We start from the raw sequence: 646,990 nt of genomic DNA, 5'->3' as shown, positions 1-646,990 counted from the left end.
GCAGGGGCGACCCTGTGGGAGAGTAGGACACCGCCGGACTTCTTCCGAGAAATGGCCACCCAACGCTGGGTGGCCATTTCGCGTTACAAGGGGTCAACCGCCGCAACGGCGCGCCTCCGAGAGGATCGAGTAATGGCAGATCGAGAGCCTCGCGACGACGAGCGCGAGCACCGACCGCGCAGCGACCGACCCCGGGGAACCGATCCGCGCTCGAACAGCGGAAGCGGCGAGTCGCGCAGGGAGCCGCGCGACGACCACCGCGCGCGGCGATCGGAGAACCCGCCGAGGCGCTCGTCGAGCGCGGGCGATGCGAAGTCCTACGGCAGGTCCGGCGACCGCGATCCCCACCTGAAGCGCGAGGGCAGTAAGCCGTACGGCCGCCGTGAGGACGCGAAGCCCTACGCCAAGCGCGACAGCGGTAAGCCGTACGAGCGCCGTGAGGGTTCGAAGCCCTACGGCAAGCGCGACGGCGGCAAGCCGTACGAGCGCCGTGAGGGCTCGAAGCCCTACGGCAAGCGCGACGGCGACAAGCCGTACGAGCGCCGTGAGGGTTCGAAGCCCTACGGCAAGCGCGACGGCGACAAGCCGTACGAGCGCCGTGAGGGTTCGAAGCCCTACGCCAAGCGCGACGGCGACAAGCCGTTCGGTACGTCCGGCGACCGCAAGCCCTACCCGAGGCGCGAGGGCGACAAGCCGCACGGGCGGCGGGAGGCGTCGAGGTCTCACGCCCCCCGCGAGGGGCACTCCAGCCGGCCCCGCCAGGATCGCCCGACTCGCGGCGGCGCAGACCGCCCCGACCGCGCGACGCGACCCGAGGAGATCCGGTCGATCCGCCCGCGGCACGACGATCCCGTCGTTCCCGACGAGATCACCGCACGCGATCTTCCGGCTCCGGCTCGCAACGAGCTGAAGACGCTCAGCAAGGAGAACGCCGACTGGGTCGCGCGCCACCTGGCGATGGCGGCGCAGCTCATAGAAGACGACCCGGAGCTGGCGCATCAGCACGCCCTCTCGGCGTCCCGGCGAGCGGGCCGCATCGCGGTTGTCCGCGAGACGCTCGCGATCACCGCGTACGCGACCGGTGACTTCGCCCTCGCCCTTCGCGAGCTGCGGACGTATCGTCGCATCTCGGGGCGCGAGGATCAGATCGCGCTGATGGTCGACAGCGAGCGCGGCGTCGGCCGTCCCGATCGGGCTCTCGAGGTCGGTCGCGCGGTGGACCGCAGCATCCTCCCGGTCCCCGTTCGCGTGGAACTCGCGATCGCGATGTCGGGGGCGCGGCTCGATCTCGGCGAGCCGGAGCGCGCCCTGGCGGAACTGGAGATCCCGGAGTTCGACGCCGACCGCGCGTACGAGTGGACTCCCGCCCTGTTCGCGGCACGCGCTGCGGTGCTCGAGGAGCTCGGTCGCGACGACGAGGCGCGGAGATGGCAGGAGCGGGCGATCGTCGCGGCGGAAGCACTGGACGAGGCATCCGGCGTCGGCGATCTGGAGGTCATCGAGGTTGAGGAGGTCGAGGAGGTCGTCGAGGTCCCGCTCGACGAGGACGACGGAGTCGCCGGGGACGCCCCCGAGCGGGAGCTGAGCGCCGACGAGCCCGTCGATGTCACGGTGGCCGACGCGGCTCCGGCGGCGGGCGGCGCGGGCGTGACGATCGACGATGAAGTGCGGGAAATCCTCGAGGACGCCGGCATCGACGGCGCCGACGACGCCGACGACGCCGACGGCGGCGACGACACCGGCGCGCCCGTGGAGACCGGCGACCGCGACGAGGAGGATCGCGCCTGATGGCGCTGTTCACCCGCAGGTCGGCCCCTGCCGCGCCGCTCGACGGCGTCGACGTGGTGCTCGCCGACCTCGACGGCGTGGTCTACGCCGGCGCGGGTGCTCTGCCGCACGCCGTCGAGAGTCTGAACCGCGCCCGGACGGGGCGCCGGCTCGGCTACATCACGAACAACGCCTCGCGGACGGACGCCTCGGTCGCGGCGCACCTGAGCGAACTGGGCTTGCCGACCGCGCCCGACGAGGTCGTGACCAGCCCGCAGGCTGCGATGCGTCTGCTCACGACGATGGTGCCGCCCGGCTCGACGATCCTGGTCGTCGGCGGAGACGGCCTCGTCGACGAAACGGAGAAGGCGGGATTCGTCGTCACGCGGAGCGCGGAGGACGGCCCCGCGGCCGTCGTTCAGGGATTCGCACCCGAAGTCGGGTGGCTCCAGCTCGCCGAGGCCGCCTACGCGCTCAAGCTTCCCGAGGACGAGGGCGGCATCCCCTGGGTCGCGACGAACACCGATTGGACGATCCCGCAGGCGCGGGGTGTCGCGCCGGGGAACGGGACGCTCGTGTCCGCCGTCCACACCGCCGTCGGGCGCCTCGCGACCGTCGCGGGCAAGCCCGAGACGCCGATCTTCGACGAGGCGGTCGCGCGTTTCGGGGCGGCTCGGCCGCTCTTCCTCGGTGACAGGCTCGACACCGACATCGTCGGCGCGAATCGCGCGGGGATCGCCTCCGCACTCGTGCTGACCGGGATCGATCGGCCGAAGCACGTCCTGGCGGCGCCCCGGGACTCGCAGCCGACCTATCTGCTCGGCGACCTTCGCGAACTGCACGAGCCGTACCCCGAACCGCGCGTCCGCGACGGCGTCGTGACCGTCCGCGGAGCGAGCGTCCGAATCGACGGGGCGGATGTCCGCATCCTCTCCGAGGGCGACCAGCCGATCGATCTGCTCCGTGCCGGCGCGAAGGCGATCTGGGACACCGGGCGCGCGATCTACGGATTCCGGGTTCCCGAGCGCCTCTACGCGGACCCTTTCCACCGTCCCTGACCGGCGATCCGGGGCGGATGCCGGGTGCGGAAGTATCCTGAACGCATGGAGCGCCCGCAGCCGCAGCCCGACGCCCGAGCCGATCTCGTCTCAGCGCTCGAGGTGATCGAGGCCCAACCGCTGCCCGCGCGCGCAGCGGCGTACGAGTCGCTGGCCGAGTCCCTCGCCCGGCAGCTGGACTCCAGCCCCACCGCCGCGCGTCCATGAGTCGCCGGCTCGACGCAGCCCTCGCCGAGCGCGGGCTGGCGCGTTCACGCACCCACGCCGCCGCCCTGATCGCGGAGGGACTCGTCTCGGTGGACGGGCGCACCGTGGTGAAGGCGTCCACACCTGTGGCCGAGCACGCCGAACTCGCCGTCGCGGGCGCCGACCACTACGTCAGCCGCGCGGCGCACAAGCTCCTCGCGGCTCTCGACGCGTTCGACCTCGACCCGCGCGGCCGGGTCGCCCTCGACATGGGCGCCTCGACCGGTGGGTTCACGCAGGTGCTGCGCGAACGCGGCGCCGACCCCGTGATCGCGGTCGACGTCGGGCACGGGCAGCTCGCCGGCATCGTGCGGGAAGACGCCGGCGTCGTCGGCGTCGAGGGGTTCAACGTCCGGTTCATGACCCGCGAGTCGCTCGCCCAGGCATCCGGCGTCCCGCAGGCGCCGTCCCTCGTCACCGGCGACCTCTCGTTCATCTCGCTGACCCTCGTCCTCCCTGCCGCCGCGGGGGTGTGCGCGGCCGGCGGCGATCTCGTCCTGCTCATCAAGCCCCAGTTCGAGGTCGGACGCACAGCGGTCAAGGGGGGACTGGTGACCGATCCGGGCTCGCGGATCGACGCGGTCGAGCGCGTCCTGTGGGCGGCGTGGGACTGCGGCCTCGGAACTCTCGGCATCATCTCCTCCCCAATCGTCGGCACCCACGGCAACAGGGAGTACGTGGCACACCTCGCGCCGGGCCGGGGAGCCAATCCGACAGAATGGTTGAGCACGGTGAACCGACTGGCGGGAGCCCGATGACCGATCCGGAGCGCAGCATCCTCGTGGTCGCGCACGCCTATCGCGACGAGACCGTGGAGGCTGCACAGCGCGTGCTGTCCGCGCTCCGCGACGCCGGGGCGCGTCCCGTGCTCGCCGAGAACGACCGCAGGGGTCTGGCCGCATCGATCGACGTCAGCGGCGTCGCGACGCTGGGGGTCGATGTCGCGGTGCACGATGTCGAACTGGCGATCGTCCTGGGCGGAGACGGCACGATCCTCCGCGCGGCAGAGCTCGTCCGCGAGGGCACCGCGCCCGTCCTCGGCATCAACATGGGGCACGTCGGCTTCCTCGCCGAGATCGAGCGCGACGACATGGACGACGCCGTGCGCCGCGTCATCGACCGCGACTACGACGTGGAAGAGCGCATGGCGCTGCAGGTGCGCGTGAAGGACGGCGACGACCGCGTCGTGTACGAGACGTGGGCGCTCAACGAGGCGACCGTCGAGAAGGCGAGTCGGGAGCGACTGCTCGAGGTCGTCATCGAGGTCGACGGCCGACCCCTCTCGTCCTTCGGCTGCGACGGGGTTGTCGTGTCGACGCCCACCGGCTCGACGGCGTACAACTTCTCAGCGGGGGGTCCCGTCATCTGGCCCACCGTCGACGCCATCGCCGTCGTGCCGCTGTCCGCGCACGCGCTGTTCGCCAAGCCGCTCGTCGTGGGGCCCCAGCATGCGGTCGCGATCGAGCTGCTGCAGCGCAACATGGGCTCGGGGGTGCTGTGGTGCGACGGCCGAAGGTCCCACGATCTTCCGCGCGGCGCACGGGTCATCGTCCGCCGCTCCGAGCGCCCCGTCCGTCTCGCCCGCCTCCACCCGGCGGCGTTCACGGACCGCCTGGTGCGCAAGTTCCGCCTTCCGGTCGAAGGATGGCGCGGCCCGTCGCCCCTCACCGCACCGATCCGGTTCGACACGGTGGCCGGCGAATGAGGCGGCGCACGACGGAGGGCGTCTCGTGATCGAAGAGATGCGCCTGCGGGATCTCGGGGTGATCGCGGAGGCGACACTGCCGATCGGCCCGGGCTTCACCGCGATCACCGGTGAGACTGGAGCGGGCAAGACCATGGTCGTCACCGGGCTCGGCCTGCTCCTCGGCCAGCGTGCCGACTCCGGTGCCGTGCGGTCGGGGGCGGCACAGGCATCCGTCGACGGGGTCTGGGTCGTGCCGGCCGAAGGCGCCGTCGCCGAACGGGTGCGCGAAGCCGGCGGCGACCTCGAGCCGATCGGCGGGAACCGCGCGGAGCTCTTCGTCGGTCGCACGATCTCGAGCGAGGGACGAAGCCGCGCGACCGTCGGCGGAAGGTCCGCCCCCGCGGGGGTCCTCGCCGACCTCGCCGACGAGCTCGTCGTCGTGCACGGGCAGTCCGACCAGCTGCGGCTGCGGTCGGCGGCGGCGCAGCGCGACGCGCTCGACCGGTTCGGCGGCGCGCCCGTCGCGCGGGCGCTGGAGGCCTACCGCCGCGCCCATCAGCACTGGCGCTCGGTCCACGCCGAGCTGGAGACGCTTACGACCGACCGCGCTTCGCGGGCACGCGAGGCCGCCGAGCTCCGGGCCGCGATCGCCGAGATCGAACAGGCGTCGCCCGCACCCGGTGAGGACGCGGAACTGGCCGCGCGCGCCGAGCGCCTCGCGAACGCGGAGGAGCTGCGGGCAGCCGCGGCGACCGCGCACGACATGCTCTCGGGCGACGGCGACGAGCCTGACGTCGGCATCCTGCTCGCAGAAGCGCGCCGCGCGCTGGATCGCGGCGCCGCGCGTGATGCGGGTCTCGAGGACCTCGCGGCGCAGGCCGCCGACCTCGGCTATCGCGCGGCCGACCTCGCCGCGGACCTGGCCGCGTACCTCGCGGACCTCGACGAGACCGGCCCGCACGAGCTCGCCGCCGTCGAGGAGCGCCGCGCGGTCCTGGGCGGGATCATTCGCGCTCACGGCTCCCTCGACGAGGCGATCGCGCTCCTCGAGACCGGCTCGGCCCGGCTGGCGGAGCTCGACGACGACGGCGATCGCATCGAGCGGCTGACGGACGAGCAGGATGCCGCGGCATCCGCTCTCGACACGGCAGCGGCCGCGCTCACCGCGGCCCGCACGAAAGCGGCCGAGCGGCTCGGCGCCGCCGTCACGAAGGAGATGCGCGCGCTGGCGATGCCCGACGCGCGGGTCGTCGTCGCCGTCACGCCCGGAGCCGAGTCCGCGCACGGCCGTGACGAGGTCGCGATCCTGCTGGCGCCGCACGCGGGATCCGAGCCGAGGCCGGTCGCCCGCAGCGCATCCGGCGGCGAGCTCAGCCGCGTCATGCTCGCGATCGAGGTCGTGATCGCGGGCGTCGACCCCGTCCCGACCTTCGTCTTCGACGAGGTGGATGCCGGCATCGGCGGCGCAGCAGCGATAGAGGTCGGACGCCGGCTGGCGCGGCTCGCCGAGGCATCCCAGGTCATCGCCGTCACGCACCTCGCCCAGGTGGCCGCATTCGCCGGCAACCACCTGACGGTCGTCAAGGCGAGCGACGGGTCGGTCACGGCCTCCGACGTCCGTCGGCTCGAGGGAGCCGACCGCGAGGCCGAGATGGCTCGGCTCCTGTCCGGCATGCCCGATTCCGATGCCGCACTGACACACGCCCGCGAGTTGCTCGGTCTTCGCACCGGAGCCGGCTGATAGGATAAAAGCCCGTGATGCAGACTTCTGACGCAGCGGGATCCGGTACTTCGAACGACACCACCAAGCACATCTTCGTGACGGGCGGTGTCGTTTCGTCGTTGGGCAAGGGTCTGACCGCAGCGAGCCTCGGCAACCTGCTGACGGCTCGCGGTCTGCGCGTGGTCATGCAGAAGCTGGATCCGTACCTCAACGTCGATCCGGGCACGATGAACCCCTTCCAGCACGGAGAGGTGTTCGTCACCGACGACGGCGCCGAGACCGACCTCGACATCGGGCACTACGAGCGGTTCCTCGACATCGAGCTGAGCGAGGCCGCGAACGTCACGACGGGACAGATCTACTCGCAGGTCATCGCGCGCGAGCGCCGCGGCGAGTATCTCGGCGACACGGTGCAGGTCATCCCGCACATCACCGACGAGATCAAGCGGCGCATGCGCCTGCAGGCGACCGAGGAGCCCCGGCCCGACGTCATCATCACGGAGATCGGCGGCACGGTCGGCGACATCGAGTCGCAGCCGTTCATCGAGTCCGCGCGGCAGATCCGCCACGAGCTCGGCCGGCAGAACGTCTTCTTCGTCCACGTGTCGCTCGTGCCCTTCATGGGCGCGTCCGGCGAGCAGAAGACCAAGCCGACGCAGCACTCCGTCGCGGCGCTGCGCTCGATCGGCATCCAGCCGGACGCGCTCGTGCTGCGCAGCGACCGCCCGGTCACGGAGTCGAACAAGCGGAAGATCGCCCTCATGTGCGACGTCGACGAGGGTGCGGTCGTGAACGCCGTCGACGTCCCGTCGATCTACGACATCCCCTCGATGCTCAACGAGCAGGGCCTCGACGAGTACATCGTCCGGGCGCTCGGCCTCGGCACGGCGAACGAGGTGGACTGGTCGCGGTGGCAGCGCGTCCTCAACGCCGTGCACAACCCCAAGCACGAGGTGACGATCGGCCTCGTGGGCAAGTACATCGACCTGCCCGACGCCTACCTGTCGGTCACCGAGGCCCTCAAGGCCGGCGGATTCGCGCAGGAGACGCACGTCAACATCCGCTGGATCCCCTCCGACGAGTGCGAGACCCCCGAAGGCGCCGAGCGCGCGCTCGCGCCGCTCGACGGCATCGTGATCCCCGGCGGCTTCGGCATCCGGGGGATCGAGGGCAAGATCGGCGCACTCAGATTCGCGCGCGAGCAGGGGATTCCGACCCTCGGCATCTGCCTGGGTCTGCAGTGCATCGTCATCGAGTACGCCCGCCACGTGGCCGGCATCGCCGACGCCTCGTCGAGCGAGTTCGACCCCGACACCGAGCACCCGGTGATCGCCACGATGGAGGAGCAGATCGACATCCTCGAGCACGGCGACCTCGGCGGCACGATGCGCCTCGGGCTGTACCCGGCCGAGCTGCTCGACGGCTCGATCGCCGCCGAGGTGTACGGGACGACGACGGCGTCGGAGCGCCACCGCCACCGCTACGAGGTCAACAACCGTTACCGCGATCGGATCGCCGAAGCCGGCCTCGTCTTCTCGGGCATCAACCCCGACCTCGATCTCGTCGAGTACGTCGAGCTGCCGCGCGACGTGCACCCGTACTACATCGCGACGCAGGCGCACCCCGAGCTGCGCTCCCGCCCCACGGACGCGAACCCGCTCTTCCGCGGCCTGGTCGGGGCAGCGCTCGATCGCCACCGTGCGAGCGAGCTGTTCGACGTCGACGAAGACGAGGCGCCCGAGCCGACTCTCGCCGCGGCGCCGGGATCCGCCGCGTGACGGGGGCCGTGCCCGCGGGCGAGATCCGCGACGAGCCGGTCGAGCCCGACATCGTCACGAGCGACGTCGTCCACGACGGCATGGTGTGGGACATCCGACGCGACACCTTCCGGTACAACGACACGGAGCTGACGCGGGAGTACATCGATCACACCGGCGCCGCGGCGATCGTGGCGCTCGACGACGAGGAGCGCGTGCTGCTCATCCAGCAGTACCGGCATCCCATCCGCCATCGGGACTGGGAGATCCCGGCGGGTCTCCTCGACCACGAGGGGGAGTCCGCGCTCGAGACGGCTCAGCGGGAGCTTCAGGAGGAGGCCGACCTCGCGGCGGCCGACTGGGAGCCGCTCGTCAGCATCTTCACGACGCCGGGCGGGAACGACGAGGTCGTCCACCTGTTCCTCGCGCGCGGGCTGTCGCCGATCGGCGAGGCGCACGCACGTGAGGCGGAGGAGGCGGACATCCGCATCGAGTGGGTGCCGCTCGAGGATGCCGTCACCGGCGTGCTCGAGGGACGCCTGCGCAACGGCATCCTCACCGCCGGGGTGCTCGCGACGGCCGAGAAGCTCCGGCGCGGCTGAGCGGCTCGGACGCCGATGCGCCTCGAACGTGCGGTCGACGCCTACGTGCGTCATGTGTCGATCGAGCGCGGCCTGTCCGACAACACCGTCGCCGCCTACCGCCGCGATCTCGCCGGATACGTGGAATGGCTCGCGGCCCGCGGGATCGCGGACTCGGATGCCGTCACGCCGGCGGTCGTGGCCGAGTTCGCCGCCGAGCGGGCCTCCGCGGTGCCGCCGCCCGCGGCATCCAGCCTCGCGCGCCTGCAGTCGTCCGTGCGCGGCCTGCACCGGTTCCTCGCCCGCGAGGGCATCGAGGGCGACGACCCGTCCGCGCGGCTGCGTCCGCCCAAGCTTCCGCGGCGCCTCCCGAAGGCCCTGACCATCGATCAGGTCGAGAAGCTGCTCGACGCCTCGGGGCCGGCGCCCGGCTCCTCGGCGGAGGGCGACGTCGTGGCGCTGCGGGACCGCGCTCTGCTCGAACTGCTCTACGCCACGGGGGCGCGGGTGTCGGAAGCGGTGCAGCTCGACGTCGACGACCTCGCCGCCGGCGACGCGCTGCGGGTGCGGGGCAAGGGGTCGAAGGAGCGGATCGTGCCCGTGGGCTCCTACGCGCGAGCGGCTCTCGCGGCCTATCTCACGCGGGCGCGACCGGAGCTTTCGCGGCGGGGGAAGGCCTCGAGCAGGCTCTTCCTCGGCGCCCGCGGCGCACCGCTGTCGCGGCAGAGCGCCTGGCTCGTCATCCAGCACGCCGCCGAGCGCGCGCAGCTGAGCGCGCACGTCTCGCCGCATACGCTGCGGCACTCGTTCGCGACCCACCTCCTGCAGGGCGGCGCCGACGTCCGCGTCGTGCAGGAGCTGTTGGGTCACGCGTCGGTCGCGACGACCCAGATCTACACGCACGTCTCGGTCGACGCCCTGCGCGATGTGTACGCGACCTCGCACCCCCGGGCGCGCTGAATCGGAGCGGGCGCGGCCGGTCGCTACAATCGACCAAGCAACAGTCAGGAGTGTCGGTGACGGGCAGCAAGAGGGGCGCCGGAAAGGCCTCGACGGACGATGCACCCATCGGACCCACCGGTCGCCCCTACCAGGGGTTCCCGACGCCTCCGAGACTCGCCTCCCACGGCCCGGCGCGCATCATCGCCCTCTGCAATCAGAAGGGCGGCGTCGGGAAGACGACGACCACGATCAACCTCGCCGCGTCGCTCGCCCAGTACGGGCGCAGGGTGCTCGCCGTGGACTTCGACCCGCAGGGCGCGCTGTCGGCGGGGCTCGGCATCCAGACCCACGACGTCCCGACCGTCTACGACCTCCTGATCGACACCAAGCGCGACCCCCGCGAGACGATCATCGAGACGGCGGTCGAGAACCTCCACGTCATCCCCGCCAACATCGACCTGTCCGCCGCAGAGGTGCAGCTGGTCAACGAGGTCGCTCGCGAGACGATCCTCTCGCGCGTCCTGCGCAAGGTGTCGGGAGACTACGACGTCATCCTCATCGACTGCCAGCCTTCGCTCGGGCTCCTGACCGTCAACGCGCTGACGGCGAGCCACGGGGTCATCATCCCTCTCGAGTGCGAGTTCTTCGCGCTGCGCGGTGTCGCGCTCCTGATCGAGACGATCGACAAGGTGCGCGATCGCCTCAACCCCACGATCACGCTCGACGGTCTGCTGGCGACGATGTACGACCCGCGCACGCTGCACTCCCGCGAGGTGCTCGAGCGCGTCGTCGAGGCCTTCGGCGATGACGTGCTGGAGACGGTGATCGGGCGGACGGTGAAGTTCCCGGATGCCTCGGTCTCGGGGATGCCGATCACCGAGTTCGCGCCGGAGCATGCGGCCGCTCAGGCCTACCTGCGACTGGCGCGGGAGCTGGTCGCCCGTGGCGCCGTCGCCTGAGGACGAGACACCGGGGCCCGACGACCGCTCGTTCCGCGTGTCGCTCGGCGTCTTCGACGGTCCGTTCGACCTCCTCCTGACGCTCATCTCGAAGCACGAGCTCGACATCACCGAGGTCGCCCTCTCGAAGGTCACCGACGAGTTCATCTCCTATCTGCGCCACCTCGACCCCGAGGAGGAGCTGGAGCAGGCCTCGGAGTTCCTCGTCGTCGCGGCGACCCTCCTGGACATGAAGGTCGCCGGGCTCCTGCCGCAGGGCGAGGTCGTGGACGCCGAGTCGGTGGCGCTGCTGGAGGCACGTGATCTCCTCTTCGCGCGACTGCTCCAGTACCGGGCGTTCAAGGAGGTCTCGGCCTGGTTCGAGCGCTGCATGCGCCGCGAGGACCGGCGGCACACGCGCTCGGTGCGCCTGGACGAGAAGTACCGCCGCGCCGTGCCCGAGCTCGTCTGGACGCTCACGGTCGACGACTTCGCCGCTCTCGCGCTTCTCGCCTTCACTCCGAAGGAGATCCCGCACGTCGGGCTCGATCATCTCCATGCGCCGCTCGTCAGCATCCGCGAGCAGGCCGCGGTGGTCGTCACCCTGCTGCGCAGCGCGGGCACGCTGAGCTTCCGCGACCTCATCGCCGGCGTCGCCCAGCCCGGCGTCGTCGTGGCGCGCTTCCTCTCCGTCCTGGAGCTGTACCGGCACGCCGCGCTCTCGTTCGAGCAGCTGGAGCCGCTCGGAGAGCTCACCCTGCGCTGGACCGCCGAGCGGTGGTCCGACGAGAATCTCGCGACACTGGGGGCCGACTATGACCGATGACCCGACCGCGCCGGCCGAGGAGCCGACGGATGGCGCGGCACGCATCCCGGCGGGCGCGCGGGACGAGGCATCCGTCGCCCGCAAGCTCGAGGCGATCCTCCTGATCGTCGAGGAGCCGCAGAGCCTCGTCGCGCTCGCGACCGCGGTCGGCGCCCCCGTGCCGGCTGTCCGGCAGGCGATCGAGTCGCTCGTCGACGACTACGACGGCCGCGCGGCCGGCCCCCGGCGCGGCTTCGAGCTGCGCGAGGTGGGAGGAGGGTGGCGCCTGTACGTGCGCGAGGAGCACGACGACCTCATCTCGGAGTTCGTCAACGCGCAGGCGCCGTCGCGGCTGTCGCAGGCGGCGCTGGAGACACTCGCGGTCATCGCGTACAAGCAACCCGTCACCCGGGGGCAGGTGGCCTCGATCCGCGCCGTCAACGTCGACTCCGTCGTACGGACGCTCCTGGCGCGGGGCCTCATCACGGAGGCCTTCACCGATCCCGATACGGGCGCCATCCACTACGCCACGACCGACGCCCTCCTGGTGAACCTCGGCATCAACTCCCTCGACGAGCTTCCGCACATCTCGCCGCTCCTCGACGACGGCGCCGACGGCTTCGAGGAGATCGTCCGATGAATTCCCGGTCGTCCAACTCCCGGCCCCGCCCCGAGGCTCAACACACACACCCACGCTTCATCCCTCGCATTCCCGCGACCCCGGCGCGTGGGTTCGCGCGTCGATGCGTGGGCTCGACCGGCGGGCCCGGTCGGAGCCTGAGCCGCGGCGGTCCCGCGGGAACGCCGGATGGGGGGAGACGATGACACCCGATATGGATGCTGGACCGGAAGGCATCCGCCTCCAGAAGGTCCTCGCGAACGCGGGTGTCGCGTCCCGTCGCGTCGCCGAGCAGATGATCGTCGAGGGCAGGGTGCGCGTCAACGGCTCCGTCGTGACCGAGCTCGGCACACGGATCGACCCCGTCACCGACCTCGTCGACGTGGACGGCACGGCGGTGCAGCTCGACCAGTCCAAGCGCTACGTCATGCTCAACAAGCCGCGCGGGATCGTCAGCTCGATGAAGGACGACCGCGGACGGCCGGACCTGCGCCGCTACGCGGAGGAGTGGTCGGAGCGCCTCTACAACGTCGGCCGGCTCGACGCCGACACGAGCGGACTGCTCGTGCTTACGAACGACGGGGAGCTCGCCCACGTGCTGGCGCACCCCTCGTTCGGCGTGACCAAGGTCTACATCGCCAAGGTCGAGGGGCGCGTGAGCCCCCAGACCGTCCAGCGCCTCACCCGCGGCGTCGAGCTCGACGACGGCCCGATCGCGGCCGACAAGGCGCGTCTCCTGTCCAGCTCCGACGCGGGGGGCGAGTCGCTCGTGGAGCTGACGCTGCACTCCGGCCGCAACCGCATCGTGCGACGGATGATGGCCGAGGTGGGGCATCCCGTCGTCGAGCTCGTCCGCCGCCAGTTCGGACCGCTGCATCTGGGAACCCTCCCAGTCGGCCGGGCACGCGAGTTGACTAAGGTGGAACGCGGCGCGCTGCTGACTCTCGCGCGCCGTGACAGCGGCGCGACCGAGACACCCTCGCGCCAGGCGACGGACGAGACGTCGCCGGGGGACCAGGAGACACGGTGATGCAGGCGACCGGCGCGCTCTCCGCTCGCGTGCAGGGGCCGGTGCGGATCGTCGGCGCCGGGCTCCTCGGATCGAGCATCGGTCACGCCCTCACCGCCTACGGCGTCGACGTCGCCCTCGATGACACCTCACCCGCGCAGCTTCGCCTGGCTGTCGACTACGGTGCCGGCCGCGCCGCGCGCGACGACGACGACCCGGTGCTGGTGGTCGTGGCCGTCCCGCCCGACGTGACCGCCGACGTCGTCGAGCGGGAGCTCGCGCGCTTCCCCCGAGCGGTGGTGACGGATGTCGCGAGCGTCAAGCTCGAGCCCCTGGTCGCGCTGCGCCGGCGCGGCGTCGATCTCCGGCGCTACATCGGCTCGCACCCCCTCGCGGGCCGCGAGCGGGGCGGAGCCATCTCGGCCCGCGCCGACATCTTCGTCGGACGCCCGTGGGTCGTGTGCCGCGACGAGGAGACCTCGGCATCCGATCTCGCCGTCGTGGAGGGCCTCGCGCTGGACCTGGGCGCGATGCCGCTGGAGATGAGTCCCGAGGAGCACGATCGGGCCGTCGCGCTGGTGTCGCACGTCCCGCAGCTCGTCGCGAGCCTCCTCGCGGGACGCTTCATCGACGCGCCCGAGGGATCGCTGCGCCTCGCCGGTCAGGGGGTGCGCGACACGACGCGGATCGCGGCATCCGCTCCCGAACTGTGGGTGCAGATCCTCGGCGCGAACTCGGCGCCCGTCGTCGACGTGCTCGACGCGATCGCCGCCGACCTGTCCGCCGTCGCCGACGCGCTGCGCGATCCCGACGTCCCCGGCGCGCGTCGCGCCGTCGCCGACACCATCCGCCGCGGGAACGACGGCGTGGAGCGGCTTCCCGGCAAGCACGGCCAGAATCGCCGCTTCGAGACCCTGGTCGTCATGGTCGACGACACCCCGGGCCAGCTCGGCCGCCTCTTCGGCGAGCTGGGGGAGCTCGGGGTCAACGTCGAGGACCTGCGCCTGGAGCATTCGCCCGGCGCGCAGTTCGGCCTCGCCGAGATCTCGGTCGTGCCGAGCGCCCTGAGGGGTGCCATCGAGGGGCTCGAAGCCCGAGGCTGGAGGATTGCGAGTGTCAGTGACTGACCCTTCGACGCGCCCGGGGATCGGGGTCGAGGGCGAGACCGGCGCGTCGATCGCGCCCGTCGTCATCGCGATCGACGGTCCCGCCGGCAGCGGCAAGTCGAGCGTTGCGAAGCAGGTGGCGCGCGCCCTCGGCTACGGCTACCTCGACACCGGCGCGGCCTACCGCGCGCTCGCCTGGCACGCACTCGCGCACGGCGCCGACACGTCCGACTCCACCGCCGTGCTCGATGTCGCGGGCGACTTCGAGTACGCGATCTCGCTCGACCCCGACGCCTATTGGGTGCGTGTCGGCGGCACGGACGTCACGGCCGCGATCCGCGAGCCCCGGGTGACGGATGCCGTGAGCGGCGTCGCGCGCGTCCCCGCCGTCCGGCAGACGGTCAATGCGCTGTTCCGCTCGCTCGTCGCCGAGTCCGGGCTCCGCGGGGTCGTCGTGGAGGGCCGTGACATCACGACGGTGGTCGCGCCGGAGGCTCCGGTGCGGATCCTCCTCACCGCCGCGCCCGAGGTGCGGGCGGCGCGACGCAGTGCCGAGCTGGACACGCACGACCCGGGTGCGGTCGCCGAAGCGCTCCACCGCCGGGATGCCTCGGACGCGCGGGTCGTGGACTTCCTGACCGCCGCCCCGGGAGTCACCGTCGTCGACTCGACCGAGCTGGACTTCGATCAGACCGTCGACGCGGTCCTCGACGTCGTGCGCACGACCCTTCGACAGGCCGGGGTGCCCGGCCCCGCTGTCGGAACGAACGCTGAGGAGGGCGCCTGATGGGTGCTGAAGACGACGAGTACGAGGGCGCGCCCGATCATCTGGCGGAGCGGCTCGCCGAGCTCGACGACGACCTGGCCGAGCAGCGCGCCGAGACGCTGCGCGCGTCGCTGTCGGACTACGAGCTCGACGATGAAGACGCCGCGCTCCTGGCGGGCGTCGCGCTCGGCGAGGACGGCATCGAGTACCTCCCGGCGCTGCCCGTGGTCGCGATCGTCGGCCGGCCCAACGTGGGCAAGTCGGCGCTCGTCAACCGCATCCTCGGTCGCCGCGAGGCGGTCGTGGAGGACACGCCGGGCGTCACGCGCGACCGGGTCACCTACAAGGCGGAGTGGCTCGGCCGGCGCTTCACGCTCGTCGACACCGGCGGATGGGAGCCCGACGCCCGCGGCATCGACCGATCCGTCGCGGCGCAGGCGGAGGTCGCGATCGACCTGTCCGACGTCGTGCTCTTCGTCGTCGACGCGATGGTGGGAGCCACCTCCACCGATGAGCACGTCGTGCGGCTCCTGCGCAAGAGCGGGAAGCCCGTGTTCCTCGTCGCGAACAAGATCGACGACGCCCGTCAGGAGCCCGAGGCGGCGGCGCTGTGGAACCTCGGCCTCGGCGAGCCGTGGCCGGTCTCGGCCATCCACGGCCGCGGTGTGGCCGACCTCCTCGACGAGATCATGAAGGTGCTGCCCGAGACGTCCGCCGTCGCCAAGCAGGAGATCGGCGGACCGCGTCGCGTCGCGATCCTCGGTCGCCCGAACGTCGGCAAGTCGTCGCTGCTCAACAAGGCCGCGGGCGAGGAGCGCGTCGTCGTCAACGAGCTCGCGGGCACGACCCGCGATCCCGTCGACGAGATCGTCGAGCTCGGCGGGAGGCTGTGGCGGTTCGTCGACACGGCCGGCATCCGTCGTCGCGTGCACCTCCAGCAGGGCGCGGACTTCTATGCGTCGCTGCGCACGTCGGCGGCGCTCGAGAAGGCCGAGGTCGCCGTCGTGGTCCTCGACGTCAGCGAGACGCTCAGCGAGCAGGACATCCGCATCATCGATCTCGTGCTGGAGTCCGGCCGCGCTCTCGTGCTGGCCTTCAACAAGTGGGATCGCCTGAACGACGACGACATGGAGAACATCGATCGCCGGCGCTACCTCGAGCGCGAGATCGAGCAGGACCTCGCCCACGTGTCGTGGGCCCCGCGCGTGAACCTCTCCGCCCGCACGGGCCGCCACCTCGACAAGCTCGTGCCGGCGCTCGAGACCGCTCTGGCGTCATGGGATCAGCGCATCCCGACGGGCAAGTTCAACGCGTTCCTGTCGGAGCTCGTGGCGGAGCATCCGCACCCCGTGCGGGGCGGAAAGCAGCCGCGCATCCTCTTCGGCACACAGGCGGCGACCCGTCCGCCGACCTTCGTGCTCTTCACGACAGGGTTCCTCGACCAGGGCTATCGCCGCTTCATCCAGCGACGGCTGCGTGAGCTCTTCGGCTTCGAGGGATCGCCGATCGTCATCAACATGCGGGTGCGCGAGCGCAGGCAGCGCTGAGCGCGGTGGACGAGGGATGCCGAGGCATCCGTCGTCCGCCTCCCCGCCGTCAGGATCCCGGACGCGGCGGTGCGGTGAGCGCTTCGCGGAGCGCCGCGCGCGCTTCGGGGAGCGAGAAGTACGTCATGTGGTCGCACGCGATACCCGTCCTCACGGCCGCGGGCGACAGGCGTCCGCCGGTGAGGGCCAGGTCGCTCCCGCTCTGCTGGGAGACGGCGATGTCGTTGACAGCGCCGCGGAAGATGCCGCCCACCCCGACGTCGATGACGTCCCCGAGAAGCTTGACGACGAGACCGGGAGCGCGCCCGTCCCTCGACCAGGCCTTCAGCGACCGGTCGCCGAGGATGACCGTGTACGGGACGCCGCGGTCGGCGCCCTCGCGAAGCTGCTGATAGAAGGGGGACGACGGCGCGAGCTGATCCAGGGCGACGTCCACCTTCTCGACCGCAGTCAGGAGGCCGCCGACGACCCGCAGCGGCCAGGCGAGCTCGGGAAGCTTGTTCAGCGCGAAGGCGAGCCACACGGTCGCGAGGTCGACGACGCCCGGAATGGGCGACCCCGCGTTCGGGGTCCCCGCCATGACGAGCCGTGAGACCTCCGGGTAGTGGTCCTCCTTCTCGAGCATCCACCTGCTCACCAGCCCGCCCATGGAGTGCGCCACGATGTCGAGCCTCTTGCCGTGACCGGGGGCGAGGCCCGCCGCGGCGAGCTTCGCGGCGAGATCATGCGCAGTGACCTCGATCGGCGTGTTGATGCTCTCGTAGTCGTACGTCAGCACGAGGTCGTACCCGTCGGCCACGGTGCGGCGGTCATCGGACGTGAAGCAGCCGAGCGTCATGCCCTCCGTGTCGCCGATGATCCCGTGGACGACGAGCAGGATGCGCTGCGCCCGGCCGACGGCACGGCGCACCACGGCCGCGTCGTCCTCGTACGAGATCGAGGAGTCGCCGGCGGGGTCCACGAGGGTCGCGATGGCCAGCCGCGTCACCGTGCCGGTGCGTCCGGTCACGCGATGCCACAGCCGTCGGAAGAGGAGCTTGACCGATCCGACGAACCCCCTCTCCGCTGCTGTGTCGGGGAGGGACGTAATGAGGATCGTGGTGCCTGGGGCGCGCCCGCCGTCGCCGTGACGATCGGCCGCTGCGGTGCCCGCGACGAATCCCACCGGGCGGTAGTCCACTCCGTCGAAGGCGATCGCCAGCACGTGCTCCTCGGGTGCGAGCGCCGTGCCGAGCTGGACGACGAGCGGCGTCTCGCGCGATACGGCGGAGGTGTCCACTCCGGTGAGCTCGAGGACATCGAGCGGCGCATCGACATCTCTCGTGGGAGCCAGCGACAGCGCCCCCCACTCCTGCGGATCGTCCAGCAGAAGCGGCGGGACGAGGGGCGCTCCGAGATCGCGTGTCACCTGCGTCGAGCTGACGAGCCGCGCGGTTCCGCCGAGCCCGGGAGGTGCGATGATCGTCGCGTCTCCCACCACGGCGGCACCGCCGCTGAGATCGACGTCGTCGGCGGGGCGCTCGGCGATCAGGCGGACGGTGGTGGCGGACCAGTCGGTGCGCGGTGCGTCGTCGACAGGCGTCAGGTCTCTCGCGCGCACGGCGCCGAGGAGCGCGTCGAGTGCGTTTCCCGGCGGGGCCGGCGGCGAGGCGGGACCCGCATCGCGTTCGTCGCCCTCGTCGAGGGGAGGCTGCAGCAGCGGGAACGGATCGAACGACTCCGTCGAGACGATGAGCTTGAGCGTGTCGATGCTCCGCCTGGCGCCGGCGGGAGCGTCGGCGGGAAGGTGCGCTCTGAACGTGCGTCGGGTGGTCCCGCCGGCGGGGACGAGCGGTACGCCGGCCGCCAGCGCCGAGGTGATGGCGTACGACCGCGACAGGATGAACAGGCCGCAGTACAGAGCCGAGTCCGTGTGGTTCGTCACCACGACGTCGACGATCTGCGGCTCGTGGACGTCGCCGCGGCGCACGTAGGGGATCACGATGCCGTCCGGCTCGTGCGACACCGGGCCGCGTGCGACCACGTCGACCGTCACGCCCGCGGCCTCGCCCGCGACGCCGGGATTCGCGAGCGCTTCCACCGCCCGCCAGCGCGCGATCCGCTCGAGCGTCGCGGTGACCGTCTGCGCCCCGAGCGGCCCAGCCGTCACCCGCAGCGCCGGGTCGGTCGAGGGGGATGCGTCGAAGACGGCGTAGCCGACGTCCGTCCTCTCCACGCGCAACGGCCCCGCGGGGTCCGCCTCGACCAGGACGGACTCCCGAATGAGACGCTCCAGCTCCGGCTCGTCGGCGGGCAGGGCCACCCCGGTCCGCGGGACGTTCCACCCCGCGACCCTGCCGGCGTAGGCGATCCCGGGTTCCAGTTCCCCGGTCACCAGACGCAGGAGGGTCCGCTGAGGCTGCACATCGAGCGGGGTCATCGTCGCGACCGGCGGCTCATCCGATGCGAGGTCACCCCGCCGCACCTCGATGACGGTGGTGCCGTCGACAGCGGAGGGGACGCCGTGGACGGCTCCGGCATCCATCGATCCCTGACCGGACGCCCGATCGTAGGTCACGACGAATCCGCTCGCGCCTCGGAAGGCACCGGTCAAGACGGATGCCTCGACCGTCGCCCCCTCGATCGCCTCGAGCTGCGGTGTCTGATCCGTGATCCCCATCGCGACGACGGCCTCCCGCACCAGAGGCATGAGCTCCCGGTAGCTGCGTGCCGCGCCCGTGTGCAGGGCGCGCTCGACGGCTGCCGTGAACACGCCGCGGTGGACGCCGCCGAGAAGGCGCTCCTTCGCCCGCTGATCCGGGCGGCATGCCGCGAGCAGGACGTGCGGGCCGGCGAGCGACCACGCGCCGTCGGCGTCGGAGAGCGCTCCGGCGGGGCGCGGAATCACGCGGTCGGCGGTCGGCGCACGCCGGATGAGGACGTCTTCGGCGAGCTCCTCCCGCGTCCCGCTTCCGGAGTGGCACGCGTCGAGGCCCACGATCACCTCCGCCCCGCTGCTCGCGATCGCGGTGATGAGGGTCCCGAGCTCCTTGTCGAGAAGATCCCGCCCCCCGGGGGTGCGGCTGTCGGCGAGCACCAAAGTCTCGTCGTACCCGTCCGGCTCGAGATCGGTCCCCGAGGACGTGGGCGCCTGGGAGCCGTGACCCGAGTACCACAGCAGGGCGGTGTCACCCGTCCCGGCTCGGCCGAGGTGCTCCTCGATCGCGCCGACGAAGGCGGAGCGGGTGGCCTCGGCGTTCCTCAGCATGCGGATCTGCACGCCCGGCACACGCTCTCTCAGAAGGTGCGCCATCGCCTCGGCGTCGGCGACGCAACCCCTCAGCCGCCCGACGGTGCCCGTATACTCGTCGATCCCCACCAGCAATGCGTATGTCGTCACGTCGCCCCCTGACGCTCGGCCCCCTCGCCTTGTGGTCGCCATGCTGGCACAGTTCTTCGCATGGCAGAAGAACGGCACCCGGTCGAGCCGCCCACCATCGCCGAAGTGGTCCTCCGGTGGGCGGAGGGCAGCGCTCCGCTGGGCATCGGCCCCGACGTCACCGGATCGACCGGTCCCGCGCTCGCGAGCATTCCGAGAGCGTGCGCCGGCCTGGTCGCGGTCGATCATCTCGAGGGATTCGCCGACGCCGTCGAAGCCGACGACCCGGCGGCGCGGGCGGCCATGCCCGGCTTCATCGTGGCCGCGAACCGGCTCGTGCGCGAGGCGATGGCCGAGGTCAGCCGACTGGTCTCCGCGAAGGAGCACAGGCCGGTGACCCGGCTGGGGGTGGCGACGGCGCAGCTGCTCGTCGATCTCGGCGGGCCCGAGGCATACCCGGACGCCGCCATCCAGCTGAGGTGGGCGGCTTCGTCGTACTACGCGCTCGGCGACCTCCGCCGGTGCATCGCCGCGTACGGCTCGGCGATCGAGCTGCTCGAGCAGTGCCGGCCCGCGATGGACGAGCTGCTGTCCACCTGCCACGACAATCGCGGGCTCGCCCTCTTCAGCCTCGGCGAGGTCGACGACGGAATCGCCGATGTGATCGCGGCGCGCGACGTGGAGCAGCAGCGGGCACGGCACCTCCGCACGAGCGAGGAGCGTGAGGCGAGCGCCGCGCACCTCGCAGCGATCGAGAGCAACCTCGGCGGCGCGTACGGCGAGGCGGGCGAGTACGGGCTGGCCGCGGCGGCGTACGTGAGGAGCCTCGAGATCCTGGAGGGCCTCCCGGAAGCCCTTGCCGGCGAGCGGACGGGCTTCGTCCTGGACAACCTCGCACTCACCTACACGAGCCTCGGGCGGCTCGACGACGCCCTCCAGACGTACGAGCGCGCGCGGGGCTACCTGCGCGACTCGCCCCCGGCGGTGCGGAAGGTGAACGCCGACGGTCGTGCCCTGGCGCACTCGAGGAAGGGCGATGCCGAGGCGGCGGCCGCGGTGTTCGAGGAGATCCTCGCGCTCGCCGAGGAGGACGTGCGGGCGCGGATCTCTCCGGAGGTGTTCGCCGCCAGCCTCGATCGAGCCGTCGAGAACCTGGTCCCCGCGGACAGCGAGGCGTGGCGAGCGCGGGTCGCCGCGGTGGAGTACGCGGAGGCGGGCGACGACGATCGAGCCGAGGAGCAGTACCGACGCGCGGCCTCGCTTGCCCGGGAGGCGGGCGACCGGCTCACGCAGCTGGTCTGCCTGGCCGCCGGCGCTGCCGTCATCATCCATCGGGATCAGCGGGCCGCGCTGTCCGCCGCATCGGAGGTGCGCCAGGTGGCTCTCGCCGAGGGACTGGCGACTCCGGTCGTGCTCGCCAACGCCGCGGCGAGCGCTCTCCTGGCGAGCGGCGTCGAACCCGTCGACCGGAACACCGATCTCGTCACGGTGTCGCTCGAGAGCCGCTTCCTCATCGACCTCCTGGCCGAGCAGATGGAGAGCTACCCCGAGGAGATCCGAGCACGATTGACCGGCGCCGATCCGGGCGTGCTCGCGCAGCGGCTGGGGACGGCCGCCATGCGCTCCCTGGCGTATGCGAGGGCGACGGAGTACCTCTTCGAGTCTCTCCAGTTCGCCATCGCCCTGGGGCGGGAGGAATCCATCGTCATCAGGCTGGATCGGCTTCGCCGCGCACTCGTCGCGGGCAAGCGCGATCCCGACCTCCTGCACGTCGTCCTCGAGCGGCTGCGCGAGTTCGCCGACACGGCGGCACGGGATGACGTGCGACTGCGCGCGCTGCTGAGTCTCGGCGAGCACGAGGCGTACAACGGCGAGCCCTCTCGCGCAGTGGCGGATCTGCGCGCCGCCGTCGAACCCCTCGAACGGGTGCGGAGCGCCCGCGGGGCGGCGGCATCCGATCTCGATCGATTCGACTCGGTCAATCAGCTCTATCCCGTGCTCGTCGAGGCGCTGCTCGAGTCGGACGGCTCGGACGCGCCGGCCCAGGAGGCGTACGAGCACCTGCAGGTCGCCCGGGCGCGCACCGTGATGGAGTCCCTTCACGCACAGGTCGGCGCCGCCGGCGCGTACACACCGCCGAAGCTCGAGGAGACGGTCGCCCTCCTCGCCGGCCTTCCCCGCCCGACGGCTGCCGTGGAGATCCTCGTGAGACAGTCGGGACTCACGGCGCTGATCGTGCAGGCCGGCGGCGTCGCGCGCGTCGACGCTTCCGGCGACCCCGATTCGCTCTGGACCGTGATGGCGGGCGACGTCCGCGAGCGCGCCGCCGAGACGGTCGAGCTCGTGCGCACGTCGACGCTGCTTCGCGACCTCGTCAAGCGCGTCGAGTCGGCGCTGGCGCCCGGCGTGGCGGTGCTCCTCTCCGTGGACGACGGCCTCGCGAACCTTCCCTTCCACGCCGTCGCGCTCGGCGGCGGCTACTGGAGCGATGTGCGCTCGATCGGCAGGATCCCCGCCATCGCGATGCTGCGATACGCGCCGCGCGAGCGACCCGCGCATGTCTCAGTGGTGGCGGGCGATTCGGCGGGCGACCTTCCGGGCGCGGCTCAGGAATGCGCGCACGTCGGGGACGTGCTCCAGGCGCGGCCCCTGCTCCGAGACGACTGCACGCTCGACGCATTCGCGGCGGCGATCCGCGGCAAGGACGTGGAGATCGTGCACCTGGCGGTGCACGGTCGCGCCGACGCCCGCCGAGGTGGTCGCGCGGGTCTGCTGTTCGCCGGCAACGAGGGCGGAGCCCAGTGGGCGAGATTCGACGATCTGGCCGTGCTGCCGTGGCGTGCTCGCCTCATCGTGTTCTCCGGCTGCAGCACGGCGGTCGGCGGTCCGCGAGACGGTAGGGGCCTGTACGGCATCGCGCAGCTGGCCACGCGAGCGGGTGCGCTCTCCACCATCGCGAGCCTGTGGCCGGTGAACGACCGGAGCGCGGCGGTCTTCATGATCGAGTTCTATTCCGCCCTGTCCCGCGCGCGCGACGGCCAGGACCAGGTCGATCTGCGGGCGGTGATGGATGCCGCGCGCTCCGGCCTGCGCCGCTGGCTCTCCGGCGAGCCCGCGTCTCAGGCGAGCTCGGACATCGGACGGCCCGTGGGGGATGCGACCGCCCACGCCCGGGACGGTCGGGACCTCACTCCCGTCGACAGTCAGCTGGGCATCCCGGTCACCGTGCGCGAACCCGAGACGAGGGACCTGCTGCACTGGGCGCCGTTCGTGCTGATCGGGGACCCCGTCCTGCGCTTCTCGGGATGAACCTGGGAGTGCCCGCCACGGCGGGTCGCGCGCTGTCGTCACCCGCCACGGCGGGTCGCGCAGCGGACCCCGGGCGCGAGCGGTGTGACAGGCTGGAGGGGTGAGGATCGAGCCGCCCGCACCCAGTGAGCCGCGCCGCCCATCGGGTCCGCGGGATCCGGGGGACGCCTGGGTCGTCGCTCCCGACGGCGCCCGCTACTGGGGACGCTTCGGTGCGGCCGGCCTGCTGGCGGTGGACGACCGTCGCCGCGTGCTGCTGCAGCACCGGGTGACATGGAGCCACCACGGCGACACGTGGGCGCTTCCCGGCGGCGCGCGTCACGAGGGCGAATCGGCGTGCGACGGGGCGCTGCGCGAGGCGGCGGAGGAGGCGGGCGTACCCGACGGGTCGATCCGCCCCCGCCTCCTGAGCCTCCTCGAGCTGGGCTATTGGAGCTACACGACGCTCGTCGGGGACGTGGCGCGGCCGTTCGAGCCGCGGATCTCGGATCCGGAGAGCCACGAGCTGGCGTGGGTTCCCGGGAGGGAGGTCGTCTCGCGACCTCTTCACCCGGGCTTCGCGGAGTCGTGGGCGAAGCTCGAGCCGCTGCTCGACGTGCGCCCCGCGGTCGTCGTCGATGCGGCGAATGTCGTGGGCTCCGTCCCGGACGGGTGGTGGCGCGATCGGGCGGGGGCGGCGGAACGGCTGCTCTCCCGCGTCGCCGCGCTGGCCGCCACGGGGGTTCCCGCCGATGCCCTTGGGCTGCCGGAGCACACGTGGTTCCCCGAGTGGTCGGTCGTCGTGGAGGGTCGGGCGCGCGACGTGCCGTCCCGCTGGGACGCGGTCCGCCTCGTGCACGCCCCGGCGTCGGGCGACGACGCGATCGTGTCGGAGACCGAGCGTCTGATCGCCGCCGGGCGGCGGGTCGCGGTCGTCACGAGCGACCGCGGTCTGGGTGACCGGGTGACGGATGCCGGGGCATCCGTCCGCGGCGCGCGCTGGCTGCTGGATCTGCTGCCGTAGTCAGTCACGGCGGCGAAGGCGGTCGATCTCGCGCCGTTCGCGTTTGGTCGGTCGTCCGGCGCCACGGTCGCGCACCGGCACGAACGCCGCCATCTCCCTCGGAGGCGGAGGGGGTGTCTTGTCCTCCATCGCCTCGGCCGCGACGGCCGCTCCCACGCGCTTCGTGATCGGCTGCTTCACCACGAGGATGCGATCGAAGCCCGCGATCCGCACGCGCAGCTCGTCGCCCGGCCGGACGGGCTGGGCGGCCTTCGCGCGCTCCCCGTTGACGCGCACATGCCCGGCACGGCATGCGGTGGTGGCGGCCGAGCGGGTCTTGTAGACCCGCACGGCCCACAGCCATGCGTCCACGCGCGCCGACGTCGATCCCGCCGTCATGCGGCTTCGACCGCCCGATGTCGCTCGGAGGCGTCGCGGAGCCGGTCGGCGACGACGACGCCGGCCGCCAGCAGTCCCTGACCGAGACAGTAGGTGAGCATCACGAGCGGGCTCGTCCAGCCGGGCATCGCCTCGGGGGTGAAGAGCCGGAAGGCGAGGAGCGTGTCGGATGCGAGGAAGAGCGCACCGCCCCATGCGATCAGGGGATGGCAGCGGGATGCCGCGGCCGCCGTTCCGGCGAGCACCAGGCCGTAGAGCGCCACCGGGATGAGGAGTGCTTCGAGCGTCGGCCAGAGCACCAGGAGGAGACCTATCCACCAGCAGCCGTAGAGGGCAGACCACAGTGGGAGGGGCCGGACGGCGAGCACCCGCCAGAACAGCCAGATGTAGCAGACGTGCGCGAGGCCGAAGCAGAGGAGCATCACGGGCAGCTCCGGAGCGGTCGGGAAGAAGGTGGCCGCCCCGTCCCCCAGCCATGAGAACGCGAGCGCGAGGAAGAGCACCGTGTAGGTCGTGCCCCAGCGCGATCCACGGCCCGCCCAGAGCACCGCGAGCGCCAGGAGGGGCATCAGCAGCAGCTTCGTGGCCGCGGCGGCGTCCCGGGCGCCCAGTGCCAGCGCTCCGATATGAAGAAGGGCGATGCCCGCGTAGAGCGCGAAGCCCCACCACCAGCGCGCGCGAGGGAGGGTGGACACGAGGTCAATCGTAAGTCGGTGACCGTGTCGGTGTCGGTGACCGTGTCGGTGACCGTGTCAGCGGAGATCGAGGACGACGACCGGGCGGTCCGGCTTCTGCCGCGCGACCTCTCGGAAGCCGGCGTCCTGGAAGGTCGTGAGAACGCCGTGGTACAGGTCGTCGACGGGATGCTTCCCTACGGTCGCGTCGATGGGATACGCCTCGATCACGCGTGCGCCGTTCTCCCTCGCGAAGTCGATCGCCACCGCGAGCAGCTTCGCGTTGAGTCCTCTGCCGCGATGCTCCTTGCGCACGACGAAGCAGCTCACCGTCCACACCGACGCGTCGTCGAGCGGCTCGGCGGTCGCGGCCACGATGGCTCGCGTCCGCGTGATCCGCCGGTGCAGGGTGCGGGGACCGACCCGCACCCAGCCGGCCGCCTCTCCGTCGACGTAGGCGACGAATCCCGGCGGGGGACCCGCCGCGATCTCGTGCTCGAACAGCTCCCGCCGCTGCGGCTGGCTGGTGCGGTTCCATTCGGCGTTGGTGAGCGTGAACCACTGGCACTGGCATCCGCGGCCGTCGCCGCCCCCGTCGAAGGCGTGCTGCACGTCGTCGAAGCGGGCGAATGTCGCGGGCTCGGTCGTGATCGTCGGCATGGGGCGAACCTATCGGCGCCCTCGGACACCGGGCAGGGTGAGCGCCACGCCCGGCCGATCCCATCGGTTCGCGAGCGCGCGGACGAGCGGGTAGGATAGTCGAGTTGCCCGCTTGCGGGCATCGGGATGTGGCGCAGCTTGGTAGCGCACTTGACTGGGGGTCAAGGGGTCGCAGGTTCAAATCCTGTCATCCCGACCAAAGGATGAAGGGTCGGCCGTGAGGCCGGCCCTTCATCCTTTGGTGCAGGTGACCGTTGCAGTGGAACCTGCTTCAGGCGGTCCCGCGCCGCAGAGGCTCCGCGCGACGCGGAGCGGCGCGTGGAGGAGCGGCGCGGCCAAATCCTGTCATCCCGACCGGAAGAAGAAGGGTCGGCCGTCAGGCCGGCCCTTCTTCTATCCTCCGGACCGTGTGATCGGACCGAGCGGCCCGATCCGGGTCAGCGCACGACGGGGTCCTTCTGCCCGCTGCCGCTCTTCTCGGCCGCTCGTGCGCGGGCCCGGGCGACGATGCGACCGCGGATCGCGAAGGCGAGCACGGCGATGAGCAGCACGTAGAGACCGATCGTGATCGGGCTGTGCACGAGCACGGAGAAGTCGCCGTTGGAGCTCATCGTGGCATCCCTCAGACTCGTCTCCGCGAGCGGGCCGAGCACCATGCCGATGATCAGCGGTGCGAGGGGGAAGGCCATCGCCCGGAGGAGGAATCCGACCACCCCGATGGCCAAGAGGATCAACAGGTCGATGACCGACCCCGACGTGGCGTAGATCCCCAGCGCGCAGAAGACGGTGATGCCGGCGAAGAGGTAGGGGCGGGGGATGAGAAGCAGCTTCGCCCACAGCATCGCGAACGGCAGGTTGAGGATGAGCAGGACGATCATCGCGATGAAGAAGCTGGCGAGCAGCGACCAGACCAGGGCCGGGGCGCGGTCGAAGAGCAGCGGACCGGGCTGCAGTCCGTACTGGCGGAACGCAGCCAGCATGATCGCGGCGGTGGCCGACACCGGGAGCCCGAGGGCAAGCAGGGCACCCATCGCCATGCCGGTGGTCGAATTGCCGGCGGCCTCGGGTGCTGCAAGACCCCGCACCGCTCCCTTCCCGAACTGCGGCTCGGGGCGACGCGCATCCAGCCGCTTCTCCAGCCCGTAGGCGAGGAAGGTCGGGATCTCCGAGCCGCCTGCGGGGATCACGCCGAAGGGGAGCCCGATCGCCGTGCCGCGAAGCCAGGCCGGGGTGGCCTCCCTGAACTCCTTCCGACTGAGCCAGGGGCGCCCCTTGGCGCGGAGCAGCTTCCCGTTCGAGGTGTGTCGTTCGAGGCAGGCCACATAGATGACCTCGCCGAGGGCGAGGATGCCGACGCTCACCGTGACGAGCGACACCCCGTCGAAGAGGTACGGCGAGTCCATGGTGAAGCGCGGGGCACCCGACACGGCGTCGATTCCGATGACGGCGATGCCGAGCCCGATGAACAGCGACGTGAGGCCCTTCAGAGCGTTGTCGGTCACCACCGAGGACGTCGCCGCGAACGCGAAGATCGCGAGGGCGAAGAACTCGGCGGGGCCGAAACGACTGGAGAACTCGGCCAGCGCGGGGGCGAGGAAGACCAGCAGGACGCACGCGACGAACCCGCCGATGAACGCGCCGATCGCGGCGGTCGCGAGCGCCTGCGCGGCGCGACCGTTGAGGGCCATCTTGTGCCCCTCGAAGGTCGAGGCGATCGCCGATGCCTGGCCCGGGGTGTTCATCAGGATCCCCATCGTCGAGTCGCCGAAGAGGCCGCCGAAGTAGACGCCCGCGAACATGATGAACGCGGCCGTCGGGTCGAGGGAGAAGGTGATGGGGAGGAGGAGGGCGACCGCCATCGACGAGCCCAGCCCGGGCAGGACGCCGACCGCGGTGCCGAGGAGGCATCCGATCACCACCCACATCAGATTGATCGGCGTCAAGGCGGCGGCGAACCCCTCGCCGAGCATCTGCAGAGCGTCCATCGTCAGAAACCTCCGAGGATGCCGGAGGGCAGCGGCAGCCCGAGCACCATGTCGAAACCGATATAGGCGAGCGCGCTCACCGTGAAGCCCACGATGAGACTCGAGACGGGCTTCGTGGATCCGAAGCCCCTGGCGACGCACCAGAAGAGCAGGCCGGCCGCGATGACCCAGCCGAGCACGTCGAGCACGAGCGCGAAGACGAAGAACGAGCCGACCACCCACAGGAGCGAGCGCACGTCGACGCGGACGTTGCGGGGGGCCGGCGCCGGCTCGTCGCCCGCGCCGATCTGGAGTGCTGCGACCTGGGGATCCGGCATCCCGCGCACCTCGCGGAGCGCCGACACGGTCAGCGCGATCGCGAAGCCGTAGAGCCCGAGGACGATGATCGCCGGGAAGAACTGCGGGCCGGGGAAGACGGTCGAGCTCGGTACGCGCATCGTGAAGATGCCGACCAGCAGATACGTCGCGAAGGCGACGACGACGACGGGCATCGTCAGCCCCTTGAGGAGTGCGGCGATCCCCGGCCGGGAGACCAGTCGGAGGCGATCGCCGATGACGGCGGATGCCGATGTGGGATTGGTGGGAAAGGTCACAGGCCCATCTCCTCGTAGAGGGTGCGGATGCGTGCTTCCTCGTCGGCGAGGAAGGCGGTCAGGTCGTCGCCGGTGATCACGCGCTCGGTCCAGTGATAGCGATCGATCGCGTCTCGCCATTGCGGCGTGTCGAGGGTGTCGAGCACGAGCTGCGTCAGGTCCTCCACGGCGCCCTCCTCGAGGTCAGCGGGGGCGGCCACCATGCGCCAGTTCGTGAGGGTGACGTCGTAGCCCTGCTCAGCGGCGGTCGGGATGTCGATACCCGCGACGGGTTCGTGCGCGACGAAGGCCAGGGCCCGCAGGCGACCGGCTTCGATCTGGTCGAAGTTGTCGGGGTACCCTCCCGCCGCAGCCCGGGCGGTGCCGTTCAGCAGCGCCTGGATGGCCTCGCCGCCCCCGTCCGAGGAGATGTAGGTGGTTTCGGCCGGGTCGATGCCGGCGGCCAGGGCGAGGTCGGTCACCACGAGCTGATCGAAAGATCCGCCGCCGGTCCACGGAAGGGCTCGCGGGTCGTCCCGCCAGGCGGCGACGAGGTCGTCGAGCGTCTCGTACGGCGAGTCGGCGGGCACGACGATGACGTCGTACTCCTCGACGAGCACCGCGAGGGGGGTGACGTCTCCGAGGGTCGCCGCCGAGTCGAACTGGACCGTCGCCGCGAGAAGGCCGGTGCCGCCGACGAGCAGGTTGTTCGCCTGGCCGTTGAGGACAGACACGTTCCCGAGGGCGATCGTCCCGCCCGCGCCGGGCATGTTCACCACCTGAACGTTGTTCACCAGGCCGTTCGCCTTCTGCGCCTGCTGCATCTCGCGCGCCACGCCGTCCCATCCACCGCCGGCGGCTGCGGGGGCGATGATCGTCATGGAGGCGCTGATCTCCTGGCTGGACGCCGCCGAGCTGATCGAACCGAACACGGCGACGCCCACCGCGACGGCCGCGATGAGGCTGCCGACGGTACGGCCGATCACTCGTCCGGCACGGGACCGGCGGGCGGCCGGGGACTCCTGGGTCATCTCTGCTCCCTTCGCGCGGACGTCTTCGTCGCCGCGGGATCGACCTAGGATGGCACCGCCGGTCCGACGCGGAAGGCCGTTCGCTCTTTGTTCTCTTAAGTGCCGATGCGTCGGCCGGCCCCCGCGCACCGGGGCCCCGGCGGGAGAGTGATGACCATGGCGAAGCGGCCGAGTCCGAGGGCGATCCGTCTCGGGATGATCCTGCTGCCGTCGGTGATCACGCTCGCCCTGCTGACCGGAACGGTGGTGCTCGCGCTGTCGCTCCAGGAGAGGAGCATCCGGGATGCCACGGCGGAGCGGGTCCAAGGTGTCGCGTCGAGTATCGCGGCGCTGCCCCAGGTGCGGTCCACGCTCGAAGCGCAGGTGGATGCCGGAACCCCGAGCGGCCTCGCGGATGCCGACGATCTGCGAGCGGCGACCGCTACGCTGCAGCCGATCGCCGATCTGGTAGGGCAGTCGGCAGGTGTGTACTACGTCGTGATCACGGACGACGAAGGTGTGCGCATCACGCACCCGGTCCCCTCCGAACGCGGCGTGAAGGTGTCGACGACCAATGAATCCGTGCTCGCGGGCACCCCGTTCCTCGGCACCGAGACGGGCACCCTGGGCCGATCGCTGCGCGCGAAGGTTCCGGTGTGGTCCGACGAGGGCGACGTCGTCGGGATGGTCTCGGTGGGCATCCTCGAATCCGACATCGAGGCCGAGCGCACGGAGGCGCTCGGCGGCCTTCTGCCGTGGGCGGCGGGCGCCCTCGTCGTCGCGGTGCTCGCGAGCTCGCTCGTGACCGCGGTGGTGCAGCGCCGCTTCCGGCGGCTCGACGAGGTGGCCGCCGAGCAGGCGCAGATGCAGCGCACGACCGCTGCGCTCCAGGAGCAGGCGCACGAGTTCCACACCCGTCTTCACGTGGTCCACGGCCTCGTGGCCGGGGGCGCCTCGCGGGACGCGCTGGACTACATCGAGGATCTCGTCGCGGTGGGCGATGCGGATTCCGACCGAGGGGCGGGCGCGCACGGGGCGGGAGGGCTGCGGGAGGCGACCATGCACGCGGTGCGCGCCGAGCTGCTCGAACACGGCGCTCTTGCCGAGTTCGACTTCGGGTCGGCTGTCGAGTTCGATGACGATGTCGTGTCGGTGCTCACCAACCTCAGCCGGAATGCCGCCGAAGCGGGCGCCTCGAGGGTGCGCTGTACGCTCCACGTCGCCGACGAGCGGCTGCTCGGAGCGGTCGACGACGACGGTCCGGGCATCGACGGGCAGACCGCGTCGCGGATCTTCTCACGCGGGTTCACGTCCAAGCCGGACGCCTCGGGCCGCGGGCGGGGTATCGGACTCGATCTGGTGCGGCGCATCGTCTCCGCCCGCGGGGGAGCGATCGAGGTCGGGGCGTCCCCGCTCGGCGGGGCCCGCTTCTCGTTCGAGATGGCGGCCCGTCGGTGACCGGCGGCATCCGGGTGCTCGTCGTCGACGACGACCGTGGTGCACGCGCTCTGCACGCCGGCTTCGTCGCCGACACGAGCGGGTTCGTCGTCGCCGGCACGGCGGCGACGGGAGCGGAAGCGCTGTCGCAGGCGGCCGGGATGGACCTGATCCTGCTCGACATGCGGATGCCGGACATCAGCGGCGTCGAGGTGCTGCATCGGCTGCGGACGGTCGGGGGGGATGGTCCGGACGTCCTGGTGATCAGCTCATCGCGCGACCAGACAACCGTTCGGCAGGCGATGGCCGCGCACGTCGTCGGTTACCTCGTCAAGCCCTTCACCAAGGCGGCGCTGCAGGAGCGACTCGAGCTCTATCGGGCCGCCCGCGACGAGCACATGGAGGGCCTCGAGGAACGCCCTCTGGCGCAGGGGGAGATCGACCGCCTGCTCACGGGCGGCATCCGGACGGTCCGACGCCGGTCCGATGCGCCGCTGCCGAAGGGCCTCGCGGAGCCGACCCTCGAGCGGATCGTCGCCGCCCTCGACCCGGTCGCGGCAAGGTCGGCGAAGCAGGTGGCCGCGGCGTGCGGGATGTCGCCCGGGACGGCTCACCGGTACCTCACCTACCTGACCGAGGTGGGAGTGATCGACCTCGCACACCGGTACGGGCGTCGCGGGCGCCCGCAGGTCCTCTACCGCCTCGCGCCTGCGGGCCGCGCGCCGCGCGCAGACTGATCCCGCCGCCTTCATTCCGCTCCCAGCCGTCGAGAAGCGCTCGCGCTCGACCGCTCGCGCTTCCTCTGGTTTCGAGAGAGGTCCTGCGCTAACGTTCTGCCCAAGCGGGGCCGAGGCCCCGCTTGGGGGACCAGCTGAACCCGATCAGCGCGACGGTCGCTCGAGTTGCCGACGAGGCTCCGCCCATCGACCCCGGGTTGATCACCGCCCTCCGGGGGAAGGGGTGTGGGAGATGCGCACGTCGAGGAAATTCCGGGCACTCGTGGCCGCCGCTGCTGCGGCGCTGGTGCTGAGTCTGCTCGGACCGGCATGGGCCGCGTCGGCGGTGCCGACGCCGATCCAGCCCCGCCCGCCCTCGGCGGTGACGGCGGACAGGCTGCCCACCGTGCAGATCAACGGCGTCGTGTGGTCCCAGGCGGTCGTGGGCAACACCGTCTATGCCGGGGGCTCGTTCACCCAGGCGCGCCCGGCGGGGGCGGCGCCCGGCACGAATCAGACGGCGCGGAACAATCTGCTGTCGTACGACATCACCACGGGCAACCTCAACACGGCCTTCGCGCCGAACCTCAACGGTCAGGTGCGCGGCGTCGCGGCGTCGCCGGACGGTTCCCGCATCTACGTCGTGGGCGACTTCACGATGGCGAACGGGCAGGTGCGCTCGCGGATCGCGGCCTACAGCACCGCCACCGGCGCGCTCATCAGCTCCTTCAGCCCGGTGGGGGTGACGTCATCCGCCCGCACCGTCGTCGCGACCGACACGGCGGTCTACGTCGGCGGGGGCTTCGCGGGAGCCGGCAGCACACCCCGGAACAACCTCGCGGCCTTCTCCGCCGCCGACGGCTCCCTCCTGCCGTGGAACCCGAACGCGGACTACACCGTCTGGGCGCTCGCCGTCAGCGGCGACCAGACGGCCGTCTTCGCGGGAGGATCGTTCCAGAATGTGGGAGGACAGTCCGCCTACGGCCTCGCCAAGATCAGCGCGTCGACGGGCGCCCTCGACACGGGGTGGCAGCTGGCGCGCGTGACCTCGCCGCCCTCGCCACGGAACGCCGGACCGAATGCCGGGTGGACCAGCCTGCGCGTGTCGGGCGACCACCTCTACGGAACGGGCTGGGTCTTCGGAAGCGGCGGAAACCTGGAGGGCATCTTCAAGGCGTCGGTGGCCAATCCCGGCACGCTCCAGTGGGTCATGGACTGCCACGGCGACACCTACGACAGCTTCCTGAGCAACGGCATCGTCTACGGCGCCGGCCACTCCCACTACTGCGGCAACATGGGCGACGGCGCGCCTCAGTTCGAGCAGTGGCGGTACCAGTATGCGCTCGCGTGGAACGACACCCAGACCGGCGACATCCTCAACGACCCGCTCAACTACACGAACTGGCGCGGCCGTCAGGGGCCGGCTCTGGTGAACTGGAACCCCGACTTCACGCTCGGGACCTACACACAGCAGTACCAGGCGGCGTGGAGCGTTGCCGGAAACGCGGACTACATCGTCTTCGGGGGAGAGTTCCCCACCGTCAACGGAGTCGGGCAGCAGGGGCTCGTGCGGTTCGCGCGCAAGCCGATCGCCCCCGCGCGGGAGGGACCCCGCTTCGTCAACGGCACGCTGGTGCCGACGCTCGTCCCCGTCTCGACGACGGCGCTGCGGGTGAGCTGGCCGGCCGGCTTCGACCGCGACGACTACGCGCTCAACTACCGGATCACGCGCAACGGCGCCACCGTGCGCACCTCGACGGCGAACTCGAACTGGTGGACGCTCCCGGCACACGGCTTCATCGACACGGGTCTGTCGCCGGGCCAGACGTACACCTACCAGGTGGTCGTGAGCGACGGCGACGGGAACACCGTGTTCGGCGCCAACACCGCCGTCACCATGCCGACCTCCTTCCCCGCCGCGAACACGTACTCCGCGCTGGTGCGGAGCCTCGGAGCCCGGATCTACTGGCCACTCAACGAGAAATCGGGTCTCGTGGCGACCGATCGCGCCGCAAGCCCCACGTCGCCGCCGAACCTGGGCGTCACCGACGGCCGCGCCGACAACGGCGTGACCTGGAACCAGGCCGGCGCGATCACGGGCGACACCGCGGCATCCCTCGGCGACAACGACTTCAGTCGCATCTACACGGGCAGCTGCCCGGCGACGGCGTCGTGCAGCCTGAGCACCGAGACGGCGCCCGACACCTTCACAGCGCAGGTGTGGATCAAGACGACGACGACGCGCGGCGGACGGATCCTCGGATTCGGGGACCTCCAGAACGGCGTCTCGGATCACCACGACCGGCACATCTACATGGACAATTCCGGGCGGCTGATCTTCGGAGTCCGTGACGAGGCCGGCGTCGCGCGGATCGTGACGTCGCCCGCGACCTACCGCGACAACCAGTGGCACCTCGTCACCGCCACGATGAGCGCGCAGGGGATGGTGCTGTACGTCGACGGCGCCGCCGTGGCGCAGCGCACCGACACGACGCGCGGAGAGAGATACCTGGGCTACTGGCGCCTCGGCGGCGACGCGCTGACGGGGAGCGCGCTGATCGGATGGCCGAGCGCGCCCAGCACGCCGAACTTCATCGGAAGCGTCGACGAGGTCGCGATCTACCCGACGGCGCTCACGGCGAGCAACGTTCAGGCGCTGTACGCCGCCCGCGCCGGCGGCGGGCCGGTCCCCAACCAGCCGCCGCAGGCGGCCTTCACATCGAGCACCAACGGGCTGACGGCGTCGTTCGATGCAAGCGGCTCGACGGACCCGGACGGGTCGATCGCGTCGTACGCCTGGACGTTCGGCGACGGCACGACCGGCACGGAGCGCACCACGAGCCGCACCTATCAGAACCCCGGCACCTACTCGGTGACGCTCACGGTGACCGACAACGCCGGGGCGACCGCCACCCGCACGCAGCCGGTCACGGTCGCCGCGGCATCCGTCATCGCCTCCGACGCGTTCGATCGAACGGTGAGCAACGGATGGGGCAGCGCCGATGTCGGAGGCGCGTGGGCCCTGAGCGGGTCGCTCAGCGACTTCGCCGTCGGCGCGGGATCGGGAACCCTGAGGATGGCGGCCGGATCCGGGCCGTCGGCCTATCTCGGCTCGGTGAGCGCGGCCGACAGCGAGATGCTGGTGAGCTTCGGCTACGACAAGCCCGGCAGCGGCGGCGGTATCTACACGTCGTTCGTGGCGCGGCGCATAGGGACGTCCGACTACCGCGCGAAGCTGCAGATCACCGCGACGGGGACCGCCCTGAGTCTGGTCCGGACGGTGAACGGCGCGGAGACCGCGCTGGCGTCGCAGCCTCTCGCCGGCTTCGTGTATGCCCCCGGTGCGGTCTGGAACCTCAGACTCCGCGTCACGGGGACGGGGCCGACGACCCTGCAGGCGCGGGTCTGGGCCGAGGGCACGGCCGAGCCGACGACGTGGACCACGGCGACCGACTCGACGGCGGCGCTGCAGGCAGCGGGGGCGGTCGGCGTGTACAGCTACCTGTCGGGGTCGGCGAACAACGCGCCCATCACGCTCGGAGTGAGGGATCTGCGGGTGAACGCCCCCTGATCAGCGTCTCGCGCCTGCCGAGGGTGACCCGGCCGACGGCCTACCCGCGTTGTGCGCGGCGCCGCGCGATGTGCACCGCCGCGGCGCCTGCGAACAGCAGAAGTCCTGCGAGGAGGGCGGCCGCGCGAGGGTCCGCACCGGTCGCCGGGAGGCCGCCGCCGGAGGAGCCGGCCGATGAGCCGGTGGGCGGTGTCGTCGGCGGAGCGGTCGGCGGTGTCACGGGGGCAGCGGCGACCACGACCACGATGCTGAGCGTCGCGCCCGTCCCGCCGTCCTTGTCCGTCGAGCTCAGCGAGGCCGTGTAGGCGCCGGCGGCGACGTACGTGTGCGTGGCGGGCGGGTCGGCGGGTCCGACGACCTGTTCGGCCGGCGAGCCGTCGCCCCAGTCGATCGTGTAGGTGAACAGCGCCGCCATGTCGCTCGGCGAGGGGTCGTCGGCGCCCACCTTGACCGTGAACGGCTCACCCGCCGTCGCGGTCAGGGCTCCCTCCACGATCGTCTCGGGTCCGGTGTTGAGGAGGTCGAGCTCGGTCGTGTCGGTCGCCTGCTGAGCGCCGAGAGTCGCCCGAAGCGCCACCCGATGCGCCGACGGGCCGTCGTTGATCCCGAGCGCCTGCAGCTGCGACCACGTCAGGGTCGGCGACGGACCGCTCGCGTCGCTGAAGTCGCCGTCTCCGTCGAGATCCCACTCGAGGGTCGCGCCGGGGGTCGAGCCCGACCCGTCGAGCGTCACGCCTTCCCCCTCGGCAGCGGAGTACGGCCCGCCCGCGTCAGCGACCACCGGCCCGAGGACGACCTGCTGGACGCCGGCCGAGCTGATGCCGAAGGCGGATGCTCCGAGATACGTGGCGGTGATCGCGTGCGGCCCGACGGCCAGGCTGCTGGTCGTCAGGGTCGCCGAGCCGTCGGCAGCGAGCGGGACGCTCGAGCCCAGCGGCGTGCCGCCGTCGGCGAACTGAACCGACCCGGTGGGCGTGGCTCCGCTGCCCGCGGTGACGATGGCGGTGAAGGTCACGGGGTTCCCGAGGACGGAGGGGGTGAGACTCGACGAGAGCACGGTCGACGTCGGTGTCGGCAGCACCGACTGCTCCAGGGTCCCACTGCTGCCGCCGAAGCCGGTGGCCCCGGAATACGTCGCCGTGATGAGCTGGCTCCCGACCGAGAGGTCACCGGTGGTGAAGGTCGCCTGTCCCGTCGGCCCGACGGCGACGTCGGCGAGGGGCGTCCCGCCCTGGCTGAACAGGACGGTGCCGGTCGTCACCGTCGAACCGGCCGCCGTGACGGTGGCGGTGAAGGTCACGGGGTCGCCGAAGGTGGAGGGGTTGACGCTCGACGTGATGGTCGTCGTCGTCGGCGTCGTCGTGGTGATCGTCAGGCACCACCCTCCGGCGATCGATCCGGCGTCGCCGGTCGCGTCGTCGACCACCCACAGGCTCCACATGCCGTTGGCGTTCGTGCCGTCGAAGGTCGCGAGGGCGGTGGCTGTGCTCGGGATCGGGGCGGGCGCGGGGAACCCGGCATCCGGCACGTCGGAGTCGTCGTCGGTCGGGCGGAACGTTCCCGAGACGAGGGGGGTCGGCACCGGGGCGCCGGTGTCGTCGAAGGTGACCGTGGTCCCGCTCACGGGGGTGGTCCCGCCGACGTCGCTCATCAGCACCACGTTCGCGCCGGTCGGACCGGAGAGCAGGACGTCGAGGTCGATCGGAGCGGTGTGCGAGAGCCCGCTCAGGGTCGCGGTGACCTTCGCGACAGGGCCGGCGAGGCCGGACACCGTGATGTTGGAGGGGTAGGGCACGGCCGCGCCCGCACCAGGAACGGTCACGGCGCCGGGGTTGCAGAACGTGTTGCCGGTCACGACCGTGGCATTGTCGACGCGCTGCGACAGGGAGCCGTTGCTCGTGAGGAATCCCGTGCTCCCGGAGTAGGTCGCGGTGACGAGATGAGTCCCCTCTGCGAGGGCGCTGGTCGTGAACGTCGCCGTGCCCGAGGCGTTGACGGCGACCGGGGCGCCCTGCGGCGCGCCGTCGACGCTGAACGACACGGTGCCGGCGGTGACGGGGCTGCCGGCAGCCGTCACGGTCGCGGTGAACGTCACCGGGGTCCCGGTCGCGGAGGGGGAGCCCGACGTGGTCACGGTCGTGACCGTCGGCACCGCCGCCTCCTCCGTCGTGATCACGAGGCTCCATCCGCCGGCCATCGTTCCGAGGTCGCCGGTCGCATCGTCGACGAGGAACAGTCGCCACGTGCCGTTGGGATTTATGCCGGTGAAGGCTCCGGCCAGGGTCGTCTGGGCGGACGGCACCGGTGCGGGCGCGGGGAAGGCGTCCCCGCCGCCGTTGTTCGTCGGGCGGTAGGTGCCGGTCGGGACGTTGCCGGTCGGCACCGCCCCGGCCGCGGTGTCGTCGAAGGTGAGGGTCGCATTCGAGGCGAAGGCGATCGTCGACTCCGGGTCCGCGACATCCGACAGGACGACCAGGCTCTGGCCCGAGGGTGCCACGACCATGGCGTCCACGTCGTTGAGCGAAGCATGCGTGAGTCCGTTGAACACCACCTGCACCTTCGTGACCGATCCCGGCATGCCTGAGACGACGATGTCGGAGGGGTACGGGCTGGCGGTGCCGATCTGATCCGCGGACCCGGCGGCCGGGATCGCGATCGACGCCGTGTTGCTGAACGTCGTCGGGCCGGCCGCCTGGGCCGCCGAGGGCGTGACGACGATCCCGATCAGGACGAGGGCGACGGCGACGGATGCCGCGAGCACGCGCCGCGCGTCCTCTCCAACCGCGGTCGCGTGACGTCGAGCTTGGGATCTGGCCATGGTCTGCGCTCTCTGGTGGGATCCGCTTCGCTGCGGCGCCGGCATGGCGAGGGCTGGCGGACACTGTCCTGTGACGGCACACTATGACTGCGATCGGGCCCTTGTACAGACCTCGGGGGCGGGTTGCAGGTGGGGAGACTCGTCTCGACCCAGGAGGATGCATGGACCCTTTCATCGGAGAGCTGCGCTGCTTCGGCTTCAACTTCGCGCCGCGAGGGTGGGCGCTCTGCAACGGGCAGCTGCTCTCGATCTCCCAGAACACCGCGCTCTTCTCACTTCTCGGCACCACGTACGGCGGAAACGGCACCACCACTTTCGGCCTGCCGGACCTGCGCGGCCGGGTGTCGCTGGCCTTCGGTCAAGGCCCCGGGCTGTCCAACAGGACCCAGGGGGAGCAGGCCGGAACGGAGACCGTCACGCTCACGGCGGCGACCATCCCGGCACACGGCCACACGGTGGCCGCGTCGTCGGCGGCCACGTCGAAGAATCCGTCCGGCGCGTTCCCGGCGGTCACGGGAGCGGGATCGTCGTACGGGACGACCGGCGATCTCACCATGAACGCCGCGATGATCGGCGGCGGGGGCTCGGGGCAGCCCCACGACAACATGCCGCCGTACGTCGTCCTGAACTGGTGCATCGCGCTCGAGGGGGTGTTCCCCTCCCGGCCGTGACGCCGCCGGGCGGGCGGTCAGGCGGACGGCACCTCGCCACGCGCCGGGACGTCGACGACGCCGCTCGCCCCGTCCACCGTCACCTCGACGCCCGTCGCGATCGCCTCGGTCGCTCCGGGCACACCGACCACGGCGGGGATGCCGTACTCGCGCGCGACGACGGCCCCGTGGCTGTTCGCGCCGCCCATCTCCATGACGAGTCCTCCGGCCGTGAGGAACAGCGGCGTCCAGCCGGGGTCGGTCGAGGGAGCCACCAGGATCTCCCCGGGCTCGAGGCGCGCCCCGACCGGATCCAGGATGACGCGGGCCCGCGCCGTGACGACTCCCGCCGACGCCGGGGTTCCGCGAAGCGCCCCCGCCCGGTCGCCGCCCTCAGCCCGGGCGAGGGCCTCGAGTTCCGTCCCGTCCGACAGCAGGACGCGCGGGACGTGCCGGCGCTGCAGCTCGGTGTCGTAGCGCTCCCGCCGCTCGCGCACGACGCCGCCCAGGTCGTCACCGCGCGCCGCCCGCTTGATCTCGTCGAACTCGAGGAAGAAGACATCGTCGGGCGCGGCGAGCCGGCCGGTCTCCGCGAGCTCCGCGCCGATACGAGCGAGCGCTGCGCGGGCGTTTCCCATTCCGGTGATCACGAGGAACTTGGGCATCTCCCGCATCCCGACGAGGACGCGCGCTCGGCGGAGGCAGAAGGCGACGAGGGCCGCCCGGATGCGACCGCGTCGCCGTGCCCGGCCGACGAGCGTGCGCACCATGTTGCCCGCGTCCCGCGCGCCGTCCGAGAATCGCTCCTCGGGCGTGGGGTCGTCCGGCCCGAGGCGGAGGTAGCCCGAGAGCACGCCGAAGAGGTGTGTCGGATCGTCGGACCACCGGGGCATGCCGAGGTCGATCTCGGCGACGGCTCGCTGGCCGTAGCGGCCGAGGAAGCGCGCCATCGCGCGCTGCAGCACGGGCGGCAGGGCTCCGGCCGCGTAATCGGCGCACAGCTCGGCCGGCGTTCGCGTGGTGAGAGCGTGCGACGAGTCATCGTCGCCGCGGGCGCGCACCGCGACGCGCCACAGCTCGAGGTCCATCTCGGTGGTGACGTTGAGGGGAACGCTGCGGAGCACCGTCTGCAGGTCTCCCGGCTCGGTGGAGCCGCGCAGGAGGCGGCCGGCGATCCCGAGCGCCGCGAAGCCGACGACCGCGCCGGGGAGGCTCCGCGGGGCGAGGGGCATCGTGCGCAGAAGCAGGTCGACGACGGCATCCACGCGGACAGCGATGTCCCCCTCCGGAGGCACCTCGCGGCGCCGGACCTCCGCTGCCAGCCTCCGCACGCGTCGCTGGGCCGCCGCGGGACTGATCGCGGCCTGGGCGAGGACGAGGGGCAGCCGGACGCGGGCGGCCAGGCGGAGCGCGCCTCGGGCGAAGCCGGGTCGCGACGACGGCAGCACCGAGAATCGCGGGTCGTCGAAAAGCCCCCGGAGCACGACGGCCGACCGGGTCTCCATGAAGTCGAGCGCGCGCGGGAAGATCTCGCGTCCGGCCGCCGACCGCACGATCGGCGTGGCATCCAGGAAGATCCGGTCGCCGCCCACGGCGAACCCGTCCGGCCCCGCCGTCACGCTCGCCGGCCGCCGGCCGACGAGGTCGAGGAAGCCCGACCCGATCACACGGAACGAGGCGATCCCGAGCGGCGTGATGGGCCGGTGGAGACCCTGCGCGAGGCTGATGCAGAAGAAGACCCGCGTGTCGTCGGGCGGCGCGGGCGCGCCGCGTACCGGAACGGGGTACAGGGTCGTGATGGGCCGCGACTGCGTCACCCACACGCGGCCAGCCGAGTCGACGGCCCATTCGATGTCCTGCGGACTGCCGAACGCCGTCTCGATCCGATCCCCGAGCGACGCGAGGTCGCGCACCTGCTCGTCGGTCACGCTCATGGCGCGTGCGCCGTCCGGCCCGCCGGCGCGTCGCTCGAGGATGCGGCCGCTCGCGGTGTCGACGACGAAGTGGTCGGGATCGACGGCGCCCGAGACGACGGCCTCGCCCAGGCCGGGCGCCGCGTCGAGGACCGCCTGCCGCCGCCGGCCGGTCACCGGATCCGCGGTGAAGAGGACGCCGGCGGCCGCGGCATCCACCATCCTCTGCACCACGACGGCCAGTGCGACTCCGGATCCGTCGATGGCGTGTGCGGCGCGGTAGGCCACGGCCCGGTCGGTCCACAGCGATGCCCAGCAGCGCTGCACCGCCGCCAGGACGTCGTCGATGCCGGTCACGTTCAGGAAGGTGTCCTGCTGCCCGGCGAAGCTCGCGCCCGGCAGGTCCTCGGCCGTGGCCGAGGACCGCACCGCGACCGGGCCGTCGCGCGGTTCGAGCCGGGCGTAGGCGGCGCGGACCGCTTCGGCGGCGTCTTCGGGGAACGACGCGCCGAGCACCGCGGCCCGAGCGAGGGCAGGATCGGTCTCCGCGCCCATCTCGACCGGCGTGCCGAGGACGGCGCGACGGTACGCCGCGGTCGTGACGCAGAATCCCGGCGGCACGTCGAAGCCGGCGCGGAGGAGCTCCCCGAGGTTGGCGGCCTTCCCGCCGACGGCCGGGAGGTCGTCGGAGGTGAGCTGGGAGAGATCGAGGACGAGCGCGCCGTGATCTTCGGCGGCGCGGCGTGGTGCGGCCATGGGCGGTCCTTCCGCAGGAAGCTCCTCCGGAGTGGGGTCGAGTGCAGGATCACACCCCGGCGACCGCTCCGCAAGGCATGCCGCCCTCGGGCGGGATCGCGTCCGCGCTCTCAGCCGTCGAGCTGCGCCTTGGTGTAGCCGACGAGGGCCTGTGCGTGGCCGTGGCCGAGCCCGTGCTCGGCCTTGAGGTACTGAACGACCTCCATGTGCTTCTTGGTGTCCAGCTGGTCGGCCACGAGGTCGAGCCACTCCTGGATCGGCCGTCCGTAGGTCTTCTCGATGCTGGGGAAGTACGACGCCGGACCCTTGGGCTTCTCGGCTGACGGCGACGGGGGAGTGACGCGATGCTCGGGCATGTCGGGATCGTAGCGACGTGCGCCGACAGCGCGGTTGCGGCATTCCGATCGCCCCCCGACGATGGAGGGATGGGGAGGACCGGCGGCCGGGCCGCGTGGGTCGCGGCCGGACTCGCGCTCGTGCTCGCGGTCGGGCTGACTCTGGCCTGGGTGGCTGAGCGCCCGGGGGCCGAGGCATCCGTCCCCCGCCCTCCGGTTCCCGCAATCCCCGCGGCGACCGCGATCGCGACTCCGGCGCCCACGCCCTCGGCCACGCCCACGCCCCCGGGCTTCCCCGCGAACACGGCGGTGTACGACCTCGAGGCGCTGCCCTCGGCAGACGTCTTCGCCGTCAACGGCTCGATGCTCGTCGACGATGCGCCCTACGCGCCGTTCGCGGGCGAGACGGCGACCCCGCTCGTCGACGCGATCCCGGTCTTCGCGGACCCTCTCGGCGACCCCGTCGCGCGCCTCCACCGCGAGTTCGTGTACGGAGGCACGACCGTGCCGGTCGTGCAACGACAGGACTCCTGGGTGAAGGTGCTCCTGCCGGGCAGGCAGTCGGTGCCGTCGCAGGGGAATCCCGGGCAGGTGGCCGGCTGGCTGCGGGCGCAGGACGTCGCGCTCGCGCCGCTCGACACGGTCGTCGAGGTGAGCATCTCGGCCCGCACGGTCGACGTGTGGCGCGGCGGTTCGCCCGAGCGGATCGCCGGCGACTTCGCGTGGGGCAGGGCGTCGACGCCGACGCCGCTCGGGCGGTCGTTCGTCATGCTCGTGCGGTCCGACCCGAGCCTCTGGTACACCCGCGGGCACCCGATCGTCTACTTGTCGGTCCAGTCGCCGACCCTCGACGGCTTCGGCGGATCGAGCGTCGCCGTGACCGCCTTCCACTACCACGACGACCGTTCCGGGCAGATCTCGAACGGATGCCTCCGCCTCGACCCCGCGGCGATCGAGAGGCTCGCGCAGCTTCCCGTCGGGACACCGGTCTTCATCCGTGCCTGACCCGCTCCCACGCCGCCCCGGCGAGGGCGGGAGGATGGCGGGATGAAGTACACGCGCGCCGAGCTCGAGTCGTACCGGGATGCCGTCATCGACGACCTCATGCCCGAGCATCCGCTCCTCGTCTTCGTCGGCATCAACCCGGGGCTGTGGACGGCGGCGACGAACACGCCGTTCGCGCACCCCGGCAACCGCTTCTACCCCGCGCTCGCGGCGGCCGGGATCATCCCGCGCGTGCTGGCCTTCTCGGAGGGCTTCACCGACGACGACCGGGGTCTGTTCCTCGACCGGGGCATCGGCATCTCGAACCTCGTTCGGCGCGCGACGGTGCGCGCGGATGAGCTGAGCCGCGCAGAGCTGCGCGCGGGCGCCGAGCGTCTCGCGACGGATGCCGCGCACTGGCGCGCCCGCGTCATCGCCGTGGTGGGGCTCACGGCGTACCGGCAGGGGTTCGCGCGCCCGAAGGCGACCGCGGGAAGGCAGCCCGAGATGCTCGGCGCGGCCGAGCTGTGGGTCGTTCCCAACCCGAGCGGGCTCAACGCCCACGACACGGTCGCGACGCTCGCCGAGGCGTACTCCGGTCCCGCCCGCGCGGCCGGCATCCTCCCCTGAGGCTGTCAAGGGGTCGAGCGCACGCGCTCAGGGCTCCGGGAAGGGGCCAGGATGGAGGCATCCTCATCCCCCTCGAAGGAGTCCCGTCATGCAGCAGCGTCCCCTCGGCCGCACCGGCCGCGAAGTATCGGCGATCGGCCTCGGCACCTGGCAGCTCGGCGCCGACTGGGGCGACGTGAGCGAGAGCGATGCGCGGGCGGTGCTCGAGGCATCCGCCGACCGCGGCGTCACCCTCTTCGACACCGCCGACGTCTACGGCGACGGGCGCAGCGAGTCGATCATCGGCGCTTTCCTCGCCGAGCGGCGCGGCCACGACATCGTCGTCGCGACCAAGATGGGCCGCCGGCTCGAGCAGGAGCCCGAGAACTACACGCCCGAGAACTTCCGTGCGTGGACGGAGCGCTCGCGGCGCAACCTCGGCGTCGAGACGCTCGACCTCGTTCAGCTGCACTGCCCGCCGACCGCCGTCATCGAGGACGACGCCACCTACGACGCCCTCGACGCCCTCGTGGCCGGCGGTGCGATCGCCGCTTACGGCGTCTCGGTCGAGACCTCGGCCCAGGCGCTCGCCGCGATCTCGCGCCCGAACGTGACGAACGTGCAGATCATCCTGAACCCGTTCCGCCTCAAGCCGCTCGACGAGGTGCTGCCGGCGGCCGAGGCGGCGGGCGTTGCGATCTTCGCGCGCGTGCCGCTCGCGTCGGGCCTGCTGTCGGGGAAGTACACGTCGTCGACGACCTTCGCCGAGAACGACCACCGCAGCTACAACCGCCACGGCGAGGCGTTCGACCGCGGTGAGACCTTCTCGGGCGTCGACTACGAGACGGGCCTGGATGCCGCGGCCGAGCTCGCCGCCGCGCTCCCGTCCGATGTGCCGCTGCCGGCGGCGACGCTCGCCTGGATCGCCTCGCTTCCGGGAGTGACGTCGGTCATCCCCGGCGCGCGCAACGTCTCCCAGGCGCAGTCGAACGCGGATGCGGCCGCCCTGCTCGCCGGGGAGGGCTCGGGCTTCGACCTGGCAGCCTTCGACGCCGTGGTGCGCGATGTGTACGACCGCCGTCTGCGCGAGGCCATCCACCCTCTGTGGTGACGGCCGCCCGGCGTCGCCCCGCTCCGTCCCGCTCGCGGCCCGTCCCGCCCCGCTCACGTCCCGCCCGCATCCCGTTCCCCGAGTCGAGGTCCGGGGCGCGAGTCGAGCTTCGCCGGGCCGGGACCCACACCCCGGGACTCGACTCGCGGAGGGTGAGGGGGACGGCTGACGCAGCGGGATGGTGCGGGGGATGCCCCGCCCGGCGAGCGCCGGGCCGGGGCATCCCTCACCGCCTCCAGGGTCAGCCGGGGTAGTCCACGATGTACTGCGGTACGCCGATCTTCGTCGTGTCGGCCGTGCCGCCGACGCCGTTCACGACGTGCTCGATCGTGCCGGCCGAGAGGTTCACCGTCATGATGTGGTGCAGCCTGACGCCCGGCCTCTCAGGAACAGTGAAGCCGTTCGCCGTGACGATCGACGGGTCGTTCTGGTTGAAGACGTACACGCCCCCGCCGTCGAGCTCGTGCTTCTTCACGCCGGGCGCCACGGCGTAGCCGGGGTAGCCGAGCGTCCCGTCGGGCTGCGTCCAGTCCGCCTGGGTCGGCGGGTCGTAGGGCAGCTCGTTCTGGTAGAGGATGACGCGGCCGTTCTCCCCGTTCCAGATTGTGTTGTACGTCTGGAAGTGCTCGACGAACAGGCCCGTGGCAGTGACGTCGTCGCCGTTCACGATGACCCCGGTCGTGCCGGTGTTGGTGTTCCAGCGCTCGGTGTCGCCCGAGAAGCCCTCGATGCCGTGGTCGGCGCGCCACACCCAGATGTGATCGATGAGGACCCTGTCGGAGTTGACCTCGAGCGCCGTCGTGACCTTGCCGACATGCGGTCCTCCGACGCGGAAGTACACATCGCTGAGAGTGACCGGGTTGGCCGGCTGCGCCTTGCTGCTCGCGCCCTTCGCCTTGCCGACGCGCATCAGCGCGGGAGACAGGGTCTCGCCCGCGTCGATCGTGACGCCGGCGACGATGGCCCCGGCGACATCCTTGATCTCCAGCGGAACCGCGCCGCCCACGGCCGTGAGGGTCGCGTGCCCCATGCCGAGCACGACCGTGTCGGGGCGCTTGATCTCGATCGTGCTGCCGATGTCGTACACGCCGGGCGTGAGCAGCAGGTGCTTGCCGCGCGCGAGGTTGGAGTTGATGACCTGCACCGAGTCGCCGGGCTTCGCGATGTAGAAGTCCGTGATCGGGATGCTGCGACCCGAGGTCACGTCGCCGGCCCACGAGGTGCCGCTGGTCAGGGTCTGCGCAGCCGGCACGCGCACCCCGTACCGCCCGTCGGCGCCGACGTAGAGGAAGGGCTTCTCGCGGGAGATCGGCGTCTTGTCGATCGTCGTGTACGGAGGATTCGGGAAGGCCGAGTCGTCGGGAGCGCCGGCGACCCCTGAGAAGACCTGGTTCCAGACGGCGTTGCTCCAGCCGGCGATGTCGCTGTTGCGCGTGAGCCACTGCTGCTGCGAGCCGTTGATCGTGAAGGGCAGCTTCGAGTCGGCGATGAACCCGCCGCTGGCGAATTGCGGTCCCGCGGTGCAGTAGTCCATGAGCGAGAGGTTGGCGCCGGAGAACTGCACGCGGCGGAGCGAGACCGCCTGCGAGACGGCCCAGAAGTTGGCCGAGCGGCGGCAGTCGTCCTGGCCCGACTTGTCGACGTCGACAGTGAGGTTCGCCAGCGTCCGCCAGAAGTTGACGAGGGCGATGCAGTTGGCGGTGCCGCCGTTCTCGAGGCACCGGTTGTAGACCTCCGCCGCACCGCGGATCACGACGTCGCTCGGCGAAGCGCCGAGGCCCGCGACCTCGGTGTAGTAGCCGACTTCGAACTGCAGCGGGTCGACGGCGGTGCCGTAGGCACCGGGGAGGAAGTAGACGGCGTGTCGCTCACTCGACATCTCCGCGTCGCGCTGCTGGTCGGCGAGAGCGTCCAGCGTGTCCTGGATCTCGTCGAGAGGGGTGCTCGGACCGAAGATCGTGACGTTCGGGCCGAAATCGGGATTCGCCGGGTCGATCGTCTGCGGGGGCGCGGCGGAGGCTGGGGCGGCCAGGAGCGCTCCTGCGACGACTGCCGCGCCCGTGGCCATCGCTGCGATCAGCCGCATGCGATGCCGGGAGCGGCGTGGGGTATCGGTCGGGGGGATCATGCGACGTGTCCTCTCCATCGAGGTGACCGGCAGTGCTGCCGCGTTTACTTACTGCACTGTAACCAACTCGTGGGAGCGCGCTCAAGCCCGATGTGAAGCAGGCGCCGCACCCTGCGAAGGGTGCGACGCCTGCGTGAGGGTTCTCGGCTACGCCCGGTCGCGGAGCTCCCGGCCGTGGACCACGAGCGCGTAGATGATCAGCAGATCCAGGCCGATGATGAGCAGGGCCCAAAGCGGCTGGTAGGGAAGCGTCGGGAACTGACTGATGGCGTTGAGCGCCACGAGGATCACGGCGATGGTGCGTGCCCACGTCGCGCCGCGCGTGACGAAGACGCCTACGACGACGAGCGCGATGCCGAGGATCAGGTGCCACCAGCCCCACCCGTTGACGTCGATCGCCCACACGGCTTCGTCGGTGACGAAGAAGCTGCTGTCGGGCCCGATGACGGCGGTGAGGCCGAACAGGGCGTTGAAGACGCCGACGATGATGAGGACGATGCCGGCGAAGACGGCCCAGCCGACCCATCCGGACTGCTGTGTGTTCGACAAGGTGGGGGACTCCTTTCTGAAGAGACTCGCAGCGTGCGAGCCTGCGTGAGGCGCTGAGTGGACCGCGCCTCTCCTCCGATGGTCGCGTCGCCGCTCCGAGCGCGTCGACGCGACACGGCCGAGGATCACCCGCGCCGGATGACGTTTCCGGCGATTGCCTGTCGCTGAGGCGCCGGAAGGACGGGTGCCTCGGTCAGAAGTCGAGGCGCATGACGAGGCGGCGCTTGGTGGGGTGGCTGACTTCGCGGAACCCTGCTGCGGCGAAGGGGCCCAGCGCGCCGACGCTCATCTCGTCCCAGGTGACCTCGGCGCCGCCGGTGACGAGCGGGTAGCCCTCGACGGCTGCGGCGCCCCGGGATCGCGCGAAGGCGGCGGCTGCCGCGACGAGGTCGTACGTCAGGTGCTGGTGGCGGTAGCCCTTGCGCACGACGAGGCACGGGATGGACCAGATGGTGTCGTCGTCCTTGTCCTCCGAGCGCCCCTGCCACGGCACGGGCGAGCCGCGAAGGCGGCCGTAGACCGTCCGACGGTCGACGGCGGCCCACCCCACGGGCTCATCGCCGAGGTAGGCGACCACCCCGATCGTCTCGGTCGCGCGCGGATCGCCGCAGTGGGTCTCCTCGCGCAGGATGGCTCCCCGCTCGCTCTCGGGCATGTACCACCAGTCGCGGTCGCCGAGCCGCGGGCGCTGACACTGACAGCGCCTCGCCGTGCCGGTCAGGATGAGCTGGAGGTCGTCCCAGGACGCCTCGTTCGCCGGCACGATCCGCAGCGGGTGAGTGGGATCGTCCATGCCGCGAGCATAGGGCGGCCGCGCCCGCACGAACCGGACAACCCCCCGGACGTCCCTGATGCGACGATCGACTCCGAGCCGACCCTCGGGCTGGGCCTGTCGAAGGGCCGCACCCAAGCCCCCGGAGTTGCCCCGGGGTACGGCCCTTCGACAAGCAGCTTGGTCCGGCCCCTCATCCGGACAGCAATCGTGGCGCACTCCGTGAAGACGTGATCGTTCGGGTGATCACGGCGCGCGTCTTGCCAGCCCTCGCTGCTCGCACTCGCTGAAGCTCTGTTTCGCCTCCCTCGCTTTCGGCACGCCATCGTGCGGAAGTTCCCAAGTGCGAGGTGTCCAACAGGACTGGAATACACCCGTTCCGCCTGATGTGCAAGCACCGCGTCCTGAGGTGCCCGCCGGGAGCCCTGAAGCGCAACCAACCGGACAAAGTGCGAACATCATTCCCGCGCATGCGTCTTGCCCGATAGTCGCCGCTCAGGCGCCGGGCCGGCATGAGCGATCCCCGGCGGCACGACACCGAGTCTCAGGAGAAGCTCAGCGTTGCCCAAACGTGACGGCCACCGCTTGACCTGCGATGAGAAACCTCTCATGCTTTCTTCCGGGAGGGGATCCACGCAGCGCGTGCATTCCAAGACCCAGCTCTGGAAAGACTGGGACACGTAACTGGGGATATCTGGGGGCCGGCCGCTTGGGGTGCGCCGGTAGATCGCTACTTGGGGTTGTTCGAGGACTGGTGCTTGCAGCCGGTCGATTCAGTGCTGTCTGTTCACCTGTCCTCAAACAAGGAGATACGCACGTGCGTGCAACAATTCACAACTACCTCGAGGCTGCGAAGGCGCGTCGCGAGGAGAACGGCGAGAAGGGCTTCTCGCTGATCGAGCTCATCATCGTGGTGGTCATCCTCGGCATCCTCGTCGCGATCGCCATCCCGATCTTCTCGAACATCCAGGCCCAGGCGCAGCTGAACGCGCTGAACGCGGCCGCGGCCAACGGTGCGACCGCCGCTGCTGCGGCGTTCGCCGACACGCCGGCGTCCCCGACGCCCACTGAAGCGGCGGCTTCCGCGGGCAGCAACGGGATCACGACTGCCCTCGTCACGTCGGCGGGCAACAGCACCGACGTCTCTAACGTGTGCGTCAGCGCGACGGACGGCACCACGACTCGCTACGCGGGTCCCGGAGCCGCGGCAGGCGGAGCCAGCTGCTAACAGCGGTGCAGGGCGCCCGGTTCAGGCGCCGACCTGGAGCCTGAACCGGGCGACACCACCGTGGAGGCGGGCATGCAGCGACACGCAGACGAACGCGGCTTCGGAATCGTCGAGGTCATCATCGCGATGTTCCTCCTGGCGATCGTCGCGGTCGCCATCCTTCCGGCCCTCTGGCAGGGCATCGCCCAGACGGCGACTCAATCGTCCACAGCGACGGCGACCCGCTACCTGAACTCGCTCGTCGAGGACGCAAGGGAGGCGCACTCGTGCACCGCCCTGACGTCGATCGCCACGCCTCCGTCATCGGCCACGCCGATGGAGGACGGCCGCGGCGGAGACCTCACGGTCTCCGGCACGGTCACCAACTGCAGTTCGGGCAGCACGGCTCGGCTCACTCTCAACGTGTCGGGCGGCGGCAAGGTCCTCGCCTCGACCACAGCACTCATCTTCATCCCATGACGAACCGCACCTCCGCCCGCCATGACGACTCCGGCCTCGGCCTGATCGAGCTCATCGTCGTCATCGTCGTGACCGGAATCATCATGGCGGCGATCGTCTCGATCTTCGTGAACTCCTGGAAGACGCAGGACCAGGTGACGAGCGAGACGGGCGGCACGAACCGTGGGCAGGTCGTCGGCTCGATGATCGAGCAGGCGGTCCGGAACTCGCTCTACCTGAGCGTCAACAGCGCGGGCGACGAACTCCGGGTCCGCACCTCGCTGAGCGGTTCCGCGCTCAAGTGCCAAGGCTTCAAAGTCGCCTCAACAGGTGTGCAGATCGCCACGTCCTCCACCTCCATCGGCACGACGTGGCCGGCATGGCAGCCCGCGATCAAGATCGTGGGCAGCGCTCCCTACTTCACGCTGACCAACGGCGTGCTCTCCTACAGCTTCGACGTCCAGACCGAGTCCGCCCCCGTGCGGATCAGCGGAGACGTCGCGGTCCGCTCCGATCAGGAAACAGGTAACGGCGGATGCTGGTGATCAATCGACTCCTGCACCGCGGGAAGACGCGCGGCGACGAGTCCGGCGCCATCCTCGTCACGGTGGTCGTCGTGATGTTCATCGGCTTCATCGTCGCGGCGACGATCGCGGCATCCGTCATGTTCACCATCGGCGCCAATGACACGAACCTGGATCGCACCGAGGCGTTCATCGCGGCGGAGTCGGGTCGGGATGTCGCCGTCGCGGCGATCACGGCCGGGTGCTCGGCGACGACCCTCACGGGCACCAGCCCGACCTACACGACCACCATCTACTCGACGACGGGCAGCAAGCCGACGTCTGCCACGGACGCGGGAGTCGCCGTGGGGTGTCCGACGCAGCCGGGATACGTCGTGCTGCGATCCACGGGAACTGGCCCCAACGGCTCGAGTGTCACTATCGACTCGGTCTACCCCTACACGGTGTCGTACTCGAATGTCCCGGGCGGGGTCGTCACCTACTTCTCGGGCAGCGTCTCGCAGAGCGTCTCTCACTACACCGGCGACCTCGTGCTGCGGAACGGCAACTGGTCGTGCCCGCAGGGCGGGACGCTCACGGGAGACCTGTACGTCCTCAACGGCACCGTGAGCCTCAGCAACGACTGCGTCGTCAACGGCGACATCTACGCGAGCGGCAACGTGTCGAGCAACTCGCAGTCCTGGAAGGTGAAGGCGCGATCGGGCAGCACGAGCGCCGGCAACATCACGACCAACGGCACCGTGTCCTTCGACGCGAACGGCAATCCCACGGTCGCGGGCTACATCTCGGCCAAGGGCAACATCAAGCTGAACGCCACCGGAGGCGGCAGCGCCTCCGTCGGCGGCACGGTCACGACCAAGGGCACGGCGATCGTCGACAGTCCGGCCTGGACGACGGGGGCCGTGACGCAGGGCTCGCCCTCGGATCCGGTCTTCGATCCGACCCTGGAGTGGCTGCGCGCGGCGACGAAGTGGATCGACCTCGACGGCGCGTCGAGCTGGGGCACCTCCGCCGCGATCAACTGCGCCAGCGACCTGCAGAACGCCAACTCCGCGACCGCCAAGGTCAAGCCGCTCCTCTCGGCCGGCACGACGCCGCTCGTGCTCAACTTCAGCGCGTGCACGAAGGACGTGAAGCTCGACCTCACGGGTTCCGTGCCGGTGACGCGCAACGTCGTCGTCGTGACGCCCAAGGACCAGCTGCTCGACGTGACGCTCGGCGGCCTGACCGCGTCCAGCGGCAGCAATTACCAGGTCCTCTTCGTGCACGCCGACGGCAACCGCGACGACCGCGACTCGAGCGGCGACCCGAAGCCCACCTGCGGCTCGAGCGGCACGCGCAACACCCAGGACCGCTTCGGCACGACGGGCACCATCGCCTCGAACATCAGCGTGATGATCTACTCGCCGTGCGGGCTCAACGGCACGGTCACGGCGAGCTTCTCGGGCCAGCTCTACACCGACGACACCACGAACTTCCACTCCGGCTCGGCCTACACCTGCAAGCCGATGAACTGGGGGACCGCCCTACCGAGCCTCGGCTGCACCATCAAAGGGTCCGGCGGCATCATCGACTCGAGCACGCTCGTGAAGCGTCTCGACGGTCTCGTCTACCAGTCGGAGAAGTAGCGCGTGTCACTCCTCCTGCCCTTCACCGTCGTCGTCTCGGGAATCCTCGGCCTGCTCATCGGGTCGTTCCTGAACGTGGTGGCAGTTCGTGTGCCGGTCGGCGCACCGCTGACCCGCGAGAGCCGGTGCCCGCAATGCGATGCGGCGATCAAGCCGTGGCACAACATCCCTGTCGGCGGCTGGCTTCTCCTGCGCGGACGCTGCGCGTCGTGCGGCGAGGCGATCTCGCCGCGCTATCCGATCGTCGAGGCCATCACGGGCGTTCTCTTCGCCGTCGTGGCCTGGCTCATGCTCGCGACCAGCACCGCACCCCTCCCGGCGACGTATGCGGTGCTGGTCGCGTTCCTCTACTTCGCGGCCATCAGCGTCGTGCTCGCACTCATCGATCTCGGCACGCACCGACTGCCCGACGCCATCGTCCTGCCGAGCTACGTCGTCGCCGGCGTGCTGTTGACCGCCGCGTGCGTGCTGGGGGCGGACTGGAGTCGCCTGCTGTCCGCCGGGGTCGGCGGGGCGATCCTCTACGCGTTCTACTTCGTCATCCGCTTCATCCGTCCCGACGGGATGGGTGGCGGCGACGTGAAGCTCGCCGGCGTCGTCGGCATCTATCTCGGATGGCTGGGCTGGGGAGCCCTCGCCGTCGGGGCGTTCTCAGCGTTCGTGCTGGGGGGACTGTTCGGTCTCGCGCTCATCGCCGTGCGTCGCGCCGGGCGGCGCTCGGCGATTCCTTTCGGCCCGTGGATGCTCGCCGGAGCGTGGGTCGGAATCTTTATGGGGCAGGCGCTCGGCGCCTGGTACGTCAGCCTGCTCGGTCTCTGAGCAGGCAGGGGAGAGGGAGAACATGGCATCGACACTGGTCGGCCTGGAGATAACAGAAGAGAGTGTGCGCGCCGTCGAGCTACGGCGCGGGAAGACGCCCCTGCTCGTGGCCGCGGGGGAGATCGCCCTTCCGGCGGAGGCGGCGCGGGATTCGGAGGTGCTCGACCGCGACGTCGTGGCGATGGCGCTGCGTCAGCTGTGGTCGACGTTCGACTTCAAGGCGAGGGAGGTGACTCTCGGCATCGGCAGCCGCCGGATCCTCGTCCGCGAGTACACGACGCAGGCGATGGCGCCTGACATGCTCCGCCAGGCCCTGCCCTACCAGGTGCAGGACCTCCTGCCCGTGCCGGCGAACCAGGCCGTGCTCGACTTCTATCCGGTGGCGCAGAACGGCGACCAGGTGTCCGGCCTCCTCGTCGCAGCCGTCGCCGAGACGATCGAGCAGCTCATCGCCACGACCGACCGCGCGAAGCTCAAGACGGACGCCGTGGATCTCGTGCCTTTCGGGCTCGCGCGCGTCGCCAAGCGCATCGCCGTCCCCGGCGACACCGTCGCGCTGATCCACATCGGCGACCACACCTCGCACGTCGTGATCGCGACGGACGGCGTGCCGCACTTCGTCCGCATCCTCCCCGCCGACGTCTCGACGCCGGCCGTACGCCGACGCGAAGAGGTCCTCACCGACCTGGTCGAGGTGCCGGTCGAGGAGTTCGCACTCGAGACGGTGCCGCCGATGCCGCCGATGCCGGCGAGCGTCACCCGCACCCGAGCGGCCCTGCGCACGGGCGGCGCCGCCGACGCGTCGGTGGCAGAGCTCGTGGGGCGCATCCGCAGCACCGTCTCGTTCTTCACGAACCGTCCGGGCGCACCGCGGATCTCGGCCATCGCCGTGAGCGGCGCGGGCTATCTCGCCCCCAACGTGTCCGAATCGCTCACGCGGGCCTTCGACATCCCCGTCCGCGGCCTCCAGGTCGCCGACGTCGTCAAGATCAGGAGCGGTCTCGCTCTGCCCGAGGAGCTCGCCTTCAACGCGGTGAGCACCCTGGGCGTGCTGCTGGGGGAGGGAAGCTGATGGCCAACGCAGCATCCGCGCTGGCTTTCGCCGGCGTGCCGCGCGTCAACCTCATGCCGCCGGCCGAGATCGAGCGGCGGCGCCGCGCCTCGCTCGCGCGCGGCTGGGTGTGGGGTGTGCTCGCCGCTGTCGTGGCAGCCGTGCTCATCATCATGGGGGCTTTCGCGCTGAAGCTCGTCGCCGACCAGCAGCTGGCCGCCGAGCAGGCGCAGACCAACGCGCTGATCACCGAGCTGTCCGGTCTCTCCGAGGTGAGCGGAGCCCTCGCCGCCGAGCAGGAGCTCGAGTCGTTCCGGGCCGACGCGCTCGGCGGCGACTACGCCTGGGCCCCGGTCGTCGCCTCCCTCCGCAGCGCGCTCCCGCAGGACGTGACGCTCACGGGATGGGATGTCGTCAGCGGCGGGGTGCCGCAGTCCGACGACGCGGCGGCCGAGGTCGGGCTGACGGGCACGCTCACGCTCGAGAGCCCGACGCCGATCGACCTGCCGGCGACGGTGCGCGGCATCCGGAGTCTTCCCGGTGTCACGCTCGTTGACGGTCGCTCCCTCTCGACCGGACAGCAGACCGTCGGCTCGTACGTCTACGAGCTCGACCTCACGCTCGACCAGTCGATCTACTCCGGACAGTACGCGACGCAGGAAGGCGGCAACTGATGCCTCGGTCGCTCATCAATCTCATCGGGATCGTGGTGATGGTGGTGGTGCTGGCACTCGGCATCCTTCTCGTCGCGGCGCCCGTGGCCTTCCAGGCGCTCGACGTGGTGGGCCAGACCGCGACGGTCGCGAACACCAACGCCCTCTACCAGGCTCAGGTCGACGACCTCACCGCGGAGCAGGAGCGCCTCGACGAGATCGAGGCATCCGTCGCCGGCCTGCAGACGCAGATCACGCCGGCAGGCGACCTCGACGACGTGTTCGAGATCGTCGCGAACGCGGCGGATGCGACGGGGGTCTCCATCACGGGCATCACCGCAGGGGATGCCTCGGCCTTCGTCGAGCGGACCGCAGCGACCGCGATAGACGAGACCGCGGACGCGGCTGCCGCTCAGCCCGCCCCGGATGCCGCGGCGCCCGAGGGGACGCCGGCGCCCACGACCGACGGAGCCCCGACCGCCGACGCCGCCGCCCCCGCCGACGCCGCCGCCCCCGCCGACGGCACGGCCGCGGCGCCGGCCGGTCGGACCCAGGTCGACTTCTCGATCAACGTGACGGCCGGCTCGATCGATCAGGTCGTGGCCTTCCTCGACGCGCTGCGCGAGGGGCCGAGACTGCTCGGCCAGGTGCAGACCACGGTCTCGCCGACCGGGACCGGATTCGACGTGACGCTCTCCGCGCTCACCTTCGTCATGCCGAAGGAAGGGTGATCGCATGAGCACCACCGCGCTCGACGCGCTGCTCCACGCCGCGTTCCGATACGACGCATCCGACGTCCACCTCACCGCCGATGCTCCGCCGCTCATGCGCGTGGACGGCGACCTCGTGCCGATCCCCGGACACGCCGAACCGCTGTCCGCCCTGTGGGTCGAGTCCGCGGCGTTCGGACTCATGGCGCCGGGCCAGCGCGACGAGTTCGAGGAGCGTCACGAGGTCGACCTCGCGCACGCATCGGAGGGACTCGGGCGCTTCCGTGTCAATGTGTTCCGGCAGCTGGGGTCGATCGCCGTCGCGCTGCGGTTCATCCCGCAGCGCGTGTTCACCCTCGAGGAGCTCGGCGCGCCCGCGATCGCCCGCGATCTGGCGCTAAAGCCTCGCGGCCTCGTGCTGCTGACCGGCCCCACCGGGTCGGGCAAGTCGACGACGCTGACGGCGATGGTCGACATCATCAACAACACGCTGCCGGCGCACGTGATCACCATTGAGGACCCGATCGAGTTCCATCACGAGAGCAAGAGGTCGCTCATCCATCAGCGCGAGGTCGGGGCCGACACCGCGTCGTTCGCCGAAGCGCTCCGGCGCGTGCTGCGTCAGGACCCGGACGTGATCCTCATCGGCGAGCTTCGCGATCCGGAGTCGATCCAGACGGCGCTGTCGGCGGCCGAGACGGGCCACCTCGTCCTGTCGACCCTGCACACGCAGGGCGCCGCCAAGAGCGTCAACCGCATCGTGGACGTCTTCCCGGCCGATCAGCAGCACCAGATCCGGACGCAGCTCGGCGACACGCTGCAGGGCATCATCAGCCAGACGCTGATGCCGCTCGCGCAGACGAACGGGCGCACGATCGCGACCGAGGTGCTCATCAACACACCGGCCGTCGCGAACCTCATCCGCGAGGGGCAGGTGGCGCAGCTGTACACCGCCATGCAGGCGGGCGCGCAGGTGGGCATGCACACGCTCGACCAGGATCTGCGGCGACTCGTCGAGGAAGGCGTCATCGCCAACCACGTCGCCCGCATGTTCGCGGTCGATCCGAAGTACCTCGACGGCGTGCATGTGCGGCCCCGCGATCTCGACGCCGAGTCGTGGTCGATGCACGCCGGCGAGCGTCAGTACGCAGGGAGCTGACCATGGCGATCGTCCAGGAATTCACCTACCGCGCGGTCGACCCCCGCGGGGGTGGCGTCATCAAGGGCTCGATGGAGGCCGCGAGCGAGACGGCGGTGACCGGCAAGCTGCGCGCGCAGGGCCTGACGCCGCTCGAGATCAGGGCGCTGTCCAAGACCGGCCTCAGCCGGGAGATCAAGATCCCGGGCTTCGGCGGCACCGTCAAGGCCAAGTCGCTCGCGCTCTTCACCCGCCAGATGGCGGGGCTGCTCAACGCCGGCCTGCCGCTCATGCGCACGCTGTCGATCCTCATCGAGCAGACCGACGACAAGAGACTGCAGCCGGCGCTCATCAAGGTGCAGGCGGATGTCGAGAGCGGGTCATCGTTCTCGCAGGCCCTGGCGCGGCATCCGGATGTCTTCCCTCCGCTCATGATCAGCATCGTGCGGGTCGGCGAGACGGGCGGGTTCATGGCGCGCGCGATGCACTCGCTCGCCGAGAACTACCAGAAGGAAGCGGAGCTGCAGAACAAGATCCGCGCCGCCGTCACCTATCCGACGATCGTGCTCATCATCGCGATCATCGGCGTGCTGGCGATGGTGACGTTCGTGGTGCCCGTGTTCGAGAACATGTTCGCGGGGCTCGGCACGTCACTGCCGCTGCCCACGCAGATCCTCGTGAACATCTCCCGGAACATGTGGTGGATCCTTCCGCTTCTCATCGTCGCCGTCGGTGGCGCATGGATCTGGTGGCTGCGCAACCGCAACAAGGAGAGCGTCCGGAAGGTCCTCGACCCGTTCAAGCTCAAGATGCCGATCTTCGGCAAGGTCTTCACCAAGATGGCCGTGGCGCGCTTCAGCCGGAACCTCTCGATGATGCTCGATGCGGGCGTGCCGATCATCCAGGCGCTCGCCATCGTCGGGCAGGCGTCGAACAACTGGGCCGTCGAGCAGGCCGTCCACGACATCCAGGACTCGGTGCGGCAGGGGCGCTCGTTCTCAGGTCCGCTGGCGAAGGCGGGGGTCTTCCCGGCGATGGTGTCGCAGATGGTCGCCGTCGGAGAGGAGTCGGGCACGCTCTCGGAGATGCTCGCCTCCATCGCCGACTTCTACGAGGACGAGGTCGAGACAGCGACGTCGCAGCTCTCGGCGACGATCGAGCCCGTGCTCATCGTCGGCCTCGGCATCATCATCGGCGGCATGGTCATCTCGCTCTACCTGCCGATCTTCACGCTGTACGGCGATCTCGCGAATCAGGGATAGCCGGAGGTCTCTGGGGGAGAAGGCGGGGCGGCGACGCGGGGAGGGCGTCGCCGCCCCGTCGCTGTTCGGTGCGCCGGCCTCGGCGGGCCGGCCCCGGCGGGCGGGCCCGCTGAGATGGCCAGGGGCGCCGACTGAGCGATCCCGATGTCGGAGGTATGTTCTACTCTCGGAGCATGTTCACCGAGGAGCACCCGCCGGTCCCCGACGCGATAGACCTCGTCGTCGAGGTCGCCGACATGATGTCGGTCATACGGGCGCAGCAGTACGCGCGGGTCGATGCGATGCGCCGAGAGGCGCTGGATGAGGCTGGACGATACGGGCGCGGGTCGAGCGACATCGCCGAGCGCTCGCTTCGGCTGGAGCTGGCGGCGGCGCTGCGCGTCACGGAGTACGCCGCGGCGGAACTCGTCCGGCTCGCCGAGGCCCTGGTGCACCGCTATCCCGAGGTGCTCGATTCGCTCTCGCACGCGGGCATGACCGAGCGGCACGCGACGGTGCTCGTCGACGTCCTCGACGAGATCGAGCCCGAGCTGGCCGCGGAGCTCGTCCGCGAGGCGATCGCGCTCGCCGAGGCCGAGCCCGTCGGCACCTTCCGCCGCAAGGTTCGGGCTCTCGTCGAGGCCGCACGCTCCGAGACGCTCGCGGAGCGCCACGAGCGCGCCCTCTCGAAGCGGCGGGTCTTCGTCGACCCCGGCGAAGACGGCATGGCGTTCCTCGGCGGCTACCTTCCGGCCGTCGAGGCCCACGCAGCCTTCGGCCGCCTGACCGCGATGGCGAAGGTGATCGCGGGTTCCGAGGGAGAGGCGCGAACGCTGGACCAGATCCGCGCCGACATCCTCGGCGACCTCCTGATCGACGGGGGGAGTGCGTCGCACCCCGAGCAGGCGCGAGGCATCCGCGCGACCGTGTTCGTCACCGTGCCCGCGCTGGCGCTCCTCGAGGAGGGTGCCGCGACCGACGAACCCGCCGTCGTCGAGGGCGTGGGTCCGGTCCCGGTCGACCGAGCACGGGAGCTCGCGGGCGGCGACGGCGCGATGATGCGGATCCTCACCCACCCCGAGACGGGCATGGTCCTCTCCGTCGGACGCGACCGCTACGAGACGCCTGCCTGGCTCCGCAAGCTGGTGCAGTGGCGCGCGGATCGATGTCAGGCGCCAGGATGCTCGATGCCGGCGTCGCGATGTCAGATAGACCACTCGATCGCCTGGGAGCACGGCGGAGCGACGGCGCTGTGGAACCTCGGGCCGCTCTGTCAGGGTCATCACACGGTGAAGCATCACGGCGGGTGGGTCGTCACTCAGCTCGCCGACGGCTCGCTCGAATGGATCTCACCATCGGGGCGCCGCTATGTCGTGCGCCCGGAACGCAGAGTGCCGGTCTTCCGTCCGACAGATGCGGCCGACGCCCCGTTCTGATCGGGTGCGGCCCGATCCGGTACGGCCCGGCGATCTCACGGGCAGAGCGTGGACGGCGTCGCCCGAGCGCCGCCGTCACACCGAGACGCGCAGCACCTCTTCGATCGTCGTGAGGCCCTGTGCGACCTTGCTGAAGCCGTCCTCACGGAGCGACACCATGCCCTGTGCGAGGGCGAGCTGACGCATCTCGGTGCCCGTCGCGCGCGTGACGACGAGCTGCTCGAGCTCCTCCGTGAGCGTCATGACCTCGTGCAGCGCGACGCGTCCGCGGTAGCCCGTGCCCGAGCAGGCGGGGCAGCCGGCCGCACGGAAGATCTGCGGCGGATCCGAGGGGTCGTGCGGAAAGCCGAGCGACGTCAGCACATCGGTCGGCTCGGTGAACGGCTCGCGGCATCGCGTGCACAGCCGGCGAGCAAGGCGCTGGGCCACAACCGCCTCGAGCGCCGTCGCCACGAGGAACGGCTCGCACCCGATCTCGGTGAGGCGCGTCAGCGCCGACGGAGCGTCGTTGGTGTGGAGCGTCGACAGGACGAGGTGACCCGTGAGTGCCGCCTCGATGGAGATGACGGCGGTCTCATTGTCGCGGATCTCGCCCACGAGCACGACGTCGGGGTCCGAGCGCAGGATCGACCGCAGCGCGTTGCTGAATGTCAGCCCCGCCTTGTTGTTGACCTGCACCTGGTTGATGCCGCCGATACGGTACTCGACGGGGTCTTCCACCGTGATGACGTTGATCTTGGGGTTGGCGACGGCTCGCAGCGCCGTATACAGCGTCGTGGACTTCCCCGAACCCGTCGGTCCCGTCGCGAGCACCATGCCGTGCGGCCTCGTGATCGAGGCCTCGAAACGATCCAGGTTGCGCGGCGACATCAGCAGGTCGGCCATCGACATCCGCTGGCCGGTGTTGTCGAGGATGCGCATGACGATCTTCTCGCCCCAGACCGTCGGCAGCGTCGCGACGCGGAGGTCGACCTGGCGGCCCTCGTGCGAGACCGAGAGCCTGCCGTCCTGCGGGCGGCGCTTCTCGGCGATGTCGATCGAGCTCATGATCTTCAGGCGCGAGATGATCCCGTCCTGGATCGAGCGGTCGGCCTTCTGCATCTCGTGCAGCACGCCGTCGATGCGGTACCGCACCGTGAGCTGGCTCTCACCCGGCTCGACATGGATGTCGCTTGCGCGGTCGTTGATCGCCTGGGAGATGAGGAGGTTGACGAACCGCACGACGGGGGCATCGGCATCCTGATCCTCGATCGTCTCGGTGAACGACTCCGCGCTCGACTCGACGTTCTCCTCGATCGCGATGGACAGCTCGCTGAGCTCCTCGTCGGATCGGAGGAACCGCTCGAACATCTGCTCGAGAGCGTCGCGCGCGACGACGACGGGCTCGACGAAGAGGTCGGTCACGCTCGCGACGTCATCGAGCGCGACGATGTCGTTCGGATCGAGGATGCCGACGACGAGCCGGTCGCGACGCTTGTCCAGCGGGATGAGCTGGTACCTGCGGCAGAGATTGCCCGGCACCAGCGCGACGATGTTGGGGTCGAGCGGGATGTTGGCCAGCTCGACATAGCGATGCCCCGTGTGCAGCGCGATCGCCTCCGCCACCTGCGCCTCGGTGGCGATGCGCGACGTCACGAGGTGCTCCCTCAGCTCCGGTCCGTCGCCCACTTCGGCGAGCGCCGCCGACATGTCGGCCGCTCGCACGGCTCCGGTCAGCACAAGCGTCTGTGCGAGTCCCCTCATCGGATCTCCCCAAGTCCATAGGAGTCCCCAAACCCCCACCTGAATCATAGGCGAGACCGCGCAATCCGCGGCTGTGAGAACGGAGAACGACTGTCAAGCCCGGCAGGGAGGGATGCCGCGCCGTTAGCCTGGCCGCATGGCCGAGACCGCGGCATCCGTTCCGAAAGACCGCAACCTCATCGCGCGAGTCACCGCGTGGGCGCTGAGCGTCAAGCCGGTCCGGGCGTTCCTGCTGTACAGCGAGCACCGGGGCCCCATGCTCGCCGACAGCGTCACGTACCGCACCCTGTTCAGCGTGTTCGCCGGCGTCCTGCTCGGCTTCTCGCTCGCCGCGCTGTGGCTGTCGGGCAACCCGACGGCCTGGCAGGCGCTCATCGACGGCGTCAACGCGGCGATTCCGGGCCTCCTGGGCGAAGACGGTCTCATCGACCCCGACGACATAAAGGCGCCGGCGGGCCTCACCGTCGCCGGCATCCTCGCCTTCGTCGGCCTCGTGGGCGCGGGCATCGGAGCCATCGGGTCGCTGCGCGCGGCCCTGCACATCCTGGCCGACAAGGTGCACGACGACGTCTTCTGGGTGTGGGTGCTCCTGCGCAACCTCCTGCTCGCGATCGGGATCGGCGCGGCCTTCGCGGCTGCCGCGGCGGTGAGCTTCGTCGGAACGGCGGGGGTCAACGTCATCCTGGGATGGTTCGGAGTGAGCGAGAACGACGTCCTCGGCGAGATCGCTGCGCGCGTCGTGTCGATCGTCGTGGTGTTCGTCCTGGATGCCGTGGCAATCGCGGTGCTCTTCCTCGCGCTGTCGGGGGTGAAGCCCTCGGCCAGGTCGCTGTGGAGCGGAGCCGTCCTCGGCGCCGTGGGGCTCATCATCCTGCAGCAGCTCTCCGGCCTCTTCGTGGGCGGCGCATCATCGAACCCCCTCCTCGCGTCCTTCGCTTCGCTGATCGCGCTGCTGCTGTGGTTCAACCTCTCCGCGCAGGTCATCCTCATCGCGAGCGCCTACATCATCACCGGCGTCGAGGAGGAGACCGACCGCGTGAAGGCCCGTCACGGCGCCTCGACCTTCGCCCAGCGACGCGTGCGGCGGGCCGAGGCATCCGTCCGCGTGGCCACCGAGGAGCTCCGGCACGCGCGCGCCGACGAGGAGAAGGAGCGCCGCGGCGACGATGACGCCGAGAAGACGAAGGAGCCGGCTCGTGCCTGATCCGACGGGAGCGGACCTCACGGTGCCCGCGTACACCGCCGACCAGGTGCGCGCCGCGGAGCGGCCGCTCCTCGACGCCGGCGAGCCGCTCATGCGCCGCGCGGCCGCCGCGCTCGCCCAGGTCGTCCAGGAGCTGATCGACGAAGAGCTCGACGAGCGCCCCGAAGCCGGCGTGCGGGTGCTCGTCCTCGCCGGGAGCGGAGACAACGGCGGTGACGCCCTCTTCGCCGCGGCCGCGCTCCGCCGCGCCGACGTCCACGTCCTCTCGACGGGATCGCGGATCCACGAGGACGGCCTGGCGACGGCGCTCGCGGAGGGCGCCGAGCTCGTCCGGCTGGAGGAGGTCCGCGACGGGGCGGCGCTCTACGACCTCGTGCTCGACGGCATCCTCGGGATCGGCACGGGCGCCGACCCCGCACTGCGCGGGCTCGCCCGCGACGCGGTCGAGACGCTCCTGCCTGCGGTCCGCGACGCGGGAACGCGCGTCGTCGCGGTCGACCTGCCGAGCGGCCTGCAGCCCGACGACGGCTCGACCGCCGACGACACGGTGCTGCCGGCATCCGTCACGGTGACCTTCGGCGCCGTCAAGGCCGGGCTCGTCCTGCGGCGAGGGCCCGAGTACGCCGGCTCGATCGTGCTCGTCGACCTCGGACTCGGCGACGGGCTGGCCGACGATCCGGCGGTGGCCGAGGCATCTGTCGCCCGCATCATCGAGGGCTGACCGACGGCGGACCGACGGCTGATCGACGGCTGACCGACGGCAGATCGACGCTGACCGACGGCTGACCGACGACTGACCGACGGCGGATCGACGGCTGACCGACGACTGACCGACGGCGGATCGACGGATGGCCGACGACTTACCGACGGCGCCCTACCGGGCGTAGCGCTCGACGAACGTCCGCAGCATCCGGCTCGGGTGCGACACGGGCGCGCGGCGCACGGCGGCGAGGGTGAGGTCGAGCTCGTCGGTCTCGAAGTAGCCGTGCGACGCGTAGGCGTGGATGCGGGTCGTGATGCCCTCGACGTCGAGCTCGGGGTGGAACTGCGTCGCGTAGACGTTCCGGCCGACGCGGAACATCTGGACGGGGCACGTCGGCGACGACGCGAGCAGCACGGCCCGCTCGGGGAGTGCCGAGATAGCCTCCTTATGGCCGACGAACGCCTCGAAGGTGCGCGGCATCCCTTCCAGGAGGGGATCGGATGCCCCGTCCTCGGTCAGCGTCACGGGGACGACGCTGATGGGCTCGCTGTAGGTGCGATCGATTGTCGCCCCGAGGTACGCACCGACCGTTCCGACGCCGTAGCAGGCGCCGAGGAACGGGAAGTCCCGCGCGACGACCCGGTCCAGGAGTGCGGCGAACTCGGCCTCGACCCGCTGCTGCACGGGCGACTTGCTGTCGGCGGGATCCGAGGCGTTGAAGGGACCGCCGCCGACGAAGATGCCCGACAGCTCGTCGAGATCGAAGTCGGGCATGGCGCCGGCCTCCAGCCGCACGCGGCGGAGGGACCGCTCCTCGAGCCCGGAATAGCGCAGGAACAGCGCGTACTCCTCGTCGGCCGGAAGGTCTTCGGCCCGGGTGGCGAGGAGGACGAACGGCTTCACAGTCCGACCATAGACGTCCGCGGGGCGCGTCCCGGCGCGATGTTTCGGCCGTGGAAACTCTCATGCACGGGTGATCCCTGAGTTCGGAACTTGAAGGATCAGCGGGTAGCGTTCCACCGTGCACGAAGACAAGAACGCCTCCCGCGTCGCGCCGCACCCGCTCGGAGCGACGCACCCCCTCGCTCTGGCGCCCGTCACCTCGCCGGCCGTGACCGTCGACGGCTTCGTCCGTCAGTTCCTGACCAACCTGAACTTCGACATCGGCGTCCCGCTCTCGAGGTCCAGCACCAACGACCAGTACCTCGCGCTGGCCGTGACCGTGCGCGACTATCTCATGGCGCGGTGGCTCGACGACAGCGAGCGCCAGCGCGAGCTGCAGGCGAAGGGCGTCTGCTACCTCTCCGCCGAGTACCTCCTCGGGCGCCAGCTCGACAACAACCTCCTCGCCACGCGGCTCACCGACATCGCGACGGAGGCGCTTCAGCAGTGCGGCATCAGCATCGACGTCCTGCGCGAGCTGGAGGTCGAGCCGGGTCTGGGCAACGGCGGCCTGGGGCGGCTGGCAGCGTGCTTCATCGACTCGCTTGCGACGATCGGCGTGCCGAGCATCGGCTACGGCATCCGGTACGAGTACGGCATCTTCCGCCAGACCTTCGTCGACGGCCAGCAGGTGGAGCAGCCCGACGCGTGGCTCACGCTCGGCTCGCCGTGGGAGTTCCCGCACCCGGAGGCGGCGCAGCTCATCTCGTTCGGCGGCCACACCGAGACCTACGACGATGACGACGGCGTCGAGCGCAGCCGCTGGGTCCCGGGCTGGAACGTGCAGGCCGTGCCCTACAACTACATGGTGCCGGGCTACCACAACGGCCGCGTCAACACCCTGCGCCTGTGGAGCGCCGTCGCGACGGACGCGTTCGACCTGCGCATCTTCAACTCGGGCGACTACGAAGAGGCCGTGCGGGCGCAGACCTTCGCCGAGAACATCTCGAAGGTGCTGTACCCCGAGGACTCGACGCCTCAGGGCAAGGAGCTGCGGCTGCAGCAGCAGTACTTCTTCGTGGCCGCCTCGATCGGCGACTTCCTCGACAACATCCTCCCGGCGGACTTCGACCTCTCGAAGCTGCCCGACCGCGTCATCTTCCAGCTCAACGACACCCACCCCGTGATCGCCGTGCCGGAGCTCATGCGCGTCCTCGTCGACGAGCGCAGGATGGACTGGGATGCCGCGTGGAAGATCACGCAGGAGTGCTTCGCGTACACCTGCCACACGCTCCTCCCCGAAGCGCTCGAGGTGTGGGACGTCGACCTCCTCGGCCGTCTCCTCCCTCGCCACCTCGAGATCATCTACCGCATCAACGACGACTTCCTCGCCGAGGTGCGAGAGCGGTTCGGCGACGACGAGCTCCGCATCCGCGCGATGTCGATCATCGGCGAGCACCCCTACCGGTCGGTCCGCATGGCGTATCTCGCGACGGTCGCGGGGTCGAAGGTCAACGGCGTCGCGGAGCTGCACTCGCAGCTCCTGCGCGACAAGGTGCTGCCCGACTTCGACGAGTTCTACCCCGGCAAGTTCACCAACGTCACCAACGGAGTGACGCCGCGCCGCTTCCTCCGCCTCGCCAACCCGGATCTCGCCGACCTCATCACCGAGGCCCTCGGCGCCGGCTGGACGGTCGACCTCGAACGCCTCCGGGGGCTCGAGGCGTTCGCGGCCGACCCCGAGTTCCGGGAGCGCTTCGCTGCCGTGAAGGCGGGCAACAAGAAGCGTCTCGCCGAAGTGCTGCACGAGCGCGACGGGCTCGCCCTCGGCGACGGCCACCTCATCGACGTCATGGTCAAGCGCCTCCACGAGTACAAGCGCCAGATGCTCAAGGTGCTGCACATCGTGACGGAGTACGACAAGATCGTCTCCGGCCGGGTCGAGGCATCCGACATCACTCCGCGCACCTTCATCTTCGGCGCGAAGGCGGCCCCGGGGTATGTGATGGCCAAGCGCATCATCCATCTCATCAACGCCGTCGGGGAGGTCGTCAACGCCGACCCGCGAGTCGAGGGGCAGCTCAAGGTGCTCTTCCCGCCGAACTACAACGTCACGCTCGCCGAGCGGGTCATCCCCGCCGCCGACCTGTCCGAGCAGATCTCGCTCGCCGGCAAGGAGGCATCGGGCACCGGCAACATGAAGTTCGCCCTCAACGGCGCGCTCACGATCGGGACCGACGACGGCGCGAACGTCGAGATCCGCGAGCTCGTCGGCGACGACAACTTCTTCCTCTTCGGGATGTCCGAGCCCGAGGTCGAGGCGCTGTGGGCGAAGGGGTACCACCCGACGGAGTTCTACCAGGGCGACGAGAACCTGCGCAGCGCGATGGACCTCATCGCATCGGGCGCGTTCTCGGGCGGCGACCGGACGGTGTTCGAGCCGATCCTGTCGAACCTGCTGTACGACGACCGGTTCATGGTGCTGGCCGACTACTCCTCGTACATCAAGGCGCAGGCGCGGGTGGACGAGGCGTACGCGGATCAGGATGCCTGGACCCGCTCGGCGATCCTCAACGTCGCCCGCACGGGGTTCTTCTCGTCGGACCGCTCGATCCGGGACTACATCGACCGCATCTGGCACACGCCGCCGGTCCTCTGACCCTCAGGAGACCGATGCGATGTGGGCGCGGATGGCGTCGAGCGCTTCGGCGACCACGGGATTGCGCGGGCCCTCGTCGCGCGTGACCGCCCAGTAGCGCAGGGGATGCGCGAACCCGCCGTCGAGCACCCGCATGAGTCGCGGGTCGGCGTCGGCGAGGAAGTCGGGCAGAAGACCCACCCCTGCGCCCGCCGCGGTCGCCTCGACGTGAGCGAAGACGCTCGTCGAGCGGACGGACGCCGGCGAGGCGGGCAGCGCCTGCACCGCGCGGTCGAGGTCGTCGACCTGCAGCGAGGACTCGATGTAGTAGACGAGCGGATGCCGCGCCAGGTCGCCGATCGAGGCCGGGACGCCGGCCCGCTCGAGATACCCCGGAGCGGCGTAGAGCCGCAGCGAGTACGAGCAGATCGGCGTCGCGAAGGCGCGGTGCACCTGGGGCCGGCCGACGACGATCTCGAGGTCGACGCCCGACCGGTTCTGCCGCACGCGCTGGGTCGCGGCGATGAGCTCGACGGCGAGCGCGGGATGCTGCGACCTGAGGCGCACCATCGCGGGCACGAGGAACACCGACGTGAAGGCATCCGGCGCGGCGATGCGCACCATGCCCTGCACTGCTTCTCCGTCTCCCGACAGGTCGCGCACGGATGCCTCGATCCGCTCAGCGACGGCGAGGGCGCGGCGCCCGAGGTCGGTGACCTCCCAGCCCGAGGTCGTGCGCACGAGCACACGCCCGCCCATCGCCTCCTCCAGGGAGGCGATCCGCCGCGAGACCGTGGAGTGGTTGACGCCCAGCACCTCGGCCGCCGCGGTGTACCGGCCCAGCCGAGCCGCCGCGAGGAACGTCATGAGCGCCTCGAGCTGCGGCTCGCGGGTCGGGGAGGTCATTCCGCGATTGTGCGTCAGTGCACGGGCGGAGTGCAAGATTGGTGCGTCGTCGTGCATTGAACGCAAGTGCCGAGGATGCCTATGCTGGCGTCGCATCCATCCGACGACGCAGGATCCCCGGGAGACCTCCATGTCAACGATCGCCTGGATCGGCCTCGGCCATATGGGCGCGCCCATGACGGCCCATCTCGTCGCCGCCGGCCACGCCGTGCGCGGCTACGACATCAATCCGGCGGCCGCGGCGGCCGCTGAGGCCCGCGGCGTCACGCTCGTCCGGTCGATCGCCGAAGCCCTCGACGGCGCATACGCGTGCTTCACCTCGCTACCGATGCCGCAGCACGTGCGCGGCGTCTACGACGGTCCCGACGGCATCTGGGCGAACGCCGCGCCCGGCACGCTGCTGCTCGACACGTCCACCGTCGACATCGAGACGTCCCGCTGGTGCCACGCCGAATCGGAGGCGCGCGGCTTCGTCTTCGTCGACTCGCCGATCTCCGGCGGCACCGCCGGCGCCGAGGCCCACTCGCTCACGTTCATGCTGGGCGGCCGCCCGGAGGACGTCGAGCGCGCGCGCGAGCTCGTCGCGCCGATGGCGGGCTCGATCGTGCTGTGCGGCGGTGCCACGAGCGGCATCGCGGCCAAGCTCGTCAACAACATGATGCTCTTCATCGGCGTGATGGCCGTCGCCGAGGGTTCGCAGCTGGCGGAGCAGCTCGGCCTCGACCAGCAGACGTTCTGGCAGGTCGCGAACGCCTCTTCGGGCGGGTCCTGGCCGCAGCGCGTCTGGTATCCCGTGCCCGGCATCGTGCCGACGTCGGCCGCGAACAAGAACTTCGACGCGACCTTCTCGGTCGATCTCGCCCGCAAGGACTGCGCCCTCGCCGTGCAGGCGGGGGAGGCGACCGGGGTGCACCTCCCGGCCGCCGAGCTCGCGCTCTCGCAGCTCGTGCAGCTCGCCGAGGAGGGTCTCGGCGGCAAGGATTGCACCCTCGTCGCCCGCCTCGCGACGCCCGACGGCTCGCTCCGCGGGTACGACCCCTCGCTCGACCGCGTCGCGGCGAACGCGTGACCTCCACCCCACCAGAAGGAACCCGATGATGAGCACTTCCACGATCGAGACGCCGACCGCCGAGGCATCCGGCACCCTGCCGACGATCCCCCACTGGGTGGTCGGAGAGCGCGTGACGCCGAGCGGCGACGACGTGCGCTTCGGCGCCGTCTTCAACCCCGCGACGGGGGCCCAGACCTCGCAGGTCGGGTTCGCGAGCGCCGAGTTCCTGCACGAGGCTGCGCGCAAGGCCAAGGCAGCGCAGCCGGTCTGGCGCGAGACGGGCCTCGCCAAGCGCAGCGCGGTCATGTTCCGGCTGCGCGAGATCATCAGCTCCCGCGCGGAGGAGCTCGCTCGCATCATCACCGCCGAGCACGGCAAGACCGTCGCGGACGCTCTCGGCGAGGTTGCGCGGGGCCTCGAGAACGTCGAGTTCTGCACGGGCCTCATGCACCACCTCAAAGGCGAGTACTCCGAGCAGGTGGCGAGCGGCGTCGATGTGCACCAGGTGCGCCAGCCGCTCGGCGTCGTCGCCTGCATCACGCCGTTCAACTTCCCGGCGATGGTGCCGCTGTGGATGGTGACCACCGCGATAGCCGCGGGCAACGCCGTGATCCTCAAGCCGTCCGAGCGCGACCCCTCGGCGGCTGTCTGGCTGGCGGAGGCCTTCCGCGAGGCGGGCCTCCCCGACGGCATCTTCAACGTCGTGCACGGCGACAAGGAGACGGTGGACGCGATCCTCGACGATCCGGTCATCCGCGCCGTCTCGTTCGTCGGCTCGACCCCGATCGCCAAGTACATCTACACGCGCGCAGCGGAGAACGGCAAGCGGGTGCAGGCCCTCGGGGGCGCCAAGAACCACATGATCGTCATGCCGGATGCCGACCTCGACGCGGCCGCGGACGCCGCCGTGTCGGCGGCGTACGGTTCGGCGGGGGAGCGGTGCATGGCCGTCTCGGTCGTCGTCGCGGTCGGCGACGTCGCCGATCAGCTGATCCCGAAGGTGACCGAGCGCATCGGCGGGCTCGTCATCGGCGACGGCACCGACCCCGCCTCCGAGATGGGACCGCTCATCACGCGCGAGGCGCGGGAGCGCGTCGCCGGCTTCGTCGAGGGGGCGCCCGCCGAGGGGGCGAAGGTCGTCGTCGACGGCCGCGATCACGCCTTCGAGGGCGACGGCTTCTTCATCGGCGCCTCGCTCGTCGACGACGTCAAGCCGGGCATGCGCGTATACGACGAGGAGATCTTCGGTCCGGTCCTGTCGGTCGTGCGCGTCGCCGGCTACGACGAGGCGGTCGAGCTCATCAACGCCAACCGCTACGCCAACGGCACGGCCGTCTTCACGCGCGACGGCAAGACGGCCCGCCAGTTCGAATTCGACATCGAGGTCGGCATGGTGGGTGTCAACGTGCCTATTCCCGTGCCTGTCGGGTCGTTCTCGTTCGGCGGCTGGAAGGACTCGCTCTTCGGCGACACGCACATGTACGGCCCCGAGGCGTTCAACTTCTACACGCGCCGCAAGGTCGTGACGACCCGCTGGCCCGAGCCGAGCGAGAGCCAGATCAGCCTCGGGTTCCCGACCCACTGAGTCGCGGGTGTCAACCCTCCCGGCTCCGTCGCGGAGCCGGGAGTAGGCTCGATCCATGGCCATCGCACGACTTCACGGAGGCCCGCTCGACGGGCAGATCCTTCCTCTCGAGCAGCCCGAGCTCGACTCGCTGATCGTCCCCTACGGCGAGGGGCAGATCGTCTACCGTCGCGACGGCGCGCCACAGCACACCGGCTCGGCGGACGGGCCCACCGAGGCCGAGTTCTGGTTCATCGAGGCCACCGACGACATCGGCAACTCCGCCGACGACTGAGCAGGTGGCAGGCGCTTCCGAGCCCTCGGACGCGGTGCAGTCCGACGGGCCGTCGAGCTCCCGCGAGGTCGAGCTGAAGTTCGACGTCGACGGGGACACGCCTCTGCCCGACTGGACGGACCTTCCGGGGGTCGCCTCGATCTCGGCGCCCGAGCCCCGCGCTCTGGACGCGCGGTACTTCGACACCGACGATCTCGCTCTCGCCCGCGCCGGCTATGCGCTGCGCCGCCGTACGGGCGGTCCCGACGCCGGCTGGCACATCAAGGGTCCGCGCGACGGCGACGCGCGCACCGAGCTGCATTGGCCTCTCGGCGAGGACGCGACGATCCCCGCCGGAGTGCATGAGGCCGTGCGGGCGGCGGTGCCTTCCGCGGCGGCTGCCTCGCTTCTCCCGCTCGCCCGCATCCGCAACGACCGGACGGCGTACCACCTGCGGGGCGCCGGCGGGGGAGTCCTCGCGGAGTTCGTCGACGACCACGTCGTCGCGACCGACGAGCGGACCGGCATCGAGCGCGCCTGGCGCGAGTGGGAGATGGAGCTGGGCGCGGCGGCGCCGCGCGAGCAAGACGAGATCGCCGCCTTCTTCACAGCGGTCGAGGCGGCCGTGAGCGCCGCGGGTGCCCGTCCCGCGGCATCCGATTCCAAGCTCGCCCGCACCCTCGGTCGCTGAGCCGTCCTCGACGTCGGGGGGTGGGGCGCTCGTGCCCGTCCGCACCGAGCGTCGATCACGGCACGCGGCACTCGCCGGCGTACGGCCCCCATTCCGAGTCGTCGCATTCCGGCAGCTCCTCCTCAGCGCGGACGGCCTCGAGGACCGCCCGGAGCGACTTCTCGACGAGCGCTCCGGACATCTCGTGGATCGCGTGGCCTGCGTCGGGCGCGATGAGGTGGATGCTGTCCGTCGACAGCGCGGCGAGCTCGTCATGGCGATCGCGCCACCAGCTGAGGTCCGGATCGTCGAAGCCGTCCTCCCCCTGCGTCAGCACGATCGTCGGCCGCGATCCGAGATCGAGCCCGAGGAGGTCATCCGCGGACGTCTCGATGTCGAGGGGAACCCCCGCCTCGACCCAGCTGTCGCGATCGACATCCTCGCGGGTGAACTGCGCGGGGATCGAAGAGTCCTCGAAGACGAGACCGGCGACCTCGTCCGGATAGCGTGCGCTGAAGCCCTGCGCGACGAGCCCGCCGAGCGACCAGCCCATGACGATGTAGGGCCCCGAGACGCCTCGGTCGGCGAGTGTGGCGTGCAGCTGCTCGGCCATCATGCCGATCGAGGGGTCCGGCGCGTCGCTCGGCCAGGGCGGGCTGCCGCCGATTCCCGCGCGGGAGTAGCTGCAGACGCGGGTGTCGGTGGCGAGGGCACCCTGCAGCGCATGGAACGCCGACGCCGGCGTGTTCGATCCGGGTGCGAGAAGGATCACCGGCGATCCCAGCCCCGAGCAGCTGAGTTCGAGGTCGGGCGGGGCCACTCCCTCAGGCTCCGCGGAGCAGCCGGCCGCGAGCGCGCCGACGAGGGCGAGAATCGCGAGCGTCCGTGACCACGGCGAGCCGGTCATGGCCGGAGCGTACCCCGCCCGCAGGGGCGCTGTCGACGGATCCGACGGGGAAGCGACGGCGACGTGCGAAGGCCCCGGGTCACCGTGGGGTGCCGGGGCCTTCGACCTGTCTGAAACGACGGGTCAGAGGTTGATCATGTGGCCGACGAGGCCGTGGAACGCCTCCTGCAGCGCCTCCGACAGCGTGGGGTGCGTGTGCACGTTGCGCGCAGCCTCGAGGGCGGTCAGGTCCCACTTCTGGGCGAGCGTGAGCTCCGGGAGGAGCTCCGAGACGTCGGGGCCGATGAGGTGGCCGCCCAGCAGCTCGAGGTGCTCGCCGTCGGCGACGAGCTTGACGAAGCCGATGGGCTCGCCGAGGCCGTTGGCCTTGCCGTTCGCCGAGAACGGGAACTTCGCGACCTTGACGTCATAGCCGGCGTCGCGGGCCTGCTGCTCGGTGAGGCCGAACGACGCCACCTGGGGCGAGCAGAACGTCGCGCGCGGCATCATGCGGTAGTCGCCGAGGGGCATCGTCTCGGCTTTGCCGATCGTCTCGGCCGCGACCACGCCCTGGGCTTCGGCGACGTGCGCGAGCTGGAGCTTGGCCGTGACGTCGCCGATCGCGTAGATGTGCGGCACGTTCGTGCGCATGTACTCGTCGATCTCGATCGCGCCGCGGTCGGTGAGCTTCACGCCCGTCGCCTCCAGCCCGAAGCCCTCGACGTTCGGGGCGAAGCCGATCGACATCATGACCTTGTCGGCATCGATCGACTGGGTCTCGCCGCCGGCAGCCGGGGTGTACGTGACGGTGACCCGGTCGCCGTGATCGGTGACCGAGTCCACCTTGGTGGAGGTGAGGATGTCGACGCCGTACTTCTTGTACTGCTTGGCGATCTCCTTCGACACGTCGACGTCCTCGTTGGGGAGCGCGCGGTCGAGGAACTCGATGATCGTGACCTTGACGCCGTAGTTCGTCATGACGAAGGCGAACTCCATGCCGATGGCGCCCGCGCCGACGATCACGATCGACTCGGGCAGATCGCGCGTGAGGATCTGCTCCTCGTACGTCACGATGTTGCCCCCGATCGTGACGCCGGGCAGGAGCCGCACCTTCGAGCCGGTCGCGATGATCGCGTTGTCGAAGGTCACTTCGTCGGTCGAGCCGTCGGCCTTGGTCACCGTGATGGCGTTGGGGCCGGTGAAGGTGCCCCGGCCCTCGTACTCGGTGACCTTGTTCTTCTTCATGAGGAAGTGGATGCCCTTGACGTGGCCGTTCGCGACCGTGCGGCTGCGGTCCCACGCCACGCCGTAGTCGAACGAGACGTCGCCCGAGATGCCGAAGAGGTCGGCCTTGTGGTGGAACTGGTGGGCGAGGTCGGCGTTCTTCAGAAGCGCCTTCGACGGGATGCATCCGACGTTGAGGCAGACGCCGCCCCAGTACTTCTCCTCGATGATCGCGACGGAGAGGCCGAGCTGCGCGCTGCGGACGGCCGCGACATAGCCGCCGGGGCCGGCACCGAGGATGACGACGTCGTAGTGAGGCATGCCTCAAGCCTATCGGTCGAGCGGAGGCTCAGTTCCGTCGCCGGGAGGCGTGGGCGTCCCACCTGAGCGGTCCTCGGTCAGGCTCCGTTCCCGCCGTGCGCGCGATGTCCACAGGTAGATGAGGGCGCCCGCGACGGCGAGCACGATGATGCCTCCGACGACCCACGGCCACACCGCGGCCGAGGCATCCTGAGCCGGAGGAGCGGTCGGCGTCGCGGTGTCGCTCGGGGTATCGACGGGCTGCGTCGGCGACGGGCTCGCACTGGGGGTGGTGCTCGCCGGGGATGTGGATGTGGGCGTCGGGGTGGGAGAGCCCTCGACCGCGAAGGAGAACTCGCCCGAGATCGGGTGCCCGTCGCTGGAGACGACCTTCCACAGGACGGTGATATCCCCGGATGCCGCGCCCGTGAGCCTCTGCGTCACGACGGTGTCGCTCACGGTCGGCTCCCCGTCGACGAGGGACGGGCCCGAGGCATCCGTCACCGAGATCTCGGTCGCACCCGACTCCGTCGAGAGGAGTCCGCTGAAGGTGAGCGCGATCTCTGCCGGGAGGGCGGCGACGCTCGAGCCTGCCGCCGGGTCGGTGGCGACGAGTTCGTCGTGGGCGCTCGCGGGAGCGGTGACGAGGACGGTCGCAGCAAGGCTCAGAACGATCGCGGCGAGGGCGCCGGCGAGCCGGCGGAGCGGGCTTGTGTGAATTCCGTGTGACGACACCCGGCAGAGCCTATCCGCCTCTTCTCTGACGAGAGGAGTCGCAATACGATGACGGCAGGCGCGGGACCGCCGGCCCGTGCGACTGACCGGAGAACGGACGGAGGTGCGGGGTGGACTCGATGATGATGGACATGATGTCCAAGGACATGAAGTCGATGCCCGGCATGGACATGATGGACATGTCGGTCATGCAGGCGTGTATGGACGCCTGCTCGGCGTGCGAGCAGGCCTGCACGGTGTGCTCGACGCAGATGATGTCTTGCGCGCCCGCGTGCATGAACTGCGCCGACATGTGCAACACGATGATGCGCGCCATGCTGCGCATGCAGGGCATGAACCAGGCGAGCATGATGGCGATGCTCGACGCCTGCATCGCGATGTGCCAGCAGTGCATGGACGAGTGCATGGAGCACGCGGACCACAGCGACATCTGCAAGATGTGCGCTCAGGCCTGCAAGGCGTGCATGGACGCGTGCATGGCCATGAAGGACAGCATGATGGCGATGGGCTGAGCCCGTCGCCTTCTCTCTTCTCGTTACGGCTGGTGGGCGAGCGGCGCGACGTTGAAGCGCCGCTGACCGGCGGCCAGGACGTGGTAGCGCTCGTGGAAGGCCACCGGCGTGCCGGAAGAGATCTCCTGCGCGGCGCCCGATCCGCTCCAGACGGTGATGGGCGCCGCGTCGGCGATCGTGCGGAGCACGACGGTGCCGTCCGCACTCACGACGTCGACGATGGCGTCCACCCAGTCCGACGGCGTCGCCGAAGCCAGGCGCGCCTGGATCAGGTGGAGGGCGTGACCCGGGGCAAAGGTCGAGCAGGCCCGGCCGTGGACGCACATGCACGCCGCACGCTCACGCACCTCGAGGGGCGGGATGTGCGAGTGCGGGGTCGACACGGCTGTCTCCGATCAGTAGGTTCGATTACCCCGCCAAGGCTAGGCAAGGGCGCCCGTCGCGGCATCCGAACCGACACACGCCGAAACAATGCGCACCCCTCGGTTCGCGGCGACAGCGGGCTCGCGACGGCTCCTCACGCAGGGAGCCGATCGGATAGGCTGAATCGACGAGGAGGAGCAGCGTGGACGACAATCGCCGACCCGACGAGATCCGCCGCGCTGCGGAATCGGACGACAGACGCGGCAGCGAGCGCGCCTCCGACACGACGCAGACGTTCGGGCACGACTCGGATCTCTCGTTCATCCCGTTCGGCGCCGATCTCTCGACAGCCGAGCTCGATGCGATCGACGCGCTCCCGTCGCGGGTCGCGATCCTCATCGTCCGCTCCGGTCCGACCGCCGGCGCCCGCTACCTGCTCGACACCGACGTGACGACGGTGGGCCGCCATCCCGAGGCTGACATCTTCTTCGACGACGTCACCGTCTCGCGGCGTCACGCGGAGATCACGCGGGATGCCTCGTCCTTCGAGATCGTCGATCAGCGCTCGCTCAACGGCACCTACGTCAACGGCGAGCGGGTCGACCGCGCGCGTCTGTCCAACGGCGCCGAGGTGCGCATCGGCAAGTTCCGCCTCAACTTCTTCGTCTCGCCCGCCGACCTCCCGCAGGCCGCGGACGGTTGATGTCGTCGTCTGCTGCCCGCGAACGCTCATCGTCCGCGGGCCTTCTGAGCATCGGACAGGTCCTCGCACGGCTTGCCCCCGAGTTCCCCACCCTCACCTCGAGCAAGCTGCGCTTCCTCGAGGTGCAGGGCATCGTGACGCCCGTGCGCACCGAGTCGGGCTACCGCAAGTTCTCGCAGTCCGACCTCGAACGGCTGCGCCTCGCGCTCACGCTGCAGCGCGACCACTACCTGCCGCTCGTCGTGATCCGCGAGTACCTCGAAGATGTCGACGCCGGCCGCGACCCCGCCACGCCGGTGGCGGCGCCGCCGCCCTCGATCGTCCCCGCTCCTCGCCGCTATCGGCGCGACGAGCTGCTCTCGGCGACCGGCGCCGCGCCGCAGCTGCTGAACGACGCGATCGGCACCGGGGTCCTGGCCGGGTCCGACGCGTACACCGAGCAGCAGGTGGCGATCCTGCGGGCCCTCGTCGCGCTCGACCGGCACGGCATCGAGCCTCGCCACGTGCGGACGCTGCGGCAGAGCGCGGAGCGCGATGTGGCGCTCGTGGAATCGGCTCTCGCGGCTCTGCTGCGGCGGACGGATGCCTCGAGCCGCGCCCGTGCGAGCGAGCTCGCGCCCGAGCTCGCCAAGCGCCTCGAGGAGCTTCGCGCCATCTTCGTCCGCAGCGCGCTGGACCGCCTTCTGTCCTGATCGATTCGTCCACAGCGCCGATCTCCGCGACACGCCGAGGCCGAGGGAGCGGATGTCGTTGCCCGGGGCGCACACCTCATCTAGCGTTGAAGGACACGGTCCGGGAGGGGGCTCAGCATGACAGCTGCCGACGAGCCGCAGTTCGCCAGCGACCTCCTGTTCACGGACGGTCTTCCGGCGATGGACGACGAGGTCGGATACCGCGGTGCGGTCGCCGCCCGCGCCGCGGGCATCACCTACCGACAGCTGGACTACTGGGCCCGCACGGAGCTCGTCGAGCCGACCGTTCGCGGTGCGAGCGGCTCGGGGTCGCAGCGCCTGTACGGCTTCCGCGACATTCTCGTCCTCAAGCTGGTCAAGCGTCTCCTCGACACCGGCATCTCGCTCCAGCAGATCCGCACGGCGGTCGATCAGCTGCGCGCCGCCGGCATCCGTGACCTCACCGGCACGACGCTCATGAGCGACGGCGCCTCGGTCTACCTGTGCACGTCGAACGACGAGGTCATCGACCTCATCAGCCGCGGCCAGGGCGTGTTCGGGATCGCGGTCGGCAACGTCCTGCGCGAAGTGGAGTCGACGCTCGTGGAGTTCGAGCCGCAGGCGCCCGACGCGATGGACGAATTGGCGGCGCGTCGCGCGGCGCGCAGCGCCTGACCCGCGCTTTCCGGCCAGTCCCTTCCCGCGGGGCCCTTCGCCGGAGCCTTCGCCGCTGGCCGCTCCCTGCCGAACGCCCTAGGCGCGGGCTTCGCCGGGGACGGGGATACGGCCGGTCCGCATGACGCGGTCCAGGAGCGCGTCGAAGTCGGCGGCGAGCTCCTGAGCGGAGTCGCCGGGCCAGATGTGCAGCGGCTTGGCGGCGCCCTGCGCCTGCTGAAGCGACGTGCGCTCGGGAAGCTGCGGCGAGAGCACGAGCGGCCCGAACATGTCGCGCAGCTCCTTGATGCGGAACTGGTGCTCGATCGACTGCGGACGGACGCGATTTACGACGATGCCGAGGGGCTGGAGGCGCGGAGAGAGTCCGCGGCGGATCTCTTCGATGGCGCGCAGCGCCCGGTCGGCGGCGGCGACGGAGAAGAGCCCCGGCTCGGTGACCACGATGACGCGGTCGCTCGCGGCCCAGGCGGTGCGCGTCAGCGCGTTGAGGGAGGGAGCGCAGTCGATGAGCACGAGGTCGTAGTCGGCCTCGATCGTCGCCAGCGCCTCCTCGAGCTTCCAGACGTCGCGGACGCTCGGGTGCGGGCCGTCGAAGTTGATGGCCGAGGGACTGCCGATCATGACGTCGATCGTGCCCGGGTGCACCTTCGCCCAGCCGCTGGAGGTGATCGCCTGCCGGACGACCTTCTCCTTCGGATTGGCCAGCACATCGGCGACGTTCAGGCGACCGGCCACCTGGATGTCCATGCCCGTCGACACGTCGGACTGAGGGTCGAGGTCGACGACGAGCGTGCGGACTCCGCGAGCGAACGCGGCCGATGCGAGCCCCAGAGTCACGGTCGTCTTTCCGACCCCGCCCTTGAGCGAGCTCACCGAGAGTACGTGCACAAGGGTCTACGTTACCGTCCCCTAGGCTGAGAGCACACTCAGCCCCCGCATGTGGACGTCCGAACGAGGTGCCGATGTTCCGGAAGATCCTGGTCGCCAATCGTGGTGAGATCGCCATCCGCGCATTCCGCGCGGCGTTCGAACTGGGGGCGCGCACGGTCGCCGTGTTCCCCTTCGAAGACCGCGGGTCCCTGCACAGGCAGAAGGCCGACGAGTCGTACGTCATCGGCGAGCAGGGGCATCCCGTCCGGGCATATCTCGACGTCGACGAGATCATCCGGGTGGCGCTGGCATCGGGTGCCGACGCCATCTACCCGGGATACGGGTTCCTCTCGGAGAACCCGGAGCTCGCCGCCCGGGCCGCCGAGCACGGCATCACGTTCATCGGGCCGCCGTCGAAGGCGCTCGAGATGGCGGGCAACAAGGTGACGGCGAAGCAGCATGCGATCGCCGCCGGCGTGCCCGTGCTGAAGTCCACCGAAGCGTCCGAGGACGTCGACGAGCTCGTCGCACAGGCCGCTGACATCGGCTTCCCGATCTTCGTCAAGGCCGTCGCCGGCGGAGGCGGCCGCGGCATGCGCCGCGTCGAGACGCCCGCCGAGCTGCCGCCGGCCATCGCCGAGGCGATGCGCGAGGCGGGCGCCGCCTTCGGCGACCCCCGCGTCTTCCTCGAGCAGGCCGTCGTCCGCCCCCGCCACATCGAGGTGCAGATCCTCGCCGATGCAACCGGCCACACCGTCCACCTGTTCGAGCGCGACTGCTCGGTGCAGCGCCGGCACCAGAAGGTCATCGAGATCGCCCCCGCGCCGAACCTCGACGACGAGCTGCGCCGCCGCATCCACCGGGACGCCGTCGCCTTCGCCCAGTCGATCGGCTACGTCAACGCGGGCACCGTCGAATTCCTCGTCGACACGGCGGGGGAGCGCGCCGGACAGCACGTCTTCATCGAGATGAACCCGCGCATCCAGGTGGAGCACACCGTCACGGAAGAGGTCACCGACGTCGACCTCGTCCAGTCCCAGATGCTCATCGCCGCCGGCGCGACCCTGAGCGACCTCGGTCTGGCGCAGGAGAACATCGTGCTCCGCGGTGCCGCCCTCCAGTGCCGCATCACGACGGAGGACCCGGCGCAGGGATTCCGCCCCGACACCGGACGCATCACGACGTACCGCTCGCCCGGCGGTGCGGGCATCCGTCTCGACGGCGGCACGACAGCGGCGGGGTCGCAGATCAGCCCCCACTTCGACTCGATGCTGGCCAAGCTCACGTGCCGCGGTCGCGACTTCCCCGCGGCGGTCGCCCGAGCCAAGCGGGCCCTCGCCGAGTTCCGCATCCGCGGCGTCGCGACGAACATCCCGTTCCTGCGGGCCGTGCTCGACGATCCCTCGTTCGTGATCGGCGACCTGAGCACCGCCTTCATCGAGGAGCGCCCCACCCTCGTCACGAGCCACCCGTCGCGCGACCGCGCGACCAAGCTCATCAACTGGCTCGCCGACGTGACCGTGAACCGTCCCCACGGCGACAAGCCGCTCGCGGTGTCGCCGGGAAGCAAGCTCCCGGTCATCGACCTGTCGACGCCTCCGCCGGCCGGCAACCTCGACCGTCTGCGCCGGCTGGGTCCCGAGGGCTTCGCGCGTGCGCTGCGGGAGCAGGTGCCGCTCGCGGTCACCGAGACGACCTATCGCGACGCGCACCAGTCGCTTCTGGCGACGCGCGTGCGCACACGCGACCTCGTGCGCGTCGGCCCGCATGTGGCCCGCATGACTCCCGGGCTGCTGTCGGTCGAGGCGTGGGGTGGTGCGACGTACGACGTCGCTCTGCGGTTCCTCGCCGAAGATCCGTGGGAGCGGCTCGCAGCCGTGCGGGAGGCGATCCCGAACATCCCCATCCAGATGCTCCTGCGCGGCCGCAACACCGTCGGCTACACGCCTCGGCCCGTCGAGGTGACCGATGCATTCGTCCGCGAGGCGGCATCCACCGGCGTCGACATCTTCCGCATCTTCGACGCCCTCAACGACGTCGATCAGATGCGCCCGGCGATCTCCGCTGTGCTTGAGACGGGCACAGCCGTCGCGGAGGTCGCCGTCTGCTACACCGCCGACTTGCTCGACCCCGCCGAGAAGCTCTACACGCTCGACTACTACCTGCGTCTGGCGGACCAGATCGTCGAGTCGGGAGCACACATCCTGGCGATCAAGGACATGGCCGGACTGCTGCGACCGGCCGCCGCCGCGAAGCTGGTCTCGGCGCTGCGCGAGCGCTTCGATGTGCCCGTGCACCTGCACACGCACGACACCGCCGGGGGACAGCTCGCGACACTCCTGGCAGCGAGCGCGGCCGGTGTGGACGCCGTGGATGCCGCGGCCGCCCCGCTGTCGGGAACGACGAGCCAGCCCTCGCTCTCGGCGCTCGTGGCGGCTCTCGCCCACACGGAGCGGGACACGGGGATCGATCTCGGCGCGGTGAGCGATCTCGAGCCGTACTGGGAAGCCGTGCGCCACCTGTACGCGCCGTTCGAGTCGGGGCTTCCCGGACCGACCGGGCGCGTCTACCACCACGAGATCCCCGGCGGTCAGCTCTCGAACCTCCGGCAGCAGGCGATCGCGCTCGGGATGGCCGACGACTTCGAGCTCATCGAGGACATGTACGCGGCGGCCGACCGCATCCTCGGACGCATCCCGAAGGTGACGCCGTCGTCGAAGGTCGTGGGCGACCTCGCGCTCGCGCTCGTGGCGGCCAAGGCGGATCCCGCCGATTTCGCCGAGAACCCCCAGAACTACGACATCCCCGACTCCGTGGTCGGCTTCATGGCCGGCGAATTGGGCGACCTGCCGGGCGGATGGCCCGAGCCCTTCCGCTCGAAGGTGCTGGCCGGCCGGGAGGTGTCGATCGAGATTCCGCCGCTCACCGAGGCGGAGCGCGAGGGTCTGGCCGGCGACGCGCTGAGCCGGCGCCGCACCCTGAACCGCCTGCTGTTCCCGGGACCGGCGAAGGAGTTCGAGAAGGCCCGCGAGACGTACGGCGACCTCTCGACGCTCGGCACGCCGGACTACCTCTACGGACTGAAGCCCGGGGAGGAGCACGTCGCCGAGATCGACCCCGGCGTGCAGTTGTACGTCGGTCTCGAGGCCATCGGCGAAGCCGATGCGAAGGGCATCCGCACGGTCATGACGACGCTGAACGGCCAGCTTCGGCCCGTCTACGTGCGCGACCGCAGCATCAAGGTCGAGACACGGCAGGCGGAGAAGGCCGACACCTCCCGGCCCGGTCAGGTCGCGGCGCCGTTCTCCGGTGTCGTGACGATCAAGGCCGACGCGGGCGACACCGTGCGGGCGGGCCAGCCCGTGGCGTCGATCGAGGCGATGAAGATGGAGGCCGCGATCACGGCTCCTGTCGACGGAGTGATTGAACGGGTGGCCATCTCGGGTACACAGCAGGTGGAGGCGGGGGACCTTTTGGTCGTCATCCGCCCGGCCCAGTAGCCTGGAGGGCGGGCACCCGAACGCCCGCCTTCCCCTGGAGACCACGCAGTGACGCCCGATCGCAACGACCAGCACCCCGACGAAGAGCCTCAGAACGGTGTGCTCGCCGAGACCGGTGGCATCGACACGACCGCCATCGGCATCCTCGGTGGCGGCACCGCGCAAGTGAGCGTCGTGCTGCCGTCGGGATCCGACGACGAGGAGCTGGGCGACGACGACGTCGTGGGAGATGAGGTCTCCGTCGAGTCGGCGGAGGCCGGTGACTTCCCTGACTTCACGCCGCGCCTGGAGCGCCCGGCCTACGAGGCCGAGTGGCTCGGGGAAGCGGCCCGCGAGCCGGCGGGCCAGCCGGCGCACGAGCAGGCGCACGAGCTGGCGCCGTCCGACGCCTGGGACGCCGGCGAGCCCGTCGAGGCGCACCACATCCCCGAGCCGGTCGAGGACGAGGACGTCATCGAAGCCGAGCTCGAGGATTACGAGGCTGACGAGGCCGACGAGGATGTCGAGGATGACGAGGACGAGGAGGACGCGTCGGAGCGTTCCGGCGGGTCGGGCAGCTCCGATCCGCACGCTCTCGAGTTCGAGGATGCCGAGCCCGAGCCGGCCGAGTTGGCGGCGGGAGCCGATGCCCAGCCCGGAAACCCGGATACGGTGGGCGTGGAGGAAGCCGAGATCGTCGCCGAGCTCGAGCACGACGACCCCGAGGGCGCTGCCGTCGGGGGAGTGGTGGGCGATTCGAGCGCAGGTCAGGATGAGGTCCCCGACGACGTCCTCGACGAGGTCCTCGACGGTCCTGTCCTCGTGGAGGGTGTCGACGCGGACGACATCGACGGCACGTCCCGCCTCGCCGGAGACGACGGGTGGGGCGAGCCCGGCACTGGCACCGCTCCTGGGACTGGCACTGCGACTGGCACTGGGACTGGCACCGAATCGACCGTGGAGGCCGAGATCGTGATGGAACACGACAACCCGGGAAGTGAGAGCCGGGCAGCCGCGGAGCCCGCGGCCTCAGGCGAGGCTGTGACGGGTGTGCCCGCAGCCGCGGAGGCGGGCGGGGCCGCGGCATCCGGCGGCCCTTCCGCATCGGTGCCGACCACGACGGGCTCCAACCCGACGACGCGGCGCGCCGCGAACGCCGAGTCGCTCGAGCGGGCGCACGCGATGGAGCGCGTTCACGCGCGTCCCGAGGTGGCGACGCTCACCTCCAAGCGCCTCGGCGAGTTCGAGCCCGGCCGTGAGTCGGCCGACCTGCTCACCGCCGACCGCCTGCTCGACCCACACCAGGTGGTCAAGCCCGAGCCGGAAGGCGCGTGGCAGCACTTCGTCTACTCGATCACGGGTCGGCGGGTGAACCTGGGCGACGGCAAGCGGGCCCGCGCGCGCAAAGAGCTCGACCGCCGGATCTCCGCGCCGCTGGGGCAGGGCGCGCGCTTCGTGCCCGTGCTCTCGCGAAAGGGCGGGGTCGGCAAGACGACGATCACGACGCTCCTCGGCATGGCACTCGCCGACGCGCGCGACGACCGGATCATCGCAATCGACGCGAACCCCGACCGCGGCACGCTCGCCGACCGGATCTCGCGTCAGAACGGCAAGACGGTCCGCGACCTCGCGCGGGCGCGGGGCGAGATCTCGGGCTATGCGGGCATCTCGTCGATCGTCGCACGTGACGACACCCGCCTGGACGTGCTCGCGTCCGATGCCGACCCGCGCGTGTCGGAGGCGTTCAGCGACCGGGACTACCACGACGTCGCCTCGATCGCCGCGCACTACTACTCGATCGTGCTGACCGACACCGGCACCGGCATCGTGCACTCGGTCATGCAGGCCACGCTCGACCTCGCCGACCAGCTGGTCGTGGTGTCGGGGCTGAGCGTCGACGAAGCGCGTCTGGCGTCGGAGACCCTCACGTGGCTCGAGACGAACGGCTACTCGGAGCAGGTCCGCGGCGCGGTCGTCGTGCTCAACAACGCCCGCCCCGGTGCGCCGCTCGTGCGGCCCGAGGAGCTGGAGACCCACTTCAAGTCGCGCGTGCGCGCCGTCGTCCGCATGCCGTACGACCCGCTCATCGCGGCCGGCAGCGCCATCGCGTTCCGCGACCTCCGCCCCGAGACCCGCCTCGCCGCGCGCGAGCTCGCGGCCGGCGTCGTCGAGGGGCTGCGCTCCCTCGCCTCGGCAGCCTGACGTGGCGGTCCGGCCGATCCGCCTCTTCGGCGACCCCGTGCTCCGCGCGCCGAGCGCTCCCATCGCCACGATCGACGACGGTGTCCGCGCCCTCGTGCAGGACCTCCTCGACACCGTGGAGCTGCCGGGTCGCGCCGGCGTCGCCGCGCCGCAGATCGGCGTGGGCCTGCGGGCGTTCAGCTACAACATCGACGGCGACATCGGCTACATCCTGAACCCCGAGCTCGTCGAGGTCTCGGGAGAGGCGGTGCCGACCGGGGAGGGATGCCTGTCGGTCCCGGGTCTCTGGCACGATGCCCTGCGTCATCCCTACGCGAAGGTCCGAGGTCTCGACCTCGACGGGAACGAGGTCGTCCTCGAGGGGGAGGGCCTCCTCGCACAGGCCCTGCAGCACGAGACCGATCATCTGGACGGGATGCTCTTCATCCAACGTCTCTCGCCGGACGAGCGCAAGACCGCGATGCGTGAGATCCGCGAGTCCGACTGGTTCTAGGCTCACAGGCGAGAGGACCCCGCGCGATGCCCGGGGTCCTCTCGCCTGGCGGCCTCTCAGCCCCCGAGCGAGACGTTGGTCGTCGAGACCGGCACGTTGTAGAGCTCGTCGATGTCGGACGAGAAGTCCTTCAGGATGACGTTGCGCTTGATGCTCATCTTGGGGGTGAGGTGCCCGCTCGCCTCGGTCCACTCGGTGGGAAGGATCGTGAACTTCCGGATGGACTCCGCGCGCGAGACGGACTTGTTGGCGTTGTCGATCGCCTTCTGGACCTCGGCGCGGACGGCGCTGTTCTTCGCCGCGTCCTCGAGCGACATGTCGGCCGGCAGATCGTTGTTGGCCAGCCACGTCGGCAGCATCTCGGGGTCGAGCGTCACCAGAGCCGAGATGAACGGCTTCTGGTCGCCGACGACGACGACCTGACCGACGATCGGGTTGGCGCGGATCGGGTCCTCCAGAGCAGCGGGGGCCACGTTCTTGCCGCCCGCCGTGACGATGATCTCCTTCTTGCGGCCCGTGATCTTGAGGAAGCCCTCGTCGTCGAACGAGCCCAGGTCGCCGGTGAGGAACCAGTCTCCGTCGAACGCGGCCGCCGTCGCCTCGGGGTTGCGCCAGTACTCCTTGAAGACGTTGATCCCGCGCACCTGGATCTCGCCGTCGTCCGCGAGGCGGATGCCGACACCGGGGAGGGCGGGTCCGACCGTGCCGATCTTCGACTTCGTCGCGAGGTTCACCGTCGCGGGCGCCGTGGTCTCGGTGAGGCCGTAGCCCTCGAGGATCACGACGCCGAGGCTGTGGAAGAAGTGTCCCAGGCGCGAGCCGAGGGGAGCCGAGCCCGACACCGCGTAGACGACCCTGCCGCCCATCGCCTCGCGCAGCTTGCTGTAGACGAGGCGGTCGAAGAGGGCGAACTTGATCTTGAGGCCGAGCGGGATCTTCTTGCCCTCTTCCAGGAGCCTGGAGTGCTCGATCGCCGCGTGCGCGGCGGAGCGGAAGATCTTGCCCTTGCCGCCGGCCTCCGCCTTCTGCTCGGCCGAGTTGTAGACCTTCTCGAACACGCGGGGCACGGCGAGGAGGAACGTCGGCTTGAACGAGCCGAGGGCGGGAAGGAGCTGCTTCGTGTCGGGCTGGTGACCCGTCTTGACGCCCGCGTGGATGTCGAGGATCGAGATGAAGCGCGCGAACACGTGCGCCGTGGTGATGAAGAGCAGTGTCGACGCGCCCGGCGTCTCGACGACTTCGTGGAGGGACTTCGCGGCGTTGCGGCTCAGCTCGACGAAGTTGCTGTGCGTGAGCACGCAGCCCTTCGGCCGGCCCGTCGAGCCCGACGTGTAGATGAGGGTCGCGATGTCGGCTCCGTTGGCGAGGTTCCGGCGGCGCTCGATCTCGTCGTCCGAGACGTCCTTCCCCTGAGCGACGAGCTTGTCGAGATCGCCGTCGCCCATCGACCAGACGGTGCGGATGAGCGGCAGCTCGCCGCGCACCTCCTCGACCCGGGCGGCGTGCTCGGCCGACTCGGTGATTACGGCGACGGCGCCCGAGTCCGACAGGTTCCACTGGATCTGCGCGGCCGAGCTCGTCTCGTAGATCGGGACCATCACCGCGCCGGCATAGAACAGCGCGAAGTCGACGAGCGTCCACTCGTAGGTGGTGCGGGCGATGAATCCTACCTTGTCGCCGGGCTCGATCCCACCGGCGGCGAGGCCCTTCGCGAGGGCGATGACCTGGCGCTGGAATTCCGCTGCGGTGATGTCGCGCCATCCGTCGCCCTCCGGAACGGCGAACAGGGCGAGCTGCGGCGTCGCCTTCACCCGTTCCGCGAGCAGATCGGTGACGTTCGCCTGAGGATCGGCGGGAACGATGGCGGGGACTTCGAATTGGACCACGGCAACTCCTTCGGTACCGGCGACAATCGGGTGCGCTTGCCTTCGAGTGTATCCGGGAACGGGCCCGGGCCCGGGAGACTGGGGAGGGATGCGGCCGCCCGCGCCACGGCGTGCAGAGGTCCGTGTCACACGACCCTCGGCGCGACGTCCCGCGCGGCTAGACTGCAAGGCGCCGTCGCGACGCGATGAGCGAGGTTGGCGGAGGGAGCGCGGTGCTCAAGGTCGGGATCGACATCGGCGGGACGAAGATCGCAGGCGGGGTCGTCGACGACGAGGGGACCATCGTCGAGCAGCTCCGCGTGGAGACCCCCGCCGACACCGCGGCGCTCGAGGATGCCGTCGTCGACATGGTGCGCCACCTCCGCGACACGCACGACGTCGCGGCGGTCGGCGTCGCGGCAGCGGGTTTCGTTGACCGGGACGGGGCGGTGCTCATCCACGCGCCGAACATCGCCTGGCGCAACGAGCCGCTCAAGGCCAAGCTCGAGAACCGTCTCGACATGCCGGTCACGATCGAGAACGACGCCAATGCGGCGGGGTGGGCCGAGTACCGCTTCGGCGGCGGGGCCCACATCGGCGACATGGTGATGCTGACGCTCGGGACGGGCGTCGGGGGAGCGGTCATCCTGGGCGGCGAGCTGTACCGCGGCGGGCATGGGATCGGCGCCGAGCTCGGTCACATGCGCTTCACCCGCGACGGTCGCCCGTGCGGGTGCGGACAGAACGGATGCCTCGAGCAGTACGCGTCCGGTCGCGCACTGCAGCGCGAGGCGGGCGACATCGCCGACTCCGGCGGCATCGGGGACGCCCTCGCGGCGGTGCGCGCCGAGAAGGGCTCGATCAGCGGCCCCGCCATCTCGCGGCTCGTCCTCGCCGGAGACCCCGGGGCGCTCGAGGCGCTCCGCCGGGTGGCGACGGCACTCGGCGAGGCGTGCGGCGGCTTCCAGGCCGTGCTGGATCCTTCGCTGTTCGTGATCGGCGGGGGCGTCGCCGAGCTCGGGGACGTGCTTCTGGAGCCCGTGCGGATCGCCTACGAGACGTCGCTGCCCGGTTACGGCGACCGGCCTGTCGCCGACTTCGCGATCGCGCGGCTCGGCAACGCGGCCGGCATCATCGGCGCGGCAGACCTCGCAGGTCGCGTCTAGCCCGCGGGAGGATCCACCTTGTTCTACTGGCTCATGAAGTACATCGTGATCGGCCCGATCACGAAGGCGATCTGGCGGCCGTGGATCGTCGGCCGGCGCAATGTTCCGGCAGAGGGTGCGGCGATCCTCGCGAGCAACCATCTGTCGTTCGTCGACTCGATCTTCCTCCCGCTCATGATCGACCGTCCCGTCGCCTTCCTGGCCAAGAGCGACTACTTCACCGGGCGGGGCCTGCGGGGCTGGGCCACCGGCATGTTCTTCAAGATGACGGGTCAGATCCCCATCGACCGCTCCGGCGGCAAGGCGTCCGAGGCATCCCTCAACACGGGCCTGCAGGTGCTGGGCCGGGGAGATCTCTTGGGCATCTACCCCGAGGGCACGCGGAGCCCGGACGGCAAGCTCTATCGCGGACGCACGGGCCTGGCTCGCATGGCCCTCGAGGCGCACGTTCCCGTCGTGCCCGTCGTCATGGTCGACACCGACACGATGCTCCCGATCGGCACGCACTGGCCGCGGATCGTGCGCGTCGGCATCGTCATCGGCGAGCCCCTCGACTTCTCGCGGTTCGAGGGCATGGAAGGCGACCGGTACATCCTCCGCTCGGTGACGGACGAGATCATGGTCGCGCTGCAGCGGCTGGGCGAGCAGGAGTACGAGGACGTCTACGCCTCGACCGTCAAGGACCGGCTGACGAAGCCGGGCCGACCGCGACCCAGGGTGCAGGACGCGCCTCAGCCGGCGGCGAGCGCGAAGGCGCAGCATCCGTCCCCGTCGGATGCCCCCGCGGGAGCCTAGCCCGCCGGACGACGCGCACCACCCGGCGATCCCACGCCGCCGGACGATCGCACGGCACCGGGCCATAGCACGCCGCCGATAGACTTGGCGGATGCTTCAGCAGCTCGACGCCCTCGACCACTGGCGGACCCTGCCGATCAAGCAGCAGCCCGCGTGGCGCGACCGCGACGCCGTCGATGCTGTGTCGGCCGAGATCTCGACGCTCCCGCCGCTCGTCTTCGCCGGCGAGGTGGACATCCTCCGTGAGCGGCTCGGGCGCGCCGCCTCCGGCCAGGCGTTCCTCCTCCAGGGCGGCGACTGCGCCGAGACCTTCGCCGGCGCGACGGCCGAGCAGATCCGCAACCGCATCAAGACCGTGCTGCAGATGGCGGTCGTCCTCACGTACGGCGCGTCGATGCCCGTCGTGAAGATGGGCCGCATGGCCGGCCAGTTCGCCAAGCCCCGCTCGAGCGACACGGAGACCCGCGGCGACGTGACGCTTCCCGCCTACCGAGGCGACATCGTCAACGGGTACGACTTCACGGAGGCCTCGCGTCAGGCCGATCCGGCGCGCCTGCTGAAGGGGTACCACACCGCGGCTTCGACGATCAATCTCATCCGCGCGTTCACGCAGGGTGGATTCGCCGACCTCCGCGAGGTGCACAGCTGGAACAAGGGCTTCGCGCAGAACCCCGCCAACCAGCAGTACGAACGCCTGGCGACCGAGATCGACCGCGCCATCAAGTTCATGGAGGCCGCAGGAGCGGACTTCGACGAGCTTCGCCGCGTCGAGTTCTACACCGGCCACGAGGGCCTGCTCATGGACTACGAGCGGCCCATGACGCGCATCGACTCGCGGACGGGGACCCCGTACAACACCTCGGCGCACTTCCTGTGGATCGGCGAGCGCACGCGCGACCTCGACGGCGCGCACGTGGACTACTTCTCGAAGATCCGCAACCCCATCGGCGTCAAGCTGGGGCCGTCGACCTCGCCCGACGCGGCCCTCGCGCTCATCGACAAGCTGGACCCGGAGCGGGAGCCCGGCCGTCTGACGTTCATCACGCGCATGGGCGCCGGCAGGATCCGCGACGCGCTGCCGCCGCTGCTCCAGGCGGTGAAGGACTCGGGCGCCGTGCCCCTGTGGGTCACCGACCCCATGCACGGCAACGGGATCACCACGCCGACGGGGTACAAGACGCGTCGCTTCGACGACGTCGTCGACGAGGTCCGCGGCTTCTTCGAGGCGCACCGCGCCGTGGGGACCTTCCCCGGCGGCATCCATGTCGAGCTCACGGGCGACGACGTCACCGAGTGCCTCGGCGGCTCGGAGCAGATCGACGAGCAGACCCTCGCCACCCGCTACGAGAGCCTGTGCGACCCGCGCCTGAACCACATGCAGAGCCTCGAGCTCGCCTTCCTCGTCGCCGAGGAGCTCGAGAAGCTCTGACCGCCGCCGACGCCGCCGCGGCCGGCGCGGCCGAGTCGAGGCTCAGGGTGTCAGTCGTGGCTCGCGGTTCGAGTCGTGCCGCCGGGAGGCTCGATCCACACGCCGAAGCTCGACTCGGATCCGGGCGCGCGTTCGTCGACGCGGGTGGATCAGTCGGTCGCGCTGAGGTCGAGTGAGACCTTCGTGCCCTTGACGCGCTGGGCCTCCGCTTCGGGGTCCTGCGCCACGACGGTCGCGATGAGCGCGAACGGCTCCCACAGCGGGTTGTACTGCGGCGTGAAACCCGCCGCCGCGAGGGTGTCCTTCGCCTCTGCGAGCGTCAGGCCGACCACGTTCGGAACGGGGAACAGGGGAGGACCCGACGACACCACGAGCGTCACCGACTCGCCCGGACGCCACGGCGTGCCGTCCTCCTTGTCGGCGATGCGGATGACGAGTCCCTCCTCGACGCTGCTGCTCCTCTCCTCCGTCGTGCCGGCGATCTGGAGGTTCTTCGCGTTCAGCGCCGCCGTGGCGTCGCCGACGCTCTTGCCCGCGACATCCGGAACCGCCCCGACCGACACCGAGAGCACCGCGGAGTCGCCCTCGTAGACCGTGCAGCCGGGCGTGCAGTCGAACGCGTCGCCACCGGCCCGGGGAGTGATGGATGCCGCGATCACGGCGTTCTCGGCGACGTCGCCGTTGAAGATCTGCTGGTCGTCCCCGACCGTCACCCGCACCCCCTCGAGGGCGGCGCGGGCCTGATCGGCCGGCAGCCCGCCCAGCGCCGATATCACATGGTCCTGCGGTCCCTTGGAGACCAGCACCGTGACGGTCGCCTCCTTGTCCACGCGCGCGCCGGCACCGGGTTCGGACCCGACCGTCGTCCCGGCCGGGATGTCGAAGTCGAAGACGTCCTGCTGGGCCGCCACGAGACCCTCCGCCGCGAGCGCCCCCTGCGCCTGCTCGAAGGTCATGTTCGAGACGTCGGGGACGGCGACCTGCGACCCCGGACCCGAGCCGAACCACCACCCGGCCGCTGCGGCGAGCGCCGCGAGCACGATGACGAGCGCGAACAGCCACCCGCCTCTCCGGGAGCGCTTGCGCATCTCGGTGCGCAGGCGGGAGGCGTTGTCGACGTCGTCGATCGCCGCCATGGGACCGGTGATCGCCGAGGGGAGCACCTTCGTGAGCTCGGTCTGCGCGCCGCCCTCGTCGCGGATCACGGTCGTGGGAGCGGTGCGGGCGACCTGCGGGTGCACGCCGAGCTCGCGCTCGATCTCGCGGAACCGATCGAGCATCTCCCGCGCGTCCGACGGGCGGTCGTCGGGCGACTTCTCGGTCGCCCACAGCACGAGCTCGTCGAGCTGCTCGGGAACGCCGGGGTTCTTGACGCTCGGCCGCGGGACGGAGTCGGTGGCGTGCTGGAACGCGATCTGCATCGGCTGCTCGCCCTGATAGGGCTGCTCGCCCGCGAGCATCTCGTACAGCATGATCCCGAGCGAGTAGATGTCGCTGCGGGCGTCGGCGGTCCCGCGCGTGACGAGCTCCGGCGCGAGGTAGGCGATCGTGCCGAGGAGCTGCGAGCCGGTCGCGGTGTTCGCGGTGGTGGCGCGCGCGAGGCCGAAGTCGCCGATCTTGATGCGGCCGTCTTCCGCGAGGAGAACGTTCTCGGGCTTGACGTCGCGATGGACGATTCCGGCCCGATGGGCCGCCGCGAGGCCCGAGAGCACGGCATCCATGATCGTCACCGTCTGCTGGATCGTCAGACGCCGCTGCTCGCGCAGCAGCTCGCGCAGCGTGATGCCGGGCAGGTACTCCATGACGAGATAAGCCATCTCGCCGTCCTGGCCCTGATCGAAGACGTTCACCACGTGCGGGTCGGCCAGGCGCGCCGCGGCCCGCGCCTCCTGGATGAACCGGCTCTGGAACACGGTGTCGTCGCTGAGGTGGCCGTGCATGACCTTGAGCGCCACCCGCCGCTCCAGGCGCAGGTCCGTCGCGACGTACACGGTCGCCATGCCGCCGCGCGCGATGCGCGCGCGCACCCGGTATCGGCCGTCGACGAGACGACCGATCAGCGGGTCGGCCTGCTGACTCGTGCTCACGCTCAGAGTCTACGGACGGGCGCCTGTGAGCCCGGGGAGCGGCTCACCCGGCCGAGACCGCTTCGTGACCCGTCACCCGTAGGTCGCCAGCCACGTCGTGGCGGCCAGCTCCCACCGCGCATAGCGGTCGGGATACGCCGAGATCTGGACGGCCTGTGCGGCGCCGCTGAACGTCATGTCCTGCCACCCCGCGATGTCGAGAAGCCCCCGGGTCGTCGTGCCGTTCGGGTCGTCGGGCCCGCCGAAGAACGCGCGGGTGGCGCGCGCGGGATCGCTCACCTGCTCGGCCGTGCCCCATCCCGTGCTCGGGCGCTGCTGGAAGAGCCCGAGCGAGTCGCGGTCGCCCCAGGGGAGGTTGCGCAGCCACGACTCCTGCATGGCGGCCCCGAGGGCGATCGCGATGCCGCGGTCGGGCACGCCGAGCTCGCGGCCGATCCCGATGATGAGCCGGACGTTCGCCTGCTGCTCCGGATCGAGAGCCGGCACGGGAGCCTGCTCCGGCTGAGCCTGCTCCACGGGCGCCACCGGCTCAGCGGGCGCGGCCTCGGGGCTCGGCGTGCTCGTCGCGGGAGGCGCCGGGGCCACACTGGCCGCGGGTGCCATCGCCGACGGGATGGCGACCTTCTGGCCGGGGTAGATGATGGAGGACCAGCCGAGTCCGTTCGCCGCGAAGAGCGCCTGCACGGAGATGCCGTGGCGGGCCGCGATGGCGCTGAGGGTGTCGCCCTGCGAGATCGTGTAGGTGCCGACTGCCGCGGCGGGCGGCGCCGCCGGTGCCGCCGGCGGTGCCGGGGCCGCCGGTGCGGCGGGAGCCGAGCCGCCCGGCAGCATCACCGTCTGGCCGGGGTACAGGATGGACGACCAATCGAGCCCATTCGCGGCGAAGAGCGCCTGCACGGTGGTGCCGTGGCGGGCCGCGACGGCACTGAGCGTGTCGCCCTTCTGGATCGTGTACGTGCCGGAGGGCGGGACCGGTGCGGCAGGTGCGGCAGGTGCGGCAGGTGCGGGCACGCTGCCCACGAGCCGGAGCACCTGACCCGGCGTGATGATCGACGTCGCATCCAGACCGTTGAGCGCGAGGACGTCGGCCGTGCGCAGGCCGTAACGCAGGGCGATGCCGAACACGGTGTCGCCGCGCTGCACCGTGTAAGTCTCGGGCACCTGCACCGAGGCCGGCGCGGTGCGGCCCACGACGACGTGCGAGCCGATCCCGCCCGGCGATGCGACATGCGGGCGAGACTCCGTGCGGGCCTGCGGCGCCGGCTCGGCGGCGACCGCGGGCGCCACCGCCGTCGCGGTCATCGCGAGCGCGATCGAGCCGGCGACGGCCACGGGCATGCACCTGCCGCTGCCCGGCGGAGCGTTCCGTAGGGTCTGCGCCCGGAGATCGGGCGTGCTGCGGATGGTCGTCTGTCGCACGAGTTTTCCCCCCTCTGTGACCACCACACCGTGCCACGGATGTATACCCCTGTCAACCGAAGGGGTTTGTGTGACTGGTGTGACGGGTGTGAATAGAGTCGTCTCGACGCGCGGCGCCGGGAGGGAAGACGAGGCGCCTCCGAGAGTGAGATAGTTGGGGACGTGACCGCAGATCTCGCGCCGCGCATGGAGACGGATTGGCTGACCCTTCCCGAGCTGGTCGACGTGCTGGGAGAGCCGCTCGGCCGCGTGCGCCGGTTCCTGGACGAGAACCAGCTCATCGGCTCCCGCCGGGACGGGGCGCTGAAGGTGCCCAGCGTGTTCATCGTCGACGGACGCCCGCTCTCGTCGTTGCGAGGCACCGTCTTCGTGCTGCACGACGCCGGCTTCGACGACGACGAGGCGATCGACTGGCTCCTGACCGCCGAGGAGTCCATCGGCGTCGCCCCGATCGAGGCGCTGCTCGCGGGGCGGAAGAGCGAGGTGCGCCGGGTCGCTCAGGCGCTGGCCTGACACCCGCCGTTCCGCTCGCATTCCGCTCCGGGCCGATCCCTCCGATGCCGTCGGGCCGCCCCGCCCGGATCAGGTCGTGCGCACCGTCGCCGCGCGAGCGAGGTCGCGCAGCTCGCCGAGCGCGTCGTGTCCGAGGTCCGCGTCCGAGAGGACGCTCTCCGCACTGCGCGCGTAGTCGACGATGAGCGCCTCGACGCGGTCGAGGGCGCCAGTCTCCATGATCGTCCGCTGCAGGCCGGCGATCTGGCCCGCGTCGAGGCCGGGATCGCCCAGCAGCGCGTCGAGGTCGCGCCGTGCGGGGGCATCCAATCGCTCCCGGGCGAAGGCGATGAGCACCGTCCGCTTCCCCTCGCGGAGATCGTCGCCCGACGGCTTGCCGGTCTGCGCCTCGTCGCCGAAGACGCCGAGCACGTCGTCGCGGAGCTGGAAGGCCATGCCGAGGGGGTGCCCGAAGGCGGCCAGCGCGTCGCGCTGAGGGGCTTCGGCCCCCGCGAGGGCCGCTCCGATCGCGAGGGGCTGCTGCACGCTGTATCGCGCCGATTTGTAGGAGGCCACCCGAAGGGCGCGCTCGGCATGGCGCACGTCGGCCTCGGTCCGGAACGCGGACTCCTCGGCGATGTCGAGGAACTGCCCGATGGTGACGTCCCGCCGCATGGTCGCGTACTCCGCTCGGGCGGCGCGGGAGCGGCGGGTGGATGCCGCGGCGAGTCCCTCTTCGAAGAGATCGTCGCTCCAGGCCACGAGGAGGTCGCCCAGGAGGATCGCGCCGGAGCGGCCGAACGCGGCCGCGTCGCCGACCCAGCCCGACCGCACGTGCGACGCCTCGAGCGAGCGATGCGCGGCGGGCCGCCCGCGACGCGTATCGGAGTTGTCGATGACGTCGTCGTGGACGAGGGCCGCCGCGTGGAAGATCTCCAGCGCCGCGGCAGCTGCGACGACGTCGTCCGTCAGCGGCGCCGACCCCCCGCCGGCCTCGGCGACGGCCCGGTATCCGGCGATGCAGAACCGTCCCCGGAGGCGCTTGCCGCCGATCAGCGCGGTCGCCCCCGCATCGACGAGCAGGGCCGCTTCCGCCCCCAGATCCGCGGTCGATTTCCGCATGGCCGCGACGAACGTGTCCAGTCGCTGGGAAATCGCCGCGACCGGGTCCGTGGAGGGTGACACGGGCCTAGCCTAGTGATCGAGCGCACGCGTAGAATCAACGCGTCTGAGACTTCTGAGGGGGATGCATGCCACTGTCCGAACAGGAGCAGCGTCTGCTTGACGAGATGGAACGCCATCTCATGCGCAACGACGCAGACGTCGTCAGCGCGCCCCGGGACGGCCGCACGCTGAGCTACCGCAACATCGTCTACGGCACGGTCCTCGTGCTGCTGGGACTCGGCGGCCTCATCATCGGCGTCTCGACCGACCTCATCATCATCGGCGTGCTCGGCTTCGTCGTGATGCTCGGCGGCGTCGTGCTCGCCGTGACGCCGACGAAGGGCGTCGGTCGCATGCCCGCCGATCCCGAGAAGCCCGTCAGACCCGGGAAGTCGTCATCGTCGTTCATGGATCGCATGAACGACCGCTGGGACAAGCGGCAGGAAGGACGCTGATCGCCTTCGCGCGCTGAGCCGGCACGAAACAGCACCGACCGTCAGGTCGGTGCTGTTTTTTTGCCTTCGGGAGGCCGGGCGACGGCGCACGGAGCCGGGTCGGGGCGGTCGACGCGCCCGGCCGGTCATCGGGGAGTGTTTGGGTGACAAAGTGGAGGACAGTGGAGTAACGTGGGGGCCACAACCCGTCGGGGGCCGGACGAAGGGGGTGAGGTGCCGATGCTTCTTGGCACGCACACTCCCAAGCTCGACGAGAAGGGACGCGTCATCCTTCCGTCGAAGTTCCGGGACGATCTCGGCGCCGGGGTCGTGGTCACGCGGGGGCAGGAGCGCTGTCTCTACGTGTTCAGCACCGCGGAGTTCGAGCGGGTGTACGAGCGGATCCGCGAGGCCCCGCTCACCAACAAGCAGGCCCGCGACTTCCAGCGCATGTTCCTCTCGGGGGCGAGCGCCGAGAGGCCCGACAGCCAGAACCGCGTGACGATCCCGCCCCACCTCCGTGCCTATGCCGGCCTCGACCGCGATCTCGTCGTGACCGGGGTCGGCGCCCACGCGGAGATCTGGAACGCGGACGCGTGGAACGCGTACGCGGACAGCAACGAAGACAGCTACTCGGAGATGGAGCAGGAGGTGATCCCGGGCCTGTTCTGACCCTCGGTCCTGACTCCCAGCCGCTCCCGCCCTGACGCACTTCCCCGGCGCCAGGTCAGAGCGGATGGGGATCAGGATCGAGGGGCAGCCGCACACAGAGCCCCCGCGTGATGGACCTCCGCGACATCCACACCCCCGTCCTCCTCGAGCGCTGCATCGAACTGCTCGCGCCCGCACTCGAGCGCGAGAGCGCGTCGCCGCGCGTTCTCGTCGACGCGACGCTCGGCATGGGTGGTCACTCCGAGGCGTTCCTCGAGCGGTTCCCCGGCATCCGGCTGGTCGGCCTCGACCGCGACCAGGACGCGCTGCGCATCGCGGGGGAGCGCTTGGCGCCGTTCGGAGACCGCGTGACCCTCGTGCACACCGTCTACGACGGCATCGCCGCCGCGGTCTCCTCCACCGGCCTCCACCGGGTCGACGGCATCCTGTTCGACCTGGGGGTGTCGTCGCTGCAGCTCGACGTGGCCGACCGCGGCTTCGCGTACTCGCAGGATGCGCCCCTGGACATGCGGATGGACCAGTCGACGGGGATGACGGCTGCCGACGTCGTCGCGACGTACAGCGAGGGTCAGCTGCGCCGGATCTTCGAGCGGTACGGCGAGGAGAAGCTCGCGGGCCGCTACGCCCGCGCCATCATCGACGCCCGCTCCCGGCAGCCGATCGAGCGGTCGGGGCAGCTCGTCGACGTGCTCTTGGCGGCGACTCCTTATTCCGCGCAGCGCACGGGCCACCCCGCGAAGCGCGTCTTCCAGGCTCTACGGATCGAGGTCAACGCCGAGCTCTCGGCGCTCGAGACCGCGATCCCGAGCGCTCTGGAGCTGCTGCCCGTCGGCGGCCGCATCGTCGTCATGGCCTACCAGTCGCTCGAAGACCGACTCGTCAAGAGGGTGTTCGCGGATGCCGCGGCCTCGACCGCGCCCGCGGGACTCCCCGTCGAGCTGCCCGAGCACGCCCCACGCTTCCGGCTGCTCGTCAAGGGCGCCGAACTCGCCTCGCCTGAAGAGATCGCGCGCAATCCGCGCGCGACGCCGGTGCGCCTGCGCGCCGCCGAACGGATCAGGGAGGCGGCGGCATGAGCCTCGCAGCACAGACGACTCGAACCGCCCGTGCACCCGAACGGCGTGAGACCCCCGGTCGCCGGCTGCGCGCGATCGAGGCCCCGGCGCGGCGCCGCCGTCCGCGGGTCCTCTACGCCATCGTCGCCGTCGCCGGCGCCGTTTCCATCGGAGCAGCCCAGATGGCGCTGTCGATCCTCACCACCCAGACGTCGTACCAGCTGGCGACGCTCACGACCCAGCAGCGCGAGCTCAGCTGGGAGAGGCAGATGCTGTACGACGACGTCGCCGGCCTCAGCTCGCCGCAGTACCTCGCCGCGAACGCCTCGGCCCTCGGCATGGTCATCAACGAGTCGCCGAGCTACCTGCGCCTCAGCGACGGAGCGATCCTCGGATCGAGCCAGGTGGCGCTCGGCGCGTCCTCCGTCGACGCCCTCAACCGGGCCGCCGTCGGCAACGCGCTCATCACCGACACCCCGCTCGTGACCGACCCCGATGCCACCATCCAGGGAGTGCCCCTCCCGGATCCGGGCGCGCTCGCCGACGGTACGCCCGTCGACGGGACGACTCCGGTGTCCAACACTCCGCCACCCCTGACCGACGGACTCCCGACGCCGAGCACACACTGAGACCATGACCACGAGAAGCACCCGCAGTCCGCGCCGTCGAACCGTGGTCGCCCTGGCTGTCGTCCTCGCGGTCCTCGCCGGCTTCATCGTCCGGCTCGTCGACATCCAGGTCGTCAGCGCCCGTGAGCACATCGAGGACTCGAAGTCGATCGCCCTGGGCGGGTCCCGCCCCCTCTACGGCACTCGGGGCTCGATCGTCGACGAGTCCGGTCAGACGCTGGCCGGCAGCATCCTTCTCTACGACGCGCAGCTCGACCCGTCCAACGTCGGGCCCGTCGAGCGCACGGCGGCCGACGGCACGACCGAGGAGGTGTCGTGGACGGCGGTCGCGGCCGAGATCGGCGCGATCACGGGTCAGACCGCCGGAGAGGTGCAGAAGGTCGTCACCGACGCGAAGGCGGCGGACCCCGACTCGCAGTACGCGCAGCTGAAGCGGGGGCTCACGACCGAGCAGTACCGATCGCTCGCCGCACTCGACATCCCCTACCTCTACTTCGACCAGCACCCGTCGCGCATGTATCCGGACGGTGCCGTCGCCGGCAACCTCGTGGGGTACATGGGGCTGGACGGGGAGGCGCTCGGAGGGCTCGAGCAGACCCAGAACGGCTGCCTCGCCGCGAGGAACGGATCGACGACGTTCGAGAAGGGCAAGGACGGCGTCATCATCCCCGGGACGGAGGTGGTGCAGCCCGCCGAGAACGGGGGCACGCTGGCCCTCACGATCAACCGCGATCTGCAGTGGTACATGCAGCAGCTCATCGCCGAGCAGGTGCAGGACATGGGCGCGCTCTCGGGCACGATCACGGTCGTCGAGGCGAAGACGGGCAAGATCCGCGCCGCCGCCGACTTCCCGACGCTCGACCCGAACGACGTGGATGCCTCGGACCCCGACGACCGCGGCAGCCGCATCTTCATCAACTCCTTCGAGCCCGGCTCGACCTTCAAGCCGCTGACCGCCGCGACGCTCATCGACGCCGGCGGCCAGACCCCCGCCTCGACGGTGACGGCGTCCGGCAGGGAGAGCTTCCCCAACGGGGCGCGGGTCGGCGACTCGTTCAACCACCCGGAGTACCTCTACACCCTGGCGGGCGTGCTCATCGACTCGTCGAACGTGGGGATCTCGAAGTTCGCCGAGCGGGTGAGCCCCGAGGTGCGGTACGAGTACCTCAAGAGGTTCGGCATCGGCGACGGAAGCGAGATCCCCTTCAACGGCCAGCCCTCGGGCGACCTGCGCACCCCCGACCGGTGGGACAACCAGAGCTTCTACAACATCGCCTTCGGGCAGGGCGTGTCCACGACGATCCCCGAGCTGATGGGCGCGTACCAGGCGCTCGCGAACGACGGCGTGAAGATCCCCCTCTCGCTCGTCGACTCGTGCACCAGGGCCGACGGCAGCGTCGTCGAGCCCGAGCTCAGCGAGCCGCGCCGGGTCGTGAGCGAGTCCACCGCCGTCGCCGTGCAGCAGATGCTGGAGAATGTGGCGCTGCAGAGCACCCTGTCGGACCAGGTCGCGATCGCGGGCTACAACGTGGCCGACAAGACGGGAACCGGCGAGAAGACCGACGGCAACGGCCGCTACAAGAGCGGCGTCTACTTCACCACGATGATCGGCTTCGCACCCGCCGAGGATCCGCAGTACGTCGTCGCGGTGACGCTCGACGAGCCGACTCGGATAAAGTCGTCGGGTGCCAACGCGTCCGCGTGGCAGAAGGCGATGACCCAGGTGCTGAAGACGTACCGGGTCATGCCCTCCACCGAGGCGCCGACCGTTCTCCCCAAGTTCGGGTGACAGCGGCCCGACCGGCATCCACACCATGATCGACCTGACACTCACTGAGCTTTCGCACGCCGTCTCCGGCGAACTCCTCCTGTCCGGGAGCCACACGCCCTCCACCGTCGTCTCGGGCGGTGTCGACACCGACTCCCGCCTCATCGAGCCCGGCGGGATCTTCGTCGCCAAGCCCGGCGACGTCACCGACGGGCATCTGTTCGTGCCCGCGGCGGTCGAGAACGGCGCCGTCGTCGCGATCGTCGAACGGCAGGTCGAGGCTCCCGTCACGCAGATCGTCGTCCCCGACGTCGTGACGGCGCTCGCAGACCTCGCCCGCGAGGTCGTGGCGCGGGTCCGGGCGGCCGGCGACCTGCGGATCGTCGGCATCACCGGCTCCAACGGCAAGACCACGACGAAGAACATGCTCGCGCGCATCCTCGAGGACGAGGGCGAGACCGTCGCCCCGCGCGCGTCCTTCAACAACGAAGTCGGCGCTCCGCTGACGATGCTGCGCGTCACGCCCTCCACCCGCTTCCTCGTGAGCGAGTTCGGCGCGAGCGGCCCGGGCGAGATCGCCCGTCTCGCCGGCCTCGTCACTCCCGACATCGGCATCGTGCTCATGGTCGGGATGGCGCATGCCGGCGGCTTCGGCGGCATCGAATCGACGCTGTTCGAGAAGTCCCAGCTCATCCGCGCCGTGCGCGAGGGCGGGCTCGCCGTGCTCAACGCCGACGACGCGCGCGTGGCGACGATGGCGGAGATCGCACGGGAGAGGGATGCCGCGGTCCGGTGGTTCGGGCGAGGAGCGGGTGCCCGCGGGCACGCCATCGACGTGCGCGCCGACGACGTCGAGGTGACGGCGTCCGGCACGCATTCGCTCATCACCGCCGACGGCGTCAGCACCCCACTGCATCTGCGGGTCCTCGGAGAGCACCATGTCATGAACGCGCTCGCCGCGATCGCGGCGGCGACGGCGCTCGGCGTCGCGCTCGAGGACGCCATCGCGCGTCTTGAGACGGTGGAGCTCGCCGAGAGATGGCGCATGCAGCCGCTGGGCTCGGATCGCGTGCGCATCATCAACGACGCCTACAACGCCAGCCCCGACTCCATGTCGGCGGCGCTGCGCACGCTCGCGCAGATCACCGGGCCCGACGAGCGCATGGTCGCCGTCCTCGGCGCGATGAGCGAGCTCGGCGAGTTCGCGGGGGAGGAGCACGACCGCGTCGGGCTGCAGGCCGTGCGCCTCGGCATCCAGCGGATCGTGGTCGTCGGAACGGAGGCGCGCCGCCTCTTCCTCGCCGCGGTCGGCGAGGGGTCGTGGGACGGGGAGGCGGTCTTCTTCGCGACCGCCGACGAGGCGTTCGACTACCTGCTGACCGAGCTCCGCGACGGCGATCGCGTGCTGGTGAAGTCGTCCAACTCCGCGGGCCTGAGGTTCCTCGGCGATCGTCTGGGAGAATCGTTCTCGTGAGATCCCTCCTGACCGCGACGGCGATCTCGCTGGCCTTCACCCTGTTCCTCACACCGGTCTTCATCCGCCTCTTCCGCCGGTGGGGATGGGGTCAGATCATCCGCACGCCCGAGGACGGCAACATCCCGCCGCATGAGGCCAAGCGCGGAACTCCGACCATGGGCGGCGTCATCTTCATCGCCGGGACGCTCCTCGGCTACTTCATCGGCACCTACGCGGGCAACTTCCCGCCGACCCTCTCGGGCCTGCTCGTGCTGTGGATGATGGTCGGGTTCGGCGTCGTCGGCTTCATCGACGACTACATGAAGCTGCACCGTCAGCGCAGCCTCGGCCTCTCCGGGTGGCGGAAGATCCTCGGCCAGGTGATCGTCATCGTTCCCTGGGCGATCGTCTCGCTCAGCTTCGCCAATCCGGCGGGGCAGACCCCGGCCTCCCCGTACGTCTCGTTCTTCCGCGACATCCCGGTGCTGTCCTTCATGGCGCTCGGGGTCGTGGCGGGGTGGATCCTCTACATCCTGTGGATCACCTTCATCGGCGTCGCGTGGTCGAACAGCACGAACGTGACGGACGGCCTCGACGGCCTCGCCGCCGGGTCCGGCATCTTCACCATCGCGGCGATGAGCCTCATCACGTTCTGGCAGTTCCAGCAGCGGTGCGATTCGTCCGACCTCGTGGCGAGCTTCCAGACCGCCTGTTACGGCACGCGCGACCCGCTCGACCTCACGATCGTCGCGGCGGCCTTCGTCGGAGCCCTCGTCGGATTCCTCTGGTGGAACGCGCCGAAGGCGCAGATCTTCATGGGCGACGTCGGCTCGATGGCCATCGGCGGCGTCATCGCGGCGATGTCGATCCTCTCGCGGACCGAGATCCTCGCGGTCATCGTCGCCGGCGTCTTCATCATCGGCCCCGGCTCGGTGATCCTGCAGCGGTATTACTTCAAGCTCACGCGGGGCAAGCGCCTGTTCCTCATGAGTCCCTTCCACCACCATCTCGAGATGCGCGGGTGGCCCGAGACGACGATCGTCATCCGCATGTGGATCATCGCGGGGATGCTGGCGGTCACGGGCATCGGCGCGTTCTACGTCGAATGGCTCGCGCGCACATGACCGACCGGCTCGACATCCTCACCAGCTGGCATGCGGACTGGAGGGGCCTGCGGGCGGTCGTGCTGGGCATGTCCGTCACCGGCTTCTCCGTCGCCGACACGCTCGCCGAGCTCGGCGCCGACGTGCTCGTCGTCACCGAGAAGGCCGACGAGGAGTACGAGCGCCTGCTGCCGGTCATCGGCGCGCGGCTGTGGACCGGCCGCCTCGACGCCGTTCCGGCCGAGCTCCCGGACTTCCGGCCGGACGTCGTCATCGCGTCGCCCGGCTTCGCGCCGAGCCATCCCGTCATCACGTGGATCCGCGAGTCCGGCATCGCGCTATGGGGGGACGTCGAGCTCGCGTGGCGGGTCCGCGACAAGGTCGTGCGGGCCGATGGCCGCCCCGCCGACTGGATCCTCATCACCGGCACGAACGGCAAGACGACGACCACGCGGCTGGCGGCGACGATGCTCGTCGCCGGGGGCCTGAAAGCTGCGCCCGTGGGCAATATCGGCACGCCGGTCCTCGACGCCGTCCGCGATCCCGAGGGCTTCGACGCGCTGGTCGTTGAGCTGTCGAGCCACCAGCTCTGGTACCTCGGCCTGCAGACCGGGCCCGATCCCGTCTCGCCGCACGCCGCGGTGTGCCTGAACCTCGCCGACGATCACCTCGAGTGGCACGGCTCGTTCGAGGCGTACCGCGACGCCAAGGCGCACGTGTACGACAACACGCGTGTCGCCTGCGTGTACAACAAGGCGGATGCCGCGACCCAGCGCATGGTCGAGGACGCCGACGTGATCGAGGGCGCGCGGGCGATCGGCTTCGATCTCGGCGTCCCGGGCCCCAGCGACTTCGGCGTCGTCGAGGGAATCCTCGTCGACCGAGCCTTCCACGAGGAGCGGCGCACGAGCGCCCTCGAGCTCACAACGATCGCCGAGCTCCGCGATCAGGGTCTGGCCGCTCCCCACGTCGTGGCGAACATCCTCGCCGCGGCCGCGCTCGCCCGCTCGCTCGACGTCGAGCCCGGCGCCATCCGCGACGCGCTGCGCTCGTTCCGTCTCGACCCCCACCGCATCGAGGTCGTCGCGGTGGCGGAGGGCGTCACGTGGGTCGACGACTCGAAGGCGACCAATCCGCACGCCGCGGCATCCTCGCTCGCCGCCTTCCCCGGCGCGGTGTGGGTCGTCGGGGGGCTGCTCAAGGGCGTCGACGTCTCGTCGCTCGTGCGAGAGCGCGGCATCCGCTCGAAAGCCGCCATCGTGATCGGCGTCGACCGTGCTCACGTTCTGGAGGCGTTCGGACGACACGCGCCCGAGGTGCCCGTGTTCGAGGTGGACGCCGATGAGACTGAAGACGTCATGGCGCGGGTCGTCGAGCTGGCGGCCGGGATCGCGCGTGACGGGGACGTGGTTCTGCTCGCCCCCGCCGCGGCATCCTTCGACCAGTTCTCGTCCTATGCCGACAGAGGCAGCCGCTTCGCGGCAGCGGTGAACGACCGGATCGCGAGGGGGGCCGATGACGAGCACGACGACACCGACCCGGCCGGCGGTCCGACGCGCTGACGCTTCCTCCGGCACCGAATTCAGCACCGACCTCAGCACCGAACTCGGCACGCCCAAGCGCGGCCTCGCGGCCCGTGTGAGCCTCGGGAAGGTCTTCGCCCCGGTGCCGAGCGAGTTCCTGCTCATCACGTCGACGGCGCTCATGCTCACGGGCTTCGGGCTCGTCATGATCCTGTCCGCGACCTCGGCGACGGCGACCGCGCGCGGCGAGGCCCCCTACGAGGCGGTGATCAAGCAGGCGGTCTTCGCGCTCATCGGCATCCCGCTCATGCTCGTGGCCAGTCGCCTGCCGATCGAGTTCTGGAAGCGGGCGGCGTGGCCCGCGCTGATCGGCGCGCTGCTGTTCCAGATGCTCGTCTTCACACCGCTCGGCATCGACAACGACGGCAACCGCAACTGGATCAAGATCGCCGGGCTCCAAGCCCAGCCCTCGGAGTTCCTCAAGCTCGCGCTCGCGCTGTGGATCGGCTTCATCCTGTACCGCAAGCGCACCCTGCTGGGGTCGTGGACGCACGTCTTCATCCCGCTCGTGCCCGTCACGGTGCTCGTGCTCGCCGCCGTCATGGCCGGCGACGACATGGGCACGGCGATGATCGTCGCCCTCGTCGCGCTCGGTGCCCTGTTCTTCTCGGGTGTCAAGCTGCGGATCTTCATCCTGCCGCTGCTGCTCGGGATCATCGGGGCGGCGGTGTTCGCCGTGACCAGCCCGAACCGGATGCACCGCATCATGAGCTTCCTCGACGCCAACTGCCTGGCGGACTACTTCAACTCCTGCTACCAGCCGCTGCACGGCATCTGGGGGCTCGCCGGCGGCGGCATCTTCGGCCTGGGGCTCGGCAACTCGAAGGAGAAGTACGACTGGCTCCCCGCCGCCGCGAACGACTACATCTTCGCGATCGTCGGCGAGGAGCTCGGGCTCATCGGCTGCATCGTCGTGCTCGGCCTCTTCGCCCTCTTCGCCGTCGGCGCCTTCCACATCGTGCGCAAGACCGACGACCCCTTCGTCCGGATCGTGGCGGGAGCCATCACCGTGTGGATCGTGGGGCAGGCGCTCATCAACATCGGCGTCGTGCTGCGCGTGTTCCCGGTGCTGGGCGTGCCCCTTCCCTTCATGTCGCAGGGCGGCACGTCGCTCCTGTCGGTGCTGGTCGCCTGCGGCGTGCTCCTGTCGTTCGCACGGACGCTCCCCGTTCCGCCGTCCCAGCGCCGGCCCCCGGCATCCCGCGCACGAGCGCCCCGCGCCGCCCGTGCGAGGATTCCAAGGTGACGGATGGCGCGACGGACGGTGTGACGGATGGCCCGACGGATGGTGCGACGGATGGCCCGGCGGACGGCGCGACGGACGGTGTGACGGGTCAGGATCGGGAAGCGCAGAACCGGGGCGGGGCGCGCACGTATCTTCTCGCCGGCGGCGGGACGGCCGGTCACGTCAATCCGCTCCTCGCCGTCGCGGACGCCCTGCGGGAGCGCGAGCCGGACGCCGAGGTGCTCGTCCTCGGCACGCGGGAGGGGCTCGAGGCCCGCCTCGTGCCGCTGCGCGGCTACGAGCTGCTCTTCGTCGACAAGGTGCCGTTCCCGCGGCGGCCGAACCGGGATGCCGCGGTCTTCCCCACCCGCTTCCGCCGCGCCGTCGGACAGGTGCGCGCGCACCTGCGCGATCGACACGTCGATGTCGTGGCGGGCTTCGGCGGCTATGCCTCCGCTCCGGCGTACGTGGCGGCCGGCCGGGAGCGGATCCCGTTCGTGGTGCACGAGGCCAACGCCCGCCCCGGGCTGGCGAACGTCCTCGGCGCGCGCCGTGCCGCCGGGATCGGCGTCGCCTTCGAGGGGACGCCCCTTCGCCGCGGGACGGTCGTGGGGATGCCGCTGCGCCGCGAGATCGTGACGCTCGACCGCGCCGCGCGCCGCGGCGACGCCGCCGCGCACTTCGGGCTCGACCCCGCGCGCCCCACGCTCCTGGTGTTCGGAGGATCGCTCGGCGCCCAGCGGCTGAACGAGGCCTTCGCGGGCTCGTGGCGCGACGTGCTGGACGCCGGGTGGCAGCTGCTGCACGTGACGGGGGAGAAGTCCGACCTCGAGGATCCGGGTGCCGCCGGCTACACCGTCGTGCGGTACGTCGACCGGATGGACCTCGCCTTCTCGCTCGCCGACTTCATCGTGTCGCGGGCCGGCGCGGCGACGGTGAGCGAGATCAGCGCGCTCGGCATCCCGGCCGTCTACGTGCCGTACGCCGTCGGCAACGGCGAGCAGGCGCTCAACGCCGGGTCCGCCGTACGCGCCGGCGCCGCCGTCCTGGTCCCGGATGCCGAGCTCACGGCGGACCGCGTGCGCGGCGAGATCGTCCCGCTCCTGGCAGACCCGGCGCGGCGGCAGGAGATGACGCGGGCCGCGGCATCCGTCGGCACACGCTCGGGGACCGAGAACGTCGTCGCGATGATCGACGCGGCTCTCGCCCGCTGAGCGCACGCGCGCAGCCGCTGGGCGCGCCCGGCGCCTGCGCCGGAGGCGGGGCGAGCCAACCTAGGATTGACGGGTCATGATCAGACCCGACCTGAGCCTCCCCATCCCCGAGAACATCGAGGCTGCGCACTTCATCGGCATCGGCGGCTCCGGCATGTCGGGCCTGGCCCGCATGTTCCTGGCGCGGGGCATCCGCGTGTCGGGATCGGACCGCGCCGACAGCCAGGCGCTGCGTGACCTCGCCGCTCTCGGCGCGAGGGTCTTCGTCGGTCACGATGCGGCGAACCTCGCCGACGACGTCGACACCGTGATCCACACCGGGGCCATCTGGCCCGAGAACCCGGAGTTCGTGCTGGCCAAGGAGCGCGGACTGCACGTCATCCACCGTTCGCAGGCGCTGCACTGGCTGATCGGCGGGCGCCGTCTCGTCTCGGTCGCCGGCGCCCACGGCAAGACCACCTCGACGGGCATGATCGTGACGGCCCTCAAGAGCCTCGACTCCGATCCCACGTTCGTCAGCGGCGGCGTCGTGGCCGACCTGGGGGTTTCGAGCGGCACCGGCTCGGACGAGCTCTTCGTCATCGAGGCCGACGAGTCCGACGGGACGTTCCTCCTCTACGACACCTCCATCGCCCTCATCACCAATGTGGACCCCGACCATCTCGACCACTGGGGCTCCGACGAGGCGTTCTACGAAGGGTTCGCCCGATTCGCCGACGAGGCGCGCGAGGCCGTCGTCGTCTCGGCCGACGACCCCGGCGCGCGCCGCGTCGCCGCCGCCATCACGCATCCGCACGTCGTCACGTTCGGGATGACAGATGCCGCGGACGTCCGCATCTCCGACATCGCCACCGCCGGCCCGGTGGCCTTCTCCCTCAGCTATCGGGGCGAGTCGGTGCGAGCGCAGCTCCAGATCCCCGGCGAGCACAACGCCGTCAACGCCGCCGGCGTCGTCGCCGTGCTGCTGACCCTCGGCTTCGAGCTGGCTGCAGCCGTGGGCGCCGTCGAGGAGTTCGCCGGCACGGTCCGGCGCTTCGAGCTGCACGGCGTCGAGCGCGGCGTCAGCGTCTACGACGACTACGCCCACCACCCCACGGAGGTCGCCGCCGCGCTGAGCGCCGCCCGCACCGTCGTGGGCGACGGGCGGCTCATCGCCGTGCACCAGCCGCACACCTACTCGCGAACCCAGCACATGTACCGGGAGTTCGCGGAGGTCCTCGAGGGCCTGGCCGACCACACGGTCGTGCTCGACGTCTACGGCGCCCGCGAGGACCCTATCCCGGGGGTGACGGGCGAGCTCGTCAGCAGCGCGTTCCACGACCCCTCCCATGTGCACTACGTCGCCGACTGGCAGTCGGCCGCCGACTACACGGCCGCCGTCGCCCGCGACGGCGACTTCGTCATCACGCTCGGGTGCGGCAACGTGTACCAGATCATCCCCCAGGTGCTCGACTCGCTCGCACGGACGCCGGGGGACTAGAGGATGCGCCGGCCCGCGGCACTCCCGCCGACCACGCGTCCCGCCGACGGCGGCGAGGGGGCGACGCGCGCCGTGGGCCGCGAGAGCGCCATGGCGGGCGAGAGCGCCGTGGGCCGCGAGAGCACCGTGGGCCGCGAGAGCGCCGTGAGCGGGGAGAGCGGGGAGGGCACTGCGCGCGGCGGAGTGCTCGGCGAGGATGCGGTCGCGGCATCGCCCGGCGAGGAACCGCTCGCGCCGGTCATCCCGCTCTCGGCGGCGACGGACACCGTTCCCTCGGACGCGCGGCGGGCGGAGACGGATGCCGAGGCCGAGGACGCGCCGATCACGGTCCGCGACGTCTGGAGGGCGGCGAGGGCACGGCGGAAGGCGCTGCGGGCCGAGGTCCGGCGCTTCACCGTGCGCCAGCGACGGCGGCGGATGATCTGGATCGGGGTCGCGGCATCCCTTCTCCTCCTCGTCCTCACCACTCTCGCGGCCGCTTACAGCCCGCTCTTCGCCGTGCAGAAGGTCGAGGTCGTCGGCACGTCGCTCCTCGACGCCGCCGCTGTCGAGGAGTCCCTCGCCGGCCAGATCGGCACGCCGCTGCCGCTCGTCGACGAGAGTGCCGTCAAGGCGGCTCTCGTGACGTTCCCGCTCGTGCAGTCGTACTCGCTCGAGGCGCGGCCTCCGCACGCGCTCGTCGTCCGGATCGTCGAGCGCCTGCCGATCGGGCTCATCGAAACGAACGCGGGCTACACGCTCGTCGACGCTGCGGGCGTGGCCCTCTCGACCACCGAGGAGCCGGCGCCGGGGCGACCGCTCCTGTCGATCCGCGGCGGCACGTCGTCGTCGGCCTTCGAGGCCGTCGGCGAAGTCATGCGGGCGCTTCCCGCCGCCATCCGCGACCAGGTGACCGCGATCTCGGCATCCACGCCCGACGACGTGACGCTGACGCTCGGGGGCACCGACACGCAGGTGATCTGGGGCAGCTCCGAGGACTCCGCCATGAAGTCGTTCGTGCTCGAACGGGTCATGCAGTCCCGTCCGCCGGACTCCGTCTCGGCCTACGACGTCTCGTCGCCGAACGCCGTCGTCGTGCGCTGAGACGCACCGGATCGGCCAGCGGGTGCCCGCGCCGCCCCCGGCGTGGGCACCCGCCCGACGGATACGGGTGGGGATGTGACGACACGCCCACGCGGTGGCGAGCCGCGTGCATCCCTCCGCTTACCTTCGAACTCGAGGAATTGCATACCGGGCAATTCTTTACACCTCTAGTAGAGGTTTAAGGTTTCAGGTTCGGGAAGACGGAGGCCGGCATGAGCCAGAACCAGAACTACCTCGCCGTGATCAAGGTCGTCGGCGTCGGCGGCGGCGGCGTCAACGCGGTCAACCGCATGATCGAGCTGGGTCTGCGGGGCGTGGAGTTCATCGCGATCAACACGGACGCGCAGGCGCTGCTCATGAGCGACGCCGACGTCAAGCTCGACGTCGGGCGCGAGCTCACCCGGGGACTCGGCGCGGGCGCCGACCCCGAGGTCGGACGGCGCGCCGCCGAAGATCACGCCGAAGAGATCGAAGAGGCCCTGCGCGGCGCCGACATGGTCTTCGTCACCGCTGGGGAAGGCGGTGGCACGGGCACCGGCGGCGCACCCGTCGTCGCGAAGATCGCGAAGTCGATCGGCGCCCTGACCATCGGTGTGGTGACGAAGCCCTTCTCGTTCGAGGGCCGTCGTCGCCAGAGCCAGGCGGAGACGGGCGTCGCGAAGCTGAAGGAAGAGGTCGACACCCTCATCGTGGTCCCCAACGACCGCCTCCTCGAGATCAGCGACCGCGGGATCTCGATGATCGAGGCGTTCGCCACGGCCGACCAGGTGCTCCTCGCCGGCGTGCAGGGCATCACCGACCTGATCACGACGCCCGGCCTCATCAACCTGGACTTCGCCGACGTCAAGTCGGTGATGCAGGGCGCGGGATCGGCGCTCATGGGCATCGGCTCTGCGCGCGGAGCCGACCGCGCGATCAAGGCCGCAGAGCTCGCGGTGGAATCGCCGCTCCTGGAGGCCTCGATCGAAGGTGCTCACGGCGTGCTCCTGTCGATCCAGGGCGGGTCGAACCTGGGCATCTTCGAGATCAACGATGCCGCTCAGCTGGTCAAGGAGGCGGCGCACCCGGAGGCGAACATCATCTTCGGCACCGTCATCGACGACACGCTGGGCGACGAGGTGCGCGTCACCGTGATCGCCGCCGGGTTCGACGGCGGCGAGCCGCAGACCCGCATCGAGCCGATCGCGGCCGCGCGGGTCGCACCCGTCGCGCCGGCCGTCCCGACGACTCCCGCCGACGAGGTCGCGAAGGACCGCGACAAGGAGCCCGTCTCGGTGAGCGTCGCCGCCGACACGACCTACGACTCGGCCTTCGGGGACGACGATCTCGACATCCCCGACTTCCTGAAGTAACGGTGGGCCTCGGCGAACGGCTCGCGGAGGTCGACGCCCGGATCGCGGACGCCGCACGTGCGGCGGGCCGCGATCCCGGTGCGCTGACCAGGATCGTCGTGACGAAGTTCCACGCGGCGCCGGTCGTCGACGAGCTGTATCGGCTCGGAGTGCGCGACGTGGGCGAGAACCGCCAGCAGGAGCTCACCGAGAAGAAGCGCGAGGTCGGCGACCGCGAAGGCCTGCGCTGGCATTTCATCGGGCAGGCGCAGACCAACAAGGCGCGGGCGATACGAGCCGCGGCATCCGTCGTCCACTCCGTCGATCGCGCGCGCCTCGCAGATGCCCTCGACGCGGCGGGTGAGGGGATGCCGCGGCTCGACGTCCTGCTGCAGGTCAACCTCACCGACGACCCGGGTCGAGGCGGCACGGCACCCGACGCGATCGAAGAGCTCGCCGCCCACGCGGCGGGCTGCACGACCCTCCGGGTGCGCGGCGTGATGGCCGTCGCGCCCCTCGGTGAGCCGCCCGCGCCGGCCTTCGAACGACTGGCCGCCTGCAGCGCGACGGTGCGCACCGTCGTGCCCGACGCCGCCTGGATCTCGGCCGGCATGACGGCCGACTTCGCCGAGGCGATCTCCGCCGGTGCGACACACCTGCGGATCGGCTCTGCAATCACGGGACCGAGGCCCGTGCGCGGTTAGCCTCGGAATGGACGAGCCGACGGCGAGCAACACGGAGGATGCGATGTCGAACCCGCTCAAGAAGACCATGGTCTATCTCGGACTGGCAGACGAGGAAGAAGTGTACGAAGAGCCCGCCCCCCAGCCTGCGGCCCGCAAGAGCAGCATCCAGCCCGTCGAGAAGGCCGCCGCTCCCGTGACGCCGCTGCACCGGCCCGCCGTCGTGCGGCAGCCGGCGCCGTCCGCGATCAGCGAGATCCTGACGGTCCACCCGAAGCAGTACCGCGACGCGCAGGTCATCGCGGAGAACTTCCGCGACGGCATCCCGGTCATCATCAATCTGTCGCAGATGAGCGACGCCGACGCGCGCCGCCTGATCGACTTCGCGAGCGGCCTCTCGCTCGGCCTGTACGGACGCATAGAGCGCGTGACGAGCAAGGTCTTCCTGCTCTCGCCCGAGAGCGTGAACGTGTCGGGCGACGGCGCCGTCGCACAGGCCGACCCTGAGTCGGTCCCCTTCGCGCCGTAGCCGTGGACATCATCCGCCTCATCGCGGCGGTCCTCAACGCGCTTCTGCTCATCTACATCCTGTTCCTCCTCATCCGGCTCATCCTCGACTGGATCCCCTTCTTCAACAGGGAGTGGCGCCCGAAGGGACCGGGGCTCGTCGCCGCCGAAGTCGTGTACACCGTCACCGACCCCCCTCTGAAGCTCTTCCGGCGCTTCATCCCTCCGCTGCGGGTCGGGCAGGTCGCGATCGACTTCGGCTTCGCCATCACGATGCTGGTGTGCTTCGTGCTGCTGTCGGTCACGCGCTCCATCGCGAGCTGACGCTCGGGGGCGAAGCGTGTCGCAGCGGGTCCGGCTCCGTGCGCCTGGAAAGTGCGGCGACTATGCTTGCCTGGGACGGTCCGCCCGCCCCGGGGCGGAATCGCTTCACACGCCGGCGACCTGAGCGCTCGAAAGAGGAATCACAATGGCTTTGACCCCCGATGACGTCGTCACCAAGCAGTTCCAGCACGTCCGGTTCAAGGAGGGATTCGACCCCGACGAGGTCGACGACTTCCTGGACGAGATCGTCGTCGAGTGGCGCAAGACCATCGCCGAGAACGAGGAGCTGAAGGCCAAGCTCGCCGCGTACGAGTCGGGCCAGGCTCCCGCCGCCGCGCCGGAGCCCGTCGCTGAGGCACCGGCTCCTGCCCCGACCCCGGCCCCGGCCCCCGCTCCCGTCGCCGACGCCTCCGGCGGCGCCGCCGCCAGCGCAGGCATCATCGAGCTGGCCCAGCGCCTCCACGACGAGCACGTCGCCGAGGGCCAGGCCAAGCGCGACCAGCTCATCGCCGACGCGCAGGCTCAGGCCGCGTCGATCGTCGCCGAGGCCGAGACGAAGGGCCGCGAGGAGCTCGCCCGTCTCGAGCGCGAGCGCACGACGCTTGAGGGCCGCATCACCGAGCTCCGCCAGTTCGAGCGCGACTACCGTCAGCAGCTCCGCACCTACATCGAAGGTCACCTGCGCGACCTCGACGCGTCGACGAACGCGTCCGGCCCGACGCCGGTCTCGGCCATCGGCCTCTAGGCCAGCCTTTGACAGGCCGACCCCCCCTTCGTCAGGCGGCGGCCGGCACCATCATCGCGGTCCTCGCGGCGCTGGTGCTGGCCGCCGACCAGTTCACCAAGTACCTCGCGATCGAGAACCTGCCGCCCGAGCAGCCGGTTCCGGTGCTGGGCGACTTCCTGATCTTCTACCTCGTCCGCAATCCGGGCGCCGCCTTCTCGCTGGGCGAGGGCGTCACCTGGATCTTCACGATCGCGCTGACCGTCGTCGCCCTCGCGATCGTGTGGCTCGCCGCCACCCGCGTGCGATCCCGCCTGTGGGCGGTCGCGCTCGGGCTCCTCCTCGGCGGGGTGCTGGGCAACCTCACCGACCGGATGCTCCGCGAGCCGGGCTTCCCCGTCGGCCACGTCGTCGACTTCATCAACACGCCGTGGATGATGCCCGCCATCTACAACGTCGCCGACATCTTCATCGTGTCGATGATGATCGCGGTGGCCCTGCTGGTCCTCGTCGGACCGCACCTGGACGGCACGCGTCCGCGCAAGGACGCGGATGCCTCGGCCTCGTCTTCGTCGTCGGGCGAGAAGCCCGCTGCGGCCGGCACCCGGCCTTCGGCCGATGCGGAACGTGCCGCGGGCGGCGGGCGTGCGGCGGGCGGGCGTGCCGCGGGCGCCGAGCCCGAGGCATCCGGCACCGCAAAGGACTGACGGGCGCAGTGGAATCCCGCAGCCTTCCCGTGCCCGACGGACTCGACGGCGCCCGCGTCGACGCCGCGCTCGCGAAGATGCTGGGCTTCTCGCGCACCTTCGCGGCGGACGTCGCCGAAGCCGGCGGCGTCCGGCTCGACGGTCGCCTCCTCGCCAAGTCCGAGAGGCTGCGGGGCGGTGCGTGGCTCGAGGTCGAGTGGGAGGAGCGCCGCGGGCCCGAGGTCATCCCCGTCGCCGTGCCCGACCTCGGCGTCGTCTACGACGACGACGACATCGTGGTGGTCGACAAGCCGCCCGGCGTCGCGGCCCATCCTTCCGTCGGGTGGGAGGGCCCGACCGTCCTCGGCGCGCTCGCGGCGGCCGGCTACCGCATAGCGACGACGGGTGCTGCGGAGCGGCAGGGCGTCGTGCACCGCCTCGACGTGGGCACGAGCGGCCTCATGGTCGTCGCCAAGACGGAGCGCGCGTACACGGCGCTCAAGCGCGCGTTCAAGGAGCGCGAGGTCGAGAAGATCTACCACGCGGTCGTGCAGGGGCATCCCGATCCTCTCGCGGGCACGATCGACGCGCCCATCGGGCGGCACCCCACTCACTCGTGGAAGTTCGCCGTGACCCCCGCGGGCAAGGACTCCGTCACCCACTACGAGACGCTCGAGGCGTTCCCCGGAGCATCTCTGCTCGAGATCCACCTCGAGACCGGCCGCACGCACCAGATCCGCGTGCACATGGCCGCCCATCGGCATCCCTGCGTGGGGGACCCGCTCTACGGAGCCGACCCCACCCTCTCCGCGCGACTCGGCCTCGCCCGGCAGTGGCTGCACGCGCGGGAGCTCTCGTTCGCGCACCCGCTGACGGGGGAGTGGGTGACCTTCGAGTCGGAGTACCCGGCCGACCTGGCGCACGCGCTCGCGGTGCTGCGCGGCGACTGACGGGTGTCGGATGCCGGTGCCATCCTGTCCGCATGGGCATCGAGGTGGTACCCGCGACGCGGTTCGCCGACGTCGCGACGATGGTCGGCCCGAAGAAGCCGACGTCCAACGTCTGCTGGTGCCTGAGCTACCGGATTCCCTCGAAGGAGAACGTGTCGCTGCGCGGCGCCGCCCGCGGTGCCCGCGTCGCCGAGCTCATGGCACAGAGCCCGCCGGGGGTCCTCGCCTACGAGGGCGAGGAGGTCGTCGGCTGGGCCGCCGTCCATCGCCGTGCCGACACGTCGTTCGCGACGAATCGACGGATCCCGCATGTCGACGAGCTCGACGTGTGGTCGGCGTGGTGCATCCGGGTGCGGCCCGGCTTCCGAGGCAGGGGGATCTCGCATGCCCTCCTCGCGGGGGCCGTCGCGTTCGCCCGCGACGGCGGCGCACCGGCGATCGAGGGATACCCCGTCGACAACGCCGGCGCGAAGGTCGATCCGACGATGGCGTACGTGGGCACCCGCGCGCTGTTCGAGAAGGCGGGATTCACCGAGGCTGCGAAGACGACGTCGGTCCTGGGCGGCTTCCCCCGCCTCGTGATGCGGCTCGACCTTCGGTGATCAGGGCTCAGCGCCCGCCGTGGAACTGCGCCTCGACCGCTCCCGACAGCGCGGCGCCGATGCGCGCCCTCATATCGGGCAGCTCGAGCTCGGGCAGGTCGTCGAGGTCGTACCACCCGACCTCGCTCATCTCGCCGTCGGCGGGGTACGGGTCGCCCGAGATCCATTCGCAGAGGAACGTCAGATCGAGGTAGTCGGCCTGATCGCCGTTGCCGTAGGTGACCCGCGGCACCTGGTGGACCAGCGCGAGTCGCAGGGCGCGCGCCTGGACGCCCGCTTCTTCGAGAGTCTCGCGGACGGCGGCGTCGGCGGGCTCCTCGCCGGGGTCGACGATCCCCGTGACGGGGGTCAGCGCGCCGTTGTCGCTGCGCCTGCCCAGGATCACCCGTCCCTCGTGCACGACGACCGCCGTGACGCCGACGAGGGGCAGCGGGTCGTGGCCCACCTTCTCCCTCAAGCTGAGGATGAACTCGGGTGTGGGCATGTCGCCACGATAGCGGGGGAGTGTCGGTGGGTCGTTCGTAGACTCGATCCGTGGCATCCGACTCCTTCGTCCATCTGCACGTGCACAGCGAGTACTCGATGCTCGACGGGGCCGCCAAGATCGGCGCCATGACGCAGGCCGCCGCCGACTACGGGATGCCGGCGATCGCCGTCACCGACCACGGCAACACCTTCGCGGCGTTCGAGTTCTACAACGCCGCGAAGGCGGCGGGCGTGAAGCCGATCATCGGGCTCGAGGCCTATGTGACGCCGGGAACCCACCGCAGCGACAAGTCGCGGGTGCAGTGGGGAAGTCCCGAGCAGAGGAGCGACGACGTCTCCGGATCGGGCGCCTACACCCACATGACCATGTGGAGTCAGAGCACCGAGGGGATGCACAACCTCTTCCGACTCAGCTCCCTGTCGAGCATGGAGGGGTACTACTTCAAGCCGCGCATGGACCGCGAGCTGCTGGAGACGTACGGCACGGGGCTCATCGCCACGACGGGGTGCCCGTCGGGCGAGGTGCAGACGCGCCTGCGCCTCGGCCAGTACGACGCGGCTCGGGCGGCGGCCGCCGAGTTCCAGGACATCTTCGGCAAGGAGAACTACTTCGCCGAGATCATGGACCACGGGCTCCCCATCGAGCGGCGCGTCATGACCGACCTGATCCGCATCTCGAAGGATCTCGGCATCCCGCTCGTCGCGACCAACGACTCGCACTACACGCACCAGCACGAGGCCGACGCGCACGCGGCGCTGCTGTGCGTGCAGTCCGGGTCGACCCTCGACGACCCCAACCGCTTCAAATTCGACGGTGACGGGTACTACGTCAAGACGGCGCAGGAGATGCGGCAGATCTTCCGCGAGCACCCTGAAGCCTGCGACAACACGCTGCTCATCGCCGAGCGATGCGAGGTCGAGTTCAACACCAGCGCGAACTACATGCCGCGCTTCCCCGTGCCCGACGGCGAGACCGAGGACAGCTGGCTGGTCAAAGAGGTCGAGAAGGGCCTGCACTACCGGTACCCGGCCGGCATCCCCGACAAGGTGCGCAAGCAGGCCGAGTACGAGACGGGCATCATCCTGCAGATGGGCTTCCCGGGCTACTTCCTGGTGGTCGCGGACTTCATCAACTGGGCCAAGGACAACGGCATCCGCGTGGGTCCCGGGCGTGGTTCGGGCGCCGGCTCGATGGTCGCCTACGCGATGCGGATCACCGACCTCGATCCGCTCGAGCACGGCCTCATCTTCGAGCGCTTCCTCAACCCCGACCGCGTCTCGATGCCCGACTTCGATGTCGACTTCGACGACCGCCGCCGGGGCGAGGTGATCGACTACGTCACCGAGAAGTACGGCTCCGAGCGGGTCGCGCAGATCGTGACGTACGGCACCATCAAGTCGAAGCAGGCCCTGAAAGACGCCGGCCGCGTGCTGGGCTTCCCGTTCAGCATGGGGGAGCGGCTCACCAAGGCCATGCCGCCGGCCGTCATGGGCAAGGACATGCCCCTCAGCGGCATGTACGACGCGCAGCACCCGCGCTACAAGGAGGCGAGCGAGTTCCGCTCGCTCATCGACACCGACCCCGAGGCGAAGACGGTCTTCGACCGGGCGCTGGGTCTGGAGGGCCTGAAGCGCCAGTGGGGCGTGCACGCCGCGGGCGTCATCATGTCGAGCGAGCCGCTGCTCGACATCATCCCGATCATGCGCCGCGAGCAGGACGGCCAGATCGTCACGCAGTTCGACTACCCGTCGTGCGAGACCCTCGGTCTCATCAAGATGGACTTCCTGGGGCTGCGCAACCTCACGATCATCTCCGACGCACTCGACAACATCCGCCTGAACCGGGGAGAGGAGCTCGACCTCGAGCACCTCGCTCTGGACGACGCCGCGGCGTACGAGCTCCTCACGCGCGGCGACACCCTCGGCGTGTTCCAGCTCGACGGCGGGCCGATGCGCTCGCTCCTCCGGCTCATGAGACCCGACAACTTCGAGGACGTCTCGGCCGTCATCGCGCTCTACCGCCCCGGCCCGATGGGCGCCAACTCGCACATCAACTACGCGCTGCGCAAGAACGGCCAGCAGGAGGTCACCCCGATCCATCCGGAGCTCGAGGAGCCGTTGAGGGACATCCTCGACATCAGCTACGGCCTGATCATCTATCAGGAGCAGGTCATGGCGATCGCGCAGAAGGTGGCGGGCTTCTCGCTCGGACAGGCCGACATCCTCCGCCGTGCCATGGGCAAGAAGAAGAAGTCCGAGCTCGACAAGCAGTACGAGGGCTTCTCCAGCGGCATGAAGGAGCGCGGATACGGCGACGGCGCCGTCAAGGCGCTGTGGGACATCCTGCTGCCCTTCTCGGACTACGCCTTCAACAAGGCGCACTCGGCCGCGTACGGCCTGGTCTCCTACTGGACCGCCTACCTGAAGGCGCACTACCCCGCTGAATACATGGCGGCGCTGCTGACGAGCGTCGGCGACTCCAAGGACAAGATGGCGGTGTACCTCAACGAGTGCCGTCGCATGGGCATCAAGGTGCTGCCGCCCGACGTCCGGGAGTCGATCCGCTACTTCGCCGCTGTCGGCGAAGACATCCGCTTCGGCCTGGGCGCCGTCCGCAACGTCGGCGCGAACGTCGTCGACGGAATCGTCTCCGCGCGCAAGGACGCTCCCTACACCGGCTTCCACGACTTCCTCACGAAGGTGCCCGCGCACGTCGCCAACAAGCGCACGATCGAGTCGCTGATCAAGGCCGGTGCGTTCGACTCGATGGGCGACACCCGCCGAGCCCTCCTCGAGATCCACGAGGATGCGACGGAGCAGGCGGTGCTCGACAAGCGCCGCGAAGCGAACGGCGAGGTCGGGTTCGACTTCGACAGCCTGTGGGGGGACGACGAGCCGCAGCAGACGCAGAGGGTGCCCGAGCGGCCGGAGTGGACGAAGAAGGACAAGCTGGCCTTCGAGCGCGAGATGCTCGGACTGTACGTCTCGGACCATCCGCTGGCCGGGCTCGAGATCCCCCTCGCCAGGCACGCGTCGCTCAGCATCCACGACCTCCTCGCGTCGGAGACGATCGAGGACGGCGAGCAGGTGACCGTGGCGGGGCTCGTCACGAGCGTGCAGCACCGCGTCGCGAAGTCGAGCGGAAACCCGTACGGCATGATCACGGTGGAGGACTTCGACGGCGAAGTGACGGTCATGTTCATGGGCAAGACCTACACCGAGTTCCAGTCGATGCTGCAGGCCGACTCCATCCTCGTCGTGCGCGGCCGCGTGTCGCGGCGCGACGACGGGCTCAACCTGCACGCGCAGTCGGCCTTCGCCCCGGATCTGGGAGCGGTGGATGCCTCGGGGCCGCTCGTCCTCCTGCTGCCCGAGCACCGCGCGACCGAGACGCTCGTGACGGAGCTCGCCGAGGTGCTCACGCGTCACCGCGGCGACACCGAGGTGACGCTGCGCCTGCACAGGGGTTCGACCGCGAAGGTCTTCGAGGTGCCGCTGCCCGTCCAGGTGACCGCCGACCTGTACGGCGAGCTCAAGGGCCTGCTCGGCCCGGCGTGTCTCGGCTGAGCCGGGCTCCGGGCGGAGGCGACGCGCGCCGCGCGTTCCTCATCGTGCGCTCACGGGCCGCGGGTAGTATCGGGACGTTGCGCCCAGGGCAAGGGCGCCGGGAAGGGAACATCGTGGCCGACGAGCATCTGGACGACAACGACACCTTCGAGGAAGCACCCTCGGTGGCGGACGCCGGCGAAGCGCCTCCGCAGTACGGCGTCGGTCCCTTCTCGATCCGCGAGGTCGCCCTCGGCGGGGTCTGGCTCGTCGCCTTCATCGTCTCGTTCTTCTCGGTCAACACGGTTCGCTTCGACTCGGTGTGGACGTCGGGACTCGCCTGGATTCTCACGATCGGGCTGCCGACGATCGCCGTGTTCCTCGTCTTCCTCCGCCGGCTGTCGCCTCAGGGCATCCGCCGCGTCGGATCGCTCGGCATCGACCAGTTCGCGTCCGTCGCCTTCTCGGTCTCGGCGATCGTCTGGCTCACTTATGCGTGGGAGACCGTCGCATTCGTGATCGACGGGGGGCCGTGGCTGCGCTCGTGGGTCATGTGGGTCGAGCTGGTCCTCATGGTCGCCGGCGTGGTCCTGACGGTGGTCGCGCCGTTCCTTCCGGTCATGGGTGAGGACTTCCGGTACCGTCCCGAGGTCGTCGCGCATCGCAGCGCTCGTCCGCTGCGGCCGATCGTCGCCCGCCCGGCTCCTGCGCCGCGACCGGCTCCGGTCCATGAGGAGCAGGGGCCCGGTGACGCCGGGCCGGCATACGGAGCTCCGGCCGACTACTCCGGATCCTACGGCTCGCCCTACGAACCGGCGCCGGTGACCCAGCAGTGGGCATCCGACCAGGGGGCGCGCACGGCCGACCGGGGAGCGCCTGCGGCGCAGGAGGACTACGCCACTTCTGCGTACAGCCCTCGCACCGACCCTCGGACCGACCCCCGCACCGGCGAGCACGCGGTCGCCGACACCGCTCAGCGCACGGCCGATCACACCGCCGCGTATGCGCCGGCGACCACCGAGACGGTCCGGCACCAGGCCTTCTGGGCACTCGCGCCGGACGAGCGCGACGTCGTCGACGAGACCGGCGCGCCGGTCTGGCGGATCGGCCCGACCGCGTGGGCGCTCGTGATCGAGGACCGCGGGCACGTCTTCGTCATGCGTCACGAGGACGGCAGGATCGGCTACCTTCACGACGTCCGCGACGTCACGCGGGGCTGAGCGCCACACGTCTCGCGCAGGAGCCGCCCCTCGCGGCGCGATATCGTGAGGGGATGCTCCGCACGATCGATCTCCGCGGCCGCACGCTCACTCCCACCGAACTCCTCGCCGTCGTTCCGCGCGCCACCGCCGCGCGGGCCGAGGCGCTGACGACGGCCACGACGATCGTGCACGACGTCGCCGCGCGCGGCGAAGCGGCTCTGCGCGAGCAGGCCGAGCGATTCGACGGCGTGCGCGGCCACGACATCCGCGTTCCCGCCGCCCACCTCGACGAGGCGGTGGCGCGCCTCGAGCCGGCCGTGCGCACGGCGATCGAGCACGCGATCGAGCGTGTCCGCCTCGCCTCCGCCGCCCAGGTGCCGTCCCCTGTCGTGACGGATCTCGCGCCCGGCGCCCGCGTCCGGCAGCGGTGGCAGCCGGTGCGTCGCGTCGGCGTCTACGTCCCCGGTGGCAAGGCGGTCTACCCCTCGAGCGTCGTCATGAACGTCGTCCCGGCGCAGGTCGCCGGGGTCTCGGAGGTGGCCCTCGCCTCGCCCCCGCAGCGCGAGTCCGGCGGCCGCGTGCACCCGGTCATCCTCGCCGCCGCCCGGCTGCTCGGCGTCGACGAGGTCTATGCGATGGGCGGAGCGGGAGCGATCGGCGCGTTCGCCTACGGCGCGGACTCGCTCGGCCTCGAGCCGGTCGACGTCGTGACCGGTCCCGGGAACAACTTCGTCGCGGCCGCCAAACGGGCGGTCGCGGGCCTCGTGGGGACGGACTCCGAGGCCGGTGCCACCGAGATCCTCGTGGTCGCCGACGACTCGGCGGACCCGGTCCTCATCGCCGCCGACCTCATCAGCCAGGCAGAGCACGACGAGCAGGCCGCAGCGGTTTTGGTGACCGACTCCGCGACGCTCGCCGACGCCGTCGCGGCCCACACCGCAGGCCGCGCCGTGCAGACGCTGCACGCCGAGCGGGTCGCGGCGGCGCTGCGCGGCCCGCAGTCGGCGATCGTGCTCGTCGACGACATCGCGGTCGCGACGGCGTTCAGCAACGCTTACGCGCCCGAGCACCTCGAGCTGCACCTGGCCGATCCGCGTCCGGACGACTACGTCCATGCCGGCGCCGTCTTCGTGGGCCCCGACTCGCCGGTGAGCCTCGGCGATTACCTCGCCGGAAGCAATCACGTGCTGCCGACGGGCGGTCAGGCGCGCTATTCGGCGGGGCTCTCGGCATCCACGTTCCTCCGTCCTCAGCAGGTCATCGAATACGACCGCGCGGCGCTGCGTGCCGTGCGACGCGACATCGTGGCCCTCGCGGACGCCGAGCACCTTCCGGCGCACGGCGAGGCCGTCCAGGCCCGCTTCGAGCTCGGCGAGGCCCCCTTCGAGCTCGACGACGACCGCGGCGAGCTCGACGACGACCGCGGCGGAATCGACGACGACCGCGGCGAGCGCGGCGAACGGGCCGACCGCGGGTCGACCGAGGTCGCGTAGGCTGTCGGAGCCATGCACTGCCCCTTCTGCCGACACCCCGATTCGCGGGTCATCGACTCGCGGACCAGCGACGACGGCCTCAGCATCCGTCGCCGCCGTCAGTGCCCGGAGTGCGGCGGCCGCTTCTCGACGATCGAGACGGCGAGCCTGAACGTCATCAAGCGCTCGGGTGTGATCGAGCCGTTCAGCCGCGAGAAGGTGATCTCGGGGGTCCGCAAGGCCTGCCAGGGCCGCCCCGTGACCGAGGCGGACCTCGCCGTGCTCGCGCAGACGGTGGAGGAGACGCTGCGCCAGACCGGGACGTCGCAGCTCGACGCCAACGAGATCGGGCTCGCGATCCTCGGTCCGCTCCGAGAGCTCGACGAGGTGGCGTACCTGCGCTTCGCGAGCGTCTATCAGGCCTTCGACTCGCTCGAGGACTTCGAGTCGGCGATCGACCAGCTGCGCGCGGATCACGTGGACGGCCGACGCCCGCCCGTCGCCTGAGACCGTCACCCGCGTCCCGCCGCAGGAGCCTGCCGTCGCCGCTGCGCGCAGTCCGCGGCGGGAGCGCAGCCCGCGGATCGGTAGCCTGGAACCGATGTATCCCCTCTTCTTCCGGACCGTCCTGTCGCGCATCGACCCCGAGACCGCGCACCACGCCGCGATGGCGGTCATCCGCGTCCTCGGCGTGCCGCCGTTCTCGTGGGCGGCGCGAGCGCTCACGCGCCCCGCGCCGTCGCTGCGCATGCGCGCCCTCGGACGCGACTTCGACTCGCCCTTCGGCGTCGCCGCCGGCTTCGACAAGGACGTGCGCGGCGCTGCAGGGCTCTACGCCCTCGGCTTCGGACACGTCGAGGTGGGCACGCTCACGGCGATCCCGCAGGAGGGCAACCCCCGGCCCCGCCTGTTCCGGCTCATCCCCGACCGCGCCGTGGTGAATCGCATGGGTTTCAACAACCGGGGGGCGGATGCCGCGGCATCCCGTCTTCGCAGGCTGCGCCGGCGTCGCCGCCGCGCCGTCCTCGGCGTGAACATCGGCAAGAGCCGTGTCGTCGACGTCAGTGAGGCGACCGCCGATTACGTGCGCAGCGCCCGACTGCTCGCGCCGCTCGCCGACTATCTCGTGGTGAACGTCTCGTCGCCCAACACCCCCGGTCTTCGCGGGCTGCAGGCGGTCGAGACCCTGCGCCCCCTGCTGCAGGCGGTGCGCGATGCCGCGGGCCTGACGCCGCTCCTGGTGAAGATCGCGCCGGACCTCCCCGACGACGAGATCGAGGCGATCGCCCGGCTGGCCGTCGACACGAACCTCGCGGGCATCATCGCCACGAACACGACGATCTCGCGTGAGGGCCTCGAGACCGACGCCGCCGTCGTTGCGGCGGCGGGGGAGGGCGGGCTGTCGGGAGCGCCGCTGAAGGAGCGCGCCCTCGAGGTGCTGCGGATCGTCCGCGCGGTGGTGCCGCGCACCTTCTGCGTCATCAGCGTCGGCGGCGTCGAGACCGCCGACGACGTCCGGGAGCGACTGGATGCCGGGGCCACGCTCGTCCAGGGCTACACGGCCTTCCTCTACCGCGGCCCCCTGTGGGCGCGGCAGATCAACCGCGGGCTCGCTCGGACGCGCTGACCTCCGGCGGCGCAGGCGGCGTGCCGGACGTCGCCCGCGCGCCGCTCGACGTCAGGCGGGACGCTGGCCGCGCTTGACCTGGGGCTTGGGCAGACGCAGGAACCGCATCTGGATCGACCGCATCGCGGCGTACCAGCCGAGCCCCTTCTCGGTCTTGTCTCCCCACTTCGCCTTCGCGAGGCGCTTGACCCGGATGGAGGTCAGCACCATGTCGCCGATGACGAGGAAGATGAACACCCACAGACCCAGGAACGAGTAGTACTGCAGCGCCGCGAACGGGATGAACGTCATGATGATGACGACCACCATCGCGGGCATGACCGCCTCGCCGAGGTGCCAGCCCGAGTCGACCCAGTCGCGCACCCAGCGACGCTGCGGACCCTTGTCACGAGCCGTGAGGTAGCGCTCGTCGCCCGCCGCCATGCCGGCGCGCGCCTTGTCGCGCTGCTGGGCGAGCTCGGCCCGCGCGCGCGCCTTCGCCTCCTTCGTGTCGGGCACGAGGGGCCGCTTGCGCGCGGCCTCCTGCTCGGCGCGGGAAGGGGTCGCTCGCCCCTTGCCCGCGGGGCCGGCGTTGAGGGAGGTCCCCTCGGAGGGGGCGTCGCTCAGGGGGGCTTCAGGCGTCTTGGCCACGGGGTACCTCGAAAGTCCGGAAAACGGGTGCGCTTAAGATTACCCGCATGACCTCTGACTCCACCCGCCGGGATGCCGTGCGCGAAGCCGCGACCGCCGCCGTGCCCGCCGCCATCGCCGATCTCGGAAACCTCGTGCGCATCCCCTCGATCGCTTTCCCGGGATTCGACCCCGCGCAGGTGCTCCGCAGCGCGGAGGCCGTCAAGGCGCTCGTGGAGCAGACGGGCGTGTTCGACACCGTCCGGATCGCGGATGCCGAGATCCCGGGGGCGGGCGAACGCGGGATGCCGGCCGTGCTGGCCACGCGGGCCGCCCGGAACGGACGCCCCACGATCCTGCTGTACGCGCACCACGATGTGCAGCCGGTGGGCGACGAGGCCCTGTGGGAGTCGGCGCCCTTCCAGCCGACGGTGCGGGGCGGCCGCCTCTACGGGCGCGGCGCCGCCGACGACAAGGCCGGGGTCATGGCGCACATCGGGGCATTGCGCGCCTTCACGGAGGTCGTCGGCGAGGACTTCGACCTGGGCGTCGCCCTGTTCATCGAGGGCGAGGAGGAGGCAGGATCACGCTCCTTCGCGCAGTTCCTGTCCGACCATGCCGATGCGCTCCGGGCCGACGTCATCGTCGTGGCGGACTCCGGCAACTGGGACGCCGAGACACCCGCCCTGACCGTCTCGCTGCGCGGCAACACCCGCTTCACGCTGCGGGTGCGCACGCTGGAGCACGCGTCGCATTCCGGCATGTTCGGCGGGGCCGTCCCCGACGCGATGATGGCGACGATCCGGCTCCTCTCCACCCTGTGGGACGAGACGGGCGCCGTCGCGGTCGAGGGACTCACCGAGCGGGATGCCGAGACGCCCGAGTACTCCGAGCGGACGCTGCGCGACGAGGCAGGCCTTCCGGACGGGGTGAGTCCCATCGGGACGGGGACGATCCTCAGCCGGATCTGGAACAAGCCGTCCATCACCGTGACGGGGATCGACGCGCCGGGCGTCGCCAACGCCTCGAACACCCTCTCGCCCGAGATCTCCGTCGTGATCAGCGCCCGCGTGGCGCCGGGGCAGGACGCGCGCGAGGCCTATGCGGCGATCGAGGCGCACCTGCGCGCGCACGCGCCGTTCGGCGCGGAGCTGGAGTTCTCGCACCAGGACTACGGGAACTCGTTCCTCGTCGACACGAGCGGATGGGCCGTGGCCGACGCGCGCGACGTGCTCGCCGATGCGTACGGCGTGGACCCCGTCGACATCGGCGTCGGCGGGTCGATCCCGTTCATCGCGGATCTCGTCCGGGAGTTCCCCGGCGCGCAGATCCTCGTCACGGGTGTGGAAGACCCGCACGCCCGCGCGCACAGCCCGAACGAGTCGCTACACCTCGACACCTTCCGCCACGCCCTGGTGGCCGAGGCTCTGCTGCTGGAGAAGCTCGACGCGCGCGAGCTCTGAACCGCCGCGGACGACGCGCTCCCTCGCTCACCGGGGCGTGCGGAGCCGGCGTGGCTCCGCGCGACGTAGAATCGAGGCATCCGCTCAGCGCGCGCGTCCGGCGCGTGCGGGACTTGCGAGGAGAGCCATGACCGACACGGCACTGTCGACCGACCAGATCGCGCCCGCCCACGGCGTGCTGCTCACGGACGCGGCTTCCGCGAAGGTGAAGAGCCTGCTCGAGCAGGAGGGCCGCGACGATCTGCGTCTGCGCGTGGCCGTCCAGCCGGGCGGATGCAGCGGCCTGATCTACCAGCTCTACTTCGACGAGCGCTACCTCGAGGGCGACAAGGCGGTGGACTTCGGCGGCGTCGAGGTCATCGTCGACGACATGAGCGTCCCGTACCTCGACGGCGCGACGATCGACTTCAAGGACACGATCTCGGAGCAGGGCTTCACGATCGACAACCCCAATGCGGCCGGCAGCTGCGCCTGCGGCGACAGCTTCCACTGAGCCTCTGAAATGGCCGTCGACGGGGTCATCCGGTCGACGGGGAACGCCCCCTCCGCTGCTGCGGAGCGGGGCGTTCCGGCGTGCGCGGGACCAGCCTTTCGACGGCGCTTCTCGCGGCCGAGACCTGGGCGGATGGCCCGAATCCCCTAAGAGGTTGCCCTAGACTGGCGTCAGTTCTTTCACGTGACCGGAAAGGTGCATCGTGCCCTCGAAACGTCGTCTCCGCTGGGCTCTGGCTCCCGTCGGAATCGCAGCGGTAGCCGTTCTGGCCGGATGCAGCTCCACCGAGCTCCACGGCTTCCTCCCCGGCTTCGAGGACCCGAACGCCGCGCCGGCGACGAACCACACCGACATGGTCGCGGGCCTCTGGGTGAACTCCTGGATCGTCCTCCTCGTGGTCGGCATCGTGACGTGGGGCCTGATGGGCTGGGCGGCGATCGTCTACCGCCGCCGCAAGGGCCAGAGCGGCCTTCCGGTCCAGCTGCGCTACAACATGCCGATCGAGATCTTCTACACGATCGTCCCGCTCATCCTCGTCATCGGCTTCTTCGCCTTCACGGCGCGGGATCAGGCGATCCTGGAGACGCAGACCGAGAACCCCGACGTGACGATCACCGCGATCGGCAAGCAGTGGGCATGGGACTTCCAGTACAACGGCGAGGATGAGGACGGCTCCGACGCCGTCTGGTCGATGGGCGTGCAGGCCGAGCCGGCTGCGAACGGCGACGTCGACCAGGACGCGCTGCCGACGCTCTACCTCCCGGTCGACAGGTCGGTGAAGCTCGAGCTCCAGTCGCGCGACGTCATCCACTCCTTCTGGATCATCGACTTCCTCTACAAGAAGGACATGTACATCGGGCGTGAGAACTACTGGTCGTTCACGCCGACCCGCGAGGGCACCTACGCCGGCAAGTGCGCCGAGCTGTGCGGCGAGTACCACTCGGCGATGCTCTTCAACGTCAAGGTCGTGAGCGAGGACGAGTACGAGCAGTACCTCGACTCCCTCCGCGACGCGGGCCAGACCGGCAGCATCACCGACGAGTACGACCGTCTCGGCAACCTGCCCGGCACCGGCGAGACCACCACCGACGACGAGGACAACGACTGATCATGGCCACGACGCTCCCACTCCAGGAGACGACTCCGAGCCGTCCCTCCACGATGCCGCCTCGCCAGGCCGCCCTGCTCAGCGCTTCGCGCGTCGAGCAGAAGGGCAACATCATCGTCAAGTGGATCACCTCCACCGACCACAAGACGATCGGCTACCTGTACCTGATCGCCTCCGTGCTGTTCTTCATGCTCGGCGGCGTGATGGCGCTCATCATCCGCGCGGAGCTGTTCGAGCCCGGCATGCAGATCGTGCCCACGAAAGAGCAGTACAACCAGCTCTTCACGATGCACGGCACGATCATGCTGCTCATGTTCGCGACGCCCCTCTTCGCCGGGTTCGCCAACGCGATCCTGCCGCTGCAGATCGGCGCCCCCGACGTCGCCTTCCCGCGGCTCAACGCCTTTGCCTTCTGGCTCTTCCTCTTCGGCTCCACGATCGCCGTCGCCGGCTTCCTGACGCCGCAGGGCGCCGCCGCCTTCGGCTGGTTCGCGTACCAGCCGCTGGCGAACGCGAGCTTCTCTCCGGGTCTCGGCGGCAATCTCTGGATGCTCGGCCTCGGCATGAGCGGTTTCGGGACGATCCTCGGCGCGGTGAACTTCGTCACGACCATCATCACGATGCGCGCGCCGGGCATGACGATGTGGCGCATGCCGATCTTCTCGTGGAACACGCTGATCACCAGCATCCTGGTCCTGATGGCCTTCCCGGTGCTCGCCGCGGCGATCCTCGCGGCCGCCGCCGACCGCGTGCTGGGCGCGCACATCTACGACCCCGCCAACGGCGGCGTCCTGCTGTGGCAGCACCTGTTCTGGTTCTTCGGGCACCCGGAGGTGTACATCATCGCGCTGCCGTTCTTCGGCATCGTGTCGGAGGTCTTCCCGGTGTTCAGCCGGAAGCCCATCTTCGGCTACAAGACGCTCGTGTACGCGACGATCGCGATCGCGGCCCTGTCGGTGGCGGTGTGGGCGCACCACATGTACGTCACGGGCGCCGTGCTCCTGCCGTTCTTCGCGCTCACGACGATGCTCATCGCGGTGCCGACGGGCGTGAAGATCTTCAACTGGATCGGCACGATGTGGCGGGGGTCGGTCACGTTCGAGACCCCCATGGTGTTCGCCCTCGGGTTCCTCGTGTCGTTCGTGTTCGGCGGACTGACCGGCATCATCCTCGCCTCGCCGCCGCTGGACTTCCACCTCTCGGACTCGTACTTCGTCGTGGCGCACTTCCACTACGTCGTCTTCGGCACGGTCGTCTTCGCGATGTTCTCCGGCTTCTACTTCTGGTGGCCGAAGTGGACCGGCAAGATGCTCAACGAGCGTCTCGGCTACGTGCACTTCTGGATGCTGTTCATCGGCTTCCACATGACGTTCCTCATCCAGCACTGGCTCGGCGTGGACGGCATGGCGCGTCGCTACGCGGACTACTCCGAGGCGGACGGCTGGACGTGGGAGAACCAGGTCTCGACGGTGGGCGCCATGATCCTCGGCGCGTCGATGATCCCGTTCCTCTTCAATGTGTGGATCACGGCGCGCAAGGCGCCGAAGGTCACGGTCAACGACCCGTGGGGCTACGGGGCGTCGCTGGAGTGGGCGACGAGCTGCCCGCCCCCGCGGCACAACTTCACCTCGATCCCGAGGATCCGCAGCGAGCGGCCGGCATTCGACCTGAACCACCCCGAGGCGGGGATTCCCGTCGGCGTCGGTCCCGCCAAGGACGCACCCGATGCCCCGGTCGTCGACACCGCACAGGGAGAGGTCAAGTAACGTGCGCGCCAACACCGGGCTCTGGTGGCTCCTCGCGGGCTTCTTCCTGCTGATGACGATCGTCTACACGGCGTGGAGCATCATCGCCCACGCCGACAACGCCGCGTGGAACAACCGCATCGAGTGGGTCGGAAGCGTCGCGCTGCTGTTCACGACGTTCATGGCCGCCCTCATCGCGTTCTACATCGGACGCGTGCACCGTGCTCAGCGCGGCGAGCTGCCGGAAGACATCCTGACCGCGGACATCGACGACGGCGACCCCGAGCTCGGCGAGTTCAGTCCGTGGTCCTGGTGGCCGATCGTGCTCGCGTTCTCGGCGGGGCTCGGCATCCTCGGGCTCGCCGTCGGCGTGTGGCTCTTCCCGATCGGCCTGGGCGTCTTCGTCGTGGCGATCGTGGGCTGGGTGTACGAGTACTACCGCGGCCACTTCGCGCGCTGAGAGCGACCATCATCGCACCGGCTCTCGGGCTCCGCGCCGGAGCGGCGTCGGACGCCGGTACTCATCGCGCCGTCAATCAGGATTCCGCGTTCACGTCCGCCTGGGCTGCCGCGGTGGCGGACGGCGTCGGGGGAGGTCCGGGCGGAGAGATCGCGTCGTCCGTCTTCGTCCATCGGCTCATGGCGGGCGCGAGGGAGCCGATCGAGGTCGAGCAGCTCGCGACGCTGCTGCGCATCGCCAACTGGGACCTCCGGGCGCTCGTCGAGCGAGACCCCGCGCTCGACGGCATGGCGACGACGTTCACCGGCCTTTTCGTGGCCCCGGGCGGCACGCTGCTGCTCGCTCACACGGGCGACTCGCGCGCGTACCTCCTGCGCGACGGCGCGATGTCGCGAGAGACCCGCGACGACTCGTTCGTCCAGCTGCTGGTCGACAGCGGCGTCGTCCGGCCCGCTGACGCCGCCTTCCACCCGCAGCGGAACGTCATCACGGCGTCGCTGCGCGGCGGAGAGGACGACCGGATCGCCCTCATGGAGCCGTCCGTGCGCGTCGGCGACCGCTGGCTGCTCTGCAGCGACGGCGTGAGCGACTATGTGCCCGACGAGGAGCTGGTCGCGCTCCTCGCCCAGGGCGACGCCCAGACGGCCGCTGAGGCCGTGGTGGGGCTGGCGCTCACCGCGGGGTCCCGCGACAACGTCACGGCCGTCGTGGGGGACGTCGTCCCCGATCCGGCGTGGACCGTGCGGCCCGTCTTCCATGGGGCGGCCCGTGACCGATTCACCGAGTCGCTCGACGGCGGGAACCGCGAGTCTGCGTGAGCGACTCGGGGCGTGTCAGCTTCTCACCCGCTCGCGGATGACCATGACCTGGGCGTCGAAGACACGGGGGAGGGGGCCGTCGTCGTTCTCGGTGGGCTGTCCTTCGCGCACCCAGTACTCGTAGCCGCCCATCATCTCGCGGACGCTGTAGCCGAGCTTCGCGAACTCCAGGGCGCCCTTCGTCGCGGCATTGCAGCCGGGACTCCAGCAGTAGACGACGATCGGTACGTTGCGGGACAGCTCGTCGGGGGCACGCTCGGCGATCTGCCGGTACGGCATGTGGATCGCGCCGGAGATGCGACCCTGCGTCCACGCCTCGTCACCCCGGACGTCCACGAGGACGAGGCGCTCGCCGGCCTTCTGCGCCTCGTAGACGTCCGACGCGTCCGTCTCGAGGCGGAGCTTCGCGGAGAAGAAGTCGATGGCTTCAGACATGTCCTCAGGCTAAGGACAGCACCCGCGAGCGGGATGCCGGCAGACAGCCGCCCGCCGTCGGATTCCTGCCGTTCGCCTCGGCCGGTCCGCTCGCACCGGGAGCGACGGATGCCTCGGCACCTGGCCCGCGAGGGCCGTGTGCCGAGGCATCCGTCGTCTCATACGGACGTCAGGAGCTCTTCGGCTTCTTTCCGATCGTGTCGTCCCCCTCGGGGATGATGACGTTCGAGGGACGGTTCGCCGTCTCGCCGTGGCGGCCGTCGTCGATGGGCACGTGCGGTGCGTCGGGAACGCCGGCGCGCTCGTGTGCAGCCTGGAGCTCGGCGTCCTTCTCCTCGGCGATGTGCTCGAGCTCGTGGTGCTGGTGCGCCGAGGCGGCGTCGAGCTCGGCTTGCGTGACCGGGGTGAGACGGTCCTCGAAGAACCAGCGCGAGATCGAGGCGCGCAGGTTCTCGTGCCACGGGATGCGGCCGCGGGAGTTCGGACGCACGACGAGCGGCTCGTACGCGTCGTAGTCGACGAGCTTCCAGCGGTCGTACTGGTCGACCGGCTGGTGCACTTCGATGTACTCGCCGCCGGGGAGGCGCACGATGCGGCCCGACTCGTAGCCGTGCAGCAGGATCTCGCGGTCCTTCTTCTGCAGGGCGATGCACATGCGCTTCGTGACGAAGTACGCGATGATCGGCCCGAGGATGAGGAACGCCTGCAGGGTGTGGATCACCCCTTCCATCGTCACCTTGAAGTGCGTGGCGATGATGTCGGACGAGGCCGCCGCCCACATGACCGCGTAGAACGTGACGCCGGCCGCGCCGATGGCGGTGCGGGTGGCCGCGTTGCGGGGGCGCTGCGCGATGTGGTGCTCCCGCTTGTCGCCGGTCACCCAGGCCTCGATGAACGGGTAGAGCAGCACCAGGACGATGAACAGACCGAGGATCGTGATCGGGATGATGATGTTCCACGACCACGTGAAGCCGAACCAGTACGTCTCGAGATGAGGCGGGATGAGGCGCAGCATCCCGTCGGCGAAGCCGATGTACCAGTCGGGCTGGGTGCCGGCCGACACGGGGGAGGGGTCGTACGGGCCGTAGTTCCAGATCGGGTTGATCGTGAACAGCGACGCGATGAGCACCAGCACGCCGAACGTGATGAAGAGGAAGCCGCCCATCTTCGTCATGTACACGGGCATCATCGGGAAGCCCACGACGTTGCTGTTCGTGCGGGCGGGCCCGGCGAACTGCGTGTGCTTGTTGATGACCATGAGCATCAGGTGCACGACGAGCAGCGCGACGAGGATCGCCGGCAGCAGCAGGATGTGCAGCGTGTAGAGGCGTCCCACGATCTGATTGCCCGGGAACTCGCCGCCGAAGAGGAGGAACGACGTCCACGTGCCGATCAGCGGGATGCCCTTGATCATCCCGTCGATGATGCGCAGGCCGTTGCCGGAGAGCAGATCGTCGGGGAGCGAGTAGCCCGTGAAGCCTTCGCCCATCGCCAGGATGAACATGACGAAGCCGATGACCCAGTTGAGCTCGCGCGGCTTGCGGAACGCCCCCGTGAAGAACACGCGGAGCATGTGCACGCCGATGCCGGCGATGAACGCCAGGGCGGCCCAGTGGTGGATCTGACGGACGAGCAGGCCGCCGCGGATGTCGAACGACAGCCGCAGGGTGGAGTCCAGCGCCGCCGACATCTCGACGCCGCGCATCGGCAGGTAGGCGCCGGTGTAGTGGGTCGGGACCATCGACGCCTGGAAGAAGAACGTCAGGAACGTTCCCGTGAGGAGCACGACGACGAAGCTCCACATCGCGATCTCGCCGAGCATGAACGACCAGTGGTCGGGGAAGACCTTGCGGCCGAGCTCCTTCACGAAGCCGGACAGGCTCGTGCGCTCGTCGATGTAGTTCGCCGTGGCGCCGACGAATCGGCCGCCTAGCGGCTTGTCACGCGTCGGGCCGGGCGCACTCGCCGGCTCGAGCGTCACATTCTCCGTGGGGTGGGATCCGGTACTCAATGACGCTCCCAGAAGCTCGGACCGACGGGTTCGGTGAAGTCGCTCTGCGCGACCAGGTAGCCCTCATCGTCGACGGTGATGGGCAGCTGCGGGAGCGGACGAGCCGCCGGCCCGAAGATGACTGCTGCGCTGCGCGACACGTCGAACTGCGACTGGTGGCACGGGCACAGCAGGTGGTGGGTCTGCTGCTCGTAGAGCGCGACGGGGCACCCGACGTGCGTGCAGACCTTGGAGTAGGCGACGATCCCGTCGTACGACCACTCGAGCTTGTTCTGATCGGCCGGGAGGTCCTCGGGCATGAGGCGCATGAGCAGGACGATGGCCTTGGCCTTGGCCTCGAGGTATCCCTCGCTGTGGTCGAGGTCGGCGAGGGCCTCGGGGATGACGTGGAACGCCGAGCCGAGGGTGACCTCCGACGCGCGGATCGGGGTGCCTTCGGGGTCGCGCGCAAGGCGCATGCCCTCTTCCCACATCGTGTGGCTGAGCTCCTCGACCGGGTTGACGTTCTGCGGAGCGAGACCGCGGAAGAGCGTGACGCCGGGGAGGACGGAGGCGACCAGGGCGGCGATGAGGGAGTTGCGGATCATCGCCCGGCGACCGAAGCCGGACTCCTCGTTGGCGTCCTCGAAGGCCTTGACGGCCGCGGCGCGCGTCGAGTCCCGGCCGCGCGTGGCGTGCCGGACCTCGATGAACTCCTTGTCGGACATGATCGCCTTGGTCCAGTGGATCGCGGCGATGCCGATGGCCAGCAGCGCGAGCGCGATGCCGAGACCGACGAAGAGGTTGTTGTCGCGGATGCTCACCAGCGAGCCGTCCTCGATCGGGAACAGGAAGTAGGCGGCGATCGCCCAGATGCTGGCGGCCACCGACAGATAGAACAGCGTGTACACCGTGCGCACGGCGCGCTTCATGGCGGCCGGGTCCTTGTCGGTCATCCGCTCGCGGTGCGGAGCCAGCTCCGGCGTCTGCACCCTGTCGGGGACCGCGACCGCGAGGCCCGACGAGGGCTTCCAGGAAGCCCTCTCGTGCTCGAGCGGGTCGTCCTCGTGAGCCATGCTTCTCCTTGGTGCTCTCGTCAGTGATACGTCAGTTGGACTTCGCGGTGATCCACACGGTGATCGCGATCAGCGTGCCGATGCCGAAGATCCAGATGAAGAGGCCCTCCGACACCGGACCGAGCGACCCGAGCGTGAAGCCGCCGGGTGACACGGACTCCTGCTGGAACAGCAGCGACGAGATGATGTCGCGCTTGTCCTCCGTCGTGAGGTTCAGGTCGCTGAAGACCGGCATGTTCTGCGGGCCGGTGACCATCGCGGCGTACATGTGCAGCGCGCTCGTCTCGTGCAGGGCGGGCGCGTACTTGCCCTCCGTCAGCGCACCGCCGGCGCCGGCGACGTTGTGGCACATCGCGCAGTTGATGCGGAAGAGCTCCGCGCCGCGCGCGACGTCGCCCTGCCCGTCGAGGACCTCCTCGGAGGGGTAGGAGGGACCGGGCGCGATCTCCTGGACGAACGCGGCCATGGCGCGGATCTCGTCCTCGGTGAACTGCACGGGCTTCTGCGGGGCCTGGGGCGCCTGCGCCGCCAGCGGCATGCGGCCCGTCGCGACCTGGAACTCCACCGAGAGCTCGCCGACGCCGTACAGCGAGGGGCCGGCCTCGGTGCCCTGCAGGTCGAGACCGTGGCACGTGGCGCAGTTGGCCTGGAACAGCTTCTTGCCGTCTTCGACCGTGAGGGCGGACTTCACCTGGGTGTCGCCGGTGCTGGCCATCGCGGCCGAGGCGCCGGCGTACGCGCCTCCGGTCAGGAGCAGGCCGATGCCGATGAGGGCGGCCGCGGCCCAGGGGCTGCGGCGTCCGGGGGAGCGGCGCTTGGTCACTCGTGCCATGTCGGGGTACAGCTCCGCTCTATTTCAGGAAGTAGATGACGAGGAACAGCGCGATCCACACGACGTCCACGAAGTGCCAGTAGTACGAGACGACGATCGAGGTCGTCATCTCTTTGCGACCGAAGTTCTTCACGGCGTAGGCGCGCCCGATGACGAGGAGGAACGCGATGAGTCCACCGGTGACGTGGAGGGCGTGGAAGCCCGTCGTCAGATAGAACGCCGACGCGTAGGAGTCGGTGTTGATCGCCATGCCCTCGGCGACCAGCTGCGCGTACTCCCAGACCTGACCGGACACGAAGATCGCGCCCATGATGAAGGTCAGGTAGAACCACTCGACCATGCCCCACTTGCGCACGTCGAAGAATCCGCCGGTCCGGTAGGACTGGAAGCGCTCCGCCGCGAACACGCCCATCTGGCAGGTCACGGACGAGAGCACGAGGATGATCGTGTTCACGGTGGCATACGGGATGTTCAGCAGGACAGTGCGCTCGGCCCACAGGTCAGGAGACGTGTTGCGGAGGGTGAAGTAGATCGCGAAGAGACCCGCGAAGAACATCACCTCGCTGCCGAGCCACACGATGGTTCCGACGGCGACCGGATCGGGCCGCTTGACGGACCGCATCGCCTGGGAATAGGTCGCTTGCGTGGTCGTCACGTTCCCCATTATGGCTGACTCCGAGGGGGGAGAATCCCACTGAGAGGCATCTCTTTGGCCTCGATCGAACTTAGGTGCACCTAAGAGAACGCCTCGAATTCGCCGTGCGGCCGATATGAGCACGCCGATGACGCCCGCCGGGTGCGTCGCCGGCTCCCGGCTAGGCTTCTGCCTCATGGCGGAGCTGTACACGTGGCCGGAGATCTTGACGGCGCTTCTCGACCAGCGCGACCTCAGCGTGTCGGAGTCGACCTGGGCGATGCGCAAGATCATGCGGGGCGAGGCCACGCCGTCGCAGCTGGGCGCATTCCTCGTCGCGCTGCGCGCGAAGGGCGAGACCGTCGACGAGATCGTCGGCTTCCGCGACGCCATCCTCGAGGCCGCGCTCCCGCTTCCCGTCGACGCCGCGGTGCTCGACATCGTGGGGACCGGCGGCGACCGCTTCGGCACGGTGAACGTCTCGACGATGGCGGCCGTCGTGGCCGCGGCATCCGGAGTCCCCGTCGTCAAGCACGGCAACAGGGCGGCCAGCTCGGCCTCGGGGTCGAGCGACGTGCTCAGCGCGCTCGGGATCGACCTGACGCTCTCGCCCGACGCGGTGGCCGAGACGCTCGGCCGCGCCGGCATCACGTTCGCCTTCGCATCGGCCTTCCACCCCGGCTTCCGCCACGCGGGACCCACGCGCGCGGAGCTGGGCGTGCCCACGGTGTTCAACTTCCTGGGGCCGCTGTGCAATCCGGCGCGCGCCGAGGCGAACGCGGTGGGGGTGGCGCACCTCGACCGCGTTCCGCTCATCACGGGCGTCTTCCAGACCCGCGGCGCGACCGCGCTGGTCTTCCGCGGCGACGACGGCCTGGACGAGCTCACCACGACGGGCCACTCGCGCCTGTGGGAGGTCAGCCGCGGCGACATCCACGAGCACGACCTCGACCCGCGCGATCTCGGCATCCCTCTCGCCGAGATCGACGACCTCCTCGGCGGCGACCCCGCGCACAACGCCGCCGTCGTGCATCGCGTCTTCGCGGGAGACCAGGGCGCCGTGCGCGACATCGTCCTCCTGAACGCCGCGGCGGGAATCGTGGCGTACCGCCTCTTCCGGGATGCCGCGCAGGTCCAGCGTCCGATCCTCGAGCGCCTCGCCGAGGCCCGTGACGACGCGGCGGCGGCGGTCGACGACGGCCGGGCGGCCTCGAAGCTCGACGAGTGGGTCGCGGTCACGCGATCGCTCGCCGGCTGAACCCGCCGCGGCCGTCCGGTCCGTCGCGCGCCGCCGCCGCACCGGGAACGCGTGCGCCGGTCTTCCGGGGTCCGCGCCGCCGCCGCTAGCGTGTCGTCGAGGGCCCTATCCCCGAGGAGGACGACATGACCGATGCAGCCGCGACCGCCGACGCGATCGAGCCGCCCGCCAAGAAGGTAGGCCTCGTCAAGGCCGTCGGGATCCTCGGCATCCTCGGCGGCATCCTCCTGATCGTCGTCGGGATCGTCGCCTGGATCGCCGTCACGAGCCAGCTCGTCGCCGAGGACATCACGGTCCCCGACGACGCCGTGGCCTTCCAGGGCCAGCAGGTGACCGGGCCCCTCACCGCCTTCGTCCAGGCGGACACGATCAACCGGCACGCCCTCGAGGCCTCGGGCGGCAAGACGTATGCCGAGCTCGACCAGGACGATCCGGTGCGGGCCACCGTGATGCAGGCGTCCTTCCTCCGCGCATCGCTCTACACCTCGGTCGTCGCGTACGGCGTCTGTCTGTTCGCGGCGGCCGTCGGCATCCTCTCGATCCTCTTCGGATGGGCGCTGCGCCGGCTCGCCGACACCCCCGTCGTGGTCAAGCGCGCGGCACTGGCCGCCGCGCCGTGACGGCGGGATCGGCCCGGCGCGGGCAGGGGTCGCCGTGAACCCCTTCGAAGCGCTCACCGAGATCGCGACGCTCCTGGAGCGGGAGCGGGCCTCCCGCTACAAGTCCAAGGCGTTCCGCGCGGCGGCCGACGCCATCGCCGGCTTGAGCGACGAGGAGCTCCGGGATGCCGCGTCCCTCCGCCGGCGGAAGGGCATCGGCGACTCGACCTTCGCGGTCATCCAGGAGGCGCTCGACGGCGGCGTGCCCGGCTACCTCGTCGACCTGCGCGAACGAGCGGGAGTGGAGCGCGAGTCGGGGCTGCGGAAGCTCCTGCGAGGAGACCTGCACAGCCACAGCGAGTGGTCCGACGGGCTCACGCCCATCGAGCTCATGGCCGCCGCCGGACGCGCGCTCGGTCATGAGTACCTCGCTCTGACCGATCACTCGCCGCGCCTGCGCGTCGCGAACGGCCTGTCCCCGGAGCGCCTGCGGGCGCAGCGCGACGTCGTGGCCGGCGAGAGCGGTGAGGGCTTCACCCTGCTGTGGGGGATCGAGGTCGACATCCTCGACGCGGGCGAGCTCGATCAGGAGCCCGACCTGCTCGACGAGCTCGACGTCGTCGTGGCGTCGGCGCACTCCAAGCTCCGCATGGAGAGGGCGCCGATGACCCGGCGCCTCGTCGCCGCGGTGTCGAACCCGCGCGTCGACGTGCTCGGGCACGTCACGGGCCGGCTTGTCGAGGGTTCGCGCGGAACCAGGCCGCAGTCGACGTTCGATCCGAAGGCCGTGTTCGAGGCCTGCGCGGCGCACGGGGTCGCGGTCGAGATCAACTCGCGCCCCGAGCGGCAGGATCCGCCCGACGAGATGATCGCCCTTGCGCTGGAACTCGGATGCCTCTTCTCCATCGACTCCGACGCGCACGCGCCGGGTCAGCTCTCCCTCATCGATTACGGGGCCGAGCGCGCCGAGCGCCTGGGCGTCCCCGCGGAGCGCATCGTGACGACATGGCCGCTCGAGCGGCTGCGCGAGTGGACCGGCCTCCGCCGCGGGGGATGAGGCCGCCCGCGCTCGTCGGCGCGCGAGCGTATCGTGAACGACGGACCGTGGGGTGTCCGACGCGACGTGGCGAAAGGCGGGATCGGGGATGGCGACCGAGCAGCGGGATGCTCTCATCCGGCGTAACGACGAGGAGTTCGCGCAGCTGAGGGAGCTCGTCGAGCGGGTGCGGGCCGACGGCCGGATCGACGAGGAGTTCGCCGGCGATGCCCGGGACCGGAACGTGCGGGACGTGCTCGCTCACCTCCTCGCCTGGCACCTGCTGCTGGAGGGGTGGTACGAGGAGGGGATGATCGGCGGCTCTCCGGCGCTTCCCGCCGACGGCTACACCTGGCGCGAGCTGGACGCCCTCAACGCCGTGCTGCACGAGAGGTATCAGCACGCGACTCTCAGCGACATCGAGTACCGCCTCGATCTCTCGCACGCGGGGCTGCAGCGGCTGCTGCGGACCCACTCCGACGAGGAGCTCTTCGACGCCGAGGCCTACCCCTGGACGCGTGGCTCCCATCTCGGGGAGTTCTGCCTCGAGTGCGGCGGCAACCACTACGCGTGGGCCCGCAGGGCCATCACGACCGGCCTGCCGGCTCGCGTCACGCCGTAGTCGCGAGCGCCTCGACGATGCGCGTCATCGCGGATCCGATGCCCCAGCGCTCCGCGAGGGCCGCGGCATGCGCCTTCCTCCGCTCGTCGAGGGGACGCAGCCGCGAGTCGACATCGGGAAGGTCGAGGTCGCGCACGACCTCCACGACCGTCGGTGCGACGGCGAGGTAGGGGAGGGCTGTCGTGATCTTGGCCGCGACGCCGGCGGACATGCCCTGTCCGGCCTCGGCCGCCGCGATGATGCCGGCGAGGTCGCCGTGCGCTGCGAGAAGGGTCGCGGCGGACTTCTCGCCGATCCCCGCGACGCCGGGAAGGCCGTCGGAGGAGTCGCCGCGCATCGTGGCGAAGTCGGCGTACTGGCTCGGGAGCACGCCGTACTTGCGGACGACGACCTCGTCGGTGATCACCTCGAGGTTGCTCATGCCGCGCGCCGTATACACGACGCGGACGTCGCGCGCGTCGTCGACGAGCTGGAAGAGGTCGCGATCGCCCGTCACGATGTCGACCGGGAGGGAGGCCGTCGTGGCGAGCGTGCCGATGACGTCGTCGGCCTCGTGCTCGGTCGCGCCGACGATCGGGATGCCCACGGCCGCGAGCGTCTCGCGGATGATCGGGACCTGCGCCTCGAGCGGATCGGGGACGACCTCGATGTCGGGTCCGGCGTCGATGACCTCGGCGACCCGGTGAGTCTTGTACGAGGGGATGAGGTCGACACGCCACTGCGGGCGCCAGTCGTCGTCCCAGCACGCGACGAGGTGGGTCGGACGGTAGGTCGTCACGAGTTTCGTGATGATGTCGAGGAAGCCCCGCACCGCGTTGACGGGGGTGCCGTCGGGCGCCTTGACGCTGTCGGGGACCCCGTAGAAGGCGCGGAAGTACAGGGATGCGCTGTCGAGGAGCATGAGCCGGTCGGGCATGCGCTCATCCTGCCACGCCGGTGCGACGCGCCTCGGACGAGGCTCAGCAGCCGGGACCGCCCGGGTTCTCGAGGCACGTCCGCTCGACGAGGGCGGTCCGCACCTCCACGACGCGGACGTCGTACCCGCCGGTCGTCGACGAGACGAATCCCGGCACGGGGCGCCAGCCGGTGCCGAAATCGACCGCGGCCGAGTACTGCACGGTGACATTCACGGGGTAGGTGCCGCGCTCCCGGTAGACGTGGCTCGTCGACGTCGGCGTGAACTGCGCCTGGCCGAGCTGCGCCCACGAGGCGCCGCCCGAGGCGGTCCGCTGGGTCGAGCCGTCGCCGTACTCGAACACGAACCCCGCCGGACGGAAGCGGACGGTCACGTCCCAGCCCAGGAGCGTCCCGGGGATGAGCTGCTCGGATGCCGCGGCGACCACGTTGGCCGGCATGCCGACGACGCCGAAGCCCTCGGGCTCGCCGGTCAGCGACGGCGCGGCCGGGCGGAAAGAGGCCAGGTCGTCGATCGTGACGTCGGGAAGGCCGACGACCGAGTAGATCGGCCGGCACAGCGGGCTGTCGCAGCCGTCGTCGACGGCGGGGTCCACCGGCCCGGGCGGGGTGGAAGGCCGGGATGGACGATCGCGAGAGTTGACGTTCTGGCCACCCGACCCACCGGACGAGCCGCTGCTCCCGGTGGAGGCGCCGATGTCGACCTGCGACCCGGAATTCGCGACGGAGCATTGACCCGTCCAGGCACTGTCGCTATAGCAGTTCCCGCCACTTGTGGGCGCACCCGTCAGCAGGAGCACCAAGGCGAGTGTGCCGATTAGCAAGGAGCGTCGGACCCTTCGACCTTAGAGATCAGGAAGCCGGTCGAAGAGCCCTCTGCTCGATCGAGGGCAACGACTGCTGACTGAATGGCTGGGCGATCTGCACCTACTTGCGACGCACCGCTGGCGTCGCGTACGTCGACTCCGCTCACGTCCGTGCACACCGCGAGAGCAACCTCGGGCGGATCAGGGTTGTACTCCTTCTGCGTGATGGCAGTGATTTTGGTCTCGCCTGACACGACCCAGCCGTCCGCGTGCATGCGACTGAGTGACCTGCGCTCGCCGGCGTTCGCCTCGCCGGTCGTCCAGGCGTAGACGGGCTCGAACGTCTCCGGATCGCTGAGATCCACCTGGTTGAGGGCGTCGACGTACGCGCGGTAGGTGGCCTCGGCCGCGGCGAACGCCTCCTCCTCCGACGTGAAGGCCGGCGTCGGCTCGGGAGCCGGCTGAGGCGAGCACCCCGTCGCCACGGCGACCGCGAGCGCGAACGCTGCGACCGACGTGACGAGGCGGAACTTCACGCGACCACCGTAACCACGGCGCCTGAGGGTCGCCGCACTTATCCACAGCACCGGCCGGCGTCGTGGGCACCGAACCGCGCCGCACCGACCGTTCATCCGTCGTCCGTCGCGGCGTCGCCTCCTGTGCGATCCCCGGTCACCCGAGGCCATGAGCGTGGATCGGACGGTTGCGCGCAACCGACGACCGGGAGACAGATGAGCAGTCGCGACACGGTGCTGGCCTGGGTGGAGTCACCCCTCCAGCTGATCGGCGCGGCCGAATGGGCGTCGGCACACGACCGCGCGGTTCCGATCGCGGGCCGCCTCACGACCCGGATGTCGGAGACCGCCGACGAGCTCGTCGCGCGCGGCGCGCTGTTCGGTGCGATGGAGCCGTATCTCGGCATCCCGTGGAAGCTCCTCGCCCAGCACGACCACTGGCTCATCGGCGACGGCTTCTCGGGACAGTTCCGCCTGGCGCTCACGGCGCTCCGCCCCCGGCGGCTCACCTTCCTCGACGACGGCGCGAACACGCTGCCGTTCGCCCGGGCGCTCGTCGGGACGGGACCGTACGCGCGCCCGGGTGTGGAGGAGGGGCGGATGACTCGGACGCTCGCGCCGTTCGCCCTCGAGCGCACGCTCCGGATCGCCGCCGCACGGCGTGTCACGCTGTTCACGGCCTTCGACATCGCCGAGCGCGAAGCGCTCGCGCGTCGAGGCGTCGCCGTCCGGAACCACCGCTTCGAATGGACGCGGGCCGGCGCGCCGAAGGGCTCCGGCCCCGGACCGCGCGTGCTCATGGGCAGCGCCCGGCCCGTCGACGGGCGGATGGCGCTCGGCGACTACCTGCGCTGGGTGGCCGGGGTCGCGGCATCCGGTCCCGTCACATATCTGCCGCACCGTCGCGAGCCGAAGGCACAGCTCGACGCCGTCAACGAGATCGCCGCTGTCACCGTTTGGGCGGCCGGTCTCCCCGCCGAGCTCGTGCTGGCCGGCGCCCGCGGGCCGCTCGAGATCTTCACCCTCCCGTCGAGCACCGCCACGACGCTCCCGCTCGTGCTGCACGGCGCACGGTTCACGATCCGCACGAGACCTGTGCGCACGAGCGAGGTGGCGTCGTGAGCGAGGTGGTCGCGATCATCCCGGCCCGCGGCGGGTCGAAGGGCGTGCCGCGCAAGAACCTCCGCCGCGTCGGGGGAGTGCCGCTCGTCGCCCGCGCCATCGCCGCCGCCCGCCGGAGCGGAGCCGTCGACCGGATCGTCGTCTCGACCGATGACGCCGAGATCGCCGCGGTCGCCCGCGAGTGGGGCGCGGAGGTCGTCGACCGGCCCGCCGACATGGCCGGCGACACGGCGAGCTCCGAGAGCGCGGTGCTGCACGCCCTCGGCGTCCTCGCCGAGCGGGGCGTCGACGTCTCGGCCGTCGCCTTCCTGCAGGCGACCTCGCCATTCATCCACACCCCCGCCCTGGCCGAAGCCGTGCGCCTCGTACGCTCCGACCGCTTCGACTGCGTCTTCGCGGCCGTGGAGACGTACGGCTTCCTGTGGGCTCGGGATGCCGCGTTCGAGGCCGTTGCGATCAACCACGACGCGGCGCACCGCCCGCGCCGCCAGGACCGCGATCCCCACCACCTCGAGACGGGCGCGTTCTACGTGGTCGACGCCGCCGGGTTCGCGGCATCCGCTCACCGCTTCTTCGGCCGGATCGGGATCGTCGAGGTGCCCGAGCGCACGGCGATCGAGATCGACACCGTGGCGGAGCTCGAGCAGGCGCAGGCGCTCGCCCCGCTCATCGACGCGCCCGAGCCGATCGACGTCGACGTCGTCGTGACGGACTTCGACGGCGTCCACACCGACGACACCGTCGCGGTCGACGACGAGGGCCGCGAATCCGTGCGGGTCAGCCGCGCCGACGGCATGGGCGTCTCGCTCCTGCGAAGGGCGGGCGTCCCGGTGCTCATCCTCTCGACCGAGACGAATCCGGTGGTCGGCGCCCGCGCCCGCAAGCTCCGGGTCGAGGTGCTCCAGGGCGTCGACGACAAGGCGGACGCGCTGCGTGCATGGGCGGATGCCGCGGCGGTCCCCCTCTCGCGCATCGCCTACCTCGCCAACGACGTCAACGACCTCGCGTGCCTCGAGCTCGTCGGCTGGCCCGTCGCTGTGCCCGGCTCCCACCCCCTCGTCCTGGCGGCCGCACGCGCCGTCGTCGACCGGCCCGGCGGCGACGGGGCCGTCCGCGCGCTCGCCGACCGCGTGCTCGCAGCGCGCACGGCATCCCCCGTCCACGAAGAGAACAGGAGCGCACGGTGACCGTCACGATCGGAACGCGCGTCATCGGAGGCGGCCGCCCCGCCTACGTCATCGCCGAGATCGGCCTGAACCACAACGGAGACGTCGAGCTCGCGAAGCGGCTCATCGACCTCGCGGCCGACGCGGGCGCCGACGCGGTCAAGTTCCAGAAGCGCACCCCGGAGCTCGCGACGCCCGAGCACATGCGCGATCTTCCGCGCGAGACGCCGTGGGGCACCATGTCGTACCTCGACTACCGCCGGCGCGTGGAGTTCGGCCGGGACGAGTACATCGAGATCTCCGACCATGCGCTCCTCCGCGGCCTGGAGTGGTTCGCGTCCCCGTGGGACGCGCCGAGCGTCGCCTTCCTCGAAGACCTCGGCGTCGTCGCCCACAAGGTCGCCTCCGCCTCCGTCACCGACGTCGAGCTGCTCGAGGCGCTCCGCGAGACCGGGAAGCCCGTCATCCTGTCGACCGGGATGTCGACTATCGAGCAGATCGATCGGGCGATCGACGTGCTCGGCACCGACCGGCTCGTGCTGATGCACGCCACATCGACGTACCCGATGGAGCCCGAGGAGGCGAACCTCCGCGTCATCCCGGTGCTCCGGGAGCGCTACCCCGGTGTGCCCGTGGGCTACTCCGGCCACGAGCGCGGGCTGCAGATCTCGCTCGCGGCGGTCGCGCTCGGTGCCGTCGCGATCGAGCGTCACATCACGCTGGACCGCACGATGTGGGGCTCCGACCACGCCGCGTCGCTCGAGCCGACCGGGCTGCAGCATCTCGTGCGCGACATCCGCGTCATCGAAGCGGCGCTCGGCGACGGCGTCAAGCGCGTGTTCCCCGGCGAGCTCGCACCCATGGCGAAGCTGCGGCGCGTACCGGCGTGACGGCCACGCCGCAGCGGCGGCTCCGGGTGGTCGGCATCGCCGACACGGATTCGTACGTCAAGTGGGCCGCGGCGCTCCTGGCGGCCCTCGACCCCGAGGACTGGGAGGTCGAGCTCCTCGTCCTCGACACGCCCGTCGTCGTGAGCGAGCAGCAGCAGCGCGCGGCGCTCGCGGGAACCGGGCTGGAGCGCGTCATGAGGGTGACCTTCGCGGCACTCGGGACGCGCCTCGCCCGGCAGCCTCCCGACGCGGTCCTGATCGCGGCCAGGGGGCCGCTCGTGCGGGTGGTCGCACGGCTCGTGGCGGGTCTCGCACCGCGGCCGGTGCTCGTGTCGGGGCTTCCCGGGATCTCGGTCCCGGCGACGCGGAAGTCGCTCGTCTACCGCACCCAGTGCGACCTGTTCGTGCTCCATTCGCGGCGTGAGGTGCGCGAGTTCGCCGCCCTCGCCCGATCGCGCGGCCTCTCGCAGCGGTTCGCGCTCACGCGGCTCCCGTTCGCGGCGCGCTCGCCGGCCAGGACAGGCGATCGGCCGGAGGCAGGAGGTTTCGGGCCGGATCGTCCTGTCCTCGCCGATCCGCCTGTCCCGGGTGCGACGACGGCGGCAGGGCGCGCGCGGACCTGCACCGACCTCGTCTTCGCCGCGCAGGCGATCGTCCCGCGCGATCGCGCCGACCGCCGGCGGCTCGCCGAGCTCCTCGTCCGTGCAGCGCGCGCCGACCCGTCGCGCCGCGTCGTGCTGAAGCTCCGCGCGAGCGCCGGCGAGCATCAGACGCACGCCGAAGCCGACCCCCTGACCGACCTCGTGGCGTCGCTCGGTCCCCGTCCGGCGAACCTCGTCTTCTCGACGGCGCCCATGGCGACGGCCCTCGACTCCGCCGAGGGGCTCGTCACCGTCAGCTCGACCGCCGCGATCGAGGCGGTTGCCCGGGGCATCCCCGTCATCGCGCTCGACACGTTCGGCGTCTCCGCCCGGCTCATCAACGAGGTCTTCCAGGGCAGCGGGCTGTACGGAGGCGAGGAGGATGTCGTTGCGCGGCGGTTCCGGCATCCGTCGCCCGCGTGGCTGCGCGACAACTACTTCCACGATGCCGCCGACGACGACGTGGCCGTGCTCCTGTCGGCTCTCATCGCGCGCCGCCGGGAGGGTCGCCTGGCCGCCAAGCCCCCGCTGCGGCGGACCGGCGGGGCGCTCCGCGACGCGTGGGAGCGCAAGCTCGTGCTGGGCGACCGCGACCGGACGGTCGGCGGCGCCGTCGCGGGAGCGATCGGGATGCCCGTGCGCGGCGCCGTGCGGGCGCTGCAGCGAACGCGGGCCGCCGCGCGGCGGAGCATGCGCCTGTCGCGCGCGGCGTAGACCCGAGCACCGCGCAGTGCCATGCTGAGCGCGTGAGGCGGACAAATGCGCGGGGAGCCGTATCGCTCGCGCTGGCCCTCGTCGCCCTCGGGCTCACGGGGTGCGCGCAGCCGGCGGCGCCGGTCATCGAGCCGGTCGTGATGGAAGCGGACGATCTGCAGGGGCAGACGGTGCAGCTCGCCGTCGGACAGGTGCTCGACATCGACACGGGGTCGCTCGCGGTCGACAGCTACACCGGCGAGGTCGCCGATCCCGACGTCGCGGAGTTCGTGCCCGGGCGCGAGGACGGCGGCGCTCTCTACAACCCGGGAGTCAAAGGGCTCGCAGAGGGGACGACGACCGTCGTGCTGAAGAACTCCGACGGCGGGATCCAGAACGTCACGTTCACGGTCGAGGTCGACCGGTAGCGCCGGACTCGGTCAGCGTCTCGTGGATGCGGCGCAGGTCCTCCAGGAGCGAGCCCACGAGGATCCAGTGCGTGGAGGAGGGCCGGGCCACCGTGAGCTGCGAGGTCAGCGCCGCCGGCTCGTCCGCCGACCGCTGGGCGACGGTCTGCGGGGGCTCGGCGCGCCGCAGCTGCAGGCGCACGTCGTGTGCTGCGCGGTGCAGCTGATCCGCGATCGCCGGGACGGAGGGCTCCTCGTCGATCGTCGGGTCGTAGCGCTCGCTGCAGGCGCGGGTCATACCGATCATCTGCGTGACGATGGGCCGGAAGGTCTCCAGCAGGTCGGTCAGGGCATCCAGCTCGTCACGGTGCCGGCGGCTCCGCGGATTGAGCGTCAGCGACTCGCTGCCGGCGGCGATGGCGTCTTCCGCCGCTTCGAGCTTCGGCCGGACCGCGCGCGCGTCGTCGAGCAGCCGGGCGAGCTCCGACGGCGTCCGGGGCGACTCCAGCGCTCCGCCGAGGCGGTCGAGCGCGTCGGCGAGGGCGTCGCCCAGCTCGTCGACGGCGGCGTGAGCGGGGGCGACGGCGACGGGCGGCACGATCGCGAGATTGACGATGATTCCGATGACCGCGCCGATGAGCGTCTCGAGGATCCGGTCGACGGCGTACGACGGGGTCGCCGTGCCGAGGGCGAGGACGAGGATCCCGCTGATCGCGACCTGGTTCGCCGTGCCCGGCGTCATCCGCAGCGCCCACGCGAGAAGCAGGGCGACCGCCGTCGTCAGGAGGATGACCCACGTCGAGGTGCCGAGCAGGATGCTGAGCACCGACGCGATGAGCACGCCGGCGATGACCCCGACGCTGCGCTCGATCGCCCGCGTCAGCGACTGGTTGAGGCTCGGCTGCACGACGAGCAGCGCCGCGATCGCGGCGAAGACGGGCGGCGGCCCCGGAATGAGGAAGCCGGCGACGAGCCACGCCGCCGACGTCGCGACGGCGGACTTGACCACCTGCAGGAGCGGCGCGCGGCGCGGCGCGCGGATCGTGGCGGGCATGCGCATACGTCCACGCTAGGCCGAGGCATCCTTATCGGCCTCCGCGGCAAATGCAAGGGGGTAACGGTCCGGTCCTGTCCTGCATAGCGTCGATGGGACGTGCGGTGACCCGCACGCGAACACCGGACAGCACAGACACACCCTGGAAGAAGGTAACGCGATGAGCACGAAGGTGGAGAAGAGGATCCTCGTCAACGTCCCGCTCAGCGTCGCATACAACCAATGGACCCAGTTCGAGGAGTTCCCGCACTTCATGAGCGGCATCAAGTCCGTCACGCAGGTGGATGACAAGAACCTCCACTGGGTCGCGGAGATCGCCGGCGTGAAGCGCCAGTGGGACGCGACGATCCTGGAGCAGGTGCCCGACAAGAAGGTGTCGTGGGCAGCGACCGAGGGCGCGACGAACTCCGGCTCGGTGACCTTCGAGGATGTCGGCGGCGGGCAGACCCAGGTGCACCTCGTCCTCGAGTACGAGCCCGAGGGCATCGTGGAGAAGATCGGCGACAAGCTGAACGTCGTGGAGAACCGCGCGGAGGGCGACCTCGAGCGGTTCAAAGAGTTCATCGAGTCCGAGGGCTACGCGACGGGCGCCTGGCGCGGATCGGTCGGCACCGACACCGGCACGCAGGATCCCGGGATCGCGGCCGCCGCCGAGTCCCGCGGCGACAGCGGCAAGGCCGGTATCTCCGGAAAGGTTGCCGCCGGCGTGGGACTGGCCGCCGCCGCCGCGACGGCCGCCGGTGTGGCCGCATCGGCGGCCGCGAAGAAGGACTCCGGCGACACGGAGGATGTCACGCTGACACCCGCCACCGGATCGCCGGACTTCGTCGCGCCCGCCGAGGTGACCGACACCGAGCTCACCGAGCCGGGGGTCGTCGATGCGACGACCCGCACGGCGGACGACCCGCTGTACACGCAGGACCGGACGACAGGCACCACTCCGTAACGGCACCACCCCTGACGGCACCATCGCCCGCCGGCGCGACGGATCATCGGTCCGGTCGAGCCGGCGGGCGCCGTCGTCCCACTCGCCTGGGCGCCCGCCGCTGCTCTCTGTAGAGCTATCGCGACCGCCCACGCCGATGTCTTCGCGCCCGCCTAGGCTGGGTGGCCGTGACGGAACCGGCCGAGCTCCTGCGTGAGGAGCGCGACGGCGCTCGCGCGCGCCTCGAGCTCCTCGACGCCGAGCTCGACGAGCTCCGGGCCGACCGGGGCCGCGAGTCGGCCGACGACGAGCACGATCCCGAAGGCGCGACGCTGTCCGGCGAGTGGTCGCGCCTGTCGGGCCTGCGGTCGGCCGCGCTGGCCGAGCTCGCCGACATCGACGCGGCGCTCGCCCGGGTCGGTGCGGCGGCTTACGGGGTCTGCGTCGACTGCGGAGGGCTAATCCCGGACGCGCGCCTCGAGGTCCGGCCGACGGCGACCCGCTGCGTCGAGTGCGCATCGAAGGCGGGTCGCTGATGTCCTTCGGGCGCGCGGGCGGACGCCCCCGCAGCGACGGCTTCCCGGTCGTGGCTCACGGCGACCCCTGCCCGTGCGGAAGCGGAGCGCGCTTCGACGGATGCTGTGCCCCGGTACTCCGCGGAGAGCCGGCCGCGACGGCCGAGCGCCTCATGCGCTCGCGCTACACAGCCTTCGTCGTGGGTGACGACCGCCACCTGGTCGCGACGTGGCATCCCGGAACACGACCGGACTCCGTCGACCTCGATCCACGCCTGCGGTGGACGGGGCTCGCCATCGTGGCGACCGACGCGGGACGCGAGGGCGACCGACGAGGGAGAGTCGAGTTCCGCGCGTCCTGGCGAGACGGCGGGACGACGGGCGTGCTGCACGAGACGAGCCGGTTCGTGTTCCAGAGCGACCGCTGGTGGTATCTGGACGGCGACCTCGTGTGACGCTCCGCCGGCCCGGTCAGCCGAAGCGACTTAGACTGACGCGATGTCGAGCCTCCCCGCCGCGCTGGCCCGGGGTCCTGTCGTCCTCGACGGCGGTCTGGGCACGCTCCTCGAGGAGCGCGGCAACGACCTCTCCTCGTCGCTGTGGTCCGCTCAGCTCCTGCTCGATCGACCGGCGGAGATCCGCGCGGCGCACGAGGCCTTCTTCCGTGCGGGAGCGCGCGTCGCGATCACGGCCTCGTACCAGGTCAGCTACGAGGCCCTGGAGGACGCGGGACTGGACGCACCGGCGGTCGATCTGCTGCTCATGCGCAGCGTGGCGCTGGCCCGACGCGCGCGCACCGACACCGGTCACGACCACGACGCCTGGGTAGCGGCATCCGTCGGGCCCTACGGGGCGACCCTCGCGGACGGCAGCGAGTACACGGGCGACTACGGGCTCTCGACGGCGCAGCTGCGCGCCTGGCATCGACCGCGGCTGCGCGCGCTCGCCGCGGCGGGTCCGGACCTGCTCGCCATCGAGACGATCCCGTCGCTCTCCGAGGTCGAGGCGCTCGCCGCCGAGCTTCCGGGGCTGGGGGTTCCGGCGTGGCTCAGCGTCACCGTCTCCGGAACGTCGCTGCGGACGGGGGAGAGCCTCGCCGACGCCTTCGCCATCGCCGACGCCACGGAGGAGATCCTCGCCATCGGCGTCAACTGCTGCGACGCCGACGATGTCGCGGGCGCCCTCGCGCTCGCACGCACCGTCACCGACAAGCCGCTGGTCGCCTACCCGAACAGCGGCGAGACGTGGAATGCCGAAGACCGCTCATGGTCGGGGCGCGGTGCGCACCTGGCCGAGCACGTGGACGGGTGGCTCGCAGGCGGTGCCCGGCTCGTCGGCGGCTGCTGCCGCGTCGGCCCCGCCGAGATCCACCGCGTGGCCGAGACCGTCGCGGCGGGCGCGCCGAGTCGACACGACTGAGCCGTCGTCCTACGCTGACCAGCACGCGAGGAAGGGGCGTCCGTGAGCCTTCGCCGGCAGATGCTGCGACGCAAGCCGATCGTCCCGCCGGCCGAGCATCCGGGCGGGCTGCAACGGCGCCTGGGCACCTTCCAGCTCGCCATGCTCGGCGTCGGCGCCACCGTCGGGACGGGCATCTTCTTCGTGATGCACGAGGCGGTGCCGCTGGCCGGTCCCGCCGTCATCCTGTCGTTCCTGCTCGCGGGGCTCGCCGCCGGGCTGTCGGCCGTCTGCTACGCCGAGCTCGCCTCGGCCGTGCCGGTCTCGGGGTCGACCTACTCGTACGCCTACGCGACCATGGGCGAGATCGTGGCGATCGGGGTCGCGGCGTGCCTCGTGCTCGAGTACGGCGTGTCGACGGCCGCCGTCGCCTCCGGCTGGAGCGGATACCTCAATCTGCTGCTCGAGGATCTCTTCGGGTGGAGCGTCCCGCCCGAGCTGAGCGCCGCCCCCGGGGAGGGCGGCATCCTGAACCTCCCCGCCGTCGTGCTCGTGAGCCTGTGCGCCGTCCTGCTCATCCGGGGAACGCGCGAGTCCGCGGTCGTCAACGTGGTGATGGTGCTGATCAAGCTCGGAGTGCTCGTGATGTTCGGCGCGATCGCCTTCACCGCCTTCAGCACCGACAGCTTCGCCGACTTCGCCCCGGCGGGGGCGGCGGGGGTCACGGCCGCCGCCGGCACCATCTTCTTCACCTTCATCGGGCTCGACGCCGTCTCGACGGCGGGAGACGAGGTCCGCGACCCGCAGCGCGCCCTCCCGCGCGCCATCCTCCTCGCCCTCGCGATCGTGGTGGGGGTCTACCTCTTCGTCGCCGTCGCGGCACTGGGCACCCAGCCCTGGCAGGATTTCTCAGACCCCGCGCAGCAGGACGCCGGCCTCGCCGTGATCCTGCAGGACGTCGTCGGCGCAGCGTGGCCCGCGACCGTCCTGGCGGCGGGTGCCGTCGTATCGATCTTCTCCGTGACTCTCGTGACGCTCTTCGGCCAGACGCGCATCCTCTTCACCATCGGGCGCGACGGACTCCTGCCCCGGTCCTTCGCGCGGGTGAACCCCAAGACGCACACGCCCGAGTTCACCACTGTCGTCGTCGCGATCGCCGTGGCCCTGCTCGCGGGCCTCGTGCCGCTGTCGAATCTGTGGGACCTCGTGTCGCTCGGCACCCTGATCGCGTTCATCGTCGTGTCGATCGGCGTCATCGTCCTCCGGAGGACCCGACCCGATCTGCCGCGGGGATTCCGCGTGCCGGGATACCCGGTCGTGCCGATCCTCTCGGTGATCGCGTGCGCGTACATCCTCTCGGGACTGCCGTGGACCACCTACCTCTGGTTCCTCCTGTGGCTCGCCGTCGTCATGGCCTTCTATCTGCTGTGGGGACGGCATCACAGCGTGCTAGGCGACCCCGTCGCCGAGGCCCGCGAGGAGGCGGGGGAGGAGGCGTAGTCAGCGGAGCACGCGCCCCGACAGGGCGAGGCTCGCTCGCCGAGGCATCCACCCCACCAGTTTCGCGACGACCGCGTTGGACCGCCCGCCGACGAAGCTCGGGGGAGTGCTGCGGCGGTCGAGCTCCTTGAGGGTGCGCGTGACGACCTGTTCGGTCGTCTGATAGCGACCGACCGCGGCGTCCTCGCCGCCCACGACGTCGAAGAACTCGGTGCGCGTGGCACCGGGGCTCACGGTCAGCACCGACAGCCCCGACCCGCGCGTCTCGTACGCGAGCGCCTCGGTGAAGCTCAGGACGAACGCCTTCGTCGCGCCGTAGACGGCCATATTGGGGCACGGCTGGTAGGCGCCCGTGCTGGCGATGCTGACCAGCGCGCCGTCACCCGCGGCCACGAGGTCGGGAAGGAACTCGCGCGTCAGCGCGACGACCGACGCGACGTTCACCTGCACCATCTCGGCGATCCGCGCGGGGTCGGCGTCGATGAAGGCGCCTTTCATGCCGAACCCGGCGTTGTTGACGAGGGTGTGCAGTCGGATGCCTCGCTCTTCGAGCGTTGCGCGGATCGTCGCGGTCGCGCCGGGCGCGTTGAGGTCGACGGCGACGGGGGTCGCGGTGATGCGGTGGTCGGCTTCCAGCCGCGAAGCGAGTTCGCGCAGCCGGTCCTCGCGGCGGGCGACGAGCACGACATCGGCGCCGCGCGCGGCGAACTGCCGTGCGAACTCCTCGCCGAGGCCGGAGCTCGCGCCCGTGATGAGAGCGGTGGTTCCGCGGTACGTCATGGTCATGGGACCCAATGTAGACACTGACAGCATTGTTGTCAATGTCTACTTCGGGATAGGCTGTCTGCATGCCGGAGCGCTCGTATCACCATGGCAACCTCCGCAGTGCGCTGCTCGAGCGCGCATGGGATGTCGTCGATTCGGGCGGCGTGGAGGGCCTCTCCCTCCGCAGCATCGCGCGCGACCTCGAAGTGAGCCACGGCGCCTCGGCGCGGCATTTCCGCGATCGCCAGGCGCTGCTGGATGCGCTGGCTGTCGAGGGATTCGCGCGACTGAACGCAGCGCTGGAGGAGTCCGCCGATGCGGAGGAGACCTTCGCGGGCCGTCTCGAGGCGGCCGGGCAGGCGTACATCTCCTTCGCTGTCGCCCACCCCGGGATCCTCGGCGTCATGTACACCGCCAAGCACCACCCCGAAGCAAGCGCCGAGCTCGCCGAGGCGAGCCATGCCGGCATGAGCGGGCTCATCGCTCTCGTCGAGGCGGGCCAGGCCGCGGGTGAGGCGCGAGAGGGCGACGCCGCGCAGCTCGCGCTCATCGCCTTCGCCGCGGTGCACGGCGTCGCGATGCTCTCGACGGACGATCTGCTGGACGGGGTGGGTCCCGAAGACGCCGCCCGCGCGGTGCTGGGGTTCCTCACCGAGGGACTGCGCACCTCATCGACGACGCCGATCACGGGCTGAGCGCTTCTCGCACCCCGCCTTCGCCCGGCGCGGGCGGCTGAGGAATAGCCCTCCTCGCGACGGTGTTCCCGGTGACGTGGACCCGCAGCCCGTCGATGTCGTCGTGATCGGCGCCGGCCAGGCGGGGCTGTCGGCGGGCTATCACCTGCGGCGACGCGGCTTCCTTCCCACGGGCGATGCCGCACCCGGCGACGGCACCTTCGTGGTGCTGGACGCGAACGAGCGGCCGGGCGGCGCCTGGCAGCATCGGTGGGCGTCGCTGCGGATGGGGACCGTGAACGGCATCCACGAGCTGCCCGGCTTCCCCGTCCCGCCGGCCGACCCGGCGGCGCCGAGCCGCGACATCCTGCCCGCCTACTTCGCCGACTACGAGGAGCGCTACGGCCTCGGCGTGCAGCGCCCGGTGGAGGTGCGAGCGGTGCGCCGGGAGGACGACGACCCGGGGGGACGGCTGCTGGTCCAGACCGATCGCGGCACGTGGGCGGCTCGTCACGTGATCAACGCGACGGGCACCTGGACCCGCCCCTTCTGGCCGCACTATCCCGGCCGGCACCGCTTCCGCGGGCTACAGCTCCATGTCGCCGACTACGCATCGGCCGACGAGTTCGCCGGCAAGCGGGTCGTCATCGTGGGCGCCGGAGTGTCTGCGCTGCAGCTTCTCGACGAGATCTCGCGGGTGGGCGACACCGTGTGGGTGACGCGGCGCGAGCCGCAGTGGATCGACGACGAGTTCGACATCCCGGCACGGGTGGCCGCGATCGCCGGGGTCGAGGCTCGCGTGCGGGAGGGACTGCCGCCCGGCAGCGTCATCTCGGTCACGGGCATGCACTGGACTCCCTGGGCGCGTGCTGCGCGCGAGCGCGGCGTCCTCACGCGGCATCCCATGTTCACCTCGATCGAGGAGGACGGCGTGCGGATGCCGGACGGCTCGTTCGAGCCGGCGGACGTCATCCTGTGGGCGACCGGATTCCGCGCCGCGATCGACCATCTCGCACCGCTGCGCCTGCGCACGGCGCACGGCGGGATCCGCGTGGCGGACCGCCGCGCCCTGGATGAGCCGCGGCTCTTCCTGATCGGCTACGGCCCGTCGCAGTCGACCGTGGGCGCCAATCGCGCCGGGCGCGACGCCGTGCGCGCCATCGCCGCGCATCGCGCTCCGGCGGCGGCCGCCTAGCCGCTCCGGGACCGGCAGTCAGGCAGCCCCGCCCGCACGGCCGCCGCCTCGCCACCCGGCGTCGGGTCGTCAGGCCGCCGCCCGCACGGCCGCCGCCTCGCCACCCGGCGTCGGACCGTCAGGCCGCCGCCCGCACCGCTGCCGCGACGTCGGCGGGCGAGCCGCGCCAGGGGGCTCCGTGTCCGGGGAGCACCCACGACGCCCGGAGGCCGGCCAGTCGATCCAGCGACGCGGAGGCCGCGGCCGGGTCGTCCGTGAACGGCGCCGGCTGAGGCCCCGGCCGTCCCGTCAGCACGTGGCGTGTCGTGAGCGCGTCCCCGACGAACACGGCGTCCGCCAGGGGCGAGTGCACCGCGATGCTGCCCGGCGAGTGACCCGGCATGCCGATGATCGCGGGAGCGCCGGGGAGGTCGAGCACGTCGCCGTCGTGCACCTCGGTCACCTCGGTCACGTACCTCGTCGGCACCGCGCGCTTGCGCAGGGCGTACCAGAAGAATCCGATCGTCGGCCCGAGTCGCATGGGTCCCGTGGCGACCTTCGGCTTCTCGCCCGTGCGGGCACGGTGGGCGTCGGCGGCGTGCACGTACACCGGCACACCGTGCTCGCGGCGCAGGCTCTCCGCGAAGCCGATGTGGTCGCTGTCGCCGTGCGTCAGTACGAGGCCGCGGATGTCGGCGGGCGTGCGGCCGAGGTCTGCGAGCTCCCGCTCCAGGTCTTTCGCGTGGCCGGGCAGCCCGGCGTCGATCACCGTGATGCCGTCGTCGGCGACGATGAGGTATGCGGCGACGATGTCGTTGCCGATGCGGTGCAGGTGCGGCGCGAGCTTCATGACGGGGAGCCTCCGGACGGGTCGGGGTTGTCATGGCTACGATATATAGCTATGATGGCTACTGTCAATAGCCATGAGGAGACCGGATGCCGACACCCGACCGCACCTCGTACGCGGAGATCGTCGCCGCCGGCCGCGACCTGCTCGAAGAGGCGGGCGCGGCGGGCCTCACGATGCAGCGCGTGGCCGATCGCGTGGGGGTCCGCGCGCCGTCGCTCTACAAGCGCGTGCGGGATCGCGACGCGCTCGTGTCCGCCGTGGCCGCCTCGACGGTCGACGCTCTGACGGATCGGCTCGAGGCATCCGACGGCTCGCTGGAGAGCCTCGCCCGCATCTACCGGGACTTCGCGCGGGAGCGGCCCGAGGGGTTCCGGCTGATGTTCTCCGCCACGGCACCCCAGACGGCCCTCGACCGCGCCGGCGCGACGATCGTGCGCGCCGCGGCCGGGGTCGTAGGGGAGGAGGACGCGCTGGACGCGGCGCGAGTCGTCACCGCCTGGGCGACGGGCTTCGTCCAGATGGAGCTTGCGCGGGCGTTCCGCATGGGCGGCGATATCGACGAGGCGTTCGAGTTCGGGCTGCGCACGATCCAGCGGGGTCTCGGACGCTGAGGCTGCGACGGGATCAGTCGTCCTCGCTCGACGACAGCCGCCGGTGGGCGGCGAGCAGGGTGAACTCGGGGTGCTCGAGCACGATCGACTCCGCGTGATCGAGGATGTGCCGAACGTGCGCCGGGTCTCCTGACACCACGGCGACGCCGATCGAGGTCCGGCGGTGCAGATCCTGCAGACCGACTTCCGCCACGGATCCCTCGGTGCGCCGCCGCAGCTCGGCGACGAGCGGTCGGACGATGCTGCGCTTCTCCTTGAGGGAGTGCACGTCGCCGAAAAGGACGTCGAACTCGATCCATCCGATCCACATGCGTCCATCGTGGCAAGTGACGGCGTCGCGTGCGGCTTAGGCGGCACGGCGCGCCCGCGCAACCCCCGCCCGTGCGTCGGAGGCGGTGCCTAGGCTGACCGGGACGGAAGGGACATCGCATGGCGCGCATCCTCATCATCGGCGGACACGGCAAGGTGGCACTCCTCCTCGAGCGGATCCTCGCGGAGCGCGGCGACACCGTCACCGGCGTCATCCGCAACCCCGAACATCAGCAGGACGTGCTCGACACGGGAGCGCAGTTCCTCCTCGCCGACATCGAGCGGTTCGACCTCGACCAGCTGACCAACCTCGTGGCGGGCAACGATGCGGTCGTCTGGTCCGCCGGCGCAGGCGGCGGAGATCCCGAACGGACGTACGCCGTCGACCGCGACGCGGCTATCCGCTCCATCGATGCGGCCGTGGCCGCCGACGTGCGGCGGTACGTCATGGTGTCGTGGGCCGGCTCGACCCCGGAGCACGGTGTCCCCGATGACAGCTCCTTCTTCCCGTATGCCGACGCCAAAATCGCCGCGGACGAGCATCTGCGCGCGAGCGGGCTGGACTGGACGATCCTCGGGCCGGGCGCGCTGACGCTCGACCCGCCGACCGGTCGGATAGCCCTCGACCCGGGGAAGGGCGAGGACTCCGTCACCCGCGCCGACGTCGCGGCGGTCATCGCAGCCGTCCTCGACGATCCGGCATCGACGATCGGGCGCACACTCCGGTTCGGCAACGGGGACGTTCCGATCGGAGAGGCCGTCCGCTCCGCGGCATCCTGAACCGCCTCTAGGCTCGAAGCATGCTGGCCACCGTCATCCACGCCCCCCGCGACATCCGCGTCGAAGAGGTTCCCGACCCCGTCCTCTCGACGGGCGGCGACGCCGTGGTGCGCGTGGTCGCCGCGTGCGTCTGCGGCTCCGACCTCTGGCCGTATCGGGGTGTCACGCCCACCCGCGAACCGCACCGCATCGGCCACGAGTTCGTCGGTGTCGTCGAAGAGGTCGGCCCCGAGGTGCATAGCGTCCGGCCCGGCGACTTCGTCATCGCGCCGTTCTACGTCTGCGACGGCACGTGCGCGAACTGTCGCAACGGCGTCAGCACGTCGTGCCTCGCGGGCGGCTGGTGGGGAAGCGACGACCGATTGGGCGGATTCGCCGACGGCGGCCAGGGCGAGCGCGTCCGGGTCCCGCTCGCCGACGGGACGCTCGCGGTCGTCCCCGGGCCGGTCGGAGCCGACGAGATCCCCGGCCTCCTGACGCTGAGCGACGTCATGGGCACGGGTCACCACGCCGCGGTCTCAGCGGGGGTCGGCCCCGGCGATGCGGTCGCGGTGGTGGGCGACGGCGCCGTGGGCCTCTGCGCCGTCATCGCGGCGAAGAGGCTCGGTGCGACGACCATCATCGCCATGTCGCGGCACGCGGCGCGCCAGGCGCTCGCGCGCGAGTTCGGCGCGACGCACATCGTCGAGGAGCGCGGCGACGAGGGCATCGCCCGCGTGCAGGAGCTGACCGGCGGCATCGGCGCCGACCGCGTGCTGGAGTGCGTCGGCACGAAGGAGTCGATGGATCAGGCGCTGCGGTCCACCCGCCCTGGCGGGATGGTCGGATACGTGGGCGTTCCCAACGGAGGCCCCGAGCTTCCGATCCGGCCCATGTTCAACCGGAACGTCGGCGTCAACGGGGGAGTCGCGCCCGTCCGCGGCTACATCGAGGAGCTGCTCCCCGACGTCCGCTCGGGCGCCATCCAGCCGGGCCGGGTCTTCGACCTCGAGCTGCCGCTCGCGGAGGCCGCGGAAGCCTATGCGGCGATGGACGAGCGACGCGCGATCAAGGTGCTGCTGCGCCCCTGACCCGGCGCGAGGAGCGTCAGCGCGCGATCTCGCGCGCGGAGCGTCAGCGCTGTCGCGCGCGCAGTGCGGCGGCCACCTCGCGCGGCGGCCGCCCGAGCAGACGCTCCGCGAACGTCAGATCCCATCCGGTCGCCGCCCGGTTCGCCTTGAGGCCGTCCAGCGTGTACACGCCGGGCGCGGCATCCGTCACCGCCTTCGGGTCCCGGAACCGGATCCCGACCGCTGTCTGGGTCGTGCCGATCCGGTCGATGGCCGACCACGGCACGGAGACCTTCCGCTCGATGCGGATCCCTTCGTCGTCCGCCTCCAGCACCGTGCTCCGCCGGAACTGCCCGACGAGCGAGACGCCGCCGCCGATGCCGAAGACGCCCACGGCGGCGCCGGCCAGGATGATGTTGAGCGGCTCCTGCGGGTTGACGAGGTAGACGATCACGCCCAGCACGGCGATGACGACGCACACGACGGCAAGGGCGATCAGGCGTCCGCGAGGGGTCACGATGCGCACCGGGGGGACAGGAGAGGTCACGGTGCAGAGCCTACGTGCCCGAGGAACATCGCGGGCGGGCTGCGCGTTCTGATACCCTGGAGCGTCACTCGTGTGGCGATCCCGTCACGCCTGCACGCCTTGCGTCAAGTGACCTCGCAAGACCACAATCCGCTTCGCTTCGGCTCGTGGCATCCGCTCGCCTCCGTGCGTACGGCTGCCGGAACCGCGGCCCGAGAACCATAACCAACAAGGACAACCCACTACATGACTATCGCAACGACCGCCCCGGCCACCAAGCAGGTCGCCATCAACGACATCGGATCTGCTGAGGACTTCCTGGCCGCGGTCGAGAAGACCATCAAGTCCTTCAACGACGGAGACCTCATCGAAGGCACCGTCGTGAAGGTCGACCGCGACGAGGTCCTCCTCGACGTCGGCTTCAAGACCGAGGGCGTCATCCCCTCGCGCGAGCTCTCCATCAAGCACGACGTCGACCCCAACGAGGTCGTGAAGGTCGGCGACGAGGTCGAGGCGCTGGTTCTCCAGAAGGAGGACAAGGAAGGCCGCCTCATCCTGTCGAAGAAGCGTGCGCAGTACGAGCGCGCGTGGGGCGACGTGGAGAAGATCAAGGAGAACGACGGCGTCGTGACCGGTTCGGTCATCGAGGTCGTCAAGGGCGGCCTCATCGTCGACATCGGCCTCCGCGGCTTCCTCCCGGCCTCGCTCATCGAGCTTCGCCGCGTGCGCGACCTGACGCCGTACCTCGGCCAGGAGATCGAGGCGAAGATCCTCGAGCTCGACAAGAACCGCAACAACGTCGTGCTCTCGCGCCGCGCCCTGCTCGAGCAGACGCAGTCCGAGTCGCGTACCACGTTCCTCAACAACCTGCACAAGGGCCAGGTCCGCAAGGGCACCGTCTCGTCGATCGTCAACTTCGGTGCGTTCGTCGACCTCGGCGGCGTCGACGGCCTGGTGCACGTCTCCGAGCTCTCCTGGAAGCACATCGAGCACGCCTCCGAGGTCGTCGAGGTGGGCCAGGAGGTCACCGTCGAGATCCTCGAGGTCGACCTCGACCGCGAGCGCGTCTCGCTGTCGCTCAAGGCGACGCAGGAGGACCCGTGGCAGGTCTTCGCCCGCACCCACGCGATCGGGCAGATCGCTCCGGGCAAGGTCACCAAGCTCGTTCCCTTCGGCGCGTTCGTCCGGGTCGCCGACGGCATCGAGGGCCTCGTGCACATCTCGGAGCTCTCGGGCAAGCACGTCGAGCTCGCCGAGCAGGTCGTGTCGGTCGGCGAAGAGGTCTTCGTCAAGATCATCGACATCGACCTCGAGCGTCGCCGCATCTCGCTCTCGCTCAAGCAGGCGAACGAGTCCGTCGACCCGTTCGGCACCGAGTTCGACCCGGCCCTCTACGGCATGGTCACCGAGTACGACGAGCGCGGCGAGTACAAGTACCCCGAGGGCTTCGACCCCGAGTCGGGTGCCTGGCTCGAGGGCTTCGACGAGCAGCGCGAGAAGTGGGAGCAGGAGTACGCCGCGGCCCAGGGCCGCTGGGAGGCTCACAAGGCCGCCGTCGCCAAGGCCGCCGAGGCCGAGGCTGCCAACCCGATCGCCGACGCCCCGTCGTCGTTCTCGTCCGACAGCGGCCCCGCGGGCACGCTCGCGGACGACGAGGCTCTCGCGGCTCTCCGCGAGAAGCTCTCGGGTCGCTGATCCAGCACTGATCGCCTGACGCGATCGCAGAGGGCCGTCACCTCCGGGTGGCGGCCCTCTCGCGTTCCTGAGCGTTCGCTCGACGCCGTCGCCCGGGCCCCGCGCTCGACGTACCCTGAGAGCATGCCTTCCGCACCGTCGCGCGGCCGGTCTGCACGCCGGCTCCTCCCCGTTGCAGGAGCGGCCCTGGCGGGCATCGCCGTGGTGGCCGCCGTAGCCGTCCCGCTCTCCGCGAACGCCACGGTCGACCTTCCGGACCTGACCCCGGAGGAGCTGCTGACCCTGGCGCACTCGAGCGACGTGGACGCCCTGTCGGGGACGATAGAGCAGACCTCCGAACTCGGTCTGCCCGACCTCGGCGGGATCCTCGGGGAGGAGGACCGGTCCGGCGACGGTTCCGGCGGCGCAGGCCCGGCCGACGCGCTCGACCTGCTCGTCGGGTCCCACACGGCGCACGTGTACCTCGACGGCGATCGGGCACGCCTGCAGGTTCTCGACCGGCTGGCCGAGCGCAACGTGTATATCGACGGCGCTGCGGGCGCCGGCTGGTTCGTCGACTCCGAGACCGGGACCGCCACGCGCTTCGCCGTCACCGGCGACCGGGAGGCGCTGCGAGACGCGCTGGAAGAGGCGAAGGCGCAGCGGGATGCCGCCACCGGCGCAGACGCCGCGCTTCCGACTCCCGAGCAGGTCCTGGAGCAGGCGCTCGACCGCCTCGACGACTCCACCCGGGTCTCGGTGGGCACCGACGGGCGAGTGGCCGGTCGCGACGCGTACGAGCTCATCCTTGAGCCGCGGACCGATGACACCCTGGTCGGCCGTCTCGTCTTCGCGATCGACGGCGAGACGGGCATGGCGCTGTCGGCGTCCGTCACCGGGCGCGGCGACGACCAGCCCGCCTTCCGCGTGGGTTTCACGGACATCTCGTTCCAGGCGCCGGATGCGTCGACCCTCGCCTTCGCGCCGGCCGAGGGCTACTCGGTCGTCGAGAAGGATCTGCCCCTCCCGACGGGCGATCAGCTCGATCAGTGGGCCCAGGACCACGCCGCCACCGCGCCGATGAGCGAGGAGGATCGGCCGGTCGTGCACGGCGAGGGCTGGAGCGCCGTCGTGGAGCTGCCGGCGGACGGATCCCGCGCAACGGGGCCGGCGACCGGCGACGCCTCGGCCGACGATCTGCTCCAGCGGATGACCCGCCAGGTCGACGGCGGACGCGTGCTCGAGACGGCACTCGTGAGCGTCCTCTTCGCCGATGACGGGCGGGTCCTCGCGGGCGCCGTACCCGCCCAGCGCCTGGTCGACGTCGCAGCCGGCGACGGCTGAGCGGCGTGACCGACCTCGCGATCCGGACGTCCGGTCTCACGAAGCGCTTCGGCGCGCAGATCGCGGTGGACGACCTGGCGCTGGAGGTGCCGCGCGGAGCCGTGTTCGGCTTTCTGGGTCCGAACGGATCGGGCAAGACGACGACGATCCGGATGCTGCTCGGGCTGGTCCGTGCGAGCGCGGGAGAAGCCGAGGTCCTCGGTGCCGGCATCCCGCACTCGCTCCAGCGCGTCCTGCCGCGGGTGGGGGCCCTCGTCGAGGGGCCGGCCTTCGCGCCGTTCCTCACCGGGACGCAGAATCTGATGCGCTTCGACGCGGCGGCGCGCCACACGAGCGCGTCCGACCGGCCCCGGCGCGTCGCGGCCGCTCTCGAGCGCGTGGGCCTGACCGCCGCCGGCGGCAAGAGGCTCCGCGCGTACTCGCTCGGGATGAAGCAGCGGCTGGGCATCGCGAACGCCCTGCTCGCCCCGCGCGAGCTGCTCGTCCTCGACGAGCCGACGAACGGCCTCGACCCGCAGGGGACCCGAGAGGTGCGGTCGCTCATCCGGTCGCTCGCCGCGGACGGCACGACCGTCTTCGTCTCCAGTCACCTCCTCGCCGAGGTCGAGCAGGTGTGCACGCACGTCGGCGTCATGAGCGCCGGCCGGCTCGTGGCCTCGGGGACCCTCGACGACCTGCGCCGCGGCGACGGCTCGGGGCGCCTCACCGTCCAGACGCCCGACATCGCCCTCGCGCAACGGGTGCTCGCCGAGGCGGGAGTCCTGGCGACGGATGCCGGGTCCGCGACCCTCGTCGGAGTCCTGCGTGCGGGTGCCCCCGCTCCCGAGCGCCTCGTGGCCGCACTCGTGGGCGCGGACGTGCGCGTGCAGGGGTTCGTCGTCGAACGGACGAGCCTCGAAGACCGCTTCGTCGAGCTGACCGGGCAGGGCTTCGATGTCGTCGCGTGACCTGCCGGCGACGATCGAGGACGCGGGTCGCCGGGCATCGGCGGCCCGGCCCAGTGGCGTCCTCGGGCTCCTCGCCGGCGAGACCGCGACCCTCTTCCGGCGCTGGCGCACGTGGGCGATGCTCGCGGCGCTCGCGCTGATCCCGATCCTGCTCACCGTCGCGGTGCGCATCGCGGGGGGCGCCGACCCGGGCAGCGGCCCGCCGTTCCTCGACCAGATAACGGACAACGGCGTCTTCGTCGGTCTCGCCGCCGTCACGGTGGCGCTGCCGCTGTTCCTCCCGCTGACCGTGAGTGTCGCCGCCGGCGACGCGATCGCGGGCGAGGCGAGCCTCGGCACGCTCCGCTACCTGCTGATCGCGCCCTCCGGTCGTCTCGCCCTGCTCGTCGTGAAGTACGTGGTTGCCGCCGCCTTCTGCATCGCGGCGAGCTTCACCGTGGTGGCTGTCGGAGTGCTGGTGGGCGGTGTCGTGTTCGGCGCAGGGCCGGTCACCCTCCTCTCCGGTGCGCAGGTGCCGCTCGCCGAAGGCCTGCTGCGCTGCCTCGCGGTCGTGGCCTACGTCTCGGTGTCGATGCTCGGCCTCGCCGCCATCGGCGTGTTCCTGTCGACGCTCACGACGGCGCCCGTCGGCGCGATGGCGGCGACGGCGATCCTCGCCGTGGCAGCCCAGATCGTCGGGCAGATCCCGCAGCTCTCGGCGATCCACCCGTTCCTGTTCACCGACCGCTGGCTGGGCTACGGCGACCTGCTGCGTTCCCCGGTCTCGTGGGACTCCTTCGTCGACAACGCCGTCCTGCAGGCGGCGTGGATCGTCGTCGCCGGGGCGCTCGCCGCGTGGCGCTTCCTCTCCGCCGACGTGCTGTCGTAGGCCGGGGATACCGTGCTCGCGTGGACGACTTCCCCGACGGCTGCGTGATCGGCGACGGATGCCGCGGGCCGGTCCCCGCGGGCAGCCCGCTGCCGCTGTGCGAACTGCACCTGACCGTCGCGGCGGACTGGACCGCATCGCGGGACGGCGTCGCCGAGCCCCTGCCGTCGCCCTGCCGTCTCTGCGGCTCGAGGCTCGGCATCCGCTACCCGTCCGGGTGGCTGTGCGCGATCTGCGAGTGGCGGCACGGCGAGCTCGTCGACGGCGAGCTTCCGCCGCCGCGGATCGATGTCGTCTACTACCTGCGGTACGCCGAGCGCGTCAAGATCGGCACGACGGCGAATCCTCGCCGGCGCTTCTCGGCCATCTGGCACGACGACCTGCTCGCGCTCGAGCGCGGCGACCGGCGCCTCGAGCAGCACCGGCACGCGCAGTTCGCCGATGAGCGTTTCGGCTCGACGGAGTGGTTCGCCCTGTCCGACCCGCTACGGCGGCACATCGACACCGTCCGCGGCGGAGTAGAGCCGTGGGACACCCACGCCCGGTGGGTCAGCGAGGCCGTCGCCCTCCGCGGATGAGCGGGCGCACGCATCACAGCCGCCTCAAAGGCCCGGGCTATAGCGTGAGGGTCCCGCAGACCCTGGAGGACATGATGGGATTCCTGGACCGCCTGTTCGGCACCGGCAACACCGACCGGCAGGCGCCGCCTGTTCCGCAGAACACCTACGGCCAGCCCTCGTACGGGCAGCCGGCGTATCCGCCCCCGGGCCGGCCGGGGTCCGGACCGCAGCCGGCCGGACCGCAGCCCGGAGGACCGCAGCCAGGAATGCAGCCTCCCCGGAGCGACGACGAGGTCGCGATCGAGCGGTACCGCTACCTGTTGCGCACGGCTCCGCCCCAGACGATCGAGCAGGTGCACGCCGAGGCCTTCGCCAAGCTCTCGCCGGCCCAGCGCCAGCAGGTGCTCGCCGACCTGAAGGCGGGCCTCCCGGCCTACGAGCAGCCTCGGGCCAGCGACCCGCAGTCCCTCGCTCGCGCGGCGACACGCGCCGAGTACATGAACCCGGGGTTCATGGAGCGCACGCTCGGACCGCAGGCCGGTCCGGGGCGCCAGGGCCCGTCCTTCGGCTCGATGGTCGGCGGCTCGCTCCTGGGCACCGTGGCGGGGTACGTCATCGGATCCGCCCTCGTGAGCTCGTTCCTCGCCCCGTCGTTCGCGTACGACTCCGGCTACCAGGACGGGTCGGCGGATGCCTCGGGCGGCGACGCGGCCGGCGATCCGGGAGCGGACGCGGCCGCCGACAGCTCGGCCTTCGGGGACTCGGGGTCGGGGTGGGGCGGCGACGGGGGAGGCTTCGGCGACTTCGGCGGCGGCGACTTCGGGTTCTGACCCGGAGAGTCCGGCTCGCGCGGGGGATCCCGCCACCCTCGCGAACTTGACGCTAGCGTCGAGGCATGGCCTCGGCGACGCCCACCCCCGCTCGCGGGGGCGGCTTCGAGCGCACGCTGGAGCGGACGGTCCTCCTCAACCAGCTCCTCTTCGGCGGAGTCGTGCTGCTCGGAGTGCTGCTGATCGTCGTGACCGGCGTGGTCGAGCACGCGACCTCCTTCGCGATGGGGACCCTGCTCGCGTTCTTCACGACGGGCGCCGCCATGCTCGTGCCGTGGAACCGCCTCCCGGCGCTGCTGACGATGCTCGTCCCCGCCGTGGATGTGGCCGTGATCGGGCTGCTCGCGGCGGCCAGCCCGGAGACGGGTCTCGAGGTCCTGTGGGTGTTCCCCGCCATGTGGTTCGGCGCAGGGATGGGTGCCGCCGGCGTGGGGGTCGCCAGCGGCCTGATCTCGGTGAGCTACTGGACGATCGTGGCCAGCGAGCCGATGCTGTCACTCACGCCGTCCGTCGTTCTCCTGCCCCTCGCGATGGCGGCCGTGGCCGCGACATCCCATCTCTCGGCCCGCAGGGCCTCCGCGCACCGCCTGCTCCTCGAGCGGCAGTCGCAGCAGCTGCGCCAATCGGTCGAGCGTGCGCGCCGCCAGGAGGACCTCATCACGGACGTCCTGGATGCCGTCGACTTCGGCGTCGTCCGCATCCGCGACGACGGCTCCCTCGTCGTCACCAACGAGGCGAACGCGCGCATGCAGCGGGCATCCGAGCGCGCGCGGACCGCTTACGAGGCGGACGGGATCACACCGCTTCCCGAGGAGCGGCTTCCGCTCGCGCGCGCGCGACGGGGCGAGCTCTTCGAGGATGAGCTCGTCTGGTACGGAAGGCCCGGCGACGATCGACGCCGAGCGCAGCGCTCGACCGCGCGCCGCGTCTTCGACACCGATCTCGACCCCGTCGGCACCATCGTCGTGACGCGGGACGTGACGGCCGAGGAGCTGGCCCTCCGCGCACGGGAAGACCTCGTCGCCTCCGTCTCGCACGAGCTGCGCACGCCGCTCACGTCGATCACGGGGTACGTCGAGCTCGCGCTCGAAAACGAGGAGCTTCCCTCGTCCGCGCGCCGGAATCTCGAGGTCGCCCAGCGCAACGCGGAGCGGCTGCTCTCGCTCGTCGCCGACATCCTCAGCGCCTCCGCGGTGTCTCGGCGCGGCATCGACCTCTCGATCGACCGCGTCCGCACCGACCTCGCTGCGGTGGTCCAGGCGGCGATCGAGGCGGCCGAGCCCCGCGCCGCGGAGCGGCGCATCACGATCGACAGCTCGGGCATCGAAGAGGGAGTCGCGTTCGCCGACCCGCATCGCATCCGCCAGGTGGTCGACAATCTCCTCTCGAACGCCATCAAATACGGACGGGAAGACGGCCACATCGCGGTGGGCACGACGCAGGATGACGCCCACGTCTGGATCGTCGTGCGCGACGACGGCCCCGGCATCCCGCCCCAGGAGCTTCCGCGCCTGTTCGAGCGTTTCTTCCGGTCGGATGCGGTGCGCAACACGACGATCCACGGGAGCGGCCTGGGGCTGGCGATCAGTCGTGACATCGCTCGCGCGCACGGGGGCGAGATCACCGTGCAGAGCACGCCGGAGAAGGGGAGCACGTTCGTCGTGCGGCTTCCCGCCTCCAATGGGAATGAGGATGCCGGATGACCAGCCTGTTCGCCACGACCCTTCTCGCAGCGACCGTCGTCGTCACGTGCGGCGTCCTGTTCCTCCTCGAGACGCTCCTGAGGCGCGACACGGGGGCCGGGCGCATCTGGTCGCTCGCCTTCCTCTCCGGCATCCTCACCGTCGTGTGCTACCTCGTGTGGGCGATCTCGTCGGACGGCCAGGCCTGGATCGCGATCGGCTTCGGAAACGCCGCGCTCGTCGCCACGATCGGGTTCCTCTGGCTGGGATGCCGCGCATTCAACAGCGCACGGCTGGACTGGAGCCTGGGAGTCCTCCTCGCCGCGTGCCTCGGAACGGTGGTCGCGGTCCTGCTGGAGGGACCGGGCGGAGGGGACTGGGCGGGCGCCGTGGTGACCTTCCTGTCCGTCGCGGGCTTCGCCGTCTGCGGCGCCGTCGAGACCCGCCGGGGCCGCCTGGGCGGCAGCGTCGTCTCGCTCGGGCTCACCGCGGTCCTCACGGTCACCGCGACCTACTACTCGGCGCGCGCGATCGTGTTCGCGACGCTCGGGCCCGACAGCGAGTTCTTCGAGACGTACTTCGGCCACCTGGCGACGGCGATCCTCACCACGGTGCTCACCATCGTCGCCATGATGACGGGATCGATCCTGCGCGCCGAGGAGCTGACCGGCCGGCCCGCCGGCGAGCCCGCGTCCCTCGCCTCGTCCGGCGACATCCTCGGCGCGGCCGCCTTCGACCGCGTCCTGGCCGCCGCGATGTCCCGGGCTCGCGCCAACCGCGAACTCGTCGCCCTCGTCGCGCTCCGCATGGACGACCTCCCACAGATCCGCACGGCGTTCGGCGCCGAGGTCCAGGCGGAGGTCGCGGAGGAGTGGCGGACGGGCATCCGCAAGTACGCTCCGGGATTCGCGCTCGTGGGCGAGGGAGGGCCGACGACGATGCTCGTGGCCTTCCAGCCGTCGACGGCGGGGAGCGCCCGCCGGACGGCCAGCCGCATCCATCGGCGCATCGTGGACGACTACACCGCGCGGCCGGACACGCCGACACCCGTCATCGGCGTCGGCGTGTCGCTGACCGAGTCGTTCGGGTACGACGTGCAGGCCCTGCGGCGCGCGGCCGACGACGCGGCCTTCGTGTCGGCCTCGAGTCCCGATGCGTCGGTCGTCGTCGCCGGGACGGGGTGATCATCGCGCGGTCATGCGGTAGCCCACGCCGCGGACCGTCTCGATCCAGCGCGGGCGGGTCGCCGATTCGCCGAGCTTCCGACGGAGATTGGCGACGTGCACCTCGATGGCGCGCACGTCGTGCTCGCTCACGAAGTCGGAGCCGCCGACGTAGCGCTCCCCGCGCAGCATGAGGGCGAGGTCGCTCTTGCTCACGACGCGTCTGCCCGCGCCCATGAGGTCTGTGAGGATGTCGAACTCGCTGCGGGTCAGGTCGAGATGGGTGCCGTCCGCCTCCGCGAGATGCATCTCGGGATGAACGCGCAGACCGCGGTGGGTCATCCAGCCGGCGTCCGCCGCCGAGGCATCCGGATCCGTCGGATCCGTATCCGGAGCAGGGTCCTCGCGGAGGTCGGACGCGATGACGCGCGGCCGGCGCATCATCGCCTCGACGCGGGCCCTCAGCTCGCGCGGGCGGAAGGGCTTCGTGATGTAGTCGTCGGCGCCGGACTGCAGTCCTTGCAGGGTGTCGATCTCGTCGGCGCGCGCCGTCAGCATGATGATGTACGTCGCGCTGATGGCGCGGATGCGCTTGGCCGTCTCGAAGCCGTCCATGCCGGGCATGCTGATGTCGAGGGTCGTGATGGCAGGATCGTGCTGCTCGACGAGCGCGATGCCCTCGGCTCCGGTCCCGGCCGCATGGACCGTGAAGCCGGCCTGCTCGAGGATCTCGCTGATGAGCCCTCGAATGTCCGCATCGTCCTCGATGATCACAGCGACGTTCGGACCAGCCACTCGTCGCCTCCAGGTGTCAGACTCGACCCGGTTATGGGTATCGGTGATGATATCCCAGAAGACGCGCGTGAATGCCTCCCCAGGCATGGCCTCACCCACTTCCGCGACGCGGCAGGAGCGTGCGCCCGCTGCTCGTCGCCAGGACCCCGCGCGGGCGGATCCGCCCTCGTACACCGGGAAGCAGATCGGCGGCGCCCTCCCCCAGAGCGCCGCCGACCTGCCTCCCGACTGCTCGGGTCACGGGTTCACCCGAGCAGTCGGCCGGAGACTCGCGCCGCGCCCCCCACGCGAGACGCGAGCTCATGCCGGGCGAGGGACGAGAGGCCGACCGATCCCGCGATTCCCAAGATCGCAGGGATGCGGGGCTGATCCGACGGCAGGCTCACGACATCCCCGACTTCATGTGAGAAGTCCCCTCGGGGAGGAGGTCAGGCAGGTCGCCGGTCATGAGAAAACGTTAAGAAGCGACCCTCAGGGGATGCTCAAGCGTTGCCTAAGCGGCCCTTTGCGTTGGAGCAGATCTCCCTCGCTCGCGGCGACCGCCGCTCCGACCGGCGGATCGTCTCGGGTTGCAGCGGACGTGGCATCCTCGTTGACATGCCTCTCGCAGCGCTCACCGGCGGCATCGCCTCCGGCAAGTCCACGATCGCGCGCCGGCTGGCCGAGCACGGAGCCGTCGTGGTCGACGCCGACCGGATCGTGCGCGAGGTGCAGCAGCCGGGGTCGTCCGTGCTGCACGACATCGCCGCGGAGTTCGGGGCATCCGTGATCCGTCCGGACGGATCGCTCGACCGCGCGGCCCTCGGCGGCCTCGTCTTCGGCGACGAGGCCGCTGTGAAGCGGCTCAACGCGATCGTCCACCCGGCAGTCCGCCTCGAGTCGGCGCGCCGGTTCGCCGCCGCGTTCGCGGCCGATCCGGACGCGGTGGTCGTCTACGACGTGCCCCTCCTCGTCGAGGCAAGGGTGGACGATCCGTGGGACCTCATCGTCGTCGCGCACGCGCCCGCCGGCGTCCGAGCCGACCGTCTCGTCGCGCTGCGCGGCCTGACCGAGCAGGATGCCGCAGCCCGGATCGCCTCCCAGGTGCCCGACGACGCGCGCCTGGCCGTGGCGGACGTCGTGATCGACACGTCGGGCTCGATCGACGACACGCTGCGCCAGGCGGACGACCTGTGGGAGCGGCTCCCCGAGCTCATCGCGGAGCGGGCCGCCCGCTGAGCGGCCGCCACCGGCCCCGGGAGCCGCAGCGTCGGCGGTCGGCGGTGCACCGGGCCCGGCGGGGTCGTCGTGGGATACCCTGATCGCACAGGAACGGGAGGCGCGGGATGGGCTTTCTCTCTCGGTTCCGGCGTCGCAAGACGCCGTATGCGGCCGTCGACGACGAAGAGCGCATCGCGCGCTACATCTACCTGCTCAACACGCTGCCCGCGAGCGTCATCGAGAGCGCGCACGCCTCGGCGTTCCGCGACCTGCCCGCCGAGCAGCGTCGCGCGATGTTCGAGCGGCTCCGGCCCTTCCTGTCGGATGCCGAGCGGGATGCCGCCTCGGATGACCCGAGCGTCCTGGCGAAACTCCTCCGACGGGCGGAGGAGCGCCGCGCGGAGCGTGAGAGGGCGGCGACGGATGCCTCGTCCCCCTCGGTGCTCGCGCCGGCCGCGATCGCGCCGCACGACCCTCGCGACGGCGTCGACCCGCGCGGCCTGCTGCGCGATACCGGCGTCATGACGGTGGTGGCGACGAACTTCCTGTTCGCGCAGTCCGTGAACAGCTACTTCCTCTTCGGCGCGGGCTCGCTCATGCTCGCCGACGAGCCGGCATGGATCGGCGACATGGTCGACCCCGGCTCGGCCGGGCTCGACGCCGCGGGAGCCGGAGGGTTCGACGGAGGCGGCGGGTTCGACGGCGGGTTCGACGCCGGCGGCTTCGGCGGAGGCTTCGACGGCGGCGGCGGCTTCGCCTGACGGGATGAGGGGCGGGCGCTCGTCAGGATGAGCCCCGCCATGGGGTTGGCCGACCGCCGTCGGTCTGCCTGTCGGCACGCCTCCTCGCGCTGTACTCTGGCGCCGGCGTGAGGAGGTGCGACATGGGGGGCGCGGCTTCTGAACCGGAACGGATCGCGCGATACATAGATCTCGTGCTCGAGCTTCCCGAGGGCGTCGTGGACGCCGGCAACCTCCACGTGATGAGGCGGCTGCCGTGGTACCGGAGGCGCCAGCTGCTCGAGGCGTTCGCCCCATTCCTGGAAGACGGCGACGAGCGGGATCCGGATGAATGCGCCGTGCTGAGCCGTCTCCTTCGTCGAGCGATCCGCTTCCGCTACGCCGAGAGTGGTCGCCGGGTCGAGGACGACCCGCGAGTCGCCGTCGATCCGATGCTCACTCTGCTCATGGTCAAGGTGGCGTCGGCCGTCATCCATCTGTTCATGACCAGCACCACGATCTCCTGGCATGTCCGTCACGACCGATCCGAACTCGGGTCGGCGGCGCGGACCTGGATCGCCGATCCGGGGACACCGCCGATCTGGGTTCCGTCTCACGATCTCACGCGAGCGTCGGGGGCGAGCGGGTGGTCGTGGATCCTCGACGCCGATCTATGGGAAGACGGGGGTGGATGGGGCGACGACGGCGGAGGTGATGGCGGCGACTGAGCGTGCGCGATGCCCCGGAGCGGTGTGCGGCATCGAGGGATCGCGCTCGCGCCGCCTCCGCCGCCCGCGAACGCCGCCCGCGGTGTCGGAGGGCCCGCCTAACCTGGATGGGTGCAGACGACACGTTCCGTGCGCCCCTTCGAGGTCATCAGCGAGTACGCCCCGAGCGGCGATCAGCCGCAGGCGATCGCCGAGCTCGCCGCCCGCATCAACGCCGGCGAGACCGACGTCGTGCTGCTGGGCGCGACCGGCACCGGGAAGTCGGCCACCACGGCGTGGCTCGTCGAGGCCGTCCAGCGCCCGACGCTCGTGCTCGCGCACAACAAGACGCTCGCGGCGCAGCTCGCCAACGAGTTCCGCGACCTCATGCCCAACAACGCGGTGGAGTACTTCGTCAGCTACTACGACTACTACCAGCCCGAGGCATACGTCCCGCAGACAGACACCTTCATCGAGAAGGACTCGTCGATCAACGCCGAGGTCGAGCGCCTGCGCCATTCGACGACCAATTCGCTGCTGAGCCGGCGCGACGTCATCGTCGTGAGCACCGTCTCGTGCATCTACGGCCTGGGCTCGCCCGAGGAGTACCTGCGCGCGATGGTCGCGCTGCAGGTCGGGGAGCGCTACGACCGCGACGCCCTCATCCGCAAGTTCATCGCGATGCAGTACAACCGCAACGATGTGGACTTCTCGCGCGGCAACTTCCGCGTGCGGGGCGACACGATCGAGATCATCCCGGTGTACGAGGAGTACGCCATCCGCATCGAGATGTTCGGCGACGAGATCGAAGCGCTGTACATGCTGCATCCGCTCACCGGAGACGTCGTGCAGCGCATGGACTCCGTGCCGATCTTCCCGGCGACGCACTACGCCGCAGGCACCGAGACCGTCCAGCGCGCGATCGGAACGATCGAGCACGAGCTCGAGGAGCGCCTCAAGGAGCTCGAGGGACAGAACAAGCTCCTCGAGGCGCAGCGGCTGCGCATGCGCACGACGTTCGACCTCGAGATGCTGCAGCAGCTCGGCTTCTGCTCGGGGATCGAGAACTACTCCCGTCATCTCGACGGCCGCATGCCGGGTGAGCCGCCGCACACGCTGCTCGACTTCTTCCCCGACGACTTCCTCATGGTCATCGATGAGTCGCACGTCACCGTGCCGCAGATCGGGGCGATGTACGAGGGGGATGCCTCGCGCAAGCGCACGCTCGTCGACCACGGATTCCGGCTGCCCAGCGCGCTCGACAACCGACCGCTGCGGTGGGACGAGTTCAAGGAGCGAGTCGGCCAGACGGTCTACCTCTCGGCCACGCCCGGCCGCTACGAGATGGGCATCGCCGACGGCGTCGTCGAGCAGATCATCCGCCCCACGGGCCTGGTCGATCCGAAGATCATCGTCAAGCCGTCGAAGGGTCAGATCGACGATCTGCTCGAAGAGATCCGCGTGCGCTCCGAGCGCGACGAACGCGTGCTCGTGACGACGCTGACGAAGAAGATGGCCGAGGAGCTGACCGACTTCCTCGGCGAGCACGGCGTGCGCGTGCGCTATCTGCACTCCGACGTCGACACGCTGCGCCGCGTCGAGCTCCTCACCGAGCTGCGCGCGGGAGTCTACGACGTGCTCGTGGGCATCAACCTCCTGCGTGAGGGGCTCGACCTCCCCGAAGTGTCGCTCGTGTCGATCCTCGACGCCGACAAGGAGGGCTTCCTCCGTTCGGGGACCTCACTCATTCAGACGATCGGCCGCGCCGCGCGCAACGTCTCGGGCGAGGTGCACATGTACGCCGACAGCGTCACCGACTCGATGCGCAACGCGATCGACGAGACCGAGCGCCGTCGCGACAAGCAGATCGCCTACAACCTGGCGAACGGCATCGATCCGCAGCCCTTGCGCAAGCGCATCGCCGACATCACGGAGGTGCTGGCGCGCGAGGCGTCCGACACCGATCGCATGATGCGTGGGAAGGCGGCCGCCAAGACGAAGTCGGGCAAGGGCAAGGCCCCGACCCCGCAGCTCCGCCGCGAGGGTCTGGCCGCCGAGGGAGCGGAGCAGCTCGAGGCGACGATCGCCGACCTGTCCGACCAGATGCTCGCGGCCGCGGGAGAGCTCAAGTTCGAGCTCGCCGCCCGCCTCCGCGACGAGGTCCAGGACCTCAAGAAGGAGCTGCGGGCGATGGAGCGGGCCGGGCACGCCTGAGCCGACCGCGAAGACGGGGACCGGCCCGGGTCTGAGGGCCTGCGATCAGGGGCAGTGCATCAGCGGCTTGGGGCCGCTGCGGTCGAAGGTGTGCTCCGACATCGGCGCACCGCACAGCGGACAGGCGCGCTCAGCGCGCTCCTTCACCGACGGGGGCGGAGTGGTCTCGTAGGGGCCGACGGCCGCCGGGCCGGCGAGGCGGATGAGCCGGGAGTTGAACCACGCGTACCACCCGCCTGCCTCGCGGACGCGTTGACGCAGCGGCGGGCGGCTGGGGGAGGAGGGTGCGTTCTCGATCACCTTCCTTAGTGTACTAAAGATTCGTGCGGCTAGAATCGAGTCGTGTCCACGTCCGACGACCTTCTCAAGCTCGAGAACCAGCTCTGCTTCGCCCTCGTGACCGCGGCGCGAAACGTCGTCGCGTTGTACCGCCCGGTGCTCGAGCCGCTGGGGCTCACGCATCCGCAGTATTTGGTGATGCTCGCGCTGTGGGAGGACTCTCCGCGCTCTCTCGGCGACCTGGCGGACGAGCTCGCGATGGAGGCTGCGACCCTCTCGCCGCTCGTCAAGCGCCTCGAGGCGCAGGGGCGCGTCACCCGCGCGCGCCGAGCGGGCGACGAGCGCGTCCTCGAGATCGGACTTACCGCAGCCGGCCGGGAGCTGCGCGCGCTCGCCCTCGACGTGCCGCGTCAGATCATGGAGCGCACCGGAATGGATGCCTCGCAGCTCGCCGAACTGCGCGACGGGCTCGCTCCGTTCGCCGGTGGACGGACAGCAGCCGTGCGCCGCGTCTCCTGAGGCGGCGCCTGCAACGACCTCGGCCGGACCTCGGCCGGAGCTCGGCCGGACCTCGGCGTTGCGACGGAGTTCCGCGGAGTGCGGTGCGGCGTGTCAGCGCAGACACGCGGCGTGTCGGCCCCGCAACGATTTCGTGAACTTCCTCTCATCCCCTATGCAACCTCCCAGCGATTTCCTAGGCTCGCTGCGAGGCTCGGCAGGCGAAGGCGCCGCTGTGCCGCGGAGCGTCCACCCGACAGAAGAGGAATGCACATGCCTATGCGGTCGCATCCAGAACACAGCACCCGGAACCGCCGACGGCTCGCCACAAGCGCCGCGGCGGCCGCGATCGCCCTCGGCGCCGGCCTGATCGCCGCGCCGCCCGCCCACGCGGCGACGATCGACGTCCAGATCCTGGCGACGAACGACTTCCACGGGCGCATCGGCGCCAACGGCGTCGAAGCCGGCGCGGCGAAGATGGCGGGTGTCGTCGACAGCCTGCGGGCCGCGAACCCCAACACCGTCTTCGCGGCCGCGGGAGACCTGATCGGGGCCTCGACCTTCGAGTCGTTCATCCAGGACGACAAGCCCACGATCGACGCGCTCAACGCCGCCGGTCTCGAAGTGTCGGCGGTCGGCAACCACGAGCTCGATCAGGGCTACGACGACCTGGTGAACCGGGTGATGGCTCCCTACGACCCGGTCGACAACCCCTGGGGCGGCGCGACCTGGGAGTACATCGCGTCGAACCTCAAGATGCGTGCGACCGGCGACGACGCCGTCCCGGCCTCGTGGATCAAGGAGTTCGGCGACGTCCAGGTCGGATTCGTGGGCGCGGTCACGGAAGACCTCCCGGCGCTGGTGAGCCCGACCGGGATCGCCGACCTCGAGGTCCGCGGCATCGTCGAGTCCGTCAATGCCGAAGCGGCGGCGCTCGAGGCTGCCGGCGCAGATCTCGTCGTCATGCTGGTGCACGAGGGATCTCCGACCGTCGACTGCACTGCGGGCGCGGCGCCGGGCACCGCATGGGGCGAGATCGTCAGCGGCGTCTCGTCCGACGTAGACGCGATCGTGTCGGGACACACCCACCTCGCCTACAACTGCTCGTACACGGTGCAGGACTGGGTCGACGAGGGGCGCGCGGTCACGAAGCGTCCGGTCGTGTCGGCCGGGCAGTACGGCACCAACCTCAATCAGCTGATCTTCCGGGTGGACGGTGCGACCGGCGTCGTCCAGGCCGTCACCCAGACCATCCTCCCCATCGCGACGCAGCCCGGCGATCCCGACGAGGACGTGGCGGCGATCGTGGCCGCCGCCTTCACCGCGGCCGAAGAGCTCGGCAAGGTGAAGCTCGGCACGATGGCCGGTCCCTTCTACCGCGCGAAGCTCGCCGACGGCACGACGGAGAATCGCGGAGGCGAATCCACTCTGGGGAACCTCGTCGCCGAGGTGCAGCAGTGGGCCACCGAGCAGCCGGAGTCCGGGGCCGCGCAGATCGCCTTCATGAACCCCGGCGGCATGCGCCAGGACATGACCGGTACAGCCCTCGCGGACGGCACGCGCGAGCTGACGTACCGGCAGGCGGCCGTCGTGCAGCCGTTCGCGAACACCCTCGTGAACATGCGTCTCACGGGTGCGCAGATCAAGACGGTGCTCGAACAGCAGTGGCAGCGCGACGCGTACAACGGACCCGGCTCGCGCCCTTACCTGCGGCTGGGCACGTCGGAGGGCTTCGAATACACCTACACGCAGGAGATCGTGACGGAGGTACGCCTCGACAACCCCGCGACGCAGGAGAACGAGGCCGGTCTGACGTACGACGAGGCGGAAGGCACCGTGACCGGGATGTGGCTGCACGGCGAGCCCATCGACCTCGCTGCGACCTACTCCGTCACCGCCAACTCGTTCCTCGCGGGCGGCGGCGACAACTTCCGTGAGTTCGCGAACGGAACGAGCAAGCGCGACACCGGCAAGGTCGACCTGGCGGCGATGGTGGACTACATGGAGGAGTTCGCTCAGGAGGCCCCGCTTCCCGTCGACTACTCGCAGCGCGCCGTCAGCGTCGAGTTCCCGGACGGTGCCCCCGCGGCATACGACCCGGCCGGCACCGTCGCGTTCGATGTCAGCTCCTGGGCGATGACGGGCCCGGGTGACCTGAAGGACACCGAGCTCGAAGTCACGCTCGGCGACCAGGTGCTCGGCACCTTCCCGGTCGACAACACCGTCGGCACGCGCGCGTACGACGACTACGGCCAGGCGAAGGTCTCCGTCCCGCTTCCCGCCGACGTGCCGCTCGGCGGCAGCGTCGAGCTCACCCTCACGGGGCCGACGACGGGCACGTCGATCGCTGTGCCGCTCGCCATCGACAAGGCCGACAGCACGACGCTGGCCTGGCCGAACAAGCTGCTGGTGCGCGGCAACGGCGCTGTCCAGTACACGGTGCGCGTCAGCACCGAGGGCGGCGCTGTGCCCACCGGTGAGGTGAAGATCTACGACCGGTCGACGCTCATCGCGACGGTGACCCTGGACGCCGACGACAACGGTCTCGTCAAGGTCAAGCTGCCTCGCCTCCAGAAGGGCCTCCACCTTCTGTGGGCTTCGTACGGCGGCAACGACGACGTCAAGCCCTCCCAGGCGCCGCGCGTGCCCGTCCTGGTGCTTTGACGACGTGCTGAACGACGGATGCCGCGGGGCCGCTGCGCCCCGCGGCATCCGTCATTCCCGTCCGGCCTTCGCGAGCGGCGAACTCCGCGCGAACCCGGTGTCGGAGGGCCCGCCTAGACTTGTCGGGTGCCCATCGTCCCTGTCGTCGCGCCCGCAAACAGCAGCCCGAACCCGGCCGTGAAGTCCGGCTCCACCGGGCAGTTGAGCGTGCGCGGAGCGCGCGTGCACAACCTCAAGGACGTCGACCTCGACATCCCTCGCGACTCGCTCGTCGTCTTCACCGGCCTGTCCGGCTCCGGCAAGTCCAGTCTCGCCTTCGACACGATCTTCGCCGAGGGCCAGCGCCGGTATGTCGAGTCGCTCAGTGCGTACGCACGCCAGTTCCTCGGCCAGGTCGACCGTCCCGACGTCGACTTCATCGAGGGCCTGAGCCCCGCCGTCTCAATCGACCAGAAGTCGACCAACCGCAACCCCCGATCGACGGTCGGCACGATCACCGAGATCCACGACTACATGCGCCTGCTGTGGGCGCGCATCGGCGTGCCGCACTGCCCCGAGTGCGGCGAGATCATCCGGCGTCAGACCGTGCAGCAGATCGCGGATCAGCTTCTGGAGCTTCCCGAGCGCACCCGGTACCAGATCGTCGCGCCGGTCGTGACCCAGAAGAAGGGCGAGTTCGTCGACCTCTTCCGGGAGCTCGGTGCGAAGGGCTACGCCCGCGGGATCGTCGACGGCGAGCTCATCCAGCTCGCCGAGCCGCCGGTGCTGAAGAAGAGCTACAAGCACGACATCGCGGTGGTGGTCGACCGCCTCGTCGCCAGCGACGACATCCTCGGCCGCGTCACCGACTCCGTCGAGACGGCCTTGGGCCTGGCCGGCGGCATCATGCAGGTGAACTTCGTCGACGAGGAGGGCGATGCCGCGTGGCAGAACTTCTCCGAGAAGCTCGCGTGCCCGAACGGCCACCCTCTTCAGCTGACCGAGATAGAGCCGCGGACGTTCTCGTTCAACGCCCCATTCGGCGCCTGTCCCACCTGCTCGGGCCTCGGAACGCGCATGTCGGTCGACGTCGACCTCATGCTCGGCGACGAGGACCTCTCCATCCGCGAAGGCGTGCTCATCCCGTGGACGACGCAGGGCAAGGGACTCTTCCAGTACTACGAGCGGCTCCTCGAGGGACTCGCCGCCGACCTCGGCTTCTCGCTCGACACGCCGTGGAAGAGGCTGCCCCAGGCGGTCCAGGAAGCCGTTCTGCGCGGCGAGAACTACAAGGTCACCGTCCGCTGGAAGAACCGGTACGGGCGCGAGATGCGCTACTCCTCGGGCTTCGAGGGCGTCGTGCCCTACATCGAGCGGCAGTACGCCCAGGCCGAGTCCGACACGCAGCGCCAGCGGTGGGCCGACTATCTCCGCGAGGTCCCGTGTGCGGTGTGCAACGGGGATCGCCTCAAGCCGGAGGTGCTGGCGGTGCTCGTGCACGGGCATTCGATCGCGGATGCCTCGCGCCTGAGCCTCGCCGACGCGCAGCGGTTCTTCGCGCAGCTCGAGCTCACGCAGCGCGAGGCGATGATCGCGGCGCAGGTGCTCCGTGAGATCCGTCTGCGCCTCGACTTCCTGATCCAGGTGGGCCTCAACTACCTCAACCTCAGCCGCTCGGCGGGATCGCTCTCGGGCGGCGAGGCGCAGCGCATCCGGCTGGCGACCCAGATCGGCTCGGGCCTGACCGGAGTGCTCTACGTCCTCGACGAGCCGTCGATCGGCCTGCACCAGCGGGACAACCGCCGCCTCATCGAGACGCTCGTGAAGCTGCGCGATCTGGGCAACACGCTGATCGTCGTCGAGCATGACGAGGAGACCATCCACGCGGCCGACTGGGTCGTCGACATCGGACCCCGCGCCGGCGTCGACGGGGGAGAGGTCGTGCACTCCGGACCTCTCGCCTCCCTGCTCGAGGACCGCGGGTCGATCACGGCCGACTACCTCACGGGTCGCCGCGAGATCCCGACGCCGAACAAGCGCCGCAAGATCGACAAGAACCGCAGGATCTCGGTGGTCGGCGCGCGGGAGAACAACCTCAAGAACGTCACGGTCGACTTCCCGCTCGGCGTGCTCACCGCCGTCACCGGCGTGAGCGGGTCGGGCAAGTCCTCCCTCGTCAACGACATCCTCTACGAGGTGCTCGCCGCGCGGCTCAACGGCGCGCGCCGCGTCGCCGGCAAGCACACCCGCGTCACGGGCACCGACGACCTCGACAAGGTCGTGCACGTCGATCAGGGGCCGATCGGGCGCACGCCGCGCTCGAACCCGGCGACGTACACGGGCGTCTTCGACCGCATCCGCACGCTCTTCAGCGAGACTCCCGAGGCGAAGGTGCGCGGCTACCAGCCCGGACGCTTCAGCTTCAACGTCAAGGGCGGCCGCTGCGAGGCGTGCTCGGGCGACGGCACGATCAAGATCGAGATGAACTTCCTCCCCGACGTGTACGTCGACTGCGAGGTGTGCCACGGCAAGCGGTACAACCGCGACACGCTCGCCGTGCACTACAAGGGCAAGAACATCGCGGAGGTGCTCGAGATGCCGATCGCCGAGGCGGCGGTCTTCTTCGAGCCGATCCAGGCGATCCACCGCTACCTTCAGACGCTCGTCGACGTCGGGCTCGGCTACGTCCGGCTCGGGCAGTCGGCGACGACCCTGTCGGGCGGCGAGGCGCAGCGCGTCAAGCTCGCGACCGAGCTGCAGCGCCGGTCGAACGGCCGCTCCATCTACGTGCTCGACGAGCCGACCACCGGTCTGCACTTCGAAGACGTCCGGCGCCTCCTCGAGGTCCTGAACGGGCTCGTCGACAAGGGCAACACGGTCATCGTCATCGAGCACAACCTCGACGTCATCAAGTCGGCGGACTGGGTCATCGATCTCGGACCCGAGGGCGGGTCCGGCGGCGGCGAGATCATCGCGACCGGAACGCCCGAGACCGTCGCGCGCGTGGAGGGCAGCCACACGGGGGCGTTCCTCGCCGAGGTGCTCGGCCTGACGTCGGCCGACGAGACGGTCGCGCGCAAGGCCGGCTGAGCGGGATGGGCGCCACCACCCGCACGCCGACGGTCGCCTACAAGCCCAGACCCGGCGAGATCCCCACCAATCCGGGTGTGTACCGCTTCCGCGACGCCGACGGGCGCGTGCTCTACGTCGGCAAGGCGAAGAATCTGCGCGCGCGGCTGTCGAACTACTTCGCCCCGCTGCACACTCTCCACGAGCGCACCCGCCGCATGGTGATGACCGCGGCATCCGTCGAATGGACCGTCGTCGCGACAGACGTTGACTCCCTGCAGCTGGAGTATCAGTGGATCAAGGAGTTCGATCCGCCCTTCAACGTCCGGTACCGCGACGACAAGTCGTATCCCTTCATGGCCATCACTCTCGCGGACGAGGCGCCGCGCGTAATCGTGACCCGCAACCGCCGCATCAAGGGGGCGAAGTACTTCGGCCCCTACCCGAAGGTGTGGGCCGTGCACGACACGATCGACCTGATGATCAAGGTCTTCCCGATCCGCACCTGCAGCGACTCGTCGTACAAGAAGGCGATGGCGACGGGGCGGCCGTGTTTCCCGGGGCAGATCGGACGGTGCGGCGGACCGTGCTCGATGAAGGTCACCGTCGAGGAGCATCGTGCGATCGTCGAGGACTTCATCGCCTTCATGTCCGGGGGCGACCAGCGCTTCACCCGTGAGCTGACGGTGCGCATGCGCGAGGCATCCGCCGCGATGGACTACGAGTCCGCCGCGGTGTACCGCGACAAGCTGCAGGCGATCGACGCCGTGCTCAACAAGAGCGCCCTCGTGCTGTCGGAGGACACCGACGCCGACCTCTTCGGCATCGCGGAGGATGAGCTCGCCGCCACCGTGCAGCACTTCGTCATCCGCGGCGGGCGCGTCCGCGGCGTGCGCGCGACGACGATCGAGAAGGAGCTCGACATCACGGGCGCCGAGCTCGTCGATCAAGTGCTGCAGCGCACTTACGGCGCGGCGGTCGAGGCGGACATCCCGAAGCAGGTGCTCGTGCCCGTCCTTCCCGAAGACGCCGCCGAGCTCGAGGAGTGGCTGCGCGGGCGCCGCGGGCGCAACGTCTCGATCCAGGTCGCCCAGCGGGGTCGCAAGGCCGAGCTTCTCAAGACCGCGACGCTCAACGCGCAGCAGGCGCTCATGCTCCACAAGACACGGCGCACGAGCGACTACGTCGCGCGCACCCAGGCCCTCACCGATCTGCAGGAGGCGCTCGACCTCGCCGAGGCGCCGCTTCGCATCGAGTGCTTCGACGTGTCGCATCTCGGCGGCACGAACGTCGTCGCCTCGATGGTCGTCTTCGAGGACGGCCTGCCCCGCAAGGACCAGTACCGCTCGTTCAAGGTCGAGGAGACCACCGACGACACCGACTCGCTCTATCAGGTGCTGACGCGGCGCCTTGCCTACGTCGACCGTGGCGACGACGCTCAGGACGACCCCGCAGACGACCCCGCAGACGATGCCGCAGACGATGCGCTGCGCGAGGCGGGGACGGAGGATGCCGCGCCCGGCGGCCCTTCGCAGGCTGCGGCGGATGACGAGGTCGTCGTGACCGAACGGCGCCGGCCGCGCTTCGCCTACCGCCCTCAGCTGCTCGTCGTCGACGGCGGCAAGCCCCAGGTCGAGGCGGCCGCGCGCGCCCTGCGCGACGCCGGCCATGAGGAGATCGCGCTGTGCGGCATCGCCAAGCGGCTGGAAGAGGTGTGGCTGCCGGGGGAGGACTTCCCCGTGATCCTTCCGCGCACGAGCGAGGCGCTGTATCTCCTGCAGCGCCTGCGCGACGAAGCGCACCGCTTCGCCATCACGCATCAGCGCAAGCGCCGGCGTAGCGACATCCAGAGCGTCCTCGCCGAGATACCCGGCCTGGGCGAGGCGAGGATCCGCGCCCTGCTGCGGCACTTCGGCTCCGTCGCGGCGCTCAAGCGCGCCACGACGGAGCAGATCGAAGAGCTGCCTGGAGTCGGCCCGAAGCTCGCGGCATCCATCCACGCGCACCTCGGCGAGTCCTGACGCGCGCTGCGAGCGGCGAATCGCCCGGTGCGGAGTCGGTAGGCTGATCCGGACGACGGGGGTGGGTCATGACGCAGGAGGAGCCGCAGGACGCCGGCGAGGTCCTGATCGTCACGGGCATGTCCGGCGCCGGCCGCTCGACGGCGGCCGACGCCCTGGAGGATCTCGGCTGGTACGTCGTCGACAATCTGCCTCCGCAGATGCTCAAACCCCTGCTCGACCTCTCCGGCCTCGCCGGCGGCGCCCTGCCGCGTGTCGCGGTCGTCGTCGACGTGCGCGGGCGCGACCTCTTCCGCGAGCTTCCCGAGGTCACGCGCGCGCTGCGCGACGCCAAGCAGCACCTGCGCGTGCTGTTCCTGGATGCCTCGGACGACGTGCTCGTGCGCCGCTTCGAGTCGGTGCGCCGGCCGCACCCGCTGCAGAGCGACGGGACGATCCTCGACGGGATCCGGCGCGAGCGCGACGCCCTCGCTCCGGTGCGGGAGGGGGCCGACATGATCGTCGACACGTCGGGCTACAACATCCACCAGCTCGCGACTCAGATCGTCGACCTCTTCGCGCAGGAGGGTCAGGCCAAGCACGCCGTCACGATCCAGAGCTTCGGATTCAAGTACGGTCTGCCGCCGGACGCCGACATCGTGGCCGACATGCGCTTCCTGCCGAACCCGTTCTGGGACGAGAGCCTGCGCCCGTTCACGGGGGAGGACGACGCCGTGCGCGAGTACGTGCTCGGGCAGGAGGGGGCGCGGGAGTTCCTCGAGGCGTACGCCTCTGCGCTGGCCCCCGTGCTGGAGGGCTACCAGCGAGAGAACAAGCGGCATTCGGTCGTCGCGATCGGCTGCACGGGAGGCAAGCACCGCTCCGTCGTCATGGCGAAGGAGCTCGCCGCCCGGCTCGCCCAAGTGCCCGGTGTGACCGTCCGGGTCAAGCACCGCGACCTGGGCCGCGAGTAGGCTAGACCCTCGTTCCCGAAGCCCTATCGCGAGGAGTCCCGTGTCGCTGACCGCCGACGTCAAAGCCGAGCTGACCGCCGTCCGCGACCCGAGGCCCACGGCGCGCGTCGCTGAGCTCACGTCGCTGCTGCGCTTCTCGGGCGGTCTGCACTCCATCGCCAACCGCGTCGCTGTCGAGGCGGAGCTCGACTCCGACGTCCTCGCCCGTCGCGTCGCGCGCGATCTCGTCGAGATCTACGGCGTGCGTCCCGAGCTCGTGCACGTGCAGGGCTCCGGAGGGCGAGGCGGCAGCCATTACGCCGTGCGCGTCATCGAAGGGGGCGAGACCCTGGCCCGGCAGACGGGCCTCCTCGACCAGCGCCGTCGTCCGGTGCGGGGCCTGCCGAACAAGCTCACGACGGGCGCCCGACCCGACCTCGCCGCCGTGTGGCGCGGCGCCTTCCTCGCCTCGGGCTCGCTGAGCGAGCCCGGTCGCTCCGCCGCCCTGGAGATCTCCTGCCCGTCCGGCGAAGCGGCGATGGCGCTCGTCGGCGCTGCGCACCGTCTGGGAATCGCGGCGAAGGCCCGCGAGGTCCGCGGCGTCCCCCGTGTCGTCGTGCGGGAGGCCGAGGCGATCCGCCAGGCATTGGCCGCCATGGGCGCCGTCCGCGCCGCCGCCGAATGGGACCAGCTGCGCCAGCGGCGCGAGGTCCGCGCCGGCGTGAACCGCCTGGTCAACTTCGACGACGCCAACCTCCGTCGTTCGGCGCAGGCCGCGGTCGCCGCGTGCGCTCGGGTGGAGCGGGCCCTGGAGATCCTCGGAGACGACGTGCCCGATCACCTCAAGCAGGCCGGCGACCTGCGTCTCGCGCACCGGGACGCGAGCCTCGACGAGCTCGGCCACCACGCCGATCCTCCTCTCACGAAGGATGCTGTGGCCGGCCGCATCCGGCGCCTCCTCGCCATGGCCGACAAGAAGGCGGAGGCCGAGGGCCTGCCCGGCACAGAGTCGGCGGTCCCCGCCGGCGCCGCAGACTGAACGCAGACCGAACGCAGATCGAACGCGGGCTGATCGCGCACGGATCGCAGGCTGATCGCGCACGGATCGCGGACGGATCGCGGATGGATGCCTCGACCCGAACGGCCGCGGTGACGCGCGTCTACCCGGCTGTCGCGCGGGGAAGCAACCCCTCTGGCGGTGCGTTGCCCCTCACTAGGATGAACTCGTCACCCTCGCTGGACGCCGGGGATCCCCTGGCGCAGCGCCGACAGGAAGAAGAGACCATGGCGAAGTACACGCTGCCCGACCTCCCCTACGACTACGCCGCGCTGGAGCCGCACATCAGCGGCAAGATCATGCAGCTGCACCACGACAAGCACCATGCGACCTATGTGGCAGGCGCGAACACCGCGCTGGAGCAGCTGGCCGAGGCGCGGGAGAGCGGCAACCTCGCGAACGTCAACAAGCTCGAGAAGGACCTCGCGTTCAACCTTGGCGGCCACGTGAACCACTCCATCTTCTGGACGAACCTCTCGCCGGACGGAGGCGGACAGCCCGAGGGCGAGCTCGCGGCGGCGATCGACGAGTTCTTCGGCGGATTCGAGGAGTTCCAGGCGCACTTCACCGCCGCGGCGACCGGCATCCAGGGGTCGGGCTGGGCTGTCCTGAGCTGGGATCCGATCGGCCGGCAGCTGATCATCCAGCAGCTGTTCGACCAGCAGTCGAACACGGCGCAGGGCACCGTCCCGGTCTTCCAGCTCGACATGTGGGAGCACGCCTTCTACCTCGACTACCTCAACGTCAAGGCCGACTACGTCAAGGCCGTCTGGAACATCGCGAACTGGCAGAACGTGCAGGAGCGCTTCGCGGCCGCCCGCGAGAAGACGACGGGCCTGCTGGTACTGTCATAGCAAGTGCGGCGTCCCGGCGGGCGCCCCGCCGGGACGCCGTTGTCCACTCGTCTGAACTGCAACAACCAGCGCACTCGCGCATGACACCTTCAGGAGAAATTCCGTGACTGTCAAGATCGGAATCAACGGCTTCGGCCGCATCGGACGCAACTACCTCCGCGCGGCTCTCGCGCAGGGCGCTGACCTCGACATCGTCGCCGTCAACGACCTCACCGACAACAAGACGCTCGCCCATCTGCTCAAGTACGACTCGATCCTGGGTCGCCTGAACGAGGAGGTCTCGTACACCGAGGACTCGATCACGGTCGGCGACAAGACCATCAAGGTGTTCGAGGAGCGCGACCCCGCGAACCTGCCCTGGGGCGAGCTCGGCGTCGACATCGTCATCGAGTCGACCGGTCGCTTCACGAAGGCCGCCGACGCCGGCAAGCACATCGCCGGCGGCGCGAAGAAGGTCCTCATCTCCGCTCCCGCCTCGGGCGAGGACGGCACGTTCGTCATCGGCGCCAACGAGGAGACCTACGACTCCGCGACGCAGAACATCATCTCGAACGCGTCCTGCACCACGAACTGCCTCGCGCCGCTCGCGAAGGTCTTGAACGACGAGTTCGGGATCGTCAAGGGCCTCATGACGACGGTCCACGCGTACACCGCCGACCAGAACCTGCAGGACGGCCCGCACAGCGATCTGCGTCGCGCGCGCGCCGCCGCGCTCAACATCGTCCCGACCTCGACCGGCGCGGCCAAGGCGATCGGCCTCGTCCTCCCCGAGCTCAAGGGGAAGCTCGACGGCTTCGCGCTGCGCGTGCCCGTGCCCACCGGCTCGGCGACCGACCTCACGGTCGAACTGGAGCGCGAGGTCACGGTCGACGAGGTCAAGGCCGCCTACAAGGCCGCCGCCGAGGGCCCGCTCAAGGGCATCCTCAAGTACACGGAGGACGAGATCGTCTCGAGCGACATCGTCACCGACGACCACTCCTGCATCTTCGACGCCGGCCTCACGCGCGTCATCGGCAACCAGGTGAAGGTCGTCGGCTGGTACGACAACGAGTGGGGCTACTCCAACCGTCTCGTCGACCTCACCGAGATCGTCGCGTCGAAGCTCTGATCGATCATGGCTCTGCGCACCCTCGATTCGCTGGGTTCGCTGGCCGGCAAGCGTGTCATCGTCCGTGCTGACCTCAACGTCCCTCTTCAGGGCGAGGTCATCACGGACGACGGCCGTGTGCGGGCCACGCTCCCCACGCTGAACGCTCTCATCAATCACGGCGCCCGCGTCGTCGTGTGCTCTCACCTCGGCCGTCCCGACGGCGCCCCCGATCCTGCGTACAGCCTCGCACCGGTCGCCCAGCGGCTCTCCGAGCTCCTCGGCAAGCCCGTCGCGTTCGCCCGCGACACGGTGGGCGAGTCCGCCCGCGAGGCGGTGCAGGCGCTGGAGGACGGCGACGTCGCGGTCATCGAGAACCTCCGCTTCAACCCGGGCGAGACGGCGAAGGATGACGCGGCGCGGCGTGCGTTCGCTGAGGAGCTCGCTCAGCTCGGCGATGTGCTCGTCTCCGACGGCTTCGGCGTCGTCCACCGCAAACAGGCATCCGTGTACGACCTCGCCCAGCTTCTGCCGTCGGCTGCCGGATACCTCATCGAGAAGGAGGTCGACGTCCTCGATCGCCTCACCGAGAACCCGGAGCGCCCGTACACGGTCGTGCTGGGCGGATCGAAGGTCAGCGACAAGCTCGGCGTCATCGCGCATCTGCTCCCTCGCGCCGACAAGATCCTCGTCGGCGGCGGGATGATGTTCACCTTCCTCGCGGCGCAGGGCTACAAGGTGGGCAAGAGCCTCCTCGAGGAGGACCAGATCGAGACGGTCAAGGGGTACATGTCGACAGCGCAGGAGAAGGGCGTCGAGCTCATCCTGCCCGTCGACACCGTGGTCGCAGCGGCGTTCTCCGCCGACGCCGAACGCGCCGAGACGGACGCCGACAGGATCGAAGACACCCCGGTGGGCCCCGAGGCCCTCGGACTCGACATCGGGCCGCAGACCGCGGGTGCGTTCGCGGACGCCATCCGCTCGTCGACGACCGTCTTCTGGAACGGGCCCATGGGCGTGTTCGAGATGGCTCCCTTCGCGGCGGGCACCAAGGCGATCGCGCAGGCCCTCACCGAGGTCGACGGGCTCAGCGTCGTCGGCGGGGGCGACTCCGCCGCAGCCGTCCGCCAGCTCGGGTTCTCGGACGACCAGTTCGGGCACATCTCGACGGGCGGAGGCGCGAGCCTCGAATTCCTCGAGGGCAAGAAGCTCCCCGGACTGGAGGTCCTCGGATGGCAGTGACCGATCGACCGGCTCAGCGGCCGCGTCTCCCGCTCATCGCGGGCAATTGGAAGATGAACCTCGACCACCTGCAGGCGGTCGCGTTCGTCCAGAAGCTCCACTGGACCCTCAAGGACGCCAAGCACGAGGACGGCTCCGTCGAGGTGGCGGTCTTCCCGCCGTACACCGACCTGCGAACCGTGCAGACCCTCCTCGACGCTGACAAGATCCCCTTCGGCCTCGGCGCCCAGGACCTCTCGGCGCAGGATTCCGGCGCGTACACGGGCGAGATCTCCGGCGCCTTCCTCTCGAAGCTGCAGTGCCGCTACGTGATCATCGGGCACTCCGAGCGCCGGCAGTATCACGCTGAGACCGACGAGGTCGTCGCCGCGAAGACCCAGGCGGCCCTCCGCCACGGGCTCGTTCCGGTCATCTGCGTCGGCGAGACGGCGGAGGATCTCGAGAAGTTCGGTGCGAGCGCCGTGCCGGTCGGGCAGCTGGATGTCGCGCTCAAGGACCTGAAGGCGGATGCGGAGATCGTCGTGGCGTACGAGCCGGTCTGGGCGATCGGCTCGGGGCAGGCGGCGACGCCCGAGCAGGCCCAGGACGTCTGCGCGAAGCTCCGGCACGTGGTGGCCGAGAGGCTCGGCCAGGAGGCGGCGGAGCGCACCCGCATCCTGTACGGCGGATCGGTCAAGTCCGGGAACATCGCGAGCTTCATGCGGGAGCCCGACGTGGACGGTGCCCTGGTGGGCGGTGCGAGCCTCGTCGTGGACGAGTTCGCGGCGATCATCCGCTATCAGAAGCACGTCGGAGTCTGACCCGCCCGGTATACTCGTCCCTTGTGCGACCGAAGGGTCGCGCTCCGATGTTCGCGGTGCGACCCCCGGTCGCGCTCCGATGTTCGTGCGATCCCCGTCGATCGCGGCGAAAGGCTTTCACGACTGTGCAGATCCTCGAGTTCGTCCTGCAGGTGCTCCTCGGCATCACGAGTCTCCTGCTGACCCTCCTCATCCTGCTCCACAAGGGTCGGGGCGGCGGCCTGTCCGACATGTTCGGCGGTGGCCTCACCTCGTCGCTCGGCTCGTCGGGCCTGGCGGAGCGCAATCTCAACCGGTTCACCATCATCCTGGCCCTCGCGTGGTTCGTGTCGATCGTGGCTCTCGGTCTGATCACGAAGTTCCAGGGGATCTGATGGCCACCGGAGGCAACGCGATCCGCGGCACGCGCGTCGGCGCGGGCCCGATGGGCGAGCAGGACCACGGATTCCACGCCGAGCGCGTCGCGATCTCGTACTGGGACGCACTCGGCAATGAGACCGTCCGGTACTTCGCCGCCGGGATCCCCGAGGAGGAGATCCCCGATGTCATCGACTCCCCGCACTCGGGTCTTCCCGCCGGGCGCGACAAGGACAATCCGCCGGCGGTGGCCAAGACCGAGCCGTACAAGACCCACCTCGCGTACGTGAAGGAGCGCCGCACGGAGGAAGAGGCCGAGGCCCTGCTCGGCGACGCGCTGCAGCAGCTGCGCGAGCGCCGCGGCGAGGACTGAGTCCGCTCCGCCGCCGCACACCCATACGACGAAGAAGGACCGCGCTCCGGCGCGGTCCTTCTTCGTGCGGCCTGCGCCGTCGTCAGTATTCGCCGGTGATGAGCTCGACCGGAACCTGCGACGCCGCGGCCTCGTCGACGAAGAAGATCGTCCGGCGGCGGCCCTTGGCACCGGCCGCGGGAACGCTCTGGTAGCTCGCGCCGGCGAGGGCGAGGCCGAGCGCCGACGCCTTGTCGGTGCCGGCCAGGACGAGCCACACGCGCTGCGAGGAGTTGATCACCGGACGGGTCATCGTCACGCGGTCCGGCGGGGGCTTGGGGGAGTCCCGCACCGGCAGCACCGCCTGATCGGTCACGCGGATCTCCTCGCGGTCGGGGAAGAGCGAGGCGATGTGCGCGTCCGGCCCGACACCGAGGAAGCAGATGTCGAACGACGGCCACGCGTCGGCGCTCCCCTCCGGGCGGAACCGGGCGAGCTCGCGCGCGTAGTCGGCGGCGGCGGCATCCAGATCTCGGGTCTCGTCGCTCGCGGCGGCGGCGTGGATGTTGGCGGCGGGGATGTCGAGACCGTCGAGCAGGGCGTCGCGCGCCTGCTTCTCGTTGCGCTCGGGATCATCACGGGGGACGAACCGCTCGTCGCTCCACCAGAAGTGGACGAGCGACCAGTCGACCTTCGCGAGCTTGGGATGGCGTGCGGCGGCCGCGAGCACCGCGGAGCCCATCGAGCCGCCGGTCAGGGAGATGTGCGCCGGGCGGCCGTCGGAGGTGATCTTGACCAGTCGGCTGAGGAACCGCGCCGCCACCGAGTCAGCCAGAGTCGCGGGATCGGGGCTGATCACCACGCGCTTCTCGGTGTAGAACTCAGCCATTTGCCTCCGTCGGTTCGGGCGGCCCCAGCAGCTGCCACCCCTCGGTGATCACTCGACCATACAGGAGGTCGGGGTCGAGCCGTCGAAGCTCCTCCGCGAGGCATTCGCGCAGCGTCCGGCGGGGGAGGACCAGGTCGTGGTCGGGCTGGCCGGGCTGATAGAGGCACGCGATCGCGGGGCTCGAGCGCTCGAGCACGATGTCGCCGCTCTCCCGGACGAGGCGCACCGACTTGATGCCGTCGTGCCACTCGTCCGGCGGCAGGTAGCGCCAGTCGACCGGGACGTCGAGCATGAGCCGCAGCCATGCCGCCAGCAGGGCCGTCGAGGGGGAGCTGCTCGCGCCGCGCACCTCGATCGCGGTGATCGGCTCGTACGGCGGCTGGTCGAGCACCGCCGCGAGCTGCTCGCGCCAGTGCGTGAGGCGTGTCCATGCGAGGTCGGTGTCGCCGGGCTCGTGGTTCTCGCCGAGTGCCGACAGGCGGTGCGCGTCGTACGGGCGGGTCGAGGCATCCGTGATCCGCCGCTGCGCGATGCGCCCGAGCGGTGAGGCCGACGGGATCTCCGGCGGATAATCGGGCCACCAGACCACGACGGGGGCGTCCGGCAGGAGGAGCCCGGTCACGAGGCTCTCGATGTTCGAGGCGGCGTCGCCGAAGGCCTGCAGCACGACGACCTCGCTCGCGCCGGCGTCGCCGCCCACGCGGATCTGCGCGTCGAGGCGGGGATCGCCGTCCTTGCCGACCATCAGCACGATGACGCGCATCGGGTGCTCGCGCGAGGCGTCGTTCGCGGCCTCGATGGCCTCTTCCTCGGCGCCGTGGCCCGTGACGATGACGAGCGTGAGGACGCGGCCGAGGGCGACCGCCCCGCCCTCCTCGCGGACGTCGATGAGCGCCCGCGAGATCTTGCTGACGTTGGTGTCGGGGAGTTCGATGATCACGGCCGCCTCCAGGTCCGTCCGTCGCGCGCGAGGAGCTCGTCCGCGGATGCGGGGCCCCACGAGCCGGGCGCGTACTGGTCGAGCGGGCCGCCCTGCGTCGCCCAGAATCGCTCGAAGGGATCGAGGATCTTCCACGAGAGCTCGACCTCCTCGTGCCGCGGGAACAGCGGCGGGTCGCCGAGCAGGACGTCGAGGATGAGGCGCTCGTACGCCTCGGGGCTGGCCTCGGTGAAGGCGTGCCCGTAGCCGAAGTCCATCGTCACGTCACGCACCTGCGTGCCGGCTCCCGGCACCTTCGAGCCGAAGCGCAGCGTCACGCCCTCGTCGGGCTGGACGCGGATGACCAGGGCGTTCTGGCCGAGCTCCGACGTCTGGCTGCGCGAGAAGAGATGCTGCGGAGCACGCTTGAAGACGACCGCGATCTCGGTCACCCGCCGGCCCAGGCGCTTGCCGGTACGGAGGTAGAACGGCACGCCGGCCCAGCGGCGCGTGTTGACCTCGAGCTTGATGGCCGCGTAGGTCTCGGTCGTCGAGTCGGCGGCCATGCCCTCCTCCTCGAGGAAGCCGAGCACCTTCTGGCCGCCCTGCCACCCGCCGGCGTACTGGCCCCGCGCGGCGGCCAGGGACAGGTCCTCCGGCAGGGTCACCGCCGCGAGGACCTTCTCCTTCTCGGCGCGGAGGTCGGCCGCGCCGAACGTGATCGGCTCCTCCATCGCGGTGAGCGCCATGAGCTGCAGGAGATGGTTCTGGATGACGTCGCGTGCCGCGCCGACGCCGTCGTAGTAGCCTGCGCGGCCGCCGACGCCGATGTCCTCGGCCATCGTGATCTGCACGTGGTCGACGTAGTTGCGGTTCCAGATCGGCTCGTAGAGCTCATTGGCGAAGCGCAGCGCGAGGATGTTCTGGACCGTCTCCTTGCCGAGATAGTGATCGATGCGGAAGATCGAGTCGGTCGGGAAGGTCGAGCGTAGGACGTCGTTCAGCTCGCGTGCCGACTCGAGGTCGTGTCCGAACGGCTTCTCGATGACGACCCGGCGCCAGCGGTCCGCCTGGTCGGCCGTGTCGTCGACGAGGCCCGACGACTTCAGCTGCTCGGCGACGACCGCGAAGTCCTTCGGAGGGATCGAGAGGTAGTACGCGTGGTTGCCCATCGTGCCGCGCTCGACATCGAGCTTCTCCACCGTCTCGCGCAGGCGCCGGAAGGCCTCCGGGTCGTCGAAGGTGCCCGAGACGAAGCGGATGCCCTGGAGCAGCTGCTTCCACGTCTCTTCGCGGTACTCGGTGCGCGCGTTCTGCTTGACCGCCTCGTGGACGACCTCCGCGAAGTCCTGATCCTCCCAGTCGCGGCGGGCGAAGCCGACGAGCGCGAAGCCGGGCGGCAACAGGCCGCGGTTGGCGAGGTCGTACACGGCGGGCATGAGCTTCTTGCGCGACAGATCGCCCGTCACGCCGAAGATGACGAGCGCACTGGGGCCCGCGATGCGGTTGAGGCGCCGGTCATCCGGGTCGCGCAGGGGGTTGTGTCCGCGCGAGATCTCGACGCCGCTCCCACTCGGGGCGCTGCTCGATCCAGGGGTCTCCGGAACGGTCATCGGAACGGTGCTCCTACTGGGCGGCTTCGAAGAGCGTGAGCACCTCGAGCTGGGGATCGGTGAGGGTGAGCGTCACGACGGGCCGGCCGTGGCCCTCGGCGAGGACGGAGGCATCTCCGGCCGCCTGCGCCTGGATGAGCTGGCCGAAGGTGAACGGCCGCCCCGGGATCTCGAGGTCGACGTCGGTCGCCTCGAGGATCTGCAGGAACACGCCGTTCGCAGGACCGCCCTTGTGGTACTGCCCCGTCGAGTGCAGGAACCTCGGTCCCCATCCGAACGTCGTGGGCCGGCCGGAGTCGGCGGCGACGAGCTCGCGCAGTCCCGCGAGCTGAGGGAGCGCGAGCCGGTTGACGTACGCCTGGATCGAGACGTAGCCGTCGGCCGGCAGGCGCGACCACAGCGCGTCGAGGACGCCCGCGACCGTGCCGGAGGCGGCCAGGGCGGGGTCGGAGACCCGGACCTCCACGCCGTCGACCGTGAACGCCGGAGCCGCGGGCTCGGGCCGGGCCTCGAGCAGGCCGCGCGTGGCGGCCTTCGCCGACTCGACGTCCGGCTGATCGAAGGGGTTGATGCCCAGCATCCGTCCCGCGATCGCCGTCGCGTACTCCCACACGATGAACTGCGCCGCGAGCGAGCCGCTCACGAGCACTTCACCCGGGTGGCGCTCGCGGAAGTGGAAGGCCTTCGCCTCGTCCACGAAACGGACCACCTGCAGGTCGGACGGCGTGTTCTCGAGCTCGGGCGAGACGGGCAGCAGGACGACCGGAAGGATGCCGGTGCCCTCCTTGCCCGTGGACTCCGCGACGAGCTGCTCGATCCAGTCGGGGAGACCGACGATGTGTGTGCCGTCGGTCACGAGGCCGAGCTTGTCGGCGCGCGGGTCGCCGCCGGCGATCGCCGCGGCGAGGACCAGCGCGGGGTTGTCGGGGCTGTCGATGGCGACCTCGAGGAGCGTCGCGTCCGCCTCTGCGAGGAGCTCGCCGATGTCGACGCCGGCGAGGCCCGTCGGGACGAGCCCGAAGGCCGTCAGCGCGGAGTAGCGCCCGCCGACGCTGGGGTCGGCGTTGAAGACGCGGTACCCCTCGGCTCGGGCCGACTGGTCCAGCGGCGAGCCGGGATCGGTGACGACGACGATGCGCTCGACCGGGTCGATGCCGAGGTCGCGCCACGCCGCCTCGAAGGCGCGCTTGGCCGAGTCGGTCTCGACGGTCGATCCCGACTTCGACGAGACGACCAGCACCGTCCGGCTGAGTCCTCCGGCCTCGGCGTCGCCGTCGATGGCGGCGAGCACCTGTCCGGGGGCCGTCGAGTCCAGGATGACGAGCGGCACGCCCGCCGTCTGCGCGATGACCTCGGGGGCAAGCGACGATCCGCCCATCCCCGCCAGGACGACGCGTGTGACCCCCTTGGCCCGCAGCTCCTCGCGCAACGCCAGGATCTCGGGCACGAGGGGCCGCGAGACGCTGACCGCGTCGACCCATCCGAGCCGCTTCGAGGCCTCGGCCTCCGCGTCCGGCCCCCACAGGGTGGAGTCGGCCGCCGTGATGCCCGACGCGACGAGGTCGGCCACGAGACCGGGCAGCGTCTGATCGACGATGGACTTGACGCGCCCGGTCAGATGGAGGTCGAAGCTCATCGAGCGGCCTCGGGGGCCGCGGCGAGGGCGTTGGTGACGGTGTCCTGCAGCTCGTGCCACGAGACGATGAACTTCTCGACGCCCTCGTCCTCGAGCACCTGCGTCACGTCCGCGAAGTCCACCCCGACGGCGGCGAGCTGGTCGAACACGCCGTGCGCGTCGGCGTAGTTGCCGGTGACGGTGTCGCCGGCGATCTCGCCGTGGTCGAAAGTTGCCTCGAGGGTCTTCTCGGGCATCGTGTTGACGGTGCCGGGGGCGACGAGCTCGGTGACGTAGAGCGTGTCGGGCAGCGACGGGTCCTTGACGCCGGTCGAGGCCCACAGCGGGCGCTGCACGTTGGCTCCGGCATCCGTCAGCGCCTTCGCGCGGTCCTCGGCGAACTTCTGCTCGTACAGCTCGTACGCGAGGCGCGCGTTGGCGACGCCGGCCTTCGACTTGAGGGCGAGCGCCTCGTCCGAGCCGATGGCCACGAGACGCTTGTCGACCTCGGTGTCTACGCGCGACACGAAGAACGACGCGACCGAGTGGATCTTCGAGATGTCGAGGCCGTCCGCCTGCGCCTTCTCGAGGCCCGCGAGGTACGCGTCGATGACCTCCGCGTAGCGTTCGAGGCTGAAGATGAGCGTCACGTTGACCGAGATCCCGGCGCCGATCACCTCGGTGATGGCAGGGAGGCCGGCCTTGGTCGCGGGGATCTTGATGTGCACGTTCGGGCGGTCCACGGCGGCCGAGAGCTTGCGCGCCTCGGCGACGGTCGCCTCGGTGTCGTGCGCGAGGTCGGGGGAGACCTCGATCGACACGCGACCGTCGACACCGCTCGTCGCGTCGGCGACGGGGCGGAAGATGTCCGCGGCATCGCGCACGTCGTCGGTCGTGATCGCGAAGATCGCGTCATCCGTGGTCGCACCGTTCGATGCCAACTCGGCGACCTGCGCCTCGTACGCGTGGCCCTTCGACAGCGCCGTTGCGAAGATGGTCGGGTTCGTCGTCACGCCCGTGACGTTGCGGTTCGCGATCAGATCGGCGAGGTTGCCGGTCGTGATCCGCTCGCGCGAGAGGTCGTCGAGCCAGATGCTGACGCCCTCGGCGGAGAGCTTCTCGGTGGGGGTGCTCATGCGTTGTCTCCTTCGTTCCCCGCCGCAGCGGCGATGGTTTCGCGCGCCGCCTCGACGACGGCTTCGGCGGTGATGCCGAACTTCTGGAAGAGGGTCTTGTAGTCGGCCGAGGCACCGAAGTGCTCGATCGAGACCGAGCGCCCGGCGTCTCCCACGATGCCGCGCCACGACAGTGCGAGGCCGGCCTCGACCGAGACACGGGCCGTGACAGCGGAGGGGAGCACGCTCTCGCGGTAGGCCTCGTCCTGCTCGGCGAACCACTCCAGCGACGGCGCCGACACGACGCGGGCGTTGATGCCCTCTGCCGCGAGCGTCACGCGGGCGGCGATGGCGAGCTGAACCTCCGAGCCGGTGCCGATGAGGATCACGTCCGGCGTGCCGCCGGGAGCCTCGGCGAGGATGTAAGCGCCCTTGACGGCGCCGGCGGCCGAGGCGAACGCGTCGCCGGAGGCCTCGCCCTCGCTCCGCTCGAACACGGGGATGTTCTGGCGGGTCAGCGCGAGGCCCGCCGGGCCAGTGTGGCGCCGGAGCAGCTCGAGCCAGACCACGGCCGTCTCATTGGCGTCGGCCGGGCGCACGACGGTGAAGTTCGGGATGGCGCGCAGGGCCGCCAGCTGCTCGATCGGCTGATGCGTGGGGCCGTCCTCGCCGAGGGCGATCGAGTCGTGCGTCCAGACGTAGATCGAGGGGATGCCCATGAGCGAGGCCAGTCGCACCGCAGGACGCATGTAGTCGCTGAAGATCAGGAACGTCCCGCCGAAGGCGCGCGTGGGGCCGTGCAGCACGATGCCGTTGACGATCGCGCCCATCGCGTGCTCGCGGATGCCGAAGTGCAGCACGCGGCCGAAGCGGTCGCCCGTCCACTCGTGCGTCGACCACTCGCTCGGGATGAACGACTTCGCCGACTTGATCGTGGTGAGGTTGGACTCCGCCAGATCGGCCGATCCGCCCCACAGTTCGGGCAGCGCGTCGGCCAGGGCGTTGATGACGGTTCCGGACGCGGCGCGGGTCGAGACATCCTTGCCCGCCTCGAACGCCGGCAGCGCGGACTCGATGTCGCCCGGCAGCTCGCGCGCCTGCAGGCGGTCGAACAGCGCCTTGCGCTCCGGGTTGGCGGCGGCCCACGCGTCGAACCTCTCCTGCCAGGCCGCCTTCGCCGCCTCGCCGCGCTCGCGCAGCGACCGCGTGTGCTCGAGCACCTCGGCGGGGACCTCGAAGGTCTCGTCCGGGTTCCAGCCGAGGACCTCCTTGGTCGCGCGCAGCTCGTCCGAGCCGAGCGCCGAGCCGTGGATCTTGCCGGTGTTCTGCTTGCCGGGCGACGGCCAGCCGATGATCGTCTTGAGGATGATGATCGACGGCTTGCTCGTCTCGCCCTTGGCCGCCTCGATGGCGGCGTAGAGCTCGGGGACGTCCTCGACGTATTCGCCGGTGCGCTTCCAGTCGACGGTCTGGACATGCCAGCCGTAGGACTCGTAGCGCTTCGCCACGTCCTCGGTGAACGCCACATCCGTGTCGTCCTCGATCGAGATCTGGTTCGAGTCGTAGATCACCACGAGGTTGCCGAGCTCCTGGTGGCCGGCGAGGGAGGATGCCTCGCTCGTCACGCCCTCCTGCAGGTCGCCGTCCGACGCGATGACGTAGATGAAGTGGTCGAACGGCGACTCGCCCGCCGGGGACTCGGGGTCGAAGAGGCCGCGCTCGTAGCGGGCGGCATAGGCGAAGCCGACCGACGAGGCGAGGCCCTGGCCGAGCGGGCCGGTCGTGATCTCGACGCCGTCGGTGTGGCCGTACTCCGGGTGGCCGGGGGTCAGGGATCCCCACGTGCGCAGCGCCTTGAGGTCGCCGAGCTCGAGGCCGAAGCCGCCGAGGTAGAGCTGCACGTACTGCGTCAGCGACGAGTGGCCCGCCGAGAGGATGAAGCGGTCGCGGCCCGGCCAGTGGACGTCGGCGGGGTCGTGGTTGAGAACCCGCTGGTAGAGGAGGTAGGCGGCCGGCGCGAGGCTCATCGCCGTGCCGGGGTGGCCGTTGCCGACCTTCTCGACAGCGTCCGCCGCCAGCACGCGGGCCGTGTCCACGGCGCGCTTGTCGATGTCTTCCCAACGCAGTTCCGACACGGGACCGCCTTTCGTCTGAAGGGTTTCGGCGCCCCGGCGGCCGCGCCGCACAGCGCTCGAGGAGTTCTGGCGGGAGGGGATTCCGCGCGGGGTCGCGCCTGTGGTTGTCAGCATATCGAAGGCCCGAGGCCGGACGGACCCGTGTGCCGTTGTGTGACTGCCACAAACCCGAGGCGCCCGGCAAGCGTCGCACGCCGGGCGATCGCGACCGTTGCGCGGAGGTGTCGGCCACGTGACCGGCCGCTCACCGCTCGCAGCGCGCGGTGGTGAGGCGCCGAGCGGGCCGGGGGGCGGATGCCGATGCCATAGACTTGGACGCGTTTGGCATCGGGCGCACGATACGGGGGGCGATGGACATCTCGAGCACGGCGCACGTGACGACCTCCGCCTCCTCGCGACCCTTCGGTCGCACCGTCCGCGCCTACATCGCGCTGACGAAGCCGCGCGTGCTCGAGCTCCTCCTCGTCACGACCGTCCCGGTCATGATCCTGGCTCAGGGCGGCCTCCCCGACGTCTGGCTCGTCGTCGCGACCGTCATCGGGGGCTCGATGAGCGCCGGCTCCGCCGCTGCGTTCAACATGTACCTCGACCGCGACATCGACGCCCACATGCAGCGCACCGAGAACCGGCCGCTCGTGACGGGCGAGGTCTCGCCGCGCGGTGCGCTGATCTTCGCCTGGACGCTCGCGGTGCTGTCGACCGTGTGGCTGTGGGTGACGACGAACTGGCTGGCGGCGACGCTGTCGGCGGCCGCGATCTTCTTCTACGTCGTGATCTACACGATGATCCTCAAGCGCCGCACCGAGCAGAACATCGTGTGGGGCGGCATCGCCGGGTGCTTCCCCGTGCTCATCGGCTGGACGGCCGTCACCGGCTCGCTGGCCTGGCCCCCCGTCATCCTGTTCCTGCTCGTCTTCCTCTGGACGCCGCCGCATTACTGGCCGCTGTCGATGAAGTACAAGAAGCAGTACGACGATGTCGACGTGCCGATGCTTGGCGCGACGCGCAGCGGCTCGCAGGTCGGCCTGCAGGTGATCCTGTACGCGTGGGCCACCGTCGCGTGCTCGCTGCTGCTCATTCCGGTCGCGGACATGGGTCTCGTCTACACCGTCTCGGCGCTCGTCTTCGGCGGCTGGTTCATCTACGAATCGCATCGCCTGTACAACCGCGCCGTGCGCGGCACCGAGCCGCGGCCGATGCGCGTGTTCCACGCCTCGATCACGTACCTCACCCTTCTCTTCGTCGCGATCGCCGTCGACCCGCTGCTGCCCTTCTGACCCCGGTCGAGGCATCCCCCCGGCTGGAGGCTTCCCGGGGTTCCGACCTGCCGCGGTTCCCACCCGCCGGGGTTCGGACCTGCCCTGGTTCCCGCCGGCTGCGCAACTGAGGGGATCTGCACTTCTGAGGACCCGGAAGCACTCCCCGGTCCTCACTTCTGCCGATCTCCTCAGTTCTGCCGCCGATGCGCTCTCCTCCCGAGCACGTCGCGACGTCGCGTTGTGCACGCACCGCCGGAACTCCGGCGCTCCAGCGGGGCAGAGACGGAAGTCTCGGCGACATGCCGCCTGCTCGCGCCGATCACTCCCGACTGATGGATGCCGTGAACAGCCGCGGCGGGGTCGCGCGGGCGTCGACGCTGCAACGCGAAGGACACTCGCGTCATCGCATCGCGGCGGCAGTGCACGGCGGCGCGATCCATCGGGTGCGGCGCGACTGGGTCGCGGTGCCGGGAGCGGATGCCGAGCTCGTCGCGGCGGCCAGGTGCGGGGTCGTCCTCACCTGCGTCACGCAGGCGCGCCGGCGCGGACTCTGGGTGCTGCGCGAGGACCAGCCGCACGTGGCCTCTCCACCGCATGCGGGCCGGCCGAGGCCCGAGCGTGCTTTCGTGCACTGGGCGGAGCCGCCCGTGCCGCGTCATCCTGATCAGCTGGTCGACGGCATCGAGAACGTGCTCGCCGCGATCGCGACGTGTCAGCCGCACGACGCCGCCCTCGCGATCTGGGACTCGGCGTTCCGGCAGGGGCTCGTCTCGAGGGACGGACTCGCGGGACTGGCGCTTCCCCGAAGCGCCGAGACACTGCTCGCCGAGGTCGTGCCGTATCTGGACTCGGGCTTGGAGTCGATCTTCCTCACCAGGCTGCGCTGGCTCTCGGTGAGGATCGTCCCGCAGGCATGGATCCACGGGCACCGCGTCGACTTCCTCATCGGCGAGCGGCTCGTCGTGCAGATCGACGGCGGCCATCACGTGGGCCGCCAGCGCAACGAGGACGTCGCCCATGATGCCCAGCTGCTCGTCCGGGGCTACCACGTGCTGCGCTTCGGCTACGGGCAGATCATCGACGACTGGCCCGCGGTCCAGGACGTCATCGTGCGTGCCGTCGCCCGTGGGCTGCACCGTGCGACGCGCTCGGCGCCGCGTAAGTGAGGGGATCTGCGCAGATGAGGACGAGCGGTGGCCCGTCGGTCCTCAGAAGTGCAGATCTCCTCAGTTCGGCAGGGGCGCGATCCACGTGGGCGGAGCCGCGGACCCGGAGAGACGCCGCGCGCCGAAGACCACGGCGGTCTCCGGCGCTCGGCGGCACGTGCCGGCTCGTCAGGCGGAGCGGGTCGGTTCGTCGGCGGGCTCGGCGGGAGCCGGCGTGTAGCCCGCCGCAGCAGGTGCGGCGGGGGCGGCGGGCGAAGCCGGGGCATCGGCCGGGGCATCGGCAGGTGCGGCGTCGGCGGGTGCGGCGTCGGCCGGGGCGTCGGCGGGTGCGGCGTCGGCCGAGGCATCGGCGGGGGAGACGTCGGCCGCCGGAGCTTGGGCCGCCGGGCCTGCGGCCGCCGAGGCTGCGGCCGCCGGGGCCGTGGGGGCGGGGTAGGCGGGCGCCGGGTAGGCGGGGGACGCGGCGTGCGTCGCGAGGGCGGGCTCGTAGGCGAGCTCCTCAGCGGTCGGGCCGACCTCCTCGCGTGCGGCCGCGGGGACGAACGAGCGCAGGACGCCGAGGAACAGCGTCGCGACGAGGCCGACGAGGCCCGCGCCGACGAGCACGGCACCGAGCGTGACCCACGCCTGGCCGCCGTACACCTCGACACCCGTAGCCGAGCCGTCCGTGAGCGTCGTGTTCATGAGCGAGATCTTGTCGACGACGAGCCACGCTCCCACGGCGGTGCTGGCGAGCGAGCCGACGAGCAGGATCCAGAACGGGATGCTGCGGACAAGGCTGGGACGTGCGGTCATGGTGGGGGACTCTCCTTCACACGCGGGCCGGTCGACCCACGGCCACCCAGTCTTGCGCATCCGGTCCGAGCCGGTCGTGTGCGCTTCCGATGAGTTTCCTATGAGGGGTGCTCCGCGGCCCCGTGCCGGCACGCCGGCATGGGGTTCAGCGGGCGCGGGCGGAGCCCGCTCGGGCGATGGATGCCTCGGCGCCGGCGGGCGAGGCATCCGTCGTCTTCAGATTCATCACGACCGCCGTCATCGCCGCGACCAGGCACACGGCGAGGACCATGTGGATGTTCACGAGGACGATCGGGAGGCCGGTGCGCGCCTGCCAGAGGCCCACGGCGATCTGCACGAGCTCGGTGAGGAGCAGCAGGCCGGTCCAGAGCTTCAGTCGCAGCTGCGGCGGCGTGCGCCAGGCTCCGACGAACAGCACGAGCGTCAGCGCGAGGGTGATGTAGGCGGGCCAGGAGTGGACGTGCTGCATGAGCTCCGGGTCCAGGCCGTTGCGGGCGGCGCCGCCGTCGCCCGCGTGCGGGCCGGAGCCGGTCACGAGGATGCCGACCACAACGGTGAGAAGCACGAAGGCGCTCGTGAGATGCGTCGTGATCGCGTACCACCGCGGCACGGCGCGCGAGCGCGGACCGGGCTGCGCGTAGACGCGGGCGACGAAGACGGCGGCGAGGGCGACGAGGACGACGGACGCGAAGTAGTGCAGCCCGACGACGTACGGGTTGAGGTTCGTGAGCACCGTGATCCCGCCGACGACGGCCTGCACGGGAACGTAGAGGCCGATCAGCAGCGCGAGCCAGAAGAGGTCGCGCCGCTGCCGGCGCATGCGGACGACGAAGAGGAAGGTGACGATCGCGACGACCACGAGGACGAACGTCAGCAGGCGGTTGCCGAACTCGATGACTCCGTGGACGCCCATCTCGGGCGTCGCGACGAAGGACTCCGGCGTGCACCGCGGCCACGTGGGGCACCCGAGCCCGGAGCCGGTGAGGCGCACGAGGCCGCCGGTGCCGACGATGCCGATCTGCACCACGAGCGTCGCCCATGCCGCCACGACGACCCGCCGGTCGACGCGGTCGGGAAGCCAGCGCCAGAAGCGGCCGAGCGGGCCGGTGCGGAACGGGGCGCTCACCTGAGCGGACATGGATGTCGCCTCCTGACGCGCCCGTCATACATGACGGGCAGGGAGCTCGCGGACGCCGGTAGACGGCGGGAGCCTGTAGAATCGAGGGGTTGCGCGCGAGTGCCCATCGGCGCCGCGCATCACGAACAGTTTAGGCGCGCAGGACCGGCGCCGCCGATGAGGGCCCAGAGCGGCATCCCCCTTCCCACCTCCCAGGAAGATCAGGAATGCCGGGGCGGCTGACACCGTTTCGGCCCATGAGGAGAGTGTGACGATGTCCGATGTGCTGATCGACCGCCCCGAGCTCGAAGGTCTGGGGGTGTACGAATTCGGATGGCACGACCCCGACGCCGCCGGAGCCAGCGCGAAGCGCGGGCTCAACGAAGCCGTCGTCCGTGACATCTCGGCTCTCAAGAGCGAGCCCGAGTGGATGCTCAAGAACCGCCTGAAGGGCCTGCAGCTCTTCGGTCGCAAGCCGATGCCGACCTGGGGCGCCGACCTCAGCGACATCGACTTCGACAACATCAAGTACTTCGTGCGCTCGACCGAGAAGCAGGCGCAGTCGTGGGAGGACCTCCCCGAAGACATCAAGAACACGTACGAGCGCCTGGGCATCCCCGAGGCCGAGCGCGCGCGCCTCGTCGCGGGCGTCGCCGCGCAGTACGAGTCGGAGGTCGTCTACCACCAGATCCAGGAGGAGCTCGAGGCGCAGGGCGTCATCTTCCTCGACACCGACACGGCTCTCAAGGAGCACCCGGAGTTCTTCGAGGAGTACTTCGGCACCGTCATCCCGGCCGGCGACAACAAGTTCGCCGCGCTCAACACGGCCGTCTGGTCGGGCGGGTCGTTCGTCTACGTCCCCAAGGGCGTCCACGTCGAGATCCCGCTGCAGGCCTACTTCCGGATCAACACCGAGAACATGGGCCAGTTCGAGCGCACGCTGATCATCGCGGACGAGGGCTCGTACGTGCACTACATCGAGGGCTGCACGGCTCCCATCTACAAGAGCGACTCACTGCACTCGGCCGTGGTCGAGATCATCGTCAAGAAGAACGCCCGCGTGAGGTACACGACCATCCAGAACTGGTCGAACAACGTCTACAACCTCGTCACCAAGCGCGCCATCGCGCACGAGGGCGCGACGATGGAGTGGATCGACGGCAACATCGGCTCGAAGGTGACGATGAAGTACCCGTCGATCTACCTCATGGGCGAGCACGCGAAGGGCGAGACGCTCTCGGTCGCCTTCGCCGGTCCCGGTCAGCACCAGGACGCCGGCGCGAAGATGATCCACATGGCGCCGTACACGCAGTCGTCGATCGTGTCGAAGTCGATCGCGCGCGGCGGCGGCCGCGCCGGCTACCGCGGCGAGGTCCGCGTCGACGCCAACGCGCACCACAGCGCCAACACGGTGCGCTGCGATGCGCTCCTGGTCGACACCATCTCCCGCTCCGACACGTATCCGGCCATCGACATCCGCGTCGACGACGTGCAGCTCGGCCACGAGGCGACGGTGTCGAAGGTCAGCGAGGAGCAGCTGTTCTACCTGCAATCGCGTGGGCTCCCCGAGGACGAGGCGATGGCCATGATCGTCCGCGGGTTCATCGAGCCGATCGCGCGCGAGCTGCCCATGGAGTACGCCCTCGAGCTCAACAAGCTCATCGAGATGGGCATGGAAGGCAGTGTCGGCTGAATGACGACCACGACAGAGGCACCAGTGTCCGAATCGACTGACCGGGTGGTGCCGGGTTCCCGAGCGCACTCCGACGGCGCCGGCGCGTTCGTTCCCGTGCAGACCCGCTCCGAGCGTCCGAGCTCGTTCGACCCGGCCGACTTCGCCGTCCCGACCGGACGCGAGGTCAACTGGCGGTACACGCCGATCGACCGTCTCGCTCCGCTGTTCCAGGATGCCGCGGGCCCGAGCGATGTCATGCAGGTCGACGTGCAGGCGCCCGCCGGCGTCGAGCACTCGCGCCTCGCGCCCGGCGCGGCGCCGCGCGGCGAGATCTTCCGCCCGGAGGACCTCCCGAGCGCGATCGCCTGGACGCAGGAGCCGGAGGCGCCGCTCATCCGCATCCCCGCGGACGCCGAGCTCGCCGAGCCGGTCGTCGTGAACCTCACCGGCACGGGCGGTCTGGCGCACGCCCACGTCGTCGTCGAGGCCCAGGCGAACTCGCGGGCGACGGTGCTCTTCCGGCACACCGGCACAACTCAGCACTCGCAGAACGTCGAGATCCTCGTCCGCGACGGCGCGAAGCTGACCGTCATCTCCGTGCAGGAGTGGGACGACGACGCGCTGCACCTGTCCGCCCACCAGGCGCGGGTCGAGAAGGACGGTTACCTCCGGCACATCGTCGTGAGCTTCGGCGGCGGCGTCGTCCGCGTGAACCCCTCCATCGAGCTCGCGGGAGCCGGATCGGAAGCCGAGCTGTACGGCCTGTCCTACTCCGACTCCGGTCAGCACCTCGAGAGCCAGGTGTACCTCCACCACAAGGGCGAACACACCAAAGGCGACGTCCTGTACAAGGGCGCGCTGCAGGGGGTCGGCGCCCGCAGCGTGTGGATCGGCGACGTGCTCATCGGCCCGGACGCCGTGGGGACGGACTCGTACGAGGCGAACCGCAACCTGGTCCTCACCGACGGCGCCCGCGCCGACTCCGTCCCCAACCTCGAGATCGAGACGGGCGACATCCAGGGCGCGGGGCACGCCAGCGCGACGGGTCGCTTCGACGACGAGCAGCTGTTCTACCTGCAGGCGCGCGGCATCCGCGAGGACGAGGCGCGACGCCTCGTCGTGATCGGCTTCCTCGCCGAGATCGTCCAGAAGATCGGCATCGCCTCGCTCGAGCAGGAGCTCGCCGAGGCCATCGAGCGCGAGCTCGCCGAAGGGGCGGCCGCATGAGCGCCGTCCGCATCTGCGCCCTGAGCGACCTCGAGCAGGACGCCGCGCAGCGCTTCGAGGTCGACGGCGTCCCGATGGCGGTCGTCCTCGACGCGAACGGCGAGGTCCACGCCATCGGCGACACCTGCACCCACGGCGACATCTCGCTCGCCGAAGGCTTCGTCGACGGCGAGACGCTCGAGTGCTGGGCCCACGGCTCGGCGTTCTCGCTGCGCACCGGCAAGCCCCTGAACCTCCCCGCGTACGAGCCGGTCCCGGTGTACGCCGTCACGATCGAGGGGGACGACGTGCTCGTCGACCCCGCCGTGACCAAAGAAGTGAACTGAAGGAAGAAGTCCGCATGTCTGTCCTCGAGATCCGAGACCTCCACGTCACCGTCGAGACCGACGAGGGAACCACGCCGATCCTCAACGGCGTCACCCTCACCGTCCAGACCGGTCAGACGCACGCGATCATGGGCCCCAACGGCTCGGGCAAGTCCACGCTGGCCTACACGATCGCCGGTCACCCCAAGTACTCCGTCACGAGCGGCTCGATCACGTTCGACGGCGAGGACGTCCTTGCGATGACCGTCGACGAGCGCGCCCGCGCCGGGCTCTTCCTCGCGATGCAGTACCCCGTCGAGATCCCCGGCGTCACGGTCACGAACTTCCTCCGCACCGCGAAGACCGCGATCGACGGCGAAGCGCCGTCGATCCGCACGTGGACGAAGGACGTCAAGGAGGCGATGAAGCACCTCCGCATGGACGGCAAGTTCGCGCAGCGCAACGTCAACGAGGGCTTCTCGGGCGGCGAGAAGAAGCGCCACGAGATCCTCCAGCTCGAGCTGCTCAAGCCGAAGATCGCCGTCCTCGACGAGACCGACTCCGGCCTCGACGTCGACGCGCTCAAGATCGTGTCCGAGGGCGTCAACCGCGCCAAGGGCGAGACGAACCTGGGCGTGCTGCTCATCACCCACTACACGCGCATCCTCCGCTACATCCACCCCGACTTCGTGCACGTCATGGTCGCCGGGCGGATCGTCGAGGAGGGCGGGCCCGAGCTCGCCGAGCGTCTCGAGAACGAGGGCTACGACCGGTTCCTCGCGCCGCTCGCCGAGGCGGCCTCCGACGCCGAGGCGTAAGATCGCTGCCATGACCGCGACGCTCACGCCCGAGAAGTTCGACGAGGTCACCGAAGCGCTGAAAGACGTCATGGACCCGGAGCTCGGGATCAACGTCGTCGATCTCGGCCTGATCTACGACCTCGCATGGGATGACGAGAACGACGCTCTGGTCATCCACATGACCCTCACCTCCGCAGGCTGCCCGCTCACCGACGTCCTCGAGGAGCAGACCGCTCAGGCACTCGACGACGTCGTGGAGCGATTCCGCATCAACTGGGTGTGGATGCCGCCGTGGGGTCCCGAGCGGATCACCGACGACGGGCGCGACATGATGCGCGCGCTCGGCTTCGCGATCTGACGAAGGCGCGGTGCGGATGCCTCCTCCCGCAACGCGGCGAAACACGCGATGGGCAGGCATCCGTCGTCGTCGTTAGGCTCGTGGCGTGAGTGCCGTCCCCCTGCAAGCCCTTCCTCTCGACGAGCTCCGGCAGCGGTCAAGCACCAAGTGGCGCAAGTACTCCGACGACGTCCTGCCGTTCTTCGTGGCCGAGATGGACTATGCGCTGGCGCCCGCCATCACGCGGTCGCTGCTGCGCGCGGTCGAGCTGGGCGACACCGGCTACACGCCGCCCGAGCCGGGGGTGCGCGAGGCGTTCGTCGGCTTCGCCGCGCGCCGGTTCGGCTGGGAGGTGGACCCGCAGTCGGTCTTCTGGACGGGTGACGTCATGATGGGCGTCGTCGAGATCCTCCGCGTCGTGACCGAGCCCGGCGACCGAGTGGTCGTGACGACTCCCGTCTACCCGCCCTTCTTCGACACGGTGGAGGAGGCCGGCGCCGTCGTCGAACGCGTGCCGCTCGCTCGCACCGGCACAGGCTGGGAGCTCGACCTGGTGGGCATCGAGGCGGCGCTCGAGGGCGGCGCGCGCGCCGTCCTCCTGTGCAATCCGCACAACCCGACGGGAACCGTGCACTCCCGCGCAAGCCTCGAGGCTCTCGCCGAGCTCGCGGCGGCCTTCGGCGCGGTCGTGGTCTCCGACGAGATCCACGGCCCGCTCGCCCACGGGACGCGGTACACGCCGTTCCTCGCCGCCTCCGAGAGCGCCGCGCGCGTGGGCTACGCCGTGACGAGCGCGAGCAAGACCTTCAATCTCGCGGGGCTGAAGTGCGCCGTCATGATCGGCGGGGGCCCGCAGCAGGCGCAGCTCCTGCGCGCCCTGCCCTGCGAGGTCGAGTGGCGCACGGGGCTCTTCGGCGCGATGGCCAACGTCGCCGCCTTCTCGGCCGAGAGCGACGCGTGGCTCGACAGCCTGCTGGCCGCCCTCGACCAGAACCGCCGGCTCCTCGCGGATCTTCTCGCGGAGCACCTGCCCCGCGCGGAATACCGCCTCCCGGATGCCGGTTTCCTCGCGTGGGTCGACGTCTCGGCGTACGGCTGGGGCGACAATCCCGCGACGGTCCTGCGGCGGAGGGCGCGCGTCGCGTTCCACCACGGTCCGCTGTTCGGCGAGGAGGGGAAGGGCTTCGTGCGCATCAACTTCGCGTGCTCGCCGGACGTGCTGCGCGAGGGGATCGAGCGGGTCGCCGCGCTCGTCGAGTCGTGAGCGCGGACGTCGATCGCCGCGCATCCGTCTGGGATGGACGCTACCTCTGGGTGACGGTCGGCGCGGTCGCGCTGATCTTCCTCGCGGCGATGCAGTCGCTCGCCGTCACGACGGTCATGCCCGTCGTGAGCGACGACCTCGACGGGGCCGCGCTCTACGCCGTCGCCTTCTCGGGCACTCTCGCGACGAGCGTCATCGGCATGGTCGCGGTGGGCGCGTGGAGCGACCGCTCCGGTCCCGTCTGGCCCCTCACGACCTCCGTGCTCCTCTTCGTGGCGGGGCTCGTCGTCGCGGGTCTCGCCGCGTCCATGGAGGTGCTCGTCGCGGGCCGCCTCATCCAGGGCCTCGGGACCGGCGGCCAGACGGTCGCGCTCTACGTCGTCGTGGCGCGCGTGTACCCGCCCGAGCTGCACGGCCGCGTCTTCGCGGCGTTCTCGGCGGCGTGGGTCGTGCCCTCGCTCATCGGGCCGTTCCTCGCGGGCGCCGTGACGGAGTACCTGCACTGGCGGTGGGTTTTCCTCGGCGTCGCGGCCCTGACGCTCCTGGCGTTCGCGATGGTCGCGGTGCGGCTCTGGGGACTGCCGCTGGAGACCGAGCATCCGTCCGTGGCGCGCATCGGCCCGCGGCTCGCGTGCGCCGTGCTCGTAGCAATCGGCGCGCTCGGCCTGAGCCTGGCCGGCGAGCTGGGCGGGTACGCATGGACTGCGGTCGCGGCATCCGTCGTCGTCCTCGTGCTCGCCTCGAGGCCGCTGCTGCCGCGCCGCACGCTCGTCGCCGCTCGCGGACTGCCGAGCGTCGTCCTGATGCGCGGGCTCGTCGCCGGGGCGCTGTTCGGCGCCGAGATCTACGTCCCGTACCTCCTGATCGACGCCTACGGCTTCTCGCCGACCTGGGCGGGACTGGGGCTGACCGCCGCGGCGATCGCGTGGGCCGTCGCCGCCGATGTCCAGGGTCGGTTCGGCAACCGGATCGGCAACGCGCGCATCTCGATCCTCGGCACCGCCCAGCTCGGGACGGCCGCGCTCCTGGCGGCGTTGACCGCAGGACTGCAGCTGTCCCCGGCCGTGCTCATCGCCGGATGGGCGCTGGCGGGCTCGGGCATGGGGCTCATGTATCCGCGGCTCACCGTGCTGACACTCGCCTACTCGACGCCGCAGAACCAGGGCTTCAACTCGTCGGCGCTGTCGATCTCGGACTCGATCGGGGCTGCGGGGTCGATCGCCGTGATGGGTCTCGTCTTCACGACGCTGGCGGGGACGGATGCTGCGTTCCCGGCCGTCTTCGCCATCGCCCTCGTTCTCGCCGCCGTCTCGCTCGTTCCCGGCCTCCGACTCGGTCACGCGCACGAGAAGTCTCACTGACGAGAGATCGGTTTGAGCTGACGGGGTAGGTAAGGCTAGCCTAAAAGCATGCCTTCGACTTCGACCGCTGTCCGGCCTGCCTACCGCCCCTACGTGGCGGACGTCGCCCGCGTCGAACGTCTGAGCCCGCACTTCGTGCGCGTGACCTTCACCGCCGACGAGTTCGAGCACTTCGGGACTGCGCGGCTCGATCAGCGCGTCAAGCTGGTCCTCCCGCACGCCGACGGCACGTTCTCCGACATCGGGCAGCACGAGGCCGCCGGCGACTGGTACGACCGCTGGCGGGCGCTGCCGCACGGCGAGCGCAACGTCTTCCGCACCTACACGGTCCGTCGCGTCGACCCCGAGGGTCGAGAGCTCGACGTGGACTTCGTCACGCACCACGACGCGGGGCCCGCGGGAGCCTGGGCGGACGCCGCCCGCGCGGGGCAGAGCCTCGTCGTCGTGGGGCCGGACGCGCGCAGCCCATACGCCGACACCGGCTTCGACTGGCACCCGGGCACCGCGCGCCGCGTGCTGCTCGCCGGAGACGAGACCGCCGTGCCCGGGATCGCCGGCATCCTCGAGTCTCTCGGCCCCGCCTACGACGCCGACGTCTTCATCGAGGTGCCCACGGCGGCCGATCGGCTCGACCTCGTGCACGGGCCACGCGTCCGGGTGACGTGGCTCGCTCGCGAGGATCGCCCGCACGGGGCGGCGCTGATCGAGGCGCTCACCGCCTGGACCCGCGCCAACACGCAGCTGCTGAAGCTGGCCGCCGCTCCGCGCCGTCAGGAGCTCGACGACATCGACGTGGACCTGGAGCTTCTCTGGGACAGCCCCGAAGACGGAGACGGCGAGTTCTACGCCTGGATCGCGGGCGAGGCCGCGACCGTCAAGACGCTCCGCCGGCTGCTCGTGTCGGGCCACGGCGTCGACCGCAAGCGCGTCGCGTTCATGGGGTATTGGCGCCTGGGTCAGGCGGAACGCATCGAATGAACGGCACCGCCCGCACCCGACGGGCGCGTCTCGTGCTGGTCCTGGTCGTGGTGCTCCTCGTGGGAGCCGTCGTGCTGAGCCTCGGCGTGGGTGCTCGTCCCATCCCGCCCGCCACCGTGCTCCATGCCCTGCTCGCCCCCGAGGCGGCGAACGCCGACCACACGGTCGTCCTCACCCAGCGCGTCCCCCGGACCCTCATCGGCCTTCTCGCGGGGGCGGCGCTCGCCCTGGCCGGAACGGTCATGCAGGGTCTCACGCGCAACCCCCTCGCCGATCCCGGACTCCTCGGAGTCAACTCCGGCGCCGCGGTCGCCGTGCTGGGCGCGATCGTGCTGCTCGGGATAGCGGCGCCCGCCGGGTTCGTGTGGTTCGCGTTCGCGGGTGCCGCTGTCGCGGCAGCCGTCGTCGCGGTCATCGGGTCGCGCGGTCCCGACGGGGCGAACCCCGCCAAGCTCGCCCTCACGGGTGCCGCCGTCACGGCGGGGCTCACCGCCGTGACGCTCCTCGTGCTCACGACCAACCGGGCCGCGCTCGACGTCTATCGCTATTGGTCCGTCGGGGGACTCACCGCGCGCGGCGTCGACACCGTCGCCGTCGTGGCCGGCCCGATCCTCCTCGGAATCGTGCTCGCGGCCACGTGCGCCCGCGGGCTGGACCTGCTCGCCCTCGGCGAGGACACAGCGACGGGTCTGGGGCACGACGTCGCCCGGACGAGGACTGTCGGGATCGTCGCGACGATCCTGCTGTGCGGGGGTGCGACGGCGATCGCGGGCCCGATCGTCTTCCTCGGGCTCCTCGTCCCGCACGCGCTGCGCGGCCTCGTCGGATCCGACTACCGCTGGCTCCTCCTCATCGGTGCGCCCGCCGGAGCCCTCGTGCTGCTCGTCTCCGACGTGCTCGGCCGGGTGATCGCCCTCCCCGGCGAGGTGCAGGCGGGCCTCGTCGTCGCCTTCGTCGGCGCGCCCGTGCTGATCTCCCTCGTCCTGCGACGCCGGCAGGTGGTCCTGTGAGCGCGACGCTCGTGGCGGAGAGGGATGCTGCGGCCGGCGTCCAGTTCGTGCGCCACCGTGTCCGCCGCCGCCGCGCGGTGGTCGCTGCCGCAGCGGGCGCCCTGCTCGTCGTCCTCGTCGCCGTCTCGCTGTCGGTGGGCGACTACGCCCTCACGCCGTCCGACCTGTGGCGTACGGTGTGGGGCAGCGGCTCCCGGGTCGAGGAGTACGTCGTGTTCGACCTCCGCGCTCCGCGGGTCGCGATGGCCGTGCTCGTGGGGGCCTCGCTCGGTGTGGCCGGCGCGCTCCTCCAATCCCTCCTGTCCAACGCGCTGGCCAGTCCCGACCTGCTCGGCATCAGCGGGGGAGCGGGTGCCGCCGCCGTCTTCGGGATCCTCGTGCTCGGCGTCGGTGGACCGTGGGTCGCGCTCCTCGCCTTCGCGGGAGGGCTCGTCGTGGCGGGCTTCCTGCTCCTGGCCGGGCACCGCCGCGCCGATGGCGACTACCGGCTCATCATCGCCGGGGTTGGCGTGTCGTTCCTCTGCCTCGCGGTCACGAACTATCTCCTGGTCAGAGCGCAGGTCGAGCTCGCGCAGTCGGCCCTCGTCTGGCTGACCGGCAGTCTGGCGTCGACGCCGTGGTGGAACGCCCTGGTGGTGCTGGCCGTCGGCGTGGTCGCCGTCCCCGGCGTCATCGCCTGCGCCCGCTGGCTGCCGCTGACGCAGCTCGGGGCCGGCACGGCGGTCTCGCTCGGCGTTCGCCCCGCCGTCGTGCGCGTGACCGCGGTCGTCGTGGCGGTGCTCCTCACGGCCACCTCGACGGCATTCGTGGGACCCATCTCGTTCATCGCGCTGTGCGCCCCCGCGATCGCGCGGCCCCTCCTCGGTCACGGCGCCCTCGGCATCGGCACGAGCGCCGCCGTGGGCGCCGTACTGCTGGTGTCGGCCGACCTCGTCGCGCAGTACGCGCTCCCGGGGGTCTCGCTTCCGGTAGGCGTCGTCACGGGGGCGCTCGGATCGATCTTCCTGCTCTGGCTGCTCGCGACGTCGAAAGGACGACAGCTGTGACCCCGCCGTCGACTCCCGCCCCGCGGCTGGCGGCGCGGGGCCTGGCCGCCGGATATCCCGGACGCCGCGTCATCGAAGGACTCGACCTCGAGATCGCGCCGGGCCGCATGACGATGATCATCGGAGCCAACGCGTGCGGCAAGTCCACTCTGCTGAGCGTGCTGGCGCGGGTGAACGCGCCGCTGGACGGGCGCGTCGAGCTGGATGGGACGGATGTCGCGACCATGGGTCGTCGGACGTTCGCACAGAAGGTCGGACTGCTGCCGCAGCATCCGTCCGCTCCCGACGGCCTCACCGTCGCCGAGCTCGTCTCGCGCGGCCGGCATCCGCACCGCGGCGTCTTCCAGCGGTGGAACGCCGCCGACACCGCGCGGGTCGCCGAGGCGATGGCGCGGACGGGTGTCGCGGAGCTCGCCGACCGCCCCGTGGGCGACCTGTCGGGCGGACAGCGCCAGCGCGTGTGGATCGCGATGGCCCTTGCGCAGGATCCTCGCATCCTCCTGCTCGACGAGCCGACCACCTTCCTCGACCTCAGCCACCAGATCGAGGTGCTCGATCTGCTGCGCGAGCTCAACCGCACCGACGGCACGACGATCGTCGTCGTGCTCCACGAGCTTAACCTCGCCGCTCGTTACGCCGACGATCTCGTCGTCATGTCGCACGGCCGCATCGTCGCTCACGGCGCCGCAACCGACGTGCTGACGGCCGAGGTCGTCTCCACAGCGTTCTCCCTCGACGCGCTGGTGATCCCCGATCCCCTGACCCGGACCCCCCTGGTCGTTCCCGTCCCCGGCGGCTCGCACGTCGTCCCGGACGAGGAATGACACGACCACCCTCCGAAAGGAAGCACACAGCAATGCCTTCTCGCCTCCACCCCGTCGCCGCCCTCGCGGCGATCGCCGCAGCAGGTGCCCTCGCGCTGAGCGGCTGCGCAAGCCCAGCCGGCTCCGCCGGCTCCGAGGAGACCTCGTCGGCGGCGCCCGGCGACTCGTCGGCGTTCCCCGTCACCTTCGAGCACATGTACGGCGAAACGACGATCGACGCGGCGCCCGAGCGCATCGCGACGTGGGGATGGGGGGCGACGGATGCCGTGCTCGCGCTCGGCATCGTCCCCGTCGCGATCTCATCGATGGACTACGGCGGGGGCGACGACCGCATCACCCCGTGGGTCGAAGAGGCCATCGACGGGCTCGGCGGCGAGCAGCCGGCGATCCTCGACAACGCCACCTACGAGCTGTCGATCGAGGAGCTGCTCGCCGCCGACCCCGACGTCCTTCTCGCGCCCTACTCCGGCCTCACCCAGGAGGAGTACGACGCTGTGACGAAGGCGGGCATCCCGGTGGTCGCGCCCGAGGAGGCGCTCTGGTCGACGCCGTGGCGCGACGTCATCACCGAGACCGGCAGGGCTCTCGGGCTCGAGCCGGAGGCCGAAGAGCTCGTCTCGTCGCTCGACGAGCAGGTGACGGATGCCGCAGCAGCCCACCCGGAGTTCTCGGGCACCACGATCGCCTACATCGACGATGACGTGGACACGCTCTACCTGTACCTCCCGGCCGATCCGCGGGTGGAGATCCTCGAAGACCTCGGCTTCGTGTCCCCCGCGAGTGTCACCGACCTCGACACCGGGGAGGGGACGTTCTACACGACCGTGAGCTACGAGAACCTGGACAAGATCGACGCGCAGGTCATCTTCACGCAGGGGGAAGAGCAATCGGCCCTCGACCAGTTCCTCGCCTCCGACCAGGGCAAGCTCATCCCGGCCGTTGCCCGGGGTGCGGTCGCGCCGATCGTCGGCGAAGAGAACGTGGCGGCCGTCTCACCGACCGCGCTGTCGCTGCCGTGGCTGCTTCCGACGATGGTCGAGAAGCTCGCTGCGGCGACGGCCGTCGCTCAGGGCTGACGCAGCGACGGCTCCGCCGAGCCGACGCCGGCGAAAGAAGCCCCCCGATCCTCGCTGAGGCTCGGGAGGCTTCTTCGCGGGGTCGTCGACCGGGCTCGCTCAGCCCTGCTTGCGCCGGTCCGCGGCGCGGACGAGCGCCCATGCGCCCGGGATGATGAGCGCCGCGAGGCCGGCCTTGATGACGCCCCCGACGATGAAGGGCAGCACGCCGACCTGGAGAATCTCGCCGAAGCTGAAGTCGAGGCCGAGCACGGAGTTGAGGATGAACGCCATGTACGGCACGCCGAAGAGGAACGGGATGACGCTGGCGATGGCGAAGCCGACGAACGCGAGGAGCGGCTTGCGATCCCACGCGCGCTCGGCGAACCACCCGGCCACGAAGGCCGAGACGATGAAGCCGATGATGAAGCCGAAGCTCGGCTTCGCGATCGCTGCGATCGTCCCGGTGAACTCGGCGAAGATCGGCAGGCCCGCGAGCCCCAGGAACAGGTAGGTCGTCAGGGCGGCCGCGCCGCGCCAGGCGCCGAGGGCGGCGCCCACGACGATGACGCCGAGGGTCTGACCCGTGATCGGCACCGGCCACAGCGGGACCTGCACCTGCGCGAGCACGGCGACGACGGCGGCGCCGGCGATGACCAGGCCCGCGTCCACGGCGAATGCACGAGCGCGGCCGGACGGACGGGCGATGAGATCGGCGAGCACCGGGCGGCGGCCGGGGGATGCGGCGATGGCGGACATGAGGCTCCTTGGGCGTCGCGCGCGGGACGGCGCGAGAGGGGTGCGGCTCTGCGACTCATCCTAGGGCCGCGGCCGGCGCCGGATTCTGGCGATGTCATACGACGACCGGGCCTTCCCCCTGTGCGTCTTCGCGTATCCGTGATTCCGCGCATACCGCAGCCCTGCCCCACGCGGCACACTGATACCGGGAGAGGGCTCGAGACGTCGCCGACGGGCGCTCGGCGGCACGGCGATGGAGCACGTCATGTCCCGGTCACCGCATCGCACCTTCGTCGGACGACGGTCCGAGCTCGAGGAGCTCGCGCGGTCGGCGGTCGCCGGCCATTCCCGCGTCGTCGTCGGGTCGCCCGGCATCGGCGTGTCGGCGCTCCTTCGCCGGGTGGCCGAACGCGTCCGGCCGCAGCGCCCCGTGCACGAGCTCGTCGCGACGCGGGCCGGCTCCACGATGCCTCTCGGAGTCTTCCTCCCCATCGTCGACCGCGTCGAGACCACCTTCGAGGCGGCGACACGCCTGCGCCTTGCGCTCGTGCGCAGCAAGCCGCTCGTGATCGTGGATGAGGCCCACCACCTCGACGACGCCTCGGCGGCGCTGCTCCTGCAGCTGGCGCGCGCGGAGGTCCCCCTCCTGCTCGGGGTCAAGGCGGGGTGCGACGTGGACGAGGCCGTCCGGGCGATCATGCGCGATCACACCGGTACGCCGGTGACGCTCGGTCCGCTGCGGGAGGACGAGCTCGCGCAGACGATACGGGCGCGTCTGGCCGCCACGCCCGATCCGGGCCTGGTCTCGCTCGTCGCCCGCTGGTCGAGCGGCGTCCCCCTGTACGCGCAGCAGATCCTCGACGGGCTGACCCGTGCCCGTCGGATCGGCTACGAGGCGGACATGGCCTACGTCCTCGGCGGCTCTGCTCCCGTTTCGGACAGCGGCGGCGTCGGCGCCTCCGCTCCCGTCTCCCAAGGCGGTCTGCGGATCGCCCGACTGGTCGCGCTGGCGCGGCGACTGCCGCTGACCGTCGCGCGGGGTCTGGCCAGCGCCGCCTCGATGGAGGAGGCGGAGGTGGCGGGCCTCATCACGGTGGTCCCGCACGAGCACAGCCCGGTCCTCGAGCCGCGGCATCCGTGGATCGCCGAGGCATTGGTGGCGGACCTGCCGACCAGCACCCGCCTGGATCTCGAGCAGCGTCTCGTCGATGCGCATCCGCATCCCCCCGAGGATCCGCTGCTCGCCGCGCGTCTGCTCACATGGCGCTGCGAGCTGGGGGCGAGGGTGCCGGCGCACGACCTCCTGCGGGCGGCCCGGCGGGTTCAACGGCTGTCCGCTTCGGCGGCTGATGCCCTGCTCGAGCTCGCGATCGCTCGAGCGGTCTCCGTCGAGGACAGACTCGGCGTGGCATCCATGCTCGCCCATGAGCATCGAGCGGCGGATGCCGAGATGCTGCTGGCGGAACTGGACGACGCCGAGCTGCCCGCCGACCTTCGGCGTCAGCGTGACATCGTCCGCGCGTTCCTGCTCCTGTTCCCGGGGAACGATCCGCAGCGCGCGATGGGGCTCCTCGCGCCGCATGCCGAGTCGGGTGCGCTCGCGGCGGCGCACGTCGCGAGCGCCGCCCTGCAGCTCGGCGACATCCCCGGTGCGCTCCGCGCCGGACGCCCCGTCGTGCACGACGAGCACGCCCCGACGATCGCGCGCGCGCACGCTGCGCTGACCGTCAGTGCTGCGCTCGTCCACGCCGGACGCATGCGGGACTACGACGGTCTCCGGGCGCTTCGCTCGCGGCTGGTGTCACGCGCGGGGGACGACCTTCCCGAGGGTGCCGAGTCGGCGCGGCTCATCGACGAATGGGCGCTGATCGAGGTGCGGGAGTCGCTCGACGCAGCTCACTCGCTCGCTCGCGCATCGTACGAGCGCTCTCTCTCCCTTCAGGACGAGGGCATGCGGGCGCAGCACTCCCATCAGCTGGCACGCATCGCCCTCGAACGCGGGACGCCGGCCGTGGCGCTGCCGTTCGCCGTCTGCGCCGTCGTCGTCGACGGCACGTGGGCGCTGGCGTTCCGAGCCTGGACGAGGGCGACCCTGATCGAGGTGCTCGTGCTCTCCGGCCGGCACGACGAGGCGCAGCAGCACCGCGATCGCGCTCTCGCTTCCCGCAGGTCGCGGCTGTTCGAGAGCGACCTCGCGCGGGCCTCGGCTCTGCTCGACGCCGCGCGCGGCGACGTCGAGGGCGCCTCCGAGCGCCTGCTCGCGGCGGGGACGGCGGCGGTGTCGCGCGGTCAGGTCACCCGCGGGCGTTACGCGCTCGATCAAGCCGTCCGGTACGGATCGGATGCCGCAGCCCGCGCACTGCTCGGGATCCGCGGCGGTCCTGCCGTCGCCTCCCTCCGGCGCTCGCAGGAGCTGGCGCACGCGTGGCTGGAACGGGATCCGGCGGCTCTCACGGCGTGCGCGGGCGAACTCGCCGCCCGGGGTTACGTCTGGCGCGCGCTCGAGGTCGCGAGCGCGGCGGCCACCCTTCCCGCCGGCGCCGATCCGGAGCTGCTGGCGACCCTCCGCGGGCGCTGCCCCTCACTGCACAGCCCAGTGGTTCCGGCGGCTCCCGTGACGATGCTGACCGGACGCGAGTCGGACCTCGCGCAGCGCGCCGCGGGCGGACGGACGGATGCCGAGATCGCGGCCGACACCGGGCTGTCGGTCCGGACCGTGCAGACGCATCTGTCGAACGTGTATCACAAGCTCGGCATCCGCAGCCGGGCAGACCTCGCCGCACATCTGGAGGACACCCTCGAGCTACGTAGTCGCGCGGGTACGTAGAGGAAACCCGCGCAGCAGTGGGCACACTGGCAGCGGGGGGAGGCCATGGGTCCCGGTGGGGTGAGCGCGGGCTCGTCTCGTCGGATGGGGAAAGTGAGACCACCATGAGCCGAACATCGGTGCGCGTCAACGCGCGCGACCCGATCTCAGAGGCCGGAATCGTCAGTCAGCTGCGACCGCGCCCCGAGGTGCGCGTCGTCAGTGCGGGTGAGGAGATCACGCCGGAGGTGGTGGTGGTCGTAGCGGACGTCGTGGATGACGAGACGCTGACGACGCTGCGCTTCCTGCAGCGCCACGGCGAGTCGCGAACGGTGCTCATCGCGACGCAGCTGAGCGACGGCGATCTCGTCCGCGCCGTGGAGACCGGGGTCGTCGGCCTCGTCCGGCGCTCCGAGGCGCGCCCGGACCGGCTCGTCGCCGCGATCTGCGCCGCGGCGGCGGGGGAGGGCACCGTGCCGCCGGATCTGCTCGGTCGGCTGCTCGACGAGGTGGGCCGCCTTCAGCGGACGGTGCTCGATCCGCGCGGCATCCCCTTCTCGGGGCTCGCCGCACGCGAGGTCGAAGTGCTCAAGCTCGTCGCGGAGGGATGGGACACGGCCGAGATCGCACAGAAGCTGTCGTACTCGGAGCGGACGGTGAAGAACGTCCTGCACGACATCACGACGCGGCTGCAGCTGCGCAACCGCTCGCACGCAGTCGCATATGCGATGCGGGAAGGACTCATCTGAGGCAGCTGCGTGCCCGGTCGGGCATGTCGGCCTGCACGGACGGATGCCCCGGCCTCGCACGGCGGCGACCGACGTTCTCATGACGATGGAAGCGGAAGCAGGATCACCGTGACACTCCGACGACGCCTCGCCGCAGCGCTCGCCGCCGTGAGCCTCGTGCTCGGCGGTGCGGTCGTCGCCGCCCCCGCCACGGCAACCGGCAGCGACCTGCCCGCCGGTGTCGTGCCCGCCTCCCATCAGTCCACCCTTCCCTACCAGGTTCATATGAGGTTGGTCGACGCGACCGGAGCCGTCGCCACCCAGATTCCCCTGCGCGGGTCGGCGTTCGCGGAGATCACCGTCACGCGCGACGCAACGGGCGGCTCGGCGGGCGACGACTTCCGCGTGGGCGTGCGGCTGGACTGGGACGGTGTCCTTCGTGGCAGCGCGCCTGCCTACTATCCCTCCCCACCCGCAGGTGAGTGCGCCTTCTGGGTGGCGCAGGGTACGACGGTGCCGATGAACCTTCCGCCGGATCCGCCCGAGGACCCGTCCGATCCGCCTCCACCGCAGTTCGCTCGGGACTTCTCGACCGGCGACGAGTGCTTCATCGCCGGCCTCTGGGCGCCCGGGTCGACCGCGGTGGTGCGGATACCGCTCTCCTCCGACTGGGCCTTCTCGACCAACCCGTTCACCGGAACTGTGCGGGCGACGGTGACACGGGGGGTCACCGACGACGAGGGCGGTCTCGAGTTCGTGTCGCTAGGGCCACCGGACGCTCTCGGCTCGGACGCCCGTCCTTTCGTGCTCGGTCTGCCGGCTTACGCGACGGGACTCACGGGAGACGCGGAGGGGTGGCCGACGGGCCCGCCCATCGACATCGACGTGTCCGTCGCTCGTACGCCGGATCCCGAAGACCCGGACCGCGACATCACCTCCGCCGAGGTGGCGTTCGACATCCTCTGGCCCGACTTCCTCGGGGTCCCGAGCGTCAGCGATCCCGGCTGTTCCGTGATCGCGGCGGAGCGGCGTGCGCACTGCACCGTCTCGGGTCTGGTCCTCGTCGGAGCCACCCACACCGTCGGACTTGCCTTCGACATGCGAGCGGCGCGCCCGGGCTCGGGGCGCATAGAGGTGCGCGGCGCGGTCGGTCGCGTCGAGGTCCGGGGCGCAGCCGTGCCGAATTTCGCCCCCGTCGTTCCGTCCGCCCCGGAGTTCGTCCTCGCATCTGCGAAGAGCCCGCCCGCGGGGTCGGCGTCGGCTCTCGCCTCCGACAGCATCCACGCGGCAGCGCTGGCCGATGTGCCGATGCCGAGCGAGTGGGTCGCCGGATCATCGATGCTGGTCACCGTGTTCGAGGAGCCGATCCTCACATCGGTCCAGCTGGACTCGTCGACCGGAGCCCCCGGGGGACCGCCGGTCGTCGCGACCTTCCGGGTGTGGCACCGGGAAACCAGCGATCGCGTGCTGCCCGGCGCCGAGGCGACGGTGCGCATCGACTGGCCCGCCTTCTTCACGCCTGCAGGCGGTCCGACCGAGGGATGCGCGGACTTCGTCCCGGACCCCGTTCCCGCGCCCACCGGGGGTGTCTGCAGGGTGTCGGACCTGGACTCGCCGGGGGACAGCGTCGAATTCACGCTGGAGTTCGTCACGCCTGCGTCCATCGCCGAATCCGTCAGCGGCGATGTGGTTCTGACGGGATCGGCGCTTCGGATGTTCGACGACGGGGCAGCCGTCGATCTGCCCGCGACGTGGATCCTCCCCAGCGACTACCCCTACATCCTCGACGCCGGGGTGTTCCCGGTCGACGTCGTGCTCGATCGGTCCATCAGCACGGTCCGGGGGCTTCGGCTGCAGGCCGAGATCCGGGTGACCTTCGACCATCTGGCCGCGGTCGACGACAACGTCGACACCGTCGGCATCCGCATCCAGTGGCCCTCCTTCCTCGATGTCGTCGACCCTCCCGAGATATCCGGGTGCGAGTACCGGGACGGCGACATCTGCTTCCTGCCGCGATTCGAGCAGGTCGGTGACGCGCGAAGCGTGCGGGTGTGGTTCGACATGCCGTCGTCGGCGGGCGGAGTGGGAGAGATCGCCGCATCCGGGGCGGTGCTGTGTTCGGGCTCCCCGGACGACTGCACCGTCTATCCGACCGGGTGGATCGGGTCGGATGCCGAGACCTTCACGGTGCTGGACCCGAGGATCGGCGTCGACCTCGTGATCGACCGCGACACCGGGTGGACGGGCGGCCAGCCCGTCACGGCGACGGCGACGGTGACGCACACCGGATCGATCCCCGGCGCGCTCCCCGGCCTGACGGTGGATCTCGCTCTGGAGTGGCCGACGTTCACGACCCTGATCGCCATCGCGGGCTGCGACGCGATGGTCGCGGAACGCGTGTGCCGGGTGACCGGCTTGGATGCTGTCAACGCGACCAAGCAGGTGACGCTCACCTTCGCGATGCCTGCGGTCGAGCCCGCGAATGCGGACCCGAGTGCATTCCCGAGCACCGGCCGGATCCGCGTCGGCGGCTTCTCGTGGTCGTACACCGCGGAGGCTCCCACGCCGCTGCCTCTCCCCGCGCCCACGCCGACACCCTCGGATCCGCCCACGCCGACACCCTCGGATTCCCCTACGCCGACCGACCCGCCCTCGCCGTCGGACCCGCCGGTCCTGAACTCCGCGCCCCCGTCGACCGCCCTCTCCATCGACCCGCTGAACCCGCCCTTCGTGCAGTTCGCGGGGCCCGCGCAAGAGGTGAGGGACCTCTCCGCGGTCACGTCCGAGGATCTCGTCGACGCGCTCGTCGGACCGGGGGTGACCGTGGGCAACGTCGACTACACGGGCAGTGACGCCGGAGCCGGTCTGTTCTCGGGCTTCGACGTGGTCGGATTCCCCGAGGGCGTGATCCTGAGCTCCGGCTATGTCTCCGATGCCCCCGGTCCCAACCGCAGTGAGACGACCACCGGCTACCTCGAGGCGCCCGGGGACAGCGATCTCGAGGCTGAATTCGACTGGGACACGCGGGATGCGTCCGTTCTCGCCTTCGATGTCGTCCCGGCGTCGTCGCAGCTCCTCCTCGACTTCGTCTTCGCGAGTGAGGAGTACAGCGAGTACGCCGACCTCGAGGCCCACGGTGTCTTCGCGATCTTCGTGAACGGGGTCAATTGCGCGCTCACCCCCGACGATGAGTCCGACCCGGTCTCGGTCGAGACGATCAACGGCGGCTCGCCGCTCGGAACCGACGCGCAGAGGCCGGAGCTGTACCGGGACAACACCCCCGACCTTTCCGACAGCAGTCCCACTCCTTCTCCTCTCGATCTGCAGGCGGACGGGCTCACCACCGTGCTCCAGTGCGTGGCGGAAGTCACGCCCGACGAGAGGAACACGGTGAAGATCGCGATCGCCGACACGGTCGCGGAACAGTGGGACAGCCAGGTCTTCCTCGCCGCGGGAAGCCTCCGGTCGAACCGACCGCCTGTCGCCGTCGGCCAGTCCGTGATCACCGCACACGGCACCGCGGTGGGGCTCGCACTGTCGGCGACCGACGCGGACGGCGACGACCTCACCTACGCGATCGTCGGCCAACCCGCGCACGGCGTGCTCACCGGGACCCCGCCGAACCTCATCTACACCCCGGCCGCGGGATACAGCGGGCCCGACTCCTTCACGTTCCGCGCGAACGACGGCCGAGACGACTCGCTCAGCGCTCCCGTGACGATCACGGTGCAGCCGCCCGATGCGCCCCCGGTTCCGCCCCCGCCCAGCGATCCCGTCATCGCCGAGCTGCCGATCGAGTGGATCGGGTCCGACTTCGTCGACATCACCGTGCTTCAGCCGAAGGTGACCATCGTGCCGCGCGTCGCCCGCCCGGGCGAGGTGGTGACGGTCTATGTCGAGAGCCTCCCCGAGGGCGCCAGCATCTCGATGAGCTGGGGTAGCGCTCCGCTGCCCGTGCCGACTTCCACCCTCGTCCTTCCCGCAGGCGTCACCTTCGACAGCCAGCGCATCCTCGTCGTCCGCCGCGCGCTGCTGGGGCTCCGCGACTTCACGATCAGCAGCACAGACGGCAGGTTCGGCGACTTCCACCCCGCGCTTCCCACACTTCTCGTGCCGCGAAGCACGGTGGCGGACGAACTGGTCGGGAGGGGCGGATGATCGCAGAAGTGGACCAGGCGCTCGGCGAGCTCGTGCGCGAGATACCCGGCATCCCGAAGGACGTGGACGTCGTCTTCGATGCGCCGACGAAGGACTGGGCCGCGCGGCGGAACGCGCCGACCGTCAACCTCTACCTCTACGACATCCGGGAGGACCTGCGGCGGCGGGAGCGGGGATTCGTCGAGACGCGGAACGAGAACGGCATCGTCGTCACCCGGGCGCCCGGGCCGCGCTTCTTCAAGCTGTCCTACCTCGTCACGGCCTGGACGCAGCGGCCGGAGGACGAGCACCGGCTGCTCGACGGCCTCCTCCGCGCGCTGCTGCCGTTCGACGCCCTCCCTGCGGAGCTTATGACGGGGTCGCTCGCCGAGATGGGGCGACCCGTCGCCGTGACGATCGCGCTGCCACCGCCCGAGGACCGCGCCTTCGCCGACGTCTGGTCCTCGCTCGGCGGAGAGCTCAAGCCGTCTCTCGACGTCGTCGTGACGGTTCCCATGGCGACCGGCGTCGTCTTCGAGGCGGGTCCGCCTGTCACGGCCGGGGTCCAGGCCGAGTTCAGCGATCTGCTGGAGGCTGGGGTGACCGAGGACCGCGGGCAGCGGGTGCCGGAGGGTGAGCCGACGTGACCGGCGAGGAAGCGAGCGTCGCGCACCTCCTCGGGCGTCTCGGGGTCATCGAGGACCGCATCCGCGCGCTGGTCCTCGCCCGGCGTGCCGACGATCCGCACCCGGACGATCCGTTCCGCGGGCTCTACCTCAGTGAGGAGATGGTGGATCGGCTCCTCGACGCGACGCCGGGCGGTGCCCGGTGGTCGGACGCCTCGGGACGGCTGGAGGCGTGCGAGCGCGCCGCCGATGAGGCGGCGGCGGGCGGCGCCCGTCTCCGCCTGCGGGACCTCCGCGAGGTGTTCGACCTCGCCGAGGTGGACGTCGACATGCTCATCATCGCGCTGGCCGCCGATCTCGATCCGAGGTTCGAGCGCTTCTTCGGCTACCTGAACGACGACGTGACGCGGCGGCGCCCGTCCGTCGCGCTCGCCCTCGAGCTGTGCGGCGTGCCCCTCGTCTCGGCGGCCGACCGTGGCCGGTTCGTGCACGGGCCGCTCGTCGACAAGGGTCTCGTGATCATCGAGGACCCGGAGCGGGCGTTGCCGAGCCGCGCCCTCCGCGTCCCGGATCGCATCGTCTCGCATCTCCTCGGCGACGACCGTCCCGACCCCGCGCTCGACGGCCTGGTGAGCGAGTCGCCCGACATCGAGTGGGGCGATCCCGCCCCGATCGTCGCGGCGCTGCGCCGAGGCATCCGCACCCTGTACGTGCGCGAGGCGGCGACCGGGTCCGGGTCGGTCCTCGCCGGTCGGGCCTTCGCAGCGCTCGGACGCGGAGCCGTGCATCTGCACCTCGACCGTCTCACGTCCGATCGCGGTGTGGCGGTGGCGCGGCTCGCGGTGCGCGAGGTCCGGCTGCGGGGTCGCGGTCTCATCGCGGGTCCGGTCGCGCGCGACACCGACCCGGAGGTCCTCGCGGCGCTCGACGCCGCGCCGCTGCCCACCGTGTTCGTCGGCAGCGACACGTGGGACCCGGGCTGGACGCAGCGCCTCCCCGCCGTCATCGACGCCCCGCCGAGCACCGTCGACGAACGAGCCGGACTGTGGCGCTCGACGCTCGGGATGAACGGCGACGGCATCGACCTGCACGCCGTCACGGCACCCTTCCGCCTGCGTCCCGAGCAGGTGGTGCGCGCGGCCGAGACCGCGCGCACGCAGGCCTCCGTGAGCGCCGACGGCCGTCTGACCGCCGCACATCTCGGAGCCGGCGCCCGTGCCGAGAACGGCTCGACGCTCGACCGCCTGGCCCGTCGCATCACTCCGACGGTCGGCTGGCGGGACCTCGTGCTCCCGGAGCTCACCGCCGAATCCCTGAGAGAGGTTGCCGTGCGCGCGCGGTTCCGCGAGCGCGTCCTGGGCGATTGGGGCATGCGGCCGGGCGGAGGACGCGGACACGGCGTCGTCGCGCTGTTCGCCGGCGACTCCGGCACGGGCAAGACCATGTCGGCCGAGGTCATCGCCGGCGAACTCGGGCTCGATCTCTACGTCATCGACCTCTCGACGCTCGTCGACAAGTACATCGGCGAGACCGAGAAGAATCTCGAGCGCGTGTTCCAGGCGGCGGCGGGCACGAACGGCGTGCTCCTCTTCGACGAGGCCGACGCGGTCTTCGGCAAACGCTCCGAAGTGCGCGACGCGCACGACCGCTACGCCAACGTCGAAAGCGCGTACCTGCTCCAGCGCATCGAGCGGTTCGACGGGCTCGCGCTGCTCTCGACGAACCTGCGCGCCAACATCGACGAGGCCTTCACGCGCCGGCTCGACCTCATCATCGACTTCCCGATGCCGGATGCCGCGCTGCGCGCCGAACTGTGGGACAGATGCCTCGGCTTCGGGGTGGCCCGGGCATCCGATCTCGACCTGACCTTCCTCGGATCGGCGTTCGAGCTCTCCGGCGGATCCATCCGGTCTGCCGCCGTCACGGCGGGCTACTTCGCGGCGGCCGCCGACGGCATGGTCACGATGCGACACCTCGTCGCGGCCGTCGAGCGCGAGTACCGCAAGCTCGGGCGGCTCCTGGTCGAGAGCGAATTCGGTCAGTACTGGCCCAGGGTCGGCGCGTGATGAATACGACGGATGCCCCGGCTCGGCGTCTGCCCGAAAGGGCAGCCCGCGCTTCCCGTCCGGCCGCATCCGTCGGCTCGACGAGACCACCGCAGAGGGCGTAAGGCAGAGAGAAGGGGACGGAGGCGCCATGTCCACATTCGACTTCGACACCATCGACGGAGCAGTCCGCCGAACTCGAGAGGAGCGTCGATCCGACACCGTGTCGCCGGTCGGGCTCCGTGAGCATCGGCTCGACGTGCTCGGACCGGCCGGCATGCTGAGGCTGCAGCGGGAGGCGGGGAACAGCGCCGTCGCGGGTCTGGCCGAGGAGGAGCGCAGTCCCGTGCTCGACGTCGTCTCCAGCGGCGGATCGGGCCTGGACCGCGACGTCCGCAGCGACATGGAGGGCCGTCTGGGCGCCGACTTCTCGGATGTCCGGGTGCACACGGATGCCGCGGCCCACGACTCGGCGCGCGCGGTCGGCGCGCACGCCTACACGGTGGGATCCCACGTGGTGTTCCAGCGGGACGCCTACGACCCGCACTCGACCGCGGGGCGGACGACACTGGCGCACGAGCTCACCCATGTCATGCAGCAGCGCAGCGGACCCGTGGACGGGACGCCGACGGGCGGGGGAGTGAGCGTCAGCGACCCCGGCGACCGCTTCGAGCGCGCCGCAGCCGCGAACGCGGAGCGCGTGATGAGCACAGATGACGTCGCCGAGCCGGTCCAGCGTTCGGCCGACGGCTCCGCGCCGGTCGTTCAGCGAGCCGAAGACCCGGACGAGGAGCCCGATGAGTCGGCAGCCGTCCAGGGGCTGTTCGTGCAGCGCGAGGAAGCGCCCGAGGAGGAGGAAGAAGCCGGCTGAGGCTTCGCATCCGCGATGCCCGCCGTGACCGTGCTCGAGACCGCGTCGGCGCGGCAGCGACCCCGGTCGAGCGCCGACCGGGCGCTCGCGCGTCCCGGGCAGGCCCATGCGCTGCTGTCGCTCCAGCCGCTGGTGGGCAATGCCGCGGTCACGTCGCTCCTGGAGGGGGATGCGCCACGCGCGCGTGCTCAGCGTCTGGTCGAAGGCGCCGGAATGCCGCCGGTTGCGCCGACACCGGCAGACCCCGCCACGCATCCCGGACTGCGCGCCGTGCGCGCGAGCGTGAAGTCGGCGGCAGCGCGGGCGGCGCAGCATCCGTCTCCGAAAGCCGCCGTCGCGACCGCCGAGAAGGCCGTCGAACCCGCCCCCGACGAGGCGGAGGCCCAGGCCAAGAAGGAGCGCGCCGAGACCATCGGCAGCGCTCCCACGCCCGGTTTCGACAAGGCGGCGTTCATCGCGGCCGTGAACGAGGCGATCGCCAAGCAATCGCCGAAGACGCTGGAGGATGCTGCGACGTTCGCGTCGTCGGGCAAGGCGGAGTCCGTCGGCGCAGAGGTCAAGGGGCGTGTCACCCAGAGCAAGGCCGCATCGACCGGTCCGCTCAGCGAGGCCACGGCGCAGCCACCCGACACCTCCCGTGCAACCGTCACCCCCGGCACCCCGCTGCCCGCAGCGCCGCCGACGCCGGCGCCGGCCCTCGGGGCGGCGCGAGCGGCCCCGACGCCGGCGCCGAAGGAGCAGACGGATCTCGCCCATGGGCCGGCGCAGGTCGACCAGCAGCTGTCCGAGTCCGGCGTTTCGGAGGAGCAGCTGCGCAATTCCAACGAGCCTGAGTTCACCGACGCGCTCGCCGCCAAGGGGGAAGCGGCTCAGCACGCCGCCACCGCACCCGCGGCTCTCCGGGAGCGCGAGGCGGGAGTCATCGCGGCCGCGCAACAGGATGCGGCGGCCACCGGCGCCGGCGGTGCGGCGGCACTGGCGTCGGGAAGGGCGGCGGGTCTGAACCAGCTTCTCGGGGGTCAGCAGCAGGCCAAGGGTGCCGCCGAGGGCAAGCACGCGCAGGTGAATGCTGACCTGCGGGCGATCTTCGACAAGACCAAGACGGACGTCGAGGCGATCCTGTCGAGCATCGACACGACCGTGGAGGCGGACTTCGCGAAGGGTGAGGCCGCAGCGCGTGCCGCGTTCAAGCAGTTCCACGAGCGGGAGATGGACGCGTTCAAGGAGCGGGAGTACGGGTGGAATCTCGCCGCCTGGACTAAGGATCTCCTGTTCGGGCCGCCGCCTGCGGCGCAGAAGGTCTTCGAGAAGTCACGCACGTTCTACCAGAACGAGATGACGAAGGTGATCAGCTCGATCGCCGACACCGTCGGACGCAAGCTCACCGAGGCGAAGACGAGGATCGCGACTGGCAAGGAGCAGATGGCGGCGCACATCCGGGGCCTCGACCCCGCGCTCCGCGCCGAGGCGAACAAGGCCGCGCAGGCGTTCTCGGGGCAGTTCGATCAGCTGGAGCACTCCGTCGACGAGAAGTCCCAGGCGGTCGTCGAGGATCTCGCCGCCAAGTACGTCGCCGCCAAGGGCGAGGTCGACGCCGAGATCACGAAGATGCAGGAGGAGAGCAAGGGCCTCGTCGGGCGCGCCGTCGCCGCCGTCGGAGGTGTCATCACCACGATCAAGAACCTCGCGGCGATGCTCACGCAAGTGCTCGCCCGAGCAGCGGCCGCCGTCGACAAGATCATCAAGGATCCGATCGGCTTCCTCGGCAACTTCGTGAACGCGGTCAAGGGCGGCATCCAGCAGTTCGGCGCGAACATCGCCACGCACCTCAAGTCGGGACTGCAGTCCTGGCTCTTCGGCGCACTGGCCGAGGGCGGCATCGAGCTGCCCGAGAAGTTCGACTTCAAAGGCGTGCTGCAGCTGATCCTGTCGATCCTGGGACTGACGTGGGCGAAGGTGCGCGCACGGATCGCCGCGAAGCTTCCGCCCGGCGCGCTCGAGGCGGTCGAGAAGGGCTTCACGGTGGTGAAGACCATCATGACCGTCGGCATCTCCGGCATCTGGCAGCTGCTGCTGGAGAAGCTCGGCGACATCAAGGAGATGGTCCTGACTCAGGTGAAGGAGATGGTCTCGATCGAGATCATCAAGGCCGGCATCGTGTGGCTCATCTCGATGCTGAATCCGGCATCGGCCTTCGTGAAGGCCTGCAAGATGATCTACGACGTCGTGATGTTCTTCGTCGAGAAGGCAGCGCAGATCAAGGAGTTCGTCGACAGCATCCTCGACTCGGTCGAGTCCATCGCCGGCGGGGGAGTGGGCGCGGTCGCGGGCTACATCGAGAAGACGCTCGGCCGGATGGTGCCCGTCATCATCGGGTTCATGGCCTCGCTCCTCGGCCTCGGCGGGATCTCGGGCAAGATCAGGGCGATCCTCGAGAAGATCCAGGAGCCGGTCGGCAAGGCGATCGACTGGGTGGTCGGCAAGGCGGTGGCCTTCGGCAAGAAGGCGCTGACTCTCGGCAAGAAGCTGCTCGCCAAGGCGAAGGATCTCGGCAAGAAGGCCATCGGCAAGATCAAGAAGAAGCTCGGCATCAAGGAGAAGACTCCCGAGCAGATCGAGGCGGACAAGAAGAAGCGGCTCGACAAGGGTGTCGCCGCAGGAGTGAAGGTCGTGAACGCCCTGGTCGGCAAGCCGGTGATCATGGCGGCGATCCCACCACTCCTCACCAGCATCCGGGCCTTCTACAGGATGCAGGAGCTCAAGCCCGTGCTGGATGGCGGCAAGGTCGCAATCTACGGCAAGGTGAATCCGGACACTCAGAAGCCGACTCTGCTCAAGCCCGAGAAGCCGGATGCCTACGCGGAGCAGCATGTCGGGAACATCGCACCGCACACCTCGCAGCCCAAGCGCGGGCCCAACCTGTGGTCCGAGCATGTCATTCCGGGTTCGTATGTGGGTTTCGTGCTCATTGCCTTGACCGGGAAACCGCTTCCCGACTCCGACTACAACGCGATGACCACAATCCTCACCTACAACTCAGCGCGCAAGGGGAAGGACTTCGGTCACGGTGGGGCGAGCCCGCTGCAGAGCGTCGACGCGAAGCTGACGAAGAGAATGCTCGGACGTGCCCGAGGCTCACAGCCGGCGTCCGGGGTGCCGGCTCAGTCCACGGCGAGTAAGGACAATGTTCTCCGCACATTCGATCTCATGTCGAAAGGTGCCGTCGAGCGGACAGTGCGTGCGGTGGCGGCGGACTGGGCAGCGCACAAGGCGACGCGGATCTCGACGCAGGGCGGGGAGCTGCCGCAGAAGCCCGACGAGGCTGCCATCCGCACCGCTGTCGCCCAGCAGACCGCGAAGATCAATGAGATCTTCGCCAGGGAGGGCATTCGCTAGCCCGGGGCCGTAAGCCGATCGATCGGGTGGATCGGTGAGCTCCATCTGACGTGTTCACGCGCTCAGGGCGTAGTCGTACCGAGCGCGGCCGCCGAGGCGTGGTGTGCGGGCGGGGTCGACGCGGACGGGCGGGATGAACCACACCTTGGCTCGCACACCCGGCCCCTCGATGCGGATCTCCCAGCCGTCGTCGTGGACGCGGTGATGACATCGGGTGCAGAGCAGGATGCCGTTGTCGAGGTCGGTGGGTCCGGCATCCCGATGCCACCATCTCAGGTGGTGGACCTGAGTCATCCCCGGGGGAAGGCCGCATCCCGCGCAACCGCCGTCTCGCTCGCCGAGTGCGAGTTTCTGAGATGCGGTGAAGAGGCGCTTCGCGCGTCCGAAGTCGAGGATCTCGCTGTCTGCACCCAGCACGCAGGGGATCACCTGTGCGTCGGCGGCCATGCGTCGGATCGTCTGCACTGACACGGGCTGGGAGACGCCGTCAATCGTCCCGAGTCCTATCCCGGATTCGAGCTGGTCGAGCCCGATCCGGATGACGACCGTCGCGCCGCCGGTGGGGACATCCTTGCTCTCGCACGCCAGAGCATGCCGGCAGATCGTGGCGAGCGCATCGGCTCGAAGCTGCGGAATCGGGCGCTGCTCGTCGGCGCTCATTCCACCCCGCGGACCCTCGTCGCGACGGCGGAGCACCTCGCCGACCATCGCATCGATCACCGTCTTGACGACCGCGCCGCGTTCCGGGTCGAGCCGCGCGTCGAGCAGGATCGAGCCGTCGCGGTCCTCGCGCACATGCACGTATGCCGTCGCGCGGAGTTCGTCTTCGCGCGGCTGCACGCCGTCGGGGTCGAGCCACGCCTCGGCCCGGGCGAGGATCTTGCGCAGCTGATCCATCGGAAGCCCCTCCGCCTGCCCGACCAGCACGCGCTCGGCTTCGTGCACGGCGTGGGGGTCGCCGCGGAGCGCCGTGCGATCGAGGAGTGCGATGATCGCGCCTGCGGCGGCGACACTGAGCCGCCCGCTCTGGAGCCCGGCCGCCACCTCGGCGTGCTTGGGTGGCGCATCCGCGCCGGTGAGCGTCATCCGCGGCGCCGTCGCCTCGCCGACGGCGACCAGGCGAGCGGCGTCGCCGACGTTCGTTCCGGTGGCTGCGGCGATCATCGATGTCGGGGAGCGAAAGCCCTGCTGCTTCGCGAGGCCCGCATTCCCGAGCTCGACGCGCGAGGCTCGCGCCACTTCCGCTGCGACCGAGGCGTGCACGGCCTCGACGTGCCGGCGCAGGGATCCCATCGCAGAGTTCAGCGCCGCCAGCATCGCACCTTCCACGCCGTCGGCTGCCGATCCGCCGGCGTGCGCTGCAGTCCACGCATCTCGGGCGGCCGCGAGCGCTGCTTCTACGCCCGTGAAAGGATCTTGCATGGCACTATAGTACATAACTTCGAATCTTCTGTCAAGCGTGACGACCGCTGCGGAGTGCTGTCCGCCCAAAGGCAGGCAATTTTACCTCACTTCGAACAAAGATACGATTGAGCGCCGGGCGGTATCCACCTTGCCCAGCTCGGCGCCGGCCCTGCCCTTTCGCGCATCCCGAACGTGCAGCATCCGCTTCCCGGCCGTAAGCCCGCGCGGACTGCGTGCCGTGGCATCCTCCGTTCGATCCTGAGAGCAGTCGCGGTGCCGGCGCAGGCACCGCGTCGGAGCGAAGGAGCCGCCGATGCCCACGTATCTCTCTCCCGGGGTCTACATCCAGGAGCTCGACGCCGGGACGCGACCGATCGAAGGCGTCGGCACCGCCGTCGCGGCGTTCGTCGGGTTCGCCCCCAGGGGCCCCCTCAATACGCCGACACTGGTGACGAACTGGACCCAGTACGTCGAGCAGTTCGGCGACATCGAGCCGGGCTCGTACCTCGCCTACTCGGTGTACGGGTACTTCCTCAATGGCGGCGGGCGGTGCTACATCGTGCGCATCGGCGCCGACCAGCCGTCGGCGAACGGCCAGGGGAAGCCGCAGAAGCAGGTGGCGGCACCGCAGACCGCGACGATCGGGAACTTCGTCTTCACGGCGAAGAGCGCCAGCGCCAAGGCGATCACCGTCGAGGTGGCGCCGCCCGAGGGGGATTCGCCTCCCGACGACGAGTTCAAGGTCACCGTGACCGCCGAGGGCAAGCCGCCCGAGGTGTGGGGGAACGTCTCGTCCAAGCCCGACTCGGGGGACTACGTCGTCAAGCGGGTCGGCGGCGAGTCGAAGCTCGTCACGGTCGAGGCAGTCGCGCCGGAGGTGCAGACCAAGCCGAAGACCGGGACGACGGCGCTCGCCGTCCCCGAGCCCAAGAGCGAGCCGATCGTGCTCGAGAAGCAGCAGGTCTCGGCGGCGAACTACATCGGCGAAGCGGCCGACCGCACCGGGTTCAGCGGGCTGGAGGAGGTCGAGGACGTCACGATGGTGTCGGTTCCGGACCTGATGGCGGCCTACGAGCAGGGCGCGATCGACCTCGAGACCGTCAAGGGCGTCCAGCTCGCGATCGTCGCGCACTGCGAGCTGATGGGGGATCGCATCGCCGTGCTCGACCCGCCGCCGGGACTCAGCGTCCAGGAGGTCGCGAAGTGGCGCACGAACGACTCGGGTCTCGACTCGAAGTTCGCCGCGCTCTACTACCCGTGGCTCAAGGTCCTCGATCCCGTCACCGGGTCGTCGAAGTTCGTGCCGCCGTCCGGGCATCTCGCCGGCATCTGGGCCCGCAACGACAACGAGCGCGGCGTGCACAAGGCGCCGGCGAACGAGATCGTCCGCGGCGCCATCGACGTGCAGACCAAGATCACCCGCATCGAGCAGGAGAGCCTGAATCCGATCGGCGTCAACGCGATCCGCGGATTCCCCGGCCGCGGCATCCGTGTCTGGGGTGCCCGCACCCTCTCCAGCGACCCGGCATGGCGCTACATCAACGTGCGCCGGCTCTTCAACTATCTGGAGAAGTCGATCCTCCTGGCGACCCAGTTCGCGGTCTTCGAGCCGAACGACCCCGCTCTGTGGGGCAAGCTGCGGCGCTCGATCACGGCCTTCCTCATGGGGGAGTGGCGCGGCGGAGCCCTCTTCGGCCGCACGCCGGAGGAGGCGTTCTTCGTCCAGTGCGACGACGAGACCAATCCCGCGGACGTGATCGACTCCGGGCGGGTCGTATGCCGGATCGGCGTCGCGCCCGTGAAGCCGGCGGAGTTCGTGATCTTCCAGCTCTCGCAGTTCTCCGGCGGCACCGGGGCGGTCGAGGAATGAACGTGCACGTCGGATGACGTGACGAGGACTCGACAAGGAGGAAACCATGGCTCTGGACCAATTCGACAACGCCCCCGCCTACAACTTCAGCGTCACGATCGACGGCGTGCAGATGCCGCTCGTGATGGAGGTGAGCGGCGTGAAGATGGAGGTCGACAAGATCGAGGCGAAGCAGCAGGTCGCCGCCGACGGCAAGTACGTGGCGCGGCAGATCCCCGGTCGTGGCAAGACGGGCGAGATCACCATCACGCGCGGCCTCACCGACTCGCGGACCGTCGTGGACTGGCTGAAGACCGTCATGGACGGCGACCTCACCGGCGCCCGCAAGACGGCGGCGGTGAACATCCTCGATCACAAGGGCGAGACCATCAAGACGTTCAACTTCACGAACTGCTGGGTGCGCTCGGTCGAGGTCAACTCCCTGAAGGCGGGATCGACGGAGCAGGCGACCGAGAAGGCGATCATCTGCTTCGACGAGTCCAGCGTCTCGTGACGACATGGAGCGGGTGATCGCAACCCGTCCGTCCTCGGGCGACGTGCGCGACGAGGAGCGGATGCGGACGGAGTTCCCCTTCGAGCTGCCGCGCGGTTACCTCGCCCCCGACGGCACGGTGCACCGCGACGGCGTGATGCGGCTGGCGACCGCCCGCGACGAGCTGCTGCCGCTCTACGACGTGCGGGTGCAGGAGAACGCCGCGTACACGACGGTGGTCCTGCTCGCGCGCGTCATCACGCGACTCGGAAGTCTGACGAACGTCGATGCGGGGGTGGTCGAGAACATGTTCGCCACCGATGTCGCGTTCCTGCAGGACTTCTACCGGCGCATCAACGCGGAGGGCCATACGCGCATCGCCGTCACGTGTCCCGCGTGCTCGCACCGCTTCACCGCAGATCTCGCCGGGAGCCGCCTGGGGGAATCGTGACGTACGGGGCCGACCGCATCGTCGAGGAGATCTCGTACATCGCCTTCCACTTCCACTGGCCGCTCGACGACATCCTCGAGCTCGAGCACCCCGACCGACTGCGCTACGTCGGGGAGATCGCCCGCATCAACGAACGACTTCGAGAAGGCTGAGGAGGGGCGACGATGCGCTGGCCGTGGCAGCGGAGCACTCCGCCGACCGGAGAGCAGGGATCCAAGGATGCCGCGCCGCGGCCATCCCCCGCGGGCTGGGCGTTCCTCCCGCCCCTCGTCGGACCGCCGGCGCCCGCCCCCCTCCAGCTGCAGGCGGACTTCCTGCAGCGCATCCCCACGCGCGCCGTGCCGACGCACCTGACCTCGCTCGAACACCTCGTGAGCCCGGAGGCCCCGCGTGCGACGATCGGCGATCAAGGCTCTTCTCCGCCGGAGGGGCTCGGCCGACCCGAGCCCGGCGAGCTCGTCCTCAGCCCGCCTCCGCACGGCGCCGCTCCTTCCGGCCGGCCCTCGAGTGCCGCAGCCGCGCACGCTCCGACAGTTCAGCGCGAGCCCGCGGTCGACGCAGCTGCCGCCGACCCGCCCTCAGCTGCCCCGGGGCCCGAGCTTCCCGCTGCGACGGGGGATGCCCCGGCCGCCGTTGCTCCCACGCTCGGCGCGCCGGAGCCGACCCCCGCCACGGCGCCGGCGGCGCCGGTCGAGCGTTCGGCCGCAACCCCTGTGCCGCCCCGCGGGGCTGCATCGACCTCGGCGCCCATCCAGCGTCTTCCTCCGTCGGCCGCTTCACCGGGTCGCTCCACTCCCGCGGCCGAGGGAGCCGCGACATCCCCGCCCCCCCTTCCTCCGCCGCCGGATCCGCTCCGCCCGTCACCGGGTGCGCTCCGCCCCTCCCCGCCGGATCCGTCCCGCTCGTCGCCGGACGGGCCGCCCGGACTCCCGGTGCAGCCGACGCTGTCGGAGGCCCCGTCGCCCTCCACGGCGACGCCGTCGCCACCACCGGGCGCTCCCTCCGCTTCGGGCCCCACGTCGTCGTCGTCGCCCTTTCCCGCCGGGCCATCGCCGTCGCCGCGTGACCCGCGGCCTCTGCAGCGCGCGGCCGGCTCCCCGGCCGTCGAGCCGTCCTCGAGATCGGATGTCGACGCCTCGGAGCCGAGCGGGAGCGCACCCTCTTCGGAGCCGATCGACTCAGCGGAGCCGCGCACGCCGGAGCCGATCGGCTCAGCGGAGCAGCGCACGCCGGATCCGAGCGTCGAGCCCCGCGCGGCAGCGCTCGCCGCGGGGAACGCGCCCTCTTCCCCTTTCGAGCCTCCGTCCTCTCCCCACATCCAGCGCACGTCCTCCGTCCGCGAGGCGCCACCGCCACCGCTGCCGCTGCCGCCACCGCCACGGCCCGTGCTCGGCCTGGGCGCTCCTCTCCGGAAGCCCGAGTCTGCGGCGGGCGGCCGCGTTCCGCTTCAGCGCTCGCCCGCGGTCGACCCGTCACCTCATCCACCGGCGGCATCCGGGCCGGCCATCGCTCCGGCGTCCGAGCCCGCCTTCCCCCGCCCGCCCGGGCCTGCGGAGACAGCCGCCCGGCCCGCCGCCGCGCAGGATGGCGGCGTCCCCGGCGACATCGTGACGCCGCTCCTCGGCGACGCGCCACCAGCAGCCTCTTCCCACGCCGACGTCCTCCCCGACGGGCCGCAGCCCGTCGTCGCGCGAGCGGTCGACGTGCCGCCGCCTCTCGTGGCGCGAACGACGGCCGCTTCCGGTCCGACGGGCGCCGCGCCGCCGTCCGATCCGTCCCTTCCGGCGGCCGGCATGGCGCCGGGGTCGGCCGGGATCGGGTCGACGACCAGAGACGCGTCCGGGATCGGGTCGACGACCGCGAGCGGGTCGACCGAGGGCCACGTGCTCGTGTCCAGGAAACCCTCCGCCCCGGCGCCGCCGGCGGCCGAGACGCCGGTGCCCGCCGCCGGGGAGCGCTCCGCTCCGCCGCTGCACCTCCCCGTCCGCCCGCTGCTGCTGCAGCGCCGCGTCGAACCGGCGATCGATCCCGGGGCGCACAGGGGATCGTCCCGCATGTCGGGCGCGGGCGCCCCGACCGCTCCGTCCGCATCGCCCGTGCGGGCCGTCGTTCTCCCGCCCGAGCCGCCGCCCGGGACCCCCGGCGCGAACTCCTCGGCTGCGTCGGCAGACGTCATGGCGCACACCCTCGGCGGTTCCTCGCCGCGCGGCGGCGACGAAACCGTCCAGCTCGTGCCCGCCGAGCGGGCCGGCACCGCGACCGTCGGAAATTCTTCGCCACCGACCGCCGCGGCATCCGGTCGCTCGCCGGCGGCGTGGGGTGCACGCGCGCTGTCGACTCCGCCGGCTGCGCTGCCCGCCGCGCTGACCGCCGCGCTGCCCGCCGTGCAGCGGGCCGAGGCATCCTCCCCGTCGTTCCAGCCGGCGTCGGCCGACCGCGCCCGCATCGCCCAGGTGCTCGCGACCACCTCCGCGCGGGTCGCGGAGGAGGACGCGGGGAGTGCCGCCGTCCAGCGCGCTCTTGAAGCCGAACCGGCCGGGGCCGCGCCGCCGCCTGCCGCCGGAGTTGCCGCGAGCGGGTCGGCCTCCTCCGGCGGCGCGACCGCCGCTCCCGGAATCGCCGACCAGCCGCAGCAGCTCGAGCACCTCCTCGACCGCCTCTATGCGCCGCTGGTGCGCCGGCTCAAGGCGGAGATGCTGCTCGACCGTGAGCGGCGCGGCGTGCGGATCGACCGGATCTGACGGGAGCGAACCATGCCACTCACCGAATCCAAGGACTGGGCTCTCACCGTCTCGTACGAGGTGAAGCTCGACGAGGCGATCCTCGGCGCGTTCGCGACGTGCGAGGGGCTGGGCATCGAGGTGGTGCTGGAGACGCGCGAGGAGGGCGGCAACAACGCCTACCCGTGGCAGTTCCCCACCCGGCTGAAGTATCCGAACGTCAAGCTCACGCGCCCGCTCAGCGCCGACGCCGAGAAGACGGTGCAGTGGATCACCGGCTTCATCGACTCCGCCAAACGGGTCAACGGCGTCATCACCGCGAAGAACAGCGCGGGCAAGGCCGTCCTGCATTGGGAGCTGACCGACGTCGTGCCGGTGCGGTGGACGGGACCGTCGCTCAACACGGACTCCTCCAAGGTCGCGGTCGAGACCCTCGAGCTCGCCCACCACGGCTTCCAGGTGAAGAGGTGACGCATGGAGCTCACACAGACCTCCAGCAATTCCGCCAAGCTCGTCCACGCGAGGCTCGATCTCTTCGAGCCCGGTCCGTCGCCGGGCAAGCCCGGCGGGCCGCGCGGCAGCATCCCGTTCCACTTCAACCCGAAGGAGCTGACCGTCACCAAGTCGGCGAAGTGGGAGTCGCAGAACCAGAAGAAGGCGGGGTCGGCGCCGCCGGCGAACTTCACGACGCCCGAGCCGCAGAAACTCACCCTCGAGATGTTCTTCGACGCGACGCGCTCGCCCGGGTCGAGTGTCGTGAAGGACGTCGAGGCGCTGTTCGAGACGGTCGTGCCGACGCCCGCCTCGATCGGACAGAAGCGCCCCTCGCCGCCGTGGGTCAAGTTCGCGTGGGGCCCGCTCAGCAGCTTCCTCGGCTACGTCAAGTCGGTCGCGGCGAAGTACACGCTCTTCGGCTCGGACGGCCGCCCGCTGCGTGCGGTGTGCACCGTGTCGCTCGAGGAGCTTCCCTCCGAGAAGGGCAAGCAGAATCCGACCTCGGGCGGACTCCAGCCCCGAGCCGTCCACACGATGCGCGAGGGGGACAGCCTCGCCGTCATCGCGTACCGGGAGTACGGGAACGCGGCGCTGTGGCGCCCGCTCGCCGACGTCAACGGCATCGACGACCCCATGCGGGTACGGCCGGGGCGGACGATCTTCCTTCCCACCGCCGAGGAACTGGACGACGCACGGGCGCGCGGGATCGCCCGGCGGGAGGTGGCTCATGCCCGCGCTTGACACCTACACGAGCCTGCTCGTCGTCCAGGTCGACGGCAACGAGCTTCCCGCCGACATCGCGGCGCTCCTCGTGCGCGGGCGCGTGACGGACGGGGTGGGGCTGCCCGACGCCTTCGAGCTGGAGTTCACCGATGAGCACGCCAAGGTGGCGGCCCTCTTCCCGATCGCGGCCGCCATCTCGCTGAAGGTCTCCCAGAACGGTCCCGGCGGCTCGCCGGTCCTGTTCGAAGGGGAGGTGACCGCGCTCGAGCGGGAGGACTTCGGAGGCGCACTGCACACGCGCGTGCGCGGGCTCGACGGTGCGGCGCGGCTCATGCGCGGCACGCGCGTCGCGGCCTTCGTCGAGTGCTCGATCCCGGACATCGTCCGGAAGGTCGCCCAGGGCGCGGGGCTGACCGTCGGTCGAGTCGAGGCGCCGGCCGGCGTCCTGCCTCATGTCGCGCAGGACAACGTGAGCGACTGGACCTTCCTCGCGCGGCTCGCGCGCCTGGCCGGAGCGACCTTCACCGTCACCGGGAAGCGCCTCGACTTCGGGCCGCCGACCCCGGCTCGCGATGCCCCGACGGGCACCAACGCCCGCGAGAACCCCGTCGTCATCGAGCACGGCGCGAACGCCCAGTATGTGAAGGCGGTCGTCACGGCCGCCGAGCAGGTCGCGAACGTCTCGGTGCGGGGGTGGGATGCCGCGACGAAGGACGTCGTCGTCTCCAAGGCCGACGCCAAGACCCGCAGCGCCGAACTGCCCGACCTCACCCCGGCCGGCATCGCGAAGAAGGTGGGGAGCCGTGAGTTCGCGGACGTGTGGGGCGAGGGGCGCGCCGCGTCCCAGGACAAGCTGGCGGCCTCGCTCGCCGACCGCCTCGCCGGCGGATTCGCCGAAGTCGAGGCACAGGTCACGGGAAATCCCGACATCCGGTGCGGGGTCGCCGTCAACCTGAGCGGATTCGGCAAGCCGTTCGACGGGCGCTACACCGTGAGCGAGACCGTGCACGACTTCTCGGCGAGCGCCGGATACTCCACCACCGCCGTCGTGGCGAACGTCTCGGATCGCTCGCTCTTCGGCGTCGCCGGAGCGGGCGTCGCGCTGCACGAGCCGCGGATCTCCGGCGTCACCTCCGCCGTCGTCACCGACAACCTCGACCCCGAGGACCAGGGCCGCGTGAAGCTCAAGTTCCCGTTCGCCTCCGACGACTACGTGAGCGGCTGGGCCCGCACCGTGCACGTCGGCGCAGGCCCCGAGCGCGGGAACGTCGTGCTCCCGGAGGTGGGGGACGAGGTGCTCGTCTCCTTCGAGCACGGCTTCTTCGACCGTCCCTTCGTGCTCGGCGGCCTCTTCAACGGCAAGGACCTGCCCGACGGCGGCTGGAAGGAGTACGTCGACTCGAAGGGCGTGCTCCGGCGCGCGCTCGTGTCGCGCACGGGCATGCGCGTCGAGTTCGTCGAGGACGGATCGTCGGAGACGGTGCAGCTCACCACCAACAAGGGCGCGCAGCGCGTGACCCTGCGCCAGGACGGTGAGAAGGGACTGGAGATCCTGTCGGAGGGACCGGTGTCGGTGACGGCGAAGACGGATGTCTCGATCACGACGAACTCCGGCAAGGTCGTCGTCTCGGCATCCACCATCGCCCTCTCCGCGAAGGACTCGCTCGAACTCGAGGCGCCCCAGGTGAAGCTCAAGGGCGCCGCCAAGGTGGAGGTCTCCGCTCCGCAGGTGGCGGTCAAGGCGGACGCGCAGGCGGAGCTCTCGGCGGGGGCCGCCGTGACCGTCAAGGGCGCGATCGTGAAGATCAACTGAGGAGCGGACCGACATGTCGAAGGAGTTCGTGGGCAGGGGATGGGCGTTCCCCGTCGAGACCGACCGCAGCGGCCGGATCCTGCTCACTCGCGACGACCGCGAGATCGAGGACAGCATCCGACTCATCCTCGCCACCGCGCCGGGGGAGCGGCCGATGCGCCCGGAGTTCGGCTGCGCCGTCCACGACTACGTCTTCGCCCCGGCGGACGCCTCGACGGCGGGGGCGATCGGCGAGGCGGTGAGGACGTCGCTGCGCTTCTGGGAGCCCCGCATCGATCTCGACGACGTGCTGGTCGACTTCGACGGTGCCGAGGAGGGACGCCTCCTCATCGACATCCGGTACCGGATCCGCGGCGACAACGATCCGCGCAACCTCGTCTTCCCGTTCTACGTCATCCCGCGACAGGAAGGAGGCGAGTGATGCTCCCCGCGCCCGATCTCGATGACCGGAGGTTCCAGCAGCTCGTCGACGACGCCAAGCGGCTCGTCGCCGCCCGATGCCGGGAGTGGAGCGACCACAACGTCTCGGACCCGGGCGTCACGCTCATCGAGGCCTTCGCCTTCATGGTCGACGAGCTGCACTACCGGCTGAACCGCGTGCCCGACCGGCTGTACATCGCGTTCCTCGACCTCCTCGGCGTGACCCTCCACCCGCCGGCGCCTGCCCGCGCCGAGGTGCTCTTCCGGCTCTCCGCGGCGCGGCCCGACCCGGTGGTGGTGCCGGCGGCCGCGGAGGTGGCGACCCGGCGCTCCGAGGGCGAGGAGCCGATCGTCTTCGCGACGGACGACGAGCTCTCGATGCCGCCCCGCAGACTGACGCACATCGGCCGCGGCGAGCCCGTCGAGGTGAGGGTGGTCCACGCCGACGACGCGCTTCCCGGCGAGGGGACGTTCGAAGCGTTCCAGTCGGACCCCGCTCCCGGCGATGCCGTGCTTTTCGGGCTGGACGACGCCGCACCGCGGTGCCTCGTCGCCGTCAGCCTCCAGTGCAGCGTGCGGGGTGTCGGCGTCGACCCGACCGACCCGCCGTGGCAGTGGCAGGCGTGGACCGGCCGCGCCTGGCGGAACTGCCGCGTCGTCTCCGACGGCACGGGCGGGTTCAACCAGGACGGCGACGTCGAGGTGCTGCTGCCCGCCGAGCACGTCGTCTCGGTCGTGGGGGGAGTGCGCGCCGGCTGGATCCGGTGCATCGTCACCGAGCCCGTCCACGAGCGTCAGCCCGCCTACACCTCCTCGCCCCTGGTGCACCGGGCCGCGGCATCCATCGTCGGCGGAGCGGTGGACGCGACCCACGCGGAAGCCGTCCTCGGGGAGGTCCTGGGCCTCAGCGAAGGCGTGCCGGGGCAGGTGTTCGCCCTGTCGCAGGCTCCCGTCGTCGCCGACGGCGAGCCGCTCGTGGTCGAGGTCGCCGGCGGCTCGGGCTGGGAGCAGTGGCACGAGGCCGACTCCTTCGCCGGACACACGGGCGACGACCGGATCTTCACCGTCGATCGTGCTCTGGGCGAGCTGGCCTTCCCGCCCGCCGTCCGTGAGCGCGACGGCGGGCTCACCCCGTATGGCGCCGTGCCGCCGGCGGGCGCTCCGCTGCGCATCCCGCGATACCGCGTGGGTGGTGGCCGCCGAGGCAACGTGGGTGCGGGCTCGATCACGGTCCTTCGGACCACCGTCCCGTACGTCCGATCGGTCGAGAACCTCTCGGCGGCGCTCGGCGGCATCGACGGCGAGACGCTGGAGGAGGCCAAGCGGCGCGGCCCGCTCGCGGTGCGCACCCGCGATCGGGCGGTGACCGCGCAGGACTACGAGCAGCTCGCGAAAGCGGCCCGTCCCGGGATCGCGCGCGTGCGGTGCGTGCCCGCAACGGCCGCGGACGGCGCCGTGCGGCTCCTCGTCGTTCCCAACGCGGCCCCCGGAGCGGACGGTCACGTCGACTTCGCTGACCTCGAGCCCCACGCGGATCTCCTCGCGGGTGTCGCGGAGGAGATCGGCGAACGACGGACGGTCGGGGCGCGGGTCATCGTCGAGCCGCCGTTCTACCGCGGCGTGACGATCGTCGCGCGCATCGTCGCGCGGCCCGGGACGGTGCCGGAGATCCTCGAGAAGAGGTCGCTGGCGGCCCTGTACCGGCACTTCGATCCCGTGGTCGGCGGCATCGACGGCACCGGGTGGCCCTTCGGGCGCCCCGTCCTCGCCGGCGAGGTGTACGCGGTGCTGCAGTCGGTCCCCGGCGTCGAGCTCGTCGACGAGCTCAAGCTGTGGGAGGCCGACCCGGTCACGGGCAAGCGGGCGGGCGAGCCGGTCCTGCGCATCGACCTCGATTCCAACGCGCTCGTCTACTCCTACCGGCACAGTGTCCGGGTCGTCACGGGGGTCTGACATGCGCGGCCTCGTCCCCGGGCTGGCCAGCCCGTCTCCGTTCCTCGAACGTCTGCCCGGCGTCTTTCAGGACGCCGCGGACGGCGACTTCCTGCCACGTTTCCTCCAGGCGTTCGACGCGTCGATCGCGCCCACGATCTCAACCCTGGACAATCTCGCCGCCTACGTCGATCCGCGTCTCGCACCGGCCGACTTCCTGGACTGGCTCGGCGGATGGGTGGATGTCGCACCCGACGGCGGATGGACGCTCGACCAGCGGCGGGACATCGTCGCGCGCGCCGTCGCCCTTCACCGCGGGGCCGGCACGCTCGGCGGCATCCGTGAGGCCGTCCGTCTGGCCGCGGGACCGGACGCCGAGGTCACGGTCAGCGACAACGGCGGCGTCGCCTGGTCCGGGCAGCCGGGCGGAGAGGTGCCGGGAAGCGACGACGTGCTCGTCACTGTCGTCGCGACGGGAGTGGACGACCCCGAAGTGAGACGGCGGATCGAGCGCGTGCTGCGGTCGGTCGTCCCCGCGCACGTGCCCTGGATGCTCGAACCGCCCCCTGCCGAGGAGGGAACATGACCGACACGACCCCGTACGTCGTCTGCCTCGAGTGCGGCGGGCGGAATCTCCAGGGGGAGCAGTTCTGCGGCAACTGCGGCGCGTATCTCGCGTGGGAGCCTGCGGCGGCCGAGCCGCCGGACGACGCGGCGGCGCGGCCCGCCCAGCCGGGGCCGGACACGGACGCAGGGGAGCCGACACGGGATGCCGCAGCCCCGATGCCCGCTTCCCCGGCCGCGTCGAAGGCCGCTCCGATGCCGCCCGGCGGCGGCGCCGACGCGACAGCCCGCACGGCCCCTCCTTCGCCGGGCACGCCCCCGGCGGCCCCGCCCGCCGACGTCCCGGCTCTGCGGAAGCCGACGGCTGCGGCTCCGCCGCGTCCGCGCGCCGCCGTGCCGGCCGTCCCGGTCGAGGCGCCGCCCGCCCCCGGCGATGTCATCTGCCCGACGTGCGGAGCGGGGAACCGTCCCGAGCGGCGGTTCTGCCGCCGATGCGCAGCGCAGCTCACGGCGCCGGTCGCCGCCCCGGCGTCCGCGCAGCCGGCTGCCGGGTCGCGGCCGAAAGGACGAAGCACGCGGTTCCCGTTCACGGCTGTGCTGGTCCTCGCGGTGCTGATCGGCCTGCTCGTCGTCGCCTGGCTCAACCGGGACGTGGTGATCGGATTCATCACGTCGATCGTCGGCTTCGTGTTCTCGTCGCAGTCGCCCTGAATCGGGCGCACCGGCCGCGCGAGCGGCGCTGCGTCAACCGCCGATGATGACGGTGGGGCACCCGGGGCCCGGGACGATCGGCGCTCCGTGCATCGACTGGTCGCCGACCCGCGCCGCGGGGAACCCGCCGATGAGCACGGTCATGCTTCCCTGGGCGATGCCGTTGGGCGCCGGCGAGACGCAGACGATGCCTCCCGGCATCGCATTCGCCACCGCCGCCGGCATCCCGCCGATGAGCACCGTCGGCACCGCGGCCGCCGGAGTGATGACGCCGCCGCCGTGCGGCTTCGGTCCGTCGAACAGGGGGCAGAGCGCGGAGTCGCCGGCGCGGAGAGCGGGTCCGGTGGGCACGGCGTCACCCTGCAGGCTGCGTGACCGTGGCCCCGGTGACGAGCACCGTCGCGAGGCATCGGTCGGGCGTCCGGCCGACCGGCTTGCCGACCTGCACGCAGTTCATCCGCACCTCCAGGGTCTGACCGGCCGGGATCTGGATGGGGGTCACGAAGTGGAGGTCGAGGTCTCGGTAGTTCTCCGCGCTGAGGTTCAGCAGCACCGTGTCGTCGTAGGCGAGCTGGACCGTCGCAACGTCGCCCTGCGGGTTGTTGAAGACCAGGTCGGTGATCTGGAACACTGCACCGTCCGGGACGGCCGGGCCGATGTCGCGCGTCGCGACAGCGCCGCCGGGCTGATCGGTGAGGGTCACGGCGATCGCGCTGTCGACGGTGGTGGACGCGGGCGGCGGTGGCGGTGGCGGTTCGCCCGAGCCGCTCTGCGCCGCATCCTTCGCCTCCTGTGCCGTCTGCTGCGCGCCGGCTGCGGCTTCCTCTGCCTCCGCCGCCTGCTGCTGCGCGCTCGCGAGCGGTTCGGCGACCGCGTCGCGTGCCGTCTGCTCGACGGTGGGCTTGAGGAGCAGGTTCCACAGGAGGATCAGAAGGGCGATCAGCGCGGCGAGCGCGAGGAGCGCCTTCCAGAACCACGGCGGGAACACCGGCTCCTGCATATGCGTGCCGTCGGCGACGACCGGCTCGCCGGAGCTGGGCGTGACGGTGATCGAGTAGGGATGGCTCGCCGCCTGACCGCGCCAGATGCGCCGGCGCGGGACGAGCGTCACGCGCACGAACTGGGCGTGACCGGCGTCGATGAGCAGGTCCGGATCGCGCGGCACGACGGAGAGCCGCTCGGTCCCGGCGCTGAGCAGCGACACGGCGATCGCGTCGTTCCCGTTGTTGTCCACGGCCAGGCGCACGCGCTTGCGGCCCCTCGACCGCGACACCCGTGGCACGAGCTCGGCCGCAACGGCCGTGAACGGCTCGACGGTCACGGCCAGCTCGACGACCTCGGCGACCGTCGTGCGGTCGACGAGCGGCTCGTCCTCGGTCGGCGCGGCCGATGTCGGGACGACGCGGATGGCGACGTCGAGGCGGCCGGCCGGCACGGCGGGCGAGCGCGGCACCGTCACTCGGACGGTGACCGTCTCCGTGCGTTCGGGATAGACGCTGACGTGGTCGGGAACGAGCGTGGTGAACTCGCCGCCCGGACCCATCGCCTGCAGGGCGTACTGCTCGACGATCTGGCTGTCGTTGCGGACCGTCACCACCGCTTCGACGGGCTCGCCCGGGACCGCTGCGAGAGCAGCGGGCTCGATGGAGACGGCGACGGCCATACCAGCGACGCTAGGGACGCTCGCGCAGAACGGGAGGGTGTGCCGGGTCACCGGAGCGTGCACACTTGTTGCCCGTTCGTCGGGGAGCATTGCCCCGATGGCCCCCGTCGCGCCGGGGCGGTGCGCAAGGCGCGATAGACTGGGTGGTCGGCCAGTCGGCCGCGCTTCCCGCCCCTCCACGAAACGGACGTCCGCTGTGCTCGCCGTGCACGACCTCGAGATCCGCGTAGGCGCTCGCGTCCTCATGTCGGACGTGTCGTTCCGCGTGTCCGACGGTGACAAGATCGGGCTCGTGGGCCGCAACGGCGCGGGCAAGACGACCCTCACCAAGGTGCTCGCGGGCGACGTCCTGCCGTCCGGGGGGCGCGTCGACCGCTCGGGCGATCTCGGCTACCTCCCGCAGGACCCGCGCTCGGGCGACCCCGAGATGCTGGCCCGCACGCGCATCCTCGACGCCCGCGGACTGGGCACCCTCGCCATCGGCATGCACGACGCGTCGCTCGCGATGGGGTCGGACGACGCGGATGCCGCGGCCCGCGCGATGCGCCGGTACGCGAGCCTCACGGAGCGGTTCGAGGCGCTCGGCGGCTACGCGGCAGAGGCGGAAGCGGCATCCATCGCGCACAACCTCTCCCTGCCGGACCGCATCCTCGAGCAGCCGCTCAAGACGCTGTCGGGGGGTCAGCGCCGCCGGATCGAGCTGGCGCGGATCCTCTTCTCGGACGCCCAGACGATGATCCTCGACGAGCCGACCAACCACCTCGACGCCGACAGCATCGTGTGGCTGCGGGAGTTCCTCAAGGGGTACAAGGGCGGGCTCATCGTCATCTCGCACGATGTCGAGCTCGTGGGCGAGACCGTCAATCGTGTCTTCTATCTCGACGCCAACCGTCAGGTCATCGACGTCTACAACATGAACTGGAAGAACTACCTGCGCCAGCGGGTCGCCGACGAGGAGCGCCGCAAGAAGGAGCGGGCCAACGTCGAGAAGAAGGCCACCGTCCTGCAGCAGCAGGCGGCGCGCTTCGGCGCGAAGGCGTCGAAAGCCGCGGCCGCGCACCAGATGGTCGCGCGCGCCGAGAAGATGCTCGCCGGCCTCGACGAGGTGCGTCAGGAGGACCGCGTCGCGAAGCTGCGCTTCCCCAAGCCGGCGCCGTGCGGCAAGACCCCGCTCATGGCGTCGAACCTCTCGAAGTCCTACGGTTCGCTGGAGATCTTCACGGATGTCGACCTCGCCGTCGACCGCGGGTCGAAGGTCGTCGTGCTCGGGCTCAACGGCGCCGGCAAGACGACGCTCCTGCGCATCCTCGCAGGCGTCGACGATCCCGACACCGGACGCATCGAGCCCGGCCACGGGCTCAAGATCGGGTACTACGCGCAGGAGCACGAGAATCTCGACGTCAGCCGATCGGTGCTCGACAACATGATGTCCGCGGCGCCGGACATCACCGCGACCGACGCCCGCAAGGTGCTCGGGTCGTTCCTGTTCACGGGGGACGACGTCCTCAAGCCCGCCGGTGTGCTGTCGGGGGGCGAGAAGACGCGACTGTCGCTCGCGACGCTCGTCGTCTCGTCGGCGAACGTCCTCCTGCTCGACGAGCCGACGAACAACCTCGATCCCGCTTCGCGCGAGGAGATCCTCGGCGCCCTCGCGCACTACGAGGGAGCCGTCATCCTCGTCTCGCACGACGAGGGCGCCGTCCAGGCGCTCAACCCCGAGCGCGTCCTCATCCTGCCGGACGGCGTCGAGGACATCTGGGGCCGGGACTACGCGGATCTCGTGGCGCTGGCCTGAGCCGCGCGCTCAGCGGCCCGCCGTGTCGATAAGCGCGTCCTCGGCGTCGGCATCGGCATCCCGCCGTCTCTTGGCGCGCGCCGGGGCACGACCTGTCCGTGCCGCTTCGGCTTCCTCGCGCCGGTGCGCGCGCTCGGTCCGGATGACGTAGCCGATGAAGATGAATCCCATGATGGCGAAGAGGATCCACTGCACGGCGTAGGAGAGGTGCGGGCCGGGATCGTCCGACGGCGCGTCGATCGCCTGCGGGCGCGTGGCCGGCGCCGGGTCTTCGGACGCCATCACGCCGTAGGCGCTCTGCTCGAGCGCGTCTGCCGTCGCGGCTCCGAGGAGCCCGGCGACGGTGGGGAGGTGGATCGTCGGCAGCTGGCCCGCGGGGGCGGTGCGCCCCGAGGCCGGAAGGGGCTCGCCGGGCCGCAGCCGGACGACGACGGTCGTCTCGCCCTGCGGCGCCGCCGGAACGACGTCGGGTTCGTTCTGCTGCTCGCCCGGCGGCACCCATCCGCGGTCGACGAGCACGACGCGCCCGTCGTCCGTACGGAAGGGCACCAGCACCTCGTACGCGGCCGATCCGCCGTGGGCGCGGTTGCGCACGAGCAGCTCCTCGTCGGTGAGATAGGTGCCCGTGAGCGTCACGGGCGTCCACTCGTCGCCCGGCTGCAGAGCACCACCTGCCGGGATGACGTCGGCCAGGGGGACCGGGTCGGCGTCGTAGTTGGCGGCGACGAGCGCGAGCTGCTCCGAGCGCTGCGCGTTGCGCGCGAACTGCCAGTTGGACAGGAAGGCGCACGCGATCGCGAACACGACGGCCACCGCCACGTACACCGTCCAGCGGACGGCGGCAGGGGCATCCTTCCTCGACGCGCGAGCGCTCACGCCGGTTCTCCCGCCGGCTGCAGGGGCTCCACCGTGACGGGGAAGTCCCGCGTCGCGAGGAAGTCCCGCAGGTAGTCGCGATGCTCGTCGCACGCGACCCACGTCTTGCGCCGGTCGGGGGAGTGGATCCTGGGGTTCCGCCAGTCGATCCGCCAGGTCGCGGCCGCGCGGCATCCCGCCCGCGAGCACACCGCGGGCTCTGCGTGCCTGCTCATGCCGAGCTGCCTCGCTCCGCGTCCGGATCCGCCGGAGCGGACGGATGCCGCGCCCCGGCGTCGCGCTCGGTAGGGGCGAGCGGGCGCTGCTCCTCGAGCCGGATGATCCGGGGCCCCTCCGCCGGCGGCGCGGCGGCCGTGGGAGCCGAAGGCAGCGCACGCTCCGGCGCTTCGATCGCCGGGCTCCTGGTGTCCTCCCCGACGTTGGCGCCCACCACCGCGATGTACGGGAGGAAGACGGCGCCCGCGGCGAAGATCCACGTGTACCAGCTGTACGGGGTGACCACCACCATGAGGATGAAGCACGCCACGCGGATCCCCATCGTGATCAGATACCGTGTCGAACGCGCGCCCACCGCATCACGCGGCGCCCGCGGAAGCGACGTCGCGGACTGGGGTCCGCCGGAGTTCTTCACGATGGTTCCAGGGTACGCCGCGTGCAGGGCACGGGCTCCTGCTCCGGCCATCGGATCTACGACGTCTGGAAGTTGCCGGCGTTCGCGGTGAACCAGCTGACCCACACGAAGAACAGGATGATCCCGAGGATCGCGAAGGCGATGCCGACATAGCCGACGATCGTTCCAGCGAGGGCCATGCCCCGGCCGTTCTCGCCCGTGCGCTTGATCTGCCCGAGCGCCATGTGGCCGGTGATGACGCCCACGATCGAGCCGATGAACGGGATGATGAAGATCCCGACGAGCGACGAGATCAGCGAGACGATCGCAAGGCCGTTGGTCTTGGCGGCGGAGTAGGAGCCGTATGCGGGCGCCGGCGTGTACTGCGGCGGCGCGTATGCAGCCGAGCTCTGGCCGTAGGGAGGCTGCTGCCCGTAGCCGGATGGGGCGCCGTACTGTCCGTACGCGGGAGGCTGCTGCTGTCCGTAGGCCGCTGGCTGCTGTCCGTAGGCTGGGGGCTGCGCGCCGTAGGCCGGTGGCTGCTGCTGTCCGTAGGCCGGTGGCTGCTGCTGTCCGTAGCCGGGCTCCCCGTACCGAGGCTGCGGCTGCTGGCCGTATGCGGGGGGAGCGGGGGGAGCGGGGTCCAGAGGAGTGGTCGGCTGGTCGTCCGCACGCGACGAAGCCCCGTCGTCGCGTGCCCCGTCGCTGCGTGCATCGCTCATGATCGGTCCCCTTCCTCGCCTGCGCTCCCAGCGTCCCAGCGCAGCGGAGGCCTGTCAAACCCGCCGCTAGGCTGGTCCGGACCACCGCCGTCACCTTCCGGAGGAAGCATGTCCACTGATCGCGTCGTCCTCGTCACCGGCGGCAACCGCGGCATCGGCCGCGCCATCGCCGAGCGCTTCGTCGCGGAGGGGTACAAGGTCGCCGTGACCGCGCGGTCGGGCGAGGGTCCCGAGGGCACGCTCACCGTGCGCGCGGACGTGACGGATGCCGCGGCCGTCGATGCGGCATTCACCGAGGTGGAGGCCACCCTCGGCCCGGTCGGCATCGTCGTGGCCAACGCCGGCGTCACGAAGGACACTCTGCTCCTGCGCATGACCGAGGACGACTTCGACTCCGTCGTGGGCACCAACCTCGGCGGGGCGTTCCGCGTCGTCAAGCGCGCGTCGAAGGGGATGCTCCGCGCGAAGTGGGGCCGCGTCATCCTCATCTCCAGCGTCGTGGGGCTCTACGGCTCGCCCGGTCAGATCAACTACGCGTCGTCGAAGGCGGGGCTGGTCGGCTTCGCGCGCTCGCTCACGAGGGAGCTCGGCGGCCGTGGCATCACCGCGAACGTCGTCGCGCCGGGCTTCATCGAGACCGACATGACGGCGGCGCTGCCCGACGAGACGCAGGCCGAGTACAAGAGCAACATCCCGGTGGGCCGCTTCGCGACGCCCGCCGAGGTCGCCGGGGTCGTCGCCTGGCTCGCGTCGGACGATGCGGCCTACATCTCGGGCGCCGTGATCCCGGTCGACGGCGGCCTCGGCATGGGGCACTGATCCGCCGCGACCACCGCCTCCCCGCTCAGCGGCCGACCGCCGTGAGGATCGCGGCCGCGACCTCGTCCGGCTTCGAGAACTGCGGCCAGTGCCCGGAGTGCAGATCGACCACCTCGAGATCCTCGATAGCGGCGAGCTCGGTTGCCCAGGCCGGCGGGTCGGCGAGGACCCCGCGCACCTGCGATGCGGGCATCGTGCCGGTCAGCATCGTCACGGGAACGCTGCGGCGTCTCTCGTCGCCGAGGCTGACGGGGTCGGTCGGGATGCGCGCCGGCACCGACTTCACACGGGCCGAGGCATCCGCCCTCGTCTGATCGTCGAGATCGCCGACCTCCTCCTCCTCGAAGGAGTCCCAGCCCGGGAAGGGCACGACGCCGTCGACGATCGGGAACTCCCAGATCGATCCGCCGTCATTCGGCACGATCGTGTCGAGGAGGATGACGCGGGCCACGCGGTCGGGGCGGGCGCCGGCCGCGCCCCACACGACGTTGCCGCCGCCGGAGTGCCCGACGAGGACGACCGGCCCGCCGATGCGGTCGATGCGCTCCGCCACCGCGTCGACCCAGTCGCCGATCCCGATCTCCGCCGTCTCCGCTGCGGGGCCGCCGACGCCCGGCATCGTGAGCGGATGCACGCGGTGGCCCGCGGCTTCGAGGGCGGGGGCGACGCCGTCCCACGAGGATGCGTCGAGCCAGAGTCCGGGAACCAGAATGATGTCCATTTCGCGAACGTACAACGGCCCTGCGACATGCGTCAGGGGAGGAGGGGGATCACCTCGCGCAGGTCGACCGGTTCCACGACCACGTCCGCCCGCCCGCGCACCGCCGGCTTGGCGTTGAAGGCGATGCCGAGGCCGGCGACGGCCATCATCCGCAGGTCGTTGGCCCCGTCGCCGATCGCGATCGTGCGCGAGAGGGCGACGCCGCTCTCGTGCGCCCAGCCGCTCAGCGCGACGGCCTTGCCCTCGGCGTCCACGATCTCTCCGTCCACCTGCCCCGAGAGGCGGTCGTCGACGACGGCGAGCCGGTTGGCCCGCCATACATCGGCGCCCAGCTCGGGCGCGACCGTGTCGAGGATCTCGTGGAAGCCCCCCGAGACGACGCCGACCCGGCCGCCGCGCCGGTGGACCGCCTCGATGAGCTCGCGGACTCCCGGGGTGGGCTCGATGCGCGACAGCACGTGCGCGAAGGCCGACACCGGCACTCCGCGCAGCGCCTCGACACGCGAGCGCAGGCTGGCGGCGAAGTCCACCTCCCCGCGCATCGCCGCCTCGGTGGCCGCCGCGACCTCCGCGCCGCGACCCGCCTCGTCGGCGATCAGCTCGATGACCTCGTTGCGGATGAGGGTCGAGTCGGCGTCGAGCACGACGAGGAAGCGGGCGGATGTCGCGGGCACGCCTTCCACCGTAGCGGCGGGCCGCGGCATCCTCCGTCCGGTCAGCGGTCGATGAAGACGCCCTTGCCGACCACCGTGATGCCGCTGTCGGTGACGGTGAACCCGCGCGACAGGTCGCGCTCCCGATCGACGCCGACGGTGGCGCCGTCGGCGAGGATGACGTTCTTGTCCAGGATCGCCCGGTGCACGCGGGCACCGGCACCGACCTGGACGTGGTCGAAGAGCACCGAGTCGGTGATCGTCGCGCCGCCTCCCGACAGCGTCCACGGTCCGACGACGCTGCGCTCGAGGTGGGTTCCCGACAGCACGGATCCGAGCGACACGACGGAATCGATCGCGTTGCCCATACGGCCGACGGAGTCGCGCACGAACTTCGCCGGCGGCGAGTTGACCGTCTGCGAATGGATAGGCCACTGCATGTTGTACAGGTTGAAGATCGGCAGGGTCGAGATGAGGTCCTGGTGAGCGTCGAAGAACGACTCGATGGTTCCCACGTCGCGCCAGTAGTACCGGTCGCGGTCGGTCGAGCCCGGCACGTCGTTGCGGTTCATGTCGTAGACGCCGGCCTCGCCGCGACCGACGAAGTAGGGCACGATGTCGCCGCCCATGTCGTGGTTGGACGTGGGCAGCTCGCCGTCGGCCTCGACGGCGTCGATGAGCGCGTCCGCATCGAAGATGTAGTTGCCCATCGAGGCGAGCACCTCGTGGGGCGAGTCGACCAGGCCGGTGGGGTTCTGCGGCTTCTCGAGGAACTGGTTGATGCGGACGCCGTCGTCCTGTGCGACGTCGATGACGCCGAACTGGTTGGCGAGCCCGATCGGCTGACGGATGCCGGCGACCGTCGCCTGCGCGCCGGACTCGATGTGCGCCGCGAGCATCTGGCGGAAGTCCATGCGGTAGACGTGGTCCGCGCCGATCACCACGACGATGTCGGGCTTCTCGTCGTTGATGAGGTTGAGACTCTGCAGGATCGCGTCGGCCGAGCCCGAGAACCACCGCTTGCCCAGACGCTGCTGCGCGGGCACCGACGCGACGTAGGAGTCGAGCAGCGCCGACATGCGCCACGTCTGCGAGATGTGGCGGTCGAGGCTGTGCGACTTGTACTGCGTCAGGACGACGATCTGGCGCAGGCCGGAGTTGATGAGGTTCGAGATCGCGAAGTCGATGAGGCGGTACTGCCCGCCGAACGGCACAGCGGGTTTCGCCCGGTCAGCCGTCAGGGGCATCAATCGCTTCCCCTCGCCACCGGCGAGGATGATTCCGAACACCTTCGGGGCTGCTGGCATGGCACCCACCCTAGGGCCCTGTGCGCGGCCCGGGTAGCGCTGTACCGCGGCGCGTCACGTGTACTAGGTTTCGTGGCATGCGCGTCGACATCGTCACGAAGGAGTACCCGCCCGAGATCTACGGCGGCGCCGGCGTCCATGTGACGGAGCTCGTGAAGGCCCTCCGGGAGTCGATCGAGGTGCAGGTGCGCGCGTTCGGAGGAGAGCGCGACGAAGCCGACACGACGTCGTACGGAGTCCCCGCCGAGCTGTCCCTCGCGAATGCGGCGCTTCAGACCCTCGGGACGGATCTGGAGATCGTGACGGATGTCGCGGGAGCCGACGTCGTGCATTCGCACACCTGGTACGCGAACTTCGCGGGGCACCTCGCATCGCTGCTCCACGGCATCCCGCACATCGTCACGGCGCACAGCCTGGAGCCCCTGCGGCCGTGGAAGGCCGAGCAGCTGGGCGGCGGGTACGCCGTGTCGAGCTACATCGAGAAGACCGCCTACGAGGGCGCGGCCGCGATCGTGGCGGTGAGCGAGGGGATGCGCGCCGACATCCTGCGCAGCTATCCGTCGCTCGATCCGGAGAAGGTGCGGGTCATCTACAACGGGATCGACGTCGAGGCGTGGCATCCCGTCGAAGACCCCGACCTGCTCGCTCAGCTCGGCGTCGACGCGTCCAAGCCGTCGATCGTCTTCGTCGGCCGGATCACACGTCAGAAGGGCCTGCCGTATCTGCTCCGCGCCGCCGAGAAGCTGCCGCCGGACGTGCAGCTGGTGCTCTGCGCGGGAGCCCCGGACACTCCGCAGATCATGACCGAGGTCGAGGGCCTGGTGAAGGGCCTGCAGGAGACCCGCGAGGGGGTGGTGTGGCTCGACCGGCTGCTGTCGCGCCATGAGCTGTGCACGCTCCTCGGTGCGGCGACGACGTTCGTGTGCCCGTCGGTGTACGAGCCGCTCGGCATCGTGAACCTCGAGGCGATGGCGTGCGGCGCCGCCGTCGTCGGGACGGCGACGGGAGGCATCCCCGAGGTCGTCGCCGACGGGGTCACCGGACGCCTCGTACCGATCGAGCAGGTGCAGGACGGCACCGGAACGCCGACGGATCCCGAGAGATTCGTCGACGATCTGGCCCGCGTCCTGACCGAGGTGGTGTCCGATCCCGAGCGTGCTGCCGCGTACGGGCGCGCGGGCCGGGAGCGTGCCGCGAACGACTTCAGCTGGGCCCGGATCGCCGAGACGACCCAGGCCCTGTACGAAGAGGTGAGCGGCGCGGGCCGATAGGCTGGCGGCATGCCGCAGGTCCTGAAGTTCTCCGACGTCGTCGTCCGCAGGAACGCCAGGGACATCGTCGATCACCTGGACTGGTCGGTCGACGATGACGAGCGCTGGGTCATCCTCGGGCCCAACGGAGCCGGCAAGACCACGCTCCTGCAGCTGGCCGACACGCTCATGCACCCCACCGCCGGAGTGGTGACGATCCTCGGCGAGCGCCTCGGGCGCACCGACGTCTTCGAGCTGCGTCCCCGCATCGGCTTCGCCTCCTCGGCGATGGCCAAGCGCGTGCCCCCCGAGGAGACGGTGCTCAACGTCGTGCTGACGGCCGCCTTCTCGGTGCTCGGCCGGTGGAACGAGGCATACGAGGACATCGACGAGCGCCGCGCGCTGCGCGTGCTCGCGGAGTGGAAGCTCGACCACCTCGCCGACCGCACGTTCGGCACCCTGTCGGACGGCGAGCAGAAGCGGGTGCAGATCGCACGCGCGGTCATGACGGATCCCGAGCTCCTGCTCCTCGACGAGCCGACCGCGAGCCTCGACCTCGGGGCGCGCGAAGAGCTCCTGACGCTGCTCGGCGGATACGCTCAGGCCCCGACGACGCCGGCCATGATCATGGTCACCCACCACGTGGAGGAGATCCCCGTCGGCTTCACGCACGTCCTCCTGCTGCGAGAGGGCAAGGTCGTGGCGGCGGGGCCCATCGACGAGACGCTGACGGCCGAGAATCTGACGGAGGCCTTCGGACTTCCCATCGCACTCACCTCGGAGGACGGCCGGCACGCCGCGCGCGCGGCATCCTGAACCCGTCCGGCGGCCGCCGCCCGCCGCGCGATTCCTCGGTTCGGCCACGGGACTGATAGAATCGCTCTTTGGTGCGTTCGCACCGCAGACTTCGTCCGTCCTGGCAAAATCCAGGGCACCATCTCTCAAAGGACTTCCCATGAAGACTGACATCCACCCCGAGTACCAGGCGGTCGTCTTCCGCGACCTCGGTTCGGGCGACACCTTCCTCACGCGCTCGACCGTCACGAGCGACAAGACCATCGAGCTGGACGGTGTCGAGTACCCCGTCATCGACGTCGAGATCTCGTCGGCGTCGCACCCGTTCTACACGGGCAAGCAGCGCATCCTCGACTCGGCCGGCCGCGTCGAGAAGTTCAACCAGCGCTTCAAGAACTTCGGCTCCAAGTAAGCTTCGAGCCCGGAAAGACCCCGACGTCGTCGGGGTCTTTCTCGTCTGCGGCCCGCTGCAACGGACTCAGCGGATCGGCCATGACCCGTCGAGCCGGTCGGAGGGGTCGAGCCGGCCGATCTGGACGAAGTAGTCGGTGAGACTCGCGGCCTGGGCGCGTGCCCAGCCGATCTGCCACGTGTGCAGCTCCTGCGCCGTGTCGGGAAGCCACGGGGCGAACCGGCCGGCCAGCGCCTGAGCGACACGTCCGGCCGCGACGGCGTCGGACGAGGCCTGATGCGCGTCCTCGAGGCGGACGGCATAGTGCTGGGCGACGACGGTGAGCGTGCGCTTGCCGCGCCGCCAGCGGTCGTACGCCTTGTCTACGACGAGGGGATCGATGACCGGAGCAGGTGACAGGATCGGCTCGACGCCGTGCCGGATCGCCTCGTGCTTGAGCAGCGAGAAGTCGTAGGGCGCGTTGTACGCCACGACCGGGATGCCGGCATCCAGGATCCCGCGGAGCGTTTCCACGACCTCCTGGATGACGTCGCGGGCCGGACGCCCGTATGCGCGCGCCCGCTCGGTCGTGATGCCGTGGATCGCCGCTGCGGCCTCGGGGATCGGCACGCCGGGATCGGCGAGCCAGTCCCGTGCCGTCAGCACCGCGCCCGCGGCATCCAGGATTCCGACATGCGCCGTGACGATGCGGTCGCACGTGACGTCGACGCCCGTCGTCTCGAGGTCGAACACCCCGACGACCCGGGTCCATGCGGGCATCGCGCGCGTCGGCTCGCCTCCGGAGGGGGGCGGATCGGGTTCGGAGCGTCCGGGCGAGGGGTTCATGCCGCTCACGGTATGGGCGTCCCCCGACATCGCGGGTCACGCGGGCCTTCCGCACGACGGACCATCGACACGGCGGACGGATGCCGCGGCCACGCGGCGTGTCGCCGGCACGCCGTGCGGACGGCATCCGTCGTGTCCGTCCGTACACTCGAAGGGTGTCCGTCGCCAGCCCGTACTCGTCACTGCTCGCCGGCATCCTCGTGACGCGCGGCGAGGCGGAGGTGCTCGGCGGCACGACGGCGTACTGGACGTACGGGCCGGCCGACGCGGAGACGACGATCGTCGCGGTGCACGGGTTTCGGGGTGAGCATCACGGTCTGGAGCCGGTGGTCGCTCATCTGCCGGAGTACCGGATCATCTCGCCCGATCTCCCCGGCTTCGGCGAGACCCCGCCGCTGCCCGATCGCGCGCACGACCTCGAGGCGTACGCCGAGTGGCTCACCGCGTTCGTCGCGGACGTAGCGCCCGGCGCGGTCATCCTCGGCCACTCGTTCGGCTCGATCGTGGTCGCAGCGGCGGTGGCGGGAGGGCTCGCCACCCCGCGGGTGATCCTGGTCAACCCGATCGGCGCGCCTGCTCTCGAAGGCCCGCGAGGCATCCTGACCCGGCTCGCGGTCTTCTACTACCGGGCGGGGGCCGAGCTCCCCGACCGGCTCGGCGAGGCGCTCCTGCGCAACGGTGCGATCGTGCGCGTCATGAGCATCTCGATGGCGAAGACCCGCGATCCCGACCTCCGCCGGTTCATCCATGACCAGCACGACACCTACTTCTCGCGCTTCGCCGATCGCGACGTGCTCCACGACGCCTTCGTCGCGTCCGTGTCGCACGACGTCCGGGAGTTCGCGCCGCGCATCACTCAGCCTGTGCTGCTCGTCGCGGCTCAGAAGGACGACATCACGCCGATCGAGGCCGAGCGCACACTCGCGACCCTCTTCCCCGAGGCCGAGCTGGTCGAGATCGCCGACGTCGGGCACCTCATCCACTACGAGACGCCGAAGCCCGCGGCCGACGCGATCAGACGGTTTCTCGCGCCTTCCGCGCCCGGTACGCGTTGACGTTCATCCGGTTGCCGCAGTTGCCGGTGTCGCAGTAGCGCTTGGAGCCGTTGCGGGAGTAGTCGACGTAGACCGAGGCGCAGTCGTCCGCCGAGCACACCCGGATGCGGTCGTACTCGTCGGCGCGGATCACGTCGACGAACGCCATCGCGCCTTCCGCGAGGATCCGCGTCGCCAGAGGCGCGTCATCGGAGGTCGCATGGATGTGCCAGTCGTAGCCGTCGTGCATCACGAGCTGGGGGAGGGCGCCGCTGTCGCGGAGCATCTCGTTGACCAGGGGCACCGCGCGGGTGCGGTCGACGTTCCACAGCGCGTGCAGGCGTTCGCGGACCGTGCGCAGGGCCGCGACCGTGTCGTCGGATCGCGTGATGGACCCGGAGTAGGGGTTGCCGGCGAGGAACGCGTCGAGGTCGTCGAGCGTCTCGAGGCGGTCCGGATCATCGAAGCCCGGCGAGGTGTTGACGAGGTTCACGACCGCCGCGAGAGACAGGCGGGTGTCAGGAGTGAAAACCACATTGACTCCTGACTGTCGGGGACGCTACTGTCACTAGTGTAACCTCCTACGCTCATGACAGGCCGATGCGATGACCGCCACCCTCACTCTGCCGGAACTCTCCTCGTCGCGCCGGATCCGCACCGTCGGTCTGATCCTCGCCGTCACGTCGGCGCTCGCGTTCTCCTCGAGCGGTCCCATGATCAAGCCGCTGCTGGAGTCGGGGTGGTCGCTCGGTGCCGCGCTCCTCGTGCGCATGGCTGTCTCGGGGCTGCTGCTGGCCCCCGCCCTGGTGCTCGCCATCCGTCGCGAGCGCGCCTTCCTCCGCCGGCACTGGCGCATCGTCGTCGGCTTCGGGCTGACGGCCGTCGCCGGCTGCCAGATCCTCTTCTTCGCCGCGATGCAGCGGATGCCGGTCGCGGTCGCGCTGCTGATCCAGTACCTGGCGCCGGTGCTCCTCGTCGGCCTCGCATGGATGCGAACCCGCCGCGCTCCTTCGCGGCTGGTCATCGTCGGCTCGGTGGTCGCGATCGCCGGCCTCGTGCTGGTCGTCGACATCTCGGGGGCGCAGTTCGATCTGCTCGGCACGCTCCTCGCGCTCGGGGCGGCCGTCTGCGTGGGTGCATACTTCCTCATCTCCGAGCGCGCGGGCGACGATCTGCCGCCGCTCGCCCTGGCGTCGGGAGGTCTGCTCGTGGGTGCCGGGCTCATGGCGGTGCTGTGCGCGAGCGGCATCCTCCCGTTCCAGGCGCCCGCGGTCGAGGTGGCGCTGGCGGGGGCCGCGCTGCCGTGGTACGTGCCCCTCTTCTGGGTGGCGGGCGTCGCGACGACGCTCGGCTACGCGTTCGGCGTCATGGCCGTGCCGCGCATCGGATCGCGCGTCGCGTCGTTCGTGGGCCTGTCCGAGGTGCTGTTCGCCCTCGGATTCGCATGGCTCCTCCTCGGCGAGGTGCCGGCTCCCGTCCAGTTCGTCGGAGGAGCGCTGATCCTCGGCGGCGTCGTGCTCGTGCGGATGGATGCCGAGTCCGGCCATCGCGACGACGCGCTCACTGCTCCCGCTGTGCCAGCTCCATGAGCGGTGCGACGCGGTAGCCGATCACCTCGCCCATGACGAGGGACGTCTCGGTGCGCTCGACGCCCTCGATGGCGAGGATCCTGGCATCGGTGTCGAAGAGATGCCGGGTGTCGCGGCAGGCGACGCGCACGAGGAGGTCGACCTGGCCGCTGAGACCGTGCACCTGCACGATCTCGGGGATCGCCACGAGGTCCTGCCCGATTCGCGGAAGGTCCGCCTGGCGGACGATGACGCTGATGAAGGCCTCGATCGGGAAGCCGAGGGCGGCGGAGGAGATGGCCCGCTCGTAGGAGAGGAAGACGCCGGCGCGCTCGAGGCGACCCATCCGGGCCTGGACGGTGTTGCGCGAGAGCCCGAGCTTCTCGGCGAGCGCGACGACCGTCGCGCGCGGATCCGTCGACAGGGCCGCGAGGAGCTCGAGATCGACGTGGTCGAGGGTGCTCATAGTGCGAAAGATTAGCACGGTAGGTCCCCGCGGTGCTTGTCAACATGCTCAGGCGATTCTGGAATGCTTGAGCTAGGTGCGAGATCGACGTACGCTCAGCCTGAGCCGGTGACGATGCCGGCGCTCCGATGACGACCGCCTCACGAGGGGGGTCGACTCGCGAAGGGATGACGACGATGCACACCCTCACACCCCAGACGGATTCCGCGACCGATATCGACGATGTCGCACGTCTGGTGAACGAAGACGGCGAGAGAGTCGCCGATCCGGAGCTCGAGCGGTGGGTCGCGGACGTGGACGCGACTGCGCTCCAGGGGCTCTATCGCGACATGACGCTCGTGCGTCGGATCGACACCGAAGGAATCGCGCTCCAGCGCCAGGGCCAGCTCGGTCTGTGGGCGCCCTGCCAGGGCCAGGAGGGCGTGCAGGTCGGCACGGCGCGCGCGTTCCGCCCGGACGACTTCGCCTTCCCGAGCTACCGGGAGATCGGGGTGCAGCACGTGCGCGGCGCGAAGCCGGCCGACTTCGTCATCGCGTGGCGTGGCGAGGAGCACTCGACCTACAACCCGTACGACATCAACACGGCGACGCCCCAGATCATCATCGGGGCGCAGAGCCTTCACGCGGTCGGCTACGCGATGGGCATCCAGCGCGACGGCACCGACCAGGTGGCCGCGGCGTACTTCGGCGACGGCGCTTCGAGCCAGGGCGACGTGAACGAGGCCATGGTCTTCGCGTCCTCCTTCCGGGCTCCGGTCGTGTTCGTGTGCACGAACAATCAGTGGGCCATCTCCGAACCCGTCACGGTCCAGGCGAAGTTCCCCATCGCGGGCCGGGCCCCGGGCTTCGGCATCCCGAGCATGCGGATCGACGGCAACGACGTCCTCGCGAGCCTCGCGGCGATGCGGTGGGCTCTTGATCACGCACGCAGCGGCAAGGGACCGGCCTTCATCGAGGCCGTGACGTATCGGATGGGCCCGCACACGACGTCCGACGACCCGACGCGCTACCGCCGGAAGGAAGAGGTCGAGCGCTGGAGGCGCCGCGACCCCATCGCCCGCGTCGAGGCGCTGCTGCGCTCGCAGAACGCCTTCGGCGACGACTTCCAGCAGCAGGTCGCCGCGGACGCCGATGCGCTGGGCGCGGCCGTGCGCGCCGCCGCGCTCGGCGCCGTCTCCCGCGAGCCGATCGGCATCTTCGACCACGTGTTCGAAGAGCCCCACTCGGGTCTCGCCGAGCAGCGCGAGCACTTCGCCGCCTACCTGTCCGGCTTCGCCCCGACCGAGGCCGGCGCCGGAGCGGGGGCCCGGCGATGACGCAGCTCACGATGGCGAAGGCCATCAACGAGGGCCTGCGCCGGGCGATGGCCGACGACGACAAGGTCCTGGTCATGGGGGAGGACATCGGCAGGCTCGGCGGCGTCTTCCGCATCACCGACGGACTGCTCGACGAGTTCGGCGCGCAGCGGATCGTCGACACGCCGCTGGCCGAGGCCGGCATCATGGGCACCGCGGTCGGACTCGCCTTCCGCGGCTACCGGCCGGTCGTCGAGATCCAGTTCGACGGCTTCGTGTACCCCGCCTTCGACCAGATCGTCTGCCAGGTGGCCAAGCTCCACTACCGCACCCGCGGCAACGTGAAGATGCCGATCACCGTCCGGATCCCGTGGGCAGGCGGGGTCGGCGCGGCCGAGCACCACTCCGAATCGCCCGAGGCCTACTTCGTGCACACGTCGGGGCTGCGGGTCGTCGCCGTCTCCAACCCACAGGATGCGTACATCATGCTGCGGCAGGCCATCGCGTCCGACGATCCCGTCGTCTTCTTCGAGCCGAAGCGCCTGTACCACTCCAAGGGCGAGGTCGACCTCGGCGCCGATCTCGCGGACGCGCCGCCCATGGGCCTGGCCCGCATCGCCCGGGAGGGCTCGGACGTCACACTCCTCACGTACGGCGCGCAGGTCGCGACCGCGATGGATGCTGCGACCGCCGCCGAGGACGAGGGCATCTCGATCGAGGTCATCGACCTGCGCTCGATCTCGCCGGTGGACTACCGCACCGTCACGGCGTCGGTCCGCAAGACGGGCCGGGTCGTCGTGACGCACGAGGCCGCCCGCGAGGCGGGCGTCGGCGCCGAGCTGATCGCGAGCATCACGGAGAAGTGCTTCAACTACCTGGAGGCCGCTCCCGTGCGGGTGACGGGACACGACATCCCCTATCCGCCGGCGAAGCTCGAGAAGCACCATCTGCCCGACCTCGACCGGATCCTCGACGGCGTCGACCGGGTCCTGGACCGGCCGAACAGCCTGAGCGGGCTGGTGGAATCCTGATGCGCGGAATCGCTTCGCCCGCAAGGCGGCCGCGGGAAGGAGTGGTCGCGTGATCGAGGAGTTCCGCCTCCCCGACCTCGGGGAGGGTCTGCCCGAAGCCGAGCTCGTGCAGTGGATGGTCGCAGAGGGCGACACCGTCGCCCTCAACCAGACCATTGCGGAGGTCGAGACGGCCAAGGCCGTCGTCGAGCTGCCGTCTCCGCACGCCGGGGTGGTGTCGAAGCTCCACGCCGAGGCGGGCGACATCATCGCCGTCGGCTCCGTGCTCATCGCCTTCGACATCGCCGGCGAGGATGGCGGCACGTCCTCCGCCGTCAACAGCGTCGCGCCCGCCGCCGAGGCGCGTGCGGAAGCGCCGGCCGAGGAGAAGGCGCAGCCCAATCTCGTGGGGTACGGAGCCGCACCGCAGGCATCGGGGCGGCCGCAGCGGCGCGCCCGGACGGCCGCGGCATCCGTCTCCGCTCCTCGCGCCGACACCGCCGTACTCGAGGCCGCGCCGCACGACGTGCTGCATGCGACCGAGACGATCGCGGTGCCGCTCGAGCGTCCGAGGTCGACGCCGCCGGTGCGCAAGCTCGCGAAGGACCTCGGCATCGACCTCGGGCTCGTCGAGCCGACCGGGGCGGGCGGGATCATCGCCCGCGGGGATGTCGAGGCCTACGCCGAGCGGGTGGGCGCCGCGAGCAGGGTGGCTCCCGCTGCCGAGCCGGTCGAGGCCGTCCCGACCTCGCCGGCACCGCTGGCCGGCGAGCCGAGCCTGCGCGAGCGTCGCACACCCATCCGCGGTGTCCGCAAGCACACCGCCGAGGCGATGGTCCGCAGCGCCTTCACGGCACCGCACGTCACGACCTTCCTTACCGTCGACGTCACCGCGACGACGGAGCTCCTCGCGTCGCTGAAGTCCGACCGATCGCTCGAGGGCCACCGCATCGGCATCCTCGCCGTCGCGGCGAAGGCCGTGTGTCTCGCCCTGGCGCGGACGCCCGAGCTCAACTCCGCGTGGGACGAGGAGCACGGCGAGATCGTCGAGTGCGGCTACGTGAACCTGGGGATCGCGGCGGCGACGACGCGTGGCCTCGTCGTGCCGAACATCCGCGACGCGGACGCCATGACCCTCGTCGAGCTCGCCGACGCGATCGGCGAGCTCGCCTCGACCGCACGGTCGGGCAAGACGGCGCCCGCTCAGATGATGGGCGGCACCTTCTCGATCACGAACGTCGGCGTCTTCGGCGTCGACGCGGGAACCCCGATCCTCAACCCTGGGGAGGCGGGCATCCTCGCGCTCGGCGCTGTGCGCCGGCAGCCGTGGGAGCACCGCGGTGAGATCGCGCTCCGCGACGTCATGACGCTCGCGCTCTCGTTCGATCACCGCCTCGTCGACGGCGAGCAGGGGTCGCGCTTCCTCGCCGATGTGGGCTCGATCCTCCGTGAGCCCGGTCGGGCGATGCTGCTGCGCTGACGGGAGAGGGAGTGACGGATGCCTCGGCCGGGAGGCCGGGGCATCCGTCGCCGGACCTGTCCGGGCTCACTCGATCTTCGGGTAGAACAGCCCGAGACCGTGCCGGCGCAGCACGCGATACGCTTCGGCGTACGTCTCGGGCTCTCCGCTGTCGTCGGAGCTTCCGTAGCGCGCGAGGAGGAGGCCGAGCAGCCCTCGCCCGGGCGGGCTGAGGGGCTTGTGCCTGTGGGGCCCCTCGGCGAGGTCGGCCAGCTGGTCCTCCGCCGGGTTCGTCGGAACGTACATGGGCTGTACGACGGGCCACGTGTCGGGACTGCGCGGCGTGTCGAGGTTGACGACCGGGAAGAGGTCGTTGGCGCCGGCATCACGGCGCGTGAGCGGTCGCAGGCCGTGCAGGCGCGCGAGCGTCGCGATGACGGCGCCGTGATGAAGCTCGTCGTGGATGATCGTGTGCGGGCGCGTATACGCCGACACGGCGATCGTCGGCACGCGCACGCCCAGGCGATCGAAGGCGAAGCCCATCTCGCCGACCGGTGCGTCGACGTGCGGGGGAGTGGCCGCGGGCGGCGGCACGTGATCGTACGTGCCGCCGTGCTCGTCGAAGGTGATGAGCAGCAGCGTGTTGAGGGCGTTCGACCCCGTGGGGCTCGCGCTCGTCTTGACTGCCTCGTACACGCTGGCCACGAGCTTCTCGCCCGCGCGCACGTCAGAGACCGCCGAGTCCACGATCTCCTCGCCGTCGACGTCGCTCTCGCGCAGCGCTCCGAACGGCGGATGGAAGTCGTTGTGGTTGTACACCAGGCGCGGCTCGATGAAGGCGTAGGCGGGCAGGTCGCCCTTCCTGGCGTCCTCGAAGAACTCCGACATGTGCCCGAAGTGCTTCGTGCGCCAGTACTTCTCCAGCACGGGGGCGTGCAGGATGCCGGTCAGCGAGACGAGCTGCAGCTCGTCAAAGTAGACCTTCCACGACACCCCGGCCTCCTCCAGACGGTTGAGGATCGTGGGTGCCGGCTCGGCGTCCAGCCACTTGTCGTAGCCGCCGCCGTGCTTGTTCGTGACGAAGCCGTGCGAGGTCGACGCATGGAAGAACGAGCGGTTGCAGTACGTCTGCGACGGCACTGCGGCGAACCACGCGTCGAAGACGGCGAACTCGCGGGCGAGGGTCGACAGCACAGGCAGCTGCTCGGGGGAGAAGCCGCCCATGATCTGGGTCGCCTCGTCGTCCGTCGGCGCAGTCCCCTTGCGCAGCCGCGTCACATTGTTGACGTAGTCGCGGAGGAATCCGCTCATGTTCGCGTCGGCGCCCGCGGCGGGCGCATTGAAGGGCGGCTGCATGTCGCCGATCTGACTGGTCGCATTGGCGGCCGGGAGCACGGTGCCGAAGAGCTGCGTGTTGACGTGCGGGAACTCCTCGCCCGGGTCGGGATTGGGCGCTCCCATGACGATGTCGGTCGGCCCGGCGTACACGTGCGCGGCGATCCGCGTGCCGTCCGGGGCGACGTTGGAGTAGTCGCCGAACGCGAGGCCGTCGAACGTCTCACCGGCCGGCAGGGTCTCGGGGGTGTAGAGCCAGCCGAGCAGGTTGTCGAACGAGCGGTTCTCGCCCATCAGCACGACGACGTGATCGAACCCCGGCTCACGACGGGGTGCGAGCGCTCCGTAGTCCTCGGCGCCCTCGCGATAGCCGATGGTGTGCGCGACCGAGGCTCCCGCGGCGGCTCCGACGCCTCCGCCGACGAGAAGGCCCGCCGCGGCGAGACCGCCGTACTTGAGGAAGTCGCGCCGCGTGCTCGCGAGGTCGCTCTCGCGTGGTGAGCCGTCGGCAGCGGTGTTCGGGCGCGCGGATGCCGCGGCATCCTCTCCACGCGCCGCCGCGCCACCGGCCGGAAGTGCCCCGTGGTCCTCGCTGTCCCTCGGCATGGTGGCACCAGCGTAGTGCGACGTCAGATGGTGAGGGCGGCGATCGCCATGGATTCCAGGACGGGCCGCACCGCGCGGTCGGAGGCGGTCTGGCGGGCGCCGCGCATGCTGTGCGGCGTCGAGTTGATGAGGCCGAAGCACGCGTGGGCGCGCACGCGCAGGTCGCTCTCGGCCCGGTCGGGGTGCAGCCGCTCGAGCACCGCCATCCAGAGCTCGACGTATTCGCGCTGCAGCCGGCGTACCCGGCTGCGGTCGTCGTCGCGGAGGCTCGCGAGGTCGCGGTCCTGCACCCGGATGACATCGGCGTCGCTCAGGGCGAAGTCCACGTGGAAAGCGACGAGCGCCTCCAGCTGCGCGCGCGGATCGTCGGTGCGGGCCAGGACCTCCCGGCCGCCCGCGAGCAGCCGCTCGCTCACGCCGACGAGGATGGCCCCGAGCAGAGCCTGCTTGTTGGCGAAATGCCGGTACACGGCGGGACCGCTCACGCCGACGGCGGCGCCCAGATCCTCCAGGCTCACCCCGCTGAACCCGCGCTCCGCGAACAGGCGCGCGGCCTCGTGGATGATGGCGGCCTGACGATCGGCCTTCGCGCGGTCGCGCTCGGTCAGACCGCTTGTCATTTCAGTTAATCCTCGCTAACCTGATGATCGAGTTAGTGAACACTAACCAATCCGCGCGCGTCACGACAACGGATGTGATGCGATCGTGACGTCGACGCAGATGACACGGAGAACCCATGGATCAGTACGACCTGTCCGAGGACGAGCGGGAGCTCGCCAAGCTCGTCCGCGAGTTCGCCGACGAGGTGGTGGCGCCCCGCTCGTACGAGGCTGACCGCACGAAGACCCTGCCGCTGGACGTCGTGGCGCAGATGGGGGAGCTGGGGCTGTTCGGACTGCCGTTCCCCGAAGAGCTCGGCGGGCAGGGCGGCGACTACTTCGCGCTCTGCCTGGCGATCGAGGGCCTCGGCCGGGTGGACCAGTCCATCGCGATCACGCTCGAAGCGGGCGTGAGCCTCGGCGCGATGCCGGTGTTCCGTTTCGGCACGGACGCGCAGAAGCAGGAGCTCCTGCCCGATCTGCTCGCGGGGCGCGCGCTCGCCGGCTTCGGCCTCACGGAGCCGGAGGCGGGATCGGATGCCGGGGCCACGCGGACGACCGCGCGCCTGGACGGCGGGGAGTGGGTCGTCAACGGCTCCAAGCAGTTCATCACCAACTCGGGCACCGACATCACGCGCTTCGTCACCGTCACCGCCGTCACCGGGGAGAGCGACGGGCGCAAGGAGATCTCGACGATCATCGTGCCCAACGGCACGCCCGGCTTCACGGTGGAGCCCGCCTACGACAAGGTCGGCTGGCACGCCTCCGACACGCACCCGCTGACGTTCGTCGATGCGCGGGTGCCCGAGGCGAACCTCCTCGGCGCGCGGGGGCGCGGCTTCGCGAACTTCCTGCACATCCTCGACGAGGGCCGTATCGCCATCGCCGCGCTGTCGACGGGCGCGGCGGAAGGATGCCTCGAAGCGGCGGTCGACTACGCCAAGAAGCGCACGGTGTTCGGCGAGCCCCTCTCGACACGGCAGAGCATCCAGTTCACGATCGCCCGCATGCAGGCGCGAGTGCACAACGCCCGCCTGGCGTGGCACCACGCCGCGCGCCTGCGCGACGCCGGCCGGCCCTTCAAGACCGAAGCCGCGATCGCCAAGCTCACGGCCAGCGACGCCGCGATGGACAACGCCCGCGACGCGACGCAGGTGTTCGGCGGGAACGGGTTCATGAACGAGTACTCCGTCGCGCGCCACTACCGGGACTCGAAGATCCTCGAGATCGGGGAGGGCACCAGCGAGGTGCAGCTCCTCGTCATCTCGCGCGCGCTCGGCCTCGACGGGTAGCGTGGCGAGCGTGGGCGACGGGACGGGCTTCGACGAGACGCGTGAGCACCGCGCCCCCGAGGTGCTGCAGCGCGGGCTGTACTACGAGGAGCTGGAGGTCGGCGTCCGGTACGTGCACCGGCCCGGGCGCACGGCGACCGAGGCGGACAACGTCCTGTTCTCGTCCCTGACGATGAACACCCAGGCGCTGCACCTGGACGCCGCGTTCTCGGCGACGCAGCCCTTCGGCAGGCGCCTCATGAACTCGATGTGGACGCTCGCGACCATGGTGGGGGCATCCGTCTCGCAGATCACCCAGGGGACGCTGGTCGCGCAGCTCGGCCTGACCGACATCGCCTTCCCGGCCCCGCTCTTCCACGGCGACACGCTGTACACCGAGACCGAGATCGTCGAGAAGCGCCGATCGGGCTCGCGGCCGGGCCAGGGCATTGTGACGATGCGGCACACGGGCCGCAACCAGGAGGGCGTCGTCGTCGCGACGGCGACCCGCGTCGCGCTCCTGTGGTGCCGCGACGGCGTCGACCACGCGGAGCGAGCCGCAGGCGGGGAGGCAGCGGAATGACGTTCGAGCTGGGACCGGCGATCCTGTTCTGCCCTGCCGACCGGCCGGAGCGCTACGCCAAGGCGCTCCAACGGGCCGACGCCGTCATCCTCGACCTCGAGGATGCGGTCGCGCCGGCGGACAAGACCGCCGCCCGCGGTCACCTCATCGAGTCCGAGCTCGACCCCTCCCGCGTCATCGTGCGGGTGAACCCCGAGGTGTCGGACGAGTTCCTCGCGGACCTCGCGACGCTGTCGCAGACCGACTACCGGACGATCATGCTCGCCAAGGCGGAGTCGCCCAAGCGCATCGCGAAGATCGACGCCCGCTTCCGCGTGGTCGCGCTGCTCGAGACGGCGAAGGGCCTCTCGCAGGCCGAGCGGATCGCGGAGCTCGACAGCGTCATCGCCCTCATGTGGGGCGCGGAAGACCTGGTGGCGAGCATCGGCGGCACGTCGAGCCGCAAGCCCAACGGCCGCTACCGCGACATCGCGCGGTACGCCCGAGCCCGGACGCTCCTGGCGGCCGGGGCGCGCCACAAGGCGGCGATCGACGCCGTGCACCTCGACATCGCCGATACGAAGCGGCTGCGGATCGAGGCGACGGATGCCGCGGCATCCGGTTTCGCGGCCACCGCGTGCATCCACCCCAGCCAGGTGGAGATCATCCGGGCGGCATACTCGCCCTCGCCCGAGGAGATCGCCTGGGCGCAGGGAGTGCTCACCGCGGCGAAGGCAGAGCGGGGCGTCTTCCGCTACGAGGGTCGCATGGTGGACGAGCCGGTCCTCCGCCACGCCCGCGGCCTCCTGCGGCGTGCGCGCGTCTGAGGGTCAGGCCGACGCCCGCTGCGCGACGATCCCGGTTGCCATCCGATCCACGAGCTCGTACGGGAGAGGCTTCGCGTGCGGAAAGGTGACCGAGTCCTTCTCGGCCCGGTACGGCGCGATTTCGTCCTCGAGCGGGCCGGCAAGCGTCGGCACGGGGTAGAGCCCGATGTGCTTCTTCCAGCCGGCGTAGTGCAGGGCGTACCGGCCCCCGAGCATCACGGCGGCGATGCCGTAACGCATCTTCTCCTCGGGTTCCGCGCCTGTGGCGTCCCGGACAGCCGCGACGATGATTCCGCGGATCCGAGTCAGGCGCTCGGCGACCTCGGGCGGGAACCCGGCGATGTAGTCGTCGACCGTCGCGGGGGCTGCCATAGGCCTGAGACTACGCGGCGTGCGGCGTGTACGACAGCAGCCGGAGCCGCTCGCGCTCGAACAGCACGGTGTGCGCGGAGGCATTGGCGAGACGTTCGCCCTCGAGAGGCAGCGCGTCGCCGCTGGCGTGCCGGATCACCTCGCGGATGAGCGCGCCGTGCGTGACGACGATGACGGATGCCGCTCCCGGCGCCGTCTCCCGGCGGACGTCGCGGGCGACCTTGGTCAGGCCGGCGAGGGCCCGCGTCCGCAGGTCCTCCCGCGTCTCGGCCTCGGGCACGTCGGTGCCGTGCCAGTCGCCCCAGCGCGCGAAGTACTCGTCGACGCTCAGGCCCTCGGCGACGCCGTAGGCGCGCTCGCGGAGCTCGGGATAGAGGCGCGGCGCCGGGAGGCCCAGCTCCCCGGCGATGATCTCGCCCGTCTCCCGTGCGCGCGACAGGTCGCTCGCGACGACGACGGCGCGCGCCCGTGGGTCGAGCATGCCGCGGAGGGTGGCGGCGGCATCCCGAGCCTGGCGGCGGCCGGTGTCGTTGAGCGGCACATCCGTCGCCCCCTGGATGCGGCGATCGCGGTTCCAGTCGGTCTCGCCGTGGCGCACGAGGATGAGGGTCGTCACCCCTCGAGCCTAGCCGCGGCGCGTGGCGACGGTCCCGGCGTCGCAGCGAGCGGGCGGTCGAGGCTGCCGGCGGCGTGCGGCCGGTCGAGGGTGCCGGCGGCGGGCTCAGCGCGCGCGGGGAAGCGCGTGGGCGAGGGCGCTGAGGACGTCGCTCGTGCCCGCGTCGATCTTGACGCTGGCACGCGCGTCGGCGCGCGTGTCGCCGCGGTTCACGATGATCACCGGGATCCGGCGGCGACGTGCGCGCTCCACGAGGCGGATGCCGGAGTTCACGACCAGCGACGAGCCGGCCACGACGAGGGCGTCGCTCGTGCGGACGAGCTGCTCGGCCTCCCGGAACTTCTCCGCCGGGATGAACTCGCCGAAGAAGACGACGTCGGGCTTCAGCATCCCTCCGCACACGGTGCATTCCGGGATGCGGAAGCCCGCGGTGCTCTCGGGAAGCACATCGCCGTCGGGGCCGAGGGCGATGTTCTCGGGGATCGCGATCCACGCGTTGTCGGCTTCGACGCGGGCGGCGAGGTCACGGCGATCGAACACCTGCCCGCAGTGGGTGCAGAAGACCCGGCGCATCGTGCCGTGCAGCTCGACGACGCGCCGGCTGCCGGCGCGGACGTGGAGACCATCGACGTTCTGCGTCACGACGCCGGTCGCGATGCCGTCGGTCTCCAGCTGCGCGAGAGCCCGGTGGCCCGCATTCGGCTCGGCGGCCGCGAACGCCTTCCATCCGAGGTGGCTGCCGACCCAGTAGCGGCGGCGCGCCTCCTCGCTGGAGAGGAACGCCTGCGCCGTCATCGGGGTGCGCACGGGCGCGCCCTTGCCGCGGTAGTCGGGGATGCCGGAATCGGTGGACACTCCGGCTCCCGTCAGCACCGCGATGCGGCGCCCGGCGAGCTGCTCGATCGCGCGCTCGAGCGACTGCGCCGTCGGCGCGTCGAACTCCGTCGCGAGCGTCATGAACCCACCCTCTCGCGTCCGAGGGTACGCGCGGCGCTTTTCGGGCGTGTTACACGGTGGCGTGGGAAGGTGGACGCGTGCAGGTGATCTCCATCGATTCCGCGGACGACGAGCGCATCGCCGACTATCGGGATCTGACGGATGTCGCGCTGCGCCGCGTGCTCGAGCCCGAGGGCGGCCTCTACATCGCCGAGTCGGCGAAGGTCATCGCCCGGGCCGTGCGCGCGGGGCACCGGCCGCGATCCGTCCTCGCGCAGGAGAAGTGGCTCGATGACGTCCGCGGAGTGCTGGGCGATGATGCGGACGTCCCGGTGTACCTCGTGTCGTCCGAGGTCGCCGAAGGCATCACCGGCTACGTCGTGCATCGCGGGGCGCTCGCGGCGATGCACCGGCCGGCGCTGCCATCGATCGCCGAAGCGGTCGCCGACGCCCGGCGGATCGTCGTGCTCGAGGACATCGTGGACCACACGAACGTCGGCGCCATCTTCCGCGGGGCGGCCGCGCTGGGCGCGGGCGCCGTGCTCGTCTCGCCGCGCTGCGCCGACCCGCTCTACCGGCGCTCCGTGCGCGTCTCGATGGGGACCGTGTTCCAGGTGCCGTGGACGCGGCTGCCCGAGTGGGGAGAGGCGCGCGGCATCCTTCACGATCTCGGCTTCGAGCTGGCAGCGCTGGCTCTGTCGGAGGATGCTGTCGCCCTCGACGAGTTCGCCGCATCTGCCCCGTATCGGGTGGCCCTCCTGCTCGGCGCGGAGGGCGACGGCCTGTCCCGGCGGGCGCTCGCGGCTGCGGACAGGGTGGTCACGATTCCCATGGCGGGCGGCGTGGACTCGCTCAACGTCGCGGCGGCGGCGGCGGTGGCGATGTGGGAGCTGCGGGTGCGCTGAGCGCCGGCTTGTGGCACCGGCTGCGGGAGCGCTCAGCGCCGGCCTGTGGCACCGGCTGCGGGTGCGCTGAGCGCCGGCCTGTGGCACCGGCTGCTAGCGCTCAGCGCCGGCCTCTGGCGCCGGCCGCAGCTCACCGCATCGCCCCCTCGGCTGAGCCGGCCGGCTCACCCTGCTGCCCTTCGGCGTTCGCCGCCTCTCACATTCGCCGTACCACCCTGTCGCGCATGCGCGTCGGAGATTTCGTCGCCGGCCGCCACCTCATGTGTGCGTCCCACCAGTACGGCCCGCGCACTTCGGGGACGCCGGCAGTCATCCGGATCTGCCAGCCACTCGTGTCGAGCGTGCGGTGATGGAACCAGCAGAGGAGCACGCCGTTGTCGGTGTGGGTCGGGCCTCCGAGCGCATGGTCCCGGACGTGGTGGACCTCGCACCACGCGGCCGGGACGTGGCAGCCCGGGATGATGCATCCTCCGTCGCGGAGGCTGATGGCGCGCCGCTGGTGGTGATTGAAGACGCGATCCGGCGTGCCCAGGCGGACGATGCGACCGCTCGCGTCGATCTTCGCTCGCTGCACCGCGCCCGCGCACGCGATGTGACGCGCGACCCCGAGAGAGACCGGCTCATCGCAGCCGCTGACGTGCGCGACGCCGCGGTTCTGCTCGAGATCCTCCGCTCGCACCGAGATGACGAGCGTCGGCGCGGCACCCCCGAGGTGGGGCATCTTCCCGGACGCCGCGGCGATCGCGAGAGTCGTGGCCAGCGCATCGTGCTGCCTCTGAGCGCGGGTGCGGGTGTCGGCCGCGGAGCTGTGAGGCTCGTCCTGATCGTCGTCGGCGCGGAAGGTGGGCCCAGCCGCTTCGGCGGGGCGGTCGATCTTGGGATTGAGCAGACTGTCGAAGATCCGCTGCAGCTGCGCCGCCACCTCGGGGAGAAGTGCGCCGCGCAGCGGCACGAGCCCCTCCCGGCACGCGCCGAGGGCGAGTCCGCGCTTCCGCATCGCCCGCGCCTCCCGCGGCTCGACGCCGTCGGGATCGAGGTACACGGCCCACACCGTGGCGAGCGCGCGGAGGTCGTCCGCCGACGCCGGGGGAGCGGCATCCGGTCGTTCGCCCCGAGCCGCTGCCGCGAGCTCTTCGTCCGCGGCGAGGATCGCCTCCCGACCTGCTGGGCATCCGCGAAGGGGTGATGCGACCGCGACGATGCCGTCGACTCCGACGGAGGCCGCACCGAGCGCGTCGCGCATGGCGGGAAGCAGCGCAGGCAGAAGCTCGCCGCTCGAGGGTGCGATCTGCCTCTGCATCGCCCGGGCGGCCGTGACGAGGTCGGTCGCCGAGCGGCTGGACAGGCGAGTGGCGCGCTGGACCAGTTCGGAGACGGAGCGGCAGCCCGCGCGCGTCGTCAGGCGGTCCGGGCCCGCACCCTCCGAGCGATCGGCGACGTGCGCCGTCGACTCGAGCAGCAGCGCCTCGGCGGCACGATGGACTCGCGCCGCGAGCGCCATCACCTCGAGCACCTCGGCATCCGCGAGCAGCCGCATCCGGTCTTCTCCGAGGGCCTCTTCCGCGATCGAGGCCAGCTCGCCGCCGACCGCTCTGACGGCGTCGGCGAGGCTGTTCATACCTGCCATTCTGCCGAGGGGTTCCGACATCGGCGGTGCCCGGAAGCGCCCGATCAGACTGCGGAATTCGGGGGCTGTGCAGAATCCGGATCTTCCGCGACCGGGGGAGGAGAGGACGAACTCCGAACTCCCTGACGCAGACCCCCGGATGGCAAGCTCACTCCATGGTCACCGCGGTTCAGCTCATCAGGTCCAGCGCGCTCAGCGATGTCGCGCAGTACGCCTACGCGTCAACGGCCGCCAAGGAGGCGCGCCTCGTCTTCCTGGCCGGCGCCTGCCCTCTCGAAGACGACGGCTCGATCGTCGGCGACTACGCGGCGCAGGCAGCGAAGTGCATCGAGACGATGGTCGGCGCCCTCGATGCGGCGGGAGCGACGATCGACGACGTCATCAGCACGCGGGTCCTCGTCGCATCCTCGGACAGAACCGATCTCACGACGGCCTGGGATGTCGTCCGGGACGCATTCGGCGCACACGACGTCCCCAGCACGCTGCTCGGTGTGACGGTCCTCGGCTACGCCGATCAGCTCGTCGAGATCGAGGCGATCGCCGCCGTCGTCGACTGACGGCGCGGAGGACTAGACCTGCTCGCCGCGTTTGCCGTCCGGATCCTTCCCCGGCAGCATCGTCACGACGGGAAGCGGGTCGGGCCGCTTCGGCTTCACGTCGTCGCCCGACGACTGGTGTCGCAGGCGCCGGAGCACCCAGGGCATGAGGTACTCCCGCGCCCACAGCAGGTCGACCGAGCGCGCCTCGCGCCATGTGCGGGTCGGGTAGGGGTCGGGCTGCATGGGCTGAAGGTCGTTCGGCACGTTGAGGGCCCGCAGCACCATGCGGGCTATCTCGTGGTGCCCGAGCCTGTTGTAGTGCAGGCGGTCGTCGTCGAAGAAGCGCATGTCCTGCACCTCCTTGAGAGCCCACTGGTCGGCGACGATGCAGTCGTACTTCTCCGCGATGGCGCGGATGTTCTCGTTGTAGATCGCCACCTTGCCGCGGATGCCGCGGAACACCGGCGTGAAGTTCGTGTCGATGCCCGTGAACACCACGAGCGTCGCGCCGTCCCGGCTGAGCCGGACGACGGCGTCCTCGAACTGCTGTGACACCTCGTCGGGATCGGTGCCCGGGCGGATGACGTCGTTCCCGCCCGCGGAGAAGGTGATGAGATCCGGGGCGAGTGCGAGTGCCGGCTCGATCTGGTCCGCGATGATCTGGCCGATGAGTTTGCCGCGCACGGCCAGGTTCGCGTAGGCGAAGTCGTCGACCTGCTGCGACAGCACTTCGGCCACGCGGTCGGCCCAGCCGCGGAATCCGTTCGGCGCCGTCGGCTCGGGGTCGCCGACGCCCTCGGTGAAGGAGTCTCCGATCGCGACGTAGCGGCGCCACGGGTGGGGCTGGCTGTTCGCGACGTAGGGACTGCGGGGATCTTCGCTGTTCGGCATCCGTCTTTTCCTCGGTTTATGACCGCTCACCAGGCTATCGCTCGACCGTCTCCCGCTGTGCAGGCGAGCCTGTCGCCTCCCTCGTTTAGGGTGGTCGTTCGTGCTGTCGGGCGCGCGCACGCCAGGGGAGGTCGAGTGGACGACAACGCCCTCCTCGGCGCTGCAACGGATTCCGGTCGGTATGTCGGACACGCCCCCGAACTCGCCGAAGCGAGCGACACCGGCGAGCACGGGCGTCCGCACCTCGGCAGCTTCGCAGCGGAGCACCTCTCGCCGTCCTATCCCCAGCGCGCGCCGTGGGGCACGGCCCAGCGCCTCCGCGCCTGGCAGGCCGAGGCCCTCGACCTGTACTTCAGCCTCGACGGACCCGACGGCGCCGGGGGAGGCCCGCGCGACTTCCTCGCCGCCGCGACCCCGGGCGCCGGCAAGACGACGTTCGCCCTGCGCCTGGCGAGCGAACTGCTGCGCCGCCGCGTGGTCGATCGGGTGGTCGTCGTGGCCCCGACGGAGCATCTGAAGACGCAGTGGGCGGATGCCGCGGCCCGCGTCGGCATACGACTCGATCCCGCGTTCAGCAACCGTCATGTCGCGCCTGCCCGGCACTATCACGGGGTCGCCGTGACGTACGCCCAGGTGGCGGTCAAGGCATCCGTCCATCAGCAGCTCACGCTCGACAAGCGGACGCTCGTGGTCCTCGACGAGGTGCATCACGGCGGGGACGCCCTCAGCTGGGGCGAGGCGCTGCGTGAGGCATACAGTCGGGCGACCCGGCGCCTGCTCCTGTCGGGAACGCCGTTCCGCAGCGACACGGCGCCCATCCCCTTCGTGGAGTACCACCCGGATGAGAAGGGCATCCGCCTCTCCCGGACCGACTACAGCTACGGCTACCGCCGCGCCCTCGAGGACGGGGTCGTCCGGCCCGTCATCTTCCTGGTCTATGCGGGACAGATGCGCTGGCGAACGAAGACCGGCGACGAGATGGAGGCGCAGCTCGGGCAGGACAACACGAAGGACGTCACGGCGCAGGCGTGGCGAACGGCCCTCGATCCCGAGGGGGACTGGATCCCCGCCGTCCTCCGCTCGGCCGATCGGCGGCTGACGGAGGTGCGCGAGCACGTTCCGGACGCGGGCGGACTGGTCATCGCGACGGATCAGACGGCGGCGCGCGCCTATGCCGCGATCCTCCGCGAGATCACGGGGGAGCCGCCCACGGTCGTGCTCTCCGACGAAGCCGAGGCCTCGAGCCGCATCGAGGAGTTCTCCAAGGGGCACTCGCGCTGGATGGTCGCGGTGCGCATGGTGTCGGAGGGCGTCGACGTCCCGCGCCTGGCCGTCGGCGTCTACGCCACCTCGGCGTCCACCCCGCTCTTCTTCGCCCAGGCGATCGGCCGCTTCGTGCGCGCGCGCCGCCGCGGTGAGACCGCGAGCGTGTTCCTCCCGAACGTCCCCCAGCTCCTCGCGCTCGCGGGCGAGCTCGAGCGTCAGCGCGATCACGCACTCGACCGCGACAGCGCCGGCGACGACGAGTGGAACGCCGAAGAGGACCTGATGGATGCCGCGGAGCGCGAGGAGAAGGCATCCGACGCCCTCACCGCCGAGTTCGCCTATCAGGCCCTCGGCTCTCAGGCGCACTTCGATCGCGTGCTGTTCGACGGCAAGGAGTTCGGCCAGCTCGCCGTCCCCGGCACGCCGGAGGAGGAGGAGTTCCTGGGGCTCCCGGGTCTGCTGGAGCCGGAGCACGTCCACGACCTGCTGATGCAGCGCCAGGCCCGCCAGAGCCGCCATCGCAAGGCGCGGGAGGCCGCGTCGCCTGGTGGCGAGACAGGGGGCGCGCCGCCCCCGGCGCTGCACCGGACGCTGAAGGAGCAGCGGCAGCTCCTCAACAGCCTCGTCGGGCTCTATGCACGCCAGTCCGGCGATCCGCATGGCGCGGTGCACGCCGAGCTCCGCCGCATATGCGGCGGCCCGGCGGTCGCGCAGGCGACGGTGGCGCAGCTCCAGGCGCGCATCGACGTGCTCCGCGCCCGCGTCCGCTCGTAGCAGCCACCGATCCTGCGCGCTTCGGATCCCCGAAATGCTGTCAATCGCGGGGTATGCGGCGAGAGCGCCCCGGCGGCTGGATAGCGTGGAGGCATCCCGCACCCGCCGCAGCCTTCGGAGGCTTCTTTGAGCGCGCCCGCCGCCGCACCCACGGCCCGCGACAGACGTCGCTGGGCCCAGTACCTCGTCAACGAGCGCGCCGAGGCGCGCGTATACCGCGAGCTCGCCGCCCGGCGCGAGGGGGAGGAGCGAGAGATCCTCACCGCTCTCGCCGACGCGGAGGGGCGTCACGAGGCGCACTGGCTCGAGCTGCTCGGCGGAGAGCCGCAGCGCCTCCCGAGCCCCGATCTCGGCACGCGCTCGCTCGGATGGATGGCGCGGCGCTTCGGCTCGATCTTCGTGCTCGCCCTGGCCCAGAACGCCGAGGGACGATCGCCGTACGACGACGAGCCGTTCGCGACCGCGCGCATGGCCGCCGACGAGAAGATCCACCACGAGGTGGTCCGCGGCCTGGCCGCCCGTGGCCGGCGCCGCCTGTCGGGCACCTTCCGCGCGGCCGTCTTCGGCGCGAACGACGGACTCGTGTCGAACCTCGCTCTCGTCATGGGCATCGGTGCGACCGGCGTGGCCCCGCAGTTCGTGCTCTTCAGCGGCATCGCCGGACTGCTGGCGGGGGCGCTCTCGATGGGCGCGGGGGAGTTCGTCTCGGTGCGCTCGCAGCGCGAGCTGCTCCAGGCGACGGAGCCGAACGGATATGCGGATTCGGCACTCCCCTTCCTCGACATCGACGCGAACGAGCTCGCCCTCGTCTATCGCACGAGAGGGATGCCGGAGGCCGACGCTCTCGCGCGAGCGCGCCGCGTCGTGGCCGCCGCGGGATCGAAGGGTGCGCAGAGCACCTACACGGGGCCGGTCGAGATCGTGGACTCCCACGAGGTCGTCGGAAGCGCGTGGGGCGCGGCCCTTTCGAGCTTCCTCTTCTTCGCCTCCGGCGCGATCATCCCCGTGCTCCCGTGGATCTTCGGGCTCTCCGGCCTTCCCGCGATCGTGACCGCGCTCGTCCTCGTGGGCATCGCCCTGCTGTCCACGGGTGCGATGGTGGGGCTGCTGTCCGGCGGGCCGCCGCTGCGCCGGGCTGTGCGCCAGCTCGCCATCGGATTCGGTGCCGCGGCGGTCACCTACGTGCTGGGACTGCTGTTCGGCGTCTCGATGGGCTGACTTCCGGGTGGGCCGCCGCCGCGCCCGACGCGGTCCGGCAAGCGGAACGAGAACGGCCCCCCGTGACCGGGGGGCCGTTCTCGTCTGTGTGCGCGAGGGGGGACTTGAACCCCCACGCCCTATACGGGCACTAGCACCTCAAGCTAGCGCGTCTACCTATTCCGCCACCCGCGCATCTGGGTGTTTCGGTTTCGCAACCGAGGAACGACACTACCACGTTCGCCGCCGCGCGAAGAATCCCGGGGCCGGGAGGGTGGGGAGGAGGCATCCGCCCGCCATTGCCTCGAAACGGAGTCGCAACGCGCGCCGGGTAGGTTAGTCCGCATGCCCACGCCCGAGACCGACCTCCCCGAGGTCGTGCGGATCGCGCGCGATCTCATCCGGTTCGACACCACGAACCACGGCGGGGGACGCGCCGCCGGCGAGCGCGAGGCGGCCGAGTACGTCGGCGCGTACCTCGAATCGCTGGGGCTCGCCCCCGAGTTCTACGAGCCCGTCGACCGCCGCACGAACGTCATGGCGCGTGTCCCCGGCCGCAACCCCGGCAAGCCGGCACTCGTCCTCCACGGACACCTCGATGTCGTCCCCGCGGTGGCCGAGGACTGGAGCGTCGACCCCTTCGCGGGCGAGATCCGTGACGGCTTCCTCTGGGGTCGCGGCGCGGTGGACATGAAGGACATGGATGCCATGATCCTCACGTCCGTGGCGGACCTCCTCCGCGCCGGCGAGCAGCCGGAGCGCGACCTCGTCCTGGCGTTCTTCGCGGACGAGGAGAACGGCGGAATCGAGGGTTCGGCCCTCGTCGTCAGCGACAGGCCGGAGTGGTTCACAGGCGCCACCGAGGCGATCAGCGAGGTCGGCGGGTACTCGATCGAGGCCGCCGGGCGTCGCGCCTATCTGCTTCAGACCGGCGAGAAGGCGCTCGTCTGGATCAAGCTCGTCGCGCGCGGCCGCGCGGCCCACGGCAGCAGCCTGCATCCTCACAACGCCGTCACCCGCCTCGCCGAGGCCGTCGCCGCGCTCGGGCGCACCGAGTGGCCCGTCCGCCTCACGGAGACGACGACGGCCTTCGCCGAGGGGCTCGCGGCCCTTCTCGGCGCCGACGCGAGCGACCCCGACGCTCTCGCGGCGTCGACGGGCGCGGCATCCGGATTCCTCCGCTCGACGCTGCGGACCACGACCAACCCCACCGGGGTCACCGCCGGGTACAAGCACAACGTCATCCCCGACCGGGCCGAGGCGCTCATCGACGTGCGTGCCCTCCCCGGCACCGAGGACGCCGTGCTCGCCGACATCCGACGTATCGTCGGCGACGACATCGAGATCGAGGTCGTGCACCGGGACATCGGCCTCGAGGTGCCGTTCCAGGGAGACCTGGTGGACGCGATGGTCGCCGCTCTCGGCCGTCACGACCCCGGCGTCCCCGTCATCCCGTATCTGATGGGCGGCGGAACCGACAACAAGGCGCTGTCGCTCCTCGGGATCGAGGGATACGGCTTCGCGCCGCTGCGCCTGCCCGCGGGCATCGACTTCACGGGCATGTTCCACGGCGTCGACGAGCGCGTGCCGCTGGACGCCCTAGTGTTCGGCCGGCGCGTGCTCACCGATCTCATCCGCAGCTACTGAAAGGCGCGCATGCACCTCCTCGAGGCGATCATCCTCGGGCTCGTTCAGGGCCTCACCGAGTTCCTCCCCGTCTCATCGAGCGCCCATCTGCGCATCCTCGGCGAGTTCCTGCCGAGCGCGGAGGACCCGGGCGCCGCCTTCACCGCCATCACCCAGCTCGGGACCGAGGCGGCTGTCGTCCTGTTCTTCTGGCGTGACATCGTGCGGATCGTCTCGCACTGGTTCAAGGCGCTCTTCGGCAGGATCCCGAGGAACGACCCCGACGCGAAGGTCGGCTGGCTCATCATCATCGGGAGCATCCCGATCGTCGTGCTGGGGCTCCTCTTCCAGGACCAGATCGAGACAACCTTCCGGTCGCTCTGGCTCGTCGCGGCGATGCTCATCGTGTTCGGCATCCTGCTCGGGGTCGCCGATTGGGTCGGGGCGAAGCGGCGCAATATGGAGGACCTGACCGTGGGGCACGGCATCCTCTACGGACTCGCGCAGGCGCTGGCGCTGATACCCGGGGTCTCGCGCTCGGGAGGCACCATCACGATGGGCCTCTTCCTCGGCTACGAGCGCGCCGCGGCGGCCCGCTACGCCTTCCTCCTCGCGATCCCCGCCGTCTTCGGCAGCGGGCTGTACCAGCTGTTCAAGAGCTGGGACGAGCCGAGCGTCTTCACCCTGGGCGAGACGGCCGTCGCGACCGGCGTCGCGTTCGTCGTGGCCCTCGGCATCATCGCGTTCCTCATGAGCTGGATCTCGAAGCACAGCTTCCTGCCGTTCGTGATCTACCGCCTGTTCCTCGGCGGCCTGCTCATCGTGCTGCTGCTGACCGGCGTCCTTCAGCCCTACTGATCCGGGCGGAACGGACGGCGCCTGCATCGCCCCTCGCGGAGGCAGATCGCGGACGGATGCCGCTACCGCCGCGGCTCGTCGCGACCTGGCTTCGTCGGCCCGTCGCCGCCGCGGCGCAGGTAGCGCTCGAACTCCTGCGCGATGGCGTCTCCCGAGGCCTCGGGGGAGTCCCACGTGTCCCGCGTGCGCTCGAGCTGGCGGATGTACTCCGTCATCTCCTCGTCGTCGGCCGCCGCGGCGTCGATCGACGCCTCCCACGCGGCCGCCTCATTGGCGAGGTCACCGCGGGGGATCGGTGCGCCCGTGATGTCCTCCAGCCGATCGAGGAGCGCGAGCGTCGCCTTGGGCGACGGGGTGTGGCCGGCGACGTAGTGCGGCACGCTGGCCCACAGGCTCGCGGTCGGGATGCCGGCGACGTCCGCCGCGTGGGACAGCACGCTGAGTATCCCCACGGGGCCTTCGTACGTCGAGCGCTCGAGCCCGAGCGACGTGCGGATCTGCTCGTTCTCGCTTCCGCCGAAGACCGAGATCGGGCGGGTGTGCGGAACGTCCGACATCATCGATCCGATCGAGACGAAACCCGTGATGTCCTCTCGCAGGGCGACGTCGATGAACTCGCTCGCGAATGCCTGCCACGCGCGCGCCGGCTCGACGCCGGTCAGGAGCCACAGCTGCGCGCTGCGGGTCGTGCGGGCGGGCCGGAGGATAGTCGCCTCCGGCCAGCGGAGGTTCCTCCGTCCGTCGGCGTCGGTCGCGATCTGCGGGCGGGTGTACTGGTAGTCGAAGTACAGTTCGGGATCGACGGCGAACACGACCTCGTACTCGCCGCTCTCGCGCAGCTGCGAGACGGCGCTCGAGGCGGCCTCGCCCGCATCGTTCCAGCCGTCGAAGGCGGCCACGAGCACTCGACGTCCCAGTCCGTCCACACACCCTCCTCGTGCCCCTGAAGGGGTTCCCTCCAGAATAGGCTCCTCATCCCTTTCCCGGGCCGCGACCAGACCGGTGTGGCCGCGATCCCGAGGGGCAGGTGGACGGCACCGCCCGGGCCCCCCGAAGCGGCCTGGATAGCATGGACCGGTGAACCCGAGCCCACCCGCCGCCGTCCTCTGGGACATGGACGGCACCCTGGTCGATACGGAGCCCTACTGGATGGCGGCCGAGACGCCGCTCGTCGAGAAGTTCGGCGGCACGTGGTCCCACGAGCAGGCGCTTCGACTGGTGGGGCTCGGTCTCGAGGACTCCGCCCGCATCTTCCAGGACGCCGGCGTGCGCATGGGGATCGGCGACATCGTCGACCATCTGACGGACGACGTCATGAGCCAGCTGGCGACGAAGGGGGTCCCGTTCCGCCCCGGCGCACGCGAGCTGCTCACCAGCCTGCGTCAATCGGGCATCGCGACGGGCCTCGTGACGATGTCGCTCGGCCGGATGGCGAGGTCGGTCGTCGATCTCATCGACTTCCCGGCGTTCGACGTCATCGTCGCAGGGGATGACGCGACCCGCCCGAAGCCCTTCCCCGACCCGTATCTGCAGGCGTGCGAGGCGCTCGGGGTGAGCCCCGCCGACGCGGTCGCGATCGAGGACTCGCCGAACGGGATCCGCTCCGCCGTCGCGGCCGGCGCGGCCACGATCGGGGTGCCGCTCATGGTGTCGGTGGCCGGCGCCGGCGCGCACGCCGTCTGGCCGACCCTCGAGGGCCGCACGGCGGACGACATCGCGGCCTTCCACCGCGATCACACGTCACGACTCGGAGCCTCCCGATGACCTCGACACCACCCCGCGGCCCCTTCCGCGTCGGAGACCGCGTGCAGCTGACCGGTCCGAAGGGACGCCTGCACACCATCACGCTCCGCGCCGAGGGCGAGCTGCACACGCATCACGGCGTCCTCGCGCACACCTCTCTGATCGGGCAGCCGGACGGATCGGTGGTGACCAACAGCTCGGGTCACGAGTACCTCGCGCTGCGGCCGCTCCTGCGCGACTTCGTCATGTCGATGCCGCGCGGCGCCGCCATCGTCTACCCCAAGGACGCCGCGCAGATCCTCGCCGAAGCCGACGTCTTCCCGGGCGCGGTCGTCGTCGAGGCGGGCGTCGGCTCGGGCGCGCTGTCGCTCTGGCTCCTCCGGGCGATCGGCGCCGGGGGACGGCTCGTCTCGTTCGAGCGGCGGTCGGAGTTCGCCGATGTCGCCCGCGCGAACGTCGAGACCTTCACGGGGGACGAGCCGGCGAACTGGGAGATCGTCGTGGGCGATCTCGTCGAAGAGCTCCCGAACGCGGTGGCCCCGGCATCCGTCGACCGCGTCGTGCTCGACATGCTGGCGCCGTGGGAGTGCATCGACGCCGTCGCGGACGCGCTCGCGCCCGGCGGAGTGGTCGTCTGCTACGTCGCGACGGCGACCCAGCTCAGCCGCGTCGCGGAGTACATCCGCGGCACGGGGCTGTTCACCGAGCCCGACGCGAACGAGACGATGGTGCGGGGCTGGCACGTCGAGGGTCTGGCCGTCCGCCCCGACCACCGGATGGTCGCGCACACCGGCTTCCTGCTGTGGGCGCGGCGCCTCGCGCCGGGCGCGGTGGCGCCCGAGGTCAAGCGCCGAGCGTCGAAGTCGAGCTACGGCGACGCCGACGTCGAGCTGTGGACGCCCGGCGCGGTGGGGGACCGCGACATCACCGACAAGAACCTCCGGAAGCGGGTGCGCGAGGCCCGCCGCGCCGCCGACGGCGCCCGCGAAGCCGCGTCGGGCGGGCCCGAGGCTTCCGCCTAGACTGTTGCGGTGCGCAAGATCCCCGCTGCCCTCGCGATCCTCGGACTCGCCACGATCGGCTTGACCGCCTGCGGCGTGCCCGCGGGGTACGACGCGTGCCCCCGGCCCGAGTCGAGCACGTCGGCGGCCGACCTCGTCACGGTGTCGGGTGACGCAGGCGCGGAGCCCGACGTCGCGGTGCGTACGCCCTTCCACGTCAGCGAGACCTCGTTCGGCGACATCCAGGAGGGTGACGGCACCGCCCTCTCGTCGAAGAACCAGGCGGTCGTGCTCGACCTGCAGATCGTCAGCGGCGAGACCGGCGAAGTCCTGGTGTCGACGCCGTACGACGGCGACCTCTCCCGCGTGAACACGTACGACCGGTGGATCCAGGCAGTCCCGGCCTTCGAGACGGCGCTGGAGTGCGCGACCGAGGGCACGCGTGCCGTCGTCGCCCTTGCGCCCGGCGGAATCGAGGCCGAGACGGCCGCGAGCCTGGGCCTCGGCGAGAACGACTCGGCCGTGGCCGTCGTCGACGTGCAGAAGGTCTTCCTTCCCCACGCCCAGGGCTCGCTCGTCTACAACGACGCGCTCGGCCTGCCGACGGTCGTGCGCGCCCCCGACGGGCGCCCGGGCATCATCGTGCCCGACGCGACCGCGCCCGAGGACCTGGTCGCGCAGACGCTCATCAAGGGCGACGGTCCGGCGGTGTCGGCGGACGAGCCGATCCGCGTGCACGCGACGAGCGTCTCGTGGGACGACCGGACCGTGCTCGACTCGACGTGGGACACCCAGCCGGCATCGACGACGCTCGACCAGATCGTGCCGGGTGCCGCCGAGGCGCTGGGCGAGGTCACGGTCGGCTCGCAGATCCTCGTCGTGCTTCCGGCGGGTGACGGCTCGGACGACGGCTCGGCCGCCTCCCCGGGCGTCTTCGTCATCGACATCCTCGGGGTCGACGCCGCACCCGCGCAGTAGGCGAGCGGCGCTGCGGGCGACCCTAGGATGAGTGGGTGCCCGCGAAAGCCCCCGTCCGCAACCCGCCCGAGGAGCGGCTCGTCAACCTCGTGGTCGCCCTGATGGCGACGGAGCAGGGCTTGACGAAGGACACGATCCTCAGCTCGGTCTCGGGGTACCGCGAGCAGAGCGAGGCGGGTGCGTCCAAGGACGCTCTCGAGAAGATGTTCGAGCGCGACAAGGAGAGCCTGCGCGGCCTCGGCGTGCCGATCGAGACGATCGGCGACAGGGCCGACCCGGACGATCTGCGTGAGGCCCGCTACCGGGTCCCGACGGCCGAGTACGAGCTGCCGGAGGACATCGAGTTCACCCCGGCGGAGATCGCCCTGCTCAACCTCGCCGGAGGAGTCTGGAGCGAGAGCTCGATGTCGGCCGAGGCGCGCAGCGGACTTCGCAAGATCCGGGCGCTCGGGATCGCGGTGGAGGACCCGATCATCGGCTACTCGCCGCGCATCAGTCTGCGGGACCCGTCCTTCCCGGCTCTGCAGCAGGCGATCGAGCAGAGCCGCGTCGTGACGTTCCCGTACCTGAAGCCGGGGGAGGAGGCACCGCGCCTGCGTCGGGTGCAGCCTCTCGCCCTCGTGGAGTACGAGGCGCGCTGGCATGTCTTCGGCTACGACCTCAACGTCGGGGCGGATCGCACGTTCCTCCTCTCGCGCATCGTGGGCGACGTCGAGGCGACGCGGGAGGCGTTCGACCCCGCCCTTCGCGACGGGGCGGGGGAGCGCGCGCTCGCCGACCTCGAGGCCCTCGCCGAACGGCAGCTCGCGCTGCTCGAGGTGAACCCCGGCACCGAGGCGGCTCTGCGCCTGAGCCGGCGCTCGCGTCCCGCTGCGCAGGGCATCCGGGTGCCCTACGTCGACGTGCACTTCTTCGCCGACGAGCTGGCGTCGTACGGACCGGAGGTGCGGGTCGTGGAACCCGGAGACCTGCGCGACCAGGTCGTCGCCAGGCTGCGTGCGACCCTCCAGGTGCACGAGGGCGTCGTATGACGTCTCGCCGGCCCCTCATCGCGACCGACCGTGCCGCCATCATGCTGCAGCTGGTCCCTTACCTCATCGGAAAGGGCGAGGTCTCCGTCGAGGAGGCCGCCGACGAGTTCGATGTCACGCCCGACCAGATGCGGACCATGGTCGAGAAGCTGACCGTCATCGGGCTTCCCGGCGAGCGGGGCTACTGGCAGATGGCCAACGACCTCTTCGACATCGACTGGGACCTGCTCGACGAGCGCGGACTCATCGTCATCACCAACTCGGTCGGCCTCGAGCGCTCGCCCAAGCTGACCGCGCGCGAGGCCGCCGCGCTCCTGGCCGGTCTCCAGGTCGCCCGCGCCATCCCCGGGGTCGGAGACACCGACCTGTTCGGGGGGCTCCTCGCCAAGCTGTCCCGTGGCGCGGCCGCGCGGCCCGCGGACGTGATCGTCGCTCCTGAGCCGGTCGACGCCGTGCGCGATACGGTCGCGGCGGCGGTCCGGGAGGGGGTCGCGGTCTCGTTCACCTACAAGGCTCCGGATGCCGCGCCCACGACCCGCACGGTCGACCCGGTCAAGATCCAGATCGCCAGCGACCAGTGGTATCTGCAGGGCTGGTGCCACATGCGCGAGGCGATGCGCACGTTCCATCTCGACCGCGTCAGCGACATGCGCCTCACCGACATCCCGGTCACGCACGCCGAGGAGCAGGCGCCCGGGTGGTTCCAGTCCACCGGCGACGAGGTCGTGGCGCGCGTCCGCTTCCCGTCCGCCGTCGCGCCCCTCCTCGGGGAGTACCTCGACCGCGCAGAGGTCGTCGAGGAGGCCGACGGGGTCCTGCTGGCGACCATGCGCATCGCGGACGAGGTCAGCCTCCGTCGGCTGGCGGCGCGGCGCGGGGGAGCGCTGGAGATCCTGGAGCCGGCGGGCGCGCGGCGGGCCGCGGCCGACTGGGCGCGCGCCGGGCTCGATCAGTACCCCTGAGTCCGCCCGGCGCCGGCGGGGGCCGGCGGGGTCGGGTTTAGACTGAGGGGGATTCCCGCACGACATTACGGAGCGCATCATGTTCAGCAACCTGAACGGCTGGCACCTTCTCATCCTGCTCGCCGTCATCCTGCTCCTGTTCGGCGCTGCGAAGCTTCCCGCCCTCGCCAAGAGCGTCGGCCAGTCCGCCCGCGTCTTCCGCGGCGAGATGAAGGCGATGAAGGAGGAGGACGAGAAGCCGTCCGCCGCCGACGGAACCGCATCGTCGACGGCCACGGACGCGGCGGCGGCACCGGCGACGACGAGGCCCGCCGACACGCCGGACACCAAGCCGTAGCCGGCAGTGGCCTCGGCCGGACCGCCGCAGTTCAGCGAGCCGGACGCCCCGCGCCGTGACAAGCGGATGTCGCTCGGGGCGCATCTGGTCGAACTGCGCAAGCGACTCGTCATCGCGGCGCTCGCCCTCGTCGTGGGCATGGTCGTCGCGTTCTTCATCACCGACTGGGTGCTGTGGCTCATCACCGAGCCGATCCGCGTCATCGCGGCTGATGACGGCGAGTCCGCCCGCGTGGAGCTGATGTTCAGCACCGTGACCTCCGCCTTCGACTTGCGCCTGCGCATCTCGTTCGCCATCGGCCTGCTGATCTCGGCGCCGATCTGGCTGTGGCAGATCTGGGCCTTCATCATGCCGGGGCTCACGCGCAAGGAGATCAAGTACACGTGGGGCTTCCTCGGCGCCGCGATCCCGCTCTTCTTCGTCGGCAGCTTCGTGGGCTTGCAGATCATGCCCCACATCGTCGAGCTCATGAACACGTTCGTGCCGGAGGGCGGCGCGTCGTTCTACGACGCGCAGTACTACTACGACTTCGTGTTCAAGCTGCTCATCGTCGTCGGCATCTCGTTCGTCCTGCCGGTGTTCCTCGTCGCGCTGAACCTCGCCGGCGTCATGTCGGGGCGCGCGATCCTCAAGGGCTGGCGGGTCGCGGTGCTCATCGCGACGGCGTTCGCGGCGCTGGCGACCCCCGCGGCCGATGTCGTCAGCATGCTGATCCTCGCCGGCATCCTCATCGTGCTGTTCTTCGCCGCGGCGGCGCTGTCGATGCTGTTCGATCGCAGGAGGACGAAGCGTCAAGCCGCCTTCCTGCCCCCGGAGGCGCCCGCGTGAGCATCCCGAGCCCGGCCGAGCGGTACGCGCGGGCCCGCGAAGAGCGTGCGCATCCCCTCACGGCCGCCTTCGCGGCATCCCAGCGCTTCACCCTCGATCCCTTCCAGATCGCCGGATGCCAGGCCCTCGAGGAGGGTCGCAGCGTGCTCGTCGCCGCGCCGACGGGTGCCGGGAAGACCATCGTGGGCGAGTTCGCGGTCCACCTCGCCATGCGGGATGCCTCGGATCGGCGGCATCCGTCGAAGGCGTTCTACACGACCCCCATGAAAGCGCTGTCGAACCAGAAGTTCCGCGAGCTCGTCGATGTGTACGGACCCGACGACGTCGGCCTTCTCACCGGCGACACGAACATCAACGGCAACGCTCGGATCGTCGTCATGACGACCGAGGTGCTGCGCAACATGCTCTACGCCGACTCGCCGGCCCTCCGTGGGCTCGACTTCGTCGTGATGGACGAGGTCCACTACCTCGCGGACCGGTTCCGCGGCGCCGTGTGGGAGGAGGTCATCATCCACCTGCCGGCGGGGGTGCGCCTGGTCTCGCTCTCGGCCACCGTGTCCAACGCCGAGGAGTTCGGCGACTGGCTCGACACCGTGCGCGGCGACACCGAGGTCATCGTTTCCGAGGTGCGTCCCGTGCCGCTCGAGCAGCATGTGCTCGTGCGCGGCGACCTGCTGCCCCTCTTCGACGATCGCGCCGGCATCGCGACGGCCCAGGTGAACCAGGAGCTCATGCGGATCCGGTCGTTCAAGGGGCCGACCTACGAGAACAACCGGCGTGCACAGGCGGGCCGCAGCGCCGGTCACCGCTCGGGCGGAGGGTACGAGGCATCCCGTCGCCGTCCGGCCAAGGGGAATCAGCGGCCGGTGCGATCCGCGAACGTCCAGCGCATCGAGCGGCTCGACCGACCAGACGTCGTGAAGCTCCTCGAGCGCGCGAACCTCCTCCCGGCGATCTTCTTCATCTTCAGCCGCGCCGGCTGCGATGGCGCGGTGCAGCAGGTGCGCCGCTCGGGCGTGCGCCTCACGACGCCCGACGAGCGGCGCGAGATCCGCGCCGTCGTCGAGGACCGCACGCGCTCCCTCCTCGACGAGGACCTCGCCGTCCTCGGCTACTACGAGTGGGTCGACAACCTCGAGCGCGGCGTCGCATCGCACCACGCGGGACTTCTGCCTGCTTTCAAGGAGGTCGTCGAAGAGCTCTTCCAGCGCAAGCTCGTCAAGGCCGTGTTCGCGACCGAGACTCTCGCCCTCGGCATCAACATGCCGGCGCGCACCGTCGTGCTGGAGAAGCTGGAGAAGTTCAACGGCGAGGCGCGCGTGGCCATCACCTCCGGCGAGTACACGCAGCTCACCGGACGCGCCGGGCGCCGGGGCATCGACGTCGAGGGGCACGCCGTCATCCAGTGGACCGAGGGGCTCGACCCGCAGGCGGTCGCAGCCCTCGCCTCGCGCCGCACGTACCCGCTCAACTCCAGCTTCCGCCCGACGTACAACATGGCGGTCAACCTCATCGACCAGTTCGGTCGCGCGCGGGCCCGCGAGATCCTGGAGTCCTCGTTCGCGCAGTTCCAGGCCGACCGGGCCGTCGTGGGGCTCGCACGACAGGTGCGCGAGAAGGAGGAGTCGCTGGCGGGGTACCAGAAGGCGATGATCTGCGATCGGGGGGACTTCGGGGAGTACTCGCGCATCCGCCGCGAGCTCAGCGACCTCGAGAAGATCAACCGCAAGGACGTGACGGCCGGACGCGCGACCCGCGATCAGCGGCAGCGCCGGATCGCGTCCCTGCGCACGCAGATGCAGAGGCATCCGTGCCACGGGTGTCCCGATCGCGAGCAGCACGCGCGGTGGGCCGAACGGTACTGGAAGCTCAAGCGCACGGTCGACGGACTCCGCCGGCAGATCGAGACCCGCACGGGCACCGTCGCGCGCATCTTCGACCGGGTCGTGGACGTCCTGAGCGAGCTGGACTACGTGCGCGTCGGCGACGATGACGCGACGTCGCTCACAGCGGCCGGGCGCACGATGCGGCGCATCTACGGCGAGCGCGACCTGCTCGTGGCCGAGTCGCTGCGGACGGGGATCTGGGACCAGCTGGATGCCGCGTCCCTGGCCGCACTGGCTTGCTCCCTCGTGTACGAGCCGCGCCGGGACGAGGGCGGTCCGGGGGAGCAGCGCCTGCCCCGCGGCCCCTTCCGCACGGCCCTGAGCGCGACCGAGGATCTCTGGCAGCGCCTCGACGACCTCGAGCAGGACCATCACCTCCCGGGGACCGAGCCGATCGCGACCGGCCTCGCCCAGGCGATGCACTCGTGGGCCAAGGGCGTTCCCCTCGACCGCGTGCTGGCCGAGGCCGACATGGCCGCCGGCGACTTCGTGCGATGGTCGAAGCAGACGATCGACCTCCTCGACCAGCTCTCGCTCGTCGCCGAGAGCGGGCTCGCCTCGACGGCGCGCCGAGCGCTGGACGCCGTCCGCCGAGGCATCGTCGCCTACTCGTCCGTCTGATCCGCGGGGAGGGCGTGGTGTGCGGCGGTCGCGGTCGGCCGCTGCGCGCGTTTCTGCCCTCCCGCGGCGAGGCTTAGGCTCGATCCGTGCCCGACGCCCCACCCCTCGCCGCGCCTGTGCGACCGCTCCTCCCGCTGGCACTGGCCCTGCCGGCATCGGCGGCCGCGGGGCTCGTGCTCACGACGGCGTTCCCGGCTCTGTCCTGGTGGCCGATGGTGTTCGTCGCGGTACCGCTCGCGCTCGTCTGCCTGGTCGGACGCCGCGTCTGGCCCGCGTTCTTCGTGGGCTTCGCCTTCGGCGCCGCGTTCTTCTTCGTGAACCTGGGCTTCACGGCCCGCTACCTCGGTCCCGTCCCCTGGATCGCCCTCTCGATGCTCGAGGCGCTCCTCACAGCGGCGTGCGCGATCCTCCTCGCGCTGGCGTATGCGTGGGTGCCTCGTGTGCTGCCGGGGGCAGCCGGCCGCCTGGTCGTCCTCCCGGTGCTCGTCGCCGGCCTGTGGACCCTCCGCGAGGAGGTGCTCGGCACCTTCCCCTATGGCGGATTCCCGTGGGGCAGGATCGGGGTGACGCAGGCCGACGGCCCGCTCGCGGACGTCGCATCGTGGGTCGGGATGTCGGGACTGTCGTTCCTCGTCGTGCTCGTGTGCGCCGCCGCCGTGGAGTACGTCCGCCTCGGTCGATGGCGGGACCTCCGGACCGCCCTCCCCACGGCGCTCGCGATCGCCGTGCTGGTCGTGCCGCCCCAGTTCTCGACGACCGCGGCCGGAAGCATCCGCGTCGGGGCTGTGCAGGGCAACGGTCCGGCCGGATACTTCGACGACCGCGGGCCGAACGACATCCTGCGCGCCCAGCTCGAGGCGACGCGACCGCTCGTCGGTGAGGGGATGGACGTCCTGCTCTGGCCCGAGGGGGGCATCGACTCCGACCCGACGCAGAATCAGGCGACGGCGGAGGTCCTCGACACGCTGGCCGGCCGTATCGGCGCACCGCTTCTGGTGAGCGCCGTCACGCAGCGCGGCGACGAGTACTTCAACTCGGCCCTGCTCTGGGAGGAGGGCGCCGACAATCCCGTCGCCACGTATGACAAGAGGCATCCCGTGCCGTTCGGGGAATATGTGCCCGACCGGTGGCTCTACCGCAATTTCGCCCCCGATCTCATCGACCTCATCCAGCGGGAGTACACGCCGGGCACGACGTCGCCGATGTTCGACGTGGACGGCGTCGGGGTCGGGCTCGCGATCTGCTTCGACGTCATCTACGACGACGTGATCTGGCAGGGCGCCCAGGACGGTGCCGAGGTCTACATGTTCCAGACCAACAACGCCGACTTCCGCGGAACGGACGAGAACCTCCAGCAGCTGGCCTTCGCCCGCATGCGGGCCGTCGAGACGGGACGGTCGGTGGTGAACCTCTCCACGGTCGGCACGAGCCAGGTGATCGCGCCGGACGGGACGACGATCGACGGCCTCCCGGCCGACGCGGCAGGGCACATGCTGACGGACGTGCCTCTGCGCACCGGGCTCACGCCCGCCGTGGTCCTGGGCCCGTGGATCAAGGCTCTTCTGGCGTGGGGGAGCCTTGTCGCGGTCGCCGTCTTCGGAGTCGTCGTCGGGGTCCGCGGGCGCGCCGCGCAGACGACGACGCCGGCCCCCGAAGGGACCGGCGTCGTCGATGTCTGATGCGGATCAGGCGCTGATCTTGTCGACCGTCACGTCCTCGCCGGCGCCACGGCGGGCGCGCACGTAAGCCAGGCGCTCCTCGAGGAGCTCCTCCAGTTCGGCGATCGAGCGGCGCTCGAGCAGCATGTCCCAGTGGGAACGCGGTGCCTTGTCGCCGCTGTGGTCGACGGTCGCGGTGCCCTCGCCGATGCGCAGGAGAGCCTCCGCGCCGCACGTGCGGCACTCCCAGCTCTCGGGAACCTCGGCGTCGGCCGCGAAGGTCAGGGTCGTGTCACGTCCGCACGACGTGCACGTGTAGATGTGCTGTGCGCGCTCATGGAACACGACGCCCTCTTCGCTCTGCAAGCTCTGGGCGCCGAGTCGGATGCCGCGCAGGCTGCGGTCTGCCATGGTTTCGGGTCCTCTCGTCGCTGTTCAGGTATAACGAAGCAGGCTGGGCATCTCATCCGAGCGGACGGCGGAACGGACCGTTTCACAGTGGATGCTCAGGTGGAACGCGGTCCCGCTCTGCGTGGGACCGAGGCTCGCCTCGGTCAGGACAGCGTGCGGAGCGCGACGTCGGCGCGGTCGGTCACGATCCCGTCGACGCCCATCGTCACCAGCCGCGTCATGTCGTCCGGATCGTTGACCGTCCAGACGTGCACTTCGACGCCCGCGGCGTGCGCGTAGTCGATCAGCCGTGGCGTCACGATGCGGAGGCGGCCCTGTCGCTCGGGCACCTGCACCGCATCGACGTTCCGCAGGACACGGCGCGCGACGCGGCGGCTTCGCAGCGAGACCGCCCCCACCAGCCGCGAGACCAGAGAGGTGCCCGCCGACGTTGCCGGAGTCAGGTCGGCGCCCGCGGCGGCGGCGGCGGCGAGAGCTGCACGGCGCCGGTCGTCGGAGAAGCTCGTCACGAGGACGCGCGCCGCGTGCGGTGCGACGATGCGTCCGACCTCCTCTGCGGCGGCGGCGGCTTTGACGTCGAGGTTCCAGTGCACGTCGGGGAAGGCATCCAGCGCCTGCTCGAGGGTGATCACGCCGCCGTGGCCGGACATGAGGTCGGCGAGCGTGCGGAGCGACACCTCGTCGACCCGTCGGGTATCGCCCGTGACGCGCGACAGGTCGGGGTCGTGGAAGAGCACGACGACGCCGTCGCGCGTCAGGTGGCAGTCCGATTCGACGTAGTGCGCGCCCGCGGCGTGCGCCTCGGCGACCGCTGCGAAGGAGTTCTCGGCGATCCCGGCGGCCGCGCCGTCGGGAGTGACGAGTCCGCGGTGCGCCAGCACCCGTGGGCGCGGGGGCCCGGCGAACCAGGGGTGCGTCACGCCGTCGGCGGCTGCTCGGACGTCGCGTCGGGCCGGGCGGGCGCGACCGGCTCCGCGGCCGGTGCGCTCGGCACCGCCGCGCGCTCGGAGCGCGCCGAGGCATCCGCCGACTTCGCGGCATCCGCGATCGAGCCGGCAAAGGCGCCGCTCACGCCTTTGAGCGCCTCGGTGAACTCGCTCGGGATGATCCAGAGCTTGCTCGAGGGGCTCTCGCTGATCTTCGGCAGCGTCTGCAGGTACTGGTAGGCGAGGAGCTTGTCGTCGGGGTTGCCCACGTGGATCGCGGTGAACACGGTCTCGATGGCCTCGGCCTCGCCCTGAGCGCGCAGGACGGCGGCCTGCTTGTCGCCCTCGGCGCGCAGGATCTCGGCCTGGCGACGGCCCTCGGCCTCGAGGATCTGCGACTGCTTGGAGCCCTCGGCCGTGAGGATCGCGGCCCGCCGGTCGCGCTCGGCGCGCATCTGCTTCTCCATCGAGTCCTGGATGGAGATCGGCGGGTCGATGGCCTTGAGCTCGACACGTCCGACGCGGATGCCCCATTTGCCCGTGGCCTCGTCGAGGACCACGCGGAGCTGCCCGTTGATCTCGTCGCGACTCGTCAGCGCCTCTTCCAGGTTGAGGCCGCCGACGACGTTGCGCAGGGTCGTCGTCGTGAGCTGCTCGACGGCGCCGAGGTAGTTGGCGATCTCATACGTCGCAGCCCTGGCGTCGGTCACCTGGAAGTAGACGACGGTGTCGATCGAGACGACGAGATTGTCCTCGGTGATCACCGGCTGCGGCGGGAACGAGACGACCTGTTCGCGCAGATCGATGAGCGGGCGGAGCCGGTCGATGAACGGCACGAGGAGGTTCAGGCCCGGCATGAGCGTCTTGTGGTAGCGCCCGAGCCGCTCCACGATGCCGGCGTTGGCCTGCGGGATGATCCGGATCGAGCGGAAGATCACCACCAGCACGAAGATGAAGACCGCGGCGGCGAGCACCCATCCGATCGCGGCGGGGATGAACTCGTCGGGATTCATGCGGAGAGCTCCTGGGTGTTCTCGGGACGGACGAAGGCGGTGGCCCCGTCGATGCGGCTGACACGGACCGCGGTGCCGGGCTCGAGGGCGAGGGTCGCGAAGGATGGCTCGGCCCGCGCGGTCCAGATGTCGCCGTTCGACAGCTTCACCTGGCCGGAGTCGGCAGACACGGTCGACAGCACGCGACCGCCGAGCCCGACGAGGGCGTCGACGTTGCTCGGCGTGGGATCCTCGCCTCGCCGGAGGCGCCGCAGCAGCGGCGGCCGGAGGACGAGCACGAGCACGGCCGCGACGACAGCGGCGATCACGACCTGCAGCCACAGCGGCGCACCGAGCAGATCCGATGCGAGGCCCGCGACCCCACCGATGCTGAGCATGAGGAAGGTGAAGTCGAGGGTCAGCATCTCGATCACGAGGAACAGCAGGATCAGCACCAGCCAGCCGATCCACGCCCAGTCTTCGATCGTCTGGATGAGCTCCACGATGTGCCTCCTTCTTCGAACCTATCACGGTGATTCCGCGCCGGATCGGCCGCGCCGGGGCGCATTGGTAGGGTCGAAGAGCGCCGCATCCCCACCTCCGCGGCGGCCGCGGCATCCGTCGTTCGGCACCTTCCGACCCGTTGGGAAATCCCGTGTCCGAAACCCTCACGCCTCTGCCCCAGGGCGCTCTCAGCGGCAAGACCGCTCTTGTCACCGGATCGTCGCGCGGCATCGGCGCCGACACCGTGCGCTACTTCGCACAGGCCGGCGCGAACGTCGTCATCAACTACCGCAACAAGGCCCCGAGGGCCGAGAAGCTCGCCGCGGAGCTGCGCGAGCTGGGCGTGGAGGCCCTCGTCGTGGGAGCGGACCTGACCGACCTCGAGTCGGTGCAGGCGATGTTCGCAGAGGTCGAGCGCGCGTTCGGCAGGCTCGACGTGCTCGTGCTCAATGCCTCCGGCGGCATGGAGTCGGGGATGGCGGAGGACTACGCCCTGACGCTCAACCGCGACGCGCAGGTGAACGTCCTCGAGACGGCGCTGCCGGTTCTGGGCGACGGCTCCCGGGTCGTGTTCGTGACCAGCCACCAGGCCCACTTCATCCGCACGACCCCGACGATGCCCGAGTACGAGCCGGTGGCGCTGTCCAAGCGCGCGGGCGAGGACGCGCTGCGGGAGCGGATCCCCGAGCTCGCCGAGAAGGGGATCGGCTTCGTCGTCGTCTCCGGCGACATGATCGAGGGCACCATCACCGCCACCCTGCTCGAGCGCGCCAATCCCGGAGCGATCGCCGCCCGCCGTGAGGACGCCGGAAAGCTCTACAACGTCGCCGAGTTCGCGGCCGAGGTGGCCCGTGCGGCGATCGACCCGGTTCCCGCAGACAACACGCGCCTCGTCGGCGACACCGAGTCGTTCGGCCAGGAGTGACGTGCGCGCGAACGACATCGAGAAGCTCGTCTCGGTCGGCCGCCCCGACATCGGCCCCGACGGCTCGTTCGCGGTGTTCGCGACGTCGCGTCCCGACCTGGCCGCGAACAAATCCGTCGGTCAGCTGTGGCGCGTCGAGCTCCCGGCAGGCACGCCCCGTCGCCTTACCCGCGGCACGGCCGACTCCAGCCCGCGACTGTCGTCCGACGGCGCGCGTCTGGCCTTCCTGCGCGGCGACGCGAAGGGCAAGGCCCAGGTCTTCGTCGTCGACGCCGGGGGAGGGGAGCCGGTTCAGGCGACGGATGCCCCGGCCGGCGTCTCGCAGTTCGCCTGGTCGCCCGACGGCACCGCGCTGGCCTACGTCGCGCGGGTACCCGAGAAGGGACGATACGGCAGCGTCGAGGGACTGGATGCCTCGGCCGAGGCGCCCCGCCGCATCACCAGCATCCGCTGGCACGCCAACGGGCTCGGCTACATCGCCGACCGTCCGGCGCACGTGTTCGTCATCGCCGCTCCCGCGCCCGACTCGGAGCCCTTCTACGAGCCGGCGCCTCGTGTGCTCGGAGACGACGAGAAGCCCGACGCGAAGCGCCTCCTCGCCGCCGAGGCGACTCAGCTCACCTCCGGCGCGGCATCGCACTCGGGCGTGGCGTTCCTGGGCGATGAGGTCGTGACGGTGCGCGACGTCCTCGAGAGCGACACGCGCGATCTGCGGACGACGCTCGTGGCGATCAGAACCGACGAGTCGGGGGAGCGCGAGGTCGTCTCGCGTGACGCCGGACTCTCGATCGACGAGGTCGACGTCGCCCCGGACGGCACCGTGGTGATCCTGGCGAACGACGTCGGGCCCGAGCACGTCGACTTCGTCGCACCCGGCCAGGCGCTCCACCTCGTCGAGGATGGCGCGGTCCGCCGGCTGACCGACCCCGAGACCATCGACCTCGGAGAGGTCGGCAGCCACATCGCGTTCGACGGTGACGACATCCTCGTGCAGGACCGCACCCGGGGGCGGGTGCGCCTTCTGCGGGTCGCGCGCTCCGGCGAGGTGTCCGAAGTGCTGGGCGGCGACGTGGAGGTCGCCGGTCACGCCACCGCGCGGGGCCGGACCGTGGCGGCGGTGGCGACGCCCGAGTCCTTCGGCGAGCTCGTGCTCGTCGACGGCGATGCCGTCACGACGCTCACGGCCTTCGGCGCCGGGGCCGCGGCATCCGGGATCTCCGTCCCCGCCGAGCTGACCGTCGAGGGGCGCGACGGCTACCCGGTGCACGGCTGGGTCGCCAAGCCCGACGGCGACGGACCGTTCCCCGTCGTCCTGCAGATCCACGGCGGCCCGTACGCGTCCTACGGAGTGCACCTCTTCGACGAGACGCAGGTGCTCGTCGACGCCGGGTACGCCGTCGTCTACTCCAATCCGAGGGGCTCCGCCGGATACGGCCGGCAGCACGGACGCGTCATCCGGCAGGCCATGGGCACCGTGGACTTCCACGACGTCATCGACTTCCTCGAGGGCGCCGTCGACGGCGATCCGTCCCTCGACGGGTCGCGCGTGGGCATCATGGGCGGGTCGTACGGCGGCTATCTGACGGCGTGGGCGATCGCACACGATCACCGCTTCGCCGGCGCGATCGTCGAGCGGGGGTTCCTGGATCCGGCCACGTTCCAGGGCACGAGCGACATCGGATCGTTCTTCGGCGACGAGTACGTCGGCGTCTCGTTCGACGACATCCAGCGGCAGAGCCCCATGGCGGTCGTCGGCGATGTCACGACGCCGACCCTCGTCGTGCACTCGGAGCTCGACTTCCGATGCCCCCTCGAGCAGGCCACGCGCTACTACACGGCCCTCAAGCGGCAGGGAACGCCCGCAGAGCTGCTCGTCTTCCCCGGCGAGAACCACGAGCTGACGCGTGGCGGGCAGCCCCGGCACCGCGTCCAGCGTTTCGAGGCCGTCCTCGATTGGTGGGCTCGGTACCTCCCCGTCGCCTGACGACATGCGCGGAAGGGCCCCGGGATGTCGAACTCATCGATCTCCCGGGGCCCTCCGCGTTCGTCAGCTCAGAGGTCGCGGCTGGAGAAGCGGAACGCGCGGACGATCTGGATGATACCCAGCACGACCAGCGCGATGCCCAGCAGCCACCACAGCACGAAGGCGCCGTAGAGGGGCGTGAACAGCAGCACGAGTCCGGCGAGGATGCTGATGATGGCGAAGAAGATCGTCCAGCCCTTCGACGCGGCGTCGCCGAGAGTGGAGAGCGACACGATTCCCTCGATGATCCAGAGGATGCCGACGAGGATGCCGAGGAACACGGCGAACCAGCCGGTGGCGGCCTGCAGGTTCACGAAGGCGAAGATGCCCGCGGCGATGAAGAGGAGACCGAGGACGATGTGTCCGACGCGCGCCCAGCCGCCCTTCGACTTCGAGAAGATGCCGAGCCCGGCGTAGACCAGTCCGGCCGCGATGGCGTAGATGGCGACGATAGCCGTCACGACGACCGCGGTCTTTCCGGGCCAGACGAGGATCAGGATGCCGACGATGACGGAGAGCACCCCGCCGACGCCGAAGGCGGTGCGGATGCCGTTGACAGCAGACTTCTCGGCTGCGGATTCGGTGGACATGGGAGCGAGCCCTTTCTGAATGTTTCCTGTGAACGTTCGGCCACAGCCTAGCCCCGTCGGGTGGCGCGCTCCGGCAATGCGCGCCGCGGTGACCGATTTGTGACGTGGGATGTCACGGCCCGCTCGCCGCCCACCGGCACGCGTCGGCCGGAACCACACGTCGGCGCGCGAGGGGAGAGAATCCGGCTGTCCGGGCCTGGGGGTTCGCGCACGATCTGTGGGCTCGCCGGAGTCAGCTCAGGAGGAACGTCGCCAGCAGCAGGATCGGCACGCAGCCGACCGTCGTGAGGAAGACAGTGTCGCGGGCGATGGTCTCGCCGACGCCGTATCGCTGCGAGTAGTTGAAGACGTTCTGCGCGGTCGGAAGAGCCGCGAGCACGACGACCACGAGGACGTCGTGCGGCGGCATCCGGAAGACGAACTCGGCGACCGCCCATGCGACGACAGGCATGACCAGGAGCTTGAGCGTCGAGGCGAGAGCGATGTCACGGCGGCGGCCCGACGGAGCGAGCACGCGCTGCCCGTGCAGCGAGATGCCGTACGAGATCAAGAGCACCGGCACGCAGGCGTTCGCGATCAGCACCGCCGGCTCCATCACGAGGTCCGGCGGATCCCACCCGGAAACCGACACCGCGGTGCCCAGCACCGAGCCCACCACGATCGGGTTCGTGACCGTGCGCAGGAGCGCCCGGCCGAGGGAGGACCGCCCGGCGGTCGCCGCCTCGAGGATCGTCATCGAGATCGGTGTGAAGACCAGCAGCTGCAGGAGGATCACCGGCGCGGGATACGCCGCCGAGCCCAGCAGGTAGAGCGAGAGCGGGATGCCGATGTTGTTCGAGTTGACCTGGCCGGCCGACAGCGCCCCGATGACGACCTCGCCCGCCGAGCGCCGCCACACGAGCCGCGCCACCACGGCGTAGGCGGCGATCATCGACACGGCCGCGATCGCCGACACGGGCAGCATCGCGGAGAACAGCGTCTGCACATCGGCGTTCGCGAGCACCACGAAGAGCAGGAACGGCGACAGGACGAAGAAGGTGAGGCGGCTCAGCACCGGCCGGGCGTGCTCGCCGAGGAGGTCCGTACGGCCGATGACCCACCCGACGAGGATGGCGAGGCCGATCACCGCGAACCCGGTGAGCGCCTCGATCACGATGCCCTCTCGCCGACGGATGCCACCTCCTCAGGCTAGCGACGCCGGCGCATGGCGCTCGTCGGCGCTCGTCCACGCTCGTCCACGCTCGTGGGCGCGAGTCCCTCGAAGTCCGCGCTCGTCGGCGCTCGTCCGCGGGCGTGGCTGAGCGATGCGCGGACTCGACGCCCAGCCGCCAGATCGACCGGCACGTGCGGCATCCCCGGCGCTGTCGCCGGGCCGGCCGCATCGCTAGCCTGGAGGCGATCGGCGCGCGTGCGCCGACCGCTGTGCGAGGAGGGTTGGATGGCTGTTTTCTCCCGCGGTTTCGGCGCCAGGCGCCGAGAGTCCGATCCGCGCCTGCCCCCTGGGCAGTACCTGACGGAGGACTTCCCGGTGCTGTCGGCGGGCCCGACCCCCGACATCGACCTCGACGAGTGGCGCTTCACGATCCGCACCGAGAAGGACATGCAGACGACCTGGACCTGGGACCAGTTCCTCGCGCTGCCGATCGAGACCGTCGACACCGACATCCACTGCGTCACCCGGTGGTCCAAGCTCGGCACGCAGTGGCGCGGCGTCTCGCTCGACACCCTGTTCGAGGACATCGACACCGACGTCGAGTTCGCCATGGCGCACTCCTACGGCGGGTACACGACGAACGTCCCCCTCGAAGACCTCCTCGGCGGCAAGGCCTGGGTCGCCTTCGAGTTCGACGGCGAGCCGCTCGACCCCGAGCACGGCGGCCCCGCGAGACTCCTCGTGCCGCACCTCTACTTCTGGAAGAGCGCCAAGTGGCTCCGCGCCCTCGTGCTGCACTCGCACGACGATCCGGGGTTCTGGGAGCAGAACGGCTACCACATCCACGGCGATCCGTGGACCGAGGAGCGCTACTGGTGACCGCCGCCGGGCGCGTCGCCTGGCGCGAGGCCACCGTTCTCGAGGTGACGGAGGCGAACGCGCACGCGCGCATCCTGACGCTCTCCGTGCCGGGCTGGGAGGGAAGCCTCCCGGGTCAGCACGTCGACATCCGCCTCACCGCCGAGGACGGCTATCAGGCCGTCCGTTCCTACTCGCTCGGACTCGCGGGGGACGGGGGCACCGTCGAGATCGGCGTCGACGAGGTGCCCGACGGCGAGGTGTCGCCGTACCTCGTGCGGGACGTCGGTCCGGGGGACGCTCTCGAAGTGCTCGGCCCACTGGGCGGCTACTTCGTGTGGCGCGACTCCGACCCCTCGCCCGTGCAGCTCATCGCCGGCGGCTCCGGGATCGTCCCGCTGCGCGCCATGGTCCAGGCGCGCGTGCGCTCCCGGACGCAGCAGCCGTTCCGGCTTCTCGTCTCGGTCCGGACGCCGGAAGACGCGATGTATCGCGACGAGCTCGAGCGGCTGCCGGACGACGGGGGAGTAGCGGTCACCTGGGCGTACTCGCGGGTGGCGCCGCCATCGTGGCCGGGCCGGGTCGGCCGGCTCGACGCCGAGACGCTGGACGCCGCGGTCTGGCCGGTGGCGGACGACCCGGTGATCTACGTGTGCGGACCGACGGGCTTCGTCGAGTTCGTCGCGCACGAGCTCGTCGCGCGCGGACACCCGGCGCGGCGCATCAAGACCGAGCGCTTCGGAGGGCTGTGATGAGCCGGAATGTGCAGCACCTGGATGGGAACGCGCTTGCGGGGGTGCTCGCGGAGCTGATGAGCACGGATGCCTCGTCCCTCACGATCACGTGCGCGCACTGCGGCTCGCACGGCGACATGGCCGAGGTGTCCGTCGAGCGCGACGCCGTCGCGTCGATCGTGCGCTGCCTCTCGTGCGAGCACACGCTGCTGGTGATCCTGCGCGACGCCGGCGGAGGCATCCGTCTCCGGTTCGAGGGCACCGCCGAGATCGCCTCGGCGTGACCGTCACGCCTCGTCGAGGGCTGGCAGCGCCGCGGCGAGAAGGCGCTCCCATTCCCGCAGCATGTCGTCGTAGTCGCCGGCGAACCGCCTGACGAAGTCGTCGGCCGACGGGTCGAGCGAGGTGAGGTCGTAGCCGACGCGCACGAGGGATCCAGCATCCGTCGCCTCCAGCTGCACCCGCACGGTCGTGGCGGTGTGATCGTCCGTCATTCGGGCGTAAGTGACCACCTGGGGAGGGTTCGACTCCACGACGATCCAGGTCGTCTCGAGGCCGCCTGCCCGTGTGCGCCAGACCGTGCCGGCTCGCGCGTCGTCCTCCACATCGGCGGGGAACTCCGGCGACCAGCCGGGCACCCACAACGTCTCTCCACGCGCGGTGAAGAGGCGGAACGCCTGCGCGGGCGGGAGGGCGACGGAGAGGGTTCCGTTGCAGACGCGGCGAGGACGGTGCGGCACAGCGCCGACCCTACACGCGACGAGGGACGCGTCACCGGGCGATTCGGTGACGCGCCCCTCGTCGCGTGTCGTATGCTCGCCGCGCCGTCTCAGCGCTGCGCGAGCGTCAGCGGCAGGATGCCGCCGCGTACTCGACGGACTCCTCGACGGTGTACTCCTCGCCGTCGACGGTCGCCGTCATCGAGACGACGACCACGCCCGCGGGCATCGCCTCCGCTCGGGTGTTGAAGACGTGCGTCCTGCTCTTGCCCGACGCGATCATGGGCGCCGGCTTCGAGCCGTAGGGCGAGGTGACGGTGGCCGAGACGGGCACGTTCTCATCGTTGCCCACCGTGACCACCTGCATGACCTTCGCGCCCACGCAGCGCGTGGTCACATCGACGGTCACGTCGAAGCCCGTGCCCTCGACGATGCTCGTCGCGGTCGACTCGTTGCCGGCGTTGTCCGTCGCGCGGACCGACACGGTCCGGTCGAGAATCGCCGGCGCGAGCTCCGAAGCCGGCGCGCAATCCGCCCACTCGCCGTCGTCGATGCGGAACTCGCACGAGGCCAGTCCCGAGTTCTCCGCGCCGTTCGCCGGGGCGGGGTCACTCGCCTCGATGCCGAGGTTCCCGCCGTCGACCGTGATGTCGATGCGCGGGCGCGTCGTGTCGAGCTTGTACGACACGTCCTCCGTCCACAGCATTACGGCGTCACCGCCGAGAGAGGCATCCCGGTACTCGAGCTGTGCCCAGTTGGTGCCCTCGACGGCGTTCACGGGCACCGTCATGCCCTGCGTGATGCCAGAGGAGATCGTCTCGTTCGAGACGACGCGGGCGCCGCCGTTGTGACCCTCCACGAGGCGCAGCCAGGTGGGGGAGATGCCGGTGTCGTTGAAGTCGGTCCAGTCGACCTCGAGCTTCGGCACCTCGTTCACCCATGCGCCGTCCTCGACGGGCGAACCGTCCGCTGTCACGACGGACGCCTCGACGTGGACGGGGGAGTTGTAGTGCGACATGATCGTCTCCCATTCTTCGAGGGTGACGGGAAGCACCGAACCGTGGCGCGGGCTGACCGGCAGCGACCAGTACGGAGAGGTCTCCGACCTGGCGTTGCACGTGCTGGACAGCCCGGTCGTGTTGCACCAGGACTGTCCGAGGTACTCCCACTCGTTCGGCGCCTTGTCCATCGAGTCGGAGCGCCATGCGACGTAGCCGCCGCCGGACGCGTAGTCGATGAAGACGTACCACATGTCCTCCGCGTTGTCCTTGAAGACGAGAGGACCCTCGAGGTTGCCGCCGGTCAGACCCGGGATCTGCCACTTGCTGGAGCCGTTCGGGTTGCCGACCATCGTCCAGGCGTTGGGGCTCTCCGTCAGCGGGGTGATCGGGTTCTTGTTGACCGCGTAGGGCTGGGTGTCCTGCGGACCCCACGTGTCGTACAGGTCGTCGAGCGAATCGATGTACTGCAGCAGGACGCGGAAGCCGTTCTCGTCCTTGGTCAGGCGGTACACCCGGTCGTCCGTCGCGATCATCGTCGAATCGATCATTCCCCAGCCCTGACGCCCGGTCGACCGGTCGAGGTTGATCCACGTCGTGGGCTGGCTGAACGTGACGAAGTCCTTCGTCGTGGCGACGCGGATGCGGTTGTACGAGATCTGCGACGTGTTGCGCGTGTCGATGTTCGCGTCGGGGTACAGGTTCGACGCCCAGAAGACGATGTACTGTTCGTTCTTCGCGTCGTAGAAGGCCTCGGGTGCCCAGACGTTGCCGGCGTGGTCGTCCTCGACCTTGACGAATCGGGGCTCCGACCAGTTCACAAGGTCGTCCGACTCGTAGACCACGAGATTACGAGAACCCTTCGACTGGCGGTACGACCACGACTGTCCGTCCTGGTACGTCTTGAGGTCGGTCGCGAGGAGGAAGAACTTCTCGCCGTCGGCGGAGCGGATGAGGGAGGGATCGCGCAGCCCCTGCTGACCCTGGGGTGGGTTGACGGTCTGGAGGATCGGCTGCGAGACGGACGTGCCCTCGTCGTAGTTCAGCTCGTACCAGTTGAGCGGGTCGTTGCCCTTGGACGCGCTGAGCCAGATCTGCTCGCCGTTGCGGCCGCCGTCGTCGCCGCCGTGGAACGACGCGAAGACGTAGCGCTCGTAGGTCTTCTCGGCCGCGGCCGCACTCGTCGTCGTCGCTTGCAGGTCCGGCTGCTCGGGTTCTGCCATCGCCGGCGTCGCGGCCATCATGCCGACGGTCACGGCCCCGACGATGCCGGCGGCGAGGAGGCGGGCCTTCGCGCGCCTCGTGGTCTTTCGGGCTCTTGTCGGTGGCGATGCGGTGGAATGCGCCATGGACTGCTCCAATCGGATCGGTTTCGCTTCCCGGCCGCGGCAGATCAACCCCTGCACCGCGGCCGACGCCCCGCGCATCCGCGCGCGGAGTCAGGGGAAACGGTATCCCGTTACCGCTCACATTAGAAGTGCGACTTCGCATACCAAGCGCGGCGGAGTTCGCCGAGCGGACCCGTCATCGCGCGAGAACGCGTCGAGATCGCACGGATGACCGATGCCTCGGCGGCGGTCTCACGTCTCCCGCAGCTGCCGCCGGCCGGCTGACGAGATCGCAGGGATCACGGGTGCTCGACGACGTCGGCGGTCGTTCGTGCGATGTCGGCGCTGACCGTTTGGCTATTGCGATCGCTATCGCCGATAGCGATTGCCGATAATGCACATTATGTCAGCTCAGGGAGAGCGCGCGGGATGGTGGAATCGGACTGGCCCTTCCCCGGGCGCCCGCCGGCCGTCTCTGCGAATGCGCGGATAGCGCTGCCGCGTCGCCGCGCTGCGCGGATCGCCGTGCGCGGTCTCCGCGCTCCCCGGATCGTCGTGCGCGGTCTCAGCGCTCCGCGGATCGCCGTGCGCGGTCTGAGCGCTCCGCGGATCGCGTGCGCGGTCTCAGCGCTCCGCGTCCAGACTTCTCCGGCTCTCGCGGGCGTTCGCCTTCTGGATCGCCTCGACCAGTTCGTCTTTCGTCATGCGTGTCCGGCCACGCACGTCGAGGCGCGCGGCGACCTCGAGGAGGTGCTTCTTGCTGGCGTTGGCGTTCACTCCGCCTGCCGTCTCCCCGTCCCGGCTCAGTGCGCCCTCGTCGGAGGGGCCGCGCTCCTCCTTCTGCTCCCAGTGGTCTCCGACCTTCTCGTACTGGTGCTTCAGGGCGGAGAACGCGGTCCGATGTGCCCGCTCCCCCTCGCCGTACGTCTCGACGGCCGAGTCGTGGGTCGCGATCCAGATGTCCTGTGCGTGCTGCGGCGACCGCTTCAGCGTTGCGGGCAGTTCTTCTCGTGCGGGCATGGCACTCCTCTCACACGCTCCACCCTCTGCAGGCTACGCCTCGTCCGGGGCGCGGTCGCGGCCGCCGCGCGCTCGGGTGCCGCCGGACGCCCCGCCCCGAGGGAACGGACGCCTATGGGACCACCCCCTTCTGCCCCGGCGTCCGGCCATGGCGGCGTGAGGGAGTGCGCCTGGCTCGTACGCTCGATCCGCGCGCCGGCCCGGCTCTGGCGAAGGGAAACCTCCCCGGTGGACAATGGGGCATGAGCTCCGTCCCGCCGGGCCGGCCGGTGGATGCTGTCGGCGCGGCCCCGTCGGTCGCCGCGGAGTCGGGCGCCGCCCTCGGGCGCCGCGCTCAGATCCTGGCCACCGAGCACTGGGGACTGCTGGCGGCGCGCGGCACCGCGCAGTCCGAGGTCCTCACGCGCATCACGATCTACCTCACGCTCGTCTCGGCGAGCCTCGTCACGATCGGGCTTCTGGGACAGGCGACGGGATTCCGCGACTGGTTCGCCGGTGCGGCACTCGCCATCCTGGGCTTCCTGACGCTCCTCGGTCTCATGACGCAGACCCGCGTGTTCAACGTGGCCGAAGAGGACCTCATGTACGTCGTCGCGATGAACCGGCTGCGCGGGGCGTACGTCGACCTGGACCCGGTCGTCGAGCGGTACTTCCTCGCCGCGGTCACCGACGACGTGGCCGGATTGGAGCGGACGTACTCGTTCCTCCGTCGACGCAGCGTCAGTCACCTCTTCGGGAGCTCGGCGGTCTTCATCGCCGTGGTGAACGCGTGCGTGATCGGGATGTTCGGCGGCGGATGCCTCGCTCTGGCCGGTATGCCGGTGCCGCTCGCGGTGGTCATCGCCGTGGCGCTCGGCGTCGCAGTCATCGCCGCCTCCTTCGCGTACGGCATGTGGACCTACCGGACGGCGTGGCGCAATCACCGCCCCCTTCGGCGAGCGGAGGACCCCGCGCAGGGCGCGTTCCCGCGAACCCGCCCGAGCGACTGACATACCCACCGGGACATGAGTGCGCAAGGCCTTCGTGGCAGGCGCTCCCTGTCCGCACAATGATCGGATGCAGCCGATCCGACTCCGGGAGCGGTGCTCGTGAGTCACCGCAGCTTCGACGTGGCCGACTGGGGGATCGGGTGGTCCGGCTGGGAGGAGACGCGGCTGGCCCGTCGTGAGTCGGTCTTCTCGCTCGCGAACGGCCATCTCGGCTGGCGAGGCACGCTCGACGAAGGGGATCCGTGCGTCGTCAGCGGCGCGTACCTCAACGGCGTCCATGAGCAGCACCCGATGCCCTACGCCGAGGGCGGGTACGGCTATCCCGACGCGGGCGAGAGTGTGATCAACGTGCCCGACGGGAAGGTCATTCGCCTTATCGTGGGCGACGAGCCGTTCGACATCCGGACCGGCACGCTCGAGTCGCACGAGCAGTTCCTCGACTTCCGGTCGGGCGTGCTCCGCCGGGACGTGCGCTGGACATCCCCCGCGGGTCTGACGGTCCGACTGCGATCCAGGCGCCTGCTCTCTCTGACGCATCGATCCGTCGCGGCCGTCGATTACGAGATCGCCGCCGTCTCGGATGCGGTCGAGGTGACCGTCGTGTCCGAGATCGTCTCCGACGAGCCGCTACCGGAGGTCCACCGGGACGAGCGTGTCAGGGCCGCCCTTCGCGCTCCCCTCTCCCCGGTCGCCCACCGGGCGGCCGACGATACGCGGGCGACGCTGGAGTTCCGCACGCGACGCAGCGGAATCGGCGTCGCCGTCGCGATGGATCACCTCGTCGAGGGCCGGGCGGCGTCCGTGGACACGGAGGCGAGCAGCGAGCAGGCACGTACGACGGTCCAGGCGCGGCTCGGCGCCGGCGAGAGCCTCCGCCTCGTGAAGTTCGTCGGTCACGAGTGGTCGCCCTCGCTGTCCCCGGGCGCACTGCGCGATCGGGTGGAGGCGGCGGTCGGGGCGGCTGCGCGTCTCGGCTGGGACGGACTCGCGCACGAGCAGCGCGCCTACCTGGACGCCTTCTGGAAAGCGTCCGACGTGATCGTCGACGGGGTGCCGTGGTTGCAGCAGGCCGTGCGCTTCGCGCTCTTCCAGGTGATGCAATCCGCGGCGCGAGCGGAGGTGCGCTCCATCCCCGGCAAAGGGCTCTCAGGGCCCGGCTACGAGGGCCATACGTTCTGGGATGCCGAGGCCTTCGTGCTTCCCGTCCTCACGTACTGCCTCCCGGAGGCGGCGCGAGGCGCCCTGCAGTGGCGCCACTCGACCCTCGACCACGCCCGCGCGCGGGCGCGGCAGCTGCACCTCGCCGGAGCGGCCTTCCCGTGGCGCACCATCAGCGGCAGCGAGTGCTCCGGGTACTGGCCCGCGGGCACCGCCGCCTTCCACGTGAGCGCCGACATCTCGGCGGCGGTCCTGCGCTACCTCCGTGCGACCGGCGACGGCGAGTTCGAGCGCCGCGAAGGCGTCGAGATCCTCGTCGAGACGGCGCGGCTCTGGATGGCACTGGGGCGATGGGATGACGACGGCGTCTTCCATCTCGACGGGGTCACCGGCCCCGACGAGTACTCCGCCCTCGTCGACGACAACGTCTTCACGAATCTCATGGCGCAACGCAATCTGCGTGGCGCCGCGGCATCCGTTCGCACGCATCCCGCCCGCGGGCAGGATCTCGGCGTCAGCGCCGGCGAGTGCGACGAATGGGATGCCGCGGCCGCCGCGATGGCGGTGCCCTTCGATGCCGGGCTCGGCATCCACCAGCAGTACGCCGGCTCCACCGAGCGCGAGCGCTGGGACTTCGACGGCACCGCCCGCGAGCAGTATCCGCTGCAGGACCACTTCCCCTACTTCGACATCTACCGGAAGCAGGTGGTCAAGCAGGCGGACCTCGTGCTCGCGCTGCACCTCGCCCACGAGCAGTTCAGCGACGAGGAGACAGCCCGCGCGTTCGCGTACTACGAGGGGCTGACGGTGCGCGACTCGTCGCTCTCGGCGCCCGCTCAGTCGATCGTCGCGGCCCGGGTCGGTCACCTCCCCCTCGCGATGGACTATCTGACCGAGGCCGCGACCATCGACCTCGACGACCTCCGCAACGACATCGACGACGGCCTGCACATCGCGGCGCTGGCCGGGGTGTGGTCGGCGCTCGTCTGCGGCTTCGGGGGCATGCGCGACGGCGGCGATATCGTCGCCTTCGCTCCCCGGCTGGCGTCATCGATGAAGCGGCTCTCCTTCGGTGTCCGCCACCGCGAGCGCGTGCTCCGGGTGGACGCAAGACCTGAGGGCACGACGTACTCCCTCGACGCGGGGCCGCCCATGACGCTCCGTCACTTCGGCCAGGAGCTCGTGGTGTCGCCCGGCGACCCCGTCACACGCGACACCCCGCCGCGGGCCGATCCCGGGCCGCCGCCCTCGCAGCCGCGCTGGCGGTCGCCACGAGAGGTGATCGAAGCCGACGACGAGCCCGCTCGGGAGGACAGCCCCGCCCGACCTGCCGTCGCGGGGTGAGCGATTGCTCACGCCGACTGGTTGACTGGGCGCACGGAGAAGTTCGAGGAGGACCCGATGCCGTTGCAAGGTCAGTACCTGCCCAGCACGTCGGAGTGGGCGCGCCGTCAGGCGGAGGCCTATGAGGCCAGTGGCGGAGCCGAGAGCGCCGAGCTGCGCGGGAAGCCGGTGATCGTCCTCACCACGGTCGGCGCCCGGACGGGCGCGCTGCGCAAGACCGCTCTGATGCGCGTCGAACACGAGGGCGCCTACGCCGTCGTCGCGTCGATGGGCGGAGCGCCGCGGCATCCCGCGTGGTACTGGAACCTCAAGAAGAACCCGCACGTCGAGCTGCAGGACGGTCCCGATAGGAGCGATTACGTCGCGCGCGAGCTCCGCGGCGACGAGTATCAGGTGTGGTGGGACCGGTCCGTCCAGGCGTGGCCCGACTATGCCTCGTATCAGAAGCGCACCGAGCGGCGCATTCCCGTCTTCCTGCTCGAGCGCGTCGGCGACGGCACACCGTGAGCGACGGTCCCCTGGGCGGCCTCGTCGTCGGCGACGAGGTGCGGGAGGCGCTGGGAAGCGGCATCCCGGTCCTCGCCCTCGAATCCACCATCTTCACCCACGGGCTGCCCCGCCCCCGGAATCTGGAGGTGGCGCTCGACGCGGAGGAGCGCGTGCGGGCCGCGGGGGTCGTCCCGGCGACGATCGGCGTCGTGGAGGGGCGCCCGACGGTCGGCCTGTCCTCCGCCGAGATCGAGCGGCTCTCGCACGACGACCGAGCCGTCAAGCTGAGCCTCCGCGACCTTCCCGTGGCGGCGGCGAAGGGGCTCAGCGGGGGGACGACCGTCGCCGCGACGGCCTTCCTCGCCAGCCGCGCCGGTGTGCGCGTCTTCTCCACCGGCGGCCTCGGCGGGGTGCACCGCGAGGCGCAGCAGACGTTCGACGAGTCCGCGGACCTGCCGACTCTCGCCGCGCTGCCGCTCGTCGTCGTCAGTGCCGGGGTCAAATCGATCCTCGACATCCCGCTGACCCTGGAACGTCTCGAGACCCTGAACCTCACGGTGGTGGGCTACCGGACGACCGACTATCCCGGGTTCTACATCGCCGACTCCGGATTCGACGTCGAGTATTCGGTGGACTCCCCCGACGAGATCGCCGACGTCGCCGTCGCGCGCGACGCCCTCGGCATCGCCTCGACGCTCCTCGTCGCCAATCCCGTCGACGCCGAGCGGCAGCTGCCCGCCGACCTGCACGACGACGTGCTCGCGCGTGCCCTCGCCGAAGCGGCGGCTCAGGGCGTGTCGGGGCACGACACGACGCCGTTCCTGCTCGACTTCATGCAGCGCGAGACCGGGGGGCGGAGTCTCGACGTGAACGTCGAGGTCTACCGCGGGAACGTCTCGCTCGGAGCCGCGATCGCCGCCGCTCTCGCGGCGCGCGCCTGATGCTGACGGTCATCGGGGATCTGCTCGCCGACGTCGTCGTGCTCGGAGCATCGACCCTCGAGGTGGGAACCGACAACCCCGCCGTCATCACGCACACGCGAGGCGGCAGTGCCGCCAACGTCGCTGCCGCCGCGGCGCGCGAGACGCCGACACGATTCATCGGGCGTGTCGGAGCGGATGCCGAAGGCGACGCGCTGGCTCGTGCGCTCGCCGAGTGCGGGGTCGACGTCCGCGTGCAGCGCGCGGGACGCACCGGCTCGATCGTCATCCTCGTCGACGACACCGCGGAGCGCACGATGCTCACCGACCGGGGAGCCGCTGCCGAGCTCGAGAGCATCGAGAACGCATGGCTCGAGGGAAGCAGCCGGCTGCACCTGCCGCTCTACGGATTCGTCGGAGAGGCGTCCCGCCGTGCGCTCCTGGAGGCATGTCGCTGGGCGCATGCGCGGGCGATTCCCGTCAGCCTCGACCTGTCCAGCGTGGCGGCGATGCGGGATCTCGGCGTCGACGTCCTCGGCGGACTGCTGAGGCAGGTCGCCCCCGACGTCGCGTTCGCGAACGCCGACGAGGCCCGGCTCCTCGAAGAGGTGGGGCTGCGGCATCCGGGGCGCTCGGTCCTCGTCGTCAAGCGAGGACCGGACCCGGTGCTCCTGGTCACGACGACCGGCACGGCCGAGGTGCCCGTCGAGCCGATCGGGAATGTGGTCGACACGACCGGAGCCGGAGACGCCTTCGCCGCCGGGTACCTCGCCGCGGCCCTGGCGGGGAAGACGCCGGACCAATGCGCGACGGCCGGCGCACGCTCCGCACGGGAAGCGCTGCGCCGGCCGGGCGCGATCTAGCCGCGGGTCAGAGGCCTGCGGCGTCGTCGGGGTGCGACGCGGTGCGCCGCGTCACCTGCTCCCCTGCGGCGGGGTCGACCGACGTGCGCGTCACGACGTCGGAGCGGCGGCGCCGCATGAGGAGGACGATTCCGATGAGGACGACCACGACACCGGCTGCCATCAGGATGTAGCCGACGAGGTCGAGGTTCACCCAGTCCAGCTGGACGTTCAGGGCGAACGCGAGGATCGCGCCGATCACGAAGAGGACGATTCCAGCACCGATGCTCATGCGAGGTTCCTTTCCGGGATGGGCCCCAAGCGCATCCCTGGCGAGATCATGGTGACAGCCCGATCCGGGTCGGCGCATGCCCTTGACAAGACGCCGAAAGCGCTCATCACGCCTTCTGCATGCGCGCGAGCTCGGTCTCGATGTCATCCATGAACGCGTTGTACCCCGCGATGGTGGCGGCGACCTGCTCATCGGAGAAGTCGCCGCGATCCTGGCTGATCGTCAGCCGGGTGCCGCCGTCGATCTCTTCGAGGTCCATGAGCACCGGCAGGCCCGCGTGCTCGTCCGGGTTGTCGGTGAGGGTCATCGCGAGGTGCGCCGGCGGATCGACCTCGACGTACTCCCCCGCCCACTGGATCCGATTGCCGTCGGGCAGCAGCATGACGGCACGGAAGGCGCCGCCCGGGCGCACGTCCATGGTGAGCGAGTCCAGCGGCACCTCCACGGCCGCGGTGCCGAACCAGACGGCGAAGTGCTCTGGCTTGGTGAGGGCGTCGAAGACGAGATGGCGCGGCGCGGTCAGCTCGCGCGAGACCGAGAAGTAGTCAGCCATGGGGGTTCTCCTTGTCGTGAGGGTCTTCTGCGGGGGTCAGCTCCTGGAGAGCGTGGAGGTACGAGTCGAGGGAGTCCGCCCAGAACCGGGCATAGTCTCCGATCCACTGCGATGCCGCCGCCAGCGGGCGGGCGTCGAGGCGCGCGGGACGATACTGCGCCGCTTTCCCTCGCGTGACCAGCCCCGCGGCCTCGAGCACCCGCAGGTGCTTCGAGACCGCCGCGAACGTCATGTCGAAGGGCTCGGCGAGCTGCCCGACCGTGGCCTCGCCGGCCGCGAGACGACGCAGGATCTCGCGCCGGGTGGGGTCCGCGAGCGCGGAGAAGGTCCGACTGAGCCGGTCCTCTCCGATATCCCGTTGCATGGCGGCCTCCGTATTCAACTGATTGGTACAGTACCCGATGGTTGAATAACGCGTCAAGAAGTCGGTGGCACCCGCTAGCGTGTCGGCATGACGCGCCTGATCTACAACACGGCGACGACCCTCGACGGGTACCTCGCCGACGACTCCGACTCGCTCGAATGGCTCTTCGCCGTCCCCGGCGCCGCCGAGGCCGAGAGCTCTTTCCCCGCCTTCCTCGAGGGCATCGGCGCGATGGTCATGGGGTCGACCACCTACGAGTGGGTGTACGCCCACGAGGGGCTGGCCGAGCATCCCGAGCGGTGGCGATCCGCCTACGGCGAGCGGTTCGTCCTCGTCCTGACATCCCGCGCCCTGCCGGTCCCCGCGGGTGCCGGCGTCCGGCTCTTCTCCGGAGCGGTGCGCGAGGCGTGGGCTGAGCTCGAGAGCGCCGCGGCGGGCCGTGACGTGTGGGTGGTCGGTGGCGGCGACGTCGTCGGTCAGTTCGCCGACGCGGGGCTTCTCGACGAGATCCGCGTCTCCATCGCGCCCGCCACGCTCGGCTCGGGAAAGCCGCTCCTCCCCCGCGTCCTCGGATCCGATCGCCTGACGCTCGAGTCCGTCCGCCAGTCGGGGCAGTTCGCAGAGCTCGTCTATGCGGTGGGGCGGCCGGCGTGAGCGACCGGTGGCGGGGCATCGTCGCGGCTCTGCTGAACCCGGATCTGCGGGCGGCGCTCGCCGAGGTGATAACGGATGCCGCACTCCCGCCCGCGCGCCGCGACCGGGCGCTCGCGCGGCTGACCGAGCTGGGGCTCGTGCGAGACGCCGAGGGCAGGCCGGTCTTCGATGATGCGGCGCTGCGCGGCATCCTGGCCGAGAGCCCGCCGGCGAAGCCCACGGGTCCACAGCGCTATCTCGACGCGTCCGGGCGGATCGACCGGTATCCCGTGCGGGACGCAGACCGTCGCGAACTGCTGATATGGGTCGCCGACCAGGCGTTCGACGATGACGACGTGCTGACCGAGAAGGAGGTGAACGAGCGCCTCGCTCCGTTCACGGCGGACGTCGCCGTGCTTCGGCGCTACCTCGTCGATCATGAGCTGATCGAGCGCACGCGCTCGGGGTCGGAGTACGCGCGGGTGTCAGACCGGTGACGGCTCGAACGCGGTCCAGACGGCGTACTTCGGTTCGCGGCCGTCGCCCGACGAGGTCCGCGTCAGCCGTCGACGCACCCACGGTCCGAGGTGATCGCGGTAGTACGCCCCGTTGCGCAGTCGCACAGCGTCGGGAAGGGTCGGCAGCGACCACCAGGCTGACGGGGGTTCGAGCCCGAGCGCGGACAGCACGCGCGCCGCGACCCGATGGTGGCCGCGCGCGTTCATGTGGAGCCTGTCCTCCGACCAGTAGCCCGCCGTGGACAGCTCCCGATCCGGCCAGTTGAGAGCGCGGACCACGTCGGGGCGATCGGCGAGCTTCGCGACCACCCCAGCGGACAGCAGGTCGCCGCGGCGCTGAATGACGCGCGCCATCGGCAGCTGCGCAGACGGGTTGGCGCCCGACAGGACGACGAGCTGCACGCCCTCCTCATCGCAGCGCTGGAGGACCCGGTCGAAAGCCGCGACGACGTGCGAGATCGACGTGCGCGGCCGGAGCATGTCGTTGCCGCCCCCGTTGAACGACAGGTGCGTCGGCTTCAGCGCCAGTGCGGGCTCGAGCTGCTCGTCGACGATGGGCCACACGAGCTTGCCCCGGATGGCGAGGTTCGCGTATTCGACCGGCTCGCCGAGGCTGTCCGCCCAGCCCTGCGCGACGAGGTCCGCCCATCCGCGCACGCGCCCGTCGGGAAGCTCATCGCCGACGCCCTCCGTGAAGGAGTCGCCGATCGCGACGTATCGAACGGATGCCATCCTCCCAGCCTAGTTCGGCCCTGCGTCGCCTCAGCGGTCGTCGAGGGATCGGCCCCGCCGGTCGGCCAGACCCCACGCGGCGACGGCGGCGATGGCGAAGAACGCGGCGAAGAGGACGAAGAGCGCAGGCGCCCCGCCCAGTGCGAGCATCGGCGGCACCGTGAGCGGAGCGACGATCGACGCGATGCGGCCGACGCCGGCGGCCCACCCCGAGCCGGTCGCGCGCAGGGACGTCGGGTACATCTCGGGGGTGACGGCGTACAGCGCGCCCCACGCGCCGAGGTTGAAGAACGACAGGGCCATCCCGGTGGCGATGACGGCGGCTTCACCGGAGGCGGTGCCGAAGAGGATGGCCGAGACGACCGACCCGGCGAGGAACACAGAGAGCGTCGCCCGCCGGCCCCACACCTCGATGAGCCAGGCGGCCAGTGCATAGCCCGGCAGCTGCGCCAGCGTGATGACGAGGGTGAATCCGAACGACCGCACGAGGTCGTAGCCCTGCGCGACCAGGATCGTCGGGATCCAGATGAAGGCCCCGTAGTACGAGAAGTTGACGCAGAACCACACCAGCCACAGGCACGCCGTCCGCACCCGGAACTCCGCCGACCAGAGGGTGCGCAGACGCTCCCCCGCGGTCGTCGCCGCCGGCGCGTCCGTCGATGGGACCGCTCCGGGCTGAGCCGCCGGCAGTCGCCCGGCCGCGCCCGCGGCGTCCCGTGCGGCGCCCGCCTCGAACGCACGCACGACACGATCCGCCTCGCCGACGCGCCCTCGCCGCTCGAGCCAGCGAGCGGACTCCGGGAGTCCCCACCGCACGACGAGGGCATAGACCGCCGGCAGTGCCCCGAGTGCGAAGGCCCATCGCCACCCGCTCTCGGAACCCGGGATCACGAGATAGCCGATGAGCGCCGCCGCGGTCCAGCCGATCGCCCAGAAGGCCTCGAGAATGACGACGAGGCGCCCGCGGATGCGCGCGGGCGCGAACTCGCTGACGTACGTCGACGCGACCGGCAGCTCGGCCCCGAGCCCCAGCCCGACGAAGAAGCGGAACAACAGCAGCAGCGCGAGGCCGCCGACGAGGGCGCTCGCACCCGTGGCGAGGCCGTAGACGACGAGCGTCAGAGCGAACACCTGCCGGCGGCCGAAGCGGTCGGCGAGCAGGCCCCCGAGGCTCGCCCCGATCGCCATGCCGAGGAAGCCGACCGACGCGATCCAGGCCGTCTCGGACGGCTGCAGCGCCCACTGCTGGGCGAGGGCCGCGATGATGAACGAGATGAGCCCGACGTCCATCGCGTCCAGGGCCCAGCCGATGCCCGATCCGGTCACGACGCGAAGGTGCCCGCGCGTGAAGGGCAGTCGGTCGAGGCGCTCCGAGATGGTGGCGGTCGTGGCATCCGTCATGAACGTCATGGTACGGATGCCGCGTCCCCGGCGAGACGGCTTGCGCTCACGCCAGCATGTCGCGCACCAGCGGCGCGACCTTCGTTCCGAAGAGCTCGATCGACCGCAGGAGCTTGCCGTGCGAGAGCGTACCCGTCGAGAACTTCATGTCGAAGCGCTGCACGTCGAGGGTGCGGACCGTGTCGACGATCTTGCGGGCCACGGTCTCGGGCGACCCGACGTACAGCGCGCCCTCGGGCCCGACGTCATGCTGGAAGCGCAGGCGGTTGTAGGTCGGCCAGCCGCGCTCGCGACCGATGGAGTTGTTCATTGCCTCGAAACCCTCGTAGGCCTCGTCCCAGGCCTGCTGATCGGTCTCGGCCACGTGCCCCGGCGAGTGGACGCCCACCGGAAGCCGCTCGTGGCCGAACGAAGCGAGGGAGCGGTGATAGAGGTCCACGAACGGGCGGAAGCGTCCCGCCGGTCCTCCGATGATCGCGAGCATGAGGCCGTAGCCGTAGCGCGCAGTTCGGACCACCGACTCGGGGGTGCCGCCCACTCCCACCCAGGCCTTCAGCCCGCCCTCGGTCTTCGGGAAGACGTCGGCGCCGTCGAGCGACGCGCGCGTCGAGCCGCTCCAGGTCACCGGCTTCTCGGCGAGGAGCTGCGAGAAGAGGTCGAGCTTCTCCTCGAAGAGCACTTCATAGTCGCGGAGGTCGTACCCGAACAGCGGGAACGACTCGATGAACGAGCCTCGGCCGAGGATGACCTCCGCGCGCCCTCTCGAGACCGCGTCGAGGGTGGCGAACCGCTCGTACACCCGTACCGGGTCGTCGCTGGAGAGCACGGTGACGGCCGTGCCGAGATGGATGTCCGTCGTGCGGCCCGCGATCGCGGCGAGCACGATCTCGGGGCTGGAGACGGCGAACTCACGCCTGTGGTGCTCCCCCACGCCGAAGAACGAAAGGCCCACCTCGTCGGCGAGGACGGCCTGGTCGACGACATTCCGGATGGTCTCGGCGTCGCTGAGGAGCGCGCCCGACTCATCGCGGGTCACATCCCCGAACGTGTCGAGGCCGAGCAGGAGCTGCGAGGGTTCGGTGTGCGGCATGGGCGTTCCTTCCATTCGCCTGCATAGAACCTCGGGCGCTCCCCCGTCATTCCCGCGCGGCGGCGGCGCGCGTAGGGTGGGCTCCGTGGCCATCTTCGCGGATCGCGCCGAGGCGGGCCGGGAGCTCGCGGACGAGCTCGCGGACTGGCGGGGCGCGGATGCCGCGGTCCTCGGCATCCCTCGCGGCGGCGTCGTCGTGGCGGCCGAAGTGGCGCGGGCCCTCGGCCTTCCCCTCGGGGTGGCGGTCGTCCGCAAGCTCGGCGCCCCCTCGCACGAGGAGTTCGCCGTCGGGGCGATCGCGGACGGCGTGCGCATCGTCGATCCGGCGGCCGTCCGACAGGGCGGCGTGACAGCCGCCCAGCTCGCCTCCGTCGAGGAGCGCGAACGCGCTGAGCTGGAGCGACGGACGCGGGCGTTCGGGCCGGATGCGATCGACGTCGCGGGGCGGACGGTGATCATCGTGGACGACGGCGTGGCCACGGGGTCGACCGCGCTCGCGGCGTGCCGCGCCCAGCGCGCGCGCAAGGCGGGCCGGGTCATTCTCGCCGTGCCGGTCGCACCGGCGGGATGGCGGCCCGAGGCATCCGTCGTGGACGCGTACGTGTGCCCGCATCGGATCGCCGACTTCTGGGCCGTCGGCCAGTTCTACGAAGACTTCTCGCAGACGGAGGACGAGGAGGTCGCGCGCCTGCTGGCGCGCGACCTCCCCTGACCTGCGGCGTCAGCCCACGAGAGCCGTGCGCAGCGTGTCGAGGCCCACCCCTCCGATGGCGAGCGCGCGCTTGTGGAACGCCTTGATGGAGAAGTCGTCTCCCTCGCGCTCGGCGACCTCGTCGCGCAGCTGCTCCCAGATGCGCTGCCCCACCTTGTAGGACGGGGCCTGCCCGGGCCAGCCGAGATAGCGGTTCACCTCGAACCGGATGAACTCGTCGGACATGTTCACGTTGTGCCGCATGAACTCCAGCGCGTAGTCGGCATCCCACTCCCCCTTGCCGTCGGGACGCTGCTTCGACAGGTGGACGCCGATGTCGAGCACAACGCGGGCGGCACGCATGCGCTGACCGTCGAGCATGCCGAGCCGGTCGGCGGGGTCGGACAGGTAACCGAGCTGCTCCATGAGGCGCTCGGCGTACAGCGCCCAGCCCTCGGCATGGCCCGATGTGCCGCCGAGGAGGCGGCGGTAGGAATTGAGCTCCGCGCGGTTGTAGACCGCCTGCGCGATCTGCAGGTGATGCCCGGGCACGCCCTCGTGATAGACCGTGGTCAGCTCGCGCCACGTGTCGAAGTCCTCGACCCCCTCCGGCACCGACCACCACATGCGGCCGGGCCTCGAGAAGTCATCCGTCGGGCCGGTGTAGTAGATCCCGCCCTCCTTCGTCGGCGCGATCATGCACTCGAGCCGCCGGATCGGCTCCGGGATGTCGAAGTGCGTCCGGCCGAGCTCCTCGACCGCGCGGTCACTCGTCTCCTGCATCCAGCGCTGCAGGGCCTCGGTGCCGTGGAGCTTTCGCGAGGAGTCCTGCTCGAGGAGTGCGACGGCCTCCTCGACGCTCGCGCCCGGCCGGATCTCGTTCGCGATCGACTCCTGCTCGGCGACCATCCGTGCGAGCTCTTCGACGCCCCACTCATATGTCTCGTCGAGGTCGATCGTCGCGCCGAGGAAGCGGCGCGACATGAGGCCGTACAGCTCGCGGCCGACGGCGTCCCTCTCACCGGCGACGGGGGCCAGCTCCTTCGCGAGGAACTGGGCGAGCTCGTCGTAGGCCACTCGGGCGGCGTTGGCGTTGTCCGCGAGGTCCCGCGCGAGCGAGGCGGGGAGCTGGCCCTCCTTGGGCGCGGCGTCGCCCGCGAAGGTCGCGAAGAATCCGGAGTCCTCCGTGTACCGCGCGATCTGCGTGACCACTTCGCTCACCTGACGGCGCGCGGGCACGACTCCCTGGCCGATGCCCTCGCGCAACGTCGTGATGTAGCCGTCGATGGCGTCGGGAAGCGCCTTGATGCGCGTCGCCACGACGGTCCAGTCGTCGACCGTGTCGGTCGGCATGAGGTCGAAGACGCTACGGATCTCCTGCGCGGGCGAAGCGATGACGTTGAGGTCCCGGAGGTTCCACCTCGCCTCGTGCAGCTCGATCGCCAGCCGGATCTCGCGCGACACGTCCTCCTTCGTCACCTCGTCGACGGCGTCGACGGGGGTCGCGGCCTCCAGCGCCGAGAGCGTCGACCGGGCCTCGTCGATGAGACGCGCCGTTCCCTCCGGCGAGAAGTCGGCGTAACGGTCGTTGTACTCGGACCGCCCGATGTAGGTCGCAAGCGACGGATCGAGCTCGGCGAGGGTGTCGACCCACTCGTCGGCGATCTTGTCGATCGACGTGGGGGTGCGGGGTGCATCAGTCATGCGTCGAGCCTATAAACGGCACGGCGTCCCGGCCAATCGCGGACCGGGTTCCACGCGGTTGTCCAGACGCGCCGGGTCCGCCCACGCCGGCCCCTCCGAGAAGGCCGGCGACCGGTCAGTGCGCGGCTTCGTTCCAGTCCGCTCCGCGCCCGATCTGCACGTCGAGCGGCACCGAGAGGCGAGCCGCGTCGCCCATGCGCGTCCGCACGACGCGCTCCGCGGCGTCCCACTCGCCGACGGCCACCTCCACGACGAGTTCGTCGTGGATCTGCATGAGGACGCGCGAGCGCATCCCCTCGCCGACGAAGTCGTCGTGGATGTGGAACAGCGCGATCTTCATGATGTCGGCGGCGCTCCCCTGGATGGGGGCGTTGAGGGCGGCGCGCTCGGCGTTCTCACGCAGCACGCGGTTGGGGCTCGCGAGGTCGGGGAAGGGACGGCGGCGACCGAAGATCGTCTCGGTGTAGCCGTCGATGCGCGCCCGCTCGACGGACGAGCGGAGGTAGTCCCGCACAGCGCCGAAGCGCGCGAAGTACTCCATCATGAGCTGCTTGGCCTCGGACTGCTCGATCCGCAGCTGCTTCGACAGGCCGAACGCGGAGAGGCCGTAGACGAGGCCGTACGACATCGCCTTGACCTTGGTGCGCATCGCCGCCGTCACATCCTCCGGGGCCACCGCGAAGACCCGTGCGCCGACGAAGCGGTGCAGGTCTTCACCGGAGTTGAACGCCTCGATGAGGCCGGGGTCCTCCGAGAGGTGCGCCATGATGCGCATCTCGATCTGCGAGTAGTCGGCCGTCAGGAGGGTCTCGTAGCCGTCGCCCACCTCGAAGGCCGAGCGGATCCGGCGGCTCTCCTCGGTGCGCACCGGGATGTTCTGCAGGTTGGGGTCGGTGCTGGAGAGCCGCCCTGTCTGACTGCCCGTCTGCAGGTACGTGGTGCGCACGCGCCCGTCTGCGGCGATCGCGACATCGAGGGACTCGATGATCTGCCGGAGCTTCGTCGCCTCGCGGTGCTGGAGCAGCAGGTCGAGGAACGGGTGCGGGTTGGTCTCCTGCAGGTCGGCGAGCACGGCGGCATCCGTCGAGTAGCCGGTCTTGGTCTTGCGGGTCTTGGGAAGCTGCAGCTCGTCGAAGAGCACCTCCTGCAGCTGCTTCGGCGAGCCGAGGTTGACCTCGCGGCCGATCGTGGCGTAGGCCTCCTGGGCGATCGTGTCGGCACGGTCGCCGAGCTCCGCGGAGAAGGTCGACAGCTTGTCGTGCGAGACGGCGACGCCGGCGATCTCCATGTCGGCGAGGGTCTGCAGCGTCGGCAGCTCGATGCCGGCGAGCACGGATGCCACGGCCTCGGGCAGCTCGCCCCGCAGCGCCTCGGCGACCCGGAGCGTGAACCACGACAGCTGTCCGGGCGTCGCGCCCTCGGTCTCGGGCACGAGCTGTGCGGGGTCGGACTCGGGGAGCTTCTCGTCGAGGTAGCGGTCCACGAGGTCGGCGAGCGTCTTGTCGGGAAAGCTCGGCCGCAAGAGCCAGCCCGCGAGGATCGTGTCGAACGCGAGTCCGCCCATCCGCACCCCCGCGCGATGCAGCGCCTTGACCTGAGGCTTGGCGTCGCTCAGGATCTTCGGCGCGTCGGAGGCGAGCCAGGGCCCGACGGCTGCGGAGACCTCGGCCGTCCACTCGGCCTCGGCGGCGGCATCCATCGTGGCCATCCCGACCCGCCGTGGCAGGCCGCTCTCGATGACGAACGTCACGCCGACATCGCCCTCGGCGGCGTCGAGCCACTCCCTCAGACCGTCGGCGGAGGGCGTGACGGGCGTCGGCATCGGCACGGCGGCCGCCGACGTGACGGCGGCCATCTGCTGCTCGATGCCGGCGAGCTCCGCGACGCGCGGAATCAGCGTCTTGAACTCCAGGCGCGCGAAGATGTCGCGCACGGCCTGCGCATCCATCGGCTGCACCTCGAGGTCGGCGGGCCCGACGGGAAGCTCGACGTCGCGCAGCAGTCGGTTGAGCGAGCGGTTGCGACGCACGTCGTCGAGGTGCTCGCGGAGGTTGTTGCCGACGACGCCGGTCACCTTGGCCGCGTTCTCGATCAGGCCGTCGAGCGAGCCGTACTGGGTGAGCCACTTGACGGCCGTCTTCTCGCCGACCTTGGGCACTCCCGGCAGGTTGTCGCTCGTCTCGCCGACCAGCGCGGCGATGTCGGGATACTGCTCGGGCGGCACGCCGTACCGGTCGATGACGGCCTGCCGGTCGTAGCGCTTCAGCTGGGACACTCCCTGAACGTTCGGGTAGAGGAGGGTGATGTCGTCGTTCACGAGCTGGATCGTGTCGCGGTCGCCCGAGCACACGAGGACGCTGAAGCCGGCCTCGGAACCCTGGGTGGCAAGGGTCGCCAGGATGTCGTCGGCCTCGATGTCCTCCTGCTGGAGCACGGTGATGCTCATCGCGGCGAGGCAGTCCTGCAGGAGCGGGATCTGTCCGCGGAACTCTGACGGCGTCTCGGAACGGTTCGCCTTGTACTCGGCGTACTCGCGGGTGCGGAACGACTGCCGCGAGGTGTCGAAGGCCACGGCCATGTGCGTCGGCTTCTCGGCCTTGATGAGGTTGATGAGCATCGAGAGGAACCCGTAGATGCCGTTCGTGTGCTGCCCGTCCTTCGTCGAGAAGTTCTCGACGGGAAGGGCGTAGAACGCCCGGTACGCCAGCGAATGGCCGTCCACGACGAGGAGGGTAGGCTTTGCGGAGTCCGTCACCCTGCAAGCCTAGTCAGGGCACCGGACACCCCTGTCGCCCCCGGGACGCCTGCGCTCGTCGGCGTGAGTGGCGCCCGCAGCACGAGGAGAACGATGTCGGTGGACTCCCCCGCGCCCGAGGATCGGCTCGACTGGGCTCGCGCCAGAGGGGTCGGCGCGCTGGCCGAGAAGATGGGCTTCGCGTGGGTCGAGTTCACGGCCGAGCGCGCCGTGGCCACGATGCCGGTCGAGGGGAACACGCAGCCGGTCGGGCTCTTCCACGGCGGAGCCTACGTCGTGCTCGGCGAGTCGCTCGGCTCGATGCACGCGAATCTCCACGCCGGCCCCGGGCGGTTGGCGGTCGGCATCGACATCAATGCGACGCACACCCGCTCGGCGACGTCGGGGCACGTGACCGGCACGTGCACTCCTCTGCACATCGGCCGCAGCATGACGGTGCACGAGATCGTCGTGACCGACGATCAGGGTCGACGCTGCTCGACGATCCGCATCACGAACCTGATCAAGGACGTCGCCTGACTCTCGGTCGGAGAATTCGGCTCGCGTCGGAGGATCCACGCAGAATCGTCCGACGGCGGCCGCATTCTCCGACCGGCGCCGGGGTCGTTTAAACGACGAACGGATGCCGCGCCCCTCGGCCGCGGCATCCGGAAGGCGTTGAGGGCGTCAGCCCTTCTTGGGAGCGAGCTGCTCGATGATCGCCTTGGCGACGTCCTGCATCGTGAGCCGGCGGTCCATCGAGGCCTTCTGGATCCAGCGGAAGGCCTCCGGCTCGGACAGGCCCATCTTCTCGTTGAGCAGCCCCTTGGCGCGGTCGACGAGCTTGCGCGTCTCGAAGCGCTCGACCATGTCGGCGACCTCGGCCTCGAGCGTGATGATCTGGTCGTAGCGGGCCAGCGCGATCTCGATCGCCGGCAGCAGGTCGTTCGGCGTGAAGGGCTTCACGACGTAGGCGAGTGCGCCCGCCTCGCTCGCGCGCTCGACGAGCTCCTTCTGACTGAAGGCCGTCAGCAGCACGACCGGGGCGATGTGGTTCTTGCTGAGCTTCTCGGCGGCGCTGATGCCGTCTAGCTGCGGCATCTTGACGTCCATGATGACGAGGTCCGGACGCAGCTCGGTGGCCAGCGCCACCGCGGTCTCGCCGTCGCCGGCCTCGCCCACGACGTCGAACCCGTTGTCACGGAGGATCTCGACGATGTCGAGGCGGATCAGCGATTCGTCCTCCGCGACGACGACGCGACGGGGGGCCGTGGCCGAGGCGGCCTGATCTTGCTCAGTCACCCTTGAATCCTACGGTATGGTCAATCGCGTGCCCGCCGGTGTGGCGGAATGGCAGACGCGACCGACTCAAACTCGGTTGCCCGCGAGGGCGTGTGGGTTCGACTCCCACCACCGGCACGCGAAGAAGAGCGGATGCCTCGGTGGAGGCATCCGCTCTTGTCATACCGTGCGCTATGCGCCGAAGTACTGGTTTCCGAGTGCCTTGCTCTTGAGAGCGTCGAACTCGCCCTGCGAGATGCTGCCGGCGTCGAGAAGGGCCTTCGCGCGGGCGATGTCCTCCGAGGGGCTCGACGAGGCCTGCGGGATGTAGGAGTCGTTCTCGGGCGCCGTGCGGCGGGCTTCGTACTCGCGCTCGGCGATCCCCTTGCCGTTGACGATGACGTAGATGAGCCCCGTCAGGAACGGCACGAAGACGAGCAGGATGATCCACAGGGCCTTGATCCAGCCGTTCGCCTTGTCGTCGCGGAACAGATCGCGGATCACGAAGATGATGACGTACAGGTAGGCGGCGAAGTAGAAGATCCAGAGAATCCACCAGAAGAACACGGTCTGTTCCTTTCGATGACGACGATCCGCGCACGACGTCGGATGGCCCTCACTCTAGCGAGCGAGGGCCATCCGGTACGCGGGATTCGCCCGCGGCGGGTGAGCGTGTCTACTGGCGGTAGATCGGCGCGGCGCCGTGCACAGCGTCGCCCACCTTGTGGACGCGGATGTCGTTGGTGGAGCCGACGATTCCGGGAGGCGATCCCGAGATCACGACGACCTTGTCGCCGACCTTCGCGAGATCGTTGGACAGCAGGTGGTCGTCGACCTGGATGAACATGCGGTCGGTGTGCGGGACGTGCTCGACGAGGGTCGACTGCACGCCCCACGTGACCGCCATCCGCCGGCGGATGGCCGGCTCGGGGGTGAACGCGATCATGGGGATCTTCGATCGGATGCGCGACATGCGGCGAGCGGTGTCGCCCGACTCGGTGAAGAGGCAGAGGTACTTCGCGTCGACGAAGTCGGCCACCTCGACCGCGGCGAGGGTGATGGCCCCGCCCTGCGTGCGCGGCTTCGCGGTGAGCGGCAGGATGCGCTCGAGGCCGTGCTCCTCGGTCGACTGGACGATGCGGGCCATGGTCTCGACCACCACGACGGGGTACTTGCCGACGCTCGTCTCGCCCGAGAGCATCACGGCGTCTGCGCCGTCGAGGACGGCGTTGGCGACGTCGCTCGTCTCGGCGCGCGTGGGCACCGGGTTGTCGATCATCGACTCCAGCATCTGCGTCGCCACGATGACCGGCTTCGCCATGCGGCGGCACAGCTCGACGGCGCGCTTCTGCACGATCGGGACGGCCTCGAGGGGCAGCTCGACGCCGAGGTCGCCGCGAGCGACCATGATGCCGTCGAACGCGTCGATGATCTCCTCGAGGTTGTCCACGGCCTGGGGCTTCTCGATCTTGGCGATGACGGGGACGTGTCGTCCCTCCTCGGCCATGATGACGTGCACGCGCTGGACGTCCTTGGCGTCGCGCACGAACGACAGCGCGATGAGGTCGGCGCCGATGCGCAGCCCCCAGCGCAGGTCCGCCTCGTCCTTCTCGGAGAGGGCAGGGACGTTGACCGCGACGCCGGGCAGGTTGATGCCCTTGTTGTTCGACACCGGCCCCGCCACGACGACCTTCGTGGTGACGACCGTGCCGTCGGTCTCGACGACCTCGACCCGCACCTTGCCGTCGTCGATCAGGAGGAAGTCGCCGGGCTTGACGTCGGCGGGCAGGCCCTTGAAGGTCGTGGAGACGATCTCCTTCGTGCCGAGGATGTCCTCCGTCGTGATCTTGAAGATGTCGCCGACCGCCAGCTCGTGCGGACCGTCCTCGAACTTGCCGAGGCGGATCTTGGGACCCTGCAGATCGACGAGGATCGCGACCGGACGCTGCGCGTCCTCAGCGGCCTTGCGCACGTTGGCGAAGTTGTTCTCGTGCACGGAGTAGTCGCCGTGACTGAGGTTGAACCGGGCGACGTCGACGCCCGCCTCGATGATCGCGCGGACCATCTCGTACGTCGACGTTGCGGGGCCGAGGGTTGCGACGATCTTGGCGCGTCTCATCCGTATGTGCTCCGTAGTGGGAGGGGATTTGTCGGGAAAGGGTCGAAAAGACCTCGGTCAGCCTACGCGGGCTGGAGGCCGATCGCGACATCGTCGGCGCGGACGGGGGCCGGGAGCGCCGTGTCGCCCATCAGGTAGGCGTCGACCGAAGCGGCCGCGGCGCGGCCCTCCGCGATCGCCCACACGATGAGCGACTGACCGCGTCCCGCGTCGCCCGCGACGAAGACGCCGGGGGTCGTGGAGTGGAAGTCGTGCTCGCGCTCGAAGTTGCCGCGACCGGTGAATCGCGTGCCCAGCTGCTCCTCGACGAGGGTGCGCTCGGGACCGGTGAAGCCCATCGCGATGAGCACGAGGTCGGCGGGGATGTCGCGCTCGGTGCCGCTCCTGGGCACGCGGCGGCCGTCGGCGGTGTACTCCGTCTCGGCCACCCGGATGGCCCGGACCTCGCCGGCGTCGTTCGAGACGAACTCGACCGTCGAGGCCAGGTACGACCGCTCGCCGCCCTCCTCGTGGGCCGACTGCACCTCGAAGACCGTCGGGGTCATGGGCCACGGCTGGTGCTCGGGACGCTCGCCCGGGGGACGCTTGCCGATCGCGAGGTTGGTCACGCTCAAGGCCCCCTGACGGTGGGCCGTCCCGATGCAGTCCGCGCCGGTGTCGCCGCCGCCGATGACGACGACGTGCTTGCCTTCGGCCGTGATCTGGTTCGGCACGGAGTCGCCGGCGGTCGCGCGGTTGGACTCGACGAGGTACTCCATCGCGAAGTGGACGCCCGCGAGATCGCGGCCCGGGATCGGGAGGTCGCGCGGCACCGGAGCACCCGTCGCGACCACGACCGCATCGTAGCGGGCACGGAGGTCGCTCCACGAGATGTCCCTGCCGACCTCGACGCCCGCGCGGAAGCGCGTGCCCTCGTCGCGCATCTGACGCAGGCGCATCTCGAGGTGCTTCTTCTCCATCTTGAAGTCCGGGATGCCGTAGCGCAGGAGTCCGCCGATGCGGTCGTCACGCTCGAACACCGCGACCGTGTGACCGGCGCGGGTCAGCTGCTGCGCGGCGGCGAGCCCGGCGGGGCCCGACCCCACGACCGCCACCGTCTTGCCGGTGAGGCGGCCCGGGGGCTCGGGCTCGACCCAGCCGTTGCCGAACGCCTCGTCGATGATCGAGACCTCGATCTGCTTGATCGTGACGGCGGGCTGGTTGATCCCCAGGACGCACGCGCTCTCGCACGGCGCCGGGCACAGCCGGCCCGTGAACTCGGGGAAGTTGTTCGTGGCGTGCAGGCGCTCGATCGCGGCCCGGCCCTCGCCGCGCCACATGAGGTCGTTCCACTCCGGGATGAGGTTGCCGAGCGGGCAGCCCTTGTGACAGAACGGCACGCCGCAGTCCATGCAGCGCCCAGCCTGCCGGCGCAGGACCGCCGAGTCGCCCGGCTCGTACACCTCTTTCCAGTCCATGATGCGCACGGGCACCGGGCGGCGAGGCGGAAGCTCGCGCTCGGTGACCTTCAGAAAGCCTTTCGGGTCAGCCACCCGTCACCTCCAGGATGCGGTTCCAGACGACGTCGCCGTCGGGGTCGAGCCCCTGCGCGACCGCCTCCTGGCGCGTCTGCAGCACCGCGGCGTAGTCCCGCGGCAGCACACGCACGAAGTCGTCCAGCACCGTGTCGAAGTCTTCCAGTAGGGATGCCGCGAGCGTCGAGCCCGTCTCGGCGACGTGCTGCGTCAGCAGGTCGCGGAGGATCTCGGCATCCCCCGATCCCAGCTCGCCGAGCACCAGCTCGCCCGCCGCGAGCGCCTCGCGGTTCACGAGCGCCTCGTCGAGCTTGTACACGTACGCCGTGCCGCCGGACATGCCGGCACCGAGGTTCCGGCCGGTCTTGCCGAGGATGACGGCGAGCCCGCCCGTCATGTACTCCAGCGCGTGGTCGCCGACGCCCTCCACGACGGCGGTCGCGCCAGAGTTGCGCACGAAGAAGCGCTCGCCCACGACGCCGCTCAGGAACATCGTCCCCTGGGTCGCGCCGTAGCCGATGACGTTGCCCGCGATGACGTTCTCGGACGCCTCGAAGCTCGCGCCCTGCGGGGGGCGGATGACGATCTGCCCGCCCGAGAGGCCCTTGCCCACGTAGTCGTTCGAGTCGCCCTCGAGGCGCAGCGTGATCCCGGACGGCATGAACGCGCCGAACGACTGCCCGGCGGAGCCCTTCAGGTCGACCACGATCGACCCGCTCGGAAGCCCGTTCTGGCCGTGCGCGCGCGTGACGTGGTGGCCGAGCATCGTGCCGACGGCCCGCTCCGTGTTGCGGATCGGCAGCTCCATCGCGATCTCGCCTCCGTGCGCGACGACGTCCTGCGCGCGCTCGAGGAGCTGCATGTCGAAGTGCGCGTCGAGCTCGTGCTCCTGGCCCCGGCGATTGCGACGCGGCTCGTCGTCCGCGAACGCGGGGCCCTGGAGGACGGGCGCCAGGTCGAGTCCGCTGGCCTTCCAGTGGTCGACGGCGCCGTTGATGTCGAGGAGCTCGGTGTGGCCGATCGCCTCGTCGAGCGAGCGGAAGCCCAGCTCCGCGAGGTACTCCCGCACCTCCTGAGCGATGAACTCCATGAAGTTGACCACGAACTCCGGCTTGCCGTTGAACCGCGCCCGCAGCACGGGGTTCTGCGTCGCGACGCCGACGGGGCACGTGTCGAGGTGGCAGACGCGCATCATGACGCAGCCCTCGACGACGAGCGGCGCCGTGGCGAACCCGAACTCCTCGGCGCCCAGCAGAGCGCCGATCACGACGTCGCGCCCGGTCTTCAGCTGCCCGTCGACCTGCACCACGACGCGGTCGCGCATGCCGTTGAGCATGAGGGTCTGCTGCGTCTCGGCCAGACCCAGCTCCCACGGTGTGCCGGCATGCTTGAGCGAGTTGAGCGGGCTCGCGCCCGTGCCGCCGTCGTGCCCCGAGACGAGGATGACGTCCGCGAGGGCCTTGGCGGTGCCGGCGGCGACCGCGCCGATGCCGGACTGGCTCACGAGCTTGACGTGGACGCGGGCACGGGGGTTGGCGCGCTTCAGATCGAAGATGAGCTGCTTGAGGTCCTCGATCGAGTAGATGTCGTGGTGCGGCGGCGGGGAGATGAGACCTACTCCTGCCGTCGCGTGCCGCGTGCGGGCGACCCACGGGTACACCTTCGCCGGCGGCAGCTGGCCGCCCTCGCCGGGCTTGGCTCCCTGTGCGAGCTTGATCTGGATGTCGTCGGCCTCGGTCAGGTAGAGGCTCGTGACGCCGAAGCGACCCGACGCGACCTGCTTGATCGCGCTCCGGCGCTCCGGATCCAGCAGACGGTCGACGTCCTCGCCGCCCTCGCCCGTGTTCGACTTGGCGCCGATCCGGTTCATCGCGATCGCGAGCGTCTCGTGCGCCTCCTTCGAGATGGAGCCGTAGCTCATCGCGCCGGTGGAGAAGCGCTTGACGATGGCCGAGACCGGCTCGACCTCGTCGACGGGAACGGCCGGGCGCACGCCCGTGCGGAGCTTGAACAGCCCGCGGAGGGTCTTCAGCTCACTCGCCTGATCGTCGACGAGCTTGGTGTACTCGCGGAAGATGTCGTAGCGCCGCGTGCGTGTGGAGTGCTGCAGCCGGAAGACCGTCTCGGGGTTGAACAGGTGCGGCGACCCGTCGCGGCGCCACTGGTATTCGCCCCCCGTCCAGAGGCGCTCGTGCGCCCGCACCGCCGCGTCCTCGGGGTACGCGTAGGCGTGGCGGGCGGCGTTCTCGCTGGCGATGACGTCGAGCCCCACTCCCCCGAGCTTGGTCTCCGTGCCGGTGAAGTACCTCTCGACGAACTCCTGAGAGAGCCCGATCGCCTCGAAGACCTGCGCGCCGGCGTACGACGACACGGTCGAGATGCCCATCTTGGACATGATCTTCAGGACGCCCTTACCGAGCGCCTTGATGAGATTCTTGACCGCCTTCTCGGGGGAGATGCCTGTGATGTATCCCGCTCGCACCAGGTACTCGACGGTCTCCATGGCGAGATACGGGTTGACGGCGGATGCCCCGTACCCGATGAGCGTCGCGACGTGGTGCACTTCGCGCACGTCGCCCGCCTCGACCACGAGGCCGCACTTCATGCGCGTCTGGTTGCGGATCAGGTGGTGATGCACCGCGGCGAGCATGAGCAGGGAGGGGATCGGGGCGAGGTCCTTGTTCGAGTCGCGGTCGCTCAGGACGATGAACTCCGCGCCGTCCTCGATCGCCTGGTCGACCTCCTGGCACATCTGCGCGAGGCGCTTCTGCATGCCCTTGTGGCCTGCCTCCACGCGGTAGAGCCCGCGGATGGTGACGGACGTGCGCCCGGGCAGGGCCGTGTCGATGTGCTGGATCTTCGCCAGCTCGTCGTTGTCGATGACGGGGAAGTCGAGCGTCACGACGCGCGTGTGGTCCGGTCCCCATGAGAGGAGGTTGCGCTCCGGGCCGAGGCCGAGCGAGAGCGAGGTCACGACCTCCTCGCGGATCGAGTCGAGCGGCGGGTTGGTCACCTGCGCGAACTGCTGGGTGAAGTAGTCGAACAGCAGGCGCGGGCGGTCGCTCAGCACGGCCACGGGGGTGTCGCTCCCCATGGCGCCGAGGGGCTCGGCGCCCGTCTGTCCCATCGGGGTCAGGAGGATGCGCACCTCCTCCTCGGTGTAGCCGAACGTGCGCTGACGGCGCGTGATCGAGGCGATCGGGTGCACGATGTGCTCGCGCTCGGGGAGTTCGGCCAGGCGCACGCGCCCGTTGTCGAGCCACTCCTGCCACGGCTCGAGCTCGGCGAGACTCCGCTTGATCTCATCGTCCTCGATGATGCGCTGCTGCGCGGTGTCGACGAGGAACATGCGGCCCGGGCGCAGGCGGCCCCGGCGCTTGATGCGCTCGGGCTCGAAGTCGAGCACGCCGGTCTCGCTGCCGATGACGATGAGGCCGTCGGTCGTCTCGGTCCAGCGGCCGGGGCGCAGGCCGTTGCGGTCCAGCGTCGCGCCGACCAGGGTACCGTCGGTGAAGATGAGCGCGGCCGGACCGTCCCACGGCTCCATCTGCATCGAGTGGTACTCGTAGAACGCGCGGAGCTTCGGGTCGATGTCGAGCTGCTTCTCGTACGCCTCGGGGACCATCATCATGATGGCGTGCGGAAGGCTCCGCCCGGTGAGGGTCAGGAGCTCCAGCACCTCGTCGAACGACGCCGAGTCGCTCGCCCCCGTCGTGCAGATCGGCAGCAGCGGGTCGATGTCGCCGAGCAGCTCCGACTCGAGCTGCGACTGGCGCGCTCGCATCCAGTTGCGGTTGCCGTTGACCGTGTTGATCTCGCCGTTGTGCGCCAGCATCCGCAGCGGCTGCGCGAGGGGCCACGACGGGAAGGTGTTGGTCGAGTAGCGCGAGTGCACGACGGCGAGCTCCGACATGAACCGCTCGTCGGAGAGGTCGGGGTAGAACGGCTCGAGCTGGAGCGTCGTGACCATGCCCTTGTAGCCGAGCGTGCGGCTCGAGAGCGACACGAAGTAGGCGTCGAGCTCGGTGCGGGCCCGCTTGCGCAGCCGGTAGACGCGGCGGTCGAGCGCGATCCCCGACAGCGCGGGGTCCTCGCCGACCGCGGGGCGCGATACGAACAGCTGCTCGAAGGCGGGTCGCGCGGCGAAGGCGAGCTTGCCGAGGTAGGTGTCGTCGATCGGCACCTCCCGCCAGCCGAGCACGGTGAGCGCCTCGCTCGCGGCGAGCTTCTCGATCCCGACCTTCTGCGCGGCGCGCGCCTCGGCTTCCAGCGGCAGGAACACCATGCCCGCCGCGTACTCCCCGACAGGGGGCAGCTCGAAATCGACGACGGCGCGCAGGAACGCGTCGGGCATCTGGGTCAGGATGCCGGCCCCGTCGCCGGTTCCCGCATCCGATCCGATCGCGCCGCGGTGCTCGAGGTTGCGCAGGGCCGTCAGGGCGAGCGCGATGATGTCGTGTCCGGGCTCGCCGCGCAGCGTCGCGACCATCGCGAGACCGCACGCGTCCTTCTCGAAAGCAGGGTTGTACATGCCCTGCTTCTCAGGGAACCCGGTGCGTCCCGACGGGGCTGCGTTGTGACGGGGGCTCGAGGCCATTCCAACCGTCCTCACTTGACTCGAAATGGGACGACGTCGGCCCGGGGTACCAGCTGTGCTGCACCTCAGATGTGCAGGAGATTACTTCGAGGCGACAGTGCTTGTGGCGGCGCGCTGCTCGATCTCGCCGGCGGGTGGTTCGCTGACGTCGACGAAATCGGTGTCCTGCGATTGTACAACCCCCTTGGGCCTCCACTCGCGGCCGGGCACGTAGGGCGAGGGCTCGAGGCCCGGGTGGCGTCGCTTCTGCACGAAGAAGATCGCGATGCCGAGGAGGACGCCGAAGATCGCCGCCCACACGTTCGTCCGCAGACCGAGGTAGATCTCACTCGGGTCGATGCGGATCGACTCCCACACGATGCGGCCCGCGCTGTACCAGACGAGGTAGAGCGCGAAGAGGCGGCCCCACTGCAGGCGGAACTTCTTGCCGGCCCACAGGAGGAAGAGCACCCCGATGACGTTCCACACGACCTCGTAGAGGAAGGTCGGGTGGAAGAGGGTGTCGGCGGGCAGCCCGGCGGGGAAGGCCGGGTTGTCGGAGTCGATCTCCAGGCCCCAGGGCAGGGCGGTCGGCAGGCCGAACAGCTCCTGGTTGAACCAGTTGCCGAACCGGCCCATCGCCTGCGCGAGCAGCAGGCCCGGCGCCAGGGCGTCTGCGAAGGTCCAGAACCGGATGCCGGTCCACTTGCAGCCGAGCCACGCGCCGATCGCACCGCCGATCAGGGCGCCATAGATCGCGATGCCGCCCTCCCAGATGGCGAAGACGTCCCAGATGTTCGTTCCCGGCCCGAAGTAGAAGCCCGGGTGCGTCGCCACGTGGTAGACGCGCGCGCCGATGATCGCGAGCGGCACGGCCAGGAGGGCGATGTCGATGACGACCCACGGCTCCGCCCCGCGCTTGGTGAGGCGATGGTTCGTCAGGAGGACGGCGACGATGATCCCCGCGATGATGCACAGCGCATAGAAGTGGATCCGGAACGGTCCGAGATCGATGTAGCTCACCGCGGGACTCGGGATGCTGGCGGCCACGCCTCCAGCAAGGCTCAGAGCGGCATTCATCATGGTGTGTCCTTCGAGGCAGGGGAATCGGCCGCGGCCGACCCGAGAAGTCTAGTTCGCGCGCCCGCGGGTGCCTGCGGCGAGGGCCCGCGTCGCCTCGGCGAGGCCCTCGAGCCCCCCGTCGCGGAGCGCCCGCACGAGGGCCGTTCCCACGATCGCGCCGTCGGCGTACTCGAGCACGCCCTCGACCTGCTCGGCGTTGGAGATCCCGATGCCCACGCACGCGTGATCGGCGCCGCGCTCGCGCAGGCGTCCGACGAGGGTGCGGGCCGCGGCATCCAGCTGCGCGCGCTCGCCCGTGATCCCCATCGTCGAGACGGTGTAGACGAAGCCCGTCGAGTTCCGCACGATCAGGTCGAGTCGATCGTCGGTCGAGGTCGGCGCGGCGAGGAAGACCCGGTCCAGGCCCGTCCGGGTGCTCGCGGCGATCCAGTCCTCGGCGGCATCGGGCGTGATGTCGGGCGTGATGAGGCCCGCTCCGCCCGCGGCGACGAGGTCGTCGGCATAGCGGTCGACGCCGTACTGCACGACCGGGTTCCAGTACGTCATGACGAGCACGGGCACGTCCACGCGGCGGGAGATCGCCTCGAGGGCGGTGAACGTGTCGCGCATGCGGAAGCCGCCGGCCAGCGCCGCCTGGGTCGCCTCCTGGATGATGGTGCCGTCCATCACCGGGTCGGAGTAGGGCGGGCCCAGCTCGAGCACGTCGGCGCCGTTCTCGGCGAGCGTGACGGCCGCCTCGACGCTCGTCTCCAGGTCGGGATAGCCGAGCGGAAGGTATCCGACGAGAGCTCCGCGGCCGGCCGCCCGCGCGGCCTCGATGGCCTCTGCGACCCGCGAGGTCACAGCTGGACGCCCTCGCCTGAGGCTGCCTCATCCGGTTCCGGCGTCTCGACGGGCGAGCCCTCCTCGGGGGTCGCGCCGTCGTAGAGGTCGAAGTAACGGGCGGCGGTGTCCATGTCCTTGTCGCCGCGGCCGGAGAGGCACACGGCGAGCACGGCGTCGGGGCCGAGCTCCCGGCCGATGCGCAGCGCGCCGGCGAGCGCGTGGGCCGACTCGATCGCCGGGATGATGCCCTCGGTGCGGCTGAGGAGGCGAAGGGCCTGCATGGCCTCGTCGTCGGTCGCGGGGATGTACTCCGCCCGCCCGATCGAGGCGAGCCAGGCGTGCTCCGGACCTACGCCCGGGTAGTCCAGTCCCGCCGAGATCGAGTGCGACTCGACCGTCTGGCCGTCCTCGTCCTGGAGCACGAAGGTCTTCGCGCCGTGGAGGATCCCGGCGCGTCCGCGCTCGATGGATGCCGCGTGCCGGGGCGTGTCGACGCCGTCGCCGGCGGCCTCGACGCCGTACAGCTTCACGCTCTCGTCGTCGAGGAACGCGTCGAACATTCCGATCGCGTTCGACCCGCCGCCGACGCACGCGAGCACCGCGTCGGGCAGGCGCCCGAGCGTCTCGAGGAGCTGCGCGCGCGCCTCCTCCCCGATCACCTTCTGGAAGTCGCGCACCATGGCCGGGAAGGGGTGCGGACCCGCGGCGGTGCCGAAGATGTAGTTCGTCGTCTCGACGCTCGCGACCCAGTCGCGGTAGGCGTCGTTGATGGCGTCCTTCAGGGTGCGCGAGCCGGTCCTGACGGGCACGACCTCGGCGCCGAGGAGCCGCATGCGGGCGACGTTGAGCGCCTGTCGCTCGGTGTCGACCTCGCCCATGTAGATCGTGCACTCGAAGCCGAACAGGGCCGCGGCCGTCGCGGTCGCGACGCCGTGCTGGCCGGCGCCGGTCTCGGCGATGACGCGCGTCTTGCCCAGACGCTTGGTGAGCAGGGCCTGGCCGAGGACGTTGTTGATCTTGTGCGAGCCGGTGTGGTTGAGGTCCTCGCGCTTGAGGAAGACCCGCGCTCCCCCGGCGTGCTCCGCGAAGCGGGGCACCTCGGTCAGCACCGAAGGACGCCCGGCGTACGAGCGGAGCAGCTCGGCGAACTCGGCCTGGAAGGCCGGGTCGACGATCGCGTCCTCGTAGACGGCGGTGAGCTCGTCGATCGCGGCGATGAGCGACTCGGGCATGTAGCGCCCGCCGAACTCGCCGAAGAACGGCCCCTTGGCCTCGCGCAGCAGCGTCACTTCGTGTCCCTCCGATCGGCCGCGCCGGCGCCCGCCGCCAGGAATGCCTCGAGCGTCGCGACCGGGTCGCCCGTCACGAGAGCCTCGCCGATGAGGACGACGTCGGCGCCCGCGGCACGGTAGTGTGCGACGTCCTCGGGTGAGAGCACCGCCGACTCGGCGATCTTGACCGCGTCCGCCGGGATCCGCTCGGCCAGGCGGCCGAAGAGGTCGCGGTCGAGGGCGAAGGTCGAGAGGTCGCGGGCGTTGACGCCGATGAGCCTGGCGCCGACGTCGGCGGCCCGCTCGACCTCGTCGGCGGAGTGGGTCTCGACGAGCGGGGTCATGCCGAGGTCGAGCGTGAGCGCGTGGAGCCGGGCCAGCACGTCCTGTTCGAGCGCCGCCGCGATGAGCAGCACGATGTCGGCACCCGACGCGCGCGCCTCGAGCACCTGGTACTCCGTCGCGATGAAGTCCTTGCGCAGGACCGGCAGTGCCACGGCGGCCCTGACCGCCTCGAGGTCGGCGAGGCTGCCCTTGAAGCGGCGCCCCTCGGTCAGGACGGAGATGGCCGACGCGCCGCCCAGCTCGTACAGGCGCGCCTGAGCGGCGGGGTCGGGGATCGACGCGAGGTCGCCGCGCGAGGGGCTCGCGCGCTTGACCTCGGCGATGATCTTGACCCGGTCTGCGGGGGCGAGTGCCGCGACGGCATCCCGGGCGGGCGGCTGCGACGCCGCGGCCTCCTCGACGGCTGCCGGGGGGCGCTCGACGGAACGCGTCCGGGCATCCTCCACCGCGCCGGCCGTGAGGTCGGCGAGCATGCTTGCACTCACGGACGTTCGCTCAGCACGAGTGCTCAGTGCTCTTTCGCCTTGTACTTCGGGCCGTTCACGCCGTACCCCATGCGCGCCATGATCCACCCCACTATGAGGCCCAGAACCAGCAGCACGGCTGCCGCCCACACGAAGACCGGCATGTCGAGGAAGAAGAAGAATGTGCCGATCGCGATCGCGACGAGGCCGATGATGACGGCCGTCCAGGCTGCCGGCGAGTGTCCGTGGCCGGGATCGCCGATGGGGTTGCTCATGGATCTCCTCCGAGGTGCGCGGGTTCTCCGAGTCTAGCGGGCGGTGGGATCGTCGCCGCGCGACAGGTCGTCCCACGAGTCGATGGCGTCGTGCGGCCGGGATGCCGCTGGTCCGGCGCTCGCCGCGGGTGCGGCCGCGGCATCCGTCGTGTACCGCTTGGCACTCCCCCGCCAGCGCCGCGCGGTCCCGATCGTGAAGACCCCGGCGCCGATGAGCACGACCCAGGCCACGAGGGTGACGAAAGGCCAGGGGGTCGGCTCCACCCGGAGCACGAGGTCAGCCACCGCCTTCTCGCCCGTAAGGCCCGTAGCGGTCGTCACCGCCGGGGCCACGGCCGAGAGCGGCCTGGCGAAGGCGACCTGCGCCGTCAGCACGGCGAGGACTGCGCCGATCGCGATCCCGAGCGCACCGAAGACGTAGCGCAGCACGAGCCCCACGATGGAGAGCGCTCCGCCGAGCGCCAGCGCGGCGAGGCTCAGGGGTGCGAGCACGGGGATGGCGTCGGCCCCCGCGACGGGCAGGGCATGCTCCGCGCCGTCGTCGAGGGTGACGGTGAGCCACGTCTGCGTCGAGGAGATGACGCCGATCGCCCCCGCCAGCACGGTCGCGACGACGGCGAGGAGCCGTGCGCGTGCGGTCACTGCTCCGGCCCGCGGACGGGGTCGAGGTCGTCGGAGTCGAAGCAGGTGCGGGTACCGGTATGGCAGGCGGGGCCGATCTGCTCGACCTGCAGGAGGATCGCGTCGCCGTCGCAGTCCAGGCGCGCACCGCGGACGAGCTGGATGTTGCCGGACGTGTCGCCTTTGCGCCAGTACTCCTGCCGCGACCGCGACCAGAACGTCACGCGGCCCTCGGTGAGCGTGCGGCGGAGGGCCTCGGCATCCATCCATCCGAGCATGAGGACCTCGAGCGTGTCCCATTGCTGGACGATCGCCGCGACGAGTCCCTGATCGTCGAAGGCGACGCGTCCGACGCGTGCCTCGACAGGCTCGGGAACGGGGAGGGCATCGGTCATGTCGTCTCGCTCCGCTCCCTCAGTGCATCGCGCGCCGGGGTCTCGGTCTCCCGCACGGGGATGCCCGCGGCGAGGAGCGACGCCTTCACGTCTCCCACGGTGAGCTGCCCGGAGTGGAAGACGGATGCCGCGAGCACGGCGTCCGCGCCGGCTCGGACGGCCGGGGCGAAGTGCTCCACCGCGCCGGCGCCGCCCGAGGCGATGACGGGCACGCTCGAGACCTCGCGCATGAGCGAGACGAGTTCGAGGTCGAACCCTTCGCGGGTGCCGTCAGCGTCGATCGAGTTCACCAGGAGCTCCCCCGCGCCGCGCTCGATCGCCTCGCGCGCCCACGCGAGGGCGTCGAGGTCGGTCTCGGTGCGGCCTCCGTGCGTCGTCACGACGAAGCCGGACGGGATCTGCTCCGCGCGCTCCGGGGACACCCGTTTGACGTCGAGCGACAGGACGAGGACCTGGGCGCCGAAGCGGTCGGCGATCTCGTCGAGGAGGACGGGACGGGCGATCGCCGCAGAGTTGACGCCGATCTTGTCGGCTCCGACCGAGAGGAGCCGGGCGACGTCCTCGCTCGAGCGCACTCCCCCGCCGACGGTCAGGGGGATGAAGACCTGCTCGGCGGTGCGCCGCACGACGTCGTAGGTCGTCGCGCGCTCGTCGACGGTGGCCGTGACGTCGAGGAAGGTGATCTCATCGGCGCCCTGGTCGAAGTAGAGCCGCGCGAGCTCGACGGGGTCGCCCATGTCGCGGAGGTTCTCGAAGTTGACGCCCTTGACGACGCGGCCACCCGCGACGTCGAGGCACGGGATGACGCGGGTGACGAGCGCCATCACAGCCTCGCGTTGTGGATGGCGGTCACGAGGATCGCGCGCGCGCCGATCGCGTACAGCGCGTCCATGACCTGGTTGACGCCCTTGCGCGGGCTCATGACGCGCACCGCGACCCACTCCGGGTCGCGCAGCGGCGAGATCGTCGGCGACTCGATGCCGGGCGCGACCTTCACCGCCTCGTCCACGAGGTGCACCGGGAGGTCGTAGTCGATGAGGACGTAGCGCCGCGCCACCATGACCCCGCGGAGGCGCCGGAGGAGCGTCTCGGTGCCCTCGGCCTCCGTGGGCGCGGCGATGAGCACTGCTTCGGAGTGCAGGATGACCGGGCCGAAGATCTCCAGGCCCGCCTGGCGCAGTGTCGTGCCGGTCTCCACCACGTCGGCGATGGCGTCGGCCACTCCGAGCCGGACGGCCGACTCCACGGCGCCGTCGAGCGGAACGAGGTCGGCGGCGACGCCGTGTTCGTCGAGGAAGGCGTCGACCAGTCCCGGGTAGGAGGTCGCGATGCGCACCCCCTCCAGATCGCCGACGTCGCGGAAGCGCCCGGGAGGGGCGGCGAAGCGGAAGGTCGACCCCGCGAAACCGAGCGCCTCGATCTCGCGCGCGCCCGGCATCCGCGCGTCCAGGAGAAGGTCCCGGCCGGTGATCCCGACGTCGAGGGCGCCGGAGCCGACGTACGTGGCGATGTCCTTGGGGCGCAGGTAGAAGAACTCGACCTCGTTCTGCGGGTCGATGACGTGGAGGTCCTTCGGGTCGCGGCGGCCGACGTAGCCGGCCTCGGAGAGCATCTCGGAGGCGGTCTCGGCGAGCGAGCCCTTGTTGGGCACGGCGATTCGCAGCATGCGGGGGTGGCTTTCGGTGTCGGAGCGTCGGGAGTCGGATCGTCGCTCAGAGATGTCGGTAGACGTCCTCGAGCCCCAGGCCCTTCGAGATCATGATCACCTGGAGGTGGTAGAGCAGCTGCGAGATCTCCTCGGCCGTGGCATCCGTCGATTCGTACTCCGCCGCCATCCACACCTCGGCGGCCTCTTCGACGATCTTCTTGCCGATGTGGTGCACACCCGCGTCGAGCTCGGCGACGGTGCCCGATCCCTCGGGCCGCTCGACCGCTTTCGCGGACAGCTCGGCGAACAGCTCGTCGAACGTCTTCACCATGCCAGGGTACCGGGCGCGACGGCGCCGTCGTCGCCCGTGACGGCCGCGCGGGTCAGTGCCGGTGCGCGGCGAGGTCGCGCAGGCGCGTGATCGCGGCATCCGGATCGTCCGCGCCGAACACGGCGGAGCCGGCGACGAACGTGTCGGCGCCCGCCTCGGCGGCCTGCGCGATCGTCGACTCGCCGATGCCGCCGTCGACCTGCAGCCACACCGACGATCCGCGGGTGCGCGCCTCGGCGGCGAGGCGGCGGAGCTTCGGCATCGTCTCGGGCATGAAGGACTGCCCGCCGAACCCCGGCTCGACGGTCATCACGAGGATCTGGTCGAAATCGTCGAGCAGGTCGAACAGGCCGTCGACGGGTGTCGCCGGCTTGACGGCGACACCGGCGCGGGCCCCGATGGCTCTCAGCCGGCGGGCGAGCGCGACCGGCTCCTTCGCCGCCTCGAGGTGGAACGTGACCGATGCCGCGCCCAGTTCGGCGTAGCCCGGAGCCCACCGGTCCGGGTTCGTGATCATGAGGTGCACGTCCAGCGGCACGGGACTCGTCGCCTGGACGCGCTCCACCATCTGCGGGCCGAACGTCAGGTTGGGCACGAAGTGGTTGTCCATGACGTCGACGTGCACGAAATCCGCCCCGTCGATGCGGGCGAGTTCGGCCTGCATGTTGACGAAGTCGGCTGCGAGGATGCTCGGGTTGATGCGGACGCCGGGCTTCCCGTCAGGCTGCATCCGTCCATTATGGTCGAGCCGTGGATCCCATCGTGGCGCTCATGCAGCAGGTGCTCGACGACGTCGAGGACGACGACAGCGGCGCTCCCGCCTCGTACATCCCCGAGCTCGCGGAGGCCGAGCCCGACCATCTCGCCTTCGCCGTCGTCGGGCCGCGGGGGCAGATCCGCTCCGTCGGCGATGACGAGGTGGCCTTCACGATCCAGTCGATCTCGAAGCCCTTCGTGCTCGCTCACGTCCTGTCGGAGATCGGCCTGGACGCGGTCATGCAGCGCGTCGGGACCGAGCCGAGCGGCGAGCCGTTCAACGCCATCAGTCTGGAGGAGAACACCGGCCGGCCGGCGAACCCGATGGTCAACGCGGGGGCGATCGCGACGACGGGACTCGTCGCCGGGGCGGACGTCGACGAGCGGACCGAGACCATCCTGCGCACCCTCTCCGCCTTCGCCGGCCGCGACCTGCGCGTCGACGAGTCGGTGTACCGCTCCGAGTCGTCGACGGGTGACCGCAACCGTGCGCTCGGCCACCTCATGCGCTCGTACGGCGTGGTCGACGCACCGGTCGAGCTCGCTCTCGAGACCTACTTCCGGCAGTGCTCGATCCTCGTGACGGTGCGGGATCTCGCGGTCATGGCGAGCACGCTCGCCTTCGGAGGGATGAACCCCCTGACCGGCGACCGGGTCGTCGAGGAGCGCGTCGCCCGAAACGTCCTGTCGATCATGTCGAGCTGCGGCATGTACGACTTCTCCGGCGAGTGGCTGCTGCGGGTGGGGCTCCCGGCCAAGAGCGGCGTGAGCGGCGGGGTGCTCGCCGTCGCGCCGTCGCAGTTCGGCGTCGCCGCCTTCAGCCCGCGCCTGGATCGCCACGGCAACAGCGTGCGCGGCCAGGCGATCGTCGCGACGCTCAGCGAGCGCATGGGGATGCACCTGCTCGAGCCGCACGAGAGCATCTCGCAGCCCATCGTCGACATCTCCGAGACCGACGACGGACGCGTCATCCGCCTGAGCGGCGAGCTGGGGTTCGCGGCGGCGGAGCGCGTCCTCGCTGTGCTCCGCGACCTCGCCGTCGTCCTCCCCGACGGCTCCGTCATCCATCTCGATGCCCGGGAGCTCGCCCGGACGCATCCGGCCGCCCTCGTCGCGCTGCGCACCGAGCTCGACGCGCTGCCGATGCGGATCAGCTACGTCGAGTGAGCAGCGAGATCGACATCGCGTCCGTGTTGTGCCGGTGCGGCCAGAGCTGCGCGCGATGGGACCCGTCGGCCTGGTCGGGCAGCCGCGGGTCGCTCGACGAGATCGCGGTGACCACGGCGCGCGCATCCAGCTCCTCGAGCGACGCGCCGAACGAACGGCGCACCTCGGCGACGACTCCCGCCGTTTCGGCGAGGTGGGGCGAGCACGTGACGTACGCGACGATCCCGCCCGGCCGGAGCGCGACGACGGCAGCGCTCAGCAGCTCGGTCTGCAGCTCGGTGAGCGAGGGGACGTCGGCAGGCGACTTGCGCCACCGCGCCTCCGGGCGGCGGCGCAGCGCGCCCAGTCCCGTGCAGGGGGCGTCCACGAGGATGCGGTCGTAGGCGCCGGGGCTCTCCGACGCGCGGACCCGACCGTCGGCCTCCGACACCGGCACCTCCAGCGGCACGCCCTCGACCGCACGGCGCACGAGTCCGGCCCGCGCCGGCGAGACCTCGTTCGCCTCGAGGCTCGCGCCGCCGTCGAGCGCCTCGGCGGCGAGGACCGCGGTCTTGCCGCCCGGACCCGCGCACAGATCCAGCCACCGCTCCCCGGCCCGCACCGGCTCGGCGCGGGTGAGGGCGAGCGCGGCGAGCTGCGAGCCCTCGTCCTGCACCCGCACCCGTCCCTCGGAGCCGGAGACGAGCGATTCCGGATCTCCGCCGCCCAGCCGGAAGCCCAGGGGCGAGTACGGCGTGCGCCGGGCGTCCGCGGGCACCTCGGCGAGACCCGGCAGAGCCGCCATCGTGACGCGCGGTGAGGCGTTGTCCGCGGTCAGGAGTGCTTCCAGCTCGTCGGCGCGGCCCTCCGCGGCCAGCGCGCGACGGAACGCGCGGACGACCCAGACGGGATGCGAGTAGACGAGGCCGAGGCGCTCGTCGTCGGAGCGCGCGGAGTCCTCGACCCGTGTCATCCAGTCCCCCGGGGTGTCTCGCGAGACGCGCCGCAGGACCGCGTTGACGAAGCCGGACGCGCCTCGGCCCGCCTCACGCGCGAGTTCCACGGACTCGTTCACCGCGGCGTGCGAGGCGACCCGGGTGGACAGCAGCTGGTGCACGCCCAGCCGCAGCGCGTCGAGTACGGCGGGGTCGATGTCCTTCACCGACCGGCCGGCGGCGATCGAGATGACGGCGTCGTAGGTGCCCTGACGGCGCAGGGTGCCGTAGGTGAGCTCGGTCGCGAGGGCGGCGTCGGCCGTCGAGAGCCGCGCGCGCTCGATCGAGGTCGGCAGCAGGAGGTTCGCGTAGGCGTCGGACTCGTTGACGGCCCGCAGCACGTCGTACGCGACGCGGCGGGGTGCGCTCGCGGTCATGTCGCGATCACCGTGCCCGCGGTGCGCAGGCCGCGCCACCAGTCCGCGGCGTTCATCGCACCCCTCCCCGCGGGCTGCACGCGGTCGAGCACGACGGGGCCGCTGCCCGTGCCGGCGAGGATCAGCCGGCCGACGGAGGCGATCTCGCCGGGGGCGAGGGGGGTGGCGGATGCCTCGGCTTTCCCCGCGACGAGGATCTTCAGCCGCGCGCCGCCCACCGACGTGTGCGCGCCCGGTTCGGGCGTCACGCCGCGGATGCGGGCGAGCACCGCCTCCCGGGGCTCGCTCCACGGCACACGGCCGTCGTCGAGCGTGAGCTTGGGCGCGAACGTCGGCTCGCCCTCCTGCGGGACGGCGCGCGCGGTGCCTGCGGCGATGCCGTCGACCACGTCGGTCAGGACGTCGGCGCCGTCGACGGCGAGCGCGGCCAGCAGGTCGCCCGCCGTCGCCCCGTCGGGGATGAGGTACGGCACCCGTGCGAACACGTCGCCCGCGTCGAGCGCAGGGACGAGGCGGAACACCGCGACGCCGGTCTCGGCATCCCCCGCCATGACCGCCCGCTGGACCGGCGCGGCGCCCCGCCAGCGTGGGAGCAGCGAGAAGTGGAGGTTGATCCAGCCGTGCGCCGGCAGCGAGAGCAGCGGCTCGCGGACGAGCCCGCCGTACGCGACGATGACGCCGAGGTCGGGATGTGCGGCGCGGATCGCCTCCGTCGCGGCATCGTCGAGCCGATCGGTCTTGATCGTCGGGATGCCGAGCTCGTCGGCCGCCCGTGCGACCGGCGACGGCGTCAGCACGCGTTTGCGTCCGAGCGGTGCATCGGCACGGGTCACGACGGCGACGACGTCGTGATCGGATGCCGCGAGCCGCCGGAGCGACGGGACCGCCGCCTCGGGCGTGCCGGCGAAGACCAGGCGCATGAGGCTCCTCACAGATCGAGGTCGGGAACGTCGACCCGGACTCTGAGTGTATTGCGGGCGCCGGGCGTCCTTCCCTTGGCCGCCTTCCGGGCGCGGAGGGCATCCGCCACGACCGAGGACCGCAGGCTCTCGGTCACGCGAGCGCCGAGGCCGTAGTCGAACCGGACGAGGGCCCGGGCGCCTCCGTCGTCCCGCGTCACAGGCCCCAGGACATCGTCGGGTTGGAGCCCGGGAAGCGTCTCGCGCAGGGCGGCCAGGGTCGTCGACACCGCCTTCGCGGGCCCCTCGACCGCCGCGACGCGCACGACCGGAGGCATGCGCAGCGGCGCGCGGTCGGCGAGCTCGGAGCGCGCATACGCGGACGGGCTCCAGGTCGCGAGCGCCCGCGCGACGGACCCGGCCACTCCCACGAGGTGGACCGGCGCCCCGGGCGCCGCGAGGGCTGCCGCGTTCATCCACCATCGCAGAGCGGACTCCCCGATGCGCAGATCGTCGGCCAGCAGCATCCGCTCGCCATCCAGCAGGATGATGGCGCGGTATCCGCCGTCGGGGATGGGCTCCGCGCCGCGGGTCGCGATGACGAGTGCGGGCCGCCCGTCGACGCGAGCGACGGGGTGGTCGCCGTCGGCGACGACGACCCGGACGCCCGGGAAGGCGCGACCGAGCTCGTCGGCCGTGCGCTCGCTCCCCGCTGATGCCATGCGCACCCGCGTGGACGCGCAGTGCGGGCACGCCCAGGCGCCGGCGGCGCGGCCGCACCACCCGCACTCGGGCACGGCTCCGGCGCGTGCCGCGCGGAGCGGACCAGAGCAGTGGGGGCACCGTGCCGGTCGCCGGCAGTCGGCGCACACGAGAACCGGAGCGTAGCCGGGGCGGGCCACCTGCACGAGCACGGGACCCGACGCGAGCGCCTCGCGCGCGGCGGCGAAGGCGGCCGAGGGCACGCGGGCACCGCGCGACTCGCCCTCGCGTGTGGCGCTCAGGACGACCCGGGGGCTCGTCCGACGGCGAGGCGGAAGGTCGCGCACCCAGCCGACCCCCACGAGCCGTTCCACATCGGTGGTGCGGGTGTGGCCCGCGAACAGGAGCGCGCATCCGTCGAGCTCCTGCCGGATGAGCGCCGCGTCGCGCGCGTGCACGCCCGGAGACAGCGGCTCGGCGAGGAGGGGATCGCCGTCGTCCCACAGCGCGATCAGTCCCGGCGCGTGGACGGGTGCGTACACCGCCGAGCGCTGGCCGATCACGACGCACGGTGCCGCGTCGAGCGTGCGGAGGAACCCGGCGTAGCGGGCCGGCGACGGCTGCCGGGCGTCGAGCCGGATGACGACGTCTTCGCTCACGCGTCCGGCGAGGGCGGCCTCGAGCTGCGCCTGGTCACGATGGTCCGGCACGACCAGGATGGCGCTTCGCCCGCGGTCGAGGGTGTGGACCGCGGCGGCCGCGAGCAGCTCGGCCCAGGCGCCGACGAAGACGGGGGAGCCCGAGGCATCCGGAACCGCGACGAGATGCGCGGGGGCCTCGACCGCGAGCCGGCGCGCCTCGTCGAGGCCTTCGGCGAGCCCGGGGAACGCCCCGAGGGCCTCGCGGACCCACTCGGAGGGCTGCGGCGCGTGCGGCTCGGGCCGTGTGGCGGCGAGCCACGCCTTCTCGGCACGCACCATCCGCTTCGGGATCACGAGCCGGAGGATGTCGGATGCCGAGCCCGCCGCACGATCGGCGGCGCGTCGTGCGAGCGCGTACAGCCGGGACGGGAGCACTTCCACGGGCGACACGACGGCGTCGAGCGCGGAGAGCGGCCGGTCACCCGGCTGCTCCGTGAGACGCTCCACGAGGTAGCCGTCGACCATCCGCCCGGCGCTGCGCAGCGGCACACGCACCCGGACGCCGGGCTGCGCCTGAGCATCCAGCTCGGGCGGTATCGCGTAGTCGAACAGCCGGTCGAGCTGCGGCAGCGGCGAGTCGAGGAGCACCCTCGCCACGGGTCGCGCGGTCATCTCCTCGCCTCGCGCTGAGGCAGGGTCCACGTCAGAGCCCGGCGGCCGCGCGGAGCTCCTCGACGCGGTCGGTGCGCTCCCACGTGAAGTCCGGCAGCTCACGCCCGAAGTGCCCGTAGGCGGCCGTCTGCGCGTAGATCGGCCGAAGGAGATCGAGGTCGTCGATGATCGCCTTGGGCCGCAGGTCGAAGACGCTGCGGATGGCCCTCGTGATCGCCTCGTCGGCGACATGCCCGGACCCGAACGACTCGACGTACAGTCCGACGGGCTTCGCCTTCCCGATCGCGTACGCGACCTGCACCTCCAGGCGGTCGGCCAGGCCCGCCGCAACCGCGTTCTTCGCGACCCAGCGCATGGCGTAGGCCGCCGACCGGTCGACCTTGGACGGGTCCTTCCCGCTGAAGGCGCCGCCGCCGTGGCGCGCCGCACCCCCGTAGGTGTCGATGATGATCTTGCGGCCCGTCAGGCCCGCGTCGCCCTTCGGCCCGCCCGTCACGAAGGGGCCGGCCGGGTTGATGTAGTACTTGACGTCCGGGAAGTCGAGCCCGGTCTGCGCCAGCACGGGCTCGATGACCTCGGCGCGCACGAGGGCGCGCAGTTCGTCCTGCGAGATGTCGGGATGGTGCTGGGTCGACAGGACGACGGACTCGATGGTCTTCGGCGCGTTCCCGTCGTAGCCGAGCGTCACCTGCGTCTTGCCGTCGGGGCGCAGGAACGGCAGGATCCCCGACCTCCGCGTCTCGGTGAGTCTCTCGGCGATGCGATGCGCCGTCCAGATCGCCATCGGCATGAGCTGCGGCGTCTCGCGCGTGGCGTAGCCGAACATGATGCCCTGGTCCCCCGCGCCCTGCAGGTCGTGCGGATCCTCCGATCCGTCCTCGCGCCGCTCGAAGGCCTTGTTGACGCCCGCCGCGATGTCGGAGGACTGCGCGCCGATCGAGACGCTCACGCCGCAGGAATCGCCGTCGAAGCCGGTCTCGCTCGACGTGTAGCCGATGCGGTTGACCACGTCGCGGACGATCGCGGGGATCTCGACGTACGCGCGCGTGGAGACCTCGCCCGCGACGTGCACGAGGCCCGTCGTGACGAGCGTCTCGACGGCGACGCGGCCGGCGGGGTCCTCGGCGAGGATCCCGTCGAGGATGCTGTCGGAGATCTGGTCGCAGATCTTGTCGGGATGGCCCTCGGTGACGGACTCGGAGGTGAACAGGCGCAGCTCGGTCATCGCAGCTCCAGGATCGGGGCGGAGTCGGGTGCGGGCACCCGGTGATTCTGCCGGTGGCCGCCGACAGCGCGGCCGAGCGCGCCTTCCGGCGTCACCTGCGGTGCGGAAGCGTCACTCGGCGTGGCGGAGGCGGAGCTTGTCCTCGTGGATCTCGTGGAGGGCGATCGTGAGCGGCTTGTCCTCGACGGTCGAGTCGACGAGCGGGCCCACGTTGTCGAACAGGTTCCCCTCGTGGAGGTCCGAGTAGTAGTCGTTGATCTGACGCGCGCGCTTGGCCGCGTAGATGACGAGCTGGTACTTGGAGTCGACCTTGTCGAGCAGGTTGTCGATGGGCGGGTCGATGATGCCCTGGTTCGTTCCGGCCATGAGAAGCTCCTCGATACGAGACGGATGTCGATGGAAGACGTGCGGCATCCGAAGACGCCCAAACAGACAGTCTACCGCGTGAGCGACACGACCTCTTCGGCGGCCCGGCCGACGTCGTCGTTGACGACGCGGAAGTCGAACTCGCCCTGCGCGGCGAGCTCGATCTTCGCGGTGCGCAGGCGCCGGGCGCGCTCTTCCGCGCCCTCGGTCCCCCGGCCGACCAGCCGCTGCACCAGCTCGTCCCAGCTGGGCGGGAGGAGGAACACGAGGGTCGCCGTGGACTCGGCGGCGCGCACCTGGCGCGCACCCTGCAGGTCGATCTCGAGCAGCACCGTCTTGCCCTCCGCCAGCGCGGCCTCGATCGGTGCGCGGGGCGTGCCGTACCGGAAGCGGTTGTGCACCGTCGCGTGCTCCAGCAGCTCGCCGTCCCGGACGAGGCGGTCGAACTCGGCGTCGTCGACGAAGTAGTAGTGGCGTCCGTCGACTTCGCCCGGGCGGGGCGCCCGCGTCGTGGCGGAGACGGACAGGTGGATCTCGGGGTGCTCCTGTGCGATCCGGGCCGCCACCGTGCCTTTGCCCACGGCGGTGGGTCCTGCCAGGACGACGAGGCGGCTCCGCCCCTCGCGCGGCTTCAGCTCGGGCCAGCGCTCGTCGAGGAAGGCCGACAGCGCTCGCCGCTGGCGTGCTCCGAGACCGCCGAGTCGCTTGACCGGCGAGATGCCCAGCCGGTCGAGGATGCGGTCGCGCTTGCCCTCGCCGATCGCGGGGATGCTCGTGAGGAACTCGGTCACGCGCATCGTCCCCGCAGGCGAAGCGGGATCGGCGAACGCGCGCCGCAGCAGCTCCTGCGGCGTGATGACGCGCATCGTGACGTCCTTCTTGAGCGACGCGCGCGCACGCCGGGCGGCGACGGCGCGCCGGGACGCCGCGACCCGGTCGACCTCGGGCGGGTGCTGCGCGTCAGCCACGGTGGCCCTCCTGGTAGAGCGCGGCGCGCTCCTCGATCCGGTCCGCGAGACCGGCGGGACCGGAGGACAGGATGCTGCGGCTCTCGCTCGCGACGACGTTCGGCGTCAGCGCGCCGAACAGTCGCTCGAGGTCGGCGGGCTCGGCGCCCTGCGCGCCGAAGCCCGGCGCGAGGATCGGCGCGCCGCGCAGGACTTCGTCGGTCAGACCGAACTCGTGCCGGTCGACCGTCGCACCAACGACGAGGCCGATCGGCCCCAGGCCGCCCTCGAAGGCCGTCGATCCGTTGACCCAGGCGATGTCGCGGGCGACGCGGGCGGCGACCGTCTCGCCGTCGGCGGCGGCGACATCCGCGGTCTGTGCGGTCTGGAGGGCCGCGGCCTCGGCGTTGCTCGTCGCAGCGAGGACGAAGACGCCCTTCCCGCTGCGAACGGCGAGCGTCAGCGTCGCGCGCAGCGACTCGGGTCCGAGGTAGGGGCTCACCGTCAGAGCATCGGCCTCGAGGGGCGAACCCGCCTCGAGCCACGCCGAGGCGTAGCCGTCCATCGTCGTGCCGATGTCGCCGCGCTTCGCATCGGCGATCACCAGGAGCCCGGCCGAGCGTCCTGCGGCGAGCACGTCCTCGAGGGCCGCGAATCCGGCCGAGCCGAAGCGCTCGAAGAACGCGACCTGGGGCTTGACGACGCCGACGCGCCCGGCCGCGGCGTCGACGACGCGCAGGCCGAACTCCCGCGCGCCGGCTGCCGAGGCATCCAGACCCCACTCCTCGAGCAGATGCGCATGCGGATCGATCCCGACGCACAGGGGGCCGTACTGCGTCAGGGCGGTGGCGAGCCGCGCCCCGAAGCCGGTCACAGACGTGCCGCCCGCTCGACGGCGTACTCCTGGAGGCTCTTCACGTCGAAACCCTCGCGCAGCACGGGCAGCGCCGACACGGCCGCGCCGAGCACCGCCATGGTCGTGAACAGCGCCTTGTCGGCGGCGACCGCTGCCGCACGGATCTCGTAGCCGTCGGCACGCGCCGCTCCCCCGCTCGGCGTGTTGACGATCATGTCGATCTCGCCCGCGTTGATGAGGTCGACGATGTTCGTGTCGCCCGACTCCTGCGTCTCGGAGTACTTGCTCACCACCTCGACGGCGATGCCGTTGCGGGCGAGGATCTCGGCCGTGCCCTCGGTCGCCACGAGGTCGAAGCCGAGCTCCTGCAGGCGGTGGGCAGGGAGGATGACGGCGCGCTTGTCGTCGTCGGCGACCGAGATGAACACGCGGCCTTCGAGCGGCATGCCGCCGTAGGCAGCCTCCTGGCTCTTCGCGAACGCCGTCGGGAAGTCGCGGTCGATGCCCATGACCTCGCCCGTCGAGCGCATCTCGGGACCGAGGACGGAGTCGACCATGAGCCCCTCCTTGGTGCGGAACCGCTTGAACGGCAGCACGGCCTCCTTGACGGCGACCGGCGCATCGAGCGGGACGCGCGAGCCGTCCACATCGGGCAGGACGCCCTCGGCCTTGAGCTCGGCGATCGTGGCGCCTGCCATGATGCGTGAGGCTGCCTTGGCGAGCGGGATGCCGAGCGCCTTCGAGACGAACGGCACCGTGCGCGACGCACGGGGGTTCGCCTCGATGACGTAGAGCACGCCGGCCGAGACGGCGAACTGCACGTTGAGCAGGCCGCGCACTCCCACGCCTTCGGCGATCGCGTGCGTCGCCTCGCGGACGCGGTCGATCTCGGTGCGGCCGAGTGAGATGGGCGGCAGGGTGCAGCTCGAGTCGCCGGAGTGGATGCCGGCCTCCTCGAGGTGCTCCATGACGCCGCCGATGTAGAGCTCGGTCCCGTCGTAGAGCGCGTCGACGTCGATCTCCACGGCGTCGTCGAGGAACCGGTCGACGAGCAGCGGCAGGCCCGGGCCGATGATCGCCTGGTCGGCGATCCGCACGAAGTAGTCGCGCAGCGCCTCCGTCGAGTACACGATCTCCATGCCGCGGCCGCCGAGCACGAACGACGGGCGGACGAGCACGGGGTAGCCGATCTCCTCGGCGACCGCGATGGCGCCCGCCTCGTCGACCGCTGTGCCGTTGCGCGGAGCCACGAGGCCGGCGCGGTCGAGGAGGCGCGAGAAGAGCTCGCGCTCCTCGGCGAGCTCGATCGCGGCGGGGCTCGTGCCGAGGATGCGGTAGCCGGCCTCTTCGATGCCCTTCGCGAGTCCGAGCGGCGTCTGGCCGCCGAGCTGGCAGATGACGCCGAGGATCTCGCCGGACTGCGCCTCGGCGTGCAGCACCTCGAGGACGTCCTCGAGCGTCAGCGGCTCGAAGTAGAGGCGGTCGCTCGTGTCGTAGTCGGTCGACACGGTCTCGGGGTTGCAGTTGACCATGACGGTCTCGTACCCGGCGTCCGAGAGGGCGAACGACGCGTGCACGCACGAGTAGTCGAACTCGACGCCCTGGCCGATGCGGTTGGGGCCGGAGCCGATGATGACGACCTTCGTGCGGTCGGACGGCGTGACCTCGGTCTCGAAGTCGTAGCTCGAGTAGTGGTACGGCGTGAGCGCCGGGAACTCCCCCGCGCACGTGTCGACGGTCTTGAAGACGGGCCGGATGCCGAAGCCGTGGCGGACGCCGCGCACCTCCTGCTCCGAATCTCCGCGGAGTTGTGCGATCTGGGCGTCGCTGAAGCCGTGCTCCTTCGCGATGCGGAGGGTCGCGGCATCCAGCTCCCCCGCGTCCTTGACGAACGCGGCGACCTCGTTGATGAGGACGATCTGGTCGATGAACCAGGGGTCGATCTTCGTCGCCTCGAAGACCTGCTCGGCCGTCGCACCGAAGCGGAGGGCCTGCTGCACCGCGATGATGCGGCCGTCGGTCGGGGTCTTGGCGACCTCGAGCAGCTCGTCGACCGAGCGCGACTCGTCACTCCAGTGGAAGCTCGATCCTCGCTTCTCCAGCGACCGCAGCGCCTTCTGCAGCGCCGTCGTGTAGTTGCGGCCGATCGCCATCGCCTCGCCGACCGACTTCATGGTCGTCGTGAGCGTCGTGTCGGCGGCGGGGAACTTCTCGAAGTTGAAGCGGGGCACTTTGACGACGATGTAGTCCAGCGTCGGCTCGAAGCTCGCCGGCGTCACCTTCGTGATGTCGTTGGGAATCTCGTCGAGGCGGTACCCGATCGCGAGCTTGGCGGCGATCTTGGCGATCGGGAAGCCGGTGGCCTTGCTCGCCAGAGCGCTCGAGCGCGAGACGCGCGGGTTCATCTCGATGACGATGATGCGGCCGGTGGCAGGGTCGACGGCGAACTGGATGTTGCAGCCGCCCGTGTCGACGCCGACGGCGCGGATGATGTCGATGCCGATGTCGCGGAGCTTCTGGTACTCGCGGTCGGTCAGCGTGAGCGCCGGCGCGACGGTGATCGAGTCGCCCGTGTGCACGCCGACCGGGTCGACGTTCTCGATCGAGCAGACGACGACCGTGTTGTCGGCCGTGTCGCGCATGAGCTCGAGCTCGTACTCCTTCCACCCGAGGATCGACTCCTCCAGGAGCACCTCATTGGTCGGCGAGTCGTGCAGACCCGCGCCGCCGATCCGGCGGAGATCGGCCTCGTCGTACGCGAAGCCCGAGCCGAGGCCGCCCATCGTGAAGGACGGGCGCACGACGAGCGGGTAGCCGAGCTTCTCGGCGCCGGCGAGCAGGTCGTCCATCGAGTGGCAGATGACGGATGCCGCGACATCCGCCCCCGCGTCGAGCACGAGCTGCTTGAAGATCTGGCGGTCCTCGCCCTTCTCGATCGCGTCGACCTTCGCACCGATGAGCTCGACGTCGTACTTGGCGAGGATGCCCTGCTTGTCGAGCGCCATCGCGGCGTTGAGCGCCGTCTGGCCGCCGAGCGTGGGGAGGATCGCGTCGGGCTTCTCCTTCGCGATGATCGTCTCGATCACGGCGGGCGTGATGGGCTCGATGTAGGTCGCGTCTGCGAAGTCGGGATCGGTCATGATCGTGGCGGGGTTGGAGTTCACGAGGATGACGCGCACGCCCTCCTCGCGGAGGACGCGGCACGCCTGGGTGCCCGAGTAGTCGAACTCGCACGCCTGGCCGATGACGATCGGGCCCGACCCGATGACGAGGACGCTCTTGATGTCGTCGCGCTTAGGCATTCTTGTTGGTCTCCAGGGTCGCCACGACGAGGTCACGGAAGCGGTCGAAGAGGTAGTTGGCGTCGTGCGGGCCGGCCGCGGCCTCGGGGTGGTACTGCACCGAGAAGGCGGGGATGTCGAGCGCCCGGAGCCCCTCGACGACCTGGTCGTTGAGCCCGACGTGCGAGACCTCGATGCGGCCGTAGCCGTTGGGGCTGTCGAACGAGCCCTCGACGGGCGCGTCGACCGCGAAGCCGTGGTTGTGCGCCGTGATCTCGACGCGCCCCGTGGCCTTGTCGAGCACGGGCTGGTTGATGCCCCGATGGCCGAACGGGAGCTTGTAGGTTCCGAGGCCCAGCGCGCGGCCGAGCAGCTGGTTGCCGAAGCAGATGCCGAAGAAGGGCAGGCCGTCGTCGAGCACGCCGCGCAACAGGTCGACGTGGTCGCCCGAGGCGGCGGGATCGCCGGGGCCGTTCGAGTAGAAGACGGCGACCGGCTCGATCGCGCGGATCTCCTCGATCGTGACGTCCTGCGGAAGCACATGCACCTCGAAGCCGCGCGCCGCGAGGTTGTCGACGGTCGCCTGCTTGACCCCGAGATCGAGCACGGCGAGGTTGCCGATCCGCTCGCCCTGCGCGGCCGTCACCTCAGCGGCGGCGACCGAGACCGCGGCGGACAGGTTCTGCCCCGCCATCTCGGGAGCCTCGCGCACGAGGCGCAGCTGCTCGTCGGCGTCGATCGCCGCGGCATCCCCCGAGAAGATCCCGCCGCGCATGCTGCCCGCCGAGCGTATGTGGCGCGTGACGGCGCGCGTGTCGATGCCGCTGATGCCCACGACGCCGTCGCTCTCGAGCGCGTCGTCGAGCGACTCGTCGGCGCGCCAGTTCGACACGACGCGAGAGGGGTCGCGCACGATGTAGCCCGAGACCCAGATGCGACGCGATTCGGGGTCTTCGTCGTTCATGCCGGTGTTGCCGATGTGGGGCGCCGTCTGCAGGACGATCTGACCCGCGTACGAGGGGTCGGTGAGCGTCTCCTGGTAGCCGGTCATGCCGGTGGCGAAGACGACTTCGCCGAGGGTCGTGCCGTGTGCGCCGTAGGCGCGGCCGACGTGCCGCGTGCCGTCCTCGAGGACGAGGACGGCGGGATCGGACGAGAACGGGCTGGTCATGCGTCGGGTCCTGTCGAGGTGGGGGTGAGGATGGCGCCGACGGCGTCCGCGAGAGCGCGGGCCGAGGCATCCTGCGGTCGGAAGTAGGAATCGACGAGCGGGCCCTCGTCGGTGCGCCACTCGATGCGGACGAGGCCGTCCGGCTCGACGACGCGGTCGATCGCGACACTCGCCTGAGCGACGCCGGCGATGCGCGCCGAGGCGAGGAAGATGCGCGGCTGACCCGTGAGGTCGATCGCGACGCCCTCGCTCGTGACGGTGAGGTCGGCTCTCGAGCGGAACCCGAGGCCGCGGATCGCGAGACGCTCGAGGGGCTCGCCGTGCCGGGTGGTCGCGACGTACAGAACCGCGAAGAGCGCCGTCTGCGTCGCGCCGGCCGGGATCTCGCCGTGAGGCGCCGTGAAGCCCCGATCGCGCCGGACTCGGCGGTACCAGCTCCACGCCAGGAGCGCCAGGAGCAGGAGCGCGACGCCGATCATCACCAGGAGCGCGCCCTGCCGGCTCACGCGCGCACCCCCGGGCTGTCGAGCACCGCACCGTCGACGACGGTCGGGATGCCGCGGTTCAGCGTCCAGCGCACCTCGCCCGGAAGCTCCCGGCCCAGGTACGGCGAGCTGGCGCTCCGTCCGCGCAGGTCGTCGGTCGAGAACGACCGCACCGGCCGCGGATCGTAGAAGGTGACGGATGCCGCGTGCCCCGCGCGCAGCGGAGTGCCGTGCCCCTCCAGGCGGCCGATGCGCGCCGGCGTCCGCGACATGATGCGCGCGACGTCGGGCCACACGAGAAGCCCCGTGTCGACCATCGCCTGCTGGACGACGCGCAGAGCGCTCTCGAGCCCCACCATGCCGTTGGCCGCCGCCTGCCACTCGCAGGCCTTCGCCTCGACGGGATGCGGCGCGTGATCGGTGGCGACGATGTCGATCGTGCCGTCGGCCAGGCCCTGGCGCACAGCGAGCACGTCCTCCTCGCGCCTCAGCGGTGGGTTGACCTTGAAGCGCGCGTCGTATCCGCGAGCCAGCTCGTCGGTCAGGAGCAGGTGGTGCGGCGTGACCTCGGCGGTGACCTGCACGCCGCGGCGCTTGGCCCAGCGGATGATCTCGACCGACCCCGCCGTCGAGAGGTGGCAGACGTGCAGGCGCGATCCGACGTGCTCGGCCAGCAGCACGTCTCGCGCGATGATCGACTCCTCGGCGACGGCCGGCCAGCCGGTGAGGCCCAGCTCGGCCGAGACGCTGCCCTCGTTCATCTGGGCGCCCTCGGTCAGGCGGGGATCCTGGGCGTGCTGGGCGATGACGCCGTCGAACGCCTTCACGTACTCGAGCGCTCGCCGCATGATGAGCGGGTCCCACACGCAGAAGCCGTCGTCGCTGAAGACGCGGACGCGCGCGCGGGAGTCGGCCATCGCGCCGAGCTCGGCCAGCCGCTCGCCCTTCTGACCGACGGTGACCGCGCCGATCGGCTGCACGGTGGCGAACCCGGCCGCCTCGCCGAGCGCGAGCTCCTGCTCGACGACGCCGGCCGTGTCGGCGACGGGCGAGGTGTTGGGCATCGCGAAGACCGTCGTGAAGCCTCCGGCGGCCGCCGCCCGCGAGCCGGTGAGGATGGTCTCGGATGCCTCGTACCCGGGTTCGCGGAGGTGGGTGTGCAGGTCGACGAGACCGGGAAGGGCGACCAGGCCGCTCACGTCGACCACCGTCGCCCCCGCGCGGCTGAGGCCCGTGCCGACCTCGGCGATGACACCGTCCTCCACGAGGAGGTCGGCCGCCTCGCCGCCTTCGAGATGTGCTCCGCGGAAGAGGAGGACCTCGCTCATTCGTCGTCCTTCCTCTCGGGCGTGACGCCCGCCAGCAGCAGGTAGAGCACCGCCATCCGCACGGACACGCCGTTCGTCACCTGGTCGAGCACGGTCGATCGGGGCGAATCGGCGGCGTCGGCGGAGATCTCCAGGCCGCGGTTCATCGGGCCGGGGTGCATCACCATGCTACCGGTGCCGAGGGCCCGCAACCGTGTCGCATCCAGCCCCCAGCGGCGGGAATACTCCCGTTCAGTCGGGAAATACGCCGCGTTCATGCGCTCGAGCTGGATGCGGAGCATCATGAGCGCGTCGCATCCGTCGGCGATCGCCTCGTCGAGGTCGTAGCCCACGCGGACGGGCCACGCCGAGACGTCCTGCGGCACGAGGGTCGGCGGCGACACCAGGGTCACCTCCGCACCGAGCGTCGTCAGCAGCCACACGTTCGACCTGGCGACCCGAGAGTGAAGCACGTCGCCGACGATCGTGATGCGCAGCCCCGCGAGGTCGCGGCCGCGGCTCGCGTCGCCGAAGGTCCGCTTGCGGATGGTGAAGGCGTCGAGGAGCGCCTGCGTCGGGTGCTCGTGCGTCCCGTCGCCGGCGTTGACGACGCCCGCGGTGATCCAGCCGCTCGTCGCGAGGGTGCGGGGAGCGCCGGAGGCGCCGTGACGGATGACGACGGCATCCGCCCCCATCGCCTGCAGCGTCTGGGCGGTGTCCTGGAGCGACTCCCCCTTCGAGACGCTCGAACCCTTCGCCGAGAAGTTGATGACGTCGGCGCTCAAGCGCTTCGCCGCGGCCTCGAAGGAGATCCGCGTTCTCGTCGAGTCCTCGAAGAAGAGGTTGACGACCGTCTTGCCGCGGAGGGTCGGAAGCTTCTTGATCTCGCGGCGCTGGGTGTCGGCCATGTCCTCGGCCACGTCGAGGATGCGCAGCGCCTCGTCCCGGTCGAGCGTGCGGGTGTCGAGAAGGTGCCTCATGACTCGATCGTCACCTCCTCCGCGCCGTCTACCTCGGCGAGGCGGACGTTGACGCGCTCGTCGCGGGAGCTCGGCAGGTTCTTGCCCACGAAGTCGGGCCGGATCGGCAGCTCGCGGTGACCGCGGTCGACGAGCGTCGCCAGCCGCACGGCGGCCGGCCGGCCGATGTCCTGCAGTGCGTCGAGAGCCGCGCGGATGCTGCGACCGGAGAACAGCACGTCGTCCACGAGCACGACCGTCCTGCCGTCGATGCCGCCGGGCGGGATCTGGGTCGGCTGCGGAGTGCGGGTCGGGTTGCGGTGCAGGTCGTCGCGGTACATCGTGACGTCGAGCGCCCCGACGGGGACAGGCACTCCGCCGAATTCGGACACCAGTGCCGCGACGCGGTGCGCGAGGGTCACTCCTCGAGTGGGGATGCCGAGGATGACCAGGTTATCCGGGCCCTTGTTGGACTCGAGGATCTCGTGAGAGATCCGAGTCAGGGCCCGGGCTATGTCGGCCTCGTGCAGCACGGTGCGCGTGCTCATCCGCCGCTCCCTTCTCCGCCTCACGGGACGGGGTTAAAGGTTGCTGTGGTCCCCCCGAGCCTACCGGACCACGGTGCCGGAACCGTCGCGCGCCGACCGGTGCCGCACGGGCCTCTGCTCTCCGGCCCGCCTCGCGCGCGCCGCGCTCACCCGCGGATGAAGGACAGGCCCGTCAGCAATCTGACGTCCCACGTGACGTGGTCCTGCGGGGCGTACAGATGAGTGGAGATCGTCCCGGCCGCGACGTCGATCTGGTTGAGCCTCACCGGGTTGTTCGTGTTGGAGTGCACCGTCTGCAGCAGATATGCCACACGGTTGCCCTTCGCCGTCGTGACGACGCGCGACGCGGCGATCCCGACGTGTCCGCTCGTGACGATCTTCACGTTGGTGTACGGCGCGACGAGGCGATCGTAGATGTACTGCGGCGACGAGTCGCCGTACTCCCACTTGGTCTGCGATCGCCCTGCTCCGTCGATGAGGGCGTCGCCGCTCAGGTAGCTGTGGGTCTGGATGATGACGTTGTGCCCCGGGTGGGAGGCGATGACGCTCTCCGCCCATGACACGACGGCCCCGCGGGGCCACAGCTCGAGGTTCAGAACGAGCCAGCGGGCACCCTCCGCATCGAACACCGAGTACGTGTTGTCGACCTTCCCGGTCTCGAACGCTCCGGCGAGTGCCGCGTAGTCCGACGGGCGCCAGAACGTGTTGAAGGTCGTCGTCACGCGCTGATACTCGTACGTCCGGGGCGCGTCGCGCGCGGAGCCGCCGACGCCGGTCGCCAGCGTGTCGTGGTTGCCGATGCTCAGCTGGTACGGGATGCCCGCCTGGTTCAGCGGATCGGTGGCTGCTCGGGCGATGACGTACTGGGCGTGATCGTCGGTGTCCCAGTTCACGACGTCCCCCGTGTGGGAGACGAAGCGCAGGTCGAGCGCGGATCGGTGGGCGACGAGCCACTTCGATCGGTCGATGAAGCGCGAGCCCGCCCACGCGAAGACCTCCTGCTGCGTGTCGGGATAGATCGCGTAGGTGAACCAGCCATCGCTCGTGCTGGAGGACCCGTTGGCGTAGGCGGACAGCTGTATGCGGACGGCGTCGCCGACACGGTCGCCGCGACCGAGGACCACGATCTTCGCAGGCTTCAGGCGGGCCAGCTCTGCGCGGACGGACGCAGGGAGAGTGTCGGGAGCGGTGAGCAGGACCGGCCCGCGCTGGGCACCGGCGGCGGCGCCGCCGGCGAGGGCGTCGGGGAAGCCCGTGCCGGTGGCGACGTAGGCGATCGGCACGCCGGGCGCGAACGCGCTCGCGCTGAGCGCCGCGGCCGTGGCGTACCGGTCGCCGCCGGCGATCCTCGACACCGACCCCGTGGTGTACGACGTCAGCTGATTGCGCACGGTGTCGCTCACGCGGTCGCCACCGCCGAGCACGACGATCCTCGCCGGCTTGAGACGGGTCAGCTCGCCGCGGACGGACGAGGGCAGTGTGTCGAAAGCGGTGAGCAGGACGGGCCCCCGCTGCGCGCCGGCGGCGGCGCCGCCGGAGAGCGCGTCGGGGAAGTCCGAGCCGGTCGCGATGTACGCGATCGGCACGCCGGCTGCGAACGCGCTCGCACTGACCGCCGCGGACGTGGCGTAGCGGTCGGGGCCGGCGATCCTCGACACCGGCCCCGTGGTGTACGACGTCAGCGCACCCATCACCGCGTCCCCCACGCGGTCGTCGCCGCCGAGCACGACGATCTTCGCCGGCTTGAGGCGCGTCAGTTCCGAGCGGACCGACGTGGGCAGCGCGTCGGGAAGGGTGAGCAGTACCGGTCCGCGCTGCGCTCCCGCGGCGGCGCCGCCCGCCAGGGCGTCGGGGAAGTCCTCGCCGGTCGCGACGTAGGCGATCGGCACGCCGGGCGCGAAGGAGCTCGCACTGAGGGCCGCCGCCGTCGCGTACCGGTCTGCGCCGGCGATCCTCGGAACCGGGCCGGACGGCGAGGGCTCAGCCGCCGAGGCGACGGAGGATCCGATCTCAGCGCCCGAAGCGGGCGTACCGCCGACCGCGAGCGACAGCGCCGCGATCACCACCGCCAAGCGCACCACACCACGACGTGCCCGCATGCCCGCCTCCCCAGGAACTGACCCGAACAGCACCGACGAGTTGAGGCTTCCCCTGATGCGGTCAGAGGCGACTCATCCGGCATGCTACCGCGGCGGCTGGATCGGGGTCAGCCTTTTTTCGTCGCGACGCCCGCGGGGCGGCTCAGGGCCGAGTTGCCGGGACGGGCAGCGGAGATGGGCTCCCCGACCGAGCGGAGGGGTTCGGAACCACCGGGATCGGCCTTACGCGGCGGGCTGATCGGCGGCGGGAACGGCGTCCTCCTCGACGAGCGAGGCGCGGATCGGGTGCCCCTGCGAGGTGAGGCACTTCCCGGACGCGAGGTCCCACTTCCAGTCGTGGAGGGAGCACGTGAGCACGCCGTCCTCGATCTTGCCGGTCTTCGAGAGATCGGCGCGCAGGTGCGGGCACCGGCGCTGCACCATCCACTCGCCGAGCTGGGCGTCCTCGGTCTGGTCGGTCTGCTCGGCGTACCAGTTCTCGACGTACTCGATGCGGTCCCGCGACAGGCACTTCAGGAAGGTCGTGAGGAACTCGTTGAACTTGCCGCTGCGTCCCACCTCGAACTGCATCGACAGGAAGATCGAGTTGGACCAGTCGATCTCATGGTCGGCGATGTTCGTCGAGACGAGATCGGCGGGGATCGTGTACCAGTAGACGCACTCCTCGCCCGCGTACTCGCGGACCTTGGCCTTCGGGAAGTCGACGACCATGTCGAGCTCGCCGATGCGGAACCGCACGTTCCCGCCGACGCCGTTGCGTATCGTGCGGGCACGGCGAAGCAGGGGCTCCCACCACTCCTTGATCGCGGCGAGCATCTCGTCCGGCGGCAGGACGGGGGCACGGGATGCCTCCTCGGCGCGGATCTCGTCCTGACGGGAGTTCTGCTGCTCGGCGAGATACGCCCACTTGTCGTCGAAGATCCGGTCGATCTCGGCATCCGTGTACAGCGTCTGGGTCACCGAGAGCTCGCCGCCGGCGATCTCGACGACGGTCCCGGGAAGGAACTCGTAGCCCTTCTGCTCGGGGCGCACCTCGCGCATGTGCGCGAGGAACTCCCGCTGGTCCGTGAAGATCGCGTCGCCTGCGAGGCCCTGGCCGTTGTACTTGAAGAGCTCTTCGCGGAGGAACATGGGCGGTCCCGCCATCGGGAAGACGTGCTCGGCATCCACCTTCTCGATGTAGTACATCGCGCGCTTGTTCTGCGCGTCACGCTTGAGCTTGGCGAAGTTCTGCTTGGACTCCTGCGGCAGGTCGTAGACCATGGGCCACCAGATCGCGCCGGAGACCTGCGTGAAGTACGCCTCGGGCTTGGAGAACGACATGAGCCTGTCCAGATCGAGCGGATGCGAGTCGTTCTGATTCAGGATGCTGGCGGTGCCGTCGTCGACCGACAGCGAGGAGTCCCCGATCGGGCCGTCGCTCGGCGCCCGGAGCGGAGTGATCATGACCTTGAGCGGGCCGAACTCCAGCGGCACGCCCGCCTGCGTGTAGACGATGTTGTCGTAGCCGGCCTTGCGGAGATCCTGCTCGAGGTCGTCGGTCGGGTATTCGGGGAGCAGCACCGCGATGGACTTCGGCACGACGCGCTCCATGAGCGCGGGGTCGAAGTGGTCGCGGTGCCGGTGCGAGACGTAGAGGAAGTCGGCGTTGCCGTACTTCTCCCAGTCGAGCCCGCGGTTGTCGGGGAAGGGGAACCAGGAGCCGAAGAAGGTCGGTCCGATCACCGGATCGCACAGGATGCTGCCGCCCGCCGTCTCGATGAACATGCCCGCGTGGCCGAGGCCCGTGATGCGCATGGTCTCTCCTTTCCGTCTTCGAGTGTAGGCACCGCCCGGGGTCGTGCCCGAGGGTGCGCGCCGGGAAGCCGATCGTGTCAGGATGCGCGGGCGATGCGCGCCAGCACCCCGTGCACGAACGACCCGGAGTCGTCTGTCGAGAACTCCTTCGCGAGCTCGACGGCCTCGTCGATCGCGACCGCGGTCGGCACGTCGTCGTTGTAGAGGATCTCCCACGAGCCGATCCGCAGCAGGGCGCGGTCGACGGCGGGCATCCGCGCGAGCGACCAGTCCTTGGCGAAGGTCGTGATCTGCTCATCGATCGCGTCGCGGTTGTCGATCACGCCGTCCACGATCTCGCGCGCGTAGAGCCAGGACCCCTCACGCGCCGGCTCGCTCGCGGCGCGCTTGGCCTCGGCGGCGAGGATGGATGCCACGTCCTCGCCGCGGACGTCGGCCTGGAAGAGGATGTCGAGCGCGCGCTTGCGCGCCTTCGTACGGGCACTCATCAGACGGTGGGAACGGACGCCGCCGCGGTCAGTTCACGCGACCGAGGTAGTCGCCCGAGCGCGTGTCGACCTTGACCTTCGTGCCGGTCTCGAGGAAGAGGGGGACCTGGATCTCGTAGCCCGTCTCGACGGTCGCGGGCTTCGTGCCGGCCGACGAGCGGTCGCCCTGGAGGCCCGGCTCGGTGTAGGTGATCTCGAGGACGACGGATGCCGGGAGCTCGATGTAGAGCGGGTTGCCGTTGTTCAGCGCGATCTGCACCTGCTGGTTCTCGAGCAGGAAGTTCTTGGCGTCGCCGACCGTCGCCGCCGGAACGGTCAGCTGGTCGTAGTCGGCGACGTCCATGAAGACGAAGCCCTCTCCGTCGTTGTAGAGGTAGGTGAAGTCACGGCGGTCGACGTTCTCGATCTCGATCTTCGCGCCGGCGTTGTAGGTACGATCGACGACCTTGCCCGAGACGACGTTCTTGAGCTTCGTGCGGACGAACGCGCCGCCCTTGCCGGGCTTGACATGCTGGAACTCGACGACGCTCCAGAGCTGTCCGTCGATGTTCAGGACGACGCCGTTCTTGATGTCTGCGGTCGATGCCATGGCTGAAGGAGTTCCGTTCGTGAGGGTCTTCGGGCGGAGGCCCGACGTTCGATTCTAGTCTGCCGGTCCGTGCGACTTCACCGGACGGCCGGGACGCCGGGTTCCACCCGCGGTCTCGGGCTTCGGATGAAGGCTCACAGCCCCACCCGGGTCAGTTGTCGGTGAGGCCCGTGACCACGCGGATGAGCCGCTCGACCGCGGTGGCGTAGCCGGCGACGCCCTCCCCCACGACGTGCACCACGGCGACGTCGGCGACGTACGAGTGGTGACGGAACTCCTCGCGGGCACGCACGTCGGAGATGTGCACCTCGGCGACGGGGAGCGCGACGGCCGAGAGGGCGTCGCGCAGCACGACCGAGGTGTGCGTGAGGCCCCCGGGGTTGATGACGATCCCCGCGCAGTCCTCCCGCGCGGAGTGGATCGCGTCGATCAGGACGCCTTCGTGATTGCTCTGCACGGCTCGCAGCTCGAAGCCGCGGGCGGCCGCGGCATCCGCTGCGATCCGCTCGACGTCGGCGAGGGTGGCGGTGCCGTACACGTCGGGCTCGCGCGTGCCCAGGAGGTTGAGGTTGGGTCCGTTGACGAGCAGGAGGCGGCGCGGCGACGGCATGACCGCACCCTACCAGCCGCCCCGAGCGTGGCTCAGACGGTCGCCGCGGGGTCCTGCGCGGTGTCCTCCGCCCGATACCGCTCGAGCAGCTCCTTCTCGCGGTCGCGCTTCGGGAAGAGGAAGAAGACCAGGACGGCGCCGACCAGCACCGCGACGATGCCCGCGAGGTAGGCCCAGTCCTGACCCTGGAGGAACGAGGTCTTCGCGGCCTGAGTGATGGCGTCGGCGTACTGCGGGTACTGCTGCGCCACCGTCTCGGCGCTGGCGAAGGACTTCTGCAGCTGCGTCTCGACGCTCGCGGTCACGTCGGAGGCGTCCTGCGAGGACGAGATCTGGCTCGCGAACGAGGCGGCGTACCCGGCGGTGAGCAGGGCACCGAGGATCGACTGCATGATCGCTCCGCCGAGATCCCGCTGCAGGTCGGCTGTACCCGACGCCATGCCCGCGCGCCTGACCGGCACCGCACCCGTGAGCGAGTGGGATGCCGGGGTGCCGGCGAGGCCCACGCCCGCGCCGACGAAGGCGTATCCCAGCCCCACCATCCAGTACGGGGACCCCTCGTTCCACAGCAGCAGCATCGTGACGAATCCGAGGAGGACCGCCGCGTATCCGATGAGAAGCGTGAAGCGCGCGCCTCGCGACTCCACGAGCTTCGCCGAGCGCGGCGCGAGGAGCACCATGAAGACCGCGGCAGGGAGGATGGCGAAGCCCGACTCGATCGTGGAGTAGCCGAGCACGTTCTGAAGGAACTGCTGGCCGATGAACATCGCGCCCATGAGCGAGCCGAAGACGATGATCCCGGCGACCGCCGCGACCCAGAAGATGCGGCGTCCCGCGATGTGGAGGTCGTAGAGCGGGTTGCGGGCCCGGCGCTGGCGGAGGAGGAACGCCCCGAGTGCGGCGAGGCCGATGATGCTGAGGCTCAGCACGAGCGTTCCCGCGTCGGGGACGCTTGCGAAGTTGATGGCGAGGATGACGGCGCCGACCAGGACGGCCGAGAGGATGCCGCCGAGGTTGTCGACGGGATCGGTCGCCTCGTTGACGTGGCTGGGTATCACCCGGATGATCAGGGGGATCGCCACCACGATCAGCGGGATCGTCACCAGGAAGACCGAGCCCCAGTCGAACACCTCGAGGAGCGAGCCCGAGATGAGCGGGCCCAGCGCCGAGATCGCCCCGCCGGTCGCCGACCACAGGGCGATCGACCGCGTGCGGGCCGGACCCGACCAGAGCGCGGTGATCAGCGCGAGCGTCGTGGGGTACGCCATGCCCGCCGCGATGCCGCCGATGATGCGGGCGATGATGAGGACGTCCACGGTGGGTGCGAAGGCGGCCAGCAGGCAGGCGGGCAGCGAGATGGAGACGCCGAGCAGCAGCATCATCTTCCGGCCGTAGCGGTCGCCGAGCGCGCCGAGCCAGAGCACGGATGCCGCGAGCCCCAGCGAGTAGCCGACCGCGACGAGATTGAGCTCCGTCTGAGACGCGTCGAAGGCGAGGCCGATATCGGGAAGCGCGACGTTCGCCACCGCGAGCGGCAGGTTCGCGACGGCCGCGACGAGGATGAGGGTCGTGAGGACGGCGCCCGCACGCGCGGGCTTCGTCGACGTGTCGGTCATGGCGAGCGACCTCCTCGGGTTCGCGGCGCGCACCCCCGCGCCGCCGGAACCGATCCTGCCGAGGCGGCGGTGGCCGCGCCACCCTCCTCGCCCGCTCCGGGTGATCACGGGCGACTCGGCGTCAGCCGGCGACCTCCTGGTAGGCGGCGAACAGGAGCGACTCGTCCGGCGCCTGCAGCACGGTCGGGCGCGCGATGTCGTCGAGCACGATGAAGCGCAGCATCCCCCCGCGGCTCTTCTTGTCGCGCTGCATCGTCGCGAGCAGCTGCGGCCACGCGCCGGCGCGGTAGGTCGTCGGCAGGCCGAGAAGGGTCAGGATGTCGCGGTGCCGCAGGGCCGCCGCATCCGGGAGCCGCCCCGCCAGGCGCGAGAGCTCGGCGGCGAAGACCATGCCGACCGAGATCGCGGCTCCGTGACGCCAGCGGTAGCGCTCGGCGTGCTCGATCGCGTGGCCGAGCGTGTGCCCGTAGTTGAGGATCTCGCGCAGCCCCGCCTCGCGCAGGTCCTCCCCCACGACGCGCGCCTTCATGTCGATGGCGAGCTCGATCGAGCGGCGGAAGGCGTCGCTTCGCGGGTCGACGGATGCCTCGGGGTCGGCCTCGACGAGATCGAGGATCTCGGGCGCCCAGATGAAGCCCGCCTTGACGACCTCGGCGAAGCCCGCGACCCTCTCGTTGTGCGACAGCGTGTCGAGGAGATCGAGGTCGCACAGCACGGCGCGCGGTGCCCAGAAGGCGCCGACGAGGTTCTTCCCCTCCGCCGTGTTGACGCCGGTCTTGCCGCCCACGGCGGCGTCGACCATCGCCAGGACCGTGGTGGGGACCTGCACGACTTCGACGCCGCGCAGCCACGTCGCCGCGACGAAGCCCGCGAGATCCGTCACCGCACCGCCGCCGAAGCCGACGACGGCGTCGGTGCGGGTGAAGTCGGCCTGGCCCAGAACCTGCCAGCAGAACGCCGCGACCTCGATGCGCTTGCCCTGTTCGGCATCCGGGATCTCGGCCAACAGCACCTCGCGATCGCCCCTGAGCGCCTCGCGCAGGCGCTCGGCCTGCTCGGCGAGCGTCGGCGGGTGCACGACGAGGACCTTCCGGGCCGCGGGCGGCAGCTTCTCGCCGAGGAGCGGGAGGATGCCGCGCCCCACCGTGATGTCGTAGGGGGCGTCGCCCGACACCGGGATCGTGGTCGGGTCGGGCACTTCGTCTCGCATCTATGTCTCCTTGTCGGTCGAGCGGGCCCAGGTCGCGATGGCCTCGACCACGTGCTGCAGCGGGCCGCTCGACGTGTCGAAGGTCACGTCGGCGAGGTCTTCGTAAAGGGGCCGGCGCGCGGTGTAGATCTCGAGCCAGCGGGCCGCGGCATCCTCCGCCTGGAGGAGGGGGCGCTCGGTGTCGCGGATCCGTCCGGCCACCACGTGGGGCTCCACCGTGAGGAGCACGACACGGTGGTGCGCGAGATCGGCGCGCGTCTGCGCGTCGAGCACGGCGCCCCCGCCGAGCGAGACGACTCCCCCGGTCTGCAGGCCCTCCTCGACGGCGGCGCGCTCGAGCGCGCGGAAGCGCGCCTCTCCCTGGATCGAGAAGATGTCCTCGATGGGGCCGTGCGCGCGCACGACCGCGATGTCGGTGTCGAAGAAGCTCACGCCGAGCGCCTTCGCCACCTTCCGTCCGATGCTCGTCTTGCCCGCGCCCATCGGGCCGATGAGGACGAGCGCCGTCATGCGTCGGCGAGGGCGGAGTCGCTCTCGGCGCCGAGCCCGGCGTCGCTCGCGTGGGTCGTACGCAGGGTCGCGGGAATCGCAGCGAGGTAGCCCTCGAGGTTGCGGCGCGTCTCGCCGACGCTGTCGCCGCCGAACTTCTCCAGCACGGCCTCCGCCAGGACGACCGCGGCCATCGCCTCGGCGACGACGCCGGCGGCGGGGACCGCGCACACGTCCGACCGCTGGTGATGCGCGGCGGCGGTGTCGCCGGTCGCGACGTCGACCGTCCGCAGCGCGTGCGGCACGGTCGCGATCGGCTTCATGCCGGCCCGCACGCGCAAGACGGTCCCGGTCGACATCCCGCCCTCGGTGCCGCCCGCGCGGTCGGACGCCCGCGCAATGCCGTCGGTCGTGGCGAAGAGCTCGTCGTGCGCCTGCGAGCCGCGACGGGTTGTCGTGAGGAAGCCGTCGCCCACCTCGACGCCCTTGATCGCCTGGATGCTCATGAGCGCCTGCGCGAGCCTGCCGTCGAGGCGGCGATCCCAGTGCACGTGCGACCCGAGCCCCGGCGGAAGCCCGTACGCGAGCACCTCGACGACGCCGCCGAGCGTGTCGCCGTCCTTGCGGGCGGCGTCGACCTCGGCGACCATGCGGACGCTCGTGCCGGCGTCGAAGCACCGCAGCGGGTCGGCGTCCAGCGCCTCGACGTCGTCGGGAGCCGGCAGCGCGGCGTCTTCGGGCACGCGAACGGGACCGATCGAGAGCGTATGACTCACGAGCCGGATGCCGAGCTCGCCGAGGAACGCCCGGGCGAGCGCGCCGAGAGCGACGCGGGCGGCGGTCTCGCGCGCGCTCGCACGCTCGAGGATCGGACGCGATTCGTCGAAGTCGTACTTCTGCATGCCGACGAGGTCGGCATGACCGGGGCGGGGGCGCGTGAGGGCGGCGCCGCGGCCCCGCGACTTCTCGGTGAGGTCGACGGGCTCGGCGCTCATGACCTCGACCCACTTCGGCCACTCCGTGTTGCCGATGCGCAGCGCGATGGGGCTGCCGAGGGAGAAGCCGTGGCGCACCCCGCTCGAGATCGTGAGCTCGTCCTCTTCGAACTTCATGCGCGAGCCGCGCCCGTAGCCGAGCTTGCGGCGCGCGAGATCGGCCTGGATGGCGGCGCGCGAGATGGGGACGCCCGAAGGCAGGCCCTCCATGATGGCGACCAGTTCGGGACCGTGCGATTCGCCGGCCGTGAGCACGCGGAGCATTGATCTAGTCTCCCACGACCGCTTCGCGCATCGCGGCGAGCACGGAAGACTCGTCATCGAGGGGAACATCCGGGTCGCCGGCCGTGAAGATGCGGATCTGGAGGAGGGCCTGGTGCAGCAGCATGCCGAGCCCCGACATCGCACGGGCGCCCGCGCGCTCCCAGGCCGATGACAGGGCGGTCGGCCAGTGTCCGTACACGACGTCGAGGAGGAGCCCGCCGGAGCCGGCGAGCGCGTCGGCCGCGGCATCCGTCACCTGCGCGTCACCCGGCAGCGTCGCGATCGTGACGGCTACGGGGGCATAGGCGGAACGCGCGAAGTCGACGACGGTCACGACGACGCCGAGCCGCTCCCCCAGCTCGCGCAGCGGATCGGCGGCGGCTCGGCGCCGCGCGACCACCTCCACTCGCTGCGCCCCGAGCTCGCCGAGGGCGACCAGCGCGGACGTCGCGGTGGCGCCGGCGCCGACGATGCGCGCGCGGTCGACGGCCGGGAGGCCCTCGTCGCCCAGGGCGCGGACGATCCCTCCCACGTCGGTGTTGAAGCCGAGCGGGCCCGCGCGGTCGAGGAGGAGCGTGTTGGTCGCGCCGGTCAGGGCGGCGCGCCGGTCATTGGAGCGCGCTGCGGCGAAGGCGACTCCCTTGAGCGGCATCGTGAGCGACAGCCCGCGCCACGACCCGTCGAGAGAGGCGAGCTGCGCGGCGAACTCGGCCTCGTCGACCTGCCGGCGCCCGTAGGTCCAATCGCGCCCGAGCACGCGATAGGCGGCGGCATGCAGCTCGGGTGAGCGACTGTGCGCGATGGGATCGCCCCACACCTCCAGCCGGCTCGCGTCGGCGCTCAGCACTTGCCCGGGTTGTCGGAGCACCACTGCTGCCACTGCTTGACAGCCTGCTCATGCTCCGCCCCGGTCGTCGTGAAGATCGTCTCCCCGCTGTCGGGGTTCACCGTCACGAAATACAGCCACGGGCCGTCGACGGGGTGCATCGCCGCGTCGATGGCCAGGTCGCCCGGGTTGGCGATGGGACCCTTCGGCAGACCCGGATGCCGGTACGTGTTCCACGGGTTGTCGTCGTCGAGCGCCTCCTGCGACGACGACACCGTGCCGTCGTGCATCTCGCCGAAGCCGTACTGCGCCGTCGAGTCCATCTGCAGGTACCCGAAGGTCTGGTCGTTGGTCGGAGCCAGCCGGTTCTCGATGACGCGGGAGACCTTGTAGAAGTCGTCCTCGAAGCGCGCTTCGCGCTGGATGATCGACGCCACCGTCAGCACCCGCTGCCGGTCCTCGGCAGGGACTCCCGCGGTGTCCAGCGACTCGATCGTCCGGTTGACGAGGGTCTGGATGACGTCGGTCGGCGTGGCTCCGGGGTCGAACGTGTACATCGCGGGGAAGAGCCAGCCCTCGAGGCTGTCGGCCGGAACACCGAAGGTCGCGGGATTCGCCGCGGCGGCCTGGAACTCCTCGAGCGGCATGCCGAGGCTCTCGGCGAGGATGGGCAGCGTCTGGTCGACGGTGAGCCCCTCGCGGACGAGAGCGGAGTTCTCGAGCTTCGACGCCGGGTCCTGAAGCGCCGTGAGGGCGGCGTCGGACGTCATCTTCTGCTGCAGCCGATAGACGCCCGGGTAGAAGGTGGGGTTCTGTCCGGTCTCGACGAGCATGTCGTAGAAGGCCTCGGGCGTCTTGGTCACGCCCGCGTCGTACAGCGTCTGAGAGATCGTCCCGCCGGTGTCGCCCTGAGAGATCGTGACGAGCGCCTCGCCGGTCGCCTGGCCCGCCTCGTAGTCCTTCGGCTCCTCCCAGCCCATCAACTCGCGGATCTGGTCCTCGTAGGTGTTCCACACCCACAGGCCCCCCGCGGCGATGCCACCGAGGAAGAGCAGCACGATCGCCAGAGCGATCCATCCGCCGACGCGGCGCCGGCGCTTGTTCGCGGGTGGCGGAGCGTGGCCGAGGTCGTCGGACGAGCTGCGACCGGTGAAGAGGTCCTCGAGGCTCGCCTGCGAGGCGACGGAGCGGGGCTCGTCGGCGGGCGTCATCGACGACGCGTCGCGGGGTGAGGCATCCGTCATCATGACGTCGTCGAACGTCGTCGCGGGGAGGACGGCGGTTGCCGGAACCGGCGCCCGATCGGCCGGCGCCCGATCGACCGGGGCCGGATCGGCCGGCGCGGGATCGTCCGGCGCGGCGTTCTGGACGGGCTCGTCGGGCTGGTCCGCGCCCGCTGCGGCAGCGCCTGCGGGGACCTGACCGGTGCGCGCCGCCTCGGCGGCAGCGGCTTCGCGCGCGGCCCGGCGCGAGAGCGGGGCGCCGGCGTTCTCCGTCCGCTCCGAGCCGGCATTCGGCGTGCCGGCCGATTCGTCGGGCTGTCGCGGAAGGGATGCCCCGGGGGCGATCGGCTCTCGCGAGGGCGAAGCGGACGCGGGTCGCTCTCCAGGGGACGTCACGGCGGATGCCGTCGCCGATCCGACGGTCGGAGCGGGGCGTGTCGTCGTCGTGAGCGGCCCGTGCACGAAAGCGCCGGCCTCGTCCGGTCCGGGGACCAGGGGCGCCGGCGAGCGCCGGGGTCCGGGAAGTGCGCCGTCGCGGGTCCGCGGATCGGGCAGCTTGCCGAACAGATCCGCGAACGGATCGTCGAACGGCGACGGCGAATCGGGCATTGTCAGGCGTGCTCCTGCTCCGGGGGTACGGGGAATCCGGGAGGACGCCCCGTGCTCTTCTCGACATCGAGAGCCTGCTGCAGCAGCACCACGGCGGCGACCTGGTCGACAATCCTACGAGACTCGCGCTGAGTTCTGCCCGCACCCCGCAGCGCCGAGTGCGCCGAGACGGTGCTGAGCCGCTCGTCGACAAGCCGGACGGGAACGGTGGATGCCTCGGCGAGCGCCTGGGCGAACGCGCGCGCGTCCGCGGTCGAGGGGGTGTCTCCCCCGTTCAGGCTGATCGGCAGACCGACGACGAATTCGAACACCGCGTGCTCGTCGCCGATCGCGAGGAGCCGGGCGATCGAGGCATCGTCGCGCGCCACCGTCTCCACCGGCGTCGCGAGGAGGCCGTCCGGGTCGGAGCGCGCGACGCCGACGCGGGCCCTGCCCACGTCGATGCCGAGGCGCACCCCGCGTCGGAAGTCCGTCACGCCGCTCCGAGGGCGTCTCTGACCGCCGCGAGCGCGGCCGGCAGTGCCGAGGCATCCGTCCCTCCGCCCTGGGCGACGTCGTCGCGACCACCGCCGCCGCCGCCGAGCGCCGCGGCGGCGGTCTTCGCGAGGGCGCCGGCCTTGGCGCCGGCCGCGCGGGCGGCGTCGTTCGTGACGGCCACGACGACGGGGCGTCCGGAGACCTCGGCGCCGAGTGCGACGACCGCGGCGTCGGAGCCGAGCCGGTCGCGGACCTGGAGGGCGAGCGAGCGCACGTCGTCGGCCGACGTCGCCGACCCGAGCGACTCAGCCACGACCCGGTACGAGCCGATCTGCGACGCGCTCCTCGCCAGCTGCGGCAGGCGGTCGGCGAGAGCGCGGGACTCGAACGCGGCGATCTTCTTCTCGGCCGCCTTGAGGCTCGCCTGGAGCTCGGCGATGCGCGCGGGAAGCTGGTCGCGCGGCGTCTTGAGCGTCGCGGTCAGCTGCGACACGATCGCCCGCTCGGCGGCCAGCGACCGGAAGGCGTCCAGGCCCACGAGGGCTTCGACGCGCCGGTTCGAGGCGCCGACGGACGACTCGCCGACGAGGCTGATGAGCCCCACCTCCGAGCTCGTCGCCACGTGGGTGCCGGCGCAGAGCTCGCGCGACCAGGGACCGCCGATGTCGACCATGCGCACGGTGTCGCCGTACTTCTCGCCGAAGAGCGCCATGGCCCCCGCGGCTCGCGCCTCATCCAGCGGCAGGACCCGCGTCGTGACCTCGAGGTTGTCGCGGACGGCGTTGTTGGCGATCTCCTCGATCTCGGACTTCGTGGCGTCCGACAGCGCCTGACCCCACGAGAAGTCGAAGCGCATATACCCGGCGCGGTTCAGCGAGCCGGCCTGGGTCGCGGTCTTGCCCAGCGTGTCGCGGAGGGCCGCGTGCACGAGGTGCGTGGCGGAGTGCGCCTGCCGAGCGGCGCGGCGGTTCACGGCGTCGACGACCGACGTCGCGGGCTGCCCGACGCCGACCTCTCCCGACGAGACCTCGACGGTGTGGCTGACGAGCCCGGGAACGGGCTTCTGCACGTCGAGCACCTCGAGCTCGAATCCCGGGCCGACGATGACGCCCTTGTCGGCGACCTGACCGCCGGACTCGGCGTACAGCGCCGTCTCGGCGAGGATCACCTCGGCGATCTGTCCCGCCGACGCGCGGTCGACCGAGACGCCGTCGACGAGGATGCCGAGCACGCTCGACTCGGTCTCGAGGTCGGTGTAGCCGGTGAAGGTCGTCTCGCCCTGGGCACGCAGGTCGCGGTAGACGCTCGTATCGGCAAGCTGCCGCTTGCGCGAGCGGGCATCCGCCTTCGCCCGGGCGCGCTGCTCCTGCATGAGCGTGTCGAACGCGGAGCGGTCGACGGTCAGCCCGGCCTCCTCGGCGATCTCGAGCGTGAGGTCGATGGGGAATCCGTAGGTGTCGTGCAGGAGGAATGCCTCGGCGCCGGCGATCGTGGTGCCCCCCTCGGCCTTCGTCTGGGCGAGCGAGTCGTCGAGGATCGTCTCCCCGGCCGCGAGGGTGCGCAGGAACGTCGCCTCCTCCGCGAGGGCGTACTGCGAGATGCGGGCCCAGTCGTCGGCGACGACGGGATAGGCGTCCTTCATCGCGTCGCGCGAGGCGGTGAAGAGCTCGGCGAAGGTCGGGCCGTCGACGCCGAGGAGCCGCATCGAGCGGATCGCGCGGCGCATGAGACGGCGGAGGATGTAGCCGCGGCCGTCGTTCGACGGCGTCACACCGTCCGACAGCAGCATGAGCGAGGAGCGCACATGATCGGCGACGACGCGGAAGCGCACGTCGTCCTCGTGGTTCGCGCCGTACGTGCGGCCGGACAGGGCGACGGCGCGATCGAGCACGGGGCGCACCTGGTCGGTCTCGTACATGTTGTCGACGCCCTGCTTGATGAACGCGACGCGCTCCAGGCCCATGCCGGTGTCGATGTTCTTGGCGGGAAGCTCGCCCACGATGTCGAAGTCGTACTTCGACCGCACGTTCGTGATCTCGTACTGCATGAACACGAGGTTCCAGATCTCGACGTAGCGGTCGTCGTCGGTGGCGGGACCGCCGTCGATGCCGTACTCGGGTCCCCGGTCGAAGAAGATCTCCGAGCAGGGGCCGGCGGGACCCGGAAGGCCCGTGCTCCAGTAGTTCGTGTCCTTGCCGAGGCGCTGGATGCGGTCCTCGGGGAGGCCGGTGAGCTTCAGCCACAGATCGTGGGCCTCGTCGTCCTCCTCGTAGACCGTGACCCACAGGTCCTTCGGGTCGAAGCCCAGTCCGCCGTCGGCATCGGAGGTGGTCAGCAGCTCCCACGCGAAGCGGATGGCGCTCTCCTTGAAGTAGTCGCCGAAAGACCAGTTTCCGAGCATCTGGAAGAACGTGCCGTGGCGCGGCGTCTTGCCGACCTCTTCGATGTCGTTGGTGCGAAGGCACTTCTGCACGTCGGCCGCGCGCTGATACGGGGCCGGCACATCGCCGCTCAGGTACGGGATGAACGGCACCATGCCGGCCACGGTGAAGAGCAGGGCCGGGTCGTCGGTGACGAGGGACGCCGACGGGACGATGGTGTGATGGTTCTTCTCGAAGTAGTCGAGAAAGCGCTGCGCGATCTCCGCGGTCTTCATTCGTGTGTATGTTCCTCGAGGGCGAGCGGCGGGAGGGGCCCTTTGCAGGGCGGTTCGCGCAGCAGGTCAGTCGTTGAGCTTCTCAGCCGCCGTCGGGGCGGTCTGTCGGGCCTGGGTCGCCGACCCGGTGGCCGAAGCGATGACGTCGGATGCCGCATCCTGCGCCGCCGACAGGGCATCGCCCGCAGCGCCGGCGACGTCCGAGGCGGCGTTCTTGGCGGCGTCGACCACTCCCGCGAAGCGCGCTTCCTGCTCCCGGTAGGCGTCGCTCATCCGGTCGGTGAACTCTCCGATGCGCGCGTCGACCTCGGCGAGCAGTTCGTGTCCGCGCGGGTCCTTGTTGACGAGATGCGCGACGACGAAACCGCCGATGACGCCGAGCAGGAACCACAGGACGTTCTTCATGTCATCACTCCTCGGCCGCGGTTCGCGGCATCCCCCCATCGTAAGCGGAAACGACGGAGGGCGCCGGGTTCCCCCGGCGCCCTCCGCACACCGTGATCTGTCGGGCGGTGCTATCGAGCGGCGTAATACTCCACGACGAGCTGGACGTCACCGACCACGGGAACCTCGGCGCGCTTGGGGCGACGCACGAGGCGGGCCTGCAGCTTGTCGAGCTCGACCTCGAGGTAGCCCGGGACCGGGGGCAGGACCTCGGCGTGACCGCCGAGCGCCGCCACCTGGAAGGGCTCGAGGCCCTCGCTCTTGGTCTTGACGTGGATGAGCTGGCCCGGCTTCACGCGGAACGACGGGCGGTCGACCAGCTGGCCGTCGACGAGGATGTGCCGGTGCACCACGAGCTGGCGCGCCTGGGCGGTCGTGCGGGCGAAGCCGGCACGCAGCACGAGGGCGTCGAGGCGCATCTCGAGGAGCTCGACGAGGTTCTCACCCGTCAGGCCGTCCTTGCGGCGGGCCTCGTTGAAGGTGTTGCGCATCTGCTTCTCGCGGATGCCGTACTGCTCGCGCAGACGCTGCTTCTCGCGGAGGCGGACGGCGAAGTCGCTGTCCTGCTTGCGCTTGGTGCGGCCGTGCTCACCCGGAGCGTAGGGACGCTTCTCGAGGTACTTGGCCGCTTTGGGGGTCAGCGCGACGCCGAGCGCGCGCGAGAGACGGACCTTGCGGCGGTCCTGGGACTTCGTTGCCACGAAGTGTTCCTTCCGATGACGCGGCCGTGTCCCTCACGGCTCGCGGACGTATCGCCTCTCCTCGCCCTGTCCGGGATGCACGCCGGGGCATGCCAGAAGGTGGTGAAGAGGAAAGGGGATGCCCGAAAACTCCGTTTCGAGCCGTTCAAGTCTATCAGAACCGGCCTCACTCCCTGATGATCCGCGAGCCGCCCGCCCTTCCCCTCGAACGCGCCGCCGACCTCGCACATCCGCGCCTCACCTCGCACTGTCCCGCTGCATGCGAGTGCGGGTTCGCGCGCGAGTCTGCGAACTCGGCGATGAGAGGCGGTACGCCGGGACGGACGGCCATCGCGCGCAGGGGACGGGGTCACTCGCCGGCGAGGATGCGGCGGATCTTCTCGAGCCGGGCCTGCACGTCGCGCTCCTGCCCGTGGCTGGTCGGCTCGTAGTAGCGCCGGCCGCGCAGCTCGTCGGGCAGGTACTGCTGGGCGACGACCCCGACCTCGCTGTCGTGCGGGTAGGCGTAGCCCTTGCCGTGACCCAGGCGCTTCGCACCCGGATAGTGCGCGTCGCGCAGGTGCGCCGGAACGCGGCCGAATCCGCCGGCGCGAACATCCGCGATCGCCTTGTCGATCGCGAGGTACGCGGCGTTCGACTTCGCGGTCGTCGCGAGGTACGCCGTCGCCTCGGCGAGCGGGATGCGGCCCTCGGGCATGCCGATGAACTGCACGGCGTCGGCGGCGGCGACCGCGAGCGGAAGCGCCTGGGGATCGGCCAGCCCGATGTCCTCCGCAGCCGAGATGATGAGCCGCCGCGCGATGAACCGCGGGTCCTCGCCCGCCTCGATCATGCGGGCGAGGTAGTGCATCGCGGCATCGACGTCGGAGCCGCGGATCGACTTGATGAACGCGCTGATGACGTCGTAGTGCTCGTCGCCCTGCCGGTCGTAGCGCAGCAGCGCGCGGTCGACGGCCTGCGCGACGTGGTCCGCCGTGAGGGCGATCTCGTCGTCCTCGGCCTCGCTCGCAGCGATGGATGCCGCGGCCTCGAGCGCCGTCAGGGCGCGCCGGGCATCGCCGGAGGCCAGGCGGACGAGCGCGTCGCGAGCCTCCGGGAGGAGCGACACCGCGTCGGCGAGGCCCCGGGAGTCCGCGACCGCGCGATCGACGAGCAGGCCGAGATCCTCGTCGGTCAGGGGCTTCAGGGTGAGCAGCAGCGAACGGGACAGGAGCGGCGAGATGACCGAGAAGGAGGGGTTCTCGGTCGTGGCGGCGATGAGGACGACCCATCCGTTCTCCACGCCGGGGAGCAGCGCGTCCTGCTGCGCCTTCGTGAACCGATGGATCTCGTCGAGGAAGAGGATCGTCGACATCCCGTACAGGTCGCGCTGCGTCAGCGCCTCCTGCATGACCTCACGCACGTCGCGGACACCCGCCGTGATCGCCGACAGCTCGACGAACCGGCGACCCGACGAGCGCGCGATCGCCTGCGCGAGCGTCGTCTTGCCCGTGCCGGGCGGCCCCCAGAGGATGACGGAGGTGGCCGTGGTCGCGGCATCCGGATCCGCGAGGGCCACCAGCGGAGAGCCTCGCCGCAGGAGGTGCCCCTGCCCGGCGACCTCGTCGAGGGACGTCGGTCGCATCCGCACCGCGAGCGGCGTCTGCCCCTGGAAGAGCGCGGCGGTGGAGGTCACCCGACCAGGCTAGTCGCGGCGTCGGACGCCGGCTCGACGCGGTTTGGCGGCCCGTGGCGCGTTCAATAGGATCGTCCCGGCCCTGGGCGTCCAGGGGAGCGAGGGAGGTCCCGTGGCGACCGGTGGCAAAGACCGTTCCGCGCGCGAAGCGCGGGAGCGGGCGCGGGTTTACCAGGCGCGGCAGCAGCTGCACGACGACCAGGCGCGCCGCCGCCGGCGTGACAATCTCATCGCGGGCATCGGCGGTGGACTGCTGATCCTCGGTGTCATCAGCGCGCAGACCGCCTACTTCACGGTCGGCCCCGGTGCCCCCGAGCCCACCCCGAGCGTCACGCCCTCGCCCGCCACCACGCCGGAGCCGACGGACTCGCCGGCCCCCTCCGAGGAGCCCGCGCCCGCCCCCTCCGACGAAGCGACGCCGAGCCCGTCCGCCAGCTCCTGACGGTCGGCGATCCGGCGGGCATCGGGTGGCAGCGGGCCTGAGCGGACGGTGCCGCCCGTACTAGGCTTGATCCGTCCATCCCCCGCAGGCGGCGAGAGCCGCATTGAGGTGCATCCCGTGACTGCCGCAGCAGACCCCACTCCCCAGCCCACCACCGACGACGAGGCACAGGCGCCGGACGCCGTCGAGCTGAGCGACGCTCCCGGCGACGACGCGCCCCCGTCCACGGAAGAGCCGTCGACGAGGGAGCCCGGCCCCGAGGCCGAGGCTCCGAGTGGGCCGGGCGCCGAGGCCGAGACCCCGGGCGAGACGGAGAGCGCTGGCGAGCCGGTCATCGAGCCGGCCGCTTCAGACGAGTCGGTGGGCGAGGCGCAGGACGCCGCCGTCGCGACCGAGGAGGAGCCCGCCGCTGCCGACTCCGCCGAGCACGGCGCGCCGGCGCCCCGGGCGACACCCGCTCCCGCGCCGCGTCCCATGCCGACCCCTCGCCCGCCGGCAGGCACCGGGCCTCGGGTGCCGGCGCCGACCGAGCCGTGGGGTCGCGTGGACGAGGACGGCACGGTGTCGGTCCGCGAGGGCGACCAGTGGCGCGTCGTGGGGCAGTTCCCCGATGGCACACCCGAGGAGGCCCTGGCCTACTTCGAGCGCAAGTACACCGACCTCGCGAGCGAGGTGACCCTCCTCGAGGTCCGTCACCGCCGGGGCGGCGCATCGGCGGCCGACCTGCGCGCCGCCGCGAAGACCGTGTCCGACAAGATCTCCGGCGCCGCCGCCGTGGGCGACCTCGCGTCGCTCGAGGCGCGCGTGGCCGCACTCACCGAGTCCCTCTCCGCAGCGTCCGAGACCGAGGCGGCCGCCGCTCGCGAGGCGGTCGACGAGGCCATCAAGAGCCGCACCGAACTCGTCGAGCGTGCCGAGGCGCTCGCGGCGCGCGATCCGCGCACCGTGCAGTGGAAGCAGGCGTCCGCAGAGCTGACCTCGCTCTTCGACCAGTGGCAGCTGCAGCAGCAGAACGGCCCGCGCCTGCCGAAGTCGACGGCTCAGGCGCTGTGGAAGAGGTTCCGCGACGCCCGCGCCACGGTCGACAAGCACCGCCGCGAGTTCTACGCCGAGCTCGACGAGGCCCATAAGGCGGTTCGCGACCGGAAGGCGAAGCTGGTGGAGCGGGCGGAGGCGCTCGCTCCCAAGGGCGAGGACGGCATCGCCCAGTACCGCGAGCTCCTCGAGCAGTGGAAGACGGCCGGGCGCGCGGGCAAGAAGGCCGACGACGCCCTGTGGGCGCGCTTCAAGGCCGCGGGCGACGCGCTGTACTCCGCCCGCGGAGAGCGCGAGGCGGCCGATGCCGAGGCATCCCGCGAGAAGATCACCGCGAAGCGGGCGCTCCTCGACGAGGCGCGGGCAGTCGCCGACGAGCGGGACCTCGGCAAGGCGCGGGCGCTGCTGACGAGCATCCAGCGCCGCTGGGACGACATCGGTCGCATCTTCCCGCGCGAGGCCGAGCGCGGCCTCGACGACGACCTGCGCAAGATCGAGCAGGCCCTGCGATCGCGCGAGGACGCCGACTGGAAGCGCAACGACCCCGAGCAGAAGGCGCGGGCGAACGACATGACGCGCCAGCTGACGGAGGCGATCGAGAAGCTCGAGCAGGAGCTCGCCGCGGCGGAGAAGTCCGGCGACAAGGGTGCGATCGCAAAGGCGAAGGAAGCGCTCGAGGCGCGCAAGGGCTGGCTTCGCGCCCTCGGCGGGTGACGCCGCCCCTCCGCCTCCGTTGTTTCGGAGAGGTTCTCCACAACGGCACCGTCCAGTCGGATCGGGCTTCCCGGCGTGCGGCACACTGCCGTAGTGACCACGCCCTTCCTGTACTTCCCCGGCGACCGCCTCTCCCCCGCCGAGCTCTCGGCGGCGCGGCTCGACGGCGATGTCGTGGAGCTCGGCGAGGCCTACATCCCGGCAGACGCGGTGGAGACGCGGGCACTCCGTGCCGGATCGTTGCGCGGCATCCTCGGCGAGACGCTCGCCGCGACGCATCTGAGCGCGGCGTGGGTGCATGGCGCTCTCCCCGAGCCGCCGGCCCGGCATACGGTGCAGCGTGCCGTCCCGTGGCGGATCCACCAGGTCATCGACCGTCGCGCGATCTACCGCGATCCGGAAGTGGCGACCGACGACCTCTGGCGCATCGGCGGCGTGCTCGTCACCTCGCCGCAGCGCACCCTCGCCGACCTCGCGCGCGTGCCCGACGACGACTACGCCGAGGCCGCGCGCCTCGTCTCCGACGCGTTCCCGGGCCTCGCGCTGGAGGCCGTCGCGTGGTTCGAGCAGCGCCGGCCCGTGCCGCACAAGCGCACGGCCGTCGCCTTCCTCCAGGGCCTGTCGGCGCGGTCGGCTCAGGAGGACGTGACGCGGTAGACGTCGTAGACGGCGTCGATGCGCCGCACGGCGTTGAGCACGCGGTCGAGGTGCACGATGTCGCCCATCTCGAACACGAACCGGCTCAGCGCGAGGCGATCGTTCGTGGTCGAGACGGTCGCCGACAGGATGTTCACGTGGTGCTCGCTGAGCACCCGGGTCACGTCGCTCAGCAGGCCCGAACGGTCGAGCGCCTCGACCTGGATCTGCACGAGGAACACGCTCTTGGTCGTCGGAGCCCAATCGACCTCGATCAGACGCTCGGGGTCTTCCATGAGCGACTTGACGTTGGTGCAGTCGGCTCGATGCACCGAGACACCGCTCCCCCGCGTGACGAAGCCCACGATCTGGTCGCCGGGCACCGGCGTGCAGCACTTCGCGAGCTTGACGAGGATGTCGGGGGCACCCCGGACGAGCACGCCCGAGTCGCCGCCGCGCGGCGCGCGCGAGCGGCCCACCTGCGGGAGGTCGATCGGGCCGGTCGTCGTGTCGCTCGCTGCCACGAGCGCCGTGACCTTCTCGATGACCGACTGCGTCGAGACGTGGCCCTCTCCGACGGCCGCGTACAGGGCCGAGACGTCCTCGTAGCGCAGCTGCTGCGCGACCTCGGCGAAGGAGTCCTGGCTCATGAGGCGCTGCAGCGGCAGGTTCTGCCGCCGCATCGCGCGGGCGATCGACTCCTTGCCCTGCTCGATCGCCTCTTCGCGGCGCTCCTTGGTGAACCAGCCGCGGATCTTGCTGCGGGCGCGCGTGCTCTTGACGAAGCCCAGCCAGTCCTGGCTGGGGCCGGCATCCGGATTCTTCGACGTGAAGACCTCTACGACGTCTCCGCTCTTGAGCTCGGACTCCAGCGGCACGAGTCGGCCGTTGACCTTCGCGCCCATCGTGCGGTGACCGATCTCGGTGTGCACGGCGTAGGCGAAGTCGACCGGAGTGGCGCCGGCCGGAAGGCCGATGACCCGGCCCTTCGGCGTGAAGACGTACACCTCCTTCGCACCGATCTCGAAGCGCAGCGAGTCGAGGAACTCGCCGGGGTCGGCGGTCTCGGCCTGCCAGTCCGAGATGTGCGCGAGCCACGCCATGTCGGCGTCGACCGATTTGGAGTCCGGCTTGCCGCCGGCCATCTGCTCCTTGTACTTCCAGTGAGCCGCGACGCCGTACTCGGCCTGCTGATGCATCTCGTTCGTGCGGATCTGGATCTCGACCGTGCGCCCGCCCGGGCCGATGACCGTCGTGTGCAGCGACTGGTAGAGGTTGAACTTCGGCGTCGCGATGTAGTCCTTGAATCGGCCGGGAAGCGGCGTCCAGCGCGCGTGGATGGCGCCGAGCACGGCATAGCAGTCCCGCACGCTGCCGACGAGCACCCGGATGCCGATCAGGTCGTAGATGTCGTCGAACTCCCGACCGCGCACGACCATCTTCTGGTACACCGAGTAGAGCTGCTTGGGGCGGCCCATGACCCGGCCTCGGATGCGCAGGTCCCGCAGATCGGCGTCGACGGCGGCGATGACGTTGTGCACGTACTGCTCCCGCTGCGGGGTGCGCTGGCGCACGAGGCTCTCGATCTCGGCGTAGAGCTTCGGGTGCAGGACGGCGAAGGACAGGTCCTCGAGCTCGGACTTGATGGTCTGGATGCCGAGGCGATGCGCCAGCGGCGCATAGATCTCGAGGGTCTCGGTGGCCTTCTTCTGGGCCTTGTGGGGCGGCACGAAACCCCAGGTCCGGGCGTTGTGCAGACGGTCGGCGAGCTTGATCAGGAGCACGCGGATGTCGCGCGACATCGCGACGATCATCTTGCGGACGGTCTCGGCCTGAGCGCTCTCGCCGTACTTGACCTTGTCGAGCTTCGTCACGCCGTCGACGAGCATCGCGACTTCGTCGCCGAAGTCCGCCGTCAGCTGGTCGAGGGAGTAGTCGGTGTCTTCGACCGTGTCGTGCAGGAGCGCCGCCGCGATGGCACGCGGTCCGAGCCCCAGGTCGGCGAGGATCTGCGCGACGGCCAGCGGATGCGTGATGTAAGGCTCGCCGCTCTGCCGAGTCTGGCCGGCGTGGGCGCGTTCGGCGACCGTGTACGCCCGCTCGACGATCGACAGGTCGCCCTTCGGATGGTGCGTGCGCACCGTCCTCAGCAGCTGCTCGACGTCGTCACGCCGCGCCGAGCGGGAGAAGATCCGTGGGACGAGCCGTCGAAGCGAGGAGGTCTGCTGGGTCGTCGCAGACGAGGGGACGGTCTCGGTCATACCGGTCGTCTCCCCTCCGCTGGATCCGTCAATCCTACGCCAGCGGAGGTTCCGCCCGGACCGGTCAGGCCGGGACGACCGCCCGCTCGCGCGCCGTCAGCACCCGCTCGTCGCGGGCCTTGACCAGGGGCTCGTTCTCGCGCAGGAGCGAGTACAGCGGCGCGGCGACGAAGATCGTCGAGTACGCGGCCACGATCGTTCCCACGAAGATCGACAGCGAGATGTCGGTGAGCGTCTGCGCGCCGAGCCACAGGGCGCCGATGAACAGGATGGCGCCGGTCGGCAGGATGGCGACGACCGTCGTGTTGATCGAGCGGACGAGCGTCTGGTTGACCGCGAGGTTGACCGACTCGCCGAACGTCCGCCCCGATACTTCCCCGTCCTCGCTGGTGTTCTCCCTGATCTTGTCGAAGACGACGGTCGTGTCGTACAGGGCGTACGACAGGATCGTCAGGAAGCCGATGACGGCGGCCGGGGAGATCTCGAAGCCGAACAGCGCGTAGATGCCGATCGTGATGATGAGCACGTCGACCAGGCCGATGATGGCGGCGGCGGACATCTTCCACGTGCGGAAGTACAGGCCGAGGATGATGAAGGTCAGCGCGAGGAAGATCGCGAGTCCCCACAGCGACTGACGGGTGACGTCCGCACCCCAGCTGGGTCCGATGAACGATGCGGTCACCTCGCTCTCGGGCACGTTGTACGCCTCGGCGAGAGCCGTCGTCACCTCGCGCGTCTCGGCGGAGGTCATCTGGTCGGTCTGCACGCGGATCGTGTCGGATCCGACCGTCGTGACCTTCGTCGCGGCGTCGGGGACCACGGAGTGGACAGCATCCTCCGCCGTCGTCTGGTCGGTGCTGCTGACACCCGAGACGGTGAACTGCGAGCCGCCCGTGAACTCGATCGAGAACTGGATCGGACGGAACAGCGGCACCAGCACCGAGCCGAGCACCAGCGCGGCGGCGATGATGAACCACAGCCGGCGACGGCCGACGAACGGGAACGACGTCTTGCCGGTGTAGAGGTCGTTGCCGAGCTGACTCATGGAGCGCATCAGTCGTTCCCCTCCTTGCCGGGCGTGCCCGGTTTCTCCTTGACGGCCGTGGTCGTCTTCGCGCCGTCCGAGGCGGCGAGCTCGGCCTGCTTGCGCTCCGCGATCGTCTGGCGGCGCTCCGCTTCACCGCGCGAGCGGGCGTTGCGGCGTGCGGCCTGCGTGGCCGGACCCGTCGTGACGGGCGCGCGGAACTGCGCTCGTCCGCGATAGACCGCCCCGAGCGCCGCGGGGTCCATGCCCGAGAGCGGATGCCCCGATCCGAAGAACTTCGTGCGGGCGAGCAGCTGCATCACGGGGTGCGTGAACAGGATGAAGATCAGGACGTCGATCACCGTCGTGAGGCCGAGGGTGAAGGCGAAGCCCTTCACGGTGGCGTCGGCCAGGATGTAGAGCACCACGGCGGCCAGGATGTTGATCGACTTCGAGATGTAGATCGTGCGCTTGGCACGGCCCCAGCCGTCCTCGACGGCGCCGGTGATCGACTTGCCGTCGCGGAGCTCGTCTCGGATGCGCTCGAAATAGATGATGAACGAGTCGGCGGTGAAGCCGATCGACACGATGAGCCCCGCGACGCCCGCGAGGGACAGGCGGAAGCCCATGCGCCAGGCCAGGATGCAGATCGTGATGTACGTGAGCACGCCCATGACGACGAGCGACGCGATGATGACGAATCCCAGCGCGCGGTAGACGATGAGCGAGTAGAGCGCGACGAGCGCGAGGCCGATGAGGCCCGCGATGAGACCGATCGCCAGCTGCTGCGATCCCAGCGTGGCCGAGATCGTGTCGGAGCTGACCACGGCGAAGCTCAGCGGCAGCGCACCGTACTTCAGCTGGTCGGCCAGCACCTTCGCCGACTCCTGCGTGAAGTTGCCGGTGATGCTCGGCTTGCCGTCGAGGATGACACCCTGCATCGCGGGTGCCGAGAGGACGTAGCCGTCGAGGACGAAGGCGAACTGGTCGAGCGGCGACTGCGCGCCGTAGAGCCGCTGGCTGATCTGGCCGAAGGTCTCGGTGCCCTCGCCGTCGAAGGAGAGGTTGACGGCCCAGACGCCGTTGTTCTGCTGCAGGCCGAAGGTCGCATCCGAGATCGACGACCCGTCCAGCTCCACCGGGCCGAGGATGTACTTGACGCTCCCCTCGGTGTCGCACGTGATGAGCGGCTCGTCGGTCGGCTCGCTCGCGGGGTCGTTGGCGTCGCTCGCGCAGTCGTACGCCTGGAACTCCGCCTGGAGCGCCGGCGTGATCCACGCCGGATCGCTCGCGTTGGTCGGCGAGGCGGTCGGCGTCGCCTGGAGCGACGGATCCGGCGTCGGATACGGGGTCTCCGCGCCGTCCTCCCCCACGAACGTGTTGGCCGGGGCGCCGGCGAAGAGGACGGGCCGCAGCTGGAGCTGCGCCGACGCCTCGATGCGCTGACGCGTCTCGTCGTCGGCCTCGCCGGGGATCTGGACGACGATGTTCTTGCCGCCCTCGGTCGTGACATCCGCTTCGCCGACGCCGGATGCGTCGACACGCTGGCGGATGATCGTCACCGCCTGATTCATCTGCTCCTGCGAGGGGTCCGCGCCGTCGGCCGTCTGGGCCTCGAGGATGATCTGCGTGCCGCCCTGCAGGTCGAGGGCGAGCTCCGGCGTCCACGAGCTCGCCTTGAACACGTAGACGCCGAGGGCGTTGATTCCGAACAGCACGGCGGTGATGGCGACGAGGCCGATCAGTGCGCGCCAAGCATGACGGACGGGAGTGGATGTGGCCACGAGGGGTCAGCTTTCTGGAGTGCCCGCTCAGGGGCGGAGGGTCAGGCCTTGGGCTTGGTGTCCGTGTCGTCGACGCCGGGGTCGACGGCCGACTTCTTCTCGGCCGCGGCCTGGTCGTCGCTGATCGAGCTGATGGCTCCGTTGGCGACTCCCGCGACGTACTCGGCTTCGCTCGCCTCGGCCTCGATGAACTCGTCCTCGGTCACGGCGCCCGCGCCGGGGTCGACCACGCGGAGGATCGCCTGGCTGTGCACCTTGATCTCGACGCCCGGGGCGATCTCGACGACCGCCGGCTGGTCGAGGTTGTCGGCGTCGTACGCGACGATCGTGCCGTAGAGGCCGCCCTGCAGCAGCACCTCGGCGCCGGGCACCGTCTGACGGGCCTTCGCCTCCTGCTCGGCCTTCTGCTTCTGCATGCGGCGGCGCGAGCTCCAGAACATGAAGACCAGGAGGACGACCAGCAGAATGATCAGGCCGTAGTTGGCGAAGAACGTCGCGAAGTCCATGAAGCTGTGGAGACCTTTCGGGTCCGGCGCACGCCTCGGCGGCGTTGCCTTTGAGAAGGAGGATCGGCGAAAGCCTTCAGTGATTATAGGTCATCGAATCTCAGCGCCGAGTCGGCGTGCGGCACGCCCAGGTGGGCGTAGGCGGGCGGCGTCGCGATGCGTCCGCGGGGCGTGCGTCCGAGGAAGCCGATGCGCACGAGGTACGGCTCGACGACCGATTCGATCGTCTCGGCCTCTTCGCCGACGGTGACCGCGAGCGTGCTGAGCCCGACGGGCCCGCCGCGGAAGCGCCGCACGACGGCATCCAGCACCGCCCGGTCCAGGCGGTCGAGCCCGATGGCGTCGACGTCGTAGAGGTCGAGGGCGGCGCTGACGGTCGCGACATCCGCGTGCTCTCCGGCTCCCCCGCGGTGCACGACGAGGTAGTCGCGGACGCGGCGCAGGAGCCGGTTGGCGATGCGGGGGGTTCCGCGCGAGCGCCGGGCGATCTCGGAGCGTCCTTCCGGCGGCAGGGTGACCCCGAGCATGGCCGCCGACCGCTCGATGACCCGCTCGAGCTCCTCGACCTCGTAGTACTCCAGATGCGCCGTGAAGCCGAAGCGGTCGCGGAGGGGATTAGGCAGCAGCCCCGAGCGGGTCGTCGCGCCGACGAGGGTGAAAGGAGACAGATCCAGAGGGATGCTGGTGGCCCCGGCGCCCTTGCCTACCATGATGTCGATGCGGAAGTCCTCCATCGCGAGGTACAGCATCTCCTCGGCCGACCGCGCCATGCGGTGCACCTCGTCGATGAAGAGGACCTCGCCGGGAGTGAGGCTCGAAAGCAGCGCCGCGAGGTCGCCCGCATGCTGGATCGCCGGACCGCTCGACAGCCGCAGCGGACGGCCGCTCTCGTGCGCCACGATCATGGCCAGTGTCGTCTTGCCCAGTCCGGGCGGACCGGAGAGCAGGATGTGGTCGGGCGGTCGCTGCTGGATGCGGGCGGCGTCCAGCAGCAGCTGGAGCTGGCCGCGCACTTTCTGCTGTCCGACGAACTCCGCGAGCGACGTCGGCCGCAGGGCGCCCTCGATCGCGAGCTCGCCCTCGTCGACGGGCTCGCTGGGATCGGTCAGGTCATCCACCCGCCGGCTCCTTCCGCGCGGGGCCGAGCATCGCGAGCGTCAATCGCAGCAGTGCCTGCACGGATGCGCGGTCGGCGGCGGACGCGTCGTCGGCGACCGAGGCGACGGCTTCGGCCGCCGTGCGCTCCGACCACCCGAGGCCCACGAGTGCCTGCGTCACCTGCGCGGAGACGGCGGGCGAGGCATCCACCCCCGCGGAGGAGGCGGCTCGCGGAGCCGCGAGCTTTCCCGCCAGCTGGACCACGATGAGCTTCGCCGTCTTGGGCCCGATGCCCGAGACCCGCCGGAACGGCGCATCGTCGTCGGCGGCCACCGCGTCGGCGATCTGCCCGACGGTAAGCGCCGAGAGGACGCCGAGGGCGGACTTGGGTCCCACGCCGGTGACGCCGAGAAGCAGGCTGAAGACGGCGAGCTCCTCGCGCGTCCGGAAGCCGAAGAGCAGGAGCGCGTCCTCGCGCACGATGAGGCTCGTGTGCAGCTGCAGCTCGTCGCCGACGTGGCATGCCCGCGCCACCTGCGGCGTGACGGCGACCGAGAGTCCGAAGCCCCCCATCTCGACCACGACCGAATCGACGTCCGCGTGCAGGACGCGCCCGCGCAGGGAGGAGATCATGCCGCAAGCCTAGAGAGCGGTTCGGACTTTTGTTCGACCGACACGCGATCCTCTCAGCGGCCGGCGAGGCGCTCCGCGTGAGCCCACGCGCGCTGGGCGGGCGTCAGCGCGCGGGTCGAGGGAGCGACCGGGGTGTCCGCTCGCCACGCGTGGCAGAGGGCGAGGGCCAGGGCGTCGGCCGCGTCGGCGGGCCGGGGGATGTCGTCGAGGCGGAGGATGCGCGCGACCATCGTCTGCACCTGGCGCTTGTCGGCGTTGCCGTAGCCCGTGATCGCCGCTTTGACCTCGCTCGGCGTGTGCGTCGCGGCAGCCAGGCCACGCTCTCCCGCCAGGAGCAGAGCGATGCCGCTCGCCTGCGCCGTGCCCATCACGGTGCCGCGGTTCTGCTGGGCGAAGACCCGCTCGACCGCGACGACGTCGGGGCGGTGCGCGTCGAGCACCGCGCGCAGCCCGGCCGCGATGAGAGCGAGCCGCCGCTCGATCGGAAGCTCCGGGTCCGAGCGCACCACGCCCACGTGCACGAGCGTGGCCGTGCGGTCGCGAGCGACGTCGACGACCCCGACGCCGCAGCGGGTCAGGCCCGGGTCCACGCCGAGGACGCGAACGGATGCCGGAGCGCGAGTCACTCCCCCACGCTAGGGGCCGTCGCCGTCACAGCGGCCCAGGCGCGCGGCGCCGAAAGGATCGACGAGACCCGCCGGACATCCCGGCGGGTCTCGTCGTCGCGCGCCGGCGAGCGCCTACTCGTCCTCTTCGAGCTCCGCCTGCACCTCGGGGGTGAGGTCGAAGTTGCTGTAGACGTTCTGCACGTCGTCGCTGTCCTCGAGCGCGTCGATGAGGCGGAAGACCTTGCGCGCGGTATCGGCGTCGACCTCGACCTTCAGGTTCGGCACGAACTCGACGTCGGCCGACTCGTAGTCGATCCCGGCGTCCTGCAGTGCCGTGCGGACGGTGACGAGGTCGCTCGCCTCGGTGATCACGGCGAACCCCTGCGCGTGCGGCTCGACCTCTTCCGCACCGGCCTCGAGCACAGCCATCATGACGTCGTCCTCGGTGGTGTTCTCCGCACCCACGACGATGACGCCCTTGCGGGTGAAGTTGTACGCGACGCTGCCGGGATCGGCGAGCGTGCCGCCGTTGCGGGTCAGAGCCGTGCGCACCTCCGCCGCGGCGCGGTTCTTGTTGTCGGTGAGGCACTCGATCATGAGCGCGACGCCGTTGGGGCCGTAGCCCTCGTACATGATGTTGAGGTACTCGACGGACTCGCCCGAGATGCCGGCCCCGCGCTTGATGGCGCGATCGATGTTGTCGTTGGGGACCGACGTCTTCTTCGCCTTCTGCACGGCGTCGTACAGCGTCGGGTTGCCTGCGAGGTCCGCGCCGCCGAGCTTGGCGGCGACCTCGATGTTCTTGATGAGCTTGGCGAACGACTTGGCACGGCGCGCGTCGATGACGGCCTTCTTGTGCTTTGTCGTCGCCCACTTGGAGTGGCCGGACATGCCGACGATTCTACCGGCGGCGCGTGCGTCCCGCCGTCAGACGGCGAGCTTGCGGAGCGTGCGGAGGTTGCGGTTGGTCGTCCGCGGCTTGTACGCGGCCTTGGCGAGGAGCTTCGCGAACGGCGTATCGGTCGTGGTGCCTTTCGCGGGATTCCAGTAGACGACGCCCGGTCCGGCCTCGACCGGGTCGACCGAGGGGTCCAGGGATGCCGCGGCATCCGTCAGCTCGTCGCGTGTCTCGTCGTCGACGCAGAAGATCACCCAGGGCTGGCGTGCGGCATCCGTCTCGTCGAAGGGGAAGCCGTCGATCGCGGAGGCGAGCTCGTCCTGCGTGACGAGGACGATCCAGGCGTCGTAGCCGAACCGCTCCCGCAGGCCCGCCTCGATCTCGCGCTTGAGCCCGGCGCGGGCGCGCGGCGCGACGTCGGCCCGGAACGTCACGTTGCCGCTCGCGAGCACCGTGCGCACCGAGTCGAATCCGAGCCCGCGGAAGACCTCGGCGAGCTCCGCGCTGCGGATCGTGATGCCGCCGACGTTGACTCCGCGCAGGAGCGCGACCCACTCGGTCACAGCGCGAACTCGAATCCGAAGCGCGATGAGAGGAGGGCGACGAGGTCGCGGGGCATCTTGGTGAGGTAGGCGGGAGCGGGGACGAGGGTGTCGGGACCGCCGATGAAGGGGAAGTAGACCGGCCCGTCGGTCATCGCCTCGACGGAGTCGCGGACGGCGATGATGTCGGAGCCGATCCGGCGGAGCGCCGTCAGGGTGATCGGCGACGCGAGCCGGAGGGTGTCGCTCACCGGCATGCGCCAGTGCGGCAGCGTGTCGCCGCGGCGGGCGTGCTCGTCCTCCGTGAGCGGCCCGAGGATCCGGCCCCATGCGCCGATGCCCGGCATCGAGAGCGTGCGGTCCCACACGAAGATCGTGTCGCCGGGCTCGGTGAACCCGACCAGCTCGTGGGACCACTCGAACCGGCGGTCCCCGGACGACTTCGGCGCGCTCAGCGCATCGCCGACGACGCCCCGCGAGGGTGCGATGAGCCAGTACCGCTCTTCGGGATGATCCCGCCACCAGTCGTTGATCCCCATGCCTGAGAATCTAACGTCCCGCGCGGCGCTTGCTCAGACTGCGGCGCGCACGCTGTGCAGGAACCGCTCATGGAAGCGGGTCTCCCCCGACACCTCCGGGTGGAAGGCCGTCGCGAGGATGTTCCCCTGCTCCACGGCCACGACGCCGCCGTCGGGAAGCGCCGCGATCGCCGTCGCGCGCTCCCCCACCTCCGTCACCAGCGGAGCCCGGATGAACGCGGCACGCACCGGCCCGCCGTCGAAGCCGTCGACGGTCAGGTCGGTCTCGAAGGAGTCGACCTGGCTGCCGAACGCGTTGCGGGCGACGACGACGTCCAGGCCGCCGAACGTCTCCTGTCCCTCGATCGCGCCCGTGATGCGATCGGCGAGCATGATCATGCCGGCGCACGTTCCGTACACGGGCATGCCCGAGGCGATCGCGTCGCGGATGGGATGCTGCATCCCGAACGCGCGCGAGAGCTTGTCGATCACGCTCGACTCGCCCCCGGGGATCACGAGGCCGTCGACGGCGGCGAGCTCCGACGGGCGGCGGACGAGCGACACCTCGGCGCCGAGTCCCCGCAGGACGGCGGCGTGCTCGCGCACGTCCCCCTGCAGGGCCAGGATGCCGATGTGCGGCGTGCGGCCCGAGGGGCTCAGCGCGTCACCAGCCACGCTCGGCGAGGCGGTGCGGTGCGGGGAGGTCGGAGACGTTGATGCCGACCATCGCCTCGCCGAGTCCGCGCGAGACGTCGGCGATGACCTTGGCATCGTCGAAGAACGTCGTCGCCTTCACGATCGCGGCGGCACGCTCGGCGGGGTTCCCCGACTTGAAGATCCCCGAGCCGACGAACACGCCGTCGGCGCCCAGCTGCATCATCATGGCGGCGTCGGCCGGCGTCGCGACGCCCCCGGCGACGAAGAGCACGACGGGGAGCGTGCCGGTCTCGGCGATCTCCGCCACCAGCTCGTACGGCGCCTGGAGCTCCTTGGCGGCGACGTAGAGCTCGTCCTTCGAGAGGGCCGTCAGCGCGCTGATCTCGCCCTTGATCTTGCGGATGTGCTTCATCGCCTCGGAGACGTCGCCGGTCCCCGCCTCGCCCTTCGAGCGAATCATGGCGGCGCCCTCGTTGATGCGGCGCAGCGCCTCGCCGAGGTTGGTGGCTCCGCAGACGAAGGGGACGGTGAAGCCCCACTTGTCGATGTGGTTGACGTAGTCGGCGGGCGAGAGCACCTCGGACTCGTCGATGTAGTCGACGCCCAGCTCCTGCAGCACCTGCGCCTCGACGAAGTGCCCGATGCGGGCCTTCGCCATGACCGGGATCGAGACCGCCGAGATGATTCCGTCGATCATGTCGGGGTCGCTCATGCGCGACACGCCGCCCTGGGCGCGGATGTCGGCCGGGACGCGCTCGAGCGCCATGACGGCGACGGCGCCAGCATCCTCGGCGATCTTCGCCTGATCCGGGGTGACGACGTCCATGATGACGCCGCCCTTCAGCATCTCGGCGAGACCGCGCTTGACGCGGGACGAACCGGTCGTGGGGGAAGACATCGATAGACTCCTCGGGATTGGCCTAGGCCAAAAGATAGCACGGACCAGCACATAGGCTTCACGCATGACGGAGAGCGCGATGGACCAGCAGATCACGGGCGCGACCGCGCTCGAGATCGCCGAGAGCGTGCGGCGGCTGCTCGATCGCGGGGTGCTCTCCCCCGGTGATCCGCTGCCGCCCGTGCGGTCGCTCGCCGAGCGCCTGGGCGTCAATCGCAACACCGTGGTCGCGGCGTACCGGCAGCTCTCCGGCGCGGGGGTCGTCGTGTCGCGCGGACGTGGCGGTACGCGCGTCGCCGACCGATCCGCCGTCGCCCAGGAGGGTTACGCGACGGACAGCGTGCTGCGCGACGTCGGGACGGGCAACCCGGACCCCGATCTCATCCCCGACCTCTCGGTGGCGCTGGCGCGCGTCGCGGGCCGGCCCGTCCTCTACGGCGAACCGGTCATCGACCGGGAGCTGGAGGACTGGGCGACGCAGTGGTTCGGCGAGGCGGTCGATCCCGCCCAGCAGTTCCGGCTCACCATCACCAGCGGGGCGTCGGACGCGATCGAGCGGCTCCTCGCCCAGGCGCTCACTCGCGACGACGCCGTGGGCCTCGAGGATCCGTGTTTCCTCGCCAGCATCCACACCGTCCGACTGGGCGGCTACCGTCCCGTCGCGATCCCGGTCGACGACGAGGGGATGACGGTCGAGGGTCTCCGGGCGGCCCTCGCGGACGGGGTGCGAGCGGTCGTGTGCACGCCGCGGGCGCAGAACCCGACCGGTGCGAGCCTGACCGAGCGCCGGGCGCGCCGGCTGCGCGCCGTGCTCGCCGATCACCCCTACGTCCTCGTGGTCGAGGACGACCACTTCGCGATGCTGTCCGGACGCCCATACCACTCGCTCATCGGCCCGGGCCACCGGCGCTGGGCTCTCGTGCGCTCGGTCTCGAAGTTCCTCGGACCCGACATGTGCCTCGCGGTCGCGGCATCCGATCCGCGCACCGCCGAGCGCCTCGCGATGCGCCTGACTCCCGGCACGACGTGGGTGAGCCACCTCCTCCAGAAGCTGACCCACGCGCTCGTCACCGACGACGCCGTCCGCGCCGAGATCGCCTCCGCCGCCGCGCACTACGCCGAGCGCAACGCCGCCTTCGCCGCGCGGCTGAGCGCCAAGGGGCTGCCGACCGCGGCGGGGGACGGGCTCAATCTGTGGGTGCGCCTTCCGGTGCCTGCGCGCGCGGTCACCGAGCGCCTCATGCGGCGCGGGTGGCTCGCTCGACCCGGTGACGAGTTCGTGCTCGCCGACGACGCCGCCGCGTGGCATCTCCGGCTCACCGTCCACGACCTCGACGACGAGGACGCCGAGCAGCTGGCGGCGGATGTCGCGACCGCGGCGGCGGACGCCCTGCGCAGGGTGGGATGATCGATCGGTGAAGATCCTGTCCATCCAGTCGGCGGTGGCCTACGGCCACGTGGGCAACTCCGCCGCGGTGTTCCCGCTCCAGCGCATCGGCGTCGAGGTCCTGCCCGTCTACACCGTGAACTTCTCGAATCACACGGGCTACGGCGCGTGGCGCGGGCCCCTCATCCCGCCCGCCGATGTCGCCGAGGTCCTCACGGGCATCGAGGAGCGCGGGGCGTTCCCCGACATCGACGTCGTGCTCTCCGGCTACCAGGGCAGCGAGGGCATCGGCGACGTCATCCTCGACGCCGTCGCCCGAGTGAAGTCGGCGAACCCCTCGGCGATCTACTCCTGCGACCCCGTGATGGGCAACGCCAGGTCGGGATGCTTCGTCGCCCCCGCCATCCCGATCCTCCTGCGCGAGCGGGTCGTGCCGCGGGCCGACATCATCACCCCGAACCAGTTCGAGCTGGGCTTCCTGACGGGCACGGAGCCGGACGACCTCGCGTCCACGCTCGCCTCGGCCGACCTCGCGCGCGAGATGGGCCCGCGCACGGCCCTCGTCACGAGCGTCGAGCGCCCGGACCGGCCCGAGGGGACGATCGAGATGCTCGCGGTCACAGACGAGGGGGCGTGGATCGTGCAGACTCCGCAGATCCCCATGAAGGCGAACGGGTCCGGCGACGTCACCGCGGCGCTCTTCACGGCGCACTTCCGCGAGACCGGCGACGCCGCCCTCGCCCTCGCGCGCACGACCTCGAGCGTGTTCGATCTGCTGCAGAACACCTTCGACTCGGGCGAGCGCGAGCTGCGGCTCGTCGAGTCGCAGGATGCCTATGCCCACCCGCGCCTGCAGTTCGAGGTGCGGCAGGTCCGCTGACCCGCGTCCGGGCCAGGCGCGGCCGCGCGTCCCCAAACAGGTGATCGGCCGGGAACAGGCGATCGGCCGAGAACAGGCGGACGCAGGCCCGAACTGCCTGTTCCTGGCCGATCGCCTGTCGTCGTCAGGGCAGAGGTTGTGCTCAGGCGTCCCACGCGTCGGCGACGGCCCGGCGAACGTCGCCGAGGAGCTGAGGCAGCGCCTTGGTCTTGGCGATGATGGGGAAGAAGTTGGCGTCGGTCGCCCAGCGCGGCACGACGTGCTGATGGAGGTGCTCGGCGACGCCGGCGCCGGCGACCTTGCCCTGGTTCATGCCGATGTTGAAGCCGTCGCACCGCGAGACGGCGCGCAGCACGTGCATCGCACGCTGCGTCAGGGCGCCGATCTCGGCGACCTCCTCGGTCGTCGCCTCGTCGTACGTCGAGATGTGGCGGTACGGGCACACGAGGAGGTGCCCGGAGTTGTAGGGGAAGAGGTTCAGCAGCACGTACGACGTGACGCCACGGTGCACGATGAGCGCGTCCGCGTCGGTCATGCCCGGGGCCGCGCAGAACGGGCACGTCTCGCGCAGCGGCTCCGGACCCGCCTGGATGTACGCCATCCGGTGCGGCGTCCACAGCCGCTGGAACTCATCGGGAACGCCGGGGAGCTCGCCCGCCGCGATGAGCCGCGCGTCCCCCGGGTCCTCGGTGCTCAAGCCAGGTCCTCGCTCGTGTCGACGAGCGCCTTCGAGGAGATCGCGCCGCGCACGCGCGCGACGGCCTCGGCGACCGGGATGCCGTTGAGCTGCGAGCCGTCGCGGAACCGGAACGACACGGTGCCAGCCGAGCGGTCCTGCTCCCCCGCGATCAGGAGGATCGGCACCTTCTGCATCGTGTGGTTGCGGATCTTCTTCTGCATGCGGTCGTCGCTGCGGTCGAGCTCGGCACGCACATCCTCCGAGCGGAGCCGGTCGATGATCTCGCCCAGGTAGTCGGCGTACTCGTCGGCGACGGGGATGCCCACGACCTGCACGGGTGACAGCCACACCGGGAAAGCGCCCGCGTAGTGCTCCAGCAGGATCGCGAAGAAGCGCTCGATCGAGCCCATCAGCGCGCGGTGGATCATGACGGGGCGCTTCTTCTCGCCGTCGCGGTCGGTGAACTCGAGGTGGAAGCGCTCCGGCAGGTTGAAGTCGATCTGCACGGTCGACAGCTGCCACACGCGGCCGATCGCATCCCTCGTCTTGAGGTCGATCTTCGGGCCGTAGAAGGCCGCTTCGCCGGGCACTTCGGTGAGCTTGAGACCGGATGCCCGGGCCACGCGCCGCAGCGCATCGGTGGCCTCCGCCCAGTGGGCCTCGTCGCCGATCCACTTCGCCTTCTCGTCGTCGCGCATCGACAGCTCGAGCTCGAACTCGGTGAGACCGAAGTCGCGCAGGAGCGACAGGACGAAGTCGAGCACCTTCCCCGCCTCGTCCTCGAGCTGGTCGGGCGTGACGAAGAGGTGCGCGTCGTCCTGCGTGAATCCGCGCACCCGGGTGAGACCGTGCAGGGCGCCGGAGAGCTCGTTGCGGTAGACCGTGCCGTTCTCGGCGAGGCGCATGGGCAGGTCGCGGTAGCTGCGCGCACGCTCGCGGTAGATCAGGATGTGCATCGGGCAGTTCATCGGCTTGAGGTAGTAGTCGATGCCCGGCTTGGTGACCTCGCCGTTCTCGTCGCGCTCCTCGTCGAGGTGGATGGGCGGGAACATCCCCTCCTTGTACGTCACGAGGTGGTTCGACTCGATGAAGAGGTCCTTCTTCGTAATGTGCGGCGTGTAGACGTAGGTGTACCCCGCGCTGCGGTGCCGGCGCAGGGCGTGCTGCTCCATCTCCTGGCGCACGGTGCCGCCGCGCGGGTGCCAGACCGACAGCCCGGAACCGATCTCGTCCGGGAAGGAGAAGAGGTCGAGCTCCTTGCCGAGCTTGCGGTGATCGCGCTTGGCCGCCTCCTCCAGGCGTGCCTGATAGGCGCGCAGGTCGTCCTTCGTCGGCCACGCGGTGCCGTAGATGCGCTGGAGCTGCGGATTCTTCTCACTGCCGCGCCAGTACGCGCCGGCGACGCGCGTCAGGTCCCAGCCGTTGCCGATGACGCGGGTGCCGGGAACGTGCGGTCCGCGGCAGAGGTCCTTCCACACGGTGTCGCCGTTGCGGTCGACGTTGTCGTAGATCGTCAGCTCGTCCGCGCCGACCTCGACGGACGCGCCCTCTACCTTCGAAACGGTCCCCGCGCCGGCCGAGGGGCCCTTCAGCCCGATGAGCTCGAGCTTGAACGGCTCGTCGGCGAGCTCGGCGCGCGCCTCCTCGTCGGTGACGACCCGGCGGACGAACCGCTGGTTGTCGCGGACGATCCGCTCCATCTCCTTCTTGATCGCCTTGAGGTCCTCCGGGGTGAAGGGCTCGTCGACGCCGAAGTCGTAGTAGAAGCCGTCCGTGATGGGCGGTCCGATGCCGAGGTTCGCCTGCGGGCGGATGCGCTGCACGGCCTGCGCGAGCACGTGCGCCGCCGAGTGCCGCAGGATGCCGAGGCCGTCGGGACTGTCGACCGTCACGGGCTCGACGACATCCGTCTCGGTCACGACCGTCGCGAGGTCCTTCAGCTCGCCGCCGACTCGGAGGGCGATGACGGAGCGATCGGGGAACAGGGCGAAGCCGTCGGCGGGATACGACACGTCCGACGAAGGGGCGACGTCAGTCAAGGGAGGTCTCCAAGGAGGTGGGTTCGGTTCGAAGTCTGCTCAGCTTCGGACGCACGCGGCGTCCCGCCCGCTCAGGCCTGAAGCGTTCGCGTGCCGGTCACCGCGACGACGGTCGCGGACGTGAGGCGGCGGAGTCCCATGGCGTCATCCTACCGCCGCGATCTCGTCGAGATTTCAGTGACGTGGACGGGTCCTTGCCAATATGCTGAATCGTCGCGCGGTCGGGGCATGGGGGCTTCCGCGACACGACCAGGGCATTGGCATCCACTTCGGGGGTCGAGATGATCGATGACGACGCGGCGCGCACGACGAGGGATGCCGCGGACCGACCGCGCCGTCCGCTGCGGTGCGGCGAGCCGGCGGTGCACCGCTTCTCCACCGATGACGGCGTCGAGCTGCAGCTTTCGCGCTTCCAGGGCGGGACCAAGGGGCCGGTCATCCTGAGCCCCGGGTTCGGGACGTCTTCGATCGCGTACACGCTCGACACCACCGACACGAACTTCCCCGAGTATCTCTTCGAGCACGGCTACGACGTCTGGGTCCTCGACTACCGTGCCAGTCCCCTGCTCCCGTCGGCCGGCACGCAGTTCACGCTCGACGACATCGCGACCCGCGACTACCCGGCGGCCGTCGACACGGTGCGCGCCGAGGCGGGCGTCGACGATGTGCAGATCATGGCGCACTGCGTGGGGTCGCTCACCTTCCTCATGTCGCTCAGCGAGGGCCTGCAGGGCGTCCGCTCGGGCGTCGCCTCGCAGCTGACGCTGCACCCTCGTGCGGGCGCTCTCAACGAGCTCCGCGCCGGGATCTACGCCGCGAATGTCATGGACGCGCTCGGCATCGACACGCTGACGACCGAGTTCGACGACGACCCTTCGTGGCTGGAACGGCTCTACGACCGGGCGCTGACCATCTATCCCGCCGGCGACGAGCCGTGCGACCGACCGTTCTGCCGCCGCGTGATGTTCATGTACGGCGAGGTGTACGACCACGACCGGCTCAACGACGCGACGCACGACCACCTGGAGGAGGCCTTCGGCGTCGCGAACATCCGCACCCTCACCCAGATCACCCGGATCCTGCGCGAAGACCACGCGGTCAGCTACGACGGCGACCACGACTACCTCGACGGCGCGGCCAACATGAAGGTGCCGATCGCCTTCCTCCACGGCGAGCACAACCGGCTGTTCCTCCCCGAGGGGAGCCGCCTCACGTACGAGTGGCTTCGGGAGCAGAACGGCCCGGACCTGTACTCGCGACACGTCATCCCGGGCTACTCCCACATGGACTGCTTCGTGGGGAAGGATGCCGCGCGCGACGTCTACCCCGTCGTCACCGCCCAGCTCGATCTCCACAACTGACACGCGAGGAGCGCGCATGACCACCGTCGACGAGTCCACCGCACCGGGATCCAGCGCCGCGGGACAGCATCCCGCCCTCGCCGACCTCGCGGGCTATCCCTTCCTGTCCGCGCTGACCGAGCGGCGCACGCGCCGCATCCCCCGTGGCTTCTCCGTCGACGCGGGTCCCCTCAGCCACGAGAGCCACAACGCGCCGGCGCCGCTGAGCAAGCTCGAGGAGGCGATCCTCATCACGTGCGTCACGGGCATCACCGGCATCACGACGCATGACGGCCCCCTCGTGGAGAAGAACGGCCTTCCCGAGCTGGGGACGCCGTTCCTCAACATCCTCGCCCGCACCGGCAGCAGCGCCGACAACGCGCAGGCGACCTACTTCTTCATGATCAACGACGACGGGATCTTCCTGCTCAAGCCGCCCAAGGGCGACCGGGCCCTGGAGCTTCTGCGCGACCTGCCGCCGAAGTGGGGCGACTGGACGGAGGAGGACTGGATTGCGGCGGCCGCCGAGTGCACGATCAGGGTGTCCGACCGTCGACTGGACTTCCCGCGCGAGTGGCCGTACTACCTGGGGTGGAACAACCAGGCGTCGAACACCCCGGGCACGACCGTCTTCTTCCCGGTGGTCGACTGCACGTGGCAGTACATCAACGCGATCATCATCCTGCTGACCGAGCCGGGCGGCATGCGCCCCCTCTTCCTCGACGACTGGCGGACCTTCCACCCGAAGAACGCGGTCGAGTGGATCGCGAAGATCGGCAGCAGCATCGGGATCGGTCCGAAGATCCCGTACCACCCGATCGGCGGTCTGGACAGGGTGCGCAGCGGCTACGTCAACAAGGACAGCCAGGCGCCGCTCGGCTTCGGCGGGGCTCTCCGCACCGACTACGAGGCCTTCTTCTACTTCCAGAACCTGATGCTGCTCGGACAGGCCATGGGCCTCGGCGGCTGGATCCACGGCTCCGTCTTCCCGCCGTACATCTGGCAGCAGGACGAGGCGAAGGGCTGGCACGGCCTCGGCTTCCGCCTCGAACAGCCCAAGAAGCACCGCAACTGGCCCCCCGTCCCGGCTTCGCAGCCGAACCCCGTCGGCATCGACGGGATCCTCGAGGGCCTCACTCCCCCGTATGTGTCCTCCATGGACGAGGCGGTGGATCGCGTCGTCGAGTCGAAGTACAGCGCCACCGGCCCCGCTTACGGGAACGAGGCGGTGTGGTCGAGCCCCTACCGCAGCAAGGACGATGCGCGCGCCTTCTTCGAGAAGGGCACCAAGTTCGGCGCCGAGGAGATCGCGTACACCAAGGAGATCTGCAACTACATCTGGGACACCTACGGGCGCTTCCCCGCGCACGTCGACGCCTTCTACACGCCCGGCATGTGGCTGCAGTTCTCGCACTTGGAGCTGGAGTACTACGACCGCTTCTTCGATCCCCGCCAGTACACGCGGCAGGCGGCCCACGACCGCCTGTGGCACCCGTGAACGGCCGGCACCGGCGCTCCGGAAGCGCCGGAGCCCGCCGGCCCGGGGCTCACAGGTAGCGGTCGAAGAAGCCGACCACGTCGGCGGTGTCGTCCATCACGTAGCGATATCCCTCGTAGCGTCCGGGCGGCGACGGGTAGCGGATGACCCCGAGGGAGTGGGGAGTGGCCGCGGAGATGTCCTCCACGACGGCGATCGTTCCCCAGGGATCGCCGACGCCCTGGACGTACTGCACGGTGGCCCCCCGCACCCGCGCGGCGGGGATGGCGGGGTTCTGCCTGCTCGGCAGCGGCGCCCGCCGGAGCCAGTAGACGACGTCCATCGACCGGGCCACGACCGAGCCGAACCTGCCGAGCTGATCCCGTGCGAAGTTGTCGTTGAACACCGTCAGCTTCGTCGGCTGGACGATGAGGAGCGCGCGAAGCGGCAGCGCTTCCGGTGCGCCGTACAGAACGGTGTTGCCCCCGGCCGCCATGCCGATGGCGCCGATGCGGTCGGCGATGACGTCGTCCCGGGAGCGCAGGTAGGTCACGGCGCCGACGAAGTCGCGCCCCTCCCACGGCCCGAAGGTCAGCGGGCGACGGTCGCCGCTCTCGCCGTGGTTGGCGAGGTCGAAGGTGAGCACCGAGTAGCCTGCATCGTGCAGCGCCTTCGTGGCCGGGAGGAAGTCGACATCGCGGTCGCGGAACGGGACGCGTCCGGCGACGTTTCCCATGCGGTTCCACAGCCAGCCGTGCACCCACACGACCGTGGGGGCGGGTCCGGTTCCCGCCGGGATGAACCATCCCTTGAGCTCGACCCCGTCCGTCGCGTGGAAGACGACCTCCTCGTACGCGAGGCCCGCTTCCGCCGGCGTGCGCGTGAGCGGGAGGCGGGAGCCGACGATCATGAGCCTGCTCAGATGGACAAGCTTGCGGATGCCGCGCTCGCGCTTCCGCGGCGACACGGCCTGGTCAGTCCGCGATCGCGACATGCTCTCGGAACCTCACCGTCAGGCCGCTCGCCGGAAGCGGGAAGAGCTCGTTCGTCAGCGTGAGATCCTGCTCCGGGATCGACCACTCGGCCCTGCGCAGCAGCAGCGTCAGGTAGACCTTGACCGCGACCGTCACGATGTTCTCGCCGGGGCACCGGTGATGCGTGGCCTGTCCGTCCCCGTGCGGCACGTAGCTTCCCGGAGGAAGCGCCGCCTCGCGCGTGGGCAGGAAGCGGTCGGGATCGAATCGGTCCGGGTCGGGGAAGACGTCGGGGTTGCGCATGTTGATGTGGATCCCGCCGATGGCCCCCCAGCCCTTCGGGATGCGGTAGCCGGCGACCTCCATGTCCTCCTGGACCCGCCCGAAGAAGGTCGCGGAGTTCATGGCGAAGTAGCGCCGAACCTCCTTCGAGATCTGCTCCAGGTACTCCATGCGCTCGATCTGCTCCATCGTGATCGCGCCGTCGGGAGAGATCTCGCGCACCTCGGCCCGGGCGCGCTCCATGATGTCGGGATGCTGTCCGACGACCAGCGTCGTGAGCGTGAGGGGGACGAAGTACCCGCCCTGGCCGGCGAAGATGAGATGCCGGATGTCGCCGCGGAGGTTCTCGATGGGCACGTCGGCTTCGGTGGCGGCGACGATCATGCGCGACACGATGTCGTCGTAGCCACCCGCGAGGTGCGTGCGCAGCGCTTCGTCGATGATCTCGTCGACGCGCTTCCGGCTGGCGATCGCCTTGCCGTACTTCGTGCCGGGCAAGGGCAGCGGGAGCGTCATGAACGCCTCCCGCATGTTCGCGAGATTGACGTCGAGCTCCGCGGCGTGCTCCTCCGTGCGGTCGCCGGTGTAGAGCGCGCCCGTCAGCCGTGCGGCGTAGCGCTGCAGGTCGGCGCGGAGGTCGGCGCCCGTCCCTGCTTCCAGCCACGGGTCGATCGTCTGCTCCAGCAGCTCCTGCATGACCGGGAGGTACGACGCGATGGCCGACCGGTAGCCGACGGCGCGCAGCATCACGGCCTTCCGGGTGTGGTGCTCGACGCCGTCGATGAGCGCCAGCGAGTTCAGGAAGATCTGCTCGGCCGAGATGGGGTCGGCGTCGCCGCGGACGATGCGGGGGTCCGTGGCGAAGACGTGGAACGCCTCGTGCCCGGAGAACACCACGAAGCTGTTGCCGAACAGCCGTGTGCGGAAGATCGGGCCGTACTTCGCGAGCCGGTCCTTGTAGAACCCGTGGTTGTTCTTGATGATCGCGAGGGTCTCCCCCAGCCACGGCATGCCGAACCGACCGGGCGGCAGAGGCTTCTGAGCGGCCTTGGACGCGGTCATGTGTCTCCTTCGCCGGACGCCGGGGCGTCAGTCGGACTGTCCGGCGGCGGCGGTCGCCGTCGCGGGGGTCGAATCGGAAGCGCGGGCGCCGCTCACGTTCCACGGCACGAACGCGTTGGGCACGCCGTCGAGCGCCTTCTCGAGCTCGGGGAAGTGCCGGAGGAGGACGCTGCGCATGTCGTTGTCGGCGACCCACCGCAGTCCCGTCCCGGTGTAGTACTCCTCGGTGTAGCAGTCGGTGAGGAACCGGTCGCTCTTCAGTCGGCGGCTGGCCATCAGGATGAAGACGCGGAAGGCGGTGTCGCTGAAACCGAAGCCCTTCGGCGGAGTCTCGGCGTGCATGCCGACCTGGAGGTCGACCTTCTCGACGTCGCCGTAGATCTCCTCCAGCTCCCGCGCCCAGACGGGGTTGTCGGTCAGCTCGTCGAATGTCGTGGCGGGCTTGAGGTGGAGCTGGCGGCGGAACTCGTTGTACCGCGGTACGCCGCGTTCCCTGTCGCGGGTGATGTCGAGGGCGGCCAGATCCAGCCGCACACCATCGGGAAGCGTGATGTCCTGCATCCACCGCGGGAAGTTGTGCAGCTGGACGGCTCCCGGATGCTGCGTCCCGAACGAGTACCAGAGGTCCTGGACCTCTTGCGGCCCCTCCAGGACCCGCTGCGCGTTCAGGAGGATGATCTCCTGGAACTCCATCGAGTCGAGCAGCCGGTTGTCGTCGAGCGAGCGCACGTCGAGCTGCTCGGGGAGGAGGGGGTGCAGGCGGTACACCGACGCGAACTCCTCGGTGAGCTGATAGGGCGCGCCGTGGTGGTCGTGGGCGGACCCCGGGATGCCGCTGATGATGTCGCTCCTGCTGATGCGCCCGAAGCGGCGATGGATTTTCTCTTCGGCCAGGCCCCACCAGTTGGCGCGCATGGCGACCCGCATGACCGGGTGGGCGATGATGGCCGGCGTCCACTCGACCGTGTGGATCTTGGCGAGCAGCGCCGAGTTCACGAGCTGGGCGGTGCCGAACAGCTCGTCCTCGGTGAGGTGGGGGTGATCCTTCTTCAGGGCATCGCAGATGGCGTTGTGCTCGAGGGTGAAGAGGGTGTGCAGCATCCCGAGCCCCACCCACCAGTTCTCGCTGAAACCCGTGAGGGCGACGCCGGTGGTGGGGTCGAGGGGCAGGTGCCCGTCCTTGAGCAGCAGCTTGCCGTCGACGTGACTGCGCACCTGCTCGCGTCGCGCCTCCGTGCTGCCGTAGATCGACGAGGCATCCCACCAGTGCGAGTTCGAGTTGATGTAGGTCGGCGGAAGGTCCCGGTCGCCGTCCACGCGGGTGGAGTCCTGCTTCGTCTGCGGGATGCGCATCGGGTCCTCGAACCACGTGTCGCCCTCAGGCAGAGGGATGTCGATCGTGAGATCCTCCTCGCGGCCGTGGGCGAACCAGTCATGGGTCTGGAACTGGATCCACGCAGCGGCGAGGAGGTTGATCGACGTCGCCGGGGTGAACTCGTCGCGTCGCATGAGCCGCTGGCTTATCTCGCGCGCGTTCGGCGCCGCGAGGTCGGGCATCTCGGCCGGCCGGGCCTTGTCCAGCGCGACATTGCGGGCGAAGCGCGTCGTCGCCATCCCCATGTCGGGATCGCTCAGATCGTTGTACGAGCCGTCGGCCGTGCGGAAGCGCCGCTGCAGGTCGGTCGCGTCCGCCGGCGCCACGCCCGGCCGACGACCGCCGTCGCCCGGAGTGCGTGTATCGATGAGGTTCTCGGCGCGCAGCTGATCGCGCAGCGCGATGAGGTTGAGCAGCGAGAACAGGAACGGAAGCCTGTGCCACGGCGTGCGCCGGTTCACGCGGGTGTAGACGCCGATCAGCGCACGCTCGAACACCGATGGTCTGCTCACTGCCGACTCCATTCGTCGCAGGACGGCGCTCCCCCAGTGGACCAGCCCCCGTCCCAGTGGATCTGCCCGAATCATAGTGAGTAGGTGGATGCCGCGGCCATCTTTCCGCGCGAGGATTTCGCGCCCGTGCCGCCGAGGCATCCGGGTTCGCGCCGGCGACGCGCGCGCACGTTGATGATTGCGACCGGGCACCCGCCCTCACTAGCGTGAGCGTTGGTGCCGGGGCGGGGGCTCGACGGTCGACGTGCACCGGAAGGGACAGCCGTGGGGGCACACGTGGAGCATGTCGATGCAGTCGTCGTCGGCTCGGGGTTCGGCGCATCGGTGTCGGCGTTCCGGCTCGCGGAGGCGGGACGATCGGTCGTCGTGCTGGAGCGGGGCCGGGCGTACCCGCCGGGAAGCTTCGCGCGCAGCCCGCACGAGATGGCCCGGGCGTTCTGGGAGCCGAAGGACGAGCTGTTCGGCCTGTTCGACATCCGCTCGTTCCGCAAGATCGAGGGCATCGTCTCGGCGGGACTCGGCGGGGGGTCGCTCATCTACGCCAACGTCCTGCTGCGAAAGGACGAGCGCTGGTTCGTGCACGACTCGCCGCTGCCGGGCGGCGGCTACGAGAACTGGCCGATCGGCCGCAGCGATCTCGACCGGCACTACGACGCGGTCGAGGCGATGATGACGCCGACTCCCAACCCGTATCCGGACCTCCCCAAGTCGAAGGCGCTCCGGGATGCCGCGACGAGCCTCGGTCTCGAGGCGTTCGATCCACCGCTGGCGATCTCGTTCGGGTCGCGCCCGGGTGCGCCGGCGCAGCCCAAGCAGGTGATCGAGGAGCCGGAGTACGGCAATCTGCACGGTGCGACCCGGCTGACCTGCCGGCTCTGCGGCGAGTGCGACATCGGCTGCAACGAGGGCTCGAAGAACACGCTCGACCACAACTACCTGTCGGCCGCCAAGGCTCGGGGTGCCGACATCCGCACCCTCGCCGATGTCTTCGGCATCACCCCCCTCGCCGGGGGCGGGTACGAGGTGCGCTACACCCAGTACGGGACCGAGCCCGAGCAGGACGGCAGACGCGGACGCGTCGAGGTTCGGATCACCTGCGACCAGCTCTTCCTCGGTGCCGGGACGTTCGGCTCGACGACGCTCCTGCTGCGCAACCGGGTCTCGCTCCCCGCGCTCGGCGCGGCTCTCGGCTCGCGCTTCAGTGGCAACGGCGACCTCCTCACCTTCTCCCTGGCGGCGCACTCCACCTCCGATGCCGGGCACGACCGACTCATCGACCCCGCGTACGGGCCGGTCATCACGACGGCGATCCGCAAGCCCGACGGGGTCGACGAAGAGGGTGCAGGCCGCGGCTACTACGTGCAGGAGGCGGGCTTCCCGGAGTTCGCGAACTGGCTCATCGAGACGGCGCAGGTCACCTCGTCGATGAAACGTGCGGCCGCCGTCGTGCGGCAGCTGATCTCGTACCGCCTCGGCGACAGGAACGAATCGACCATCTCGGCCGAGGTCGCCAAGCTCGTGGGCCAGGGGCGGCTGACCTCGAGCTCGCTGCCCCTCCTCGGAATGGGGCGCGACACCCCCGACGGCAGGATCACGCTCACCGACGGCGAACTCGACGTGGAGTGGACGACGGCCACGAGCGAGGAGTACTTCGAGTCGATGCGCAGCACGATGCGCGACATCTCCGACACCCTCGGCGGACGCTTCCGCGACAACCCGCTGTGGTGGACGAAGCGCGTCATCACCGTGCATCCGCTGGGCGGCTCTCCGATGGGCCGGCACGTCCACGAGGGCGTCGTCGACAGCTGGAACGAGTCGTTCGGGCACCCGGACCTGTTCGTCGTGGACGGCTCCGCCGTTCCGGGTCCGGTGGGGCCGAACCCGTCCCTCACGATCGCCGCGATGGCCGATCGGGCGGTCGAGCATGCACTGGAGCGACCGAGGCGGAAGCGCCGCTCCGCGACCGCCGCCGTCGAGGCGGAGCCGGCGGTCCAGGCGCCCGCCGCCCCCGTCGCCGGCCGCGGCATGGAGTTCACCGAGAAGATGCGCGGATTCATCGCTCTCGGCCAGACGGAGCCGATGGCCGGGTGGCGCGTGGGGCGGCAGCTGACACAGCGCTTCATGTTCAGGCTCACGATCACGGCGCCCGACGTCGAGCGCTTCGTCGGCACCGAGGATCACACCGCCGTGGCCGAGGGCTACGTCGACTGCGATCTCCTGGGCGGCCAGCTGCCGGTGCAGAGGGGCTGGGCGAACCTCTTCGTCGACACCCAGCATGCGCGGACGCGCGAGATGCGCTACCGGCTGTGGTTCAGCGACATGTCAGGGACGCCCCTGACGATGTACGGCTTCAAGACCGTCCGCGACGATCCCGGGTTCGACATCTGGACCGACACGTCGACGCTGTACATCCGGCTGATGAAGGGTCACGTCCCACCGGGCGAGAACGGCGGGGGCGACGGCAACGGCGAGGTGATCGGGGCCGGCATGCTGCGGATCCTCCCGGCGGATTTCGCGCGGCAGCTGACCACCTTCAAGGGCTCCGGCCACGGCCCGCTCGCGTCGATCGCACGGTTCGGCACGTTCTTCACCAAATCGGTGATGGATGCCTACCTCCCGCCGGCGCCGGAGAAGCCGGCGTCATCCGAGCGACAGGGGGCCGGTCGATGAGCTCGGTCGCGATCACCCGCCGGCGGCACGTCGACGAGCCGCACTTCTTCCGGACCGAGGACGGGGTCGCCCTCACGCTCATCCACGTGCGCGGGCCCTCCGAGCCGACGAAGGGCCCGGTTCTCCTCGTGCACGGCGCCGGCATGCGTGCGGAGTCCTTCCGTCCGCCGGCCATCCGATCGCTCGTGGACGTGCTGCTCGAAGACGGGCGCGACGTGTGGATGCTCAACTGGCGCGGCTCCACGGACCTGCCCCGCATGCCGTGGACGCTCGACGACGTGGCCTTCTACGACCACCCGGCCGCGGTCCGCCACATCGTCGATGCGACCGGGGCGGGCTCCATCCAGGCGATCGCGCACTGTCAGGGCTCGACGAGTCTCAGCATGGCCATCGTGGCCGGACTCGTTCCCGAGGTGGACGCCGTCGTCTCCAATTCCGTCTCGCTGCATCCCGTCGTCCCCGGCTTCTCGAAGGTGAAGCTCGGACTTCTGCGCCCGCTCTTCCAAGGGCGTGAGCCGTACGTGGACGTCGCGTGGGGAGACGGACCGGAACGAGGCATCCGTCGCGCCACGCGCAATGCCGTGAGACTGTGGCATGTCGAGTGCCGCGAGCCGGCGTGCAACATGGCGAGCTTCGCCCTCGGATCCGGCCACCCCGCACTCTGGCACCACCGGAATCTCGATCCGGCGACGCACAAGTGGCTGAGCGGCGAGTTCGGGCAGATCCCCATGAGCCTGTACACCCAGATCGCGAAGTCCCAGCGCGCCCACCAGGTCGTCGCGATCCAGCCGCGCGAGGGCCTGCCGTTGCGCTACGCGTCCGAGCCGCCGCGTTCGACCGCGCGCTTCGCGCTGTTCACGGGGTCGGACAACCGGGCGTTCCTGCCGCAGAGCCAGAAGGCGACCTACGCCTATCTCGACCGGCATCAGCCGGGACGTCACTCCCTGCGCGTCATCCGCGGCTACGGCCATGCCGACGTCTTCGTCGGGCACCGGGCTCACGTCGAGGTGTTCCCTCAGTTCCTCGCGGCGCTCGGCGGAGGGCCGGGCTGAGCCGGCCCGATGTGCTTGAGCGCCTCGCGCACGGTGAGCGGGCTCAGGTCGTGGCCGGCGACGAAGCGCCGCACCCAGTCCGGAGCGACGCGGGCGTGCTGGCGCAGCGCCCAGCCGATCGCCTTGCGGATGAAGAACTCGCCATCCGCGGTGTTCGGCTCGATCGCGTCGGCGAGCAGCGTCTCGTCGAGGCGATCGCGCCGATCGAGCTGCGAGATGATCGCGACGCGGCGGATCCAGAGGTCTTCGTCGACCGCCCAGCGCCGAACGAGGTCGGCCGTGTCGCGCGGCCGTGCGTCGAGCGCCTCGGCCATGCGATGCGCCACGTCGTCGGTGATGTCCCACCACCGTCCGGTGCGCACCATGTGCTCGACTCGGGGAAGGACGGCCGGGTCGGCACGCAGGGGATTCAGTGCGATGAGCGCCATGGCGGCGTAGCGCTCTTCGCGATGGGATGCCCCGTCCCACAGTTCGTCCGCCGCCGCGAGGAGGTAAGCGGCATCCGTCGTCCCCTTCGCCGCCGCGGACGTGAGGCGCCTGACCTCCGGCAGCGCGACGCCGTGGAAGGGCATCGCCGACTTCATGTACGCCTGCTGCGCGCGGGCCCGTTCGGGATCGGCCGCAGCGCGCAGTGCCGCGCGGATCGCCTGCGCGAGCGCCGTCGTCATGCGAACACGCTAGCGCGCGACCCGGGCGCGCCCGCCCGCCGGGTTAGCGTCGAAGCTGTGAGGCGTGAACAGGTCGAGTCGACGGTCATCCGCTCGGTCGGGTACGACGTCGCGACGGCGGTGCTCGAGATCGAGTTCACGTCCGGCGATCTGTACCGCTACTACGCGGTCCCGCCCTCGGCGCACCGGGGCCTCCTCGCGGCCGACAGCGCCGGCAGGTTCTTCGCGCAGCGGATCCGCCCCGTCTATCCCACCGAGCAGATCCGGTAGCCGCCTGCGCGCGGGAATGACGAAACCCCCGGCGGGCCGGGGGTTCGAAGTGGTGGGCGATACTGGGATCGAACCAGTGACCTCTTCCGTGTCAGGGAAGCGCGCTACCGCTGCGCCAATCGCCCGAGGTCGTGCTCCGGTCGGGACCGGGAGTGGAGGTGGCGACGGGATTCGAACCCGTGTAAACGGCTTTGCAGGCCGGTGCCTAGCCGCTCGGCCACGCCACCGCGTGTGGTTTGACCCCACGTGCCGTGACTCCCCGAGGGGAGTCCCTGCACTCGAGCGGATGACGAGACTCGAACTCGCGACCCTCACCTTGGCAAGGTGATGCGCTACCAACTGCGCTACATCCGCGTTGCTCCGGATCTCTCCGGCGCCTCAATGACTTTAGCCGATCCGCGCGCAGGTGCCAAACCGGGTGAGACCCGCGCGTGTCACACCGGTGTGATTCGTGCGGCCCCTCGCCATCCGGTAGGATCGGAACCCGGCCCCTGCGGGCCACGGGCGATTGGCGCAGTTGGTAGCGCGCTTCCTTCACACGGAAGAGGTCATCAGTTCGAGTCTGGTATCGCCCACCGACAAGCCCGGCTGCCGCCGGGCTTTCGACGTCTCCGGGGCCGTTCCGCCAGGATGGGGGCCGCGTCAGCCGTTGCCGACCGACCACCCGTAGCGCCGGTGCAGGGCCTGCGCGACCCGGGTGAACCGGTCGAGATCGAGAGCGGATGCCTCGCGGCGCATGCCGTCGACGTGCACGCTGTAGAGCTGCTCGATGTCGACCCAGGACGGCCGGCCCTGCGAGTCCCAGGGGCCCGACCCGATCGGGAGGAAGTCCCGGTCGCCGTCGTGCGCCTTGCTCGTGAGGCGCACGGCGTAGACACGCGAGGCGTCCTGCCGACCGATGACGAGGACGGGGCGGTCCTTGCCTCGGCCGTCGCGCTCGGCGTACGGCACCCACGTCCAGATGATCTCACCGGCGTCCGGGTCTCCGTCCGGATCCGGCTGGTATGCGATCCGCAGGTCGTTCGCCCGCGGGGGCGCGATCCCGACGGTGGCGGCGAAGCCGCTTCGCTCCTCCTCCCGCGGAACGGGAGTCGTCGGCGCGGGTGCGGCAGGCCGGCGCGACGATGGCGTCAACAGGCTCTTCAGGGCGCCCAGGAGGCTCCGGCGAGGCGTCATGACCGAAACCCTAACGGCAGACGCGAGAGGGGCGCCGCGCAGCGCGCGACGCCCCTCCCCCGGTCGACTGTCAGCCGCGGGTGTCGGTGAGGACGTAGCCCTCCTCGCCGTGCACGACCGTGTCGATGCCGGCGATCTCGTCCTCGTTCTTGACGCGGAACCCGATCGTCTTCTGGATGATCCAGCCGATCGCGTAGGCGAGCACGAAGGAGTAGATGAGCACCGTGAAGGCGGCGATCGCCTGAACGAGCAGCTGCGTTCCGTCGCCGCCGGTGAACAGGCCCACATCGGTAGCGAAGAAGCCGATGAACAGCGTGCCGATGAGGCCGCCGACGAGGTGGATGCCCACGACGTCGAGCGAGTCGTCGAAGCCCCACTTGAACTTGAGTTCGATCGCCAGAGCGCAGACGGCACCCGCGATGAGGCCGAGCACGATGGCCCACCCGGGCGTGAGCGAGGCGCACGCGGGGGTGATCGCGACGAGGCCCGCGACGGCGCCCGAGGCGGCGCCGACAGAGGTGGGCTTGCCGTCCTTGAACTTCTCGACGAGAAGCCACGCCAGGAGAGCCGCGGCGGGGGCGGCGATCGTGTTCACGAAGGCGAGCGCGGCCGTGTTGTCCGCGGCCAGCTCCGAGCCGGCGTTGAAGCCGAACCAGCCGAACCACAGCAGGCCCGCACCCAGGAGCACGAACGGCGGGTTGTGGGGCACCTGGATGCCCTTCTGGAAGCCGACGCGCTTGCCGAGGACGAGGGCGAGCGCGAGCGCGGCGGCACCGGCGTTGATGTGGACGGCCGTGCCACCGGCGAAGTCGATCGCTCCCGCGCCGAGCCACTCCTGGAGGCCGTAGGTGATCCACCCGCCGTAGGCGAAGCTGCCGTCCTCGGCCAGGCCGAAGTTGAAGACCCAGCTCGCGACCGGGAAGTAGACGATGGTCGCCCAGATCGTCGCGAAGATCATCCACGCGCCGAACTTCGCCCGGTCGGCGATGGCGCCGGAGACGAGCGCGACGGTGATGATCGCGAACGTGGCCTGGAAGGCGACGAACGCCAGCGGCGGGTAGGCCGCGCCCTCGGGCGTCTCGAGCAGGCTGGTGAGGCCGAACTCAGCGGGGTCGACCGTCCAGGGGAACTGGATCTGCCCTTCGGCGGTGGCGGGGAACGCCACGGCGTAGCCGTAGAGAACCCACAGCACGCCGATGAGACCCATGGCGCCGAAGCTCAGCATCATCATGCTGATCACGCTCTTGGCCTTCACCAGTCCGCCGTAGAAGAACGCCAGACCCGGCGTCATGAGGAGAACGAGCGCGGCTGCGATGAGGATGAATGCGGTGTTGCCTTGATCCATCTCGGGAGGAACCTCTCTGCAGGGACGCAGGGGAAAATGCGTCGGGTCCGCCCATTGTCACGATCGCCCGTTACCGCTGGCCGGGGTGCCTGTTTCGCATCTGTTACGCGTCCCCGGCTCGTGTAAACATCAGGTTTCGGCGAGCCGTGCGTCGTCCTCGGACTCGCCGTCAGTCGTGCGTCAGCGCGACCAGGCGTGAGATGGCGCGCAGGTACTTCTTCCGGTACCCGCCGGCGAGCATCTCCTCGCCGAACACCTGGTCCAGCGACAGCCCGGTGGCGCGGATCGGGATCTGCGCGTCATAGGCGCGGTCGACGAACGCGACGAACCGCAGCGCCGCGGACTGGTCGTCCAGCTCCGCGACCCCGCGCAGGCCGATCGTCGAGAGCCCTTCGAGAAGCCGGATGTAGCGGCTCGGATGCACGCGCGCGAGGTGGTCGACGAATGCCGGGAAGACGTCGTCCGATGCGACGCCGCGGGACGCGGCATCCGTCAGCGTCCGCTCGTATTCGGAATCGGTGAGCACGGCCGCGTGACCGTCGATCGCGCGCTGGCGGTAGTCGGTGCCGTCGATCCGGAGGGTCTGGAAGTTGGCCGCCATCGCATGGATCTCGCGCAGGAAGTCCTGCGCGGCGAAGCGCCCCTCGCCCAGGGCGTTGGGCGGGGTGTTGGAGGTCGCGGCCATCCGGGTGCCGCCGGCGACGAGCTCGCCGAGCAGCCGCGTCATGACCATCGTGTCGCCCGGATCGTCGAGCTCGAACTCGTCGATGCACAGCAGGTCGGAGCCGCGGAACAGCTCGACGGTGTTCTGATAGCCGAGCGCGCCGACCAGCGCCGTGTACTCGATGAAGGAGCCGAAGTACTTCCGGCGGGCCGGCATGGCGTGGTAGATCGCCGCGAGGAGGTGGGTCTTGCCGACGCCGAAGCCGCCGTCCAGGTAGACGCCGGGCTTGAGCTCGGGACCCTTCTTCGGCCGACGGAAGAATCCGCCGCGGGCCGCCGGCTGGCCGACTCCGGAGAACGACATCAGGGTGTCTTTGGCCTCCTGCTGCGACGGGTACCCCGGGTCCGCCCGGTACGAGTCGAAGGTCGCGCCGTCGAACTGCGGCGGCGGCTCGAGGGCCGCGACCATCTCGGCGCCGGAGACCTGCGGCATCCGCTCGGTGAGGTGCACGATTCCGGCTGCCGTCGTGGTCATCTCGTCCTGTATCGCCGTCTTACGGGGGGAATGCGCGATGACCCGCGGGAATCTAGGGTGTGAAGCGCGCGTTCAACCCTACGCCGTCCCGCCTGCCCCCCGACCCGAGGAGCGCCCGTTGTCCGTCGAGTTCGACACCTCGTCCCCCAAGTTCGCCGACTACGCCGAGCCCGGGCGGCTCGTGACGGGCGACTGGCTGCAGGAACGACTCGGACAGCCGGGACTGGCGATCGTCGAGTCCGATGAGGACGTGCTCCTGTACGAGACCGGGCATATCCCGGGAGCGGTGAAGGTCGACTGGCACACCGAGCTGAACGACCCCGTCGTGCGCGACTACGTCGACGGCGCCGGCTTCGCCGAACTCCTGAGCCGCAAGGGGATCCGCCGCGACGACACCGTCGTGATCTACGGCGACAAGAACAACTGGTGGGCTGCGTATGCCCTGTGGGTCTTCTCGCTGTTCGGGCATGAGGACGTGCGTCTGCTGGACGGCGGCCGCGACAAGTGGATCGCCGAGGGCCGCCCCCTGACGACGGATGCCTCGACCCCTGAGCCGGCGGACTATCCCGTCGTCGAGCGCGACGACGCCACCCTCCGCGCCTATAAGGAGGACGTGCTCGCGCACCTCGGCAACCCGCTCATCGACGTCCGCTCCCCCGAGGAGTACAACGGGTCGCGCACCTCGGCCCCGGCCTATCCCGAGGAGGGCGCCCTGCGCGCAGGGCACATCCCGACGGCGCAGAGCGTGCCGTGGGCCCGCGCGGTCGCGGCGGACGGCGGCTTCAAGACGCGCGCCGAGCTCGACGCGATCTACCGCGGGGAGGCGGGCCTCCGGGACGGCGACGACATCGTGGCCTACTGCCGGATCGGCGAGCGCTCGAGCCACACGTGGTTCGTCCTTCACCACCTCCTCGGCTTCGAGCGGGTCCGCAACTACGACGGCTCGTGGACGGAATGGGGCAGCGCGGTGCGCGTGCCGATCGTCACGGGCGACGAGCCGGGCGTCCTGCCCCGACGCTGACGACGCCCGGAGCGCCGGGCCGCGGCGACGGAGTCCGTGGAAGGATGGGTCCGATGACCGAAGCCGCCCTTCCCGAGACGCTCGCCGAGATCCGCGACGAGTTCCTGGAGCTGCCCGAGCCCGACCGACTGCAGCTGCTGCTGGAGTTCTCCAACGAGCTCCCCGAGGTGCCGGCCGAGTACGAGGGCCATCCCGAGCTCGCCGAGCGGGTCGCCGAGTGCCAGTCGCCGGTCTACATCATCCTCGAGGTCGGCGCCGACGACCGGGTCGTCATGCATGCGACGGCGCCGAAGGAGGCGCCCACCACGCGGGGATTCGCGAGCATCCTCGTGCAGGGCCTCACCGGTCTGAGCGCGGACGAGGTGCTCGCCATCCCCGCCGACTACCCGCAGACCATCGGACTCACACGCGCCGTCTCGCCCCTGCGCATCGCGGGCATGACGGGCATGCTCCTGCGCGCCCAGCGCCAGGTCGAGGCGAAACGCGCCGCGTGATGGAATCGGCACCGAAGCCCACCGACTCCCCTGCCGAGGCCGGCATCGTGACCGAGCTCTTCCCGCGGACGCTCGAGTCCGCCCGCATCGGCGACGAGGGCACGGACGAATGGATGTCGCGCCGGTACGCCGTCGAGACCGACCGGTTCGTGCGGCTCAACCTTCTCACGACGATCACGGGGGGTACGGCGGGCGAGGACGGCACGAGCGACAGCATCACATCCAGGACCGATCGGTACATCCTCGGCGCGGTGCGCCGGGCCTCGGACGTCGTGGTGGTCGGCGCCGAGACGGTCCGGATCGAGGGGTATCTGCTCCCCAAGACCGCGCGGCTGGCCGTCGTGACCTCCACGGGCCACCTGGGCGCGGGCAAGCTGAGCGCTGAGGGTCGGGAGGACCGCCCGCCGGCGCTCGTGCTGTGTCCCGAGGAGCGTGCCGACGCGGTGCGCCACGCGCTGGCGGACGCTCCCGCCGAGGTCGTGCCGCTTCCCACCGACGGAGAGAGGCTCGCACCGCAGACGATCGTCGCGGGTCTGCGGGCGCGGGGCCTCGGTCGCATCGTCTGCGAGGGCGGCCCCGAGCTCGCGACGCAGTTCGTCGAGGCCGGGGTCGTGGACGAGCTGTGCGTGACGGTGTCGCCGGTGCTCCAGCCGGCGCGTCAGCCGTTCGTGCGGCTCACCGAGCGGGTGGAGTCGACCGTCGCGGGGATGCTCGTCGACGACGCCGGCTTCAGCTATCTGCGCCTTCGCGTGCAGGGATGAGATCGTGGCGCTCCAGCCAGGTGCGGATGCTGTCGCTCCAGCGCTCCTGGTCGTAGTTCCACAGCTTGGTGTGGCGCGCCACCTCGAAGACCTGCATCTCGACGAGGTCGGGTCGGCGCACGACGAGCTCGTGTGAGGCGTCCGACGGCACGAAGCCGTCGTCGTCGCTGTGCAGGATGAGGACGGGATGCCGCAGCTCGGCCGCTCGCGCGACGACGTCGAGGCGGTCGAAGGGGATCGCGGCGCCGGTCCGGGTCACGGGCGTCGCCCATTCGGATTGGAGCGCCCCGATCGCGAGCCCCTTCACCGCGGTCGGCAGGTGGTAGAGCTTCGCCTGGTAGTCGAGGACGACCCGCCAGTCGATCACCGGGGACTCGAGGATGAGCGCCGCGACGAGGTCGCGGTGCGCGGAGTTGAGGTCGACCTGCAGCGAGATCGCGCCGCCCATCGACCAGCCCATGAGGATGACGCGCCGCGCGCCGCGGCGACGGGCGAACCCGAGCGCGGCATCCACGTCGCGCCACTCCGTCGCGCCGAGCGTGTAGGTGCCGGTCCGGCTGCGGGGAGCTTCGCCGTCGTTGCGGTACGACACGACGAGCGAGGTGATGCCGAGGCTGTGGAAGAGCGGGACCGCGCGGAGGCACTCGGCGCGATTCGTGCCTCGACCGTGCACCTGGATGACCCACACGTCTGTGGGCTCCGCCGCCGGGAAGAGCCACGCCGGACACGGGCCGACGACCGACCCGATCAGCTCGGGCGTGAAGGGCAGGTGCAGCTCCTCGGGCCGGTCGTAGTACCAGCCGCTGAACGCGGCCTCGGAGGAGAGCTGGGACGAGGGGCCGATGTGGGTCAGGAGCTTGCGCTTCACCGAGTGGTCGTCCTCGGCCAGGACCGAGCCGAGCTTGATGTACGACGATGTCCCGGTCGTGAACAGGCCGTACCGTCCGGGCAGGACGGTGTCGGGCGTGCGACTGAGAGTGATCGTCTGGGCCGCCGTGTCGAGCTTCAGGATCGTGGTGTCGGGCACGCGGCCGGCCGGTGTGACGATCTGACGGGCGGTGCGGACCGAGAGTGCGCCGATGAGGGTGAGCACTCCCCCGAGCGCGAAGCTCAGCGTCACCAGCGCCGCCCGGACGCCGGCGAGGAAGGCGGGAGTGGCGCCGTTCGTCGCGGCGCGCCTGGAGGTGACCATCGAGGCCTCACTCTAGTCTGTCCGCGTGGCTGAGCTTCGTCCCCCGGCGGCGCCGCTGTCGTTCGCCCAGGCGGCCGCCGACGTGCGCTCGGTGAGCTTCCGCGACGATCTCGTCGTCCGTGAGATCCCTGCGCCCACCGGCCTCGCCCCCGACGCCCTCGCGCTGTCCGCAGATGTGCGTCCCGACGCCGACGGGGAGGACTCGCCCTACGGGACGGGACGCTTCGTGCTGCTTCACGACGAGGCCGAGCCGGCCGCGTGGGACGGGAGATGGCGCATCGTCTGCTTCGCGCAGGCGCCGCTCGAACCCGACATCGGAGTCGACCCGCTGCTCGCTGATGTGGCATGGTCGTGGCTCGTGGATGCTCTCGATTCCCGTCATGCCGTCTACCGCGCGGCGTCCGGCACGGCGACGAAGACCCTGTCGAAGGGCTTCGGGTCGCTCGCCGCCGAAGGCGAGGGCGCCCAGATCGAGCTGCGGGCGTCCTGGTCGCCGGCCGGCGCGATCGCCGGGCACGTGGAGGCATGGGCCGAGCTCGTCTGCATGCTGGCGGGGCTCCCGCCCGGTTCGGAGGGCATCTCGATCCTCGGAGCGCGCAGGTCGCCCCGTGGCTGAGTACGAAGTCATCGCGGACGGTGCAGGCCTCCAGCACGCGGCATCCGCTCTCGCCGACGGAATCGGGCCCGTCGCGGTCGACGTGGAGCGGGCGTCGGGATTCCGCTATTCGCAGCGCGCCTATCTCATCCAGGTCTATCGGCGTGAGGCGGGCCTCTTCCTCTTCGACCCTCCTCCGATCGGCGACTTCGCTCCCCTGCAGGCGGCGATCGGCGATGCCGAGTGGGTGCTGCACGCCGCGAGCCAGGACCTGCCGTCCCTGCGCGAGCTGGGGCTCGTTCCCGCGTCGATCTTCGACACGGAGCTCGCCTCGAGGCTCCTCGGGCGCGAGCGCGTCGGACTCGGCGCCGTCGTCGAGGAGACGCTCGGCATCTCGCTCGCGAAGGCGCACTCGGCTTCGGACTGGTCGACGCGGCCTCTCCCCCAGTCGTGGCTGGAGTACGCCGCGCTCGACGTCGAGCACCTCGTCGACGTGCGGGACGTGCTGGCGCAGGAGCTCGCGAAGCAGGGCAAGACGGTCTACGCCGCGGAGGAGTTCCAAGCCGTCCTCGACCGGCCCCCCAGACCCGCGCGCGAGGAGCCGTGGCGGCGTCTCAGCGGCCTCCACACGGTGCGCGGCCGCCGCTCGCTCGCCATCGCACGCGCGCTGTGGCTCGCTCGTGAGGAGTTCGCGCAGGAGGAGGATGTCGCGCCGGGCCGCCTCGTGCCCGACCGCGCACTCGTCGCCGCGGTGCTCGCCGACCCGACGTCCAAGGCCGATCTCGCGCGCGTCAAGGAGTTCACAGGTCGCGCGAGCCGCACGCAGCTGGACCGCTGGTGGGCGGCCATCGAGGCCGGCCGCGCGACGGCCGAGCTGCCCAGCGAGCGGGGCTCGGGCGGGGACTCGCTCCCGCCGCCGCGCGCCTGGGCCGACCGCAATCCGGCGGCCGATGCACGGCTGAAGACGGCGCGCCCCCTCGTCGAGGAGGTCGCGACGAGCATCGGCATGCCGGTCGAGAACCTCCTCACTCCCGAGCTCCTCCGGCGCGTCGCATGGGCGCCGCCCGAGCCGATGACAGCGGCCGCGATCGGGCAGGCGCTCGCAGAACTCGGCGCGCGGCGGTGGCAGATTGAGCAAACCGCACAGGTGATCGCCGATGCCTTTGTGGCTTCCGTGCAAGAGCCGTCGAAGGGCCCGGAAACCGCTTCGTAGGTCTCCCACACCCGATTCCGGCGCGTCCAGGGCCGCTCCTAGGGTGGGGGCATCCCTATTTTCTGGAGGCAGAGTGGCCGAGATTTCGGACGTCTTCTTCGTCGATGGAATGCGCACCCCCTTCGGGCGCGCCGGCGAAAAAGGCATGTACTGGAACACCCGCGCCGATGACCTCGCCGTCAAGGCGACCATCGGCCTTCTGGAGCGCAACCCCGACGTTCCGAAGGACCGCATCGACGACGTGGCGATCGCCGCGACGTCGCAGACGGGCGACCAGGGCCTGACCCTGGGCCGATCCGTCGCGATCCTCGCGGGCCTGCCGCAGACCGTCCCCGGGTTCGCGATCGACCGCATGTGCGCCGGCGCGATGACCAGCGTGACGACCATGGCCGCCTCGATCGGCGTCGGCATGTACGACGTCGCCCTCGCCGGCGGGGTCGAGCACATGGGCCACCACCCCATCGGCGGCAACGCCGACCCGAACCCGCGCTTCGTCGCGGAGAAGATGGTCGACCCCGGCGCGCTCAACATGGGCGTGACGGCGGAGCGGATCTTCGACCGCTTCCCGCACCTGACGAAGGAGCGCTCGGACCGCTACGGCATGCTGAGCCAGCACAAGGTGCAGGCGGCATACGACGCGGGCAGGATCCAGCCCGACCTCGTCCCCGTCGCGATCAAGGACGCCGACGGCGCGTGGGGTCTCGCTACCGAGGACGAGGGCCGGCGCCCCCAGACGACGATGGAGGACCTCGCGACCCTCAAGACGCCGTTCCGTCCGCACGGGCGGGTCACCGCCGGGACCTCGTCACCGCTGACCGACGGCGCGACGATGTCGCTTCTGGCCGGCGGCGGCGCCGTCGAGGAGCTCGGACTCCAGCCCAAGATGAGGCTCGTCTCCTTCGCCTTCGCGGGCGTGCAGCCGGAGATCATGGGCATCGGCCCGATCCCGTCGACCGAGAAGGCGCTTCGCAAGGCCGGCCTGACGATCGACGACATCGGACTCTTCGAGCTCAACGAGGCGTTCGCGATCCAGGTGATCTCGCTCCTCGACCACTTCGGCATCGCCGACGACGACCCGCGCGTCAACCCGTGGGGCGGCGCGATCGCGTTCGGCCACCCGCTCGCCGCCTCCGGCGTGCGGCTCATGATCCAGCTCGCGGCCCACTTCGCCGAGCGCCCCGACGTCCGCTACGGCCTGACCGCCATGTGCGTGGGCCTCGGACAGGGCGGCTCGGTCATCTGGGAGAACCCGCACTACGACGGCAAGCGGAAGTAAGGGCCCTTGCACGATATGACGAACTCCGTTTCTGAACAGTACGCGCAGATCGACTTCTCGCCCCTCGACGCCCTGACCGGGGGCGAGGTGGTGACGCACTCGAGGGTCCGCGACATCCGTCTGCCCTCCGGGAGGGTGCTCGCCCTCGTCACGCTCGACAACGGCCGTGATCACACGCGTCCGAACACGCTCGGACCGGCGACGCTGAGCGAGCTCGCCGACACCCTCGCGGCGCTGGAGACGCGCGCGGACGCCGGCGAGATCGACGCGGTCGGCATCACCGGCAAGCAGTACATCTTGGCGGCGGGCGCGGACCTGTCCGACATCTCGCGCCTCGGATCGAAGGACAACGCCCGGCTCATCGCCCAGCGCGGCCACCAGGTGCTCGGCAGCCTCTCCGAGCTCAGCGTGCCCTCGTTCGCCTTCGTGAACGGGCTCGCACTCGGGGGCGGGCTGGAGATCGCGCTGAACAGCACGTACCGGACGGTGGATGCCTCGGCCGCCGCGGTCGCGCTCCCCGAGGTCTTCCTCGGCATCATCCCCGGGTGGGGTGGCGCGTACCTCCTGCCGAACCTCATCGGCATCGAGAACGCCCTGGAGGTGGTGGTGTCGAACCCCCTCAAGCAGAACCGCATGCTCAAGCCGCAGCAGGCGTACGACTACGGGATCTTCGACGCGATCTTCCCGGCAGCCACCTATCTGGAGGACTCGCTGATCTGGGCCGACGGCGTGCTGGGCGGTTCCGTCAAGGTCGTCCGAAGGAACGAGCCGGGGAGGATCGAGCGCCTGACCAAGTGGCCGATCGCGATCAAGGTCGCGCGCGGCATGCTCGAGTCGAAGATCGGCACGGTTCCGCGCTCGCCGTACGCGGCCCTCGATCTGCTCGACAAGGCCAAGGGCGGCACCAAGGCGGAGGGCTTCGCCCGCGAGGACGAGGCGCTGGCCGAACTCGTGACCGGCGACCAGTTCGCGGCATCCATGTACGCCTTCGATCTCGTCCAGAAGCGCGCCAAGCGTCCCGTCGGCGCCCCCGACAAGGACCTCGCGAAGAAGGTCACGAAGGTCGGGATCATCGGTGCGGGGCTCATGGCGAGCCAGTTCGCCCTGCTGTTCGTGCGCAAGCTCCAGGTGCCCGTTCTCATCACCGACCTCGACCAGGCCCGCGTGGAGAAGGGCCTCGCCTACATCGACGAGGAGATCGGCAAACTCGAGGCGAAGGGCCGCCTCGACGGCGACACGGCGAACAGGCTGCGGGCCCTCGTGACCGGCACGACCGACAAGAGCCTCTACGCGGACTGCGACTTCGTCATCGAGGCCGTGTTCGAAGAGGTCGGGGTCAAGCAGCAGGTGTTCGGCGAGATCGAGCAGATCATCGCCGAGGACGCGATCCTCGCCACCAACACCTCGTCCCTCTCGGTCGAGGAGATCGGCGCGAAGCTCGCCCATCCCGAGCGACTCGTGGGCTTCCACTTCTTCAACCCGGTGGCGGTCATGCCGCTCATCGAGATCGTCAAGACGCCGCAGACGACGGATGCCGCGCTCTCGACCGCCTTCGTCGTCGCGAAGAATCTCGGCAAGAACGCGGTGCTGACCGCGGATGCACCCGGGTTCGTCGTGAATCGCCTCCTCGCCAAGGTCATGGGCGAGGCGGCGCGCGCGGTGTATGAGGGAGCGCCTGTCGCGGAGGTCGAGAAGGCGTTCGCTCCGCTCGGCCTGCCGATGGGTCCGTTCCAGCTCATCGATCTCGTCGGCTGGAAGGTCGCCGCGCACGTGCAGGACACGATGGTGCACGCGTTCCCCGACCGCTTCTACGCCAACGAGAACTTCCACGCCCTCGCCGAGCTCCCGGAGGTCGTCGAGAAGGACAAGGGCGGGCGCGTGACCGGGTGGACCAAGGCGGCCGAGAAGGTGCTGCGACCCGCGGTCGGCTCGACCCCCGCCTCTGCGGCCACGATCCTGCAGCGTGTACAGGACGGACTCGCGCAGGAGATCAAGCTCATGCTCGACGAGGGCGTCGTGCCGGAGGTCGAGGACATCGACCTGTGCCTCATCCTCGGCGCCGGCTGGCCGTTCATCGACGGAGGCGCCTCGCCCTACCTCGATCGGGAGGGGGCGTCGGAGCGCGCCTTCGGCGACACGTTCCACCACCCCGTGATCCGGGGCATCGGAGGCTGAGGCCCATTCCGCGCTGAGGGCGGTCCTTCTTCGGAGGGGCCGCCCTCAACACGTCGACGGGTCGGGCAGGCAGCGCCCTCCGCCGCGGACGCCTCAGCGGTCGGTGTGACGGCTCGCCCACTCGGGGATCGTCGGGATCTCGTCCGTCGGCGTCGGGCGCGCGACGGGGATGCGGGTGCCGAGGACCTGCGAGACGACGTCCTGAGCGATCTTGGCGGCCGTCAAGCCGGCGTCCTCGAGAATCTGCTCGCGGCTCGCGTGGTCGATGAACTCATCCGGAACGCCGAGCTCATCGACGGCCGTGTCGACGCCCGCCTCGCGCAGCACCTGGCGCACGCGCGTGCCGATGCCGCCGACGCGGATGCCGTCCTCGATCGTGATGACCAGGCGGTGCTCCGAGGCGAGGGTCACGATCGACGGCTGCACGGGGATGACCCACCGCGGGTCTACCACCGTTGCGCCGATGCCCTGAGCGCGCAGACGGCTCGCGACATCCACGGCCAGGTGCGCCATGGGTCCGATACCGACGAGGAGCACGTCCTTCGCCTCGCTCTGCACGAGCACGTCGACACCGTCGTCGAGCCGCTCGACGGCGGGCAGCGCGGGACTGACGGTGCCCCTGGGGAAACGGAGGACGGTGGGCGCGTCGTCGACCGCGACGGCTTCGCGCAGCTCTTCACAGAGGCGCTCGGCGTCGCGCGGGACGGCGATGCGGATGTGCGGAACGATCTGCAGCATCGCGAGGTCCCAGATGCCGTGGTGGCTCGGGCCGTCGGGGCCCGTGACCCCGGCGCGATCGAGGACGAAGGTGACCCCGGCGCGGTGGAGCGCGACATCCATCAGCACCTGGTCGAAGGCGCGGTTCATGAAGGTCGCGTAGATGGCGACGACCGGATGGAGGCCGCCGAAGGCGAGCCCGGCCGCCGAGGCGACGGCGTGCTGCTCGGCGATCCCGACGTCGTACACGCGATCGGGGAAGCGCTGTGAGAACGGCAGAAGTCCCGTCGGCCGGAGCATCGCCGCGGTCATCGCGATGACGTCCGGCCGCTCCTCGCCGATGGTGGGGAGCTCCTCGGCGAAGACGTCGGTCCACGCCTGCCCTGAGCTGCCGCCGAGCGCCTCGCCGGTGACCGGATCGATCCGGCCCACGGCGTGGAACTGGTCCGCCTCGTCCAGGAGCGCCGGCTGATAGCCCCGACCCTTCTCGGTGATGGCGTGGACGATGACGGGCGCGCCGTAGTCCTTCGCCAGCTCCAGGGTCTCCAGGAGCGACGGGAGGTCGTGGCCGTCGACCGGCCCGAGGTACTTGATGTCGAGGTTGGAGTACAGCGCCGCATTGTTGATGAACCGGCTCAGGAACCCGTGCGTACCGCCGCGGAGGCCGCGGTACATCGCCCGCCCAGCCGGGCCGAACTTGCGGAAGAGCGACTCGGAGGAGCCGCGCATGGTCTCGTACGCATCCGCCGTGCGGACGCGGTTGAGGTAGCGCGCCATGCCGCCGATCGTCGGGGCGTAGGAGCGCCCGTTGTCGTTGACGATGATGACGAGGTTGCGGTCGTTGTCGTCGGAGATGTTGTTGAGCGCCTCCCACGTCATGCCGCCCGTCAGCGCGCCGTCGCCGACCATCGCCACGACGTGCCGGTCGCGCCGACCCGTGCGGGTGAGAGCACGCGACACGCCGTCGGCCCAGCTGAGCGAGCTGGAGGCGTGCGAGGACTCGACGACGTCGTGCGGGCTCTCGGAGCGCTGCGGATAGCCTGCGAGGCCGCCTCGGGCACGTAGACGGGAGAAGTCCTGACGGCCGGTGAGCAGCTTGTGCACATAGGACTGGTGGCCCGTGTCGAAGACGATCGGGTCGTTCGGCGAGTCGAAGACCCGGTGCAGCGCGATCGTGAGCTCGACCACGCCGAGGTTGGGGCCGAGGTGACCGCCCGTCCTGGCGACGTTCTGGATGAGGAACTCGCGGATCTCGACGGCCAGCTGCTCGAGCTCATCTGTGCTGAGAGCGTCGAGGTCCCGAGGTCCTTCGATGGACGGAAGAATCGCCATCCGACTCCCTCGGTGTGCTCTCGGAAGGGCGCCCGCCCGGCGCGGATGCCTCGGCCCAGTCTAGCCGGGCCCGTCCGCAGGACCGGTCAGGACGCTTCGCTCCGGAGATTCCGCCGCCGAGGTCCGACGTGCTCCTCCGCCCTCGCACGAGGGCCCGGGACAGTCCCGGGCCCTCGTGCTGCGGCGGGCGCTCAGACGAGCGAGCGGAGGACGTACTGGAGGATTCCGCCGTTGCGGTAGTAGTCGGCCTCACCGGGCGTGTCGATGCGGACGACCGCGTCGAACTCGACGGTCTCCTTGCCGGGCGCCGAGAACTCGCTCGGGGCGGCGGTGACGTGGACGGTCCTGGGCGTGACGCCTTCGTTCAGCTGTTCGAGGCCGGTGATCGAGACGATCTCCGTGCCGTCGAGGCCGAGCGACTCCCAGGTGGATCCGGCGGGGAACTGCAGCGGGACGACGCCCATGCCGATGAGGTTCGAGCGATGGATGCGCTCGAAGCTCTCGGTGATCACGGCCTTGACGCCGAGGAGGCTCGTGCCCTTGGCCGCCCAGTCGCGCGAGGAGCCGGAGCCGTACTCCTTGCCGCCGAAGATCACCAGCGGGGTGCCGGCGGCCTGATAGTTCCGGCTCGCGTCGTAGATGAACGACTGCGGGCCGCCCTCCTGCGTGAAGTCGCGGGTGTACCCGCCCTCCACGACGTTGCCGTCGTTGACGGCGCGGACGAGGAGGTTCTTGAGCCGGATGTTGGCGAACGTGCCGCGGATCATGACCTCGTGGTTGCCGCGGCGCGAGCCGTAGGAGTTGAAGTCCTTGCGGTCGACGCCGTGCTCGGCGAGGTAGCGGCCGGCGGGGCTGTCGGCCTTGATGTTGCCCGCGGGGCTGATGTGGTCGGTCGTGACCGAGTCGCCCAGCGTCGCGAGGACCCGGGCGCCGGTGATGTCGGCGACCGGCGTCAGCTCCATCGTCATGCCCTCGAAGTAGGGGGGCTTGCGCACGTACGTCGAGCTCTCGTCCCACTCGAAGACGTCGCCCGTGGGTGTCGGCAGGTTCTTCCAGCGCTCGTCGCCCTCGAACACCGTCGCGTACTGCTTCGTGAACATGTCCTCGTTGATGGACGAGTCGATCGTGGCCTGCACCTCGGCGGCGTCGGGCCAGATGTCCTTCAGGAAGACGTCGTTTCCGTCGCTGTCCGTGCCGAGCGGGTCGGTCTCGAAGTCGAAATTCATGGATCCGGCGAGCGAGTACGCGATCACGAGCGGCGGGCTTGCGAGGTAGTTCATCTTGACGTCGGGGTTGATGCGCCCCTCGAAGTTGCGGTTGCCCGACAGGACCGCGGTGACGGCGAGGTCGTTCTCGTTGACCGCCGTGGAGACCTCCTCGATGAGGGGGCCGGAGTTGCCGATGCAGGTCGTGCAGCCGTAGCCGACCGTGTAGAAGCCGAGGTCTTCGAGGTCCTTCGTGAGACCGGCCTTCTCGTAGTAGTCGGTGACGACCTTGGATCCGGGAGCGAGGGTGGTCTTCACCCACGGCTTCGCCTTGAGGCCCTTCTTGACCGCGTTGCGGGCCAGCAGGCCCGCGGCGAGCATGACGGACGGGTTCGAGGTGTTCGTGCAGGAGGTGATCGCCGCGATCGTGACCGCCCCGTGGTCCAGTGTGAACGACTCGCCGCCCTCGAGGGTGACCGGCACCGGCTTGGAGATGCTCTTCGGCGCATGCGAGCGGTGCACGTGGAAGTGCTCGTTGTGCTCCGACTCCGGCGTGTTCGCCGGCGGGTCGGATGCCGGGAACGACTCCGCGATCTCGAGGTCGACGAGGTCGTGCTCGACGTCGGCGTAGTTCGTGAGGTCGCTCTCGAACTGCGTCTTGGCGTGGGAGAGGACGATGCGGTCCTGCGGGCGCTTGGGGCCGGCGATCGACGGGACGACCGTCGCGAGGTCGAGCTCCATGTACTCGCTGAAGACGGGCTCGCTCGCCGCGTCGTGCCAGAGGTGCTGCTCCTTGGCGTACGCCTCGACCAGCGCGAGCTGCTGCTCGCTGCGGCCCGTGAGGCGCAGGTACTCGACCGTCACGTCGTCGATCGGGAACATCGCGGCGGTCGAGCCGAACTCGGGGCTCATGTTGCCGATCGTCGCGCGGTTCGCCAGCGGCACCGAAGCGACTCCCTCGCCGTAGAACTCGACGAACTTGCCGACGACGCCGTGCTTTCGCAGCATGTCGGTGATCGTCAGCACGACGTCGGTGGCCGTCACGCCCGTCGGGATCGAGCCCGTGAGCTTGAAGCCGACGACGCGCGGGATGAGCATCGAAACGGGCTGGCCGAGCATCGCCGCCTCGGCCTCGATGCCGCCCACGCCCCAGCCGAGCACGCCGAGGCCGTTCACCATGGTCGTGTGCGAGTCGGTGCCGACGCACGTGTCGGGGTATGCCCGCAGCACGCCGCCGACGGTGCGGTCGTAGACGACCTTCGCGAGGTGCTCGATGTTGACCTGGTGGACGATGCCGGTGCCGGGCGGGACGACCTTGAAGTCGTCGAACGCCGTCTGGCCCCAGCGGAGGAACTGGTACCGCTCGCCGTTGCGCTCGTACTCGATCTCGACGTTGCGCTCCAGCGCGTTCTCGGAGCCGAAGAGGTCTGCGATGACCGAGTGGTCGATGACCATCTCGGCGGGCGAGAGCGGGTTGATGCGCTTCGGGTCTCCGCCGAGCGCCTCGACGGCCTCGCGCATCGTGGCGAGGTCGACGATGCACGGCACGCCGGTGAAGTCCTGCATGACCACACGGGCCGGCGTGAACTGGATCTCGGTGTCGGGCTCGGCCGCGGCATCCCACGATCCGAGCGCCTCGATCTGCTGCTTCGTGACGTTCGCGCCGTCCTCCGTGCGCAGCAGGTTCTCCAGCAGCACCTTGAGGCTGAACGGCAGCTTCTCGTACCCGGGCACCGTGTCGATGCGGAAGATCTCGTAGTCGGTGCTGCCGACCGTCAGGGTGCTTTTCGCACCGAAGCTGTCAACCGTGGACACGTCTGTCTCCTTCGTCGGCGGCGGGGTGGGCGCGAAGCCCAGCACCCCCCATCCTCTCTCGCACGGCATGCGTCGGCTAGTGAGGATCGCCTAAGCGCCGCGAAGAGGGAATTTATCTCGATGTCGAGATAAATGTATCACCTGGCCGGTCGCGGATAGAGCGCGCGCACGGCGAGCCACGTCACCGCGACCATCGGCGCGAACAGCGGCAGCCCCATGATGAGCTTGATTGTGCCGAGCGCCGCGACGTCGCCGGAGAAGTAGAGCGGGAGCTGCACGAGCAGGCGCAGCGCGAAGAGGGACGCCCACGCGATCGCGAGCCAGAAGAACACCCTCCGCTTGCGCTTGTCGCGCCGCCATGCGGTCCCCTCGCTCATGAGGAACCCCACCGCGAGGCCGATCAGCGACCAGCCCACCAGAGCCGACACCAGGAACGCCGTGCCGTAGAGGGCATTGGTTGCGAAGCCCCACAGGAAGTTGTCCTGCCCGCGTCCCGTGAACAGGGCCAGCGCAGCGGCGGCGCCGGTCGCGATGAGGCCCCCGATGGCGGCTCCGGCGGGACCTTTCTGGATCAGCCGGACGATCGTGAAGACGGCCGCGAGCCCGACCGAGAGACCCAGGCTGAGCGGGAGGTTCGCCTGCCCGGTCTCGGGATCCACCGTGAGCGTCCAGGTCACGATGAAGACGACTCCGGGGAGGACCGACTCCAGGATGCCGCGCCAGCCGCCCATCGCGCGCCAGACGACGTGTCCGGTCGTCGCCTCGGCGGACGGGTCGAGTCCCGCGCGACGCGCCGCGCCGCCGAGCGCCGCGCCGACCAGGTCCGACGCCGTCGGCTGCGCCGCCTCGTCATCGGGAGAGGCCGAGCCGGCGGGTTGGACGGATGCCTCGTCCCTCGCCGGGCGCGCGGCCGCGTCGGAGCGGTCGTCGGTCATGCCGTGCCCGGGGTCGCCGGCATCTTGAGCGGGATCAGGTCGCGCGGGGGCATGGGAGAGCCTCCGCGCACGACCACGATGGAGCGGAAGAGGTCCTCCACCTTGGCCGCGGCATCCACGTCGCTCGTCGCGGCACCGCCGATGACGCCCCGGAGGAACCAGCGCGGCCCGTCGACGCCGACGAACCGGGCCAGCCGCTTGCCGGCCGCGGCCTCGGGGCCGGCGATCACGGGCACCTCGGCGAGGAGCTCCGGGCCGAGGGGACCCTCGCGCTCCTCGACGCGGCCGCCCTGCTGCCGGATCTGCTGGCGGATCTGATCGCGCGTCTCGTCCCACAGCCCCGTCGAGCGCGGCGCGGCGAACGGCTGCACCTGCAGGGTCGACTCGGCGTAGTCCAGGCCCACGGCGACGATGCGCTTGGTCTGCTCCTCGACCTCCAGGCGGAGATTGAGGCCCTCGCGCGGAAGGATCTTGATGCCGCCGAGGTCGATGTAGGGGCGGACCGGGTTCGCCTCCGACTCGTCGAACGGGCCGGCCGCCGCACGGTCCTGCGGCGCCGACTTCGTGGGGACGACCTCGTCGGGGGTGGCGGGGTTCTCGCCCGCGGTGGCGTCTGTCATGCCAGGACTCCGTCCTCTTCGTCTTGCTCCGCACGGGGGAAGATCCCCCATGCGGACTCGTCAGCGCTCGCCGGCGGCGACACCGGCCCCCTGGTAGCCGGTGGAGCCGAATCCGCCCTCGCCGCGCACGCTCTCGGGGAGCTCGTCGACCGGGATGAACCGGGCCCGGGGCACCGGCATCACGAGGAGCTGCGCGATGCGGTCGCCCTTGGCGATCTCGTACGCGTGCTCGGCGTCGGTGTTGAGCAGCGTGACCTTGATCTCCCCGCGGTAGCCCGCGTCGACGGTGCCCGGCGAGTTGACGACCGTGATGCCGTGCTTGGCTGCCAGTCCGCTGCGGGGCACGACGAACGCGGCGTAGCCCTCCGGGAGGGCTATGCGCACACCCGTGCCGACGAGGGCGCGGCGCCCCGGCTCGAGGCGGACGTCCTCGGCGGCGAGGAGATCGGCGCCGGCGTCGCCGGGATGGGCGTAGCTCGGAACCTCGGGCGCGATAATGAGGACGTCCACGGTTTCGGTCACTCAACGAGGGTAATGCAGAAGACAGCAGCCAGAAGCGCCCGGGTCCAGGCTCCCGGCGGCTTCCGAGAACGCCTCAGTCCGTCCCTCTGGGTGCTCGTCAGCGCCGCCGTGGTCGCGCCGATGGCGGCCCTCGTGTTCGCCCCCATCGACACGACCGCGGCTCTTGTGGCGGGCGTGATCGCCGGCGTCCTGTTCGTGACGCTCCTGATCGCCTGGTCGCCCGTCGTGGCGGTCGAGGACGGCGTGCTCCGCGCCGGACGCGCGCGCATCCCCGTCGAGCTGCTCGGTGAGCCGGTGGCGCTCTCCGGAGAAGAGGCGCGGGCGGCGCGCGGACCTCTTCTCGACCCGAAGGCGTGGCACGTCATCCGCGGCGGCATCGACGGGCTGGTGATCGTGCCCGTGAACGACGGCGACGACCCGACGCCGTCATGGGTCGTGTCGTCGCGCACTCCCGACCGCCTCGCGGCGGCCATCCGTCGTGGTCAGGTCAGGCCGCGCACTCCGCGCAGATAGGGCCGTCGGCCGTGTCGTGGTCGAGCTGCGAGCGGTGCTTCACGAGGAAGCAGTTGGAGCAGGTGAACTCGTCCTCCTGAGGAGGGAGCACCACGACGTCGAGCTCGAGGTCGGAAAGGTCGGCCCCGGGCAGCTCGAAGCCCGACGGGTTGTCGGCGTCCTCGACATCCACCGCCCCCGACATCTTGTCGGGAACCCGCTCCTTGAGGGCCTCGATCGACTCGCTGTCGTCCTCGGTCTTGCGGGGGGCGTCGTAATCCGTAGCCATGCGTGAACGTCTCTACTTCCGGGAATCTCGGGTTCGCATGCCCGTATGGGCGGCGATAGTTTGCATGACGGCGGGGCATTTCGCAAATGCGCCAAGGACGGGTTCCCGTCATGTGTGATCCGTGAAACTCGCGGCACGCCCGCGTTATTCCCGGCCGCCCCTCCTGCCGCGTGCGAGCATGGCCTGACACGGCTGGATGGGAGAGGGCGTTCGCATGGAACAGCTCAAAGTCATCGGAACCGAGGACGACGCCATCGTCCTGGCCACCGAATCCGGCGAGCGGTTCTCGCTCGCCATCGACGATGTGCTGCGCGCCGAGATGCGCCGCGCTCGACGCGAACGCGAACGGGAGGTCGACGAGCGCGTCGTGCGGCCGAGCCCGCGCGAGATCCAGTCGCACATCCGCGCCGGCATGTCCGCCGAGGAGGTCGCCAGCCTCCTCGGAGCCCGGGTCGAGGACGTCCAGCGGTTCGAGGGCCCCGTCCTCGCCGAGCGCGAGCACGTCGTGGGCCAGGCGCTCGCGGTGCCCGTGCTGCTCGGAGCGGACCTCGACGGCGACGCCCATCCCACGTTCGGCACCGCCGTCCGGGCGAAGCTCGCTGAGGCCGGTGCGACGGGCGAGCGCTGGACGAGCTGGAAGGAATCGACCGGCTGGATCGTCAAGCTCGAGTTCACCGCGTCCGAGATCGATCACGACGCGCGGTGGGGGTTCGAGCCGCGGCGCTCCACCCTCTCGCCCCTCAATCCCGACGCGATCCAGCTGTCGCGGCAGGGATCGCTGCCCGAGGGTCTGATCCCCCGGCTGCGCGCCCTCGACGTCCAGCCGCTGAAGGACGAATCGCGCTTCGACAGCGGTGCCTTCGGTCCACGCCGGCTGCCCGAGCCCGAGGCGGACCTCGAGTCGCCGGAGGTCGCCGCGCCCACCGCGCCCGCGGTGCAGCAGGCCGCGATCAAGCGCGCCGACGAGCCGTCGGTGACCTCGCCCGAGACGGCCGACCTGCTCGAGGCCCTCCGGCGCCGTCGCGGCCAGCGCGAACCGCTGCCGGGCGTCGACGAGGCCCCGCGCACATCGACGCCGGTCGCGCTGTTCGACGCGCTCGAGCCCGGCTACGAGGAGACCGCCACGCCGCTGCCCGACGACTCGTACCCGCCGGAGCGTCCCGCCGCTGCCGCCGAGGCGTCGGGTCGCCGAAAGGGGCGCACCTCGATGCCGTCCTGGGACGAGATCGTCTTCGGCGCCGGGGCGCGCGGCGACGACTGAGCTCAGGCGAACGCGCCGAGCCGGATGAGGGGCACCGTCCGCTCCTCGTCGGTCAGCGAGCCGTGCTGCCCGACCATGTTCTGCGGCCCCTTGTCCTCGAGCCGATCGTCGTAGTACGCGACGGCGGCGCGCGCGGCCACGACGACGTCGCCGATGCGCTCACGCACGTCGGGCGCCACGACGCCGAACACCCCCGCCTCGACGGCCTCGTCCCGCGACAGCACCCAAGAGCGGCCGGACTCGGATTCGCACCAGGCCCGGAGGACGGATGCCTCGCACCCGGGCTCGGCATAGAGGTGCAGCATCCGCGGCTCGCCTCCGATGATCCGCACCCCGTCGACCAGGCCGTCCCGCTCGGTGAGCAGAAGGTGCCGGTGGCGGGGGACGTCGATCATCCCGTGGTCGGCGGTGAAGACGGCGCCGACACCCCGCGGCAGCGCCCCGGCGAGCGCGCGGGCCGCGGCATCCACCGTCTCCAGTCCCGCCGCCCACTCGTCGGACTCCCACCCTCGCTGATGCCCGATGCCATCGAGCTCCGGCGCGTACAGATACACCAGAGCCCCGGGATGCCGCGCCGCGAGCTCGGCGGCGGCCTCCGCGCCTTCTGCCGCCGTCTTGGCTGGGACGAACTCGCCGCCGCGCAGGATCGCCGTCGTGAAGCCGGACTCGGCGAACTTGGGCCGGGAGACGACGAAGCACGGCCGTCCCCTCTCCGCCTCCCGTTCCAGGAGCGGCTGCGCGCGCTGCCAGGAGTACGGGTCCAGGCCGTCCGTCTCCCACCCCTTCAGCTGATTCGGCGCGAGGTCGGTGCCGGGTATCCGCACGCGGTAGCCGAGCAGCCCGTGCTCGCCCGGATCGACACCGGTCATCAGCGACGTGAGGGCGGCGGCGGTGGTCGAGGGGAACACGGAGCGCGCGACATCCTTCTTCCCGCCGGCCTCCGCGAGGAAGCGGGCGTGACCGGAGCGAGCGCCCAGGTTGCGTGCGCCGAGACCGTCGACGACGAAGAGGACCGCGCTGGTGACCGGAGCGAACCAGTCTCCTCCTCCGTCGAGAGCTGACAGAACCTCCGGCACGACACGGGGCAGGCTCCGGGCTCGGGGCGGCTCCGCCGGTAGGCTGAGGGACATCCGGGCCAGTCTCGCACACCGGCGAGCGGCCCCGGCCGGGCAGCCCAGCGCCGGCCCGTCGTCACTGAGGCCACATCGTCATGCCCGCATCCCGCACCGACTCCCCCGCCGAGCACGGCCGCATCGAAGACATCGATGTCGCCGTCGAGATGCAGGGGTCGTTCCTCGAGTACGCCTACTCCGTCATCTACTCGAGGGCGCTTCCCGACGCCCGCGACGGACTGAAGCCCGTCCAGCGGCGGATCCTCTTCCAGATGGCCGACATGGGGCTGCGCCCGGATCGCGGGCACGTCAAGAGCGCCCGCGTCGTGGGCGAGGTCATGGGAAAGCTGCACCCGCACGGCGACGCCCCCATCTACGACGCGCTCGTGCGTCTCGCGCAGCCGTTCTCCCTGCGCGTGCCGCTGGTCGACGGCCACGGCAACTTCGGCTCGCTCGACGACGGGCCCGCCGCCCCGCGGTACACGGAGGCGCGCCTGGCGCCCGCGGCGCTCGCTCTCACGGAGAACCTCGACGAGGACGTCGTCGACTTCATCCCGAACTACGACGGACAGTTCCAGCAGCCGGCGGTGCTGCCGGCGGCCTTCCCCAATCTTCTGGTCAACGGCGCGACCGGCATCGCCGTCGGCATGGCCACCAACATGGCGCCCCACAACCTCATCGAGGTCGTCGGCGCCGCGACGCACCTGCTCGACAACCCCGAGGCGACGCTCGAGGAGCTGATGGAGTTCGTGCCGGGACCCGACCTCCCGTCCGGCGGCGTCATCGTCGGCCTCGACGGCATCAGGGACGCGTACCGCACCGGCCGCGGCACCTTCCGCACGCGGGCCAAGGTCTCGATCGAGCCGCTCGGACCCCGCCGCACGGGCCTCGTCGTGACGGAGCTGCCGTACCTCGTCGGGCCCGAGCGCATCATCGAGAAGATCAAGGATGCCGTGCAGTCCAAGAAGCTGCAGGGCATCTCGGACGTCACCGATCTCACCGATCGGCACAACGGCCTCCGCCTCGTCATCGGCATCAAGACCGGGTTCGACCCGCAGGCGGTGCTCGAGCACCTGTACCGTCTGACGCCCCTCGAGGACTCCTTCGGCATCAACAACGTCGCCCTCGTCGCGGGCCAGCCGCAGACGCTCGGCCTGCGGGAGCTGCTGCGGGTCTACCTCGACCACCGCATCGAGGTGGTGACGCGTCGGAGCTCCTTCCGGCTCGCGCGCCGCAAGGAGCGCCTGCACCTCGTCGAGGGACTCCTCATCGCGATCCTCGACATCGACGAGGTCATCCAGGTCATCCGGACGTCCGACGACTCCGAGGCGGCCAGGACGCGGCTCATGGAGGTCTTCGACCTGTCCGAGCTGCAGGCCGAGTACATCCTGGAGCTGCGCCTGCGTCGCCTGACGAAGTTCTCGCGCATCGAGCTCGAGAGCGAGCGCGACCGGCTGCGCGCCGAGATCGCCGAGCTCGAGGAGCTGCTCGCGAGCGAGGTCCTGCTGCGCGCGCAGGTGGCACGAGAGTTGGATGCCGCCGCCGAGACCTACGGCACGCCCCGCCGGACCCTCCTCCTCAACGGAGGGCCCGTCGCACCCCGTTCCCGGGCCGCCGCGTCCGCTCCGGATCTGCAGATCGCCGACGCTCCGTGTCGCGTCTTCCTCTCCGCGACGGGCCGCATGGTGCGGGCGGAGGTCACGGTGGACGCGCCGAACGGCGGCATCGTCACGCCCTCCCGGCGCTCCAAGCACGACGCCGTGCGCTCTTCCGTCGACACGACGACGCGCGGCGACCTCGGGGCTGTGACGTCCGCGGGCCGGCTCGTGCGGTTCTCGCCGGTGGATCTTCCCTCCGTTCCGGGCAACTCGGTGCAGCTGGCGGCCGGCACCCGCGCCGACCAGTACCTCGGCCTCGCCTCCGGCGAGCACGTCGTGGGTCTCGTCCCGCTCGCCGACGCCGCTCCCATCGCTCTGGGCACTGCTCAGGGCGTCGTCAAGCGCGTCGCAGCGAGCGAGCTCGGCAACAAGCACGACATCGAGATCATCGCGCTCAAGGACGGCGACCGCGTCGTCGGTGCCGCGCCGGCGGCGGACGGCTCCGAGCTCGTCTTCGTCGTCTCCGACGCGCAGCTGCTGCGCTTCGACGCCGACTCGGTCCGCCCGCAGGGACGCGCGGCGGGTGGAATGGCCGGTGTGCGGGTGGGCGACGGCGAGCGCGTCGTCTACTTCGGCGTCGTGGGCGGCGCCGTCTTCGACGCAGTGGTGGTGACCGTCGCGGGCAGCACGCAGGCCCTGGCGGGCGCGGACGCCGGCTCGGCCAAGGTCTCGGACTTCTCGGAGTTCCCGGCGAAGGGTCGCGGCACCGGCGGCGTGCGCGCGCAGCGCTTTCTCAAGGGGGAGGACACGATCACGCACGCGTGGGTCGGCGTCGAGCCGCGTGCGGTCGGCGCGGACGGCGCGATTCGCGCGCTTCCCCCGGCCGGTGCGAAGCGGGATGCCTCGGGCCAGCCGCTCGACGGCGTCGTCGGTGCGATCGGCACGGCCGTCCGCTGATCGGCGCCTCGCGGAGCGAGGACTTCTCGCCGCGCGAGGATGGATCCGCGCGACCCGTCCTCGCTTCGCGAGACGCCCTCGTCCCGCGAGACGTCAGGCGTCGATGGACTCGCGGGACAGCCGGTCGCTCGAGTTCACGATGAACTCGCGACGGGGCGCCACTTCGTTGCCCATGAGCAGTTCGAAGACGGATGCCACGGCCCCGGCATCCTCGAGACGGACGCGTCGCAGGGTCCGGCCCGCGCGGTCCATCGTGGTCGTCGCGAGCTGCTCGGCATCCATCTCACCCAGGCCCTTGTAGCGCTGGACCGGCTCCTGCCACCGCTTGCCGGACTTGGCGAGCTTGGTGAGCAGGCCGTGGAGCTCCTGCTCGCTGTACGTGTAGATGGTCTCGTTGGGCTTGGATCCCGGATTCATGACGACCACGCGATGCAGCGGCGGAACGGCCGCGAACACGCGACCCTCTTCGATGAGCGGCCGCATGTACCGGAAGAAGAGAGTGAGCAGGAGGGTGCGGATGTGCGCCCCGTCGACATCCGCGTCGCTCATCAGGATGACCTTGCCGTAGCGGGCCTGGTCGATGTCGAACGAGCGGCCGGAGCCCGCGCCGATGACCTGGATGATCGACGCGCACTCGGCGTTGCTCAGCATGTCGCTGATCGACGCCTTCTGGACGTTGAGGATCTTGCCGCGGATCGGCAGCAGCGCCTGGTACTCGCTGTTGCGGGCATGCTTGGCGGTGCCGAGGGCCGAGTCGCCCTCGACGATGAACAGCTCGGACTCGGCGACGTCGTTGGTGCGGCAGTCGGCGAGCTTCGCCGGGAGCGACGAGGACTCGAGCGCGTTCTTGCGACGCTGCGTCTCCTTGTGGGTGCGCGCCGAGATGCGCGCCTTCATCTCGGCGACGACCTTGTCGAGCAGGAGCGCCGTCTGGTTCTTGTCGTCGCGCTTGGTCGAGGCGAACCTCGCAGTCAGCTCCCGCGTCACGACGTTCGCGACGATCTGGCGCACCGCGGGGGTTCCGAGAACCTCCTTGGTCTGGCCCTCGAACTGCGGCTCGGGCAGGCGCACGGTGAGCACCGTCGTGAGCCCGGCGAGGATGTCGTCCTTCTCGAGCTTGTCGTTCCCGACCTTCAGCCGGCGTGCGTTCTGCTCGACCTGGCCGCGGATCACCTTCATGAGTCCGAGCTCGAAGCCCTGCTGGTGCGTGCCGCCCTTCGGGGTGGCGATGATGTTGACGAACGATCGGCCGACGGTGTCGTAGCCGGTCCCCCAGCGCACCGCGACGTCGACGTGGCACTCCCTCTCGACCTCGGTGGGCACCATCGCGCCGCCCGGCTGCAGCACGGGCACCGTCTCGGTGAACGTGCCGGAGCCGGTGAGGCGCCACGTGTCGGTGATCGGCGCGTCCGGCGCGAGGAACTCGGCGAACTCCGAGATGCCGCCGTCGAAGCGGAAGGTCGTCTCCTCGCGGCCGCCGTCGCGCTCGTCGCGGATGGCGATCTCGAGCCCCGGAACGAGGAAAGCCGTCTGGCGGGCGCGCTGCTCCAGCTCATCGAGGTCGAACGCGGCATCCTTCGTGAAGATCTGGCGGTCGGCCCAGTACCGGATGCGGGTGCCGGTCACGCCCCTGGCGGCCCTGCCGACGACGCGCAGCTCCGAGCTCTTCTCGAACGGCGAGAAGGGCGCGTCCGGTGTCGGGCCGGCGAACACCCCGGGCTCGCCGCGGTGGAACGACATCGCCCAGGTCTTCCCGCCGCGGTCCACCTCGACATCCAGGCGCTCCGAGAGCGCGTTCACGACGGACGCCCCGACGCCGTGCAGTCCGCCCGACGCCGCGTACGAGCCGCCGCCGAACTTGCCGCCGGCGTGCAGCTTGGTGAAGACCACCTCCACCCCGGAGAGGCCGGTGCGCGGCTCGATGTCGACCGGGATGCCGCGGCCGCGGTCGCGGACCTCGACGCTGCCGTCAGGATGCAGGACGATCTCGATGCGGCTGCCGTTGCCGGCCAGGGCCTCGTCGACCGCGTTGTCGATGATCTCCCACAGGCAGTGCATGAGACCGCGCGAGTCGGTCGAGCCGATGTACATGCCGGGGCGCTTGCGGACCGCTTCGAGCCCCTCGAGCACCTGGAGATGGTGGGCGGAATACTCGGCGGTCACGAGGATCAAGCGTATCCGCGGCATCCGACGCCCCCTTGCACAGACACGGCACCCCGTCTCCCCCGTACGCGCTGAGCGAAATGTCTCCCGTTCGCGGCATACCCGTAACAAACGCGTGGTTATATCTATGGACTTGCAGAAGCGACATCGCAGAGTGACACAGCACAGAGGAGGCACCGAGATGAACACGCTTTCGACCCCTGCCGAGCCGGGTGCCGTCCTCGAGTACCGCCTCACCGCCATGGACCGCTGCGACTCGTGCGGCGCCCAGGCCTACATCGCGGCCGAGGTCAACGGCAGCGAGCTGCTGTTCTGCGCCCACCATGGGCGCAAGTACGAGGAGAAGCTCCGCTCGGTCGCGACCTCGTGGCACGACGAGACGGCCCGGCTCAGCGAGTAGGCCTCTCGTCCCGCCGGCGCCGTTCCACGGTCGGCGCTATCCGCACGGCGATCTCCTCGCCGATCGTGCCGATGAGTTCGGCGGCGTCCGTGGCGCTCATCGAGGCGGCCGCCCCCAGCACGATCACTTCATCGCCGACGGCTGCGGTCGGCCACCCGTCGACGTCGCTCTCCTCCGCGGCGATCGACCGCACGGTCCGAGGGCCCGCGGGGGTCTCGACCACGAGGCGTCCCGCGAGCGTCGACGGAAGACCGTCGAGACTGCCCGTTCCGACGACGACCCGATCGCCGTCGACGCGGATGACTTCGGCGACCAGACTCGCGATCGGACGGATGCCGAGCTCCGACTCGGCGGGACCGCCGGCGGGTCGGATGCCGTACGCGAAGGCGCCGATGCGCACGAGGTCGTAACGGAACTCGGGGCGCGCGAACCCCGCAGCCGACGCGGCGAGGTGCTTGAGCCTCGGCCGGAGTCCCGCGAGCTCCGCCTGCGCCGCGGCGAGGTCGAAGACGGCGCGCGCCTCGTCGTCCTCCGCGTCCGAGGCCTCGGCGATGTGGCTCCAGATGCCGACGACCTCGATGGCGCCCGCACGTTCGAGTTCCGCAGCGCGCGCGGTGAATGCGGGCCACTCCTCGGGACGGACGCCGTTGCGGCGGAGCCCGGAGTCGATCTTCAGGTGCACACGCGCGCGCCCGGACGCAGCGGCCACCTCTTCGAGCAGCGCCGCGTCGCCGACGCCGATGTCGAGATCGGCGGAGATCGCTTCCTGGGCCTCCTCAGCGGACGCGACGATCCAGACGAAGATCCGCGGCCCGTCGCCCAGCTCGGCGCGGATGGCGCGTCCGGTGCGGGCGTCGAAGGCCCCGAACCAGCGGATGCCGTTGTCCCACGCCAGCGAAACGATCCCTTGCAACCCGTGCCCGTAGGCGTCGTCCTTGACGACCAGCATGTGCTCGGCGGGCGCGATTCGGCGCGCGATCTCAGCGAGGTTCGCGGCGAACGCATCCGCGTCGATCCAGAGACGGCCCGTCACGTGATGTACTCCCGGATCGCGCGCAGCCCCACGGCCGTGACCAGCTCGGCCGCCGTCAGCCCCGTCGCCTCCGTCCACTCGCCGACCGAGGGATCGTTCGCGCCTGCGCCGAAGAAGACGACGGCGTCGCCTCGGCGAACGTCGGCGTCGCCGATGTCGACCACGCACACGTCCATCGCGACGCGTCCGACGATCGGGTGCCGGCTGCCGCGGATCACGACGCCGGCGCGTCCGCCGAGCCCGCGCACGATGCCATGGGCGTACCCGCCCGTCACGAGCGCCACTCGGGTGTCAGCCGCCGCGCGGTGAGCGAAGCCGTAGGAGACTCCCTCTCCCGCGCGCAGTGCCTTGACGACGAGCACGGACCCGGTGAGGCGCATGACCGGGATCCCGCCCGTGCCCGGAAGGCCGAAGGCCTCTGCGGAATCGAGGGTCGGCCCGCCGGACGCTCCGACCGCCGCGCCGCGGAGTTCCTCGGCGAGTCCGTTCCCCGAGCGCTCGTCGACGAGGAAGGCGTCGACTCCCAGCGCCAGCAGCGCGCGCCCGACGGGCGACGCACCGTGTCCCCACGCATCGTGGCGCAGATCCGCGACGCTGTACTCGCCGTCGCTGCGCAGCAGCATCGCCTCGACATTCGTGCGGAGCGCCCGGCAGTCGATCCGGACGACGGGAGCACTGGGCATGGGCGCGGCATCCGTCGTCCCGTCCCCGAAAGTCACGCCGTCTAGACTATCGAGGTCCCCCGCACCCGACCCTGGAGCACCCATGCCTTCGAAGGGCCTCGGCCTCGTGCCCCGCCTCCGCTACCTCGCCGGACGCGCGCGTCGCATCGACGTCGGATCGGTGCTGGAGCGCGCCACGGAGGCGTCGCAAGAGCACGGCAAGTGGCGGCCGGCGATCGTGGCCGACATGCTGTGGCAGGCCGGCTTCAAGAACGTCGGGTTCCAGGACTACATCGACTACGACTTCGCCATCCTCACCAAGGCCGAGCGGGCGACGTACATGACGCACCCGGTGTCGAACCAGCTGTCGCAGAAGTACGACCATCCCGACTTCCGCCACATCTTCCAGGACAAGGTCGCCTTCGACCGCGTCTTCAGCGAGCACCTGCACCGCGAGTGGATGGTCGTCGAGGCGGGCAACGCCGCCGCCGTGCGCGCGTTCGCGGAGCGCCACGGCACGATCGTCACCAAGGAGCCCGTGGGGCAGGCGGGGACCGGTGTCCACCGCTACCACGCCGCCGAGGTCGAGGACTGGGACGGCTTCCACCGCGAGCTGCTGGCACGGGGCGAGCTGCTGATCGAGGAGGTCATCGTGCAGCACGACGACCTCGCTGCGGTGTGTCCCGGCACCGTCAACACGACCCGTGTCACAGCGTTCTTCGACGGCGAGCAGACCCACGTCCTCGCGATCGCCCAGAAGTTCGGCCGCGGCGCCGTCAGCGACCAGATGACCTACGGCGGCTTCTACACGATGCTCGACGACTCCGGCCGGGCGATGGGCAAGGGCTACGACTCGCACGGACACATCCACGAGTTCCACCCCGAGTCGGGGGTTCGCATCCCCGACTTCCGGCTTCCGCTCATGGATGAGGTCGTCGCCTTCGTCGACCGCGTGGCGCGGGTCGTGCCCCAGGTGCAGTACGTCGGGTGGGACATCGTCGTGACACCGACCGGGCCCGTGCTCGTCGAGGGCAACTGGGCCGCCGGCGTATACGAGAACAAGCCGAGCGCGACCGGCATCCGCACCGGCCATAAGCCGCGCTACCGCGAGGCCATCGGCTTCTGACCGGACGGCCCGCGCCGAAGGGATGCGCTGCAGCCGGGGCGAGAGGATGCTGGGACCATGAGCTCACCGGAGCCGATCGTCCGGATGTGGCGCGGCGTCGTCCGCACCGAGGACCGCGACGCGTACCTCGACTACGTCGCACGCACCGGGATGGACGAGTACCGCGCCACCGCGGGGAACCTCGACGCGTGGATGCTGTGGCGCGACCTTCGCGACGGGCTCACCGAGATCGTCACGATCTCGCGGTGGGAGTCGATGGACGCGATCCGCGGCTTCGCCGGTGACGACGCCGATCGCGCCGTGTTCTACCCCGAGGACGACAGATACCTCGTCGAGCGCGACGTCACGGTGCGCCACTACATCGACGCACGGCCCTGACCTCGGGCGCGGGAACGACGACGGCCCCGCCGTCCTTCCGCCGCCGGCGGGGATGAGGGGGCCGTCGAAGAAGCGCTCAGCCGGCGGAGGACCGCCGGACGATCCCGAGCGGCGTCGATTGATGCCCCTGGCCGAGCGGATTGTCCCGCAGGATCGCGACGAGCTGCCGGTCGGCGTCCTTCGTCAGCGTCGAGCCCAGGATGTTGCCGCCGATGTCGTTGATGTCCACGACGGCGACCTCGGGCACGCCGCCGAGCAGCGCCTTCAGGCGCTGTGCGACCTCGCGGGGCTTCTCGGGGCCGAGGACGACCGCCTTGTTGTAGGGCGGGATGGTCCCGCTCGTCGGACCGTCGATCGCGCGCGCCTTGTCACCGGCGATGCGGTAGAAGTCGCCGCGCCGGCCGAACAGCTTCGTGACGGCCGAGACGGCGGCGGCCAGGAGGATCCGGGGCGTCCCGCACTCCCGCAGCGCCATCTCCATCGTCTCGGGCATGCCGAGCCCGATGCCGTAGGGCGTCTTGACGACGAACCGCGACAGGAAGAACGCGAGCCGCCGCGGCTTGATCGAGTCGATCGGGAACGAGCGCCCCTGCGTGATCGCGACGATCTTCTCGGTGACGAAAAGCGTGTCGCCCGGCCGAACGAGATCGCCCGCGTACTCGCGCACGAACGCGTCGAGATCGTCTCCGGGCATGACCACGCGCGTCCTGATGGGAATGCGGGAGAAGCTCGCGCCCTCGAGATCGACGGTCAGCGCCTTGCCGGCGTTGGCCTCGCCGCTCATTCGAGGTAGTCCCGGAGAGACTGCGATCGCGAGGGATGCCGGAGCTTGGCCATCGTCTTCGACTCGATCTGGCGGATGCGCTCGCGCGTGACGCCGAAGGTGTCGCCGATCTGGTCGAGCGTCTTCGGCTGGCCGTCGCCGAGACCGAAGCGCATGCGGATGACGCCCGCCTCCCGCTCGGAGAGGGAGTCGAGGAGCGACTCGAGCTGACGCTGCAGCATCGTGAAGCCCACCGCATCGGCGGGGACCACCGCCTCGGTGTCCTCGATCAGATCGCCGAACTCGCTGTCGCCGTCCTCGCCGAGGGGCGTGTGCAGCGAGATCGGCTCGCGGCCGTACTTCTGCACCTCGATGACCTTCTCGGGGGTCATGTCGAGCTCGCGGCTCAGCTCCTCCGGCGTGGGTTCGCGGCCGAGGTCCTGCAGCATCTGCCGCTGCACGCGCGCGAGCTTGTTGATGACCTCGACCATGTGCACGGGGATGCGGATCGTGCGGGCCTGGTCGGCCATGGCGCGCGTGATGGCCTGGCGGATCCACCACGTCGCGTAAGTCGAGAACTTGAAGCCCTTGGTGTAGTCGAACTTCTCCACGGCGCGGATCAGACCGAGGTTGCCCTCCTGGATGAGGTCCAGGAACTGCATGCCGCGGCCGGTGTAGCGCTTGGCGAGCGACACGACGAGGCGCAGGTTGGCGCCGAGCAGGTGGCTCTTGGCGCGCTGGCCATCACGTGCGACCCACTGCAGGTCCAGGCCCAGCTGCGACGACTTCTCGGCCGCCGACATGTGCGACAGCTTCTCCTCGGCGAACAGGCCCGCCTCGATGCGCATCGCGAGCTCGACCTCTTCGGCCGCGTTCAGCAGCGGGACCTTGCCGATCTGCTTCAGGTAGTCCTTGACGGGGTCGGCCGTCGCGCCCGTGATCTGCGTGGAGTAGACGGGGATGTCGTCCTCGTCGCTCGACGAGATGACGATGGCGCCGGTCGGCAGGGGCTCGGTGAAGACCGGGGCGGTCTTGCCCTCCTCCTCGTCGTCCTCCTCGTCCGAGGACTCGGCATCCGTGGAGGAGGTCGCCTTCGCGCGCGCGGCGGGAGCGGCAGCGGTGTCGTCGTCGGAGTCGTCCTCCGCCGCGACGTCCGCCTCGTCCTCGACGTCGTCCCCGATCTCGTCGTCGGTGTCGAGCTCGACGTCGTCGTCGATCTCCTCGTCGTCAGCGGACTCATCGTCCTTGGCCGTGGCCTTGCTCGCCTTCGACGGGGCCTTCGTCTTGGATCCGGCCTTCGCCGCCGTCTTCGCCGCGCGCTTGGCGGCGGGCTTGGTCACGACCTCCTCGGCGGGGGTCTCTGCCTCGGTGTCCTGCGCTGCTCGGGATCGAGGTGTGGTCTTCGTGCTCGAGGTCACGTTTCGCCTTTCATCGGCGGGCGCTGCGTCCGGCGCCCCCCGATCGATTTCGGACACTAGTAAGACCCTTGTCAAGTCCCCGGGCTCTGAGATCGCCTCAGGAAAGGGGTTGACAACGGGTCAGGTCATCTATTGTCTCACACTCGCCGATCGGTCGAGGGCGGTTGGAGACGTACTCATCACAACGTTCGCGCGACGCGCGGCATTCCCCTCAGGGCCGCTTGTCGTCGTCGCCCGACGGCCGCGTGGCGAGGAAGCGCTCGAGCTCGGCGGCGAGCTCATCGGCGCTCGGGAGGTCGCCCGTGTGGATGATCGGTGTCGCCAGGGTCGAGCCGGCCATGTAGGCGTCGTATCGTTCCTCGAGGCCCTCGAGCATGCGCGAGAGCTCCTCGCTCCCGGCCACCTGCTCGTCCACCTTGGTGAGGTACTCGCGGTTCTGCTCGCGCAGGTCGTCGCCCGAGAAGACGAGGCCCGTCGCGGCGGCGATGCTGTCCAGGCCCGCGAGGGTCGCCGCGGGGTACTCGGTGTCGCCGAGGTAGTGCGGGATGAGCAGGACGAAGCCCGCGATCGCGAATCCCTCCTGGGCGAGCCGATACTCCAGGAGGTGGCCGGCGGTCGCGGGCACCTGGGTATGCGGCTTCCACACCGAGTGGGCCTCGGTCAGCTCCTCGCGCGTGCCGCTGACGGTCGTTCCTATCGGCCGCGTGTGCGGCACGGGCATCGGGATGGCGTGCACCCAGGTGACCGTGGATACGGCGAGGGTCCGCGCGAAGTCGACGACGGTCGCCGCGAAGGCGTCCCACGCGAAGTCGGGCTCGTACCCGGCGAGCACGAGGAACGGCCGGCCGAGCGAGTCGTGCGCGAGCGAGAGCTCGAGGCGCGGCGGGCGGTAGTCGCTCAGGTGGTCCGAATCGAACGAGATGATCGGCCGGCGGGCGCGGTAGTCCAGCAGCACATCGTTCGAGAACACGGCGACCGGGGTCGGGTCGAGCTCGTCGCGCAGATAGTCCACGAGACCGCTGACGGCGCTTCCCGCGTCGGTGAAGCCGGTCAGCGCGATGACGAGGGGAAGCCCGGCGGGCACCGGCGGAGCCGAGACGGCCCGCTCGAACAGGGGTGCGGACTGGGGCATGGCTCCATGCTACGAGCCGGTCCCGCCGCCCGGGTGGGCGCCGTCCCGCTGACAGCGAACACGGCTCCATAGGATGGTGGGCATGTCGTTCCCCGACCTCGAGTACTCCACCGCACCGATCCGAGAAGCCGACGCAGACGCCATCCTCCTCGCTCTCCCTCCCCTCGACAGGGACGACTCCCCCCGCCTGGACGACTGGCCGGGCCTCCGCGAGGCCCTCCTCGCCACGGGGTTCACGGGCGCCGCGGGGTCTTTCCAGCGGGCGTTCGCGCCGGAGGCGACGACCCTTCCTCTCGCGATCGTGGGCACCGGTGCGACCCCGGATGCCTCTTCCCTGCGCGATGCGGTCGGCACCGGCATCCGCACGCTCACGGGATTTCCGACCGTGGCCGTCGCCGCTCCCGCCGCCGACCCGGCGCTCTGGCGGGCGGCAGCGGAGGGAGCCGTGCTCGGCGGCTACCGCTTCGACGGCTACAAGTCGGAGGCCCCCAAGTCCCGCGCGGAGCGCGTGCGCGTCCACGGCTCCGAGGAGCCCGGCGGCGACGAGGTCGCCGCCGTCATCGCCGTGGCCGACGCCGTCGCCCTGGTGAAGGATCTCGTCTCGATCCCTGCGGAGTGGCTGGGGCCCGAAGACTTCGCCGAGCGCGCCACGACATCGGTCGCCGAGCTTCCGGTGATCGTCGAGGTGCTCGATGAGAAGGCGCTCGCCGACGGCGGCTACGGGGGCATCCTCGGGGTCGGGCAGGGCTCGGACCGGCCGCCTCGGCTCGTGCGCCTCGACTACGCGCCCGACGGCGCGACGCGGCACATCGCCCTCGTCGGCAAGGGCATCACCTTCGACACCGGCGGCCTCTCCCTCAAGCCCGCAGCCGGGATGGTAGGGATGAAGTACGACATGTGCGGGGCGGCGACAGCCCTCGCCGTGCTGCGAGCCGCCGCGGCCCTCGCGCTTCCCGTGCGCGTCACCGCGTGGCTGTGCATCGCCGACAACATGCCCTCCGGTCGTGCCACGCGCCCGGGCGACGTCCTGCGACTCCTCGACGGCTCCACCGTCGAGGTGCTCAACACGGATGCCGAGGGCCGCCTCGTGCTCGCGGACGGACTCGTCGCGGCAAGCCGGGAGCACCCGGACCTTCTCATCGACATCGCCACCCTGACGGGCGCGATCACGATCGCGCTCGGAACCCGCCACGCGGGCGTCATGGGCGACGACGAGGCCGTCGCCCGCTACCTCGCCGCATCGGCCGAGACCGGGGAGCTCGCCTGGCAGCTTCCGCTCCCCGAGCACATGAACGACGAGCTCGACTCCCCCATCGCCGACCTCGTCAACGCCAAGGTCGGCGATCCGGCCGGCGGATCGCTGTTCGCCGGGCTGTTCCTGCGCCGCTTCGTGGGTCGCGCCTCGGAGGGGGACGACGCCGGCCGCATTCCGTGGATCCACCTGGACATCGCGGGCGTCGGGATGAACAAGGGCGGGCCGTTCGGCTTCACCGACAAGGGACCCACCGCGGCGACCGTCCGCTCGCTCATCCATCTTCTCGGCGAGGAGGCCGCACGATGACCGATCACAGCTTCGACCTCGTGGTGCTCGGAGGCGGAAGCGGCGGCTACGCCGCCGCCCTCCGTGCGGCCGAGCTGGGCAAGTCCGTGGTGATGATCGAGAAGGACAAGGTCGGCGGGACGTGCCTGCACCGGGGCTGCATTCCGACCAAGGCGCTGCTGCACGCAGCCGAGATCGCCGACAACGTGCGGGAGTCGGCGTCCTTCGGCGTCCGCGCGTCGTTCGAGGCGATCGACCCGGACGGGGTGCGGGCCTACCGCGAGGGGATCGTGGCGAAGAAGTACAAGGGCCTGGAGGGGCTCGTCAGGGCGCGGGGCATCACCGTAGTCCAGGGCGAGGGCCGCCTCGAGGCGGACCGCGCCGTGCGCGTCGGCGACGACCGGTACGTCGGAGCCGACGTCGTCCTCGCGACCGGGTCGTACAGCCGCACCCTTCCCGGCCTCGAGATCGGGGGCCGCATCCTCACGAGCGAGCAGGCTCTCGAGCTGCGGGAGGTGCCGCGGTCGGCCGTCGTGCTGGGCGGCGGCGTGATCGGCGTCGAGTTCGCGAGCGTGTGGCGCTCGTTCGGCGTCGACGTGACGATCGTCGAAGCCCTGGACCACCTCGTGCCGGTCGAGGACGTCGCCCTCAGCAAGGGCCTCGAGCGGGCGTTCCGCAAGCGCGGCATCGCGTACTCGCTCGGCGTCCGCTTCGCCGGCGCGACCCAGACGGCGGACGCCGTCACCGTGAACCTGGAGGACGGCAAGACGCTGGAAGCGGACTACCTGCTGGTCGCGGTCGGGCGCGGGCCCGCCACGGAGGGGATGGGCTTCGAGGACGCCGGCGTGACGCTGGACCGCGGGTTCGTCGTGACGGACGATCGCCTCCGCACGTCGGCCGCGCACGTGTGGGCCGTCGGCGACATCGTGCCCGGCCTCCAGCTGGCCCACCGCGGCTTCCAGCAGGGCATCTTCGTCGCGGAGGAGATCGCGGGACTGTCCCCCGTGCTCGTCCCGGATGTCCAGACTCCCCGGGTCACCTATTCGCATCCCGAGGTGGCGTCCGTCGGTCTCACCGAGGCGAAGGCCGTGGAGGCGCACGGCGCCGACGGTGTCGTCGCGTACGAGTACAACCTCGCCGGCAACGGCAAGAGCGAGATCATCGGCACGTCCGGCATCGTGAAGGTCGTCCGGCACAAGGACGGTCCCGTCCTGGGCGTCCACCTTCTCGGCGACCGCGTCGGTGAGCTCATCACGGAGGGCCAGCTGGCTGTCGGATGGGAAGCGCACCCGGAGGACATCGCGCCTTTCGTGCACGCCCACCCGACGCAGAGCGAGGCGCTCGGCGAGGCCTTTCTGGCGCTCGCGGGCAAGCCCCTGCACGCCCTGTGAACCCCGGCGCGCGAACCTCATCACTAAGCTAGACACGACATCGGCATCTTGAAGGAGACAGTCCCATGAGCACATCCGTGGTCCTCCCCGCGCTCGGCGAGAGCGTCACAGAGGGAACGGTCACCCGCTGGCTCAAGAAGGTCGGTGACAGCATCCAGGCCGACGAGGGCCTGCTGGAGATCTCCACCGACAAGGTCGACACCGAGATCCCTTCGCCGGTGAGCGGCGTCATCGAAGAGATCCTCGTCCAGGAGGACGAGACCGTCGAGGTCGGCGCCGTGCTCGCCAAGATCGGTGACGGATCCTCCGCTCCCGCCGAGTCCCCCGCGCCCGAGCAGGCGCCCGCCGAAGCCCAGCAAGCTCCCGCCGAAGCCGCCCCGGCCGAGGCGGCACCCGCCGAGGCTCCCGCGAAATCGGCACCGGCCGCAGCCGAGACGGCACCCGCTGCCGAGGCATCCGCCCCCGCCGCATCCGGCGGTTCCGGCGGCAAAGAGGTCGTCCTCCCCGAACTCGGCGAGAGCGTCACCGAGGGCACCGTCACCCGCTGGCTCAAGCAGGTCGGCGACTCCGTCGAGACGGACGAGCCGCTGCTGGAGATCTCGACGGACAAGGTCGACACGGAGATCCCCTCGCCCTTCACCGGCGTGCTCCAGGAGATCCTCGTGAAGGAGGACGAGACCGTCGCGGTCGGCTCGGCCCTCGCGCGCATCGGCGACAGCGCTCCGGCGGCAGAGGCTCAGGAGTCTGCGCCCGCTCCTGCGCAGGAAGCTCCCGCACAGGAGGCTCCCGCGGAGGAGGCCCCGGCTCAGCAGGCGCCCGCCCAGGAGGCGCCGGCCCAGCAGGCGCCCGCCCAGGAGGCGCCGGCCCAGCAGGCGCGGGCCCAGGACGCTCCGGCCCAGCAGGCGCCGGCCCAGGAGGCTCCGGCCCAGCAGACGCCGGCAGAGCCGGCACCCGCGCCGGCCCCCGCCCCCGCTCCGGCCGCCGCCCCCGCTCCCCAGGCAGCGGCTCCCGCTTCCTCCGCCCCCGCATCGCAGACCGGCGACGACTCCGATGTCCCGACCTACGTCACGCCCCTCGTGCGCCGTCTCGCGCAGCAGCAGGGCGTCGACCTCTCGACGGTCACCGGCACGGGCGTCGGCGGGCGCATCCGCAAGGAGGATGTGCTCAAGGCCGCCGAAGCGGCGTCCGCTCCCGCCGCTCCCGCCGCCACCGCCCCCGCCGCGGCAGCCGCTCCCCGGCTCGAGGTCTCGCCGCTGCGCGGAACGACGCAGCCGATGTCGCGCCTCCGCAAGGTCATCGCCGAGCGGGCGGTCGCCTCGATGCAGGCGACGGCGCAGCTCACGACGGTCGTCGAGGTCGATGTGACGAAGCTCGCGTCGTACCGCGACTCGGTGAAGGCGGACTTCCAGGCCAAGACCGGCGACAAGCTGTCGTTCCTGCCGTTCTTCGCCGTCGCCGCCGTCGAGGCGCTGCAGGCGTACCCGATCATCAACGCCACGGTCGACGGCAACCAGATCGTCTACCCCGGAACGGAGAACATCTCGATCGCGGTCGACACCGAGCGCGGTCTGCTGACGCCGGTCGTCAAGGATGCCGCGGGCAAGAACCTGGCGCAGTTCGCGCGGGAGATCGCAGACCTCGCGGCACGCACCCGTGACAACAAGCTGAAGCCCGACGAGCTCGCCGGCGGAACCTTCACGCTGACCAACACCGGCTCGCGCGGCGCGCTGTTCGACACCCCCATCGTCTTCCTGCCGCAGTCGGCGATCCTCGGACTGGGCGCCGTCGTCAAGAAGCCCGGCGTCGTGTCGGTGGACGGCAAGGACGCGATCGCCGTCCGTTCCTACGTCTATCTCGCGCTGTCGTACGACCACCGCATCATCGACGGTGCGGATGCCGCCCGTTTCCTGAGCGCGGTGAAGTCCCGCCTCGAGGCGGCCGACTTCGCGGGTGTCCTCGGCATCTGAGCTCGAACCGGATCATCGTGGGTGCTCCACGACGTCGTGCACGTCGCGGAGCACCCACGACGTATCTGTGCGCACGATGACGACCAGCTGAGAGGCGGCTTCGCCGGCGACGGCGTCCACCCTGAGTACCGCCGCGCCGCCGAACTCGTCGAGCAGGGTGATCCGGCGCTCGGTCGCGGGGAGATCCACGACACCGGCCGCCAGCACCGCGGACGGGTCCTCCTGCAGAGCGGCGCGACATGCGTCGTCGCATGACGCGCGGGCGGTCAGCAGCGCGTCGAGCGTCGCCTCGAGGCCGGCCGGCGGAGAGACCGGCGGCCCGGCGGTCGCCTCGGCGTCGACCCCCGCGGCGGGGTCGGCGACCGCCGCGCGATCCGCCGCCGCGGGCTCGTCGGACACCGACGAGGCCCCGGGGGCGGGCGTCGGATCCGCCGTCCCTCCCTCGGCGGTCGCCGGTCCGCCCGCCGGCCACAGCAGGCCGCCGGCCAGGACCGCGCAGGCGATGATCCCGCCCACGAGGATCGGCCGTCTGCGGCTCGGGGGTCGCTCCGCCCGCACGCGGCGCCAGAGCCCGGTCGTCGCCCGCGAGAGGGCGTCGGCGAGGTCGGCGTCGACCATGCCCACGAGCCTCGACAGCAGCGACGGCTCGGACGCCGGCACGTCGTGAGCGACGGGATCGACGGCGGCGGCCGCGCGCGCCCGACGCGGGGCGAAGACGGTCGTCGCAAGCGGCTCGGGCGCCGCGACCGCGAACATCGCATCCTCGAGGCGGGTCAGCGAGCGGGCCAGCCGCGCCGGCTCTTCGGCGACCTCGATCGCCTCGGCGAGCACGGCAGCCAGGCGCGAAGACGCGGCCGCGGTCACCTCCTCGAGCAGCACACGCGTGGCCTCGCCGACATGCTCCCCCTCACTCCGGAAGGCGAAGACGGGGCGGCCGTCGCTGCTGAGCCACCACGTTCCGATCGCATCGTCCGCCTGGAGGGTCCTCGTCTCGGCGAGACCTCGCAGCCCGCTCACCGCGAGTGTCAGGCACTCGCCGTCGGTCAGCGCCGCATCGCTGCGTCGCGCCAGGAAGTCCGCCAGCCTCTCTCCGCACGGACGGAAGGCGGCGAAGTGGCCCTGCGCGCGCCGCACGAGATCGAAGGGTGCGAGCAGATGGCCGTCTGCCGCGGCCCGCCATGCGGGCCAGTTCTCGCCGAGGTCGGGCACGTCGACGAGGAGCACCGGCCCGCTCGCGTCCTGTGCGAGCAGTCCCGGCCACGGCGTGTCGGCCGGAGAGTCGAGCCGGCGGATCACCCGGTAGGCGGTGAGGAGCGGGTCGTCGGGAGCCACCTCTCCACCCTGAGGGGCTTGCACGGCGCGCGCCGATCGGCGGCGGCCGCGGTGGAGAGGGAGGCGTGCGTGCGGGCCTGGGGAGGAGCGGTCCGACGGGCGGCCGAAAGGTAGGCTGGAAGCATGTCCGGCCGTTCGACCGCGCCCGAGAAGCGACCCAACTTCTTCCGGCAGCTGCGCACCCTCTACACCTACACTCACAAGGCCTTCCGCTGGCTTCCCTGGCTCCTCGTGGGCATCTTCGTGCTCTCGATCGGCGCGGGAGTCGCCGTCGGGTTCCTCATCCCGCCCGTGGTCTGGTGGAGCATCGCACTGTGGACGGTCACGGGCGTCATGCTCGGCATCCTGCTCTCGCTCATCACGATGACCCGGCTCTCGACCAAGGCGATGTATCGCCAGATCGATGGGATGCCGGGCGCCGCCGGTCACGTGCTGTCGACGTCGCTCGGGCGCAATTGGACAGCCAGCGACATGCCGGTCGGCGTCAACCCGAAGACGCAGGAAGCGGTCTACCGCGTGATCGGGCGCGGCGGCGTGGTGATCGTCGGCGAAGGGGCCCGCGGTCGCCTCACCCGCCTCGTCAACGAGGAGCGTTCGAAGGTCACCCGTGTCGCGTCGGGTGTTCCGATCACCGTGCTGTACCTCGGCCACGGCGAGGACGAGGTCCCCATCGACAAGCTCGCGTCGACGATCAAGGCTCTGCCCAAGAAGATCGACCGCGCGACGCAGGCCGCCGTCATCAAGCGCGTCGACTCCGTGTCGCAGTCGCTCGCGTCGCTGCCGATCCCGAAGGGCATCGACCCGACGAGGGTGCGCGCCCCGCGTCCGCGCTGAGAGCGGCTGCGGGATCAGGCGCGCAGCAGCACCGTTCCCGCGGCCTTGTCGTGCAGGCCGCGCTGATCGGGATCCCAGATGACGGCGGGGATCACGATCACGAGCAGGAGCGTGCGGATGATCGGCCGCCAGAGCCCCGCCCACGCTCCGTCCAGTCGCACGAGGCGCAGGCCGAAGATCCGGTGACCGGGGCTCCCCTGCAGCGTCGGGATGAACGCGATCTGGATGATGGCGAAGATCGTGAGGATGGCGAGCGGATCCCATCCCCAGAAGCCGGAGATGAGGTACGCGGCGCCGTAGTCGATGAACAGCGCACCGACGCGGCGACCGAGCCGCGCGATCGATCCGCTGCCTTGCTCAGGCAGCCCGAGACGCTCTCCGGGATACCGCTGGCTCGTCTCCGTCACCCCCTCAGCGTACTCAGCCGGGCGTAACATGCCCGAAACAATGGTGTCATTGACGGGCAATCCCCCGCCGGTACCGTGCAGGAGGACCCGCGCGAACGGGTCGCACTTCCCGATGCGCTACCTCTGGAGCCTCAATGTTCAAAGATTCTTCCGAGGTGCTCAAGTTCATCCAGGACGAGGACGTCAAATTCCTCGACATCCGCTTCACGGACCTTCCTGGTGTGCAGCAGCACTTCAACATCCCGGCAGCAACGGTCGACGAGGAGTTCTTCACCGTCGGGCAGCTGTTCGACGGCTCCTCGATCCGTGGCTTCGCGAACATCCACGAGTCCGACATGCAGCTGATCCCCGACGTGTCGACGGCGTACCTGGATCCCTTCCGCGACGCGAAGACGCTCATCATGGTCTTCGACATCTACAACCCCCGCAACGGCGAGATCTACGCCAAGGACCCGCGTCAGGTCGCCAAGAAGGCTGAGAAGTACCTCGCGTCCACCGGCATCGCCGACACGGCGTTCTTCGCCCCCGAGGCCGAGTTCTACATCTTCGACGACGTCCGCTACGAGGTGAAGCAGAACTCGAGCTTCTACTCGGTCGACTCCGAAGAGGGCGCGTGGAACACCGGCCGCGTCGAGGAGGGCGGCAACCTCGCCAACAAGACCCCGTACAAGGGCGGCTACTTCCCCGTCTCCCCCGTCGACAAGCAGGCGGATCTGCGTGACGACATCAGCCTGAAGCTCATCGAGGCCGGTCTCGTCCTCGAGCGGGCGCACCACGAGGTCGGCACGGGCGGCCAGGCCGAGATCAACTACCGCTTCGACACGATGGTCCACGCGGCGGACGACATCCTGAAGTTCAAGTACATCGTCAAGAACACGGCCGAGCAGTGGGGCAAGACCGCCACGTTCATGCCGAAGCCGCTCTTCGGCGACAACGGCTCGGGCATGCACACGCACCAGTCGCTGTGGAACGGCAACCAGCCGCTCTTCTACGACGAGAAGGGCTACGGCGGCCTCTCCGACATCGCCCGCTGGTACATCGGCGGGATCCTGGCCCACGCGCCGGCCGTCCTCGCCTTCACGAACCCGACCCTCAACAGCTACCACCGTCTCGTCAAGGGCTTCGAGGCGCCGGTCAACCTGGTCTACTCGGCGGGCAACCGGTCGGCGGCGATCCGCATCCCGATCACGGGCTCCAACCCCAAGGCGAAGCGCATCGAGTTCCGTGCTCCGGATGCCTCGGGCAACCCCTACCTCGCGTTCGCGGCGCAGCTCATGGCCGGCCTGGACGGCATCAAGAACCGCATCGAGCCGCACGAGCCGGTCGACAAGGACCTCTACGAGCTTCCGCCCGAGGAGGCGAAGGGCATCCCTCAGGTGCCGAACTCGCTGCAGGACTCGCTCGACGCCCTCGCGGCCGACCACGCGTTCCTCCTGGAGGGCGGCGTCTTCACGCAGGAGCTCATCGACACCTGGATCGAGTACAAGGTCGAGAACGAGATCAAGCCGCTCGCGCAGCGTCCGCACCCGTTCGAGTACGAGCTGTACTTCGGCGTGTGACCTGACCGCTGGCAGTGACGAGGAGCCCCGGGGATTCCCGGGGCTCTCTCGTCTTCGATGGGACGGAGACGCGGACTCGCGCCGGGAACCGGTCCACGCGGTGGATGCCGCGAGCCGCGCGCCAGGATCAGGCGGCGGCGCGCGTCATCCGTAGAAGAGCTTCTCGAAGACGCGGCGGGCCCTGCGGGTGGTGCCGAGGTAGTCCTCCTCCACCTGCGTCGCCGAGCGCGGCGGGTACTCCAGCAGCCGCCCGATGCCGTCGAGCCGCTGCCGGTCGGCGGGCAGCACGTCGCTCGTCTGGCCGGACAGCAGCGTGTTGGCCGATCTCAGGCGGCTCGCGAGCCGCCATGCCGCCGCCAGCCGGTCGCTCGCCGAATCGGGCACGAGACCGGCCTCCTGCGCCGCCCGCAGCGCCTTCATCGTGGAGGTCGTCCGCAGCGCCGGCACCCGATGCGCGTGCTCGAGCTGCAGCAGCTGAACGAGCCACTCGACGTCGCTGAGAGAGCCAGGTCCGAGCTTGAGATGGCGGGCCGGATCGACCCCCTGCGGGAGTCGCTCGTTCTCGACGCGGGCCTTGATGCGCTTGATCTCGCGCAGGCCCTGCGGGTCGACGGATGCCGGGTACCTCACCTGGTCGGCGAGCTGGATGAAGTCCCCGATGAGCTTCACACTCCCCGCCACCCCGCGCGCCCGCAGCAGGGCCTGCGCTTCCCACGACAGGGACCAGCGCTGGTAGTACGCGGCGTAGGACTCGAGGGATCGCGCGAGCGGGCCGTTGCGCCCCTCGGGGCGCAGATCGGCATCCAGTTCGAGCGGCGCCCGGTGGTCCTCGGAGTGCTTGCGCAGCGCCGCGACGAGCTTCAGCGACAGCTCGTGGGCCCGTTGCGGATCGACGTCGTTGGGCCGGTACACGTACATGATGTCGGCGTCCGAGCCGAAGCCGAGCTCTCGTCCGCCGAAGCGGCCCATGGCGATGACCGAGAAGTCCAGCGACGCGTCCTCGGGCGGCACGATCTCGCGCCGCACCGCGCGCAGCGTCGCCTGGATCGTCACCTCCGTGATCGTCGTCAGAGCCTCGGCCAGCTCCTCGACGGTGATGCTGCCGAGGATCGCCGCCATCGCCGTCCGCAGGAGCTCGCGGCGGCGGAGGCCGCGGACCGACCGCATCGCGTCATCGATCGACGAGTGACGGGCCTGGATAGCGCGGGCCTCCTCCTGCAGCGCGCGGCCCGTGCGCGGCGCGAGGAGCTCGTCGTCGTCGAGCCACGCAGCCGACTCCGGGATCCACTCCATGAGCTCGCCGACATAGCGGGAACCCGACAGCACGCGGGTGAGGCTCTCGGCCGCCGCCGACGAGTCGCGCAGCATGCGCAGGAACCACGGGCTGTCTCCGAGGCGCTCACTGATCCTACGGAAGGCCAGGAGGCCGTACTCGGGGTCTGCGCCGTCGGCGAACCATCGGATCATGACGGGCATGAGGTGACGCTGAATCGTCGCCTTGCGGCTGAGGCCGCTCGTCAGCGCGGCGATGTGACGCAGAGCGCCTGCGGGATCGGTGAATCCGATCGCGGCGAGGCGGTCGTGCGCCTGCTCGGTCGACAGCGTGCGCTCCTCAGGCGGCAGTGAGGCGACGGCCGACAGGAGCGGACGATAGAACAGCCGGACGTGGATGTCGCGCACTTCGCGCTTCACCGACTCCCAGAGCTCCCAGATGCCCGGTCCGGAGCCGGCGAGCTTGGACGCGCGCGCGAGCGCGCGAAGCTCGTCGGGACGGGAGGGCATGAGGTGGGTTCGGCGCAGACCCCGCAGCTGCATGCGATGCTCGAGGACGCGGAGAATACGGTAGTCCCGGGAGAAGGCCGCGGCCTCGGGGCGGCCGATGTAGCCCTCGGTGACAAGGGCCTCCAGTGCGTCGAGGGTCCCGCGCTGGCGGATGCCCTCGTCGCTCAGCCCGTGCACGAGCTGGAGCAGCTGGACGGTGAACTCGACGTCGCGGATGCCGCCCGGGCCGAGCTTGATCTGATGCGCGAGCTCTGCCGGCGGGATGTGCTCCGTGACGCGCTCGCGCATGCGCTGGACGCTGTCGACGAAGTTCTCGCGCGCGGCGCTGGTCCACACCTTGGGCTGCATCGCGCGTACGTACGCGTCGCCGAGCTCGGGGTCGCCCGCGATCGGGCGCGCCTTGAGGAGCGCCTGGAACTCCCAGCTCTTGGCCCAGCGGTCGTAGTACGACAGGTGCGAGTCGAGCGTGCGGACCAGTGCGCCCTGCTTGCCTTCGGGGCGCAGGTTCGCGTCGACCTCCCACAGTGCGGGCTCGATCTCGGCGCCCGACACGCCGCGCATCGTCTGTACCGCGAGCCGGGTTGCGATGTCGACCACCCGGCTCTCGCCCACCTCGTCCAGCAGCTCGTCGCGCGCGCCGGCGACGAAGATCACGTCCACGTCGCTGACGTAGTTGAGCTCGCGGGCCCCCGTCTTGCCCATGCCGATGATCGCGAGCCGCGTACCCGCCACCTGTTCCCGCGGGAAGAGGCCGGGCGCGGTCCCGCCCGACACCTTGGTGCGGGCGACGCAGAGGGATGCCTCGAGCGCCGCGCCCGCGGCATCCGCCAGGATCGCCGCCACCGACGGCACCCGCTCGACGGGATCGTCGCTGAGCAGATCGAAAGCGGCGATGCGGGCGAGCAGCGTGCGGTAGCGGACCCGCAGCGCGATCCAGGCTCGCTCGTCGCTCTCGGCGGCGAAGCCGTCGACGGCCCCCACCGCATGGAGCAGGCGCGTACGCAGTTCGTCCGGCGACGGCAGCGCGAGCCCAGCCCCCACCAGCTGCGGGAGCTCCTCGGGGTGACGCAGATAGAAGTCGCCGAAGCCCGACGACGCACCCAGCAGGGCCCAGAGCGCCCGCCAGCCCTGGCGGTCGCGCCGGAGCTCCTGGACCGGTCCTGCATCGCGGCGCACCACGCGGGCGAGGGCGCCGAGCGCGGCATCCGGATCCGCGGCGAGCGGCACGTTCTCGGTGAGCACGCCGCGGTCGGCGCCGAGCGTCTCCTGCAGCTCTCCGAGGAGCTTCTCTGCCTCGCCGAGATCGCCGAAGCCGAGTCGGGCGAGCCCCGTGAGGGCGGAGGACCGTTCGGTCGAAGACATCGTCGCCCGCGGGTCAGAGCATCTCGAGATTGCTCTTCAGCTCGAACTGCGTGACCTGCGTGCGGTACTCCTGCCACTCCTTGCGCTTGTTGAGCAGGACGTAGTTGAAGACCTGCTCGCCGAGGGTCTCGGCGACGAGCTCGGACTCCTCCATGTACTCCAGCGCGTGGTCGAGGCTCGCGGGCAGCGGCGCGTAGCCGAGAGCGCGTCGCTCGGTGTCGGTGAGCGACCACACGTTGTCCTCCGCCTCGGGCGGGAGCTCGTACTCCTCCTCGATGCCCTTCAGGCCCGCGGCGAGCATGAGCGCGTACGCGAGGTACGGGTTGGCCGCGGAATCGAGCGCGCGGTACTCGACGCGCGAGGACTGGCCCTTGCTCGGCTTGTACAACGGCACGCGCACGAGCGCGGAGCGGTTGTTGTGACCCCAGCAGATGAAGCTCGGGGCCTCGTCGCCGCCCCACAGGCGCTTGTACGAGTTGACGAACTGGTTGGTGACCGCGGAGATCTCGTTCGCGTGGCGGAGGAGGCCCGCGATGAACTGGCGCCCGACCTTGGACAGCTGATACTGCGCGCCCTCCTCGTAGAACGCGTTCGTGTCGCCCTCGAACAGCGACATGTGGGTGTGCATGCCGCTGCCGGGCCGGCCGCTGAGGGGCTTGGGCATGAAGGTCGCGTAGACGCCCTGCTCGATGGCGACCTCTTTGATCACCGTCCGGAACGTCATGATGTTGTCGGCCGTCGCGAGCGCGTCGGCGTAGCGCAGGTCGATCTCGTTCTGCCCCGGCCCGCCCTCGTGGTGGCTGTACTCGACCGAGATGCCGAGGTCCTCGAGCATCCGCACCGACCGGCGGCGGAAGTCGTGGGCCGTGCCGCCGGGCACGTTGTCGAAGTACCCCGCCGAGTCCACCGGTTCCGGCCCGTCGGCCCCGAACGACGACGACTTGAGCAGGTAGAACTCGATCTCGGGGTGCGTGTAGAACGTGAAGCCCGCGTCGGCGGCCTTCGCGAGCGCGCGCTTGAGCACGTGCCGGGGGTCGGCGACCGCGGGCTGCCCGTCGGGGGTCGTGATGTCGCAGAACATGCGCGCAGTGGGATCGATCTCGCCGCGCCACGGCAGGGTCTGGAACGTCGTCGGGTCGGGATGGGCGAGCAGGTCGGACTCGTACGAGCGCGTCAGACCCTCGATCGCGGAGCCGTCGAACCCCAGGCCCTCGCTGAACGCCCCCTCGACTTCCGCGGGTGCGATCGCCACCGACTTCAACGTGCCGATCACGTCGGTGAACCAGAGCCGGACGAACTTGACGCCCCGCTCCTCGATCGTGCGCAGGACGAAGTCACGCTGCTTGTCCATCAGATCCTTCCCTGGCCGTCGCGGCCGGACTATTCGCCGTGGTCGCCGGCTCGGGTGGATGAGCCCCAGTCGTCTTCGCGCGCCTCGTCCTCGGACCAGGCGCGGGAGCGCTCACGAAGCGTCTCGAGGGCGTTCGCCGCCTCTTCGGGGGTGTCGAAAGGGCCGGCCCGGTCGATGGCGGGCGACTCGAAGCCCTTCTCCACCTCGCCGGTGGTGAGGTTGTACCAGTACTTCTCGCTGCCGTCCGACATGGGAACCCCTTCGATCTGAATCGATCCTACTGATCGGCCAGGCCGCGCTGGATAGGCTGAGCCCATGGCATCGAAGACGAATCGTGCGGTCGGCGTCGACATCGGCGGGACGGGGATCAAGGGGGCCATCGTCGATCTCGATCAGGGTGTGCTGCAGAGTGATCGGATCAAGGTCCCGACCCCCAAGGGCGCCGAGCCGCAGGACGTCCTGACGGCCGTCAAGGAGGTCCTCGACACGCTGGGCGTCTCCGGCGACCCCGATGTCCACCTCGGCGTGGCGTTCCCCGCGATCGTCAAGGGCGGCCGGACCCTGTCGGCCGCGAACGTGTCGGAGAAGTGGATCGGCTTCGAGGCGGAGAAGTTCTTCGAGGACGGGCTGGGCCGCGACATCCACTTCGCCAACGACGCCGACGTCGCGGGAATCGCCGAGGTGCGCTTCGGCGCGGCGCGCGGCCATGACGGGCTCGTCCTGCTGACGACCCTCGGGACGGGCATCGGCTCGGCGCTCATCTACAACGGCGTGCTCGTGCCCAACACCGAACTCGGTCACGTCCAGCGTGCGAAGCACAAGGGTGACGCGGAGTCGTACGCCGCCTACTCCGCGATGGAGCGCGAGGAGCTCTCGTGGGAGGACTGGGCGAGTCGCCTGCAGTGGTACTACGAGTACGTCCAGTTCCTGTTCAGCCCCGACCTCTTCATCGTCGGCGGCGGCGTGTCCAAGCACGCCGACCGGTTCCTGCCGCTGCTGAAGCTCGACACGCCCATCGTCGCGGCGGTGCACCGGAACAACGCGGGGATCATCGGGGCCGCTGCTCTCGCGCTCGGCTGACGTCGAGGGCCTTCGACGGGAGAGGGCGAATGGGCCGGCCTGTACGCCGGGTTCTGTCCGGGGGCCGAAGCCCCGTGGACGGTCATCTCTCTCGGCGACACGTTGCCGTGCCGCTCCAGCGGCCTACCCGGGGACTCGGCGGGCCGCGTCGTCATCCCCTGTCTGGCCTTGCTCCGGGCGAGGTTTACCGTGCGGGCCGTGTCACCACGGCCCCGGTGGTCTCTTACACCACCCTTTCACCCTTACTCTCCGGCCCTTCGACAAGCTCGGGACCGGAGAGCGGTCTGCTCTCTGTGGCACTGTCTCGCGGATCGCTCCGGGTGGGTGTTACCCACCGCCCTGCCCTGCGGAGCCCGGACGTTCCTCGGCGCAGGCGGCGAACCGCCCGCGACGCGACCGTCCGGCCGACCCATTCGCGATCCCGATTCTACCGTCGGCGGCTGAAGGACCCCGCGGGGAATCACTCCTTCTCGGCTGTCCGCGAGACCTTCAGGTCGAGGGGGAAGTCGATGGGAAAGCTCCCGAACAGCAGGCGGCCCGCGGATGCCGCGGACTCGCGCACCGCGTAGACCACGGCGTCGACGCGGTCCTGCGGGGTGTGGACGATGATCTCGTCGTGCAGGAAGAAGGCGAGATGCGGAACGGCCTGGAAGACCGGGCCGGAGCGCGGAGCGGCTGCCGATGCATCGACGGGAGCTATCGCGGCGAGCCGGCCGCGAAGATCGGCGAGCCACGCCAGCGCCCATTCGGCCGCCGTCCCCTGCACGACGAAGTTCCGCGTGAAGCGCCCGCGGTCGCGTGCCGATCGCCGCGCGCGGGTCTCGTCGGCTCGGGAGGCCTCCATCTCGCTCGCGCGGACCTGCGACGCGCGCCAGTCGGGTGACGGCGGGGGCGAGCTGCGCCCCAGCCAGGTGGAGACGACGCCGCCCTCCTCGCCCACCCGTGCGGCGTCGTCCACGAGGGCCATCGCCCGCGGGTACGCGCGTCGCAGGCGCGGGACGAGCCGGCCGCTCTCGCCGGTCGTCGCGCCGTACATCGCGCCGAGGAGCGCGACCTTGGCGTGCTGGCGCGTGTCGACCGCGCCGCTGTCGACGATGCCGGAGTAGAGGTCCCGGCCGTGCGCTGCGTCGGCCAGCTTCTCGTCACGCGCCATGGCGGCCAACACCCGCGGCTCCAGCTGCGCGACGTCGGCGACGACGAGCAGCCATCCCGGGTCCGAGCGGACGGCCCTTCGGAGCTGACGCGGGAGCTGTAGCGCCCCTCCGCCCGAGGACGCCCACCGGCCGGTGACCACGCCGCCGGGAACGTAGACGGGACGGAAGCGTCCGTCGTGCACCCACTCGTCGAGCCACGCCCACCCGTTCGCGCTGAGCAGCCGCGACAGCTTCTTGTACTCGATGAGGGGGGCCACGACCGGGTGGTCGTGCTCGGACAGCTCCCAGCGGCTGGTCGACTCGACCAGGACGCCGGCCCGATGCAGCGCGCGCAGCAGCTTGGGCTGCGAGTCGAGGCTGGCTCCGGGGTCGCCGAGCTCCCGGCGGACGCGGGTCGCGGCATCCTGGAGTCGCGCCGGAAGCCCGCCGCCCGCCGGACGCTCCCCGAGGACCTCGGTCAGGATCCGGTCGTGGGATGCCGGATCCCACGGCAATCCCGCCGCCTGGAGCTCCGCCGCCAGGAGCGCACCGGCCGACTCCGCCGCCAGGAGCAGCCGCAGCCGGCCCGGGTCCGCGGCCGCCGTGAGCGCGTCGCGCTGCCGCCCGAACTCCTCGACCGCCGCGGGAAGGCCGTCCGGGGCCCCGGAGGACCCCTCGACGTCGTCCAGCGCGAAGAGGGTCGACGCTCCTGCGCTGTCGGCGACAGGAGAGGCATCCCACAGGGTCGCCCGCCGCAGGTCCTCGGCGGCGGGGACGAGCGTCGAGTCGCGCAGAATCGCGTGGCAGAGCCTCAGGTCGTGGCAGCGGCCGACCCGGACACCGGCGGCCAGCAGACGCGGGTACCAGACGGTCGCGTCGCTCCACACCCAGCGCGGAGGCGCCGGGGCGGCCTCGGCTGCGGCGACCCACGCGGGCAGCCCCTCGTCGGTCAGCGTGATGCGTTCCCGCTCCTGACCGGAGGCGTCCAGCAGAGCGGCGGCGGGCACGCCGTCGAGACGCCCGAGGACGATCCAGGCCGGCGGCTCAGCCATCCGTCCGGCCGGCCCGGCGGATCGCCGTCACAAGCCGGACTCCTCCGTGCGCACGAGGACGGCGCCGCACTCGGGGCAGGTCACGACCGTGTCGGGCGTCGCCTGCCGGATCGCCTGCAGATCGGTTCCCGAGAGCACCATGTTGCATGCCTCGCAGGTGCCGCGGCGCAGAAGGCCCGCTCCGGTCGTGCGCGTCGCGATACGGTCGTACAGCCCGAGCAGATCTGCGCCGATCGCGCCGGCGGTGGCAGCCCGGTCGCGGGTCGCCTGCTCGAACGCCGCCGTCGCGTCGGCGACCGCCTGCTTGCCCTCCGCGCTCAATCGCCCGCCCTCCGCGTTGATCTCGGCGATCAGAGCCTCCTGCTCGGAGACGGATGCCTCGGCCTGCTCGAGACGGTCCATCACGTCGAGCTCGGCATCCTCGAGATCATTCTTGCGCCGAGCGAGAGAGGCGAGCTCGCTTTCGAGCCCCTGAGCCTCCTTCGAGTTCGAGGATGCGGCGAGGCGCTCGGAGTCCCGGGCGCGGCGCGCGTCGACGACGGCGACGTCGGACTCGATCCGCTTGATCTCGGCGCGCAGGTCATCGCGCGCACCCAGGCGCGTCGTCAGCTCCTGGCTCAGCTCCTGACGGCGGGCGATCAGCTCGCTCACCCGGGCGGCCTGCGGCGGGTTCTTCCGAGCGGCATCGGCACGGGCGATGCGCGCGTCGAGGTCGGCCAGATCGAGGAGGCGGCGCTGGTCTGCGGGGCTGGCTTTCACGTCGTCAAACCTATCGCGGGCCGTCGACGCCGTGCCGGGTCGAGGGCTAGCATGCGAAGCCGGGTCCCCGATGTCAAGGAGCATGCGATGAGCATCCTGCGCACGAAATCTGTCGAGCAGGCGATCGCCGACACCGATGAGCCGGAGTTCCGTCTCAAGAAATCCCTGAGCGCCCTCGATCTGACGGTCTTCGGCGTCGGCGTGGTGATCGGCGCCGGCATCTTCACGCTCACGGGGCGAGCGGCGCACGATGTCGCCGGGCCCGCGATCGTGATCAGCTTCGTCGTGGCCGCGATCGCGTGCGCCCTGGCCGCCCTCTGCTACGCGGAGTTCGCCTCCACCGTGCCGGTGGCCGGCTCCGCGTACACGTTCTCGTACTCCTCGCTCGGAGAGCTCTTCGCGTGGATCATCGGCTGGGATCTCATCCTCGAGATGTTCCTCGGCGCGAGCGTCGTCGCGCAGGGGTGGAGCGCGTATCTCGGGACCCTCATGGATCAGCTCGGGTTCCCGATCCCCGAGGCGATCGGCTACGGCGGGACCGTGGACCTCATGGCGATCCTGCTCGTGGTCGTTCTCGGCGCCCTGATGACCTTCGGCATCAAGGAGTCGTTGCGCGTCAACATGGTGCTCGTCGCGGTCAAGATCTTCATCGTGCTCTTCGTCATCGTCGCCGGGATCCTGTTCATCAGTCCCGCGAACTGGTCGCCGTTCGTCCCGCCCGCTCAGCCCACCGAAGCGGCGTCGGGGCTCACCCAGCCGCTTCTGCAGTTCCTCTCGGGAGTCGAGCCGACGGCGTTCGGCGTCGGCGGCATCTTCGCCGGCGCAGCCCTCGTCTTCTTCGCCTACATCGGCTTCGACGTCGTCGCCACGACGGCCGAGGAGACGAAGAACCCGCAGCGCGACATGCCGATCGGCATCATCGCCTCGCTCCTGATCTGCACGCTCCTGTACTGCGCCGTCTCGCTCGTGGTCACCGGCATGGTGCCGTACCAGGAGCTCGACCCGGCCGCGGCGCTCGCGAACGCGTTCGTGTACCACGGCGCCGATTGGATGGCGACGCTCATCTCCGCCGGCGCGGTGGCAGGCCTGACCACGGTGGTGCTGACCCTCCTCATCGGCGCGACCCGCATCATCTTCGCGATGTGCCGCGACGCGCTGCTTCCGGCGGGACTGGCGAAGGTCCACCCGCGGCTGCGCACACCGTGGGTGATCTCCATCCTCGTCACGATCATCGTGGCCGTGGTCGCCGGATTCACGCCGATCGGCGTCCTGGAGGAGATGGTCAACATCGGCACTCTCTCGGCGTTCGTCCTCGTCGCCGTAGGCGTGATCGTGCTCCGCCGGAAGCGGCCTGACCTCCCGCGCAGCTTCCGTGTCCCCTTCAGTCCGTGGCTGCCGGCGCTCTCCGCGCTCATCAGCCTCTACCTGATGCTGAATCTGACCGTCGAGACCTGGCTGCGCTTCCTCATCTGGCTGGCGATCGGCTTCGTCATCTACTTCGCGTACTCGCGACGGCACTCACGGCTCGGGCAGCCCGGCTATGAGGACTTCGCGCTGCCGCACGTCGTCTCGCACCAGCGCGAGGACCGCGACGGAGATCCGCGGGCGGGTGAGGACCGCACGAGGTGACGGTGGGCCCTGCCGGGATCGAACCGACGACATCCACGGTGTAAACGTGGCGCTCTACCAGCTGAGCTAAAGGCCCGCCCGGACAGTCTAGGCGCCGGGCAATCCGGACACCTGCGGACTCGCTAGGCTGAGGGGCGATGCGTTGTCGAAAGCAGACAAAGCCGACAGCATCCGAATCCGAATCCCTGGCACGACCTGCCAGATGAAGAAAGGTCTCTTGTGACTGTCAACGATCAGGATCCGTACTCCCAGGGCCCGCTCGACAGCGACCCGGAAGAGACCTCCGAGTGGCAGGAGTCCCTGCAGCAGCTCGTGAAGGCGAAGGGATCCGGCCGTGGCCGCGAGATCATGCTGAGCCTGCTGCAGAAGTCGCACGAGCTGCAGCTGAACGTGCCGCAGGTCCCGACGACGGACTACATCAACACCATCGCGCCCGAGAACGAGCCGGAGTTCCCCGGCGACGAGGAGCTCGAGCGCCGCTACCGGCGATGGATCCGCTGGAACGCGGCCATCACCGTGCACCGCGCGCAGCGCCCGGGCATCGGGGTCGGCGGCCACATCTCCACGTACGCGTCGTCCGCCTCGCTGTACGAGGTCGGCTTCAACCACTTCTTCCGCGGCCTCGACGACCCCTCCGGCGGCGACCAGATCTTCATCCAGGGTCACGCCTCCCCCGGCATCTACGCGCGGTCGTTCCTCGAAGGCCGCCTGAGCGCGCAGCAGCTCGACGGCTTCCGCCAGGAGAAGTCCAAGGCCCCCGACGGCATCCCGTCGTACCCGCACCCGCGCCTCATGCCCGAGTACTGGCAGTTCCCCACGGTCTCGATGGGACTCGGCCCGATCAACGCCATCTACCAGGCGATGACGAACAAGTACCTCACCAACCGCGGGATCAAGGACCTCTCGAGCTCGCGGGTGTGGGCCTTCCTCGGCGACGGCGAGATGGACGAGGTCGAGAGCCGCGGGCAGCTGCAGGTCGCTGCGAACGAGGGCCTGGACAACCTCACGTTCGTCGTCAACTGCAACCTGCAGCGTCTGGACGGCCCTGTCCGCGGCAACGGCAAGATCATCCAGGAGCTGGAGAGCTTCTTCCGGGGCGCCGGATGGAACGTCATCAAGGTCGTGTGGGGCAGCGGCTGGGATCAGCTCCTCGCCAACGACAAGGACGGCGCCCTCGTCCACCTCATGAACACGACGCCCGACGGCGACTTCCAGACGTACCGCGCCGAGGACGGCAAGTTCATCCGCGACCACTTCTTCGGCCGCGACGAGCGCGCCGCCGCCCTGGTGAAAGACTGGACGGACGAGCAGATCTGGGGCGACCTGCGTCGCGGCGGACTCGACTACCGCAAGGTCTACGCGGCGTACAAGGCCGCCACCGAGCACAAGGGTCAGCCCACCGTCATCCTCGCGAAGACCATCAAGGGCTATGGCCTGGGGCACCACTTCGAGGGTCGCAACGCGACCCACCAGATGAAGAAGATGACGCTCGAGGACCTCAAGCACTTCCGCGACTCGATGCGCATCCCGATCTCGGACGAGCAGCTCGAGGAGAACCCCTACCTTCCGCCCTACTTCCACCCCGGAGGCGAGGACGAGACGATCCGGTACATGGTGGAGCGCCGCCGCGCCCTGGGCGGATTCCTGCCGGAGCGCCGGTCGCACCACGTTCCGATCACGCTCCCCGGCGACGAGACCTACGCGCTTCCCAAGAAGGGGTCCGGTACGCAGGAGGTCGCCACGACGATGGCGTTCGTGCGCCTCCTGAAGGACCTGCTGCGCGCGAAGGACTTCGGCAACCGGATCGTCCCGATCATCCCCGACGAGGCCCGCACGTTCGGCATCGACGCCTACTTCCCGACGGCGAAGATCTACAACCCGAACGGTCAAAACTACACGTCGGTCGACCGTCAGCTGCTCCTGGCGTACAAGGAGAGCCCGCAGGGCCAGATCCTGCACGTCGGCATCAACGAGGCGGGCGCCGTCGCCGCGTTCACGGGGACGGGGACGTCGTACTCGACGCACGGCGAGCCGCTCATCCCGGTCTACGTCTTCTACTCCATGTTCGGCTTCCAGCGCACGGGCGACGCCCAGTGGGCGGCGGGCGATCAGATGGCGCGCGGCTTCATCATCGGGGCGACGGCAGGACGCACCACCCTCACGGGCGAGGGCCTCCAGCACGCCGACGGACACTCGCAGCTGCTCGCGTCGACCAACCCTGCGACGGTCTCGTACGACCCCGCCTACGGGTACGAGATCGCGCACATCGTCCGATCGGGTCTCGAGCGGATGTACGGCGGCACTCATGCCGACCCCAACGTCATGTACTACCTCACGGTGTACAACGAGCCGCTCGTGCAGCCGGCCGAGCCCGAGGGCGTCGACGTCGAAGGCATCGTGCGGGGCATCCACCGCATCTCGAGCCCCGAGGGCGAGGGCGCCCGCGCCCAGATCCTCGCGTCGGGCGTCGGGGTGCCGTGGGCGCTCGAGGCGCAGCAGCTCCTCCGTGACGACTGGGGCGTGCAGGCGGACGTCTGGTCGGTGACCTCGTGGTCGGAGCTGCGTCGCGATGGCCTCGCCGCCGACGAGCACAACTTCCTGCACCCCGATCAGGAGCCGCGCACGGCGTACATCACCGAGAAGCTCCGCGACACCCCCGGCCCCGTCATCGCGGTCAGCGACTGGATGCATGCGGTCCAGGACCAGATCCGTCCGTGGGTGCAGCACCGCTTCGCGACGCTCGGCGCCGACGGCTTCGGCTTCTCGGACACCCGCCCGGCAGCCCGTCGCTTCTTCAAGATCGACGGCCCCTCCGTCGTGGTCCGCACGCTCCAGGCTCTCGCCGAGGACGGCATCGTGGACCGCAGCCTCGCGGCCCAGGCGATCGAGAAGTACCGCCTGCACGACGTGACGGCCGGCACGAGCGGCAACGCAGGCGGCGAGAGCTGATCCGGCGGATGCCCGCCCCTTCCTCGCCGATGGACAAGACGGAGACGCTCGCCTGGCTGCGCCGCATCTCGGGCGACCTCGCGACGGTGACGATGAAGCGCCTGGAGGACACGCTCCCCTGGTACGCCGAGATGCCGCCGGCTCGGCGGTCCGCCGTCGGGCTCGTGGCGCAGGCGGGCATCACGTCGTTCATCCAGTGGTACGACGACCCCAACTCGACGCCATGGATCGCGGCCGACATCTTCGCGGCGGCGCCCCGCGAGCTGCTGCGCAGCGTCAGCCTGCAGCAGACGCTCCAGCTCATCCGCGTCACGGTCGAGGTGACCGAGGAGCGCGTCGCGAGCAAGAGCGAGGATCTGCGCGAGGCGATGCTCCTCTACTCGCGCGAGGTCGCATTCGCGGCCGCCGACGTGTACGCGCGTGCCGCCGAGACGAGGGGCTTGTGGGATGCGCGACTGGAGGCCCTCGTCGTCGACTCGATCCTGACGGGTGAGGCGGACGAGGAGCTGCCCAGCCGCATCGCGGCCCTCGGGTGGCACGGGCACGGTGAGGTCGCGGTGCTCGTCGGCACCACCCCCCCGATGCTCGACGTCGATCAGCTGCGCCGCACGGCGCGCAAGCTGGGGGTCGACGTGCTGATCGGCGTGCAGGGGTCGCGGCTCGTGCTCGTCCTCGGGCGCGCCGAGCTGCCCGCCCGCAGCGACGAGCTCACCGCTGAGCTCCCCTTCCCCGAGATCGCGCGGCGGCTCGAGCCCGGGTTCGGCACGGGGCACCTCGTGCTCGGTCCCGCCGTCCCGGCGCTCGTGGACGCGAGTCAGAGCGCACGTGCCTCCCTCGCCGGCTTCGCCGTCGCGCGCGCGTGGCGTCATGCGCCCCGCCCCGTGGAAGCGGACGACCTGCTGCCCGAGCGCGCGCTCGCCGGCGACCCGCTGGCGAAGCAGACGCTCGTCGAGCGGATCTACCGGCCTCTCCAGCAGCACAGCGCGGATCTGGTCGCGACGCTGTGGAGCTACCTCGACAACGGCCGGTCTCTCGAGGCGACGGCGCGCGAGCTGTTCGTGCACCCGAACACGGTGCGATACCGGCTCAAGCGCGTGTCGGACGTCATCGGGTGGGATGCCACGGGCCCGCGCGAGGCTCTCATTCTGCAGACCGCTCTCATCCTCGGCTCGATCGGCACCGACGCGACGCGGCGAAGGGCTCCGGCATCCCGTCGTCCGCACGGATGACTCTGTACCCCGCACACAAAGCAGTCCGGCATTTCTTTGCGCTTCTCGCCAGAGGGCCGGATCCGATCCTTGGGAGGATGGACTGGTGATCATCGCGGTCTTTCCCGGGCAGGGCTCTCAGTCCCCCGGATTTCTCGCCCCCTGGCTCGAGCGCGACGGCGCTCGCGAACGGCTTGCCCAGTACTCCGAGTGGGCGGACGTCGACCTCATTGCCGCGGGCACGGAGTGGGATGCCGACCGCATCCGCGACACCCGGGTCGCCCAGCCGCTGATCGTGGCGGCGAGCCTGCTGTCGTGGAACTCACTGGACGGGCGCGGCCGAGTGTCCGGTGTCGCCGGCCATTCCGTGGGCGAGTTCGCCGCGGCCGCCGCGGCCGGCGTCCTGTCCGAAGAGGATGCCCTCCGGCTCGTGGGTATCCGGGGGCGCGCGATGGCCGAGGCTGCGGCGGCGGAGCAGACCGGGATGAGCGCCGTCATCGGCGGCGACGAGGCATCCGTCGTCTCGCGGCTCGAAGAGCTCGACCTCACGCCCGCGAACTACAACGGCGGCGGACAGCTCGTCGCGGCGGGAGCCCTCGACGCGCTGCAGAAGCTCGCCGCCGACCCGGTCGCGGGTACCCGCGTCATTCCTCTGCAGGTCGCCGGAGCCTTCCACACCCGCTACATGGCGCCGGCGGTCGACAAGCTCCGCGACGCGGCGTCGCAGGTCGCGACCAACGACCCGGCGCTGCGCGTGTGGACCAATCGCGACGGGTCCGTAGTGGAGTCCGGCGCCGCGTATCGCGACCTCCTCGTCGAGCAGGTCGCCTCTCCCGTCCGCTGGGACCTCTGCATGACCTCCTTCGCCGATGCCGGCGTCACAGGCCTGGTCGAGCTCAGCCCCGCCGGGACGCTCGTCGGTCTCGCCAAGCGCGCCCTGCGCGGCGTCCCGGGTGTGGCGCTGAAGACGCCCGACGATCTGGCGTCGGCAGACGCCCTCCTGAACGGAGAGACGGCATGACCCGTCCGCTGATCCAGCCCACGGGGCCGGCGCATACCCGCATCTACTCGTACGGCGCGGCGCGCGGCGAGATCGCCGTCCCGAACGAAGAGCTCGTCGGACCGATCGACTCCAGCGACGAGTGGATCCGCCAGCGCACCGGCATCGTCACGCGTACGCGTGCGGTCAAGGAGACGACGGCCATCGAGCTGGCGACGGATGCCGCGCGGGAGGCCATCGAGCGCTCCGGGGTGCCGGCATCCGACGTCGATGCCGTGATCGTCGCGACCGTGAGCAATCCGAAGCAGACGCCGTCGGTCTCGGCCATCGTCGCCGACCGGGTCGGAGCCAATCCCGCGGCAGCGTTCGACCTGAACGCGGCCTGCGCAGGGTTCGCGTACGGCGTCGCGCAGGCGGACGCGCTCATCCGCGGGGGCATCGCGAACTACGTCGTCGTCGTGGGAGCCGAGAAGCTCAGCGACATCGTCGACCCCGCCGACCGGAGCATCTCGTTCCTCCTCGGCGACGGCGCCGGCGCCGTCGTGATCGGTCCGAGCGACTCCCCCGGCATCGGTCCCACCGTGTGGGGCTCCGACGGCTCGAAGGCCGACGCCGTCGGCATGAACTACACCCTGACCGAGTTCCGCGACGGCGAGGCGCCGTGGCCGACCCTTCGCCAGGAGGGGCCGACGGTCTTCCGCTGGGCGGTGTGGGAGATGGTGAAGGTGGCGCGGCAGGCCCTCGAGGCCGCAGGTGTCGAGGCATCCGATCTGGCCGCCTTCGTTCCCCACCAGGCCAACATGCGCATCATCGACGAGTTCGCCAAGCAGCTCGGCCTTCCCGAGACCGTCGTGATCGGACGCGACATCGAGACGACCGGCAACACCTCGGCGGCATCCATCCCTCTCGCCACCCACCGGCTGCTCGAGGAGCACCCGGAGCTGAGCGGCGGACTGGCGCTGCAGATCGGCTTCGGCGCCGGGCTCGTCTTCGGCGCCCAGGTCGTCCGCCTCCCGTGACGCGCGGCAACCCGACCATAGACTGAACCACGGTCCGCCCCCGGACCCGAGAACCCCCTCAGAAACAGGAGACAACCCATGGCATTCACCAACGACGAGGTCCTCGCAGGGCTCGCAGAACTCATCACCGACGAGACCGGCATCTCGGCCGACGAGGTCGCGCTCGACAAGTCGTTCACCGACGACCTCGACATCGACTCCATCTCGATGATGACCATCGTCGTCAATGCGGAGGAGAAGTTCGGCGTCACCATCCCCGACGACGAGGTGAAGAACCTCAAGACCGTCGGCGACGCCGTCACGTTCATCACGTCCAACCAGGCGTAGCCATCCCGGCGCGGGGCTGCGCCCCATACCCCCGGCTCGCTGACGCGAGGCCCCGGTGGGGGCTGCGGCCCCCACCGGCTCACATACGAGGATTCAAAACGACATGAGCAACTCCCGCATCGTCGTGACCGGCATCGGCGCGTCGTCGCCCCTCGGCGGCACGGCTCCCGAGAGCTGGTCCGCGCTCCTCGCCGGCGAATCCGGTGCGCACACGCTGGAGAACGACTGGGCCGAGCGGTACGGCCTCCCCGTCTCCTTCGCCGCCGAGGCCAAGGTCCGTCCCGACACGGTCCTCGACCGGCCGGTGGCCAAGCGTCTCGACCCGTCGTCGCAGTTCGCGCTCGTCGCGGCGATCGAGGCCTGGGAGGACGCCGGAGCTCCCGACGTCGAGCCGGAGCGCCTCGGCGTCGATTTCGCCACCGGCATCGGAGGTCTCTGGACGCTCCTCGACGGCTGGGACACGCTCCGGGAGAAGGGGCCGCGCCGGGTCCTCCCGATGACGGTGCCGATGCTCATGCCCAACGCCGCGGCCGGCAACCTGTCGCTGCACTTCAACGCCCGCGCCTACGCGCGCACCGTTGCCAGCGCGTGCGCCTCGAGCACGGAGTCGATCGTGAACGCGATCGAGCATCTGCGCTCGGGCCTTGCCGACGTGGTGATCGCGGGCGGCACGGAGTCGGTGATCCATCCCGTCACGATCGCCGCGTTCTCGTCGATGCAGGCTCTGTCGCGGCGCAACGACTCTCCGGAGACGGCGTCGCGACCCGGCAGTGTCGACCGCGATGGCTTCGTCATGGGCGAGGGTGCGGCGGTTCTCATCCTCGAGACCGAGGAACACGCCAAAGCGCGGGGCGCGAAGATCTACGCCGCCGTCGTCGGCGGCGGCGTGACAGCCGACTCCTACCACATCACCGCCAACGACCCGGAGGGCACGGGAGCCGCACGCGCGGTGCGACTCGCGCTCGAGATGGCGGATGCCTCCCCCGACGACGTGACGCACATCAACGCGCACGCGACCTCGACCCCGGTCGGCGATCCGAACGAGTACGTCGCCTTGAAGTCGGTCTTCGGAGCGCGCATCGACGACATCCCCGTCTCGGCCACCAAGGCCTCGACGGGGCACCTCCTCGGCGGGACGGGGGCGCTCGAAGCGATCTTCACGGTTCTCGCGCTGCGCGAGCGCACCGCGCCGCCGACGATCAACATCACGACGCAGGACCCCGAGGTGCCCTTCCGGATCTCGGGCGACGGCCAGCCGCTCGGCGACGGCCAGCAGCTCGCGATCAGCAACTCGTTCGGATTCGGCGGGCACAACGCGGTCGCCGCGTTCGCCTCCGTCTGATCTGCGTCTCCGCGCGGAGAGGCCCCGGGAACCCGACGGTTCCCGGGGCCTCTCTCGTGACGGGCGGCGATTCGCGTTCCCAGCCTCCGGGTTTCTGGCCTCCGATCACCGGTAGTGGCGCCTCACCCGCCCTCGTGCGCGCGGTGCGGTCATCCCACCTTGTGCAGCCACACCACCGGGGCATCGTCGCTCGCATGCCGGAACGGCTCCAGCTCCTCGTCCCACGCCGCTCCGAGCGCGACTTCCAGCTCGCGCTGCAGCTCGACCGGATCCCCGGCCGCAACCTCCATCGCGTAGCGCACGCGGTCCTCGCCGATCACGACGTTGCCCGCGGTGTCCGTCTGCGCATAGTGGATGCCGAGCCCCGGCGTGTGCATCCAGCGCCCGCCGTCGCTGCGCGGCGTGGGGTCCTCGCTCACCTCGAACCGGAGGTGCTCCCAGCCGCGGATCGCCGTGGCCAGAGCCGCCCCGGTCCCGCCGGGTCCTTCCCAGTAGAACTCGGTGCGGCGACTGCCCGACAGCACGGGCTGGTCGTCCCAGTCGAAGCTCACGGGGCGCCCGAGGGCGCGCCCGACGGCCCACTCGAGGTGGGGGCACAACGCGCGCGGCGCGGAGTGGATGTAGATCACTCCACGCGCTTGTGGTGTCGCCATGGTCTCTCCGTTTCGCCAGGTACGTCTTCCCCAACGACCTGAACGGAACCGCGACGGCTCTTCGGTTGTGCTGCCCCATTATCGCCCACGGCCGGGCGGAATGACAAGCGTGTCATTCCCGACCGTTGTAGGCTCGTTGCGCGTCCGCAGGGCGCGAGGGGCGGTGGCCAAGCTGGTCAAGGCAGCGGGCTCATAACCCGACGATCGTGGGTTCAAGTCCCACCCGCCCTACGTGACGAGCCGCCGGCCGCAGGTCGGCGGCTCGTCACGTAGGGCGGGTGTTGATGCGGACGCGCTTGTGGGCGGGCCCCTGCCGCCGGAGGCTCCGCGCGCCGCGGAGCGGCGGGTGGAGTGGCGGTAGGGACAAGTCCCACCCGCCCTACAGTCCCACTTCTCCACAGCTCCGTGTCAATCCCTGCTTCGGGCATGCCCCCGATTGCGAGGATGGTCCGGCGTCGAAAGGAGACGAGGATGACGAAGCCATCGATCGCGCAGGCGGCTCGGGAACTCTTCGGGTGGGAGAACCTGCGCGACGGTCAGGAGGAGGCCGTCTCCGCCCTCCTGGAGGAGCGCGACGTCATCACGGTCCTGCCGACGGGCGCGGGCAAGTCCGCGGTGTATCAGCTGGCCGGATCGCTCCGTGACGGCATCACCGTCGTCGTGTCGCCCCTCATCGCGCTCCAGCGCGACCAGCTGAATCAGCTCGACGAGACTCCGCACGCACCCCGAGGCGTCGCGATCAACTCGTCGATCGGTGAGCGTGCGGTCGAGGAAGCGTGGCAGGCCCTCGGCGAGGGCGACGCGGAGTTCGTGTTCGTCGCTCCCGAGCAGCTCGCGAAGGACGACGTCGTGGAGCGTCTCCGGCGTCTGAAGGTCGGTCTCCTCGCCGTCGACGAAGCGCACTGCGTGGCGAGCTGGGGACATGACTTCCGGCCGGACTACCTCCGGCTCGGCGATGTCCGCGCGCGGCTGGGGCGTCCGGTCACCGTCGCCCTCACCGCGACCGCTGCCGAGCCGGTCCGCACCGAGATCACCGCCCGCCTCCGTCTGGACGACCCCGTCGTCGTGGTGCGGGGCGTCGATCGCCCGAACATCGACCTCGTCTCGCACCGGAGCGTCTCGTCGGACGACAAGCGCGATCGCGTCATCGACGAGGTGCTCGCACTCCCCCGTCCGGGACTGGTGTACACCGCGACCCGTCGCGAGACGGAGGAGCTCGCCGGCGACCTCGAGCAGCGCGGCCTGCGGGCGGCGGCGTATCACGCAGGACTCGGAGCACGGAAGCGATCCGAGGTCCACGATGCCTTCCTCGAGGATGAGGTGGATGTCGTCGTGGCGACGAACGCCTTCGGGATGGGCATCGACAAGCCCAACGTCCGGTTCGTGGTCCACGCCAGCGTGCCCGACTCCCTCGACGCGTACTACCAGGAGGTGGGAAGGGCCGGCCGTGACGGCGACGCGTCGTCGGCGGTGCTGTTCTACCGCTCGGAGGACCTGGGCCTGCGGAAGTACTTCGTGGCACGCAGTGTCGACAAGGAGCGCGCCGCCGCGGCCTTCGCGGCGATCGAGGCATCCTCTTCCCCCGTGCGCGCGAAGGATCTGGCGGGCGAGCTCGGCATCTCATCACGGTCGGCGACCGGTCTGCTCAACCTGCTCGCCGAGGGGGGCGCGGTGAGCATGACCCGAGCAGGTGCAAAGGCTCGGGCGGGGTTCTCGCCGCGGGAGGCCGCAGAGGCCGCGGAGGAGGCGTCCGAGCGTCGCGAGCGGATCGAGCAGTCCCGGCTGGAGGTCATGCGGCGTTACGCCGAGACGCGCGACTGCCGCCGCCGCGTGCTGCTGGGGTACTTCGGCGAGGACCTGCCCGACCCCTGCGGGCACTGCGACACCTGCCGCGCCGGCACCGCGAAGAACGACGAGGCCGACGAGGCGGAGCTGCCCTATCCGGCCGGCGTCAGCGTCGAGCACGTCGAATGGGGCCGAGGAAGCGTCGTCGACGTCGAGAGCGATCGGATCACGGTGTTCTTCGAGGACCAGGGCTACAAGGTGCTCGCTCTCGAGGCCGTCGAGGAGAACCGCCTGCTCAGTCGCGTCTAGACTCCGAGCATCATGGACGAAGGCGTATGGATCGTCGTCGGCGTCGCACTGCTCGCGACCGTCGTCCTCGTCGTGCTGGCGCCCGTGCTCAAGCGCGACCAGCTGCGTCGCCAGCTCGCGGGCAGGGCGCCGTCGGGCGGGCTCGGCTCGGGGCTTGACGCCGTGTGGCGTCCCTCGGCCGAAGACGCGCACGCCGACTGGGAGGCTGCCGTCGAGCTTCCGGCGCCCGCGCCGCTGCCCGGAGACAGGGGCCGCGTAGACGAGGGCCGTATCGTCATCGAGGTTCCGGGGGACGCTTGAGCGCGGCATCCCCCGGTCAGTGGCTGCCCTCGGGCCCGTTCCCCGCCGGCGGAGGCGTGCTTCCCCTTTGGATGGGCAGCTCCTGACTGTCGGAGAGCACCTGCGGATGGAATCGCGCGAGCGTGATGACGCCGAAGACGGCGATGGCACCGGCCACCGCGAAGCCCACGAAGGCCCACGGCGGCGCGTTGGCCGCCTCCTGAAGCACCGTGAGGCCGATGATCACGGCCACGATGGGATCGATGACGGTGAGCCCCGCGATGACGAGGTCGGGCGGGCCGACGGCGTAGGCGGTCTGGACGAAGTAGGCGCCGATCGCCACGGCGGCCAGCAGCGCGACGATCGTCAGGATCGTGAGCCAGTCGAAGTCGTTGGCCTTGATGCGCTCGATGACGACCTTCGCGAGGGTAGCGACGAACCCGTAGATCATGCCGGACGCGACGATGTAGAACAGCGCCTGTCCGCGCTTGCGGAGCCAGAACCAGAGACCGCCGAGAGCCAGCAGCACGATGCCGAGGAGCGACAGGATGACGATCGTCTCGCGGGGCGTGACCCGATTCTCGGTCGCGAAGAACGCCGCGATGGTGACGAAGATGAAGATGCCGCCGACGCACGCGACGATGGCCATGATGGAGCGCCGCGTCGGTCGGATGCCCGTGACGCGGGAGTTGAGCAGCGTCGTGATGACGAGCGAGATCGCTCCGATCGGCTGCACGATGATGAGCGGCGCGAACGCCAGGGCGCTCAGCTGACAGATGATGGCGAGGCCGAGCATGACGGTGCCGACGACCCACGACGGTCGCTTGAGCAGGCTGAGAAGCTGTCGCCCGCTCAGACCGGCCTTCCCCGAGGATCCGCTCAGCCGCTCGACCTTCGTGACGCCGCGGTGCTGGTACTGCGCGCCGAACGACATGAAGACGGCGCCCAGGAGCGCCAGCGGGATGCCGATGAGGATGGCCGGATCTCGGAAGAAGCCGATGAGGTCGTCCGTCACCTCATCGATCGTCAGCTCCGCCCACAGCACCCTCCGACACTAACGGCAGGGATGCCTCGATAGGCTCAAGGCGTGGCCGTTCTCCCGATCCGCATCATGGGTGACCCCGTCCTGCACGCGCCGGCCTCGAGGGTCGAGCAGATCACGGACGACATCCGCACGCTCGTCGCCGACATGTTCGAGACCATGGACACCGCGCCGGGGGTGGGTCTGGCCGCTCCCCAGGTGGGCGTTCCGCTTCGCATCTTCACGTACTCGTACCAGGACGACGAGGGCCGTCCGTGGCGGGGTGTGATCGTGAACCCCGAGCTGTGGATGCGGCCGCTCGTGCCGGGCGACCCCGATCCGGACGACGAGTCGGAGGGCTGCCTGTCGTTCCCGGGCGAGCGGTTCCCGCTCCGCCGCTCGGAGGAGGTCCTCGTGACGGGCACCGATCTCGACGGCGAACCGGTGCGCATCGAGGTCGACGGCTGGCGGGCACGCATCATGCAGCACGAGTTCGACCACCTCGACGGCATCCTCTATCTCGACCGGCTCGACGACGGCGACTGGAAGACGACCCAGAAGATCGCGCGCAAGCGCGGCTGGGGGCGTCCCGGCGCCTCCTGGACCCCGGGGGTCGACGACCTGGAGCCGTGACCCCTCCGCTGGCGCTCGAGGTGTCTTGTGCGCGGGTGTGGCGGCGAGGACAATGACGCCTGTCGTGGGGCGCAGGGTCTTCGGGAGGAGGCCGTCATCAGCGGTCGGCGCGGGGCAGGGGAAGGCGACGGGGGTCACAGGATCCCGCCGCAGGGCCTGAACGACGCCACCGAGCAGTTCGCGGCCATGAACGAGGTCCTCCTCGCCCTCGGACGATCCGGTTCCGACCCCGACGCCGTCCTGCACAGCGTCGTCGCCAGCGCGAGGCGCCTGTGCAACGCCGACGTCGGCCAGGTGTACCTGATCGAGGGAGGCACCTTCGTCCTCAAGTCGTGGGTGGGGCTGTCCCGGGAGTTCACGGCCTACATCGAACAGCACCCGTTCGGGCTGGATCGCCGCACGCTGCTCGGCCGCGTCGCCGAGGATCGCGTCATCCAGCAGATCCCCGACGTCCTCGCGGATCCCGCGTACGGCCGGCAGGACGTCCAGCGGATCGGCAACTACCGCACGCTGCTGGCCGCGCCCATGCTGCTCGACGACGAGGTGGTGGGGGTGCTGTCGCTGTGGCGCTACGAGGCTCAGTCGTTCGACGAGCAGGACATCGCGCCGCTGCAGGCCTTCGCCGCGCAGGCCGCCATCGTCGTGCGGCACGTTCACCTCGTCAAGGCGCTCGAGTCCCGAGGCGCGGAGCTGGCGCGCAAGGTGGAGCAGCTCGAGGCGCTGCGCGAGGTGGGTGCATCCGTCAGCTCCAGCCTCGACCTCGACCAGGTGCTCGCCGCGATCATCATGAACGCGGTGCGATTCTCGGGGTGCGACGGCGGCTCGATGCTCGAGTTCGCCGAGGAGGAACGACGATTCTTCGTGCGCACGGCTTACGAGACGAGCCCCGAGCTCCTCGCCCGGCTCCGTGCGGTGGAGATCGGGATCGACACGACGCTCGTCGGGAGAGCTGCACGCGAGGGGCGGCCGCTCGTCGTGCCCGATCTCGCGACGGTCGAGCTCGACGAGCATCTTCGCCTCCTTCGCGATGACGGCTGGCGGTCGATGGTGACCGTTCCCGTGCTCAGTGGCGAAGGCATCGTCGGGGCTCTCGTCGTCCGCCGCCGTGCCGCCGGCGACTTCTCGCGTGAGACGTTGGAGTTCCTCGAGGCGTTCGCCGGCCAGTCGGCGCTCGCGATCCTCAACGCTCGGCTCTTCCGCGAGCTCGAGACGAAGACGGCGGAGCTGCAGGTCGTGAGCCAGCACAAGTCCGAGTTCCTCGCCAGCATGTCGCACGAGCTGCGCACACCGCTCAACGCCGTGATCGGCTTCTCGGAAGTGCTGCTGGAGCGCATGTTCGGCGAGCTCAACGAGCGCCAGGACGAGTACGTGCGGGACATCCTGAGTTCGGGGCGCCACCTGCTCCAGCTGCTGAACGACATCCTCGACCTCTCCAAGGTGGAGGCGGGCCGCATGGAGGTGGATGCGTCGACGTTCCCCCTCCGGCCGGCGCTCGAATACGCCCTCTCCATGGTCCGCGCCCGCGCGGCGGCGCACGGCATCTCCCTGTCGCTCGAGGCCGGCGACGCACCGGAGACCCTCCACGCCGACGAGCTGCGGTTCCGGCAGGTGCTCGTCAACCTGCTCAGCAACGCGGTGAAGTTCGCTCCCGACGGCGGCCGAGTCGTGCTCGCGGCAGCCCGCGCGGACGACGAGCTCTCCGTGACGGTCACGGACACGGGAGTCGGCATCCCTCCGGCCGATCGCGAGCTGATCTTCGAGTCGTTCCAGCAGGGCCGTCGTGGGCCGCAGCGCGAGGAGGGCACGGGTCTGGGGCTGGCTCTGTGCCGACGCATCGTCGCGCTTCTCGGCGGCCGCATGTGGCTCGAGACCGAAGTCGGGGTCGGGAGCACCTTCGGCTTCTCCGTCCCCCTCCGGCCCCAGGCGAGTCAGGCGCCGGCAGCGGTGGACGCGGAGGCCCCGTCGATCGTGGTCATCGACGACGACCGGGCGTCTCTCGACCTCATCACCGCATACCTCGACGGTCTCGGGCTGCAGGTGGTGCTTTCGCGAGACGGACTGGAGGGACTCGGGATGATCCGGGCTCTCCATCCCGCCGCGGTCCTGCTGGACATCCGGCTGCCCGGCATCGACGGGTGGGAGGTGCTGAGTCGTCTCCAGTCGGACGTGATGACGCGAGACATCCCGGTCATCGTCGTGTCGATGCTCGACGAGCGGACCAGGGGTCTGACGCTCGGCGCGTCGGACTACCTCGTGAAGCCCGTCGCCCGCGACGCCATCGTCGGCGCTCTGCAGCGCAACGGCCTCGTGCCGTCGGCGGCGTGGGGAGGGTGAGGGCGATGCCTGCGGAGCGGATCCTCGTCGTCGAGGACAACCCCCTCAACCTGAAGCTCGTGCGCGGTGTTCTTCGGGCGTCGGGCTTCGACGTCATCGAGGCGTCGACCGGGGAGGACGGCGTCGCACGCGCGCTGGCGGAGCCTCCCGACCTGGTGCTCATGGATCTGCAGCTGCCGGGGATCGACGGCTACGAAGCGCTGCGCAGGCTCCGCGACGAGGGGCCGCCCGACCTGCCAGTCGTCGCCCTCACCGCCTTCGCGATGGGCGAGGACCGTGCGAAGGCGCTCGCCGCGGGCTTCGACGGCTACCTCACGAAGCCCATCGGCGTCGTCGAGCTGCGGCGGTACGTCCACGACCTGCTCCCGAAGCGGGAGCCGTCATGAGCGCAACAGCGGGCGCCGAGGAGATCGACGCCGATGAGCCCGTCACCGTGCTGGCCGTCGACGACGTGCCGCAGAACCTGCGTCTGCTGGATGCCACCCTGAGTCCGCGCGGTTACCGCGTCGTCACCGCCGCATCGGGATCCGAGGCGCTCGATGTGCTCCCCGCCTCGCGCGCCGACCTCGTGCTGCTCGACATCGTCATGCCCGACATCGACGGCTACGAGGTCTGCCGGCGCATCCGGCTGGCTCCCGCAACCCGCTTCCTGCCTGTCGTCATGATCACGGCCAGCGGTGACCAGGAGCGCCTCCGCGCCATCGAGGCCGGCGCGGACGACTTCATCAGCAAGCCGTTCCAGCGCGAGGAGCTCCTCGCGCGCGTGGCATCGCTCGCACGGATCAAGCGGTACCACGACACGATCGAGCGGCAGGCCCGAGAGCTGGCGGCATGGAATGCCGAGCTCGAGGGGCGGGTGACCGCGCAGCTGGAGGACCTCGAGAGGATGGGGCGGCTGCGGCGGTTCCTCCCTCCGCAGCTCGTGGACCTGGTGATGGACTCGCACGAGGAGGACTTCCTCGCGAGCCATCGGCGCGAGATCGTCGTGGTGTTCTGCGATCTGCGCGGGTTCACGTCGTTCGCGGAATCGAGTGAACCCGAGGAGGTGATGGGCGTGCTCTCCGAGTACCACCACGCACTCGGCGGGCTCATCGACCTCTTCGGCGGCACTCTGGAGCGATTCACGGGCGACGGACTGATGGTGTTCTTCAACGACCCGGTGCCGTGCGACGATCCCGCGGAGCGGGCGGTCGCGATGGCTGTCGCCATGCGCGAGCGCGTCGCGGGGCTCATCGCGGGCTGGGAGCGGCGCGGATACCGGCTCGGGTTCGGCGTCGGCATCGCGCAAGGGTATGCGACCCTGGGGCGCATCGGCTTCCCCGGGCGCTCGGACTACGCCGCCATCGGCAGCGTGACGAATCTCGCGGCGCGCCTGTGCGCCGCCGCCGATGCGGGACAGATCCTCGTCGCGCAGCGCGTCTTCTCCGCGGTCGAGGCTCTCGTAGAGGCACGACCGGTCGGCGAACTCGACCTGCGCGGGTTCAGTCGTCCCGTGCGGGTGTTCGACATCGCGGCGCTCCGACGTGCAGAGAAGGGGACGAAGCCATGAATGAGCATGAAGCCGGCCCGGCGGAAGCCTCTCCGGCGCTTCTGTCGGACCTGGACCAGGCGGAGAGGGACGAGCGCTTCCGCGTGCTGCAGCGACGCATGTCCGACGTGTGGGGCGCGATGAGGGCGGGCTACGACGACGAGTCGGTCGTCGTCGTCCCGTCCGTCGTCGCGACCTCGACGACCGGCCGCAGCGGCAGCATCATGCAGGCATTCGAGGAGCGTTTCCTCTTCCTTCTGCTCCTTCTTCGCCAGCCGAGGCTGCGCATGGTGTACGTGACATCGATGCCCATCGACCCCCGCATCATCGAGTACTACCTCGCGCTTCTTCCGGGCGTGATCCCCAGCCACGCGCTGGCGCGATTGACGCTTCTCCCGGTCGGGGATGCCTCGACGGTGCCCCTGACCCAGAAGCTCCTCGAGCGTCCGAGGCTCCTCGAGAAGATCGCGGCGTGCATACCGAATCCGCGGCGGTCGCACCTGGTCCCGTACGGCACGACGAGGCTCGAGCGCGATCTCGCGCTGAGCCTCGGCATCCCGATGTACGGACCCGATCCCCGGCTGGCGCCTCTCGGAACCAAGACGGGATGCCGACGGCTCTTCGGGGAGGTGGGCATCCTCTACCCCCTGGGGGCCGAGGACCTCCATTCGGTCGACGATGTCGTGACGGCGATCGAGGCGATGCTCGACAGGAAGCCGGCGCTCTCGCAGGTCATCGTCAAGCTGAACGAGGGCGTCTCCGGAGCGGGCAACGCCCTTCTCGATCTGTCGGGGGTCGCGTCCGCGCCGCCGGGGTCCCGACGCCACGTCGTGCGCGATCGGCTCGGCGCGCTCCTCCCCGAGGCGCCCGGGCTGTCGGCCGAGGCATTCCTCGGCGCGCTGGAGAGCAGCGGCGGCATCGTCGAGGAGCGCATCGTCGGCGAGGAGCTGGTCAGCCCGAGTGTTCAGATGCGCGTGCGGCCCGACGGCGAGGTGGAGCTGCTCTCCACCCACGATCAGCTGCTCGGGGGCGCGAGCGGGCAGAGCTACCTGGGATGCGTCTTCCCGGCGGATCGCGCGTACTCGCGTCTCATCAGCGAGCCGGCTATGGCGATCGGCCGACGACTCGCCCAGGAGGGTGTCATCGGACGGTTCGCCGTCGACTTCGTCGTGGTCCGCGATGGCGGCGAGTGGTCGGCCTACGCGATCGAGCTCAATCTGCGCAGAGGCGGGACGACTCATCCCTTCCTCACGCTGCAGTTCCTCACGAACGGCTCCTATGACGGCGACTCAGGGAGGTTCGTCACGCCCGAGGGCGTCGACAAACACCTCGTGGCGACCGATCACCTCGAAAGCGATGAACTCCGCGCGCTGTCGGTCGGCGACCTGTTCGATGTCGTGGCACGGTACGGCATCCATTTCGACCCCTCCCGACAGGAGGGGATCGTCTTCCACATGATCAGCTCGCTTCCCGAGCACGGCCGGGTGGGGATGACGGCCGTGGGCGACTCACCGGAGCGCGCGATGCGCCTGTACGAGGAAGCGCGACGCCTGCTCCTGCACGAGGCTGAGGACGCTCGCCGCGAGCGGCCAGTGCCGGTCGGCTCGGACCGGGAATGACGAACGGCCCCGAGGTGGAGCTCGGGGCCGATCTGCTCCCCCACTTGGACTCGAACCAAGAACCTATCGGTTAACAGCCGATTGCTCTGCCAATTGAGCTATGGAGGAATGCTTCGCGCTCTCGCGCGGGCAACCACACCATCTTAGCAAAGCCGGGAGGGTGCTCATGACGCGATGAGGCGCTCATCGGCTCCCGAGCTCGGCGTCCACAGCAGGCGCTCCGTCCCGCGGCCGTATGCCACCGTGTGCCCTCCGCGAAGCACGAGCACGTCCGCCGAGAGGTCTCGCACGACATCGGCCTCGTTGGTCACGACGAGAGCGGACATCCCGCGGCCGCGTCGGCGGAGGATCGCATCGCGCGCGGCGCGGCGCACCTCGACATCCATGTTCGCGAACGGCTCGTCGGCGATGAGGACGCGCGGCTCGAGCACCAGGGTGCGGGCGAATGCCACGCGCTGCCGCATGCCGGCGCTGAGCTCGTACGGATACTTCGCCGCCGCGCCGAGCGGGAGCATGAGCTCGTCGAGGAGAGTCGCGACGCGCACGGCGAGCGCGCGCTGATTGACGCGACGGTCGCGGCTGGTGATCGGTTCGCCGATGACGTCCGCCACCGTCAGCCGGGCGGGAAGCTTCGCGCCGGCGGACTGCGGAAGGTACCCGGCGAAGTAGGTCCATTCCCGGCGGGAGCGACCGGGGCTGCGCACCGGGATGCCCTCCACCCACGCTTCGCCGCCGACGACCGCGAGGCCCGGCTCTTCGACCCCTGCGAGGATCGCCGCGAGGCTCGACTTGCCCGCGCCCGTCGGTCCCATGATCGCCAGGGTCCCGGAGTGAGGAAGCACGAAGGACGCTCCGTCGACGACGCGCACGTCCACCCCTCCGCGCGTCGAGCGCGCGAGCGACAGGTCGGACGCGCGGATGGCGACGTCGGCGGGTCGGCGACGGGGCATGGACTCATCCTGCCGTGCGGCGAGCCATCCCGCCAACGACCTTGACCTGCAAGCCGTCATGTGCGCCGCGAGACAGCATCCGGCCGCTCGAGACCGGGGGCTCGCCCGCTGACTCGGCGTGCGGTGGACGGCACGCGGGTCGGTGCGCGGCGCTCAGTCCTCGGCGGTCAGCCGCTGGCGGTCGATGTCCAGCTCGCGCAGGCGCAGCCGGATGGATCGCCCCTCCTCCGAGTCCGGCGGAACGCGCTGGATGGCACCGAGGAGCTCGGCCTTCTCGCGGTCGAGCGCGCGCTGGATGAGGCGCCGCGAGAGAGAGGATGCCGAGGCCACCGCCTCGTCGTCGGTCAGGGCCGGGAAGTCGGCCGTGAGGAGCTCCGCGGCGAGCGACCGGAACGGCTCTCGCACGGCACCCACGGCGGCCGCGGCCCAGCCCGGCCGGTCCACGGCGGCACCCGGGGCGACGGCGCCGCGGACGGCCTCGAGCGCGGGGTGGCGGAACGGCAGGGAGAAGGCCCGGTCGCGCAGCGGCGCATCCAGCCGGTGCCCGAACTGCAGAAGACCCATGAGCGCGTCCCGCTCGAGGGCGACATCGGCGGTGCGCGGCAGAGAGGCGAGTGTCACGCGGACGACGGGCGGGGCATCCGCCGCGTGGTCGGAAGGTCGATCGGCACTCTGGCGGGCCGGAGCCCGGTCGCCGGCGCGGCCGGCCCGCTCCACCTCGCGGCGCACGTCCTCGGTGTCCATGCCGAGGCGCCGTGCGAGGACGCGCACGTACTCGGGCTGCAGCAGGGGGTCGCGCAGCTCCGCCACGACGGGCGCGGCGGCACGAAGCGCGCCGACGCGGCCCTCGACGCTCGCCAGATCGAACCCCGAGATGCGCTGATCGAGGACGAACTCGACCATCGGCGATTTCGTGTCGATGAGGGATCTCACCGCGCCGTCGCCGCGCCGCAGCCGCAGGTCGCAGGGATCCAGCCCCTCGGGACCGACGGCGACATAGGTCTGCGCATTGAAGCGCTTGGCGTCGGCGAAGGCGCGAAGGGCGGCCTTCTGACCCGCCGCGTCGGGGTCGAACGTGAAGACCACCTCGCCGGCCGCGGAGTCGTCGCCCATGACGCGCCGGAGCACGGTGATGTGGTCGGACCCGAACGCGGTGCCGCATGTCGCGATGGCGGTCGTGACGCCCGCGAGGTGACAGGCCATGACGTCGGTGTAGCCCTCGACGACGACCACCCGGTGGCTGCGGCTTATCTCGCGTTTGGCGAGGTCGAGGCCGTAGAGCACCTGCGCCTTCTTGTAGATCGTCGTCTCCGGCGTGTTGAGGTACTTCGGACCGTTGTCGTCATCGAAGAGGCGGCGCGCGCCGAAGCCGAGCACCTGCCCCGTCACGTCGCGGATGGGCCACACCACTCGGCCGCGGAACCGGTCGTACACGCCCCGCTGTCCCTGCGACACGAGCCCGGCCGCCGTGAGGTCGTCGCGGGAGAAGCCCTGCGCCGTGAGCGCGTCGAGCATGCCCGACCACCCCTTGGGTGCGAACCCGACGCCGAAGTGGGCGGCCGCGCCCGCGTCGAAGCCTCGCTCGCCGAGGAATCGGCGGGCGATCTCGGCCTCGGGCGCCGCGAGCTGAGCGCGGAAGAAGTCCGCGGCCGCGGCGTTCGCGGCGTACAGGCGCGTGCGTCCGGTGCTCTCGGGAGCCGCTCCGCCGTCTTCGTAGTGCAGCGTGTAGCCGATCCGGCCCGCCAGGCGCTCCACGGCCTCGGTGAACGACAGGTGGTCGAGGTTGCGCAGGAACGAGTAGACGTCGCCCGACTCGCCGCACCCGAAGCAGTGGTAGAACCCCGCTTGCGGGCGGACGTTGAAGCTCGGGCTGCGCTCGTCGTGGAACGGGCAGAGCCCTTTGAGAGCACCGACACCGGCGGGCTTCAGCGCCACGCGCTCCCCGATGATGTCGGCGATGTTCGTCCGCGCCTTCACCTCGTCGACATCGGCCTGGCGGATCCGCCCGGGCATCAGGCGCCCTCGCGGGCGGCGGGGCGAGGAGGCTTCGGGGAGCCCGGCGCCCACACGCCGATCGACGCGGCGTCGACCTCGCCGACGAGCCGGCCGTGCCACGCGATGGCGAGCTGGTCGGTGAGGCTCGCGACCTGATCGACGATGACGCGCCGTCGCGCGGCATCCGTCTCCGCCGCCTCGAAGTCCGCCGCGTACAGCGGATCGAGCGCGTCAGGGTGCTCCCACAGCGCCGTCGCGAGCCGCTTGAGCACGCGCCGCTGCTCTTTGTAGAGCTCTTTGCGCCCCTCCATCGACACGACAACGGTGCCGACGATCCCCTTGAGCACCGCCATCTCGGCCTCGACGACGCGCGGCACGACCACGTGGGCGCGGTAGCGCGTGAGCACCGGCAGCGCATACGACTCGCGGGTCGCGGTCGTCGCCGCGCGCGCGAATCGGCCGATCAGGTCGGACGTGAGGTTCTTGAGGCGGGCGTGGTCCGCCCGGGTCCCGTCGAACGAGCGGATCCATTCCGGCATCCGCATGAGACGGAAGAGGGCGTCGGCGAGTTCGTCGCGCGCGAAGTCGAAACCGACCCACGCCTGGATGCCGGTCAGCAGTGACTCGTGCTGGCGCCGGTCGGCAAGCAGCGCCGGGTCGAGGTAGCCGTTGACGATCGCGTCCTCGAAGTCGTGCACGGAGTAGGCGATGTCGTCGGAGAGATCCATCACCTCCGCCTCGATGCACCGGACGCGCCCCGGCGCATCCGCGCGCATCCACCGGAAGACGTGCTCGTCGTCGGGGTACACCCCGAACTTCAGGCGACCGCCCGGGTCGGGAAGCGGATGATCCGCCGTCCACGGGTACTTGCAGGTCGCGTCGAGACTCGCGCGGGTGAGGTTCAGCCCGAAGCTCACGCCGTCGTCGTCGACGACCTTGGGCTCCAGGCGCGTCAGGATGCGAAGGGTCTGCGCGTTCCCCTCGAACCCGCCCACGTCCTCCGCCCAGTCGTTGAGCGCACGCTCGCCGTTGTGCCCGAAGGGCGGGTGACCGAGGTCGTGGCTCAGGCACGCCGCATCGACGACGTCGGGCGCGAGCCGCAGCGCCGTCGCGAGCTCGCGCCCCACCTGGGCCACCTCGAGCGAGTGCGTCAGGCGGTTGCGGGCGAAGTCCGCGGGGCTCGCGGGGCTCAGCACCTGTGTCTTGGCGGCGAGACGCCGAAGCGCCGCGGAGTGCAGAACGCGGGCGCGATCGCGGGCGAAGTCGTCGCGCTGCGACCGGTGCCGCTCGACGTGGAAGCGCGCGGCAGACGCGTCGTCATAGCCCTCCGGCCGCTCCGACGCGACACCCACCGCACCGGTCACGGCCGGCGACGGGGAGCGGTCAGCCGCCACTGTGGTCGAGTTCCGCTTCGGCGAGCGCGGCGGATGCCTCGACGCCGAGGTCGCGCGTCTGGAGCCAGCCGTCCGGCAGGGCGGGCCGCTTGGGACTTCCCGCTCGTCCCCGCTGCCCCTCGGCCGCGGCCCCCGGGTACGGCGCCTGGAGGTCGAGGGTCGCCAGGAGCTCGTCGATCTCGGCGAGGCTGGACACGGTCGCGAGCCGAGCGCGGGTGTCGCCGCCCACGGGGTACCCCTTGAAGTACCAGGCGACGTGCTTGCGGATGTCGCGGCAGCCCCGGTCCTCGTCGTCGAAGAAGTCCACGAGCAGCTCGGCATGACGGCGGAAGGCCCCGGCGACGAAGCCGAGCGTCGCATCGACCGGCCCCGATGCCCCGGTCCCCGAGCGTTTCGCCGGGCCGCCGAGGGCCCGGGCGAGGTCGCCGAAGAGCCAGGGCCGCCCCAGGCATCCGCGTCCGACGACCACGCCGTCGCAGCCGGTCTCGGCCATCATGCGCACGGCGTCGTCGGCCGACCAGATGTCGCCGTTGCCGAGCACGGGGACGCTCGTGACGGTCTCCTTGAGCTTCGCGATGGCCGACCAGTCCGCCTCCCCCGAGTAGAACTCGGCGGCCGTGCGCGCGTGCAGCGCGATCGACGCGACGCCCGCGTCCTCGCCGATGCGCCCCGCTTGGAGATAGGTGAGGTGATCGGAGTCGATGCCTTTGCGCATCTTGATGGTGAGCGGGACCTCTCCGGCGGCGCGGACGGCGCCGGTCACGATGTCGCGGAACAGGTCGCGCTTCCACGGCAGCGCGGCTCCCCCGCCCTTGCGCGTCACCTTCGGGACGGGGCATCCGAAGTTCAGGTCGATGTGATCGGCGCGGTCCTCGGCGACGAGGATGCGCACCGCCTCGGACACCGTCTTCGGGTCGACGCCGTAGAGCTGGATCGAGCGCGGCGTCTCGGACTCGTGGTGGGTGATGAGACGCATCGTCGTCGCGTTGCGCTCGACGAGTGCGCGGGACGTGATCATCTCGCTCACGTAGAGCCCCGCGCCGTATTCGCGGCACAGGCGCCGGAAGGCGGTGTTGGTGATTCCGGCCATGGGAGCCAGCACGACGGGCGCATCGAGCTCGATGGGCCCGATGCGCAGCGCAGGGGCCGGAGCGAGGGCGGTCGTCATCCCTCCATTCTCCCAGACGAAATCGAGCCGCCGCCTGTGGAGGACGGCATAGCCTGGGAGACATGACCCAGGCCGTCGACGTCTCGCTCCGCGACATCCCCTTCCAGACCGCAGACGGCGAGAGCAAGACCCTCGCCGACTACGGCGACTCGGTGCTCATGGTGGTGAACGTCGCATCGCGGTGCGGGCTGACGCCCCAGTACGAGCAGCTCGAGCAGCTGCAGCGTGCCTACGCCGACCGCGGCTTCACGGTGCTCGGCTTTCCGTGCAATCAGTTCGCCGGTCAGGAGCCGGGTTCGATGGACGAGATCCTCGAGTACTGCTCCGTCACGTGGGGCGTCACCTTCCCCGTGTTCGACAAGGTGAAGGTCAACGGCGGCAAGGCGGCGCCCCTCTTCAAGGCGCTCAAGAAGGCCCGCGACGCCGAGGGCAAGCACGGTCCGGTGCTGTGGAACTTCGAGAAGTTCGTGCTGACGCCCGGCGGCGAGATGCACCGGTTCCGGCCGAACGTGAAGCCCGACGACCCCGCGATCGTCGAGGTCATCGAGAAGAACCTGCCCGCGTAGGCCCGCTGGCGCGGGTCAGGCGGCATCCTCCCCGACCTCGCGGCGCTCGGCCCAGACCTGGCGCGCGATCTGCGCGAACGCCACGGGGGGCTGGGCCCCCGACACGCCGTACTTGCCGTCGATGAGGAAGAACGGGACGCCGCCGATGCCGTACGCGGCCGCCTGCGCCTGATCCGCCCGCACGGCCGCGAAGTACCGGCCGCTGCGCAGCGCTTCGCGGGCGGCGTCGGCCTCGAGTCCGGCTTCCGCGGCGAGCGCGACGAGCTCGTCCTCCTGACCGAGGTGACGGCCCTCGGTGAAGTAGGCCGACATCAGCCGCTCGGCGAGCTCGAGCTGACGGCCCTGCTCCTTCGCGAAGTGCAGCAGCTCGTGCGCCTTCACGGTGTTGGTGTGCTTCAGGAGGTCGAACCGGTACTCCAGGCCGGCCTCGGCGGCGACGCCTGTGACGCGCTCGAGCATGGCGTTCGCCTGATCCGCCGTGATGCCCTTGTGCCGCGCGAGGTAGTCCGCTTCGCCGCCCTCGAAGTCGACCGGCGTGTCGGGCGAGAGCTCGAAGGAGTGGTACGTCACCTCCACGACGGGGGCGTCGTCATCGGTGGATGCATCGGCCAGTCCCTTCTCGAGATTGCGCTTGCCGATGTAGCACCAGGGGCAGGCGATGTCGCTCCACACGTCGATCTTGATGGCTTCCGTCACGTCAGGCCTAACGCGGAGCGTCGTGCTCGGTATTCCGGCGCGCCAGCGCGGCGGCCAGGAAGAAGCAGATCGCACCGAGGAAGGTGCCGAGATCCGCCCACTCGAGGTTGCGCAGATCGCCCGTCGCGGGGAGCACGTACGCGCCGACCGCCGAGAAGCCGAACGCGATCGAGCCGACCATGTTGAGGAACGTGCCGTGCCACGTGCGGGCGAGCGGATCCCACAGCTCACCGCTGCGGTTCGCGGCGACCAGGGCGAGGGTGCTCGAGATGAGGAAGGCGATCGAGCCCCACGCGTCCGGCCGCCATCCGGTCAGCTCCTGCGCCGGCGACGCGACGGCCTGCACGAGCACCGCGGCGGTGCTCAGGTTGAACAGGAGCGTGCCGACGAACTGGATCGCGGCGCTCCACCAGTCCGCGGCATCCGCTCCCTGCAGCGGACGTTCGGGCGGACGCCTCCCGCTCAGCGCGAGCTGGATGAGGGCGGCGAGGGTGAAGAAGATCGAGCCCAGGAAGAACGTCGCCGAACTCCATACGGGGCCGACGGCGTCGGCGTAGGCGGGCACGGCGCCGACCGCGAAGCATGCCGATCCGATCATGAAGCCCCACGCCTCGCGGCGCAGGCGCAGGGGGCGAGGGGGCCGGGTCACCCTCCGATGGTAGCGATGCCGAAGGGGCGGTCCGAGCCGCCGAATGCCGCCCGGACCGCCCCTCGAGCCCGCTCAGTGGTGGAAGGCTCCCGCCTCCTCCTCGCTCATCGGCACCGTGATGGGGTGCTTGTCGAAGTGGGCGATCGCGTCGCGGTAGTCGTCCATGAGGAGGGATGCCTCGTCACGGCTGAAGCCGGCGCGCACGAGGATGCGCTGGATCGGCAGGTCCTCCCGGTTCGGCGGCATCGTGTAGGCGGGCACCTGCCAGCCGCGGGCGCGGAGCCGGTCGGCGAGGTCGAACAGCGTGAACGCGTGGTCGACGCCGTCCTTGAGCTTCCACGACACCGCCGGAATGCCCTCGTCGGGACGGCCTGCGTTGATGATGTCGAAGTGGCCGAGCTTGTCGATCTCGTCGGCGAGGTACATCGCGGTGTCGTAGCAGGACTGCTGGACCTTGCGGTATCCCTCGCGACCGAGGCGCAGGAAGTTGTAGTACTGCGCGACGATCTGCCCGCCGGGGCGGGAGAAGTTCAGCGCGAACGTCGGCATGTTGCCGCCGAGGTAGTTCACGTTGAAGATCAGGTCCTCCGGCAGGTCTGCGGCATCCCGCCACACGACCCAGCCGACACCGAGCGGCGCGAGCCCGAACTTGTGCCCGGAGGTGTTGATCGACTTGACGCGCGGCAGGCGGAAGTCCCACACGATGTCGGGCGCCGTGAACGGTGCGAGGAAGCCGCCGCTGGCCCCGTCGACGTGGATCGGGATGTCCAGTCCCTTCTCCGCCTGCAGCTGGTCCAGCGCCTCGCTCACGGCCTGCACCGGCTCGTAGCCGCCGGTGAAGGTGACCCCGAGGGTCGGGACGACGCCGATGGTGTTCTCGTCGACGCGCGTGAGGACCTCCTCCGGCGTCATGAGGAAACGGTCGCCGTCCATCGGGATCTCGCGGAGCTCGACGTCCCAGTACCGCGCGAACTTGTGCCAGCAGACCTGGACCGGACCCGTGATGAGGTTCGGCTTGTCGGTCGGCTTGCCCGCTGCGCGCCGGCGTGCGCGCCAGTTCCACAGCAGCGCCATGCCGCCGAGCATCGCCGCTTCGCTCGAGCCCGTCGTCGACGTGCCGAGGGTGTTCACCGCGTCGGGCGAGTTCCACAGGTCGGCGAGGATGTGCACGCAGCGCTCCTCGATCGCCGCCGTCTGCGGGTACTCGTCCTTGTCGATCATGTTCTTGTCGAGCGTCTCGGCCATGAGGAGGCGCACCTCGGGCTCGAGCCAGGTCTGGCAGAACGTCGCGAGGTTCTGCCGCGAGTTGCCGTCCATCATGAGCTCGTCGGACACGACCTGATAGGCGTGCCTGGCGAGGTGCTCCTTCTCGGGCATGCGGTACTTCGGCATCGAGACCGACAGGTCGGTCGAGGCGAAGACCTCGTCCAGGATCTCGTCGCGGATGTTGTCGCGGTGGTGCAGCATTGTGCTCTTCTCTTCCTTTTCCGGTGTCGAGTCAGTTCTGCGGGTGTGCGCGAAGGGCGCTCAGGATGCCGTGGCCTTCGTCTTGGTCAGATCCGCGTCTCCGTCCTCGTGCTTGTGCGACACGTCGGGGTGGATCTTCCAGCTCGGCTTGCGCATCGCATAGAGGATGAACGGCCAGATGCCGAGCACGACGATCCCCGCGACGAGCAGCAGCGAGTACCAGGGCTGGCCCATCGTGCTGCTGGACGGCTCGACGAAGCCGATGAGGAAGGCCAGCAGGCTCGCGAAGAAGCCCACCCAGCCGAACAGCGGCATCGCCGGCACGCGGAAGCCGCGCTTCACGTCGGGATGCGTGCGGCGCAGCCGCATCGCCGCGAGGAACATGATCATGTACATGATCAGGTAGAGCTGCACCGCCATCGCGGAGAAGACCCAGAACACGCTCTGCACCGACGGCACGATCGCGAACAGCAGGGCCAGGATCGTCACGATGACACCCTGCACCACCATGATCGGCACCTGCATGTCGTACTGGTTCGTCCTCTGCAGCGAGGGCGGCAGGTAGCCCTGGCGCCCGACCATCAGGAGACCCTTGCTGGGACCGGGGATCCAGGTGACGACGGAGGCGAGGATGCCGAAAACGATGAGCAGCGACATGACGGTCGTCGCCCACGGCATGCCGAGCTGCGTGAAGAAGACGTCGAATGCCTGCAGCACCCCCTGCGTCAGGTTCACGTCGTTCGCCGGGACCCCGACCGAGATCGCAAGGGTCGGGAAGATAAAGACGATGAGGATGACGATCGCGGCCAGGACGATGGCCTTCGGGAAGTTCTTGGCCGGGTTCTGCATCTCGTTGACGTGCACGGCGTTCATCTCCATGCCCGCGTAGGACAGGAAGTTGCTGACGATGAGCACGATGCTCGCCAGGCCCGTCCACGTCGGGAGCCACTGCGCCTCGCTCACCGGCGGGAGCGAGGACTGGCCGCCGCTGGTGAGGAACAGGATCGCGAAGAGGACGAGGCCGAGCGACGGGACGATCGTGCCTGCGAGGAAGCCCCACTTGCTGACCCCCGCGAACGCCTTCACGCCGCGGAAGGCGATGAGGGTCGAGAACCAGTACACGATGAGGATCACGAAGCCCGTGAACAGGCCGTTGTTGGCCAGCGCCGGGTTGAAGACGTAGGCGAGCGCGGACGCGAAGAACGCCAGCTGCGCGGGGTACCAGACGACGTTCTGGATCCACTGCTGCCAGATGGCGACGAACCCGATCCGGTCGCCGAACGCCTCCTTGGCCCAGACGAAGACGCCGCCCTTCCAGCCGCTGGCCAGCTCGGCCGCGACCATCGCGACGGGCACCATGAAGACGATGGCGGGCAGGACGTACAGGAAGATCGACGCCCATCCGTACGGCGCCATGGCGGGAAGACCGCGAACGCTCGCGACCGCGGTGGCGATGAGGATCGCCATCGTCGTCCAGGACAGCGCGGCGTTTCCGACCTTCGCGGCGCTGCCCGATCTCGTGGTCTTTTCGGTATCTGACACTGCTACTCCCTCAAGATGAGGGGGCGCGCTCTCCGCGAGGCCCCCCGGCTCGGAGGTCGACGGCGGGCCCGTGGCGAGGGGACGTCGGCGACATTCGCCTCCGGGTCTACCGCCGATCGCGGAGCGGTGTCAACGCGCGTCGGCGATGCCCGATCGCTTTTCATCCTCGGCGGATGAGGTCCGCAATCCGCCCGGCGCCGGCGCCTCCGGGACGTGCCGTGTCAGAGTCCGGGCGCGTCCGGCTGGTCCACCGCACCGCCGAACCGCCGGTCCCGGTCCAGGTACAGGTCGATCGCGCGCCACAGGTCGGCGCGGCTGAAGTCGGGCCACAGCGTGTCGAGGAAGACGAACTCGGCGTAGGCGGACTCCCACAGGAGGAAGTTCGAGGTGCGCTGCTCCCCGCTCGAGCGGACGAACAGGTCCACGTCGGGCATGTCCGGGATGTAGAGCCGGTGTTCGATGAGCTTCTCCGTCACGGCGCTCGGACGCAGCCGGCCCGCCGCGACGTCGTCGGCGATGGACCGAACGGCATCGACGAGCTCGACCCGCCCGCCGTAGTTGACGCACATCGTGAGCGTCAGGACGTCGTTGCCCGCCGTCAGCTGCTCGGCGAACTGCAGCTCTTTGATGACCGAGCCCCACAGGCGCGGCTTCCGTCCCGCCCAGCGCACGCGCACGCCCCACTCGTTCAGCTGATCTCGGCGGCGGTGCAGCACATCGCGGTTGAAGCCCATGAGGAAGCGGACCTCGTCGGGCGATCGCGACCAGTTCTCCGTCGAGAAGGCGTAGACCGAGAGATGCCGTACGCCGGCCTGGATCGCGCCCGCGACGACATCGAGCAGGGCCGCCTCCCCCGCCTTGTGGCCCTCCACGCGGGTCAGCCCTTTGCGATTGGCCCACCGCCCGTTCCCGTCCATGACGATCGCGACGTGGTTCGGAACGCCGCCCTTCGGGTACGCTGGCGGGTAGAGTCCCGTCCAGTCGACAGGGCGGTACGGCACCGCATCGCGGTGCGTGTAGGGCTTGGGCGTCACCGGGCGGCCTCCCGGGGCGCGGATTCGACGTGCGAGAGCGACCGGATGCCTCGTTCCAGATGCCACTGGGCGTACGCCGCGATGAGTCCGGATGCCGCCGCGGTGGCCGCGGGGGACGCGGCATCCACCGCGTCCCACTCCCCCGCCATGAGCGACTGCAGGAGGGCGACGGTCTGGCCCGGGACGCGGGCGGCGCCCGTCGGCGCGCAGGCTGAGCACACAATGCCCCCCAGCTGCGCGACGAAGGTGTCATGAGGCCCTGGACGGCTGCAGCGGGCGCACTCGTCGAGCGACGGCGCCCAGCCCGAGAGCGCCATCGCCCGCAGGAGATACGAATCGAGGATGCTGCGGGCCGCGTGATCGCCGCGCGCGAGGGCGCGCAGCCCGCCCACGAGCAGAAGGTACTGCTGAGGGGTGGCCTCGGCCTCGTTGAGGCGGTCGGCCGCCTCGACCATGGCGCTGGCCGACGTGTAGCGGTCGTAGTGGACCGCGATCTCCGCGCCGTAGGAGCCGATCGACTCCGCCTGCTGGACGATGTCGAGCGACCGGCCCTGGTAGAGCTGGACGTCGGCGACCATGAACGGCTCGAGTCGCGAGCCGAAGCGAGATGACGTGCGACGGACGCCCTTGGCGACGGCGCGGAGCTTGCCGTGGCGACGGCTCAGCAGCGTCACGATCCTGTCGGCCTCGCCCAGCTTGTGGGTGCGCAGGACCACGACCTCGTCGCGGTAGGTGGGCACTCCTCGATTATCCCGGCACGCCGCGACAATGGAGGTGTGAACGAGCCGGTCTTCGTCATTCCGCTCTGGGCGGACCTCACCGCCGTCGGCCTCGGCGGCGTCCAGGGAGCGCTCTTCGCCTCCGGCTTCCAGGGTCAGCGCCGCCTGGACCTCCTCGGCGTGGCGATCATCGGGATCGTCATGGGGATGGGAGGAGGCCTCATCCGGGATCTGCTGCTCAACGTGCCGCCCGCGACGCTGCAGAGCAACTGGTACCTCATCACCGCGACCCTCGCGGCGCTCGTCGGGATGCTGCTGGCCAATCTCTTCCGGCGGCTCAACGGCGTCATCGTCGCCCTCGACGCCGTCGTCATCGGCCTGTTCGGCGCCTTCGGCACGAGCAAGGCGCTGACGCTGGGATTCCCGTTCGTGCCGGCCGTCTTCGTCGGCGTCTGCGCGGCCGTCGGCGGAGGCATCCTCCGGGACATGCTCATGGGGCTGCCGACGGCGATCATGCACGTGGGCTCGCTCTACGCCGTGGCTGCGGGCGCGGGATGCCTCGTCCTCGCGACGCTGCACACCTTCGGCATCGACATCGTGATCGCCGCGGTCGCCGGCGTCGTTGTGACCACGATCATCCGGCTGCTCGCCGTCATGTTCGATATCTCGCTGCCCGAGCAGCGCGCTCTCTACCGGCGGAAGGTCGCGGTCGAGACGTCGGCCATCACGCTGCCCAAGCGCTGACGTCGCGGGTCACACGAAGCCCTGGCGCTGGGTCTCCTCGTCGGCGACGCGGACGCCGTAGTGGTACGACAGCTTGCCGCCGAGCCACCCGGATATCCCCAGCAGCGCGAGCCCCACGATGCTCAGGATGAACCCCGGCACGTTGACCTCGTCGTGATCGGCGCCCGCGCGGAGGAACCAGTTGACCGCGAACAGGACCGTCACGGCGAGGTTGAGGGTCATGTGCAGCAGCGCCGTGCGGTGCGCCGGCATCCCGGTGGGGATCTGGGAGAAGTCCATGAACCCGAGGACGGCGGCCATGAGGGCCCCGACGACGCCGATCGCGATGAGCACCTGCGCGCCGATGGTGTAGGGAGTCGGGTCGTCGACGAAGAAGCCGATGAGGTCGAACAGGATGCTCGCGGTCCACGCCCCGATCGGGATGGTCACGGCGATCGGGTGGAAGGGGTGGCCGTAGGGGCCTGCCAGGATGCTCCGGGGGCGCTTCGCGCGCTGCAGCGGATCAGAGCTCGTCATGAGACGACGCTAGGTGCCCCCTCCGCCGAGGCGGAGGGGGCTTGACAAGCCGTCGGGCTGCTCGGATCAGACCCCGGCGAGCTCGCGGGAGCGGTCGCGCGTGCGGATCGCGCGGTTCACGCCGGAGACGATCGCCTTGAGCGATGCGGTCGAGATGTCTCCGTCGATGCCGACGCCCCACAACCGCTCCCCGTCCACCTGGAGCTCGACGTAGGCGGCGGCCTGGGCATCGCCTCCCGCGCTGAGCGCGTGCTCGACGTAGTCGTAGACCGTGACGTCGAAGCCGTGCCCGCGGAGGATCTCGATGAACGCGGCGACCGGCCCGTTCCCGTGGCCGGACGCCTGCACGCGCTCGTCGCCGTCGCGCAGGGTGACCTCGAGCGAGATGTCGCCCGACATGTCGCTCTGCGTGCGGGTGCTCAGCAGCTCGAAACGGCCCCAGCGGTCGTCGGCGACATCGGAGGGCAGGTACTCGTCCTGGAAGATCGACCAGATCTGGTCGCTCGTCACCTCGCCGCCCTCGGCGTCCGTCTTGGCCTGGACGACGCCGGAGAACTCGATCTGCAGCTTGCGCGGCAGGTCCAGCGCGTGGTCGGTCTTCAGAAGGTAGGCGACGCCGCCCTTACCCGACTGCGAGTTGACCCGGATGACCGCCTCGTACGAGCGGCCCAGGTCCTTCGGGTCGATCGGCAGGTAGGGCACCGCCCAGTCGATCTCGTCGACCGAGACCCCCTCGGCCCGCGCTCGGGCCTCCATGGCCTCGAAGCCCTTCTTGATGGCGTCCTGGTGGGAGCCGCTGAAGGCGGTGAAGACGAGGTCGCCCGCCCACGGGCTGCGCTCGTGCACGGGCAGCTGATTGCAGTACTCCGCCGTCCGCTTGACCTGGTCGACGTCGCTGAAGTCGATCTGGGGGTCGATGCCCTGCGTCAGCAGGTTGATGCCGAGTGCGACGAGGTCGACGTTGCCCGTCCGCTCCCCATTGCCGAAGAGGCACCCCTCGATGCGGTCGGCGCCGGCCATGTAGCCGAGCTCGGCGGCCGCGATCGCGGTGCCGCGGTCGTTGTGCGGGTGCAGCGACAGGATGACGTTCTCGCGGTGGCTCAGGTGGCGGCTCATCCACTCGATCGAATCGGCGTAGACGTTGGGCGTAGCCATCTCGACGGTCGCGGGAAGGTTGATGATGACCTTGCGCTCCGCCGTCGGCTCGAAGATCTCGATGACCTGGTTGCAGACGTCGAGCGCGAAGTCGAGCTCGGTCCCGGTGTAGCTCTCGGGCGAGTACTCGTAGAAGACCTTCGTCTCGGGGATCCGCTTCTCGTACTCGCGGCACAGGCGGGCGCCCTCGAGCGCGATATCGATGATGCCCTGGCGGTCGGTGCGGAAGACGACCTCCCGCTGCAGCACGCTCGTCGAGTTGTAGAGGTGGACGATGGCCTGCTTCGCACCGGCGATCGACTCATAGGTGCGCCCGATGAGGTGGGCGCGAGCCTGCGTCAGCACCTGGATCGTCACATCATCGGGGATGAGGTCCTCTTCGATGAGCTGTCGCACGAAGTCGAAGTCGGTCTGGCTCGCGCTCGGGAACCCGACCTCGATCTCCTTGTAGCCCATGCCCACGAGGAGCTCGAACATGATGCGCTTGCGCTCGGGGCTCATCGGGTCGATGAGCGCCTGGTTGCCGTCGCGCAGGTCGACGGCGCACCACCGCGGTGCCGCCGTGATGCGCTTGCCCGGCCACGTGCGATCGGGCAGGTCGACCGCGATCTGCTCGTGATAGGGCCGATACTTGTGGATCGGCATGCCCGAGGGCTTCTGGGTGTTCTCCATGATGATGTCGCTTGTTCTCTCGTCCGAGGTGATGCGGGCCAACAGCAATCGCCGCGACGAGGAAGGCCCTAGATCGAGGACTCGTCGCGGCGGCTAAGAAGGAGAAGCCCGCCGAAGCGCATGGGTTCAGGGTACACCCGGCCCCGGGATCGGTCGAACCGGACGTCCGAGACGATCGGCCGGCGTCGGACACCATGGAGGTATGAAGCGCCTTCCTCGTGCTCTGGCGGCCCTGGGCCTGGCCGCGGCATCCGTCGTCTGTCTTTCGGCCTGTGCGACTCCCGCTTCCGGCGGCTCCGCGCCGTTCGGGTCGGCGCAGCCCGCTCTGCCCACAGGCGAGGTTCACGCCACGGGGACGGTGATGGACGTGGGCGGCGTGGCGGAGCTGTGCCTCGGCCCCGTCGCCGAGTCGTATCCGCCTCAGTGCTCGGGCATCCCGCTCGAGGGCTGGTCGTGGGAGGGGGTCGACGGCAGCGAAGCTTCGGGGGATGCGCGGTGGGGGGCCTATGCCGTCGCGGGCGCGTACGACGGCGAGACCCTCACCGTGACGGGTCCGCCGATCCTGCTGGCGCTGTACGACCCGATCCGACCCGAGGACCCGACCGGAGGAGAACCCGGCTCGACCGATCAGGCGACGCTCGAGGCGGTCCAGGCCGAGCTGCCCGAGCGCCTCGGCAGCAGCTTCGTGTCGTCGAGCATCGAGAGCGGGTACGTCTGGGTCGACGTCGTATGGGACGACGGGACGCTCCAGGATGCCGCGGACGCCACCTACGGCGAAGACGTCGTGGTGGTGCGGTCGGCCTTGCGGGAGTGAGCGGCTGGGCTTCTGGCACGGGCGCGGGCCGAGGGCTAATCTGTGGCGAAAGGGCCCGCGGGCCCACGATCGGACGCAGTGGGGCGACGATGGGGACGACACCGGACCGTGCCTTCGAGGCCGTGATCCTCGCGAACACCTTCCTCCATGAGAGGGGGCGGCAGGCGATCGCCGAGTTCTTCCCCCAGTCGGTGGTCGATCTGTACGACGCGGTCGTCGTGCGGCCCGACTGGCAGAATGCCGCCACGCTCACCGAGAGGGCCCTCGTCGTGGTCGCCGCCCTCGATGCAGACCCCGTCCTCGCGGCGAGGTATCAGTCGGACGTCGACGCCGGGCTGCTCGGCTTCGGTGCGGGCGAGGACGAGGCGATCGACCTCGCCATCAGCGAGGTGTCGGAGTCGCTCGGCGGCGCCCAGACGGCGCCCGGGGCGGACGACGGACTCCTCGGCGGTGGTGCGGCCGAACCCCCGGACTCCCCCGATCTCGTACCGCTTCCGCCGCCCGCCATGCCGATGACGCCGCCCGCGCACCGGGGCGCCGACGCGGCGGGGCCGCCCGACGACCGGGGCGCCGACGCGGCCGGGCCGCCCGACGACCGGGTCGCTGAGTCGGCCGGGCCGCCCGACGACCGGGTCGCTGAGTCGGCCGGGCCGCCCGACGGCGGAGCCGGTGCGCCGGAGCCGGCGCCCGTGGAGACCGTGCAGACCTGGCTCAATGCCGAGGTCCAGGGCGGATACGACAGTCTTCGGGAGGGCGTCCAATACGTCCTCGGCATCTCCTTCGGCGCGCGGAGCGCCACCGCGGCCGGAGCCGCGCAGACCGTCATCCCCTTCGGGGCGACCCAGACGACGGTCGACCTCTCGGTGCAGCTCGTGAGCACCGACTTCGAGGTTCCGCCGCTCCCCCAGCTCATCCGCGTGGGACGCGACGGAAGATCCGTCGGTTCGGTGCTCTTCCCCTGCACGCCCCTGCACTCCGGGCCGTCGAAGCTCAGCGTGCTCGTCGACGTCGCGGGCAACTTCCTGCAGAGGCTCGAGCTCGAATTCGACGTCGGCTCATCGAAGCCGGTCGAGTCGACCAACTTCGGCCGGCCCGCGGGCGCGGCCACGACCCTCGAGCCGCGCACCGCCTCGATGCAGTTCATGCCGGCCACAGGGGGGTACGAGCTCTTCGTGAAGGGCGTGACCGACAGCGAGGTGTTCATCCAGATCACGGAGGACGAGCTCGCGGCGCGCATCGAGGGCGTCCGGGAGGCGCTGCTCAAGACGGTCAAGGATCCGACGTTCGCCCTGGAGCTCGACATCCCACCCGACCTCGGCGCCGCCGCGCTCAAGACCCTCGCCTTCGCCGGGTTCCGGCTCTATCAGGCGATCTTCGGCGGCCCGTTCGCCTCCGACGAGCTGAAGAAGGTCGGCCGCTGGCTTCGCGAGAGCCTGGCGGACGACGTCACGACCCTGCAGGTGGTCTCGCGCGGCTTCCCCGTCCCGTGGGCCCTGATGTACCTCACCGACCGGTTCTCCGACGACGCCTTGGACTGGCACGACTTCATCGGCATGCGGCACGTCGTCGAGCAGATCCCCATGCGGGAGATCTCGGCGCTCCCGCCGGTCACGACGATCCCGTCGACGCCCGACCTCAGCGTGCGCGTCCTCTACAACGACGGCATCGACGCGCAGATGCCGTCGCGCCCCGTCGCCGCGCAGCGGACGTACTGGGGAGGCCGCGGGGTGAAGCTCGGCGAGGGGACGAAGGTCGACGACCTCAAGTCGGCGCTCGCGGTGAGCGCGGCGGACAAGGTCCTGTACCTCTACTGCCACGCCGTGGCCTCCGACAAGGACTCGGACGACTCCTACCTCGTGATGACGGGAGACCAGCGGATCACCCTCGGCGAGCTCGCGGTGTACGCCCCCATCGAGGATCAGCTGTCGAGTCATCCGCTCGTCATCATCAACGCGTGCGAGTCCGGCGACCTCTCCCCCAACTTCTATGACGGCTTCGTGCCCTACTTCCTGGCGAAGGGCGCACGCGGAGTCATCGGCACCGAGTGCAAGACGCCCGGTCGATTCGCCAGCGAATGGGCGATCGCGTTCTTCGACCGCTTCTTCGGGGGTGAGCCGCTGGGCGAGGCTGTACTGTCACTGCGTCGCGACTTCCTCGACAAGCACGGCAATCCTCTCGGCCTGCTCTACGGCGTGCACTGCGACACCGACACGCGCGTCGACCCCGCCCTCGCCGCCGCCGGCGGCTCGAACTAGGAGGCCGAGATGGTCCTTCGACACGTACCCGACAGGTCGCAGACCTACCACCTGATCGCCTACGACCGGAAGGGCCGGGAGCTGCGCGACGAGGACGGCACCGTCGCCAGCGAAGCGGCGCTCGCGGCGATCGCCGAGCCGGGCGTCACCGACGTCTTCATTCTGAGCCACGGCTGGCAGGGCGACTACCAGGACGCGATCAGCCAGTACGACAGGTGGGTCGGCGCCGCCGACCCCGACACCGAGACCGACGACATCCGCCCCGTCGTCGTGGGGCTGCACTGGCCCAGCAAGGCGTGGAGCAATCGCGAGCTCACCGACACGCCGAGCGGTCTCCTCGGCGACGAGCCGGGTGAGGGGTCGGTCACGGTCGACCAGGCCGTCGACGAGTTCGCCGCGCAGCTCGGCGACGACCCGGAGACGCGCCGGGCCCTGCGGGAGGTACTCGGGTACGCGGCATCCATCTCACCGGACGAGGATGCCTCGGCAGCCGACTCCCTCCCGTCCGAAGTGTCCGAGGCGTATCGCGCGCTCGCCGCGCACCTCGACGCGTCGGGCGATGACGACGGCCTCCTTGGCGGAGGGTGGGATCCCGACGCGGTCTTCGACGACTCGCTGACGGCCGCGGAGGACGACGGCCTGCTCGGCGACGGGTTCTTCGCCCGCCTTCGCGAGGCGGTCCTCACGCCGCTGCGCCAGCTCACGTTCTGGAGCGGGAAGAACCACGCGCGCGAGTTCGGCGAAGGAGCGGCTGCCGACTTCGTCCGAGATGTCATGCGCACCGCCGACGTGCGCATCCACCTCATGGGGCACAGCTTCGGGACGATCGTGATGGCGGGCGCCGTGCGCGGTCCGGGCGAGCATCCGACCCCTCCCCCGCGACCCGTGAACTCCCTCTTCCTCGTGCAGGGCGCGGTGTCGCTGTGGGCGTTCGCGGAGGAGGCACCCGCCGCCTTCGGCGGCGGGAGGGGGTACTTCGCCGACGTCCTGCGACCCGAGTTCGTGTCAGGACCGATCGTGGTCACCCGGTCGTCGTGGGACTACGCGGTCGGCAAGTTCTACCCCCTCGCCGTCAAGCTCGCCGGACAGTTCCTGCTCGGCGACGAGAAGGCGCCGAAGTACGGCGGGATCGGCACGTTCGGAATCCACGGCGTGGATGCGGCCGTGGAACTGCCCGCGCTGGCGAAGGGCACCCGGTCGGACCCCGGCTTCGCACCGGGGAAGCTGTACAACATCGACGCGAGCGGGGTCATCGCGCGTCTCGACGGCGCGAGCGGCGCCCACAACGACATCGGCCACCCGGAACTGACCTGGATCGCCTGGAACGCCGCGCGCGCCGGCCGCTGACCGACCACGACCGCTCCTCCCGGTCGGTTGGCGAGACGAAACGCGCCGGTCCCGCCCCGCGGTCGTTGAGCGAGCGAAGCGAGACGAAACGCTCCGGTCCCACCCCGCGGTCGTTGAGCGAGCGAAGCGAGACGAAACGCTCCGGTCCCACCCCGCGGTCGTTGAGCGAGCGAAGCGAGACGAAACGCGCCCGACCAGCCGAAGAGACCGCAGAAAGTCTCGCTGACCAGCCTGAATGCACCCGGAATGTCGGACCCCCCGAGCATGATGGAGCCATGGGACCACTGCTCGACGACCTCCGCGAGACGGTCGAGCGGCTGCGCGCCCTGGCCTCCGGCGGTCTCCGGGACGGCTTCATCCGCCGCGCCGCCGACGCATCCCTGATCGATGAGATCGCCTTCGCGGGCGAGGCGCTACGGCTTGTCGAAGCGCTGCTCGTCGAGTCCGCGGGTGAGGTGATCCGTCGGTCGAGCTCGCCCCTCCGCGACGAGCGACTGACGACACGCATGGGCTGTCACGACGTGAGCGAGCTCCTGCAGAGGCTGACGCGGGTGGCCCCAGCATCCGCGGCCCGTCTTCAGCGCGGTGCGAGGGCGGTGCTCGTCGAACAGCGTCTCGACGGCGAGCCGCTCCCCGCTCGACTTCCCGCGATGCGCGAGGCACTGATCGACGGGGAGGTCGGCCTCGACGGCCTGCTTGCTGTCGCCGGTCCGCTCGAGGCGATGGGCGAGCGTGTCCCTACGTCCGACCTCCTGGCGGCGGATGCCGTGCTCGCAGCGGAAGCGAAAGGCGAGGGCCCTGATGCCGCTCCCCCGGCGTGCGCCGACCTGCTTCGCGTGCAGGCACTCGCGTGGTCGGCAGCTCTCGACCAGGACGGTGCAGAGCCGCGCGAGGAGCGCGCGCTCGCCCGTCGCGGGATCCGGCTGGGGCGCGTACGCGATGGGGTCGTGCCGATCAGCGGCGCGCTGCTGCCGGAGGTCGCGGCCCAGCTTCAGCGGATCTGCGACGCGATCGACTCCCCGCGCTCGCAGGGTCCTGGGGTCGCCTTCCGGGCCGACGCCGACCCGGGAATCGGTCCCTTCCTTCCCGACGCCCGAACGAGGTCGCAGCGTCATCACGACATGCTGGCGACAGCGCTGTCGGTTGCGGCGTCGAGCCGGCTCCTGCCGACCATCGGAGGCGCGCCGCCGACCCTCGTCGTGTCGGTGCGCGCTGAAGACGTGATCGCGGGCAGCGGCTGGGCGCACGTCGAGGGGGTGGATGAGCCGGTCTCGACGGCTGCCGCTCGGCACGCCGGCTGCGCGGGAGTCATTCAGCGCGTGCTCCTCGGCGAGAACGGTCGCATCGTCCGGATCGGCACGGAGGAACGGCTCTTCAACAAGAACCAGCGTCGGGCGATCGCGCTTCGCGACGGGAATTGCATCATCCCGGGCTGCGGCATCCCCGCCGCCTGGTGTGAGATTCATCATGTGATTGACCACGCACACGGCGGCCCGACCCACACCGACAACGGCGTACTCCTCTGCTGGCACCATCACCGGTTCATCGACGACGGCCTCTGGAAGATACGCATGAACCGCGGAGTCCCCGAGGTGCAGGCGCCGAAGTGGTATGACGCGACGCTGCGATGGCGACCCGTCACGACGTCGCGAAGCCGCCTTCTCGATCGAGTGCGGCGGCGGACATGACCGATGCCGGAGACGCGGGAGCCGGACAGCCGCTCCCCCCGCGCGTTGAGCGAGCGAAGCGGTACGAAACGCGCCCGAGACGCGGCGGGCCGGGCGACGTACCATCGAGGCATGTCGGCAGGACTGCTCGAGTGGACCGACCCGCGCGACGACATCGAGGTCGGCGTGCTCATGGCGAACGGACGCCTCGCGCCGCGGCGCTTCCAGAGCCGTACGGAAGCGGAGGCCTGGGCGTGCCCGGAGGAGGGCGATCAGGTCGTCGAGTACAACACGATCTGCAGCTGCGACGCCTGACTCAGAACCCGAGTCGGCCCAGTTGCTTCGGATCGCGCTGCCACTCCTTGGCGACACGCACGTGGAGCTTGAGGAAGACCTTCGTGCCCACGAGAGGCTCGATCTGCTCGCGGGCGCGGGCACCGACATCCCGCAGGCGCGAGCCTTTGCGGCCGATGATGATGGCCTTCTGACTGTCGCGCTCGACGACGATGTTGGCATAGATATCGGTGAGCGAGCCCGTGTCGCGCTCCTCGAGGTCTTCGATCGTCACGGCGATCGAGTGCGGCAGCTCGTCGCGCACGCCGTCGAGGGCGGACTCCCGGATGATCTCGGCGATCCGATCCTCGAGCGACTCGTCGGTCACGACGTCGTCGGGGTACAGCGCCGGCCCTGCCGGCATGAGCGCGAGCAGCTCGTCGGTGAGCACATCCAGCTGCTCTCGCGTGAGCGCGGACAGCGGAATGACGGCCGCCCAGTCCTCGCGCAGGCTGTCGACCTCCAGAAGGCGCTCGGTGACCTGCTCGCGGGACGCGGCATCCGTCTTCGTCACGATCGCGACCTTCTTCGCTCGCGGGTACCCGGACAGGGACTCGGCGATGCGCCGGTCGCCGGGACCGACCTTCTCGGTCGCCGGGACGCAGAAGCCGATCACGTCGACGTCTCCGAGCACCTGCTCGACGAGGTCGTTGAGGCGCTGCCCGAGCAGCGTGCGGGGCTTGTGGAGCCCGGGGGTGTCGACGATGACGAGCTGTCCCGCGGGGCGGTTCAGGATGCCGCGGATCGCGCGCCGCGTCGTCTGCGGCTTGTCGGAGGTGATGGCGACCTTCTCCCCGACGAGCGCGTTGGTGAGGGTCGACTTGCCGACGTTGGGGCGGCCGACGAAGGTGACGAAGCCGGACCGCCCGTCGACCGGCTCGGGGCCCGGTGCAGGCTCGAGGGCCGACCGGGGTTCGGGGGCCGACGCGGTGTCGGCGGCGGCGGGCGCGGGCGCCGCCTCCGTGGGCTTTTCCTCAGGCACTGCGCTCCCCCTTCTTCGCCTTCGGCGTGACGACGTCGCCCATCGAGGGCTTCAGCACCATGATGGGCTCTGTCCGCGGACGAGACACGGGCACCTCGCCGGTGCGCGGCCGGGCGCCGAACGTCTGCTCCGCCGCCTCGAGGCCCTCGCCCCGCTCGACGAAGACCGTCGCGAGGCCGCGCCCGCGTCCGCGCGACGAGCCGCCGGTGAGCACGAGGCCCGCGTACTCGGCAGTGGCGCCCGGCTGCGGGACGCGCCCGAGCGCCTTGCCGAGGAGCCCGCCGATCGAGTCGACGTCCTCGTCCTCGAGCTCGATGCCGAAGAGGTCGCCCACTTCGTCGAGGCCGAGGCGCGCGCTGACGCGGTACCGGCCCGGGTCGAGCTCGACGACCTCCTCGGCGCGCGGGTCGTACTCGTCGGCGATCTCGCCCACGAGCTCCTCGATGAGGTCTTCGAGCGTCACGAGGCCCGAGACGCCGCCGTACTCGTCGACGACGAGGCACACGTGCACGGCGTCCCGCTTCATCTGCTGCAGGAGCGTCTCGGCCTTCATGGACTCGGGCACGAAGACGGCCCGCCGGGCGATCCGGTTGATGGGCGCGTCACGCCACCCCGTCTCGTCTCGGAAGCCGAACTGCACGAGGTCCTTGAGGTACAGCATCCCCACGACGTCGTCGGCCTCGTCGTCGACGATCGGCACCCGCGAGATGCCCTTGTCGAGGAAGATCTTCATCGCGTCGCGGGTCGAGGCGGAGGCATCCACCGTCACCATGTCGGTGCGCGGCACCATGACCGCCCGCACGATCGTGTCGGTGAACTCGAACACCGAGTGGATGAGCTCGCGGTCGTCCTCTTCGATGAGGTCCTGCGACGCCGCTTCGTCGACCATGTCGAGCAGCTGCTCCTCCGACGCGAACGACGCGCCGCGTGCGACACCCGGCGTCACGCGGTTGCCGAGGGCGACGAGGCCGTGCGCGAGCGGCCCGAGGATGAGACGGGCCCCTCGGATGATCGGCGCCGTGCCGACGACGAGCACCTTCGCGTGCTGACGGCCCCATGTCCGCGGACTCGCCCCGACGATGACGAACGAGATGCCGGTCATGAGGACGGCGGCGGCGAGCATCGCCCACCAGATGCTGTCGAACAGGAGCGTGAAGGCGACGGTGACGAGCACCGCAGCCGTCGTCTCGGCCAGGACGCGGATGAAGACCACGGCGTTGGCATGGACCTCGGGATCGTCGGCGATCCGGCGCAGCGACGTGACGTTGCGCCCGTTCATCGCAAGTTCGCCGAGTCCCTGGCGCGAGGTGACGCCGAGGGCGGCGTCGATGGCGGCCATGAGACCGCCGAAGGCGATGAGCAGCGCCGCGACGAGAAGCAGCAGGACTGGGGTCATGCGCGGTTTCGTCGGCGTTCGGAATGCTGGAAGCCCACGATGAGGTCCTTCTGCAGACCGAACATCTCACGCTCCTCGTCCGGCTCGGCGTGGTCGAAGCCGAGCAGGTGCAGCAGTCCGTGCGTCGTCAGGAGGATGAGCTCGTCCATCGTCGAGTGCTTCGCGGCGGCGGCCTGCGTCTCGGCGACCTGGGGGCACAGCACGATGTCTCCGAGGAGGCCGGCCGGCGTGGGCATGTCCTCGGTCCCCGGCCGCAGCTCGTCCATGGGGAAGCTCAGGACGTCGGTCGGACCGGGCTCGTCCATCCACTGCACGTGCAGGGCCTCCATCGCGCCCTCGTCGACGAGCACGATCGCGACATCCGCGTCGGGGCTCACGTGCAGTTCGGCGAGGTTGTGCTCGGTGAGCCGGAGCAGCACCGTCTCGTCGACGGGGATCCCGGACTCGTTGTTGATCTCGATCGTCATGAGCGCCCTCGCTTCGGAAGATGATCGCGCGGACCGGACGTGCGCGGTGCGGCGGCACGGCGCTCGGCCCGATTGGCGAACTCGTGCGCCTCGTCGCGCTCACGGCGTGCGGCGAGGCGGCGCTCGTCGTACTCGGAGTAGGCGTCGACGATGCGCCCGACGAGCGTGTGCCGCACGACGTCGTCGCTGGTGAGGTACGAGAAGTGGATGTCGTCGACCTCTCCGAGCACCCGCGTCACCAGCCGAAGGCCCGAGGCGCCCTGCGGCAGGTCGATCTGGGTGATGTCGCCCGTGACGACCATGCGCGTGCCGAAGCCCAGGCGCGTCAGGAACATCTTCATCTGCTCGGGCGTGGTGTTCTGGGCCTCGTCGAGCACGACGAAGGAGTCGTTGAGCGTGCGTCCGCGCATGTAGGCGAGCGGCGCGACCTCGATGGTGCCCGTCGCCATGAGCTTCGGCACGAGCTCGGGGTCCATCATCTCGTTGAGCGCGTCGTAGAGCGGCCGCAGATAGGGGTCGATCTTGTCGGTGAGCGTGCCGGGCAGGAAGCCGAGGCGCTCCCCCGCCTCGACGGCCGGACGGGTCAGGATGATGCGGCTGACCTCTTTGCGCTGCAGCGCCTGCACGGCCTTCGCCATCGCGAGGTACGTCTTGCCGGTTCCCGCGGGGCCGATGCCGAACACGATCGTGTTCTCGTCGATCGCGTCGACGTACGCCTTCTGGCCGAGCGTCTTCGGCCGGATCACCTTGCCTCGGGAGGACAGGATGGCCTCTCCGAGCACCTCCGACGGGCGGGGGCCGCCCTCGGTCTGGAGGATCCGGCTCGATGATGCGACGTCGACGGGACCGAGCTCATGGCCCGCCTTCGTCATGGCGAGCAGCTCGTCGACCAGCGACCGCGCGGCGGCGACGGCGTCGGCGTCCCCCGTCAGCGTGATCTCGTTGCCGCGCACGTGCACGTCGACTCCGGGGTGCTCCCTCTCCACGACGCGCAGGAGGCGATCCTGCGGCCCCAGCAGCTGCACCATCGCGACGCCGTCCGCGTAGACGCGGTCGACCGTGGGGGTATCGTCAGGCACCGAGTGTCTTCTCCTCGAGTTCTCCGGCAAGGACGTGGGCGTGGACGTGGAAGACGGTCTGGCCGGCGTTCGGCCCCGTGTTGAACACGAGGCGGAAGTCGCCTCCGCCGTGTTCGGTGGCGAGCGAGCTGGCCAGCCCGATCAGCTCGGCGAGCAGCTCAGGGTCGCCGGCGGCGAGCTCGACGACGTTGCGGTACTCCTCGGACTTCGGGATCACGAGCAGATGCACGGGCGCCTGCGGGTGGATGTCGCGGATCGCGAACGCGTTCTCGGTCTCCGCGATGATCTCCGAGGGGACCTCGCCCTCCAGGATGCGCGTGAAGATCGACGGTTCGCTCATCCCGTCAGTCTAACGGCGGGCCTCACCAGCGGCCCAGGGTGGCGCTGACGACCGCGATCGCGGCCGGACCCGCCGTCGACGTGCGCAGCACCGTGTCACCGAGGCGCACGAGGGTCGCTCCCGCCGCGCCGAGGCGGTCGAGCTCATCGGGCGCGATGCCGCCCTCGGGGCCGACGACGAGCACGATGTCGCGGCCGTCCGCGTCGTCGAGGGAGGCGCCGGAGAGGGGCTGAGTCGCGGTCGGCTCGAGGACGAGGAGGGTGGATGCCGCGGCCCGCCGGGCGAGGTCGCTCGTGGTCGCGAGGCCGGCGACGTCGGGCAGCCACGCGCGATGCGCCTGCTTGGCGGCCTCACGCGCGATGCTCGCCCACCGGGCCGTGCCCTTCGCCGCCTTGGCCGCATCCCATCGCGACACGCTGCGCGCGGCCTGCCACGGCACGATCTCGTCGACACCGAGCTCCGTCGCGGCCTGCACCGCGAGCTCGTCGCGGTCGCCCTTCGCCAGGGCCTGCACCAGCACGAGACGCGGGACGGCCGCGGGAATCTGGTCGCGCCCCGTGATCCGGACCACGACCTCCTTCGGCGAGACCGCCTCGCACGTGCCGGTGAGCCACGCGCCCCGGCCGTCGCCGACCGTCACCTCCTCGCCCGCCCGCACCCGCCGGACGACGGCGGCGTGGTGGGCCTCCGGGCCCTGCAGCGTCACCGCCTCGCCCGGTCGGGCGGTCCCGGAGCCTTCGAGGAGGAAGTGCAGCGGCATCCGTCAGCCGTTCCGGAACCGATCGCGCAGCTTGGCGAACAGACCCTGGTGGAACTCGGAGAGGCGCGGAGCAGGAGCCTTGGAGTGGCGGGCGAAGTCCTCGATGAGCTTGCGCTCCTTGTGGTCGAGGCGCGTGGGAGTCACGACATGCACGCCCACGCGGAGGTCCCCGCGTTGAGTCCCCCGCAGCGGGGTGATGCCGCGGCCCTTGATCGTGAGCACGTCGCCGGCCTGGATGCCGGGTCGCACCTCGAGCTCGACCGGCCCGTCGAGGGACTCGATCGTCGTGGTGGCACCCAGGATCGCGTCGGGCATCGACACCTCGAGCGTCGCGAGGAGGTCGTCGCCCTCGCGGCTGAAGACCTCGTGCGGCTGCACCGTGACCTCGATGTAGAGGTCGCCGTTGGGGCCGCCCGCGGGACCGACCTCGCCGGATCCCGGAAGCTGAAGGCGCAGGCCGGTCTCGACGCCGGCGGGGATGTCGATCGACACGGTACGGCGCGCTCGCACGCGGCCCTGGCCCTGGCAGGTCGCGCAGGGGTACGGGATCGTCGTGCCGTAGCCCTGGCAGACGTTGCAGGGCTGACTCGTGACGACGTTGCCGAGGAGGCTGCGCACCTGGCGCTGGACCTGGCCCGTGCCGTGGCAGATGTCGCACGTGACGGGCGACGTGCCGGGCTGGCAGCACGAGCCCTGGCAGGTCTCGCACAGGACGGCCGTGTCGACGTCGAGGTCGCGGTGCACCCCGAAGACGACGTCCTTCAGCTCCAGCGTCACCCGGACGAGAGCGTCCTGACCCCGCTCCCGGCGCGAGCGCGGACGCCCCTGCCGCCCGCCGGCGGCGGCTCCGAAGAACGTCTCGAAGATGTCGCTGAAGCCGCCGAAGTTCGCGCCGCCACCGCCGAACGGCGAATCGCCGCCTCCCATGTCGTAGCGCGCGCGCTGATCGGGATCGCTCAGCACGTCGTAGGCGTGGGTCACGAGCTTGAAGCGCTCCGAGGCCTCCTCGCCGGGGTTGACATCCGGGTGCAGCTCGCGCGCGAGCCTGCGGTACGCCTTCTTGATCTCGTCCGGCGTCGCGTCCCGCGAGACGCCGAGGACCTCGTAGTGGTCAGCCACAGTCGCCTTCCTGCCCGCGCCGTGCACGGGATCGTCTGGTTCCGCCGCGCCTCAGCGGGCGTTCTCGTCGTCGTCGAGCATGCGGCTCAGGTAGCGGGCCACCGCCCGCACCGTCGCCAGGTTGCTCGGATAGTCCATGCGCGTCGGGCCCAGGAGGCCCACCCGGGCCCGCGCTCCGGTCGCGTCGTAGTCACTGGCGAGGACGGATGCCTCGGCCAGCCCGAACGCCTCGTTCTCGCGGCCGATGCTGGTCGCGAGGCCGTGGCTGTCGGCCACCATCTCGCTCATGAGCCGGAGGAGGGTCACCTGCTCCTCGATGGCTTCGAGGAGGGGGTAGATGCTGCCCCGGAAGTCCGCCTCGCGGCGCGCGAGGTTAGCTGCGCCGGCGAGGACGAGGCGGTCCTGGCGGAACTCCTCGAGCTCGTCGGCGACGTGCCGAACGATCGCGAGGATCGCCTCGTCGCGGGTGGTCGCGCCGTCCTGCGCGGCCGTCAGGTACTCCTCGACGCGCTGAGACCCCTCCCGGACGTGCCGGCCGACGATGAGGTCGCCGACGGTGACCCGGGCGCGGGTCATGACGTCGTCGCCGAGTTCCGCGCGGACGAAGACGAGCCGCTGCGAGACCCGTCCCGTGTCGGTCACCAGGATCACGATGAGCCGACCGCCTTCGAGGGGAACGAGCTCGACATGCGAGACGCTGGCCTGCGCGAACGAGGGGTACTGCACGATCGCGACCTGCCCCGTCAGCTGCGTGAGCGCTCGGACCGTGCGCACGAGCAGATCGTCGAGGTCCCCGGGCCCGTCGAGGAAGGACGCGATGGCGTGGCGCTGCGCCGGGGTCAGCGGGCGGAGCTCTGCGAGATGGTCGACGAAGACGCGATAGCCCTTGTCGGTGGGGACGCGTCCCGACGACGTGTGCGGCGCGGTGATGAGCTCTTCGTCCTCGAGCAGAGCCATGTCGTTGCGGATGGTCGCCGCCGAGACGCCGAACGAGTGCCGCTCGACGATCGACTTGCTGCCGACGGGCTCGTGCGTGTCGACATAGTCCTGCACGATGGCCCGCAGCACCTGGAGTCCACGGTCCGTGACCATCCCGCCCTCCTCACGCCGAATCGCCTTGGCTGGCACTCTCCAGATCGGAGTGCCAATTCTATCCGATTCGAACGGGGCGGACCGGGATGCCGCGCCCCGGCCGGATCAGTCGGTCAGCGCGCGCACGACGGCGTCGGCGAGAAGCCGCCCGCGCCGGGTGAGGACGATCCGCCCGCGGAGCGCGGCGGGGCCTTCGATGAGCCCGTCGGCGATGAGGGTCGCGACCGCATGACGGCCCTCGCCGAGAAGGTCGGCGATCGGCATGCCCTCCCGGATGCGGGTGCGCAGCAGCACGCTCTCGAGGGCGCGGGCCGCGGCATCCGGTCGCTCCCGTCCTGCCGCGGGAGACTCGCCGAGCGCGAGTCGCTGCGCGTAGGCAGCCGGGTGCTTCACGTTCCAGAACCGGACGCCGCCGACATGACTGTGGGCCCCGGGGCCGAAGCCCCACCAGTCGTGACCCTGCCAGTACGCGAGGTTGTGGCGGGAACGGTGCCGCGCATGCGTGGACCAGTTGGAGACCTCGTACCAGTCGTAGCCCCCTGCGGCCAGAAGCTCGTCCGCGAGCTCGTACATGTCGGCCTGCAGGTCGTCGTCCGGGGCCGGCACCTCGCCGCGACGGATCTGGCGGGCGAGCTTGGTCCCGTCCTCGATGATGAGCGCGTACGCCGAGACGTGGTCGGGCTCGAGGGCGATCGCCGTCTCGAGCGATCGCCGCCAGTCGACGAGGGACTCGCCCGGGGCGCCGTAGATGAGGTCCAGGCTCACGTCCAGCTCGCTCGCGCGCGCAGCGGCGACGGCGGATGCGACGTTGAGGGGGTCGTGGGTCCGGTCGAGCGCGCGGAGGACATGCGGGACCGAGGACTGCATGCCGATCGACAGGCGCGTGACGCCGGATGCCGCGAGCTCGGCCGCGACCGAGTCGGTGACCGTGTCGGGATTCGCCTCGACCGTCACCTCCGCGTCCGGCTGGATGCCGAACGCGGAGCGCACGCCGTCGAGCATGCGCCCGAGATCGCCGGGCGGCAGGAGGGTCGGCGTCCCGCCGCCGAAGAACACGGTCGCGGCGGGCCGGAGCGGGCCGGAATCCGCGAGCACGCGCTCGGCGAGCGCCACCTCCTGCAGGAGGGTGTCGGCGTACTCGTCCTGCCGCGCGCCGCGCAGCTCGCCGGAGGTGTAGGTGTTGAAGTCGCAATAGCCGCAGCGCACGCGGCAGAAGGGCACGTGCAGGTAGACCCCGAACGGCGTGTCGGGATCCGCGCGGACCTCGGCGGGGAGCGCTCCGTCCGCGGGAGCGGCCTCGCCGATCGGAAGGGCCGAGCCCATCAGGCGGGGGTCGCGTACAGCGGCGAGATGGCCCGCAGGTAGCGCGTGAACAGCTCGCGACGGCGGCGCCGCACGAGCGCCGGCAGCACCCGGTACAGGAGCGAGACCGGACGGTCGAAGGCGCGCACGGTGAACCACACCTCGTCGTTCTCGTGCCACTCGATCATGAACGACTCCTCGCCGCTGACCACCGATCCGCCGACCGTCCCGAGCGCGAAGCCGACGCGGCGCGGCTCCTCGATCGCGAAGATGACGCGCAGCTCGCCGTCGGCGTTGCAGCCCTGGACCCGCCCCTCCACGACGATCGTCGTGCCGGCCGCGACGAAGGGGGTCCCGTCGGCATCGAAGCGCTGTTCGACCTCGCTGCTGCTCGGCGCGACGGGGTTCCCCTCCGCGTCGAAGCTGACCCCCGAGTACATGGGACCGGATGCCGGACGAACGTCCTTGACCGTGAGACCGGCGCCCTTCTGGGCCACCCACGACAGCAGTGCTTCGCTCGCCGACCGGAAGCGCGTCTCGCCGCTGCCCAGGCGCCAGGACTCCTCGGCGGGAGTGCTGCGCTCCGGCGGGTACTGCATGAGGTCCGGCGCCTGCGTCGCCCCGACGGCGGCGTAGTCGACGGTCTCGTCCTTGAACGTTCCGCGGCGCATGTGTTCCAGGCTACTTCTGCTTGCCCTCGACATCCCCTGAGAGGGCGGCGATGAACGCCTCCTGGGGGACCTCGACGCGGCCGACCATCTTCATGCGCTTCTTGCCCTCCTTCTGCTTCTCGAGGAGCTTCCGCTTCCGCGTGATGTCGCCGCCGTAGCACTTGGCGAGGACGTCCTTGCGCATGGCCCGGATGTTCTCGCGCGCGATGATGCGCGCGCCGATGGCGGCCTGGATCGGCACTTCGAACTGCTGGCGCGGGATGAGCTTGCGCAGGCGCTCGGTCATCATCGTGCCGTAGGCGTAAGCCTTGTCTCGGTGGACGATCGAGCTGAAGGCATCCACCTTGTCGCCCTGGAGCAGGATGTCGACCTTGACGAGATCCGCTTCCTGCGAGCCTGCGGGCTCGTAGTCGAGACTCGCGTAGCCCTGGGTGCGGCTCTTGAGCTGATCGAAGAAGTCGAACACGATCTCGCCGAGCGGCATGTTGTAGCGCAGCTCCACGCGCTCCTCGCTGAAGTACTCCATGCCCAGCAGCTGGCCGCGCCGGCCCTGGCAGAGCTCCATGACAGTGCCGACGTAGTCCTTCGGCAGGAGGATCGCCGCCTTGACGACGGGCTCGGACACCGAGGCGACGCGCCCGTCCGGGTACTCGCTGGGGTTGGTCACGGTGACGTGCTCCCCCGTGTCGGTGAGCACCTCGTAGATGACGCTCGGCGCCGTCGTGATGAGGTCGAGGTCGAACTCTCGCGAGAGGCGCTCGGTGATGATCTCGAGGTGGAGCAGGCCGAGGAAGCCGCAGCGGAAGCCGAAGCCGAGCGCCACCGACGTCTCGGGCTCGTATTGGAGCGAGGCGTCCGAGAGCTTCAGCTTGTCGAGTGCTTCGCGGAGGTCGGCGTAGTCGCTGCCGTCGATCGGGTAGATCCCGGAGAAGACCATCGGCTTGGGGTCGGTGTAGCCGGCGAGAGCCTCCGACGCCGGCTTCCGCTGGTTGGTGATCGTGTCGCCCACCTTCGACTGGCGCACGTCCTTGACGCCGGTGATGAGGTAGCCCACCTCGCCGACGCCGAGGCCCCTCGTCGGGGTCGGCTCCGGGCTCGAGACCCCGATCTCGAGCAGCTCGTGCGTCGCCCTCGTCGACATCATCTGGATGCGCTCGCGCGGCTCGAGCTTGCCGTCGACCATGCGGACGTAGGTCACGACCCCGCGGTAGGCGTCGTAGACGGAGTCGAAGATCATGGCGCGCGCCGGGGCGTCCGCGTTCCCCTTCGGGCTCGGGATGTCGCGCACGATCCGGTCGAGCAGCTCCTCGACACCCTGCCCGGTCTTGCCGCTCACGCGCAGCACGTCGTCCGGGTCGCCGCCGATGAGGTTCGCCAGCTCCTTCGCGAACCGGTCGGGGTCGGCGGCGGGGAGGTCGATCTTGTTGAGGACCGGGATGATGTGCAGGTCGTTCTCGAGAGCGAGGTAGAGGTTCGCGAGCGTCTGCGCCTCGATGCCCTGTGCCGCGTCGACGAGGAGGATGGCGCCCTCGCATGCCGCGAGCGAGCGTGAGACCTCGTACGTGAAGTCGACGTGGCCGGGGGTGTCGATCATGTTCAGCGCGAACGTGGTCGCCGAGCCCGTGGCGGGGTCGACGGCGCCCCACGGCATGCGCACGGCCTGGCTCTTGATCGTGATGCCGCGCTCACGCTCGATGTCCATGCGGTCCAGGTACTGGGCGCGCATGTCGCGCTCCGCGACGACGCCGGTGATCTGCAGCATGCGGTCGGCGAGGGTCGACTTGCCATGGTCGATGTGGGCGATGATGCAGAAGTTGCGGATCGCCTCGGGAGCCGTGGCGGACGGCTCGAGGGGCTTCAGGGCGCGCGGGGACATATCCGGCTCAGTCTACCGGCGGGCGGCCCCGCGCCCGGGCCGTTCATGCCCTGCGCCCGGGCCGTTCATGCCCCGGGTGCGGGCAGTCGCCCGAGGCCCTCCAGCAGGTCGTCGCGGCGCGCCGCGCAGCAGACGCGGATCCATCCCTCACCCGTGCGGCCGAAGGCGCTGCCCGGTGCCACGGCGACCCGGTGCTCGTGGAGGAATCGCTCGGCCCAGGCCGCGACATCCCCGTCCGTCGCGTGCGAGACGTCGATCCAGAGGTAGAAGGCCCCCGTCGGGGCGAGGTACGTCAGCCCGCGCTCGTCGAGGAGCGCCGTCGCGGCGACGAGGTTCTCGCGGTAGTGCGCGGCCGCCGCGCGCACGTGGTCCTGGGAACCCGTGATCGCTTCCAGCGCCGCGTGCTGCGCGGGCATGTCGACGCACGAGATGGCGGACTCCTGCACGCGCAGCATGGTCGCCGAGAAGCCTCTCGGCGTCACGAGCCATCCGACGCGCGCACCCGTCATGGCGTACGTCTTCGACGTCGAGAAGACCGAGAAGACGCGGTCGTCGGCGTCGAGCGAGGCGGGGCTCACGTGCGGGATGCCGTAGGTGAAGGCCTCGTAGCACTCGTCGCTGAGCACCCACAGGTCGTGCCGTGCAGCGAAGTCGAGCAGTGCCTGGATCGTCGACGGCTCGAAGGTCGACCCGAGCGGATTCGACGGCGAGTTGACGATGAGCAGCCGCGTGCGGTCGGTGACGAGGGCCTCGAGCTGGGCCAGGTCGGGCTGGAAGCCCCTCTCGGGGCTCAGTGCGTAGGGAACGGGCACGGCGGCCAGCATGTGGGCGTTCATCGTGAAGGTCGTATAGCCGGGGTCCGGCACGAGCACCTCGTCGCCGGGCGCGAGCGTGAGGCTCATCGCCTGGTGCAGCGCCTGCGTGGCGCCGACGGTCACCCAGACCTGCTCCACGTCGACCCGCACGCCGTTCGCCTGGTCGAGCCGGTCGACGATCGCGCGGCGCAGCGGCGCGATGCCCCCGTTGGGGCCGTAGCGGACGTGCCCCTCCCGCCAGGCCGCCGCCGCTGCTTCCCGGATCGCCGGCGCAGGCTCCTCCCCCGGCTCGCCGACGGCGAGGATGATCGCGTCGTCCAGTCGCAGCGCCTGCTCGAGGATGTGCCGGACACCGGAGCCCGGCATGCCGAGGATGTGGTCCGCGAGGCGTGGCATGCGGCCCACTCTATGGCGCCGGGACGGGCGGTGAGCTGCTCCGGATCCGTACGACGGCGACGACTGGGATGCCTCGGGCAGAGGCATCCCAGAACTCGTCCGCCGGTGCCGATCCGGTCTCGGGCGCCGACGTCGCAGGGCCCGTAGTGTGGCTCCATGACAGTCCAGGTGGTGCTCGTGCACGGCATCCGGACGTCGGCGACCATGTGGCGCGCGCAGGTGGAGCATCTCGAGCGGCGCGGCAATCCGGTGACGGCGGTCGATCTTCCCGGACACGGCAGCCGGAGGGCCGAGGACTTCACCCTCGACGGCGCCTTCGCCACCATCGACGAGGCCGTCCGGGCGGCCGCCGAGCAAGGTCCGGTGCTGCTGTCGGGCCATTCGATGGGCGGACTGCTGGGCATCGAGTACGTCGGCGCCGAGATCCCGCCCCCCGTCGCCGGCTTCATCGCGGTCTCCTGCACGGCCGTCCCGCGCGGGGTGGGCCTCGCCGCCTATCGCATGCTCGCGCGCGGCTTCGATTCGCTCCCTGACCGCGGGATGTGGCTCACCGATCGGATGCTCGACCGCATCCTGCCGGCGGAGACCCGCGCCGACTTCGGCGCGGGCGGCTACGCCCTGGACGCGCAGGACGTGGCCCTTCGCAGCCTCTCGGTCCTCGATCTGCTCGCGGCGCTCGGTCGGATCGACGTGCCGCTGTGGTTCGTCAACGGGCAGTACGACCAGCTCCGCGTCAGCGAGCGGCTCTTCCTGCGGGTGGCTCCCCAGGCCGAGCTCATCGTTGTGCCGCGGACCACGCATCACGTCACGGTGATGCGTCCCGAGGTCTTCAACGCCGTCCTCGAGCTGGCGCTGGCGACGCTCGAGGCTTCGGGGAGCGCGTCAGCAGGCGGCTGAGGCGCGGTTCGGGTGAGGAGGCTTTCCCTGATAGACTCGGTGATTGGTTTGCGCGTGGGTCCCACCCTGCGCGCGCCGGAGGCGCCCCTCTACCGCTGGCCGGCAGTCATCCGAATTCCTCCGAACGAAAGAACGTCGACACGTGGCGAACATCAAGTCGCAGATCAAGCGCAACAAGACCAACGAGAAGGCGCACGAGCGCAACAAGGCCGTCAAGAGCGAGCTGAAGACGCTCGTCCGCCAGACCCGCGAGGCGATCGCAGCCGGTGACAAGGCCGCTGCCGAGAAGTCGCTCTCGAAGGCGACCCGCAAGCTCGACAAGGCCGTGAGCAAGGGCGTCATCCACCGGAACCAGGCGGCGAACCGCAAGTCGGCGATCTCGAAGCAGGTCGCGGCGCTCTGAGTCGCTGAGCACGTCGCACGAAGGCCCGTCCCGTCAGGGGCGGGCCTTCGTCGTTCGCCGCCGCCGCATCGAGTCGAGCGCGCGGGTCCGAGTCGAGCGCGCGGGTCCGAGTCGCGCCCTGTGAGGCCATGTCTCACGCCCCGGAGCCCGACCCTGCTGATCTGCGGGGGGAACGGATGCTGCAGCTCCGCGGATCGCGGGTCAGGAGCCGTACGGCGCTCGCGTCGCGATGACCGTCACAAGGCGTTCGAGCGAGAACACCGGGTCGCGCGAGGCGCCCTTCACCTCCGCGTCGGCACGGGCGGCGGCCTGGATAGCCATGCCCAGCGAGTACTCGGACCACCCGACCAGATCGCGACGGGCCCGGTCGACCTGCCAGTCCTTCAGCCCGAGCCGCGATGCGACGGCGACCGACGACTCGCGACTGCCCGCGACCCGCGCCATCGTCCGCAGCTTCATCGCGATCGCCGCCACGAGCGGCACCGGATCCGCCCCCGAGGCGAGCGCGTGCCTCAGCGCGATGAGGGCGTCGCCGTAGCGGCCCGCGATGGCCGTGTCGGCGACCGTGAAGGCCGAGGTCTCCACCCGCCCTCCGTAGTAGCGCTCGACGACCTGCTCGGTGATGTCACCGGGCACGTCGGCGACGAGCTGCTGACAGGCGGCCGCGAGCTCGGTGAGGTCATCGGCGAACGCCGACACGAGGGTGCGGAGGGCGATGGGCGCGATGCGCTTCTTCGCGGCCTGGAACTCGCCGGCCGCGAAGTCGAAGCGATCGCTGTCGCGCTTGACGGCGGGGCAGGCGATCTCGACACCGCCGCCCGTGCCGGCGCGGATCGCGTCGAGCAGCTTCTTGCCGCGAACCGTCGCTCCGGTGTGTCGGAGCACGACGGTCGCTCCCTCCTGCGGCGCCGCGAGGTATGAGATCGCCTCGGCGAGGAAGGAGTCCGAGCACTTCTCGACACCCGAGACCCGGACCAGGCGCGGCTCACCGAACAGCGACGGCGAGGTGACCGACAGCAGGGTTCCGGAGGCGTAGTCGTCGGCGCGGACATCGGAGACCTCGAGGCTGGGATCCTCCGCCCGGAGGTAGTCCCGCAGCGTCGAGATCGCTCGCTCGGCGCAGACCTCTTCGGGGCCTGAGACCAGGACGATCGGCGCCGGCTGCGGATTCCGCCACGGCAGCTGAGGGATGGCGCTGCGGACCTTCGCCGGAGCGGCCCGTCTCGAACTCGTCGCCATGCATACAGCCTAATCAGCGGTGCTGACGTCGCCCCGCTCCCGCCACACGGCCACCGCTCCGCTGCTCTCGTGCCACAGCGCCAGCATTCCCTGGTCATCGGTGCGGGCCAGGACAGCGCCCAGATCGGCGAGCAGGTCGAGCGTCTCGCGTCTCGGATGGCCGTAGCCGTTGTCCGACCCCACCGTCACGAGCGCGACGGCGGGATCGATGCGCTCGTACAGCTCCGGCGCCTGATCGGCGCTGCCGTGATGAGCCACCTTCACGACCTCGTACGGAGGTCGAAGGGTTCCGGATGCCGCAAGCCCGCGCTGAGGGGACGCGGACAGGTCGCCGAGGAACAGCGCGTGCGGCACACCACCTCCCGCGATGTCGACCACCACGCTCGCGTCGTTTCCGCCCGGGAAGGCCCTGCTTCCGGCGGGCGGCCAGCGGATCCGCCACTGCGCGGCACCGAGACCGCCGTGCTCTCCCGCGACGGCCGGGGCGACGCTCGCGCCGGCGCTGTCGAAGTCCCGCAGCAGGGCCTCGTCGGCCGCCGACGTGGGAGGTCCGTGACGGACGTGGGCGACGCGGCCGATCACGGCGGCCGAGCCGCCCGCGTGATCGAGGTCGAAGTGCGTCAGGACGAGCAGGTCCAACCGTCCGACCCCGGCGCGGTCGAGGCATCCGCTCAGGGCCTCCGGCTCCGGTCCCGTGTCGATGAGCGCGACCTCCCCCGCCGAGCGGATGAGCACCGCATCCCCCTGCCCCACGTCGCACGCGAGGATCGTCCAGTTCGCGGGAAGGGTCAGCGGCCCGGCCACCGTGCCGAGCGCAGAGCTGCCGGTGAGCACGCCCACGACGGCCGCCGCGAGGAGTGCGGAGACGGTGCGCAGCGCCGGTGGCACGCGTCGCAGCGTGAGAACGGCGCCCACCGCGCCGAGTCCCGCGAGGGCGAGTGCGCCGGGCCAACCCTCGAGCCACGGCAAGGCTCCGCCGGGCACGTCGGCGAACGTGTGCGCGGTTGCGGCGATCCAGGCCGACGGCACCCAGGCGATCGCTGCGAGCCCCGATTGGAGGACCGGGATCGACAGAGCGAGGCAGGCGGCGAGCCCCACGACCGTCGCGGCGGGAGCGGCGGGAGCCGCGAGCAGATTGGCCACCACGCCGTACAGCGGGACGGTCGGGTCGATGAGCACCAGCAGCGGCCCGCACGCCAGCTGGGCCGCGATCGGCACCGACAGCCCCAGGGCGAGCGAGCGCGGCATCCACCTCTCCAGTCCGGACGCGAGCGGTCGTGCGAGCAGGAGAAGCGATGCGGTCGCGACGGCGGACAGCGCGAATCCCAGCGAGGTCGCCAGCCACGGGTCGCCGATGAGCAGCACCGTGACCGCGAGCGAGAGCACCGAGATCCCCACGGCGGGGCGTCCGAGGGCGACGGCGAGCATGGCGACGGCGGCCATGACCGCCGCCCGCGACACGCTCGGCTCAGGTGTGACGAGCACGACGAAGCCGCCGAGAGCCGCCATCGACGCGGCGATGCGGACGCCGCGCGACGCTCCCGCCAAGGCGGCTGCGGCGAACGCGGTGCCCACCACGAGGGCGCAGTTCGCGCCGGACACCGCGGTGAGGTGGGAGAGCGAGGACGATGTCATCGCCTCGTCGAGAGACGGCTCGACGAGGGTCGTGTCGCCGACGGCGAGACCGGGGAGGAGGCCTCCGCCCGGTTCCGGCAGCCCCTCCGCGGCGGCGGTCAGGCCGTGGCGCAGCGCGCCGGCTGCCGCGAGGAGGCCGACGGGAGGCTGGACGACCGCGACGCCGCGGCCGGCGAGGAGATCCACGACGGCCCGCTCGCCGGCATCCGTCGCTCGTGTGCTTCCCGCCGCGACGACGATCGCACCCACGTCGAGCTCCGCGAGGCCCTCGACCTCTTCCGGATGCACGCGGATGCCGATCGGGAGGTCATGTCCGGGGACATCCGCGCGCCCCGCCCGGACGATCGTCACGACGGCGTCGAAGGCCAGCTCCCGCGACGCTCGCTGCTCGACCTTGCCCACGACGGTCGCGGTCACCTCGATGGCGCGCCCGCCGCCCACGACCGAGCGCAGGTCGTCGCGCGCGGGCTCGGCCAGCGCGACATGCGAGGCGACGGCCGATCCCGCGGCAAGCGCCAGCACGAGCGCGACGAGCGCCGTCCCGTGCCGGCGCGGGATGAGTGCGACGGTGCCGGCCGTGATCGCCCAGCCGGCCAGCGCGAGGAATCCGGCCATGGCAGGTGCCAGCGTGGCGACGATCGCGACGCTCCACGCCCACCCGGCGACGGCGAGAAGACGCAGCCGCCTGAGCCTCCGCCGGGCCGCGGGCGAGACTGTCACACCGTCACCAGGTCCCTCAGCGCCTCGAGCATCCTGTCCCCGATCCCCGGCACGGCGAGCAGGTCCTCGACGCTCGTGAATCCGCCGTTCGCCTTCCGCCACTGGATGATCCGCTCCGCCATGGCAGGACCGATGCGGGGCAGCGTGTCGAGCTCGCCCGCGTCCGCTGTGTTGAGGTTCACGCGTCCGTCGCCGGCCGGCACCGAACCCGTGCCGACCTCGCCCGGCGCCGGCTCGGCGCCGACGACCGGTACGACCAGCTGCTCGCCGTCGCTCAGCGGACGCGCGAGATTGACGGCCGCCTCATCCGCTCCGTCGGTGAAGCCGCCCGCGGCGGCGATCGCATCGACGACGCGCGCATGGTCGGCCAGCACGTAGAGACCGGGAGCAGCGACCGCTCCCGAGACATGGACGAAGACGGATGCCTCGGCGGCGGCATCCGTCGCCACCGGGCTGTCGACCGGAACCTCCTGGACGGGGGCACCGGCACCCCTCAGGATACCGACGCCCACCGTGATCGCCAGCGTCACGAGTACGACGACGATGGCGGCGCCGACGCCGAGGCGCCGACGGTCGCGGCCCGTGTCGTCGCCCGTCGTCACCTCGGCGACGCTAGGCCGCGCGAACGACCGGCGGTCGCCGGGGCGCGGATGGTGTGCACGGCACGCCACAAGCCCCGCACTGGGGAGGAGAGCTCAGCGGCCGACGCGGCCGACGCGCCCGACCCGGCCGGCGCGCCCGACCCGGCCGACGCGGCCGACCCGCCCGACGGCTCAGCGCGTGCTGAAGCTGACGACCTTCGGCGGGCGCACGATGGCCCGGACGATCTCGCGCTCGCCCAGGGCGCGCTGCACCCGGTCGTTGCCGCGGGCGAGCGCCTCGAGCGCGTCGGCGTCGATGCGCGCGGGCACCTCGAGGGTCGCGCGCACCTTTCCGTCGATCTGCACGACAGCCGTCACGGACTCCTCGACCAGGAGCATCGGGTCGGCCTGCCGCCACGGCACGAGACCGACGAAGGGCTGGTAGCCCAGCGTCTCCCACATCTCCTCCGCGGTGTGCGGCGCGAAGAGGTCGAGGATCATCGCCACGACCTCAGCGGCCTCGCGGACGGCGGGATCGGCGGAGCCGGCGCCTGAATCGATCGTCTTGCGTGTCGCGTTCACGAGCTCCATGAGGCGCGCCACGACGACGTTGAACTTCGTCTGCTCGATCAGGCCGGGCGCGTCGGCGAGCAGGCGGTGCGTCACGCGGCGGAGGGCCTGGTCGCCCTCGGCCCACACGACCTCCGGAGCGCTGGTGACGTCCTTCGCGATCCGCCACGCGCGCGAAAGGAACTTCTGCGCGCCGACGGTCGACACGTCCTCCCAGTTGATGTCGTCCTCGACCGGACCGGCGAACGCGATCGCGACGCGCACCGCATCGGCGCCCGGATCGACCATGCTTGCGGCGAACTCGACGAGGTTGCCCTTGCTCTTGGACATCTTCGACCCGCCGAGCAGGACCATGCCCTGGTTCACGAGACTCGTGAACGGCTCGGTGAACTCGATGAAGCCCGCGTCGAACAGCACCTTCGTGATGAAGCGGGCGTACAGGAGGTGCAGGATCGCGTGCTCGACGCCGCCGATGTACGAGTCGACCGGCGCCCACTTGTCGGCCTCGCGCGGTGAGAAGGCCTCGGCCTCGTCCCCGGGCGAGAGGAAGCGCAGGAAGTACCACGAGCTGTCGACGAAGGTGTCCATCGTGTCGGGGTCGCGCAGCGCCGGCTGCCCCGTCTCGGGGTCCACCGTCCGCATCCACTCGGTCGCCCCGCCCAGCGGGGAGGTCCCCTTCGGGGTCAGGTCCAGTCCGTGTGCGTCGGGAAGCGTGAGCGGCAGCTGGTCGGCCGGGACCGGCACGATCCGCCCGTCCTCCGTGTGGATCATCGGGATGGGGGTGCCCCAGAAGCGCTGCCGGGAGATGAGCCAGTCGCGCAGGCGGAAGGACTTCGCGGCGCGGCCCGTCCCGGCGGCCTGGAGCTGCTCGATGATCCGGGCGATCGCGTTGCGCTTGGACAGCCCATCCAGCGCTCCCGAGTTGATCATGCGTCCCTCGCCCGTCAGGGCGATGCCGGTCCGGGCGGGGTCGAGCTCCGCGAGGGGATCGGCGTCGGCGCCCGGATCGATCGGCTCGCCGTTCTCGTCGAGCTCGATCACGGGAATCGCCCCCGTGACGGGGGCCGTCGTGTCGACGACGACCTTCACGGGCAGGTCGAACGCGCGGGCGAAGTCCAGGTCGCGCTGGTCGTGAGCCGGGACGGCCATGACCGCGCCGTGCCCGTAGTCGGCGAGCACGTAGTCGGCGGCCCAGATCGGCAGGCGCTCCCCGTTGATCGGATTGATCGCGTACCGCTCGAGGAAGACCCCCGTCTTGGGGCGGTCGGTGCTCTGCCGTTCGATCTCGGACTCCCGGCCGACGCGCTCGAGGTAGTCCTGGAAGCGCATCCGCACCTCCGCGCTCGATCCCGCGGCCAGCTCCGCCGCGAGGTCGCTGTCGGGCGCGACGACGAAGAACGTCGCGCCGTGCAGCGTGTCGGGGCGTGTCGAGAAGACCGTGACCCTCTCGGGGTGCCCCTCGATCTCGAAGTCGATGTCGGCACCCACGGATCGGCCGATCCAGTTGCGCTGCATCCGGATGACCTTCTGCGGCCAGAAGCCCTCGAGCTGGTTGAGGTCGTCAAGGAGCCGGTCGGCGTAGTCCGTGATCTTGAAGTACCACTGCGTGAGCTTCTTCTTCACGACCTCGGTGCCGCACCGCTCGCAGCGTCCGTCCACGACCTGCTCGTTGGCGAGCACGGTCTGGTCGAACGGGCACCAGTTGACCGGGCTCTCCTTGCGGTACGCCAGGCCCCGTTCGTAGAGCAGCTGGAAGAGCCACTGGTTCCAGCGGTAGTAGTCGGGGTCGCTCGTGTGGAGGATGCGGCTCCAGTCGTACGACGACCCGTACTCGCGGAAGCTCTTCTTGTGCTGCGCGATATTCGCGTAGGTCCACTCGCGCGGGTCGGCTCCGCGCTGGATCGCGGCGTTCTCGGCGGGCAGTCCGAACGAGTCCCAGCCGATCGGGTTGAGGACGTTGTAGCCGCGGTGCCGCCAGAAGCGCGCGACGATGTCGACGTAGGCGTAGCTTTCGGCGTGGCCCATGTGCAGGTCGCCCGAGGGGTACGGGAACATCCCGAGCACGTACTTCCGCGGACGCGTGTCGCCCGCGCCGCCGGCGCGGAAGGGGTCGGCCTCCGTCCAGCGCGCCTGCCACTTCTCCTGGATGGCGTACGCGTCGTACCCGCCGTCCTCGGAAGGTGCGGCGGTGTCGGGAGGGGACGTTCGGGACACGTGCAGGATCACCAATCGTGGAAGGCCGGGAGAGCGCGCGAAACGCGAGCCTCCAGGTTACCCGAACCGCGTCCTCACCAGCCGGGCGGGAGAGCCGCTCCCACCGCCGCCAGCGGGCCGCGCGCCTTGACCCCGACCTCCGCGACCTCGGCTGCGGCATCCGATCGCCAGGTGATCCCTCCGCCCGCTCCGACGTAGGCGCCTCCCGGGTGGACGACGATGGATCGGATGACCATCGCGAGGTCGAGCGCACCGTCGTCGCCGACCCAGCCGAAGCATCCCGAGAAGACTCCGCGCGGCCCGCGCTCCAGGTCGTGCAGGATGGTCATCGCCGAGAGCTTGGGGGCCCCCGTCATGCTCCCGGCCGGGAATGCGGCATCCAGGAGCTCCCCCACCCCGACGCCGGCGCGGAGCCTTCCCGAGACGGTCGACACGAGCTGGTGCACCGCGGGGTAGCTCTCCACGGCGAAGAGCCGGTCGACCGCGACGGTGCCGGGGTCGCAGACCCGCGAGAGGTCGTTGCGCATGAGGTCGACGATCATGACGTTCTCGGCGCGCTCCTTCTCGCTGGCGGCGAGCTCGGCGGCGAGCGCCGCGTCGGCTGCGGCATCCGTCCCCCGCGGTCGGGTGCCCTTGATCGGATGCGTTCGCACGACCCCGTCCTGCACCTCCAGGAACAGCTCGGGACTCGCGCTCAGCAGGGCGACCCCGCCCGACCGGATCATGCCGCCGTGGTGGGCAGGTGTGCGTGCCCGCAGGCGCCGATACGTCTCGAGCGGGTCGATGTCCGCCCGGCCCGCTCCCCCAGCACCCGATTCGACGGTGAAGCGCGTGGTGAGGCAGAGCTGGTACGCGTCGCCCTCCCGGATCGCGTCACGGCACCGCTGGATCAGCCCCGCGTACTGGTCGGGCTCGTGCCGCGAGACGACCGGCGGAGGGGAGGGCGCCGGCTGGACGGGGGGCACGGGATGCCGCGCCGCGGCCGGGATCGTGCGGGCGAGGTCGTGCGCGACATCCCTCGAAGCGAAGACCCATACCCGCCGCGACGCGTGGTCGAACGCGACGAACCGCTCGGCGCGCAGCCACAGCTGCTGAGGGATGCCCGCCTCCGGCCGCGCCGCCGGCGCGCCGGCGCGCCCAGCCCCGTCCTCGTAGCCGAGCCAGCCGATCCAGCCGCCGCGGAATCGCCCCTCGGGGCCGCCGACGCCGGCCCGATGCGGGTCGGGGCCCGCGCCGTCCGGCGCGCACACGACGTCCCGCACGACCGATGGATCGGGGGCCCGCTCCCCGGCGCCGACCCAGCTCCATCCGACGGCCGCGTCCGGTCCGGCATCCAGCCAGAAGGAGTGCTCCAGCCCGGCGAAAAGGGCGAGATACACGGCCTCGGGGTCGGCCCACCCGTCCACGGGCTCGACGGCGAGGGGATGCGACATCTTCCCAGGCTAGAGGCGACGCCCGCGCTCTAGGCTCGTGTCGTGAACGAGTTCCTCACGTGGCTGCTCGACGCCGTTCAGAGCGTCGACCCGCTTGTGAGGACGTTGCTGGCCGGTGTCGCGGTCATGCTCGAGACGAGCATCCTGATCGGCCTCGTCGTGCCGGGCGACACCGTGGTCATCGTCGCCGGCACGGCCGTCGCGTCGCTCGCCGAAGGCGTCATGCTGGGTGTCGCCGTCGTCATCGGGGCTCTCATCGGCGAGAGCATCGGCTTCTGGCTCGGGCGGTTCCTCGGACCGAGGATCCGTGCCTCCCGCCTCGGCCAGCGGCTCGGCGACGACAAGTGGGAGCGCTCGGAGCGGTATCTGCGCAGACGGGGCGGACCTGCGATCTTCCTCTCGCGGTTCCTCCCCGTGCTCCACTCCCTCGTACCCCTCACGGTCGGGATGAGCGGCTACCCCTACCGGCGCTTCCTGGCCTGGACGACGCCCGCATGCATCGTATGGGCGGCGCTGTACATCCCGGTCTCGGCCGCGGCGGCGGGCACCTACCGCGAGCTGGCCGACCGGATCCACTACGCCGGGTACCTCTTCGTCGGCGTCATCGCCGTGTTCCTGCTGCTCGTGTTCCTCGGGAAGAAGCTCATCGAGCGCCTCGAGCACCGTCACATGCACGAAGAGGAAGCCGCCGCGTCGGGCCGCTCCGAGGAGGACATGGAAGACTGAGGGGATGCCCGCGAACCAGCCTGACCCCCCCAAGGTGCTGTGGCTCGCCCGCCTCGAATACCGCTTCCACGCGTGGCGCGAGCGCCGCGCGCGCGCTCGGGGCCAGAAGCCGACGGTGACCCCGTTCCCCGGCTACGCGGGCGTCGACTGGGTACGCGTCCTCGGTCGCGTGCTCATCGTGCCGCCTGTCAAGCCCGTCGAGACCGGCGAGTACGCGAGCGTCCGCGGCTGGCGGAGCTTTGCGTCCGTCCCGGTGGGGTTCGCACAGGTGACCGTGTCGATCGCCGGCGTGAAGCACGAGGTCGTGGCCGATCGGGGCGGTGTCATCGACACGGTCCTCCCCGCGAGGCTCGAACCGGGCTGGCAGACCTTCGAGATGACCGTGGAAGGCGGCGAACCCGTCGAGACGCGGGTCTTCGTGGTCGGTCCGGACGTCACTTTCGGCGTCGTCTCCGACGTCGATGACACGGTGATGGTCACCGCACTCCCGCGCCCCTTGCTCGCCGCCTGGAACTCGTTTGTCGTCGACGAGCACGCCCGCCAGCCCGTGCCCGGCATGGCGGTGCTGCTCGAGCGGATCGCGCGGGAGAACCCGGGAGCCCCCGTGATCTACCTCTCCACGGGTGCATGGAACGTCGCTCCGACCCTCATCCGGTTCCTGCGCCGCCACCTCTTCCCTCCCGGGGCGATCCTGCTGACCGATTGGGGCCCGACGCACGACCGGTGGTTCCGCAGCGGTCAGGCGCACAAGGGTGCGAACCTGCGCCGCCTGGCGAAGGAGTTCCCTGACGTCAAGTGGCTCCTGATCGGCGACGACGGGCAGCATGACGACGCGATCTACACCAGCTTCGCGGGCGAGAACCCGGGTCACGTGGCCGCCGTCGCCCTGCGGCGTCTGTCGCCGGCGGAAGCCGTGCTCGCCGGTGGGCGCACCGTCGTCGACGACCACTCCGCGGCCGCCGTCCCGTGGGTGACCGACTCCGACGGCGCGGGCCTGCTGGAGCGTCTCGAGGAGGCCGGCGTCCTCGAGAGCTGACCCGGGACGAGCGTCGGAACCCCCGCGTAGGCTGGCCGCATGTGCGGAAGATTCGTCGTCGCCAACGTCGGTTCCGAGCTCGTGGGAGTGCTCCGCGTCGACGTCGAGGCGGACGACCTGCCCGCGCCGTCGTACAACATCGCGCCGACCTCTCGGGTGGCGATCGTCCTCGACTCCGCCAAGAGCGAGCCCCCCACACGCCGCCTCGAACCCGCTCGCTGGGGGCTCGTCCCGGCCTGGGCGAAAGACCTCAAGATCGGCGCCCGCGCGTTCAACGCCCGCGCTGAGGAGCTCGAGGACAAGCCGATGTTCCGCAAGGCGCTCGAGAAACGGCGCGCGGTGGTGCCGGCGTCCGGCTACTACGAGTGGAAGAAGGCGGGCGATCAGAAGATCCCGCACTACATCCATCCGGGCGACGGCTCGCCGATGTTCTTCGCGGGGCTGTACGAGTGGTGGAAGGATGCCGCGAAGCCGGACGACGACCCCGATCGCTGGGTGCTGAGCTTCACGATCCTCACGCGCGACTCGATCGGCCGCCTCGGGTCCATCCACGACCGGATGCCCCTCTTCCTCGATGCCGACCACGCCGACGCCTGGCTCGATCCCGACACCGACAACGTCAGGGACGTGCTGGATGCCGCGATCGACGCGGCTCCCGCCATCGCGGACCAGCTCGACGATCACGTCGTGAGCAAGGCCGTGGGCAATGTCCGCAACGACTCCCCGGAGCTCATCGAACCCGTGGAGTGACCGGGGTCGCGGCATCCCGCCCGCCTATCCTCGGAGGGTGACCACCCTCGCTCCCGCACCCATACGGCTCGACGCCGCCGAGTGGCGGGCACGCGAGACGGCGCACATCGCGAGAGCCGACGCGCTGACGGCTGGGCACCGGGCTCGCGCGGCGCGCGGGGAGAAGCATCCCGTCGAGGACTTCCTGTTCACCTACTACTCGTACAAGCCGTCGGTCCTTCGTCGCTGGCATCCGGGCGCGGGAGTGGAGCTCGCCGCGGCCGCCGCGACGTCCCGTGCGGGATGGCGCTGGTACGTGGCCGGCGACTCCGTCGGCGCGCTCCGCGTCGACGCCGCCGGGTTCCGCGACGACAGGGCGCTCCTCGTCGCCGGAGTCGAGAAGATCCTGCGCTCGACCGCCGGACGCGCGGGATCGTTCGGCTGCTTCGGCCTGCACGAGTGGGCGATGGTCTACCGGCGCGGAGAGCACCGGCATCCCGTCGCCCTGCGCCTGGGGCAGGACGGGACGGACGCCGTCGTCGAGGAGCACGACCTGCGCTGCACGCACTTCGACGCGTTCCGGTTCTTCACCGCCGATGCGGCGCCCCGTAACCGCGAGGCGCCCACCCGAGACACGCAGCCCGCGCTCGAGCAGCCCGGCTGCCTGCACGCGGGGATGGACCTGTACAAGTGGGCCGTCAAGCTGGGTCCGCTCGTGCCGGGCGAGCTTCTCCTGGACTCCTTCGAGCTCGCGCGCGACATCCGCGTGCTCGACATGGAGGCATCGCCGTACGACCTGGCCGACCACGGATACCGGCCCGTGCGCATCGAGACGGCCGAGGGGAAGGCCGAATACGTCCGGCGGCAGCGGGGCTTCTCCCTACGCGGACAGGAGCTGCGGGCGAGGCTGCTCGCGGCACTGGGCGGCTAACCCGCCGGCGCGCAGTCGACGCACGGCAGGAGGCCGCGCCCTTCGGCGGCGAGCCGGAGTCGCAGGGCCGTCACACGCGTCGCGGCGTCCTGGAGTCGCTCCGCCGGTACGGCGCCGGAGTCGACGGCCGCCGCGATCCCGTCGACGATGCGGGGTGCGGTGTCGGAGCGCGACCCGAGGACGGTGAGCAGGAGGTCGTTCCCCGCACCGAGCGCTGCGACGGCATTGGCGACGGGATCGCGATAGGCGGGCACTCCGGATGCCTCGAGCATCCCGAGATCGTCGGTGACGATGACGCCGTCGAACCCCAGCTCGTCGCGGGCGATACGGTGCCATTCGGGCGACAGGGACGCCGGCACCGGATCGACCGCGGTGTAGGCCAGGTGGCCGAACATCAACAGGTCGGCCCCGGCGTCGATGCCCGCCCGGAACGGCGCGGCATCCCTCGCCGCCCACGCGTCCTTCGACATGTCCGTCGAGGGGATGCCGCGGTGGGAGTCGCCGGGCGCCGCGCCGTGCCCCGGGAAGTGCTTCAACGTCGACATCGCGAGGCCGCTCTCCCCCCGCACGGCGGCCGCGACGCGCTCGGCGGATGCTTCGGGTGTCGTGCCCAGAGCGCGTCGGTAGATGAACATCCCGGGGTCGTCCGTCACATCCGCGACCGTGCCGAAGTTGATGCCGATCCCGGCTCGCCCTACCAGGGCCGCGCGCGCTGCGAACGCGGCGGCCGCGGCGTCCGCACCCTCCGACTTGAGCGTCACGGAGGAGGCGAACCGGTCCCATGGGAGGCGCGAGACGTCTCCGCCCTCCTGATCGATCCCGAGGAGCGGCGGCAGAGCCGGGTCGAGCGTCAGGGCGGCCGTCACGTCGCGGAGCGCGGACTCGGTGCTCGGCACATTCGCGCCCATGAGGATGAAGCCGCCGATGCCGGTGCGCTGCATGTAGTCCCGCACGGTGGCCGGATCGGCCGAGGGGATGTGGCCCATGACGACTGCGGCCGCGCGGTGGCGGGTCGGCATCGCGGCCACGCGCGCTTCAGCCTGCGACCGCCACACGTCCTCCCCCGCGGCCACGACGCTGATTCGCGGCGCCGCGTCTTCGCCCTCCGGCGTGGGATCGCCGGCGCGCGGGCCGAGCGCCGTCGCCGGAAGGGCGCTGGTCAGTCCTGCGGTGAGGGTGATGATCGCGGCCGCGACCAGGGCGCGCCGTCGAATCGTCATAGCGCCAGCCTAGGTCGCGCCGCCGGGAGGAGGCTGGGGTTCAGTGGCGCGCGACGATGGCTGCGGCATCCGTTCCCGGGGGAAGCGCGCCGAACTGCCAGGCGCGGTCGTCGCCGAGACGGCTCGCGACGAAGGCCTCCGCGTCGACGGTCGGCGCGTGCCGGAGCATGAGGGCGGCCTGGAACGCGAGGGCGAGCGCCTCGGTGAGCTGCCGGGCTCGCGCCGCGGCCGTTTCCGGGTGGGCGGCGACGTCCGCGAGGAGCGCGAGCGTGCGCGCCGCGTGGGCGTCGAGCATGGCGGACGCGCCGCGGACCGCGGCGAGCTCGTCGGCGAACGCCTCCGCCGAGGCGGGATCCCGCGTGAGCGCGCGAAGGACGTCGAGCGCGATGATGTTCCCCGAGCCCTCCCAGATGGCCATGACCGGCTGCTCGCGGAACCGCCGTGCGAGAGGGAACGACTCCGTGTAGCCGTTGCCGCCGAGGCACTCCAGAGCCTCGTAGGCGTGATGAGGACCGCGCTTGCAGACCCAGTACTTGATCACGGGCGTCGCCAGACGGCGCAGCGCGATGTCGCGGTCGGATGCCTCGTCCTCGAACAGCTGCGCCAGCCGCAGGCCGCTGAGGAGGGCGGCCTCCGCTTCGAGGCCGAGGTCTGCGAGGACCGCGGTCATCGCGGGCTGCTCGAGAAGGAGCGCGCCGAAGGCCGACCGCCCGCGGGCGTGCCACACGGCCTCGGCGACCGACTGCCGCATCCCCGCTGCCGTTCCCAGCACGCAGTCGAGGCGGGTGCGCTGAACCATCTCGATGATCGCCCGGACGCCGCGTCCGGGCTCGCCCACGATCATGGCGATGGTGCCGTCGAACTCGATCTCTGCGGAGGCGTTGGAGCGGTTGCCGAGCTTGTCCTTGAGCCGCTGGACGCGGAAGACGTTGCGCGTGCCGTGCGGGAGCATCCGCGGGACGAAGAGACAGGTGAGTCCTTCGTCGACGCTTCCCCGGCGCGTGTGCGCGAGCACGAGGAAGCCGTCCGACATCGGCGCCGAGCAGAACCACTTGTGCCCGGTGAGCTGATAGGTGTGACCGCTCAGGTGCACTCCGCGGGTCGTGCCGGCTCGCACGTCCGAGCCACCCTGCTTCTCGGTCATCGCCATGCCGACGAGGGCGCTCGTCTTCTGCTCGGCGGGCAGGAGTCGCGGCTCGTAGTCCCGTGAGTAGAGCTTCGGCAGCCAGTCGTGTGCGATCCACGGCGCCTCTCGCAGCGACGCGACGGCAGCGTGCGTCATGGAGACCGGGCACGCGTGACCCGGCTCGACCTGTGCGAAGAGCATGAAGGTCGCCGCGCGCGCGACGTGCGCACCCGGCCGGGGATCGGCCCACGCGGACGTGTGAGCGCCGGCGGACACCGCCGCTCCGAGCACGCGGTGGTATGACGGGTCGTACTCGACCTCGTCGAGACGGAAGCCCCAGCGGTCGTGGGAGTAGGCGACCGGCGCATGGACGTTCGCGAGTTCCGCATCCCGCTGGAAGTCCAGGGTGCCCACGAGCTCGCCGACGCGGTGCAGGTCCGGCTCCGCCCAGTCGGCGCCGAAGGCGCTCACGGCATCACGCAGGGGCGTATTCAGCGCGTACTCGTCGACATCCACCCGCCACGGAGGCTGATTCTCGACGTAGTGCGTCGCCGGTCCGATCACCCGCTCGCCGCGCAAGTACGAGGTCATGGCAGCTCCGTCTCCAACGGCATCGCCAGGCGGTACTGCTCCTCTGTCGTCAGCGGTGCGCTCGTGACGATGTCGTGCATGAACGAGAGCTTCCGGCGGACGGGGCCCGTGATCTGGAAGGGGTACAGGTCGCCGAAGCCCATCGCCCGGTTGATGCGGTTGAAGGCCTCCGACATCCATTCCCAGTCCGAAAGCAGCAGAGCGATCGACTCGTCGCGGTACGAGCCGCGCGGGACGACGTCGGTGTCGCGCAGATTCGTCGCGGCCGCGTCGAGGCGGATGCCGATCGCAGCCGCCGTCTGCAGGGTGCCCGTGATGTGCAGGTAATGCGCGAAGGTCTCGGCGAAGTCCTCCCACGGATGCATGGTCGCGTACTCCGAGATGAAGGCCTCGTGCCAGTTCTCCGGGGCGCCCATGGAGTAGTGGCGCTTGATGGCGTCCTTGTAGCTGGCGCGTTCGTCGCCGAACAGGTCCCGGCACAGGGCCCAGTCCTGGTCGGTGCGCAGCAGGACGTTCTGATAGTAGTGGCCCGTCTCGTGCCGCAGGTGCCCGAGCATCGTGCGATACGGCTCGCCGAGCTTGATGCGCAGGGCCTCCCGGCGATCGTCGAGGCTCTCGGCGAGGTCGATGGTGACGATTCCGTTGGCATGCCCGATCATGACGGGGCGTCCGAGCGAGATGCTCGAGAGGAGGTCGAACCCGAGCCCTCCGGGCTGCACGTCCCACGGGACGATGGGCAGCCCGAGGTCGCCGAGCTGGAGGAGGAGCCGCCGTTTGGCCTCCTCGGTCTTCGCGAGCTTGGAGAGGGCGACGGTGTCGTCGGGGTCGGGCCGGGTACGGGTGAGCCGGCACGAGAAGCAGCGGCCGGCGGGCGCGCCTTCCCAGACGAGCCAGTTGCACTCCCAGCCGCGATTGGAGCACGTGTACCAGGTCTGATCGCCGATCACCGTCTGCCCCCGCCGGACGGCGTAGTACTGCCGCGTGAGGATGTGATAGCCGAGTTCCGCGTCGCAGTTCGAGCAGATGAGCGCGTCGAGGTAGAGGAAGTGCCGGCAGGCGGGGCACCGGGGTTGCGAGATCACTCGATCAACGTAGCGTCCGCCCCTCCGGGAAGCACGGGTGGGCGGCCCAGGTCAGCCTTCCGGGGCGATGTCCAGCCTCAGGAGCACGTCGTCGCCGGCGCGGGGGGAGCCCCGGCCGTCGGTGTTGCTCGTCAGGAGCCGGAGCGAACCGTCCGGCGCGGCCACGACGTCCCGCAGGCGCCCCTGCTCCCCCTCGAGCAGTGCGACAGGCTCACGCGCGAGTGCCTCGCCGGAGGTGTCGAGGATCCAGAGCCGCTCGCCGCGGAGTCCCGCCATGAAGACCGTGCCGCCGACGGCCGCGATTCCGCTCGGACTCGCATCCGACGTCGCCCACGTGACCACGGGATCGATGTACCGCTCGTCGTCGCCCGTGCCCTCGACGACCGGCCAGCCGTAGTTGCCGCCGGGCTGGATGCGGTTGAGCTCGTCGTACCTGTTCTGTCCGAACTCGCTGGCCCACATCGTGCCGTCGCTCGTCCATGCGATGCCCTGGACGTTGCGGTGACCGAGGCTGTAGACGGCGTTGCCGAAGGGGTTCCCGGGCGCCGGCCGTCCCTCGGGCGTGACGCGAAGGATCTTTCCGTTCAGCGCATCGGGATCCTGCGATGCGTCGCGGTCCTGCGCGTCTCCCGTCGTGACGTACAACATGCCGTCGGGCCCGAAGGCGAGGCGCCCGCCGTTGTGGGTCGAGTTGCGGGCGATGCCCTCGAGGACGACCTCGGGATCGCCGACCTCGAGCGATCCGGTCGCGCCGCGCAGCGGCATCCGCACCACCCGGTTGTCGTCGGCTGCGCCGTGGTATGCATACAGCCAGCGCTCGTCGCCCTCGCTCCACAGGGCGAGGCCGTGCAGTCCGGATTCGCCTCCGGAGACGACGCCCGGGACCACTCCGACGGTCCGGAGATCTCCTGCCGCGGATGCCTCGAGGATGGCGCCGTCATCGCGCTGACTGACGAGGGCGCCGCCACTGTCCAGCGGGACGACCGACCACGGCGCCTCGAGACCCGAGGCGAGCGTCTCCGGTGCTCTGACGGGCCGCCAGAAGCCGTCGGCTTCGACCGGCGTGCTGGACGGCGCCAGGGGTGTGGCCGGTGGCGGCGGGATCGAGTCGCTCGGTTGCGCCGCGGTGCATCCGGCGATGGTGACCAGCGCGAAGAGGGCGACGGATGCCGCGACCGCCCGCACCGCCGCGCTCACGCGTCCGCTGCCGCCGCCTCGACGGCGCCGATGTCGATCTTCTTCATCGCCAGCATCGCCTGGACCGCGCGGTGCGAGCGGTCGGGATCCGGGTCGCGGATCAGCTCGAGGAGACGATCCGGGATGATCTGCCACGACAGGCCCCACCGGTCCTTCAGCCAGCCGCACGGCTGCTCCTCGCCGCCCTCGATGAGCGCGTCCCAGTAACGGTCGACCTCGGTCTGGTCGGCGCACGAGACGTAGAGCGAGATCGCCTCGGTGAAGGGGAACTGGGGTCCGGCATCCATCGCGAGATAGTCCCTCCCCCGCAGGCGGAAGTGGGCGTGCATGACCTTGCCGCTCATCCCGGGGACGCCTTCGGGATAGTGCGTGAGCGAGACGATCTCCGAGTCAGGCACGAGTGCGGTGTAGAACCCGATCGCCTCCTCGGCGCCGGCGTCGAACCAGAGGAAGGGCGTCACATCGGTCATGGCCTCAGACTCGCCCACGGCGCCGAGTCGAGACAAGCCCTTGCGCCGACCGCGAGGCGAGGCGCAGCGCGTCTGGACGACGTCGTTGCGGGACCACATCCCCGGCTCACGCGTGCCGTGCCTGGTGCTCCTCGCCGTCGGCATCGTCGCCCGCGCCCGCGTCCGGTCGACACTCCATCAGACCCGGGCCGCAACAAGGGCAGTCGAGGCGCAGGCCGCCGCTGTGTGGGGTGCGTGTCTCCGGTGCGGGCCTCGCGGGCTGAGCGTGTCTAGTCATCACGGCGGATGCGGTCTTCTGGGATGCGTTCGATTCGGTTCCAGCCGCGCCACCCGCGTTGCTCCAGGATCGTCAGCAGCTGTCGGGCCACCGGTGCCGATTCGGTCATGGCCGCGTCGAGCAGGGTCGTGACGGGGTCCGCCTGGTGTGTGCTGCTGATCTCCAGCTCGCCGCGTTGGAGGGCGCGGATGCGGAGGTGCTCGACGAGGTCGGCGAGTTCGACAACTCGGGGATCGTGGGGCGCCCATCCCGGCGCGGAGCTGAGGAGCCGGTAGAGCCGCGTCATATCGGGGTCTTCGTCGAGGTGGCGGTTCTTCTCGGCGATAACGGGGCCGATGCTGCCCGGATCCTGCGCGGCGAGCATGACCCAGGCGTCTCGCTCGAGCTCTATGTAGGCCTCGCCGACGCCGAGTCGGCGCAGCCGGTCAAGGTAGTCCGGGACGGTCTGGGGAAGGGTCAGGTGGTCGCCCGCGGCGAGCTTGGCGATCAGCTCGCGGTTGCGCTGGAGGCGACGAATGTCGGCGCGAAGGCCCTCATCGATCTCCTGAACGGCTTGGGCGAACTCGTCGGGGCCGGCGAGGAGGAGTTGCTGCACACGGGCGAGAGGGACTCCGGCCTCGGCAAGGACGCGGATCCGGATCAGCCGCACCACCGCGGCGGTGTCGTAGCTGCGGTAGCCGGAGTGGTCGCGTTCGGGCTCGGGAAGCAGGCCGATCTGGTGGTAGTGGCGGACTGTCCGCACCGTCACCCCGGCGTAAGAGGCCAGCTGACCAATGGTGAGCATCGGGTCCAGACTGCCTCAACCGGCAACGCTGCGGACCGCCTCGGCGATCGTGCGGAAGTCCTTGCGGAGGATCGCGCCGTGATTGCTGGCGACCTTGGCGTGAATCGTGATGTGCGGGTTGCGTTCAGTCACCGCGGGCACGCTGGCACGAATCCTTTCCTGACCATCCCCCTTGCTGCCGAACGACGTGCCGGACGCCAGGACATACCGAGTCGGGACGACGATCCTGTCCATCAGCGGACCGAGCTGGCGTTCCCGCGCGAGCATGCCGACCTCGATGTTGGATTCGGCCATCTCCCGTGCCGTCATCCGCGGTGTCAGACCCGTCACGCGCAGTGGAACGGTCAGCCATCGCAGGCGGCGGAAGGCAGTGCGGATCCCTTCCGCCATGTCATCGGTGAGCCAGTCGTGCGGCTGCGCCCCGTCGATCAGCACCGCACCGATCGTCCGGTCCGGGTTGCGGCTCGCCCAGTGAGCGGCGACGAACGCGCCATACGACCATCCGACCACCACCGCGCGGTCGACGCCCCGCGCGTCCAGCACGGCGGCGACATCGCGGACCGCGGCCTCGAACGAGTAATCCGACGACCGTCCCGACCTGCGCCCTCGAGCCCGCTCGTCGTAGGTGATGTGCCGCCAGTCCGACCCGAGCTCGGCGATAACCCGCCGCCAGTAGCCCTGCGTCGCGAACTGGCCGTTGAGATAGACCACCGGCATCCCGGCGCCACCCCGATCGGTGACAGCCAGAGCCGTATCGTCGACCGGCACCATGCCGGTCCACGTCACGCTCAGGGTAGTGCTGGCCATGTTGACTCCGTCCCGCGGTGGATCACGCGATCCAGAGTGAAGGATTGACGTTGCGTCAGGGTCAAGCGGGTGGCTGGCCGCCCAGGAGGGACCCTCGCCAGCACCGTCCGGTACCAGCCCTTCGTCGGGCGAGACTCTGATGCCACCCCATGCGCGATGGTCGGTCCCTGGGCGCACGCGTTCAGGGCTCTTCGGCGTTCCCCACAGCTTCGATCCAGTCCACGGCCTCGTCGGACAGGAAGAAGCCGTCAGGTCCTTCTTCGCCGATCCACCAAGCGTTCGACGTGACGATGCCGCCGGCTGCGACAACCTTGCCAAGCACGTCTGACGGCAATGGCTCGCCGTTGTGCGCGATCAGCCAGTCCTTCGTCGTCGCGTCCAAAAGCGGCCACCATTCGATGCTCTCCACTGACGTAGAGTCTCATGCCGATGCTGGCGGCATAAGAGGATGGCGATCGCGCGTTCCCGACCCTCGCCGCGGGCCGCCAGCGATCTCGGCCCCCGCGGGGCGTTCGTCTGCCTGACGACCTCAGTTCTAGGCACGCTGCGCCCAGGTGGATCCTGCGCGGTCGCTCGGCGGGCCGCTCTCGGATCGGGGGTGAACGCATCCACCTCGAGGGCGACCGTGTCGTCTGCGCAACGCGGGGTGTCGTTGTTGTTCATCGCAAACGCGTTGGTGTTCGCAACGATCGTGACGCGATACCCGGAGTTCAAGGACCGGTTCGACCCCACAGTACTGACGTTCGGCTTCATGATCGCGTGCGGCCCGATCGGGTCGTTGATGGGAAGCGTGGCAGCGGGACGCTTGGTGAATCGTCTGGGCGCGGTGCGGGAAAAGGAGCGCCTGCAGAAGGAGCGCACTCACTATCTCAACGCGCTTTCCACGCTCGAAGCCAACGGAGACGTCGACGGCGCAGCTCGGCTTCGCGCAAAGCTCGACGATGTCGACCACGCAATCGAGAACGTCGACTACCGCGCCGCGAACATCCGCGCAGGGTACGTGTATGTCATCAGCAACATCGGCGCTTTCGGTCCGGATGTTGTGAAGATCGGACTCACCCGCCGACTGGACCCGATGGATCGGGTGATCGAGCCAGGCGACGCGTCGGTGCCATTCCGGTTCGACGTCCACGCGCTGTTCTTCGCGGATGCCGCCGTCGCAATCGAGGGGATGCTGCATCAGCACTTCGCGGACCGACGCCTGAACAAGGTCAATCTTCGGCGAGAGTACTTCCGCGCGACACCCGAGCAGGTCCTTGAAGCCCTTCGGGAACACAACGTCGAAGTGCTCGAATACGCCGTGGAACCTGCGGCCGTCGAGTACCGGAGCTCGCTCACTGCCGCGACCTAAACCCGCATCCTGAAGCGGGCGTTGCCGGCCCCTCGTGCGTCCGCGGGTATACGGATATTCGCGGCAGCGGGACAGATCGTCGGCGCATCTCAAGCGCGCTGGGAACGTGGCCACGGATGTGGACCGGACGAATGCGCGCCGATGGTGCCGCTTCCGTTCCTTGCGCGCTTGAGGATCCTCTTGACCACTGCCGGGTCTAGTTGACGCTCTCGGCCTCACTCTCCCGCAGGGCAATCGGCCACCTCGCCTGCAAGGCCCGCTCGGTCACGGCACGCGGTGCGGTAGGTGTGCTGCACACATGGGAACCTCCACCGCGGATGAAGCATGCGGGACGGCGCCGAGCGGACGCCCTTGGGTCGTAGTCAGCCGCGAAGGATCCTCTGCGGCATGCTGCGCCCGTGGCTCGTGATGGCGTAGTAAGCGGGAAGCAGCAGGAACACGACTGAGGCGACCAGGGGGTGGATGAGTACTCCCGCTACGCCCGCTGCCAGGTAAAGCGCGACCCCGATGAGCGCGCGGGGACGCTCGTGCACGAAGTAGGTGTCCTCGACTTCGTCCTTCGTGAGCTCCGGGTGCCTTGCCAGGTACGAGAAGAAGACCAGCCACGACAGGCACAGCAGTGCGCCGATGAGTGCGTACAGTCCAGCGGCGACCTTTTCGTCTTGGAGGTTGCCGGTTCGCGCAGTTTCGGCGATCACCGCGGTCGGCCAGGGCACCAGTGCGAGAGTCGCCAGGATGCCGAGGTTCGCCCATTGGAGACCGACGTCCATCTCACCGATGCGGGTGAAGGCGGCCTTGTGGTTCATCCAGATCACTGCGAGGTAGAGGTAGGAGGCGGCGTAGGCGAGGTAGGTGGGCCACTCATCCAGCAGACCGGCCAGCAAGTCGCCTTCTTCGGTGTCGGGGGGCCGCAGGTCGAGAACGAGGAGGGTGATGACGATCGCGATGATGGCGTCGCTGAAGGCGATCGCGCGGTCCGGCCGGGATCGGTGGGAACCGCTTCGCCGGCCTGAGCGACGCTGTTCGTCGTCGTTCGTCACTCCTCATTCCTTCCTGCTGAGCGTCGGCTGGTCTGCTGATGAGTTGCGGGCGTTTACGAGCCGTCGGAAGAGAACTCCGGGTGCAGCACCACCTTGGTCCAGCCGTCATCCCGGTTGTCGAAGTGCTCGTAGGCGCGGGGAGCATCTTCGAGACCGAGTTCGTGGCTGACGATCTGTGACGGCGTCGCCTTCTCTCCGGCGATCAGGTCGCGCAGCTGCCTGTTGTAGCGCTTGACGGGACATTGGCCGCTGCCGAGCTTCTGGCCACGGAACCAGAACTCACCGAAATCGAACACCGCCTTCCCTTGCTTCGCCAACGGGTCGGCAGCGCCCGGGTCCTGCGGGATGAAGACCCCGACCACGCCGATCTCGCCGGTGAAGCGAACCGACTGAACGAGTCGGTTCAGGGTGAGGTTGATGTCCTCGTTGCCATCGGGGTCGTGCGCCTGATACCCGACGCACTCGCAGCCGTTGTCGGCACCGAGCCCCATCGTCATGTCGTTGACGGCTTCGACGGGATCGACCGCCGAGTCGTCGATCGGGATGGCGCCGATCTCCTCGATCTTGCGCAGGCGATCGGGGTGACGGTCGACGACCATGACCTTCCCGGCCCCCTTCAGGATCGCGGAGTACGCGGCCATCCATCCGACGGGCCCGGCACCGTAGATGACGGTCTGATCCCCGGGCTTGACGTGCGCGAGCTCGGTGGCGTGGTAGCCCGTCGGGAAGATGTCGGCGAGCATCACGTAGTCGGTCTGCTTCTCTTCGGCGTCTTCTCCGAGTCGGAGGCAGTTGAAGTCGCCCCACGGCACGCGAAGCAGTTCTGCTTGACCGCCTGCCCACGGCCCCATGTCTGCGAACCCGTAGGCTGCGCCGGCCCACTCGGGGTTCGGTTGGGCGGTGAGGCAGTAATTGGTCAGGCCGCGCTCGCAGTTCTTGCAGTGCCCGCACGCGACGTTGAACGGGAGGACGACGTAGTCGCCGACCTGGATTTTGTCGACGCCGTCTCCGACCTCGATGACCTCGCCCATGTTCTCCTGACCGAACCATCGGCCAGTCTCGAAATCGGTTCTTCCTTCGTACATGTGCAGGTCGGAGCCGCAGATGTTCGTGGTCGTGATGCGCACGAGCACATCGGTCGGTCGCTCGATGCGGGCGTCGGGTACGTCTTGGACGCTCACCGTGCGAGGACCTTCGTATACGACAGCTTTCATTTCCTTGCCTTCCAGCGAGGGTGATGAATGGGTGCGTCAGTTCGCGGCGATGGCTGACATGCGGCCCTCGGTTCTCTTCGCGGCAGTGAGCCGGCGAGACGAACGCACGCCCGGGCCGGGCGCGCTATGGCTGGAAGACTGCTCGCACGCAGCCGTCGGTCTTCTCCTTAAACATCTCGTAACCCTTCGGCCCCTCATCGAGCGGCATCACATGAGTGGCGAGATGCTCCGTGACCAGTTCGTCCCGAGACATCCGCTCCAGCAGCATCGGGATGTAGCGGTGACCGTGCTGCTGTGCGGAGCGCAGCGTCAGACCTTTGTTCATCAGCGGACCGAGCGGGAACTTGTCGACGAACCCGCCGAAGACACCGAGCACGAAGACACTTCCACCCTTGCGTGCGGCGAAGATCGCCTCCCGCACTGCCGTGGGCCGGTCTGTCTGAAGCCTCAGCTGCTGCTTGATCTGGTCGTATGCGAAGTCGATGCGATCGGAGTGAGCCTCCATCCCGACCGCCTCGATGCACACATCCGGTCCGCGCCCGCCGGTGAGTTCGCGCAACTCGGCGAGCACTTCGCTCGTCTCGTAGTTCATCGTCTCGGCGCCGATCACCTCTGAGACTTGCGCGAGGCGCTCCTGGTAGCGGTCGATGACGATGACGCGTTCGGCGCCGAGCAGCAGGGATGCTCTGGCAGCCATCTGCCCTACTCCGCCCGCGCCCCACACAGCCACGGTGTCACCCGGCTTGACTCCGCCCAGGTCGGCTCCCATCCACCCGGTGGGCGCGGCATCCGAAGCGAACAGCGCACGTTCGTTGCTGACCCCGTCGGGCACTGGGAAGGCGCCCTGGTCGGCGTACGGGACTCGGATGTACTCGGCATGACTGCCCGCCCATCCGCCGAGTGCGTGCGAGTAGCCGTAGCACCCGCCGGGTGCCTGGCCCCACAGCATCTCGGGGATGCCGGCGTTGGGGTTGCCGTTGTCGCAGAGCGAGTACAGGTCGTTCTTGCAGAACCAGCACCTGCCGCAACTGATGAAGGAGCACACCACCACCCGATCGCCGACCTTGTGCTTGGTCACGGCAGATCCTGTCTCGACGACTTCGCCGAGGAACTCGTGGCCGAGGACATCTCCGGCGCGCATCGTGGGGACGTAGCCGCCGAGCAGATGCAGGTCGGAGCCGCAAGAAGTGGTGAGGGCGACCCGGACGATGATGTCCTGGTCGTTGAGGATTGCGGGGTCGTCGACGTTTTCCACCGCGAGCTTGTTCACCCCGGTCCAGCAGAGGGCTTTCACAGCACACCCTCGCCCTTCGCATCGTCTTCGGCCTTGTCGACGACACCGCCGAGCAACGTTGCCGGTCGCTTGCCATGCGGACGCGGCTTTGCGCGGAGCACCTCTCCCGTCTCGAACAGCTGCTTGGCGTCGCGCAACGCGGCCCGCAGCGCCTGCTCGGGATCGTCGTCCCCGACGGCGTCTCCTGCTTCCGCGTCCTCGCGCAGACGCGCGTGCACTTCGAATCCCTTGTCGCCCGGTGCCGGGTTGACGCGGACCTCGATCAGTTCCGCGAGGCGCTGCAACGGGGCGGGATAGCCGCCCTGGTCGAAGGCTGCGGCATCCCCGAGAATGGTCACCGACTTCCATCCCTCGGGATGCCGACTGTCGCCCTGCGAATCGGTCTTCGCTCGCACCAGCGACCTCGCGACGAGTCCTGCGGCCACGCCTACTGCGCCCGCGGCCACGGCGGTCTTCACACCCATCTCTTCTCCCTTATGAAGCGTCCAGCCCTCCCGCGCGGCCATACTGCGCGGCGAGGGTGGAACGGCTCAGGGGCTTCCCAGATGCGGTCGAGAAGAGGACAATCGCGCGCGATCCCGGCGTAACAGTGTGATGCCCGCAAGGGGATCGATCAGAGCGACAGGTAGGGTCTCCGCTTTGCGAGGTCGGTCGTGAGCCAGCGGAAGACCTCTAGCGACGACGTCGGCGACGCGGCGTTGGCGCCGAGGTAGCCGCGGCTCGCGAACTTCGGCGCGTGACGGCGTGGCTCCGTGTACACGTCGAGAGGAAGCATCCCGCCCCGGAACCTCGCGCGAGAGACCTCGGCGACCCGCGCACGCAGCTCTACTTCATGATCCGCGAAGTACTCGTCGGCGACCGCGAGGATCTCCCGGACGACGCGACGGCTATCAGAACGCTCCTGCAGGGCATGCACCAGTTCGGGAGGAGTCGGTTCATCCTGCTCTCGGATTCGGGCGACATCGTGACCGCTGCGCTTCTTCGCGAAGAAGGCGTCCGCTGTGGCGTCGTTGTGGCGTCGCTCCGGAGCGTGCACCCGGTGCAGCTGCCGCTCAGGGAGCCCAGCGCGTGCGCGGCGACGCGGGAGGCGCTTCGCCTCATTCTCGCGTTCACGGTACGTCGCACGCTGAGCTTCAGTGGGTGACCACGCCGAGTCGCGGCCGGCGGCCCTGGCACGGTCGACGGCGCGGCGGCGGGCCTCGTTCGCCTTCTCGGGGTCTGCAGCCTCGCGGGCGCGGCGGCGTTCGGTGATTGCGTCGCGGTTCCGGTAGTAGTAGTCCCGCTGAGCCTGCTTGTACGCGTCGGGGTGCTTCTGCTTGTGACGCTCCCGCGCCTGCTGACGCTCCTCCGGGTGCTCCTTCGCCCACGCTTTGGCGCGATCGATTCCCTTCTGGCGCTGCGCCTTCTCCTCCCGCGCACGCTGAGTCCGCTGGCGTTCACGGTCGCGGTTCTTGCGACGGATGTCCTCGCGATTCCGCTCCCGGTACTCGGCGTAGTAGTTCGGGTGCGCGTCGTTCCACGCCTTCCGCTGTGCGGCCAGGCGTGCTGCGCGCTCGTCGTCGCTCGGGTGGGCGTCACTCATGGTGGTCCACGGCGAGCACGTCGTCGAGCTCGACGAGCGCGGTGAACAGCTCTTCGCGCGTCGCGGTGGGGTCGGTGATCGCGCGCTCGAAGAGAGCACTCATTCGGTTCCGTTCGGCGTCGGACACGTCGCCAAGCCGCACCAGACACCACTCGATGCCGTCGGCGAGGTCGTAGCTCGGATCATCCGCCTCGATACCGGGGTAGTACAGGAAGGCGAGCACAGCCACGTGCTCCAGGACGGCGTCAAGCCCGCTCACGATCGCTCATGGCAGGAAGGTGCGCGCTCCGTGCCCAATAGCGGCTCGTCGGTGTCCGGGGTCCGCTCTATGCTCATGCGTGTTCGGCCGGAGGAGGAAGCCCAGTGGTCGAACCGAGGCGATGGCACCCCCTGCTCGCAGCACAGGAAGGTCCAACCGGAACGTGAAGCTTGCTCGACGGGTACGACCGCGTGTACGGCAGCATCGAGATCCGCCGCGTGACTGCCACCGACGTCCGGTCCCGTGCGAGGTCTCAGGGCGAGGTCATCGGCTGGTCCACGACGTTGTGCCTCGCGTGCGAGCGGGTGCACGCAGAGTTCCTCCGCAGGCACGGTCCGAACGGTCCACGACCCTTGCTCCGCAGGTCGTAGATCGTCTGAACGGAAACCTTCAACTCGGCGGCAAGCTCCGCCAGCGACACGTAGTTTCCGTGCCCTGCATCTGAGGTGCTCGCGTTGTCCATACAGCGAAGGTGCACGGGCGTTGCCGCGTACCTTCCAGATACTTCGAGAACGCTCGAAAGCGCCCGGCGGCGACGTGGCGAAGTGTCCAGTAAACGACTACCAAACATTCGAACTCCCTAATCAGGGAGTGAAGTTTCGGTGCTTTACCGGGAGTTTTGGTGGACCTGAGGGTGCCTGGGGTCACGACATAGGTCTCAGGTGATAGGTCTCTGGTGAGTCGGGTCATAGGTCACAGTCGGCGGGGTGTCGAAGCATCGCGTCGTCGTGTTGAAGATCGTGTCTGGGCAGCTCACCGTGACCGAGGCGGCCCTCGAGTACGGGATCTCGCGGCGACATCTGCATCGTCTGCTCGCTCGCTACCGGGAGGATGGCCTGGACGGCCTCGAGCCGCGCTCCCGTGCGCCGCTGTCGTCGCCGCAGGCGGTCACCGATCGGGTGCGGGAACGGATCGTGCGGCTGCGGGTGGCGTTGACCGCGGCGGGGTTGGATGCCGGTCCGGTCACGATCGCCTGGCACCTGCAGCAGCAGGGACTTAACCCGCCGTCGATCTCGACGATCCGGCGGATCCTGCATCAGGCGGGCCTGATCGTCCCCGAGCCGCGGAAACGACCCCGCTCCTCCTACATCCGGTTCGAAGCGGCGCAGCCGAACGAGACCTGGCAGTCCGACTTCACGCATTGGCGCTTGGCTGACGGGTCGGACGTAGAGATCCTGAACTGGCTCGACGACCACTCCCGCAAGTTGCTGTCCTGCACCGCCCACCAGCCCGTCACCGGCGACGACGTGGTGACCACGTTCCTGGCCTGCATCGACCAGTTCGGGCCGCCCGCGTCAACACTGACCGATAACGGCCGCGTCTACACCGCCCGCCACTCGCGCGCACGTAATGCGTTCGAGTACGTCCTGGCAGCGCTGAACATCGTGCAGAAGAACGGCGCCCCGAACCATCCGCAAACCCAAGGGAAGATCGAGAGGTTCCACCAAACCCTGAAACGCTGGCTCAGCGCACGCCCTCACGCGCGCACCATCCCCGAGCTGCAACACCAGCTGGACACCTTCCGCGACCACTACAACACGCATCGCCCGCACCGCGCCCTGGAGGGCCGCACGCCGGACCAGACCTACTCCGCCACGCCGCGCAGCGCCCCCACCGGATCCCGGCGCGACGCCGGCCACTACCGCCTCCGCTACGACCACGTCGGCAACGACGGGAAGATCAGCTTCCGCCGAGCCGGGCGCATTCACCACCTCGGAATCGGCTACCGACACCGCGGCAAACGCGTCCTCGCCCTCGCCGACGACACCACCGTCACCGTCGTCCACCTCGACACCGGCGAGATCCTCAGCGAGCACACCATCAACCCCGACCGAAGCTACTGGCGCAACACACAACAAGAGCCCGGCCGATGGCCGGGCTCCTGAAAAGAGACATATCACGCGACTCAGGAGAGACCTATGTCGCGACTCATCACATGGTGGACCTGAGGGGACTCGAACCCCTGACCCCCTGCATGCCATGCAGGTGCGCTACCAGCTGCGCCACAGGCCCGGATGCGACCCCGGCGCGGCCGGGGCAACCCATTCAGCTTACAACATCGAAGCGGATGCCTTGAACCATGCGCCCTGTCGGCGGCTCGGCCTAATCTCGACGCGAGGGAAAGGGGCCCCATGCCCACACTCGGGAACATCACCTTCTACGCGGACGATCCGCGTCGGCTGGCCCACTTCTGGGCTGCCGTCTTCGGCTATCCGCGGCAGGAGTGGGAGGACCCCGTGAAGTCGCAGCTGCTGGAGAGCGGCCTCAGCGAAGACGACTTGTCGCGGCGGGCTCTCGCTGAGGACCCCCAAGGAAAGGGGCCCCGCTTCTACTTCCACCACGCGGACGGGCCGAAGGAGGGCCGCAATCGTCTGCACATCGACGTCAATGTGGCCCGCGGTCCCGACGACCCGCCCAGCGATCACACTGTGCTCGACGCCGAGAAGGATCGGCTCGTCGCGCTCGGGGCGAGGGTCGTACGGCTGGTCGAGCAGGACTACGGCCCGTGGAGCGAGCGCTACTGGCAGATGCAGGACCCGGAGGGCAACGAGTTCTGCCTCCAGTGAGGTCAGCGGCGCGTCACTGCCCCGGCGTCACGTGCTCCGGCACGTCGATCGGCAGCACCGGGCAGTCCTTCCAAAGGCGCTCGAGGCCGTAGTACACGCGCTCCTGCTCGTGGAACACGTGAACGACGAGGTCTCCGAAGTCCAGGAGCACCCAACGGGCCTCCTGGCGGCCTTCACGGCGGAGGCGCCTGTAGCCCGCCTCGAGGAGCTTCTCCTCGATCTCGTCGGCGATCGCTGCGACGTTGCGCTCACTGCGGCCGGTCACGAGCAGGAAGATGTCCACGAGCGGAAGCGGCTCCGAGACATCCAGTCCGAGAAGATCCTCACCGCCCTTCGCGTCGGCCGCGGCTGCAGCGATCTGCAGCATCCGTCGTCCGTTGTCAGTCGCCGCCATCAGAACACTCCCGTCACGAAGGCGAGGATGAGAACGCCCACCAAGGCGAGGGCGAGAACGCCGGCCGTGATCGCGAGCGTCAGCATGAGGCGTCCGCCCTTCTCCGGTGCCGGCGGCTTGATGATCTCGCCGGGGGTCTTGGTCGTGCTGACCGCCGCACTCGCGGCGATCGGCGTCGGGGACGAATGGGCGGGAAGCTCCCCGTCCACGAGCACGGTATCGACCTCTTTCCCGTCGGCGGTTCCCGGGGCATGACCGGTCGACCCGAGACCCTCGGGGAGGTTCAGGGTGCCCGTGATGAGCACCTCACCGGTGGCCGTGACCGGCGCCACGATCGGACCGCCGTCGGGCGGCTGGGAGAGGATCAGCGCGTTCGGGGTCGCGACCGACCCGCTCGAAGAGCGCGCGATGAGGTCGTCGAACGACGGCGGCAGGGTCTCGCCGGCCGGGGTCTCCCCCGCCAGAAGCGCCGCGCCGAAGCCCGGATCGACCACGCGGGGCGCCTCATGCTCCTCCTCGCCCTTCGCGTCGGCGGATCCCGGCTCGACGGCGTCCCGAGCGGGCGCAGCCTCCGCCACGAGTTCCACCTCGCCGGCGTCGGCGGACGGTTCGCCGGCCGCCTCCGCGGGCTCGTCCTCGACCGGCTCCGCCTCGATCGCCTCAGCCTCGACGACCTCGTCGATCACGGGGGCGGACCCCGACTCGACGTCGTCGACAACCGGCGTGGGCCCCGACTCGGTCTCGTCGACCACCGGCGTGGGCCCCGACTCGGTCTCGTCGACCACCGGCGTGGGTCCCGACGCGACCTCTTCGATCACGGGTGTAGGCCCCGACTCGACTCCGAGGACCGCGAAGGGGTTCTCCTGGTCGTCGGGACCCGACGACAGGGACCGGTCGGCGAGCGAGGGGAACACGGGCGGCACCGGGTCGACCGCAGGTGTCGTCGCAGACTGCGTCGCGTAGGCGGCCGCGACATCAGGCGTGATGACCGGCACCGAGGCGGTGCGGATGCGCTCCTGCTGGCGGGCCTGGCGTCGCGTCAGGGGCGACACGCCCAGGTCGACCGACCGGTCGGGACCGGGCGGCTCGGGGAGAACGATCGGCTCGGCGGGGCGCGGCAGATGGGCCACCGGTGCCAGTGCGACCTCGACGGGAGGAGGTGGGACCGGCGCGGCATCCGTCTCTTCCGTCGTGACCGGCGGCTCGTCCGCGGTGGCGACTGTCAGGGCGCCGGTATCGATGACGGGGTTCGCTCCGGTGTTGCGGATCTCTCGCAACTGCTTGCGGGTCAGCGGTGGAGTGTCGGGGTGCTCGGGTGTGCTCATTCCTTGCTCCGGTAGAGATGATGCTTCGCAATGTATTGGACGACGCCGTCCGGAACGAGGTACCACACGGGGTGGCCTCGACGGACCCGGTCACGGCAGTCCGTCGACGAGATGGCAAGGGCAGGCACCTCGAGCTGGCTGACGTCGTCAGTGGGCAGCCCGTCCGTGGTCAGGACGTGCCCGGGACGAGAGACGGCGACGAAGTGGGCGAGCTCCCACAGTTCATCATGGTCCCTCCAGCTGAGAATCTGCGCTATCGCGTCGGCGCCCGTGATGAAGAAGAGCTCGGCGTCCGGGCGCTCCGCCTTGAGGTCGCGCAGGGTGTCGATCGTGTAGGTGAGACCGCCGCGCTCGATGTCGACCCGGCTGACGGTGAAGCGGGGATTGGATGCCGTGGCGATGACCGTCATGAGATAGCGGTGCTCGCTGAAGCTCACCTCGTGCTTCTGCCACGGCTGGCCCGTGGGGACGAACACGACTTCGTCGAGATCGAAATGCTGCGCGACTTCGCTGGCGGCAACGAGGTGACCGTGGTGGATGGGATCGAACGTCCCACCCATGACCCCGATCCTCGGGGCTCGTGCCACCGTCATGCGGTGCCCTAGTGGCCGTGACCCGTCTGCTGGACGTCGTTCGCGTGGGCTCGCGCGTACGCCTCGGCCTTGTGCGCATGGCGGTTGGCGACGTTGCGGTAGGACAGGGTCACGAAGGCCAGGGCGAGGAAGACCACGATCGCGATGATGCCGTAACCCACGGTCTCGAGGGCGACGTTGTGATGCTCGGCCTCTTCAGCGGCGAAGGCGATCAGCGTGGCGGCGGTCATTCGATCTCCGTTTCGGGTCGCGCCCCCGGTCGCGGGCGCTCGTCCAGTCTATGCCGTCAGTCGCGGACCTGCCCGGAGCCCCGCGCGAGCCACTTCGTGCTCGTCAGCTCGGACAGCCCCATGGGTCCCCGGGCGTGCAGCTTCTGCGTCGAGATCCCCACTTCGGCACCGAAGCCGAACTCTCCCCCGTCGGTGAAGCGCGTCGAGGTGTTGACCATGACGACCGCGGAGTCGACCTCGGTGAGGAAGCGCTCGGCGTTCGCTTCGTCCTCCGTGACGATCGACTCGGTGTGATGCGTCGAGTACGTGCGGATGTGACCGAGCGCGTCGTCGAGGTCGTCCACCACGCGCATCGCCACATCGAGCGACAGGTACTCGCTCTGCCAGTCCTGCTCGGTCGCGTCGACGACGCCGTCCGCGAGGCCGGCGACGACGGCGTCGCCGTGCACCGTGACGCCACGCGCCTGGAGGGCGTCCACCAGCGGAGGCACGAGCCGGTCCGCCGCGTCGCGATGCACGAGGACCGTCTCGACCGCGTTGCAGACGCTCGGCCGCTGCACCTTCGCGTTGACCACGATGTCGCGCGCCCAGTCCAGAGGCGCCGTGGCGTCCAGGACGATGTGCACGACACCGGCCCCCGTCTCGATCACGGGAACGGATGACTCGGTCACGACCGTCTCGATGAGCTGCGCGCTGCCGCGAGGCACCAGGACGTCGACGATCCCGCGGGCCTGCATCAGGGCGCGCGCGCCGTCACGCCCGAACTCATCCACCGTCTGGATCGCCTCGGGATCGATGCCGTGCTCGGCGAGGGCACCTCGCATGGCGCGGACGAGCGCCGCGTTGGTGAGCTCCGCCGCCGTGCCGCCGCGAAGGACCACGGCGTTGCCGGAGCGCAGCGCGAGCGCGGCGATGTCGACCGTGACGTTGGGGCGCGCCTCGTAGATCGATCCGACCACCCCGAAGGGGACCGAAACCTTCGTGAGCTTCACGCCGTTGGGCAGGACGCGCTCGTCGAGCACCCGGCCGACCGGATCGGGCAGCGCCGCGATGTCGCGGACGGCGGCCGCGAGCGACGCGACGCGCGGCTCGTCCAGCCGCAGGCGATCCTGCAGCGCCTCGGACAGGCCGGTCGTCCGACCGCGCTGCAGATCCTCGGCGTTGGCCGCGACGATGTCGGGCGTGGAGGCCTCGATGGCGTCGGCGATCGCGAGAAGTGCGGCGCGCTTGTCGTCGTCGGAGAGCAGCCCGATGCGGCGTGCCGCCTCTTTCGCGAGCAGCATGCGCTCGCGCGGCGTGGTCGCGGTCGTCGTCATCCCGCCAGTTTATCGGCGGGTGCGTGCGCCGGCTGTGCGCACCGGCCCCGTCGGGGCGGGTGCGGCCGGCTCCGGGTTCGGCGCGAACCAGGTTCCGATCTCCGCCCCCGCGAGCGCCTCGTCGACGAGATCCGCGCTCGTCACCAGCACGCCGACGCCCGACGCGGCTGCCAGCCGTGCGGCGGAGACCTTCGTCGCAGCGCCCCCGGTCCCGACGCTGTTGACCACGACAGAGCCGAACTCGAAGCCGTGCAGGTCGTCGCCGTGCTCGACGCGGTCGATGGGCCGGGCGCCGGGCTGGTCGGGCGGACGGGTGTAGAGCGCCTCGATGTCGCTCAGGAGCACGAGGGCGTCCGCGCCGATGAGCTCGGCGACGAGGGCCGCGAGGCGGTCGTTGTCGCCGAAGCGGATCTCGTGGGTCGCGACGGTGTCGTTCTCGTTGACGACGGGGAGGATGCGCAGGCTCAGCAGGCGCTCCATGGCGCGGCGCGCGTTGGAGCGGTGGGTCGCGTTCTCGAGGTCGCCTGCGGTGAGCAGCACCTGACCGGCGACGATGCGGAAGGGCCGGAGCGCGTCCTGGTAGCGGTAGATGAGCACGTTCTGACCGACCGCGGCCGCCGCCTGCTGGGTGGCCAGATCGCTCGGCCGCTCGTCGAGCGCGAGGTAGGGCATGCCCGTCGCGATGGCCCCCGACGACACCAGGACGACCTCGGTGCCTCGCCCGTGGGCGGCCGCGAGTGCTTCCACGATCGGCTGGATCTTGCCGGCGTTGTCGCCGCTGATGGACGACGAGCCCACCTTCACCACGACGCGCCGGGCGGAGGGCAGGTCGGCGCGGACCCGAGCGGTCACTCGTCGTCCTCCTCGGCCCACGACGCGCCCGCGAGCCGCTCTGCCTCGAGCTCGGCGCGTGCGTCGGCCTTGGCATCCATCCGCTCGTGGTACTGCTCGCGGCGCTCGGACGTCGTGCGGCGGCCCGAGGCATCCAGTCGCGCATCCGTGCCGCGCGGAGCGGTGATCAGCTCGGCGGTCGAGGTGAGCGACGGGTCCCAGTCGAAGACGACGCCGTCGCCCTCGCCGATCACGACGGTGGCGCCCGGGGTCGCGCCGGCGCGGAAGAGCTCGTCCTCGACGCCGAGCTTGTTGAGGCGGTCGGCGAGGTAGCCGACGGCCTCGTCGTTCTGGAAGTCGGTCTGCTGCACCCAGCGGAGCGGCTTCTCGCCGAGGATGCGGAAGACATCGCCGTAGGTGCCCCCCTCGACGCGGACCCAGAACTCCTTCTCGGAGCCCTTGGGCCGGATGACGATGCGCTCGGGCGCCGGTTTGACGGCCTCATCGGCGCGGTGACGCGTGACGATGTCGCCCAGCGCGAAGGTGAGCGGGCGCAGGCCCTCGTGGCTCACTGTCGAGATATCGAACACGCGGAAGCCGCGGGCCTCCAGGTCGGGGCGCACGAGGTCGGCGAGGTCCTTGGCCTCGGGCACGTCGACCTTGTTGAGCGCGACGAGCTGCGGGCGCTCGAGGAGCGGGACCTGTCCGTCGGGCACCGGGTAGGCCGCGAGCTCGGCGAGGATCACCTCGAGGTCGCTGAGGGGATCGCGCCCCGGGTCGAGGGTCGCGCAGTCGAGGACGTGCACGAGCGCCGTGCACCGCTCGACGTGACGGAGGAACTCGAGGCCGAGCCCGCGGCCCTCGCTCGCGCCTTCGATGAGGCCGGGGACATCGGCGACGGTGAACCGGACGTCGCCGGCCTGCACCACCCCGAGGTTCGGATGCAGCGTCGTGAACGGATAGTCGGCGATCTTCGGACGCGCGGCGGAGATCGCGGCGATGAGGCTGGACTTGCCGGCCGAGGGGTAGCCGACGAGGGCCACGTCCGCGACGGTCTTGAGCTCGAGCTGGACGTCGCCCTCCCAGCCCGGCGTGCCGAGCAGCGCGAAGCCCGGGGCTTTGCGCTTGGGCGATGCGAGCGCCGCGTTGCCGAGGCCGCCGAGGCCGCCCGGCGCGACGACGAAGCGCATGCCGGGCTCGATGAGATCGACGAGCGTCTCGCCGTCCGCGTCCTTCACGACGGTGCCCACCGGGACGGGCAGCTCGAGGGACTCCCCCGCGGCACCCGAGCGGTTGTCGCCCATGCCGAAGCCGCCGTTTCCCGCGTGGCGGTGAGGTGAGTGGTGGTACGAGAGGAGCGTCGTCACCTGGGGGTCGGCGACGAGCACGACATCGCCGCCGTGTCCGCCGTTGCCGCCGTCTGGTCCGGCGAGCGGCTTGAACTTCTCACGGCGCACCGAGACGCAGCCGTTGCCGCCTTTGCCCGCACGGAGGTGCAGTGTGACCCGGTCGACGAAGGTGACCATGGGATCCTCTCCTGGTTCGTGCGGGGGAAAGACAGCGAGGGGCGAGCCGAAGCCCGCCCCTCGCGAAAGACCGCCTGCTGAGCCGGTGGCTGAGCCGGTGGAAGCCTACTCCGCGGCCGCGACGATGTTGACGACCTTGCGGCCGCCCTTCTGGCCGAATTGGACGGCGCCGGCCGACAGCGCGAACAGCGTGTCGTCGCCACCGCGGCCGACGTTGGCGCCGGGGTGGAAGTGCGTGCCGCGCTGGCGGACGAGGATCTCGCCCGCGCTGACGACCTGGCCGCCGAAGCGCTTCACGCCGAGTCGCTGGGCGTTGGAGTCACGACCGTTACGAGTGGAGCTTGCGCCCTTTTTGTGTGCCATCTCTGCGCCTCTTCCTGGACTTACTTGATGCCGGTGATCTTGACGCGCGTGAGGTCCTGACGGTGACCCTGGCGCTTCTTGTAGCCGGTCTTGTTCTTGAACTTCTGGATCACGATCTTCGGGCCGCGCTCCTCACCGAGGACCTCGGCGGTGACGACGACCTGCGAGAGCTTGTCGGCGTCCGTCGTCACGGCGTCGCCGTCGACGAGCAGCACCGCGGGGAGCTCGATCTTGTCGCCGACCTTGGCCGCCTGGCGGTCGAGGACGACGACCGTGCCGACCTGGACCTTCTCCTGCCGGCCGCCGGCGCGCACAACTGCGTAAACCACTTCACACCTTGTTTCTTCTTGGAGCGCACGCGCTCGGATGTCACGAAAGACGCGGTGCGGATGTCTCGACGCACCAAAGGACTACTTTACCGGATGCCGCGGCAAACCCCAAAAGCGCGGAGGGTCGTGTCGCCGCCGGGCGTGCATAGGATCGGGACGTGGCGATCCTCATCGACGATCCGCGCTGGCCGGCGCACGGTCGACTCTGGGCCCATCTGGTGTCAGACGACAACCTCGATGAGCTCCACGCGTTCGCTGCGGCGAACGGCATCCCCCGCCGCGGCTTCGATCTGGACCACTACGACGTGCCGGAAGACGCGCATGCACGGCTCGTCGCCGCCGGCGCGCGTCACGTCGACGGCCGCACGCTCGTTCGCGCGCTCATCGCCTCCGGACTGCGCGTCACGGGACGTCAGCGCCGCCGCCCCTGAGGGCTCGGGAACGAACGCCCCGGGCCCCGAGGGCAGGCGGCGCCGATCACTCGGCCTACTCGCCCTGCGCGGGCAGGTGCGGCACGGGCGTCCCGGTGAGCGCCGCCGTCGTCACGCGGCGCCGCGACCGGCCCTGGCCCGGCGCCTTCGGCTCGGGGAGGGCGTTCAGCACCGAGTCGAGGAGGATGTCCTTCTCGGTCTTCGGCTTCTTCGACTCGCCGCGCTTCGTGCGGGGCTTCTTCGGCCGCTCGGCCGGCTGCTCGAGCGGCAGCTCGACCGCCGCGGGAGCCTCCGGCTGGGCGTCCGCCGGCACCTCTTCATGATGGTGGATCGTGGATGCCGCGATCTGGGCGAGCGCGGACTTCACGCCCTCCGTGATGACGTGGGTTCCGTTGGCGGGTGCCGGCGATGAGCTCGCCCGCGGCCGGCGGCCGCCCTGCGGTCCGGCCGCAGCGGCACCGCGGTGCTTCACGACGGGGTCGTGGTGCACGATGACGCCGCGACCGGCGCAGACCTCGCACGCCTCGCTGAACGTCTCGAGGAGGCCGAGGCCGAGCTTCTTGCGCGTCATCTGCACGAGGCCGAGCGACGTCACCTCGGCGACCTGGTGCTTGGTGCGGTCTCGGCTCAGGCACTCGACCAGGCGACGCAGCACGAGGTCGCGGTTGGACTCGAGCACCATGTCGATGAAGTCGACGACGATGATGCCGCCGATGTCACGCAGGCGCAGCTGCCGCACGATCTCCTCGGCGGCCTCGAGGTTGTTCTTCGTCACCGTCTCCTCGAGGTTGCCGCCGGAGCCGACGAACTTGCCCGTGTTGACGTCGATCACCGTCATTGCCTCGGTGCGGTCGATGACCAGAGAGCCGCCCGAGGGGAGCCACACCTTGCGGTCCAGTGCCTTCTCGATCTGCTCGGTGATCCGGAAATCGTCGAACGGGTCGCCGTCGTTCTCGTAGGCCTCGACGCGCTCGAGGAGGTCGGGGGCGACGCTCGCGAGGTAGCTCGAGATCGTGTGGTGCGCGTCCTCGCCCTGGATGAGCATCTTCGAGAAGTCCTCGTTGAAGACGTCCCGGACGATCTTGACGAGAAGGTCCGGCTCGGAGTGCAGCAGCGACGGCGCCTGGATCGTCTCCACCTGCTTGGAGATGTGCTCCCACTGGTTGGTGAGCCGATGCACGTCGCGGGTCAGCTGATCCTCGGTGGCGCCCTCGGCGGCCGTGCGCACGATGACGCCCGACGATTCCGGGAGCACCTCCTTGAGGATGCGCTTGAGGCGCGCGCGCTCTGTGTCGGGGAGCTTGCGCGAGATGCCGTTCATCGCGCCGCCCGGAACGTACACCAGATAGCGGCCGGGCAGTGAGATCTGGCTCGTGAGCCGGGCGCCCTTGTGGCCGACGGGGTCCTTCGTCACCTGGACGAGGACCCTGTCGCCGGTCTTCAGCGCGAGCTCGATGCGCCGGGGCTGGTTGCCGGTCTCGACGGCGTCCCAGTCCACCTCGCCCGAGTAGAGCACGGCGTTGCGGCCCCGCCCGATGTCGACGAACGCGGCCTCCATGCTCGGCAGGACGTTCTGCACGCGCCCGAGATACACGTTCCCGATGAGCGAGGCGTCCTGATTGCGTGCGACGTAGTGCTCGACGAGCACGTTGTCCTCCAGCACGGCGATCTGGATGCGCCCGTTCTTCGACCGGACGATCATGACGCGGTCGACGGCCTCACGACGGGCGAGGAACTCGGCTTCGGTGACGACGGCGCGTCGCCGGCCCGCCTCGCGGCCGTCACGGCGGCGCTGCTTCTTCGCCTCGAGGCGCGTCGAGCCCTTGATGCGCTGCGGCTCGGTGATGAGCTCCACTGCCCGCTGACGCGGGTGCGAGGGCTTCTCGGGGGCGGTGTCCGAACCGGTGTCGGATGCCTCGTCCCGGCCTTCTCCGCCGCGCCGGCGGCTGCGTCGGCGGGACGAGGTGCCGGCGCCCTCCTCCGCGACGGGCTGCTGCTGCTGACCCGCACGCGGGGGCAGCACCGTGATCTCGGGCGCGTAGAAGTGGAGCTGGGTCGAGACGGCCGACACGAACACCTCCGGCAGGAGACCGAGGCTCACCGCCGTGAGGGTCTCGGGCTCGGCGTCCGACCCTCCGACGCGCTCCGGGACCGCGGGCGCGGCGGAGTCCGTCGGCTCGTCACCGGCGGGCTCGGCCGGGGCCGCAGCATCCTGAACCGGTTCGCCGGCCGGAGCGGGCTCCGGCTCGCTCGCGTCGTCTTCCGTGCCCTGGGGCTCTTCGCCGCCCTCGACCTCGACGAGCTCGACCGACTCGATCGCGGCCGCCAGCTCGTCGCGGGCAGCCTCTGACGGCTCCGGCGCTAGCGGAGCGTCCGTCTCGGGCTGGGGGTCGAAGGGTGCGTTGTTCTCATCTGCCATCACCGGCGTACTCCCTGCGGGGCGACACCGCGCGTCGCCCGGCGAAATCTCGTGCGGCGCCGCACCTGCGGTGCCGCGAACTCACTCGGTCTGCAGTGGGACCCGGCTCGCCGGCGGGGGCTCTCACTGCGAAGGGCGCTCGTCGCCCTGAAGTCTTCTGTGATGCGCAGGCGGCGCGGCCGCGACGCATCGACCACCATTATCGCACTTTCCCCCGGCGATTGCGTGGCAGCCCGATGCGCGGGTCTCCCGCGGCGGCGGGACGCGGCATCCGCACAGTGCTGGATGCCATAATCCGGAGCATGCCATCGGCCCAGTCGCACACCCGTCCCACGGCGATGGCCGTCTGGCTCGTGATCGCCGGAGTCATCGGCTGGTGGGCCGCCTTCTCGCTCACGATGGAGAAGTTCCACGCGCTGATGAACCCGGGCGAGGCGGCCTCGTGCGACTTCAGCCCGCTGGTGCAGTGCACCAAGAACCTCGACTCGGCCCAGGGCAGCGTCTTCGGCTTCCCGAACCCGATCCTCGGCCTCGCCGGATGGGTCGCGCCGATCGTCGTCGGGATGGCGATCCTCGCGGGCGCGCGCTTCGCACGCTGGTTCTGGCTCTGCTTCTGGGTGGGGATCGCGTTCGCGTTCGGCTTCGTCATCTGGCTGATCAGCCAGAGCATCTTCGTGCTCGGCACCCTCTGCCCATGGTGCATGGTGACGTGGGTCGTGACGATCCCGACCTTCTACGTCGTCACGATCCACCTGTTCCGAGCCGGGATCGTTCCGGTCTCCGACCGGGTGCGCCGCGGCGCGGCGAAGCTCATGGGCTGGGTGCCGCTTCTGGCGATCGTCAGCTACGCGATCGTCGCCATCCTGGCGCAGGTGCGGCTGGACGTGCTCGGCGCGCTGTTCTAGACCACGGATGCCGTGGCCGGGCCGTCAGAACCAACGCGGCCGGCCGTCAGAACCAGATGGAGAGCTCGCGCTGCGCCGACTCGACGGAGTCCGAGCCGTGCACGAGGTTCTGCTGCACCTTGAGGCCCCAGTCGCGGCCGAGGTCGCCGCGGATCGTGCCGGGAGCGGCCGTCGTCGGATCGGTCGTGCCCGCGAGCGAGCGGAAGCCCTCGATCACCCGGTTGCCCGCCAGGCGGATCGCCACCGACGGCCCCGACATCATGAACTCGAGGAGCGGCTCGTAGAACGGCTTGCCCTCGTGCTCGGCGTAGTGCTTCTCGAGCGTCTCCCGGTCGGGCTCGACCAAGCGGATGTCGACGAGCGAGTAGCCCTTCGCTTCGATGCGGGCGAGGATCTGGCCCGTCAGCCCGCGGGCGACGCCGTCCGGCTTGACGAGGACGAGGGTCTCTTCGGTGGCCATGTCAGTCTCCGTTCGCGTTCTCGGCCTCGGCGGCCAGACGGGCGTTGCGCCTGTCGAGCGACGCCCCCTTGATCGTCGCATACGCCCACATGCCGCCGAAAATCAGGGCGATGAGGGCGAGCGCCGGGAGGACGAACGCCGCGAGGAGGAGCACCGCCTGCAGCGCCCAGCCCAGGACGATGCCCCAGCGGTACCGCAGCACGCCCGCCGTCACGAGCATGAGGGCGGCAAGCGCCGCGCCGCCGGCGATCCCCCACCACGCGGGGATCGTCGGCGGGAGCGCCTGCAGCCCGAAGACGGCCAGGCCCCCGAGGAAGACGATGAGGGACTCGAAGACCAGCACGATCGAGCCGAGCGACTCGGCCGCTCCGCGCGGCCGGCGCCCTCGGCGGGGGGCCTCGGCGGACGCGGTCACGCGGACCAGCCCGACTTCCAGTCCTCGGCCGCGGCGAGGGCGAGCGCCTCGCCGGCGAGCACGACCGACCCCGCGATGACGACGGCGCGCCGGTCGGATGCCGCGGCCCACTCCCGCGCGGCGTTGGAGGCGTCTGCGATGTCCCCGTGGACGGTGACGGGAAGGCCCGCGACCTCGGCCAGATCCGCGATGCGGTCGGCGTCGTTCGCCCTGTCGGAGGCCGGCGCCGTCGCGAAGACGTGCGTCGCGAGAGGCGCGAGAGCCGCGACGATCCCCGCGGCATCCTTGTCGGCGAGGATGCCGAGCACGACGCCCCACTCGTCGAAGTCGAACGACTCGCGCAGCGCCTCGACGAGCGCCCGCGCCCCGTGCGGGTTGTGCGCCGCGTCGACGAGCACCGTGGGACTCACGCCGACGAGCTGCAGGCGGCCGGGAGAGGTCGTCTGCCCGAGGCCCTCGGCGAGGACCTCGCCGGTGATCGGCTGCGCTCCCCCGCCGATGAGCGACTCGACGGCGGCGATCGCGAGCGCGGCGTTGAAGCCCTGGTGCCCGCCGTACAGGGGCACGTACTCGTCCTCGTACACGCCCGCGAGACCGCGCACCGTGATCGCCTGGCCGCCGACGGCCAGCCGGCCCTCGGCGAGCGCGAAGTCCTGGCCCTCGAAGGCGATCGTCGCACCCTTCGCCGCCGCCGCGGCGCGCAGCACCGACTCCGCCGCGGGGTCCTGGCGCGACGACACGACGGCCGCGCCGTCCTTGATGATCCCGGCCTTCACCGAGGCGATCTCGCCGATCGTCTCGCCGAGACGGTCGGCGTGGTCCAGATCGATGGGCGCGATGACGGCGACGTCTCCGTCGGCGGTGTTCGTCGAATCCCAGGAGCCGCCCATCCCGACCTCGACCACCGCGACATCCACCGGCGCGTCGGCGAACGCGACGAACGCGAGCACCGTGAGCAGCTCGAAGAACGTCAGAGGCGCATCGCCTGCAGCCTCGAGCTCTGCGTCGACCAGTCCGATGAAGGGCTCGACCTCGTCCCACGCGTCCGCGATCGCCGCGTCCGCGATGGGCTCTCCGTCGATCATGATCCGCTCCGTGAAGCGCTCGAGGTGCGGACTCGTGAACAGGCCCGTCCTCAGTCCGTGCGCCCGTACGAGGCTCTCGATCATCCGGCTCGTCGACGTCTTGCCGTTCGTGCCCGTGACGTGCACGACGCGGTACGTGCGCTGCGGGTCGTCGAGCAGCTCGAGCACGCGCCGCGTGCGCTCGACGCGCGGCTGCACCCACCGCTCCCCCTGACGCAGCAGGAGGGCGCTGTAGACCGCGTCGGCGCGCTCGCGATCACTCATGCGGATGCCTCGACCTTCGTCACGGCCACGCGGAAGCCGCCGCGATTGGCGAAGTCTCCCGCCGCATGCTCGCGCACCAGGTCGCTCGTCCCCGACGCGCCCGCAAGCACCGCTCCGTCGGCGAGGAGTGTCCCGCCGTCGGGCCCCAGCACGGCGTAATCCAGCGCCAGGGTCTCGCCCGCGACATCCGCATCGGCGAACGCGGAGGCCACCGCGCGCGCGTCCGCCTCGTCGTCGAAGGAGAGCCGCAGATCGATGCGGTCGCTCACGTCGAAGCCGGCCGCCTTGCGGGTGTCCTGCACGGCGCGGATGACGTCGCGCGCCAGGCCCTCCGCCTCGAGCTCGGCGGTCGTCTCGGTGTCGAGCAGCACGAAGCCGCCGTCGGCGAGGAGGGCGATGGCCGTTCCCTCGCCGACCCCGCCCGCCTCGAGCGCGAGCTCGTACTCACCCTCCTGGAGCGCCACGCCGTCGACGACGACGGAGCCGTCGACCTCTTCCCAGACCCCAGCGCGCGCCCCGGCGATGACGTGCTGCACCTGCTTGCCGAGCCTCGGACCCGCCGCCCGCGCGTTGATGCTCAGCCGTCGTGTGATGCCGTAGCGCTCGGCCACGTCGTCATCCAGCTCGACGAGCTCCACCGCCTTCACGTTGAGCTCGTCGCGCAGGATGTCGTCGAAGGGCGCGAGGGACGCGGCATCCGGAACCACCACGGTCAGGCGCGGAAGCGGCAGACGCACGCGCTTGCCCACCTTCTTGCGCAGGGCGTTCGCCACGCTGGATGCCTCGCGCACGGCGTCCATCGCGGATCGGATGTCGTCCGCGGCGGGGAAGGCGCCGGCATCCGGCCAGTCCTCGAGGTGCACGCTCCGCCCGCCGGTGAGGTCCTGCCAGATGCGCTCCGACACGAGCGGGATGAGGGGCGCCGCGACGCGCGTCAGCGTCTCGAGCACCGTGTAGAGCGTGTCGAACGCCTCGGTCGACCGCGGATCCTCGGTCACGCCGACCCAGAAGCGGTCGCGCGAGCGACGGATGTACCAGTTGGTCAGCGCCTCCGCGAAATCGCGGAGTTTCGCCGCGGCCATCGTCGAGTCCAGGACATCGAGGTCGGCGGCCACGTCGCGCACCAGATCGCCCGTGAGGGCGAGGATGTGCCGGTCGAGCACGTCGGTGGAATCCGTCCGCCAGGATGCCTCGTACCCGCTCGCCCCGACGCCGCTCGTGCGCACGCGCGCGGCGTTCGCGTAGGTGGCGAAGAAGTACCACGCGTTCCACAGGGGCAGGAGGAACTCGCGGACGCCGGCGCGGATCCCCTCCTCGGTCACGACGAGATTGCCGCCGCGGAGCACCGAGCTCGCCATCAGGAACCAGCGCATGGCGTCGGAGCCGTCGCGGTCGAACACCTCGCTCACGTCGGGGTAGTTCTGCAGGGACTTCGACATCTTCAGGCCGTCGCTGCCGAGGACGATGCCGTGGCAGGACACGCCCGTGAACGCGGGACGGTCGAAGAGTGCCGTCGACAGGACGTGCATGACGTAGAACCAGCCGCGCGTCTGGCCGATGTACTCCACGATGAAGTCGGCCGGGGCGTGCGCCTCGAACCACTCGTGGTTCTCGAACGGGTAGTGCACCTGCGCATAGGGCATGGATGCCGAGTCGAACCAGACGTCGAGGACGTCGTCGATGCGGCGCATCGTCGAGAGCCCCGACGGATCGTCGGGGTTCGGGCGGGTCAGGTCGTCGATGAAGGGCCGGTGCAGGTCGACGGCGCCCTCGGCGTTGCGCGGCAGGCGGCCGAAGTCGCGCTCCAGCTCCTCGAGCGACCCGTACACGTCGACGCGCGGGTATTCGGGGTTGTCGCTCTTCCACACCGGGATGGGCGAGCCCCAGTAGCGGTTGCGGCTGATCGACCAGTCCCGCGCGCCCTCGAGCCACTTGCCGAACTGGCCGTGCTTGACGTTCTCGGGCACCCACGTGATCTGCTCGTTGCCGGCGAGCATCCGGTCCTTGATCGCCGTGACACGGACGAACCAGCTCGAGACGGCCTTGTAGATGAGGGGATTCCGGCAGCGCCAGCAGTGCGGATACGAGTGCTCGTAGCTCGCCTCCCGCAGGAGCCGCCCCGCGTCGCGCAGCAGGCGGATGAGCGGCCGGTTGGCATCCATCCAGAGCTCGCCCGCGACCTCCGTCACCTGCGGCAGGAACCGGCCTCCGTCGTCGAGGCTCATGATGAGAGGGATGCCGGCGGCCTCGGTGATCCGCTGGTCGTCCTCGCCGTACGCCGGAGCCTGGTGCACGATGCCGGTGCCGTCGGCCGTGGTGACGTAGTCGTCGACCAGGATGCGCCAGGCGTTCTGGGTGCCCCAGGTCGCAGCATCCGCGTAGTGGTCGAACAGCCGGTCGTAGGTGACGTCGGCGAGCTCGCTGCCCAGGACCGTCTGCACGACGGCCTCCCTCGCGAACTCGGCCGTCTCGTAGCCGAGGTCCTTCGCGTAGCCGGCGAGCAGCTCCTCCGCGAGGAGGTACCGGTGGGCGGTCGCCTCGAGAGGGTCGTCGCCGGGACGGATGTCGGCGGCGCCGTTCGGTCCGCCGGGTACGACGACGTACCGGATGTCGGGACCGACGGCGAGCGCGAGGTTCGTCGGGAGGGTCCAGGGCGTCGTCGTCCAGGCCAGCGCCCGGACGGCGGTGAGGCCGAGCGCCTCGGCCTTCGCACCGGTGAGCGGGAAGGTGACGGTGACCGACGGGTCCTGGCGCATCTTGTAGACGTCGTCGTCCATGCGCAGCTCGTGGCTGGACAGCGGGGTCTGGTCGCGCCAGCAGTACGGCAGCACACGGTATCCCTCGTAGGCGAGACCCTTTTCGTGGAGCGTCTTGAACGCCCACAGCACCGACTCCATGTAGTTCGTGTCGAGCGTCCTGTACCCGCGCTCGAAGTCGACCCAGCGTGCCTGGCGGGTGACGTAGTCCTCCCACTCGCGCGTGTACTCGAGCACCGACTCGCGGGCCTTCGCGTTGAAGGTCGCGACGCCCATCGCCTCGATCTCGTCCTTCTCCGTGATGCCGAGCTGCTTCATAGCCTCGAGCTCCGCCGGAAGGCCGTGCGTGTCCCAGCCGAAGACGCGGTCGACCTTCTTGCCGCGCATCGTCTGGAAGCGCGGGAACAGGTCCTTCGCGTAGCCGGTGAGCAGGTGACCGTAGTGCGGGAGTCCGTTGGCGAACGGCGGGCCGTCGTAGAAGACCCACTCCTCGGCGCCCTCGCGGTGAGCGATGGAGGCCCGGAACGTGTCGTCCCGCGCCCAGAACGCGAGCGTCTCGCGCTCGATGTCGGGAAAGCGCGGGCTCGGGGTGACCGGCACCTGGCCCGAGGACGTCGAAGCGTCAGCGGCAGGTCCGAACGCGGAGGGGCGGGGGTAGGCCATCGTCTCGTCTCGCAGGGTCTCGTCTTGTCGGCTTCTGCCGGGACGACACTCCCCGGACCCCTGGTCCGGTCGCACCGCGGTACCACCCTGCATTGACGGATGCCTCGGCATCCATCCCCTCTCACAGCGGCTGTGACGGGCCTGACCCGCTCGGTTCTAGTGAGGACGTGGGTCCCGTTCTTCCGAGAGCTCCCCGGTGATGGCCGGATCGATGCTGATGGCTCGATTCTACCGGGCGCGCGCAAGCCCGGGCGGAGACGGCGCGGGGCGGGGAATGCCGCAGCGCCGGTCCCGGTTTCTGGACTCGTGCCAAGATCTATGTCCGTGACTTCCGCTCCCCCCGCTCCCACCCCTGTCCCCGACTCCGTCACGCCCGCGCGCCGCGTCGCCTGGGCGTCCATGATCGGCACATCGCTGGAGTCCTTCGACTTCTACGTCTACGCGTACTTCGCCGCGTTCTTCGTCGGGCCGCTGTTCTTCGACCCGTTGGGCGATGTCGGCAAGACGCTCGCCGCCCTCGCCACGATCGCCCTCGCGTTCGTCGTGCGTCCCATCGGCGCCGTCATCTTCGGGCACATGGGCGACCGCCTCGGCCGCCGCGCGACGCTCCTGTGGACCATCGCGATCATGGGCGTGGCGACGGGCCTCATCGGAGTGCTTCCGACGTACGCGCAGGCCGGCTGGATAGGCGCGGCGCTCCTTCTCGTCCTGCGCATCGCGCAGGGCCTGTCGCTGGGCGGCGAGTGGGGCGGCTCGATCCTTCTCGCCACCGAGCACTCCGGTCCGGTCAAGCGGGCGTTCTACGCCGCGATCCCGCAGCTCGGCTCTCCCGTCGGCTCGATCCTCTCGGCAACCGTCTTCCTCGTGATGGTGAGCGTGCTGCCTCCCGAGGAGCTCGCGGCGTGGGGCTGGCGCATCCCGTTCCTGATCGCCTTCCCGCTCCTGCTGGTCTCCCTGTACCTGCGGCTGTCGATCGACGAGACGCCGGTGTTCGAGAACGTCGTGGCGACCGGACGCCGCGACCGCGTGCCGTTCCTCACGATGTTCCGCCTGCGACCGGTCGCGATCGTCATCGCGATCGGCGCGGCCCTCCTCGGCATCGGGTCGTACTCCCTCATGAACACCTACACGATCAACTACGGCGCGGAGCAGCTGGGCTTCAGCTTCCAGGCGCTGCTGATCGCGACGACGATCGGCGCGCTCCTGCAGCTCGTGACGATCCCGCTCTTCGGGGCATGGGCGACGCGGATCGGCTCGGCCAGGGTCGTGCTGTGGGGCGCCCTCGGAACGCTCCTCATCACCTTCCCGATGTACTGGCTGCTGCAGTTCGCGACGTTCCCCATCCTCATCGCGACGATGATCATCGGCGGCATCCTCCCGACGATGTCGTGGGCGGCGCTCGGCGGACTCATGAACGACCTCTTCCCCGACCACTTCCGCTACTCGGCGCTGTCGATCGCGTACGCCCTCGCCGCGACCGTGAGCGGCTTCGTGCCGCTCGTGACCGCCTGGCTCGGCGCCGAGACGGACTTCGCATGGTGGCACCCCGGCATCGTGCTCGCGATCCTCTCCGCGCTCACCCTGGTATCGGCCTGGGCGGCGGCGCGCCGCCGGCCGGAACCGGAGCAGGGGTGATGGCGAGGCCCCGCGGGCCGCTGCCGCCTCGCATCTCGGCGCCCGACCTTCCGGACCCGCTCGAGGCCGTACGCGGCCTCGCACGTCACGCCGACCTGCTCGGCGCGCGGGTCGAGGACCTCGCGGAGGAGGTGGATGCCGCGCACGCGCGCCTCTCGGAGTGCGCCGTGGCCGAGGCATCCGTCTCCCGCCTCGACCTGACCGGCGCGTCGCTGACGGACGTCCTCTTCGACGGCCTTCGGGCGACGGAGGTCGTCGCCCGGGACGCGCGCTGGCGGAACGTCCTGGTGACGGAGGGCCGCATCGGCACGCTCGACCTCTCCGGGGCGGAGCTCGACAGTGTCGAGCTGCGCGGCCTGCGCATCGACTACCTCTCGCTGCGCGGGGCGCGTCTGGCCGACGTTCTCCTCACTGGCTGCTCGATCGGCACGCTCGACCTGCCTCTCGCGACGGTGTCGCGCACGGCGTTCGCCGACTCCCGAGCCGATGAAGTCGAGACCGACGGGCTCCGCGCCGAGCACCTCGACCTGCGGGGCCTCGAGGCGCTGGCCTTCACCCGTCCCGAGTCGCTGCGTGGCGCCACGCTGTCCTCGCGCCAGGCGGAGCTGTTCGCCTCCGCCTTCGCGGCCGCCCTCGGCATCGAGGTGCAGGACTGACCCGCGCCGGCTCTCGACCCTTCCCCTCGTCCCCTCCCCTCAGCGCTTCCCCTCGTCCCTTCCCCTCGTCCCTTCCCCTCGTCCCTTCCCCTCGTCCCTGCATCCCCCCGGACGAGCGGAGGAGATTCACCAAGGGGAGGGACTTTCGCCGGCCCCGAGGCATCCCCTCCTCGTTTCTCCTCCCCTGCTCGGGCCGACGGGAGGAGTGAACGGACCAGGACGCCCGCACGTCACGCTGCCTTGTGGAGTCCCTGAGCGACCGCCCGCATGATGAGGTCTTGGACCTCGGGCCACCGGTTGACGACCTGGTCGTAGCCGACCCTGATGGGGTGGAATCCCGCCAGCATGAGGGCCGCGTCGTGTGCGATGTCGCTCGTGCGCTGCTCGCCGACGTGGTGACCGCCGTCGATCTGGAGGACGAGTCGCTCACCGATCAGGAAGTCGACGCGATGGCCGGCGATCCATGCCTGCGGGATGATGGGGAGGCCCAGCCACCGGAGCCGCGGTGGGACGAACGTCTCGAGACCGGAGTCCGCGAACGGGTTCGCCTCGTCGAGCAGGGCCCTGGCGGTCGAGGACAGGCGCATCCGCGAGAGGGTCGGCTTGTCGACCAGACCCTTGCGGAGGGCGGACTCCCACACAGCAAGCGCCTCGTCGTGGGGCCGGCACGTGGCGATCAGCGCGAGCGTGTTCTCTATCGGATCGACCAGCGCCTCCGGCGAACGTGGAACAAGCGGCTTTCCCCAGTGCACGACGGTGCCGTCGGGAACGTCGACGCGGCCTCGTGATGACGGCGCGCCGACGTGGACTTCTCCGGCACGAAGCACCCACAGCCCCAGCCGCTGCGCCTGCGTCACGCAGGTGAGGACGACGCCTCCCTTCGCCGCGCGCACGACGGTCTGGTCGGCATCCGGGGTGACCAGCCAATACCGTCGCACGCGCGTGAGCAGCTGGGCGTGGACGGCGGCGTCGATGACCCACTGCGAATGCCCCTGCGCGCGGGCGGTCGAGCTTCGAAGGATGCCGCCCGCCGCGCTCACCGCTGCCAGGAGGAATTGCACTCGGTTGTCGAGCTTCATCCGCCCATGCTCCTGGTGGCCGCGGCACGCAACAGGCGGCACGGCAACTCCCGGGGTCTCGGGCCCGGATCGGCCACCTGGGTAGGACGCGGCGCTCCTCCTCCCCCCCACCCCGCCCGGGCGCACGGAGGACGCGGCGCTCCTCCCCTCGCACAGGCGTACGGAGGAGAACCGACGGTCGGATGCCTCCGAACAGCCATCGGCTCCTCCCCCGGCCGAATCTCCTCCCCCCGCTCCGGGGCACGGAGGACGCGACGCTCCTCCCCCCGCTCCGGGGTAGGGAGGACGCGACGCTCCTCCCCTCGCTCGGGGGCACGGAGGACGCGGCGCTCCTCCCCTCGCACAGGCGCACGGAGGACGCGACGCTCCTCCCCTCGCTCCGGGGCACGGAGGACGCGACGCTCCTCCCCTGGCCCGGGCGCAGGACAGGGAGGACGCCCGGGGGCCGCGCGGATCGACCGACCACGCCGGACGCGCGGGGAACGGGTTGCGGGCGGCCGGTAGAATCGACCCACATCCCACACTCAGGCACGCTCACACAGTGCCGCACATATCGCCCGAGGAGACCCCCATGGCCGACGCGCTGATTCCGGACAAGCCCGCACTCGAGGGTCTCGAAGACAAGTGGGATGCCTCGTGGCGGGAGCGCGGAACCTACCTGTTCGATCGCGCCCGGGCCGCCCAGGTGGGTCGTGAGGGGATCTACTCGGTCGACACTCCCCCGCCGACGGCCTCGGGCAGCCTCCACATCGGACACGTCTTCAGCTACACGCACACCGACGTCAAGGTGCGTTTCGAGCGCATGCGCGGCAAGACCGTCTTCTACCCGATGGGCTGGGACGACAACGGCCTGCCCACGGAGCGCCGCGTCCAGAACTACTACGGCGTGCGCTGCGACCCGAGCCTTCCGTATGTCCCCGACTTCACGCCTCCCTACGAGGGCGGCGACAACAAGAGCAGCAAGGCCTCCGACCAGGTGCCGATCAGCCGCCGCAACTTCATCGAGCTGTGCGAGAGGCTCACGGTCGAGGACGAGAAGCACTTCGAGGAGCTGTGGCGCAGGCTCGGCCTGAGCGTCGACTGGACGCAGACGTACCGCACGATCTCCGACGACACGATCCGCACGAGCCAGCTGGCCTTCCTGCGCAACCTGGAGCGCGGAGAGGCGTTCCAGGATCTCGCGCCCACCCTGTGGGACATCGACTTCCGCACCGCCGTCGCGCAGGCCGAACTCGAGGATCGCGACCAGCCCGCGGCGTTCCACCGCGTGGCGTTCCACAAGTCCGACGGCTCCGGCGACGTGCACATCGAGACGACGCGTCCGGAACTGCTCGCCGCCTGCGTGGCCCTCGTGGCCCACCCCGACGACGAGCGCTACCAGGAGCTCTTCGGGACGACCGTGCGCACCCCGATCTTCGACGTGGAGGTCCCGGTCCTCGCGCACGCCCTGGCCCAGCAGGACAAGGGCTCCGGCATCGCGATGATCTGCACCTTCGGCGATGTGACCGACATCGTCTGGTGGCGCGAGCTCGGTCTTCCCAACCGCACCATCCTCGGACAGGACGGCCGGGTGCTCGCCGATGCGCCTGATGTGATCGTGACGGATGCCGCGAAGGCGGCGTATGCCGAGATCGTCGGCAAGACCGTCTTCAGCGCCAAGAAGCGGATCGTCGAGCTGCTGCAGGAGTCGGGCGAGCTCGTGGGCGACCCGAAGCCGTTCACGCACACGGTGAAGTTCTACGAGAAGGGCGACCGTCCGCTCGAGATCGTGTCCACGCGTCAGTGGTACATCCGCAACGGCGCCCGCGACGAGGCTCTGCGCGAGCGGCTGATCGCGCTCGGACGGAGCATGTCGTGGCATCCCGACTTCATGCGCGTGCGTTTCGAGAACTGGACGAACGGCCTCACCGGCGACTGGCTCGTCTCCCGACAGCGCTTCTTCGGCGTGCCGATCCCCGTCTGGTACGGCCTCGACGAGAACGGCGAGCGCGACTACGACCGCGTGCTCGTGCCGTCGCCCGAGCAGCTGCCGGTCGATCCGACGACCGACGTGCCACCGGGGTACGGATCCGATCAGCGTGGTGCGCCGGGTGGCTTCGAGGGCGAGAAGGACATCTTCGACACGTGGGCGACCTCCTCGCTCACGCCCCAGCTCGCGGGAGGCTGGGAGCGCGACGAGGAGCTGTGGAGGCTGGTCGCTCCCTTCGACCTGCGCCCCCAGGGGCAGGACATCATCCGCACGTGGCTGTTCTCGACGCTCCTGCGCAGCGCGCTCGAGGACGGGACCGCGCCATGGACGGATGCCGCGATCTCGGGCTTCATCGTCGACCCCGACCGCAAGAAAATGTCGAAGTCGAAGGGCAACGTCGTGACGCCCGCCGACATCCTCGTCCAGCACGGCTCGGACGCCGTCCGCTACTGGGCGGCCTCCAGCCGCCTCGGCACGGACGCCGCCTTCGACCCCCAGAACCCGACGCAGATCAAGATCGGCCGCCGGCTCGCGATCAAGGTGCTGAACGCGGCGAAGTTCGTGCTGTCCTTCCCCGTGCCCGAGGGTGCGGAGGTGACGCACGCGCTGGATGCCTCGATGCTCGCCACCCTCGACGGCGTCGTGCGCGATGCGACCAAGGCCCTCGATGCCTACGATCACGCCCGGGCCCTCGAGATCGCGGAGTCGTTCTTCTGGACGTTCTGCGACGACTACCTCGAGCTCGTGAAGGAGCGCGCCTACAACCAGGCGGATGTGGGGCAGGCCTCGGCGGCGCTGGCGCTGCGGATCGCGCTCGAGACGCTCCTGCGGCTGTTCGCGCCCGTCCTCGCCTTCGCTGCGGAGGAGGCGTGGTCGTGGTTCCACGACGACTCGGTGCACGTCGCCGACTGGCCGGAGCCGTCCGGCATCGACGGCGACCCGGACGTGCTCGCGGCGGCCAGCGAGGCGCTCATTGGCATCCGCCGAGCCAAGACGGAGGCGAAGGCCTCGCAGAAGACCCCCGTCGCATCGCTGACGCTGCGGGCCGACGACCGCACGCTCGCCGCGCTGCGTCTTGCGGAGGGCGATCTGAAGGCGGTCGGCCGCATCGAGCGCCTGGAGCTGCGCGACGGATCGAACGAACTGGCTGTCGACGACGTCGAGTTCGCCGAACAGGAGGCATGAGATGCAGCTGGGAACACGTTGGACTTCGGGCGACGAGCCGCCGGCCGCCGTGCCGGAGGCGCTCGCGCGCGGCGTGCGCGGCGTCGACGGGGCGACGCCGAACGACGAGCTCGGTCAGCCCCGGCCGCGCTGGACCCTCACCTGGCTCGAGGGGCGGCCGATCGCGGAACTGGACACCGGGGTCATCGTGACGCTCGACGCTGACGGCGAACCCGTCGTGCGCCACGACGACGACACGAGCTTCGGCGGCCACTGACCGCGCGTCTCCTGCTGGGCGCCTCGCACGATCGGGAGGGCGCCTGCGGCGTCAGTCGGTGTACGGGTCGCCGGCTTCCGCGCCGGCCCTGCGCGTGCCGACGAGGAGAAGGTGCGCGCCGCAGACCGTCGCGAGAAGGATGAAGACGCCTGCCGTCACGAACGGCAGCCGGAGCGAGGTCTGGGCCACCCAGCCGCCCAGGATCGTCGCCACCGAGAACATCCCCCACGTGCACGTGCGGATGATGCCGAGCACGCGGCCGAAGAGTCGAGGCGGCACGATCTGCTGACGCAGCGCGCCCCACGGCACATTCCACACCGAGATCGAGAAGGCGCCGAACGCATAGGCGATGGCGGCCGACCACACCTCGGGCATGACGCCCGTCAGTCCGAGGCCCACCGCCGCCCCGATGTTGGCGCCCAGCATGACGCCGCCGCGGCCGAACCGCGCGACGAGCCGCGGGGCGACGAGCGAACCGCCGAGCGCGCCGACGCCGATCCCCGCGGTGACGAAGCCGATCGCATAGGGCTGCACACCCAGCTCGTCGAGGAAGTAGAGGATGGTGGCGGCCTGGGCGAACGACAGCGCGCTGCCGACGAGTGCCGTGTAGATCGTCATCGCCCGCAGGTACCGGTGGTGCCACAGGTAGGCGACGGCCTCGCCCGCGCTCGTCGCGGAGCGCGACGGCGGGGCGGGCACGGGTTCGGCGATCGGTCCGGCCGACGCGACATCCGGAGCCCCGGCATCCTGCACTCGCTCTTCGTTCAGCGCACGCGCCGCCGAGAGCGGCAGCAGCAGCGCGAGCACGATGGGCACGATGTATCCGGCCGATCCGATCCAGAGCGGCAGCGCGAGCGAGACGGCGAACAGCACGCCGGCGATCGGCTGCGCGATGAACATGTCGATGGTCACCTGCGCCGCCTGCATCCGGCCGTTCGCGCGATCGAGCTGCGATCGCCGGACGACGCCCGGGATGACGGCGTTCGTCGCGTTGTCGAAGAGCGTCTCGCCGAGGCCGAAGATCAGCGTGCCGAGGAAGAGCGCCCAGAGCTCGAGACCCCCGGTGACCGTCAGGATCGCCAGCCACAGCGCGACACCGCCCCGGATGGTGTTCGCGACGGCCATCACGATGCGGCGGTCGAACCGGTCGACGATCATCCCCGCCGGCAGCCCGAACACGAGCCACGGCAGGAAGGCGAGAGCCCCGATCACCGAGATGGCGAGGGGATCCCGGGTCAGCGTCGTCGCGATGAGGGGAACCGCCGTGCGTCCCAGGCCGTCGGCGAGATTGCTGAACGCGGCGGCGGTCCACAGCTTCCCGAAGTCGCGACCGAGCGGGGGCGTGCGTCCCCGCTCGGCGGCCGACTCTTCCGTCGCCTCGGAATGGATGGTCATCGCGGCATGATGCCGATCGCGCCGAGTGCCTGCGCGCGGCTGCGGGCGGCGTCGTGCGCGGTGGCCGCAACGGGCACCGCGACCGAGCGGCGCTGTACGCGGTGGGCCACGAACGCGTCGAGAGCGGATGCCGCGCGCAGCAGCGCCCGGTCGATCGGCGTGGTGGGAATCCGGTGCGAGGTCACGGCGGTCATGACTGATCCTCCAAGTCGGGGAGGGGGAAGACGTCGGCACGGATGGTCACGGGCCGGACCTCGTCCCCGGTCTGATTTCGGTACTTGTCCACGGCCTCGTCGATCAAGGCCATGATGCTGCGGGTCAGCTCGGCGCTCTGCTCCGGAGTGAGGCGGGCGGTCGCGGTGGAGATCATGCTGGCCTCCTGCCAGGGACCCTTCTCCTCTCCCAGGCTCCGGTCCATGAAGCGCAGGAGCTGCTCCTGGCGGAGCTGGAAGAACTCGTTCATGACGATCTGGGTCGCCGCCCGTCCGGCCGGCGTCTTGACCGCTTCGCCGTTGGCGAAGGACACGCCCCCGACCGGCCGCTCCCACCAGCGTTCGCGCGCCGATCCGCGCCCGCTCACCTCGCGGATGAGGTCGTGCTTGGCCAGGGCCCTCAAGTGGTAGCTCGTCGACCCGCTCGACTCGCCCAGACGCTCCGCGAGCGAACTGGCCGTCTGCGGACCGTACTGGCTGAGGATGTCGTAGATGCGGACCCGGAGCGGGTGCGCCAGCGCCCGCAGTGCGCCGCTGTCGAGCACGCGATCCTGAGCGTGGCGGTCCTCCACGCGCTCGGCCGTCGAGGGGGTGCGCTCCGTCTCGTCCATACCTGCACGGTACAACCGCAAAGAGATGTTTGCAACACTTGTTTTGCATAACCTTGTTTGCAAACGATCCTGGGCACGGGCACCGCCGATCACTAGGCTGAGTGCATGGCGAACCCGCTCCTGTCCTCCAGCACGCTCCCCTATCAGCTTCCCGACTACGCGGCGATCCGACCTGAGCACTACCTCCCGGCGTTCGAGGAGGCCTTCGCTCAGCAGCGCGCCGAGATCTCCGCCATCACGCGCGTGCGCTCGATGCCGACCTTCGAGAACACCATGGTCCCGCTCGAGTCCAGCGGACAGCTCCTCGGGCAGACCTCGCGCACCTTCTACACGGTGTCGTCGGCGGATGCGACGCCTGAGATACAGGAGATCGAAGAGACGCTCGCGCCGCTGATGTCGGCTCACCACGACTCGATCCAACTCGACAGCCGGCTCTACTGGCGGATCAAGACGCTGCACGAGCAGCTCGACGGCCTCGGTCTCGAGCCCGAGCAGCGCTACCTCGTCGAGCGGCACTACCGCGAGATGACGCAGGCCGGCGCAGGCCTCGACGACGAGGCGAAGGCGCGCCTCACGGAGATCAACCAGCGCCTGTCGACGCTGACGACGACCTTCGAGAAGAACCTGCTCAACGACACGAACGACCTCGCAGTGGTCTTCGACGAGGCCGCCGACCTCGACGGACTGCAGGAAGGCGAGCTGTCGGCCGCCGCGCAGGCCGCAGCCGACCGGGGCCTCGAGGGCAAGTACGTGGTGACCCTCACGCTGTTCACGGGGCATCCGTACCTCGCCAGCCTCACGAATCGCGAGAGCCGCAAGCGGATCATGGATGCCTCGCGCTCACGTGGATCCCGCGGCAACCAGCACGACAACCGCGATGTCCTGCGCGAGATCGTCCGGCTGCGGGCCGAGCGCGCAGCGCTCCTGGGCTATGCGTCGCACGCCGCCTTCGTCACGGCGGACGAGACCGCGGGCTCGCCCGAGGCCGTGCACGATCTCCTGCGGAGGCTCGCCGTCCCCGCCGCCCGCAACGCCAGGCGCGAGCAGGAGGCACTTCAGGCGATCATCGACAGCGAGGCGGAGCCGTTCGAGCTCGAAGCCCACGACTGGGCGTTCTACACCGAGAAGGTCCGCCAGGCCGAGTACGACCTCGACCGCGCGGCCCTCCGTCCGTGGTTCGAGGCCGAGCGCGTCCTGCGCGACGGCGTCTTCCACGCGGCGACCGAGCTCTACGGCGTCACTTTCACCGAGCGCACGGATCTCGGCGCCTACCACCCGGAGGCGCGCGTCTTCGAGGTCCACAACGCCGACGGGTCGGCGCTGGGACTGTACGTCCTCGACCTCTACACGCGGGACACGAAGCGCGGCGGCGCCTGGATGAACTCGATCGTCTCGCAGTCGCGCCTACGCGGCACGAGCCCCGTCGTCGTCAACAACCTCAACGTGCCCAAGCCCGCTTCCGGCAAGCCGACGCTCCTGAGCCTCGATGAGGTGACGACGCTCTTCCATGAGTTCGGTCACGCTCTGCACGGACTCTTCGCGACCGTCACGTATCCCCACTTCGCGGGCACGAACGTGTTCCGTGACTTCGTCGAGTTCCCCAGTCAGGTCAACGAGATGTGGATCTACTGGCCGGAGGTGCTGTCGAAGTATGCACGCCACATCGACACCGACGAGCCGCTGCCGGCGGAAGTCATCAAGAAGCTCGAGGCCTCAGAAACCTTCAACCAGGGCTTCGCGACGAGCGAGTACCTCGCCGCGTCATGGATCGACCAGGCGTGGCATTCGCTCGGCCAGGACGAAGCCGCTCAGAAGCTCGACGTCGCGCGGTTCGAGGCATCCGCCCTCGCCGACATCGGCCTCGACAACCCCGTCGTCCCGACGCGGTACTCGTCGACGTACTTCGCCCACGTCTTCTCCGGCGGGTACAGCGCCGGCTACTACTCCTACATCTGGAGCGAGGTGCTCGACGCCGACACCGTCGAGTGGTTCCGCGAGAACGGGGGCCTGCGCCGGGCCAACGGCGACCGCTTCCGCGAGCGGCTGCTCGGCGTCGGCGGCTCGAAGGATCCGCTCGAGGCCTACCGCGACTTCCGCGGGCGGGATGCCGAGATACAGCCGCTTCTCGAGCGCCGAGGTCTCGCCGCCTGACGACCGCCCTCGGCGAGCTCGTACCGGGTGGCGGACGGGAAGGGCTACGCCCCTCCCGTCGCGTTCGGAGGCTGTGCGGACTCCCTTCCTCCACGCACGGCGGCCAGGGCATCCCGCGTCCGCGCGAACGTGCGCACCTCGATGTTCGCCAGGGCGCTCACGGTGGTTCCCGTGGCGCGGTCGTGGCGGCTCGTGAAGGCGACGCCGTGATCCCCGCCCGCCATCACCAGTGTGTCGTCTTCGAGCCAGATGCCGCGCCCGTAGCCCAGCCCGTCGCCCGCATCCTCCGTCGCGCGCTCGGTGGCGAGCGCGACGAGACGTTCCTCCACGAGGCGACCGTCGACGAGCGCGCGCCAGAAGCGGTGAATGTCGCCGGCCGTCGAGTGGGCTCCGCCATCTCCTGAGCCGAGGACCGGGAGCGCGAAGACGTTCGAGCGCCCGTCGTCCTTGTACCCCGTCGCGGTGCCGGGCGGGAGCAGATCGGAGCGCGCGAATCCGGATGCCGTCATCCCCGCCGGCTGGAAGACCCGCTGGTCCACGAGCTCGGCGAACGGGACGCCTGATGCACGCTCGGCGAGAAGCGCGAGCACCACGTACCCGCCGTTGCAGTACGAGAACGCTCCCCCGCGGCGAACTTCGTCGGGAAGCCGTCCAGCACGGCGAGGTATGCGGGAGTCGACTCCAGCTCCTGCACGGGCACCGTCATGGGCGCGAGTGCGTCGACCTCTTCGTCCAGGTAGTCGCCGATGCCCGATGTGTGCGTGAGGAGGTGATCGACGGTCACGTCATCCGCGATCAGCGACAGGTCATCGCGCAGCCAGTGACGGACACGGTCGTCCAAGCTCAGCGATCCATCGCCGACGAGCGAGAGCACCGTGACGGCCGTGAACGTCTTGGTTCCGCTCGCCAGGCCGAACCTGGTGCGAGGCGTGTTCGGCGCACCGGCGACGCGATCGGCGAGGCCGACCGCCCACTCCCCCAGGACGGCGTCGCCCTGCCGCACGCTGAACACACCGCAGAAGTCGGACAGGTCGGCTCGGGGTGCTCCATATCGCGACCCTATCGGCCCCGATGCGGGGCGGGTTGCCGTCAGGCGCTCTTGCGCTTGTGCCTGAGCACGAGCGTGGGCGCGGCGCCCTCGTCGACGGCGGCACGCGTGACGATGACCTTGTCGACGTCTTCGGCGGAGGGGATCTCGAACATGATCGGTCCGAGGACGTCCTCGAGGATCGCGCGCAGACCTCGCGCGCCCGTCTTGCGCGCGACGGCGAGGTCGGCGATCGCCTCGAGCGCGTCGCGCTCGAACTCGAGCTCGACGCCATCGAGCTCGAACATGCGCTGGTACTGCTTCACGAGCGCGTTCTTGGGCTCGACGAGGATCTCCATCAGAGCCTGCTGATCGAGTGGCGACACGGATGCCACGACGGGAAGCCGCCCGATGAACTCGGGGATGAGACCGAACTTGTGCAGGTCCTCCGGCTGGACCTCACTGAACAGGTCGAGATCCTGGCCCTTGTCGTGCAGCGGGGCGCCGAACCCGATGCCGTGCTTGCCGACACGGGTCGAGACGATGTCTTCGAGGCCCGCGAAGGCGCCGGCGACGATGAACAGGACATTCGTCGTGTCGATCTGGATGAACTCCTGATGCGGGTGCTTGCGGCCGCCCTGGGGCGGGACCGAGGCGACCGTGCCCTCGAGGATCTTCAGCAGCGCCTGCTGCACTCCCTCGCCCGACACGTCACGCGTGATGGAGGGGTTCTCGGCCTTGCGCGCGATCTTGTCGACCTCGTCGATGTAGATGATGCCCGTCTCGGCGCGCTTGGTGTCGAAGTCGGCTGCCTGGATGAGCTTGAGGAGGATGTTCTCGACGTCCTCGCCTACGTAGCCGGCCTCCGTGAGCGCCGTCGCGTCGGCCACGGCGAACGGGACGTTGAGGCGCTTCGCGAGGGTCTGCGCGAGGTAGGTCTTGCCGCAGCCGGTGGGGCCGATCAGCAGGATGTTGCTCTTGGCGATCTCCACCTCGTCGGCGCGCTGCTCGGCGGGCTGAAGGGTGCCGTGCGCGCGGATGCGCTTGTAGTGGTTGTACACCGCGACCGAGAGCGCCCGCTTCGCAGGCTCCTGGCCGACGACGTACTCCTCGAGGAAGGAGAAGATCTCCCGCGGCTTGGGGAGGTCGAAGTCCGACACGACCCCCGCGCCCTGCTCTGCCGCACGCTCCTCGATGATCTCGTTGCACAGCTCGACGCACTCGTCGCAGATGTAGACGCCCGGGCCCGCGATGAGCTGCTGGACCTGCTTCTGGCTCTTTCCGCAGAAGGAGCACTTGAACAGGTCGGCGCTCTCACCGATGCGGGCCATCTGGCTCTCCTCCTTGCGGGCCGGCCGATGCCGGCTGATGTCGAGCCTAACCGTTGCGGCCGACAAGCGGCGGCATTGCGACACGCAATGTGGAGCACGATCCGCCGTGTTCCGCCCGCGGCGGAACCATCCGCACGAAGAAGCCCCGCCGCCCGCGTGAGCAGGGCGACGGGGCTGGTCCGGCGAAGGCTACTTGGTCAGCGCCGCGGGAGTCCTCTTGCGGGTGGTCAGCACCTGGTCGACGAGGCCGTAGGCGACGGCCTCCTCGGCCGACAGGATCTTGTCGCGATCGATGTCCTTGTTGACCTCGTCCTTGGACTTGTTCGAATGCCTCGCGAGCGTCTCTTCGAGCCATGTCCGCATGCGGAGGATCTCGGCCGCCTGGATCTCGATGTCCGACGCCTGGCCGTGACCGGCTTCGCCCATCGCGGGCTGGTGGATCAGGATCCGGGCGTTCGGCAGAGCGAGGCGCTTGCCGGGGGCGCCGGCGGCGAGGAGCACCGCCGCCGCCGAGGCGGCCTGACCCAGCACGACGGTCTGGATCTGCGGCGACACGTACTGCATGGTGTCGTAGATCGCCGTCATCGCCGTGAACGAGCCGCCGGGCGAGTTGATGTACATGATGATGTCGCGGTCGGGGTCCTGGCTCTCGAGCACGAGGAGCTGGGCCATGACGTCATCGGCCGAAGCATCGTCGACCTGCACGCCGAGGAAGATGACGCGGTCTTCGAACAGCTTGTTGTAGGGATCCTGGCGCTTGTAGCCGTAGGCCGTGCGCTCCTCGAACTGCGGCAGGACGTAGCGGCTGTTCGGAACCTGCAGACCCTGCGGGACGGGGAATCCTGGAGAGGGGGTGATCATTGACGTTTTCTCTCTCTTTCGCCGCAGTCTCAGGCCGCGGTCCCGCCGCCGCCGATGACGTCGGCTGCGGATTCGCGGATGTGGTCGACGAAGCCGTACTCGAGGGCCTCCTGCGCCGTGAACCAGCGGTCGCGGTCGCCGTCGGCGTTGATCTGCTCGACGGACTTCCCGGTCTGGGCCGCCGTGATCTCGGCGAGGCGCTTCTTCATGTCGAGGATGAGCTGAGCCTGCGTCTGGATGTCGCTTGCGGTGCCGCCGAACCCGCCATGCGGCTGGTGCAGCAGGACGCGCGCGTTCGGCGTGATGTACCGCTTGCCCTTCGTGCCGGCGGTGAGCAGCAGCTGGCCCATCGAGGCGGCCATGCCGATGCCGACGGTGACGATGTCGTTCGGTACGAACTGCATCGTGTCGTAGATCGCCATGCCCGCGGTGATCGAGCCGCCGGGCGAGTTGACGTAGAGGTAGATGTCCTTCTCGGAGTCCTCTGCGGCGAGGAGGAGGATCTTCGCGCAGATCTCGTTGGCGTTCTCGTCGCGCACCTCCGAGCCCAGCCAGATGATGCGGTCCTTCAGCAGCCTGTCGAAGACGCTCGTCGCGACAAGGGGTTCGGCCATGTTCACTCCTGTTTCGGGTGGTCGTGCCAACGAATCTACCGGCGGCTCCACGGCGACCCGGCCGTGTTCGCCCTGGGCAGAGAAGGGGCGCGCCTGCGAAAGAAGAGGGGGTGGATGCCGCGGCATCCACCCCCTCGAACGCATGCGCGCCCTACTTCTTCTTGGCCGCCTTCTTCACGGGCTTCGCGGGCTTCGCGTCGGCCTCTTCGGCCTCGATGATGGCGTCGGCCTCGGCCGCGGCATCCACGATCTCCTCCGCCTCCTCGACGACCTCCTCCTCGGCGTCGGTCTCGTCATCGAGGGCGACGAAGCCGGTCAGGTCGACCGGGGCACCGTTGGAGTCGACGACCGACACCTTGCCGAGAGCGATCGCGAGGGCCTTGTTCCGGGCCACCTCGCCGACGATGGCGGGCAGCTGGTTGTTCTGCTGCAGCGCGTCGACGAACTCCTGCGGGGCCATCCCGTACTGCGCGGCGGACTGCACGAGGTACTGCGTGAGCTCCTCCTGCGAGACCTGGACCTGAAGCTTCTCGGCGATCGCGTCGAGCAGCATCTGCGTGCGGAACTGCTTCTCGCTCGCCTCGGTCACCTCGGCGCGGTGCACGTCGTCCTCCAGGCGACCCTCGCCCTCGAGGTGGTTGTGCACCTCGTCCTCGACCAGCTGCGCGGGAACCGGGATGTCGACCTGCTCGAGGAGCTGCTCGACGAGCTTGTCGCGGGCCGCGGAGCCCTGCGTGAACACGGACTGCTGCCCGACGCGCTCCTTGAGGCTGTCGCGCAGCTCGGCGATGGTGTCGAACTCGCTCGCGATCTGGGCGAAGTCGTCGTCGGCCTCGGGGAGCTCGCGTTCCTTGACGGCGTTGACGGTGACCGAGACCTCGGCCTCTTCGCCGGCGTGGTCGCCGCCGATGAGCTTGGAGCGGAAGGTCGTGTCCTCACCGGCGGTGAGCGAGTCGATGGCCTCGTCGATGCCCTCGAGCAGCTCGCCCGAGCCGACCTCGTACGACACGCCCTCGGCGCGGTCGATCTCCTCGCCGTCGATCGTCGCGACGAGGTCGAGCTCGACGAAGTCGCCGGTCGCGGCGGGGCGGTCTACCGTCACGAGCGTGCCGAAGCGGCCGCGCAGGCGGTCCAGCTCCTCGTCGATCGCGGCCTCGTCGACCTCCGTCGCGTCGACGGTGATCGTCGTGCCCTCGAACTCGGGGAGATCGAACTCGGGACGGACGTCGACCTCGACCTCGACCTGGAGGTCCCCGGAGAAGTCCTTCTCGTTCGGCCACTCGGTGACCTCGGCGCTCGGACGGCCGAGGACGCGGAGCTCCTGAGCCTGCACGGCCTCACGGTAGAAGCTGTCGAGGCCCTCGCTGACGGCGTGCTCGAGCACCGCCGTGCGGCCGATGCGCTGGTCGATGATCGGAGCCGGCACCTTGCCCTTCCTGAAGCCGGGGATCTGCACGTCCTGAGCGATGTGCTCGTAGGCGTGGGTGATGCTCGGCTTGAGCTCGTCCGGGGTGACCGTGATGTGCAGCTTGACCCGCGTGGGGCTGAGCTTCTCGACGGTGCTGTTGACCATGCCTGTTCGTTCTCCTTGTGTGAACCGCGCACATGCGCGGCAGCTGAAGGTCCGGGTCTCTGAGATGAGGAGGCCGTGACGTCGGGGCGACAGGATTTGAACCTGCGGCCTCCCGCTCCCAAAGCGGGCGCTCTACCAAGCTGAGCTACGCCCCGGGCGGGTGCGCACGCGCGCGTACGCCGATTCGGCCCCGAGAAGTCTAGCCGACGTGGGAGGGGGTCACCTGTGCGGGGCGATTCCGGGGTCCCCGGTGTTGACAGTGCTCCGCGCGGAGTGGGACGTTCCCCTCGACGGATCCGAAGGGGTGGACGGGATGGCTGGAACGGGTACGGCTCCGAACTATCAGCACCGGCGGCGGATGCACCCGCGCCGGCCGCAGACGACGCTGGCGGAGCGCTGGACGCTCGTCGACGGCATCGACGTCTTCTACCGGGAGTCGGTCAATACGCCGGATGCGCCGGTGATGATGCACGTGCACGGTTTCGGACTGTCGGGGCGCTACCTTCTGCCGACGGCCGAACGGCTCTCGGACGAGTTCCACACGCTCGTGCCCGACCTCCCCGGGTTCGGCCGCAGCGGCAAGGCCCCGGGGCAGCTCGATGTGCCCGATCTCGCCCGGGCGGCTGCGCGATTCCTCGATGACCGGGGCATCGAGAAGGCGACGCTCGTGGGCAATTCGATGGGATGCCCCGTCATCTGCGAGTTCGCGTACCACTACCCCGAGCGGCTCGAGCGGGCGGTTCTCGTGTCGCCGGCGGGCGGGGTGCACAATCAGCCCCTCAGCCGCGCGGTCGGCCAGCTCGCAAAGGACGGCGGCCGCGAGCCGCGGAAGATGGTCGGCGTCGCGACACCGGACTATCTGAGGTTCGGCGTGCCGAGCACCTTCAAGATGTTCAAGGCGCTCACTCAGTACCCCTCGCTGCAGCGGCTGCTCGGCATGCACGTGCCGACGCTCGTCGTGCTCGGCGAGCGCGATCCCCTCCTGCCGAACGCCGCCCGCATCCAGGAGGTCGCGCGGCAGACCGACAATCACGTCCTCGTCGTCGAGATGGCGAGCGCGGCGCACGCGATCAACTTCAGCCACCCTGAGGAGCTCGCGCACGTCATCCGCCTCTTCATGGAGGACAAGCCCATCCGCGATCACGCGGAGGGGCACAGGCACACGCGCATCGTCGAGGTGCACCGGGGTGCGCTGCATCCCGAGCCGAAAGCCGAGTGAGAGGGACGCGTCGCAGGGAAGCGTCACGGCATGGAGGGGATGACGGGAATCGAACCCGCACCATCAGTTTGGAAGACTGAGGCTCTACCATTGAGCTACATCCCCGGAGCGCGCGAAAGCGCACTCGACGAGTGTATTACACGCCGGCAGCCGACTCTGCCGCCCGTCAGTTCACGTCGGTCTTGAACATCGCCTTCAGCTCCCGCTTCACCGCGTGACGGATCGCGGTCGAACTGGGGCGGCGTGAGCGAATCAGCTGAGCCGTCAGGACGACCGCTGCGAGGAGTGTCATCGCGATCGGCAGCAGGACGCCGAGGGCGATGCCCCACATCTGGGAAGCCGCTTCGCTCCACAGGACCGCGAGGAAGACGAAGACCACCGCGGCGACGAAGGCGACGACGCTGACGGCTATCGTGGCGGCCGTCGTCCCGCGCTTGGTGACGGTGGTGCTGGCGCGAAGAGACATCGGCGCCCCCTAACTGCACTGCAGATCCGCGAGGGGAACCGTCACCGTAAGTCGGGCGTACGCGGTTGCGGAAGGGGTTGCGCGATCGCGCCCTATGCGCTTGCGGATGCTTCCAGCACGGCGACGAACGACTCGGGCAGAACGACGTTGCCGGGAGCCCCGCGGAAGAAGCCGGCGACCTGCTCCGGCGTGTATCCCGCGATGCCGCAGCCCACCTCCGTCACGAGGAAGCGGAGATCAGTGTTCGCCGCGGCGAACGCGACGAACCGGCCGGCCTGCTCCTCGAAGACGGCGCGCCCGGACATCGTGTCGATGCCGTACGACCGGCCCTGAAGCCCCTCCGCCTGGCCCCACACCGCGCCGAAGCGGTCGTAGGCGAAGCGCGCCGCTCCCCCGCCGTGCGCGCCCGCGGCGTTCGAGCCGAAGACGAAGACCTCACCCGGGCCCAGCGAGTCGATGCGCATGTCAGCGCTCCACCGGCGCGGCGCCGGCATGTGCGGAGAGGTGCGCGCGGTAGGTGTCGGCGTTGCGAAGGATGGCTGCGCGCTCCTCGTGGGTGAGCTCTCGGCGCACCTTGGCGGGTACGCCGGCCACGAGCGACCCCGGCGGGATGACGGCACCCTCCAGCACGACCGCGCCGCCGGCGACGAGGCATCCGTCTCCGATCACCGCCCCGGAGAGGACGACGCTTCCCATCCCGATCAGCGACCCGTCGCCGATGGTGCAGCCGTGGACGACAGCGTTGTGCCCGACCGACACGTTCTCGCCGATGACCGTGGGATGCCCCGCATCGACGTGGACGGAGACGTTGTCCTGCAGGTTGCTCCCGGCCCCGATGCGGATGGCGTCGCTGTCGCCGCGGAGGACGGCGTTGTACCAGACGCTCGCGCCGTCAGCCAGGGTCACCGCGCCGATCACGCGCGCTCCGGAAGCGACGAATGCCGAGGGGGCGATCGACGGGGTCTTGCCGGGGAGCGAGAGGACGGAGGCATCGTCGGCGATCGTCATGTGCCGACCCTACGCGAGCGCGATGCGCAGGTGAGCGCAGGCTTGGCTTCCTTGCGGAATGCATCCGGCTGAGTAGCGTTGCACCCGACGACGACATCCCGTCGAGACGGAGGCGTGCGATATGACCGACATCCAGACCACCCCGGCGACCGCTGCGGATCCCGAGGCCGCAGCCGGCTCTGCCCAGTTCCTTACCCCGGTCGCGCTCGGACTCCAGGCCCTCGCCGTCAACGGCAAGCAGGCGCACTGGAACGTCCGCGGTGCGAACTTCATCGCGATCCACGAGCTTCTCGACACCATCGTCGAGCACGCGCAGGACGCCGCCGATCAGGCTGCGGAGCGGATCGTCGCACTGGGTCTTCCCATCGACGCGCGGCTCGCCACCATCGCGGAGAAGACGCGGCCGACCACGCTCGCCGCCGGCTTCTCGCAGTGGGAGGACACGATCCGTGCCGTGATCTCCGACATGGACGTCGTGATCGCCGACGTGCAGGCGGCGATCGACGGGCTGGACGAGGTGGACCTCACCAGCCAGGACATCGCGATCGGCATCAAGGCGAGCATCGAGAAGGACCGCTGGTTCCTTTTCGCGCACCTCGCCGGCTGAGCGCCGACGCGCCGCACGGAGCCCCGGAGAGATCCGGGGCTTCGTCGTCTCCGGCGCGGCCGCGGCTCAGCCATCCGCTCCCCGACCCGGGACGCGCCGATGCTGGATCAGGCCCGGTGCGTGATCCGGCCGCCGAGCAGCGTGGCGACGACGCGCATCGAGCGGAGCGCCCCTTCGTCGCCGGCCAGGGGATCGGCCGCGCAGAGCGCGAGGTCGGCGGGCGCGCCCGGTGCCACGAGAGCGGGCGCGGCCGAGCCGGCGTGGGTCGACGCCGCGAGGGCGGTTACCGCGTCGAGGGCCTGCTCGGGCTGCCACGGCTCGCGCCCGTCTCGCGTGCGGAAGACCGCCGACGCCAGCGAGGCCCACGGGTCGAGAGGAGTCACCGGCGCGTCGGACCCGAGGAGGAGGTTCGCGCCGGAGGCGGCCAGCGCCGCGAGCGGGTAGGGCTGCGCCGTCTGCCCCGCCCAGATCGTGTCGGTGAGGTCGCGGTCGTCGATCGCATGCTCGGGCTGGACGCTCGCGCTCACGCCGAGTCGCGCGAAGCGCGGGATGTCGGCGTGCGCCACGAGCTGCGCATGCTCGATCGTGCCCGTCGCCTGAGTGAAGGCGTAGGCGTCGAGGGCGTGCGAGTTCGCCACGTCGCCGATCGCGTGGATGGCGCACGAGAGTCCGCCCGCCGTCGCCGCGGTCATGAGCTCGACAAGACTCTCGCGAGAGACGGTCAGCACCCCGTGATTGTGCGGGTCGCCCGGGTAGGGCTGGGAGCAGGCGGCCGTGCGGGTGCCGAGCGACCCGTCGGTGATCACCTTGAGCGGGCCTACACGAGCCAGATCGGATGCCGCGCCGCGGGCGACATCGCCGGTGCGAAGGCCCTCCGCGAGGGCCCGGGACAGGTGGTCCGGATAGATGCCGAACTCGACGCGCAGCGCGTCGAAGCCGTCGAGCGTGCGGCGGGCCCACGCATCCTCGTTCCAGGCCATGTCGAGATCGACGAGGCCCACCACGCCGCGGGCCGCGGCATCCGCCGCCATCCGGCGGATGACCCGATCGCCGGTCGCGGGGTCGACCGCGTTGAGCCGCCGGGAGATCTCGAACGCCGGCTCTTCGCGGAGGACGCCGGAATCATCGGCCTCGAATCCCTCGCGACGCAGCGCCGCCGAGTTCAGCCAGACACTGTGGACGTCCGCGTTGATGAGATAGGCGGGGGTCTCTCCCGTCGCGGCGTCGAGGAGGGCGAGCGTGGGCCGGTCCGGCCAGAAGGCATCGCGGAAGCCCGCCCCGACTCGGCGGCCGTCGACGATCGGGGCCGCCGCGATCAGCGTCGCGGCGTGGGTCGCGGAGACGGCCTGTCCAAGGGACGCCCGCTGCGACTCCAGCGCCCACTGCATCGTGTGCACGTGGTGATCCCACAGGCCGGGGATCAGCCAGCCTCCTTCGCCGTCGAGCACGGGACCGCGGGCCCGGAGGGCGCCCCGCGGTGCGATGTCGGAGATGAGCCCTCCCTCGAGGAAGACGTCGAAGGGGCCGTCGACCGGGAGCAGCTCGCTGCCGGGCCCCACGATGCGGACGTCCGTGATGGTGGCGATCGACTCGCCGAGTCCCGTCACCGGGCGCCCCGGCGCGCGTCGTGTGCGCGGCGCATCTCCGCCGCGAGGGCGGGGTTCGCGAAGGCGCCGTCGCCGCTCAACTCGGCGATGATCGTCTCGACGACCTCCGGCGTCCGGTTCTGGCTCAGCTTGCGCTTGGCCACGACCCGGGTGGGCGTGAGCCGGAACCCCACCGTGCCCTTCTCGAGCCGCTCCACGTAGGCCGGGTCGTTCGGGGGCTCCCAGAGCAGGCGCGGCTGCGGCATCCGTCCCTCGAAGCGGGCGACGAGACGGTCGAGCACGCGCAGATTCTCGTCGGGAGTGAGGATCTCGGGGACTCCGGAGAGATGCGCCGACACGAAGTTCCACGTCGGCACGCCGGCGGCGTCCCCGTACCAGCCGGGAGAGATGTACCCGTGCGGACCTTGGACGACGACCAGGAGCTCGCGAGCCCCGAGTCCGTGGATCAGGTCGTCCGGCTTGCCGACGTGGCCCACGATCGTGAGGTCGTCGCGCTCCTCGTCGAGAAGCACGGCGTAGTGCGACGCGACGAGCCCGTCGTCGGTCGCGCTCACGAGCGTCATCCAGGGGTTGCCCTCGATGAGACGACGCAGCTCACCGACGTCGGTCATCGCGAAGCTCGGGTTCTGTCGCATGGATCCAGATTAGGAGCCGGATGCCTCGCCGCAGCGCGGCTCGCGACCTCCGGTCGCAGGGATCAGGCTTGGCAGTAGGGGCACCAGTAGAGCTTGCGGGCGGCCATCTCCTCGACGAGGATCGCCGTCCCGCACGTGCGACACGGCAGGCCCTGTCGCCGGTACACCCAGTGCCGGTCGTCGCGGCTGGCCATCGCGGCACGCCAGCGATCGGGATCGAGCCCGTCCATCGTCATCATCTGGCCGGTCTCGACGCCGATGGCGAGCAGGTTCACCCAGTCCCGCCAGATCGCGCGCACGAGCTCCTCCGGCACCTCGCGGCCAGGGGTGTGCGGATTGAGACGGGCACGGTAGAGGAGTTCCGCGCGGTAGACGTTGCCGATCCCGCTCACGACGGACTGGTCCATGAGGAGCAGCCCGATCGCCGTCGGCTTGCGACGGACGACAGCCGTGAAGCGCTCCTCCCCTTCCCCCACGTCGTCCACGAGCGGGTCCGGTCCGAGCTTGGCGATCGTCGCCACGACCTCATCGGGCGTCTGGATCTGGCACGCCGTCGGGCCGCGCAGGTCGGCGCACGTCACGTCGGTCAGCAGGCGCAGGCGGACCTGCCCCACGACCGGCGGCGGCCACTGGCCGTCCTCCTCGGGAAGGCCGGTCGTCTGCTCGGACATGCGCACGTGCACGCGCGCCCGACGCGGGGCCCCGATCGAGGTCAGCGAGTTCTCGCCGGCGCTGTCGAGGACGGGCTCATCCGCCTCCAGGGCCGTCCCGCGCTGGTTCGTCTGCCCCATCCGCCCGTTCGCCGAGGCGATCGTGGCATCCACGAGGACCTCGCCGGCGAAATCCCACGCGCCGTACATCCCGAGGTGCACGCGCAGCCACGCGTCGCCCTCGAAGCCGAGGAACATCTGCTTGCCGACCGCCTGCACCCGCTCGGCGACGCGGCCGTCGAGCACCGCGGCCCCCTCGGCGAACCGGCCCTGCGGGCTCGACGCGCGCACAGCGCGCCCGACGATGTTGCGGTCGAACTGGCGCGCGATGCGGTGGACGGAATGGCCCTCGGGCATCAGCCTGCTTCGGGGTCCATCGCGTCGGACGACTCGCCGCCGGTCGGCGCGTGCAGCGCGCCGCCGCGCGGGGTACGGGGGTCGGACACGAGGCTGCCGTCCCTCTCGAAGTCGGCGATCTGGCGGATGCGGCGGATGTGGCGCTCCTCGTTCGAGAACGGGGTCGAGATGAAGCGGTCGATGAAGGTCGTCGCCTCGCCGAACGTGTGCTGACGCGCGCCGATCGCGATCACGTTGGCGTCATTGTGCTCGCGGGCGAGCTCAGCGGTCGCGATGCTCCAGACGAGGGCGGCCCGGATGCCCTCGACCTTGTTCGCCGCGATCTGCTCGCCGTTGCCCGAGCCGCCGAAGACGATGCCGAGCGTCTCGATGCCTGCGGCCTGGTCGCGCACGACCGCCTGAGCGGCGCGGATGCAGAAGGCCGGGTAATCGTCGAGCGGCTCGTAGTCGAGGGGACCGTGATCCACGACCTCGTGTCCCTGCTCGGCGAGATGATGCTGCAGCTGCGTGGAGAACTCGAGGCCGGCGTGATCGGTCGCGATGTGGATGCGCATGGGCCAATCCTAGGGACGCGGAGGGGTGAGGGATCCTGCGCCGGTCAGGGCGCGACGCCCGCCGCGGCGGGCTTGAACCCGGCGCGGATGTTCTCGCAGCACCCGGGCCGGCAGACGTCGAACCACGGGCCGAGGGTCGTCTCGTGAGGCCGGTCCGCGGTGGGCGTTCCCTGGACGCGCTCGAGCACGAGGTCGATGAGTCCCGACACGAACGCGGGGTCGATGCCGGGCGTCGGTGTGCGGACCGCCTGGATCCCCGCCTCCTGCGCGGCCTCCATCGCCTCCGTGTCGAGGTCCCACAGCACTTCCATGTGGTCGCTCACGAAGCCGAGGGGCACGATCGCGATCGCCTCGACGCCCGCTGCGGGGAGGGCCTCGATGACATCGTTGATGTCGGGCTCGAGCCACGGCTGCGAGGGCGGGCCGGAGCGCGACTGGTAGACGAGCTCCCACCCGATCCGCGCCGCCACCGGCTCCTCGGCGGCGAGGTCGGCCATGATGCGCTCCGCGACGGCGAGGTGCTGGGTCGCGTACGCGCCGCCCTCTCCCCAGTCGACGTCGCGTGGCCCGGAGCGCCGCGCGTCGTCCATCGGCACGCTGTGGGTCGAGAAGAGCACGCGGATCGCCTCGGGCGCGATGCCCTGGGAGAGGTATCCCTTCACGGCGTCGCGGACGCCCTCCGCGAAGGGCGTCACGAATCCCGGGTGGTCGAAGAACTGGCGGACCTTGTCGATCGTGACCGTGCCGGCGAGCTCCGTGTCGGTCAGGACGCGCGCGAAGTCCTCGCGGTACTGGCGGCAGCTCGAGAACGAGCTGTAGGCGCTGGTCGCGATCGCGATCAGCTTCGTGTGACCGGATGCCGCGGCATCCGTCACCGCCTCATCCAGGTACGGGGCCCAGTTGCGGTTTCCCCAGTACACGGGGAGGTCGATGGACCGGCGTGCGAGCTCATCCTCGAGCGCCGCCTTGAGGGCGCGGTTCTGGTCGTTGATGGGGCTCACGCCGCCGAAGTGACGGTAATGGTGGGCCACCTCCTCGAGGCGCTCGTCGGGGATGCCGCGCCCGCGCGTGACGTTGCGGAGGAAGGGGATGACGTCGTCCTGCCCCTCGGGACCGCCGAAGCTCGCGAGGAGGATCGCGTCGTAGGCGACGGGCACGTCGACGTGCGGGGCGCCGGAGGACGCCTCGGGCGAGGCGAAGAGGACCACTCCCTGTTCGCGCGTGCTGTCCGGATGCTGATTCTCGTGCGGTTCGACCACGCGACCATCCTTCCATCGGCACAGGCGCGCAGGGCGCACTTGACTCGGGGTCGAGAGACCCGCATCGATGTCCACGGAACCGCCCGCGACCGCGGTGCCGCGACGCGCGCTGGCATAGGCTGGGACGGTTGTCGCCGGAGCCAGCAGCATCCGTGCGAGGCGTCCCATCCCCCATCACAAACGGGAGCAGAGCGAAGTGCCTGGAGAGAACCTCACCCGCGTCGAAGCGCAGGAGCGCCGCGCGATCATCGACCCCTCGGGGTCCGGGATCTCATACGAGATCAGCCTGAACCTGACACAGGGCGAGGAGGTCTTCGGGTCCCGCACCGTCGTGCGCTTCCCTGCCACCGCCGGCACCTCGACCTTCATCGACCTGATCGCGCGCGAGGTGCGCGAGATCACGCTGAACGGCCGGTCGATCGACCCGGCGACGGCATTCGCCGACTCGCGGATCGCCCTCGACGGTCTCGAGGCCGATAACGAGCTCGTCGTCGACGCCGACGCGCTCTACACGAACACCGGCGAGGGCCTGCACCGCTTCGTCGACCCGGTGGACGGCGAGGTCTACCTGTACTCGCAGTTCGAGGTGCCCGACTCCCGCCGGGTGTTCGCGGTGTTCGAGCAGCCTGACCTCAAGGCCACCTTCCGGTTCACGGTGACGGCCCCCGAGCCGTGGAAGGTCGTGTCGAACTCGCCGACGCCGGAGCCGAAGAAGCACGGCGACGGGTCGGCCACATGGTCGTTCGCGCCCACGCCGAAGATCTCGTCGTACATCACGGCCCTCATCGCGGGCCCCTACGAGGTCACGACCTCGGAGCTCACGAGCGCGTCTGGCCGCGTCATCCCGCTCGGGGTCTACGCGCGCAAGAGCCTCTGGCCGTACATGGACGCCGACTACGTCTTCGAGACGACGCGCAAGGGCTTCGCGTACTTCGAGGAGAAGTTCGACTACGCCTACCCGTTCGAGAAGTACGACCAGCTCTTCGTGCCGGAGTTCAACGCCGGCGCGATGGAGAACGCCGGCGCGGTGACCTTCACCGAGACGTACGTCTTCCGCAGCAAGGTGACGGATGCCGTCAAGGAGCGTCGCGTCGTCACGATCCTCCATGAGCTCGCCCACATGTGGTTCGGCGATCTCGTGACCATGAAGTGGTGGAACGACCTCTGGCTCAACGAGTCGTTCGCCGAGTGGGCGTCGACGATCGCGACCGCCGAGGCGACGGAGTGGACCGGGGCGTGGACGACCTTCAACGCGATGGAGAAGACCTGGGCGTACCGCCAGGACCAGCTTCCCTCGACGCACCCCGTCGTCGCGCAGATCAACGACCTGGAAGACGTCCAGGTGAACTTCGACGGCATCACCTACGCCAAGGGCGGCTCGGTGCTCAAGCAGCTCGCCGCCTGGGTGGGCGTCGAGGCGTTCTTCGCCGGCGTCGCGGCGTACTTCAAGAAGCACGCGTTCTCGAACACGGAGCTCTCCGACCTCCTCGCCGAGCTCGAGACGACGAGCGGCCGGGAGCTCGGCACCTGGTCGAAGAAGTGGCTCGAGACCGCGGGAGTCAACACCCTCTCGCCCGAGATCGCGACCGACGTCGACGGGCGGATCACGCGGTTCGCGATCGTCCAGACCGCGCCGGCCGACTACCCGACGATCCGCCCGCACCGCCTCGGCATCGGCTTCTACAGCCTCCGGGGCGGCGCCCTCGTCCGGGTGCACCGCGTGGAGCTCGACGTCGACGGCGACCTCACCGAGGTGCCTCAGCTCAAGGGCATCGAGCGCCCCGACCTCGTGCTGCTCAACGACGACGACCTGGCCTACGCCAAGATCCGCCTCGACGAGCGCTCGCTCGCAACGGCCATCGAGCACCTCGCGAAGATCAGCGACCCGCTCGCGCGCTCGCTCGTGTGGGGCGCCGCGTGGGACCAGACACGGGATGCCGAGGCCTCCGCGAGCGACTACATCGACCTCGTGCTGCGCAACATCGGGGCCGAGAGCGAGTCCACCACGGTCCGCACGACCCTCGCTCAGCTGCAGCTCGCCGCGAACTTCTACGTCGCCCCGGAGAAGCGGGCGACGACCCGCGAGAAGGTCGCGAACGCGCTCTGGGAGCTCGCCCAGGCGGCCGAGCAGGGCAGCGACGGCCAGCTCCAGCTCGTCACGGCGTTCGCAAGCGCCGCCTCGACGCCCTTGCAGTGGGAGAAGGTCCGGCAGGTGCGCGACGGCGAGATCGCGTTCGAGGGTCTCGCGATCGACACCGACCTCTCGTGGCAGCTCCTCGTCTCGCTCGCGGCGGGCGGCGTCGTGACCGAGGCGGACATCGATGCGGCCCTCGCCGCCGACAACACCGCGAAGGGCGGGGAGTTCGCCGCGCAGGCGAAGGCCGCGCTGCCGGACGCCGAGGCGAAGAAGGCGGCGTGGTCATCGCTCATCGACAGCGACGACCTGCCGAACACCATCGTCCGGGCGGCGGCCGCCGGATTCACGCACCCCGCGAGCGTCGATCAGCTCGGCGCCTTCGTCGAGCCGTACTTCGACATGCTGCTGCCGATCTGGGAGTCGCGGACCTACCAGATCGCCCAGTACCTCATCGTCGGGCTCTACCCCGCGGCCCTCGCGAACGTCGAGCTGCGCAACGCGACGCGCGCATGGCTCGCCGCCAACGGCCAGGCGGCGCCGGCGCTCCGCCGGCTCGTGCAGGAGAACCTGGCCGGCACCGAGCGCGCCCTCGCCGTGCAGGAGCGCGACGCACGCTGATCGATGACGGATGCCTCGTCCCGCGCAGGGACGAGGCATCCATCATCTTCACACCGGCACTCAGGGGGCGCTGAGGCGGCTCGAAATACGATGGGTCGAATGCGGATCACGGGCGCGGAAGGCAGCAGCAGCACGGTGGACTGGGCGGAGATCGGCGCGAGCGTGGGCAACTTCCTCATGGGGGCTGCCTGGACGGCGCTGTCGATCCTCGGCATCATCCTGGGCGCCATGATCCTGGCGTGGATCATGCGCCGACTGATCGACCGCGTCGTCGAGCGGATCGTCCGCGGAGCCAAGTCGAAGGCCAATGTCGACGACACCCAGGCCCTCGACCGCTCCCCCATCGCCCAGGTCAGGCTCGTGCAGCGCACGCGGACCCTCGGATCGATCCTCTCGAACATCGTCAACGTGACGATCGTCATCGTCGCGATCATCCTCGTCATCTACCGGATCAACAGCGAGGTGCTGGGGTCTTTCGCGCTCCTGACCGCCGCGATCGGCGCCGGTCTCGGCTTCGGCGCGCAGAACATCGTCAAGGACGTCCTCAACGGCATCTTCATCGTCGCGGAGGACCAGATCGGCATCGGCGACGTCGTCGACCTCGGTCTCGCGACGGGGATCGTGGAGTACGTCAGCGTCCGGATCACGCATGTCCGGGACGTCAACGGCACACTCTGGTACGTCCGCAACGGCGAGATCACCCGCATCGGCAACATGTCGATGGGCTGGTCCCGCGTCATCGTCGATCTCGCCGTGCCCGTCGACGCCGACATAGACGAGGTCGAGGACGCGCTGCTGGATGCCGCGAAGGCGCTGCGCAACGAGCCCAAGTGGCGGAGCCGGATCCTGGAGACGCCCGAGGTCTGGGGCCTGGAGTCCGTCTCGGGCGATGCTCTCGTCATCCGCCTTGTCATGAAGACCCGCCCGAACACCAAGGACGACGTCGCGCGCGAGCTGCGTGTCCGCCTCAAGCGCGCGGTCGACGAGCTGGGACTGACTCTTCCGCAGCTCACCTCGATCACCCTGACGGGGCCGGACGCGGCGCAGAGCGTCCGCGGTGCGAATCCGCCGCGCACCAAGCCGACGCCGGTGACGAAGGTTCCCGAGAACCCCGTGTGGAAGCCCAAGAAGCAGCGCAGCAAGCGCCACGCCGAGACCGGCGATCGCCCGGACGGAGAGCCGACACCATGACCGATCCGCGCGCCGATGCTCAGGGGACGGATGCCGCGCCCCTCTCGTTCTACGACGAGATCGGCGGCCACGAGACCTTCGTCCGCCTCGTCGAGACGTTCTACCGCGGCGTCGCCGAAGACGACGTCCTGAAGCCGATGTACCCGGAGCAGGACCTGGGACCCGCGCAAGTCCGTCTGACGATGTTCCTGGAGCAGTACTGGGGCGGTCCCACGACGTACAGCGAGCAGCGCGGCCATCCCCGGCTGCGGATGCGGCACGCCCCCTTCCATGTGAACCCGGACGCCCGCGATCGCTGGCTCGCCCACATGCGCGCCGCAGTCGACGAGCTCGCACTGTCGCCGCTGCATGAGGCGACTCTGTGGGACTATCTCCAACGAGCCGCGCACGCGATGGTCAACACGTTCGAGCCCAGCGGAATCGGACCAGCGGCGGGTGGGCGAGCCGCAACGTCTCTCCCTCTTACCTCGCCGCGGCCCGACAGCACGGCCTGAGCTTCCGACACGACGACGAAGGAGTCGCCATGCCCCCCGCCACCACCTCGACCCACTCCGCCGACGTCCTCGTCGTCGGCTGGGGCCTTTCCGGTCTCGTCGCGGCGAGCGAGGCAGCCGCGGCGGGCAGGAAGGTCGTCCTCGTCGACCAGGAGCCGCGGTCGAATCTCGGCGGGCAGGCGTGGTGGTCGTTCGGCGGGCTGTTCTTCGTCGATTCCCCCGAGCAGCGCCGGATGGGGATCAAGGACTCGCTCGACCTCGCGCGCCAGGACTGGTTCGGCACCGCGGGCTTCGACCGCGAGGAGGACGCCTGGCCGAAGCGCTGGGCCGAGGCATACCTGCAGTTCGCGGCCGGCGAGAAGCGGGCATGGCTGCGGGAGAAGGGCGTCGGCTTCTTCCCCGTCGTCGGCTGGGCCGAGCGCGGCGGCTACGGCGCGACCGGGCCGGGCAACTCCGTGCCCCGCTTCCACATCACGTGGGGCACGGGGCCGGGCATCGTCGCGCCTTTCGCCGCGGCGGTGGAGGGCGCAGAGGCGGCCGGCCGGATCACCATCCTTCCTCGCCACCGCGTGACGTCCCTCACGACTGCGGGAGGTGCCGTCTCGGGAGCAGCCGGCGAGGTGCTCGCACCGTCCGGCTCCGTGCGCGGGGCGGCGAGCTCGCGTGAAGTCGTCGGCGCCTTCGAGGTGACGGCGTCGGCGACGATCGTCGCCTCGGGCGGGATCGGCGGCAATCACGACCTCGTGCGTGCGATGTGGCCCCCGAGGCTCGGCACAGCGCCGGCCACGATGGTGACGGGCGTCCCGGCATACGTGGACGGCTCGATGCTGCCGGTCGCCGAGGCATCCGGGGCCCGGATCATCAACGGCGACCGCATGTGGCATTACGTCGAGGGCCTGCAGAACTGGAATCCGGTCTGGCCGGATCACGGCATCCGGATCCTCCCGGGGCCGTCGTCGCTCTGGCTGGACGCCACGGGACACCGCCTGCCCGTTCCGCTGTATCCCGGCTTCGACACGCTCGGCACGCTCGCGCACCTGCGCGCGACCGGCCACGATCACTCGTGGTTCGTGCTCTCCCACAGGATCATCGAGAAGGAGTTCACCCTCTCGGGCAGCGAGCAGAACCCCGACCTGACCGGCAAGGACCTGCCGCTTCTCGTCCGCTCCCGCTTGGGCAAGGGCGCCGCGGGACCGGTCCAGGCCTTCATGGACCACGGCGCGGACTTCGTCGTGCGCGACGATCTCGAGGCTCTCATCGCCGGGATGAAGGCGCTTCCCGGCGGGGAGGTGCTCGACGGCGACCGCGTGCGGCTCGAGCTGGAGGCGCGCGACCGCGAGATCGAGAACGACTTCACCAAGGACGCCCAGATCGCGATGCTCCGCTCCGCGCGCGCGTACCGCGGCGACAAGCTCGTCCGGACGGCTGTGCCCCACCGTATCCTCGATCCGGCGGCGGGTCCGCTGATCGCCGTGAAGCTCCATGTGCTGACGCGCAAGTCGCTCGGTGGCATCGAGACCGACCTATCCGGGCGCGCGCTCGACGCGTCGGGTGCGCCGGTCGCGGGGCTCTACGCGGCCGGTGAGGCCAGCGGGTTCGGAGGCGGCGGCGTGCACGGCTACCGCGCGTTGGAGGGCACGTTCGTGGGCGGATGCCTCTTCTCCGGCCGGATCGCCGGCCGAGCCGCGGCATCCGCCGTCTGAATCAGGCCGGGCCTCCCCCGGTCTCGCGGACCGGCGTGAGACCGGCGCGGACCGGTCCCCGGACCAGGACATGACCGCGCCGCAGCGTCACGCGCGTCCAGGCCGCCGCGCGCCGGACCTGCGCCTCCTCCTCACCGGCGATGAAGCCGAGCGCGAAGGCCGCGAAGGCGGCGCCCAGGGGCAGGTTCCCGAGCGCGTCGTCCGGCGCTCCCCAGACGCTCGCGCGCACGGTGCGGACCACGTCTTCGCCGGGGTCGGCGGGCATGGCCTCGGCCACGGCCGCGATGCCGTACTGGGCGCGGGAGGCGAGGACGGATGCCGCGATCCCGCCCACGCTCTCCCACCCGCCCCGCGGAGGTGAGATCCCCGCCCACGCGGGAGACTGCGCGACCTCGGGAAGCACGACGGCTCGTGCGTCATCGGAGGCCGCCGCGAGGAGCGTCGCGTCGACGACGAGGTCGCAGACGAGCTCGGGATCCACCGGAAGCGCGCGGAGGGCGAGGACGGTCGGGGTCGTGTCGAAGAGACCGCGCGGCGCGAGAGGCGCCGACGTGATCGCAAGGGTGCCGTTCGCCGCCTGCAGGCGCACGCCGCCGTCGCCGAGGCGTGCGGTGCGGCCGGCGAAGGTGAGGGCATCGGCGGCGGCCTCGGCGTCGGGGAAGAGAAGGCGCTGCGACATCCGCCCTAAACTACCAAGCGGTGCGGAAGCCGCCGCCCGCCGCAGCCTGGAGGACGACGTGACCGACGCCGCGGAGCCCGACGAGACGCCGCTGGACGTCGACCCCGTGTCGGCGCTGCTGTCCGTGCTCGACCTCGCCGATTCCACCGCCAGGACCACGGAGGACATCTTCACCGGCGTGTCGCAGCCCATGCCGCTCGGGCGGGTCTACGGCGGACAGGTGCTCGCGCAGTCGATCGTCGCGGCGGAGCGCACGATCCCCGAGGACCGCGTCCCGCACTCGATGCACGGCTACTTCCTGCGCCCCGGCGACTCGTCCAAGGGCATCACCTTCGCCGTCGACCGCATCCACGACGGGCGCTCCTTCTCCACGCGCCGCACGCAGGCCTTCCAGGAAGGGGTGCCCATCTTCTCGATGATCGCGTCCTTCCAGGACGAGGATCCCGGGGTCGAGCATCAGCAGGCGATGCCCGACGGCATTCCGCTTCCCGAGGGCCTTCCCGATGTCGAAGACCACCTCACCGGGCTTCATCCCATGACCAAGCGCCTGTTCCTGGACCGGCCGGTCGACCTGCGGCATATCCCGTCGCCGGTCTACCTGACCGTCGAGGGCGAGCGCGTTCCCCGCCAGGCGGTGTGGATGAGGGCACGCAGTCCGCTTCCCGACGACCCGGCGCTGCACCGCGCCGCGCTCGCCTACCTCAGCGACCTCACGATCCAGGAGTCGATCCTCCGCGCGCACGGCGTCGCGTGGGCAACGCCGGGGCTGAAGGTCGCGAGCCTCGACCACGCCATGTGGTGGCATCGCCCCGGCCGCGTCGACGAGTGGCTGCTGTATGTGCAGGAGTCGCCGAGCGCACGGGGCGGACGGGGTCTCGCCTCCGGGCGGATCTACTCCCGCGACGGCGTCCTCATCGCGAGCGTCGCGCAGGAGATCATGGTGCGCATCCCGGGTTGATGCCGGCGGATCAGTGCCGGTAGGTCAGTGCCGGTGGGTCAGTGCCGGTGGGCGTAGACGATCGGGGCGCCCTGGTACGGGCTCCAGGCGTCGCGCTCCGCGGGCGTCAGCCGCATCGGCCGGCCGGTCGCGGCATCCACCTTCACGACGACCGTCGTCGCTCGTGCGTACACCGTCTGCCGACCGTCGGGCGCCGCCGTCTCGACGGGGCTGCACACCTCGTAGCAGACCTCGATGCTCGATCCGCCGAGCTTCCCGAACCACAGCTGAACGTCGAGCGGATGCCGCTGATACGGCACCGGCGCGAGGTACTCGATCTCCTGGCGGGCGATGAGGGTGAGGATGCCGCTGTGCAGGCCCGAGTCCAGCACCGCCGTGGGCGGGGCGACCTCACCGGCGCCGGGCTGCCAGAAGGCGCGGACGCGCGCCTCTTCGAGAAGCTTCAGCATCGACGTGTTGTTCACGTGGTTGAACGCGTCGAGGTCGCCCCACCGCAGGGGAATCGGAATGTGGAGGCGCCGGCCCTGCGGCGTCGTCTCGACCGTCGCGATCGGCTCGTCGGTCACGCGTGCTCCTCACTTCCTTCGTCGACGAGCTCTCTTCGCTTCGGCGGCCGAGCGGTCGTCGGCTGTGCTCCGGTCAGTCGCGCGTGAGCTTGCGATAGGCCGAGCGGTGCGGCTTGGCGGCGTCGGGTCCGAGGCGCTGGATCTTGTTCTCCTCATAGGCCTCGAAGTTGCCCTCGAACCAGTACCACTGGTCGGGATCCTCGTCGGTGCCTTCATAGGCGAGGATGTGCGTCGCGATGCGGTCGAGGAACCACCGGTCGTGCGTGATCACCACGGCGCAGCCCGGGAACTCGAGAAGCGCGTTCTCGAGCGACTGGAGCGTCTCCACGTCGAGGTCGTTGGTGGGCTCGTCGAGGAGCAGGAGGTTGCCGCCCTCCTTGAGCGTGAGTGCGAGGTTCAGGCGGTTGCGCTCGCCGCCCGAGAGGACGCCGGCCTTCTTCTGCTGGTCGGGGCCCTTGAAGCCGAACTTCGAGACGTAGGCGCGCGAGGGGATCTCGGTCTTGCCCACGGTGATGATGTCGAGGCCGTCGGAGACGACCTCCCACAGCGTCTTCTGCGGGTCGATGTTGGCTCGGGACTGATCGACATAGCTGATCTTGACCGTCTCGCCGACCTTGAGCTCGCCGCCGTCGAGCTGCTCGAGACCGACGATCGTCTTGAAGAGCGTCGTCTTGCCGACGCCGTTCGGCCCGATCACGCCGACGATCCCGTTGGGCGGAAGCGTGAAGCTGAGCCCGTCGATGAGCGACCGGCCGTCGAACCCCTTCTGCAGCTTCTTGGCCTCGATCACGACGCTGCCCAGCCGCGGGCCCGGCGGGATCGTGATCTCCTCGAAGTCGAGCTTGCGCGTGCGATCGGCCTCGGCCGCCATCTCCTCGTAGCGAGCGAGGCGCGCCTTGGACTTCGCCTGGCGCCCCTTCTGGTTCGACCGCACCCAGTCGAGCTCCTCGGCGAGGCGCTTGGCCAGCTTGGCGTCCTTCTTGCCCTGGATGGCGAGGCGCTCGGCCTTCTTCTCGAGATAGGTGGAGTAGTTGCCCTCGTAGCCGATGAGACGGCCGCGGTCGACCTCGGCGATCCACTCGGCGACGTTGTCGAGGAAGTACCGGTCGTGCGTGATCGCGATGACGGCGCCCGGGTACTTCTGCAGGTGCTGCTCGAGCCAGAGCACGCTTTCGGCGTCGAGGTGGTTCGTGGGCTCGTCGAGGAGCAGCAGGTCGGGCTTCTGGAGGAGCAGTTTCGTCAGCGCGACGCGACGCTTCTCGCCGCCGGAGAGGGGTGCGATCTGCGCGTCGCCGGGCGGAGTGCGCAGGGCATCCATCGCCTGCTCGAGCTGCGAGTCGAGGTCCCACGCGTCGGCGGCGTCGATCTCCTCCTGGAGCGTGCCCATCTCGGCCAGCAGCGCGTCGAAGTCCGCATCGGGATCGGCCATGAGACCCGAGATCTCGTTGAAGCGATCCAGCTTCGCCTTGATCGCGATGCCGTCCTGGATGTTCTCCAGGACCGTCTTGGTCTCGTCGAGCTCGGGCTCCTGCATGAGGATGCCGACGCTGAAGCCCGGCGAGAGCTTCGCTTCGCCGTTCGACGGCTGGTCGAGGCCCGCCATGATCTTGAGGATCGTCGACTTTCCGGCGCCGTTGGGCCCGACCATGCCGATCTTCGCGCCCGGCAGGAACGCCATCGTGACGTCGTCGAGGATGAGCTTGTCGCCGACTGCCTTGCGGGCGCGGACCATGGAGTAGATGTACTCAGCCATAACCTGTCCAGTCTAGGCGACCGCGGCTCGGCAACCGGGGCCCGCTGCCCGGGCGACCGGAGCCCGCTGTCGGGGCCCGCTGCCCGGCGCCCGGGGACCGCCGCCGGGCGTCCCGCGTCCGGCACGGCCGGTAACCGCGACCGGACGCACCGCCCTGCGGGTGGGCGTGCGTCACCAGTCGATCGGGCGCGTCCGCCCGAGCAGGCACGTCTCGTCCCCGACGACCGGGAGCACCGTGGCCACGGGATCACCCGTCGCCGGTCCCACCTGCCCGATCAGGCACTCCCCCGCCCACAGCACCGAGAACTGGATGCTCTCGGCCGCGTTGCCGACCGTCGACTCGTCGTTCGTCACCTGCATCGCGGCCTTGTCGAAGCCGCCGGCGGCCAGCGCATCGACGTACGCGCGGCCGGACGCACGGTCCGGACCCGCCCACACCGCGTTCACGATCGACGCGAAGTACGGCAGATTGTCGGCTGCAGTGCCCTCCGGTCGCAGCGCGGGCGGGGGTGCGGCCGTCTCGGTCGGGACGACGCTCGGATCCGCCGTCGCCGTCGCCGTCGACGGCGTCACCGCCGACGACCCGGTCGGCCCTGTCGGCTGACCCTCGGAGCAGCCGGTCAGGAGCCCGAGCGCCACCGCCACCAGCACGACGGCCGAGCCGACCGGGCTGATCCTTCCGCGACGTCGGGTCGGCTCGGAGCGGCGAAGCACGCGACGAGTCTAGGCGTCGCGTCACAGCTGCGACCGCGAGCGTCAGAAGGGCGTGTCGGCACCGACGAGCAGAGAAGCCTCGTCCGGCGACGCCTCCGCGACCTGTGAAGTCGACTCCGAGGCAGTCGCACCTCCCGGGACAGCCCACTCCGCGGCCGCAGGGGCCGGAGCCCAATCGCCCTCGGCGGCGGGGGCGCTCTGCGGCGCGGAGGAGGCATCCCTCTCGAAGCGGCTGGTGCCGAACAGCAGGTCATGACCGATCGCCTCGACGTCGATCTCGGCGCTGATGCCCTTCTTCGCGCCCGTGTCCCACTCGCGCAGGCGCAGCCGCCCGGTGAGGATGACGCGGTCGCCCTTCTTCAGCGAATGGAACGCGTGCTCGGCAAGACCGCGGAAGGCCGAGACGGTGTACCAGTTGGTGTGCGCGTCGACCCACGACGCGCTGTTGCGGTCGTAGCGGCGCTGGCCGCTCGCGACGCGGAAGGTGGTGATCGCCACGCCTGCCGGCGTGCGCTTGTGCTCGGGCTCCGTCGCGATGTTGCCCGTGATGGTGATGGTGTCGCTCATGCCGCTTCCTCTCTCGTGCCGAGGTGCTTCCTCGGATGCTGCGCCGGCGCCCGAGTGCCCGTCGAGCGCCGGCGCGGGCTCAACGATGTCGCGGCGGCGCCCGCGCGCGGGCAATGGCGACCGTGAATGTGGAGAGGAGTCGGGCCGGGCGGGCTGGGGAGGAGAAGCGGGTCGGGGGTGAGACCGAGCATCGGGAATGTCGGAGGTCGCACATATGTTCGATTCCAGAGGAGAACACATGACTGCACTTTCCGACGTGGCGCTGCAGACGGCGCCGACTCTCCGCGCGGGAACGCTGGTTCGGCTCGCCCGAGCCGCAGCGGCGCTCTGGCGCGTCCTCGACGCGCGCGACCGAGTCATCGGGCATGTCGAGGCCTTCAGCGCCCCCGGCGGCACCCGCTACCGCGCACGGCGCTTCCATGCGGCCTCGAGGGCGTTCCGCGATCTCGGCGAGTTCTGGTCGGCCGACGACGCGATCGACTGCCTCCGCTTCGAGCGCTGACTCAGACGACCGCCTCGAGCTGGTCGACGATGGCCACCGGTGCGCCTCCGCGAACGCGCGGCCAAGCCTCGGCCAGAATGGCTGCCGCGTGCTCGAGCTCGTCAAGCGGCGCCGTGAAAGGCACTCGAAGATGGCGATCGTGGCCGCCGTCCGCGGCGAAGCGCGAGCCGGCCGACAGCAGCAGCCCGCGTGCGCGCACGTCCATGACGAGCGCCGAGCTCAGCGGTGCGTCGAGCTCGATCCACAGCGCAACTCCCCCCGCCGGGCTCGGCACCGCCCAATCGGGCAGGTGGGATCTCAGAGCTGTGACCATGGCGTCACGCCCCGTACGCAGGAGGTGGGATCGTTGTCCGACGATCTCGGGAAGCATCGGCAGCAGCGCCGCCGCAACAGCCTGCTCGAACTCCGGCGTGCCCAGGTCCTGCGTCGATCGCGCCGCGACGAGGCGGCGGATCAGGTCGGCGTGCGCGCGGATCCACCCGACGCGAAGACCGCCCCACACCGTCTTGCCGAGGGAGCCCAATCGCACGACCGAACCCGGCTCTGCGTGCAGGAATGCCGGCGCGACCCATCCCCGGTCGATGTCGAGGTCGGCCGTGGTCTCGTCGAGGATGAGCACCGTCCCCGACCGCTCCGCCGCCGCCAGCATCGTCGCTCGGTCGTCGGGCGTCATGGACCGGCCCGTCGGGTTCTGGAAGTCGGGCATCAGGTACGCGGCGACCGGCAGCGTGCGCGCGAGGGCCTGCTCGGCGCGATCGAGATCCCAGCCGTCGGCGGTCGTCACGGGCACCCCGACCGGTCTTGCGCCCGCGCGCCGGAACGCGTCCACGGCGTGCGGATACGTCGGAGTCTCGATGAGCAGGCGATCGCCGCGGCCGAGCAGCACGGATGCGAGCAGGTGGATCGCGGACTGAGCGCCCGTGGTCACGAGCACCTCACCCGGGTCGGTCGGGATTCCGCGGCGCGCGTAGTGCTCAGCGATGGCGGCGCGGAGGTCCGGTCGGCCGACGACGTCGTAGCCGACCCGACCGACGAGCGCAGCCGACTGCCCCGCGACCTCGGCGATGACCCCCGCGAGGCCTGGCCAGGCGGGCGGGCTCGCCTGCTGCAGATCTATGGCACCGTCCGAGGATGCCGCCCGGCCAGGATCGCGGCGACGCAGGGGAAGCGTTTCACTCCCGGACCCTCGCACGCTCGCGATGTGACCCGTCTCGCGGAGGCTGCGATACGCCGCGGCGACGGTGCTCCGGCTCACCTGGAGGCTGGCGGCGAGCTCGCGTTCAGCGGGAAGCGTCGTACGCGGGGCCAGGCGGTTGTCGAGACAGAGCAGACGGATGCCGTCGGCCAGAGCCTCGTAGGCGGGCTCGCGCGTTCGCCACCCGCCGAGCGCCGCCGTCAGCGACCGGGCGGAGATCCGGGAATCCATTCGGCCAGATTACCCGAATTGGACTGTGCGCGTCGGGCCAATCATGCGATTGGATGGTCGCATGACACGACGCGTCGTCCAGCTGCTGACCGGCCTGATCCTCTACGGCATCGGCTGCGCGCTCACGGTCGAGGCCGGTCTCGGGGTCGACCCATGGACCGTCTTCGCCGAAGGTGTTTCGATCCACACCGGGATCGGGATCGGCTGGATGACGAGCATCATCGGCTTCCTGGTTCTCCTGCTGTGGATCCCGTTGCGGCAGAAGCCGGGAGTCGGCACGGTCGCGAACATCGTCCTGGTCGGGACGAGCATGCAGTTCGCCCTCGGAATCATCCCCCCGATGAGCGGGCTCCTCGCGCAGTTCGCCGCGCTGCTGGGAGGCATCGTCGTCGTGGCTGTGGCATCCGGTCTGTACATCGGCGCGCACTTCGGCCCGGGCCCGCGCGACGGACTCATGACGGGCATGCACGCGCGGCTCGGCTGGCCCATCTTCGCGTGCCGCGCGATCGTCGAGCTGTCGGTGCTCCTCATCGGGTGGCTGCTCGGGGGCACCGTGGGCATCGGCACGGTGCTGTTCGCCCTGCTCATCGGACCCCTGGTCCACATCGCTCTGCCGCTGCTCGACACCCGGCGGTCGGCCCGCTCCCCCGTCACCGGCTCCAGGCAGGCGCGGCCCGCCGACTGATCCCGCTGACGAGGGTTCCGGCGGGCAACCCCGCCGGCCGACTCCGGATTCCGCGAGCGGCCGTCACCCGTGGAGCACGTTCAGTCTCCTGTGGAGCGAGTTCAGTGCTCGCGGAACTCCGGCCAGTCCGAGCCCGGCTTGAGGTGCGAGTACAAGGCGTTCTTGGCGACATCCATCGACGGATACGAGCCGACCGGCGCATCGGCTCCCACCATCTTGACGGTGTAGTCGGCGCCGCTCTTCTCGATCGTGCCCACGGCCCCGGAGGGTCCATACGCCACCCACAGGCGTCGCGTCTGCGTCTCGCTCATGATGAAACCCTTTCCCGACGACGTCATCGTCCTCTCGGCGCTCCCGACGCTACGCCGGGGCGGGGCCCGGCGCCATGGATTGACAGGCAGTTTTCGGATTTCCGCCCCTCGGGACCTGTGGTTTCCCGAGCCGCGGCGACGCCCGGTAGCCTGATATCCACCTTCCCTCCGTAGCTCAGGGGACAGAGCGAGCGGTTTCTACCCGCCAGGTCGGGGGTTCGAATCCTCCCGGAGGGGCTCCGGTGCCGCGTCGGCGCCGATCATTAGGATGGCTTCATGGTGGGCGCCTCCGAGAACGATCGGCTCGTTTGGATCGACTGCGAGATGACGGGCCTCGATCTCGAGATCGATGAGCTCGTCGAGATCGCCGTCGTCATCACGGACTTCGAGTTGCGCCCGGTGCATCCCGGCTTCCATATCGTGATCAAGCCCGACGACTCTGCACTCGACCACATGAGCGAGTTCGTGCGGGAGATGCACTCGACCTCCGGTCTCCTCGAGGAGATCCCGCACGGCGTGAGTCTGGCCGATGCCGAGTTCCAGGCGCTCGAGTACATCCAGCAGTTCGTCGCCAATGAGGGCAAGGCTCCCCTGGCGGGCAACACGATCGGCACCGACCGGATGTTCCTGGCCAAGTACATGCCGCGCATCGACCACTGGCTCCACTACCGCAACATCGACGTGTCGAGCATCAAAGAGCTCGCGCGCCGCTGGTACCCCCGCGCCTACATCCACGCGCCCGCGAAGGGCGGTGGACACCGCGCTCTCGCCGACATCCGCGAGTCCATCCGCGAGCTCGCCTACTACCGCCAGGCGGTGTTCGTCCCGCAGCCCGGCCCGACCAGCGACGGCGCGCGCGCAGCGGCCGCGTCGGTCGTGTCAGCGTTCGCTCCCGGGGTGTGAGAGAATCTTCTGGTTGCCCGCTCACGCGGGAGACATGGTGGGTATAGCTCAGTTGGTAGAGCACCTGGTTGTGGTCCAGGGGGTCGCGGGTTCAAGTCCCGTTACTCACCCCAATGGGTGTGACACGAGTCGGCGATGATCGAGATGGATGTCGAGGCGTTCGAGGCGCTGGTGGTCGACGAGCTCGACCAGCTGCCCGATGACATGATCGACGGTCTCGACAACGTGGTGTTCGTCGTCGAGGACCGACCTGAGGACGGCAGCCTCGACCTGTTCGGACTCTACGACGGCTGGGCGCTGACCGAACGAGGGCGCTACGGCGGCGGAGAGCTGCCCGACCGAATCATCGTGTACCGGGAGCCGCATCTGCACGCGTGCGAGAGCGAGGACGAGCTCCGCGACGAGGTGCACACGACGCTCGTGCACGAGATCGCGCATTTCTACGGGATCGACGACGATCGGCTGCACGAACTGGGGTGGGCGTGATGTCCCCGGCGATCGCGCCGGAGCGGACCGAGCAGGCCGATTCCGCCACGACGACCGGCCCCCGCCGCGCCTGGCAGACGGTGGTCTGGAACGACCCTGTGAACCTCATGAGCTACGTCGTCCATGTGTTCCGGGAGTACTTCGGGTACCCGCGCCCGGATGCCGAGCGACTCATGCTGGCGGTCCATCACGACGGACACGCGGTCGTCGCGGAGGGTGCGCGGGAGCAGATGGAGCTCCACGTGCGGGCCATGCACGATTACGGGCTGTGGGCGACCGTCCGGGAGGCCCCGTGATGAATCCCGATCGCGTGGTGGTCCTCGAGCTGTCCCGCCTGGAGGCGACACACCTCGCGGGACTCGTGACGCAGTTCGCCGAACTCCTCGACGAGACCGGCGACGGACTCCCGGACGATCCGGCCGTGCTGCGCATCGTCCCCGACGGCTATTCCGGCGACCCCGCGGCGGCGCAGGAGTTCCGCGAGCTCACGCAGCGAGAACTTCTCGAGAGGCGGTCGACGGATGCCGCGGCCGTCCTGGCCGATCTCGCCCACGTCATCGCGATTCCCGCCGACACGGCGGTCACCGCCGACGACGACACCCTGCTCGAGACGGCGCTGGTTCGACTCGACGCCGACGGCTTGCAGGCATGGCTGCGCACGCTCGCCGCGATCCGACTGGTGCTGGCGTCGCGTCTGGGCATCACCTCCGAGGAGGATCACGACGACGAGGACCCGCGGTTCGGCGTCTACGACTGGATCGGCTACCGGCTCGACGGGCTCGTGCGCGCCGCGGACAGCGACGACTGACGCGCGGGGGGTCGCTCACGGGACCTCGAAGAGATGCGTCGCGTGATGGCGCGGATCATCGCGCACCAGATGCCGCTCCTCCTGCTCCGCCCACTGATCCCAATGCGGACGGTAGGTGTCGCCGTCGCGCTCGAGCGCGCGGCGCTTGCGCGAGGACATCGGCGACTCGAGCCAGACGCGCAGGTCGCCGAGGGGCGCCGTCGCGGCAGTGAGGAGGCCTGACCCCTCGACGATGAGCGGGAGGGAGGGATCGACGGCATGGGCTTCGGCGGGTTCCGAGGCATCCCAGTCCCACCGCTGCCAGATGCCGATCACGCCCCGGCCATGCGGGACGAGAACGGCGGCCCGCGCGGTCTCGACGCCGTCCGCCAGACCGTCCCAGCCTGGATAGAGGCTGTCGAGCGCGATCAGCTGCACGCGCCCCGTGAGCGGCCAGCGCGCCACGAGCCGGCGCGCGAGACTCGTCTTTCCGGACCCGCTCTGGCCGTCGATGAGGACGACGGGATTCGACACGCCGAGCTGTCGCACGGCGTCGAGGACGCCCGTGGCGGCGGAGTCGAGGACGGTGGCGACCGGGTCGGCGCTACTTCTTGAGGGCGCGGATGACACGGCTCAGGGCGCGGCCCGCGACCCACACGAACGGGATCGCCACCGCCAGGAGCGAGACGATGTTCGGCTCGAAGCGCACCTCGCCGCCGCGGCGGATGTACGCACCGACCGGGACTGCCCAGCCGCCGCCACCGCCGCCGCCGTTGCCCGCCTCGTCGGAGCCGCCGCCGAAGCCGGTCCAGCTGAACGAGACGGGGATGACCTGAACGCCCCCCACATCGCGCTGTTCGCCGTAGGCCGCGTTGATGCCGAGGGTTGCCGACTGCTTGCCGAGCTCGAGTGCGATGTTGGGCATGCACCCCACGCTACCGGTCGATCGGGGTCTAGCCCAGGGCCGCCGCACGGTCGGCGTCAATCGCTCGGCGGCGCCTTCGGATGCGAGGGCAGCGCGGTGCCCCCGCGTGGGGAACCGAGCAGCGTCGCCCGCGTGACGGCGCCCTTCCCGAAGCGGGCGGCGGCGTCATCCAGCGCTCCCTCGACGCGCCGCCACTCCTCGTCGTCGTCCCACAGCGTCGACGCCTCCGCATGGGCGGGACGGAGCTTCTCCCCCCGTACGCCCACGAGCCTGATGGGGAGGACGCGGTCGACCGACCGGAAGAGCTCGAGCGCGGCGTCGCCGATGCGCTGCCCCACGGTGGTCGGCTCGGCCAGGGTCTGCGAGCGGGAGATCGTCGTGAAGTCCGCGAAGCGCACCTTGATCGAAATGGTGGACGCCTCCCACCCGTGGCCGCGCAGGCGCGCTCCCACCCGGTCCGCGAGCCGACGGAACTCGGCGCGGAGGACGGCCGGGTCGTCGACGTCCTGGAAGAACGTCTCCTCGTGCCCGACGCTCTTCTCCACGCGAGTCGTCTCGACCTCGCGCGGGTCGAGGCCCTGCGCCAGCTGCCGGATCCGGCTTCCCATCGCCTGCCCGAGCGCGCGGTCCAGAACGTGGGGCGGAGTCTCGAGGATGTCGGCGACCGAGTGGATGCCTCGTGCCTCGAGCGAGGCGGCCGCCTTGGGACCGATGCCCCACATCGCCCGCGCCGGCTGGGCGGCCAGGAACGCCTGCGTGCCGGACCCGGCGATGATCAGCAGCCCATCGGGCTTGCTGAGCGTCGATGCCATCTTGGCGACGTGCTTCGTCGCGGCCACCCCGACGCTGCAGGTGAGACCGGTCTCGTCGAGAACCCGGCGCCGCAGCATGACGGCGATCCGGCCGGGGCTCCCCCACAGCCGCCGGGCACCGCGCACGTCGAGGAACGCCTCGTCGATCGACAGCGGCTCGACCAGCGGCGTGATGTCGTCGAAGATCCCCATCACGTGCCGCGAGAGCTCGAGGTAGCGGTCGAAATCCGGCGGCACGACGATCGCGGTGGGGCAGAGCGTCAGTGCCTGCCCTGTCGACATCGCCGATCGCACGCCGAATCGACGAGCCTCGTAGGACGCACTCGAAACGACCCCTCGTCCCTCCGTGCCGCCGACGATGACGGGCTTACCCCGCAGCGACGGGTCGTCGAGGATCGCGACGGATGCGTAGAACGCGTCCATGTCGACGTGGAGGATGCCGGTGCCGGTGTCGTCAGCGCCCTCCGGCGAGACGATGCGGCCCGACCCATCACCGCGTCCCATGGACTCATCCTCCTCGCGAGCGCGACACCTGGCGCGGGCTACTGCGCCGCGCGCTCCAGGACGAGCTCGCGCACACGTGCCGCGTCCGCCTGGCCCTTCATCGCCTTCATGACGGCTCCGATCACGGCACCCGCGGCCTGCACCTTCCCGTCTCGGATCTTCGCCAGGACGTCGGGCTGAGTGGCGAGTGCCTCGTCGATCGCCGCGATGAGCGCGCCGTCGTCCGACACGACGGCGAGCCCGCGGGCGTCGACGACCTCCTGTGGTGTCCCCTCGCCCGCGATGACGCCCTCGAGCACCTGGCGCGCCAGCTTGTCGGTGAGTGTGCCGGCCTCGACCAGGCTCTGCAGCGCGGCGACGTCGGAGGGGCTGACGAGGCTCGACGGTTCGCGCCCCTCGGCGTTCGCGATGCGCGCCACCTCACCGGTCCACCATTTGCGGGCGGCGGCGGGCGAGGTGCCGGCGGCGATCGTCGCCTCGACCTCCGCGAGGACGCCGCCGTTGACGATGCCCTGGAAATCGATGTCGGCGAAGCCCCACTCCGTCTTGAGGCGGCGGCGATGTGCCGCAGGCGGCTCGGGGAGCTGCGCGCGCAGCTCTTCGATCAGCTCTCTCGACGGGGCGACGGGCAGCAGGTCGGGCTCGGGGAAGTACCGGTAGTCGTCGGCGTCGGACTTGGGCCGACCCGGCGAGGTCGTTCCGGTGTCCTCGTGCCAGTGCCGCGTCTCCTGCGTGATCGAACCGCCCTCGGCGAGGATCGCCGCCTGGCGCTGGATCTCGTACCGCACCGCCCGCTCGACCGAACGCATGGAGTTGACGTTCTTGGTCTCCGTGCGGGTTCCGAGCGGTCCGACAGGCTGCCCCGCCGGTACGCGCGGGCGCAGAGACACGTTCGCATCGCAGCGCAGGTTCCCGCGCTCCATGCGGGCCTCCGAGATCCCCAGCGCGATCACGATGTCGCGGATCGTGCGCACGTACGCCGCCGCGAGCTCGGGAGCCCTCCGCTCGGCGCCGAAGATCGGCTTGGTGACGATCTCGACCAGCGGCACGCCCGCCCGGTTGTAGTCCACGAGCGAGTACTCCGCGCCCTGGATGCGACCGGTCGAGCCGCCGACGTGCGTCAGCTTGCCGGCATCCTCTTCCATGTGCGCCCGCTCGATCGGCACGCTCACGATCGTCCCGTCGGTCAGCTCGACCTCGACCTCGCCCTCGAAGGCGATCGGCTCGTCGTACTGGGAGATCTGGTAGTTCTTCCCCAGGTCGGGATAGAAGTAGTTCTTGCGGGCGAAGCGGCTCGACGGCGCGATCGAGCAGCCGAGCGCGAGGCCCAAGCTGATCGAGAAGCGGACCGCCGCCTCGTTCACCACCGGGAGGGAGCCCGGAAGACCCATGTCGACCGGAGCGACGAGCGTGTTGGCCGCCGACGCGTGGTGCTCCTCGTTCGCCGGGTTGGGCGCCGCCGAGAACATCTTGGTCTTCGTGTTGAGCTCGACGTGCACCTCGAAGCCGAGCACCGGCTCGAAGCGCTCGAGCGCCTCGTCGAAGTCCATCAGCGCGTCCTTCGCCATCAGCGGACGCCTCCCTTCGCGCCGACGGCCGGCGCCCTGTCCAGGAGCGGACCGCCCCACGAATCGACCAGCGCCGCCTCGAGTGCCGCGCCGACGCGGTACAGACGCGCGTCCTCACGGGCGGGGGCGAGGAACTGGATGCCGACCGGCAGCCCGTCCTCGGCCGCCAGCCCCGAGGGGATCGAGATGCCGGGGACGCCGGCGAGGTTCGCGGGGATGGTCGTGACGTCGTTGAGGTACATCTGGAGCGGGTCGTCGATCTTCTCGCCGAGTCGGAAGGCGGTCGTCGGCGCAGACGGCGTCGCGATGACGTCCACCGAGGTGAACGCCGCGTCGAAGTCGCGCTGGATCAGGGTGCGCACCTTCTGCGCGGAGCCGTAGTACGCGTCGTAGTACCCGGCGGACAGCGCGTAGGTGCCGAGGATGATCCGGCGCTTCACTTCGTCACCGAAACCCGCGTCGCGTGTCGCGGCCATCACCTCTTCGACCGTCGAGGCCGCGTGCGGCGTCACGCGGAGCCCGAACCGCACCGAGTCGAACTTGGCGAGGTTGCTGGATGCCTCGGCCGGCAGCACGAGGTAGTACGCCGCCACTCCGTACTCGAAGTGGGGTGCGCTCACCTCGACGATCTCGGCGCCGTGAGCCTCCATGACAGCCAGTGCCGCACGGAAGGACGCCGAGACGCCGGACTGGAAGCCGCCGTCGTCCAGCTCCGAGATCACGCCGACCTTCAGGCCCTCGAGCACGTCGCCCCGTGCGCCCTCGCGGGCAGCGTCGGCGAATGACGGCCACGCGTCGGTGAGGGACGTGGAGTCGTGCGGGTCGTGGCCGCCGATCACGTCGTGGAGGAGCCCCGCGTCGAGCACGGTCCGAGTGACGGGGCCGACCTGATCCAGGCTCGAGGCCAGCGCGATGGCGCCGTAGCGGCTGACGCCCCCGTAGGTCGGCTTCACGCCGACGGTGCCCGTGACGTGCGCCGGCTGCCGGATGGACCCGCCCGTGTCGGAGCCGAGGGCCAGGGGAGCCTCGAAGGCCGCGACAGCCGCCGCCGAACCGCCGCCCGACCCGCCGGGGATGCGGTCGAGGTCCCACGGGTTGCGCGTCGGGCCGTATGCGGAGTGCTCGGTCGAGGATCCCATGGCGAACTCGTCCATGTTCGTCTTGCCCAGCGGAACGAGATCCGCCGCGCGCGAGCGCGCGACGACCGTGGCGTCGAAGGGCGACATGTAGCCCTCGAGGATCTTGGAGCCGCTCGTGGACGGCATGTCGGTCGTGACGAGCACGTCCTTGATCGCCAGCGGCACACCCGCGAGCGCGCCGAGCGACGCGCCGGCCGAGCGCCGGCGGTCGATGTCGGCCGCGACATCGAGTGCGTGGTCGCTCACGTGGAGGAAGGCGTGGATGTCGCCGTCGACCTCGGCGATGCGGTCGAGGTGCGCCTGCGTCGCCTCGACGCTGGAGACCTCACGGGAGGCGAGCTTCTCGGCGAGCGCGGCGGCGCTCAGTCGTGTCAGGTCCGTCACTTACTGCTCCTCGCCCAGGATGGCGGTCACCCGGAACCGGCCCTCCGCCGCATCGGGGGCGTTCTGCAGCGCCTGCTCGAGGGTGAGCGTCTCGCCGACGGCGTCCGGACGGAAGATGTTCTGCATGGGGATGGGGTGGCTCGTCGCGGGAACCTCGGGTGTCGCGACCTGCGACACCTTGGCGATATTGTCGACGATCACGTCGAGCTGTCCGGTGAGGCGCTCGACCTCCTCGTCACTCAGCTGGATCCGGGCGAGCACACCGAGATGGCGCACGAGATCGGGGGTGATTTCAGACACCACGACAGTCTAGTTGGGCTGCGTGAGGCGCCCCGGCCGGGCGTAGTCTGACCCCGTGACGACGAGCTACGACCCGCCTCGCCCCTGGATCGCCAGCTACGCAGCGGGAGTGCCGGCCGATCTCGATCCCGTCACGGGCTCGCTGGTCGACATCGTCGAGGCGTCCGCTCGCGACTTTCCGGATGCTCCGGCGCTGCAGTTCTTCGGCCGCGAGATGAGCTACCGCGCACTCCAGGAGGCGATCGAGAGCGCCGCGGCCGGCCTCACGCGGATGGGCGTGGGTCGCGGCGACCCGGTCGCGATCGTGCTTCCGAACTGCCCTCAGCACATCATCGCGTTCTACGCGATCCTGCGCATCGGGGCCGTCGTCGTCGAGCACAACCCGCTCTACACGCCGCGCGAGCTGCGCAAGCAGTTCGAGGACCACGGCGCCAAGCACGCCATCGTGTGGAGCAAGGTGGTCGGCACGGTGCAGGACTTCCCCGACGATCTCGCTGTTCCCGGTCTGGTGTCGGTGAACGTCATCAGGGCGATGCCGCTTCGCACTCGCCTCGCCCTGCGACTGCCGATCAGGAAGGCCCGCGAGTCGCGCGAGGCTCTGCACGAGAACGTCTCGGGCACGACGACGTGGGAGGACCTCGTGCGGGCCGACCGGCTCCCCGCGACCCACCCGAAGCCCGAGACCGACGATCTCGCGATCATCCAGTACACGAGCGGGACGACGGGCACGCCCAAGGGCGCGAGCCTCACGCACCGCAATCTGCTGGCCAACGCGGCGCAGGCGCGGGCGTGGGTCCCATCGATTCAGCGGGGCCGGGGGTGCGTCGTCTACGCGGTGCTGCCGATGTTCCACGCGTACGGCCTCACTCTGTGCCTGACCTTCGCCATGTCGATGGGGGCCCGCCTGGTGCTCTTCCCCCGCTTCGACCCCGACATGGTGCTCGCCGTCACCAAGAGGCATCCCGCGACGTTCCTCCCGCTCGTGCCCCCGATCGCCGACCGCCTGCTCAAGGCTGCGCGCGAGAAGGGCGTCTCGCTCGCGGGAACGGAAGTGGCGATCTCAGGCGCGATGGCTCTTCCGCACGAGCTCGTCGTGCCGTTCGAGGCCGCGAGCGGCGGCTTCCTCGTCGAGGGCTACGGACTGTCAGAATGCTCGCCGGTGCTCATGGCGAACCCCGTCGCCGACAATCGCGTGCCGGGGACCGTCGGCCTCCCTCTTCCCGGGACGGAGTGCCGCGTCGTCGATCCCGATGACCCGTCGAAGGATGTCGAGCCCGGCGGCCGCGGAGAGCTCGTGGTGCGCGGACCCCAGGTGTTCCAGGGCTACTACGGCAAGCCCGAGGAGACCGAGGCGGTGTTCTCCGAGGGCTGGTTCCGCACGGGCGACATCGTGACGATCGACGACGCGGGGTTCGTGCGGATCGTGGACCGGATCAAGGAGCTCATCATCACGGGCGGCTTCAACGTCGCGCCGACCGAGGTCGAGAACGCGCTTCGACAGCACCCGGATGTCGAGGACGCCGCTGTCGTGGGTCTGCCGAGCGAGCACTCCGGCGAAGAGGTCGTGGCGGCTGTCGTCTGCGCGCCGGGACGCGAGGTCGACGTGGAGGCTCTGCGGGACTTCGCTCGCGGCATCCTCACGCCGTACAAGGTGCCCCGGCGTGTCTTCATCGTCGACGAGCTGCCGAAGTCGCTCATCGGCAAGGTGCTGAGGCGTCAGGTGCGGGAGTCGCTCGTGACGTTGACGACGGGCTCATGAGCCCTCCGGTCACCACGCCGTGAACGTGCCCGGCCGAGGCTGGATCCACACCGCGTTGGAGTAGCCCTCGTCCCAGGGGAACCGGCCGTCGCGGTCGTCGTAGGTCAGCTGCAGCAGCCCGACGGACGCCTCGCCGGGGCGCTGGTAGAAGCGATTGGCCGCGAAGGCGATCTCGCCGGGGTTCGGCACCGACTCGACCGTGACTCTGTGATTCCAGCCTGCGAATTCGAGGACCTGTCCGGGCACGATGTCGCTGCCCTGACGGACCCGGTCCGCGACGTCGTTGAGAAGCAGCCCCGTCGTCCTCGCGTCGAGCCCGAACACCAGGAGCTCCGGATGCCCCATGCCGAAGAGCCCGATCGTGTACGCGAAGGGAGTCGCGCGTCGCCGCATGTCGCCGCCGACGTACTCGATGCTCACGCCGTGCCTGCGGATGGTCTGCGCCGTGCGCTTGTCCTCCTGGTCGAGCCAGGCGATCACGGCGGGGTCGGGGGTCAGTGTCATCTCGGCATCCTCTCCTGAACGGACTCCGAGATTAGAACGTACCTACGACACCGGCGAGCGTCGGTGACCGGAGGAGACGGCGGAGGCTCGCGGCAGGCGGGTCATCCCGCGTCGGGCGCCAGAGCCTCGAGCGCGCCCGGGCCCTGCTCGACCAGGATGCGGAACTGCGACGCATCGATGATCCGCACGCCGAGCTCCTCGGCCTTCGCGAGCTTGGAGCCCGCACCCGGGCCGGCCGCGACGAAGTCGGTCTTCCTCGAGACGCTCGACGCAGCCTTGCCGCCCGCCTTGATGATCGCCTCCTGGGCCTCCTCGCGGGAGTATCCCTCGAGGGAGCCGGTTGCCACGATCGTCAGGCCTTCGAGCACTCCGCCCTGGGCGCTCGCCGCGCCCGGCCCGGGATGTCCGGGCGTCGCGAGCCGAGCCCCCGCCGCCTCCCAGCGCTCGACGATCTCTCGATGCCAGTCGACCTCGAACCAGTCGATGAGCGCGTCGGCGATGGTCCCGCCCACGCCCTCCACGGCGGCCAGCTCGTCCCGCGAGGCGGCGCGGATCGCCGCGAGAGAGCCGAACCACTGCGCGAGGGCGCGCGCGGCGACGGGACCGACGTGTCGGATGCTCAGCGCGACGAGGAACCGCCAGAGATCCTTCGTCTTCGCCTTCTCGAGCTCGTCGATGAGCGTGACAGCCTGTGCCGACGGCTGCGGGCCGGTTCGTCCCGCCTTCTTCTCCGCCGGGCTCGGGTTCCGACGGAAGGGGGCGCGTCGCACGAGCTCGCCGGTCTTCTCGTCGACTTTCCTCTCGCCGGTCTCGGCGTCGCGGACGATGACCTCGATCGGCACGAGCTGCTCGAGGGTCAGCTCGAACAGTCCGGCCTCGGTCGCCAGCGGCGGCGTCTCGGGGACCGAGGGCTGGGTCAGAGCCGCTGCGGTCACCTCGCCGAGGGCCTCGATGTCCAGGGCGCCGCGGGATCCGATGTGCTCGACCCGGCCCCGCACCTGCGCGGGGCATGACCGGGTGTTGGGACACCGCAGATCCACGTCGCCCTCCTTGGCTGGGGCGAGCGAAGAGCCGCACTCGGGACACTCGGCCGGCATGACGAACTCCCGCTCGGTGCCGTCGCGCAGTTCGACGACCGGCCCGAGCACCTCGGGGATGACATCGCCCGCCTTGCGCAGCACGACGGTGTCGCCGATCAGTACGCCCTTCACGCGCACCACATCCTGGTTGTGGAGCGTCGCCTGGCGGACCACGCTCCCCGCTACGCGAGCGGGCGCCATGACGGCGAAGGGTGTCGCCCGCCCGGTGCGGCCGACCGACACGACGATGTCGAGAAGCTTGGTGTTGACCTGCTCGGGCGGGTACTTGTACGCGATCGCCCAGCGCGGCGCGCGGCTCGTCGCACCCAGCTCGTCGTGGAGGGCGAGCTCGTCGACCTTCACCACGATGCCGTCGATCTCGTGCTCGACGTCATGGCGATGCTCGCCGTGATGCGCGACGAAGTCGAGGACCCCCTCGATCGATTCCGCCGTCCGGAAGTACGGGCTCGTCGGCAGTCCCCACTCCGCCAGGAGCGCATAGACCTCGCTCTGCGAGGCGACCGGAGGGTTCGGCCATGCTCCGATGCCGTGCACGAAGAGCCGGAGCGAGGCGACACGGGCCTCGCCGGCCTCGAGCTCGAGGCCGTCCTTCTTCTCGAGCTGCTGGCGCAGCCCGCCGCTGGCGGCGTTCCGCGGATTCGCGAACGCGGGGAACCGTCGATCGGCCGACCGCCGTGCGCGCTCCTCATCGGCGCCGCGCGCCCGCGCGTCGCCGAAGACCCGCTCCCGAAGCCGGGCCTGCAGGGCGTTCAGCTCTTCGAAGGCCGCGACGGGGATGAACACCTCTCCGCGGACCTCCACGAGGTCGGGATGCCCCGTCCCCATGAGGCGCTGCGGGATGCCCGCGACCCGCAGCGCGTTCACCGTGACGTCCTCGCCCACACGACCGTCGCCGCGCGTGGCCGCCGAGGTCAGCACGCCCCTCTCGTAGCGGAGGCTGATCGCCAGCCCGTCGATCTTCAGTTCGGTGAGCCACCGCACCGGGCGGCCGGCGGCATCCTGAGCCTTGCGGCACCAGTCGCGCAGCTCGTCCTCGGTGAAGACGTTGTCGAGGCTCAGCATCCGCTCGGCGTGCTCGACGGGCGCGAAGAGGGTCGAGGTCGCGGCGCCGACGTTCAGCGTCGGCGAATCCTGCGTCTGCAGCTCGGGGTGCATGCGCTCGAGCTCTTCGAGGCGCCGCATCCACCCGTCGTACGTCGCGTCGTCGACGATCTCGGCATCGCGACCGTAGTAGGCGTCGCGGGCCCCGATGATGCGATCGGTGAGGCTCTGGGCCTCGGACCGCGCTTCGTCGAGCGGAAGATCTGCGGGAAGCTCGGCATCCGTCACCCCGCCAGTCTAGGGACGGCCTCGGACGCTCACGCGGGAGCGGGCACCGCCGACCGGGTCCGGTCGATCGTGAACTGCCCGATGACGCGCGTGCCGTCGTAGAGCACGGCGGTCTGGCCGGGAGCGACGCCGTCGAACGGCGTCTCGGGGCGCACGGTGAGGAGGTCGCCGGAGAGCGTCGCCTGCGCCGGCACCGGCTCGGCGTGCGCACGGATCTGCACGTGGCACGGGAAGTCGCCGGTTCCCGGCGCGCGCCCAGCCCAGCTGTACCGCTCCCCTGCGATCTCGGCGGTCGCGAGGGCCTCCTTGGGTCCCACGACGACCGTGTTCGACACCGGCCGCACCTCGAGGACGAACCGCGGCTTTCCGTCGGGCGCGGGCACGCCCAGCGACAGACCGCGCCGCTGGCCGACGGTGTAGGCGTGCGCCCCCTCGTGCGAGCCGACGACCGCGCCGGAGCGGTCGACGACGTCGCCGGAAGTCGTGCCGACTCTCTCCGCGAGCCACCCGCGGGTGTCGCCGTCGGGGATGAAGCAGATGTCGTGGCTGTCCGGCTTCGCGGCGACGGTCAGCCCCCGCTCGGCGGCCTCCGCACGCACGAGCGCCTTGGAGGGCGTCGATCCGAGCGGGAAGTACGTGTGCGCGAGCTGCTCGGCGGTCAGGACTCCCAGCACGTACGACTGGTCCTTCGCCGTGTCGGAGGCCCGGTGCAGCTCGAGGCCGTCCGGACCCTCCACGAGGGTCGCATAGTGTCCCGTGCACACGGCGTCGAAGCCGAGCTCGATCGCGCGCTCGAGGAGGGCGGCGAACTTGATCCTCTCGTTGCAGCGCATGCAGGGGTTCGGGGTGCGCCCGGCGCGATACTCGGCGATGAAGTCGTCGATGACGTCGTCCCGGAAGCGCTCCGAGAAGTCCCAGACGTAGAACGGGATGCCGAGGCGATCCGCAGCGCGCCGCGCGTCCATCGCGTCCTCGATGGTGCAGCACCCCCGGCTGCCTGTCCGGAGGGTGCCGCCCGCCCGTGACAGGGCGAGGTGCACGCCCACGACGTCATGGCCCGCCTCGACGGCGCGCGCGGCGGCCACCGCGGAGTCGACTCCGCCGCTCATGGCAGCCAGGATGCGCATCGCTCCAGTCTACGAGCGCGCGTCCGTCGGCCGGACCGGCTCAGCGGGCCCGGGCGGCGGCCCGTGCCCTCTCGACGGCCGCCGGCAGGGCGCCGAGGACGGCGTCGACATCGGCATCGGTGGAGGTGCGCCCGAGGGACAGCCGCAGCACCTGGCGGGCTTCGGCATCCGTCCGCCCCAGCGCCGTCACGACGTGCGACGGCTCCGGGACGCCGGCCTGACACGCGGACCCCGTCGAGACCGACACGTCGGCCTGGTCGAGGAGGAAGAGGAGCGTCTCGCCGCTGGCGCCGGGGAACAGGACGTGCGCGTTCCCCGGCAGTCGGCGCACGGGGTCGCCGAGGAGCTGCGCGCCCGGCACCGATGCGAGGATGCCGCGCACGAGCCGATCGCGCAGGGCCGAGAGTCGGGCCGACTCGGACTCGCGCTCGGCGACGGCGAGCTCGGCGGCGACGGCGAAGGCGACGGCGCCCGGAACATCCTGCGTCCCCGCGCGGAGATTCCGCTGCTGACCCCCGCCGTGGATCATCGGCGCCAGTTCGGCTCGGCGCGAGACGACCAGGGCGCCCACGCCCGCGGGGCCGCCCACCTTGTGCGCCGAGACGCTCATGGCCACGAGACCGGTCGCACCCTCGGCATCCCCGCGCCATCCGCGGAACGAGACCGGGATGTGACCGAACGCCGACACGGCGTCGAGATGGAGCGGCACCCCGCCCCGCGCCGACGCAGCCGCGAGTCCCGCTGCGTCGTTGACGGTGCCGACCTCGTTGTTGGCCACGAGCGCCGTCGCAAGCGCCGCGCCGGCGAGAGATGACGCGAAGACGCCGAGGGGGATGGCGCCAGACGCGTCCAGGCCCACCGGGCGGAGCGTCGCTGCTTCGCGCTCGGCGAGCCACTGCGCCGCATCGAGCGTCGCGTGATGCTCGCCGTCCGGAAGCACGATCGCCTGGGCTCCGCGGCGGCGCGCCCACCAGAGTCCCTTGACCGCGAGGTTGACGGCCTCTGTCCCGCCTGAGGTCAGCACCACCTCGACGGGGTCGCAGCCGAGCGTCGTCGCGAGCCGCTCTCGGGCGTCCTCGAGCATCCGTCGCACCGTCTGTCCGGATCCGTGGATCGATGAGGCGTTGCCGAGGAACCCGGTCGCATCCAGCCAGGCACTGCGTGCCTCGGGCCGCAACGGGCTGGTCGCGGCGTGATCGAGATAAGCCGTCATCGCGTCCCCCTTGTCCTGCGGTAACACTCCCGGCGCGTGGCGTGATTACTCTAGATCGCATGTCCTCCACGGACTCCCTCGCGATCATCACCTCGCCCGGGCTTCTCAGCGAAGAACTCGACGGGCTCGGTGTCACTCGCGTGCCCGGCGGCGGCCGGCTCCGCGTATGGTCCGAGCACGCCGACGGAGTGGAGCTCGTCGTCTTCGACGACACCGACCTGGACTGGATCACGCATGGCGAAGCTCTCGAGCCGGTGGGGGGCGGCGTGTGGGAGATCACCACTCCCCTGCTCCGACCGGGGACGCGCTACGCACTGCGCGTCCAGGGTCCGGCCGGACCGGGCAACACCTTCAACCCCCGCAGTCTCCTGATCGACCCCTACGCCAAGGGGCTCGTGTCCGGCGGCTACGGCGACTGGCGCTCGGTGGTCGTCGACGGCGGCTTCGACTGGGGCGGCGTGAGCAAGCCCGCGGTGCCGCTCGATCGCACCGTGATCTACGAGGGTCATGTGAAGGGCCTGTCGAAGCGGCATCCGCATGTCCCGCCGGCGCTCCATGGAACGTACGCGGGGCTCGCCCATCCCGCCATGATCGAGCACTTCCTGTCCCTGGGCGTCACGACGATCGAGCTTCTCCCGGTGCACGCGTTCGCCACCGAGCCGCGCCTGCTCCAGCATCACCTGACGAACTACTGGGGCTACAACTCGCTCAACTTCTTCGCGCCGCACGCACCCTACGCGACCGCGGCGAGCCGGACCGAGGGACCCGAGGCGGTGCTGCGCGAGTTCAAGGGCATGGTGAAGCTCCTTCACGAGGCGGGTCTGGAGGTCGTGCTCGACGTCGTCTACAACCACACCTCCGAGGCCGAGATCGGCGGTCCCCGCACGAGCCTGCGCGGGATCGACAACCGCCGGTACTACCGGCAGCACGAGGACGGCGCGTACATCGACGTCACGGGGTGCGGCAATTCGGTCGACACATCGACGGATGCCGCGGCCCGACTCGTGCTCGACTCCCTCCGCTACTGGGCGAACGACGTGCAGATCGACGGGTTCCGCTTCGATCTCGCTACGACGCTCGGCCGCGACGCCGCGCACGCCTTCACCCCGGACCATCCGCTCCTGCGCGCGATCCGCGACGACCCGCAGCTGGCGGGCGTGAAGAAGATCGCCGAGCCGTGGGATGTCGGCATCGGCGGCTGGCAGACGGGCAACTTCGGCGTGGGCTGGCACGAGTGGAACGACCGCTACCGCGATCGCGTCCGGAACTTCTGGCTGAGCGACATCGACTATGCGCGCCGGGCATCGACGCCCCCGGTCGGCATCGGCGGGTTCGCGACGCGGCTCGCGGGTTCGTCGAACACCTTCAGCGTCGAGCGCGGGCCCCTCGCGAGCATCAACTTCGTCACCGCCCACGACGGCTTCACGTTGCGGGACCTCGTCTCGTACGACGTGAAGCACAACATGGGCAACGGTGAGCAGAATCGCGACGGCGCCGACACGAACCGATCCTTCAATCACGGTGCGGAAGGAGCCACGGACGACGAGAGCATCCTCGCGACGCGGCGCAAGGCGATGCGGAATCTCCTCGGCACGCTCCTCCTCTCGGCGGGGATCCCCATGATCACGGCAGGCGACGAGTTCGGCCGGACCCAGCGCGGCAACAACAACGCGTACTGCCACGACTCCGCCCTGACCTGGCTCCCCTGGGCCCATGCCCCCTGGCAGGACGACCTCTTCGCGCACGTTCAGCGGCTGATCCGGCTCCGTCAGGACAACCCCGCCCTGCGCCCGGCGCGCTTCGCCCGGGTCGACCAGCACACTCCGTCGGCCTCGGTCATGCAGTGGTACGACGAGCACGGCGAGACGATGTCGAACGAGCGCTGGACGAACCCGGCGCACCGCACGCTGCAGTACGTCGCGGCATCCACTCCCGAGCGGGAGGACCCGAACCGGATCCTGCTCATCGTCCACGGCACGGAGCATCCGATCGACGTCACGCTCCCCACGATCGACGGGGTCGACGGCTATGTCTCGCTCTGGTCGAGCGCCGACGAGAGGCCGACCGAGGACGCGCAGCGCTTCCTCGCGGGGCAGACGGTGCACATGACGGGAACCTCGATGCACCTCTTCCGCGCCGGATAATACGCCCGCTTCCGTTCTGTCAAGGCGCGATGCGCGCGCGGCGGGCGTCGCGGTAGGTTCGAGTCGTGGTCACGTCCAAGCGCGCCGCGCAGCCCCGTCCCTGGCGGAGCGGATCCTCCCTCCCGCTCCGACCCGCTTCCCCGTGGCAGGAGGATGCCGCGACCCTCACCGGTCGGATCCCCCTCGCACTGCCCTTCCCCTCCACGCCGGGCGGCCGCTTCCGGCCGAAGGCGTTCGTGGGCGAGGTGGTGCCCTTCCGCACGACGGCCTTCCGCGAGGGCCACGACCGGATCGGCGTCCACGTGCGCCTGTTCTCACCCTCGGGCGACGAGTCGCTGCACCGGCTGAGCCCTCTGAACGACGGCTTCGACCGCTGGACGACCCTCGTCGCGCCGCTCGAGCAGGGAGTGTGGACCTTCCGCTTCGAGGGCTTCGCCGACGATTTCGCCACGTGGGAGCACGCCGCCGACCTCAAGATCGCGGCGGGCGTGGACAGTCAGCTCATGCGCGAGATGGGTGCTCGGCTGTTCGAGCGCGCGATCGCCGAGAAGGGGCGTCCCCCCGCGGAGAGGAAGGCGCTGCGCGAAGCCGCGGCGCGTCTGCGCGACGCAGCCGTCGACGACGAGGCCGCTCTCGCGGTCGTCCGGGATCCCGCGATCGCGGAGTACTTCCGGGCCCGTCCCCTCGCGTCGCTGGTCACGGTGGGGCAGACGCACGAGCTGCTCGTGGAGCGCGAGCGCGCGGGGGTCGGCGCCTGGTACGAATTCTTCCCCCGGTCCGAGGGCGCCCGGCTCCTGAAGGACGGCACGATCAAGAGCGGCACGTTCCGCACGGCGGTCAAGCGCCTCCCGGCCGTCGCGGCGATGGGCTTCGAGGTGCTCTACCTGCCGCCCATCCACCCCATCGGCCGCCTCAACCGCAAGGGCCGCAACAACACCCTCGACGCGCAGCCCGGCGACCCCGGCTCGCCGTGGGCGATCGGCGCCGCGGAGGGCGGGCACGACACCGTGCACCCGGACCTCGGCTCGCTCGCCGATTTCCGTGCGTTCGTGCGCGCCGCCCGCGCCGAGGGGATCGAGGTCGCGCTCGACCTCGCGCTGCAGGCGGCGCCGGACCACCCGTGGGTGGCGGAGCATCCGGAGTGGTTCACGACGCTCCCGGACGGATCGATCGCGTACGCCGAGAATCCGCCGAAGAAGTACCAGGACATCTATCCGGTCAACTTCGACAACGATCCCGAGGGCATCAAAGCGGAGGTGCTCCGCGTCGTCCGGCACTGGGTCGCGCAAGGCGTGAAGATCTTCCGCGTCGACAACCCCCACACCAAGCCCCTCCAGTTCTGGGAGTGGCTGATCGCGACCGTGAACGCGGATGATCCCGACGTCATCTTCCTCGCGGAGGCCTTCACCCGCCCCGCTCCGATGCAGGGCCTGGCGATGGCGGGTTTCCAGCAGAGCTACTCGTACTTCACGTGGCGCAATACGAAGGAGGAGCTCGAGGAGTTCCTCGGCGCCGTCTCGACCGAGACCGCTGACTTCATGCGTCCCAACCTCTTCGTCAACACGCCGGACATCCTCACCGAGTTCCTGCAGTACGGTGGCCGGCCGGGATACAAGATCCGAGCCGCCATCGCGGCGACCGCCGCGCCCCTCTACGGCGTCTACGCGGGCTACGAGCTGTTCGAGAACGTCGCGCGACCGGGATCCGAAGAGAACATCGACAACGAGAAGTACGAGTACAAGCTCCGCGACTGGGAGGGCTCGGAGGCATCCGGGAACTCCCTCGCCCCCTTCCTGCGCCGCCTGAACGAGATCCGGCGCGAGCACCCCGCGCTCCGCCAGCTGCGCAACTTCAGCGCGCACTGGAGCGATGACGACGCCATCCTCGTGTACTCCAAGCATCTGGACGCGGCGCTCTCCCCCACCGGCCGCAGCGACACCATCATCGTCGTGGCCAACGTCGACCCGCACTCGGTGCGCCAGACGATGGTCCACCTCGACACCCGGATCTGGGGCGTGACGCCCGGTGAGCCGTTCGAGGTGGAGGAGCTGCTGACCGGGGAACAGTGGACGTGGTCCGATCACGACTTCGTCCGCCTCGACGCCTTCCATGAGCCCGTCCACATCCTGCACGTGAAGGAGACGCGATGACCCAGATCGACGATCAGATCCTCGACACCGTCGCGACGGGCTCGTACCACGACCCGCACTCGGTGCTCGGCATCCATCCCGGCGTCGACGGCCAGGGCACGCGGGAGTGGACGGTGCGCGCCCGCCGGCCGCTCGCCCGCAGCGTCGCCGCGGTCTTCACCGACGGCACGGAGGTGCCGCTCGAGCACGTGCGCAGCGGCATCTGGGAGGGCGTGAGGGCGGGCGACCCGGGACCGTACCACCTGGTGACGACCTACGACGGTGCGCCCGACTACATCGCCGACGATCCCTACCGGCATGCGCCGGTGCTCGGCGAGCTCGACATCCATCTCATCCACGAGGGCCGCCACGAGCAGCTGTGGAATGTGCTCGGCGCACACGTCCGCGAACACGAGGGCACCTGGGGTACGTCGTTCGCCGTGTGGGCGCCCAACGCACGGGCGGTGCGCGTCGTCGGCGACTTCAACAGCTGGGACGGTCAGGGCCACTCGATGCGCTCGATGGGATCCAGCGGCGTCTGGGAGCTATTCGTCCCCGCGCTCGGACCCGGCGCCGCCTACAAGTTCCAGATCCTCACGCGCCGCGGCGACTGGATCGACAAGGCCGACCCCATGGCGCGATTCTCGGAAGTGCCTCCGGCCACGGCATCCGTCGTCGTCCAATCGGGATACTCGTGGGGCGACGGCGACTGGATGTCGCACCGCGCGAAGACGCAGCAGGTCTCGCAGCCGGTCTCGATCTACGAGCTGCACTTCGGATCCTGGCGACCGGGACTCGGATATCGGGATGCCGCCGACCAGCTCATCGAATACGTGACCGGGCAGGGCTTCACCCACATCGAGTTCATGCCGCTCGCGGAGCACCCGTTCGGCGGCTCGTGGGGCTATCAGGTCACCGGCTACTACTCGCCCACCAGCCGCTTCGGACACCCGGACGACCTCAAGTACCTCATCGACCGACTGCACCAGGCCGGTGTCGGCGTGATCATGGACTGGGTCCCGGGGCACTTTCCGAAGGACTCGTTCGCGCTCGCCCGGTTCGACGGAGAGGCGCTGTACGAGCACCCCGACCCCCGCCGCGGCGAGCACAAGGACTGGGGGACGTACATCTTCGACTACGGCCGGCGGGAGGTCCGCAACTTCCTCGTCGCCAATGCGCTGTACTGGCTCGAGGAGTTCCACGTCGACGGCCTCCGCGTCGACGCCGTGGCGTCCATGCTCTATCTCGACTACTCGCGCGAGGAGGGCGAGTGGGTGCCCAACGTGCACGGCGGTCGGGAGAACCTCGAGGCCATCTCCTTCCTTCAGGAGGTCAACGCGACGGCCTACAAGCGCTACCCCGGCATCGCGATGATCGCCGAGGAGTCCACGAGCTTCCCGGGGGTCACCGCGCCCACGAGCCGGGCCGGTCTGGGCTTCGGGTTCAAATGGAACATGGGCTGGATGAACGACTCGCTCCAGTACATCAAGCGCGATCCGATGTACCGTGCGCACCATGAGGGCGAGATGTCGTTCTCCTTCGTCTACGCGTTCAGCGAGAACTACATCCTTCCCATCAGCCACGACGAGGTCGTGCACGGCAAGGGGAGCCTGTTCGGACGGATGCCGGGAGACCACTGGCAGAAGCTGGCGAACATGCGCGCGTTCCTGGCGTACATGTGGGGTCACCCGGGCAAGCAGCTGCTCTTCATGGGCCAGGAGTTCGGGCAGATGTCGGAGTGGTCCGAGTCCCGTGCGCTGGACTGGTGGCTCCTCGACCAGCCCTCGCACGCTCAGCTGCAGTCGTTCGTCGGGGTGCTCAACCGCGTCTACCGCGACCACTCGGCACTGTGGGCCCGTGACAGCGACGGCGCGGCGTTCTCGCGGCTGGGCGCACCGACCTGGAACCCGAATGTCATCGCCTTCTCGCGACGCGACTGGCACGGCAACACCATGGCGGTCATCGCCAACTTCTCGGGCGTCCCCGTCTACAACTTCGAGCTCGACATGCCCGAGACGGGGGTCTGGCACGAAGTGCTCAACACCGATGCCGCCGAGTACGGCGGATCCGGCGTGGGCAACCTGGGCGTCGTCAACGCCAACGCCGAGAAGCGCGCGACGATGATCCTGCCGCCCCTCGGCGTGCTCTACCTCCGCCACGACCCCGAGGCGCACATCCCGTCGCCGACGTCGGGCTGAGCGCTCCGCACCGGGACGCGAAGGGGGACGGATGCCGCGGCATCCGTCCCCCTTCGCGTGAAGTCTTTAGAACAGGAGCGAGGCGAGCCGTCCGCGCGCGCGCAGCACGCGGGGATCGGCGTCTCCGACAACGCCGAAGAGCTCGAGCAGACGCTCGCGCACGGGGGCGCGCTCGTCGGCCGGCAGCGCCGCGAAGAGGTCCAGCAGGCGGTCGAACGCGTCGTCGACGTGGCCGCCCGAGACATCGAGATCGGCGACGAGGAACTGCGCGTCGACGTCGGCGGGCGCGGCCGCGGCCGCGGCGCGGGCAGCCTGGAGGTCGGCGCCGCTGACGCGATCCAGGAGTCGCACCTGTCCGAGACCGGCGCGGGCCTCGGCATCCCGCGGATTCTCCGCGAGCGCCTTCTCGTACGCCGCCACGGCGCGGGCGTAGTCGCCCTCCTCGATCGCCTCGAAGGCCTCTGCGTGCAGCGGAGGAAGGGGCGGTTCGGCGGACTCCTCGGGCGACTCGTCCCCGCCGGCGACCTCGAGCCGGCCGCTCACGCCGTTCTGCGCGGCGAGCTGAAGCAGCTGGGCGAACACATCGCGCACCTGCTGCTCCGGGACGGCGCCGGTGAACAGCGGCACGGGCTGGCCGCCGACGAGCGCGACCACCATCGGAATGGACTGCGCGCGGAACGCCTGCGACAGCTGAGGGTTGGCGTCGACGTCGACCTTCGCGAGCACGAGGCGGCCGTCGAGCTCCTTCACCACCCGCTCGAGGATGGGGCTGAGCTGCTTGCACGGCCCGCACCACTCCGCCCACAGGTCGACGACGACGGGCACTGTCCGCGACAGTTCGAGGACTTCCCCGAACGTCTCGTCGGTCACGTCGACGACGAGAGACGAGACCGCGCCCGCCGGTGGCTGGGCCGCGTCGGCGGCCGCCGTCGGTGCGGCGGGCCGGTTGCGGAGAGCGGACAGGTCCACTGCGCCGCGCAGAACGGCGCCGGGAGCCGGATCGGTCACTTGATCACCTTCGCGTCGAGGATGTCGGAGGCGTAGCCGAGCAGCTGGATCTTCTCGGTCGAGCCCTGACTCGGCACATAGAAGAAGAGCTGATCGCTGAAAGTCGTCGTGAAGCCCGTGGCGGACTGGTCCACCCCGGCGAGGGTCTTCACGGTCGGGTTGTCGCCGACCTTGATGACCGCGTCGGCATTGGTGGGCTTGACGGTGTCGGTCTCGTTGAGGCTCACGGCGACGATCGCGCCGCTCTCCAGCGTAGCGAGCGACAGCGGGGCATCGGCGCCGGCGGTGGATGCGAACGTGAGGCTTCCGGTCTGCGCGCCGGTCGCGTTGAACTCGTCGAGTCGCTTCTGACGATCAGCCGCGACGCCCGCGCGGAACTCGTCGCCGGTCTCGTCGAACATGCCGTAGAACTCGCTGTCCGCGCCCTTGTTCAGGATGTCGGCGTAGGCTGCCGCGACCTCGTTGGGCGGCATGATGAGGAACGGCGAGTCGGGCGCGACGCCGGTCGCGCCGATGTACGGCGGCGCGAGATCGGGCAGCTTGGTGGCCGCCCCGAGGCTGGACATGTAGCTGAGCTTGTAGTCCGACCACGCGTCCTGCTGCGTCATCATCATGATGTTCGCGGTCTTGTTGTCCTCGTCGGCGACGACGGCCATGACGGTGCGCGGCCAGTCGTCCTTCGCCTGGGGAAGGAGCGGGAAGACGGGTTTCGTGGGAATCGCCGCAGGCGCCCGGTAGTCGGCGATCGCGCCGCGCAGGCGGTAGTTCGTCGAGCGCTCCGCCAGCATGGCGCCGTCCAGCCGCGTCGCCGCGAGCGCCGCGTCCAGGCTCGAGTCGGCCTCGGCGACCGTCGCCGCGATGCGGGACAGGATGCGCTCGGCCTGGGACTCCGTGACCGCGGGGGCCTGCTGACCCTCCGGCACGACGACCGACTCCGTGGGAGTCGGAGTCGGCGTGCCGGCGAGGTCGGGCCACGCATCGGCGGAGCAGCCGGTGAACAGCAGCGCGGACACGGCGACGGCGGGGACGAACACGAACGCCCGCTTGCCGCCCGCGAGGGCGCGGCGGGTCGGCGCACCGGAGCTGATGACGCCCTTGTCCGCGCCGTCCACCGCCAGATCGATCGGCTCGGTGACAGGCAGCGGGAGACCCTTGCGGCGCGGGCCGCGCGAGCGGCGGACGTGCCGGATGCCGAGGATGTAGAGCAGGATGCCGAGAGCCATGAGGATGCTACCGCCCACGATGAGCGGTCCGGCCCATGGGGTCGAGTTCTGGATCGGCCACGAGACAGAGAGCTCGCCCGGGGCGGGCGCGCTGCCGTCGGACGCGACGAGGACGCTCATCGTGTCGGGAAGCTGGAGCGGGGCGACGAGGAGGTCGTCCTGCTGGAACTCGTCGAGCCAGAGATCGGACCCCACGGGCGTCCGCGCGGGGGTCGCTACCGTCTCCGCAGCCTCACCGGCGGCCGCCTCCGGGGTCGCGGCCTGGCCGGTCGCCGCATCCGGAGCGGCGGCGTCGGGAGCTGCCGCGTCGGGGGCAGCGGCCTCGCCCGCGGCGGGGTCGGGCGGATTCGTCGTCGCGTCGGGGGTCGTGGCATCCGTCCCGGTGCTCTCGTCCTCGACGGCCGGCTCCACCAGCTCGGCTTCCGGGGCCCCCTCGCCGTCGAGCGTGACCGCGTTGTACGTCGTGTCGGAGAGCCACGCCTTCATGTCGGCGGTGCGGCCGTATGCGACGAAGATGGTGCCCTCGCCCGTGGCCCGCAGCGTCTGCGAGCCGGGGGCGGCATTGAGGACGGCGCCGTCGATGAGGGTGTACGGAGCGTCCTCTTCGACCGAGATGGCGGTCGTCTGCGTCTTCGGTCCCTGGAAGACCGTACGCTGAGCGATTCCCGCCCCGATCATCACGGCCGCGAGCACGAATGCCGCGACGGCCCACACGAAACGCACGAAACAAACACCTTCCCAGGGCCCGCCGGAACGCATGCGGGCCGCACATTCGACATTTCAGACTAGCGAAGACCACCTGAAAGACCCCAGGGAGGGTCGCTGCGCGGCATGGATGCCGGTCTCTCGTAGTCTTGCCAGACGAGATCCGTCCTCGATCAGGAGGCCCTGTGAAGCTGCACAATCCGTTCCGCGTTGCCTTCGTGGCAACGCTCGGGGTCGGGCTGGGTCTCCTGCTCATCACGAGCATCCAGACGCTGTCCACGATCCTCCTCTACGTCGGAACGGCGCTCTTCCTCTCGCTCGGGCTCGACCCCGTGGTGGCGTGGCTCGAGAGGCGGAAGCTGCCGCGGTGGGCAGCCGTGCTCATCACGATCCTCGGAGTGCTGGCGGTGTTCGCCGGCATCATCCTCATGGTGCTTCCGATCATCTTCAGTCAGGTCGGCCAGCTCGTCACCGCGATCTCGGAGATCATCCGCGGCGGCACCTTCGTCGACGACATGAAGGAGTGGCTGCAGAGCCGACTCCCCCAGCTGGACGTCGCCGAAGTCTTCGACTACGTGACCACGTGGCTGCAGGACAACGTCGCGAACATCGGCGGCTCCATCGGCCAGGGAGTGATCACGGTGGGCACCTCGATCCTCGCCGGCCTCGCCGGTGCCTTCATCGTGCTGATCCTGACCATCTACTTCACCGCTTCCACGCCGGCGCTCAAGAAGTCGGTGTACCAGCTCGTCCCGGCGTCCAAGCGCCCCCGGTTCATCGACCTCTCCGAGCAGATCACCGACTCCGTGGGGTATTACGTCATCGGGCAGCTGAGCCTCGGCGTGATCAACGGCGTCCTGAGCGCCATCTTCCTCACCATCATCCAGGCGCCGTTCCCGGCTGTCCTCGCCGTCATCGCGTTCTTCTTCTCGATCATCCCGCTCGTGGGAACCCTGACCGGATCGACGATCATCGTGCTCATCACCCTGGGGCTGGGGTCGCCGACGACGGCCCTGATCGCGGCGATCTACTATCTCGTCTACATGCAGATCGAGGCGTATGTCATCTCGCCCCGCATCATGAACCGCGCCGTGTCGGTGCCCGGAGCGGTCGTCGTGATCGCCGCCCTCGCCGGCGGCGTGCTGCTCGGGCTGCTCGGCGCCCTCGTGGCGATCCCGGTCGCGGCGAGCATCCTCATCATCTACCGCCAGGTCGTGATCCCGCGTCAGAACGAGAGGTGACAGCGCTGCGGGAGCCTACTCGCCTTCCGGTCCGTCCCACTCCTCCGGGAGCGGCAGCGCATCGGGGTTGACGGCGGCGACGATCTCGGTCAGCACGCGGCGCGTCTGCGTCTCGCCGACCCACAGGTGCTTGCCGCCCTCGACCGGGATGAGCACCGCGTGCGGCACGGTCGCGAAGCGGTCCAGCGCTTCGTCCGGCCGCAGGTAGTCGTCGAACTCGGGGATGAGCGCGACGACGCGGCGCGGGTCGTCGGCCCACGCGGCGACCTCGTCGGGGGTCGCCCGATGAAGCGGCGGCGAGAGCAGGATCACTCCTTCGACCGCGTGGTCGCGGCCGTACTTGAGAGCGAGCTCGGTTCCGAAGGACCAGCCGAGCAGCCACGGGCGCGGCAGGTTCCGCTCCCGCACGAAATCCATGGCTGCGGCCAGATCGAAGGCCTCCGCGCGGCCGCCGTCGAACGCTCCCTCGCTCGTGCCCCTCGGGGACGCCGTGCCACGCGTGTTGAAGCGCAGCACCGCGAGGTCTGCGAGGGCGGGCAGGCGCGCGGCGGCCTTCCGCAGGATGTGGGAGTCCATGAACCCGCCCGCGGTGGGAAGCGGATGCAGCGTCACGAGCGTCGCGACGGGCTCGCCGTCGACGGGCCGGGCCAGCTCGCCGACGAGCGTCAGCCCGTCGAGCGTCTCGAGTTCGATGTCCTCGCGGCGAGCGGGGAGCAAGAGCGGGCCGCGGATCTCCACCTCAGCCGATCCTCCAACAGTGCGTGTGCCAGTGTCTGCGTGCGGCGAGATCGGCCTGATCGCCGAGGACCCCGTCGGCCCGCCACGCGACGACGTGCGCCACGCCGGCGTCGATCGACCGTCGGCATCCGGGGCAGATGTACGCCTTGACGGCCTGCGCGCCGCTGACCGGCTGGACGGTCCACTCGACACCTCGACGGATCTCGCTGCGCTTCCATCCTGCCATCAGCCGCTCGAACGAGCCGTCGCCTTCCGGCTCGCGCCGGCGGCGGTTCGACCGCGGCATGGGATCAGTACCAGCCGGTGCTCTGCGAGTGCCCCCACGCACCGCAGGGCGTACCGTAGCGGCCGCCGATGTAGCCGAGACCCCACGTGATCTGCGTCGCGGCATTGGTCTCCCAGTCGGCGCCCGCCGAGCCCATCTTGCTGCCCGGCAGCGCCTGGGGGATGCCGTACGCCCCGCTCGACCGGTTGTAGGCGTTGACGCGCCAGCCCGATTCCTTGTTCCACAGCGCGACGAGGCACGAGAACTGTTCGTCACCCCAGCCGCGCGCGCGCACCATGTCGTACGCGATGGCCTGGGCCGATCCGGGGTCGGGCGACACGAACGGCGGTGTCCAGCCGGAGCCGGACCTCGCCGCCCTTGCGGTGGGAGTCGGCGTGGGCTTGGGCGTGACGTAGACGGAGTACCCGCCGCGCTCGAACGCCGCAGGTTCCCGAGCCCCGTCGGCGTCGGCGAGCTCGAGGGTCTGGATGTCGCCGAGCCCGCTCGCGTAGAGGGTCACCGGCGCGGCCTCGTCGGCGTTGGCGGCGACGAGCGCAGACCCGGTCGGGCCGACGTATGCCGCCACGAACCCCACCGCCGCGAGAGCCGCGAAGACTCCCAGCACGCCGCGCCGGCGGGACCAGCGCAGTGCCGGCGACGCGGTGCGGACGGCGGTGCGCGCGATCCCCCGACCGGCGCTCACCGCCTCCTGCCGGCGCGTCCGTCTGGACGCCACGGGAGTCATCTCGTTGCCGGAAGTCACAGTGCCACCGAGTCTAGCCACTCGCCCGGACGCCTGCCATCCGCGGGCGCCTCGCTGCACCGCGTGACGGACGACGGTGCGACGACCGCGCCTCGAGGGGGTCAGGCGACGGCCAGCATGACCTCGACCACGGCGTCGAGGACGGCATCCACCTGCGTCTCCCGATAGCCTCCGCGCTGCATGCGGAAGGCCACTCCGCGCACCTGCTCGACCGTCACCGGCTCGCCCGTCTCGAGGTACCGCGCGATCTTGTCCGCCACGAGATCGACCTCGTCGATCCGGTACCCGTAGCGCATGACGCTCACCCGGTCGAAGCGGCGGCCGCGGGGACGCGAGAGGCGGTCGAGCACGATCTGAGCCGTCTGCTTGGTGCGCCCCACCCACTCGCGCGCACCCGCCCTGGTGACGACGGCCTGGCGCTCCCGGACGGCGAAGGCGTCTTCGATGCGACCCAGCGCCGCGTCTACGGATGCGATCGCGTAGCCGCGCCGGACGAGCGGGAAGGCGACGGAGCGCACGTCGGCGGACGTCAGCGCCGTCTGCGGATCGTCTGGGTTGTCGAACGCGGCCTTCGCACGGCGGAGGAAGGCGTCGACGGCGCGCTTCTCGTAGCCCTTGGTGCGTCCCGTCGTCTCGGGGAAGGCGGCGACGGGGGTGTCGGGTGATTCGGTCGGCGAGGAGGTCGTCATCACGTGGCCAATGGGGTGAAGAGGTAGTAGAGGGCGAGGGCCGCGACGATGGAGAGGAGGATGGAGTCCAGTCGATCGAGGACGCCGCCGTGGCCGGGGAGCCACGAGCTCATGTCCTTGATGCCGAGGTCGCGCTTGATCATCGACTCCGCGAGGTCGCCCGCCGTCGCCGTGAGGAGGATCACGGCGCCCAGGACGAGGCCCGACCACCACGGGATGTGGAGCATGAAGATGCCCACGAGAAGTCCCGCCACGAGCGCCGCCAGGGCGGCGCCGGCGAAGCCCTCCCACGTCTTCTTCGGACTGATGCGCGGGGCCATCGGATGACGGCCGAACGCGAGCCCCGTGCCGTACGCACCCGTGTCGGACGCGACGGCGATGATGATGAAGGCCAGCACCCACCACTCCCCGCCGTCCTGGCGCAGGAGCACCACGCACAGACTCGCCAGGAACGCGACGTAGAGCTGGGAGAAACCGGCCACCAGCACATCGGCGACGACGGCGCCGTAGGTGCGCCCGTCGCGGGATGTCATCTGGGCGAGGAGACGCCACACGATGACGAAGGCGACGGCGACGAACGTCGTGACCCAGTGCAGCCACGGATCCAGGAAGTACCCGGCCAGCACCAGGACCACGCCCGCGCAGATCTGCGGCCAGACGTCCATCCGGCGCCCGGCCGCATTGAGTGCGCGTCCGAACTCGAACATGCCGAGCACGGTGGCGGCGAGGGCGAAGATCAGGAACAGCCACTTCACGAAGATGAGCGACGCGATGAGGACCGCCCCGATCGCCAGCCCGATGAGGATGGCGAGGATGAGGTCGCGCCCGGTGCGCTGCTTGATGCGCTCGTTGGCCTCTTCGAACTCCGCACGCGCATGGGCGACCTGGCTCTCCAGACCGTCACGCGCGACCCGGAACTGATGCTGGAACGCCGCGGCGGAGTCCAGGGACGGCGTAGGCTCCTGCTCGCGCCGCGCACGCGCCGCGTCACGCCTGCTGCGCGGGCGTGGGGGCTCGGCGGGCGACGGCCCCGGCGGCTCACCGGCTGCGTCGGACATGAGCTTCCTCAGACCTCGAGGAGTTCTGCCTCTTTGCGCTTGAGCGCCTCGTCGATGGCGTCGACGTGCGAACGCGTGATCGCGTCGAGCTCCTTCTCGGCGCGGGCCAGCTCGTCCTCACCGAACTCGCTCTTGAGGTCGTCCAGGTCGTCCTTGGACTTGCGACGGATGCCGCGCACGTGCACCTTCGCGTCTTCGCCCTTCGACCGGACGAGCTTGACGAACTCCCGCCGACGCTCCTCGGTGAGCTCCGGCAGCGTCACGCGGATGAGGTTGCCGTCGTTCGAGGGGTTGGCCCCGAGGTTGGGGGTGTCGCGGATCGCCTGCTCGATGGCCTTCAGCGCCGACTTGTCGTAGGGCGTGACCACAAGAGTCCGCGCCTCGGGGTTGTTGAGCGAGGCGAGCTGGGCGAGCGGGGTCGGCGTCCCGTAGTAGTCGACCAGGATCTTCTGGAAGAGCTGCGGGTTCGCACGACCCGTCCGGACGCTGGCGAAGTCGTCCTTCGCAGCCTCCACAGCGCGATCCATGCGCGTCGCGGCATCGGACAGAACGTCGGCGATCACAGTGACTCCCCTCGTGGACTCAAGAGCACCAGTCTAGTCGGGCGCACCCGCTCAGACCGTGACGAGCGTGCCGATGGATTCGCCGAGCAGCGCCTTCGTGACGTTTCCCGCCGGCTCCATTCCGAACACGCGCATGTCGATCCCGTTGTCCATGCACAGACTGAAGGCCGTCGAGTCGACGACCTTGAGTCCCCGCAGAAGGGCATCGGAGTAGGTGAGTTCGTCGATGCGGGTGGCCGAGGCATCCGTCCGCGGATCGGCCGTGTACACGCCGTCCACCCCGTTCTTGGCCACGAGGATCTCATCGCACTTCGTCTCGAGAGCGCGCTGCGCCGCAACGGTGTCGGTCGAGAAGTACGGCAGGCCCGCCCCCGCGCCGAAGATGACGACGCGGCCCTTCTCCATGTGCCGCTCGGCGCGGCGGGGGATGTAGGGCTCGGCGACCTGCGTCATCGAGATCGCCGACTGCACGCGCGTGGCTGCGCCGGCCTGCTCGAGGAAGTCCTGCAGGGCGAGGGCGTTCATGACGGTGCCCAGCATGCCCATGTAGTCGGCGCGGCCGCGGTCCATTCCCCGCTGGCTGAGTTCGGCGCCGCGGAAGAAGTTGCCGCCGCCGACGACGACGGCGATCTCGACGCGGTCGACGGCCGCGGCGATCTCGCGGGCCATCTGACCGACGACGTCGGGGTTCACGCCGAGCTGTCCCGCGCCGAACGCCTCACCGGAGAGCTTCAGGAGGACGCGGCGGCGTCCGGTCGCTTCATCGATCACGTGGGATCCTCTCGTCGCGAATTGCAGACTATCGAAACTGTGCAGGTTCGGTGACGACGGGCGGGCACCCGGCGCCGAGCATGAGAAAGGCCCGCATCGGATCCGATGCGGGCCTTTCGACGGGGTTACGCGCCGACCTTGAAGCGAGCGAAGTCGGTGAGGGTGAGACCGGCGTCCTTCGCGACCTGCGCGACGGACAGCTTGTTGTCCTTGGCGTAGTCCTGGTCGAGCAGCGACACCTGCTTGAAGAAGGCGTTGACGCGACCCTCGACGATCTTCGGGAGGGCGGCCTCGGGCTTGCCCTCGTTGCGCGAGATCTCGGTGACGATCTGGCGCTCCTTCTCGACCTCGTCGGCCGGGACATCGTCGCGGCTGAGGTAGGAGGGGTTGGCGAACGAGATGTGCTGAGCAAGGCTGCGCGCCGTCTCGGCGTCATCGCCCGTGTACGCCAGGACGACGCCGACCTGCGGCGGGAGGTCCTTGCTGGTCTTGTGCAGGTAGATCTCGAACTTGTCGCCCGAGAGCGTGCGCACGCGACGGAGCTCGACCTTCTCGCCGATGATCGCGGCCTCGTCCGAGATGAGCTCGGCCACGGTCTTGTCGCCGGCCGGGGCGGCGAGAGCCGCCTCGGCCGAGTCCGCACCGGCGGCGGCCGCGGCGTCCAGGACCTTGTCGGCGAGGGCGATGAAGCGCTCGTTCTTCGCGACGAAGTCCGTCTCGGTGTTGAGCTCGAGGATCGTGACCTTGTCGCCCTGCTGCTTCGCGGCGATCAGGCCCTCGCTCGTCGAGCGGTCCGCGCGCTTGGCGTTGCCCTTCGCGCCCTTCAGGCGCAGGATCTCGACGGCCTTCTCGAGGTCGCCGTCGGCCTCCTCGAGGGCCTTCTTGGTGTCGACCATGCCGGTGCCCAGCTGCTCGCGCAGGGCCTTGATGTCGGCGATCGTGAAGTTTGCCATGGGTGGCGGCTCCTTGCTTGTGGGAAGTTCTCGTGGGATGCCTCGGCGGGGCCGCTCTGCGGCCCCGCCGAAGCGTAGCTGGTGGAGGGGAACCGTTACTTGACGGCGTCCGAAGCCTCGGCGGCCTCGGTCAGGTCGGTGTCGGCGACCTCGGCCTCGACGGCGTCCGCGACGGCCTCGGCGTCGACCGCGACGGTCTCGGCCTCGGCGGCGGCGACCTCGTCGGCCGACGCGCCGGCCGCGGCGGCCACGGCCTCGTCGTGCGCAGCGGCGCCGGCGGCGTCCGCGGCGGTCTCGGTGGCGGCGATCGACACGTCGGCCGCGCCCGCGACGGCGGCCTCAGAGCCCTGCTCGAGGAGCTCGCGCTCCCAGTCGGCGAGCGGCTCGGCCTCGGCGGCCTCGTCCGTCGGGTTGTGGCGCTGGATGAGACCCTCGGCCGCGGCGTCGGCGATGATGCGCGTGAGCAGGCTCACGGAGCGGATCGCGTCGTCGTTGCCGGGGATCGGGTACTGGAACTCGTCCGGGTCGGCGTTGGTGTCGAGGATGCCGATCACGGGGATGCCGAGCTTCGAAGCCTCGTCGACGGCGAGGTGCTCGCGCTTGGCGTCGATGACCCAGATCGCCGACGGCGTCTTCTGCAGGTTGCGGATGCCCCCGAGCGACTTGTGGAGCTTGTCCAGCTCGCGGCGCTTGATGAGGAGCTCCTTCTTGGTGAAGCCGCTCGCAGCCGGGTCGTCGAAGTTGAGCTCCTCGAGCTCCTTCATGCGCGCGAGGCGCTTGGACACCGTCTGGAAGTTCGTGAGGAGGCCACCGAGCCAGCGCTGGTTGACGTAGGGCTGGCCGACGCGCGTCGCCTGCTCGGCGACGATCTCCTGGGCCTGCTTCTTGGTGCCGACGAAGAGGATGGTGCCGCCGTGGGCGACCGTCTCCTTGACGAACTCGTACGCCTTGTCGATGTACGTCAGCGACTGCTGAAGGTCGATGATGTGGATGCCGCTGCGCTCGGTGAGGATGAAGCGCTTGACCTTCGGGTTCCACCGGCGGGTCTGGTGCCCGAAGTGCACGCCGCTGTCGAGCAGCTGGCGAATCGTGACGACGGCCATGGCCGTTCTCCTGTTCTGGCGCTGATGCGCCGCTTGCGGTTGTTCGCGCCGAGCCGATGGCCGGCGAGCCTGGTGCCCGGCACACGCCCGCCCGAAGCGTTCTCGCTTCGGGACCGGTGGGAGTGGATGCCGCACCGCTCGCTCCGTCCGGATCGATGACCGGTCGAAGGTCGCAGCGCTCTGGGCACGCGGAGTCACCCCGTCGAGCGGGGTGCCGTCCCAGTGTACCAGGCGACGCCCCTCGCCCGGATGCCGTCGACGGCCGTCCTCCCCAGCCGGCCGGCGGGCCGCGGCATCCACGGATCCTCGCTGACCGGCGTCCTCCCCCGCGCAGGCGGACAGGATCGGCGGATGTCGCGCCTTCCACTCCCCGCCCGCCTGATGGCCACCGTCGCGGTCGCGTGTGCGGCGGTCGCCTGCGCCGCGATCGCCGCCGCGCCCGGAGCTTCCGCCCGCGGCCAGAGCCCGAGCGGTGTGGACTGGACGTGGCCGGTCTCGCCCTTCCGGATCGTCGAGCCGTACGTCCAGCCGGCGCATCGCTACGCCCCGGGCCACCGCGGCATCGACCTGCGGCCCATGGATGACACGCTCGTCGTGGCGCCGGCAGACGGCGTCGTGGCCTTCTCCGGCGTGGTCGCAGACCGGTCTCTCGTCACGATCGATCACGGCGACGGGCTCGTGACGACACTCGAGCCGGTCTCCTCGCGCCTGGAGCCGGGTGCCGCCGTCCACCACGGCGAGCCGATCGGGGAGGTGGGAGCCGGCGGTCACGCGGCGCCGGGAACCCTCCACTTCGGTGTGCGCCGGAACGGCGAGTACATCAACCCCCTGCTTCTGCTCGGCGGCGTCCCGCGCGCGGTGCTCCTCCCCTGCTGCAGCTGACGAGGATCCGGACGCGGCCCTCACGCGCGCGGGTGCGCGAGCCGGTAGGTCGCGGCGAGGCGCTCGCTCGAGACGTGCGTGTAGATCTGGGTCGTGCCGAGGCTCGCGTGGCCGAGGATCTCCTGAACCGTTCGCAGGTCCGCCCCACCGTCGAGCAGATGCGTCGCAGCGGAGTGGCGGAGCGCGTGCGGACCCACCGCTGAACCAACCACGGGTCCGAGGGTTCGCGACACGACGTCGTACGCCGCGCGGGGTCCGAGGCGCCGGCCGCGCGCGCCGAGGAAGAGCGCGCGCTCGCCCGTCGGATCGTCTCCTCGTGCGAGCAGTGCCGGACGTCCGCGCACGAGGTAGGCGTCCAGGGCAACGGCGGCGGGTGCGCCGAACGGCACGACCCGTTCCTTCGACCCCTTGCCCGTGACCCGTGCGGTCCGTCGGGCGTGATCGAGGTCGTCGAGATCGAGGCCGCACAGCTCTGCGACACGGATCCCGGCGCCGTAGAGGGTCTCGAGGAGGGCGTGGTCGCGGAGCGCCACCGGATCCCCCTCCGCGGCCGTCTGCTGCAGGGAGTCCAGCACGGCGCCGAGCGCGTCGGCGGTCGCGACGCGCGGGAGCGTCGTGCCTCGCTTGGGCGCCACCAGGCGCAGGCTGGGGTCGGCGGCGATCAGTCCGGACTCCGACGCCCACGTGAAGAAGCCTCGCGCCGCTGCTGTGCGACGCGCGAGGGTCGAGCGCGCATCGCCGCGCTTCGTCGCCCGCCACAGCCACTCACGCAGATGCTCGAGATCGATCTCGTCGAGCGGCGCATCCCCGACGGAGTCGGCGAGATCGGCGAGGTCAGAGCGATACGCGCGCACCGTGGCCGGCGAGAGGCGTCTGACATCCGTCAGATGCCGGGCGAAGGCATCCGTCGCCTCGGTGATCCGCATGGTGACAGCATGCCTCGCCCTCCTCTCCTGCGCGCCACGCCGCTCCGGTCTCGCCGGCCGTCGCCCCGGACGATGCGGTGCGGGTGATCGGACGGCCGGCGGGGCGCTCCCGGCCGTCCGATCACCCGGGCAGCACGCGTCGCCAGCCGAGGTAGCCGCTTTGGACCTCGCCCCCGAGGAGCAGGAGGCCGAGGAGCCCCTCCACGTCGCCCGCCGACATCCCGCTGCGTCGCGCGAGCTCATCGGCGTCCCGCCAGGCGCGGGTGCTCAGCGCATCGCGGACCCGCGACCGGTCGTCGGTCGGCGGCCTGTCGTCGGCGCTCGGCGTGCTGCCGCCGGCGGCCGTGTCGCGGCCCAGCAGCTCCCTCACGTCGTCGGCGCTCGTCACGCACACCGCGCCGTCGCGGAGGAGGCGGTGGGCTCCGGCCGACGCGGCACTCGTGATCGGGCCGGGCACGGCAGCGACGACTCTGCCGAGCTGGAGCGCATGGGCGGCGGTGTTGAGCGAGCCGCTCCGCCATCCCGCCTCGACGACGACGGTGACGCCGGACACAGCGGCGATCAGGCGGTTCCGCTGGAGGAAACGCCACTTCGTGGGCGAGGACCCGCACGGGACCTCGCTCACGACCGCCCCGGCCTCGGTGATCCGCTCGATGAGCTGGGCGTGGCCGGACGGGTACGGACGATCGACGCCGCCGGCGAGCAGCGCTACGGTGACGCCGCCGGACGCGAGCGCAGCCCGATGCGCGGAGCCGTCGATGCCGTACGCGGCTCCCGACACGATCGGGATGCCGGAACCCGCGAGGTCGGCTGCCAGCTCCATCGCGACGTGGTCGCCGTACGCTGTGGCGGCTCGAGCTCCGACGATGGCGACGGACGGCTGCAGACCCGCGAGCGAACGCGGATCGCCCCGCACCCACAGCGCGATCGGCGCGTGAGCTCCGAGATCGCCGACCTGCGCGGGCCATTCGGGGTCGCCGGGGACGATCAGGTGCACGCCCGCCCGGGCGGCGACGTCCAGTGACGCCGCGACCGCCTCGGCCGAGAGGCGCGGCATCCATCTCTTCCGGCCGTCGGCCAGCTCCTTCGCCGTGACGGCCGCGGCGGGCAGGAGCTCTCTCCCCGTGACGGCGTCGAGGGCCTCGGCCGGCGACAGCTCGGCGAGCAGCCGGCCCGCGACCGCGTCGCCGGGCTCGACGAGGTGACTCCAGACGACGCGCGCAGCCAAGTCCGGGTCGTCGGCGTCGGGATACGACCGGACGGGGGCGAGGGCACGGCGAGCGGCCGTGCGGACCAGGTCGGATGCCGTCATGGAGTGATCCCCTTCTTGAGGTAGAGGGCGCGCCCGACGTCTTCGACGCCGGGCGACGCGCGTCCGGCCAGGTCGGCGATCGACCACGCCACCCGGAGGACCCGGTCGTAGCCGCGGAGTGTCAGGGCGCCGCGGTGCAGCGCCGCGTCGAGCGGCCGTCGCACGACCGGCGGAGGCGCGTGCGGCCCTTCCCGCAGCCACGCGCCGGCGACGTGCGCGTTCACGCGCCACGGCGTCCCGGCGAGGCGACGTGCCGCGCGAGCGCGCGCCTCGCCGACGCGGTCGCGCGCGACCGCGGTCGTCAGTGTCGGCGGTGCCGACGCGTGCCGGTGCGCAACCGACACCCGCGCCAGCGACAGCTCGATGTCGATGCGATCGAGGAGCGGTCCGGAGAGGCGGCCGAGGTAGCGGCGGATCGCCATGGCGGGGCAGATGCAGGCGCCCCCGACCACGCCGTAGTTGCCGCACGGGCACGGATTCGTCGCGAGCACGAGCTGGAACCGCGCCGGGAACGCCGCGGTCGCCCCTGCTCGGTGGATGACGATCGAACCGCCCTCCAGCGGCTGGCGGAGGGCGTCGAGCGCCGATCCCATGAACTCCCCCGCCTCGTCGAGGAACAGCACGCCCTCACTGGCGCGCGCGATGGCACCCGGCCGCACGTGCCGTGACCCGCCGCCGACGAGGGCGGCCATGCTGGCCGAATGGTGCGGCGCCTCGAAGGGCGGCACGCGCGACAGGGCGGTGACGGTCTCGCCGGAGAGCGACCGGATCGACGCGACCGAGAGGGCGGCGCGATCGTCGAGGGCGGGAAGGATGCCGGGAAGCCGCCGTGCCAGCATCGTCTTCCCGGCACCCGGCGGCCCGCACATGAGGAGGTGGTGCCCGCCCGCCGCGGCGACGACGAGCGCGTCGACGGCCTCGCGCTGTCCGATGACCTCGCTCAGATCGAGCTCGGGCGGGTCCTCCGGCGCACTCGCGCCACCGGCGACCGGCTCATGCCCGAGATCCTCGGCCACGGCGCCATGCCACCGGGCGACCTCGGCGAGATCGATCGCACCGAGCACCGTCACGCCCTCGACGAGCTGTGCCTCCTCCCGATTGGCCCAGGGGACGACGACCCGGCGGATGCCGGCCTGCGCGGCCGCCGCCACGGCAGGGAGGACCCCGGGGACGGGCCGGAGCCGGCCGTCGAGCCCGAGTTCGCCCAGATGCGCCGTCGCAGCGATCGATGCGGCGTCCATCGCCGTCTCGGTCGCGAGGGACGCGATGGCGATCGCAACGTCGAAGCCCGAGCCGCTCTTCGGCAGGCTCGCGGGCGACAGATTCACCGTCAGGTGCCGTCGCGGGAGCTGCAGGCCCGCGTTCGCGCACGCGTTGAACACGCGCCGAGCCGCCTCGCCGAGCGCCTTGTCGGGAAGGCCGATGATCTGGAACCCCGGGGTCTGGTTCGACAGGTCGGCCTCGACCTCGACGAGGGCGCCCTCCAGGCCCGACAGCGCGACCGACCAGGTGCGCCCGACGCTCATACGACGCCCCGGAGGTGCTCGAGCGCGGCGGTCGCGGGGTCGGGCCCGATCAGCCCGACGGCGTCGATGCGGAGGCGGCGGCCCTGCACGAGATCGCGGTGCGCCGCGATCCAGGCCATCGCGAGCCGCCACAGCCGCGCCTTCTTGACCCCGTCGACCGCCTCGAACGGATGCCCGAAGGCCTCGCTGCGCCGCGTCTTCACCTCGACCACGACGATCTCCGCGGCGGAGGCGACCACGAGATCCAGCTCTCCCCCCGGCGCGCGCCAGTTCCGCGAGAGCACCTCGTAGCCGAGCGCCTCCAAGTGGCGTGCCGCGCGATCCTCGCCCGCTCGCCCGAGGATGTCCTTCTGTGCCATTCCGGCATACTCGCGCGCCGGGATCGCTCACCGACGGCGGGCTGCGGCATCCGTTCGAAGTCCTCGCGGAGGGCGCCCTGGGGAGGAGCCGGCGCGGTCGCCATGCCGAGCCGGGCGGCGCGCGCGCCTGTCTAGGATGGAGGCACCATGGATGACGAAGTCTTCGAGGACTACGACCGCGAACTCGAGCTTGCGCTCTACCGCGAATACCGCGACGTCGTCTCTCAGTTCCAGTACGTGATCGAGACCGAGCGGCGGTTCTATCTCGCCAACGAGGTCAACGTCGTCCGCCGCGACACCGAGCACGACTTCTACTTCGAGATCTCGATGAACGACGTGTGGGTGTGGGACATCTACCGCGCCGACCGGTTCGTGAAGTCCGTGCGGGTGCTGACGTTCAAGGATGTCAACGTCGAGGAGCTCTCGCGCCGCGACTTCCACCTCCCCGAAGAGCTGTCCCTCGACAGCTGAGCAGGCACGGGGTCAGGCTGAAGCGCTGAGATCAGGATGCCGCGGCGGGATCGGTCCTGATCCGAGCGCCCTCTCCTGGTCTCGGGCGGGCGGGTCAGAAGAGAGTCGGCGCGTCGGCGATCGACCACGACGCGCGGTGGTGCCGGCTGATGCCGTGCGCGCGGATCGCCTCGCGGTGATCGGGGCTGGCATAACCCTTGTTGCTCATCCAGTTGTACGCCGGCAGCTCGTCGTGCAGCCCGGTCATCAGCGCGTCCCGGGCGACTTTCGCGATGACGGATGCCGCGGCCGCACTCGCGCAGTCGCGGTCGGCCTTGATGACCGGCCGGACGGTCAGACCGGTCGCGCCGGCAGGCGTGATGTAGTCGTAGTTGCCGTCGAGGATGACGATCGCCTCCTCGGGCACGACCCCGTGTGCGCGCAGGTCCGCGAGGGCTCGGATCGTCGCGAGGCCGAGGGCGCGCATGATTCCGATCTCGTCGATCTCGACGCTGCTCGCCCATCCGACCGCGCTGACCGAGACCCACCTGGCGGCGCGCGCGGCGACGTCTGCGCGCCGGGGCTCGGGAACGAGCTTCGAGTCGCGCAGGCCCTCCGGGATGCGGCGGCGGGCGTCGGCGGGAGTGACGACGCTCGCACCGACCGCGACCGGGCCCGCCAGGGCGCCCCGGCCCACCTCGTCGCACGCGATGACGACCGGCCACTCCTTGAGCAGCCGGCGTTCCAGGGTCAGCCGCGGCTCGACGACCGTCACGATCCCGGAGTCTCCTCCACGGGAGTGGAGTCCCGGTCGCCGGACCCCGAGCCCGAGCCCGAGCCGGGCGGGTCCGAGCCCGCGCCGGATTCCGAGCCCTCGTCGCCCGCCGCCGGGACACCGGCGAAGACCGCCGGGTGGAAGTCCAGCATCCCGAACCGCGAGAGCGGCCACGTGATGAGGAACGCCCGGCCCACGACGTTCTCGAGCGGCACGAAGCCGTCCCCCGGCTGGTCCTGGTTGTAGCGGGAGTCCTTCGAGCGGTACCGGTTGTCCCCCAGCACCCAGAGACTGTCGTCCGGCACGACGACGTCGAACGGATCCCCCGAGGCGGCGGTCTCGCCGCCGGGCAGCTTGAGGTACGACGATTCGTCGATCGGCACGTCGTTGATCGTGATCTGCCCGATCGCATTGCAGCAGACGACATGGTCGCCCGGGAGCCCGATGATGCGCTTGATCAGGTGGTCGTCGCTGTCGGGCGCCGACAGGCCGACGAGGGAGAGGAGCCAGTCCACGCTCTGCTCGATCGGCGGGCGCGTGTCCTCAGGCGCCGGCGGAAGCCATCCGCCCGGATCCCGGAACACGACGATCTGGCCGCGGTCGTAGCCGCCGAAGCGGGGGGTGATCTCGTCGACGAGGATCCGGTCGTTGACCAGCAGCGTGTCCTCCATCGACCCCGAGGGGATGTAGAACGAGCGGACGATGAACGTCTTGACCAGGAACGACACGAGCACCGCGACGAGCACGATGATCACGACGTCGCGCAGGAAGTAGAGCCATCCCCGCCGGCGCTGATCCGTGCCCGACGCCGAGTTCGGAGTGGGAAGAGGCTCCGCGGAAGCCGTCTGCTCGGTCGTCATGTGGGTCCTTCACCGGGCTCGCCGGGGAGTTCGGTGGGCCGTCATCTCAAGGGTCGCACACTCCGGCGCGCTTGGCCGCCGGACGCGTTATCGTCGGTGCCCCTCACACGGGGAAGATGACGATGCCCCGGGGCGCGGGCCTCGGGGCATCGTCGGAGAGAACTCAGTTCTCGCGCTTCTCCTTGATCTTGGCCTTCTTGCCACGGAGGTTGCGCAGGTAGTAGAGCTTCGCACGGCGGACGTCACCGCGGGTCACGACCTCGATGTGGTCGATGACGGGGCTGTGCACGGGGAAGGTGCGCTCGACGCCGACCTGGAAGCTGATCTTGCGGACCGTGAAGGTCTCGCGCACGCCGTCGCCGGAGCGGCCGATGACGACGCCCTGGAAGACCTGGATGCGGGAGCGGTTGCCCTCGGTGATGTTGACGTGCACCTTGACGGTGTCACCGGGGCTGAAGACGGGGATGTCCGAGCGGAGCGAGGCCGCATCGACGGCGTCGAGGATCTGCATGATCGTCACTTCCTGCGGCCGCCACAGGTCGACCGCGAAAAGAGGGGAAAGGATGTCGTGTGCCCGGGGCCGAGGGAATCGCTTCCGCACGACGTGCTCCCCTGAGGCAGAGCCGGGTCAGGGCACAAACAGCCATTCTGCCACGGATGACGCGACCGGCCAAAACGCGCCGGTCAGGATGCGTCGGGGTCGCGCCTCTCGGTGATGACGAAGACCTCGCCGGGGTCGTGCGAGCGGGTTCCGCCGGACGAGGCATCCGTCGTCACCGTCGGCGGGAGGTAGGCGACGCCCTCGGTCGTGTACAGGACCATGCGCGAGGGCCGCGCCTCGCGCCACAGCTGCCACAGGGTGAGCCAGAACAGGCCGACCCCCGCCAGGATCGTCACGACCATGGCCGGTGCCCACCAGGCCTCGTCGAAGAAGCCGAGCGAGATGATCAGCAGGTGCCACACGGTGAACCCGAGGACATCCCACCACGAGACCGCCCGCTCGGCGCGCACCGTGCCCCGCGCTCGCACGAGGAGCGTCAGGACGAGCTGTCCGATGAACACCGCCGGGATCGCGAGGAAGAGCACCCAGAGGAAGGCCCACCCGCCGGCGTTGAACACGGCCCAGCCGACGAGCAGCCACAGCGGCAGCAGGAACGCAGCCGGGAAGAGCCAGCCGTAGAACGCGCGACGCAGCCACATGCTCCCGATGGTACGCCGGTCGCCTCCTCCGCGGACCGGCTCCGGTCGTCCGCGAGGCATCCTCTCAGCGACCTCGGCGGGCCATCCGACAGAATGGACAGGTTGAGAGGAGCGCGATGATCGAGCTGCGCACACCGGCCGAGATCGAGGCCATGCGACCCGCCGGGCGATTCGTCGCCGAGACCCTCGCGACCCTCCGCGACGAGACGAAGGTCGGGACGAACCTCCTGTCGATCGATCGTCGCGCGCACGAACTGATCCGCCGCGCCGGCGCCGAGTCGTGCTACATCGACTATCACCCGTCGTTCGGCGCCCGGCCCTTCGGCAAGGTCATCTGCACGTCGGTCAACGACGCGGTCCTCCACGGCCTCCCCTTCGACTACGCGCTCCGCGACGGGGATCTGGTCTCGCTCGACTTCGCCGTGTCGATCGACGGCTGGGTCGCCGACTCCGCCGTGTCCTTCGTCGTCGGGACGCCACGCGACGAGGACCTCGCGCTCATCGCCACGACCGAGCAGGCTCTGGATGCCGCGATCGCCGCCGCCGTCGTCGGCAACCGCATCGGCGACATCTCGCACGCGATCGCCGAGATCGCCCACGCCGACGGCTACAGCATCAACACCGACTTCGGCGGTCACGGCGTCGGCCGCGTCATGCACGGCGACCCCCACGTTCCGAACGACGGCAAGCCGAACCGGGGCTATCCCCTGCGCGCGGGCCTCGTGGTGGCCCTCGAGCCGTGGTTCCTGGCCGGCACCGACGAGCTCATCACCGATCCCGACGGCTGGACGCTGCGCAGCGCCGACGGCTCTCGGGGGGCGCACTCCGAGCACACCGTCGCCATCACCGAGGCAGGGCCGATCACCCTCACCGACCGGTCCTTCCTCGGCGTCGACTGACGTCGAGAGGCCTTCCGGGCGGTCAGCCGGCCGCTACGCGCCGGCGGGCGCGACCACGACCGCCGCGCTGTCCCGCGGCAGCAGCAGCGAACCCTCCACGACGACCGTCGCGGCATCCGTCGCCAGCAGGATCTCCGCCGTCCCCTCGAAGCGAACCGCCTCCTGTCCGAGGTTCACGAGCACGAGCAGGTCGCCGCGGCGCAGACGGAAGACCCTGCCGCCCTGCCCCTCGACCGCTTCGCCGCCGAGGGAGCCGAAGGCGGGGTCGGTCAGCTCCGGTCGCTCGCGGCGCAGCCGGGCCAGCGCCCGGTAGAGCGCGAGCAGGCGATGATGCTCGCCCTCCCCCGCCTCGTCCCAGCGCAGCTTCGATCGGCGGAACGTCTCGGGATCCTGTGGATCGGGCACGACGGCGGGATCCCAGCCCATGCGCTCGAACTCGGCGATGCGCCCCTTGGCGGTCGCCTCTCCGAGCTCCGGCTCGGGGTGCGACGTGAAGAACTGCCAGGGCGTGGAGGCCCCCCATTCCTCACCCATGAACAGCATGGGGGTTCCCGGCGCGGTGAGCGTGAGGACGGCGGCCACGGCGAGCCGCTCGAACGGCAGCGTCGCGCTGAGGCGGTCCCCGACGGCACGATTCCCGATCTGGTCGTGGTCCTGTGCGAAGGTGACCAGGCGCCACGCGGGCACGTGCGCGGGGATGGGGAACCCGTGATCCCTGCCGCGGAACGACGAGTAGGTGCCGTCGTGGAAGAAGCCCTTGGTCCAGGCCTTCGGCAGCGCGTCGATCGCCGCGAAGTCCTCGTAGTAGCCGGTCGTCTCACCGGTCAGCGCGACGTGGACCGCGTGGTGCCAGTCGTCGCTCCACTGGGCGGTCAGGCCATAGCCCCCGGCCTCGCGCGGAAGGATGAGCTTCGGATCGTTCATGTCCGACTCGGCGACGAGGGTCAGCGGGCGTCCCAGATGCGCCGAGAGGACGTCGGACGCCTCGGCGAGCTCCTGCAGGATGTGCACCGGCGAGTCGTCCTTCAGCGCGTGCACGGCATCCAGGCGCAGCCCGTCGACGTGATAGTCGCGCATCCACATGAGCGCGCTGTCGACGATGTGGCGGCGGACGGCCGGCTCGCCGAGGTTGACGCTCAGACCCCACGTGTTGCGGCTCGAGTCGCGCAGGTACGGACCGAACTCGGGAAGGTAGTTGCCGCTCGGGCCGAGGTGGTTGTGCACCACATCCTGGAGGACGGCCAAGCCGGCCGCGTGCGCCGCGTCGATGAACCGCTGGTAGGCGGCCGGTCCGCCGTAGGCCTCGTGGACGGTGTTCCAGAGGACGCCGTCGTATCCCCAGTTCCAGACTCCGTTGAACCCGTTGACCGGCAGCAGCTCGACGTGCGTCACGCCGAGCTCGACGAGGTGATCGAGCTTGCCGATCGCGGCGTCGAGGGTGCCCTCGGGGGTGAAGGTGCCGAGGTGCAGCTCGTAGATGAGTCCGCCCGCCAGCTGCCGGCCCCTCCACGCGCCGTCCGTCCACTCGAACCGCGACGGGTCGAAGTGCGCGGAGAGGTCGTGGACGCCGCGGGGCTGCCGCCGCGACCGGGGGTCGGGTCGCACGACGTCGGAGTCGCCGAGCAGGAAGCCGTATTCCTCGCCGTCGGAGAGCTCGGCGTCCGCCCACCACCAGCCTCCGTCGCGGCGCTCCAGCTCAGCATCCTCTCCCCCGCCTCCGCGACGCAGCCGCACGCGCTCGACATGGGGGGCCCAGACCTCGATCACGATTCCTCCTCGGTCGCCAGGAGTGCCACGGGGTACCGCGACAGCAGGTCGGCGAGGGGAACGGTTCGGCCGTCGAACCGGCGGCCCGTGATCACGTCGACGGCGGGACCCGGGCGGCGCAGCAGCGCCGTGTCACCCCACCCGCCGCGGCGGTCGAGCCCGACGGGCAGTCGCGTCGCGACGGCGACGGCGCCGCCGCGGTCGTAGGCGATCGCGTGCGCGGATGCCTCGCCCACCACCGTCATCGGGGTGTAGCGCGTGAAGAGCCCCGGTCGGTCGCGACGCAGGCGCAGCGCCCTGGACATCACGAGCAGCTTCGCGGCCCCGGTCTTGTCGATGGGCGGCAGGTCACCGAGGGGGAAGCCGTCGTCGAGCTCGGCGAGCATCGCCCGGCGCGCCGCGAAGTCGACCGGTCGGCGGTTGTCGGGATCGACGAGCGAGGTCTCCCAGAGCTCGGAGCCCTGGTACACGTCGGGCACGCCCGGTCCTGCCAGCTGCAGCAGCTTGGCGCCGAGCGCGTTCGACCAGCCGAACGGCCGGATCTCGCGGACGAAGTCGTTGACCATCGCGACCCCGCGGCCGAACGCCGCGTCGACCAGATCATGCATGCGCTCTTCGAACGCCGGGTCGGGATCCCACCAGCCGGTCGCCTCGGCGGCCTCGCGCGCCGCCTTCTCCGCGTAGGCGTGCAGCCGCTCGGGCGTCGCCGGCCACGCGCCGATGATCGCCTGCCACAGCAGGGAGTCGAAGGGGCCGTGGCCGGTGGAGGCGATCCTGCGCAGGCCCTCCAGCACCTCCGCCCAGCGGTCCGGGACCTCCGCGAGGACCGAGAGGCGGGCGCGCACGTCTTCCCCGCGCTTGGTGTCGTGCGTAGACAGCGAGGTCATGCTGTGCGGCCACCCGGCGTGGCGCCCCGCGAACGCGCGGTGGAAGCCGGTCACCGGGAGGGAGAACACCCCCGGGTCGCCGCCGACCTCGGTCAGCGTTCCGAGACGTGTCTGCCGGTAGAACGCGGTGTCCTCGACGCCCTTGGCCATGACCGGACCGGTCGTCTGCTGGAAGCGCTGGGCGACCTCAGACGCGGGATCGCGGAGGATCGGCACGAGGCGGTCGATCGCGTCCGCGAGGTCGGGACGGCGCGCGGACGCCTCGGCGGCGGCGGCGTCGAGGTTCTCGCGCCCGGCGGGGAGGTAGGAGCGGTACACCGGGAAGCACGCGAGGAGCTCGGCGAGGGCGTCGGCGGCGCCGTCGATCGGCTCCGGCAGAGTCCGGACCAGGCGCCGGATCTCGGCCTGCTGGATCGTGTCGGCGATCATGCGCTTCGTGCCGTGGATGACCTCGGCGTAGGGCACGGGCGGGGTCAGTCCCGACTCGGCGCGCAGACGTGCGTCGAGGTCGTCGAGGGCACGCTCCCCCGCCGGGTCGATCAGCACGCGGTCGATCTCGGCCATCGCGTCGTACCCCGTCGTGCCGTCGGTGCGCCACCACGACGGCAGCGGCTCGGGGTGATCGGTGCCGCTGTGCTCGAGGATCTTCTCGACGAGGACGTAGGTGCCCTCGGTCGCCTCGGCGAGCCGTTCGAGGTACGCCCCGGGGTCGAGCAGACCGTCCGGGTGGTCGACGCGCAGCCCGTCGACGAGGCCCTCGCGCACCCAGCGCAGGATCTCGACGTGCGTCTCGTCGAACACCCACGGAACCTCGACCCGCACGCCCGCGAGGGTCGTGACGGCGAAGAAGCGGCGGTAGTTGAGCTCGGACGCCTCGCGCCGCCAGAACATCAGCTCCCAGTGCTGGCGGGAGAGGATCTCGCGGAGGGCCGCGGCATCCGTCGTCGCCTCTGCGGGAGCCGTCCCCTCGGCCAGCGGCAGCCGGTGGTCGAAGTAGCGCAGCTCGCCGAACGGCGTCTGCGGTCCGGGCTCCGGGTCCGCGGTGAGCTCACCGGCTTCGAGGATCGCGTCGAGCTCGTCGCCGAGGATCGGCACGCGCACACGCCCGTCGCCGTACTCCCAGTCGATGTCGAACGCCTCGCCGTAGCGGGAGTCGCGGCCGCGCAGCAGCACATCCCACCACCACGGGTTCGTCGCGGGCGCCGAGACGCCCATGTGGTTGGGGACGATGTCGACCAGGATGCCGAGGCCCGCCGAGCGCGCTGCGGCGACGAACCGGTCCAGCCCCTCCCGGCCGCCCCGCGCGGGGTCCACGCGGGACGGATCGATGACGTCGTAGCCGTGGTCGGATCCTTCGGTGGCCTGCAGGAGGGGCGAGAGGTACGCCCAGTCCGCGCCGAGGTCGCGGAGATATCCCGCGACCTCGGCGGCGGCGCCCAGGTCGAAGGCCTTGCGGATCTGCAGGCGGTACGTCGACGCAGGACGCATGCGGCTACCTTCCGAGCTCCGGCTTCGGCGCGGCAGCGGGCACCTCGTCGACCGACGTCGTCAGCGTCGCGGCCACGGACGCCGCCACCGTGCTGTCGATCTCGACCTCGGGCTCGACATGCTCGCGCAGCAGCGCCAGCGCCTTCGGCTGCACCGTGACGGTCGCTCCGGGGTCGATCGGGTCGCCGCCGGCCTGCTCGCCCGCCGTGTCGACGATGATGTCCCATACCGGGCTGAAGTCGACCTCGGGGATGGTGAAGTCGACCGCTTCGTCGCCGGCGTTGAAGAGGACGATGAAGTGGCGGTCGTCGATGGGCTGACCACGGCGATCCCGCTCGCGGATGCCTTTGCCGTTGAGGAACACGCTGATGGCGCGCCCGAAGCCCGACTCCCAGTCCTCCGGCTGCATCTGCGAGCCGTCCGGACGCCCCCACACGATGTCCGGCACGGGCGCACCGGCCACGCGGCGCACCGGGCGGCCGTTGAAGAAGCGCTGACGGCGGAAGGTCGGATGGTCCCGCCGGATCTTGGCCAGGGCCGCCGCGAACTCGAGGAGAGGCTGGTCGGCCGTCTCCCAGTTGACCCACGTGATCTCGTTGTCCTGGGCGTATCCGTTGTTGTTGCCCTGCTGCGTGCGGCCGATCTCGTCGCCGTGCAGGAGCATCGGCACGCCCTGGGAGAGCATGAGCGTCGCGATGAAGTTCCGCTGCTGCCGTGCGCGCAGCGTGAGGATCTCCGGGTCGTCCGTGGGCCCCTCCGCGCCGTGGTTGTTCGAGCGGTTGTGCGACTCGCCGTCGTTGTTGTCCTCGCCGTTGGCGGCGTTGTGCTTCTCGTTGTACGACACGAGGTCGCGCAGGGTGAACCCGTCGTGCGCGGTGACGAAGTTGACGGATGCCACGGGCCGGCGTCCCGAGTGCTCGTACAGGTCGGCGGAGCCCGTCAGGCGCGACGCGAACTCGCCGAGGGTGGCGGGCTCACCGCGCCAGAAGTCGCGGACGGTGTCGCGGTACTTCCCGTTCCACTCCGTCCACTGCGGAGGGAAGTTGCCGACCTGGTAGCCGCCGGGACCGATGTCCCACGGTTCGGCGATGAGCTTCACCTGCGACACCACCGGGTCCTGCTGCACGAGCTCGAAGAAGGTCGCCAGGCGGTCGACGTCGTAGAACTCCCGCGCCAGCGTGGCGGCGAGGTCGAAGCGGAACCCGTCGACGTGCATATCGAGCACCCAGTACCGCAGCGAGTCCATGATGAGCTGCAGCGCGTGCGGATTTCCGACGTTGAGGCTGTTCCCCGTGCCGGTGTAGTCGGTGTAGTACCGCTTGTCCTTGTCCTCCAGCCGGTAATAGGCGGCGTTGTCGATGCCTCGCATCGAGAGCGTCGGACCCAGGTGATTGCCCTCCGCCGTGTGGTTGTACACGACGTCGAGGATCACCTCGATGCCGGCCGCATGGAGCGCCCGCACCATGCCCTTGAACTCCTGCACCTGCTGCCCGCGGTCGCCGGTGGCGGAGTACGTGTTCTGCGGGGCGAGGAAGGCGATGGTGTTGTAGCCCCAGTAGTTCGAGAGGCCCTTCTCCTGCAGCGTCGAGTCGTTGACGAACTGGTGCACGGGCATGAGCTCGATCGCCGTGACGCCGAGCTTCTTGAGGTGCTCGACGACGGCCGGATGGGCGATCGCGCTGTACGTCCCGCGGATCTCCTCCGGGATCAGCGGGTGGAGCTTCGTCAGTCCCTTGACGTGCGCTTCGTAGACGAAGGTCTCGGAGTAGGGCGTCTTCGGCTGGCGGTCGCCGCCCCAGTCGAAGAACGGGTTGATGACGACGCCCTTCATCATCGACGACGCGGAGTCGTCGTCATTGCGGGAATCGGGCTTGCCGAAGTCGTAGCCGAAGACGGACTGCCCCCACTTGACCTGGCCTTCCACCGCCTTGGCGTAGGGGTCGAGGAGCAGCTTGTTCGGGTTGAACCGCTGGCCGGACTTCGGGTCGAACTTTCCGTAGACGCGATAGCCGTAACGCTGACCGGGGCCGATGTTCGGAAGGTACGCGTGCCACACGAACGCGTCGACGTCGATCAGCTCGACGCGGGTCTCCTTGCCGCGATCTCCGAAGAGACAGAGCTCGACGCGCTCGGCCCCTTCGCTGAAGAGGGCGAAGTTCGTGCCGTTGCCGTCGTACGTCGCGCCGAGGGGATATGCGGATCCGGGCCAAGCCTGCAAAAGGGTCCTCCTTGGGATGGTTTCTCACCATATCGAGCGTCGATCATCCGCGCCGCGGGGGTTGCGCGGCGAACGGTGGTGTGAGCATGGGTGGGCCGATGGCCGGGTCAGGAGAGGATCTCGGAGCCCCCCGTGCCGACGATGTGGACGCGGACGTTGTTCGTCGACCCGGCGATGCCGGGAGGGGCGCCCGCCGTGACGACGACGCGTTCACCCTTGGATGCCAGGCCGCTCGCCAGCAGGGAGTCGTCGAGCACCGACATCAGGGCGTCGGTCGTGGGCGCGCGCTCGACCAGGAACGTCTCGACGCCCCACAGGAGGGCGTTGCGGGATCGGGTGGAAGCGAGGTCGGTGAACGCGAGGATCGGCACGCGGTCGCGGAGCCGCGACATCCGTCTCGCCGAATCCCCCGACTGACTGAAGACGCAGACGTACTTCGCATCGACGAACGCCGCGATGCTGGACGCCGCGAGCGTCATCGCGCCGCCCTGGGTGCGGGGCTTGGTCCCGAGGCGGGGGATGCGTTCGAGGCCGTGCTCCTCGGTGGACTCGACGATCCGGGCCATCGTCTCCACCACCGTGACGGGATGGGCGCCGACGCTCGTCTCACCGGAGAGCATCACGGCATCGGCGCCGTCGAGGACGGCGTTGGCCACGTCGCTCGTCTCGGCGCGCGTGGGCACCGGATTCTCGATCATCGACTCCAGCATCTGCGTCGCGACGATGACCGGCTTGGCCCAACGGCGGGCCAGCTCGATGGCGTGCTTCTGGACGATCGGGACGGCTTCGAGCGGCAGCTCGACGCCGAGATCGCCGCGGGCGACCATGACGCCGTCGAACGCGTCGATGATCTCCTGCAGGTGGTCGACGGCCTCGGGCTTCTCGATCTTCGCGATGACCGGGATCCGTACCCCCTCCTCGGCCATGATGACGTGCACGCGCTGCACGTCCTTCGGGCTGCGGACGAACGAGAGGGCGATCAGGTCGGCGCCGAGGTGCAGCGCCCAGCGGAGGTCGGCCTCGTCCTTCTCGCTCAGCGCGGCGGCGCTCACCGCCACGCCCGGCAGGTTGATGCCCTTGTTGTTCGAGACCGGTCCTCCGACGACCACCTCCGTGCGGACCGCGACCCCGTCTGTGTCGAGCACACGCAGCCGGACCTTGCCGTCGTCGATCAGCAGGGTGTCACCCGCCTTCACGTCCTGCGCGAGCTGAGGGAAGGTCGTGCCGACGACCTCCTTCGTGCCGACGACGTCTTCGGTCGTGATCGTGAAGACGTCGCCCGGCTCGAGGACGTGGGGGCCGTCCGCGAAGCGCGCCAGCCGGATCTTCGGGCCTTGCAGGTCCACGAGGATTCCGACAGCCCGGCCCGTCGCCTGGCTCGCGCGGCGGACGTTCGCGTAGGACGACTCGTGCACGGCATGATCGCCGTGGCTCAGGTTGAGTCGGGCGACGTCCAGCCCCGCCCGCACGAGCTTCTCGACGGTCTCGTAGTCCGCGGTCGCGGGCCCGAGGGTCGCGACGATCTTGGCACGGCGCACGTGGCGCTCCTTCCCGAGGGTGTGTCCAGTCTCTCCCAGCCTGCCGTACGCGCAGGTTTCGCGGGGGTGACGCCGGCGTGACCACCGCCGGCCCGGCGACCTCACATCGCAGCGCTTCGCGCCGTGAGCGAAACGTTCGATGGGGGTAACGCGGCGCGACGCGCCCCGGAAACACCGCGCTTCTAGCGTGGCGGCCATCCACCACGACTCGTCGATCGGAGCCGACATGACCGATTCAGCATCGCGTGGACCGCAGCGCGGTGTCGCGCGTGATGTTCAGAGCCGGAAACAATCCGCTGACGGGCGCGCAACATCTCCCGCCTATCGTGACGCCATGAGCTCCACCGCGGCACCCGGCGCGCGCGTGGTCGTCGTCGGAGCAGGCATGGTCGCGCACCGCTTCGTCGACAGCCTGCTGAGCCGTGGCGACGCGTCATGGGCCGTCACGGTGATCGGCGAGGAGCCGCGGCATCCGTACGACCGGGTCGGTCTCACGAGCTTCTTCGCCGGCGCATCACCCGACGACCTGACGCTCGACCGCGCCGTTCTCGACGACGAGCGCGTGACGTTTCTGGCCGGCGACCCCGTCGTCCGGATCGACCGGGTCGCCCGGCGCGTCACGACCGCGAGCAGGCGGGATGTCCCCTACGACCACCTGGTGCTCGCGACGGGGTCGTACGCGGCCCGACTCGCGGTGGAGGGCTTCGGGCACGAGGGCTGCTTCGTCTATCGCACCCTCGACGACGTGGAGCGCCTGCGGGCCTTCGTCCAGGCGCGCAGCCGAGAGCTCGGCCGCCCGCTCACCGGCATGGTGATCGGCGGCGGTCTACTCGGCCTGGAGGCAGCCGGAGCGCTCCAGGGTCTGGACGTGTCGTGCACGGTCGTGCAGTCATCGGAGCGGCTCATGTCGGCGCAGCTGGACCTCCCCGGCGGCGACGCCCTCCGCCGCCTCATCGAGTCGCGCGGCATCACGGTGAAGACGGGAGCCATCACGACGCGCCTGGATGCCGATCGCTCGGGCAGGGTCGCAGGCCTGGAGTTCCGCGACGGCGGCTACGAGCCCACGGATGTCGTCGTCTTCACCGTGGGGGTGCGCCCGCGTGACGAGCTGGCCCGGGAGGCGGAGCTCGAGGTGCACCCTCGCGGCGGCGTGCTCATCGACGCGGGCTGCCAGACCTCGGATCCGTCGATCCTGGCCGTCGGCGAGGTCGCGAACTTCGACGGGCTCTGCGTGGGGCTCGTCGCGCCGGGCTACGCGATGGCCGAGGTCGCCGCGACGCGGCTCCTCGGGGGCGACGCATCCTTCCCCGGCTACGACCTGTCGACCAAGCTCAAGCTGAGCGGAGTGGACGTCGCGAGTTTCGGCGACGCGTTCGCCGAGACGCCGGGAGCGCTCGACGTCGTGTACGCCGATCCGGTCGCCGGGGTCTACAAGAAGCTCGTGCTGTCCGACGACGCCAGGACGCTTCTCGGCGGCATCCTCGTGGGCGACGCATCGGCCTACGGGTCGCTCAGACCGCTCGTCGGCGGAGCGCTGGGCGGCGACCCGGCGGCCTACCTTCTGCCCGAGGGCGGCCCGGCAGCCCCGGCCGGCGACCTGCCCGACGAGGCGCTCGTCTGCTCGTGCAACAGCGTCACGGCGGGCGGCATCCGCGCTGCCGTCCACGATGCGGGCTGCACCGACGTCGCGGGCGTGAAGGCCTGCACGAAGGCGGGGGCCGCGTGCGGCTCGTGCGTGATGATGGTGAAGAAGATCGTCGGGACGGAGCTGGCGAGGTCCGGAGCGGCGGTGAGCAATGCGCTGTGCGAGCACTTCGACCTGTCGCGCCGACAGCTCTTCGACGCTGTGCGCGTCTCGGGCCTGACGACCTTCAGCGCCGTCATCGAGCGCTTCGGCCTCGGCCGCGGCTGCGACATCTGCAAGCCCGCCCTCGCCAGCATCCTGGCGACGCTCACCGGCACGCATGTGCTCGACGGCGAGAACGCGACGCTGCAGGACACGAACGACCATGTCATGGCCAACCTGCAGAAGGACGGCAGCTACTCCGTCGTCCCGCGCATCCCCGGCGGCGAGATCACGCCGGAGGGGCTCCTCGTCATCGGCCAGGTCGCGAAGGACTTCAGCCTCTACACGAAGATCACGGGCGGCCAGCGCATCGACCTGTTCGGCGCGCGCCTCGAGCAGCTTCCCGACATCTGGAAGCGGCTCGTAGACGCGGGCTTCGAGTCCGGGCACGCCTACGGGAAGTCGCTGCGCACCGTGAAGTCCTGCGTCGGCTCGACGTGGTGCCGTTACGGCGTGCAGGACTCCGTCGGCATGGCCGTGCAGCTCGAGCTGCGCTACCGCGGTCTGCGCTCGCCGCACAAGCTCAAGCTCGGGGTCTCGGGCTGTGCGCGCGAGTGCGCGGAGGCGCGTGGCAAGGACGTCGGGGTCATCGCGACGGAGGCGGGCTGGAACATGTACGTCGGCGGCAACGGCGGGTTCACCCCCCGTCACGCCGTGCTGCTCGCCGAGGGGCTGAGCGACGCCGAGCTGCTCACGGCGATCGACCGCTTCCTGATGTACTACATCTTCACCGCCGACCGCCTGCAGCGCACCGCTCCGTGGTTCGAGGACCTCGACGGAGGGATCGAAGGGCTCCGCGCCGTCATCTTCGACGACAGCCTCGGCATCTGCGCCGACCTCGACGCGGCGATGGCCGCGCACATCGGCGCCTACGAGGACGAGTGGAAGGCCACGCTGGAAGACCCCGAGAAGCTCCGCCGCTTCGCCTCGTTCGTCAATGCGCCGACGACACCCGACCCCTCGCTCGCGTACACCCTCGAGCGGGGCCAGCCGCGGCCGGCGACGACCGAGGAACGCGAAGATGCCCGGGTGCTCATCGCCGGGACGACGCTGGAGGTACGGCGATGACGATCGCTGAGACGACGTCGGACGAGGCGACGGAAGGAAGGGCGTGGGCGCGCGTGTGCGGGATGGCCGACCTCGAGGTCGAGCGCGGGCGCGCGGCGCTGCTCGGCGACGTGCAGGTCGCCCTCTTCCTCATGCACGACGGCCGCGTCCACGCCGTCTCGAACCTCGACCCGTACAGCGGCGCGAACGTCATCGCGCGCGGCATCGTGGGCACGCGGCAGGATGCCCCGACGGTCGCATCGCCGATGTACAAGCAGGTCTTCGACCTCCGCACCGGCGTCTGCCTCGACACGCAGGGCAAGGAGCCGGCCGCCCTCGCCGTCTGGCCCGTCGCGGTGCGCGACGGGGACGTCTACCTGAAGGAGGGTCGCTCATGACGACGATGCTCGGCATCTCGCTCGCGGGTCGCGACGTGCTCATGGTCGGGGGCGGGTCGGTCACCGCACGCCGCCTGCAGCGCTTCCTCGACGACGGCGCGGTCGTGCGGATCGTGGCGCCGGCGGTGTGCGACGACGTCCGGGCGCTGGTCTCGAACCACGGGCTCGCCTGGGCGGCACGACCCGCGCGCGCCGCCGACGTCGACGGCGCGTGGCTCGTGCACACCGCGACCGGAGACGCGCGGACGGATGCGGCGATCGCCGCGGCGTGCGAGCGCGCGCGTGTGTTCTGCGTCAACGCGTCGGACGGCGCGCACGGCTCGGCGCGCCTGACCGCCGAGACGCGCTCGGGCGACGTGCTCGTCGGCGTCATGTCGGATGCCGGAGTGGACCCGCGACGCGCAGGACGTCTGCGCGACGCCATCGCCGCCCTCCTGCGCGAGGGGCGCCTGCCGCTGCGCCGTCGCCGCACCACCACGGCGGGGCGGGTCGTTCTCGTCGGCGGCGGCCCCGGACCGGTCGACTTGATGACGGTGCGCGGCCGGCGACTGCTCTCCGAGGCCGACGTCGTCGTCGCCGATCGTCTCGGCCCGACGGACGTCCTCGGCGAGCTCGACCCCGACGTCGAGATCATCGATGTCGGGAAGCGCCCGGGCTGCCACCCGGTGCCGCAGGAGGACATCAACCGGCTGCTCGTCGAGCACGCGCGCGCCGGCAAGCGCGTCGTGCGGCTCAAGGGCGGGGACCCGTTCGTCTACGGCCGCGGCGGCGAAGAGGTCGCGGCGTGCCTCGCGGCCGGCGTGCCGGTCGACGTCGTCCCGGGCCTCACGAGTGTCGTCTCGGTCCCGCAGGCCGCCGGGATCCCCGTCACGCATCGTGGAAGCGCGGCATCCGTCCATGTCGTCAACGGACAGGCGCCTCCCACCCCGGCGACGCTCGCGGCGATCGCCGACCCCGCCGTCACGACGGTCGTCCTGATGGGCGTCGCGGGACTTCCGCGGCTGGTCGAGACGGCCCTCGGCGCGGGCGCGCCAGCGGACCGGCCGGTCGCGATCGTCGAGAACGGCCATACCGCGCGCCAGCGCACCACCCGGACGACCCTCGGCCGCGCCGTCGCGGACGCCGCAGCCGCTGCGGTCGCGAACCCCGCCGTCATCGTGATCGGCGAGGTCGCTCGCGCGGACCTGCTCCTGCCCCACCCGCAACTGATCGGCGACGCTGCCCTGTGACCGAAGCTCTGCGCCCCGCCCTCTCGGCGGCCCTCGACGGCTGCACCGTCGTCATCGCCGTCGACCGCCGCTCCGGCGAGCTCGCCGCCGCGCTGGAGCGCCACGGCGCGACGGTCCGTCACGCACCGGCGCTCACGATCGTGCCGCACATCGACGACGAGGCGCTCATCGCCCGGACGCGCGAGCTCATCGAGCATCCGCCCGCGGTGGTCGTCGCCACGACGGGGGTCGGCTTCCGCGGGTGGATGGAGGCGGCTGACGAAGCCGGATTGCTCGACGACCTGAACAAGGCCTTCGCGGGGGCGCAGATCGTCGCGCGCGGCCCGAAGGCGCGCGGGGCGATCCAGCAGGCGGGGTTCACGGCCGACTGGGTCGCGGAGTCGGAGACGTCGGCGGAGCTGGGCGAGTTCCTCCTCGCGGAGGGCGTGGCCGGCCGCCGCATCGCCGTGCAGCACCACGGCTCGGGCGCCGACGGGCTCGATGAGCTCTTCCGGGGCGACGGAGCGGATGTCGTGAGCCTCACCGTCTATCGGTGGGGACCGCCGCCCGACCCCGAGATCGTGCGCAAGTCCGTCGTCGCGACGGGCGCCGGAGAGGTGGATGCCGTGCTCTTCACGTCGGCACCCGGCGCCTTCGAGTGGCTCGAGGCCGCGCGGCGCGAGGGGGTACTCGACGACATCCGCCGGCGCGCAGAAAGGCGGCGCGTGCTGCTCGCGGCCGTCGGGCCGATCACCGCGGGTCCTCTCATGGACGAGGGGCTCGCGCCTCTGATCGCCGACCGCGGCCGTCTGGGGTCGCTCGTGCGAGGCGTCGTCACCTACTTCGGCGGCGGCAATGCGCCGTCGCGCGCCACGACGGCAGGGCACCTCGAGCTGCGCAGCAGCGGCGCCGTGCTCGACGGCAGGTTCGTTCCGCTCTCGCGCACGGGCGTGGAGCTCCTCGGGGTGCTGTTCGACGCGGACGGGTCGGTCGTCGCCCGCACGGCGCTGCAGTGCGCGCTCCCGCGGTCGGGCGACAGCACGCACGCCGTCGAGATGGCGGTCGCGCGCGTGCGCGAGGCCCTCGGCGTGCCGGATCTCATCAAGACCGTCGTCAAGCGCGGCTACCGTCTGAACGTCCTCGAGCCGGCGGGCACGGCCTGATCCGGCCGGAGGTGGTCGTCGCGCCGCGCCTACGCGCGGCGGACGCGACGGGTCACGAGGCCGAGGCCCACCAGGATCAGCGCGAGGGCCGCCAGCGCCGCCAGCGGCGACAGCGTCCCGCCGGTGACGGGAAGCGCGCCGTCGTGCGCAGTGTTCACCAGCGAGAAGGCGACGGTCGATCCGGCGGTGACACGTGTGGTCACCCACCCCTCGGCGTCCGGCGCCAGCGAGGCACCCCCCGCGCTCCACGTCGGTGAGCCCCAGCTCACGCCGTCGACAGCCGGCGGCGCGAGCTCCCGGAGGCGCAGCACGGCGCCTGCCGGCACATCCGAGACGGTGAGCCGCTGCCCGGCCCCGAGCGTCGCCGTCTGGACGGGCCCTTCGTCGACCGCGTACTGGATCGTGAAGCGCGCGCCGGCGGGCACGTCGGCTGCGCCCGCTCCGATGACGGTCTTCGCGACGGAGAACCCGCCGACGGGCGCGAGAGCCGCGGTGTTGATCATGGAGAAGGCCACCGTCGCCCCCGACGTCATCGCCTCGGAGGGCATCACGACGCGGCCTGTCTCGTCGGGGACGAGCGTGCCGCCGTTCGCCGTCCAGCTGACCGGACCCCACTCGACCCCCGGGATGTCGGGGAGGGGACCCTCGCGACCCTCGACGATCGAGCCGACCGGAATATAGCCGGTCTCGCTGACGACGTCCGGAATC

The 646,990-nt window shown here is 70.5% G+C and carries 588 protein-coding genes, 15 tRNA genes, 1 other RNA gene and 1 pseudogene (1 of these 605 running past the window's edge); 301 read left to right on the top strand and 304 right to left on the bottom strand.

Annotation, left to right across the window (positions count from 1 at the left end):
* Positions 1–132: 132 nt before the first annotated feature.
* The 16 genes from EV279_RS17080 to der all read left to right on the top strand — a co-directional run bounded on the left by EV279_RS17080 (position 133) and on the right by der (position 16,551).
* Entirely contained in the window at positions 133–1,788 is a 1,656-nt protein-coding gene (locus EV279_RS17080) for a primosomal protein (protein WP_243728580.1), read from the top strand.
* A complete protein-coding gene (locus EV279_RS13940) occupies positions 1,788–2,825 on the top strand; it encodes an HAD-IIA family hydrolase (protein ID WP_133544435.1) in 1,038 nt (345 codons plus the stop codon). Before EV279_RS17080 ends, EV279_RS13940 begins: the two co-directional genes overlap by 1 nt.
* Before the next feature lie 45 nt (positions 2,826–2,870).
* Positions 2,871–3,032: a hypothetical protein gene (locus tag EV279_RS16865; protein ID WP_166644520.1), complete on the top strand. Its 162-nt coding sequence runs from the start codon at positions 2,871–2,873 to the stop codon at positions 3,030–3,032.
* Positions 3,029–3,829 carry a TlyA family RNA methyltransferase gene (locus EV279_RS13935; protein ID WP_133544433.1) on the top strand — a complete coding sequence of 267 codons (801 nt, stop codon included), beginning with the start codon at positions 3,029–3,031 and terminating at the stop codon, positions 3,827–3,829. The genes EV279_RS16865 and EV279_RS13935 overlap by 4 nt, the downstream gene beginning before the upstream one ends.
* Positions 3,826–4,776, top strand: a complete 951-nt coding sequence (locus EV279_RS13930; RefSeq protein ID WP_133544431.1) for an NAD kinase — start codon at positions 3,826–3,828, stop codon at positions 4,774–4,776. The genes EV279_RS13935 and EV279_RS13930 overlap by 4 nt, the downstream gene beginning before the upstream one ends.
* Positions 4,777–4,801: 25 nt before the next feature.
* Positions 4,802–6,499: a DNA repair protein RecN gene (recN, locus tag EV279_RS13925; protein ID WP_133544430.1), complete on the top strand. Its 1,698-nt coding sequence runs from the start codon at positions 4,802–4,804 to the stop codon at positions 6,497–6,499.
* Positions 6,500–6,516: 17 nt separating this feature from the next.
* A complete protein-coding gene (locus EV279_RS13920) occupies positions 6,517–8,259 on the top strand; it encodes a CTP synthase (RefSeq protein ID WP_133544428.1) in 1,743 nt (580 codons plus the stop codon).
* On the top strand, positions 8,256–8,840 hold the full coding sequence (locus EV279_RS13915; RefSeq protein WP_243728579.1) for an NUDIX hydrolase: 585 nt from the start codon (positions 8,256–8,258) through the stop codon (positions 8,838–8,840). Before EV279_RS13920 ends, EV279_RS13915 begins: the two co-directional genes overlap by 4 nt.
* A 15-nt stretch (positions 8,841–8,855) precedes the next feature.
* Positions 8,856–9,779, top strand: coding sequence for a site-specific tyrosine recombinase XerD (gene xerD, locus EV279_RS13910; protein ID WP_133544426.1), 924 nt, complete (start codon positions 8,856–8,858; stop codon positions 9,777–9,779).
* A gap of 56 nt (positions 9,780–9,835) precedes the next feature.
* On the top strand, positions 9,836–10,720 hold the full coding sequence (locus EV279_RS13905; RefSeq protein ID WP_133544424.1) for a ParA family protein: 885 nt from the start codon (positions 9,836–9,838) through the stop codon (positions 10,718–10,720).
* Positions 10,704–11,525 carry a ScpA family protein gene (locus tag EV279_RS13900; protein ID WP_243728578.1) on the top strand — a complete coding sequence of 274 codons (822 nt, stop codon included), beginning with the start codon at positions 10,704–10,706 and terminating at the stop codon, positions 11,523–11,525. The genes EV279_RS13905 and EV279_RS13900 overlap by 17 nt, the downstream gene beginning before the upstream one ends.
* Positions 11,515–12,144: an SMC-Scp complex subunit ScpB gene (gene scpB / locus EV279_RS13895; RefSeq protein ID WP_133544420.1), complete on the top strand. Its 630-nt coding sequence runs from the start codon at positions 11,515–11,517 to the stop codon at positions 12,142–12,144. The genes EV279_RS13900 and scpB overlap by 11 nt, the downstream gene beginning before the upstream one ends.
* Before the next feature lie 181 nt (positions 12,145–12,325).
* Positions 12,326–13,153, top strand: coding sequence for a pseudouridine synthase (locus tag EV279_RS13890; RefSeq protein ID WP_133544418.1), 828 nt, complete (start codon positions 12,326–12,328; stop codon positions 13,151–13,153).
* Positions 13,153–14,259, top strand: a complete 1,107-nt coding sequence (locus EV279_RS13885) for a prephenate dehydrogenase (RefSeq protein ID WP_133545003.1) — start codon at positions 13,153–13,155, stop codon at positions 14,257–14,259. Before EV279_RS13890 ends, EV279_RS13885 begins: the two co-directional genes overlap by 1 nt.
* Positions 14,260–14,308: 49 nt before the next feature.
* Entirely contained in the window at positions 14,309–15,025 is a 717-nt protein-coding gene (gene cmk, locus EV279_RS13880; RefSeq protein ID WP_133545001.1) for a (d)CMP kinase, read from the top strand.
* Positions 15,025–16,551, top strand: coding sequence for a ribosome biogenesis GTPase Der (gene der, locus EV279_RS13875; RefSeq protein ID WP_133544416.1), 1,527 nt, complete (start codon positions 15,025–15,027; stop codon positions 16,549–16,551). Before cmk ends, der begins: the two co-directional genes overlap by 1 nt.
* A gap of 49 nt (positions 16,552–16,600) precedes the next feature.
* Here der and EV279_RS13870 read toward each other — a convergent pair whose 3' ends face one another.
* Entirely contained in the window at positions 16,601–19,930 is a 3,330-nt protein-coding gene (locus tag EV279_RS13870) for a caspase family protein (RefSeq protein ID WP_166644519.1), read from the bottom strand.
* Positions 19,931–19,990: 60 nt separating this feature from the next.
* Here EV279_RS13870 and EV279_RS13865 point away from each other — a divergent pair, with 60 nt between their 5' ends.
* Both EV279_RS13865 and EV279_RS13860 read left to right on the top strand, forming a co-directional pair.
* Complete coding sequence (locus EV279_RS13865) at positions 19,991–23,218, top strand: CHAT domain-containing tetratricopeptide repeat protein (protein ID WP_133544412.1); 3,228 nt, start codon at positions 19,991–19,993, stop codon at positions 23,216–23,218.
* A gap of 100 nt (positions 23,219–23,318) precedes the next feature.
* Positions 23,319–24,221, top strand: coding sequence for an NUDIX domain-containing protein (locus EV279_RS13860; RefSeq protein ID WP_133544410.1), 903 nt, complete (start codon positions 23,319–23,321; stop codon positions 24,219–24,221).
* Here EV279_RS13860 and EV279_RS13855 read toward each other — a convergent pair whose 3' ends face one another.
* From EV279_RS13855 to EV279_RS13845, 3 genes are read right to left on the bottom strand one after another with little or no spacing between them, the layout of a single operon-like run.
* A complete protein-coding gene (locus EV279_RS13855; protein WP_133544408.1) occupies positions 24,222–24,599 on the bottom strand; it encodes an RNA-binding S4 domain-containing protein in 378 nt (125 codons plus the stop codon).
* Positions 24,596–25,294 (bottom strand): lysoplasmalogenase, encoded by a 699-nt coding sequence (locus EV279_RS13850; protein WP_243728577.1) that lies wholly within the window; start codon positions 25,292–25,294, stop codon positions 24,596–24,598. Before EV279_RS13850 ends, EV279_RS13855 begins: the two co-directional genes overlap by 4 nt.
* Positions 25,295–25,351: 57 nt before the next feature.
* Complete coding sequence (locus EV279_RS13845; protein WP_133544407.1) at positions 25,352–25,933, bottom strand: GNAT family N-acetyltransferase; 582 nt, start codon at positions 25,931–25,933, stop codon at positions 25,352–25,354.
* 122 nt (positions 25,934–26,055) lie between these two features.
* On the opposite strand from EV279_RS13845, the gene EV279_RS13840 reads away from it, so the two are divergent.
* Positions 26,056–26,132 (top strand) — tRNA-Pro (locus EV279_RS13840).
* Between the two features lie 238 nt (positions 26,133–26,370).
* Here the strand turns inward: EV279_RS13840 and EV279_RS13835 are convergent.
* The 3 genes from EV279_RS13835 to EV279_RS13825 are packed head-to-tail and all read right to left on the bottom strand — an operon-like array spanning position 26,371 to position 29,521.
* The gene (locus EV279_RS13835) at positions 26,371–27,918 is read right to left on the bottom strand and encodes a tripartite tricarboxylate transporter permease (protein WP_133544405.1); all 1,548 of its coding nucleotides are present in this window, start codon (positions 27,916–27,918) and stop codon (positions 26,371–26,373) included.
* Positions 27,919–27,920: 2 nt separating this feature from the next.
* On the bottom strand, positions 27,921–28,511 hold the full coding sequence (locus EV279_RS13830; protein WP_133544403.1) for a tripartite tricarboxylate transporter TctB family protein: 591 nt from the start codon (positions 28,509–28,511) through the stop codon (positions 27,921–27,923).
* Positions 28,508–29,521 carry a tripartite tricarboxylate transporter substrate-binding protein gene (locus EV279_RS13825; RefSeq protein ID WP_133544401.1) on the bottom strand — a complete coding sequence of 338 codons (1,014 nt, stop codon included), beginning with the start codon at positions 29,519–29,521 and terminating at the stop codon, positions 28,508–28,510. Before EV279_RS13825 ends, EV279_RS13830 begins: the two co-directional genes overlap by 4 nt.
* A gap of 156 nt (positions 29,522–29,677) precedes the next feature.
* On the opposite strand from EV279_RS13825, the gene EV279_RS13820 reads away from it, so the two are divergent.
* The 3 genes from EV279_RS13820 (at position 29,678) to EV279_RS13810 (ending at position 35,224) form a co-directional block, all read left to right on the top strand.
* On the top strand, positions 29,678–30,958 hold the full coding sequence (locus EV279_RS13820; protein WP_133544399.1) for an ATP-binding protein: 1,281 nt from the start codon (positions 29,678–29,680) through the stop codon (positions 30,956–30,958).
* Positions 30,955–31,674 carry a response regulator gene (locus tag EV279_RS13815; RefSeq protein WP_133544397.1) on the top strand — a complete coding sequence of 240 codons (720 nt, stop codon included), beginning with the start codon at positions 30,955–30,957 and terminating at the stop codon, positions 31,672–31,674. The genes EV279_RS13820 and EV279_RS13815 overlap by 4 nt, the downstream gene beginning before the upstream one ends.
* Before the next feature lie 232 nt (positions 31,675–31,906).
* Positions 31,907–35,224 carry a PKD domain-containing protein gene (locus EV279_RS13810; protein ID WP_133544395.1) on the top strand — a complete coding sequence of 1,106 codons (3,318 nt, stop codon included), beginning with the start codon at positions 31,907–31,909 and terminating at the stop codon, positions 35,222–35,224.
* A gap of 40 nt (positions 35,225–35,264) precedes the next feature.
* Here the strand turns inward: EV279_RS13810 and EV279_RS13805 are convergent, their stop codons facing one another.
* Positions 35,265–38,042 carry an Ig-like domain repeat protein gene (locus EV279_RS13805; RefSeq protein WP_166644518.1) on the bottom strand — a complete coding sequence of 926 codons (2,778 nt, stop codon included), beginning with the start codon at positions 38,040–38,042 and terminating at the stop codon, positions 35,265–35,267.
* Between the two features lie 161 nt (positions 38,043–38,203).
* Between EV279_RS13805 and EV279_RS13800 the strand changes: the two genes are divergently transcribed.
* A complete protein-coding gene (locus EV279_RS13800) occupies positions 38,204–38,713 on the top strand; it encodes a tail fiber protein (protein WP_133544391.1) in 510 nt (169 codons plus the stop codon).
* Between the two features lie 17 nt (positions 38,714–38,730).
* Here the strand turns inward: EV279_RS13800 and EV279_RS13795 are convergent, their stop codons facing one another.
* Together EV279_RS13795 and EV279_RS13790 are read right to left on the bottom strand one after the other, a co-directional pair.
* Positions 38,731–41,361, bottom strand: coding sequence for a PEP/pyruvate-binding domain-containing protein (locus EV279_RS13795; protein ID WP_133544389.1), 2,631 nt, complete (start codon positions 41,359–41,361; stop codon positions 38,731–38,733).
* A gap of 110 nt (positions 41,362–41,471) precedes the next feature.
* Positions 41,472–41,717 carry a DUF4287 domain-containing protein gene (locus EV279_RS13790; protein WP_133544387.1) on the bottom strand — a complete coding sequence of 82 codons (246 nt, stop codon included), beginning with the start codon at positions 41,715–41,717 and terminating at the stop codon, positions 41,472–41,474.
* Positions 41,718–41,786: 69 nt separating this feature from the next.
* On the opposite strand from EV279_RS13790, the gene EV279_RS13785 reads away from it, so the two are divergent.
* From EV279_RS13785 to EV279_RS13775, 3 genes are all read left to right on the top strand, one after another.
* Positions 41,787–42,701, top strand: a complete 915-nt coding sequence (locus tag EV279_RS13785) for a L,D-transpeptidase (protein ID WP_133544385.1) — start codon at positions 41,787–41,789, stop codon at positions 42,699–42,701.
* A 42-nt stretch (positions 42,702–42,743) separates the two neighbouring features.
* A complete protein-coding gene (locus EV279_RS13780) occupies positions 42,744–43,310 on the top strand; it encodes a mismatch-specific DNA-glycosylase (protein ID WP_133544383.1) in 567 nt (188 codons plus the stop codon).
* Positions 43,311–43,398: 88 nt separating this feature from the next.
* On the top strand, positions 43,399–44,400 hold the full coding sequence (locus EV279_RS13775; RefSeq protein ID WP_133544381.1) for an aldo/keto reductase: 1,002 nt from the start codon (positions 43,399–43,401) through the stop codon (positions 44,398–44,400).
* 241 nt (positions 44,401–44,641) lie between these two features.
* Here EV279_RS13775 and EV279_RS13770 read toward each other — a convergent pair whose 3' ends face one another.
* The 3 genes from EV279_RS13770 to EV279_RS13760 all read right to left on the bottom strand — a co-directional run bounded on the left by EV279_RS13770 (position 44,642) and on the right by EV279_RS13760 (position 47,870).
* On the bottom strand, positions 44,642–46,528 hold the full coding sequence (locus tag EV279_RS13770) for an adenylyl cyclase (RefSeq protein WP_166644517.1): 1,887 nt from the start codon (positions 46,526–46,528) through the stop codon (positions 44,642–44,644).
* 147 nt (positions 46,529–46,675) lie between these two features.
* Positions 46,676–47,077: a hypothetical protein gene (locus EV279_RS13765; RefSeq protein WP_133544379.1), complete on the bottom strand. Its 402-nt coding sequence runs from the start codon at positions 47,075–47,077 to the stop codon at positions 46,676–46,678.
* A 193-nt stretch (positions 47,078–47,270) separates the two neighbouring features.
* The gene (locus EV279_RS13760) at positions 47,271–47,870 is read right to left on the bottom strand and encodes a GNAT family N-acetyltransferase (RefSeq protein ID WP_133544376.1); all 600 of its coding nucleotides are present in this window, start codon (positions 47,868–47,870) and stop codon (positions 47,271–47,273) included.
* Between the two features lie 796 nt (positions 47,871–48,666).
* Between EV279_RS13760 and EV279_RS17150 the strand changes: the two genes are divergently transcribed.
* From EV279_RS17150 to EV279_RS13705, 11 genes are all read left to right on the top strand, one after another.
* Complete coding sequence (locus EV279_RS17150) at positions 48,667–49,077, top strand: prepilin-type N-terminal cleavage/methylation domain-containing protein (protein WP_279526922.1); 411 nt, start codon at positions 48,667–48,669, stop codon at positions 49,075–49,077.
* Positions 49,078–49,149: 72 nt separating this feature from the next.
* The gene (locus EV279_RS13750; protein WP_133544372.1) at positions 49,150–49,536 is read left to right on the top strand and encodes a type II secretion system protein; all 387 of its coding nucleotides are present in this window, start codon (positions 49,150–49,152) and stop codon (positions 49,534–49,536) included.
* A complete protein-coding gene (locus tag EV279_RS13745; RefSeq protein ID WP_133544370.1) occupies positions 49,533–50,060 on the top strand; it encodes a prepilin-type N-terminal cleavage/methylation domain-containing protein in 528 nt (175 codons plus the stop codon). Before EV279_RS13750 ends, EV279_RS13745 begins: the two co-directional genes overlap by 4 nt.
* Positions 50,057–51,667, top strand: a complete 1,611-nt coding sequence (locus EV279_RS13740) for a hypothetical protein (protein WP_133544368.1) — start codon at positions 50,057–50,059, stop codon at positions 51,665–51,667. Before EV279_RS13745 ends, EV279_RS13740 begins: the two co-directional genes overlap by 4 nt.
* Positions 51,668–51,670: 3 nt before the next feature.
* Positions 51,671–52,486 (top strand): A24 family peptidase, encoded by an 816-nt coding sequence (locus EV279_RS13735; protein WP_208109536.1) that lies wholly within the window; start codon positions 51,671–51,673, stop codon positions 52,484–52,486.
* 22 nt (positions 52,487–52,508) lie between these two features.
* Positions 52,509–53,558, top strand: a complete 1,050-nt coding sequence (gene pilM, locus EV279_RS13730; RefSeq protein ID WP_133544366.1) for a pilus assembly protein PilM — start codon at positions 52,509–52,511, stop codon at positions 53,556–53,558.
* Complete coding sequence (locus EV279_RS13725) at positions 53,558–54,211, top strand: hypothetical protein (protein ID WP_133544364.1); 654 nt, start codon at positions 53,558–53,560, stop codon at positions 54,209–54,211. Before pilM ends, EV279_RS13725 begins: the two co-directional genes overlap by 1 nt.
* On the top strand, positions 54,211–54,921 hold the full coding sequence (locus EV279_RS13720; protein ID WP_133544362.1) for a hypothetical protein: 711 nt from the start codon (positions 54,211–54,213) through the stop codon (positions 54,919–54,921). The genes EV279_RS13725 and EV279_RS13720 overlap by 1 nt, the downstream gene beginning before the upstream one ends.
* Before the next feature lie 4 nt (positions 54,922–54,925).
* On the top strand, positions 54,926–56,059 hold the full coding sequence (locus tag EV279_RS13715) for a type IV pilus twitching motility protein PilT (protein WP_133544360.1): 1,134 nt from the start codon (positions 54,926–54,928) through the stop codon (positions 56,057–56,059).
* A gap of 2 nt (positions 56,060–56,061) precedes the next feature.
* Complete coding sequence (locus EV279_RS13710) at positions 56,062–57,300, top strand: type II secretion system F family protein (protein WP_133544358.1); 1,239 nt, start codon at positions 56,062–56,064, stop codon at positions 57,298–57,300.
* Between the two features lie 173 nt (positions 57,301–57,473).
* A complete protein-coding gene (locus EV279_RS13705) occupies positions 57,474–58,715 on the top strand; it encodes an HNH endonuclease signature motif containing protein (RefSeq protein WP_243728576.1) in 1,242 nt (413 codons plus the stop codon).
* Between the two features lie 75 nt (positions 58,716–58,790).
* On the opposite strand, the gene EV279_RS13700 is transcribed toward EV279_RS13705, so the two are convergent.
* On the bottom strand, positions 58,791–60,458 hold the full coding sequence (locus tag EV279_RS13700) for a GspE/PulE family protein (protein ID WP_133544356.1): 1,668 nt from the start codon (positions 60,456–60,458) through the stop codon (positions 58,791–58,793).
* 136 nt (positions 60,459–60,594) lie between these two features.
* Here EV279_RS13700 and EV279_RS13695 point away from each other — a divergent pair, with 136 nt between their 5' ends.
* Both EV279_RS13695 and EV279_RS13690 read left to right on the top strand, forming a co-directional pair.
* Entirely contained in the window at positions 60,595–61,662 is a 1,068-nt protein-coding gene (locus tag EV279_RS13695) for a YihY/virulence factor BrkB family protein (RefSeq protein ID WP_133544353.1), read from the top strand.
* The gene (locus EV279_RS13690; protein WP_243728575.1) at positions 61,655–62,383 is read left to right on the top strand and encodes an NAD(P)H-hydrate epimerase; all 729 of its coding nucleotides are present in this window, start codon (positions 61,655–61,657) and stop codon (positions 62,381–62,383) included. Before EV279_RS13695 ends, EV279_RS13690 begins: the two co-directional genes overlap by 8 nt.
* A gap of 153 nt (positions 62,384–62,536) precedes the next feature.
* Here the strand turns inward: EV279_RS13690 and EV279_RS13685 are convergent, their stop codons facing one another.
* Positions 62,537–63,268, bottom strand: a complete 732-nt coding sequence (locus EV279_RS13685) for a glutamine amidotransferase (RefSeq protein WP_133544349.1) — start codon at positions 63,266–63,268, stop codon at positions 62,537–62,539.
* A gap of 184 nt (positions 63,269–63,452) precedes the next feature.
* Here EV279_RS13685 and EV279_RS13680 point away from each other — a divergent pair, with 184 nt between their 5' ends.
* Complete coding sequence (locus EV279_RS13680) at positions 63,453–65,906, top strand: glycogen/starch/alpha-glucan phosphorylase (RefSeq protein WP_243728626.1); 2,454 nt, start codon at positions 63,453–63,455, stop codon at positions 65,904–65,906.
* A 3-nt stretch (positions 65,907–65,909) separates the two neighbouring features.
* Here EV279_RS13680 and EV279_RS13675 read toward each other — a convergent pair whose 3' ends face one another.
* Positions 65,910–66,791, bottom strand: a complete 882-nt coding sequence (locus EV279_RS13675) for a LysR family transcriptional regulator (protein ID WP_243728574.1) — start codon at positions 66,789–66,791, stop codon at positions 65,910–65,912.
* A gap of 130 nt (positions 66,792–66,921) precedes the next feature.
* On the opposite strand from EV279_RS13675, the gene EV279_RS13670 reads away from it, so the two are divergent.
* Genes EV279_RS13670 through EV279_RS13655 form a run of 4 tightly spaced genes read left to right on the top strand, consistent with a single transcriptional unit; the run spans position 66,922 to position 70,371 of the window.
* Positions 66,922–67,860, top strand: coding sequence for an NAD(P)-binding domain-containing protein (locus tag EV279_RS13670; protein WP_133544345.1), 939 nt, complete (start codon positions 66,922–66,924; stop codon positions 67,858–67,860).
* Between the two features lie 28 nt (positions 67,861–67,888).
* Complete coding sequence (locus EV279_RS13665; RefSeq protein WP_133544343.1) at positions 67,889–69,427, top strand: CoA-acylating methylmalonate-semialdehyde dehydrogenase; 1,539 nt, start codon at positions 67,889–67,891, stop codon at positions 69,425–69,427.
* A 55-nt stretch (positions 69,428–69,482) separates the two neighbouring features.
* A complete protein-coding gene (locus EV279_RS13660; protein ID WP_133544341.1) occupies positions 69,483–69,701 on the top strand; it encodes a response regulator in 219 nt (72 codons plus the stop codon).
* Between the two features lie 4 nt (positions 69,702–69,705).
* Positions 69,706–70,371, top strand: coding sequence for a CYTH domain-containing protein (locus EV279_RS13655; protein WP_243728573.1), 666 nt, complete (start codon positions 69,706–69,708; stop codon positions 70,369–70,371).
* A 55-nt stretch (positions 70,372–70,426) separates the two neighbouring features.
* On the opposite strand, the gene EV279_RS13650 is transcribed toward EV279_RS13655, so the two are convergent.
* The 3 genes from EV279_RS13650 to EV279_RS13640 all read right to left on the bottom strand — a co-directional run bounded on the left by EV279_RS13650 (position 70,427) and on the right by EV279_RS13640 (position 73,495).
* On the bottom strand, positions 70,427–71,257 hold the full coding sequence (locus tag EV279_RS13650; RefSeq protein WP_133544339.1) for an alpha/beta fold hydrolase: 831 nt from the start codon (positions 71,255–71,257) through the stop codon (positions 70,427–70,429).
* Positions 71,258–71,380: 123 nt separating this feature from the next.
* A complete protein-coding gene (gene lpdA / locus EV279_RS13645; RefSeq protein ID WP_133544337.1) occupies positions 71,381–72,781 on the bottom strand; it encodes a dihydrolipoyl dehydrogenase in 1,401 nt (466 codons plus the stop codon).
* Between the two features lie 9 nt (positions 72,782–72,790).
* Positions 72,791–73,495, bottom strand: coding sequence for a copper resistance CopC family protein (locus EV279_RS13640; RefSeq protein ID WP_133544335.1), 705 nt, complete (start codon positions 73,493–73,495; stop codon positions 72,791–72,793).
* A 131-nt stretch (positions 73,496–73,626) separates the two neighbouring features.
* On the opposite strand from EV279_RS13640, the gene EV279_RS13635 reads away from it, so the two are divergent.
* Complete coding sequence (locus tag EV279_RS13635; RefSeq protein ID WP_243728572.1) at positions 73,627–74,007, top strand: hypothetical protein; 381 nt, start codon at positions 73,627–73,629, stop codon at positions 74,005–74,007.
* 23 nt (positions 74,008–74,030) lie between these two features.
* On the opposite strand, the gene EV279_RS13630 is transcribed toward EV279_RS13635, so the two are convergent.
* On the bottom strand, positions 74,031–74,390 hold the full coding sequence (locus tag EV279_RS13630) for a hypothetical protein (protein WP_208109535.1): 360 nt from the start codon (positions 74,388–74,390) through the stop codon (positions 74,031–74,033).
* A gap of 182 nt (positions 74,391–74,572) precedes the next feature.
* Here EV279_RS13630 and EV279_RS13625 point away from each other — a divergent pair, with 182 nt between their 5' ends.
* The 3 genes from EV279_RS13625 (at position 74,573) to EV279_RS13615 (ending at position 76,419) form a co-directional block, all read left to right on the top strand.
* The gene (locus tag EV279_RS13625) at positions 74,573–75,073 is read left to right on the top strand and encodes an FHA domain-containing protein (RefSeq protein WP_133544331.1); all 501 of its coding nucleotides are present in this window, start codon (positions 74,573–74,575) and stop codon (positions 75,071–75,073) included.
* Complete coding sequence (locus EV279_RS13620; protein ID WP_133544329.1) at positions 75,073–75,765, top strand: MerR family transcriptional regulator; 693 nt, start codon at positions 75,073–75,075, stop codon at positions 75,763–75,765. Before EV279_RS13625 ends, EV279_RS13620 begins: the two co-directional genes overlap by 1 nt.
* Positions 75,766–75,882: 117 nt before the next feature.
* Positions 75,883–76,419 (top strand): MerR family transcriptional regulator, encoded by a 537-nt coding sequence (locus EV279_RS13615; protein ID WP_133544327.1) that lies wholly within the window; start codon positions 75,883–75,885, stop codon positions 76,417–76,419.
* 78 nt (positions 76,420–76,497) lie between these two features.
* On the opposite strand, the gene EV279_RS13610 is transcribed toward EV279_RS13615, so the two are convergent.
* Positions 76,498–77,307: a ParA family protein gene (locus EV279_RS13610; RefSeq protein WP_133544325.1), complete on the bottom strand. Its 810-nt coding sequence runs from the start codon at positions 77,305–77,307 to the stop codon at positions 76,498–76,500.
* Positions 77,308–77,381: 74 nt separating this feature from the next.
* On the opposite strand from EV279_RS13610, the gene EV279_RS13605 reads away from it, so the two are divergent.
* Genes EV279_RS13605 through def (EV279_RS13595) form a run of 3 tightly spaced genes read left to right on the top strand, consistent with a single transcriptional unit; the run spans position 77,382 to position 83,463 of the window.
* The gene (locus EV279_RS13605; RefSeq protein WP_133544323.1) at positions 77,382–80,789 is read left to right on the top strand and encodes a pyruvate carboxylase; all 3,408 of its coding nucleotides are present in this window, start codon (positions 77,382–77,384) and stop codon (positions 80,787–80,789) included.
* A gap of 48 nt (positions 80,790–80,837) precedes the next feature.
* Positions 80,838–82,970, top strand: coding sequence for a MinD/ParA family protein (locus EV279_RS17070; RefSeq protein ID WP_243728571.1), 2,133 nt, complete (start codon positions 80,838–80,840; stop codon positions 82,968–82,970).
* 1 nt (position 82,971) lies between these two features.
* Positions 82,972–83,463 carry a peptide deformylase gene (gene def, locus EV279_RS13595; protein ID WP_133544321.1) on the top strand — a complete coding sequence of 164 codons (492 nt, stop codon included), beginning with the start codon at positions 82,972–82,974 and terminating at the stop codon, positions 83,461–83,463.
* Between the two features lie 56 nt (positions 83,464–83,519).
* Here the strand turns inward: def (EV279_RS13595) and EV279_RS13590 are convergent, their stop codons facing one another.
* Positions 83,520–85,349 (bottom strand): AMP-dependent synthetase/ligase, encoded by a 1,830-nt coding sequence (locus EV279_RS13590; RefSeq protein ID WP_133544319.1) that lies wholly within the window; start codon positions 85,347–85,349, stop codon positions 83,520–83,522.
* A gap of 212 nt (positions 85,350–85,561) precedes the next feature.
* Here EV279_RS13590 and EV279_RS13585 point away from each other — a divergent pair, with 212 nt between their 5' ends.
* From EV279_RS13585 to EV279_RS13575, 3 genes are all read left to right on the top strand, one after another.
* Positions 85,562–86,494, top strand: coding sequence for an ROK family glucokinase (locus EV279_RS13585; protein ID WP_133544983.1), 933 nt, complete (start codon positions 85,562–85,564; stop codon positions 86,492–86,494).
* An 18-nt stretch (positions 86,495–86,512) separates the two neighbouring features.
* A complete protein-coding gene (locus EV279_RS13580) occupies positions 86,513–87,289 on the top strand; it encodes a lysophospholipid acyltransferase family protein (RefSeq protein ID WP_243728570.1) in 777 nt (258 codons plus the stop codon).
* Between the two features lie 91 nt (positions 87,290–87,380).
* The gene (locus tag EV279_RS13575) at positions 87,381–88,718 is read left to right on the top strand and encodes a 3-deoxy-7-phosphoheptulonate synthase class II (protein WP_133544317.1); all 1,338 of its coding nucleotides are present in this window, start codon (positions 87,381–87,383) and stop codon (positions 88,716–88,718) included.
* A gap of 149 nt (positions 88,719–88,867) precedes the next feature.
* Here the strand turns inward: EV279_RS13575 and pknB are convergent, their stop codons facing one another.
* Positions 88,868–90,805 (bottom strand): Stk1 family PASTA domain-containing Ser/Thr kinase, encoded by a 1,938-nt coding sequence (pknB, locus tag EV279_RS13570; protein WP_133544314.1) that lies wholly within the window; start codon positions 90,803–90,805, stop codon positions 88,868–88,870.
* Between the two features lie 72 nt (positions 90,806–90,877).
* The gene (locus EV279_RS13565; RefSeq protein WP_133544312.1) at positions 90,878–92,143 is read right to left on the bottom strand and encodes a LysM peptidoglycan-binding domain-containing protein; all 1,266 of its coding nucleotides are present in this window, start codon (positions 92,141–92,143) and stop codon (positions 90,878–90,880) included.
* Between the two features lie 267 nt (positions 92,144–92,410).
* Between EV279_RS13565 and EV279_RS13560 the strand changes: the two genes are divergently transcribed.
* Positions 92,411–92,737: an Rv2175c family DNA-binding protein gene (locus EV279_RS13560; RefSeq protein WP_133544981.1), complete on the top strand. Its 327-nt coding sequence runs from the start codon at positions 92,411–92,413 to the stop codon at positions 92,735–92,737.
* Between the two features lie 69 nt (positions 92,738–92,806).
* Here the strand turns inward: EV279_RS13560 and EV279_RS13555 are convergent, their stop codons facing one another.
* Positions 92,807–93,901, bottom strand: a complete 1,095-nt coding sequence (locus EV279_RS13555) for a polyprenyl synthetase family protein (RefSeq protein ID WP_243728569.1) — start codon at positions 93,899–93,901, stop codon at positions 92,807–92,809.
* Between the two features lie 65 nt (positions 93,902–93,966).
* Between EV279_RS13555 and EV279_RS13550 the strand changes: the two genes are divergently transcribed.
* The 20 genes from EV279_RS13550 to EV279_RS13455 all read left to right on the top strand — a co-directional run bounded on the left by EV279_RS13550 (position 93,967) and on the right by EV279_RS13455 (position 113,389).
* Positions 93,967–94,335, top strand: a complete 369-nt coding sequence (locus EV279_RS13550) for a DUF3040 domain-containing protein (protein ID WP_133544310.1) — start codon at positions 93,967–93,969, stop codon at positions 94,333–94,335.
* 219 nt (positions 94,336–94,554) lie between these two features.
* Positions 94,555–94,986 carry a division/cell wall cluster transcriptional repressor MraZ gene (gene mraZ, locus EV279_RS13545; protein WP_133544977.1) on the top strand — a complete coding sequence of 144 codons (432 nt, stop codon included), beginning with the start codon at positions 94,555–94,557 and terminating at the stop codon, positions 94,984–94,986.
* 110 nt (positions 94,987–95,096) lie between these two features.
* Positions 95,097–96,062 (top strand): 16S rRNA (cytosine(1402)-N(4))-methyltransferase RsmH, encoded by a 966-nt coding sequence (rsmH, locus tag EV279_RS13540; RefSeq protein ID WP_133544975.1) that lies wholly within the window; start codon positions 95,097–95,099, stop codon positions 96,060–96,062.
* On the top strand, positions 96,059–96,670 hold the full coding sequence (locus EV279_RS13535) for a hypothetical protein (protein ID WP_133544308.1): 612 nt from the start codon (positions 96,059–96,061) through the stop codon (positions 96,668–96,670). The genes rsmH and EV279_RS13535 overlap by 4 nt, the downstream gene beginning before the upstream one ends.
* Before the next feature lie 4 nt (positions 96,671–96,674).
* Complete coding sequence (locus EV279_RS13530) at positions 96,675–98,459, top strand: penicillin-binding protein 2 (protein ID WP_133544306.1); 1,785 nt, start codon at positions 96,675–96,677, stop codon at positions 98,457–98,459.
* A 25-nt stretch (positions 98,460–98,484) separates the two neighbouring features.
* Positions 98,485–99,912: a UDP-N-acetylmuramoyl-tripeptide--D-alanyl-D-alanine ligase gene (gene murF, locus EV279_RS13525; RefSeq protein WP_133544304.1), complete on the top strand. Its 1,428-nt coding sequence runs from the start codon at positions 98,485–98,487 to the stop codon at positions 99,910–99,912.
* The gene (gene mraY / locus EV279_RS13520) at positions 99,909–101,018 is read left to right on the top strand and encodes a phospho-N-acetylmuramoyl-pentapeptide-transferase (RefSeq protein WP_133544302.1); all 1,110 of its coding nucleotides are present in this window, start codon (positions 99,909–99,911) and stop codon (positions 101,016–101,018) included. Before murF ends, mraY begins: the two co-directional genes overlap by 4 nt.
* On the top strand, positions 101,015–102,559 hold the full coding sequence (gene murD, locus EV279_RS13515) for a UDP-N-acetylmuramoyl-L-alanine--D-glutamate ligase (protein ID WP_133544300.1): 1,545 nt from the start codon (positions 101,015–101,017) through the stop codon (positions 102,557–102,559). The genes mraY and murD overlap by 4 nt, the downstream gene beginning before the upstream one ends.
* Positions 102,513–103,826 (top strand): putative lipid II flippase FtsW, encoded by a 1,314-nt coding sequence (gene ftsW / locus EV279_RS13510; protein WP_133544299.1) that lies wholly within the window; start codon positions 102,513–102,515, stop codon positions 103,824–103,826. Before murD ends, ftsW begins: the two co-directional genes overlap by 47 nt.
* Positions 103,827–103,906: 80 nt before the next feature.
* On the top strand, positions 103,907–105,019 hold the full coding sequence (locus EV279_RS13505; RefSeq protein WP_208109568.1) for a UDP-N-acetylglucosamine--N-acetylmuramyl-(pentapeptide) pyrophosphoryl-undecaprenol N-acetylglucosamine transferase: 1,113 nt from the start codon (positions 103,907–103,909) through the stop codon (positions 105,017–105,019).
* 76 nt (positions 105,020–105,095) lie between these two features.
* Positions 105,096–106,499, top strand: a complete 1,404-nt coding sequence (murC, locus tag EV279_RS13500) for a UDP-N-acetylmuramate--L-alanine ligase (protein ID WP_133544297.1) — start codon at positions 105,096–105,098, stop codon at positions 106,497–106,499.
* 3 nt (positions 106,500–106,502) lie between these two features.
* Complete coding sequence (locus tag EV279_RS13495) at positions 106,503–107,582, top strand: FtsQ-type POTRA domain-containing protein (RefSeq protein WP_133544295.1); 1,080 nt, start codon at positions 106,503–106,505, stop codon at positions 107,580–107,582.
* Between the two features lie 212 nt (positions 107,583–107,794).
* A complete protein-coding gene (gene ftsZ / locus EV279_RS13490; protein WP_133544293.1) occupies positions 107,795–108,934 on the top strand; it encodes a cell division protein FtsZ in 1,140 nt (379 codons plus the stop codon).
* A 2-nt stretch (positions 108,935–108,936) separates the two neighbouring features.
* Positions 108,937–109,617 carry a YggS family pyridoxal phosphate-dependent enzyme gene (locus tag EV279_RS13485; RefSeq protein WP_133544290.1) on the top strand — a complete coding sequence of 227 codons (681 nt, stop codon included), beginning with the start codon at positions 108,937–108,939 and terminating at the stop codon, positions 109,615–109,617.
* Positions 109,618–109,660: 43 nt separating this feature from the next.
* Positions 109,661–110,125: a cell division protein SepF gene (locus tag EV279_RS13480; RefSeq protein WP_133544973.1), complete on the top strand. Its 465-nt coding sequence runs from the start codon at positions 109,661–109,663 to the stop codon at positions 110,123–110,125.
* A 2-nt stretch (positions 110,126–110,127) separates the two neighbouring features.
* Positions 110,128–110,427, top strand: a complete 300-nt coding sequence (locus EV279_RS13475) for a YggT family protein (RefSeq protein ID WP_133544288.1) — start codon at positions 110,128–110,130, stop codon at positions 110,425–110,427.
* A 145-nt stretch (positions 110,428–110,572) separates the two neighbouring features.
* On the top strand, positions 110,573–111,172 hold the full coding sequence (locus EV279_RS13470) for a DivIVA domain-containing protein (RefSeq protein WP_133544285.1): 600 nt from the start codon (positions 110,573–110,575) through the stop codon (positions 111,170–111,172).
* Between the two features lie 8 nt (positions 111,173–111,180).
* On the top strand, positions 111,181–111,858 hold the full coding sequence (gene lspA / locus EV279_RS13465; RefSeq protein WP_133544283.1) for a signal peptidase II: 678 nt from the start codon (positions 111,181–111,183) through the stop codon (positions 111,856–111,858).
* A gap of 8 nt (positions 111,859–111,866) precedes the next feature.
* Positions 111,867–112,787 (top strand): RluA family pseudouridine synthase, encoded by a 921-nt coding sequence (locus tag EV279_RS13460; protein ID WP_133544281.1) that lies wholly within the window; start codon positions 111,867–111,869, stop codon positions 112,785–112,787.
* A 32-nt stretch (positions 112,788–112,819) separates the two neighbouring features.
* The gene (locus EV279_RS13455; RefSeq protein WP_133544279.1) at positions 112,820–113,389 is read left to right on the top strand and encodes a GNAT family N-acetyltransferase; all 570 of its coding nucleotides are present in this window, start codon (positions 112,820–112,822) and stop codon (positions 113,387–113,389) included.
* A 7-nt stretch (positions 113,390–113,396) separates the two neighbouring features.
* On the opposite strand, the gene EV279_RS13450 is transcribed toward EV279_RS13455, so the two are convergent.
* Positions 113,397–113,873, bottom strand: coding sequence for an NUDIX domain-containing protein (locus EV279_RS13450; protein ID WP_133544277.1), 477 nt, complete (start codon positions 113,871–113,873; stop codon positions 113,397–113,399).
* A gap of 50 nt (positions 113,874–113,923) precedes the next feature.
* Between EV279_RS13450 and dnaE the strand changes: the two genes are divergently transcribed.
* The 5 genes from dnaE (at position 113,924) to EV279_RS13425 (ending at position 121,722) form a co-directional block, all read left to right on the top strand.
* Entirely contained in the window at positions 113,924–117,442 is a 3,519-nt protein-coding gene (gene dnaE / locus EV279_RS13445; RefSeq protein WP_133544275.1) for a DNA polymerase III subunit alpha, read from the top strand.
* Between the two features lie 113 nt (positions 117,443–117,555).
* Positions 117,556–118,641 (top strand): hypothetical protein, encoded by a 1,086-nt coding sequence (locus EV279_RS13440; protein WP_243728568.1) that lies wholly within the window; start codon positions 117,556–117,558, stop codon positions 118,639–118,641.
* A gap of 53 nt (positions 118,642–118,694) precedes the next feature.
* Positions 118,695–120,116 carry a histidinol dehydrogenase gene (hisD, locus tag EV279_RS13435; RefSeq protein ID WP_133544273.1) on the top strand — a complete coding sequence of 474 codons (1,422 nt, stop codon included), beginning with the start codon at positions 118,695–118,697 and terminating at the stop codon, positions 120,114–120,116.
* A 12-nt stretch (positions 120,117–120,128) separates the two neighbouring features.
* Positions 120,129–120,602 (top strand): transcriptional regulator NrdR, encoded by a 474-nt coding sequence (nrdR, locus tag EV279_RS13430; protein ID WP_133544271.1) that lies wholly within the window; start codon positions 120,129–120,131, stop codon positions 120,600–120,602.
* A 94-nt stretch (positions 120,603–120,696) separates the two neighbouring features.
* Complete coding sequence (locus EV279_RS13425; protein WP_133544269.1) at positions 120,697–121,722, top strand: quinone-dependent dihydroorotate dehydrogenase; 1,026 nt, start codon at positions 120,697–120,699, stop codon at positions 121,720–121,722.
* Between the two features lie 51 nt (positions 121,723–121,773).
* Here EV279_RS13425 and EV279_RS13420 read toward each other — a convergent pair whose 3' ends face one another.
* Positions 121,774–122,352, bottom strand: a complete 579-nt coding sequence (locus tag EV279_RS13420; protein WP_133544267.1) for a DUF3043 domain-containing protein — start codon at positions 122,350–122,352, stop codon at positions 121,774–121,776.
* Positions 122,353–122,399: 47 nt separating this feature from the next.
* Here EV279_RS13420 and EV279_RS13415 point away from each other — a divergent pair, with 47 nt between their 5' ends.
* From EV279_RS13415 to EV279_RS13390, 6 genes are all read left to right on the top strand, one after another.
* Positions 122,400–123,794, top strand: coding sequence for a dipeptidase (locus EV279_RS13415; protein WP_133544265.1), 1,395 nt, complete (start codon positions 122,400–122,402; stop codon positions 123,792–123,794).
* A 127-nt stretch (positions 123,795–123,921) separates the two neighbouring features.
* Entirely contained in the window at positions 123,922–124,287 is a 366-nt protein-coding gene (locus EV279_RS13410; protein ID WP_133544263.1) for an iron-sulfur cluster assembly accessory protein, read from the top strand.
* 202 nt (positions 124,288–124,489) lie between these two features.
* The gene (gene coxB / locus EV279_RS13405; RefSeq protein WP_133544261.1) at positions 124,490–125,395 is read left to right on the top strand and encodes a cytochrome c oxidase subunit II; all 906 of its coding nucleotides are present in this window, start codon (positions 124,490–124,492) and stop codon (positions 125,393–125,395) included.
* A 2-nt stretch (positions 125,396–125,397) separates the two neighbouring features.
* Positions 125,398–127,161, top strand: a complete 1,764-nt coding sequence (gene ctaD / locus EV279_RS13400) for a cytochrome c oxidase subunit I (RefSeq protein WP_208109534.1) — start codon at positions 125,398–125,400, stop codon at positions 127,159–127,161.
* A gap of 1 nt (position 127,162) precedes the next feature.
* Entirely contained in the window at positions 127,163–127,600 is a 438-nt protein-coding gene (locus EV279_RS13395) for a cytochrome c oxidase subunit 4 (protein WP_133544259.1), read from the top strand.
* A complete protein-coding gene (locus EV279_RS13390) occupies positions 127,561–128,418 on the top strand; it encodes a protein phosphatase 2C domain-containing protein (RefSeq protein WP_347876862.1) in 858 nt (285 codons plus the stop codon). The genes EV279_RS13395 and EV279_RS13390 overlap by 40 nt, the downstream gene beginning before the upstream one ends.
* A gap of 15 nt (positions 128,419–128,433) precedes the next feature.
* On the opposite strand, the gene EV279_RS13385 is transcribed toward EV279_RS13390, so the two are convergent.
* The 5 genes from EV279_RS13385 to EV279_RS13365 form a co-directional block, all read right to left on the bottom strand.
* Complete coding sequence (locus EV279_RS13385) at positions 128,434–128,853, bottom strand: rhodanese-like domain-containing protein (RefSeq protein WP_133544257.1); 420 nt, start codon at positions 128,851–128,853, stop codon at positions 128,434–128,436.
* A gap of 169 nt (positions 128,854–129,022) precedes the next feature.
* The gene (locus tag EV279_RS13380; RefSeq protein WP_133544965.1) at positions 129,023–130,834 is read right to left on the bottom strand and encodes a ubiquinol-cytochrome c reductase cytochrome b subunit; all 1,812 of its coding nucleotides are present in this window, start codon (positions 130,832–130,834) and stop codon (positions 129,023–129,025) included.
* Between the two features lie 26 nt (positions 130,835–130,860).
* Positions 130,861–131,919, bottom strand: a complete 1,059-nt coding sequence (locus EV279_RS13375; protein ID WP_133544255.1) for a Rieske 2Fe-2S domain-containing protein — start codon at positions 131,917–131,919, stop codon at positions 130,861–130,863.
* Positions 131,920–131,950: 31 nt separating this feature from the next.
* Complete coding sequence (locus tag EV279_RS13370) at positions 131,951–132,751, bottom strand: cytochrome c (RefSeq protein ID WP_133544253.1); 801 nt, start codon at positions 132,749–132,751, stop codon at positions 131,951–131,953.
* A gap of 19 nt (positions 132,752–132,770) precedes the next feature.
* On the bottom strand, positions 132,771–133,415 hold the full coding sequence (locus EV279_RS13365) for a heme-copper oxidase subunit III (RefSeq protein ID WP_133544251.1): 645 nt from the start codon (positions 133,413–133,415) through the stop codon (positions 132,771–132,773).
* Between the two features lie 166 nt (positions 133,416–133,581).
* On the opposite strand from EV279_RS13365, the gene trpD reads away from it, so the two are divergent.
* From trpD to EV279_RS13345, 4 genes are all read left to right on the top strand, one after another.
* Positions 133,582–134,643 (top strand): anthranilate phosphoribosyltransferase, encoded by a 1,062-nt coding sequence (gene trpD, locus EV279_RS13360; protein ID WP_133544249.1) that lies wholly within the window; start codon positions 133,582–133,584, stop codon positions 134,641–134,643.
* A 125-nt stretch (positions 134,644–134,768) separates the two neighbouring features.
* The gene (locus EV279_RS13355) at positions 134,769–135,263 is read left to right on the top strand and encodes an aromatic ring-opening dioxygenase LigA (RefSeq protein WP_133544247.1); all 495 of its coding nucleotides are present in this window, start codon (positions 134,769–134,771) and stop codon (positions 135,261–135,263) included.
* Between the two features lie 34 nt (positions 135,264–135,297).
* Positions 135,298–136,299, top strand: a complete 1,002-nt coding sequence (locus tag EV279_RS13350) for a PHP domain-containing protein (protein WP_133544245.1) — start codon at positions 135,298–135,300, stop codon at positions 136,297–136,299.
* Between the two features lie 88 nt (positions 136,300–136,387).
* Entirely contained in the window at positions 136,388–136,900 is a 513-nt protein-coding gene (locus EV279_RS13345) for a ClbS/DfsB family four-helix bundle protein (RefSeq protein ID WP_133544243.1), read from the top strand.
* Here the strand turns inward: EV279_RS13345 and EV279_RS13340 are convergent.
* From EV279_RS13340 to EV279_RS13330, 3 genes are all read right to left on the bottom strand, one after another.
* Entirely contained in the window at positions 136,890–137,816 is a 927-nt protein-coding gene (locus tag EV279_RS13340) for a 5'-3' exonuclease H3TH domain-containing protein (RefSeq protein WP_133544241.1), read from the bottom strand. The two genes, EV279_RS13345 and EV279_RS13340, sit on opposite strands and share 11 nt — an antisense overlap.
* A 43-nt stretch (positions 137,817–137,859) precedes the next feature.
* Entirely contained in the window at positions 137,860–138,411 is a 552-nt protein-coding gene (locus EV279_RS13335; protein ID WP_243728566.1) for a hypothetical protein, read from the bottom strand.
* Positions 138,412–138,632: 221 nt separating this feature from the next.
* A complete protein-coding gene (locus EV279_RS13330; protein ID WP_133544237.1) occupies positions 138,633–139,157 on the bottom strand; it encodes a hypothetical protein in 525 nt (174 codons plus the stop codon).
* Positions 139,158–139,352: 195 nt separating this feature from the next.
* On the opposite strand from EV279_RS13330, the gene EV279_RS13325 reads away from it, so the two are divergent.
* The 5 genes from EV279_RS13325 to EV279_RS13305 are packed head-to-tail and all read left to right on the top strand — an operon-like array spanning position 139,353 to position 144,076.
* A complete protein-coding gene (locus tag EV279_RS13325) occupies positions 139,353–140,258 on the top strand; it encodes a hypothetical protein (protein WP_133544235.1) in 906 nt (301 codons plus the stop codon).
* On the top strand, positions 140,255–141,445 hold the full coding sequence (locus tag EV279_RS13320; RefSeq protein ID WP_133544233.1) for an acylneuraminate cytidylyltransferase: 1,191 nt from the start codon (positions 140,255–140,257) through the stop codon (positions 141,443–141,445). The genes EV279_RS13325 and EV279_RS13320 overlap by 4 nt, the downstream gene beginning before the upstream one ends.
* Positions 141,442–142,314, top strand: a complete 873-nt coding sequence (locus EV279_RS13315) for an N-acetylneuraminate synthase family protein (RefSeq protein ID WP_133544231.1) — start codon at positions 141,442–141,444, stop codon at positions 142,312–142,314. Before EV279_RS13320 ends, EV279_RS13315 begins: the two co-directional genes overlap by 4 nt.
* Positions 142,311–143,669 (top strand): DUF6716 putative glycosyltransferase, encoded by a 1,359-nt coding sequence (locus tag EV279_RS13310; RefSeq protein ID WP_133544229.1) that lies wholly within the window; start codon positions 142,311–142,313, stop codon positions 143,667–143,669. The genes EV279_RS13315 and EV279_RS13310 overlap by 4 nt, the downstream gene beginning before the upstream one ends.
* A gap of 32 nt (positions 143,670–143,701) precedes the next feature.
* Positions 143,702–144,076 (top strand): hypothetical protein, encoded by a 375-nt coding sequence (locus tag EV279_RS13305; RefSeq protein ID WP_133544227.1) that lies wholly within the window; start codon positions 143,702–143,704, stop codon positions 144,074–144,076.
* On the opposite strand, the gene EV279_RS13300 is transcribed toward EV279_RS13305, so the two are convergent.
* Positions 144,054–145,115, bottom strand: a complete 1,062-nt coding sequence (locus tag EV279_RS13300) for an FUSC family protein (RefSeq protein WP_133544225.1) — start codon at positions 145,113–145,115, stop codon at positions 144,054–144,056. The genes EV279_RS13305 and EV279_RS13300 overlap by 23 nt on opposite strands.
* A gap of 154 nt (positions 145,116–145,269) precedes the next feature.
* Between EV279_RS13300 and EV279_RS13295 the strand changes: the two genes are divergently transcribed.
* From EV279_RS13295 to EV279_RS13275, 5 genes are all read left to right on the top strand, one after another.
* Positions 145,270–146,055, top strand: a complete 786-nt coding sequence (locus EV279_RS13295) for an SRPBCC family protein (protein WP_133544223.1) — start codon at positions 145,270–145,272, stop codon at positions 146,053–146,055.
* A gap of 167 nt (positions 146,056–146,222) precedes the next feature.
* Positions 146,223–146,570 carry a TraR/DksA C4-type zinc finger protein gene (locus EV279_RS13290; protein WP_243728565.1) on the top strand — a complete coding sequence of 116 codons (348 nt, stop codon included), beginning with the start codon at positions 146,223–146,225 and terminating at the stop codon, positions 146,568–146,570.
* Entirely contained in the window at positions 146,570–147,004 is a 435-nt protein-coding gene (locus tag EV279_RS13285; protein WP_133544221.1) for a YchJ family metal-binding protein, read from the top strand. Before EV279_RS13290 ends, EV279_RS13285 begins: the two co-directional genes overlap by 1 nt.
* A 43-nt stretch (positions 147,005–147,047) precedes the next feature.
* Positions 147,048–147,968, top strand: coding sequence for a homocysteine S-methyltransferase (gene mmuM, locus EV279_RS13280; protein WP_133544219.1), 921 nt, complete (start codon positions 147,048–147,050; stop codon positions 147,966–147,968).
* A 60-nt stretch (positions 147,969–148,028) separates the two neighbouring features.
* Positions 148,029–149,447: an amino acid permease gene (locus EV279_RS13275; RefSeq protein ID WP_133544961.1), complete on the top strand. Its 1,419-nt coding sequence runs from the start codon at positions 148,029–148,031 to the stop codon at positions 149,445–149,447.
* Here EV279_RS13275 and EV279_RS13270 read toward each other — a convergent pair whose 3' ends face one another.
* A complete protein-coding gene (locus tag EV279_RS13270; RefSeq protein ID WP_133544217.1) occupies positions 149,448–150,233 on the bottom strand; it encodes an SDR family oxidoreductase in 786 nt (261 codons plus the stop codon).
* Positions 150,234–150,295: 62 nt separating this feature from the next.
* On the opposite strand from EV279_RS13270, the gene EV279_RS13265 reads away from it, so the two are divergent.
* Both EV279_RS13265 and EV279_RS13260 read left to right on the top strand, forming a co-directional pair.
* Positions 150,296–150,907 carry a TetR/AcrR family transcriptional regulator gene (locus EV279_RS13265; RefSeq protein WP_133544215.1) on the top strand — a complete coding sequence of 204 codons (612 nt, stop codon included), beginning with the start codon at positions 150,296–150,298 and terminating at the stop codon, positions 150,905–150,907.
* Positions 150,908–150,983: 76 nt separating this feature from the next.
* On the top strand, positions 150,984–152,081 hold the full coding sequence (locus tag EV279_RS13260) for an NAD(P)-binding domain-containing protein (protein ID WP_133544213.1): 1,098 nt from the start codon (positions 150,984–150,986) through the stop codon (positions 152,079–152,081).
* Positions 152,082–152,199: 118 nt separating this feature from the next.
* Here EV279_RS13260 and EV279_RS13255 read toward each other — a convergent pair whose 3' ends face one another.
* Complete coding sequence (locus tag EV279_RS13255) at positions 152,200–152,910, bottom strand: MBL fold metallo-hydrolase (RefSeq protein WP_133544211.1); 711 nt, start codon at positions 152,908–152,910, stop codon at positions 152,200–152,202.
* Between the two features lie 86 nt (positions 152,911–152,996).
* Between EV279_RS13255 and EV279_RS13250 the strand changes: the two genes are divergently transcribed.
* On the top strand, positions 152,997–153,521 hold the full coding sequence (locus EV279_RS13250; protein WP_133544209.1) for a TetR/AcrR family transcriptional regulator: 525 nt from the start codon (positions 152,997–152,999) through the stop codon (positions 153,519–153,521).
* 13 nt (positions 153,522–153,534) lie between these two features.
* Here EV279_RS13250 and EV279_RS13245 read toward each other — a convergent pair whose 3' ends face one another.
* The gene (locus tag EV279_RS13245) at positions 153,535–153,831 is read right to left on the bottom strand and encodes a DUF503 domain-containing protein (RefSeq protein ID WP_133544207.1); all 297 of its coding nucleotides are present in this window, start codon (positions 153,829–153,831) and stop codon (positions 153,535–153,537) included.
* A gap of 119 nt (positions 153,832–153,950) precedes the next feature.
* Here EV279_RS13245 and EV279_RS13240 point away from each other — a divergent pair, with 119 nt between their 5' ends.
* Together EV279_RS13240 and EV279_RS13235 are read left to right on the top strand one after the other, a co-directional pair.
* The gene (locus EV279_RS13240) at positions 153,951–154,610 is read left to right on the top strand and encodes an SDR family oxidoreductase (protein ID WP_133544205.1); all 660 of its coding nucleotides are present in this window, start codon (positions 153,951–153,953) and stop codon (positions 154,608–154,610) included.
* 20 nt (positions 154,611–154,630) lie between these two features.
* Positions 154,631–155,680, top strand: a complete 1,050-nt coding sequence (locus EV279_RS13235; protein ID WP_133544203.1) for a zinc-dependent alcohol dehydrogenase family protein — start codon at positions 154,631–154,633, stop codon at positions 155,678–155,680.
* A 43-nt stretch (positions 155,681–155,723) separates the two neighbouring features.
* Here the strand turns inward: EV279_RS13235 and EV279_RS13230 are convergent, their stop codons facing one another.
* Positions 155,724–156,206: a hypothetical protein gene (locus EV279_RS13230; RefSeq protein WP_133544201.1), complete on the bottom strand. Its 483-nt coding sequence runs from the start codon at positions 156,204–156,206 to the stop codon at positions 155,724–155,726.
* Positions 156,207–156,431: 225 nt separating this feature from the next.
* Between EV279_RS13230 and rpsA the strand changes: the two genes are divergently transcribed.
* The 8 genes from rpsA (at position 156,432) to EV279_RS13190 (ending at position 165,274) form a co-directional block, all read left to right on the top strand.
* A complete protein-coding gene (gene rpsA, locus EV279_RS13225) occupies positions 156,432–157,880 on the top strand; it encodes a 30S ribosomal protein S1 (protein ID WP_133544199.1) in 1,449 nt (482 codons plus the stop codon).
* A gap of 123 nt (positions 157,881–158,003) precedes the next feature.
* A complete protein-coding gene (locus tag EV279_RS13220) occupies positions 158,004–159,203 on the top strand; it encodes a DUF2092 domain-containing protein (protein ID WP_133544197.1) in 1,200 nt (399 codons plus the stop codon).
* Between the two features lie 5 nt (positions 159,204–159,208).
* Positions 159,209–160,150 carry an ABC transporter ATP-binding protein gene (locus tag EV279_RS13215; protein ID WP_133544195.1) on the top strand — a complete coding sequence of 314 codons (942 nt, stop codon included), beginning with the start codon at positions 159,209–159,211 and terminating at the stop codon, positions 160,148–160,150.
* Entirely contained in the window at positions 160,137–161,018 is an 882-nt protein-coding gene (locus EV279_RS13210) for an ABC transporter permease (RefSeq protein ID WP_133544193.1), read from the top strand. Before EV279_RS13215 ends, EV279_RS13210 begins: the two co-directional genes overlap by 14 nt.
* Before the next feature lie 20 nt (positions 161,019–161,038).
* Positions 161,039–161,596 (top strand): GIY-YIG nuclease family protein, encoded by a 558-nt coding sequence (locus tag EV279_RS13205; protein WP_133544191.1) that lies wholly within the window; start codon positions 161,039–161,041, stop codon positions 161,594–161,596.
* A 71-nt stretch (positions 161,597–161,667) separates the two neighbouring features.
* Positions 161,668–162,408, top strand: coding sequence for a hypothetical protein (locus EV279_RS13200; RefSeq protein WP_243728564.1), 741 nt, complete (start codon positions 161,668–161,670; stop codon positions 162,406–162,408).
* A gap of 65 nt (positions 162,409–162,473) precedes the next feature.
* Positions 162,474–164,111, top strand: a complete 1,638-nt coding sequence (locus EV279_RS13195) for an ATP-binding protein (protein ID WP_133544189.1) — start codon at positions 162,474–162,476, stop codon at positions 164,109–164,111.
* Positions 164,108–165,274: a hypothetical protein gene (locus EV279_RS13190; protein WP_133544187.1), complete on the top strand. Its 1,167-nt coding sequence runs from the start codon at positions 164,108–164,110 to the stop codon at positions 165,272–165,274. Before EV279_RS13195 ends, EV279_RS13190 begins: the two co-directional genes overlap by 4 nt.
* Here EV279_RS13190 and EV279_RS13185 read toward each other — a convergent pair whose 3' ends face one another.
* On the bottom strand, positions 165,275–166,048 hold the full coding sequence (locus EV279_RS13185) for a response regulator transcription factor (protein WP_243728563.1): 774 nt from the start codon (positions 166,046–166,048) through the stop codon (positions 165,275–165,277).
* 597 nt (positions 166,049–166,645) lie between these two features.
* Between EV279_RS13185 and coaE the strand changes: the two genes are divergently transcribed.
* From coaE to uvrB, 4 genes are all read left to right on the top strand, one after another.
* Positions 166,646–167,266 (top strand): dephospho-CoA kinase, encoded by a 621-nt coding sequence (gene coaE, locus EV279_RS13180; RefSeq protein WP_133544183.1) that lies wholly within the window; start codon positions 166,646–166,648, stop codon positions 167,264–167,266.
* Positions 167,267–167,373: 107 nt separating this feature from the next.
* On the top strand, positions 167,374–168,009 hold the full coding sequence (locus EV279_RS13175) for a hypothetical protein (RefSeq protein ID WP_133544181.1): 636 nt from the start codon (positions 167,374–167,376) through the stop codon (positions 168,007–168,009).
* Positions 168,010–168,182: 173 nt separating this feature from the next.
* The gene (locus EV279_RS13170) at positions 168,183–168,695 is read left to right on the top strand and encodes a hypothetical protein (protein ID WP_133544180.1); all 513 of its coding nucleotides are present in this window, start codon (positions 168,183–168,185) and stop codon (positions 168,693–168,695) included.
* A gap of 111 nt (positions 168,696–168,806) precedes the next feature.
* The gene (gene uvrB / locus EV279_RS13165; protein WP_133544178.1) at positions 168,807–170,888 is read left to right on the top strand and encodes an excinuclease ABC subunit UvrB; all 2,082 of its coding nucleotides are present in this window, start codon (positions 168,807–168,809) and stop codon (positions 170,886–170,888) included.
* 45 nt (positions 170,889–170,933) lie between these two features.
* Here the strand turns inward: uvrB and EV279_RS13160 are convergent, their stop codons facing one another.
* On the bottom strand, positions 170,934–171,188 hold the full coding sequence (locus tag EV279_RS13160; protein WP_243728562.1) for a hypothetical protein: 255 nt from the start codon (positions 171,186–171,188) through the stop codon (positions 170,934–170,936).
* A gap of 42 nt (positions 171,189–171,230) precedes the next feature.
* Here EV279_RS13160 and EV279_RS13155 point away from each other — a divergent pair, with 42 nt between their 5' ends.
* The 12 genes from EV279_RS13155 to EV279_RS13100 all read left to right on the top strand — a co-directional run bounded on the left by EV279_RS13155 (position 171,231) and on the right by EV279_RS13100 (position 186,100).
* Positions 171,231–171,686, top strand: coding sequence for a MarR family transcriptional regulator (locus EV279_RS13155; RefSeq protein ID WP_133544176.1), 456 nt, complete (start codon positions 171,231–171,233; stop codon positions 171,684–171,686).
* 252 nt (positions 171,687–171,938) lie between these two features.
* Entirely contained in the window at positions 171,939–174,329 is a 2,391-nt protein-coding gene (locus tag EV279_RS13150) for a bifunctional UDP-sugar hydrolase/5'-nucleotidase (protein ID WP_243728561.1), read from the top strand.
* A gap of 177 nt (positions 174,330–174,506) precedes the next feature.
* On the top strand, positions 174,507–177,398 hold the full coding sequence (gene uvrA / locus EV279_RS13145) for an excinuclease ABC subunit UvrA (protein ID WP_133544953.1): 2,892 nt from the start codon (positions 174,507–174,509) through the stop codon (positions 177,396–177,398).
* Positions 177,399–177,403: 5 nt separating this feature from the next.
* Complete coding sequence (gene uvrC, locus EV279_RS13140) at positions 177,404–179,398, top strand: excinuclease ABC subunit UvrC (RefSeq protein ID WP_133544174.1); 1,995 nt, start codon at positions 177,404–177,406, stop codon at positions 179,396–179,398.
* 68 nt (positions 179,399–179,466) lie between these two features.
* The gene (rapZ, locus tag EV279_RS13135; RefSeq protein WP_133544173.1) at positions 179,467–180,351 is read left to right on the top strand and encodes an RNase adapter RapZ; all 885 of its coding nucleotides are present in this window, start codon (positions 179,467–179,469) and stop codon (positions 180,349–180,351) included.
* Positions 180,352–180,391: 40 nt separating this feature from the next.
* Positions 180,392–181,369 carry a DNA-binding protein WhiA gene (gene whiA / locus EV279_RS13130; protein WP_133544171.1) on the top strand — a complete coding sequence of 326 codons (978 nt, stop codon included), beginning with the start codon at positions 180,392–180,394 and terminating at the stop codon, positions 181,367–181,369.
* Positions 181,370–181,614: 245 nt separating this feature from the next.
* Positions 181,615–182,241: a superoxide dismutase gene (locus EV279_RS13125; RefSeq protein WP_133544169.1), complete on the top strand. Its 627-nt coding sequence runs from the start codon at positions 181,615–181,617 to the stop codon at positions 182,239–182,241.
* Between the two features lie 103 nt (positions 182,242–182,344).
* Entirely contained in the window at positions 182,345–183,349 is a 1,005-nt protein-coding gene (gene gap / locus EV279_RS13120; RefSeq protein WP_133544167.1) for a type I glyceraldehyde-3-phosphate dehydrogenase, read from the top strand.
* Between the two features lie 6 nt (positions 183,350–183,355).
* The gene (locus EV279_RS13115; RefSeq protein ID WP_133544165.1) at positions 183,356–184,570 is read left to right on the top strand and encodes a phosphoglycerate kinase; all 1,215 of its coding nucleotides are present in this window, start codon (positions 183,356–183,358) and stop codon (positions 184,568–184,570) included.
* The gene (gene tpiA, locus EV279_RS13110; RefSeq protein ID WP_133544163.1) at positions 184,561–185,370 is read left to right on the top strand and encodes a triose-phosphate isomerase; all 810 of its coding nucleotides are present in this window, start codon (positions 184,561–184,563) and stop codon (positions 185,368–185,370) included. Before EV279_RS13115 ends, tpiA begins: the two co-directional genes overlap by 10 nt.
* 125 nt (positions 185,371–185,495) lie before the next feature.
* A complete protein-coding gene (gene secG / locus EV279_RS13105) occupies positions 185,496–185,744 on the top strand; it encodes a preprotein translocase subunit SecG (RefSeq protein ID WP_133544161.1) in 249 nt (82 codons plus the stop codon).
* Positions 185,744–186,100, top strand: coding sequence for an RNA polymerase-binding protein RbpA (locus tag EV279_RS13100; protein ID WP_133544159.1), 357 nt, complete (start codon positions 185,744–185,746; stop codon positions 186,098–186,100). Before secG ends, EV279_RS13100 begins: the two co-directional genes overlap by 1 nt.
* A gap of 82 nt (positions 186,101–186,182) precedes the next feature.
* Here the strand turns inward: EV279_RS13100 and pgl are convergent, their stop codons facing one another.
* The 6 genes from pgl to tkt are packed head-to-tail and all read right to left on the bottom strand — an operon-like array spanning position 186,183 to position 194,365.
* Positions 186,183–186,968 (bottom strand): 6-phosphogluconolactonase, encoded by a 786-nt coding sequence (gene pgl / locus EV279_RS13095; protein ID WP_133544157.1) that lies wholly within the window; start codon positions 186,966–186,968, stop codon positions 186,183–186,185.
* The gene (locus tag EV279_RS13090; protein WP_133544155.1) at positions 186,961–187,908 is read right to left on the bottom strand and encodes a glucose-6-phosphate dehydrogenase assembly protein OpcA; all 948 of its coding nucleotides are present in this window, start codon (positions 187,906–187,908) and stop codon (positions 186,961–186,963) included. Before EV279_RS13090 ends, pgl begins: the two co-directional genes overlap by 8 nt.
* Entirely contained in the window at positions 187,905–189,500 is a 1,596-nt protein-coding gene (zwf, locus tag EV279_RS13085; protein ID WP_133544153.1) for a glucose-6-phosphate dehydrogenase, read from the bottom strand. The genes EV279_RS13090 and zwf overlap by 4 nt, the downstream gene beginning before the upstream one ends.
* A 13-nt stretch (positions 189,501–189,513) precedes the next feature.
* A complete protein-coding gene (locus EV279_RS13080) occupies positions 189,514–191,136 on the bottom strand; it encodes a glucose-6-phosphate isomerase (protein WP_133544151.1) in 1,623 nt (540 codons plus the stop codon).
* The gene (tal, locus tag EV279_RS13075) at positions 191,133–192,251 is read right to left on the bottom strand and encodes a transaldolase (protein WP_133544149.1); all 1,119 of its coding nucleotides are present in this window, start codon (positions 192,249–192,251) and stop codon (positions 191,133–191,135) included. Before tal ends, EV279_RS13080 begins: the two co-directional genes overlap by 4 nt.
* Positions 192,248–194,365 (bottom strand): transketolase, encoded by a 2,118-nt coding sequence (gene tkt, locus EV279_RS13070; RefSeq protein WP_133544147.1) that lies wholly within the window; start codon positions 194,363–194,365, stop codon positions 192,248–192,250. The genes tal and tkt overlap by 4 nt, the downstream gene beginning before the upstream one ends.
* A gap of 350 nt (positions 194,366–194,715) precedes the next feature.
* Between tkt and EV279_RS13065 the strand changes: the two genes are divergently transcribed.
* Together EV279_RS13065 and EV279_RS13060 are read left to right on the top strand one after the other, a co-directional pair.
* Positions 194,716–195,642 carry a heme o synthase gene (locus EV279_RS13065; protein ID WP_133544145.1) on the top strand — a complete coding sequence of 309 codons (927 nt, stop codon included), beginning with the start codon at positions 194,716–194,718 and terminating at the stop codon, positions 195,640–195,642.
* Between the two features lie 281 nt (positions 195,643–195,923).
* On the top strand, positions 195,924–196,790 hold the full coding sequence (locus EV279_RS13060; RefSeq protein WP_133544143.1) for a DUF559 domain-containing protein: 867 nt from the start codon (positions 195,924–195,926) through the stop codon (positions 196,788–196,790).
* A 168-nt stretch (positions 196,791–196,958) separates the two neighbouring features.
* Here the strand turns inward: EV279_RS13060 and EV279_RS16940 are convergent, their stop codons facing one another.
* A complete protein-coding gene (locus tag EV279_RS16940) occupies positions 196,959–197,585 on the bottom strand; it encodes a hypothetical protein (protein ID WP_208109532.1) in 627 nt (208 codons plus the stop codon).
* A 145-nt stretch (positions 197,586–197,730) separates the two neighbouring features.
* The gene (locus EV279_RS13050; RefSeq protein WP_133544141.1) at positions 197,731–198,723 is read right to left on the bottom strand and encodes a COX15/CtaA family protein; all 993 of its coding nucleotides are present in this window, start codon (positions 198,721–198,723) and stop codon (positions 197,731–197,733) included.
* A 253-nt stretch (positions 198,724–198,976) separates the two neighbouring features.
* Here EV279_RS13050 and sufB point away from each other — a divergent pair, with 253 nt between their 5' ends.
* From sufB to EV279_RS12990, 12 genes are all read left to right on the top strand, one after another.
* Positions 198,977–200,395 (top strand): Fe-S cluster assembly protein SufB, encoded by a 1,419-nt coding sequence (sufB, locus tag EV279_RS13045; RefSeq protein ID WP_133544139.1) that lies wholly within the window; start codon positions 198,977–198,979, stop codon positions 200,393–200,395.
* Complete coding sequence (sufD, locus tag EV279_RS13040; RefSeq protein ID WP_133544137.1) at positions 200,396–201,604, top strand: Fe-S cluster assembly protein SufD; 1,209 nt, start codon at positions 200,396–200,398, stop codon at positions 201,602–201,604.
* Positions 201,601–201,930: a non-heme iron oxygenase ferredoxin subunit gene (locus EV279_RS13035; RefSeq protein WP_133544135.1), complete on the top strand. Its 330-nt coding sequence runs from the start codon at positions 201,601–201,603 to the stop codon at positions 201,928–201,930. The genes sufD and EV279_RS13035 overlap by 4 nt, the downstream gene beginning before the upstream one ends.
* 14 nt (positions 201,931–201,944) lie before the next feature.
* A complete protein-coding gene (gene sufC, locus EV279_RS13030; RefSeq protein WP_133544133.1) occupies positions 201,945–202,727 on the top strand; it encodes a Fe-S cluster assembly ATPase SufC in 783 nt (260 codons plus the stop codon).
* 10 nt (positions 202,728–202,737) lie between these two features.
* Complete coding sequence (locus EV279_RS13025) at positions 202,738–203,067, top strand: metal-sulfur cluster assembly factor (RefSeq protein ID WP_133544131.1); 330 nt, start codon at positions 202,738–202,740, stop codon at positions 203,065–203,067.
* Positions 203,068–203,152: 85 nt separating this feature from the next.
* Positions 203,153–204,310 (top strand): aminotransferase class I/II-fold pyridoxal phosphate-dependent enzyme, encoded by a 1,158-nt coding sequence (locus EV279_RS13020; RefSeq protein WP_133544129.1) that lies wholly within the window; start codon positions 203,153–203,155, stop codon positions 204,308–204,310.
* The gene (locus EV279_RS13015) at positions 204,307–205,671 is read left to right on the top strand and encodes an MFS transporter (RefSeq protein WP_133544127.1); all 1,365 of its coding nucleotides are present in this window, start codon (positions 204,307–204,309) and stop codon (positions 205,669–205,671) included. Before EV279_RS13020 ends, EV279_RS13015 begins: the two co-directional genes overlap by 4 nt.
* A gap of 48 nt (positions 205,672–205,719) precedes the next feature.
* On the top strand, positions 205,720–206,649 hold the full coding sequence (locus tag EV279_RS13010; protein ID WP_133544125.1) for a siderophore-interacting protein: 930 nt from the start codon (positions 205,720–205,722) through the stop codon (positions 206,647–206,649).
* Complete coding sequence (locus EV279_RS13005; protein ID WP_133544123.1) at positions 206,646–207,659, top strand: iron chelate uptake ABC transporter family permease subunit; 1,014 nt, start codon at positions 206,646–206,648, stop codon at positions 207,657–207,659. The genes EV279_RS13010 and EV279_RS13005 overlap by 4 nt, the downstream gene beginning before the upstream one ends.
* Positions 207,656–208,705 carry an iron ABC transporter permease gene (locus tag EV279_RS13000; RefSeq protein ID WP_243728560.1) on the top strand — a complete coding sequence of 350 codons (1,050 nt, stop codon included), beginning with the start codon at positions 207,656–207,658 and terminating at the stop codon, positions 208,703–208,705. Before EV279_RS13005 ends, EV279_RS13000 begins: the two co-directional genes overlap by 4 nt.
* Positions 208,702–209,529, top strand: coding sequence for an ABC transporter ATP-binding protein (locus tag EV279_RS12995; protein ID WP_243728559.1), 828 nt, complete (start codon positions 208,702–208,704; stop codon positions 209,527–209,529). The genes EV279_RS13000 and EV279_RS12995 overlap by 4 nt, the downstream gene beginning before the upstream one ends.
* Before the next feature lie 32 nt (positions 209,530–209,561).
* A complete protein-coding gene (locus EV279_RS12990) occupies positions 209,562–210,605 on the top strand; it encodes an ABC transporter substrate-binding protein (protein WP_133544121.1) in 1,044 nt (347 codons plus the stop codon).
* Positions 210,606–210,704: 99 nt separating this feature from the next.
* On the opposite strand, the gene EV279_RS12985 is transcribed toward EV279_RS12990, so the two are convergent.
* Positions 210,705–211,343 (bottom strand): biotin transporter BioY, encoded by a 639-nt coding sequence (locus tag EV279_RS12985; protein WP_133544119.1) that lies wholly within the window; start codon positions 211,341–211,343, stop codon positions 210,705–210,707.
* 244 nt (positions 211,344–211,587) lie between these two features.
* On the opposite strand from EV279_RS12985, the gene EV279_RS12980 reads away from it, so the two are divergent.
* From EV279_RS12980 to EV279_RS12950, 7 genes are all read left to right on the top strand, one after another.
* Entirely contained in the window at positions 211,588–214,149 is a 2,562-nt protein-coding gene (locus tag EV279_RS12980) for a LuxR C-terminal-related transcriptional regulator (protein WP_166644516.1), read from the top strand.
* A 104-nt stretch (positions 214,150–214,253) separates the two neighbouring features.
* Positions 214,254–214,877 carry a response regulator transcription factor gene (locus EV279_RS12975; RefSeq protein WP_133544115.1) on the top strand — a complete coding sequence of 208 codons (624 nt, stop codon included), beginning with the start codon at positions 214,254–214,256 and terminating at the stop codon, positions 214,875–214,877.
* 108 nt (positions 214,878–214,985) lie between these two features.
* Positions 214,986–219,014 carry a choice-of-anchor L domain-containing protein gene (locus tag EV279_RS16855; RefSeq protein ID WP_166644515.1) on the top strand — a complete coding sequence of 1,343 codons (4,029 nt, stop codon included), beginning with the start codon at positions 214,986–214,988 and terminating at the stop codon, positions 219,012–219,014.
* Complete coding sequence (locus EV279_RS12965) at positions 219,011–219,640, top strand: DUF4255 domain-containing protein (protein ID WP_133544113.1); 630 nt, start codon at positions 219,011–219,013, stop codon at positions 219,638–219,640. Before EV279_RS16855 ends, EV279_RS12965 begins: the two co-directional genes overlap by 4 nt.
* Positions 219,637–221,685, top strand: a complete 2,049-nt coding sequence (locus EV279_RS12960) for an ATP-binding protein (RefSeq protein WP_133544111.1) — start codon at positions 219,637–219,639, stop codon at positions 221,683–221,685. The genes EV279_RS12965 and EV279_RS12960 overlap by 4 nt, the downstream gene beginning before the upstream one ends.
* A gap of 130 nt (positions 221,686–221,815) precedes the next feature.
* Positions 221,816–222,535, top strand: a complete 720-nt coding sequence (locus EV279_RS12955; RefSeq protein ID WP_208109531.1) for a DUF4157 domain-containing protein — start codon at positions 221,816–221,818, stop codon at positions 222,533–222,535.
* A 15-nt stretch (positions 222,536–222,550) separates the two neighbouring features.
* Positions 222,551–225,931, top strand: a complete 3,381-nt coding sequence (locus EV279_RS12950; protein ID WP_133544109.1) for a hypothetical protein — start codon at positions 222,551–222,553, stop codon at positions 225,929–225,931.
* Positions 225,932–225,985: 54 nt separating this feature from the next.
* On the opposite strand, the gene EV279_RS12945 is transcribed toward EV279_RS12950, so the two are convergent.
* Complete coding sequence (locus EV279_RS12945) at positions 225,986–227,353, bottom strand: HNH endonuclease signature motif containing protein (RefSeq protein WP_166644514.1); 1,368 nt, start codon at positions 227,351–227,353, stop codon at positions 225,986–225,988.
* 295 nt (positions 227,354–227,648) lie between these two features.
* Here EV279_RS12945 and EV279_RS12940 point away from each other — a divergent pair, with 295 nt between their 5' ends.
* The 12 genes from EV279_RS12940 to EV279_RS12890 all read left to right on the top strand — a co-directional run bounded on the left by EV279_RS12940 (position 227,649) and on the right by EV279_RS12890 (position 239,506).
* Positions 227,649–229,205, top strand: a complete 1,557-nt coding sequence (locus EV279_RS12940) for a phage tail sheath subtilisin-like domain-containing protein (RefSeq protein ID WP_133544104.1) — start codon at positions 227,649–227,651, stop codon at positions 229,203–229,205.
* A gap of 46 nt (positions 229,206–229,251) precedes the next feature.
* Positions 229,252–229,698 carry a phage tail protein gene (locus tag EV279_RS12935; RefSeq protein WP_133544102.1) on the top strand — a complete coding sequence of 149 codons (447 nt, stop codon included), beginning with the start codon at positions 229,252–229,254 and terminating at the stop codon, positions 229,696–229,698.
* Between the two features lie 4 nt (positions 229,699–229,702).
* Positions 229,703–230,128, top strand: coding sequence for a hypothetical protein (locus EV279_RS12930; RefSeq protein WP_133544100.1), 426 nt, complete (start codon positions 229,703–229,705; stop codon positions 230,126–230,128).
* Positions 230,125–230,280 (top strand): DUF6760 family protein, encoded by a 156-nt coding sequence (locus EV279_RS16850; RefSeq protein ID WP_166644513.1) that lies wholly within the window; start codon positions 230,125–230,127, stop codon positions 230,278–230,280. Before EV279_RS12930 ends, EV279_RS16850 begins: the two co-directional genes overlap by 4 nt.
* A 1,455-nt stretch (positions 230,281–231,735) precedes the next feature.
* On the top strand, positions 231,736–232,869 hold the full coding sequence (locus EV279_RS12925) for a hypothetical protein (protein WP_133544098.1): 1,134 nt from the start codon (positions 231,736–231,738) through the stop codon (positions 232,867–232,869).
* Positions 232,870–232,881: 12 nt separating this feature from the next.
* Positions 232,882–233,319 carry a phage tail protein gene (locus EV279_RS12920; protein WP_133544096.1) on the top strand — a complete coding sequence of 146 codons (438 nt, stop codon included), beginning with the start codon at positions 232,882–232,884 and terminating at the stop codon, positions 233,317–233,319.
* Between the two features lie 3 nt (positions 233,320–233,322).
* Complete coding sequence (locus EV279_RS12915; protein ID WP_133544094.1) at positions 233,323–234,084, top strand: peptidase M23; 762 nt, start codon at positions 233,323–233,325, stop codon at positions 234,082–234,084.
* Positions 234,071–235,879, top strand: a complete 1,809-nt coding sequence (locus EV279_RS12910; protein ID WP_133544092.1) for a VgrG-related protein — start codon at positions 234,071–234,073, stop codon at positions 235,877–235,879. The genes EV279_RS12915 and EV279_RS12910 overlap by 14 nt, the downstream gene beginning before the upstream one ends.
* Before the next feature lie 13 nt (positions 235,880–235,892).
* On the top strand, positions 235,893–236,300 hold the full coding sequence (locus EV279_RS12905; protein WP_133544090.1) for a GPW/gp25 family protein: 408 nt from the start codon (positions 235,893–235,895) through the stop codon (positions 236,298–236,300).
* Positions 236,300–238,252 carry a putative baseplate assembly protein gene (locus EV279_RS12900; RefSeq protein ID WP_208109530.1) on the top strand — a complete coding sequence of 651 codons (1,953 nt, stop codon included), beginning with the start codon at positions 236,300–236,302 and terminating at the stop codon, positions 238,250–238,252. Before EV279_RS12905 ends, EV279_RS12900 begins: the two co-directional genes overlap by 1 nt.
* A 1-nt stretch (position 238,253) precedes the next feature.
* A complete protein-coding gene (locus EV279_RS12895) occupies positions 238,254–238,817 on the top strand; it encodes a phage tail protein (protein ID WP_133544086.1) in 564 nt (187 codons plus the stop codon).
* Positions 238,814–239,506: a hypothetical protein gene (locus EV279_RS12890; protein ID WP_133544084.1), complete on the top strand. Its 693-nt coding sequence runs from the start codon at positions 238,814–238,816 to the stop codon at positions 239,504–239,506. Before EV279_RS12895 ends, EV279_RS12890 begins: the two co-directional genes overlap by 4 nt.
* Before the next feature lie 33 nt (positions 239,507–239,539).
* Here EV279_RS12890 and EV279_RS12885 read toward each other — a convergent pair whose 3' ends face one another.
* Entirely contained in the window at positions 239,540–239,857 is a 318-nt protein-coding gene (locus EV279_RS12885) for a PAAR domain-containing protein (protein WP_133544082.1), read from the bottom strand.
* A 4-nt stretch (positions 239,858–239,861) separates the two neighbouring features.
* Entirely contained in the window at positions 239,862–241,169 is a 1,308-nt protein-coding gene (locus EV279_RS12880; RefSeq protein ID WP_133544080.1) for a hypothetical protein, read from the bottom strand.
* A 196-nt stretch (positions 241,170–241,365) separates the two neighbouring features.
* Between EV279_RS12880 and EV279_RS12875 the strand changes: the two genes are divergently transcribed.
* Positions 241,366–242,964: an ABC-F family ATP-binding cassette domain-containing protein gene (locus EV279_RS12875; protein ID WP_133544078.1), complete on the top strand. Its 1,599-nt coding sequence runs from the start codon at positions 241,366–241,368 to the stop codon at positions 242,962–242,964.
* A gap of 9 nt (positions 242,965–242,973) precedes the next feature.
* On the opposite strand, the gene EV279_RS12870 is transcribed toward EV279_RS12875, so the two are convergent.
* Genes EV279_RS12870 through EV279_RS12855 form a run of 4 tightly spaced genes read right to left on the bottom strand, consistent with a single transcriptional unit; the run spans position 242,974 to position 245,172 of the window.
* Positions 242,974–243,840, bottom strand: coding sequence for an SURF1 family protein (locus tag EV279_RS12870; protein WP_133544076.1), 867 nt, complete (start codon positions 243,838–243,840; stop codon positions 242,974–242,976).
* Positions 243,837–244,055: a hypothetical protein gene (locus EV279_RS12865; RefSeq protein ID WP_133544074.1), complete on the bottom strand. Its 219-nt coding sequence runs from the start codon at positions 244,053–244,055 to the stop codon at positions 243,837–243,839. The genes EV279_RS12870 and EV279_RS12865 overlap by 4 nt, the downstream gene beginning before the upstream one ends.
* Entirely contained in the window at positions 244,052–244,471 is a 420-nt protein-coding gene (locus tag EV279_RS12860) for a DUF3099 domain-containing protein (RefSeq protein WP_243728558.1), read from the bottom strand. Before EV279_RS12860 ends, EV279_RS12865 begins: the two co-directional genes overlap by 4 nt.
* Positions 244,472–244,527: 56 nt before the next feature.
* On the bottom strand, positions 244,528–245,172 hold the full coding sequence (locus EV279_RS12855) for a DUF4190 domain-containing protein (RefSeq protein ID WP_133544070.1): 645 nt from the start codon (positions 245,170–245,172) through the stop codon (positions 244,528–244,530).
* A gap of 108 nt (positions 245,173–245,280) precedes the next feature.
* On the opposite strand from EV279_RS12855, the gene fabG reads away from it, so the two are divergent.
* Complete coding sequence (gene fabG, locus EV279_RS12850) at positions 245,281–245,991, top strand: 3-oxoacyl-ACP reductase FabG (RefSeq protein ID WP_133544068.1); 711 nt, start codon at positions 245,281–245,283, stop codon at positions 245,989–245,991.
* Between the two features lie 25 nt (positions 245,992–246,016).
* On the opposite strand, the gene EV279_RS12845 is transcribed toward fabG, so the two are convergent.
* From EV279_RS12845 to EV279_RS12835, 3 genes are read right to left on the bottom strand one after another with little or no spacing between them, the layout of a single operon-like run.
* Positions 246,017–246,712, bottom strand: a complete 696-nt coding sequence (locus EV279_RS12845; RefSeq protein WP_133544066.1) for an alpha/beta hydrolase — start codon at positions 246,710–246,712, stop codon at positions 246,017–246,019.
* 32 nt (positions 246,713–246,744) lie between these two features.
* Positions 246,745–247,416 carry a phosphoserine phosphatase SerB gene (gene serB / locus EV279_RS12840; RefSeq protein WP_133544064.1) on the bottom strand — a complete coding sequence of 224 codons (672 nt, stop codon included), beginning with the start codon at positions 247,414–247,416 and terminating at the stop codon, positions 246,745–246,747.
* An 11-nt stretch (positions 247,417–247,427) separates the two neighbouring features.
* Positions 247,428–248,672, bottom strand: a complete 1,245-nt coding sequence (locus tag EV279_RS12835; RefSeq protein WP_133544062.1) for a glucose-1-phosphate adenylyltransferase — start codon at positions 248,670–248,672, stop codon at positions 247,428–247,430.
* A 77-nt stretch (positions 248,673–248,749) separates the two neighbouring features.
* Here EV279_RS12835 and glgA point away from each other — a divergent pair, with 77 nt between their 5' ends.
* The 3 genes from glgA to EV279_RS12820 all read left to right on the top strand — a co-directional run bounded on the left by glgA (position 248,750) and on the right by EV279_RS12820 (position 251,129).
* Positions 248,750–249,943: a glycogen synthase gene (gene glgA, locus EV279_RS12830; RefSeq protein ID WP_133544060.1), complete on the top strand. Its 1,194-nt coding sequence runs from the start codon at positions 248,750–248,752 to the stop codon at positions 249,941–249,943.
* 9 nt (positions 249,944–249,952) lie between these two features.
* Positions 249,953–250,738 (top strand): ABC transporter ATP-binding protein, encoded by a 786-nt coding sequence (locus tag EV279_RS12825; RefSeq protein ID WP_133544058.1) that lies wholly within the window; start codon positions 249,953–249,955, stop codon positions 250,736–250,738.
* 139 nt (positions 250,739–250,877) lie between these two features.
* A complete protein-coding gene (locus EV279_RS12820; RefSeq protein ID WP_133544056.1) occupies positions 250,878–251,129 on the top strand; it encodes a type B 50S ribosomal protein L31 in 252 nt (83 codons plus the stop codon).
* A 66-nt stretch (positions 251,130–251,195) separates the two neighbouring features.
* On the opposite strand, the gene EV279_RS12815 is transcribed toward EV279_RS12820, so the two are convergent.
* Positions 251,196–251,888: a 3'-5' exonuclease gene (locus tag EV279_RS12815; RefSeq protein WP_243728623.1), complete on the bottom strand. Its 693-nt coding sequence runs from the start codon at positions 251,886–251,888 to the stop codon at positions 251,196–251,198.
* A gap of 221 nt (positions 251,889–252,109) precedes the next feature.
* Between EV279_RS12815 and EV279_RS12810 the strand changes: the two genes are divergently transcribed.
* Positions 252,110–253,009 (top strand): alpha/beta hydrolase, encoded by a 900-nt coding sequence (locus EV279_RS12810; protein ID WP_133544052.1) that lies wholly within the window; start codon positions 252,110–252,112, stop codon positions 253,007–253,009.
* Here EV279_RS12810 and EV279_RS12805 read toward each other — a convergent pair.
* Complete coding sequence (locus EV279_RS12805; protein WP_133544050.1) at positions 252,969–253,523, bottom strand: CGNR zinc finger domain-containing protein; 555 nt, start codon at positions 253,521–253,523, stop codon at positions 252,969–252,971. The two genes, EV279_RS12810 and EV279_RS12805, sit on opposite strands and share 41 nt — an antisense overlap.
* 70 nt (positions 253,524–253,593) lie before the next feature.
* Here EV279_RS12805 and EV279_RS12800 point away from each other — a divergent pair, with 70 nt between their 5' ends.
* Complete coding sequence (locus EV279_RS12800; RefSeq protein ID WP_133544048.1) at positions 253,594–254,577, top strand: DMT family transporter; 984 nt, start codon at positions 253,594–253,596, stop codon at positions 254,575–254,577.
* On the opposite strand, the gene EV279_RS12795 is transcribed toward EV279_RS12800, so the two are convergent.
* On the bottom strand, positions 254,549–255,022 hold the full coding sequence (locus EV279_RS12795; protein WP_133544046.1) for an Lrp/AsnC family transcriptional regulator: 474 nt from the start codon (positions 255,020–255,022) through the stop codon (positions 254,549–254,551). The genes EV279_RS12800 and EV279_RS12795 overlap by 29 nt on opposite strands.
* Before the next feature lie 167 nt (positions 255,023–255,189).
* On the opposite strand from EV279_RS12795, the gene pdhA reads away from it, so the two are divergent.
* From pdhA to EV279_RS12780, 3 genes are read left to right on the top strand one after another with little or no spacing between them, the layout of a single operon-like run.
* The gene (gene pdhA, locus EV279_RS12790) at positions 255,190–256,338 is read left to right on the top strand and encodes a pyruvate dehydrogenase (acetyl-transferring) E1 component subunit alpha (RefSeq protein WP_133544044.1); all 1,149 of its coding nucleotides are present in this window, start codon (positions 255,190–255,192) and stop codon (positions 256,336–256,338) included.
* Positions 256,335–257,348 carry an alpha-ketoacid dehydrogenase subunit beta gene (locus EV279_RS12785; RefSeq protein ID WP_133544042.1) on the top strand — a complete coding sequence of 338 codons (1,014 nt, stop codon included), beginning with the start codon at positions 256,335–256,337 and terminating at the stop codon, positions 257,346–257,348. The genes pdhA and EV279_RS12785 overlap by 4 nt, the downstream gene beginning before the upstream one ends.
* Before the next feature lie 49 nt (positions 257,349–257,397).
* Entirely contained in the window at positions 257,398–258,807 is a 1,410-nt protein-coding gene (locus EV279_RS12780; protein WP_133544040.1) for a dihydrolipoamide acetyltransferase family protein, read from the top strand.
* Positions 258,808–258,873: 66 nt separating this feature from the next.
* On the opposite strand, the gene EV279_RS12775 is transcribed toward EV279_RS12780, so the two are convergent.
* Positions 258,874–260,727 (bottom strand): alkaline phosphatase family protein, encoded by a 1,854-nt coding sequence (locus EV279_RS12775; RefSeq protein ID WP_133544038.1) that lies wholly within the window; start codon positions 260,725–260,727, stop codon positions 258,874–258,876.
* 23 nt (positions 260,728–260,750) lie between these two features.
* Complete coding sequence (locus EV279_RS12770) at positions 260,751–261,347, bottom strand: TetR/AcrR family transcriptional regulator (RefSeq protein ID WP_133544036.1); 597 nt, start codon at positions 261,345–261,347, stop codon at positions 260,751–260,753.
* A 116-nt stretch (positions 261,348–261,463) separates the two neighbouring features.
* Here EV279_RS12770 and EV279_RS12765 point away from each other — a divergent pair, with 116 nt between their 5' ends.
* The 3 genes from EV279_RS12765 to EV279_RS12755 are packed head-to-tail and all read left to right on the top strand — an operon-like array spanning position 261,464 to position 263,986.
* Positions 261,464–262,618 (top strand): acyl-CoA dehydrogenase family protein, encoded by a 1,155-nt coding sequence (locus tag EV279_RS12765; protein WP_133544034.1) that lies wholly within the window; start codon positions 261,464–261,466, stop codon positions 262,616–262,618.
* A gap of 10 nt (positions 262,619–262,628) precedes the next feature.
* Entirely contained in the window at positions 262,629–263,180 is a 552-nt protein-coding gene (locus tag EV279_RS12760; RefSeq protein WP_133544032.1) for a MaoC family dehydratase, read from the top strand.
* Entirely contained in the window at positions 263,177–263,986 is an 810-nt protein-coding gene (locus EV279_RS12755; protein WP_133544030.1) for a CoA ester lyase, read from the top strand. The genes EV279_RS12760 and EV279_RS12755 overlap by 4 nt, the downstream gene beginning before the upstream one ends.
* A gap of 3 nt (positions 263,987–263,989) precedes the next feature.
* Here EV279_RS12755 and EV279_RS12750 read toward each other — a convergent pair whose 3' ends face one another.
* From EV279_RS12750 to EV279_RS12740, 3 genes are all read right to left on the bottom strand, one after another.
* Positions 263,990–264,358, bottom strand: a complete 369-nt coding sequence (locus EV279_RS12750) for a DUF1801 domain-containing protein (protein WP_133544028.1) — start codon at positions 264,356–264,358, stop codon at positions 263,990–263,992.
* Between the two features lie 10 nt (positions 264,359–264,368).
* Positions 264,369–264,974: a histidine phosphatase family protein gene (locus EV279_RS12745; protein ID WP_133544026.1), complete on the bottom strand. Its 606-nt coding sequence runs from the start codon at positions 264,972–264,974 to the stop codon at positions 264,369–264,371.
* 105 nt (positions 264,975–265,079) lie between these two features.
* Positions 265,080–265,931: a Sir2 family NAD-dependent protein deacetylase gene (locus tag EV279_RS12740; RefSeq protein ID WP_133544024.1), complete on the bottom strand. Its 852-nt coding sequence runs from the start codon at positions 265,929–265,931 to the stop codon at positions 265,080–265,082.
* 77 nt (positions 265,932–266,008) lie between these two features.
* Here EV279_RS12740 and EV279_RS12735 point away from each other — a divergent pair, with 77 nt between their 5' ends.
* Positions 266,009–266,815, top strand: coding sequence for an RNA methyltransferase (locus tag EV279_RS12735; RefSeq protein ID WP_133544022.1), 807 nt, complete (start codon positions 266,009–266,011; stop codon positions 266,813–266,815).
* A 196-nt stretch (positions 266,816–267,011) separates the two neighbouring features.
* On the opposite strand, the gene EV279_RS12730 is transcribed toward EV279_RS12735, so the two are convergent.
* On the bottom strand, positions 267,012–268,433 hold the full coding sequence (locus EV279_RS12730) for an HNH endonuclease signature motif containing protein (protein ID WP_133544020.1): 1,422 nt from the start codon (positions 268,431–268,433) through the stop codon (positions 267,012–267,014).
* 164 nt (positions 268,434–268,597) lie between these two features.
* Between EV279_RS12730 and EV279_RS12725 the strand changes: the two genes are divergently transcribed.
* Complete coding sequence (locus EV279_RS12725; protein ID WP_133544018.1) at positions 268,598–268,999, top strand: Rid family hydrolase; 402 nt, start codon at positions 268,598–268,600, stop codon at positions 268,997–268,999.
* A 12-nt stretch (positions 269,000–269,011) separates the two neighbouring features.
* On the opposite strand, the gene EV279_RS12720 is transcribed toward EV279_RS12725, so the two are convergent.
* Positions 269,012–269,872 carry an SGNH/GDSL hydrolase family protein gene (locus EV279_RS12720; RefSeq protein WP_133544016.1) on the bottom strand — a complete coding sequence of 287 codons (861 nt, stop codon included), beginning with the start codon at positions 269,870–269,872 and terminating at the stop codon, positions 269,012–269,014.
* Positions 269,873–270,007: 135 nt separating this feature from the next.
* Between EV279_RS12720 and EV279_RS12715 the strand changes: the two genes are divergently transcribed.
* Together EV279_RS12715 and EV279_RS12710 are read left to right on the top strand one after the other, a co-directional pair.
* A complete protein-coding gene (locus tag EV279_RS12715; protein ID WP_243728557.1) occupies positions 270,008–271,912 on the top strand; it encodes a DEAD/DEAH box helicase in 1,905 nt (634 codons plus the stop codon).
* A gap of 126 nt (positions 271,913–272,038) precedes the next feature.
* The gene (locus EV279_RS12710) at positions 272,039–273,130 is read left to right on the top strand and encodes a VIT1/CCC1 family protein (protein ID WP_133544014.1); all 1,092 of its coding nucleotides are present in this window, start codon (positions 272,039–272,041) and stop codon (positions 273,128–273,130) included.
* 89 nt (positions 273,131–273,219) lie between these two features.
* Here the strand turns inward: EV279_RS12710 and EV279_RS12705 are convergent.
* Positions 273,220–273,304 (bottom strand) — tRNA-Leu (locus EV279_RS12705).
* 150 nt (positions 273,305–273,454) lie between these two features.
* On the opposite strand from EV279_RS12705, the gene EV279_RS12700 reads away from it, so the two are divergent.
* A complete protein-coding gene (locus tag EV279_RS12700; RefSeq protein WP_133544012.1) occupies positions 273,455–274,756 on the top strand; it encodes a M20/M25/M40 family metallo-hydrolase in 1,302 nt (433 codons plus the stop codon).
* Positions 274,757–274,765: 9 nt separating this feature from the next.
* Positions 274,766–275,593, top strand: a complete 828-nt coding sequence (locus EV279_RS12695; RefSeq protein ID WP_133544010.1) for an undecaprenyl-diphosphate phosphatase — start codon at positions 274,766–274,768, stop codon at positions 275,591–275,593.
* A gap of 62 nt (positions 275,594–275,655) precedes the next feature.
* Here the strand turns inward: EV279_RS12695 and EV279_RS12690 are convergent, their stop codons facing one another.
* Positions 275,656–276,519, bottom strand: a complete 864-nt coding sequence (locus EV279_RS12690) for a PAC2 family protein (RefSeq protein ID WP_133544008.1) — start codon at positions 276,517–276,519, stop codon at positions 275,656–275,658.
* A 151-nt stretch (positions 276,520–276,670) separates the two neighbouring features.
* On the opposite strand from EV279_RS12690, the gene EV279_RS12685 reads away from it, so the two are divergent.
* From EV279_RS12685 to lnt, 9 genes are all read left to right on the top strand, one after another.
* On the top strand, positions 276,671–277,357 hold the full coding sequence (locus EV279_RS12685; RefSeq protein ID WP_243728556.1) for an HAD family hydrolase: 687 nt from the start codon (positions 276,671–276,673) through the stop codon (positions 277,355–277,357).
* Positions 277,354–278,358 (top strand): tRNA (adenine-N1)-methyltransferase, encoded by a 1,005-nt coding sequence (locus EV279_RS12680; RefSeq protein ID WP_133544005.1) that lies wholly within the window; start codon positions 277,354–277,356, stop codon positions 278,356–278,358. The genes EV279_RS12685 and EV279_RS12680 overlap by 4 nt, the downstream gene beginning before the upstream one ends.
* 9 nt (positions 278,359–278,367) lie before the next feature.
* Entirely contained in the window at positions 278,368–279,315 is a 948-nt protein-coding gene (locus EV279_RS12675; protein WP_133544003.1) for a hypothetical protein, read from the top strand.
* 35 nt (positions 279,316–279,350) lie between these two features.
* Positions 279,351–280,346 (top strand): WYL domain-containing protein, encoded by a 996-nt coding sequence (locus EV279_RS12670; RefSeq protein ID WP_133544001.1) that lies wholly within the window; start codon positions 279,351–279,353, stop codon positions 280,344–280,346.
* Positions 280,343–281,308 (top strand): WYL domain-containing protein, encoded by a 966-nt coding sequence (locus EV279_RS12665; RefSeq protein WP_133543999.1) that lies wholly within the window; start codon positions 280,343–280,345, stop codon positions 281,306–281,308. The genes EV279_RS12670 and EV279_RS12665 overlap by 4 nt, the downstream gene beginning before the upstream one ends.
* A 79-nt stretch (positions 281,309–281,387) precedes the next feature.
* Positions 281,388–281,645 carry a twin-arginine translocase TatA/TatE family subunit gene (gene tatA / locus EV279_RS12660; RefSeq protein ID WP_133543997.1) on the top strand — a complete coding sequence of 86 codons (258 nt, stop codon included), beginning with the start codon at positions 281,388–281,390 and terminating at the stop codon, positions 281,643–281,645.
* Positions 281,646–281,711: 66 nt separating this feature from the next.
* Positions 281,712–282,473: a twin-arginine translocase subunit TatC gene (gene tatC, locus EV279_RS12655; RefSeq protein ID WP_133544941.1), complete on the top strand. Its 762-nt coding sequence runs from the start codon at positions 281,712–281,714 to the stop codon at positions 282,471–282,473.
* A 2-nt stretch (positions 282,474–282,475) separates the two neighbouring features.
* A complete protein-coding gene (locus EV279_RS12650; RefSeq protein WP_133544939.1) occupies positions 282,476–284,980 on the top strand; it encodes a DEAD/DEAH box helicase in 2,505 nt (834 codons plus the stop codon).
* A gap of 86 nt (positions 284,981–285,066) precedes the next feature.
* Entirely contained in the window at positions 285,067–286,659 is a 1,593-nt protein-coding gene (gene lnt, locus EV279_RS12645) for an apolipoprotein N-acyltransferase (RefSeq protein ID WP_133543995.1), read from the top strand.
* A 6-nt stretch (positions 286,660–286,665) separates the two neighbouring features.
* Here the strand turns inward: lnt and EV279_RS12640 are convergent, their stop codons facing one another.
* From EV279_RS12640 to EV279_RS12625, 4 genes are all read right to left on the bottom strand, one after another.
* Positions 286,666–287,049, bottom strand: coding sequence for an RNA polymerase-binding protein RbpA (locus tag EV279_RS12640; protein ID WP_133543993.1), 384 nt, complete (start codon positions 287,047–287,049; stop codon positions 286,666–286,668).
* A 143-nt stretch (positions 287,050–287,192) separates the two neighbouring features.
* Complete coding sequence (locus EV279_RS12635) at positions 287,193–287,969, bottom strand: glycerophosphodiester phosphodiesterase family protein (RefSeq protein WP_133543991.1); 777 nt, start codon at positions 287,967–287,969, stop codon at positions 287,193–287,195.
* Positions 287,966–288,988, bottom strand: coding sequence for an SPFH domain-containing protein (locus tag EV279_RS12630; protein WP_133543989.1), 1,023 nt, complete (start codon positions 288,986–288,988; stop codon positions 287,966–287,968). Before EV279_RS12630 ends, EV279_RS12635 begins: the two co-directional genes overlap by 4 nt.
* Positions 288,985–289,470 (bottom strand): NfeD family protein, encoded by a 486-nt coding sequence (locus EV279_RS12625; RefSeq protein ID WP_133543987.1) that lies wholly within the window; start codon positions 289,468–289,470, stop codon positions 288,985–288,987. The genes EV279_RS12630 and EV279_RS12625 overlap by 4 nt, the downstream gene beginning before the upstream one ends.
* Before the next feature lie 152 nt (positions 289,471–289,622).
* Here EV279_RS12625 and EV279_RS12620 point away from each other — a divergent pair, with 152 nt between their 5' ends.
* Complete coding sequence (locus tag EV279_RS12620; RefSeq protein ID WP_133543985.1) at positions 289,623–290,396, top strand: SDR family oxidoreductase; 774 nt, start codon at positions 289,623–289,625, stop codon at positions 290,394–290,396.
* A 1-nt stretch (position 290,397) separates the two neighbouring features.
* The gene (locus EV279_RS12615; RefSeq protein ID WP_133543983.1) at positions 290,398–292,380 is read left to right on the top strand and encodes a S9 family peptidase; all 1,983 of its coding nucleotides are present in this window, start codon (positions 290,398–290,400) and stop codon (positions 292,378–292,380) included.
* 68 nt (positions 292,381–292,448) lie between these two features.
* On the opposite strand, the gene EV279_RS12610 is transcribed toward EV279_RS12615, so the two are convergent.
* Positions 292,449–293,009 carry a DUF308 domain-containing protein gene (locus tag EV279_RS12610; RefSeq protein WP_133543981.1) on the bottom strand — a complete coding sequence of 187 codons (561 nt, stop codon included), beginning with the start codon at positions 293,007–293,009 and terminating at the stop codon, positions 292,449–292,451.
* 232 nt (positions 293,010–293,241) lie between these two features.
* Entirely contained in the window at positions 293,242–294,162 is a 921-nt protein-coding gene (locus tag EV279_RS12605) for an AEC family transporter (RefSeq protein ID WP_133543979.1), read from the bottom strand.
* A 285-nt stretch (positions 294,163–294,447) separates the two neighbouring features.
* Between EV279_RS12605 and EV279_RS12600 the strand changes: the two genes are divergently transcribed.
* The 3 genes from EV279_RS12600 to EV279_RS12590 are packed head-to-tail and all read left to right on the top strand — an operon-like array spanning position 294,448 to position 296,038.
* Positions 294,448–295,041 (top strand): sulfite oxidase-like oxidoreductase, encoded by a 594-nt coding sequence (locus EV279_RS12600; RefSeq protein ID WP_133543977.1) that lies wholly within the window; start codon positions 294,448–294,450, stop codon positions 295,039–295,041.
* On the top strand, positions 295,038–295,772 hold the full coding sequence (locus tag EV279_RS12595; protein ID WP_133543975.1) for an FAD-binding oxidoreductase: 735 nt from the start codon (positions 295,038–295,040) through the stop codon (positions 295,770–295,772). Before EV279_RS12600 ends, EV279_RS12595 begins: the two co-directional genes overlap by 4 nt.
* Positions 295,772–296,038 carry a DUF6510 family protein gene (locus tag EV279_RS12590; RefSeq protein WP_133543973.1) on the top strand — a complete coding sequence of 89 codons (267 nt, stop codon included), beginning with the start codon at positions 295,772–295,774 and terminating at the stop codon, positions 296,036–296,038. The genes EV279_RS12595 and EV279_RS12590 overlap by 1 nt, the downstream gene beginning before the upstream one ends.
* A gap of 3 nt (positions 296,039–296,041) precedes the next feature.
* Here EV279_RS12590 and EV279_RS12585 read toward each other — a convergent pair whose 3' ends face one another.
* The 3 genes from EV279_RS12585 to EV279_RS12575 all read right to left on the bottom strand — a co-directional run bounded on the left by EV279_RS12585 (position 296,042) and on the right by EV279_RS12575 (position 299,819).
* Complete coding sequence (locus EV279_RS12585; protein ID WP_133543971.1) at positions 296,042–296,494, bottom strand: SRPBCC family protein; 453 nt, start codon at positions 296,492–296,494, stop codon at positions 296,042–296,044.
* Between the two features lie 106 nt (positions 296,495–296,600).
* Positions 296,601–298,820, bottom strand: coding sequence for a glycoside hydrolase family 43 protein (locus EV279_RS12580; protein ID WP_133543969.1), 2,220 nt, complete (start codon positions 298,818–298,820; stop codon positions 296,601–296,603).
* A gap of 603 nt (positions 298,821–299,423) precedes the next feature.
* Positions 299,424–299,819, bottom strand: a complete 396-nt coding sequence (locus EV279_RS12575; RefSeq protein WP_133543967.1) for a ChaB family protein — start codon at positions 299,817–299,819, stop codon at positions 299,424–299,426.
* A gap of 242 nt (positions 299,820–300,061) precedes the next feature.
* On the opposite strand from EV279_RS12575, the gene EV279_RS12570 reads away from it, so the two are divergent.
* The 5 genes from EV279_RS12570 (at position 300,062) to EV279_RS12550 (ending at position 305,582) form a co-directional block, all read left to right on the top strand.
* Positions 300,062–300,808 carry a hypothetical protein gene (locus tag EV279_RS12570; RefSeq protein ID WP_243728555.1) on the top strand — a complete coding sequence of 249 codons (747 nt, stop codon included), beginning with the start codon at positions 300,062–300,064 and terminating at the stop codon, positions 300,806–300,808.
* A gap of 99 nt (positions 300,809–300,907) precedes the next feature.
* Positions 300,908–303,310, top strand: a complete 2,403-nt coding sequence (locus EV279_RS12565) for a glycosyl hydrolase family 65 protein (RefSeq protein ID WP_133543965.1) — start codon at positions 300,908–300,910, stop codon at positions 303,308–303,310.
* Between the two features lie 57 nt (positions 303,311–303,367).
* Positions 303,368–303,817 carry a nitroreductase family deazaflavin-dependent oxidoreductase gene (locus EV279_RS12560; RefSeq protein WP_133543963.1) on the top strand — a complete coding sequence of 150 codons (450 nt, stop codon included), beginning with the start codon at positions 303,368–303,370 and terminating at the stop codon, positions 303,815–303,817.
* Positions 303,814–304,740: a pseudouridine-5'-phosphate glycosidase gene (locus tag EV279_RS12555; RefSeq protein WP_208109529.1), complete on the top strand. Its 927-nt coding sequence runs from the start codon at positions 303,814–303,816 to the stop codon at positions 304,738–304,740. Before EV279_RS12560 ends, EV279_RS12555 begins: the two co-directional genes overlap by 4 nt.
* On the top strand, positions 304,740–305,582 hold the full coding sequence (locus tag EV279_RS12550; protein WP_133543961.1) for a carbohydrate kinase family protein: 843 nt from the start codon (positions 304,740–304,742) through the stop codon (positions 305,580–305,582). The genes EV279_RS12555 and EV279_RS12550 overlap by 1 nt, the downstream gene beginning before the upstream one ends.
* A gap of 7 nt (positions 305,583–305,589) precedes the next feature.
* On the opposite strand, the gene EV279_RS12545 is transcribed toward EV279_RS12550, so the two are convergent.
* The 3 genes from EV279_RS12545 to EV279_RS12535 form a co-directional block, all read right to left on the bottom strand.
* On the bottom strand, positions 305,590–305,853 hold the full coding sequence (locus tag EV279_RS12545; protein WP_133543959.1) for a DUF6458 family protein: 264 nt from the start codon (positions 305,851–305,853) through the stop codon (positions 305,590–305,592).
* A 106-nt stretch (positions 305,854–305,959) separates the two neighbouring features.
* Entirely contained in the window at positions 305,960–306,406 is a 447-nt protein-coding gene (locus EV279_RS12540) for an SRPBCC domain-containing protein (RefSeq protein ID WP_133543957.1), read from the bottom strand.
* Positions 306,399–306,770 (bottom strand): metalloregulator ArsR/SmtB family transcription factor, encoded by a 372-nt coding sequence (locus EV279_RS12535; RefSeq protein WP_133543955.1) that lies wholly within the window; start codon positions 306,768–306,770, stop codon positions 306,399–306,401. Before EV279_RS12535 ends, EV279_RS12540 begins: the two co-directional genes overlap by 8 nt.
* Before the next feature lie 87 nt (positions 306,771–306,857).
* Between EV279_RS12535 and EV279_RS12530 the strand changes: the two genes are divergently transcribed.
* Both EV279_RS12530 and EV279_RS12525 read left to right on the top strand, forming a co-directional pair.
* The gene (locus tag EV279_RS12530; protein WP_133543953.1) at positions 306,858–307,424 is read left to right on the top strand and encodes a dihydrofolate reductase family protein; all 567 of its coding nucleotides are present in this window, start codon (positions 306,858–306,860) and stop codon (positions 307,422–307,424) included.
* Positions 307,421–307,900, top strand: a complete 480-nt coding sequence (locus tag EV279_RS12525) for a DUF2087 domain-containing protein (RefSeq protein ID WP_243728554.1) — start codon at positions 307,421–307,423, stop codon at positions 307,898–307,900. The genes EV279_RS12530 and EV279_RS12525 overlap by 4 nt, the downstream gene beginning before the upstream one ends.
* On the opposite strand, the gene EV279_RS12520 is transcribed toward EV279_RS12525, so the two are convergent.
* Genes EV279_RS12520 through EV279_RS12510 form a run of 3 tightly spaced genes read right to left on the bottom strand, consistent with a single transcriptional unit; the run spans position 307,889 to position 311,144 of the window.
* A complete protein-coding gene (locus EV279_RS12520) occupies positions 307,889–308,653 on the bottom strand; it encodes an SGNH/GDSL hydrolase family protein (RefSeq protein ID WP_133543951.1) in 765 nt (254 codons plus the stop codon). The genes EV279_RS12525 and EV279_RS12520 overlap by 12 nt on opposite strands.
* Positions 308,654–308,683: 30 nt before the next feature.
* Positions 308,684–310,054, bottom strand: coding sequence for an MFS transporter (locus tag EV279_RS12515; protein WP_133543949.1), 1,371 nt, complete (start codon positions 310,052–310,054; stop codon positions 308,684–308,686).
* A 46-nt stretch (positions 310,055–310,100) separates the two neighbouring features.
* Positions 310,101–311,144, bottom strand: a complete 1,044-nt coding sequence (locus tag EV279_RS12510) for an LLM class flavin-dependent oxidoreductase (protein WP_133543947.1) — start codon at positions 311,142–311,144, stop codon at positions 310,101–310,103.
* 85 nt (positions 311,145–311,229) lie between these two features.
* On the opposite strand from EV279_RS12510, the gene EV279_RS12505 reads away from it, so the two are divergent.
* Positions 311,230–311,856 carry a phosphoribosyltransferase family protein gene (locus EV279_RS12505; protein ID WP_133543945.1) on the top strand — a complete coding sequence of 209 codons (627 nt, stop codon included), beginning with the start codon at positions 311,230–311,232 and terminating at the stop codon, positions 311,854–311,856.
* 9 nt (positions 311,857–311,865) lie between these two features.
* Here EV279_RS12505 and EV279_RS12500 read toward each other — a convergent pair whose 3' ends face one another.
* Positions 311,866–313,539 (bottom strand): DUF885 domain-containing protein, encoded by a 1,674-nt coding sequence (locus EV279_RS12500; RefSeq protein ID WP_133543943.1) that lies wholly within the window; start codon positions 313,537–313,539, stop codon positions 311,866–311,868.
* Between the two features lie 115 nt (positions 313,540–313,654).
* Positions 313,655–316,294: a DNA polymerase I gene (gene polA, locus EV279_RS12495; protein ID WP_133543941.1), complete on the bottom strand. Its 2,640-nt coding sequence runs from the start codon at positions 316,292–316,294 to the stop codon at positions 313,655–313,657.
* Between the two features lie 93 nt (positions 316,295–316,387).
* Here polA and EV279_RS12490 point away from each other — a divergent pair, with 93 nt between their 5' ends.
* Complete coding sequence (locus tag EV279_RS12490; RefSeq protein WP_133543939.1) at positions 316,388–316,813, top strand: hotdog fold thioesterase; 426 nt, start codon at positions 316,388–316,390, stop codon at positions 316,811–316,813.
* Positions 316,814–316,960: 147 nt separating this feature from the next.
* Here the strand turns inward: EV279_RS12490 and EV279_RS12485 are convergent, their stop codons facing one another.
* Entirely contained in the window at positions 316,961–317,575 is a 615-nt protein-coding gene (locus EV279_RS12485; RefSeq protein ID WP_133543938.1) for a response regulator, read from the bottom strand.
* A 34-nt stretch (positions 317,576–317,609) separates the two neighbouring features.
* On the opposite strand from EV279_RS12485, the gene EV279_RS12480 reads away from it, so the two are divergent.
* A tRNA-Leu gene (locus EV279_RS12480) sits at positions 317,610–317,692 on the top strand.
* A gap of 54 nt (positions 317,693–317,746) precedes the next feature.
* Here EV279_RS12480 and EV279_RS12475 read toward each other — a convergent pair.
* The 15 genes from EV279_RS12475 to rpe form a co-directional block, all read right to left on the bottom strand.
* On the bottom strand, positions 317,747–318,121 hold the full coding sequence (locus EV279_RS12475; RefSeq protein WP_133543937.1) for a PLDc N-terminal domain-containing protein: 375 nt from the start codon (positions 318,119–318,121) through the stop codon (positions 317,747–317,749).
* Between the two features lie 109 nt (positions 318,122–318,230).
* On the bottom strand, positions 318,231–319,673 hold the full coding sequence (gene pyk / locus EV279_RS12470) for a pyruvate kinase (RefSeq protein ID WP_133543935.1): 1,443 nt from the start codon (positions 319,671–319,673) through the stop codon (positions 318,231–318,233).
* Between the two features lie 62 nt (positions 319,674–319,735).
* On the bottom strand, positions 319,736–321,205 hold the full coding sequence (locus EV279_RS12465; RefSeq protein ID WP_133543933.1) for a glutamate synthase subunit beta: 1,470 nt from the start codon (positions 321,203–321,205) through the stop codon (positions 319,736–319,738).
* The gene (gene gltB, locus EV279_RS12460; RefSeq protein ID WP_133543931.1) at positions 321,198–325,784 is read right to left on the bottom strand and encodes a glutamate synthase large subunit; all 4,587 of its coding nucleotides are present in this window, start codon (positions 325,782–325,784) and stop codon (positions 321,198–321,200) included. The genes EV279_RS12465 and gltB overlap by 8 nt, the downstream gene beginning before the upstream one ends.
* Before the next feature lie 81 nt (positions 325,785–325,865).
* Complete coding sequence (lgt, locus tag EV279_RS12455; RefSeq protein WP_133543929.1) at positions 325,866–326,846, bottom strand: prolipoprotein diacylglyceryl transferase; 981 nt, start codon at positions 326,844–326,846, stop codon at positions 325,866–325,868.
* A 48-nt stretch (positions 326,847–326,894) separates the two neighbouring features.
* Positions 326,895–327,689 carry a tryptophan synthase subunit alpha gene (trpA, locus tag EV279_RS12450; RefSeq protein WP_133543927.1) on the bottom strand — a complete coding sequence of 265 codons (795 nt, stop codon included), beginning with the start codon at positions 327,687–327,689 and terminating at the stop codon, positions 326,895–326,897.
* A complete protein-coding gene (gene trpB, locus EV279_RS12445; protein WP_243728622.1) occupies positions 327,686–328,903 on the bottom strand; it encodes a tryptophan synthase subunit beta in 1,218 nt (405 codons plus the stop codon). The genes trpA and trpB overlap by 4 nt, the downstream gene beginning before the upstream one ends.
* A gap of 53 nt (positions 328,904–328,956) precedes the next feature.
* Positions 328,957–329,760, bottom strand: coding sequence for an indole-3-glycerol phosphate synthase TrpC (trpC, locus tag EV279_RS12440; RefSeq protein WP_133544931.1), 804 nt, complete (start codon positions 329,758–329,760; stop codon positions 328,957–328,959).
* 35 nt (positions 329,761–329,795) lie between these two features.
* On the bottom strand, positions 329,796–330,026 hold the full coding sequence (locus tag EV279_RS12435; protein WP_133543923.1) for a DUF6704 family protein: 231 nt from the start codon (positions 330,024–330,026) through the stop codon (positions 329,796–329,798).
* Between the two features lie 33 nt (positions 330,027–330,059).
* Positions 330,060–330,668, bottom strand: a complete 609-nt coding sequence (locus EV279_RS12430) for a Trp biosynthesis-associated membrane protein (RefSeq protein WP_133543921.1) — start codon at positions 330,666–330,668, stop codon at positions 330,060–330,062.
* Entirely contained in the window at positions 330,665–331,042 is a 378-nt protein-coding gene (gene hisI, locus EV279_RS12425; RefSeq protein WP_133543919.1) for a phosphoribosyl-AMP cyclohydrolase, read from the bottom strand. Before hisI ends, EV279_RS12430 begins: the two co-directional genes overlap by 4 nt.
* Entirely contained in the window at positions 331,039–331,866 is an 828-nt protein-coding gene (hisF, locus tag EV279_RS12420) for an imidazole glycerol phosphate synthase subunit HisF (protein ID WP_133543917.1), read from the bottom strand. The genes hisI and hisF overlap by 4 nt, the downstream gene beginning before the upstream one ends.
* A complete protein-coding gene (gene hisG / locus EV279_RS12415) occupies positions 331,866–332,708 on the bottom strand; it encodes an ATP phosphoribosyltransferase (protein ID WP_133543915.1) in 843 nt (280 codons plus the stop codon). The genes hisF and hisG overlap by 1 nt, the downstream gene beginning before the upstream one ends.
* A gap of 46 nt (positions 332,709–332,754) precedes the next feature.
* A complete protein-coding gene (locus EV279_RS12410) occupies positions 332,755–333,018 on the bottom strand; it encodes a phosphoribosyl-ATP diphosphatase (protein ID WP_133543913.1) in 264 nt (87 codons plus the stop codon).
* A 55-nt stretch (positions 333,019–333,073) separates the two neighbouring features.
* A complete protein-coding gene (gene rpe, locus EV279_RS12405; protein ID WP_133543911.1) occupies positions 333,074–333,751 on the bottom strand; it encodes a ribulose-phosphate 3-epimerase in 678 nt (225 codons plus the stop codon).
* A 20-nt stretch (positions 333,752–333,771) separates the two neighbouring features.
* Here rpe and glsA point away from each other — a divergent pair, with 20 nt between their 5' ends.
* On the top strand, positions 333,772–334,944 hold the full coding sequence (gene glsA / locus EV279_RS12400; RefSeq protein ID WP_133543909.1) for a glutaminase A: 1,173 nt from the start codon (positions 333,772–333,774) through the stop codon (positions 334,942–334,944).
* On the opposite strand, the gene EV279_RS12395 is transcribed toward glsA, so the two are convergent.
* The 29 genes from EV279_RS12395 to EV279_RS12255 form a co-directional block, all read right to left on the bottom strand.
* Positions 334,928–336,295, bottom strand: a complete 1,368-nt coding sequence (locus EV279_RS12395; protein WP_133543907.1) for a transcription antitermination factor NusB — start codon at positions 336,293–336,295, stop codon at positions 334,928–334,930. The two genes, glsA and EV279_RS12395, sit on opposite strands and share 17 nt — an antisense overlap.
* Positions 336,292–337,215, bottom strand: coding sequence for a methionyl-tRNA formyltransferase (gene fmt / locus EV279_RS12390; protein WP_133543905.1), 924 nt, complete (start codon positions 337,213–337,215; stop codon positions 336,292–336,294). The genes EV279_RS12395 and fmt overlap by 4 nt, the downstream gene beginning before the upstream one ends.
* A gap of 8 nt (positions 337,216–337,223) precedes the next feature.
* Complete coding sequence (locus tag EV279_RS12385) at positions 337,224–339,209, bottom strand: primosomal protein N' (protein WP_133543903.1); 1,986 nt, start codon at positions 339,207–339,209, stop codon at positions 337,224–337,226.
* Between the two features lie 31 nt (positions 339,210–339,240).
* Positions 339,241–340,434 (bottom strand): methionine adenosyltransferase, encoded by a 1,194-nt coding sequence (gene metK, locus EV279_RS12380; RefSeq protein ID WP_133543901.1) that lies wholly within the window; start codon positions 340,432–340,434, stop codon positions 339,241–339,243.
* A 111-nt stretch (positions 340,435–340,545) separates the two neighbouring features.
* A complete protein-coding gene (gene rpoZ / locus EV279_RS12375; RefSeq protein WP_133543899.1) occupies positions 340,546–340,800 on the bottom strand; it encodes a DNA-directed RNA polymerase subunit omega in 255 nt (84 codons plus the stop codon).
* A gap of 71 nt (positions 340,801–340,871) precedes the next feature.
* Complete coding sequence (gene gmk / locus EV279_RS12370; RefSeq protein WP_133543896.1) at positions 340,872–341,768, bottom strand: guanylate kinase; 897 nt, start codon at positions 341,766–341,768, stop codon at positions 340,872–340,874.
* Complete coding sequence (gene pyrF / locus EV279_RS12365; protein WP_133543894.1) at positions 341,761–342,621, bottom strand: orotidine-5'-phosphate decarboxylase; 861 nt, start codon at positions 342,619–342,621, stop codon at positions 341,761–341,763. Before pyrF ends, gmk begins: the two co-directional genes overlap by 8 nt.
* Complete coding sequence (gene carB, locus EV279_RS12360; protein ID WP_133543892.1) at positions 342,618–345,905, bottom strand: carbamoyl-phosphate synthase large subunit; 3,288 nt, start codon at positions 345,903–345,905, stop codon at positions 342,618–342,620. The genes pyrF and carB overlap by 4 nt, the downstream gene beginning before the upstream one ends.
* Positions 345,898–347,055, bottom strand: a complete 1,158-nt coding sequence (gene carA, locus EV279_RS12355; protein WP_133543890.1) for a glutamine-hydrolyzing carbamoyl-phosphate synthase small subunit — start codon at positions 347,053–347,055, stop codon at positions 345,898–345,900. The genes carB and carA overlap by 8 nt, the downstream gene beginning before the upstream one ends.
* On the bottom strand, positions 347,052–347,561 hold the full coding sequence (locus EV279_RS12350; protein ID WP_133543889.1) for a hypothetical protein: 510 nt from the start codon (positions 347,559–347,561) through the stop codon (positions 347,052–347,054). The genes carA and EV279_RS12350 overlap by 4 nt, the downstream gene beginning before the upstream one ends.
* Positions 347,558–348,868: a dihydroorotase gene (locus EV279_RS12345; RefSeq protein WP_133543886.1), complete on the bottom strand. Its 1,311-nt coding sequence runs from the start codon at positions 348,866–348,868 to the stop codon at positions 347,558–347,560. Before EV279_RS12345 ends, EV279_RS12350 begins: the two co-directional genes overlap by 4 nt.
* Positions 348,865–349,827 carry an aspartate carbamoyltransferase catalytic subunit gene (locus tag EV279_RS12340; RefSeq protein WP_133543884.1) on the bottom strand — a complete coding sequence of 321 codons (963 nt, stop codon included), beginning with the start codon at positions 349,825–349,827 and terminating at the stop codon, positions 348,865–348,867. The genes EV279_RS12345 and EV279_RS12340 overlap by 4 nt, the downstream gene beginning before the upstream one ends.
* Positions 349,824–350,354 (bottom strand): bifunctional pyr operon transcriptional regulator/uracil phosphoribosyltransferase PyrR, encoded by a 531-nt coding sequence (gene pyrR / locus EV279_RS12335; protein WP_133543882.1) that lies wholly within the window; start codon positions 350,352–350,354, stop codon positions 349,824–349,826. The genes EV279_RS12340 and pyrR overlap by 4 nt, the downstream gene beginning before the upstream one ends.
* 146 nt (positions 350,355–350,500) lie before the next feature.
* Complete coding sequence (locus EV279_RS12330; RefSeq protein ID WP_133543880.1) at positions 350,501–352,453, bottom strand: cell wall-binding repeat-containing protein; 1,953 nt, start codon at positions 352,451–352,453, stop codon at positions 350,501–350,503.
* Between the two features lie 222 nt (positions 352,454–352,675).
* Positions 352,676–354,250 (bottom strand): Rieske 2Fe-2S domain-containing protein, encoded by a 1,575-nt coding sequence (locus EV279_RS12325; RefSeq protein ID WP_133543878.1) that lies wholly within the window; start codon positions 354,248–354,250, stop codon positions 352,676–352,678.
* A gap of 77 nt (positions 354,251–354,327) precedes the next feature.
* Positions 354,328–354,738: a transcription antitermination factor NusB gene (nusB, locus tag EV279_RS12320; protein ID WP_133543876.1), complete on the bottom strand. Its 411-nt coding sequence runs from the start codon at positions 354,736–354,738 to the stop codon at positions 354,328–354,330.
* 28 nt (positions 354,739–354,766) lie between these two features.
* Positions 354,767–355,327, bottom strand: coding sequence for an elongation factor P (gene efp, locus EV279_RS12315; RefSeq protein ID WP_133543874.1), 561 nt, complete (start codon positions 355,325–355,327; stop codon positions 354,767–354,769).
* A gap of 151 nt (positions 355,328–355,478) precedes the next feature.
* Complete coding sequence (gene aroQ, locus EV279_RS12310) at positions 355,479–355,937, bottom strand: type II 3-dehydroquinate dehydratase (protein WP_133543872.1); 459 nt, start codon at positions 355,935–355,937, stop codon at positions 355,479–355,481.
* A 32-nt stretch (positions 355,938–355,969) separates the two neighbouring features.
* A complete protein-coding gene (locus EV279_RS12305) occupies positions 355,970–357,553 on the bottom strand; it encodes an MFS transporter (protein ID WP_133543870.1) in 1,584 nt (527 codons plus the stop codon).
* Positions 357,554–357,674: 121 nt separating this feature from the next.
* Entirely contained in the window at positions 357,675–358,763 is a 1,089-nt protein-coding gene (gene aroB, locus EV279_RS12300; RefSeq protein ID WP_208109528.1) for a 3-dehydroquinate synthase, read from the bottom strand.
* Positions 358,764–359,273, bottom strand: coding sequence for a shikimate kinase (locus EV279_RS12295; protein WP_133543868.1), 510 nt, complete (start codon positions 359,271–359,273; stop codon positions 358,764–358,766). It lies immediately after the preceding gene.
* Positions 359,270–360,511 (bottom strand): chorismate synthase, encoded by a 1,242-nt coding sequence (aroC, locus tag EV279_RS12290; RefSeq protein ID WP_133543866.1) that lies wholly within the window; start codon positions 360,509–360,511, stop codon positions 359,270–359,272. Before aroC ends, EV279_RS12295 begins: the two co-directional genes overlap by 4 nt.
* A 4-nt stretch (positions 360,512–360,515) precedes the next feature.
* Positions 360,516–361,382 carry a shikimate dehydrogenase gene (locus tag EV279_RS12285; RefSeq protein ID WP_133543864.1) on the bottom strand — a complete coding sequence of 289 codons (867 nt, stop codon included), beginning with the start codon at positions 361,380–361,382 and terminating at the stop codon, positions 360,516–360,518.
* On the bottom strand, positions 361,352–363,169 hold the full coding sequence (gene mltG, locus EV279_RS12280) for an endolytic transglycosylase MltG (RefSeq protein WP_133543862.1): 1,818 nt from the start codon (positions 363,167–363,169) through the stop codon (positions 361,352–361,354). The genes EV279_RS12285 and mltG overlap by 31 nt, the downstream gene beginning before the upstream one ends.
* 2 nt (positions 363,170–363,171) lie before the next feature.
* Positions 363,172–363,645 (bottom strand): Holliday junction resolvase RuvX, encoded by a 474-nt coding sequence (gene ruvX, locus EV279_RS12275; RefSeq protein ID WP_133543860.1) that lies wholly within the window; start codon positions 363,643–363,645, stop codon positions 363,172–363,174.
* Positions 363,642–366,302: an alanine--tRNA ligase gene (gene alaS, locus EV279_RS12270; protein ID WP_133543858.1), complete on the bottom strand. Its 2,661-nt coding sequence runs from the start codon at positions 366,300–366,302 to the stop codon at positions 363,642–363,644. Before alaS ends, ruvX begins: the two co-directional genes overlap by 4 nt.
* A gap of 66 nt (positions 366,303–366,368) precedes the next feature.
* The gene (locus EV279_RS12265) at positions 366,369–366,707 is read right to left on the bottom strand and encodes an ATPase (protein ID WP_133543856.1); all 339 of its coding nucleotides are present in this window, start codon (positions 366,705–366,707) and stop codon (positions 366,369–366,371) included.
* Between the two features lie 110 nt (positions 366,708–366,817).
* A complete protein-coding gene (gene rpsD / locus EV279_RS12260; RefSeq protein ID WP_133543854.1) occupies positions 366,818–367,447 on the bottom strand; it encodes a 30S ribosomal protein S4 in 630 nt (209 codons plus the stop codon).
* A gap of 349 nt (positions 367,448–367,796) precedes the next feature.
* A complete protein-coding gene (locus tag EV279_RS12255) occupies positions 367,797–369,122 on the bottom strand; it encodes a replication-associated recombination protein A (protein ID WP_243728553.1) in 1,326 nt (441 codons plus the stop codon).
* Positions 369,123–369,234: 112 nt separating this feature from the next.
* Here EV279_RS12255 and EV279_RS12250 point away from each other — a divergent pair, with 112 nt between their 5' ends.
* From EV279_RS12250 to EV279_RS12240, 3 genes are all read left to right on the top strand, one after another.
* On the top strand, positions 369,235–369,564 hold the full coding sequence (locus tag EV279_RS12250) for a dioxygenase (protein ID WP_133543852.1): 330 nt from the start codon (positions 369,235–369,237) through the stop codon (positions 369,562–369,564).
* Between the two features lie 117 nt (positions 369,565–369,681).
* Positions 369,682–371,313 carry a DUF349 domain-containing protein gene (locus tag EV279_RS12245; RefSeq protein ID WP_347876859.1) on the top strand — a complete coding sequence of 544 codons (1,632 nt, stop codon included), beginning with the start codon at positions 369,682–369,684 and terminating at the stop codon, positions 371,311–371,313.
* 93 nt (positions 371,314–371,406) lie between these two features.
* Positions 371,407–371,970 (top strand): type IV toxin-antitoxin system AbiEi family antitoxin, encoded by a 564-nt coding sequence (locus EV279_RS12240; RefSeq protein ID WP_133543850.1) that lies wholly within the window; start codon positions 371,407–371,409, stop codon positions 371,968–371,970.
* Here EV279_RS12240 and EV279_RS12235 read toward each other — a convergent pair.
* The 12 genes from EV279_RS12235 to pdxS form a co-directional block, all read right to left on the bottom strand.
* On the bottom strand, positions 371,949–374,210 hold the full coding sequence (locus EV279_RS12235; protein ID WP_133543848.1) for a bifunctional (p)ppGpp synthetase/guanosine-3',5'-bis(diphosphate) 3'-pyrophosphohydrolase: 2,262 nt from the start codon (positions 374,208–374,210) through the stop codon (positions 371,949–371,951). The genes EV279_RS12240 and EV279_RS12235 overlap by 22 nt on opposite strands.
* A gap of 64 nt (positions 374,211–374,274) precedes the next feature.
* Entirely contained in the window at positions 374,275–375,264 is a 990-nt protein-coding gene (gene secF / locus EV279_RS12230) for a protein translocase subunit SecF (protein ID WP_133543846.1), read from the bottom strand.
* The gene (gene secD / locus EV279_RS12225; protein WP_133543844.1) at positions 375,264–377,018 is read right to left on the bottom strand and encodes a protein translocase subunit SecD; all 1,755 of its coding nucleotides are present in this window, start codon (positions 377,016–377,018) and stop codon (positions 375,264–375,266) included. The genes secF and secD overlap by 1 nt, the downstream gene beginning before the upstream one ends.
* A gap of 41 nt (positions 377,019–377,059) precedes the next feature.
* Positions 377,060–377,524, bottom strand: coding sequence for a preprotein translocase subunit YajC (locus EV279_RS12220; protein WP_133543842.1), 465 nt, complete (start codon positions 377,522–377,524; stop codon positions 377,060–377,062).
* An 83-nt stretch (positions 377,525–377,607) separates the two neighbouring features.
* Positions 377,608–378,642, bottom strand: a complete 1,035-nt coding sequence (gene ruvB / locus EV279_RS12215) for a Holliday junction branch migration DNA helicase RuvB (protein ID WP_133543840.1) — start codon at positions 378,640–378,642, stop codon at positions 377,608–377,610.
* Entirely contained in the window at positions 378,635–379,255 is a 621-nt protein-coding gene (gene ruvA, locus EV279_RS12210; RefSeq protein WP_133543838.1) for a Holliday junction branch migration protein RuvA, read from the bottom strand. Before ruvA ends, ruvB begins: the two co-directional genes overlap by 8 nt.
* Before the next feature lie 53 nt (positions 379,256–379,308).
* Entirely contained in the window at positions 379,309–379,881 is a 573-nt protein-coding gene (ruvC, locus tag EV279_RS12205; protein WP_133543836.1) for a crossover junction endodeoxyribonuclease RuvC, read from the bottom strand.
* Between the two features lie 114 nt (positions 379,882–379,995).
* Positions 379,996–380,754, bottom strand: coding sequence for a YebC/PmpR family DNA-binding transcriptional regulator (locus EV279_RS12200; protein ID WP_133543834.1), 759 nt, complete (start codon positions 380,752–380,754; stop codon positions 379,996–379,998).
* Positions 380,755–380,790: 36 nt separating this feature from the next.
* Positions 380,791–381,324: a DUF1697 domain-containing protein gene (locus tag EV279_RS12195; RefSeq protein ID WP_133543831.1), complete on the bottom strand. Its 534-nt coding sequence runs from the start codon at positions 381,322–381,324 to the stop codon at positions 380,791–380,793.
* Positions 381,321–381,842, bottom strand: coding sequence for a hypothetical protein (locus tag EV279_RS12190; RefSeq protein ID WP_133543829.1), 522 nt, complete (start codon positions 381,840–381,842; stop codon positions 381,321–381,323). Before EV279_RS12190 ends, EV279_RS12195 begins: the two co-directional genes overlap by 4 nt.
* Positions 381,843–381,875: 33 nt before the next feature.
* Positions 381,876–382,481: a pyridoxal 5'-phosphate synthase glutaminase subunit PdxT gene (pdxT, locus tag EV279_RS12185; protein ID WP_243728621.1), complete on the bottom strand. Its 606-nt coding sequence runs from the start codon at positions 382,479–382,481 to the stop codon at positions 381,876–381,878.
* A 4-nt stretch (positions 382,482–382,485) separates the two neighbouring features.
* Positions 382,486–383,376: a pyridoxal 5'-phosphate synthase lyase subunit PdxS gene (pdxS, locus tag EV279_RS12180; RefSeq protein WP_133543825.1), complete on the bottom strand. Its 891-nt coding sequence runs from the start codon at positions 383,374–383,376 to the stop codon at positions 382,486–382,488.
* Positions 383,377–383,455: 79 nt separating this feature from the next.
* On the opposite strand from pdxS, the gene EV279_RS12175 reads away from it, so the two are divergent.
* Positions 383,456–384,784, top strand: a complete 1,329-nt coding sequence (locus tag EV279_RS12175) for an aminotransferase class I/II-fold pyridoxal phosphate-dependent enzyme (protein WP_133544923.1) — start codon at positions 383,456–383,458, stop codon at positions 384,782–384,784.
* A gap of 7 nt (positions 384,785–384,791) precedes the next feature.
* On the top strand, positions 384,792–385,643 hold the full coding sequence (pdxY, locus tag EV279_RS12170; RefSeq protein ID WP_133543823.1) for a pyridoxal kinase PdxY: 852 nt from the start codon (positions 384,792–384,794) through the stop codon (positions 385,641–385,643).
* Between the two features lie 142 nt (positions 385,644–385,785).
* On the opposite strand, the gene EV279_RS12165 is transcribed toward pdxY, so the two are convergent.
* Together EV279_RS12165 and thrS are read right to left on the bottom strand one after the other, a co-directional pair.
* Positions 385,786–386,340 carry an HIT domain-containing protein gene (locus EV279_RS12165; protein ID WP_243728552.1) on the bottom strand — a complete coding sequence of 185 codons (555 nt, stop codon included), beginning with the start codon at positions 386,338–386,340 and terminating at the stop codon, positions 385,786–385,788.
* Complete coding sequence (gene thrS, locus EV279_RS12160) at positions 386,337–388,361, bottom strand: threonine--tRNA ligase (RefSeq protein WP_133543821.1); 2,025 nt, start codon at positions 388,359–388,361, stop codon at positions 386,337–386,339. Before thrS ends, EV279_RS12165 begins: the two co-directional genes overlap by 4 nt.
* 281 nt (positions 388,362–388,642) lie before the next feature.
* Between thrS and EV279_RS12155 the strand changes: the two genes are divergently transcribed.
* Both EV279_RS12155 and EV279_RS12150 read left to right on the top strand, forming a co-directional pair.
* Positions 388,643–389,722 (top strand): hypothetical protein, encoded by a 1,080-nt coding sequence (locus EV279_RS12155; protein ID WP_133543819.1) that lies wholly within the window; start codon positions 388,643–388,645, stop codon positions 389,720–389,722.
* A gap of 16 nt (positions 389,723–389,738) precedes the next feature.
* Positions 389,739–391,199 carry a hypothetical protein gene (locus EV279_RS12150; protein WP_133543817.1) on the top strand — a complete coding sequence of 487 codons (1,461 nt, stop codon included), beginning with the start codon at positions 389,739–389,741 and terminating at the stop codon, positions 391,197–391,199.
* A gap of 49 nt (positions 391,200–391,248) precedes the next feature.
* On the opposite strand, the gene EV279_RS12145 is transcribed toward EV279_RS12150, so the two are convergent.
* From EV279_RS12145 to EV279_RS12135, 3 genes are read right to left on the bottom strand one after another with little or no spacing between them, the layout of a single operon-like run.
* On the bottom strand, positions 391,249–392,172 hold the full coding sequence (locus EV279_RS12145) for a hypothetical protein (RefSeq protein WP_133543815.1): 924 nt from the start codon (positions 392,170–392,172) through the stop codon (positions 391,249–391,251).
* Complete coding sequence (locus tag EV279_RS12140) at positions 392,153–393,496, bottom strand: cytochrome P450 (RefSeq protein WP_133543813.1); 1,344 nt, start codon at positions 393,494–393,496, stop codon at positions 392,153–392,155. Before EV279_RS12140 ends, EV279_RS12145 begins: the two co-directional genes overlap by 20 nt.
* A gap of 27 nt (positions 393,497–393,523) precedes the next feature.
* Positions 393,524–395,383, bottom strand: a complete 1,860-nt coding sequence (locus tag EV279_RS12135; protein WP_208109527.1) for a peroxidase family protein — start codon at positions 395,381–395,383, stop codon at positions 393,524–393,526.
* Between the two features lie 276 nt (positions 395,384–395,659).
* Here EV279_RS12135 and EV279_RS12130 point away from each other — a divergent pair, with 276 nt between their 5' ends.
* Positions 395,660–398,053 (top strand): GMC family oxidoreductase, encoded by a 2,394-nt coding sequence (locus EV279_RS12130; RefSeq protein WP_208109526.1) that lies wholly within the window; start codon positions 395,660–395,662, stop codon positions 398,051–398,053.
* Positions 398,050–399,105 (top strand): alpha/beta fold hydrolase, encoded by a 1,056-nt coding sequence (locus EV279_RS12125; RefSeq protein ID WP_133543807.1) that lies wholly within the window; start codon positions 398,050–398,052, stop codon positions 399,103–399,105. Before EV279_RS12130 ends, EV279_RS12125 begins: the two co-directional genes overlap by 4 nt.
* Here the strand turns inward: EV279_RS12125 and EV279_RS12120 are convergent.
* Positions 399,069–399,773, bottom strand: coding sequence for a DNA alkylation repair protein (locus tag EV279_RS12120; RefSeq protein WP_133543805.1), 705 nt, complete (start codon positions 399,771–399,773; stop codon positions 399,069–399,071). The two genes, EV279_RS12125 and EV279_RS12120, sit on opposite strands and share 37 nt — an antisense overlap.
* A 57-nt stretch (positions 399,774–399,830) precedes the next feature.
* Here EV279_RS12120 and EV279_RS12115 point away from each other — a divergent pair, with 57 nt between their 5' ends.
* Complete coding sequence (locus tag EV279_RS12115; protein ID WP_133543803.1) at positions 399,831–400,043, top strand: KTSC domain-containing protein; 213 nt, start codon at positions 399,831–399,833, stop codon at positions 400,041–400,043.
* A 50-nt stretch (positions 400,044–400,093) separates the two neighbouring features.
* On the opposite strand, the gene EV279_RS12110 is transcribed toward EV279_RS12115, so the two are convergent.
* From EV279_RS12110 to EV279_RS12100, 3 genes are all read right to left on the bottom strand, one after another.
* A tRNA-Val gene (locus EV279_RS12110) sits at positions 400,094–400,168 on the bottom strand.
* 28 nt (positions 400,169–400,196) lie between these two features.
* Positions 400,197–400,270 (bottom strand) — tRNA-Cys (locus EV279_RS12105).
* A 54-nt stretch (positions 400,271–400,324) separates the two neighbouring features.
* Positions 400,325–400,397, bottom strand: a tRNA-Gly gene (locus tag EV279_RS12100).
* A gap of 148 nt (positions 400,398–400,545) precedes the next feature.
* Here EV279_RS12100 and EV279_RS12095 point away from each other — a divergent pair.
* Positions 400,546–400,618: transfer RNA gene (locus EV279_RS12095), tRNA-Val, on the top strand.
* A gap of 67 nt (positions 400,619–400,685) precedes the next feature.
* Here the strand turns inward: EV279_RS12095 and EV279_RS12090 are convergent.
* The 3 genes from EV279_RS12090 to zapE all read right to left on the bottom strand — a co-directional run bounded on the left by EV279_RS12090 (position 400,686) and on the right by zapE (position 403,762).
* Complete coding sequence (locus tag EV279_RS12090; protein ID WP_133543801.1) at positions 400,686–401,219, bottom strand: type II toxin-antitoxin system PemK/MazF family toxin; 534 nt, start codon at positions 401,217–401,219, stop codon at positions 400,686–400,688.
* Between the two features lie 70 nt (positions 401,220–401,289).
* Positions 401,290–402,564, bottom strand: a complete 1,275-nt coding sequence (locus tag EV279_RS12085; RefSeq protein WP_133543799.1) for an ammonium transporter — start codon at positions 402,562–402,564, stop codon at positions 401,290–401,292.
* A 169-nt stretch (positions 402,565–402,733) separates the two neighbouring features.
* Positions 402,734–403,762 carry a cell division protein ZapE gene (gene zapE, locus EV279_RS12080; protein ID WP_133543797.1) on the bottom strand — a complete coding sequence of 343 codons (1,029 nt, stop codon included), beginning with the start codon at positions 403,760–403,762 and terminating at the stop codon, positions 402,734–402,736.
* 118 nt (positions 403,763–403,880) lie between these two features.
* Here zapE and EV279_RS12075 point away from each other — a divergent pair, with 118 nt between their 5' ends.
* The 3 genes from EV279_RS12075 to EV279_RS12065 are packed head-to-tail and all read left to right on the top strand — an operon-like array spanning position 403,881 to position 406,038.
* Positions 403,881–404,783, top strand: a complete 903-nt coding sequence (locus EV279_RS12075; protein ID WP_133543795.1) for a sulfurtransferase — start codon at positions 403,881–403,883, stop codon at positions 404,781–404,783.
* A 53-nt stretch (positions 404,784–404,836) separates the two neighbouring features.
* On the top strand, positions 404,837–405,277 hold the full coding sequence (locus EV279_RS12070; protein ID WP_133543793.1) for a SufE family protein: 441 nt from the start codon (positions 404,837–404,839) through the stop codon (positions 405,275–405,277).
* The gene (locus EV279_RS12065; RefSeq protein WP_133543791.1) at positions 405,277–406,038 is read left to right on the top strand and encodes a dihydrofolate reductase family protein; all 762 of its coding nucleotides are present in this window, start codon (positions 405,277–405,279) and stop codon (positions 406,036–406,038) included. The genes EV279_RS12070 and EV279_RS12065 overlap by 1 nt, the downstream gene beginning before the upstream one ends.
* On the opposite strand, the gene EV279_RS12060 is transcribed toward EV279_RS12065, so the two are convergent.
* Positions 406,007–407,230 (bottom strand): alpha/beta fold hydrolase, encoded by a 1,224-nt coding sequence (locus EV279_RS12060; protein WP_133543789.1) that lies wholly within the window; start codon positions 407,228–407,230, stop codon positions 406,007–406,009. The genes EV279_RS12065 and EV279_RS12060 overlap by 32 nt on opposite strands.
* A gap of 25 nt (positions 407,231–407,255) precedes the next feature.
* Between EV279_RS12060 and EV279_RS12055 the strand changes: the two genes are divergently transcribed.
* The 4 genes from EV279_RS12055 to EV279_RS12040 all read left to right on the top strand — a co-directional run bounded on the left by EV279_RS12055 (position 407,256) and on the right by EV279_RS12040 (position 412,489).
* The gene (locus EV279_RS12055) at positions 407,256–407,846 is read left to right on the top strand and encodes a DUF3000 domain-containing protein (RefSeq protein WP_133543787.1); all 591 of its coding nucleotides are present in this window, start codon (positions 407,256–407,258) and stop codon (positions 407,844–407,846) included.
* Positions 407,839–409,038, top strand: coding sequence for a ribonuclease D (locus EV279_RS12050; protein WP_133543785.1), 1,200 nt, complete (start codon positions 407,839–407,841; stop codon positions 409,036–409,038). Before EV279_RS12055 ends, EV279_RS12050 begins: the two co-directional genes overlap by 8 nt.
* A 73-nt stretch (positions 409,039–409,111) precedes the next feature.
* Complete coding sequence (locus tag EV279_RS12045; RefSeq protein WP_133543783.1) at positions 409,112–410,314, top strand: thiolase family protein; 1,203 nt, start codon at positions 409,112–409,114, stop codon at positions 410,312–410,314.
* A 15-nt stretch (positions 410,315–410,329) separates the two neighbouring features.
* Positions 410,330–412,489 carry a 3-hydroxyacyl-CoA dehydrogenase NAD-binding domain-containing protein gene (locus tag EV279_RS12040; protein ID WP_133543781.1) on the top strand — a complete coding sequence of 720 codons (2,160 nt, stop codon included), beginning with the start codon at positions 410,330–410,332 and terminating at the stop codon, positions 412,487–412,489.
* A 93-nt stretch (positions 412,490–412,582) separates the two neighbouring features.
* Here the strand turns inward: EV279_RS12040 and dxs are convergent, their stop codons facing one another.
* The 5 genes from dxs to dut all read right to left on the bottom strand — a co-directional run bounded on the left by dxs (position 412,583) and on the right by dut (position 419,635).
* A complete protein-coding gene (gene dxs / locus EV279_RS12035; protein WP_133543779.1) occupies positions 412,583–414,538 on the bottom strand; it encodes a 1-deoxy-D-xylulose-5-phosphate synthase in 1,956 nt (651 codons plus the stop codon).
* Positions 414,539–414,729: 191 nt separating this feature from the next.
* Entirely contained in the window at positions 414,730–417,558 is a 2,829-nt protein-coding gene (gene acnA, locus EV279_RS12030; protein ID WP_133543777.1) for an aconitate hydratase AcnA, read from the bottom strand.
* Between the two features lie 137 nt (positions 417,559–417,695).
* Positions 417,696–418,493 carry a DUF3159 domain-containing protein gene (locus EV279_RS12025; protein WP_133543775.1) on the bottom strand — a complete coding sequence of 266 codons (798 nt, stop codon included), beginning with the start codon at positions 418,491–418,493 and terminating at the stop codon, positions 417,696–417,698.
* A complete protein-coding gene (locus EV279_RS12020; RefSeq protein WP_133543773.1) occupies positions 418,490–419,113 on the bottom strand; it encodes a DUF3710 domain-containing protein in 624 nt (207 codons plus the stop codon). The genes EV279_RS12025 and EV279_RS12020 overlap by 4 nt, the downstream gene beginning before the upstream one ends.
* Positions 419,114–419,173: 60 nt before the next feature.
* Positions 419,174–419,635 (bottom strand): dUTP diphosphatase, encoded by a 462-nt coding sequence (gene dut / locus EV279_RS12015; protein ID WP_208109524.1) that lies wholly within the window; start codon positions 419,633–419,635, stop codon positions 419,174–419,176.
* Positions 419,636–419,647: 12 nt separating this feature from the next.
* Here dut and EV279_RS12010 point away from each other — a divergent pair, with 12 nt between their 5' ends.
* Positions 419,648–420,148 carry a DUF3093 domain-containing protein gene (locus tag EV279_RS12010; protein ID WP_133543771.1) on the top strand — a complete coding sequence of 167 codons (501 nt, stop codon included), beginning with the start codon at positions 419,648–419,650 and terminating at the stop codon, positions 420,146–420,148.
* Here the strand turns inward: EV279_RS12010 and EV279_RS12005 are convergent.
* A complete protein-coding gene (locus tag EV279_RS12005) occupies positions 420,123–420,416 on the bottom strand; it encodes a DUF4193 domain-containing protein (protein ID WP_133543770.1) in 294 nt (97 codons plus the stop codon). The genes EV279_RS12010 and EV279_RS12005 overlap by 26 nt on opposite strands.
* Positions 420,417–420,630: 214 nt before the next feature.
* Between EV279_RS12005 and sepH the strand changes: the two genes are divergently transcribed.
* The gene (gene sepH, locus EV279_RS12000; RefSeq protein WP_133543768.1) at positions 420,631–421,677 is read left to right on the top strand and encodes a septation protein SepH; all 1,047 of its coding nucleotides are present in this window, start codon (positions 420,631–420,633) and stop codon (positions 421,675–421,677) included.
* A 2-nt stretch (positions 421,678–421,679) separates the two neighbouring features.
* On the opposite strand, the gene EV279_RS11995 is transcribed toward sepH, so the two are convergent.
* The gene (locus EV279_RS11995; protein ID WP_133543766.1) at positions 421,680–422,807 is read right to left on the bottom strand and encodes an alkaline phosphatase family protein; all 1,128 of its coding nucleotides are present in this window, start codon (positions 422,805–422,807) and stop codon (positions 421,680–421,682) included.
* Between the two features lie 80 nt (positions 422,808–422,887).
* Between EV279_RS11995 and EV279_RS11990 the strand changes: the two genes are divergently transcribed.
* Positions 422,888–425,344 (top strand): DNA topoisomerase IV subunit A, encoded by a 2,457-nt coding sequence (locus EV279_RS11990; protein WP_133543764.1) that lies wholly within the window; start codon positions 422,888–422,890, stop codon positions 425,342–425,344.
* Between the two features lie 93 nt (positions 425,345–425,437).
* On the opposite strand, the gene EV279_RS11985 is transcribed toward EV279_RS11990, so the two are convergent.
* The gene (locus EV279_RS11985; RefSeq protein WP_133543762.1) at positions 425,438–427,531 is read right to left on the bottom strand and encodes a DNA topoisomerase IV subunit B; all 2,094 of its coding nucleotides are present in this window, start codon (positions 427,529–427,531) and stop codon (positions 425,438–425,440) included.
* Positions 427,532–427,688: 157 nt separating this feature from the next.
* On the opposite strand from EV279_RS11985, the gene EV279_RS11980 reads away from it, so the two are divergent.
* Positions 427,689–427,907: a hypothetical protein gene (locus tag EV279_RS11980; protein ID WP_133543760.1), complete on the top strand. Its 219-nt coding sequence runs from the start codon at positions 427,689–427,691 to the stop codon at positions 427,905–427,907.
* Here the strand turns inward: EV279_RS11980 and EV279_RS11975 are convergent.
* Both EV279_RS11975 and EV279_RS11970 read right to left on the bottom strand, forming a co-directional pair.
* Positions 427,897–428,940 (bottom strand): alanine racemase, encoded by a 1,044-nt coding sequence (locus tag EV279_RS11975; protein ID WP_133543758.1) that lies wholly within the window; start codon positions 428,938–428,940, stop codon positions 427,897–427,899. The genes EV279_RS11980 and EV279_RS11975 overlap by 11 nt on opposite strands.
* Positions 428,937–429,659, bottom strand: a complete 723-nt coding sequence (locus tag EV279_RS11970) for an alanine racemase C-terminal domain-containing protein (protein WP_243728551.1) — start codon at positions 429,657–429,659, stop codon at positions 428,937–428,939. Before EV279_RS11970 ends, EV279_RS11975 begins: the two co-directional genes overlap by 4 nt.
* A 46-nt stretch (positions 429,660–429,705) precedes the next feature.
* On the opposite strand from EV279_RS11970, the gene EV279_RS11965 reads away from it, so the two are divergent.
* A complete protein-coding gene (locus tag EV279_RS11965; protein WP_133543756.1) occupies positions 429,706–430,728 on the top strand; it encodes a sugar-transfer associated ATP-grasp domain-containing protein in 1,023 nt (340 codons plus the stop codon).
* A gap of 57 nt (positions 430,729–430,785) precedes the next feature.
* On the top strand, positions 430,786–431,106 hold the full coding sequence (locus EV279_RS11960) for a hypothetical protein (RefSeq protein WP_208109523.1): 321 nt from the start codon (positions 430,786–430,788) through the stop codon (positions 431,104–431,106).
* A 76-nt stretch (positions 431,107–431,182) separates the two neighbouring features.
* On the opposite strand, the gene EV279_RS11955 is transcribed toward EV279_RS11960, so the two are convergent.
* The 3 genes from EV279_RS11955 to EV279_RS11945 form a co-directional block, all read right to left on the bottom strand.
* Positions 431,183–431,890, bottom strand: a complete 708-nt coding sequence (locus EV279_RS11955) for a coenzyme F420-0:L-glutamate ligase (RefSeq protein WP_133543754.1) — start codon at positions 431,888–431,890, stop codon at positions 431,183–431,185.
* Positions 431,887–433,287, bottom strand: a complete 1,401-nt coding sequence (locus EV279_RS11950) for an RNA polymerase sigma factor (RefSeq protein WP_243728550.1) — start codon at positions 433,285–433,287, stop codon at positions 431,887–431,889. Before EV279_RS11950 ends, EV279_RS11955 begins: the two co-directional genes overlap by 4 nt.
* A gap of 211 nt (positions 433,288–433,498) precedes the next feature.
* A complete protein-coding gene (locus EV279_RS11945) occupies positions 433,499–434,419 on the bottom strand; it encodes a PAC2 family protein (RefSeq protein ID WP_133543752.1) in 921 nt (306 codons plus the stop codon).
* Between the two features lie 82 nt (positions 434,420–434,501).
* Here EV279_RS11945 and EV279_RS11940 point away from each other — a divergent pair, with 82 nt between their 5' ends.
* The 3 genes from EV279_RS11940 to sucB all read left to right on the top strand — a co-directional run bounded on the left by EV279_RS11940 (position 434,502) and on the right by sucB (position 439,317).
* Positions 434,502–435,980, top strand: a complete 1,479-nt coding sequence (locus EV279_RS11940) for a leucyl aminopeptidase (RefSeq protein ID WP_133543750.1) — start codon at positions 434,502–434,504, stop codon at positions 435,978–435,980.
* Positions 435,977–437,350, top strand: a complete 1,374-nt coding sequence (gene lpdA, locus EV279_RS11935; RefSeq protein ID WP_133543748.1) for a dihydrolipoyl dehydrogenase — start codon at positions 435,977–435,979, stop codon at positions 437,348–437,350. The genes EV279_RS11940 and lpdA (EV279_RS11935) overlap by 4 nt, the downstream gene beginning before the upstream one ends.
* A gap of 65 nt (positions 437,351–437,415) precedes the next feature.
* Entirely contained in the window at positions 437,416–439,317 is a 1,902-nt protein-coding gene (gene sucB, locus EV279_RS11930; protein ID WP_133543746.1) for a 2-oxoglutarate dehydrogenase, E2 component, dihydrolipoamide succinyltransferase, read from the top strand.
* A 12-nt stretch (positions 439,318–439,329) separates the two neighbouring features.
* Here the strand turns inward: sucB and EV279_RS11925 are convergent, their stop codons facing one another.
* On the bottom strand, positions 439,330–440,649 hold the full coding sequence (locus EV279_RS11925; RefSeq protein WP_133543744.1) for a hypothetical protein: 1,320 nt from the start codon (positions 440,647–440,649) through the stop codon (positions 439,330–439,332).
* 123 nt (positions 440,650–440,772) lie between these two features.
* Between EV279_RS11925 and EV279_RS11920 the strand changes: the two genes are divergently transcribed.
* Positions 440,773–441,483 (top strand): DUF4191 domain-containing protein, encoded by a 711-nt coding sequence (locus tag EV279_RS11920; RefSeq protein WP_133543742.1) that lies wholly within the window; start codon positions 440,773–440,775, stop codon positions 441,481–441,483.
* A 14-nt stretch (positions 441,484–441,497) separates the two neighbouring features.
* On the opposite strand, the gene EV279_RS11915 is transcribed toward EV279_RS11920, so the two are convergent.
* The gene (locus tag EV279_RS11915) at positions 441,498–441,890 is read right to left on the bottom strand and encodes an RDD family protein (RefSeq protein WP_243728549.1); all 393 of its coding nucleotides are present in this window, start codon (positions 441,888–441,890) and stop codon (positions 441,498–441,500) included.
* Between the two features lie 134 nt (positions 441,891–442,024).
* Here EV279_RS11915 and glnA (EV279_RS11910) point away from each other — a divergent pair, with 134 nt between their 5' ends.
* Positions 442,025–443,449 (top strand): type I glutamate--ammonia ligase, encoded by a 1,425-nt coding sequence (gene glnA / locus EV279_RS11910; RefSeq protein WP_133543738.1) that lies wholly within the window; start codon positions 442,025–442,027, stop codon positions 443,447–443,449.
* 144 nt (positions 443,450–443,593) lie between these two features.
* On the opposite strand, the gene EV279_RS11905 is transcribed toward glnA (EV279_RS11910), so the two are convergent.
* The 3 genes from EV279_RS11905 to EV279_RS11895 are packed head-to-tail and all read right to left on the bottom strand — an operon-like array spanning position 443,594 to position 448,195.
* Complete coding sequence (locus EV279_RS11905; protein ID WP_133543736.1) at positions 443,594–446,593, bottom strand: bifunctional [glutamine synthetase] adenylyltransferase/[glutamine synthetase]-adenylyl-L-tyrosine phosphorylase; 3,000 nt, start codon at positions 446,591–446,593, stop codon at positions 443,594–443,596.
* 13 nt (positions 446,594–446,606) lie between these two features.
* A complete protein-coding gene (gene glnA / locus EV279_RS11900; RefSeq protein ID WP_133543734.1) occupies positions 446,607–447,944 on the bottom strand; it encodes a type I glutamate--ammonia ligase in 1,338 nt (445 codons plus the stop codon).
* A 29-nt stretch (positions 447,945–447,973) separates the two neighbouring features.
* Entirely contained in the window at positions 447,974–448,195 is a 222-nt protein-coding gene (locus EV279_RS11895) for an SPOR domain-containing protein (protein ID WP_133543732.1), read from the bottom strand.
* Between the two features lie 64 nt (positions 448,196–448,259).
* On the opposite strand from EV279_RS11895, the gene ppgK reads away from it, so the two are divergent.
* Positions 448,260–449,024 (top strand): polyphosphate--glucose phosphotransferase, encoded by a 765-nt coding sequence (gene ppgK / locus EV279_RS11890; protein WP_133543730.1) that lies wholly within the window; start codon positions 448,260–448,262, stop codon positions 449,022–449,024.
* Positions 449,025–449,050: 26 nt separating this feature from the next.
* On the opposite strand, the gene rnpB is transcribed toward ppgK, so the two are convergent.
* The 3 genes from rnpB to EV279_RS11875 form a co-directional block, all read right to left on the bottom strand.
* Positions 449,051–449,436, bottom strand: an RNA gene (rnpB, locus tag EV279_RS11885) — RNase P RNA component class A.
* A 48-nt stretch (positions 449,437–449,484) separates the two neighbouring features.
* The gene (locus EV279_RS11880; protein WP_133543728.1) at positions 449,485–451,209 is read right to left on the bottom strand and encodes a bifunctional 3'-5' exonuclease/DNA polymerase; all 1,725 of its coding nucleotides are present in this window, start codon (positions 451,207–451,209) and stop codon (positions 449,485–449,487) included.
* A 27-nt stretch (positions 451,210–451,236) separates the two neighbouring features.
* Positions 451,237–451,968, bottom strand: a complete 732-nt coding sequence (locus tag EV279_RS11875) for a C4-type zinc ribbon domain-containing protein (RefSeq protein ID WP_133543726.1) — start codon at positions 451,966–451,968, stop codon at positions 451,237–451,239.
* An 87-nt stretch (positions 451,969–452,055) separates the two neighbouring features.
* Here EV279_RS11875 and EV279_RS11870 point away from each other — a divergent pair, with 87 nt between their 5' ends.
* The gene (locus EV279_RS11870; protein ID WP_133543724.1) at positions 452,056–453,597 is read left to right on the top strand and encodes an amino acid permease; all 1,542 of its coding nucleotides are present in this window, start codon (positions 452,056–452,058) and stop codon (positions 453,595–453,597) included.
* A 3-nt stretch (positions 453,598–453,600) separates the two neighbouring features.
* On the opposite strand, the gene EV279_RS11865 is transcribed toward EV279_RS11870, so the two are convergent.
* Positions 453,601–453,673 (bottom strand) — tRNA-Val (locus tag EV279_RS11865).
* 143 nt (positions 453,674–453,816) lie between these two features.
* Between EV279_RS11865 and aceE the strand changes: the two genes are divergently transcribed.
* The 6 genes from aceE to EV279_RS11835 all read left to right on the top strand — a co-directional run bounded on the left by aceE (position 453,817) and on the right by EV279_RS11835 (position 461,442).
* Positions 453,817–456,546 (top strand): pyruvate dehydrogenase (acetyl-transferring), homodimeric type, encoded by a 2,730-nt coding sequence (aceE, locus tag EV279_RS11860; protein WP_133543722.1) that lies wholly within the window; start codon positions 453,817–453,819, stop codon positions 456,544–456,546.
* An 8-nt stretch (positions 456,547–456,554) separates the two neighbouring features.
* Positions 456,555–457,775: a PucR family transcriptional regulator gene (locus tag EV279_RS11855; RefSeq protein WP_133543720.1), complete on the top strand. Its 1,221-nt coding sequence runs from the start codon at positions 456,555–456,557 to the stop codon at positions 457,773–457,775.
* A gap of 85 nt (positions 457,776–457,860) precedes the next feature.
* The gene (locus tag EV279_RS11850) at positions 457,861–458,775 is read left to right on the top strand and encodes an ACP S-malonyltransferase (RefSeq protein ID WP_133543718.1); all 915 of its coding nucleotides are present in this window, start codon (positions 457,861–457,863) and stop codon (positions 458,773–458,775) included.
* The gene (locus EV279_RS11845; protein ID WP_133543717.1) at positions 458,772–459,773 is read left to right on the top strand and encodes a beta-ketoacyl-ACP synthase III; all 1,002 of its coding nucleotides are present in this window, start codon (positions 458,772–458,774) and stop codon (positions 459,771–459,773) included. The genes EV279_RS11850 and EV279_RS11845 overlap by 4 nt, the downstream gene beginning before the upstream one ends.
* Before the next feature lie 78 nt (positions 459,774–459,851).
* Positions 459,852–460,100 (top strand): acyl carrier protein, encoded by a 249-nt coding sequence (locus EV279_RS11840; RefSeq protein ID WP_133543715.1) that lies wholly within the window; start codon positions 459,852–459,854, stop codon positions 460,098–460,100.
* A 103-nt stretch (positions 460,101–460,203) separates the two neighbouring features.
* Positions 460,204–461,442 (top strand): beta-ketoacyl-[acyl-carrier-protein] synthase family protein, encoded by a 1,239-nt coding sequence (locus tag EV279_RS11835; RefSeq protein WP_133543713.1) that lies wholly within the window; start codon positions 460,204–460,206, stop codon positions 461,440–461,442.
* 149 nt (positions 461,443–461,591) lie between these two features.
* On the opposite strand, the gene EV279_RS11830 is transcribed toward EV279_RS11835, so the two are convergent.
* Positions 461,592–462,095 (bottom strand): DUF3145 domain-containing protein, encoded by a 504-nt coding sequence (locus EV279_RS11830; RefSeq protein ID WP_133543711.1) that lies wholly within the window; start codon positions 462,093–462,095, stop codon positions 461,592–461,594.
* A gap of 157 nt (positions 462,096–462,252) precedes the next feature.
* Between EV279_RS11830 and EV279_RS11825 the strand changes: the two genes are divergently transcribed.
* The 3 genes from EV279_RS11825 to EV279_RS11815 all read left to right on the top strand — a co-directional run bounded on the left by EV279_RS11825 (position 462,253) and on the right by EV279_RS11815 (position 464,489).
* Positions 462,253–462,326 (top strand) — tRNA-Ile (locus EV279_RS11825).
* 240 nt (positions 462,327–462,566) lie between these two features.
* A complete protein-coding gene (locus EV279_RS11820; protein WP_133543709.1) occupies positions 462,567–464,189 on the top strand; it encodes an ATP-dependent DNA helicase RecQ in 1,623 nt (540 codons plus the stop codon).
* Between the two features lie 12 nt (positions 464,190–464,201).
* A complete protein-coding gene (locus tag EV279_RS11815) occupies positions 464,202–464,489 on the top strand; it encodes a hypothetical protein (protein WP_133543706.1) in 288 nt (95 codons plus the stop codon).
* A gap of 16 nt (positions 464,490–464,505) precedes the next feature.
* Here EV279_RS11815 and EV279_RS11810 read toward each other — a convergent pair whose 3' ends face one another.
* Positions 464,506–465,513 carry a DMT family transporter gene (locus EV279_RS11810; RefSeq protein WP_243728548.1) on the bottom strand — a complete coding sequence of 336 codons (1,008 nt, stop codon included), beginning with the start codon at positions 465,511–465,513 and terminating at the stop codon, positions 464,506–464,508.
* Positions 465,514–465,555: 42 nt separating this feature from the next.
* Between EV279_RS11810 and def (EV279_RS11805) the strand changes: the two genes are divergently transcribed.
* The 5 genes from def (EV279_RS11805) (at position 465,556) to EV279_RS11785 (ending at position 471,603) form a co-directional block, all read left to right on the top strand.
* Positions 465,556–466,122, top strand: a complete 567-nt coding sequence (gene def / locus EV279_RS11805) for a peptide deformylase (protein WP_133543704.1) — start codon at positions 465,556–465,558, stop codon at positions 466,120–466,122.
* A 186-nt stretch (positions 466,123–466,308) separates the two neighbouring features.
* Positions 466,309–468,456 (top strand): GAF domain-containing protein, encoded by a 2,148-nt coding sequence (locus EV279_RS11800; protein ID WP_133543702.1) that lies wholly within the window; start codon positions 466,309–466,311, stop codon positions 468,454–468,456.
* Positions 468,457–468,461: 5 nt separating this feature from the next.
* On the top strand, positions 468,462–468,842 hold the full coding sequence (locus tag EV279_RS11795) for a response regulator (RefSeq protein ID WP_133543700.1): 381 nt from the start codon (positions 468,462–468,464) through the stop codon (positions 468,840–468,842).
* Positions 468,839–470,005, top strand: coding sequence for a response regulator (locus EV279_RS11790; RefSeq protein WP_133543698.1), 1,167 nt, complete (start codon positions 468,839–468,841; stop codon positions 470,003–470,005). The genes EV279_RS11795 and EV279_RS11790 overlap by 4 nt, the downstream gene beginning before the upstream one ends.
* Complete coding sequence (locus EV279_RS11785) at positions 470,002–471,603, top strand: peptide ligase PGM1-related protein (protein ID WP_133543696.1); 1,602 nt, start codon at positions 470,002–470,004, stop codon at positions 471,601–471,603. Before EV279_RS11790 ends, EV279_RS11785 begins: the two co-directional genes overlap by 4 nt.
* A 35-nt stretch (positions 471,604–471,638) precedes the next feature.
* On the opposite strand, the gene EV279_RS11780 is transcribed toward EV279_RS11785, so the two are convergent.
* The 5 genes from EV279_RS11780 to dusB form a co-directional block, all read right to left on the bottom strand.
* Positions 471,639–471,711: transfer RNA gene (locus EV279_RS11780), tRNA-Asn, on the bottom strand.
* Between the two features lie 56 nt (positions 471,712–471,767).
* Positions 471,768–472,553, bottom strand: a complete 786-nt coding sequence (locus EV279_RS11775) for an ATP-binding cassette domain-containing protein (protein WP_133543694.1) — start codon at positions 472,551–472,553, stop codon at positions 471,768–471,770.
* A 153-nt stretch (positions 472,554–472,706) separates the two neighbouring features.
* On the bottom strand, positions 472,707–474,566 hold the full coding sequence (dnaG, locus tag EV279_RS11770; RefSeq protein WP_133543692.1) for a DNA primase: 1,860 nt from the start codon (positions 474,564–474,566) through the stop codon (positions 472,707–472,709).
* Positions 474,566–475,942, bottom strand: coding sequence for a deoxyguanosinetriphosphate triphosphohydrolase (locus tag EV279_RS11765; protein WP_133543690.1), 1,377 nt, complete (start codon positions 475,940–475,942; stop codon positions 474,566–474,568). Before EV279_RS11765 ends, dnaG begins: the two co-directional genes overlap by 1 nt.
* Complete coding sequence (gene dusB / locus EV279_RS11760; protein ID WP_133543688.1) at positions 475,932–477,110, bottom strand: tRNA dihydrouridine synthase DusB; 1,179 nt, start codon at positions 477,108–477,110, stop codon at positions 475,932–475,934. The genes EV279_RS11765 and dusB overlap by 11 nt, the downstream gene beginning before the upstream one ends.
* 62 nt (positions 477,111–477,172) lie before the next feature.
* Here dusB and EV279_RS11755 point away from each other — a divergent pair, with 62 nt between their 5' ends.
* Entirely contained in the window at positions 477,173–477,676 is a 504-nt protein-coding gene (locus tag EV279_RS11755) for a glutathione peroxidase (protein WP_133543686.1), read from the top strand.
* Between the two features lie 15 nt (positions 477,677–477,691).
* On the opposite strand, the gene EV279_RS11750 is transcribed toward EV279_RS11755, so the two are convergent.
* The 6 genes from EV279_RS11750 to recO form a co-directional block, all read right to left on the bottom strand.
* Complete coding sequence (locus tag EV279_RS11750; RefSeq protein WP_133543684.1) at positions 477,692–478,372, bottom strand: DsbA family oxidoreductase; 681 nt, start codon at positions 478,370–478,372, stop codon at positions 477,692–477,694.
* A 7-nt stretch (positions 478,373–478,379) separates the two neighbouring features.
* Positions 478,380–479,021: a hypothetical protein gene (locus EV279_RS11745; protein WP_243728547.1), complete on the bottom strand. Its 642-nt coding sequence runs from the start codon at positions 479,019–479,021 to the stop codon at positions 478,380–478,382.
* 72 nt (positions 479,022–479,093) lie between these two features.
* Positions 479,094–480,488, bottom strand: coding sequence for a glutamate decarboxylase (locus EV279_RS11740; protein WP_133543682.1), 1,395 nt, complete (start codon positions 480,486–480,488; stop codon positions 479,094–479,096).
* 60 nt (positions 480,489–480,548) lie between these two features.
* Positions 480,549–482,030, bottom strand: coding sequence for an amino acid permease (locus EV279_RS11735; RefSeq protein WP_208109522.1), 1,482 nt, complete (start codon positions 482,028–482,030; stop codon positions 480,549–480,551).
* A 221-nt stretch (positions 482,031–482,251) separates the two neighbouring features.
* On the bottom strand, positions 482,252–483,064 hold the full coding sequence (locus tag EV279_RS11730) for an isoprenyl transferase (protein ID WP_133543680.1): 813 nt from the start codon (positions 483,062–483,064) through the stop codon (positions 482,252–482,254).
* Complete coding sequence (recO, locus tag EV279_RS11725; protein WP_133543677.1) at positions 483,061–483,804, bottom strand: DNA repair protein RecO; 744 nt, start codon at positions 483,802–483,804, stop codon at positions 483,061–483,063. Before recO ends, EV279_RS11730 begins: the two co-directional genes overlap by 4 nt.
* A gap of 36 nt (positions 483,805–483,840) precedes the next feature.
* Between recO and EV279_RS11720 the strand changes: the two genes are divergently transcribed.
* Positions 483,841–484,527 (top strand): TRIC cation channel family protein, encoded by a 687-nt coding sequence (locus tag EV279_RS11720; protein WP_133543675.1) that lies wholly within the window; start codon positions 483,841–483,843, stop codon positions 484,525–484,527.
* Positions 484,528–484,536: 9 nt separating this feature from the next.
* Here the strand turns inward: EV279_RS11720 and EV279_RS11715 are convergent, their stop codons facing one another.
* Positions 484,537–485,043 (bottom strand): DUF2231 domain-containing protein, encoded by a 507-nt coding sequence (locus EV279_RS11715; RefSeq protein WP_133543673.1) that lies wholly within the window; start codon positions 485,041–485,043, stop codon positions 484,537–484,539.
* 66 nt (positions 485,044–485,109) lie between these two features.
* Entirely contained in the window at positions 485,110–486,870 is a 1,761-nt protein-coding gene (gene leuA / locus EV279_RS11710) for a 2-isopropylmalate synthase (RefSeq protein WP_133543671.1), read from the bottom strand.
* Between the two features lie 202 nt (positions 486,871–487,072).
* Here leuA and EV279_RS11705 point away from each other — a divergent pair, with 202 nt between their 5' ends.
* The 5 genes from EV279_RS11705 to EV279_RS11685 all read left to right on the top strand — a co-directional run bounded on the left by EV279_RS11705 (position 487,073) and on the right by EV279_RS11685 (position 493,268).
* The gene (locus EV279_RS11705; RefSeq protein WP_133543669.1) at positions 487,073–487,684 is read left to right on the top strand and encodes a hypothetical protein; all 612 of its coding nucleotides are present in this window, start codon (positions 487,073–487,075) and stop codon (positions 487,682–487,684) included.
* 89 nt (positions 487,685–487,773) lie between these two features.
* Positions 487,774–489,939: a CHAT domain-containing protein gene (locus EV279_RS11700; RefSeq protein WP_133543667.1), complete on the top strand. Its 2,166-nt coding sequence runs from the start codon at positions 487,774–487,776 to the stop codon at positions 489,937–489,939.
* A 9-nt stretch (positions 489,940–489,948) separates the two neighbouring features.
* Positions 489,949–491,286, top strand: coding sequence for a hypothetical protein (locus EV279_RS11695; protein ID WP_133543665.1), 1,338 nt, complete (start codon positions 489,949–489,951; stop codon positions 491,284–491,286).
* A 275-nt stretch (positions 491,287–491,561) separates the two neighbouring features.
* A complete protein-coding gene (locus tag EV279_RS11690) occupies positions 491,562–492,974 on the top strand; it encodes an HNH endonuclease signature motif containing protein (RefSeq protein ID WP_133543663.1) in 1,413 nt (470 codons plus the stop codon).
* 111 nt (positions 492,975–493,085) lie between these two features.
* A complete protein-coding gene (locus tag EV279_RS11685; RefSeq protein WP_133543661.1) occupies positions 493,086–493,268 on the top strand; it encodes a hypothetical protein in 183 nt (60 codons plus the stop codon).
* A gap of 1 nt (position 493,269) precedes the next feature.
* Here EV279_RS11685 and era read toward each other — a convergent pair whose 3' ends face one another.
* From era to EV279_RS11625, 12 genes are all read right to left on the bottom strand, one after another.
* Complete coding sequence (era, locus tag EV279_RS11680; RefSeq protein ID WP_243728546.1) at positions 493,270–494,268, bottom strand: GTPase Era; 999 nt, start codon at positions 494,266–494,268, stop codon at positions 493,270–493,272.
* Positions 494,261–495,664 carry a hemolysin family protein gene (locus EV279_RS11675; RefSeq protein WP_133543659.1) on the bottom strand — a complete coding sequence of 468 codons (1,404 nt, stop codon included), beginning with the start codon at positions 495,662–495,664 and terminating at the stop codon, positions 494,261–494,263. The genes era and EV279_RS11675 overlap by 8 nt, the downstream gene beginning before the upstream one ends.
* Positions 495,661–496,131, bottom strand: coding sequence for an rRNA maturation RNase YbeY (gene ybeY, locus EV279_RS11670; RefSeq protein WP_133543656.1), 471 nt, complete (start codon positions 496,129–496,131; stop codon positions 495,661–495,663). The genes EV279_RS11675 and ybeY overlap by 4 nt, the downstream gene beginning before the upstream one ends.
* Complete coding sequence (locus EV279_RS11665) at positions 496,128–497,159, bottom strand: PhoH family protein (protein WP_243728620.1); 1,032 nt, start codon at positions 497,157–497,159, stop codon at positions 496,128–496,130. The genes ybeY and EV279_RS11665 overlap by 4 nt, the downstream gene beginning before the upstream one ends.
* 43 nt (positions 497,160–497,202) lie before the next feature.
* Positions 497,203–497,550 (bottom strand): HIT domain-containing protein, encoded by a 348-nt coding sequence (locus tag EV279_RS11660; protein ID WP_133543652.1) that lies wholly within the window; start codon positions 497,548–497,550, stop codon positions 497,203–497,205.
* A gap of 22 nt (positions 497,551–497,572) precedes the next feature.
* Entirely contained in the window at positions 497,573–498,310 is a 738-nt protein-coding gene (locus EV279_RS11655; RefSeq protein WP_133543650.1) for a 16S rRNA (uracil(1498)-N(3))-methyltransferase, read from the bottom strand.
* A gap of 3 nt (positions 498,311–498,313) precedes the next feature.
* Positions 498,314–499,429 (bottom strand): molecular chaperone DnaJ, encoded by a 1,116-nt coding sequence (gene dnaJ / locus EV279_RS11650; RefSeq protein WP_133543648.1) that lies wholly within the window; start codon positions 499,427–499,429, stop codon positions 498,314–498,316.
* 51 nt (positions 499,430–499,480) lie between these two features.
* Positions 499,481–500,521 (bottom strand): heat-inducible transcriptional repressor HrcA, encoded by a 1,041-nt coding sequence (gene hrcA / locus EV279_RS11645; protein WP_133543646.1) that lies wholly within the window; start codon positions 500,519–500,521, stop codon positions 499,481–499,483.
* Between the two features lie 105 nt (positions 500,522–500,626).
* The gene (hemW, locus tag EV279_RS11640) at positions 500,627–501,844 is read right to left on the bottom strand and encodes a radical SAM family heme chaperone HemW (protein WP_133543644.1); all 1,218 of its coding nucleotides are present in this window, start codon (positions 501,842–501,844) and stop codon (positions 500,627–500,629) included.
* Positions 501,844–502,494: a DUF1990 family protein gene (locus EV279_RS11635; protein WP_133543642.1), complete on the bottom strand. Its 651-nt coding sequence runs from the start codon at positions 502,492–502,494 to the stop codon at positions 501,844–501,846. The genes hemW and EV279_RS11635 overlap by 1 nt, the downstream gene beginning before the upstream one ends.
* A gap of 10 nt (positions 502,495–502,504) precedes the next feature.
* Positions 502,505–504,370 (bottom strand): translation elongation factor 4, encoded by a 1,866-nt coding sequence (lepA, locus tag EV279_RS11630; protein ID WP_133543640.1) that lies wholly within the window; start codon positions 504,368–504,370, stop codon positions 502,505–502,507.
* Between the two features lie 65 nt (positions 504,371–504,435).
* Complete coding sequence (locus EV279_RS11625; RefSeq protein ID WP_133543638.1) at positions 504,436–505,581, bottom strand: aminotransferase class I/II-fold pyridoxal phosphate-dependent enzyme; 1,146 nt, start codon at positions 505,579–505,581, stop codon at positions 504,436–504,438.
* Positions 505,582–505,737: 156 nt separating this feature from the next.
* On the opposite strand from EV279_RS11625, the gene EV279_RS11620 reads away from it, so the two are divergent.
* On the top strand, positions 505,738–506,478 hold the full coding sequence (locus EV279_RS11620; protein ID WP_133543636.1) for an alpha/beta hydrolase: 741 nt from the start codon (positions 505,738–505,740) through the stop codon (positions 506,476–506,478).
* Positions 506,479–506,620: 142 nt separating this feature from the next.
* The gene (gene rpsT / locus EV279_RS11615; RefSeq protein ID WP_133543634.1) at positions 506,621–506,881 is read left to right on the top strand and encodes a 30S ribosomal protein S20; all 261 of its coding nucleotides are present in this window, start codon (positions 506,621–506,623) and stop codon (positions 506,879–506,881) included.
* A gap of 201 nt (positions 506,882–507,082) precedes the next feature.
* Here rpsT and holA read toward each other — a convergent pair whose 3' ends face one another.
* The 5 genes from holA to pabB all read right to left on the bottom strand — a co-directional run bounded on the left by holA (position 507,083) and on the right by pabB (position 515,273).
* Positions 507,083–508,120: a DNA polymerase III subunit delta gene (holA, locus tag EV279_RS11610; RefSeq protein ID WP_133543632.1), complete on the bottom strand. Its 1,038-nt coding sequence runs from the start codon at positions 508,118–508,120 to the stop codon at positions 507,083–507,085.
* A gap of 9 nt (positions 508,121–508,129) precedes the next feature.
* Positions 508,130–510,475, bottom strand: coding sequence for a ComEC/Rec2 family competence protein (locus EV279_RS11605; protein WP_243728545.1), 2,346 nt, complete (start codon positions 510,473–510,475; stop codon positions 508,130–508,132).
* Positions 510,472–511,077, bottom strand: a complete 606-nt coding sequence (locus EV279_RS11600) for a helix-hairpin-helix domain-containing protein (RefSeq protein WP_133543630.1) — start codon at positions 511,075–511,077, stop codon at positions 510,472–510,474. Before EV279_RS11600 ends, EV279_RS11605 begins: the two co-directional genes overlap by 4 nt.
* Before the next feature lie 171 nt (positions 511,078–511,248).
* On the bottom strand, positions 511,249–513,840 hold the full coding sequence (leuS, locus tag EV279_RS11595; protein WP_133543628.1) for a leucine--tRNA ligase: 2,592 nt from the start codon (positions 513,838–513,840) through the stop codon (positions 511,249–511,251).
* A 74-nt stretch (positions 513,841–513,914) separates the two neighbouring features.
* Positions 513,915–515,273 carry an aminodeoxychorismate synthase component I gene (gene pabB, locus EV279_RS11590; protein ID WP_133543626.1) on the bottom strand — a complete coding sequence of 453 codons (1,359 nt, stop codon included), beginning with the start codon at positions 515,271–515,273 and terminating at the stop codon, positions 513,915–513,917.
* Between the two features lie 42 nt (positions 515,274–515,315).
* Between pabB and EV279_RS11585 the strand changes: the two genes are divergently transcribed.
* Genes EV279_RS11585 through EV279_RS11570 form a run of 4 tightly spaced genes read left to right on the top strand, consistent with a single transcriptional unit; the run spans position 515,316 to position 518,695 of the window.
* Positions 515,316–515,999 carry a DedA family protein gene (locus tag EV279_RS11585; protein ID WP_133543624.1) on the top strand — a complete coding sequence of 228 codons (684 nt, stop codon included), beginning with the start codon at positions 515,316–515,318 and terminating at the stop codon, positions 515,997–515,999.
* Positions 516,000–516,003: 4 nt separating this feature from the next.
* Positions 516,004–517,035: a phosphatase domain-containing protein gene (locus tag EV279_RS11580; RefSeq protein ID WP_133543622.1), complete on the top strand. Its 1,032-nt coding sequence runs from the start codon at positions 516,004–516,006 to the stop codon at positions 517,033–517,035.
* Positions 517,036–517,074: 39 nt separating this feature from the next.
* Entirely contained in the window at positions 517,075–517,785 is a 711-nt protein-coding gene (locus EV279_RS11575) for an SOS response-associated peptidase (RefSeq protein ID WP_133543620.1), read from the top strand.
* A 37-nt stretch (positions 517,786–517,822) separates the two neighbouring features.
* Positions 517,823–518,695 (top strand): 3-methyladenine DNA glycosylase, encoded by an 873-nt coding sequence (locus tag EV279_RS11570; protein ID WP_243728544.1) that lies wholly within the window; start codon positions 517,823–517,825, stop codon positions 518,693–518,695.
* On the opposite strand, the gene EV279_RS11565 is transcribed toward EV279_RS11570, so the two are convergent.
* The 8 genes from EV279_RS11565 to EV279_RS11530 all read right to left on the bottom strand — a co-directional run bounded on the left by EV279_RS11565 (position 518,692) and on the right by EV279_RS11530 (position 526,658).
* A complete protein-coding gene (locus tag EV279_RS11565) occupies positions 518,692–519,915 on the bottom strand; it encodes a glycoside hydrolase family 3 N-terminal domain-containing protein (RefSeq protein ID WP_133543618.1) in 1,224 nt (407 codons plus the stop codon). The genes EV279_RS11570 and EV279_RS11565 overlap by 4 nt on opposite strands.
* Positions 519,916–519,955: 40 nt before the next feature.
* The gene (locus tag EV279_RS11560; protein ID WP_133543616.1) at positions 519,956–521,632 is read right to left on the bottom strand and encodes an acyl-CoA dehydrogenase family protein; all 1,677 of its coding nucleotides are present in this window, start codon (positions 521,630–521,632) and stop codon (positions 519,956–519,958) included.
* Complete coding sequence (locus EV279_RS11555; RefSeq protein ID WP_243728543.1) at positions 521,629–522,714, bottom strand: putative zinc-binding metallopeptidase; 1,086 nt, start codon at positions 522,712–522,714, stop codon at positions 521,629–521,631. Before EV279_RS11555 ends, EV279_RS11560 begins: the two co-directional genes overlap by 4 nt.
* A gap of 51 nt (positions 522,715–522,765) precedes the next feature.
* A complete protein-coding gene (locus tag EV279_RS11550; RefSeq protein WP_208109521.1) occupies positions 522,766–523,911 on the bottom strand; it encodes a PQQ-dependent sugar dehydrogenase in 1,146 nt (381 codons plus the stop codon).
* On the bottom strand, positions 523,908–524,381 hold the full coding sequence (locus EV279_RS11545; RefSeq protein ID WP_133543614.1) for a VOC family protein: 474 nt from the start codon (positions 524,379–524,381) through the stop codon (positions 523,908–523,910). Before EV279_RS11545 ends, EV279_RS11550 begins: the two co-directional genes overlap by 4 nt.
* A 269-nt stretch (positions 524,382–524,650) precedes the next feature.
* The gene (locus EV279_RS11540) at positions 524,651–525,442 is read right to left on the bottom strand and encodes a MerR family transcriptional regulator (protein WP_133543612.1); all 792 of its coding nucleotides are present in this window, start codon (positions 525,440–525,442) and stop codon (positions 524,651–524,653) included.
* 15 nt (positions 525,443–525,457) lie between these two features.
* The gene (locus tag EV279_RS11535; protein WP_243728542.1) at positions 525,458–526,228 is read right to left on the bottom strand and encodes an alpha/beta fold hydrolase; all 771 of its coding nucleotides are present in this window, start codon (positions 526,226–526,228) and stop codon (positions 525,458–525,460) included.
* A 202-nt stretch (positions 526,229–526,430) separates the two neighbouring features.
* Complete coding sequence (locus EV279_RS11530; RefSeq protein WP_133543608.1) at positions 526,431–526,658, bottom strand: hypothetical protein; 228 nt, start codon at positions 526,656–526,658, stop codon at positions 526,431–526,433.
* Positions 526,659–526,847: 189 nt separating this feature from the next.
* On the opposite strand from EV279_RS11530, the gene EV279_RS11525 reads away from it, so the two are divergent.
* The gene (locus tag EV279_RS11525; protein ID WP_347876858.1) at positions 526,848–527,600 is read left to right on the top strand and encodes a GIY-YIG nuclease family protein; all 753 of its coding nucleotides are present in this window, start codon (positions 526,848–526,850) and stop codon (positions 527,598–527,600) included.
* A 362-nt stretch (positions 527,601–527,962) separates the two neighbouring features.
* On the opposite strand, the gene EV279_RS11520 is transcribed toward EV279_RS11525, so the two are convergent.
* The 6 genes from EV279_RS11520 to EV279_RS11495 form a co-directional block, all read right to left on the bottom strand.
* Entirely contained in the window at positions 527,963–528,640 is a 678-nt protein-coding gene (locus EV279_RS11520) for a TMEM175 family protein (protein WP_243728541.1), read from the bottom strand.
* A gap of 53 nt (positions 528,641–528,693) precedes the next feature.
* The gene (locus EV279_RS11515) at positions 528,694–529,854 is read right to left on the bottom strand and encodes a glutathione-independent formaldehyde dehydrogenase (RefSeq protein WP_133543606.1); all 1,161 of its coding nucleotides are present in this window, start codon (positions 529,852–529,854) and stop codon (positions 528,694–528,696) included.
* A gap of 124 nt (positions 529,855–529,978) precedes the next feature.
* Positions 529,979–531,148: a zinc-dependent alcohol dehydrogenase gene (locus EV279_RS11510; RefSeq protein WP_133543604.1), complete on the bottom strand. Its 1,170-nt coding sequence runs from the start codon at positions 531,146–531,148 to the stop codon at positions 529,979–529,981.
* A complete protein-coding gene (locus tag EV279_RS11505; RefSeq protein WP_133543602.1) occupies positions 531,145–531,612 on the bottom strand; it encodes a hypothetical protein in 468 nt (155 codons plus the stop codon). The genes EV279_RS11510 and EV279_RS11505 overlap by 4 nt, the downstream gene beginning before the upstream one ends.
* 149 nt (positions 531,613–531,761) lie before the next feature.
* Positions 531,762–532,730 carry a hypothetical protein gene (locus tag EV279_RS11500; protein ID WP_133543600.1) on the bottom strand — a complete coding sequence of 323 codons (969 nt, stop codon included), beginning with the start codon at positions 532,728–532,730 and terminating at the stop codon, positions 531,762–531,764.
* Positions 532,723–532,989 carry a hypothetical protein gene (locus EV279_RS11495; RefSeq protein ID WP_133543598.1) on the bottom strand — a complete coding sequence of 89 codons (267 nt, stop codon included), beginning with the start codon at positions 532,987–532,989 and terminating at the stop codon, positions 532,723–532,725. The genes EV279_RS11500 and EV279_RS11495 overlap by 8 nt, the downstream gene beginning before the upstream one ends.
* Positions 532,990–533,696: 707 nt before the next feature.
* Between EV279_RS11495 and EV279_RS11490 the strand changes: the two genes are divergently transcribed.
* A complete protein-coding gene (locus EV279_RS11490; protein WP_133543596.1) occupies positions 533,697–534,875 on the top strand; it encodes an IS481 family transposase in 1,179 nt (392 codons plus the stop codon).
* 51 nt (positions 534,876–534,926) lie between these two features.
* Here the strand turns inward: EV279_RS11490 and EV279_RS11485 are convergent.
* Positions 534,927–535,002: transfer RNA gene (locus tag EV279_RS11485), tRNA-Ala, on the bottom strand.
* Positions 535,003–535,121: 119 nt separating this feature from the next.
* Between EV279_RS11485 and EV279_RS11480 the strand changes: the two genes are divergently transcribed.
* A complete protein-coding gene (locus tag EV279_RS11480; protein ID WP_133543594.1) occupies positions 535,122–535,556 on the top strand; it encodes a VOC family protein in 435 nt (144 codons plus the stop codon).
* Between the two features lie 13 nt (positions 535,557–535,569).
* On the opposite strand, the gene rsfS is transcribed toward EV279_RS11480, so the two are convergent.
* The 9 genes from rsfS to rplU form a co-directional block, all read right to left on the bottom strand.
* Positions 535,570–535,950 (bottom strand): ribosome silencing factor, encoded by a 381-nt coding sequence (gene rsfS / locus EV279_RS11475; protein ID WP_133543592.1) that lies wholly within the window; start codon positions 535,948–535,950, stop codon positions 535,570–535,572.
* Complete coding sequence (locus EV279_RS11470; protein WP_243728540.1) at positions 535,950–537,275, bottom strand: hypothetical protein; 1,326 nt, start codon at positions 537,273–537,275, stop codon at positions 535,950–535,952. The genes rsfS and EV279_RS11470 overlap by 1 nt, the downstream gene beginning before the upstream one ends.
* Complete coding sequence (gene nadD / locus EV279_RS11465) at positions 537,272–537,868, bottom strand: nicotinate-nucleotide adenylyltransferase (RefSeq protein ID WP_133543590.1); 597 nt, start codon at positions 537,866–537,868, stop codon at positions 537,272–537,274. Before nadD ends, EV279_RS11470 begins: the two co-directional genes overlap by 4 nt.
* An 8-nt stretch (positions 537,869–537,876) precedes the next feature.
* Complete coding sequence (locus EV279_RS11460; RefSeq protein ID WP_133543588.1) at positions 537,877–538,098, bottom strand: hypothetical protein; 222 nt, start codon at positions 538,096–538,098, stop codon at positions 537,877–537,879.
* A 56-nt stretch (positions 538,099–538,154) separates the two neighbouring features.
* Positions 538,155–539,414: a glutamate-5-semialdehyde dehydrogenase gene (locus EV279_RS11455; RefSeq protein WP_133543586.1), complete on the bottom strand. Its 1,260-nt coding sequence runs from the start codon at positions 539,412–539,414 to the stop codon at positions 538,155–538,157.
* A 9-nt stretch (positions 539,415–539,423) separates the two neighbouring features.
* Positions 539,424–540,266, bottom strand: coding sequence for a glutamate 5-kinase (gene proB / locus EV279_RS11450; protein WP_133543584.1), 843 nt, complete (start codon positions 540,264–540,266; stop codon positions 539,424–539,426).
* Positions 540,263–541,771, bottom strand: coding sequence for a GTPase ObgE (gene obgE, locus EV279_RS11445; RefSeq protein WP_133543582.1), 1,509 nt, complete (start codon positions 541,769–541,771; stop codon positions 540,263–540,265). Before obgE ends, proB begins: the two co-directional genes overlap by 4 nt.
* Positions 541,772–541,876: 105 nt before the next feature.
* Positions 541,877–542,134 carry a 50S ribosomal protein L27 gene (gene rpmA, locus EV279_RS11440; RefSeq protein WP_133543580.1) on the bottom strand — a complete coding sequence of 86 codons (258 nt, stop codon included), beginning with the start codon at positions 542,132–542,134 and terminating at the stop codon, positions 541,877–541,879.
* 20 nt (positions 542,135–542,154) lie between these two features.
* The gene (gene rplU / locus EV279_RS11435; protein ID WP_166644512.1) at positions 542,155–542,463 is read right to left on the bottom strand and encodes a 50S ribosomal protein L21; all 309 of its coding nucleotides are present in this window, start codon (positions 542,461–542,463) and stop codon (positions 542,155–542,157) included.
* 158 nt (positions 542,464–542,621) lie between these two features.
* Here rplU and EV279_RS11430 point away from each other — a divergent pair, with 158 nt between their 5' ends.
* Positions 542,622–542,894 carry a DUF4031 domain-containing protein gene (locus EV279_RS11430; protein WP_133543578.1) on the top strand — a complete coding sequence of 91 codons (273 nt, stop codon included), beginning with the start codon at positions 542,622–542,624 and terminating at the stop codon, positions 542,892–542,894.
* A 55-nt stretch (positions 542,895–542,949) separates the two neighbouring features.
* On the opposite strand, the gene EV279_RS11425 is transcribed toward EV279_RS11430, so the two are convergent.
* Positions 542,950–545,313: an Rne/Rng family ribonuclease gene (locus tag EV279_RS11425; protein ID WP_133543576.1), complete on the bottom strand. Its 2,364-nt coding sequence runs from the start codon at positions 545,311–545,313 to the stop codon at positions 542,950–542,952.
* 302 nt (positions 545,314–545,615) lie between these two features.
* On the opposite strand from EV279_RS11425, the gene EV279_RS11420 reads away from it, so the two are divergent.
* Positions 545,616–546,218: a vitamin K epoxide reductase family protein gene (locus EV279_RS11420; RefSeq protein WP_133543574.1), complete on the top strand. Its 603-nt coding sequence runs from the start codon at positions 545,616–545,618 to the stop codon at positions 546,216–546,218.
* Between the two features lie 46 nt (positions 546,219–546,264).
* On the opposite strand, the gene ndk is transcribed toward EV279_RS11420, so the two are convergent.
* Genes ndk through ileS form a run of 4 tightly spaced genes read right to left on the bottom strand, consistent with a single transcriptional unit; the run spans position 546,265 to position 551,861 of the window.
* Complete coding sequence (gene ndk / locus EV279_RS11415) at positions 546,265–546,678, bottom strand: nucleoside-diphosphate kinase (protein ID WP_133543572.1); 414 nt, start codon at positions 546,676–546,678, stop codon at positions 546,265–546,267.
* A gap of 1 nt (position 546,679) precedes the next feature.
* Positions 546,680–547,093: a DUF4233 domain-containing protein gene (locus EV279_RS11410; protein WP_347876857.1), complete on the bottom strand. Its 414-nt coding sequence runs from the start codon at positions 547,091–547,093 to the stop codon at positions 546,680–546,682.
* Positions 547,090–548,442 (bottom strand): folylpolyglutamate synthase/dihydrofolate synthase family protein, encoded by a 1,353-nt coding sequence (locus EV279_RS11405; RefSeq protein ID WP_133543570.1) that lies wholly within the window; start codon positions 548,440–548,442, stop codon positions 547,090–547,092. The genes EV279_RS11410 and EV279_RS11405 overlap by 4 nt, the downstream gene beginning before the upstream one ends.
* Positions 548,439–551,861, bottom strand: coding sequence for an isoleucine--tRNA ligase (gene ileS, locus EV279_RS11400; RefSeq protein WP_133543568.1), 3,423 nt, complete (start codon positions 551,859–551,861; stop codon positions 548,439–548,441). The genes EV279_RS11405 and ileS overlap by 4 nt, the downstream gene beginning before the upstream one ends.
* Positions 551,862–552,179: 318 nt before the next feature.
* On the opposite strand from ileS, the gene EV279_RS11395 reads away from it, so the two are divergent.
* Positions 552,180–553,496: an MFS transporter gene (locus tag EV279_RS11395; protein WP_133543566.1), complete on the top strand. Its 1,317-nt coding sequence runs from the start codon at positions 552,180–552,182 to the stop codon at positions 553,494–553,496.
* The gene (locus EV279_RS11390) at positions 553,496–554,152 is read left to right on the top strand and encodes a pentapeptide repeat-containing protein (RefSeq protein WP_133543564.1); all 657 of its coding nucleotides are present in this window, start codon (positions 553,496–553,498) and stop codon (positions 554,150–554,152) included. Before EV279_RS11395 ends, EV279_RS11390 begins: the two co-directional genes overlap by 1 nt.
* Before the next feature lie 230 nt (positions 554,153–554,382).
* On the opposite strand, the gene EV279_RS16845 is transcribed toward EV279_RS11390, so the two are convergent.
* Positions 554,383–555,231 (bottom strand): DUF559 domain-containing protein, encoded by an 849-nt coding sequence (locus EV279_RS16845; protein ID WP_166644511.1) that lies wholly within the window; start codon positions 555,229–555,231, stop codon positions 554,383–554,385.
* 571 nt (positions 555,232–555,802) lie between these two features.
* Here EV279_RS16845 and valS point away from each other — a divergent pair.
* Together valS and EV279_RS11375 are read left to right on the top strand one after the other, a co-directional pair.
* Positions 555,803–558,385 carry a valine--tRNA ligase gene (gene valS / locus EV279_RS11380; protein WP_133543562.1) on the top strand — a complete coding sequence of 861 codons (2,583 nt, stop codon included), beginning with the start codon at positions 555,803–555,805 and terminating at the stop codon, positions 558,383–558,385.
* Position 558,386: 1 nt separating this feature from the next.
* Entirely contained in the window at positions 558,387–558,641 is a 255-nt protein-coding gene (locus EV279_RS11375) for a hypothetical protein (RefSeq protein ID WP_133543560.1), read from the top strand.
* A gap of 51 nt (positions 558,642–558,692) precedes the next feature.
* On the opposite strand, the gene EV279_RS11370 is transcribed toward EV279_RS11375, so the two are convergent.
* The 3 genes from EV279_RS11370 to EV279_RS11360 are packed head-to-tail and all read right to left on the bottom strand — an operon-like array spanning position 558,693 to position 560,859.
* Positions 558,693–560,036: an MFS transporter gene (locus tag EV279_RS11370; RefSeq protein WP_133543558.1), complete on the bottom strand. Its 1,344-nt coding sequence runs from the start codon at positions 560,034–560,036 to the stop codon at positions 558,693–558,695.
* Entirely contained in the window at positions 560,033–560,230 is a 198-nt protein-coding gene (locus tag EV279_RS11365) for a hypothetical protein (protein ID WP_133543556.1), read from the bottom strand. The genes EV279_RS11370 and EV279_RS11365 overlap by 4 nt, the downstream gene beginning before the upstream one ends.
* The gene (locus EV279_RS11360; protein WP_133543554.1) at positions 560,227–560,859 is read right to left on the bottom strand and encodes a helix-turn-helix domain-containing protein; all 633 of its coding nucleotides are present in this window, start codon (positions 560,857–560,859) and stop codon (positions 560,227–560,229) included. The genes EV279_RS11365 and EV279_RS11360 overlap by 4 nt, the downstream gene beginning before the upstream one ends.
* Before the next feature lie 105 nt (positions 560,860–560,964).
* On the opposite strand from EV279_RS11360, the gene EV279_RS11355 reads away from it, so the two are divergent.
* Positions 560,965–563,010, top strand: a complete 2,046-nt coding sequence (locus EV279_RS11355) for a M3 family metallopeptidase (RefSeq protein ID WP_133543552.1) — start codon at positions 560,965–560,967, stop codon at positions 563,008–563,010.
* Positions 563,011–563,054: 44 nt separating this feature from the next.
* Here the strand turns inward: EV279_RS11355 and EV279_RS11350 are convergent, their stop codons facing one another.
* The 7 genes and pseudogenes from EV279_RS11350 to EV279_RS11325 all read right to left on the bottom strand — a co-directional run bounded on the left by EV279_RS11350 (position 563,055) and on the right by EV279_RS11325 (position 568,571).
* Entirely contained in the window at positions 563,055–563,678 is a 624-nt protein-coding gene (locus EV279_RS11350) for a serine hydrolase (RefSeq protein ID WP_279526929.1), read from the bottom strand.
* Between the two features lie 104 nt (positions 563,679–563,782).
* Positions 563,783–564,013 (bottom strand): annotated as a pseudogene (locus tag EV279_RS17145) (serine hydrolase domain-containing protein); the annotation flags it as partial.
* An 86-nt stretch (positions 564,014–564,099) separates the two neighbouring features.
* A complete protein-coding gene (clpX, locus tag EV279_RS11345; protein ID WP_133543550.1) occupies positions 564,100–565,368 on the bottom strand; it encodes an ATP-dependent Clp protease ATP-binding subunit ClpX in 1,269 nt (422 codons plus the stop codon).
* 189 nt (positions 565,369–565,557) lie between these two features.
* Positions 565,558–566,229, bottom strand: a complete 672-nt coding sequence (locus EV279_RS11340) for an ATP-dependent Clp protease proteolytic subunit (RefSeq protein ID WP_133543548.1) — start codon at positions 566,227–566,229, stop codon at positions 565,558–565,560.
* Positions 566,230–566,258: 29 nt separating this feature from the next.
* Positions 566,259–566,843 (bottom strand): ATP-dependent Clp protease proteolytic subunit, encoded by a 585-nt coding sequence (locus tag EV279_RS11335; RefSeq protein WP_133543546.1) that lies wholly within the window; start codon positions 566,841–566,843, stop codon positions 566,259–566,261.
* A 151-nt stretch (positions 566,844–566,994) separates the two neighbouring features.
* Positions 566,995–568,416: a trigger factor gene (gene tig / locus EV279_RS11330; protein ID WP_133543544.1), complete on the bottom strand. Its 1,422-nt coding sequence runs from the start codon at positions 568,414–568,416 to the stop codon at positions 566,995–566,997.
* 81 nt (positions 568,417–568,497) lie between these two features.
* Positions 568,498–568,571 (bottom strand) — tRNA-Pro (locus EV279_RS11325).
* A gap of 158 nt (positions 568,572–568,729) precedes the next feature.
* Between EV279_RS11325 and EV279_RS11320 the strand changes: the two genes are divergently transcribed.
* A complete protein-coding gene (locus EV279_RS11320; protein ID WP_133543542.1) occupies positions 568,730–569,635 on the top strand; it encodes an alpha/beta hydrolase in 906 nt (301 codons plus the stop codon).
* 31 nt (positions 569,636–569,666) lie between these two features.
* On the opposite strand, the gene EV279_RS11315 is transcribed toward EV279_RS11320, so the two are convergent.
* The 4 genes from EV279_RS11315 to EV279_RS11300 all read right to left on the bottom strand — a co-directional run bounded on the left by EV279_RS11315 (position 569,667) and on the right by EV279_RS11300 (position 571,109).
* Positions 569,667–569,740: transfer RNA gene (locus EV279_RS11315), tRNA-Gly, on the bottom strand.
* A 61-nt stretch (positions 569,741–569,801) separates the two neighbouring features.
* The gene (locus EV279_RS11310; RefSeq protein ID WP_133543540.1) at positions 569,802–570,101 is read right to left on the bottom strand and encodes a hypothetical protein; all 300 of its coding nucleotides are present in this window, start codon (positions 570,099–570,101) and stop codon (positions 569,802–569,804) included.
* Positions 570,102–570,193: 92 nt separating this feature from the next.
* On the bottom strand, positions 570,194–570,565 hold the full coding sequence (locus EV279_RS11305; RefSeq protein ID WP_133543538.1) for a hypothetical protein: 372 nt from the start codon (positions 570,563–570,565) through the stop codon (positions 570,194–570,196).
* Between the two features lies 1 nt (position 570,566).
* Positions 570,567–571,109, bottom strand: coding sequence for a gamma carbonic anhydrase family protein (locus tag EV279_RS11300; RefSeq protein ID WP_133543536.1), 543 nt, complete (start codon positions 571,107–571,109; stop codon positions 570,567–570,569).
* Positions 571,110–571,230: 121 nt separating this feature from the next.
* Between EV279_RS11300 and EV279_RS11295 the strand changes: the two genes are divergently transcribed.
* A complete protein-coding gene (locus tag EV279_RS11295; protein ID WP_133543534.1) occupies positions 571,231–571,716 on the top strand; it encodes a DNA starvation/stationary phase protection protein in 486 nt (161 codons plus the stop codon).
* A 107-nt stretch (positions 571,717–571,823) separates the two neighbouring features.
* Here the strand turns inward: EV279_RS11295 and EV279_RS11290 are convergent, their stop codons facing one another.
* From EV279_RS11290 to EV279_RS11270, 5 genes are all read right to left on the bottom strand, one after another.
* Positions 571,824–573,275, bottom strand: a complete 1,452-nt coding sequence (locus tag EV279_RS11290) for an amidohydrolase family protein (RefSeq protein ID WP_243728619.1) — start codon at positions 573,273–573,275, stop codon at positions 571,824–571,826.
* A gap of 44 nt (positions 573,276–573,319) precedes the next feature.
* Positions 573,320–573,958 (bottom strand): FMN-binding negative transcriptional regulator, encoded by a 639-nt coding sequence (locus EV279_RS11285; protein WP_133543530.1) that lies wholly within the window; start codon positions 573,956–573,958, stop codon positions 573,320–573,322.
* A gap of 62 nt (positions 573,959–574,020) precedes the next feature.
* Positions 574,021–575,025: a DNA glycosylase gene (locus EV279_RS11280; RefSeq protein WP_133543528.1), complete on the bottom strand. Its 1,005-nt coding sequence runs from the start codon at positions 575,023–575,025 to the stop codon at positions 574,021–574,023.
* Positions 575,025–575,579: a ribose-5-phosphate isomerase gene (locus EV279_RS11275; protein WP_133543526.1), complete on the bottom strand. Its 555-nt coding sequence runs from the start codon at positions 575,577–575,579 to the stop codon at positions 575,025–575,027. The genes EV279_RS11280 and EV279_RS11275 overlap by 1 nt, the downstream gene beginning before the upstream one ends.
* 44 nt (positions 575,580–575,623) lie before the next feature.
* Positions 575,624–576,838 carry a ferrochelatase gene (locus EV279_RS11270; protein ID WP_243728539.1) on the bottom strand — a complete coding sequence of 405 codons (1,215 nt, stop codon included), beginning with the start codon at positions 576,836–576,838 and terminating at the stop codon, positions 575,624–575,626.
* A gap of 196 nt (positions 576,839–577,034) precedes the next feature.
* Between EV279_RS11270 and pepN the strand changes: the two genes are divergently transcribed.
* The 4 genes from pepN to EV279_RS11250 all read left to right on the top strand — a co-directional run bounded on the left by pepN (position 577,035) and on the right by EV279_RS11250 (position 582,981).
* On the top strand, positions 577,035–579,593 hold the full coding sequence (gene pepN, locus EV279_RS11265) for an aminopeptidase N (RefSeq protein ID WP_133543524.1): 2,559 nt from the start codon (positions 577,035–577,037) through the stop codon (positions 579,591–579,593).
* Positions 579,594–579,770: 177 nt separating this feature from the next.
* The gene (locus tag EV279_RS11260) at positions 579,771–580,784 is read left to right on the top strand and encodes a mechanosensitive ion channel domain-containing protein (protein WP_243728618.1); all 1,014 of its coding nucleotides are present in this window, start codon (positions 579,771–579,773) and stop codon (positions 580,782–580,784) included.
* The gene (locus EV279_RS11255) at positions 580,781–581,278 is read left to right on the top strand and encodes a globin (protein ID WP_133543520.1); all 498 of its coding nucleotides are present in this window, start codon (positions 580,781–580,783) and stop codon (positions 581,276–581,278) included. Before EV279_RS11260 ends, EV279_RS11255 begins: the two co-directional genes overlap by 4 nt.
* A gap of 29 nt (positions 581,279–581,307) precedes the next feature.
* The gene (locus tag EV279_RS11250; protein ID WP_133543518.1) at positions 581,308–582,981 is read left to right on the top strand and encodes an FAD-binding dehydrogenase; all 1,674 of its coding nucleotides are present in this window, start codon (positions 581,308–581,310) and stop codon (positions 582,979–582,981) included.
* Between the two features lies 1 nt (position 582,982).
* Here EV279_RS11250 and EV279_RS11245 read toward each other — a convergent pair whose 3' ends face one another.
* On the bottom strand, positions 582,983–583,660 hold the full coding sequence (locus EV279_RS11245) for a hypothetical protein (protein ID WP_133543516.1): 678 nt from the start codon (positions 583,658–583,660) through the stop codon (positions 582,983–582,985).
* A gap of 58 nt (positions 583,661–583,718) precedes the next feature.
* Here EV279_RS11245 and EV279_RS11240 point away from each other — a divergent pair, with 58 nt between their 5' ends.
* Positions 583,719–584,618 carry an acyl-CoA thioesterase II gene (locus EV279_RS11240; protein ID WP_208109520.1) on the top strand — a complete coding sequence of 300 codons (900 nt, stop codon included), beginning with the start codon at positions 583,719–583,721 and terminating at the stop codon, positions 584,616–584,618.
* 38 nt (positions 584,619–584,656) lie between these two features.
* Here EV279_RS11240 and EV279_RS11235 read toward each other — a convergent pair whose 3' ends face one another.
* The 4 genes from EV279_RS11235 to ssb form a co-directional block, all read right to left on the bottom strand.
* A complete protein-coding gene (locus EV279_RS11235; protein ID WP_243728538.1) occupies positions 584,657–585,184 on the bottom strand; it encodes a thioesterase family protein in 528 nt (175 codons plus the stop codon).
* A gap of 73 nt (positions 585,185–585,257) precedes the next feature.
* Entirely contained in the window at positions 585,258–586,937 is a 1,680-nt protein-coding gene (gene ettA, locus EV279_RS11230) for an energy-dependent translational throttle protein EttA (protein ID WP_133543514.1), read from the bottom strand.
* Between the two features lie 171 nt (positions 586,938–587,108).
* Positions 587,109–587,651, bottom strand: coding sequence for a hypothetical protein (locus tag EV279_RS11225; RefSeq protein ID WP_243728537.1), 543 nt, complete (start codon positions 587,649–587,651; stop codon positions 587,109–587,111).
* Positions 587,652–587,693: 42 nt separating this feature from the next.
* Positions 587,694–588,218 (bottom strand): single-stranded DNA-binding protein, encoded by a 525-nt coding sequence (ssb, locus tag EV279_RS11220; protein WP_133543512.1) that lies wholly within the window; start codon positions 588,216–588,218, stop codon positions 587,694–587,696.
* Between the two features lie 238 nt (positions 588,219–588,456).
* Here ssb and EV279_RS11215 point away from each other — a divergent pair, with 238 nt between their 5' ends.
* Positions 588,457–588,720: a hypothetical protein gene (locus tag EV279_RS11215; protein ID WP_133543510.1), complete on the top strand. Its 264-nt coding sequence runs from the start codon at positions 588,457–588,459 to the stop codon at positions 588,718–588,720.
* 1 nt (position 588,721) lies between these two features.
* Here the strand turns inward: EV279_RS11215 and EV279_RS11210 are convergent, their stop codons facing one another.
* Positions 588,722–590,146: a PLP-dependent aminotransferase family protein gene (locus tag EV279_RS11210; RefSeq protein WP_133543508.1), complete on the bottom strand. Its 1,425-nt coding sequence runs from the start codon at positions 590,144–590,146 to the stop codon at positions 588,722–588,724.
* 61 nt (positions 590,147–590,207) lie between these two features.
* Here EV279_RS11210 and EV279_RS11205 point away from each other — a divergent pair, with 61 nt between their 5' ends.
* Complete coding sequence (locus tag EV279_RS11205; protein WP_133543506.1) at positions 590,208–590,831, top strand: hypothetical protein; 624 nt, start codon at positions 590,208–590,210, stop codon at positions 590,829–590,831.
* A 101-nt stretch (positions 590,832–590,932) separates the two neighbouring features.
* Here EV279_RS11205 and EV279_RS11200 read toward each other — a convergent pair whose 3' ends face one another.
* On the bottom strand, positions 590,933–591,142 hold the full coding sequence (locus tag EV279_RS11200) for a methyltransferase (protein ID WP_133543504.1): 210 nt from the start codon (positions 591,140–591,142) through the stop codon (positions 590,933–590,935).
* A gap of 164 nt (positions 591,143–591,306) precedes the next feature.
* On the opposite strand from EV279_RS11200, the gene EV279_RS11195 reads away from it, so the two are divergent.
* The 6 genes from EV279_RS11195 (at position 591,307) to EV279_RS11170 (ending at position 593,339) form a co-directional block, all read left to right on the top strand.
* Positions 591,307–591,379 (top strand) — tRNA-Arg (locus EV279_RS11195).
* A gap of 39 nt (positions 591,380–591,418) precedes the next feature.
* Positions 591,419–592,045, top strand: coding sequence for an oligoribonuclease (gene orn / locus EV279_RS11190; RefSeq protein WP_133543502.1), 627 nt, complete (start codon positions 591,419–591,421; stop codon positions 592,043–592,045).
* Between the two features lie 37 nt (positions 592,046–592,082).
* Positions 592,083–592,158: transfer RNA gene (locus EV279_RS11185), tRNA-His, on the top strand.
* A gap of 22 nt (positions 592,159–592,180) precedes the next feature.
* On the top strand, positions 592,181–592,531 hold the full coding sequence (locus EV279_RS11180) for a metallopeptidase family protein (protein ID WP_133543500.1): 351 nt from the start codon (positions 592,181–592,183) through the stop codon (positions 592,529–592,531).
* A complete protein-coding gene (clpS, locus tag EV279_RS11175; RefSeq protein ID WP_166644510.1) occupies positions 592,522–592,827 on the top strand; it encodes an ATP-dependent Clp protease adapter ClpS in 306 nt (101 codons plus the stop codon). Before EV279_RS11180 ends, clpS begins: the two co-directional genes overlap by 10 nt.
* Positions 592,827–593,339: a DUF2017 family protein gene (locus EV279_RS11170; RefSeq protein ID WP_133543497.1), complete on the top strand. Its 513-nt coding sequence runs from the start codon at positions 592,827–592,829 to the stop codon at positions 593,337–593,339. Before clpS ends, EV279_RS11170 begins: the two co-directional genes overlap by 1 nt.
* Positions 593,340–593,354: 15 nt before the next feature.
* Here the strand turns inward: EV279_RS11170 and EV279_RS11165 are convergent, their stop codons facing one another.
* Genes EV279_RS11165 through gatC form a run of 6 tightly spaced genes read right to left on the bottom strand, consistent with a single transcriptional unit; the run spans position 593,355 to position 598,950 of the window.
* Positions 593,355–593,948 (bottom strand): hypothetical protein, encoded by a 594-nt coding sequence (locus EV279_RS11165; RefSeq protein ID WP_133543495.1) that lies wholly within the window; start codon positions 593,946–593,948, stop codon positions 593,355–593,357.
* Positions 593,923–594,243, bottom strand: coding sequence for a hypothetical protein (locus tag EV279_RS11160; RefSeq protein WP_133543493.1), 321 nt, complete (start codon positions 594,241–594,243; stop codon positions 593,923–593,925). The genes EV279_RS11165 and EV279_RS11160 overlap by 26 nt, the downstream gene beginning before the upstream one ends.
* A 56-nt stretch (positions 594,244–594,299) precedes the next feature.
* Positions 594,300–595,559 (bottom strand): DNA polymerase IV, encoded by a 1,260-nt coding sequence (dinB, locus tag EV279_RS11155; RefSeq protein ID WP_133543491.1) that lies wholly within the window; start codon positions 595,557–595,559, stop codon positions 594,300–594,302.
* A 38-nt stretch (positions 595,560–595,597) separates the two neighbouring features.
* Positions 595,598–597,127 carry an Asp-tRNA(Asn)/Glu-tRNA(Gln) amidotransferase subunit GatB gene (gatB, locus tag EV279_RS11150; RefSeq protein WP_133543489.1) on the bottom strand — a complete coding sequence of 510 codons (1,530 nt, stop codon included), beginning with the start codon at positions 597,125–597,127 and terminating at the stop codon, positions 595,598–595,600.
* Complete coding sequence (gene gatA, locus EV279_RS11145; protein WP_133543487.1) at positions 597,127–598,650, bottom strand: Asp-tRNA(Asn)/Glu-tRNA(Gln) amidotransferase subunit GatA; 1,524 nt, start codon at positions 598,648–598,650, stop codon at positions 597,127–597,129. Before gatA ends, gatB begins: the two co-directional genes overlap by 1 nt.
* Entirely contained in the window at positions 598,651–598,950 is a 300-nt protein-coding gene (gatC, locus tag EV279_RS11140) for an Asp-tRNA(Asn)/Glu-tRNA(Gln) amidotransferase subunit GatC (RefSeq protein WP_133543485.1), read from the bottom strand.
* A gap of 55 nt (positions 598,951–599,005) precedes the next feature.
* On the opposite strand from gatC, the gene EV279_RS11135 reads away from it, so the two are divergent.
* A complete protein-coding gene (locus EV279_RS11135; RefSeq protein WP_133543483.1) occupies positions 599,006–600,709 on the top strand; it encodes a long-chain-fatty-acid--CoA ligase in 1,704 nt (567 codons plus the stop codon).
* A 9-nt stretch (positions 600,710–600,718) separates the two neighbouring features.
* Here EV279_RS11135 and EV279_RS11130 read toward each other — a convergent pair whose 3' ends face one another.
* From EV279_RS11130 to EV279_RS11115, 4 genes are all read right to left on the bottom strand, one after another.
* Positions 600,719–601,213, bottom strand: coding sequence for a DUF4262 domain-containing protein (locus EV279_RS11130; RefSeq protein ID WP_208109519.1), 495 nt, complete (start codon positions 601,211–601,213; stop codon positions 600,719–600,721).
* 101 nt (positions 601,214–601,314) lie between these two features.
* A complete protein-coding gene (gene ligA, locus EV279_RS11125) occupies positions 601,315–603,642 on the bottom strand; it encodes an NAD-dependent DNA ligase LigA (protein WP_133543481.1) in 2,328 nt (775 codons plus the stop codon).
* A gap of 29 nt (positions 603,643–603,671) precedes the next feature.
* Entirely contained in the window at positions 603,672–604,769 is a 1,098-nt protein-coding gene (gene mnmA / locus EV279_RS11120) for a tRNA 2-thiouridine(34) synthase MnmA (RefSeq protein ID WP_133543479.1), read from the bottom strand.
* Between the two features lie 40 nt (positions 604,770–604,809).
* Complete coding sequence (locus EV279_RS11115) at positions 604,810–605,982, bottom strand: cysteine desulfurase family protein (protein WP_133543477.1); 1,173 nt, start codon at positions 605,980–605,982, stop codon at positions 604,810–604,812.
* Between the two features lie 59 nt (positions 605,983–606,041).
* Here EV279_RS11115 and glgX (EV279_RS11110) point away from each other — a divergent pair, with 59 nt between their 5' ends.
* From glgX (EV279_RS11110) to glgB, 3 genes are all read left to right on the top strand, one after another.
* On the top strand, positions 606,042–608,126 hold the full coding sequence (glgX, locus tag EV279_RS11110) for a glycogen debranching protein GlgX (protein ID WP_133543475.1): 2,085 nt from the start codon (positions 606,042–606,044) through the stop codon (positions 608,124–608,126).
* 65 nt (positions 608,127–608,191) lie between these two features.
* Positions 608,192–610,276 carry an alpha-1,4-glucan--maltose-1-phosphate maltosyltransferase gene (locus EV279_RS11105; protein WP_133543473.1) on the top strand — a complete coding sequence of 695 codons (2,085 nt, stop codon included), beginning with the start codon at positions 608,192–608,194 and terminating at the stop codon, positions 610,274–610,276.
* Positions 610,273–612,453: a 1,4-alpha-glucan branching protein GlgB gene (gene glgB, locus EV279_RS11100; protein WP_133543471.1), complete on the top strand. Its 2,181-nt coding sequence runs from the start codon at positions 610,273–610,275 to the stop codon at positions 612,451–612,453. The genes EV279_RS11105 and glgB overlap by 4 nt, the downstream gene beginning before the upstream one ends.
* 66 nt (positions 612,454–612,519) lie before the next feature.
* On the opposite strand, the gene EV279_RS11095 is transcribed toward glgB, so the two are convergent.
* A complete protein-coding gene (locus tag EV279_RS11095; RefSeq protein WP_133543468.1) occupies positions 612,520–613,461 on the bottom strand; it encodes a tetratricopeptide repeat protein in 942 nt (313 codons plus the stop codon).
* Positions 613,458–615,407, bottom strand: a complete 1,950-nt coding sequence (locus EV279_RS11090; RefSeq protein ID WP_133543466.1) for a glycosyl transferase — start codon at positions 615,405–615,407, stop codon at positions 613,458–613,460. The genes EV279_RS11095 and EV279_RS11090 overlap by 4 nt, the downstream gene beginning before the upstream one ends.
* A gap of 167 nt (positions 615,408–615,574) precedes the next feature.
* Between EV279_RS11090 and EV279_RS11085 the strand changes: the two genes are divergently transcribed.
* Positions 615,575–616,630, top strand: coding sequence for an AI-2E family transporter (locus EV279_RS11085; protein ID WP_133543464.1), 1,056 nt, complete (start codon positions 615,575–615,577; stop codon positions 616,628–616,630).
* Between the two features lie 15 nt (positions 616,631–616,645).
* On the opposite strand, the gene EV279_RS11080 is transcribed toward EV279_RS11085, so the two are convergent.
* From EV279_RS11080 to rpsB, 9 genes are all read right to left on the bottom strand, one after another.
* Positions 616,646–617,368 (bottom strand): alpha/beta fold hydrolase, encoded by a 723-nt coding sequence (locus EV279_RS11080; RefSeq protein ID WP_133543462.1) that lies wholly within the window; start codon positions 617,366–617,368, stop codon positions 616,646–616,648.
* Position 617,369: 1 nt separating this feature from the next.
* The gene (locus EV279_RS11075) at positions 617,370–617,654 is read right to left on the bottom strand and encodes a hypothetical protein (protein WP_133543461.1); all 285 of its coding nucleotides are present in this window, start codon (positions 617,652–617,654) and stop codon (positions 617,370–617,372) included.
* A gap of 4 nt (positions 617,655–617,658) precedes the next feature.
* Positions 617,659–618,336, bottom strand: a complete 678-nt coding sequence (locus tag EV279_RS11070) for a lytic transglycosylase domain-containing protein (RefSeq protein ID WP_243728617.1) — start codon at positions 618,334–618,336, stop codon at positions 617,659–617,661.
* A 161-nt stretch (positions 618,337–618,497) separates the two neighbouring features.
* A complete protein-coding gene (locus tag EV279_RS11065; protein ID WP_133544876.1) occupies positions 618,498–619,085 on the bottom strand; it encodes a DivIVA domain-containing protein in 588 nt (195 codons plus the stop codon).
* Entirely contained in the window at positions 619,085–620,143 is a 1,059-nt protein-coding gene (locus EV279_RS11060; RefSeq protein ID WP_133543459.1) for a phosphatidate cytidylyltransferase, read from the bottom strand. The genes EV279_RS11065 and EV279_RS11060 overlap by 1 nt, the downstream gene beginning before the upstream one ends.
* Positions 620,144–620,151: 8 nt before the next feature.
* Complete coding sequence (frr, locus tag EV279_RS11055) at positions 620,152–620,706, bottom strand: ribosome recycling factor (protein ID WP_133543457.1); 555 nt, start codon at positions 620,704–620,706, stop codon at positions 620,152–620,154.
* A 51-nt stretch (positions 620,707–620,757) separates the two neighbouring features.
* The gene (pyrH, locus tag EV279_RS11050) at positions 620,758–621,477 is read right to left on the bottom strand and encodes a UMP kinase (protein ID WP_133543455.1); all 720 of its coding nucleotides are present in this window, start codon (positions 621,475–621,477) and stop codon (positions 620,758–620,760) included.
* 125 nt (positions 621,478–621,602) lie between these two features.
* Positions 621,603–622,430 (bottom strand): translation elongation factor Ts, encoded by an 828-nt coding sequence (tsf, locus tag EV279_RS11045; RefSeq protein ID WP_133543453.1) that lies wholly within the window; start codon positions 622,428–622,430, stop codon positions 621,603–621,605.
* Between the two features lie 95 nt (positions 622,431–622,525).
* The gene (gene rpsB, locus EV279_RS11040; protein WP_133543451.1) at positions 622,526–623,533 is read right to left on the bottom strand and encodes a 30S ribosomal protein S2; all 1,008 of its coding nucleotides are present in this window, start codon (positions 623,531–623,533) and stop codon (positions 622,526–622,528) included.
* 351 nt (positions 623,534–623,884) lie between these two features.
* Here rpsB and EV279_RS11035 point away from each other — a divergent pair, with 351 nt between their 5' ends.
* Entirely contained in the window at positions 623,885–624,415 is a 531-nt protein-coding gene (locus tag EV279_RS11035) for a M23 family metallopeptidase (protein WP_243728536.1), read from the top strand.
* Positions 624,416–624,435: 20 nt separating this feature from the next.
* Here the strand turns inward: EV279_RS11035 and EV279_RS11030 are convergent, their stop codons facing one another.
* The 4 genes from EV279_RS11030 to EV279_RS11015 all read right to left on the bottom strand — a co-directional run bounded on the left by EV279_RS11030 (position 624,436) and on the right by EV279_RS11015 (position 628,538).
* The gene (locus tag EV279_RS11030; protein WP_133543449.1) at positions 624,436–625,341 is read right to left on the bottom strand and encodes a tyrosine recombinase XerC; all 906 of its coding nucleotides are present in this window, start codon (positions 625,339–625,341) and stop codon (positions 624,436–624,438) included.
* 121 nt (positions 625,342–625,462) lie between these two features.
* A complete protein-coding gene (dprA, locus tag EV279_RS11025) occupies positions 625,463–626,653 on the bottom strand; it encodes a DNA-processing protein DprA (RefSeq protein WP_133543447.1) in 1,191 nt (396 codons plus the stop codon).
* On the bottom strand, positions 626,650–628,179 hold the full coding sequence (locus tag EV279_RS11020; protein WP_133543445.1) for a YifB family Mg chelatase-like AAA ATPase: 1,530 nt from the start codon (positions 628,177–628,179) through the stop codon (positions 626,650–626,652). Before EV279_RS11020 ends, dprA begins: the two co-directional genes overlap by 4 nt.
* Entirely contained in the window at positions 628,176–628,538 is a 363-nt protein-coding gene (locus tag EV279_RS11015) for a YraN family protein (protein WP_133543443.1), read from the bottom strand. The genes EV279_RS11020 and EV279_RS11015 overlap by 4 nt, the downstream gene beginning before the upstream one ends.
* A 147-nt stretch (positions 628,539–628,685) precedes the next feature.
* On the opposite strand from EV279_RS11015, the gene EV279_RS11010 reads away from it, so the two are divergent.
* Entirely contained in the window at positions 628,686–629,009 is a 324-nt protein-coding gene (locus tag EV279_RS11010; RefSeq protein WP_133543441.1) for a DUF2469 family protein, read from the top strand.
* 94 nt (positions 629,010–629,103) lie between these two features.
* On the opposite strand, the gene EV279_RS11005 is transcribed toward EV279_RS11010, so the two are convergent.
* From EV279_RS11005 to EV279_RS10990, 4 genes are all read right to left on the bottom strand, one after another.
* Entirely contained in the window at positions 629,104–629,763 is a 660-nt protein-coding gene (locus EV279_RS11005) for a ribonuclease HII (protein ID WP_133543439.1), read from the bottom strand.
* Positions 629,760–630,623, bottom strand: a complete 864-nt coding sequence (gene lepB / locus EV279_RS11000; protein WP_133543437.1) for a signal peptidase I — start codon at positions 630,621–630,623, stop codon at positions 629,760–629,762. Before lepB ends, EV279_RS11005 begins: the two co-directional genes overlap by 4 nt.
* 163 nt (positions 630,624–630,786) lie before the next feature.
* Complete coding sequence (rplS, locus tag EV279_RS10995) at positions 630,787–631,134, bottom strand: 50S ribosomal protein L19 (RefSeq protein ID WP_133543434.1); 348 nt, start codon at positions 631,132–631,134, stop codon at positions 630,787–630,789.
* Between the two features lie 173 nt (positions 631,135–631,307).
* The gene (locus EV279_RS10990) at positions 631,308–631,823 is read right to left on the bottom strand and encodes an MFS transporter permease (protein ID WP_133543432.1); all 516 of its coding nucleotides are present in this window, start codon (positions 631,821–631,823) and stop codon (positions 631,308–631,310) included.
* Between the two features lie 116 nt (positions 631,824–631,939).
* Between EV279_RS10990 and map the strand changes: the two genes are divergently transcribed.
* A complete protein-coding gene (gene map / locus EV279_RS10985; protein WP_133543430.1) occupies positions 631,940–632,722 on the top strand; it encodes a type I methionyl aminopeptidase in 783 nt (260 codons plus the stop codon).
* Between the two features lie 33 nt (positions 632,723–632,755).
* On the opposite strand, the gene treZ is transcribed toward map, so the two are convergent.
* The 4 genes from treZ to pyk (EV279_RS10965) all read right to left on the bottom strand — a co-directional run bounded on the left by treZ (position 632,756) and on the right by pyk (EV279_RS10965) (position 640,620).
* Entirely contained in the window at positions 632,756–634,489 is a 1,734-nt protein-coding gene (treZ, locus tag EV279_RS10980; protein ID WP_133543428.1) for a malto-oligosyltrehalose trehalohydrolase, read from the bottom strand.
* Positions 634,486–636,864 carry a malto-oligosyltrehalose synthase gene (gene treY / locus EV279_RS10975; protein ID WP_133543426.1) on the bottom strand — a complete coding sequence of 793 codons (2,379 nt, stop codon included), beginning with the start codon at positions 636,862–636,864 and terminating at the stop codon, positions 634,486–634,488. Before treY ends, treZ begins: the two co-directional genes overlap by 4 nt.
* 4 nt (positions 636,865–636,868) lie before the next feature.
* Complete coding sequence (gene glgX, locus EV279_RS10970) at positions 636,869–639,082, bottom strand: glycogen debranching protein GlgX (protein ID WP_133543424.1); 2,214 nt, start codon at positions 639,080–639,082, stop codon at positions 636,869–636,871.
* Between the two features lie 107 nt (positions 639,083–639,189).
* The gene (gene pyk / locus EV279_RS10965) at positions 639,190–640,620 is read right to left on the bottom strand and encodes a pyruvate kinase (RefSeq protein ID WP_133543422.1); all 1,431 of its coding nucleotides are present in this window, start codon (positions 640,618–640,620) and stop codon (positions 639,190–639,192) included.
* A gap of 334 nt (positions 640,621–640,954) precedes the next feature.
* Here pyk (EV279_RS10965) and nirB point away from each other — a divergent pair, with 334 nt between their 5' ends.
* The 4 genes from nirB to EV279_RS10945 are packed head-to-tail and all read left to right on the top strand — an operon-like array spanning position 640,955 to position 646,282.
* Positions 640,955–643,534 (top strand): nitrite reductase large subunit NirB, encoded by a 2,580-nt coding sequence (nirB, locus tag EV279_RS10960; protein WP_243728535.1) that lies wholly within the window; start codon positions 640,955–640,957, stop codon positions 643,532–643,534.
* Positions 643,531–643,911 carry a nitrite reductase small subunit NirD gene (gene nirD / locus EV279_RS10955; protein ID WP_133543420.1) on the top strand — a complete coding sequence of 127 codons (381 nt, stop codon included), beginning with the start codon at positions 643,531–643,533 and terminating at the stop codon, positions 643,909–643,911. The genes nirB and nirD overlap by 4 nt, the downstream gene beginning before the upstream one ends.
* A complete protein-coding gene (gene cobA / locus EV279_RS10950; protein WP_133543418.1) occupies positions 643,908–645,140 on the top strand; it encodes a uroporphyrinogen-III C-methyltransferase in 1,233 nt (410 codons plus the stop codon). The genes nirD and cobA overlap by 4 nt, the downstream gene beginning before the upstream one ends.
* On the top strand, positions 645,137–646,282 hold the full coding sequence (locus EV279_RS10945; protein WP_243728534.1) for a uroporphyrinogen-III synthase: 1,146 nt from the start codon (positions 645,137–645,139) through the stop codon (positions 646,280–646,282). The genes cobA and EV279_RS10945 overlap by 4 nt, the downstream gene beginning before the upstream one ends.
* Before the next feature lie 29 nt (positions 646,283–646,311).
* Here the strand turns inward: EV279_RS10945 and EV279_RS10940 are convergent, their stop codons facing one another.
* Positions 646,312–646,990: the 3' portion of a DUF5979 domain-containing protein gene (locus tag EV279_RS10940; protein WP_133543416.1), read on the bottom strand. Its footprint extends 3,020 nt past the window's final position; only the last 679 of its 3,699 coding nucleotides appear in the window; the start codon falls outside the window, past its right edge; the stop codon is at positions 646,312–646,314.

The sequence above is a fragment of the Microbacterium sp. BK668 genome (assembly GCF_004362195.1).
Taxonomy (GTDB): Bacteria; Actinomycetota; Actinomycetes; order Actinomycetales; family Microbacteriaceae; genus Microbacterium.
This window is presented reverse-complemented; position numbering and strand designations above follow the sequence as displayed.

Bases quoted from the DNA above. Each gene is read 5' to 3' on its own strand.
- EV279_RS17080 (WP_243728580.1), top strand. From the start codon at position 133: ATGGCAGATCGAGAGCCTCGCGACGACGAGCGCGAGCACCGACCGCGC.
- EV279_RS13940 (WP_133544435.1), top strand. From the start codon at position 1,788: ATGGCGCTGTTCACCCGCAGGTCGGCCCCTGCCGCGCCGCTCGACGGC.
- EV279_RS16865 (WP_166644520.1), top strand. From the start codon at position 2,871: ATGGAGCGCCCGCAGCCGCAGCCCGACGCCCGAGCCGATCTCGTCTCA.
- EV279_RS13935 (WP_133544433.1), top strand. From the start codon at position 3,029: ATGAGTCGCCGGCTCGACGCAGCCCTCGCCGAGCGCGGGCTGGCGCGT.
- EV279_RS13930 (WP_133544431.1), top strand. From the start codon at position 3,826: ATGACCGATCCGGAGCGCAGCATCCTCGTGGTCGCGCACGCCTATCGC.
- EV279_RS13920 (WP_133544428.1), top strand. From the start codon at position 6,517: ATGCAGACTTCTGACGCAGCGGGATCCGGTACTTCGAACGACACCACC.
- xerD (WP_133544426.1), top strand. From the start codon at position 8,856: ATGCGCCTCGAACGTGCGGTCGACGCCTACGTGCGTCATGTGTCGATC.
- scpB (WP_133544420.1), top strand. From the start codon at position 11,515: ATGACCGATGACCCGACCGCGCCGGCCGAGGAGCCGACGGATGGCGCG.
- EV279_RS13890 (WP_133544418.1), top strand. From the start codon at position 12,326: ATGACACCCGATATGGATGCTGGACCGGAAGGCATCCGCCTCCAGAAG.
- EV279_RS13885 (WP_133545003.1), top strand. From the start codon at position 13,153: ATGCAGGCGACCGGCGCGCTCTCCGCTCGCGTGCAGGGGCCGGTGCGG.
- der (WP_133544416.1), top strand. From the start codon at position 15,025: ATGGGTGCTGAAGACGACGAGTACGAGGGCGCGCCCGATCATCTGGCG.
- EV279_RS13865 (WP_133544412.1), top strand. From the start codon at position 19,991: ATGGCAGAAGAACGGCACCCGGTCGAGCCGCCCACCATCGCCGAAGTG.
- EV279_RS13855 (WP_133544408.1), bottom strand. From the start codon at position 24,599: ATGACGGCGGGATCGACGTCGGCGCGCGTGGACGCATGGCTGTGGGCC.
- EV279_RS13845 (WP_133544407.1), bottom strand. From the start codon at position 25,933: ATGCCGACGATCACGACCGAGCCCGCGACATTCGCCCGCTTCGACGAC.
- EV279_RS13835 (WP_133544405.1), bottom strand. From the start codon at position 27,918: ATGGACGCTCTGCAGATGCTCGGCGAGGGGTTCGCCGCCGCCTTGACG.
- EV279_RS13825 (WP_133544401.1), bottom strand. From the start codon at position 29,521: ATGACCCAGGAGTCCCCGGCCGCCCGCCGGTCCCGTGCCGGACGAGTG.
- EV279_RS13820 (WP_133544399.1), top strand. From the start codon at position 29,678: ATGGCGAAGCGGCCGAGTCCGAGGGCGATCCGTCTCGGGATGATCCTG.
- EV279_RS13810 (WP_133544395.1), top strand. From the start codon at position 31,907: ATGCGCACGTCGAGGAAATTCCGGGCACTCGTGGCCGCCGCTGCTGCG.
- EV279_RS13805 (WP_166644518.1), bottom strand. From the start codon at position 38,042: ATGGCCAGATCCCAAGCTCGACGTCACGCGACCGCGGTTGGAGAGGAC.
- EV279_RS13800 (WP_133544391.1), top strand. From the start codon at position 38,204: ATGGACCCTTTCATCGGAGAGCTGCGCTGCTTCGGCTTCAACTTCGCG.
- EV279_RS13795 (WP_133544389.1), bottom strand. From the start codon at position 41,361: ATGGCCGCACCACGCCGCGCCGCCGAAGATCACGGCGCGCTCGTCCTC.
- EV279_RS13790 (WP_133544387.1), bottom strand. From the start codon at position 41,717: ATGCCCGAGCATCGCGTCACTCCCCCGTCGCCGTCAGCCGAGAAGCCC.
- EV279_RS13785 (WP_133544385.1), top strand. From the start codon at position 41,787: ATGGGGAGGACCGGCGGCCGGGCCGCGTGGGTCGCGGCCGGACTCGCG.
- EV279_RS13780 (WP_133544383.1), top strand. From the start codon at position 42,744: ATGAAGTACACGCGCGCCGAGCTCGAGTCGTACCGGGATGCCGTCATC.
- EV279_RS13775 (WP_133544381.1), top strand. From the start codon at position 43,399: ATGCAGCAGCGTCCCCTCGGCCGCACCGGCCGCGAAGTATCGGCGATC.
- EV279_RS13770 (WP_166644517.1), bottom strand. From the start codon at position 46,528: ATGATCCCCCCGACCGATACCCCACGCCGCTCCCGGCATCGCATGCGG.
- EV279_RS13760 (WP_133544376.1), bottom strand. From the start codon at position 47,870: ATGGACGATCCCACTCACCCGCTGCGGATCGTGCCGGCGAACGAGGCG.
- EV279_RS13750 (WP_133544372.1), top strand. From the start codon at position 49,150: ATGCAGCGACACGCAGACGAACGCGGCTTCGGAATCGTCGAGGTCATC.
- EV279_RS13745 (WP_133544370.1), top strand. From the start codon at position 49,533: ATGACGAACCGCACCTCCGCCCGCCATGACGACTCCGGCCTCGGCCTG.
- pilM (WP_133544366.1), top strand. From the start codon at position 52,509: ATGGCATCGACACTGGTCGGCCTGGAGATAACAGAAGAGAGTGTGCGC.
- EV279_RS13725 (WP_133544364.1), top strand. From the start codon at position 53,558: ATGGCCAACGCAGCATCCGCGCTGGCTTTCGCCGGCGTGCCGCGCGTC.
- EV279_RS13720 (WP_133544362.1), top strand. From the start codon at position 54,211: ATGCCTCGGTCGCTCATCAATCTCATCGGGATCGTGGTGATGGTGGTG.
- EV279_RS13715 (WP_133544360.1), top strand. From the start codon at position 54,926: ATGAGCACCACCGCGCTCGACGCGCTGCTCCACGCCGCGTTCCGATAC.
- EV279_RS13710 (WP_133544358.1), top strand. From the start codon at position 56,062: ATGGCGATCGTCCAGGAATTCACCTACCGCGCGGTCGACCCCCGCGGG.
- EV279_RS13705 (WP_243728576.1), top strand. From the start codon at position 57,474: ATGTTCACCGAGGAGCACCCGCCGGTCCCCGACGCGATAGACCTCGTC.
- EV279_RS13700 (WP_133544356.1), bottom strand. From the start codon at position 60,458: ATGAGGGGACTCGCACAGACGCTTGTGCTGACCGGAGCCGTGCGAGCG.
- EV279_RS13695 (WP_133544353.1), top strand. From the start codon at position 60,595: ATGGCCGAGACCGCGGCATCCGTTCCGAAAGACCGCAACCTCATCGCG.
- EV279_RS13675 (WP_243728574.1), bottom strand. From the start codon at position 66,791: ATGACCTCCCCGACCCGCGAGCCGCAGCTCGAGGCGCTCATGACGTTC.
- EV279_RS13670 (WP_133544345.1), top strand. From the start codon at position 66,922: ATGTCAACGATCGCCTGGATCGGCCTCGGCCATATGGGCGCGCCCATG.
- EV279_RS13665 (WP_133544343.1), top strand. From the start codon at position 67,889: ATGAGCACTTCCACGATCGAGACGCCGACCGCCGAGGCATCCGGCACC.
- EV279_RS13660 (WP_133544341.1), top strand. From the start codon at position 69,483: ATGGCCATCGCACGACTTCACGGAGGCCCGCTCGACGGGCAGATCCTT.
- EV279_RS13650 (WP_133544339.1), bottom strand. From the start codon at position 71,257: ATGACCGGCTCGCCGTGGTCACGGACGCTCGCGATTCTCGCCCTCGTC.
- lpdA (WP_133544337.1), bottom strand. From the start codon at position 72,781: ATGCCTCACTACGACGTCGTCATCCTCGGTGCCGGCCCCGGCGGCTAT.
- EV279_RS13635 (WP_243728572.1), top strand. From the start codon at position 73,627: ATGATGTCCAAGGACATGAAGTCGATGCCCGGCATGGACATGATGGAC.
- EV279_RS13620 (WP_133544329.1), top strand. From the start codon at position 75,073: ATGTCGTCGTCTGCTGCCCGCGAACGCTCATCGTCCGCGGGCCTTCTG.
- EV279_RS13615 (WP_133544327.1), top strand. From the start codon at position 75,883: ATGACAGCTGCCGACGAGCCGCAGTTCGCCAGCGACCTCCTGTTCACG.
- EV279_RS13605 (WP_133544323.1), top strand. From the start codon at position 77,382: ATGTTCCGGAAGATCCTGGTCGCCAATCGTGGTGAGATCGCCATCCGC.
- EV279_RS13575 (WP_133544317.1), top strand. From the start codon at position 87,381: ATGCTTCAGCAGCTCGACGCCCTCGACCACTGGCGGACCCTGCCGATC.
- EV279_RS13565 (WP_133544312.1), bottom strand. From the start codon at position 92,143: ATGCCCGTGGCCGTCGCCGGCTCGATCGCGCTCGCGATGACCGCGACG.
- EV279_RS13560 (WP_133544981.1), top strand. From the start codon at position 92,411: ATGGAGACGGATTGGCTGACCCTTCCCGAGCTGGTCGACGTGCTGGGA.
- EV279_RS13550 (WP_133544310.1), top strand. From the start codon at position 93,967: ATGCCACTGTCCGAACAGGAGCAGCGTCTGCTTGACGAGATGGAACGC.
- mraZ (WP_133544977.1), top strand. From the start codon at position 94,555: ATGCTTCTTGGCACGCACACTCCCAAGCTCGACGAGAAGGGACGCGTC.
- rsmH (WP_133544975.1), top strand. From the start codon at position 95,097: ATGGACCTCCGCGACATCCACACCCCCGTCCTCCTCGAGCGCTGCATC.
- EV279_RS13535 (WP_133544308.1), top strand. From the start codon at position 96,059: ATGAGCCTCGCAGCACAGACGACTCGAACCGCCCGTGCACCCGAACGG.
- EV279_RS13530 (WP_133544306.1), top strand. From the start codon at position 96,675: ATGACCACGAGAAGCACCCGCAGTCCGCGCCGTCGAACCGTGGTCGCC.
- murF (WP_133544304.1), top strand. From the start codon at position 98,485: ATGATCGACCTGACACTCACTGAGCTTTCGCACGCCGTCTCCGGCGAA.
- murD (WP_133544300.1), top strand. From the start codon at position 101,015: ATGACCGACCGGCTCGACATCCTCACCAGCTGGCATGCGGACTGGAGG.
- ftsW (WP_133544299.1), top strand. From the start codon at position 102,513: ATGACGAGCACGACGACACCGACCCGGCCGGCGGTCCGACGCGCTGAC.
- murC (WP_133544297.1), top strand. From the start codon at position 105,096: ATGATCAGACCCGACCTGAGCCTCCCCATCCCCGAGAACATCGAGGCT.
- EV279_RS13495 (WP_133544295.1), top strand. From the start codon at position 106,503: ATGCGCCGGCCCGCGGCACTCCCGCCGACCACGCGTCCCGCCGACGGC.
- ftsZ (WP_133544293.1), top strand. From the start codon at position 107,795: ATGAGCCAGAACCAGAACTACCTCGCCGTGATCAAGGTCGTCGGCGTC.
- EV279_RS13480 (WP_133544973.1), top strand. From the start codon at position 109,661: ATGTCGAACCCGCTCAAGAAGACCATGGTCTATCTCGGACTGGCAGAC.
- EV279_RS13470 (WP_133544285.1), top strand. From the start codon at position 110,573: ATGGCTTTGACCCCCGATGACGTCGTCACCAAGCAGTTCCAGCACGTC.
- EV279_RS13455 (WP_133544279.1), top strand. From the start codon at position 112,820: ATGGGCATCGAGGTGGTACCCGCGACGCGGTTCGCCGACGTCGCGACG.
- EV279_RS13450 (WP_133544277.1), bottom strand. From the start codon at position 113,873: ATGCCCACACCCGAGTTCATCCTCAGCTTGAGGGAGAAGGTGGGCCAC.
- hisD (WP_133544273.1), top strand. From the start codon at position 118,695: ATGCTCCGCACGATCGATCTCCGCGGCCGCACGCTCACTCCCACCGAA.
- nrdR (WP_133544271.1), top strand. From the start codon at position 120,129: ATGCACTGCCCCTTCTGCCGACACCCCGATTCGCGGGTCATCGACTCG.
- EV279_RS13425 (WP_133544269.1), top strand. From the start codon at position 120,697: ATGTATCCCCTCTTCTTCCGGACCGTCCTGTCGCGCATCGACCCCGAG.
- EV279_RS13415 (WP_133544265.1), top strand. From the start codon at position 122,400: ATGACCTCTGACTCCACCCGCCGGGATGCCGTGCGCGAAGCCGCGACC.
- EV279_RS13410 (WP_133544263.1), top strand. From the start codon at position 123,922: ATGACCGACACGGCACTGTCGACCGACCAGATCGCGCCCGCCCACGGC.
- ctaD (WP_208109534.1), top strand. From the start codon at position 125,398: ATGGCCACGACGCTCCCACTCCAGGAGACGACTCCGAGCCGTCCCTCC.
- EV279_RS13385 (WP_133544257.1), bottom strand. From the start codon at position 128,853: ATGTCTGAAGCCATCGACTTCTTCTCCGCGAAGCTCCGCCTCGAGACG.
- EV279_RS13375 (WP_133544255.1), bottom strand. From the start codon at position 131,919: ATGGCTCACGAGGACGACCCGCTCGAGCACGAGAGGGCTTCCTGGAAG.
- EV279_RS13370 (WP_133544253.1), bottom strand. From the start codon at position 132,751: ATGGCACGAGTGACCAAGCGCCGCTCCCCCGGACGCCGCAGCCCCTGG.
- EV279_RS13365 (WP_133544251.1), bottom strand. From the start codon at position 133,415: ATGGGGAACGTGACGACCACGCAAGCGACCTATTCCCAGGCGATGCGG.
- trpD (WP_133544249.1), top strand. From the start codon at position 133,582: ATGGCGGAGCTGTACACGTGGCCGGAGATCTTGACGGCGCTTCTCGAC.
- EV279_RS13355 (WP_133544247.1), top strand. From the start codon at position 134,769: ATGACCGATGCAGCCGCGACCGCCGACGCGATCGAGCCGCCCGCCAAG.
- EV279_RS13345 (WP_133544243.1), top strand. From the start codon at position 136,388: ATGGCGACCGAGCAGCGGGATGCTCTCATCCGGCGTAACGACGAGGAG.
- EV279_RS13340 (WP_133544241.1), bottom strand. From the start codon at position 137,816: ATGCCCGACCGGCTCATGCTCCTCGACAGCGCATCCCTGTACTTCCGC.
- EV279_RS13325 (WP_133544235.1), top strand. From the start codon at position 139,353: ATGAGCAGTCGCGACACGGTGCTGGCCTGGGTGGAGTCACCCCTCCAG.
- EV279_RS13300 (WP_133544225.1), bottom strand. From the start codon at position 145,115: ATGCGCATGCCCGCCACGATCCGCGCGCCGCGCCGCGCGCCGCTCCTG.
- EV279_RS13295 (WP_133544223.1), top strand. From the start codon at position 145,270: ATGAGCACGAAGGTGGAGAAGAGGATCCTCGTCAACGTCCCGCTCAGC.
- EV279_RS13285 (WP_133544221.1), top strand. From the start codon at position 146,570: ATGTCCTTCGGGCGCGCGGGCGGACGCCCCCGCAGCGACGGCTTCCCG.
- mmuM (WP_133544219.1), top strand. From the start codon at position 147,048: ATGTCGAGCCTCCCCGCCGCGCTGGCCCGGGGTCCTGTCGTCCTCGAC.
- EV279_RS13275 (WP_133544961.1), top strand. From the start codon at position 148,029: ATGCTGCGACGCAAGCCGATCGTCCCGCCGGCCGAGCATCCGGGCGGG.
- EV279_RS13270 (WP_133544217.1), bottom strand. From the start codon at position 150,233: ATGACCATGACGTACCGCGGAACCACCGCTCTCATCACGGGCGCGAGC.
- EV279_RS13265 (WP_133544215.1), top strand. From the start codon at position 150,296: ATGCCGGAGCGCTCGTATCACCATGGCAACCTCCGCAGTGCGCTGCTC.
- EV279_RS13255 (WP_133544211.1), bottom strand. From the start codon at position 152,910: ATGAAGCTCGCGCCGCACCTGCACCGCATCGGCAACGACATCGTCGCC.
- EV279_RS13250 (WP_133544209.1), top strand. From the start codon at position 152,997: ATGCCGACACCCGACCGCACCTCGTACGCGGAGATCGTCGCCGCCGGC.
- EV279_RS13245 (WP_133544207.1), bottom strand. From the start codon at position 153,831: ATGTGGATCGGATGGATCGAGTTCGACGTCCTTTTCGGCGACGTGCAC.
- EV279_RS13240 (WP_133544205.1), top strand. From the start codon at position 153,951: ATGGCGCGCATCCTCATCATCGGCGGACACGGCAAGGTGGCACTCCTC.
- EV279_RS13235 (WP_133544203.1), top strand. From the start codon at position 154,631: ATGCTGGCCACCGTCATCCACGCCCCCCGCGACATCCGCGTCGAAGAG.
- rpsA (WP_133544199.1), top strand. From the start codon at position 156,432: ATGACTATCGCAACGACCGCCCCGGCCACCAAGCAGGTCGCCATCAAC.
- EV279_RS13220 (WP_133544197.1), top strand. From the start codon at position 158,004: ATGCCTTCCGCACCGTCGCGCGGCCGGTCTGCACGCCGGCTCCTCCCC.
- EV279_RS13210 (WP_133544193.1), top strand. From the start codon at position 160,137: ATGTCGTCGCGTGACCTGCCGGCGACGATCGAGGACGCGGGTCGCCGG.
- EV279_RS13200 (WP_243728564.1), top strand. From the start codon at position 161,668: ATGATGGGATTCCTGGACCGCCTGTTCGGCACCGGCAACACCGACCGG.
- EV279_RS13195 (WP_133544189.1), top strand. From the start codon at position 162,474: ATGGCCTCGGCGACGCCCACCCCCGCTCGCGGGGGCGGCTTCGAGCGC.
- EV279_RS13190 (WP_133544187.1), top strand. From the start codon at position 164,108: ATGACCAGCCTGTTCGCCACGACCCTTCTCGCAGCGACCGTCGTCGTC.
- coaE (WP_133544183.1), top strand. From the start codon at position 166,646: ATGCCTCTCGCAGCGCTCACCGGCGGCATCGCCTCCGGCAAGTCCACG.
- EV279_RS13175 (WP_133544181.1), top strand. From the start codon at position 167,374: ATGGGCTTTCTCTCTCGGTTCCGGCGTCGCAAGACGCCGTATGCGGCC.
- EV279_RS13150 (WP_243728561.1), top strand. From the start codon at position 171,939: ATGCCTATGCGGTCGCATCCAGAACACAGCACCCGGAACCGCCGACGG.
- uvrC (WP_133544174.1), top strand. From the start codon at position 177,404: ATGGGCGCCACCACCCGCACGCCGACGGTCGCCTACAAGCCCAGACCC.
- rapZ (WP_133544173.1), top strand. From the start codon at position 179,467: ATGACGCAGGAGGAGCCGCAGGACGCCGGCGAGGTCCTGATCGTCACG.
- EV279_RS13125 (WP_133544169.1), top strand. From the start codon at position 181,615: ATGGCGAAGTACACGCTGCCCGACCTCCCCTACGACTACGCCGCGCTG.
- EV279_RS13115 (WP_133544165.1), top strand. From the start codon at position 183,356: ATGGCTCTGCGCACCCTCGATTCGCTGGGTTCGCTGGCCGGCAAGCGT.
- tpiA (WP_133544163.1), top strand. From the start codon at position 184,561: ATGGCAGTGACCGATCGACCGGCTCAGCGGCCGCGTCTCCCGCTCATC.
- EV279_RS13100 (WP_133544159.1), top strand. From the start codon at position 185,744: ATGGCCACCGGAGGCAACGCGATCCGCGGCACGCGCGTCGGCGCGGGC.
- pgl (WP_133544157.1), bottom strand. From the start codon at position 186,968: ATGGCTGAGTTCTACACCGAGAAGCGCGTGGTGATCAGCCCCGATCCC.
- zwf (WP_133544153.1), bottom strand. From the start codon at position 189,500: ATGACCGTTCCGGAGACCCCTGGATCGAGCAGCGCCCCGAGTGGGAGC.
- EV279_RS13080 (WP_133544151.1), bottom strand. From the start codon at position 191,136: ATGAGCTTCGACCTCCATCTGACCGGGCGCGTCAAGTCCATCGTCGAT.
- tal (WP_133544149.1), bottom strand. From the start codon at position 192,251: ATGAGCACCCCCACCGAGAAGCTCTCCGCCGAGGGCGTCAGCATCTGG.
- EV279_RS13065 (WP_133544145.1), top strand. From the start codon at position 194,716: ATGGACATCTCGAGCACGGCGCACGTGACGACCTCCGCCTCCTCGCGA.
- EV279_RS13060 (WP_133544143.1), top strand. From the start codon at position 195,924: ATGCCGCCTGCTCGCGCCGATCACTCCCGACTGATGGATGCCGTGAAC.
- EV279_RS16940 (WP_208109532.1), bottom strand. From the start codon at position 197,585: ATGACCGCACGTCCCAGCCTTGTCCGCAGCATCCCGTTCTGGATCCTG.
- EV279_RS13050 (WP_133544141.1), bottom strand. From the start codon at position 198,723: ATGTCCGCTCAGGTGAGCGCCCCGTTCCGCACCGGCCCGCTCGGCCGC.
- sufB (WP_133544139.1), top strand. From the start codon at position 198,977: ATGTCCGATGTGCTGATCGACCGCCCCGAGCTCGAAGGTCTGGGGGTG.
- sufD (WP_133544137.1), top strand. From the start codon at position 200,396: ATGACGACCACGACAGAGGCACCAGTGTCCGAATCGACTGACCGGGTG.
- EV279_RS13035 (WP_133544135.1), top strand. From the start codon at position 201,601: ATGAGCGCCGTCCGCATCTGCGCCCTGAGCGACCTCGAGCAGGACGCC.
- sufC (WP_133544133.1), top strand. From the start codon at position 201,945: ATGTCTGTCCTCGAGATCCGAGACCTCCACGTCACCGTCGAGACCGAC.
- EV279_RS13025 (WP_133544131.1), top strand. From the start codon at position 202,738: ATGACCGCGACGCTCACGCCCGAGAAGTTCGACGAGGTCACCGAAGCG.
- EV279_RS13010 (WP_133544125.1), top strand. From the start codon at position 205,720: ATGCCTTCGACTTCGACCGCTGTCCGGCCTGCCTACCGCCCCTACGTG.
- EV279_RS13005 (WP_133544123.1), top strand. From the start codon at position 206,646: ATGAACGGCACCGCCCGCACCCGACGGGCGCGTCTCGTGCTGGTCCTG.
- EV279_RS12990 (WP_133544121.1), top strand. From the start codon at position 209,562: ATGCCTTCTCGCCTCCACCCCGTCGCCGCCCTCGCGGCGATCGCCGCA.
- EV279_RS12985 (WP_133544119.1), bottom strand. From the start codon at position 211,343: ATGTCCGCCATCGCCGCATCCCCCGGCCGCCGCCCGGTGCTCGCCGAT.
- EV279_RS12980 (WP_166644516.1), top strand. From the start codon at position 211,588: ATGTCCCGGTCACCGCATCGCACCTTCGTCGGACGACGGTCCGAGCTC.
- EV279_RS12975 (WP_133544115.1), top strand. From the start codon at position 214,254: ATGAGCCGAACATCGGTGCGCGTCAACGCGCGCGACCCGATCTCAGAG.
- EV279_RS12965 (WP_133544113.1), top strand. From the start codon at position 219,011: ATGATCGCAGAAGTGGACCAGGCGCTCGGCGAGCTCGTGCGCGAGATA.
- EV279_RS12955 (WP_208109531.1), top strand. From the start codon at position 221,816: ATGTCCACATTCGACTTCGACACCATCGACGGAGCAGTCCGCCGAACT.
- EV279_RS12950 (WP_133544109.1), top strand. From the start codon at position 222,551: ATGCCCGCCGTGACCGTGCTCGAGACCGCGTCGGCGCGGCAGCGACCC.
- EV279_RS12945 (WP_166644514.1), bottom strand. From the start codon at position 227,353: ATGCAAGATCCTTTCACGGGCGTAGAAGCAGCGCTCGCGGCCGCCCGA.
- EV279_RS12940 (WP_133544104.1), top strand. From the start codon at position 227,649: ATGCCCACGTATCTCTCTCCCGGGGTCTACATCCAGGAGCTCGACGCC.
- EV279_RS12935 (WP_133544102.1), top strand. From the start codon at position 229,252: ATGGCTCTGGACCAATTCGACAACGCCCCCGCCTACAACTTCAGCGTC.
- EV279_RS12930 (WP_133544100.1), top strand. From the start codon at position 229,703: ATGGAGCGGGTGATCGCAACCCGTCCGTCCTCGGGCGACGTGCGCGAC.
- EV279_RS12920 (WP_133544096.1), top strand. From the start codon at position 232,882: ATGCCACTCACCGAATCCAAGGACTGGGCTCTCACCGTCTCGTACGAG.
- EV279_RS12915 (WP_133544094.1), top strand. From the start codon at position 233,323: ATGGAGCTCACACAGACCTCCAGCAATTCCGCCAAGCTCGTCCACGCG.
- EV279_RS12910 (WP_133544092.1), top strand. From the start codon at position 234,071: ATGCCCGCGCTTGACACCTACACGAGCCTGCTCGTCGTCCAGGTCGAC.
- EV279_RS12905 (WP_133544090.1), top strand. From the start codon at position 235,893: ATGTCGAAGGAGTTCGTGGGCAGGGGATGGGCGTTCCCCGTCGAGACC.
- EV279_RS12900 (WP_208109530.1), top strand. From the start codon at position 236,300: ATGCTCCCCGCGCCCGATCTCGATGACCGGAGGTTCCAGCAGCTCGTC.
- EV279_RS12895 (WP_133544086.1), top strand. From the start codon at position 238,254: ATGCGCGGCCTCGTCCCCGGGCTGGCCAGCCCGTCTCCGTTCCTCGAA.
- EV279_RS12890 (WP_133544084.1), top strand. From the start codon at position 238,814: ATGACCGACACGACCCCGTACGTCGTCTGCCTCGAGTGCGGCGGGCGG.
- EV279_RS12880 (WP_133544080.1), bottom strand. From the start codon at position 241,169: ATGGCCGTCGCCGTCTCCATCGAGCCCGCTGCTCTCGCAGCGGTCCCG.
- EV279_RS12865 (WP_133544074.1), bottom strand. From the start codon at position 244,055: ATGAGCAGGCACGCAGAGCCCGCGGTGTGCTCGCGGGCGGGATGCCGC.
- EV279_RS12855 (WP_133544070.1), bottom strand. From the start codon at position 245,172: ATGAGCGATGCACGCAGCGACGGGGCACGCGACGACGGGGCTTCGTCG.
- fabG (WP_133544068.1), top strand. From the start codon at position 245,281: ATGTCCACTGATCGCGTCGTCCTCGTCACCGGCGGCAACCGCGGCATC.
- EV279_RS12845 (WP_133544066.1), bottom strand. From the start codon at position 246,712: ATGGACATCATTCTGGTTCCCGGACTCTGGCTCGACGCATCCTCGTGG.
- serB (WP_133544064.1), bottom strand. From the start codon at position 247,416: ATGCCGCGGCCCGCCGCTACGGTGGAAGGCGTGCCCGCGACATCCGCC.
- EV279_RS12835 (WP_133544062.1), bottom strand. From the start codon at position 248,672: ATGCCAGCAGCCCCGAAGGTGTTCGGAATCATCCTCGCCGGTGGCGAG.
- glgA (WP_133544060.1), top strand. From the start codon at position 248,750: ATGCGCGTCGACATCGTCACGAAGGAGTACCCGCCCGAGATCTACGGC.
- EV279_RS12825 (WP_133544058.1), top strand. From the start codon at position 249,953: ATGCCGCAGGTCCTGAAGTTCTCCGACGTCGTCGTCCGCAGGAACGCC.
- EV279_RS12820 (WP_133544056.1), top strand. From the start codon at position 250,878: ATGAAGACTGACATCCACCCCGAGTACCAGGCGGTCGTCTTCCGCGAC.
- EV279_RS12815 (WP_243728623.1), bottom strand. From the start codon at position 251,888: ATGCCCGCATGGACCCGGGTCGTCGGGGTGTTCGACCTCGAGACGACG.
- EV279_RS12800 (WP_133544048.1), top strand. From the start codon at position 253,594: ATGACCGCCACCCTCACTCTGCCGGAACTCTCCTCGTCGCGCCGGATC.
- EV279_RS12795 (WP_133544046.1), bottom strand. From the start codon at position 255,022: ATGAGCACCCTCGACCACGTCGATCTCGAGCTCCTCGCGGCCCTGTCG.
- pdhA (WP_133544044.1), top strand. From the start codon at position 255,190: ATGACGACGATGCACACCCTCACACCCCAGACGGATTCCGCGACCGAT.
- EV279_RS12785 (WP_133544042.1), top strand. From the start codon at position 256,335: ATGACGCAGCTCACGATGGCGAAGGCCATCAACGAGGGCCTGCGCCGG.
- EV279_RS12775 (WP_133544038.1), bottom strand. From the start codon at position 260,727: ATGCCGAGGGACAGCGAGGACCACGGGGCACTTCCGGCCGGTGGCGCG.
- EV279_RS12770 (WP_133544036.1), bottom strand. From the start codon at position 261,347: ATGACAAGCGGTCTGACCGAGCGCGACCGCGCGAAGGCCGATCGTCAG.
- EV279_RS12765 (WP_133544034.1), top strand. From the start codon at position 261,464: ATGGATCAGTACGACCTGTCCGAGGACGAGCGGGAGCTCGCCAAGCTC.
- EV279_RS12755 (WP_133544030.1), top strand. From the start codon at position 263,177: ATGACGTTCGAGCTGGGACCGGCGATCCTGTTCTGCCCTGCCGACCGG.
- EV279_RS12750 (WP_133544028.1), bottom strand. From the start codon at position 264,358: ATGGCAGCCCCCGCGACGGTCGACGACTACATCGCCGGGTTCCCGCCC.
- EV279_RS12740 (WP_133544024.1), bottom strand. From the start codon at position 265,931: ATGACGCTCGCGACGGAGTTCGACGCGCCGACGGCGCAGTCGCTCGAG.
- EV279_RS12730 (WP_133544020.1), bottom strand. From the start codon at position 268,433: ATGAACAGCCTCGCCGACGCCGTCAGAGCGGTCGGCGGCGAGCTGGCC.
- EV279_RS12725 (WP_133544018.1), top strand. From the start codon at position 268,598: ATGGTCACCGCGGTTCAGCTCATCAGGTCCAGCGCGCTCAGCGATGTC.
- EV279_RS12720 (WP_133544016.1), bottom strand. From the start codon at position 269,872: ATGCCGAACAGCGAAGATCCCCGCAGTCCCTACGTCGCGAACAGCCAG.
- EV279_RS12700 (WP_133544012.1), top strand. From the start codon at position 273,455: ATGCCCACGCCCGAGACCGACCTCCCCGAGGTCGTGCGGATCGCGCGC.
- EV279_RS12695 (WP_133544010.1), top strand. From the start codon at position 274,766: ATGCACCTCCTCGAGGCGATCATCCTCGGGCTCGTTCAGGGCCTCACC.
- EV279_RS12680 (WP_133544005.1), top strand. From the start codon at position 277,354: ATGACCTCGACACCACCCCGCGGCCCCTTCCGCGTCGGAGACCGCGTG.
- EV279_RS12665 (WP_133543999.1), top strand. From the start codon at position 280,343: ATGACGTCTCGCCGGCCCCTCATCGCGACCGACCGTGCCGCCATCATG.
- tatA (WP_133543997.1), top strand. From the start codon at position 281,388: ATGTTCAGCAACCTGAACGGCTGGCACCTTCTCATCCTGCTCGCCGTC.
- tatC (WP_133544941.1), top strand. From the start codon at position 281,712: ATGTCGCTCGGGGCGCATCTGGTCGAACTGCGCAAGCGACTCGTCATC.
- EV279_RS12640 (WP_133543993.1), bottom strand. From the start codon at position 287,049: ATGGCAGACCGCAGCCTGCGCGGCATCCGACTCGGCGCCCAGAGCTTG.
- EV279_RS12630 (WP_133543989.1), bottom strand. From the start codon at position 288,988: ATGAATCCCGACGAGTTCATCCCCGCCGCGATCGGATGGGTGCTCGCC.
- EV279_RS12610 (WP_133543981.1), bottom strand. From the start codon at position 293,009: ATGTCCACCGAATCCGCAGCCGAGAAGTCTGCTGTCAACGGCATCCGC.
- EV279_RS12600 (WP_133543977.1), top strand. From the start codon at position 294,448: ATGGCTGTTTTCTCCCGCGGTTTCGGCGCCAGGCGCCGAGAGTCCGAT.
- EV279_RS12590 (WP_133543973.1), top strand. From the start codon at position 295,772: ATGAGCCGGAATGTGCAGCACCTGGATGGGAACGCGCTTGCGGGGGTG.
- EV279_RS12580 (WP_133543969.1), bottom strand. From the start codon at position 298,820: ATGGCGCATTCCACCGCATCGCCACCGACAAGAGCCCGAAAGACCACG.
- EV279_RS12575 (WP_133543967.1), bottom strand. From the start codon at position 299,819: ATGCCCGCACGAGAAGAACTGCCCGCAACGCTGAAGCGGTCGCCGCAG.
- EV279_RS12570 (WP_243728555.1), top strand. From the start codon at position 300,062: ATGAGCTCCGTCCCGCCGGGCCGGCCGGTGGATGCTGTCGGCGCGGCC.
- EV279_RS12560 (WP_133543963.1), top strand. From the start codon at position 303,368: ATGCCGTTGCAAGGTCAGTACCTGCCCAGCACGTCGGAGTGGGCGCGC.
- EV279_RS12550 (WP_133543961.1), top strand. From the start codon at position 304,740: ATGCTGACGGTCATCGGGGATCTGCTCGCCGACGTCGTCGTGCTCGGA.
- EV279_RS12545 (WP_133543959.1), bottom strand. From the start codon at position 305,853: ATGAGCATCGGTGCTGGAATCGTCCTCTTCGTGATCGGCGCGATCCTC.
- EV279_RS12540 (WP_133543957.1), bottom strand. From the start codon at position 306,406: ATGGCTGACTACTTCTCGGTCTCGCGCGAGCTGACCGCGCCGCGCCAT.
- EV279_RS12535 (WP_133543955.1), bottom strand. From the start codon at position 306,770: ATGCAACGGGATATCGGAGAGGACCGGCTCAGTCGGACCTTCTCCGCG.
- EV279_RS12530 (WP_133543953.1), top strand. From the start codon at position 306,858: ATGACGCGCCTGATCTACAACACGGCGACGACCCTCGACGGGTACCTC.
- EV279_RS12520 (WP_133543951.1), bottom strand. From the start codon at position 308,653: ATGGCATCCGTTCGATACGTCGCGATCGGCGACTCCTTCACGGAGGGC.
- EV279_RS12515 (WP_133543949.1), bottom strand. From the start codon at position 310,054: ATGACGGATGCCACGACCGCCACCATCTCGGAGCGCCTCGACCGACTG.
- EV279_RS12510 (WP_133543947.1), bottom strand. From the start codon at position 311,144: ATGCCGCACACCGAACCCTCGCAGCTCCTGCTCGGCCTCGACACGTTC.
- EV279_RS12500 (WP_133543943.1), bottom strand. From the start codon at position 313,539: ATGACTGATGCACCCCGCACCCCCACGTCGATCGACAAGATCGCCGAC.
- EV279_RS12490 (WP_133543939.1), top strand. From the start codon at position 316,388: ATGTCGGTGGACTCCCCCGCGCCCGAGGATCGGCTCGACTGGGCTCGC.
- pyk (WP_133543935.1), bottom strand. From the start codon at position 319,673: ATGAGACGCGCCAAGATCGTCGCAACCCTCGGCCCCGCAACGTCGACG.
- gltB (WP_133543931.1), bottom strand. From the start codon at position 325,784: ATGGCCTCGAGCCCCCGTCACAACGCAGCCCCGTCGGGACGCACCGGG.
- lgt (WP_133543929.1), bottom strand. From the start codon at position 326,846: ATGATGAATGCCGCTCTGAGCCTTGCTGGAGGCGTGGCCGCCAGCATC.
- trpB (WP_243728622.1), bottom strand. From the start codon at position 328,903: ATGCCCGAGTCGCTCATCGCCGCGATCGACGAGCTCACCGCCGTCTAC.
- trpC (WP_133544931.1), bottom strand. From the start codon at position 329,760: ATGCTCGCCGACCTCACGGCCGGCGCGGTGGAGGATGCCCGGACGCGT.
- EV279_RS12435 (WP_133543923.1), bottom strand. From the start codon at position 330,026: ATGAGCAACCCCATCGGCGATCCCGGCCACGGACACTCGCCGGCAGCC.
- hisI (WP_133543919.1), bottom strand. From the start codon at position 331,042: ATGACCGATGCCCTCCCCGTTCCCGAGCCTGTCGAGGCACGCGTCGGA.
- hisF (WP_133543917.1), bottom strand. From the start codon at position 331,866: ATGGCGCTCGTCACCCGCGTCATCCCGTGCCTCGACGTCGCGGGTGGC.
- hisG (WP_133543915.1), bottom strand. From the start codon at position 332,708: ATGCTGCGAATCGCCGTGCCCAACAAGGGCTCGCTCGCCGAGACCGCC.
- rpe (WP_133543911.1), bottom strand. From the start codon at position 333,751: ATGCAGCCTGACGGGAAGCCCGGCGTCCGCATCAACCCGAGCATCCTC.
- EV279_RS12395 (WP_133543907.1), bottom strand. From the start codon at position 336,295: ATGACCGCGAGCGCACCCCGCCGCGTCGCGTACGACGTGCTGCGGGCC.
- fmt (WP_133543905.1), bottom strand. From the start codon at position 337,215: ATGCGCCTGGTCTTCGCCGGCACGCCCGAGGCGGCGGTCCCGTCGCTC.
- EV279_RS12385 (WP_133543903.1), bottom strand. From the start codon at position 339,209: ATGACCGCGCGACCCGTGGCGAGGGTGCTCCTCGACTCGCCGCTGCCG.
- metK (WP_133543901.1), bottom strand. From the start codon at position 340,434: ATGACCGAGCTGCGCCTGTTCACCTCCGAGTCCGTCACCGAGGGCCAT.
- rpoZ (WP_133543899.1), bottom strand. From the start codon at position 340,800: ATGGCCGGAACGAACCAGGGCATCATCGACCCGCCCATCGACAACCTG.
- carB (WP_133543892.1), bottom strand. From the start codon at position 345,905: ATGCCTAAGCGCGACGACATCAAGAGCGTCCTCGTCATCGGGTCGGGC.
- carA (WP_133543890.1), bottom strand. From the start codon at position 347,055: ATGACCAGCCCGTTCTCGTCCGATCCCGCCGTCCTCGTCCTCGAGGAC.
- EV279_RS12345 (WP_133543886.1), bottom strand. From the start codon at position 348,868: ATGAGCGAGGTCCTCCTCTTCCGCGGAGCACATCTCGAAGGCGGCGAG.
- EV279_RS12340 (WP_133543884.1), bottom strand. From the start codon at position 349,827: ATGAGGCACCTTCTCGACACCCGCACGCTCGACCGGGACGAGGCGCTG.
- pyrR (WP_133543882.1), bottom strand. From the start codon at position 350,354: ATGAGCACGCGCACCGTGCTGCACGAGGCCGACATAGCCCGGGCCCTG.
- EV279_RS12330 (WP_133543880.1), bottom strand. From the start codon at position 352,453: ATGCGGGCACGTCGTGGTGTGGTGCGCTTGGCGGTGGTGATCGCGGCG.
- EV279_RS12325 (WP_133543878.1), bottom strand. From the start codon at position 354,250: ATGCGCATCACGGGCCTCGGCCACGCGGGCATGTTCATCGAGACGGCG.
- nusB (WP_133543876.1), bottom strand. From the start codon at position 354,738: ATGAGTGCCCGTACGAAGGCGCGCAAGCGCGCGCTCGACATCCTCTTC.
- efp (WP_133543874.1), bottom strand. From the start codon at position 355,327: ATGGCATCGACCGCAGACATCAAGAACGGCGTCGTCCTGAACATCGAC.
- aroQ (WP_133543872.1), bottom strand. From the start codon at position 355,937: ATGCCGTCGCCGCGCCGCCTCCTGCTCGTCAACGGACCCAACCTCAAC.
- EV279_RS12305 (WP_133543870.1), bottom strand. From the start codon at position 357,553: ATGACCGACACGTCGACGAAGCCCGCGCGTGCGGGCGCCGTCCTCACG.
- aroB (WP_208109528.1), bottom strand. From the start codon at position 358,763: ATGCGAGACGAAGTGCCCGACCCGACCACGATCCCGGTGTCGGGCGAC.
- EV279_RS12295 (WP_133543868.1), bottom strand. From the start codon at position 359,273: ATGACGGCGCTCGTCCTCATCGGCCCGATGGGCGCGGGCAAGACGAGC.
- aroC (WP_133543866.1), bottom strand. From the start codon at position 360,511: ATGCTCCGCGTGCTCACGGCCGGCGAATCGCACGGTCCCGAACTGGTC.
- mltG (WP_133543862.1), bottom strand. From the start codon at position 363,169: ATGCCCGATTCGCCGTCGCCGTTCGACGATCCGTTCGCGGATCTGTTC.
- alaS (WP_133543858.1), bottom strand. From the start codon at position 366,302: ATGAAGACCGCGGAGATCGCGCAGCGCTTTCTCGACTACTTCGAGAAG.
- EV279_RS12265 (WP_133543856.1), bottom strand. From the start codon at position 366,707: ATGAAGAACGTCCTGTGGTTCCTGCTCGGCGTCATCGGCGGTTTCGTC.
- EV279_RS12235 (WP_133543848.1), bottom strand. From the start codon at position 374,210: ATGACCGAGACCGTCCCCTCGTCTGCGACGACCCAGCAGACCTCCTCG.
- secF (WP_133543846.1), bottom strand. From the start codon at position 375,264: ATGCGCTCCATGAGTCAGCTCGGCAACGACCTCTACACCGGCAAGACG.
- EV279_RS12220 (WP_133543842.1), bottom strand. From the start codon at position 377,524: ATGGACTTCGCGACGTTCTTCGCCAACTACGGCCTGATCATTCTGCTG.
- ruvA (WP_133543838.1), bottom strand. From the start codon at position 379,255: ATGATCTCCTCCCTGCGCGGGCGCGTCCTGCACGCGGACGTCGATTCG.
- EV279_RS12200 (WP_133543834.1), bottom strand. From the start codon at position 380,754: ATGTCCGGCCACTCCAAGTGGGCGACGACAAAGCACAAGAAGGCCGTC.
- EV279_RS12190 (WP_133543829.1), bottom strand. From the start codon at position 381,842: ATGGGGATCAACGACTGGTGGCGGGATCATCCCGAAGAGCGGTACTGG.
- pdxS (WP_133543825.1), bottom strand. From the start codon at position 383,376: ATGTCTTCCCCCACGACCGGTTCGTCCCGCGTCAAGCGCGGTCTCGCC.
- EV279_RS12175 (WP_133544923.1), top strand. From the start codon at position 383,456: ATGGACCAGCAGATCACGGGCGCGACCGCGCTCGAGATCGCCGAGAGC.
- EV279_RS12155 (WP_133543819.1), top strand. From the start codon at position 388,643: ATGATCGATGACGACGCGGCGCGCACGACGAGGGATGCCGCGGACCGA.
- EV279_RS12150 (WP_133543817.1), top strand. From the start codon at position 389,739: ATGACCACCGTCGACGAGTCCACCGCACCGGGATCCAGCGCCGCGGGA.
- EV279_RS12145 (WP_133543815.1), bottom strand. From the start codon at position 392,172: ATGTCGCGATCGCGGACTGACCAGGCCGTGTCGCCGCGGAAGCGCGAG.
- EV279_RS12140 (WP_133543813.1), bottom strand. From the start codon at position 393,496: ATGACCGCGTCCAAGGCCGCTCAGAAGCCTCTGCCGCCCGGTCGGTTC.
- EV279_RS12125 (WP_133543807.1), top strand. From the start codon at position 398,050: ATGAGCTCGGTCGCGATCACCCGCCGGCGGCACGTCGACGAGCCGCAC.
- EV279_RS12120 (WP_133543805.1), bottom strand. From the start codon at position 399,773: ATGACGACGGCGCTCGCGCAGGCGATCCGCGCGGCACTGCGCGCTGCG.
- EV279_RS12090 (WP_133543801.1), bottom strand. From the start codon at position 401,219: ATGACGCCTCGCCGGAGCCTCCTGGGCGCCCTGAAGAGCCTGTTGACG.
- EV279_RS12085 (WP_133543799.1), bottom strand. From the start codon at position 402,564: ATGGATCAAGGCAACACCGCATTCATCCTCATCGCAGCCGCGCTCGTT.
- zapE (WP_133543797.1), bottom strand. From the start codon at position 403,762: ATGACCACGACGGCAGCCGGAATCGTGCACCTCACCGAGCGGATGCCG.
- EV279_RS12070 (WP_133543793.1), top strand. From the start codon at position 404,837: ATGACCGAAGCCGCCCTTCCCGAGACGCTCGCCGAGATCCGCGACGAG.
- EV279_RS12065 (WP_133543791.1), top strand. From the start codon at position 405,277: ATGGAATCGGCACCGAAGCCCACCGACTCCCCTGCCGAGGCCGGCATC.
- EV279_RS12060 (WP_133543789.1), bottom strand. From the start codon at position 407,230: ATGGTCACCTCCAGGCGCGCCGCGACGAACGGCGCCACTCCCGCCTTC.
- EV279_RS12040 (WP_133543781.1), top strand. From the start codon at position 410,330: ATGACGAACTCCGTTTCTGAACAGTACGCGCAGATCGACTTCTCGCCC.
- dxs (WP_133543779.1), bottom strand. From the start codon at position 414,538: ATGGCGATTCTTCCGTCCATCGAAGGACCTCGGGACCTCGACGCTCTC.
- EV279_RS12025 (WP_133543775.1), bottom strand. From the start codon at position 418,493: ATGACCGACGACCGCTCCGACGCGGCCGCGCGCCCGGCGAGGGACGAG.
- EV279_RS12020 (WP_133543773.1), bottom strand. From the start codon at position 419,113: ATGACAGACGCCACCGCGGGCGAGAACCCCGCCACCCCCGACGAGGTC.
- EV279_RS12010 (WP_133543771.1), top strand. From the start codon at position 419,648: ATGCAGAAGACAGCAGCCAGAAGCGCCCGGGTCCAGGCTCCCGGCGGC.
- EV279_RS12005 (WP_133543770.1), bottom strand. From the start codon at position 420,416: ATGGCTACGGATTACGACGCCCCCCGCAAGACCGAGGACGACAGCGAG.
- sepH (WP_133543768.1), top strand. From the start codon at position 420,631: ATGGAACAGCTCAAAGTCATCGGAACCGAGGACGACGCCATCGTCCTG.
- EV279_RS11995 (WP_133543766.1), bottom strand. From the start codon at position 422,807: ATGTCCCTCAGCCTACCGGCGGAGCCGCCCCGAGCCCGGAGCCTGCCC.
- EV279_RS11990 (WP_133543764.1), top strand. From the start codon at position 422,888: ATGCCCGCATCCCGCACCGACTCCCCCGCCGAGCACGGCCGCATCGAA.
- EV279_RS11985 (WP_133543762.1), bottom strand. From the start codon at position 427,531: ATGCCGCGGATACGCTTGATCCTCGTGACCGCCGAGTATTCCGCCCAC.
- EV279_RS11980 (WP_133543760.1), top strand. From the start codon at position 427,689: ATGAACACGCTTTCGACCCCTGCCGAGCCGGGTGCCGTCCTCGAGTAC.
- EV279_RS11965 (WP_133543756.1), top strand. From the start codon at position 429,706: ATGCCTTCGAAGGGCCTCGGCCTCGTGCCCCGCCTCCGCTACCTCGCC.
- EV279_RS11960 (WP_208109523.1), top strand. From the start codon at position 430,786: ATGAGCTCACCGGAGCCGATCGTCCGGATGTGGCGCGGCGTCGTCCGC.
- EV279_RS11955 (WP_133543754.1), bottom strand. From the start codon at position 431,890: ATGAGCGGCGAGGCCAACGCCGGCAAGGCGCTGACCGTCGATCTCGAG.
- EV279_RS11945 (WP_133543752.1), bottom strand. From the start codon at position 434,419: ATGCCCCAGTCCGCACCCCTGTTCGAGCGGGCCGTCTCGGCTCCGCCG.
- EV279_RS11940 (WP_133543750.1), top strand. From the start codon at position 434,502: ATGTCGTTCCCCGACCTCGAGTACTCCACCGCACCGATCCGAGAAGCC.
- lpdA (WP_133543748.1), top strand. From the start codon at position 435,977: ATGACCGATCACAGCTTCGACCTCGTGGTGCTCGGAGGCGGAAGCGGC.
- sucB (WP_133543746.1), top strand. From the start codon at position 437,416: ATGAGCACATCCGTGGTCCTCCCCGCGCTCGGCGAGAGCGTCACAGAG.
- EV279_RS11920 (WP_133543742.1), top strand. From the start codon at position 440,773: ATGTCCGGCCGTTCGACCGCGCCCGAGAAGCGACCCAACTTCTTCCGG.
- glnA (WP_133543738.1), top strand. From the start codon at position 442,025: ATGTTCAAAGATTCTTCCGAGGTGCTCAAGTTCATCCAGGACGAGGAC.
- EV279_RS11905 (WP_133543736.1), bottom strand. From the start codon at position 446,593: ATGTCTTCGACCGAACGGTCCTCCGCCCTCACGGGGCTCGCCCGACTC.
- glnA (WP_133543734.1), bottom strand. From the start codon at position 447,944: ATGGACAAGCAGCGTGACTTCGTCCTGCGCACGATCGAGGAGCGGGGC.
- EV279_RS11895 (WP_133543732.1), bottom strand. From the start codon at position 448,195: ATGTCGGACGGCAGCGAGAAGTACTGGTACAACCTCACCACCGGCGAG.
- ppgK (WP_133543730.1), top strand. From the start codon at position 448,260: ATGGCATCGAAGACGAATCGTGCGGTCGGCGTCGACATCGGCGGGACG.
- EV279_RS11880 (WP_133543728.1), bottom strand. From the start codon at position 451,209: ATGGCTGAGCCGCCGGCCTGGATCGTCCTCGGGCGTCTCGACGGCGTG.
- EV279_RS11870 (WP_133543724.1), top strand. From the start codon at position 452,056: ATGAGCATCCTGCGCACGAAATCTGTCGAGCAGGCGATCGCCGACACC.
- EV279_RS11855 (WP_133543720.1), top strand. From the start codon at position 456,555: ATGCCCGCCCCTTCCTCGCCGATGGACAAGACGGAGACGCTCGCCTGG.
- EV279_RS11845 (WP_133543717.1), top strand. From the start codon at position 458,772: ATGACCCGTCCGCTGATCCAGCCCACGGGGCCGGCGCATACCCGCATC.
- EV279_RS11840 (WP_133543715.1), top strand. From the start codon at position 459,852: ATGGCATTCACCAACGACGAGGTCCTCGCAGGGCTCGCAGAACTCATC.
- EV279_RS11835 (WP_133543713.1), top strand. From the start codon at position 460,204: ATGAGCAACTCCCGCATCGTCGTGACCGGCATCGGCGCGTCGTCGCCC.
- EV279_RS11830 (WP_133543711.1), bottom strand. From the start codon at position 462,095: ATGGCGACACCACAAGCGCGTGGAGTGATCTACATCCACTCCGCGCCG.
- EV279_RS11820 (WP_133543709.1), top strand. From the start codon at position 462,567: ATGACGAAGCCATCGATCGCGCAGGCGGCTCGGGAACTCTTCGGGTGG.
- EV279_RS11815 (WP_133543706.1), top strand. From the start codon at position 464,202: ATGGACGAAGGCGTATGGATCGTCGTCGGCGTCGCACTGCTCGCGACC.
- EV279_RS11800 (WP_133543702.1), top strand. From the start codon at position 466,309: ATGAACGAGGTCCTCCTCGCCCTCGGACGATCCGGTTCCGACCCCGAC.
- EV279_RS11795 (WP_133543700.1), top strand. From the start codon at position 468,462: ATGCCTGCGGAGCGGATCCTCGTCGTCGAGGACAACCCCCTCAACCTG.
- EV279_RS11790 (WP_133543698.1), top strand. From the start codon at position 468,839: ATGAGCGCAACAGCGGGCGCCGAGGAGATCGACGCCGATGAGCCCGTC.
- EV279_RS11785 (WP_133543696.1), top strand. From the start codon at position 470,002: ATGAATGAGCATGAAGCCGGCCCGGCGGAAGCCTCTCCGGCGCTTCTG.
- EV279_RS11775 (WP_133543694.1), bottom strand. From the start codon at position 472,553: ATGCCCCGTCGCCGACCCGCCGACGTCGCCATCCGCGCGTCCGACCTG.
- dnaG (WP_133543692.1), bottom strand. From the start codon at position 474,566: ATGCCCGGGCGGATCCGCCAGGCCGATGTCGACGAGGTGAAGGCGCGG.
- dusB (WP_133543688.1), bottom strand. From the start codon at position 477,110: ATGACGACCGCCCTCGCTCCGGCCCCTGCGCTGCGCATCGGGCCCATC.
- EV279_RS11755 (WP_133543686.1), top strand. From the start codon at position 477,173: ATGACCCAGGCCGTCGACGTCTCGCTCCGCGACATCCCCTTCCAGACC.
- EV279_RS11740 (WP_133543682.1), bottom strand. From the start codon at position 480,488: ATGCTGCACCACCGCGACAACATCCGCGACGAGATCCTGGACGAGGTC.
- EV279_RS11715 (WP_133543673.1), bottom strand. From the start codon at position 485,043: ATGACGAGCTCTGATCCGCTGCAGCGCGCGAAGCGCCCCCGGAGCATC.
- leuA (WP_133543671.1), bottom strand. From the start codon at position 486,870: ATGGAGAACACCCAGAAGCCCTCGGGCATGCCGATCCACAAGTATCGG.
- EV279_RS11705 (WP_133543669.1), top strand. From the start codon at position 487,073: ATGAAGCGCCTTCCTCGTGCTCTGGCGGCCCTGGGCCTGGCCGCGGCA.
- EV279_RS11700 (WP_133543667.1), top strand. From the start codon at position 487,774: ATGGGGACGACACCGGACCGTGCCTTCGAGGCCGTGATCCTCGCGAAC.
- EV279_RS11695 (WP_133543665.1), top strand. From the start codon at position 489,949: ATGGTCCTTCGACACGTACCCGACAGGTCGCAGACCTACCACCTGATC.
- EV279_RS11690 (WP_133543663.1), top strand. From the start codon at position 491,562: ATGGGACCACTGCTCGACGACCTCCGCGAGACGGTCGAGCGGCTGCGC.
- EV279_RS11685 (WP_133543661.1), top strand. From the start codon at position 493,086: ATGTCGGCAGGACTGCTCGAGTGGACCGACCCGCGCGACGACATCGAG.
- EV279_RS11675 (WP_133543659.1), bottom strand. From the start codon at position 495,664: ATGACCCCAGTCCTGCTGCTTCTCGTCGCGGCGCTGCTCATCGCCTTC.
- ybeY (WP_133543656.1), bottom strand. From the start codon at position 496,131: ATGACGATCGAGATCAACAACGAGTCCGGGATCCCCGTCGACGAGACG.
- EV279_RS11665 (WP_243728620.1), bottom strand. From the start codon at position 497,159: ATGGTGCAGCTGCTGGGGCCGCAGGATCGCCTCCTGCGCGTCGTGGAG.
- EV279_RS11660 (WP_133543652.1), bottom strand. From the start codon at position 497,550: ATGAGCGAACCGTCGATCTTCACGCGCATCCTGGAGGGCGAGGTCCCC.
- EV279_RS11655 (WP_133543650.1), bottom strand. From the start codon at position 498,310: ATGCCGCTGCACTTCCTCCTCGAAGGCTCCGGGACCGCCCGACCGGGC.
- hrcA (WP_133543646.1), bottom strand. From the start codon at position 500,521: ATGGTCACGGACCGTGGACTCCAGGTGCTGCGGGCCATCGTGCAGGAC.
- hemW (WP_133543644.1), bottom strand. From the start codon at position 501,844: ATGGGCTCGGCCCTTCCGATCGGCGAGGCCGCTCCCGCGGACGGAGCG.
- EV279_RS11635 (WP_133543642.1), bottom strand. From the start codon at position 502,494: ATGCGCCGCGGAACGTTCAAGGACGAGACCGTCGACTACGCCGCCGTC.
- lepA (WP_133543640.1), bottom strand. From the start codon at position 504,370: ATGTCCCCGCGCGCCCTGAAGCCCCTCGAGCCGTCCGCCACGGCTCCC.
- EV279_RS11625 (WP_133543638.1), bottom strand. From the start codon at position 505,581: ATGCCACGCCTCGCGGACCACATCCTCGGCATGCCGGGCTCCGGTGTC.
- EV279_RS11620 (WP_133543636.1), top strand. From the start codon at position 505,738: ATGACAGTCCAGGTGGTGCTCGTGCACGGCATCCGGACGTCGGCGACC.
- holA (WP_133543632.1), bottom strand. From the start codon at position 508,120: ATGGCGACGAGTTCGAGACGGGCCGCTCCGGCGAAGGTCCGCAGCGCC.
- pabB (WP_133543626.1), bottom strand. From the start codon at position 515,273: ATGTCGCATCCCCTCGCCGTCGAGCCCGTGGACGGGTGGGCCGACCCC.
- EV279_RS11580 (WP_133543622.1), top strand. From the start codon at position 516,004: ATGCCCGCGAACCAGCCTGACCCCCCCAAGGTGCTGTGGCTCGCCCGC.
- EV279_RS11575 (WP_133543620.1), top strand. From the start codon at position 517,075: ATGTGCGGAAGATTCGTCGTCGCCAACGTCGGTTCCGAGCTCGTGGGA.
- EV279_RS11565 (WP_133543618.1), bottom strand. From the start codon at position 519,915: ATGACGATTCGACGGCGCGCCCTGGTCGCGGCCGCGATCATCACCCTC.
- EV279_RS11560 (WP_133543616.1), bottom strand. From the start codon at position 521,632: ATGACCTCGTACTTGCGCGGCGAGCGGGTGATCGGACCGGCGACGCAC.
- EV279_RS11545 (WP_133543614.1), bottom strand. From the start codon at position 524,381: ATGACCGATGTGACGCCCTTCCTCTGGTTCGACGCCGGCGCCGAGGAG.
- EV279_RS11540 (WP_133543612.1), bottom strand. From the start codon at position 525,442: ATGCTCACCATTGGTCAGCTGGCCTCTTACGCCGGGGTGACGGTGCGG.
- EV279_RS11515 (WP_133543606.1), bottom strand. From the start codon at position 529,854: ATGAAAGCTGTCGTATACGAAGGTCCTCGCACGGTGAGCGTCCAAGAC.
- EV279_RS11505 (WP_133543602.1), bottom strand. From the start codon at position 531,612: ATGGGTGTGAAGACCGCCGTGGCCGCGGGCGCAGTAGGCGTGGCCGCA.
- EV279_RS11500 (WP_133543600.1), bottom strand. From the start codon at position 532,730: ATGAGTGACGCCCACCCGAGCGACGACGAGCGCGCAGCACGCCTGGCC.
- EV279_RS11480 (WP_133543594.1), top strand. From the start codon at position 535,122: ATGCCCACACTCGGGAACATCACCTTCTACGCGGACGATCCGCGTCGG.
- rsfS (WP_133543592.1), bottom strand. From the start codon at position 535,950: ATGGCGGCGACTGACAACGGACGACGGATGCTGCAGATCGCTGCAGCC.
- EV279_RS11470 (WP_243728540.1), bottom strand. From the start codon at position 537,275: ATGAGCACACCCGAGCACCCCGACACTCCACCGCTGACCCGCAAGCAG.
- nadD (WP_133543590.1), bottom strand. From the start codon at position 537,868: ATGACGGTGGCACGAGCCCCGAGGATCGGGGTCATGGGTGGGACGTTC.
- EV279_RS11460 (WP_133543588.1), bottom strand. From the start codon at position 538,098: ATGACCGCCGCCACGCTGATCGCCTTCGCCGCTGAAGAGGCCGAGCAT.
- EV279_RS11455 (WP_133543586.1), bottom strand. From the start codon at position 539,414: ATGACGACGACCGCGACCACGCCGCGCGAGCGCATGCTGCTCGCGAAA.
- obgE (WP_133543582.1), bottom strand. From the start codon at position 541,771: ATGGTCACCTTCGTCGACCGGGTCACACTGCACCTCCGTGCGGGCAAA.
- rpmA (WP_133543580.1), bottom strand. From the start codon at position 542,134: ATGGCACACAAAAAGGGCGCAAGCTCCACTCGTAACGGTCGTGACTCC.
- EV279_RS11425 (WP_133543576.1), bottom strand. From the start codon at position 545,313: ATGGCAGATGAGAACAACGCACCCTTCGACCCCCAGCCCGAGACGGAC.
- EV279_RS11420 (WP_133543574.1), top strand. From the start codon at position 545,616: ATGCCATCGGCCCAGTCGCACACCCGTCCCACGGCGATGGCCGTCTGG.
- ndk (WP_133543572.1), bottom strand. From the start codon at position 546,678: ATGGCCACCGAAGAGACCCTCGTCCTCGTCAAGCCGGACGGCGTCGCC.
- EV279_RS11405 (WP_133543570.1), bottom strand. From the start codon at position 548,442: ATGAGTGATCGCGAGCGCGCCGACGCGGTCTACAGCGCCCTCCTGCTG.
- ileS (WP_133543568.1), bottom strand. From the start codon at position 551,861: ATGGCCTACCCCCGCCCCTCCGCGTTCGGACCTGCCGCTGACGCTTCG.
- EV279_RS11395 (WP_133543566.1), top strand. From the start codon at position 552,180: ATGTCCGTGACTTCCGCTCCCCCCGCTCCCACCCCTGTCCCCGACTCC.
- EV279_RS11390 (WP_133543564.1), top strand. From the start codon at position 553,496: ATGGCGAGGCCCCGCGGGCCGCTGCCGCCTCGCATCTCGGCGCCCGAC.
- EV279_RS16845 (WP_166644511.1), bottom strand. From the start codon at position 555,231: ATGAAGCTCGACAACCGAGTGCAATTCCTCCTGGCAGCGGTGAGCGCG.
- valS (WP_133543562.1), top strand. From the start codon at position 555,803: ATGGCCGACGCGCTGATTCCGGACAAGCCCGCACTCGAGGGTCTCGAA.
- EV279_RS11375 (WP_133543560.1), top strand. From the start codon at position 558,387: ATGCAGCTGGGAACACGTTGGACTTCGGGCGACGAGCCGCCGGCCGCC.
- EV279_RS11370 (WP_133543558.1), bottom strand. From the start codon at position 560,036: ATGACCATCCATTCCGAGGCGACGGAAGAGTCGGCCGCCGAGCGGGGA.
- EV279_RS11365 (WP_133543556.1), bottom strand. From the start codon at position 560,230: ATGACCGCCGTGACCTCGCACCGGATTCCCACCACGCCGATCGACCGG.
- EV279_RS11360 (WP_133543554.1), bottom strand. From the start codon at position 560,859: ATGGACGAGACGGAGCGCACCCCCTCGACGGCCGAGCGCGTGGAGGAC.
- EV279_RS11355 (WP_133543552.1), top strand. From the start codon at position 560,965: ATGGCGAACCCGCTCCTGTCCTCCAGCACGCTCCCCTATCAGCTTCCC.
- clpX (WP_133543550.1), bottom strand. From the start codon at position 565,368: ATGGCCCGCATCGGTGAGAGCGCCGACCTGTTCAAGTGCTCCTTCTGC.
- EV279_RS11340 (WP_133543548.1), bottom strand. From the start codon at position 566,229: ATGATCACCCCCTCTCCAGGATTCCCCGTCCCGCAGGGTCTGCAGGTT.
- EV279_RS11335 (WP_133543546.1), bottom strand. From the start codon at position 566,843: ATGGCCGAACCCCTTGTCGCGACGAGCGTCTTCGACAGGCTGCTGAAG.
- tig (WP_133543544.1), bottom strand. From the start codon at position 568,416: ATGGTCAACAGCACCGTCGAGAAGCTCAGCCCCACGCGGGTCAAGCTG.
- EV279_RS11320 (WP_133543542.1), top strand. From the start codon at position 568,730: ATGGCTGGAACGGGTACGGCTCCGAACTATCAGCACCGGCGGCGGATG.
- EV279_RS11310 (WP_133543540.1), bottom strand. From the start codon at position 570,101: ATGTCTCTTCGCGCCAGCACCACCGTCACCAAGCGCGGGACGACGGCC.
- EV279_RS11305 (WP_133543538.1), bottom strand. From the start codon at position 570,565: ATGCGCATCGACTCGCTGGGCCCGGGTGAGGTCTTCGTCTTCGGCTCG.
- EV279_RS11300 (WP_133543536.1), bottom strand. From the start codon at position 571,109: ATGACGATCGCCGACGATGCCTCCGTCCTCTCGCTCCCCGGCAAGACC.
- EV279_RS11295 (WP_133543534.1), top strand. From the start codon at position 571,231: ATGACCGACATCCAGACCACCCCGGCGACCGCTGCGGATCCCGAGGCC.
- EV279_RS11285 (WP_133543530.1), bottom strand. From the start codon at position 573,958: ATGCGACAGAACCCGAGCTTCGCGATGACCGACGTCGGTGAGCTGCGT.
- EV279_RS11280 (WP_133543528.1), bottom strand. From the start codon at position 575,025: ATGCCCGAGGGCCATTCCGTCCACCGCATCGCGCGCCAGTTCGACCGC.
- EV279_RS11275 (WP_133543526.1), bottom strand. From the start codon at position 575,579: ATGCGCATCCACATCGCGACCGATCACGCCGGCCTCGAGTTCTCCACG.
- EV279_RS11260 (WP_243728618.1), top strand. From the start codon at position 579,771: ATGGGGGCTGCCTGGACGGCGCTGTCGATCCTCGGCATCATCCTGGGC.
- EV279_RS11255 (WP_133543520.1), top strand. From the start codon at position 580,781: ATGACCGATCCGCGCGCCGATGCTCAGGGGACGGATGCCGCGCCCCTC.
- EV279_RS11250 (WP_133543518.1), top strand. From the start codon at position 581,308: ATGCCCCCCGCCACCACCTCGACCCACTCCGCCGACGTCCTCGTCGTC.
- EV279_RS11245 (WP_133543516.1), bottom strand. From the start codon at position 583,660: ATGTCGCAGCGCCTTCTCTTCCCCGACGCCGAGGCCGCCGCCGATGCC.
- ettA (WP_133543514.1), bottom strand. From the start codon at position 586,937: ATGGCTGAGTACATCTACTCCATGGTCCGCGCCCGCAAGGCAGTCGGC.
- ssb (WP_133543512.1), bottom strand. From the start codon at position 588,218: ATGAGCGACACCATCACCATCACGGGCAACATCGCGACGGAGCCCGAG.
- EV279_RS11215 (WP_133543510.1), top strand. From the start codon at position 588,457: ATGACTGCACTTTCCGACGTGGCGCTGCAGACGGCGCCGACTCTCCGC.
- EV279_RS11210 (WP_133543508.1), bottom strand. From the start codon at position 590,146: ATGGATTCCCGGATCTCCGCCCGGTCGCTGACGGCGGCGCTCGGCGGG.
- EV279_RS11205 (WP_133543506.1), top strand. From the start codon at position 590,208: ATGACACGACGCGTCGTCCAGCTGCTGACCGGCCTGATCCTCTACGGC.
- EV279_RS11200 (WP_133543504.1), bottom strand. From the start codon at position 591,142: ATGAGCGAGACGCAGACGCGACGCCTGTGGGTGGCGTATGGACCCTCC.
- orn (WP_133543502.1), top strand. From the start codon at position 591,419: ATGGTGGGCGCCTCCGAGAACGATCGGCTCGTTTGGATCGACTGCGAG.
- EV279_RS11180 (WP_133543500.1), top strand. From the start codon at position 592,181: ATGATCGAGATGGATGTCGAGGCGTTCGAGGCGCTGGTGGTCGACGAG.
- EV279_RS11170 (WP_133543497.1), top strand. From the start codon at position 592,827: ATGAATCCCGATCGCGTGGTGGTCCTCGAGCTGTCCCGCCTGGAGGCG.
- EV279_RS11160 (WP_133543493.1), bottom strand. From the start codon at position 594,243: ATGCCCAACATCGCACTCGAGCTCGGCAAGCAGTCGGCAACCCTCGGC.
- dinB (WP_133543491.1), bottom strand. From the start codon at position 595,559: ATGGGACGCGGTGATGGGTCGGGCCGCATCGTCTCGCCGGAGGGCGCT.
- gatB (WP_133543489.1), bottom strand. From the start codon at position 597,127: ATGGCGAAGGACGCGCTGATGGACTTCGACGAGGCGCTCGAGCGCTTC.
- EV279_RS11130 (WP_208109519.1), bottom strand. From the start codon at position 601,213: ATGACACTGACCCCCGACCCCGCCGTGATCGCCTGGCTCGACCAGGAG.
- mnmA (WP_133543479.1), bottom strand. From the start codon at position 604,769: ATGCGCATCCTGGCTGCCATGAGCGGCGGAGTCGACTCCGCGGTGGCC.
- EV279_RS11115 (WP_133543477.1), bottom strand. From the start codon at position 605,982: ATGACGGCTTATCTCGATCACGCCGCGACCAGCCCGTTGCGGCCCGAG.
- glgX (WP_133543475.1), top strand. From the start codon at position 606,042: ATGTCCTCCACGGACTCCCTCGCGATCATCACCTCGCCCGGGCTTCTC.
- glgB (WP_133543471.1), top strand. From the start codon at position 610,273: ATGACCCAGATCGACGATCAGATCCTCGACACCGTCGCGACGGGCTCG.
- EV279_RS11075 (WP_133543461.1), bottom strand. From the start codon at position 617,654: ATGCCGCGGTCGAACCGCCGCCGGCGCGAGCCGGAAGGCGACGGCTCG.
- EV279_RS11065 (WP_133544876.1), bottom strand. From the start codon at position 619,085: ATGACGACCTCCTCGCCGACCGAATCACCCGACACCCCCGTCGCCGCC.
- EV279_RS11060 (WP_133543459.1), bottom strand. From the start codon at position 620,143: ATGTCCGACGCAGCCGGTGAGCCGCCGGGGCCGTCGCCCGCCGAGCCC.
- tsf (WP_133543453.1), bottom strand. From the start codon at position 622,430: ATGGCAAACTTCACGATCGCCGACATCAAGGCCCTGCGCGAGCAGCTG.
- rpsB (WP_133543451.1), bottom strand. From the start codon at position 623,533: ATGGCCGTCGTCACGATTCGCCAGCTGCTCGACAGCGGCGTGCACTTC.
- EV279_RS11035 (WP_243728536.1), top strand. From the start codon at position 623,885: ATGTCGCGCCTTCCACTCCCCGCCCGCCTGATGGCCACCGTCGCGGTC.
- EV279_RS11030 (WP_133543449.1), bottom strand. From the start codon at position 625,341: ATGCGGATCACCGAGGCGACGGATGCCTTCGCCCGGCATCTGACGGAT.
- dprA (WP_133543447.1), bottom strand. From the start codon at position 626,653: ATGACGGCATCCGACCTGGTCCGCACGGCCGCTCGCCGTGCCCTCGCC.
- EV279_RS11020 (WP_133543445.1), bottom strand. From the start codon at position 628,179: ATGAGCGTCGGGCGCACCTGGTCGGTCGCGCTGTCGGGCCTGGAGGGC.
- EV279_RS11015 (WP_133543443.1), bottom strand. From the start codon at position 628,538: ATGGCACAGAAGGACATCCTCGGGCGAGCGGGCGAGGATCGCGCGGCA.
- EV279_RS11010 (WP_133543441.1), top strand. From the start codon at position 628,686: ATGGATGACGAAGTCTTCGAGGACTACGACCGCGAACTCGAGCTTGCG.
- lepB (WP_133543437.1), bottom strand. From the start codon at position 630,623: ATGACGACCGAGCAGACGGCTTCCGCGGAGCCTCTTCCCACTCCGAAC.
- rplS (WP_133543434.1), bottom strand. From the start codon at position 631,134: ATGCAGATCCTCGACGCCGTCGATGCGGCCTCGCTCCGCTCGGACATC.
- EV279_RS10990 (WP_133543432.1), bottom strand. From the start codon at position 631,823: ATGTGGCTGCGTCGCGCGTTCTACGGCTGGCTCTTCCCGGCTGCGTTC.
- map (WP_133543430.1), top strand. From the start codon at position 631,940: ATGATCGAGCTGCGCACACCGGCCGAGATCGAGGCCATGCGACCCGCC.
- treY (WP_133543426.1), bottom strand. From the start codon at position 636,864: ATGCGTCCTGCGTCGACGTACCGCCTGCAGATCCGCAAGGCCTTCGAC.
- nirB (WP_243728535.1), top strand. From the start codon at position 640,955: ATGAGCTCCACCGCGGCACCCGGCGCGCGCGTGGTCGTCGTCGGAGCA.
- nirD (WP_133543420.1), top strand. From the start codon at position 643,531: ATGACGATCGCTGAGACGACGTCGGACGAGGCGACGGAAGGAAGGGCG.
- cobA (WP_133543418.1), top strand. From the start codon at position 643,908: ATGACGACGATGCTCGGCATCTCGCTCGCGGGTCGCGACGTGCTCATG.